Source organism: Staphylococcus roterodami, assembly GCA_022493055.1.
GTDB classification, from domain to species: domain Bacteria; phylum Bacillota; class Bacilli; order Staphylococcales; family Staphylococcaceae; genus Staphylococcus; species Staphylococcus singaporensis.
The window spans coordinates 1,844,386-2,767,131 of record CP092781.1 but is presented as its reverse complement, the minus strand read 5'-3'; the positions used below and the strand labels follow the sequence as shown (position 1 = coordinate 2,767,131).

The following is a 922,746-nucleotide window of genomic DNA, read 5'->3' as shown; positions in this document are numbered from 1 at the left end:
TCCATAAATGAAAAGGGGATGCGCATGACGATATATAATATAAACTTCGGTATAGGATGGGCAAGTAGTGGCGTTGAATATGCACAAGCTTATCGTGCAAAATTATTGAGGCATACGAATGAGCAAACGAAATTCATATTTTTAGATTTTATACAATCTGAAAATATACAAACATTAACACATAACATCGGTTTTAAAGATCATGAAGTGATATGGTTGTATCAGTTTTTTAGTGATATTCCAATTGCGCCTACGACATATACAATAGACGATATTGAAAACGATTTTGGACACGAGACTAGTCGCAGAGAACGCAAAGGTAAAACAGTACGTTTGTATTTTAATGGAAATGCATCCTTTGTTACATGTTATTTGCAGAATGAACAAAAAGATATTGTTGATCGTGCAGAATTTGTTATTAATAGTATGCTTGTACGTAAAGATTTTTATAATTATACCCGAGTATTTTCTGAGTATTATGCGCCTGCTGAAAATAAAGCGAAACTATATATGCGTCAATTTTATAATGAAGATGGATCTATAGCTTATAACGAATATATTGATGGCGATAACCGCGTATATGTTTTTGAAGATGCTATTTTATATAACAAAGATGAATTTATCGCATACTTCTTACAGCATTTGAATTTAACACGCAATGATATCGTTATACTTGATAGAGCATCAAACATTGGTCAAGCAGTCATGCAACATAAAGGAGAGAGTAAAGTTGGTGTTGTAATTCATGCGGATCATTATAGCAATAACATGATAAGTGAGCAGCATATACTATGGAATAATTATTATGAGTACCAATTTTCAAAAGCCAAGTATATCGACTTTTTTATTACAGCTACAGATATTCAAAATCACTTGTTGTGTCGTCAATTTGATCAATATGAAGGCTATCATCCTCGTGTGTATACGATTCCTGTGGGAAGTATCGATAATTTAACTTATCCTAGTGCAGCAAGAAAACCATATGCGATGATTAGTGCGTCTCGTTTAGCAAGTGAGAAACATATTGATTGGCTTGTTAAAGCGGTTATTGTAGCAAAGCGAGAAGTGCCTGAATTGACATTTGATATTTATGGGGAAGGTAGTGAGAAAACACGTCTTCGTCAAATTATTGATACGCATCATGCAGAAAGTTACATTCGAATACTAGGTCATGTGAACTTAGAAAAAATTTATGCAAATTATGAACTGTTCCTTTCAGCTTCAACAAGTGAAGGATTTGGACTTACTTTAATGGAGGCGGTAGGATCTGGTCTAGGAATGATTGGATTGAATGTTAATTATGGTAATCCCACATTTATTAGAGATGGGGAAAATGGTTACTTAGTACCGTATAATTCCAATAATGACAGTGTGGATAATGTGGTAGCAAAACTGGCGGATGCTATTGTAAAGTATTTTAAAAATGGTCCTAATAAGCCGCATGAAATATCTTATGAGGTGGCACAGCAATTTATGACTCAAGATATTATTTTAAAATGGGAAAGATTAATTCGAGAGGTGCTAAATGATTAAATTATTCGATCATTTTAATGACAATTCACGTAAACTTTATCAATCTTTTATAGCAAGCACATTGGAAGATGATTTAACAATTGTATTGAATGACAATGGCTTTTTACCAGATGAGATTATTACACCATATCGATTTTTTGCGGGGACTCAAAATTTTGAAAATACGACACCACGATTTTTTAATCAGATAAATGTACCTACGTTTTGGGAAATTAAAGGTAATAATAATTCAGCTGTGATTACAGATATGGGGCGTGTTCGAGGTAAAATATTTTATCAAAGTGCTGAAAAACCTAGAATTGTTCATCGTGTAGAATGGTACGATGAACAACAGCGCGTACGATTTGTTGACCATTACTCTAAGCATGGCGTTAAATTTGCCCAAACAATTTTTGATATAAACCATAAGGCTATTTTGAAAAAATATATGACAGCTGATGGTAAAGAAGTGATTTATGAAAACTTTGTTACGTCTGATGTCATATTAGACTGGCAAGGAAAGTCTTACTTTTTCCCATCAAAACTCTCATTTGCATTGTTTTTTATAAAACAGTTAAATGTTGCGGGTCATCATTTTGTCATTAATTCATTAGCATTACCATTTTCAGTGATATATAATTTGCCGAATTATGGTCGTGATGTTTTAGTATGGCAAGAAGAGTGTCGAGGTAATGTCCCAGGAAATATGCAATTGATGTGTAGAGGCGATATGAAGCGGGATTGTAACATTATTATTCCAGATAAAGAAGAATATGAAACAATTATGAGTGTAGCAGATAATAAAGTTAAATCGCGTGTTTTTAAAGGTGGCTATTTATATAATTACCAAAGTCGTACTCGTTATGCTAAAGAAATATTAATATTAACAAATTCAGATCAACTTCGTAACATCAGGTCATTAGTTGAAACATTGCCAGAGTTTAAGTTTCATATTGCTGCTATTACTGAGATGTCTCCAAAGTTAATGCATTATGATCAATATGCAAATGTTTATCTATATCCTTCAATTAATATGGCTATGGTTAATGAACTTTATCAATTATGTGATATATATCTTGATATTAATGAAAGTAATGAAATATTGAATGCAGTTCAACGAGCATTTGACCATGAGTTGTTAATTCTAGGGTATCAGCAAACAGCACACAATACTAAGGTAACACCATCAGAGCATTTATTTGAACATATAGGCGATGGTGAAATTGCCAATGATAAGTTAATTAAAATGTTAGAAAAGTTGAAACACCATCAAGATTTTCACAATGCATTGATGACTCAAAAAGCGCAAGCACATGAAGTTACACTTGAGCAATTTGAAAGCATTTTTAAACAAGCACTAGATAAATAGAGTATAAAGTTGTTACCTAGAATATGACGAAGGAATGGGCGCATAAATAACCCAATGTAGCCCATTTTATATTGTATTTGATGCACAGGCATTTTAAATAATAGAACTAACATCGCTTACATATTAATTGATGAATAGATATGTGTAAATTTCTTATAAATTGGTATATAATGATATGTAATTCTTTTAAGGGAATAAGTGAGAGAGGAGTAAGTTGATGGCTATATATCGAGGAAAACCATTTCGATTTTATGTGAAATTGTCTTGCTCAGCAATAATGGTGAGTAGCATTATGCTGACGAATACCATACCCTATTTTGCAGAAGCTGCAACGGAAAATGATACAGTTTCTACAAATGACAGATTAGCTAAACAAGATTTATTAGATAAACTTGAACAAGCAAAACATCAGATTCAACAGTTAACTCAGTTGTCGGCTGAGACGAAAGAAAATTATAAAGAACAATTAAATCAGGCAAAATCGGCATCACAAATAGATGATATTTTAAAGCGTGCCAAAGATGTAGAGGGTAAGTCGCAAAAAGGTGTAAGCATTGAAACAGATAAACAACGTGATTTAGATAAGAACTTGGATCAATTGTTAACAGATTTGAATGAATTGTCTTCAAAGGTTGATAAGGGTCAACTAAATGCTGCATCAAAACACGATGTATTAAAGAATGATGCGTCAACATTCATTTCAAATAACGGTAAAGAATCTAACCATACTAATGATGAAGCTATGGTAGATCAAGCATTGGCAGATTTGAATCATTTTAATCAAAAAACTCATAAAGTGAATAACCATGAATCAGACAAATCAAAAGACGCATCAATGACTGCAACAATTAATCATCCTGATTTAAATAAAGGTAACACTAGTCAGGGAATTTTAAATGAAGTCATTTCTAGTGAAGAAAATCAAAGTCATGATAATCGGCTCACGGACAAATTGCAAGGAAGTGACAAAATAAATCATGCCATGATTGAACGTTTGGCTAAGGGTGACACACAAACAAAGCACTATACATTTAATAAATTGAAAGCTTTAAAATCATTAGATCAACGTATTGCAGATACGTCACTTTCTAAAAGTCAAAAAGCTGATTTACTGAACGAAGTAGATAAGACAAAAGAGCGTATTAAAAATCAGCGTAGTATAATTTTAGATCAACTTGCACAGACTAAGGATAAAAAGGCTGCGACGAAAACGATTTTAGAAAATGTATTTAATAAAGACGAAGCTGACAAAATATTGAAAACGATACAATTGAAAGGTCAGACAGACCAACAAATTGCTGATCAAATTACTCGTAACATTGATCGATTATCATTGACAACAAGTGATGACATATTAACAACCATGGTTGAACAATCTAAAGATAAAAAGGCTTTGTTATCTCAAATATTGCAAACTAAATTAGGTAAGACAGAAGCCGATAAATTGGCTAAGGAATGGATAAATAAAGGATTATCAAATCAACAAATTATTGAACAATTGAAAAAGTATTTTGCATCAACTGGAGATACGTCTTCAGATGATATTCTAAAAGCGATATTGAATAATGCAAAAGATAAAAAACGAGCTATTGAAACAATTTTAGCAACACGTATCGAACAACAAAAGGCAAAATTATTGGCCGATTTAATTACTAAAATGGAAACAGATCAAAATAAAATATTAAAATTGGTTAAATCAGCATTAGCGGGTAAAGCTGATGACTTATTGAATTTACAAAAACGACTTAATCAAGCTAAAAAAGATTTAGATTATATTTTTTCACCAATTTTAAACCGTCCGAGTCTATTAGATCGATTGAACAAAAGTGGTAAATCATCGGACTTGGATAAATTATCAAGACTTTTGAATCAAGGGTCAAATTTATTAGATAGTATTCCAGACATACCAACACCTAAACCTGAAAAAACTTTAACACTAGGTAAAGGGAATGGTTTATTGAGTGGTTTATTAAACGATGATGGTAATGTATCGTTACCTAAAGCAGGGGAAACATTAAAACAACATTGGGTACAGATAGCTGTAGTTGTTGGAGCATTCGGTTTGTTAATGATTTGGATGTCACGACGCAAGAAAGTAAAATGTAAAGCATAATCATATTGGGGGGAGCAGCATGCACATAACTATTTGAGTTGTGGGTGTCTTGATTCCCTCTTAATTTATTATTAAAAGTATGCAAGTTGCAAAGATTAGATTGTCCGTCATTTTAAAGTTATAATGAAATTATCGCCTTGGAATTACATAAGTAAAGGAGAATGAAGATGTCTCGAAAAACCGCGTTATTAGTTTTGGATATGCAAGAAGGTATAGCAAGTAGTGTACCTAGAATTAATAATATTATTAAAGCGAATCAACGAGCGATTGAAGCAGCACGACAACACCGAATACCTGTTATTTTCATACGTTTAGTATTAGATAAAAATTTTAATGACGTCTCATCGAGTAATAAAGTATTTTCAACGATTAAAGCACAAGGTTATGCAATTACTGAAACAGATGCGTCAACACGAATTCTTGAAGCATTGGAACCATTGGAAGATGAACCTATTATTTCAAAACGACGTTTCAGTGCCTTTACAGGTAGTTATCTAGAAGTCTTTTTGCGCGCAAACGACATTAATCATCTAGTACTAACAGGTGTGTCTACGAGTGGCGCAGTTTTAAGTACGGCATTGGAAAGTGTAGATAAAGATTACTACATTACCATTTTAGAAGATGCTGTTGGTGATAGATCAGATGATAAACATGATTTCATAATAGAGCAAATTTTAACGCGCTCATGCGATATTGAATCTGTAGAATCATGGAAAAGTAGTTTGTCATAATTACACAATATTTATTTAAAATATAATAGTAGTATGTTAGAAGTATTTAATATTTCTATGATGCTTAGGATGGATACGCTATTAAGTGTATGTTTCCAGATACATTTGAATTAAAAATGTTATAAAAATAACCCGAGAACATTGAAATTGAACTGCACCTAGTCAAGTAGACTTTGAAGGGAGCATATCAAGATAGAATGTCTCGGGTTAAATTTTTTGTGTTCAGTTAGAATAGTAGAACATTTATTATCATAAGATAATTATTTACCAGTAATATATGACAACTCTTCGGCTGCTTCTGCGTTAATTGTTCGATAAGATATGATTCCTAAGCCTTTAACATTTGATTCTGAAATAACGATAGAACCATCACTGTTAACTTTCTCAACGAACGCAACATGACCGTATTGTTGATCTGCACCAAATTGTCCTGCTTCGAATACTACAGCAGAATGACGTTTAGGCGTATGGCTTACTTGATAATCACGATATTCAGCACGGTTATTCCAATTATGTGCATCTCCTAAATCTCCTGAGATAGATGAACCGAATTGTTTCATACGGTTATATACATACCATGTACATTGACCATGTGGATATGGCATGCTGTCAGACACTTCGCGGAATGGTTTGAATTCATCTGATGAACTATCATCATCATTAATAGAACGTTCATACTTATCTAAATCAGGCATACGTTCGTCGTCAAACTTAGCCAATTGATAGTGTTTAATAATGCTGTTTAATTTTTTAGCATAATTTGGATCTGTTGCATATGTTTTTGATAGGTGTGCTGTGGCATCTTTATATGAATCAGCTTCTGATTTCCAAGTTGGTTTATAGATATCTGCATTTCCATCAATACCTTTTTTAATAAGGTTAGAGTAATCTTTTAGCGATTCTTTAGTACTTGGATATTTTCTAAATCCAGCATTAATACTATATAATTGGTTTCCATCAGCTTCTAATGTATTAAATGAAACTGAGTTACCTTCAAAAGCACCTTTAATACCAAATAAGTTATGATTTGGTGATTTAGCTAAAGCACTGCGACCTGAATCAGATTCTAAGATTGCTTGGGCAATCATCACAGACGCATAGATATCATTATCTTGACCTATACGGTGTGCGTCTTCGGCGATTGATTTTACAAATTTACGTGTGTCTTTAGAGTCAACAACATTAAATTGACCTGTGTCACTGTTATTAGATGCATTTGGATCCGTTTCAAATAAAGACGTTGCACGTGTATCATTTTTATTAACGTCTTTGTTAAATGATTGTGCTGGTTTAGATTTATGCTTCAAATCATCTTTCGATGGTAACTGTGGATTAGACGTTTTAGGTTTTGCATCTTTTTCTTTTTTTGATTGTGATGCATAATCCTTTTGAGTTTTTTTAGCATCTTCACTGTACTGATCTAAAATAGAGTCTAATGCCGAATCTGACATAGATTGATCATTTGTTGATGAAGATTTCTGATTCGCATTATTGTCGTTAGTCGGCTTGTCATTCGATTGATTTGACTTTTGTGAATCTGCTTGCTTATTTGATGTACCTTGCTTTCCATCATTCGTTGTAGTGGCTTTTTTACTGTCCACTTTATCTTGTTTTGAAGATTTAGAGGCAGGTTCATTTTTAGCTGAGCTATCACTGTTTTTATTTGAATCATCAGATGTACTTTCATTATTACGAGGTTGTTCATAGTCAGAAACATCCGACTTCAAATTGAATAAATTTTGGATTAAAGTCGTTAATGAAAAATTGTCATCATATTTGTTTTTATTAAATAATTGATTAAAGTTCGATTGAGGCAAATTTTTATAAATAAAATCTATGATGTTATCTGAATTTGAATTACTATCCTCTAATTTCTTATCTTTTGAATCACTAGTGTCGTGTTTGCTTGTGTTATTATTGTCAGATTGTTTTGCTTCGGCTTTATCAGCATCAGTATTTTTACTTGTAGAATCCTTTGAAGTTTCAACATCATTAGATTTTTTCGAATCATGAGTTGTCGTTGTCTTAGCTGTAGTATCATTTTTTGGTGTGTCAGCATAAGCGGTAGGGGAAACTAAAGTAGGTAATACGAGCGTAGTTGATAGCAAATATATTAAAACTTTATTTTTAGGCATATTACGCATTCTCCCTTGAAAAATATGATAATTAAGTGTGATAATAAATTATGATTTGTTATAATTTATCGTATGCTGAAAGTAGTTGATAGGTATCAATCAACAATATATCTCCCAATAAACTGATTATACTAATTCACAACGCAAAAATAAATTAATTTACAAAAAATATATAAAAAATATGAATAATTCCTATTTAGGAGTGTGACAATGAAGAACGCATTTAAATTATTTAGAATGGATCTGAAAAAAGTAGCTAAAACACCAGCAGTGTGGATTATCTTAGCAGGACTAGCTATTTTACCATCATTTTACGCGTGGTTTAACTTATGGGCAATGTGGGATCCATATGGTAATACCGGACACATAAAAGTCGCAGTTGTTAATGAAGATAAAGGCGACACAATCAGGGGGAAGAAAGTCAACGTTGGTAATACAATGGTTAATTCCCTCAAGAAAAACAAAAGTTTTGATTGGCAGTTTGTTAGTAGAGAAAAAGCTGACCATGAGATAAAAATGGGGAAATATTTTGCAGGTATTTATATCCCATCTAAATTCACACATGAAATTACGGGAACCTTACGAAAACAACCTCAAAAAGCAGACGTTGAATTTAAAGTGAATCAAAAGATTAATGCGGTTGCATCAAAATTAACTGACACTGGATCGTCAGTTGTTGTTGAAAAAGCAAATGAGCAATTTAATAAAACGGTAACACGTGCATTATTAGAAGAAGCGAATAAAGCTGGATTAACAATTGAAGAAAATGTACCGACGATTAATAAAATAAAAAATGCTGTATATTCTGCAGATAAAGCATTACCTAAAATAAATGATTTTGCGAGTAAAATCGTGTATTTAAATAATCATCAAACTGACTTAGATAAATATGCTAATGACTTTAGAGATATAGGTAAGTATAAAGGTGACATTTTAGATGCTCAGAAAAAATTAAACGAAGTCAATTCGGCTATTCCGCAACTTAATGAAAAAGCCAAATTAATTTTAGCGTTAAATAGCTATATGCCGAAAATTGAAAAAGCATTAAACTTTGCTGCTAACGATGTACCAGCTCAGTTCCCTAAAATTAATCAAGGGTTGGATATTGCAAGTCAAGGTATTGATCAAGCCAATGGACAGTTAAATGATGCGAAAGGCTTTGTCACACAAGTAAGAGGTAGAGTTGGTGATTATCAAGAAGCTATTCGACGCGCACAAGATTTAAATCGCAGAAATCAACAGCAGTTACCTCAAAACAATGCAGCTAATAATGCGACATTAAATGGTGCGCCTGCAATTAGTAATCAAACAGAAACAACACCTAATAACAATAATGCATCGAGTAACAATGCTACAGCAAATACGACGCCAAATGGCAATAATACGCCTGTTGCGACTGCGCCACAAAGTACTAACGTGAAAAAGGATGGGCAAAGTGTAGCAGATATAAAAACAACACAAGTGAGTACAGCTAGCGAGAACTCACCAAGTATTACTGATAAAGACATTAAATCGATGGATGCGGCATTAACAGAATCGCTATTATCGTTATCAAATAACTTAGATACACAAGCTAAAGCGGCTCAAAAAGATACGCAATCATTGCGAAATATTGCATATGGTATTTTAGCTTCTAACAATCCATCCGAGTTTAAAGAGTCGCTTGATAATGTAAAGTCTCGTTTAGAGTACACTACGCAATATAATCAGCAATTTATCGATATATTAAAAGAATTAGAGAAGAATGAAAATGTTGATCTTTCAAAAGAAATTGAAAAGGTTAATAAAACTAATAATCAAGTTAATGCAGAGTTAAGATTGGTTAATCAGTTGAGTAATGCTCTAAAAAATGGTAGTTCAGGTACAGCAGAAGCGACAAAAGTATTAGATAATTTATCAAAACTAGACTCATCGTTGTCGTCATTAAGAGACTATATTAAAAAGGATCTTAATAATACTTTGGTTTCATTATCTAAACGTATCATGGATGAATTAAATAAAGGACAAACTGCTTTATCAAATGTACAAGCTAAATTAAATACAATTGACCAAGTTATTACTAGTGGACAGTCTATTTTAAAAAGCGGTAAAAAGCGTGTTGATCAGTTACAATCTGTATTGCCGAGTATTGAACAACAATACACCAATGCGATTAAAGCAGCACAAGCGAATTTCCCAACTGTGAAAAGTGATGTAGCAAAAGCGGCTAATTTTGTACGTAATGATTTACCACAGTTGGAACAACGATTAACAAATGCAACTGCAAGTGTAAATAAGAATTTGCCAACCTTATTGAATGGCTATGACCAAGCCGTGGGATTATTAAATAAAAATCAACCTCAAGCTAAAAAGGCGTTATCAGATTTAGCTGATTTTGCACAAAATAAATTGCCTGATGTTGAAAAAGATTTGAAAAAAGCGAATAAAATTTTCAAAAAGTTAGACAAAGAAGATGCGGTTGATAAGTTAATCGACACGCTTAAAAATGATTTGAAAAAGCAAGCGGGCATTATTGCAAACCCAATTAATAAGAAGACTGTTGATGTTTTCCCAGTTAAGGATTATGGTTCTGGTATGACGCCATTTTATACTGCCTTGTCAGTATGGGTTGGTGCACTCTTAATGGTAAGTTTATTAACAGTTGATAATAAACATAAGAGTTTAGAGCCAGTCTTAACTACACGCCAAATATTTTTAGGTAAAGCAGGATTCTTCATCATGCTTGGTATGATTCAAGCACTAATTGTTTCAGTTGGAGACTTGTTTATTCTAAAAGCGGGGGTTGAATCACCTGTATTATTTGTACTAATAACGATTTTCTGTTCAATTATTTTCAACTCAATCGTATATACGTGCGTATCATTACTTGGTAACCCAGGTAAGGCTATTGCAATCGTATTACTCGTATTACAAATTGCAGGTGGCGGTGGAACATTCCCAATTCAAACAACACCACAATTTTTCCAAAATATTTCACCATATCTACCATTTACGTATGCGATTGATTCTTTACGTGAGACGGTAGGAGGCATTGTTCCAGAAATATTAATTACAAAATTAATTATTTTAACGTTATTTGGTATAGGTTTCTTCGTTGTAGGGTTAATTTTAAAACCTGTAACAGATCCAATGATGAAACGCGTATCAGAAAAAGTCGATCAAAGTAACGTAACAGAATAAAATATAAAATCCACACGTTAGGGTTATTTCACCTTAATGTGTGGATTAATTTATATTAAAAGGAATAGACAATGTTTGATTATTTATAAACATAGTAAATCCAATATAATAATGACGTTAGCTTGGATGGCTAATAATGGCACTCATTTCACCGTTCAAATGAATATTTGTATCTTCAGTTGTTAAAATAAAGCTGGTACCTTTTTGAATATCAAAATGAGTTTGGTCTATAGTTAATGTTCCATTACCTTCAATAATTGTAACTAAACAATACGGATATGGTTTAGTGAAGTTTAATTGACCGTGAATGTCCCATTTATAAACCGCAAAAAAGTTGTTATCTACAAAACGTGTTACGGTATGTGTCTCGATTTTAGTCGTTATTGGTGTAGTATTTGGATTATGATTGTCTAATTGAATGACATCTTTACTTTGTTCCAAATGTAAGTCACGCAACTGCCCATTTTGATCACGTCGGTCATAGTCGTAAATGCGATATGTTGTATCAGATGATTGTTGTGTTTCTAATATTAAAATACCTGAACCGATAGCATGAACGGTACCTGCAGGGACATAATAAAAGTCACCGGGTTTGACAGGAATTCGTTTAAAAAGACGATCGAATTCATGGTTGTCAATCATCTCAATTAGCTCACCTTTAGTTTGTGCCTGAATACCGTATATAATCTCAGCGTCAGGAACTGCATCTAAAATATACCAGCATTCTGTTTTACCGAGTTCACCTTCATGTTTTAAAGCATAATCATCGTCAGGATGAACTTGTACCGATAATTTATCATTAGCATCTAACACTTTAGTTAACAATGGAAAGCTGTCTCGTGAATCGTTGTTGAACAATTCACGATGTTGCATCCAAAGTTGATCAAGGGACATGCCTTGATAAGGACCATTCATTATTGTGTTAGGCCCATTTGGATGAGCAGAGATTGCCCAGCATTCACCAGTAGTGTTATTAGGAATATCATAGTTAAAAGATTTTAACGCATGACCACCCCAAATTCTGTCTTTAAACACGGGTTGTAAAAATAAAGCCATAGTTATAACTCCTCTATATTTTCATTAATAAATTATAAATTTCAGTAGTGCTGTTTGCTTCAATGAGTGACTGGCGTGTCGTATCATTCATCAGCGCTCTAGATAATCGTTGAAGAATTTTCAAATGTGTATCTTGACTATTATTTGGCACTGCTATTAAAAATATTAATTCTGGTAGACTGCCATCTAGACTTTCCCATTGGACACCATGACTATTTTTCATTACAGCTACTATAGGTTGTTTGACTACATCCGATTTGGCATGAGGGATTGCTACATTCATACCAATAGCTGTCGTGGATTCCATTTCACGCTCTAAAACCGCATTTTTTAAATGTGAAGTATGCTCAACATAACGACATACTTTAAGTTGATGGATTAACATATCGATTGCGTCGTCCCTAGACATTTCTTGGTCAGTCATAACAATAGTATGCTCATCAAATAGATGTGATGTAGCATCATGATGTAAATGAGATGTTGTATTTTCAGAAGGATCTTGATGATTCTCACTTGAGAGTACATCAGTATCATGCAGTTGTGTATGCTGTGACGGTTCATCAACTGCTACAACAGGGGTATTACGCTTTAATAATAACACAGTAAACATTGTGACAAGACTACCTATGATAACTGCTAAGGCAAACCATAATATATGGTCAATACCACCTAATACTGCAACGATTGGACCCCCATGTGCAACTCTATCTCCTACGCCACCAAGTGCAGCAATAACTGATGCAATCATAGCGCCTATCATATTGGCAGGAATGATACGTAAAGGGTCTTGAGCCGCAAAAGGAATGGCACCTTCAGTTATACCGAAAAGCCCCATTGTGAAAGATGCTTTACCCATTTCTCTTTCAGAATGATTAAATTTATATTTTTGAACAAATGTTGCTAATCCAAGACCGATAGGAGGTGTACAAACAGAAACCGCAACCATACCCATAACGGCATAATTACCTTCTGCAATGAGTGCCGAGCCAAATAAGAATGCCACTTTATTCACCGGGCCACCCATATCAAAAGCAATCATCGCACCTATTATTAAGGCAAGTATAATAATATTAGCGCCCTGCATACCTTTTAACCAAGTTGTTAGTGCTTCGAAAATATTCGAAATTGGAGCACCAATAAGAAAAATGAAAATTAATCCGACGATGACTGAAGAAATAATTGGAATTATGATAATAGGCATAATTGGTGCCATCGCTTTTGGGACCTTAATATTTTTGATCCATTTTGCAATATATCCAGCTAAGAAACCAGCGACAATTCCACCTAAAAAACCAGCACCTGCATCGCTACCGTAAAAGCTACCATCTGCAGCAATAGCGCCACCAATCATACCAGGTACGAGACCAGGTTTATCAGCAATACTTACAGCGATATATCCAGCTAGTATTGGTACCATAAATTTAAATGCTAAACTACCGATATTTTCAATAGATTTCCAAAATGAATCATCAGGAATGACCAATCCTTTAGAAGTTGTTTGACCGCCAAGTGTAAGTGCAATGGCTATTAAGAGACCGCCAACAACGATAAATGGAACCATAAATGATACGCCGTTCATTAAATGCTGGTAGAACATTTGCATACCGCTTTTAGACTTACCACTGTAGGTTGCTCTATCATTATCATCATTGGTTTTTGATTGATAAATAGTGGCATCTTGATTAATGATACGTTGAATCAATTTTTGAGGATTATGAATTCCTTCGCGAACATTTTCATTAATTAAACGTTTACCAACAAATCTAGATAAGTCAACTTGTTTATCAGCTGCAATAATGACACCGTCTGCTTCTTCGATGTCTTTACTGGTTAAAATATTTTCAGCACCAACACCACCTTGTGTTTCTACTTTAATATTCACGCCCAATTCTTTAGCAGCTTGCTCAAGTTTTTCTTGAGCCATATATGTATGTGCAATGCCATTTGGACATGAGGTAATAGCTACAATTTTCATAAAATCATCTCCTTATTTTTTATTGTAAGCGCATTCTTTGAATTTTAAAAAAGAATAATTGCCGTTACTAGTGGCAATTATTCTCGCATGTATTGTAATATTTGCTGTTTTAACTCGAAATCATCCAAACTACATAAATGGTTAACAATATCTTCATCAAAACTAGCAATTAATTGCATCATTTGTTTGGTAAAGTTATTGTCTTTTGGCGAAATCGCTAAGAAAAAGATAAGCTTAACGTCATGTTGTCGCCAAGGGAAGACATCTTTTGTGCGAAAAATAAGGACATGCGATTGTAATACTTTTTCGGGGTCTCCATGAGGTATGGCCATATAATTCCCAATATATGTTGATGAGGATTTTTCACGTTCTAAAGCGGTCTCGATATAACCATCTGTGATAGCATGATGTGCTTGTAATATTTTGTGCGCTTCCTCGAAAATTTGTATTGTATCTTGCAGTGATTGAGTCGTATTCACTACAAGGAAATTGACAGTAGCCATATAATCTTGTGACTGAATTGGATTTTGCTTTTGTTTAACAAAATGCATGATTTTATGATGATCATCTTCAGAAAATAATGGAGAAACTTTAATGGTTGTAATATGTTTAGGTAATGTGTTTAATGTATGGCTTGGAATAGCGTGAGTTGTAATTAATAAGTCAACATTTTCGAAATGATTGTTTGATATGTTTTCTAATTTAATCGTATTAATTACAGTTAATTCGTCTGTTAAGTTATTAATTTTAGTTTCTAAAAAATTTGAAACACCTAAACCATAGTAACAAATAATTACAGCATTCAATTTAGCTTTAGTGCGACGTTCGATTGCTGCTTGAAAATGAATTGTTAAAAAGGCAATTTCGTCTTCGTTCATTTCAATATCGGTATTAATGTTTAATTTATTAATTGCTTCAAAAAGCATATTAAATACATAAGGATAAAGTTTCTTAATTTCAGTAACTAAAGGATTATTTAAATAAATGTTTTGTGTAATGCGTAAATATGCTTTGCTAAAGTGATTGTATAAATTTTGTTGTAATATCGTATCCTCGCTAAAGGGTACATGGATCCTTTTTTGCATAAGTTCAATTAAACGATCGATATAACTTTGTATAAAAATACGTTCGATACCTAAATCAAGTTTATTAAAATGGTAACCAATGAAGAATGAAAACATATTTGTTATTTGCGAACTTAAGTTATAACCTAATCGAACATTGATTTGTTTAATACAAGATTGCGCGATTAATGTTGATTCATGATTTAGAGTGTCTATTTCATTTAATTGTTGGTTACGCTTAATAATTAAAATAAGGTGGATTAACAGCTGTCTGATCTGAATTTCTGAGGTTTCAATGTCAAATTGTTCAAGTGTTTCTTGAATGATATGTGCAATCATACGTTGATGCGCTTCAGGTAATTCACCTAAAATTAAATCTTCAACGTGTCCATGTCCAGTTGATAATTGATTTAAATGGATAATGGCATTTGTTATATCGTTGTTGCTCCCATTGACAAGAATACCTTGCTTTTTCTTAATGACTAAATCTATATTAAATTTTTGACACCATTGCTGTATTCTTACGAAATAGTCATTAAGTACAGTTTTAGACAGAAGGTAGTCTTGTTCAAGTTGCTGAATCGTATGTGTTCTATCGTGCATAAGTAATTGATACGCCATAGACAGCATAATTTTTTCTTTATAAGACTGAATGTGGTTATAGCGTGCATTAATGACATCTAAAGTATAATGGGTTGTATTTAGTAAATAACCTTTAGATTTAATACTTATGATGATATTATCCATAAAATTACTGTTGATTACATGGATATCATTTCGAACGGTTCTATTTGAAACATTAATATACTCAGAAATTTCATCAGAGCTCAAAGTTTTCGCCGGGTTTTTAATGAAAAGTTGAATTATTTGCATATGTCTATCTAACATTTTTCTCGTAGCACCTCTTTTCTAGTAGTGATTATGTAAGCGCTTATAAATAGGCATTAATTTCATTAAACATGAGACAACACATATCCGTCAATGACATTAATTCGAACTTTTACATAAGATTAAAGAAAAGAATGAAAGATTGCGGATTTAGATTTTTTATTTTATGTGGGTGATAAGCGTCATATAAAAAATTCTAATAAATTTGAACTCATAAATATAAATCATGTCATTTTGCAAAAATTTAATCGTGAAGGCATTAGAATACGAAGGATAGAACGAAGTCCATTGATAAACAAAATAATCCTAAGACATAAATCAATATCCTAGGATTAACAATATTATAAAGATAGAAGTTGACAGAGCGAAAATACACAACATGTAACAATTTTTTTAAATATGGTCAGGGGCCCCAACATAGAGAATTTCAAAAAAGAAATTCTTCAGCATTTAATTTTTAGAAGACTGTATTTCAGGTGACTGCTTAGAAGACTGATTGGTATTGTTTGATTTATTAGGTGTACTTTGTTGTTTATTATTTTGCCCATTCGTTGTTGATTGATTACTGCCACCGTGTGAGTCATTGTTATTTGATGATGACTTGTTAGGGTGGGCAGGTACAGTATTTGAAGGTACGGTTTGATTATTTTGTCCATTTGGCTGTGTAGGCTGTTGATTATCAGCATTATTATTATTTTGATTTGTGTTTGATTTTCCTGTATTTTCATTATTTTGATTTGTTGATTCAGAGTCTTTTTTTTGATGTGTTGTTTTATTATCTTGGTCGTCATTTTTATGAGATGAGGTCGAATGATTTATTGCTGTATAAATGGCGAATCCTAATGCTGCAATTAATATGATAATTACGATTGATATAAGAAACTTTTTCAAATATAACGCCTCCGTTTTAATGTGAACTGTTAATTCAAGAAATTTAAAAAACATGTTAATGATAATTTGTTATCGTTGTACATTTTAAAGTGACAAAGTAAACGACATTAATATTTTTAGCAATTTTGATATGCTTCAAATAAGTATAACAAAACTGTTATGTATTTTTAAATATAATTAATAGTATTTTATTTAACAAGCAAGTTATAATTAAAGTAAAGCGAATGCAAAATTTTTATGGAAAAGAGAGATAATATGAATAAAGCAACTAAAATTTGTCTTGCAACAACATTAGCTTTTGGTACATTGATTGGAGCAACTGTCGTAGGAAATGAAACAGTAGTGAATCATGAGGCACAGGCAGCAACTACACCATACTATACGTATAACGGTTATATTGGACATAATGCGAATTTTATTATGGATAAACATTTTATAAATGCAATTAAACATGATAACGTGAAGTTTAATGGTATTAAATTAGCTAAGACTAATGCAACAAAGAAAGTAGAGAAATATGATCAAACTTTTAAAGAGGTCTCAGCAAATGGTAATGAAGCAGGGCAGTTACAATTCATCGTCAAAAATGATATATCTTTAAAAGATATTCAAAAAGCTTATGGTAAGTCATTGAAAAAAGATAATAATAACCAAGATCCTAATAGTGGAATTTTTTACTACCAACCAAATAAAAAATCATTAGGTATATGGTTTGTAGTTGACCACAACAGAGTGGTGGAAGTAACTGTTGGACATACACCTTATAAAACAAGCAAATAATATATAAATTTATCATAAAGACTAGGATGCTACATTAACAGTACATTCTAGTCTTTTTAATTTGATTAGTAAGAAATATTGCATCGTGTTTAATCGCTTAATATAAGAAAAAATGTTTATCCCATACAATATATTTAAAGTGGTTATATAAGTTATTGTAATCGCTTACTATGTATGTTTAGCAGTATTTTGTAATCGTTAATAATTTACTAGAAATAAAGCCTTATTAAATTTTAAAATATAATTAAGTACAATGATTAAAAATTAATTTAATTAGAGAAAACAGTTTTAAAAAAAGAAAAGAGCCAATAAATAAAATCACTAAACAAAAAGTGTGGAAATAAATTGAAATAATCATTTACTTTTCTGAAAAATTAAATTAATATTTTATTTATAAGCTGTTTTTAAAAAATCAGGAGGAATGAAATGTGAGGAAATTTTCAAGATATGCATTTACAAGTATGGCGTGACAACGTTATTGAGCACTATTGTACCTACAGCAGTTGCAGCAGACACGGGTAACAAACCGGCTAATTCTGATATTAATTTTGAAGTAACACAAAAAAGTGACGCGGTTAAAGCTTTAAAAGAATTACCTAAATCTGAAAATGTAAAAAATAATTATCAAGATTACTCTGTTACTGATGTAAAAAAGGATAGTAAAGGGTTCACTCATTATACATTACAACCTAGTGTTGACGGGGTTCATGCACCTGACAAAGAAGTTAAAGTACATGCAGATAAATCAGGAAAAGTTGTTTTAATCAATGGTGACACAGATGCGAAGAAAGTAAAACCAACGAATAAAGTAACATTAAGTAAAGATGAAGCTGTTGATAAAGCATTTAAAGCAGTCAAAATTGATAAAAATAAGGCCAAAAACCTTAAAGATGATGTTATCAAAGAAAATAAAGTTGAAATTGATGGCGACAGTAATAAATACATTTACAATCTTGAATTGATTACAGTTAGTCCGGAAATTTCACACTGGAAAGTTAAGATTGATGCCCAAACAGGTGAAGTTGTTGAAAAAACAAATTTAGTTAAAGAAGCAGCAGCTACTGGTAAAGGTAAAGGTGTACTTGGAGACACTAAAGATATCAATATTAATAGCATTGATGGTGGATTTAGCTTAGAAGATTTAACGCATCAAGGTAAATTATCTGCATATAATTTTAATGATCAAACTGGTCAAGCGACATTAATTACAAATGAAGATGAAAACTTTGTAAAAGATGATCAACGTGCCGGTGTAGATGCAAATTACTATGCTAAACAAACATATGATTATTATAAAAATACATTTGGGCGTGAATCATACGATAACCATGGTAGTCCAATTATTTCATTAACACATGTTAATAATTATGGTGGTCAAGATAACAGAAACAACGCAGCATGGATTGGCGATAAAATGATTTATGGTGATGGCGATGGCCGTACTTTTACAAATTTATCAGGCGCAAATGATGTAGTTGCACATGAGTTAACGCATGGTGTTACACAAGAGACTGCGAATTTAGAATACAAAGATCAATCAGGAGCGTTAAACGAAAGTTTTTCAGATGTCTTTGGATACTTTGTAGATGATGAAGATTTCTTAATGGGTGAAGATGTTTATACACCAGGAAAAGATGGAGATGCATTACGTAGCATGTCAGATCCTGAACAATTTGGACAACCATCTCATATGAAAGATTATGTATACACTGAAAAAGATAATGGCGGCGTACACACTAATTCGGGAATTCCAAATAAAGCAGCTTATAACGTAATTCAATCAATAGGGAAATCAAAATCAGAACAAATTTATTATCGCGCTTTAACTGAATACTTAACAAGTAATTCAAACTTTAAAGACTGTAAAGATGCTTTATATCAAGCAGCTAAAGATTTATATGACGAGCAAACAGCTGACAAAGTATATGAAGCATGGAGTGAAGTAGGAGTAGAGTAAAAGTATAAAAACAAGAAGAAGTAATGTTAAACACTTATAAATAATTAAATTTTAAAATACAGCTTATATAAGAGGATGATATTAACAAAAGCAATTTCTTTGTTGGTACACATCCTCTTTTGTATTTGTTGGGTGAGTGTGAGGTTTGTCTACTGTAAGACATCCGGACAGTCTAATAATATCAATGTACTAGGCTCTACAATGTTATTTAGATAGTAGTTGATTGGATGGAAATGCCCTTGTAGCAAACTTTTATTATTTCTGTCCCACTCCTAATCACAAAAAACATATTATTTAAAATACAAATGTCGTTTTAAAAGTTGTCACAAAAATTTACATACATTTTTATTATCTTTTGCAAAATAAAGTGTTAAATTATAAATGAAACATACATAAATTTATTTAATAATACAAGAAACTTAACTACAAAAGGAGTTTACAAAATGAAGAAAAGTAAACGATTAGAATTAGTTTCTACAATAGTTAAAAAGCATAACATTTATAAAAAAGAACAAATTATATCATATATTGAATCGTATTTTGGCGTGAGATACAGTGCTACAACAATTGCTAAAGACTTAAAGGAACTAAATATATATCGCATACCGATTGATTGTGAAACATGGGTTTATAAAGCAATTAATAATCAAACCGAACGTGAGATGAAAGAAAAGTTTAAACACTATTGTGAACATGAGGTTCTTAGCGCAATCATCAATGGATCATACATTATCGTCAAAACATCCCCAGGTTTTGCACAAGGCATTAACTATTTTATCGATCAATTAAATATTGAAGAGATACTAGGGACAGTTAGTGGAAATGATACAACTTTGATATTAACGTCATCAAATGAGATGGCCAAGTATGTATATGCAAAGTTATTTGGATAAACATTTTCAATTGAAACAAAATATATTCACAACATATTGTGCGTATACAAGTTGATTACTAAATTTTAACTTGTGTACGCATGTTTTTTGTAAAGAGAAAAAATTCATAGACATTCATTTGACTGTATAAAAAACTTTATATCACATACTTTCTAGGCTTATTTTGAATAAAAAATGTATATTAAAGGCTAAAATCACTTTATTTATGCATAAAAATCCATTATTATGTATTGTATAACAAAAAGACATGAAATTTTCGACTTTCCTTATGTGAATATAATCACATGAAAGCGCTTGAAAATTGTCTATACTCTAGTTGAATTCAAAGTCAAAAGGAGGAAATAGACATGACAAATGGACCAATTAAAGTAAATAGCGAAATTGGAACTTTAAAGACTGTGTTGCTTAAACGTCCTGGCAAAGAATTAGAAAATCTTGTACCTGATTATTTAGATGGATTATTATTCGATGATATTCCTTATTTAGAAGTTGCTCAAAAAGAGCATGATCATTTTGCAGAGGTACTTAGAGATGAAGGTGTAGAAGTACTTTATCTTGAAAAGTTAGCGGCTGAAAGTATTGAAGACGCTCAAGTTAGAAGTCAGTTTATTGACGATGTATTAGCAGAGTCTAAAAAAACAATTTTAGGCCACGAAGAAGAAATTAAAGCTTTGTTTGCGACACTCTCAAATCAAGAACTCGTAGATAAAATTATGGCTGGTGTTCGTAAAGAAGAAATTGATCCTAAGTGTACACATCTTGTTGAATATATGGATGATAAATATCCATTTTATTTAGATCCAATGCCGAATCTATATTTCACACGAGATCCACAAGCGTCAATAGGACATGGTATTACAATCAACCGGATGTTTTGGAGAGCACGACGACGAGAATCTATATTTATTCAATATATTGTAAAGCATCATCCTAGATTTAAGGATGCAAATATTCCGGTTTGGTTAGATAGAGATTGCCCATTCAATATTGAAGGTGGCGATGAACTTGTCTTATCTAAAGATGTTTTAGCGATTGGTGTCTCAGAACGTACATCTGCGCAAGCAATTGAAAAGTTAGCGCGTCGTATTTTCGAAAATCCAGAAGCGACCTTTAAAAAAGTAGTCGCAATTGAAATTCCTACAAGTCGAACATTTATGCATTTAGACACAGTATTTACGATGATAGATTATGACAAATTTACAATGCACTCAGCCATTTTAAAGGCAGAAGGCAACATGAATATATTTATTATTGAATATGATGAAGGCAATCAAGACATTATTATCAAACAATCTAGTCACTTAAAAGAAACATTAGAAGAAGTTCTTGGCATAGATAATATTCAATTCATTCCAACCGGAAATGGAGATGTTATTGATGGCGCAAGAGAACAGTGGAATGACGGATCAAACACTTTATGTATTAGACCAGGTGTTGTAGTGACTTACGATAGAAATTATGTATCAAATGATTTATTAAGACAAAAAGGTATAAAAGTCATTGAAATATCTGGTAGTGAATTGGTACGTGGACGAGGCGGCCCAAGATGTATGAGTCAACCATTATACAGAGAAGATATTTAACTTAAATAATAGAAGCGAGGGTGAAAATAATGACAGAAATTCAAAAACCATATGATTTAAAAGGCAGATCATTATTAAAAGAAAGTGATTATACGAAAGCTGAATTTGAAGGCTTGATTGATTTCGCGATTACATTAAAAGACTATAAGAAAAAAGGTATTAAGCACCATTATCTTGCTGGCAAAAATATTGCATTATTATTTGAAAAAAATTCTACTCGTACACGTGCCGCATTTACAGTAGCATCTATTGATTTAGGTGCGCATCCAGAATTTTTAGGAAAAAATGATATTCAGTTAGGTAAAAAAGAATCTGTAGAAGATACTGCGAAAGTATTAGGAAGAATGTTCGATGGTATTGAGTTCCGTGGTTTTTCACAACAAGCCGTGGAAGATTTAGCAAAATTTTCAGGCGTACCAGTTTGGAATGGCTTAACAGATGATTGGCATCCAACACAAATGTTAGCTGATTTTATGACAGTTAAAGAAAACTTCGGCTACTTAGAAGGTATTAACTTAACATATGTTGGTGACGGCCGTAATAATATTGCGCATTCTTTAATGGTAGCAGGTGCAATGTTAGGCGTTAATGTAAGAATTTGTACACCTCAATCGTTAAATCCTAAAGAAGCATATGTTGAAATTGCAGAAGAAAAAGCGAAGCAATATGGTGGGTCTATTATGATTACAGATAAAATTGCAGAAGCAGTTAAAGATACAGATGTTATTTATACTGATGTATGGGTATCAATGGGTGAAGAAAATGAATTTGAACAACGTATTAACTTATTAAAAGATTATCAAGTGAATCAAGAAATGTTTGATTTAACAGGCAAAGATTCAACAATATTCTTACACTGTTTACCAGCATTTCATGATACAAATACATTATATGGACAAGAAATTTATGAAAAATATGGCTTGACTGAAATGGAAGTTACAGACCAAATCTTTAGAAGTAAACATTCAAAAGTTTTCGATCAAGCTGAAAATAGAATGCATACAATTAAAGCAGTTATGGCAGCAACATTAGGTAGTTAGTTACTTAATGGAAGTATATTGATATGATGTGTCTGTTGATTTAGATATTGTTGATATGAACAGGCGCTTCATATTGATATTAAAGGAGAAATGAATATGAACGAATCAGGAGATAACAAACTTAGTAAGTCTTCTTTGATTGGACTAGTTATAGGATCCATGATTGGTGGCGGTGCTTTTAATATCATGTCTGATATGGGCGGTAAAGCCGGTGGATTAGCTATTATTATTGGTTGGCTCATTACAGCTATCGGTATGATTTCATTAGCGTTCGTATTTCAGAATTTAACAAATGAACGGCCGGAACTGGATGGTGGTATATACAGTTATGCTCAGGCAGGATTTGGAGATTTTGTTGGATTTATAAGTGCTTGGGGATATTGGTTTTCAGCATTTTTAGGAAACGTAGCTTATGCCACACTATTGATGTCATCAGTAGGAAATTTTTTCCCGATATTTAAAGGTGGTAATACGCTACCCAGTATTATCGTGGCATCACTATTACTTTGGGGAGTACATTTCTTAATTTTAAAAGGTGTTGAAACGGCTGCATTTATCAATAGTATTGTTACCGTTGCAAAATTAATTCCTATCTTACTTGTAATCATATGTATGATAATTGCATTTAATTTTGACACTTTTAAGACAGGCTTTTTCGGTATGACAGCAGATGGTGTATTACCGTTTAGTTGGACAAGCACGATGGCCCAAGTCAAAAGTACCATGCTAGTAACAGTTTGGGTCTTTATCGGTATCGAAGGTGCAGTGATTTTTTCTAGTAGAGCTAAAAATAAAAAAGATGTTGGTAGTGCGACAGTTATAGGACTGATATCAGTATTAATCATCTATTTCTTATTAACAGTATTAGCTCAAGGCGTAATCATACAAAATCATATTTCACAGTTAGATTCACCAAGTATGGCACAAGTACTTGCACACATTGTTGGTGACTGGGGATCTACACTTGTAAATATAGGATTAATTATTTCTGTACTCGGTGCATGGTTAGGATGGACATTGCTTGCAGGAGAATTACCTTTTATTGTTGCGAAGGATGGTCTATTCCCAAAATGGTTTGCGAAGGAAAATAAAAACGGTGCTCCAGTAAATGCATTACTTATCACTAATATATTAGTTCAATTGTTTTTAATAAGTATGTTATTTACACAGAGCGCATATCAATTTGCATTTTCACTAGCAACAAGCGCCATTTTATATCCGTATATGTTCAGCGCATTTTATCAAGTTAAATACACATTAGAACATCGACAACAAGCAACTACAAAACAGTGGACGATTGGAATTATAGCTTCTCTTTATGCTATATGGCTTATCTATGCAGCAGGTATTAATTATTTATTATTAACAATGTTGCTTTATATTCCAGCACTTTTAGTCTATTCAATTGTTCAAAAGAATAATCAGACACGTTTGATTAAATCAGATTATATCTTTTTTGTGGTTATTATCGTACTGGCAGTTGTCGGATTGATTAAATTAATGATGGGAATGATCAATGTTTTCTAAAAGGAGAGACATAGTATGAAAGAAAAAATTGTCATTGCATTAGGTGGTAATGCGATTCAAACTAAAGAAGCAACTGCGGAGGCTCAACAAACAGCTATTAGATGTGCGATGCAAAACCTTAAACCTTTATTTGATTCACCAGCGCGTATTGTCATTTCACATGGTAATGGACCACAAATTGGAAGTTTATTGATTCAACAAGCTAATTCCAATAGTGATACGACACCAGCAATGCCATTGGATACTTGTGGTGCAATGTCACAGGGTATGATAGGCTATTGGTTGGAAACTGAAATCAATCGCATTTTAACTGAAATGAATAGTGATAGAGCGGTTGGGACGATTGTCACTCGTGTAGAAGTAGATAAAGATGATCCACGATTTGATAATCCAACAAAGCCGATTGGCCCATTCTATACTAAGAATGAAGTTGAAGTATTACAAAAAGAACAACCTGAGTCAGTCTATAAAGAAGATGCAGGTCGTGGTTATAGAAAAGTGGTGGCGTCACCATTACCTCAATCTATACTAGAACACCAGTTAATTCGAACTTTAGCAGACGGTAAAGATATCGTCATTGCATGCGGTGGTGGCGGTATTCCAGTTATAAAAAAAGAAAATACCTATGAAGGTGTTGAAGCGGTAATAGATAAAGATTTTGCTAGTGAGAAATTAGCAACGCTGATTGAAGCAGATACTTTAATGATACTTACAAATGTAGAAAATGTGTTTATTAACTTTAATGAACCAAACCAACAACAAATCGATGATATTGATATAGCAACTTTGAAAAATTACGCGGCACAGGGCAAATTTGCAGAAGGCTCAATGTTACCTAAAATTGAAGCGGCAATACGATTTGTTGAAAGTGGAACTAATAAAAAAGTTATTATTACAAATTTAGAACAAGCATATAATGCTTTAATAGGTAATAAAGGTACACACATTCACATGTAGCCCTTTAATAATCACACGATAAAACAATAAATATGTTTCTCCAGTGATTCAAATGAAAAAGTTGTCTGCTGGCACTTTGCAAGGTTTGAAGGAGTTTAACTTATGACAGAAAACTTTATTTTGGATAGGAATAATAAATTAGAACATGAACTAAAGTCATTAGCAGATTATATTAATATCCCATATAGTATATTACAACCATATCAAAGTGAATGTTTTGTCAGACATTATTCAAAAGGCCAAGTTATTTATTTTTCGCCACAAGAAAGTAGCAATATTTATTTTTTAATTGAAGGTAACATAATTAGAGAACATTATAATCAAAATGGCGATGTATATCGCTACTTTAATAAGGAACAAGTATTATTTCCTATTAGCAATTTATTTCATTCAAAAGATGTTAATGAACTGTGTACAGCGCTAACAGATTGCACGGTTCTCGGTTTGCCGCGAGATTTAATGGCCTTTTTATGTAAATCTAATGATGATATATTTTTGACTCTTTTTGCATTAATGACAGATAATGAGCAACAACATATGAATTATAATATGGCTGTAACAAGTAAGTTTGCAAAAGATAGAATTATTAAATTGTTATGCCATATATGTCAAACAGTCGGTTATGATCAAGATGAATTTTATGAAATCAAACAATTTTTAACAATTCAATTAATGAGTGATATGGCTGGTATTTCTCGAGAAACAGCTGGTCATATTATTCACGAGTTGAAAGATGAAAAGCTTGTGGTAAAAGATCATAAAAATTGGCTAATTAGCAAACATTTATTTAATGACGTATGTGCTTAATATACATTGTGAAATGAATAAGTTGAACAGGAGGAGGTCTAACGTGAAATGACACGTTAGGCCTTTTTTACTAGCCTGATGAATAATTTAATATGTTAGTAAAATTTTATTGTTAAAATTACAGTAACATTTTAGGTTATGAAAAATTTATAACTTCTAAGATTTTAAAAAGTAAAACATTTGTAATAGTGTAAAAATAGCATATTTATTTTTGGTAATTAACAGAAAATTTTAAGTTATATAAATAGGAAGAAAACAAATTTTGCGTAATTTTTTTCGAAAAGCAATTGATATAATTCTTATTTCATTATACAATTTAGTCTAATCTAGAAAATGAAATGGAGTAATGTTTTTGAAAAAGAGAATTAATTATTTGTCGAATAAGCAGAATAAGTATTTCGATTAGACGTTTTACAGTAGGTACAACATCAGTAATAGTAGGTGCAACCATACTATTTGGGATAGGCAATCATCAAGCGCAAGCATCAGAAAAATCGAATGATACAACACAATCATCGACAAATAATGCAAGTGCAGATTCCGAAAAAAACAAAATGTTAGAAACACCTCAATCCATAACAACGACTAATAATACAGCTGATATTAATACAAATACAGACAGTGCCTTGGTAGATAGCATAACACGATCGACATCTACACAAACAAGTAATACAACTACAACAGAGCAATCTTCAACGAATAACACAATGCCATCAAGTGATAATCAAACTTCATCAGTAAAAAGTGATTCACCTCAAACAACGGCTATTCAAGATCAAGCGACAGATGTAAAACCGCAAGATCAAACTGTTCCTCAAGAAGTAAATTCTAAAGTAGACAACAAATCAACGAGCGATGCAAATAGCGCATTAACAAACAGCGAACTTAAAAGTCCTCAAATACTTGATTTACCACAATCATCACCACAAACTAGTGTTAATAGTAATCAATCGATTTCCAATACACAAGAATCTAGCAAACCAAGCGTTAGACCAAGAGCATTGCGTAGCTTAGCTGTTGCTGAACCGGTAGTAAATGCTGCAGATAACAAAGGTACAAATGTGAATGATAAAGTTACGGCAAGTGATTTTAAATTAGAAAAGACTACATTTGATCCTAACCAAAGTGGTAACACATTTATGGCAGCAAACTTTAAAGTGACAGGGCAAGTGAAATCTGGGGATTACTTTACAGCGAAGTTACCAGATAGTTTAACTGGTAATGGTGATGTGGATTATTCTAATTCAAATAATACAATGCCAATTGCAGATATTAAAAGTACGAATGGTGATGTTGTAGCGAAAGCGACTTATGATATTTTGACTAAAACATATACATTTGTCTTTACAGACTATGTAAATGACAAAGAAAATATTAACGGACAATTTTCATTACCTTTATTTACAGATAGAGCAAAGGCACCTAAATCAGGAACATATGATGCAAATATTAATATTGCAGATGAAATGTTTAACAATAAAATTACTTATAATTATAGTTCACCAATTGCTGGTATTGATAAGCCAAATGGCGCAAATATATCTTCTCAAATTATTGGTGTAGATACAGCTTCAGGTCAAAACACATACAAGCAAACTGTATTTGTTAACCCTAAGCAACGAGTTTTAGGTAATACGTGGGTGTATATTAAAGGTTATCAAGATAAAATTGAAGAAAGTAGCGGTAAAGTAAGTGCTACAGATACGAAACTGAGAATATTTGAAGTAAAAGATACATCAAAATTATCAGATAGCTACTATGCAGACCCAAATGATTCGAATCTTAAAGAAGTAACTGATCAATTTAAAAATAGAATCTATTATGAGCATCCAAATGTAGCTAGTATTAAATTTGGTGATATTACTAAAACATATGTAGTATTAGTAGAAGGGCATTACGACAATACAGGTAAAAACTTAAAAACTCAGGTTATTCAAGAAAATGTTGATCCTGTAACAGGTAGAGACTACAGTATTTTCGGTTGGAATAATGAGAATGTTGTGCGTTATGGTGGCGGAAGTGCAGATGGTGATTCAGCAGTAAATCCAGTTGATCCAACACCGGGACCGCCTGTTGATCCAGAACCAAGCCCAGATCCAGAACCAACACCGGATCCAGAACCGAGTCCAGACCCAGAGCCGGAACCAACACCGGATCCAGAACCAAGTCCAGACCCAGAACCGGAACCAACGCCGGACCCAGAACCAAGTCCAGATCCAGGAAGCGATAGTGATTCAGACTCAGATAGCGAGTCAGATTCAGATAGCAACTCAGACTCAGATAGTGATTCGGACTCAGACAGCGACTCAGAATCAGATAGTGATTCAGATTCAGACAGTGATTCAGGATCAGATAGTGACTCAGATTCAGACAGCGACTCAGAATCAGATAGTGATTCAGAATCAGACAGTGATTCAGAATCAGACAGTGATTCAGAATCAGACAGCGACTCAGATTCAGATAGCGATTCAGAATCAGATAGTGATTCAGAATCAGATAGCGACTCCGATTCAGATAGTGATTCAGACTCAGACAGCGATTCCGATTCAGATAGTGACTCAGAATCAGATAGTGATTCAGAATCAGATAGTGATTCAGATTCAGACAGTGACTCAGAATCGGATAGTGATTCAGACTCAGATAGTGACTCCGATTCAGATAGCGATTCAGAATCAGATAGTGATTCTGAATCAGATAGCGACTCCGACTCAGATAGTGATTCTGACTCAGATAGCGACTCAGATTCAGACAGCGACTCCGAATCAGATAGTGACTCAGACTCAGACAGCGATTCAGAATCAGACAGTGACTCAGATTCAGATAGTGACTCAGACTCAGACAGCGATTCAGAATCAGACAGTGACTCAGACTCAGATAGTGATTCAGACTCAGATAGTGATTCAGATTCAGGCAGTAACTCAGACTCGGACAGCGACTCAGACTCGGATAGCGACTCAGACAGTGATTCAAACTCGGATAGCGACTCAGACTCAGACAGTGATTCAAACTCGGATAGCGACTCAGAATCAGACAGTGACTCAGACTCAGATAGCGACTCAGATTCAGACAGTGATTCGGACTCAGACAGTGATTCAGATTCAGATAGTGACTCAGATTCAAAAGTCACACCACCAAATTCTAAAGACACGACAAATGATTCTAAAAAGGTACCAAAGCAACATAAAGCTAATGCTTTACCAGATACTGGAAGAGATGAAACCGAAAGCCAAACCTTATTTGGTGCAATAATTGCAATATTAGGTTCAGTATTATTATTTAGAAGACGTAAACAAGATAATAAAGATAAAGCATAATTAATATTTCAAGCCGGGCACAATGTGTGCCTGGTTTTTTGCATGGAAATATTTTAAAGTGAATAATTTAGGCGTAAAATGTTGGTAAAGTAGAATTAGAAAGGGGTCATCATATATGGCTTATATTTCATTAAACTATCATTCACCGACAATAGGTATGCATCAAAATTTAACGGTCATTTTACCGGAAGATCAAAGTTTCTTCAAAAACGATGTAACAGCACAACCATTAAAAACGTTAATGTTATTACATGGATTATCAAGTGACGAAACTACATATATGAGATATACAAGTATAGAGAGATATGCGAATGAACATAAATTAGCAGTGATTATGCCCAATGTGGATCATAGTGCTTATGCTAATATGGCATACGGCCATAGTTATTATGATTATATTTTGGAAGTATATGATTATGTTCATCAGATATTTCCACTTTCCAAAAAACGTGAAGATAATTTCATAGCAGGACATTCAATGGGAGGATATGGCACGATTAAATTTGCATTAACACAAGGGGATAAATTTTCCAAAGCTGTTCCATTATCTGCTGTATTTGAAGCACAACATTTAATGGATTTAGAATGGAATGATTTTTCAAAAGAGGCTATTATTGGCAATCTTTCAAGTGTTAAAGGGACTGAACATGATCCGTATTACTTGTTAGATAAAGCTGTAGCTGAAGATAAACCAATTCCTGAATTGCTCATTATGTGTGGTAAAGAAGACTTTCTCTATAAAGATAATTTGGACTTTATCAATTATTTATTAGCTAAAAATGTTCCATATCAATTTGAAGATGGACCGGGAGATCATGATTATGCATATTGGGACCAAGCAATTAAGCGCGCTATAACATGGATGATGAATAATTAATTATTTCCTAGAAAATAATGTGGATGCATTAAATAAACGGGGTAAGTGATAGAAATAATTTAAGTTCACCTAACACTACTGAATGTTTAAATTAATTATGCTGACATGATAGATGCAAATTGCTTGTACTCAAAAATGTTTCTCGTGAAACTTAGATTTAGCTTATAGTTTTATCGTCATTTGTATGACTTACATTATAAATTTTATTATAATGAGGTTAACGCTTTGAAAGGAGTAATCATCATGTCGACCAATAAAAACGATTATGAGCATATGTTGTTTTATTTTGCGTATAAGACTTTTATCACTACCGCTGATGAAATCATAGAGAAATATGGTATGAGCCGTCAGCATCATCGTTTTTTGTTTTTTATAAATAAATTACCTGGTATTACTATTAAATCATTACTAGAAATATTAGAGATTTCTAAACAAGGATCACATGCAACACTTCAAAAATTAAAAGAGCAAGGTCTCATTGTTGAAAAAGTTTTAGAGACAGATAGACGTGTCAAAAAATTATATTCGACAAGTAAAGGCGATCAACTTATTGCTGAATTAAACAAGGCGCAAGATGAATTATTGCAAAATATATATCAACAAGTCGGTTCGGATTGGTATGATGTGATGGAAGCATTGGCTAAAGGAAGACCAGGCTTTGATTTTATTAAGCATTTAAAAGATGAAAAAGACAGCTAGCATCAGAAAATGTTGAAAATCTTCGCATTCTTAAATTTAAAAAATATGTCAAAAAGTGTATAATAAAAGCATATAATTTAATTGAACTCAGTTTTAACACATCTCAGAAAGGAGTTTGAATGATGAAAAAATTAGCAGTTATCTTAACATTAGTTGGCGGTTTATACTATGCATTTAAAAAATACCAAGAACGTGTTAACCAAGCACCTAACATTGAGTACTAAAATTAACCATAAAAAATACCCGATCAGAACTTTATAGTGATCGGGTATTTTTTTACGTTTTATTTGAATATATCAAAAATTATTTTTGCACTTTCTGTATTTTCGATATTACCACTAAAAGCATCTGACTTAGGTCCGTATGCATAAGTGTTTACATCTTCACCAGTGTGCCCATCAGAAGTCCATCCTGTATAAGATTTATCATTTATAGATTTCTGAATGGCGTGTTGTAGGATTTTTGTCTGCTTTTCAATTTCTGCAGACTGTTCATCTTTTCCTCTTTTAAGTAATTTTTGTAGTTTTTTATTATCTTTTTTTATTTGCTTCATGTCATCATTTGAAAGAGCAAATCCATAGCCATCGCTTATTACTTTCTCAGGGTCTTCACCTTTAACCATTTGTTCTGTCATATATGAACCTGAGTGTTTCATTGACTTAATTGCTTGAGGATTCCACTCGTAACCTTTGTCTTTACCTATTGTTAAGCCGCCAGTTGAATGATCTGCTGTAGCAACGACAAGTGTATCTTTATGTTTTTTAGCATATTGGATGGCGTCATCAAATGTTTTTTCAAAACCTTCCATTTCAGACATTACGCCTGTAATATCGTTAACATGTGCTGATTTATCTATAGAAGCACCTTCAACCATTAAAAAGAATCCTTTTTTATTTTGTTCTAACTTACTTAGTGCACTTTGTTGCATATCAGCTAGTGTCGGCTCTTTTTTAGATGCATCAATTGCAAGTGGCATATTTTTATCGGCAAATAATCCAAGCACTTTTTCGCTTTTAGACTTCGATAATTCCTTGCTGTTTCTGACAAGATCGTAGCCATCTTTTTTAAATTTTTTATCTAAGTTGCCATTAGATTTACCAAAGTATTTAGCACCGCCACCTAACAACACATCAACTTTATGCTTTCCGTTGATTTTATCTTTATAAAATTGTTGTGCAATTTCATTTTTATCATCTCTAGAAGTAACGTGTGCAGCATACGCAGCTGGTGTTGCATCTGTAATTTCAGCAGTTGAGACAAGGCCAGTTGACTTTCCTTTTTCTTTTGCGCGTTCAAGTACTGTTTTCACTTTTTGTTTGTTACTGTCAACACCAATAGCGCCATTATATGTTTTATGTCCGGAACTAAAAGCGGTTGCACCGGCTGCAGAATCCGTAATATTTTGTTTAGGGTCATTTGAATATGTACGATTTGTACCTTTTAAATATGCATCAAAGGCAGTAGTATTCATCTCTTTTGCATGTGGATCGTTTTTATAATATCGATAAGCAGTGTTAAATGACGGTCCCATACCATCACCAACTAAAAAGATAACATTTTTAGGATTTTTTGTATTACCAACTGCAAAACTATCATCTTTTGCTTCTTTTTCAGATTGTGCAATTGCAGGTGTGACAGTACTGAAAACGGTTGATACAATCATAAGGTTAGCAATTGCAAATTTTGCGACTTTATTAATAGATAGCATAAAACATCCTCCTGAGTATAAGTCTATATCATCAGTTTAAAAGAGGAATTTTGATTATTTGTGTTTTTTAAGTAAAAAATATGTAAATAGAGAGTTATAGAACACTTTAAAATGAATATATATGACATTGTTGATTATAAAGCGTTAAAATAGAAGCATATGTAATATTGAATTAATTGAAAATTGAGGTGGAAAGATGATACTAGTAATGTTATCTCCGTTATTAATCATATTCTTTATTGTGATGTCCATTTTAGAAGAACGTCGCCGTTCAAAGAAAAAACAACTTGAAAAAGAACAAGCGAATGCACAAAGTCACGACATAAATGATACGGAACATATAGATAAACATGAGTCATTACAGCACTCACAAGATAAAAATGAATAACAACGGATAATTCAATTAAAGGAAGAAGATTACAGATGAAAATACTAATTGTTGAAGATGATTTTGTTATAGCAGAAAGTTTAGCATCTGAATTAAAAAAATGGAATTATGATGTGGTTGTGGCAGAACAATTTGATAATATAACAGCCATTTTTAACAATCACCAACCACAACTTGTGCTGTTAGATATCAATTTACCTACTTTAAATGGTTTTCATTGGTGCCAAGAAATACGCAAAACATCAAATGTACCTATCATGTTTATTAGTTCGCGTATTGATAACATGGATCAAATTATGGCTATACAAATGGGTGGCGATGACTTTATTGAAAAACCATTCAATTTGTCATTAACTATTGCTAAAATTCAAGCACTTTTAAGACGTACTTATGACCTAACAGTAGTCAATGATACGCTGATAGTCAAAGGGTGTACGCTAATATTAGATGAAGCTAAGGTTGCTTATCAAGGGGAGAGTATACAGCTGTCTTTGACGGAATTACAGATTTTAAAATTGTTGTTCCAAAACGAAGACAAGTATGTGAGCCGAACAGCTTTAATTGAAAAATGCTGGGAGTCTGAGAACTTCATAGATGCTAATACATTAGCAGTAAATATGACACGTCTACGTAAAAAATTAAGCACTGTAGGCCTCAATGATTTTATCACTACCAAGAAAAATGTTGGATATAAAGTATAGGGTGAATATGATGACATTTATTAAAAAAATTGCTCAGGAAATAGGTATAGTTATTGTTATTATCGCTTTGTTTGGCTTGATGTTTTATCTATATCGATTGCCACTAGAAGCCTTTTTACTGGCGCTTGCAATCGTTTCATTGTTGTTACTTATTTACATAGGGATTAAGTACTTAAGCTTTGTTAAGACTATAAGTCAACAGCAACAAATTGAAAACTTAGAAACAGCATTGTATCAACTTAAAAATGATCAACTTGAATATAAAAATGATATAGAAAGTTATTTTTTGACATGGGTACACCAAATGAAAACGCCAATAACTGCGGCACAACTATTACTTGAAAGAGATGAACCAAATGTTGTGAATCGTGTTCGGCAAGAAATTATTCAAATTGACAACTATACAAGCCTAGCATTAAGTTATTTAAAATTATTAAATGAAACATCTGATATATCAGTCACTCAAATATCAATTAACGATTTAATTAGACCAATTATTATGAAATATTCGATTCAGTTTATTGATCAAAAAACAAAAATACATTATGAACCTTGTCATTGCATGGTATTAACTGATGTACGATGGACTTCTTTAATGATAGAACAGCTAATTAATAATGCGTTAAAATATGCTAGAGGTAAAGATATATGGATTGAATATGATGAGCAATCAAAACAATTACATATTAAAGACAATGGTATTGGCATTAGTGAAGCGGACTTGCCAAAAATATTTGATAAAGGTTATTCAGGGTATAATGGGCAACGCCAGAGTAATTCAAGCGGCATCGGTTTATTTATTGTGAAACAAATTTCCAATCATACGAGTCATCCTGTTTCAGTCACATCTAAACAGAATCAAGGTACAACATTTACGATTCAATTTCCAAATGAATAAAACTTTCAATATTGTAAGTATACTAGTAACATTTTTTAGCTATTTTAAATGTTATTAGTATTTTTTTGTTTTAATATAGAACTAACAAAGAAATGAGGTGCATACCATGTTGCTAGAAGTTAAACATGTTAAAAAGGTATATGGTAAAGGTTTAAACGCTACAACAGCACTTAATCAAATGAATTTATCGGTGGAATCGGGCGAATTTGTTGCTATTATGGGCGAATCCGGTTCAGGGAAGTCTACATTACTAAATTTAATAGCTTCTTTTGATGGAGTGACTGAAGGTGACATTATTGTGGATGGCACACATTTGAATAACATGAAAAATAAAAATAGAGCGTTGTATCGACAACAAATGGTTGGTTTTGTATTTCAAGATTTTAATCTATTACCGACGATGACTAATAAGGAAAATATAATGATGCCTTTAATTTTAGCAGGTGCAAAGCGAAAAGAGGTCTCGCAACGTATACAGCAATTGACGGAGCAGTTACATATAAATGACATAATAAATAAGTATCCTTCAGAGAGTTCCGGTGGTCAAAAGCAACGCATTGCTATAGCACGTGCACTAGTAACAAATCCAACAATATTATTAGCGGATGAACCGACGGGGGCTTTAGATTCAAGAACTTCCAAAGAACTGATGAAATTATTTCAAGATATCAACAAACAGAAACAAACGATATTAATGGTGACACATTCTAATATAGATGCGTCTTATGCAGCACGTGTTATTTTTATAAAAGATGGACGTTTATATCATGAAATTTATCGCGGTGAAGAAAATCAATTAACATTTCAACAACGCATAGCAGATAGCCTATCACTTGTGAATGGAAGAAGTGGAAATATATGAAAATAAGATTGCTATGGCATATTGTTCGTCGTCAGTTTGTCACACAGAGACTCGTTATAATCCCCTTCATCTTAGCTGTCAGTGTACTATTTATGATTGAGTATACACTTGTTTCAATTGGATTGAATCGTTACGTTCAGCAGAAAAATGATTTGTTTGTGCCGTTTATTATTATAGCGAATATATTTATGGCGCTTCTAACATTAATTTTTATTTTATATGCAAATCATTTTATGATGTCGCAGAGAAGAAAAGAATTTAGCATATTTATGACATTGGGCATGACTAAAAATGGTATGCGCTTAATGATAGTTATGGAAACAATGGTCCAATTCATTATCATCTCAGTAATTAGCATTGTCGGTGGTTACTTGCTTGGGGCCGTTTTTTTCTTGTTTATACAGAAAATAATGGGCAGTCCAAGCGCAACATTAAAAGATTATCCATTTGATGCATCAGCCATGTTAATTACCTTGATTATTATTGCAGTAGTGATGTGTATGTTATTAATATTTAACCTTTTTAGTGTTAATTTTCAAAAGCCGATTACATATCAACATCGCTCCGATTCGAGTAGTGGCATATCGCGATGGTTGCGCTATTTTTTAATCATCATCGGTATTGCAGCGTTGTACCTAGGTTATTTTATTGCACTACAGGAAGATACGACATTTGGTGCATTTTTTAAAATATGGATTGTGATTGGATTAGTGATTGTCGGGACTTACGCATTTTTTATTGGTATGAGTGAGATAATTATTAGTTTATTGCAACATTTGCCAAACATATATTATCATCCTCGTTACTTTTTTGTTGTCACTGGTATGCGAGTCCGTTTGAAAATGAACGCAATAAGTCTTGCTACCATAACATTACTATGTACATTTTTAATAGTAACGTTAACGATGAGTGTAACTACTTATCGTGATATGGATCATGCAATTACCAAATTATTTACGAATGATTATGATATTACGTATACGGGGCAATCAAAAGAATCATCCGAACAGCAACAAACCATTGAAAATATCCAACGAGATTTGCGACAAGTTGCCGATGCTCGAGATTTTAAAGTTTATCAAATGGTATTATTTAGAGCCACTCTGGAAAAGAAGAATGCCCATTATAACTTAAAACAAGCTAATGATGATATGCCAATAGATTTTATTGGAAATGAAGGAGCGATATTTTCAAGACAATCAGTTATGATTACTGTACTGACAGAAGAAGACTATAATCGTTATCAAAAAAGTAAAGTAAATTTAGATAAAGAAAGCGTAGGAATGATTACCGATGTCCCGATTTTTAAAAGGCAGTCTAAGGTAGGTCTAAATAATCAATGGTATAAAGTAAAGCAGTTGAACGCACATAAGTTTAACTTAATAATGATTCAAGATAGTATGATACTTATTGTAAAAGACAAAAAACAACTTTCAAAAGTAAAAGAGTATTACGCACCAGAACAGAAGAAATTAACAACATCCATTAACTTTAATACACCTAGCGATAAAAGATTGACGACAGATCAAGCTAAAATGATTTCCAAAAAGTATAGCGTTTCAATAAATTCAAAATCTGAAATGTTAGGTGTTTGGCATCGTTTAACAGGTGGTTTGATTTTTGTAGGTGGGGTAGTATCATTTGTACTGACTATAGGAATATTTTTAATGATGTATTATAAGCAAATTTCAGAAGGTTATGCTAATCAACATAATTATGGCATTATGGAGCAAGTTGGATTAGACAATGACAAAATAGAAAAGATAACTCGAACACAAATGTTTTGGCTATTTTCAATACCTATAGTTGTTGCATTGATTCATACATTGGTAGCAAGAAAAATTATATACACTATATTAAATATGATTGGAATAAACAACTATCAAGTGTTTGTTACGAGTTATATCATCATCGTACTAATTACTTTAATAATATATATAATTATGTACAAAATAACATCGAATGTTTATTCGAAGGTCATACATCAACAACGTAAATAATAAGCAATAATGTACTAAGTAGTAAATGTAAATAGAAAACATGTGCAGTATATATGATAAAACGTATATATCAATTTTAAACCGGTAGGCCGAAATGGCTTATCGGTTTTCTGGATTTAGAACATATTTTTGAAATATCAAAAAAATATAGCTTGTTTATATAAAATGATTTAAAATGTTTTATGGCAACATATTTTATACAACACATAAAATGTGTGAATCACAACATGAATCATTAAATATGTTGTTATAAACACAGACGCGATAGCACTACAGAATGTCGTTATAAAACGATTGAAAAATACATACTGATACTTGTGAAAATAGAAACAAAAAGCTAATAAGGGCGTATTACAAATTAAGATTATATGTAATATAGCTTATTTTATGCAATTAGTTTAATTTTAAAAACATTTATACTTTGAAATGTTTGAAAATTAACATAATTCAGTTTATTTTTAGGAGAATAAACCTGTAATACTTTCAATGCATACGCATCACTATCTTATACGTAAAAAATTCGTATATATAGGATGAAAAATAAGTCCAATTTATTAATGAAACATTTCAATAGTGAATGACTGAATCTTATAACACAATCAGATTCATATTAATAAAAATGATGGAATGAAAAATAATATGATTAAAAAATCATTAATTCACAATTATAAAACGAGTAATTGTTGGCATTCAATATTACTTATAACTACTTACTTTATGTGAACGAGATGTTGCTGAAAAAACAATTAGTAGCATATCCATTTAGAATGTTCGCTTTTAATTTTTATAATTGAATAATTATTATTGATGATTTAATATGTATTCGGTCGCACACGATACAAAGTGACTTGTTTTAATAATATGCAATAATATGGAATTTGTTGTCGCGTGTTACAACGTATAAGCGTGTCATTTTAATTTTAAGAGGGTTTTAAGGATATTTAATGAAATAAAGGAGGGTTTTGCAATCAATCACTTGTGAAGTTTATAAGGATTACTTGAGTTGGGCAGCTCTTTAATCCATAGTTATAACTTGATTTAAAGTATTAGCTTTAACACGCATGGTGTCAGTATGTATAGGTTCTAACTAAAGTATAAATCTATAGTTTAAAGAGCAGTCTAATTGTCTTTTTAAAAATAGAAAATAAGGATGATTATAATGAGGGGTTATAACGAAAGATATTGTATATGTAGAAATTCAACTATACAATGTGATTATTTTAAGGTAGAAAGACAGGGTGAAAATGACGCTATATCGCATAGGTTGGCTAACAACATAAACTCGAACATTGTTTATTTTATAGTCGGAAAATATATCGCACTATATAATTCGTGTTCGCGGTACAAAAACATGCTTATTTTATCAGAACATTCTAAAAAAACACTATTCAATAGAATAAAGACTGTGTAGGGGTGTCTTATGAATAATAGAAATGTGTATGATATCGAAGTAAGTGATTACAAAGGTTTCACTTATAAATTAGAAGCGTTTAAAGGTAAAGTTATTTTAGTTGTTAATACTGCAACAGAATGTATATATAGCGAACAATTGAAACAATTAGAAACACTGTTTCAAAAATATAAAGACCGTGGATTGGTAGTGTTGAGTTTTCCAAATAATAATTTTGATAATCGACAACCAGGTTCTAATGAAGAAATTTTAAAAATTAGTCGTGAAAAATTTGGCGTCACTTTTCCAGTCTTAGCTAAAATTTCAGTGAACGGGGACGATGAACACCCGTTATTTACACATTTAAAACATGAACAACCAGGTATCTTTGGGTCCCCAATTAAATGGAACTTCACAAAATTTATTATCGATCGACAAGGTAACGTTGTAAATCGATATTTACCAATGGATGATCCACTGAATATGTCGGCAAAAATTGAAGTATTATTGCAAGAAGCTTCATCTTAAATATTAAATAGAGCGCTTTACGTAAGGTTGAATAAACATGCCTCTTAATGATGTATTAGTAATATGTCATTAAGAGGTATTTTTTGTTTGTAAAATCAGTAATTTGACCTATTTTACTGAATAGCTGAAATGGTACATAATAAGTAGTAAATAAATAGAAAATTGCATCGATGAACAATCTAATAAATGAAGAGAGTACGACACGATGAACATGTATAGAGTACTAAGTAAGTCTGTACATTATTTTACTACAGTGGAAACTGAATAAATGAAAGTAAAGATAAACTTACTTATTATGAATAAAATGCTTGAATATCAATACTAATGAGCATAAAAAGTACACATCGATGATAGTGATGAAACAATGATACATTTCAAATCTAATGAGGTGAAAACATTTGAAATTAAATACGTCTAATAGTCCATTTAATGAAAAACAAGTTACAGAATTGAATCAGTTGTTACAAACATTGACGCAAAGTCAAAAACAGTGGCTTAGCGGATATTTATTAGCGGTTAACAATCATGAAACAACTACTAATAGTGAGATAGAGCAAACAGTGGAAGAGATAGAAGGCAACAATAATCATCTATCAGAACAACAATCAACATCTGCGAGCTATATGCTACAAAATAAAGAGCCAAACATTGAAGCTAGTCAGAGACATGTAACGGTGCTTTATGGTTCTGAATCAGGTAATGCGATGGGGCTAGCTGAAATATTTTCAGAACGTTTAAACGAAATTGGTCATCAAGTTTCGCTAATGTCAATGGATGATTATGATACGACAAGTATCGCGCAGTTAGAGGATTTATTTATTATCACATCCACACATGGTGAAGGTGAGCCACCTGATAATGCATGGGATTTCTTTGACTTTTTAGAAAAAAATGACGCACCAAATTTAAACCATGTGAGATATTCAGTGCTTGCTTTAGGAGACCAAACGTATGAATTTTTCTGTCAAGCAGGTAAAGACGCCGACACTTTATTGGAGAAACTAGGTGCCGAACGTATATGTCAACGAGTAGATTGTGATATCGATTATGAAGAAGATGCTGAAAAGTGGATGTCAGATGTTATTAATACGATTGATACGAAAGCAGAAGGTGTTCAAAGTGAAACCATCATAAGTGAGTCAATCAAGTCTGCTAAAGAAAAGAAATATTCTAAATCGAATCCGTATGAAGCGGAAGTGTTAGCAAATTACAATTTGAATAGTAAAGGTTCAAATAAAGAAACACGCCATATTGAATTTTTACTTGATGATTTTAGCGAATCTTATGAACCAGGAGATTGCATTGTAGCATTACCTCAAAACGATCCGGAATTAGTTGATACATTGATTTGCATGCTAGGATGGGATCCACAATCGACAGTACCGATTAATGATCAAGGCGACACATTGCCGATAGTAGATGCACTAACGTCACATTTTGAAATTACTAAATTAACAGTGCCATTGCTCAAAAATGCTGATATATACTTTGACAATGAAGCGCTGTCTGAACGCATTGAAGATGAGGCGTGGGCACGCGAATATGTCATGAATAGAGACTTTGTAGATTTGTTAACTGATTTTCCGACAATAGAACTACAGCCTGAAAATATGTATCAAATACTTAGAAAATTACCGTCTAGAGAATACTCTATATCTAGTAGTTATATGGCAACGCCAGATGAGGTTCATATTACAGTTGGAACGGTTTGTTATCAAGCACATGGTCGTGAGAGAAAAGGTGTATGCTCTGTGCATTTTGCTGAGCGTATTAAACCTGGTGATACAGTGCCAATTTATTTGAAGAAGAATCCAAATTTCAAATTTCCAGTGCAACAGGATATTCCAGTCATTATGATTGGTCCAGGAACAGGAATTGCACCTTTTAGAGCATATTTGCAAGAGCGTGAAGAACTTGGTATGACAAGTAATACTTGGTTGTTCTTTGGTGATCAACATCGCGATACAGACTTTTTATATGAAGATGAGTTAGAAGAATGGCTTGAAAATGGAAATTTAACACGTTTGGATGTAGCATTTTCAAGAGATCAAGAGCATAAGGAATATGTGCAACATCGCATTATAGAAGAAAGTGCAAGATTTAATGAGTGGCTTGAGCAAGGTGCTGCCATTTACATTTGTGGTGATGAAAAATGTATGGCTAAAGATGTTCACCAAGCAATTAAAGATGTTTTAGTGAAAGAGCGTCATATTACTCAAGATGAAGCGGAGCAACTATTACGACAATTAAAGCAGCAACAACGATATCAACGTGACGTCTATTAATTAGACGAAATCAATAAATGAAAATGTTCAAACAAAATATTATAGAGGGTGTCGTTCAACATGAATATGCCATTAATGATAGATTTAACAAATAAAAAGGTTGTTATAATAGGCGGTGGATCCGTTGCAAGTCGTCGTGCACAAGTACTAAGTCAATATATTGAAAATATGACTGTTGTTAGTCCTAACATTACGAAAGAACTTCAAAGGTTAGTGGAAGAAGGTATCGTAATATGGATAGAAAAATCTTTTGAACCGAATGATATTGCGGATGCGCATTTTGTCATAGCAGCTACGAACGATCCAAAAGTTAATGAAGTAGTAAAACAATCTGTACCTATGCATGCTTTATTTAATCATGCTGGTAATGCAATAGATGGTAATGTTGTATTTCCAAGTACATTTCGTCGAGATAGACTGACGATTAGTGTATCATCTGACGGCGCAAGTCCTAAACTGACTAAACAGATTATGTTAGAACTTGAGAAATTATATCCGCCCACATATAGTTCATATGTTCATTTTCTATATATTTGTCGAAAAAAAATAAAAGCTCTAGACATATCGAAAAGTGCAAAGCAAAGACTGCTGTCACAGATTGTGTCACAAGAATATCTTGACCATACTAAACAAATGCAATTTCTGACAGAAATTAACGAGAATTAAAGCGGTTGTACTGTCTGACGGCAGTCTTAAAATATTAGCAAATTTATTGTTGGTCGAAAATGGTAAATGTGAGTAATTAACATAACCCCATAACTGTCATGGCAATTTAAAAAAGAGGTCGGGACAAAAGCGTTTAGGATTTGAGCAGAACCGAACGATGAGCGAAATTGTTTTCCAAATTTTGTCGAATCGTGAGAGTTTCTGCCGAAAATCCTGCTTTTGGGACGCCGTTAATCGGTTTCCCAGAGCACAAAATCTTTATGTCTCACCCTCATGTTTATTGTGAAAATAATTTAATAAAATAGATTCTCAAATTGAAATCTGGTTGAAGTAGCTAAGAAAGATAGCATACTTTAGCCAGATTTTTTTATGTAACAAAACATCAAGCATAAGTAGAAATAGAAAATAGTTTGCTCAGTTTGAAAATAAATAGATTTATTTTTAAAGTCGAAAACTTCAACTTACAGAATGTTAATAAGAATCTTACACAAAAAAGATTTTTTTGATAAAATAAGATAACTTAAATATAAAAAATTATATTATTTTGATTATTTAAGTTAAAGAGGGGGACTATGTAAATTGTATAAAAAGTGGAGGGAGAAATTGAGATGAATAGTGATAATATGTGGTTAACAGTAATGGGGCTCATTATTATTATTTCAATTGTAGGTTTACTCATTGCTAAAAAAATAAATCCAGTGGTAGGTATGACACTGATACCATGTCTAGGGGCAATGATTTTAGGATATAGTGTAACTGATTTAGTTGGCTTCTTTGCTAAAGGATTAGATCAAGTTAAGAATGTCGTAATTATGTTCATTTTTGCTATCATTTTCTTTGGTATTATGAATGATAGCGGATTGTTCAAACCACTTGTAAAGCGTTTAATTTTAATGACGAGAGGTAACGTTGTCATTGTATGTATGATGACAGCTTTAATTGGTACATTAGCGCAATTAGATGGTGCGGGTGCAGTAACATTTTTACTTTCAATCCCTGCGTTATTACCATTATATAAAGCGCTAAACATGAATAAATATTTATTGATTTTACTGTTAGCATTAAGTGCAGCCATTATGAACATGGTACCTTGGGGAGGTCCTATGGCTCGTGTAGCTGCAGTTTTAAAAGCTAAAAGTGTAAATGAGCTATGGTACGGGTTAATCCCAATACAAATTGTAGGATTCGTTCTTGTCATGTTATTTGCAGTATATTTAGGATTTAAAGAGCAAAAGCGTATTAAAAAAGCAATAGAGAGCAATGAATTACCGCAAACACAAGATATAGATGTACATAAATTAGTAGAAGTATATGAGCGAGATCAAGATATAAAATTCCCTGTAAAAGGACGTGCGAAGTCAAATCCAATGATTAAATGGATAAATACAGCGTTAACTTTGGCTGTAATCATTGCGATGTTAATGAATGTTGCACCACCTGAATTCGCCTTTATGATAGGTGTTTCACTTGCACTTGTCATTAATTTTAAATCAGTTGATGAACAAATGGAGCGTTTAAGAGCGCATGCACCAAATGCATTGATGATGGCGGCTGTAATCATTGCGGCAGGTATGTTTTTAGGGGTACTAAATGAAACGGGTATGCTTAAAGCAATTGCGACAGATTTAATTAAAGTGATTCCTGCAGAAGTAGGCCCATATTTACATGTTATAGTAGGCTTTTTCGGGGTGCCGTTAGACTTACTTACTAGTACAGATGCCTATTATTTTGCAGTGTTACCTATTGTTGAACAGACGGCTGGTCAATTTGGCGTACCATCTGTATCAACTGCATATTCAATGGTAATTGGAAACATCATTGGTACATTTGTAAGTCCATTTTCACCAGCATTATGGTTGGCGATAGGTCTGGCAGAAGCAAATATGGGCACATATATTAAGTATGCATTCTTCTGGATTTGGGGATTTGCTATCGTAATGTTAGTGATTGCGATGTTAATGGGTATCGTTACAATATGATAAATTAGCTAACAACACCAAATTTACTAGTAGTCACACCATACGAGACAAAGGCGGTTTTATCCCAAAACAATTTTAAAAATTAATGAAATAATTGTGTGAAAATATGAATTTCACTAAATGTTAATAACTTTGTGACGGTTTAGTTAACACCAGCAATAAAATTTGAAAATACTATATATAGTGGTTTAACGTAATAGATAGACACAATATATAGGAAGAAGGGGTAAAATTGAATCAAATCGAAGAAGCGTTAACAGGTTTGATTTCTAAAGATCCTGCTATTGTTAATGAAAATGCCAACAAAGATAGTGACACATTTTCAACTATGAGAGATTTAACAGCAGGTATCGTTTCTAAATCATACGCATTAAATCATTTATTACCGAAACACGTTGCAGAAGCGCATCAAAGAGGGGACATACATTTTCACGACTTAGATTATCATCCATTCCAACCGTTAACAAACTGTTGTTTAATAGATGCTAAAAATATGCTACATAATGGATTTGAAATAGGCAACGCGAATGTGACATCACCAAAATCTATACAAACTGCGTCAGCGCAGCTTGTACAAATTATAGCTAATGTTTCTAGCAGTCAATATGGTGGCTGTACGGTTGACCGCGTTGATGAATTACTCAGTACATATGCACGACATAATGAAGAACAACATAGAAGCATCGCACAGCAATTTGTCAAAGAATCTGAAATTGAACGCTATGTTGACCAACAAGTCACAAAAGATATAAATGATGCAATTGAAAGTTTAGAATATGAAATTAATACCTTATATACGTCAAATGGACAGACACCTTTTGTAACATTAGGATTTGGCTTAGGTACAGATCACTTAAGTCGTAAAATACAACAAGCTATTTTAAATACACGTATTAAAGGATTAGGTAAGGATCGTACTACAGCCATTTTCCCGAAACTTGTATTTTCAATTAAAAAAGGTACAAATTTTAGTCCACAAGATCCAAATTATGACATTAAGCAATTAGCATTAAAATGTTCAACAAAACGCATGTATCCAGACATATTGAATTATGACAAACTTGTCGATATTCTAGGTGATTTCAAAGCACCTATGGGTTGTCGTTCGTTTTTACCAAGTTGGAAAGATGCGGAAGGTAATTTTGAAAACAATGGTCGTTGCAACCTTGGCGTTGTGACACTAAATTTACCTAGAATGGCACTTGAATCTGCCGGTAATATGACCAGATTCTGGGAAATCTTTTATGAACGTATGGACGTATTGCACGATGCATTACTTTACCGTATTCATCGATTAAAAGATGCTGTGCCAAATAATGCACCTATTTTATATAAAAGTGGCGCATTTAACTATAAATTAAAAGAAACGGATGATGTTGCAGAATTATTTAAAAATAAACGTGCAACGATTTCGATGGGCTATATTGGATTATATGAAACAGCTACTGTTTTCTATGGCCCAGACTGGGAAACTTCTCAAGAAGCAAAAGCCTTTACGATTGAAATTCTTAAAGAGATGAAACGTTATCAAACGAAATGGACTGAGTTATATGATATTTGGTTCAGTATTTATAGTACGCCAAGTGAATCTTTAACAGATCGATTTTGTCGTTTAGATCAAGAAAGATTTGGAGACATTAAAGACATCACGGATAAAGGATATTATCAAAATTCTTTCCACTATGATGTGCGAAAAGATGTCACACCTTTTGAAAAATTAGACTTTGAAAAAGATTATCCTTATTATGCAAGTGGTGGTTTTATTCATTATTGTGAATATCCGAAACTTCAGCACAACATAAAAGCGCTTGAAGCGGTATGGGACTATTCTTATGACAAAGTTGGTTATTTAGGTACAAATATTCCTATTGATCATTGTTACGAATGTGATTATGATGGTGACTTTGAAGCAACTGAAAAAGGATTCAAATGCCCAAACTGTGGAAATGATAATCCTAAAACAGTTGATGTTGTTAAACGAACTTGTGGATACTTAGGCAATCCCGTACAACGTCCAGTAATTAAAGGTCGTCACAAAGAAATTTGTGCCCGTGTAAAACATATGAAAGCGCCAAAAGAATGACACTTTTAGATATTAAGACAGGGCAAGGCTATATTGCTAAAATAGAATCACATAGCTTTGTAGATGGCGAAGGGGTACGATGCAGTGTTTATGTATCAGGATGTCCGTTTAATTGTGTTGGATGTTACAACAAAGCTTCGCAAAAGTTTAGATATGGTGAGCAATATACAGAAGATATATTAGACGAAATTTTAGATGATTGTGATCATGATTATATATCGGGACTAAGTCTATTAGGCGGCGAACCATTTTGCAACTTGGATATCACATTAAATCTTGTTAAAGCATTTCGAGCACGTTTCGGAAACACGAAGACAATATGGGTATGGACCGGGTTTTTATATGAATATTTGGCAAATGATTGTGCAGAGCGTCGGGAATTATTATCATATATTGATGTTTTAGTAGACGGTCTATTTATTCAACATTTATTTAAGCCCGATTTACCTTATAAAGGCTCTTTGAATCAGCGTATTATAGATGTACAACAATCACTTGCGAATGCACGCATGATTGAATACATTGTTAGTTAAAAAAATTAAGCAGTCAAGCTACAGTAATAGAAGTAGATCTTGGCTGCTTTTTGTTTGTTTAAAAAACTATAAAAGATTGAGTGCCTATAAATTGTAAATAATCTGAGGATACCTTTGTTGAAACGATGAATAGGTAATTTGAAATAAAGAGAATTAAGTATTTGCTGAAAAAATAAATAATAAAAATACACATACAGTGTTGAACATTTATACAAAAATTTAATTTTAGTGGGAAGGAAGTCTAACTTTATGGTAGCGTTTCACAATAAATAAATATTCATTTATTGTGTATTAAAATACGATATTGACCCAATGATAAAATTTGTTAAATTCGTTAAATCTTAACTTAACACAGTTGTTTTAGCGCTATTGATATTTTGTTTATTGTGAGAAAAATTATATAAATATTCAATAATTGCCAACTTTCAAATTGTATGAAATTTGCATTATTATTAAATATTAGTTATTGTCAATTTTGTGAATCAATATAATTATTACATTTTGAGATAAATCGAAACAGGATTCATAAAATTAATAATTAGGGGGAGCACAATTGAAAAAAGAGAAAGTTATGGACTGGACGACCTTTATTGGTACAGTAGTTGTACTTCTTTTTGCAGTTATACCTATGATGGCTTTTCCAAAAGCAAGTGAAGATATCATCACTGGTATTAATAGTGCCATTTCTAATTCAATTGGTTCGATATATTTATTTATGGGGCTGGCGATTTTTTGCTTTGTAATGTATATCGCATTTGGCAAATATGGTAATGTCACGCTAGGTAAAGCAAGTGATAAACCAGAATTCAATACATTCACATGGGCAGCTATGCTGTTTTGTGCAGGCATCGGCTCTGATATTTTATACTGGGGTGTCATTGAATGGGCTTTTTATTATCAAGTTCCGCCAAATGGTGCGAAAAGTATGAGTGATGAAGCGCTCCAATATGCGACGCAATATGGTATGTTCCACTGGGGACCAATTGCATGGGCTATTTATGTCTTGCCAGCATTACCAATTGGCTATTTAGTGTTCGTTAAAAAACAACCTGTTTATAAAATTAGTCAAGCTTGTCGTCCGATTTTAAAAGGGCAAACAGATAAATTTGTAGGTAAAGTTGTAGATATCTTATTTATCTTTGGATTGCTAGGTGGTGCGGCAACATCACTAGCGTTAGGTGTGCCATTAATTTCTGCAGGCATAGAAAGATTAACTGGTTTAGATGGTAAAAATATGATTTTACGTTCGGCCATTTTATTAACGATTACGGTCATATTTGCCATTAGTTCATATACAGGTTTGAAAAAAGGTATTCAAAAGTTAAGTGATATCAACGTTTGGCTATCATTTGTTTTATTAGCCTTTATATTTATTATTGGACCGACTGTTTTTATTATGGAAACGACAGTAACAGGGTTCGGAAATATGTTGAGAGATTTTTTCCATATGGCAACATGGTTAGAACCATTCGGTGGTATTAAAGGTCGAAAAGAAACGAATTTCCCACAAGACTGGACAATATTCTACTGGTCATGGTGGTTAGTATATGCGCCATTTATCGGTTTATTTATCGCTAGAATTTCAAAAGGTCGACGCCTTAAAGAAGTCGTGCTAGGAACAATTATTTATGGAACGCTTGGATGCGTATTATTCTTTGGTATTTTCGGTAACTATGCTGTGTATTTACAAATCTCTGGTCAATTTAATGTAACGCAATATTTAAATACACACGGTACTGAAGCAACTATTATTGAAGTAGTTCATCATTTACCATTCCCGTCACTGATGATTGTACTATTCTTAGTATCAGCCTTTTTATTCTTAGCGACGACATTCGATTCAGGATCATATATTTTAGCGGCTGCTTCTCAGAAAAAAGTAGTAGGCGAACCGCTACGAGCTAACAGATTATTCTGGGCATTTGCTCTATGCTTATTACCATTTTCATTAATGTTAGTTGGTGGTGAACGTGCATTAGAAGTATTGAAAACAGCTTCTATACTGGCAAGTGTGCCATTAATTGTTATTTTTATTTTCATGATGATATCATTCTTGATTATTTTAGGACGCGATAGAATTAAACTTGAAACGCGTGCTGAAAAATTAAAAGAAGTTGAACGTCGTTCATTGCGAATCGTTCAAGTATCAGAAGAAGAACAAGATGATAATTTATAATAAAAACGTTAGAGTAATGGTAGTAAACCGTTACTCTAACGTTTTTAAATTGTATTATGATAGGAATCCCCAATTCTCAAGCAAAGTTGTGCTAAAATCTTTTGGCTTTTTTAAGTAACCAAAATGCCCATCTGGCATATGAATAACATCTATATCGATGTAATTAGAAATATACTGATTGACATTATATACGAAGTTTCCTTTTGAATCTAACCCGCTTAATAGGGTGATTTTTGATTTGTTTTTATTCAAATCGTCAAGTGTAATATTTGAATGTGTATATTGTCTGATTTCATATTTAGCCCAATACAAAGTTTGGTTATATTTATGTTTTTCAACTTCTGATTTATTTGTACTGTATTGAGATAATGTGTTCAAATCATCTGAAGAAGCATTGTTTTTTTCAGAAAAAGTTTTCATGCCTTCTTCGAGTCCTTTATTTAGAATATCACTTACTATATTTTCGTTTTTCTTTTTCCAATTTGTTGAATCAGGTAAAAATGTATTGATAGGTGGTTCATGTAAAGCGACTTTTTTAACAGTATCTGGATATTCTTTTAACAAATGCATTCCAACTATGGCTCCAGAACTTGTGCCGAATACATAAACTGGGTCGGGACTTAATTGAGTAGCTAGCTCTGCAATATCTAATGCATCTCTTTTAATTCGATAATCATCATACGCATTTGAAGCACGAGTTGGTAAGGGATGAGTGAGTGTACTTTCCCCATAACCTCTTCGGTCATATGTGACAACTGTAAAATGTTCTTTTAATGCTTCAGCGAATAATGTGAATATGTCACCTGTTCCATTTGCACCTGGTATCAGTATTAAGATGGGTCCTGCTCCCAATGTTGTGTATTTTAAAGTAGCGTCTTTTAATTTTAAAGTGTTCAAAATATTATTCCCCCTATGATAGAACAGTTTTTTGATACATTAAAACCATTTACGTAGTTCAAGCTCAAAGTTAGAATTGCTTAACTTTTCTTCACTCATCCATGCAATATGTCCATCAGGTCTTACAAAGATAGAGGAAAGGTCTTGTAAATCATCTCTATTTATAATATTTCCAGATATACACTTGATATAGTTTTTAAAAGGATGAGGGACGGTAGGTAATTCGGTATTTGTTAGATCTATTAATAAAAATTGTTGGTCTCTCAATAATTCAAATATTGTATGTGTCTCGCCATCATTATTCTTTATTTGAAAATTTCTAATGGGTGTTCCCACGAGTGAATCATCATCTCCATAAGAATAGCTAAGACCGGAAAGATCATTAACAATCAAACGATTAACATCTTCTAATGGTAATAAATTATTTTCAAAGTATCGCTTAAATGAAACCATGTCCTTCGAAAAATTCAATTGTATTGCTGTTTGGTTAAGCACACCCTCTAAATGCTTTTTGACTAATGGTCTACGTTCTAATTCGTAACTTTCTAACAAACCATTCGAATAACCACGTTTGATTGTATAAGCTAATTTCCAACCTAAATTAAATGCATCTTGCAAGCAAAAATTCATTCCTACGCCTGCTGCAGGATAATGAATTCTAACAGATTCTCCTACTAAAAAAACGCGATTTGTTTGCATTTTATTGGCCATGTACATAGCATCATTAAATCTCAAGGCTGATTTGATGTTATTAAAGTTAAAGTCTTTATTCCATATTTTTTTAATAATAGTCTTGACACGTTCAAGGTCAATAGGTTCATTTTGATGAAGTCTTTTCGTATCTTCAGCGTCAATGACAGTAAAACGAGTAAGATTTTTATCCATTGGTATGACTAAGCACCAACCGAATTCATTGTCGGCGACTTTAGCTTCACGTTCTGACCATGGAAAAGGAATTTCAACTTCTAAATTAACGATGGAGTGTGTAGGTTCATATCCATTCCATTTGATACCTAATGACTTTCTAACAGTACTGTTACCTCCATCAGCACCCACAACGTACTTACATGTTAATGTTTTATTGTTGTTCATATCATCTACGATATCTACTTCAACATATTCATCTTTCTCTCTTACATTAGTGACTTTTATATTACGATGAAAATGAGCACCTAGATATGTTGCTCTTTCTGCAAGTATTTTTTCGGTTTCAACTTGTGTTAAAAGTAGTTTATAAGGGTGTGAGCTATCAAGTACTGAATAATCAAGTCCAGATAATCCAGCCCAAACTCCTCCGCTTGATTGGGGATGTGGATGTAATTCTTTGGCGCGATCAATAAATTTATCAACAAAACCTCTAGAATCAAAAATTTCTAACACCCTTGGTTGTATTACACCAGATCGAGAAAGGGTTGGTTCAGATCTTTTTTCAAGAATCATAGTATCAATACCAAACTGTGCTAACTCATTTGCCACCATTAAACCAGATGGCCCACCGCCTACGATAATTATGTCTGCATAAAGTTTCATCAAAATCCCACCTTTAAGTATGTTTATAAGAAGTAATTTTACACTTAAAAACTGTAACTATCCTAAAGGTAATATATGGCAAAGCTATAAACAATAATCATTATATTGGCTTTTGTTCATTAATTAACAATTATTCTTTATACGTTGTTTAATTCAACTGGTATTAAAAAAATAAGTATTGAAAAATTAGAGAAGTGCTTGAAGATTCTTAGCTATTCAATATATGAATTTTCTATTTGTTGAAAATGAAATAACACCTATCTACTATTTATAAGAAATATAAAGCCTAAAAAATACTTAAGATGTAATCTTGAGCATTAATATGGAATAATTGATTATTTTGCTATTTATTAATCAGTATTCTTTGATTATGAAATTAAATAGCGGGTAACCTTTAAGTAGATTTCAAATTAGTTTAGGGGAGAATGTAATGACTAATCAGTATAAAAATAATCAGTCTCAACCATATACAAATTTAAATTGCATCACTCAAAATTTGTATGCGACACCTATTTCGGAACTGCCTTTTGATAAACGTTTTTTATTTAAATCTTTCATTTTAAAACGTGAAGCGGGTAACGTTATGATTTATCATTCAGGTCGATTAGATGAGGTTGAACAAGACGTTGCATCATTAGGTGGTGTTTCAAAAGTATTAATGAATCATGATCATGAGTCATTAGGAGGGTCTAATCAATTTGATGCACCGTACTACATACATCAAAATGATGCGGATGGGCTGAAAAATAAGTTTTCTGCCCAATACCAATTGAGTAATCGTGAAATGTTGGATAAGGATTTAGAAATTATTCCTGCACCTGGACATACACCAGGAACGACACTGTTTTTATGGGATGATGGGCATCATCGGTACTTATTTACTGGGGATTTTATATTTTTTGAAGGTAATATATGGCGAACAGTTATATTAGGTTCAAGTGACAGAGAAAAGTCTATTCAAAGTTTAGAAATGATTAAAGAATTAGACTTTGACGTGCTTGTACCTTGGGTTTCTGTCAAGGATGAACCGCTAGTTTACTTTGTAGAAGATGAAAATGAAAAGCAGAAGCAAATACAAAATATTATTGATAGAGTTCGCAAAGGCGAGAATAGATAAGTAAAATACATTGGCTAAGTAATATAATGAGTGTACGAAAATACTAGAAAATAACTTCATAATTGATTGTCATATAAAAATAAAGACGGCAATTTCTATTTGTTGAGATAGAAATTACCGTCTTTTCATGTATCTATAGCATTATTTTAAATATCTGTTGTTGTTATTGTCGCTGTTCGAGGCTGATTTTAATCTTCAGAACTAGAAGGTTGTTCTGGAATTGGGAAATATTTGAAAATTTCACCACTTTCAATTGCTTCAGTCAACTGCTCTAACCATTCATAGTACACGTGTGTATGGTCAAGTTGAGCTTTGATTTTTTGTGCTTCTAGTGATTCGGCTTCTGTTAAATCGCTACTTTCAAGTAACGGATTTATAATTGCTTGTGCGTCTTTCACTGCTTCAACATTAATATCAATTTCACGTTGGAATTTTTTAGCGAAAAAATTTCTGAAGAAGATAAAAAAATCTTTTTCTGCAATAAAATGCTGCTTTCGGCTACCTCTTGTAAACTGCTGTTTAACAATATCAAATTCCTGTAGTTTTTTAACGCCAGCACTCATGCTAGGTTTACTCATTTGCAATTGATGACGCATTTCATCAAGCGTCATACTGCCTTCAAACACCATAGTGCCATATAAGTTACCTACACTTCGGTTAGTGCCATACAAATCCATTGTCTGCCCAATTGAATTAATTACAATATCTTTTGCTTGTTCTAATTGTTGCTGATTGTTCTGAGAACGAGTCATCATTGCACCTCCATGCATCGTTTTGGTCATTCTAAAATAAATACTAATACATTATAAAACCTTTTATAAAAAAAGACATTAAAAATATTTAAAGTGTTAAAGTTAAACATTTCGTTAATTAAAAATCTAACAAACTTACAAAACTAAATTCATTAGTTGTTTTACAAATTGACACAATTTTCATTTCTATGCTAACATAAGTTTGTAAAATTCGTTAAATAAAAATTTAACAAACTTAACGGAGGTTGTTGAATGGAACTTTTAAAACAATTATCTCAGCGTCAATACATAGATGGTGAGTGGGTTGAAAGCGCGAATAATAACACAAGAAATATTATCAATCCTTATAATCAAGAAGTGATATTTACAGTTTCTGAAGGGACTAAAGACGATGCGGAACGTGCAATTTTAGCTGCTAGACGTGCATTTGAGTCTGGAGAATGGTCACAAGAAACTGCTGAAACTAGAGGTAAGAAAGTACGTGCTATCGCGGATAAAATTAAAGAACATCGCGAAGAATTAGCTCGTTTAGAAACATTAGATACTGGAAAAACATTAGAAGAATCATATGCAGATATGGATGACATCCATAATGTATTCATGTATTTTGCAGGATTAGCAGATAAAGATGGTGGCGAAATCATAGATTCACCAATACCGAATACAGAAAGTAAAGTTGTTAAGGAACCAGTTGGTGTGGTAACACAAATTACACCATGGAACTATCCATTATTACAAGCATCATGGAAAATTGCACCAGCACTTGCTACGGGTTGTTCACTAGTTATGAAGCCAAGTGAAATTACCCCCTTAACAACGATACGTGTTTTTGAATTGATGGAAGAAGTTGGCTTTCCTAAAGGAACAATTAATCTTATTTTAGGTGCTGGTTCTGAAGTCGGTGACGTGATGTCAGGTCATAAAGAGGTTGATCTTGTGTCATTCACAGGTGGCATTGAAACTGGTAAGCATATTATGAAAAATGCTGCCAACAATGTAACGAATGTTGCTTTGGAGCTTGGTGGTAAAAATCCAAACATAATCTTTGACGATGCTGATTTTGACTTGGCGGTAGACCAAGCATTAAATGGTGGATATTTCCATGCCGGACAAGTTTGTTCAGCAGGATCAAGAATATTAGTACAGAACAACATCAAAGATAAATTTGAGCAAGCACTTATTGAGAGAGTAAAGAAAATCAAATTAGGCAATGGTTTTGATGCTGATACTGAAATGGGTCCAGTCATTTCAACAGAACACCGCAATAAGATTGAATCTTATATGGAAGTAGCTAAATCAGAAGGTGCGACAATTGCAGTTGGTGGCAAACGTCCAGAGAAAGATGATTTGAAAGATGGTTTATTTTTTGAACCTACTGTCATTACGAACTGTGATACATCAATGCGCATTGTACAAGAAGAAGTTTTTGGTCCAGTAGTAACTGTTGAAGGGTTTGACACTGAAGAAGAAGCAATTCAATTAGCAAATGATTCTATATATGGATTAGCAGGTGCTGTATTTTCTAAAGATATTGGAAAAGCACAACGTGTAGCTAATAAATTAAAACTTGGAACAGTTTGGATTAATGATTTCCATCCATACTTTGCACAAGCACCATGGGGCGGATATAAACAATCAGGTATCGGTAGAGAATTAGGTAAAGAAGGCTTAGAAGAGTACTTAGTTTCAAAACACATTTTAACAAATACAAATCCTCAATTAGTAAATTGGTTTAGTAAATAAAACTAGATAAAGTGAGTGCCATTGTAAGAACACAAGACACTCACTTTGTTATGTATAAGTGATAGATGTTTATCAATAATTTGGATTAGAACTGAAAAAGAATTAAAGGTCATTTCAAGAGTTTAAATGACTGTCATTAAATAAAAGATTACTATGGTGAATTAGTTAAATATGGCTACTTAATGCCATTTAATCAGTCACTAATGTATATATATCATAAAAACTCACTTTGAAATACAACAAACTTTGGAGGTCATAACGATGAGCGATAAAAACAAATCATATGATTATGTCATCATTGGAGGCGGTAGTGCAGGCTCTGTACTTGGTAACCGTCTAAGTGAAGATAAAGATAAAGAAGTCTTAGTATTAGAAGCGGGTCGCAGTGATTATTTTTGGGATTTATTTATTCAAATGCCAGCTGCGTTAATGTTCCCATCCGGTAATAAATTTTACGATTGGATTTATTCAACAGACGAAGAACCACATATGGGCGGTCGTAAGGTTGCACATGCTCGAGGTAAAGTGTTAGGTGGATCAAGTTCAATTAATGGCATGATTTACCAACGTGGTAATCCAATGGACTATGAAGGTTGGGCGGAGCCAGAAGGTATGGAAACTTGGGACTTTGCGCACTGTTTACCTTATTTTAAAAAATTAGAAAAAACATACGGTGCAGCACCTTATGATAAATTTAGAGGACACGATGGACCAATCAAGCTAAAACGTGGACCAGCAACCAATCCATTATTCCAATCATTCTTTGATGCAGGTGTAGAAGCAGGTTATCATAAGACACCTGATGTGAATGGATTTAGACAAGAAGGATTCGGACCTTTTGATAGTCAAGTTCACCGTGGTCGTCGTATGTCAGCTTCAAGAGCATATTTGCATCCAGTAATGAAACGTAAAAACTTAACAGTTGAGACACGTGCCTTTGTTACGGAAATTCATTATGAAGGTAGAAGAGCAACAGGTGTGACATATAAGAAAAATGGTAAATTGCATACTGTTAATGCTAATGAAGTTATTTTATCAGGTGGTGCATTTAACACACCACAATTATTACAATTATCAGGTATCGGTGATTCAGAATTTTTAAAATCAAAAGGTATTGAGCCCCGTGTTCATTTACCAGGTGTAGGTGAAAATTTTGAAGATCACTTAGAAGTATATATCCAACATAAATGTAAGGAGCCTGTATCGTTACAACCAAGCTTAGATATTAAACGTATGCCATTTATTGGTTTGCAATGGATTTTTACACGTACAGGTGCAGCGGCATCTAACCATTTTGAAGGCGGTGGATTCGTTCGTTCAAATAACGAAGTTGACTATCCTAACTTAATGTTCCATTTCTTACCTATAGCAGTAAGATATGATGGTCAAAAGGCAGCAGTTGCACATGGTTATCAAGTCCACGTAGGTCCAATGTATTCAAATTCTCGTGGTAGTTTGAAAATTAAATCTAAAGATCCTTTTGAAAAGCCGAGTATTCGTTTTAATTATTTATCAACTGAAGAAGATAAAAAAGAATGGGTAGAAGCTATTCGTGTAGCAAGAAACATTTTATCTCAAAAAGCTATGGATCCATTTAATGGGGGAGAAATTTCGCCAGGACCAGAAGTTCAAACAGATGAAGAGATTCTTGATTGGGTACGTCGAGACGGTGAAACTGCATTACATCCATCTTGTAGTGCAAAAATGGGACCTGCTTCAGATCCAATGGCAGTTGTGGACCCATTAACAATGAAAGTTCACGGTATGGAAAATTTACGTGTAGTAGATGCATCAGCTATGCCGCGTACAACTAACGGTAATATCCATGCACCAGTGTTGATGTTAGCCGAAAAAGCTGCAGACATTATACGTGGAAGAAAACCTTTAGAACCTCAATATGTGGATTATTATAAACATGGTGTTCATGATGAAAATGAAGGGGCAATCGAAGTAAAGCCGTATGCTAAATAATTAAATATCTGTAGCCTGGCACATGTTGAAATGCTCTCTTAAAAGTAGACGTTGAAAAAATGAGAACTTTGAAGAGTGTAGTTCAAGTTGTAATAGTGCCAGGCTTTTTTACATAGAGAAATTGAGTGTTGAAAATTAAAGTATTGCGTTACGCTACAGACGGAAATATAAGAAAAAAAGCGATAATTAGATTAGGTTGCAAAGTGTTTAAAGTATGAATAACTATAAAAAGTTCACTAAATAGACATTTAAATGTGTTTTCTTGAAGGCTTTCGTGGTAGGATTTATATAAGTAAATGGAGAGAAGGAATACTATGAGCTTTTACGAATATATACAAACCTTTAAAGATGATAAAACACCATTAGGCGAATTAGCGATTTGGATAAAAGAAGATGAATCATTTCCAAAACAAGAAAAGCTAACAGAAAATATTTTGTCTTATTTTCATCAAACGTCCAATTTAGATCATGAATTTTTAGAAATTGTTAAAAGATCTCTTTCTCTGTATGATCAATTAAAATCATAAATCGATAATATAACGTTAGCTATATATAAATACGAAAGCCGATAATTCTCAATAAAGGAGTTAGCGGCTATTTTTACGCGGAATAATAGTTGCTTCCATGTAATTAAGTCGAAAATTTAATCGATTAATACAGGAGAATTGTCGAAAATAACGTGAATAAATTTAAAATTTCTAAGGTTCATTCTAAAATAGCATCACATGTTTACTTAAAGATTTATCGCTTAAAGTGAATGCGTAGTATGATTGCTTTTTAAAAATAAGGGAATGAATGACTAGTAGTATAAATAAAAAATATGAATAAAAAATATAAAGAAATGAAGGCGTAAAAGATGAAAATATATGATACATATAAAGCCTATTTAATAGAAGAAATGAAGGACGGTATTTCAATACAAAAGAATAATGACATTGCCTATTACGATGTCTTGGAAGAAATAAATGATTTATCAAATGATACGTTATGTGTATTAAATCATTTATACATTAATAAAGGTCAAGAAGACGCATTTGAACAAAAATTCTTACAGCGTACTAAACATTTGCAACATGTTGATGGATTTAAAGCGTTAAGGTTTTTAAGACCGAGAATGACTGGTCGACATTATATTATTATTACACTTTGGAAAGATAGACAATCATTTTATAATTGGCAAAATTCAACTGAGTACCAACAGACGCACAAGCATCGTGGAACGTCAAAAGGTGCTGATGTTAAGATAGTTAATCGTGAATTATCATACAATATTCGCATTGAATTAGCTGAAAATATTTAGAAGAAAATGTATATCAGAAAGATTTCAAATGTCCTTGAAGGTTGCCGAAAGTCACGTCGCACTTTTAAGGGCATTAATATCTAACTCTATTTAATTGAAAATTCTGTAAAGATAGGCGTATGATATACATAATTCATTTATAAAATAACAGCGTTCATTACAGGAAAAGTGGATGTATAATATGAAAGGAAGTTAGTTATGCAGAAGTCAGATTTATTTGCACCGGAGAAATATAATATTATTTCAGAAATCGAAAAATACAGTCATATGCCTGATAAAAAAGCCATTCTTTATCATAATACTGAAGGCGAAGATATAACGGTAACTTACCAACAATTAATTGAACAAGCCAATAAAGTGGGAAATGTACTTGCATCTCATGGTTTATCTAAGGGAGATAAAGTATTAATCATGATGCCACGTTCTATTGCAACGTATGAATTATATATTGCTGCTTTAAAATTAGGCGTTGCGATTATTCCATGTTCTGAAATGTTAAGAACGAAAGATTTACAATATCGTATTACACATGGTGAAATTAATGCAGTCATTGCATTAGAACCATTCACTGTAGAGTTCGAAAATATTAAAGAATACGAGTCGTTAACTAAATTTGTTATCGCTGGTCAAAAAGATGGATGGATTTCACTGGAAGCTGAAAAAGAAAACGCAAGCAATCAATTAGAGATGGCTGATACGACGCGTGACGATACAGCCATTTTATCTTATACATCTGGTACAACTGGCAATCCTAAAGCCGTGACACATTGTCATGGATGGGGATTTGCCCACTTACAAATGGCACCAAAACATTGGCTATGTATTAATGAAGATGATTTAGTATGGGCAACGGCAGCACCAGGATGGCAAAAATGGGTTTGGAGTCCATTTTTATCTGTGTTAGGTTCTGGGGCAACAGCTTTTGTTTTCAATGGAAGATTTAGTCCTGAAACATATTTAGAATTGCTTCAAAAATATCAAATTAACGTATTATGTTGCACGCCGACGGAGTATCGTATGATGGCTAAATTGCAGAATTTAAATGACTATGATTTAACACATTTACATAGTGCAGTTTCTGCGGGTGAACCGTTAAATAGAGAAGTAGTAGAACAATTTAAGAAACATTTTGATTTAACCGTAAGAGATGGTTATGGTCAAACAGAAAGTACATTATTAATCGGCTTTTTAAAAGATACACCACAAAGAAGCGGATCGATGGGGAAAGGTATTCCAGGAAGTTCTGTTACAGTAGTAGACGATGAGGGTAATGATGTTCCCACTAATACGAAGGGGAATATTGCAGTCCCACTTGATTTGCCTGCACTTTTCAAAGGCTATTACAAAGAGCCTGAGCGCACAGCGAAAGCACAAGCAGGGAAATATTATATAACAGGTGATTTAGCGCATGTAGATGATGATGGCTATTTCTGGTTTGAAGGTCGTCGAGATGACATTATCATCAGTTCTGGCTACACGATTGGGCCTTTTGAAGTTGAAGATGCTTTAACCAACCACCCAGCTGTAAAAGAATGTGCAGTAGTAGCTAAACCACATGATATTCGTGGTAATATCGTTAAAGCATTTGTTATTTTACAAGATCATGTTACAGGTGATAATGCACTCATTAAAGAGTTACAACAATTCGTGAAAAATGAAGTAGCTCCATACAAATATCCAAGAGAGATTGAATTCGTTGACGATTTACCGAAAACAAACTCAGGTAAAATCCGTCGTGTTGAACTACGAGATGCTGAAATAGAAAAATGGCAACAACAAAAAGAGAACAATTAATAAGCATAGCAAAGCAGCCCAATGCGTATGGTATGATGATACGCACTGGACTGCTTGTTTATTTATGATGTTCTTTTTTCTAGTTATAAATACTAAAATAATTTTAGAAATGAGCGCAATTAGTATTAAGAATGAGAAAATATAAGATGTTAAACCTTGAATCTCCCAGTTTAATAAAAATGCATTACTATCACCGGCAGTAAAACGAAACTCAGTGTGTGTTAGAACGATAACTACAATACCTACAAGCGCAAGATTCAAAATAAATTTCAATATTAAAGGTAATTGAAGTGGTTTTCTTAGATGCATATATTGAATCTCCTTTTTATGATTGATTTTACACTTATATTGTATCAAAATAGGTATATGTTTAAAATGCTGTGTGTCGGTTGTAAAATGGAAATGGTAGTTAGCGATTTATTGCCAAATAATTATGATTGATTTGATATTTATCTTTTATGAATAAAAGATTTAATATATTGCAAAGTTAATGAATAATTATAATTTACATTTACCACTGCTTGCTTTAACATATATATGTAAGCATTAACTATAGCATTTTGTTACAGCGTATCAATTGAAACAGGAAGTTATTTATGGCGTTGATATTTTATAGAGATATGTCAGTTTTATGTAACTTTCATATTGATGATACACATTTACAATTTTTGGAGAGGTGAAACCAATGGCTAAGTCTAATAGTAAAGACATCGTTTTAATTGGAGCCGGTGTACTTAGCACAACATTTGGTTCAATGTTAAAAGAAATTGAGCCAGACTGGAATATCCACGTTTACGAACGCTTGGATCGTCCTGCAATCGAAAGTTCAAACGAAAGAAATAATGCTGGTACGGGTCATGCAGCATTATGTGAATTGAACTACACTGTTTTACAACCTGATGGTTCTATCGACATCGAAAAAGCTAAAGTGATTAACGAAGAGTTTGAGATTTCAAAACAATTCTGGGGTCACTTAGTAAAAAGCGGTAGTATCGAGAACCCAAGAGAATTTATCAATCCATTACCACACATCAGTTATGTTAGAGGTAAAAACAATGTTAAATTCTTAAAAGATCGTTACGAAGCGATGAAAGCATTCCCTATGTTCGATAACATCGAATATACAGAAGACATCGAAGTAATGAAAAAATGGATTCCATTGATGATGAAAGGCCGTGAAGATAATCCTGGTATTATGGCGGCAAGTAAAATTGACGAAGGTACAGATGTAAACTTCGGTGAATTAACACGTAAAATGGCTAAAAGCATTGAAAAGCATCCAAATGCAACAGTGCAATTTAACCATGAAGTTGTTGATTTTGAACAATTATCAAATGGTCAATGGGAAGTTACTGTTAAAAATCGCCTAACTGGTGACAAATTTAAACAAGTAACTGACTACGTATTCATCGGTGCTGGCGGTGGAGCGATTCCATTATTACAAAAAACAGGTATCCCTGAAAGTAAACATTTAGGTGGATTCCCTATTAGTGGACAATTCTTAGCTTGTACAAATCCACAAGTTATTGAACAACACGATGCCAAAGTTTATGGTAAAGAGCCACCTGGTACACCACCAATGACAGTACCTCACTTAGATACGCGTTACATTGATGGTCAAAGAACATTATTATTTGGACCATTTGCTAATGTTGGACCTAAATTCTTGAAAAACGGTTCTAACTTAGATTTATTCAAATCTGTTAAAACATACAACATTACAACTTTATTAGCAGCAGCAGTTAAAAACTTACCTTTAATTAAATATTCATTTGACCAAGTGATTATGACAAAAGAAGGTTGTATGAACCACTTACGTACATTCTACCCAGAAGCACGTAATGAAGATTGGCAATTATACACTGCTGGTAAACGTGTTCAAGTTATCAAAGATACTCCTGAACATGGTAAAGGATTCATTCAATTCGGTACAGAAGTGGTTAACTCACAAGACCATACTGTAATCGCATTATTAGGTGAATCACCAGGGGCTTCAACTTCAGTTTCAGTTGCGTTAGAAGTATTAGAACGTAACTTCCCTGAATACAAAACTGAATGGGCACCTAAGATTAAGAAAATGATTCCATCATACGGTGAATCATTAATTGAAGACGAAAAATTAATGAGAAAAATCCGTAAACAAACTTCAAAAGACTTAGAATTAGGTTACTATGAAAACTAAATTCTAATGGCTATATCAAAAATCGGGCAACTGATAAATCTCTATGATTTTTCAGCTGTCCGATTTTTTTCACATCATCTAAAGTGAGATTACTAAAAAAAAGACTCATACACATTGCCGTTTAAAGCACATGTATGAGTCTTATTTATTAGTTTAAATTAAAAGCATTTTTGATGTGAAAGTTAGTTTTTGTTTACAGAAGCATCGTAAATTGATTCTACAGCATCACCTAAAGCTTTATCGAATTCTTCTTTAGATTGATCAGCTCTTAAATCACTAGCTAATGCACGTGAGAAACTTGCGATAAGTTCATCGTTATCTTTAAGTAATTCATTTGCTTTTTCTCTGCTGTAACCACCTGATAATACAACGACACGAACAACATTAGGATGTTCAGCTAACTCTTTGTATAAGTTTGGTTCAGTAGGAATTGTTAATTTCAACATTACTAATTGATCAGCATTTAAGCTATCTAAACCTTTTTTAAGTTCAGCTTTTAATACTTTTTCAATTTCAGCTTTGTCTTTTGCATTAATATTAACTTCTGGTTCGATAATTGGAACTAAACCTTTAGCAATAATTTGTTTAGCAACTTCAAATTGTTGTTCAACAACGTCTTTGATACCTTGCTCATTTAATTCTAAAATGTTAGAACGCATTTTTGTACCAAAAATGTGACGTTCGTTTGCACGGTCTAATAAACTGTCTAAGTTGTCGATTGGTTTCATTAATTGAACACCATTTTGCTCTTCAGCAAGACCTTTGTCTACTTTTAAGAACGGAACAACACCTTTATCAGCTAAGTAATCAGCAGTATATTTGCCTTCTACTTCGCGATCCATTGTTTGTTCGAAAAGAATAGCACCTAAAATTTTATCAGGTGAGAATGAAGGTGAAGTTACCACACGTGTACGCATATCGTGAACAAGTTGGAACATTTCGTCTTCATTGCTATATTGATCTTCGTTTACACCGTATTCTTTAAGTGCTTTTGGTGTACTACCACCACTTTGGTCTAATGCGGCAATAAAGCCTTTTCCAGTTTTCATTTTTTCTAATTGCTCTTTATTCATACTTTCCACTCCTTAACTTTTCAATACACCTCCAGTATGATAAAAATGAGAACATTTCTCAAGTCATAAACCTTGAAAAGTGTATAAAATGTGAAAAATAATTGTCAGTTTAATTAAAAATATTATTTTATTCTGGATATACTAAACATCATTAGTAACATAAAACAGATATGTGAGATTATCCATCCAATAAATTCAACACCATTAAATTGGAACATTGGACGCTGTGCAATGAAAATTAAGAAAGGATATAAAGTGATAAAGATGAAAAATAACAGTACATAGCTCCAATAATAAAGTCTTTTAAAGAAATGAAATAGCAGCACAAAAATGATATAGATAACAATGCCGATTATTAAGTGACATATCAATTCCAAGATAAATGGTGTGTTTTCAGGTGCAATCAAAAAATCTAAATTTAGTAATAAATCTTCTAAATGCGTTTGAGCATTTAATTTATCAAATAACATAGTCATCCATAACAAAACGACTGAAATGACTATCGCAGCTGTAAAATGAAGCAATACTTTTAAACGCATGCACATCACCTCGATAAGTAAAATTGAAATATATTCATTGTATTCCCTAATTAAATAGTTGATATCCAAATCTGCAATTATGATTATAAAATTCACAATTATCAGAATATATTTACAAATCTGAAATTTATTAGTATATTGGATAGTATTCAAAATGGCATGACAGTATTTAAATGTAATTCTTAGTCGAATTTTATAATCAAGTTTAGATAGTTGGTTCTACGAGTAAGTACTGTCATTGGGAGGGAATGTAAGATGAGTAAAATACATCAATTAATTCAAGAGGACGAGCATTATTTTGCGAAATCTGGACGTATTAAGTATTACCCATTAGTTATTGATCATGGGTATGGTGCAACTTTGGTTGATGTTGAGGGGAAAACGTATATTGATTTGTTGTCTAGCGCGAGTTCTCAAAATGTAGGTCATGCACCTAAAGAAGTGACAGATGCGATAAAAGCACAGGTAGATAAATTTATACACTATACACCAGCATATATGTATCATGAACCATTAGTACGTTTAGCTAAAAAACTTTGTGAGATTGCACCAGGAGATTTTGAAAAAAGAGTAACATTTGGTTTAACTGGATCAGATGCAAATGATGGTGTCATTAAATTCGCTAGAGCATATACTGGACGTCCATATATTATTAGCTTTACGAATGCATATCATGGTTCAACCTTTGGTGCATTGTCTATGTCAGCGATTAGTTTAAATATGCGTAAACATTATGGGCCACTCTTGAATGGTTTTTATCATATCCCATTTCCTGATAGTTATCGTGGTATGTATGAACAGCCAAAAGCCAATACTGTAGAAGAATATTTAGCACCGTTAAAAGAAATGTTTGCGAAATATGTACCTGTTGAAGAAGTTGCATGTATTGTTATTGAAACGATACAAGGTGATGGCGGACTTTTAGAGCCAGTTCCAGGTTATTTCGAAGCGTTAGAACAGATTTGTCGTGAGAATGGTATTTTAATCGCAGTAGATGATATTCAACAAGGTTTTGGACGAACAGGCACATGGAGTTCTGTATCACACTTTAACTTTACGCCAGATTTAATTACATTTGGAAAGTCTTTAGCTGGTGGTATGCCTATGTCAGCAATTGTTGGACGCAAAGAGATTATGAACTGTTTAGAAGCGCCTGCACATTTATTTACAACAGGTGCCAATCCAGTAAGCTGTGAAGCTGCTTTAGCAACTATTAAGATGATTGAAGATCAATCATTACTTCAAGCTAGTACTGATAAAGGAACATATGTAAGAAAACGAATGGATCGATGGATAACTCAATTCAATAGTGTTGGGGATGTTAGAGGCAAAGGTCTTACAATAGGAATTGATATCGTTTCTGACAAAATACTCAAAACACGCGATGCCAGTGCAGCACTTAAAATTTGTAATTATTGCTTTGAACACGGTGTAGTCATTATTGCTGTAGCTGGAAATGTATTGCGATTTCAACCACCACTTGTTATAACTTATGAGCAATTAGATACAGCATTGGATACTTTAGAAGCTGCACTGACTGCTTTAGACAAAGGGGATTTAGAGCAATATGATATCTCAGGACAAGGTTGGTAATAGTGATTATCTCAATTTAAAATAAAAAAATCATTTCCACATCTCAATGTGTTGTTTAGATGGGAAATGATTTTTTATTTTGTTTTATTTTGGCGGGTGATATTCTGCTACATCATTTTTCTTAGAGTGTCTATATCCATAACTTAAATATAGAATGATACCAACAATAAACCAGATTAATGTATATAATTTTGCTTCAAAACCTAAGCCCCAGAATACAAGCAATACTAAGACAAATGTTACGGCTGGTAATACAGGGTATAAAGGTAATTTAAATGCAGGAATTGGTAAATCTTTACCTTCACGTTTTCTTAAACGGTACATTGCTAATGATACAAACATAAATGCGACTAATGTACCTGCTGAAATTAATTGTGCTAAGAAAGCGAATGGGAACATTGACCCAATTAAAACGCCAATAATTGTTAATACAACAAGTGCACGGTTTGGTAAATGTTTGTCATTTAAATGGCTTAACCATGAAGGTAATAAGCCATCACGACCAAATGAATATAATAAGCGTGAGCCAGCTAACATCATACCAATTAACGCTGTAAACATACCGATTACAGAGATTGCTTGAACAATAGCAGCTATAATACCATGTCCACTTTGACGTAATGCCCAACCAACAGGCTCAGCATTGTTTGCGTATTGTGAGTAATGGAACATACCTACTAACACAAGTGCAACCGCAATAAATAATACAATAGCAATACCTAATGAGCCAAGAATACCTCTAGGCATAGTCTTTTGTGGATTAAGTGCCTCTGCTGAGTTCGCAGCGATAGAATCGAAACCAATATACGCTAAGAAAATCATTGAAACACCAGCATAAATACCTTGCCAACCACCAAAGTCACCTGTAGCAGTAACCTTATGTTCTGGAATAAATGGAACATAGTTGCTTGCATTAATAGCTGTTAGACCTACGATAACAAATAAAATAATAGCTAATACTTTTAAAATAACTAAAATATTTTCCATACGTGCTGCTTCCGACATACCGCGTGATAGTAACAGTGCAGTCAATAAAATAACGATAGCTGCAATAACATCGATAAAGCCACCATTTGTACCGAATGGATTTGATAAAGCTGCTGGTAACTCAATACCTATTGGTTTCACCAGTCCTCTTAAATTCGCTGAAAATCCAGAAGCTACAAAGGCAACGGCTATAAAGTATTCAGCTAATAAAGCCCAACCGGCAACCCAACCGAAAAACTCCCCAAATAACACGTTAACCCAAGAATACGCTGAACCCGCAAATGGCATAGCGGCTGCCATTTCAGCATAAGTAAATGCAACTAAACCAGCTACTATAGCCGCAAGTAAAAATGATAATGCAACGGCTGGACCTGCGTGCTCTGCAGCGACAATACCAGGTAGTGTAAAGATAGATGTTGATACAATCGTGCCCACACCTAAGGCTAAGAAATCACGTACGCGTAAAGTACGCTTTAAATGACCGTCTTTATTTTGATAGATGGTCGGATCCTCTTTTCGTGCTATTTTATTGAAAAAACTTCCCATAAACTTACCTCCCAAACATTCATAAACAATTCTATACGGTGTTTTTTAATATGTTATATCATAGCACAAATAATTAATATTTTGTCTAAAAATTCTGAAAAATCACAACTTTATGTTACAGATTAATGACTTGCTTTGATAACGCCCATAGATTTTTTAAATGATAAAATTGATTATAGCAGAAATTATATGAATAAGTACTACTTTTTGCTAATTTTCTAACAATTTTGTACATTATATGAGAAATTTTAAAATTGCAGTAGTAATAGCGTTAAATTAAGAGGTAGATAAAGTATATAAATGAAAGAAAAAGGAATTCTTTGACCGTGAAAATATTTTTGACATATGATGAGGATAAAAAGTTGTATGGATATAACTTGATATGCAATTTAAGTCGATAAACCATACTTTTTGGATTAAAAAAATTAGTAAGTAGAATAGTTTGAAAATGCTTATATATAGCGACATAACGCAACTTTCGGATGCTAAAAATTGTCACAAATTTCAAATCACGTGCAAAACCTTGAAATATCAATATTTATTGGCGTTAGAGTGTAAATTGACTCCGCTTACATCTCAGTTTTATGTTTGTAATTTAGTAGCATAATATTATAATAAAATAAAATTGTTAATCTTTAATTTCAGTATAGATATTTTTACGTGTAGTCACGTGTAAAATAAATTCAATTAGGTTAGGAGACATAATTATGAAAACATTTGGTAAAAAGGTTGTATTAATCGGAGATGGATCTGTAGGATCAAGCTATGCCTTTGCAATGGTTACGCAAGGTGTTGCTGATGAATTTGTAATTATTGACATTGCAAAAGACAAAGTAAAAGCAGATGTTCAAGATTTAAACCATGGTACAGTCCACAGTCCTTCGCCAGTTGATGTGAAAGCAGGTGAATACGAAGACTGTAAAGACGCAGATCTAGTAGTTATTACTGCTGGAGCACCTCAAAAACCAGGTGAAACACGTTTGCAATTAGTTGAAAAGAATACAAAGATTATGAAAAGTATTGTTAAAAGTGTAATGGATAGTGGTTTCGATGGTTACTTCTTAATCGCGGCAAATCCTGTTGACATTTTAACAAGATTTGTAAAAGAATATACTGGATTACCAGCAGAGCGTGTTATCGGTTCAGGTACTGTATTGGATAGTGCGCGTTTACAATATTTAATTAGCCAAGAACTTGGTGTTGCACCTTCAAGTGTTGACGCAAGTATTATTGGTGAACATGGCGATACAGAACTTGCTGTTTGGTCACAAGCAAATGTTGCAGGTATTTCAGTATATGACACGTTAAAAGAACAAACAGGTAGTGAAGCTAAAGCGGAAGAAATTTATGTAAATACACGTGACGCAGCTTACGAAATTATCCAAGCTAAAGGTTCAACATACTATGGTATTGCATTAGCATTGATGCGCATTTCAAAAGCTATTTTAAATAATGAAAATAATGTCTTAAATGTTTCTATACAATTAGATGGTCAATATGGTGGTCACAAAGGCGTTTACCTAGGCGTACCAACATTAGTTAACCAACATGGCGCAGTTAAAATTTATGAAATGCCATTAAGTGCTGAAGAACAAGCATTATTCGACAAATCAGTTAAAACATTAGAAGATACTTTCGATTCAATTAAATATTTATTAGAAGACTAATACATTTTTATTCTTTAAAATAGATATGTTAGGGATAAGTGAATCTATCAAAGTTGCAGTAATCTGTTACATTGATAGGTTCATTTTTTGTACAGTCATTGATAGAGAGAATACTTTTGGCGTAAAATAATAAATGAATAAAGTATCATGACTCATAAAAAATTAATGACTCGAAGCAAAATATCGAGATGTAATTGACTTTATAGGATAGGGATAATACATGAGGTACATTTTAGAGCATGACGACTAGTAATACTATATGGGAGATGGTTTTCGAATGACAAATGTCTTGTATCAACATGGCACATTAGGCACATTAATGGCTGGTCTACTAGAGGGAACTGCGACAATTAATGAACTATTGGAACATGGGAATTTAGGAATTGCAACGTTAACTGGTTCTGATGGAGAAGTAATCTTTTTAGATGGAAAGGCATATCATGCTAATGAACACAAACAATTTATAGAGTTAACTGGTGATGAGAAAGTACCGTATGCATCAATTACTAATTTTAAAGCAAGTAAAACTTTTTCATTGCAACAACTGTCCCAAGAAGATGTGTTTACACAAATTAAAAATGAAATGTTAAGTGAAAATTTATTTTCAGCAGTAAAAATTTATGGCACCTTTAAACATATGCATGTACGAATGATGCCTGCACAGCAACCACCATACACACGTTTGATTGATTCAGCGCGTAGACAGCCGGAAGAAACAAGGCAAAATATTCGTGGTACTGTTGTTGGATTTTTTACACCAGAATTATTTCATGGTGTAGGATCTTCTGGTTTCCATATTCATTTTGCGGATGATGAAAGAAGTTATGGTGGACACGTGCTTGACTTTGAAGTGGAGGATGTCATCATTGAAATTCAAAACTTTGAAACATTTCAACAACATTTCCCAGTAAATAATGAGACATTTGTTAAAACGAAAATTGATTACAAAGATGTGGCAGAAGAAATTAGAGAAGCCGAATAATTCTATATCATAAGAAGACCTTAACGATATTTAGAACGATATGTTTTAAATATGGCGTTAAGGTCTTTAGTATGTGCGTATATTTAAAATTGTTGTTGATATGCTTTTAAAAAGCTGTAAATGGTGTCTAAGTACGGGGTGTCGAGTTGATGTGCTCGTGCACGGCGATAAATAAATCCTTGAATTGCTTCAATTTCAAGAGGCTGGTGATGCATAATATCATAATACATGCTCGTACCCATTTCGTCTGGATAACCTTGATATATTGACATAATGGTATCAACGGTTTGCTCTGAAAAGTCTAGACCTTCAGCCTGTGCAACCCGACAACCATCTTCAAGTAATTGTCTACATAACATACGTATTTCAGGGTTATGCATAATTGCGACAGTCTGCCTGCCTAGTGCTGTGATAGAATTAATGCCCAAGTTAACTAACAATTTATACCAAATGGCTTGTTGAATATTTGCTTCTAATACAATGTCGATTTGACTGTCTTGGATCAAATCTCTAAATTGTCGTGTTAATGCATTATCTTGTATACGTAATTGATAATCTCTGAAGTGCGTAACAACATTGCCTTTCTTTTGACCACTTATATAGACAACTGCTTGGCATACGTTTTTAAATGGAATATGTTCGAGTTGACCATAACCATTTTGAGCTAAAATGATAAGTGTATCCTCATGTGCAAGATGAGTTAAATGAGGAATAACTTCAGTTAGTTGATGTGTTTTTACAGCTATAATAATCACATCGAATACATTTGTTATATCATCATACCCCATCACAGTAATGTCTTGTGCCGGTGCATGTGGTACAGTATAATATGTTATTGTTTTGGCGTGTCTCCCGATAAGCGTTGTATGAGGCAATGATTGTTGTAATTCGTAAGCAATAGTTGTACCGACTGCGCCAGGGCCGATAATCGCAACTGATAGCATCTTCTTCTTTCCTTTCTATAAAAGATTCATTATACTATTTCTAATAATACTGCAAAAAGAGGTTGAATAACATTGAAAACAGTAAGTCAATTAATAGATATGAAACAAAAGCAAACTAAAATTTCTATGGTAACAGCTTATGATTTTCCAAGTGCTAAACAAGTGGAAGCAGCGGGTATTGATATGATTCTTGTTGGTGATTCGCTTGGTATGACTGTATTAGGTTATGAAAGTACCGTACAAGTGACGTTAGCAGATATGATTCATCACGGTCGTGCAGTAAGAAGAGGCGCACCAAATACATTTGTAGTTGTTGATATGCCCATTGGTGCAGTAGGCATCTCTATGACTCAAGATTTAAATAATGCATTAAGACTTTATCAAGAGACAAATGCAAATGCGATTAAAGCAGAAGGAGCGCATATTACACCATTTATTGAAAAAGCAACGGCAATTGGTATTCCTGTAGTTGCACATTTAGGATTAACACCTCAAAGTGTTGGCGTTATGGGGTATAAATTACAAGGTGCAACGAAAGAAGCAGCGGAGCAACTTATTTTAGATGCGAAAAATGTAGAACAAGCTGGTGCAGTTGCGTTAGTACTTGAAGCAATTCCAAATGATTTAGCAGAAGAAATTAGCAAGCATTTAACAATTCCGGTCATTGGTATTGGTGCAGGAAAAGGAACAGATGGTCAAGTATTGGTTTATCACGATATGTTAAATTATGGTGTTGAACATAAAGCGAAATTTGTGAAGCAATTTGCTGATTTTAGTGTTGGTGTGGATGGTTTAAAACAATACGATCAAGAAGTTAAATCTGGTGCATTTCCATCAGAAGAATATACGTATAAAAAGAAAATTATGAATGAGGTTAATAACAATGACTAAGCTGATTACTACGGTAAAAGAGATGCAACACATTGTTAAAGTAGCCAAACGCTCAGGCACAACGATTGGTTTTATCCCAACAATGGGGGCTTTACATGATGGACATTTAACGATGGTACGTGAATCAGTTAGTACAAATGATATTACAGTGGTGAGTGTATTTGTTAACCCATTACAATTTGGTCCAAACGAAGATTTCGATGCTTATCCGAGGCAAATTGATAAAGATTTGGAATTAGTATCAGAAGTAGGTGCGGATATTGTCTTTCATCCTACAGTAGAAGATATGTATCCAGGTGATTTAGGTATTGATGTCAAAGTAGGTCCATTAGCTGATGTGTTAGAAGGTGCAAAGCGTCCAGGGCATTTTGATGGTGTGGTAACAGTAGTTAATAAGCTATTTAATATTGTTATGCCGGATTATGCTTATTTTGGTAAAAAAGACGCCCAGCAATTGGCTATTGTCGAGCAAATGGTAAAAGACTTCAATCATGCCGTTGAAATTATTGGTATTGATATCGTTCGAGAAGCAGATGGTTTGGCGAAAAGTTCGAGAAATGTTTATTTAACGGAGAAAGAACGACAAGAAGCGGTACATTTAAGTAAAAGTTTGCTATTAGCACAAGCATTGTATCAAGACGGTGAACGTCAAAGTAAAGTAATTATAGACAGGGTTACTCAATATCTTGAATCACATATAAGTGGACGCATTGAAGAAGTTGCTGTTTATAGTTATCCTCAATTAGTAGAACAACACGAAATAACTGGACGCATTTTTATCTCGTTAGCTGTTAAATTTTCAAAAGCGCGTTTAATAGATAATATAATAATTGGAGCTGAATAAAGTGATAAGAACAATGATGAACGCTAAAATTCATAGAGCAAGAGTGACTGAGTCAAATTTAAATTATGTAGGTAGCATTACGATTGATTCAGATATATTGGAAGCGGTAGACATCTTGCCAAATGAAAAAGTAGCCATCGTGAATAATAATAATGGTGCACGTTTTGAAACATACGTAATAGCTGGTGAAAGAGGTAGTGGTAAAATTTGTTTGAACGGTGCAGCATCAAGACTTGTTGAAGTAGGCGATGTAGTCATAATCATGACTTATGCACAGTTGAATGAAGAAGAAATTAAAAACCATGCACCTAAAGTAGCAGTAATGAATGAAGACAATGTCATTATTGAAATGATTCATGAAAAAGAAAATACGATAGTGTTATAAAATAGTATAGGTTAGAAACCTCTAGTAGATAACAATGTAGTTATCCATTAGGGGTTTTTATTTTTATGCCTATTGGGTTAGCGTAATAGAAGTAAAGGTATTATCGTTGCAATTTTATCAGTGTTAAATGATGGACATGTTTAAAAAGAAATAGTTTTGCAAATTGAATTTCAAAAAAGTATTCAGAATTTCTTTGGTAGAAAATAGAATTCTTAACTTAACGAGATAAGTTAATGACATGTTGTTTAGTTTTGTGAAGTGAAAAATATTGAATTGATAACAATTATATAATAAAATTATACGAAATAGAATGATGGTCTGAAGAAGGTGGATATGATGAAAAAAGTTATAAGTTTATTTGTTGCAATTTTATCAGTGTTGATTTTTACGGATAATGCGAACGCTGAAAATAACAAGCCTGAAGGTGTGAATGAAAACAGCAATTTAATACCAGTTAGACAACCGGATGCAAATTATCCTGGGCCAGTTAGTGACATAGCACGTGTGAAAAAACTTGATAATTTAATAGATGGCACGAAAGATCCAGATGTTATCAAGCAGTTGAAAGATGATAATGAGGTGCAGAATAATGCGGTAAAGGCAAATGGTTCTAAAATAGTATCGGACTGCAGACATTTACTAAAACATCCAGATAATTTAATAGATGGCACGAAAGATCCAAATGTTATTAATCAGTTGAAAAACGCCAAAGTAACATCGAATAATGGTGCTGTAAATCCAAGTGTTAAAGCAAATGATACTCACACAAAAAGTAATAAACAAATAGCTAAACAACAAAGTAATCATTGGGATAGCAAGGGCAAGTCTATACATAAGCAACAATTGAAAGAATTGCCAAAAACAGGCGTAAGCAATGAAAGTAATATAGCAACTATGGCTTTACTTACTGGTCTAACATTGCTTGTAGTAAGCTTTGTGACAAGATTTATAAAATTAAATAGCCATCAATAATAAAAAAGGCCACACCTTGGTTTGAGATTCCAAGCGTGTGGTCTTCTCTTGTTATACAATACTTTCACTATGTCACTTTTAATCAAAAGCGACCGTAATCGCTGCATATCAATTAATGACAGGAATGATTAATTGTGAATCATATTTACCACCAGTATAAATCATGTGCATGCCTTTATTTACAGTTTCTTCGTGCTCATAACGTGTTTTCATTCCAGGGGTACTATTACCCATTACAATTTCACTACCTTTTACAACAACTTCTAATGTTTCACCTTGTTTAAATAACGTTCCTGAAGGTAACAATTCGATTTCAACAGGTACAATCTCATCTTGTGACAACTTTAATTCTGTTTCATGTGTATGCCAAGGTTGCACAATTGTGGATTTTTCTTGATCTAATTCACGATGAGATACACGCAACCAACCAGTGGCAACTTGACCATTTTCAATATGATTAAAATCAGGGAAGTTAACTTCATTACCACGACGATCTAACTTTTTAATACCTGCAAATACATCCATATCGTCTGAGTCTGTAGTACGTACCCATAGTTTTAAGTTCATGTTTCCAACTAACTCAGTATCTTTGTCAAACGTATATTTAAAACGAACATCTTGTTGTTTATCCAAAGAGTCATATTGTGCGACATGCACGCTACTAATCTTTGCATGATTCAATGTGTGATTTTCAGCATTAAAATACAGTGGTGTATATTCTGTGTTAGGTAAAGGGAACGCTGATGCTGATTTGAATTCGCCTTTATAAAATTGATCTCTAACTTCGTAAATGACATGAGGTGTATCTTTCCAATCATTATTTTCCTCTTTAAGGTAAAAATCAAAGAATGCTTTTTGGCGTTCGAGATTTTCTCTAGCGTAGTAGCTTTCCCACTCTTTACGTCCGTGAACATATAGCCATTTTTCTTCTAATGCAGCTTGTTTAAATCCTTCAAAAGAGCCACGGTTGTGCAAACCTTGTGTAGACCAACTCGCACATGTTAGTAGAGGTGTTTTAATTTGTGATAATGGCACTTGACGCTGTTTCCAAAAATCATCGAACAATGGGTGCTCTTGTTGTGCTTGAATCATGTCTTCGATATTTGGATTATCTGTCCATCTCGCAAAAATACCTTGTATCCAGAAACGATAAAAGCCAGTATCCGGAATACCCCCGTGAAAGGCTACTTCTCTATACATATCATTTAATCCTTCCCAAGGAATCATTGCTTTTAAATGTGGTGGATTTAATGATGCGACCCACCATTGAGTCACCGCAAGATAAGAAACACCATTTGTTCCGATATTTCCATTACTCCATGGCTGTTTTGCTGCCCATTCAATCACTTCGTAATAATCTTCCGCTTCTCTTTTTGACCAAGGAGATAAGACTCCCTTAGATTTATCACTACCGCGTAATGCAACTTTAACTACGACATAATCATTTGGCACCCAAAATCCTGAATCTGGTGACTCTTCAGGTGTAAAACTAGATGTTGGAATTGCACCTAATGTTGGCCAAAGTGGACCCATATTTGTAATTTTAGGCTTATTATCTTTACCGTAAGTATCTGCAGACATGACTACAGGGAATTGTCCATCTTTGTTTGGTCTGAAAATATTAATATATAATTTTTCGCCATCGCGCATTTTTACAGTGACATCTTTTTCCATAATCATTTCTTGATTTCCATATTGAACACTGTCGACAACGATGTGATTAATACCGGCTTTCACTTCATTGACATTGGTTACAGTTAATTTTGGATTTCCTAATAAATGTTGGTTCATTGTTATCACCTTTTTCTGTTTGTATCACCTATATTAAACAGGTAAACATTGTGTGCCAATCATCAATGTTGGAGATTTGTAGGATAATGAACATAACGTTTATAATTGTTAAAAATCATTGGGGAGGACTTGAGACAAATGACTATAGATCGACGTATTAGAAAATCACAAGTTGCAATGAGAAATGCATTTCTGGAACTTTTATATCAGCACCAATTAGAAGAGATTACTGTGCAACAAATTGCAGATTTAGCTGATGTTAACCGTAGTACATTTTATACGCATTATTATGATAAATATGATTTTCTTGAAAAATTAGAAGATCAGCATTTAGAGGAAATAAGAGACTTTATTCATGGTGAAAACTTAAGTGAAGCAGTTAAGTTGTCCACAGATAACATCTATCAAATTATGACTGTTTTAATAGATATGATAGAGAAAGATATCGCATTTTATCAATTGATGTTTCGTATGGGTAAAGATTCAAATATACACGAAAAACTATATGACTTAATTATGTGTCATTTACAACGCTATAAAAATGAAAATGACCAAATTAATGGTATACCGTTTTCCTATTTCATGAGTTATGTTTCAGGTGCTGGGCTGTCTTTGATAAGACATTGGGTAGAAGATCCAAACCGTATAGACAAGAGTGAATTAATTAGGCATTTTAATACGATTGTCAATCAAGGGCCTGCAACGATAATTAAAAATATACAATAAAAATAAGGCAAGCGATGAATCGAGAGTGGCTTGCCTTTCTAAATAACGTTAGAACACATTATTAAATTATATCTTCAGCAATAATATTATTGCTGAATTGCAGTATAGTCTTGGCCATGTAACATCCAACGTACACCATATTTATCTGCAAATACGCCCATTTTACCACCCCAGAACTGATCAGCAAATGGCATTTCTATTTCAATTGAAGAATGTTCTTTAAGTTGCTCGTAAAATGCTTCAACTTTATCTGCATCTTCCTTATTGTTAACATCATAATCGATTAATAATGAAATACCATTATTAATTTTGTCTGCACGGCCAAAAGAATCAGAACATAAAACTTTAACGCCTAATACTTCAAATTCGGCATGCATTGTTGCTTCTTGAGCTTGCTCTTTAGTCATACCAAAATGTGGCGCTTGTTCTTCGCCAACTTCTAAACGTTTAACATCTGTTGCACCAAATACTTCTTCGTAATATGCAAGGGCTTCTTTTGAATTTTCAAAAGCGATATAAGGGAATAATGCTGTCATGAAAAACACCTCAATGTATTATTTTTATTGCTGACATCATGTTACATTAAAAATAGACAAAAGTATAACTTTAACGATTAATTGAAATCAATTTTTTGTAAAAAACATGATAAATTGGAGGATGAAATTACAAATCCAATTGTTTTATCTAAACTAGTGCTTTTACTTTTTGAACCATACATGAGGTCGCTAAATATCTTTTCGTAATCATATGTATTTAATCAATTCTCCTATAAATTTTAATTTTGTAATCCAGGCAAAACGCCTGAAAACCAATTTTCAAAATACAAACTTTCTATATGCACTTTTAGTGTGCATAACTTATTTACGTGGCATTTTATTTTTGATTGAGATTTTGAATATCTCAATATATGAATTATTTGATTGTTTAGACATAGAAAGAGCGCGTATAAACACCGTGGTAATTATGTAAGGTGATTAATTTTAATGAACACATATTTAAAAGTGTTCATTTTCTAATTTGTAGTAATTGAACACTTTAGCTAATCGATATATGCTTAATCAATAATAAAAAAGTAAATTGTATAGGAGATAGATAAATATGAACAATGGAGTATTAATAGTTGGCGCTGGCCCTAGTGGACTAGCTATGGCAATTTCACTAAGTAATCAAGGTGTTCCATTTAAAATTATTGATAAAAATGAAGGCCCGGGTACTGCTTCTCGTGCCATGGCTATTCAATCTAGAGTATTAGAATTCTACCAGCAATTTGGATTTGTAGATAGAATTGTTGAAAGCGGTATTGAAGCAGCTACATTAAACTTGTATAAAGATAAAAAAGCAATCGCACAAATTCCATTAGGTAAATTAGGCAAAGGTATTAGCCCTTATCCATATGTTTTAACATTACCCCAAGACATACATGAAAAAATTCTTGTTGATGAACTGAAAAACTTAGGTGGTCATATTGATTGGAAGCATGAATTAGTATCGTTTACAGATGAAGGTAATGCTGTAACAGCTAAAATTCAATCACCTGACGGTAGCGTTTCAACACAAACTTTTTCTTATATTTGTGGTTGCGATGGCGCAAGTAGTGTTGTTAGAAAATCACTTGATATTGGTTTCGCTGGTGGTACTTACCGACAAACCTTTTTTGTTGCTGACGTAGAAAATGGAACAGAATTAAAAGGTGCATCCATGGGCTTCCACGATAATTATTTTTGTATGGGATTTCCTGTTAGATTTAAAGGGCAATTGAGATTGATTGGATTAGTCCCTGACAATTTAAAAGTGGATGGTGATGCTCCTAAAGATTTTGTGACACTTATTCCTCATGTAGAACGTATCTTACCAATTAAGGTAAACAAGGTGAATTGGTATTCATCTTATCGTGCTCATCATCGTGTAGCCGAAAGATTTCGAGTGGGTCGCGTTTTCATTTGTGGTGATGCTGGTCATATTCATAGTCCGGCAGGTGGGCAAGGTATGAATACAGGTATCAGCGATGCACTTAATTTAGCCTGGAAAATCTCAGCGGTATTAAAAGGTGAAGCATCGACAAATTTGTTAGATACTTATGAACCAGAACGTATTGAGTTTGCCAAAAAATTAGTTAATACGACTGATACAGCTTTTCAAATCATGGTTAATAGTCGTATGGTTAAAAACTTTGTTATTCCTTTCTTAGCACCCAAATTATTACGTTTTAATACTCTGAAAAAATTATTATTTAAAACTATTTCTCAAACCAATTTAAACTATCATCAAAGTGAATTAAGTACTGGAGAATATGGCGAAATTAAAGGTGGGGATCGTCTACCATGGGTTTATAACGAAAACATTGATAACTTTGTACCCTTAAAATCATATAATTGGCAAATACACCTATATGGGACAATGACACAAGATGTTAAACAATTAGCCTATGAAACAGGGGTTCCAATGTATAACGTTCCTTGGAACAAATCAATGTATGCTAAAGGTATTAAAGAAAACTCAGTATTTCTGGTACGCCCAGATAGTTACGTATCTGTGGCTACAGACTCCAAGAATTTAGAACAAATAAAAAATATGATTCATAAATATAGTATTCGTCACTTAAACTAAATAATCTATGATAGAGAAGAGTATTGCAATTTGAACATCACTTTGTCAAATAGACATTAAATTAAATGCCCTCAGATTCATAAGGGATTTTCGAAATATAAATGTATTAAAATAAATTTCTAACTTTTTTGACTGACATTTAATACGAATCATATATAATAGAAGTTAATGATTAAATGTGGGAGGTTAAATCATGATTAATGCTGAACCAATTATTGGTAAAATGAAAAATCAAAAAATTAATTATGACAAGGTGCTTAAAAAGTTAATCGGGCAGTGGGAAAGAGAAGCAATCAGACCTAAAATCTTATTGCATAGTTGTTGTGCACCTTGTAGTACATATACATTAGAGTTTTTAACACAATATGCAGACATTGCAATTTATTTCGCGAATTCGAATATTCATCCGAAAAATGAATATTTACGACGTGCTAAAGTGCAAGAACAATTTGTGGAAGATTTTAATCGCAAAACTGGTGCAAATGTTAAATATATTGAAGCACCTTATGAACCGCACAAGTTTATGAAAATGGTGAAGGATAAAGAATTAGCTGATGAAAAAGAAGGCGGCTTACGTTGTACTGCTTGTTTTGAAATGCGCTTAGATATTGTAGCGAAAGCAGCTGTAGAACATGGGTATGATTATTTTGGTAGTGCAATCACGTTATCCCCTAAAAAGAACGCACAATTAATCAATGAACTTGGTATGGATGTCCAAAAAATATACGATGTGAACTATTTGCCAAGTGATTTTAAGAAAAGTAAAGGTTATGAGCGTTCCATAGAAATGTGTAATGACTATAATATCTTTAGGCAGTGTTATTGTGGCTGTGTCTTTGCAGCGATGCAACAAGGTATTGATTTTAAAACAGTTAATAAAGAAGCGAAAGCATTTTTAGAACAATATCCAGATTAATCATTGGAAATGAGATAAAAGTCAGGCGCATATGCAAGCCATGCCCCATTAAAAATCATCAAATAGAAACCCGAGACTTTAGTGAAATAAATCATACTAAAATCTCGGGTTATTTATATAATCGTATATATTGTTGCTATGATGAATAACCGGATTCTGGGACATCAATCATTGTCGCAGTTTCTATAATGGCATAGGTTACATCATTTTATGAACAAATCGTATAATTGCTAAAATGACAATGACAAGTGTTGAAATAAGAGAAAAAACTTTAAACTTTTTGTAGTCGTTTTTCGTTTCATTTTCACCTGTTTTCATCATTTCACGTAGCTCTTGCTCAATTTCTAAATCAAGATCTGTTTTACGATAACCATTTAAACCTTGACGTTCATCTTCTTCAGTTTGATTTTGTTGCTGTTTGTCTTTGTTGTCAGAAGTCGCTACTGTTTTTTTATTATCTGTTTCTTTAGCCATAACAAACGCCTCCGTTATAAAACGCTATATTTAATGATATATGATATTTAAGCCATTATTTTAAAAAATGGTGATAAATATATCTTCTTGAGTTATATCATAATTTTAATAAGACGATTCAGCAAGTTTTAAAGCATCATTTGACTACGTTGGGTTAAGCATCTAGCCCAATAATGTCACTAACATTGTCAAAATGATGATCTTTTAAGTAACGTGCGATGCCTTTGTTCATTTTCTTAGTTAAACCTGGTCCTTCAATAACAAGTGATGAATAAATTTGAATAAGTGACGCACCGTGACGCATCATTTTGATTGCATCTTCAGTACTGAATACGCCGCCTGTACCTATAATTAAAAATTCACCATTTGTTTGCTGATAAGCATACTTAATCAATTTTAAATTACGTTCAAATAATGGACGACCACTCAAACCGCCTTCTTCGACTTTATTAGCAGAAGATAAACCATCTCGTTGTCGCGTTGTGTTTGCTAAGATGACACCGTCAAATGTTTCAGTAATCGCCGGTAATAGTGCTTTTAAGCCATCGAAGTCCATATCAGACGTCAGCTTTAAATAAATTGGCACTGTTACATCATGTTGTTTTTTAAATGTTGTTAAAGCTTGGCATAACATTGAAAATTCATCTTTATCATGGAAGTTTTGAAGATTTTCAGTATTTGGAGAACTGATATTGACTGTGAAAAATGAAACGTCGTGTTTAAACGTATCAATAACCTTTATATAATCTTGATAACGCGCTTCATAAGGTGTCATTTTATTCACACCAACATTGATACCAACAGGTACTTGATAAGCATTTTTACGCAAATGACTTAGTGCTTTGTTCATACCAATATTATTGAAGCCCATTCGATTTATCAAGGCATCATCTTCTAATAATCTAAACATGCGTGGTTGAGGGTTACCCGGTTGAGGTTTAGGTGTGATACCACCTAATTCTAAAGCACCGAATCCAAGGTGTTCCAACGCTTTTGGTACTTCGCAAGATTTGTCGAAACCAGCTGCTAAGCCAATTGGATTGTCGTACGTATTACCTTGTATCGTTTGTGATAACGTTGGATTCTTATAAGTAAATAGTTTATCGACGACTGGGAATAAAACCGGAAACTTTTGTAACATTTTTAATGCATCGATAGTTAGTCCGTGTGCTTTTTCGGGTTCGATTTTGAATAAGAAAGGTTTAATTAATTTATACATGAGTATGCTCCTATTTCATTATATTTGAGGCTTACTATCCTCAACTTAATATATGTGAAATATATTCTTTTAATAGACTAGCATTTCCCTACATAATTTCCTAGTTAAAACTAAAAAGTTTTGAAAATTGACGCAAGTTTGAATAACGTTTTTGAGATTAAATCATCCTAATTAGGCAATATTATAGTATAAAGTAAGTAGATTGGAAGGTGTTTGTATGAATGAACAATGGTTAGAGCATTTACCTTTAAAAGATATTAAAGAGATTTCACCAGTGAGTGGTGGTGATGTAAACGAAGCATATCGAGTCGAAACAGACACGGATACATTTTTCTTACTTGTTCAACGTGGGCGTAAAGAATCATTTTATGCTGCAGAAATTGCAGGTTTAAATGAATTTGAGCGTGCAGGTATCACGGCACCTAGAGTGATTGCAAGTGGCGAAGTTAACGGTGATGCGTATTTAGTGATGACGTATTTAGAAGAAGGGACTTCAGGGAGTCAACGTCAATTAGGGCAACTAGTAGCTCAATTACACAGTCAGCAACAAGAAGAAGGAAAATTTGGATTCTCATTACCTTATGAAGGTGGCGATATTTCTTTTGATAATCATTGGCAAGATGATTGGCGTACCATTTTTGTCGATAAACGCTTGGATCATTTGAAAGAAGAGTTGCTAAATAGAGGGCTATGGGATACCAACGATATCAAAGTATATGACAAAGTGCGAAGTCAAATTGTGGCGGAATTAGAAAATCATCAAAGTAAACCGTCTTTATTACATGGTGATTTATGGGGCGGTAATTATATGTTTTTACAAGATGGACGTCCCGCATTATTTGATCCAGCACCATTATATGGTGACAGAGAATTTGATATTGGTATTACAACGGTATTTGGTGGTTTTACGAGCGAATTTTATGATGCTTATAATAAACATTATCCACTCGCAAAAGGTGCATCCTATAGACTTGAATTTTATCGTTTATATTTATTGATGGTGCATTTATTGAAATTTGGTGAGATGTACCGTGATAGTGTTGCGCATTCTATGGATAAGATTTTACAAGGTACAACAAGTTAGTTAAGACGTTAGATTGAGATAATAATATGCACAGATATTTTTACAATGAGAAGCGATACAGCTGCCTCAATAAAAATATTTGTGCTTTTTTATTGCTGGAAAATAAAATTTTAATCTCTAGCGCTAATTTCTGTAATGCAAAACAAGGTTGAGTTGCAATAAAAGTGATTTTCTAACTTTTCGTCCAATAAAATTCTGGGAATGATACATATTTATTGATACAATAAATTTGAATATAATCATAAAACAATATTTAAGTATAATTGAAAGTTTGAACATCATATATTGATACAATTTCTAATAATTTTTAAATAATTTAAATGGGAAGAGGTGTAAATGATGAGTACAGTTCAAAGTGATATTTTCAAGACCAATAGTGCATCATCGTCTATTAAAAGTGCTGTTGAAACATGTAATAATGTGTCGAAACCGGATAAAGATGAAAGTACAACAGTAAGTGGAAATAATAATGCTCACAGTGTGATAGACGATTTGATTAGTAAGAATCAATCTGTTGCTGAAGCAATAAGAAATGCGAGCGATAGTATACAAAAAGTTGGCGAAGAATTTAATCAAACAGACGTAATGATTGGTAATGAAATTAGCAAAAATTAAAACGTGGTGAAATGATGTCTAATAAACTTGCTGAAATCAATAAAATAATCACAGCGAAACATAAGCAAATGGATGACTTATATGACGAAAAGCAAGAGGTTAAAGCTTTGATAAATGAAAGTGATGAGCTTAATCATTCGATAGAACAATTATATCAACATTTAGGTGACCGTTATCATAGCAGTAATATGTCTAGTCGTATGGAACAGTTCCATGATGAATTTCATTTTGCGAAACGACGTTCAACGGAAGCGTTATACGAGCAACAACAGCAAATTCAAAATGGCATTCGTAAAGCGGAAGAAGAGATGATTGACTTGGAAATGCGAAGGAATGTTGAAATTGAGACGGTGACAATGGAGGAAAATAAATGGAAACAATAGGAAGCATTATTTATTTAAAAGAAGGTTCGCAAAAGTTAATGATTATTAATAGAGGACCAATTGTAGAAATTGAAAATCAAAAGTATATGTTTGACTATTCTGCATGTAAATATCCCATTGGTGTTGTGGAAGATGAAATTTATTATTTTAACGAAGAAAATATAGATTCAGTTATTTTTAAAGGTTATTCTGATCAAGATGAGGATAGATTTCAAGAGTTGTTTGATAATATGAAACAAAATTTGGATAGTGATATACAACGTGGAGAAGTTACACAACAATAAAGAAATACTTTATCTATGGAAATTAGTATTTCTTATGCATGAGCTTTACACATGTATGTCTACTTTATAAGTACACATGAGCTGTGTCTAATGTGTAAGAATCTGGGACATAAATAAATGTTCTAGGCTCTAATAAATGTCATTCGCAATCAATTGAACGTATCGTAGCATCCTTAAATTTAATAAAATCCCGCAAGCCAACTTCCGAAATGTAGATGAATTCTCTACAATAACGGAAGTTTTTCTTTTAATATTGAAATTTCTCGAGGATAGGTCTATACTTTATAAATCGAAATTATTACGATTTATAAACAAAAAACAATAACTTGAAATAGACCATTGAGGGAGTGTTAATATGCAACATCATAAAGTGGTTGTTATCGGTGCCGGTGCTGCAGGTATAGGTATGGCCATTACCTTAAAAGATTTCGGTATAGAAGATGTCATTATTTTAGAAAAAGGAACGATAGGCCATTCATTTAAACATTGGCCTAAATCGACACGTACGATTACGCCATCATTTACGTCAAATGGATTTGGCATGCCTGATATGAATGCAGTATCTATGGATACTTCACCAGCATTTACATTTAATGAAGAACATATTTCCGGAGAAACATATGCTGAATATTTACAAGTGGTTGCCAACCATTACGAACTGAATATCTTTGAAAATACAGTTGTCACAAATGTCTCTGTAGATGATGCATACTATACGATTGCAACGACAAGAGAGACATATCACGCGGATTATATCTTTGTCGCAACAGGTGATTATAATTTCCCTAAAAAGCCTTTTAAATATGGTATTCATTATAGCGAGATTGAAGACTTTGATAACTTTAATAAGGGGCAATATGTGGTTATCGGAGGTAATGAAAGTGGCTTTGATGCTGCATATCAACTTGCAAAAAATGGCTCTGACATCGCACTTTATACTAGCACAACCGGTTTAAATGATCCGGATGCTGATCCTAGTGTTAGATTGTCACCTTATACACGTCAGCGACTAGGTAATGTCATTAAACGAGGTGCTCGCATTGAAATGAATGTACATTATACAGTTAAAGATATTGATTATAGCAACGGACAGTATCAAATCAGTTTTGATAGCGGACAAAGTGTGCTTACGCCTCATGAACCAATATTAGCAACTGGCTTTGATGCAACCAAAAATCCAATCGTTCAACAACTGTTTACGACAACCAATCAAGATATTAAATTAACAAACCATGATGAATCGACACGCTATCCGAATATTTTTATGATTGGTGCAACAGTTGAAAATGATAATGCCAAATTATGCTATATCTATAAGTTCAGAGCGCGATTTGCAGTACTTGCACATCTTTTGACACAGCGGGAAGGCTTACCAACTAAACAAGAGGTCATTGAAAATTACCAAAAGAATCAAATGTATTTAGATGATTATTCATGTTGCGAAGTGTCTTGCACATGTTAGAAGTGAAATATGATATGAGAACAGGGCATTATACGCCCATACCTAATGAACCTCATTATTTGGTTATTAGTCATGCGGATAAACTTACCGCAACAGAAAAAGCGAAATTAAGATTACTAATCATTAAACAGAAATTAGATATTTCATTGGCAGAAAGTGTCGTTTCTTCGCCTATAGCGAGCGAACATGTGATTGAACAATTGACACTATTTCAACATGAACGACGATATTTAAGACCTAAAATAAGTGCGACATTTTTAGCGTGGCTGTTGATATTTTTAATGTTTGCATTGCCAATCGGTATCGCTTATCAATTTTCAGATTGGTTTCAAAATCAGTATGTATCACCATGGATAGAATATTTAACTCAAACAACATTGCTCAATCACGATATATTACAGCATATATTATTTGGTGATTATGGTGTTCTATCACTTGGAACATATTCGCTCGTGTGGGCATTGCCGGTTGTAATACTGATTAGCTTATCAACTGCTGTAATTGATCAAACAGGACTCAAATCATGGATGATATGGGCAATTGAACCGTCAATGTTACGGATAGGATTACAAGGTAATGAAATCGTGCCACTACTAGAAGGATTTGGATGTAATGCAGCAGCTATTTCACAAGCAGCACACCAATGCCATACCTGTACGAAGACACAGTGCATGAGCTTAATAAGTTTTGGTAGTTCTTGCAGTTATCAAATAGGCGCGACATTATCTATTTTTAGTGTGGCTGGAAAGTCATGGCTATTTATGCCGTACTTAATATTAGTACTATTAGGTGGTATTTTACATAATAGGATATGGTTGAAGAAGAATGATCAACAACTTAGCGTTCCGCTACCTTATGATAGGCAACTACATATGCCGAATATACGTCAAATGTTGCTACAAATGTGGCAAAATATACAAATGTTTATCGTTCAAGCGTTACCTATTTTTATAACAATCTGTCTTATTGTTAGCATTTTATCACTAACGCCAATTTTGAATGTTTTATCACAAATATTCACACCTATATTATCGTTATTAGGCATTTCTTCAGAATTGTCACCAGGGATTTTATTTTCAATGATCCGAAAAGACGGTATGCTATTGTTTAATTTGCATCAAGGCGCCTTATTACAAGGAATGACAGCAATACAGTTACTACTGCTTGTGTTTTTTAGTTCAACATTTACAGCATGTTCAGTCACGATGACGATGTTATTGAAACATTTAGGTGGTAAATCGGCGCTTAAATTGATTGGAAAACAAATGGTGACATCATTGTCTTTAGTTATTGGTGTAGGCCTCATTGTTAAAATGATAATGATGATTATTTAAAAAAGAAATGAACTATAACTGATTATAGAGTCTTGTCAGTCAATAGAAAATCTATCTTGGAATATTCTATTCATATGAAGTATAAGAGGAGAGTCGCAGATGAAAATAGTTGTTATAGGTGGGTTTTTAGGTGGCGGTAAAACGACTGTCTTAAATCACTTGCTCGCTGAATCATTAAAGGAATCGCTGAAACCAGCAGTCATCATGAATGAATTTGGGAAAATGAGTGTTGATGGTGCCTTAGTATCTGAAGACATACCTTTAAGTGAACTGACAGAGGGGTGTATCTGTTGTGCTATGAAAGCAGATGTATCAGAACAGTTACATCAATTATATTTAAAAGAGCAACCAGACATTGTATTTATTGAATGTAGTGGGATTGCAGAACCGGTCTCTGTTTTAGATGCTTGTTTAACGCCTATTTTAGCTCCGTTTACAACAATTACACATATGATTGGTGTTGTAGACGCAAGCATGTATAAACACATAAAATCATTTCCAAAAGACATTCAAGGCTTATTTTATGAACAATTAGCATATTGTTCTGTCTTATTTGTTAATAAAATAGATTCAGCAGATGTTGATACGACGAGCAAACTTTTAAAAGATTTAGAAGTAATTAATCCAGATGCTGATATACAAGTTGGTATGCATGGCAGAGTCACTTTGCCAATATCAGTTGGCCAAATGACAGTAACTTCTGACAATAAACATAAGTCGTTACATCAAATGATTAATCATCAATTTGTACAATCACCAGTCAAATGTACAAAAGCTGAATTTATAGAACGTTTAGCATGCCTTCCGTCTCATATTTATAGGTTGAAAGGATTTATGACATTCCAAGACACCACACATACGTATCTCATTCAATTTACACAAGGGCAATATGAATTAACACCTATGGCATTTTCGAAAAAAGTACCCGAGTATATAGTACTTATAGGAAAAGGCATTTCAAAAGAAGACTATCAATGTTTAGAACAGTAATGTTGATGGTGGATAATAATAAGTATGCCATCATTTATAATAACAAGTTAATTTGAACGTTTAAGCGTAAACAAAAAATAAGCTTGGGCAGTCATCAAAAAAATTTTGAAAACTGTCCAAGCTGTTTTATCAGAGAACCTATTGATTATCCCCACATATTTAACAATACTTCAGCAAAGCCTTCAGGTTTTTGAATATAACCTAAGTGACCGCCTGGAATATCTACAATAGGTATGCCAGTTTCTTTGTTTATATAAAAGTTAACATCTTGTGGGAAGGACCCTCTAGAATCTGTCCCATTTAGTAGGGTGATTTTATCGCTGTATTTTGTGAAATCATCCAAAGTAATATCTGAATGCGTATATTGTCTAATTTCAAATTTTGACCAGAACATTGTACGTTTATATTGTTCTTTTCGTCCTTCTTCTGTGTCGGCAGGTTGAGACATCATTTTTGCGTCAATCGGTGCAATGTTTAAAGTTTCACCAAAAGTTTTCATGCCTTTTTCTAATCCTGCTGTCAAAATTTGATGCACAATTTCATCATTTTTGTCTTTCCAATAAGTACTATCCGGTAAAAAGGTATTGATAGGTGGTTCGTGGAAAGCAATTTTTTTAACGACTTCAGGGTAATCTTTTAATACATGCATAGCAACAATAGAACCTGAGCTTGAGCCTAATACATACACAGGTTCATCACTTAGTGACTTCGCAAGTTCAGCAATGTCTTTTGCATCACGTTTAACGCGATAATCACTATCAGGACTTGCTGCTGAATCAGGAAGTGGTTCAGTTAACTCGCTTTCACCATAATCACGACGATCAACGGCTACAACAGTAAAATGATTTTTTAACTGTTCTGCAAGAGGTAGAAAAATGTCTCCGGTACCGTTTGCACCCGGTATAAGGATGAGCACGGGACCTTGTCCAACTTGGTGGTATCGTAATTTAGCACCTTGTAATTCTAATGTTTCCATATCAATGACCTCCATTTGTTAATTGTTAGATGATAAACCTAATAATTTAGCACCATTTGTATAACTTATTTTCTCTTTTTCTTCATCTGTTAAACAAAGTTCATCTAAAAATAAACCTAATTTCTCAGGTTCGATATATGGATAATCAGCAGCATAAAGAATTCTATCAATACCTACTTCTTTTTTTACTAGATCAAACTGCGGTTTTGTTAACATACCACTCGGTGTGATATAAAAGTTGTTTTTAAAATAATAGCTGATAGGGTGATTTAAGTGATCAGCAAGTAAAGCTTCATCCATACGTTCTATGAAGAATGGGATAAATTCACCCCAATGCCCAATGATGATATTTAATTTAGGGTAACGGTCAAAAATACCAGATAACACTAAATGTATTGCATGGATACCAACATCAATATGCCAACCATAGCCAAAGCAAGCAAATGTTGCCGCAGTTACTGCAGGGTAATTACCTTTATAATAAGATTGATAAATATCACTATTAACTGGGGCAGGATGTAAATAAATTGGTACCTCTAAAGCTTCAGCTGTTTTAAAGATAACGTCATATTTGTCTTGATCAAGAAAACCGTCTTGTGTACGCCCCATAATGAGCGCACCTTTAAATCCCAACTCATTTACACAGCGTTCGAATTCTTGAGCTGCAGCTTCAGGCTCATTGATAGGTAGTGTCGCAAAGCCTACGAAACGATCTGGATATTGTGCAATGTAGTTTGCTAATTGATTATTGGCTTTTTGACATAATTCAATTGCTTTCTGGCCAACTAAATTTGAAGGAGATCCATTTCCATAAGATACGACTTGAATTTGAACATTTTGATTATCCATGAATTGGATGCGTTTATCATGATTGGATAATTCATCGGCATTTGTAAAGCCAGTTTTTTTCTCAAGTCCTTCTAACATCACTTTCATAGGTACTCCATTAGGGTCTGCTGTGATTGCATTCATTGTCTCTTTTTGGATTTCATCAATAACATAATGTTCTTCGAATGTGATACTTTTCATTTATTTCCCCTCCACAGCGCTTTGTATGATAATTGCATATAAATATCTAAAGCATTTTTCAATACCCTTTGATAGATTTTTATAACAATCGTTCAATCTACCAAGGCATTTCACCGTTACCATTAATAAATGTGCCAGTTGGACCATTTTCATCAATAGTTGCTAATTGGATAATAGGTTTAATACCTTCAGAAACATGTTTAGCATTGTTACTGAAATCGCCAACTAAATCAGTGTTTGTAGCACCAGGATCTGCAGCATTGATCTGCATATTTGGTAACCCTTTGGCATATTGTAAAGTCAACATTGTGACTGCTGATTTTGATGAGCAATAAGCTAATGAATTAACTTTATATTCAGCTGTTTCTGGGTTAGTAACCATTCCGAATGAACCTAGACCACTTGATACATTGACAACAACAGGTTGTTCTGATTTTTCTAATAAAGGAACGAATGTATTCATCATTCGAACGATACCAAACACATTAGTTTGATATACTTCTTCAACGTCACGAGGTGTTAATTCTGAAGGTGCTGAAAATTGGCCTGAAATACCAGCGTTATTAATCAATATATCAAGACGTCCTTCTTTTCCAGCAATCATGTTATAAGCGTTTTTAACTGAATAATCGCTTGTAACATCTAATTGTACGTAATGTACACCAAGTTTTTGGGAAGCTTGTTGACCACGTTCATCGTTACGTGAACCAATGTATACTTTATAACCCAACGCTTTGAGTGCTTTTGCACTTTCATATCCTAATCCTTTATTTCCACCTGTAATTAATACAATTTTAGTCATTACGTTCCACCTCATCTAAGTATATGTTTAATAAATAATTTCGATACATTTCAATTGAAATATGACGATATTCTATTTGGAATCCAAATTCGCGTGTTGATAAGGATTGTAATAGCATATCTGTTTTGAATCTTGAAAATTTGGCATCATCACTCTTTAGTAATTCATGATAAAAATTGAATAATTGTTGATAGAATGCACTTTGGTAAAAACGTAATTTATTGTTTCCAGCTTCTATACAATGCAACAATGCTTTATTGTCCAATTTGAATTGCAAAAGCATATCAAGCGATGCTTTCATAACTTCATATTTAGAATGGTAGGTATCTTTAATTTGTTTAAATTGTTTCATAAAAACATCGAGATCTCTTTGAATAACATAAAAGCATAAATCACTTTTATCTTTGAAGTGTCGATAGAGTGTTCCCATACCTATACCTAATTCTTTGGCTATTCGATTCATACTAATATTTTCGACACCCTCTTCGCTAAAAAGCTTATGTGCTAATTCTTCGATTCGCTGTCTGTTTTCTTGAGCGTCTTTGCGCATTATTTCACCTTCTTGAATAGTTAAAATTGACAAACGGATAACACTCCGTTTATTATAAGTCGTGATTAAAAGGATAGCAATTTATATGCAATGTAAGAATACATTCTGAAGAAAAGAGTGAGGAATTTGTCATTAAATAAAGAGCAACGTCGCATAACGCAAGAAGAATTAGAAGCACATTTTAAAGCTTCGACATTAACTGTCCAAGATATAGCAACAAAGTTAGATATTAAAACAGACAAAGTGGAAAAAGTATTGCAAATGAAGGCGCCATTGGGTGTTTTTGGTAACCAATTACAAAGTTTTATTCATTTAGTATGGGATGTTAGAGATGTGATTAATAACAACATTAAGGAAAACGGACAAACACCAGAACCCTATACGTATTTAAAAGGTGAAAAAGAAGATTATTGGTTCTTAAGATAAACAGGGGAGTATAGATAAACGTGAAAGAAATATTAGTTATAGGTGCTACAGGTAAACAAGGCAATGCCGTTGTGAAACAGTTGTTAGAAGACGGGTGGCATGTAAGTGCATTAACAAGAAATAAGAATAATCGTAAACTTTCAAATATAGAACATCCTCACTTAACAATCGTTGAAGGCGATTTAAGTAATCGTCTTAGTTTAAAGGCTGCGATGAAGGGAAAATACGGTCTATACAGTATTCAACCAATCATTAAAGACGATATTGATGAAGAACTAAGACAAGGTACAATGTTAATTGAGGTGGCAGAAGAAGAAAAGCTTCAACACATTGTTTACAGTACTGCAGGGGGAGTTAATCGTAATCGAACAGGACCGCATTTTGAAACGTTAGCAGAAATAGAAAATAGATTAATGGCTTCGAATGTAAATGCTACAATTATTAAACCCTCATTTTTCATGGATAATTTTTTACGAATTGCAAATGTTGAAGAGGACCGTATAACATTACCTGAATTCATTCAACCAAATATTAATTTTACTATGATTTCTGCTAAAGATATCGCTAAAATTGCTGCATATTTATTTGAACACCCGAATCAATTTAACCATAAATCATTAGAAATCGGTTCGGATGAACTGACATTAACTGAAGTAGGAACGATTTTTAGTAAGATAACGGGCAAACCAACTGTAATTGAAGGGGAATTTGTTAGTGGTACTGCAGAAAGACAATGGTTAGAAGAAAAAGGGTATGAGGTAGATTTTGAATTAATGTCTGAAATCAATCCTACTAAATTATCTTTAAATATGTGGCTTAAAGAACAAAGTTTCTAAATATGAGATAGATGGAGTGAGATGATGATTCAATCAATGTGGTTTAATTTGCATGTTGCAGATTTACAGAAGAGTGAACAATTTTATAGGTCATTAGGTTTTGAAATTAATAAAAATCCACAAATGTTAGATAAAATGATTGGTATTCAAATAGGTCAAACAACAGTGATTTTAATTGAAAATAATCATTTTGAAAAGGTAAGTCACCAAAGTGTTGATGTGAAACCAAATGAAGTTATGATTTCGCTAGGTGTGAAAACGAATGATGAAGTAGATCGTTTGGTAAATAAAGTGAAAGAAGCAGGTGGTACAGTTGTTCAAGAACCAACTGTAAGCCAAGGCTTTTATGGAGCGATGTTCAAAGATATTGATGGTCATCATTTCAACTTTTTAGTTTGTTAATTTAAGCGTTAATAGGTGTCATAAAATAAGCCCATACATAAATGGAATTTTAAGCTATATGCATTTGTCATAAATATTGATGACATGCATTAGTGGAATCCATCATGTATGGGCTTTGTTGTAATGTTAACTAGTTATTTTTGATATTAAAATTAGTTTTGAATATGACCATATTGTTGACGTAAATCGTAGACTTTATCAGGCGTAACGTCTTGACCAAGTGGATCAACGACTTTCATTGTAGAGAATGTTGTTAACACTTGACCTCTAATCATGCTCAAATAGTCCTGTCTCAAAGCATGTTGCTCTTGTTTTTCAGCTACAGTAAGTGGCTGTATTTTTTCTTTATTTGCAAGTTCATTAATTCTATCTAAAATTTTCATATAGTTATTTCCTCCTAAGAATGTTGGTTGATAAGTTTAAAAAGTTTTTTTAAAGTATCTCTTATTAATCAATACGTTTATCCATGTTATATTTTTTGTGCTAATATGCGCACATTTGCAAGCTTTAATTAAGGGATTTGAAATTACTTTTTAATAAATAGATACAACATATAGCGATGATCAATTCGATAATTGAAGAAAAGTTGAAGTTATATCCGGGAGCTGATACTTATGAAAGGATGACGATGCTGAGCATAGAAACTAATTTTGTCAGACGGCATCTTATTAAATTGCGCAAATGTAAATAACATATTATTAGACAGTTTAGAGTCATCTACAAGACTTCTAATTAAACCGTCGTTAAATTGAGTTATATCATTTTTGTACTTCAATTGATAGACAATTTGTTGTACCCTATGCGCAATAGTTTTCATTATTTGCTTCATTTTCAACTTCAATTTTGTATCGCCAATTGTTAGTGCCAATTTACTATCACTTTGATACATTAATGGAATGTGTACATGTGTGTATTCAAACCCCATAGGCTCGTCTGTCTCGCTCACGTCAATCCCTCCTTTTCGATTTGGTAAACAACATTCATCAACTATGCAACATCTGTTGTTTAAATATACTATACTACCATATCAAATATTTGCCAATAAACATGCTCGCTTTATCTGTTGCTTAGACAACGTTTAGATGAAAGTGTTGTTTAAATACACAAAAACGCTTGTCATGAGCGTATATAGATTAATATAGAGGTTGTTTAAAATCTATATGCGCGTAGACAAGCGTCGTACATTTATGATGTTGTATGTAAGGTATATCTTTGTGCTGCTTATTTGTTGAGAGAAGATATATTTATTTTGAGTAGGGGGTGAATTTGGCTTAAATGCTTAATGACAATTTTGAAGTAAAATTATGCTGCGACGCGATATATCTTTATCTTTTAAAAATGAGCAATATGATGAATTAAAAACGGAAGGTTTTTATCGATAAAAACGTCTGCTGAATCTTGACTTGTATTTAACCAGTGTAGAGCTAAACCCGATACACCAGCTGCTAAGAAACTTGCGCTATTAACAATGATATCTCTTTGGTGTTTTGGATAGCTGTTTTCTAACATGATGGCAAAAATATCTTCTAACTCATTATTGATACGTTGGTGTGCTTTATGGCAAAATGCTTCGCTATTTAACTCACATGACTTTTCAACATCTTTCATATAACTGGCAATCGAAATAAAAATATTGCGTAGTACCTTTTCATTAATAACGTTTGAAATGTTCAAATTATCATTGAGGTCTTTTAAAATAGTTACCGATAATGTGTAATCTAAAATATCTTCTTTATCGGTAAAGTGAGCATAAAAAGTTGCTCGATTAACTGTTGCGATATCAGTAATATCCTTAACGGTAATTTGTGATAATTTCTTTTCGCGAGAAACTTTTTGAAAAGCATCTACAAGCAATTGTTTTGTTCTTATAATTCTTGGATCTATCGATTTATTTTCCATCATTTGTCACCTATCTAACAGTTGTTGTTTTAACTTTATTATCAGTATATCTTAAATTAATGTCAATGTTATTGATTTTATGAAGAGTGAGGGGAGCTATAAATACAAATAGAGCTAATTTCATAAAGATTAATACTACTTTCTTCTATAGTAATAGCCATTTTTGAAGTATTAATGGAAATAAAAATGTATTTAACAATATGTTTGAAAAATTTTCAAAATTCTTATCTAAAAATTCAGAATTTTGTGATATACTATTTTTCATAGTCTTGAGTTATAGATGATATCGCTAGCCTAAATATAACAACATCGGCATGCACATCTTAGAATTTAAGCTAGTGGTAGCTTATAACTTAAGGCTCTTTATTATTTTTGCATAAAGATGCGTATACATAAGTGGAAGGATGATATTATGACATCAATTAAAACAATTACACCAAAAGATTTTATATTTAGAGTTTTATCGGGTGTCGCTATAGGTATTGTTGCGGGTTTAGTTCCCAATGCTATACTTGGAGAAATTTTTAAGTACTTTATGGATTATCATCCAATTTTTAAAACATTACTGGGTGTTGTAGTAGCAATTCAATTTACAGTACCAGCTTTGATTGGTGCATTGGTTGCCATGAAATTTGATTTGTCGCCATTAGCAATTGCAGTAGTATCTAGTGCTGCATATGTAGGAAGCGGGGCAGCGCAATTTAAAAATGGTGCTTGGGTTATTGCTGGTATAGGTGATCTGATAAATACAATGATTACAGCAGCTATAGCAGTACTATTTATTTTGTTAATTCAACATCGTGTCGGTAGTATGGCGTTGATTGTTTTTCCGACAGTAGTTGGAGGTATTTCAGGAGCTATAGGTGTTCTAATATTGCCATATACTAGAATGATTACAACAGGCATTGGTAATATGGTAAATGGATTCACAGAATTACAACCAATTATAATGAGTATTTTAATTTCAATGGTATTTAGTCTTATTATTATATCGCCGTTATCGACGGTAGCAATTGCTTTTGCAATAGGTATTACTGGACTGGCTGCTGGATCTGCTTCAATTGGAATTTCAGCAACTGAAGCCGTTCTTATTATTGGAACTAGTAAAGTGAATAGATTAGGTGTACCACTATCTGTATTCTTTGGTGGAGTTAAAATGATGATACCGAATATTGTCAAATATCCAATTTTAATGTTGCCAATATTAACGACTGCAATTGTTTCAGGGTTGGTATCAGCAATTGTTGGTATTTATGGAACGAAAGAATCTGCTGGTTTTGGTTTTATAGGTATGGTTGGGCCAATCAATGCGTTTAAATTCATGCATGTTGATTCAGCGTGGTTAAGTGTATTGCTCATTGTAGTTGCATTCTTTGTAGTACCATTCCTTACAGCGTGGGTTGCGGATATCGTTTATAGAAAAGTATTTCGTCTGTATACAAATGATATTTTCAAATTTATGGGATAATTTCAGTTCCATCTATGTGAAATGGAGCGATTTTTAAATCATAAGTTTGGAAATTGAAATAGAATCTTTTTATTATAGAAGAAATTTACTCACGTGATTAAAATCAAATATGTCTTTTGAAAAAGAAAGGCTTTAATTTAATAAAAGATGTGTATTATAAAATTTTGAATACGTAATATTAATAGCATTCAATACATGTGTGAAATCATGCTTATTGAATGCTTTTTAATTGGATGTGATTCATCAAAAATGACTGTTTTTGATGTCAATAATATTACAGCAATGTAATAAAAATACAATCTGTAATATTACGAAAGCTGTAATAGTTGAGCTAAATATAGTAAAAAACTTATGTTTTTCTTGCTATTTCAAGAATAAATAAGATTCAAAAAGAGTTATATTTCTCATTACAGTATAAAACAACCATATTTCAACATTACAAATCACACTCGATATTGTAATGTTTTGTAATGGAAGTGTAATTTACTAGCTGCTTTTTTATGATATAGTGATTACCGTTGAAAGAAATAAAAGACATTTTAAACTTGCGCTACGACATTCAAATTCAAAATATAATTACTAAAAACATAAACTTACAATTATTACTGGAGGATTTTTTACTATGAAAAAGACAATTATGGCATCATCATTAGCAGTGGCATTAGGTGTAACAGGTTACGCAGCAAGCACAGGACATGAAGCACACGCTGCTGAAGTAAACGTTGATCAAGCACACTTAGTTGACTTAGCACACAATCACCAAGATCAATTAAATGCAGCTCCAATCAAAGATGGTGCATATGACATCCACTTTGTAAAAGATGGTTTCCAATATAACTTTACTTCAAATGGTACTACATGGTCATGGAGCTATGAAGCAGCTAATGGTCAAACTGCTGGTTTCTCAAACGTTGCAGGTGCAGACTACACTACTTCATACAACCAAGGTTCAGATGTACAATCAGTAAGCTACAATGCACAATCAAGTAACTCAAACGTTGCAGCTGTTTCAGCTCCAACTTACCATAACTACAGCACTTCAACTACTTCAAGTTCAGTGAGATTAAGCAATGGTAATACTGCAGGTGCTACTGGTTCATCAGCAGCTCAAATCATGGCTCAACGTACTGGTGTTTCAGCTTCTACATGGGCTGCAATCATCGCTCGTGAATCAAATGGTCAAGTAAATGCTTACAACCCATCAGGTGCTTCAGGTTTATTCCAAACTATGCCAGGTTGGGGTCCAACAGGTACTGTTGACCAACAAATCAACGCAGCTGTTAAAGCTTACAACGCTCAAGGTTTAAGCGCTTGGGGATTCTAATTCCTTCATAATTAATAAAAGTAATGTTTAGACATTAAATATATAGCTCTTCCCATAGAAATTGGGGAGAGTTTTTTTATTAATCAAAAATACATTTCTTAAAAAGTGGATATTGAAGTTAGTGAAATTTATTATATTACTGCTAAAATACTTGTCTCTATTAAGTGACAAGTGGAATGAAGCTTCATTTGAGGCTGTATTGAGTACACTAGATACAAACTAAACGCGCATTTTATGATTAAATTAAATGAAAAAGGAGATAAAAATGGCTATAAACATAATTGAATATAATAGTTCTTATAAGGAAGAGTTAATCGAATTTATTTTATCGATTCAAAAAAATGAATTTAATATAAATATTGATAGGAATGATCAACCTGATTTGGAAAACATCGAACATAATTATTTGAATAGCGGAGGTCAATTTTGGCTTGCAATAAACAATCATCAAAATATTGTTGGTACTATAGGTTTGATTAGACTAGATAATAATATGTCTGCACTTAAAAAAATGTTTGTTGATGAAAGTTACAGGAATTTAAAAATAGGTAAAAAACTTTTAGATAGAGTTATAATGACATGTAAAGAACAAAATATCGATAGCATTTATTTAGGAACAATTGATAAATTTATTAGTGCACAGTATTTTTATTCTAATAATGGCTTCCGTGAAATTAATAAGGAAGATTTACCAAGTAGTTTTCCTAAATTAGATGTAGATAATAGGTTTTATTACAGAAATTTAAAAGATTAATTCGAATCAATGAATAATTGATATGACAATCTTAGTAATATTCATTTTAAAAGTGGCACATAGCGTTTAAATATAAAGGCTGACGTGATATATCGTTTGATTTAAATTAGAGGATAAGCTGCATTTCACTTTGTTTTCAATACATGTTAATTTATTCTTTATAGAAGTTTTGAAAAAGTAAAATTTGAATAGCATATTTAAATAATTGTGTAAAAGTAGGATGAATAAAATATAAAAGGAACCTTTTTTTGTAAAAATATAATGAAAATGACGGTTATTTCGTTAAAAATTTAAGAATCTATGATAATCTATGTTATGTAGTAAAAATGACTAATCTTTAAGTGATTTGCAGTTGTAAAATTAATTCTAAGGATTGCTTGCTATTTAATAAAAAATTAAAAATCATGTTAATTAAGGGTTAAATCAATTAATAAAAATCAGTACTATATGTTATTTTTAAAAATATTGTGATATGCTACAAAATAGAGAAAAATAAATGGGGCGTTTATTAACATGGATACAAAAGACTTTAAACGTTTAGAAAAAATGTATTCCCCGCGATACTTACCAGGGTTAGATGGGTTAAGAGCATTCGCAGTTATAGGGATTCTAATTTATCATCTGAATACACAGTGGTTAAGTGGAGGATTCTTAGGGGTAGATACATTCTTCGTTATTTCAGGGTATTTAATAACGAGTTTGTTAATTAGTGAATATTATCGAACACAGAAAATTGATTTATTAGAGTTTTGGAAACGAAGATTAAAACGATTAATTCCGGCAGTATTGTTTTTAATATGTGTAGTACTTACGTTTACACTAATATTCAAACCAGATTTAATTATACAGATGAAGCGAGATGCGATTGCTGCTATATTCTATGTATCAAACTGGTGGTACATCTCACAGAATGTAGACTATTTTAACCAGTTTGCTATTGAGCCACTAAAACATTTATGGTCATTAGCCATCGAAGAACAATTTTACTTGTTTTTCCCATTGGTTATCACTTTCTTATTACATAGATTTAAACCAAGAAATATCATTCAAACACTATTTGTTGTATCTCTTATTTCATTAGGACTTATGATGGTAATTCATTTAGTCACTGGAGATAATTCACGTGTATATTTCGGTACAGATACTCGATTGCAGACGTTATTACTTGGATGTATTTTAGCTTTTATATGGCCACCTTTTGCTTTGAAAAAAGATATTTCTAAAAAGGTTGTTGCCTCATTAGACATCATCGGTATATCAGGTTTTGCGGTACTGATGACGTTATTCTTTATCGTTGGAGACCAAGATCAATGGATATATAATGGTGGATTTTATATTATTTCTTTCGTAACATTATTCATTATTGCGATTGCGGTTCATCCTTCAAGTTTATTTGCCAGATTTTTAAGCATGAAACCATTTTTAATTATAGGTAAACGTTCATACAGTTTATATTTATGGCATTATCCTATCATAGTATTTATGAATAGTTATTATGTACAAGGGCAAATACCGGCTTATGTTTATGTTATAGAGATTTTATTAACAGCTTTAATGGCTGAAATATCTTATCGCTTTATTGAAACACCAATACGTAAAAATGGATTTAAAGCATTTACATTTTTACCTAAAAAGAAAGGTCAATTTATAAGAACAGTATTAGTTATCTTATTATTGATTCCATCTATCACGGTGTTAGCTGGACAGTTCGATGCGTTAGGTAAGCAACATGAAACGCAGAAAAAAGAGAAGAAAACAGAATTTAAAACAACTAAGAAAAAAATAGATAAAAAAGATAAAGCTAAGCAAGATGATAAGCAAAAAGCTAATAGTAAAGAGGATATCACGAAGTCATCTCCGTTATTAATTGGGGATTCAGTAATGGTAGATATTGGTAATGTCTTTACTAAGAAGATACCAAATGCACAAATTGATGGTAAGGTTGGTAGACAACTTGTTGATGCAACACCGATTGTGAAATCACAATATAAGGACTATGCTAAAAAAGGTCAAAAAGTGGTTGTTGAACTTGGTACAAATGGTGACTTTACTAAAGATCAATTAAATGAACTATTAGATAGTTTTGGAAAAGCAGATATTTATCTAGTTTCTATTAGAGTACCTAGAAATTATGAAGGTAGAATAAATAAATTAATTTACGAAGTAGCTGAAAAGCGTTCCAATGTACATCTAGTGGATTGGTATAAAGCTTCAGCAGGTCATCCTGAGTATTTTGCATATGATGGTATTCACTTGGAATATCCAGGTAGTAAAGCGTTGACAGATTTGATTGTAAAAACAATGGAAACGCACTCGACAAATAAAAAATAACTTAAAGCACTAAACTTTGAAATTATTACATTGCTAATGACATTTAGTTGTAAAAAGCAAGTATTTTTCAATGAGTTTAGTGCTTTTTTGCTACTCAAATCCTATATTGGCAGTCTTTAAAAATATTGTAGGCATTTTACTTTGGATATTACAGTCAAAGTGCCATTATTATGAACAGGTTACAATACGATAACAAAGCACACAGGACGTATAATCTATGTTAAAGTTTGTCATGTCGCAAAACTATAAAAGTTATAATTATTTGCAGATTAAAAAATAAAAAAATTAAAATAATTGAGTCGCTAATGACTATATGTATAGAGTGTTTTGATTATTGGGAGGATATTTAATTATGAAAAAAATCGTTACAGCTACTATTGCTACAGCAGGACTTGCAACTATTGCATTCGCAGGACATGACGCACAAGCCGCAGAACAAAATAACAATGGGTATAATCCTAATGATGCACAATCATACAGCTATACGTACACAATTGATGCTCAAGGTAATTATCATTATACTTGGACGGGAAATTGGAATCCGAGTCAATTAGAACAAAACAATACGTATTACTACAATAACTATAATACTTACAATAATTCATATAATAATTATAGCTATAATAACTACAATAACTATAATCGTTCATATCAAAGCAGTAACTATTCATATAACAACTACACATATAATAACCAAGCATCTTCAAATTACTATCATACTGGTGGATCAGGTGCAAGCTATAGCACTACAAGTAACAACGTTCACGTTACTTCAACAGTAGCACCATCTTCAAATGGTCGTTCAATATCAAATGGATATGCATCAGGAAGGAATTTATACACATCAGGTCAATGTACTTATTATGTATTTGATCGTGTTGGTGGAAAAATTGGTTCAACATGGGGCAATGCCAATAATTGGGCTAGTGCAGCTGCAGCATCGGGTTATACAGTAAATAATACTCCTAAAGCTGGTGCAATCATGCAAACAACACAAGGTTACTATGGACATGTAGCTTATGTTGAGGCCGTGAATAGCAATGGTTCAGTACGTGTTTCTGAAATGAACTATGGTCACGGTGCAGGTGTCGTAACATCACGTACTATTTCTGCAAGCCAAGCAGGTTCATATAACTTCATCCATTAGTCAAAGTTTATTTAAGTGACGTCAATATTCTCTAAAAAGAGGAGGTTGGCGTTTTTTTTGTTCAATTTTAAATGATAGCGGTTTATTAGCTAATCTTTAGGGAAGTTAGTAATAAATGGTAATTAATACAATTTCAGTATGATTGAGAGTGATTCATTTTAAATGAAAATCATGAAAAAATATATCAAAATAGCGTTTTTATGTAGTCTGTATTGGTTGATTTTCCAAATGAGTATAGCTAATTTAGGTACAAAAATACCTGACAAGTACTTTCGTCAGAGGCATATAATATTTAAATCATTTAACTTTGAAAATGAAGGACAGATTTGGCAACACTGGTTCAATGTAAAAAGCTGGAAGCATAAGATTTTAGATGGTCATCAGTTTAATCAAAATATATATGATCAGCGCCATTTGATGAAAATAAATATTTATTCAGTAGAAAAAATGATTATCGAGACCAAACGGGCAGAATTGATTCATTGGATATCGATATTACCAGTCATAATATTCAATAAAGCCTCTCGTTTAGTAAGGTATATAAATATTTTCTATGCAATCATAGCTAATTTTCCAATCATTATTGTGCAACGATATAATCGACCGAGGTTAACGCAACTACTACGCGTATTAAAACAAAGAGGTGAGCGTCATGACTAAGCATATTATCGTTATTGGTGGCGGTTTAGGTGGAATTTCTGCAGCAATTCGAATGGCACAAAGTGGTTATTCAGTATCATTATATGAACAAAATAATCATATTGGAGGTAAGGTAAATCGTCATGAAAGTCATGGCTTTGGTTTTGACTTAGGACCGTCGATTCTAACGATGCCTTATATTTTTGAAAATTTATTCAAATATAGTCAAAAGCAAATGTCAGATTATGTTACTATCAAAAGATTGCCACATCAATGGCGAAGCTTTTTCCCAGATGGAACGACCATTGATTTATATGAAGGTATTAAAGAGACAAGTCAGCATAATGCGATATTGTCTAAAAAGGATATAGAGGAACTGCAAAATTATTTGAATTACACAAAGCAAATAGATCGTATCACTGAAGAAGGATATTTTAAGCGTGGTTTAGATACACTTTCTCAAATTATTAAATATCATGGACCCGTCACTGCACTTATTAATTATGATTATGCCCATACTATGCAACAGGCCATAGACAAGCGTATCTCAAACCCGTACTTACGACAGATGTTAGGTTATTTTATTAAATATGTAGGTTCTTCATCATACGATGCACCTGCCGTATTATCTATGTTGTTCCATATGCAACAAGAGCAAGGGCTTTGGTATGTAGAAGGTGGTATCCATCATTTAGCTAATGCTTTAGAAAGGCTAGCCCGTGAAGAAGGCGTCACAATTCATACAGGTACACGTGTGGACAATATTAAAACGTATCATGGACGCGCTACTGGAGTCAGGTTACATACAGGTGAGTTTGTGAGGGCAGATTATATTATTTCGAATATGGAAGTCATACCTACGTATAAATATTTACTTCACCTTGATGCACAACGATTAAATAAATTAGAGTATGAATTTGAACCAGCAAGTTCAGGTTATGTGATGCATTTAGGTGTTGATCGTCAATATCCTCAATTATCACATCATAATTTCTTTTTCTCGGAAAATGCTCAGCACAATTATCAGCAAGTATTTCATGATAAGGTATTGCCAGATGATCCAACTATTTATCTAGTGAATACGAATAAAACTGATGACACACAAGCGCCAGTAGGATATGAAAATATAAAAGTATTACCGCATATTCCATATATTCAAGATCAACCTTTTACAACTAAAGATTATGCGAAGTTTAGGACTAAAATTTTGGATAAATTAGAAAAAATGGGGCTCACTGACTTAAGAAAGCATATTATTTATGAAGATGTCTGGACGCCAGAAGATATCGAAAAAAATTATCGTTCAAATCGTGGTGCAATATATGGTGTTGTTGCAGATAAAAATAAAAATAAAGGCTTTAAATTTCCTAAAGAAAGCCAGTATTTTGAAAACTTATACTTTGTAGGTGGTTCAGTAAATCCCGGCGGTGGTATGCCAATGGTTACCTTAAGTGGACAGCAAGTAGCAGACAAAATAAACGCTCGAGAAGCGAAGAATAGGAAGTGATATCTATGAAATGGTTATCACGAATATTAACAGTAATAGTGACCATGTCTATGGCGTGTGGTGCATTGATGTTTAATCGTCGACATCAGCTAAAGGCAAAAACGCTGAACTTCAATCATAAAGCATTAACAATTATTATTCCGGCTAGAAATGAAGCAAATAGAATAGGTCATTTACTAGATTCTATACAACAACAGCACGTTCCTGTAGATATTATTGTTATGAATGATGGTTCTACAGATCAAACTGCAAATATAGCAAGTTCTTATGGTGCTAGAGTATATGATGTTATTGATGATACTGGCGGAAAGTGGTATGGAAAATCCCATGCCTGTTATCAAGGTGTGACTTATTCTTGTACGGAACTTATTGCTTTTGTAGATGCTGATGTGACGTTTTTAAGGGAAGATGCTGTTGAAACGTTGATTTATCAGTATCAATTACAAAATGAAAAAGGGTTGTTAAGTGTACAGCCTTATCATATAACAAAGCGCTGCTATGAAGGATTTTCAGCGATATTTAATTTAATGACTGTTGTTGGTATGAATGTATTTTCTACTTTAGACGACGGTCAGACTAACCAGCATGCGTTTGGTCCTGTGACATTAACAAATAAAACGGATTATTACACAACTGACGGTCATAAAAATGCCAACCAGCATATTATTGAAGGATTTGCTTTAGGAAATGCATATGCTTCTCAATCATTGCCCGTAACAGTTTATGAAGGGTTTCCATTTGTCGCATTCCGTATGTACCAAGAAGGATTCAAGTCATTACAAGAAGGTTGGACGAAGCATTTATCAACTGGTGCTAGTGGAACTAAACCTATGATTATGACAACAATTGTTTTGTGGTTGCTTGGTTCTATTGCGAGCATTATAGGACTATGCCTTAGTTTAAAGTATCGCCAAATGTCTGTAGGGAAAATGTTGACACTTTACTTGAGCTATACTACACAATTTATTTATCTGCATCGAAGAGTCGGGCGATTTTCTAATTTATTAATGCTATGTCATCCGTTATTGTTTCTATTTTTCATTAAAACTTTCATTAAGTCTTGGAAACAAACACATTTTAACGGTGTAGTTGAGTGGAAAGGTCGTCAATATCAATTAACAAAAGAAAAATAAGTTTAAATGATGGCATAACTATTTAGGAGGATTAATATGACAATGATGGATATGAATTTTAAGTATTGTCATAAAATCATGAAGAAACATTCAAAAAGCTTTTCATATGCATTTGATTTATTACCAAAGAATCAAAGAAAAGCGGTTTGGGCAATTTATGCTGTATGTCGAAAGATTGATGACAGTATTGACGTTTATGGTGATATTCAATTTTTAAATCAAATAAAAGAAGACATACAAATTATCGAGAAACACCCTTTGGAGCATCATCACTTTCAAAGTGATCGTCGTATCATGTTAGCACTTCAGTATGTTGCACAGCACAATCAAATTGCTTTTCAATCCTTTTACAATTTAATCGACACGGTGTATAAGGACCAACATTTTACAATGTTTGAAACGGACACTGAATTATTCGAATATTGTTATGGTGTTGCTGGTACAGTCGGTGAAGTATTAACACCTATTTTAAGTGATTGTACAACACAACAGACATATGATGTCGCTAGAAGACTTGGGGAGTCGCTGCAGCTAATTAATATATTAAGAGATGTTGGTGAAGATTTAGAAAATGAACGTATCTATTTTAGTAAACAGCGATTGAATCAATATGAAGTTGATATTGCAGAAGTATATCATAAGGGTATTGATGAACGTTATATTGCCTTATGGGAATATTATGCAGCTATAGCAGAAAAAGACTTCCAAGATGTGATGGATCAAATTAAAGTATTTAGTATAGAGGCACAACCAATCATAGAATTAGCAGCGCGTATATATATTGAAATATTAGATGAAGTACGACAAGCAAACTATACATTACATGATCGTGTTTTTGTCGATAAAAAGAAAAAGGCAGATTTATTTCATGAAATAAATAGTAAATATCATAAAGTATAGGTGGTTGAATAATGAAAATTGCAGTTATCGGTGCAGGTGTCACAGGATTAGCAGCGGCAGCACGTATTGCTTCTCAAGGGAATGAAGTGACTATCTTCGAAAAAAATAGCCATGTAGGCGGACGGATGAATCAGTTGAAGAAAGATGGGTTTAGATTTGATATGGGGCCTACAATTGTCATGATGCCAGATGTATATAAAGATGTTTTTACAGCGTGTGGTAAAAATTATGAAGATTATATTGAATTGAAGCAATTACGCTATATTTACGATGTGTATTTTGATCGTGATGATCGTATTACAGTGCCAACAGATTTAGCGGAACTTCAACAGATGCTAGAAAGTATAGAACCTGGTTCTACACACGGGTTTATGTCCTTTTTAACTGACGTGTATAAAAAGTATGAAATTGCACGTCGCTATTTCTTAGAAAGAACGTATCGCAAACCTAGTGATTTTTATAATATGACGTCTCTAATACAAGGAGCTAAATTAAAAACTCTAAATCATGCAGATCAATTAATTGAGCAGTACATTGATAATGAAAAAATACAAAAACTGTTAGCCTTTCAAACACTGTACATTGGAATTGACCCCAAACGTGGTCCATCACTATATTCGATTATACCTATGATTGAAATGATGTTTGGTGTGCATTTTATTAAAGGCGGTATGTACGGCATGGCTCAAGGGCTAGCCCAATTGAATAAAGATTTAGGTGTTCATATAGAACTTGATGCAGAAATTGAACAAATTATCATTGATCCTAAATTTAAACGTGCAGATGCTATAAAAGTGAATGGTGACATACAAAGATTCGACAAAATTTTATGCACGGCTGATTTTCCTTATGCTGCGGAATCATTAATGCCAGATTTTGCACCTGTAAAAAAATATCCACCTCATAAAATTGCAAAGTTAGATTACTCTTGTTCAGCATTTTTAATGTATATCGGTATAGATATTGATGTTACAGACCGAGTTAGACTACATAATGTCATTTTTTCAGATGATTTTAGAGGAAACATTGAAGAAATATTTGAAGGACGATTATCGCATGATCCTTCTATTTATGTCTATGTTCCTGCGGTTGCTGACAAATCTCTTGCACCAGAAGGGAAAACTGGTATTTATGTGTTAATGCCAACACCAGAACTTAAAACAGGTAGCGGAATCGATTGGTCAGATGAAGCATTAACAGACGAAATAAAGGATGTTATTTATCGTAAATTAGCAACAATTGAAGTATTTGAAGATATACGTTCTCATATTATATCGGAAACCATCTTTACGCCGAATGATTTTGAGCAAACATATCATGCAAAATATGGTTCGGCATTTGGTTTAATGCCAACTTTAGCGCAAAGTAATTATTATCGTCCGCAAAATGTATCTCAGAACTATAAAGATTTATATTTTGCAGGTGCAAGCACGCATCCAGGGGCAGGCGTTCCAATAGTTTTAACGAGTGCGAAGATTACTGTAGATGAGATAATTAAAGATATTGATAAGGGTATATAAGAGAATAGTCTAAGAGAATGTTGAGAAAAGTATACGGGAACATAAAAGGCATAATGCAATATGTATGCGATTGATAAGTTTAATGTAACATTGAATAACGCCTGTTGGGGTTCGCGATTGAATACGTACCTTAATAGGCGTTATACTTTAAGTGAGTGGCATTCGCGAGACTTGAGTGATAAAGATTAATACATTATTAATCAGAAAATTCATAATATTGACAATAATAATGTAGATACCTAAAATGATAATAAATTCATTTGATATGGTAAGAACAGAAACAATCAGTCGCTATGATTACGTAATTTACAATTTTATAGTAACTACCTGCCTTTAAAAATGAAAAGTTCAAAATAGGCGTAAAATCAAAGTGTGATTTGAAAGTTTATTTATTGTTGGAGGAGTGGATATGATGATTTCAAATAAATTAGCGGGTATACCTGACAGCTATTTTGGTAAAACAATGGGGCGTAAAATTGAACATGGTCCATTACCATTAATTAATATGGCAGTTGGTATTCCAGATGGGCCCACACCTCAAGGTATTATTAATCATTTTGCTGAGGCGTTACATATTCCGGAAAATCAAAAGTATGGCGCTTTTCATGGCAAAGAGTCATTCAAACAAGCTATTGTAGATTTTTATCAAAGACAATATGATGTAACGTTGGATAAGGAAGAAGAAGTATGTATTTTATATGGTACAAAGAATGGTCTGGTTGCAGTACCAACTTGTGTCATTAATCCAGGAGATTACGTGTTACTACCGGATCCGGGTTATACAGATTACTTGGCAGGAGTACTTTTAGCTGATGGAAAGCCAGTGCCACTTAATTTAGAACCACCACATTATTTGCCAGATTGGTCGCAAGTTGATTCCCAAGTGTTAGAAAAAACAAAACTAATATATTTAACGTATCCTAATAATCCAACTGGTTCCACAGCTACGAAGGAAGTATTTGATGAAGCAATTGCAAGGTTTAAAGGTACAGACATTAAAATTGTGCATGATTTTGCTTATGGTGCTTTCGGATTCGATGCTAAAAATCCAAGTATACTCTCCTCGGAAAATGGAAAAGACGTTGCAATAGAAATATATTCATTGTCTAAAGGTTATAACATGTCAGGGTTTAGAGTCGGTTTTGCAGTTGGTAATAAAGATATGATTCAAGCTTTGAAAAAATATCAAACACATACAAATGCTGGGATGTTTGGCGCATTACAAGATGCCGCAGTATACGCTTTAAATAATTATGATGATTTTTTAGAAGAACAAAGCAATGTGTTTAAAGCACGTCGTGATCGGTTTGAAGCAATGCTTAGAAAGGCGCATTTGCCATTTGTACACGCCAAAGGAGGCATATATGCATGGCTGAAAACACCTCCTGGGTATGACAGCGAGCAATTTGAACAATTTTTAGTGAAAGAGAAATCTATACTTGTCGCACCGGGAAAACCATTTGGAGAAAACGGTAATCATTACGTTAGAATATCTCTGGCGTTAGATAATCAACAATTAGATGAAGCGGCAACAAGGTTAACAGATTTAGCATATTTATATCATTAATTAAGTTAAGGGTGATGTTAAAATGACAAAAATTAAAATAATGAGTGTACGTGATGAAGATATGCCTTACATTAATGCATGGGCAGAAAAGCATCAGGTCGAGGTAGACATTACGAAAGATGCATTAACAGATGCTAATGTTGAAACTGTGGCAGGCTATGATGGGTTATCATTGTCACAACAAATACCATTATCAGAACAAGTTTATAAACGATTAAATGAGTTAGGAATTAAACAAATCGCACAACGAAGTGCTGGATTTGATACATATGATTTAGACTTAGCGAATAAATATAATTTGATTGTGTCAAATGTGCCTTCATACTCCCCGAATTCTATTGCAGAGTTTGCTGTGAACCAAGCTATTAATCTTGTGCGTCATTTTAATCAAATTCAAACGAAAGTGCGAGAGCATGATTTTAGATGGGAACCGTCTATTTTATCGAAATCTATTAAAGATTTAAAAGTTGCCGTTATTGGAACTGGACGTATTGGGCGTGTAGTGGCTGATATCTTTGCTAATGGATATCAAAGTGAAGTGGTTGCATATGATCCGTTTCCAAATGCTAAAGTCGCAACATATGTAGAATACAAAGACACGATTGAGGAAGCGATTGAAGATGCAGATATCGTGACGTTACATGTACCTGCAACGAAATATAATCATTACTTATTTGATGCTAAATTGTTTGAACATTTTAAAAAGGGGGCAGTATTTGTCAATTGTGCAAGAGGCTCTTTAGTAGATACTAAAGCATTACTTGATGCATTGGATAACGGCTTGATTAAGGGTGCCGCACTTGATACGTATGAATATGAACGCAAACTTTTCCCAAGTGACCAAAGGGGCAAACCTTTGAATGATCCATTGCTAGAGTCGTTGATTGGCAGGGAAGATGTTATATTGACGCCACATATTGCATTTTATACTGAAGCTGCCGTCGAAAATCTAATCGTAGATGCATTAGATGCGACATTAGATGTATTGCAGACTGGGGATACTAAGTTAAGAGTAAATTAAAAATCGAACTGATGAGATAATTTGGAGTGTTGGGTTTCTCATCAGTTCGATTTTTTGATTTGGCGTTTGATGTGTTGAAAATTGCCTAATTAAACGACATCGTAACCTTGGTCTTCAATCGCGTCTTTCATTTGAGATACAGCAACTTTACTGTCATCATATTGAACACTTACTTGGCCATTTTCAAGGTTAACTTCAGCTGAAGTGACACCGTCAATATTGTTTAATGCAGATTCAACTGCACTTTTGCAGTGACCACAGCTCATACCTTCAACATTTAAAATTTCTTGTGACATAGCATTCACCTCCTTTTAGAGCCACTTATTATTTATAATAATTAGTGGCTCTTATGCAGTTGGAGCGAAGCGCCAACTGTAAACCACAGTGTGCTTATTATTTGGAAAATAATGATGGAACCTAATAGGCGAAGCTATTAGGTAAGATACACTAATTCGCCAGGCGAAAAGTGTAACTATATATGCAGTTGGAGCGAAGGCCCAACTGTAAACCACAACATTACGTTCACACAATATAGCCAATCGCTAGCCCACCTACGAAGTACCAACAAATACTTCATTATTAAAGAATTTAGGCATCTTTGCGACGTGGTTCTATGCGCATTTTTTTCAATCTAAGTGCATTTGTCACAACACTTACAGAACTTAGTGCCATCGCAGCACCAGCAACCCATGGCGCAAGTAAGCCCAATGCAGCTATTGGGATACCGGCAATATTATAACCAAATGCCCAAAATAGATTTTGGCGAATATTGCGAATGGTTGCTTTACTTGCGTAAATTGCTTTAGGAATCAGCATTAAATCGCCACCGAGAATAGTGATATCAGCTGCTTCAATTGCGACTTCTGTACCTGTACCAATGGCGATACCGATATCTGCTTTAACTAATGCAGGTGCATCATTCACACCGTCACCTACCATAGCCACTTTCTTACCTTGTTGCTGCAATTTGGCAATCTGTGCAGCTTTTTCCTCGGGTAAAATGTCAGCAATAACTGTATCAATACCAACTTGTTTGGCAATCGCTTGAGCAGTATTTTTATTATCCCCAGTTAACATGGCAACTTCAATACCCATATCGTGTAACTGTTTAATGGCATCTTTAGCATGATCTTTCACAGTATCTGCAACAGCAATGATACCTGTCAGTGAGTGGTTAACAGCAATGAGCATAGCAGTTTTACCATCTTGTTCATAACGTGTTAAGTCATCAGAAATATGCATAGGTACGCTAATATCATTTTCAGCCATTAATTTACGATTGCCAACTAATATATGATGAGCTTCAATCGTTGCTTCAATACCATGACCTGGCACTGCTTTAAAAGTTGTTGTTTCAGATAATTGTAAGTGTTTGTCCTTAGCATAATTTACAATAGCTTCTGCTAACGGATGTTCAGAATCTTTTTCAGCAGTAGCAAGTAGTTGTAAAGTTTGATCGTCACCATGATAATCGGTCACGACTGGACGGCCATTTGTTATCGTGCCAGTTTTATCTAAAACGATAGTATCGATTTGGTGCGCACGTTCAACAAATTCGCCACCTTTAAATAAAATACCATTTTCAGCGGCACGACCAGTACCCACCATAATAGATGTTGGTGTAGCAAGTCCTAATGCACACGGACAAGCAATCACTAGAACCGAAATACTTGCAACAAGTGCAGGCTCAAATGCACCTGGTGTAACTAAAGTAATCCACACGATAAATGTTAATAATGCAATACCTACTACAATTGGAACAAAATAGCCAGAAATAATATCAGCCAATCGCTGAATTGGTGCTTTAGAACTTTGGGCTTCTTCGACAACTTTAATGATGTTTGCTAGCACAGTGTCGCCACCGACTTTTGTTGCTGTCATTGTAATTGTGCCATTTTTATTCATCGTTGAACCAATTACAGTATCTTCAACATTTTTCTCAACAGGAATAGATTCACCTGTTAACATAGATTCGTCAATTGAAGTTACACCTTTAATAATTGTGCCATCGACAGGAACTTTTTCACCAGGCTTAACAATAAGTGTATCTCCAACGCGTACATCGTTTAAAGGAATCATGATTTCATTTCCATCTTTTAAAATACGTGCTTCTTTAGCTTGCAAACTTAATAATTCGCCTAGTGCATTTGTAGTTTGAGATTTCGCTCTAGCCTCTAAATATTTACCGAATAAAATTAAGGTAATAAGTACGGCGCTTGTTTCAAAATATAAATGCGGTTGTGTTGTTACGCCACTAAGCCAACGTACCATTTCATAAATACTATAAAAATATGCTGCACTTGTACCAACAGCAACAAGTACATCCATATTGGCGCCACCGTTTCTTAAGTTTTTATATGCGCCTACATAAAATTGCCATCCAATAATAAATTGAACTGGTGTAGCCAAGATAAACTGGAACCATGGATTCATGAATATTGATGGTATATGCATATTAAAGAGATGTACAAACATTAGCATTAATAGTGGTAGTGAAAGTACCGCTGATATGATTAATTTTATTAATTTATGTTGAAGCTCTTTCGTCTTTCGCGACGCTTGATCTTTGTTATTATCTTTAACTACTGCATCATAACCTAATTTTTGAATGCGAGTGATAAGCTGATTAGCATCTGTTTCTTCAGGATAATAGTCAACTTTAGCTTGCTCTGTTGTTAAATTGACCGTTGCATTTTGAACGCCGTCCATTTTATTTAAAACTTTTTCAATACGGCTTGAGCATGCAGCACAAGTCATGCCTGTAATGTCTAATTCGACAGTTTCTACAGCGACACCGTAACCTAAATGTTGAATAGCATTAATAAATTCTTGGACATCATGTTGATCAGGGTTATACTCAACAGTTGCTTTCTCTGTAGTTAAATTCACTTGGGCATTAACGTCATCAAGTCTATTCAGTTTCTTTTCGATACGATTTGAACATGCGGCACAAGTCATACCAGTGATATCTAACGTTGTTTTTTTCGTATTAGCCACATTATTGCCTCCCTGTGATTCATTGTTACACGTCTAATGTACCCCCTATAGGTATGTAAGTCAATCGTTGTGTTTTAATTTTTTGCTTTAAAAATAAAAAAGAGAGACTGCTGTACATGTATTGCACAACAATCTCTCCCGCTATCATCTATATTAAAAGAAGTCGAAAATAATATTAAAGGATGTATGAATGAAAGGTAAAACTTAAATGACTTCTGGATTTGCATATCGTTGGTGACTTAAAAGAAATCAGATGGGTTAAATTCTTTCGCATGTAAATTTTTAAAATTGTTAAGATGGATGACTTTATCTTCATCTTTGTTATCCGACAAGTGACGACTTGAGTCATTTGCCATTTCTTGGTCTTGTATCGTTTTGACTAAACCTAAAATGATTAAGATAGCAACTGTGCCTGTAATTAATATTCTCATCGCTATCATACTCCTTTTTTATTTCTCTTAATGATATTGTACGTTATTGAATTCAAAAATAAATGCGTCTAGAGTATTGATTTTCCCTACTACTTTAGAAGTATGTAGATAAAAAATTACTAAATAAGTTATGGAATCGTTAATATACTATATATTAGTTGCATGTAAGAGCCTCATTTTGATTAAATTTAAACAAGTAAATAAATTTATCAGGAGTTGGAAGGCGTAATGACTGAAAAAGAAAAGATGTTGGCGCAAGAGTGGTATGACGCAAACTTTGATCAAGATTTAATTGATGAACGTGCTCGAGCAAAAGACGTTTGCTTTGAATTAAATCATACAAGACCCAGTGATACAGAGAAAAGAAAACGATTGATTGACCAATTATTCCAAACTACGACTGATCATGTCGAAATTGCAATTCCTTTTGATACCGATTATGGATGGAACGTTAAACTGGGCAAAAATGTCTATGTCAATACGAATTGTTATTTTATGGATGGTGGCCAAATTACAATCGGCAATAATGTTTTTATTGGCCCTAATTGTGGATTTTATACAGCGACACATCCACTTAATTTTCATCTTAGAAATGAAGGTTTTGAAAAAGCAGGACCTATTAATATCGGAAGTAATACTTGGTTTGGGGGTCATGTGGCAGTCTTACCTGGGGTTACTATTGGAGAAGGTAGTGTAATTGGTGCAGGTAGTGTTGTTACCAAAGATATACCGCCAAATAGTTTAGCGGTTGGTAATCCTTGTAAAGTTATTCGTGAGATTGATAATGAATATCCGGATGGAAAATTTTGTGGTAAAGACTGATAACAAATAAATGTGTCATTGTAGCTCTAAAGCATCAAGTAAAAATATGCGAAATCCTATAAGTTAAGGTGTATAGCCTATATAAATGAAAGCGATTGCAAAATCAACCTTAATCATAGTAAAATGAGTTTAAATGATGTTATATCATTAAATCAAAGGGTTAAACCACTTTCAAAATTTATAGGGGGTAAGTGTACATGGTAGTAGAATTTAAAAATGAACCTGGTTACGATTTTTCAGTCAAAGAAAATGTGGATATGTTTAAGCAAGCATTAAAAGACGTGGAAAAAGAATTAGGTCAAGATATACCATTAGTGATTAATGGAGAGAAGATTTTTAAAGATGACAAAATTAAATCAATCAATCCTGCAGACACATCACAAGTGATTGCAAATGCATCAAAAGCAACAAAAGAAGATGTTGAAGATGCATTTAAAGCAGCTAATGAAGCTTATAAATCTTGGAAAACATGGTCTGCTAACGATCGTGCAGAACTTATGTTACGTGTTTCAGCAATTATTCGTCGTCGTAAAGCAGAAATTGCAGCGATTATGGTGTATGAAGCAGGTAAACCATGGGATGAAGCGGTTGGAGATGCAGCTGAAGGTATTGATTTTATTGAATATTATGCGCGTTCAATGATGGACTTAGCGCAAGGTAAGCCAGTACTTGACCGTGAAGGTGAACACAATAAATATTTCTACAAATCAATTGGTACAGGCGTTACAATTCCACCATGGAATTTCCCATTTGCAATTATGGCTGGTACAACATTGGCACCAGTAGTTGCAGGGAATACAGTGCTGTTAAAGCCAGCTGAAGATACGCCTTATATCGCTTATAAATTAATGGAAATTTTAGAAGAAGCAGGATTACCAAAAGGTGTCGTTAACTTTGTTCCTGGTGATCCAAAAGAAATTGGTGATTATTTAGTAGATCATAAAGATACACACTTCGTTACATTTACAGGATCACGTGCGACAGGTACTAGAATTTATGAACGTAGTGCTGTTGTTCATGAAGGTCAAAACTTCCTGAAACGTGTGATTGCTGAAATGGGTGGTAAAGATGCGATTGTAGTCGATGAAAATATTGATACAGATATGGCAGCAGAAGCTATTGTTACATCAGCATTCGGTTTCTCAGGTCAAAAATGTTCAGCATGTTCACGTGCAATTGTGCATAAAGATGTTTATGACGAAGTATTAGAAAAGTCAATTAAACTAACAAAAGAATTAACGTTGGGCAATACTGTAGACAATACGTATATGGGTCCAGTGATTAATAAAAAACAATTCGATAAGATTAAAAATTATATTGAAATTGGTAAAGAAGAAGGTAAATTAGAACAAGGTGGCGGTACTGATGATTCAAAAGGTTACTTTGTAGAACCGACAATCATTTCAGGACTTAAATCTAAAGATAGAATTATGCAAGAAGAAATTTTTGGCCCAGTAGTTGGCTTTGTGAAAGTTAATAACTTTGATGAAGCAATTGAGGTTGCAAATGATACAGATTACGGTTTAACTGGTGCAGTGATTACAAATAATCGCGAGCATTGGATTAAAGCAGTTAATGAATTTGATGTAGGTAATTTATATCTTAATAGGGGTTGTACATCAGCAGTTGTTGGCTATCATCCATTCGGTGGATTCAAGATGTCAGGTACAGACGCTAAAACAGGTAGTCCAGACTACTTATTACATTTCTTAGAGCAAAAAGTTGTTTCAGAAATGTTCTAAAGCTTCATAATGAACAAGGGCCATCCATTGCGGTTGGCTCTTTTTGTTTATAACTTTAAATATTAAGTAATAGCAACCATATTTTTAGAAAAGGATAATAGGTATAAGAATGTGAGATACGTTATTTCAATAATAATGGGAATTGTATTAGCAATTTGGTCATTTAAGCAACTGAGTCAAAGTCATTTAGATAGTGGATTTATTTTTTTCTTCATCATTTATGTGATGTATATCAGTTATTTTAATAGAGATAAACATACTAAAAACAAAAAAAGATAGCATGACACGTATTATAACGTGCATGTTATCTTTTTGGTTATTTAAGGTGAATGAACATATGTTACTGACCTACTATTTGATTTTAATATTGATTAATCTATGGAAAATGTTATCAATATCTTCGCCAGGCCAGTCTATTTTTTCATCTTTAATCCAATGCATAAATCCTTCAATCAACGAATCATAAATATAAAATATGAGATTGTCTGGAACGTCACTATCAATATCAATCCGATCTCTATTGTTTTTGATATCATCGTGCATAATTTTAATGCAAACATTTTTCAGAACTTTATTAAATTCGATATCTTCTTCTTGGAATTCTGCGATTTCTCTCAAATCCTCTTTATTATTAATCGTATCACTAATCGTTTGGAATGGATGATTAAGACGGTCACTGATATCTCTAGCAAAGTAGTCTTTAGTCAATTGGTTGAACAAATATTCTAGAAGATCGTATTTATCATAAAAGTGTTTATAAAAAGTTGTACGGTGCACAAGTGCATTGTCACAAATTTGATTGACAGTAATCGTTTGGAATAATTGCTGCTCTAACAATTGAAGTAAACTACTAGATAATGCTTTTTTGGTCTTAATAACTCTTAAATCTGTCTCTTTCATCTACATTTCTCCTTAATGTGTAGTTTAATATACAAATTTTAAAATTTAATTCTTTAAGAGGTAGGGTATAGATAATATAATCTAACAATAATCTACACTGTATAGTTAAACTATAACGTTGATTTTAAAAGGAGGCAATACTTTGGCAAAATTTTTATACAAGATGGGGACATTCATTGCAAAGCACAAATGGTCTGCACTCATCGCATGGATAGTGATTGTAGCAGCGATATTTATACCAATTGCTACGAATGCACCAAAATTTGACAATGATATTAAAATGACTGGATTAAAGTCATTAGATACAAATGAAAAAATAGAAAAGCATTTTAATCAAGATAGTGAAAAGGCACAAATTCGTGTGGTCTTTAAGACGACTAAAGATGATGGGATTGTACAACCGAGTATTACAAAAGATATTAAGAAAACGTTAGATGATATTAAAAAAGATGATAAGCACATTGATAAAATATCAGATCCTTATGAAAATAAGCAAATTAGTAAAGATAAATCAACAGCATTTGCAGATATCACATATGACGTTAGTCAAACATCTTTAAAAGATGACTCTAGAGATAATGTTAAAAGTCATTTGAAAGACTTACGTGACAATCATAATGTACAAACAGAGTTAACTGGTACAGGAATGACATCTACAGATATAGGCGGTAATTCAGAATTAGTTGGTATTATTGTTGCCTTTGTTGTGTTATTAATTACATTTGGTTCAGTTATTGCTGCAGGATTACCAATTATAAGTGCATTAATTGGTTTAGCTTCTGGTGTAGGTATTATCAGTTTGTTAACTTATGCATTCGATATACCAAATGTCACACTGACATTAGCCGTAATGATTGGACTAGCAGTTGGTATCGATTACGCTTTATTTATTTTATTCAGATACCGACAAGTTATGAAAACTGAAACAGATTACATTAAAGGCATTGGTCTTGCAGTAGGAACAGCAGGTAGTGCAGTTATTTTTGCTGGCGTAACAGTTGTAATTGCAGTATGTGGTTTATCATTAGTAGGCATTGACTTCTTAGCGGTAATGGGATTTGCTTCGGCAATTAGTGTTGTTTTTGCAGTACTTAGCGCTTTAACTTTATTACCTGCATTAATAAGCATTTTCCATAAACACATTAAAGTGAATAAATTACAGTCTAAATTCAAAAAAGATATTGATACGCCATGGTCTAAATTTATTACAGGAAATGCACTTGCGGCAGTATTACTAGGTTTAATCATATTAGTAGCAGCTGCAATACCAGTTAGTCATATGCGACTTGGTATTCCAGATGACGGTGTTAAACCAGCAGATTCTACACAGAAAAAAGCTTACGATATTATCTCGGATAAATTTGGTGAAGGATTTAATGGCCAAATTCCGATGTTGATAAATGTGAAAGATAAAAAGGATGATCCACAAGGATTACAACAAGATTTACAGTCTGTATATAAAGATATTAAAGATAAGAAAAATGTGGATATAGTTACTCCGCCACAAATGAGTAAAGATAATGAATATGCATTGATGGTGGTGATACCTAAACATGGACCTAATGCAGAAAGTACAAATGACTTAGTACATGATTTACGAGATTATAATAAAGATGCGCAAGATAAGTATGGATTTAAAACGGAAATTTCAGGACAAAGTGTAATTAATATTGATATGTCCAAGAAGTTAAATGAAGCGATACCTTTATTTGCATCAGTCATTGTTGTATTAGCATTTTTCTTATTAATGATAGTTTTCCGTTCAATCCTAATACCTTTAAAAGCAGTACTAGGGTTTGTCTTATCATTAATGGCAACGCTAGGATTTACAACATTAGTAATGCAAGATGGTTTTATGAAAGGTCTGTTTGGTATTGAAACGACAGGACCAATGCTAGCATTTTTACCGGTTATTACTATAGGTATCTTATTTGGATTAGCGATGGATTATGAAGTCTTCCTTATGTCTCGAATTCATGAAGAATATAGTAAAACAGGTAATAATGATTATTCTATAAAAGTAGGATTGAAAGAAAGTGGTCCGGTTATTGTTGCGGCAGCATTAATCATGTTTAGTGTCTTCTTTGCCTTTGTGTTCCAGGAAGATGTCATGATTAAATCAATGGGTATGGCACTAGCCTTTGGTGTTCTCTTTGATGCATTCATTGTTAGAATGATGTTGATTCCTGCATTAACGAAATTATTTGGAAAAGGTTCATGGTATTTACCAGCATGGTTAAATCGCATTATTCCAAGAGTCGATATTGAAGGACATGCACTTGAAAAGTACAAAACGGTTGAATCGCAAACATCTGAAGTTGAAAATAATAATGAAAAGTACGATACAACGTTTAAAGTACACGAACAAGATACACATGTATCAAAAGGCTCACAATTGCGTGACGAGACTCAGACAATTGTACTGGATAATAGAACGATGGCATTATATCAACAAGTGAGACAGCAATCTACAAATCCAATGTTCTTGCATGATGCCTTAGTAGATTACCAAAATAAACATCACTTAAATACGCAACAACAAACGACAAATATAGAACAGTTGAATAAAAATATTGAAAAATTAAATCAATTACTAGAAAAAAATTTACGCGACAAATCATAACTTGGTATCTGTTTAAATTGTATTAAGATATGAATGAAAATATACACCTCTGCTTTTAATGTGCACATCACATTTAAAGCAGAGGTACTTTTTTGTTATAGGTTAATGCATATACAATATTTTTTAAATGTCACAATTTTTACATAAAAAACGAATTTTATTTAACGAAAGTATTGCGCACTATAATTTTAAGGGTTATCATTTCTAAGTGATAATGATTATTATTTCTAATAGGAGTGAGAAATAGTATGTTAAACGTTAGAAATGGTGAAAAGAATAAACTTTATAGAATTAAACAAATTGATATTAATAATATGAACATGCTTTATCGCTTAAGTGCATTCGGTTTGACAGATGGATCTACAATAAAGATTAAGCAAAAATGTTTGTTTAAAGGGCCATGTATCATTGAAATTAATGGTCAACAATTAAGCATTAGACATTGCGACGCATGTTGTATTGCACTTGAAGAATAGGAGCCTGACAGATGGAAAATTATTGTATATTAGGTAATCCCAATGTCGGAAAGACATCATTGTTTAATGCGTTGACTGGCTCTTACGAGTATGTAGGAAACTGGAGTGGCGTAACAGTAGAGAAAAAAGTAGGAAAGTTAAAACATCATTTAGGGCAATTAATTGATTTGCCAGGTACATATGATCTATCACCAATTTCAGTAGATGAAACGATTGTTACGGATTATTTATTAAACAATCAATTTACAGGAATGATAAATATTATTGATGCGAGTCAGTTAAAAAGAAATATGCAATTGACTATCCAATTACTAGAATTAAATAAACCAATGTATATTGGACTGAACATGATTGACGTAGCAACAAAGCGTGGTATATATATCGATTATCATAAATTGATGAAAAAATTGAAAACACCTATTTTCCCAGTTGTTGCTCGGACAGGTAAAGGAACGGATTACTTGCTTGGTGAAATTAAATATTTAGGCGAAGGACCGCAACAACATTTTAAACTCAATTATGGCGAAACGATTGAAAGTGCCATTAGTGATATTTGTCGGGCTATTATGGCGGAAACAACGCATTCAAACTATGAATCAAGATTTATTGCAATTCAATACCTTTTAGACAATGTTCAAATTAAAGAGGAATTAAATGTAAAAGTATTAGATCAATTGTTAACGATTCGTCAACGTTTAGTACAAACATTAGATGGTACATCGATTCGTGGCGAAATGGAACGTATTCGAAATCAATATATAGATATGTTATTGCAAGATATTGTGACATATCCAGATGAAGATAAACAATTTTTCAGTACAAAAATAGATAAGATATTAACACATAGGATTTTGGGCATACCCATCTTTTTAGGTATTATGTGGTTAATCTTTCAAACGACATTTACATGGATAGGAACGCCATTGTCCGATCAACTTGACGGATTTATTGGAGGTACATTTACTGACAGCGTTAAGAGTGTCATGAGCCATCTTGGACTGATTCCGTTTTTACAAGATTTAATTACTGATGGCATTATTGCAGGAGTAGGTTCCGTATTAGTGTTCGTACCGCAAATTGTTGTGCTCTTTTTCTTTATATCATTACTAGAAGATTCAGGCTATATGGCACGTATTGCTGTTTTAATGGATCGCATCATGGAATCATTTGGATTAAGTGGGAAGTCATTTATACCTATGATTATAGGATTTGGCTGTAATGTACCAAGCGTGATGGCTGCACGTAGTATTGAAAATGAAAAAGAACGCCTGACAACAATTTTAATTGCACCGTTTATGTCATGTTCAGCAAGATTACCTGTATATGCATTATTCGTTGGCATCTTTTTTAAAGAAAACCAATCGTTAGTGGTACTAAGTCTTTATGTGTTAGGTATTGTCATGGCATTTATAGTAAGCACAGTACTTACTAAGACAGTGTTAAAAAATGAAAATGCAATCTTTATTGTGGAATTACCGACTTATCGTGTCCCATCAATTAAAACATTGTGGCGTAGTACTTGGGAAAAGGCTAAGGGCTTCGTGCGTAAAGCTGGTACATTTATTTTTGGAGGATCAGTAGTGATATGGCTTTTAAGTTATGCTGGTCCACATGGTATTAATGTAAATATTAATGACAGTTTTTTACACATGGTAGGTAGTTTCTTTGGAATGTTAGTTCAACCACTTGGGTTTGGAACTTGGCAAGCTGGTGCAACGCTAGTTCCAGGATTTTTGGCAAAAGAAGTTATTGTGAGTTCAATGGCAATTATTTACTCATCAGGTGATGCAGGGCTTGTGCATGTTATTCAAAATCAATTCACACCATTATCTGCGTATGCCTTTATGATTTTTATATTGCTCTATATCCCATGTGTCTCTACTGTAGCAGCAATTCGTAAGGAAACATATTCTTGGAAATGGACAGTACTCGCAGTGGTATATCCATTATTGACTGCTTATGTTTTAACATTTATCTTTTATCAAGTTGGACATTTATTTGTTTAAGGAGTGGTTGAAATGACAGTAATGATTAATATTTTGATATTTTTAGCGATTTTCGGATATGCTTTTTATACATTGGTTAAATTTTTCAAACGTTCTAAGCAAGGGAAATGTGGCACTTGTGAAATAGACAACGATTGTTGTAGTACAGAACAACAGGTAGTAAAACATTTTCCTGGGAAATAATTAAAAAAATGAGCACAGGTACGGGCGACCTGATGCTCATTTTTGATATGTTATATGTTAAAGTGTCGTTATTTACCTTTTACGACTAATTCGTTATCCTCAACATCTATATCCACATGTTTAACGTCTGTATGATCTAAATAGTAATCTGTAATTTTGTCACGTACTTGCTGTTCAACAATACGTCTTAATGGACGCGCACCTAATTCTTCATCATAGCCTTCTTCAATTAACCAATCTTTCGCATCTTGAGAAACGTCCATCGTAATACCTTTTTTATCTAATGTAACTTGTACATCGTCTAATAATAAGTTGACGATATCTTGTAATGCATCTTTATCTAAATGTAAGAATTCAACGATGCCGTTGAAGCGGTTAAGGAATTCAGGGCGGAAGAATTTTTTCATTTCATGCATAATATCTTTTTCTTCAGTGTCATTGCCATTGCCAAAGCCAGCATTTGATGTACAAATAATAATTGTATTTTTAAAGTTGATGACATTACCTTGACCATCAGTCAAATTACCATCATCCATTACTTGTAATAACAATGTTAAAATTTGTGGATTTGCTTTTTCGATTTCATCAAATAGAATGACTGAGTATGGATTACGGCGTACTTTTTCAGTTAACGTATTTGAATTGTCATCATAACCGACATAACCAGCAGTTGTACCAATCATTTTTGAAACAGCGGTTGTGTCACTATATTCACTCATATCAAGTCGAATAAGTGCATCTTTATTACCAAATAGATCTATTGCTAATTGTTTAGCAAGTTCTGTTTTACCAACACCAGTAGGGCCGACAAATAGGAAGCTACCAATTGGACGGTTGCCGTCATCGAATCCAGCACGATTACGGCGAATTGCACGTGAAACCATTTCTACAGCTTGATCTTGACCTATGATTTTACTTCTTAAACGATTAGAAATATTTTTTAAACGTTCAATATCGTTATCATCCATTTGTGAAACTGGAATACCAGTTAATCGTTGAATAGTATCTGAAATATCATGAACTGTAGCAACAGCAGTATGTTCACCATTACTATTTTCTAATTTATCTTGTAATGATTTGATTTCATTTTGAATGTCGTCAGCTTTTTTATATTCTTCAGCACTTACCGCTTTACGTTTATCATTTTCTAATTCAGAAATTCGTTTTTCAGTTTCAACTTTATCGACAGCTGGACTTTGCGCAGATAAATGTGCTGCTGTAATATCTAACACATCGATTGCTTTATCTGGTAATAATCGTTGTGGAATATATTGAATTGATAAGTCAACACATGCTTTTAATACGTCATCTGGCAATTTTACTTGATGGTGTTCTTCGAATTTTTCGCGAATACCTTTTAAAATTTCAACAGTATCTTTAGCACTTGGTTCATTAACAAGCACTTCATTAAATCTGCGCGTTAATGCAGCATCTTTAAGGATATTGTTTCGATATTCATCTTGTGTTGTTGCACCTATAATTGAAATCTCTCCACGACTTAATGCAGGTTTCAAAATATCAGATAAACCTTTGCTACCTGAATCACTTCCTGTGGCACCTGAACCGATAATTTGATGGATTTCATCAAAGAATAGTACGGCATTTTGTGAAGATTTAACACCTTCGATTAATTTTTGAATATTTTCTTCAAAAGCACCACGATATTGCGTTCCGGCTTCTAATGATGAAATATCTACAGAAATAATTTCTTTATCTTTGATTGCTGCTGGTACATTTCCTTCAACGATTGCCTGTGCTAAACCTTCAACAATCGCAGTTTTACCAACACCAGCTTCTCCAACTAATATAGGATTGTTTTTAGTTCGTCTACTTAAGACTTCAGCAGTTTCTTGAATTTCTTTATCGCGCCCAATGACTGGATCTAATAAACCATCGCGTGCTTCTTGCGTAAGGTTGCGACCAATTTGTTCTAAATAATTGCCGTTACCGCCTTGTTGCCCTTGTTGTCTTTGTGCTGCTTGTTGAAAAGCTTGCGCACTTTGTTCAGCAGAGTGATTGCCACCTTGTTGTGTGAGTTGCGCTAGTTCTTCAGGTGAAACTTCTTTACCATTAATATAGTATTTTTTGTTGCCACCTTGATTTGAACCTTGCATATCTTGCATCATTCTTCGAAAAATTGAATCAAAGTCGCTATTGAAAAAACCGTTATTCATTTAACATCACCTCTAAATTTTTTTGAACTAAACAAAAAAGAAATTACTTTTGAAGCGTTATGCAAACTATAAACAATTGCAATTGTACTTTTCCACTAATAATAGGTGATAAAACAGAATATTTTTAAAACTTTATGAATATTGTGTGTTATTTTTAATAAGTAAATATAGGTTTAATAAAATATTAAGGATCCATTGCATTTTCAATATTTTAATTTAAGATATGGTTTACAAAATAAGAGGTTAGATTGTATCGTGCGTTATTTTTCTGAAATAATCAAAGTGACTACTGACATAGTGTGAGCTATAAATGTGATTGGCAACTATTTTTAAAATTAAATCATTGAGGTATAAATATTTTCTACCGTAACAATTAAAGCGTATGATTAGAAAAAAGGGGGCATTTTTATGGATTATAAGTGCTATTATGATTCACCGGTTGGACGATTGGAACTTGTGAGTGATGGGGGAAGTCTGACCGCTGTTTTGTTTGAAAATCAACAATATGATGGTACTAGGGAAGAAAATGCGTCTTTAGCGATATTTAAAGAGGCGGTACAGTGGTTAGACGCGTATTTTAAAGGTGACAATCCTGAAATCACAATACCTTTAAATCCTACAGGTAGTGATTTTCAACAGTGTGTTTGGCATGAATTAAGACAAATACCATACGGTTCATTAACAACGTATGGAGAGATTGCTAAAAAAGTAGGAAAGCTACTTGATAAGCCGAAAATGTCAGCACAAGCAGTTGGAGGTGCCGTAGGTAGTAATCCTCTGTCAATTATCGTGCCATGCCATCGTGTAGTTGGTAAAACAGGTAGTTTAACAGGATTCGGTGGAACAATAAACAATAAAATTAAATTGTTAGAATTGGAAAATATCGATATGTCCGAACTTTATGTACCTAAACACAGTACAAAGCCGTAACGTATAAGGGGTATATTAAAAATTTCAATAATGTGTCAAACAGGCTTAGCTAATCAATTCAATACAAAGTGTTATAAATAGAGAAAAGCAGTAAGACGATTTCAATTGGAAGTGGTCTTACTGCTGTTTTTAGGTTATATTATATGTGTTTCAAATACACCGACTACTCTGGTCTGTGATATTCACGAACGTTATTTTCAATATTTGATAAGTAGAAAATATGACGATCCTCATGTACAGCGTCTTGTTGTTCGTCAAAGTCAACATCATCAAATCGTTTGAAGAATGTTTCATATGCATCAACAGATACTTCAGTACGATTATTTAATAATGCTTTATGTGCAGCTTGATCTAAATGATCTTTGTAGCCTTCAACAAGTGTCGCACTATAAAATTCACCAACTGAACCTGAACCATAACTGAATAAACCAATTGTTTCTCCAGCTTGTAAATCACGGTTTTCTAGTAATGAAATTAAACTTAAATACAATGATCCAGTGTAAATATTACCGACATAACGGTTATAATCTACAGCGTCTTCGTAACCTGATCGTAAACGCTCTTGAGTTGTTTCATCAGCGTTATCAATGATTGACTCTAATGCTTTTTTACCCATTTTTGTAAATGGTACGTGGAAGCATAGTGATGCAAAGTCAGCTAGCGACTTACCTTGGCGTTTCGCATATTCGTTCCAACTTTGTTGGAATGAACGGATATAAGCATCTTTAGATAAAGCGCCATCAACTAATGGATATTTATGGCCAGTTGGACGCCAGAAATCATAAACGTCTTCAGTATAAGCAACGGCATCTTCATTTAAAGCTAAAATGCTTGGATTGTGTGTAATTACCATCGCAACTGCACCAGCACCTTGTGTTGGTTCACCACCTGAATTTAATCCATAGCGTGCTGTATCTGTAGCAATAACTAATACTTTTTCATTAGGTCTTGTCGCTAAATAATCTTTAGCTAATTGAATTGCTGGTGTAGCAGCATAACAGGCTTCTTTCATTTCAAAGCAGCGTGCAAAAGGTTGGATACCTAATAAGTTATGAATTTGCACAGCAGCTGCTTTGGCAGCATCAATTGCTGATTCAGTTGCCACGATTACCATACCAATTTTCTTTTTGTCTTCGTCTGTTATAATGTCCTTAGCAGCGTTAGCGCCCATTGAAACGATGTCTTGGTTTACAGGACTAACAGCCATTTCAGTTTGACCAATACCAATTAAAAATTTGTTTGGATCTACTTGGCGTGCTTCTGCTAATTTAGCCATGTCTACATAGTACTTTGGAACGTAAAAGTTTATTTTATCGATACCTATTGTCATAAGGTTTTACATCCTTTCAAATTTATAAAAGCAACACTTGTATCATATCAGAATATGCTAATTTTATACAAAGAAATATACTAAATTTAAAAATGATTTGTCGTTTCTTGTAAGCGTTTTAATTTACCTTGTTTTATTTTAAAGTCAAAACGACAATTATTCAATTGAATTTTAAGACGAATGACGTTATTTTGTGGTAAAAATAGTAGTGATTGAAATGTTAAAAATTATGTGAAGTAAAAGGAGTATGTCCATGCAAAATTTAGATAAGAATTTTCGACATTTATCTCGTAAAGAAAAGTTACAACAATTGGTTGATAAGCAATGGTTATCAGAAGAACAATTCGACATTTTACTGAATCACCCATTAATCGATGAAGAAGTAGCCAATAGTTTAATTGAAAATGTTATTGCACAAGGTACGTTGCCAGTTGGGTTACTGCCAAATATTATTGTAGACGAAAAGTCTTATGTTGTGCCCATGATGGTGGAAGAGCCTTCAGTTGTTGCCGCTGCAAGTTATGGCGCTAAATTAGTTAATCAGACTGGCGGATTTAAAACTGTATCTTCAGAGCGTATTATGATAGGTCAAATCGTCTTTGATGGTGTCGAGGATACTGAAAAATTATCAGCAGACATTAAAACTTTAGAAAAGCAAATTCATAAAATTGCAGATGAGGCATATCCTTCTATTAAAGCGCGTGGTGGTGGTTACCAACGTATAGCTATTGATACATTCCCTGAACAACAATTACTATCGTTGAAAGTATTTGTTGATACAAAAGATGCGATGGGTGCTAATATGTTAAACACTATTTTAGAGTCTATTACAGCTTATTTAAAAAATGAATTTCCACAAAGTGATATTTTAATGAGTATTTTATCAAATCATGCGACAGCGTCCGTAGTTAAAGTTCAAGGTGAAATTGACGTTAATGACTTAACGAGAGGTAACAGATCTGGTGAAGAAGTAGCCAAAAGAATGGAGCGTGCTTCTGTACTTGCACAAGTAGATATTCATCGTGCAGCAACACATAATAAAGGAGTTATGAATGGAATTCATGCAGTCGTTTTAGCGACGGGAAATGATACACGTGGCGCAGAAGCAAGTGCGCATGCATATGCGAGTCGTGACGGACAGTATCGTGGTATTGCTACATGGCGTTACGATCAAGAACGTCAACGTTTAATTGGTACAATTGAAGTGCCGATGACATTAGCAATTGTTGGCGGTGGAACGAAAGTATTGCCAATAGCTAAAGCATCATTAGAGCTACTAAATGTAGAGTCAGCGCAAGAATTAGGGCATGTAGTTGCGGCGGTAGGATTAGCTCAAAACTTTGCGGCATGTCGTGCGCTTGTGTCAGAAGGCATTCAACAAGGTCACATGAGTTTACAATATAAATCATTAGCTATCGTTGTAGGGGCAAAAGGTGATGAAATTGCTAAAGTAGCTGAAGCTTTGAAAAAAGAACCCCGTGCAAATACACAAGCAGCGGAACGTATTTTACAAGAAATTAGACAACAATAGTAAATTGCGAATAGCGATTTTAAATGAACGTTTATGACAGCTTCACTTCGCTTAAATAAAACAATAAAATAAAAACTTCTATCACACGCATACAGGAAACTGAAGCGTTCGTGATAGAAGTTTTTTGGTTAGTAGATGTAGTTATAGTTACGTGCTGCTTTTTTGCTTAGCACACGTGTATTATATTTTAATGGGCGATAAAAGTTGTATTCTGAAACTTTAATACTACCGTTTTTATATACTTGTTCGACAACTGCGACATGTCCATAATATCCTGCAGTTGATTGCATTACAGCAAATTTTCTTGGCGTACGTCCAGTCGCATATTTTGATTTACGGGCATTATTATACCAATTTTTAGCATTGCCCCATTTATTGGAAACAGGTTTGCCAACTTGTGCACGACGTTGAAAAGCCCACCAAGTACATTGGTTTTTACTATAATAATTCACTGCGGCATGAGACTGATGCGTTTGTTCGACGGATTGATATGTGAAATCTGCTGTGAAAAGTACTGCAAAAGTAATTAATAAACGAATAAGTATCTTTTTATGTTTCATTTTTATCTCCCAAATTAATTTTTTTCTTTATTCAACGTTAATTATCATAAACTGATTTATTTTAGAATACAATGCGAGCAATCAACAATAAAAGTAACTGTAATATCGCTGTCATATAAAGTGTTAAATTGTAATAAAAAAGGAAATTTTCATGAAAAATGCAAATATGTTGTAGGGGATTAAGTTGGTCATATTTGAAAATGATAGAAAGAATTATAAGTATGATTAAAACGCAAGATTCGTGGGAGAACGAGTATGATATTTAGATGTAAAAGTCATTATTAAATTTATTATATGTGTATTGTATAGACGTCAAAATTATACATTGGCAAAATAAATCAATACTTTTCGACAATAAAAATAGCGCCCTACGAGCAGAGCGCTAACATGAGATGATGTGACTCCATGTATTCATGTATCATTGTACATTTGTGAATTGGTTGAAAACTGATAGTGCCCGTTTAATTACAGGTACTGAGATGCTTTCAGGACATGGATTTGTTCGAAAATATGACAATATTTCACTATGGCTCTTCACTTCTCTAGGGAAATTGCTATCTTGATTAATCCAATCAACCAATTCACCTAATGGTGTGTCATCACCAAGAAAATTTTGCATAAATTCGTAAAAGCTCAATACCTCACCTCGATTAATATACTTGAGCCATTAATATAATACCATAAAAAAATGTGTATTTTACATAAAAGTTTTTATAAAGCAATTTCATAAATCTATATTTATTGAAAGTTTAAGAAGTTGTGTATAATGAAATAAACGCGTTGAAATAGTTAGGATGATGTTAGTGGATATCAAACATATGAAATATTTTATTGAAGTGGTTAAGCAAGGTGGTATGACTAATGCATCAAAATCATTATATATTGCTCAACCAACGATTAGTAAGGCTATAAAAGACATTGAAAATGAAATGGGCACACCTTTATTTGATAGAAGTAAAAGACATTTGATACTTACGGATGCAGGTCAGATTTTTTATGAGAAAAGTAAAGAAATTGTTGCGCTATATGATTATTTACCATCTGAAATGGAACGATTGAATGGGCTTGAAACGGGACATATTAATATGGGAATGTCCGCGGTCATGAATATGAAAATTCTTATTAATATTCTTGGTGCGTTCCATCAGCAGTACCCAAATGTTACTTATAATTTGATAGAAAATGGTGGCAAAACAATTGAGCAGCAAATTATTAATGATGAAGTAGATATAGGCGTGACCACTTTGCCAGTCGATCATCATATTTTCGATTATACTACCTTAGATAAGGAAGATTTGCGACTTATCGTGAGCAGAGGGCATCGACTTGCAAAATATGACACAGTAAAATTGGAAGATTTAGCAGGCGAAGATTTCATTTTATTCAATAAAGATTTTTATTTAAACGATAAAATTATAGAGAATGCTAAAAACGTTGGCTTTGTACCTAATACTGTAGCGCAAATTTCGCAATGGCATGTTATTGAAGATTTAGTCACAAATGAATTAGGAATTAGTATATTACCAACATCGATATCAGAACAGTTGAACGGAGACGTGAAACTGTTACGTATTGAAGATGCACATGTACATTGGGAATTAGGTGTTGTTTGGAAGAAGGATAAACAATTAAGTCATGCCACAACGAAATGGATTGAATTTTTGAAAGATCGTTTAGGCTAAAATATAAATAAAGCACTCATTATTTAAGGCGCATCATTACGCGGGTCATTGAAATGATGAGTGTTTTTTATTGTGAAAATGAAGTGAAATTTAGATAGCGTTTCCATAGAAAATAGTAATATAAATCATAAAAAAAGAGTATTTTTATAAAGCGTTCGCCAAACTTATAATAGATATTGTAACAATTTAGACATATTTAGAAAGGGATGGCGCCATGCAAAAAGTCCAATTAATAATCAAACTGCTATTACAACTAGGAATCATCATAGTGATTACTTATATTGGCACAGAAATTCAAAAGATTTTCCATCTTCCTTTAGCCGGCAGCATTGTTGGTCTATTTTTATTTTATTTACTATTACAATTTAAGATTGTGCCTCTATCTTGGATAGAAGATGGTGCAAACTTTTTATTAAAAACAATGGTATTTTTCTTTATACCATCAGTTGTAGGTATTATGGATGTTGCTTCTGAAATCACGCTTAATTATATACTCTTCTTCGCAGTCATTATCATTGGCACATGTATCGTTGCATTATCTTCAGGATTTATTGCTGAAAAAATGTTTGCGAAACATAAACATCGTAAAGGTATAGATGCTTATGAATGATTATCTACAAGCATGTTTAATGATTTTGTTGACTGTCGTTTTATATTATTTCGCTAAAAGATTACAAGAAAAATATCCAAATCCATTTTTGAATCCGGCATTAATTGCATCTTTAGGTATTATTTTTGTATTACTTATCTTTGGAATTAGTTATAACGGGTATATGAAAGGTGGCAGTTGGATCAATCATATTTTAAACGCAACAGTTGTATGTTTAGCATATCCTCTTTATAAAAATAGAGGGAAAATTAAAGAAAATGTCTCTATTATTTTTGCAAGTGTATTAACTGGCGTTATGCTTAACTTCATATTGGTGTTCTTAACACTTAAAGCGTTTGGTTATTCTAAAGATGTCATAGTAACATTATTGCCCCGCTCAATCACAGCCGCTGTTGGTATTGAAGTGTCACATGAATTAGGTGGCACAGATACGATGACCGTACTTTTTATAATCACAACTGGTTTAATTGGAAGTATTTTAGGATCGATGTTATTAAGATTTGGAAGATTTGAATCTTCTATTGCTAAAGGTTTAACGTATGGGAATGCGTCACATGCCTTTGGTACAGCTAAAGCGCTGGAAATGGATATAGAATCTGGTGCATTTAGTTCAATTGGGATGATTTTAACTGCAGTTATTAGTTCAGTGTTAATACCTGTTCTAATTTTATTATTCTATTAATTTAGAAATTTAAAATGATAAACAGAAAGGGAGGCTATTAGTAATAATGGCAAAAATTAAAGCAAATGAAGCATTAGTAAAAGCATTACAAGCATGGGATATAGATCACTTATATGGTATTCCGGGAGACTCAATCGATGCAGTTGTGGATAGTTTACGTACTGTAAGAGACCAATTTAAGTTTTATCATGTACGACATGAAGAAGTAGCAAGTTTAGCAGCTGCAGGTTATACAAAACTTACGGGTAAAATCGGCGTTGCATTAAGTATTGGTGGACCTGGTTTAATCCATTTATTAAATGGTATGTATGATGCCAAAATGGATAACGTACCACAATTAATTTTATCTGGGCAAACGAATAGTACAGCGCTTGGAACGAAAGCGTTCCAAGAAACGAATTTACAAAAATTATGTGAAGATGTAGCTGTTTATAATCACCAAATTGAAAAAGGTGATAATGTATTTGAAATCGTTAACGAAGCTATTCGTACGGCATATGAACAAAAAGGTGTCGCTGTCGTAATTTGTCCAAACGACTTATTAACTGAAAAAATTAAAGACACAACAAATAAACCAGTAGATACATCAAGACCAACTGTTGTATCACCAAAATATAAAGACATTAAAAAAGCGGTTAAATTAATCAATAAGAGTAAAAAGCCGGTTATGTTGATTGGTGTTGGTGCGAAACATGCGAAAGATGAGCTACGTGCGTTTGTTGAAGCGGCAAAAATTCCAGTCGTTCATTCATTACCTGCTAAGACAATCTTACCGGATGACCATCCATACAGTATTGGTAACTTAGGTAAAATAGGTACAAAAACATCATATCAGACAATGCAGGATGCAGATTTACTAATTATGGTAGGTACAAACTATCCATATGTAGATTACTTACCTAAGAAAAATATTAAAGCAATCCAAATCGACACAAATCCTAAAAATATCGGACATCGTTTTAATATTAATGTAGGAATTGTTGGAGACAGTAAAATTGCATTGCATCAGTTAACTGAAAATATTAAACATGTTGCGGAAAGACCATTTTTAAACAAAACGTTAGAACGTAAAGCGGTTTGGGATAAATGGATGGAACAAGATAAAAATAATAATAGCAAACCATTACGTCCAGAACGTTTAATGGCATCAATTAACAAATTTATTAAAGATGATGCAGTAATTTCAGCAGATGTTGGTACTGCAACAGTTTGGTCTACACGTTATTTAAATCTTGGTGTGAACAACAAGTTCATCATTTCAAGTTGGTTAGGTACAATGGGTTGCGGTCTTCCAGGAGCTATGGCATCAAAAATTGCATATCCAAATAGACAAGCGATTGCCATTGCTGGTGACGGTGCATTCCAAATGGTAATGCAAGACTTCGCTACAGCAGTACAATATGATTTACCTTTAACTGTATTTGTACTTAATAACAAACAGTTAGCATTTATTAAATATGAACAACAAGCAGCTGGTGAATTAGAATATGCAGTTGATTTCTCTGATATGGATCATGCAAAATTTGCTGAGGCAGCTGGTGGTAAAGGTTATACAATTAAAAGTGCTAGCGAAGTAGATGCTATTGTCGAAGAGGCATTAGCACAAGATGTACCAACGATTGTAGATGTATATGTTGATCCTAATGCTGCGCCATTACCAGGTAAAATTGTAAATGAAGAGGCACTTGGTTATGGTAAATGGGCATTCAGATCTATTACTGAAGATAAACATTTAGATTTAGATCAAATTCCACCAATTTCAGTGGCAGCAAAACGTTTCTTATAATCTGTTGATTGGTTTTCAGAATTCAATTTAGCTATAAACGGTAATTTCTGTTTGAATTAAATAGAAGTTACCGTTTTATTTGTTTTCATAAAGCGTCGTATTATAGTGATTATAATATTTTAAAAAAGTTATTGAAAACGCTTTTATAAATATGTATAATAGCTATGAATTACATATCACTTGCGTGTTACTGGTAATGCAGGCATGAGCAAACAACCGTACTATGATGATAGTCTTGTTTGTTCATGCCTGCTTTTTTGTACATGGAAGCGGAATTTGAGATAGGGGATGTTTATATGTTTAAGAAATTGTTTGGACAATTGCAACGTATCGGTAAAGCATTAATGTTACCTGTTGCGATTTTACCAGCAGCTGGTATTTTACTAGCATTTGGTAACGCAATGCATAACGAACAATTAGTAGAAATAGCACCATGGTTAAAAAACGATATCATTGTAATGATTTCGTCGGTCATGGAAGCAGCAGGACAAGTTGTATTTGATAACTTGCCATTATTATTTGCAGTTGGTACAGCACTTGGATTGGCAGGAGGAGACGGTGTTGCAGCATTAGCAGCATTAGTAGGTTATTTAATTATGAATGCAACCATGGGAAAAGTGTTGCATATTACAATTGATGATATTTTCTCATATGCCAAAGGTGCAAAAGAATTAAGTCAAGCAGCGAAAGATCCAGCACATGCTTTAGTATTAGGGATTCCAACATTACAAACGGGTGTATTTGGTGGTATTATCATGGGTGCTTTAGCAGCATGGTGTTACAACAAGTTTTATAACATAACGTTACCACCATTTTTAGGATTCTTTGCAGGTAAACGATTTGTTCCGATTGTGACTTCGGTTGTAGCTATTGTAACAGGTGTAGTTTTAAGCTTTGCATGGCCTCCAATTCAAGACGGATTAAATGGTTTATCGAATTTCTTATTAAATAAAAACTTAACATTAACAACGTTTATATTCGGTATTATTGAGCGTTCATTAATTCCATTTGGTTTACATCATATTTTCTATTCACCGTTCTGGTTTGAATTCGGAAGTTATACAGATCATGCAGGTGAATTAGTTCGTGGTGACCAACGTATTTGGATGGCACAATTGAAAGATGGCGTACCATTTACTGCTGGTGCATTTACTACTGGTAAATACCCATTCATGATGTTTGGTTTACCAGCGGCAGCATTTGCTATTTATAAAAATGCACGCCCAGAACGTAAAAAAGTTGTTGGTGGTTTAATGTTATCAGCAGGATTAACTGCATTTTTAACTGGTATCACTGAGCCATTAGAATTTTCATTCTTATTTGTAGCACCAGTACTTTACGGTATTCATGTAATATTAGCTGGTACTTCATTCTTAGTGATGCATTTATTAGGCGTTAAAATTGGTATGACATTCTCAGGTGGATTCATAGATTATATTTTATATGGTTTATTAAACTGGGATCGTACCCATGCATTATTAGTTATTCCTGTCGGTATCGTATACGCAATTGTGTATTACTTCTTATTCGATTTTGCGATTCGCAAGTTTAAATTAAAAACACCAGGTCGTGAAGATGAAGAAACTGAAATTCGTAACTCTAGCGTCGCTAAATTACCATTTGATGTCTTAGATGCAATGGGTGGAAAAGAAAATATTAAACATTTAGATGCTTGTATTACACGTTTACGCGTAGAAGTGGTTGATAAATCAAAAGTGGATGTAGCAGGCATTAAAGCTTTAGGTGCTTCAGGTGTATTAGAAGTTGGTAACAATATGCAAGCTATCTTCGGTCCAAAATCAGATCAAATTAAACATGATATGGCGAAGATTATGAGTGGTGAAATTACGAAACCAAGTGAAACGACAGTGACTGAAGAAATGTCAGATGAACCAGTTCACGTAGAAGCACTTGGAACAACAGATATCTATGCACCAGGTGTTGGTCAAATCATTCCATTATCAGAAGTACCTGATCAAGTATTCGCTGGTAAAATGATGGGCGACGGTGTAGGATTTATTCCTGAAAAAGGTGAAATTGTGGCGCCATTTGATGGTACGGTGAAATCAATCTTCCCTACAAAACATGCGATAGGTTTAGAATCTGAAAGTGGTGTAGAAGTATTAATTCATATTGGTATTGATACAGTAAAACTTAATGGCGAAGGATTCGAAAGTCTAATTAATGTGGATGAAAAAGTGACACAAGGTCAACCGTTAATGAAAGTGAATTTAGCATACTTGAAAGAGCATGCGCCAAGCATTGTAACACCAATTATTATTACAAATCTTGAAGATAAAGAACTTATCATTGAAGATGTACAAGATGTTGATCCTGGTAAATTAATTATGACAGTTAAATAATGATTGAAAATGAAAAAGCATTTTAAATGAATGATTTTTTAGTCATCGTAGTTCATACGTGAATTAGAGATTTGGAAGAGAATACTTTTATAAAAGGCAGTAGCTTAAAATGAAGCTGCTGTCTTTTTAGTGCGCAATGATGTATAGCAATGGCATAGATGTTAGTTTGTGGTATATAAAGTAGAGATTGTGCTTTTTGTACATTTTATAAAAAAGCATCTTCGCGACTAGACAAATTAATATCTTCAATTAGAAATATGATTTTCTTTAATAAAGTTCAATTGCTTGTATTTTTTTCATGAAAGTAATAAAAATAAATTAACATGATTTTAAATCAATTTGTAATGTTAGGAGATTTGTCATTATGACAACAGAAGGATTGTTAGTTGCAGAGAAAGAAATCGAAGTAAATGGTTACGACATTGATGCAATGGGTGTCGTCAGTAATATCGTTTATATTAGATGGTTCGAAGATTTGAGAACAGTTTTTATAAATCAGCATATGAATTACTCAACAATGATCAATCAAGGCATTTCACCTATACTTATGAAAACTGAAGCGGAATACAAAGTACCAGTAACGATTCATGATAAACCAGTAGGTCGCATATATTTAGTTAAAGCAAGTAAAATGAAATGGGTATTTAAGTTTGAAATTGTGTCTCAAAGTGGTGTGCATTGCATTGGTACACAGACAGGAGGTTTTTATAGATTGAGCGATAAGAAAATTACACGTGTTCCACAAGTATTTCAAGACATTTTAATTACCAAATAATGACCGTATTAAAAATAAAAAACGTAAGAAGGTGTTCGAAATGGTTAAGCAATTAAATAGTGTCGAAGCATTCCAAGCATTTATTCATCAATATCCGTTAGCAGTCGTACATGTCATGAGAGATCAATGTAGTGTTTGTCATGCTGTCTTACCACAAATTGAAGACTTGATGCAGGCATATCCGAATGTACCATTAGCTGTGATAAATCAAAGCCATGTGGAAGCTATTGCTGGAGAGTTGAATATTTTCACAGTACCTGTTGATTTAATTTTTATGGATGGAAAAGAAATGCATCGTCAAGGCCGATTTATCGATATGCAACGTTTTGAACACCATCTTAACCAAATGAATAATAGTTTAAATAACGATGAAGATGAGCGTTAATATCGAAAATGATTAACCATAAATGATTTGCATTTCCTAATCAAAGTAAACTTCCCCCTTTATTTCCCAGTAAATATTGGCAGCAATGAGAATGAGCATGGTACATTAATACTATAGTAGAAAACATCAAAGAGGAGTGACGACAAATGCGTAAAAAATGGACTACATTTGCGTTGGGATTTTTAGTAGCGGCATACGCACATATTAGAATTAAAGAAAAACGCAGTGTGAAAAGTTATATGTTAGAACAAGGCATACGCTTATCAAGAGCTAAGCGTCGTTTTATGTATAAAGAAGAAGCGAAGAAAGCACTAGAAAAAATGGCGCCACAGACAGCAGGTGAATATGAGGGCACCAATTATCAGTTTAAGATGCCAGTAACAGTGGATGAGCAATACGGTTCAACCGTTTATACTATTAACAATAAAGAAGACAAGCATCAACGAGTGGTATTATATGCACATGGTGGCGCATGGTTCCAAGATCCGCTTAAAATTCATTTCGAATTTATTGATGAACTTGCTGAAATTTTAGATGCTAAAGTAATCATGCCGGTGTATCCGAAGATTCCGCATCAAGATTATCAAGCGACGTATGTGCTTTTTGAAAAGTTATATCATGATTTATTGAATCAAGTAGCAGATTCTAAACAAATCGTTGTGATGGGTGACTCTGCCGGTGGTCAAATCGCTTTATCATTTGCACAATTATTAAAAGAAAAGCATATAGCTCAACCAGGACATATTGTTTTGATTTCACCAGTATTAGATGCAACGATGCGCCATCCAGAAGTTCCTGACTACTTAAAGAAAGATCCAATGGTAGGTGTTGAAGGTAGTGTTTATTTAGCTGAGCAATGGGCAGGTGACACACCATTAGATGATTACAAAGTATCACCAATTAACGGTGACTTAGATGGTTTAGGACGAATTACCTTAACTGTTGGTACAAAAGAAGTGCTGTATCCTGATGCATTGAACTTATCACAATTGTTGAGTGCAAAAGGTATAGAACATGACTTTATACCTGGATATTACCAATTTCATATTTATCCAGTATTCCCAATACCAGAGCGCCGACGCTTTTTATACCAAATTAAAAATATTATTAACTAAAATAAAAAACTCTGATATCACCTACAATGTAGCTACATTGTTAAATAGTAGATACTTGCTAAAGGATAATCAGAGTTTTCTTATTCATCTATTTCTTTAGGTTGTCTTTTAAGTGATAGTAATAATATCAAAATCATGATTAAAACAATGCCGACAATCTGAAATGATTTGAACGCCACGTGTAACCATAGACTGCTTGCGATGACTGCTACGACAGGTTCAACAGTTCCGAATAATGTTGTTTCTTTCGCTGATATGTATTGTAAACTGTCGATAAAGAAATAAAATGCGAGTGCAGTTCCGCCGATAATTCCAAATAGTAAAAATAAAATTGTAGATAATTCCCAATCTGAAATATTGACGTGCCAAATTGGATGACGCAAATTCATTGCAATGCCAGATATAAGCATCGCCCACCCGACAATTAGAATCGAACCGAAGCGGTTAAGTAAGTCTGATGGATAAATTGTGTAAAAAGCGAGTGCAACACCAGCCAAAATTCCCCAGAATAAACTTGCAGGATTAACGACTAAGTTAGAAAATGAACCGTTAGTTAATAATAAAAATGTGCCTACTAATGTCATGACAATAGCAAGTACATCAAATAATGTAAGTTTAGCAACGCCTCTTAAAACAAACCAAACAATGATATACACAGGTGCAATATATTGTAAAAGTGTCGCGATAGCAGCGTTACCTGTATTAATAGATGCCATATAAGCGTACTGTACGACTAACATACCGAGTATACTGAAGATCAATAACTTACCTAGCATTCGTCGATCTTGGAACACGCTAAATATGGAACGTTTGGGTTGCATCATTTTGTACATAATAAGTAAGAAAATACCACTAATTACAAGTCGAGCAGTGACGTACCAATCGATATCGATATTATGATGTTTAAAAAGAAAATCGGATACTGTACCACCCAATCCCCATAAACACGCGCCTATTATTGCTAATAAAATACCTTTTAAGCGCATTGTTGAATGATTTTTCGTCAAATATCTCACCCCTTAAAACTTTAACACCGACGAAATAGAAAATGTCAGTGTTCGATAATGATTTAGTTTATTATATCGACTTTTAAAGGAGAGGGAAATGGGAAAATAAAAAAAACATCTAAGATGAATGTATCTAGATGAGGATTTAAACAACAATGGTTATGGAATTTTATAGATAGTAAGATGAGGATTATTTAAATGAAATTTCAGGCAAACTCAAATGCTTTTGTGAAAGTGCTCCGTGATGTGTATGCTGACTATCTAACACGAAATGTGATACATCATGCCCAGTCATACTTGTATATAAAATAATGACTAAATAAGAAGTGAACGTTATAAAGATAAGTGCTAAATAGATAGAAATTGCAACTTTAACGGAATGACTTAATTGCATCTATACCGCCTCCATTTAGTTATGGTAATTATTTTCATCTTCAGTATAACGATTTATTGTTAATTCAATGTAAATTTGAGATTAAAAAAAGTAAAGGACCAACCTGAAAGGTATCATCATTCCTATCAGAAAACTAAAAAATAATATCCTACTTTAATTATCGTATTGCAAATATATGTGTAATAAGTTATTTTTGAATATAGTGTGCGGTTTTATAAACACAGCACAAAAACAAAAATAAATAGCTCGAAAGATAAAATGCATAAATATTAAAAGCTTTTAGAAATATTACTTACTTTCAGATGTAAAAAAGTTATCAAAAAACTGTCACACAACTGTTTGAAATATAGAGTAAAAAGTTAATTAGTAAATATTAATGACAACATAAGTAGTTTTTGAAACAATCCATTTTAAAAATCTTTCACAAATATGAAATATTTCACTTAAATATTTGATTTGATAACAGATAAAAGTTGAAAACGTTTTCTTAAGGGTGTACGATGTTTATGGTCTGAAAATAAAATAAACATAGAGAGAGGTTTTTGGGAAATGGATATTCTGTTAGGTGTAGGCACATTAGTCTTGGTTTTAGTGATCATGACGCTATTTTTAAAGTATGCACCGTACGGTAAACAAGGACTACAAGCATTATCCGGTGCAGCTTGTGCGACATTTCTACCACAAGCATTCTTAAGTTATGCTATTGGTGGCGTATTTGATATTAAATTTCTGCAAGATATTGGGGATTTAGCAGGAAGTTTAAGCGGTATCGCAGTAGGTATTCTAACATGCTTAAACTTAGGTGTTGCACCAGTATTTGCGGTCATTGTTGGTTTAGTATTACATGACTTTAAATTATTACCAGCATTCATCGCAGCTTATGGTGTAGCTTTTTTAATTAAATGGATTGAAAAGAAAGTTCCAGAAGGCTTGGACTTAATTGTGGTGATCTTATTTGCACCAGCAATTGCCTTCGGACTTGCATCAATTATCACACCTGGTGTGTTGGCAACATTAAAACAAATAGGTAGTGCTGTCACAGCAGTAGGTGACAATAATCCATATGCATTAGCGGTCATTTTAGGACTAGTAATTCCAGTTACAGGTATGACGCCGCTAAGTTCAATGGTATTAACAAGTTTATTAGGACTTACAGGTGTTCCTATGGCTATTGGAGCACTAACATGTACAGGTAGCTCATTTGTTAACCTTATTTTATTCCGAAAATTAAATATTGGTGGACCTTCAAAAGCATTTGCAGTTTGTATTGAACCATTGACACAAATCGATTTAATAGCACAATACCCAGTACAACTATATGGTACAAATGCACTTATTGGAGTTGTCAACGCATGTATCGTGACATTTAGCGGATTAGTAATAGGTGTTAAAGGTATGGCAACACCAATCGCCGGAGCTATCGTATTGTTTGGCTTTAATAATGCAGTGACATCAATTGTAACAATCGTAACAGTGATTATTGTCAGCATTGTCTTAGCCTATATCATTGGAACGCTAATTAATAAGTTTAATTTAATGAATATCAACTTTAAAATGCCGAGCAAAAAGAATCGTATTAAGGAGAGTGTTTAATTATGGCAAAGAGCTATGATTATCAAAGTGCTTTCGATATTATTGGACCAGTTATGATGGGACCATCAAGTTCTCATACAGCTGGTGCAGTAAAGATTGGAAATTCAGCACGTGCAATTTTGGGAGATGTTCCTAAAAATATTGAAATACATTATTATGAATCATTTGCTCAAACACACCAAGGACATGGTACAGATGTCGCTATTGTTGGTGGAGCAATGGGATATTCAACATTTGATAACCGAATTAAATCTTCATTAGAAATTGCAGCTGATGATGGTATTAAAATAGATATCATTGAAGAAGATGGGGACAGTATCGGTCAACATCCAAACTGTGCTTACATTAAATCGTTTAGTAACGATGGACGTTACATTGAAATTATAGGTATTTCAATAGGTGGTGGTACTATTAAAATTAAAGGTATTCATATAAATGGATTAGAAGTAGAGTTAAACCATGGATTACCAATTTTAGTTGTCGACGGAAATATGACTAAAGCACAAGTAAATCATTTCATTAATGATATCAATGATATGAAATTAGACTGTAAAGATGAACTGATTAAGATAGATGAAGATAAATGTTTGGTAGTATTACCATTAAATAAAGCCATCTCAGAATCAACATTAAATACAATTAAAGATAAATACAGTGACTTAAACGTTTCCTATATAAATTAGAGGGGGAATAAACATGTTTGATTCAATTAGAGAGACTATAGATTATGCCGTAGAAAATAAAATGTCATTTGCGGAAATCATGGTTAAAGAAGAAATGGAATTAAGCGGTAAATCACGTGATGAAGTGCGCGCGCAAATGAAACAAAATTTAGACGTCATGAGAGACGCAGTAATCAAAGGTACTACAGGTGACGGTGTTGAAAGTGTAACGGGCTACACTGGTCATGACGCAGCAAAATTACGTGATTATAATGAAACGCATCATGCTTTGTCTGGATATGAAATGATTGACGCAGTAAAAGGTGCCATCGCAACAAATGAAGTCAATGCCGCTATGGGTATTATTTGTGCAACGCCAACAGCCGGTTCCTCGGGTACCATTCCCGGTGCACTTTTTAAATTAGAAAAAACACACGACTTAACAGAAGATCAAATGATTGATTTCTTATTTACATCAGCGTTGTTTGGACGTGTCGTAGCGAACAATGCAAGTGTAGCTGGTGCGACAGGTGGGTGCCAAGCAGAAGTTGGTTCAGCCTCTGCAATGGCGGCAGCTGCAGCAGTAGCTATTTTCGGTGGATCGCCAGAAGCATCCGGGCATGCAATGGCACTAGCGATAAGTAATTTATTAGGTTTAGTTTGTGATCCAGTAGCAGGACTTGTTGAAATACCTTGTGTTATGAGAAATGCAATTGGTTCGGGTAACGCTTTAATTTCAGCAGATTTAGCATTAGCAGGTATTGAAAGTAGAATTCCTGTTGATGAAGTTATTGAAGCAATGGATAAGGTTGGTCGTAACCTTCCTGCATCATTACGTGAAACTGGATTGGGTGGATTAGCAGGTACACCAACTGGAGAAGCAATTAAACGTAAAATTTTTGGCACAGCTGAAGATATGGTTAAAAATAATTAATGAAATAACAATGAAATATTGGTTCTATAATAAATCGGACTGATGGAAAAGTTTTTTACTTTTCATCTGTCCGATTTTTTGATTTTGAATATAAAAAAAGCGCAATTATCTCTATAATTAAAAGTGCCTAAACAAATAACTAAAGGAGATAATGCGCCTATGAATAATGTTATACTAAATACCTTTGATTTTAAAGATAAAAATATTGTTTTTGACGGTAAACTTGAGAAAATTGAGTATAAAGGGAGAAAGTGTTTCTTTTATTACGCAAAACTAATCTATACACCTGAGGTGTGCCCAAACTGCAATTGTAAAAACATTAATGGTAATTTAATCAAAAATGGATCTAAGACTTCTAGAATCACTATGCCTAAAATCTCCGAATATCCAACTTATATCATGTTGCGTAAGCAACGTTTTAAATGTAAAACGTGCGAACGATACTTTACAGCCGAAACACCTGAAGTTGATAAATACTGTTTTATATCAAAAAAAACACGATCAGCTGTACTTAATAAAGCGAAGAGAAATTCGTTCTGAAAAATCTATAGCGAAATCCTGCTCTGTGTCAGCTACTACAGTTTCTCGTATCATTGATGAGGTCGCTCAATCGCTTCATCAATCGCCGTATTCTGCACTTCCTGAACATATCATGATGGATGAATTTAAAAGTGTTAAAAATGTTTCTGGGAAAATGAGTTTTATATACGCTGATGCACAAACGCATCATATTATTGATATTGTTGAAGATCGTAGATTAAGTGAGTTGAAAAAGTATTTTTATCGTTTTTCACTTAAAGCTAGAAAACGTGTAAAGACTGTTTCCATTGATATGCATGAAGGCTATATGACATTGATTAAAGAGATGTTTCCGAACGCTAAAATAGTTATCGATCGATTCCATATTGTTCAATTATTAAATCGTGCTTTAAATGGTATTCGAGTCGCTGTTATGAATGAATTAAGAACGACGAATCAACCGTTATATAATAAGTTTAAAAGATATGCGAAATTACTATTAAAACCTGGAGAAGATTTAGAGGCATTTGAATATCGTAAAGTAGCTTTATTTAAGGAATGGAAGACACAAAAGGGTATCGTCAAGTATTTATTAGATCAAGATGATTCGTTAAATGACGCCTACCAATATATCAATCAGCTACGATTCAAACTTAAACATAATGATTATGAAGGCTTTATTCACGAATTAAAACATATGCCATTATCCCAAACGCATTCAGTTGTCCAACGAGCAATTAAGACACTTAACAAACATGTAGACTTTATAAAAAATACATTTGATTATTACAATTTATCAAATGGTCCTTTAGAAGGTATAAATAACAAAATAAAATTAATTAAACGTACATCTTTTGGTTATGGAAGTTACAATCATTTGCGCAATCGAATATTATTATGTTCAAAACTTTACGCTCCAAAAAGTAAAAAGGAAGTTAAGCAATGTTTAGTTGCCTAACTTCCGATATTGAACTCATCAGTCCAATTTGACATAGAGCCGAAATATTGATATGAAGAAGCATCTGTCTGGATTATTAGTACCAGATAGATGCTTCTTAATTATCTATGATGAAGTTGAAAAATTTATGGTAAATTCATTCTAATCAAAATAGTGATTGCAAAAGCGCCCCCGTATATCTAAAATAACTTAAAAGGAGTGATGATATGCTAAGACTATCAATCATCTTTATAGCATTCATCATTAACACAACGATTACATATGGATATACGACTGAGGGAACGTGGGTCAATCTATTATTTAAATCTTTATCACTCAGCATGATTATCGTTTTCATGTTTTACTATATTCGTTTTGTTATTGAGAAAAAGCGTTAAGTCAAAGCTATGGGATAGTATTTGAAATGAAAAAATAAAAGGGACGATGTAAATTGTCCCTGAGAAGTTTATAGTTTTATATGTTGGCATGTTATGTTAAGTGAATTAACATGGTTGTCTTGTTTATATTATGTGATTTAAACACTACTAGTCTTTTAAATCTAATTCATAAAAAGCTAAATCTAACCAGTAATCAAATTTATAGCCTACATTGGTTAGTGTGCCGGCATGCTTGAAATTGAATTTTTGATGTAATTTAATACTCGCTTCATTAGAAGCATCAATACCAGCAACAAGTGTACGATAACCTTTAGCTTTTGCCTCTACAATTAAACGCTGTAATAATTGACTAGCGATACCTTTTCCTCTAGCTGAAGCATCGACATAAATAGAATGCTCGATAGTATATTGATATGCTGGCCAAGGTCTAAACGAACCGAACGTCGCAAACCCTAATACACTTCCATTTTCCTCAAATACAAAGATAGGCTCATGATTACGTTGTTTCGTTTCAAACCATGCGATACGTTCGTCTATGGTTTGCGGTTTATAAGTATAAACAGCTGTTGTATTAATAATGGCATCGTTGTATATCGCTAATATAGTGTTTAAATCTTCTTTTTTAGCACATCGAATCATAATAATTCCCCCTTAATATGTATTAAAAACGTTTCGTTATTTGAATGCAAATATGTGTAATGAAATCTAACGTGACAATATATGTGCAAATTTAATATTATAAAATGAATTGCTATGAGTCATTTTATAATTAATGGTATACTATATGAAATGTTAATAGGCATTGTGAAATGTATAAAAGGAGCCTTAACGTATGAAAAAATGGACAAATCGATTAATGACAATCGCTGGTGTAGTACTTATCCTAGTGGCAGCATATTTGTTTGCTAAACCACATATCGATAATTATCTTCACGATAAAGATAAAGATGAAAAGATTGAACAATATGATAAAAATGTAAAAGAACAGGCGAGTAAAGACAATAAGCAGCAAGCTAAACCTCAGATTCCGAAAGATAAATCAAAAGTGGCAGGCTATATTGAAATTCCAGATGCTGATATTAAAGAACCAGTATATCCAGGACCAGCAACACCTGAACAATTAAATAGAGGTGTAAGCTTTGCAGAAGAAAATGAATCACTAGATGATCAAAATATTTCAATTGCAGGACACACTTTCATTGACCGTCCGAACTATCAATTTACAAATCTTAAAGCAGCCAAAAAAGGTAGTATGGTGTACTTTAAAGTTGGTAATGAAACACGTAAGTATAAAATGACAAGTATAAGAGATGTTAAGCCTACAGATGTGGAAGTTCTAGATGAACAAAAAGGTAAAGATAAACAATTAACATTAATTACTTGTGATGATTACAATGAAAAGACAGGCGTTTGGGAAAAACGTAAAATCTTTGTAGCTACAGAAGTCAAATAATCCATTACGCTAATGGATGAATATATTGAGTGGAAAACAGTCTTGATTGCGAGACTGTTTTTTTGTTTGGTGTGAGGTAACATTGACGACGTGTCATTGGTGGAGATTGTAAAAATATATAATAAAAAGGAGCGACAATGGATGCCGCTCCTTTTTATGTACTACATACCGATTTTCAACCATCTCTTTCTACTTAGTAATAAGACAATAGTATTAACTATAAGTAGAAGAACGAAGAATGATACTGTATTTATAATTTCAGTAGGACATATAAATGTTGACTCGTTATTCAATATTTTTTCTATGGCACGATACATCGTGTTGCTCGCCTCAAATGGAGCAACGATACCAAATATATTTTTATTAATGGCAACTAAGATGACTGAACCAATCCAATATACAATGCTGATTCCTAAGCTGATTAAAATGTTAGGTGAAACCATACTAATCGTTCCAACAACTAAGATATATTGTAAGATAACGAGTGAAAATAAGATTATTAATAGTAAGTAATGTGAGAAATCCGAATATATTATTGAAATAATTGTGATACTTAGAATTATGAACACTAAACATTCAAAAAATAACACTGCTACCTTTTTATAGAAGAAGGTAAAGATATTATCGCCAATCAATTTATAAAACAGGATATTTTTATTCGAATACTCTTTATTAATAAAATATGCAATAACAAATGAAAATAGTAAGAACCCTAATTGCGTTGCAACAGTATATGAACTGAAGAAAAACTGGCTATAGCTTAAATTTTTAACTTTGTCTATACCTATTGGTAAAAAATACCCAAGTAAGAAAAGGAATATGAATAGCACACCAAGCGTGTAAATAATTTTATTGGAAATACTTTTTTTAAATTCTAATTTCAAAGTGGACACCTCAATTATAAATTAATGTAATCATTTATGACTTCTTCTTTTGATTGGTACTCTTCTATTTGAAGGTCTTTAAAAATAAAGTATTTACCCGGCAAAGCACTTAAATCGGATAAATTATGTGTAATATTGATAATAGTTTTAGTTTGATGGCTTTGAATAAAATCATTTAAAAATTCATAAATTTCATTAACTGTTTTCTTGTCTAAAGCGTTTGTAATTTCATCTAATATAATTAAATCATGATCTTCCAATAAGAAACTTAATAATTTAAGCTTTTGTTTTTGACCATCACTCAAGTTTTTTAATAGTACGTTAGACGGTATTGCTTCGATGTTTAGTATGTTATAAATCTTATCGAAGGTTTGTCGATTGTTATTAAATTTTGATTTTAACAATGATAATAAAAAATCTTTTGTTATATCATTAGGAATATTTGATGAACTTGATATTAAGGTTACATTTTGAGAAATGGACTTAGGAATATTTCCACTATTATTTAGTAAGAAATCTTTAGCTAATAAAGATTTTCCCACACCATTTTTACCAACAATGTGATTAATCTGACCAAGATAGAAATTTAAATCACAATTGTCAACTAGTTGTTTGTTTTTAACTTTTAAAGAATAGTTATTTAGTTTCATGTATACAACTCCTATGTATAAAGGGATTTATTACACTGACATTTAATTATATTTTTAAAAATTCTTTCGCATTATGTATAAATGTTATAAATTAGTATATCACACTATATTTTGTCCAAATGATAAATATAACGTTATATTTTTACAATATTCTGAAATTTGTGTGCGCCTCTGAATGCTATATCCAGTGTAATATGTTTTGCATATATGAAAGCAATTTCAAAATGTGAATATAGGTTCATTGTGGTATGACAAACTTCATTGCTTGTCATGAGATGGATATAATGAAGACGACTAAAAGAGCAATGAGGAGGATAATCATGGTTAAGGCTATTGCGGTAGATATGGACGGGACGTTTTTAGATTCGAAAAAGACATACGATAAACCTAGATTTGAAGCGATTTTTACTGAACTTAGAAATAGAGATATTACATTTATTGCTGCGAGTGGTAATCAATATGCGAAGTTGAAGTCTATTTTCGGGGACAGAGATATGTATTTTATTTCTGAAAATGGTGCAGTTATTTATAAAGGCAATGAGTTATATAATTATAAAAGCTTTAATCGTCAGGTGTTTCAACAAGTTGTCGATTACTTAAATATGAACCAAGGTATTGATCAACTCGTCATCTGTGGTTTGAAAAGCGCGTATATTTTGAAACGTACTTCTGAAGCATTTAAAGAAGATACGAGATTTTATTATCATCAGTTAAAAGAAATTGACAGTCTACAACAATTACCTGAGGATGATTATGTCAAAATAGCATTTAATATTAATCGTGAGACGCATCCGAAAGTTGACGAAGAAGTAGCGACGCAATTCAGCAATGATATTAAACTTGTCTCAAGTGGGCACGATAGTATTGATATTATTATGCCAAACATGACTAAAGGACAGGCTTTAAAACGATTGTTAGATAAATGGGGAATGTCTCCTTCAGAGCTCATGGCCTTCGGAGATGCGAATAATGATAAAGATATGCTTGCGTTCTCTAAGCATAGTTATGTGATGGAAAATAGTCATGATGAAGAATTGTTCAATATTGCCTCGGCTGTCGCTCCAAGTAACGATAAGCAAGGTGTTTTAACAATTATCGAACAAGAAGTATTGAACAAGTAGGTAGCACATCATCAATGAAGCGGCTATCATGATACTAAATACATGTTAAATGAAAACTTTGAATACGAATCATCAAATATTAATATATCTCAAACAGGTTATGCAATAATGCCATAGTAAAATAAGTGCACTACAATCATTTAAATAGATGATAAAATAATGCGGATTTTAATCAAACCGATTTTGATACAGATAAACAAAATAAAAAGCAAAGGCACATGGCGCGCCTTTGCTTTTAAATATATATTAATTTAAACGTGTTTCACATGTACCAGTGTTAATGACAGATAATGCTGCGTTTAAACCACCTTCAACAAGGTTTTGTACTGCTTCATCAGAGAAGAAAGCAATATGTGGTGTTACTAAAATTCTTTCATGTTCGATTAACTCTAATAATGTTTTATCGTCAATGTCTTTATTAGTCCAGTCATTTGTGAAGTATGCTGCTTCATTTTCATAAGTATCAATCGCAGCACCTAACAAAGTACCATCGTTCACTGCAGCGATTAAATCAGGTGTATTGATGACTGCACCACGTGCTGCGTTAACTAAGATTGCACCTTTTTTCACATGATCAAACATAGCTTTATCGAATAAATGATAGCTTTCTTTGTTCGCTGGAACATGTAAAGAAATAATATCAGCATCTTTAATAGCTTCTTTAACACTATCTTTGTATGTTAAAAAGTCTAAATCTTTATTAGGATAAGCGTCATAAGCTGTAATTGTAGCACCAAATCCTGCATATATTTTAGCTGTAGCAGCACCGATACGACCAGTACCGATAATTGCAACAGTCATATTTTTAACTGGTTTAGACATGATTTCTGCTTGCCAAGTAAAATCATGTGCTTGTACACGGCGTTCAATATCTGGGAAGCGACGCACTAATTGTAGGGCGATAGAAACAGAATACTCTGCAATTGTTTCAGGTGAATAACTTGGAACGTTAGATATCACAATATTGTGTTTTTTAGCTAAATCTAAATCATACATATCAAATCCAGCAGTACGTTGTGCAATTTGTTTAATACCGTAAGATTCTAATTTAGGATAAACGTCATTTTCTAACTTACCAAATTGCATTGTAGTTACGCCATCGTAATCTTTTAATTGATCGACAGTAGCACTTGATAATAGCTCTTTAGAAGTAGTTACTTCGACGTTATTCTTTTTCCCCCAATTTAATGCCATCTCTTTCTCATAATCACGCGTACCAAAGAACATAATTTTTATCATTATTAAAAACCTCGCTTTTAAAAGATTGAAAAGTAAATGAGTGAAATTAAAGGTCATGCACATTAAAATCACGCTACAATTTAATTGTGAAAAATATCACAAATATATTATAACACTAAATTTTCCAAAATTCAAAAACGTGTTTAATTGTAGAAAACCTATAACGTGTACACAAGTTATAATAGATTCTAAACGGATTACTTTAGACTTTTTAAAACATGAAGTATAATTTGTATAGCAATAAATATAAAAATCGGAGGCTATGTTCAATGAGCAATATGAATCAAACAATTATGGATGCATTTCATTTCAGACATGCGACTAAGCAATTCGATCCACAAAAGAAAGTTTCGAAAGAAGATTTTGAAACAATATTAGAGTCAGGTAGATTGTCTCCAAGTTCTCTTGGGTTAGAACCTTGGAAGTTTGTCGTGATTCAAGATCAAGCGTTACGTGATGAATTAAAAGCGCACAGTTGGGGCGCAGCGAAACAATTAGATACAGCGAGCCATTTTGTGTTAATTTTTGCGCGAAAAAATGTAACGTCAAGATCACCGTATGTGCAACATATGTTACGAGATATTAAAAAATATGAAGCAGAAACGATTCCAGCTGTTGAACAAAAATTTGATGCTTTCCAAGCGGACTTCCATATTAGTGATAATGAACAAGCGTTGTATGACTGGTCAAGTAAACAAACGTATATCGCATTAGGCAATATGATGACGACAGCCGCATTGTTAGGTATAGATTCATGTCCTATGGAAGGTTTTAGTCTGGATACAGTAACAGATATTTTAGCGAATAAAGGCATCTTAGATACTAATCAATTTGGTTTATCAGTGATGGTCGCATTTGGTTACAGACAACAAAATCCACCGAAAAATAAAACACGTCAAGCATATGAAGATGTCATTGAATGGGTTGGACCTAGAGACTAATTAGTATACAGTATGTCTAAATATATAAATTTTAAAACATAGCAATAATAAAAGCCTGCGTTCATATAAATGAATCGCAGGCTTTTGCGTGAAAAAATTGTATTAATAAAGTATGGATGATTATTTTTCTGGAACAAGGTCAGTATTTGAATGAACTGTGATGTCAAACCCTTCTGGTGCCGTAAATGTATGTGTTGAGGCGTCGGGTTGATAAATATCAACATGTGTTAATCCATAACTTTGTGCATTGTTTTGTCTTGCTTGATTAGATTGCCAAGTATTAGCAGCAATATGATGGTGATAATGATTCGTCGACATAAATAGCGCTCGTGGAAAATCAGACACATGTTGGAATCCTAATTGTTCAATGTAACATTGATATGCTGCGTCCAAATCATGTGTTTTTAAATGTAAGTGCCCAATCATGCCTTTTGCTGGCATTCCTTGCCAACCTTCATCAGTACGATGTGTTAATAAAGTTTGGCTATCAACTTCTAAAGTATCCATTTTTACTTTGCCATTTTGCCATTCCCATGAAGATGAAGGTCTATCGCGATAGACTTCAATACCATTACCTTCGGGGTCGTTGAAATATAAAGCTTCACTGACTAAATGATCACCAGCGCCAATGCCCATATGTTTTTGTGCCACAAAATATAAGAAGTTAGCTAAATCCTCAGTAGTTGGTAATAAAAATGCTATATGAAATAGCCCTGCTTCACGTGGGGAAGTCTGACGGCCGTCTTCTAATAAATGCAACGTTAGTGTGTGGCCACCATTACCAACTGATAATACGGTTGTGTTATCGTCAGAACTTTTAACTGATAGTCCTAAAATGTTTTTGTAAAATGTTGTCATCAATTCTAAGTCTCTTACGTTCAGTTCAATGTTTGTCACTTGTGTTGCTGTTTTATCGTGAAATGCCATTATGCATCGCCTCGTTTTCTATTTTTCTATAAGTTGGTATAAAAAGTATACCAGAAAAGAAAATGAATTGATAGCATAAAGTTTGAAATGCAAAATAACTAGTCGTTTTGCAATTTTATATTGATGCGAACAAATAAAAAGCGATGGCACAGTTGCACCATCGCAAAATTAATTTAACCAAAATATAAATCTTGATATGAATCTTCTTTTTCTAACATATGTTTGGCAAATGAACATGAGGCAATAATTTTCAAATTATTTTCTCGAGCGTGTTCAACAACTGCTTTAACTAGTTTTTTGCCAACACCTTGACCACCAAGTTCATCAGATACGCCTGTATGATCAATGTTAATTTCATTATTATCCACAAAATGGTATGTGATTTCAGCTAAAGCATTATTTTCATCATCACCAATATAGAATTTGTTCTCGCCTTGTTTGATTTCAAGGTTACTCATACATATCAACTCCTATCATGATTGATTATAATGTTTCCCTATTCTATTTTAACTTAAACGAAGTCAAAGGTGCATGACAGTCATGTGACGACATTGACTCTGGTACAAGCAGTTATTTTAATTAAGCGCAGTTTGAAATAAAGATGAAAACACGTATCTTGACATTAAATCAATTCACCTATATAATTTATCTCGAAATCGAAATAAAATAAAAAAGTTGGTGATCATATGGATCGAACGAAACAATCGCTCAATGTCTTTGTCGGAATGAATAGGGCGTTAGACACATTAGAGCAAATTACAAAAGAAGACGTAAAGCGATATGGCTTAAATATTACTGAATTTGCAGTGCTTGAGTTGCTTTATAACAAAGGTCCACAACCAATTCAACGTATTAGAGACCGCGTATTAATTGCAAGTAGCAGTATTTCATATGTTGTAAGTCAATTAGAGGACAAAGGTTGGATTACACGGGAAAAGGACAAAGATGATAAACGTGTATACATGGCTAGTTTAACTGAAATAGGCCAAAGTCAAATGGCAGATATTTTCCCTAAGCATGCTGAGACATTAACAAAGGCATTTGATGTGTTAACAGAAGATGAACTGGCAACGTTACAACTAGCGTTTAAGAAACTAAGTGCACAATCTACAGAAGTGTAAGGCGTGCACTAAAAATTTACATTAAAATATCTCGGTTTCGAGACAAATATACTAAAAAGACAAAGAGGGTATATAAAATGACAAATAATCATGAACTATTAGGTATTCACCATGTAACAGCAATGACAGATGATGCAGAACGTAATTATAAATTTTTTACAGAAGTATTAGGCATGCGTTTAGTTAAAAAGACAGTCAATCAAGATGATATTTATACGTATCATACATTTTTTGCAGATGATGTAGGTTCAGCAGGTACAGATATGACATTCTTCGATTTCCCAGATATTCCTAAAGGGCAGGCTGGTACAAATTCTATTACAAGACCGTCTTTTAGAGTGCCTAACGATGACGCATTAACATATTATGAACAGCGCTTTGATGAGTTTGGTGTCAAACACGAAGGTATTCAAGAACTATTTGGTAAAAAAGTATTGCCATTTGAAGAAGTAGATGGCCAAGTGTATCAATTAATTTCAGATGAGTTAAATGAAGGTGTAGCACCTGGTGTGCCATGGAAGAATGGACCGGTGCCAGAAGATAAAGCGATTTACGGATTAGGTCCAATTGAAATTAAAGTAAGTTATTTTGATGACTTTAAAAATATTTTAGAAACTGTTTACGGTATGACAACTATTGAGCATGATGATAATGTCGCATTACTTGAAGTTGGTGAAGGCGGCAATGGTGGCCAAGTAATCTTAATCAAGGATGACAAAGGGCCAGCAGCTCGTCAAGGTTATGGTGAGGTACATCATGTGTCATTTCGTGTGAAAAATCATGATGCATTAAATACGTGGGCAACGAAATACAAAGAGGTAGGTATTAATAATTCAGGTATCGTTAATCGTTTCTATTTTGAAGCATTATATGCACGTGTTGGTCATATTTTAATAGAAATTTCAACAGATGGACCAGGATTTATGGAAGATGAACCTTATGAAACATTAGGTGAAGGTTTATCGTTGCCACCGTTTTTAGAAAATAAAAGAGAGTATATAGAATCAGAAATAAGACCATTTAATACGAAGCGTTAACATGATTAATTGGAATGAGGAGGATTTGTGATGGAACATATTTTTCGTGAAGGACAAAAAGGTGCGCCAACGCTAATATTGTTGCATGGTACAGGTGGCGATGAGTTCGATTTATTGCCATTAGGCGAAGCATTGAATGAAAATTATCACTTGTTAAGTATTAGAGGACAAGTTTCAGAAAATGGGATGAACCGGTATTTCAAACGTCTTGGTGAAGGTGTTTATGATGAAGAAGATTTGGAATTTCGTGGACAAGAATTGTTAGCGTTCATTAAAGAAGCTGCTGAACGTTATGATTTTGATATTGAAAAAGCTGTGCTTGTTGGATTTTCAAATGGATCAAATATAGCGATTAACTTAATGTTGCGTTCGGAAGCACCATTTAAAAAAGCATTGTTATATGCACCATTATACCCAGTTGAAGTAATGTCAACAAAGGATTTATCAGATGTAAGTGTGTTGCTTTCTATGGGGAAACATGATCCAATTGTGCCATTAGCTGCAAGTGAACAAGTCATTAACTTGTTTAAGACACGTGGGGCAGTAGTCGAAGAAGTTTGGGTGAATGGTCATGAAATTACAGAAACTGGATTAATGGCTGGTCAACAAATACTAGAGAAATAACGATACTATAATAAAGCGGACAGATGGAAAAGATTTTTTACTTTTCATCTGTCCGTATTTTTTTGTGAAAAGAAAACCATACGCTATGCGTATGGTTCAGAAAAGGTTCTACCATTGTCACAAAAAATGCATCTCTACGTGCTAGAATAAATATTGGTCAGCCAACCAAAATAATCAACACGAGGAGATGCTATTTAATGTCATCTGACACAAACAGTTTAGCACATACAAAATGGAATTGTAAGTATCATATTGTCTTTGCACCTAAATACAGAAGACAAGTGATATATGGAAAAATAAAAAAAGATATAGGGATTATATTGCGTCAATTATGTGAAAGAAAAGGTGTAGAGATAATTGAAGCAGAGGCATGTAAAGATCATATCCATATGTTAGTTAGTATACCACCCAAACTTGGAGTATCATCATTTGTTGGCTATTTAAAAGGAAAAAGTAGTTTAATGATATTTGATAGACATGCTAACTTAAAGTATAGATATGGAAATAGAAAATTTTGGTGTAAAGGATTTTATGTGGATACAGTAGGTAGAAATAAAAAAGGAATTGAAAATTATATTCGTAATCAATTACAAGAGGATATCGTTGCAGACCAAATCTCAATGGAAGAATATTTAGATCCTTTCACTGGAGAGAAAAATAGAAAAAGAAAGAAAAAAGAGTAACCCTTTAGGGTTGCTGGAATAGTAGTGCAGTTGGCTGACTTTTCAGTGCCCTTTTAGGGCTGGCCAGTAAGGAAGGCTTATAGCCGTAGAACAAACCACCCGTTCACACGGGTGGTTTTGATTGATTTTGATGGGCTGTACTGAATTTTACAATGGTATAGATATTTTAATCGATATGAGATTTGCTGGTAATACGCTTAATTAACCCTTTATAGATTACAGGTATGAGTAAGATGAAACCGAATAATCCCATGATAGGGAATACTTTTCCAATTAATGAAATGAAACCGATAAATGTACTAATATAAGTGATAACAGCCATTGTAATAATAATGATGAAGTAACGTCTGCTAAATGGAACGCTGAAACGTGACGCAAATGCATACATTAATCCAACAACAGTATTGTAGATAACAAGTATCATAATGACAGACATAATAATACCAATTGACGGAGACATTTGTGTCGCTAATTTTAATGTAGGTAAATCGACGTGTTTAATTTTATCGAATTGAGAAATTAAACCTAGGTTAATCATCATGAGTAAAAATGTAATGATTAAACCACCAATCAAGCCCCCGTATAAGGTTGAGTCACGATATTTAACTTTGCTACCCATGACTGATAAGAAGCTGAAGGCAGCAGCAATTTGCAAGCTTGCATAGTTAATTGCATCAAACCACCATCCAGGTGATAATGATTTCTGCTTATGAATCTGAGCATCATTATTAGTGGCAGTAAAATCAAGATGACTCGTTGTGAAATAGTACACTGCAATCATAATGACAATCGCAATTAAAAATGGGGTAACTCCACCAAGCACAGCAATTAAACGATCGAATTTTAGAAACAGTGTTGCTAAAATAAAGGCGACTAAGATGAGTGCGCTCAGCCAATACGGTAAGTTGAAACTTTGATGAATGGTTGACGCGCCACCTGCAGTCATAATAATAGCTAGAGATAACATAAACATTGTCAAAATAATATCAAAACCTCTTGCAATAGAGGGGTATAAGAAATAGTTAATTGAATCAGAATGATTTCTAGACTTTAGATGATGACCTGTATGCATGACAATCATTCCACCTAAAGTAATCAATAGTCCTGTCACAATAATGCCTGAAATGCTATACGCGCCATGACTTGTGAAAAACTGGAAAATTTCTTGACCAGTAGCAAAGCCGGCACCAACGACAACACCGACAAAGGCAAATGCCACAATAATGGACTCTTTTAAGATACGCATGATTTAAAAATGTCCCTTCGTAATTTTAAGTAATATAGAAAATGTAACATACATGTTAATGAAAAATATAGTACTAATATAGTATTTTGTTAAATTGGAGTAGAAGCGAGGGCGTCGGTTATTTTATTAGTTTATTAGTTGATTTTGCATTTTTTTGCTGTAAAGATATTATAATACAGTTAACAAGGTACTAGCATAGATACACCAATCCCCTCACTATTGCGAGCAGTGAGGGGGTTTTTTTCGGTGTAGCTAGGTCACCTATTTATTATCATCGCGTTTGCATAGCCAATGCGTAAACACTGCAACAATACAACAGTGCACTATACATGCAATAAATTATCGTCTTTAGTCTAAGTAACGATCATGCATTAACATTTTCAAAATATCTATTTGAGCTTGAAGATCTTTACCAATATTGGTATCACGAATCTTCTTACGTTGTAATTCTTTATCTACGACGCGCTTTATAGAAAGTTCATCGATACCTTCGGAAAGTATTTTTTCTTTAGCGTTAAATTGTTGGTGAGCAACGAGTTGCATACCGAATGAATTATACAATAGTGTATATCCTGCAATGCCAGTTGTTGACTGATAAGCTTTTGAAAAGCCACCATCAATGACAAGCATCTTTCCATCAGCTTTGATAGGATCTTCGCCATTGATTTCTTTCACTGGTGTGTGACCATTAATAATACGACCTTCATCTGCATTTAATCCAAAATCACTGAGCATTTTACGTACCATATTCACATCTTCACGTAGATGATAGTATGGATTTTTTTCTTCTTTATGAGAAGCTTTATCTGCAATGAAGTATCGCTCAAACGTTGTCATGGCACGTTTACCAAATAATGACGAATATTTCCCAGTCCATAAATACCAAACTAAATCCGTCGATAAGTCATCAGTATTTTCTTTTTCATCAAATGATTTACGGACATGACACTCAAACACATCTAATAATTCTTGGCCGCTGTAAGTATGACCATCAATTTCAAATGATTCCATCTCACCATTTTCATCAACTGGAATACAACCATGAATGAGTAAATTGCCATTATATGGTAAGTAAAGAGAACCTTTACGCATCAAGAAAGACATATGACGACGTAATTTTTCAGATTGTTGGAATGACAATAATAGTTTATTCATGACTTCTTCTTCTTCAGGTAGTAATTCTGCTGGATTATCACGATTGATAGTTTGGAAACATGTGTCTTTCAACGGGTATGTATTACCATAAACTGTAATTTCATTTGTATCATAATTAACCTTTTCAAGCACAAGACGTTCTTCCATTTCGAAATTTGGACGACGTTTAATAATTGGTATTTCTAATTTGAATTGAATCATCGCAATAGCTTGATGAATTTTAGTAATTTGACTTTCTTCACGTTGAGTTAAACGTTCATGTTTGTCAGGTCTTTTTTTAGGTTTAAAAGCAGGATTATCTGCGTCATAGTATTTTTCAGCTAAAGTAAGCAGTGGTCTTAAATTAATGCCATAAGCGTCTTCGATAATATCTAAATTATCATAACGTGCACAAATTCGAAGTAAGTTTGCTAAGCATACTTTTGACCCAGCATAGGCTCCAACCCAAAGCACATCATGATTACCCCATTGAATATCTAGGGAATGATAATTAATCAGTGTATCCATAATTTTATCTGGTTGTGGTCCACGATCATAAATATCACCGACAACGTGTAAATGATCGACGACTAAGCGTTGTACAGAATAAGCAAGCCCTATAATTAAATCATCTGCCTGTTTAAGTTCAATTACTTGATTAACAAGTGTTTCGTAATATGATTTTTTATTTTGATATTCATTACTTTTATACAGTAGTTCCTCAATAATATAAACGTATTGCTTTGGCAATGCTTTACGCAGTTTTGAACGCGTATATTTTGAAGAACAATATTTAATCAACTCAATTAAATGTTCTATTGTTGTGATATACCAGACATTAAGTTGACCGCAACTTTGGAAATCACTTTTAATCAATTTTAATTTGTCTTCTGGATAGTAGACAAGAGCAGTTAAGTCATTAAGCTCCTTAGTTGAAAGTCTCTCTTTGAAAATATCATTGATTTTCGCTCGCACGTTCCCAGAACCATTACGTAATACGTGTTGGAAAGCTTCATATTCACCATGTAAATCGCTGACGAAATGTTCCGTACCTTTAGGTAATTCTAAAATTGATTCTAAATTGATAATTTCAGTTGCAAGTTTTTCTGGAGTATCAAAATTTTGAGATAGTAAATCTAAATACTTCTTTTTTAATTCTTTTTCAGTAATTTGAGTCATTACGTGTCACTCCTGTAGTATATTTCAAACGATAGTTTATAAAATAAATGCGCTTACAATGATTATCAAGAAAACGTTAACATTTTTCAATAAGTATGCTTAAATTGATAAAAATAGAGGGCAGGATTTTGAGAATTTTAGTATTAGGAGCCGTTGCAGTTTAGTTAAGTAAAAGTGGGGAAGTGATATATTTATTTTAAAAATGAGAGGAGGGATTTGTTATAATCACAAGTTTCCTAAAAAATTACGATATGTAAAATGTGAAATTGCCAAAATTTGGATGAAAAAAATCCCCGCACCATTATTTTGGTGAAGGGATTTGAAAATGATTTTGGAATACGCTGGAATATGTGTCTGTTTAGACATCTAATACTTTAAGTTACTATACATTTTTCTTCTTGAAAATAAATACTACAAGGATTAAGAAAATAGAAATATAAGCAATATTACCAATAAACAATTCATGAAGTTCTAATTTCGTCGACTTACTAAAACCTTTTTCAACTGTTTGAATCATAATATTCATCATATTAATAGGGTTCCACTTTAGCCATTCAATTTTTTCTAAAAGTGTCGTTTGAACTACTGCTAATATAGTACTTGCAAAATAAAAAACAATACCTACTGCAATGGCTACGCCCGTTGAATTTGTTGCGCATGATAATAGTAACGTTAAGCTTAAAACTAACCAAACGCCAACAAATGTGCCTAAACTAACTAATAATAATTGATTAAATAAAGATAATTGATTCCCGCTACTTTCAAATATATTTAAATCATTAAAGAATAAAGGCCCAATACCAATTGAAGCGATAATTGTAATAGCAAAATAAATTAAAGAAATAATAAATAATGTGATGATTTTGCTAATAATCATAGTTGTTCTTGAATATTCACGATAAAGTAAATTTTTAATCGTTCCGTAATGAAATTCCATTGAAATAATTGTACTTGCTTGAATAATTAATAAAAATGAAAACCATGCAAGTCCATTAAAACCAGATGTGAAATTTTCCTTTGGCGTGATATTGTATTTCGTAGCAATATAACCTTGAGCAACCATTAGTAGAATAAAGACAATAGGTGCGATAAAAGTTGATTTCTTCTTATATAATTTGAAACATTCTTGTTTAATTAAAGTTCCCATTTTATGCTTGGTCCTCCCTTTCTATGATGTCTAGTAATACATTTTCTAAATCATTATCTTTAAATTGTTTAAGTTCTTCTTCCGATGTTTCTGTTACAATTTTACCTTTGTTGATAATAAGGATAGAGTTTGTAATTTTAACCAATTCACTTAAAATATGACTCGAAATTAAGAAAGTAACACCTTCTTGCGCTTTTTGGACAATCAATTCACGTACATCTCGCACAGCTTTTGGATCTAAGCCGTTCATTGGTTCATCTAAGATAACAAATTGAGGATCATTTAAAAATGCTATAGCAATTCCTAATTTTTGTTTCATACCAAGAGAATACGTTTTAGCTTTTTTATGAATGTATTCATCCATATTAAGTTGTGAGACAATTTTATCGATATCTTGAGTGTTTTTTGATTCGTTAAATAACTTCAAGTTTTCATATCCAGACATAAAAGGATATATTCCTGGATTTTCAATCAATGCACCGATATTGCTTTTGCTGTCCTGGTTTTTAATAACATTGAAATTCCCGCTTTGGAAACTAGAGTAACCTAATATAACTTTCATTAAAGTTGTTTTTCCTGCACCATTCGCTCCAACAAGACCTACAATGTGTCCACGTTTTAACGTTAAGGATATATCTTCAAGAATCGTTTTATTTCCTATCTTCTTTGTTAAATGTTCGACTGTTACAACATCCATATCACTATCTCCTTTACAATTAAATAATCTGAATCTTCTAATTTTGTATATAAAATTAATTTTATCACAAGGCAAGAGTTATTAAAATATAGATTTAAAAAACTTTAATAATATAAAAAGTTAATACAAATATGAGCATTTTTAAAGTATGCAAATGGCATTGCTAAATTTAATAAAATGCGCAATTTGTTATGAGTGACTTTTTTGGATAGTAGGCATATTAAAGTGATGAAAACAATTTGTGTGGAAGACAGGATATATTCTGCTTATTTAAAATGATAGTTTGTATGATAGGTGGGGATTTGTGAAATGGGTTTGCGGAATTAAATAAGTAATAAGTAAGATAGGTTGTGTGACTGAATATTTTCTTGAGTTTTAGATTGCCAAATTAAGTGCAACAATTCGTCACATAAAAATTTAAAAAGGGAATTTCCAAGCAAAACATTTTTTGGAAATTCCTTTTTAATAGTACTCATTATTATCTTTTAATAAAACTTCTATATTCATACAATGAAATAATATTTGATGATATAGACCATATTGTCAATATTTGTAAATGTGTATAATATCCCAATATCTTATAACAAAATGCATTTTAGGTTTTTAATGAAATGTAATGCGTATTGTGCTTAATATTATAACACGCAAGTATAAAATGAATTAAATAACGAATTATAAATGTTAACTAAGTTCGTATTCTATTTATAATTTCACTTAATTTTTTTAAGCTTTGGTCAATTTCTTCCTTGTTGATATATGAGTATGAAAAGCGAATATAGCTTTTAGAGTTAATGTCATATATTTCTCCTGGGTGTATTAGTATATTTTCTTTTATTGCTTCGTTAAATAAGAGCTTTATATTTACTGGAACAGATAGCTTAAACCAGATATAAAATGAGCCTTGGGGTTCATTCCAATATCCAAACTTAGATAGATGTTTCTTTAATGACTTTATAAAAATAGATTTTCGTAATTTTAGTTCGATCTTTAATTTATATAAATGATCTTCATGATAATTACTTAACCACGTTGTGGCAATATGCTGTGATATAGAACTTGCACCGTAATCATTTTGCATTTTTAAATCGGCTAAATGATGAATTACTTTTTCGTCTGCTATAATCCAACCAATACGTAGACCGGGACTTACAGTTTTAGATAAACTACCTAAATATAAAACATTATCACTATTTTTTAAAGCTTTCATAGAAATTTGTTGGTTAGGACTGAACCATAAATCAGAGTATATACTATCTTCCACAATCGGAATACCTTCTTTATGACATTGATCTATAATTTTTTGTTTCTCTTCTTTACTATAAGTATTTTGAGTAGGGTTATGCAGTGTTGGTATACAGTAAAAAATACTGTGCCTATAATCACTATTTAATTTAAAGATATTGTTAATATTATGTTTGATGTAATTGATGGACAAAGGAATAATTTTTGCTCTGATATTATGCCAAGTACGTATGGAATTAATGTATGAAGGTGTTTCAATTATAATTTTAGATTGTGGAATTAACAGTCCGTCTGCAATTAATTTTAAACCTTGCACAGCACCGGATGTAATACATATATTATTGATATTACAATCAACTCCTCTTCGCTTCATATATTTTACTATTTCTATCCTTAACTTTAGATTTCCTTTTGGTTCTTCATAGTTAGTTTGTAAAGCTTCTTCAATATCATTAGTTAATATTTTTTTAAATATATGGTTTGGAATTAGTTTTGGAGATAGTTCTCCAGTACCTAATCGGATGATATCAGGATTAAATTCTATTTCATTAATTTTTTGAATATAATATTGGTTATTTTTAGAAAAGCTATTGCCTATATAATCTTGCCAATGAATATTATTGGTAATATAAGAATTCCATTTATACTGGGATACATAAACACCTTTTTTTTCAATTGTATCTAAGATGCCATAGCTTTTTAGAATATCTAAAGCTTGTATAACTGTTGATTTATTTACATTATAGTACTTAGCTAATTTTCTTTGCGAGTATAATTTATCCCCCGGAGATAAACTACCGTTGTTAATTTTACTAATAATATCATCAATTATTTTTTTATATTGAAATTTAGTCATAAATGTCATCCTCAATCTGGTTGGAATTTTTATTAGAATCTGGTAGGTTTTTTAATTTTCAGATTATTATAACATATTAAATAAGGGAGGCGGTTAAATTGACACTAAAATTAGAAAAAGCTGTATTTTCAATGGAGATAAAAAAAGATTTGAAGGTATTAATGAAAAAGGATAATTACCACAATATTTTCGCTTTGATTTTTGACTGGTTGGTAATTCTAGGGAGTGCATGTATAAGTATCTATATGAACAATCTCATTATTTATATTCTAAGTATTATTTTAATTGGAAGCCGAATGAGGGCGTTTGATAACTTAATGCACGAAGCATGTCATCGTTCATTATTTACAAATAAGTTTTATAATAAATGGATTGCTTGTCTTTTAATAGCGTTCCCTATATTTACAAGCTTTACTACATATTGTAATTCTCATTTTAAACATCATAGAAATTTATGGGATGAGGAAAAAGACCCAGATACTAAACGATATCGCATTGTAGGTTTAGACAAGCCGCAAAAAGATGTGAAAAAATTTATAATTAATCACATTGTAAAGGTACTATTTTTATTCCATGTGCCTAAATATGTTTTAGGTACAGTTTCAGCTAATTTATACAGTAGGGATACTCCTAAATCAGAAATATGGACTAGAAATATTTTCTGGGGAACAATTATAACGTTATCAATTATGTTTAATTTTTGGTTATATGTTATTCTTTATTGGTTTATACCACTTTTAACAACTTTTCAGATTATTCGTTATTGGGCAGAAATGGCTGAACACTCTGGATTGAATAATGATAATGAGTTAACAGCAAGTCGGAATACTTTTGGTATGCCTTGGACAATATTTTTATTTCATCCTCACCATGATAATTTTCACTTAGTCCACCATTTATTCCCAGCAATACCACATTATAATTTGAAAAAAGCACATATTATATTAATGAGAGATCAAAAATATAGAGAAGCACATCATTGTACTGGATTCTTCAAGACGACACTACCGGGTTTTTATAGTGTAGTAAAAGATATTTGTACACCGAACATTGTTGGAAAGGGGGAGGATGCGAATTGATACAACCAGTTTTACACGGTATTTTATTAGCATTGGGACTTATTTTGCCCCTAGGAGCGCAAAACGTGTTTGTATTTAATCAAGGTGCTAATCAAAAAAAATTGATAAACGCATTGCCGGTTGTTATAACGGCTGGACTATGTGACACTTTTTTAATAATAATTGCTGTCCTGGGTGTTTCACTAATATTAATGTCATTACCAGTTCTACAATTATTTATTTATATAGTTGGTTTGTTTTTTCTATTGTACATGGCTTGGTCTTTATGGAAAGAAAAGCCTAACACTCTAGACAACTATGATCCGATGAGTACAAAAAAGCAAATAGGTTTTGCTATATCTGTTTCGTTGTTAAATCCACATGCAATTATGGATACAGTTGGTGTAATTGGATCAAGCGCATCTGTCTATTCTGGTTTAGAAAAAGTACTTTTTTGTATTGCCACTATTATGGTTTCTTGGCTATGGTTTTTTCTGTTAGCGATATTAGGTAAGGTTTTAGGTTCTATAGATAGAACAGGTAAATATATATTATTTTTAAATAAAATCTCTAGTATAATAATAGTTGCTGTCAGTATAGTCATTATAAAAAATATATTAAAGTTAATTTTGTAATAAAAAAATTCATATTAGTTGTAATTGGAAAATCAGTGAGTGATATTAAAAAATGAAAATATTTTAATATTATAATTAATCTTGAGGTGTTGAGTTCCTTAGAATTAGTTGACAAAAAAGATTGGAAATCTTAATTTAAAAATATAACACTATTATAAAATTATATAAAGACATAATGAAGAACCTCGAAGAAATAAAATCGAGGTTCTTCATTATGCTAACAACAATATTATTTTACTCTCTTACGTTTGCCAATGTAACGTATAGCAAAGTAAATGACTGCGATAATGATGACAACATACATAATACGTGAATATGTATGAAGACCAGTCATCAACATACCGAAGCTATCGCTCAACGTGCGTCCTAGTAAAATTAAACCGAAATTCCAAATTGTTGTACCTATTAATGAAATAACGGTAAATGTCACAACATTCATGCGGTTCACACCGGCTGGAATGGTAATCAATACACGTAATACAGGTATGAAACGACAGATAAATACAGCCCATACGCCATACTTTTTAAACCAATCATTTGCTCGCTTTAAATCTTTACTTTTCAATTTAATCCACTTACCATGTCGATCAATAAAACGATATAGACGTTCTTCTGAAATCAAACGGCAGATATAATATAAAATTAACAGCCCTATAAACGATGCGATAGTTGCAATAATAAATAAAGTTAAAATTGATAAATGTGATTTAACAGACATTAGACCAGCAAATGTCAAAATAATTTCCGATGGTACGATAGGTAGTACATTTTCTAATAAGATTAATATAAAAATCGCTGCATACCCAAAACGGCTAATAAATTCAGTGATAATTTGTTCCATTATTAAAAATAAGCTCCTTTAATTTTCAGCAATTGCAGACAAATAGAAACTGGATAAATTCAAATGAATAATTAATGATGTCGCATGCGATGTTGAAACAAACATTTGTCTTAAAATGTATTATAAGCAATAAATCAAAAAATTGCTTGCTATAAGAGCAAAAAGTCAATAAATGATCATCTAAATAACGGCGCTGCACAATGAATGGTTAATGTATTTATATGCAATATATAATGAATCTCTAAAATGTAAGAAAGCTTACAATATACGTTTTAAAACACTATGGTTGCAGTATTTTTAATTAACAAATGATAGGCTACTATGTAACTAAAAGTTTCTTTATATAGTTTTAATAGCAAAAGTTAAGCGGAATTTAATAAAATTTTTATAGATTCTATTGTAAACGCTTTCCATGTCTGATAATATTATAAAAAATAACTTTGGTACAATTTTGTGACAAAGTAGGGGTGGACATGCCAGATGTCCGAAAATTTTAACGTTTCAGGGTAAGTTTTTAAAATTAATTAGGGAAGTAGGAATAGTTATGAAGGAAAAACGAACTAACGTAAGGTGGATGTTCGCGCTTGCGTTCTTCTTTATTGGGGTTATTGCGTATATGGATAGAGCAAACATTTCATATATCGCTAAACAAATGATGGATGATTTAGGGATGACCAAACCACAATTTGGTTTATTGGCATCATTCTTCTCTCTAGGTTATGCATTAATGCAAGTACCATCGGGGATGTTGGCTGAAAAATTCGGTCCACGTAAGATGATTACAATTGCATTAGTTTGGTGGAGTGCATTTACAATCTTAACGGGTATGATTAAGAACCACGGTTTAATTTATTTAGTGAGATTCTTATTTGGTGTGGGTGAGGCGCCAATGTACCCTTCTAATGCTGTGTTTAACTCATTTTGGTTCTCTAAAAATGAAAAAGGTAGAGCATCAAGTGCATTATTAGCAGGGTCATATTTCGGACCGGTATTAGCACCAATAGTTACAATTGCTATTGTTAACGCATTTAACTGGCAAGCAGTATTCTACATTTTTGGTGCAATAGGGATTTTAATGGCTGTATTATGGGCGATTATTGCTAAAGACTTACCTGAGCAACATAGAATGGTTAACGAAGCGGAGAAATGTTTCATTATGGAAAATCGTGATATCGTAGCTACTGAAAAGTCATCACCACCATGGAATGATTTCTTTAAACGTTTTAGCTTCTATGCAATTGCAATTCAATACTTTGTTGTACAATTTATCATTACATTATTCTTAATTTGGTTACCGACGTATTTAACAGAAGTATTCCACGTTAACTTTAAAGAAATGAGTATTAGTTCATTACCTTGGTTATTAATGTTCTTCTTAATCTTATCAGCAGGTGCAATTTCTGACCGTGTATTAGGATTAGGACGTTCAAAATTCGTAGCTAGAGGTGTAATTGCTATCGCAGGATTTATTGTATTTGCAGTTTCAATTATCTTTGCTGTACGTACAGGAAATTTATATGTAAGTATTTTCTGGTTATCACTAGGTCTTGGTGGTATCGGTATTTCAATGGGTATGAGTTGGGCTGCAGCAACTGACTTAGGACGTAACTTCTCTGGTACAGTATCAGGATGGATGAACTTATGGGGTAATATAGGTGCATTAATCAGTCCGTTATTAGCAGGTTTATTCGTAGAACATTTAGGTTGGACAATGACATTCCAATTGTTAATCATTCCAGCAGTAATCGCTGTGATTATGTGGTTCTATGTGAAACCAGATCAACCTTTAATTGTTAGTGATGATAAAGCAATAGAAAAATAATTTAAACAAGCAATAAGTCTTCATTTAATGGGGATTTATTGCTTTTTTAATACGTAAAAAGTGAAGTTACGCTATTTTGCATAGATATATGAATCCATTACAAATTGTATGGGCCATTGTTACAGTGATAATGATATATTGAACTAGAGTAAATTCCAAAGTGTAAGTATATAATTCGACATCTAAATTTAAATATATAAACATTTGGAGGACACATGAATGAACAAAAATTTAGAGAAATATATTAAAAGTTTACCTATTTTAGGAATAATTATAAGTGTATTTTTAATTATCCTATACTTTTTCATATGGCATGCGGATGGTAATTTTTATGTGATTATTTTATATTGCTTAATACCAGTTTTTGTTAATACATCTTTGTATCTACTTTACACGTTCATGAACCATTTTTTTAAGAAATAAAGTACTGTAATTCTAAGTAATTAATGTGAAAATTAACGTTAACAGCGACCTCAAGCATTCTCTATTTAATGTTCTAGACCAATATGATAGCCGCAACACGCATCAAATTATGAATGAAATGCACCTTTTCAAAATTTTTAGAATTTAATTTAAAATGCGTTAAAAAGATTTTTAAAGTTATATAATTACGTATAAGGTGTTATAATAGCAAATGTTGCTTAATTATAATTTATAGTAGCGAATTAAATTTATGTATACTAATAAAAAATTATGGAAATATTTTCGCAATGGAAGGAGACGTCGTAATGACATCTTTTTGACATCACTTATTAAAATCAATCGACAAAACTTAGACTTTTATAAAGGGATAAGACAAGGTTTATTAATGATAATCCCTGCTTTAATTGGATACTTATGTGGTAATTTTCAATTTGGATTACTTGTTGCAACAGGAACATTGGCGCATATTTATGTGTTTAATGGGTCTGCTAAATCAAAGATTAGAACTGTAATTATATGTAATTTAGCCTTCGCCATTTGTATGATTTTAGGTACACTAACGGCTACAACGCCATTAGTTTTTGGTTTGACCTTGCTCATTGTCACGGTTATTCCCTTTTACATTTTTACAGCTTTGAAAATTGCAGGACCATCATCTACTTTTTTCATCGTAACATTTAGTCTTCCTATTAATTTGCCGATAGCACCAGAAGATGCATTGTATAGAGGCTTTGCCATTATTTTAGGTGGAATCTTAGCCACTTTGATGGTGTTACTAACAATCTTCCTATCTAAAACGAAAGCAGAAGAACAAGCGATTCGAAATGATTTCACGCTAATCTCGAAGTTATTACATCATTATAATGATAAAGATAAATTTTTAAAAGTTGCTACTTCAGCGGTAAATGTATTTAAAGCATCAGATAAATTATTGATTACTTCAAATTCAAGTAGTGGAAAATTGAGCTCACGCTTTCAAAAGTTACTATTGTTGCATACATCTGCACAAGGTATTTACTCTGAATTGTTGGAATTAAATGCTAAAAATATAAGACCATTACCGGTTGAATTGATAGAAATGACTGATTACATTACTCAACAACTAAATAATCCTAACCAACAAATGGATTATTGGCGTAAAGAAGTTACCGTAACGAATGATTTTGAAAATTTATTTAATCACATTTTGAAAATTGACGAAATAACACATGCAAATTCTGAACGTATTGAATATGAAGCAGATATTCATAAGCCGCTTTATAGTAAACGAATTTATCAAAATTTAACATTAGACTCTATTGTCTTTCGTAATACATTGCGATATGCCGTCATTATGATGGTGGCAATATTTATTGCACTGATGTTCGATTTCGACAAGGCGTATTGGATACCGTTATCTACACATACGGTATTGTTAGGTACTTCGACAGTTCATGCGATTGAAAGAGGTATGGCACGAGGTCTAGGAACAATGTTTGGTGTATTAGTGCTTTCAATCATATTATTCATTTCAATACCAACACCAGTTGCAGTTGTACTTATGGGTGTTGCCGCTTTATTTACTGAAGCATTAGTTGCTGCGAACTACGCAATAGCTGTAGTCTTTATTACTATCCAAGTTATATTAATGAATGGTTTGGCATCGAGAAATTTATCTATTGATATAGCCTTTCCGCGAATGACGGATGTAACGATAGGAATCATCATAGCTATTATAGGCTTATTTGTTCTTGGTCAACGTACTGCATCAGTATTGCTTCCAAATGTAATGGCTGAAGTAATCCGTAAAGAAGCAACAATTTTTCATTATTTGTTCTCTGAAAATAAATATAAAGATGAGGCTTATTTGAAAAATGAGGCAATAAACTTATCGGTGAAATTAAATAATATGACGCAAGTTTATCATGCTGCATGTGGTGAATTATTCAGTAATAAAACTATAGTTCGAAATTATTATCCGAGTATATTCGCAATTGAAGAAATAAGTTTTATGTTAAATAGAGCAATGACAAACGAGTCGCGTTATACGATAGATGAACAATTAATGGGTACGTATTTAGTTGTGTTCGAAAATATTGCGAAGCATTTTGAATTACAAGAGAACTTATCGATTAAAACTTTATCAGATTTACCACAATACAATTATATTCAAACAGCATTAATGCATATTCAAGAAAGTAGTATAGAAGTGAATGAAAAGTAGTTTGTACTGTGAATTTAGTATGTCAGTCTTACGTTTGTCTGAGGTTATTGTGAAGGAAGTCTAAAAAAATTGTGTTTAATATGTTTCATTTTATAATTATGGTGGTATATAACATGAATTGTAACATATTGGAGGTTTAAGAAATGCCCTGTACATTGAAAGGTTACCCCGAAAAATGGAAGGAATTTGAAACGTTAAAACGACAAAAAGCGATAGAAATTGCGAATGCAATGTTAAGAGAAGGATATCTTGAAAAAGATGTTATTCCTATCGCAACGAAAAAAGCAAAAGATTGGTATCGAACATTATCGAAAGAAGAAATTAAAGCATTAGAAGAAGAAAACATCGTACAATTCCATACAGCAACAATGGAAAAAACAGAGGTGGATAGTGAAGATGCAACAACTGATAATGAAAAACATATTCAAGAAGTATCAAATCAAAATAAGTCAAAATTTGATAGTGGATCAAATGAAAGCGAAAGTGGTGGCGTTCGCCAAAGAGAGTCAATTATTGATGGTCCACATGCAAAAGCTGTGGGATCATTTAAAGACTTATAATATTTCAATCAATTAAACACTTGTGCCTATATGAAGGTAACAGGTGTTTTTTATTTTGTTCCAAAGTGTTAGAGGGCAAACAATCAATGGTTATTTTCTAAATTGATTGCTTCAAAGTTTTAACAATTTGAGTTATACATAAATCGTAGGTGTATTTTTTACAAAGAAATATTAAAGGATTTTTTGAGTCGGCTAAAAGTACGATAGGGTATTAGTATTATCTTAATAAAATGTCAGGTACAATAAAGATGATTAAATTTCGGAGGTAAATATAAATGTATGTAGATCGAAAACCATCATTATATTTAGAAGATTTGCGACATGATTTTAAAAATAGTTTAAGTAAATTTGAAAATGGTGATGAAGCGTTTGATACATTATTAGGTTTTGTAGAATTAGATCATATTTATTCATCAGCCCTAAAAGAAATTAGTACAAAGTTAAGTATTTTAGATGATAATTTTAACCATATTTATAAACATAATCCTATCCATCATATGGAACGACGTGTTAAAGAAATGCGTAGTTTAATTGAAAAGCTAAATCGGAAAGGATTACAGATAAGTGCGCATGCGGCTAAAGAACATATTATGGATATCGCAGGTATTCGTGTTGTCTGTAACTACTTAGAAGATGTGTATTTGATTGAAGAAATGCTTTTGAAACAAGAAGATGTTCAATTAATAAAACGTAAAGATTATATTGAGCATCCTAAAGAAAATGGCTATCGCAGTTTACACATTGTTGTGTCGATTCCAGTATTTTTAGCAGAACGTGTTGAAATATTGCCAGTAGAAATACAAATTAGAACGATTGGAATGGATATGTGGGCTAGCTTAGAACACAAGATGCGTTATAAAAATAATGCTGAAACTGAAAAATATAGAGATTTATTAAAAGAATGTGCTACTGAAATTACTGACGTTGAAAACAAGTTACAACAAATTCATTCTGAAATCACGGATTAAAGTAAGTGCGCGCTGTTTAAATAATAGTCACAACGTTGCTAAATTTAAAGTTACTAAGTCAAAATGACAATAAATGAAATGCTTTGAATAATAAAATTCTAAAAAATAATAAAATATAGAAAAAGTACTTGCTTGTGACGTAAGGTCATCACATATGTTGAGGTTAGGAGGTGGAAATCTATGTCTAACTATTCAACTGGAGAACTCGCAAAGTTATGTAATGTAACAATACTAACAGTTCAATATTATGATCGTAAAGGTATTTTGAAACCAGCAAGATTTACAGAAGGAAATCGTCGTCTTTATACAGAAGAGCAACGACAAACATTAGAGTTAATCTTATTACTTAAAGAGTTAGGTTGTGCATTAAGTGATATAGATATGTTGTTAAAAGGTGAAAAAAGTACACTGAAGACACTTAATGCTTTGCTCGTACTTAAACAACAAGAAATTGAACGACAAATTAGGCAACAACAAACGGTGTTAAACAAAATAAGTAATATTCAACATTACGTAAGTGATGAGTCGAAAGCTCCAATATCACATCTTAAAGACATAGAAAATGTCATGAGTAAATCTGTTGAAATGAAAAGTATTCGTCGTAACATTTGGATTAGTGCTGGTATTATGGGAGTTATTCAATATTCAAGCATTATTAGTGCGCTCTTAATGAAAAATAAATGGCCGTTTCTAATTGCGTTGCCGTTTATGATTGGATACGGCATTGGCATTACTTTATACTACCAGCGTAAGGTCGCCTATTTATGTCCTAACTGCCAACATGTATTCTCACCATCTTTATGGCAAGTTATCAAAGCTAAGCATACAGCGACAACACGTCGATTCGAATGTCCTAACTGTCATGAAACACACTATTGTATTGAAGTGCCAAAAACACATTCGAACAAAGAAACTTGCCACACATCACAAGTATAAACCACAATTAAATCATTTATGTAACAGTGATCATCACCTTTGAGACGCTAATAATAAAGGGATGGTCACTTTTTATGCATTTTTAAGAAAGCGCTTGCAAACTCATAATAACTATATTAACATACTTGTATACAAGTATGGAGCGTTGTAAAGGAGGGAACTTGATGACGTATGGATATCCGCAGAAATGGTTGGAAGGGATGACAACTGGAGAAGGTGTCGCGGCAGAATTACGCCTAGGTATTGTGAACGGTCAAATTGCTGAAGGTACGTTACTCACTGAAAATCAAATGGCAAAGCAATTTAATGTGAGCCGTTCACCAATTCGAGATGCATTTAAATTATTGCAACAAAATCAACTTATCCAATTAGAAAGAATGGGTGCACACGTGTTGCCCTTTGGAGAGCAAGAAAAGAAAGAAATGTATGATTTGCGACTGATGCTAGAGTCATTTGCATTTTCACGAATTAAAAATAAAGACCAACAACCTATCGTCAAAGAAATGAAGAAACAACTTGAAATGATGAAAGTGGCAGTAAAGTTTGAAGATGCAGAATCGTTTACTAAACATGACTTTGAATTTCATGAAACATTAATTAAAGCAGCGAATCATCAATATTTAAATTCATTTTGGAATCATCTAAAGCCTGTGATGATGTCACTTGTTTTAACATCAATGCGTCAACGAATGCAACAGAATCCACAAGATTTCGAACGTATTCACCATAATCATCAAGTTTTTATTGATGCGGTAGAACAATACGACAGTCAAATTTTGAAAGAAGCATTTCATTTTAATTTTGATGATGTTGGTAAAGATGTAGAAGGATTTTGGTTGAATTAAAATGAAAAGAAAGAAGGATTTGCAATGAAATACATGATTGGAGTCGATATAGGAACGACGAGTACCAAATCGGTCTTATACGATGAAAATGGAACATTTATCATGAAACATCAAATCGGGTATGATTTGTACACCCCGAATGTTGATATCTCTGAAGAAAATCCAGATGAATTATTTGATGCAGTACTAATGACTATTAAATATGTCATGAGAGAATCCAAAGTTAATAAAGATGATATTAAGTTTGTGTCATTTAGTGCTCAAATGCATAGTTTAATTGCAATGGATGAACAACATCAAAGGTTAACAAATAATATAACTTGGGCAGATAATCGAGCTGCAAAATATGCGACACTAATTAATGATGTACATGATGGCAATGCGATTTATCAACGAACAGGCACACCGATTCATCCAATGTCGCCTTTAGCGAAAATTTTTTGGATGAAACATGAATGGCAAGATGTGTTTCAACGTACAGCAATGTTTGCAGATATTAAAACATACATTTTCTATCATTTGTTTGATACATATATTATAGATTATTCAATGGCATCTGCCACAGGGATGTTTAATTTAGAAACATTAGATTGGGATGTTGAGGCATTAGAACTGCTGGGTATTTCCAAGGAAATGTTACCAGAAATAGTACCAACAACTTATGTGATGAAAGGCATGAAAAAACGTTATGCAACATTAATGGGGCTTAATGAAGATACGCCTTTTGTCATTGGTGCTAGCGATGGTGTGCTTTCTAATTTGGGTGTCAATAGTGTTGGCAAAGGAGAAGTCGCTGTCACTATCGGTACATCTGGTGCGATTCGAACTGTGATAGATAAACCACGTACAGATTATAAAGGAAGAATATTTTGTTATGTCTTAACAGAAGACCACTATGTCATTGGTGGGCCAGTAAATAATGGTGGTGTTGTATTGAGATGGTTGCGCGATGAGTTGCTAGCGAGTGAAGTTGAAACTGCGAAACGCTTAGGAGTAGATCCATATGACGTTTTAACTCAAATTGCTAAACGCGTCAAACCAGGTGCTGATGGTTTAATTTTCCATCCATATTTAGCTGGTGAACGTGCACCACTCTGGAATGCAGATGCGAGAGGCTCGTTTTTCGGTTTAACTTTATCGCATAAAAAAGAGCATATGATTCGCGCGGCATTAGAAGGTGTACTCTACAATTTATATACTGTTTACCTTGCGCTAGTTGAAGTGATGAATGAAACGCCTAAGATGATTAAAGCAACAGGTGGTTTTGCGAAAAGCGGAGTATGGCGCCAAATGATGGCAGATATCTTTGATACACAATTAGTAGTCCCAGAAAGTTATGAAAGTTCATGTTTAGGAGCGTGCGTACTCGGACTTAAAGCTATAGGTGAAATTGAAGATTTTTCAATAGTTTCATCTATGGTTGGTGCTACACACAATCATACGCCGATTGAAGAAAATGCAGCAATTTACCAAGAACTCGTAGCTATTTTCATCAATTTAAGTCGTTCTTTAACAGAGAACTATGAACAAATTGCAGATTTTCAACGTCAACATATAGCTGAAAATAAAACGCAATAACTATGTAACTCGAGCATCTTAGATTCGTTGTTGTGCCATGACTACTACATATTATGTAGAATACGTGCGCGACGACGGTATTACATTCTATTGAAAAGAGAAAGAGGGGAATGTCATGTATAACGAAATATGGCCTTTGATCAGTGTTGTATTAGGAATCATCATTTTATTAGTATTAATTATCGGATTTAAACTAAACACATTTATATCATTAATCATTACATCAATGATTACAGCGTTAATGCTTGGGATACCTTTAACTAAAATTATGGAAACAATTGAGAAAGGGATGGGCAGTACGCTTGGTCATATCGCACTGATATTCGGGTTAGGTGCTATACTTGGGAAATTACTTGCTGACGGTGGCGGTGCAACACGAATTGCAGACACTTTGATTCAAAAATTTGGTCAAAAACATGTGCAATGGGCGATGCTGGTCGCAGCGTTTGTCGTTGGTATTGCTTTGTTCTTCGAAGTCGGTTTAGTTTTACTAATACCATTAGTATTTACAGTAGCGAAACGTGCAAATGTTTCAGTATTAAAGCTTGGACTACCTATGGTAACAGCTTTGTCAGTAACACATGGCTTTTTACCACCGCATCCAGGTCCAGTTGTTATCGCTAAAGAATTAAAGGCAAATGTTGGTGAAGTATTATTATATGGTATGATTATTGCCATTCCAGTTACACTCATTGCAGGTCCGATTTTCAATAAAGTCGCACAAAAAATGATTCCATCTGCATATACAAGAGAAGGAGATATTTCAGCGTTAGGTGCACAAAAAGAATTTACAGACCAAGAGATGCCAGGATTTGGCATGAGCTTATTAACGGCAACACTACCAGTAATATTGATGTTGATATCTACAATTACGCAACTTTTGACAGGAAACGCCAAACCTACTAATCTATTTGAATCTATTATTTATATGGTAGGGACAGCAGGAACAGCTATGCTTATTGCAGTATTGTTTGCAATCGTAACTATGGGCTTGATGAGAAAACGTAAGATGAATCATATTATGGAATCAGTGACGAATGCGATTTATCCAATCGGAATGATGTTATTGATTATTGGCGGTGGCGGTACTTTTAAACAAGTATTAATCGACGGTGGTGTCGGTAATACCATTGCTAAAATGTTTGAAGGCACAGAAATGTCGCCGATTTTGCTAGCGTGGATTGTTGCAGCCGTACTACGTATTGCGTTAGGTTCAGCCACAGTAGCTGCGATTTCGACGACAGGTATTGTCCTACCATTATTACAATCTTCAGATGTAAATGTAGCATTAGTCGTACTTGCAATTGGTGCAGGTAGTGTGATTTTGTCTCATGTGAACGATGCAGGATTTTGGATGTTTAAAGAATATTTCGGTTTAACTGTAAAAGAAACATTCCTGACATGGTCATTATTAGAAACGATTATTTCCGTTTCAGGTATCATCTTCATTTTATTCATTAGCTTATTTGTTTAACTAAATATTAAGTAGACGTGTTTTTAGACAATTATAGTAGATTGTCTTAAAACACGTTTATTTTTATGGAGAGAATCAGCTAAAATAGTTAAAAACCGAACGATATAAAAAGTATATTGGCTATTTTGGTGAAATGAAAGGCGTTTCATTATGTGGTTTATCGAGCATCGTACAGACGATACTTGAGAAGTGTTTAGTATATTGTTTTAAATTAGATAATAATGAATTTAATTTAAAAAGTTAGTATAAAAAATAAAAGCCTTGTATATCAAGGGTTTAATATGATTTGCGTGCAATTTATAGTAGTTTTTCAAATGATAAAATTCCTAATTAACATAAAATTAATGACAATCTTAACTTTTTATTAACTTGAGTTTTTGCATTGCTTTTAAAAACCGAACAATATAGAATTGCATTTATTGAATTGAAAAAATTAATGAATTTTACATTTAAAGGGAGATTATTATAGTGAAAAACAGTCTTAGGTACGGCATTAGGAAACATAAATTGGGCGCAGCATCAGTATTTTTAGGAACAATGATCGTTGTTGGAATGGGGCAAGATAAAGAAGCAGCGGCATCAGAACAAAATACAACAGTAGAAGAAAATGGGAATTCAGCTACTGAAAATAAATCAAAACAAACAACTACAAACAATGTTAATAATATAGATGAAACACAAACGTATAGTGCGACATCAACAGAACAACCATCAAATGCAACACAAGTAACAGCAGAAGCAGCACCACAAGCGGTAGAGGCACCACAAACATCACAAGCACCACAAAATGTACAATCAACAAATGTGGAAACAGTTAAGGAAGAGGTAGTTAAGGAAGAAGCAAAACCTCAAGTTAAGGAAACAGCACAATCTCAAGAAAATAGCGGAGATCAAAGACAAGTAGATTTAACACCTAAAAAGGTTACACAAAATCAAGGGACAGAAACACAAGTTGAAGTGGCACAGCAAAGAACGGTATCAGAAAGCAAACCACGTGTGACAAGATCAACAGATGTTGTGGATGCTAAAGTGGAAACGGGTACAGATGTGACGAGTAAAGTTACAGTAGAAGATGAAAGTAAAATTGAAGCGCCAAAAGGAAATAATGTTCAGCCTCATGAAGGGCAACGTGTAGTATTGAAGTATACACTGAAATTTCAAGATGGGTTGAAAACAGGAGATTATTTTGATTTTACATTATCAAATAATGTAAACACGCATGGTGTATCAACTACAAGAAAAGTTCCAGATATAAAAAATGGTTCATTAGTAATGGCTAAAGGACAGGTATTAGATAACGGCCGAATTAGATATACGTTTATTGATTACATCAAAGATAAAGTGAATGTTACGGCTAATTTAGAAATAAACTTATTCATAGATCCTAAAACAGTTCAAAGCAATGGACAACAAACAATTACTTCAAAATTAAATGGCAAAGAAACATCAGGAACTATGCAAATAACATATAAAGATGGTGTTAAAAATCAATATACAAATGTAAATGGTTCGATTGAAACGTTTGACAAAGAAAAAAATAAATTTACACACGTAGCATATATTAAGCCTATAAATGGAAACAGTTCAGACAGTGTTACTGTAACGGGTATGTTGACACAAGGAAGTAATGAGAATGGAACACAACCAAATGTTAAAATATATGAGTATGTTGGAACTGAAAATGGGCTATCACAAAGTGTTTATGCAAATACAGCGGACAGCACACAATTAAAAGATGTAACGAATCAAATGAGTGATAAATTAAAAGTACAAAACAATGGTAGCTACTCATTAAATTTTGACAAATTAGATAAAACATATGTAATTCATTACACAGGAGATTACTTAAATGGTACGAGTGAAGTGAACTTTAGAACTCAATTAACGGGATACCCTGAAAATCACTATAAAACATACTATTATTATAATCACGGCTATACATTAACATGGGATAATGGATTAGTTTTATATAGTAATAAAGCTAATGGTGATGGAAAATATGGTCCAATCATAGACTCTAATAACTTCGAATTCTCTGAAGATAGTGGTAATGGTTCTATCAGTGGACAATACGATGCGAAGCAAATTATTGAAACAGAAGAAAATCAAGACAATACACCACTTGACATTGATTACCATACTGCTATAGATGGTGAAGGTGGATATGTTGATGGATACATTGAAACAATAGAAGAAACTGATTCATCAGCTATTGATATCGATTACCATACTGCTGTGGATACTGAAGCGGGTCATGTTGGAGGATACACTGAATCATCTGAAGAATCCAATCCGATTGATTTTGAAGAATCTACTCATGAAAATTCTAAACATCATGCTGATGTTGTTGAATATGAAGAGGATACAAATCCAGGTGGAGGTCAAGTAACAACTGAATCTAACTTAGTAGAATTTGATGAAGAGTCTACAAAAGGTATTGTAACTGGAGCTATTAGCGATCATACAACAGTTGAAGATACGAAAGAATATACAACTGAAAGTAATCTTATCGAATTAGTGGATGAATTACCTGAAGAACATGGTCAAGCTCAAGGTCCAATCGAAGAGATTATTGAAAATAATCATCATATATCTCATTCTGGATTAGGTACTGAAAACGGTCATGGTAACTATGGCATCGTTGAAGAAATTGAAGAAAACAGTCATGTAGATATTAAGAGTGAATTAGGTTACGAAGGTGGCCAAAATATTGGCAATCAATCATTCGAGGAAGATACAGAAGAAGATAAACCTAAGTATGAACAAGGTGGCAATATCGTAGATATCGATTTCGATAGTGTACCTCAAATTCAAGGTCAAAATAAAGGTGATCAGTCATTCGAGGAAGATACAGAAGAGGACAAGCCTAAGTATGAACAAGGTGGCAATATCGTAGATATCGACTTCGATAGCGTACCTCAAATTCAAGGTCAAAATAAAGGTGATCAGTCATTTGAGGAAGATACAGAAAAAGACAAACCTAAGTATGAACATGGCGGTAACATTATTGATATCGACTTCGACAGTGTGCCACATATACACGGATTCAATAAGCACACTGAAATTATTGAAGAAGATACAAATAAAGATAAACCAAGTTATCAATTTGGTGGACACAATAGCATTGACTTTGTAGAGGATACACTTCCACAAGTGAGTGGTCATAATGAAGGTCAACAAACGATTGAAGAAGATACAACACCTCCAATCGTACCACCAACACCGCCAACACCAGAGGTACCAAGCGAGCCAGAAACACCAACGCCACCAGCACCTGAAGTGCCAAGCGAGCCGGAAACACCAACACCACCAACTCCGGAAGTACCGAGTGAGCCAGAAACACCAACACCGCCGACACCAGAAGTACCAAGTGAGCCGGAAACACCAACACCACCAATGCCAGAAATACCAGCTGAACCTGGTAAACCAGTACCACCTGCAAATGAAGAACCTAAAAAGCCTTCTAAACCAGTGGAACAAGGTAAGGTAGTAACACCTGTCATTGAAATCAATGAAAAGGTTAAAGCAGTGAAGCCAGCTAAAACGTCACAATCTAAGAAAACGGAATTACCTGAAACAGGTGGAGAAGAATCAACAAACAAAGGTATATTGTTCGGCGGACTATTAAGCATTATAGGATTAGTATTATTACGCAGAAATAAAAAGAATCACAAAGCATAATCAATCAAAAATTGACGGGTTTATTTCATAAGTTTTATGAAGTAAGCCTATTTTTATTTATATTTAGTTTTCTAATAAAAATCAAAGAGTAAATCATTCTTATTAATTACTTTATGCTTTGTGGCTATAATTTTAAAAAAACAAATTTAAAAGCGAAATGAGTGCTTACAAGTATACTTTATGATGAAAAAACGAGATAAATGAGTTAGATCTAATTATTAACTGAATGCAATTTTCGGCAATTACAAAACATTGTCTCGAAATACGGCTGTTATTAATAAGAAATTCCATAAAAGTACCTAAAAAACGAACGATATAAAAAGTATATTGGTTATTTTTATGTAATGAAAGGCATTTCATTAATACCTAAACGTTAGAATGTACAGGCGACTATTATGTGGGTTTTAGTATATTGTTTTAAATTAGATGAAATTGAATTTAATTTAAAAAGTAAGTATAAAAAATACAAGGCAATAATATCAAGGGCTTTAAGCTGTTTGTATACAATTTAATTGCTTGTTCTAAATAATAAAAATACCATTTTTGATAAAGTTAATGATAATCTTAACTTTTTATTAACTCGCATTTTTGCATTGCTTTTAAAAACCGAACAATATAGAATTGCATTTATTGAGTTTAAAAAATAAATGAATTTTACATTTAAGGGAGAATATTATAGTGAAAAACAATCTTAGATACGGCATAAGGAAACATAAATTGGGAGCAGCATCAGTATTCTTAGGAACAATGATCGTTGTTGGAATGGGACAAGATAAAGAAGCTGCAGCATCAGAACAAAATAATAAAACAGTAGAGGAAAGTGGGAATTCAGCTACTGAAAGTAAAGCAAGCGAAACACAAACAACTACAAATAACGTTAATACAATAGATGAAACACAATCATACAGCGCGACATCAACTGAGCAACCATCAAAATCAACTCAAGTAACAACAGAAGAAGCGCCAAAAACTGTGCAAGCACCAAAAGTAGAATCTTCACGAGTTGATTTGCCATCGGAAAAAGCTACTGATAAGGAAATAGCGGGAACTCAAGTTGACACAACTCAACAAAGTAACGCTTCAGAAATTAAACCAAGAATGAAAAGATCGGCTGACGTTGCAGAAGTGGCAGAGAAAGAAGTAGTGGAGAAAGAAGTTAAAGCGACAGGTACAGATGTAACAGGTAAAGTGGAAGTTACTGAGAGTTCTTTAGAAGGACATAATAAAGATTCGAATATTGTTAATCCGCATAACGCTGAAAGAGTAACTTTAAAATATAAATGGAAATTTGGAGAAAGAATTAAGGCAGGAGATTATTTTGATTTCACATTAAGTGATAATGTTGAAACACATGGTATTTCAACACTGCGTAAAGTTCCGGAGATAAAAAGTTCAACAGAAGATAAAGTTATGGCAAACGGTCAAGTTATAGACGAACGTAAAATTCGTTATACATTTATTGATTATATAGATAACAAAAAAGACTTAACTGCTGAATTAACTTTAAACCTATTTATTGACCCAACAACAGTAACAAAGCAAGGAAAGCAAAATGTTAAAGTAACACTAGGTAATAAAGAGATTGAAAAAGAGTTCGATATTAAATACTTAGACGGTGTTAAAGATAGAATGGGTGTTACTGTTAATGGTCGAATTGATACTTTAAATAAAGAAGGTGGGAAATTTAGCCATTTTGCGTACGTGAAACCTAACAACCAGTCGTTAAGCTCTGTGACAGTAACTGGTCAAGTAACATCTGGATATAAACAAAATGCTAAGAATCCTACAGTCAAAGTTTATAAACACATTGGTTCAGATGAATTAGCTGAAAGTGTTTATGCAAAGCTTGATGATGCCAACAAATTTGAAGATGTGACAGAGAAAGTAAATCTATCTTATACAGGTAATGGTGGATACACATTGAACTTTAGCGATTTAGATAATTCAAAAGACTATGTAATCAAATATGAAGGTGAATATGATCAAAATGCTAAAGATCTTAATTTCCAAACACATCTTTCAGGTTATCATAAAAGTTATCCATACTATCCTTACTACTCATATTACCCAGTTCAATTAACTTGGAACAACGGTGTTGCATTTTACTCTAATAACGCTCAAGGCGACGGTAAAGATAAACCAAAGAAACCTATTATAGAACATAGTACTCCTATCGAACTTGAATTTAAATCAGAGCCGCCAGTGGAGAAGCATGAATTGACTGGTACAATCGAAGAAAGTAACGATTCTAAGCCGATTGATTTTGAATATCATACAGCTGTTGAAGGTGCAGAAGGTCATGCAGAAGGTACTATTGAAACTGAAGAAGATTCTATTCATGTCGATTTTGAAGAATCTACACATGAAAATTCAAAACATCACGCTGATGTTGTTGAGTATGAAGAAGATACAAACCCAGGTGGTGGTCAGGTTACTACTGAGTCTAACTTAGTTGAATTTGACGAAGATTCTACAAAAGGTATTGTAACTGGTGCTGTTAGCGATCATACAACAGTTGAAGATACAAAAGAATATACAACTGAAAGTAATCTTATCGAATTAGTGGATGAACTACCTGAAGAACATGGTCAAGCACAAGGACCAATCGAGGAAATCACTGAAAACAATCATCATATTTCTCATTCTGGATTAGGTACTGAAAATGGTCACGGTAACTATGGCGTGATTGAAGAAATCGAAGAAAATAGTCATGTTGATATTAAGAGTGAATTAGGTTACGAAGGTGGCCAAAATATTGGCAATCAATCATTTGAAGAAGACACAGATGAAGATAAACCTAAATATGAACAAAGTGGCAATATCGTAGATATCGATTTTGATAGTTTACCTCAAATTCATGGTCAAAATAAAGGTGATCAGTCATTCGAGGAAGATACAGAAAAAGACAAACCTAAGTATGAACATGGCGGTAACATCATTGATATAGACTTCGACAGTGTGCCACATATTCACGGATTCAATAAGCACACTGAAATTATTGAAGAAGATACAAATAAAGATAAACCAAATTATCAATTTGGTGGGCACAACAGTGTTGACTTTGTAGAGGATACAATTCCACAAGTGAGTGGTCATAATGAAGGTCAACAAACGATTGAAGAAGACACAACGCCTCCAATCATACCACCAACGCCACCGACACCAGAAGTACCGAGTGAGCCAGAAACACCAACACCACCGACACCAGAAGTACCGAGTGAGCCAGAAACACCAACGCCACCGACACCAGAAGTGCCGAGTGAGCCAGAAACACCAACACCACCAACGCCAGAGGTACCAACTGAACCTGGTAAACCAGTACCACCTGCAAAAGAAGAACCTAAAAAGCCTTCTAAACCAATGGAACAAGGTAAGGTAGTAACACCTGTCATTGAAATCAATGAAAAGGTTAAAGCAGTTACGCCAGCTAAATCATCACAACCTAAGAAAACGGAACTACCTGAAACAGGTGGAGAAGAATCAACAAACAAAGGTATGTTGTTCGGCGGATTGTTCAGCATTCTAGGTTTAGCATTATTACGTAGAAATAAAAAGAATAACAAAGCATAATCAATCCAAAATTGACGGGTTTATTTCATAGATTATATGAAGTAAGCCTGTTTTTTTAGATTAAATCAAATTTCCCAAGAAATAATTACATACTCAATGACACTATGAAGGCGTTCTAATTAGTGTTAAAATGACGTTGATACATAGATTTAATACTTAGGAAAAGGAGCACATTAACTTTGAAAAAAATAAAAAAGGCAATCATTCCCGCTGCTGGTTTAGGGACTAGATTTTTACCAGCAACTAAAGCGATGCCAAAGGAAATGCTTCCTATCTTAGATAAACCCACAATACAATATATCGTTGAAGAGGCTGCAAGAGCAGGAATTGAAGATATTATTATAGTGACAGGTCGTCATAAACGTGCGATTGAAGATCATTTTGATAGTCAAAAAGAGTTAGAAATGGTTTTAAAAGAAAAAGGTAAATCTGAGTTACTAGAAAAAGTTCAATACTCGACAGAACTTGCGAATATATTTTATGTAAGGCAGAAAGAACAAAAAGGTTTGGGGCATGCGATTAGTTCGGCGCGTCAATTTATTGGCAACGAACCATTTGCGGTATTATTAGGTGACGATATTGTTGAATCTGAAGTGCCAGCAGTGAAGCAGTTAATTGACGTTTATGAAGAGACTGGGCACTCAGTTATAGGCGTTCAAGAAGTTCCGGAAGCAGATACACATCGTTATGGAATTATTGATCCATTAACTAAAAACGGACGTCAATATGAAGTGAAAAAGTTTGTGGAAAAGCCAGCACAAGGCACGGCACCATCAAACCTAGCTATTATGGGACGTTATGTATTAACGCCTGAAATTTTCGATTATTTAAAAACGCAAAAAGAAGGCGCAGGTAACGAAATTCAGTTAACAGATGCGATTGAGCGTATGAACAATGATAATCAAGTGTATGCATATGACTTCGAAGGCGAACGTTACGACGTTGGAGAAAAATTAGGCTTCGTCAAAACAACGATAGAATATGCATTGAAAGATGACAGTATGCGAGAAGAATTAACACGATTTATTAAAGAATTAGGTTTATAACATTAAAAAGCATGATACTCAATAAAATTGGAACACGAAATTGTGAACTAAATTGAATGAGCATCATGCTTAATTTATATTTTGTGATAATAAGTTATGGAGATTTGTCTTCTAAAAAGGCTGGTGGATGCATTCAATTATTTTTATGAGAGGTGATAAATATGTTGTACTTAGAAGTTTTGAAAAATAGAAACTTTACATATTTATTGATTGGTAATTTCTTACGTCGGAGTTGCTTTGTGCTGTTTTCGTTGCAAATAATTTGGTTTACTGTTGAATTGACAAACCAATCATCTTTAAAATTATCAATGATGGTTATGAGTCAAACACTTCCATTTATTATATTTGGTATTTTCGGTGGGGCATATTCTGATAAACATAATAAAAAGAAAATACTTTATCTATCTGATCTTATACTAAGTTTCATTATTATAATTATTCCTTTACTTGCAATAACATCAAATTTAAATTATCTGACGCTTCTAACTATATCTACAGCTATCACCATTATTAACTGCTATACAGATCCTGCGTTTAGGGCAATTCTTCCTGAAATTATTGATGAGGAGCATTTAGCAACAAGTAATGCGTTAATCGATAGTTTGCAAAGAGGCTCAAATATTATTTTACCTGCTTTAATTGGTGTCATTGTAATACTAGTTGGTAATGTTGGCATCTTTTTTATTTGCAGTATATTGCTATTTTTAGGATTTATTTTTAATGCACTTTTAAAATATACAAATATCAGCATGATTGATAGACACTCGAAAGAAGATTTTTCTGAAACTTGGGAATTCTTGAAAAAATCTAAAGAAATTCCATTTATCATCATCATCCAATTTGCTTGCATATTGATTAATACTGGTCTTTGGCGTGTTGCATTACCATTGTTTATTTCCAATATATTAAAAGAGGGCGTTGGTGTATATGGACTAGCTACATCATGTTTAGGTATAGCGTCTTTATTAATGTCGTTGATTATGGGTTTACTGTCAGAAAAACGATTAATCTTTAAATTTAGTATTGGTGTTTTAGTTTGGGGGATTGGCTTATCGATAATTAATGTGTTTCCAAGTGTGGCGATACTATATATAGGTGCAACTTTAGTGGGACTTGGGCAATCTATAGAGGGACTAACAAGATCAGTTGCCATTCAAATAAAAACGCCAAATCATTTGATGGGGAAAGTATTTAGTATCTCATCTACATCGAATTATGCAGCGGATACATTGTCTTTAGGACTGATAAGTATAATTATACCTTTACTAAGCTTAAGTAATATATTTATATCAGGAGGTGCAATTATTTCAATACTTAGCTTAGCTGGGTTAAAGTTTGTTAAGAAGTCTATGTAAATATTATAGAATTTTAATAAATGCTATTAAAGTGGGAATTGAAATGAAGTATAAAATTATTTTGGCTTATAATTTAGCAATTATAATAGGGTCGCTAATTATATTATGTATACTAATATCTAGAGGACATGATATTTATGTAATCTTGATACCAATTTTGACTATTTTAGCTAGTTTAAGCAATTTATTTTGTGACATTAAAAAGCATAAATGTTTCTATATTAATGCAACTTTGTATTCGTACAAGGTTGTATTTTTTTCGCGATTAATTGACTACTGACAGCGCACCGAAAAATTACTCTCAATTTAACGCAAACATTTATGGATATTTTGTGATTTTATAAAAGCAAATATAGAATAATGAGATAAGTAATAATGCTATCGTTAAAAATACGAATGCCAATACAATATAATCATATTCAAAGCTCAGCAATGTAAGCATTAAAAATACTGCACTCAAACTTATGCATAGCCCAAATATATATGCAATTTTTGCTTTGTGTTTATCTGCAAACGTCGTTTGGTTTACGCCAGAAACTAAGGTGAAATCTTTAGTTATTGCGACATAAATGCTAAATATAACCATACTTATGCAGAATACGATACTAAATACGATGTTGACTGTCATTGTTGCACCTTCCTGATAGAGTATAATGTACTGTCTTTTAGTAATGGTTGCGCGTCTCTTATATGTATGATTCTAAAAAACAGTACGTTTTTATAAATAATTAGTTAAAGGAATGGGTTTTAAAAAAGAAAGTTTTGATTATTTGTCATGAAATAGACGGGATGAATATCATGACTAGAAGTAATATTTTGAATTGGAGTACTTATATTTTGTGACATAAATTTCGACATAGTATGGTGTTTTACAATGGTTGATGAGTTGAAAGTATGCGCATCGGAACTATCGGATTTATGTTCATAATGTTTGGCTAGTTGCGCCATAATAAATAAAGTGAAAATAAATAAAACAATTAAAGAGATAATGCCCATAATCAAAAGTATTTGTTTAGAGCCTTTCATTATTTCACATCCTTTCTAAAATATATTTGTAACTAAATTTAAAATAGTTATTTTTGTAATTCTAAACCTTTTTCATCGTGAAAACAATTAAATAGGTCGCGGTATTAATTATTATATTATTACCGCTTAAAATGAAAAATACATGAAAATTAATTTTCTGATATACTTTTGAAATTTTATTACAAATTAGCCCCTTCAAAAAGCGGAATCATAAGGATTCGAGTTTCGAAAGGGCAGATTACTATAAGGCGAAATGTAATATTTCGATTCATAATTTTTTTTTATTGGTTAAATATCATAGCATTTATTTTTTGAGCAACATCATTAAAATTCGGACATTTTAACGACACATATAATTTAATTTTAGGTTCAGTACCAGAAGGACGTAAAGCAATAAAACCTTCGTCAAATAAGACACGAATAACATTTGATTTAGGAGAATCAATACCTGAAGTTGTATCTTTATCCAAATGATAAACCTTGCTAGTTAAATAATCTTCAATTGCTTTCACTTTCAGTCCTTGAATTTCTTGAGGTGGATTTGAACGGAAATGTGTCATAATTGATTCAATTTTTTTCTTGCCTTCTAATCCTTCTAGCGTATGTGAAAACAAGGTATCTTCGTGTCTTCCAACTGTTTGATAAATCATTTCTAATTCATCTTTCAATGTTTTGCCATATAATTTTAACTCAGAAGCATATTTTATAATGAGTGGCACAATTTGTACGGCGTCTTTATCGCGTACAAAAGGCTCCGATAGAAAACCGTAACTTTCTTCAAATGCGAAAATCATATTTTGATGATTATCCAGTTGTCTTATTTCCTGAGCAATAAATTTAAATCCAGTCAGTACCTCTTTGTATTCAACATTATTATAGCGTGCTAATGACTTTGTTAACTCACTACTTACAATGGATTGAATCATTAAGCGATGACGTAATTGAGACGTTTGTTGAATGCGATAATTAAGTAACAGCGCGCCAATTTGGTTACCATTAAAATATGTGATTTGACCATGGACATCACGCACAGCAATACCAAGTCGATCTGCATCAGGATCAGTACATATTAATAAATCAGCATCATTTTTATGAGCCAGCTCGACTGCTTGATCAAAAGCACGATGGTCTTCAGGATTAGCACTTTGAACTGAACTAAAATTTGGGTCAGGTTTACATTGTGATTCAACAAGATTAAATTGGTTGAAATTCAATGACTTTAATAACTCAGGTACAATTGGAACACTCGTACCATGTAAACTAGTGAACACAACTTGTAAATCAGATTTAGGAATATAACCAATCATATTTTGAACATGTTTGATATAATTTTCTGTTACAGATTTAGGTAACGGTTTGATATATGATGAATTGTGTTTTGAAAAAGATGTATCAATCTGTAATGGATCGCCAACGTCTTCAATATAGCGACTTACAAGTTCTGATGCATCTGTTGATAGTTGCGCACCATCAGAACCATATACTTTAATGCCGTTATAGTCTTTCGGATTATGACTTGCTGTAATCATAATGCCGGCAGTAGTATTAAGATTGCGCACCGCGAACGATAATTCCGGTGTCGTTTTATATGTATCAGGTAAATAAACTGTTATTTGATGGTTTGCTAATACATTAGCAATGATTTGGGCGAATTCAGTTGAAAGATGTCTAATATCATAATGAATGACTATTGTTGGATTGTTTGTTTGGGCATTTAAATAACGCGCTAAACCTAATGCCAATTTTTCAATAGTAAACTTATTAAGTCGACCTTCACCAAGACCGAATTTTCCGCGTATACCCGCAGTACCAAACGTTAATTTACTTTCAAAACCTTCTCGCTGTTCAATGTCAGATTGCTGCTCATAAAAATGTTTAACTAAACTATCATTAGCTCTTTCTATCCATAACTCTTTATCCATTGTTGCTAAACATCCTTTCAAAATCTCAGTTAGACTTAATAAAACATGAAAACTAAAGCCCTTACATTTATGTAATGAATTATAAAGAAATACGCCCCAAAAGTAAAAAAACACAGCCCCAAGACAATACTTTTCACAAGTATTATATAATAGATGTGTATGAAAATGCATGGAGTAGAGCGTTCAATAAATTTTTATAATGTATAATTGATAATAAGTGAAGAATTTAATGATTTAAACAAGGGTGGTTGTTATAGCATGTGGTCAAACTTGAAGGATGAAGATAAAAAAACATATAGAAAATTAATTACTAACTTTGCAAGTTTGAGTGAGGCTTTTTCGCAAAAAAATGAGTCGAAAGAAGGCGAGGAAGATATAGTTGCGCCAATAGTGAACTCGAAATTTCAAGAAACCGTTTTTCAAAGAGCTTTTGGTGCAATTGGTGAAGATATTGCGAATACATCATATGATGCCTCACTGTTATTAGATGATAAACATAAATACTTAGTTGGTATAAAATCGTTTGGAATAACGTCTGGTGATCAAAAAATAGCACAATTTAAGAAAAATAGTCAGTTCGATAATTGGGGACGTATTTTAAATAAGATTCAAAAAAATGCACAAATGGTTAACTCAAAGGAAGAAGCCAATGAAATTAATGAATATTTATATAAAGAGTTAGCAATTAAAATAGCTAGACTTAGAAATGCTAGAATAGAGTCATCAAAAGAACAAATAAAAGGTTTCAAAGGGACGGATAATACTGTTGAAGCGGTATACCATGTTTTAATGCCTTCAAAGAAAGGTCAAAAGCCTCAAATACATGTTGGAGAAACTGATTATAAACCAATTGATATTGATAACTTAGAAATTATAGGAGCCACTACCAAAAATAATCCAACAAATTTTAAATTTACTGATAATAATCATGAATATAAATATACGTCAGCTGATAGTCAATTGTATATGGCATTTAATAATAGAGATATAGTTGTGGAGTCATGGGATGTAAATTATATTAATGATCCATTTGATTTATTTGAAAAACTAAATGAGCAAGTGAACCAAGGGGTTTTAGAGAAAAAATATAAAGATGAAGAGATATTAAAAACTATTAGTTGGGTTATTTATGATGAAAATGGAAATATACCAACTAACTCAGGATTCAACGCATTTAATGGAGGATCCAAATTAGGCTTAAGTACTAGAGCAAAAAGAATTAATAAAATTTATGATGAATATAAATCTAAGGTTAATGAAGAAAAAATAAAAAAAGTGAAGAAATTATTGGAAGAAGTTTTACTTAAGAAGTGGTCTACTGATGAGGAAAAAGAAATAATGATGAAAATTAGAGATGAATTAAGTGAACTATTAGTAGAAATGAAAAATATCGATCTAATTGAAGAAGTTGAAAAATTAATTTATAGACCTATTAGAGAAATGTATATTCCGATTCCTAATTCGAAAAAATTTCATGAAAGTAACCCTGATTTTTTTGGCCATGATATAGGAAGGTTTAAAGTGAATTCTTCCAAATTGCTTTTGCCTAAAGAAGATAGAACATTTAAACTAAAGTTTTTATCATCAGGAGATGTTATAGAAGCTTATATTAATCAAGATGCAGGAAAGAGTATTCAATCGTATAAAAACCAGCAAATTTTAGGTGAATGGATACTACAAGGTGTTTTCCAACTAGCACCAAGAGAAATATTAACAGGAGATAAACTTAATGATATAGGTATTAATGGAATACGGTTAATAAAATTTAAAGATGGAACTATAGGATTAGAATTTATATGGATAGATATTGAAAATCCACCAGATGATGTAATTGGTTGGGTCGGAAAATAGAACATATGTACGTATATAAGATAGTGTGGTATAATCTTGAAATAACTTAATGAAAGTAGGTAGATGTACATGACTGATTCTGTAAGTTCTAATGATGCCTCTAAGTATTCTCTTGCAGCATTTTTTAGCGGTGTCGGAGGAATTGAGTTAGGTTTTCATCAAACTAACAAGTTCAGAGTGGTGTACGCCAATGAATTTGATAAAAATGCACAAATAACATATGAAAATAATTTCAATAATGTAAGTTTAGATTGCAGAGATATCCATGATGTTAAAACGAGTGAAATTCCTATGTCTGATGTTATAGTAGGTGGGTTTCCATGCCAGGCATTTAGCATTGCTGGATATCAAAAGGGATTTGAAGATGAAAGAGGAGATTTATTTTTTGAGTTGTTAAGGTTTATTAATGAGAAGTCACCACAAGCAATATTTATTGAGAATGTAAAAAATATGGTCACACATGATCATGGAAACACATTTAAAGTAATAAAAGAAGCCCTAACTTTGAATGGATATTTTATAAAATGGAAAGTACTTAATGCTAAAGATTACGGGGACATACCTCAAAATAGAGAACGCATATATATTGTTGGGTTTAAGTGTCGAAAGGCTTTTGATTTATTCGAATTCCCTGAAAAGATAGATTTAAAGACGGGCATAAAAGATATTATAAACTTCGAAAGTGAAATAGATGAACGTTATTATTATAGGATGAATAAGCAACCTTTTTATGACGAACTAGAAAAAGAAATGAAGGACAGTAATCTAATTTATCAATGGAGAAGAAGGTATGTTAGAGCTAATAAATCTGGAGTAGTCCCAACTTTGACGGCAAACATGGGGACTGGTGGGCATAATGTACCATTAATCAAATCTAAATTTGGAATAAGAAAGTTAACGCCACGAGAGACATTTTCAGTCCAAGGATTCCCTGAAAGCTTCAAGTTACCTGATAGCATGTCTAATGGTCAATTATATAAACAAGCAGGTAATAGTGTAGTGGTACCTGTTGTTAAAAGGATTGCAGAAAATATAGCTGAATCATTAGATAATAGTGAGTTGCCTGTGTTTAAACTGGATATTAAATCTAAATATGTTCTTTTATATACTAAAATGATTGGTAGATTTGAAGGAGAAAGCTATATTTTAAATGGCTTTGATAGTGAAAACGATCTTAATAAATTTATAAGAAAACATAAAATCAACTTTATAACTGAAGAAGAATATAAAAAAGTAATGAAAAGTAATGTAGGTAAAGAGTATTATACTCTGAAATAAATTCCCCCCCTCTGTCAAATCGGACTAATACATTCAATAAAGGAAGTTAGGCAAACAAAAATTGCTTAACTTTCTTTTTGCTTTTGGAAGCATAAATTTTTGATGTTTCTGAACCATATATTATCTAGTCGTTATTTACAATTGGAAAATATGACTCCAAACTGTATGAAAGCGATGGCGATTTAAAAGGCTCATCCGTAGGTTCTAAAGAATTTGAATTTAACTTTATAAGAAATAAAGAAGAAAACGTGTATTTTTCTGATAGTATTAATTTCAAACATACAGAATAGGGTTAATAGAAGTTTGGAATTAAATTTTCATAAAGCTCTAATTAGGTAAAAGATAATTCCTGGAATTTATGGTAAATCATACCAACTTTATCTTTTGATTTAATTGTTTTATAATTCTTATAAGAAGTTTTGGAATACAAAATATTTATAATTAAATTCATTTGTTCAAAATATTTTTTTGTTGCATAAATTAAAGATTGAGTCAGTATTAAAAATGTAAGGTGGAGAAATGATGATTCATTCAAAAAAGTTAAAATTGTGTCTATGCTTGATAATACTATCTGTTTTTATAGGGGGTTGCGGAATGAAAAAAGAAGAAAGTAGTAAAGATAAACAAATTAAAGAAAATTTCAACAAAACATTGAGTTTATATCCAACCAAAAATCTTGAAGACTTTTATGATAAAGAAGGCTTTCGAGATCAAGAGTTTGAAAAGGATGATAAAGGTACTTGGATAATTCACTCTAAAATGACAATAGAAACAAATGGAAAGAATATGGAATCCAGAGGCTTGGTCCTGTATGTAGACCGCAATACCAGAACGACAAAAGGTGAATTTATTGTGAGAGAATTATGGGAAGATAAAAAAGGATACTCACGTAGTAAAGAAAAAGAATATCCAGTCAAAATGGAGCATAATAAAATTATCCCAACCAAACCGATAACAGATGATAAATTAAGAAAAGAAATCGAAAACTTTAAATTCTTTGTACAATACGGTGACTTTAAAGATATTAATGATTATAAAGATGGTGATATTTCATATAATCCAAATGTACCTAGTTATTCGGCAGAATATCAATTGAGTAACAATGACTATAATGTTAAGCAACTTAGGAAGAGGTATGATATACCTACTAAGAAAGCTCCAAAATTAATAATTAAAGGCGATGGCGATTTAAAAGGATCATCTATAGGACATAAAAATTTAGAGTTTTCTTTTGTGACAAGTAAAGAAGAGAATATTTACTTTACGGATAGTATTAATTTTAAACCGACAGAGCGTGATAAATAATGGTGAAAAAGGATTATGAAATTCAACATGGTAATATAACAAGTAATTCCGAAGAAACTAGTGCAATATCTAAAATCAGCTATGAAATTGAGAACGCGAACAATAATGGATTGACTGATGGAAGAATTAATGATCAATTTCAAGACTTAAAAAAACATGATAGTTTTCCTAAAAACTTGACATACTTAAAAAGTTTTACTGACCCAAACACTGGTACGACTACGACGGCTTTTAAAAATGAAGACACTGGCAAAGTGACTTTAGGTATGACAGGTACTAATGTACACAAAGACGCCATATTTAAAAAAACATTGGGTATTGCCTCTTCTCAAGACAATAGAGATGCGAGTGAAACGCGAAAGGACATTGGGGCCGATTTCAATATTGGCCTTCATTCCGTCACAGATAAAGATCCACATTATAAAAATACCCAAGACTTTATCAAAAATATCAAAAAAGACTATGATATTGATATTATTACGGGACATTCGCTGGGCGGTAGAGATGCGATGATTTTAGGTATGAGTAATAATATTAAACATATCGTTGTGTATAATCCAGCGCCATTAGCGATCAAAGATGTGAGTGGCCTTTATGCCGATCAAGAAGAACTTAAAAAATTGATTGAAAAGTACGATGGTCACATTGTAAGATTCGTGTCTGATGAAGACGAATTAGATGCAGATGTCCGCAATCATTTATATGAAACTGCTGGAGAAAAAATAGTAATTAAAAATGGAGAAGGCCATTCAATGAGTGGTTTTTTAATAAGCGGAACACAGGCTATAATCTTAGCGGAATTAAACAAAGTTAAAGGCTATCAAGACGAAAATAATAAATCATTAAAATCCGTTCGTAAACAAACGAGGCATAGATTACATAAAGTAGAGACGTTAAGAGCGAATTGGATTCAAACAACGGGTGGATCACTCTCTTCCTCCCAACAACAATTATTAGAAGCTTTAACAGCACTAACCATTGCCGAAGGCTTAAATCAATTAGTGAATGAAGAAAGTCAACATTTAAAAAAAATGTATCATGTGATGGCACATAAATTTGGAGACAACTGGAAAAAAGCGCAAAAAGTTGGAAATGAAATTGGTGAAAAATTGACCTCTGCAGAGGTTATAGATGAATTAAGAAAAGGTGGTGCGTATGAAAGTAAACTTGAAACAGATCCTAAAAGAAAAATTGATGATAAGATAAAGAAATTAAATGATGTTTATAAAAATTGTAATGGCTATATCGCAAAAATTAAACAGAGTATCGAAGCGATTGTTTCTAATGACCAAATGTTAGCGAGCCAGATTGATGGGATGATGTAATGTTTACTACGTATAAAAATATTAATGAACTTGAAAATGCCTATGATGAAGAAAGAATACAATTGAATGATGCATTCAATCAACTTGATGAATTAAGACATCAAACACGCAGGAAATGTGAACAAATGTATGATCATTTCTTATATCTCAAACATAAAATGAATTATAGTGGAGATGCTATGATCAAGATGACGCGTATTATAGAATCTTTCGATAGAGAAACGAATCAACGTATCCGACATCACGAAATGAAATTAGAAGATTATAAAGATAAATTAAGAAGAGAATATCTAAAACAATCTGACAGAATTGAAGGAGATGAATAAGCGTGGGACTTGATTTTAGTGGTTTACCAGATTTAGCAGCATTGGAACAAATGAAGGAAAAAGAACAGATTAGCGAGGTTATTGCGCCTGAACATGTGCGCATGCATCATGATCATCAAAATAAGCTGAAAAGTGATGAGAAAATATTACTTGACCAAATGGTAAGTCATTTTAAAAAATTTGAAGCTGATTTTAAAAATGCGGCACAAGGGGCTTGGGTGAAAAATGCCACAGACGAATTAAAAGATATTAGTAATGATTTAGAAAAAATTCAAGATATTAAAGTATAAAAAGGTATTAAGACACACAATGAGTGTATAATCTATTTAATAATAAATGAATTATATCGTTCATAATTTAAACTATAAGTGGCTATTAGCCATTATTTTTCGGAATCTATGTCAAATCGGACTAATGAATTCAATAATGGAAGTTAAGCAACCAATCTTTGTTTAACTTCTTTTTTATTTTTTGGAAAATAAAGTTTTGAACATAATAAAATTTGATTATGTTTTAACGAATTTTGATGTTTCTTGAACTATATATCATCTAGTCGTCATTTACAATTGGTAAATATGACTTCAAACTGTATGAAAGTGACGGCGGTTTAAAAGGTTCATCCATAAGCTCTAAAGGCTTAGAATGTACCTTTGTAGAAAATAAAGAAGAAAACATCTATTTTACAGATTCTGTACAATATACTCCAAGTGAGGATACAAGTTATGAGTCAAACTGAATAGGATTAATAGAAATTTGGAATGAAAATTCCATAAAGTGTTCAAAATAATTTTTCGCTTTAGTTGTAAATATTAAAAACTGAGTCAATATTAAAAATATAAGGTGGAGAAATGATGATTCATTCAAAGAAATTAACGCTCGGTATATGTTTGGTATTACTCATTATATTGATTGTAGGTTATGTCATTATGACAAAAACAAATGGTCGAAACGCTCAAATTAAAGAAGCATTTAATAAAACATTAAATGTGTATCCAACCAAGAATCTTGAAGACTTTTACGATAAGGAAGGCTTTCGAGATCAAGAATTTGATAAAAGAGATAAAGGGACTTGGATTATTAATTCTGGAATGAACATCCAATTAAAAGGAGGAGCCTTAAAATCCAGAGAGATGGTACTTTACATCAATCGTAACACTAGAACAGCTAAGGGATATTTTTTAATAAGTGAGATAACAGAAGACAAAAAAGGATACGTCCATAATAAAGAAAAAAAATACCCTGTCAAGATGGAACATAATCGAATTATTCCAACGAAGCCCATAACGGATGATAAGTTAAAAAAAGAGATTGAAAACTTTAAGTTCTTTGTACAATATGGCAACTTTAAAGATTTTAAAGATTATAAAGATGGGGATATTTCATACAATCCTAACGTACCAAGTTATTCCGCAAACTATCAATTGAATAATGATGATTATAATGTCCAACAATTAAGAAAACGATATGATATATCAACCAAAAGGGCACCTAAATTAAAATTGAGAGGATCTGGCGATTTAAAAGGCTCATCCGTAGGTTCTAAAGAACTAGAATTTAACTTTATAAGAAATAAAGAAGAAAATGTGTATTTTTCTGATAGTATTAATTTCAAACCTACTGAATAGAGTTAAGAGAAGTTTGAAATGAAAATTTCATAAAGTGTAAAAAAATTTTCTCTTTAGATGTATAAATTAAAGATCGAGTCAGTATTTAAAATATAAGGTGGAGGAATGATGATTCATTCAAAGAAATTAACGCTCGGTATATGCTTGGTATTACTCATTATATTGATTGTAGGTTATGTCATTATGACAAAAACAAATGGTCGAAACGCCCAAATTAAAGACACATTTAATCAAACATTAAAATTATATCCAACCAAAAATCTCGATGATTTTTACGATAAAGAAGGCTTTCGAGATCAAGAATTTAAAAAGGGTGATAAAGGTACTTGGATAGTTAATTCTGAAATGGTAATCGAGCCAAAAGGTAAGGATATGGAAACGAGAGGAATGGTGCTCTATATCAATCGAAATACTAGAACCACAAAAGGGTATTATTTTATAAGTGAAATGACAGATGACAGTAACGGCAGACCAAAGGATGATGAAAAAAGGTATCCGGTAAAAATGGAACATAATAAAATCATACCAACCAAACCGATAGCTGATGATAAATTAAAAAAAGAAATCGAAAACTTTAAGTTTTTTGTACAATACGGTGACTTTAAAGATATTAATGATTATAAAGATGGTGACATTTCATATAATCCTAATGTTCCAAGTTATTCCGCAAAATATCAATTGAAAAACAATGACTACAATGTGAAGCAACTTAGAAAGAGGTATGATATACCAACTAAGAAAGCTCCGAAACTATTGTTAAAAGGTGATGGTGATTTAAAAGGATCATCAGTAGGATCAAAAAATCTAGAATTTACCTTTGTAGAAAATAAAGAAGAAAACATCTATTTTACAGATTCTGTCCAATATACTCCAAGTGAGGATACAAGTTATGAGTCAAACTGAAAATCAAATAAAACCTGATAATATAACAAGTAACTCTGAAGAAACAAGTTCGATATCTAAAGTGAGCTGTGAAATATAGGTAGTCATTTCAAAAAATTTTAAGGTGAATTTGATAATGTAGCTCAAGGGGATTGGGTTAAAAAGGCGAAGAATGAACTGGATGATATTAATAAGAAATTAAAAAATATTCAAAAAACGGAAATTTAATATTCTAGCTGATTCCAGAAACTAAGACAGCATGCGTTCATTCATGCCATTATTTATATAAGCAACACAACAAAAAAGCTTCTAATGTGATATTGGAACCTCAAATTCCGTATCATGTTAGAAGCTTTTAATGTCTAAAGAACACCTACATTTTATCATATTTTCTTACTTATTAAACTTTTATATAATTAAATATTTCTTAATTTTCCAAAATAGTGATAAATTTGTGAAAAACATCACAAATCACTTTATTTATTTGGAAATTCATGTAATATTAGACTTGTAAGAAGTTAATAAATAGAGAGAGACGAGAGAGTTTATATAAATACTATATAAACATTGGAGTGATGATTATGAGAAAAGAGATTGAAGCGCTTATTTTCTCAGACGTAAGTAGCTATGATATTTACGTGAACACTGGTGTAAATCAAGGATTAATTGGTGATATTAAAGATGGTTACCTAACTATTGATTCTATGCCTTACATTGATGCTGAGCGTTTGTATCACTTTGCTATGGAACGTAAATCGTTAGTCACTAACTAGTTCTTATTGCCAATGATTACTACCCCTAGTCGGCGGCAATTGAAGTGTGATTGATGTAACTTGCCCTCGTTGGTGAGCAATTGAGGGCAGACCCCTTTAATTAAGTAAACCCTAACTCCCCACAAATCTGGAACGATACTAAAAGCCACGTCCTATATTGGATGTGGCTTTAGTCTTGCTTATATTATTTTTAGAACGATTACCTACAAGATTTACATATAAAATTCTATCATGATTGCTATATATAAACGTAATGATATTAGAATCCTTCATTTTCAACTTGTTTAAAATTACGTTTAATGCCGTTATAAGAATATACAACATTATATAATTTTACTTGGGCGTCATGGACACTTGAGAAGGGCATTCTTACATCGTCCATATTTTTAACTTCGTGTCGAAATGCTTTTTCAGCTTTTTGTCTTTCTGCAAGCGACATATTTAACCATTCTTCTTTGCTAAATAAATCTTCGAATCGAAAATCAAATGCGGTTCTTTTACTTTCTGCTCTTAATGCTAAAACACGCTCATGATATGTCACGTTTTATTCCTCCCTCTAATCATTCAATCGAATGATAAATCACAGTATTAACTTTAGTACTAATATAATGTTTTTACAATAAAGAAGTGACGATTTTTCAACATTTTTAAAAATAAAAAATATGAACAACGATTAATTGTATATTTCGAATGGCTTGAAATGTAATTTATCCATGAAAATGAAGCGAGTTATTATGACCGTTATATGAATTGTGATACGCTTTTTAAAAGTAATATGTATTTATGATTTACCCTGAAAAAATAAAAAGAATCAAAGGAGTCGATCATTATGACAGTATTAACAGATAAAATAGCAGTAGTTACAGGTGCAGGTAGTGGTATTGGAGAAGCAATCGCTACATTATTACATGAAGAAGGGGCGAAAGTTGTCTTAGCAGGTAGAAATAAAGAAAAATTGCAAAACGTAGCGAATCAATTGTCACAAGATAACGTTAAAGTAGTTCCGACAGATGTAACGAATAAAGAAGAAGTCGATGAATTGATTAAAATTGCACAACAAACATTTGGCAGATTAGATATTATCATCAATAGTGCGGGACAAATGTTATCGTCTAAGATTACTGATTATCAAGTAGATGAGTGGGATAGTATGATTGATGTGAATATCAAAGGCACTTTATATACGGCACAGGCTGCATTACCGACTATGTTAGAACAATCAAGTGGTCATCTTATTAACATCGCATCTATTTCTGGCTTCGAAGTAACTAAAATAAGTACGATTTATAGTGCGACGAAAGCAGCAGTTCATACCATTACTCAAGGATTAGAAAAAGAGTTGGCAAAGACAGGCGTTAAAGTAACAAGCATTTCACCAGGAATGGTAGATACAGCAATAACTGCCGCATATAATCCAAGTGATCGTAAAAAGCTTGATCCACAAGATATTGCAGAAGCGGTATTGTATGCATTAACACAACCGAGTCATGTTAATGTGAATGAAATTACAGTGCGTCCTGTATAATAAGGTGTTTGAGACGTGGGAGACAGGCGTTTAATGTAACAGATATCGATTTTGTTAATGTTAGTAAGGCAATAATGATATAAGGGCATGATAGGCAATTATTCCTTTCACAATTCTCAGTAACTGGTGATTTTATCAATCAAGTTAGTGAAGGCGACGATATTAGTGTTATGGTTTATAATCTGTAATGTTCATAATTATAGATTACAAAAACTTTTTTATTTTCCACCACATTTTAGGAGTTACTTTAATGAACAAAAAACATGTTTTTATAATTATTGGTGTCATTTTATGTATATGTATAGTTGCATCAGTCATTTATTTAAAAGTGAAATATGACGAAAAAGAAAAACAAAAAGCTATTTACTATAAAGAACAACAGGAGCGTATTACACTCTATCTTAAGCATAATACTAAAGAACCAAACACGATTAAATCTGTACATTTCACAAGTTTAAAAAGAGGACCTATGGGCGATGCCGTAATTGAAGGTTACATCAATGAAAATAAAGAAGATGATTTTGTTGCTTATGGGTCTCCAGAACATCATTATCAATTTGGTGGAAGTTTAATCAAAAGTAAAAATTTAAGCACATTATTAAAACCAGCACATCAAACCAAAACGCCTGATGAAATAAAAAAAGAACTAGAGTCTAAAAAGAACGACCGCTAAAACTATGCGGTCGTTTTAATTTTGTTTTCAAGCTAATCACACTTACACAAAAAAATAAAACACTTGAATTTTTAGTACAACATTCCACTGTATTTATCTGTTAACCACTTTATATCCGCAATATTTCGTTGGTCGTAGATGAACTTTATATCAACACTTTTGATTGCTTTTCCTTGACCTAGATTAAAATTATAGTTTTTCTTTGTAAGAGTGTGTTTTGTAGTATCATAAACATGTAAACTGTATAAAATTCCACCACATTTTAGGAGCTGGTGATATATGTCGAAAAAGAAAATTTTAATATTAACTAGTATTATATTAATCGTATTAATTAGTGTTGCTGGTATCCATTTTAAAATGAAATATGACGAAAAAGAAAAACAAAAATCAATTTACTATAAAGAACAACAAGAGCGCATTACACTTTATCTCAAGCATAACACTAAAGAACCGAACACGATCAAAACTGTACACTTCACAAAATTGGAAACAAGTCCTATGGGAAGTGCTGTGATTGAAGGTTACATAAATGAAAACCAAAAAGATAATTTTACTGCTTATGCTACACCTGAACATAATTATCAGTTTGGTGGTGCTATGATAGAAAGTGAAAGATTAAGTGAGTTACTAAAACCAGCGCATCAATTAAAATCACCAGATGATATAAAAAAAGAACTAAATAAAAAGAAGAGTCACTAAAGTTAGGAGTTGCTTTAATGTCCAAAAAACATGGTTTTATAATTATTGGTGTTGTTTTATGCGTATGTATGGTTATTGGAGGTATCCATTTTAAAATGAAATATGATGAAAAAGAAAAACAAAAAGCAATATACTATAAAGAACAACAAGAGCGTATTACACTCTATCTCAAGCATAATACCAAAGAACCCAATACCATCAAAACTGTACATTTCACAAGTTTAAAAAGAGGACCTATGGGCGATGCAGTAATTGAAGGATACATCAATGAAAACAAAAAAGCTGATTTTGTTGCATATGGGTCTCCAGAACATAATTATCAATTTGGTGGAGATATGATAGAAAGTGAAAGATTAAGTGAATTACTAAAACCAGCACAGGAATTAAAATCGCCTGATGATATAAAAAAAGAGCTAAACAAAAAGAAGAGTCACTAAAGTTAGGAGTTGCTTTAATGTCCAAAAAACATGTTTTTATAATTATTGGTGTTGTTTTATGCGTATGTATGGTTATTGGAGGTATCTATTTTAAAATTAAATATGATGAAAAAGAAAAACAAAAAGTGGTTTACTATAAAGAACAACAAGAGCGCATTACACTTTATCTCAAGCATAACACTAAAGAACCGAACACGATCAAAACTGTACACTTCACAAAATTGGAAACAAGTCCTATGGGAAGTGCTGTGATTGAAGGTTACATAAATGAAAACCAAAAAGATAATTTTACTGCTTATGCTACACCAGAACATAATTATCAGTTTGGTGGTGCTATGATAAAAAGTGAAGGAGTAGATAGATTATTAAAAATTGCACATGAAAGAAAATCACCAGATGATTTAAAAAAGAACTAAATAAAAAGTAGAGTCACTAAAATTAGGAGTTACTTTAATGAACAAAAAATATGTTTTTATAATTATTGGTGTCATTTTATGTATATGTATAGTTGCATCAGTCATTTATTTAAAAATGAAATATGATGAAAAAGAAAAACAAAAATCAATTTACTATAAAGAACAACAGGAGCGTATTACACTCTATCTTAAGCATAATACTAAAGAACCAAACACAATCAAATCTGTACATTTCACAAACTTGGAAACAAGTCCTATGGGAAGTGCTGTGATTGAAGGTTACATAAATGAAAATAAAGAAGATGATTTTGTTGCCTATGCATCACCTGAAAATAACTTTCAATTTGTAGGTGATTTAATTAAAAGTGAAAGATTAAGTGAGTTACTAAAACCAGCACAGGAATTAAAATCACCAGAAAAAATCAAAGAAGAATTAGATAAAAAAGAAGGCCACTAGAGTCTTCTTCATTTTGATGTAACTTTCCAATAATCCATTTCATCGCTATCGAAGGTACTTCGCAATTAATATAAATCACTTCATATTCACAAGTATTTCCCTATTTTTGCAGGACATTAACACACCTGAACCACGTTAATTTAAATGAAATAATAGTGTGGTCAGTATAAGAAAATCATATACCGAATAACAATGCCGAAGTGATTGTTTCAACGGCATTTATTTTTTGGCACAAAAGTGTGTGAGGATTTATAAAAAAGGGTATAGTAAGCTCCAACATTTTTTATCTTTTTACATCTTAAATTCATTTTTTATATTCAATAAAATAAAATGTTTTGGAGATAATAAAAGTCATATGTTGGTAAATTTGGATCCTTGCAACAATTCAAAAATTTAAAAGGAGAGATTGCAAATGCCCTATAACTTTACGACGCAGAACAAAGGATTAATGTCTGTGATGAATCAAGGTGAGACATTTATTCATCAATCACCAGTGAATGATGAACTTAGTGCATTGATTAAGTTACTTATTTCGAAAATTAATGGCTGTAACTATTGTGTTGATCTTCATAAGAAAGAACTGAAAGATTTAGGTGTAACGCAAATGAAAATCGATGAAGTGATGAGTTATAATCATCTAGATTTATTTTCAGAGGAAGAAAGAGTGACCTTAGAATTTGCTGAAAAATTAAATGCGATTAAAGATTTTAAAAAATTCGATATTATCGAAAGGCTAAAAACATTTTATGATGAAGAGCAAATTACAGATTTAGTATTTGTGGTAAATCAAATCAATAGTTGGAATCGATTGAACATTATTAGTGAAAATTTATAGTTTTATGTCTTAAATATTTATATTATGAAAGCCACTGAACGATTAGAATCCTCGTTTAGTGGCTTAAAAAAACTGCTATTTAACGAATATCGGTCCTCCTGGTCCAACAGGGATGCCTAATAAGAACCAAATGATGACAAATGCTGTCCACACAATACTTAGCGCGATTGAATACGGCATTAAACTAGAAAGTAAAGCACCTAACTTCATGCGTTTATCGTATTTTTGCGCATAAGTTAATAATAAAGGTAAGTACGGCATCATCGGTGTAATTGGATTGGTAATTGAGTCGCCTACACGGTAAATCACTTGTGTGAAGGCTGGATGAAATCCTACAATAATGAGCATTGGAACGAAAATGGGTGCTAAAATTCCCCATTTAGCAGATGCACTACCAATTAATAAATTTACTAAAGCACTTAGAATAATAATTCCTAAAATTAGTACAATACCATTTTGATGTTCTAATAATTTAGCGCCTTTAACAGCAGCGATAATTCCTAAATTACTCCATTTTAAAAACGCGAGTAACTGTGCTGCAAAGAAAACGATAACGATAAAGGTACCCATTGATCCTACAGCTTCTCCAAACATTTTCCCTAAGTCTTTCGTGCTTTGAATTTCTTTACTTAAAATACCATAAACTAATCCAGGGATTAAAAATACGACAAGAATAATTAAACCGACACCATTTATTAATGGCGCATCGTCTAGTAAACTCCCTGTTTTAGCATTTCTTAAAAAACTATGTTCAGGAATTACAGTGATAATCAATAAAATGATTGTGACAACAAAACTAAAATTTGCCCATTTTAAAGCATGTGCTTCTTTGTCAGTAATATGTGAAGATGTTTCTTCATGGTCATCATGCATTAAACTGTCATCATATTTTCCTAGTCTAGGAATAATCAGTTTAGTTGTAACTAACAATATCGTAGGAAGCAATACAACGACGCTCGCTGCGATAAAGTACCAGTTCATAGCAACGTTTGTTTTAATAGACTCTGAAACGATACGTGTTGCTGGATCTGTAAATGAATAGACTAAAGCATCTTGCATACCTACAACTATATTCGCTGCAAATCCTCCAACAGCGGAAGCATATGCCATCGTTAAACCAGCAATAGGGTGATAGCCAATTTTAATAAAAAGCATTGCTGCAAGCGGCGGCAAGATAATTGTCGCAGCATCGCCGGCTGTACTTCCTAAAATGCCAATTAAAATAATAGTCGGTAAAATTAAGAATCGTGGTGCGCGATTCACAACAGAAATCATTAGCTTGTCGAAGTATCCTGTTTTCTCTGCAACACCAATGCCAATCATAACAGCAAGTACTAAACCTAATGCAGGAAATTCCGAGAAATTTTTTATGGCATCATTCATAATCATCGTAAAACCATCATGGCTTAAAATATTTTTAACATGGATAGTTTGATGTGTACCTGGATGCTTAACGGATACATTAAATAGTGAGACAAGCCATGTCAAAGTTGCTAGACCTACACACATTAAAAAGAATAATACACTTGGATCTGGTAATTTATTTCCAATTTTTTCAACACTATTTAAGAAACTATTGACGATAGAACCTTTTTGTCCCTCTTTAGATGTCATCAATTATTCCTCCCCCTTTGTTAAATATTTAAAGTGTAACAAAAAATACTTTTAAAAGTAACAATTTTCAGAAAATAAAAAAGCTAATATTGTTAAATATTTTGAGTTATTCAATAGAAATTGTATAGCAGAGAGTAGTTAAGACTGCCTGAAGACTTATCTATTAGGTTTATGAAGCATTGAACAGTGGAAAATAAGGACTGTAAGTTTAAGATATGTTGTATAGGAGTGACTGGATGAAACGTTTGGAAAATAAAGTTGCAGTCGTAACAGGAGCAAGTACAGGTATAGGACAAGCTTCAGCAATCGCTTTAGCTCAAGAAGGCGCGTATGTATTGGCGGTAGACATAGCTGAAGCGGTATCAGAGACTGTCGATAAGATTAAAAGTAATGGTGACAATGCGAAGGCGTATATTGTGGATATTTCAGATGAACAACAAGTGGTAGACTTTGTATCTGACATAAAGGAACAGTTTGGAAGAATCGATGTGTTGTTTAATAATGCAGGCGTAGACAATGCTGCAGGTAGAATTCATGAATACCCGTTAGATGTGTATGACAAGATTATGAATGTAGACATGCGTGGGACATTTTTAATGACGAAAATGATGTTACCTTTAATGATGGCTGAAGGTGGCTCTATTGTTAATACGTCTTCATTTTCCGGGCAGGCAGCAGATTTGTATCGCTCAGGATATAATGCTGCGAAAGGTGCAGTGATTAATTTTACAAAATCAATCGCAATTGAGTATGGCCGTGATGACATTCGAGCCAATGCAATTGCACCAGGTACGATTGAAACCCCGTTAGTAGATAAACTGACAGGTACGAGTGAAGGTGATGCAGGTAAAACATTTAGAGAAAATCAAAAATGGATGACTCCGCTGGGACGTTTAGGTAAACCAGAAGAAGTTGCTAAATTAGTAGTCTTCTTAGCATCTGACGACAGTTCATTTATTACTGGTGAAACAATTCGCATTGATGGTGGTGTGATGGCTTACACATGGCCTGGCGAGATGTTAAGTGATGATTCATGGAAGCAGACATTGGAATAATTATTTAAAATCGATATCCAGTGGAAAAGAATTTGGCATGAAGTAGGCAATGTATGCATATTGTTGCAATGAAAGACATATGAAATAGGGGGATATAACATGAATATTAGACATATAAGAAATGCCACGGCTGTTATTGAATATGGGGGGAAACATATTTTACTTGATCCAATGTTAAGTGATAAAGGTTCATTTGACCCATTTCCAAATTCACCGAGACAAAATCAAAAAAATCCACTTGTAGAACTACCTATGGCAATTGAAGACATTATAAACGACATCGATTTAGTGATTTTAACGCATTTGCATATTGATCATTTTGATCCGAAAGCAATTGAAGTATTGCCGAAAGATATTAAAATTTACGCACAAAATGAAGAAGATGCTAGTGAAGTAGAGAGTTATGGATTTACAAACGTTTCTGTATTTAATGATGTGACACACATTGGAGAAATTGAGTTGATTAAAACAGATGCTCAACATGGTCATGGTGAAATTTTGAAAATGACAGGACATGTTCACGGCATGATTTTAAAACATTCTGAAGAGCCGACATTATACTTAGCAGCAGATACAGTTTGGTTTGAAGGGGTTGAAAAAGCATTAAAAACATATCAACCAGATGTTGTTGTTCTTAATGGTGGTGCAAATCAATTCTTTGAAGGTGGTCCATTAGTTATGGATGAACATGATGTGTTAAAAGTTGCTAATACATTGCCGCTTGCGCAAATTGTTGTTGTGCATATGGAAGCGGTCAATCATTGGCATTTATCTCGCAAAGACTTGCATGCATTTTTAGAATCACATGAATTAACTAACAGAGTAGTTGCGCCAAATGATGGTGAATTATTAACTTTTGAAAAATAAATTATTGATATTTTAAATCTTATGGATTAAGGCTAGTTTTAACGTATTGTACGTTGGAGCTAGTCTTTTTTATTGGTAAAAATTTTCAAAATGTCTCTAAAGACTTGAATATGCCATGTTTAAGGAAGAAACGCGTTTAAATATATAAAATTCATTTACAACCTTTATTGACAATGATTCTCAACTAATATAGTATATAATCAAATCGTAATAATTACGATTTGTTTTCTGCAACTTTTTTGAAGTTTTAGTTGAGGTGAAAACAGTATACGCATTTGAGTAGGTGTAGTTATACGGACAATTGCATTTACTTAATAGAGCCACATGAAGCACTTTTAAATAAGTTTGGAGTTGCATGTTGATGCAACAACCGAGTACTAAGTCATACTTTTCGTTCTGCGAATGAGTATGACTTACCTAATAGATGGGAAACTATTAGGTTCTTTTTCTAAAAATTACAGGTTTAGAGGAATACAGTTGCTTGCTTCGCAACAACTGCATATAAAGCCATGCTTTTCGCTTTTGCGGAATTAGCATGACTTACCTAATAGATAGCTATTAGGTTCATCTTCTAAAAAATTACAAAGTTTTAGAGGAACACAGTTGTTTGCTTCGCAACAACTGCATAAGAGCCTCTAGTAATTAAAAATTACAGAGGCTCTAAAATACATCTAAAGGAGTGTCGTATGAATCGGCAGGTTATAGAATTTTCTAAGTATAATCCTTCGGGGAATATGACGATACTTGTTCATTCAAAACATGATGCTAGTGAATATGCATCAATCGCCAATCAGTTAATGGCCGCAACACATGTATGTTGTGAACAGGTAGGCTTTATAGAATCAACACAAAATGATGATGGCAATGATTTCCATCTAGTTATGAGCGGTAATGAATTTTGCGGTAATGCGACGATGTCATATATACATCATTTGCAGGAAAGTCATTTGCTTAAAGACCAACAGTTTAAGGTGAAGGTATCTGGCTGTTCGGATTTAGTGCAATGCGCAATTCATGATTGCCAATACTATGAAGTTCAAATGCCACAAGCCCATCGTGTTGTGCCAACAACAATTAACATGGGTAATCATTCATGGAAAGCAATAGAAATTATTTATGAAACATATGTACATTATGTGATTCCAGTTAATCAAGTAACAACAGAAATTCAACATTTAGTTGAAACGTTTGTACGTGAACAACAATGGACTGACAAATATAAAACAGTAGGTATAATGCTTTTTGATGAACAACGTCAATTTTTACAGCCATTAATCTATATACCAGAAATTCAAAGTTTAATTTGGGAAAATAGCTGTGGTTCTGGTACAGCATCAATTGGGGTTTTTAATAATTATAAACGTAATGACGCATGCAAAGATTTTACAGTACATCAGCCAGGGGGCAGCATTTTAGTGACATCAAAGCAATGTCATCAATTGGGATATCAAACTTCAATTAAAGGACAGGTTACAACTGTAGCTACAGGAAAAGCATATATAGAATAAGGAGCCTACAATGAATAACTTTAATAATGAAATCAAATTGATATTACAACAATATTTGGAAAAGTTTGAAGCGCATTACGAGCGTGTATTACAAGACGATCAATACATCGAAGCATTAGAAACATTGATGGATGACTATAGTGAATTTATTTTAAATCCTATTTATGAACAACAATTTAATGCTTGGCTTGACGTTGAAGAAAAAGCGCAATTAATAAAATCACTTCAACACATTACAGCTCAATGTGTAAAACAAGTCGAGATAATTAGAGCAAGACGTCTATTAGACGGACAGGCGTCTACCACAGGTTACTTTGACAATATAGAACATTGTATTGATGAAGAGTTTGGACAATGTAGTATAGCTAGCAATGACAAATTATTGTTAGTTGGTTCAGGTGCATATCCAATGACGTTAATTCAAGTAGCAAAAGAAACAGGTGCTTCAGTTATCGGCATTGATATTGATCCACAAGCCGTTGACTTAGGACGCAGAATCGTTAATGTCTTAGCACCAAATGAAGATATAACAATTACGGATCAAAAGGTATCTGAGCTTAAAGATATCAAAGATGTGACGCATATTATTTTTAGCTCTACAATTCCGATAAAGTATAGCATTTTAGAGGAATTATATGATTTAACTAATGAAAATGTTGTAGTAGCAATGCGCTTTGGTGATGGCATCAAAGCACTATTTAATTATCCGTCACAAGAAACATCGGAAGATAAGTGGCAATGTGTGAATAAACACATGAGGCCACAGCAAATTTTTGATATAGCACTTTATAAAAAAGCAGCTATAAAGGTAGGTATTACGGATGTCTAAATTATTAATGATAGGCACTGGTCCGGTCGCAATCCAATTAGCGAATATTTGCTATTTAAAATCAGATTATGAGATTGATATGGTTGGACGTGCCTCAACATCAGAAAAATCAAAACGCTTATATAGAGCGTATAAAAAAGAAAAGCGATTTGAAGTTAAAGTACAAAACGAGGCGCATAGACACTTAGAAGGTAACTTTGATATTAATCGCTTATATAAAGATGTAATAAATGTAAAAGGTGAATACGACACGATTGTAATGGCATGCACAGCAGATGCATACTATGACACTTTACAACAATTGTCATTAGAAACATTGCAGAGTGTGAAACATGTCATTTTAATATCACCGACATTTGGTTCGCAAATGATTGTCGAACAATTTATGTCTAAATTTAATAAAGATATCGAGGTTATTTCATTTTCAACGTATCTTGGGGATACACGTATTCTCGATAAAGAAGTGCCAAACCACGTTTTGACAACTGGTGTGAAAAAGAAACTTTATATGGGAACGACACATCCAAACTCAACGATGTGTCAACATATCAATGCACTATCTGAGCAATTGAATATTCAATTAGAAGTAGTTGAATCGCCACTGCATGCAGAAACACGAAACAGTTCTCTATATGTACATCCGCCATTATTTATGAATGATTTTTCATTGAAAGCCATTTTCGAAGGAACGGATGTACCGGTTTATGTGTATAAGTTATTTCCTGAAGGACCGATAACGATGACACTAATCCGTGAAATGCGTTTAATGTGGAAGGAAATGATGGCTATTTTACAAGCCTTTAGAGTGCCGTCAGTCAACCTGCTTCAATTTATGGTGAAAGAGAATTATCCAGTACGTTCTGAAACTTTGGATGAAGGTGATATTGAGCATTTCGAAATCTTGCCAGATATTTTACAAGAGTATCTGCTTTATGTAAGATATACCGCAATCCTCATTGATCCATTTTCACAGCCGGATGAACAAGGACATTACTTTGATTTTTCAGCGGTACCATTTAAGCAAGTCTATAAAAATGAACAGGATGTTGTTCAAATTCCAAGAATGCCAAGTGAAGACTACTACAGAACAGCGATGATTCAGCATATTGGGAAAATGCTAGGTATCAAAACGCCAATGATTGATCAGTTCCTAACACGTTATGAAGCAAGTTGTCAGGCGTACAAAGATATGCATCAAGATCAACAGTTATCTTCGCAATTTAATACAAACTTATTTGAAGAGGATAAGGCGCTCGTCACAAAATTTTTGGAAATCAATAGAACGCTTTCATACTAAGGGTTTGAAGTTTTATAAAAGAAAAAAATTATTGAATTATGTTTGACATTTACATAAAAATAAGCAAATAATTGAGAAAAATAATCATTACGATTTGATTAAGTAATGCAACTTATCAATTTAGAAAGAGGAAAAACGAATGAGAAAACTAACTAAAATGAGTGCGATGTTACTTGCATCAGGGATAATTTTAACTGGCTGTGGTGGTAATAAAGGCTTAGAAGAAAAGAAAGAGAATAAGCAATTAACGTATACAACGGTTAAAGATATCGGGGATATGAATCCGCATGTTTACGGTGGATCTATGTCTGCTGAAAGTATGATTTATGAGCCACTTGTACGTAACACAAAAGATGGTATCAAACCGTTACTAGCTAAAAAATGGGATATTTCTGAAGATGGGAAGACATATACATTCCATTTAAGAGATGATGTGAAATTCCATGATGGAACACCATTTGATGCTGATGCAGTTAAGAAAAATATTGATGCGGTTCAACAAAATAAAAAACTGCATTCTTGGTTAAAGATTTCAACATTGATTGATAATGTAAAAGTTAAAGATAAGTACACGGTTGAATTGAGTTTGAAAGAAGCATATCAACCAGCATTAGCTGAACTAGCGATGCCTCGTCCTTATGTATTTGTGTCTCCAAAAGACTTTAAAAACGGTACAACGAAAGATGGCGTTAAAAAGTTCGATGGTACAGGTCCATTTAAATTAGGTGAACATAAAAAAGACGAGTCTGCAGACTTTAACAAAAACGATCAATATTGGGGCGAAAAATCTAAGCTTAATAAAGTACAAGCTAAAGTGATGCCTGCTGGTGAAACAGCATTCCTATCTATGAAAAAAGGTGAAACAAACTTTGCCTTTACTGACGATAGAGGTACAGATAGCTTAGACAAAGACTCTTTAAAACAATTGAAAGATACAGGTGACTATCAAGTTAAGCGTAGTCAACCTATGAATACAAAAATGTTAGTTGTCAATTCTGGTAAAAAAGATAACGCTGTTAGTGACAAAACAGTCAGACAAGCGATTGGTCATATGGTAAACAGAGATAAAATTGCCAAAGAAATTTTAGATGGCCAAGAAAAACCAGCAACTCAATTATTTGCGAAAAATGTAACAGACATTAATTTCGATATGCCAACACGTAAGTATGACCTTAAAAAAGCAGAATCATTATTAGATGAAGCTGGTTGGAAGAAAGGTAAAGACAGCGATGTTCGTCAAAAAGATGGTAAAAACCTTGAAATGGCAATGTACTATGACAAAGGTTCTTCAAGTCAAAAAGAACAAGCTGAATACTTACAAGCAGAATTTAAAAAAATGGGTATTAAACTAAACATCAATGGCGAAACATCAGATAAAATTGCTGAACGTCGTACTTCTGGTGATTATGACTTAATGTTCAACCAAACTTGGGGATTATTGTACGATCCACAAAGTACGATTGCAGCATTTAAAGCGAAAAACGGTTATGAAAGTGCAACATCAGGAATTGAGAACAAAGATAAAATATACAACAGCATTGATGACGCATTTAAAATCCAAAATGGTAAAGAACGTTCAGACGCTTATAAAAACATCTTGAAACAAATTGATGATGAAGGTATCTTTATCCCTATTTCTCACGGTAGCATGACAGTTGTTGCACCGAAAGATTTAGAAAAAGTATCATTCACACAATCACAGTATGAATTACCATTCAATGAAATGCAGTATAAATAAAGGAGCAATTAGATGTTCAAATTTATCTTAAAACGTATTGCGCTCATGTTTCCATTAGTGATTGTAGTAAGTTTTATGACATTTCTATTGACGTATATTACAAATGAAAATCCAGCTGTGACAATTTTACATGCACAAGGGACACCAAATGTAACACCAGAGTTGATTGCCGAAACGAACGAAAAGTATGGTTTCAATGATCCATTATTAATTCAATATAAAAACTGGTTAATTGAAGCGATGCAGTTTAACTTTGGCACTAGCTACATTACAGGTGACCCTGTTGCTGAACGCATTGGCCCAGCATTTATGAATACATTGAAATTAACAATAATTTCAAGTGTTATGGTAATGATTACATCGATTATATTAGGTGTAGTTAGTGCATTAAAAAGAGGAAAGTTCACTGATCGTGCGATACGTTCAGTGGCTTTCTTTCTAACTGCATTACCATCATATTGGATAGCTTCAATACTTATTATTTACGTATCAGTGAAGTTAAACATATTGCCGACTTCTGGATTAACAGGTCCAGAAAGTTACATATTGCCAGTGATTGTTATTACGATTGCTTATGCTGGTATTTACTTTAGAAATGTTAGACGTTCAATGGTGGAACAATTAAATGAAGACTATGTACTTTATTTAAGAGCTAGTGGTGTGAAATCAATCACATTAATGCTACATGTGTTGCGTAATGCTTTACAAGTTGCGGTATCAATCTTTTGTATGTCTATACCAATGATTATGGGTGGACTTGTAGTTATCGAGTATATATTTGCTTGGCCTGGTCTAGGTCAATTAAGTTTAAAAGCGATACTAGAACACGACTTCCCAGTTATTCAAGCATATGTATTAATTGTAGCGGTATTATTTATCGTATTTAATACATTGGCAGATATCATTAATGCGCTATTAAATCCAAGATTAAGGGAGGGCGCACGATGATTATATTAAAACGTTTATTACAAGATAAGGGTGCAGTAATCGCATTAGGCATTATTGTATTATATATATTTTTAGGATTAGCAGCACCACTTGTGACATTTTATGATCCTAACCATATCGATACGGCAAACAAATTTGCAGGTATCAGTTTTCAACATTTATTAGGCACAGACCATTTAGGTAGAGATATTTTAACAAGACTTATTTATGCTATTAGACCAAGTTTGTTATATGTTTTTGTAGCATTATTTGTTTCTGTGTTTATCGGATCTATTTTAGGATTCTTATCAGGATATTTCCAAGGGTTTGTTGATGCAATCATTATGCGTGCGTGTGATGTTATGTTAGCATTCCCAAGTTATGTTGTAACGTTAGCATTAATTGCACTGTTTGGTATGGGTGCTGAAAATATTATTATGGCATTTATATTGACGCGTTGGGCATGGTTCTGCCGTGTTATTCGTACAAGTGTTATGCAATATACGGCTTCAGACCACGTGAAATTTGCTAAAACAATTGGCATGAATGATATGAAAATTATACATAAACATATTATGCCGTTAACGTTAGCGGATATTGCTATTATCTCTAGTAGCTCGATGTGTTCAATGATCTTGCAAATATCTGGCTTTTCATTTTTAGGATTAGGTGTCAAAGCGCCTACTGCAGAGTGGGGCATGATGCTTAATGAAGCCAGAAAAGTAATGTTTACGCATCCTGAAATGATGTTTGCACCTGGTATTGCCATAGTCATTATCGTAATGACATTTAATTTCTTATCGGATTCATTACAAGTTGCCATTGATCCCCGCATCTCTTCTAAAGAGAAACTTCGTTCTGTGAAAAAAGGAGTGGTGCAATAATGACTTTGTTAACAGTTAAACATTTGACGATTACAGACACATGGACAGATCAACCGCTAGTTAGAGATGTTAATTTTACAGTAACTAAAGGTGAAACACTTGGTGTTATAGGTGAAAGTGGTAGCGGTAAATCAATCACTTGTAAGTCGATTATTGGTTTGAATCCCGAACGACTCGGGGTGACAGGTGAAATTATCTTTGATGGTACACCAATGTTGTCACTATCCGAATCGCAACTGAAAAAGTACCGTGGTAAAGATATTGCGATGGTGATGCAGCAAGGTAGTCGTGCATTTGATCCATCGACAACAGTAGGTAAACAAATGTTTGAGACTATGAAAGTACATACGTCATTGTCTACTCAAGAGATTGAAAAGACATTAATTGAATATATGGATTATTTAAGTTTGAAAGATCCTAAACGTATTTTAAAATCATATCCTTATATGTTGTCTGGTGGTATGTTACAGCGATTAATGATTGCTTTAGCGTTAGCTTTGAAACCAAAGTTAATCATTGCTGATGAACCAACAACTGCATTAGATACAATTACACAATATGACGTTTTAGAAGCATTTATAGATATAAAGAAACATTTTGACTGTGCAATGATTTTCATTTCGCATGATTTAACGGTCATTAACAAAATAGCAGACCGTGTCGTTGTGATGAAAAATGGTCAGCTGATTGAACAGGGTACACGTGAATCAGTTTTGCATCATCCAGAACATGTTTATACGAAGTATTTATTATCAACGAAGAAGAAAATTAATGACCATTTTAAACATGTGATGAGGGGTGATGTATGTGATTAAAGTTACAGATGTTGAAAAATCATATCAAAGTGCACATGTATTTAAGCGCCGCCGAACACCAATCGTCAAAGGTGTATCATTCGAATGTCCAATAGGGGCAACGATAGCAATCATCGGAGAAAGTAGTAGTGGTAAATCGACTTTAAGCCGTATGATATTAGGTATTGAGAAACCAGACAAAGGTCGCGTGACATTAAATGATCAACCTATGTATAAGAAGAAAGTGAGACGTCATCAAATTGGTGCAGTGTTTCAAGATTATACATCATCATTACATCCATTTCAGACAGTTAGAGAAATCTTATTTGAAGTGATGTGTCAATGTGATGGTCAGCCTAAAGATGTAATGGAAGTTCAAGCTATCACATTGTTAGAAGAAGTCGGGCTATCGAAAGCATATATGGATAAATATCCTAATATGTTATCAGGTGGTGAGGCGCAACGTGTTGCGATTGCACGTGCCATTTGTATTAATCCTAAATATATTTTGTTTGATGAAGCTATTAGTTCGCTCGACATGTCTATTCAAACACAAATACTAGATTTATTGATTCATTTACGAGAAACGCGCCAGCTGAGTTATATTTTTATTACACATGATATTCAAGCTGCGACGTATTTATGTAATCAGTTAATTATTTTTAAAAATGGAAAAATCGAAGAGCGAATTTCAACAAGTGCATTGCATAAAAGTGACAATGCTTATACAAGAGAATTAATAGAAAAACAACTATCATTCTAAGGAGTGAGATAATGAAAGGTGCAATGGCTTGGCCTTTTTTGAGATTATATATATTAACATTGATGTTCTTTAGTGCCAATGCAATCTTAAACGTATTTATACCGTTACGAGGGCATGATTTAGGTGCAACGAATACTGTTATTGGTATCGTTATGGGTGCATATATGTTAACAGCAATGGTGTTTCGACCATGGGCAGGACAAATTATTGCTCGCGTCGGTCCCATTAAAGTATTACGAATTATATTAATAATTAATGCTATTGCTTTAATTATTTATGGCTTTACAGGGTTGGAAGGTTACTTCGTAGCTCGTGTGATGCAAGGTGTATGTACGGCATTCTTCTCAATGTCGTTGCAGTTAGGTATTATTGATGCGTTACCAGAAGAACATCGTTCAGAAGGTGTATCATTGTACTCACTATTTTCAACGATTCCAAACTTGATTGGTCCATTAGTTGCCGTAGGTATTTGGAATGCGAATAATATTTCATTATTCGCGATTGTGATTATCTTTATTGCGTTAACAACAACATTTTTTGGATATCGTGTTACCTTTGCTGAACAAGAACCGGATACTTCCGATAAAATTGAAAAAATGCCGTTCAATGCTGTTACAGTATTCGCGCAATTTTTCAAAAACAAAGAGTTGTTGAACAGCGGTATTATTATGATTGTTGCATCGATTGTATTTGGTGCAGTTAGTACATTTGTACCGTTATATACAGTGAGTTTAGGATTTGCGAATGCAGGTATCTTTTTAACAATACAAGCAATCGCAGTTGTTGCAACAAGATTTTACTTGAGAAAATATATTCCATCTGATGGCATATGGCATCCTAAATATATGGTATCAGTATTATCACTACTAGTTATCGCGTCATTTGTAGTGGCATTTGGTCCGCAAGTAGGGGCAATCATTTTTTATAGTAGTGCGATACTAATAGGAATGACACAAGCAATGGTATATCCAACATTAACATCTTATTTGAGTTTCGTCTTACCAAAAGTAGGTCGCAATATGTTGTTAGGTTTATTTATTGCTTGCGCAGATTTAGGTATTTCACTAGGTGGCGCATTGATGGGACCTATTTCCGACTTAGTAGGATTTAAATGGATGTATTTAATCTGTGGTATATTAGTCATTGTGATTATGATTATGAGTTTCTTGAAAAAGCCAACACCACGTCCAGCGAGTAGTCTTTAATGAAAAAGTTTAAAGCATATTAAGTTAATGAATATTTTATTTTAAAAAGATATATTGGGTATGATGCTTCGTGTGCTTCATGCTAGGACACGAAACATTTTATATGGCTCGTTTATAGAACGACAATATATCTAAAGAAAGCACACTTAGAAGTTAGTTATGACACTGACTTTTAAGTGTGCTTTTTGATGTGTATGGATAATGGATAATACTCTGGGAAATTTTACATGAAAATATGCAAAACGAGAATGACTGCTAATTGATAAAAGTAGCTCACCATAAAGTTACGGTTGGATTTTAAATACAATAAAGTCGTACTACTTGCTAGTATCAATGCTGGAATGAATTCCCACCATGTATTAATGTATGGATAATAGTACAGTGTTTCAAGGATAACGGATAATACTATTGTAATCTTTAAAGGTATTAATCTGCTTAATTCTTGAATTAAAATATGACGGAAAATAAGTTGGCAAATCAAAATATTTAATATAATGATTAAAGAAAATATAGCTATTAAACTGATGGAACCATACCCTTTAATTAGCGAATAAATGTCAAAGGCAGTAAAGGAATCTACATTTAGTGCGAAAATATCGAAATGATTTAAGAGTAAAAAGATTACGATACATATTGTAAAAGATATAAGAATATGCCATTTATATTTAGCACTGGCAATGATTTGCGAACGTATCATCGGAACAAATTTGTCTACATGCATGAAACGAAAAATAGCTAATGAAATAATCACTGCGAGCAAAAAACTAAAGTTTAATGAAAGAGGAAAAAGGAAATCCAATGGTGCTTGTTGTGTGAAAATGGCTATTAAACCAAGCGTAGAGTAGACAATAATGATTGGCAAGATGTTAACCAAAAATATATAAAGGAAAATAAATACAATATCACGTTTGAAAAAACGCGATTGAGCGGTAGCGTATTCTTCTATGTAATGTTTATTTGTATTTGACATAGTGTACCTCATAAAGAATTTTATTATATTGATACTTTAGCACATATTACTTTGTATTGTATGTTCTATACATTAAAATTTAAAGGAAATATATGATAATTTCATTCAAAATAACGAAGCGCTTCCATTGTAATTTGTTTTGTAAGGTGTATCATTATGATGAATTGAAATTTTGGGGGAGGTATTGTAATGACGTTTCTTACAATCATGCAATTTATAGTTAATATTATTGTTGTAGGATTTTTACTTACAGTCATTGTAATCGGGCTTATTTGGTTGATAAAAGATAAAAGGCAATCGCAACATAGTGTTTTAAGAAATTATCCGTTATTAGCACGTATAAGATATATATCAGAAAAAATAGGACCAGAATTACGACAGTATTTATTTTCTGGTGATAATGAAGGGAAGCCTTTTTCACGTAACGATTATAAAAATATCGTTTTAGCAGGAAAATATAATTCACGTATGACAAGTTTTGGTACTACAAGAGATTATCAGGATGGCTTTTACATACAAAACACGATGTTTCCAATACAACGTAACGAAATATCTGTGGATAACACAACATTGATATCTACATTTATTTATAAAATTGCGAATGAACGTCTGTTTAGTCGCGAAGAATATCGAGCACCGACTAAGATTGATCCCTATTATTTAAGTGATGAACATGCGATAAAACTAGGTGAGAATTTGGCACATCCTTTTATTTTAAAACGTATTGTAGGCCAATCTGGTATGAGTTATGGTGCTTTAGGTAAAAATGCAATTACGGCTTTATCAAAAGGTTTGGCTAAAGCGGGTACATGGATGAATACAGGTGAAGGTGGTTTATCGGAATATCATTTAAAAGGTAATGGTGATATCATTTTCCAAATTGGACCTGGCTTGTTTGGTGTTCGTGATAAAGAAGGTAATTTTAGTGAAGATTTATTTAGTAAAGTAGCACAGTCCTCTAATGTTCGAGCATTTGAATTAAAATTGGCACAAGGCGCAAAAACTCGTGGCGGTCATATGGAAGCAGAAAAAGTGAATGAAGAAATTGCTGCAATACGTAATGTCGAACCATATAAAACAATTAATTCACCGAACCGTTATGAGTTCATTCACAATGCTGAAGATTTAATTCGCTTTGTTGATAAAATACAAGAATTAGGTCAAAAACCTGTAGGATTCAAAATTGTTGTTAGTAAAGTATCAGAAATAGAAACGCTTGTACGCACAATGGTTGAATTAGATAAGTATCCAAGCTTTATTACAATTGATGGCGGTGAAGGTGGTACAGGGGCAACGTTCCAAGAACTACAAGATGGTGTTGGGTTACCATTATTTACAGCGTTACCGATTGTATCAGGCATGTTAGAGAAATATGGTATTCGAGATAAAGTGAAATTGGCCGCATCAGGTAAGCTAGTGACGCCAGATAAAATTGCGATTGCACTAGGTTTAGGTGCAGATTTTGTAAATATCGCACGTGGGATGATGATTAGTGTCGGTTGTATAATGAGTCAACAATGTCACATGAATACATGTCCAGTTGGTGTTGCAACAACAGATGCTAAAAAAGAAAAAGCATTAATTGTAGGTGAAAAACAATATCGTGTAACGAATTATGTGACAAGTTTGCATGAAGGCTTATTTAATATTGCAGCGGCAGTTGGTGTATCAAGTCCGACAGAAATTACAGCAGACCATATTATTTATCGGAAAGTTGACGGTCAGTTGCAAACAATACATGATTATAAATTGAAATTGATTAGTTAAACTGTATATCCAGAATCACGGAAGAAACGGATGCTAGATTTATTGAAAACCTAACTCCGAGTACGTTGAGTTTTTTTAATATTAATACCCTCAGAATGAGATTAAGGTTTGTAGCCTTAGTCTTTTCTGAGGGTATTTTTATGTTATAAACTATTTGTCATCCATTTTGTCTTTTTCTTTTAAACCGCTATGCTTTAACTGTTTTTCAACTTTTTCAAAGCTAAGATATTTATTGTCTTTACTATCTTTAGATGATACACCAAAACGTTTGTTTAATTCTTTCATATCAACTTCTTTATAATTAATGTCTAAATGTTCAATAGCTTTTTTGTCTTTATAGTCGACTTTATATTTAGCACCTTTAAGGTCTTTGAAGATATTTTCAGTTTTTGCGAATAACTTTTTAGCTTCATCTTTGCTTATGCCAAGATCATCGTACTTAATTGTGTTTATTGTAGACTGTTTTAAAACTTTATCGTCTTTATAAGTGATTGACGTGAGTACGTGTTTACCATTTACGTCACCTTCATAGGTCTTTGTTTGTTCCTTACTACAAGCTGATAATGCAATGATACATATTAATACTACTACAATTAATGAACTTAATTTTTTCAAAGTCAGTCGCCTTCTTTCAGTATTTGATTATAAATGAATTATAACATTTAGAAAAAAATGATGTTATTCAAAAATTTAAATTTTGCAAATTTTTTTGGAAATAAGAGAGTTTTCAAGCGGATTTCTCACAAAATTTTTAAAATATAGCGCATGAAATCGTTAAAGCGGTAGGCAGTATTTTTCAGAAAGTTAGTGATACAATGTTTATAAGATGAATACAGGAGGATGAATAACATGAATCAGTCAGTCAAATTACTTAAGCATTTAACAGATGTTAACGGCATTGCTGGATATGAAATGCAAGTTAAAGAAGCAATGCGTAATTATATAGAACCGATTAGTGATCAAATTATTGAAGATAATTTAGGAGGTATTTTTGGAAAGAAAATTGCTGAGAATGGCCAATATTCAATTATGATTTCTGGTCATATGGATGAAGTTGGTTTTATAGTAACTAAAATTGATAAACATGGTTTCATTTCATTTACGCCAGTTGGTGGATGGTGGAACCAAGTTATGTTATCGCAAAAAGTAACCATTACAACAGATACAGGTAAAGAAATTAGAGGTATTATCGGTTCTAAACCACCACATGTTTTATCACCAGAAGAGCGTAAAAAGCCAATGGAAATTAAAAAAATGTTTATTGATATTGGTGTGAGTAGTAAAGAAGAAGCAGCAGAAGCTGGTGTTGAAGTAGGAAATATGGTGACGCCGTACAGTGAATTTGAAGTGCTAGCAAATGATAAATATTTGACTGCAAAAGCATTTGATAATCGTTATGGTTGTGCTTTAGCAGTTGATGTATTAAAACGTTTAAAAGATGAAGCGATTGGAATTAATTTATACAGTGGTGCAACAGTGCAAGAAGAGGTTGGTCTACGTGGTGCGAAAGTTGCAGCGAATACTATCAAACCTGATTTGGCGATAGCTGTAGATGTAGGTATAGCATACGATACGCCAGGTATGTCTGGGCAAACAAGTGAAAGTAAACTAGGCGGTGGCCCAGTCGTTATTATGATGGATGCTATGAGCATTGCACATCAAGGTTTTCGTAAACATATTAAAGATGTAGCTAAAAAGCATAATATCGAAGTACAATGGGATACTACACCGGGTGGAGGTACAGATGCGGGAAGTATTCATGTCGCAAATGAAGGTATTCCAACAATAACAATAGGTGTTGCGTTGCGATACATGCATTCTAATGTATCAGTACTCAATCTAGATGATTATGAAAATTCTGTTCGTCTTGTAACTGAAATTGTTCGTTCTTTAAACGATGAAGCATATAAAAAATTAATGTGGTAATCTAATCCACAAATTATAAAGAATCCTTTTAATATGGTAGATTGTTAAACAATTGTCTAACTTTAATTCTTAGTCATTAGACAGTATCCATGTTAATAGGATTTTTTGTTTTTAATTTAAATGCTGAAAATCGATTATGCCTAAATTTTGATATAACAAGAAAATGATTTTTTCTTAAATTTAATTGCACTAAAAACCAAAAAAACGGGAATACTATACCTGATATGTTACATGAGGAGCGGTGCAAATGTTGTTAGAAATTAAAGATTTAGTGTATAAAGCGAGCGATAGAATCATACTAGATCATATCAGTCTAAAAGTAGATAAAGGTGAGAGTATTGCCATTATCGGTCCATCAGGTAGTGGTAAAAGTACATTTCAAAAGCAAATATGTAATTTGATTAGTCCAACTAGTGGAGAACTATATTTTAAAGGTAAACCCTATAATGATTATGACCCGGAAGAATTGCGTCAACAAATCAGTTATCTGATGCAGCAAAGTGACTTGTTTGGTGAAACGATTGAAGATAACATGATATTCCCATCACTTGCACGTAATGATAAATTTGATAGAAAACGTGCAAAGCAATTAATTAAAGATGTCGGTTTGGGACATTATCAACTAAGTTCGGAAGTGGAAAATATGTCGGGTGGTGAGCGACAAAGAATTGCTATAGCGCGTCAATTGATGTATACGCCGGATATTCTTTTATTAGATGAATCGACCAGTGCATTAGACGTTCATAATAAAGAAAAGATAGAAAATATCATTTTTAAGTTAGTGGAACAAGGTGTTGCTATTATGTGGATTACCCATAGTGATGATCAAAGTATGAGACATTTTCAAAAACGCATAACGATTGTTGATGGCAAAATTTCTAAGATTGAGGAGTTGAATCAACATGAGTAATACGGCACTTGGCTTGACGGCATTGCTTTTAGTCATTCCGATTATCATTTCATATAAAGAAGGTTTACATATTATTAAAGATTTAATTGTTGCAACACTACGCGCAGTTGTGCAATTAATCATTTTGGGATTTTTGCTGCATTATATTTTTAAAATAAACGATAAATGGCTGCTTATTTTATGTGTAATGGTCATTATTATTAATGCATCATGGAATACTATTAGTCGAGCATCACCAGTGATGCATCATGTGTTTTGGATATCATTTCTAGCTATCTTCATTGGAACAGCATTACCACTTGCAGGTACTGTAGCTACAGGGGCAATTCATTTTACCGCAAATGAGGTTATACCGATTGGAGGTATGCTAGCAAATAATGGTCTAATTGCGATTAATCTGGCGTATCAAAATTTAGACCGCGCATTCGTGCAAGATGGAACTAACATTGAATCTAAATTATCTCTTGCAGCAGCGCCGAAATTAGCATCTAAAGGTGCTATTCGAGAAAGTATACGTTTAGCGATCGTACCAACCATTGATTCAGTCAAAACATATGGGCTTGTGTCGATTCCGGGTATGATGACTGGTTTAATTATTGGTGGCGTACCGCCATTACAAGCTATAAAATTTCAATTATTAGTTGTGTTTATTCATACAACAGCGACAATTATGTCAGCTTTAATTGCGACATATTTAAGTTATGGTCAATTTTTCAATGCTAGACATCAATTAATTGCGCGAACTACCGATGTTAAAAGCGAATAATTTAAGATAGTCACTATGGTTACTTAGTTTATAGTTACGCATATAAAAAAGTGGAATTACGCATACATCTTAAGTTGGCATGTTAACGTGCTAACTTAAGATACATGCGTTTTTTATTGTTCTATTTGTTAGGAAATTAAAAACTGTGTCTTAACACTTTGAGATGTTTGTTTTAATTTTGCAAATACTGAAAAATAATTTCATTCTTTTTTCAATATATCACAGAAAATAGTTGCCAAATATTATATAATAGAACGGTTATAAGTAAATTTGTGTTGTGCACATTTATTAATAAATCGTTATTCTATGGGAAATGAATATCGTGAAATTTGTTCGAAAGGAGTTTTATAAATGTCTGTTATGCGATTATTCACATTCATTTTAAGTATTTTTATAGTAGGAATGGTTGAAATGATGGTTGCAGGAATCATGAACTTAATGAGTCATGACTTACATGTATCAGAAGCGGTCATTGGTCAATTAGTGACGATGTATGCTTTGACATTTGCGATATGTGGACCAATCTTAGTTAAATTAACAAATCGCTTTTCTACAAGACCGGTATTGTTATGGACGTTACTTATATTTATTATCGGAAACGGTATTATCGCTGTTGCACCTAATTTCTCAATATTAGTTATCGGAAGAATCATTTCATCTGCAGCGGCTGCATTGATTATTGTTAAGGTACTAGCTATTACTGCGATGCTAACCGCGCCTAAAAATCGTGGCAAAATGATTGGACTTGTTTATACAGGTTTTAGTGGTGCAAATGTCTTTGGTGTACCTATTGGAACTGTAATTGGTGATTTAGTAGGTTGGAGATATACATTTTTATTCTTAATTATTGTCAGTATCATCGTAGGTTTATTGATGATGATTTATTTACCGAAAGATCAAGAATTAAATCGCGGTCCTGTGAATCATGAAGCACCATCTCATGAAAATCATATTACTTCAAAAATATTAAGACCTGCAGAAGTAGCAAAATATTTAATCATTACGTTCTTAGTCTTGATTGCTAATTCAGTCACATTTGTCTTTATTAATCCCCTTATTTTATCTAATGGTCATGATATGTCATTTGTGTCTTTAGCACTTCTAGTAAACGGAATTGCTGGTGTCATTGGAACATCGTTAGGTGGAATATTCTCTGATAAAATTACAAGTAAGCGTTGGTTAATGATATCAGTATCAATTTTTATTGTCATGATGTTAGTGATGAATATTATTCTTCCAGGAACGGGCTTATTGTTAGTAGGACTGTTTATTTGGAATATTATGCAATGGAGTACAAATCCAGCTGTTCAAAGTGGTGTAATTCAACATGTTGAAGGTGATACAAGCCAAGTCATGAGTTGGAACATGTCGAGTTTAAATGCCGGTATAGGTGTTGGCGGTATTATTGGTGGCTTAGTTATGGCGCACGTTTCAGTTCAAGCTATCACGTATACGAGCGCGATTATTGGCGCAATAGGTTTAATTGTTGTTTTCACATTAAAAAATAATCATTATGCTAAAACATATAAGTCATCATAATAAAACATAATTAAAAGCACGCCTGCTATCAAATTCAGGTGTGCTTTTTTAAATGCGATAAAGTTATTGATATGTGCGATAGTAGCGACGTTCATTATGATATTTTGGCCAAGGCATTTTACCTGTTTTAGCAAAATTAGCTAAATCGTTTTGCATTTGTCGACTTAAAAATTTAAGATGATCAGTGATTGGATACTGATGCGCTGATAAAATTTGTAAGTTTCCGAACCAAAATATCATATCAAGAATATGGTACGCACTGCGATAGTGTTCGCTTGAAGTATCATGCCATGCAAATTCTGCAAACCATGATTGTACGTTTGAATCTTGAATATTGAGTTGTTGCAAAAATTGTTCCATCGGCTGTTTGAAATAGCAATGTGTAATCGCTAAAGATTGTTGCTTAGCCGTCTGTACATCTTCGTATTTTAAAGGAATATCATTTAATTCCATAATATCGATAAAGCGTTGTGGTGATAATTTTTTTTGTTCACTAGTAATATAAATATCGCCTTCATCCTTTGTATAGCATGCCAATATAGGTTTGGATGTTGGAAAATGATGTTTCATATGATCCGTTTTGATAGGTGCATATATTAAATCTAGTCCTTTAGAAGGTCCGCGAGATTGCTTGAGTTTAGACATTAACATCAAAATATCATCTGTAGTTAGCGTTGTTACGTCATCTGTATCTAAATAATCGACCATCATTTTTTGAAAATGCTTAGCTTTGTTGCGTGCATTTTCTAAGGTGTCTAAACGTAATGCACCACTTAGTAGAATAACTTTATGGAAATAAGGTTCAATGTCAGGTAGTTTCATTAAAGTTAAGATGCTCATACTACCCGCAGACTGACCCATCAAAGTAACATTATTAGGGTTTCCACCAAATGATTCGATAAATAGATGAACCCACTTTATAACATTTATTTGATCTGAAATGCCATTGTTCGAATTGAATTCACTATTAAAATAGGACCAATCTAAAAATCCTAACGCACCTAAACGATAGTTGCATGTGATAACAATGACATCATTATTTTTTACTAAATGCGCTGGTTGATAGAGTTCAGCAGAACCATGCCCATTTTCAAAACTTCCTCCATAAAAATAAATGATGACTGGCTTATTAGTTTTATCATTATGTTGCTTCCAAATATTAAGATATAGACAATCTTCATTTTCAGTAAAGTTTGTTTGTTGCGAGGAGAAAAAAACTTCTAATTTATTATCAGGTTGAGGTGGGATAGGCTTAATAGTTGTAGCATCGATTGGCTCATGCCACTGTGTTTTTAACGTAGAATGTTTAAAGCGATGGTTATTAATTGGTGGCTCAGCATATGGAATGCCTAAGAAGATATCTAGGCCATCTTGTGTGATACCATGAATCTGACCACCTGCAGTACTTATCTTCATATTTATTAACCTCCTTATCATCCCCAAATTAATCATACCACGGTAAAGAAGTGATGGGTGACACCTCTAACAAGACAATTTTGTGACTGAATCAGATAAGCATGCTATCCGTATTAAATCAAACTATCTTGAGCATTATATGATGCTCTTCGACAGTGCCATTTCATGACAATACCAGTCTCACTATCTTGTTATGTTATTTATATCCCATTTTCAAAATAAAAAACCAACCAAGATTATTGAAATCAATGGTTGGTGAATGTTTGTGCGTGCTTTGAGATCATATTTGAAAATTTAATTAGATGAATTGGCTTCTTTATCTAGTGCTTCGGTCATCTTCGTGTTGATACGTTTTGCGCGACGGAAATAAACACTTTCAAATGAACTCGTTGTACCAATGTAATAGAAAATAAGTGCCACGATTATGATAACGATAAAGTCATAAGGATAATGAATAAAGTTCAATCCTTTAAATTCTTTACTACCTATAAATGACAGTAATGAGAGAACGATTAAATATACAATAATCCATAAACTACCGCCAATTTGCTTCTTCGTATTACGCCAATTCATTCTATATTCATAGAAAAAGTAGATTGGTAAGCCGAGTATAATGATTAAAATAACTTCTGCTGTCGTTGGCCACATTGCCCAATATATAGCTAAAGATGCTAATACAAAAGATAATGGTGCCATTACTTTTAATATTTTGGCTCTGAATGGACGTGTCATAGTTGGACCCATTTTACGTAAAGCAATTACTGTCGTTGGTCCAGTTAAATAGGCAACTAAGGTCGCAGTAGAGATGACAGCTGCTAGTGTACCCCAATCTCTAAATAATGTAACCATAATCATACTAATGATGGCATTAAAGATGATTGCTACACGAGGAATATGATATTTTTCGTTCATTTTTCCAAGAAATTTAGGGATATGTCCATTTTTCTCCATAGCGCGTAAAACACGTCCTGTAACTGCAACAAATGATACGCCAGTTCCAAAAGGTGAAACAACTGCTTCAATATATAATAAAATTGCTAACCAATTAATGCCTAATAATATAGCTAAGTCAGCAAACGGTGAGTTGAAATTGATACCACTCCATCCGCTATGTTGTAACATTGATTGAGGCATAGAGGTAATAAATGTACTTTGCAAAATAATGTATAGTACTGCGCTTAGTGATAATGAAATAGCAATGCCTCGTGCGATATTCTTTTCAGGATTTTTAATTTCTGACCCCATATTGATAATCGTTTGGAATGAATTAAATGAGAAAATAATCCCTGATGCTGTTGTTGCAGCAAAAATAGGTGCGCTACCATAAGGCATAAATGTACTTGCTGAATGCCCGTAGTTGGAGGTGTCAAAACCAGACAACATCAACATAATAATTGTTAATGTTGGAACACCTAACTTAAATATGGATATTAGACTTGTAAATGATGTTAACAGTTTAACTGACCAATAGTTTAATAATGAAAAAATAATAATGATGAGATACACAGCTAGTAAACCGTATGTGCTTATAGAGCCGTTTTCCATTAAGTGTGCCATTGGCTTTGCCCAATGCCAAGGCCATGAACTCATATATTGTACTGCTGAAACAGCCTCAATTGGTATAATTGTAACAAGTGATACCCAATTGGCCCACGCAGCAATAAAGCCTAATAAAGAGCCATGTGTATATTGTGCATAGTTACTCATACCCCCAGATTGTGGAAACATTGTACCTATTTCAATATAGTTATAAGCTATTGTTCCGATAACTAGAAATCCAATAACCCATGAAATAATTGCAGCTGGACCGGCTATTGAAGATGCTTCCCAGGCACCGAATAACCAGCCGGATCCAATTAATGAACCTAGCCCTAATAATATTAATTGGGATAGATTAATTTTGTCGTCGTGCGATTGTTTGTCTTTATTCATAAATACTCCTTCGTTATTGCCGAAAATACAAAAAATAATATGCGACAATTATACGCTTATTACAATAATAGTCAAATTTATTTTTTGTAAAAGTGCAAAATCATTGGCTAAATTAGTTTTTTTGAAATTTTGGATATATAATACAATATATATTGAATAATAGACTGGAAGTGATCGTTATGACCGATAAACAACCGAATGAACAAGTTGAAGCATTTTTAAATAAAGAGAGTCAATGGCAAGAAGAATATCAATATTTGAGAGACTTAATTTTCAATGAAACTGAACTTGAGGAAGCATATAAATGGATGCATCCTTGTTACACTTTAAAGAATAAAAATGTTGTGCTGATTCATGGTTTCAAAAACTATGTTGCACTATTATTCCATAAAGGTGCTATTTTAGAAGATAAGTATCATACTCTCATTCAACAGACTGAAAAAGTACAAGCAGCACGTCAGTTAAGGTTTGAAAATCTAGAAGAGATTCAAGCGCGTACAGAAGAAATTAAATATTATTTAGCAGAAGCTATTAAAGTTGAAAAAGCTGGCAAAAAAGTTGAAATGAAGAAAATTGAAGAATATGTTATTCCAAAAGAGCTTGAAGATAAGTTTGAAGAAATGCCACAATTAGAGTCGTCATTTTATAAATTAACGCCAGGCAGACAACATCAATACATTTATCATATTGAACAAGCTAAACGTAGTGAAACAAGACAAAAGCGCGTTGAAAAGTATATTAATCAAATACTTGAAGGTAAAGGGATGCATGATAAGTAATTCATGAGTATAGGGATACACACTATACAACAATATACAGGATGACATGAAACAATCAGTGGTTAATGCCATTGGTTGTTTTTTCGTATGTGGTATTAATTTGAGTGCCCCCATGATTGATATCGAGTATATTTGATGGAATCACGCAAATATTTAATGAGATGGGCAATGTCCATGATTTTTACAAAATAACGACATTTATAATATTTTTTCACATTTTTGACATTTTTTTGTCGCAAACCAACCAATTGTGCGGTAATAAATTCGCTTTTGAAAAATGTGAGTTATCAATTTAGTTGCTAATTATAAAATAATGCTGTTTAATAACAACATATAGAGTATGTTAGTTTTAAATGTCGAATATACGAATGTGCAAACAAAGAGTAATCGGTAGAAATTCAACATACATAGCGCCGTTTATTTTTTGATGATTCACATTACAGATGATAAATATACAATTCTACATAATCAAGACCATGATGTGTACTTGTTTAACTTATGACTCTATTTGTTTAACAATTACCATGATGGTCTTTTAATTTTATGCGTATCATTCGTCATATGTTGTTATGAGGAAGGAGAAATGATTATGTTAAGTATTAAACATTTAACGAAAATTTATTCTGGCAGTAAAAAGGCTGTAGATGACATCTCTTTAGATATTCAATCAGGGGAATTTATTGCATTTATAGGAACGAGTGGGAGCGGTAAGACAACCGCTTTAAGAATGATAAATCGCATGATTGAAGCGACAGAAGGACAAATTGAAATTGATGGTAAAGATGTTCGAAGTATGAACCCTGTCGAATTGCGTCGAAGCATTGGTTATGTTATTCAACAAATCGGGTTAATGCCTCATATGACTATAAGAGAAAATATAGTACTTGTACCAAAGTTACTTAAATGGTCAAAAGAGAAAAAAGATGAACGTGCAAAAGCACTAATTAAGCTTGTAGATTTACCAGAATCATATTTAGATCGATATCCTGCAGAATTATCTGGTGGACAACAACAACGTATCGGTGTCGTAAGAGCACTTGCGGCCGAACAAGATATTATTTTAATGGATGAACCTTTTGGGGCATTAGATCCTATTACGAGAGATACACTGCAAGATTTAGTGAAAACATTACAACGAAAATTAGGCAAGACGTTTATCTTTGTAACGCATGATATGGATGAAGCGATTAAATTAGCAGATAAAATTTGTATTATGTCAGAAGGTAAGGTGGTGCAATTTGATACACCAGATAATATTTTAAGGCATCCTGCAAATGATTTTGTGCGTGATTTTATCGGTCAAAATAGACTGATTCAAGACCGTCCGAATGACAAGACTGTTGAAGGCGTTATGATTAAGCCAATCACGATACAAGCAGATGCAACGCTTAATGATGCTGTTCATATTATGAGACAAAAACGTGTAGATACGATTTTTGTCGTTGATAGTGACAACCATTTACTTGGATTCTTAGACATTGAGGATATTAACCAAGGTATACGAGGACACAAAACTTTGCGTGATATGATGCAACAAAATATTTATACCGTTCAAATTGATTCGAAATTGCAAGATTCTGTTCGCACGATTTTAAAAAGAAATATCAGAAATGTTCCTGTTGTAGACCAATATAATCGCTTAGTTGGACTAATTACACGTACCAATGTTGTGGATATAGTTTATGACACGATTTGGGGTGACAGCGAGGCTACATCTCATACGGAACATAATGGAAAAGACACCATTCCCTCTGTATCAGGTGAACCACATAATGAGAATGTTGAAACACATGGTATTGGAGTGGATAAATCATGATAGCATTTCTTCAAGAGAATGGTGGACAACTCATATCGAAAACGTTGGAGCACTTCTACATTTCTATGGTGGCATTATTACTTGCTATCGTCGTTGCTGTTCCTTTAGGTATATTACTATCTAAAACGAAGCGAACTGCCAATATTATTTTAACTGTGGCGGGAGTCTTACAAACGATTCCTACATTAGCCGTACTTGCTATTATGATACCGATTTTTGGTGTTGGAAAAACACCAGCAATTGTAGCGCTATTTATTTATGTATTATTACCTATTTTAAATAACACAGTGCTAGGTGTTCAAAATATTGATAGTAATATTAAAGAAGCTGGAAAAAGTATGGGTATGACGCAACTCCAACTAATGAAAGACATTGAATTACCGTTAGCCTTACCACTTATAATTGGTGGCATTCGCTTATCATCTGTATATGTTATTAGCTGGGCAACGCTAGCAAGCTATGTTGGTGCGGGAGGTTTAGGAGATTTTATATTCAATGGTTTAAATTTATATGACCCAATGATGATAATAACTGCGACTGTACTTGTAACTGCTTTAGCATTACTTGTTGATGCATTATTATCACTAGTTGAAAAATGGGTAGTTCCAAAAGGATTAAAGATATCTGGATAATTAGGAGGAAAAGATAATGAAGAAACTAAAACGTATTGTAGTCGTGCTTGTATTATCTCTTACTGTATTATCTGGATGTAGTCTACCCGGACTAGGTAGTAAAAGCACGAAAAATGATGTCAAAATTACTGCATTGTCGACAAGTGAATCGCAAATAATTTCGCATATGTTGCGACTATTAATCGAACATGATACGAATGGCAAGATTAAGCCAACATTAGTTAATAATTTAGGGTCAAGTACGATTCAGCATAACGCATTGATTAATGGAGATGCCAATATTTCAGGAGTAAGATATAATGGCACAGATTTAACAGGTGTTTTAAAAGAAGAGCCAATCAAAGATCCTAAGAAAGCTATGATGGCGACACAACAAGGATTCCAAAAGAAATTTGATCAAACATTTTTCAATTCATATGGTTTTGCGAATACGTATGCATTTATGGTAACGAAAGAAACAGCTAAAAAATATCATTTGGAGAAAGTTTCAGATTTAGAAAAATATAGCAAAGATTTACGTTTAGGCATGGATAGTTCATGGATGAATCGTAAGGGTGATGGCTACCAAGGATTTAAAAAAGAATATGGTTTTGATTTTGGTACAGTAAGACCGATGCAAATCGGATTAGTATATGATGCATTAAGTTCAGGAAATTTAGACGTTGCATTAGGATATTCTACAGATGGGCGAATAGCTGCATATGATTTGAAAGTACTTAAAGATGACAAACATTTCTTTCCTCCTTATGCTGCCAGCGCTGTCGCTACAAACGAATTGTTGCGTCAACATCCAGAGCTTAAAACGATAATTAATAAATTAGATGGCAAAATTTCAACTTCAGAGATGCAACGATTGAATTATGAAGCGGATGGAAAAGGCAAAGAACCAGCAGTAGTTGCTGAGGAATTTCTGAAAAAACATCACTACTTTGAAAATCAGAAAGGTGGTCATAAATGATGGAAGGAAATTTATTACAGCAATTGTTTCACTATTATGCCATGAACTATGGCTATCTCTGGGATTTATTTTTCAAACATTTATTAATGTCAGTATATGGTGTGCTGTTTGCATCGTTAATCGGCATCCCATTAGGTATCTTACTTGCAAGGTATACTAAATTATCTGGATTTGTAATTACAATCACGAATATCATTCAAACGGTGCCAGTTATCGCAATGCTTGCTATTTTAATGTTAGTTATGGGATTAGGTGCAGAAACAGTAGTATTAACAGTATTTTTATATGCTTTATTACCAATTATTAAAAATACTTATACAGGAATAGCTAGTGTTGATGTGAATATTAAAGATGCTGGTAAAGGCATGGGCATGACACGAAACCAAGTATTACGAATGATTGAATTACCATTATCGGTTTCAGTCATTATTGGTGGTATTAGAATTGCATTAGTTGTGGCTATAGGTGTTGTTGCTGTAGGTTCATTTATCGGGGCGCCAACTCTTGGTGATATTGTGATACGTGGTACAAATGCGACTGACGGCACAACATTTATACTAGCAGGAGCAATTCCCATTGCAGTCATTGCTATTTTAATAGATGTATTATTGAGAATGTTAGAAAGACGTTTAGATCCGACGACCCGTCACCAAAAACATAAATCAAAGCACCGACCCCAAGGAATAAACTTATAGAGGACCTTGGTATATTGTAATTTATTATTATGTAAATATTTGAAATGCATTAATAGGCTGTCCAATATCTTGAATGGTATTTGGATGGCCTATTTGCTTCGGATTAATGTATGCGTTTACACTAAAATAGCAATAATTATCCTGAAATAATTTGTATAAATAATCTCTAATAATGTAAAAATACTAAAAATTGAAATGTTTTATTTATAATTATCTGCAAATTTATGATATTGTTTCTTAATATATCATATTAAAAATTTGTTTTTTATAACTTAGGAGGCTTTTCTATTTCATGGACACTTCGAAACAATTTAGAGGTGACAATCGTTTGTTATTAGGTATTGTCTTAGGTGTCATTACCTTTTGGCTATTCGCACAGTCACTTGTTAATCTTGTTGTCCCGTTGCAAGCAACATACAGTAGTGACGTCGGTACGATAAATATTGCTGTTAGTTTATCAGCGCTGTTTGCTGGATTATTTATCGTGGGTGCTGGAGATGTAGCTGATAAGCTTGGCCGCGTTAAAATTACATATGTGGGTCTTATTTTAAATGTCATCGGTTCATTACTCATCATTATTACACCGTTACCAGCATTTTTAATTATAGGTAGAATAATTCAAGGTTTGTCTGCAGCCTGCATTATGCCTGCGACACTTGCCATTATAAATGAGTATTATATTGGAACGCGCAGACAACGTGCCTTAAGTTACTGGTCAATTGGTTCTTGGGGCGGTAGTGGTATTTGTACGTTGTTTGGTGGCTTAATGGCTACTTATATAGGCTGGCGTTCAATATTTATAGTTTCAATTTTATTAACATTATTATCGATGTATTTAATTAAACATACACCTGAAACTAAAGCTGAACCGGTAAAAAGCTTAAAAGGTGAAACGAAAAAGTTTGATGTTATTGGATTAATCATTTTAGTGGTGACAATGTTAAGTCTTAACGTGATTATTACGCAGACATCTCATTTCGGTTTAGTTTCACCAATGATACTAAGTTTAATTGTTATTTTTATCTTGTCATTAATAGGTTTTGTCTACTATGAAAATAAAATTAAATATCCGCTTGTAGATTTTTCTATTTTTAAAAATAGAGGATACAGTGGGGCGACGATATCTAACTTTCTATTAAATGGTGTTGCTGGTGGTGCATTAATCGTCATTAACACTTATTATCAACAACAATTAGGTTTTAATTCATCTCAAACAGGATATATCTCATTAACGTATTTAATTGCAGTATTGTTAATGATCCGTGTAGGTGAAAAGATTTTAACTCAGTTTGGTCCGAAGCGTCCACTATTATTAGGTAGTGGATTTACAGTAATTGGACTTATCTTATTGTCATTAACATTTTTGCCTGAAATGTGGTATATCGTGTCTAGCATTGTCGGCTACTTACTGTTTGGTACAGGTTTAGGACTGTATGCTACACCTTCTACAGATACAGCAGTTGCGAGTGCGCCAGATGACAAATCAGGTGTAGCTTCAGGTGTTTATAAAATGGCTTCGTCATTAGGAAATGCATTTGGTGTGGCAGTATCTGGTACGATTTATACAGTTTTAGCAGCAAATTTAAATTTACATTTAGGTGGCTTCTCTGGCATGATGTTTAATGTCATTTTAGCAGTGATTGCATTTTTAGTTATTCTATTTTTAGTTCCGAAAAATCAAACGAATTTGTAAAACTGAAATGAAAGCAAGTTATTATGTAGGAAATTTAAAGTGAATTTTGTGAAAGTAAGTGAAGTGTTTATAGAGTCACACCTAATATTGAGCGACAATGTTCAGTATTAGGTGTATTTTTATAAGTTATAAATAATTATTAACGTTGGCGTAAGTGAGTAATTTTCGAATTGACGCTTATATACGAAAGTAGTATTTTAAAATTGAACAACAACGATGAAGAGGGGTTTACAGTATGAAAATTGCAATTGCGGGGTCTGGTGCACTAGGTAGTGGTTTTGGTGCTAAATTATTTCAAGCAGGTTATGATGTAACGCTTATTGATGGATATAGTTCTCATGTTGAAGCGGTCAAAGAGCATGGGTTAAATATAACGATTAATGGCGAAAAATTCGTATTAGATATCCCAATGTGTCATTTAAATGAACAACCACATGACAGTATTTATGATATTGTTTTTCTATTTCCAAAATCTATGCAATTAAAATCTGTGATGAATGCTATGAAACCACATATTAATGACGATACAATCGTCGTATGTACAATGAATGGATTAAAACATGAAGAAATCATCTCGCAATATGTTGCTGAATCACAAATTGTTAGAGGTGTCACAACTTGGACTGCAGGTCTGGAAAGTCCAGGGCATAGTCACTTGCTTGGTAGCGGTCCGGTTGAAATTGGTGCGTTAGTTGACGAAGGTAAAGAAAACGTTAAGAAAGTGGCTGAAATTCTTAACAAAGCAGGGTTAAATGGCGTTATTAGTCAAGATTTACATCAATCAATTTGGAAGAAGATTTGTGTTAATGGTACAGCCAATGCTTTAAGTACAGTATTAGAATGCAATATGGCAGCACTTAATGAAAGCAGTTATGCAAAGTGTTTAATTTATAAATTGACACAAGAAATAGTGCATGTCGCAACTATAGATGACGTTCATTTAAATGTTGATGAAGTATTTGAATATTTAATCGGCTTAAATGACAAAGTAGGTGCACACTATCCGTCTATGTATCAAGACCTAATCGTCAACAATAGAAAGACTGAAATTGATTATATTAATGGTGCAGTTGCAACTCTAGGAAAGAAACGTCATATAGAAGCACCTGTGAATCGATTTATTACGGATTTAATACATGCTAAAGAAAGTCAGCGACAAGCCCAAGATTAATTGATGCTTTTAGGTATGGCAGCGAGTTAATGACGACAATGTGAAAATCAAGGTCATTATTAAAAGTGAATTGAAGTAAATAGAGAACAGCAGTAAGGTACGTTCCAATTGAAATGATCTTAGTGCTGTTCTTTTTGATTTATCTTCGGCTTAATTTAGGTTTGATGTAGGTCTATGACACACTAATAGCATTGGCAAGACAGTTTTTATGATGATACTGTTAACAAATTTTGAGGCAAATTATTTGGAAGTCTGGCATGAATTTTGTACACTCATCAAGCAAGTAACTATAAGACAAAATAGAGAAAAGGTGTTTATAATGAGTAAAATTTTTGTGACTGGTGCAACAGGCTTAATCGGAATTAAATTAGTTCAAAGACTAAAAGAAGAAGGGCATGAGGTTGCTGGTTTTACTACTTCTGAGAATGGTCAACATAAGTTAGAATATGTTGGCATTAAAGCATATATTGGTGATATTTTAAAAGCCGATACAATTGAGCAAGCTTTAGCTGACTTTAAACCAGAAATTATTATCAATCAAATTACTGATTTGAAAAATGTCGATATGGCAGCGAATACTAAAGTACGTATTGAAGGCTCTAAAAACTTAATTGACGCAGCTAAAAAGCATGACGTGAAAAAAGTTATTGCACAAAGTATTGCCTTTATGTATGAACCTGGCGAAGGTTTAGCAACTGAAGAAACACCACTTGATTTTAATTCAACTGGAGATAGAAAAGTAACAGTTGATGGTGTCGTGGGTCTTGAAAAAGAAACAGCACGTATGGATGAATATGTTGTCTTACGCTTTGGTTGGTTATACGGCCCAGGTACTTGGTACGGTAAAGATGGTATGATTTATAATCAATTTATAGATGGACAAGTGACATTATCAGACGGTGTAACATCATTTATCCATCTTGATGATGCAGTAGAAACATCTATTCAAGCTATCAATTTTGAAAATGGTATTTACAATGTTGCTGATGATGAACCTGTAAAAGGCTCTGAATTTGCAGAGTGGTATAAAGCACAACTAGGTGTTGAACCAAATATTGATATTCAACCTGCACAACCATTTGAACGTGGTGTGAGTAATGAGAAGTTCAAAGCACAAGGTGGCTCTTTAATTTATAAAACATGGAAAGACGGCATGAATCCAATTAAATAATAATTTATCCGTTTAATATGAAGAAAATAAAGACTTGATCGAATCGTGGATGATATGTTATCAAACGCACGGCTCGAACAAGTCTTTTTATTATGTCTTCGTTATCTTTGTATGAAGGAATAACAGAATTAAAATTAATGTACTGAATAATGCAATTAATGTTGTAATTAGTGCTAATTTAATTTCTATTGGTAACCAAGTCAGTACAAAAGACCAATTATTGCTACCGAGAATTAAATACGGTAATGCATAGAGCGCAAGCGCTAAAGCAATACATATACATAATGATAACCAACTCAATACAGCAATCCTTTTTGACCTACGCAAAAGAATTTGACCATGGCGCATTTGCCAACCGCGATAAGTCGTAAATAAAAATGCTAACAATATAAATGTTGTCATGACAGCCGTCACAATATTGAATTGTCCTTTATAATGATTCAGCGTTGAAGCAACAGTAGTATAGTGTGTGTTGTTAACTATCTGTGTATTAAGATGTTCAACTAACTTAGGCACATAGTCAGAATTTAAATTTGCTAGTACGACAATACCATAGGATTTTTTTGGATTGAGTAAAATAAATGATGAAAAGTTATCTAACGTACCGGAATGGAAGACTAAATGTTCATCAGTATTTGTAAACCAACCAGATGCATAAGCATTAGCATTTGGTTCACCAATAGTTGATGATAAATTTTTGTGTGATTGCTGAACTAACTGCTTATATTTATTAGATGGATTAAGTTGAAATTTGATCCAATGTTCTAAATCTTCTGTTGAAGTCATCATATATGCAGAAGGTGTATCCCAATGATTAAACTCAGGCTTTGAGACAACAGGGCTTGAACCTTGTAATTCATATCCTATTGCATCATGCTTAGATTTATCATTTGTTTGTTTAAATGTCGTATGTGTCATATGAAGTGGTTTAAGCCAATGGTCTGTCATATATTGCGTATATGATTGCTTTGTGACATTTTGGATGATTAAACCTAATAGATCATAATTCATATTTGAGTATTCAAATTCCTCGCCTGGCTTATGGTGAAGCTCATCTCCCATAATAGCACTTGCCACATCTGTTAATTGATTCCGCTTGCTTGTCACAGAATCTTCGCTTGTTATATTACTAGGAATACCACTTGTTTGAGCTAAAAGTTGTTTGATAGTGATATCTTCATTTTGACCATCATATTTCATTTTAAAATGAGGGACATATTTTGAAACGGGATCATCTAGGTTTAATCTGTGTTGTTGGGCTAATTTTAACATTGCTATACCTGTAAATGCTTTTGTATTAGAAGCAATTTCATACTTTGTTGATGGTGTTGCATTTATTTTTTTATCAATGTTTTGATAACCGTATCCCTTATTTAAAAAGACTTTACCATTTTTTATAATCAACACAGACGCACCTGGTATATGACCTTGCTGCAAATCATGACGAATAATAGTATCAATTTGTTTCTGTGAATCATTTGTCAGCTGCGTCTTTGTATTACTGTGTATTGCTAAGAAAATGATAACGGATATCGCGACTAGAATAATGAATGAGATAGATAGAAAATAGAGTTTTTTTATAGTCATAAATGTATCCTCATTTGATAATGATTTTCCTAATATGTAATGAATTATATTTTATTATAACAGTTCAGAGCAAATTGTTGACTTAGGATGTATATTTACAATATATTTTGATACAATACAGCCTAATAAGTGTATAATTACATACGAAATATCAATAAACGTACTATACTTTTTGACAAGATAAGCGTATAGTGATATCCATCAAAAAGTATAAAAAGGATTAGGAGATTATGTTCAATCAATTTAAAAGACTTATAATAGGGCAACCTAAAAAAAACAGAGAATTAAAAGACGAAAAAATCTCAAAGTTTAAAGGGTTAGCGATTCTTTCGTCAGATGCATTATCTTCAGTTGCATATGGACCTGAACAAATACTGATTACATTGTCTGTAGTAGGTGCAGTAGCGACTTGGTATACATTACCGATTGCCGGTGCAGTTCTTATATTATTGGCTGCATTAATTATGTCATATCGACAGGTAATTTATGCTTATCCTAAAGGTGGCGGCGCTTATATGGTGTCGAAGACCAATTTAGGAGAAAAATGGGGCTTACTTGCAGGTGGATCATTATTAGTAGATTATATATTGACTGTTGCAGTTAGTATATCCTCTGGAGCAGATGCATTTGTAGCTGCATTTCCAAGTTTATATGATCATAAAGTTTTAATTGCATGTTTACTTGTACTGTTTATTTTAGTATTAAATTTACGTGGTTTAACTGAATCTGCAACGGTACTTTCTTATCCGGTTTATTTATTTATCATTGGTTTAGTGGTACTTATATTAATCGGAACAATTCGCGTAGCAACAGGTAATATCCAACCGCATATGCATGCGTCTGTTGGAACAGCTGTACCTGGGGTTACATTATTTCTATTATTAAAAGCATTTTCTTCAGGGGCTTCATCGTTAACGGGTGTTGAAGCTATTTCAAATGCGGTAACGAATTTTAGAGAGCCAAGTGCTAAAAATGCTGTGAAAACGTTAATTGCTATGGGTTCAATTTTAGCGTTTTTATTAGTAGGTATTGTAGGATTAGCGTATGTATACGGAATTATGCCACAAACTGAAACAACAGTTTTATCACAATTAGCAATGCAAATATTTGGTGATAATGCGGCTTTCTATTTTGTACAAGCTACAACTGTAATGATTTTAGTGTTAGCTGCAAATACTGGATTCACTGCATTTCCAATGTTAGCTGCGTCAATGTCTAAAGATAAATATATGCCTAGAATGTTTACTGTTCGAGGAGATCGCTTAGGTTACTCTAACTCAATTATTATTTTAGGTGTATTAGCTATTATTTTAATTATTGTGTTTGATGGTATGACTGAAGATTTAATTCCATTGTACGCTGTAGGTGTATTTATTCCATTTACATTAGCGCAATTCGGAATGGTTATTAAGTGGATACATGAACGTCCGAAGAATTGGATGAGTAAGTTGTCAGTGAATTTACTCGGTGGTATTGTAACATTTATTGTTTTTATGATTTTGCTCATAACTAAATTTAGTCAAGTTTGGCCGATACTTATATTCTTGCCATTTGTTGTGATTTTCTTCTTGAAAATTAACAAACATTATCGTGACATTGCAGAGCAACTTCGTTCAGATATAGATGTTCATAATGTTGAAGTAGTAGATCGTAACTTAGCGATTGTGCCAATTACGAGTATTACTACAGCAGTAGACAAATCGATTTATTATGCACAAATGCTCGCTAATAATGATGTGATTGCTGTACATGTATCATTTGGCGATGAGGATGAAAAGGCATTCCAAGAAAAGTGGAAGCGACATTTCCCAGATGTAAGATTAGTTATTTTACATTCAGAATATCGTAGTATTATACGTCCGATTTCTCGCTTTATAGATAAGATTAACCGTAAAGCTAACGATCAAAACTATATGATCACAGTAGTGATTCCGGAATTTATTACGAAGAAGCGTTGGCACAATTTATTACACAATCAAACAAGTTTACGTATGAAATTGTATTTGATTTACCAAAAGAATGTTAATGTTTGTACGATTCCATTTAAACTTAAAAAATAACATAAACATAATAAAACCCGCTCATATGAGATGATAATAGCATTTTCTCATATGAGCGGGTGTTTTTATATCTTGCTTAGTTTTTGGACTGTAGTGCTAAGACGATTTCGTTATAGTTGATATTCTCGCGGATTTGGGCGGCAACGACATTATTGATTTTGTTGCGACGAATGAGCTCATCTAAAAGATTACGCTGTAAATATAATGCTTCTAATTTATGATTATGGAAAATAGCTTGCGAAATCATTTGATTACTATTTTCTTTACGTTCTTTGCGACGTTGTGCACGCCATTTTAATGAACGACTCATATCGTAATAATGGTTGATAACTAAACTTACTTCAAGTACATTTGTACTATTTTGTTCTTCTTTTAAGCGTAAAATAATATTATGGTTAACGATACGCATTATTTTTTGAACGTCTTTAAAAGCATTTTCATATTCTTGTGCTTTTGTTTCTCTATCAATAGCTTTGTTGTGTTTAAATGTTTTAAGACGTAACCAAAACATTTTAAAGAAGTTAGAAAATTTTTCAATGATTGATGAAGTTCGATGAGTTTCAGTAAGTTCAACGATATCATGATAATTTTTAATGTCCTGAGAAGTTGCTTTGCCTTTTTCAATTAATCGTTCTAACGTTGATGTTTCGATATTTTTTGCTATATCTTCTAAACGTCTCAGTTCTTTCGTGTTTTTATTTTCAGGTTCTGAATTTAATAAAAATAACAATTCACCAAAGTATTGATTTAATACTGGACGATAATTCGTATTGTTTTTATCTTTTTTGCTTTCCTTATTAAAGTGTTCAATTACTTTTTGAACGATAAAAATTTTGGCGGATTGGTATGTCATACCTTTAAATAAATCTTCTTGAATAGCGGGTGTAATTAATGGTAAAACAATTTGCGCTAAGACTAAGCTGATTAATACCATGAGTGAAGCGATAAATAATAAATCATTACGATATTCAAATGCTTGTCCGTTTGTAATGATAAAAGGCAATGTTAGTGCCATAGACAATGAAATTGTTCCGTGAATACCACACATTGTCATGATAAAAGCATACTTTACACGAGAAGGTGGTGTTTCATGTGAATCATCATCATCTAGATATGATTGAATATTTTTCGGGAAATAAAAATCTTTGAACCAGAAATAAACCCAAGCAAATCGACAAACATAAATGGCCAATGCGATTAACACAGTAATTAAAATTAAAAATGAAAAGTTTTCAGGTTCTGTTTTGATAATATCAATAACTACAGTAGGAATCATAAAACCTAATACAACGAATACAAAACCGTTTAGTGCATAACTAAATGTATTCCAAATTTGATGGTAATTCATTTGAAGTTCTGTTTGCGCCTTAATTAAACGATCGCGTTCTAAGCCATGAATAAGTCCAGTCACAACGACTGCAATAATCCCCGAAGCATGAACTTGTTCTGCTAAAAAGTAAACGACAAAAGGCGTTAATAACTGAATGAATGTTAAAGTGTTATTATCTTTTAAACCTTTATTTGCTGTTAAGTCTACACGAACTCTTACGATGACAAAACCAATGATTGCCCCAATTAATACACCTAATACAGTTGAAATAACAAATTGCTCAACAGCTTGGAATAATGAGAAAGTTCCTGTTACTAATGCTGTAACAGCGATTTTGAAAGAAATGATACCTGCAGCATCATTTAAAAGTGATTCTCCTTCAAGAATCGTCATTGAACCTTTCGGTAATAACTTTCCACGTGTAATTGCTGATACTGCAACGGCATCAGTTGGACATAATATTGCGGCTATTGCAAAGGCAGCTGGCATAGGTAATGCCGGCCAAATCCAATGTATAAAGTAGCCAACACCAACAACAGTTGCAAATACGAGTGCCATGGACATTAGTAATATAGGCTTACGATATTCTAATAATTTTGTTCGTGACACATGGGTTCCTTCAACAAATAGAAGTGGCGCGATAACAGCGAACATAAATACTTCCGAATTAAATTGGAAATCAACGTCTATCGGAATTAAAAAGACGATAGCGCCTAATACGATTTGAATAAACGCAGTAGGGATTTGTGGAAAACGATTATTAATGATTGAACTGATAATGACAGCAAAGATAAATATTAAAAATGCTTCTAATAACGCCATAGTATACTCCTCAAAATTTTAATAGTTAATATTTTATCATTTTTAAGGCATATTGACATAGACTTATTTATAAAAACGATGTGAATTCCACTAAAATTTTCATAAAACAAAAAACTCTAGCATTTATTGAATAAATACTAGAGTTTTATAACTATGTTATTTATTATCATATCTAAAATGACCGCTATCTATTTGACGCTGTTCTTCAGCTAATCTTTCGGCATTCGTTTTATATTTTCTGTAGAAAAAGATTAAGAATATAAACCAGAACGGCGAAATATAAATGGCTGCTCTTGTTTCATCACTAAAGAATAATAAGATGAATACAAAGAAGAAGAATGCCAAAATAATATAGGCAATCGGTTTACCACCAATTAACTTGAATTTACTATTTTTATGTGCCTCAGGATGCTTTTTCAAATACATAATGTAAGCAACAATAATCATAGCCCACACTACTAAGAACAGTACAGTTGATAAAGTGGTAACGTAAATAAATAGTTGAATCGCATTAGGAAAAATATAGTTTAACAGTGCTGCAATAAGTAATGCGAAAGATGACACAAACATAGATAAGTATGGTACACCATGGCTGTTTGTTTTATTTAAAACTTTCGGGCCGAGTCCTTGTTGGGATAAACCAAATAGAATTCGACTATTAGAATAAATACCACTATTTGTTGCTGACGCAGCTGCAGTTAATACGACAAAGTTGACGATACCAGCAGCAAAAGGTACACCAATTAAAGTGAACAGTTTAACAAATGGGCTGCTATCTGGATCGATATCATTCCATGGAATAACTGACATAATTACTAAAAGACCACCAATATAGAATAATAATATACGAATAGGTACATTGTTTATGGCTTTTGGTAATGTTTTTTCTGGATCTTTCGTTTCACCTGCTGTTACACCAATTAATTCAATACCTATGAATGAATATACAGCAATTTGGAATGACATTAAGAAACCAAATGTCCCACCTGGGAACATACCACCATGACTGACTAAGTTAGTGAATGATGCATGTCCGTAATGCGTTTTAAATGAGAAAAAGATTAGTACAAGTCCGACGATAACCATCGCAATAATGGTAACAACTTTAATAATAGAGAACCAAAACTCTAATTCACCAAATAATCTGGCACCTAATAAGTTGAAACTTATTAAAATTAAAACAATAAAGAGCACAGTAATCCAGTTAGGTACTTGTGGATACCAAAAGGCAAAATATTGTCCCATGGCAGTTAAGTCGGACATACTCGAAACAATCCAACATAACCAATATGTCCAGCCAATGACAAAGCCACCAAATGGTCCCAAATATTCATTTGCAATATCAACAAATGAATTAAATCTTGTATTGCTCAACAACAATTCGCCTAATGCACGCATAAAAGCGAATAGTACAACCCCAATAATCATGTATGTGAATAACAGTGATGGACCAGTTAAAGATATTGTTTGACCTGATCCTAGAAATAGCCCGGTTCCAATTGCGCCCCCAATTGCTATCAATTGGATATGTCTGTTATTCAACTCTCTATGCAATTTTCTTGCCATATTTTTCCTCCTCAGGATAAAGCAAATAAAAAAAGTTGTGTGTAAGCGTTTTCTTATTTATAAATACTAAAGAAATCCATTAAATAAAGCAATTATTTTTTTAAATATAAGAAAAAACATTTGATAGGTATGCTTATGATAACTAAAACTTATCGAATTTATGAAAAGATATAAGTTCTAATGTAAAAATATAAATAATCATCGAGAATTAAGCTATTTTGTATCATTCCTTGATGTCTTGTGACATAATGAATGTCATTTCAATTTATGTAAAGAAGGTATGGGTATGAAGATAGGTGTTATTGCTGATTTACATATTGATCGCCATAATCGATTGAAGCCATTGGATTACTTAAACACTTTAATAGAAGTTGTTAAAAGTAAAAATATAGATATCTTGTTGATTGCAGGAGATATTTCGAATGATTTTAAATTGACTAGTCATTTTATTGAGCAATTAACGCAAAATTTAGATACATTAGTACGTTTCGTTCCTGGGAATCACGATTTATGGAATACTGAGGATACATCGACACAAGAAATATGGGATAGTTATAAATGTATGTCACAATGCTTGGTTGAACATCCATATATTATTAATGATGAGTGGGCGATTGTTGGACACACTGCTTGGTATGATTATAGCTATGCTGCGAAACGGTTTTCATTAGAACAGTTACAAAAAGGTAAGTATTACGGTGGGACATGGCAAGATAAAGAACGCATTTCGTGGGGGGAAGCTGATCAAAATTTATCTAAAATGGCGGCTGAACAAGTTAAGAAAGATATATTAGAAGTAGGAAATAGGCGTGTCATTTTAGTCACGCATATTGTGACACATCCTGAATTTGTTGTCCCAACGCCACATCGTATATTTGATTTTTATAATGCATTTATAGGGACAAGTGATTTCAATGCTTTGTATGCGATGTTTGATATTCCATATAGTATTATGGGACATGTTCATTTTAGGAAAAGTGTGATGGATGATGGTATACATTATATTTGTCCGTGTCTTGGCTATCCTAGACAATGGCGTACTGAAAATATTTACCAGGAAATAGTTGAGACAATGCAAATAATAGAAATTTAAAATGCGCAAGACCGTAATATTCTTGCGCATTTATCGTAATATTTATTATGTTTTGCATACACGAGTAATGTGGGTACTTACGTGTGTTTATTTTGTTGTTGTGTTTCAATTGTATATGAATGAGGCTGTACATAAATGCACTTTCTACCGGGCGAATTAAAACTATATTCCATTTTTTCTTTACGAATTTTAATAATTTGTTTGCGATTAGGAAAAATAGCAGGTAGTACAAGACCACGTCTAATATGACTCCAAAGTGGATCAATATAGTAATAGTAATAATCGTCATAACCAATTAATAGCGTTACATGTATATTGGATACTTGTTTTGCTGGTTTATTATCAAATCGGAATACGCGTAGCAAAGGCTTTGATCCAAGGTTTGTATGATAAATTAACACTGGTTGCCCTTGATCGATAATCTTTTTAAGGTCATCTAGTGACTTACCAGTACCGTCTACGATATTCGGATTATATTGTTGTAAAAATGGCACATATGCTTCAGGGAAAATAGTTTGATGATAGTTGCCAAGCTTAATAAATAAGTGATGGCCAACATACCCTTTGTGAGGATTATTCGGGTGTGTAGGCCAATTTTTCATTATTTCTGTTGCAGGAACATGTTGATTATTATATTGCAACATCATAGCGGCTGATACACCTTCGCAACCCATAACCATTGGAATTGGGAATAGTTGACTGATAGGTTTAACTGGTAAAATTTTTCGGTTCATAATGTAATCCTCGCCTTTGTTCTGTAAATATTAATTATAATTATATATCTTAAGTTTGAAATGTCATATCAATTTGTTTGGCATTATAAAAATAAAAAGGAGATGGGCTTTTATGGAGTATAGGGAAATGAAACTTCCTGAACTGACTTTGTTTGGAATTAAGAAAATATATAAAAGTGGTCGTGAAGCACAACAACATATTGCAGAGTTTTGGAGAACGTGTTTTGCAGAAGGGACAATTTCTAAGTTACAAGCATTTAATAATGGTGTTTTAGATGGTTTGCTAGGTATTTGTATACCTAAAGCGAATGGGAAAATGTCTTATATGATAGCAGTTACTGTGACTAAAGACAATTGCTCAGTCTTTGATGATTTTGAATTAACAACTTTGCCAAGTTCAACATATTTTATTTTTGAAGCACAAGGTGTAGTTCCTGATGCAGTGCAACATAAAATGGAAGAAGTACATAATTATATGCATAAATATCATGGTGATCAGATTAAAGAAACGCCATTTTTTGAATATTATCAAGAAGGAGATACATCGAGCGAACAATATATTACGGAATTATGGATGCCAGTATATGAATGATAAATATATAGTTTCAACACTTATATATTGTTTGAATTTTAGTAGTACTAAATAAAATATTAGAAGAGGGTGAGACATAAAGATTTTGTGCTCTGGGAAACCGATTAACGGCGTCCCAAAAGCAGGATTTTCGGCAGAAACTCTCACGATTCGACAAAATTTGGAAAACAATTTCGCTCATCGTTCGGTTCTGCTCAAATCCTAAACGCTTTTGTCCCGACCTCTTCTATTTATGCAAACACTTTAAGCGGTATGTTGTTTTTTAATCATTTTAAAGTAAATAATTTGTAGGCTCACTAATAAAACTGCCGTAATAAAGATAATAATCATATATGGTGATGTATTGAATTCGCCTTTTAAACCAACTAAAGGTGCAATAATGCCTCCTAAAATAAATTGGAATAAGCCAAGTAGACTAGATGCGTTACCACTGCCACCTGTACGTTCTTCCATAGCCATCGTAAATCCTAAAGGTCCAATTGAAGTTACTGGACATACATTTAAGAAGAAAGCGACTAACAATACCCAAAGTGGTAATTGGAACGCAAGCGTCAAGATAATTAAAGCAACACCAGCGACTTGTATAATAGTTAAAATAATCAATAAAATATGACGATGTAACTTTTCAACTAATAATGCCACTATTTGACTGACAACAATTAGTCCTACGCCGTTAACAGCAAACATAATACTAAATTGTTGTGGTGTCATATGATACATTTTTTGGGTAATAAATGGAGATGCTGATGAATAACTGAAAAGCATCACATATGTTAAGCCTTGTAAAAGCATTGGAATTATAAATTCTGGCTTTTTCAAAAGGCTTCCGAAATCTTTAATTACACTACTAAAGTTAACTTGCTTTAATTCTTCTTTAGGTGTCTTAGGTAACTGAGATGCAACGCCAATTAAGATAATTAATGCTACAATCGTTAAAATTGTGAAAATTGAGCGCCAAGATGCAACGGATAGGGCTAAACCACCTGCTAAAGGTGCAAGTATAGTGATAATACCATTGACTACCATTAATGACGCTAAAAATTTTGCAAGGGCATTACCATTAAATTTATCTCCCGCAGATGCTTTGGCAATGACGATAACACCTCCGCCAGTTAAGCCTTGAATTAAGCGTAAAGTTAAAAATAGAGGTAATTGTGTAACGAACATAGACAAACCTGAAACCAATATGAAGATAATTAAAATAGACACAGCAATTCGTTTGCGTCCAAAGGCATCGGATAATGGACCAAAGATAAATTGTCCAAGTGCTAGGCCAATCATTGTGAATGATAGGGTTAATTGAATTTCTGATGTAGTAGAACCAAAATCACTTTGTACTCTAGGTAAAGATGGTACATACATATCTATAGTTAGAGGGCCAAACGCTGTCATGACACCTAACGTGATTAACAATAAAAATGAAAACTGTTTTGTTTTATTACTCGAAGATTGCATAATCCGTCTCCTTATTTTTTATAATTACGTTAAAGTATAAACGTTTTAAGTAGATTTGTATGTAGTTAGAATACAAGTTTATATAAAAAACCCTATACTTTACAACGGACCATCACAGTGTCGTGTTGGATACATAGAAAGTGTAGGGCTTTATTGTCTTAATTCATCAAATGACTAAAGTTAGATTAAACATTAATTACTGCTATTACTATCACCATTAAATAAGCTATCTAATTTTGATTTAATGCTGTCGAATTTTGTATTAATGTCATTTAACATACTTTCGATTTTACCTTGATTTTCATTGTTTTTGAGGGCATTGTTTGCTTCTTTTAATTTGTTGATTTGCTCTTGATAATATTGTGTCAGTTTAGAGTCTGCCTTGTTTTGCTCTTGTTGCTTTAGACTATCGATTTGGTTTTGTAAACTTTTGATAATACCGTCAGTATTTTGGTTGTTTTTAATGTTGTCTTTAGCATTATCTACATCTTTGTTGATCTGACCGTCTTGACTTTCGACTTGTTTTTTATAATTTTGAGAGACTTTAGGATCATTGCTTACTTTATCGTTATCGTTGTTAAGTAAAGCACGAGTGACAAAGATAGCAACTACAATTAAAAGAATGGCGATAATAACATATAACCATTTTTTTGACCGACGAGATTTTTCATTTTCTTCTTCAAGCATTTGTTCTCTACGATAATCTCTACCGTTATAATAACGTTCAGGATGTTCCTCGGGATTATTTTTAGCATTTTGTTGTCTATATGATGCATCTTCAGATTGATGTCGATGTTGTTGATTTCGGTTGTCATATTGATAAGAATCGCGATATTTATCAGTTCTTTTCATGGGTTTCACCTCATCCAGATTTTAACTGCCTAAGTATATTTAGTATGATACTTTGACATTATTGTAATTTTAAAATGCGAGCAATGTCAGTTGCAGTATTTAACAAATTTTGTTCACTATTTTGCAAGATGTTTTCTAATGAGCTAGGCGAAGAAATAATAGAAAATACACTATCAATACCGTAATCATAAACACTTTGATAATTTTCACCTAGACTGCCACAAATTGCGATGACAGGAATAAGATGTTGTTTAGCAGCTAACGCAACGCCTACGGGAGTCTTACCAAAAATAGTTTGATAATCCATTCGACCTTCTCCAGTAATAATAAGGTCTGCATCTTTAATTCTTTGATGAAAATTTGTAATGTCAAAGACGATATCAATACCTTTTGTTAATGTTGTGTCGAAGAAAGCTAATAAAGCAGCACCCATACCACCAGCTGCACCAGAACCTGGTACTTGATTAACAGATTTTCCTGTACATATTTTTATCTTATCATGATAATGCGACATTGCGAAATCCAACTTTGGTATCATCTTCGCATCCGCGCCTTTTTGAGGACCATAAATATAGGTAGCGCCGTGTTCACCTAGTAACGGATTAGTAACATCACATGCAACTTTAAATGTGACTTCTTTTAGCCTTGTATCAAGATTTGTTGTATCGATTTGTGCAATATGAGCAAGATTATCACCATGCATATGTAATAATTCCCCGTTTGCATCAGTAAACTGAACGCCCAGTGCACTTAGCATGCCTGTACCACCGTCATTGGTCGCACTGCCACCAATACCTAAAATAATCGTCTTAGCACCGTGATCTAAAGCATCTTTAATTAGTTCACCAGTACCATATGATGATGTATATAAAGGATTACGTTCTTCTTTTTTAATAAATCCAAACCTGACGCTGCAGCCATTTCAATAATTGCAATTTGTTGTTCGTCAGCGCGTGCATAACTCGCTTCAATAGGTCGCATTAAAGGATCATTAACGATGACTGTATATTTCGTTGCACCGGTTGCGTGCATTAAAGCATCAGTTGTTCCTTCACCACCATCTGCCATTGGAATGATGTCATAATTAATAGTGTTACCATAAATATTAGTAAATGCCTTCTTAATTGTATTGCCAACTTGCTGTGCGGTCATACTTTCCTTAAATGAGTCAGGAGCGATGACAATTTTTTGTAATTGCATAATAGACATCCTCTCATTACTGTTGTCGCTCTTATTGTATATAAAATCACTTGCGAACTAAAGTAATGTCTATAGCACTAATGAGTCGCACGATAAATCAGTTAAATTATAATGGCGTATAAGGATTAGGGGAAGGGACTAAATTTGCTGTGAAAGGGTATAAAGATTGAAATAAGCATATTTGAAGAGAAGCGGATTGGCACGCAATTTTGAGAACGTAGATATACATATATTTTGATGTTGAGGAGTTACACATATGAAACTAACACAAACGCATGCTGAAATTTTAAAATTTGTCATTGTTGGCGGCATTAATACGTTGAATTATTATGTTGTCTATTTATTGCTGTTAAAATTATTTCGCATTGAATATATGATTAGTCATATTACCGGATTTATAGTCGCTTTTGTGATTTCTTATTATTTGAATTGTTATTTTGTCTACAGAGTAAAACCTACTTGGAGAAAATTCATTAGTTTTCCAATTACGCAGCTTGTCAACGTAAGCTTACAAACAGTTTTATTATATGTTTTTGTATCCTGGCTAAATTTGCCAGCGGAAATTGCGCCATTTGCAGGTTTAGTGATTACGATACCCATCACATTTGTATTATCTAAATGGATTTTAAAAGATAGTAATTAAAGTAGCGTAAATCATTAAAAAGCGCTTTACTCGAGCATTAATATTGCGCGAAATATAATAAATAAATGATATAATATAATGGTCGCCTAACATCTCGGGCGTTACTTTAACGCAGAGAGGAGGTGTATGACGGATGTTCAATTTATTAATTGACATCATGACTTCAGCTATAAGCGGCTGTCTTGTTGCGTTTTTTGCACATTGGTTACGAACGCGCAACTATAAAAAAGGTGACAAATAACCAACACCTAAATAAATCCCCTCACTATGGCAGTAGTGAGGGGATTTGGTGTATTTAGATGTTCAATTTATTATGTAACTTATTATAGCATTGATGAACAAGGTATGCAATGTATTTTTAAAATATTACAATAAATGAATTTAATTATATTAGAATTAAGTATTTTGAAAAATGATTTAATAGTTGAGTCATAGGATCATTAGATAAAGAGAATAAATAATTATAGGGACATTGGGATACAAATCAATGTACTAGACTCTACAAGGTTATACTGAGGGGCCCCAACATAGAGAAATTGGACCCACAGTTTCTACAGACAATGCAAGTTGGCGGGGCCCCAACACAGAAGCTGGCAGAAAGTCAGCTTACAATAATGTGCAAGTTGGGGTGGGGCCCCAACATAGAGTTTTACTCATGTATTCCTATTTTTAATTACACATTAGCTGTGGCTAAGGATAAAGAATCACTACATAATAAATCGTTAGTGGTTCTTTATCATTTATGTCCAACTCCTTGTATAGTTTTAAAACAAATGTGTCATAAGCTTAAATGACATTGATAATTGTTATCAACTAATATATGATGTACTTGTAATAAGTATTAAAATTTAACAAATAACAAATTTATATTTTATCATCATTCAATGAAATAAATAATATAAGTGGCTTAATTTAGCTTATTAATTGAAAGGAGTTACATATACGATGAACAATCAGACAAATTGGATAAAGATACTCAGTGGATTTGCTTCTGATAGTAAATGGAAAATTATGTTATCAATTTTGTTGTCTATCATCAGTGTCTTTTCTGGATTAGTTCCTTATTGGGCAGTATTTAAAATTATTTTAATGATGATTAACAATACATATACGATTAATTCGATTATGGTTTATATCTTTATTGCTTTAATCGCTTATATTTCACAAGTGTGTTGTTTTGGAGCGTCAACGATGCTATCACATATTACGGCATATGAAATTTTATCTGAAATTCGTAAAAGATTAGCTCAAAAATTAATGCGTCTCCCTTTAGGTGTAGTGGAATCTAAGAAAATAGGTGAATTAAAAAATATATTTGTCGATAAGGTTGAAACAATAGAATTACCTTTAGCACATATGATTCCTGAAGTTATAGGAAACTTACTTTTGTCAGCTGCTATCTTTTTATACATAATGCTCATTGATTGGCGTATGGCTAGTGCCTTATTAGTAACGATACCAATTTCAATTTTCGCTTTTAAAAAAGTTATGTCTGGATTTAATGAGACATATGCTGAACAAATGAAATCGAATCATTATATGAATAGTGCGATTGTAGAGTTTATCGAAGGCATTGAAGTGATTAAAACATTTAATCAATCTCAAAGTTCATATAAAAAATATAAAGATGCAGTAGATAATTATAAAATTCACACTTTGAATTGGTTTAAAAATACATGGGGGTATATGAATTTAGGAGCTAGTGTATTACCTTCAACATTTTTAGGTATTTTACCGGTCGGCATGTATTTGATATCTATCAACCAATTAAACTATGCAGAATTTTTCCTATGTATCGTATTATCTTTAGGTGTAGTAGCACCGATTAAGAATTTTACTAATTATGTAAATCATTTAAAGTCCATACAATACGCATTGACTGAAGTGAATCAAATATTAAGTCTAGAAGAGTTAGTATTGTCAACAAAATTTAAGAAGCCTCAACATTATGAAATTGCTTTTAATAATGTTGGATTTTCATATAACAAGAATAAGGACGATCTGGTCTTTAAGCATTTATCATTTACAGTACCAGAAAATAATTTCACAGCAATCGTCGGGGCATCTGGTAGCGGTAAGTCAACCATTGCCAAGCTTATATCACGATACTGGGATGTGACTTCAGGTGAAATTACGATTGGCGGTATAAATATAAAAGATATTGAATCGAAACAACTTAACGATTTAGTTGGTTTTGTTGGACAAGATAATTTTTTATTAAATCTTACTTTTAAAGAAAATATTAAACTTGGCAATCCAGAAGCTAGTGATGAGGCGGTTGAAAAAGCTGCCAAGTTAGCACAATGTCATGAATTTATTGAAAAGTTGCCGGATGGATATGATACGAATGTTGGTACAGTGGGAGATAAATTGTCTGGTGGTGAAAGACAACGTGTCACTATTGCAAGAATGATATTAAAAGATGCGCCAATCATTGTATTAGATGAAGCGACTGCTTACGTTGATCCAGACAACGAACAAAAAATTCAAGAAGCATTAAATGTGTTGACGCAGGATAAAACATTGATTGTTATTGCACATCGGTTATCTACGATTCAACATGCAGATCAAATTATTGTTTTAGGTAAACAACAAATTTTAGAAAAAGGGTCACATCACTTATTGCTAAAATTAAACGGTAATTATAAGAAAATGTGGGATACGCACATGCATACAAAAGATTGGGGAATCAATACTGGACATAATTAAACTAATGAGAAAAGGAGGTCAAATATGTTTCAAATATGTTTCAAATTACATTTAAAATTTTAAACTGGATAAGACCATATAAAGCAAGAATGATTTTAGGATTTAGCATGTCATTTTTAAATGCTATTTTTATTGCGTTACCGATCTTTTTAGCTGCAAAAATATTTAATAATGTGCTATCTCATAAACCTATTTATATGAAAGATATATTGAGTGTTGTAATTATCATGGTTTTATTAGTGATTGGACGATTTATTACAGCATATTTCAAAAGCAGAAGCCATGAGAGTATTGCTTATGAAATGAGTGCGAAAGAACGCTTAGATATAGGGGATAAATTGAAAAATGTAAGGCTAGGTTACTTTAATTCGCATCATTCAAATGAGTTAACAACAATAGTAACAACTGATTTAACCTTTTTAGAAAACTTTGCTATGAAAATGGTGGACGTTGTTGTTAATGGATACATATTAATTACAGTACTCATATTGTCTCTACTTGTAGTTTCGTGGCAAGTATCATTATTAGCATGCATTGGCGTATTACTATCATTTTTTGCGATTCAATTATTAGAAAGAAAGAGCCGACAAAATGCGCCAGCGTATCATAATGTACAAAACCAATTAGTGGAAAAGGTATTGGAGGTTATTCGTGGTATTCAAGTAATAAAATCATTCGCGAAAGAAAATACGAGTCTTAAAAGTTTTAACCAAGCAGTCAATGAAAGTAAACGTATAAATACAAAAATAGAAATGCAATATATCCCATTCAATTTATTGCATTTACTTAGTTTAAAAGTTGTTTCAATAATGATTGTATTAGTTGCATGCTTATTGTATATGAATCATAGTATTGATTTACCTACCCTTATTATGATTTCAATTTTTTCATTTGTGATATTTGATAGTGTTGAAAACATTAATAGTGCAGCACACGTACTTGAAATGATAGATATGACGATAGATGATATTGAAAAGATAAAAAATGCTCCAGAATTGGATGAGAATGGAAAAAAATTAACGATTAAAAATGAAAATATCGCTTTTCAAAACGTGAATTTTTCATATGATGATAAACAAGTGATAAAGAATGTGAATTTTGAGATACCTACACAAACATCAACAGCGATAATTGGACCTTCAGGAAGTGGGAAATCTACATTGTGTTACTTACTCTTACGCTTTTATGATATCGATGATGGAAATATTCGCATCGATGGTGTTGATATTAAAGATATGACATTAAGTACGTTAATGTCGAAAATTAGTGCAGTATTTCAAAAGGTGTATTTATTTAATGATACGATTGAAAATAACATATTATTTGGCAATCCAGATGCAACGAAAGAAGAAATTATTCGTGCAGCGAAGCAAGCATGTTGTCACGACTTCATCATGTCATTACCTGAGGGATATCAAACAATGCTAAATGAAAAAGGCAGTAATTTATCTGGAGGAGAAAAGCAGAGGATATCTATTGCTAGGGCGATATTAAAAGATGCACCAATAATTATTTTAGATGAAGCAACTGCAAGTATTGACCCTGAAAATGAACAGCTGATTCAAACGGCAATTAATGAATTAAGTAAAGGCAAAACAGTAATTACAATTGCACATAAACTTGAAACAATTAAAAATGCAGATCAGATTATAGTGCTCAATGAAGGTGAAATAATTCAAAAAGGTAGTCATGACGAATTAATTCGAAAACCAGGAATGTATCAAGACTTTATAAGAATAAAAAGTAAGTCAGCAGGATGGAAATTATAAATAATAGTTTAATATGGAATCAGAATGTAGAAATAACAAAGGTGACAAATAACCAACACCTAAATAAATCCCCTCACTACTGCCATAGTGAGGGGATTTGGTGTATTTAGATGTTCAATTTATTATGTAAGTAATTATAGCATTGATGAACAAGGTGTTAAATGTAATATTACAATTAAAGGGATTTTTTAACAACATAGTAAAGCTAGGATGCCTTTCTATAATGAAATAATGCAATTATTAATTTTAACTGACATATTTTATCGAATCGCTGTTTATATCTGCCCTAATTCCGTAAGAAATCTTAGACATTTCAATAGCAAGGTCAAGATTTTGCCAAAATTTATAGTTATACGGAGAAGTTTAAATTCATGTTTTCTTGAAAAATATGCGCCTTAAATGTAAACTTATTAATTGTAAAAGTTTACATTTGGATTGAGGTGCTTATTTTTTATGAGGATTTTTATTACAAGTACGAATACTGATGTAGGCAAAACCTATGTTACAAAGCATTTATACCATGCTATGAAAACACGTGGTCATCGTGTTTGTATTTTCAAACCTTTTCAAACTGAAGAGTTGCCGGATGGGACGTTTCCAGATTTAGAAGTGTTTAAAAATGAATGTGATTTAAGCTATGACATAACGTCACTCTATACTTTTAAGCAACCTGTATCACCACACCTTGCATTTAAAATGGCAGATCAAATTTTTCTAAATAAGCAGCGTGTATTAGATAAGGTGAAAGTTTTAGATAAGGAATTTGATATTGTCTTAATCGAAGGTGCAGGAGGTATAGGCGTTCCACTATACGAAGGCAAAGAAAACATCTATATGACCAAAGATTTAATTAATGATTGTGCAGATTGTGTCATCAGTGTGTTGCCATCAAAATTAGGTGCTATTAGCGATGCCATTGTTCACCAAGATTATGTTAATCATTATGTATCGGCGAGTAACTTTTTAATTATGAATCACTATACAAACAGCTATATTGAAAAAGACAATCAAATTACGATTGGAAAATTAACAAATAAAACAGTCTATACATTTGAAGAACATGCCACGTATGAAAATTTCTCAGAAGCATTTTTACAACAATTAATAGGAGTTAAAAATGAATTACACACAACAACTTAAACAAAAAGACTCAGAATATGTTTGGCATCCATTTACACAAATGGGTGTATATAGCAAAGAAGAAGCAATCATCATTGAAAAAGGAAAGGGTAGTTACCTTTACGATACGAATGGCAATAAATATTTAGATGGTTATGCATCGTTGTGGGTCAATGTGCATGGTCATAATAACAAATACTTGAATAAGGTAATTAAAAAGCAACTCAATAAAATTGCCCATTCTACGCTGCTAGGATCATCAAATATTCCGTCAATAGAACTTGCGGAAAAATTAGTCGAAATCACACCAAGCAAACTAAGAAAAGTTTTTTATTCCGATACAGGTAGTGCGTCTGTTGAAATCGCAATAAAGATGGCATATCAGTATTGGAAAAATATTGATCGAGAAAAACATGCCAAGAAAAACAAGTTTATAACGCTAAATCACGGTTATCATGGCGATACGATTGGTGCGGTAAGTGTTGGTGGTATCAAGACTTTTCATAAAATATTTAAAGACTTAATATTTGAAAATATTCAAGTAGAGAGTCCGTCATTATATCGAAGTAATTATGAAACAGAAGATGAAATGATGGCAGCTATTTTACAGAATATCGAGCAAATATTAATTGAAAGAAATGATGAAATCGCAGGGTTTATTTTAGAACCATTAATTCAAGGTGCGACAGGCTTATTTGTCCATCCTAAAGGCTTTTTGAAAGAAGTCGAGAAATTGTGCAACAAATATAATATCTTATTAATTTGTGACGAAGTAGCTGTTGGCTTTGGCAGAACCGGGGAGATGTTTGCTTGTAATCACGAAGATGTACAGCCGGATATTATGTGCTTAGGCAAAGCGATTACAGGTGGATACTTACCACTTGCGGCAACACTAACATCTCAAAAAATATATGATGAATTTTTAAGTGATTCGCACGGTGTGAATACCTTTTTCCATGGTCATACATATACGGGAAATCAAATTGTATGTACGGTAGCTTTAGAAAATATAAATCTGTATGAAAAACTTAATTTATTGTCTCAAATTAAAAAAACGTCATCAACGTTGGAGAAGCAGTTATATGCGCTGAAGAGTCATCCAAATATCGGTGATGTCAGAGGACGGGGATTAATGTTTGGCGTTGAGCTCGTTGCAGATAAAGATAGTAAGGCGCCATTAGAAATTGAAAAAGTTGAACGTATTGTCCGTAATTGTAAAGAAAATGGGCTAATGATTAGAAATTTAGAAAATGTCATTACGTTTGTGCCAGTGTTAAGTATGTCAAATAAAGAAGTGAAAACGATGGTACGTATTTTTAAAAAGGCAGTACATAACATATTAGATAGGAAGTGTTAATATGAATTTGGCTAAACGCATATTACAAGGGGAACAATTAACAAAAGACGCAGTATTAAAACTTTATGAAGATAAGAACATTGACACATTAGATTTATTAAATGAAGCGTATATTTTAAGAAAACATTATTTTGGTAAAAAAGTGAAATTGAATATGATATTAAATGCCAAAAGTGGGATATGTCCTGAGAATTGTGGGTACTGTGGACAATCAAGAGATATTAAACAAAAACAGCGATATGCTTTAATTCCAGAAGAACAAATTATCGATGGTGCAAAGGTGGCGCATGATAATCATATTGGAACATATTGTATTGTTATGAGTGGTAGAGGACCAAGCGATAAAGAAGTTGATCATATTAGTAACACTGTAAGAACGATTAAATCTCAACACCCGCAACTGAAAATATGTGCATGTTTAGGATTAACGAATGACGAACAAGCTAAGAAACTTAAGTCAGCTGGTGTAGACAGATATAACCACAATATTAATACAAGTGAAAATTACCATGATAACGTCGTGACAACGCATAGTTATAAAGATAGAACAGATACGATAGAACTGATGAAAGCAAATAATATCTCACCATGTTCTGGCGTGATTTGTGGTATGGGAGAATCTAATCAAGATATTGTTGATATGGCGTATGCTTTAAAAGAAATGGATGCAGATAGTATTCCGATTAACTTTTTACATCCAATTAAAGGTACAAAGTTTGGAAGTATGGATGATTTAACACCAATGAAATGTTTAAGAATCGTAGCATTATTCCGATTAATTAATCCTACGAAAGAGATTCGTATTGCTGGAGGTAGAGAGGTGAATTTACGTTCGTTACAACCTTTAGCATTAAAAGCAGCGAATTCAATATTTGTCGGCGATTATCTAATTACTGGTGGGCAACCGAATCAATTAGACTACGATATGATAAATGATTTAGGCTTTGAAATTGATTATGGCACTTGTGAAAATAAGGAAAACAAGAATGATGTTTCAAGAGCAAATTGATTTATTACAACAGAAAGGGTTATATCGGTCGCTTAAATCGGTAGGGTATATAGATAGACAGTATATTGAAGTAGAAAATAAGCGATGTACGAACTATACATCTAATGATTATTTAGGATTAGGTCAAATAGCCTTTGATCAAGTCGATTTCGAAAGTTTTTTGCGGAAATATAGTTATCACTTATCAAGTTCAAGATTGATTAGTGGAAGTTCGGTAGCTTATGAAGAGATTGAATCTATGTTAGCAGGTTGGCTCGGATATAGTGCGTGCACGATTTTTAATAATGGTTATGATGCGAATTTGGCGTTGTTTAATATTTTCAAAAATAAAAATTGTGTCGTGTTTTCAGATCAAGAAAATCATGCGAGTATTATTGACGGTATTAAGTTAAGTAGTTTAGAAAAAGTGATATATAAGCATTTAGATATTGCTGATTTAGAAAAAAGGTTAGCTCAATTTGCAAATCAAAATATACAAAAAATAATCATATCTGATAGTGTATTTTCAACGAATGGTGATGTTGCTGATATTGAGCAATTAGTATGGTTAAAGCGCAAATATAAGGCAATATTGATACTTGATGTTTCGCATAGTTTGGGATTAGAAGATATCTCAAATTATAGGGAAGTTGATATATTGACTTCAAGTTTGTCGAAAGCATGTGGTGCGTATGGTGGTGTGATTCTTAGTCCAAATGATGTGAAGGATATGTTAGTAAATCACGGTAGACCACTCATCTACTCAAGTAGTTTGCCAATTTATAATCTGTATTTTATAAAAAGAAATGTTGAGAAGTTAATAAATGCTGATGATAGACGCGCTAAATTAAATAATTTGAGTGAATATTTTAACCAAAAGTTAAAAGCACGTAACGTTAATTATAATAGTTCAAACTCGCCGATTAAGTTTATTGAGTTTGATGACTTAGAAGCGGCACAGAACATTCATCAAACATTATTAAAGCATCATCTATTTACTAGTTATTTAAGGTATCCAACTGTTACGAAGCCAATGTTAAGAATATCATTATCGTATTTTCATACTAAACAAGATGTAGATAGGTTGTTTGAAATTTTGCATCAAGAAGTTTGAGGTGATTGTCATTTATAGTATAAAAATGCGTGCTAGCAACCAAGATGTGCACATTAGTGGTGCTGAAACGATATGCGAACTTGAAAACATAGAACGGACTATTCAAAAATTTTATAATAAAGGATTTTTTCACGAAAATGGCCAGCCAGATTTTCTAAATATAAAGATTCAAAAAATAACGACACCTATTAAGCAAATAAAAGCTTTGTCTATTATTGAAAATGATAAAGCGAATCTCCAAAATTTAATACTGGCATGTGGTATTACTGAACAAGCGCTAAATCGAGGGATGAGATATATTAAAAATGAAACGGTTTATACAGGCGCTATTATTCTATCTGCTACTTCTGGTAAACGTTTAGATTCATTTGGACAAAGGGGGATTAGGGCAACGCACTTTTCGTTTAAAGATATAAATTGCAAAGCGAACTTAACTGAAAGAGTGAAGGATGCCTTAGCAATTGCAAGTTGTATCAATGCGCATTCGTATGTCAAAGGAGAACTTTGTGTGTCTGATGACTTAACGTATACAACAGGATATTTTGCGTCTGCTAAAATGGGCTACCATCGATTATTTGATATTAAACCTATTAACACAAGATATGGAGGCAGAATAATATTTGTAGACTATAGTATTGATTTAGATCATTACATATCATTTTTAGAAAGCACACCGAAGCAAGTTATTTATGAAACGGTATAGGAGTTTTAGTATGACATCAAAAGATATGACGCAAATAAGTGCGATTGCAGCGATATTAACGATTTTAGCAGTTTTGAAAATACCTTCTATTTTACCGGGACTAGATTTTCAATTATCTGCACCAGTAGCATTATTGATACTAGCTTTCTTTGGAATTAAAAAATATTTTTTAGGTGGATTGTTATCTAGTATCATTTTGCTTATACTCGGCGTATTTAATCCAATCAATGTGATGATATCTTTAACTTTTAGATTAATTGCAATATTTGTAGTTTATTTATTGAAAATAAATGTACTTTCGTTAGTTTTAGCAAGTGTTTTGGGAAGTTTATTATCTAGATTATTGTTATCGATCATTTTAAATTTACCTGTATGGGCGGTATTGCTAAACGCGATTCCAGGAATTATATTTACAATTATATTGGCAATTCCATTGTATTTAGCTTTAAGAAAAAGAATGGCAGTCTTATTAAGATAATAAATTAAAAAACGGTCGTCTCAATTAACAGTGACGACCGTTTTTCCTACCTATTTATTGATTTCAGTTTCTTTTGTATCTAACAATTTCACTTTGTGATTTTCCCAATCAATTTCATATGTTGATTTAAATGTTCTTGTTTTAAAGTTTTTATAATTCGCGCCTGCCCAGTAGAAGCCATTCCAACGAATTTGGTATAAGTCCATTTCACGCTGATATGTTACGGTGATTTTAGATTTTTTAGCGCCATTTTGTTTATGTGACAATACACTTAAAAATTCCGGATTAAAGTTACTTCTTGATAATAATGGCATTTGATGTTGCGCAATGAAGTTTTGGCCTGCGTATGAACTGCTTTGTCTACCAGCCAAGAAGAGTTCATTGCCATATGTTGGATGGAAACTATCTCGTCCATAAGGTCCCCAACCATTATTCATAATTTTATGTGCTTCAACACCCCAGCCAACATTTTTATAATTTGTGTTGTGGCTTAATGTTGTTCTATAGCTTTCTTGTTTATAATTAATTGTTTCTGAAAACGCAGTGTTTCCGTTAAGTCCACCAGATAAGCCATTAGAGATACTAATGTCTCCACCGAATGTGTAACCTAAAGTATTTTGGACTTGAAACTCTTCATTTTGATTTTTAGGTGCATAATCAACGACGTTTACTGAATCGTTAGATTGTGAACTAATTGATACATTATATTTTGCACCCCAATATAATTTTGAAAAATCATAGTCTTTAGGGTTAGGTTTTTCATAACCTGAGTTAATATTACCTGCAGCTTTAAGCACTAAAGTATCTTTATCATAACTTTTATCTTTGATGAAATTGAATGTTAAAATCTGTGAAATTTTAAATTTATCAGAATCTGCTGTGGCTGTTGTTTTGTATAGAGTAACTTTGTCATCGACTTTTTTGACGCTTACTGGTGTGATTTTGCCTTCAGCATTAGCAGTATTAGAAAGCAATAATAATGCCATAGACGTAGCAACGGATGATTTGACTAATTTATTCATTTTCATATCAATTCTGTCCTTTCACCTTGATTTCATGAGTCTTCCAATTGACCTCGTATTTCACAGTATAGTTTCTATTTACAAATGCATTATGGACTCTATGTCCATCTAAATAACTGTTGCCATAATGTGTTGATCTTTTAATGGCGTGAGTGACGTCCATATTTCTACCGTAAGTAATTTCAAACTCGCTTGTATCACCTGATCCTTTTTCATGAGATACTGTTGCGATAAATGAAGGGTTAAAACCACTTTGTACTAAAGGTGGCAATTCGCTGTCTGGAACAAAATAATCTCTAGGGTCTTTACTGTGAGGTTTATAACCTACACATAGATCGCTATCAAATGCTGACTTTTGACCTGATTCAGTTGCAAATGAATTTGCTTTAACGCCCCATAAAACACCTTTAGAGTTTTGTTGTTCTACTTCACTGACATAATTTTGTTGTGTATAGCTAATCGATTTAGAGTAGTTAAATGATCCATTACCACCGAGTGATGGGGCTGACTGGAAATTACCACCGATGTTGTATCCTAATGTCTGACTCACATTTGTAGATTCAATTTTATTTTTAGGTAAATAATTAATTAATGAGACATTAGGGTCGTTTGTTTTTAAACCAATATTGTATTGGAAGGGCCAACGCATAGCTTTAACATGATTACTTTTTTTATAGTTGTAGTATGCTGTTCTAGAGCTAATAAAGCCTTGCATTTTTAAAATTAAAGCATCTTTGTTATATTTTTTATCCTTTACAAAGTCGAATTGGATGTTTTGAGTTACACCCCATTTATTACTTGTTTTATCTTCTGTCCTTTTGATAATTTCTACATCGCTTCCTTTACCGATGTCTTCTGTATCGTTAGCAGCTTTAGCATTTTCGAATAACGGAGTGGCAAGGGGAGCAATTAAACTAACATATAATGTTGTAGCTAACATTTTATTTTTAAGCATAAGTTTCACTTTCTTTCTATAATTTTATTTAACTTAATTAAATAATAATATATTTTGAACGTTATTATAATTAACTGTTCATTAACAATTGACTATTATCAACTTTCTTTGAAATTAAGTTAAAAATGCCATAATTCCGTTCAATAATATCTTTTTGTTTGGAATGACAAAAACTAGTTTTGTGAGAAATACACTTAATAATTCCTTACTATTGTTGACAGCTATAAACATTTTTTAGGAAATTACTTACACGAATATCTTAAATTTATTTTTAATTAATGTTTGTAAAAATAAAATTTTGAATTTTGAGATTTTATTTATCTACTGCTAAAAGTTAATTGTTTATTAACTGTAGAATAATTATTTAAGTTTTAATTTTAAATTGATTCGTTTGTATTATAAGTGTAACTATTATGGTGCGACACTTTATTTTTATAAATATCGTTTGCTATTTTAAATTTAATGCACGATGAAATTCTTTAGTGTTACGATGCTGGTTCAATAAGAAAAAATCCTAAGACAAATATGATGTGTCCCAGGATTTTGTAAAATGATTGAACTGTTTACTTAGGTGTGATGCTTTTAATTTTTACTTCATGTGTTTTCCAGTTCACTTCATATTTAACTGTAACGTTTCTGTTTTTAAAAGCATCATGTTTTCTATCAACGGCTAAACGGTGTCTTGTCACGTATGCATATGTAGCATCCATGTTTCTGCCGTAAGTGATTTCAAACTCGCTTTTATCTCCTTTACCTCTTTCGTGTGACAATGTTGTAATAAATGATGGATTAAAGCCACTTTGGATTAAAGGAGGTAGTTGATTATCTGGGACGAAATAGTCTCTTGCTGCTGGACCAGTTGGGTCTTGCGCGAATAAGTATTGATCATAGGCAGAAACTTGACCATTCGGTGTAACGAATGAATTTGCTTTAACACCCCATTTAACACCTTTAGAGTTCTGGCTTTCTACTTCAGTAACATAGTTTTTTTGATTATAGCTAATTGTTTTAGAGTAGTTGAATGAGCCACTGCCTCCAATTGATGGGGCTGTTTGGAAGTTGCCGCCAATATTATAGCCTAATTTCTGGCTTACATCTGCTGAGTCTATTTTATTTTTAGGAAGGTAATTAATTAAATCAACATTAGGGTCTTTTGTTTTTAAACTAATATTATATTGGAAAGGCCATATCATTCTTTTAATATATGGATATTTTTTTAAGTCTGAATAAGTAGTTCTAGAGCTAATAAAGCCTTGCATTTTAACAACTAGGGCATCTTTGTTATATTTTTTATCTTTTACAAAATCAAATTGAATGTTTTGAGTTATTGCCAATCGTTTGCTAGTAATGTCTTGTGTTCTTTTGATTATTTCTGCACCTTGGCCGATATCTTCTATCTTATTTTCTGCTTTAGAAATTTCTATAAATGGATTGGCTAAAGGTGCGATTAAACCAATTGCTAAAGTAGCTGTTAATATTTTATTTTTAATCATAGAAATCACTTTCTTTCTATTTAATATTTCTTTCATATTTAGAATAATTTATTTGAAAGCGTTTTCACATTAACTATTCGTTAAAAGTTAATTACTATCAACATGCATTGAAGAGACATTTTTGTTTAATGAAAAATGATGTTTTAATGTTTAGTTGTATTTGGGGAAATTTTTTAGGTGTAAACCTTTATATATCGATACAACAATATTTTGTAAAGTTTTTTTGGTTTTATTTCTGTTTGATTTTAATAAATTAAGTTAAAGTGAGGAAGGTTATGACATAATTTGTATTGATACATCGTTAATAAGTTTGAGCGTATTCAACTAAAAGATGAACTATTCGTTAACGAAGAAATCTTTATTTAATAAGTAGGGAATTGAATATGGAATGTTTGACTATAAATAATACAAAGAACCGTTGCTTCATTTTAGGAACAACGGCTCTTATTCACGGATATTTTAATACGAAAATTATTTAAAAATAATGTAAAACTAGAGAAGATATTTTTGATTGATTATTTCCAGAATGATAATAAATTAGTTAATGTATTTTTAATTGATGACGCTGTTTCTTGAGCTTTAATAGCTGTTTTTACTAGAGTTGGGTTTTGGTAGAAAGTATATAACACTTTACCAGTATTGATTGATTCAGTTACATAGTTTCTTACTTGTGCGTAAGATTTAGCTAATTGGCCGTTTTTGTCATCAACTTTTAATGGTTGAATATAAGAATCATAACCACTACCTAGAACAGTTAATACAGCTTTGTCAATCGTACCTTTGTATTTGTAGTACGTATTATAGTAGTACTTTGCATTTTCATATTTGTCTTTATAGCTTTTATAAGTATCTGTTAAATATTTATAACCATAGTTAAATGAATCTTTTAATGATTGATAGTAGCCTAGTAATTTTGATTGAGGAACTTCAACTTTAGGTGATTGAATTTTAGGAACCTCAACTTTAGGTGATTCAGCTTTAGGTTTTTCAATTTGTGGTGATTGAATTTGAGGGACCTCAACTTTTGGTGATGATTTCTTTTCAGCATCTTTTTGAGCTACTAATGTATCTAATTGTTTTTGTAAGTGTTCTTTAACATCCATTGGTGCTTTGTTAACTTCACGTTGTGCTAAACGTCTGTTTTCAATTGAATCTTTGTTGTTTAATTTTGTGATTGCATCGTTTGCTGCTTTAACACGTTCATCATGACGAACGATTGCTTTTTCAATAGAAACTTTTTCTACAAAACGATTGTTTTTATCGCGTAAATCTTTAGGTAATTTTGAATTTGCTTCATATGCTGCTGATTTATCATGTGGCGCTTTGTTATCTTGGAAATCTTGGATTGCTTTATTAGCATTTTCAATATTTTGACGTTCTTTTGCTTTGGAAGCTTGAACTGATTCTACCCAAACTTGTTGGCTTCTATCTGGATTTTCTTTAATTTGTGCAATGTAGTTATTTTTTTCTGCTTCAGTTAAATTATTGTTTTTAAGAACATTATAAAAAGCGTTTTGTTGTCCAACGCGACGATCAGGGTTTTTGCTGTCTTTAAGTGACTCACTGAAAACCTCTTGAGCGCGTTCAGGGTGTTCGCGTAATGTTTTTATGTATTGGTCACGTTGTTCTTCTGTGATGCCTTTCAAATGTAATACTTGGTAAAATGCTTTTTGTTGATCGGTTACATAGTTGTTTTGAGTTGTTTGTTGTTTAGTTGAAGTTTGTTGAGTGTTTTCACTCGCTTTTGCTTCCCCATTTGAAATCATTGTAGCTAAAGTAATTGTTGCTGCCCCAACTAGCAACTTAGAGATGTGTTTGTTTTTCATGTTAATTCCCTTTCTTTTTACATATTAAATTTATTGTATGCTTTTAGAATTTATCACAGGCGCATACAAATGGACATTAACTAATTATTAACTAATGTTAACTAATCGATTAACTTGTGTTAACTAACCAAACAAGCCTTTAATTCAGAATATTCAGCGTGTTTTTAGAGGGGGAAATGAATGTAGTTTCGACATATATTCTGACAAATAGGAAGAATTGAGAACCTTTCTAGCTCATAAATATCGCAGAAAACAGAGGAACACATTAGTTAGCTTCGCTACTCATGCGTAGGGACCCAACATAGAAACTTTCGAGATGAAAGTTAACAAGCATGGGAAGTTGGGCGCCTTTCTAGCTCATAAATATCGCAGAAAACAGAGGAACACATTAGTTAGCTTCGCTACTCATGCGTAGGGACCCAACATAGAAACTTTCGAGACGAAAGTTAACAAACAGGAAGAGTTGGGCGCCTTTCTAGCACATAAATATCGCAGAAAGCAGAGGAACACATTAGTTAGCTTCGCTACTAATGCGTAAGCCTTTCTAGCTCATAAATATCGCAGAAAGGCTAAAAAAATATTAGGGAATGCTAATGAAATAATTAGTTTAATTTTATAAAAATTTATAAAAAATAAAAACGTTGTAAATTTAAAATGAATCATTCATAATATTGTTACTATACTAATTCAAGGTGGTTCAACGCATGTCTCATAATGAAAATCTTAAATTGGCACAACGTGGCGCTTATTTAAGTTTAACCGTATATATTATCTTATCCATAGTTAAATATGTGACAGGTTTTGTCTTTAATTCTGCAGCAGTTAGAGCAGATGCATTAAATAATATGACAGATATTATTGTATCTTTAGCCGTTATCATTGGATTGAAAATTTCTATTAAACCAGCTGATAGAAATCATCCATATGGTCATTTGAAATCTGAAAACATCTCTTCTTTATTAGTGTCATTCGTTATTATGTTTGTCGGTATCCAAGTAGTTATTCAAAATGGACCTCGTCTATTTAAAGAAGATGATGTTGTGCCAAATGCAATAACAATTATTATCAGTTTAATTAGTGGTCTTGTTATGTTGGCTGTGTTTATTATTAATCAACGCTTAGCGAAAAAGACGAAAAGTAGTTCTTTAAATTCAGCTGCAAAAGATAATCTATCTGATAGTTTAGTCAGTATCGGAACAGCAATTGGATTAATATTTACACAAATAGGTTTTCCAATCGTCGATATTATTTTGGCTACACTTTTAGGTCTATTAATTGTTTATACAGGTTTCGGTATTTTTAAGGAAGCTATATTTATGTTAAGTGATGGATTTAATGAGACAGAATTAGAAGAGTATCGTAACGATATCTTAGATGTTGATGAAGTACAAGATGTTAAAAGTATTAAAGGACGATATCATGGAAGTAGTGTATTTATCGATGTAACAATTGTTGTGGATGCGAGTCTATCTCTAGTAGAAGCACATCGAATTTGTGATAAAGTTGAACATCATTTACATAAACAAGGTATTTCTTCAGTGTATGTACATCCTGAACCAGACCATCTATAAGTATTTTACACTTTGATAGATAAATTTTTATCTATTGAAGTGTTTTTCTTTGTTATAGAATTAGGGTAACCTAAAAATATTTTTAGAACCTTAGAAAAATAAAAGGGAAAGGTGTATAATATGATTTGTTAATAGGAAGTTATTTATTTGTTTATGAATTAAATAAATGAAAATGGGGAATAGGATTTATGTATTCTATATCTATAAACTATCGATTTAATTTTTTGAATTTAAAGCAAACCATAAGTTTCATTACAAAAGTTAAATCATTTCAGTTTTCCTGAAATAACATCCTAAGATAAAAGGAAAGAGGTTATGAATTATGCCAAAATTAATTTTATGTCGACATGGACAAAGCGAGTGGAATGCTAAAAATTTATTTACTGGATGGGAAGATGTTAATTTATCTGAACTAGGTATTAATGAAGCTACTAGAGCAGGAGAAAAAATAAGAGAAAATAATATTGCAATTGATGTAGCATTTACATCATTACTGACACGTGCTTTAGATACAACGCATTATATTTTAACTGAATCTAAACAACAATGGATTCCAGTTTATAAAAGCTGGCGCTTAAATGAGCGTCACTATGGTGGATTACAAGGTTTAAATAAAGATGATGCTAGAAAAGAATTCGGTGAAGAACAAGTTCATATTTGGCGTCGTTCTTACGATGTGAAACCACCAGCAGAAACTGAAGAACAACGTGAAGCATACTTAGCTGATCGTCGTTACAATCATTTAGACAAACGCATGATGCCATATTCAGAAAGCTTAAAAGATACTCTAGTGCGTGTGATTCCATTTTGGACTGATCACATTTCACAATATTTATTAGATGGCCAAACAGTATTAGTTTCTGCGCACGGAAATTCTATTCGTGCATTAATTAAATATTTGGAAGATGTTTCTGATGAGGATATTATTAACTACGAAATTAAAACAGGTGCCCCGCTTGTTTATGAATTAACAGATGATTTAGAAGTTAAAGATAAATATTACTTATAAAAAAAGAGCTGCATGTACACAAGGAGTGAGTGTATATGCAGCTCTTAAATATGTGAAGTAATGTAAGGAAATAGTAAGTATAGAGTTATTATATATTGACGAGCTAGGGATACTCGAAAATATAGTTAGATATACAATATAGTCAAATTAAAACAATTATTTCGCTCTTTTATGTTGTTTAATAATTTTCAAAGCACGCTTTCTTGTTTTAATGTTAGGGCTATTTAAATTACGACGAGCAGTCTGTAAATCTAATTTCATCTATATCCCTCCTTATATATATATTATGCCTTATTATTATCTAAATGTAAATAGTAATCATTACGGTTTGTGAATTTTTTTCAATAAACCCGTACTTATTTATTGGAAAATAGGTATAATTGCCGAATGTCTAAAAATTGCGGGATATATTTTAGATGATGAGGGGAGATATATTTAAATGTCGAAGAAACAAAAGCTTACGATGATTATTACAATGTTAATGGGTGGCTTCTTTGGGTTACTTAATGAAACATTATTGGTAACGGCTTTACCAAGTATTATGAAAGATTTTGATATTTCGTATACTCAAGTACAATGGCTGACTACAGCATTTTTATTAACTAATGGTATTGTTATTCCATTATCAGCACTAGTGATACAACGTTATACAACAAGGCAAGTATTTTTAGTTGGTATATTAATCTTTTTTTGTGGGTACATTGCTAGGCGGATTTAGCCCACATTTTTCAATTTTACTAATTGCACGAATTATTCAGGCATTAGGTTCAGGGATTATGATGCCACTTATGATGACAACAGTTTTAGATATTTTCGCACCACATGAACGTGGTAAATATATGGGGATTTTTGGTCTAGTGATTGGTTTAGCTCCAGCTATTGGTCCGACGTTATCTGGATATTTAGTTGAATATTTAAATTGGCGTTCATTATTTCACGTTGTTGCGCCAATTGCAGCGATTACATTTTTAGTAGGTTTTAAAACGGTTAAAAATGTAGGGACAAATGTCAAAGTGCCTATCGATATGATTTCTATTATATTATCTGTGCTAGGTTTCGGTGGGTTATTATACGGGACAAGTTCAATTTCTGAAAAAGGATTTGATAATCCAATTGTATTGATATCAATGATTGGTGGCATTGTACTCGTTGCATTATTTGTATTACGTCAATATCGTTTAACGATACCATTGTTGAATTTTGGCGTATTTAAAAATAAACAATTTACTGTTGGTATTATTATTATGGGTGTCACTATGGTCTCTATGATTGGATCAGAAACAATTTTTGTGCAAAACTTACTGAATCGTTCAGCTTTAGATTCTGGTTTGACATTATTACCTGGTGCTATTGTAATGGCATTTATGTCGATGACTTCAGGAGCGCTATATGAAAACTCGGTCCGAGAAAATTGGCATTAGTAGGTATGTCTATTGTAGTTATTACGACTACTTATTTTGTAGTTATGGATGAGCATACATCTACGATTATGTTAGCAACTGTTTATGCAATAAGAATGGTAGGAATAGCTTTAGGACTAATTCCGGTTATGGCACATACAATGAATCAACTGACACCTGAAATGAATGCACATGGTTCATCTATGACTAACACAGTACAGCAAATTTCTGGTTCAATTGGTACAGCAATTTTAATTACTATTTTATCTCATGCTAGTAAAAACTTTTCTCCTAATATATCGGACTATCACGGATTAAATAAAGTTGAAATGATGAATCAAATTAAAATTGATTCAATGTTACATGGCTATCATGCTGGATTCTTATTTGCTGTGTTGATTACAGTTATTAGTTTCTTTTGTTCATTCATGTTACAAGGTAAGAAAAAAGAAGTTGATCTACATCAATAAAGATAAGTTGTTAGCTATATAACGCTTTTTAACAAAAGTTCAACATATTGACTTATCTCGCGTTTCAGATTAAAATATTTTTATTCCGATTAGAATAATAAGAATAAGGAGATATATTCTATGAAAAGACTTTTATTTGTGATAGTAGCTTTTGTTTTCGTACTAGCTGCATGTGGTAATGATTCGTCAAAAGACAAGGATGCTAGTAAAGATAGTAAGACAATTAATGTTGGTACTGAAGGGACATATGCACCATTTAGTTTTCATGATAAAGATGGTAAATTAACTGGGTATGATATCGATGTTATTAAGGCAGTGGCGAAAGAAGAAGGTTTAAAACTTAAATTTAACGAAACATCTTGGGATTCAATGTTTGCAGGATTAGACGCAGGGCGTTTTGATGTAATTGCGAACCAGGTTGGTATTAATCCAGACAGAGAAAAGAAATATAAATTTTCAACTCCGTACACATTCTCTAGTGCTGTATTAGTTATTCGTGAAAATGAGAAAAATATCAAAAATTTTGATGATGTTAAAGGTAAGAAATTAGCACAAACATTTACATCTAATTACGGTAAATTAGCTAAAGATAAAGGTGCTGATATTACAAAAGTTGATGGCTTTAACCAATCAATGGATTTATTATTGTCTAAGCGTGTTGATGGTACATTTAATGATAGTCTGTCATACTTAGATTATAAAAAACAAAAACCTAATGCTAAGATCAAAGCTATTAAAGGTGATGCTGAACAAAGTAAGTCTGCATTTGCATTTTCTAAAAAAGTAGATGACAAAACAGTTCAAAAATTCAACGATGGCTTGAAAAAAATCGAGGAAAACGGTGAATTAGCTAAAATAGGTAAGAAATGGTTTGGTCAAGATGTTTCTAAATCTAAATAGTGAACAACTACATGCACTTGATGCTGCAAAACAAGCTTTCGGGCCAATGCTCGAAGGTTTGGTGAAATATTCTATTCCAATTACATTAGTTACATTTGTATTAGGATTGATTATTGCATTATTTACAGCATTGATGCGCATTTCAACGAGTAAAGTTTTGAGAAGTATTGCACGTGTCTACGTATCAATTATTCGAGGCACACCAATGATAGTACAATTATTTATCATATTTTATGGTATTCCTGAATTAGGTAGATTGCTTACAAACGATGCAGACAATCAATGGACATTGGCACCTGTGGTTGCTGCTATTATCGGATTATCACTAAATGTAGGTGCTTATGCTTCAGAAATTATTCGTGGCGGTATTATTTCTATACCTAAAGGTCAAACGGAAGCGGCATATTCCATTGGTATGACATATCGTCAAACGGTTCAACGTATTATCTTACCGCAGGCAATTCGCGTATCTATACCTGCTTTAGGAAATACATTTTTAAGTTTAATCAAAGATACATCATTATTAGGATTTATTTTAGTAGCAGAAATGTTTAGAAAAGCTCAAGAAGTTGCGTCTACAACATATGAATATTTAACAATTTATGTATTAGTAGCGTTAATGTACTGGGTGGTATGCTTTATTATTTCAATAATCCAAGGTATCTATGAATCTTATATTGAAAGAGGGTATCGCTCATGATTCAATTGAACAATATCCATAAATCATTTAATGATGTTGAAGTTATCAAAGGAATTGATTTATCTGTTGATAAAGGTGAGGTTGTAACTTTAATTGGTCGCTCTGGTTCTGGTAAAACAACATTGTTACGCATGATTAATGCATTAGAAATCCCAACAGAAGGTACTGTTTATGTTAACGGCAAAACATATACATCTAAAGATAAAAAATCACAAATAGAAGTTCGTAAACAATCTGGTATGGTATTTCAAAGTTATAATCTTTTTCCACATAAGACAGCATTAGAAAATGTGATGGAAGGTCTTATTACAGTTAAAAAGATGAAAAAGGTTGAAGCAAGAGGAAAGTCACTGGAGTTGCTTGAGAAAGTTGGTTTGACACATGTTAAAGATCAACGTCCACATGCATTGTCAGGTGGGCAGCAACAACGTGTTGCGATTGCGAGAGCACTAGCGATGAATCCTAAAGTGATGTTATTTGATGAACCAACATCTGCACTTGATCCTGAGCTTGTGAATGATGTTTTAAAGGTTATTAAAGATTTAGCAAATGAAGGTATGACAATGGTCATTGTGACACATGAAATGCGTTTTGCTAAAGAAGTATCAAATAATATTGTATTTATTCATGAAGGTATGATTGGAGAACAAGGGGCACCTGAAGATATATTCAATCGTCCGAAAACAGAAGAATTAAGACGTTTCTTAAATGTTATAAATGAAGATTAATAAAATAGAACCACATATCATGTTAATATGGCAATTTTGCCTTGAACATGATGTGTGGTTCTTTGTTATATCGCCAAGATCTTGGAGTGATCTGTTAACGACGTTTGTGATTTAAATACTGTTGAACTTTGTAAAACATTGGCTTAATTGGTTTAATAAAATCACCAATATACTCTTCAACATGCGCGTTAAACCCTTTTTTGAATTGTTGTACACCGTAGTCTTCAGCAGACTCTGAAAAGTCTCCGGTAATACCATAGAAGTTATAACGATCAATATGATGCGCTTTGGCGAATTTAATCATTTCCCATTGTAAATGGTAAGCGCCCATGTAAGCATTATATTTAGGATTTGATCCACTCGATAAATAATAAACTTCATGGTCATTATAGATGAACAATGCAGAGGCTAAATTTAACACGGCACCATCTTGTTCAATTTGTTCGGTTGTATTGTCGATTTTGCGCTTATTACTGCTTAGCTGTTGTTCTAGCTGTGTACGTTTTGTTTTATTTTTCTTTGAATTAGGACTCTCTTTTAACGCTTCTTCAACACCCGAGAGCTCAGCGGTTAATTGTTGCTGCTTTAATTGTAAAGTTTTTAAATAATCGTTCAAATCGATATAAGCTAACTTTAACATAGCATGGTCACCGTATAATTTTTGCATTTCTTCAAAGTATGGTAACTCTCGGAATTTGAAACCATGTTTTTCTTCAGCCATATGGAATAAGTCGAAAAATGTTTGTGTTTCATCAATCGTTAATGTTTTTGTTTTGACGCCAATATCATATGTTTTTTTAATATTACGTCGTGTCTGGTAATCCATTTCTTTTAATAATTGCTCTTCTGTTTTATCTTTTAAATCTAATACTGACAACCAGCGAATTTGACTCATCGAATCATACCCCACTGGAAATCCTTGATGTTTATAACCTAATGATGACATTGTTTTGACGAATGCACGATTATCAAAAGATTTAATAATCTCACCATCTGCATTACGTAAGTTTTCACTTAAATATGGGTCTACAAGTACATATAAACAATTTTGTTTCTTCAAATATGAAGTTAGTGATTTAAAGAAAAATGAGACTAATGATTGATTTGTATAATCCATCACTGGTCCACGATGTGTATAGAAATATTTAAAAAACTTAAGTGTACGTGCCTCTGTTAATAAGCAGGCGGCTACTACTTCTTCGTTGTCATCTTTAACTCCCACAAGATGCACATCACGTTTTAAATCAACCCTATTGTCAAAATGAATAGCTGATTGTGTGTAATGTGAGAAATACTTTGTTGTAAATTCATTGAATTCTTCTGAAGTCAAAGTTACAAAGTTCATTATTATCCCGTCCCTCTCTGAATAGAACTGTAAAATTTTAATTTATTAACAATACTATTGTTTTATTTTATCAAAAAATGACTGTAAATACACATGAGAAATCAAATATGTTTTTCTATTAGTATACACAACAATTATATCTTTGTTGTTTTATATTAAATGTATAACAGTTGTTGTAGCGCGTTGATGTTAGACGGTGTATAGTAATAAATATATTGAAAGTTAGTTGGATATGAAATTAGGAGTGGATGTATTGAAGCGATTGGTAATAGCGATATTTTTATTACTTATCTTTATGGCGGGATGTGGTAATGATAAATATGTGAAAGAAATAGATGAAGCAGTTAAACTTCAAAATCAGAAGCAAGAGCAATTAGCTAAAAATGGCAATGGCGATCGTGTTGATCATTTTGAACGTAAAGATGCTAATATTTATATTTACGATAAGGATAAAATTATTATTTTAGCCTATAAGCCATTGAGTAATGATGATGAAGTACATTACTTTGGATATGATTTTAGTGGTAAACATGTGACATATAAAAAAGATTTTGATTCTAGACGATACTATCAACAACATGAAGCGGATTATCAAGAAGAAAATATGACAAACTAGTCTATGAATAGGAGTAACTATGACTAAAAAATTACTAACTATACTTATTGTAAGCATGTTAGTTTTAACAGCTTGCGCTAAAAAAGAATCAGCAACGACATCTACGAAAAGTGGTAAGCCATTAATTGTCATCTATGGCGATTATAAATGTCCTTATTGTAAAGAATTAGACGAAAAGGTTATGCCTAAATTACGAAAACATTATATTGATAACCACAAAGCGGAATACCAATTCGTAAATTTAGCTTTCTTAGGTAAAGATTCAATAGTAGGTTCGCGTGCGAGTCATGCAGTTTTGATGTACGCACCTAAATCATTTTTAGATTTTCAAAAGCAACTATTTGCGGCACAACAAGATGAAAATAAAGAATGGTTAACAGAATCAGTGTTAGATAAGCAAATTAAAAATCTTCATTTAGATAAAGATACGGAAAATAAAATTATAAAAGATTATAAAACAAAAGATAGCAAATCTTGGAAAGCTGCTGAAAAAGATAAAAAAATAGCTAAAGATAATCATATTAAAACGACACCAACGGCATTTATTAATGGTGAAAAAGTTGAAGATCCATATGATTATGAAAGTTACGAGAAGTTATTAAAAGATAAAATCAAATAATTTTAATTGTCGAGGTAAGTTTGTGACATAATTTTACTGGACAATACGATAAGGCAATTTCTATTAGCAATATAATAGAGATTGTCTTTTTAATGTATGCAACTTAAATAGGTAGAAATTACTATGCCAACTTTTTTGACCAGAACGAGAGAAGATAGGATAGCTATTTCTTTATTATTATGACAAGCGTATATTGTGACATCTCACTTGTTTGGTTGTACAAATATTTGTACAATGAAAGTGTAGTAAAAGGAGGCGACAAATATGATTGTAAAAAACTATTCATACGCTAGACAGAATTTAAAGTCTCTTATGACAAAAGTAAATGATGATAGTGATGTGGTAACAGTAACATCCACTGATGATAAAAACGTAGTAATCATGTCAGAATCAGATTATAACTCTATGATTGAAACACTTTACCTTCAACAGAATCCGAATAATGCTGAGCACTTAGCACAATCAATTGCAGATTTAGAACGAGGCAAAACTGTAACGAAAGATATAGATGTGTAATGGCTAGGTTGAATATTACGTTCTCGCCCCAAGCATTTGAAGATTATGAGTACTTTCAGCAGAACGATAAAAAAATGGTGAAGAAGATTAATGAGTTACTTAAAAGTATTGACAAAAATAGCCCATTGAAAGGTATAGGTAAGCCTGAAAAGTTAAAATCGAATTTGAATGGGTATTATAGTAGACGTATTAATCATGAACATAGACTGGTTTATACAGTAGATGACAATCATATAAAAATAGCATCATGTAAATACCATTATTAAATCTAAAAAACTAACATGTTAAAATATGAGAATTGTTTTTAGGACAATACGATGAGGCAATTTCTATTGTGAATATAATAGGAATTGTCTTTTTTTTATATTATGACGTTCGTAAATACTATAAAACTTTCTTTATCATGTGTGTGCAATGATCATGTATTAGATAAATCGAAAAATGGTAAACCCCTATAGTATGATTCGACTTTATATTATTTGTAAAAACAGTGCTTGTATTTTAAGTAGCATGAGTATATAATTTTAAAACGTAACTATTACTATTTAGGAGGGTGACTATGAAAAAGAAATTAGGTATGTTACTTCTAGTACCAGTCGTAACTTTATCATTAGCCGCATGTGGGAATGATGATGGAAAAGATAAAGATGGCAAGGTAACAATTAAAACAACTGTGTATCCATTGCAATCATTTGCAGAGCAAATTGGTGGGAAACATGTAAAAGTATCGTCAATCTATCCAGCAGGGACAGATTTACATAGTTATGAACCAACGCAAAAAGACATTTTAAGTGCAAGTAAGTCAGACTTGTTTATGTATACAGGGGACAATTTAGATCCAGTTGCTAAAAAAGTAGCATCAACAATCAAAGATAAAGATAAGAAGTTATCTTTAGAGGATAAATTAGATAAATCGAAACTTTTAACTGATCAGCATGAACATGGTGAAGAGCATGAAGATCATGATCATGAAAAAGAGGAACATCATCATCATCATGGAGGATATGATCCACATATATGGTTAGATCCTAAAATCAACCAAACTTTCGCTAAAGAAATTAAAGATGAGTTAGTGAAAAAAGATCCAAAACATAAAGATGATTACGAGAAAAACTATAAAAAATTAAATGACGATCTTAAAAAACTTGATAATGATATGAAGCAAGTTACAAAAGATAAGCAAGGTAATGCGGTATTCATTTCGCATGAATCAATCGGATACTTAGCTGATCGTTATGGTTTTGTACAAAAAGGTATTCAAAACATGAATGCTGAAGATCCATCACAAAAAGAATTAACTAAAATTGTTAAAGAAATTAGAGATAGTAATGCGAAATACATTCTTTATGAAGATAACGTAGCGAATAAAGTGACTGAAACAATTCGTAAAGAAACAGATGCAAAACCGTTAAAATTCTACAACATGGAATCTTTAAATAAAGAACAACAGAAAAAAGATAACATCACTTATCAATCATTAATGAAAACAAACATTGAAAATATTGGCAAAGCTTTAGATAGTGATATTAAAGTGAAAGACGACAAAGCTGAAAGCAAACATGACAAAGCAATTTCTGATGGTTATTTTAAAGATGAACAAGTTAAAGACCGTGAACTTAGCGATTATGCTGGTGAATGGCAATCTGTTTATCCGTATTTAAAAGATGGTACGCTTGATGAAGTAATGGAACATAAAGCTGAAAATGATCCTAAAAAATCTGCAAAAGATTTAAAAGCGTATTATGAAAAAGGATATAAAACTGATATTACTAATATTGATATTAAAGGTAATGAAATTACATTTACTAAAGATGGTAAGAAACATACTGGTAAATATGAATACAATGGTAAGAAAATATTGAAATATCCTAAAGGAAATCGTGGTGTAAGATTTATGTTTAAATTGGTAGATGGTAATGATAAAGATTTGCCGAAATATATCCAATTTAGTGACCACAATATTGCACCTAAAAAAGCTGAGCACTTCCATATCTTTATGGGTAATGATAATGACGCTTTATTAAAAGAAATGGATAACTGGCCAACATATTATCCTTCAAAATTAAATAAAGACCAAATTAAAGAAGAAATGTTAGCACATTAATTCAACAGGTTTACACACTTTATTCAACTGTAAAAAGCTGGATAGAGTGTGTTTTTTTGAGGAAATAAAACTAGTAATAGAAATGAGTTATCAAAAATAATAAAAGGATGCTTATTAAAATATTTAGAAGTAATATCATCGGAAGCGTGGTAGTATGAAGGAAGATAAAAATAGGGAGTGAGTAGATGACGATTAAAGTTGAAGATAATAAAATTATTTTTTCAAGAACGATACAAGCACCAATAGAAAAGGTATTTGATGCTTATACTAAAAAAGAATTATTTGAAAAATGGTTTCATCCAAAAGGGGCTAGCACAAAAGTATTTCGCTTTAATGCAATTACTGGTGGCGATGCATTTTATGCAATTAAAACACCAGCAATGATGAGCTATACGTTAGCAGAATACGAAACAGTTAAACGCCCACATTTAATTGAATACATTGACTCATTTGCAACGTCTGAGGGAAACAAAGATACTAAAATGCCAAGTATGAAGATATCTTTATCATTTTCAGAAACTAGTAAAACCGAGACAACTGTGACATCTATCTCAACATTTCCAACGAAAGAAGCAGCTCAACAAGTAATTGAAATGGGTGTTGAAGCAGGTATGAATCAAACTTTAGATCAACTTGATGCATTATTGAAATAAAGTTGTTGAAAATATGTAAAAACTTTTTTGTTTCATTCGGTTTATAATAATCTTGTAATATTATAAAAATGAGGGATGATTCGATGGTAGAACGTTATATCAAAGTTTTAATATTATATATTTTCACAACACTACTATCTTCTATTTCAGTGACGTCAAAATGTGTACCTAATAAATTTATAAGGTTTATTTTACGTACTGCAATTGGTTACAGTGTATTTGCCTACGGTTTACATTTCTTTTCAAACTTAAAAAAATATAAAAAATAGCTTGATAATAAAGCGAGATAAAATGAGTGTCGTAATATCTTTAATCATAAAGGTATTAGCCAATCACGTGATTTATCTCGCTGTTTTTATGAAAGAAAACTACATTTTTGAGAGAATAAAAAGATTTTTCTGAAATTTAATCTATCAATTACATTGATTTACTAATATAATTAGAAAGTAAATTTTATTTGATCAAAGTAAATGGGGGAAGTACTGTGATAGAAAATAAGAAAACAGTTGAAGATACATATTCAACAGGCGCAATAGTTGATTCAATATCATCTTCAGTACAAATGAAGCAAGTAATGGTACAGCAAACACCTGGCCGATATATGCTTAAAGCAATGATGGCCGGATTTTTACTCTCAATCGTTACTGTATTTATGTTCGGAATAAAGACGCAGTTTGCGAGTACTCACGTAGATGGACTTATCAATTTAATGGGAGCCATTGCGTTTAGTTTAGGTTTGATTTTAGTTGTATTAACTAACTCTGAATTATTAACAAGTAACTTCATGTACTTTACAGTAGGCTGGTATTATAAAGTCGTTTCTGTTAAGAAGATGACTTGGATTTTATTATATTGTTTCTTAGGAAATATTTTAGGTGGGTTTGTGCTATTTTTCTTAATGAAATTTGCGCATGTCATGACACCAGAAATGACACAAGCTTTAACAGCTTTAGTTCAGAAAAAGACTGTTGATTCAACATGGTTGAATATTTTTACAAAAGGTATTTTCTGTAACTTCTTTATCAATATTGGTATTTTCATCTCTATGCAATTCAAAGGCGGCTTAACAAAGGCATTCTTCATAGCTTGTGGTGTCGTGGTCTTTGTATACATGGGATATGAACACGTTGTGTTCAATGCAGGTCTATACGCAGGCATGGTATTCTTTAACCTTGATGCAGTTTCATGGTTACACGTTTTAAAAAATATCGTTTTTGCTTTCTTAGGTAACTTTGTTGGTGGCGGTATTTTTGTAGGTCTCGTTTATGCTTTCTTAAATGGTAAGCGTAATCGTTTAGAGCAACAATAATTAAGATGTAGTGATTAAATAGTGTAACAATGAATCATTCTTCCAAACCATTCATGAATTTGAATGGTTTTTTTACGTTGAGAGAGTAATTTTTAATAAGTTTCATGAGAGTATTGGTGTATTCAGATGAAGCATACTTTCTGACATGTGATAAATTTATTGATACACTTTGATGGATATTTATTTTAAAAATAAAATATGGTTAAATCATTATAAAAAAGAGTGGGGAATAATATGACAAAAACGATGATTCGACTTGCAAGTGAACAAGACGCAGAAAAGTTGCAACAACTCATGCATGAAGCATTTACACCGCTAAGAGAACTTGGTATTGATTGGCCTTCAGTTAATGCAGATTTAGATGCTGTTAAAGAAAATATAGATAAAAATACGACATTTGTCATGACCATTGATGATGAAATTATCTCTACGATAACGGTTAGATATCCATGGGGCAGTTTAAAAAGTATTTCTGGTTATCCTTTTGTCTGGTGGTTCGCGACTAATCCAGCATATGAGGGCCAAGGCTTTGGCAGTCAATTACTTACTTATGTTGAAGAAACATTTTTACGAGATACGTTAAAGGCAGCAGCAGTAACTTTAGGTACATCTGCTAGATTGCATCCATGGTTACTTAAAATATACGAAAAAAGAGGTTACGAAATTTATAGTGAACATGAAAATGATGATGGTGATTTAGGTGTTATTATGCGTAAAATTCTTATTCCTGAACGGTTTGAAGAATCAATCTTAGGACAACCACCATTTTAAAAAAATTACACACACAATAAGCGATTAATATGTTGATGCTTGCTCAAATGAATGTTGAGTAAGTGTTAATATATTGGTCGTTTTTTATTTTAAGAAATATAAAAAAGGTATAAGGAATATGCATGACTACAGGCATCAGGGAATTCCCTGATTTTGCATAATAATGTGATTCTTTTCACAAAAGCGAAATGATTTGGTATACAATACGTGTGAAAGGGTTGGTAAATGTGAATGGGAATATCATTGTTGCACATGGCATGAGGCGCGGACGACAGAATCAAGCGTTAGAAGCATTTATTTCTGAATTAGTAAAAGATGATATACATCACTATGATATTGCGTTTTTAGAAAGTGAGCATCAGGATTTAGAGACAGTAATGACGACGTTGATTCAAAGTGGGGTTGACCATTTTAAAATTGTACCATTGCTTATCTTTAGTGCAATGCATTATCTCAAAGATATACCGAATATCGTTCATGAAATGAAACGACGGTATCCAGACATAAAGATAGAAGTAAGCGAGCCACTTGGTACACATCCTTTAATGACAGAAATCATCATGCAACGTATTGATGACGCACTAGTAGATGAAGAACAACAAGTAGGAATTGTCGTTGTTGCACATGGCAATATTAGTGGCAAGTATACAAAGGCACATGACGAGTTACAAACATGTGTTCAAACACTACGCACTAATAAACCAACTTATGCGAGAACGCTTTATGGTTCAATCAGCTTTACGCATGATTTAAAGGATATTGCGAAACAGTACCAAAAATTGATTGTCGTACCATTATTTTTATATGACGGAAGACTTGTTAACAAAGTGAAGCAGCAAATGAATGACATGGTTATTAATACAGATATACACATCACACCTTCTATTAATTTCGACCCGATTTTAAAACGAATTATTAATGATAGATTAGAAAATTTAATGACTCCGATGAAAATATAAAAGTACAAACGAAACATTATAACCTTTTTGAAATAAATATTATGAAGTAAAGGGGCATATTTTATGGCAAAGCAAAAACTAGTAATGATTGGTAACGGTATGGCGGGCATTCGAACAATCGAAGAAATATTAGAGCGCGCCAACGATTTATATGATATTACGGTAATTGGTAAAGAACCTTATCCAAACTATAATCGCATCATGCTTTCAAATATTTTACAAAATAAAATGACAGTTGAAGAAACAATTATGAATCCCTATGAGTGGTATGAGGAACACGATATTAAGTTAATTACAAATGATCCTGTGATTGAAGTAGATAGAGCAAATCAATCAGTTACTACTGCAAATGGTATTGAAGTAGCATACGATAAATTGATTTTTGCGACAGGATCCAAGGCATTCGTCATTCCAGTTCCAGGTTCGACATTACCGAGTGTTATTGGTTGGAGAACGATTGATGATACTGAACAAATGATGAATATTGCTAAGACTAAAAAGAAAGCAATTGTAATTGGTGGAGGCTTACTAGGTTTAGAGTGTGCACGTGGTTTATTAGATCAAGGTATGGAAGTAACGGTGTTACATTTAGCTGAATGGTTGATGGAAATGCAGCTAGACCGTAAAGCTGGAAATATGCTTAAAGCAGATCTAGAAAAGCAAGGTATGAAGTTTGAAATGCAAGCCAACACAACTGAAATCTTAGGCGAAGATGATGTTGAAGGAGTTAAATTAGCAGATGGACGTGAAATTCCAGCAGACTTAGTTGTTATGGCAGTAGGTATTCGACCATACACAGAAGTAGCCAAAGAATCAGGTCTAGACGTTAATCGTGGTATTGTTGTCAATGATGTGATGCAAACAAGTGATAGCAATATATATGCAGTTGGTGAATGTGCAGAACATAACGGCAAAGTTTATGGACTCGTTGCACCACTATATGAACAAGGTAAAGTTTTAGCTGATTATTTAACAGATAAAGAAACGAACGGATACAAGGGGTCAACAACATTTACGTCATTAAAAGTTTCTGGGTGTGACTTGTATAGCGCTGGTCAAATTGTAGAAAATGCTGAAATCAAAGGTATTGAAATATTTAATAGCGTTGATAATAACTATAAAAAAGTATTTTTAAAAGATGGGAATGTGGTCGGTGCAGTCTTATACGGTGATATCGATGATGGTTCACGCTTTTATAACATGATGAAAAAAGGTGAATCCACTGAAGATTACACACTTGTATCATTGCTTACTAAAGGTGGAGAAGAGGCATCGCTATCAATTGCTGATATGGCTGATGATGAAACAATTTGTGGTTGTAATGGTGTTGATAAAGGCACTATAGTAAATGCGATTACGGAAAATGGTTTTACCACAGTGGAAGAAGTAACGGCTAAAACAAAAGCGGGTAATTCATGTGGTAAATGTAAACCGCAAATTGCTCAAATTTTACAGCATACTTTGGGCGATGACTTTGTTGCTGCCAAACCTGCTGGTATATGTGGTTGTACTGATTTGACACGCGACCAAATTGTTACGCAAATACGAGCAAAAGGTTTAAAAACATCTAAAGAAGTCCGACATGTTTTAAACTTTAAAAACAAAGGTGGATGTCCAAAATGTCGTCCTGCGATTAACTATTATTTGAATATGGTTTATCCACATGATCATGAAGATGAAAGAGAATCAAGATTTGCAAATGAACGCTATCATGCAAATATTCAAAATGATGGAACTTTCTCTGTTATACCTCAAATGCGAGGTGGTGTTACAGATGCAGATCAACTTATTCGTCTAGGAGAAGTAGCTAAAAAATATAATGTACCACTAGTCAAAGTGACAGGTTCGCAACGTGTTGGTTTATATGGATTGAAAAAAGAAGAATTACCACTTGTTTGGGAAGACTTAGGTATGCGTTCAGCATCAGCTTACGGTAAGAAAACGCGTTCGGTAAAAAGCTGTGTCGGCAAAGAATTTTGTCGATTTGGTACACAATATACGACACGACTTGGTATTCGTTTAGAAAAAACATTTGAATATATTGATACACCACATAAATTCAAAATGGGCGTGTCAGGTTGTCCGAGAAGTTGTGTAGAATCAGGTGTAAAAGATTTTGGTATTATCTCTGTTGAGAATGGATTCCAAATTTATATTGGTGGTAATGGTGGTACAGAAGTTGAAAAGGCTGAATTTTTAACGACTGTAGAAACTGAAGATGAAGTGATTAAATTATGTGGTGCCTTAATGCAATATTATCGCGAGACTGGAATTTACGCTGAAAGAACTGCACCTTGGCTAAGAAGACTAGGATTTGAAAATGTGAAAGAAGTGTTACTTGATTCAGAAAGACAAAATGAATTATTCGAACGTATTATGGATGCTAAAAAAGCAGTCGAAGCTGAGCCTTGGGAAGCAATCACTAGTAATGCGCAAGCTCGAAAAATCTTTGAAGTAGAGAAGGTGTAATACATGGAAACGAAAGAGAAAATCAAAGTGACAACTTTTGATGAATTGACACCCTTAATTGGTAAAAAGGTTATTGTAAAAGGCAAAGAAATAGGATTATTCTTAACTGAAAGTGGTACAATTCACGCGATTCACAATATTTGTCCGCATAAACAAGGGCCATTGTCAGAGGGAACAGTGAGTGGTGAATATGTATTTTGTCCACTCCATGATCAAAAAATTGATTTAAATACAGGGATTGTACAAGAACCTGATGAAGGTTGTGTAGATGTATATGAGGTAGAAGTTACAGACGGGAACGTATATATATGTCTGTAGATGAATATGGCAAGGTTTACTTGATAGGTGCGGGCCCTGGTAATCCTAACTATTTGACTAAAAAGGCTGAGCGTTTAATACGCGAAGCGGATGTTATACTATATGATCGATTAGTGAATCCGTTAATTTTACAATATTCGAAGTCGACAACTGAGATTATAGATGTTGGTAAAAAGCCGTATGCAAAACATATTCAGCAAGAAAAAATAAATGAATGTATCGTGGAAGCGGCACGTCGATATAACAAGGTTGTGAGGCTGAAAGGTGGCGACCCAGCAATATTTGGACGAGTTCAAGAAGAAGTTGACACACTAAACAAGTTTAATATTGCGTTTGAAATTGTACCTGGTGTGACATCTGCAAGTGCTGCAGTTGCTACGATGCAAACAGGATTAACGATGCGTGCTGTTGCTAAAAGTGTTACATTTTCGACGGGTCACTTTAAAGATTCAGAAGAAAATGAAGTAGATGTCAACGCTTTAGTAAATGGTGGTACGTTGGCGATATATATGGGAGTTAAACGTTTAGGGAAAATTATCGCCCAGATACAACAGTACACAGATATTGATTATCCGATAGCGATTGTTTTTCAAGCATCTTGTTTTAATGAATTCGTCGTTAAAGGGCGCTTAAGTAATATTGTCGAGAAATTGGAGCGTTACGCAACTGAGGCAAAACCAGGTATATGTATTATAGGCGAAGTAGTGGGTTATACAGAAAATGTCTCAACAACTTCTAATCCGACTCAGCAATTTTATGTAGTAAGTGGTACTAAACATGATGCCCTTATACTCTGTGAACATTTATATGACGCTGGGTATGGTTGTATACTTAATCCAAATGATACATCGAATAGTACATATCATCCGTCGCAATATAGTTATTATGATACGTTTATTAATCAACAAGAAAATGTGACATATATTTCAACCGAATGTGCAGATACGAATACAGTACTATGTCATTAATTTATTAAAAATGAATAAGTAAGGTTTCAACCGAGTGAATATATTCGTGTTGAAGCCTTATTTGTCGTTGTACCAAATTTGAAGTATTTAGGTTGGCAATAAGTATGACTATATCTGATTGTGTAGTATTTCAATAAAATTCCGTTATTGATAGGGAAATTCCTATAGTTATTAGGTAATTCCCTAATATTCTGTGATTGTGAAAAAATGTACAATCTAATTAAAGCAATAGTCTTGGGCATTTTAAAGTATTTAAAAACACGACATCTACACATCGTATTTTTATACGTAGGAGGATATAAATATGGGAAAATTTGGATTGAATTTCTTTAAGCCAACAGAAAAATTTAATGGGAATTGGTCAATCCTAGAAAGTAAAAGTAGAGAATGGGAAAAAATGTACAGAGAACGTTGGAGCCACGATAAAGAAGTAAGAACAACACATGGTGTTAACTGTACAGGCTCATGTTCTTGGAAAGTATTTGTGAAAAATGGTGTTATTACTTGGGAAAATCAACAAACTGACTATCCGAGTTGTGGTCCGGATATGCCTGAATATGAACCGAGAGGATGTCCACGAGGTGCGTCATTCTCTTGGTATGAATACAGTCCACTTCGAATCAAATATCCATATATTCGTGGGAAATTATGGGACTTATGGACTGAAGCATTAGAAGAACATAATGGTAATCGAGTTGCCGCATGGGCGTCTATTGTTGAAAATGAAGATAAAGCAAAGCAATATAAACAAGCACGTGGTATGGGTGGACATGTTCGCTCAAATTGGAAAGACGTTACAGATATAATCGCAGCACAATTACTGTATACCATAAAAAAATATGGTCCAGATCGAATCGCAGGATTTACACCTATTCCAGCGATGTCAATGATTAGTTATGCTGCAGGTGCGCGATTTATCAATTTACTAGGTGGAGAAATGTTAAGCTTCTATGACTGGTATGCTGATTTACCACCTGCCTCACCGCAAATTTGGGGTGAGCAAACAGACGTACCGGAATCAAGTGACTGGTACAATGCATCATACATTATTATGTGGGGGTCTAATGTACCACTAACGCGTACGCCAGACGCACATTTTATGACAGAAGTTCGCTATAAAGGAACAAAAGTTATTTCAGTAGCACCTGATTATGCAGAAAATGTGAAATTTGCAGATAACTGGCTAGCACCGAATCCTGGTTCAGATGCTGCAATTGCTCAAGCAATGACGCACGTTATTTTACAAGAGCATTATGTAAATCAGCCGAATGAACGTTTTATAAATTATGCTAAACAATATACAGACATGCCATTTATCATCATGTTAGATGAAGATGAAAATGGATATAAAGCTGGTCGATTTTTAAGGGCTAGTGACTTAGGACAAATGACAGAACAAGGTGAATGGAAACCAGTTGTATATGATGCAATTAGTAATCAATTAGTCGTACCTAATGGCACAATGGGACAACGCTGGGAAGAAGGTAAAAAGTGGAACTTGAAACTAGAAACAGAAGATGGTTCTAAAATTAATCCTACGTTATCTATGGCAGATGGTGTATACGAATTAGAAACAATTCAATTCCCATACTTTGATAGTGATGGAGATGGGATATTCAATCGTCCAATTCCAACTCGACAAGTCACTTTAGCAAATGGTGACAAAGTCCGTATTGCTACAATTTTTGACTTAATGGCGAGTCAATATGGCGTTCGACGTTTTAATCATGAATTAGAATCAAAAGGTTATGACGATACAGAATCAAAATATACACCTGCTTGGCAAGAAGCAATTTCAGGTGTAAAACAAAGTGTCGTCATTCAAGTAGCTAAAGAATTTGCGCAAAACGCTATCGATACTGAAGGACGTTCAATGATTATCATGGGTGCAGGTATTAACCATTGGTTTAACTCAGATACGATTTATCGTTCAATCTTAAATTTAGTTTTATTATGTGGCTGTCAAGGTGTGAATGGTGGCGGTTGGGCTCATTATGTTGGGCAAGAGAAATGTCGTCCAATAGAAGGGTGGAGCACAGTTGCTTTTGCGAAAGACTGGCAAGGGCCACCACGATTGCAAAATGGTACAAGTTGGTTCTATTTTGCGACAGATCAATGGAAGTATGAAGAATCGAATGTAGAACGTTTGAAATCACCTTTAGCTAAATCAGAAGATTTAAAACATCAACATCCAGCTGATTATAATGTATTAGCAGCTCGACTTGGTTGGTTACCATCATATCCACAATTTAATAAAAATAGCTTGTTGTTCGCAGAAGAAGCAAAAGATGAAGGCGTAAATTCAAATGAAGAGATTTTAAAACGCGCGATAGATGAAGTTAAGTCAAAACAAACGCAATTTGCAATCGAAGATCCGGATTTGAAAAAGAACCATCCGAAATCACTGTTTATATGGCGCTCAAATCTAATCTCAAGTTCTGCAAAAGGACAAGAATACTTTATGAAGCATTTGCTTGGAACAAAATCAGGTTTATTAGCCACACCGAATGAAGATGATAAACCAGAAGAAATTAAATGGCGTGAGGAAACAACAGGCAAATTAGATTTAGTCGTTTCTTTAGATTTCAGAATGACAGCAACACCTTTATATTCTGACATTGTATTACCTGCAGCAACATGGTACGAAAAACATGATTTATCATCTACAGATATGCATCCATATGTACATCCCTTCAATCCAGCTATAGATCCATTATGGGAATCGCGTTCAGACTGGGATATTTATAAAACGTTGGCAAAAGCATTTTCAGAAATGGCAAAAGACTATTTACCTGGAACGTTTAAAGATGTAGTGACAACACCACTTAGTCATGATACGAAACAAGAAATTTCAACACCATATGGCGTAGTGAAAGATTGGTCGAAGGGTGAAATTGATGCGGTACCTGGACGTACAATGCCTAACTTTGCAATTGTAGAACGCGACTACACTAAAATTTACGACAAATATGTGACGCTTGGTCCTGTACTTGAAAAAGGGAAAGTTGGAGCACATGGTGTAAGTTTCGGTGTCAGTGAACAATATGAAGAATTAAAAAGTATGTTAGGTACGTGGAGTGATACAAATGATGAATCTGTGAGAGCGAATCGTCCACGTATTGATACAGCGCGTAATGTAGCTGATGCAATCTTAAGTATTTCATCTGCTACGAATGGTAAATTATCACAAAAATCATATGAAGATCTCGAAGAACAAACTGGAATGCCGTTAAAAGATATCTCTAGCGAACGCGCTGCTGAGAAAATTTCGTTTTTAAATATAACTTCACAACCACGAGAAGTCATACCGACAGCAGTATTTCCAGGTTCAAATAAACAAGGTCGACGATATTCACCATTTACAACGAATATAGAACGTCTAGTACCTTTTAGAACATTAACAGGACGTCAAAGTTATTATGTGGATCACGAAGTTTTCCAACAATTTGGAGAAAGCTTACCAGTATATAAACCGACATTGCCACCAATGGTATTTGGTAATAGAGATAAGAAAATTAAAGGTGGTACAGATGCTTTGGTACTGCGTTATTTAACGCCTCATGGAAAATGGAATATACACTCAATGTATCAAGATAATAAGCATATGTTGACATTATTTAGAGGTGGTCCAACGGTTTGGATATCAAATGAAGATGCTGAAAAACACGATATCCAAGATAATGATTGGCTAGAAGTGTATAACCGTAATGGTGTTGTAACGGCAAGAGCAGTTATTTCGCATCGTATGCCTAAAGGCACAATGTTTATGTATCATGCACAAGATAAACATATTCAAACGCCTGGGTCAGAAATTACAGATACACGTGGTGGTTCACACAACGCGCCGACTAGAATTCATTTGAAACCAACACAACTAGTCGGAGGATACGCACAAATTAGTTATCACTTTAATTATTATGGACCAATTGGGAACCAAAGGGATTTATATGTAGCAGTTAGAAAGATGAAGGAGGTTAATTGGCTTGAAGATTAAAGCGCAAGTTGCGATGGTATTAAATTTAGATAAATGCATAGGATGCCATACGTGTAGTGTGACATGTAAAAACACTTGGACAAATCGCCCAGGTGCTGAGTACATGTGGTTCAACAACGTAGAAACAAAGCCAGGTGTAGGGTATCCGAAACGTTGGGAAGACCAAGAACACTACAAAGGTGGTTGGGTACTAAATCGTAAAGGGAAACTCGAATTAAAATCTGGAAGTAGAATTTCAAAAATTGCATTAGGTAAAATTTTTTATAACCCAGATATGCCATTAATTAAAGATTATTATGAGCCATGGAACTATAATTATGAACATTTAACAACTGCGAAATCAGGGAAGCATTCGCCAGTTGCTAGAGCGTATTCAGAAATTACAGGGGATAACATTGAAATTGAATGGGGACCTAACTGGGAAGATGACTTAGCAGGTGGTCATGTTACAGGTCCAAAAGATCCTAACATCCAAAAAATAGAAGAAGATATTAAATTCCAATTTGACGAAACTTTTATGATGTATTTACCACGTTTATGTGAACATTGCTTGAATCCAAGTTGTGTTGCATCATGTCCTTCAGGTGCTATGTATAAACGTGACGAAGACGGCATTGTGTTAGTCGACCAAGACGCATGTCGAGGTTGGCGATACTGTATGACAGGTTGTCCATATAAAAAAGTTTACTTCAATTGGAAAACGAACAAAGCTGAAAAGTGTACATTCTGTTTCCCAAGAATTGAAGCAGGAATGCCTACAGTATGTTCTGAAACTTGTACAGGACGTATGCGTTATTTAGGCGTTTTATTGTATGACGCGGATCGAGTCCATGAAGCTGCATCAGCAGTTGATGAAAATGATCTATATGAAAAACAACTGGATTTATTTTTAGATCCATTTGATGAAGAAGTCATTGCTCAAGCTGAAAAAGATGGCATTGGTTATGACTGGATTCAAGCAGCGCAAAACTCACCGATTTATAAGTTAGCAATTGAATATAAGTTAGCATTTCCATTACATCCTGAATTTAGAACGATGCCGATGGTTTGGTATTGTCCGCCGCTTAGCCCAATTATGAGCTATTTCGAAGGAAAAAATACAAATCAAAATCCTGATAGCATTTTTCCAGCTATTGAAGAAATGCGTTTGCCGATTGAATATTTAGCAAATATTTTCACTGCAGGAGATACAAAACCAGTAAAAGAAGCTTTACAACGTATGGCAATGATGAGAAGTTACATGAGATCTCAAGTTACACAACAAGCATTTGATACATCACGTTTAGAACGCTTAGGTTTAACTGAACGACAAACTGAAGATATGTATCGCTTACTAGGTCTAGCAAAATATGAAGACCGATTTGTCATTCCTACTTCTCATAAAGAAACATACTTGGATACGTATCATGCACAAGGTAGTACGGGATATAACTATGGTGGCGAACATTTTGGAGATAACTGTGAAGGTTGTGGAGTCGCAGTAGGTTCAGGGAAAACTGGTCAAGAAATTTATAATGAGAATTTCTATGGAGGGATTTTCCGTGATTAATTTCGATAATTTTAAAAAATATCAAGAAAGTTTTGGATATATGGCACAACAGTTATGTTTTCCAGATAAGTTAACGTTTCATCCGATGACTTTTGAAGAAACTATTTCGGAACATCACCCAGGGTTTGACGATTTAATTGCATTCAGAAATGTAATGATGACATTTTCATTATCAGAAATTAAAGCGATTTATACAGATACATTTGATTTTACAAAAAAAGCACCATTATATATGACGTATAACAAGTTTGATACACAAAAAGAACGTGGACAAATGTTAGCAAAACTAAAGGTGTTGTACGAGATGTTTGGACTGGAAATGGTAGATAATGAACTCTCTGATTATCTACCGTTGATGCTGCAATTTTTACAAGTAGCAGAATGGCGAAATGATCCAAGAGCTGAAGAGAATATCCAATTAGTTATTATGATTATTGAAGACGGAACTTATGTGATGGCGAATGCACTTGGTAAAGAGAATAATCCATACGCTTATGTGATTCAGGCATTAAGAAAGACATTGAAATTATGTTTGACAGCATCTAAAGGAGTGGGACATCATGCTTAATCAATTTTTGTGGGTTATATTCCCTTATTTATGCCTAGTCATTTTCATAGCAGGGCATATTGGACGTTATCGTTATGATAAGTTTTCGTGGACGGCAAAATCGACAGAATTAATTGAAAGAAAGCAATTGATGTGGGGAAGCTTATTATTTCATTTAGGGGTTATACCGGTATTTTTCGGGCATATTGTTGGGTTATTGATTCCTAAATCTTGGATGGATGCCTTCGGTATTTCAGAACATTTATATCATATTGGCGCTGTGTATATTGGTAGTATATTTGGTATAATAACGCTGATTGGTATGTTTTTATTAACGGCTAGACGTATTACTACAAAGAGTATACGTAAATTAAGTTCTGCGTCGGATATTTTTGTAAATGTCTTATTATTAATTATCGTATTTATGGGATGTTATGCGACACTTGTAACAAATGGGCAACATCCTGACTTTAATTACCGTACATCATTATCAATTTGGTTTAGACAATTATTTATGTTGAAACCAGATGCAGAGTTAATGAGTGGTGTGCCAATCGCATTTAAAATTCATATAATATTAGGATTTACAATTATGGCATGTTGGCCATTCACACGTTTAGTACATGTGTGGAGTGTACCTTTGACATATATAAATCGTAGATATATTATTTACCGTAAAAATAAAGCGTGAACATAAGAGGTGAGAGAATTGACACCAGAAGCAATGATTGAAGATCAAAGTTTTCAAGAGACATTAGATAAAATACGCAAAGAAGAAGGGTATGATTTTGCGGCAATCGCTTTCTATGAATCTAATAAACCTTCATCTCCAATTAAATGGCATTATGTTTCAGGTAATAAAAATAATCGCTTTAAATTGATTATTTTAAGAAAAGGTAAAGGCTTAGCTGGAACTGTTATGAAAACAGGAAAACGTATGATAATTGCAAATGTAGGTTTGGCGTTAGGACCTGAAGAAAAGATTGATTATCCAATATTATTGAGTGAATCATTAACGGCAGTATTTGCTGTTCCATTATGGTATAAAAATCAAGTTTATGGCGTGTTGCTATTTGGCCAAAGAGATGGACGCCCATTGCCGAAAATTTTCGATTATGAAGATATTCAGTATAAATTTGGCATTTTCAATGATGATAAATAACGAAAGTAATTAGGGTGAAAGCAATGACATGTGATGATGAAATTCAATTAGACGTATTACTAAAAAAGTATTATGAACATTCGATTGAAAAAATAGTATTTGTTGATGATAGTGGGAAAATCATTGCAATGAATGATGCAGCAAAGGATATTTTATCTGAAAAAGATAACTATAGTGCAGTAACCAATGCAATTTGCCATAGATGTGAAGGGTATTCTAATGCGTATGATGTACAGTCATGTCAAGATTGCTTCTTGCAATCTATGCAAGTTCAAGCATCTAATTTTCAAGTGTTTATGAAGACGAAAGACCACAAAGTAATGCCTTTTACAGCGACGTATCAAACTATTGATCCTGACAAAGGCATTCACGCGTTTACTTTACAAAATGTATCGTCTCAAATCGAACAACAAGAAAAGCTACATCAACAACGTATGATGCGTAAAACAATTTCTGCTCAGGAAAATGAACGTAAGCGAATATCGAGGGAATTACATGATAGTGTCATTCAAGAAATGTTAAATGTAGATGTACAATTACGCCTATTAAAATATCAACAGGATAAAGAAAAACTACTTAAAGATGCTGAGAATATTGAATATATCGTTGCAAAATTAATCGATGACATACGAAATATGTCAGTAGAATTACGTCCAGCTTCACTTGATGATTTAGGACTTGAGGCAGCGTTCAAATCGTATTTTAAGCAGTTTGAGGAAAATTATGGAATCAACATAAGGTATCATTCTAATATTAAGAATGTACGCTTTGATAGTGAAATTGAAACAGTTGTTTATCGAGTTGTACAAGAAGCTACATTAAATGCGTTGAAATATGCTGATATTAATGACATACATGTTACGATTTGTCAGCAAGGTCAACATTTAGTCGCAGAAGTTATAGATTATGGGAATGGATTTGATCCTAGTTCGAAACCTAAAGGGTCAGGTCTTGGCTTGTATGGGATGAATGAGCGTGCAGAACTTGTGAATGGTATTGTGGATATTGAAACAAAGATTGGTGAAGGTACCAAAGTTAGATTAAGTATTCCAATTTGAAACATGCAGTGGGGGAATAAAATTGAAAATAGTAATTGCTGATGATCACGCTGTAGTGCGTACAGGATTTTCGATGATTTTAAATTATCAGGATGATATGGAAGTAGTTGCAACAGCTGCAGACGGTGTTGAGGCTTATCAGAAAGTTATGGAATTTAGACCGGATGTTTTGCTTTTAGATTTGAGCATGCCACCTGGAGAATCAGGACTTATCGCTACGAGTAAAATTGCTGATAGTTTTCCAGAAACCAAAATTTTAATATTAACGATGTTTGATGATGAGGAATATTTATTCCATGTGTTACGTAATGGCGCCAAAGGTTACATATTAAAAAATGCACCAGATGAACAGTTATTGTTAGCTATAAGAACTGTATACAAAGGCGAAACTTATGTAGATATGAAACTCACAACATCTTTAGTGAATGAGTTTGTATCTAATTCGATTCATGATCAAGTTAATACATCGGATCCTTTTAAAATTTTATCAAAAAGAGAATTGGAGATATTGCCTCTCATTGCAAAAGGTTATGGTAATAAGGAAATCGCCGAGAAATTATTTGTATCAGTGAAGACAGTAGAAGCGCATAAGACACACATAATGACGAAGCTTGGATTGAAAAGTAAACCAGAACTCGTTGAATATGCTTTGAAAAAGAAACTGTTAGATTTTTAGTTGTTATAAAGAGCGTCAGAAGATGAAAACATCAACATCTCCTGGCGCTCTTATAATGTGGTCTATCAACTGCATATAGCTTGTTCGGCATCATAAATAGATTTGTGTTTTGTCTAATATTGTTGGACGCGAGAAATATAATATGATTATTTGTGTTCGAATTTATATCGTTTTAAATTGATTATAAGTACCTTATTTACATAAAAAGTAATGGACAGCTTTTGAAATGTACGACGTTAAATTTTCATTATGATAAGTACTAAAATAATCTTTAAAGCGAGTATCATTTTCATATGTTTTAGCAATACAACATAAAGTTCTATCATCAAAATCTGCAATGGAAATCATCAATGCTTTCCATTTTAATACGATATCTCGGCAAGCTTGAATTGGATGATTATTTAAAGACATTTGATTAAATTGATTGAATAATGATGTCATTTCATGTTGTATATCACCAATTTGAAGGCTGTCTTGACGTTTAATAAATGATTGATATGCTTTTGTATTACCATACTTTATTGAAGCTTCAGTATCATATTGTGATTGTAACGGGTTATTTAGAATACCAGAATTCAAAAGTGAATCACCATTTACAAAATTATTTATTGATTGTTGTATAGCTTGCAAGTCAGAAATTTTTTTATCCAAATTTGTAAGTTCTTCAGATAATATTTTGCGAAGTTCATCATTTTCATATGAAATATATTGCTTTATTTTAGAAATATCTAAGTCTAAAGATTTAAACACTAAAATTTTTTGTAACTTTTCTAAATCTTGTTGTTCATAAATACGATAATTTTTATTGTTTTTCTTTGGAGATAATAAGCCAATTTCATCATAATAATGTAAGGTTCTTTTTGTGACACCTGTAATCTTCGTGATGTCTTTTATAGTGTATGTGTATGCCAAAATTCGGTCACCTCATTCATGATTTTTTTAGCCGGCATAATTGTAGCCTTTTCAATTGGAATCCCAGTCTTCTTTAAAAAAATATTTTATTAAGTAATAGCCACAAGCATATCCTGCAGCGTGCGGTAAGCCAACGGGTTGTCTACCTTGAAGTGTACTTATTTCGTCGCCATAGAGGTAAGGTAGCGCATCAAACATATGATTCAAATGTAAATGATTATAAATGATTTCTTTGATTTTAATATTATCACTATCCCAGTCTATATTTGTTACCCAAGGACCAATATAATTTTGACCATATAATGTCTCTACATAATTTTCAGCTAAACCTTCCGAAATAATTAATTCAAGAAGACTGCCACCATCCCATTTAACATATTGGTATCTCATATTATGATTTGTCTCATGTGCAATAATGCTTTTTAGCGAATTTAAAGTACTTGGACTCGGTACTAAGTAAATCATAATATAACCTGGGATACCACCGTCGCCACAGCGATTTTCGTTTAGATACATCAATGGCTTTTTACTATCTCCAAGTAAAGCAGTGAAGTTATAATTGGATATTTTAGATTTAATACCGTACTTTTCAAAATGATTTATAGCATTTTTTAAATATTGTTCACAGTTGTGCCAAAATAAGTCATCAAAGCATTGAATTGAAGATTTATCGGAATCATTCATGTGCTCTGGTGATTTCTGGAATGCATCTAATAATTGAATTGCACTAAATGATGGCGTCTTGTCATTTTGAATTGGAATATTTTGCGCATCGAACTTTCCTTTAAACGGTACTAAAATTTCATTTGTGAAAAATGATATACGCTCATTTAATGGTATTTCTAACAATTGATTATATATATAATCGCTTCTAATAATGTTGATTTTGTACATTGTATCCCTCCTTATATAGTTATCATAAAGGGTGACGTAACGTGATACTCAAGAAGAAAATATAACCTATTTTATGTTTGGTAATGGGGGGACTTTACTTAATAGGGAATTTTAGTTTTTAAATCATGATAAAAGATTGTCTTTTTGAATAAGGAGGTACATTGTTTAGGGGAAATTGCCATCTAAATAAGGGAATGTCCTTATGTTCAGTTTTTCACAATCATTATAAAATAAATATATAATCAATACTTTGTCTATGAATAATGTTTTCAAACATTTGAAGGCATTTTTAAATAACATTGACCTCTAACTTATAGACAGAGTATTGGTATCTATTAAAAATATATTATTATGATGAAGGTGAAACGTATGTATAAAACAAAAGGTGGCTTTCAACTAACATTACAAACTTTAAGTTTAGTTGTTGGGTTCATGGCGTGGAGTATTATAGCGCCGTTAATGCCATTCATTAAACAAGATGTAAATGTTTCAGAAGGACAAATCTCAATGATTTTAGCCATACCAGTAATTTTGGGATCGGTGCTCCGTGTGCCATTTGGTTATCTAACAAACATTGTTGGCGCTAAATGGGTATTCTTTACTAGTTTTATCGTATTGTTATTCCCGATATTTTTCTTAAGCCAAGCACAAACACCGGGTATGTTAATGGCGTCAGGATTTTTCCTTGGTGTAGGTGGCGCGATTTTCTCAGTTGGGGTAACATCTGTACCGAAGTATTTTCCTAAAGAAAAAGTAGGATTAGCAAATGGTATTTATGGTATGGGAAATATTGGGACAGCGGTTTCTTCTTTTTTAGCACCACCGATAGCTGGCATCATTGGTTGGCAAACAACAGTTAGAAGCTATTTGATTATTATTGCGTTGTTCGCATTAATCATGTTTATCTTTGGAGATGCACAAGAACGTAAAGTTAAAGTGCCGCTTATGTCCCAAATGAGAACACTCTCAAAAAACTATAAGTTATATTATTTAAGCTTATGGTATTTTATTACATTTGGTGCTTTTGTAGCATTTGGTATATTCTTACCAAACTATTTAGTGAACCATTTTGGTATTGATAAGGTAGATGCAGGAATTCGTTCAGGTGTGTTTATTGCCCTTGCAACATTTTTAAGACCTGTTGGTGGTATATTAGGAGATAAATTTAATGCAGTTAAAGTACTGATGATAGATTTTATAGTGATGATTATAGGGGCAGTTATATTAGGCATCTCTGATCATATCGCGTTATTTACTGCAGGTTGTTTAACGATTAGTGTCTGTGCCGGAATCGGTAATGGTTTAATCTTTAAATTAGTACCATCATACTTTTCAAATGAAGCTGGTTCGGCGAATGGTATCGTATCCATGATGGGTGGTTTAGGAGGATTCTTCCCGCCATTAGTTATAACATATGTTGCTAATTTAACTGGCTCAAGTCACCTCGCATTTATTTTTCTGGCTTTGTTTGGCGTCATCGCATTATTAACGATGCGACATTTGTATCAGAAAGAATATGGCACTTTGGAAAAAATGAGTTAATAAGCATTATTAAAATTAAGATATTTAAAAAGCCTTAATCTTCATGTGCCTAAGTAGGAGCATGATATTAAGGCTTGATTGTATTTGATTAAGAAATCGGAATTGTTGTTGATGATGACGTATCTTGATTTGGTTGAATTTTAGGTAATGTCATTGTTAAAAGACCATTTTCAAAATTTGCAGTAATTTTATTTTTATCAATATTTTCAAAATCGAATTGACGATATAATTGATTAGCTTTTCGTTCATCTAAAGTTAAATTTTCATCTGGATGTTTTAAATGTTTAACAGCTTGTATTGTTAAAACATCATTATTGAAATCTATTTGGATATCTTCTTTATTAACACCAGCTAATTCAGATTCTAAATAAAAAACATTATCTATGTCATATATATTTGTGGGGAACGTGGGTGAAGAGAAATAATTAAATACTTGTTTACCTAAATCTTTAAATGTATCACTTGGATTATTATTAAAAATGTTTTGACTATCGAATTGATTGAAATTCATTATAATCACTTCCATCATTATATTTGTTGTATAAAGTCATTATATGAGTAGGAAATAAAAAGATAAAGTAAAAGGGGATAAATAATCAATATGTATAGGTAGGATGATGCAATAAGAATCAGGGCAAACGAAATAAGCATCGAAATTCACGTAACAATGTAAAAGATAATGAATAAAGATATTTATTCCTAATTCTGCCCTTATTCTTATGCAAAAAGGGGTATTACTTTTTGTCGTAATTGTCGAAATTTTTAGAAACAAAATTACGCAAATTTTGGATTAATTCAGATGCTTCAGGACCTGAAATATTAAATTCTTTAAATACTTTAATCGAAATTTCTGTCAGTGGCTCTTTGATTTCTTTACCATGTTCTGTTAGTGAAATTTGAAGGTTTCTTTCGTCTTTCTCTTCACGTGTGCGAACGACATAATCTTTCTTTTCTAATTTCTTTAGTAATGGTGTCAATGTTCCAGAATCAAGGAAGACACGTTCACCTAATTTTTTGATGTTAAGTTTCTCATCATTTTCAATCGCCATTAAAACAATGTAACCTGTATAGGTTAAATCATACTCTTTCAGATATGTTGTATATTTTTTGATTATTTCTTTTGAAGAAACGTAAAATAAAAAACATAGCTGTTTACTAAGATAACTGTTTTCTACATACATCCAATCACTCCTTGTTAAAATAAACAATATTATGAAGTGTAATAGTTGTCAAGTACTGATTTCATCGCAATCATCGAATTGTCTTAAATTGAATTTTAATGTTAAAAAATACAATTCTAAATTATAACCTAGTATTTTTATCGGTAATAGGCGGATTGAAAGTTTTTTACAATTGCCACGAATGCAATTATATCAATCTTAATCGTTCAAAGTAGTCAATTATTTTAATTAATAGTAAAATGTGATTTGTTATTAAATTTAATAAAAGATGTGCATTTGAAATTCAAATTTCATCATTAAAATTGTGAATAAAAAAATTGTTACAATCTGGTAAAATCTCTTTATTAAATAAATTTATTCGTTCATACTGAACAGATAATCAAAAAGGAGTCGTATAATGAAGAAGAAAAGCAATGTCTTTAAAGTTGTCATCATATTATTTATTTCATTAATTGTTGCAGTTGCATTTTTCTTTGGTCTAAAGACTTATCAGGGCCACAAGAATATTCAACTAATTGACAGTTATTTAGAAGAGAAAAATTTGAAAAATAAAATTAAGTCTGAAGAGACACTTTATAGTGCAAAAAAAGGTCTCTACTATAAAGAAGTTACTTTTAAAGATGAACCGGGTGTAACTTATATAGTTCAACCAATTAGTACATATAAAGGTTTATTTGTTGAGGGCTTTGATACTGAAACTAAGAAAAGCTTAAAAACTGCTAAGCATAAATATTTTAATCAAAATTACAAGCCTTCAAAGTAAAATAGAACATTTATATAGCACTAGCGATAAATTTGTTGAGTTTTAATTGTTTGTATTATACAGTTTTGATATGAAAAATTGTCAATTTTGACATCTATAAAGTTTAAATAGTTTAAATTTTTATAGATAATTATCAATTATCTGATATAATTGAGTGATGTCAGATGAAGGGGAGTTTGTACTATGGCTCTATTCAAGAGAAAAATTAGCCTACCTATGCAAGTAGTTATTGCATTAGTGTTAGGTGTTGTCGTAGGACTTTTATTATATGGACAAGAGAATGTAGCAAATTATATTAAACCATTTGGCGATGTATTTTTAAATTTAATTAAAATGATCGTTATACCGGTTGTATTTTGCTCACTAGCGCTTTCTATTTCGAACGTTGGGGAATCGAAAACTGTAGGGCGTTATGGCTGGAAAACAATACTTTACTTTGAAATTATTACAACAATCGCAATAGGTTTAGGGATTATCTTCGGTAACCTGTTTAAACCAGGTGCTGGATTAGACCCAAATAAGTTACCTAAAGGTGATATTTCTAAATATCAATCAACTGCTCATGCAGCAGAACAATCTACATATGGTAATCATTTTATTGATACCATTGTACATATTATTCCAACAAACTTTTTTGAAGCTTTGAATAAAGGTGAATTGTTACCGATTATCTTCTTCGCAGTTTTCTTTGGATTAGGATTAGCTGCAGTAGGTAAAAAAGCAGAACCAGTTAAAGATTTCTTAAGTGGATCATTAGAAGCTGTGTTCTGGATGATTAATAAAATTTTGAAATTAGCACCACTTGGTGTGTTTGCATTCATTTGTACTACAATTATTACATTTGGTGCATCAGCATTATTACCACTATTAAAATTAGTATTAGTAGTTGTCTTTGCAATGGTATTCTTCGTATTCGTTGTACTTGGAATAGTTGCATGGATGTGTCGTATTAATATTATGAGCATTATTAAGATTTTAAAAAGTGAACTGCTGTTAGCTTTTTCAACATCAAGCTCAGAAGCTGTATTACCTGTAATGATGAAGAAAATGGAAAACTTCGGTTCACCTAAAGACATTACATCTTTCGTTATACCAATTGGTTATACATTTAACTTAGATGGTTCTGCGTTGTATCAATCAATCGCAGCATTATTCGTTGCACAAATGTATGGTATGCATTTAACATTGTCAGAACAAATTGTTTTGATGCTAACGTTAATGATTACATCTAAAGGTATGGCAGCAGTACCAGGTACATCAATTGTTGTGTTACTTACAACATTAGGTGCAATGGGCTTGCCAGCACAAGGTTTAGCATTAATTATTGGTGTTGACCGTATATTAGATATGGTTCGTACATGCGTAAACGTAATTGGAAACGCATTATCAACAGTAGTTATTGCTAAATGGGAAAATGTATACGATAGAGAAAAAGGTCAAGAATATTTAAAATCAATTTAAAAAAATTACTATCTGACATTTAGAGCCCCTTACAACCTCTGGTTGTTAGGGGCTTTTATGCATGCGCAAGGCGCAGGCGAACCACAAGAGGAACAACCTCTGGTTGTTAGGGGCTTTTATGCATGCGCAAGGCGCAGGCGAACCACAAGAGGAACAACCTCTGGTTGTTAGGGGCTTTTATGCATGCGCAAGGCGCAGGCGAACCACAAGAGGAACAACCAATGGTTGTTAGGGGCTTTTATGCATGCGCAAGGCGCAGGCGAACCACAAGAGGAACAACCAATGGTTGTTAGGGATTTTTATGCATGCGCAAAGCGCAGGCGAACCACAAGAGGAACAACCAATGGTTGTTAGGGGCTTTTATGCATGCGCAAAGCGCAGGCGAACCACAAGTGGACCCATTCAATATGAAAGTATTTCAAATATAAAAAGCAGCAGTAAAATGATTCCAAATTGGAAATCAACTTACCGCTGCTTTTACTCTTATATACCTTGATGGCAACAAAAATTTGTAATTTAAATTACAATTAGTGTTTCATGTGCATTTTGCCCATGTCATGAATTTTCATCATTAAACCGTGAGGGACGTCATCATGGTCAACTTTTTTTACTTTAACAATTTTATCTGAATCTGCTAATTTATAAACAATTACAAAATCACCTTTTTTAACTTTAACATCTGAATCTGAAGGTAATTTAACATTTTTTTCAATACTTTCATCTTTTTCACTAATCATTTTTTCAATAGTAGTATTATCTTTCATAATTCCATAATATGTATCTTTCTTTCCGCCAGTCATCATCATGATTACTAATACAATACATACAATTAACATGATGGCGATTAAACTAATACCAAGACCAAAACCTTTTTTCTTTTTCATGGTTCATCAATCTCCTTAAATGTAGTTAATTCTGTTATACCTAAAAGTGCAACAGTTTGCAAATGCAGTATTTATATTACATAAAATTAATTTAAAAAGACACACCCTAATCACGTTAAATGTGAATAAAGTGTGTCTAAAAAACAATACATTGCAAATTGAATTGTAAAGATATTAAAAACTTTAATTATAACGAGTTATTTCAAGTGTTTAACATTGTTATAGCTAGAATACATAAAAGTTATTTCCTATATACACTTTGTGTTATAAATCGATTTTGATAGGTGTGTCTAATGATTTGTCATTCATCAATTTAACAGATTGTGGTGTCACCTTTAAAACACAAAGTTCTGGATCTTCTTTTGAACTGAAAAAGCTTTTATCTTGAGTCTCCCATAACCAATCGATTACTTTTCGATCAGTAACTACTTCTATCGTGGCTTCCATTTCAACGAAACTGCGATTTGTCGTATCATTGTAACCTAACAATACATAGGCTGCTGGGTTTTCTTTAATTTCTTTTACCTTTGCAGAATGAATATTGGTCTTAGTGTACAATGTAAGACCATCATTATAGAAAACCATATATCTACTATTAGGTTTATTATTAAATGCAGTTGATAAAACACCGACTTTTGACGTTGATAAAACATCTTCTATTGCTTGAATTGCATGTTGGTTACTCATATTAAACCATCTCCTTACAATATAAATAGCCTTTAATATAAGGTGCTAAACACGAGAGTTTATTTTAGCTTGGTTTGAAGCAAATATATTTCACTTCATCATGGTTTAACTTAAGCTCAAAAGTTTTACCTGATTCCTCCTGGACAGCAAGTTCTGTTTTAGGATAATTAGTTTTGTCTAATTCATCTAAAATTTCTTTTTCAATGTAGACAAGTTTGTCACTCATTGGCAGCAAATGTTGAATTGAACCATGTTCATGATTCAAAGTCTTAATGATCATTAATGAATCTTGTGGTAGTTCATTATGAAAAATGAAATCTTGTTTTACATCTGACATATAGCGATCGTTAATTTTATTGAATAATAAGAAGTGGTAATTATTATCTTTACGACTCAATACATAATTATTAGTTATTTCTATGTCCTCATTTACAAAAGCTCTGAACATCTTATATAGATGCATTAATGGAAGGGGGCTACCATACTTGTTATACAAAGATATATAATTCGAATGATCATCTAATAATTGATAACTTATTCCGCCACCATAACGGAGTAATGCGATTAAATGATATACGATGTCGGACAATTGAATTGGATTTTTACCATCATTAGTATATTTAAAACCACTTACTGACAGATTGTTATATACAAACTGAGTTGATGAAATACCTGAATCTAATATAAATTTTTTGTACTGTTCAAAATGAGTATCAGTCTGATGATAGTGCTGATTTTTAGTAATGAGCTGTTCTGCTGTTTTTGAATTTTCAATATCAATAAAGTAATAATGGAATTTAAGACGTTGCATGACATCATAAACTTGTTCAACGGTTGAATATGTTTCTAAAAAACCATCAACAGTTACACTATACTTGATTTCTTTGTTTTTATTTTTAATTTTAAGATGACATAGATGAATTTCTTCAGCTGTCATAGAATTTGAGCAAAATACCAACATGAATTTGACTAGTTTTTTGCTTGTTTTATAATCTTGGTTACCTTGTAAAAAGGTTAAAATCAGTTGTTTCATCGTTTCAAATTGTTGTGTAGATTTGATAGCGATGGCTAAGCCTATATTTTTTTCGAAAAGCTTTTCAAAACATCTATTTAAAAGATTATAATTGGTTTGACTCACTTCAATATCGTGAATATCATCAATGAAGACGACGGGTTTTGGTAAATGTTCAAAGTTTATATCGTAATACTCATTGAAAATAAATTGAAAGAGTTCATTAAAATTACTAAAACGAACAAATACTTTTGCGCGTTGACTTCGATCTTTCGGGTCAAAATCATCTATATTAATATCTGTTGTATTTGTGGCTAGCTGAGCAGTTAAATCGATTTTTGAAATTAACTCAGTAAACTGTGATACGTTATCGTGTTGGAAATGTATTTGCGGTGGTTCTGTAATTTTGGAAACGAGTGAACGGAACTGCTTCGGACTGGAGTTTAAGTAATTTTTAAATTGATTTGCAAAATTTGTATGACTGTTGAAACCAGCCAATTCTGAAACAGTTGTAATAGAATGTTTTGTAGAAAGTAATAAATTGATGGCATTAACGAGTTTGATACTTGTAAAATAATCTTTAAAGTTCATACTCAAATATCGAACAAATAAGTTTGAACAATATGATTCTGAGATGTTACAATGCATCGCAATATCTTTTAAAGATAAATGCGCATCAATATTACTATGAATATAATTTACGCAATCAATAAATACAGGATTACTTAAGGCTATATTCGGTAAATATTCATGATCTATTTTTATAAAAGCTTCTTTAAGTAAAGTATCAATGATACTTTGTCCGATATTTTTCCCCATTAATGATGAGCTTGTCGGGGTACTTATTAAATCAGCGATTAAAGATTTTATATAATTACTGGATTGTAGCAAGTGGCGATCTAAGTAACCGTTAAAGAAATCCTCGTCTTGCTGATAAAAATATAAAACTGGTATCTTTAATTCGATAATATTTTCACCGTGGTTAATATTATAAATATCACCGTGGTTGATTAAAATTATATAATTACTTACGTCTTTGGTTTCACCATTAATCGTAATGTTAAGTTTGCTTGTTAGTGAGAATAACACCATAATCTGGTTAATATTACGACTTGGTACTGTCGATAATGTATGATGTATTTTAAGTTGGCATGTCATATTTCTCTCTCCTGCCTAATATATATTGAAATCTATCATTTAAATTTTTAACATGGTATTTTTTCAAATCATGGATAGTATAACTATTATAGTTGAATATTTTTGAAAAGGTAATAGTGAAAAATAAAAGAAAATAATGAAAATCACTATGAAAACGCTTATTATTATGCATTGTGTACAATATAAAAGTAAAATTAGAAAGATAGTAAGCAAATTTTGGAAATTTTCGATAGAGTCTAATTAAATTATTTGGTGCATAATTAATATAGATTTCAAACCTATGTATTTCACAAAACAATACATAGCCATTTTGAACTAATATGCTAATATTTTTTTGATATTCAACTATGTTATAAAAAAAGCATGTTGACCAAAATGGAAGTTTGAATCAAAAAATATTAAATGTACCCATTACTTAAATTTTATCGCCATTATTTAAGTTTTGACATACACTTAAGTCATCGAACGCTAGAATTTAGTACGATTGAAATCACTTCTTGTTTATAAAAATTCTTAGTAGCCCTGTTACAAAATATTCGCTACAAAATTATTCAAACCAAACAACAATAACCATCAACTAAGAAATTTTTAACAATCTACAAAATAAAAGCGTTTAAAAAGTTCTGTTTAGAAAAACATCAAGATAAGTATAAACATCTAGAAAAGTGAACATCTAAGAACATCCATCTTGTTATTGCCGTAACAATTAGAATAATCATTAGAAAAGTGCATTAGACAACGAGAATTCACCATCGAGATAATGAAACAACAAGAATCAGCACGCAACAATGAATTAACACCTTAGATTCATCATGAGAAAATGCATGACACAACTAGATTTACCATCAAGATAATTCTTAAGCAGCGAAGAATTAACATCTAGAAATGCATAAACACCTTAGATTTATCATCAAGAGATGCGATTAATAATAATCAACTAGAAACGTCACCAAGAAAGTGCACAACATAGAATCAGCATCTAGACATCGCACTAACATCTAAGAATCAACATCAAGTATTTTATTAACATCAGAGATAACTTCATCAAGACAGGCATCCACATCTAAGAAACTCATCTAGAATAGCTAACACCTAACATCAAAGAATATTCATCAAGAACAGTAACTAACAGAACTTTTTGACTATATATGAATTAATTATGTTACTAGCTAAATCATCTATTATTAACTTGCACACTCAATTTCTACATCAAAATATCAATTTATTAACAATAGAATTAGCAAACAACAAAATATTACTTAAAATTACTCCCCCGAATTTAAAATATAAACAATGTAATAATTAAGAATATAATTGATTTATGCAGTAACTAATTAAAGGTGTATGATATCTTCCTAACATCATGAAACGCACTTTAATATAGATATGTACATTTAAAACCATGAGAGATAGATTAAAGTAAACTTTAGTATAAAAGTATGAATTGCTGAACTCCAATGACTACTATTTGTCCGTTACAACTAAAGTTTCAAATGTCTATCTCTTTCTTTTTGTTTTTAAAACACGACTTTCAATTAAATAACGTACGTTGTATTTAGCAGCTAAATCTGCTAAAAAGTCTAACACTACGTCACTTTCTATCTTTCCACTCATAAAATTTGATTTGAGCAATTTAGCATGCTTCTTTTCATCTTCATTAGCACATTTTTTAAAGTAACCCCACATATGATCAAACGCATTACAAATACTTCCGATAGTTGGCTCAATTAATAATGCTTCATCAATCATTTGTTGTAATTGATTAAGTGAAATATCATTTTTTAAAGCATTTCTAATTAATTGATAGCTTTGTTGACTGTGTAATAATACGTGATACTTTTCTTCGCGCCAAAGCTGTTCGACATAACCACGATTTTTCATAACACGACCTCCAAATACAAATGTAATATACATATATATGCAATAGCAAGATTAATGAATGCGTTAACATTAATGATATAAGTGAATGTGAAAAATTACAAATACAGTATTGCAAATATTTTTGGAACCGGTTACAATTAAATGGAGTAATGGAACCGGTTCTAATTAGGAGGCTAAATATATGAACTATAAACAATCCGCAGAAGATATTTTAAATGCGATAGGCGGAGAAGAAAATTTAGACGCAATGGCACACTGTGCGACAAGATTACGTTTAGTGTTAAATGACGAAAGTTTAGTAAATGAAGAAGCGCTAAACAATATGGACGTAGTTAAAGGGACTTTTTCTACAGGTGGACAATATCAGATTATAATTGGATCTGGTACAGTCAATAAAGTATTTGGTGAACTTGAAAAATTAACGGGTAAAGAAGCGTCAACAACTTCTGAAGTAAAAGCCCAATCAGCAAAAAATATGAATCCGTTACAACGATTTGTAAAAATGTTGTCAGACATATTTGTTCCGATAATTCCCGCCATAGTTGCTGGTGGTTTATTAATGGGACTAAATAATATTTTAACTGCGAAAGATTTATTCTTTGCAGGGAAATCATTAATTGATGTATATAGTCAATTTGCAGGGTTAGCAGAAATGATTAATATTTTTGCCAATGCACCATTTACATTATTACCTATTTTAATTGGATTTAGTGCAGCCAAAAGGTTTGGCGGAAATCCATTTTTAGGTGCTGCATTAGGTATGATACTAGTTCATCCAGCGCTAATGAGTGCGTATGATTTTCCAAAAGCAATTGAAGCAGGAAAAGTTATACCATATTGGGACGTTTTTGGTTTCCACATCAATCAAGTAGGTTACCAAGGACAGGTGTTACCTATGCTTGTAGCGGCTTACATATTGGCTTCAATTGAAAAAGGATTACGTAAGGTAATTCCAACAGTGTTAGATAATTTATTAACACCATTGTTATCTATTTTTATAACAGCATTTTTAACATTTTCATTCGTCGGTCCTATCACGAGACAATTAGGTTACTGGTTATCAGATGGCTTAACTTGGCTTTACGAATTTGGTGGGGCAATTGGTGGATTGATTTTCGGATTATTATATGCACCAATTGTGATTACAGGTATGCATCATAGCTTTATTGCTGTGGAAACAACACTCATTGCGGATGTAGCTAAAACAGGCGGGTCATTTATATTCCCAATTGCCACAATGTCTAACGTTGCGCAAGGTGGGGCAGCTATTGCAGCATTCTTTATTATAAAACAAAACAAAAAATTAAAAGGTGTCGCATCAGCTTCAGGGATTTCAGCATTACTTGGTATTACTGAACCTGCAATGTTTGGTGTTAACTTGAAACTAAGATATCCATTTATTGGTGCTATAGTTGGATCAGGAATTGGTTCAGCATATATTGCTTTCTTCAAAGTAAAAGCAATCGCATTAGGTACGGCTGGATTGCCAGGATTTATTTCAATTAATCCTGTACATGCAGGATGGTTACACTATTTTATAGGGATGGCGATATCATTTATAGTTGCTGTTGTAGTAACGTTTGTACTTTCGAAAAGAAAATCAAATAAAGAAATTGTAGAATAACAAAAAGGTATGACAGTTAAGGAAATATAAGCTATTGCACTTAGAATTAATGCAATAGACATTATACTTCGGACTGTCATACCTTTTATTTTTAGCTATAACTTTTGCTTACGCCATAAGAAAATACTAACAATTACGACAAGAATTAATGAAATACCTACCACGATAATCCAAGAAATATAACTATGATCGTCAATTGGCAACGGTACGTTCATACCGAAAAAGCTAAATACGAGTGTTGGTAACGTTAATAATACTGTGAATAACGTTAATGTTTTCATAATCGTATTCATATCATTAGATAATAAAGAAGCATATGATGTTGTGATACTCTCTAGGATACGCTGGTGTAACTCAGTTGTTTCGATGGCTTGGTTATTTTCAATGATTAAATCTTCTAGTAATTCTTCATCTTCTTCAAAACGTTTAATTGCAGGTAATCGGAATAATTTTTTAATAATTGTATCATTACCTTTTAATGCGGCTAAAAAGTATACTAAACTCTTTTCGACTTCCATTAATTTGAAAAGTTGCTTGTTAGTAATATTGTTTTTTAATTCTTTTTCAATACGAATTCTACTTTTGTTTAATAATCGTAAGTTGCGATTATAATGATCGGAAATCGTAATTAAAATTTCTAATGCGAAACGGCTATGGAATTTTAAATTAATATCACGTTTTGGTAAATTTTCTAAAAATTCATTTTCAGCGTCACAAACAGTGACAATAATACCATTCCCGATAATAATACCTAGTGGAATCGTAACGAAAGATAACACACTTCTATTTGTTGAATTGACGATTGGTAAGTCAATAATAATCAATGAATAACCAGTATCTTCGTCGTATTCAATACGTGCACTTTCTTCGGAATCCAATGGGTCACGAATAAAATCTTCAGGTATATTATATTGCTCCATAAGACTTTCAATTTCTTCACGATCTGGTTCTACAACATTAATCCATGAAGCTGTATGATCTAATGGTGTTTCTATAATATGTTTATCTATATGTTCTGAGTGTCTGAATGAAGTAATCATGATTCATATTTCCTTTCTGAAGGATTTAGAGGAAAGCAAACAATGGTTACGATTGTATATTTGTCTTTGATTTATGCAAACGATTTTCTGCCATTATTCTTAAAGGTCCGTTAAAAATAATATTATGCACATGTTTAGCTAAGTCATCAACCGAAATGGGTTGCTTGTCCAATACCCAATATTTAATAACTGAAATCGTTGCTCCGGAAACATAGCTATAAAAGTACATTTCGGGTATACCTCCAATAGTATGGTCGATACTAATATATCGTTGCATATTATTCTTAATGTGTTCATTGATTTTCAACTCAAGTTGACTTGTACGTTCAAGTTGTAAGATAGTGTGATAAAACTCTAAATTATCGTGAATATGCTGAAAAATATTTTTTAGTATATTATTCACAAATGTATTTGCAATATCTTCAATTGAAGAGCCATGTAACAAATCAAACTGAGTGTATGTTGACAGTTCAGAAATATACTCATCTTCCATATCAGCGAGTAACATATATTTATCTTCGTAATGTAAGTAAAATGTACCCCTATTGATATCAGCGCGAGTTGTTATGTCGCGAATAGTAATTTTTTCTAAATCTTTTTCTTGTAGTAGTTTAGTGAACGCATTCTTAATGGAGGATTTAGTCTTTCTAATTCGCCTATCTTCTTTCAAAAATGAATCAACCTCCTTTTTAATGAACAAAATAGGATTATGTGTTCATTATTAAACAACTTGATGAACATTGTGTATTGTTTAATCCCATTAACATATTATAATAGACAACATGCGAAATATTCAACACATTGTCTAATAAGGAGGTAAAAAAATAAAATGAATATGTTTAAAAATAAAATGTTATGGATTGCACCGATAGCAATTATGGTTATCCTTGTTATATTTTCTTTAGCTTTTTATCCAGCATATAATCCAAAGCCTAAAGATTTACCAATTGGTATTTTAAATGAGGATAAAGGTACAACAATCCAGGATAAAAATATTAATATTGGGAAAAAATTAGAAGATAAACTATTAGATAGTAACTCTGATAAAATAAAATGGGTTAAAGTTAAAAATGAAAAAGATTTAGAAAAAGATTTGAAAGATCAAAAAATCTATGGTGTAGCGATTATTGATAAAGATTTTTCAAAAGATGCTATGAGCAAAACACAAAAAGTGGTTATGGATAGTAAAAAAGAAGAAATGAAGCAAAAAGTTGCTTCTGGCGAAATTCCACCACAAGTTGTTCAACAAATGCAACAAAAAATGGGTAATCAGCAAATCGATGTTAAACAGGCTAAATTTAAGACAATTGTAAGCGAGGGATCAAGCTTGCAAGGTTCTCAAATTGCTTCAGCTGTATTAACTGGAATGGGTGATAATATTAATGCCCAAATTACGAAACAAAGCTTAGAAACATTAACAAGTCAAAATGTTAAAGTCAATGCATCAGACATTAATGATTTAACAAATCCTGTTAAAGTAGATAACGAAAAACTTAATAAAGTTAAAGATCACCAAGCAGGTGGTAATGCACCATTCTTAATGTTTATGCCAATTTGGATAGGTTCAATTGTTACCTCTATCTTATTGTTCTTTGCATTTAGAACAAGTAATAATATTAAAATTCAACATCGTATTATTGCATCAGTTGGTCAAATGATATTCGCTGTTATTGCAGCATTTGCGGGTAGCTTTGCTTATATTTACTTCATGCAAGGTGTACAAGGATTTGATTTTGGACACCCTAATCGTATTGCAATCTTTGTAGCATTTGCAATTTTAGGGTTCGTCGGACTTATTTTAGGTGTCATGGTATGGTTAGGTATGAAGTCAATTCCAATTTTCTTCATTTTAATGTTCTTTAGCATGCAGCTTGTAACATTACCAAAACAAATGTTGCCTGATAGTTATCAAAAATACGTATACGATTGGAATCCATTCACGCATTATGCAACAAGTATAAGAGAATTATTGTACTTAAATCATCATATTGAATTAAATAGTACAATGTGGATGTTCATAGGATTTATGATTTTTGGTGCTGTATCAAGTTTAGTATCAGCTATTGTTAGAAAACATAGCACAAAACGTACTGAAGTTCCGTCATAATATAATAAATGTAAAAATAGCTATACAAGACGTTTGTAGCGAGCGTCATTGTATAGCTATTATTGTAATTTAGTTTAAAACGATGTTGTGCTGGATGAAATAGATAATGTTAAGCGAAAAGGTTGTACGATTTCTTCGCGATTTTGTCACTGTTATAATCATTATAATCAGATATAATGAAAAGGTGAGGGAGGATTCAAAATGCGTAGGTTATTATATTCATTTCTTTTTTATATGATCATAGGGCTATTCAGTGGCTTCTTTTATAGAGAGCTAACAAAAGCATATGATTTTACGGGTACAACTCAATTATCACTTGTACACACACATACACTTATTTTAGGTATGTTTATGTTTTTAATATTATTACCATTGGAGAAGTTATTTAAATTATCAAGTTATTACTTATTTAATTGGTTCTTTTATGTATACAACATAGGTGTTATCGTCACAATAGGTATGATGGTAACTAAAGGATTCTTCCAAGTTACAGGTAAATCATATTCTCCAGAAGCATTTGCGGGATTTGCAGGTATAGGGCATACGGGTATGCTTGCAGGTTTATTATTGCTGTTTTTCTTATTAAGACAAGCAATCCTTAAAGAACCACGTGATGAGTCTTTTAAAAAATAAAATAATTAGAATTGAAAATATACACATCTTTCAAAGAAAACAATTTGGTTTGGAGCTTTGGAAGGTGTGTTTTTTTATAGTGATGAAATCATTTTGATATTTCAAAGCTAACTATGCGATTTATTTTAACAATGCAAGCATTAATAGTATAATGGTTTTAAATGATAATTATTATCAATTTGAGTGCGTTAATGAAAGAAATGAATATAGAGAATCACAGGAGGCACATAATGAAAGACGTAACAATCATTGGTGGCGGTCCGTCTGGTTTGTACGCAAGCTTTTATGCTGGATTGCGAGGTATGTCTGTAAGATTGATTGATGTTCAATCTGAATTAGGGGGTAAAATGAGAATTTATCCTGAAAAAATTATTTGGGATATTGGTGGTATTGCACCAAAACCTTGTCATGAAATTTTAAAAGATACAATTAAGCAAGGTTTATATTTTAAGCCAGATGTGCATTTAAATGAGCGTGTGATAGATATTAGGAAAAAGGATGATCGTCATTTTGAGGTCGAAACAGAAGCGGGCCAAATCTATACTTCGAAAGCTGTTATCGTTGCGATTGGTGCGGGCATTATTAATCCGAAACAACTAGATATTAAAGGTGTAGAAAGGTATCAATTAACTAATTTACATTATGTTGTACAAAGTTACAGACGTTTTAAAGATAAAGATGTTTTAATTTCAGGCGGAGGTAATACAGCACTAGATTGGGCGCATGACATTGCTAAGATTGCTAAAAGCGTGACGGTTGTTTATCGTAAAGAGGACATAAGTGGTCATGAAGCAATGAAAACACTGGTGACAGATTTAAATGTGAAACTATGCCCAAAAACACGTATTAAATATTTAGTCGGCAATGATGATGAAACGCATATTAGTGAAGTCGTTTTGGAACATGTCGAGAGTGGTGATACGCAATCTGTTAAATTTGACGATGTTATTATTAGTCATGGATTTGATCGCTGTAATACATTGTTGAGCGAAACTTCTTCAAAGTTAGATATGCATGATGATTGTCGTGTTAAAGGTTTTGGTAATACGACAACAAGTATACCTGGTATCTATGCGTGTGGAGATATTGTTTATCATGATGCTAAATCACATTTAATTGCAAGTGCATTTAGTGATGGTGCAAATGCAGCGAACCTTGCTAAAACATATATTGAACCGGATGCAAATGCAGAGGGCTATGTTTCAAGTCATCATGAAGTTTTTAAAGAAGCGAATAAGACTATTGTAAATAAACATTTATACTAAGTTGATATAATATTTGATGAAAAGTGGGGATGATGGTGGTTAAATTGACATATAATATTCCGACGTGTGAGGATTATTGCGCACTAAGGGTAAACGCAGGAATGAGCCCTAAGACGCACGAAGCAGCCTCAAAAGGACTACCGAATGCCTTGTTTACTATAACCTTGTATGATAAAGACAAGTTGATTGGAATGGGCAGAGTGATTGGCGATGGAGGAACTGCTTTTCAAATTGTTGATATTGCTGTTTCGAAAAGTTATCAAGGTCAAGGTTACGGTAGTCTAATTATGGAGCATATTATGCAATATATTAAACAAGTTGCTGTTGAAAGTACATACGTTAGCCTGATCGCAGACTACCCGGCGGATAAATTATATGCAAAATTTGGTTTTATACCTACCGAACCAGATTCAGGTGGCATGTATATTAAATACTAAAATAAAAAGACATCTCGCAAAACGGGATGTCTTTTTTTTATGAATACTATTTATCTACACCGAAATCGATAACGATGCGACCTTTATTTTCATGATTAATTACTTTATTAAGTTGTTCTGGAAGTTCATCAAATGTTATCACTTGCTTAATTTCATGTAAATTTTCAGGCTTTAAATCTTTTGCGAGACGACGCCAAACACGTTGTCTTAATTTCATGGCTGTAAATACAGAATCGATGCCTAAAATATTTACACCTCTTAAAATGTGAGGGAATACAGAGTTAGTATAAGTATTACCAGCAGTCATACCAATAACTGCAATTGAGCCACTATGATTTAAACGCTTAGTAACATAATTTATACCTTCACCACCGACCGGATCAACACAGGCTTGCCAAGTAGATGATGCAAGAGGTTTAGTATTATCTTCTTCTACGGAAAGACGATCGATAACTTCTTTGGCACCAAGTTCAAGTAATTGATTGCTAACATCTTTCTTGCCTGTACTTGCGATAACCTTATAACCAAGCTCATTTAGCATCAAAACAGCTAATGTTCCCACACCACCTGAAGCGCCTCTTACGAGTACAGGGCCATCTTCGATATTCATACCAACTTTTTCAAGACGTTCAATGGCTAATCCAGCAGTATAACCGGCTGTTCCATAAATCATTGCTTCTTCTAATGTTATTGTATCAGGGAGTTTAACAATCCACTCTGATTTAACACGAGCATATTCACTAAAACCACCAAAATGGCTGACGCCTAAGTCATAACTTGTTACAATCACTTGATCGCCTTGTTGATAACCTGGGGCATCTGACTCAACAATTGTTCCTGCTAAATCAATTCCTGGAACCATAGGGTATGATTTTACTACTGCATTGTGATCTTGAGTCGCTAAAGCATCTTTATAGTTTATACCAGAATAATGGACTTTAATCAGCACATCTCCTTTAGGTAAGTCGGCAGGTGATAACTGTTTAAAAGTAGATGTGACTTTACCACTTTCATCCTTGTCAATGACAAACGCTTTAAATGTTTCTACCACAACGATACATCCTCTCTTTTTCTCTTTTCAAATACGATCATTTTACTGGAATAAATGTATCATTTATTGATGTTACACACAATAAATACAATTTGTTATTGCTTTGTGTTAATGTATTTTTACATAGTTGCTTAGAAAATGAACTCATAAACAAACATTTTTAAAGTAACCTACAGCTCGTTGGAGGGGAGAATATGACAGGGGAAATAAAAGTAATTACAGATAAAGATGCGGTGGAATTAGTCACATTAGCTAAACAAACATTTTACGATACATTTGGAGCGTACTATGATGATAAAGATTTCGAACTGTTTTTTGATGAAAATTATACTGTAGAAAAATTTACACAAGAAATAAATGATGCATCATCTTTTCATTATTTTTATCAGGAAAATGGTGAAAATGTAGGATATATTAAGATGAATATCAACGATGCACAAACTGAAAAAATGGGTGCATCGTATTTAGAAATTCAAAGAATATATTTTAAGGAAGACTTTCAAGGTGGCGGAAGGGGTTCTCAATTGATCGCATTAGCTGAGCAAACTGCTCGAGAACATCAAAAACATAAAATTTGGTTGGGGGTTTGGGAACATAATCCGCGTGCACAAGCATTTTATCAACGCCATGGATTTTCTGTAGTTGGGGAGCATCATTTTCAAACAGGTGAAGTCACAGATACAGATTTAATAATGGAAAAAGAGCTATAATTCCAGTTGTTTATTGAAAAATTCAAAAAGAAGGCAATGTGGTTTTAATTAGTGCATTAATTTTTAAAATTTGTGATGAAGTATTTAATGAAAATGATTAAATACATAGAAAACAAAAAATTCACAAAAATTAAATAATAAAGGTTAGAAATTAGGGTATAATAAAAAGAAACTTGGATTGTAGTTGTTACAGTTGTGGAAATATTTTCTGCATTTGTATGAGTGTCTTTAGTATCATTCCATGAAATCATGGCTATATAAGATATGTATTTCAAGCTTTATTCAATGAATTAGAATTATAGGAGGAGATATGTATGAAAAAGTTAGTTACAGGTTTATTAGCATTGTCATTATTTTTAGCGGCATGTGGTCAAGATAGTGACCAACAAAAGGATAATAGCAAAGATAAAAATGATAAGGCTAAAACGGAACAACAAGATAAAAAAACTAATGATACATCTAAAGATAAAACAGAAAAGAAAGATGATAATAAAGATGTAAACAAAGACAACAATACAAATGATAATCAACAACAATCTAATTCAAATGCAACAAACAATAATCAAAACCAAACAAATAATAATCAAACTAGCAATAATCAAAAGTCAAATTACGTTGCACCTTATTATGGTCAAAACGCAACACCGGTTGCACGAAATATTTATCCATTTAATGGTAATAAATCACAAGCATTACAACAGTTACCAAATTTCCAAACAGCTTTAAATGCAGCTAACAGTGAAGCAAATAAATTTGGTAGCAATAATAAAATTTATAATGATTATTCTATTGAAGAGAACAACGGAAATTATAAATATGTCTTTAGTTTTAAAGATCCGAATGCTAATGGTAAATATTCAATTGTGACAGTTGATCACACTGGTCAAGCTATGGTTGCAGATCCAAACTATCAACAATAAAGTCTATGTAAATATGATATAAGTTAAAAATTTAAAACGGTAAACTCTATAATATGAATTAGGGTTTACCGTTTTTGTGTTCATACAAGTATAAATATTGTCGTTCTAAAGTACATTTAATACTCATTTACAGTCACTAAGGAATTTTAACGCTGTTGATTAGATTTCATCTTAGACAATATGAGTTGAGATATCGATTCAAATGGTTGTTCTTTATGTTGTATTTGAGGATATTTTACAACTGTTATTGCCTGGGAAATTAAGTTGCTAATTAATAGTTGACGATCTGTATACCATATTTTTGAAAAATGTCTCCAAATTTCTTCATTAACACCTTGTTCATCAACAAATTGACTGTGGTTTGGGGTGTATAGAGCTACCGTTTTATCAATAGATAACGCATCAAATACTATATTTGAATAATCTGTAACAATAATATCAGACATAAGAATCAAGTCTTGAACACTAAGATAATTTGGTGCAACGATTACCTCTTCCGGTAATATTGATTCATCAACACCTTGTACAACGACATGGTAGGCTTTGAATAAAGCATCTGATAGTGGTAATTGTTGCGCACTCACTAATCCAATAGGTGCATATAATAGTACTGGTTTACTATCATCTATTTTAAATGATTTCTTATATTGTTGTTGAATTGTCGTTTCATTACGCTTTTGTGATAAGTATTGTTGTTTAGCGTTACCGTACGCTAAAACATTTGATTGATGACTAGGAAAAGCTGTTTCATAAAAATGACTGATATCATCAGCAGAATGGATAACATAGTCAAATTGTAACCAACGATTATACCTATTAGCGCGATAATAAGGTGTTTCCAAATTCTTTGTAGTTTCTTTACTATCTAAAAATAATCGTATCAATGGCATACCTTGATGTAATTGGATTAAAGTACCATTTGGCTGTAGTGAGTCAGGGATATCATTTTCCACCAAAACAACACGAGCATTGTTTATTAATTCAACAGCTTCTTCTGACTTCGGCGATACAAAATGTGGGCCACGGCGATCGTCAGTAATGAAATAACACGCTGTCATGGGGTTATGCTTAACAAAATAATTGAATAAATATTTTGAATTACCCGCATATTGATAATCATTACCTATAAAAACGATATGGTTTTTTAACAGTTCAGGTTGCTTCGTGTAAATACCTAAATGATGTAATTGCTTGTTATCGAAACGTTGCTTTGATATTTTGTATAGCCACTTAGGAAGTAAAAATTTTGTAGAATATAACCAATTATCTGGTGCGTTAAGTTGTTCTGTGTCTTCAACATAAACGTTTCGAAAAGGGATGGCATGTCGATTTATATACGCGATTTTATTTAAATAGAACTGTGACATCATATCGATATCTTCAAATGTTTGCATAATATCCCATATTGAACTGCTTGTCGCTATAGGTGCTTTAAAATCAAAGACGACATGACCATCTACTGATAATTCACCGCTTATTAATGTTAATAAAGCTAGGTCAAATAGCGTTTCAATATGATATTGCTGTACTAATTCAAGAGTTTGATTAATAGCGTAAATCATATTTGGATAATAATTGGAATTGTTTGCCCAATCGGTAAAGTTGATTGATTTTTGTCCGAAATAGCGGCAATCGTTTTTGTATTGACCATCCACAGTATAATCGACCACGATTGATGTGGGATGCAATTGAACAGCTTCTAACATTGATTGATAAATCATGATTTCATTAGCATATGGAACAATATGTGTATAACCTTCAGCTTGAGCTTTTATTAATTGAGATTCAAATTTTTGCATATTAGAAACATTTATCTGTTTAATCATAGCTATAACTTCCATTTCTCATCGTAGTATCTTTCTCATTTTATCACGGTCTTATGTAAAATTCATGAATTGTATGAGTCGCTTTATTACATTAAGTACAATTCATTTTGATTAACAGATTTAAAATGAAAAATAAAACAATTAAATAGGAAAGTGATATTGTTAATAGTCTGAAAAGATGGTATATTTTAATTGTGAAAAAAATCACATTGATCTCACTGTTCTGAAAATGTTATCGATAACAAAAAGCTATAGCCAGAGCATGATTTTAATGAAGCAATAACACTACTACTTTATGGAAAGAAGAGTCAGCCTATGTTAGTAAATACGTTTAATCCATTTGATAATTTATTATTATCGTCTTTAATTGCAGCAATACCGATTGTATTATTTTTACTTTGTTTAACAGTCTTTAAAATGAAAGGTATTTATGCGGCAATTACTACACTTGTTGTAACATTACTTATTGCAATACCATTTTTCAAATTGCCAGTTGGCATAGCCTCTGGTGCAGTAGTTGAAGGTTTCTTCCAAGGTATTATTCCGATTGGTTATATCGTTATGATGGCAGTACTTTTATACAAAATTACTGTTGAATCTGGGCAATTTTTAACAATACAAGATAGTATTACAAATATTTCACAAGACCAACGTATACAAGTTTTACTTATTGGATTTGCATTTAACGCATTTTTAGAAGGTGCAGCAGGCTTTGGTGTGCCGATTGCAATTTGTGCGCTATTATTAACTCAATTAGGATTTAACCCATTAAAAGCTGCGATGTTATGTTTAGTTGCAAACGCAGCATCAGGTGCTTTTGGTGCAATTGGTATTCCAGTTGGTGTGGTTGAAACATTGAAATTACCTGGCGATGTTTCAGTTTTAGGTGTTTCTCAATCAGCAACTTTGACATTAGCTATCATTAATTTCGTTATTCCATTCTTACTTATCTTTATCATTGATGGCATAAGAGGAGTTAAAGAAACATTACCAGCAATTTTAGTAGTTTCCATTACTTATACTGTTACTCAAGGTTTATTAACAGTTTTCAACGGACCAGAATTAGCAGATATTATTCCACCGTTATTAACAATGTTAGCGTTAGCAGTATTTTCTAAAAAATTCCAACCAAAACATATTTATCGTGTTAACAAAGATGAAGAAATCGAACCTGCTAAAGCACACTCTGGTAAAGCTGTATTACATGCGTGGAGCCCGTTCATTGTTTTAACAGTTATCGTAATGATTTGGAGTGCACCATTCTTTAAAAACTTATTCTTACCAAATGGGGCATTATCATCATTAGTATTTAAATTTAATTTACCTGGTACAGTAAGTGACATTACGCATAAACCATTAGTGTTAACATTAAACATTATAGGACAAACTGGTACAGCTATTTTACTAACTATTATTATTACAATTTTAATGTCTAAAAAGGTTAATTTTAAAGATGCAGGAAGATTATTTGGTGTAACATTTAAAGAATTATGGTTGCCAGTTCTTACAATTTGCTTCATTTTAGCAATTTCAAAAATTACAACTTATGGTGGTTTAAGTGCAGCAATGGGACAAGGTATTGCGAAAGCAGGTAATGTGTTCCCAGTATTATCACCAATTTTAGGTTGGATTGGCGTATTTATGACTGGATCTGTTGTAAATAACAATTCATTATTCGCACCGATACAAGCGTCTGTTGCTCAACAAATTGGTACAAGTGGTTCGTTACTCGTATCTGCGAATACAGTAGGTGGTGTAGCTGCAAAATTAATTTCTCCACAATCGATTGCGATTGCCACTGCAGCTGTTAAACAAGTTGGTAAGGAATCAGAATTATTGAAAATGACATTGAAATACAGTGTTTGTTTATTAATCTTTATCTGTATTTGGACATTCATTTTGTCATTACTTTAAAATGTATTTCAAAATATAATACAACCAGGATGAGATGTTTTCTAACGTCTCATCTTTTTTTATTGGATTATTAAAGTAAGAAGTTTGATATTACAATAATGATAGCGCTTTATGTTAAAATGAAAAATGAGTAATTGGATATCAAAGCAATATTGTTGATAGCTGTTAAGGTTCATGGTTTTGTCTTTTTCCTGAGGCTTATAAAGTATATAATTAAAGTAGTTTAGTTCTTATAAATTAATTTATATACATAATCAGAAAATATGAAAGCCTAACCATAGGAACCTGTTTAGACACATATTTATTCAAAGTGGTATCAATGCGTAGAATTTAGTTGAAAGTTCCATTATTCATTTTAAAAAGGGGGACTGTATTTGTTATGACAACACAACATAGCAAAACAGATGTCATCTTAATAGGTGGCGGTATTATGAGTGCAACTTTAGGAACATTATTGAAAGAATTATCACCAGAGAAGAACATTAAAGTGTTTGAAAAATTATCACAACCTGGCGAAGAGAGCTCAAATGTATGGAATAATGCTGGTACAGGTCACTCTGCACTATGTGAGTTAAACTATACAAAAGAGGGCAAAAATGGCACGGTTGATTGTAATAAGGCAATTAAGATAAACGAGCAATACCAAATTTCTAAGCAATTTTGGGCATATTTAGTTAAAACTGGACAACTGGATAACCCAGGTCATTTTATTCAAGCGGTGCCACACATGAGCTTTGTTATTGGTGAAGAAAATGTAGCATTTATTAAAAATCGTGTAGCAACATTGCAGAAAAATGTTTTATTCGAAAAAATGAAGTTATCTCAAGATGAAGAAGAAATGAAATCTTGGGTACCATTAATGATTGAAGGTCGTAAATCAAATGAACCGATTGCGTTAACGTATGATGAAACAGGTACGGATGTGAACTTTGGTGCTTTAACTGCAAAGTTATTTAATAATTTAGAACAACGTGGTGTTGATATTCGATACAAACAAAATGTATTAGATATTAAACAACAAACAACAGGGACATGGTTAGTAAAAGTAAAAGATTTAGGAAGTAATGAAACAAAAACATATGAAGCTAATTTTGTATTTATTGGCGCTGGTGGTGCGAGTTTACCACTATTACAAAAAACAGGTATTAAGCAATCAAAACATATTGGTGGATTCCCTGTTAGTGGTTTATTCCTTCGCTGTACGAATCAAGAGGTCATTGATCGTCATCATGCTAAAGTTTATGGGAAGGCAGCGGTTGGTGCACCACCAATGTCAGTACCACATCTAGATACACGCTTTGTAGATGGTAAACGTTCATTATTATTTGGGCCATTTGCAGGATTTTCACCTAAATTTTTAAAAACAGGTTCACATATGGATTTAATTAAATCAGTTAAGCCGAATAATATTGTAACGATGTTATCTGCTGGGATAAAAGAAATGAGCCTTACTAAATATTTAGTTTCGCAGTTAATGTTGTCTAATGATGAGCGTATGGATGATTTGAGAATCTTTTTCCCAAATGCGAAAAATGAAGATTGGGAAGTTATTAAAGCCGGTCAACGTGTACAAGTAATTAAAGATACTGAAGATGCAAAGGGTAATTTACAATTTGGTACAGAAGTTATTACTTCAGACGATGGAACGTTAGCTGCCTTATTAGGAGCATCGCCTGGAGCATCAACAGCTGTTGATATTATGTTTGATGTATTACAACGTTGCTATCGAGATGAATTCAAAGATTGGGAACCGAAGATTAAAGAGATGGTACCATCATTTGGTTATCGCTTAACTGAGCATGAAGATTTATATCATGAAATTAATAAAGAAGTAACAAAATATTTGAATGTAAAATAACAATAAAAACGAGGTCGGGACAAAAGCGTTTAGGATTTGAGCAGAACCGAACGATGAGCAAAATTGTTTTCCAAATTTTGTCGAATCGTGAGAGTTTCTGACGAAAATCCTGCTTTTGGGACGCCGTTAATCGGTTTCCCAGAGCACAAAATCTTTATGTCTCAATCTCGTTTTTTATGCTGATATTTATAGATTTTATAATTGTAAAGTAAAATTATAAATTAGGTTGATTTATAAAATTTATACATGTCTATAGCGTTTTAGACCAACGATGTTTAAGATGATAAAGACGGTGGTGAAAATGACAAGTACTAATAAATCAAACCAAATATGATTCCAGCCTTGTCCTTTAATCATGACATTTGTTAATGCATCACCAGCATATCTTAGCGGAAATAGGTAGCCGATATTACTTAGCCAATTAGGCATATTTTCAAGTGGGAAAATACCTGAAAAGAACACTTGAGGTACAGCGACTAATGGAATAAACTGGATCATTTGGAATTCAGAATTAGCAAATGTAGAAATGAAAATCCCCATTGATAGCGCAGTGATTGCTAAACAAATATTGATTAAAATAACATACCATAAGCTACCAGCTAAACTAATATTCAATAAATAGATTGAAAAAAGAACTATGATTAATGTTTGAACTACCGCGAAAATACCATATCCAATGAGATAACCTATCACAATCTCGCTACGTCGAATTGAAGTTGATAAAACACGCTCTAATGTACCAGTTGTACGTTCTCGTAATAATGCAATACCAGAAATTAGAAATACAAATAGAAATACAAAGAAACCTATTAGAATTGGAAACATTTTATCGAAATAACTGCTGTCTGAATTACCATATAAATAAGAATTTGAGATGCTTATATTTTGATTGTTCGTTGGTTTCATTGATGCAGGCAATTTTTCTACAAGGTGTTTTATACCGCTTAATTTATCTTGCTGAATTGCTTTGCCAACTAATTGTTTAATCATGTTAGACTTGCTAGGATCTTCATTTGTATATACGACATGTAACGTCTGATTTTCTTGATAAATAAAGCCGTCAAGGTGATTGTTTTCTATTTTAGATTTAATATCTTGGTGTGAATGAAATGTTTGTAGTGTTACATCTTTATTTGGGAATTGATTAGTTATATTTGAAGATACTGACGAATCTAACCCGATTTTCAAATCATTTTCGTCCCCATTAAAAATAAAATACATTAAAGTTAATATCAAAATAGGTGCTAAAAACATCAAGGCAAGTGTACGTTTATCGCGTAACATTTCTTTTAACACGCGTCCTATAATGGCTAAAATTTTCATGAGTTATGAACCTCCTCAGCTTTAATAAATACCGCTTCAATGGTATCTACATTAAATTGCTCTTTTAAATTAGCTGGTGTATCTAAAGCAAATAGTTTTCCGTCTACAATAAGTCCCACTTTATCACAACGTTCTGCCTCGTCCATGACATGTGTAGTGACAACAACACTTTTACCTTTTTGTGTCATTTCTTTAAATTGCTTCCAAATATGTTGACGCAATTTAGGGTCTATCCCAACAGTTGGCTCATCTAAAATAATCAAATCCGGTTCTGATAATAATGTCATTGCTATAGATAGTCGGCGTTTCATGCCCCCGGAAAACTGACTAACTTTTTTAGTTAAAGCATGTTCTAAATCTACTAACGTTATATGCTTGTTTATATGATTTTCTAATACTTTTCCTTTAAGGCCTGATAAATGACCAAAAAACTTCAAGTTTTCATATGCAGTTAAATTTTCATATAATGCATCTGTCTGTCCCATATAACCTAATCGTTTTAAAATATTTCGATTAGGCATTTTTTGGTCAAAAATCTCTGCTGAACCCTTATCTATCTTTTCCATTCCTAAAAGGCACTTTATTGTAGTTGTTTTACCAGATCCGCTAGGTCCTATTAAGCCAAGTAATTCACCTTCGTTAATAGTCATACTAATTTGATCTAACACGCGTTGTTTATTATACGTTTTAACTACATTATTTAATGTTGCTATACTTTGAGTCATTGTAGTCCCTCCTGTATTAATACACATTTTGCTTTATTTATATATCATCTTAAGCGTATATTATGATTGCGGATAATAAATTAATAAATAGTGAACATATTTACTTTAAATGTTCGGAAAAGGTGGTGAACCTATGGATCAAACAGCTTTTACAGATAGTCGTATAACAAGAACACTCAATCGTATTCATGATGGATTGTATAGTCTCTTAACGAGAAAGTCATATACCGATATCACTATTAAAGATATTTGTAACGAAAGCCAAATAAGTAGAACAACTTTTTATGCGCATTTTAAAAGTAAAGACGATTTTGTTTATATATACCTTAATATGTTATTGAAAAATGCCAAAAAGAAGTTTCTAAAAGAAGGTATTCCTACGCAAGCCATCTTTTTAAATAAGATGATTCGTTTTTGGTTAAGTGAAGGGCAACTGATATTAAAATTATTAGGCGATGATAGTGCATATAAAATACATCAAGTTATTAAAAAAACTATACAACAAAGAATTGAAATTAATATCGTACCTGTGTTAAATACTAAAATGTTAACGACAAAAGAGAAGTATTTTTTATTAATTTTTATGAGTAATGCTGTAATTGGTGTATTACAAGATTGGGTGATAAGAGGATATAAAGAAAGTCCTAAAGAAGTGGCGGAGATAATGAATAAAATATTTGTAAATGCATTTCGTTAGGTTTTTACCGTGATACGATGATGTCGTAAAGGACAGTTGTAGTTACAATTCAATTTGAGATTAGTAAAGACATATCATTCAGTTCATGCGTATTTAAAATAAATATGACATAAAGCTATACATTGTAGAAGAGACTACTTTAGTGCAATGTATAGCTTTTATAATTTTAATAAAATCATTTTAATTGTTTCAGTTGCTTGTTAATAGTATCTACGTATTTCTTGTTTTTAAAGAATTGAATAATCCAAATCAATACGTAAACCACGATAAACATAATTGTAAACATGATTAGGTAATTCATTGTTAGTGGAAACCAACCGGCAAGCATTGCTAAAGGTAAGAATCCGACATACGTTGTTATGAAATGCATTATAGTTGCTTTAGTAATGCCCCAATCTGTGTATTTAAAGATAAAATCTCCAAGGAAAAAGACGACGCCTATGAGTAACCATAAAATGATAGAAATCAACATTACGGTAGTTTCTGTGAAATGAGTATAATACCATATGCCAATAGTTGATTGTGGATTGAGTGGATAATATTTACCATCTGCAAATAACATACTAAAGAATAGTGAAAGACTTAGACCGACGATTAAGCTGATAAATAATGAGTTGATTAAATGCTTCATAATGATAATCTCTCCTTTATTGTTTTTAAATAGCGTCTTGAAGAATAGGTGTAATGCGCCCCTTTAAGATACATACGTATAAGTCCATTTGGCTCTAATAATAATTTTTCAATGTAATACTTATTGACTATTTCTGATTTGGAAATGCGAATGAAATGCTGTGGTAATTGGTTTTCTAGTTCGTAAAGTCGTAATTTTAGTTTGAATTTTTGATTGCTTGTAACGGCTGTTACATTTTTATTGATAACTTGTAATGTTATAACATCTGATACATGAATGATATGAATTTCTTTGTCTATGTATCCGACTAATGTATTTGATTTGTCTAAATCATTGACTGCATTAATAATACTTTGAACATGATCATTCATTTTAGGTGCATGTATATCAATATAAGATTCCGTCTCATTTTCATTGATAAATAAATTGAGTTTCATCATAGGTTAATGCCTCCTTCAAATTTATTAAACCATAAACGATTATCGATATATTTAAATTATGTTGAATGGTAGAAACTGAATGTTAAGTGGTTAGAAATCGCTAGTCTATATAAAAGATACCCCCTGAAATAAAAACAGAAATGTTTTTCAGGAGGTAGAGATTAATGTGAATTATTTGGCAATGTAATAGTAAATGTCGTTACATTATCAGTACTTTGTGAAAATTGAATTGTACCTTTATGTAATTCCACAATGGATTTTGTAATTGCGAGACCTAAACCATTGCTATTATCATGTTTGCTCACTTTATAAAAACGTTCAAATAAACGTGTTTCAGCTTGTGGGCTAATTGGTGAACCGTCATTGCTTATTTTGAAAATGAGGTTGTTGTGATTATGTTGCAATGAAATATCAATCGCTCCACCAATATCTGTATACTTAATAGCATTTATTAACAAATTACTCAGCGCTTGATGTAACAATCGTTGATTTCCTAGGAAATGTATAGGTTCCAAGTCGGCTAAGATGATTAAAGACTTTTCATCGGCAGCAAATTGCTCGTGACGAATAATCTCTTTAATGAGTTGATCGACTTGTATTTTATCATCGAATAATAAATGTTGGTGATTGTCTAATTCAGATAAAAGTAACAATTCAGTTGTTAATCCACTCAGCTGTGTTGTAATGGTATAAATATCATTTATATATTGTTGGCGTAATATTTTATCAGAAGTTTGTTGTAACTCGCTTAATAAATGATGAATATGCGTTAATGGTGTTTTGATTTCATGAGATACATTTTGTACGAAATGTTGTCTCATTTGATCGACTTGACCCAATGATTCTCTCATCTTATTAAAGTGATACTGTAATGTTCCAATTTCATCTTTTCGTGTTTGTTTGATAGGCGTTTCAAAATCACCTTCAATTAGTCTTTCAGTTGCTTGCTTTAACTTTTGAACTGGACGAATAATTGAATAAGTTGAAGCGATTACTAAGGAAATTGAAATGAATAATAATAATATCAATAATACAGCTAAGAAAGTTCTGAATTCACTAAACGTCTCGCCAATATCAGGACGCATGAATACAGCTAATGAGCCTTCTTTTGTTTTAAAATGAACACCAACTGTATTATCTGTCTCGTTATCAAAGAAACCAGTCACAAATAATTCAAAAGGTTTATTTTTAATACCATGATAGTCTTTGTAGTTTAATACATTGTTAATCGCTTCTTTAGATAACGTATCTTTTCTAAAGGGCTCACCATAAAACGTTTTATGACCTTTTTGATCAATCGTCACGATTTGATAGTTCATTTGTCCTAAATGTTTAAAGTATTGTTGGATATCTGCTGGTTTGGATTCTTGTTCATATTGTCTTGCTTCTTTAAGTGTCCTCATGATTTTAGCATCATTCGCAGCTTTCAAATTAAAATGGTAGTACACATTGGTTAATACAAAGCTTATTAGTGCGCTAAATAAAATGACTGTAATGGAATAAATTGCAATTCTAGCATAGAGCGTTTTAAACATGATTCTCCACCTTATAGCCTTGTCCTCTTACTGTTTCAATGGTAAGTGTGGCATTTAATTTTTTTAATCTTTGACGTAGCCGCTTAATATGAACGTCAACAGTTCGTTCATCTCCTTCATAATCATATCCCCATATTTTTTCGATAATATGTTCACGCGAGAAAATTTGTTTAGGATGGGAAACAAGCATAAATAATAATTGAAACTCTTTATTTGGTAATGTCATTGTTTTATTTTCGACTTGGAGTTCCATATATGACTGATTTAAAGTTAAATTACCGATGGTCATTTTCGTATTTGTGTTGATATCATAACGACGTAATACAGCGCGGATTCTGAAAATGAGTTCTTTAACTTCGAATGGTTTCGTTACATAATCATCTGTACCACTTAAAAATGCACGTTCTTTATCACTAAGCGCATCACGAGCAGTCAGCATAATAACAGGAATATCATAATCATTTTTTAATGTATTACATAATTGAAAACCATCCATACCATCCATCATGATGTCCACAACTGCAATGTCAATTGTTTGATGTTCTAATAATTGTAAAGCTGCTTCACCGTTTGATTGTGTGTATGCATTGATATGTTCAGATTGTAAATGATGAGCGACGTAATTTAGGATTTGAGTGTCGTCATCGACAACAAGACATTGCACCATAGTTATATGCTCCTTATCTTTTTCATTTATTATACATGTAAAATAATTTTGCGTAAAAAAACAATTGTTCATATTGAGTTCACATTTCAATCCTATACTAACTTTAAATTAGAAATAGGGAGAAGTGAATTAAAGTGAAATTAGCGATTAAAGAGATTATGTTTTATAAGTTTCGTTATATTTTAATCACTGTAATCATTATGTTATTAAGTATTATGGTGTTATTTATTAGCGGTCTAGCACAAGGACTAGGTAGGGAAAATATTTCTTTGTTTGAGCATTTTAATAATGATCAATATATTGTTCAAAAAATGAAAGAACCACAAATTGAAAAATCTCAACTTAATGCTGAACAACAACAGCAAATAAAAAATGTAATTCATCAAGAGCCACTTAAAATGAATGTTCAAACATTGAAAATGTCAGATAAAGATCAAGACGTTATCACGATGAATGATGTTAAACAACAGCGTTTAAAATTAATAAAAGGGGAGTACCCGAAAAATGAACATGAAGTAGCTATCAATGATAAGTTAGCTGCTGATAACATTAGAGTCGGAGACAGAGTTCATTTTAAAAATAATTCAACAACTTATAGAGTGTCAGGCGTCTTAAGTGACACAATGTATGCACACAGTTCTATCGTGTTACTGAATGATCAAGGATTCAATGAAATGAACAAAGTAAGTACATCGTTTTATCCAGTGAAGAATATGACGAAACAACAGCGTGATGATATTAATAAAATTGATGGAGTTCAAATTGTTAATGAAAATGATTTAACGAGCAATATTGCGAGTTATCAAGCAGAACAAGCACCGTTAAATATGATGATTGTTAGTTTGTTTGTCATTACAGCCATTGTTTTAAGTGCCTTTTTCTATGTCATGACGATTCAAAAGATTTCGCAAATTGGTATTTTAAAAGCAATTGGTATTAAAACAAGACATTTATTAAGTGCCTTAGTTATACAAATTTTAACGTTAACAATCATTGGTGTAGGTATCGCTGTAGGGATTATAGTTGGACTATCATTTATTATGCCTGTGACTATGCCATTTTACTTAACAGCTGAAAACATTGTATTAATGGTAGGGTTATTTATCGTAGTCGCAATTATAGGTGCGACATTATCATTCATCAAATTATTTAAAGTTGACCCTATAGAAGCAATCGGAGGTGCGGAATAATGACTTTGTTAGTGAAAGATATTATTAAAAATTTTGGAGAAGGTTTGTCAGAAACAAAAGTGTTGAAAGGTATTAATTTCGAAGTGAAACAAGGAGAGTTTGTAATCTTAAATGGTGCTTCTGGTTCTGGTAAAACAACTTTACTTACAATTTTAGGGGGACTATTGAGTCAAACGAGTGGAGAAGTATTTTATAATGATGGACCTTTATTTGATAAACAGCATCGACCTAGTGATTTAAGATTGAATGAAATTGGATTTATCTTCCAATCATCACATTTAGTACCTTATTTAAAAGTAATTGAACAATTAACATTAGTAGGTCAAGAAGCGGGAATGTCTAAACAAGAAAGTTTAGCAAGAGCTACAGAGTTATTACAAAATATTGGTTTAGGACATCGTCTGAATGTATTTCCTCATCAATTATCTGGTGGCGAAAAACAACGCGTTGCGATTATGAGAGCTTTTATGAATCATCCTAAAATTATTTTAGCTGATGAACCAACGGCAAGTCTTGACGCGGATAGAGCTACAGAGGTAGTAGAAATGATAAGACACCAAATTAAAGAACATCATATGGTTGGAATTATGATTACTCATGATAGAAGATTGTTTGAATATGCTGATCGAGTTATCGAGTTAGAAGACGGGAAAATAACTGGTTAGTTATACGAATCAAACTATAATTGATAATAATTCAAAGGATTTTCACTAAAAAATCATTAATAAAATTGACGTGGAGATTCGACAAAGATATTTTGTAATTGCAAGAAACTATAACAAAGAAAAAAGGGCAATTCTTACCAGGATTATAGGTAGAAATTGCCTTTTTCATTTTATATTTTCTGACACATATAATTATAATGGCTGTTCAGTAAGATTGACGCAATATTGGAAACAACATATAATGATAGTTTGCTTGTCGACTTATCGACTATAAATAAATGCACAATAAAAGCTTATAAACCAACTACTTGCGCAATAAAGTGTGAGTAATAATTTATATTGATACATGACACCTAAATAATCTTTGATAAGCGCATGTAAGAAAAAATGATACGGCGTATGGCTACCAACACCATCGACAGATAGACTGAGTTTTTGAGCTAATCGTAGTGCTCGTAATATATGGAATTGACTTGTTACACAGACGATTTTAACTTCCTTTGGGAAAAATTTTGCGATGATTTGTTTAGAATATAAAAAGTTTGTGTATGTATTTATTGAGTGGGATTCCATTAAAATATCGGCTTCATCTACGCCTTGAGCAATCAAATAGGGTTGCATAGCTAAAGCTTCAGAAATTGGTTCATCAGGTCCCTGACCGCCGGAAACTAATATTTTAGTTGGTGATGTTTGATGTTGATAGATAGCAAGTGCACGATCTAAGCGTGCGGCGAGCATCGGTGTTACAGATTCAGTGAAAATACCAGCGCCTAACACAATAATGACATCAACTTCATTATCATATGATCGATGACCATAAGAGGTTGTCCAAACAAGATAACAGATAAATGTTAGTAATAAAGATATGCATAATATTGCAAGCCACATAGCAAAACCTTTTACAATAGGTTGTTGATTCGTGCTTATAAATAGAAGTGCTGATGTGTAGAGTACGAATTTATATGAAAAAGATAATAATTTTTTAATAAATAAGTGGCTAGAAGTATGAGAAAATAAGTATCTATGTTTGAATAGCATGATAATACTGACTATTAAAAATGTTACAAACATAGACCAGGGGAAAGTGTATGTCATGATGCTATAGATGAGTGACAAAAATATCGATATGACAACAGAAATGTAGCATGTTAAATTCAACGTTAACGTATTGTTAAAAAGTAACGGACAAATAACGCTGAGTATAAATATTGATAATAATAAATTCAATAACATACTGACACCTCGTTCTTAAGAAATATAACTATAAATTTAGATGATTTATTTCATTAAAGCAAGAAGAACGACGCTACATGTGAGTCTTACTTTGTTGTACTATATATAAGCCGATATTTTTGTATATATTAGATGTGCGATACAATGATTGCTGAGGATACTTTATAAAAATAGTAATTAGGGAGAAATCATTATGGTAAAACATTTACAAGACCATATTCAATTTTTAGAGCAGTTTATAAATAACGTTAATGCATTAACTGCAAAAATGTTAAAAGATTTACAAAATGAATATGAAATTTCATTAGAGCAATCCAACGTACTAGGTATGTTGAATAAAGAACCTTTGACAATTAGTGAAATCACGCAAAGACAGGGTGTAAATAAAGCAGCAGTAAGTAGACGCATTAAAAAGCTGATAGATGCAAAATTAGTTAAATTAGATAAACCAAACTTAAACATAGATCAGCGATTAAAGTTCATAACGCTAACAGATAAGGGTAGAGCTTATTTGAAAGAACGTAATGCGATTATGACTGATATTGCGCAAGATATCACAAATGACTTAAAATCAGAGGACATTGAGAATGTCAGACAAGTATTAGAAGTCATCAATCATCGTATAAAAACATATAGCAATCATAAATAGAGTTTTGAAGGTGTTCAAATATAAGACTAAATATGTATGTATTGAACGCCTTCTTTTTAGTTATAATTGAGAGAGTACTTTCATTAATAATGTAATAAGGTACAATTCTAAAGTAAAGTTAATCATTTCTTGAATTGTATTCTTGTGATAATATTTGTAAAATAATAATGGTAAAATAAGAAAATAATTTTTGGAATATACATATAACATATGAAGCGGAATGGAATTGAGGTGAAAATATGAAATCTTGCCCGAAATGTGGACGTCAAGTGAAAGAGGATGCAGAAATGTGTTCTCATTGTGGACATCAATTTGATCGTGGTCAAGCATTATATAGAAAGTCAACTGATGAAGACATGCAAACGAATAACATCAAGATTAGAAAAATGGTGCCGTGGGCAATTGGATTCTTCATAATAATCTTAATCATAATATTGTTCTTTTTATTACGGAATTTTAATTCACCTGAAGCTCAAACTAAAATTTTAGTAAATGCGATTGAAAATAATGATAAACAAAAAGTAGCAACCTTATTAAGCACTAAAGACAATAAAGTCGATTCTGAAGAGGCAAAAGTATATATACGGTATATCAAAGATGAAGTTGGTCTTAAACAATTTGTAACCGATCTTGAAAACACAGTCCATAAATTAAATAGTAGTAAGACAAGTGTTGCTTCTTATATTCAAACAAGGTCAGGACAAAATGTTTTACGTGTTAGTAAAAATGGCAGACGTTATATCTTTTTCGATAATATGAGCTTCACAGCACCTACTAAACAACCAATTATAAAACCTAAAGAAAGAACTAAATATGAATTTAAAGCGGGTGGTAAGAAAAAGGTTGTTGTAGCTGAAGCAAATAAAGTTACACCGTTAGGTAACTTCATACCAGGTAAATATAGAATTGCTGCAATGAAAGCTACAGAAAATGGTGAATTTCCAGGGCATTTAAAATTTGATTTCCGACAAAGTAATTCTGAAACCGTGGATGTTACAGAAGATTTTGAAGAAGCGAATATTTCAGTAACTTTAAAAGGTGATACAAAATTAAAAGATAGCTCTAAAAAAATAACAATTAATGATAAAGAAATGGCATTTTCAAGTTCAAAAACATATGGACCATATCCTCAAAATAAAGATATTACCATTTCGGCTTCAGGTAAAGCGAAAGATAAGACATTCACAACTCAAACTAAAACCATTAAAGCAAGTGATTTAAAATATAATACAGAAGTAACATTGAACTTCGACAGCGAAGATATTGATGATTATGTAGAAAAGAAAGAAAAAGAAGAAAATAGTTTAAAAAATAAATTGATTGAATTCTTTGCAGGATATTCTTTAGCGAATAATGCAGCGTTTAATCAATCTAACTTTGATTTTATATCATCGTATATTAAAAAAGGGTCTTCATATTATGATGATATAAAAAAGAGTTTATCTAAAGGAAGATTAATGATGATTAGTTCACCTCAAATTTTGGATGCTGAACAGCATGGTAATAAAATAATGGCAACTGTCCGCTTGGTAAATGAAAAAGGTGAAGAAATTGATAAGAAATATGAACTAGAAGAAGGTTCACAAGATCAATTACAACTAATTAAGACAACAGACAAATAAAGAACAGAACTTAAATAAGATGCATGTGTATATGAATACAAACAACATCCTTTCAAAGTATTTACAATAAGTGTAAATTACTTCGAAGGGATTGTTTTTTGTGAAAAAATTTTGGGGAAGCTAAAATTTATATCTTTAATAAGTTGTAATGATGTTCATGAATCTTGTGAGTAATGCTAATATATAAAAGAGCATATTTAAATATATTTTGGGATTGTTATATTTATGAAAAGAGCAATATAAAGGAGATAGTAATATGAATGACTTAACAAATTTTAATAAGCGCTCGCCTATATTTATTATTATATTAGGTGCTTTAACCGCCATTGGTGCGTTATCAATTGATATGTTTTTACCAGGTTTGCCAGATATAAGACATGACTTTCAAACTACAACATCAAATGCACAGTTAACATTATCTATGTTTATGATTGGTTTGGCGTTTGGTAATTTATTTGCTGGTCCGATTTCGGATTCGACTGGACGCAGAAAGCCGCTCATTATAGCGATGATTATATTTACATTGGCGAGTTTAGGAATTGTTTTCGTTCATAATATTTGGATTATGATTATCTTGAGATTTATTCAAGGTGTGACAGGCGGTGCAGCTGCCGTTATTTCTAGAGCTATTGCTAGTGATATGTATAGTGGTAACGAATTGACAAAATTTATGGCATTATTAATGCTTGTAAATGGAATAGCACCTGTCATTGCACCAACTTTAGGTGGTATTATTTTAAACTATTCTATTTGGAGAATGGTGTTCGTAATTTTAACTATTTTTGGTTTCGTCATGGTCATCGGTTCGTTATTAAAAGTGCCCGAATCTTTAGCTATGACAAATCGTGAATCCCATGGTGGATTAAAATCAATGTTTAAAAATTTCAAAGTACTATTGAAAACGCCACGCTTCGTATTGCCAATGCTCATCCAAGGTATGACCTTTGTAATATTATTTACTTACATATCTGCGTCACCGTTTATTATTCAAAAAATTTATGGCATGTCAGCACTACAATTTAGCTGGATGTTTGCAGGTATAGGTATAACATTAATTATTTCTAGTCAGCTTACAGGTTATTTGGTTGATTATGTGAATCCTCAAAAATTGATGAGAGTAATGACGATGATTCAAATTATTGGGGTATTATTAGTAACTTTAACATTGCTCAATCACTGGAATTTTTGGATACTAGCAATCAGTTTTGTGATCTTAATCGCACCAGTTACTGGTGTTGCGACGCTTGGATTTACAATCGCTATGGATGAAAGTAGCAGCGGCCGAGGAAGCTCATCAAGCTTATTGGGATTGGTTCAATTTTTATTTGGTGGTATTGCCTCACCATTGGTAGGAATAAAAGGCGAAGAGAATCCAATGCCATATATTTTTATTATTGTAACTGCAGCGTTGTTACTTATTATTTTACAAATATATAATATGAAAGTGTTTAAAACAGATAAATCAACAATGTAGCATTTCTATAATATTAAAAGACAAAATCAAAATAGAGCACCATGTATTTGTGTTCAAAATACAACTTAAATAATAAAAAATGTCGAGATCAACTTGTAGGAATCTCGGCATTTTTGTAGTTAAAGACAGTATTAAGTAGTTTTATATTTCATATCATATAGCTTATATTAACTTGACTTGCTTATTAGTGATTCTATTTATGGGTTTTGAAGTTTAATCGTATTAGCTAATAGAATAGTAGCTACTTCCTCAGGTGATTCGTGACAACCGCTTGAAAGCCAATTGATGAATACACCAGCTTGTCCACCAATGACATATGTGACGTAAAGCTGTTTATTCGTAACAGTTGTACTATAATCGCTAACAATTTGTTGATAATAATCTCTCGCTAAATCAACATAGTCTATGAATAATGTTTTCATAGGATAAGTGACTAAAATATCTTTGAAAAATTGTTCGTTACGCTTGATATATTTTGCAATAATAATGAAGAATTTATAAAGTTTAAGTTTATCTTGTTTAATATTATCAAAATTATGATGTAGTGCACGAAGAAGAAAATGGAATTTTTCTTTATGTTTTGAATTGATGGTTTCCAATAAATCATATTTATCTTTATAGTAATCATAAAATGTAGAACGATTAATATTGCTGTATGCACAAATCATTTTAGTGGATATTTCTTGGAAAGGGTATTCAGCCATCAAATCAACAAGTGCATTTTGAATTTCTATTTTGGCTTGTCGTTTCATATTGTTACACCTTTGTGAATTTTAACCAACACTCTTATAAAAATTGTTGGTGTTTTTTTAATTGTCATGTCTCTATAATAAATAAAGTGAATTTTAAAAGCAAATAGGAGGAAATGTTTCATGAAGAAGATGATATTAATCAATGTCATTACAGTTGTTGTGTTATTAGCAATTGGGATTGCTGGCTTTTATTTCTGGAATAAAACAACAAGCTATGTAACAACTGATAATGCAAAAGTAAATGGCGATCAAATTAAAATAGCAAGTCCTGCATCTGGACAAATTAAATCACTTAATGTTAAACAAGGTGACAAACTTGATAAAGGTGACAAAGTAGCAACTGTTACTGTACAAGGTCAAGATGGCGAAACGAAAGATATGGATCTTAAAATGCCTCAAAAAGGTACAATTGCTAAATTAGATGGTATGGAAGGTTCAATGGTGCAAGCTGGTAACCCAATCGCTTATGCATACAATTTAGATGATTTATATGTAACAGCAAATATTGACGAAAAAGATATTAAAGATGTTGAAGTAGGTAAAGATGTTGATGTGACTATTGACGGTCAAAAAGCTTCTATTAAAGGTAAAGTTGATAGTATTGGAAAAGCAACTGCTGCAAGCTTTTCATTAATGCCATCATCAAATAGTGATGGTAACTACACTAAAGTTTCTCAAGTAATACCTGTTAAAATTACTCTAGAATCAGAACCGTCTAAACAAGTTGTTCCTGGAATGAACGCTGAAGTAAAAATCCATAAAAATTAAGGGGGTCATTAAATGACTACGACCTTCATTATTAGCTACATTATTTTAGCGCTCATTATTGTTGGGGTTATCAATTTATTTTTAATTAGATCAAGAAAAAAGGGCAAACGCCAACAAAAGGAACAACAATTTACGACACGTCAATCAAATCAATCTAAATTTAAAGCTAGTGATTTAGACAAAACAACTGATCAATCGACACAACGTATGACGCATGAAGAGTTGCGTGTTGACAATCAAGATGATCATAGCCAAGTTAGTCTAAATGGTTACACAAAGGGGTCTGAGAAAGATCGAGAAGCATTCACTAATAATAATGATGGGGAAGCAGTTGCTGCTAAAAATCCTAACTCAGAAGAATATAAAGTGAATGAAAAAATTAAAAAAGAACATAAAAACTTTATTTTTGGTGAAGGTGTTTCACGCGGTAAAATTTTAGCGGCATTATTGTTCGGTATGTTTATTGCGATTTTAAACCAAACATTATTAAATGTTGCTTTGCCAAAGATTAATACAGAGTTTAATATTTCCGCTTCAACAGGACAATGGTTGATGACTGGATTTATGTTAGTAAACGGTATTTTAATACCAATAACGGCGTATCTATTTAATAAATATTCATATCGAAAATTATTTTTAGTTGCGTTAGTACTCTTTACAATCGGTTCATTAATCTGTGCGATTTCAATGAATTTTCCAATTATGATGGTTGGACGTGTATTACAGGCAGTTGGTGCAGGTGTATTAATGCCTTTAGGATCAATTGTTATTATTACAATTTATCCACCTGAAAAACGTGGTGCTGCAATGGGTACAATGGGTATCGCAATGATTTTAGCACCAGCTATTGGTCCAACGTTATCAGGTTATATCGTACAAAATTATCATTGGAATGTGATGTTTTACGGTATGTTTATTATCGGTATAATCGCCATTTTAGTTGGTTTTGTGTGGTTTAAATTATATCAATATACTACAAATCCTAAAGCTGATATTCCAGGTATTATCTTTAGTACGATTGGTTTCGGTGCTTTGTTATATGGTTTCTCAGAAGCTGGAAACAAAGGTTGGGGTTCAGTAGAGATAGAAACAATGTTTGCTATCGGTATTATCTTTATTATTCTATTCGTTATTAGAGAATTAAGAATGAAATCACCAATGTTGAATTTAGAAGTATTAAAATTCCCAACATTTACATTAACAACAATTATTAATATGGTTGTAATGTTAAGTTTATATGGTGGTATGATTTTATTACCAATTTATTTACAAAATTTACGCGGATTCTCAGCATTAGATTCTGGTTTGTTACTATTACCAGGTTCACTTGTTATGGGACTACTTGGACCATTTGCAGGTAAATTGTTAGATACTATTGGTTTGAAACCATTAGCCATCTTCGGTATTGCTGTAATGACTTATGCAACGTGGGAATTAACTAAATTAAATATGGATACACCATATATGACAATCATGGGTATCTATGTACTTCGTTCATTTGGTATGGCATTTATAATGATGCCAATGGTAACTGCAGCTATTAATGCGTTACCGGGACGACTTGCCTCTCATGGTAATGCTTTCTTAAATACGATGCGTCAATTAGCAGGCTCTATAGGTACAGCAATCTTAGTTACTGTTATGACAACACAAACAACACAACATTTATCAGCTTTTGGGGAAGAGTTAGATAAAACGAATCCGATTGTTCAAGATCATATGCGTGAGTTAGCATCACAATATGGCGGACAAGAAGGCGCAATGAAAGTGTTACTACAATTTGTAAATAAACTAGCAACGGTTGAAGGTATTAATGATGCATTTATAGTTGCAACGATATTTAGCATCATCGCCTTAATTTTATGTTTATTTTTACAAAGTAATAAAAAAGCAAAAGCTACGGCTCAAAAGTTAGAAGCAAGCTCAAATAACAATCATGAATAAATTGAATTAAATTAATTGAAGTGTGACTAATCAAAAATTATGTTGTGGGGACATGATTTTTAAAGTATCGGTGCCAAATATGGTTATCGATACTTTTTTTATTTGTTGATTTATAAAATAAAAGGGGAGTTATTAGATGAAAAAATTGGACAGTAACGAAGTAGGTCCTTAATAAAGAAAAAGCAGGGAGTGGGTCAACGAAATGAATTTTGTGAAAATAACATTTCTGTCCCAATCCCTACTATATAACATTATTTTAAACGAGGCATGCGATTACGGAAGAATAAGCTTATAACAAGTAAACCGATACTACAGCCCAATAAAATGATACCATTATGAATAGCATCAGCTTCTGTAATCACTTGATCTGGTGGTACATTTAAATAATATCGTTTTAAAGCATCTGCAATTTCTTGAGCAAGTGCTTTAATAATATAACTGAAATACAATGTAATGACTAACATAATTGCTAACACTAAAATATTTACTACTTTTAGAACTGTGCGATTAAAAACAATTGTCAGTATTGTAATGACTAAACTAACGATACATAAAATAAAGAAACCGTTAAAAACTAAAATTAAGCGATCGATTCCTTGTTGTAAATCATTGATATTACCCAAGTTAATATTCAATTGATGCATTTTTCCAATTGTCTCGTTAAAATTTTTAATGCCATCAAAATCTACTGATTCTTTTGTGAAGACAATATTAAAAATAGGTTGTTTCCACATGCTATATCCAGCGATTGCGGTTAATATAACAACAATGATTTGAATAATCATGCTTACCAATGAACGCTTTTTCTTACCATATCGCTTACCACGATGAATATTCGGTTGTTGAAACGTCTCATCAAATGGTTCTAATCGTTGATTTGGATTTGTCATGCAAGGCACCTCCGTATAAAGTTCTTTTCTTTACTTATCAATATGTCTAGTTGTCTGTTATAATGATGAAAAATCACTGTTCATTTGTAGTCTTAAATTTGAAAGTGAAAAAGAAAATATCTTCTACATTATATACTTTTTTTGACAAAGAATGTAGGGGATAGACAATCATTGGATACATAAAATATATAAAGGTAGGTTAAGACATTGATTAGAAACCGTGTTATGAATAGTGTTGTGAATAAATATTTGCTTCACAATCGTTCTATTATGTTTAAAAATGATCAAGATGTTGAAAGATTTTTTTATAAACGAGAAATTGAAAATCGAAAAAAACATAAGCAACCATCAACATTAAATGTTAAAGCAAATTTAGAAAAATTATCTTTAGATGATATGCAGGTCTTTCGCTTTAATTTTAGACATCAAGTTGATAAGAAAATTTTATACATTCATGGTGGATTCAATGCATTACAACCATCACCGTTCCATTGGAGATTGTTGGATAAAATTACTTTGAGTACATTATATGAAGTGGTACTACCTATCTATCCAAAGACACCAGAATATCACATTGAGGACACTTTCCAAGCAATACAACGTGTTTATGATCAATTGGTATCGGAAGTAGGTCACCAAAACATTGTAGTCATGGGCGATGGCTCAGGTGGCGCATTAGCACTATCGTTTGTACAATCATTATTAGATGCGCATAAGCCTTTACCAAATAAAGTATATTTAATTTCACCAATTTTAGATGCAACGTTATCCAATAAAGATATATCGGAAACATTAATTGAGCAAGATGCGGTTTTAAGTCAATTTGGTGTTAATGAGATTATGAAAAAGTGGGCAAATGGTATTCCATTAACAGATAAGCGAGTGTCACCTATAAATGGCACAATCGTAGGGTTACCACCAGTGTATATGTTTGGTGGCGGTCGTGAAATTGCATATCCTGATATGAAGTTATTCGAACAAATGATGTTACAGCATCATCAGTATATAGAGTTTTACGATTATCCTAAAATGGTTCATGATTTTCCTGTATATCCAATCCGTCAATCACACAAAGCTATTAAACAAATTGCTAAATCGATAGACGAGGATGTTATTCAAAATAATCAATAATAAAATTGAAACCCAGTTATGATAGATTCAAGTTAGAAGATATTTGACTTGAATTTATAACTGGGTTTTATTGTTTGTTAAATTGACAGAAATTTTAATACGTTGTAACGATGATCCTAATTTGAATGAAAATCACCAATAAGCGTGTTTATATGCGTAATTATAAAGTATTGTCCTTTAAGTTGATAAAATTGATCTAAAAAACTATCAAATTGACGTGGAATATCATTCAATTCTGCAAAATTAAATGTTTCCTCATGATTGCGATGCGTTATTTTGTTTTGGAATTTATCATAAAGTTCTAGGAACTGTTGATCTTCAAACTGTTGCTCTACAATTGTCATTATATTATCAATTGCTTGTTTTTGACCTTGGACATAAGCCATGTGTATGCCACGCTTAAGTAGTTGATTAGCTGGTCCATTTATAAATAGACCTTTTTGTGCATTTAGTTCTGTGAGCTCATACTTTACATCATCTAATAAATCTAATAATTCAATATGAATTTTTTGTTGTAATGCATCTGTCATCATAATGCTCCTTTGTGTGGTATTGCTATTTTATGACCCAATTGTTCAGGCCAAGTGATAGTAGGTTGATTTTTATAGTACTTTTCGATTTGTGAAATGAATGATTCTGGAAATGCGTCAGAACGACGTGTTAGTTGGTTAATTCCCATCATCATGACTTCATTTGTTGATGCTAGTTTACCATCTTCTTTAGTTAATGTTAAAAATAAATGCAAACGTTTATAATCATAGTCGTATATGTACAGCGTAACAGTAAATATATCGTCAAGAGATAATTCTGAAAGGTAAGTTGTATGTTCTTCTAGGGTGAATAAGGTGAATTTTAAATGTTCACGTTCTTCTAAGGACATGCCATGACTGTAGTTAAATAGATTAACAACATGACTGAAAATGATATTGTAATTCGCATCATGCATGTGATTGTTATGATCAATTAAATCAGTTGTTACAGTTTGGGTATGTGTGAAAAGTTGTTTGATAATAACCAGCTCCTTAGTGACTATCATACTAAAATAAATTGTGACATACACGTTATTTAATTCGTGATAAAATAATAATGAATTCGTTGTTTAGGGGGAGTATGGATGGCTTTAACGATACGGTATCAAACAGCACACCAACCATTTAGCGTGGTTAATCATGTTGAAGATATACCAAAAGATGCTACAATCATTTGGTATGATTTTGATGTACCGAATGAAAAAGAAAATGAATGGTTTAAAGCACATTTTAAGTTTAATGATTTAGAAGTGGATGATGCAATCAATGGCATGCCACGTGCTAAATATAAATCTTACAAAGATTATCAGTATGTTGTTTTTCATAGTATTATTGGTGCAGACTATTCACCAATCGCGTTAAATATTTTTATACAAGACAATGTATTAGTCACATATCATCATCAAACGTTAGAATCATTAAATAAAGTTGTCTATAAATATATGAATACTTTAGATCCGGAATTGGATTGCGCTGATGTAGTTATATTAACCTTGGATATGATGGTGGATAAATATTTCAACTTTGTATATTCACTCGAAGATAGTGTCTACAATTTTGAAGATCGCCATGTCGATGATCGATTCAATAAAATGGTAATGGACAGTGTGTTTAAATTACGCTCTGACTTGATTAAAGTAAAACGTGTCTTGTTTCCGATGCAAGAACTTATTGATACAATGAAACAAAATGGTGACTTGATTATAGATGATAAACACTCGTTATATATACAGCATATCGATGACCACTTGATTAAACAACGAAATATCATTAGAACAGCACAAGAAATGACTAATGAGATTCGAGAGAATTTTGAGTCATACACTTCATTTAGAATGAATAATATTATGCAAGTACTAACATTAGTATCAGTTATTTTTTCACCATTAACATTCATTGCAGGGATTTATGGTATGAACTTTGTAAATATGCCAGCCTTACGATTACATTATGGTTATTATATTTGCTTAGCTGTAATGTTTGTCATAGCTGTTGTTTTAGTAATCTTTTTCAAACGTAAAAAATGGTTTTAATTTAGAAATGATGAAAAGGTAGGTATGATCATGAGTGATTTTCAAAGAGAACAGAGAAAAAATGAACATGTTGAAATAGCAATGGCACAATCTGATGCACTACGGTCAGATTTTGATAAAATGCGCTTTGTACACCATTCAATTCCGTCCATCAATGTGGAAGATATCGATTTGACGTCACAAACACCTGATTTAACGATGGCATATCCGATATACATCAATGCTATGACGGGTGGTAGTGAGTGGACGAAAAATATCAATGAGAAATTAGCAGTTGTAGCGAGAGAAACTGGTTTGGCTATGGCAGTAGGATCTACTCATGCGGCATTAAGAAATCCACGCATGGCTGAAACATTTACAATAGCAAGAGAAACAAACCCTAATGGCACAATATTTAGTAATGTTGGTGCAGATGTGCCTGTAGATAAAGCGTTAGAAGCGGTAGAATTGCTAGAAGCACAAGCGTTACAGATTCATGTCAATTCGCCTCAGGAGCTCGTCATGCCAGAAGGAAACCGTACATTCGAAACTTGGTTAGATAATATAGCTGCGATTGTAGCACGTGTATCTGTTCCAGTAATTGTAAAAGAAGTTGGATTTGGTATGAGTAAAGAGTTAATGCATGATTTACAACAAATTGGTGTTAAGTATGTTGATGTTAGTGGTAAAGGTGGTACTAATTTCGTAGATATTGAAAATGAGCGTCGTACTAATAAAGATATGGATTACTTATCTTCGTGGGGACAATCTACAGTCGAATCATTACTTGAAACAACTGCTTATCAAGGTGAAATATCAGTATTTGCTAGTGGTGGTTTACGTACACCACTTGATGCAATTAAAAGTTTAGCTCTTGGTGCAAAAGCAGCAGGGATGTCACGTCCGTTTTTAAATCAAGTTGAAAAGAATGGCATTACACATACAGTAGAGTATGTAGAATCATTTATAGACCATATGAAAGCAATTATGACGATGTTAAATGCTAAAAATATAGATGATCTAACACAAAAACAGCTCGTGTTTAGTCCGGAATTAATGTCGTGGATTGAGCAACGTGGTTTAAATATACATCGAGGATAGTATAAAAAGAGGAGGCGTTCGCCTCCTCTTTTTATAGTGTTTAACTAAACCATTGAATGAATCCCATAATGACGATAACGCCAATTAAATCGATTAGGAATGCTCCTACTATAGGTACTACTAAATATGCTTTAGGTGAGTTTCCATATTTTTTAGTAATAACATCTAAATTTGCCATGGCATTTGGTGTAGCTCCTAGTCCATGTCCAATAAAACCACCAACCATTACTGCAGCATCATAATCTTTTCCTAAACCTCTAAATAAAATTAAGACAGCAAATAAAATCATAACGATTACTTGAACTAAAACGATAATGATAAGAGGTATAGCAAGTTTGTATATTTCAGTAAGTTGAATGCTCATTAATGCAAGAGATAAGAATATACCTAATGCGACATCACCAATTTGATTAGTGATTTTTAAATCGACAATATTGAAGTTGAAGCTTTCGGAAATATTTCTAACAATAACAGCGACGAATAATGAGCCAACATAAATTGGAACATTAATACCCGTTTGATCTGTAAATAAATGACTAAAATAGCTTCCTACAGCCATGCAGAAAACTACAATTGTAAATTGGATAAAGAATACTTCAGTTCCATTATATTTACTATGTAAATGTTCGTTATAAGTTACTTGACTATAATCTTTAAACGTATCATCACTATGTTGTGGCTTTAAGTTATAACGTTTAATTAAAAACTTAACTACTGGACCACCTATAAGACCACCGAATACCAGACCTAAAGTTGCAGCTGCAAGTGCCGCAGTTAATGCTGAATCAATACCCAGTTCTTGAATGGTTTTACCATAAGCAGCCGCATTGCCATGTCCACCTTCCATTGACATAGAACCGGCAGTTAATCCCAGTAATGGCTTAATATTCAATACTTTAGCTAGTGATACACCAACTAAATTTTGGATGACAGAAATGATGGCACAAAACATAAAGTATAATAGTAAGACTTTGCCACCAAGTTTGAACAATTTTAAAGATGCACCAAGTCCGATTGTAGTAAAGAATGCTAACATAAAGAAATCTTGAATGAATGAAGCATCTAATTTAATCTTAACCATACCGAATGAATCTAAAGTAGCAACCAAAATAGCGAAGATTAACCCACCAATTACTGGGGCAGGTATACAAATGCGTTTTAAGAAGTTTACATGATTTACGATAGCCTGACCAAGTAAGTAGAGTACGCAGGCTAAACATAATGTTGTAATTGCATTTAGTTCTATCATTTTATAATCCCCCTTGCTAAATATCCCGCACCCTAAAGTAAAGCGCTTGAAATTGTAAGCGCTATAAAAGGGCACTTTTATCATTATACATGCAACAAATCAATATTTCTAGTTTTTGAAAATAATAGAATTAATATTAATGCATATAAGTTTAATAATTATAAATGATTAAATTGATATGTTTTACAATTAAGAGCAAGTTTCTAGTAAAGGGAAATTTTAGAGAAAGGGGGAATAAAATAGAAAGTCAACCAACCTTCATATTGAATGAAATAATTGCTTGACTTGTTGATAGATAGTTTTCATTTGCTATTAAAATTATATTTACTTCCACGTATCTTCGGGAAACATACAATCTGATTTACGCATGCGAGACACAAATGGGTTTCCTTTTACTGTGTAACGTAATGCTTTATGAGTCCAGTCTCCCTTATTTGGAATACCAATTCTTGGACTAGCAACAATATCTTTAGGATATTTACGATTCTTTGTATCAATAGATAATCTACAATCATTTAGCGTTGCACCGTCAATAGAACGTGGGATGTTAAATGCCTTAGTCCATTTTCCTGGGCCATTCGTTACTTCGTAGCCTTTCTTCCCTCTGTTACGGAACATAGCAGACAAACCGTCTTCTGGTTCAATTGCGCGGATAAGTACGCCTTCAGGTATGCCTTCAGATTTAGTTACAAAATTAATGAGTAAATGCGTATGCATGACATGTGCATAAATTGTACCACCACGCTTATATAGAGATGTCACTTTTGGTGTTACTTTACCACTAAAACCATGAGCTGCAAGATCATCAAATCCTAAGTAAGCTTCTGTTTCCACAATATAGCCAGTATAAGTTTGTGCCTCATCTTGATAAATTACTTTAACACCTAAAAGGTTTTTGGCAATTTTTCTCGTATCATTATTAACAAAATCCATATTATTCTCCTTGGCAATTATATGATTAATTTAAATAAAAATGAAAAACATATTTTTATTGTGGTAATTGTTTGTTAAACTAGTATTGTTAAGAATTATAAAAATATTAAGTATTTACTTTGATGCTGATATTAAAATAACAAATATAATGTCAAATTTTGATGTAATTAGTTAATCAGAGTTTGTTATTAGTATAATTAACCTTGTGTGTACTTTCAAATGGGGGAAACAGTAATTGACACATTTAATGCATTTGTATTTCTAAAATAGTGACAGGAAAGATTCAGCTGCAACTATTTTTTGTGTATGGTAGAGATTACTGTAGAAATATGTCTAGTTAATGAATCAAATACTTCATAACAGTAACAATGATTAAAAATATAAATATGATTAATGAAAGGGAGAAATTGCAATGGAACAATTACCTCAAGTAGGTTTTAAAAAATCATTCGTATTATTTTGGAAAAATTATGTTAACTTTACAGGAAGATCAAGACGTAGTGAATATTGGTATATGATGCTATGGCATTTAATATTTTTACTTCCTGCTTTCTTCGTGTTCCTTATGGGAATAATATTTCTAGGTATAGGTGAAGAAGTACATATTGAAGTATTATCTATGTTTGGTGTGATGATATTCATACTTACAGTTATATATATGTTTGCCTATTTTTTAGCAACGATTATTCCAAATTTGGCATTAAGCGTTCGAAGATTCCATGATATATCAAGAACAATGGTATTACCAATTATAATGTTTGCATATGGTATTGTATTCTCTATAGTAGCGCAGTGTATCGAATCATATTATGATAATGATTTAATGTATATGCCAATTGGAATTTTAATTTTGTTAATACTTCTTTATCTTATTTATTTTGGACTTTCAGTTACAATGATAGTATTCCTATGCTTTGACAGTAAGCCGGCAAATAAATATGGCGAAAGCCCAAAATACCCATCTACAATTAAAAAACAACCAGAAGCAGCTGGAACATCTGAAACATTAGAAACACCGAAAACACCGGAAGAAACAGATAATCAATTGTAATGATATAAATATCTCAGCAGATTGTTGCTGGGATATTTTTTTGCAAATGAAGCATTAGAACAATGAAAAGAGTTTTCCAAACATTAATGACTCTAAATATGAGTCATTTTCAACCTTGAAAATTTAAAAAATATTGTATGTAAAGTGTATAGAAATGTTATATTAAGATAAATAGATATTATTTTAGGAGGTAAAAGATGGGACTTGTAATTGAACATGTTACAAAACGTTTTGGTAAGATGACGGCAGTAAATGATATTTCATTAGAGTTAGAATCAGGCAAAATGTTAGGCTTTCTAGGAAGAAATGGTGCAGGTAAAACAACGACATTTCGTATGATTTTAGGCTTAAGTGAACCAACAGAAGGACACATTACGTATAACGGTAAAAAACTAGATAAAACAATGTACAATCGTATTGGTTATTTACCGGAAGAACGCGGTTTACATGGGAAATTGACAGTTGAAGAAGAATTGAAATATTTGGCAACTTTAAAGGGAATGTCAAAAGCAGAAATACAACAACAAATATCTTATTGGCTTGAGCGTTTTGATATTACTGAAAATCGCAAAAAGCGAATTGATAGTCTATCAAAAGGGAATCAACAAAAAATTCAGCTGTTAGCAAGTATGTTACATAAACCAGAATTACTAATATTAGATGAGCCTTTCAGTGGTCTAGATCCGGTCAATGTTGAACTGTTGAAAGAAGCAGTTAAAGATTTAAATGATGAGGGCAGTACGATTGTTTATAGCTCACACCGTATGGAGCATGTTGAAGAATTATGTGATGATGTTTGTATTTTAGATAAAGGTCAATTAGTTGTTTCTGGTGATATCAAACATGTACGCGCTTCTAATGGTAACAAGAAAGTTGTCATTGAATCAGAAACAACACTACCAGATTTATCGCAAATAGATGGCATCATTCAAAGTGAAAACATGAAGAAAGGTCTTCAGTTGACGATTGAGAATGAAGACGTAGCCAAAAATATTTATCAAGTTGTTACTCAACAAGGATATGTTAAACGATTCCAAGTTGTAGAGCCATCATTACAAGATATATTCATTGCGAAAGTAGGTGGCAAGGATGAATAAGTTTTGGGCGACATTCAGTTTGACTTATATTAATAAAATTAAAGCAAAATCATTTATTATTTTTATGGTTATCATTGCAATCTTAATGATTGGTCTTTCAAATATCGATAAGATTATAAATATGTTTGATGATGGACCAGATAAAATTGGTGTGGCAGCACCGAATGAACAAATTTATAATGCATTTAAGCAGCAGGGAAAAGCGTTTCAAAGTGATACTAAATATACAAAAGTCTCTAAAGAAAACGCTGAAAAGCAAGTGAAAAACCATAAACTCGATAAAGCTTATGTTATCAATTTGAATAAAGATAATACATTACAAGCGACCATTATAAGTGAGAAACGTGTAAGTAAAGAGGATTCGCAAAAAGTGACTGCTTTATTAACAACAATTCAAACGAACTTTATTGCTACCGAATTAAATATTAATAAGCAAGACTTACAAAAATTACAAGCACAAAGTAAAGTTAACAATAAAATTGTTTCTAAAGATGAAGTTGATAAAGTATCTGAAGGACAAAAGATTTTTAACTATGCATTGGCATATGGCATTATCTTTTTAATGTTCTTTGTCATTTTAAATTATGCATCTCAAATAGCAATGGAAATCGCTAGTGAGAAGACATCACGCGTAATTGAAATGATTATTACTAGTATTTCTCCTGTTCAGCATATCTTTGCTAAAATTTTAGGTGTGATTGCAGTTGCCTTGACTCAGATTATTTTAATTGTATTGATGGCAGTTGTATGTATTTATGCATTTGATTTAAAAGACTTACTTAAAGGCTTTAATGTTGAAATGAATCAATTATCTTGGCAAATTATTATTGTCGGAATTATAAGTAGTATTGTTGGAATCATGGCGTATGTATTACTTGCAGCCATTCTTGGATCATTAACATCTAGAATTGAAGATTTAAATCAGTCTATGATGCCAATGACATTACTTGGTTTGATTGCATTTTATATCGCGATGTTTACGATTAATAATCCTGATGGGAAATTTGCGATGATCACAAGTTATATTCCATTTTTAGCGCCGTTTCAGTTAGTTGTACGTGCCCAAACTTCAGCGCTTCAAATCCATGAAGTAATTATAAGTTCTTTAATTTCAATTGCAATGGTAGCAGTCTTATTGTGGGTAGCAATTAAAACATATAAAGATTCAGTACTGACATTTGAACGTGGCTTATTTAATTCAATGAAACGTGTATTCAAACAATAAAACATAGTAAGAGTGACACACATTTATCATAATAAAATGATGATGTAAGCGTGTTACTCTTATTTTTTTGAATTTATCTATAGAATAATGCCTAAAAAAGTGTACAATATGTATGTGAAAACGAACTTTTTAAATGGGAATGTGAAGTAATAAGTTTTATTAATAAATACAATGCAATTGATTGAATGTCTTTTGGAACTACATAATGGAGTGATGTAATGTTATATCCAATTTTTATATTTATATTAGCAGGAATATGTGAAATAGGTGGGGGATACCTTATTTGGCTGTGGCTTAGGGAAGGACAGTCATCACTATTTGGTCTGATAGGTGGCGTGGTTTTAATGTTATATGGTGTTATTGCAACATTTCAATCATATCCGACATTCGGTAGAGTCTATGCTGCATATGGTGGCGTGTTTATTATTATGAGTTTAATTTTCGCAATGATTGTTGATAAACAAATGCCGGATAAGTATGACGTTATAGGTGCAATCATTTGTATTGTAGGTGTTTTAGTAATGTTGCTACCCAGCAGAGCTTAAACACGTGTGGTTAGAAGGGAGAAGTAAAAATGATAGTTGAAGTTGAACATCAAAGACATGGTGTAGATTTAATCAAAATTGATAATGATGAAACTAAAATTATTTTTACGAATTATGGAGCGAGAGTAGTATCTTGGAAATATCATGATAATAATATTGTTTTGGGGAATGTTGTTGAAGCAGATGAATTCTATCACAATAATCCATTTAAATTTGGTGCTTCAATTGGTAGGTATAGTGGGAGAATTGACAATGCTAATTTCCAGTTGAATAGTAAGCAGTATCAGTTAGAGCAAAATAATGGAGAACATCATTTACATGGTGGGTGTAACGGTTTAGATAGTAAGTTATTTGATTATGAAATTAGAAATGAAATTGCTCAAATAAAGGTGATTTTTAAAACTGTGTTGAGATCAACAGACGATCATTTCCCAGGTGATATAAATGTAACGATTACACATATTTATGATGCCGATCATCAATGGTCTATTGAATATGAAGCAGTTGCAACAGAAGATACGTTATTTAATCCTACAAATCATGTGTATTTTAATTTGAATAGAGATAATAATGTAGTTGATAATCATCGTATTTCTAGTAAGCAGTTGGATATGTATTTATTAGATGATAGAAACATTGTTACTGGTGAAGTTCTCGATTTACATGAGATATTTGAACATAATAAAATCAAGTTAAGTGATATTTTTACGTCACAACATCCTCAACTAAGAGAACAGATGACAAGTTTTGGTGGGTTAGACCATCCATTTACTGTTGGTGAACATAAGATGTTTGTTGAAAATCATGAATTTTCATTAGAGGTAGATACAGATATGCCACATGTTGTATTTTTTACTTTTAATCATCCTGATGAATGGGAAAGTTCATTTAATATTTATAAACCACACTCTGGCTTTACGTTGGAAACACAATTTTTACCAAATGATATTAATTTATATGGTGATACGGCGCCATCCATTTTAAAAGCTGGCGTAGTATTTAAATCGACAACTAGTTTCCGCATTCAAGAAAAAGTTGATAATGAATAAAGTCCTTGTTGGCTGTCTGATAGCTTCAATTGAAGTTTGAACTATGCGATTGCAACATAGTTATTTGAAGTCATACGGGCAATACAATTTATAAGTACGTTAATAATATAAGTGGAATACTTTATATAAATATAGGAATCAACCGAACGACATGGTGGTATTTAAAATGGTAGCATTGCTAATGAACTAACATTTAATGTCGAGGTTGATTCCTTTTTATCATAGTTATTTAACTTTGAAACAAATTTATAACTAATTATTTTAATGTTCTATCATACATTTTTTGAAGCTTTTCGCGTCGTGCAGGAGATAAGTATGGATTATTGAGTGCTTGTAAGAGCATTGTTTGGTTTTGTCTGTCGTTATAATATAAGTGATTTAGTTGCTGAATGGACATACGATGTTCAATGGGTGCCTCTTTAATCAAATATAGTTGATCATTGGGTGTAACATAACCTTGCTTTAATACACGGAAATAGAATCCTGTTTTTCCAGAAGTAGACATGCGCTTCACTAAATCAGGGATATTATACTTTGCTTGTATTTTCCAACAAGGTTCTCGAATTTCAGAAACTTCGATGACCGCTTCTCCTAAATGATATTGATTGCCGAAAAAAACATCAGCTTCGTCTAAATTTTCAAAGGTTAAATTTTCTCCAAACATGGCATGGGTAGGTAATTCAATAAGGTCATTAAGATACATATTATAGTTATGTTTACTAAATCCACAAACAGCTTTATGAGGACCTCCATGGTCTTTATATGCTTGTTCATCACCTGAAAAACCTATTGTTGATAACCATGTTCTTTCTTTAATTGCGGTTTTATCTAATGCTGAGCGCATGGGTCTTTTGGTGCTATAAGGTAAATCTTGTATTTTCCCAGTCGATATTGCATGAATTGCTATCATGTCATTCTCCTTAGAGTGAAGTTTAAAATATATTGTACTATAAAAACTTTATTTTTATACGAATGTTGATTGAATTGTTTTAAAAAATGTTAGAAATAAGGGTATGTTAATTTATACTGGTCATGTAAAATATTAATTGAATAGATTACAGAAATATGGGAGGCTACCCGCATGAAAGATGTCAAAGCACTTAAGTTGATGACGTTGGATGATGTTTTAAGCCAAATCAATGGTGATATGGTACTTGGAATTGGTACAGGAAGTACGATGGAATTGCTGTTGCCGAAAATGGCGGAACTAATTAAAAATCGAGGTTACAATATTACTGGTGTTTGTACTTCAAATAAAATTGCATTTCTAGCTAAAGAATTAGGCATTAAAATTTGTGAAATTAATGATGTGGATCATATTGATTTAGCAATTGATGGTGCAGATGAAGTGGATCCGTCTTTAAATATTATTAAAGGTGGGGGTGGTGCTTTGTTTAGAGAAAAAGTTATCGATGAAATGGCGTCACGTTTTGTTGTTGTTGTTGATGAAACTAAAATTGTACGATATTTAGGAGAAACTTTTAAGTTACCAGTAGAAGTTGACAAATTTAATTGGTATCACATTTTACGTAAAATTGAATCATATGCTGATATTAAAGTAGAACGTCGTGTAAATGAAGATGTTGCCTTTATAACAGATAATGGTAACTATATTTTAGACTGTCAACTTCCAGAAGGTATTGACCCATATCAATTCCATGAATATTTAATTCATCTGACTGGAGTATTTGAGACAGGATATTTCTTAGATATGGCAGATCAAGTTATTGTAGGTACTCAAGATGGTGTGAAAATTTTAGAAAAATAATATATAAAAAGCGCTTGCTAGCATCTATTAAAGTGATGATTTAGCAAGCGCTTTGTTATTATTTGTTTGTGTCTGTTGATTGTTCTTCAGTCTTTTCGATATGTTTTTCTGCATCGATTACCACCGATGAACGTCGATCATCTTTATAAGTTGAAGGTTCTTTCAATGACGAATTTTTATCATCATTTGCATTGTTTGTATCAACTTCAGTTTGGATGTTTTTGTTTTGATCTGCAGATTCAGTTGCTTCTGGAGCGATTACTCTTTCCTCGTCTTCTATTGCTGCAGATTGATTTTCTGAATGACCTACTTCTGATGTTGGATTATCCTCTAGATTCACATTTGCTTCTTCATCTGATGTAGTTACATTATCGTGTTTAGCAATGCCAGCTGTTGTTGCAGTTACTGCACCCGCAGTTGCTGCTTTTTCTGCTTTGTGATCTTGAGTATTAGTTTTGTCGTCTTTTACGTCTTCTGCTTCTGCGTCATCATTGATATGGTCTAAATAATTATTAGGTTCAACTTCATCAAGACTTCGTTTAGTTGTTAAGTATGCAATGCCTCGGATAATTAAACTTAATCCAATGTATGCTACCGCAACGATTGATGTTGAAATTGCAATGACTTTGATTGAAAATAAATCGCCGATTTCTTCACTAAACAAGAAAACAAGTCCAAATGTCATAGAAGCATGGAATATAGTTGCAATGTAAATTGTACGTCCTTTTGTAGCCCTTATTAATTCACCAAGTATCATTGAGAATGAAAATGTATAAAGGAAATTATAAGCTGCAAATTCTGTACCATATGTTGTATTTGCTGAGAAAACAGAATAAATTAAACCAACAACGATACTTGCAAAGAATGTGTTCATTTTCGTTTCAACAATATTTTGTAAGTATGAACGGAAACCAAATTCTACTACAAAGGCCATTAAAATATGACCGATTAATATGTGTGTGATAGGTACCGATAAATCTGTTGATTGTAATAAGATAAAGCTATCAGCAAAGGTATTAAAGCTAAACATTCCGATAATCAAAATAATTAAAGGTAGAATTAATGCTAATAAAATACGCTCAATAACTTTTAAACTTATTGTGAACTTTAAACCTGCAAGTTGAACTTTTTTATATTTGAAAACGAGTATACAGACGATTGCAGCAATCAAAGGTGCTAAATCAGTGACTTCAAATATAAAGTGTTTTACACCAATTCTAGACTGGAAATCTCTAAGCATAATGGATAGAGCCATTGTAATGACAAAGAATACGAAAATCGTCATTGCCCATTGAAAACCAGAAATTTTATTGTTTTTCATTATATGTAACCTCCATTAGGTAACAAGCAAAATATCTTTTAGTAACAATTATACATATTACAAGCCAAGAGATAAATTGTCTATGTCAATATTAATGAAAATGTAATAGTCTTGACGTATTTTATTAATATAAATTGGGAAAGTATCCGTTAATGTGTGGAAAATAGGGGTAAAGGTTATTTAGATAAGTATTTTTAAGATACGGACTAAACTATTAATTGAATTCAAAATTTGCTATACGTTATACTTTAATTGTTAATAAACCACTTGAATAAGAGGGGGAAACGCTGTGTACAAGCTAGGTGAACCAAATTTATGGACTGGAAGATTAGATAGTGAATCAGACCCGAAAAAATTTAGACATTTTCAAACAGTAACGTTTCAAGATTTGTCAGTAGTGGAAAAAAAGACATCGCCATCTGGTGTAGGAATATTAGGTTATGCCGTTGATGAAGGTGTTGCTTTGAATAAGGGGCGTATTGGTGCAAAAGAAGGACCGGATGCGATTAAACATGCATTTGCTGGATTACCAGATTTGAATCAATGTGAAACTTTAGTCGATTATGGAAATGTTTATCATGATCACGATGCGCTCATTGATACACAAAAAGAATTTGCGACACTTGCAGCAAAATCAATCGTTAATCATAGGCAAACATTTTTATTAGGCGGTGGACATGATATTGCGTATGCACAATATTTAGCTACGCGTAAAGTTTATCCAACACAGTCAATCGGTGTGATTAACATTGATGCGCATTTTGATACTCGTGCTGAACAAGAACCAACATCTGGTACGAGTTTTAGACAAATTTTAGAAGAGGATGACAATACTGATTATTTAGTTCTTGGTATAGCTCAAGGTGGTAATACGCAAAGTTTATTTGATTATGCTAAAGAGAAGAAGATTGATTATGTCTTTGCAGATGAATTATTAAACCATGTGTCGCCACCTATTAAAGATATGATTGAGCGTTTTGTGCATGAACATGACATCATTATGTTTACGATTTGTATGGATGTCATTGATAGCGCATTTGCACCAGGGGTAAGTGCGCCTGCAGTGTTAGGTTTGTACCCGCATACGGTCTTTGAATTGGCAAAACGAATTATACCTAGTGAAAAGGTGAGTTCTATTAGTATTGCAGAAATGAATCCGACGTATGATGCAGACAATAGAACAGCAAAGCTCGTTGCTAATTTAGTGCATCACTTTTTAAAATAATCTTATAAATATTATGTGTAACGAGATTTGCGTTAATGATAGGTTGTGTCAATTTCATACTAGTAAGTATAAAGGTATTGTTATTTTTGTAAGATATTAGCAGTAAGAAGATTTCTGATTTGAAGTCATCTTACTGCTAGTTTTTGGTGTTTGGAGATTGTATGCTCATATAAATAAGATATGAATTTAAAAATTATATTGTCACGATGTTCACAAAACTGCATAAGAGGCTCTAATAACTTAAGTTAAGAAGACAGAATACAGTTGGCTACGCAACTGCATAAGAGGCTCTAATAACTAAAGTTAAGAACAAATGGTTTACAGTTGGCTACGCAACTGCATAAGAGGCTCTAATAACTAAAGTTAAGAACAAATGGTTTACAGTTGGCTACGCAACTGCATAAGAGGCTCTAATAACTTAAGTTAAGAACAAATGGTTTACAGTTGGCTACGCAACTGCATAAGAGGCTCTAATAACTTAAGTTAAGAACAAATGGTTTACAGTTGGCTACGCAACTGCATAAGAGGCTCTAATAACTTAAGTTAAGAATAAATGGTTTACAGTTGCTCACATTAGTGACCAACTGCATAAGAGGCTCTAATAACTTAAGTTAAAGAGCCTCTAAAAGGCCTTCTAAATACTTTTGGCATTGTTGTACGAAAGTGTGTACTTGTTCGGAGTGTTTGCGCTTTTTATGGTAATTAATGTATATTTTCCGTCCTAAATTGGGGCGGATTTTTTTATATTCTAAATTAGAGGTGTTAAATGATTGGTAATAAAATCTTGGTATTATTGCGTACCCTAAACCGAGATGAACAAATCCTACTGCTGACTCGAATCGGTCTGTCTCTACAACCACATTAGGACGAATATTTCTTCTATTAAAATAATCATCTAAGTGTTTTCGTACTTGTGAATTCTTATTTGGCAAAATGAGTGGTAGGTCTTCAACGTCGACCCAACTTTGATTATTAAATGTCTCTTTAGGTGCTAAAACAATATAAGACTCTTCATATAATGGAATTGATTTTATATCTTCATGGGTAATTTTTTCATTTGTTAAAGCCAAATGTATATCGAAGTTTAATAAAGATTCAATAGATTGATATTTATCATGTATTTCATATAAGCGATACTGTTGTTCTGGATAATCTGAGTGGTGTTTGCGGATTAAATTAGCAATCCACTGATTGGTAGATTCTAGAGTTCCAATTTTAATTCTTGGTTCTGATGTAACGTTTAAATCGTACATTTTTTCCATTGTAGAACGATATTGTTGAACCAATTCGCTTGCATAGCGGTAAAATTGAATGCCTTTTTCAGTGATTTTGATATCTTTAGTTGACCGTGTAAATAAGTCATAACCTAAATCTGCTTCCATCTTTTTAATAGTTGCAGTTAAAGATGGTTGGCTAATATGTAAAAATTGAGCAGCTTTTGTAAAACTATTGTATTTTACGATAGCTAAGAAGTATTCTAATTGAATAATTTTCATTGGATTATGCCCCTTTATTTATAGATTTAAGCTATGGATAATTAGTTTATTTATATTTGTTGGTTATATTTTAACATAATATAATGAATATTGAGGATAAAAGTGTAAGCGTTTTAATTTAATAACCAAACTTCTTAAATGAACAGGAGCGAATTTCATGAGAAAAATTCAAGCAAAAAAAGGTTTAAGTATTGAATGTAAAGGTTGGGAACAAGAAGCAGTTCTTAGAATGTTATATAACAATTTAGATCCAGAAGTTGCTGAAAGACCTGAAGATTTAGTGGTTTATGGCGGAATTGGTAAAGCTGCACGTAATTGGGAATCATTTGAAGCGATTGAAAAAACATTACGTGAATTGGAAGCTGATGAAACAATGTTAGTACAATCTGGGAAACCAGTTGCTGTGTTTAAAACACATGAAGAAGCACCTCGTGTGTTAATTTCAAACTCAGTATTAGTACCAGAATGGGCAAACTGGGATCACTTTAATGAATTAGATAAAAAAGGCTTAATTATGTATGGACAAATGACAGCTGGTAGTTGGATTTACATTGGTTCCCAAGGGATCGTACAAGGTACTTATGAAACATTTGCAGAGTTAGGTAACCAACACTTTAATGGTGATCTAGCAGGTACAGTAACCTTGACAGCTGGTTTAGGTGGTATGGGTGGTGCACAACCACTTGCAATTACAATGAATCATGGTGTTGCAATTTGTGTTGATGTTGATGAAACACGTGTTGATAAACGAATTGATACGAAATATTGTGATGTTAAAACAGCAGATTTAGATGAAGCTTTAAGATTAGCACAAGAAGCGAAAGAACGTGGCGAAGGACTATCCATTGGATTAGTTGGCAATGCAGTAGATATTCATCAAGCGATTTTAGATAAAGGATTCAAAATTGATATTATTACAGACCAAACAAGTGCTCACGATCCATTAAATGGATATGTGCCACAAGGATATTCTGTAGCAGAAGCGAGAGAATTGCGTGAAAAAGACCCTAAAAAATACGTGGAACTTTCTCAAGCATCAATGGCAAAACATGTTGAATTAATGCTAGAATTCCAAAAACGAGGAGCTGTAGCATTTGATTATGGAAATAATATTCGTCAAGTGGCATACAATAATGGTATAGAAAATGCTTTTGATTTCCCAGGATTTGTACCGGCTTACATTAGACCATTATTCTGTGAAGGTAAAGGGCCATTCCGATTTGCTGCGTTAAGTGGTGATCCAAAAGATATTGAACGTGCCGATGAAGAAATGCGTAAACTTTTCCCGGAAAATGAAAAACTATTAAGATGGTTAGATTTGGCTGAAGAGAAAATTGCATATCAAGGACTACCATCTCGTATAGCATGGTTAGGCTATGGCGAAAGAGCGAAAATGGGCTTAGCTTTAAATAGACTTGTACGTGATGGTGAAATTTCAGCACCAATTGTAATTGGACGAGATCATTTGGATGCAGGGTCAGTTGCGAGTCCAAACCGTGAAACTGAAAGCATGAAAGATGGCAGTGATGCAGTTGGTGATTGGGCTGTATTGAATGCTTTAATCAACACAGCAGCAGGTGGTTCATGGATTTCATTCCATCATGGTGGTGGAGTTGGTATGGGTTATTCATTACATGCCGGTATGGTTGTTGTCGCTGATGGTTCAGAACGTGCTGAAAGAAGGTTAGGACGTGTACTTACTACTGATCCGGGTATGGGTGTAGCTAGACATGTTGATGCAGGCTATGATATTGCGATTCAAACAGCTAAGGAAAAAGGTATTCATATTCCAATGATTGATGAAGCAGGTGATAAATAATGAATGATTTAATAATAAATCATATAGGAGAATTGATTTTACCAAAATCAACAGATAAACCATTGAAGGGTAAAGAATTAAATGATTTAAACGTTGTAAAAAATGGCACGGTTGTTATTAAAAATGGAAGGATTGTTTATGCAGGACCACATACAAATGACTATGATGCGACTGAGACAATTGATGCTAGTGGGAAGGTAGTGTCACCAGCATTAGTGGATGCACATACACATTTAACATTTGGTGGTTCTAGAGAACATGAGATGTCATTAAAACGTCAAGGTAAGTCTTACTTGGAAATATTGGAAATGGGTGGCGGTATTTTATCAACAGTTAAAGCTACTAGAGAGACTTCTGAAGATGATTTATTTAAAAAAGCAGAGCATGACTTGCTAACGATGATTAAACACGGTGTGCTTGCAGTTGAAAGTAAGAGTGGTTATGGCTTAGATAAAGAAAATGAACTTAAACAATTGAAAGTTTCTAAACGTTTAGCTGAAAAATATAACTTAGATATGAAGCATACTTTCTTAGGTCCACATGCTGTACCTAAGGAAGCAGATTCAAATGAAGCATTTTTAGAAGAGATGATTGACTTACTTCCAGAAGTAAAACAATATGCGGACTTTGCAGATATTTTTTGTGAAACAGGTGTGTTTACAATAGAGCAGTCAAAACACTATATGGAAAAAGCGAAAGAAGCAGGCTTTAAAGTGAAAATACATGCTGATGAAATTGATCCGTTAGGTGGATTAGAATTAGCTATTGATGAGCAAGCGATATCAGCTGATCACTTAGTAGCTTCGAGTGACAAAGGTAAAGAAAAATTGAGAAATAGTGATACAGTTGCAGTTCTATTACCTGCGACAACATTTTACTTAGGTAAAGAAGATTATGCAGATGCAAGAGGTATGCTTGATAATAATGGTGCCATCGCGTTAGCTACTGATTATAATCCAGGCAGCAGTGTAACGAATAACTTGCAACTTGTTATGGCCATTGCAGCATTAAAATTAAAGCTTTCGCCTAGTGAAGTGTGGAATGCTGTTACGGTCAACGCTGCTAAAGCAATAGATATAGAAGCGGGTACTATCAACCAAGGCGACAAAGCAAATTTAGTTATTTGGGATGCTCCAAATCATGAATATATTCCGTATCATTTTGGTATTAATCACGCTGAAAAAGTAATCAAAGACGGTAAAGTTATTGTAGATAACACGTTAACTTTTAAATCATAAATTATAAGAAAGCTCTAAGCATTGATAAGATTTGATGTTTAGAGCTTTTTTGGTGCTGGTTTTATAGTAATGCAAATTCAGTAATTGTAAGAATAATTTGACAATAGTGATACGATGATAATATAGAAGGGGATGATTTGATGACTGATATAAAAATTAGAAAGTACATTGAATCATGGCAAGGTCATTATAGTCAAAATATATTGGTAGGGGTCTTATTAGCATTGGCGTTATTGCCTGTCGCAATTGCATTTTCTTTTATAGTTCATATAAATCCATCGATAGGATTAATGACCTGTGGGATGATGATGTTCTTAATGAGTATTTTCGGAAAAAGATTGGCAATGGTTTCAGGTCCGAGTAGTGGGATTTCGATTGTTGCCGCTCCATTAGTAATAAAGTATGGTACAGAATACTTATATGCTGCAACTGTAGTTATGGGAATACTACTAATAATATTAGGATTAGCGCATATAAATAGATTATTAAAATTAATACCCGATACTGTAGTTATAGGATTTATGAATGCACTAGGAATACTACTTTTGGTTACACAAGTGAAATATATATTTGGAATATCAATCGCTACTTATGTTACTGCAATTTTGACAGTCGTTGTTATGATTGTATCTACAAAATTTATTAAAGTAATACCTTCACCATTGGTTGCAATTATAGTTATATCTTTAGGAGCATACTTATTAAAACCTAAATTATTATATGTTTACGATTTAGCACAAATTCAAATAGTATTACCTACTATTCATGTTCCAAATGAATTTTGGCACTGGTCTTCACTTAAAATTGTGTTGGTATATGGTACGACTATGGCAGTAATCTCCGTTATTCAGACACACTTAACAAATCAAATGATAGATGATTTAACAAATTCAAAAACAAATAAAAATAACGAAATTATTGGCCAAGGGATAAGTAATTTACTTATTGGATTTTTAGGGGGCTATGGATCAAGTGGATTAGTTGGACAATCTAAATATTTTTATCGTATGGGTGCTACAAGTCGTCTTGCTACTTTATCTACTGGAATATTTTTATTATTATGTGTGGAGCTTTTAAGTCCAGTAATTGAACATATTCCTATGGTTGTACTTGCTGTTGTATTAGTCAGTGTGTCCTTAAATACGTTTGATAGAAGAACGTGGGTACACATGAAATCTTCTCCTATTAAAAACGGGACGTTAATGTTATTTACTATGTTACTAATTTTATTTACAAATAATTTAGCAATTGGAGTCATTGTTGGCGCAGTTGTTTATTATCTATGGCAATTTATTTCGAAAAAGGGGCGTGTTAACGATGACAACATTGAATGAAGTAATTGAATGGCGAAGATATTTTCATCAACATCCAGAATTGTCGGAACAGGAGTTTAATACAACTCAAAAAATTAAGGATATATTAACTGAACATCATATTACGGTGTTAGATTTACCACTTAAGACTGGCCTTGTTGCTGAAATAGGTCAAGGTTCAAGTTGTGTAGCTGTGAGAGCTGACATTGATGCACTGCCTATTCAAGAGCTAGTAGAACAAGATTTTAAATCTCAAAGTGATGGTGTTATGCATGCGTGTGGTCATGACATTCATATGGCTAGTGTACTAGCGACTGCTATTAAATTGAAAGAAATTGAGGGAACACTTACTGGACGTGTTAAATTTATTTTTCAACCAGCCGAAGAGTTAGGTTATGGTGCATTTAAGATTATTGAGACACATGCATTAGATGATGTGCAAGCAGTTTTAGGATTTCATAATGATCCTTCGCATCCAACAGATACATTTGCAATCAAAACTGGTGCGATTACATCAGCAGTTGATCGGTTTGAGTTTCATATTAAAGGAATTGGAGGCCATGCTGCTAAGCCAGAACAATGTAATGATCCCGTTATTGCATTGGCTCAACTGATTAATAGTATTCAATCAATTGTTAGTAGAAATCTATCTGCATTTGATGAAGCAGTGGTAACAATTGGACAAGTATCATGTGGTAATACTTGGAATGTTATTGCAGATCAGGCATATGTACAAGGCACGGTACGTAGTTTTAATCCTGATGTGCGTTCGCTTATAGAACAACGATTACGTGATATTGCGGATGGTCTAGGTAAAACGTATAATATGACGATTAATTTAAATTATACAAAACTACCAGGTGCTGTAATTAATGATGAAACTTTAACATATAAAGCTATGGAAGTAGCGCAGCAAGTTGGTTATAAAGTGGAAATGATGAATCAACCTCTGACAATAGGTGAAGATTTTTCTGGATATAGTAAATATTATCCGAGTGTCTTTGCTTTAATAGGTTCAAATAGTGAATTCGATTTGCATCATCCTAAATATGAACCTGATGAAAAGATTTTAGAAAAAGTACCAGAATACTTCGTTGAATTTGTAAAAAGACTATTGTAACAGTATCTGTGATTCATTTTTAATGGAGAAAGTGAATTTTAGAGAAAATAATGATTAACTTCTAGGTAAGGTTGGGTAATTAATAACTATTAACCAAATGAGGAGATGTTAAAAGATGGCAGCTCAAGATCCTAGAACAAAATTTAAAACAACTGATTACGAAAAGCAGGAACAAGAAGTACCGGGTTTACAATCTGAAATGACGCCTGCACCTGATTGTGGGGAAACATCATATCAAGGTCATCAACGTTTACAAGGTTATAAAATGTTAGTAACAGGTGGCGACTCAGCAATTGGACGGGCAGCAGCAATTGCTTATGCCAAAGAAGGTGCTGATGTAGCTATTAGTTATCTTCCAAGTGAAGAACAAGATGCACAAGAAGTACGTCAAGTGATTGAAGAAAGTGGACAAAAAGCTGTGTTAATTCCTGGAGATTTAAGGGATGAACAATTTAATTATGATCTTGTAGAACAAGCATATAGAGAATTAGATGGTTTAGATAATGTCACACTAGTCGCTGGACATCAGCAATACCATGATGATATTCAAGGGTTTACAACAGATGCATTTTCAGAGACATTTGAAACGAATGTCTATCCAGTATTTTGGACAATCCAAAAAGCGCTGGAGTATTTAAAACCTGGTGCATCAATTACTACAACATCATCTGTACAAGGTTATAACCCTAGTCCTATACTTCATGATTATGCCGCATCAAAAGCAGCTATTATTTCATTAACGAAAAGCTTTTCAGAAGAACTTGGACCTAAAGGTATTAGAGTCAATTGTGTGGCGCCTGGGCCATTCTGGTCACCGTTACAAATTTCTGGGGGTCAGCCTCAAAGTAAAATACCTACATTTGGACAAAAAACACCTCTAGGTCGTGCAGGTCAACCAGTCGAACTATCTGGTACGTATGTATTGTTAGCTTCAGAAGAATCAAGTTACACTACTGGTCAAGTGTTTGGTGTGACTGGTGGCGTGCAAATAGATTAGGATTGTATGAAATTTTGAATTACAAAAGTAAATAGTAAATGACAAAACGAAGTTAATTAATATTATAGATATAAGTCGGTAAAGATATGGGTCTTTATCGGCTTTTTTGATGTGCTATATATAGACGATAATTTGAAAGTTAATGCCCGCTATAAGCAGTGCAGTAAAAAATGGAGTTCGAAGGTGTTGATTGCAAAGTATAAAACATTATGGGAAAAATGAAATACTTAAACGAGCAAAAAAGAAAACGCTATATTTTATATTAAATGTCAAAGTATTAATATGTTACGATAATATAAACGACATAGAAATACTACATTTAGATACGATACGCACTTTAAATTCACTGAATCGAAAGTAAAGGGGTTGTTATTATGGTTTTAGTAATATCTAGAGTCATATTATTTGTGATTATAGCATTAGCCTTAGGAATAACGACTGCTTTTCCTGAACAAAAATTACCATTATATATATTATTTACATTGTTTGTAGCGGTCGCGATTGTTATGAATGTATGGTTTACCCATCAAAATATTAAAAAGAATATAATAAAGTTTAACAAATACGTCGCATACTTTTTAGCCTTTGTGTCAGGATTACTGTACATTGGATTTGTAATTTATCCATTAGCTATAGGGAGCTATGATGTTTTACCAATTATTATATTTGCAATAAGTATCGTATTGATTCAAATATTAGAAAATATACTGGGAATCAGTATAAGAAATATGCATTTATCAAACAAGCAGTTGAAAGTCATCTCCAAGCAACGTGTTCAGCAATTTAAAATTATATCGATAACATTAGTAAGTTTATCTATCATACTTATTTTAATTGCATTAATGCTCAAATGGTGGCCCTTACTTGTGATTAGCATTATTATTTTAATTATTATTACAATCGCAATGATTGTATATGAAAAATTTTATACGACTTCTGAATAATTTATGATTGACGTACTAAGGATTATCTTGTAACGTAAACATAAATAAGAATCACTTATCTAGAGAGGTGGAGGGACTGGCCCTATGAATCCTCGGCAACATTTCGAATGTGCCAATTCCAGTAACCGTTATGGTTTGAAGATAAGCAGGTAAAGTACATGAAAACCTCTTTCTTCATTTTTATGAGAAAGAGGTATTTTTAATTGGAAAGCAGGTAAAAAGGATGGAAGAACATAAAAAGAGCAATGCTTGGGCATTATTCCCCTTGTTATTATTTGTGGCGTTGTTTTTAGGCGTAGGTATTATCACCGGTGATTTTACTTCTATGCCATTAAATGTTGCGATTACAATTACGGTTATCGTGGCATTATTAATGAATAGAAAAGAATCATTTGCTAAAAAAGTTGAAGTATTTACCAAAGGTGCGGGTCATTCAAATATTATTTTGATGATGTTAATTTTTATTTTAGCAGGTGCGTTTTCAAATACAGCTGAAAAAATGGGCGGTGTAAAGTCGACTGTTAATTTAGGACTATCACTCATCCCTGAAAATTTAATTATTGTAGGGTTATTTGTTATATGTATGTTTGTTTCGATATCTATGGGAACGTCAGTAGGTACAGTTGCTGCAATAGCACCTGTTGGGTATGGCTTTGCACAAGCGACAGATGTACCAACTGCTTTGGCAATGGCAACTGTTGTTGGCGGTGCGATGTTTGGTGATAACCTCTCAATGATTTCAGATACGACAATTGCTGCTGTTAGAACACAACATACAAAAATGAAAGATAAATTTAGAGTTAATTTTAAAATTGTATTGCCTGGCGCTATTTTAACAATTGTCATCCTGTATTTTTTAACAAATGGTATTTCATTAAATCATGCCAAAAACTATGATTATGATTTAATTAAAGTTGTCCCTTACGTATTAGTATTAGTGCTTGCATTATTAGGTGTCAATGTGATTATCGTTCTAATTGGAGGTACATTATTAGCTGGTATTATAGGCTTAATGGATGGCTCATTTGGCTGGATGGGTCTTTTAGATGCTATTTCAAAAGGGATCATAAGTATGGAAGATATTGCAATGATTGCGCTATTGATTGGTGGATTAGTTGGAATCATTCAACATAATGGTGGTATTCAATGGTTATTGCAATTTGTTCGCTCAAAAGTAAAATCAAAACGTGGCGCTGAACTTGGTATTGCTAGTTTAGTAAGTGTAGCTGATATCGCTACCGCAAATAATACCATTTCAATTATCATGTCAGGACCATTAGCTAAAAACATTGCTGATGAATATGATGTGGATCCAAGAAAATCGGCAAGTATTTTAGATATATTTGGTGGCTGTTTCCAAGGGCTATTACCATATAGTCCGCAAGTTATTTCTGCAGCAGGCGTTGCTGGCATTTCGCCATTGATGTTATTCCCTTATAGTATTTATCCAATTTTATTAGGTGTATGTGGTCTTGTAGCGATTATATTTAATTTTCCAAAACTAAAAAAGAATTCGAATCATGAAGTGAAATAATAATGCCAGACAATATATCGATGTAGCCAAGTAAGGTGGCTTGTTATATTAACTGATAACGTTGTACTCACTGTGTAATGCCAATCTTTTTAAAATTTGAAATCATCTATGTTTGGAACTGAGCTAAAATACGTTAAAATAAAAGTAAGAGCGAAAGTGGGTGGACAACAGTGGCAAAATTTAATGTAGAAAATGAACATGTCGAAGTCGAAATTGAAAAACTTTATAAATTTTCACCAGAATTAGTATACGAAGCTTGGACAAAGGCAGATTTGTTAAAACAATGGTTTATGACATCAGCAAGAACTAATAAAGAAATAGAAGCGGATGTTAAAGAAGGTGGAAAATATCGTATTGTTGATCAGCAACGAAACGGTAAAGTGAATGTGATTGAAGGTATATATGAATCGTTAGTAATGGATGAATATATAAAAATGACTATAGGTATGCCTGGACTAAGTGAAGAGCAAGATATCATTGAAGTAGAGTTTTTCGAACGTGAAACTGGTGGAACACAAATGTTGTTTTATTACCGTTCATTAGTTGAAAAAGAAAGACGATTTACTAATTTAGAATATAAACAAAAGAAAAAAGAATATCATGATGCCATGGTGCATGGCTTCGAATTAATGTTCGATAAAATGTATCATGTAATTGAAGCATCAACACAGCAATAATATGACAAAAGGAAGTTATGATAGGCTCACAGCCATTAAATCATAACTTCCTTTTTTCTAATTGGAAATCTCACCATGTTGCAAATATTCATTATATTTTCTAACAAGTGTTTCAAAGAATATATGGTAACTAATGAAGCTAGAATAATCAGTACCATCAGTTAAGTAGAATGTGTTGCTAGAAACATAAACATTGTAATTTGCTTTTTGAGCAAGTGTATTATCTTTCATGGTTGTAACTGAAATAAAATATTTTTGTCTGAGTTGTAGTAAGTTTGTTACTTCTAACAATTCATGTGTTTCGCCGGATAATGAAATAATAAAGAATAAATCATTAGCGTCACTCTTATTCAAAATCATTTTAAGTTCGTGTTGATCATGAAGTACGATGACATGATTATGTAATGTTAATAAAATTCGTTGTGCTTCTGAAGCTACATTTAATTGCGCACGACCAGTACCATACAAATATATCGTTGATGCGGAATGCATTTTTTGAGCGATACATTGGTAATCGACACGTTCTAAATAGTTGAATGTACTATCAATTTCTTGTTTAAAACTATCAATAGAATTTGATGGAAGTTGATGTGTTTTGTTACTTTCGAATTTTAAGTAAGATTTAAAATCGCTATAACCATCAAATCCTAATTTACGAGTGAACCTGTGAATTGTCGCATTAGAAGCATGTGTGTATTGAGCTAAATCATGAATTTTCATATTTTTACATTCATCAATATGTGTATTAATATAATGCGCAATTTGCAAGTCGTTATCATTAAGTTTGTCAAAGTTTCTATTAATGTGTTCATCTAAAAACATATGCAACCTCCTTAAAATTAAATGTAGGGTATAGCAGACTTACTGCGAATTTAAGTTGATAATATTAAAAATGGAAAAAACAACTAAGTGGTTTGATGCATATTGAAAGCACGAGTTAGAAACGATACTCAATTTATAACTTTAATGCGACGACATGTATAAGATTTTTTATAAAATCATGAACAACTAGTATGTTTGTACGAACAACAATCCTGATAACTAAACAACTATGCATATGAGGTAACTACAAATGCTGTTCAACTATGTATAATGATTAATCGTGAAAATATTTTCACTATCTGAAAAGATAATCTGATTATACAAAATACTTTCAAAATACGTCAATGTCGTTGTGAGTTTGTAAGCGTTTACTATATATTATATTTAAATAGTAAGTCATCTATTTATAAAAATATCTAAATGGATGTCATGTAAGGAAAGACGATTTGGAGGGAAAAGAAGATGAATGCGATAAAGCGTTTCGGTAGTGCAATGATTGTACCGGTTTTAATGTTCGCTTTTTTTGGGATAGTACTTGGCTTTGCGACATTATTTAAAAATCCGACAATCATGGGGAGTTTAGCAGATCAGCATACATTTTGGTTTAAATTTTGGTCAGTAATAGAATCTGGTGGATGGGTTATTTTCACGCATATGGAAGTTGTATTTGTAGTAGGCTTACCTCTTTCATTAGCTAAAAAGGCACCTGGTCATGCAGCACTTGCAGCATTGATGGGTTACTTAATGTTTAATACATTTATTAACGCTATTTTGACGCAATGGCCACATACGTTTGGCGCAAATTTGGAAAAAGGTGTTGAGAATGTACCTGGATTAAAATCAATAGCAGGTATTGCTACTTTAGATACAAATATACTTGGCGGCATTATTATTTCGGCAATTGTTACTTGGATTCATAATAGATATTATAGCAAACGTCTTCCGGAAATGGTCGGCGTATTCCAAGGCTTAACATTTGTTGTGACGATTTCATTCTTTGTTATGTTACCGTTAGCAGCTATTACATGTGTTATTTGGCCAACAGTTCAACATGGCATTGGGTCAATGCAACACTTTATTATTGCATCTGGATATATTGGTGTTTGGTTATACCATTTCTTGGAACGTGTATTAATACCAACAGGCTTACATCATTTTATTTATGCACCAATTGAAGTTGGTCCAGTAGTAGTTAATCATGGTTTGAAAGCAGAGTGGTTACAACATTTAAATGAGTTTGCTAAGAGTAGTAAACCATTGAAAGAACAATTCCCTTATGGCTTTATGTTACAAGGTAATGGGAAAGTATTTGGTTGTTTAGGTATTGCTTTAGCAATGTATGCAACAACACCGAAGGAAAATCGTAAAAAAGTAGCGGCTTTACTTATTCCGGCTACATTAACAGCAGTCGTTGTAGGGATAACAGAACCTTTAGAATTTACATTTTTATTCATCGCACCATACTTATTTGTGTTACACGCAGTTTTAGCTGCATCTATGGATACATTAATGTATGCTTTTGGAGTTGTAGGTAATATGGGCGGTGGCTTATTAGACTTTATTTCAACAAACTGGTTACCATTAGGTAAAGAACATTGGGGGACTTATGTTGCTCAAGTTATTATCGGCTTAATCTTTGTAGCAATTTATTTCTTCTTATTCAGATACCTAATTTTGAAATTTGATATTCCTTTACCTGGGCGTAAGAAAACGGAAGAAGAAGTTAAGTTATTCTCTAAACAAGATTATAAAAATAAAAAAGGTGAAGATACAGCATCAAAACCTCAGTCTACAGGTAATGAATATGAAGATAAGGCAGTATATTATTTAGAAGGATTAGGTGGCAAAGAAAACATTAAAGACGTCACGAATTGTACGACAAGATTACGTCTAACGGTCTATGATGAAAATAAAGTAGCGGATACAGATTACTTTACACATCAGCAAATGGCACACGGATTAGTGAAAAGTGGTAAGAGTATCCAAGTTGTTGTAGGTATGACTGTACCACAAGTACGTGAGGCATTTGAGCAATTGGTTGAAGAAGAATCATCAGACGAAAAATAATTCAAAAAAGACACATCGATATACGATAGCATTATAAATGATTATCGTATTGATGTGTCTTTTATTATGAAATGCGAACTTTACTTAAAGATGAAGATTTGTAGTTTGCAGATAGAATATCAATATTTCTAGTTGCAATCGTATGCAATATTTTCGCAAATATTTCTGGGGTACAGATGATATGCGCATGTGATTTGTTTAATGTATATGTAATATCTGTATGGTTCTGGAACATATTCATAATATCTATCACTTTATCTTTGATAAATGCATCTTGTAATCCATCGATACTAATATCGAAGCGTTTTGCAGATTGATATAAGTTGTCTGAATCAAGCAATTCATTAATTTTTTTCGGTAATAACACTTGGTAAATACTGTACTGATGAAAACTTAAAAATGAAATGAAATATGGCAATTGTTGTTTAGGTAAACTGATTTCTAGTACATATTGGTTAAATTGTTTGTTTATAGAAAATTGCAAGGCATCACAAAATTGTATGCTCTTGCATAACTTATTTAATTTTTTTCTAGTGGCGCGGTCATTCAAACCAGCGATGTTGATGATGTATGTTTCGAATTTATCAATTAACATATGAGGACCTCCCGAGGAATACATGACATTTAAATACACTTTAACTGTGTATAAAGGTGACTTAATTTTGTTCAAGTTGATTTTACCACGCTTTTTTTCTTTATTCACTAAGACTTTTGAATGAAGTTTAAATTATTTTAAAAATAAAATCATAAAGTAAGAGTTGATTAGTTTAACTACTTATTTATCTTAATTTTCTGAAAAGTCATTGTAACGTTAATCGACTTATGGTAATATTTTTCAATATTATCAACTAGGGAGTGTTACTATTGTTTCAAAGATTAAGTGCATTTGCGACGAAAAGTTTCTTGGTATGGATGTTGCTTGCAGCAATTGTAGGATTTATTTTTCCACAACATGTAGCAACATTAGGAAAATGGGTACCTTATTTACTTGGTATTGTTATGTTAGGAATGGGTTTGACGATTACGCCTAATGATTTCAAAATGGTATTTAAAACACCTAAGGCAGTCATTATAGGTGTCTTGTTACAATTTAGTATTATGCCAACATTAGCTTTTATTATAGCTAAGTCATTCCATTTACCGCCGGATATAGCTATAGGTGTGATATTAGTTGGATGCTGTCCTGGCGGAACTTCAAGTAATGTAATGAGTTATTTAGCAAAAGCCAATGTTGCGCTTTCTGTGTCGATTACAACTGTTTCTACATTGCTAGCGCCCATAGTTACGCCAGCATTAATATATTTATTTGCGAATGAGTGGTTAGAAGTATCTTTCTTGAGTATGTTATGGTCAGTTATTCAAGTAGTTTTAATTCCTATAGCAATTGGTATTATATTGCAACTTATCAATCGTCGAATTGCTGAAACAGCTTCTACGGCATTGCCAATTATATCGGTAATAGCGATATCTTTGATTTTAGCTATTGTAGTAGGAGGAAGTAAGCGTCAAATTTTGACAACGGGTTTATTAATTTTCATAGTAGTTATTTTACATAACGTGTTAGGTTACACAATCGGTTATTGGTTAGCGCGACTTTTAAAATTAGATAGACAAGATCAAAAAGCAGTTAGTATTGAAGTAGGTATGCAAAATTCTGGTTTGGCAGTATCATTAGCTACACTACATTTTAACCCGATAGCTGCTGTTCCTGGTGCTGTATTTAGCTTTGTTCATAATATTACTGGTCCTATTCTAGCTAAATATTGGTCGAAAAAAAGATGAAATGAGTTATAAAATGAAGTGCTTATCAGACTATGTTAAGCTTTTATAAAGAGAAAGAATAGAGGAGAAGACATATGTATAGAGCAGTTATATTTGATTTCGATGGAACTATAATAGATACCGAACAACATTTGTTTAATGTCATTAATAAACATTTAGACAATTATAACGTCGATCCGGTTAGTATAGATTTTTATCGTGCATCTATTGGTGGATCAGCAACTGATTTACATGATTATTTAATTAAAGCTATAGGTTCAGAAAATAAAGAGAAAATATATGAAGAGCATCATCGCACAAGTAAGTTGTTACCTATGATTGACACGATTAAATCTTTAATGGCATTTTTAAAACAACGTCATATACCTATGGCAATTGCAACAAGTAGTGTAAAAGCAGAAATTATGCCGACTTTTAAGGCGCTTGGATTAGATGATTATATAGATGTTGTCGTTGGTAGAGAAGATGTTGAGCTCGTTAAACCTGACCCTGAGCTATATTTAACAGCGGTACAACAATTAAATTATATGCCTACTCAATGTTTGGCTATCGAAGATTCTGTAAATGGTGCAACAGCAGCAATAACAGCAGGGTTAGACGTTATCGTTAATACAAATGAAATGACAAGTGCACAGGATTTTACAACTGTTGAATATGTAGCGAAAGATTTAAACTACGATCAAATCGTTGCACGTTTCTTTTCGAAATAGGAGGTCTAACATGGGATATATCATATTATTTTTTTTAGCAGGGCCCATTATTTTAGCGATTGGAAATTTGGTAATAGGACCAATTTTTAATAAGCAGACACCGTTTCGGATACAAGTGAGATCTTTCGTTGTTGGTTCAATGATATATATTATACTTGCAACAATAGGTTATTTTTTACTGTTACAAGGTAAATTATAATAAAAAACCACCATACTTAGCATATATGGATTTAAATGACGGCAAGCTTTTCAACAAATAAGCTTATCGTGGGCCATATAGTGAATAAGGTAAGGTGGTTTTATTATTACATATATTTTAGTAGTAACGTCACGATGATAAGTACTATTAAGATTATATCTATACCTACCATAATCGTTGCTCTTGTTGCATTACTGCCTTGTTCTTTCGCTGCTTTCATAGCACGGTAATTTGGTACGAAACTTATGATTAGTAAAATTAATACAATAACACCAATTAATGCTGTTGTCATGATGAGCGACCTCCTTTATTTTTTTCGATAAATTCCCATAGAAAAGTAGCTATAACACTAATTATTAAACTGGAAATAACACCGATTTGAACTGTTAAAAACATATTGCCAACAATGATACCGATAATTAAAGCAATTGGTAAAATTGTTCCTAATTTGAATTTACGTTCGGGAGAATTAATGATTGTAAACAGTGTGAGATATATGAGCATGAATGCAATGGTTGCAACGATGCTTCTTCCGATTAAATAAGTAATATCTGGTTTCTGCATGCCGAAATAATTTATGATGAAAAATACTACTGCAAAGATTAATGATATTATAATAGCACGAGGTAATATTTGTTTTAACATTTCAATGCTCCTTTTTAATATTATTCAAATTATATCATAATCACTTAGAATACTTGAAATTGTATGGTGGATAAAGGTTTGTGAGCGATTTGTTTAATTTTTTAGAAAAATCACAAAATAATTGTTTGCAAATACAAAAAAGCCTGCTATAGTAGTTCTGTAAACGATTACATGGTATGCAAATATTAATGTACCAAAATCGGTAATTTATAGTATAATTACGTCAATAAGTTTTTTTATGGATTTATTTAGTATCAATCAGAGATGGGGTAAGACGTTATGGAGAACAATGAACTACAAAGGGGATTGAGTGCCCGTCAAATTCAAATGATTGCACTTGGCGGTACGATTGGCGTGGGGCTTTTCATGGGTGCAACAAGTACAATTAAATGGACTGGACCATCTGTTATCCTTGCATATTTAATTGCGGGTATCTTTTTATTTTTAATCATGAGAGCAATGGGTGAAATGATTTATTTGAACCCAACAACAGGATCATTTGCTACGTTTGCAAGTGATTATATACATCCTGCAGCAGGCTATATGACAGCTTGGAGTAATATCTTCCAATGGATTGTAGTTGGTATGAGTGAAGTTATTGCAGTAGGAGAATATATGAAATTCTGGTTTCCTGACTTACCAACATGGATACCGGGCGTTATTGCTATCTTATTATTAATGGCAGCGAATTTATTCTCAGTAAAAGCATTTGGAGAATTTGAATTTTGGTTTGCTTTAATTAAAGTTGTAACAATTATTTTAATGATCATTGCTGGTTTTGGTCTTATTTTCTTTGGTTTTGGAAATGGCGGTCATCCAGTAGGTATCTCTAATTTATGGACAAACGGTGGATTTATGCCGAATGGTATCGTTGGATTCTTCTTCGCGTTATCAATCGTTATAGGTTCATACCAAGGTGTAGAATTAATTGGTATTTCAGCAGGGGAAACAAAAGATCCTCAACGAAATATTGTGAAAGCAGTAAATGGCGTAATTTGGAGAATTTTAATTTTCTATCTTGGTGCTATTTTTGTAATTGTTTCTGTATATCCATGGAACCAATTAGGTGATATCGGAAGTCCATTTGTTGCCACGTTTGCGAAAATCGGTATTACATTTGCTGCAGCATTAATTAACTTTGTTGTGTTGACGGCAGCAATGTCTGGCTGTAACTCAGGTATTTTCAGTGCAAGTCGTATGATTTATACACTTGCGCATAAAGGTGAAATGCCTAAAATATTCACAAAAGTTATGAAAAATGGTGTACCTGTGTATACTGTTGTTGCAGTATCTCTTGGTATTTTAATCGGTGCTTTATTAAATGTAATTTTACCTTTATTTATCGATGGTGCTAGCAGCATTTTCGTATATGTATATAGTGCATCAATTTTACCAGGTATGATTCCTTGGTTTATGATTTTATTCAGTCACTTACGCTTTAGAAAATTACATCCTGAAGAAGTGGAAGGCCATCCATTCAAGATGCCTGGTGGCGCAGTGAGTAACTACTTAACTATATTATTTTTAATATTAGTATTAGTAGGAATGGTATTTAATGCAGAAACGAGAGTATCAGTGATTATTGGTGCAATCTTCTTAACCGTTGTAACAATTTATTATTTCATTAGATATAATAAAAACAATGTGAAAGTTAAATAATATAATAAATACGCCCATACGATAACGTGATTGATATTTGCTGATTAAAGCAAAGAGTCGTTGTTATGTTTGGGCGTATATTTTTGTGCTTCGTAATACATTATTAGCTTAGTATTGGACGAAGTTAACATTTATATTAATGAAAATGATATTTATAAATGAGAGTGTAAACACTACTGTTTAATTCTGATTAATTAAAATGGCTATAGGTAGTGAGCTTTATCGTCGATTTACTAGGTAGCACAATGAATAATTGAATAATTTTCATAACAGTAATTGATAATTTGGATTTTTAAAATACAAAAAAACATTAAAAAAGCAATTGACATATGGTATGAAACCTTCAGTCAATTGCAATATTAATTCAATTAAAATATAACCCTAGCATGATGTCATCGGTATAGTCTAAGTATATTAAAGTGTATATAAACTTTGATGAAACGAACTTTGTTGCATGATACATTTAATAAAGTTATATAAGACTGTTAATGTTTAAAGTTTATATTCGATAAATGTTTGCGATAATTATCTAAGGCCATTTTAGATTGAGTAATAAAATCTAATGAGGCATGATAATTAAGAGCTACATAGCGATAATATAAGATATCAATCGTGAACATTTGAGCAAAAAGTGATGTTGTTGCTCCCATATGCATCTCATTTTCATCTGTTTTACCATATGTTAAAACAATATTTGATGCCTGTGCTACAGGGTTATCCATTGTGCTAGTTATTGTGATAATTGGTATATGGTAGTCGTCAATGACTTTGACCATAGACTGCATTTCACTTTGTGTACCATTATTAGTAATAAGAATGACACTGTCGTTTGAATTATGAGTTGCTAATAACGTTGCAAAAATATGAGTTTCTTGAACGAGTTGAATGTTTAAACCTATTCTTGATAATTTTTGGTAAAGGTCTGTAGCGACTACAAAAGAAGCGCCAAATCCATAAATGAAAATCGTGTCAGAACGTTTTAAACAATGACAAATTTGATCGATTGTTTTATCGTTTAATTCGTTATTGGCATGATTAAGTGTACGAGTTGTGCGTGTATGGAGCTTGGTTCTTAACGACTCTGTACTTTCGTTATTTGAGAGTTCGACATTATAAATTGACGACGCTTTTGGTACATATTTTGAGATATTAATTTTTAAATCATGAAAACCACCATCAGTGATTTTTTTGCTAAATCGAATGACTGATGAGGTACTAATATCTAATAAGCTTGCTAAGTCTTGAGATCTCATTTTTATCACTTTTTGTGGTGAATTAAGGATAAAGCTAGCAATCTTTTTTTCGTTTTTAGTCATGTATGGATACTGACTATCTATTTCTGTTAGTACGTTTGACATATTAATCACTCCACTTTAACGCAATATGTTCTATTAGCGTTGGCTTTTGTTGTTTAACGCGATGGTATTACAACTTGTAACGTAAGAGAATGAAAAATAAGTTGAATATGTTGTTTGTTTAATGATATTGAAAATTAAAACTGTAAAACTTTTTAAGATGTATAGATTAAAAAATAGCATACTCCCATGTGCAAATGATACAAATATATCATTATAAGACATAATGTATATTCCCAATTTATACATCATGTACTCATTTATTTAAGCCTAAGTAAAAATAGACATACAAGACCCAATCTATCACCTTAATCACTATGATTATATCGCGATTACCACATCTTTACAATTTGAAGAATTTTTTAAATTGTATAATTTATGTAATAAAGTGAATTTTAATAAATAACTTGCCTAAATGGCATTGTAGAAAAATTAGGTTAATGTGTAAATTGAATTGAGGTTAATTCATTTCGGAGAGTGCATCATGGAGTTCTTTGTGATAAAAATTAAAATATTGGATTTTATTGCCATACTTAATTCTGTTCATTGGCTGTTTAGTAAGAAGCTGTAATAGTTCATAATAAATGATTTGGTTATAATTTTGAATAGAAGTATGGGCAAGGTTTTGGTGCTTTTTGAATTCATCACTTACGATTTGATTGAATTCATCGACAAGAGACTCTACATTTATCGATGTCATGATGGTATGATATTTAATCATTTCAACTCGCTGAATCAATTCAATAATTTGTTGTCTAATATACTTATTTTCGTTTATCATATAATAGTACCTCCAAAATTAAAAAATACGATAGTACAAGGGAAGGATACAACAGTGGATAATTTAAAAAAGAAATATACATTTAAAGATATAGCTTGGAGAGACTTACTCTTAATTCCAATTATAGGTGTATTATTATTTGCACTAAACATGGCAATTATGGCAGGAACAATTCCGTTACATTATATTATAAGCGATAGCGATAATGATTTCGTAATTTCATTGATTTTTGTACAAGCTAGCGCATATAGTATTGGTATCATAGTGTTTTGTTTATTTCACTTAAAGGTGATGCGCTCAAGACTTCATGCAGGCTTTGCGTATATAAAAAGTCATTGGCTTAGATTGTTAATAACATATATTATTGCCGTCGCCTTAATATATATATATGAATTTATGACACAGTTTTTACCTAAACATTTACAATATAGCGAAACAGCAAATGAACTTGAACTAAATAAAATGTTTGAAGTGCCTGCATTTTTACCAGTCGTATTCCTATTAGTTGTGATTTTAGGTCCAATAGTTGAAGAAATCGTATTTAGACATATTTTAATTGGAGAATTAGGTAAGAAGTTTAATTTTATAGCTATGAGTATTGTTTCGGTGTTCTTATTTGCATTTATTCATGTGACTGATGCAAAGTCGCCGTTTGAGTTTGGCCCATATCTAATTTTATCTATTATTTTAGTGTTTACTTATTTGAAATCAGGTAGAAACTTAGGTTCGACTATCGCATTACATATTGCCAATAATTTTGTGTCATTTATTATGACTGTCGTACAAATTTATGGTTAAGAAAACCCCATTGATTCTGTTGCTTAAGAATCGATGGGGTTTAAAAATTGATGGTAGTTATCAATAGATATATCTCTTGTTTGAATTGTCTTGCCAAAAGAATATGAGATATCCACAATATTTGCAATCTCAAGCTCTGCAGTCATATCTGTTGCGATATCGTAAATTACGGCGTGCCAGTGTCCACTTTTACATAAAAGGCCGATGAATATAACATTTTCTGCTTTGATTTTATCATCTACTTTATAATCTACTAACATCACATTACGCTCTGTACAATATATTAAAATATCGGAAAACAACACCGGTAACGTCATATGTTGTGTATCTTCAAACTTAATATAAAAGTCCATGCGCTTAAGCAATTTTCTTAATCGTGTTTGAGGCAAGTTTAAACATTGTTTTATGATTGCATTGATTTCAGTTTTATATGGTAACGTCGAGTACGACTGACTTTCATTTAGTACTAAAAATAAGGCTGATAATTGTGCTTCAGATAAATTTAATGAAATTTTTGATTGTGCTTGTTGTATTTGGTAACCACCATTTTTCCCATAATGCGCATAAATTTTAACACCTTGATTTTCTAAATCATCAATATCACGTAAAATTGTACGCTTGGAAACATTGCAATATTTAGCTAATTCTAATGCAGTCATTTTATTGTTTTGTTGAATTGCAGTAATAATTAAATTTTGCCTTTCAGCTTTATTCATGACAGCCACCTCCTTAAAGATGATATATTACACAAAGTATAACATAAGAGTGACAATGAGGACATTTTCATTAGCTTTTTTAAAAAAAGTTGTAAAAAATTGTAGAAAACGCTTACATTAAATGAAAGATTGTGCTATTATATTATTTGTAACAGGGGGAGCGATTAAACAAAGGGGTAGAGCTATATAACAGATAGCTTTTAATCGTTCAAGTTACATCACAACATCTTCAATATTTATTACTTACTTTCCTTTCTATTTGTCGGCTAGCACGTGACTAGCCGATTTTTTTTATGGAAATTATTATTTAAGAATTCATTTGTATATTTGATTCTTTTGATATAGGGTAATACTAAAATGATTATGATATAAGAAGTGGTGAACTAAATGACAGAAAAAACATTACAACAGATTGATAAATTAATTTGTAATTGGTTGAAACAATTAGATACTATCATTCCACAATTGATAAATGAAATGACTACAGAAACGAAACGCCATAGATTTGACTTAGTAACAAATGTCGATAAGCAAATTCAGCAACAATTTCAAACTTTTTTATGTACACATTTTCCAGAACATGAGTTATTAGCAGAAGAAAAAAGTAATGATAAGATTACGAAAGATATAAAAGATTTGTGGATTATGGATCCTATTGATGGAACTGCAAATTTAGTGAAACAACAAGAAGACTATTGTATTATATTGGCTTACTTTGTTGAGGGAAAACCAATGTTATCTTACATATATGATTATCCTCATAAGCAACTGTATAAAGCGATTAGAGGAGTTGGTGCTTTTAGTAATGATTTGAAGTTAGAAGCACCTGAACCTATACCATTAAAAGACGCAATTGTTTCATTTAATGCACAAGTTATGAATATGGAAACAGTACAAGACTTATTTAATGCGTCATTTAGTTATCGTCTAGTTGGAGCATGTGGGTTAGATTCAATTCGTGTTGCAAAAGGACAGTTTGGTGCGCATATTAATACAAACCCTAAGCCTTGGGATATTGCAGCACAATTTTTATTTGCGGAACTACTCAATTTGAAAATGACATCTTTAAATGGTGATAAAGTCGATTATCTTAAAGGTGGTCCGTTTATAATTAGTAACTCGGCATGCCATCAAAAGATTCTAGAAATTTTAAATGATAATGGTGGATATAAAAAACAAAGTAGTCATGTTTGAAAATAGAAATAATAGCGAAAAATAGTAATACGTCCTTAGAAGTATAGTAAAAAAATAATTTTACTATATAATAAATAGGGAAAACAGATAAAGTATGTATGGAATAGTAAAGGAGTGGTGGGATTGAAGCGTTCAGATAAAAGTAAAATGAGCCTACCTAAGAAAATATTTTTATGGGTATTTGGTATTTTAGTCATTTTAGCGATTGTAGCAGTAGTTTATGTAGCTGCTAAAATTTTTATTACTGGTAATAAAATTCATAATCCGTTAGATCGTAACAAGTCAGAATTAAGGGATAAAAAAGTTAGTTTAAAAGATGGGGATCCATTTACAATTGCTTTATTCGGTGTCGATTCGGATGCTGATCGTAAGAAAAAGGGTGGCGGAGAGCGTAGTGATAGTATAATGATTTTATCTATTAACCCTAAAACAAAGAAAACTGAAATTGTTAGTATACCTCGTGATACAAAAGCTGATATTGTAGGGCGTGGTACAACGGAAAAAATCGCGCATGCTTATGCATATGGTGGGCCTAATATGGCTGTGAAATCACTTGAAAAATTAATGAATGTACCAATTGACCATTATGCGACAATTGATATGGATGGTTTGCATAATATGATTGATAGCATCGGTGGCGTTGATGTAGTAAGTAATGATACATTCACAGTTGATGGCATTCATTTTACAAAAGGTCAGCAAACACATGTGAATGGTGATCAAGCTTTGAAATTTATTAGAAGTCGTAAAGAAGAAGGTGCTGGTGGAGATTTTGGTCGTCAACAGCGTCAACAAATTGTTTTAGAAGCGATGGCTAATAAAATTGCTAGTCCGTCATCAATCACACATTTCAATAGTCTGATGAATGAAATTCAAAATAACGTGAAAACAGATTTAACGTTAGGTGATCTGAACACGATTAGAAGCAATTATAAAGATGCTAATGATACGATTAATAAACATCAATTAAGTGGACAAGGCGGCATTCAAAGTGATGGATTGTATTACTTCATTCCGAGTGAACAGTCTAAATCTGAAAGCACGAAGTTATTAAAAGATAATTTAGAGTAGTCATTTAGTGACAACATTTAATTTCATGTAATTTCATGTCACTAATTGAATGACAGCATAGGTTTAATTGTCTATAAATTTAATATAAAACATTGCAGTAGCCTGTAGGTGAAAAGAGCTATACTTTTCATTTGCAGGCTTTGTTATATTTTAAATGATTAGAGTAAAATGCAATCAGTCAAAATATAGTTACAGTAAGTGATAATAGTTTGTCTTGATTATTAGTCAAGTCATTACTTGCTACTATAAATTTATATAGGTTTAATTAATAATTTTATGGAAAAGGGGTATTAATAAGTAGTATGACTAATTTTATAAATGAAGTATCAAAGTAGCAAAGATGATAACGATTTTCAATTAAATGAATAATGATTAAATTTCGCGCTAATTATTTGTAATGCAAAAGTTTGCAAAAAAGCAAAATACAAAATTCTACTTAACAACTAGTACATAAAGTAATACAATTAAATTAATTCTATCTGAAAGATGTGGGGGCATTTTTTAATATAGATGGGATTGTAGTAATACTTAATAAGTCATTTACGGAAAAAATATATAGACGGGGTGAGTAATATGCAAGAACATTTGGTGGTTACACTTGATGGAAAAGATTATCTTGTAGAACCTGGTACGAATTTACTTGAGTTTATTAAATCACAAGATACTTTTGTACCTTCAATTTGTTATAACGAATCGATGGGACCAATTCAAACGTGTGATACATGTACTGTTGAAATTGACGGCAAAATTGAACGTTCATGTAGTACGGTGATTGATCGTCCAATGACTGTAAATACTGTGAACAATGATGTGAAAGATGCTCAAAAAGAAGCGCTTGACCGCATTTTAGAAAAGCATATGCTGTATTGTACAGTGTGTGATTACAATAATGGTGATTGTGAAATCCATAACACTATGGATGCATGGGGATTACAACATCAAACTTATGAATATAAAGAAAAACCTTATGAAAAAGATTATGGTCCATTTTACCGCTATGATCCAAATCAATGTATTTTATGTGGACGTTGTGTAGAAGCATGTCAAGATATTGAAGTGAATGAAACTATTAGAATTGATTGGGATCGTGAACATCCACGTGTTATTTGGGATAATGATGTACCGATTAATGAATCTTCATGTGTATCTTGTGGTCAATGTGCAACGGTATGTCCATGTAATGCCATGATGGAAGTGAATATGGAAGGTAATGCAGGTTATATGACGGATACTGAACCTGGTTCTTTAGCAGCAATGATCGATTTAACTAAAAAAGCAGAACCTGGTTATGGTCCATTATTTGCAATTTCAGATTCTGAAGCAGAAATGCGTAAAGAGCGCATTAAGAAAACAAAAACAGTATGTACATATTGTGGTGTAGGATGTTCATTTGAAGTTTGGACGAAAGATAGAGAAATTTTGAAAGTACAACCATCTCATGACTCTCCGGCAAATAAAATTGCGTCATGCGTTAAAGGTAAATTTTCATGGGGACATATTAATTCAGATCAACGTTTAACAAAACCATTAGTTAGAAAAAATGGTGAATTCCATGAAGTTGAGTGGGATGAGGCATTAAACGTGATTGCTGATAATTTCACATCAATTAAAGAAAAATATGGTCCAGATGCGTTGTCATTTATTTCTTCATCTAAAGCAACAAATGAAGAGTCTTATTTAATGCAAAAATTAGCGCGACAAGTAATTGGTACAAATAACGTTGATAACTGTTCAAGATATTGCCAAGCGCCTGCAACAAAAGGTTTATTTAGAACTGTTGGACACGGCGGTGACTCTGGTAGTATTCAAGACCTAGAAAGAGCAGCGATGTCAGTGTTAATTGGTACAAATACTGCAGAAGCTCATCCAGTTATCGCATCACGCATGAAACGTGCACAAAAATTATTTGGTCAAAAAATACATGTATTTGATATTAGAAAACATGAAATGGCAGAACGTGCGGATCGTTTTTATCAACCTAAACCAGGTACGGATTTAGCGTGGTTAAGTGCAGTGACTAAGTATATTATTGATCATGATTTACACGATAAAGCATTTATCGATGAGTGGGTAGATGATTTTGATGAATATTACAAATCATTAGAAACATTTACAATGGCTTTCGCTGAAGAAGCAACAGGTATTCCTGAATCAGAATTGATTAAATTTGCTGAAGAATGTGCTAAAGCTGAATCTGTTGTTATTTGTTGGGCAATGGGTATTACACAACAAGATATTGGTAGTGACTCAAGTACAGCGATTTCCAATTTATTACTAGTAACAGGTAATTATCGTCGTCCTGGTACAGGTGCATATCCATTACGTGGACATAATAATGTTCAAGGATGTAGTGATATGGGAAGTATGCCTGATAAGATTACGGGTTATCAAAGTATTGAAGCGGATGATATTCGCGCTAAATTTGAAAAAGAATATGGCGTTAAATTGAATCCAAAAGCTGGTAAAGATAATCATGAAATGGTAGAAGGTATACATGACGGAGAAGTACACTCATTGTACCTATATGGTGAAGATACGGGTATAGTGGATTCAAATATTAATTTTGTACAAGCTGCATTTGAAAAATTAGATTTCATGGTTGTACAAGATGAATTTTTAACATTCACAGCAACATATGCAGATGTTGTATTGCCAGCAAGTCCTTCACTTGAAAAAGACGGTACTTTTACAAATACTGAACGTCGTATTCAACGTTTATACCAAGCATTAGAACCTCTTGGCGATTCAAAACCTGACTGGAAAATTTTCCAAGCAATTGCTAATAGATTAGGATTTGATTGGAATTACAAGCATCCTAGTGAAATTATGGATGAAGTTGCACGCTTAACACCTCTTTATGCTGGGGTAAGTTATGATCGTTTAGAAGGATTCAATAGTTTACAATGGCCAGTACAACCTGATGGTACTGATGAGCCTATACTATACTTAGAAGGATTCAATTTTGATAATGGTAAAGCGAAATTATTCCCATTAACATTCGATAACTTCTTTAAACAAGATGAAGTTTATGATATTCATGTAAATAATGGAAGATTGTTAGAACACTTCCATGAAGGTAACATGACATATCAAACACCAATGATTAAATATAAAGTGCCACGTGCTTTTGTTGAAATTTCTCCTGAACTGGCAGAGGATAGAGGTATTCATGAAGGTGCAGAAGTTAAATTAATTTCTGATACTGGAGAAGCTGTATTACAAGTACATGTGACAGATCGTGTTAAAGGCAAAGAAATTTATATTCCATTAAACAATGATGCGATGGAAAATGGAGATTTAGGTGCAATTAACTTGTTAACAAATAGTGATGTTGATAAATACACGGATACTCCGTCTTACAAACGAACTAGTTGTCGTTTAGAAGTCATTACGAAACGTGGAAAATCACCATTAAATCCAAATAACTTCCGTGTAAACAAAAAACGTCACCCGCAGTATAGCGTACAAGTACAGAAAAAATGGGAACGTCCAGATTATGTTTTCCCAGGAAATCAGGTGGATAAATAATGGCTGAGAGAATATCATCTAAAATTAGACGCTTAGAAAAATCGGAAGAACAAATAAAATTAGAAAGCTTGAACGAAGTTACTGAAGCAATTGCTGCAAACAAAGATAGCATTTTAAAAGCAATCAAGCTCATTAAAACATTAGATGATGCAAAACTATTAGATGCATTAAATGGAGCAATTCGAGGACGTCAAGTCATCATAAATAAATTTGCAGTTGAACTTAATAAAGATATTTATACAGGGCTATTATCTAATATGGCTTCAATGGTATTTTTATTAGGCGAACTGAATGTATCAGATTTAAGCGACTTCCTAAATAAAGTTAATAAAGGATTACACGTTGCCAATCAAGCGAGTCCAAATGCTAAGACAACTATAAGAAGTCTATTGGGCGTATTGAAAGATGACGACATGAACCGTAGTTTAACTTACATGCTTAATATGTTGAAAGGTATGTCTAGAGAAGAATAAAATTATTACAATGAAAAGTGTTTCTACACGCAAGCAGTGTAGGAGCACTTTCTTTAAATTCTATAAAAATTGAAAAAGGTGCTTTTTGTTGGAATAAATGAATAATATTGAAAAACAAAAAAATCACGTGCTATTGTGAATCAATCATCGACAGGCCTATGAAAAATCATGTATTATTATGATTATGTAAGTTATTTAAATAAAAAGGGTGAGTGCATATTAATTCGAGAATGTTAAAAACGTCAGCTGTAATATCTAATACCTTATTAGTCATAGGTTTAGTTTGTTTATTTATGATGAAGTTAGTATTAGCTATTACTTTTTTTGCTGTTTCATTATCAATTAGTCTAGTTGTCTTTAATATGATGTTCAGAGATAGAACGACGATGAAAGTAATCGTTAACGCTTCTTTTTTAATCGTAATATTAGCGATTGTTGTGGCATATTTTTTATTGTCTAAGTAAGAAAATGAGGTTTTGTCTATATGAAGAAGAAATTCAAGTTACGCATATCAACACTACTATTAATGATCATTTTAGTTGTATTTGCTGTGTTACTTATTGTTAATGAAACAAGTTTATTTAAAAATGATGTAAATTATTCATTTGATCAAGCTGTATCGATGCAACAAGGGAAAGGCATCATTCAGACTAAAGAAGATCATGGTAAATTTGTTAAAGCAGATAATAATGAAATTGCTAAAGCTATGACCATTTCACATAAAGATAGTGATATGAAATACATGGATATCACAGAAAAAGTGCCAATGTCAGAATCTGAAGTTAACCAGCTTTTAAAAGGTAAAGGTATTTTAGAGAATCGAGGGAAAACTTTTCTAGAAGCCCAAGATAAGTATGAGGTTAATGTCATATACCTTGTAAGCCATGCATTAGTTGAAACTGGTAATGGTAAATCAGAATTAGCTAAAGGCATTAAAGATGGTAAAAAACGCTATTACAACTTTTTTGGTATAGGAGCATTCGATAGTAGTGCTGTACGCAGTGGGAAAAGCTATGCGGAAAAGGAACAATGGACATCTCCAGATAAGGCGATTATCGGTGGAGCTAAGTTCATTCGGAATGAATACTTTGAAAATAATCAATTGAATTTATATCAAATGCGTTGGAATCCAGAAAATCCAGCACAACATCAATATGCAAGTGATATTTATTGGGCAGATAAAATTGCCAAGTTAATGGACAAGTCATATAAAGAGTTTGGTATAAAGAAAGATGAAATTAGACAAACATATTATAAATAAGACATCGACGTTCAAAGGAGCTGGAACAATTTATTGTTTTAAGCTCCTTTAGCGTATTTTAACGGGAATATTCGTGGGTGTAATTTATAATTTAAGACGATAGATTGAACATGTTTAGGGATATTGAATGTACATTAATCTCGTTTTGGATAAAATTGTTTTTGACATTTGTACCATCATTTTTATTGTTAAAATTAGGCAAAATAAATCTTACAACTATATATAGTTGATAAGTAGAGTCATTTTTAAACAATAGCGCATGTGATAAAATAGGAAAGAATGAAAAATATAGAGGTGACAATATGAAGATAGCAATTATAGGTGCAGGCATCGGTGGATTAACAGCAGCTGCATTATTACAAGAACAAGGTCATACTATTAAAGTGTTTGAAAAAAATGACTCTATTGATGAAATAGGTGCTGGGATAGGTATTGGAGATAATGTGCTTAAAAAACTAGGCAATCATGATTTAGCCAAAGGTATTAAAAATGCAGGACAAATCTTATCAACGATGACAATATTAGATGACAAAGATCGTCCATTATCTACAGTTAAATTAAAAAGTAATACATTAAATGTGACTTTACCTCGTCAAACACTTATTGAAATTATAAAATCATATGTTAAAGATGATACAATTTTCACAAAACATGAGGTTACTCACATCGATAATGATACAGATAAAGTAACAATTCATTTTGCCAATCAAGAAAGTGAAGCATTTGATTTATGTATTGGAGCTGATGGAATCCATTCCAAAGTAAGACAATCTGTAAATACTGACAGTAAGGTATTATACCAAGGTTATACATGCTTTAGAGGATTAGTTGATGATATCGATTTGAAGCATCCCGACTGTGCAAAAGAATATTGGGGAAGAAAAGGTAGAGTAGGTATTGTTCCATTATTAAATAATCAAGCATATTGGTTTATTACTATTAATACTAAGGAAAATAACCATAAATATAGTGCATTTGGAAAACCACACTTACAAGCTTACTTTAATCATTATCCAAACGAAGTTAGAGAAGTATTAGATAAGCAAAGTGAGACTGGTATTTTGTTGCATAACATTTATGATTTAAAACCATTAAAATCTTTTGTTTATGGACGTACCATTTTATTGGGAGACGCGGCCCATGCAACGACACCTAATATGGGGCAAGGTGCTGGACAGGCAATGGAAGATGCTATTGTATTAGTAAATTGCTTTAATTCATATGATTTTGAAAAAGCATTACAACGTTATGATAAATTACGAGTTAAGCATACTGCTAAAGTAATTAAGCGCTCTAGAAAAATTGGTAAAATTTCCCAATATCGTAGTCGTTTAGTTGTTGCAGTTAGAAATCGTATTATGAAAATGATGCCAAATGCATTAGCAGCTGGACAAACTAAATTCTTATATAAATCGAAAGATAAATAAAATAACTATACGAAAAACCCCGTATGTTGTAGTATGTTTACAACATGCGGGGTGAAATTTTGTTTGATTTAATGAGTAATAATTAAGCGTTTAGTTTACAACGAATTGTGGCTTTTCACCTTGAGCTGCGCTAATAGCTGCATTAGCAACTATTTTTGACATCATATCGCGAGCTTCAAATGTAGCATTACCAATATGTGGAGTTAGTACTACATTTTTAAGCGATTTTAAGTCATCCGTAATTTCTGGTTCGAATTCATATACATCGAGTGCAGCACCTTCAATTTCGTTATGTTTCAAAGCTTGAACAAGTGCTTGTTCGTGCACGATTGGACCACGAGAGGCATTGATTAAATACGCCGTAGATTTCATCATTTTAAATTGTTCTGTATCAATTAAATGATGCATTTTAGGATTGTAAGCAGCATTGATAGTGATAAAATCTGCATTTTTTAATAATGTATCTAAATCTACGTATTTAGCACCAATCTCACGTTCTTTTTCTTCTTTGCGATGTGGGCCAGTATATAAGACGTCCATGTCAAATGCTCTGGCACGACGTGCAACTGCACTACCAATTTCTCCTAAACCGATAATACCGATTGTTTTACCTGATACTTCGCGCCCTCTGAAAAATAAAGGTGCCCATCCGTCAAAACCAGTTGTACGTGATAATTCATCACCTTCAACAATGCGTCGAGCAACAGCAAGAACTAAGCCGATTGTTAAATCAGCAGTTGCATTTGTTGAAGCCTTTGGTGTATTTGTAACATCTATATTTTTTTCTCGTGCATATTCAATATCAATATTATTAAAACCAGCACCATAGTTTGCAATGATCTTTAAGTCTTTACCTGCATCGATAACATCCTTATCGACGTTAGTTGATAATAAACTGATTAAAGCAGTCGCACCTTGTACACCTTTAATTAAAGTGTCTTTATCGACTAATCCTTTACCTTCATACATTTCAACTTCAAAATGTTCTTGTAAAAGTTTTAAACCTACTTCTGGTATGGCACCAGCAACATAAACTTTTTCCATAAAGCTCACTCCTTTTAATCTAGTATAGTAGAAGATTAGAGTGTATACAACTATGTCGTGATTTGTTGCATATCAACGGTGTAAGCGCGTACTTTTAAGAGTGAGATAGAGTGATTAATATATTTAACAAGGCTAAAAAATATGATGTATTAATTATGAATATAAAAAAGAGCTTATCCTAAACAGGAAAGCTCACTAGTTATTGATAACATATTTACCGGACAAGATGTCCAAGTGATATGTATCTATATACTTATTAAATATGAATGTAATTGTAGTTACCAGCTTCACTAGCTGAAATAGTTCTTGAACTTACTGAGAATGGACCACCACTATAGTTCATTTCTGAAATTGTTACTGAACCATCACTGTTAACACTTTCAACATATGCAACATGACCAAATGGTCCTTCAGATGATTGTAGAATAGCACCTTTAGAAGGTGTATGGTTTACTGTGAATCCAGCACTTTGAGCAGCTGAAGCCCAGTTGTTAGCATTTCCCCAAGTAGAACCGATTTCTCCGCCTACTTTATCATATACATACCAAGTACATTGACCAGCTGTATATAAGTTACCTGCATGGGAAATTGATGAAGTTGAAGTAGTTGTAGTAGTTGTTGTAGTAGTTGTTTGAGTCGTGTTGTAATTGTAGTTGTAGTTATTATAATTTGTATAATTTTCAGCAGCATCTGCATGATGCGCGTGACCTACTAATGCTGTACCGATACCTGCTGTTAATGTAGTTGCTGTTACTAATTTTTTCATGAATAAAGTCCTCCAAAGTTCTATATCTTTTTTTATAAATAAAACGTAGCGACTGTTTTATTCTCACATCTCAATTGATGACAATAGTTACTTTAACAAAATTAATCTCATTTGTGGGGAATGTTATTGTTTTGTAAAAGAATAAAAAAACTTTGACTAATTTTGTAATAAAAAATAGCCAAAGTTACAATGAGATTAACAGGTAATTAATAGAAAATATTTATTTGTAATATGTTTAAATAAATCGGATTGTTAAAGGTATTACATATTCTTGGCCATTATAATATTTGACACACGCAATAATTGTGAAAACAAAAGATAATATTGAGAAAGCAAATATGGATAAAATACCAATAAATGTAATGATGAAACCTATAATGATAATGAAATCAATATCGGTAGCAATTAGGAAAACACCTATCAAAGTTATAATGACTAAAATGATAGACCAAATAATATAAGAAATCGTATAGTTAAAATAATTTTTTCCAGCACGATCAACTAGTTTCGATTCATCTTTTTTTAATAACCATATAATCAGTGGACCAATAATAGATGTGAATAAACTTAATAAATAGATAAGCATCGCCATAATGTTTTCATCATTGGATTTGCGATTCGGTTGTTGATTTGTTACGTCATTCATTTCAGTTGTCATATTAGACACTCCTTTGAAAATTGTAATATTATCTTTAACTATAACAAAATATAATCAAAATAAACATGTTTATTAAACAATTATTAAATTTAAAAATAAGTGGTAGACGTTGGCGTTTAAATAGGTTAATTTAAGGATATATATACTTAACATTTATAATGATGCGTGATGAATTCGCATCATTTTTATATTGTCTTACGTATAATGTATTTTTAAACAAAGAAAGATAGAAAGAGGGTTGTTTATGAAAATAGCAATTGTAGGATCAGGAAATGGTGCGGTTACGGCAGCAGTGGACATGGTAGACAAAGGTCATGAAGTTAAATTATATTGTCGTAATCAATCAATAAATAAATTTCAAAACGCAATCGACAAAGGTGGATTCGATTTTAATAATGAAGGCGAAGAACGTTTTGTAGAATTCACTGATATTAGCGATGATATGGAGTACGTGCTAAAAGATGCTGAGATTGTGCAAGTTATCATCCCATCTTCATACATAGAATATTATGCTGATGTAATGGCAGAGCATGTGACGAATGATCAGTTGATATTCTTCAACATGGCTGCAGCAATGGGAGCAATTCGTTTTATGAACGTTTTGGAAGACAGACACATTGATACTAAACCTCAATTGGCTGAAGCTAATACATTAACGTATGGCACACGTGTTGACTTTGAGAATGCAAAAGTTGATTTATCTTTAAACGTACGTCGTATCTTCTTTTCAACGTATGACAGAAGTTGCCTAAATGATTGTTATGATAAAGTTTCAAATATTTATGACCATTTAGTTAAAGAAGAAAGTTTAATTAAGACAAATCTTGAAAATGGTAATCCTGAAGTACATCCAGGACCAACTTTATTAAATGTGGGGCGTATTGATTATGCGGGTGAGTTTGCATTATATAAAGAAGGTATTACAAAACATACGGTAAGATTATTACATGCAATTGAGTTAGAAAGATTGAATTTAGGGCGTAGATTAGGATTTGAATTATCAACTGCGAAAGAATCACGTATTGAGCGTGGTTATTTAGAACGTGATAAAGAAGACGAACCATTGAACCGATTATTCAATACAAGCCCAGTATTTTCTCAAATTCCAGGACCAAATCATGTAGAAAGTAGATATTTAACTGAGGATATTGCATATGGTTTAGTATTATGGTCAAGCTTAGGTAAAGTCATTGATGTGCCGACACCAAATATTGATGCTGTCATTGTTATTGCATCAACAATTTTAGAACGTGATTTCTTTGAAGAAGGATTGACTGTTGAAACTATTGGTTTGGATAAACTAGATTTAGATAAATATTTAAAATAAAAGTTAGTTTAAATATAAAAAGCAAATAGAAATGTACTAATGGAAAGTAAATTGAAGAAAAGTGGTTTTGCATCAATAAACAAAGGGGACGATATATGATGGCAAGACAACCAAGCTTTTTAGAATCAATTTCAACAATAGTAGTTATGGTTATTGTAGTAGTAACTGGATTTGTATTTTTTGACATTCCAATTCAAGTGTTATTAATCATTTCTTCAGCTTATGTCGCATGGATTGCTAAACGTGTAGGATTGACATGGCAAGATTTGGAAAAAGGCATTGCAGAACGACTGAATACTGCAATGCCTGCCATTTTCATTATTTTAGCAGTCGGTATAATCGTAGGAAGTTGGATGTTTTCTGGAACAGTTCCTGCTTTAATTTATTATGGCTTAGATTTATTGAATCCAAGCTATTTTTTAATATCTGCATTTTTTATAAGTGCAATTACATCTGTAGCAACTGGTACAGCTTGGGGATCAGCATCTACTGCAGGCATAGCATTAATGTCTATAGGAAATCAATTAGGTATTACACCTGGAATGGCAGCAGGAGCAATTATTGCTGGTGCGGTATTTGGTGATAAAATGTCACCATTATCTGACACGACTAATTTAGCAGCCCTTGTTACAAAAGTAAATATCTTTAAACATATACACTCGATGATGTGGACGACAATTCCAGCATCTTTAATAGGGATAATTGTATGGTTTATTGTTGGTTTTCAATTTCATGGTCACTCAAACGATAAGCAAATTAAATCTTTGCTAACAGAACTCGCGCAAATATATCAAATAAATATTTGGGTATGGTTACCATTAATTGTTATAATCATTTGTTTATTATTTCAAATTTCAACAGTGCCTGCTATGTTGATTTCAAGTTTGTCTGCAATAGCAGTGGGTACTTTTAATCATCATTTTAATATGGTAGATGGATTCAAAGCGACATTTAGCGGATTTAATGAATCAATGATACATCAATCACACGTTTCATCAAGCGTGAAAAGCTTGTTAGAACAGGGTGGCATGATGAGTATGACACAAATATTAGTAACGATATTTTGTGGATATGCGTTTGCAGGTATTGTTGAAAAAGCAGGATGTCTTGAAGTTTTATTAGACACAGTTTCTAAAGGTATTCATTCTGTGGGTAGTCTAATTTGTATGACAGTTATCTGTTGTGTAGGACTTGTATTTGCTGCAGGTGTCGCATCAATTGTAATTATTATGGTTGGTGTTTTAATGAAAAATTTATTTGAGAAATATCATGTGTCTCGAACGGTTTTATCAAGAACACTTGAAGACTCAAGTACGATGGTATTACCACTTATACCTGGGGAACTTCCGGTATATATTATGCAAGTCAACTACATGTCTCAGTTGGACAATTTTTCATTTGGACAGTTCCATGTTATTTATGTGCTATCATCGCAATCATATATGGTTTTACTGGTATTGGAATTAAAAAATCATCGAATACACGTTTAACTTAATGTGATTGTGGAATATATATAATATGTTGAAACATTAATCTTATTTATAATTGTAGCGGTTATATTTTGAGAAGGTTTTAACTTGAAGAAATATCCTCTTTACATATTATTAATGTGTTTTGTAGCGGAACATGTTGATAAATGTATTGTAAGTTTATGGTCATTTTAAAATGGCAAAGGTAATTGAGAATTTGAAAGAAAGTATTATTGTTAGTACTTTAACTGAAAATGTATCAATGTATAGCCAAGTTGGCATATCTGTTAGGTGAGGTATGTCAATGGCTGTATGTTGTTTTATAGCTTTAATCTAATAAAAAGGAATGACGTTAAGTTTTATATAACTTTTCATCATTCTTTTTTTGTTCCGTCACTTATTATAGAGGCAATTGCGCTTTTTGTGTATTAAAAAAAGCAGGAAGTTTTACCTTCCCACCATAAAAGATGAAGAACACAAAAAATCGGTCAGAAGAAAAGTAAAAGAAACATTTTCAGCATTTCCATCAGTCCGAAGTATTATAGAACCAAAAAAATCCAACAAGATGATTGAAATCTTGTTGGATTATAATACGTTCATCACAAATTAGTGAATGAAGTTGTATGATGAAGCTTGGCTAGCTGAGATTGTACGTGAAGTTACAACACCTGGACCATAACCATAGTTCATTTCTGAAACTCTTACTGAACCATTGCTGTTTACACTTTCAACATATGCAACGTGACCGTATGCACCTTGAGTTGTTTGCATGATTGCACCAGCTTTTGGCGTGTTGTTTACTGTGTAACCAGCTCTTGCAGCTGCATTAGCCCAGTTACTTGCATTGCCCCATGTTGAACCAATTTTACCGCCTACACGATCAAATACGTAGTATGTACATTGACCAGTAGTGTATAAATTACGTCCTGAAGTATAACCACTTGAGATTGAACGGCCATTTGATGATGGAGCCATTGTAGTAGTTACTTGAACGTTGTTGCTTGAAGTGCTGTAGCTAGCACCTAAACCACCAGTACGGTAGCTGTTTGTATTGTAACTATTGTAGTTGTTATAGTTATATGATTGATAGCTATTTGAATAGTTATTGTAACGATTGTAGTTATTGTAGCTATAACTATTGTAATTGTTGTAATTATTGTAGCTATAGTTATTGTAACCATTGTTGTAGTAATAGCTGTAGTAGCCATTATTTTGATTTAATTGACTTGGATGCCAGTTACCTTTCCATGTGTAATGGTAGTTACCTTGTGCATCAATAGTATAAGTATAGCTGTATGATGTTGGATCATTTGGATTATAACCATAGTTATCTTGCTCAGAAGCATGAGCTTGATTTCCTGATGCAATTGCGATTGTAGCGAATCCTGCAGTTGCGATAGTAGCTGTAGCGATTTTCTTCATTGTAAAAATATCCTCCTAAAAATTTTAAAACTAAAATATTTTCGTACTGTCCGTGTGACAAATTAATTTAAAAAGTTATCTCTCGTTATTAAACGACAAGAAAGACTATAACAGAAAATAGCGTCCTTGTGTGCTTTGTTAACGTTTTGTAATTTTTTGCTAATATCTTGACACAATAGAATTGTAAAAGTATAAGAAATTGCATTTTGCAAAACTTATAACTACGGCATTCTTTATAATAACAGAATGTTGCGAAAATAATTGTGTTACATAAATGTAATATTACTGAAAATTCAAAACGTATATTTTTTGCATAATGATGGACTTTTAATCAGAAAATGCATAAAAATATGACACGAATGATCAAGTTTTTAGTTATATCAAAAGCTTTGTGATTTGGATGAAAATGTATATATTATGGATAAAATATCCTATTTTAGCATAAAAAAATGTTTTAATAAAAGTGTTATTTGATATAATTGATGTATGTTTTGTTACTGCTAATAACCTTGTGGAGATATAATTGTTAGTGAATATTAGATGTTGACAATTGATTTGATAAAGATAAAAGGGGTAAATCAATATATTTGTATATGTGAGGATGTAAGATGACAGATAATTTTTCACTACATATTTTTAAGAATATGAAAGTGGGTAATGCAAAAGAAGCAAATTTAAAAATTGTATATTGGTTACAGGGCTCAGGTTTGATTACTATAAATTTACAACGTTATGAAGTTAGAGCAAACGATGTTACCATTATAATGCTGAATGATTTATATCAGATTGAAAGTCATGAAGAAAGTGTTTGTTGTGTTGTTGAAATTAGTGCAAAGACATATTTAAGATTTATGAATTCGAATTGCATGGTTAGCGGTCAAGTATTATCAAATGATATTGGAAGCACTTTTAGAATTTTGCTAAAGTATTTAATTCATAACCAAGTTGAACAGCAAGCAAACATAACGAATGATAAACTTATTAGTTATATGTGTGTTGAATTAATGTCACTCAATACAAATGATGACAGGCATCATTTAGTAGCTGAGGAAGTCCATGAGTATTTAACGCATAATCATCATAAAAAGATTAATAGAAAAGATGTTATAAATCATGTAAATATTACAAGTAAAGCTTTAAGTGAAATGTTTAAAGTGACACCTTACAGTAATTTTGTTCAATATTTAAATCATATTAGACTTGAGCATTGTCTAATAGATATATTAACTTCAATGAAGCCAATAGAAGAAATAGCCAGTAATCATGGTTTTAATCACTACTCTCGTTTTATACACCTCTTTAAAGAAACATATGGTGACACTCCAAAATTAATTAGGAAAACATATAGACCAACATCTCATTCAATTAACCAATCCCAAATAGTTGATATTGATGAAAGCATAATTAAATTAATTGATGAATCTATAAATGGTATGACTAAAGTAAAAGAGATACAGGTACCATGGGAAACGATTGATAATCCTAAAAATTATGAGCCTAAAAACATCTATATTAAAGGAAATAGTTTTTATTGGATTGATTATTATATGATTGAACAAATGATTCTAAGATTAAGAGTTAATCCTGAAAATTTGTATATTATCTTAACTGTTGATGTTTCAAAAGATGAATTATCAACTGAACAAATCAAATTATTATTACAAAAATTTATAAATTATAGTGTCAATGTCGTTTTTAAAATTAAACACGAATATAATGAGTTGTTAACGAGTTCAGAAAGAGCCAGATTAGAAATACTTGTAGCAACTATTTTTAATATGACATTTGAAAGAAATAAATCAAAAATTGCATTTCTAATTTATGATTTGAAAGTGAGAGCTATACAAAAAGTTAAAAGGTTAATTAGCAATTATATTCAAGAATTTGAGTTGATATATATTCTTGATCAAAATGAAGTTGATACACAATATGATGTCGCAATTGATTTCTTAATAGATCGATTTGTCGTAACTCTAGCCCAATTGGAGCAAATATCGGTATCTAGTTCAAAGTTGATTTGTGATTTGGATGTTATTAATAGAAACACATATTCAAAAGAAATTATAACTTTATCGGATATAAGATTGATGTCTCAACTTATGGCGAATTATTCAAATTACAATGGTCTTTGTATACAAATGTCTATGGTTTATGAAGTAATCAACGAGATTAGTTTGACAAAGTTATCTATTCTAATATTTATCATTAATATACTAAATCAATTACGAGGGGTGGTTATTTATCAAAATGACACGATGATTGTAACGAAATTTAAACATGAAATTCAGTGTGTCATTTGTTTCCCTGTCGCATTGTTAAATGAGAAATCAGGCTCTGCACGTATAACTTGTAGGGGGCTTAAACAATTTAGCCATGCTGAAACTAAGCAGATTGTTTTGAGTATAGATAAAGATAAGCATACTTCCGAGAATGGTGTATTTGTGAATGATATTATGCAACAGCACAAGTTTTGGAAAGCTAATTTTATAGAAAAAAATATTTATGACCATTCATTAATGGTCTCAAGCAATAGTATTGTTCATTTGAAATATCATCTTGAGATATAGGCATGGTTTAAGAGAGGTTTTAAAAATGTCTAAATTTAAAGTTAAACGTTTAACTGCACATATACTAATGTTAAAAGTCATTAATGACATGCTGAAGTATTCATTTCATCTTACATTAACTCAAGTGAAATTGCTTAATCTGTTAGTCAAATCTGATGGACTTAAATCAAAAATACCTTCAATTGATTACTTGTTGAAATTGAATGAAATTCAATCTAAAATAGCTTTATTTCAAATGTTAAGTTATTTAAATAACCATCAATGGCTATCTAAACAAAGAGATCAACGAGATCAGCGTAAATTAAAGATTTCTTTAAATAAAAATCATATGAACAAAATAGAATATATGAATAATGAAGTTAATGATTATATTGAACGCTATTTTGCTCAATATACACTTCAAACAACTAGTGATTATGTCAATTATTTATTAAGATGCAAGGATTTGTTAGAGAGGTTAAAGTGTTATCTGAACATATGCCAATTAACATTAGAAGAGTTGTATGTCTTAGGGATATTATACTTGCATCAGGGTCAATTAACAGTTAAAGAATTACAAGGAGAATTTCATCATCCAATTTTTAGCATTAGCCCAATTTTAAAAAATTTAATCATAAAACAATTGGTTCAAAAAGAACGTTGCGAATTAGATGAAAGGCAAGTCATTATATTAATTAAACGAGAACAGTTTTCTAAAGTCACTAAGCTTATTCATGCATGTTATAATTATCTCGAAAAGGGAATACAAGACAAGGAAAAATAGTGTTAGACCTTTTTGTATCTATTGGTAAACGAGGCAAAGTTCGTAGATTTATATGGGAGGGATAATATGATTTTAGATAATGTGAATCCAAATGATTTATTTCCGACAGAGAAAAAGGGACCTTCAGTGCTAGGAATAATTGAATATCAAGTTCATGGAAATAATGAATTTGAAGGTGCGTTTATTGCTACCAATGAACGTTTAATTATGAATGTAGATATGAACGGGCAATTTTATTATAGAAGTATTAGCTATAATGAAGTAGAAGCAATAGATTATAATGGAGAGACAATAACTTTTAAATTTAATATTGGTAAAGTACCTATGTATGATATTAAAAGTGATAATGTTGAATCATTTGTTGAATATGTAAAACAACATATGATAGTATAGTATCAATGTATGTAGGTTGATATGAAGAGTTCGAATCGTAACCCATCGCATTAAATGGCATGCGTTATGATTTAAAGCTCTTCTTTTTTTATATTTTAAATACTTAGTGGACAAGTCATCAATTTAATATGAAAAATATCAAATCAAACTCGTTGCTATTTAAGTGAATTTTAAAACTTTAAATATCAAATAAGATACAAAATATTCAGACTAATAATTTTCAATTTGGCAAAATATCTTAAACGTCAAATTATTATAAGAAATAAATGTATAAATCCATATTCTAGTAATAAAAATATTGAATTTTTATACTTATTTGTTTAGAATAAACTTTATAACATAGTTGGATAGAGTTTCGATTTAATAAATACATGTGAACCTTGCTACAACAAGATGTGCATCAGAGGAGTGGTTTAATAATGAGTAAAATTAATGACATTAATGATTTAGTCAACGCAACATTTCAAGTTAAGAAGTTTTTCAGAGATACAAAGAAAAAATACAATTTGAACTATGAAGAGATTTATATTTTAAATCATATTTTAAAAAGTGAGTCTAACGAAATCTCTTCTAAAGAGATTGCTAAATGTTCAGAGTTCAAGCCTTACTATTTAACTAAAGCTTTACAAAAGCTTAAAGATTTAAAATTATTATCTAAGAAAAGAAGTTTACACGACGAAAGAACAGTAATCGTTTTTGTTACAGATACACAAAAAGCAAATATTCAAAAATTGATTTCAGAATTAGAAGAATACATTAAAAATTAATTCAAGGTTAATTGCGTTTAATAGCATTGAACGATAATGATTTATTAAAACGAAAGTCATTTATTCAGCATTGGGACATAACATTAACTTAAAATTTAAATATTGAAGATGCTTTAATTAAAGTTAAAGACTAGCAATACCTTTTTTCATAATGGTAAGAGTGAAAATAGGTACACTAGTCTTTTTTTATTTTAATATTTTCTTAGAAAATCAAGTTTGCGATCGTAAATGTTTTCTGCAATATAACCTTGAATAGCACCTAGTAATTTCTCAATAACTTGGGTACGGTGTGCTAGAATTCTAACTGCGAAACCGTGTGTAGGTAATTGAGATATTGCGATGCGACAATCGAATGTAGAAGCTAAAGGTTGAATAGTTTCATATACTTTGTCAATTAACTTTTGGTTCACTTCGCTATGAATAAAATAAGCTGAGCCATAGTGAGAATAGTGTTCCATATAACCCAAATCATTAATTGATTGTTTATTTGGGTCTAGTAAAAGATTGTCATACGTAACGAGTTCATGATCAACATATATTTCATTAATCAAGTGCATATAGCGATATTTAAAAGGCTCACCATTTTTTGAATAACCTGGCGTTAAAATATCGGTATAAAATAATGAACTTGAACTATTAAGGTTGAAAGTATTGTGTTGATAAAATTTAGCATTTTCATATGCGATAATTGGATCAGCTACATATTCTATATATGCGTCATCTTTTAATGTGAATGTTTGATACTGTTCAACATGGTCGGTAGGCGTTTTATATATTTTTGTAGCACCTTGCGACGTTAAAGTCACTTTTGCGTTATCTTCGACATTAATATTCATACGGTAGCGATCCCCATCTAAATAACCACCGCCTACGTTAACGATATAAAATGTAGGAATAGGTGAGTGATTTAGATAGACTGGACGTATCACTTTAAGTGCTTTTTCGAAGAAGATATCTCGTGATACGGATCTATTACCGTCAAAAAACACTGTTATATCAAGTTGTCCAGTCCACTGTTGTTCATCCATTATGATAGTCCTTTAAGCAGTGTGTCGCGTTCTATCCAATCAATAACATCATCTAAGCCTTCATCAGTTTTTAAGTTAGTGAAGGCAAATGGTCGATTACCACGGAACACTTTAGTATCTTTAGCCATTTGTTCAAGTGATGCACCAACATAAGGTGCTAAATCAGTTTTATTAATGACGAAGAAATCAGATTTAATCATACCTTGTCCACCTTTACGTGGAATCTTTTCACCTTGAGCTACGTCGATGATATAAATTGAAAAATCAACAAGCTCAGGGCTGAATGTTGCTGCTAAGTTATCACCGCCAGATTCTATGAAGATTAATTCAATGTCATCATGACGTTCCAATAGTTCATCAATTGCTGCGAAGTTCATAGAAGCATCTTCACGAATAGCTGTATGAGGACAACCACCTGTTTCAACACCAATAATACGATCCTCTGGTAAAACACCAGTGTTAACTAATATTTTTTCGTCTTCTTTAGTATAAATATCATTTGTAATAACGCCGATACTCATTTCTTTTGAAAGACGTCTTACTACTTTTTCAATTAATTGTGTTTTACCTGCGCCAACAGGTCCACCAATACCAATTTTAATCGGATTTGCCACAATTATAACCTCCTATGATATGAAAATTCTAACATTGACGTTTTCATGCGCCATTTGATTTAGTTCTAAACCAGGCGCTGTCATGCCGAAATCAGACTCTTTTAATTCGAAAATATGTTTTCTCGTTGCTTCGATATAAGGAATCATATGAGTAACCACTTGCTGACCAGCAGTTTGTCCAAGTGGTATGGCACGTACAGCATTTTGAGTTAAACTTGAAACATTTTGATATAAGTAATAATCAATAATTGTTTCAATATCTACACCTAAGTGGTGTCCTAACATTGTAAAACATATTGCTGGGTTTAACTTTGCATGTTTCTCTTTCATTTGTTGGTGATACCAAGTTATCCACTCGCTATCATATAGTTCTAATGCAAGTTTAACCATACGCGTACCCATTTGTTTTGAACCAACACGCGTTTCTTTAGGTAAATTCTGAACAAATAATAATTTGTCTATTTTTAATACTTTTTGCGCGTCATTATTTTCTAATGCATCATAAACTAATCGCATTGCTAAACCATCAGAATAGGTGAGTTGTTCTGTTAAAAACATTTTTAGCCATGCAATAAAAGTTTGATCATCATGAATCACATTTCTTTGAATATATGTTTCAAGACCAAACGAATGACTGAATGCGCCTGTTGGAAACTGTGAATCACAGAACTGAAATAATCTTAAATGCTTATGATCAATCATGAGAATGTCCTATATGTCTGAAGGCTTTATTAACTTTACGATCTTCATGAACATATGGAATACCTAGATTTTTTAATAAATCTTCTACTAAATAATCGTATTGTACTAACATTTCAGTTTCTGTAAATTGTGCAGGTAAATGGCGATTTCCTAGTTGATGTGCAATGTCACCCATTTCTTGTAGTGTTCGTGGTTGAATGACTAAGACATCTTCTGAATTTACATCAACAATAATCATATTATGATCATCCGCATATAAAATATCTCCGTATTGCAAGTCGATTGGTTGTTTTAAACGGATACCAATTTCATTACCATGATCTGTAACGACTCTTTGAATACGTTTAACAAGATCTGAGTTTTCAAGATAGACTTTTTCAACATGCTTTTGCTTTTCTGAATCTGATAAATTGGCAATATTGCCTTGAATTTCTTCTATAATCATTTTATGTTCCTCCTAGAATAAGAAGTATCTTTGAGTTAATGGTAACTCTGTTGCTGCTTGACTTGTAATTTTTTCACCGTCTACATATACTTCATATGTTTGCGGATCTACATCCAAATTAGGGGTAGCACTATTATTTTTCATGTCTGCTTTAGATAATTGTCTAATATTTTTAACAGGGCGAACCATGCGTTTTAAGTTTAATGCACGGTTAATACCATTTTCATATGCAGTTTTAGATACGAATGTCATTGATGTGCTAGTAATGTTACCACCATATTGACCGTACATTTTACGATATTTCTGTGGTTCAGATGTAGGAATAGAACCATTGGCATCTCCGTTAACGGCTGAATTAATTAAACCACCTTTTACAATCAATTCGGGTTTAACACCGAAGAAAATTGGATCCCATAAAACGATGTCAGCAAGTTTGCCTGGCTCGATAGAACCTACATATTCAGAAATACCATGTGTAATGGCTGGGTTAATTGTATATTTAGCAATATAACGTTTAATACGATTATTATCATTATGTTCAAAGTCGCCATCTAATGGACCACGTTGTTCTTTCATACGGTGTGCCACTTGCCATGTTCTTGTAATCACTTCACCTACACGTCCCATGGCTTGTGAATCAGAACTAATCATACTAAATACACCCATATCTTGAAGTACATCTTCTGCTGCGATTGTTTCTTTTCGAATACGTGAGTCAGCAAATGCAATATCTTCAGGAATAGCAGCATTTAAATGGTGAGTAATCATAACCATATCTAAATGTTCATCTACTGTATTTTGCGTATATGGTAATGTTGGATTCGTAGATGAAGGTAATATATTTGAAAATGCTGCTGATTTAATTAAATCAGGGGCATGTCCGCCACCAGCACCTTCAGTATGATACATGTGAAGTACGCGGTCTTTTACTGCTGCCATCGTATCTTCCATAAAACCTGCTTCATTTAAAGTATCGGCATGTAAAGCAATTTGAACATCGAATTCATCAGCAACATCTAAAGCATTGCTTAAAGCTGATGGTGTTGCACCCCAGTCTTCATGTACTTTTAAACCAATTGCACCTGCATTAATTTGTTCGATAAGTGCAGTGGGGTTAGTTGCTTGTCCTTTACCAGTAAAGCCAACATTGATTGGTAAACCTTCTGCAGCTTCTAACATTCTATGAATATGCCAAGGACCAGGTGTTACAGTAGTAGCTTTCGATCCCTCAGAAGCACCAGTACCGCCGCCAATATGCGTTGTAATACCACTTTCAAGTGCAACTTCTGCTTGTTCAGGGTTGATAAAATGAACGTGAGTATCTATACCACCAGCAGTTACGATTTTACCTTCTGCTGCAATAACATCTGTAGTAGAACCAATAATAATGTCGACATTATCCATTATATCTGGGTTGCCGGCATTACCAATGGCAAAGATATAACCGTTTTTAATACCTATATCTGCTTTTACAACTTTATCGTAATCGATAATAACGGCATTAGAAATAACTAAGTCTGCTACATTAACATCATCACGTGTTACACGAGGATTTTGAGCCATACCGTCACGGATAGATTTACCACCACCGAAAGTAGCTTCTTCACCATATACTGCGTAATCCTTTTCAATTTGTGCAAACAAGTTTGTATCACCTAATCGAATGGAATCTCCTACAGTTGGACCATATAAACTCGTATATTGATTTTGAGTCATTTTAAAGCTCATGATCTTTTTCCTCCTTTTTTATTCACATTTTCTTCACCTTCATCACCGAATACACCCGCATACTTATCGTTTTCATCTGTTGGACGATAGACACGTGATTCATCGATAGGGCCGTTGACCATACCACGGAAACCATAAATTTTACGTTTGCCAGCATACTCAACTAGTTGGACTTCTTTTTTATCTCCAGGCTCAAAACGAACAGCTGCACCAGCAGGAATGTCTAAATGTTTGCCGTATGCCATTTCACGTTCGAAATCTAATGCTGCATTTGCTTCGTAGAAATGAAAATGTGAACCAACTTGAATTGGACGATCTCCCGTATTTTTTACTTCGATAATAGTTTCTGGATGATGTTTGTTGATCTCTATTTCTGTACTTTTAGTAATAATTTCTCCAGGTATCATTTGACTTCCTCCTTTAAACAATAGGGTGATGCACTGTAATTAACTTTGTACCATCGGGGAATGTAGCCTCGATTTCTATATCTGTAATCATGTGTTCTACACCATCCATGACGTCTTCCTTGTTTAAAATTTGTCTACCGTAACTCATTAATTCAGCAACAGTTTTGCCGTCTCGTGCGCCTTCTAATAATTCATCACTGATTAATGCTAATGCTTCAGGATGATTAAGTTTTAAACCTCTTGCTTTACGACGACGTGCAACTTCCGCTGCAACAACTATCATTAATTTGTCTTGCTCTCGTTGTGTAAAATGCAAATTAAAACCCCCACTTTCATATAATATAGAAATTACAAAATTTATCTTAATCCTAATTGTTGTGATAAACAAGTAATATACAACAATAAGTGTGTAAAATGAAAATTATATTTTTAGCATTTCCTTGTCAAAACTAAATAATCTATTGTCATTCAAATGGTAAGATATATTTATTTTAAAAAGAAAAGAGTTTTTAATATAACTTTTTGAAGAATGGTAGTATATTTAAAAGTAAACATTCAAGGAAAAGGTGGATATTTTGAAGATGATAGATGTTCTTTTAAAAAACATATCTCAGGTGGTGTTATTAAATAATAAGTGGACTGGATTATTTATTTTAATAGGTTTATTTGTTGCTGATTGGACAGTTGGTTTAGCGGCAATAATTGGTAGTCTCATAGCTTATGTGTTTGCACGTTATATAAATTATAGTAAAGAAGAAATTAATGACGGTTTAGCAGGGTTTAATCCTGTATTAACTGCTGTTGCATTAACGATATTTTTGGAAAAATCAATATTAGATATTGTTATTACGATTATAGCAACTTTATTAACTTTGCCTGTAGCCGCAGCGGTGAGAGAAGTTTTAAGACCATATAAAGTACCTATGTTGACAATGCCGTTTGTCATTGTAACGTGGTTTACGATTTTGTTGTCAGGCCAGGTTAAATATGTCGAGACACCATTAAAATTAATTCCGGAAAATATTGAAGACATTAAATTTAACCATAATAGTGATCAAATTCATTTTGTTCAGTCATTGTTTGAAGGCTTTAGTCAAGTGTTCGTTGAAGCGAGTGTGCTTGGCGGTATATTCATTTTAGTAGGGATTTTGATTGCATCTAGAAAAGCGGCGTTATTAGCAATTGTTGCAAGTTTATTAAGTTTTATCATTGTCGCACTTTTAGGTGGAAACTATGATGATATAAACCAAGGTTTGTTTGGTTATAATTTTGTATTAATGGCTATCGCGTTGGGCTATACATTCAAAACAGCGATTAATCCATATATTGCGACATTTTTAGGGGTATTATTAACAGTTGTAGTGCAATTAGGAACAGCTACGTTACTTGAACCATTTGGCTTACCTGCATTAACTTTACCGTTTATTATTGCCACTTGGATATTGTTGTTTGCAGGAATTCGACAAGAAAGAGAAGACATCGCGAAGTAAAATTAATAACAACTTATATGAATAGGCATCTTAAATCATGTACCTCGAAAATGGTTTAAGATGCATTTTATTTTTGAATCTAAAATGATGTTTTAAGTCGCTTACTTAATTTTGAATTATAAAGTTCACAGCACGTTCCTTTTTATTTTGAAAGTCGAGTGTTAAACTAGGATTAAATTATTAATATTATGTAACGTGTGGGGTGACGAAGATGAATGGTATGAAAAATTCCTTTTTAATTACGAGTGAAATTCAAAAGAAATGGATTGAAAAATTTAAATCGATTGAAAATACATTCAAAGCAAGGGCTAACCACAATGATAAACATAGTGAGTTTCCTTATAGCAACATCGAATGGTTAATTAAAGAAGGATATGGGCAATTGACTTTACCAAAAAAATACGGTGGTGAAGGAGCCACTGTGGAAGATATGGTCATACTACAATCATTTTTAGGTGAACTGGATGGCGCCACAGCATTATCAATAGGTTGGCATGTCAGTGTAATTGGACAAATTTATGAGCAACAATTATGGTCTCAAGAAATGTTGAATCAATTTGCTGATGAAATTAAAAAAGGTGCATTAGTAAATAGAGCGGTCAGTGAAGCGGAGATGGGTAGCCCGACTAGAGGTGGCAGACCAAGTACAAATGCTGTGAAAGTTGCTGATGGTTATTTACTAAATGGTGTGAAAACTTATACTTCGATGAGTAAAGTGTTAACGCACATTATTGTTGGTGCGTATATAGAAGAATTAGGAACGGTTGGTTTTTTCTTGGTAGATAGAGATACACCAGGAGTTGAAATTGCTGACAATTGGGATGTTATGGGTATGCGAGCGACAGAGAGTCATGACCTAATTTTAAATGATGTAAAAGTTCCATTGAATCACTTAGTTGAAACAGAACGAAGTAAATCCCCTAATGGTTGGATTTTGCATATACCAAGTTGTTATTTAGGCATAGCTCAAGCAGCCAGAAATTATGCAGTAGATTTTGCCATGCAACATAGTCCAAACAGTATTGAAGGTACAATTGCAACATTGCCAACTGTACAACAAAATTTAGGTAAGATGGAAACTTTGTTGTTGTCTGCTAGACAATTTTTATGGAGTACTGCAAAAGGCTATCAATTATTTAAAGATGATAGTCAAATTAGAAATGCAACAAGTGCGAGTAAAGTTATGGTGATGAATCAAGGTCTTGAGGTGGTTGATATAGCAATGCGAATTGTCGGGGCTAAAAGTTTAGAAATGAGCCGTCCTTTGCAACGTTACTATCGTGATATGCGCGCCGGATTACACAATCCGCCTATGGAAGATGCGGCGTATACTAATATTGCTAAAAGTATTACAAACACATTTTAATAATAAAAAGATGAATCACTTGTTGAATGAAGTTAGAGTAAAGTTCAATATAATGGTTCATCTTTTTTATGCGATTGAATCATTTAAATAGGAAATTTTGCAAAATTCTTTGTAAAAATTAAAAATTAAACATTGATAGCTATTGTAAATGAATATGTAATCTTGTATAATTTTGTAGTAATTGATAATCATTTTCAATATTATTCAATAGGAGGAAATTATGAAAAAACTATTATTACCATTAATAATTTTGGTTTTAGTATTAGCAGCGTGTGGGAACCAAGGTGGAAAAGATGACAAAGCTGAAACTAAATCATACAAAATGGACGATGGCAAAACGGTAGATATACCAAAAGATCCTAAACGTATAGCAGTTGTTGCACCAACATATGCTGGTGGTCTTAAAAAATTAGGTGCAAATATTGTAGCAGTGAATCAACAAGTTGATCAAAGCAAGGTATTAAAAGATAAATTTAAAGATGTTACAAAAATTGGCGATGGCGATGTAGAAAAAGTTGCTAAAGAAAAGCCTGATTTAATTATCGTGTATTCAACTGATAAAGATATTAAAAAATATCAAAAAGTAGCACCTACAGTTGTAGTTGACTATAACAAGCATAAATATCTTGAACAACAAGAAATGTTAGGGAAAATTGTTGGTAAAGAAGACAAAGTAAAAGCTTGGAAGAAAGAATGGGAAGAAACTACAGCTAAAGACGGTAAGGAAATTAAAAAAGCAATCGGACAAAATGCAACAGTTTCATTATTTGATGAATTCGATAAAAAACTTTACACATACGGCGATAACTGGGGTCGTGGTGGAGAAGTTTTATATCAAGCATTTGGTTTGAAAATGCAACCTGAACAACAAAAGTTAACTGAAAAAGCAGGTTGGGCTGAAGTGAAACAAGAAGAAATCGAAAAATATGCTGGCGATTATATTGTAAGCACAAGTGAAGGAAAACCAACACCTGGATACGAGTCTACAAACATGTGGAAGAACTTGAAAGCAACAAAAGAAGGACACATTGTTAAAGTAGATGCAGGTACTTATTGGTATAACGATCCTTATACTTTAGATTTCATGAGAAAAGACTTAAAAGAAAAATTAATTAAAGCTTCTAAATAATGAAGATATACAAATAAGTAGAATGAGGGTTTAGCACAAATCAATTTTTGATATCGTGTTAAGCTCTTATTTTTTGTGTATTTAAATTGTAAATTCATTTTAAGAATAATATATTATAATCTTTTATAGAAAAATGGTGAAATGAAGAACTAATCTATCGAAATGGTATAATTTGGTAAATAAGATAAGATGATGCTGTTAGTAATAATAACAAGGCATTATTAAAATTTTAACTCGAAGGGGATTTCAAATGACTAAGAATGTTTATTTTAATCATGATGGTGGCGTAGATGATTTAATATCATTATTTTTATTATTATAAATGGAGAATATAAAATTAATAGGTGTAAGTACAATTGGCGCAGATTGTTATTTAGAACCATCTGTTAGCGCATCTATAAAAATTATTAATCGATTTTCTAATGAAAACATTAAAGTTGCCCCATCATATGAAAGAGGGAAAAATCCATTTCCAAAAGAATGGCGAATGCACGCTTTTTTTATGGATGCATTGCCGATTCTAAATGAGCCTGTTGCAGAGACAACTTCGAAAATAAGTGACAAAGAAGCATATGAAGATATCATTCACGTTTTAAATGAGCAAACAGAAAACGTTATACTATTATTTACAGGGCCACTTACAGATTTAGCTAAAGCACTACAAGAAGATCCTTCTATTACAAAGCGTATTGAACGCTTAGTTTGGATGGGTGGAACATTTTTGCCGAAAGGAAATGTTGAAGAACCTGAACATGATGGTACTGCAGAATGGAATGCTTTTTGGGATCCTGAAGCTGTTAAAATTGTCTTTGATAGTGATATTCAGATTGACATGGTTGCGTTAGAAAGTACAAATCAAGTACCGTTAACATTAGATGTTAGACAAAGATGGGCAAATGAGCGTCAATATCCAGGTGTAGACTTTTTAGGTGTAAGTTATGCAGCTGTGCCGCCATTGACACACTTTATTACGAATTCTACATACTTTTTATGGGATGTTTTAACAACTGCATATATAGGAATGCCTGATTTAGTTTATTCAGTTGAGAAAACAGTAGATGTAATGAGCCATGGTCCAAGTCAAGGGAAGACATATGAATGTGCGAATGGTCGTAAAGTAAATGTTATTGATAGTGTTGATAACAAAGCATTTTTCGATTATATTACAGCACTAGCTAAAAAAGTAGATTAACTTGTGTACGTAATAATTATTATTTTAATGAGTATAGAACTATCCATTGTAAACTTTTTATTTTATAAAGTTTACAATGATGCTATAATTATTTCCATGAAATATGAAAGGAAGTAAATTATGACAACGAAACAATTAGTATATACAGCTTTAATGACGGCAATAATAGCCATTTTAGGGTTGGTTCCAGTAATACCTTTACCGTTTTCAGCAGTACCAATTGTCTTGCAAAATATTGGGATTTTCTTGGCAGGTATAATTTTAGGACGCAAATATGGCACATTAAGTGTTATCGTCTTCTTATTATTAGTCGTTGCAGGTTTACCATTATTATCAGGTGGTCGCGGTGGTATTGGCGTATTCGCAGGTCCATCTGCCGGATTTTTACTATTATATCCAGTTGTAGCATTTATGATTGGTGCGGTACGCGATAGATTCATCAATGAAATCAACTTTTGGGTATTATTTGCTGGCGTTTTTGCCTTTGGTGTCATCGGTCTAGATATTATTGGGACTTTGATTATGGGAATGATTATAAATATACCTTTTACAAAGGCAATATCAATTTCAATTGCATACTTGCCGGGAGATATTTTAAAAGCAATTATCGCAAGTTTGATTGGTGTGGCTTTACTGAATCACTCAAAATTCCGTCAAATTATGGGGTTGAAATAATTACAATTAAGGTACACAAGTAGGTTGATTTTATTATAGTATGGAGTAAAAGGAGTGCGTAATAATGAATACGATGAATATGTCGAATATATACTGTGATGGTAGTATTTTGGAAAATAATGATATGCAAACAATTTATTTAACGCCTTCAACTCCATATCAATATACTAATAATACTTGGATATACAAAAAGACGCCTACACAAGAGCAATGGTTACTAGATTTAAAAAGACAACGTCAATTACATACTGAGCAAGGTTCAAATCATTACTCTTTTCATTTTCCAGAAAATGAATTATTAGATCCATCTTGGATGTCTATGTTTAAAAAGATGAACTTTCAATTAGGTATTATGGAATTATATGCGATAGAAAGTGATCAACTTGCTAAATTACCACGCAATGGTGAAATTAAAATTGCAATTGTCGATGAAATAAATATCAATGATTATTTAAAAGTGTCGTATCAATTTAGTTTACCTTTTGGAACAGAATTTGCCGATGCACATGAAGAAATGGTGAAAGCAAATTATCAAGATGATGCAATTAAGCGCTTAGTTGCTTATTTAAATAATGAACCTGTTGGTGTAGTAGATGTAATTGAAAGTGAACATTATATCGAAATAGATGCGTTTGGTGTTTTAGAATCATTCAGAAATCAAGGAATTGGTTCAACAATGCAATCGTTGATAGGTGAATATGCAATGTCTAGAAATCATAAACCAATTATTTTAATTGCTGATGGTGAAGATACAGCTAAAGATATGTATGTGAAACAAGGGTATATTTATCAATCGTTTTGCTATCAACTATTAAAGGAAGATATGTAGGCAAGTAAAGTTAGCTTGTAAGTATATTACTTAATAATTGAACATATAGTAATGCGAAATAAACATTAATAATTAAAAAAGCAGGAAATCAATTTCAATTTATGAGATTGACTTTCTGTTTTTTTATATTTATAGGCAGGTGTAGTTAGAATTAATGCTTAAATAGTAAAGTACGATAATGAATTGTAAAGACTTTTAAATGGACATTTCAATATTTGTTTTCAATTGTATGCTCGTAAAAGCTAAAAGATTTATGTAGTTAAATTGCTTTTATACAAAAGATTGTATGTTAATATTATTGATTTTGATAAGTTTACGTAAAATATTAGTGTGATTTAAATAATTGTCTTTCGAAAGTGATATTATTTTTATGCAAGTTGCTTTTATTACTTAATTCAGGAGGTAATTTCATTGAAAAAGACTTTTGTAACATCATTATCAGTTTTAATCTTAGCTTCTGGGGTGATAGCTCCTATTTCCAATGCAAGTGAAAAAGTAAATCCGACAAGTGCAAACGAATTACAGAAGAATATTGACTATGATGAAATTGCAAGACAGGCTGCAAAAGAAAATGGTGCAAATGTAGAAGTTGAAAAAGAAGGAAAAGCGACACTTACGTTAAAAGCTGCTAAAGCACTTTTGCAGAAAAATAAAGATAAAATTAATGGAGCAATCAAGTCTGCCATTAATAAATTACCTCTTAGTAGTGAACAAAAGAAAAAATGGGCTGCAGCAATTACAATTGATGGTTTTTTGAAATATTTAAATAGTGTTACCAATTTCACAGGCAGTATTGAAGATGCTGCCCAAGACTGGCTAAAGAGTATCGGTGTTCCTGGATGGTTGGCACAAGTAATTGTTAAAACAATATCATTCTTCCTTGTTTAAAAAAGTAATAAAATTTTAGCAATACAAAAGATAAAAAGCGGAGCCTAGGACAAAAATCAATGTCCCTAGGTTCCGCTTTTTATAGTTGTACATAATCAGTCAAAATATAGAAATTGATAAATGTATTGAACTTTAAAATAAAGATAAGCTTTATTTGCTTATTTTTCAGATTCAACTATGCGCTCTGGATGGCTATAAATATTAAAACCACCATTTCGTATAAATCCAACAGCAGTAATATTAAGATCGTTTGCTAAAGTTACCGCAAGTGTTGTTGGTGCCGACTTGGATAAGATAACACCTACACCAATTTTCGCAGCTTTAATTAAAATCTCAGATGAAATTCGACCACTAAAAATCAATACTTTATCTCGAACAGTAATATGTCGTTGAATACAAAATCCATAAAGTTTATCAAGAGCATTATGTCTACCAATGTCTTGTCGATGTTCGAAAAATGAAAGGCCATCACTAATAGCAGCATTATGAAGACCGCCTGTTTCTTGGAAAATATAGCTAGCACTTTGAAGGCGAGTCATCATATTAATAATTTGTTGAGGGGTTAAAGTGATTTTAGACATCGAAGTTTTGGCAATTGCAGCATCATTTTGAAAATAAAATTCACGACTTTTCCCACAACAAGATGCAATCATGCGTTTTGTTGAATATTGAAAACGATCTCCTAAATCTTTTGTAAGTTCAACATGTGCAAAACCTTTACTGTCATCTATCATTATCGATTTCAACTCAGCTCTTTTTAAAATCGCTCCCTCGGAAGCCAAAAAACCAATAACAAGTTCTTCAAGATTTGTTGGACTACATATGACTGTGGCAAATTCTTCACCATTAACCATAATTGTAAGTGGAAATTCAGTCACATATTGATCCGTTGTCTCAAATAACTTTCCGTCTTCGTATCTAACAACTGGTTGATCTAAAGATACATCTTTATTCATCATCTAACCCCTTTATATAGCTTGGTCTTCATTTTAAATCAATTTGCTTAATATTTTAACATATTTGCTTATGTCACAATTTTTTCGAAATTAAAATAATAGAAAGCAATTATTGTGTTATGCAAAGAAATGACTTTATTTACTTGTTGTTCATAGAGTAACAAAGAACTATGGAGACTTTTAGTAAGTATGTGTATGTTCATTTGAAAATAAATACATCTTTTCAAAATAATGAGTAGGTGTATAATGGGAGTGTAATTATCATTAAAAATGGGGGTATCACACGATGAAAATGAAACATATTGTAGCTATTATTATGGCATTATGTCTAGTATTAGCCGGATGTTCAAATTCAAATGATAGTAAAGATAGTAAGAAAGATGCTGCAGACAATGGTAAAAAGCAAGAAATTCAAATTGCAGCAGCTGCAAGTTTAACAGATGTAACAAAAAAATTGGGATCGGAATTTAAGAAAGAGCATAAAAATGCTGATATTAAATTTAACTATGGTGGATCAGGGGCATTAAGAAAGCAAATCGAATCAGGGGCACCAGTTGACGTCTTCATGTCTGCAAATACTAAAGATGTAGATGCATTAAAAGATAAAAATAAAGCACATGATACATATAAATATGCGAAAAATACTTTAGTGTTAATCGGCGATAAAAATTCTAACTATAAATCAGTTAAAGATTTAAAAGATAATGACAAATTAGCTTTAGGTGAAGTGAAAACTGTACCAGCTGGTAAATACGCTAAACAATATTTAGATAATAATAATTTATTTAAAGATGTTGAAAACAAAATTGTGTATGCGAAAGATGTAAAGCAAGTATTAAACTACGTTGAAAAAGGTAATGCAAAACAAGGTTTTGTATATAAAACAGATTTATATAAACAAAACAAAAAAATTGATACTGTAAAAGAAATTCAAGATATTCAATTGAAGAAACCAATTACGTATGAAGCAGGCGCGACATCAGATAATAAATTAGCAAAAGAATGGATGGAATTCTTAAAATCTGATAAAGCTAAAGAAATTCTTAAAGAATATCACTTTGCAGCGTAAGGAGTTGTAATCCATGCCTGACTTAACACCTTTCTGGATATCAATACGGGTTGCTGTTATTAGTACGATAATTGTAACTATTTTAGGTATATTCATATCAAAATGGCTGTATCGTCGTAAAGGTTCATGGGTTAAAGTATTGGAAAGTTTTTTGATATTACCTATTGTTTTACCGCCAACGGTATTAGGTTTTATTCTATTAATCATTTTTTCGCCAAGAGGACCAATTGGTCAATTCTTTGCTAATGTACTACATTTACCCGTAGTGTTTACTTTGACAGGTGCTGTAATTGCATCTGTCATTGTTAGTTTTCCGTTAATGTATCAACATACAGTGCAGGGTTTTAGAGGTATAGATGCCAAAATGATTAATACAGCTAGAACTATGGGAGCTAGTGAAACGAAAATTTTTCTTAAATTAATTTTACCTTTAGCTAAACGTTCTATTTTAGCAGGCGTTATGATGAGTTTTGCACGTGCATTAGGTGAATTTGGGGCTACCTTAATGGTTGCTGGATATATTCCAAATAAAACGAACACGCTACCTTTAGAAATTTATTTCTTAGTTGAACAAGGCCGTGAAAATGAAGCTTGGTTATGGGTATTAGTACTAGTTGCATTCTCTATTGTAGTCATTTCAACTATCAATTTATTGAATAGAGATAAATACAAGGAGGTCGACTAGATGCTTAAAATTAATTTGAAATATCAATTAAAAGATACTTTAATCCATATAAATATAGATGACGTTGAACCTAAAATATATGCAGTGCGTGGCCCGTCTGGTATCGGCAAAACAACTATTTTAAATATGATTGCAGGATTACGAAATGCAGATAAAGCAATTATTGAAGTGAATGGGCGAATGCTTACAGATACTGAAAATAATATTAACGTTAAAATACAACAACGCCGTATTGGTTATCTTTTTCAGGATTATCAACTATTTCCGAACATGACTGTTTATAAAAATATTACGTTTATGGCTGAACCATCAGAGCACATTAATCAGTTAATGAAAACATTAAACATCAATCATTTAATTGATCAATATCCTATGACATTATCTGGTGGGGAAGCACAACGTGTTGCACTTGCACGAGCGCTCAGTACCAAGCCAGATTTAATTTTATTAGATGAACCTTTTTCTAGTTTGGATGATGTTACAAAAGATGAAAGTATAACATTAGTTAAACGTATTTTTAAAGAATGGCATATACCAATTATCTTTGTGACACACTCTAATTATGAAGCGGAACAGATGGCGCATGAAATTATCACAATTGGGTAATCATTATAGTGTGTATTAAGAAAGAGTTTAAAACGTTTTAAACATGATAGAAGTGTATGATTCTATCGTCATTTTAAATATGTTTTAGGCTCTTTTTTGGGCGCGAATTTTGAGAGGAATTGACGCGCGTCATATAATGAAAGTAATGATAAAAAGAAAGGATAACTAAATGTGAGCCGAGAACGTTATTCAAGACAAATTTTATTTAAACAAATAGGCGAAAAGGGTCAAGACAAAATTAATCATAAACATGCACTAATAGTAGGCATGGGGGCTTTAGGCACTCATGTAGCAGAAGGACTTACGAGAGCCGGTATTGCTAAATTAACAATCGTTGATAGAGATTATATTGAATTTAGTAATTTACAAAGACAAACGCTATTTACAGAAGATGATGCATTGAAAATGATGCCTAAAGTTGTTGCTGCCAAAAAGCATCTGTTAGATATTCGAAGTGATATAGAAGTTGAAGATTTTATTGCACATGTTGATTATTACTTTTTAGAGTCACATGGACAGCGTGTTGACGTTATCATTGACGCAACAGATAATTTTGAAACGCGCCAATTAATTAATGATTTTGCATATAAACATCGTATTCCTTGGATTTATGGTGGTGTAGTACAAAGTACATATACAGAAGCTACATTTATTCCTGGAGAAACGCCATGTTTCAATTGTTTAGTACCTCAATTACCGGCATTAAATTTAACATGTGATACAGTTGGCGTTATTCAACCTGCTGTGACTATGACGACGAGCTTACAGTTGAGAGATGCGATGAAAATACTTACGGAGCAACCGATTGAAACGAAAATAACTTACGGCGATATTTGGGAAGGGAGTCATTATTCATTTGGTTTCAGTAAAATGCAACGTTCAAACTGTACAACTTGTGGTGATACACCAAGTTATCCGTATTTGAATAAAAATGAGCAATATTATGCAACGTTATGTGGTAGAGATACAGTTCAATACGAAAATACAGCAATTACACAAGACATGCTCATTCAATTTTTAAATGATCAGCAATTAAATTATCGAAGTAATACGTATATGGTAATGTTTGAATTTAATGGACATCGTATTGTCGCATTTGATGGTGGAAGGTTTTTAATTCATGGTATGACACGAACATCAGATGCAGTGCATTTAATGAATTTATTATTTGGTTAATTACACAAAAGGAGTGATTAGTAATGGGTGAACATAAAAACGTAGAATTAAATCGTACTGTAAAAGCAGCAGTTTTGACAGTATCTGACACGAGAGATTTCACTACAGATAAAGGTGGTCAATGTGTACGTGAACTTTTGCAAGAAGCACAGGTTGAAGTGACAGATGCACACTATAAAATAGTCAAAGATGACACAACAGCAATTACAACACAAATTACAAGATGGTTAGAAGAAGATATAGATGTCATCATTACAACTGGCGGAACAGGTATTGCCCAAAGGGATGTAACAATTGAAGCGGTAAAACCAATGCTTACTAAAGAAATAGAAGGATTTGGAGAATTATTTAGATATTTAAGCTATGCAGAAGATGTAGGTACGCGTGCCTTATTATCGCGAGCTATTGCCGGTACAGTTAATGACAAGTTGATTTTCTCAATACCAGGGTCAACGGGTGCAGTTAAATTGGCATTAGAAAAGCTCATTAAACCAGAATTAAATCATCTGATTCATGAGCTGACAAAATAATTGGTTACTTATTTGATCATCGGTGATAGTCTCCAGATTTACCGCCAGATTTACTTTCAAGATATGTTTCGCCAATGATCATACCTTTATCGACTGCTTTTGTCATGTCATAAATGGTTAATGCGGTTGCAGAAGCTGCAGTTAAAGCTTCCATTTCAACACCAGTTTTGCCAGTAGTTGAGACTGTTGTTTGTATATTTAATGTATAGCTTGGTGCCTGTGTTTCATCCCATTGAAAATTAATATCTATGCCAGTCAATGGTAAAGGATGACACATAGGTATAATTGTTGAAGTATTTTTAGCCGCCATAATACCAGCAATTTGTGCAGTATTTAATACGTTACCTTTGGCATTGGTATTTGTGGTTATTTGATTATAAATGGTTTCGTTTACAGTAATACTTGAATGAGCGACAGCAGTTCTTTTTGTAATGTTTTTGTCAGAAACGTCGACCATTTTAGCATGACCTTGTTGATTAATATGAGTAAATTCAGTCATTTTACCCCTCCTAATGCATCCAGTATATCATGAAAAAATAAAAGTTTTGGAGATGATTTTTAATGGTAGTAGAAAAAAGAAACCCGATTCCGGTTAAAGAAGCAATACAACGCATCGTTAAGCAACAAAGTACAATGCCATCACAAAAGGTTTCACTTGAAAATAGTTTAGGTCATATTTTAGCGGAAGATATTGTTGCTACATACGATATTCCTAGATTTGATAAATCACCATACGATGGTTTTGCTATACGTAGCATTGATTCACAAGGTGCAAGTGGTCAACATCGCATCGAATTTAAAGTAATTGATCATATTGGTGCTGGATCAGTTTCTAATAAAGTTGTAGGTGAGCACAAGGCAGTAAGAATTATGACTGGGGCACAAATTCCGGAAGGTGCAGATGCAGTCGTTATGTTTGAACAAACTATCGAACTTGAAGATACATTTACAATCCGAAAACCTTTTACTAAAAATGAAAATATTTCTTTGAAAGGCGAGGAGACAACAACTGGAGATATTGTGCTGAAAAAAGGGCAAGTGATTAACCCAGGTGCCATAGCGGTATTAGCAACGTATGGTTATACTGAGGTTCAAGTTATTAAACAACCAAGCGTTGCTGTCATTGCAACAGGAAGTGAATTGTTAGATGTCAGTGACCCATTAGAAGATGGGAAAATTCGTAATTCTAATGGGCCTATGATTCATGCTTTAGCTGAAAAATTAGGTCTTGAAGTAGGTATTTATAAAACGCAAAAAGATGATTTAGAAAGTGGTATTCAAATTGTTAAAGAGGCCATGAGTAATCATGATATCGTGATTACAACTGGTGGTGTTTCTGTAGGAGACTTTGATTATCTACCGGAAATTTATAAAGCGGTAAATGCTGAGGTACTATTTAATAAAGTTGCAATGCGTCCTGGTAGTGTCACAACAGTAGCATTTGCAAATGGTAAATACTTATTTGGCTTATCTGGGAATCCATCAGCATGTTTCACTGGATTTGAACTATTTGTCAAACCAGCTGTGAAACATATGTGTGGTGCGCTAGAAGTCTTTCCACAAGTAGTTAAAGCAACTTTAATGGAAGACTTTTCAAAAGCAAATCCATTCACTCGTTTTATTCGTGCAAAGGCGACATTAACTAGTGCCGGTGCGACTGTAGTGCCTTCTGGATTTAATAAATCAGGTGCAGTTGTTGCGATTGCACATGCAAACTGTATGATAATGCTACCTGGAGGTACACGTGGTTTCAAAGCAGGTCATACTGTTGATGTGATTTTGACAGAATCAGAAGCTGCTGAAGAGGAACTACATTTATGATTTTACAAATCGTAGGTTATAAAAATTCTGGAAAGACAACACTAATGTCACATGCAGTGTCATTGCTAAAATCACAAGGTTATAAAGTTGCTACGATTAAACATCATGGCCATTATGATGAAGATATTCAATTACAGCATAATGATGTAGATCATATGAAACATTTTGAAGCAGGAGCAGATCAAAGTATTGTACAAGGTCTAGAATTTCAACAAACTGTTACACGAGTTGAAAATCAAAATCTTACTCAAATTATTGAAAAATCTGTTACAATTGACACCAATATCATTTTAGTTGAAGGTTTCAAAAGTGCCGTTTTTGACAAAGTGATTGTCTATCAAAATGAGCAAGATTTAGAGAAATTGCAACTATTATCAAATATATGCTATAGCATTAACGTCAGGGAGACAAATGATTTTACCTTATTTGATAATTGGCTATTAAATAAAGTGAAAAATGATTGTGACGCACAATTTAAATAGAGGATTGAAATGAATGAAACAATTTGAAATCGTGACTGATCCGATAGAAACAGCCCCATACCGAGATTTCACTATTAATGAATATCAAGGAGCTATAGTTGTTTTTACAGGTCATGTACGAGAATGGACTAAGGGAGTTAAAACGGAATATCTTGAATATGAAGCATATATTCCGATGGCTGAAAAGAAATTAGCACAAATCGGGGATGAAATAAATGAAAGATGGCCAGGTACGATTACGAGCATAGTGCATAGAATAGGGCCATTACAAATTTCGGATATTGCTGTATTAATAGCAGTATCATCGCCACATCGTAAAGATGCATACCGAGCAAATGAATACGCTATCGAACGAATTAAAGAAATCGTTCCAATATGGAAAAAAGAAATTTGGGAAGATGGTTCTGAATGGCAAGGTCATCAAAAAGGTAATTATGAGGAAGCGAAGAGGGAGGAATAATAGAAATGAAGGTACTTTACTTCGCAGAAATTAAAGAAATTTTACAAAAATCACAAGAAGATATTGTGCTTGAAAAAGCGGTAACTGTTCAGCAATTTGAAAGCTTTTTATTTGAACGTTATCCACAAATAAATCATAAAAAATTTCAAGTAGCTGTAAATGAGGAATTTGTACAGAAATCTGATTTCATAAATCCGAATGATACCGTTGCACTGATTCCACCAGTTAGTGGGGGGTAAAATTATATGAAAGCAATTATTCTTGCAGGTGGTCATTCAGAACGTTTTGGTAAACCGAAAGCTTTTGCAGAATTGAACGGCGAACCTTTTTATAGAAAAATAATTAATACGTTGAATTCGACAAATATGTTTAATGAAATTATTATAAGTACAAATGCGCAATTGTCAACGCAATTTGATTATCCAAATGTTGTTATAGATGATGATGAACATCAAGATAAAGGTCCATTATCAGGTATTTATACAATTATGAAACAATGCCCTGAAGAGGAGTTGTTTTTTGTCGTTTCTGTCGATACACCTATGATTACTGGTAAAGCTGTTAGCAGTTTGTATCAATTTTTAGTATCGCACCTTATCGAAGCGCATTTGGATGTTGCGGCTTTTAAAGAAGAAGGACGATTTATACCAACCATTGCCTTCTATAGTCCGAATGCACTGGATACTATAACTAGAGCTTTAAACTCAGACAATTATAGTTTTAAAAATGTATACCGTGAGTTATCTACAGACAGTTTAGACGTGAATGATGTAGATGCACCACCGTATTGGTATAAGAATATAAATTATCAACAAGATTTGGACACATTAATAAAAATGTTGTAAGTAATTAGGGGGTCCGGAAATGGTAGAACAAATTAAAGATAAACTAGGACGTCCAATCCGTGACTTACGGTTATCTGTGACAGATCGTTGTAATTTTAGATGTGATTATTGCATGCCTAAAGAAGTTTTTGGGGATGACTTTGTATTTTTACCTAAAAATGAATTGTTAACTTTTGATGAGATGACGAGAATTGCTAAAATTTATTCGGAATTAGGCGTGAAAAAACTTCGTATTACTGGTGGTGAACCGTTAATGCGAAGAGATTTAGATCAACTCATTGCAAAATTAACTCAAATCGAAGGTATTGAAGATATTGGGTTAACAACAAATGGTTTATTATTAAAAAAACATGGTCAAAAATTATATGATGCTGGACTTCGAAGAATTAATGTCAGCCTAGATGCTATAGATGATACGCTGTTTCAATCAATTAATAACCGAAATATTAAAGCTTCAACGATATTGGAACAAATCGATTATGCAAAATCTATAGGTTTCAATGTTAAAGTTAATGTTGTTATACAAAAAGGAATTAATGATGGTCAAATTATACCAATGCTTAACTATTTTAAACAAAAGCACATTGAAATTCGATTTATAGAATTTATGGATGTCGGTAATGATAATGGTTGGAATTTTAATAAGGTGGTAACAAAAGATGAAATGCTTACAATGATTGAACAGAATTTTGAAATAGAAGCTGTTGAACCTAAATACTTTGGTGAAGTTGCAAAATATTATCGTCACAAGGACAATGGTGTTAAATTTGGATTGATTACAAGCGTGTCACAATCATTTTGTTCGTCATGTACACGTGCAAGATTATCATCAGATGGAAAATTTTACGGGTGTTTATTCTCGACTGTCGATGGTTTTAATGTTAAGTCGTTTATTCGCTCTGGTGTAACTGATGAAGAATTAAAAGAGCAGTTCAAAGCGTTATGGCATGTGCGAGATGATCGTTATTCAGATGAAAGAACGGCACAAACTGTTGCCAATCGTCGACGTAAAAAAATTAATATGAATTATATTGGTGGTTAGATGATTTAACGTCGCATTGATTAAAATAAATTTTTGTTTATCAACCTTTTATTTATGGAAAGTAAACATCACGTAGATATTATAAGTATGATAGTTTCTATGAGATGAAGTGAGGCCTTTTTATTATTTTAGCCACCATTTGGATCATTATGCTATGATGTGTTTTTAAATTAAATTTAAGTTAGCATACGATTTTCTGTGAAGTGAAAAAATTATTAATGTATTATCTATGCGTTCTAATTGTATAGATAACTAAATTCCCCACTAAAATAGCGGTCATGTCTATACTAAATTATATAGAGATGATCGTTTTTATATTTATATAAGTCAGCTAACGCTGTCGAAATTTAAAAATGTGTATGAACAACATGTATGTTATTGTCAAAAATAGTGCTGAGTCATTAAGTTGTAAAATATCGTATTTAAGTATAAAATTTGTCAATTAAATAACGAGTTGTCCAAAAGATATAAATCTAAACAAGATATAGACATCAATTTAATATTTGTAATAGATAAAATGCTAAGTTTGATATATAATTAATTTAAGTAATTGTATTATAATATGAATTACAAACATCTAAGAAGAAACATAGGAGGCATCATATTATGAGTAATAAGGTTCAACGTTTTATAGAAGCAGAAAGAGAGTTAAGTCAGTTAAAGCACTGGTTGAAATCAACACACAAGATTTCTATTGAAGAGTTTGTAGTACTTTTTAAAGTGTATGAAGCTGAAAAGATTAGTGGTAAGGAATTAAGAGATACATTACATTTCGAAATGTTATGGGATACAAGTAAAATTGATGTGATTATCCGTAAAATCTACAAAAAAGAACTTATTTCTAAACTGCGTTCTGAAACGGATGAAAGACAAGTATTCTATTTCTATAGTGCGTCACAAAAGAAAGTACTAGACAAAATTAAAAAAGAAATAGAAGTATTAAGCGTTACAAATTAATTTTATAAAAGCATGCTAATCAATACATCGTATCAATGTCTTGGGGACAGACAAATGATGTAATTTGATTAGCATGCTTTTTTATAAGTGACAGCTAGTGTGAAGCATTATGTGTAACATGACGTCCATGAACAAAGAAATAAACAACCATGGTAATAATAGCTAAAGCTGCCATAAAACCAAATATTTCACTATGTGAAAACATATGGCTAAATAATCCTAGAAACGATGGACCAAAGCCGACACCAGCATCAAGCCCTACATAAAACGTAGATGTAGCAATGCCATATTTAATTGGTGGTGAGACTTTAATAGCAATTGACTGCATAGCAGATGATAAATTTCCGTAACCTAAACCAAGACATGCACCAGCAATTAAAATTAGCCAACTTTGATGACTTATAATTAAACATACGAATGACAAGAAGAGCATAAGAAATGCTGGGTATACAATCACATTTTCATTTTTATCATCCATCAATCTGCCGGCAATCGGTCTAGTAACTAATGATGCAATCGCGTAACAAATGAAGAAATAACTTGCTGCTGTAACTAGTTGACGCTCGATAGCAAATGCTTGTAAATAAGTTAAGATTGATGCGTAAGTTATACCGATTAAGAGCATGACAGTGGCCACTGGAATGGCTTCTTTAGCAATAAATTGATGAATACTAAATGTAGGCTTTTCTATTACTTTATGATTTGTCTTACTTTCGGACATATCGAAATCAACTTTTATAAATAATGAGATGATCAATCCTAGTACACCTAATACTGCACAAATAATGAAAAGTAAATTAATACTATATTTTGTGATAAGTAACATACCAAGAAATGGTCCAATTGCTGTACCTAAAACCAAACTAAGTGAAAATAAACTGATGCCTTCACTTTTTCTATTAACAGGTGTGACGTAAGCAGCAATAGTACCTGTAGCCGTAGTTACAATGGCAGTGGCAATACCGTTAATAAGACGAACAAATATTAAAAATGTTAAAGAACCGTCAACAAAATAAAGTAATTGAGTCAGGATTAAAGCAACCAAACCAATAGATAATATGCGTTTTGGGCCAATTTGATTGACGAATTTTCCAGTACCAAAACGACCTATTAAAGAACCAACAATGAATAACCCAACTACTAGACCAGCTAGAGAATCAGAGGCGTGGAATGTTTGTTTGCTGTAACCTGCTATGACTACTAGTAATAAATACATACATAAATAAACGATAAAATTAACTATAAAGTTAATGGTAAAACTTTTGGTGAAAATTGGTGCTTTATTTGTTGTTTGATTCATCTTTACTTGTCTCCTTCAATAGTGTTTCATGAATTTGATGCATTATTTTAACTGTTTCTGTCATTTCAGTATTTGAAATCTCAGTTTTTTTGATGATAGATTGTTGAAGTATTTGTATATCGTCACAAACTGTTCCATACAATTCGTTTCCTTTTTCGGTTAAACTTAAAAACTTTTGGCGTTTATCTTCTAAACTGTTTTCCACCATAATTAACTCATTTTCAATTAGTACTTTTAATGTTTTTCTTGCTGTTGGTTTTTCAATCGCGCGTCGATGTGAAATATCTATGAGTGTGGTTGGTTGATGTTTTGCGATATCACGTAAGATTAACCATTGACCATAATATATGTTGTGTTTATCTAAAATCGGTTCAGCTAATTTTAAATAAGGTCTATAAACCGAAATAAAACTATTAAAAAATTCATGTTCTAGCATAGTGACATCTCCCGTTTTTAATTAGTTAGCTTGGCTAACTATTTTAGAACATTAGTAATTATAAAACGAAGATAAGCGGAAAGCAATATATAATTATTAAGAGCATAAAATTTTATACTTTGTTAAAATAAGCGTAATTACATGTAAATGGGGGATACCATGGTATTAAAATTTGATCATATTATTCATTATATTGACCAGTTGAATCATTTTAATTTTCCAGGAGACGTTATAAAGTTGCATTCAGGTGGTCATCATAATAAATTTGGAACATTTAATAAGCTAGGTTACATTAATGAAAATTATATTGAACTATTAGATGTAGAAAATAATGAAAAATTAAAGAAAATGGCAAAAACGATAGAAGGTGATGTTGCCTTTGCTACTCAAATTGTTCAAGAAAAATATGAACAAGGTTTTAAAAATATTTGCATTCGTACAGATGATATAAAAGCAGTGAAGAATAGATTACAAAGCGAACAAATTGAAGTTGTTGGGCCAATTCAAATGGAAAGAGATACACATAAAGATGGTAAAGTGAAGTGGCAATTACTTTATATCATGAAGCAAGATGACGATATAAAGCCTCCATTTTTTATTCAATGGGAAGAAAGTGATTCAGTTCGAACTGAAAAATTGAAAAAATATTATCAAACACAGTTTTCTGTTGAGACAATTATTATGAAAAGTACAAATCGGTCACAAACAGTAGAAAATTGGGTGAAGTGGTACGATATGGACATTGTGGAAGAAAGTGACAATTATACAGATTTGATTTTAAAAAATGATGATATTTATTTTAGAATTGAAGATGGTAAAGTTTCAAAATATCATACTATGATTATTAAAGATGCACAGGCAACTTCACCATATTCAATTTTTATAAGAGGTGCTATATATCGATTTGAACCATTAGTATAGATATACGTATGTACTATGTGCAAGTATGGCCATATGAATTACAGCTAGTATGATAGATAAAATAGTCAACGTATTGTTTAAACGTGATGACTTAATTAATATGAAAAAGACTGATAATATAAATGTGAAAAAGATTAGTATGACACGTAAACTAAAGTAATTTACTGTTAGTGGCTGGCTAAGTGTCATGATAATTGCGACGATGTTCATTATTATAAATAAACTTAAAATAATTGTTCTCATTTAAAATACCTCATAATTAGATTATTGATATTATAACAAGGGTATTCGTATATGAACATTAAAGTGTTTATGCTATATCGAGATTTAAAATTGATGATAGTATGAGCTATTGATGAAAATAGTATTAAACTAGAATGATTTTGCCGAATGTGAAGGACAGTAATTTTTAAATACAGAAATGATGAGGCTGTGAAAAACACTTCATTAAAAGTCATAACTTTATATATTACAAAGTGGTTTTAGGTGCATATTTTTATCGGAGAATAATGTAAGTATTAAAAAAGAAATATCGATATGATATGTATGCTCTGAATCGACACTGTAAGATTCAAACTGTATAATTATATGTATTGTTAAATAGAAGGAGATATCATAAATCATGGAAAAGATGCATATCACTAATCAAGAACATGACGCATTTGTTAAATCTCATCCTAATGGAGATTTACTACAATTAACGAAATGGGCAGAAACAAAAAAATTAACTGGATGGTACGCAAGAAGAATCGCTGTAGGTCGTGACGGTGAGGTTCAAGGAGTTGCTCAGTTATTATTTAAAAAGGTTCCTAGATTACCTTATACGTTATGTTATATTTCACGTGGTTTTGTTGTTGATTATAGTAATAAAGAAGCTCTGAATGCGTTATTAGAAAGTGCGAAAGAAATTGCTAAAGCTGAGAAAGCATATGCAATTAAAATTGATCCTGATGTTGAAGTCGATAAAGGTACTGATGCATTACAAAATCTGAAAGCACTAGGATTTAAACATAAAGGGTTTAAAGAAGGTTTGTCAAAAGACTATATTCAACCACGTATGACTATGATTACGCCGATTGATAAAACGGATGATGAATTATTAAATAGTTTTGAACGTCGTAATCGCTCAAAAGTGAGACTAGCTTTGAAACGTGGTACTACGGTAGAACGTTCTGATAGAGAAGGATTAAAGACATTTGCTGAATTAATGAGAATTACTGGGGAACGTGATGGTTTTTTAACACGCGATATCAGTTATTTTGAAAATATTTATGATGCATTACATGAAGATGGGGATGCTGAACTATTTTTAGTAAAATTAGATCCAAAAGAAAATATAGCTAAGGTAAATCAAGAATTAAACGAACTTAATGCGGAAATTGCTAAATGGCAACAGAAGAAAGAAACATCTGAGAAACAAGCTAAAAAAGCACAAAACATGATTAATGATGCTCAAAATAAAATTGCTAAAAATGAAGATTTGAAGCGTGATTTGGAAGCATTAGAACGTGAACATCCGGAAGGTATTTATCTTTCTGGTGCGTTACTAATGTTTGCTGGGTCGAAATCATATTACTTATATGGTGCATCTTCTAATGAATTTAGAGATTTCTTACCAAATCATCATATGCAATATACGATGATGAAATATGCGCGTGATCATGGTGCGACAACTTATGATTTCGGTGGTACAGATAATGATCCAGATAAAGATTCTGAACATTATGGCTTGTGGGCATTTAAAAAAGTGTGGGGCACATACTTAAGTGAAAAAGTTGGTGAGTTCGATTATGTACTAAATCAACCGCTGTATCAATTAATTGAACAAGTTAAACCGCGCTTGACGAAAGCTAAAATCAAAATATCACGTAAATTAAAACGTAAATAAATACAAGACATAAATCTGAACGCTTATACGATTGCCACTTGCGTTCAGATTTTTTTACAGTATAGATTGGTTGAGCAAAATTTTTTTAATAAAGTAAAAAGGAGCAGGGACAGTGATAAAAAAATTACTACAATTTTCTTTAGGAAATAAGTTCGCTATCTTTTTAATGGTTGTTTTAGTTGTGTTAGGTGGCGTCTATGCAAGTGCGAAATTAAAATTAGAGTTATTGCCAGATGTTCAAAATCCAGTTATATCAGTTACAACGACAATGCCTGGTGCAACACCGCAAAGTACGCAAGATGAAATAAGCAGTAAAATCGATAATCAAGTTAGATCTTTGGCATATGTAAAAGATGTTAAAACACAATCAATACAAAATGCATCGATTGTGACAGTTGAATATGAAAATAATACAGATATGGATAAAGCAGAAGAACAACTAAAAAAAGAAATTGACAAAATTAAATTTAAAGATGAAGTTAGTCAACCTGAATTAAGACGTAATTCAATGGATGCTTTCCCAGTTTTAGCGTATTCGTTTTCAAATAAAGATAATGACTTGAAAAAAGTGACGAAAGTATTGAATGAACAGTTAATACCAAAACTACAAACAGTGGATGGCGTTCAAAATGCACAATTGAATGGTCAGACGAACCGTGAGATTACGCTTAAATTTAAGCAGGAAGAACTTGAAAAATATGGATTAACTGCGGATGACGTTGAAAATTATTTGAAGACAGCAACTAGAACAACACCACTTGGATTATTTCAATTTGGTGATAAAGATAAATCGATTGTCGTAGACGGACAATACCAATCAGTTGATGCGTTTAAAAATATTAATATTCCACTAACGCTGGCAGGTGGACAAGGTCAAGCACAGTCTCAAAGTGGCAATAATCAAAATTCAGCTATGTCAGATGTTAATCAAGCATCTTCACAGCAAACGTCGAAATCGGCTGCGTCAAATAGTATAAGTGGAATGCCGACAGCGAAATTAAAAGACTTAGCAGACATCACAGTTGGCGATGTACGTTCATCTATTTCTAAAACAAATGGTAAGGATGCAGTTAATTTGCAAATTACCAAAGCTCAAGATGCAAATACCGTTCAAGTGGCCAAGGATGTTCAACAAAAAATTGATACATTTATTGAGGAAAATAAAGATTTGAATGTAACTAAAACAATGGATACTGCTAAACCTGTAGAAAAATCACTATACACGATGGTTGAAAAAGCAGCATTAGGAACAATTGTAGCAATTATAGTTATTCTATTATTCTTAAGAAATATTCGAACGACATTAATTTCTATTATATCCATTCCATTATCTTTACTAATGGCCCTTATTGCATTGAAATTGAGCAATGTTTCTTTGAATATATTAACGTTAGGGGCGTTAACGGTAGCTATTGGTCGTGTTATAGATGACTCGATTGTTGTAGTGGAAAATATTTATCGACGTTTAACAGATCCAGAGGAAAAATTAAAAGGTGAAAATCTTATTATCAGTGCTACAACAGAAGTGTTTAAACCGATTATGTCATCAACACTTGTGACAATTATCGTCTTTTTACCACTAGTGTTTGTTTCAGGTTCGGTAGGTGAAATGTTTAGACCATTTGCATTAGCAATTGCATTTAGTTTATTAGCGTCTTTATTAGTTTCAATTACCTTAGTTCCTGCATTGGCATCAACACTATTTAAAAAAGGTGTTAAACGTCGTAATAAACAACATCAAGAAGGTTTAGGTGTTGTGAGTACAACGTATAAAAAAGTTTTGAAATGGTCTTTAAATCACAAATGGATTGTCATTATTTTAAGTACTTTAATTTTGATTTTAACAATTGTATTTGGTGGGCCTAGACTTGGAACCAGCTTTATTTCAGCTGGAGATGATAAATTTTTAGCAATTACGTATACACCAAAGCCAGGTGAAACTGAACAATCTGTATTAAATCATGCGAAAGATGTCGAGAAATATTTAAAACAGAAAAAACATGTGAAAACAATTCAATATTCAGTGGGTGGAAGCAGTCCAGTTGATCCAACTGGTAGTACAAATAGTATGGCAATTATGGTCGAATACGATAATGACACACCAAACTTTGATGTAGAAGCGGATAAAGTTATTAAACATGTAGATGGTTTTAAACATCCTGGAGAATGGAAAAACCAAGATTTGGGGACAGGTGCAGGCAATAAATCTGTAGAAGTTACGGTGAAAGGGCCATCTACGGATGCAATTAAATCGACTGTACAACGCATTGAACAAGAAATGAAACAAGTTAAAGGATTAGCAAATGTTAAATCGGATTTATCACAAACATATGATCAATTTGAAATTAAAGTGGATCAGAATAAAGCAGCAGAGAATGGCATTTCTGCAAGTCAACTTGCAGTGCATTTAAATGAAAACTTACCAGAGAAAACAGTGACGTCTGTTAAGGAAAATGGTAAATCCATTGATGTTAAAGTGAAGCAAAATAAGAAAACTGACTGGTCAGAAGATAAGTTGAATAATATTACTTTGAAAAAGCCGACTGGAGGCACAATTAAACTAGGAGATATTGCTACTTTAGTAAAAACAACAACACCAAGTAAATTGACACAAGAACAAGGTGATTATGCAACGACAGTATCAGCTAAAGTAACAAATAAAGATGTAGGCGGTACAACACGACAAGTGATGTCTAAGATAAATAATTTGGATAAGCCGAACAATGTAAAAGTAAATATTGGTGGTGCGTCAGATGATATTAATAATGCAATGACACAATTGGCATTTGCAATGTTAGCAGCTATTATCATAGTGTACTTAATTTTAGTTATTACATTTAAAGGTGGCTTAGCGCCATTCACGATTCTATTCTCATTACCATTTACAGTTATTGGTGTAATCATTGCACTTTTAATCACTGGAGAAACGATATCAGTACCAAGTTTGATAGGTATGTTAATGTTAATAGGTATTGTAGTAACGAATGCAATTGTACTAATAGATCGCGTTATCAATAATGAGCAACAAGGTATGGAGATGAAAGAAGCTTTAATTGAAGCGGGTGGCACTAGAATAAGACCGATTTTAATGACTGCAATAGCAACAATAGGTGCATTGGTTCCATTATTATTTGGTCAAGATAGCTCAATCCTTATATCAAAAGGTTTAGCAGCTACAGTTATTGGCGGTTTAATTTCATCAACGTTGTTAACGTTAGTAGTTGTACCAGTGATTTACGAAATTTTATTTACTTTGAAAAATCGAATTACTAAACGATAAATAATAAGAAAGCCATCAAAGTGGTCATAAAGTTGACTCTTTGATGGCTTTTTAAAATTTGGGAATTGCGAACTAATCATATAGTGTGCAATGATATTCAATCTAGTTGTTTAACAAAGACCTATAAATGATTAGATGTATAATCAGACACTGAACTAAAGGTTGAAATCATGTTGTTGCATGTTTGATTTTTAATTAGAATAATGCGATGGTTAAGATAAAGTATATAACAAAGATAAATAGAGACATTAAATTTAAAATATTAACACCTTTTAAGTCTTTTTTTAGCATTTTAAATCCTGTTACTTCAACATTACCAACTAGTAATAGTAAGACAATAAAGACCCACCAATTTTCTTTCGGGAAGCTCATCGTCGTTAATGCTAAGACGAATAATAGCAAGACACCCATAATGATTCTCAAAATACGTGTAAATACAACTTCCATTTTAAAAATACTAATAAAACTAACAATTAAATAAAGTATTGCTAGTAAAATCAGATAAAATTGCATATGATAACTTCCTCTCCGTTTCAAAGGTTACATGTAATTATAGCATTCACCATAGAAAACTTATGTGTATAGCTTGATGACAACCGCTATATAGTACCTGCTATGATTACGAATAGAAATCCCAAGATTATATTATATTTCAATTCGTAAAACAGTATTAACTAATAGTAAGTTATTAACTGTCCATCTTAGCTCGAACGTTTCTAATTTCATTTTCAATTTCTTTAAGTTGGCGAACAAGCGCAGACGTATCTAAATTTAGTGATTCTTGCTTTTCTAAATCGCCTTGAAGTCGAATATAATCATGTTTAAGTTCGGCTAATTGACTTTCTAAAGACATACTACAACACTCCTTTGAAATATAATTAAGTGCATTTATTGTAGATTATAGCATGAAATAGTAGACTACTAAAATATCTATGAAATATGTTAAAGTAATAAATTATGAAGATTAACGAAAGAAGGGGTAACATTGACCGAACAATTTACAATGATTATTTTATTAATTGCGCTAGGATACTTTTTGAAGCGGATTAATTATATTAAGGCAACAGATAGCCAAGTCATTGCCACATTAGTGCTTAATGTTACACTTCCCTCTTTAGTTATTGTTAATTTAAATAATGCAGAATTAAAATTGTCATTCTCGATTTTGCCGATTTTGATGATAGTTTACGGTATTGTAGCGAAAATCATTGCTATTTGGTTTTTTAGAAAATATGACAATCACATGCGTGGATCAGTAGGAATGATGACAGGGGCTATGAATATAGGATTGTTTGCTTATCCTTTAATTGAAGCGATATGGCCTAAAACAGGGCTTGTATATTTTGGTATGGCTGATATTGGTGGAGCTTTCGTGATGTTTGGAATTACTTACTTTGTAGGTAGTTACTTTAGTGAAGGTAGTGATCAATTCGATTTTAAATTTTTAGCGAAAAAATTATTACAATCTGTACCATTAGTTACATACATTATAATGTTTATTTTGAATTTAAGTCATATTCATTTGCCGCACGTGGCGATAGATTTTTTTAGTATACTTTCACATGCAAATATGCCGCTGTCTATGATTTTGCTAGGTGTTATGTTGAATTTTACAGTTGAGCGTAAATATATACCTGCAACGATTAAATACTTATGTTTACATTATGGATTAGCATTGTCTGCAGGAATGCTTGTACACATTTTATTACCTGTATCTGACGATATGATTAAGACAACACTACTTATTACATGGATGTTCCCAGTTGGCGTTGCAATTATTTCATATGGTATCCAGTTTAAATATCGAACACTGCCGTTCATCGGAATGACGACAAATTTAACAATCATTATTAGTATTATTATTTTATATGTATATCAAGCTGTGTTTGTTTAGGGTATATTTTTGAAAATGAAACTACAAGTATATAAAGTGCCCCCTTTAACTCAACATATAAATGGTTGTTGTGAAAAGGGGGCTTTCATGATATATGATTTATTTGTAGAATCAACTAAATTGATGATAATCAATATATAGTGATGTGTGTCATACAACAATACTATCTACATGTCATGTTGAATCAAACGCGTTTTTAAATTAGATAAAGTTCTCATTCTCATTGAATGTTGTCAACATCATTAATGTGCTAAAGCAACTTTGAACTGGCACAAAGCAATTTTGTAAATCGCATATTTCCTGGGCTATATATACAAGAAATAAAAGTGTTTTAACATGTCATTGACTTAAGATAGCTTTTAATGAAAACGAGGGCACTTTTCCAACTCAGTAAGTAGTTATACAAATCATATATCTAGATGCTACTATTTTAAATTACCAAGTATAATCGCAGCTATGACAATAACTATGATACCTGCCCATATACCTTTCATCTGACGACGATCTTTTCTTTCTCCTAAAATGAAAATACCACCTAGTGTAGAAACGATGACAAGTAATTGTGACAATGAGAAACTTGTCGCTACACCAACTTTAGGTTGTGAATAGAACATAAACAAGTTACCAATACCCCAAATGATACCTGGCAAAAGATTTAGTGCTGTTGATCTAAGGGAAGTTTTATGATTCATTGATAAGATAAAACCACCAATTGCCATACCGACAGATTGGAAGAACAATGCATCTGTACCACCGACTCCAAAAATATCACCAAGTACAACGAATCCAACATAACCAACTGTAGATATAATCAAAATACCCATTGCTTTTTTAAATTCAGGATTATCAGATTGGCGTTCATTTTTAGCTTTAAGTGAAGTAAGGGCAACACCAGTGACTAATAAAATCATGGCGATTAAACCAAAAATAATTTGTGTCATAGTGCTCCATTCACCTAAAAAGATAACGCTGAATAATGTTGTACCAACTAACTGCATACCTGTTGATACAGGCATAGTATTTGATACACCAATTAAACTGATTGATTTAAGCTGATTCGCTTGTCCGAATGCCCATAATGCACCAGAAATAAGACCGACAATAATGACAGTAGGGTTATCGAATTTTGCGTAACCAGTTATAAGTAAAGCCAATCCAACAATAAGGGCACCTAGCGTAGTGCCACGAATTTGGTTGTATGGTCCGCCACCGACGAACACATTAATAAGAACAACGCTTCCCCAGAATAAAGCTGGTAAAAGTGCTATTAAGAAATCGAAAAATTGCAAGACTACTCACTCTCCTATGCTATTTATGCAAGTGTTCCCCTTAATTGACACTTGCATGTTATTGTAAAACATTCTGTGCTATTAGTAAAAAACAACTACTTAAAGTTTTCAATGTTTACAAAAAGTAGAAAAACCCACAATACACTCTAATAGCATATTATGGGAAACATGTTAAAAAAATTATTCAGGAATTGACTGATTTTTAACGTTGCGTGATTCAAATTTGAATTTAATATATTCATAGTTAATATGAAAACCTAAACCATTGAAACGTTCAATTAGCTTGTTGTTTTTATTACGTATTTTAAAATAAACTTTTCTAATATCATAATTATCGAAAGCGTATTGTAAAGCATATGCTAGTAATTCGAATGCAATACCTTTTAGGCGATAGTCAACATGAGAACTAAAATATTTAATTTCGGCGATTGATTGTTGTGTATCAATTTCTAGATATAAGTAACCTTTAAGAAGACCTTCACTAACGAATAAAAATAAATGATGAGTTTCATCTAAACTATCAACAATTTCTTGTGGGTGTTGTGCTTGGTATTTAAACGTACTTGTATGTAATTTACTGAATGCTCGGTAAAAGCCTTTATGATATGGAATAATATTCGGTTGATGCATATCGTCTTCTAATTTTTTACGAGCTTCAATGTAATAATCAGTGAAATTGTAGCTTGCCTGAATGGCTTTCATTAAAGGTTTATAGTGCTGTATACCTTCTTCAAATGAAAAGTTAAAGACTGCATCATCTGGCTGACTAGACGTCATTGCTGTAAACAATGATTCAAATGTATCGATTGAAAAGACGTAATTATCAGCAATGAAAGGGCCGATTACTTTAAATTTATTTTTATCATATGCGAAAGATAGAATAATTGCTTTAATTGAATCATTTTCTTGAATTGCGAATACGCCTGGAAATTCAATTGCGTTTGTTATTAACGCATCTATTTCTTTGTACTGTTGAGGAAGTTTGTATAAGTATGATGCTGATTCATAATTTGAATGTTCAATGAACGATTTTATTTGTGTAATATCATATAACTGAACAATGCCCATGTCATGACCTCCGTACTTTTTATTACTTTAATTATATAATATTTCAACTGAAATGAAAGTTAATAGTGATATTAACATGTTACAATACATTTAACACATCATTTGCAATCAGTAATTTTAAAATATTGATTGCCGTGAATGGATGAAATGGGTTCGATTGATTTAGAACGCATGAGAAAGGATAAATTATGAAATCTTTAATATTAGCTGAAAAGCCATCAGTGGCAAGAGATATCGCTGATGCACTACAAATAAATCAAAAACGAAATGGCTATTTTGAAAATAATCAATATATTGTTACTTGGGCATTAGGTCATCTTGTTACCAATGCAACACCTGAACAATACGATAAGCATTTAAAAGAATGGCGTTTAGAAGACTTGCCGATTATACCTAAATATATGAAAACAGTTGTTATTGGTAAAACGAGTAAGCAGTTTAAAACAGTTAAAGCATTAATACTAGATAATAAAGTAAAAGACATTATAATTGCTACTGATGCTGGCCGAGAAGGTGAATTAGTTGCTCGACTTATTTTAGATAAAGTTGGCAATAAAAAGCCACTACGACGTTTATGGATTAGCTCAGTTACTAAAAAAGCAATCCAACAAGGTTTTAAAAGCTTAAAGGATGGACGTCAATATGATGATTTATATCATGCAGCTTTAGCAAGAAGTGAAGCTGACTGGATTGTGGGGATTAATGCGACACGTGCGCTGACAACAAAATATGATGCACAGCTTTCATTGGGGCGTGTTCAAACGCCAACAATACAATTAGTGTATACAAGACAACAAGAGATTAATACTTTCAAACCACAGAAGTATTACTCGTTGTCTATAAGTGTTAATGGCTTTGATTTTCAACTAGAATCAAAAGAGCGGTTTACAGATAAGGGCACTTTAGAAAAGATAGTCGATAAACTGAAGAATGAAACGGGGAAGATAACGTCAGTTGTTACCAAGCATAAGAAATCATATCCGCAACAATTATATAATCTAACGGATTTGCAACAAGATATGTATAGACGTTATAAAATTGGCCCTAAAGAAACTTTAAATACGCTACAAAATTTATATGAAAGACATAAAGTAGTTACTTATCCTAGAACAGACTCTAATTATTTAACAACAGACATGGTGGATACGATGAAAGAACGCATCCAAGCAACAATGTCCACAAACTACAAAAATCATGCACGCCAATTGTTGTCGAAATCATTTTCATCTAAAATGTCGATATTTAATAATCAAAAAGTATCTGATCATCATGCAATAATTCCGACAGAAGTTAGACCAATGATATCAGATTTGAGTAATAGGGAAACTAAGCTATATGAAATGATTGTAGAACGTTTTTTAGAAGCTTTAATGCCTCCGCATGAATACGATACTATTACTGTGACATTGAAAGTTGCAGGATATAATTTTGTATTAAAAGAAAATGTAACGACAGCATTAGGATTTAAAGCATTGCGACAGGATGATTCAGTAACTGAGAAGCAACAACCATTTGTTGAAGGTGCTAATGTGTCTATTAAGAAAACTCAAATCAAAGAGCATGAAACAACCCCGCCTGAATATTTCAATGAAGGTTCGTTATTAAAAGCAATGGAAAATCCGCAGAACTTTATTCAATTGAAAGATAAAAAATATGCACAAACATTAAAGCAAACAGGTGGAATTGGAACTGTTGCAACAAGGGCAGATATTATCGATAAGTTATTTAATATGAATGCCATCGAATCAAGAGACGGAAAAATTAAAGTAACGTCGAAAGGTAAACAAATTTTAGAATTGGCACCAGAGGAATTAACATCGCCACTTTTGACGGCGCAGTGGGAAGAAAAACTATTGTTAATTGAGCGTGGTAAATATCAATCGAAAAAATTCATTAATGAAATGAAAGAGTTTACGAAAGATGTTGTAAACGGAATAAAAAATAGTGAACAAAAATATAAGCATGATAATTTAACTACGACTGAATGTCCAAAATGCGGAAAATTTATGATTAAAGTTAAAACTAAAAATGGACAAATGCTAGTGTGTCAAGATCCATCGTGTAAGACGAAGAAGAATGTCCAACGTAAAACGAATGCAAGATGTCCAAACTGTAAGAAAAAGCTAACCCTTTTTGGGAGAGGAAAAGAAGGCGTCTATCGTTGTGTTTGTGGTCATTCTGAAACGCAGGCGCATATGGATCAACGTATGAAGAATAAGACTTCTGGTAAAGTATCACGTAAAGAAATGAAGAAATACATGAGCCAAGATGAAGGGTTGGATAATAATCCGTTTAAAGATGCATTGAAAAACTTAAAATTGTAGGTAAAATCGAACGAAGTTGATTCATAAAAATGAAAAGTTCGCTTTTGGTATTGTTTTTTATTAAGAATGATATTAAACTATTAAAGTATTTTAAAAAAAGGAGCATCCATTCGTGAAAAACTATTTCCAGTTCGATAAATATGGAACAAACTTTAAAAGAGAAATTCTAGGCGGTATTACGACTTTCTTATCAATGGCTTATATTTTAGCAGTTAACCCACAAGTCTTAAGCTTAGCTGGTGTTAAAGGCGTATCAGAAAGCATGAAAATGGATCAAGGTGCCATTTTCGTAGCGACAGCATTAGCGGCATTTGTCGGTTCGCTGTTTATGGGATTAATAGCTAAATATCCAATAGCGTTAGCACCAGGTATGGGATTAAATGCATTCTTTGCATTTACTGTAGTGTTAACAATGGGTATTCCTTGGCAGGTTGGTTTGACAGGCGTATTATTCTCGGGGATATTCTTTGCAATATTAACCGTCACAGGATTTAGAGAAGTTATTATTAATGCGATACCATATCAAATGAAAATGGCTGTTTCGGCCGGCATTGGATTATTCATTACATTTGTTGGTCTACAAAGTTCAGGTATTATAGTTAAAAATGAATCTACTTTAGTAACATTAGGACATTTGACAGATGCACCAGTACTATTAGCTATTTTCGGTATTGTTATTACTGTAATTTTATATGCAATTAAATTACCAGGTTCTATCTTTATCGGTATGATTATCACAGCAATCGTAGGTATGTTTACAGGATTGATTCAAATGCCAAATGGTATTGTTGGTAAAATCCCTAGTATTGAGCCAACTTTTGGAGCTGCATTTGAAGCGTTCAAAGATCCGAGTCAATTATTTACGATACAATTTTTAATTGTTATATTAACGTTCTTATTTATTGATTTCTTTGACACTGCAGGTACATTAGTAGCCGTAGCTACACAAGCAGGTATTATGAAAGACAATAAGTTACCAAGAGCTGGACGTGCTTTGTTCTCAGATTCTTTGGCTACAATCGTAGGATCAATTTTCGGAACAACTACGACAACTTCTTATATCGAGTCAACATCAGGTGTAGCAGTAGGTGCTAGAACTGGCTTTGCTAGTATAGTAACGGGTTGTTGTTTCCTATTAGCACTATTCTTCAGTCCATTAATTGCAGTTGTAACGAGCGCGGTAACAACACCAGCATTGGTAGTTGTAGGTGTACTGATGGCTGCAAACTTTGCTGAAATAAACTGGAAAAGTTTTGAAGTGGCAGTTCCAGCATTTATTACAATTATTATGATGCCATTATCATATTCAATTGCTACTGGTATTGCATGTGGATTTATTTTCTATCCAATTACAATGCTTATTTCTAAAAAACATAAAGAAGTACATCCAATAATGTACGTTTTAATGGTGTTATTCATTCTTTATTTCATATTCGTTCATGGCTAAATCATGGCAAAATAAAACGACTACCCAATTTGCTGGGGAGTCGTTTTTATTTTGCTTTAACAGACATACTTACTAAGCGCTAGTATAAAAATTTAAATATAGTGTTTAATAGGTATCAATACACAGTTATATTGCAAATAAAGAAGTGATTATTCAACATAGTTGAACGCGTTTCTTCTATATAATATACAACAATTTAAACTTTAAATGAAATTGTTACTCTTTATGACCATCCTTGTATTGTGTATAAATAACACGTGCATTTTTATTAGGTATATATGTTGGTGCTGATAAAACTACTGCCACAAATAAAAGCATTAAGAAAAATAAAACCCAATGGATTAATATACCTAAGAAAGGGATAATTGCTAAAAAGCTACCTGCAAGACCTATTAAAGGAATGACAACAATAGGTCTAATAGCATTTTGTCTATTTACTAATAATATAATAGTAAGAATTAAATAAAGTAATGCATTAAATGTTAATGGTTGCCATCCAAAGCTTAAAATAAAGGTTGCACCTAAAAATGGTATGCCATAGAAAAACTCACATAATATTAAAAAGATACCTATAATTGCTAAAGTTAATTTTGGTCCATTCTTCATTTTCTTTTTCCACCGTCCTTATCTCTAATTATATAGAATAATTTTCAATGATAATAATAAAATGATTCAAGATAGCATTTTACAACAAAAGAAGAAATAAAAAATATCCCGAAAATAGTTGAACTGGCTTTGTATATAAAGTAAAATATAAAAGTATGTGTTAGACAGATAGAAAAATTATGTGAAAAGCCTTGATTTATCGATGTTTTTCGTGTAACATAACTAACGTTGGACTTTAAGAAAAGCGATGAAGCGAAAGGTTACTGACACACCCGGCCGCTTTGCCATGGCGCTGTGTAAGATAGTTTTCGTGGAGAAGTCTATCACTAAATGTAGACGAATAAGGAGGGAAAATTATGGCAAAACAAAAAATCAGAATCAGATTAAAAGCTTATGATCACCGCGTGATTGATCAATCAGCAGAGAAGATTGTAGAAACAGCGAAACGTTCTGGTGCAGATGTTTCTGGACCAATTCCGTTACCAACTGAGAAATCAGTTTACACAATCATCCGTGCCGTGCATAAGTATAAAGATTCACGTGAACAATTCGAACAACGTACACACAAACGTTTAATCGATATTGTAAACCCAACACCAAAAACAGTTGACGCTTTAATGGGCTTAAACTTACCATCTGGTGTAGACATCGAAATCAAATTATAATAGACAATTTTAGGAGGTGGACTTTCGATGACCAAAGGAATCTTAGGAAGAAAAATTGGGATGACACAAGTATTCGGAGAAAACGGTGAATTAATCCCTGTAACAGTAGTAGAAGCTAAAGAAAATGTTGTATTACAAAAGAAAACTGTTGAAGTTGATGGATACAACGCAATCCAAGTTGGATTTGAAGACAAAAAAGCATACAAAAAAGATGCAAAATCTAATAAATATGCTAATAAACCAGCTGAAGGTCACGCTAAAAAAGCTGACGCAGCACCTAAGCGCTTCATTCGTGAATTCCGCAATGTAGACGTGGATGCTTACGAAGTAGGTCAAGAAGTCTCAGTAGATACTTTTGTAGCTGGCGACGTAATTGACGTAACAGGCGTATCAAAAGGTAAAGGTTTCCAAGGTGCAATTAAACGCCACGGACAATCTCGTGGACCTATGTCACACGGTTCTCATTTCCACAGAGCACCAGGTTCTGTAGGTATGGCTTCAGATGCTTCAAGAGTATTTAAAGGCCAAAAAATGCCAGGACGTATGGGTGGAAACACAGTAACTGTTCAAAACTTAGAAGTAGTTCAAGTTGACACAGAAAACAAAGTTATCTTAGTAAAAGGTAACGTACCTGGACCTAAAAAAGGTTTAGTAGAAATCAGAACTTCAATTAAAAAAGGTAATAAATAATAAGAAGTGAAAGGAGGAAATGCATAATGGCTAATTATGATGTTTTAAAATTAGACGGAACTAAATCAGGTTCAATCGAATTAAGCGATGCAGTATTCGGTATTGAGCCAAATAATAGCGTTCTTTTCGAAGCTATTCATTTACAACGTGCTTCATTACGTCAAGGTACACATGCTGTTAAGAATCGTTCAGCAGTAAGTGGTGGCGGACGTAAACCATGGAAGCAAAAAGGAACAGGTCGTGCTCGTCAAGGTACAATCCGTGCTCCACAATGGCGTGGCGGTGGTATCGTATTCGGACCAACTCCAAGAAGTTATGCATACAAAATGCCCAAGAAAATGCGTCGTTTAGCTTTACGCTCAGCATTATCTTTCAAAGTTCAAGAGAACGGCTTAACTGTAGTTGACGCATTCAACTTCGAAGCTCCAAAAACTAAAGAATTCAAAAATGTATTAACTACATTAGAACAACCTAAAAAAGTATTAGTAGTTACTGAAAACGAAGATGTAAACGTTGAATTATCAGCACGTAACATCCCTGGTGTTCAAGTAACAACTGCTCAAGGTTTAAATGTATTAGATATCACTAATGCTGACAGCTTAGTAATTACTGAAGCTGCTGCTAAAAAAGTTGAGGAGGTGCTCGGATAATGGAAGCAAGAGATATTCTTAAGCGCCCCGTAATCACTGAGAAATCTTCTGAAGCAATGGCTGAAGACAAGTACACTTTCGACGTTGACACTCGTGTTAACAAAACACAAGTGAAAATGGCAGTTGAAGAAATCTTCAACGTAAAAGTTGCAAGTGTTAATATCATGAATTACAAACCTAAGAAAAAACGTATGGGCCGTTACCAAGGCTATACAAACAAAAGAAGAAAAGCGATTGTAAAACTTAAAGAAGGTTCAATCGACTTATTTAACTAATAAACTAATTACCATTAAGGAGGTAAGCGACAATGGCTATTAAAAAGTATAAGCCAATAACAAATGGTCGTCGTAATATGACTTCGTTAGATTTCGCTGAAATCACGAAAACTACACCTGAAAAGTCATTATTAAAACCGCTACCGAAAAAAGCGGGACGTAACAACCAAGGTAAATTGACTGTAAGACACCATGGTGGTGGACACAAACGTCAATACCGTGTTATCGATTTCAAACGTAACAAAGATGGTATCAATGCTAAAGTTGATTCTATTCAATATGATCCAAACCGTTCAGCAAACATTGCATTAGTTGTATATGCAGACGGTGAAAAACGATATATCATTGCTCCTAAAGGATTAGAAGTAGGTCAAATCGTTGAAAGTGGTGCAGAAGCTGACATCAAAGTTGGTAACGCATTACCATTACAAAACATTCCAGTTGGTACAGTTGTACACAACATCGAGCTTAAACCTGGAAAAGGTGGACAAATTGCTCGTTCAGCTGGTGCAAGTGCTCAAGTACTTGGTAAAGAAGGTAAATACGTTTTAATCAGATTAAGATCTGGTGAAGTTCGTATGATCTTATCTACTTGCCGTGCTACAATCGGTCAAGTTGGTAACCTACAACACGAATTAGTAAACGTTGGTAAAGCCGGACGTTCAAGATGGAAAGGTATCCGTCCTACAGTTCGTGGTTCTGTAATGAACCCTAACGATCACCCACACGGTGGTGGTGAAGGTCGTGCTCCTATCGGTAGACCATCTCCAATGTCACCATGGGGTAAACCTACGCTTGGTAAGAAAACTCGTCGTGGTAAAAAATCATCAGACAAACTTATCGTTCGTGGACGTAAGAAAAAATAATATAATCAACTTATTTGGGTGTGCGGCTTAAAGCTGCACGCACATAATAAGAAGGGAGGCGCCCAAATGGCTCGTAGTATTAAAAAAGGACCTTTCGTCGATGAGCATTTAATGAAAAAAGTTGAAGCTCAAGAAGGAAGCGAAAAGAAACAAGTAATCAAAACATGGTCACGTCGTTCTACAATTTTCCCTAATTTCATCGGACATACTTTTGCAGTATACGACGGACGTAAACACGTACCTGTATATGTAACTGAAGATATGGTAGGTCATAAATTAGGTGAGTTTGCTCCTACTCGTACATTCAAAGGACACGTTGCAGACGACAAGAAAACAAGAAGATAATATTTATTAAGTAGAGGAGGACATCCTAATGGAAGCAAAAGCGGTTGCTAGAACAATAAGAATCGCACCTCGTAAAGTAAGATTAGTTCTTGACTTAATCAGAGGTAAAAATGCTGCTGAAGCTATTGCAATTTTGAAATTAACAAACAAAGCTTCATCACCAGTAATTGAAAAAGTATTAATGTCCGCTTTAGCTAATGCTGAACATAACTATGACATGAACACAGATGAATTAGTTGTTAAAGAAGCATACGCTAACGAAGGACCAACATTAAAACGTTTCCGTCCACGTGCGCAAGGTCGTGCAAGTGCGATTAACAAACGTACAAGCCACATTACAATCGTCGTAAGTGACGGTAAAGAAGAAGCTAAAGAAGCTTAATTAACTTTTAAGGAGGGAATACTGTGGGTCAAAAAATTAATCCAATCGGACTTCGTGTTGGTATTATTCGTGATTGGGAAGCTAAATGGTACGCTGAAAAAGACTTCGCTTCACTTTTACACGAAGATTTAAAAATCCGTAAATTTATTGATAATGAATTAAAAGAAGCATCAGTTTCTCACGTAGAGATTGAACGTGCTGCAAACCGTATCAACATTGCAATTCATACTGGTAAACCTGGTATGGTAATTGGTAAAGGCGGTTCAGAAATCGAAAAATTACGCAACAAATTAAATGCGTTAACTGATAAAAAAGTACACATCAACGTAATTGAAATTAAAAAAGTTGATCTTGATGCTCGTTTAGTAGCAGAAAACATCGCACGTCAATTAGAAAACCGTGCTTCATTCCGTCGTGTACAAAAACAAGCAATTACTAGAGCTATGAAACTTGGTGCTAAAGGTATCAAAACTCAAGTATCTGGTCGTTTAGGCGGAGCTGACATCGCTCGTGCTGAACAATATTCAGAAGGAACTGTTCCACTTCATACATTACGTGCTGACATCGATTATGCACATGCTGAAGCTGACACTACTTACGGTAAATTAGGCGTTAAAGTATGGATCTATCGTGGAGAAGTTCTTCCTACTAAGAACACTAGTGGAGGAGGAAAATAATAATGTTACTACCAAAACGTGTAAAATATCGTCGTCAACATCGTCCTAAAACAACTGGTCGTTCTAAAGGCGGTAACTACGTAACATTTGGTGAGTTTGGTTTACAAGCAACTACAACGTCTTGGATCACATCTCGTCAAATCGAATCTGCTCGTATAGCAATGACACGTTACATGAAACGTGGCGGGAAAGTTTGGATTAAAATCTTCCCACATACACCATATACTAAAAAACCTTTAGAAGTACGTATGGGTGCTGGTAAAGGTGCGGTTGAAGGCTGGATCGCAGTTGTTAAACCAGGTAGAATTTTATTCGAAGTTGCTGGCGTATCTGAAGAAGTTGCGCGTGAAGCACTACGTTTAGCAAGTCACAAACTTCCAGTAAAAACTAAGTTTGTAAAACGTGAGGAATTGGGTGGTGAAACAAATGAAAGCTAAGGAAATTAGAGACTTAACCACTTCAGAAATCGAAGAACAAATCAAATCTTCAAAAGAAGAGCTTTTTAACCTACGCTTTCAGTTAGCTACAGGTCAATTAGAAGAAACTGCACGTATTCGTACAGTAAGAAAAACGATTGCACGTCTAAAAACTGTTGCTCGTGAAAGAGAAATTGAACAAAGTAAGGCTAATCAATAATTAAGTAAGAGGAGGTTACAAAAGTGAGCGAAAGAAACGATCGTAAAGTTTATGTAGGTAAAGTTGTTTCAGACAAAATGGACAAGACTATTACAGTACTTGTTGAAACTTACAAAACACACAAATTATACGGTAAACGAGTAAAATACTCTAAAAAATACAAAACTCATGATGAAAACAATTCAGCTAAATTAGGAGACATTGTTAAAATTCAAGAAACTCGTCCTTTATCAGCAACAAAACGTTTTCGTTTAGTAGAGATTGTTGAAGAGTCAGTAATTATTTAATACAAGTTTATAGATAAGGGAGGTTTAACTAATGATCCAACAAGAAACACGCTTGAAAGTAGCAGACAACTCTGGTGCTCGTGAAGTTCTTACAATCAAAGTATTAGGTGGATCTGGTCGTAAAACAGCAAACATCGGCGATGTTATCGTATGTACTGTTAAAAATGCAACACCAGGTGGCGTTGTTAAAAAAGGTGACGTTGTCAAAGCTGTAATCGTACGTACTAAGTCAGGTGTTCGTCGTAATGACGGTTCATATATTAAATTTGATGAAAATGCATGTGTTATCATTCGTGATGACAAAGGCCCACGTGGTACTCGTATCTTCGGACCTGTTGCTCGTGAATTACGTGAAGGTAACTTCATGAAAATCGTATCATTAGCACCAGAAGTACTTTAATAAATAACAACCAATACAAATAAGGAGGTGCCCACATGCATATCAAAAAAGGTGACAACGTTAAAGTTATCGCAGGTAAAGACAAAGGTAAAGAAGGTAAAGTAATCGCTACTCTACCTAAAAAAGACCGTGTCGTTGTGGAAGGTGTTAACATTATGAAAAAACACCAAAAACCAACTCAATTAAATCCTGAAGGTGGAATCTTAGAAACAGAGGCAGCAATCCATGTTTCTAATGTACAATTATTAGACCCTAAAACAAACGAACCAACTCGTGTAGGTTACAAATTTGTTGATGGTAAAAAAGTTCGTATCGCTAAAAAATCTGGCGAAGAAATCAAAACTAATAATTAATAACAAGTTGAAAGGAGGATCCCACTTTGAACCGTTTAAAAGAAAAGTTTAATACTGAAGTTACTGAAAGCTTAATGAAAAAATTCAATTATAGTTCAGTGATGGAAGTACCAAAAATAGATAAAATCGTTGTGAACATGGGTGTAGGTGACGCAGTACAAAATTCTAAAGTATTAGACAATGCTGTTGAAGAATTAGAATTAATCACTGGTCAAAAACCATTAGTAACTAAAGCTAAAAAATCAATCGCGACTTTCCGTTTACGTGAAGGTATGCCAATCGGTGCGAAAGTAACACTTCGCGGTGAAAGAATGTATGAATTCTTAGACAAATTAATTTCAGTATCATTACCACGTGTACGTGACTTCCAAGGTGTTTCTAAAAAAGCATTTGACGGACGCGGTAACTACACTTTAGGTGTTAAAGAACAATTAATTTTCCCAGAAATCGACTATGATAAAGTAAGTAAAGTTAGAGGAATGGATATTGTTATCGTAACTACTGCTAACACTGATGAAGAAGCTCGTGAATTGTTAGCTAACTTCGGTATGCCATTCCGTAAATAATTATTTAAAGGAGGCTAATTAAGTGGCTAAAACTTCAATGGTTGCTAAGCAACAAAAAAAACAAAAATATGCAGTTCGTGAATACACTCGTTGTGAACGTTGTGGCCGTCCACATTCTGTATATCGTAAATTTAAATTATGCCGTATTTGTTTCCGTGAATTAGCTTACAAAGGCCAAATCCCTGGCGTTCGTAAAGCTAGCTGGTAATAAAAAAGAGTCTGAAAGGAGGCAACAATCAATGACAATGACAGATCCAATCGCAGATATGCTTACTCGTGTAAGAAACGCAAACATGGTGCGTCACGAGAAATTAGAATTACCTGCATCAAATATCAAAAAAGAAATTGCTGAAATCTTAAAGAGTGAAGGTTTCATTAAAAATGTTGAATACGTAGAAGATGATAAACAAGGTGTACTTCGTTTATTCTTAAAATATGGTCAAAACGATGAGCGTGTTATCACAGGATTAAAACGTATTTCAAAACCAGGTTTACGTGTATATGCAAAAGCTAGCGAAATGCCTAAAGTATTAAATGGTTTAGGTATCGCATTAGTATCAACTTCTGAAGGTGTAATCACTGATAAAGAAGCAAGAAAACGTAATGTTGGTGGAGAAATTATCGCATACGTTTGGTAATAAAAAATAAGGAGGTGCCATAACATGAGTCGTGTTGGTAAGAAAATTATTGACATTCCTAGTGACGTAACAGTAACTTTTGATGGAAATCATGTAACTGTTAAAGGTCCTAAAGGTGAATTATCAAGAACTTTAAATGAAAGAATGACATTCAAACAAGAAGAAAACACTATTGAAGTTGTAAGACCATCTGATTCTAAAGAAGATAGAACAAACCATGGTACAACTCGTGCTTTATTAAACAATATGGTACAAGGTGTTTCTCAAGGATACGAAAAAGTACTTGAACTTGTTGGTGTAGGTTACCGTGCTCAAATGCAAGGTAAAGACTTAATCCTTAACGTTGGTTATTCTCACCCAGTTGAAATTAAAGCTGAAGAGAACATTACTTTCTCAGTAGAGAAAAACACAGTCGTTAAAGTTGAAGGTATTTCAAAAGAACAAGTTGGAGCATTAGCTTCTAACATCCGTTCAGTAAGACCTCCAGAACCTTATAAAGGTAAAGGTATTCGTTACCAAGGTGAATATGTTCGCCGTAAAGAAGGTAAAACTGGTAAATAATAGATAAAACTCTACAGAAAGGAGTATTGAAATGATCAGTAAAATTGATAAAAACAAAGTGCGTTTAAAAAGACATGCTCGTGTTCGTACTAACTTATCAGGTACAGCTGAAAAGCCACGTTTAAACGTATATCGTTCAAACAAGCATATCTACGCTCAAATTATTGATGACAATAAAGGCGTAACATTAGCTCAAGCTTCTTCAAAAGATAGCGACATTGCTACTTCAGCAACTAAAGTTGAATTAGCAACTAAAGTCGGTGAAGCAATAGCTAAAAAAGCTGCTGACAAAGGCATTAAAGAAATCGTATTTGACCGTGGAGGATATTTATATCACGGACGTGTTAAAGCATTAGCTGAAGCTGCAAGAGAAAGCGGATTAGAATTTTAATTTAAAGGAGGGACAAATACATGGCTCGTAGAGAAGAAGAGACGAAAGAATTTGAAGAACGCGTTGTTACAATCAACCGTGTAGCAAAAGTTGTAAAAGGTGGTCGTCGTTTCCGTTTCACTGCATTAGTTGTAGTTGGAGACAAAAATGGTCGTGTAGGTTTCGGTACTGGTAAAGCACAAGAAGTACCTGAAGCAATCAAAAAAGCTGTAGAAGCAGCTAAAAAAGATTTAGTAGTTGTTCCACGTGTTGAAGGTACAACTCCACACACAATTACTGGCCGTTACGGTTCAGGAAGCGTATTTATGAAACCGGCTGCACCTGGTACAGGGGTTATCGCTGGTGGTCCTGTTCGTGCCGTGCTTGAATTAGCAGGTATTACAGATATCTTAAGTAAATCATTAGGATCAAACACTCCAATTAACATGGTTCGTGCGACAATCAATGGTTTACAAAACCTTAAAAATGCTGAAGATGTTGCGAAATTACGTGGCAAAACAGTAGAAGAATTATACAATTAAGGAGGGAAAACTAGTTATGGCTAAATTACAAATTACCCTCACTCGTAGTGTTATTGGTCGTCCTGAAACACAACGTAAAACTGTTGAAGCTTTAGGTCTTAAAAAGACTAACAGTTCAGTAGTTGTTGAAGATAACCCTGCTATTCGTGGGCAAATCAACAAAGTTAAGCACTTATTAACAGTAGAAGAAAAATAATCAAGGAGGTGCCGAAATGAAATTACATGAGTTAAAACCGGCAGAAGGTTCACGTAAAGAACGCAATCGTGTTGGACGTGGTGTTGCGACAGGTAACGGTAAAACAAGTGGTCGCGGTCACAAAGGTCAAAAAGCTCGTTCAGGCGGTGGTGTAAGACCAGGATTTGAAGGTGGTCAATTACCATTATTCCGTCGTTTACCAAAACGTGGTTTTACTAACATAAATCGTAAAGAATATGCTATTGTTAACTTAGACCAACTTAATAAATTTGAAGATGGTACTGAAGTAACTCCAGCTTTATTAGTAGAATCTGGTGTTGTTAAGAATGAAAAATCTGGTATTAAAATACTAGGTAATGGTTCACTTGATAAGAAATTGACAGTGAAAGCTCATAAATTCTCAGCTTCAGCAGCAGAAGCTATTGATGCTAAAGGTGGAGCACACGAGGTGATCTAATGATTCAAACCCTTGTGAATTTCTTTAGAACAAAAGAAGTTCGTAACAAGATTTTCTTCACACTAGCAATGTTAGTAATTTTTAAAATAGGGACTTATATACCAGCTCCAGGAGTTAATCCTGCAGCTTTTGATAATCCCCAAGGTTCTCAAGGTGCCACTGAGTTATTAAATACTTTTGGTGGCGGAGCCTTGAAACGATTTTCTATTTTTGCAATGGGTATTGTGCCCTACATCACTGCATCCATCGTAATGCAATTATTACAAATGGATATTGTTCCTAAATTCTCAGAATGGGCAAAACAAGGTGAAGTAGGAAGAAGAAAATTAAATAACGTTACACGTTATTTAGCAATTTCTTTAGCATTTATCCAATCTATAGGTATGGCATTCCAATTTAATAATTATCTCAAAGGTGCACTGATTATTAATCAGTCAATTATGAGCTATTTATTAATTGCACTAGTTTTGACAGCAGGAACTGCTTTCTTAATATGGCTTGGTGATCAAATCACTCAGTTCGGTGTTGGTAATGGTATTTCTATTATCATATTCGCAGGTATTTTATCAACGTTACCAGCTAGTCTAATTCAATTTGGACAATCTGCGTTCGTTGGGCAAGAAGATACATCTTTAGCTTGGTTGAAAGTACTAGGACTATTAGTGTCATTAATACTATTAACTGTCGGAGCTATTTATGTACTTGAAGCCGTTCGTAAAATTCCGATTCAATATGCTAAGAAACAAACTGCTCAAAGATTAGGTTCACAAGCAACTTATCTACCTTTAAAAGTTAACTCAGCCGGTGTTATTCCTGTAATCTTTGCAATGGCGTTCTTCTTATTGCCTAGAACATTAACATTGTTCTATCCAGATAAAGAATGGGCACAAAACATTGCGAATGCTGCAAATCCTTCAAGTAATGTAGGTATGGTAGTATATATCGTGCTAATCATACTATTCACTTACTTCTATGCATTTGTACAAGTTAATCCGGAAAAAATGGCTGACAACCTTAAAAAACAAGGTAGTTATGTTCCAGGTATTAGACCTGGTGAACAAACCAAAAAATATATTACTAAAGTTTTATATCGTTTAACTTTTGTAGGTTCTATCTTCTTAGCCGTTATTTCAATCTTACCGATTTTAGCAACTAAGTTTATGGGATTACCACAATCAATTCAGATTGGTGGTACAAGTTTACTTATCGTTATCGGTGTAGCAATTGAAACAATGAAGTCTCTAGAAGCTCAAGTAACTCAAAAAGAATATAAAGGCTTTGGTGGTAGATAATTTTAGGAGGGCACTTATGAATATCATTTTGATGGGTTTACCTGGTGCAGGTAAAGGAACTCAAGCAAGTGAAATTGTCAAGAAATTCCCAATACCCCACATTTCAACTGGTGACATGTTCAGAAAAGCTATTAAAGAAGAAACTGAATTAGGTAAAGAAGCTAAGTCCTTTATGGATCGTGGCGAATTAGTTCCTGATGAAGTTACTGTAGGTATCGTTAAAGAAAGAATTTCTGAAGACGATGCAAAAAAAGGCTTTTTATTAGATGGCTTCCCAAGAACAATCGAGCAAGCTGAGGCATTAAATAACATTATGTCTGAGCTTGGCAGAAACATTGATGCTGTTATCAATATCGAAGTTCCGGAAGAAGAATTAATGAACCGTCTTACAGGTCGTCGAATCTGTGAGTCATGTGGTACAACGTATCATCTTGTATTTAATCCTCCGAAGGTCGAAGGTATTTGTGATATCGATGGTGGTAAATTGTATCAACGAGAAGATGATAATCCTGAAACGGTAGCTAATCGTTTGAGTGTCAATATTAAACAATCTAAACCAATTTTAGAATTCTATGATAAAAAAGGTGTATTGAAAAATATTGATGGTTCAAAAGACATTAGCGACGTTACCAAAGATGTCATTGATATTTTAGATCATTTGTAATAGATCAACTTTAAGCGGTCTATTTTAAGTGAGGCATGATTTAATCATATTAGATAGATGAGAGTGGCAATTAACGATAATTAATTCCCGTAATTTTTGTTTAACTTATAAAATTAATCACTGATAGATTCGTAACAATAAAGTTGTCTATTGACGATTACCTTACTATTGCAAAAAGGGGGAAGTTAATCAATGGCTAAACAAGATGTAATTGAATTAGAAGGTACTGTATTAGATACTTTACCGAACGCAATGTTTAAAGTAGAATTAGAAAATGGTCATGAGATTTTAGCTCACGTAAGTGGAAAAATCAGAATGAATTACATTCGTATTCTACCTGGCGACAAAGTAACTGTTGAGATGTCTCCGTACGATTTAACACGCGGAAGAATTACTTATCGTTATAAATAATCGTCACTCCATAATATAGGGAGGTATAAAAATGAAAGTAAGACCATCAGTAAAACCTATTTGCGAAAAATGTAAAGTCATTAAACGTAAAGGTAAAGTAATGGTAATTTGTGAAAATCCAAAACACAAACAAAGACAAGGTTAATAAAAGAGAGGTGTAAATTAATATGGCACGTATTGCAGGAGTAGATATTCCACGTGAAAAACGCGTAGTTATCTCATTAACTTATATATACGGTATCGGTACGGCAACTGCTCAAAAAATTCTTGAAGAAGCTAACGTATCAGCTGATACTCGTGTGAAAGATTTAACTGATGACGAATTAGGTCGCATCCGTGAAGTTGTAGACGGTTATAAAGTTGAAGGTGACTTACGTCGTGAAACTAACTTAAATATTAAACGTTTAATGGAAATTTCATCATACCGTGGTATCCGTCACCGTCGTGGCTTACCAGTTCGTGGTCAAAAAACGAAAAACAACGCTCGTACTCGTAAAGGACCAGTTAAAACGGTAGCTAACAAGAAAAAATAATAGGTAAAGGAGGCAAATTTTAAATGGCACGTAAACAAGTATCTCGTAAACGTAGAGTGAAAAAGAATATTGAAAATGGTGTAGCACACATCCGTTCAACATTCAACAACACTATTGTAACTATCACTGATGAATTCGGTAATGCTTTATCATGGTCATCAGCTGGTGCATTAGGATTTAAAGGATCTAAAAAATCAACACCATTTGCAGCACAAATGGCTTCTGAAACTGCATCTAAATCAGCTATGGAGCATGGTTTAAAAACAGTTGAAGTAACAGTTAAAGGACCTGGTCCAGGTCGTGAATCAGCTATTCGTGCATTACAATCTGCAGGTTTAGAAGTAACTGCAATCAGAGACGTTACTCCAGTACCTCATAACGGTTGTCGTCCACCAAAACGTCGTCGTGTATAATTTTGATGGTATTGTTACAGGTCACTGAGCAAACATTCTAAATTAAGTCGACGTATATAAGGAGGATATTTAAATGATAGAAATCGAAAAACCTAGAATTGAGACAATTGAAATTAGTGAAGATGCTAAATTCGGTAAGTTCGTTGTTGAACCACTAGAACGTGGCTACGGTACTACACTAGGAAACTCCTTACGTCGTATCCTACTATCTTCATTACCAGGTGCAGCCGTTAAGTATATTGAAATTGAGGGAGTTTTACATGAATTCTCAGCAGTAGATAATGTAGTTGAAGATGTTTCTACAATCATTATGAACATTAAACAATTAGCATTAAAAATCTATTCTGAAGAAGATAAAACTTTAGAAATTGATGTACGTGATGAAGGCGAAGTAACTGCAAGCGACATTACACATGATAGTGATGTTGAAATTTTAAACCCAGAGCTTAAAATTGCAACAGTATCTAAAGGTGGTCACTTAAAAATTCGTCTAGTTGCTAACAAGGGTAGAGGTTACGCATTAGCAGAACAAAATAATACTAGTGATTTACCAATTGGTGTAATCCCTGTTGATTCATTGTATTCACCTGTTGAACGTGTGAACTATACTGTTGAAAATACACGTGTAGGTCAAAGCAGTGATTTTGATAAATTAACATTGGATGTTTGGACTAATGGTTCAATCACACCACAAGAATCAGTTTCATTAGCAGCAAAAATAATGACTGAACACTTGAATATCTTCGTTGGTCTTACTGATGAAGCACAAAATGCTGAAATCATGATTGAAAAAGAAGAAGATCAAAAAGAAAAAGTCTTAGAAATGTCTATCGAAGAATTAGACTTATCTGTACGTTCATATAACTGCTTAAAACGCGCAGGAATTAATTCTGTTCAAGAGTTAGCTGATAAATCTGAAGCTGACATGATGAAAGTACGTAATTTAGGTCGTAAATCTTTAGAAGAAGTTAAATACAAATTAGAAGATTTAGGATTAGGATTAAGAAAAGAAGATTGATAAAGGAGGTTAACTCATGGGTTACAGAAAATTAGGTCGTACTTCTGATCAACGTAAAGCTATGTTACGTGACTTAGCTACTTCACTTATTATTAGTGAGCGTATTGAAACTACAGAAGCTCGTGCAAAAGAAGTTCGCAGTGTTGTTGAGAAATTAATCACTTTAGGTAAAAAGGGAGATTTAGCTTCTCGTCGTAATGCAGCTAAAACTTTACGTAATGTTGAAATCTTAAACGAAGATGAAACTACACAAACTGCACTTCAAAAATTATTTGGTGAAATCGCAGAACGTTATACAGAACGTCAAGGTGGTTACACTCGTATCCTTAAACAAGGCCCTCGTCGCGGTGACGGTGCTGAATCAGTAATTATCGAATTAGTATAACAATTTATATAAATACACTAACTACTTTTATATAAAGCAAATGAGTGCAACGATAATGTTTGCCACATACAAATATTGTCTAGCTCAGAGTACCCCATCAACTAAATAAAGATTTAAAGCGTGAACTCAACAAACTTATGATGGGGTGCGCGCTTTTTTATTGTATAAGCTATCGGACTTATGAACAGAAATGTTTACAAGTCCGATATTTTTTTATTTCAGAGATTCGCATTTTGAATAATTCATTACATTAAACTAATTAAGTTGTACGGTATAGTTATTAAATATTATTTTTGTGGCATTTATGTATAATCAATAAAGATGGATTAAGTTTTTCAGAAATTGTAAAATTAATGAATGTGAATTTGGAAATGACCTAAGAAGTAGTTTAATTACTTTCAATATATCGTAAACACAATCAATGTCATATACAGCGATTTATAAATATTGTAAAATATGATAGATACACGAATCGTAAAGGAGAGAGACAAGTGGAGGATAAGAATTCAGTTATTGTATTTAAAAACGCTTCATTTCAATATCAAAGTGATGCATCCTTCACATTGAAAGATGTTTCTTTTAATATTCCAAAAGGACAGTGGACATCTATTGTTGGTCATAACGGTTCTGGAAAGTCCACTATTGCTAAATTAATGATTGGCATTGAAAAAGTTAAATCTGGAGAAATTTTTTATAATAGTCAGGTAGTTACTGACGATAATATTGAAAAGTTAAGAAAAGAAATTGGGATTGTTTTTCAGAATCCGGAAAATCAATTTGTAGGTTCAATCGTAAAATATGATGTAGCATTTGGCCTTGAAAATCATGCAGTTCCACACGATGAAATGCATAGAAGAGTTAATGAAGCACTTGAACAAGTTGATATGTTAGAACGAGCTGATTATGAACCTAATGCATTATCAGGAGGACAAAAGCAACGTGTGGCTATTGCAAGTGTGTTGGCACTAAATCCTTCGGTAATTATATTAGATGAAGCGACATCCATGTTAGATCCGAACGCTCGTCATAATCTACTTAATATAGTAAGAAAAGTTAAAGAAGAACACGACATTACAATCATATCTATTACACATGATTTATCAGAGGCGATGGAAGCAGACCATGTTATCGTCATGAATAAAGGCAATGTCTATAAAGAGGGAACGGCAATGGATATATTTGATCAAGCAGAAGCATTAACAAAGATTGGTCTTGATTTGCCATTTCCAATAAAAATGAGTCAATTACTAGGATACCATACATCATTTTTGACTTATGAAGGGTTGGTGAATCGACTATGAGTATTCGATTTGACAATGTAAGTTACACGTATCAGCAAGGAACACCTTATCAACATCAAGCTATTCATGATATTAATACAGAGTTTGAACAAGGTAAGTACTATGCAATCGTAGGACAAACAGGTAGTGGTAAATCAACGTTGATTCAAAATATTAATGCATTGATTAAACCAACTAGTGGTACCGTTACAATCGATGATGTTGTGGTTACACATAAGACTAAAGATAAGTTTATTAGACCGCTAAGAAAAAGAATTGGCATGGTCTTTCAATTTCCAGAATCACAATTATTTGAAGATACAGTTGAACGTGAAATGATATTTGGACCTAAGAACTTTAAAATGGATTTAGATGAAGCTAAAAGTTATGCCCATCGTTTATTGATGGATCTCGGCTTTTCAAGAGACGTAATGTCACAATCACCATTTCAAATGTCAGGTGGACAAATGCGAAAAATTGCAATTGTTTCTATTTTAGCGATGAACCCGGATATTATCGTTGTTGATGAACCAACAGCAGGACTTGATCCTCAAAGCAAACGACAAGTTATGAGCTTATTAAAATCTTTACAAACAAATGAAAATAAGACAATTATTCTAATTTCACATGATATGAATGAAGTCGCGCGTTATGCCGATGAAGTCATTGTTATGAATGAAGGTAGTATCGTGTCACAAACATCACCAAAAGAGCTCTTCAAAGATAAAGAAAAGTTGTCGGATTGGCACATCGGTCTGCCAGATATCGTTCAGTTACAATATGACTTTGAACAAAAATATCAAACAAAATTAAAAGATATTGCCTTAACTGAAGAAGCATTTGTAAGCTTGTATAAGGAGTGGCAACATGAAAAATAAATTGATTATAGGGCGATATTTACCGATTAATTCCTTTGTTCATCATCTTGATCCAAGAGCAAAGCTAATGTTTGTCTTTTTATTTATTATATTAATATTTTTCTGTCACTCACCTCTAACATATTTATGGGTGTTTACACTAATCTTATTATTTATGAAGTTAGCAAAAATTCAATTTTGGTTCTTAATTAAAGGCTTAACACCAATATTTTTCTTTTTAATTTTTACATTAATGATGCATATATTTTTAACTAAAGGTGGGCATGTATTATTTGAATGGCACGGTATTACAATTGAGACTAATGGTATTTTAGAAGGTCTATATATATCATTACGATTAATTGGTATTGTGATGATTGCAACGATTATGACGCTGTCGACAAGTCCAATTGATTTAACAGATGCGTTTGAAAAATTACTTGCACCACTAAAGATGTTTAAATTACCAGTTCATCAATTAAGTATGATAATGTCCATTGCGTTAAGATTCATCCCGACGTTAATGGATGAGTTAGATAAAATCATTTTGGCGCAAAAGTCGCGTGGTTCTGAAATCAGTTCTGGAAATATTGCAACACGTATTAAATCATTTATTCCATTACTAGTGCCACTATTCATCTCAGCTTTCCAACGCGCCGAAGAATTAGCGGTCGCAATGGAAGTTAGGGGTTATGATGCCAATGTTAAGAGAACGAGCTACAGACAGCTTAAATGGCAATTGAGAGATACGTTATCTTTAATCATGATTATCCCAATTGCAATTATTTTATTCGTATTAAAATATTCAGGAGTGTAAATTCATGCGTATATTAGTAGAAATTGCGTATCAAGGAAATAATTTTCTAGGTTTTCAAATTCAACAAAATGGTCGAACGGTACAGCAACAATTTGAAAAGCTATTACAACGCATGCATAAAAGACATGTGAGAATCCATCCTTCAAGTAGGACTGATAGAGGTGTACATGCGATACAGCAATACTTTCATTTCGACACAGAGCTGAAAATTCCAGTGGAACAATGGCAATATGCAATGAATCGTACGTTACCTGATGATATTTATGTGAAAAATGTTGTTACTGTCGATGACGATTTTCATTGTCGTTATGATTGTGTAGGTAAACGTTATCGTTACAAAGTATATCAAGCACAACACCGCGATCCATTTCAAAGTGGTTTGAAAACATTTATTCCTGAAACGTTGGATTTAGGTAAAATGAACCGAGCGGCACAACAATTCATAGGTACACATGATTTTACGGGGTTTTGTTCGCAAAAAACTGAAGTAGAAAGCAAAGTTAGAACATTATACCAAAGTGAAATTGTAAAGACAGATGAGGGCTTTGATTATATTGTCACTGGGTCTGGATTTTTATATAACATGGTGCGTGTCTTAGTTGCATTTTTAATAGAAGTTGGAAAAGGGCGACATGAAATTTCTGATGTGCCGAAGCTACTTGAATCAAAGAATCGTAAGAATGTTCCTTTCACTGCACCTGCTGAAGGATTATATTTAGAGAAAATTTATTTAGATGAAAATGAGTTATTAAAAGACTTTGGCAACGATATAAAAATACATCGTAAAAAATCATTACAAAATGACTGATTGCCATTGACAAAAAGCTTGTGAAATTATAAGATTATTAACGGTATTGTTTTATATCCACCCCACGATAAGCCCCGGAAACTTATTGTGTTACAAGATATATAAGCAGAAACGAACAACAGTTAACAAAATAAATGAAATTAAACGTTTTAAAAATGAAACAAATGAAATCATCTATTAGGTTATGAAACTGTTTATAGCTTGAATAGAAGCATTTATTTTTTAGGAGGACAATTATTATGCGTCAAACATTTATGGCAAATGAATCAAACATTGAGCGCAAATGGTATGTTATCGATGCTGAAGGCCAAACATTAGGTCGTTTATCATCAGAAGTAGCATCTATCTTACGCGGTAAAAATAAAGTAACTTACACACCACACGTTGATACTGGTGATTATGTAATCGTTATTAATGCATCAAAAATCGAATTTACTGGTAACAAAGAAACTGACAAAGTTTACTACCGTCACTCAAATCACCCAGGTGGTATCAAATCAATCACTGCTGGTGAATTAAGAAGAACTAACCCAGAACGTTTAATTGAAAACTCAATTAAAGGTATGTTACCAAGCACTCGTTTAGGCGAAAAACAAGGTAAAAAATTATTTGTATATGGTGGCGCTGAACATCCACACGCTGCACAACAACCAGAAAACTACGAATTACGTGGTTAATTAGAAGGAGGAAATGACTTTGGCACAAGTTGAATATAGAGGCACAGGCCGTCGTAAAAACTCAGTAGCACGTGTACGTTTAGTACCAGGTGAAGGTAACATCACAGTTAATAACCGTGACGTACGCGAATACTTACCATTCGAATCATTAATTTTAGACTTAAACCAACCATTTGATGTAACTGAAACTAAAGGTAACTATGATGTTTTAGTTAACGTTCATGGTGGTGGTTTCACTGGACAAGCTCAAGCTATCCGTCACGGAATCGCTCGTGCATTATTAGAAGCAGATCCTGAATACAGAGGTTCTTTAAAACGCGCTGGATTACTTACTCGTGACCCACGTATGAAAGAACGTAAAAAACCAGGTCTTAAAGCAGCTCGTCGTTCACCTCAATTCTCAAAACGTTAAGCTGCTGCTGTTGCGAACTTGTTCGCTTACAGATGGAGTTCGCAAATTGCGTCAGCAATTTGTGTTCAACTGAAGAAACGTTTACAGCACTCTTTGGATTATTCCAAAGAGTGTTTTTTTATATTTTTATAGAGGGATTTAGATACCATTTAGTTACCCCTAGAGGAACTAATTTGTTTCAATTCTGCTTAAAATTCAATGATATGAAACTTTAGGAAACCATATGAAATGACCTTGTTTTTCTTTGGGATTCGTACGATAAGCAGATAGAGGTTGTAATGATATTCGATAGATATCGTATTGAATGTTATAATAAAGCCAATAAGATGCGTGATTGCGAGGTTTATATATGACTAGTAGTAAGTATATTGAATATTTGCAAACTGAGGTTGAAGGACAGCTTTCGAGTAAAGAGGAAAATTTTCGAGTAACTCAAAAGAAAAATATTAAAAAATCATGGGAAATCAATGATATCAAGGGTTTTGTGAGCTTTCGAGTAAAGAGGGGGATTTTCGAGTAGTATTATTTAATAAGAATTATAAGTTAAATAAAATACCAACTAATCAAAAGTTGTCAGAGATTGTAGAATTTTTATCAGATGGTAAGTTAGCAAGTAGGCTAGAAATTCAAGAAACAATGGGACTTCAAAAAAGTTATACATCTGAGTTAATTGCTGAACTGAAGAAGTTAGAGATTATCGGATCTGAAGGTAGAGGTCCGGGAACTAGATATTATTTAATTAGAGACTAATAAATTCATCAAGTGATAACCGAACGATAACCTATTGATATACATAAAAACATTGATAAATCAATATATTTACGACCGGACGATAACCGGACGATACAAGAGTATATACCACCGGACAGCAGTTTATTTAGATACCATTTAGTTACTCCTGAGTGATATTTGGTGCAATACTATGCAATCGGAAAAATTAGAAATCCTTTAGTATCAAGGCTTACGACAGTCTATACAATTGTACGAAACCCTAAAGTTTTTTGAAGGTAAAAAACCAAATCTTAAAGCAGCTCGTCGTTCACCTCAATTCTCAAAACGTTAATTGTCGGACGATATATACAAAACACCTTGATGTTATGTCGAGGTGTTTTTTTACGTTTGTGTATTAAATTATTCAGGTTCTATAATAAATCCGACTGATGAGTTCAATATCGGAAGTTAGGGAAATAGACATTGCTTAACTTCCTTTTTACTCTTTGGAGCGTTAAGTTTTGAAGATAATAATATTAGAATGCGCAAATGATTGTAACTTCCATAACCAAAAGATGTACGTTTAATTAAATTTATTTTGGTATCTATACCTTCTAAAGGACCATTTGATAAATTGTAATAATTAAATGTGTTTTTTATAAAGTATGCATATTTGTTAATTGTCTTAATTACTCCTAAGATAACTGGATGTATATAATAAAGAAACGGAATATATTTCAACTTGTTAATAAATCATTCATAATTATTGGGGGTAAGTTCGAATTGTAATTTGTTGATATATTGATAGGTGTCATACAGTAATGTAGATTAATTTTATAAGAACTTGAGGTTTTTATAATGTTTATTAACAGTACAATTAATATATGGGATAATAGAAGAAATACACGAGATAAAACGAGGTGATTCTCATGGGGAAAATAACAAAAAAAGATAATCAAGAATTCAAAAGATCTCTTAAAAATTTTAAAAATGAATCAGATATAGAAAATGCATACAAACGAATATTCCAAAAAAGATATATAGATGGAAATCCAAATGCTACATTACATAATGCATATGGTAGTGATGGATTTTTGAGATCAGGGGATTTAGTTTTAGCGTTGAGAATGTTAATGGAGTTTAAACAAAATTTAGACTTATTAAAAGTTTCATCTAGAGCAAGGATTATTGCTCAAGTAATTTATTATTTAAAACAGTTCGAGTTAAATGGCGAAGAGCTACCAAACGTAATTTTTAGTGGTGATGAAGATGAAATGTTTGTAGTATATGCGCCTGTACTTTATGACTATTTAAAAAAAGATTTAGATTGGAGTATTGCACCAAGTGACGCATGGATTAAAAATATAGATTTAATGAATCAATTAAACAATGACCCTAACCTTTCAACTTTCGTATTTGATATCAATACAAAGGGGTTTGATATAAATGATGTATTAAATGCTATTGATAGTTTGGTAAACAATGATGGAGTAATGTACAAAATTAAAGTTACAGAAAAAAACATAAGAATTGTATTTGATGAATTTGTAAGATTCATTTTTTCACGTGATAGAAAAGTTAAAGTAGGAATTAATCCAGAAAAACAACCACATTTGCTCGTTTCAATCTTTATTAATTCTATAATAGGTAATCCAAATATTTATCCTGTACCAACAAAAAGAAACGTACTACAACTTCCTGATAAAAGTGAAATTTCTATCGATACCAACGCTTATGGTGCATTTTTTTCAAGATATGAAAGAAAATATACATTATCTGAGCAAGATCATATTAAATCAATAGCAGATCAGTTAATAGAAGAGACATCAAGACGCTTTGCTGGAGATTTCTGGACACCAACTGTTTGGGCAAATAGAGCTAATGATATTATTTCTGAAGTAATAGGAGATAGTTGGAGAAATGACTATGTTGTTTGGGATCCAGCATGTGGAACGAAAAACTTAACTAGGGATTATTTGTTTGACAATCTTTATTGCTCAACACTTTATCAAGAAGAATTAGATATTTCGAATGATTATAATCAAAATTCAAAAAGTTTTCAGTATGATTTTCTTAACGATGATATAAATATCAATCCTGAAAGTAATCCTTATGAAATCAAAATGCCTATAGAATTATTTGAGTCATTAAAACAAAATAAACCGTTTATCTTCTTGGCGAATCCACCATATGCGACAGCAAACAATGCAGGATCTAAAGGAACGTCGAAGAAAAGTGTTGCAATTACTGAAATCAACAAATTAATGAAATCAAATGGTTTGGGTAAGGCATCACAACAACTTTATGCACAATTTTATTATAGAGTAATAAAATTAGTTGAGGATTTTAATCTTACAAATGTTCATATAGCGTTCTTTAGTAAATCTCAATTTATGAACGGTGGAGATTATTGGACTCATTTCAATAACAAATTATTCAGTAACTTTAAATTTCAAAAAGGTATTTTGTTTAATGCTGGTGAGTTCTCAGATGTAAGTAATGATTGGGCAATTGCATTTAGTGTATATAAGAATAGAGATATTATAAAGAATGATTATTCTAAACTATTTCCAATGTCAGTAGAACATTTAGAAATAGATGGTATAGTCCAAGATAGAATAAAAGTTATTGAAGAAATAGAGCAATTGAACTTTTTATCGAAGTGGGTTAGAGAACCGAATGTAAAAAGAAAGGACTTTATGGATGAGCCATATCCTCATTTTTCTTCTGCTTTTAATATAAATGAAGGTGTAAAAACTAGTGGTAGACTATTAAATAATTCAATAGGATACATGGTTAATGTAGCAAACAATGTTTTTAAATCTCAAAGAGATGTATTTATTTTAAGTGGTAGTGCATATATGGGGCATGGATTATCAATTACACCTGAAAATTTCGAACGTATCGCTATAACATTTGCGGCAAGGAAATCAATTAGTCATACATGGATAAATGATATGGATAATTTTAAAGCCCCAGATTTTAGAAAAATAACAGATATAGAAAAGGATGAATTTATATCTGATTGCATTATATATTGCCTGTTTAATATAAATGCAAGTTATCAAACTTCTCAAAGGGATATAATTTATAATAATCAATCATTTGATTTGAATAACGAAATGTTTTTCATGGGCATAGAAGACATAAAGAAATTAGCTGAAGATAACTATAATTATGATATAGAAAATCAACTTAGATTTGAAAAAGAAGAAAGATATGTTTATTCATTAATTAAGACAAAGAATTTAAGTAAGGAAGCTACTTTAGTATATGATCAAGCAGTGGAACTTTTAAAAGTTTCATTTAAGTATCGCAATTTAGCAAATGAAGATCATCCAGAATGGCATGTTAATAATTGGGATGCTGGTTTCTATCAAGTATTTAAATTAATTAATGAGTATAAAATTGAAGGATTTGATGAGTTCAAAAATTCATATAATGATTTAGAAAGAAAAATTGAGAATAGAGTATATGAATTAAAAATGCTACAAGAGTAGTAAAAGTAAAGTATTATGAATAAAATATTAAAGGTATTGAGGTAATTATGAATCATAACGCATCATCATCTATATTTGGATGGCATTTTCAAATTAATAGCGCTATTGTATATTTTATTAAATATATAAAAGATATTAAAAGTATAAGAATCGAAGGAAAAGATGAAGATATTGAATTGTTACTATTTAATGAAAAGAAAATATTAATTCAAGCTAAATCGTATTCTAAGTTAGGGAAGGATAGTAAAGCATTAGAAAAATTAGAAACAGGTTTAAATACACTATTTTTGGGAGCTCAAAAAAATGAAATAGACAAGTTAATTTATACAACTAATTTTCCAAATCCAATTGGTGGTACAACTTCTCAGCATCATATTTTTATGGGTGATGGAATTATTGAAAGAACATTCAATGAAATCCCTGCTAATTATAAGAAAAAAGTAGTAGAGATTATAGAAAAGCTTTCAGAAAAATATAATAAAGAATATAATACCGATATTTTAAATATATCAGTAATAAATTTTGATGGAGAAGATTATGAAACTAGATACAGAACTATCTTACGCATAATTAGAGAATTTCTAAGTAATATTTCTGTAAATCCAGTTTACTCAAAAACATTGTTAGAAATTTGGCAAAGTGAATTTTTGTTTAATGCTACCACAAGTAACGTTTCTATTGATCTTACCAAGAATCAAGTTATCTGGCCAATAATAGTCATAAACTCTCAACTATTAGAAGATGATAAAAACTTTGAAAAGCTTATTGATGAGTTTCAAATGGATGAAGAAGAAATAGAGATAGTACTATATAAATATACTACTTTTATTGATAAACAAACAGAAAAATTTTCTTTTGTGATGAGAGTAAATAATGATTATGAAATTTATAGAAAAAATAAAATAGGTAAAGAAAGAGGGATAAAATCATTTATTAATGATAAATGGACTGACTATATTTATTTAGTAAATACAGATAAAATAGAAGAAGAAGTAAAACAAATAATAGTTAAAATCATTTTATTTAAAATTCTGAATTTAAAAACAATGGTTAATAAACTTAAAGAGGAGGTAAAACTTGAAATTTAATACTCTTTATCTAGATTATGAGGGAATGAAAAAGCAATTCGATTTTTCATCAAATAATAATCTAGTTTATAGTAAGAAAAATAGTGTAGGAAAGTCTACTTTACTAAGAATACTTTTATTTAGCCTAGGTTATGCAATTCCAGGAACAAAAGGAATAAAATTTGAAAAATTAAAAACAATTTTATTTTTGGAGATAGGTAATAGAAAAATAACGTTGATAAGAAATAATAATAATCTCGAATTGATAGAAAATGATATTTCTCACCATTTTTTGTTACCCGATGAAGATATATATCTATTACAGGTTATTTTTAATTCAGAAAATAAAAATGTTTTAGAGAACATATTGGGTAGTATATATATGGATCAAGAAAAAGGTTGGACGCTTTTAAATAAAGGATTCGTCATCGGAAGGATATACTTTAATTTATATGAATTAGTTGGAGGATTAGCTGAAAGAAATATTGAAGAATTACAAAAAGAACTAAACGTTCTAAAACAAGAAAAGTCGAAATATATTGCAATGAGAAGTATATATTTCTATCAAACATCAGTGATTGAAGAAAAAAGTAATTTAGAAATGGACTATATTGACAAAATAGAAAATGATATTTTGTTATTAGAATTAGAAAAAAAACAATTAATGAAAGATCTAAATGAAATCGAAAGAGCGATTGAAGATAACGAGAGTTTTTTAAAATTTATAGAAAAAATGAAAATAGCTGTAGAAATTGAGGGGAAAAGTGAACTAGTTACAAAAGATAATATTGTGGGATTTGAAGAATCTCAATTGTATATTTATACCAGAAAAAAATTAATAGAAATAAAAATAAAAAAAATAAAATCAAAGATTTCTAAAATGAGAAACAATCTTTCAAAAGAGTATAGCTTATTAAATCTAGAAACCGAACTTCAAAAATTTGATAGTAGAATAATGAATATTAATCTAGATTTTAATTTGATTGAAAAATTAATAAAAGAAATTGAGACAAAAGAAAAATACAAAAGAGAAGTACTAAGGAAAAAAATAATTGTAAATAATAATATTATAAGTGAACTTTATGAATCAATTGCTGATTATGCGAAAAAGCTAGGTATTGAGCAATATTTGGATTTAAGATCTGATTTTATTTTTACAAATAATTTAAAGAGATATTCGGGTGCTATTTTACATAAACTAGTATTTGCATTTAAATTATCTTATATAAAATCTATTCAAAAATATTTGGGGATTAGTTTACCAATATTACTGGACTCTCCATCTGGAAGAGAGGTAGACAAACAAAATATTGAAGAAATATTTAAGATTTTAAAAGAAGACTTTAATGAAAATCAAATCATATTAGCATCGATCTTTGATAATTATAAGTTAGATGAAATCAATGTTATTGAAATAAAAAGCGGAATCTTTAAAGATAATGAATATATTTTATGAATGTAGGTGTATATATGTTCGATAAACTAAATGAAGTTCAATTCCATATAGAAAATATGTTGGATGTAAAGAAAGGAATAGTTGAAAATCCTTTCTTTGAATTAGCACAAGATGGATCTAATGTACTTAGAGTTTTAAATAACATGAGTAAAATAGCCGCTCAAAAAAAGTTTATGTATTTTTTGCAAGGATTTAACCCGGAAGAAATACCATCAGAAGAAAAATTAAAAAAGTTAAAGAAATATGTAAATAATGAAAAGAAAGCTATGTTTATCTCGGATACTTTATCAAAAATTTTACTGTCTAAATCTACATATGCAAACATGTTATTAGGTTATTTGTTGAATTATATCATCGAAAACAATGAAGATTTAGATATGGATTATTTGATTGTAGTTGATGCACTTAATAACTTATATGATAAAGATATTATTAATTTCAAAAAATATACAGTATCAATTCAAAAATTGTTACTACTACAAGACTTAGAAAAGAAATTGGAAATAACAATGATTATTTTAGTGCGATACAAACTATTGAAAAACTTAATTTTTTGAGGCTAATTATTAAAGCAGTAGAGATTGAGACTAACCTAAATTATGATAATGATGATCCTGAATTCAGTGATATAGATGTTGATCAAAACGAATTTTATAGAAAAAATAATGCGGGGAAATTACTTTACAGTACTATTGAGAAAGTAAAAATACTTAATTAAATTTTTGAAAATAACATTGTAATTAAGTACCACTGGCCAGCAGTTTATTTAGTTACTCCTAGGTGATATTTGATGCAATTCTATGCAATCGAAAAAATTAGAAAAACTTTAATGTCAATGTGTACGACAGTCTATACAACTGTACGAAATCCTAAAATTTTTTGAACGTAAAAAACCAGGTCTTAAAGCAGCTCGTCGTTCACCTCAATTCTCAAAACGTTAATTGTCGGACGATATATACAAAACACTTCGATGTTATGTCGAGGTGTTTTTTTGCGTTTGTGTGGGGAATATGAAATGTATGTAGTATAAATGAACTTTCCTTTATTTAATGTCTCAGGAATAGAATAAATTCAACTATGAATTATTGATTTACACGTATAATTTGTACATGCTTACACAATCAAAAGTTTACATTATTAAATTGTCATTTAGCTTGCGGAGGGTAGACGATAACTCAAGAGCCTTAATTAAAGAGTATTATCAAAATAAGGAGTGACCTAATTGAAAGATTCTATATTTTGGAAGAAAGCTTTTATTCCTGTTTATTTTATTGTTGCGATGCTGGTGTTTCTACTTTTTAGGTTTTATATTAAAACAGATAACTTTTCTATATACTTAATGATTATCTTCTTAATTTGTTTAGGAACTGCATCTATCATTTATAACTATAAAAATAATCGCTAATATAAGTATGAAATGTATAAGTCACAGTTAGATCTAAGTCTTGCTGTGGCTTTTTAATCGAAACACCATTTTGAAACCGTCATAAAACAGCATTTTCAGCCCGCCATAAAACGACAATTTCAAATCGTCATTGACTAAATACCAAACTCAAAGACATTGTAACAATCCTCCTCATCAATCAATCCAACATCCCTCATAATCACAACGCACAAAATCTACTTATGCATTTTTGGAATACTTAGTATTACAAATAACGATTTTTATTCATCTAACAAAGGTTATATAATGTAATGAAGGCAATTTTTATGTATTACAAATCTAATCGTACATGTAAAATTTTGATAAACATCATTAATTTTGCGTAACTATCATTAGATTACAAATCACAATGTAATTACATGTAATACACATCTACACATCACATTTGAAGGGAAATGAATATAAATGACTGATAAAAAGTACACTGCAGCCGATATGGTTATTGATACTTTGAAAAATAATGGGGTAGAATATGTTTTTGGTATTCCGGGTGCAAAGATAGACTATCTATTTAATGCTTTAATTGATGATGGTCCTGAACTTATTGTCACTCGTCATGAACAAAATGCCGCAATGATGGCGCAAGGTATTGGAAGATTAACAGGCAAACCGGGTGTAGTACTTGTTACAAGTGGCCCTGGTGTAAGTAATTTAACGACTGGACTATTAACAGCTACATCTGAAGGGGATCCTGTATTAGCGTTAGGTGGCCAAGTGAAACGTAATGATTTATTACGATTAACGCATCAAAGTATTGATAATGCTGCGCTATTAAAATACTCATCAAAATACAGTGAAGAAGTACAAGATCCTGAATCATTATCAGAAGTTATGACAAATGCAATTCGTATTGCTACTTCAGGAAAAAATGGCGCAAGTTTTATTAGTATTCCACAAGACGTGATTTCTTCACCAGTTGAATCTAAAGCGATATCACTTTGCCAAAAACCAAATTTAGGAGTACCGAGTGAACAAGATATTAATGATGTCATTGAAGCGATTAAAAATGCATCATTTCCTGTTTTATTAGCTGGTATGAGAAGTTCTAGTGCTGACGAGACGAATGCCATTCGCAAGCTAGTAGAGCGTACGAATTTACCAGTTGTAGAAACATTCCAAGGTGCAGGTGTAATTAGTCGTGAATTAGAAAATCATTTCTTCGGTCGTGTGGGCTTATTCCGCAATCAAGTTGGTGATGAATTATTACGTAAAAGTGATTTAGTTGTTACAATCGGTTATGATCCAATTGAATACGAAGCTAGTAACTGGAATAAAGAATTAGAAACACAAATTATCAATATTGACGAAGTTCAAGCTGAAATTACTAATTATATGCAACCGAAAAAAGAGTTGATTGGTAATATTGCTAAAACGATTGAAATGATTTCTGAAAAAGTGGATGAGCCATTTATAAATCAACAACATTTAGACGAATTAGAACAATTAAGAACACATATTGATGAAGAAACAGGTATCAAAGCGACGCATGAAGAAGGAATTCTACATCCAGTGGAAATTATTGAATCTATGCAAAAGGTATTAACTGATGATACTACTGTGACAGTTGATGTTGGAAGTCACTATATTTGGATGGCACGTAATTTCAGAAGTTATAATCCAAGACATTTATTATTTAGTAACGGTATGCAAACGCTTGGTGTAGCATTACCGTGGGCAATTTCAGCTGCACTTGTGCGCCCTAATACGCAAGTTGTGTCAGTTGCTGGCGATGGTGGCTTTTTATTTTCATCACAAGATTTAGAAACGGCCGTACGTAAAAATCTAAACATTATCCAACTTATTTGGAATGATGGAAAATATAATATGGTTGAATTCCAAGAAGAAATGAAATATAAACGTTCATCAGGTGTAGACTTCGGTCCTGTAGATTTTGTAAAATATGCTGAATCATTTGGCGCAAAAGGTTTACGAGTTACTAATCAAGAAGAATTAGAAGCGGCAATTAAAGAGGGCTATGAAACAAATGGTCCAGTATTAATTGATATACCTGTAAATTACAAAGATAATATCAAACTTTCAACAAATATGTTACCTGACGTATTTAACTAAAATAAAGATAAATGTTAAAGAGGAGTGGGAGATTTTATGACTAATGTTTTATACCAACATGGTACATTAGGCACATTAATGGCAGGATTATTAAAAGGAACTGCATCAATAAATGAATTATTACAACATGGTGACCTAGGTATCGCTACACTAACAGGTTCAAACGGTGAGGTAATCTTTTTAGATGGAAAAGCTTACCATGCAAATGAACATAAAGAATTTGTAGAATTAAAAGGTGACGAGTTAACACCATATGCAACTGTAACTAAATTCGTAGCAGATACGAGCTATGAAACGAAAGATAAATCTTCTGAAGCAGTTTTTGCAGAAATTAAGGAGAAAATGCTGAGTGAAAATTTATTTTCAGCAGTAAAAATTTCAGGCTTATTTAAAAAAATGCATGTACGTATGATGCCGGCTCAAGAACCACCTTATACACGTTTAATCGATTCAGCTAGAAGACAACCTGAACAAACTGAAACGTATGTCAAAGGTTCAGTCGTTGGTTTCTTTACACCAGAATTATTCCATGGTATCGGATCAGCAGGATTCCATGTACACTTTGCGAATGATGATCGTAACTTTGGTGGACATGTCTTAGATTTTGAAGTAGAAGATGTTAAAGTAGAAATCCAAAATATTGAAACATTTGAACAGCATTTTCCAATTCATGATGAAGATTTCACTAATGCAAATATTGACTATAAAGATGTTTCAGATGAAATTAGAGAAGCTGAATAATGAATGCAGAAATATAATGACGATTTATGAAAATTGACTTCATAATGCGCGATTTAGAAATGATAGTTTGTTAATATGATTAATCATGACTACAATAGAACAAATATATTTATGATCACGTTTAAATAATAAAATAAATCCCTTCACTATTAGCAGTAGTGAGGGGATTTATTTAGGTTCCAGATATTTGAGATTTGCTGTTATTTTAGATTATAAATTGTGGTAGACACTCATATAGAATTTACTTTAGTATAGGCCAATCTATTGTCTGGAGAAGCAAACAACAATAATTTACAAGTTCAATAACTAAAAAGACAAACGCCAATTTTTCAGCGCTTGCCCTATATAACAATTTTCATGTTCGAATTATTATTTAACTACAATTTGTATCTGTTTGATTGTACTTGGATCAATTGAATTTTTAGCGTCGTCATTTTTCTTTAGATTCACTACTTTTTTATTACCATCGTTTAAAGTAAGCGTATAAGTTGCTGTTTGTGCATTATTAATTTTTTCTGTTGTAACACCACGTTGAGAAGCTAATTCATTTTTTACTTTACTGTCAATTTCTTGATAAAGTACTTTTTTATTTTCTGGAAAGATAAAGTAAGTTCGATGTAATGCAGTAATACCATCTACTGAAATTGTGTAAGGAACAGTGTGATAACCATCCATTGTCATTTCTTTATAGCCGTTATTACTATCTGCAGATGCTTCGTGACTAGGTAATGCAGCTCCGACCGTTGATAATAATCCCAATGCTAAAGTGGCAGTAACAAATGATTTTAGTTTCATATCTCAATCTCCTTTTTAAGTTGTATGATATTACACTATTTGTATAACACGTTTCATAAAGTTTAAAACATACTTTTTGCATTTTTTATATTTTAAAATCTTAGTAATAGTTTTTAGGAGTGTTATTATGAGGGGATTTTGAGATAAAAGTTTATAGTAAAGCATATTGTTGCTAGGTTCTTAAATTACAAGTACTATTCTTTATTTAATGTTTGTAGTAATTCAAAATAATACTTTGAATTACCAGTGCTAAAATAGTTAAACCATGCATCTAAAGTAGAATTTTTAAATACGTCTAGTTTTTGCAATATATCTTTTGTCCACATTAATGTCCCTGTTGAACTTGCAGTGATTAAATTTTTATGAGATACAGATGGTTGATCGATATATAATTTTTGTCCATGGTAATTTGGAGAAAAACTTTCTAAATATAATAAATCATTACTTGTATGATAATACTCGTTTAATACACCAATATCAGCTAGTGGAATTGTTGCTCCACATATAGCACCAACATGGCCACCATTTGATAAAATTTCTTTAGCAATTTTTATTACAGGTAAATGCTTTGAATCATTCCATGTGTCTGATCCAGGTAATATTAGAAAAGTATCTTTAGAAATACTAATTTCTTCAATTAAAGATTCGGGATTAATATTGATACCTCCCATTGTAGTAATAGGTGATTTTGAGTTACTTACCATTTCTATGTTGATAGTGTGAGCATCCTTTTTAAAAAATCTTTTTGAGTTTAACTCGGCTAAAATATTACTTATTTCCCAGTCTGCCAAACCATCTATAATATAAAAATAAACATTCTTCATAAATTATCCTCCTGTAGTTGAATTTGATATCATTATAAGAGATAAAAGTGACCAACTGTATGGCAACAATTAAAAGGCAGGTGGAATTTAGATGAAAATTAGTCGGCTAATTAGTATTATATTGTTATTAAATGAGAGAAAGCGTGTAAGTGCTAATGAATTGTCTGAATTAATGGAAGTATCGAAACGTACAATTTATAGAGATGTAGAAGCAATTAATTTAGCAGGAATACCTGTTTATTCTATTCCTGGTGTTGGTGGCGGTTTTGAAATTATGGAAAATTTTAAAATAGACAAAAATACATTTACAGAAAATGAATTGGCAAGTCTTTTAATTAGTAACTATAATTTTCCGGAGAAATTAAAAAATATGGATTTTTATAATACTAACCTGAAAATTAAAAGTTTAATACCGAAAGAAAAGTTAAATACAATAAATACACAAGTAGCACAATTTTACATGGATTCTAATCATTGGAACGAATTTAGAAATATAGATGACCAAGTGATTAAATTTAAAAAAGCTATTCAAAACAATCAGGTATTAAAAGTTAAATATATTAATCATTTAGGAAATATAACAGAAAGAGAAGTAGAGCCATATCAACTTATTTTAAAAGCAGGAGAGTGGTATGGTTATGTTTATTGTAATTTAAGAGATGATTTTAGATTACTTAAATTAACTCGAGTTATGAATATCCAAGATTCTGATAGGAAATTTATTGAAAAAGTATACAAAGATCCTTTATTATCGACAGATAGGATTTTTGAAAAATTAAAAATGACAATTAAACTTCGTGTACACGAATCAATTGTTGAACGTTTACTAGACTTCTGTAATTACGAAAGCTTTAGGCAAGAAAATAATCGACATTATGTAGTTGATTTTCCATTCATCGACAACTCATATTACTATGGACTAATTTTAAGTTTTGGAGATAAGTGTGAAATTATAGAACCAACTGAAATTAGAAATAAAATGAAACAAATAATTAAAAAAATAGCGAATAATTATAAGTAGACATAAAGCAATAATTAAATGAGGAGAAATTTGCTGAATGGCCTTAGAAAATTCGATTTTTAAATAAGCGAGAACTTATTAAAGATGATGTGGTCTGTGGATTACAAGGTGAATGATAGATATATTTATAAAAACTCGACACTATAAAAATGGTATAGTGCCGAGTTTTTCTTACTTATTTAGTTAATTCAAAGCGTACGCCGGATTCATTAGTAGTCGATGTATTTTTGTTTGTAATAGAGTATCCAGTCATTGAAATTTTAGATTCAATATCTGAAGTGGAATTTGTAGATTCGGGATTATAGAAGCTACATTCATAAGTGTTATCATCTTTCTTTTTAAGAATAAACATTCCTTTGGCTTTAACTTCGACTTTAGTGTTGTTAATGTCAAAAGTTTGAGTGCTATTACTATAATTGACACCAGCCCAAACCGATTCATTATCTTTAACAACGTGGAAGTCATCATCTTGTTTAACGATAGTTACTTGGCTTGCTTTGGATTTAAAATTATCTTTTGTTATACCTGGATACAACACATATCCATATTTATCGTCTTTATCAGAATGCTTTTGAGTTACTTCATAATACTCATCAGTTTTTTGTGTATCCTTTTGGCTTTTATTTATTTCACTCCACTTACCAGTATGACTTTCTTTTGTTACAGTTATTTTAGATTCGTTTAAAAAATGATAGCCTATATTGTTTTTAGGTTTATTGGTTGACTCTAAAAAGACGGAATTGGTTTCCTGATTATCGGAAGCGGTTGTTTTTTTATCGTCTGTATATAACGTATACCCATTCGCTTTGCGATTTTCAATCGTTGTAACTGGATTCTTTGATGAATCAGTACTTTTAATGCCAGTTCCTAAGAAGACAATTTTATCGTTTAATATGAAATATGATTTTTTGGCAGTTAAAGTTTTGTCCTGATTTTCAAAATCCATTCCGATACTAGCATGTTGGTCATCGAATTTTGTTCCGCCTACAAAAGTTTTACTCGACTTTTTAACATCCGTACCTTTAGGTTCTTCATTTTCTATAGTTGTAGTTCCTGCTAATTGTTTCATATTGGCTGTTGCCCAGAAGTTATCACGGTAGTGTTTCACATCGCTGTTATATAAATAAGACATGCCTGCACCGGTGTGCCAACCTTTTAAGTTCTCTCCGTTGATACTTTCGTAAGGTGCGACGTTTTTCGACGTCATACTTAAACCAAATGCAAAGTCTAAGTCTTTGTTATGATAGGTGACACGATCCATGTCATTATATATTTTAAGTTGTTGTGTTAAACCGTTAGTAGAAATAGTGCTGTCTTCCATTAAAGACTTCATTTTGCTTATATCTGAATAAGAGCTTAATGTATCATTTTGGCCGTAACTTGAATCAGATTTAACTGAAGTTTTGACAATTTGTTTATATTTAGCTTTTGTAGACTCATCCATGGCATCACTCAATCTCAACAATGATTTCATTACAGTCGCTGACGCTGCGTGACTCGTTTCATTTTCGCGACTGATAGCTCTACCTCGTGATAAATCCATCATTTCACCTTTATAAATGAGTGGCATAAATCCGTCGTCAATCCATGACTTTAAGGTTGTATTATTTTGGGTTTTATCATTAAAAGGTGTTTCTTTTATCATTGGCATCATTTGAGAAATCCCCTCTAAGAGTACAACGCCATAAGCACCAGTGTATGGAACGTCTTGATGATCGATATATGAGCCATCTTTATAAAATCCATTACGTTCTTTACCAGTTGCATTACTTTGAACGTAAGTGAAGACTTTATTAAATGCATCTATTGAATCTTTCATCATATCTTTATCTTCTTCGATAATACTTTCTAAAAGTTTTACCTTAGAAATGTCTACTAAATTTCCGCCTTTTGCAGGTTCAGGTTTTTCTACTGAAGATAATATTTTGTCACTATCTGGGGCGAAAGTTTTGATAGGGGCAGTGTATTTTTTCTTTTCTTCATTTGAAAATTGATCATTTAGTAATATTAGGGTATTTGTTAATGATCTAGGTGTTCCAATTTCATAGTCCCACCAATTTAAGTTGGTATTCTTTTGAGGGGCTGATTTTGAAAAATTAGTTTTTAAATCAGCAACTTTTTTATCTGGCTCTTTTCCATAGGCATTTTTATGCAGCCACTCAAGGGCACCTTTCACTTTCTTTTTATTTTCGTCATTTTTTAAAGTGGTTTTAGGATGCTTCATCGCTTCTGCGATTTTCTCAATATTACGATATGTACGAGTCATATCCGCAGACTTCGTATCTAAATCTTTTGAGTTTTCCCACAAGTATTTCCTATCACTTTCAGTTTTCATGCTACTTAGTAATTTCTCTGCCTCTTTCTCTGTAGCATCAAACTTCTTCTTCATTGCGTCATTCTTCTCATCATACTTATCATAACCGTAGTTAACATCTAACCATGTGTTCCTCAACTTTTCATAATTTGGTGTTTGAACATTCGTATCAGCCACAGCAATCCGATGTTTATCAACACTTCTGAATTCACCATCATTCAAAGTAATCACACCGGCCATTAATAATGTAATGGTGGATAATTTTTGCCATTTCTTCATTCTATATGTCATTGACATGTCTCCTTTTTGTGTTGCGCGTGCGCAATGAATATTATGATTAAATAATGATTCAATTTTTCAAAATTCGTTAATGCATACAAATAACTGTTTACTCTCAAACAATCCGCAAAGCATGTTGATGTATATAAACAATCAATCATCCAAATTTTCCTCATCACCCAAAAATTGCAACGGAAATAATTTTGGAAAAATTAAATAATATCAATCTTAGTGATTATATCATTTTAAATATTTAATTTATACAATTATAAAAGTAATTAAAAAGATAAAATGTAAAATGTTAGAAAAGAGACAAATTTCAATTTGAGTAATAAAATAAGAAGTATTCAAACGAAGATAGTAATATATAGCAACATTACTTAAGATGAAGCCAACATAACTGAAAGGATAGTCTCAATGAAAACTAAAGAAGTCGTAGCGCTCATGAATATATCTCAAGACACTTTAAGATATTATGAAAAGGTTGGTGTGATTCCACCTGTTAATCGAGATGAAAATGGATATAGAATATACAATGATAGTGATTTAAATTGGATTTATTTAGTGAAAAATTTGCGAAATGCAGGCGTCAGTATTGAATCGCTTATCGAATTTTGTAGGTTAGCGCAGCTTCCTAAAAATGAAAATATTCAAGCACAGCAAAAGCATATTTTAAGTAAGCAACTCGAAGAATTAAATGAAAACTTAAAGACAATTCATGATGCGAGAGATTTACTACAATATAAAATTGATAATTATGATAATCATATTGCTAAAATCAATGCTAGTGATAATCATGATGTAAATGTTGAACGTCTTTGGGAGAGAAAGTAAACTTATTGTTTGCTATAGAGTTCGCTCCATGGTTTATAGTGGATTTACAAGATAAAGGAGGTTCATTTTATGAATCATATTGAAATAAGTGAAGATGTAAAGATACCAGTATTAGGTTTCGGAGTATTTCAAATTCCTCAAGAACAAACAGCAGAAGCGGTTATAGAAGCAATTAAAGCGGGCTATAGACATATTGATACAGCACAAAGTTATTTAAATGAAACTGAAGTAGGTCAAGGTATTGAAGCTTCAGGAATTGATAGAAGTGAGCTATTTATTACGACTAAAGTATGGATTGAAAATGTTAACTATGAAGATACGATCAAATCAATCGAACGATCATTACAACGATTAAATTTGGACTATATTGATCTAGTGCTTATTCACCAACCTTACAATGATGTATATGGCTCATGGCGTGCATTAGAAGAGTTAAAAGAAAATGGTAAAATTAAAGCAATCGGTGTATCTAACTTCGGCGTTGATCGAATTGTAGATTTAGGTATTCACAATCAAATTCAACCACAAGTGAACCAAATAGAAATTAATCCATTCCATCAACAAGAAGAACAAGTTGCAGCACTTCAACAAGAAAATGTTGTGGTAGAAGCTTGGGCACCATTTGCAGAAGGCAAAAATCAATTATTCCAAAATCAATTGTTGCAAGCCATTGCAGATAAATATAACAAATCAATTGCACAAGTTATTTTACGCTGGTTAGTAGAACGTGACATCGTTGTACTCGCAAAATCAGTAAATCCAGAACGTATGGATCAAAACTTAGATATATTTGATTTTGAACTGACAGAAGAAGATAAACAACAAATTGCGACATTAGAAGAAAGTAATAGCCAATTTTTCTCACATGCTGATCCAGAGATGATTAAAGCACTTACAAGCAGAGAATTAGATGTTTAATCATAACATAATCAAGTAAATAATTTACATTACGCTAACCTGAAACTTGGATGTTAAAGTCTATGTTTCAGGTTATTTTTATGGCTTTTAAAAAAAGGGGAGAACAACTAAATAAAATATTGTGAATTTTTGCATTGCGCAATAACTTAACTAAAATAATAATTAAAATATTGATAATTCCGTGAAAATAAGTATATAATAAATAAACAATAAATTGTATAGGGGATAACAACATGAAATATAAACATTTTGCTATTATTACTTTAATTACAGGTATCATCATGCTTACGACAATGTATTTTATACCATTTGAATATCGTAAGATGCCTATATTTGTAGGAATGGCGATTATTTTTACAATCTACTTTAGTAATAAAAAATCAATTGATGAAACGAATATCTTTAGTAAGAAAAATCGCAATAAAAGTAAACAATAAAATAAGTTGTATGCATAAGATTTACAGTTAAGTTTTAATGAATGAGCTTTCATTGAGTGAGAATGAGAACGTCTAAAAGTAACATCCTATTCAAATAAAACACAATTCATCAAATGAAAAATCGCTACAAAATCAAGGCATTTTTCACGCAATAATTAAAAATCTCCACTCATTTTAATTTGGAACTTCAAACGTTAAAATCCGAAAAGAGATTCCAAACTCCGAATTCCGAACTCAAAAAATGAATACATAACTTCAAAATAAAAAGCATTTCCCTACTACTCGGGAAATGCTTTTTACATACTGATTACTCTGTCATTAAAGCTTTTACAACGGAAACCATGTCGTCATGAATGACCAAAGTAGCGTCGCTATCATAAGGTGTGCGGTCTTTATTGATAATAATTAAATTGTCGCCTTTAAAGTTTGATATTAATCCTGCGGCAGGTTGCACAACGAGTGATGAACCTAATACGACAAGGGTGTCAGCATGTTCAATTTTATTTAATGCACGTATGATGGTAGGTTGATCTAACATCTCACCGTACAATACGATGTCTGGTCGGATGGCACCACCACAATTATCACAATGTTTCAAAGTTCTATCAATGACATCAGATTTCGTATAGGATTTATGACATTCATTACAATAAAATCGATTCAATGTACCATGTAATTCATCAACATGTTGACTTCCAGCGTCAGAGTGCAAACCATCGATATTTTGCGTGATGACACCTAATGATTGTTTATTATGTTCTAATTTTGCAATCCAATCATGTACGATATTGGGCTTCGTATCGACAAACAGTAAGCGCTTATGACAGAAATTGATAAAACCTTCAGGATCATCTTCTAAATAATCGCGACTTAATAAGTATTCTGGAGAAAATCCATCTTTTGAAATTTCATCAAATAAGCCACCCATTGAACGAAAGTCAGGGACACCGCTTTCAACAGATACACCAGCACCTGTGAAAAATGCAATACGATGCGATTGGTCTAAAATATGTTTTAATGTCACTAAATCATTTTCCAAATTAAACACCCCATCAAAATAATGAATGATTTATAACGTCTTTTGCTTTTATTATAGTACATCAATTTTCCAATTATCAAAGTCGCTGTTTAAACAGTTCTTTTTAAAAATGAATTATACATATAATCAAACAGTTAAAATATATTAGTTTTTACGCAATTTTTATTATAGAATAAGCATGTATATTAAAAAATAATGTCTAAACATTAAAGGTAATGCACGAACGCCTAAATAAAGGAGGCAACTTTACAGTGAATAAACATGAACGTTTGGACGAAATTGCTAAATTAGTGAATAAAAAGGGTACGATAAGAACGAATGAAATCGTTGAAGGTTTAAATGTGTCTGACATGACAGTTCGCAGAGATTTAATTGAATTGGAGAATAAAGGCATTTTAACGAAGATTCATGGTGGTGCGCGCAGTAATTCAACATTTCAGTATAAAGAAATTTCACATAAAGAAAAACATACACGTCAAATTGCAGAAAAACGATATATAGCTAGAAAAGCTGCATCATTAATTGAAGATGGGGATACTTTGTTTTTCGGACCGGGAACAACAGTTGAACTATTAGCTGAAGAAGTCAATCATCATACGCTGACGATTATTACGAACTGCCTACCAGTGTATAAAATTTTGTTGGAAAAACAAACAGCACATTTTCGTGTCTATTTAATTGGTGGTGAAATGCGACATATTACTGAAGCATTTGTTGGTGAAATGGCGAATGCCATGTTAGAAAAATTAAGATTCAGCAAAATGTTCTTTAGTAGTAATGCAGTAAATAAAGGTGCTGTGATGACATCTACATTAGATGAAGCCTATACGCAACAATTGGCACTTAGTAATTCAATTGAAAAATACTTGCTAATTGATCATACGAAAGTTGGCAAAGAAGATTTTACATCATTTTGTCAATTAAACGAATTGACTGCAGTGGTCATGGATTATGAAGATGAAGAAAAAGTAGAAACGATTAAATCATATATTGAAGTAGTCGACTAAATTGAAAATATAACAGCATTGTTAAATATGTGACTATATGCTCATAAGTGAATGTGAATTTGCATTCATTTATGGGCTATTTTTTGTGTGAATTTACGTAAATGAATGCCCTTTATTACTCATACTTCAATTACAGACTAACACCTAATTAAAATAACGCCACAATATTAATGTTCACTTATTGTTTGAAAATATGCCAAATTCAAACAAATTACAAACATATTATGTTGATTTATTGTTTGTTTATGTTTATAATTTAAACGTAATCAAATTGAAAGCCTTTTCTCAAGATTTTCATAATCTACAAATAAACATGTCATATTTTAAGAAAAGCATTTCAAAATTAAAGTAAAAAGGAGTCTTATTATGGCGATTATTATTGGTTCAGATGAAGCTGGCAAACGTTTAAAAGAAGTCATCAAATCATACTTATTAGACAATAAATATGACGTTGTTGATGTAACAGAAGGACAGGAAGTTGATTTTGTAGATGCAACTTTAGCTGTAGCAAAAGATGTTCAAAGTCAAGAAGGTAACTTAGGTATTGTTATCGATGCATTTGGTGCAGGTAGCTTTATGGTTGCTACAAAAATCAAAGGCATGATTGCTGCTGAAGTATCAGATGAACGCTCTGGATATATGACTAGAGGCCATAACAATTCAAGAATGATCACTTTGGGATCTGAAATTGTTGGAGACACGTTAGCTAAAAATGTCGTTAAAGGTTTTGTTGAAGGTAAATACGATGGTGGTAGACACCAAATCCGCGTAGATATGCTTAATAAAATGTGCTAAGGAGGAAGACAGACTATGAAGATTGCATTAGGTTGCGACCATATTGTTACAGATACAAAAATGCGTGTATCTGAATTTTTAAAATCAAAAGGACATGAAGTGATTGATGTAGGGACTTACGATTTCACAAGAACACATTATCCAATTTTCGGTAAAAAAGTTGGAGAACAAGTTGTTAGCGGTAACGCAGACTTAGGTGTTTGTATTTGTGGAACAGGTGTTGGTATTAACAACGCAGTAAACAAAGTTCCTGGTATTCGTTCGGCACTTGTACGTGATATGACATCAGCGCTTTATGCTAAAGAAGAATTAAATGCGAATGTTATCGGGTTTGGTGGACGTATTATTGGTGAGTTATTAATGTGCGATATTATCGATGCATTTATTAATGCTGAATACAAACCAACGGAAGAGAACAAAAAATTAATCGCTAAAATTAAACATTTAGAAACAAGCAATGCAGATCAAGCTGATCCACATTTCTTTAATGAATTCTTAGAAAAATGGGACAGAGGCGAATACCACGATTAAGGGACGACGACTATGATTTTAACTTTAACATTAAATCCATCCGTTGATATTTCATACCCATTAACAGCATTGAAATTAGATGACGTTAATCGTGTTCAAGAAGTGAGTAAAACAGCCGGTGGAAAAGGTTTAAATGTAACAAGAGTACTTGCGCAAGTAGGTGAGCCAGTCATAGCAAGTGGCTTTATCGGCGGTGAATTAGGACAATTTATTGCTAAAAAATTAGATCAAGCTGACATCAAGCATGCATTTTACAACATTAAGGGTGAAACACGAAACTGCATTGCTATTTTACATGAAGGTCAACAAACAGAAATTTTAGAGCAAGGTCCTGAAATTGATAACGAAGAGGCGGCAGGATTTATCAATCATTTTGAACAACTGTTAGAAAAAGTTAAAGCAGTCGCTATATCTGGAAGTTTACCAAAAGGGCTAAAGCAAGATTATTACACTCAAATCATTGAGCATTGTCAAAGCAAAGATATCCCTGTGATATTAGATTGTTCTGGAGCCACATTACAAACTGTTTTAGAAAATCCATATAAACCAACAGTCATTAAACCAAACATTTCTGAATTATATCAGTTGCTTAACCAGCCAATTGATGAAAGTATAGAAGGTTTAAAAAATGCTGTATCACAACCATTATTCGATGGTATTGAATGGATTATTGTGTCTTTAGGTTCACAAGGTGCATTTGCAAAGCACAATAGCACATTTTATAGAGTGAATATTCCGACAATAAGTGTTCTGAATCCTGTTGGATCAGGTGATTCGACGGTAGCAGGAATAACATCAGCAATTATCAATCATGAAAATGATCATGATTTACTTAAAAAAGCTAATACATTAGGCATGCTGAATGCGCAAGAAGCACAAACAGGATATGTCAATTTAAATAATTATGATGATTTATTCAATCAAATTGAAGTTTTAGAGGTGTAAATAATGTCAAAATCTAATCAAAAAATCGCATCAATTGAACAATTAAGTAATAACGAAGGTATCATTTCTGCATTAGCATTTGACCAACGTGGTGCTTTAAAACGAATGATGGCTAAACATCAAACGGAAGAGCCAACTGTCGCTCAAATTGAACAATTAAAAGTATTGGTTGCTGAAGAGTTAACACAGTATGCGTCTTCAATTTTATTAGATCCAGAATACGGTTTACCAGCATCTGATGCACGTAACAAAGATTGTGGATTATTGCTAGCTTATGAAAAAACTGGTTATGACGTAAATGCTAAAGGTCGTTTACCTGACTGTTTAGTTGAATGGTCTGCAAAACGATTAAAAGAACAAGGCGCAAATGCTGTTAAATTCTTACTTTACTATGATGTAGATGATGCAGAAGAAATCAATATTCAAAAGAAAGCATATATCGAAAGAATCGGTTCAGAATGTGTAGCTGAAGACATTCCATTCTTCTTAGAAGTATTAACTTATGACGATAACATTCCTGATAATGGTAGCGTTGAATTCGCAAAAGTTAAACCTAGAAAAGTAAACGAAGCAATGAAATTATTCTCAGAACCACGCTTTAATGTTGATGTCTTAAAAGTTGAAGTACCTGTAAACATGAAATATGTAGAAGGATTTGCTGAAGGTGAAGTTGTTTATACGAAAGAAGAAGCAGCACAACACTTTAAAGATCAAGATGCTGCAACAAATTTACCATATATTTACTTAAGTGCTGGTGTTTCTGCGGAATTATTCCAAGAAACTTTAAAATTTGCACATGAAGCAGGTGCTAAATTTAATGGTGTACTTTGTGGACGTGCTACTTGGTCTGGCGCTGTTCAAGTGTACATCGAACAAGGCGAAGCGGCTGCACGTGAATGGTTACGTACAACTGGTTTCAAAAATATTGATGACTTAAATAAAGTATTAAAAGATACTGCGACATCTTGGAAACAAAGAAAATAAGTTTAAAAGGGGATTAATGCTATGAATAGAGAAGAAGTCCAATTATTAGGTTTTGAAATTGTTGCATTTGCAGGGGATGCACGTTCTAAGTTTTTAGAAGCATTAACAGCAGCACAAGCTGGTGATTTTGCTAAAGCAGAAGAATTGATTGAAGAAGGAAACAACTGTATTGCTGAAGCACACAGAGCACAAACTAGTCTATTGGCTAAAGAAGCACAAGGTGATGATATTGCATATAGTGTAACAATGATGCATGGTCAAGACCATTTAATGACAACAATCTTATTGAAAGATTTAATGAAGCACTTATTAGAATTTTATAAAAGAGGGTGATGTCTATGATGCAAAAATTGATCGCACAAATTGAAAAAGGGAAGCCGTTTTTCGAGAAATTATCACGTAATATTTACTTAAGAGCGATTCGTGATGGATTTATTTCTGCAATGCCGGTCATCTTATTCTCTAGTATCTTTCTATTAATTGCATACGTACCAAATATTTTTGGTTTCAAATGGGATAAAGGTATGGAAGCTATTTTAATGAAACCATATAACTATACGATGGGGCTTGTAGCATTTTTAGTAGCAGGAACAACAGCGAAATCGTTAACGGATTCATATAACCGTAAGCTAGAAAGTACGAATCAAATTAACTTTATTTCTACAATGCTAGCAGCGATGTGTGGATTCTTGTTCTTAGCTTCTGATCCAGCAAAAGATGGTGGATTCTTAAGCGCATTTATGGGAACTAAAGGTTTATTAACAGCATTCTTATCAGCATTTGTTACTGTTATTGTTTACAACTTCTGTGTGAAACGTAACATTACAATCAAAATGCCAAAAGAAGTACCGCCGAATATTTCACAAGTATTTAAAGACTTAATTCCATTTTCAGCGGTAATTGTCATTCTTTATGCATTAGATTTAATTATTCGCAATAGCTTTAAAGCAAACGTTGCGGAAGGTATTTTAAAATTATTCGAACCATTATTTACAGCAGCAGATGGATGGATTGGTGTCACAATTATCTTTGGTGCCTTTGCATTATTCTGGTTTGTAGGTATTCATGGTCCGTCAATTGTAGAGCCAGCAATTGCAGCCATTACCTATGCGAATATCGAAGCGAACTTCAAGTTGCTTCAAGCTGGAGAACACGCTGATAAAATTATTACATCAGGTACACAAATGTTTATCGTTACATTTGGAGGTACGGGTGCAACTTTGGTCGTCCCGTTTATGTTTATGTGGATGACGAAATCTAAACGAAACAAAGCGATTGGACGTGCATCTGTTGTACCAACATTCTTTGGTGTAAACGAGCCGATTTTATTCGGTGCACCATTAGTGCTAAACCCTGTGTTCTTTATTCCATTTGTATTAGCACCAATTGTGAACGTATGGATATTTAAACTTTTCGTTGAAGTGTTAGGAATGAACAGTTTTAGTGTGAACTTACCATGGACAACACCAGGTCCGCTCGGCATCATCATGGGTACTGGATTTGGTTTATGGTCATTCGTACTAGCGATTACTTTAATTGTTGTAGATATCATCATTTACTATCCGTTCCTAAAAGTTTATGATAGTGAAATTCTTGATGAAGAAGAAGGGCGTAAAGAAAGTAATTCAGAGTTAAAAGATAAAGTTGCAGCAAACTTTGATACGAAAAAAGCCGATTCAATTTTAGCAGCAAGTGGTGTATCAGATGATGCATCTAAAGCTTCAAATATTACTGAACAAACAAATGTCTTAGTACTTTGTGCCGGTGGTGGTACAAGTGGATTATTAGCCAACGCACTTAATAAAGCAGCTGAAGAATATCATGTGCCAGTGAAAGCAGCAGCTGGCGGATACGGCGCACATATGGACATTATGAAAGAGTACCAATTAATCATTTTAGCGCCACAAGTTGCGTCTAACTATGAAGATATTAAGCAAGATACAGATAGATTAGGTATTAAATTAGCGAAGACTCAAGGTGCTGAATATATCAAATTGACACGAGATGGCCAAGCAGCCCTTGATTTCGTACAAAAACAATTTGAAAATTAAGAATAGGAGTTTTTCATATGACTAAAACATTACCTGAAGATTTTATTTTTGGTGGAGCAACAGCAGCATATCAAGCAGAAGGTGCGACAAATACAGATGGTAAAGGTCGTGTTGCATGGGATACGTATTTAGAAGAAAACTATTGGTATACTGCAGAACCTGCAAGTGATTTTTATAATAGATATCCAGTGGATTTAGAATTAAGTGAGAAATTTGGTGTTAACGGTATCCGTATTTCTATTGCATGGTCTCGTATATTCCCGAATGGCTATGGTGAGGTTAATCCTAAAGGCGTTGAATATTATCATAAGTTATTTGCAGAGTGTCATAAACGTCATGTTGAACCATTTGTAACATTACATCATTTTGATACACCTGAAGTGTTACACAAAGATGGTGATTTTCTAAATCGTAAAACGATTGATTACTTCGTAGATTATGCTGAATTTTGTTTTAAAGAATTCCCAGAAGTAAAATATTGGACTACATTCAATGAAATTGGACCAATTGGTGATGGCCAATATTTAGTAGGTAAATTCCCTCCAGGTATTAAATATGATTTTGAAAAAGTATTCCAATCACATCACAATATGATGGTGGCTCACGCTAGAGCAGTAAAATTATTTAAAGATGGCGGATACAAAGGAGAAATTGGTGTTGTACACGCATTGCCAACAAAATATCCGTTTGATCCATCAAATCCAGAAGATGTTCGTGCAGCAGAATTAGAAGATATCATCCATAATAAATTCATTTTAGATGCAACATACTTAGGTAAGTATTCTCGTGAAACGATGGAAGGTGTACAACATATCTTATCTGTTAATGGTGGTAAATTAAATATTACAGATGAAGATTATGCGATTTTAGATGCAGCCAAAGATTTAAATGACTTCTTAGGTATCAATTACTATATGAGTGATTGGATGAGAGGATATGACGGTGAATCTGAAATTACACATAATGCGACAGGTGATAAAGGTGGATCTAAATACCAACTTAAAGGTGTTGGACAACGTGAATTTGATGTAGATGTACCACGTACAGACTGGGATTGGATGATTTATCCTCAAGGTTTATACGATCAAATTATGCGAGTAGTTAAAGATTATCCAAACTATCACAAGATTTATATCACTGAAAATGGCCTAGGATATAAAGATGAGTTTATTGAATCTGAAAAAACAGTTCATGATGATGCACGTATCGATTATGTTAGACAGCATTTAAATGTGATTGCTGACGCTATTAAAGATGGTGCAAATGTTAAAGGTTACTTTATTTGGTCATTAATGGATGTATTCTCATGGTCAAACGGTTATGAAAAACGATATGGTTTATTCTATGTCGACTTTGAAACTCAAGAACGTTATCCTAAGAAAAGTGCTTATTGGTATAAAGAATTAGCTGAGACGAAAGAAATTAAATAATGTCATTTTTTCAAAGGCCTATCAGTCGCGTGCTGGTAGGTCTTTTTTTAAAAGATATCAACTAAACATGCATATACATATTGTCATATTAATCAAAGGGCGACATACAATAGAAAGCTGCATAGCAATCAATTAACAAACTTTAACAGACAATTTTCCAAAGTCATCGTAAAAGTTAATGATGCATTCAAAATCAACTAAAGGACATTTTTTAGCACATCCTTTATACTTATATAAAAGATATGAATGGGAGTTAAAAGTGTGAAGAAAATTTTTGTAATCAGTACAACATTATTAGCAGTAGCTATTATTATAGGTAGTATCATTACAGTAGTATTCAGTCAAAGACAAGAACAAACATATAAGTTACAACAACAGCAATTCGTTAACAAGTCTATTCCTACTTTATTCTTACATGGTTATGGAGGTAGCGCCAACTCAGAAAAATTCATGGTGAAGCAAGCAGAAAAAAGAGGTGTCACTAAAGACGTCATTACTGCTTATGTATCAAAAGATGGCGAAGTTACTTTTAAAGGGAAGATAAGTAAAAATGCTGTGAATCCAATAGTTAAAATTGAACTTAAAAATAACAGACAAGGATACTTAGATAAGAATGCCACTTGGTTTAAAAATGTACTTACGAAGCTTCAATCAGAATACAAATTCGATAAATTTAACTTTGTTGGTCATTCAATGGGGAATTTAACATTCGCCCAATATATGATGACATATGGTAACGACAAATCATTACCACAGTTAAACAAGCAAGTGAATATTGCGGGTACATTTAACGGCGTCTTAAACATGAATGAAGATGTCAATGAAATTTCAGTGGATAAAGATGGTAAACCAAGTCGAATGAATCAACCTTATCAACAATTACGTGTACTAAAAGATATTTATAAAGGTAAAGGCATAGAAGTACTTAATATTTATGGCGATTTGAAAGATGGTACGCATTCAGACGGCAGGGTGTCTAATAGTTCTTCGAAATCTTTGAAATATTTACTGGGAAATAGTCCGAAAAGTTATCGAGAATCTAAATATGAAGGTGAGTCAGCACAACATAGCCAGCTACATGAAAACGAAAACGTTGCGAATGAGCTAATTGACTTTTTATGGAAAAAATAATACCAGTTACCATTCAGTTAGAATATGAGTAAAGAATATATGCTTATAAGCCGAAATATTTTAAATTCATAAATGTAGGAAATATAATGTGGATGAAGTTATATGAATCAATGTTTAAGTCAAAAGCTGACAACTAAGAATACTCTAGCATCACGATTACGCTTTTTAAACTTAAATTTAAATAAATAATAAAGATAAGTTTCTAAATATGGAAAGGTGATTAATGATGCAAAACAAGCAAATTCTATTTAATAAAATTCCTGAAGGTATGCCACAAGACAATACATTTAAAATTGAGGAAGTCGCAACGCCTGAAGTTAAGGAAAACGGTATCTTGGTACAAACGCTATACATTTCAGTTGATCCATATATGAGAGGTCGTATGGCTAAGGCAGATTCATATGTGCAGCCATTTGAGATTGGTAAACCGATTGTCAGTCATATTGTTGCAAAGGTAATTGAATCAAAACATGAAGATTACCAAGCAGGAGATGTTGTTGTAGGTATGTTACCTTGGCGTATCATCAATGAAGTTCAAGCTAATCAAATTACTAAAGTACCAACAACAGATGTACCACTTGACTTATATTTAAGTGTCTTAGGTATGCCTGGGCAAACAGCATATCATGGGTTGCTCGATATTGGTCAACCTAAACCAGGTGAAACTGTAGTTGTTTCAGCTGCGTCTGGTGCTGTTGGTTCAGTTGTTGGTCAAATTGCCAAAATTAAAGGTTGCCGTGTTGTAGGTATAGCTGGTGGCGATAAAAAAGTAAACTATTTAACGGAGACATTAGGATTTGATTCTGGTATCGATTATAAGAAAGCAGATTTTGCAAAAGAATTAGCGCAAGCAGTACCAGATGGTGTTGATGTTTATTTTGAAAATGTTGGCGGTACAGTCGGTGATGAAGTATTTAAACATTTGAATCGTTTTGCACGAGTACCAGTTTGTGGCGCAATTTCTTCATATAATCATCCTGAAGAAGATATTGGTCCACGAATTCAAGGCACACTGATTAAAAAGCAAGTTATGATGAGAGGTTTCTTAGTATCAGAATTTGCTAATGATTTTAAAGCTGCAAGTGAACAACTTGCAACATGGGTTCAAGAAGGTAAAATTCAGTCACAAGTAACTGTTGAAGATGGGTTTGAACAAGCACCACGGGCGTTTAAAAATTTATTCACTGGCGAAAACTTTGGCAAGCAAGTTATTAAAGTTACAGAATAATAAAGATAAATGAGGATGACAAATCAACACCGGTAATAGTCTAACTGTAGATGAGCACTCTAGTCTAATTTAAATTTATTGAAAGTCATGCATGAGTAAGTAATCATTTAAATCGAAACTTTTGAAAAGTATGTCATTATAATTGCAAACCTATTATCATAATCGAATGTTGCACTCATTTTTACCAAACAAAAGGAAGTCATTGTGCTGTGAGTTGAGCACACATGGCTTCTATTTTGTATAATAAAATAAAGTTCAAAAACGAGGTGAAGCGATATGAAAATGATAGGATTTGAGAAACCTTTTAAATTAAAAGAAGGAAATTTATTTAAAGTATATGAACAAGAAATACCGACGCCGGAACACGATGAAATCTTAGTTAAAGTGATTAGTATTAGTGTTAATCCAGTAGATACGAAGCAACGCCAAATGGAAGTTGATCAAGCACCACGAGTACTTGGCTTCGATGCTATAGGTACAGTTGAAGCAGTCGGACCAGATGTAACGTTATTTGAGCAAGGTGATGTGGTATTTTATGCTGGTTCACCTGATAGACAAGGGTCCAATGCAACGTATCAGTTAGTACCAGAAACAATTGTTGCAAAGACACCTCGAAATATTTCTGCTGAAGAAGCGGTTAGTCTACCACTGACTGGAATTACGGCTTATGAAACTTTTTTTGATACATTTAAAATTTCTCGTGATCCTGCTGAAAATGAAGGGAAATCAGTTTTAATCATTAATGGGGCTGGTGGTGTAGGAAGTATTGCTACACAAATTGCTAAGCGATATGGTTTAACAGTCATTACAACAGCGTCACGACAAGAAACAACAGATTGGTGCGAAAAGATGGGCGCAGATATCGTATTAAATCATAAAGAAAATTTAGTACGTCAGTTTGATGAAAATGACATTTCATTGGTAGACTACATATTTTGTACTTTCGATAGTGATATGTACTATAATACAATGATTCAATTAGTTAAACCGTTAGGACACATTACAACTATTGTCGCTTTTAATGAAAATCAAGACTTGAATGCTTTAAAATCAAAAAGTATTACGTTTACTCATGAGTTTATGTTTGCACGACCAATTCATCGTACGCCAGACATGATTAAACAACATGAGTATTTAGCGGATATTACGAAAAATATAGAATCTGGTGTTTACCAACCAACAACAACTCAAGTTATTGATGGTTTAACTCCTGAAAATTTATATCGTGCACATCAACTATTAGAACAACAATCGATGATAGGGAAACTAGTTATTAATATTTAATATAGTATATAGAGTCGCTTTATACAGTTAAAACTGTGTAAGGTGGCTCATTTTTTGTTTTAGGGAGAACAGATCAATTGAAAGATAGTTATCATAATTAAATTAACACTAGTTTTAAAGTAAAACAAAGGTCCTCTGTAAGTTTAAAAATTCAATTTTTATTGCAACCTAAAAATATTCAATGGAAAGCTTATTTATATATGGTTTTTAAAAGATAAAGTATTATTAATTGCCTCTTCATAAAATTATAAATGATTAAATTGTTGCAGTTATGGGTATGTGCTAACCATTACATAGAAAGGGTTTGTATTTATGAGAAATAAATCAGTAAGTCTGGTGTTTTGGGTATCATTAGCCATATGTACAATATTCGTCGCTTTTGGTGCGATATTTCCAAAACAGTTAGAAACGCTCACACAAAATATTACTACATTCATAGCGTTACATTTTTCGTGGTATTATTTGTTGCTTGTTTTAGTCATTTTAATCGTCTGTGTGTATATTTTATTTTCAAGATATGCATCTATCACATTAGGTGAAGAAGGCGAAGACCCAGAGTTTTCATTACCATCATGGTTTGCAATGTTATTTAGTGCTGGTATGGGAATAGGACTTGTATTTTGGACAACAGCAGAACCAATCAGTCATGCTTTTAAATTAACGCCAATACATAAAGCTGGAACGCAATCTGCAATTAACGATGCAATGCAGTTTTCATTTTTCCATTGGGGGATTCATGCATGGGCAGTCTATGGCATTGTCGCGCTTGTGTTTGCATATTTTAGCTTTCATAAAGGATATCCTGGATTAGTCAGTGCTACTTTAACACCATTGTTAGGTGAAAAAGCGATGCGCGGTCCTTTAGGTGGTGCGATTGATGTTTTAGCGGTAATTGCTACTGTAACAGGTGTTGCCGCAACATTAGGTTTTGGCGCGTTGCAAATTAATGAAGGCTTACATTTTTTATTCAATGTACCAAGTAATTTTACGATGCAGGTTATTCTAATTGTCGTTGCGACTATTTTATTTACATGGTCAGCGTGGTCAGGTATTGATAAAGGCATTAAATCGTTGAGTAATATCAACATGTTGTTAGCCTTTGTTGTGTTAGTTGGCTTATTCATTGTTGGGCCGACACTATACATTTTAAATACATTTACTAATGGATTAGGTAATTATATTGCGAATTTCTTAAGTATGAGTTTGCGTATTCCATCAGGTGGTCAAAAATTCCAATGGCTACAAAATTGGACTATTTTTTATTGGGCATGGTGGGTATCTTGGGCACCATTTGTAGGTATATTTATTGCGCGTGTTTCAAAGGGACGTACGATTAAAGAATTTATTTTAGGCGTACTCTTCGTACCAGCACTCGTGTGCTTTATTTTCTTTGCCGTATTTGGCGCATCAGCAATTTACTTGCAAGATAATCACATTGCTAACATTGCAAAAGCTGCAACAGAGACAGCAACTTTTGCCACTTTACAACATTATCCATTAGGCTTTGTATTAAGCTTAATTACTTTAATTGTTATCATGATTTTCTTCGTTACATCTGCTGATTCTGCAACATATGTTTTAGGCATGTTAAGTTCTAGCGGTGATATTAATCCGAAATCATTTGTAAAAGTGAGTTGGGGTATTATTATGGCACTATTTGCCATTATTATGATTTACACAGGTGGAACACAAGCAATTCAAAATTTATTAATCATTGCAGCATTACCATTTTCAGTAGTTATTATCGCGATGATATGGTCACTTTTAAAATCACTTAGTGAAGAAAAACCTAGAAATAGCAACAAAGTTCTAATTAAACATCGAGATCCTGATATTTTAGAATATCGCTCGTCAAAACATATTGACGAAAATTAATTGAAATTTAGGTTTTATTAACAAAAACTAGGGAATAGATAACTAAAATAGCACTTCATCTTATATATTAAAAATAAATTTAAAGTTATTAATTTATTAGGTTTAACAAATTATTAGATGGGTACATATTTAATATGATTTTTAATTTAACTTTAACTAAGGAGGTGTCGTTAGGGGTGAAACGACTTAAAAACTTTATCCTTGGCTTATTAATAGTAGTTATTGTTGGATTCCTTTTATTCATGTATATACAAGATGGACGTATTGTTGAATATCAAGATTACTTCCTACAATTTGAATGGTTCCAACCATTACTAATTTCGCTTGCTGCACTATTAATATTAATAGGTCTTATTCTAGTATTTAGTATCTTCAAACCTACACATCGAAAACCTGGATTATACAAAGATTTTGATGACGGACATATTTATGTGTCTAGAAAAGCGGTTGAAAAAACAGCATTTGATACAGTTGCAAAATACGATCAGGTAAGACAACCAAATGTAGTTGCAAAACTATACAACAAAAAAAATAAATCTTATATCGACATTAAAACTGATTTCTTCGTACCGAATAATGTTCAAGTGCAATCATTGACAGAAGCCATTCGTGCAGATGTTAAGAAAAATGTTGAACATTTCACTGAAATGCCAGTACGTAAGTTAGAAGTTAATGTGAGAGATCAGAAAACTTCTGGTCCACGAGTGTTGTAAGGGAGGTATATCATGGCTAACAATCATAACCAAAACGGACAAGACTCTACACAACAAGTTATTAATTTATTAAAAACTTTCAAATGGAGAATCATTGGTTTCTTAGCGTTTCTATTGATTGCTATTTTATTCTTAACGCTAGGATTTTGGAAAACAATACTAATCATCGTGTTATGTTTAATTGGATTAGGTATTGGGTATATGAAAGACCGTAAGCAAGATTTTATGAATTTTTTAAATAGATGGAGTTAATTCATCAATTTAGAATTTAATTGAAAAAATATAAAAAATCAACAAGTAAAAGGAGAATTTATTATGACTGTAGATAACAATAAAGCAAAACAAGCATACGATAATCAAACTGGTGTTAACGAAAAAGAAAGAGAAGAACGTCAAAAACAACAAGAACAAAATCAAGAGCCTCAATTCAAAAACAAATTAACATTTTCTGATGAAGTTGTTGAAAAAATTGCTGGTATCGCTGCACGCGAAGTTAAAGGTATCTTAGACATGAAAGGTGGCTTAACTGATACATTCACTAATGCATTCTCAAGTGGTAACAACGTAACACAAGGTGTATCAGTAGAAGTTGGAGAAAAACAAGCTGCTGTAGATCTAAAAGTAATCTTAGAATATGGTGAATCAGCACCAAAAATCTTCCGCAAAGTAACTGAATTAGTTAAAGAACAAGTTAAATATATTACAGGTTTAGATGTTGTTGAAGTTAACATGCAAGTTGACGATGTAATGACTCAAAAAGAATGGAAACAAAAACACGAAAAAAATAATGACAATAATAACCAAGAAAGACAAGGTTTACAATAAGTCATTTAATAAAAAACAGCTTGAGACATTAAGTTCTTAGGCAATGTAAAAAAGCTGATTTCTATTAATTATTTGATAGAAATCAGCTTTTTTGATATGTATTTTATAATGTACAGCTCGTTGAGCTACTATTTTCCTTAAATTAAGTGCCATTAATACAAAACCTAGCTCTCGTTTAACTTTATCTATTTCTCGAACTGACATTCGAGTGAAACCCAAAATAGCCTTCATAAATCCAAAAACAGGCTCTACATCAATTTTTCTTTGAATATATATTTTTTTCGTTTCTGGTTCAAAAAGCTTTAGATTAATTTGGGCTTTAAAGTATTCCCAATTATAATTCTTCATGATTTTCTTATTGGATTTCGAATTTGGCTTCATGCATTGTCGCCTCAAAGAACATGCTGAACAGTCATCACATTCATATAGTTTGAAGTCACGTTTAAAACCATATCTACAATTACAGTATGTATACCTTTTAAAACTTATTCTTTTGTTATTAGGACATATAAATTTATTATTAAGTTCGTCATATTTCCAATTTTGAGTGTTAAAGATGTCACCTTTAAACTTTCTTGTTTTATCTTTAATAAACATGCCATACGTAATAAGTGGCGTTTTATTAAAGTCATCTATAATAGCCATATAGTTTTGCTCACTACCATAACCTGCATCAGCTACAATATACTTCAGTAAATAACCGAAGGTGTTTGATTTTGAGGTAACCACATCATTCGAATACTGTCATGAAGTAATTTTTCTATTCTACGACCAGAAAATACAGATTGAGTGTATGCATATAAGATAATTTTTAACATCATTTTTGGATGATAGGAAGTTGCGCCACGATGGTGTCTGAATTCATCAACTTCACTATCAGGTATCGTTTCAACAATTTCATTAACATATCTTGAAATATCATTTTGAGGAATTCTAACAGAGGTTTCTATTGGTAGTGTAAGTTAGTCAAAGTGTCTTATTTCTTTAAAGTATTTAAAAGTAAATTTACATGTTAATACGTAGTATTAATGGCGAGACTCCTGAGGGAGCAGTGCCAGTCGAAGACAGGGGCCCCAACACAGAAGCTGACATATAGTCAGCTTACAACAATGTGCCGGTTGGGGTGGCTGAGACGGCACCCTAGGAAAGCGAAGCCATTCAATACGAAGTATTGTATAAATATAGAACAGCAGTAAGATATTTTCTAATTGAAAATTATCTTACTGCTGTTTTTTAGGGATTTATGTCCCAGCCTGTTTTTTGCGTTACTTTATATTTATATATTTATTTAAACGGTAAGATCGCATGAATAGTGTAAATGTTATGCTTTAATTGGCTGAAGTAAATTTATGTCAAAGTTGAAATACTCATCGCATATCTATAGAGGTCTTTCTATTCTTCGCGATATAAAGGATTATTAACTTTTATATAAGTATAATGATGGGCCTCATCTTCAAGGCGCATCGTTGTCACACATTTATAATCAATCATTGATGCAAACATCGTAGCTTTAATTTCTTTTATGCGGTCTTCGCTTACTTTATTGGATTGATGTGTAGAATGCTCAATTTGATAAAAGATATTATCTAATACATCACGAACAATAATCCATAATTGTTTTTCTAAATTTGAGTCAGCCGACAATTTAGATATTGTCAGTATTAATTCACCTAAATGATTTTGTACAGTTGAATAAAATGCTTTATTAAAGACAGAAGTTTTAGAATCAGTAAGAATTCTAGACTTTTCATGGAAATGAGATGTATCATACCCCATTTCATTCAATTGCGCTTTATCAATTCTCAAACCTTCAAAGTCTCTTATATACATTGTTTCTAAAAGACCATCTTCTTGGAATGTTGCAATTGCATTTTGTAGATGTGCCTCTAAAGCAATACCATATTTTGTCACTAACGGAATGACAAGGCCAAGTAGTGCCTTACTGTAAGTTTCAATCCACCATCTTGCTGATGTTTCAAATGAAGATAGTCCTGCTGTTGACTGATATCGTTTTATCAGTGTTACAACAGGTACTTCATCGTTAAATGGATAGGTTGCAACTAAACTTGAAGGTATCATTGGTGTAACTGTTTGCGGAATCATTTGATATATATTTTCCCTAAATAAAGTTCCTAATTGTTCACTTCGTTCAGTTTGATAGTCTGCTTTATCTTGCTCATTATAAAAATGAATCCCAGCAACTTCATCTATAATATTCGATGCATAGCGTTCGAATATTGCATCGCGGTGTAGAATATCATTTAAAATGCGTGTCATTAAAGGACCATTATGTGTCGTTTGTTCGGATAATGTACGAATTTCACCTGTTATATGGACATTCGTCGACAATTTTATATGTGGCAACATTTCAGGACATTTCGGTACTAAAGTTCTAAATGATAAACCTGCATAATAAGTCAAAGTGTGCTTTGATATAATAATTGCATTTTGTGTTACTTCTTCTTGATAATCAGAAAGTAATACATCATCTAATTGCCAAGGATGAACAATCATGATGTGATATTCGCTTAAATTGATATTCTTCGAGAATTCATTTTCTAATTGGTCAATTAAATTAGGGAAGAGACGTCGTACTGTTGAATCATAATCTTCATTAAGTGACATCGTTCTACTTAATTTATCGTGAAGCAGTAATACTTTTAATTCAATTGGTTGTCCGAATTCTGATGAATATTGGTATGTTTGTAAAGCATTTAAACCTTTACGTAACTTTGCACCGGGATGTAACGGATGCCCTTCGATAACAGCTTGTTCTGAACGTAAATAACGATCATTATCACTTTCGATGATATTAAATAATGGTGCATTATCGTGTTGCATTGTTAATGCTTGATAGCTTAGCGCAAATGTCATATTATTGGCACTATTTATTAAATCTTGTTGAAATTGTTCGCTGGCTTCATTTTTTAAATGAGGCGCTTCAACTAAAATATAATCAAGAATTTCATTTGGATGTTGTACACGTGCAATCGTATGATTGCGATTATGTTTAATGTAAAAAGGACCTTTAACATCAATTCGATCAAAGGCATGTTCACCTGTAATAGGTGCATATAAAGTTCGATCAGATTGTGGAAATTGAATTTCTAGCACGTTAGGTGTGCTTATATCTAATGTATTTAAGACATCACTAGATAAAATTTCACTACGAGATTTAGCTTCAACTAGATTTTCTCGATGCATAGAAGTGACTAAACGCTGAGTGATTTTGTCTCGACCTTGTAAAATCATCTCTTTGAAAATACTCGCCCAATCATGATCGTGTTGTTGTAAGAATAGATATGTTTCTTGTTCTTCTTTATTTAATTTTAAAATTTGTTCTTTAAAAGTTAATTTCAAATTCATAATTCACCTCTATGAAATATTTTACAAAAGCAAGATTGATTTGTATAATCCATATTAATGATAATGATTCTTATTATCAACAAAATACGGGTGGAAGTTTTATGACAAAATATTTTTTTACCAGTTCTTTTCTACTATTTTTAGGTAATTGGATTGGACAAATAGGGTTAAATTGGTTTGTGCTTACCACTTATCATAACGCAGTTTATCTAGGGATTGTCAATTTTTGCAGACTTGTACCAATTTTGGTATTAAGTGTCTGGGCAGGGGCGATTGCTGATAAATATGATAAAGGTCGGTTATTAAGAATTACGATAACATCCTCATTTACGGTAACTGCGATTTTATGTGCACTTACTTACAGTTTTACTGCAGTTCCGATTACTGTCATCATCATATATGCGACATTAAGAGGCATTTTAAGTGCTGTGGAGACACCGCTAAGGCAAGCTATTTTACCAGATTTATCTGAAAAAATATCTACAACACAAGCAGTATCATTTCATTCGTTCATTATAAATATTTGTCGCTCTATAGGGCCTGCTATTGCAGGTGTGATATTAGCAGTTTACCATGCACCCACGACATTTTTAGCACAATCAATTTGTTATTTGATTGCGGTTGTATTATGTTTGCCATTACATTTTAAAGTGACAAAAATGCCGGAGGAAGCGTCACGTTGTACGTCATTAAAAGTCATATTAGACTATTTCAAAATACATATGGAAGGTCGTCAAATATTTATTACATCGCTATTAATTATGGCGACTGGTTTTTCATATACAACACTATTGCCAGTTTTAACCAATAAAATATTTCCAGGGAAATCCGAAATATTTGGTATTGCGATGACAATGTGTGCAATTGGTGGTATTGTAGCGACGCTTGTTTTACCAAAAATGTTGAAATATATTGAAATGGTGAACATGTATTATTTGAGTTCACTCTTATTTGGATTCGCTTTGTTAGGCGTTGTATTTCATAATATCGTCATTATGTTCGTATGTATTACACTGATAGGGCTATTTAGTCAATGGGCACGTACGACAAATCGTGTTTATTTTCAAAATAATGTCAAGGACTATGAACGTGGTAAAGTACTAAGTATTATTATGATGGATAGAGGTATGATTCCATTGGGAAGTCTTTTAATGAGTATTTGTACAGACATATTTGGCATTGTTAGAACTTTTACATTAATGGGAATAAGTACTATATGCATTACACTGATATTTTATATAATAAATAGAAAGTTGAAGATAAAGTTGGAGGAAAGTAAGCATGGTATATCTTGAATGGACAGAAGCCGATAGAAATATTCAATATCGCGTAATTAATGCAATCATTAAAGAACGTGTTTATCCCGAACAAACATTTGTTACGTATAAAGATAAAGAATCAATGATTGAAATACAATATCATATGCATGTATTAACTATTGAAGTTGAAAGAAAAAGTGCTTTAGAACGCTATGAATTTAAAGGGGATATCACATATTTAAATAAAGGTGAAAAATCTTTAATTATTACGTTAGAAGGATTGTTAGATGTATTAAATAATGATTTTGAAATCCCTATTACAGCGCAATTACGAAATGAGTTAATTCACAGTCGAGATAGTTTAGTTGAAACATATAAACAAATGTCTCATAGGCAGACATTGATTAGCCAAAGTTTCAAATTTTCAAGATTACCAGAAAATATAAATTTCTTTGCATGGTTACAACATATTAAAGATAGCGGCATGACAGATGATTTAACCTATTCTGAAAGTTTGGTTCCAGAGGGGCACCCGACACATCCTTTGACGAAAACGAAATTACCATTAACGATGGAAGAAGTACGAGCATACGCACCTGAATTTGAAAAAGAAATTCCATTAAAAGTCATGATGATTGAAAAATCTCACATAGTTTGTACATCAATGAACGGTGATGATCAATTTATCGTTGATGAAGTCATTCCAGAATATCATAATCAAATTCGTGTATTTTTAAAAAGTTTAGGTTTAAAAATTGAAGATTATCATGCAATATTTGTACATCCATGGCAATATGACCACACAATAGGTCAGTATTTTGAACAGTGGATTGCTAATAAAATACTAATTCCAACACCGTTTACTGTTGCTTCAAAGGCAACCTTGTCATTCAGAACTATGTCACTCATCGATAAACCATACCATGTTAAATTACCGGTAAACGTTCAGGCGACAAGTGCTGTAAGAACGGTTTCAACCGTAACTACTGTAGATGGACCTAAATTGAGTTATGCCTTACAAGGTTTGTTAAATCAGTATCCACAATTAAAAGTAGCAATGGAACCATTCGGCGAATACGCAAATGTTGACAAAGATATTGCCCGTCAACTTGCATGTATTATTAGACAAAAGCCTGAAATTGACGGACATGGTGCGACGATTGTTAGTGCATGCCTAGTGAATAGAAATCCAATCGATCAAAAGGTAATTGTAGATAGTTATTTAGAGTGGTTGAACCAAGGTATTAATAAAGATAGCATTACAACGTTTATTGATCGATACGCGGAAGCATTAATTACGCCATTAATTGCCTTTATTCAAGAATATGGAATTGCACTAGAAGCACATATGCAAAATACAGTCGTAAATTTAGGACCACATTTCGATATTCGATTTTTAGTTAGAGATTTAGGCGGCTCGAGAATAGATATAACTACATTACAACATCAGGTGCCAGATATCGATATTACTAATCATAGTTTAATTGCAGAGTCTATTGAAGCGGTTATTGCGAAATTTCAACATGCAGTTATTCAAAATCAAATGGCAGAATTAATTCATCATTTTAATCAATATGAATGTGTTGATGAAGCTGCATTGTTTAAAATAGTGCAAGAGAAAGTTGATCAAGCGATTAATCCTACAAGACCACATGCTAAAGTATTAAGAGAAATATTATTTGGACCTAAAATAACAGTTAAAGCTTTGCTAAATATGAGAATGGAAAATAAAGTTAAGCAGTATTTAAATATAGAATTAGATAATCCGATAAAAAAAGAGGTGTAGTACTGTATGGCACATGTGAGCATAAATATATCAAAAATTAAATACAACGCCAAAGTACTCCAGACAATTTTTCAAAATAATAATATGCAGTTTACGCCAGTGATTAAATGTATAGCTGGAGATCGTATGATTTTAAATAGTTTAAAAGATTTAGGTATTACGCATGTTGCAGAATCAAGATTAGATAATATCGTTCAAATTGATGATGAAGATTTGTCGTATACATTAATACGTACGCCTGCACAACGAGATATACCAATGATGATTGAAAAAGTGGATATGAGTATTCAGACGGAATTATCCACAATATATAAAATAAACGAAGTAGCGGAATCTTTAGGTAAAAAACATAAAATTTTACTAATGGTTGATTGGAAAGATAGTAGAGAAGGTGTGCTTACTTACGACGTTTTAGAATATATAAAAAAAATCATTCATTTAAAAAATATTCATTTCGTCGGCTTAGCATTTAACTTTATGTGTTTTAAATCAGATGCACCAACAGATGACGATATCTTTATGATTAATAGATTTGTTACAGCTGTTGAAAGAGAAATAGGATACCGTTTGAAAATTATTTCAGGTGGCAATTCGAGTATGTTGCCACAACTTTTATATAATGATTTAGGTAAGATAAATGAATTGAGAATTGGCGAAACACTGTTTAGAGGTGTTGATACAACGACAAATCAAACGATTGCGATGTTATATCAAGATGCCATTACAATTGAAGCGGAAATTCTAGAAATTAAGCCACGAATTAATGCCACAACGCATGAATCTTTTTTACAAGCAATTGTGGATATTGGATATTTAGATACCAAAGTCGATAATATTAATCCATTGGATCAATATATTAATATATTAGGTGCTTCGAGTGACCATTTAATGCTTGATTTGAATGGGCAAGGACATTATCAAGTAGGCGATCATATAAACTTTTCTTTAAATTATGAGGCGTTATCACATTCGATGTATATGAAAAATTTACATAAAATTTATGTTGAAGATTCAAAGATTGACACGCTACTTCAAAACTTCGATGTCCAATCACCAGCAATGGTAAATCAATATTAACACTTTAAAATAAGTCTAAGTTGTAAAGATGATAGGTACAATGAGTCGTGCCAATATCTACATTTTCAACTTGGGCTTTTTTGTGTATGTGAGAGGTTGAGACATAAAGCTTTTGTGCTCTGGGAAACCGATTAACGGCGTCCCAAAAGCAGGGTATTCTGCAGAAACTCTCACGATTCGACAAAATTTGGAAAACAATTTTGCTCATCGTTCTGTTCTGATCAAATCCTAAATGCTTTTGTCCCAGCCTCGTGTATGTAGTGAGAATATCTATTGTGGACATGTATTAGTTATATTTTTAGAGATGAAAATTGGCTCATGTGCAAAATTAATGAATGATTACCTGAATGAAAGGTGCGTTAAGTATTTCGTTTATTCAAAAATGATTGAGTAAAAAAGAATTCATAGATTGTTTGTAGAAGATATGATTGATCTACGTAATGTATCAAAATGATGGTCTGCGTAATGTATCAAAATATTTATGACTGTGTAACTGTAAAACTTACAATGAGAAAGTTTTATCGGTATATAAATAGATTTGACATAACACTTTAGATAAATAAAAATATAGAAGGCTACTTGACAATGATAATTGTTATCAATAAAATAATAAATGAAGTTTATACATATTAAGGAGTGAAACGATGAGAGGTCTAAAAACTTTTAGTATATTGGGATTAATAGTTGCTTTATTTTTAGTTGCAGCTTGTGGAAATACTGATAACTCTAGTAAAAAAGAAGCATCAACTAAAGATACAATTTCAGTTAAAGATGAAAATGGTACAGTAAAAGTGCCTAAAGATGCAAAACGTATCGTTGTATTAGAATACTCATTTGCAGATGCATTAGCAGCATTAGATGTAAAACCAGTTGGTATTGCTGATGATGGTAAGAAAAATCGTATTATCAAACCAGTTAGAGAAAAAATTGGAGATTACACATCTGTAGGTACACGTAAACAGCCAAACCTAGAGGAAATTAGTAAATTAAAACCAGATCTAATCATCGCTGATAGCAGTAGACATAAAGGTATTAATAAAGAATTAAATAAAATAGCACCTACATTATCATTAAAGAGCTTTGATGGTGACTACAAACAAAATATCGATGCATTCAAGACAATCGCTAAAGCTTTAGATAAAGAAAAAGAAGGCGAAAAACGTCTTGCTGAACATGATAAATTAATCAATAAGTATAAAGAAGAAATTAAATTTGATAGAAATCAAAAAGTGCTTCCAGCAGTAGTTGCTAAAGCTGGATTATTAGCACATCCAAATTATTCATATGTTGGTCAATTTTTAACAGAATTAGGATTTAAAAATGCGTTAAGTGACGATGTAACAAAAGGTTTAAGTAAATACTTGAAAGGACCTTACTTACAATTAGACACTGAGCATTTAGCTGACGTCAATCCAGAACGTATGATTATCATGATAGATCATGCTAAAAAAGATTCACCTGAATTCAAAAAATTACAAGAAGATGCAACTTGGAAAAAATTAAATGCAGTTAAAAATAATCGTGTTGATATTGTCGACCGTGATGTTTGGGCAAGATCTCGTGGTTTAATTTCTTCAGAAGAAATGGCTAAAGAGCTTGTTGAATTATCAAAAAAAGAACAAAAGTAAGGTGGAAGTAAATGGCTATTAAACAAATTAGTAGCCAATCCGCTATAGATTATAAAAGAAAAAGGCGCACAACACTCACGTATATTGTGAGTGTGTGCTTTCTTTTTATTTGTGTTTATTTAAATATGGCGATTGGTTCATCAAAAATTAACTTTAGCGATATCGTACACTATCTTTCTGGTCATACCGATACAAAAGCGTCATTTTTATTACATAATGTACGCATGCCACGTATGATAGCAGGGCTATTTATTGGTGGTGCTTTAGCAGTATCAGGATTACTAATGCAAGCGATGACACGTAATCCACTTGCATCTCCAAAAATATTTGGTGTTAGTTCAGGTGCATCATTCGTCATTGTTTTAGTAACTATTATTATCCCTTCATTAGAATATTATGCACTATATTTAGGGGTAATTGGTGCTTTTGTAGGTGGTTTAACTGTTTACACGCTTTCAGGTGCAACAAAAGGAATGACGCCAATTAAATTAGCTTTAGCTGGTATGGCAATCCATTTGTTTTTTAGCAGTATGACTGAGGGAATCATTATTTTGAATGAAAACTCAAATGAACAGGTTATGTTCTGGCTTGTCGGTTCACTATCAAGTATGAAATGGGATGAAATTTTAACAATGTTACCATGGATTATTGGAGCTTTAATTGTAACTATCTTTATTGGAAGACAATTAACTATTATGGAACTTGGCGATGATATTGCTAAAGGATTAGGGCAAAATATCAATAAAGTTCGAATTATAATAGGACTATTAGTAATCATACTTACGGGTATGTCTGTATCAGTAGCTGGACCAATAGGATTTGTTGGTTTAATCGTGCCACATATTGTAAAACGATACGTAAGTAAGAATTATTTAGTGATGATTCCATTAACATTTATTATTGGTGCGGATTTATTACTTCTATCTGACGTTTTAAGTCGTTTAATTACGTATCCATATGAATCACCAGTAGGTATTGTTACATCATTTGTAGGTGCACTTTACTTCTTATTTATAACGATTAAAGGGGTGAAAAGAATATGATGACTGCAAAAATGATACGTCGTTATAGTTTAATTGTAATCCTTTTAATTATTAGTATTTTCATCAGTTTATGCGTAGGATCAGTAATGATTCATCCGATTGATGCAATAAAAGGAATATTTACGCAAGATGATTTTATTTTAAATGAGTATCGTATTCCACGAACATTACTTGGAATCATTATAGGTAGTAGTCTTGCAATATCAGGTGCGATTATCCAATCTGTAATTAGAAACCCGTTAGCCTCTCCAGATGTCATTGGGATTTCTAAAGGTGCAAGTTTGGCAGCTGTTATCATTATTATGATTTTTCCAACAGCTCCATTATTCGTGTTACCTATTGGCTCATTTTTAGGTGCATTTGCTGTAAGTTTATTTTTATCATTTTTAATTTCTAAGTATGATGTTAAAGGTTCGAAGCTGGCTTTAATTGGTTTGGCTATTGGTGCTATATGTACGGCGATTGTTCAATTTTTATTAATTAGAAATCCGTTAGAAGCGAATAAAGCGCTAGTTTGGCTAACAGGTAGTTTATATGGACATGATATGTCTAATATTTATACGATATTACCTTGGTTTTTAATTACAATTCCAATTATCATTTTATTAAGTTATCAATTAGATGTATTAAACTTAGGGGATGCTGTTGCTACGGCGCTTGGTTTAAAAGTTAAGACAATTAAAATGCTGTTATTAATTTTAGCAGTCGTATTAGCGGGATCTGCAATATCTGTAGTAGGCGGTATTAGCTTTTTAGGTTTAGTTGCACCACACATAGCAAGGCAACTAATAGGTAATAAAACATTACATGTCATCATCATGTCAGGGTTAATAGGATCAATATTATTAACATTTGGTGATGGTTTGGCACGTGGAATTCATCCACCACTTGATATACCCGTAGGTGTCATCATTGCGATTATAGGTGCACCATACTTCTTAATATTATTACGTAGAATGAAATAATAAATATCGTTTTTTTAATTTAAAGGTTAAGTACGAATGTTGAAATTGTACTTAACCTTTTTTAGAATTCACCTTGAAAAAACAGCAAGAATAGCGTATATTTAATTACTGTAATTATTCATTATTTTGCATACATAAACATTTTAGATGTTGGAATGATATGAAATATGATTGTTAAATGAATAGAATGTTGTATATACTTAACACGAATACATAGAGAAACGGATTGATTTTATGGATAGCTTTTCAAGGAAAGAGATAGTCATTGGGAGACTTAAATTTATCACGATGTCTTTAATAGGTATCTTGTTATTTCTAATACCTATACCAGTTGAACAAGATGGTCAAAAGCAAACAACGTTACCAGTTGCATTTTTAGCAGGTGTACTTAAAGATGCGTTAGGTGGTGTTATGCCAATATTAATTGTGACAATAATTACTTTGTCAGGTATTTTAACGTTGATTTGTTCTACAATTTTAAAAGATAAATTGAAACCTGATGGATTAATGAATAATGCTTTTAACGTAAGAATTGGATGGTTAATTTTACGTATACTAGCAGTAATATTTGCATGGATGACATTTTTACGTATTGGATCAAAAGTAATATATTCAGATGAAACAGGTGGATTACTATTTTCTAGTTTATTGCCAACATTAGTAGCGGTATTCTTATTTGCAGCATTATTTTTACCTTTATTAATGGAATATGGATTGCTAGAGATGTTAGGACCCATTTTTAGACCTGTTATGAGACCTTTGTTTACATTACCTGGACGTTCAACAGTGGATAATTTAGCATCATTTATTGGAGATGGAACAGTTGGTGTGTTAATTACAAGTAGACAATATGGTGAGGGTTACTATTCTCGCCGTGAAGCAACGGTTATTTCAACGACATTCAGTGTTGTTTCTATAACATTTGCTATCGTTGTTGCTGAAACAGTACACATGCAAAATCAATTTTTTGCTTTCTATTTATCTGTTATCGTATCTTGTCTTGTTGCAGCTGTCATTATGCCAAGAATTTGGCCATTGAACAAAATTCCTGATGAATATGCTAAAGAAGTTCCGGAAAGTGCGCGTACAGAAGCATTGCCAGAAGGTAAAAGTGCTTTAAGACATGGGTTTGATACGGCAACAGAAGTAGGTATTAAAGCTCCAGGATTTATTGATTTCTTTAAATCTGGATTGAAAACGGTAGTAGATATGTGGTTTGTTATTTTACCAGTTGTAATGAGTATTGGTACAATCGCTACAATTATTGCGAATTACACACCGTTTTTCGTTATTTTAGGTAAACCATTTGTGCCATTTTTAGAGTTAATGCAAATACCAGAAGCGGCACAAGCTTCTCAAACGATAATTATAGGATTTGCTGATATGTTTTTACCTTCTATATTAATTGAAGGTGTACAAAATGATATCACTCGCTTTGTTATTGGTGCACTGAGTATTTCACAATTAATCTACTTGTCTGAAGTAGGCGGCGTCATACTAGGTTCCAAGATTCCTGTAAGCATTGGCAAATTGTTTATGATTTTCTTAATTAGAACAATTATCACATTGCCGATTATTTCTTTGATGGCACATCTTTTGTTATAAATATATGTGAAAAAGGACAACTGTTAAAATTGGGGGAAACAGTTGTCCTTTTGTTTATGTATATGATGTTGTGTATGTCTCTGCTTGTTTAAAATGAATCAAAAAAATCATTCATGAAGCCCTCAATCATGAATGATTTTTTTATACAATTTATTTAGTTAATTCATTGTAAACTTTTTGATCGTTTTGAGTATAAATAATGTATTCGTGGTCTTCAGTATCGATAATAACGCGATTTGTTTTACCAAACGTTGAGCCAATTCTAGATACATCTTTGCTATCTAGTTTAGGAACTGCGTGAATATCTTGGTCTTGTGTAATATTTTTAATTTCACTTGTAGGAATTTTGATATCAGCAACTCTCCATTGAATACGCACTTCATTATTATCTTTCTTTACTGTCATTGCCATTATTCAAACACATCCTTTAAATATTTTGTAAATATATCATAAACGATTTTGTAATCGTTTTCAAGACTTTATGTGATACTTTTTTAAATTGTGTCATACTAATGAAATTCGATACGAAAATATGTTCGTGTTTTTGGTGAGAATGTGGTAAAATACGTATACTTAAGGAGAACGATTATGACAGGTAAAACACATGCATCATGCGGTATGCTCGTTGGGGCAATTACAACACAATACTTTCAAACAGATATTTTTTCTTCAGTAACAATTATAATTTTAGCTACTATAGCCAGTTTGTTACCGGATATATGTCATACACAAAGTAAAATTGGACGACGATTTAAATTAGTTAGTTTTTTTACAAGATTAATTTTTGGTCATCGAACCTTTACACATTCAATATTATTTATAGCAATCATTACGTTTTTATTACATATCATACAAACGCCTAGTTATTATATGGTAGCTATAATAATTGGTTTATTGTCTCATATTATACTTGATATGATGACACCCAAGGGCGTTAAATTATTTTATCCTTTACCATTTAGTGTTAGGTCTCCAATACAATTTAAAACAGGTGGACTTGTAGACTTATCTTTAGCGACTGCATTAATGGTAGGGACAGTTTATGTTTTATTTCAACCTTTCATCAATGATATAATAAGCAATTGGAATAATAAGTTTTTTAAATGAAAATGATACAAACTCAGCAGGAGGCATAAAATGCTAGATAAAAATCAATTAGCTAAATATAAGCAAGATCATTTATGTGAGTATGAAAAATTAATGAGCAATAATGAAAAAGAAGCATTAGAAGAGAAGGTGGCTTCTTTGGATTTAGATTTTATTGCTAAATTATATAATGATTTATATATCAATAAGAAAACAATTGATGATGTATCTTCAGTTTCTGAAGTGAAATATGACGTGAAATCAAAATTTAAAGATGAAGACATAAAGCGTTTGGAAGAAAAGGGATTACAAGCTATTAAAGAAGGACAGTTTGCAGTTCTTTTAATGGCTGGCGGACAAGGTACACGACTAGGTTATAAAGGGCCAAAAGGGTCATTTGAAATTGAAGGTGTAAGTTTATTTGAACTGCAAGCAAAGCAATTAAAGCAGTTGCAACAACAAACTGGTCATGCGATTCAATGGTATATTATGACAAGTGATATTAACCATGAAGAAACATTAGAATATTTTGAAGCACATGAGTACTTTGGCTATGATAAAGAATCGATTCATTTCTTTAAACAAGACAATATTGTAGCACTTAGTGAAGATGGTAAGTTAATTTTAAATCAACAAGGTCGTATTATGGAAACACCAAATGGTAATGGTGGTGTATTTAAATCACTAGATAAAGCAGGATTCTTGGAAAAAATGTCAAACGATGGCGTTAAATATATTTTCTTAAATAACATAGACAATGTATTAGTGAAAGTATTAGACCCTTTATTTGCAGGATTTACTGTTGAACATGATTATGATATTACGTCAAAAACAATTCAACCAAATCCAGGTGAAAGTGTTGGACGTTTAGTTAATGTAGATTGTAAAGATACTGTTTTGGAGTATTCCGAATTAGATCCAGAAGTTGCAAATCAATTCAATAATGCTAACATTGGCATTCACGCTTTCAAACTTGGTTTTATATTAAACGCAGTAAATCGTGAATTACCTTATCATTTGGCTGTAAAAAATCTAAAACAATTAGATGAAAACTTTGGGATTATTGAACAGCCAACTTTAAAATTTGAATTGTTCTATTTTGATATATTCACATATGGAACAAGTTTTGTAACACTACAAGTACCTAGAGAAGAAGAGTTTTCACCTCTTAAAAATAAAGAAGGTAAAGATAGTGTTGCAACTGCAACAGAAGATTTACGTAGAATGGGATTAATTTAATGGTAGGCGGTGACTATGATGTCCAAATCAAGAAAAAAAGGTAATGATACAATTGTAGAGACATTTAAGGATATCATTCCATTATCGTTTGGAGAAGAAATTGGTAATGCTGCATCTCATGGTGTAGCAGCATTATTAACATTACTAGTTTTACCGTATGCGGCAGTTCATAGTTACATTATGAACGGTACTTTAGGTTCGGTAAGTATGTCCATTTATGTTATTTCGATTTTTATGATGTTTATGTCATCTACAATTTATCATTCTATGCAGAATGAAACACCACATAAATATATATTAAGAATTATTGACCACAGCATGATTTATGTTGCAATATCAGGAACCTATACACCGATTTTATTAACAGTAGTAGGTGGATGGATTGGTTGGACAGTCTTTATTTTGTTATGGGGAACAACGCTGTGGGGTATTTTATATAAATCTGTTGCAGTTAATGTCAATCATAAACTAAGCTTAATTGTATATTTAGTAATGGGATGGGTTGGTATTATACTATTACCTATCATATTTATTCGTACGTCATGGATATTTATTTTATTCATATTCTTAGGTGGAGTATCTTATACAATTGGAGCATGGTTTTATGCCCAAAAAAACAGACCTTATTTCCATATGATTTGGCATATTTTTATTGTCATAGCATCAATATTGCATTTGATTGCAATTTTATATTTTATGTAAATTCGTTTTTTAGTGAAAGGTGGAGGGAACTCCGCTTTTTTTATTCCTCAAATCATTCTAATAGAGGATTGTTTTGTATTAAGAATATCGTTATCATTGAAAAGTTGAAAATATATACATAATTAGATCATATAAAAATTGAATTTTTAAATTTTACAAAAAGAAGGGGGTAAATTATGCGTTTGAAATCAATTGTAACAGTAGTAGCGTTAATATTAATCATGTTTATGTCAGCTATAGAATCATCTATCATTTCACTTGCTTTACCTACAATAAATAAAGATTTAAATGCAGGAAACCTAATATCATTAATATTTACAGCATATTTTATCGCATTAGTTATTGCGAACCCGATAGTAGGAGAACTACTTTCAAGGTTTAAAATTATTTATGTCGCAATTGCTGGATTACTTTTATTTAGTATAGGTAGTTTAATGTCAGGTTTAAGTACTAATTTTACTATGCTAATAATCTCTAGAGTAATACAGGGTTTTGGTTCTGGTGTGTTGATGTCATTGTCGCAAATTGTGCCGAAGTTAGCATTTGCAATACCGTTGCGATATAAAATAATGGGCATTGTTGGAAGCGTATGGGGAATTTCAAGTATTATTGGACCATTATTAGGCGGAGGAATTTTAGAATTTGCTTCGTGGCATTGGTTATTCTACATTAATATTCCAATAGCAATTATCGCAATTATATTAGTCATTTGGACATTTCATTTTCCTGAAGAAGAAACGGTTGCTGAAACAAAATTCGATACAAAAGGACTTTCGTTATTTTATGTATTTATTGGATTGATAATGTTCGCTTTATTAAATCAACAGCTACTTTTCTTTAATCTTTTAAGTTTTGTTATAGCAATTATTGTGGCAATTCGATTATTTAAGGTTGAAAAAAATGTATCTTCACCGTTTTTACCAGTAAAGGAATTTAATAAATCAATAACTTTAGTATTTATAACAGATCTTTTAACGGCGATTTGTTTAATGGGATTCAATTTATACATTCCAGTATATCTCCAAGAGCAATTAGCATTATCACCTTTGCAAAGTGGATTAGTTATTTTTCCTTTATCGTTAGCATGGATAACATTAAATTTTAATTTACATCATGTAGAAGCTAAATTATCAAGAAAAACAATTTATTTACTTTCATTTACGTTGTTATTATTAAGTAGTATTATCATTGCATTCGGCATTGAATTGCCACTGCTAATCGCAGCAGTATTGATATTAGCAGGATTAAGTTTTGGATATATATATACTAAAGACAGTGTAATCGTACAAGAAGAAACAAGCCCGGTACAAATGAAAAAAATGATGTCATTTTACGGATTGACTAAAAATCTAGGTGCATCAATAGGATCAACAATTATGGGATACCTTTACGCGTTACAATCCGGATTATTTGGCTCCAATCTTCATAATGTTTTAGGTGTTGTTTCTATAATATGTATTGGTCTTATTTTTATTTGGATTAAATTCTTTAAAGAATATCCGCCTCAAACAAAAGAATAGAATTATATTTAAAATTGATGTAGTGTAATTAAAGTAAGAAATAATAAATATTCTTGACTATAGTTAAATAGATTGCAATATATATAATTAACTTTTCAATACTCGATATTAAGGAGGGCAATGATTGTGAATTCTTTTAAGCATAAATTTTATAATTTATTAACTACAATGATTGTCCTCTTTGTGTTTGTATTATCTGGTGCAATATTTTTAACATTTCTAGGTTTTGGACTTTATGGTCTAAGCAGATTACTTATTTACTTCAGATTAGGGGACTTCACATACAATAGAAATATGTATGATAATTTATTGTATTACGGTAGTTATATCATATTTGGTTACTTTATCATTTTTGCAGTCGAACATTTAATGGATTATTTTAGAAAGATGCTTCCTGAAAATGCGTATTTTAGGGGAGCAACATTCCATTTAATTTCTTATATGGTTGCTACAACATTATTTTATTTCATTATTCATTTACATTATGTGTATATTAATATTGATTTCTGGGTCATCATGGTAATCATAGGTTTTCTTTATGTATGTAAACTTCAATTTTATCCTGAAAGTAAAAATCTCAATAATAGAAAATAAACAATTGGAGTTTGGGGCATGTTTAGATGTTCCAAATTCTTTTTTATTAAATTGAATTATGTGACACGACGAGTTTGAATAACTAATTAGTGGTATTTAAAATACTATATCAATATCGATGGGTTAAAATTTGTGTATTATTTTGATGTTTAAAAGTTAAATATTAATGGTGAAGAATTAAATATAAATTTGTTGAAAGGAGGAAATACAATGTCCAATGTTCAATTATCAACTCGTAGAAGAAATTTTATAGTAGCTGTCATGCTAATAAGTGCATTTGTAGCAATATTGAATCAAACCTTATTAAATACAGCGCTACCAAGTATAATGAGAGAATTAAATATTAATGAAAGTACATCTCAATGGTTAGTTACAGGTTTTATGCTTGTAAATGGTGTCATGATTCCTTTAACTGCATATTTAATGGATAGAATCAAAACTAAACCATTATATCTAGCGGCAATGGGAACATTTTTAATAGGTTCTATTGTAGCAGCTATAGCACCGAACTTTGGCGTTTTGATGTTAGCTCGAGTTATACAAGCAATGGGTGCTGGTGTGCTGATGCCATTAATGCAATTTACGTTATTTACTTTGTTTAGCAAAGAACATAGAGGCTTTGCCATGGGATTAGCAGGTTTAGTAATTCAATTTGCACCAGCAATCGGTCCAACAGTTACCGGCTTAATTATTGATCAAGCAAGCTGGCGTGTGCCGTTCATTATCATAGTAGGTATTGCTTTAGTAGCATTTATATTCGGTTTAATTTCAATTTCAAGTTATAATGAAGTAAAATATACAAAACTAGATAAACGTTCAGTGATGTATTCAACTATTGGATTCGGATTAATGTTATATGCGTTCAGTAGTGCAGGTGATTTAGGGTTTAATAGTCCAATAGTTATTACTACGATGATAATTAGTTCATTTATCATTTATCTATTTATACGAAGACAATTTAATATCAGTAATGCGCTTTTAAATTTAAAGGTTTTTAAAAATCGAATATTTGCATTATGTACAATAAGTTCAATGATTATTATGATGTCAATGGTAGGTCCAGCATTATTAATCCCACTTTATGTTCAAAATAGTTTAGCTTTATCTGCTTTGCTATCAGGTCTCGTAATTATGCCCGGTGCAATAATAAATGGCATTATGTCGGTATTTACTGGTAAATTTTATGATAAATATGGACCTAGACCATTAATTTATACTGGATTTACAATACTGACAATTACAACGATAATGTTATGTTTTTTACACACAAACACCTCATATACGTATTTAATTATAGTTTATGCTACTAGAATGTTTTCGGTCTCGTTATTGATGATGCCAATTAACACGACTGGTATAAATTCTTTGAAAAATGAGGAAATCTCTCACGGTACGGCAATTATGAATTTTGGTCGTGTGATGGCAGGATCATTAGGAACAGCATTAATGGTTACATTGATGAGTTTTGGTGCAAAAATATTTTCATCTACATCTTCTTCGCATTTATCTGCGACTGAAATAAAACAACAATCAATTGCAATTGGTGTAGATATTTCATTTGCGTTTGTGTCAGTTTTAGTTATCATCGCATTTGCGGTTTCGTTATTTATTAAAGAATCAGAAACACTAGAATCTAATAGAAGAAAGTTTTAAAAAAATTGCAACAGTTGGTCTATTGAAAATGATAGGCTAACTTCTTTTTTTATTTAATAAAAAGTTTTATACTTTTATTGATAGACTACGTAAAAGTTGATATTTGTAATTATGTAGATATTTTAAAAAGGTTAAGGGGGATTTACTTTGTTAACGGTAGATCAAGTAAAAGAATTAGTAGGAGAAATTAAAGATCCTATTATAGATGTACCTTTAAAAGAAACAGAAGGTATTGTAGAAGTTTCTATTAAAGAAGAAAAAGAACATGTAAGTGTTAAGCTAGCAATGGCACAATTAGGTGGTGCACCTCAATTAGATTTACAAATGGCAGTTGTTAATGTTTTAAAAGAAAATGGTGCGAAAACTGTGGGCATTCGTTTTGAAACGTTACCAGAAGATAAAGTAAATCAATTTAAACCTAAAGAAGAAAATAAGCCGAAAACTATTGAAGGACTTTTATCACAAAATAATCCAGTTGAGTTTATCGCAATAGCATCTGGTAAAGGTGGCGTTGGTAAATCAACTGTTGCAGTCAATTTAGCAGTTGCACTAGCTCGTGAAGGAAAAAAAGTAGGATTAGTTGATGCTGATATATATGGATTCAGTGTTCCAGATATGATGGGAATCGATGAAAAACCTGGTATTAAAGGCAAAGAAGTAATTCCAGTTGAACGTCACGGCGTTAAAGTTATTTCAATGGCATTTTTTGTTGAAGAAAATGCACCAGTAATATGGAGAGGGCCAATGTTAGGCAAAATGTTAACGAATTTCTTTACAGAAGTTAAATGGGGAGACATAGAATATCTAATACTTGATCTTCCACCTGGAACTGGAGATGTAGCACTTGATGTTCATACGATGTTACCTTCAAGCAAAGAAATTATTGTTACAACACCTCATCCTACAGCAGCATTTGTCGCTGCCCGAGCTGGTGCAATGGCAAAACATACAGAGCACTCTATTTTAGGTGTTATAGAAAACATGAGTTATTTTGAAAGTAAAGAAACAGGTAATAAAGAATATGTATTCGGAAAAGGTGGCGGAACTAAGTTAGCTGATGAGCTAAATACACAGTTACTTGGTGAATTACCATTAGAACAACCGTCTTGGAATCCAAAAGATTTCTCACCTTCTATTTATCAACCTGATGATCGATTAGGTAAAATATATAGCTCTATTGCACAAAAAGTTATAGCATCAACAAATAAATAGGTATAAAATAAGCTAAACGTACAAAATTACTTTTATTTTGTACGTTTTTATATTGAATTGTTATAGAATGCTGGTAAAATAAATTCTTGTGTTAAGCAATCACGTTTTGAAATGAAACATGAATTACAAACACCAAAAGTTTTGAAAAAAGTTATTGACTTTAAAATCTAAAGTTGGTAATATTAAAAAGTCGTCAAAAACGGCAAGTTGTTTTTAAAGAAGTATTTCAAAAGTGTAAAACTTACTATTGAAACTACTATAAAAACAATATAAAATAAATAAAGTGATCGTTCAAAAAGTTATTGACTTCTAAAAATAAATGAAGTACAATAAAAGAGATTGAACATTAATGAACATTGAAAACTGAATGACAATATGTCAACGTTAATTCCAAAAACGTAACTATAAGTTACAAACATTATTTAGTATTTATGAGCTAATCAAACATCATAATTTTTATGGAGAGTTTGATCCTGGCTCAGGATGAACGCTGGCGGCGTGCCTAATACATGCAAGTCGAGCGAACGGATGAGAAGCTTGCTTCTCTGATGTTAGCGGCGGACGGGTGAGTAACACGTGGATAACCTACCTATAAGACTGGGATAACTTCGGGAAACCGGAGCTAATACCGGATAATATTTTGAACCGCATGGTTCAAAAGTGAAAGACGGTCTTGCTGTCACTTATAGATGGATCCGCGCTGCATTAGCTAGTTGGTAAGGTAACGGCTTACCAAGGCAACGATGCATAGCCGACTTGAGAGGGTGATCGGCCACACTGGAACTGAGACACGGTCCAGACTCCTACGGGAGGCAGCAGTAGGGAATCTTCCGCAATGGGCGAAAGCCTGACGGAGCAACGCCGCGTGAGTGATGAAGGTCTTCGGATCGTAAAACTCTGTTATTAGGGAAGAACATATGTGTAAGTAACTGTGCACATCTTGACGGTACCTAATCAGAAAGCCACGGCTAACTACGTGCCAGCAGCCGCGGTAATACGTAGGTGGCAAGCGTTATCCGGAATTATTGGGCGTAAAGCGCGCGTAGGCGGTTTTTTAAGTCTGATGTGAAAGCCCACGGCTCAACCGTGGAGGGTCATTGGAAACTGGAAAACTTGAGTGCAGAAGAGGAAAGTGGAATTCCATGTGTAGCGGTGAAATGCGCAGAGATATGGAGGAACACCAGTGGCGAAGGCGACTTTCTGGTCTGTAACTGACGCTGATGTGCGAAAGCGTGGGGATCAAACAGGATTAGATACCCTGGTAGTCCACGCCGTAAACGATGAGTGCTAAGTGTTAGGGGGTTTCCGCCCCTTAGTGTCATAGACTAACGCATTAAGCACTCCGCCTGGGGAGTACGACCGCAAGGTTGAAACTCAAAGGAATTGACGGGGACCCGCACAAGCGGTGGAGCATGTGGTTTAATTCGAAGCAACGCGAAGAACCTTACCAAATCTTGACATCCTTTGACAACTCTAGAGATAGAGCCTTCCCCTTCGGGGGACAAAGTGACAGGTGGTGCATGGTTGTCGTCAGCTCGTGTCGTGAGATGTTGGGTTAAGTCCCGCAACGAGCGCAACCCTTAAGCTTAGTTGCCATCATTAAGTTGGGCACTCTAAGTTGACTGCCGGTGACAAACCGGAGGAAGGTGGGGATGACGTCAAATCATCATGCCCCTTATGATTTGGGCTACACACGTGCTACAATGGGCAATACAAAGGGCAGCGAAACCGCGAGGTCAAGCAAATCCCATAAAGTTGTTCTCAGTTCGGATTGTAGTCTGCAACTCGACTACATGAAGCTGGAATCGCTAGTAATCGTAGATCAGCATGCTACGGTGAATACGTTCCCGGGTCTTGTACACACCGCCCGTCACACCACGAGAGTTTGTAACACCCGAAGCCGGTGGAGTAACCTTTTAGGAGCTAGCCGTCGAAGGTGGGACAAATGATTGGGGTGAAGTCGTAACAAGGTAGCCGTATCGGAAGGTGCGGCTGGATCACCTCCTTTCTAAGGATATATTCGGAACATCTTCTTCAGAAGATGCGGAATAACGTGACATATTGTATTCAGTTTTGAATGTTTATTCAACATTCATTTTTATTTTGTACATTGAAAACTAGATAAGTAAGTAAAATATAGATTTTACCAAGCAAAACCGAGTGAATAAAGAGTTTTAAATAAGCTTGAATTCATAAGAAATAATCGCTAGTGTTCGAAAGAACACTCACAAGATTAATAACGCGTTTAAATCTTTTTATAAAAGAACTTAGCTTTATGCTAGTGTTTGACTTATAAAAATGGTGGAAACATAGATTAAGTTATTAAGGGCGCACGGTGGATGCCTTGGCACTAGAAGCCGATGAAGGACGTTACTAACGACGATATGCTTTGGGGAGCTGTAAGTAAGCTTTGATCCAGAGATTTCCGAATGGGGAAACCCAGCATGAGTTATGTCATGTTATCGATATGTGAATACATAGCATATCAGAAGGCACACCCGGAGAACTGAAACATCTTAGTACCCGGAGGAAGAGAAAGAAAATTCGATTCCCTTAGTAGCGGCGAGCGAAACGGGAAGAGCCCAAACCAACAAGCTTGCTTGTTGGGGTTGTAGGACACTCTATACGGAGTTACAAAGGACGATATTAGACGAATCATCTGGAAAGATGAATCAAAGAAGGTAATAATCCTGTAGTCGAAAATATTGTCTCTCTTGAGTGGATCCTGAGTACGACGGAGCACGTGAAATTCCGTCGGAATCTGGGAGGACCATCTCCTAAGGCTAAATACTCTCTAGTGACCGATAGTGAACCAGTACCGTGAGGGAAAGGTGAAAAGCACCCCGGAAGGGGAGTGAAATAGAACCTGAAACCGTGTGCTTACAAGTAGTCAGAGCCCGTTAATGGGTGATGGCGTGCCTTTTGTAGAATGAACCGGCGAGTTACGATTTGATGCAAGGTTAAGCAGTAAATGTGGAGCCGTAGCGAAAGCGAGTCTGAATAGGGCGTTTAGTATTTGGTCGTAGACCCGAAACCAGGTGATCTACCCTTGGTCAGGTTGAAGTTCAGGTAACACTGAATGGAGGACCGAACCGACTTACGTTGAAAAGTGAGCGGATGAACTGAGGGTAGTGGAGAAATTCCAATCGAACCTGGAGATAGCTGGTTCTCTCCGAAATAGCTTTAGGGCTAGCCTCAAGTGATGATTATTGGAGGTAGAGCACTGTTTGGACGAGGGGCCCTTCTCGGGTTACCGAATTCAGACAAACTCCGAATGCCAATTAATTTAACTTGGGAGTCAGAACATGGGTGATAAGGTCCGTGTTCGAAAGGGAAACAGCCCAGACCACCAGCTAAGGTCCCAAAATATATGTTAAGTGGAAAAGGATGTGGCGTTGCCCAGACAACTAGGATGTTGGCTTAGAAGCGACCATCATTTAAAGAGTGCGTAATAGCTCACTAGTCGAGTGACACTGCGCCGAAAATGTACCGGGGCTAAACATATTACCGAAGCTGTGGATTGTCCTTTGGACAATGGTAGGAGAGCGTTCTAAGGGCGTTGAAGCATGATCGCAAGGACATGTGGAGCGCTTAGAAGTGAGAATGCCGGTGTGAGTAGCGAAAGACGGGTGAGAATCCCGTCCACCGATTGACTAAGGTTTCCAGAGGAAGGCTCGTCCGCTCTGGGTTAGTCGGGTCCTAAGCTGAGGCCGACAGGCGTAGGCGATGGATAACAGGTTGATATTCCTGTACCACCTATAATCGTTTTAATCGATGGGGGGACGCAGTAGGATAGGCGAAGCGTGCGATTGGATTGCACGTCTAAGCAGTAAGGCTGAGTATTAGGCAAATCCGGTACTCATTAAGGCTAAGCTGTGATGGGGAGAAGACATTGTGTCTTCGAGTCGTTGATTTCACACTGCCGAGAAAAGCCTCTAGATAGAAAATAGGTGCCCGTACCGCAAACCGACACAGGTAGTCAAGATGAGAATTCTAAGGTGAGCGAGCGAACTCTCGTTAAGGAACTCGGCAAAATGACCCCGTAACTTCGGGAGAAGGGGTGCTCTTTAGGGTTAACGCCCAGAAGAGCCGCAGTGAATAGGCCCAAGCGACTGTTTATCAAAAACACAGGTCTCTGCTAAACCGTAAGGTGATGTATAGGGGCTGACGCCTGCCCGGTGCTGGAAGGTTAAGAGGAGTGGTTAGCTTCTGCGAAGCTACGAATCGAAGCCCCAGTAAACGGCGGCCGTAACTATAACGGTCCTAAGGTAGCGAAATTCCTTGTCGGGTAAGTTCCGACCCGCACGAAAGGCGTAACGATTTGGGCACTGTCTCAACGAGAGACTCGGTGAAATCATAGTACCTGTGAAGATGCAGGTTACCCGCGACAGGACGGAAAGACCCCGTGGAGCTTTACTGTAGCCTGATATTGAAATTCGGCACAGCTTGTACAGGATAGGTAGGAGCCTTTGAAACGTGAGCGCTAGCTTACGTGGAGGCGCTGGTGGGATACTACCCTAGCTGTGTTGGCTTTCTAACCCGCACCACTTATCGTGGTGGGAGACAGTGTCAGGCGGGCAGTTTGACTGGGGCGGTCGCCTCCTAAAAGGTAACGGAGGCGCTCAAAGGTTCCCTCAGAATGGTTGGAAATCATTCATAGAGTGTAAAGGCATAAGGGAGCTTGACTGCGAGACCTACAAGTCGAGCAGGGTCGAAAGACGGACTTAGTGATCCGGTGGTTCCGCATGGAAGGGCCATCGCTCAACGGATAAAAGCTACCCCGGGGATAACAGGCTTATCTCCCCCAAGAGTTCACATCGACGGGGAGGTTTGGCACCTCGATGTCGGCTCATCGCATCCTGGGGCTGTAGTCGGTCCCAAGGGTTGGGCTGTTCGCCCATTAAAGCGGTACGCGAGCTGGGTTCAGAACGTCGTGAGACAGTTCGGTCCCTATCCGTCGTGGGCGTAGGAAATTTGAGAGGAGCTGTCCTTAGTACGAGAGGACCGGGATGGACATACCTCTGGTGTACCAGTTGTCGTGCCAACGGCATAGCTGGGTAGCTATGTGTGGACGGGATAAGTGCTGAAAGCATCTAAGCATGAAGCCCCCCTCAAGATGAGATTTCCCAACTTCGGTTATAAGATCCCTCAAAGATGATGAGGTTAATAGGTTCGAGGTGGAAGCATGGTGACATGTGGAGCTGACGAATACTAATCGATCGAAGACTTAATCAAATTAAATGTTTTGCGAAGCAAAATCACTTTTACTTACTATCTAGTTTTGAATGTATAATCTACATTCATATGTCTGGTGACTATAGCAAGGAGGTCACACCTGTTCCCATGCCGAACACAGAAGTTAAGCTCCTTAGCGTCGATGGTAGTTGGACTTACGTTCCGCTAGAGTAGAACGTTGCCAGGCTTATAATATTAATCCACAGTAGCTCAGTGGTAGAGCTATCGGCTGTTAACCGATCGGTCGTAGGTTCGAGTCCTACCTGTGGAGCCATGGCTCCTTGGTCAAGCGGTTAAGACACCGCCCTTTCACGGCGGTAACACGGGTTCGAGTCCCGTAGGAGTCATTATTTTGGAGAATTAGCTCAGCTGGGAGAGCATCTGCCTTACAAGCAGAGGGTCGGCGGTTCGAACCCGTCATTCTCCACCATTTTGATTATTTTAATAACTGAATAAGCTGGAGGGGTAGCGAAGTGGCTAAACGCGGCGGACTGTAAATCCGCTCCTTCGGGTTCGGCAGTTCGAATCTGCCCCCCTCCACCATCTATATATTGGGCTATAGCCAAGCGGTAAGGCAACGGACTTTGACTCCGTCACTCGTTGGTTCGAATCCAGCTAGCCCAGCCATTAGAGCCATTAGCTCAGTTGGTAGAGCATCTGACTTTTAATCAGAGGGTCAGAGGTTCGAATCCTCTATGGCTCACTACATGCACTTTCCATTTTGGAAAGTGCTTTTTTTATATTCAAAATCAAAAAATCGGACTGATGGAAAGAAAAATACTTTTTCCATCAGTCCGATTTATTATAGAACCAAAAAAGCATAATAAATCATTAGTGGTTCTTTATCATTTCTGTCCAACTCCCAAGGTATTACTTGATTATAGAAAGCGCATACATTATTCTGGATTTATGTAGAGCAAAGGGGGACGCTTATGAGTAATAGAAAAGCAATAGATATTATTGGTGTACCATCAACATTTGGACAAAGAAAGCTAGGTGTTGATTTAGGACCAACAGCAATTAGATATGCTGGTTTAATTCCACGTTTAAAACAATTAAATCTTGAGATTTATGATCAAGGGGATATTGAAGTACCAACAGTAGATATAGAAAAATTTCAAAGTGAGCAAAATGGTTTGAGAAACTATGATGAGATATTAGAAGTTACTGGAAAACTTAATAATCAAGTATCAAAATCAATAAATAATAATAGATTTCCTCTTGTACTCGGAGGTGATCATTCTATCGCAGTAGGTTCTATTTCAGCTATAAGTAATCATTATAATAATTTAGGAGTAATTTGGTATGATGCTCATGGAGATTTAAACGTTCCAGAAGAATCTCCAAGTGGAAATATTCATGGCATGCCTTTACGAATTTTAACTGGTGAAGGTCCTAAAGAATTATTAGAATTTAATAAAAATGTAGTAAAACCAGAAAATATCGTTTTAATTGGTATGAGAGATTTAGATAAAGGAGAAAGACAATTTATTAAAGATAATGACATTAAAACTTTTACAATGGCTGATATAGACAAGGTAGGTATAAAAGAAGTTATTGAAAGTACATTAACATATTTAAAGTCGCGAAATGTTGATGGTTTACATTTATCATTAGATGTTGATGCATTAGATCCTTTAGAAACGCCTGGAACAGGAACTAGGGTTTTAGGAGGTCTTAGTTATCGAGAAAGTCATTTTGCATTAGAATTATTACATCAATCACAATTAGTAACTTCTATGGATTTAGTAGAAGTTAATCCGTTAATCGATCACAATAACCATACTGCAGAGCAGGCTGTTTCTTTAATTGGAACATTTTTTGGTGAAACATTATTATAAATGAACGATTTGTAGTGTAAAAGTATCTTCCACTTTTTGCACTACTTTTTTAATTTACTAAAAAGAAAATGAGCGCTTAAAAACTTTAAAATAAATTTTTTCAATTTAAAAATGTGTTCGTATGACAGTGCTGTAAATGATTGGTATAATGGGTATTATGGAAAAATATTACCCGGAGGAGATGTTATGGATTTTTCCAACTTTTTTCAAAACCTCAGTACGTTAAAAATAGTAACGAGTATCCTTGATTTACTAATTGTTTGGTATGTACTATATCTTCTTATTACAGTCTTTAAGGGAACTAAAGCGATACAATTACTTAAAGGGATATTAGTAATTGTTATAGGCCAACAGATAAGTATGATATTAAACTTAACTGCGACATCTAAATTATTTGATATCGTTATTCAATGGGGGGTATTAGCTTTAATAGTTATATTCCAACCAGAAATTAGACGTGCGTTAGAACAACTTGGTAGAGGTAGCTTTTTAAAACGTTATACGTCAAATACGTATAGTAAAGATGAAGAGAAATTGATTCAATCTGTTTCAAAAGCCGTACAATATATGGCTAAGAGACGTATAGGAGCATTAATAGTCTTTGAAAAAGAAACGGGTCTACAAGATTATATTGAAACAGGTATTGCAATGGATTCAAATATTTCACAAGAACTACTGATAAATGTTTTTATACCTAATACACCTTTACATGATGGTGCGATGATTATTCAAGGTACTAAGATAGCTGCTGCAGCAAGTTATTTACCATTGTCTGATAGTGCTAAAATCTCTAAGAGCTTAGGGACAAGACATAGAGCTGCTGTAGGTATTTCAGAAGTATCTGATGCATTTACAGTCATCGTATCTGAAGAAACAGGTGATATTTCAGTGACATTTGATGGAAAATTGCGCCGAGACATTTCAAATGAGATTTTTGAAGAATTGCTTGCTGAACATTGGTTTGGCACACGTTTTCAAAAGAAAGGTGTGAAATAATATGCTGGAAAGTAAATGGGGCTTACGATTTATTGCCTTTCTTTTGGCATTGTTTTTCTTTTTATCTGTTAACAATGTTTTTGGAAATATCTTTAATACTGGCAATCTTGGTCAAAAATCAAATAAGACGATTCAAGATGTACCAGTTGAAATTCTTTATAATTCAAAAGATTTACATTTAACAAAAGCGCCTGAAACTGTTAATGTTACTATTTCAGGTCCACAATCTAAAATATTAAAAATTGAAAACCCAGAAGATTTAAGAGTCGTTATTGATTTAACGAATGCAAAAGCAGGAAAATATCAAGAAAAATATCAAGTTAAAGGTTTAGCTGATGACATTCATTATTCCGTTAAACCTAAAGTGGCTAATATTACACTTGAAAACAAAGTCACTAAGAAAATGACAGTTCAACCAGATGTAAGTCAAAGTGATATTGACTCACTATACAAAATTACAAAACAAGAAGTGTCTCCTCAAACTGTTAAAGTAACTGGTGGAGAAGATCAATTGAAAGAGATTGCATACTTAAAAGCAACATTCAACAGTAATAAAAAAATTACAGGTGACACAAAAGATGTTGCAGAAGTAACCGCATTTGATAAAAAATTGAATAAATTAAATGTCTCAATTCAACCTAATGAAGTAAATTTACAGGTTAAAGTAGCACCATTCAGTAAAAAAGTAAAAGTAAATGTTAAACAAAAAGGTAGTTTAGCAGATGATAAAGAATTAAGCTCGATTGACTTAGAAGATAAAGAGATAGAAATCTATGGAAGTCGTGATGACTTACAAAATATAAGTGAAGTGGATGCAGAAGTAGATTTAGATGGAATTTCTGAATCAACTGAAAAAACTGTTAAAATTGATCTGCCAGATGGTGTATCTAAAGCAGAACCAAGTGAAACAAAAGCTTATATCAATGTAAAATAAATAGCTAAAATAAAGGAGAGTAAACAATGGGAAAATATTTTGGTACAGACGGAGTAAGAGGTGTCGCAAACCAAGAATTAACACCAGAATTGGCATTTAAATTAGGAAGATATGGTGGTTATGTTTTAGCGCATAATAAAGGAGAAAAACATCCTCGTGTACTTGTTGGTCGTGATACAAGAGTTTCAGGTGAAATGTTAGAATCAGCGTTAATTGCTGGATTGATTTCAATCGGTGCAGAAGTTATGCGTTTAGGAATTATTTCAACACCAGGTGTTGCATATTTAACACGTGAAATGGGTGCAGAATTAGGTGTAATGATTTCAGCATCACATAATCCAGTGGAAGATAATGGTATTAAGTTCTTTGGCTCGGATGGTTTTAAATTATCTGATGAACAAGAAAATGAAATTGAGGCATTATTGGATCAAGAGAATCCAGAATTACCTAGACCGATTGGTAATGATATCGTGCATTATTCAGATTACTTTGAAGGTGCACAAAAATATTTAAGTTATTTAAAATCAACTGTTGATGTTAACTTTGAAGGCTTAAAAATTGTATTAGACGGAGCAAATGGCTCAACATCATCACTAGCACCATTTTTATTCGGTGACTTAGAAGCTGATACTGAAACAATTGGTTGTAGTCCAGATGGTTACAATATTAATGAAAAATGCGGGTCGACACATCCTGAAAAATTAGCTGAAAAAGTATTAGAGACTGAAAGTGATTTCGGACTTGCTTTTGACGGCGACGGAGATAGAATAATCGCAGTAGATGAAAATGGACAAATCGTTGATGGCGATCAAATTATGTTTATAATTGGTCAAGCAATGCATAAAAACCAAGAATTAAATAATAATATGATTGTTTCTACAGTGATGAGTAATTTAGGTTTCTATAAAGCCCTTGAACAAGAAGGTATCAAATCAAATAAGACAAAAGTTGGAGACAGATACGTTGTTGAAGAAATGCGTCGTGGAAATTATAATCTTGGAGGAGAACAATCGGGACATATTGTCATGATGGATTATAATACTACAGGTGATGGATTATTAACAGGTATTCATTTAGCTTCAGTTATTAAAATGACTGGGAAATCTTTAAGTGAGTTAGCTTCACAAATGAAGAAATACCCACAATCTTTAATTAACGTACGTGTAACTGATAAATATCGTGTAGAAGAAAATGTTGATGTAAAAGAAGTTATGACAAAAGTTGAGGTAGAGATGAATGGAGAAGGTAGAATTTTAGTGAGACCTTCTGGTACTGAACCATTAGTTCGTGTCATGGTTGAAGCGGCAACTGATGAAGATGCTGAACGATTTGCACAACAAATAGCTGATGTAGTTCAAGAGAAAATGGGATTAGATAAATAATTTTATGAGGAAAATAAGCCGATGCAAATGCATCGGTTTTTTTGTGCATGTAGAAATAATTTATACTACAAATGAAAAATGATACAAACTAATTAAAAATAAAGTAATCAATATGTAATATAAAATACACTGGTACTCAATATATATTGATGATAAAATTAATTTTAATTAGATAGAATTGTTCTGTCTTTTATAAGATGGAAGAAAGCTGTTTATATTAAAAGTTGATTAAGTGACATCATTTAACAGCAAGAATAATCAACCAGGAGGATGACTTAATGAATTTATTCAGACAACAAAAATTTAGTATCAGAAAATTTAATGTCGGTATTTTTTCAGCCTTAATTGCTACTGTTACATTTATATCTACTAACCCGACAGCGTCTGCAGCAGAGCAAAATCAGCCAGCACAAAATCAACCAGTTGATGCAAATGCTCAGCCTAACGCAAATGCTGGTACACCAGGGGGACAAGCTCAACCAACTGCACAACCAGCGGGAACTCCAGCTAATCAAGCTCAACCAGCAGCAAATCAAGCTGGACAAGCAGATCCAAATGCACAACCAGCAGGACAAGGAAACCAAGCTGATCCAAATAATACAGCACAGGCTCAACCAGCAGGACAAGGCAACCAAGCAGCTCCCAATAATGCTGCCCAAGCACAACCAGGAAACCAAGCAGCTCCAGCAAATCAGGCAGGTCAAGGAAATAATCAAGCAACACCAGCTAATAATGCAACACCTGCCAATCAAACACAACCAGCTAATGCAGCACCTGCAGGTCAACCAACAGCGGCGCAACCAGCAGCACCTGTAGCAAACACACAAACACAAGACCCAAATGCAAGTAATACAGGTGAAGGTAGTATCAATACAACATTAACATTTGATGATCCTGCAATTAAAACAGATGAAAATAGACAAGATCCAACTGTAACTGTTACAGATCATGTAGATGGATACTCTTTAATTAATAACGGTAAAATTGGTTTCGTTAATTCTGAATTAAGACGAAGCGATATGTTTGATAAGAACAATCCTCAAAACTATCAAGCAAAAGGAAATGTTGCGGCGTTAGGTCGTGTCAATGCGAATGATTCAACGGATCATGGTAACTTTAATGGTATTTCAAAAACTGTATCTGTTAAACCAGATTCAGAATTAATTATCAATTTTACAACAATGCAAACAAATAGTAAGCAAGGTGCAACAAATTTAGTTATTAAAGATGCTAAGAAGAATACTGAATTAGCAACTGTAAATGTAGCTAAGACTGGAACTGCGCACTTATTTAAAGTGCCAACGGATGCTGATCGTTTAGAATTACAATTCATTCCAGATAATACAGCAGTTGCAGATGCTTCAAGAATTACAACAAATAAAGACGGTTACAAATACTACTCATTCATTGATAATGTTGGATTATTCTCAGGATCTCATTTATATGTCAAAAATAGAGATTTAGCACCGAAAGCAACAAACAATAAAGAATATACTATTAACACTGAAATTGGTAACAATGGTAATTTTGGTGCATCTTTAAAAGCGGATCAATTTAAATATGAAGTAACTTTACCACAAGGTGTAACGTACGTTAATGATTCATTAACTACAACATTCCCTAATGGTAATGAAGACAGTACAGTATTGAAAAATATGACTGTTAATTATGATCAAAATGCCAATAAATTAACATTTACAAGCCAAGGTGTGACAACAGCACGTGGTACTCATACGAAAGAAGTTTTATTCCCGGATAAATCTTTAAAATTATCATATAAGGTTAATGTTGCGAATATTGATACACCTAAAAATATTGATTTTAATGAAAAATTAACATATCGTACTGCTTCAGATGTTATTGTTGGTAATGCGCAACCAGAAGTTACATTAACAGCTGATCCATTTTCAGTAGCAGTTGAAATGAATAAAGATGCATTGCAACAGCAAGTTAATTCACAAGTTGATGAAAATCATTACACAACAGCGTCTATTGCAGAATACAATAAACTAAAACAACAAGCAGACACAATTTTAAATGAAGATGCTAATCATGTTGAAACTGCAAATCGTGCATCTCAAGCAGATATAGATGGTTTAGTAACTAAACTACAAGCTGCATTAATTGATGACCAAGCAGCAATTGCAGAGTTAGATGCTAAAGCACAAGAAAAGATTGAAGCAGCTCAACAAAGTAAAAAAGTTACGCAAGATGAGATTACAGCACTAGTAACTAAAATTAACAATGATAAAAATAATGCAATCGCAGAAATTAATAAACAAACAACAGATCAAGGTGTTACAACTGAAAAAGATAATGGAATTGCAGTATTAGAACAAGATGTTATTACTCCGACTGTTAAACCACAGGCGAAACAAGATATTATACAAGCAGTTACAACTCGTAAACAACAAATTAAAAAGTCTACAGCATCTTTACAAGATGAAAAAGATGCAGCTAACAATAAAATTGGCCAAATTGAAACGAAAGCAATTAAAGATATTGATGCAGCAACAACGAATGCACAAGTAGAAGCAATTAAAACGAAAGCAATAAATGATATTAATCAAACTGCACCTTCTACATCAGCAAAAACAGCTGCACTTGATGAATATGAAGAAGTTGTACAAGCTCAAATTGACCAGGCACCTTTAAATCCTGATACAACGAATGAGGAAGTAGCAGAAGCAATTGAACGTATTAATGCAGCAAAAGCTACAGGAGTTAAAGCTATTGAAGCGACTACGACTGCACAAGATTTAGAGAGAGTTAAAAACGAAGAAATTTTCAAAATCGAAAATATTACTGACTCAACACAAACTAAAATGGATGCATATAAAGAAGTTAAACAAGCTGCAACAGCTCGAAAAGCTCAAAATGCAACGGTTTCAAATGCAACAAATGAAGAAGTAGCAGAAGCTGATGCAGCAGTAGATGCAGCTCAAAAAGAAGGCTTACATGACATTCAAGTTGTTAAATCAAAACAAGAAGTTGCTGAGACTAAAGCAAAGGTTTTAGATAAAATCAATGCAATTCAAACACAAGCTAGAGTTAAACCAGCAGCTGATGCAGCAGTAGAAAACGCATATAATACACGTAAACAAGAAATCCAAAATAGTAATGATTCAACAACAGAAGAAAAAGAAGCTGCATATACACAATTGGATGCTAAAAAACAAGAGGCGAGAACGAATCTTGATGCAGCAAATTCAAATAGTGATGTAGCAACAGCTAAAGATAATGCTATTGCTGCAATTAATCAAATTCAAGCGGCAACAACTAAGAAATCTGATGCTAAAGCGGAAATAGCTCAAAAAGCTAGCGAACGTAAAACAGCAATTGAAGCAATGAATACTTCAACAACTGAAGAACAACAAGCTGCAAAAGATAAAGTTGATCAAGCAGTAGTTACTGCTAATACAGATATTGATAACGCAGCAGCTAATAGTGATGTAGATAATGCAAAAACTACTAATGAAGCTACAATAGCTGCAATTACGCCAGATGCTAATGTTAAACCAGCAGCAAAACAAGCGATAGCCGACAAAGTACAAGCTCAAGAAACAGCAATTGATGGAAATAACGGTTCTACAACAGAAGAAAAAACAGCAGCAAAACAACAAGTTCAAACAGAAAAAACAACAGCTGATGCAGCAATAGATGCAGCTCATTCAAATGCGGAAGTTGAAGCGGCTAAAAATGAAGAAATTGCTAAAATTGAAGCAATTCAATCAGCTACAACAACGAAAGATGATGCGAAACAAGCAATTGCTACAAAAGTGAATGAGCGTAAAGCAGCAATCGCTCAAACTCAAGACATCACTGCAGAAGAAATTGCAGCAGCTAATGCGGATGTAGATAATGCAGCGACACAAGCAAATAGCAACATTGAAGCTGCAAATAGTCAAAATGATGTTGATCAAGCTAAAACAAATGGTGAGACTAGTATTGACCAAGTAACACCAACTGTTAATAAAAAAGCAACTGCACGTAATGAAATCACAACAATTTTAAACAACAAATTACAAGAGATTCAAGCTACGCCAGATGCAACAGATGAAGAAAAACAAGCAGCTGATGCAGAAGCAAATACTGAAAATGGTAAAGCAAATCAAGCCATTTCAGCAGCAACTACTAACGCACAAGTTGATGAAGCTAAAGCAAATGCAGAAGCAGCAATTAATGCGGTAACACCTAAAGTTGTTAAGAAACAAGCGGCTAAAGATGAGATTGATCAATTACAAGTAGCTCAAACAGCAGTTATTAATAATGATCAAAATGCTACAAATGAAGAAAAAGAAGCAGCAATTCAACAATTAGCAACAGCAGTTACAGACGCGAAGAATAATATTACAGCTGCAACTGACAATAATGGTGTAGATACAGCGAAAGATGCTGGGAAAAATTCAATTCAAAGCACACATCCAGCAACAGCAGTTAAATCGAATGCGAAAAATGAAGTAGACCAATCTGTTACAACTCAAAATCAAGCTATTGATAATACAGCAGGTGCTACAACTGAAGAGAAAAATGCAGCAAAAGATTTAGTAACTAAAGCTAAGGAAAAAGCTTATCAAGATATTTTAAATGCACAAACAACAAATGATGTAACACAAATTAAAGATCAAGCAGTTGCTGATATACAAGGTATTACTGCAGATACAACAATTAAAGATGTTGCTAAAGATGAATTAGCAACAAAAGCAAATGATCAAAAAGCACAAATAGCACAAACTGCAGATGCGACTACTGAAGAAAAAGAACAAGCAAATCAACAAGTAGACGCACAATTAACACAAGGTAATCAAAATATTGAAAATGCACAGTCAATAGATGATGTAAACACTGCAAAAGATAATGCAATTCAAGCAATTGATCCAATTCAAGCATCAACAGATGTTAAAACGAATGCAAGAGCTGAATTGCTGAATGAAATGCAAAATAAAATAACTGAAATTCTTAGTGATAATACGACTACTAATGAAGAAAAAGGAAAAGATATAGAACCAGTTAGAGCAGCATATGAAGATGGCTTAAATAATATTAATGCTGCAAATACAACAGGTGATGTTTCTACTGCTAAAGACACAGCAGTTCAAAAAGTTCAACAACTTCATGCAAATCCTATTAAGAAACCAGCAGGTAAAACAGAATTAGATCAAGTTGCAGCTGATAAGAAAACACAAATTGAACAAACACCTAATGCGTCACAACAAGAAATTAATGATGCAAAACAAGAGGTTGATGCAGCGTTAAATCAAGCGAAAACAAATGTCGATCAATCATCAACAAATGAATATGTTGATAATGCGGTTAAAGAAGGAAAAGCTAAAATTAATGCAGTTAAAACATTTAGCGAATACAAAAAAGATGCTTTAGCTAAGATTGAAGCTGCATACAATGCTAAAGTGAACGAAGCGGATAACTCTAATGCTTCTACTTCAAATGAAATCGCTGAAGCAAAACAAAAACTTGCTGAATTAAAACAAACTGCGGATCAAAATGTTAATCAAGCTACATCTAAAGATGATATTGAAGTACAAATTCATAATGATTTAGATAATATTAACGATTATACGATTCCAACTGGCAAGAAAGAAACAGCAACTACAGATTTATATGCTTATGCAGATCAAAAGAGAAATAATATCTCAGCAGATAATAATGCAACGCAAGATGAAAAACAACAAGCTATCAACCAAGTTAACCAAAATGTTCAAACTGCACTAGAAAGCATCAATAATGGTGTAGATAATGGTGACGTAGATGATGCCTTAACACAAGGTAAAGCGGCAATTGACGCTGTTCAAGTAGATGCTACTGTTAAACCTAAAGCGAACCAAGCAATTGATGCTAAAGCAGAAGACACAAAAGACTCTATTGAGCATAGTGACCAATTAACATCTGAAGAAAAAGCAGAAGCATTAGCAACTATTAAACAAATTACAGATCAAGCTAAAAAAGGTATTACTGATGCAACAACAACTGCTGAAGTGGAAAAAGCGAAAGCTCAAGGACTTGAAGCATTTGATAATATTCAAATTGACTCAACACATAAACAACAAGCGATTGAAGAATTAGAAACAGCATTAGACAAAATTGAAGCAAATGTTAATGCTAACACAGATGCAACAACTGAAGAAAAAGAAGCATTTACAAATACTTTGGAAGATATTTTATCTAAAGCAACAGAAGATATTTCTGACCAAACAACGAATGCAGAAATTGAAACTGTGAAAAATAATGCTCTTGAAAAACTAAAAGGACAACAAATTAATCCAGAAGCTAAGAAAAATGCTTTGAAAGAAATCGAAAATGCTGTTAACAAACAAAAAGAAACAATTAATAATGCAGATGCAAATAAAGCCGCGAAAGAAACAGCTCTTAATGATTTAAGTAGAAGTCATGATAGATTTGTTGAAGATTTAGCTAAAACTCAATCAAATGCTGAAGTTGCTGAATTACAAAATGTAACGATACCAGCAATTGAAGCGATTGTACCTCAAAATGATCCAGATGAAAATGAAACAAATAGTGGATCAGATGATGCTAATGCAACAGCTAATTCAAATGCAAATGCAACATCAGAAAATGCTGCACAACCTAATGTAACTGAGTCAACAACTAATGGTAATACAGATGTAGCAACAAATAATGGATCAACTGAACAACCAACTGTAGAAACAAATAATAATGGTACATCAGCACCAACAAATGCAACTGAGTCAACAACTAATAACAATAGTGAGACATCAGAAGCAAATACTAACGCTCCTGGTACAACTGAGAACACAGCAGCAACATCAGCTACTGAAGGAAATGTTGAATCAGCAACAAATGAATCAAATCAAAGTCCAAAAACAGATAAAAATGCTGAAAACGAAAAAGACAACGATAAAGTTGTACAACCAAAATCTGAAGTTACACCTAAGTCAGAAAAAGATAGTAAAGATTCTACTAATCAAAATATGGTAGAATCTGCAAATGAAACATTACCATCAGCAAATATAACTGAATCACAAAATCCTTCTGAGTCTTTAAAAGATAAAGGTGAAAGCAAGTTAGATCAATCAGATAATGGTCAACCAAAGTCTGAAACTAATGTTGCAGCAAATGAAACAGAAAAACCAACAGGTGAAGTTGATGCCGATTCAGCAAATGAAACAGCAACACCAACAGATGCCAATGCAAAAGGTAGTATGAATTCAAAAGATAATTTGGATAAGGGAGCTGCAAATAACAAAGCTAAGGATGATCAAGCATCAGTAGGTACAACTGCAACTACAAATGGTGAAGCTAAGGATAACCAACCATCAGCAGGTTCAACTTCATCTTCAACTGCAAATAATAAAGTTGAAGATACACAAAACGATGACATGAAAGCGACACTAGGTACAGTTTCTAATGGTAGCAATAATTCTAATCAAGGAATGCATAAAGTAACTAAGACTGACAATAAACAAAATAATGTAAAAGCAGTTCAACAAAACAAAGATAATAAAACTAAACAAAAAGCTAAAGCATTACCAGATACTGGTATGTCACATAATGATGATTTACCGTATGCTGAATTAGCACTTGGTGCAGGTATGGCATTCTTAATTAGAAGATTCACTAAGAAAGATCGTCAAACAGAAGAATAAAACTTATTCAAAAATTTGAATGTAAAATTATTTCAAGGTGAAATAATTCTTATGAAAATAACCAAATACTAAAGTTAACGTCAATATGTTTTAGTATTCGTCAATATACTTAATTGATAACGTATAAGTAAAACATTTAATTAACAGAAAAATACTCCTTTCATACATAGCACAATATCCGTGCCTATGTTGAAGGGAGTATTTTAATATTTAGAGATTTAACGTAAATAAATTATATTTGCAAGCTACAACAAATCTCTTACTATTATCATTTAAAATATACAATTTAAACAACAACCTCAATAAATTATGCAAGTGAATTGTATGCGTTGATTATCTCATCAGCAAGACCGTCTTCAACTTTTGCATATTCTTTTAAGAAAGCTTTTAAGCCATTCTCGTTAATATAATTATTTTTCTCAACAGTTTCTTGATCTGCTGAATCATCATATTTTAATAATAATGCTGCTGTATTTAATAAGCCAGTGCGCTCTAAATCTTTATTGTAAAGGTAAGTTAATGGTTTAATGATTCTATCTTTAGGACCAATTTTACGTAGTGTTCCACGACCTACGCGTGTTACTTCATCAGATAAATAAGGATTGTTGAAACGATCAATAATTTTCTCAACATAACCAGCTTGTTCTTCTTCAGTAAAGTCAAATTCATTGGTAATATATTTACTTGTTTCTGATAAAACACGACGTAAACCAGCTTCAATTGAGCTATCTTCAACTGCATCTAAAACTGTAGCTTTACCAGCAAATTTTCCAGCATAAGCTAGATAAGCATGACCTGTATTAACAGTCAGTAATTTTCGTTCGATATATGGTGTTAAATCATCAACATATTTAATATGTTCTAATTCTGGACCATACCATGCATCTTTTTCAATAACCCATTCATAAAATGGTTCTACCATAACATCTAATATATTTTCATTCTTTTGTAATGGTACAATTCTATCAACAGCAGAATTAGCGAAATGAATATTATCGCTAAGAGGGCCAGTGATATCAAGAACCGCTTGTTTCAAAGTATCAGTTGCCATAATGGCATTTTCACAAGCGACTATATTAACATGATTTGTTTTTTCTTTTAAATATGGTGCAAAAGATTTAGCAATAATCGGTAAAATATTAACACCAACGGCTGTTGTAATAATATCTGCTTCTAAAATTGCTTGTTTCAATTCTTCAGAAGGTTGCATTGAGTTAATCGCATCAACATTATTTACACGTGTTGTTGTTTTAGACTCATCAGCTAAAATAACATCATATTGATGTTCAGTAGCTAATGCATTAATGATTTCTTCATTTACATCTGCAAATGTTACTTTTACATTGTTATCTGCTAGAATATATCCAATAAACCCACGACCTATATTACCAGCACCAAAATGAACTGCTTTCATTATGCATCTGCCTCCTCGAAAACTTGTTTAATTTCTTCTGCAGATTTTGCTTGAACGATACGGTCAACATTTTCTTCTTCACTAAAAGTAATAGCAATCTTAGATAATAAGTCTAAATGCTCACCATCTTTGCCAGCGATGCCAACAACAACTTTAACTACTTCGCCATCCCAATCAACACCTTCAGGAATTTGTAATAACGTTAAACCTGAATGAATCACATTTGTTTTTGCTTCATCTGTACCATGCGGAATAGCTAAACCATTTCCCATAAATGTTGAAACCACTTGCTCGCGATCTTTCATTGCTTGAATGTAAGCATCTGTTACAGCACCACTATCAACTAAGGCTTTGCCTGCTTTTTCAATAGCTTCGTTTTGACTGCTAACATTTACATTTAAAAAGATATTGTCATTACTAAATAATTCACTCATTTTTTACACTCCTAAATAAATTGGTTTTGAATTCGTTTTAAAAATTTGTTTCTTAATAATGTTTTTAATTCCTGTGGTTTTTCCATAAAAGTATCAATAGATTCTAAGTGCAAACTTAAAATTTCAGATAAGTCACTTACTAGTGTTGACATAAAATCATCTTCAGGAATAAACATTGAAATCATATATTTAATTGTAAAATGGTCATTTTGAATACTAGGCAATTCTAACGGTTGATCTAAAAGTGTAATTAAAATCAGTGGTCGTTTAATTAACTTGCCTTTTAGATGTGGTATTGCAACTGGATAGGGATCTAATATCCATCCAGGATTATCTTTCAACCGTTGCTCTAGAAGTTCAGCGAATGACTGTACATCGTAAATCGCATCATGTTGATGTAAGTAATCTGCAATATATTTGTTCCATTGATTAACATGTGTATAATCTATTTTCACTGAATCAACTAATGTTAAACCCGAACCCATATTTTGTATCAATTGTTCAGACTGATGATCACTTAACTGATTATCATCATCAAAGGAAGAATCTGTATTAGATTTACGATTATTTTTAAAAGAAGTTAGATTTTCTAAATTGGTTAGTTTATTATCATTCATGGCATAAACAGTTTCATCATGCTCAATAGATTTTGTGTTTAAAAACTGAGCGACATAACTTACATCACTATCAGGTAACAATGGATTTACTGTTAGATAGGGGAATGTAATGTCTAAATTCACTGTTGAAATGATGCCATCAAATTGTGTTAAATCAAGATTATTTAAATCGCTAACAGATGCTTGTGTAATCCGCTCAATTTCACTAAAAACTTGTTCTAGACGTGTAGATAATAGGCGACTAGTACCCATGCCACTACTACATACAACTAATATATTTAAAAAGCGATTACCTTGATTTTTAATTGAGCCACCAAAATGTAATACAATAAATGCAATTTCGCTTTCTGGAAAAATCAACTCAGGCCAGCAATCATTTAATGCTAATCTGACATTTTCAAATAATCTTGGATATTTGAATTTAATCATGTCTGTTAAGGGATTATACGTTTCAATATTAGCTTGTAGCCGATTTATGGCTGGATTAAGATGAAGCGTCAATCCATCAACTAATGTATCTAAGTCTGCGAAGTTCATGCCTGAAATTGATTCTACTTTTTTGACGAATGACTTAATTTTATTCTCTTCACATTGATTATTTGATGACGTATCATTGAGATTTTTACGTTTAGCGCCACGTAGATGGATTGTAATAAATGCAATTTCTGCTTGGTTAAATGTCACATCATAAATTTGACCAAGTTTATCTGCAAGTTCACTTGCTACTTTATGTTCTAGTGTATGTTGCACAGAATCATAAATTTCTTCATTTAAAGCAACATACTCACCATTTTTTATACGTGTAATGGATAGAACAATATGAACTGTTAAAGTTAAATAACTTGATTCAGTAAGTTGATAAGGTAGGGCGCTTAAGTAATCCATTAATAATCGTTCAACATTGAAAATGCGTTCTAAATCTACAAAGTCTTGTTGAATTTGATTCAAAGAGTGAAAAACGAAATGATTTTCAATAACGGAATAGACACTAGTACTATTTAAGTTATTCACCATAAGTTGACTCAAAAATTCACGTTTTTTCGATTCAGTACCTACTAGATAAATACCTTCGCCACGCTTACGTGATAAAGATAATTGGTAACCATTTAAATCAGTTTCTAAATCATCTAACATCTTCGATAAAGTTTGGACTGAAACACCAATTTCTTGAGCTAAACTGTATTGTTTAACTGGATCTTTAGCTTGTATCAGAGCATATAAAATAATTACTTTTTGTTCTTCAACAGATAAATCAATTGTTTGATGTTGTGCGATGGATTGTTTCAAATCATTTAAATCAGATTCTGCACCAGCAATGCGAATCCCTTTTTTGTTTGCACGCTCTAAAGTTAATGAAAAGGAAGTTAAATATGCTTCAACGCCCTTTAATTCACGATGTATAGTACGAGAGGACACCGCAAGTTGCTGAGCTATGTCGTGTATAGTGACAAATTGACCGTTATATTTAATCAATAGGGCTATCATTTCTTTTTCACGTGTACTCAATAACATGGCGGTATCCTCCATTTATAATTTATTTAATTATTATGCTTGATCATCTTTTTTAAGATTGTTTAAAAGCTCTTCATATCTTGGTGAATTAAGGAAGTTATCCACTGAAATATGAATGGCATTTGGTGTTTGTTTAATAGCACGGTCAGTTAATTTTTTCTGAGTAATAACTAATTGTGCATCTTTTGGCAATTGGTTAATTGCAGTATTTGTTACAGTAATATCATTAATGCCTGCTTTTTTGAATTTGTTACGTAACATACTTGCACCCATTGCACTAGAACCCATACCCGCATCGCAGGCAAATATAACATGGTCTATATTATTGTAATTGTGTGCATCAACATCTTCAGTATTGTAATTATCCAATAATGCTTCAGGATCATCCTCTAAGGTAGGTGTTTCATCCGCATTCGTTTTTGCTTCAGTACTTACATTCGCTTCAACTTCCGCATCTTTATCAGAAGATACTAACTTAGATGCAACACTAGATTTTTTACCTTTAGTAGTTTCCATTTGAGCAGTTGCAGCTTCTAAATCTTGTTTAGGTTCTTTAGTGAACTTCATAATTAAAGCTGCTACGACAAATGATACAAGTGCAGCAAGGAAGACACCGAGTAACATGTGCAAGAATTCACCTCTAGGTGCATTTAAACAGTAAACAATAAATGAACCTGGTGACGCGGGACTTTTAAATCCAAATCCTGTTGCTTGATAAGTTGCAACACCAGTCATTCCACCTAAAATAACAGCGATAAATAATAAAGGACGCATTAATACATATGGGAAATAAATTTCATGAATACCACCGAAGAAGTGGATAATTCCAGCACCATATGAAGTTGCTTTTGCAGTACCTTTCCCAAAAATCATATATGCAAGTAAGATACCTAAACCTGGTCCAGGATTAGATTCAATTGTGTATAAAATAGATTGACCAGCTTTTGCAGCTTGATCTGCACCAAGCGGTGTGAATACACCATGGTTAATTGCATTGTTTAAAAATACGATTTTTGCAGGCTCTACTAAAATACTTACAAGTGGAAGTAGATGTGCATGCACTAATGATTCTACTGCAACTGATAAAATATGCATGATAAATTTCATAAGTGGTGCTAAAATTTTAAATCCTGCAATTGTCATGATAAATCCTAAAATACCAGCTGAAAAATTATTAAATAGCATTTCAAAACCTTGTGGTGTTCTAGGTTGAATCAATTGGTCTGTCTTTTTCATTAACCAACCAACTAAAGGACCCATAATCATAGCTCCAAGTAACATTGGTGTATCAGGTAATGCAACGATGACCCCCATAGTTGCCGTTGCAGCGATAATACCACCACGTAAATCATAAATTAAACGACCGCCACTAAATGCAATCAATAGTGGGATTAAATAAGTAATCATTGGACCAGCCAACGTAGCTAAATCTTTATTCGGGAACCAACCATTATCTATAAAAATGGCCGCGATGAAACCCCAAGCGATGAATGCACCAATGTTTGGCATAATCATACTACTCAAAAATGATCCGAATGCTTGAACGCGACGACCAATTCCTTTTTTCTCTTCAGTTTGCGACATATTTACACCTCTTTTTTAATGTATGTGACTATCTTTAGTGTAAAGAGCCATAACGCAATCCTCAATATAAACAAAAATCAACTTTGTCAAAATTAATGTGACAAAATTAAATAAAGTGTCATAAATGTGACCGCGTAGATATTTTGAAAATGTAAAACAAAAATATTGTTTTAGGATTTTTAAAATTTTATTGTGAAAATATTTGCAAAATAAAACAGCACCGTTGTACAATAATGATTAATGGAAAGGGGGAAAGTTCGGTAATACAGTTAAAGCGCCTGTGCAAATAAATGATTATGTTTGAAGATTAAAGATTAATATAAGAGTGGTCTTTATAGAACGTGATTTATATATTTGTAGACGAGGAGGATAGTGATCGAATAGATCGGCGGATGCTATCCCGGATGTGGCTCATTCGTTAGCTTATTAAGTAAAACATTAAGGTGACTTAATGGACAAAGTTAATAAGATCGCCAGAAACTAAATATAAAAATATTAAAAAGGAAAGTACAGAGTAAGCATTTTGTGTAGTTAATAGATATAACTATGCTTGATTTGTTGTGGGATGAATGCAAAATAGTACATTCCACATTTATATTATGAAAGTAGATTGTCAATCTAAATTATCGACAATAAATCATAATTTACGCGTACTATTCCTATATGGAGGAAAATGAAGTTATGTGTGGAATTGTAGGTTATATTGGCTATGATAATGCCAAAGAATTATTATTAAAAGGTTTAGAAAAATTAGAATACAGAGGTTATGATTCAGCAGGTATCGCTGTAGTAAATGAAGATAATACAACTGTATTTAAAGAAAAAGGACGTATTGCAGAATTACGTAAAGTTGCTGATAGTAGTGATTTTGATGGTCCTGTTGGAATCGGTCACACACGTTGGGCAACTCACGGTGTACCTAACCATGAAAACTCTCATCCTCATCAATCTTCAAATGGCCGTTTTACTTTAGTACACAACGGTGTTATTGAAAACTATGAAGAGTTAAAAAATGAATATTTACAAGGTGTATCATTCATTTCAGAAACAGATACAGAAGTTATTGTTCAATTAATTGAATACTTTTCAAATCAAGGTCTATCAACTGAAGAAGCATTTACAAAAGTTGTGTCATTGTTACATGGTTCATATGCTTTAGGTTTATTAGATGCTGAAGATAAAGACACAATCTATGTTGCTAAAAATAAATCACCTTTATTATTAGGTGTAGGTGAAGGATTCAACGTTATCGCTTCAGATGCACTTGCAATGTTACAAGTGACAAGCAAATATAAAGAAATCCATGATCACGAAATCGTTATTGTTAAAAAAGACGAAGTAATTATTAAAGATGCAGATGGAAATGTTCAAGATCGTGATTCATATACTGCTGAAATTGATGCATCAGATGCTGAAAAAGGTGTTTATGCACACTATATGTTAAAAGAGATTCACGAACAGCCTGCAGTTATGCGTCGTATTATTCAAGAGTACCAAGATGCAGAAGGTAACTTGAAAATTGATCAAGATATCATTAATGATGTTAAAGAAGCAGACCGTATTTATGTAATTGCAGCTGGTACAAGTTACCACGCAGGATTAGTAGGTAAAGAATTTTTAGAAAAATGGGCTGGTGTACCAACTGAAGTACACGTTGCTTCTGAATTTGTTTACAACATGCCATTGTTATCTGAAAAACCATTATTTGTTTATATTTCGCAATCAGGTGAAACAGCAGATAGCCGTGCAGTATTAGTTGAAACTAAAAAATTAGGACATAAATCACTAACAATTACAAATGTTGCTGGTTCTACGTTATCTCGTGAAGCAGACCATACATTGTTATTACATGCTGGTCCTGAAATCGCAGTTGCATCTACAAAAGCATATACTGCGCAAATTGCAGTATTATCAATTTTATCTCAAATCGTTGCGAAAGAGCATGGTCGTGAAGCGGATATTGATCTATTAAGAGAATTGGCAAAAGTAACAACAGCTATTGAAGCGATTGTTGACGATGCGCCGATTATGGAGCAAATTGCAACAGATTTCTTAGAAACAACGCGTAATGCATTCTTTATCGGACGTACAATTGACTATAATGTAAGTTTAGAAGGTGCATTAAAACTTAAAGAAATTTCTTACATTCAAGCAGAAGGTTTTGCTGGTGGAGAACTTAAACATGGTACGATTGCATTAATCGAAGATGGCACGCCAGTTGTAGCTTTAGCAACTCAAGAAAACGTTAATTTATCAATTCGTGGTAACGTTAAAGAAGTAGTAGCACGTGGTGCGCATCCATGTATCATTTCTATGGAAGGTCTTGAAAAAGAAGGCGACACTTATGTCATTCCACATGTACATGAATTATTGACACCATTAGTTTCAGTAGTTGCATTACAATTGATTTCATATTATGCAGCATTACACAGAGATTTAGATGTGGATAAACCACGTAACCTTGCTAAATCAGTTACTGTAGAATAATTACGCATATTTTATCAGTGCATGTTTTAAAAATTAAAGTATAAAAGACGCCCTTTTAGATGATAAGTCTAAAGGGGTGTTTTTATTTAACCATAATATTGTAATCTTGATTTAAAAAAAGAGATGCTACATACTTTAATTTGTTATAATAGTCTGACAATTAGTTGTAGTATGCTACGATAATTTTAAAGTATCGAATGTTACATTAAAATGGAGGGGTGCATATGTTAATCAAATTGAATCATGTTGGGCGTCTTAAACAAGGTAAGCCTATATTACAAGATGTTTCTTGGCAAATTAATGAAGGTGATAAGTGGGTATTATATGGTTTGAACGGAGCAGGGAAGACAACACTTCTAAATATTTTAAATGCGTATGAGCCTGCGACATCTGGAACTGTTAATCTATTCGGTAAAATGCCAGGTAAATTAGGTTATTCTGCAGAAAATGTACGTCAACAAATAGGATTTGTATCACATAGCTTATTGGAGAAATTTCAAGAGGGTGAAACGGTAATAGATGTTGTAATGAGTGGTGCTTTTAAATCTATAGGTCTATATAAAAATGTAGATGATGACATAATAAGTGAAGCACATCAATTATTAAAATTAGTGGAAATGTCGGATAAAGCTCAACAATTTATAGGATATTTATCCACCGGTGAAAAACAACGTGTAATGATTGCTAGAGCATTGATGGGGCAACCGCGTATTTTAATTTTAGATGAACCAGCAGCCGGATTAGACTTTATTGCTCGTGAGTCACTATTGAATATATTAGACTCCCTGTCAGATACGTATCCAACACTTGCGATGATTTATGTTACGCACTTTATTGAAGAAATCACTGCCAACTTTTCCAAAATTTTACTATTAAAAGATGGCCAGAGTATTCAACAAGGTGCTGTAGAAGACATATTAACTTCTGAAAACATGTCTCATTTCTTCCGGAAAAAAGTAGCAGTTCAACGATGGAATCAACGTTTTTCAATGATGATGTTAGAGTAAATACTTTGCAAATAATAAGTAATAATGACACAATTTAATTAAATAGCATTGATAGTGGAGGATAATATGGACAACGTAAAAGCAATATTTTTAGACATGGATGGTACGATTTTACATGAAAATAATAAGGCATCAACTTATACCAAAGATGTTATTAACCAGTTGCGAGAAAAAGGATTCAAAGTATTTTTAGCAACAGGCCGTTCACATTCTGAAATACATCAACTAGTACCACAAGATTTTGTTGTTGATGGTATTATTAGCTCAAATGGTACTATTGGTGAAGTAGATGGGCATACAATTTTTAAACATGGATTATCTTTAACACAGGTAAAGCAAATAGTTGATTTGGCTAAACAACAACATATTTATTATGAAGTATTCCCATTTGAAGGAAATAGAGTAGCTTTAAAAGAGGATGAAACATGGATGAGAGACATGATTCATAGCCAAGATCCAATTAATGATGTGAGTCATAGTGAATGGTCTTCTAGACAAGATGCGCTTGCAGGCAAGATTGAATGGGTAAGTGAATTTCCGGAGGGTGAATATTCAAAAATTTATCTTTTCAGTTCGAATTTAGAAAAAATCACGACATTTAGAGATGAATTAAAGCAAAATCATGTGAAATTACATATCAGTGTTTCTAATTCATCGAGATTTAATGCAGAGACAATGGCTTATCAAACTGATAAAGGCACTGGTATTAAAGAAATGATTGAACACTTCGGCATTCGTCAAGATGAAACGTTGGTTATTGGAGACAGTGATAATGATAGGGCAATGTTTGAATTTGGTCATTATACAGTTGCTATGAAAAATGCACGTCCTGAAATACAAGCATTAACTTCAGATGTAACGACTTATACGAATGAAGAAGATGGCGCAGCTAAATATTTAGCAGAGCATTTTTTAGCTGAATAATAAAATAGGTAGTTATTTATTATTTAATTTACAATAGTTGATGAGTAATGTACAAAGAGCAGTAAAGTTATTTTCTATTAGAAAATGTCTTACTGCTCTTTTGTATGCTAGTAATCCAGGTACTAGTGTTATTTCTTCTTTTTGCCTTTCTTCTCCATATATGGAATGAAGAAAATCACAAATAGGGCACAGAGTATAGCTACAATTGAACCGTATGTCATAGTTATATCTCCTTTTATATGGTTTATGCATTTAAGTATACTATAACAACTACCGTTGTTTTAAGTAGAGTGTTTGCGCTAAGGGACACTAACAAATCCAAAATCGCATTTGTGATTTTGGAATCATCAAACATTTCATTCCATAAGTAAGATATGTTTTACTTTATATTTGATTTTTACATTTACATTCTGTAGTGTTTGTAAGAAAATTTTTTCTTTCTCTTAGGCAATAATAGGCATTTTACCTGTACTAGTATGAACTTAGTAGTTAAATCGTTCATTAAGATTAAAAAAACTTAGGAATCTCTTCCAAATACAATTCGTCTTGGTGAGCATGAATTTCATCTAAATATAGGGAGTAAATTCATCATGTTTAAGGATATAAGCTCTAAATGTATGATATGCACAGGTTAATCCATGTTTATCCTTCGAATATTGCCAAAGTATACGCTTATAGTAAAAATTTTGTTCAGTAGTGTCTGAAAGTAATTTTTCGATGATAGGATAATACTTATCAATAATAGACTGACGATTTCTCTTTCAAAGTTTTCATTTTTCAATGTCTATTTTGAAGGGAGCTTATAAGCCGAAAAAGTTGGTGCTCTTCTTTACCAGAGCATAAAAAGTGAGAAATTAAATTTTTATATGATGAACAAAAGATAACAGGGGAAGAAATAGCTAGTCAGACAGGGGTATGTCGCTCAACTGTTTATCGAGTTGTTAACGAAATGAATAAACTTATACTATGAATTACTGTTTAAAAATGTGCATGTTATAATATTTATTGGAGCAAGTTGGATAGATGGTGGCTAATCTCTTAATAAAGGGGTGATGCCTATGGTTATAGTTGTTACTCCTAGAAAGGAATAGCATGTCTGATTTTGAAATGCTGATGGTTGTATTAACAATCATTGGTTTAGTATTGATTAGTAATCAAGGCCATAAAAAATAACCTTCTATTCGCTTTGACCGGCATTTTTGAAGGCTATTTTTAAATAAAATATAAGGTCACCGTCTTTTTAACGGGCTCATTAGGGTAACATGTTTCCGAGTGTTGTCCTTTTTGTGTTTCAAGAGTTAAAGATTTTCATCTTTTACTTCTACTTATTACAAATACATTTTAACACATTTTTCTTATGAAATGTAGTTCTGAACATAATCAGAAATAATAAAGCCAACTATCAAAACAGCAAAAAATACAATCAAAAGTATAGAATGTAATCACGGACTATATAAAAAGCACTGCAGACTTCTTCATATATATTTTTTCGGCATGCCATGAAATGAGCATCATGTTATTTCGGTATCAGTTACTAAAGTTGAAGTAGAGAGGAACACAGTTGGATGCTATGCATCAACTGTATAAGAGCCCCTAACAACTTAAGTTGTTAGGGGCTCTAAAATTTATTTTGGTTGATTGTCTTCTGGTTTATCTGAAGTCATCGTTTTTGTAGTTTCATCTTTTAATGAATCTTGTGCTTTTTCTGTTTTTGTTTCAACAGATGTTGTCACTTTTTCATTTTCTACTTTTGTACTTTTTGGTTCAGTAACGACATTTTTGTTTTTGTCAGCTGATTTTACTTTATCTTTAGTAATTTTTTGACCACGTTTTAAGTAATATTGCACGATACCCATTAAAATGATTGCATTAATAACAACAAATAAAATGATTGTTAGTACTGTATAAACTTTTATGATATTTTCTGCAACATTTTGAGAGAGTGATTGCGTATTTAATGTAATCAAGTAACCAACAGGTACTTTAAATAAAATAGTAATTAAGTTTAATAAGAGAATTCCAATGAAAAATTTGATAAATGTTTTTTGACCATTTTTCATTGCTTTAAATCCATTAGCTAAGTGTGTTTTTACTTTATCGTTAGTTGATTCAACGAAACTAGTCATAAAGTTGAAAACAGGTATTAACAATAACCAAGTAATGATTGCTTTAATCAATGAAACAACAATGATTATGATACTTTGAGTTGTAATAGCGATACCAATCATGTGTGTACTATCTGCAGCTGATGATTGTACTGAATTCATAATCATTTCTGAAACTGGAGATAATAATTTGTACAGTAATGATGTCAAAAGTGAAAGAACGATAAGCATTGCTATAGATACAAGCCCAATAATAACGCTCTTTAAATAATTACCTTTTTTAAATGCAATAAATAGATTGGTAAATTGTACTTTCTCATTTTTCATTGCTCGTTTCATAACATTTATAATGCCGATGAAAATTTGAGCAAAAACAAACAGTGAAAGTGCAGCTGCTATAACTAATATAGCGATAACAAACAAGTATTCATCTCCTGGCGGTTGTTGCCCAAATTGTGAATAAATTGCAATGGTTTGTACACTCTTAGCAAGCTGAAAATTAGCAAGTAAATATACAACTGCAATTACAGCAAATGCTATAAATGAATATATCAATGTTAGTATTAATTGTGGTTTAGCATTTTTTAATGCTGATTTAAAGTAAGTAAACAAAGTGGTGCCTCCTTTTCTTCATATAAATACAATAACAAAAAACACGTTATTTTCATATTAATATCTAATAAAAATTAATTATAGTCACTCAAGTTAGGTAATTATAGTAGTAAATTGTTGAAAATATGACTAATACTGGAAATAATATTAAAAATTAGATTATAAACATAGTATTATCTCAAAAAGAATCGAATCACTATAAATACACAAAAGCCCTACTATCATTGTTTGGGGATAATCATACAATGATAGTAGGGCGCAAATTATTAATGTGCGTGTACGTGATGATGACTATGGTCGTTGTGTGAATGACTATGTGTGCCAGAACATATAGTTGATTCATCATGTTTATGATCTGGTGTTTCTAATTGAATTGTCATATGATGTATATTTAAATGTAACAAATCATGTTCAATGGTTTCTAATAATAATTCACATTCTTTCATTGTCAATGTGTGATCTACAACAACGTGACAACTTAATGCATTCATATCATTTGAAATTGTCCAAACATGACAATCATGTACACTTTGTATTCGCGAATCTTTTTTTATTGTTGTTATAACTTCGTCTATATCTACATCACTTGGTGTGCCTTCCATTAAAATGTTAATTGAAGACTTTGTGATACCCCATGCACTTTTTAAAATAATAACCGAAACTAAAATACTTGCGATAGGATCGGCGATTGTCCATCCAAATGCCCAAATTAAAATAGCTGCAGTAATGGCGCCAACTGAACCTAATAAGTCTCCGATAACATGTAGAAAAGCACCGCGCATATTTAAATTGTGTGAAGTGTCGCCACCTTTAAACATAAAGAATGCAACAACGATATTGACAATTAAACCAATAATACTAATGATTAACATTTCTTTTGATTGGACTTCTGAAGGGACAAAGAAACGTTTAATTGCTTCGAAAACTATCAAAATACTTATAACAAAAAGTGTTACACCGTTAAATAATGCTGCAAGTACTTCGAAACGTTTATAACCAAATGTTTTCGTAGTTGTGGCATTTTTTTCAGCATAAATAAATGCCACAAGTGCTACACCTAATGAAAATGTATCGCTAAACATATGGATACCATCAGATAATAATGCCAAACTATTAGCAAGAAGACCACCGATGATTTCGATAAACATGTATAAGCCGATAATTAAAAACGAAATAAACAATACTTTTTTATTATTTGTTGTCACATGACTGTGCATGTGGTCATGATGATGATGTGAATGAGACATATTATAACCCACTTTCTTTAGGATGATTCGCGTGATTAATAGCTTGCTTTAACATAGTTGCTACGTGGATGTCATCTAATGAATAAATCATTGACTGACCTTGTCGTTTTGCTTTTACAAGATGAACGCTTTTAAGTAATTTCAATTGGTGTGAGACATTCGATTGAGATAAGTTTAATTGGTGTGAAATGTGACCAACACTTGCTTCGCTCACAGATAGCAAATCCATGATCCGTATTCGATTGTAATCGCCTAATGCCTTGAAAATATCAGTAACTCGTTCTAAAGTATCTGTATGTATTTCTGAATACTGTTCTGACATTATATGACAATCCTTTCATATGAATATTTGTTCATATATTAATTTATAATGTTCTTAATCAGATGTCAAACCTTTTATTAAATTGTTTGAAGTTTTACAAAGTGCAGAACGTGGTATGGCATAGTGGCTATTAAAAAGGAGGAAAATGTGAATGAATATTTTAGTTATAGGCGCTAATGGTGGTGTAGGTTCATTATTAGTACAACAATTAGCAAAAGAAAATGTGGCATTTACAGCAGGTGTTAGACAACCGGATCAATTAAATGCGTTAAAGTCACAAGGTATGAAAGCGACGCTGGTTGATGTAGAAAATGATTCAATTGAGACATTAACTGAGACATTTAAACCTTTTGATAAAGTTATTTTTTCTGTAGGATCTGGAGGTAGTACTGGGGCAGATAAAACCATTATCGTAGACTTAGATGGTGCGGTTAAATCAATGATTGCGAGTAAAGAAGCGGGTGTTAAGCATTATGTCATGGTATCAACATATGATTCGAGACGACAAGCTTTCGATGCCAGTGGTGATTTAAAACCATACACGATTGCCAAACATTATGCAGATGATTACTTAAGACGTTCGGGCTTAAACTATACAATATTACATCCTGGTGCATTAACAAATGCTGCTGGATCTGGAAAAATTGAAGCTGCACAGTATTTTGAAGGTAAAGGTGAAATCCCTAGAGAAGATGTTGCGACTGTTTTAAAAGAAATTGTTACATCAAATCAATATAATAACCAAGAATTTCAAATTATTAGTGGTGACCAAGACATTAAAGATGCATTAACATCATTTAAACATGACGTAGATTAATTTTGAATATATCTTGCATATTCAGCGAGTTACACTTTCGTAACTCGTTTTATTTATTTCAATGAACGATTTATTTGAAGAAAGATAATAAAAATGAATTTTCATCTGATAAACATGTATTTTACAAAGAATTTGAACAATGTATGACACAACTATTAAAGTTGTTTATTAATTGGTATAATGGGCGAGTAAATTTGATAAGAAGTATACAACTATTAATTGCGTTATATCATATTTTGTTTATGCAAGGATTGTAAATGTAAAGCCGTTGTAAATTTCATTAAAGCGCTTTAATTGACGGTACTGCAATAATGTTAAATATGATACAATCACTATTAGTTAATTTTATATTGTATGAATATATGATTCGATTTAAATGAGACAATGAAAAACATAATGGAACAACATCATCAGAGTTCTATTGCTTACTTAAATACAATGGAGGTGCAACAATGCCATTATTTTTACAACCAATTTTAAAAACAAAATTATGGGGCGGTCAACGTTTAAGTACGTTCGGATATCATCTAGACAATGATAAAACTGGAGAATGTTGGTGTGTGTCCGCACATCCAAATGATAAAAGCGAAATCATAAATGGGCCATATAAAGGGCAAACATTAGACCGAGTTTGGTCAGAACATCGCGAATTGTTTGGTGATTTTCCGAGTAAAGATTTTCCGCTATTAACTAAAATTGTGGATGCGAGAGAATCGCTATCAATTCATGTGCACCCTGATAATTCATATGCTTATGAGCATGAAAATGGGCAATATGGTAAGTCTGAATGTTGGTATATCATTGATGCAGAAGAGGATGCAGAAATTGTAATAGGCACTTTAGCAGAATCTCGAGAAGAAATTGCACATCATGTACAACAAGGTACAGTTGAGTCAATTTTGCGATATATTAAAGTAAAGCCAGGCGAATTTTATTTTATCCCTGCAGGTACGGTACATACAATTACATCGGGCATTCTGGCCTATGAAACGATGCAATCCTCAGATATTACATATAGGCTATACGACTATAATCGTGAAGATGATTTAAACAATGCAAGACCTTTAAATATTGAAAAAGCTTTAGACGTTATTCAATATAATGCACCTCTACCAAATATTTTGCCAGAAAGTGAAATTATTGAGAATCATAAATGTACACATATTGTATCTAATGATTTCTTTACGTTGGTAAAATGGGAGATTTCAGGTACGCTGAATTATATGAAACCAAGAGAGTTTTGTTTAGTGACAGTGTTACAAGGAGAAGGTCAAATCATTGTAGATGGTGAAATATTCAAACTAACAACAGGCACTAACTTTATTTTAACTTCGGAAGATTTAGACAGTGTCTTTGAAGGTGAATTCACATTGATGATAAGTTACGTGTAGCAATTCAATAATCATTTAGGAGTTAATGAAATGAAGCAATTTCTTTATATTGCGTTAGTATGTGGTATCATAGCGGGTCTCGGCGCTTTTTTACATATACCACAATATCCAAGTATGACGGTACCGCGTATTGTAGCTATTTTAGGTATTATCAGTGCTGTAATTACATTTAAAGATAAACAAATTAGTACATCTTTAAAATTTAGTGCAGTACTCATTAATGTGTTACCGTTATTCGGAACATTTGTAGCTACTAACTAATACTAATTAAAATGTTTTTAGCTAATGTAAATTGATGAATTAACATATAGAATAGATAGCCGTTATTTATAGATATAATAATGCATATGTATTTACTTATAAACGAATCCCCTCACTGATGCTATAGAGAGGGGATTTTTATATGGTGGAAGGGGCTGATATCATATAATTATTAAATTTAATGGTAAATACTACTCTCTAACAATGGCATTTGTATAAGTTTTTTTAGAAGTATAGCGGCTTTTAGTATCTAAGTTTAATGAATACTTAACTCTGCTAATTCAAAGTATGATTTATATGCAAAATAGGTTACTAAATATGTTAAACTATTTGTAACAATTTTTATTATTAAACAGATATAAAGTCGCATTTTTGCAATGCAAATTAGGACGACTTGCCTCTAATAGACTAAGCTATTAGGAAAATAACAATGCGAATAACATCGCAGTGAATTAAGGAGTATTAAGATGACAGCAGAAGCAAATTATTTTTGGTTGAATTGTGGATATAACCGTTGGAATCATAATGAACCGTTAGTTGGTCAAACAGCTTTATTTGAATCGGGTGCACATTTTAATCCGTCACAAGGGTTTAGAGCATTCAAAAAAGCTAAAGTAGGAGATCAAGTCATCTTTTATCAAGTTCAAACAGATACTGGCTTGCTTGGATGCGGTGAGATTATTAGTGTTGAAACAGGTGCACAAAATAAAATACGTGTACAGTTTCGTTTTAATGAACAACTGAAACCTTTAACGGCTGATTATTTAAAACGTAGTGAAGCATTAGAATTTCGTATAAGTAATATGAAAGAGACATTGTTCAATCAAATTACAGCTGAAGAGTTTGATTTAATTAGCGGACTTGGAAAAGGGGAAATTAAAATCCCACGTTATTTCTTTTTAGCTGAAACAGAAGAATTTGAACCTGGTCACCAATATACGATTTATACACATACATATAATGGTATTAAACGAAATGGTTATCATTTTTATACTCAGTTAGAAGAAGGCGACAATATTATTTTTTATAATAGAACGAAAAATCAATCTGTCGTTGGTATTGGAGAGGTGTCAAAACATATTCATGAGAAGCCACCAATTCCAGGTAGAACTAATAGTACGGTAATTGAAGTGTCGTATGAAAAAGATATAACGCCAATTACTTTAAGTACTTTAAATAAACATCCTAAATTGAAAAATTTATATTTCCTTCAAGAAAATGCCAAGCAAGCAATTGCAAGTATGTCACAGGCACAGTATGATGCAATTCTTGAAGTAAGCGAAAATAATGGATTGAAATCTCCATTTGAAATGGTTCAGAAGCCAAACTTACTTGAAGATGAAAAAGAAGAAACATTAAAACCATTTATTATGTTAGTCGTTGACCAAAAAGAAGAAGGTTTAAAGGCTGCGAATGATTTATTACAAAAGGCTAATGCCAATCCTGTCATTACAACGGGACATCCTGATTTTTCAGAAGATATGTTATACGGCAAATATTTACCTAATGAAACGGGAGCATTATATTATCGTGAAGGTTTTATTACACAGCTCATGCCGAAAAAAGACAAAAGTTATTTAGTTATTGATAATTTTAATCGAATTGATCCAGATATTTTCCAAACATATATTAATGTTTTAGAAGGATACGAAGTTACCTTGCCACGATATAATAAAGATGGCAATATGATTAAATGGTCTCGCCAAAAAGATTCTTTCTATTATTTCAATCCAAATTGGCATATTGTAGGTATTACATATGATAGTTTGGAAGATATTAAGGCTAAATACTCAGAACAATTTTTGAAATATACACGTATCGTCAAAGTTAAACACGACTAATTATATATAGTAGTTATTGAAAATAATTAAGGATACAATTAAAAATTGAATAATCGCTATTTGAATAACCGAATATAGACAAAATGACGGGTAATTAAACATAAGAGCTAACTAAGCGCTTATGATAGATTACTCGTTTTTATTTTGATAAATAATCAAGATACAATATAAATTTATGTTACTGAATTAAATTTATAAATGAGTTTCCATTGGTAAGTTGAATTAAATGAACGACTGAACGGTAAAAGGATAATAAGAAAAATATGACACTGTAGTACATGAAATTTAAAGTGAATAAAAAAGCATCGCACAATAAATATAAAATATTAAATAAAAATTTATGTCAATTTCGTGTCACCAAGACTTATAAAGTGACAACCTGGTTTAAATGTTTTTAAATAAGGAAAACTAACTATAAGTATCAATAAAGGAGTTAATAAACTATGCCAGTCGTATATTATGATGGAAACTGTATATATTGTTATAACTATGTCATTTGGTTAATTCAACATGGCTTACCAAAAACTTATCAATTTGCTACATTAAAGGGTGAAATCGGACAACAATTTTTTGAACAACATCCAGAAGCCGCAAATAAAAATAGTGTTATTTTGCAGAAAGGTGACAAAATATATTTTGAATCACAAGCAATTATTAAATTAATCACAGCTTTACCTAATACAACTAAATTACTTGGCGTAGGTTTATGGTTAGTACCAAAACCAATTCGTAACTTTGGATATCGAATGTTTGCTAATAATCGAGATAGAATGTGGAAAACTACATGGCACCAACCAAATGAATATGAAAAATCATTCTTTTTAGATGATAATGCTAAAGTAAAGTTAACTAATTGATAAAATTTATCGACTAATTGATAATAGAGATATATAGTATAATTATTTGTAGTAAATTAGTGGATGATTGTTGGAGAAAACAGGAATCATCAATTTAGAATAATTATAAAAAAGAGAGCAAAAATACTTTACAGATTAGAATGATTATAATATAATAATTAATGTAAACAAGGAAAGATAATTAACAATTTTAAGGAGTGTATTAAATATGAGTAACCAACAAGATGTTGTTAAAGAATTGAACCAACAAGTAGCAAACTGGACAGTAGCTTATACTAAACTACATAACTTCCACTGGTATGTGAAAGGGCCTAACTTCTTCTCATTACACGTAAAATTTGAAGAATTATATAATGAAGCAAGCCAATATGTAGATGAATTAGCTGAAAGAATTTTAGCAGTAGGTGGTAACCCTGTAGGTACTTTAACTGAATGCTTAGAGAAATCAATCGTGAAAGAAGCTGCGAAAGGCTATTCTGCAGAGCAAATGGTAGAAGAATTATCACAAGACTTTACAAACATTTCTAAACAACTAGAACAAGCAATTGAAATTGCTGGAAATGCCGGTGATGATGTATCAGAAGATATGTTTATTGGAATGCAAACGTCAGTTGATAAACACAACTGGATGTTTAAATCATACTTAAGCTAATTATAGATACTAATGATATAGATAAAAGCCAACATTCAATGGTAAAGTGACCATTGTCAATGTTGGCTTTTTGTTTGGAAAAAATAGACATCAAAAATTACGATGCACTATCGTTATATTTTATTTATTCTGCGATTTCTAAAGCGATTTCCATCATTTGCGTGAAAGAATTTTGACGTTCTTCTGGTGTTGTTGCTTCGTCACGTAAAATATGGTCGCTTACTGTAAAGATACCAAGTGCTTTTTTACCAGCATGGATTGCATTTAAATATAGACCAGCTGATTCCATTTCTATACCTAAGATACCCATCTTTTTCCAAGCATCATTGAATGTTGGATCAGCATTATAAAATGTATCAGAAGATAATACATTACCTACGTGTGTCGTAGCTCCGATTTGGTCAGCAACATTTTTAGCTTTAGTAACTAACTCAAAGTCAGCGATAGGCGCAAAATGTCCAGGAATATTATATTGATCTACGTAATTTGAATTTGTTGATGCAGCTTGTGCAATAATTACGTCGTATAAGTTAACATTTTCTTGTAATGCGCCACAAGAACCGATACGAATGATTGTATCAACATCAAAGAAATTGTATAACTCATAAGAGTAAATTCCGATACTTGGAATACCCATACCAGAACCCATTACTGATACTTCTTTTCCTTTATATGTACCTGTGTAACCAAACATGTTACGCACATCATTAAATTGTTCAACATTTTCTAAAAAGTTATCAGCAATATATTTTGCGCGTAAAGGATCGCCTGGCATTAATACAGTTTTAGCTATTTTTACTCCGTTTGGTTGAATATGTGGTGTACCTTTTGTCATTTGTTATCTTCTCCTTAATATTCATTAATAGTTTTAAGATAACATTTGTTTCACTTTTTTGCGAATTTTTGTACTATAGAATTAAAGAATTATAAAAATATAATTCTGATTAGCTTGTTGACAAGTCATCAAATGTAAATATGGTATTATGTTCAATTGTATTTAAATGTTTTGGGAAATGAAAATGTATAACTGTTCATGTATGCGTTTACATAAATAAATGACAAGATAATTATATGTTTAAAAATATGATTCATCGACAGCTAATGTTTAATTTCTATTTTTATAATCAATCATAAAGGAGGAGATTAAAATGAACGATGCAAAATTGATTGATCACACTTTATTGAAGCCTGAGTCAACACGTGCGCAAATCGATAAAATTATCGATGAAGCGAAAGCATACAATTTCAAATCTGTATGTGTGAATCCAACGCATGTTAAATATGCAGCAGAACGTCTAGCTGATTCAGACGTATTAGTTTGTACGGTAATTGGCTTCCCATTGGGGGCATCGACAACTGCAACGAAAGCATTTGAAACAGAAGATGCGATTCACAAAGGTGCAGATGAAATTGATATGGTCATCAATATTGGCGCATTAAAAGATGAGCGATATGACGATGTACAACAAGACATTGAAGCGGTAGTTAAAGCGGCAAAAGGTCACACAGTGAAAGTAATTATTGAGACGGTATTGTTGAACCGTGATGAGATTGTGAAAGCGAGTGAGTTAACCAAAGCAGCTGGTGCGGACTTCGTTAAAACATCAACAGGTTTTGCAGGCGGTGGTGCGACAGCTGAAGACGTTAAATTAATGAAAGACACAGTAGGTGCGGATGTAGAAGTAAAAGCGTCAGGTGGCGTACGCAATTTAGAAGATTTCAATAAAATGGTTGAAGCAGGTGCAACACGTATTGGTGCGAGCGCTGGCGTTCAAATTATGCAAGGCTTACAAGCAGATTCAGATTACTAAATTAAAAAAATAATAATGAGCATGGGACATAGTGTTCATAATTTAAGCGAGTCGAAATGAACTTTAAATCATCAAACATTTCTGTGATTCGAATATACATTTATGGGAAATTGAAATCGTAACGAATCGATCTATTTTAGAAAGTTTATTTTACATTTGAAACAAGATATAGAATTTGACATCGATAGCTTACATAAAATAATTTTCAAGTGTATGTATTAAAATGAGTATTAGAAGTATAAATACTCTGTCCTAAGCTCTAACAAAAAGGATGATAAAAATGAGAATGATAGATATTATTGAGAAAAAACGTGACGGTCATGCATTAACTACTGAAGAAATTAATTTCTTTATTGATGGATATGTAAAAGGCGACATTCCCGATTATCAAGCATCAAGTTTAGCTATGGCGATTTATTTCCAAGATATGAATGATGATGAAAGAGCTGCATTAACGATGGCGATGGTTAATTCTGGCGATATGATTGATTTAAGTGACATTAAAGGTGTGAAAGTAGATAAACATTCAACAGGTGGTGTTGGAGATACAACGACATTAGTATTAGCACCATTAGTTGCAGCAGTTGACGTTCCGGTTGCTAAAATGAGTGGACGAGGATTAGGGCATACAGGCGGAACCATTGATAAATTAGAAGCAATTGATGGTTTCCATGTTGAAATTGATGAGGCAACATTCGTTAAATTAGTGAATGATAATAAAGTAGCTGTTGTCGGTCAATCTGGCAACTTAACTCCGGCAGATAAAAAATTGTATGCTTTAAGAGATGTTACAGGTACGGTTAACTCAATCCCATTAATTGCCTCTTCCATAATGAGTAAAAAAATTGCTGCGGGTGCTGATGCAATCGTATTAGATGTAAAAACAGGTAGCGGTGCTTTTATGAAAACTTTAGAAGATGCTGAAGCATTAGCACATGCTATGGTAAGAATTGGTAATAATGTTGGAAGAAACACAATGGCAATTATTTCCGACATGAATCAACCACTAGGTCGTGCAATAGGTAATGCGCTTGAACTAAAAGAGGCAATAGATACATTAAAAGGGCATGGACCTGAAGACTTAACTGAACTTGTATTAACATTAGGTTCTCAAATGGTTGTGCTAGCTAACAAAGCTGATACATTAGAAGAAGCAAGAGCGTTATTAATCGAAGCAATAGAATCAGGTGCTGCATTAGATAAATTCAAAACTTTTGTTGAAAATCAAGGTGGCGATCCAACAGTAATTGATTATCCAGAACGTTTACCTCAAGCTACATATCAAATTGATTACAAAGCGAAAAAATCAGCATATGTTACAGAGTTAGTATCAAATGACATTGGTGTAGCTTCAATGATGCTAGGCGCAGGGCGTCTAACTAAAGAAGATGATATTGATTTAGCAGTAGGTATTGTTTTAAATAAAAAAATTGGGGATAAAGTAGAAGCAGGCGAATCATTATTAACGATTCATAGTAACCGTCAAGATGTAGATGATGTCATCAAAAAATTAGACGCAAGTATTACAATTGAAGATCAAGTGGTATCGCCTACGTTAATTCATAAAATCATAACGGAGTAGGAGAGGAAAGCGATTGAACATATTGAGATATTTATTAGGTATAGGTTTTAGTGCAATTGGCGTTTTACATTTTACAAGAGAACAACAATTTAGAAATATCATACCAAAATGTTTACCGCTTCGAAAAACAGCAGTCATAATTACAGGTATTTTTGAAATATTATTTGGGTTAGCGCTATTAATAAAAAGACCTTCACAATGTTTAAAAAATGTGATGAATCTATTTTTATTAGCAGTATTCCCAGCAAATATTTATATGGCAGTTAAAAAGTTACCACTAGGTAATAAGCAATTACCGACATGGCAGTTATATTTAAGATTACCTATGCAATTTTTGTTAATGGGAATCATTATAAAATTATAACTCGCGTTTTAGATTAAAAAGATTTGTAATAGAAAAAATAAAGCAGTTAGACAATGATGAAAGTATCATCATTGTTTAACTGCTTTTTAATTGGGACGAGTAAATATGAGAAAATGTTATTTACTTTCCAGTACCGAATACATCATGCCATTCATCACGTTTATCTAAAAATGCTTGGGCAATCGTTTTTGCACCTTCTAATGAATGACTTGCAGCCCAACCACATTGTACTTCGTTGCATGCAGGTACTTCTGTTGCATTTAACACATCATTTAACGTTGCTTCAACAATATTTAAAACATCATCGTAATTGTCATGGTTGATAAACGATACATAGAAACCAGTTTGACAACCCATAGGACTTAAATCTACAACTTTATCACTATGGTTTCTAATGTTCTCTGCCATTAAATGTTCTAATGAATGTAACCTAGGCATGTCCATATGTTCTTTATTAGGTTGTTTGAAGCGAATATCATATTTATGAATCACATCTCCGTTCAAGCCTTCCATTGTTCCTGCTAATCTAATAAAAGGTGCAACCACTTTAGTATGATCTAAATTGAAACTTTCTACATTCATTTTTGTCATCTTATATCCTCCTATTAACATCTCAACGCTATAAATCGCTTGTGATTTGTTACATTATAAAACATAAACTTGTTATAAGTTTTGTTATCTAACAATACTTTGATTGTAACAATAGCGCTAATCTTTTACAATTTGAAACTTTCAGTAAGATGTAAGCTATCATTTTAGTTATTAGAAAATTTAGTAAATAAAGAAAAATTAGATGACATCATGAGATAAAACCGATAGAATAAGTAATAATTCATTTTGAAAGAACAAAATATTGTGGATGATTAAAATGGTTGTAGGGTAAAAGGGAGATAATAAAAATGAGTGAAAAACAACAAATTCTTGATTATATTGAAACAAATAAATATAGCTATATCGAAATAAGTCATAGAATTCATGAGCGTCCTGAACTTGGAAATGAGGAAATATTTGCATCTCGAACGTTAATAGATAAATTGAAAGAAAATGACTTTAGTATAGAGACTGAAATTGCAGGTCATGCGACAGGATTTATTGCTACATATGATTCAGGTGTTGATGGTCCAGCCATTGGATTTTTAGCAGAATATGATGCTTTACCAGGATTAGGGCATGCTTGTGGACATAACATTATTGGAACAGCGAGTATACTTAGTGCCATAGGTCTAAAGCAAGTGATAAATCAGATAGGAGGTAAAGTTGTTGTGCTTGGGTGCCCAGCTGAAGAAGGTGGCGAAAATGGAAGTGCCAAAGCTTCTTATGTTAAAGCAGGAGTGATTGATCAGATAGACATTGCTTTGATGATTCATCCTGGGAATGAAACGTATAAAACAATCGATACTTTAGCAGTTGATGTTTTGGATGTTAAGTTTTATGGGAAAAGTGCACATGCATCTGAAAATGCAGATGAAGCATTAAACGCATTAGATGCAATGATTAGCTATTTTAACGGTGTAGCACAACTCCGACAACATATTAAAAAAGGGCAACGAGTACATGGTGTTATTTTAGATGGAGGGAAAGCAGCAAATATTATTCCAGATTATACACATGCACGTTTTTACACTCGAGCGATGACACGAAAGGAATTGGACGTGTTGACTGAAAAAGTAAATCAAATTGCGCGTGGGGCGGCAATTCAAACGGGATGTGATTATGAATTTGGTCCAATTCAAAATGGTGTAAATGAATTTGTTAAGGCACCAAAGCTAGATGATTTATTTGCCAAATATGCCGAGGAGGTTGGCGAAGCGGTTATTGATGATGATTTTGGTTATGGCTCAACAGATACTGGTAATGTAAGTCATGTCGTACCAACAATACATCCACACATTAAAATTGGTTCGCGTAATTTAGTAGGACATACACACAGATTTAGAGAAGCTGCGGCAAGTGTTCATGGGGATGAAGCATTAATTAAGGGCGCAAAAATTATGGCATTGATGGGATTAGAGTTAATAACAAATCGAGAATTATATCAAGACATAGTTGAAGAACATGCGCATTTGAAAGGGAATGGGAAGTAATGACAGAACGCGATAATAACGTAAATTTAACGTTAAGTGATTTATATGAAAGTGATATCGTATATACATCAAGACCTTCATATATCTCAAATCCGTGGTTAAAACCAGACGAACATCAGTCTAATTTTTTAACAGGTAGGGAGTTATTAATTGCAAATGAATTGCCAGTCATTGTTCATGAAGCAAGCGTAACAAATAAGTTACATCAGTTATTTAAAATGATTGGAAAAGAAGTGCCAAGTACGATTTATACGTTTAATAATCAGCAAACATATGAAGATTTAATTGGACAATTGGCGCATGAAGCGAATAAAAAAATTTATTTTCAATATATTCATGATGAATCGATTTTAAGTCAGCAATATTATGCAATGGACAAAATGTTATTTGTTGCTTTAAATAATAAGGCGCGAATACCTGAATGGACAGGTAGCAAATTTTTACCTAAAAGAGAAATTGTAAGTGTTGAAGATTTTGAAGAAGTAATAAAAAAATGGGATTTTCCATTTGTCATCAAGCCTGGAGATGATCTTCCGACAGCAGGTGGTTATGGTGTGATGATATGTTATCATGAAGCAGATTTACAAAAAGCAACAGCGCGTATTAAAGATGCGACTGCTGAAACGAAGTCTCTTATAATCGAACAAAAAATTGAAGAAAAAGCGAATTATTGTGTTCAGTTTACCTATTCAAAAGAGATGGGAATTCATTATATTGGTGCAGCTACACAATTGACTGATCGATATGGCTTCTATAATGGAAATGAAAATGCTACAAAAGTGCCGAAACATGTTATTGAAGCTGGTAGACAGATTATGGAAATTGGTGTAGACCAAGGATTCTTTGGTGTGGCTGGCTTTGATTTACTTGTAGATCAAAATGATGATGTATATGCGATTGATTTGAACTTTAGGCAAAATGGGTCTACAAGTATGTTATTGCTTGCTAAAGAATTAAATCCAGGATATCAAAAATTTTATAGCTACCATTCAAGAGGGGATAATGCGCATTTCTTCAATACTATTTTGAAATATGTAGACGAAGGAAGTTTATACCCACTGTCATATTATGATGGAGATTGGTACGGTGAAAATAAAGTTAAGTCAAGGTTTGGTTGTATTTGGCATGGAAATTCTAAAGAAGCAGTATTAGAGAAAGAACGTGCATTTTTAGAGGAACTTGATAATAAATAGTAGCTCTTGTAGTGAACATAGACAATTAAGTGTTTGTTAAAACGAGGTCGGGACAAAAGCGTTTAGGATTTGAGCAGAACAGAACGATGAGCGAAATTGTTTTCCAAAATTTGTCGAATCGTGAGAGTTTCTGCCGAAAATACTGCTTTTGGGACGCCGTTAATCGGTTTCCCAGAGCACAAAATCTTTATGTCTCACCCTCATGTCTACGATGTTAAATGTTCTATTGTATATATAAATGTTGAGATAGGAGCTTAAGACATTAAGTTCTTAGGCAATGTAAAAAAGCTGATTTCTATTGATTATTTGATAGAAATCAGCTTTTTCCAAATGTATTTGATAATATACAGCTCGTTGAGCTGCTATTTTCCTTATATTAAGTGCCATTAATACAAAACCTAGCTCTATTTCTTCCTCTTTAAACTTTCTAGTTTTATCTTTAATAAACATGCCATACGTTATAAGTGGCGTTTTATTAAAGTCATCTATAATAGCCATATAGTTTTGCTCACTACCATAACCTGCATCAGCTACAATATACTCTGGTAAATAACCGAAGGTATTTTGAATCATTGTTAAAAATGGAATTAAAGTTCTAGTATCTGTTGGGTTTTGAAATAGGTTATAGGATAAAACAAATTGAGAATTTGTCGATATTTGTAAATTGTATCCTGGCTTAAGTTGACCATTTTTCATAAGATCTTCCTTCATTCTCATAAAAGTTGCATCTTAAGAATTGATTTTTGCTCTTCATATTTATGATTTCTCTCAGAATAATCATCAGATTTCTTTTTGAACTTCTTAATTTCGGTTCTTTTTTTACGGGTCTATTTTCTAATTTGAGTACAATATTCGTTCTCAATAGAATGATTTAAATCTTCGATTTCTTTATCTAAATGACTACCAACTAAATCAATTTCTTCTGTTGTTAAATCGCTATCAGGTATCGTTTCAACAATTTCATTAACATATCGCGAAATATCATTTTGAGGAATTCTAACTGAAGTTTCTATTGGTAGTGTAAGTTGGGGCATGTTATAACTTTTATACATAAGGTGGCACCTCGTTAATTTAGTTTAGTGGTATTTATTTAAATTATACGAAGGGACCCAACACAGAAAATTCAAATTATTGAATTATACATTTATGTGCAAGTTGGGTAAAGTGTCTTATTTTTTAAAAAGTATTTAAAAGTAAAATTACATGTTAATACGTAGTATTAATGGCGAGACTCCTGAGGGAGCAGTGCCAGTCGAAGACCGAGGCTGAGACGGTACCCTAGGAAAGCGAAGCCATTCAATACGAAGTATTGTATAAATATAGAACAGCAGTAAGATATTTTCTAATTGAAAATTATCTTACTGCTGTTTTTTAGGGATTTATGTCCCAGCCTGTTCTTTTTAGTGAAAATTGAAAGGTAGTGGATGTAGTAAGTATACTCTAATATAAATATAAGATGTCTTGTAGATTATGCTTTAATTTATAAGGCTTCATTCTTAATTGGGAAACATGACATTAAATTGAACTCATCATTTGTCACATTGACTATCATGTTGGAGTCATTTACTATTTTAAGTATTACATATTTTGAAAAGTGAGGGTCAAGGATGTCTTATAAAACATATTCGTTCTTTAGAGATATATTAATAAATGAATATATTTATTTTGCCTCTAAAAATAAAAAATTAGTACGTCTTAATTATAAAAGTAAAGACTACATAGGCGTATGGACAGATGAAAATATGGCCGAATCATTTTTAACAAGTCGAGATATTCCGTTCGATAAAGTAGTTAAAATGGATGTTGATAGATTTGCGACTTATGAATTAGATGATTTATTCGATGAACAAGATCATATAGTTATGAATCAAACAATTGAAGAAGAGGGTCATTTATTAAATGTGGTAAGTGTGACACAAGAAATTATGACAGAATTAGACAAAATCAGGTTAAAAGAATTTGTGCAAGATGTTGCAAAGTATGATGAAGTCTATGGTTTAACCAAAAAAGGAAGCAAACAATTCATTCTGATTAGTGAAAATGATAATGACGAAAAAAGACCTCATATTATGCCGGTATGGAGTATAAAAAGCAGGGCATTAAAGGTACGAGATGAAGATTTTGAAGAATGTGATCTTATTACAATAGAGGGTTCAGTCTTTAGTGAATGGCTTGATGAACTTAGAGATGATCAAAAGGCTGTCGCTATAGATTTGAAAACAGGTGTAGTTGGCACGATTGTATCAGCACAAAAATTATCAAATGAATTAACGTTTTAATAGAATGGTAGGAAGCGCATTTGATTTTTTGATTTGATAGAATTTGTAAATAAACTTATCATTTAGAATGATACTGTCTACATTTATAGAAGTTAGGTAATTCAATATTGCTTAGCTTCTTTTTGTATTTAGTTATATATTTCAAATAAATAAAAGATCATTGATATCGTGTAGTTTGAAACTGACACTAATATGAATGATCTTTTTATGATTATTATTCTAAATTTAATGCGCCTATTGCACCTGAAAATGCGCCGTTTTCAACATAGTATGGTTTACAACCACGTAAAACAGTGTAGTCTTCAACAACTTGTCGCAATAATGCATTGTTATTAAATGAAGAGCCAATGTAAACAATATTTTCTGTCTTAAATTCACGTGCAACTGTGATTGCCATTGTTGTAACAACTTCCCCTACAACACCTATAACGGCTGCTAACTTATTACTTGCTGTGAAGTCAGCAGCTAAATGGTGCAGTACATGCCCGAAATTAGCTGCAGTTAAGTCACCTGGAATTGGAGGCTCGGTATCTTTATAAATATGTCTAACTTTTAAATCGATGGTGTTACGATCACCATGTTGCGCCAAGTCAGTAAGCTGTTTATAGTCAGTGATTTGACTTAGTAGATAGCCAAGCCCTTGAATCATGCCGCCTCCCGTTCCGATACCACCAACTCGACGTTGCGAATGCCCGTCGAAGTAGTGTAGTGATGTACCAGTACCGACATTTGCAAAAATATAGTCAGTGATATCATGACCTTGCTCTTTTAACAAAATACCTAAACCTTTAGAAGCAGCGTCAAACTCAACAAATATTTGCGCAGGTATATTGATGTTTTCAGCAATGACGCCTGCATTACCTCCAGTTAAAGCTAACTTTTCAATTTGTTGTTGATTTAGCCATTCAATAACTTTATCAATATTTTTAGTTAATTCAGTTTTATAAATGCGTTGGTTATCTTGCTCTTGAACGATTTTTATAAGTGTACCGCCAGCATCAATGCCAACTTTCATAGGATTCCCACCTCGTCATTAATATATATCCTTAAATAATAGTATAGTAAAATTACTAAAAAACAAGTGGAAATGGCTATTATTTACAAAATTGATACCTTAATATTTAAATGTTGTAAGCGTATAGCAATGAAATGACAAAGATATATGTAACGTGTCATAATTTTATGTTTTTATTGTGGTTAGAAAATAAATTGAAAAAATTTGTTATATACAGTGGGCAGTTGTATCTCTTTATATGAACAAGCTTAAGAAGCGTATTTGAAAATAAATGATAATCAAAGAAGTATGTCTAGAGGCTGAAACATAAAGATTTTGTGCTCTGGGAAACCGATTAACGGCGTCCCAAAAGCAGGATTTTCGGCAGAAACTCTCACGATTCGACAAAATTTGGAAAACAATTTCGCTCATCGTTCGGTTCTGCTCAAATCCTAAACGCTTTTGTCCCGACCTCAGATTACTAATATGATAGATGTAGGGTAAATAATGGTATCGAATTGAAATAATCGGTAAAATAATATGGGGATTCACGTTTCATATATAAAGAGATAGGGGTTAAATATATGACTAAAGAACTTTATTTTGAAGGTATTACATTAAAAGTATTTGAAGAACAATATCGTACAGACATTAATGAATTTGCGTTAAATGAAAGACAACAAATATACTCATCTTTACCTAAAGATGTTGTTGATGATGCAATCGAGGATACTGATAGAATTGCTAATGTTGCAATCAATGACCAAAATGACGTCGTTGGTTTTTTCGTATTACATCGATATTATCAACATGAAGGTTATGACACACCTGAAAATGTCGTATATATTCGTTCGTTATCTATAAATGAAAAATATCAGGGCTATGGATACGGTACCAAGATAATGATGTCATTGCCACAATACGTTCAAGGAGTATTTCCTGATTTTAATCACTTATATTTAGTTGTAGATGCCGAAAATGATAACGCTTGGAATTTGTATGAACGTGCAGGGTTTATGCACACAGCGACTAAAGAAGAAGGGCCTATTGGTAAAGAACGACTATACTATTTAGATTTAGATTCGAAGCACGTTTCTTCTTTGAAACTTGAAGAGGAAAGTCGTTCTGAAGTGACTAATGTGCATATCATCAATTTAATGATTGATGGTCAAAAGGTTGGTTTCATTGCATTAGAACAAATTGGGCAACGTATGAATATTGCAGCAATTGAAGTAGATAAATCTTATCGATTTAATGGTATTGGTTCCAGTGCACTTAGACAATTGCCTACTTACTTAAGAAAAAACTATGATAATCTTAATGTTATATCGATGATTTTGTTTGGACAAAATAACGATTTTAAACCACTTTGTATTAATAGTAATTTTGTTGAAATAGAACAAACTGAAGATTATGTGGTTTTTGAAAAATATTTAAATTACTAACAGTGATTGCGAAATATGATATTGTCATTTATAATTTAGTTTTGTTACTATATATAAATGAATTCAGACGTATAAATTTAGATTATATCCTTCGAAAGGAAGTATTGGGCAATGAAAATTCAAGATTATACTAAACAAATGGTTGATGAAAAATCATTTATCGATATGGCTTATACATTATTGAATGATAAAGGCGAAACTATGAACTTATATGATATCATCGATGAGTTCAGAGCGTTAGGTGATTATGAGTACGAAGAAATTGAAAATCGTGTTGTACAATTTTACACGGATTTAAACACAGATGGTCGTTTTTTAAATGTTGGAGAAAATTTATGGGGATTACGTGATTGGTATTCAGTAGATGATATTGAAGAGAAAATCGCACCAACTATTCAAAAATTCGATATTCTGGATGCAGATGATGAAGAAGATCAAAACTTAAAATTATTGGGCGAAGATGAAATGGATGATGACGATGATATTCCAGCTCAAACAGATGATCAAGAAGAACTAAATGATCCTGAAGATGAACAGGTTGAAGAAGAAATCAATCATTCGGATATAGTCATTGAAGAAGATGAAGATGAACTAGACGAAGACGAAGAAGTGTTCGAAGACGAAGAAGACTTCAACGATTAATTTTTTGTTTGACTTTTAGTTGAAAGATGATAAAATTTTATTCGGGCTCCTTTAAATAGGACACGTGTATAAAATTTATACGCTCCCCTTACAGAATTTGTGAGAGGGAGCGTTTTTTTATTTAATTGAGTAAATCAAGAAATGATAACGCAAAAATCAAAGTTGTAAATGATATACATAGCGACATAACATGAAAAGTTAGTTAGCGAGTAACTATGGTTATTAATAAAAACGGTAGACATTCATCGTCATATTGCTAACGGCAAAGTTATGTTTGCGTAATTTTTACAATTGATGAGGAAGCATTCCCTTTAATAATTAGGAGGTCAGGACATGACAAAATTTATTTTTGTAACAGGTGGCGTAGTTTCATCATTAGGGAAGGGTATTACAGCATCTTCTCTAGGTAGATTATTAAAAGATAGAGGTCTAAATGTAACAATTCAAAAATTCGATCCATACTTAAATGTTGACCCAGGTACAATGAGTCCTTATCAACATGGTGAAGTATTTGTAACAGATGATGGTGCAGAAACAGATTTAGATTTAGGTCATTATGAAAGATTTATTGATATTAACTTAAATAAATTTTCAAATGTAACAGCAGGTAAAGTATATTCGCACGTATTGAAAAAAGAGCGTCGTGGTGATTACTTAGGTGGAACTGTGCAAGTTATTCCACACATTACAAATGAAATTAAAGAACGTTTATTACTTGCAGGTGAAAGTACAAATGCGGATGTTGTTATTACAGAAATTGGTGGTACAACAGGTGATATCGAATCACTTCCGTTTATCGAAGCAATTCGTCAAATTCGTAGTGATTTAGGTAGAGAAAATGTAATGTATGTACATTGTACATTATTGCCATATATTAAAGCGGCTGGTGAAATGAAAACAAAGCCTACTCAGCATAGTGTTAAAGAATTAAGAGGTTTAGGTATTCAACCAGATTTAATCGTAGTAAGAACTGAATATGAAATGACACAAGATTTAAAAGATAAAATTGCATTATTCTGTGATATCAATAAAGAAAGTGTTATTGAATGTCGTGATGCAGATTCATTATATGAAATTCCATTACAATTAAGCCAACAAAACATGGATGATATCGTTATTAAACGATTACAGTTAAATGCAAAATATGAAACTCAACTTGATGAGTGGAAACAATTATTAGATATCGTTAACAATTTAGATGGTAAAATTACTATTGGTTTAGTAGGTAAATATGTTAGCTTACAAGATGCATATTTATCAGTTGTTGAATCATTGAAACATGCTGGATATCCTTTTGCCAAAGATATTGACATTAGATGGATTGATTCAAGTGAAGTAACAGATGAAAATGCAGCCGATTACCTTGCGGATGTTGATGGTATTTTAGTACCTGGTGGTTTTGGTTTCCGTGCAAGCGAAGGGAAAATCAGTGCAATCAAGTATGCTAGAGAAAATAACGTACCATTCTTTGGTATTTGTTTAGGTATGCAACTTGCAACTGTTGAATTCTCAAGAAATGTATTAGGTCTTGAAGGTGCACATTCTGCAGAGTTAGATCCAGCAACGCCATATCCAATTATTGACCTATTGCCTGAACAAAAAGATATTGAAGATTTAGGCGGAACATTGCGTTTAGGTTTATATCCATGTGCAATTAAAGATGATACTTTAGCACAATCAATTTACGGTAAAGCTGAAATTGAAGAAAGACATCGTCACCGTTATGAATTCAATAATGACTATAGAGAGCAATTAGAAGCGAACGGTATGGTTATTTCTGGTACAAGTCCAGATGGACGTTTAGTAGAAATGGTAGAAATTCCGACAAATGATTTCTTTATTGCTTGTCAGTTCCATCCAGAGTTCTTATCTAGACCAAATCGTCCACATCCAATTTTTAAATCGTTTATTGAAGCTTCATTAAAATACCAACAAAATAAATAAAAATAATCGTAAACATAAGTAAACACATAAAATTGCGATATAAAGAGCCGTTACTTCCACATTATAACTTGTGAAGGTAACGGCTTTAATTTTTAATATTGAACAATTCTTTAACATGATAAATGACAAATATAAATAGTACATATTATGAAAAGGAGTTATAAAGGGTGAGTATTTATAAATCTAAATCTCTCGTCATTTCAATCATTTGAGTATAAATATCATAATATACGTAATTAAATGCCATTGCATGTGGCTGTACAATTTTATCGTAATCTTCAGTGTAGACAATTGGTCTTGGTGTAGATAAATCAATAAAATGAACGAGATAGTCAGGAAAGTCATCTGTTTTAGGTTTGTTGCTAATTAAGACAATATCAATATCTAAATCGATAAGTTTTTGAATATCATTTGCAACTTGTTCCGTATAAAATGGTGCAAATAAAAATACACGGTCTGTTGAATCAATTTCATTGAAGTCATTAAGAGACTCAAGTTTACGGCTTGACTTTAATCGTTCATCACTATGTAGAACAAAATTTTCGAAAAATTGTAAGTCATCATACCCTTTTACATAGACATAACCTTCACCGCCAATCGCTTGTACTAAGCATTGTGCTGCCATTTGAATTTCTAACGATTGTTTTTCTAATCTATTAAATATTCCTATTAATTGTGTGTTTAAGATTTTTGACATCTTTATCCTCCAATCTACTTATAAAATATTGTAATTAATGGGCACATATTATGCAATGACTTAAATTGCATAATAATGTATACGTTTGCATTTATTATAACTATCGCATTTTTCAAAAAATACACATTTAATATGCAGTATTTCAATGCATTGGCGCTATTTTTTTGATATAATTACTTTGAAAAATATGTGCACAAGCACTCAAGGAGGAACTTTCATGCCTTTAGTTTCAATGAAAGAAATGTTAATTGATGCAAAAGAAAATGGTTATGCGGTAGGTCAATACAATATTAATAACCTAGAATTTACTCAAGCAATTTTAGAAGCTTCACAAGAAGAAAATGCACCTGTAATTTTAGGTGTTTCTGAAGGTGCTGCTCGTTATATGAGCGGTTTCTACACAATTGTTAAAATGGTTGAAGGTTTAATGCATGACTTAAACATCACTATTCCTGTAGCTATTCATTTAGACCACGGTTCAAGCTTTGAAAAATGTAAAGAAGCTATCGATGCTGGTTTCACATCAGTAATGATCGATGCTTCACATAGCCCATTTGAAGAAAACGTAGCAACTACTAAAAAAGTTGTTGAATACGCGCACGAAAAAGGTGTTTCTGTAGAAGCTGAATTAGGTACTGTAGGCGGACAAGAAGACGATGTTGTTGCAGATGGCATCATTTATGCTGACCCTAAAGAATGTCAAGAACTAGTTGAAAAAACTGGTATCGATGCATTAGCACCAGCACTTGGTTCTGTACATGGACCATACAAAGGTGAACCTAAATTAGGATTCAAAGAAATGGAAGAAATTGGTTTATCAACTGGTTTACCATTGGTATTACATGGTGGTACTGGCATCCCAACAAAAGATATTCAAAAAGCAATTCCATTTGGTACAGCTAAAATTAACGTAAATACTGAAAACCAAATCGCTTCAGCTAAAGCAGTTCGTGACGTTTTAAATAACGACAAAGAAGTTTACGATCCTCGTAAATACTTAGGACCAGCTCGTGAAGCTATCAAAGAAACAGTTAAAGGTAAAATTAAAGAGTTCGGTACTTCTAACCGTGCTAAATAATTAATATTTAGGTTTTAATTTATTAATAACGTAGGGATATTAATTTAAAAAGAAGCAGACAGATTATTGTTTGCTTCTTTTTTATGCTATGAAAGTCATAAAGAAGTCTTTTTTACTTTGAAACGATTTTACAAAAAGAGTAGGGTATGACAAAAATGATTTGTGCTATAATTAAAAAGAAAATTATACATTCGTTGAAAAAGTAGTGTGTAGGTTAGTTGCAAAATTAAAATTGAATGGATTGTCATAATAATGTCAATATTCAACCAAATAATCAGACTTTAGACCATGGTCAAGCGGGTACGAACATCATATATTAGTAAAGGTAAATTATTAGTTATTAATCAATGGAAAACAAAGAGAGACAAATTTAATGGTTAAAATAAACTATTTTACAAATAAAGTAAAATTAATTTATAATGCTAATAATGCAAAATTTTAAAAAGTAATGAACAAAGGAGATAAATGATATGGCTCAAGAGGTAATAAAAATAAGAGGTGGACGCACGCTGAATGGGGAAGTTAATATCAGTGGTGCGAAAAACAGTGCTGTAGCTATCATTCCTGCAACATTATTAGCTCAAGGACATGTGAAACTAGAAGGATTACCACAAATCTCTGATGTTAAAACGTTAGTAAGTTTATTAGAAGATTTAAATATTAAAGCTACATTAGATGGTACTGAGTTACAAGTAGATACAACTGAAATAAAAAATGCTGTGCTACCTAATAATAAAGTTGAATCATTACGTGCTTCATATTATATGATGGGTGCTATGTTAGGGCGCTTTAAAAAATGTGTAATTGGTTTGCCTGGAGGGTGTCCACTTGGGCCACGTCCAATCGATCAACATATTAAAGGATTTAAAGCTTTGGGAGCTGAAATTGACGAATCAAGCGCAACATCTATGAAAATTGAAGCTAAGGAATTGAAAGGTGCACACATCTTTTTAGATATGGTGAGTGTAGGGGCAACAATCAATATCATGTTAGCAGCAGTCTATGCAACTGGACAAACCGTAATTGAAAATGCTGCAAAAGAGCCAGAAGTTGTCGATGTTGCTAATTTCTTAACAAGTATGGGAGCCAATATTAAAGGTGCAGGTACATCAACGATTAAGATAACTGGCGTTGAGAAATTACATGGGTCTGAGTATCAAGTAATACCTGATCGAATCGAAGCGGGTACATATATGTGTATTGCTGCGGCATGCGGTGAGAATATAATTTTAAATAATATTGTACCGAAACATGTTGAAACATTAACTGCTAAGTTTAGTGAATTAGGTGTCAATGTAGACGTACAAGATGAAAGACTTCGTATTAATAATAATGCACCATATCAATTTGTTGATATTAAGACTTTAGTTTATCCGGGATTTGCGACAGATTTACAACAACCGATTACACCATTACTATTTATGGCTAATGGTCCGTCATTTGTAACGGATACAATCTATCCAGAACGATTTAAACATGTAGAAGAATTAAAACGTATGGGAGCTAATATTGAAGTTGATGAAGGTACAGCGACTATCAAACCTTCAACTTTACATGGTGCTGAAGTTTATGCGAGTGACTTAAGAGCTGGCGCATGTTTAATTATTGCTGGTTTAATTGCAGACGGAGTTACAACAATTTACAATGTAAAACATATTTATAGAGGTTATACGGATATTGTAGAACATCTAAAAGCTTTAGGCGCAGACATTTGGACAGAAACTGTATAGATTATTGTTGTTTTGTGATATAATAATTATACTGAGTTAAAGAAGGGTGTTAATTTACATTCTAATTTTTTGATGAGAGGTGAAGATGATGGAAATATGTCCGTATCTCGAAGAAACTTTTAAAATACTTGGTAGAAGTTGGAATGGATTAATCATTAATTATCTCTCAAGATGTAATGACTGTTCAGCACACTTTTCCGATATGAAAAGAGATTTGAAAACTATAACGCCACGTGCATTAAGTCTCAAATTATCAGAGCTTGCACAGTGGGAGCTAGTAGAAAAACAAATCATTTCTACGAGTCCAGTACAAATTATTTATGTTTTAACTGAAAAAGGTCAAGCGTTAGCAGATGCCTTGCATCCAATTGAAGCATGGGCGCAAACATATGTAGAATTAACAGATCAACGTACTGCTAAATAAGATAGCAATTTATAAATATAATTTTTCTTACTAAACTATTTTCTAGTTATCGTTTTAAATACGATGATTGGAGAATAGTTTTTTATTTTCAAAAGAAGTTTATCTGATTTAAAAATCTAAGTCATTTTATTTTGAAGAATTAAAAGGGAAGCGTATCATTATGAAATGTAATGTTTATATCGTGTACATTACGGATAAATAACATATAAATCATTCTTGAGGAGTGAAAGAATAATGAGAGACTATACAAAGCAATATATTAATGGCGAATGGGTTGAAAGTAATAGTAATGAAACGATAGAAGTTATAAATCCAGCAACTGAAGAAGTAATTGGCAAAGTTGCAAAAGGGAATAAAGAAGATGTTGATAAAGCGGTTGAGGTGGCTGACAGTGTTTATTTAGAATTCCGTCATATGCCTGTAAAAGAAAGACAAGAACTTCTAGATAAAATTGTAAAAGAATATGAAAATAGAAAAGATGATATAGTACAAGCAATTACAGATGAACTAGGTGCACCACTATCATTATCTGAGCGTGTACATTATCAAATGGGGTTAAATCATTTCGTTGCAGCAAGAGACGCTCTAAATACTTTTGAATTTGAAGAACGTCGTGGAGATGATTTAGTTGTTAAAGAAGGTATTGGTGTATCAGGTTTAATTACACCATGGAATTTCCCGACGAATCAAACGTCATTAAAGTTAGCAGCGGCATTTGCAGCGGGTAGTCCAGTGGTACTTAAACCTTCTGAAGAAACACCATTTGCAGCAGTTATTTTAGCAGAAATATTTGATAAAGTTGGTGTTCCTAAAGGCGTATTTAACCTTGTAAATGGTGATGGTGCTGGCGTAGGTAATCCATTATCTGAACACCCTAAAGTTCGTATGATGTCATTTACTGGTTCTGGTCCAACTGGATCTAAAATTATGGAAAAGGCAGCTACTGACTTTAAAAAAGTATCGCTTGAACTTGGTGGCAAGTCACCATATATTGTTTTAGAAGATGTAGATATTAAAGAAGCTGCTAAAGCGACAACAGGAAAAGTAGTTAACAATACTGGACAAGTTTGTACTGCTGGTACGCGTGTGTTAGTTCCAAATCGAATTAAAGATGCATTTTTATCTGAGTTAAAAGCACAGTTTAGTCAAGTACGTGTTGGTAATCCAAGAGAAGAAGGAACGCAAGTTGGTCCTATTATTAGTAAAAAGCAATTTGATCAAGTGCAAAATTATATTAATAAAGGTATTGAAGAAGGTGCTGAATTATTTTATGGTGGTCCTGGTAAACCAGAAGGACTTGAAAAAGGATACTTTGCACGTCCGACAATTTTTATTAATGTCGATAATCATATGACGATTGCACAAGAAGAAATTTTCGGGCCAGTAATGTCAGTTATCACATATAATGATTTAGATGAAGCAATTGAAATTGCTAATGATACTAAATATGGTTTAGCAGGTTATGTCATTGGTAATGATAAAGAAACATTGCGTAAAGTAGCACGTTCTATTGAAGCGGGTACTGTAGAAATCAATGAAGCAGGTAGAAAACCAGACTTACCATTTGGTGGTTATAAGCAGTCTGGATTAGGTCGTGAATGGGGCGACTACGGTATTGATGAATTTTTAGAAGTGAAATCTATTGCAGGTTACTTTAAATAAATTTGATTTTTGAATTAAAAATCACAATAAAACAGTGCACATGACTAATTAAGTTTTGTGTACTGTTTTAATTTTGCAATTTTTATAAATAGATTTTGTAATTAAAATAAAAATTTGCTATAGTTATTCATGTATTTAAAAGGTTGGGGATTAGCATAATGGGATTGTGTTAGCACAGTTGTTTATGCATTGTCATGCCTATCTATTACTTACTAACTAAAAAATAATGAAATGGGTGTAAACTATATGCCTGAAAGAGAACGTACATCTCCTCAGTATGAATCATTCCACGAATTGTACAAGAACTATACTACCAAGGAACTCACTCAGAAAGCCAAAACTCTTAAGTTAACAAACTACAGTAAACTAAATAAAAAAGAACTTGTCCTTGCTATTATGGAAGCACAAATGGAAAAAGATGGTAACTACTATATGGAGGGTATTTTAGATGATATCCAACCAGACGGTTACGGTTTTTTAAGAACAGTTAACTATTCTAAAGGGGAAAAAGATATTTATATCTCTGCGAGTCAAATTCGTCGTTTTGAAATTAAACGTGGCGATAAGGTGACAGGGAAAGTTAGAAAGCCTAAAGACAACGAAAAATATTATGGCTTATTACAAGTTGATTTTGTCAATGATCACAATGCGGAAGAAGTGAAGAAACGTCCACATTTCCAAGCATTAACACCATTGTATCCAGATGAACGAATTTTATTAGAGACTGAAACGAAAAATTATTCAACACGTATAATGGATTTAGTAACACCGATTGGTCTAGGTCAACGTGGTTTAATCGTAGCACCTCCTAAAGCGGGTAAAACGTCGTTGTTAAAAGAAATCGCAAATGCAATTAGTACAAATAAACCAGATGCAAAGCTATTTATTTTGTTAGTTGGCGAGCGTCCTGAAGAGGTAACAGATTTAGAACGCTCAGTAGAAGCTGCTGAAGTCGTTCATTCAACGTTTGATGAACCACCAGAACACCATGTTAAAGTAGCTGAATTATTACTTGAACGTGCCAAGCGTTTAGTAGAAATTGGGGAAGATGTCATTATTTTAATGGATTCTATAACGAGATTAGCACGCGCTTATAACTTAGTTATTCCACCAAGTGGTCGTACATTATCAGGTGGTTTAGATCCTGCATCTTTACACAAACCAAAAGCATTCTTCGGTGCAGCGAGGAATATTGAAGCAGGTGGAAGTTTAACAATACTTGCAACTGCATTAGTTGATACGGGTTCACGTATGGACGATATGATTTACGAAGAATTTAAAGGAACAGGTAACATGGAGTTACATTTAGATCGTAAATTATCTGAACGTCGTATATTCCCAGCTATCGATATCGGCCGAAGCTCAACACGTAAAGAAGAATTGTTGATTAGTAAATCTGAATTAGACACTTTATGGCAACTAAGAAATCTGTTCACTGATTCAACTGACTTCACTGAACGTTTTATTAGAAAGCTTAAAAAGTCGAAGAACAATGAAGACTTCTTCAAACAATTACAAAAATCTGCAGAAGAAAGTACTAAAACAGGTCGTCCGATAATTTAATAAACATCACAACAGGGACTTGCGTTTTATATTAATTACCTTTATAATTACACAGTATTGGGTAAAAACTCACAAATAACTCTGTTCCAGATGGTTCAGGGCAAAGGAGCTGAAAATAATGAAACAAGGAATTCATCCTGAGTATCATCAAGTAATCTTTTTAGATACTACAACAAACTTCAAATTCTTAAGCGGTTCTACAAAAACAACTTCAGAAATGATGGAGTGGGAAGATGGAAAAGAATACCCAGTTATTCGTTTAGATATTTCATCTGATTCACACCCATTCTACACAGGACGTCAAAAATTCGCTGCTGCGGATGGACGTGTGGAACGTTTCAACAAAAAGTTTGGTCTTAAATCAAACGACTAATATAACGATAGTTAAACTGTCTACATCCAATTATGGATATGTAGGCGGTTTTTTTTATGTTTATAGTGTTTATCAATTTAATGAGTTAGTTAAGTGTTTTTACTTTGCGTTGAAAATATAAATATAATTGTGTTTCGTTGAAGATATGACAATCACGAATGAAATGATATATATATATATTTTATTGTTTATTAAAAGTGGTTTATTTGAACATAGACTCAAACGATAATACTAACTTGAAATAAATTCATTCCTCAACGATAGGAATATCTTATTTAACAATATTTTAATGATACACATTATCGATATAATTATGAAAAAGACATTTATGAATAATTGAAATATGATATAATAAAGCGATTATGTTTTGAAAAAGGTGGAACTCTCAATGTATGAAACTTACCATTCCGGTTGGATAGAATGTATTACAGGTAGTATGTTTAGCGGTAAATCCGAAGAACTGATAAGACGATTAAGAAGGGGAATATACGCTAAACAAAAAGTCGTTGTATTTAAACCGGCGATTGATGATCGATATCATAAAGAAAAAGTCGTATCTCATAATGGTAATGCCATTGAAGCGATTAATATTTCTACAGCACGAGAAATTATGATGCATGACTTATCAAATGTTGATGTTATAGGAATAGACGAAGTGCAATTTTTCGATGATGAAATTGTTAGTATTGCAGAAAAATTATCATCTGATGGACACCGTGTTATTGTTGCTGGATTGGATATGGATTTTAGGGGCGAACCGTTCGAACCAATGCCTAAATTGATGGCTGTCAGTGAACAAGTAACGAAACTTCAAGCAGTATGTGCTGTTTGTGGTTCTTCATCTAGTAGAACACAACGATTAATAGATGGTAAACCAGCAAAAATTGACGACCCGATTATTTTAGTGGGTGCCAATGAAAGTTATGAACCACGTTGTCGTGCGCACCATATCGTAGCACCAAGTGACAATAATAAGGAGGAATTATAAGTGTTTGATCAATTAGATATTGTAGAAGAAAGATACGAACAACTTAATGAATTGTTAAGCGATCCAGATGTAGTAAATGATTCAGATAAATTACGTAAATATTCTAAAGAACAAGCGGATTTGCAAAAAACTGTAGATGTTTATAGAAATTATAAATCTAAAAAAGAAGAATTGACTGATATAGAAGAATTATTAAATGAAACAGAAGATAAAGAAGAAATCGAAATGTTAAAAGAGGAAAGCAGTGGTATTAAAGCGGAACTGCCTAATCTTGAAGAAGAGCTTAAAATATTGTTGATTCCAAAAGATCCTAATGACGAAAAAGATGTTATCGTCGAAATTAGAGCTGCAGCAGGTGGAGATGAAGCGGCTATTTTCGCAGGTGATTTAATGCGTATGTATTCAAAGTATGCTGAATCACAAGGATTTAAAACTGAAATAGTGGAAGCATCTGAAAGTGACCATGGTGGTTATAAGGAAATTAGTTTCTCAGTATCCGGTAATGGTGCATACAGTAAATTGAAATTTGAAAATGGTGCACACCGTGTTCAACGTGTTCCAGAAACTGAATCAGGCGGGCGTATTCATACTTCAACAGCAACAGTTGCAGTTTTACCTGAAGTTGAAGATGTAGAAATCGAAATTCGCAATGAAGATTTAAAAATAGATACGTATCGTTCAAGTGGTGCGGGTGGTCAGCACGTCAATACAACTGACTCTGCAGTACGTATTACCCATTTGCCAACAGGCGTAATCGCGACATCTTCTGAGAAATCTCAAATTCAAAACCGTGAAAAAGCGATGAAAGTGTTGAAAGCACGTCTATATGATATGAAAGTTCAAGAAGAACAACAAAAATATGCTTCTCAACGTAAATCGGCAGTTGGTACTGGAGATCGTTCAGAGCGTATTAGAACATACAACTATCCGCAAAGCCGTGTAACAGACCATCGTATCGGACTTACGCTTCAAAAACTTGGCCAAATAATGGAAGGTCATTTAGAAGAAATTATTGATGCACTGACTTTATCAGAGCAAACAGATAAATTGAAAGAACTTAACAATGGTGAATTATAAAGAGAAGTTAGATGAAGCAATTCAATTAGCGCAGAAAAAAGGATTTGAACAAACACGAGCAGAATGGCTAATGTTAGATGTATTTCGATGGACACGTACTGACTTTGTTGTACACATGCATGAAGAAATGCCTAAAGCAATGATTATGAAATTTGATTTAGCTCTTCAACGAATGCTTTTAGGAGAGCCAGTTCAGTATATTGTAGGCTTTGCTTCGTTTTTTGGAAGAACTTTTGAAGTAAATACAAATTGTCTAATACCAAGACCTGAAACTGAAGAAGTTATGTTGCATTTTTTACAACAATTGAAAGATGGTGCAACAATTGCTGATATCGGAACAGGAAGTGGAGTGCTCGCGGTTACATTGAAATGTGAAAAGCCAGACTTAAATGTTATCGCCACTGATATTTCTCTTGATGCGCTTAATATTGCGCGTGTTAATGCAGAGAAAAATCAAACACACATTCAATTTTTAATGGGAAATGCATTGAAGCCGTTGATAAAGAAAGGTATTAAGTTAAATGGTTTAATTTCAAATCCTCCATATATTGACGAAAAGGATATGGATTCGATGTCACGAACAGTGACAAAGTTTGAACCGCATCAAGCTTTATTTGCTGATAATCATGGATATGCGATTTATGAATCAATCATTGAAGATTTACCATACGTCATTGAACCTAGAAGCCCAATAGTGTTTGAAATTGGGTACAATCAAGGAGAGACACTCAAAGAACTTATTTCGAAAAAATATCCGGATAAAAATATTGATATTATTAAAGATATAAACGGTCAAGACAGAATCGTTTCATTTATATGGTGATTAAAAGTTATGCGCTTACGATGTATAGTTAAGTGCATAGCTTTTTGCTTTGTATTATGATAAATAAGAAAGGTGTGATTAAGGTGGATACTAAAATTTGGGATGTTAGAGAATATAATGAAGATTTACAGCAATATCCTAAAATTAATGAAATAAAAGACATAGTATTAAATGGTGGATTAATTGGATTGCCAACCGAAACAGTTTATGGGCTTGCAGCAAATGCGAAAGATGAACAAGCTGTAACTAAAATATATGAAGCTAAAGGACGCCCGTCTGATAACCCACTTATTATTCATATACACAGTAAAGATCAATTAGAAGATTTTACATATGCTATAGATGAACGTATAGAGAAATTAATGAATGCATTTTGGCCTGGGCCGATTTCATTTATATTACCATTAAAGAAAGGTTATTTATGTTCAAAAGTTTCGGGTGGATTATCATCAGTAGCAGTTAGGATGCCGAGTCATTCTGTTGGAAGACAATTATTACAAATTATAAATGAACCGTTAGCTGCGCCAAGTGCAAATTTAAGTGGTAGACCTTCACCAACAACATTTAAACATGTTTTTCATGATTTGAATGGACGTATTGATGGCATTGTGCAAGCAGAACAAAGTGAAGAAGGATTAGAAAGTACAGTATTAGATTGCACATCTTTTCCTTATAAAATTGCCAGACCTGGTTCTATTACAGCATCAATGATTACAGAAATAATTCCAAATAGTGTCAGTCATGCTGATTACAATGATACTGAAAAGCCAATTGCACCGGGCATGAAATATAAACATTATGCACCTAATACACCGTTAACGATTATTACTGAACTTAACAGCAATATTGGTAATGATGAAGAAGATTGGTCGTCTATAACTTTTATAGTCCCTAAATCTAAAGGTCACTTTATACCTAACAAAGCACATGTTATTTATTTATGCCAAGATGAAAAAGATATTAAACAAGCTAATCATAATCTATATGAAGTGTTACATTCATTAGATGAAAATGATTCAATCAAACAAGCTTATATTTATGGATTTGATTTAAATGATCAGAGTGAGGCAATAATGAATCGTATGATAAAAGCAGCAGGAAATCGTTTTATTAAAGGATGCGAACTATGAATATTATATTTGTCTGCACAGGAAATACATGTCGTAGTCCTCTAGCTGAAAGTATTGCAAAAGAAATTATGCCAAATGAGCACTTTGAATCTCGAGGATTATTCGCTTTGGATAATCAAGAAGTCGCCCGTCATGTTATAGATATCATACATGAGTACAATTTAGTAGAACCAACTTTATCACAACAATTTAGTGAACAAGATTTAAAAGCAGATATTATTTTGACTATGTCACGTTCGCATAAAGAAGTGATTTTCACGCAATATGGATTTCAAGACAATGTATATACTTTGCATGAATATGTTGAAGAAGTTGGTGAAGTTGTGGATCCATATGGTGGTTCAAGAGAAATTTATCAATACACATATGATGAACTTACAAAGTTAATTTTAAAATTAAAAGAAAATATTTGCTAAAAGGAATTCTGTATAATTAGTATATGTTAACAGTTAAATAAGTTATAATAGAGGAGTGTAGCACTTTGCTATATTCCTTTTTTATTTTTACGGAAGGGTGGGTTTTTATGAAAGATTTGACAATGTTACTAGACGAATTAAAAGAAATGTCTTTTTTCAAAAAGGGAGACATTTGTTTAATTGGATGTTCAACTTCTGAAGTTATTGGTGAAAGAATAGGAACAGTTGGTTCAATGGACGTAGCAGAATCTATTTTTAACGCATTGGATGTTGTGAGTAAAGAGACAGGCGTTTCTTTCGCGTTTCAAGGATGTGAACATATAAATAGAGCTATAACAATAGAAAGATCTCATTTTAATCCATTAACAATGGAAGAAGTTTCCGTTGTTCCAGATGTACATGCTGGTGGTAGTTTAGCGACATACGCATATCAGCATATGAAGGATCCAATCGTGGTCGAGTATATTACTGTGCCATGTGGTATTGATATTGGTCAAACATTGATAGGCATGCATATCAAACATGTTTGCGTACCAGTTAGAACATCAGTGAAACAAGTGGGGCAAGCATTAGTGACTATTGCAACATCAAGGCCGAAAAAGATTGGTGGCGAACGTGCTAAATACCAATAAGTTTTTTTGAAAGAAGGGGAGATTATATGTCTTATATCACCAAACAGGATAAAGTTATCGCAGAAGCAATCGAGAGAGAATTTCAGAGACAAAATAGCAACATTGAGTTAATAGCATCAGAAAATTTTGTATCGGAAGCAGTTATGGAAGCACAAGGTTCAGTCTTAACTAATAAATATGCTGAAGGCTATCCAGGACGCCGATATTATGGTGGTTGTGAGTTTGTAGATGTTACTGAAACTATTGCTATCGATCGTGCCAAAGCACTATTTGGAGCTGAACATGTAAATGTTCAACCACATTCAGGATCACAAGCGAATATGGCAGTGTACCTTGTTGCTCTAGAAATGGGAGACACAGTTTTAGGTATGAATTTAAGCCATGGTGGTCATTTAACACACGGTGCTCCAGTAAACTTTAGTGGAAAATTCTACAATTTTGTTGAATACGGTGTGGATAAAGATACTGAACTTATCAATTATGATGAAGTTCGTAAATTAGCACTGAAACATAAGCCTAAACTTATCGTAGCTGGTGCATCAGCTTATTCAAGAACAATTGATTTTAAAAAGTTCAAAGAAATTGCAGATGAAGTAAACGCTAAGTTAATGGTAGACATGGCACATATCGCAGGTTTAGTAGCGGCAGGGTTGCATCCGAATCCAGTAGAATATGCCGATTTTGTAACAACTACAACACATAAAACATTACGTGGACCACGTGGTGGTATGATTTTATGTAAGGAAGAATATAAAAAAGACATAGATAAAACAATCTTCCCTGGTATTCAAGGTGGACCTCTTGAACATGTTATTGCAGCAAAAGCAGTTGCATTTGGTGAAGCACTAGATAATAATTTTAAAACATATCAAGAGCAAGTGATTAAAAATGCAAAAGTCCTTGCTGAAACTTTGATTAAAGAAGGATTTAGAATTGTTTCTGGTGGTACAGATAATCATTTAGTAGCTGTTGATGTAAAAGGATCTATAGGACTTACTGGTAAAGAAGCTGAAGAAACATTAGATTCAGTTGGTATCACATGTAACAAAAATACCATTCCGTTTGATCAAGAAAAACCTTTTGTAACGAGTGGTATACGTTTAGGTACACCTGCTGCAACAACGCGTGGTTTCGATGAAAAAGCGTTTGAGGAAGTTGCGAAAATCATCAGTTTAGCTTTGAAAAATAGTAAAGATGAAGAAAAATTGCAACAAGCTAAAGAACGCGTTGCGAAATTAACAGCTGAATATCCTCTATATCAATAAACATACACAAAGATAGGAGTAATTTTTATGAGTAAAGTACACGTTTTCGATCATCCATTAATTCAACACAAATTAAGCTATATTAGAGACGTAAATACAGGTACTAAAGAATTTAGAGAACTTGTAGACGAAGTTGGTATGTTGATGGCATATGAAGTTACTAGAGACTTAGAGCTTCAAGATGTTGATATTGAAACGCCTGTGACGAAAATGACAGCTAAACGTTTAGCTGGTAAAAAGTTAGCTATCGTTCCAATTTTAAGAGCTGGATTAGGTATGACAGATGGTATTTTAAGTTTAGTACCTGCGGCAAGAGTTGGACATATCGGTTTATATCGTGATCCAGAGACTTTAAAAGCCGTAGAGTATTTCGCTAAATTACCTCAAGATATAACCGAAAGACAAATTATAGTGGTTGATCCTATGTTAGCAACAGGCGCATCAGCAATTGAAGCAATTACTTCATTAAAGAAACGTGGCGCTAAAAATATTCGCTTCATGTGTCTAATTGCGGCACCAGAAGGCGTAGAAAAAATGCAGGAAGCACATCCAGATGTAGACATTTATATTGCTGCACTTGATGAAAAACTAAATGATAAAGCATATATCACACCAGGTCTAGGCGACGCTGGAGATAGATTGTTTGGTACTAAATAGAAGAATCGGAGATAAGTAGTTTGATGAAAAAGATTATGACCGTATTTGGAACAAGACCCGAAGCCATAAAGATGGCTCCTTTAGTTAAAGCTTTGGAAAAAGATGACATGCTAGAGCCAATAGTTGTAGTTACAGCACAGCATAGAGAAATGCTTGATTCAGTATTAAAAACTTTTGAAATCAAACCAAAATACGATTTGAATATTATGAAATCAGGACAGACACTTTCTGAAATTACTTCAAAATCGATTACTCAATTAGAACAAGTCATCCACTTAGAAAAGCCAGATATGGTACTTGTTCATGGTGATACGATGACTACATTTGCAGGTGGATTGGCAGCATTTTATAATCAAGTGCCAGTTGGACATGTAGAAGCAGGTTTAAGAAGCTATGACAAATATTCACCTTTTCCAGAGGAAATAAATAGACAACTAGTCGGAGTTATAGCTGATTTGCATTTTGCACCAACTAAAAATGCAGCAAGACACTTATTAAATGAAGGCAAAAAGTCAGAAAGTGTTGTTGTCACTGGTAATACAGCAATTGACGCTATGAAATACACAGTTGATGAAGATTATAAATCAAATATTATCGATCAATACCGCGATAAAAAATTTATTCTTATGACAGCACATCGTCGTGAAAATATTGGGATACCAATGGAAAACATTTTTAAAGCGGTTAAACGTTTAGTAGATGAAAATACAGATTTAGCATTAGTGTATCCAATGCATAAAAATCCGCAAGTTCGTAAAGTGGCGCAAAAGATTTTAGGAAACCATGAAAGAATTGAATTAATTGAGCCATTAGATGTATTAGACTTTCACAATTTTGCTAAACAAGCATATTTTATTTTAACAGACTCGGGTGGTATACAAGAAGAGGCGCCATCATTCAACAAGCCTGTCCTAGTATTACGTAACGTTACAGAGCGTCCTGAAGGTGTTGAAGCTGGTACATTAAAAGTAGTTGGTACGAATGAAGAAGATGTATATCAAGCTACAAAACAATTGATTAATGATAATAGAATGTATCATCAAATGTCAGAAGCACATAATCCATATGGTGATGGATTTGCTTCAGAAAGAATAGTAAATCATATTAAGTATTATTTGAATTTAATCACTGAAAAACCAAGCGATTTCAATTAAAAGAGACTTTATGACAAAATGTGTCTAAATTGTGCCCGGCTATGCTTATTTTTTTACAACAATTTGAATAGAATTGACACCACAAATCGCCTATATTATCATTTAATTTGTATGAGTGGAACGGTTTTCATGATTGATATCAGTCACACGGAGGCATATAAAATGAGTCGTTTCTACAACACTTTTAAACAGTTCATTCAATATTATTTTTATATAATCATAATATTGGCAGGATTGTACTTGTTTATACACCATGCATTTATCTTAGGATTAATCATTGGTGTTACTGGTTCTGCAATCAATACATTTGTATTTGAAAGCTATTTAGCCAAGTCTAAAAGGCCAGACACTATACATATTTCGACCGGAAATATGTGGCGATACTTAGTTGCAATTATCGCCTGTATGATTTGGTACTTTAATAAATCGCATGTAAGTATAATCGGTATCATTATTGGTTTAATGATTTCATATGTTGTAGTTATCATACGTCCTTTACTAAAGGTGAGCAAATAAATTAAGAAAGAGGTGAGATTATGGATCACAAATCCCCGCTCGTGAGTTGGAATTTATTCGGTTTCGATATCGTTTTCAATTTATCAAGTATATTGATGATACTTGTTACGGCGTTTCTTGTTTTTCTACTTGCTATCATTTGTACGCGTAATTTGAAAAAAAGACCAACTGGCAAACAAAATTTCGTTGAATGGATTTTTGATTTCGTGAGGGGAATCATTGAAGGTAACATGGCTTGGAAAAAAGGTGGTCAATTCCACTTCTTAGCGGTAACGCTGATTCTGTACATTTTTATAGCTAATATGTTAGGTCTTCCGTTTTCAATAGCGACAAAAGACCACACATTATGGTGGAAATCACCAACAGCTGATGCAACAGTTACATTAACATTGTCTACAACGATAATACTGTTAACTCACTTTTATGGAATTAAAATGCGTGGCACGAAACAATATCTTAAAGGTTACGTACAGCCATTTTGGCCATTGGCAATCATTAATGTGTTTGAAGAATTCACTTCAACATTAACACTTGGTCTACGTTTGTACGGTAACATTTTTGCAGGTGAGATACTATTAACGTTACTTGCTGGCTTATTCTTTAACGAACCAGCATGGGGTTGGATTATTAGTATCCCAGGTTTAATTGTTTGGCAAGCATTTTCAATATTTGTAGGAACAATCCAAGCATATATCTTTATTATGCTTTCGATGGTTTATATGTCACATAAAGTGGCAGATGAACACTAAAATTTTCAATAATTATATACAATCACAGGAGGAAATTAAATTATGAATTTAATCGCAGCAGCAATCGCAATTGGTTTATCAGCATTAGGAGCAGGTATCGGTAACGGTCTTATCGTTTCAAGAACAGTTGAAGGTGTAGCACGTCAACCAGAAGCACGTGGTCAATTAATGGGTATCATGTTCATTGGTGTAGGTTTAGTTGAGGCATTACCTATCATCGGTGTAGTAATTGCATTCATGACATTTGCTGGATAATTAACAGATAAAGAGGTCGGGACAAAGCGGATAGGATACAAATACAAATGTATTTAAAGTAGTGTCTATGTGCAGTAATCGAATTGCAAAGATATGAAATACTACATACCTATCGCATGAATTCAGAAGGTCCTAACCTCATTCGTTTTTCTAAATAACACTAGCGATTATTTTAATGAAAGGAGTGTCATGAACCCGTGACTGAAACAGCTAACTTATTCGTTCTTGGTGCAGCTGGAGGCGTTGAGTGGGGTACTGTGATTGTACAGGTCCTAACTTTCATCGTATTACTTGCGTTACTTAAAAAGTTCGCATGGGGTCCATTAAAAGATGTAATGGATAAACGTGAAAGAGATATTAACAGAGATATCGATGACGCAGAACAAGCAAAGTTAAATGCACAAAAACTTGAAGAAGAAAATAAACAAAAACTTAAAGAAACACAAGAAGAAGTTCAAAAGATTTTAGAAGATGCTAAGGTTCAAGCACGACAACAGCAAGAACAAATTATTCATGAAGCTAACGTACGCGCAAACGGTATGATTGAAACAGCTCAAAGTGAAATCAATAGCCAAAAAGAACGTGCCATTGCTGATATTAATAATCAAGTATCTGAACTATCAGTGTTAATTGCTTCTAAAGTACTTAGAAAAGAAATTTCTGAACAAGACCAAAAAGCATTGGTTGACAAGTATCTAAAAGAGGCAGGCGATAAATAATGGTAAAAGTAGCTAATAAGTATGCTAAAGCATTATTTGACGTGTCATTAGATACAAATAATTTGGAGACTATTAATGAAGAATTAACAGTCATTAACGAAGCAGTAAAAGATAAAATTGAGCAATTAAAAATGGTTGATAGTAATCCTACTCAAACTGCGGAACAACGTCGTGAGTTAATAAGTGGTGTGTTTACAGAAACTAACCCATATATTAAGAACATGATGTATGTGTTAGCTGATAATAGACATATCTCATTAATTGGTGATGTTTTTAAAGCTTTCCAAAGTTTATATAATAGATACTATAATCAAGATTTTGCGACAATTGAGTCAACATATGAATTGAGTCAAGAAGAGTTAGATAAGATTGTCAAACTGGTAACTCAACAAACAAAGTTATCTAAAGTAATTGTAGATACTAAAATTAATCCAGATTTAATTGGTGGATTTAGAGTTAAAGTCGGCACAACTGTACTAGATGGTAGTGTTAGAAATGATCTTGTCCAATTACAAAGAAAATTTAGAAGAGCTAATTAATAATAAAGAGGAGTGACATAGATGGCCATAAAAGCTGAAGAAATCAGTGCATTACTTCGCTCACAAATTGAAAATTATGAGTCAGAAATGTCCGTAACTGATGTAGGTACTGTATTACAAATTGGTGATGGTATTGCATTAATTCACGGATTAAATGACGTTATGGCTGGTGAGCTAGTAGAATTCCATAACGGCGTACTTGGTTTAGCACAAAACCTTGAAGAGTCAAATGTGGGTGTGGTTATTTTAGGACCATACACAGATATTACTGAAGGTGATGAAGTTAAACGTACTGGTCGTATCATGGAAGTACCAGTAGGTGAAGAACTAATCGGAAGAGTTGTAAACCCATTAGGACAACCTATTGATGGACAAGGACCGATTAACACAACTAAAACGCGTCCAGTAGAGAAAAAAGCTACTGGTGTAATGGATCGTAAATCAGTTGATGAACCATTACAAACAGGTATCAAAGCAATCGATGCTTTAGTACCAATTGGTAGAGGTCAACGTGAGTTAATTATAGGTGACCGTCAAACAGGTAAAACAACAATTGCCATTGATACAATTTTAAACCAAAAAGATCAAGGTACAATTTGTATTTATGTCGCTATTGGTCAAAAAGACTCAACAGTAAGAGCAAACGTTGAAAAATTAAGACAAGCAGGTGCTTTAGACTACACAATCGTAGTAGCAGCATCAGCTTCTGAACCTTCACCGCTACTTTATATTGCGCCATATTCAGGTGTAACAATGGGTGAAGAATTTATGTTCAACGGTAAACATGTTTTAATCGTTTATGATGATTTAACAAAACAAGCAGCAGCATACCGTGAGTTATCATTATTATTACGTAGACCTCCAGGTCGTGAAGCATACCCAGGTGACGTATTCTACTTACATAGTAGATTATTAGAAAGAGCAGCAAAATTAAACGATGAATTAGGTGGCGGTTCTATTACTGCATTACCAATTATCGAAACGCAAGCTGGTGATATTTCAGCTTATGTACCAACAAACGTTATTTCTATTACAGATGGACAAATCTTCTTACAATCTGATTTATTCTTCTCAGGTGTAAGACCAGCGATTAATGCCGGACAATCTGTATCTCGTGTTGGTGGTTCTGCACAAATTAAAGCAATGAAAAAAGTTGCTGGTACATTACGACTTGACTTAGCGTCTTACAGAGAACTTGAGTCATTCGCGCAATTTGGTTCAGACCTTGATGAATTTACAGCAAGTAAATTAGAACGTGGTAAACGTACGGTTGAAGTTTTAAAACAAGACCAAAACAAACCATTACCAGTTGAATATCAAGTGTTAATCATTTATGCATTAACAAAAGGATATTTAGATGATATTCCTGTTGTAGATATCACACGTTTTGAAGACGAGTTAAACCACTGGGCAGAAACAAATGCTACTGAACTGTTAAATGAAATCAGAGAAACTGGTGGCTTACCAGCTGCTGAGAAGTTCGACACAGCTATTAACGAATTCAAAAAAAGCTTTAGCAAATCTGAATAATAAACAAGTTTAGTATAAGGTGGTGAGATAGTGGCTTCTCTTAAAGAAATAGATACTCGAATAAAATCAACCAAAAAAATGAAGCAGATTACGAAGGCGATGAACATGGTATCAAGTTCAAAACTTCGTAGAGCTGAAAAAAATACAAAACAATTCACACCATATATGGATAAAATGCAAGATGCAATTACTGCAGTTGCAGGTGCAAGTAGCAATACAAACCATCCAATGCTAAGACCTCGTAAAATAACTAGAAGTGGTTATTTAGTTATCACAAGTGATAAAGGTTTAGCTGGTGCATATAGTGCAAATGTACTTAAGAAATTGATTACTGATATTGAAGCGAAACATCAAGATAGTAGCGAATACAGTATTGTAGTTTTAGGACAACAAGGTGTTGATTTCCTAAAAAATAGAGGTTATGACATTGAGTATTCTCAAGTGGACGTACCTGATCAACCTTCTTTCAAATCTGTTCAAGCACTAGCTAACCATGCTATAGACTTATACAGTGAAGAAGAAATTGATGAATTAAATATATACTATAGTCATTATGTCAGTGTTCTTGAAAACAAACCAACATCTAGACAAGTATTACCATTATCTCAAGAAGATTCTAGTAAGGGACATGGTCATTTATCATCTTATGAATTTGAACCTGATAAAGAATCTATCTTAAGTGTAATCTTGCCTCAATATGTTGAGAGTTTGATTTATGGAACGATTTTAGATGCAAAAGCAAGTGAGCATGCAACGCGTATGACTGCGATGAAAAATGCAACTGACAATGCAACTGAACTTATTGATGACTTATCATTAGAATATAACAGAGCGAGACAAGCTGAAATTACACAACAAATTACTGAAATTGTTGGTGGTTCTGCAGCGCTTGAATAATATTTAAAGGAGGAAAATAGCATGGGAATTGGCCGTGTAACTCAAGTTATGGGTCCTGTAATTGATGTTCGTTTTGAACATAACGAAGTTCCTAAAATTAACAATGCCTTGGTTATTGATGTACCTAAAGAAGAAGGTACTGTACAACTAACATTAGAAGTTGCGCTGCAATTAGGTGACGACGTTGTTCGTACTATTGCGATGGATTCAACTGATGGTGTCCAAAGAGGTATGGATGTAAAAGATACAGGCAAAGAAATTAGTGTGCCTGTTGGTGACGAAACATTAGGTCGAGTATTTAATGTGTTAGGTGAAACAATTGACCTTAAAGAAGAAATTAGTGATTCTGTTCGTCGTGATCCAATCCATCGTCAAGCACCAGCATTTGATGAACTTTCAACAGAAGTTCAAATTTTAGAAACTGGTATTAAAGTAGTAGACTTATTAGCCCCTTACATCAAAGGTGGTAAAATTGGATTATTCGGTGGTGCCGGTGTAGGTAAAACTGTATTAATTCAAGAATTAATCAATAACATCGCTCAAGAGCATGGTGGTATTTCAGTATTCGCTGGCGTAGGTGAACGTACACGTGAAGGTAATGATTTATACTTCGAAATGAGCGATAGTGGTGTAATCAAGAAAACTGCCATGGTATTCGGTCAAATGAATGAACCACCTGGTGCGCGTATGCGTGTTGCTTTATCTGGTTTAACAATGGCTGAATATTTCCGTGATGAACAAGGTCAAGACGTATTATTATTCATAGATAACATTTTCAGATTTACACAAGCTGGTTCAGAGGTATCTGCATTATTAGGTCGTATGCCTTCTGCCGTAGGTTACCAACCAACACTTGCAACTGAAATGGGACAATTACAAGAACGTATTACGTCTACAACAAAAGGATCAGTTACATCTATTCAAGCGGTATTCGTACCTGCCGATGACTATACTGACCCAGCACCAGCGACTGCGTTTGCGCATTTAGATGCAACAACAAACTTAGAACGTAAATTAACTGAGATGGGTATTTATCCTGCCGTGGATCCATTAGCGTCTACATCAAGAGCATTGGAACCATCTATTGTAGGTCAAGAGCATTATGAAGTAGCACGTGATGTACAATCAACACTTCAAAAATATCGTGAGTTACAAGATATTATTGCTATCTTAGGTATGGATGAATTATCTGATGAAGATAAGCAAACAGTTGAACGTGCACGTAGAATTCAATTCTTCTTATCTCAAAACTTCCACGTTGCGGAACAATTTACTGGTCAAAAGGGATCTTATGTACCTGTTAAAACAACAGTTGCCAACTTTAAAGATATCTTAGATGGTAAGTATGATCATATTCCAGAAGATGCATTCCGTTTAGTTGGTAGCATGGATGATGTTATTGCAAAAGCTAAAGATATGGGTGTTGAAGTATAACAATTAGGAGGAATGGATAATGAATACATTAAACCTAGATATTGTCACTCCTAATGGTTCTGTTTACGATCGTGATAATGTTGAACTCGTAGTTATGCAAACAACAGCGGGTGAGATAGGTGTCATGAGTGGACATATTCCAACTGTAGCTGCTTTAAAAACAGGCTTTGTAAAAGTGAAATTTCACGATGGAACTGAATACATTGCTGTAAGCGATGGCTTTGTTGAAGTTAGAAAGCATAAAGTTTCAATCATTGTTCAAACTGCAGAAACTGCAAGAGAAATTGATGTTGAAAGAGCCAAATTAGCCAAAGCAAGAGCAGAGTCTCACTTGGAAAATGATGACGACAATACTGATATTCATAGAGCCGAAAGAGCTTTAGAGAGAGCAAATAACCGTTTGCGTGTGGCTGAATTAAAATAGAAAACAAAGGGTCGAAGGTGTGATTGCATATCTTCGACCCTTTTTTTAAACACAATCAAATACATTTTATTTAATTTGTTTGAAAACATCGTAACTATGATTTTTATGTAAAAAGAATTATATCGTAAATAAGCATAATCTTTATTAAAAACGGGTAATAAACTTTGTATCATTATTTAATCATTTCATGTACAATGTAATACAGTAATCTTATGAGGTGATAAAATGGATTATATCGGACAATATGCAATTATCCATTTAGTGTTACATGTAGTATGTATTTGCATTGCCTATTGGGCATTGCAATCAATTAGATTAGATCAATTTTTCAAAAAAGGCTATTCAGCACAACTTCAAGTTTGCTTGATATTTGTTGCTATTTTATTAGGTACTGCAGTAAGCAATTTTATTGTAGATTTGTTACAATACTCGACGCAGGTAAAATATTTAATAAAATAAGACTAGCTCTGTTATTTGTAATCAAAACTAGATATAATTAAATAATGATTAAAAATAATTTTAAAATAGGGAAATGTAAAAGTAATAGGAGTTCTTAGTGGAGGATTTACGATGGATAAAATAGTAATCAAGGGTGGAAATAGATTAACAGGTGAGGTTAAAGTCGAAGGTGCAAAAAATGCAGTATTACCAATATTGACTGCATCATTGTTAGCTTCTGACAAACCAAGTAAACTTGTTAATGTTCCAGCCTTAAGTGATGTAGAAACAATTAATAATGTATTAACAACGTTAAATGCAGACGTAACATACAAAAAAGACGAGAATGCTGTTATCGTTGATGCAACAAAAACCTTAAATGAAGAGGCACCATATGAATATGTTAGTAAAATGCGTGCAAGTATTTTAGTAATGGGACCTTTATTAGCTAGATTAGGTCACGCAATCGTTGCATTACCAGGTGGGTGTGCGATTGGGAGTAGACCAATTGAACAACACATTAAAGGTTTTGAAGCATTAGGTGCAGAAATCCATCTTGAAAATGGTAATATTTATGCGAATGCTAAAGATGGATTAAAAGGTACATCAATTCATTTAGATTTTCCAAGTGTAGGAGCAACACAAAACATTATTATGGCGGCATCATTAGCTAAAGGTAAAACTTTAATTGAAAATGCAGCTAAAGAACCTGAAATAGTAGATTTAGCAAATTATATCAACGAAATGGGCGGTAGAATTACTGGTGCTGGAACAGATACTATAACAATTAACGGTGTTGAATCATTACACGGTGTTGAACATGCTATCATTCCAGATAGAATAGAAGCTGGAACACTTCTTATTGCTGGTGCAATTACTCGCGGTGATATCTTTGTGCGTGGTGCAATTAAAGAACATATGGCTAGCTTAGTTTATAAATTAGAAGAAATGGGCGTTGAACTTGATTATCAAGAAGATGGTATTCGAGTGCGTGCAGAAGGCGATTTAGAACCAGTTGACATTAAGACATTACCACACCCAGGATTCCCAACTGATATGCAGTCACAGATGATGGCGTTATTATTAACAGCAAATGGCCATAAAGTGGTTACTGAAACTGTATTTGAAAATAGATTTATGCATGTTGCAGAATTCAAACGAATGAATGCTAATATCAACGTTGAAGGACGTAGCGCTAAACTTGAAGGTAAGAGTCAATTACAAGGTGCACAAGTTAAAGCTACTGATTTAAGAGCGGCAGCAGCATTAATTTTAGCTGGATTAGTGGCTGACGGTAAAACAAGTGTTACAGAATTAAAACACTTAGATAGAGGCTATGTTAACTTACATGGTAAATTGAAGCAATTAGGTGCAGACATTGAACGTATTAACGATTAATACAGAGAATTAATATAATGGAGGAGTACAACCATGGAAACAATTTTTGATTATAACCAAATTAAACAAATTATACCTCACAGACAACCATTTTTATTAATTGATAAAGTTGTTGAATATGAAGAAGGTCGCCGTTGTGTGGCAATTAAGCAAGTGTCTGGCAATGAACCATTTTTCCAAGGGCATTTTCCAGAGTATGCAGTAATGCCTGGTGTATTGATAACTGAAGCATTAGCACAAACTGGTGCAGTAGCAATTTTAAACAGTGAAGAAAATAAAGGGAAAATAGCATTGTTTGCGGGTATAGATAAATGTCGATTTAAACGTCAAGTTGTACCTGGTGATACATTGACACTTGAAGTGGAAATTACAAAAATCAAGGGTCCAATTGGCAAAGGTAGTGCAAAGGCTACTGTTGATGGACAACTAGCTTGTAGTTGTGAATTAACGTTTGCAATTCAAGACGTGAAATAAAATATCAACTAAAAAACATTCAAAGATCTAATGAAACCTCATTGTCTTTGAATGTTTTTTCTTTATTCTTCTAATTTTTCATCTTTTAACTTCGGTTTAGATTGCATCATTCTATTAAATGAATTTTTTAATTCTTCACCAGATAAGCCATCATCGATAAGTTGTTCTAATAAACTTTCAGCATACTGTTGTCTCAAAGTATAAATATGACATTCAAATACAATAGACATCGTTGTTTTGAAATTTTTAATACTCTTAATAGTGGACTCAAATAATGCTGGGTCATTGGCTGGACGAGTTATAACAACGCGTATATCGAGTAACTGTTCATTGTCTTGGTATTCTTTAAAAGTTTCATAATGTTCATTTGAAATTACAATTTCAAGTAACCAACCTGTACCACTTTCTTCTTTATTAATTATTACGCCATCTTCTAACTCATATTCAATAATTCTGCCGTGTTCATTTACAATTTGGAACCTTACTGCTTTAAAAGTTTTCATATTTCCACATCCCATTTGATTTATATATATGATATTTGAAGTTTTCAGGTGTTTTAAGCATTATTTATTACTAATTTCTTTAAATATAACAAATAATAAGATGTGATAGCTATAAATAATATAAAATTTGTAACTTTGACCATCTTTAAGTGAATTATTAAGATATAAACATAGGAGGTGAATCACACACTTTATGCTTAACAAAATTGTAATTGTTGGAAGACTAACGAAAGATGTACAAATCTTTGAAAAGGAGGAAAGAAAGGTTGCTACGTTTTGTGTTGCAACACAACGAAATTATAAAGATGAAAATGGAGAAATCGTCTGTGATTATATTTTTTGTAAAGCATTTGGCAAGTTAGCGTCAAACATTGATAAGTACACCAATCAAGGTACGCTAGTAGGTATTACAGGTCAAATGAGATCAAGAAAATATGATAAAGACGGTCAAACACACTTTGTTACAGAATTATATGTTGAAACTATAAAGTTTATGTCCCCTAAATCCCTGAATAATGAAATTCTCTCAGATAATATTTTAAATATTGACTCTCATAATTTAGATAATCCTGACTTATTAGAAATTTAAATCCAATAATCCTAAACATCCTTAATATACATTTAATCCATCCTATTTTTTATAGATCATATTAACTTGAAATATACTCACTTATAGATGACCTACATGGCAATTGCAACTGTTGTGTAGGTCGTCTTTTTGTGTAGTTTTTCTGTGTCTAAGTATAGTTAGATTGCAAAACGATTACACATAAAAATGCAAATGAAAAATATTCATTATTGTCATGACGATTTTCATAGGGGATAAATTTAAATATTATAGACTAAAACTATGTAAAGTCTATGTAATAAACACGAGGAATTTTTTATTTTGTTGTAACCTGCAATGTTTTCACAGATGTTACAGTAGTTGCTGTAAAACTTTTAAAGAACAAATTACTTGTAGGAGGATTTTAAGATTATGAAGAAAACATTACTCGCATCATCTTTAGCAGTAGGTTTAGGAATCGTAGCAGGAAATGCAGGTCATGAAGCCCATGCAAGTGAAGCGGATTTAAATAAAGCATCATTAGCGCAAATGGCGCAATCAAACGATCAAACATTAAATCAAAAACCAATTGAAGCAGGCGCTTATAATTATACATTTGACTATGAAGGATTTACGTATCATTTTGAATCAGATGGTACACACTTCGCATGGAATTATCATGCAACAGGTGCTAATGAAGCAACAGTAAGTGCACAAGCACCAACAAATAGTGTAGCACCTTCAACTGCGCAAGCTAATCAAACGCAATCACAAGAAGTTGCAGCACCACAAAATGCTCAAACACAACAGCCACAAGCAACAACATCAAATAATTCACAAGTGACTGCAACACCAACAGAATCAAAAGCATCTGAAGGATCTTCAGTTAATGTGAATGATCATCTAAAACAAATTGCACAACGTGAATCTGGTGGTAATATTCATGCTGTTAACCCAACATCAGGTGCAGCAGGTAAATATCAATTCTTACAATCAACTTGGGATTCAGTAGCACCAGCTAAATATAAAGGTGTATCACCAGCAAATGCACCAGAAAGTGTCCAAGATGCTGCAGCAGTAAAATTATATAACACTGGTGGCGCTGGTCATTGGGTAACTGCTTAAGTTACAAGTATATAGCGTAGATAGATTAATACAATAGAATTAAAGCCGGAAATATTTGTATTGACTTACGAATATTTCCGGTCATTTTTATATGTAATGGAGAAATTAATTTTTAAAAAGTAATATTAAAGCTATACAACAATAATTGAAAATGTTGAAAACGTTTGCTAAGATAAATTTGAAATTGAATATTAACGAACTACTAGGGGAGCCTAATAAATTGGCTGAGATGAAGATTCAGACCCTTATGACCTGATTTGGTTAGTACCAACGTAGGAAAGTAGTCATTGATTATGTGTAGCTGGTCTAGTTGCATTGTTATCAAACTACTTTCATTGTGTTGGAAGTAGTTTTTTTATTTAGGGAGGATTTTTTACAATGGAGTTTTCACAAGAATTGTACCAAGATGCAAAGCCAATCATTAATGATATTTATGAAGATGATTTTATTCAGAAGATGTTATCTGGAGATATAGAAGCTGACGCATTACGTCATTACTTAAAAGCTGATGCTGCGTATTTAAAAGAATTTACAAACTTATATGCATTGTTAATTCCAAAAATGAACAATATGGATGATGTGAAATTTTTAGTAGAACAAATTGATTTTATGGTAGAAGGTGAAGTGTTAGCGCATGATATATTAGCACAAATTGTTGGTGAACCTTATGAAGAAATTATTAAAACTAAAGTTTGGCCACCAAGTGGCGACCATTACATTAAGCACATGTATTACCAAGCATTTAGTCGTGAAAATGCTATTTATACAATTGCCGCAATGGCACCTTGCCCATATATATATGCAGAATTAGCGAAGCGTGCTCAAAATGATAGTTGTTTAAATAAAGAGAAAGATACAGCAAAATGGTTTGATTTTTATAGTACTGAAATGGACGATGTTATCAATGTTTTTGAAGCATTGATGAATAAGTTAGCGGAATCATTGTCTACTGAAGAACTTAATCAAGTGAAACATGTATTTTTAGAAAGTTGTATTCATGAACGTCGATTTTTCAATATGGCTATGACTTTAGAAAAATGGGAATTTGGAGGAGATAGTCAATGAATAAACCTAAAATTGCATTAACTATTGCTGGAACGGATCCAACAGGTGGTGCTGGTGTTATGGCTGATTTAAAATCATTTCATTCGTGTGGTGTATATGGTATGGGAGTCGTTACTAGCATTGTTGCTCAAAATACGATGGGAGTTCAACATATTCATAACTTAGAAAGTCAGTGGGTAGATGAGCAACTAGATAGTGTATTTAGTGATACATTACCTCACGCAATTAAAACGGGAATGATTGCTACAGCTGATACGATGGATACAATTCGTCATTATTTATTACAACAGCCCTCTATTCCTTATGTAATTGATCCTGTGATGCTAGCTAAAAGTGGCGATTCTTTAATGGATGATGCAACTAAACAAAATTTACAACATACGTTATTGCCATTAGCTGATGTCGTGACTCCAAACTTACCTGAAGCAGAGGAAATAACAGGACTTATAATTGATAGCGAAGAAAAAATTTTACAAGCTGGACGCATTTTTATTAATGACATAGGTAGTAAGGGGGTTGTTATTAAAGGTGGTCATTCAGATGATCTTAATATTTCAAAGGACTATTTATTTACTAAAGATGGCGTTAAAACATTTGAAAGTGAAAGATTTGAAACAAAGCATACGCATGGAACTGGATGTACTTTTTCAGCAGTTATAACAGCAGAACTTGCTAAAGGTAGAACACTAACAGAAGCAGTGCATAAAGCTAAAAAGTTTATTTCAATGAGTATTCAATATACACCTGAAATAGGTAGGGGAAGAGGTCCAGTTAATCATTTTGCATATTTAAAGAAAGAAGGATTAGATGATGAAATATCTAGATAAAATACGTAATGAACAACCATTAACAATTTGCTATACGAATGATGTTGTGAAAAATTTTACAGCTAATGGATTATTAAGTATTGGTGCAAGCCCTGCAATGAGTGAGGCACCAGAAGAAGCAAGAGAATTTTATAAAGTAGCTCAAGCATTGTTAATCAACATTGGAACATTAACAGCACAAAATGAACAAGATATCATTGCAATTGCTCAAACAGCTAATGAATTAGGGTTACCGATTGTCTTTGACCCTGTTGCAGTTGGAGCATCTACATATAGAAAACAGTTTTGTAAATTACTTTTACAGTCAGCAGACGTGTCAGTAATTAAAGGAAATGCATCTGAAATATTAGCACTAATTGATGACACAGCAACAATGAAAGGCACAGATAGTGATAATAATTTAAATGTAGTTGCTATTGCTAAAAAAGCCTACGAAGCATATAAAACTGCAATTGTTGTTACAGGAGAACAGGATGTTATCGTTCAAGATGGTAAGGTCATAATGTTATCAAATGGCTCACCATTATTGACAAAAGTTACAGGTGCTGGTTGTTTATTAGGGGGAGTTATTGCTGGATTCTTATTTAGAAATACAAAACCAAATATAGATGCATTGATTGAAGCGGTCAGTGTATTTAATATCGCTGCTGAATCAGCTGCTAAAAATGAAGATTGTAATGGACCTGGAACGTTTTCATCAATATTACTTGATACGTTATACCATTTAGATAATATGACTTACCAGCAATGGCTTCGCATTGAAGAGGTGGAATAGCATGTTTAATAACTCACAATTGAATGTATATTTTATTTGTGGTTCATCTGATGTTCCGAGTCATCGTACTATTCATGATGTATTAGAAGAAGCGCTAAAAGCAGGAGTAACACTTTTTCAATTTAGAGAAAAAGGTACTAATGCATTAAAAGGAACTGAAAAATTGGAATTAGCCAAAGAATTGCTAAATTTGTGTCATCAATACCAAGTACCTTTTATAATTAATGATGATGTTGAATTAGCGAAGGAAATTAATGCAGACGGTATTCATGTCGGTCAAGATGATGCTAATGTTAATGAAATTGCACAATATTTTACAGATAAAATAATCGGCTTAAGTGTTAGTGATGTAGATGAATATGCACAATCGGATTTAACAAATGTAGATTATATTGGTGTTGGTCCAATTTATCCTACACCTTCAAAAAATGACGCACATACACCAGTAGGTCCAGAAATGATTGCTACATTTAAAGTAATGAATCCACAACTGCCAATTGTAGCAATTGGGGGTATCAATACTAATAATGTTGAACCTATTGTTGATGCTGGAGCAGATGGAATTTCAGTTATTTCTGCTATTTCTAAAAGTGAAAATATAGAAGGTACTGTAAAAAAATTCAAAGATTTTTTTAATAATTAGTTAAATTTTTCCACTTATTGTTTCATACGTACTCATTAATGTGATAGAATAAATCCTATGTGAATATAATGATAGAGGTGGAAAAATGAAGAAAAAAGCGTTACTACCATTATTTTTAGGTATTATGGTCTTTTTGGCTGGTTGTGACTATTCTAAACCTGAAAAACGTAGTGGGTTTTTCTACAATACATTCGTAGATCCAATGAAAAATGTATTGGATTGGTTGGGAAATAACTTATTAAACGACAATTATGGTTTAGCTATTATTATTCTTGTATTGGTAATTCGTATTATTTTATTACCATTCATGTTGTCAAACTATAAAAATAGTCATATGATGCGTCAAAAAATGAAAGTTGCGAAGCCAGAAGTTGAAAAAATCCAAGAAAAAGTGAAGCGTGCACGCACACAAGAAGAAAAAATGGCTGCAAACCAAGAATTAATGCAAGTTTATAAAAAGTATGATATGAACCCGATGAAGAGTATGTTAGGTTGTTTACCAATGTTAATTCAAATGCCAATCATCATGGGATTATACTTTGTACTTAAAGATCAGCTTGTAGATGGTTTGTTTAAGTATCCACACTTCTTATGGTTCGATTTAGGACGTCCTGATATTTGGATTACAATTATTGCCGGTGTTTTATACTTTATCCAAGCATATGTATCAAGTAAAACGATGCCAGACGAACAACGTCAAATGGGTTATATGATGATGATCATTTCACCAATTATGATTATCTGGATTTCATTAAGCTCAGCATCAGCACTTGGCTTATATTGGTCAGTTAGTGCGGCATTCCTTGTAGTTCAAACACACTTTGCGAACATACATTATGAAAAAGTTGCTAAAAAAGAAGTTCAGCCTTTCATTGAAGCATATGAAAGAGAACACAATGGCGGCAACAAAAAAGGTAAAAACACACAAGTAGTGTCTAAAAAGAAAAAGAAATAACCTCAGCAATACCAAATCATGAGCCCCTAAAAGTTGAAGCTAATTTTAACTTTTTAGGGCGCACATGATTTTTTATTTACATAGCAAAAGTACAGTATCACGTAACATAGTGTATGATAAATAGAAACAGCAGTAAGATGATTTCGAATGTGAAATTCATCCTACTGCTGTTTTTAGTGTCATAATATTTAACGAGATTACAGATTTTAAAATGTGGATAATAACATAATAGCCACGCCTTATTGCGATGTCATACTAACACAATGTCTTTTCAGTGCAGCAGTTAATTCCACAACATTTCCACAGCAATTCACTAATACATGTAACGGTGTGAAACATAACGCCAAACGCCATGGCATGGTCACAACATCACACCGCATCAACATCACACCGCATCATAACGCCACAACGGGGCATCTATAAAAGCACAACCTATAAACGCTGTATTAGAATACTGTTGTCTTACCGCACCACTTTATCAAAAAGGCATGATGCCAAAATAACTTCACTTTTACGCATCATCGCTATACCTAGTCGTGATAATTCCACTCTGTAAAGAATTGCTTCAAATACATAACCATAAAATCATGTCTTTCTTTAGCAATCTTTTTAGCTGTTTCTGTATGCATTAATGATTGTAATTTTAATAATTTTTCAAAGAAGTGTTTTATGGCAGATGATGGTAACCCTTCAATTAAATCATCATTAATGTTGTTAAATGCTATTTGTTCTGTCCACATAGGTTCGCCAAAATGTCCGGCAAATTGAAATGTTCGTGCAATTCCAATAGCCCCTATAGCGTCAAGTCGATCTGCATCTCTAACAATTTGACCTTCTAAAGATAAAGAAACATGATTATTTTTACCATTGCGATAGCTCATATTGTTAATTATAAATAATATATGTTCTTGAATTTCATCTGAAAGCGATAAAGATGACAAAAATGATGTTAATGAATCTAATTGTTTATCAGCATCTACAACTTTCTCATCAACTGTGTCATGTAGTAAAGATGCCAGTTCTATGATCAAGGTATCTTTAACACCTTCACTTTTAGCAATTGATTTAGCTAGAGCGGTGACACGATATACGTGTGCTATATCGTGACCTGTATAATCATTTTGATGTATAGATTCCATGTATTGTTGAGCGGCACTAATGATACTTGATTGCTGCATTACTTACACTCCTCATATGGCTCTTTTATAATATTGGTGACAATAATTGTGATATACCTTCTTTAAACTTAATCCAAAGGCTTCGCTTAGCATAGCGCGCTTTTGTTAATTCAGAAGATACTTTTAAATCATTAATAAATGCTTGTTTTAGTTTTTTGGCAATTTGTTCATCATAAATAAAAGCGTTAACTTCGAAATTCAATGTGAAACTACGGTGGTCCATATTTGCTGTACCAACACTTGCAATCTCATCATCTATAATCAATGTTTTAGAATGTAAGAAGCCATTATCATAATGAAATACTTTAACGCCAGCATCTAATAATGATGCTGCATTTTTTAAGGTTGCCCAAAAGACGAATGGATGATCAGGCTTATTAGGAATCATGATGTTGACTTCAACACCACCTAATGCTGCTATTTTAATAGAATCTAGAAATGCTTGGTCTGGAATAAAATATGGTGATTGAATATAAATGGATTTTTTTGCAGATGAAATCATTTTCAAATAACCATATTTAATTTGTTCCCATTCTTCGTCAGGTCCACTAGAAGCTATTTGTACACCAATTGTGCCACCAGAATTCACGTCAGGGAAGTAGCGGTCATCATATGAGATATGATCACGTGTTGCTTGTGAATTCCAATCTAAAATAAAACGTAATTGCAAGGCATTGACTGCATCTCCGACAATACGTAAATGAGTATCACGCCAATAGCCAAATTTTTTCGATTTACCTAAATATTCATCGCCTACATTAAAGCCACCGACATATCCGATTTTTCCATCTATAACAACGATTTTGCGATGATTTCGATTGTTCATACGCAAGTTGATTAGAGGTAATTTTGAAGGGAAGAAAGCTTCAGCGTGACCGCCTTTACTGCGGAATGCACGTAGTCCTTTTTTACGTAAGCCACGTGACCCCATGTCATCGTATAAAATCTTAACTTCCACGCCTTGTTCTGCCTTCTTAGCAAGTTCATTCAAAATGGTACGGCCTAATTCATCACAATGAATAATATAATACTGGAAGTGAATATAATCTGTAGCATTACGAATGTCTTGAATTAAGTCATCAAATTTTTCTTGCCCATCGGTATATATTTTCAAATCGTTATCAGTTGTTAAAAATGCTGCATTATTATAGAGCAACATTTGAATCATTTCTTTATATTTCATAATTTGATAATTGGAATTTGAAAATTTTTCATTTTTTAAAGCAGCTAATTGCTCATCGACAATTAACTCTAAACCTTTTTTGTCTTCCTTATCTATTTTGAAAATTTGGTCACGTTGAATTTGTCGTCCTAGTAGTAAATATAGAATGAAGCCGAATAGAGGCAAGAACACTAAAACAAGTAACCAAGCCCAGATAGAATTTGCAGAACGTCTTTCCATGAAAATAATGGTAAAGGCGAATAATAAGTTTAAAATAAATGCACCAATAAATATTGAATTTAAAATAATATTTGAATGTTTAAATGCAATTGTTAGTAACTCTATCATTTGAAACCTCCCACCGTAAATCTAAAACAAGTAATATAATCTTATTAATTGTATCATGAAGCAATTTAAATATCATGACAATTTAGTTTGAAAAATAGGTCTTAGTATTGACGTTATGTTTTGTGGGATATAGTATAGTAAAGAATGTAAATAGAGGAGTGAATGCTATGACTGAACAAGATAATGCACATCATTCTGAACAAATTAAAACAAATCTTAAATCACGTTTAAATCGAATAGAAGGTCAAGTGAGAGCGATTAATCGCATGATTGAAGAAGACGTCTATTGTGATGATGTTCTTACACAAATAAGAGCGACTCGTTCTGCATTAAACAGTGTCGCAACAAAGTTATTAGAGCAACATATGAAAAGTTGTATTATGAATAAAGTTAATCAAGGCGCGCAAGAAGAAGCGATGGAAGAGTTACTAGTTACTTTTCAAAAGTTGATTAAAGATTAAAGGAGTTTAAGATGGTATATCAAAACACAATTTACACAGCAGGTATTGAAACTGAAGAACAAGTAAACCAGTTGACAGAGCGTATTTCAAACATGATAGGTGTGCATAATGTGAACATTAATATCATTGATGGAGAAGTAGTTGTAGCTTATGAAACACCTGCAAATTTAAATAGCATTGAAAAAGAAATTTACGATACAGGCTATAAAATTGTACATTAATATATAAATGTAAAGCACGCTATAGATTTTTATTTTAAAAATAATCAAAAAAGTTTGTAATTGATGTAGTAAAGGTATGTCGAATAGGGTAAGATAATATTGAAAGCAATCCAAACGAGGTGATAATAATGAAGCGTCCTGAAAAGATTCAAAATGTAGTCAAACTATTGTCATCATTAGGTGTTAATATTAAAAAGACTAAATCTCGTTTAGACATTATTAATACGTTACCAGCATCTAATAAAGTAAGTCACGAATTAAAATAATTGACTGTGATCATGAATCACACACCACGATAACTGCCAGCGATACGTCACTGGTAGTTTTTTTATGGGGTTATTTAAGAAAATATGAAGTTGATCAAAATGATGATTCTCTATTCATAATATTGGCAGTCAATCCTTATATCTTAAAAGATATATGTAAATTGTCTATGTGCATTCACAAACAGCATACATATTTCCAATGATTAAGCATAAGGATAAAGTGTGAGTTGATAAACACTTACATTAATTATATAAACAGCATATACAAAAATCCCCCTAAAAAGTACGCATTTCTCAATGTTTACATCAAAGGGGGAATTTATTTTAACAGTTATTGTCATTTATATATGGGAGTGGGACAGAAATGATATTTTTAGAAAATTTTTTTATGTCCCAAACTCAAGATACATGGCATTTAAAATTTAAATGTCATGAGTTAATTGCTCTTCGGATGGTATAAATCTACATATCGTTTTGGTTCATGGTAATAGATTGATAAAACAATTCCGATACCTGTCATCATACTCCATAATGCACTACCACCATAACTAATAAATGGTAACGGGATACCAGTGATAGGTAACAACTGAATTGTCATACCGATATTTTGTAAAATATGGAACACAAGTAATGTTACAAAACCTACGATAAAGATTTTGTTAAATTGATCTTCGATTTTCGCAGCAAGTCTTATTAAATGGAAGATTAAGAATAAAAATACAAGAATTAAAATAACAGAACCAATAAAGCCCAATTCTTCACCAATAACCGAAAAGATAAAATCAGTATGGTTTTCAGGAATATATACTTCACCGTGATTGTATCCTTTACCTAGTAATTGACCAGAACCTATCGCTTTAAGGGATTCAGTTAAATGATAGCCATCACCACTACTGTATGTATATGGATCAAGCCAAGAGTTGATACGTCCCATTTGGTATAATTGGACACCTAATAAATTTTCTATCAAGGATGGTGCATATAGGATACCCAAAATGATAGTCATAGCTCCAACAATACCAGTTATAAAAATAGGAGCTAAGATACGCCATGTAATGCCACTTACTAACATCACGCCAGCAATAATAGCAGCTAATACTAAAGTAGTTCCTAAATCATTTTGCAATAATATTAAAATACTTGGTAACAACGAGACACCAATAATTTTGAAAAATAAAAGCAAATCACTTTGAAAAGATTTATTAAATGTAAATTGATTATGTTTAGAAACGACACGCGCTAATGCTAGTATTAAAATAATTTTCATAAATTCTGATGGTTGAATACTGATTGGCCCAAAAGTATACCAACTTTTAGCACCGTTAATAATCGGCGTGATTGGTGATTCAGGAATAACTAGTAATCCGATTAATAATAGGCAGATTAAGAAATACAATATATATGCATAATGTTTAATCTTTTTAGGTGAAATAAACATGATGACACCTGCAAAAATGGCGCCTAAAATATAGTAAAAGATTTGTCTTATACCGAAATTAGCACTATATTGCCCGCCGCCCATAGCCGAGTTAATAAGCAGAACACTGAAAATTGCTAAAACAGCTATAGTGGCCACTAATACCCAGTCTACTTTGCGAAGCCAATGCTTATCCGGCTGTTGACGAGATGAATAATTCATTGCAAACTCCTTTTATACTCACTAATGTTTATATCAATTTTACATGACTTTTTAAAAATTAGCTAGAATATGACAGAGATATCAGCTATAGATTTCAATTTAATTTAGGAATAAAATAGAAATAAACATTGTCCTGTATAACAATGAAACAACTAAGACAAAGGCAAGCGTCGTATCGTTTTTAAAATGCAAAATAGCCATTAAATGTGATACTATTAAGATTCAAAGATGCGAATAAATATATTAATAACAGGATTAAAATGAATATTAACTTATATTAAGGTAGGAAGCCCTGATATATCATTGGAGGAAAACGAAATGACAAAAGAAAATATTTGTATCGTTTTTGGAGGGAAAAGTGCTGAACATGAAGTGTCGATTCTAACAGCACAAAACGTATTAAATGCAATAGATAAAGACAAATACCACGTTGATATCATTTACATTACTAATGATGGTGATTGGAGAAAGCAAAATAATATAACATCTGAAATTAAATCTACTGATGAACTTCATTTAGAAAATGGAGAAGCTCTAGAAATTTCTTCATTATTAAAAGAAAGTAGTTCAGGACAACCTTATGACGCAGTGTTCCCATTGCTTCATGGACCTAATGGTGAAGATGGTACCATTCAAGGATTATTTGAAGTACTAGATGTACCATATGTAGGTAACGGTGTACTTTCAGCAGCAAGCTCAATGGATAAACTTGTGATGAAACAATTATTCGAACATAGAGGTTTACCACAATTACCTTATATTAGTTTCTTGCGTTCTGAGTATGAAAAGTATGAGCATAATATTTTAAAGTTAGTTAATGACAAATTAAATTATCCAGTATTTGTTAAACCGGCCAATTTAGGTTCTAGTGTTGGTATAAGTAAATGTAATAATGAAGCGGAATTAAAAGAAGGTATTAAAGAAGCGTTCCAATTTGACCGTAAACTTGTGATTGAGCAAGGTGTTAATGCACGTGAAATTGAAGTAGCAGTACTTGGAAATGATTATCCAGAAGCAACTTGGCCAGGTGAAGTTGTAAAAGATGTTGCATTTTACGATTACAAATCTAAATATAAAGATGGTAAAGTTCAATTACAAATTCCTGCTGATTTAGATGAAGATGTAAAATTAACGCTTAGAAATATGGCGTTAGAAGCATTTAAAGCAACAGATTGCTCAGGTTTAGTACGTGCAGATTTCTTTGTAACAGACGATAACCAAATTTATATTAACGAAACAAATGCAATGCCTGGATTTACTGCTTACAGTATGTATCCAAAATTATGGGAAAATATGGGACTATCATATTCTGAATTAATTACGAAATTAATTGAACTTGCTAAAGAACGTCATCAAGATAAACAGAAAAATAAATACAAAATTGACTAACTGAGGTTGTTATTATGATTAATGTAACATTAAAGCAAATTAAATCTTGGATTCCTTGTGATATTGATGATCAATTTTTGGACTGTAAAATTAATGGTGTCACTATTGATTCTAGAGCGATTAAAGAAGGAATGTTGTTTATTCCTTTTAAAGGTGAAAATGTTGATGGTCATAGGTTTGTATCTAAAGCATTGCAAGATGGTGCAGGTGCAGCATTTTATCAAAAAGGAACGCCAATAGATGATGATATAACAGGACCTATTATTTGGGTCGAAGATACTTTAGTGGCTTTACAACAATTAGCCCAAGCATATTTAAGAGATGTTAATCCTAAAGTGATTGCAGTAACTGGCTCAAATGGTAAAACAACTACAAAAGATATGATTGAGAGTGTCTTGCATACTGAGTTTAAAGTTAAAAAAACGCAAGGCAATTATAATAATGAAATTGGTTTGCCACTAACTATTTTAGATTTAGATAATGATACAGAAATCTCTATATTAGAAATGGGAATGTCAGGTTTCCATGAGATTGAATTATTATCAAATCTTGCGCAACCGGATATCGCAATTATTACTAATATTGGTGAATCACATATGCAAGATTTAGGTTCGCGTGAGGGTATTGCTAAAGCGAAATCTGAGATAACAATTGGTCTTAAAGATAATGGCACATTTATATATGATGGTGATGAGCCATTGCTAGAGTCGCATGTTAAGGAAGTTCAAAATGCGAAATGTTTGAGTATAGGTGTGGATCATGACAATGATTTAGTTTGCTCCGTTGATGATAGAGACACTACTGGTATAGCATTTACAATAAATGGTAAAGAGCAATTTGATTTACCGATTTTAGGTGTGCATAATATGAAAAATGCAACGATTGTTATTGCAGTTGGTTATGAATTAGGTTTATCATATGACACGATATATCGTAATTTAAATCATGTTACACTTACAGGTATGCGCATGGAACAACATGAATTAGATAATGATATCACTGTTATTAATGATGCTTATAATGCTAGTCCGACAAGTATGCGTGCAGCGATTGATACTTTAAGTAGTCTTAATGGACGTCATGTTTTAATTTTAGGTGATGTTTTAGAATTAGGTGAAAACAGTAAATCTATGCATTCGCAAGTGGGTGCTTACTTGCAAGATAAACAAATAGATGTGCTGTATACATTCGGTAATGAAGCGAGTTATATTAATGAAACTGGGAAACAATTTGTTGACAAAGCGCAACATTTTGATTCAAAAGAAGCCTTAATTGAGGTATTAAAACAAGACTTACAATCACATGATCGTGTATTAGTTAAAGGATCAAGAGGCATGAAATTAGAAGAAGTTGTGAATGCCTTAATATCATCAAATTAAAAACGACGACATAGCATGTTTGTATAAAAGGTAAACGCAAGGACAAGCGTTTGAAGAGAAGAGATGGTTTTGTGTTATTACGAAACCATCTCTTCTTTTTTGATTAAAATGTCATGGTTAGAATTTGATTGAATGCAAACCATTATGTATGCATTTAAGTGATGCTCTTTTATATAGGAAGTAATATGTTGCTATTGATTTTTTGCATATTCAAAACATGATATGAGTATTTTACATATTGCGATTTTAAGTTGATTACGGTGAAAGTTGTTGCGTAATGTTAACGAAATGCGTATGTTATAAAAAAATTTTTATAATGAATATTCGAATTATGAGTAACGCTTACATCACACCTAATGCTAGCTTTTTGACAAAAATATGACAATCAATTAATGTGTTTCTGCTAAATATTCGCAAATTGCTTTATTGCGATTAAATTTTTTTGGTGGTACTATATAGAAGTTGATGAAATATTAATGAACTTATATGCAAAAGTATATTGAGAAATAAACAGGTAAAAAGGAGAATTATTTTGCAAAATTTTAAAGAACTAGGGATTTCGGATAATACGGTTCAGTCACTTGAATCAATGGGATTTAAAGAGCCGACACCTATCCAAAAAGACAGTATCCCTTATGCGTTACAAGGAATTGATATCCTTGGACAAGCTCAAACCGGTACAGGTAAAACAGGAGCATTCGGTATTCCTTTAATTGAAAAAGTAGTAGGGAAACAAGGGGTTCAATCGTTAATTTTAGCACCTACAAGAGAATTGGCAATGCAGGTAGCTGAACAATTAAGAGAATTTAGCCGTGGACAAGGTGTCCAAGTTGTTACTGTATTCGGTGGTATGCCTATCGAACGCCAAATTAAAGCCTTGAAAAAAGGGCCACAAATCGTAGTTGGAACACCAGGACGTGTTATCGATCACTTAAACCGTCGTACATTGAAAACTGATGGTATCCATACATTAATTTTAGACGAAGCAGATGAAATGATGAACATGGGATTCATCGATGATATGAGATTTATTATGGATAAAATTCCTGCTGCGCAACGTCAAACGATGTTATTCTCAGCAACTATGCCTAAAGCAATTCAAGCTTTAGTACAACAATTCATGAAGTCACCTAAAATTATTAAGACAATGAATAATGAAATGTCAGATCCACAAATCGAAGAATTCTATACAATTGTTAAAGAATTAGAGAAATTTGATACATTTACAAATTTCCTAGATGTTCATCAACCAGAATTAGCAATCGTATTTGGACGTACAAAACGTCGTGTTGATGAGTTAACAAGTGCTTTGATTTCTAAAGGCTATAAAGCTGAAGGATTGCATGGTGATATCACACAAGCGAAACGTTTAGAAGTATTAAAGAAATTTAAAAATGACCAAATCAATATTTTAGTCGCTACAGATGTAGCAGCAAGAGGACTAGATATTTCTGGTGTAAGTCATGTTTATAACTTTGATATTCCTCAAGACACTGAAAGCTACACACACCGTATTGGTCGTACTGGCCGTGCTGGTAAAGAAGGTATCGCGGTTACTTTTGTAAATCCAATCGAGATGGATTACATTAGACAAATTGAAGATGCTAACGGTAGAAAGATGAGTGCATTACGTCCACCACATCGCAAAGAAGTACTTCAAGCACGTGAAGATGATATTAAAGAAAAAGTTGAAAACTGGATGTCAAAAGACACAGAATCACGTTTGAAACGTATTTCAACTGAATTATTAAATGAATATAACGACGTTGATTTAGTTGCTGCACTTTTACAAGAGTTAGTAGAAGCAAACGACGAAGTTGAAGTTCAATTAACATTTGAAAAACCATTAGCACGTAAAGGCCGTAATGGTAAACCAAGTGGTTCTCGTAACAGAAATAGCAAACGTGGTAACCACAAATTTGACGGTAAGAGTAAACGTTCAAAAGGATACTCTAGCAAGAAAAAAGGCAACAAGAAATTCGACCGTAAAGACAAAAATAATGGTGGAAGTAGACCGATGAAAGGTCGCACATTTGCTGACCATCAAAAATAATAAATTGATTAAGAGCTTTAAGATATCATGTCTTGAGCTCTTTTTTTTATTTTCACAATTAAAAATTGGAAGTACTATGTCAAATTAGGCTGATGAACGGAGAAAAATTTTCCATCATTCCGATTTATAGTTCGACTTATTTATTGCACAAATTATTTGATAAAATTGACCGAGAATTCTAATTAAGTAAAATTCTAATATTTTTGATTCAACTAATAACGAGCATGTTTTCAATAAAAATGAGTCATAAATTTTATGATAATATCACATCAAATTTAATGGTTGTAAAAAGGACACTGCATATCATAAATAATGGCAGTGTCCTTTTCTAATTAAATTATTTATCTTTCCACTGCAACATTTGATAACCGATGCGTGGATGTGTTTTGATGATGTCTTTAGCATCTGTATGACATTGAGCAAGTTTTTGTCTTAAAGAAGTCATATGAACGCGTAAGCTAGGCATTTCAGTTTTATTTACATAGCCATAAATACGTTTAAGTATCATTTCATATGTTAGCACTTTACCTTTATGTTTGGATAACAATTCTAGCAAACTAAATTCATTTGGTGTCAAATGAACTTCTTGGTTATTGATAATAACTGATTTTGAACCAAAGTCGATGCTTAGTAAACCGTTTGTAAAAATAATATTTGTTTCTTGGTTAGATTTAGCAATTCTTTCAATAACTCTAATTCTTGCACGAAGTTCATCAACATTAAATGGTTTTGTCATATAGTCATTTGCACCATTATCTAATGCTTGAATAATAGTTTGTTCCTCTTGTCTAGCACTTATCACAATAATAGGAATATCAGTGTGCTGTCTAATCTCGGTAATTAAGCATAAACCATCTTTATCTGGTAAGCCTAAGTCTAATAATATGATATCTGGTTTATCAATTTGAATTTTAAAATGTGCACTTGTGGCATTTTCAGCTGTAGTTACAGTGTAATAATCTAAAGTTAGAGCGACATCTAGTAAATGTGTAATTGCATGATCATCTTCAATAATTAATATTTTAGAATGCATTATACGTCTCCTTCACTTAAATCTATATCAATATTGAAATAAAATATACTACCATGTGGTTGATTCATTTTATATTGTAAAGTTGAATGATGTTTATGCAGTATCGTCTGCACTAAATAAAGACCAAGTCCCATACTTTCTTTTTGGTTATCTTTAAAATGTTTATTAACACCAGTGTAAAAAGGTTCAAAAATCTTTTGTTGTTCTTGCGCACTTATACCTGGACCTTCATCAATAACAGAAAATCGAACTTGTTTATCATTAGGTCTATGAATACATAATTTAATAGTCGTGTTGGAAGGCGAATGTTTTATTGCATTTTCAATTAAATTAAATATTGCTTGAAGTATTAATTTACTGTCAATCCTCACAAAATGTATATCTTCAGTTAATGAGATTGTTACATTATCTTTTAAATGACGACGTTTTAAAATAGTATCAATTTCCTCTACTAATTCACTAACTAAATATGGTTGTAATTTGATATAAACATTAGAAGATTGTAATCGAGTTAGTGACAATATATTGGTTACTAAATGATATAAATACTGACTTTCTTGGTAACTATTTAACAATAATTGCTGTTGTTCATTGAACGGCATTAGTTTATTATGTGTCATCAAAATATCTAAATTTCCCATAATAGCTGTTAAAGGTGTACGTATATCATGAGAAATTGAGCGCAAAAAATTAGAATGCGTGAGTTGGCGCTCAGCTTGTAACATAGACTCTCTCGTTTGTTTTAATAATGACACATTCTCAACTGCTAGGGATAGTTCATTTAACATAGATTCAAGTATAGATGCATCATACGGATTAATTGTTTGTGATTGTTGACAATTAATTGCTACTACACCTTTGATAGGGGAAGTACCTATCGGGATGAACCATTGATTAATGCCTGGAAAGGTATCTGTTGTTGCACCTGCTTGGCTTTCGTTTTTGATAACCCAACCTAACACTTGTTCATAATGTTGGTTTTTAAGGTCAATGTCATGTTGCAATGGAATTGTTTTACTGACTTTAGAGTCGTCTATCACGTAAATTGTAATTGATTGTTGCAATAATTGATAAATTTGGTGTCCTGCATTTACCAATAAATCTTTTACTGTATATGTTTGTTTAATCGAAGCATTAAATTGTAATAATAAATCTGTTCGATAGAGTTGCTTTTTAGTAATTGAATACTGAAGTTTAATTTGTTTTAATAAAGCGCTCGTTAAAATACTAGTTAAAATACTTACAATAAATGTAATTGGATAATCAAAGCGATATACTTCAAACGTAAATCTTGGTTCTGTAAAAAAGTAATTAAAAACAAAGACATTCAGTATTGCTGCTAAAAATCCAATCATATACGATTGTGTCCAAATTGATACTAATATGATGCCAATGAGAAAGAGCATTAAGATAATAGTACTGGATTCATATTTATCAAGCTCATATACCCATAAACCCATTAATATAAAAATCATTTGAATCAAAAGCATTTTCAACATATCTATAGCGAATCGTTTACTTTTAGGGCGATAAGGTATTTTATTCGTATTTAATGCGACAGAAATTTGTTTAATAGGAACAATTTCAATTTTATAGTGATGATCAAATGACATTAAGCGATCAATCAATGGTGTATTAAAAAAGTCTACCCATTTATTTCTAATATGTTGTCCGATAATTAATTTGGTTACATCTTGATTTTTACACCATTCGTCTAAAGCTGATGCTACGCTTTTACCGTAGACAACTTTTACTTTAGCGCCTAATGATTTAGCTAGCATAAGATGACGATGAACATGCTTTTGGCTATCATGGTGATGCCTGTTTTTTTCAAAAATATCTATATAAATAGCTGTAAATTTTGCATGTTCTTTTTGGGCAATGCGAAAAGCCTCTTTTATAACCGCTTCATTGTAAATACTGCCACTAATAGCTACAGCAATATGTGGTGTCATAACTGTTTTATGATTATGGCGTAATTTTTCTTTATCACTCATTAAATCAGCGACAGTGCGTAGCGTTAGCGTTCTAAGCTCACTTAAGTGTTCATAAGTAAAAAAATTGCTAAATGCAACTTCAAGACGATCTTTTTTGTATACTTTTCCAGCTTTTAGCCTTTTTATTAATTGGGTAGGTGAAATATCTACAACTTCTAAGACATCTGCGCCAATTATAAAATAATCAGGTACACGTTCTTTTACTTGGACACCAGTCATCGATTCTATTTGGCTACTTAAGCTTTCGATATGCTGAATATTTAATGTTGTATGCACATCTATACCGTGGTTTAAAATTTCTTCAATATCCATGTGTCGTTTTTCATGGCGCTCTCTTGATATATTTGTATGCGCTAACTCATCGATCAGAACAATCGCCGGCGCTTCTTCAATAATACGGTCTATATTCAAATACTGAAAACTATGGCTACCATGTTTTGTGACATTAGTTGCGATTTTGGGTAATTTTTTTGCCAATGCTTCGGTTTCACGACGTTGATGTGGTTCGATATATCCAATTTTTATATCAACACCATTTTGATATAAATCAATCGCATTCGATAGCATCTCAAACGTTTTACCAACACCAGGACTATAACATATATAGATGGTTAGAGATCCACGCTTCTTTCCTATTTTTAGCGATTCAGTGTTCGTCATAACCTTCACCTCGATAGCAATATCATAATATTCTTCACAATTAAATGCTATAAAATTTATTTCTGTATGAGTATCTTAATGAATTCTTAATAACTAATTTTGATAATTAATATTTTTAATCAAATCAACTTGTTACGAAGTGAATGGTTTGAATGAGGTCAGATCAATGCTATCTGTTTTATTTAATCGTCAAGTTATCTTCAATATCGTCATATGCTATAATTAGCAACATATAAAAATAAAAATGAATAGAAATTAAATTTATAGATTCTTGATTTTGAGGAGTGTGACATATGTCTAATCAACTTATAAAGTCTAAAAGCCCTAAGCAGGCTTTGGTATATTACTATATTACAAATGGCTTAGAATTTTTGTTGAGTGTTATTATATATGCCATTTTCTATATAGTATGGTTAAAGTTTGAATGGTCACAATACTTACTTTATATCTTGTTTGTTTTTTGCACCTTTACCGTTTTAAAATTAATTATTAAACCATTATGGCAATACCACTGTCGTTACTATAAAGTAGATCAATCAAGTATTCAGTATCGTACATCTTTTCTAATATATAAAGAAGAAACGAGTCGAATCGAACGATTGCAATATTTGTCGATTAAATCTAATCCATTAAGTCAAATGCTTAAATTGTATAAAGTTGAATTTGTGACAGCTGGTCATTCGATTAGATTACCAATGATGTCAGATAGTGATATTAAAATTATCGAAGAACAAACTCTGTCAAATTTGAAAGGGGTTGAAAGTGATGTCTAAACCTCAAAAGTTACACCCAATTTCATATTTTAACGGTTTAATTAATGCGATTAAACAAAACATTATTGTTTTTATTATCTTTATCTTCTTTCAATTAAAAGATTTTGATTTTTCTGATCCAGTATCGTATTCATGGTCAGGTTTAGTACTAGTATTCTTTTTAATATCATACATTCCTCAAATTATCCAAATTATGAATACGCGCTATTGGATTGAGAATAATACTTTTATTTTGACAACAGGCCTTTTTAATAAGAAACGTAAAGAATTAAATATTAAACGTATCCAGTCTATCGATATGTCACAAGGTGTGGTCAATCAAATTATAGGTGGCGTAAATTTACAAATTAAAACGCCAAGCGATGGAATTGTATTGAGTGTAATATCAAAGAAACAAGGCGAATATCTTGAAAACTACATTGACCAATTACAATCAGAGTTAAAACAAGAAGGACTTCAAATTCAAAATGAATCAAAAACAACGAATCAGGCGGCCATTGACCAACGAGTTGATGAAAATGAAACGGATATGGCGACTAGCGATATAGTTGGCGCTTCGTATTCGAGCCAAACTGTTATTGGCAAAAATAAACGTATTCCAGTATATCAAATGAAATTTAAAGAATTATTATTAATGGCAATGACCAGTGGAGCTATCGGTGTTACGTTAGCAGCTTTAGTTCCAGTTTATGGCGCTGCAAGAGAGTTAATTCCATGGTCAAAACTTAGTTATCAAATTAGTCAATTGGTTCAATTTATAAGTATTACTATTTTGATTGTCGTTTTACTAGTGTTATTAGCGGCATATATTATCGGCACTATTATTACCATGATAAGATTTTATGGGTTCACAGTTATGCAGGAAAATGAACAGCTTAAAATTGAATATGGTTTCTTTAATAAGAAAAGAATGACCGTGCCAACGAAAAGATTGCAAGCTGTTGTTGAGCGTCAGTCATATATACGAAAATTATTTGGTTATACAGCAATACATTTTATAATTACGAGTGACTTTGAAAACAAAAAAATAGACGATGATGAAAATGATGCTGGTAGTGTGATGATTTTGCCGTTTATCAAACGAGACAAAGCATATCAAATTATCCAGCACTTAGTACCAAATTTATCTTATCGACAAGTAAATGAAGGTATGCCTTTGTCAGGCTTCCACAGACATATTTTAATTCCAAGTATTATTGTAATTTCTATAGCAGCAATTGGCTGGTATTTTTGGAATCAATTGCTATGGTTATTTATGATAATAAGTTTATTGATTATTGGTCTATTTGTTCTTAAAGGATATCTTTATGTTAAACATGCAGGTTTTAAAATGACTGAAGATCAAATGACCATACAAAATTTCGAGTTATTTAAACGAAATATTTATTATTTTAAAGAAAATCATATTTTAGGATTTGTTACATGGCAACATCCATTGCTTAAAAGCAACGGCTTAAGTAATTTTAATTTCATCATTGCAAAAGGTATGACAAATGAGTCGATCAAGCTTAAATATGCTCGTAGTGAAGACGTGCAAATGTTGAAGTCATGGTATTTGAGAGGTGAAAATAATGCGTCATTATAATTTTATGTCACCATATGCTAAAAAAGTGATGAGGTTAAGTGCTATACTGGTTTGGGTACCGATTACACTTGTACTTTTAATAGCATTTAATATTTTGAACTGGCTATTTTGGCAGATAATTGATACCTATTTATCCATTGCTAGTAGTATAATTATCATTTTACTAGTAGCTATTTTTACGATTGTCATCGTGCCATTCTATCGATATAAGCATTGTCGATACGCATTTGAAGAGCGCCATTTACGCGTTCGAAACGGCATCTTATTTTTGGATGAAAAGGTGATACCTTATTTTCGTATTCAAAATATAGATATAGATATTGGGCCAATAATGAAGCATTACCGTTTAGCTACTTTAACGCTTTATACAGCAGGTGGTACAGCAAAAATTTCATTAATTGATAGAAGTGAAGCACGTAAATTAAAAAAATGGTTAAATAATGAGATGCATTTAGAAAAAACAAATGAGTATAATAAAAATGAGGAATAATCAATGATACATGGTATTGGTATAGATTTAATCGAAATCGAACGAATCAAAGTGTTATACGATAAGCAACCAAAACTTGTTGACCGTATTTTAACTGAAAATGAACAGCGTAAATTCAATGGTTTTACACATGAACAACGAAAAATTGAATTTTTAGCAGGAAGGTTTGCAACTAAAGAAGCATTTAGCAAAGCCTTAGGCACTGGATTAGGAAAACATATAGCCTTTAATGATATAGATTGTTATAACGATGAACTTGGAAAGCCAAACATTGACTATGAAGGTTTCATCGTTCACGTGAGTATTTCGCATACAGAATATTATGCTGTGAGTCAGGTTATTTTAGAAAAAGATGAATCTTAAGATTTAAAAAATAAGACTTTTAATTTAGCATTGGAATGGAAACAAGAGGATTATATTGGAGGAAGTAATATGTCAGATAAATACTATAGATCTGCGTATATGAATGTAGATTTAAATGCTGTAGCAGCGAATTTTAAAGTATTCAGTACATTACATCAAAATAAAACGATTATGGCTGTCGTAAAAGCAAATGCCTACGGACTAGGTAGTGTTAAAGTTGCACGCCATTTAATGGAACATGGTGCGACATTTTTTGCAGTGGCTACATTAGACGAAGCGATAGAATTAAGAATGCATGGAATAACTGCTAAAATTTTAGTTTTAGGTGTACTACCTACTAAAGATATCGATAAAGCTATACAACATCGTGTTGCCTTAACGGTTCCATCTAAGCAATGGTTAAAAGAAGCGATTAAAAACATTTCTGGAGAACAACAAAAAAAATTATGGTTGCATATTAAATTAGATACGGGCATGGGAAGATTAGGTATTAAAGATATAAAATCATATCAAGAAGTAATCGAAATTATTCAACAATATGATCAACTTGTTTTTGAAGGTGTCTTTACTCATTTTGCGTGTGCAGATGAACCTGGTGATATGACAAATGAACAGTATCAACGCTTTAAAGATATGGTTAACGAGGCAACTAAACCGGAGTATATACATTGTCAAAATTCAGCCGGTGCATTATTAATGGATTGTCAATTTTGTAATGCTGTAAGACCAGGCATTTCATTATATGGTTACTATCCTTCAGAATATGTAAGACAAAAAGTTAAAGTACATTTAAAGCCGAGCGTTCAATTAATTGCAAATGTAGTTCAAACAAAAACATTACAAGCGGGAGAATCTGTAAGTTATGGTGCAACATATACTGCTACAGAACCTACAACGATAGCTTTATTGCCAATCGGGTATGCTGATGGTTATCTACGTATAATGCAAGGTAGTTTTGTAAATGTAAATGGACACCAATGTGAAGTCGTTGGTAGAGTATGTATGGATCAAACAATTGTAAAAGTGCCGGAACAAGTGAAATCAGGTGATTCAGTTATTTTAATAGACAATCATAGAGATAGTCAGCAAGCCGTTGAAGTTGCAGCTGAAAAGCAACATACGATTAATTATGAGGTGCTTTGCAACTTATCTAGACGATTACCACGTATATATCATGACAATGATCAAGTTTTTGTAACAAATGAATTGTTAAAATAATATGGTCAGTGCATATAAAATTTGTTATTATTAGAGTAATTAAAGGTCATTTAATAACTTTTGGAATCAATTGGAGGTTCTCATATGTTATCTTTTAGTCAAAATAGAAGTCATAGCTTAGAACAATCTTTAAAAGAAGGATATTCACAAATGGCTGATTTAAATCTCTCCCTAGCGAACGAAGCTTTTCCAATAGAGTGTGAAGCATGCGATTGCAACGAAACATATTTATCTTCTAACTCAACGAATGAATGATTAGACGAGGAGATGTTTATTTAGCAGATTTATCACCAGTACAGGGATCTGAACAAGGGGGAGTCAGACCTGTTGTCATAATTCAAAATGACACTGGTAATAAATATAGTCCTACAGTTATTGTTGCGGCAATAACTGGTAGGATTAATAAAGCCAAAATACCAACCCATGTAGAGATTGAAAAGAAAAAATATAAACTGGATAAAGATTCAGTAATATTATTAGAACAAATTCGTACACTTGATAAAAAACGTTTAAAAGAAAAGCTGACGTACTTATCAGACAACAAAATGAAAGAAGTAGATAATGCACTAATGATTAGTTTAGGGCTAAACACAATGGCTCATCAGAAAAATTAGGCGTCTATTATATGTATTTTTCAGAGATAAATAAAATATTGATATAAAAGACAATAACTTTATAATAATTATAACTATTGCTATGTTCCTTGAACAAAGTGTTTTTAGAAATAAAGGTATTAGTAATTTTGAGTTATGATAATCATATTTTTTATTATAAAAGGATGTCTTAAGTTTTTTAGGCTTTAGGTATTCCATCCTAAAGTTTTTTTTAGCTTAAAAGTGTCATTTACAGCAAAATTGTAGACGACAATTGTAAATGTGCAATTAATTAAAGTTAGTACGTGAATCATAATTATCCTTGCTCAAGCATTTGCTTTGTAAGGGAAGTGAGGAGGCAACTAATCGTGGAAGAGTTTAAACAACATTATAAAGGTTTAATAGATGAAAGTTTGACTTGCCAAGATAAGGCTGAATTGATAAAGAAGTGTGAAAAATATACTGATGAAGTTATTCGTAAAGATGTATTGCCTGAAGACATTGTTGATATACACAAAAACTATATACTGACATTAAATTTAACACGTGAAGATGTTTTCAAGACATTAGATGTTTTACAAGAAATCGTTAAAGGCTTTGGATATAGTTACCGAGATTATCAAAGATTAGTAGATAAACTCCAAGTTCACGATAAGGAAATAGACTTAGCTTCTAGCTTACAACAAACGATGCTTAAAACAGATATCCCACAATTTGATAGTATTCAAATTGGTGTTATTTCAGTAGCAGCGCAAAAAGTTAGTGGTGATTATTTCAACTTAATCGATCATAACGATGGTACGATGAGCTTTGCTGTTGCGGATGTTATTGGAAAAGGGATACCAGCTGCTTTAGCGATGAGTATGATTAAATTCGGTATGGATTCATATGGACATTCACAATTACCTAGTGATGGCTTAAAGCGTTTAAATAGGGTAGTTGAAAAAAATATTAATCAAAATATGTTTGTAACGATGTTTTACGGATTGTATGAAGAAATGAATCATCTACTGTATTGTAGTTCTGCAGGCCATGAGCCGGGGTATATTTATCGTGCTGAAAAAGAAGAATTTGAAGAAATTTCAGTTAGAGGTAGAGTTTTAGGAATTAGTTCTCAAACACGATATCAACAACAAGAAATTCCAATATATCTTGACGATTTGATTATCATTTTAACGGATGGTGTAACAGAAGCGAGAAATAGTGAAGGTACCTTTATAGATAAACAAAGACTTTTAGAATATATAAAAAAGCATAAACATATGCATCCACAAGATATTGTTCAAATTATCTATGAAGCAATTTTAAAACTTCAGAATCCACATAAAAAAGATGACATGACCATTTTGATTATAAAAAGAGTAAATTAATTTTAAAAAGAAGATTAGAAATTATTTCAATGGGTATATAATAATTTGAAATATATATATGGTGAATACAACACTTAAAATGAAGTTAAATATATTTAATAAGTAGGAGTGTAACGAAATGAATCTTAATATAGAAACAACCACTCAAGATAAATTTTACGAAGTTAAAGTCGGTGGAGAGTTAGATGTTTATACTGTGCCTGAATTAGAAGAGGTTCTAACACCTATGCGCCAGAACGGGACTCGTGACATTTACGTTAACTTAGAAAATGTAAGTTATATGGATTCAACAGGATTAGGTTTATTCGTAGGTACCTTAAAAGCATTAAACCAAAATGATCAAGAGCTATACATTTTAGGTGTGTCAGATCGTATCGGTAGACTATTTGAAATTACTGGTCTAAAGGATTTAATGCATGTTAATGAAGGAACGGAGGTCGAATAACATGCAATCGAAAGAAGATTTTATCGAAATGCGCGTACCAGCATCAGCAGAATATGTAAGTTTAATTCGATTAACACTTTCTGGCGTGTTTTCGAGAGCTGGTGCTACATATGATGATATTGAAGATGCCAAGATTGCAGTGAGTGAAGCTGTAACAAATGCAGTTAAGCATGCATATAAAGAAAAAAATAGTATTGGTATCATAAAAGTATACTTTGAAATTTTAGAGGATAGAATTAAAATTGTGATTTCTGATAAAGGAGATAGTTTTGATTACGAAACTACTAAATCTAAAATAGGCCCATATGATAAAGATGAAAATATAGACTTTTTACGTGAGGGTGGATTAGGTTTATTTTTAATTGAATCATTAATGGATGAAGTGACTGTATATAAAGAATCTGGTGTGACAATCAGTATGACTAAGTATATTAAAAAAGAGCAGGTGCGAAATAATGGCGAAAGAGTCGAAATCAGCTAATGAAGTTTCACCTGAGCAAATTAACCAGTGGATTAAAGAACACCAAGAACATAAGAATACAGATGCACAAGATAAATTAGTTAGACATTATCAAAAACTAATTGAATCATTAGCATATAAATATTCTAAAGGACAATCACATCATGAAGATTTAGTTCAAGTTGGTATGGTTGGTTTAATAGGTGCCATAAATAGATTCGATATGTCCTTTGAACGGAAGTTTGAAGCCTTTTTAGTACCTACTGTAATCGGTGAAATTAAAAGATATTTACGAGACAAAACATGGAGTGTACATGTTCCAAGACGTATCAAAGAAATAGGACCTAGAATAAAGAAGGTAAGCGATGAACTAACGACAGAATTAGAACGTTCGCCTTCTATTAGTGAAATAGCTGATCGCTTAGAAGTTTCGGAAGAAGAAGTACTCGAAGCGATGGAAATGGGCCAAAGTTACAATGCACTAAGTGTCGACCATTCCATAGAAGCGGACAAAGATGGATCAACAGTTACTTTGTTAGATATTATGGGCCAACAAGACGACCATTATGATTTAACGGAAAAACGTATGATACTTGAAAAAATCTTACCGATATTATCTGATCGTGAGCGGGAAATTATCCAATGCACGTTTATTGAAGGCTTAAGTCAAAAAGAAACAGGTGAACGTATCGGTCTAAGTCAAATGCATGTATCAAGACTACAAAGAACAGCAATTAAGAAATTACAAGAAGCAGCACATCAATAATTTTTAGTACTATTGATGTGTTTTATCATGAAAAATTCATACAATTACCTCTTGATTAGAATATAAGAATCAAGAGGTATTTTTTAATTGGACAGCCTTTAAAAGTGTATATAAGAAAGAGATGTTTTAAAGGTGTGTCGATTCTAAATGTTATAACATACTGTTAATGTTTAAGGTGACATTATCATTTTGCAAAGTGTTAATTAAGTGAAATTGTCTGATGTTGTTTCAAGTAGTTGTAAACAAATTGATGTGAAACTTTTTTAATAACCGAAGAATGAATTTAAATATGTTTTGATTCAAAACTTAGATTCTAGAGATTTTAGGTTTTAGAGATTTGAATTTGAAAGTTGTAATTAACACCTTAATTTAATTGGGCTTTTAAATAATATGTTAAAATAAATGAGTAAATTTTAGAAAAGTGTGGGTTTAGTAAATGGACAATCAATTGATTAATTCAATCATAGAGAAATATCAATTTAGTAAAAAACAAATTGAAGCGGTACTAACATTAGTTGAAGAAAAAAATACAGTACCATTTATTGCGAGATATAGAAAAGAACAAACAGGTGGCCTAGATGAAGTTCAAATAAAGCAAATTGATGATGAATATCAATACATGGTCAATTTACAAAAACGTAAAGAGGAAGTAATCAAAAATATAGAACAACAAGGATTACTTACTGAAGAATTAAAAAAAGATATTTTAAAACAGAATAAATTACAACGTGTTGAAGACTTATATCGACCTTTTAAACAAAAGAAAAAGACAAGAGCGACTGAGGCGAAGCGTAAAGGCTTAGAACCATTTGCTACTTGGATGAAAGGGCGCAAACATGACATATCAATTAAAGAAAAAGCACAACAATTTCTAACTGAAGAAGTTAAAGCTGTTGAAGATGCTATAAAAGGCGCACAAGATATAATTGCAGAATTGATTTCAGATAATCCCAAATATAGAACTAAAATATTAAAAGATATGTATCACCAAGGTGTGTTAACTACATCTAAAAAGAAAAATGCTGAAGATGAAAAAGGTATTTTTGAAATGTACTATGAATACAGTGAGCCGATAAAACGTATTGCAAATCATAGAGTGTTAGCTGTAAACCGTGGTGAAAAAGAGAAGGTCTTAACTGTTAAGTTTGAGTTTGATACCACGTCAGTAGAAGATTTCATTGCACGTCAAGAAATCACTCAAGACAATGCAAATCGTAGTTACATTTTGGATGCGATTAAAGATAGCTTGAAACGTTTAATTGTACCTTCAATCGAGAGAGAAATTCATGCTGATTTAACAGAAAAAGCTGAAAATCATGCAATTGATGTATTTAGTGAGAATTTAAGAAATTTATTATTGCAACCACCAATGAAAGGTAAACAAATATTAGGCGTCGATCCTGCATTTAGAACAGGTTGCAAATTAGCAGTCATTAATCCATTCGGAACATTTATAGCGAAGGGTGTGATTTATCCTCATCCACCTGTATCAAAAAAAGAAGCAGCAGAGAAAGATTTTGTACAAATGGTTAAAGCGTATGATGTACAATTAATCGCTATTGGTAATGGTACAGCAAGTCGAGAAACAGAACAATTTGTTGCGGATACTATTAAAAAGTATGAACTGCCAGTACAATTCATTATTGTTAATGAAGCAGGTGCTTCAGTATATTCAGCATCAGAAATTGCTAGAGATGAATTTCCGGATTTTCAAGTTGAAGAGAGAAGTGCAGTATCAATTGGAAGACGTGTTCAAGATCCGTTAAGTGAATTAGTTAAGATTGACCCAAAATCAATAGGTGTCGGTCAGTATCAACACGATGTAAATCAGAAATCATTAGAAAATGCATTAACTTTCGTTGTTGAAACAGCAGTTAACCAAGTAGGCGTGGATGTTAATACAGCATCATCCTCATTGTTACAATATGTATCGGGTTTAAGTTCGCAAATAGCTAAAAATATCATTGCATATAGAGAAGAAAATGGAGCAATTAAACATAATAAAGAATTAAGTAAGATTAAACGTTTAGGTGCAAAAACATTCGAGCAAAGTATCGGATTTTTAAGAATTATAGATGGTACTGAGCCATTAGATAATACATCAATTCATCCAGAAAGCTATAAAGTGACATATCAACTACTAGAAAAACTTGGATTTAGTGGTAATGATTTAGGAAGCAATGAATTAAAATCCAAGTTAAACTCATTAAATATGGATGCACTCGCGGATGAACTACAAATTGGTAAGCCTACACTAGAAGATATTATTAAATCATTGAAAGCACCTAATAGAGATCCAAGGGACAAATTTGAAACGCCAATTCTTAAATCAGATGTATTATCAATTGAAGATTTAAAAGAAGGTATGAAATTAAGTGGGACAGTCCGAAATGTAGTAGATTTTGGAGCGTTTGTTGATATAGGTGTTAAGCAAGATGGTCTTGTGCATGTTTCGAAGCTGTCTAAGAAATTTGTGAAAAATCCAATGGATATAGTGAGTGTTGGTGATATCGTTGACGTTTGGATTTATAGTATCGATAAAAATAAAGACAAAGTATCATTAACGATGATTGATCCACATGAATAATGAAATATTGCAACAAATGATTGAGAAGCTTTCTGAAGAAAAATTTGGACGAAAGTTTCAGCATCAAGCATACTTTAATAATAGGTTACGTACCACAGGTGGTCGTTATCTTTTAAAGTCACATGATATAGAAATTAATCCTAAACAATATGAACATTATGGTAAAGAAGCTATTGTAAAAATTATATTGCATGAACTGTGTCATTATCATCTGCATATTGCAGGTAAAGGTTACCAACATAAAGATCAAGATTTTAAACGTTTGAGTCAACAAGTAGGTGCACCAAGATTTTGTAATAGCATAGAAAGCTATCAACAACGTGCAAATTATGAATATTATTGCACTAAATGTCATGCAAAATATTTAAGAATCCGTAAAGTTGATACAAAACGAATGCGTTGTGGACATTGCAATGGCCATTTAAGATTAAAAAAACATTTGAAGGAATAATAAGATGAATAGAACTGTTGATTCTATACAATGTATTGCGTCAATTCTAGTGAAATTTACGTAAAGGGTATAGCAATAAAATAATGTGCTGTTTAATTCTTAAATATTTACACTGTACTATGTGATACTGTGTAACTGACATTTGTAGTCAAGATTATCGTAATTAGATACTACGTTAATCTTGGCTTATTTTGTTTTAGTAAAGATAAATATAGAAATAATAATTAGACATTACATAGTACCTTAAATGAATTGAATGTATTATGCAGGAAAGTTATGAAGTAATCGTAAGGATAAGTATTCAAGGGAAGTTTTGAAATAATTGATGATAATGATTTGAAAATTGGTGACTTGTAAGTAAAAGTTTTAGAAGTCTATGTTTAATTTGTTGAGAAAATTCATTTGGAGGGTTTTAGCAAAGGAGACTAGAAATTATAGCGCATTTTAGTGATGAATTATATGTAAACTTTACTAAATTAAAGCTTTAAAGTGTTATAAAAGATAATTATACAATTTTAATGGTGATTTTGTTGAACTTTTCTATTGACTGAATGACTTATAGTTAGTATGATTAAACACGTTCCTTAAAAAAGAACGAATTAAATAACATCTCATTTAAACAGATGATTATTATAAAAATAAGTTATAAAATGTATTGACAATAAGTACTAAATGTTTTAAAATAAATAACGTTGTGTTAACAACTGATAACATAATTTAATTTAATGTAAAAAAACGATTAAAAGTTATTGACAAATATTTCGAAAGATAATATAATAAATATCGTTCTAAAAAAACGAAAGATGTTTTAAATGCCTTTATCCGCGGTCGTGGCGGAATGGCAGACGCGCTAGGTTGAGGGCCTAGTGGGAGAAATCCCGTGGAGGTTCAAGTCCTCTCGGCCGCATCACAATTACTTAATTAAATAAGCGGGTGTAGTTTAATGGCAAAACCTCAGCCTTCCAAGCTGATGTTGTGGGTTCGATTCCCATCACCCGCTCCATAGATGAATTTAATGAACATTGAAAACTGAATGACAATATGTCAACGTTAATTCCAAAAACGTAACTATAAGTTACAAACATTATTTAGTATTTATGAGCTAATCAAACATCATAATTTTTATGGAGAGTTTGATCCTGGCTCAGGATGAACGCTGGCGGCGTGCCTAATACATGCAAGTCGAGCGAACGGACGAGAAGCTTGCTTCTCTGATGTTAGCGGCGGACGGGTGAGTAACACGTGGATAACCTACCTATAAGACTGGGATAACTTCGGGAAACCGGAGCTAATACCGGATAATATTTTGAACCGCATGGTTCAAAAGTGAAAGACGGTCTTGCTGTCACTTATAGATGGATCCGCGCTGCATTAGCTAGTTGGTAAGGTAACGGCTTACCAAGGCAACGATGCATAGCCGACCTGAGAGGGTGATCGGCCACACTGGAACTGAGACACGGTCCAGACTCCTACGGGAGGCAGCAGTAGGGAATCTTCCGCAATGGGCGAAAGCCTGACGGAGCAACGCCGCGTGAGTGATGAAGGTCTTCGGATCGTAAAACTCTGTTATTAGGGAAGAACATATGTGTAAGTAACTGTGCACATCTTGACGGTACCTAATCAGAAAGCCACGGCTAACTACGTGCCAGCAAACTGGTAATACGTAGGTGGCAAGCGTTATCCGGAATTATTGGGCGTAAAGCGCGCGTAGGCGGTTTTTTAAGTCTGATGTGAAAGCCCACGGCTCAACCGTGGAGGGTCATTGGAAACTGGAAAACTTGAGTGCAGAAGAGGAAAGTGGAATTCCATGTGTAGCGGTGAAATGCGCAGAGATATGGAGGAACACCAGTGGCGAAGGCGACTTTCTGGTCTGTAACTGACGCTGATGTGCGAAAGCGTGGGGATCAAACAGGATTAGATACCCTGGTAGTCCACGCCGTAAACGATGAGTGCTAAGTGTTAGGGGGTTTCCGCCCCTTAGTGCTGCAGCTAACGCATTAAGCACTCCGCCTGGGGAGTACGACCGCAAGGTTGAAACTCAAAGGAATTGACGGGGACCCGCACAAGCGGTGGAGCATGTGGTTTAATTCGAAGCAACGCGAAGAACCTTACCAAATCTTGACATCCTTTGACAACTCTAGAGATAGAGCCTTCCCCTTCGGGGGACAAAGTGACAGGTGGTGCATGGTTGTCGTCAGCTCGTGTCGTGAGATGTTGGGTTAAGTCCCGCAACGAGCGCAACCCTTAAGCTTAGTTGCCATCATTAAGTTGGGCACTCTAAGTTGACTGCCGGTGACAAACCGGAGGAAGGTGGGGATGACGTCAAATCATCATGCCCCTTATGATTTGGGCTACACACGTGCTACAATGGACAATACAAAGGGCAGCGAAACCGCGAGGTCAAGCAAATCCCATAAAGTTGTTCTCAGTTCGGATTGTAGTCTGCAACTCGACTACATGAAGCTGGAATCGCTAGTAATCGTAGATCAGCATGCTACGGTGAATACGTTCCCGGGTCTTGTACACACCGCCCGTCACACCACGAGAGTTTGTAACACCCGAAGCCGGTGGAGTAACCTTTTAGGAGCTAGCCGTCGAAGGTGGGACAAATGATTGGGGTGAAGTCGTAACAAGGTAGCCGTATCGGAAGGTGCGGCTGGATCACCTCCTTTCTAAGGATATATTCGGAACATCTTCTTCAGAAGATGCGGAATAACGTGACATATTGTATTCAGTTTTGAATGTTTATTCAACATTCAAATACTTTTTGGCAAAGTGATATTGCTAAAGCAAGTTCTAGACAATAGTTTCTTTTAAAGAAAGCGATTGTCAGACAATGCGTTGAGATAAATTAAAGCGGAGTTTACTTTGTGTAAATGAGCATTTAATTTAATGAAAACAAAGCAGTATGCGAACGCTTTACTAAAAAGAAATTGTACATTGAAAACTAGATAAGTAAGTAAAATATAGATTTTACCAAGCAAAACCGAGTGAATAAAGAGTTTTAAATAAGCTTGAATTCATAAGAAATAATCGCTAGTGTTCGAAAGAACACTCACAAGATTAATAACGCGTTTAAATCTTTTTATATAAGAACTTAGCTTTATGCTAGCGTTTGACTTATAAAAATGGTGGAAACATAGATTAAGTTATTAAGGGCGCACGGTGGATGCCTTGGCACTAGAAGCCGATGAAGGACGTTACTAACGACGATATGCTTTGGGAAGCTGTAAGTAAGCTTTGATCCAGAGATTTCCGAATGGGGAAACCCAGCATGAGTTATGTCATGTTATCGATATGTGAATACATAGCATATCAGAAGGCACACCCGGAGAACTGAAACATCTTAGTACCCGGAGGAAGAGAAAGAAAATTCGATTCCCTTAGTAGCGGCGAGCGAAACGGGAAGAGCCCAAACCAACAAGCTTGCTTGTTGGGGTTGTAGGACACTCTATACGGAGTTACAAAGGACGATATTAGACGAATCATCTGGAAAGATGAATCAAAGAAGGTAATAATCCTGTAGTCGAAAATATTGTCTCTCTTGAGTGGATCCTGAGTACGACGGAGCACGTGAAATTCCGTCGGAATCTGGGAGGACCATCTCCTAAGGCTAAATACTCTCTAGTGACCGATAGTGAACCAGTACCGTGAGGGAAAGGTGAAAAGCACCCCGGAAGGGGAGTGAAATAGAACCTGAAACCGTGTGCTTACAAGTAGTCAGAGCCCGTTAATGGGTGATGGCGTGCCTTTTGTAGAATGAACCGGCGAGTTACGATTTGATGCAAGGTTAAGCAGTAAATGTGGAGCCGTAGCGAAAGCGAGTCTGAATAGGGCGTTTAGTATTTGGTCGTAGACCCGAAACCAGGTGATCTACCCTTGGTCAGGTTGAAGTTCAGGTAACACTGAATGGAGGACCGAACCGACTTACGTTGAAAAGTGAGCGGATGAACTGAGGGTAGCGGAGAAATTCCAATCGAACCTGGAGATAGCTGGTTCTCTCCGAAATAGCTTTAGGGCTAGCCTCAAGTGATGATTATTGGAGGTAGAGCACTGTTTGGACGAGGGGCCCTTCTCGGGTTACCGAATTCAGACAAACTCCGAATGCCAATTAATTTAACTTGGGAGTCAGAACATGGGTGATAAGGTCCGTGTTCGAAAGGGAAACAGCCCAGACCACCAGCTAAGGTCCCAAAATATATGTTAAGTGGAAAAGGATGTGGCGTTGCCCAGACAACTAGGATGTTGGCTTAGAAGCAGCCATCATTTAAAGAGTGCGTAATAGCTCACTAGTCGAGTGACACTGCGCCGAAAATGTACCGGGGCTAAACATATTACCGAAGCTGTGGATTGTCCTTTGGACAATGGTAGGAGAGCGTTCTAAGGGCGTTGAAGCATGATCGCAAGGACATGTGGAGCGCTTAGAAGTGAGAATGCCGGTGTGAGTAGCGAAAGACGGGTGAGAATCCCGTCCACCGATTGACTAAGGTTTCCAGAGGAAGGCTCGTCCGCTCTGGGTTAGTCGGGTCCTAAGCTGAGGCCGACAGGCGTAGGCGATGGATAACAGGTTGATATTCCTGTACCACCTATAATCGTTTTAATCGATGGGGGGACGCAGTAGGATAGGCGAAGCGTGCGATTGGATTGCACGTCTAAGCAGTAAGGCTGAGTATTAGGCAAATCCGGTACTCATTAAGGCTAAGCTGTGATGGGGAGAAGACATTGTGTCTTCGAGTCGTTGATTTCACACTGCCGAGAAAAGCCTCTAGATAGAAAATAGGTGCCCGTACCGCAAACCGACACAGGTAGTCAAGATGAGAATTCTAAGGTGAGCGAGCGAACTCTCGTTAAGGAACTCGGCAAAATGACCCCGTAACTTCGGGAGAAGGGGTGCTCTTTAGGGTTAACGCCCAGAAGAGCCGCAGTGAATAGGCCCAAGCGACTGTTTATCAAAAACACAGGTCTCTGCTAAACCGTAAGGTGATGTATAGGGGCTGACGCCTGCCCGGTGCTGGAAGGTTAAGAGGAGTGGTTAGCTTCTGCGAAGCTACGAATCGAAGCCCCAGTAAACGGCGGCCGTAACTATAACGGTCCTAAGGTAGCGAAATTCCTTGTCGGGTAAGTTCCGACCCGCACGAAAGGCGTAACGATTTGGGCACTGTCTCAACGAGAGACTCGGTGAAATCATAGTACCTGTGAAGATGCAGGTTACCCGCGACAGGACGGAAAGACCCCGTGGAGCTTTACTGTAGCCTGATATTGAAATTCGGCACAGCTTGTACAGGATAGGTAGGAGCCTTTGAAACGTGAGCGCTAGCTTACGTGGAGGCGCTGGTGGGATACTACCCTAGCTGTGTTGGCTTTCTAACCCGCACCACTTATCGTGGTGGGAGACAGTGTCAGGCGGGCAGTTTGACTGGGGCGGTCGCCTCCTAAAAGGTAACGGAGGCGCTCAAAGGTTCCCTCAGAATGGTTGGAAATCATTCATAGAGTGTAAAGGCATAAGGGAGCTTGACTGCGAGACCTACAAGTCGAGCAGGGTCGAAAGACGGACTTAGTGATCCGGTGGTTCCGCATGGAAGGGCCATCGCTCAACGGATAAAAGCTACCCCGGGGATAACAGGCTTATCTCCCCCAAGAGTTCACATCGACGGGGAGGTTTGGCACCTCGATGTCGGCTCATCGCATCCTGGGGCTGTAGTCGGTCCCAAGGGTTGGGCTGTTCGCCCATTAAAGCGGTACGCGAGCTGGGTTCAGAACGTCGTGAGACAGTTCGGTCCCTATCCGTCGTGGGCGTAGGAAATTTGAGAGGAGCTGTCCTTAGTACGAGAGGACCGGGATGGACATACCTCTGGTGTACCAGTTGTCGTGCCAACGGCATAGCTGGGTAGCTATGTGTGGACGGGATAAGTGCTGAAAGCATCTAAGCATGAAGCCCCCCTCAAGATGAGATTTCCCAACTTCGGTTATAAGATCCCTCAAAGATGATGAGGTTAATAGGTTCGAGGTGGAAGCATGGTGACATGTGGAGCTGACGAATACTAATCGATCGAAGACTTAATCAAATTAAATGTTTTGCGAAGCAAAATCACTTTTACTTACTATCTAGTTTTGAATGTATAATCTACATTCATATGTCTGGTGACTATAGCAAGGAGGTCACACCTGTTCCCATGCCGAACACAGAAGTTAAGCTCCTTAGCGTCGATGGTAGTTGGACTTACGTTCCGCTAGAGTAGAACGTTGCCAGGCAAGAAATGGATGCGATGAGCCGCATTGAGACCGTAAGGTCTCTTTTTTTATGTCTTGAATCGTAAAAAGCAAACACATGGTATACAAAGCGTGCAACCTCAATAATGTAAAGCATAATAAAAAGCAGTCATAAGATGATTTCAATTAGGAACCAATTTATGACTGCTTTTCTTACTATATTGTTAAATTAACAATGAGTATAACATTTTATTTTCATTGATATAAATATTGGAAGGATCGAAATGATTAACTCGTTGTTTAAGTTGTAATAAATCATCGTGATCTTTTAGCTGAATTCCTATAATGACAGTACCTGTATTTTGAGAAGATTTTTTTAAGTATTCAAATTTTGTAATATCGTCTTGTGGGCCTAAAACATCATTTACAAATTCTCTCAATGCACCAGGGCGTTGAGGGAAGTTTAAAATAAAATAATGTTTCATTTCTTCATATAATAAAGAACGTTCTTCAATTTCCTTCATACGATTAATATCATTATTACCACCACTAATGACACAAACAACGGTTTTACCCTTAATGTGGTCTTTGTAGTTTTCAAGAGCACTCACACTTAATGCGCCAGCAGGTTCTGCTACAATTGCTTGTTTTGAATACATATCTAAAATCGTAGAACAAACTGCACCTTCATCTACTTGAACGTAATCATCTACATTTTCTTTTGCAATTTCAAATGTAATATCACCAACTCTAGCTACAGATGCACCGTCCACAAATTTATCGATATTAGGCAATGTGACTACCTGATTATTTACGACAACAGATTCATACATACTACTTGCACCTGAAGGTTCAACACCTATAATTTTCGTAGTAGGTGAATAGGTTTTAAAGTAAGTACTAATACCTGAAATTAATCCACCACCACCAATCGCGGCGAATAAATAATCAAAAGTGACATTGTCTGACTTTGCTTGTTCTAGCATTTCTTTAGCAAGCGTACCTTGTCCAGAAATTGTATATACATTATTAAAAGGGTCTATAAAGTTCATATTATGTTCGCTAGTATATGTTAACGCTTCAGCTAAACAATGATCAAAAGTATCACCTGTTAGAACAACTTCAACATTACTGTTTCCAAAGAACTTTACTTGATTTACTTTTTGTAATGGTGTAGTGACTGGCATAAAGATAACTGCTTTTAAATTAAGTTTTTTAGCGGTATAGGCAATACCTTGTGCATGATTACCTGCACTCGCACATGTAATTCCTTTACTTTTGGCTTCTTCCGATAAAACAGAAATTGCATTGTAAGCACCCCTTAATTTAAAAGAACGTACCCACTGTAAATCTTCTCGTTTTAAATAAACTTTACAATCATACTTTTGAGATAAGTAATGGTCTAATTGTAAAGGCGTTTCTTTGACGATATCTTTTAGCCTTAAAAATGCTTCATCGATATCTTTCGTGGAAACTGTAGTTTTGACTGTCATAATATTCAACTCCCTTAAAGTGATTGTTCATATTTTTCTATTAATGCTTCATATTGTAGGGTTATTGCAATGTCATCTAATCCATTTACTAATTTATTTTTCCATGTTTCATCGATATCGAAATGGAAACTTTTATCTGACGATGACACAGTTTGATTTGGTAAATCTATTTCAATTTCCTCATATTGTGCAAGATGTTCACGGGCACTTTTTTCTAAAACGATAGGCAACATCGCATTTTTAGTGCAATTCATATAAAATATGTCACTGAAACTTCCTGCAATAATAATATGAAAACCATAGTCCTTAAGAGCCCAAGCAGCATGTTCACGACTTGAACCGCATCCAAAATTATCTCCTGTAATTAAAATAGATGCCCCTTTATATTGTGGTTTGTTAGGATTGAAATCTGGATTATCTGAACCATCTGGTAAATAACGCCATTCATCAAAAGCGAATGGACCGAAACCACTTTTTGAAATTCGTTTTAAGTGAACTTTAGGAATAATTTGATCTGTATCAATATTGTCATTGAATAGTGGAACAATTTTTCCTTTATATGTCGTAATAGGTTTGATTGCTGACATGTTAAACAACCACCTTTCTTACATCTACAAACTTACCATGAATGGCTGCTGCCGCTGCCATAGCAGGGGATACAAGATGAGTTCTGGCCCCTTTACCTTGTCGTCCTTCAAAGTTTCTGTTACTTGTAGAAGCGCAATGTACACCATCAGGTACTTGGTCTGGGTTCATACCTAAACACATTGAACATCCTGGCTCGCGCCATTCAAATCCGGCATTTTTAAATATAGTATCTAGACCTAGTTTTTCAGCTTCTTTTTTAACAGTACGAGATCCTGGAACGACAATAGCTGTAATATTTGGATGTACTTTATTACCTTTAACAATATGACTAGCTTCAATTAAATCTGAAAGTCTAGCATTTGTACATGAACCAAGGAAGACATATCCTAAGTTGATGTCTTCAGCTTTTTGACCAGGTTGTAATCCCATATAATCATATGCACGTTGGTCGTTGATATCATTGATTTCTGGAAATGGCTCGCTGAAATTAACACCCATTTCAGGATTTGTACCCCAAGTTACTTGTGGTTCTAATGTGGTAACATCAAGTTCGATAACACGATCAAATATTGCATCGTCATCAGAATAAAGTTCTCTCCAACTATCGACTGATTTAGTAAAATTTTCTGCAAAAGGGCGGCCTTTAACATATTCAAATGTTGTTTCATCAGGTTGAATAATGCCGTATTTTGCGCCACCTTCAATTGCCATATTACATATGGTCATTCTGCCATCCATTGAAAGATTTTTAATTGTTTCTCCAGTAAATTCCAAAGCATAGCCTGTACCAAAATCAACACCGTATGTTTTGATTAAATGTAGAATAATGTCTTTAGCATAGACACCAGTAGGCAAGGTGCCATTTATATCAATTTTTAAATTTTTGGGCTTTGTTTGCCAAAGTGTCTGTGTTGCAAAGACATGTTCAACTTCACTTGTCCCAATTCCGAAAGCAATTGCCCCAAATGCACCATGTGTTGCTGTATGTGAATCACCACAAACAATCGTTTTACCTGGTTGTGTTAATCCTGTTTCAGGACCAACCATATGCACGATTCCTTGTTCATCAGAGCCCATATCAAAAATATGCACACCAAAGTCTGTAGCATTTCTTTGTAGTGTTGTGATTTGCTTGTTAGCAATTTCATCTTTAATATTAAAAATATCAATGGTAGGAACATTGTGATCAAGTGTTGCAAATGTTAAATCTGGGCGTCTTAATTTTCTATTTTGAAGTCTAAGTCCTTCAAATGCTTGAGGAGAAGTAACTTCATGTATAAGGTGTAAATCAATGTATAATAGTTGAGGTTCGCCCAATTTACCGTATAACACATGTTTATTCCACACCTTGTCAAATAATGTTTGACCCATTTACATCTCCCCCTTAATGATTCAATTTTGATGATAACTTGGTAAAAATTTCTGAAGTATGAAGTTGCCCGCCTAAATCTACTGTTGTTTGGCCATTTTCAATCATGCTATAAATAAGTTGTTCTAATTCATCTGCAGCATCAGGTTGATTTAAACTTTCACGTAAACACATTGCTAAAGAGAGAATCATCCCAAATGGATTAGCAATATCTTGACCAGCAATATCAGGAGCAGATCCATGAATAGGCTCATATAATCTTGGGCCATCATTACTAAAACTAGCAGAAGGTGATAAGCCAAGAGAGCCGGGAATGACTGATGCTTCATCACTTAAAATATCTCCAAATAAGTTTTCACAAACAATGACGTCAAATTGTTTAGGGTTTGTGATTAAGTGCATACTACAAGCATCAACAAGTAAGTGATTTACCGATACTTCAGGGTATAATAAACTCACTTCATTTACGACTTTTCGCCATAATTTACTTGAAGCTAATACGTTTTCTTTATCAACAGAGGTTAATTTTCCACGTCTTGAAGCGGCTAATTTAAATGCTACATGAACGATACGTTCAATTTCTTCTCTTGTATATGTGAGTGAATCAAGTGCATCTTGATCATTAAAATATCTTGGTTCCCCAAAATAAATACCACTTGTTAATTCACGCACAATGACTAGGTCAGTACCTTCAACACGTTCTTCTTTTAAAGGTGAAAAGGCACTAGCGCCTTTTACTACTGTAGTAGGGCGAATATTAGCAAATAAATTTAAGGATTTACGTAATTTTAATAAACCTTGTTCTGGTCGATTATTAGGATCTGTCCATTTTGGTCCACCAATAGCACCTAGTAAGATAGCATCTGCCTTTTTACAAGCATTTAATGTAACTTCAGTAAGTGGTTCACCAAAAGTATCAATAGAGGCACCACCAAAATCATGGCGCTCTAATTGATAGTTAAAGTTATATTTAGTACTAATAATTTCGAGTAACGCTAAAGTACCATTTAAAATTTCTGGTCCGATACCGTCACCAGGTAGTGCAACAATTTTATAAGTCATTATTAGTTACCTACCTTTTCAACATTTTCGGCTGCAAATTTGGCATGTGCTTCAACATAAGCTTTACAAGAGGCTTGTAAAATATCGTGATCAATACCGAAACCATTGACTGATTTACCTTCAATCAATAGATTCACATGCACTTCTGCTTGGGCATCAGTACCTTCAGTAACAGAATTAATACGATAATCAATTAATTCTGTTTCTTTTTTGAAAATACGATCAACAGCATTGTATATGGCAACGATTGATCCAGTTCCGATACTTGAGTCTTGATACGTATGTCCTTCTTTATCTTTAATTACCACAACTGCACTTTGAAGCCCACTAGATACATATTGCAATTGCAACGTTTCTAATTTATATAGCGCTTGATGTTCGTGTTCAGAACCTTGAATAATTGCATGGATATCTCTATCAGATACCGATTTCTTTTTATCTGCAACAGCTTTAAATTGTTTAAATAACTCTACTTGTGCATCTTTATCGATGTCGTAACCTAGTGCTTTTAATTTTTCAGAGAAAGCATGTTTACCTGACAACTTACCTAATGGCAATTCAGTAGTACTTACGCCAACCAATTGTGGCGTCATAATTTCATAAGTTTCACGATGCTTTAATACACCATCTTGATGAATACCTGATTCATGACTAAATGCATTTTGACCAACAACAGCTTTATTTCTAGGAACTCGAATTCCTGAATACCTTGAAATTAAATCCGATGTCTTTTTAGTTTCTTCGAGATTAAGAGCAGTTTGAACACCATAGTGATCATTTCTGACGTATAGTGCAAGCGCTACTTCTTCTAAAGCGGCATTACCTGCGCGTTCTCCAATACCATTAACTGTACCTTCAATACGTCTTGCACCGCCTTCGATTGCTGCTAAACTATTAGCAACAGCCATACCTAAATCATCATGACAATGTGCACTATAGATAATTTCATTTGTTGATGTAACAGATTCTGTTAAGGTTTTGAAAATATGTGCATATTCATCGTGGTAACTGTAGCCGACAGTATCAGGGATATTAATAATAGTAGCGCCTGCATCGACAGCAGTTTGAACACATTCTACTAAGAACGGTAATTCAGTACGCGTTGCATCTTCTGGTGAAAATTGAACTACTTCAAATAACTGTTTCGCATAAGTAACATGTTCTTTTATTGATGCTAAAACTTCTGCTTGAGACATTTTAAGTTTATGTTCCAGATGAATAGGTGAAGTAGCTATAAATACATGTACAACTGGTTTTGCTGCATCTTTTGTTGCTTCATATACAGCATCGATGTCAGATTTTTTACATCTTGCCAAACCACACACAGCTGTTGTTGTTAATGTCTGTGCTATAGCTTGAACAGATTTAAAGCTACCAGTACTTGAAGCGGGGAATCCGGCTTCAATAACATCGACACCCCATTTTTCTAATTGCAATGCAATACGTAAACGTTCATCAAAAGTAAAATTTACTCCAGGTGTTTGTTCACCATCTCTTAGTGTCGTATCAAAAATTTGAATATGACTACTCATATTTAACAACTCCTCATTGTAGGTCTATCTTATTTTTCGATGCTTTTAGATTTAATAAATGGCATCATTTCACGTAGTTCACGCCCAACTTTTTCAATTTGATGACCGTGTTGTTCTTCACGTAATTTGTAGAACTCTTTAAATCCATTTTTATTGTCTTCGATAAAACGATTGCTGAAGTTACCATTTTGGATATCAGTTAATACAGCTTTCATATTTTCTTTAACATCTGGTGTGATAACACGAGGACCAGATACATAGTCACCAAATTCAGCAGTATTTGAAATTGAATAACGTACATTTTCCATACCGCCTTCATACATTAAATCAACGATTAATTTCATTTCATGTAATACTTCAAAGTAAGCCAATTCTGGTTGATAACCAGCTTCTACCAATGTTTCGAATCCACTTTGAATTAATTTAGACACACCACCGCAAAGTACTGCTTGCTCACCGAATAAGTCTGTTTCAGTTTCTTCTTTGAATGTTGTTTCGATTACACCAGCACGAGTTGCACCAATACCTTTTGCATAACTTAAAGCAATATTACGTGCTTGGCCCGAAGCATCTTGTTGAACACCGAATAATGATGGTACAGCTGACCCTTCTACAAATGTACGTCTAACTAAATGACCAGGTCCTTTAGGTGCTACTAAAAATACATCAACGTCTGCAGGAGGTTGGATAACGCCAAAGTGAATGTTGAAACCATGTGCAAATGCTAAAGCATTATGTTTTTCTAAGTTTGGTTTAATTTCATTTTTATAAACATCGCCTTGAATTTCATCAGGTAATAAAACCATAATTACATCAGCTTGTTTAACTGCTTCTGCAACAGGGAACACATCGAAACCATCTTCTTTAGCTTTATCAAAAGAACGTCCAGGGCGAATACCGATGACAACATCATACCCGTTGTCTTTTAAGTTTTGTGCATGTGCGTGGCCTTGTGAACCATAACCAACTACTGCAATTTTTTTACCTTGTAAAGCATCTGTTTTTACATCTTGATCATAATAAACTGTTGTCATAATAAATTCCTCCAAATAAATAAAAAGTTTTGTTTTTCGAAAATTCTGAAATATAAAGTGATAATGTTGGCAGATGTTAATTAGTAATTTATGTTATATCTCTAACTAATTAGCGCATCATTGCCATTTAGATTTAAAATTAAGCTTCATTATCTACCAAGTCATAACATTCAACGGTTAAAACATTGATTTGTTGTTTTAACTTTTTCAATAAAATATGAAGTGATATATCATCCTGAATATCCACTTGAATTTCCATATTAGAAATACCTGGTTGTTCTGAATGGGTGACATGTAATGTATCGATATTATATTGTAAGCGAACAAATGCACTTGTAATACGATTTAGAGTACTCACTTGGTCTGCAACTTGTAATTTAATAATTCTTGTCATTATAAGCCCTCCATCTCATGATTTGATTTACCACTTGGAACCATAGGGTTAACAGCTTCAGTAGGGGAAATACGTACCTCAATTAAAGCTGGTCCTTGATAATTAAATGCGGCATCTAATTGTTCTTCAAGTTTGTTTGGTTTATCAATTAAGAAGCCTTTGACACCATATGCTTCAGCCATTTTCATAAAATCAGGTTGCCCATTAAATACAGAATGAGAGAAGCGCTTGTTAAAGAACTTGTCTTGCCATTGTTTAACCATACCTAATGTACCGTTATTAATTAATACAATTTTGACATCTAAACCATATTCTGGTAAAAGTGCCATTTCTTGGTTTGTCATTTGGAATCCGCCATCGCCTACAAAACATACGACTGTTTTATCTGGATTTGCTAATTTTGCACCAATTGATGATGGGATACCAAAGCCCATGGTACCTAAGCCACCGCTAGTTACCCATTGACCATGATCTTTAAAAGGATAAAATTGAGCTGCCCACATTTGATGTTGACCTACATCAGTTGTAACTATGGCATCACCATTTGTCAGCTTACCGATATATTCAATTGTTTGTTGCGGTTTGCAAAATACTTGATCATCTTCACCAAGTTTAAATGGATGTTTCTGCTTATTATTTTGACAATGTTTAACCCAAGCGCTATGTTCAGTGGTTTGAACATTATAGTCATTTAAACACTCTAAAAATCTTTTACAGTCTGCAATAATACCTAAATCAACTTGGATAACTTTATTAATTTCTGATGGATCAATATCAACATGAACAATTTTGGCATTTGGTGCGAATTCATCAGGTTTACTTGCTAATCTGTCATCGAAACGGCTTCCTAAGTTAATAAGTAAGTCACACTCTGTTAATGCCATGTTACTTGCATATGAACCATGCATTCCTCCCATACCTAAAAATAGTGAATCTTCATAAGGTACAGCACCTAAACCGAGTAAAGTTGTGACAGTCGGAATTTGATGATTGTTAACGAACTTTGTTAACAAATGATTAGATTTTGATTGATTAATTCCAGCTCCTGCTAAAATAACAGGTTTTTTTGCTTCTTTTAAAAGTGAGATGAAAGTGTCTATGTCTTTATTTTCAGGTTCAGTAACAACGTCATAACCCGGAATATTAATGTCGTCACATAAATCAACATTTGTAGCTAATACACCCATATCTTTTGGGAAGTCGATAACAACAGGGCCTTTACGTCCTGAATTAGCAACGTGAAATGCTTCATGAACAATTCTAGGAATATCGTCAACATGTTTAACTTGATAGTTTTGTTTTGTAATAGGTGAAGTCATCGATAATATATCTGCTTCTTGGAACGCATCTTTACCAATACCTGGTGTAGCAACTTGGCCTGTAAATACAACAAGGGGTAAAGAGTCGCAATGTGCATCTGTAATACCAGTCATAACATTCGTAGCACCCGGACCACTAGTTACAACGACGACACCAGTTTTGCCAGATACACGCGCATATCCTTCTGCAGCATGAACGGCACCTTGTTCATGTCTAGCTAAAATATGTTTGATTTTTCCATCATAAAATATGTCGTATAACGGTAATACTGCACCACCCGGATAACCAAATAAATAATCTACGTTTTCTTTAAGCAATGCTTCTACTAATAATTCTGATCCTGAGCGCATTTCTTTTAACGTTTTTTCATTCAGTTGTTCAGGTTCAACTGATTCTGCCATTTTAAAAGTGTCAATATTTTGGTTTACTTCGTGTTGAGTTTTAGACATTTCAATCATCTCCATAGTTAAATTAAATTCTCAGGCACTTGCATGACGCCACCTGTATTTGCACTAGTCACGAGTGCAGTATAGCGAGCTAAATAACCTGTTTTTACTTTTGCTTTAAATGGTTCTAAAGATGCTCTTCGCTGTTCTAAGACATCATTAGATTGATTTACATTCAATGTTCGATTTGTTAAATCAATAGTAATCTCATCACCGTCTTTAATTAGACCAATAGGCCCTCCAGCTGCAGCTTCAGGGGAAATATGTCCAACTGCAATACCTCTAGTTGCACCTGAAAATCGACCATCAGTAATTAGAGCAACATCTTTACCTAATCCACGACCAACGATTGACGAAGTAGGTGCTAACATTTCAGGCATACCTGGACCACCTTTAGGTCCTTCATATCTTATAACAACGACATGTCCAGCACGTACAGTACGATTATCAATTGCTTCTACCGCTTCATCATGTGAATTGAAGCAAATCGCTTTACCTGTAAATGTTTTAATTGAAGGATCAACACCACCAACTTTAATGACTGCGCCTTTTGGTGCAATATTTCCGAATAAAATAGATAGACCACCTTGAGCATCATAAGGTGCATCAAGTGAGTGAATGACTTCGAAGTTCTTAATTTCTTTACCTTCATTGTTTTCACGTAATGTTTTACCAGTGACAGTGATTCTATCTGGATGTAACGTGCCATCTTTTTTCATCAGCTCATTAATAATTGCCGGGACACCACCAGCTTCATGTACATCATGCATCGAGTATGATGAGCTAGGCGCTATCTTTGATAAGTATGGTGTGCGTTTAGCAATCGCGTTGATTCGATCTAAGTCGTAATCAATACCAGCTTCGTTTGCAATTGCTAATGTGTGCAATACTGTATTAGTTGAACCACCCATAGCCATATCAAGAGCAAATGCATCATCTATAGCTTCACGTGTTACAATATCACGAGGTTTCAAATCATTTTTAATATTTTCAACTAATTTAAAAGCAGCTTCACGTATCATTTCACGTCGTTGATCACTTACTGCAAGTGCTGTACCATTGTAAGGTAAGGCTAATCCTAAAACTTCCATCAAACAGTTCATTGAATTAGCTGTAAACATTCCTGCACAAGAACCACAAGTAGGGCAGGCGTTTTGTTCCATGTCTAGAAATTCTTCTTTAGAAATTGACCCTTCTTTGAATGCACCAACCGCTTCAAACATCGATGAAAGTGTGAGTGCTTTACCATGTGCTGATAAACCAGCTTTCATTGGACCACCAGAGCAAAAGATAGCAGGTACGTTTGTCCTCATGGCTGCTAAAATCATACCTGGTGTAATCTTGTCGCAATTAGGAATATAAAAAACACCATCAAACCAATGTGCATTGATTACAGTTTCAGCAGCATCAGCAATAATTTCGCGTGATGGTAGAGAATATCGCATTCCGATATGTCCCATAGCTATTCCATCATCAACACCAATCGTATTAAATTCAAATGGAATGGCACCGGCTTCTCTAATTGCTTCTTTAGCTATGTCTGCGAGTTCTCTTAAATGAACATGTCCTGGAACAATATCAATATAAGAGTTACAAATAGCTACAAATGGTTTGTTCATATCAGTTGGACTTTTTAGTGCGCCCGTAGCATGTAAAAGACTTCTTGCTGGTGCTTGGTGATCTCCTTTTTTGATCATGTCGCTTCGCATAGTAAATTCCCCCGTAATTTTGATGATTTAACAAATTTAAATAAGTTAGTAGTGATAAAAGTTAAAATTCAACAGTTAAAACGTAAAAAAACGTCCCAATATTATTGGGACGTTTACAAGTCCCATTCAAACAGAAATAGGACTTAAAGCGTTTAGTAGATGTATACTAACGTTCGAGTCCTAAAGAGTATAATAAAATAATAATATTTGAAGTTGTCGGTTGATGTTCAGTATATTGATAAGGCATTTTATTATACTCCTTCCGTGAATGGTTTATATCATTCTAATAGTTAGAATTGTCTAAAAATTTGATAAATTTAATTTACTATATCTATTTCGTTATGTCAATAAGTATTTTAAATTTTCTTACAATTAACTTCGGATATATAATCTGTTTCAAAAATAAGAAATTTAAGTTGAAATTTGTTACAATATAAAGGTTAATTATAAAGTTAAATACGAATGATAAAGTGAGGTCGGGACAAAAGCGTTTAGGATTTGAGCAGAACCGAACGATGAGTAAAATTGTTTTCCATATTTTGATGAACCGTGAGAGTTTTTGCCGAAAATCATGCTTTTGGGACGCCGTTCATTGGTTTCCCAGAGCACAAAAAATTTATGTCTCAACCTCATATTATAGGAGAATCAACATTGATAAAGATAAACAATTTAGAGGAAATGAATCAATTTGCTACGTTTTTAGTTGAACAATTGAAGAGTGGCGATTTGATTTTACTTAATGGAGATTTAGGCGCAGGCAAAACAACGTTAACACAATTTATAGGAAAAGCATTAGGTGTCAAACGTACAATTAATTCACCAACATTTAATATTATTAAATCATACAAAGGTACAAATTTAAAATTACATCATATGGATTGTTATCGCTTAGAAGATTCTGAAGAAGATTTAGGGTTTGATGAATTTTTTGAAGATAGGGCGATTACAGTTATTGAATGGAGTCAATTTATTAAAGACTTACTTCCTGCAAATCATTTAACAATAAATATTACAACTCTATCTGAAACAAGCAGAGTAATAGAACTTATAGCATTAGGTGAACATTATGAAATTATTAAGGAGGTAATCGAAAATGAATTTGCTGCTTATTGATACATCCAATCAACCATTATCAGTAGCAATTATGGAAGATGATAAAGTTAGAGCTGAAATAACAACTGATTCAAAACAAAATCATTCAGTACAATTAATGCCAGCAATTAGCGAATTATTTAAGCAGTGTCAAATAACAAAACATCAATTAGATGCAATTGTTGTTGCTGAAGGTCCAGGATCATATACAGGATTACGAATAGGTGTTACAGTAGCAAAAACATTAGCTTATGCCTTAAATATAAAGTTATACGGTGTTTCCTCATTAAAAGCATTAGCAGCAACAATTAATAATACTGATAAATTGTTAGTTCCAATTTTTGATGCAAGAAGAAAAGCTGTATATACAGGCGTTTATCAGTGGCAACAAAATGAATTGGAAACTATATTAGAAGATCAATATATGACAATTGAAGATTTACTAACATTTTTAAAAGGCTTAAATCAGCCTTATGTATTTATAGGTAAAGATACAGTGCAATTGCAAGATGATTTACAAGGAGATACTGTAGCGCAATTACCGAATGCATCAGTAATGTATCACTTAATAGATGAGCCTTCGGATATTCATACATTCACACCTAAATACCATAAATTAGCTGAGGCGGAACGAAATTGGATCAACAGTCAAAAGAGCAATTAAATATTAGAGCAATGACAAAGGAAGATGTACCACAAGTTTTTGATATAGAGCGTCATAGTTTTAATGATAGTTCATGGACAATTGATGCATTTTATCATGAAATTGAGCAAAATAACTTTGCGAAGTATTTTGTTTTAGAATTTGAACAACAAATTATAGGTTATTTAGGTTTATGGATAGTGATAGATCAAGCGCAAATTACAACAGTTGCTATAGATAATCAATATAGAGGCTATGGCTTAGGTCAAATGTTATTAAAATATGGTAAAAATTATGCGAGTCATACATGTGATGTAATGAGTCTAGAAGTAAGAGTAAATAATAAAGTAGCACAACATGTATATGAAAATTTAGGTTTTCAATATGGTGGGAAACGTAAAAATTATTATGGTGAAGGTGAAGATGCAATGGTAATGTGGGTGAATTTAAATGACTAAAGATATATTAATACTTGCCGTGGAAACAAGTTGCGATGAAACGAGTGTTAGCATAATAAAAAATGGTAGAGATGTGTTATCGAATATCGTTTTAAGTCAAATTGAAAGTCATAAACGATTTGGCGGTGTTGTTCCCGAAGTAGCAAGTAGGCATCATGTTGAAGGTATTACCACAACAATTGATGAGGCTCTTGAAGAAGCAAAAGTATCAATGGAAGATATAGATGCAGTAGCGGTAACAGAAGGCCCAGGTTTAATTGGTGCGTTGCTAATTGGAGTCAACGCAGCTAAAGCATTAGCGTTTGCGTATGATAAACCATTAATACCGGTTCATCATATTGCAGGACATATTTATGCTAATCATATTGAAACGCCATTGACATTCCCACTTATCGCACTCATAGTTTCAGGTGGTCATACAGAATTAGTTTATATGAAAGATCATTTGACATTTGAGGTGATAGGTGAGACTCGTGATGACGCAGTAGGCGAAGCTTATGATAAGGTGGCACGAACAATTGGATTAAGTTATCCAGGTGGTCCACAAGTCGATCGTTTAGCTGCAACTGGTGAGGATACGTATGCTTTTCCTCGTGTATGGTTAGATAAAGATAGTTATGATTTTAGTTTTAGTGGCTTAAAAAGTGCTGTAATTAATCAGTTACATAATCAACGACAAAAAAATATTCCAATCATTGCAGCCAATGTAGCGACTAGTTTTCAAAATAGCGTCGTAGATGTATTAACTTATAAAGCAATTCAAGCTTGTAAAGACTACGGAGTACAACGACTAATAGTTGCTGGTGGTGTTGCAAGTAACAAAGGATTACGTCAATCATTAACAAATCAATGTAAAGAGAATGACATTGATCTAACAATTCCAAGTCCCAAATTATGCACAGACAATGCAGCCATGATAGGTGTTGCTGGTTATTATTTATATCAGAACGGTAAATTTTCAGATTTAGCATTGAATGGACATAGTAACATCGATTTAGAAGATTATTCTATAGAATAAATAAACGTCAGTTATTAACATGTTAACGGTGAACCAGTTTTTAATGGTGACATCGTCATTGTCATGTGATAACTGACGTTTTTATGTTTAATTTTAAATGCTAAATTTTCGGCACATTATCTTTTGCACGTTCATATATTTGTTCTGGGAATGAAGTGATTCTTAGTAGTTCGATAGCATTTCGTGTATTGGCTTTTCCAGGTTTAATCTTATAGTCAAAATGAATTTTATTATTTTCTATAACTTCATTAAAATGATAATTCGAATATTGATGTTTTAATAATTCAGCTAACTCTATGTCATGTGTAGCAGCTATGACCTTAAAGTTAGATTTTTGATTTAAAAATGATAAAACTGATTCAGAAGCGGCAATTCGTTCAGTTGTATTGGTACCTTTGAAAATTTCATCTATAAAGCAGTATATATTTTGATTTCCAGAGATATTGACAATTCTTTTAATTGACTTTAATTCCGCCATAAAATAGCTATCGCCAGATAATACGCTATCGGCATTTGCCATAGATGTGAAAACATTACCCGGTTGATATACAAATTTACTTGCAGTAACTGTATGAATCGTTTTTGCAAGTATAATATTTATCGCAATAGCTTTCATAAATGTAGATTTCCCAGATGCATTAGAACCGGTTAATAATATATTTTGTGATAATGAAAAATCATTGGCAATAGCATCTGAAATGAGTGGATGCGTTAATTCAGTGAACTCAATACTATTTTTAGTTTCATCAATATGCGGTTCTGTATAAACATCTAAAGTTCTACGATACATAGCTAACGAATAATGGTTATCTAACTCTGCGATATAGTCAAAACAATTTTTCAACTCTTTCATATGTGTAGTATAGCTTTTTTGAATTGTATGGAATAAAAGATAATCGAGCATGAAAATGAGTTTAACTAGTTTAATTACCATAGCACCAATATCTTCTTCGTTAACTTCAGCTAAAACACTTGTAAGGTGGCGAGCCGTTCTAAAATGTTTAAAATTGACCTCTGGTTGAGGTGCATGTTTAATTTTTGAAATAGCATAGCCATGTTTTAAAACATTTGATGCATAAAAAATTGATTTTAAGTCATCCTCATATGTACGTTTTAAAATAGCAGATAAAATAATATTAAATAAACAGCTTAATAGAAATAACAAAATGCCGACTTGTGCATTTATAAAAATAATTGCGAATGTAATGATAGGTAATAACGGACAAAGCATTAAGAGTGTTTGACGTTTTACAGGTGTAATTTGATCTGGAAAAGTCGGATAAACTGACTTGCCTAACAAAGCTAAATGAAAAGTTACATGCTGTCTAAATTCTGAGTTGTTATTAAATAAATTGAGTAATGATTTATTTTTAATTGATAGCATACCACGTAAACAACTATAAAGCTTCATTTCGCCAATAGCTGTTAAATTATAGTTCATCTGGTGAAATACCGCAGACATGTTTAAATCTGACCAAGTTTTATCATCAACTAAAGTATGAGGCTTGTAGTTGTCTTTATAAAGTTGATATTCATAGTCATAATGTGAATTCGGTCTTATAAAAGTCTCTAAGGGAGAAATCGTTCGCCATAATGTTTCCATAGAATTAAATAGTTTTTGACGATTCATATATCGTCCAACAATTCTTACAATTGAAGCAATAAATATTACCGCAACGACAAATATTAAAAACGTTTGATTTGTGCTCATATGTAACTCCTTATATTTTTTGAATTATTATAAATAACCAGTTTAATAATAATATTATTTCATAGTTGAGATTAATGAACAAATAATTTTTAAAAAATGAATGTCAATAGGGAACATGCGTACTTATCAACAAAGCGTGCATAACTTGTGGACAACTGATGTAAATAATGGGTTTTATTGTGGATATTAAGTGGGAAAAGCAAAAATTAATTGTGTGTTAGTGTTAATTTACTTGTGGATAACTAGGATAACTTTGTGGATAGTTATTATATCAACATTCTTAATGTGAATAAAAAAACTTGAAATTTGTTAAAAAATAACTCTAACTAATGACTTTTCACAGTTAGAGTTATGGATATATTTATAATTTTTGTTGTAATTCTTCCCAATTTGTCATGGCTTGTTCTAATTTTTGTTCGCTTTCTTGTTTTTCGAGAGCTAATTCATTTGCTTTTTGTGGGTTACTGTATATATCTGGTTGAGTTAATTGTTCATCAATCAAAGCTATAGCTGCTTCTAAAGATTCTATTTCGTTCTCACAATCATTAATTTGTCTTTCTAGTTTTCGCTGTTCGCGTCTTTGTTCTTTTTGATTATGATACGAGGAATACTCATGCGATTTTTCATGTGATTCGTTATTGACAGAAATTTCATCTTGTTGTGCTTTTATTGCAGCAGCTTCTTCAACTTTTTCAATATAATATTGATAATCTCCAAGATACATTTTCCCGCCATCTTTTGTTAAATCAAATACTTTATTTGCTAATTGATTAATAAAATAACGATCGTGAGAAACAAATAAAATTGTTCCTTCAAAATGTTGAAGTGCTTGTTCTAACATTTCTTTTGAATCGATATCAAGATGATTGGTAGGCTCATCTAAAATGAGGACATTATCGCGTTGTAACATTAGAAGTGCTAACTGAAGTCTTGCCTTTTCGCCACCCGATAAATCGTTGATAATTTTTTTAACATCATCTTGTACGAATAAGAAACGTCCAAGTACGGCGCGTATATCTTTTTCGTTCATTAATGGATATTGATCCCATACGTAATCTAAAATGGAATTATTAGATTTAAATTCAGCTTGCTTTTGATCATAATATCCAATTTGCAAATTTGCACCAAAGGTAATATTGCCACCAAGTGCTTGTTGTTGTTTAGCGATAGTTTTAATCAATGTTGATTTTCCAATACCGTTAGGCCCTATAATAGCGATATGGTCACCTTTTGAAACTTCAACGTTAATAGGTTGGGTAATAGGTGTTTGATAACCAATTTCTAAATTTTTAATGTGCATGACATCGTTCCCTGTGTTACGGTCAAAGCCGAATTGTATATTCGCACTTTTAGCATCTAACATTGGTTTGTCAATACGTTCCATTTTTTCTAAAATTTTACGTCTGCTTTTTGCCATACCACTTGTGGAGGCACGTGTAATATTCTTCTCAACAAATGTTTCTAAACGTTTAATTTCTTCTTGTTGATTTTCATATTCTTGCATTCGCTTTTCATAATATAAATCGCGTTGCTTAATAAATTGATCATAGTTACCAACATAACGTTTGACGTCACCCAAGGCTACATCATAAATTTGAGTTACAATTTTATCTAAAAAGTAACGATCATGACTAATAATTACGATTGCACCTTTAAAATAACGTAAATAATCCTCAAGCCACTTAGTTGTTTCTAAGTCCAAATGGTTGGTAGGCTCATCTAAAAGTAATAAATCAGGTTCATTTAATAACATTTGAGCTAACGAAAGGCGTGTTTTTTGACCACCACTAAAGTCGTTAATAGGCTTGTTAAAATCATCTTCAGTGAAATTTAAACCATGCAATACAGTTTTAATTTTACTCTCGTATTGATAGCCATCTAACTGTTCATATTGATTTGATAAAGATTCATAACGTGACATATGAGTTTTATATGAATCGGAATCATAATCATCTGCATGTTTAGCTAACCAATCGGTTTCTTCTTTAATTAATTTTTCCATGTTTTTAATATGTTCAAATGGTTTAGACATTTCTTCAAAAACCGTTGCATTAGAGTTTAGTGTCATTTGTTGAGTTAAATAGCCAAGCTTTAAGTTTTTGATTTTGGACAAATTTCCTGAATCATAGTTTTCTACACCGGCTATAATTTTCATTAATGTTGATTTACCGGCACCATTTCTTCCTACAATCCCTATTCTTTCACCTGTTTTTACTTCAAAATCAACATCAGTAAATATATCTTCACCATCGAACGATTTTGATATATGATTAAGTTGTAAAAGTATCATTCGATCTTCACCTTTCGTATTTCGTCAATTAGTTTTAATTTACGATTTCAATCGTAATCATTACATTAATAACCATTTTACAGTATAAAACGCCGTCATGAAACTAAGATATTTATTTTTAAAATTCAATAATGTATAATATTTAAGTATTCATTGTAATCAATTATTTGTTTTTTAATAATCTAACAACTACGCTCTAACTCGTTTGAATACATAGATATAATTCATTCAAACACGAAGGAGGAAATAGCGAATGAGTGACCAAGTTAAAATTCCTCGAGCAACTTTAAAACGTTTACCGTTATATTATAGATTTGTGAGTTCATTAAAATCTAAAGGTATAGATCGTGTAAATTCAAAAGCGATTAGCGATGCGTTACAAATTGACTCGGCAACAATTCGTCGTGATTTTTCATATTTTGGCGAATTAGGTAAAAAAGGATACGGATATAATATAGATAGTTTATTAGATTTCTTTAAATCTGAACTTAGCGAAAGTGATATGATAAAAATCGCAATTGTCGGAGTCGGGAACCTAGGGAAAGCATTACTCACATATAACTTTTCAATTCATGACGATATGACTATTACTGAAGCATTTGATATTAAAGAAGATGTTATTGGCCAAAAAATAGGGAATGTTATTGTAAAAGATAATAATGATTTAATAGCGACATTGAAGAAAGAAGAAATTGATGTTGTGATTTTAACGACACCAGAGAGAGTAGCTCAAAAAGTGGCAGATGAACTCGTTCAAGCTGGTGTGAAAGGGATTTTAAACTTTACACCTGGCAGAATAAATACACCATCAGATGTGCAAGTTCATCAAATAGACTTAGGTATAGAATTACAGTCGTTACTATTCTTTATGAAAAATTACAGTGAATAAATGTGATGTAGCTTTAAAGATTAACCTTGTTATATCTTAAATTATTTTTGAAGGGTCTGAGACAAAGTCTCAGGCTTTTTTAATTGAGTCTGAAATTTTAGCGGTAAACTGCTATATTGTTAAGTCTTAATTCAACTTAGTAATTATGTATATTTATGTTAAACAATCCACACAATAACTATTGGCTTCACTTAGAAAATATTAAATTGTATAGCGAAAATATTGTGTATAAGGTTGAAAAGAGAGAAATCATCGCCTATAATACATACTAAACTTATCGGAAATAGGTGATATTATAATGACTTGGATGATTATTAGTGGTTTATTAGTCGGGGGACTTTTAGGATTTGTTATGCAACGTACGAGATTTTGCTTAACTGGTGGTTTTCGTGATATGTACGTGCAAAAGAATAATAAAATGTTTTACGCATTATTAATAGCTATTACAATTCAAAGTATCGGACTATTAATTTTGACGGCAACGGGCGTTTTACAAATTCCTACGCACAGTTTTCCTATTTTAGGAACGATTATCGGCTCATTTATATTTGGAATTGGAATTGTATTAGCAGGTGGTTGTGCAACTGGTACTTGGTATCGTGCCGGCGAAGGTTTGATAGGAAGTTGGATTGCCTTAATTTTGTATGCTATTACTGCTGCGATAACTAAGACAGGGATTTTAAAACCAGTAATGCATCAAATTAATCAATCAACGAATGTGAATAGTGATATATCTCAAACGACCGGTATACCTTTTGGGGTGTTAGTAGCAGTATTATCTATCATTACTATTGTACTTGTAGTTAGAACACTTAATAATAAAAAATCAAAAGTAGCAATTCCTAAATTGAAGCAACGATATACGGGTATCAGACATTATCTTTTCGAAAAACGCTATCATCCATTTATAGCTGCAATTGCAATTGGGCTTATTGCTTTATTAGCATGGCCAGTGAGTACATCGACTGGTAGAAATGCAGGACTTGGAATTACAACACCATCGGCCAATTTAATTCATTTTTTAATTACTGGTGAATCGAAATTTATTGACTGGGGTGTCTTGTTAGTTTTAGGGATATTTATAGGTTCTTATATTGCAGCTAGAGGTTCAAAAGAATTTAAATGGCGTTTGCCAGATAGGATTACGATTCGTAACAGTGCTATAGGTGGTATATGTATGGGCTTTGGCGCTTCAGTAGCAGGTGGATGTTCTATAGGTAATGGTCTTGTTGAAACAGCTATGATGACTTGGCAAGGTTGGATTGCACTAGCAGCGATGATTGCTGGCGTATGGACAATCAGTCATTTTATGTTTGTTCGTCCGATGAGGAAGGTTCAACAACAAGTTGATAAGGTACAACAACAAACACAAGCAGTATAAATTTGAGTGATTTCAAGAACTGAAAATCAGAAAAACAACATTTAATAATATAATTAAAAAGAGGAGTAATAGTTATGATATATGAATTAGGTACAGTAGGTATGGTGTGCCCATTCCCATTGATTGAAGCACAAAAGAAAATGGCAACATTATCATCTGGAGATGAATTGAAAATTGATTTTGACTGCACACAAGCGACTGAAGCTATTCCAAATTGGGCAGCAGAAAATGGATATCCGGTAACTAATTTCGAACAAGTTGATAATGCTTCTTGGACGATTACAGTTCAAAAAGTATAACGATATCTATTATTGCTAATAAACACACATTAAAAAGGCTATTTTCTCTGTATTAAAATCGAGGAAATAGCCTTTTTATTATGGAAATACTAAGGAAAATGCAAGTGCTAACAAAAGTTGTGTCATATTTTATTTCAACGCATGTAATATAATCTTACGCATTTTTGCATTTTATAAATTATCAGATTATTATGAAATTAAGGGAGTGGTAAGTATGAATCTTAACGACACAATATTTATGTTTTTATGTACATTATTAGTTTGGCTAATGACGCCAGGATTAAGTTTGTTTTATGGTGGATTAGTTCAATCTAAAAATGCACTTAATACTGTTATGCAAAGTATGGCAGCAATTGTTATAGTAACATTTGTTTGGATAACAGTTGGTTTTACTATTAGTTTTGGAGATGGTAGCCTATGGTTTGGGAATTGGCAATATACTCTTCTTAATCATGTAGGTTTTGCTACACAAGAAGATATAAGTCCGCATATACCATTAGCATTATTTATGTTATTTCAAATGATGTTTTGTACGATTGCAATCTCAATTTTATCAGGTTCAATCGCTGAAAAAATGAAATTTATACCGTATCTATTATTTGTAGTTGTTTGGACAGCACTTGTTTATAGCCCGGTAGCGCACTGGGTATGGGGTGGCGGTTGGATCAATAAACTTGGCGTATTAGATTTCGCTGGTGGTACAGTCGTTCATATTACATCAGGTGTTTCAGGTTTGGTACTGGCGATTATGATTGGAAAAGGAAACAAACAATCTGAATCAACGCCTCATAATTTAATTATTACCTTAATTGGTGGTATTTTTGTGTGGATTGGATGGTACGGATTTAATGTTGGTAGTGCATTTACATTTGATCAAATTGCAATGTTAGCATTTACCAATACAGTTATTGCTGCAAGTGCAGGTGCTATAGGTTGGTTGATTTTAGAATATATTTTCAAAAAGACTACAAGTTTACTTGGCCTATTATTAGGTGCTCTGGCTGGTCTCGTTGTAATTACACCTGCAGCTGGATATGTAACATATCTTAGTGCGACAATTATGGCATTAATTGGTGGAATTTGTTGTTATATCGTCATTAATTATATAAAAGTGAAACTAAAATATCATGATGCGTTAGATGCATTTGGTATTCATGGTGTAGGTGGTATTATTGGTGCCGTCTTAACAGCAGTTTTCCAAAGTAAAAAAGCAAATCCGGATATAAATAATGGATTCATTTATACAGGTGATGTTCATATTGTTTTAATACAATTACTTTGTGTTACTGCAGTAGTAATTTTTAGCGTAGTTATGACATTTATTATTGCGAAAGTAATTAAGTTGATTACGCCATTGTCTGTGACAGAGCAAGAAACAAATATAGGATTAGACAAAATTGTACATGGTGAGCATGCTTATTTTGAAGGCGAGCTAAATAGATTTAATAAACATATTCGATATTAAACTAAAAATACATAGAAAATAAATTGTCCTGACATCTGGTTAAAAAAGGTGTTAGGACATTTTCTGTTTTGTTAAATATTTTTTAGAAAGGAGATGAAATATTATTTGAAGCGGTTACATATATGCTAAAATAAAAATAAGCGTCATAAATAATGATAGGTGAGTAATTATGAAAAATATATCCGATATTGCTAAATTAGCAGGTGTTTCAAAAAGTACAGTATCTAGGTTTTTAAATAATGGATCTGTCAGCAAAAAAACAAGTGAAAAATTAACAAAAATTATTGATGAGCATGACTATCAACCGAATCAATTTGCTCAAAGTTTAAGAGCCCGACAAACACATCTTATTGGCGCAATAATACCTAGAATGAATTCATATGCTGTAGATGAGACAATTAAAGGGTTAGCAAAGCAATGTGAAAAATATGGTTCTCAGTTAATCTTAAATTATACTGGACTAAACATTGAAGCAGAAATTCAAGCACTTGAAACGTTAGCGCGTAGCAAAGTGGATGGCATTGTTTTAATGGCTACGGATATCACTAAAAAGCATATTGAAGTTATAAATAAAATGAAAGTTCCAACAGTCATTGTTGGGCAACAGCATGAACAACTTCATAGTATTGTGCATGATGACTACAAAGCAGGGCAAATCATTGGTGAATGGATTGGGCAACAAGATTATCGACATGTTGAAGTATTTAGTGTAAGTGAAAAAGATATTGCAGTCGGTATACATAGAAAACGTGGTTTACTTGATCAACTAGCTAAATATCAAATTACACCAAATGTACATGAATCAAATTTCACGTATAACGATGCACAACAAGATGTTGCTCAAGTATTAAAAAATGTAAAGCAAGTTGATGCGATTGTTGGCGCGACAGATACGATTGCATTAGCAGCTTATAAATATTATTCTGGGAAAGAAGATGCCATGAAACCTAAACAAATTTATGGTTTTGGTGGAAACCCCATGACTCAGTTAGTATCTCCGACGATTAAAACAATTCATTATAATTATTATGAAGCGGGTCAATGTGCAATGGAAGAAATTCAACAAATGCTAAAAAAGAAAGATTTACCATATAGCGTCACTGTAGAAGTTAGCATTTAGACGCTATATTTTTTAAAAACAAAGGTGGAACCGATACCATAATGGATGAAAATATTATAGCGCAATAATTAAAGAACGTAAGTAAAATTTGCTATAATAGAATATAAATTGTTAGTAGCGTAAATGTTAAAGGAGGACTGGACAAATATTATGACCGAATGGACTAGAGAAGAACGTTATCAGCGTATTGAAGACGTTGATACGGAGTATTTTAAATATTTAAAACAACAAGTTGATCAATCTAAATTTCGTCAACAATTTCATATTCAACCTGAAACTGGATTATTGAATGATCCGAATGGGCTTATTTTTTATAATGGAAAATATTATGTGTCTCATCAGTGGTTTCCATTAGGTGCAGTTCATGGGTTAAAATATTGGTTTAATTATACAAGTGATGATTTAGTAACTTTTAAAGCAGAAGGGCCCATATTAAATCCAGACTCAAAATATGATAGTCATGGTGTGTATAGTGGTAGTGCTTTCGAATATAATGGACATTTATATTATATGTATACTGGGAATCATCGAGACAACCATTGGCAAAGACATTCGAGTCAAATGATGGCTCGTATGAAAGATGATGGAACAGTAGAAAAGTTTCCAAAGCCTGTAATTAATCAGCAACCTGAAGGATATACAAGTCATTTTAGAGATCCGAAAGTATTTAAAAAAGATGATAAGTATTATGCAGTCATTGGTGCCCAAAATAATGAACATCAAGGGCGATTATTATTGTATAGCACTGAAGATATCATTAACTGGCATTATTTAGGTGAAATTAAAACTGAATTAGATGATTTTGGATATATGTGGGAGTGCCCAGATTATTTTAATATCGATGGTCAAGATGTGATACTTATTTGTCCTCAAGGTATTGATTCGCAAGGTGATCAGTTTAAAAATATTTATCAAAGTGGTTATATGCTAGGTCAATTAGATATTGAAAACTTAACTTTTGAGCATGAAGATTTTGTCGAACTTGATAATGGTTTTGACTTTTATGCACCTCAAACATTTTTAGATGAAAAGGGGCAACGTGTGTTAATCGGATGGATGGGATTGCCAGAAATCGAGTATCCTACAGATAACGAAGGTTGGGCACATTGTTTAACTATTCCTCGCGTATTAACTGTGGAAAATGGGCGACTCATGCAACGTCCGTATCCAGCGTTAGAAAAGTTACGACATAATAAAGAGACGGCATTAGGCTACGCAAATAAATTTACACGAAAGCTACATCCATATGAAGGTAAGCAATATGAACTGATTATTGATATTTTAGATAATGATTCAACTGAAGTATATTTCGAACTTCGTACATCAAAAACGTCTTCAACTTTAATCTCTTATAATAAACGTGAAAATAAAATTACATTGGATCGAAGTGATAGTGGCCTATTACCAACAAATGTAGAAGGTATGACGCGTAGCACGACATTAGATACACCATTGAAAAAATTACAAATTTATGTTGATACATCCAGTATTGAAATTTTCTGTAATGATGGTGAGCGCGTATTAACATCACGAATTTTCCCGACTGACGATGCGATTGGTATTAAAACATCAACAGAATCAGGCCAAGTTTATTTACAGTTTACTAAATATGATTTAAAGGATGATCAAGAATGAGACGTTTATTTGCAATAGGAGAAGCGTTAATTGATTTTATTCCAAATGTGACAAATACCAATTTGAAAGATGTTGAAACATTTACGAAGCAAATTGGTGGCGCGCCATGTAATGTAGCCTGTGCTGTTCAAAAGTTAGGGCAGCAAGCATTTATGATTACACAATTGGGTAACGATGCTTTTGGAGATAGCATTGTTGAAACAATTTCTAATATAGGTGTGGATGTGAATCATGTCTATCGCACGAACAAAGCTAATACGGCTTTAGCTTTTGTAAGTTTAACTGAGGCGGGTGAACGAGACTTTTCATTCTATCGAAAACCATCCGCGGATATGCTATTTGAGCCGAGTTATGTAGATGATATTGAAGTGAATGAAAATGATATAGTACATTTTTGTTCTGTGGATTTAGTTGAAAGTCCGATGAAAAATGCTCATCATAAATTAATTACTAAAGTGTTAGATGCAAACGGTACGGTTGTTTTTGATCCTAATGTAAGGCTACCTTTATGGGATAATCCAGAGGATTTGAAGCATGCGATTCATTCATTTTTACCACTAGCACATATAGTAAAAGTTTCTGATGAAGAATTAGAATTTATAACAGGTATTCATGATGAAAACGAAGCTATTCAATCTTTATTTTTAGGCAACGTCAAAGTGGTTATTTATACAAAAGGTTCGGAAGGTGCTGCAGTCTATTTGAAAGGCGGCATTACACTTAATCACGCAGGTTACAAAGTAAATGCTGTAGATACAACAGGAGCTGGTGATGCATTTATTGGTGCGGTGATTAGTCGAATTTTAGAGTCTTCAACATTAGATTTAATCCATCTTTTTGAAAATGAAGGTGAGGATATTTTAGCATTTAGTAATCGTGTTGCTGCAATAGTGACAACGAAATATGGTGCTATTAACAGCTTACCTAGCATTCAAGAAGTTGAAGATTCATTATAATTTTAATATTTTAAGCAGTGTTAGGACATAAATCCCTAAAAAACAGCAGTAAGATAATTTTCAATTAGAAAATATCTTACTGCTGTTCTCTATTTATACAATACTTCGTATTGAATGGCTTCGCTATGCCCGTCTGGCACATAATTGTAAAATTCTATAAATAGAATTTTTGATGACGGGTCCCTTCCTAGAGTGCCGTCTCAGCCACTCCAACCGGCACATTGTTGTAAGCTGACTATATGTCAGCTTCTGTGTTGGGGCCCCTGTCTTCGACTGGCACTGCTCCCTCAGGAGTCTCGCCATTAATACTACGTATTAACATGTAATTTTACTTTTAAATACTTTAAAAAAATAAGACACTTTGCCCAACTTGCACATAAATGTATAATTCAATAATTTGAATTTTCTGTGTTGGATCCCTTCGTATAATTTAATAAATACCACTAAACTAAATTAACGAGGTGTCTTATGTATAAAAATTACAACATGACCCAACTTACACTACCAATAGAAACTTCTGTTAGAATCCCTCAAAATGATATTTCACGATATGTTAATGATATTGTTGAAACGATACCTGATAGCGAATTCGATGAATTCAGACATCATCGTGGCGCAACATCCTATCATCCAAAAATGATGTTAAAAATCATCTTATATGCATATACTCAATCTGTATTTTCTGGTCGTAGAATAGAGAAATTACTTCATGACAGTATTCGAATGATGTGGTTAGCTCAAGATCAAACACCTTCTTATAAAACTATTAATCGTTTTAGAGTGAATCCTAATACTGATGCGTTAATTGAATCTTTATTTATTCAGTTCCATAGATAATGTTTAAAGCAAAATCTTATTGATGATAATTCGATTTTTATTGATGCTACAAAAGTAGAAGCTAATGCCAATAGGTATACATTTGTGTGGAAGAAAAGTATTCAAAATCATAAATTGAAATTGAACGAAATTTCAAAAGCATTATATCGTGACTTAGTTGAAGAAAAAATAATACCAGAGATTAAAGAAGATGGAGATTGCGACTTAACAACAGAATAAATTGATTTCATGTTTAGACTGTTTTGTTAAAACGTAAGGTGAGGTATTGTGCAGTTATTAAGAAATTGATGAATTATGTGTAATAAGAATATGTTTGTAACTTGCAGTGGCGGAACGATTGGTGGAAATGATAATTAAAATTAGATATAAAAAAGCCAGCTATACAAAGCGTTGAAAAGTTACACTGTTAATATTAAACAGGGTACATAAAAGGGTTACGCCGTTAACTGACTTAGTTATCATATTATATTTTTTTAACGTTTCTTACCGATGCATAACAATGTTCTTGATTTTTAAAATAAACAATACGTTCTTTAGAATCAATGGATTCGATATTATGTCGATTGACGACAAAACTATTATGACATCTGAAAAAACGCTCATCTAATTGACTCAATTCTTTTAAATTACCATAAAATTCAATTTGACGATTATCTAAATGGGCAATGAGTCTATGAGATTTGGTTGATGATTCGAAAAACATAATATCATCATATTGAACATACACTGAATTACTGCCACGTTTTAACTCTATCGTTTCAACGCTATTATCTTTTGATAGTAACTGTAAGCGTGTATGTGCAGTTTCTAGACAATCTATAATTCGTGTTCTTAATTCAGCAGGATCATCTTTAAAAATGAAATCCATTGCTGCAACTTTGTAGACAAATGTTAAATAAGTAAGTTCACTATGACTAGTAACAAATATAATATTGCCAACTGGGTCATGCTTACGTATTTCACTACCTAATTTAATACCATTAATGTCTGTTGAAAGTTGAATATCTAAAAAGTAACAACCTATGTCATTCATATTTTTAGATTGCTCAAGCACCTCATAAGGATCATCAGTTGCGAGGGCAATTTCCATAGGTTTTTCTTCTATCATTATATAATTTTTAATAATGGTAACCATGTTTTCTCTTTGTTTTGGATCGTCTTCGCAAATGAAAATTTTCATTCTTTCACATCCTTATGGCTAGTTGTTAATAATTTCAACTTTTTGAATAAAGAAACCATTTTCGATAATCGTATCTAACAAGACATTATCCGCATTATCAGCAATTTCTTTTAAAGTTGATAGACCTAAACCACGACCTTCACCTTTAGTAGAAAAACTTTCTTGGAACAATTCATGAATGCGTGGTATATCATCAGCACATTTATTCATAACAATAAACGTTACCGAATTTTCGCTTTCAATAAATGCAACTCTAATGATAGGATCATCAATTTCAGTTGATGCTTCAATTGCGTTATCAAGAATTATGCCAATACTACGACTTAAATCGATCATATTCAAATTAATGCGCGTTACTTCATCAGGAATTTCTATACTAATAGGAATATTCATTTCTTGAGCACGTAAAATTTTGGCTGTAATTAAACCTTTAATCTCACGTACTTTAAGGTTCTCAATACCATTTAATTTAATAGCATTCATTTGCAAATTATCTTTCATCGGTACAATATTTTTATTGAAATAATCACGCAAACCAGTCATGTCATCCTCGCGAATATATTCAGAAAGTGTTGTTAATATATTGACATAATCATGACGGAACTTGCGCATTTCATTATTGATTGCCTCGATTTTTAAAGTATATTCGTAATATGTTTCAATTTCTTCTTGGTTACGTTTGTATTTCATTTCTTTAAGGAGAAATTGAGAAATAACAAATGTTAATATACTTAAAAATATAGTTATTCCGATAAAAATAAAAGAATATTGCCTTATTACTTTAGCTTCATCCGAGTTTATTTGTGAATAAAAAAAGAATAAAGAAAAAGTAAGCAATAGAATGGTCGAAATAACTATTAGAAAACCTTTATTTAGTATTAAATATGATGTGCTTATTTTTTTAAGAACTCTATTTATAATATATGAGAATAGTAAGCTGATTGTCACATAAACTACAAAAAAACTTGGAAATATTACAAATACACTTTCAGAAATTTTGCCAATATAGGCGTACATGACTATAAACATATAGTTAGCACAGTACAAAATTATTTGTGAAGTCATAATCAGCAAAATAGCATACCATTTGATTTTGATGAAATACAATATAATTACGAATACAGTTATTATTATAAGGGATGCACTATCAAACATTTTAAATAAAAATAATGATAATGTCGAAATTGCTACAATACATATATAATCAAGTTTACTATATTTGATTTCACTAATAATAGCTGGTATTGTAAACATTAATATCATTTGAGTTAATACGAATAAAACAAAACTATAATTATTTATTAATTCCACTACCATCACACTCTCTATTTAAGTTATTCGTGTAATTGTGTTAATTCTTTTGGTACTTCAACTTCGTCCATTATGAAGTCGCATGTACTATAAGTGCGATGTTACCAATGTTTTTTAAAATCCCAGTAATAAAATCAAAAAATAAGTTAAATAATGTATTCATTTTAAGTCCTCCTAATAAAGAAAATAGGTAATAATGTAATAGCTTCAATTATGATGCCCAATTGAATAAATTGAGCAATCGTTTCATTTAAAAAAAGTGTGATAATGAAAAAGATTAAACTAATAATAATTGAGTAATATTTTTTTCGTTTAATAAGACGAACGGGAATGGGTTTCTTTTTAGTTGCTGCAGGAGCATAAATAATTATCAAACCTATAGCAATAAATGTCATAATAGTCATAATTAATGAATTGATTTGAAAATTTGCTAGTACTAAAGGTAAAAGTACAAACAATATAATACTCTCTATATAACACCAAAAAGAAGTGGGCGCATGTGCACCATGTGCATGCCGTCTTATTAAATAAAATGTTAAATTCGTGATTAACGTGTAAATAAAAATGTCTAAAATATAAGCAAGAGTATACATTACTATCAATTTACCTATATTTTTAGCTAAGACCTGCATCCCTAATCTTACTTGCAAAAATTGAATATGATCTAAGTTATTTCTCTTTTGAAGATACGTGGCGAACTGGTCAATTTTATTATCAAAATAATTCAATTTTACACCACTCTCCTCACTCATATTATACGATTTAGTACAATCTTTTATCATTATATTGCCTAACTGTCGAAAATAAATACTTAACTGTTGAATGTAATTTGTATTTAATATTTTAACATAAAAAAATTTACAGTTAAGAATAAAAAATGACTAGTTAAGAAAAAATAGAAAACAAATGCTTTTTGCATGTTTTAATATAAATAGATCACAGAGATGTGATGGAAAATAGTTGATGAGTTGTTTAATTTTAAGAATTTTTATCTTAATTAAGGAAGGAGTGATTTCAATGGCACAAGATATCATTTCAACAATCAGTGACTTAGTAAAATGGATTATCGACACTGTGAACAAATTCACTAAAAAATAAGACGAATAATTAATTACTTTCATTGTAAATTTGTTATCTTCGTATAGTACTAAAAGTATGAGTTATTAAGCCATCCCAACTTAATAACCATGTGAATTTAGCAAGTGAGTAACATTTGCTAATAGAGTTAGTTTCCTTGGACTCAGTGCTATGTATTTTTCTTAATTATCATTACAGATAATTATTTCTAGCATGTAAGCTATCGTAAACAACATCGATTTATCATTATTTGATAAATATAATTTTTTTCATAATTAATAACATCCCCAAAAATAGATTGAAAAAATAACTGTAAAACATTCCCTTAATAATAAGTATATGGTCGTGAGCCCCTCCCAAGCTCGTGGCCTTTTTTGATGCAATAAAAGAGGGGATTAAAACGTTTTAACTAGTATCAAGAACTTAAAGATGAATTATTTGATATGGCGGAGGTCTATACATAAAAATAGACTTATGAAGAAGCGAATCATAATTCTAAGTATTATTGTAAGTATCTTTAAAGTTTAATTTTAAATTAATGCATCTTACTTGTATAAATCTAATTTTATACTTTTAAACACTGGAATGTTTTCTCGTTGTTGATCTACTTCGTTTAAATTTAAATCTACAGTTAAAACATCTGATTCAGTTTTTAATTCTGAAATTACATCTCCGTTTGGATTAATCACCATTGAATGACCTGCATATTCGGTATTGCCATCAAATCCTGTGCTATTAGTTCCGATGACAAACATATTATTTTCAATGGCACGTGCCTTTAATAAGGATTGCCAATGTTTAAGTCTTGAAAATGGCCATTGTGCAACATAAAATGCAATTTTTGCACCACAACGAGCTGGATATCTTAATAATTCTGGAAAGCGTAAGTCATAACATATAAGCTGAGTCACTAAAGTACCATTAGATAAATGGAATGGTTCTGCTACATTTTCACCAGCTGTTAAAAATTCATGCTCTCTTAACATAGGTACCAAATGAACTTTGTCATATTCATTAGTTAGCTGGCCATGGAGATTTACACTAAAAGCGGTGTTATATATTTTATTATTTTTAATATTAGAAACAGAACCAGCTATGATATCAACAGCATATTTTTCAGCTAATTTTTTAATAAACGAAAAGCTTCTATCTAAATTTTTATCTGCTTTGTCATTTAAGTGTTCTAAATCATAACCATTGTTCCACATTTCAGGTAAGACAACTACATCTATGTCTTTATTTACATGTTCCTCAAACCATTGCATTAATTGTATCTCATTTTTGTGACTATCACCTAAAATGATTGGTACTTGATAAATTTGAACTTTCATAACATCACATCCTTGATAAATCTTATTTATAACTTACTAAAAGATATATAGAAACGCAAAAAAAGCTGACAAAAAATTAATTTGTCAGCAAAAATACATATTACTTCTTAATTACAAAACGATCTTCGATAGGATTAAATGATTTCTCACCGGCAGCTTCACGAACATCACCGAATGGCATTTGAGCATAGAGTTTCCAGTTGTTAGGAATATCAAACTCGTTTGCTGCCATTTCATCAACTAATGGATTATAGTGTTGTAAAGAAGCACCAATACCTTTAGTTGCTAACGCTGTCCAAATAGCGTATTGATGCATTGCATTTGTTTGTGTAGACCAAATAGCAAAGTTATCATAGTAATTTGGCATTTGCTCTTGTAATCCACTCACAACATCTTGATCTTCATAAAACAAAATAGTGCCATATGAGTGTTTAAAATTATTTATTTTTTGTTCAGTAGGGGTAAAATCACGATCTTCGCCCATTACTTCTTTTAAAATAGCTTTTGTGTTATCCCAAAATTTATTATTGTTGTCGTTTAAAAGTAATAAGATTCTTGTCGATTGAGAATTAAATGATGAGGGAACATGCTTAATTGCATGTGCAATGATTGATTCTAATTCGTCATCACTAATTGAAATAGTTTCTTTTAAATTATATATTGAACGTCTTTCTTCCATTGCATCATTAAAAGTCATTGCTGTTTTATCTTTTTTAAATAAACCCATAATAATTGCTCCTTCTGTGTAAATAATATTTAATAAACTAAGTATAAAATTTATACCTAAACTTGTAAAGCAATATTTACGAAAGTTTCAAGAATATTAATATTCATTTTCAAATTTCAAATATAAATGCATTTTCAACGCATATTTATTATACTTAGATTAATACTTACATGAAAAAGGGAGGTGTCTCGTGAAATGTCATATCATTGGGTCAAGAAAATATTACTTTCAACAAGTATCTTTGTTTTGAGTAGTTCAGGAGTCGGTATTGTAACGCACACAGTTGAAGCCAAAACTAATATAAATGAAGAAACATCTGCTACAAATATAAATGGTGATTCAACTTCAACATCTCCATCCAATGAACTAAATGAAAGTAATAATGGGACTGGAGCACCTCATCAACCAAATACAGCTGATAATGGAGGAACAGGTTCTAATAATCGAGATGCAAATTCTGATTCAAACCAAGTGAATCCAGATAACCCGAAACCAAATCCTGAACCAAAACCAGATACAGATAAACCAAAGCCGAATCCGGATCCAAAACCAGATACAGATAAACCAAAGCCAAATCCAGATCCAAATCCAGATCCAAAACCAGATCCAGATAACCCGAAACCAAATCCGGATCCCAAACCAGATCCAGATAACCCGAAACCAAATCCGGATCCCAAACCAGATCCAGATAACCCGAAACCAAATCCGGATCCCAAACCAGACCCAGATAAACCAAAGCCAAATCCTAACCCGTCACCTAATCCCAATCAGCCTGGGGATTCCAATCATTCTGGTGGCTCGAAAAATGGGGGAACAAGGAACCCAAATGCTTCAGATGGATCTAATCAAGGTCAATGGCAACCAAATGGAAATCAAGGGAACTCACCAAATCCTACTAGTAATGATTTTGTATCCCAACGATTTTTAGCCTTGGCGAATGGGGCTTACAAGTATAATCCGTATATTTTAAATCAAATTAATAAGTTGGGTAAAGATTATGGAGAAGTTACTGATGAAGACATTTATAATATTATTCGCAAACAAAATTTCAGCGGAAATGCATATTTAAATGGATTACAACAGCAATCTAATTACTTTAGATTCCAATATTTCAACCCATTGAAATCAGAAAGATACTATCGTAATTTGGATGAACAAGTATTGGCTTTAATTACTGGTGAAATTGGATCAATGCCAGATTTGAAGAAACCAGAAGATAAGACAGACACGAAACATCGTGCATTTGAGCCACATGAAAAAGATGATTTTACAGTTGTAAAAAAACAAGAAGAAAATAAGAAAAGCGCAACTACAGTGTATAGTAAAAGTTGGATAGCAATTGTATGTTCTATGATTGTGGTATTTTCAATCATGCTATTCTTATTCGTAAAGCGAAATAAAAAGCAAAATAAAAACGAATCACAACGACTTTAATCTGTCAGTGATTCGTTTTGTTATGTTATGGCATAAAAATATGATAAATAAAACTTGCATGTTCGGCTGCCTTTTTCATTGTATCTGGTATTAGTAATTGGGATATGACTACAAATCCGTTTTGTAACATATGGATAATAATTGGAACAGCAAGCCGTTTTGTCCATACATATGCTAATGAAAAAATGACACCCATACCAAAATAAACTGGAATAAATTTGAAATCATTATGTGCTAATGCAAATATTAATGAACTTACTGTTGTAGCAATAATAAATGCCACGATACGATTACCTTTAATCGCATTAAATAATTCTCCAAAGATTACTTTTCTGAATACGTATTCTTCTAATAAAGGACCGATAATAGATACAAAGAAGATAAATATAGGTATTTTTCGAGCAATAAGTATTAGCTTTTCTGTATTTGGACTTACTTGTTGTCCACCGTATATTTGTGTTAATACAATGCTCACTATAAATTGATAAACCATGACAAGTGCAAATCCAAGTAATGCCCATGGAATAATGTATTTATTAGGTTCCTTTACTTCAGATTCTAATCTTGTAGGGTCTTTGATTTTAAAATTAATAAAAATAATCGTAGTAGCCGCAATTAAAAATAGAACGAGTTGAATATAGACGCCGGCTTTGAGTTGTTCCAAATCACTATATTGTGCAAATTGTGTTGTGTTTACAATGACTGCCGGTAAAAATTGCGACAATAAATATATAATAACAGTTAGCAATGATGCCCATAGTCTTGTCATAATTTTCCTCCAATTATTTGTTTATAATTTATTTTATCTTAAATAACTTGAAGTTACAAAACTTAATTAAAAGGTTATGACTTGAAATTTTGACCAAATTTGATTATTATAAATGTATGTTAGCACTCTTTAATGTTAAGTGCTAAACTTTAGGTTTTTTTAAGGAGGAACAATCATGCTAAAACCAATTGGAAATCGTGTGATTATTGAGAAAAAAGAACAAGAACAAACAACTAAAAGTGGTATTGTTTTAACTGATAGTGCTAAAGAAAAATCAAACGAAGGCGTTATCGTTGCAGTAGGAACTGGACGTCTATTAAATAATGGTACAAGAGTGACTCCTGAAGTGAAAGAAGGGGACCGTGTCGTGTTCCAACAATATGCTGGTACAGAAGTTAAACGAGATAATGAAACATATCTGGTATTAAATGAAGAAGATATTTTAGCAGTTATTGAATAATACAGAACTTAATTCATAAATAAATTAAAAAGAACGAAAATGAAACACAACTAAACAAATGGAGGTTTATCATTTATGGTTAAACAATTGAAATTCTCTGAAGATGCGCGTCAAGCAATGTTACGTGGTGTTGACCAACTTGCAAATGCTGTTAAAGTAACAATTGGTCCTAAAGGACGTAATGTTGTATTAGATAAAGAATTTACAGCACCTTTAATTACGAACGATGGTGTGACGATTGCTAAAGAAATCGAATTAGAAGATCCATATGAAAATATGGGCGCGAAATTAGTTCAAGAAGTAGCAAATAAAACAAACGAAATTGCAGGTGACGGTACTACAACTGCGACAGTATTAGCTCAAGCAATGATTCAAGAAGGATTGAAAAATGTCACAAGTGGTGCTAATCCAGTAGGTTTACGTCAAGGTATTGATAAAGCAGTGAAAGTTGCTGTAAAAGCATTACATGAAAATTCTCAAAAAGTTGAAAATAAAAATGAAATAGCGCAAGTAGGTGCAATTTCTGCAGCAGATGAAGAAATTGGACGTTATATTTCAGAAGCAATGGAAAAAGTAGGTAATGATGGAGTCATTACAATTGAAGAGTCAAATGGCTTGAATACTGAACTTGAAGTTGTTGAAGGTATGCAGTTTGACCGTGGTTATCAATCACCGTATATGGTTACTGATTCAGATAAAATGGTTGCTGAATTAGAACGCCCGTACATTTTAGTGACAGATAAAAAAATCTCATCATTCCAAGATATCTTACCTTTATTAGAACAAGTAGTTCAATCAAATCGCCCTATCTTAATTGTTGCAGATGAAGTTGAAGGAGATGCGTTAACAAATATCGTGCTAAACCGCATGCGTGGTACATTTACAGCTGTTGCTGTTAAAGCACCAGGATTTGGTGATCGCCGTAAAGCAATGTTAGAAGATTTGGCTATTTTAACTGGTGCACAGGTAATTACTGATGACTTAGGATTAGACCTTAAAGATGCAACGATTGATATGTTAGGTACTGCAAGTAAAGTTGAGGTTACTAAAGATAACACGACTGTTGTTGATGGTGATGGTGATGAAAACAGTATTGATGCACGCGTAAGCCAATTGAAATCTCAAATTGAAGAAACTGAATCTGACTTTGATCGTGAAAAATTACAAGAGCGCTTAGCTAAATTAGCAGGTGGTGTTGCAGTTATTAAAGTAGGTGCAGCAAGTGAAACTGAGCTTAAAGAACGTAAATTACGTATTGAAGATGCATTAAACTCTACACGTGCAGCAGTAGAAGAAGGTATTGTTGCAGGTGGTGGTACTGCATTAGTAAATGTTTACCAAAAAGTAAGCGAAATAGAAGCAGAAGGTGACATTGAAACAGGTGTGAATATTGTACTTAAAGCTTTAACTGCACCAGTTCGCCAAATTGCTGAAAATGCAGGATTAGAAGGTTCTGTTATTGTAGAACGTTTGAAAAACGCAGAGCCGGGTGTTGGTTTTAACGCTGCTACAAACGAGTGGGTTAATATGTTAGAAGCAGGTATCGTTGATCCAACTAAAGTAACACGCTCAGCATTACAACATGCAGCAAGTGTTGCAGCAATGTTCTTAACAACTGAAGCGGTTGTGGCATCAATTCCAGAAAAAAATAATGACCAACCTAACATGGGCGGCATGCCAGGAATGATGTAAAACTGTTTATAGTTTTGACTAATTAGAAAATTACATTATGCACGAGTATGATTCATTCTAAGTATAAATTAGAATGCACGCAAATATATTTTAATTACGAGACGTCTTCCATTAGGTGACTAAACTTATGGGAGGCGTCTTTATTATAAGAGTTAGTAATTTTAGCGTAGATATTTATAAGGGGATTTGTCTTTTGCAATGTTAAAATCATATAGGTTATAAAGAGAAGTTTAGTATACCTTTTGAGTAAATAAGGAGTTTCTTTTAGTACGTTGTAATGTAATTAGATTTCTGGTAATCAATCCGGCTATGCAGAGGACTCACTTTCGTATTGCAGTAAGAAGCTGTCTGCATGTTGAAAACACCCACACTAGTTACAGTATGGGTGTTTTTATGCTAAGAAACAAATTGGTTTAAGTGTAAAATCATGTACACTAAAGAAATTTATTGAATCTATTGTCGAAAAGATGCTTTCATGATACATTGTAAACAAGAATACAACGTAGACAATGTATACTTGGTTGTCAAATGAAGTAAAATAAGGAAGTGAGTAGTATGGCTACAATAAGTATTACTACAGATTATAAATTCACAAAAAAATCAGCGCAAAAACTAATAGATGCGATGGAGATTAACGAAAATAATAGTAATGTGAACAAAACAAACATAAAAGCGACTAAAATAAAATCAACTTGTGAGATTGAAAATCTATTGAAGGACTATCGAAGTAATTGACTGTAAAAGTAATATCACTTTCAGAATTGTTAACAGGTGATAAGCAAGAGGTTAAGCGAAAGATACCTTCAGTTTTAAATATACTAAATTCATTTGAGACAATATCAATTTCAGGAAGTGAATCAGCGCACGATGTTGATTTATTTTTGAAAAATAAGTCTATAGCATTTGATAGACAAAACCTGTCTAGAACTCATTTAGTTTTTTCACAATTCAAAAGCAAACAAATACTAGTTGGTTATTTTACAATTAGTAATAAACCTTTAGTTTTTACAAAACGTATGTTAGATAAAATATCAAACACGTTAAAGAAGAAGTTATACCAAAAGGGTGAAACTCACAGTGGAAACGACAATTTAATCATACAAGGATACTTAATTGCTCAAATAGGAAAAAATTATTCTGAAGAAGCATTGGCTACAAAATCTATAAATGGAAACGATTTGTTAACTTTAGCATATGAGAAAGTTTTAGAAGGTGCGAATATATTTGGCGGTTCATATATTTGGATAGAGTATGAAGATGTAGATAGATTAAGAGAATTTTATAGAAAATTTGGATTTACAGAAATCAAAGATTATACAAGTGAAAATAATTTGAAGATGGCTATTCTTAAAATATAAGTCACAAAACCACACCCACCTATTGATTTAGAAGTGTGGTTATTTTTATGGCGGAATTTATAAAATAAAGGTCAAAGACATTTGAATATTTATCAACAGCTCTTCTATCAATACCCATGTGTCTTGCTATTTCACTTTTGCTTATTTTCATGTTTAAGTTCATCATAACAATTATTAATTTTTGTAAATATGAAAGAGCAGTAACTTCAAAATCCGTATTTATGTCTGAAGATAATATCATTGTTATTCACAGCAATAAAATTATCTCTAGAATTTTAGAAAATGTACATGTTTAAACAATCAAAAGTGTATATTATTAAATTATCATTTCCATTCATCTTTTCAACAATTGAGGTTAACTTAGTAAAAAATAAGTTTTAAATATTTAAATCATTGTATAGTTTAGTTTTGAGTAGATCTTTTTAAAGGTGTACTTGTGCATTTTACTTAATTAAAGACATAAGACATTTAATCGGCCTAAAATAAATAAAAAAACTACCTGTTTAGGTAGTTTTTTAAATTTAATAGATTAAAACACTAGTTCATTTCTTGTTAAAGATGGATAGTTATTTTATAGATAAATTTGTCCTTTAGTGTAGCGGTAATTTTTAGGACTTTTTGGTGGTATAAATGTTCTTAATAAAGTTAATAGTCCTACTTTACCGCAAAGCATAACGAATATAATAATTATTTTAGTAATACCATGATATTCTGTGGTAAGGTTCATACTTAACCCTACTGTTCCAAATGCAGAAACCACTTCGAATAATAACTTGATTAATGATATGTTTGGATTAATTATCGATAATATAAAAGTAATGATACTGATAAATAGAAATGAAATATTAATGGTAACAATAGATAGTTTTATATGTTTGTCAGATATTTCTTTATTGAATACTGAAACATTATTTTCTTTACGTATATAATTTAGAACAAATATAAACGCCACTGCAAAAGTAGTTATTTTAATTCCTCCAGCTGCACTAAGAGGGGCACCACCAATAAACATAAGTAGCATTAACATTAAGGCGGTAGATTTGTTTATGCTTGCTATATCAATACTGTTAAAACCCGCTGTTCGTGTTGTTACTGATTGGAAAAAAGAATTTCCGATTTTTCAATTAGTCCCATATGTTGCATAGTATTAAACTGTTCTAATAAAAAGAATGTAATAGCTCCTATAATTATTAGAATACTAGTTGTAGTTAAGACTAATTTAGAATGTAAAGATAATTTACTCAATTTTTTACAATTAATAAAGTCTATTACGACAAAATGTCCAATACCTCCAAATATTATGAGTATTGAGATTGTAATAATGACAATTGGATCACTAGAATAATCTATTAAGTTATTCTTAAAAAGGGCAAATCCGGCATTATTAAAAGCTGATACTGATGTGAATAAACTTAAAAATAATCCTTTGCCTATACCAAATTTTGGTATAAAAGATAAACACAAACAAATCATACCAATTAATTCAGTGACTAAACTATAAATAGCCAAGTGTTTAATTAGCTTAATAACACCACCAGGTTCGTCAATATTCCATGTAACCATAATCAAAAATCTATTTTTCATTGATATCTTTCTATTTAAAAATACTAGTGTCAATAGGGTTACGGTTACGATACCCAGACCACCTATTTGAATTAATAATAGTATTACTATTTCACCAAGTATATTAAACTGTGACCCTATATCAACTGGAGATAGGCCAGTAACTGTAAAAGCACTTGAAGCTATAAATAGGGCATCTAAAAAAGATATTGGCTTTTTACCAGTGAAAGGTAAATACAATAAAAGTGCACCTATGATAGTTGTAGAGAAGAATAGCATTAAATAAAAATATAAAGGTTTGTGGACTTTGTTCATTTTAATTGCATACTCCTTTATATTATAAATTAATAATTAGATAATATCATAAATGAAAATAGAAATGTTACTAATGTGTATTACTTTTCAATTCTAGTCAGGGGCCCCAACACAGAGAATTTCGAAAAGAAATTCTACAAACAATTTAAGTTGGGGTGGGGCCCCAACACAGAGAATTTCGAAAAGAAATTCTACAAACAATGCAAGTTGGGGTGGGCCTCAACAAAGAAAAATTGGATTCCCAATTTCAACAGACAATGCAATATATGTATAACAAATCAGCACTATAATTTCAGTTTTATATTTTTCACTTTAATAAATAATACTTAATAATGTTACATTACACATTATTTATACTAACAAAATATTCATAAGATATTTGAGAAAACTTTTCAAATTTATACTCATATGACATAATAAAATTCTCGAATAAGACAAATTATATAATATTTTATTAATTTATTATTAAAATATCAGAAAATACATTTTATTAAAATCTGAAAATTGTTAATTTTCAATTGATTGAAGATTTAATTTGTTTTATAATGAAATAAATAATAAAAAAGGGATGAATCTGTTTATCATTGGTAATATTTTTAACATAAAATTTGGTAAAAAAAGGAGATAAAAATGTATAAAACTTTATTTTTTGACAAAATTGCTGAATTAAAAGAAAAAGGAAGTTATAGAATATTTACTGAGATTAACAGGATTGCAAACAAATATCCATTAGCCAAAGGGGAAGACGGTAAAGAAGTTGTTGTGTTTTGTAGTAACGATTATTTAGGTATGTCTCAAAATCAAGAAGTAATAAATGTAATGAGTGATGCTTTAAAAGAATATGGTGCAGGGGCAGGTGGTTCAAGGAATATTGGTGGAAGCCATAAATATTTTAAACTATTAGAAAATGAGATAGCAAAATGGCATAAAAAGGACTCAGCTTTAGTTTTTCCAACAGGATACTCTTCAAATGATGCGTCTTTGCAAGGTTTATTAAGAATATTCCCAGAAATGATTGTATTTTCTGATTCTAAAAATCATGCGTCTATAATAAATGCTTTGAGAAGTGTTAAAAATAAGATTGAAATTTTTGAACATAATAATGTTAAACATTTAAATGAATTACTGAATCAATATGATATTAATATACCAAAGTTAATAGTATTTGAGTCTGTATATTCAATGGATGGAGACATTGCGCCGATAGTAGAGATAGTCGAATTAGCAAAAGAATATAATTCTTTAACTTTTTTAGATGAAGTACATGCAATTGGCATGTATGGTGAAGAAGGAAGAGGATACTCTGATGTTGTTGGTGTTCAGGAAGATATAGACATCATACAATCTACAATGGCAAAAGGAATCGGAATAATAGGAGGATATATAACCGGAGATCAACTACTCATAGATGTAATCAGATCATATTCTTCAGGTTTTATATTTACTACTGCATTACCTCCGGTTATTGCTGCGGGTTGTTTAACTAGTATAAAAATAGTCAGAAGTAATGATAAATTAAGAGAAGAATTGCAAGATAAAACGAAATACTTAAGAGAAAAATTTAAAGAAAATGGTATTGAAGTTTTGAAACAAAGTAAGACACATATACTCCCAGTTATAATTGGAGATTCAAAAAAATGTGAGGAAGCAGCTAAGTTACTTCTAGATAAATTTAATATTTATGTTCAAGCAATTAATTCACCTACTGTAGAAATTGGTACTGAAAGATTTAGAATTAATGTAACGCCAAATCACACAAAAGAACAAATGGATTTATTGGTTTCTTCAATTGTTTATGTTTTTGATTTTTTGAACATTAGGAGAAGTGTGTAATTATGAATTATTTAATGTACCTGTTTTGCATGTTTATATGGGGATTAAACTTTATAGCGGTAAAGATACAAGGAGATAGTTTGCCTTTAGAAGTTGCTTTATTGTATAGATCTTTAATTGCTTTTTCGCTATTCGGTGTAATGTTCATATTTATTTTTAAAAAACTGAAATTAAATAATACAAATTGGTTTACGATAATTGGTTTTGGACTATGTAACTTTACTATAAGTTATTTGCTTCTTTATTACGGTACTTTCTATAGTTCAGCTGCTATAGTTACATTGATTTTTTCAATGAAAGCCATATTAACACCTATATTTATTAGTATGGTATTCAAGAGGAAAATTTCTAACAGAATATATATAGGGGGAGGACTAGGAGTTGTAAGTGTAGTTGTAATCTTATATCCTGATTTAAACAGCTTAACAAATGAATTTATAATTGGTGTAGCATTTGCTCTTTTAGGTACTATCATAACGTCAATTGGTGATGTTTTATCTTTATATAACAGTGAAAGTAAAGTTCATCCTGTTTTGTCAAATACAATTGGTATGTTATCAGCAGTGATATTTTTACTTATTTATACTAGTTTCAAAGGATATAGGTATTCATTTCCATTAGAATTAAATTTTTGGTTTGGTTTATTATATTTATCTATTCTAGCTTCATTTTTAGCCTGGTTTTTCTATCTGAAATTAATTAATAATATTGGAGCAAACTGAAAGTGGTTACATGGTTGCTATGTTTCCTGCAATTGGTGGTATAGCAAGTGTTATTATGGGAGAAACTCATTTAAGTATAAATTTAGTAGTCGGGATTATATTAGCATGTATGGGTGCATATTTAGCATTATATAAACCAAAACCTAGTTAATAACATAACTATATTTGTGGATTTATAGGCTATGTGAATCAAATAGTTCAATTATTAGGTGAAAATTTACTTTATAAGAAGTTGTGTATATTTAAATTTAATAGAAAATTAAACCTTTAAATGACTAACAGAATATGATGGCATGGTAGGAATAATATAATCTCATTTTCTAGTTTTTATTAACTAAAAAGTTAGGTTTTGGACGATTATGATTCATTACAAGAAAATATTAGAATACACGAAAATATATTTTATTATGACACGTTTTCCATTAGTCGACTAAACTATTGGAAGGCGTCTTTCTTTATGACCATTAGTCAATATATGTATAACAAATCAGCACCATAATTTCAGTTTTACATCACTTAATCAATGAAAATGTTCTTAATCCTTGTAGTTCATTTACATTCAAACAATATTCATCGCTATTTCTATTAACTTAAAACTCGCATTAAAAAACTGTCAACAAGACAAAAACATTGCTGACAGTATCTTTCTTATTTCTCTTTTAAATATTTAATGGAAGCCTCTTTAAAAATATCAATATATTTCAGGTACATATCTTTTTCAATATATTCATCGATTTGATGTGCCATTAATGGATTACCTGGTCCAAAAATGGCTAAATCAACATTGTCCTTATTATCTCCTAAGAAGCTGGAAGCATCCGTTGCACCTACAAGCGCTGAAACAAATATTTCGTCTTGTTCTACATAACTAGAAGCTACATCTTTAATCGTAGTAATTAATTTGCTATTTTTATCGCTTGTTACAGGTCGGTGATTGCTTGGAATATTGAGTGAAAGCTTATTGCTATCCACATCATTAATGATATTTTGAAAAAACGATTCTATAAAGTCGTTATCATACTCAGGAACTGGTCTTACGTTAAATTCAAGTGAAGCTTCATCTGGTACAGAGTTAAATTGTTTGCCGCCATTTATAATCGAACATACAGCTGTAAGACCAGATGCATAATTTGCATCCTCTTCAGAAATTTCTTTTCCAATCAATGATTTGAACATAGGCGCAACATCTAATTCATGTTTAGTATCTTGTTTTTTAAGCTCTGAATATTTTTCTTTAAATAGATTATAAAATTCAAGCAGTGTATCAATTGCATTGTCACCAATAAATGGAACTGAGCTATGGACAGCTTTACCAGTTGCAGTTACTTTACATGACATAGACCCCTTATGTGCATAATAAATTCCAGATCCAGTTGGTTCAGCAATAATTAAGCCATCGACATCGTCTAAATAGCCTTTATCAGCTAATAATTTGGCACCTTCTTGTTCTTTCTCTTCGCCAGCAGTAGCCAGTAATCTAATCGTTCCATGAGGCAATTCATTTTGTTCTTTTAATTCGATTAGAGATACGACCAAAGCCATTAGACCACCTTTCATATCTGTAGTGCCTCGGCCATATAATTTGCCATCTTTTTCTGTCAGTTGAAAAGGGGGATATGACCAATTATCGTGATTTCCTGCATCAACAACATCCATATGACCACTCAATGCAAGTATAGGTGAGCCGGAACCGATTTCTGCAACGATATTGGCGCGGTGTTCATTAACTTTCAAAATTTCAGATTTAATATCGTACTTGTCGAATAAATTTTTAAAATAATTACAAACGTCAATTTCATTATTATTTTCAGTTTGTAGTTCAACAATATCTGCTAATAATTGAACTTTTTCTTTTTCACTAAAAATTGTCATTCAGCTCACACCTTTAAAAAATAGTATATATTACTATATAAACATATTCTTTGAACTTAAACATTATTTTCATTAAAGAGTATAGTGCGTTATTTAATTTTGATTTACAGAATTAAACCTCTATATACAGAAGGACGTTGTTTTTTTATTAGCTCTTTTTTGGAATAAAAAGGTTGCAATAAAATTTATTTAAACAAAACAACTACATTTTACGTACCTACATACAATTACTTCTAATAAGAATACTTACTGAATAAAACACCTTGTACACATATTAATTTTATAGCAAAAAAAGTATTTAATAATATAAACAAAATGATTTAATAAATAGTTAAATATATATTCCTTGATTTTGTGATACTATTCACATGTCGATACATATCAACAATTATTAAATATATGAAATTTATATGAAAGAAGGTTATAGCAATGAAAAATAAAAAGCGTGTATTATTAGCGTCTTCATTATCATGTGCGATTTTATTGTTAACAGCAGCAGATACTTCAGCGAATACGTCGAAAGAAGATCAAAACCAATCTAAGAAAGAAAATGTTGATAAATCTCAACATAAAGATAAACGTTCTGTAAATGATAAAGATAAAAATACACCAAAACCTGATGATATCGGTAAAAATGGTAAAGTTACAAAGCGTACTGAAACAGTATATGATGAGAAAACAAATATACTTCAAAATTTACAATTCGACTTTATTGATGATCCAACTTATGACAAAAATGTATTACTTGTTAAAAAGCAAGGTTCAATACATTCAAACCTAAAATTTGAATCTCATAAAGAAGAAAAAAATTCAAATTGGCTAAGGTACCCAAGTGAATACCATGTAGATTTTCAAGTAAAAGGAAATCGTAAAACTGAAATATTAGACCAATTGCCGAAAAATAAAATTTCAACTGCGAAAGTAGACAGTACATTTTCATATAACTCAGGTGGTAAATTCGACTCTTTAAAAGGGATTGGACGAACATCATCAAATAGCTATTCAAAAACGATTAGTTATAATCAGCAAAATTATGACACAATTGCCAGCGGTAAAAATAATAACTGGCATGTACATTGGTCAGTTATCGCGAATGACTTGAAGTATGGTGGAGAAGTGAAAAATAGAAATGATGAATTATTATTCTATAGAAACACGAGAATTGCTACTGTAGAAAATCCTGAACTAAGCTTTGCTTCAAAATATAGATACCCGGCATTAGTAAGAAGTGGATTTAATCCAGAATTTTTAACTTATTTATCTAATGAAAAGTCAAATGAAAAAACACGATTTGAAGTAACATACACTCGTAATCAAGATATTTTAAAAAATAGACCTGGAATACATTATGCCCCTCCAATTTTAGAAAAAAATAAAGATGGTCAAAGATTAATAGTGACTTATGAAGTTGATTGGAAAAATAAAACCGTTAAAGTCGTTGATAAATATTCTGATGACAATAAACCTTATAAAGAAGGATAAAATCGAAGGGAAGGATTACAAATGATTAAACCATTATTCAAAAACATTACAATTTGTAGTTTGGCAATATCTACTGCATTAACTGTATTTCCGGTAACTTCTCATGCAAAAATTAATTCTGAAATTAAACAAGTTTCTGAGAAGAACCTGGATGGCGATACTAAAATGTATACACGTACAGCTACAACAAGTGATAGTCAGAAAAATATTACTCAAAGTTTACAGTTTAATTTTTTAACTGAACCTAATTACGATAAAGAAACAGTATTTATTAAAGCAAAAGGTACGATTGGCAGTGGTTTGAGAATTTTAGAGCCAAATGGTTATTGGAATAGCACATTAAGGTGGCCAGGATCTTATTCAGTTTCAATTCAAAACGTTGATGACAACAACAATACAAATGTGACTGACTTTGCACCAAAAAATCAAGATGAATCAAGAGAAGTAAAATATACGTATGGTTATAAAACGGGTGGAGATTTTTCAATTAATCGTGGTGGCTTAACTGGAAATATTACAAAAGAGAGTAATTATTCTGAAACGATTAGTTATCAACAACCTTCATATCGTACATTACTTGATCAATCTACGTCGAATAAAGGTGTAGGTTGGAAAGTAGAAGCTCATTTGATAAATAATATGGGACATGATCATACAAGACAATTAACTAACGACAGTGACAATAGAACTAAAAGTGAAATCTTTTCATTAACACGAAATGGAAATTTATGGGCAAAAGATAATTTTACACCTAAAGATAAAATGCCTGTAACTGTATCTGAAGGATTCAATCCAGAATTTTTAGCTGTTATGTCACATGATAAAAAAGACAAAGGTAAATCAAAATTTGTTGTTCATTATAAAAGATCAATGGATTATTATAAATTAGATTGGAATCGCCATGGTTTTTGGGGTTATTGGTCTGGTGAAAACCATGTAAATAAAAAAGAAGAAAAATTATCAGCATTATATGAAGTTGATTGGGATACACATAATGTTAAATTTGTAAAAGTACTTAATGATAAAGAGAAAAAATAAGCTTTGAAAAGTTGCCTGCTGCGAACAAAAACGTAGCAGGTTTCTTTTATCTAATTTTAAAAGGAATATAGATTATATTGGAACAAGCATATGATTTGAAAATGAAGAATCTATTATATTAATGAAGAAACTAGTAAAAATAGAATGTAATAGATTAAGTTTTTATATATTTATAATTATTTTACATAAATTTGGACTAACGAGTTTAATTTAACTTAAAGACATAAAAAATCGCTTCGAACTTATTGAACGAAGCGATAGATTTAGTTGAGCACTATTTACTATAGGCTTTGATTGGGTAATGATCTGAAAAATCATTGTATACATAATAGTAAGGGAACGCATATACATCCCATGGTTTTGGTTTTTCAGTAACAACTTCATTGACTAATTGTTTTGGTTGTTTATGATCTTTATCTGTAAATATATAGTCTAAATGTTCTGGTTTACCATTTGGATAATTGTATTTCGCTATAGAATTTGATTGCGGGTCCCATGTACTGTTGTGACCTGCATATAAAACGTCATTAACATTTAAGTTTTTTAGCATTTCTTTGAACTCAGGTGTACCTTTATTGACATTCAAGTCGCCACCGATATATACAGTTTCGTCTTTAGGAATATTTTTCTTTTTAACAAAGTCGCTGATTTCTTTCATTTGTTCAGCTCTAATTTTTCTATCGTGACCAGCACCACAACGTGTATCTTCTGATTGTGTATGTGTTCCAATGACATGAACATTTTTACCATTTTTTTCAATTTTAGTATAAACAAATCCTTTGTTACTATCATTATCAAATCCACAACCACTCTTGAAAACATGTTGGATTTTTTCTTTAATAGGATATTTACTTACAATTGCTACGCCACCATCTTCAGCAACTGTTGATGAATAGCTACCTTCAGTTTTATCCCAACCTGACTTTGAACGTCCTAATACAGGTGTTTGATATGGATATTCTTTTTTTACATTACTTAACAATTTGTCTGATGCTCCATTATCAAATGCTTCATTAAATATTACGACATCATTATTTTTGATGTAAGAAGATTGTCCAATCAAATCAGCACGTTTATATTGTCCCCAATTCGGATAAAGGACGGTCGATAACATATAAACATTATGACTGACTAATTTTAAATCAGTATCATCTTTCTTAGTCTCGGCTTTTGCATTGTTTTCGCTAAGCGCACCAACTAAAATCAAATTCGCTAATGCAAGTGTTGCAGCTTTTTTTAAAGTATTAGATTTTATTTTTTTTATCATCAGTATCACTCCTTATTAATAGCTTACAACAAAATAGCTACAAAATTGATTAACTGATTTTAAATTAATTATTAAATCGAATTTATATTTTTAATCAAATGATTTATACATATAAAGATAAGTGAATATAATTGATTGATGCAGTTGTAATTGAGAGAACAGTGTGTTTTTGATTTGTAAGTTTAAGTAATCGTCTACATATAAACAAACAACTTTTTATACGTACTAAATTAATCAGTTAAGCAAGTTTAATTGAATTTTTAACTGAATTAAAGAATTGTTGCAAAAGATAATTTATTATTAATATTCAGTTAATTCAAAAAATAAAGAGAATCTGGCTATAATAAAGTTGCAATCACGAATTACATAAAAAAGGAGAGATAATTTATGAAATTTAAGTCATTGATTACAACAACATTAGCATTAGGTGTTATAGCATCAACAGGAGCAAACTTTAATACTAACGAAGCATCTGCCGCAGCTAAGCAATTGGATAAATCATCAAGTTCGTTACATCACGGATATTCTAAAATTAATGTACCGTATACAATTACTGTGAACGGTACATCTACAAACATATTATCAAGTTTAACTTTAAATAAGAACCAAAATATAAGTTACAAAGATTTGGAGAATAAAGTGAAATCAGTCTTAAAATCCAATCGAGGTATTAGTGATATTGATTTAAGACTATCAAAACAAGCAAAATATACAGTTCATTTTAAAAATGGGACAAAGAAAGTAATTGATTTAAAATCAGGTGTTTACACAGCGAACTTAATCAATACAAGTGATATTAAAGCAATTAGTGTAAACGTAGATACTAAAAAGCATGTGAAAGATAACAATAAAGTTAAAACAAATTATCAAGTACCATATACAATTACTGTGAATGGTACATCTACAAACATATTATCAAGTTTAACATTTAATAAGAACCAAAATATTAGCTATAAAGATTTGGAGAATAAAGTAAAATCAGTTTTAAAATCAAATCGAGGAATTAGTGATATTGATTTGAGACTTTCGAAGCAAGCAAAATATACAGTTCATTTTAAAAATGGGACAAAGAGAGTAATTGATTTAAAATCAGGTGTTTACACAGCGAATTTAATCAATACAAGTAATATTAAAAGTATCAATATTAATGTAGATATTAAAAAACATGTGAAAGATAAAGCTAAAGTAAATTATCAAGTTCCATATTCAATTAATTTAAATGGTACATCTACAAACATTTTATCGAATCTTTCATTTTCAAATAAACCTTGGACAAATTACAAAAATTTAACAGCAAAAGTTAAATCAGTATTGAAATATGATAGAGGCGTTAGTGATCGTGATTTGAAACATGCAAAAAAAGCATACTACACTGTTTACTTTAAAAATGGTGGTAAGAGAGTTGTATATTTAAATTCAAAGGACTATTCAGCAAATCTAGTTCATGCGAAAGATGTTAAAAAAATTGAAATTACTGTTAAAACAGGATCTAAAGCAAAAGCTGAAAGTTATGTACCCTATACAATTGCAGTAAATGGCGCATCTACACCAACATTATCTGAATTAAAACTTTCAAACAAAAAAAATATTAGTTATAAAGATTTAAATGCGAAAGTGTGGTGTAAACTCTAATTAACAACAAATTCTTAAGAAAGGAATTGATCGTTATGACAGAGTTTACACCTTATTTTTATGATTTTAAGCGTTTAGATTATAGAAATTTTGTTATTTTAAGATTTCATGGTATTTCAAAACGTCATATTTGTAAGATGTATAAAATTGCATATTTTTGTATATTAGATGTGTGTAATAAAGCGAAAAATAATGACTATCAATTCACTTATAAGGATTATGTATATTTAAAAAAGTATGGTGTGTCTAACGCATTTATATGCAAGATGTATCATATTGATAAATTAGACCTAGAATTCTTTGAGGTGATGAACCGATAGGTTTCAAAAAAATTGAATAGGTCAGGAGAAGCATAGACACTCCATTATCAAAAATGCAGTGGTACGGATTTGCGGGAGTTATTCCTATTCGTGCGACCCTAAAAAACTCTGATTTGTATGAGTCTGCCGAGGTGACTTTTATGATAGAACCAGTCATTGATATTGAAGCAACTATGGGGAAAGAGTTTCGTTATTTGTCCCATGTTGAAAAAATATCGCGGTTTGATGAAGCTTATTATCTGTATACGATTATATGTGTTGATATTGGTGAACAAGTTAAAGTTAGACTGTCAAATGAAAAATACTTTGATTCTTTAGAACGTGTTGATTTTGATAATTTAACAATCAAACCTAGAGTATATCAAGATATGAATACAGGTTATTGTAATTTATATACAAGCTTTTCAGCTGATGATATTTATAGTTTAGAAACAAAAGCATAAAGCGTATAAATAAAAATTATAAAAAGAAATGAGGAATTTATTATGGCATGGAGTCCGAAATTTGATTTAAAAGAAACGTTTGGAGATTTATATTTCATGGGTGTTGATGAGAAATACAAATATGAAGATGGAGAAAAAACCGATCAAAAATTATATGCATACAAATTAGCGTCAACTGGACAAGGTGAACAAGTAACAGTAAAAGTACCTAAAGAAGTAAAACTTGATATTATGTCAGTTTGTGAACTTGTAGGTGTAGAAGCAAAACAATATGTACAATCTTCAGGTGATTTCCATTCAATTCAACCGAGTATTAAGGCAGAAGATATTAGACAAATTGCGACAATTCAACATAAAAAAGGTGCACAACAAGGTTAGTGTATGGAATTTTATACAGCTGACAACTTAGCGCCTTATGCACGTACTTTAAAATTATCTGAAGGCATGTTGTCATATATTGCATCTAGAATTAATACAGGTGAAGCATTATCATTAATGCTTATCGCAAAGGAAATACAAGAAAAATTTAATGGTGACTATGTTAAAAGTCGTTTACCATCAGGCAGACCGAGGATATACACTGACGTCTGCTTATTGTGTTTTAGTTTGAAAGAAGCAGGACACGGGCGATTACTACAAATTGATTTGAAGGATTGTATCTATATTGGTGATGTAGATAGTTAAATATATCATTTGTATTGTTTAACTTAAGGCGAGCTGGACTTTTAGCGCCTGCAGGCGCAGAAATGCAAGCCGGGACGGCGTTAAGCATTTGGGCGGAGCCTGCGACAAAGGCGCGTTAAGAAAGGGAAGCGACAGCCTTAAGTTATCAAATCGCTTGCGATTTGATAGGAGGTTTTTTCATGGAAAATCAAGCTTCTACCCCCCTTACTAATAGGGGGGTAGCGAAGCCAGAAAAATGTGGCTTGGAGGCAGTTGTTGACTGGGTTCAAGTGACTTTTCAGGTGCCCTCTATTTTCACCATTATGGAGGATGTTTTGAAACTGCCTCGGGCAGTGTTTAAACATCGTAATAGTGGCTTGTACTTTTACAATCGTGGTTATACGTTTGGTAATATTCAAATCTTTTATTCGGATAAAGATGAGGGTATGGGCTTTCATCTACAGTTAACTGGTTCTGGTTGTCGAGAATTTGAACATTATTTAATCAACCGCAATGAAACGTGGCAAGACTTTTTTAAGCGCTGTGCGGCTAAAAAGGCGCGTTTTACAAGAATTGATATTGCGATTGATGATACAAAAACATATTTAAAAATACCACGATTAATTAAAAAGGCTGAGCATGGTGAATGTATTTCAAAATTTAGAACAGCGAGTTCAATTGCTGGTTTTAAATTGTCCAACGGACAGTCTAAAGGTTCAACTTTTTATATCGGCTCTAAAAAAAGTGATATGTACTGTCGCTTTTATGAAAAGAACTATGAAATGGCGTATAAATTAAAAACACCTGTTGAAGATTTTGGATTATGGAATCGTTATGAAATACAAATGCGACGAAGTAATGCGGAAAATTGCGCAAATATTTTAACAGAAACATCAAGCATATCAGATATTGTTAAAGGTGTTTTAAATAATAGTATGCGTTTTGTAACTGAGCCGAAAGATGTATCAGATAGTCGAAAATCAAGGTGGCCAGTATATCAAGAATGGTCACGTTTTATTAAAGGTGCTGATAAAATTAGTTTAAGTATAAAACCGAGTTTAAAGTCAATTGAGGATAATATTGATTGGTTATGTAAACAAGTAGCTACCACGTTAGATACGGTTTTAACAGCTGAAGCAATGGCACAATCCGAAGGATTACTTGGGGATACAGATTTTCTGAATAAAATATTGGCGCATTCATCATTTAATGATGAACACACCGATAGAATTAATCATTATTTAGAAAATCTAAAGCGTAAAAAGAAAGGAGATGATTCCTATCAAAGCTTTTCTAAGTAATATACGTAAAGCTTTTTTGAGTATCATCAACAAGTTGATATTATCAAGATTTTCAAAAAAAGGCAAGCGTTTTGATGTTCCTGAAGAAGAACGTAAATCATTACCGAAGTATCGCAATCACAGAAAAAAGATTGTGATTGTTTTTTATATGATTTTAGTGTTGTTAACCATTTTGTTGATTGCCTCTTTCATTAGAGCTTCTAAAGCGAACAACGAAAGTAAAGAAGCAGTTAATAAAACGCAAGAAATTCAAAAGAAATATGAAGATAACGCTGAAACAGTTCAGTATAATCCTAATTTAAAGTTATATGCTGATAAGTATATTGATGCATATATGACTATTCCTAAAGATGGTAAGGCAAAAGAAGAGCGACAAAAAGCGTTAGCGGATTTTTATCCCTCTGATTATAAGACACCTACAGAAAATACTGAAAATGTTGAGCGTAAGCTGAATGAAAAAGAATTTTTTAATATTAAACGTAAAGATAAACAAACAATCATTCAGTATATTGTAAGTTACGATTTAAAAATTACAGAGAAAAAGGAGGTTAAAGTTAAAAAGGAAAAGGATAAAAAGGACAAAGATAAAAAGGATGAATATGAAACAAAGACAGAAGAAAAAGAACGAACAGAAACTAAGAAGGCATTATTAAACATTCCAGTTAAAAGTGAAAATAATAAGTACGTGGTGATTGAATACCCTCATTTTTCTACGATTCCAAGTAATCAATTGAAAAAAGCAACACTTGTTAAAGATAGTTTGGAGAATGAAAAGCGTGAAGATAATCCGAAACTAAAAGCATTTGTTGAAGAGTTTTTTGATAAATATTGTAAAAGTAAATCGGATGATATGGCTTATTTAATGGATAACCCCGAAGGGTTAGAAGATACACGTGAAGTGTCTAAAATCAGTGATTTACGTATTTATCCTAATGGTGACGATTATGTTGTTAAAGCAGAGGTTTTAATGAAAGATAAAGGGTCACCACTTGAAAACTTAGAACATTACACCTTAGATATTACGAAAAAAGACGGTAAGTATTATGTTAAAAAATTAACAACAACAATTGGAGGTTAAAGTGATGGAACATTTATTTAATTTAATGTTTGTACTAGGTGATGCACCTTCCATTAATCCACTTGGTCAATGGGTTAATAAAGAGGTTGGTACTGCGATTGGTATTATTGTATTGGTTGTTGGTATTGTAAAATGGGCAACGGGTAAATATGGTCATATGCTTGCATTGTTTGTGATTGGTGGTTTGATGTTCTTGATTTCCAAAGGTCCTGAAACAGTGTTTAATTCAGTATCAGGGCTTTGGAAGTTGATTTTTGGGAGCTGATCGATATGGATAAAAAAGCTTACAATTTGAAACGAACATTTGAACAGCCGATTGTGATGTATGAATTTACAGGAAGTTACCGGTGGTCAAAAGGTATTCGTTTAGACTGGGTCGGTACGTTGTTTGTGATTGAATTGATTTTAATATTATTATATCTTAAGGCTGGATTTAATACATTAACGTCTTTAGTACCAGGTTTAACGATTATTTATTTTACAGTACTCCCCTATTATATGACGAAGCAATTAGTAAAATTAAAACAAGATGGTAAGAAACTGATATTCTTTCTTTGGGATTTTATGATGTATGTGTTTAACATTCAAATGCGCAATGTACATTATGCATATGATGAAGAAGTGAAATATCATGACAAGAAAATAATTAAATTGAAATAGTCCCTAACGGGGCTATTTTTAATGGAGGGATGACATGGAGTTAAAAGCCCCCTATGCAGGGATGAAAAATAATTTGTTATTAACGAAAAGCGGTGAAGTTTGGGCGTATTATCGTATTCGTTCTGAATCTATTTCAACAGCCAATTACGATAAAAAAGAAGCTTCAAAAAAACGTATGAAATATTTTCTTGAATCGATTAAAGGTTATCAGGATTTTCATTTTGAAATGTATGAGCATGATTTAGATTTACGTAATAAATTTAAAGAAATTAGTCAAGACTTTGATGATTCAGCGTTTGATGTGGCTAATTATTATGCCCAAGAAACGATTGATGTGTTAGAACAAGAATTACAAATGATTACACGTAACTCGTTTGTCATGGGTGTGAAACTTCGAGAATTAAGTGATGATGCGATTTCGATTAAAGAAATGCTTAAGAGTACATTATCAGATACAGCGGAACGAATGATTTCGAATTTTGGTTTTAATGTTTCATTAGATGAAAAAGTATTAAGTCGTTATGAAGTGTTTGAACGAGAACTTGCGGATAGTTTTTTAAGTATTGAGGGTGAACGCTTAACTGAAAATGAGCTTGCTTATATCGTGCGTAAGCCATTTATTTCAAATGCGACGCATGATGTACAAGAGGAATCATCAAGACGTGCCGTAACAGATGTATGTAATGTGGTGATTGACCCTACAAATATGCGTGTATTGAAAGTGACAAATGAAAATGAAACATTCTATACAACAACAATTGTTGTTGACGACTTTCCACTTGATATGGAATTTACACATATTTATGAAAAAGCACAAAATATGCCGTTCCCTGTGGAATGTCATGTAAAAGCAAAAATTGTTGAGAATGATAAAGTAAAAAAGAAATTTGATCGTGCAAAAATTAATCATAAAGCACAAGCAAGAGAAAAACAATCAGCTGGTGATAATGCATCTGAAGATATTCAAGATAATTTATTCGTATTAGAACAAATGGAAAAAGAAGTGACAGGTTCAGGTGTATTTATAGAGTGGTCTTGTTCATTTGTGATTAAGAGCGATAATTTAAAGGATTGTAAGCGTAAAGCGAAACGTTTAATTAAACGTTTAAAAGAAACAAATATTTATGCGGTTAATCCATTAGCTGACCAATTACAACTTTATTATCAAATTTTACATGGCAATCCATTGTTTATTAATAAATATTGGGTGCAACGTACGACAGCAACTGGGATTGCAGAAAATTTATTTGGCGTGTCGCAAAGTTTAGGTACAAAAACTGGTTTTTATATCGGACGTATTGATAAGTTTATACGTTCTGTTTCACGTGAGGAAGCCGTTGCAAGTTCAAGAGATATTATTTTATTTAGTTTATTATTAGCAGCCAAAGGTATATCAGGAGCAGTCAGTGATAGCCCACACGTATTAATCACAGGTCAAACAGGTAAAGGTAAATCATTTTTAGCTAAGTTACTTTGGATATATACATCATTCTTTAAAGGTCAAATGATTTATTGGGACCCGAAAAGTGAATTTGCAGATTGGTTTAATAAAATTACAGAAAGTGAAGACATGCAACGTAAATATCCCCTATTTGTTAATCATTTAAAAACATTTAAGTATGTGACATTGGATTATAAAAAGCCTAGTAATTATGGTTGTTTAGACCCGATTGTTTTTCTTGATGGTATTGAAGCTAATGAAATGTTGAAATCAGTATTTGATGAAATTAAATCCTTTGAAAATGAACATCGTGTTGAAACAGCAATTTATAGGGCTATTACTGAAACAGTTGAGGAACGTGAAAAAGGTCAACAAGTTGGGTCATTAGATGTAATTAAAAAGCTTCAAAATGATGAAGATGAACATGTAAGTCAAGCTGGTGATTTACTTTTTGAAAAAACACAAAATAATATATTAAAACTTGTGTTTAGTGATGGTAGTAATCCGGCTTTGAATATTCAAGAAAAAGCAACGATATTACAAGTTCAAGGTTTAGATATGCCGAAGGCTGGTGATGACCCATCGGGTTATTCAACTGGTGAGAAAAATGGGATTACTTTAATGCTTTTAATCGGTAAATTTTTACAGAAATTTGGTTCACGTAGACAGATACAAACAACACTCTTTATTGATGAAGGTTGGGCATTTAGTGCCTCACGACAAGGTAAAAAAGTAGCTAAAGGTATTAAACGTATGGGTCGATCTGAAAATAATTCGCTAGTTTTTATTACCCAATCTGTTAAAGATAAAGCCGATGAAGACGGCGGTAACTTTGGTTGTCATTTCGCATTTGATGAAAAAGATGAACGAGAGGATATTTTAAAATCGCTTGGTTTAGAATATTCAAAAGAAAGTCCTGAGAATATGGAAATGTTGAAAGACTTGAAGAAAGGTCAATGCATTTTCAGTGATTTCTACGGACGTGTGGGCAAAATGGTCGTACATTGTCCTTTTGAAGAAATGACGGAAGCATTTAGAACACAAGAAGATTCAGCAAGTTCAAAAGCAGAAGAAAAATTTGCGATATAAGGAATGATTTTATGCTAATATTTTTAAAATTGTTAATTATAATTATTTTTACTATTTTGTTTGTTTTTGCGATATATTATTTTTCTTTAATTAGAATCATAAATCGGTATGTTGATTTTGAAAGTTCTACATTTAAGATGCTTTGTAAAGAATTAAATGTAGATGTCTCAATTGTTAAGTATTTAAGTAATTCAATTGAATTACGGTCTTATGATTCAGCTTTAGATGATTGTTTTAAGGATGTGAAAAGAAATTGATAAGTTACTTGATTCCTTTGATGATTGTTGTTACTGCAATAATTTCTTTAATTGTTTTAAAACCACGTTATGAAAAATATAAAAAAGCTGCTTATGAAGGACATCAAAGAAAGACTAAGGAGTTATTTGGTTGGTATGAAGGTTATAAATTAGCACGTAGAGAAGAACAAGTTAATATCGTTATTGAAGCAATGAAGCGTTATGAACATGGCAAGGAGTGATTTAATGGCAATGAATGAAATTGCTTTATTTAAAGGTGTACGTATTCAACCTTATTTTAAATATATTGATTTTATTTTTGCGGGTGTGTTCGCATTTATCTTTTTAGCCTATCGAATATTAATGTTATGGCAAGGTTATATTGGTCAACAAAAAGCTTTAGATGTGGTTGAAGTCTATCAGTACTTTAAGCCACATTTTTTATATCTTGTGATTGGTACCTTGGTTATTTTTATTATCGCAAAATTATTTGCGCAACTTGTTTTAAGATTTCGTGAAAAAGATTTGGCTGAAATGATTGAAACACAAGGCTTTCATAATCGCACAGTGATTAAGAAAACAATAGAGTATTTAGATATTGATTATAAGAAAACAGAATATGATTATTATCCAACATTGTTTTATAAACGTAGACGTAAAACATTTGTGATACATGTCAAAAAAGATGGTTCACGTTTTCAAGACGACTATTTAGAATTAGAATCAATCATTGAACCGATGTTTAATTGTGAGCTTGTTGAGAAGCGTCATATTGGACGTTATTTGAGATATGAGTTTATGCCTCTTAAATATAAAAAACGTATCGTTATGGAAGGTACAGAAGCACCAGAGACAACTTATTATGATACGAAGATTTATATTACACATCAAATCCTTTGGGATTTTGTGAAAGCACCACATGCTTTAATTACTGGTGTGACCGGTGGCGGTAAAACGTACTTTTTATTCTATATGATTAGAGAATTATTTAAGCGTGATGCAGAAGTACGGTTATTAGACCCGAAAGTATCTGATTTATCATTTATGAAAAATGTGATCGGTGCTGAAAAAGTGGCAGATACGAAAGGTCAAATTTTTAAACAATTGAGAGAAGCCAATGAAGAAATGGAACATCGCTTTAGAATGATGAGTGAAAGCGAACATTATCAATTAGGCAGTAATTTTAGAAACTTTGATTTACCACCCTATTTTGTGATTTTTGATGAAGTGACAGCGTTCACGTCTACTTTAGATAAAAAAGAACTTCAAGAAATGAATGATTATTTAATTAACATCATTATGAAAGGTCGTCAAGCTGGTGTATTTATGTTTTTAACAGCACAGCGACCTGATGCAGATGTGATTAAAGGTAACGTGCGTGACCAATTGGGCTTACGTGTGTCGATGGGTAATTTGTCAGTTGACGGTTATCGTATGACCTTTGGTCAAACAGATAAAGACTTTCAACCGATTCATGAATCAGATATTGGACGTGGTTATATTTCAATACTTGGACAATATAATGAACCGATTTTATTTGATGCGCCTCTCATGGAACAATATGACTTTGTGGCGGATGTCAAACAAATATTAAATAAGGAGTGAGCATGTAATGAAAATTGATTTTAATGAAAATGGAGATTTTTATTTTTTACGAAAAGACGATGTGAGACGAGATTTTGATTGTTATGCCTATCGATTAGCTTCGGCTGATTTAGGTTCAGAAATTATTGTTTTATCAAAACAAAATTTAACATTTAAACCTTTAGAGAAAGTAACTTTATTTGACTTAGAAGCTGAGATGGGTAGTTGTGCGTTTGTTTTTAGAGGTTCTGTTCAAGTTTTAACAAATTAAATAAGGAGTGATTAAATGAAGCGTAAAAGTTTATATCTTTTATGCTTTTTAATTTTGCCCTTGTTTTTAATAACAGGGGCAACGGCTGATGCCGTCGCTAATCCAGTAGGAAAACCAACGAATGCGGTAGATGCGAAGATTGAAAAGTATAAAGTAGATGATAAAGCTGATGGTGATATAGATTTAGAACGTTATCGTGTATGGTTTCAAAAAGATGAAGATTGGAATCCATTTGGTAAAGATGAGGTCGCAGAAACAGTTAATAATGTAACCAATTTCTTTTTTGAAATTGACAAGTTGATTGTAAGTATTACTGATTATGCGATAGAGAATTTATATCAGCTTGATGTATTAAACGATTTTGCGGATAAAGTCGGTCAATTTGTCGGTGATATTTATCAAAAATTGTTAAGTAATATTGTGATGACGTTGTTTATTGTGATTTGTTTAAATGCGTTTATTGTTTTTTCAGTTAAAGGTAATATGCATGAAGCATTAAAACGTGGTTTTTTAATCTTTTGTTTAATTGGTTTTGGTGTGGGAGTCCTTGCGAATGCCAGCTTTGTGATTAAAGGTACAAATAATGTTGGTAAAGGTTTAAATAATGTCATTATGAATAGTACAAGTTCTATTAATGGTGATATTGATTATGTAAATGAAAATTCAGGCATTAACAAGATACGTAATCAATATTTTGATATGGCGTTATATAAGCCTTATCTGATTATGAATTATGGTACTGTAAATGAAGATGAAATCAAGAAAAAAGGTAAAAACAGAATTGATAATATTTTAGATATAAAAGTTAATTCAAAAGATGAACAAGAAAAAATAGAAAGTAAAGTTAAAGATGAAGTAGATAAATATAATAATACAGCTATGAAACAAACACATGTATTTGGGCAATTAGGTATTGCGATGTTTACATTAATTATTACGATTGCTTTATCTATTATATTTCTTTCGATTAGTTTTGCGAAAGTCATCTTTTCAGCTTTTGCGCTCATTTTATTCTTATTTTTAGCGTTTAGTTGGCTTATTAGCTTTATCCCTGGTTTTGAAATATCAGTATTTAAAGCATTAGCACGTACATTAGGGTATATTATTTTAAGTGCCTGTATGACATTTTTATTTGTGGTGATTGGTTTTTCAATTGATATTGCGAATGCATTTGTGAAACCAGAAAGCCAACAAGCTTATTTTTTAAATGTGATATTCTTAATGATTATTTTGTTTGTACTGTATAAAAAACGTAGTGAAATCATTGATTTTGTGACACGTGGCAATTTAAGTTTATCGCCTCAAAAATTAGGTGCTGATGTAATGCGCAAAGGACAAGATGAATTTAATAAACGTCGTCAAAAACGAGCAGAAGATAAAAAGAATAAACGTGATGGTCAACGTGATAATCCAGAACCACCGATGATAAATAACAATGATAATAATCTAAAGCGAAATCAACAACCAGATACGCCTATTTCAATCAATAATTCGAAAGAAATTAAACGACGTAATCAACAAGAAGAGATGCATGGCGCTCCTAATGTAGGTTTAGTTAGTTATTCGAAACCATCTTATTCAAAACCGTCAGGTTATACGAAATCAAAACGAATCGCACAAGATGATGGTATGCATCGTGATGTAAAACATAAAAAAGAAATTAAACGTAACCCGCAAACAGAATCATTTAGCCCTACTTATTCGTCTCAACCGCCAAAAGAAGTATCAAGACGTAGTCAATCGTTTAATAAAGACGTTCAATCTTCTTATGATAAAGATATTGAAAAACGCCGTATACAAACTGGAGAAGATAAACCATATCAACCACGTTCACATACAAATGAGGCGACATTTAAACGAAATTCACAAACAAAACATGTTTATGATCGATTGAAAAATCAAAAGGATATTAATAAACATGGTAAATAAAAAGACTGTTGTAAAAGAAGTGATGAAACAAACGCCGATTGGCATTAAATTTAGATTATTAAAAATTGGTCTGATATTGTTTTGTGTTTTGTTTTTCTTGTTTCCTGTGATATTGATGTTTGTATTTAGTCCAGAGGAAGACAAACAAACAGATGGTGACATGTCGTGTGTGGGTGGTGATGTTAAAGATAAAGGTATTGCGGTATTTGAACAAAATGCGAAAGGTGGCGCATTAGAAGGTAAAGGAAAAGTGATTGTAAAAATTGCGAAAAAGCATAAAATACCAGAGAATTTATTTATGGCAATTATTGCGAGTGAATCCGGTTGGGGTAAAGGAGAAAATGCGACGCGTCAAAAGAATCCATTGTCTGTGATGGGTACAAAGTCGATTCATGATTCTACGTATCCAACAATTGAAGCTGGACTTGAGGCAGGCGCAAAGAATTTATATGATGTTTATATTAAAGAAGGATTAACGACACCAGAGAAAATTGGGCCAAAATATGCGCCTGTAGGTGCTTCAAATGACCCGAATAATATGAATAAGCAATGGATACCAACGGTAAAATCAATGATGAAAAAATTAAGTGATGGTGATGGCGCTGTATGTAAGTCTACTGGTGGTAAAGATATTAAGTTTAGTGGTAAATTGCCAAAATGGAGTAATTCAGATGCAGGTAAAGGTAATTTATATACAGCGGGTCAATGTACATGGTATGCCTATGGTATTCGTCAAAAAATGGGAAAACCGATATCGACGTATTGGTTCCATGCGCAATTTTGGAATGATAGAGCGAAAGAGGAAGGTTATAAAGTGAATAGTAAACCCGCTGTAGGTGCGTTAATGATTGCCGAGCCTGGTGCTGGTGGTGCACCGCCAGTAACAGGACATGTAGCTGTTGTGATTGATGTGAAAGATGATAAAACATTTACTGTGACAGAAATGAATATTAAAGGACCTTATATCGTATCGCAAAGAGAAATGAAAGTAGAATCTGGCATTAGTTTTATTCATGATAAGGAGTAGATAACGATGAAATTAAAGATTATTGGCTTTGTGATTGTGACAGTTTTAACAGTGAGTGCTTATTTTTTAGGTACACAAACAACGAAGCAACAAGTTCAAAAAGAAAAGAATCATGTGAGTGAATTAAAACAATCATTACAACAAAAAAAAGATACGAATAAGGCATTACATCAACGTGTAAAACGCCAATCTAAAACAGTGATTGCGGAGGAAGAAAAACAAATACGTGAGACAGCACAAGCATTTACAACAGAGCTATTTACGTTAAAAAAAGGGTCATCATTTAAACAAAAAGCTAAACCACTTAAGACATTAGTAACAGAAAAATATTATGATGTATTGTTTAGTGATAATAGAGAGAAGTTTAGTATTTTCGACGATGTAACAGTGAGTGATATTCATGTATATTTTGATCAGTATGACCCTAAGCATGATAACTATAAAGTATTTGTGCAGTTTAATGAGCGTATTGATACTGAGGGGCAAAAGGAAGTTGAGAACCGTAAAACATCTGTACAACTTGATATGGTACGTACAAATGATAAATGGTTAATTAATGATGTACAGCGTTTTAATTTACAAAAAAATGGGCGTGGATAATTTATAAAATAATGATATAATTCAATAAAAAGGAGATGATTATATCATGACAAAGCGATTTTTATTGATAACATTGATTTTAGTAATATCTACAGCTTTAATTGCATGCGGTAAAAAGTATGATAAAGAAATTGAGGAAGTTTCTAAATTAGAAGAAAAAAGAACTAGTGATACTAGTGGTGATTTTAATAAATTTGAACGTAAAAAAAGTAATATAAATGTTTATAATGATGGGAAATTTATTACTTTATCTTATAAATGGGATAATGATAGTACTAAATTATGGACTAGTTTATATGGAAAAAACGAGACAACAGAGAAATATGAAAAAGTTTATAATGCAAAACCTGAAAAGTTCATGAAAGAAAATAAACCAGATTATAAAGAAGAGAATTTAAAAGAATAGATAAAAGCAACTCCCTAAAGCGATTGATAAGTTTGGGAGTTGCTTTCTTTTAACATCTTCTTCTATTATATTTTATAAACGATGTTTAAAAATGTAAAGGAGAAGATGAAAATGACTGAAAAGAATACACAACGAAAGAGAAGGGTTGCAGTTGATTTGGATACACGTTTAGCAATAGCGAAATATCTTGATGACGGGTTATCCATATTACAAATTGCGAATATATTAGGTAGACATCATAATGTGATTTATTATGAGTTAAATCATCGTTCTCAAGAAGATGGAACATATGACCCTGTAAAAGCGCATCAAATGGCTAAAGAAACTAAGAAAATGCCAGAAAAAAAGAAGGAAGAGATGCGTGCATTAAATCCTACTATAAAGAAGTATATTGAACAGAAATTGTCTTTAAAGTGGTCACCTAGACAGATTTCTTCAGAAATGGAAAAAGATATTGGCTATTATGTTAGCTTTTCTACTATATATAGATATATTAATACTGGACAAATTAGAGTAAATAAAGTGAAAGATATGCGCCGAGGTGGAAAAAAGTATACAAAAACAACTGAAGAACGTGGCAAAATTAAAATAGGTCAGCATCGTTCAATAAGTAGTCGGTCCAATAGAAGTCGTAAAACGTGAAGAATTTGGACATTATGAAATAGATACTATTTGGAGTAAACGTCCCTCTCGATATTGTTTATTAACGATTTTAGAACGTAAAACGAGATTTTTATATGCGAAAATTTTACCTACAAGACGTTCTGATGTTGTATGTTCAACGATTGTAGAAATATTGAAACAAGAAAATATTAAAACGATTACGATTGATAGAGGTAAGGAATTTGCGAAATTTGAGTTAATTGAACGTGAGTTGAATTGTTCTGTTTATTTTAGCGATCCGGGTTGTCCATATCAACGTGGTTCTATAGAACAAGTAAATGGATTATTACGTCAATATTTTCCTAAAGATACAGATTTTGTAAATGTTTCTGATATAGATGTAGAAATAGCCGTGCTACAAATTAATCAGCGTCCAAGAATGAAGCAAAATTATAAGACAAGTGAGTATATGAGAATGTTAGAATATAATTAGAGACGCACATAACCCTAATGACCTTACTTTTTAGTGATTGTGTTCTGTAAGAACCTATCACTAAAAATAAGGTGGTCTAAGCGAGCGTTTAAGCGCGAGTGCGGAAGTGAAAAGGCGTTGGCATAATGCATAAGAAATGTATATAAACATTATAATTGTAATTCTTTTCTTGTATAGCGGTTTTGTGATATAATGTTAGTAATAACAATCAACTTATATATCTTCTATTTATACTCTTTCTTTATAACCATAAAAATTTATTTAAAAAATTTTTCGAAACCTCTTGACACACTGCATCTTAAAATAAAGTTACGTTTAATTTTTTTAACAGATTTTAAATACAAGCTCGATAATTAAAAAGAATATTACCATAATGATTCAATCTATAAACAGATAATTGGAGAACGATAAAAAATCATGTTATAGTCAATTCAATATTTTTAAGGAGGAATTAAGTAATGAAAAGTAAATATGAACCATTGTTTGATAAAGTAGAATTACCAAATGGCGTAGTGTTAAGAAATCGTTTTGTGTTAGCCCCTTTAACACATATTTCTTCAAATGATGACGGTACAATTTCAGAAGTAGAACTTCCTTATATTGAAAAACGTTCACAAGACGTTGGCCTATCTATTAACGCAGCAAGTAATGTTAGTGATGTTGGAAAAGCATTTCCAGGGCAGCCATCAATTGCACATGATAGTGATATTGAAGGATTAAAACGATTAGCAAAAGTTATGAAGAAAAATGGAGCTAAAGCATTAGTTCAAATTCATCATGGTGGCGCACAAGCATTACCTGAATTAACACCTGATGGAGATGTGATTGCTCCAAGTCCGATTTCTTTAAAAAGTTTTGGGCAAAAACAAGAGCATAGTGCAAGAGAAATGACGGCTCAAGAAATTGAACAAGCGATAAAAGATTTTGGAGAGGCAACACGACGAGCAATTGAAGCAGGGTTTGATGGAGTTGAAATTCATGGTGCAAATCATTACTTAATTCATCAATTTGTATCCCCATATTACAATAGAAGAAACGATATCTGGGCAAATCAATATAAATTCCCAGTGGCTGTTATTGAAGAAGTACTTAAAGCGAAAGAACAATTTGGTAAAAAAGACTTTATTGTTGGATATAGATTGTCTCCAGAAGAAGCGGAATCTCCAGGTATTACAATGGAAATTACTGAAGAATTAGTTACAACAATTAGCCAAATGTCTATTGACTATATTCATGTATCGATGATCGATACTCATGCAACGACACGTGAAGGGAAATATGCGGGTCAAGAAAGGTTACCACTAATTCATAAATGGATAAACGGACGTATGCCACTTATTGGCATTGGGTCTATTTTTACTGCTGATGAAGCATTAGATGCTGTTGAAAATGTTGGTGTGGAATTAGTAGCAATTGGTCGTGAATTACTTTTAGATTATCAATTTATTGAGAAAATTAAAGATGGACGAGAAGATGAAATTATAAATTATTTTGATCCAGAAAGAGAAGATAAACATCATTTGACGCCTAACTTATGGAACCAATTTAATCAAGGGTTTTACCCATTACCTAATAAAGATAAATAAGCATTTCGAACTTACCACTAATGATATTGTGTATGCAATTTGTTAGTGGTTTTCAATATTTATAAATAAAAATATCTTAGTAAAATATACTTTTGATTAAGTGTAAAATTATCAATTCTTTTGCTTGTAATCATTAAAGCAATTATGTCATTATAAATGTAAGGGTTTTCAAAATAGACAAATTTAATGAAGCTTAGTTATTAATTCATCTTTATTGGTGAAAAAGTATCTGCTTTGAAAACTAATGTAATTATTTGGATAATGTTTCATGTATAATAGTTATAAATGATGAAAAGGGGAGATATGATGACTAAATCTGAAAAAATTATTGAGTTAACAAATCATTACGGAGCACATAATTATTTACCATTGCCAATTGTCATTTCAGAAGCTGAAGGGGTATGGGTTAAAGATCCTGAAGGCAATAAATATATGGATATGTTATCTGCATATTCCGCTGTTAACCAAGGTCATAGACATCCGAAAATTATTCAAGCATTAAAAGATCAAGCTGATAAAGTGACTCTAGTTTCACGTGCTTTTCACAGTGATAATTTAGGTGAATGGTACGAAAAAATTTGTAAACTAGCAGGTAAAGATAAAGCTTTACCAATGAATACAGGCGCTGAAGCAGTAGAAACAGCTTTAAAAGCAGCACGTCGCTGGGCATACGATGTTAAGGGTATTGAACCAAATAAAGCAGAAATTATTGCGTTCAATGGTAATTTCCATGGTCGTACGATGGCACCAGTGTCGTTATCATCCGAAGCAGAATATCAACGTGGATATGGTCCGTTATTAGATGGATTTAGAAAAGTAGACTTTGGTGATGTAGACGCATTGAAGGCAGCAATAAATGAAAATACTGCAGCGATTTTAGTTGAGCCAATTCAAGGTGAAGCAGGTATTAATATTCCACCAGAAGGATATTTAAAAGCAATAAGAGAATTATGTGATGAACACAATGTATTATTTATTGCTGATGAAATTCAAGCAGGATTGGGACGTTCAGGAAAATTGTTTGCTACGGATTGGGATAATGTGAAACCGGATGTATATATTTTAGGTAAAGCACTTGGTGGTGGCGTATTCCCAATATCAGTTGTATTAGCGGATAAAGAAGTATTAGATGTCTTTACTCCAGGTTCACATGGGTCTACATTTGGTGGTAACCCACTCGCTTGTGCTGCATCTATTGCTGCATTGGATGTAATTGTTGATGAAGATTTACCAGGACGCTCTTTAGAATTAGGAGAGTATTTTAAAGAACAATTAAAGCAAATTGATCATCCATCAATTAAAGAAGTTCGTGGACGTGGATTATTCATTGGTGTTGAACTGAATGAAAGTGCTAGACCATACTGTGAAGCTTTGAAAGAAGAAGGTTTATTATGTAAAGAAACGCATGATACGGTCATTCGTTTTGCACCACCATTAGTTATTACGAAAGAAGAATTAGATCTTGCACTTGAAAAAATTAGACATGTATTTCAATAATGTCAAAAAGTTGTAACAATCAGTTTGTAAGGGCTTTAAAAAGAAATACGTTATGTTACAATATGTTTGAAAGCGAAATCATTAGGTAAAGAAGAGGCGAAAAGGATCATGACTGAGAACAATAATTTAGTAACTTCTACTCAAGGAATTATTAAAGAAGCATTGCATAAATTGGGATTTGACGAAGGTATGTATGATTTGATTAAAGAACCATTAAGAATGTTGCAAGTACGTATTCCAGTTCGTATGGATGATGGTACTGTTAAAACATTCACTGGTTACCGTGCACAACATAATGATGCTGTTGGACCAACAAAAGGTGGTGTGCGTTTCCACCCAGACGTAGATGAAGAAGAAGTAAAAGCATTATCAATGTGGATGACATTGAAGTGCGGCATTGTAAACTTACCATATGGTGGTGGTAAAGGTGGAATCGTTTGTGATCCACGACAAATGAGCATTCATGAAGTTGAACGTTTATCACGCGGTTATGTAAGAGCGATTTCACAATTCGTTGGTCCAAACAAAGACATTCCAGCACCAGATGTATTTACAAACTCACAAATTATGGCTTGGATGATGGACGAATATAGTGCATTAGATAAATTTAATTCTCCAGGTTTCATTACAGGTAAACCAATTGTTTTAGGTGGTTCACACGGACGTGATAGATCAACAGCACTTGGTGTAGTTATTGCGATTGAACAGGCTGCAAAGCGTCGTAATATGCAAATTGAAGGTGCCAAAGTTGTCATACAAGGTTTCGGTAATGCCGGAAGTTTCTTAGCTAAATTCTTATATGATTTAGGTGCAAAAATTGTAGGTATTTCTGATGCATATGGTGCATTACACGATCCAAACGGCTTAGACATAGATTATTTATTAGATCGTCGTGATAGTTTCGGTACAGTAACAAATCTATTCGAAGAAACAATTTCAAATAAAGAATTGTTTGAACTAGATTGTGATATTTTAGTGCCAGCAGCTATTTCAAACCAAATTACAGAAGACAATGCACATGATATTAAAGCTAGCATTGTTGTTGAAGCAGCTAATGGTCCAACAACACCAGAAGCAACGCGTATTTTAACTGAACGTGGTATTTTACTAGTACCAGACGTGTTAGCAAGTGCTGGTGGTGTAACCGTTTCTTACTTCGAATGGGTACAGAATAACCAAGGTTATTACTGGTCAGAAGAAGAAGTTAACGAAAAATTACGTGAAAAACTAGAAGCGGCATTCGACACAATTTACGAATTGTCTCAAAATAGAAAAATTGATATGAGACTGGCAGCATATATTATTGGTATTAAGCGTACAGCAGAAGCGGCAAGATATCGTGGCTGGGCATAATTAAATATATTGAATTATGAATTCGAAAAAAGCAGTAAGATATTTTCTACGGAAAAATAAACTTACTGCTTTTTTATGTTGTAATAACTAAAATATTATCTAGAATTATCATTTAAACAACTATTTGAATATTAATAATCCTACTTAATGACTTCTTTATATTTATCAGCAAAATTTGTAAATACACCATCAACACCATAACCATTCAAACGTTGCATATCAGCTTTTTCATTTACAGTATATGGATGTACTAAAAAACCTAAATCTTTTAAATGATGCGTATTTTGTTCGTTTAAATCAGTATAGTCAGGGCCTATACCAATAGCATAAGAACGTATCTCTTTCAAACGCTGTTCGTTAAATTGTTGTAGTTCACCTTTATCAACTAATTTTACAAGTGGAACGTGCTTATTTTGTTTATGAATTTTCTTCAAACTTGCATCAGAAAATGATTGAATCATGACATGTCCTTTTTTTAATTTACTGTTATTTAAAAGGTGATGTTTTTTCAATGATTCCAATAATTGTTCTTCCATACCTGGATATACTTCAGGTGATTTTGTTTCAATATAGTAATTTGCATTCGGACCATAACGTTCTAAAATTTCATCTAAAGTCGGCACTTTGGCATTTTTATAACTTGCCTTTGCATATTTTGGATATTTTTTATTGAACCAACTACCAGCATCTAATTGTTTTAATTCATCAAGAGTATAATCCTCAACTCTACCATGACCGTTAGTCGTTCGATTAACAGTTTCATCATGCATGGCAACTAAGTGCCCATCCTTTGTACGTTGTAAGTCAATTTCAATGTAAGAAGCTTTTAATTCATTATGACTCTTATCATATGATTGGAAGGTATGTTCAGGCGCATAACCACTAGCTCCACGATGTGCAATTGTTGTGAAACGTTCATTCGTTAGGTTTGTATGCCATTTTATTGCTTGTGATTTGTTTGTGATATGATTCATTTGTTCTGCACCAGCAGTAGGTACTGATAAAAATCCCATTGTAAAAACAGCAGAAGCAGCCATAAATTTAGTGAAGCTTTTCGAAGAATTTGTCATAGTCATTGTCCTTTCATCTCTATTTTTTTAGTATGACAATTTAAAAATACTATAAAACTTTCTTTATGAAAACGCTTTACACATTTATTTTACAATTTATAACATGACTGTAATATAAATTTAAAAGAATTATCAAATATTTTAGGTATTAAAAAAAATAATCCACAATTCATAAATCAATACAGAAAAATACCCACTTGCCTTTTAAAATGACAAAGTGGGTAAATATATTAAAACCGTAATTAATCTATTAATAATTGTTTCGCAACCTCAATTTGCTGTTTTACAGCATCTTGTCCCGTTGAGCCATAACTTTGACGTCGTTTCAAACAATTTTCAGGTTGTAAATAATCATAAATATCTGCTTCAATACTTGAATGATGTTGTTGGTATGTTTCTAAAGGCACATCTAATAAATAATGACCTTGTTGAATACATTCTAAAACGATTTTTCCAACAATTTCATGTGCAGTTCTAAATGGAATGTTTTTAGTCACTAAATAGTCTGCAAGTTCCGTTGCGTTTGAAAAATCTTCTTTAACAGTTTGATTTAGTCGATCTTTATTAATTGTCATCGTTTTAATCATACCTTCAAAGATACGTAAAGAACCTTTAATTGTATGAACTGCATCGAATAATCCTTCTTTATCTTCCTGCATGTCTTTATTATATGCTAAAGGTAGGCCTTTTAAAGTCATAAGCATGCTCATTAAATGACCAGTTGTACGTCCAACTTTACCTCTAATTAATTCGGCCATATCAGGATTTTTCTTCTGAGGCATGATAGATGAACCAGTTGAAAAAGCATCTGATAATGTAATAAATTTAGCCTCATCTGTAGACCAAAAAATGATTTCTTCTGCAAAACGAGATAGGTGAACCATTGTTAAAGAAATATTGTGTAATGTTTCAATAATATAGTCTCTATCACTGACCGCATCTAAACTGTTTTCGTATAGACTGCCAAAGTTCAACAATGCTGTTGTCTCATGTCTATCGATAGGGTATGTGGTACCACTTAATGCTGCTGCACCTAAAGGATTAATATCAATTCGTTTTAAACTATCTTCAAATCGTTGTTGATCTCGTTGTAACATCCAAAAATAAGTCATAATATGGTGCGCAAAAGAAATGGGCTGTGCACGTTGTAAATGAGTATATCCCGGCATAATTGTATCGATATTATTAGAAGCGATGTCGACAATAACACCTTGTAATGACTTAATTAATGCGATGATATCTTGAACTTGTTTCTTAGTGTATAAGTGCATGTCTGTTGCGACTTGATCATTTCTACTACGTCCAGTATGCAATTTACCACCGGCATCACCGATACGTTTAATTAATTCATGTTCAATATTTAAATGGATATCTTCCAATGATGCACTAAATTGAATTTGGTCTTGATGATAATCATTTTGAATAGATTTTAATCCTTTTATTATTTGTTCGCTGTCTTGTTGGCTTATAATGCCTTGATTAGCAAGCATCGTTGCATGTGCGATACTGCCTTCGATATCTTGATCTATGAGCGTTTGGTCAAAGGTAATGGAAGCGTTGAAGTCATCTACCCATTCTTCAGGTTGTACTTCAAATCTACCTCCCCAAGCTTTATTGCTCATTACTATAGCCTCCATGTAACATTGCATTTACTTGAGTAGGTAAACCATAGATATCGATAAAGCCAACAGCAGCGTCTTGATTAAATGCATCTTCTTTTGTATAAGTAGCTAATTTTTCATCATATAAAGTGTAAGGTGACTTTCTACCATTTACGATGGCATTCCCTTTGAATAATTTAATTCTGACATCACCAGTCACGTATTGCTGAGTACTATCAATAAATAATTTTAAGCTATCAGTTAAAGGTGAGAACCATAAACCGTTGTATAGTTGTTCAGCAAATTGTTTCTCAATGACCGGTTTAAAGTGTGCAACATCTTTTGTCAATGTAATAGTTTCTAATGCTTTATGCGCTTTTAAAATGACTTCAGCAGCAGGTGCTTCATAAATCTCTCTTGATTTAATACCTACAAGTCTATTTTCAACATGATCAATTCTACCGATTCCATGCTTACCAGCTAATGCATTTAACGTTAAAATCAAATCATCTAACTGATAAGATTTACCATCAATTTGAACTGGAATACCTTTTTCAAACGTTATAATGATTTCATCAGCCGTATCTGGAGTATCTTCTAATGCATTTGTTAAATCGAAAGCATCTTCTGGTGGTGCAGCATAAGGATCTTCTAAAATACCACATTCATTGGCTCTACCCCATAAATTTTGGTCAATAGAATAAGGTGAATCATGGTTGATTGATACTGGAATATTGTGCTTAATTGCATAATCAATTTCTTCTTCACGACTCCAAGCCCACTCACGTACTGGTGCAAATGCTTTTAATGAAGGATTTAAAGCTTTGATTGCAACTTCAAAACGTACTTGGTCATTCCCTTTACCAGTACATCCATGTGCAATACCTACTGAATTTGTTTTTTCAGCAATTTCTACTAATTTTTTGGCAATTAGTGGTCTAGATAATGCAGAAACTAATGGATATGCATTTTCATACATTAAATTTCCTTTGATTGCATAACTTACATAATCATCACTAAATTCTTTAGTCGCATCAATGATGTGACATTCGATAGCACCCATATCTAAAGCTTTTTGATAAACGATATCTAAATCTTTACCTTCACCAACATCAAGGCAACATGCTACAACGTCGTATCCTTTGTCGATGAGCCATTGTACGGCAACACTTGTATCTAGTCCTCCTGAATATGCTAAAACAATTTTCTCTTTCATAAAATTCACCTCATTGTAGTTATCTGAATATTTCGTATGAACACATGATAGCAAACTTTTTATGAAAATAAAACCATTATTTTACATATTTATTCATAAAATTAGATTAGCTTCTTTGTGATTATCCTTTGATGTATTGATATAACAATGTTTGAAAAGTTTTATTAATACATGCAATTTGTATAAAAAGTGTTTAAGAGGAAGTGGGGGATTTAAGAATAACTCGAAAATATGTGTGGAAAGTCACATAAATATCAATTTTATTTCTTTAATTCAAACTTGTGAATTGAATCGCAAACGTAAACTTAGTAAAATTAAGGTATTAAATGAAACAGGAGGCTTTTATAGATGACTCATATTCAATTAGATTTTAGTAAAACGTTAGAATTTTTCGGAGAACACGAATTAAAACAGCAACAAGAAATTGTAAAATCAATTCACAAAACAATTCATGAAGGTACAGGTGCTGGAAGCGACTTCTTAGGCTGGGTTGATTTACCAGTTGATTACGATAAAGAAGAATTTTCAAGAATTGTAGAAGCATCAAAACGCATTAAAGAAAATTCTGATGTTTTAGTAGTCATCGGTATTGGTGGTTCTTATTTAGGTGCACGTGCAGCAATTGAAATGTTAACGTCATCATTTAGAAACAGCAATGAATACCCTGAAATTGTTTTTGTTGGTAATCACTTATCATCAACATACACTAAAGAGTTAGTTGATTATTTAGCAGACAAAGATTTCTCTGTTAACGTTATTTCTAAATCAGGTACAACAACAGAACCTGCAGTTGCATTTAGATTGTTCAAACAATTAGTTGAAGAAAGATACGGTAAAGAAGAAGCGAAGAAACGTATTTTTGCAACAACTGATAAAGAAAAAGGTGCATTAAAACAGTTAGCTACAAATGAAGGCTATGAAACGTTTATCGTACCTGATGATGTAGGTGGAAGATATTCTGTTTTAACAGCAGTAGGTTTATTACCAATTGCAACAGCTGGTATTAATATCGAAGCTATGATGATTGGTGCAGCAAAAGCACGTGAAGAACTATCTTCAGATAAATTAGAAGAAAACATTGCATATCAATATGCGACAATTCGAAATATTTTATATGCAAAAGGTTATACAACAGAAATGTTGATTAACTATGAACCATCAATGCAATACTTCAATGAATGGTGGAAACAATTGTTTGGTGAATCAGAAGGTAAAGACTTCAAAGGTATCTACCCTTCAAGTGCCAACTACACAACTGACTTACATTCATTAGGTCAATATGTACAAGAAGGCCGTCGCTTCTTATTCGAAACAGTTGTTAAAGTAAATCATCCTAAATATGATATTACAATTGAAAATGATAGCGATGATTTAGATGGATTAAACTATTTAGCTGGTAAGACAATAGATGAAGTAAATACTAAAGCATTTGAAGGTACATTATTAGCACATACTGATGGTGGCGTTCCTAATATGGTAGTAAATATTCCACAATTGGATGAAGAAACTTTTGGCTATGTTGTATACTTCTTCGAATTAGCATGTGCAATGAGTGGATACCAACTAGGTGTGAATCCATTTAACCAACCAGGTGTAGAAGCATATAAACAAAATATGTTCGCATTATTAGGTAAACCTGGATTTGAAGACTTGAAAAAAGAATTAGAAGAACGTTTATAAAAAACATTACTTCAAAGATTAGTGAAGTTTGAAAAGATAGGATTAGACGTTAACTATTTAAAGAATATTTCCGAGGTTGTCATTACAAATGTAAAAATGTAATGACAACCTCGTTTTTATTTTTAAGCAACAACTAGGTTACTAGCTAATGTGACAAGATGTTAAGAGAAAATTAAAGAAAAAATAACATCTGTCATACAACAATATTGTTATACTACTAGAGACTGATTTATTAGCATGATTACATGTTAATGTTTCTTTACTTTGCAAATATCTTTATAATGAAAGAATAATTATCTTTAGCCAAAGAAAGGGATTGATGATTTGTCATTTCATCAAATAGAAGAATGGTTTGAGATATTTCGACAGTTTGGCTATATACCAGGATTTATTTTGCTATATATTAGAGCAATTGTCCCAGTATTTCCACTAGCACTTTATATTTTAATTAATATTCATGCTTATGGACCTATTTTAGGCATATTGATTAGTTGGCTAGGCTTAATTGCTGGTACATTCACTGTCTATTTAATATGTAAACGATTAGTAAATACTGAAAAGATGCAGCGTATTAAACAAAAGACTGCTGTTCAACGATTAATTAGTTTTATTGATCGACAAGGATTAATACCATTATTTATTTTACTTTGTTTTCCTTTTACACCAAATACATTAATTAATTTTGTAGCGAGTCTTTCTCATATAAGACCTAAATATTATTTTTTTGTTTTAGCATCATCTAAATTAATTTCAACTATTATTTTAGGGTATTTAGGAAAAGAAATTACTACAATATTTACCCATCCTTTACGAGGATTACTGATGTTAGCCATATTAGTTGTATTTTGGATTGTCGGAAAAAAGCTAGAACAGCATTTTATGGGTTCGAAAAAGGAGTGACAAGGTGAAAAAAGTTGTTAAATGTTTGATTTCAGTTATACTTGCTATTATCATTGTACTGTTCATACAAACTTTTGTAATAGTTGGTCATGTCATTCCAAATAATGAAATGTCACCAACGCTTGACAAAGGGGATCGTGTTATCGTAAATAAAATTAAAGTCACATTTAATCAATTAAATAATGGTGATATCATTACATATAGACGTGGTAACACGATATATACAAGTAGAATTATTGCCAAACCTGGTCAATCAATGGCATTTCGTAACGGACAATTATACCGTGATGATCGACCAGTAGATGCATCTTATGCCAAAAACAGAAAAATAAAAGACTTTAATTTGCGCAATTTTAAAGAATTAGATGGTGATATTATTCCACCAAACAATTTTGTTGTGCTAAATGATCAAGATAATAACAAGCACGATTCAAGACAATTTGGTTTAATCGATAAAAAGGATATTATTGGTAATGTTAGTTTACGATACTATCCTTTTTCAAAATGGACTGTTCAGTTCAAATCTTAAAAAGAGGTGTCAAAATTGAAAAAAGAAATATTGGAATGGATTATTTCTATTGCAGTAGCCTTGGTTATTTTATGTATAGTTGGTAAATTTATCGTTACTCCATATACGATTAAAGGTGAATCAATGGATCCGACTTTGAAAGATGGCGAGCGTGTTGCTGTAAACATCATCGGCTATAAAACGGGTGGTTTGGAAAAGGGTAACGTAGTTGTCTTCCATGCAAATCAAAAAGATGATTATGTAAAACGTGTCATCGGTGTTCCTGGTGATAAAGTTGAATATAAAAATGATACTTTATATGTCAATGGTAAAAAGCAAGATGAACCTTACTTAAACTACAATTTAAAACGTAAACAAGGTGATTATATAACTGGAACTTTCCAAGTGAAAAATTTACCGAATGCAAATCCTAAATCAAATGTTATTCCAAAAGGAAAGTATTTAGTTTTAGGAGACAATAGAGAAGTAAGTAAAGATAGTCGTGCATTTGGTCTTATTGACGAAGATCAAATCGTTGGTAAAGTTTCATTTAGATTCTGGCCATTCAGCGAATTTAAATATAATTTTAATCCTGAAAACACTAAAAATTAATACCTAGTAAATAAAACATCGTTTATCGGTTTCAAATCTGATAAACGATGTTTTATTTTTAAGGAGAATTGTAAAAAGAAAGCCTCCATGTAACGAAAACAATTAATAAATCAAACACAATCACTTTATGTTAAAATATGTGTCAAAGGAAGTGAGGGTTTGTCATGACATTACATGCTTATTTAGGAAGAGCAGGAACAGGTAAGTCTACGAAAATGTTAACTGAAATAAAACAAAAAATGAAACAGGATCCACTCGGCGATCCAATCATTTTAATTGCTCCAACACAAAGTACATTTCAATTAGAACAAGCCTTTGTTAACGATTCAGAATTAAATGGTAGCTTAAGAACAGAAGTACTGCATTTTGAGCGCTTAAGTCACCGTATTTTCCAAGAAGTTGGTAGTTATAGTGAACAAAAACTATCTAAAGCTGCTATGGAAATGATGATTTATAATATCGTTCAAGAACAGCAACAACATTTAAAGTTGTACAAATCACAAGCAAAATATTATGGGTTTAGTGAAAAATTAGCCGAACAAATTCAAGACTTTAAAAAATATGCTGTAACGCCTGATCATTTAGATCAGTTTATAACTGACAATCATGTACAGACTCGAACGAAACATAAATTAGAAGATATTGCATTAATATATCGAGATTTCGAACAACGCATTCAAAATGAATTTATTACTGGCGAAGATGCTTTGCAAAAATTTATTGATTGTATGTCAAAGTCGGAATGGCTTAAAAAAGCAGACATTTATATTGATGGCTTTCATAACTTTTCAACGATTGAATATTTAATTATTAAAGGATTAATAGAGCATGCGAAAAGTGTAACTATTATATTGACAACAGACGGTAACCAAGACCAATTTAGTATGTTTAGAAAGCCTTCAGAAGTATTACGACATATTGAGGAAATTTCAAATGAATTAAATATACCATTAGAACGTCAACATTTTAATCAACAATACCGATTTACTAATCAAGATTTAAAACATCTTGAACTGCAATTTGATGCACTACAAATTAATCAAGAGGCATGCCAAGGTCATATTGATATCTTAGAATCTGCCACAATGAGAGAAGAAATTAATGAAATTGCGAGACGTATTATTATAGATATTAGAGATAAGCACTTAAGGTTTCAAGATATTGCAATTTTATATCGCGATGAATCATATGCATATTTATTTGAGTCAATATTACCGCTCTATGATATTCCATTTAACATTGATACGAAGCGTTCGATGACACACCATCCAGTCATGGAAATGATTCGTTCTCTTATTGAAGTTATTCAATCAAATTGGCATGTTAATCCAATGTTACGCTTGCTTAAAACGGATATATTAACTTCTCAAATTAAAAATAGCGCTTATTTAGTAGATTTGCTTGAAAACTTTGTATTGGAAAGAGGTATATATGGTAAGCGTTGGTTAGATGATGATTTATTTAATGTTGAACATTTTAGTAAAATGGGACGAAAAGCCCATAAATTGACAGAGGATGAACGTAACACATTTGAACAAGTTGTTAAATTAAAACAAGATGTAATTGATAAAATTTTGCATTTTGAAAAGCAGATGTCGCAAGCAGATACAGTAAGAAGCTTTGCAACTGCATTTTATGAAAGTATGGAATATTTTGAGTTACCTAATCACCTGATGACAGAGCGAGATGAACTTGACTTAAATGGTAACCATGAAAAAGCAGAAGAAATTGATCAAATTTGGAATGGATTGATTCAAATTCTTGACGACTTAGTTCTAGTATTTGGCGATGAACCAATGTCGATGGATCGTTTCTTAGAAGTATTTGATATTGGTCTAGAACAATTAGAATTTGTCATGATTCCACAAACATTAGATCAAGTAAGTATTGGTACGATGGATTTGGCTAAAGTCGACAATAAGCAACATGTTTACTTAGTAGGTATGAACGACGGCACCATGCCACAACCAGTAACTGCATCAAGTTTAATTACTGATGAAGAAAAGAAATATTTTGAACAACAAGCAAATGTAGAGTTGAGTCCTACATCAGATATTTTACAGATGGATGAAGCATTTGTTTGCTATATTGCTATGACAAGAGCGCGACAAGATGTAACATTTTCATATAGTTTAATGGGATCAAGTGGCGATGATAAAGAGATTAGTCCGTTTTTAACTCAAATTCAAGCGTTATTCAATCAACTTGAAATTACTAACATTCCTCGTTATCACGAAGTAGCACCGCTATCGTTAATGCAACATGTTAAGCAAACGAAAATTGCATTATTTGAAGCGTTACGATCATGGTTAGATGATGAGATTGTCGCTGATAGTTGGCTAGATGCATACCAAGTGATTCGCGATAATGATGATTTAAATCAAGGACTAAATTATTTAATGTCAGCGTTAACTTTTGATAATGAAACTGTACAATTAGGCGAAACACTTTCAAAAGATTTATATGGTAAAGAAATCAATGCCAGTGTCTCCCGTTTTGAAGGTTATCAACAATGTCCATTTAAACATTATGCTTCACATGGTTTGAAATTAAATGAACGAACAAAATATGAACTTCAAAACTTTGATTTAGGTGACATTTTCCACTCTGTTTTAAAATATATTTCTGAACGTATTAATGGTGATTTTAAACAGCTAGACCTTAAAAAAATTAGACAATTAACGAATGAAGCTTTGGAAGAAATTTTACCTAAAGTTCAGTTTAATTTGTTAAATTCTTCGGCATATTATCGTTATTTATCAAGACGTATTGGCGCAATAGTAGAAACGACGCTCAGTGCTTTAAAATATCAAGGTACCTATTCTAAATTTATGCCCAAATATTTTGAAACGAGTTTTAGAAGGAAACCAAGAGCAAACGATGAGTTAATAGCACAAACATTAACGACATCACAAGGAATTCCAATCAATATTAGAGGACAAATTGACCGCATCGATACGTATACAAAAGATGATACAAGTTTTGTTAATATTATTGACTATAAATCATCTGAAGGAAGTGCGACACTCGACTTAACGAAAGTATATTATGGAATGCAAATGCAAATGATGACATATATGGATATCGTTTTACAAAATAAACAGCGTCTTGGATTAACAGATATCGTGAAACCAGGGGGATTATTATATTTCCATGTTCATGAACCTAGAATTAAATTTAAATCATGGGCAGATATTGATGAAGATAAATTAGAACAAGACTTAATTAAAAAATTTAAGCTCAGTGGTTTAGTGAATGCGGACCAAGCAGTTATTGATGCATTGGACATCCGTTTAGAACCTAAATTTACTTCAGATATAGTTCCTGTTGGCTTGAATAAAGATGGTTCGTTAAGTAAACGAGGTAGTCAAGTTGCAGATGAAGAAACAATCTATAAATTTATCCAACATAATAAAGAGAATTTTATTGAAACTGCTTCAAATATTATGGATGGGCATACAGAAGTTGCACCATTAAAATATAAACAAAAATTACCGTGTGCATTTTGTAGTTATCAATCGGTATGTCATGTTGATGGCATGATAGATAGTAAACGATACCGTTCAGTTGATGAAACAATTAATCCAATAGAGGCGATTCAAAATATAAACATTGATAAATTTGGGGGTGAGCAATAAATGACAATTCCAGAGAAACCACAAGGCGTGATTTGGACAGATGCGCAGTGGCAAAGTATCTATGCTTCAGGACAAGATGTACTAGTTGCTGCAGCAGCTGGGTCGGGTAAAACCGCTGTACTAGTCGAGCGGATCATTCAAAAGATTTTACGTGATAGTGTAGATGTTGATCGACTCTTAGTTGTAACTTTTACAAACTTGAGTGCACGTGAGATGAAACATCGTGTTGATCAACGTATTCAAGAGGCTTCTATTGCTGATCCTATGAACGCTCATTTGAAAAATCAACGCATTAAAATTCATCAAGCGCAAATATCTACGCTACATAGTTTTTGTTTAAAATTAATTCAGCAACATTATGATGTGTTAAATATTGATCCGAATTTTAGAACTAGTAGCGAAGCGGAAAATATTTTACTATTGGAGCAAACAATTGATGAAGTGATTGAACAACACTATGATATCCTGGACCCTGCATTTATAGAATTAACAGAACAATTATCATCAGATAGAAGTGATGATCAATTTCGGGCAATTATCAAGCAACTGTATTTCTTTAGTGTAGCAAATCCAAATCCTTCACAATGGTTAGATCAATTAGTACAGCCTTATCAAAATGAAGAGCAACAAGCACAACTCATTCAATTATTAACAGATTTATCGAAAGTATTCTTAACAGCGGCAAATGATGCTCTAGATAAATCATATGACTTATTTAGTATGATGGATGGAGTTGAAAAGCACTTAGCAATTATAGAAGATGAAAGACGTTTAATGGCGCGTGTTCTTGAAGGTGGATTTATTGATATATCTTATTTAACAGGGCATGACTTCGGTGCGCGTTTACCTAATATAACAGCGAAAATTAAAGAAGCGAATGACATGATGGTAGATGCATTAGAGGATGCTAAACTTCATTATAAAAAATACAAATCATTAATTGATAAAGTTAAAAATGATTACTTTTCAAGAGAAGCTGATGATTTAAAAGAAGACATGCAACAATTGGCACCACGTGTAAAATATCTTGCACGTATTGTTAAAGATGTGATGTCAGAATTCAACCGTAAAAAACGGAGTAAAAATATTTTAGACTTTTCCGATTATGAACATTTTGCACTACAAATTTTAACAAATGAAGATGGTACGCCATCAGAAATTGCAGAATCATATCGTCAGCATTTTGATGAAATCTTAGTTGATGAATACCAAGATACAAACAGAGTGCAGGAGAAAATATTATCTTGTATCAAAACTGGAGATGAACATGACGGTAATTTATTTATGGTGGGTGATGTTAAGCAATCCATTTATAAATTTAGACAAGCAGATCCAAGTCTATTTATTGAAAAATATCAACGATTTACCATAGACGGCGAAAATAGTGGACGTCGAATTGATTTATCGCAAAATTTCCGCTCTCGAAAAGAAGTATTAGCGACAACGAACTATTTGTTTAAGCACATGATGGATGAACAAGTAGGTGAAGTGAATTATGATGCAGCGACGCAATTATATTATGGTGCACCATTTGATGAAACGAACCATCCGGTTAACTTAAAAGTATTAGTTGAAGCGAATCAAGAACATAGTGACTTAACTGGCAGTGAACAAGAAGCGCACTTTATTGTAGAACAAGTTAAAGATATTTTAGAGCATCAAAAGGTTTATGATATGAAATCTCAAAGTTATCGAAGTGCGACTTATAAAGATATCGTCATTTTAGAACGTAGTTTTGGACAAGCTCGTAATTTACAGCAAGCCTTTAAAAATGAAGATATTCCGTTTCATGTAAATAGTCGTGAAGGGTACTTTGAACAAACAGAAGTACGCTTAGTATTGTCATTTTTAAGAGCGATAGATAATCCACTGCAAGATATTTATTTAGTGGGTTTAATGCGTTCCGTTATTTATCAATTTAAAGAAGATGAATTAGCACAAATTAGAATATTAAGTCCGAATGATGATTATTTTTATCAATCGATAGTGAATTATATTAAAGATGAAGAAGCTGATAAATCTTTAGTTGAAAAATTAAAATTATTTTTAAAAGACATTCAGCGCTATCAGCAATATAGTCAAGACCATCCTGTATATCAGTTAATTGATCTATTTTATAACGATCATTATGTTATTCAATATTTTAGTGGGTTAATTGGTGGTCGTGGACGTCGTGCGAATCTATATGGACTATTTAATAAAGCGATTGAATTTGAAAATTCTAGTTTTAGAGGTTTATATCAATTTATTCGATTTATTGATGAACTTATCGATAGAGGTAAAGATTTTGGTGAAGAAAATGTTGTAGGACCAAATGATAATGTTGTGCGAATGATGACGATTCATAGTAGTAAAGGTCTAGAATTTCCATTTGTTATTTATTCTGGACTTTCCAAAGATTTCAATAAACGTGATTTGAAACAACCTGTTATTTTAAATCAACAATATGGTCTTGGCATGGATTATTTTGATGTTGAAAAAGAAATGGCATTTCCATCTTTAGCATCAGTTGCATATAAAGCTGTTGCCGAAAAAGAACTTGTATCAGAAGAAATGCGTTTAATTTATGTAGCATTAACACGTGCTAAAGAGCAGCTTTACTTAATAGGAAGAGTGAAAAATGATAAAACTTTACAAGAATTAGAGCAATTATCGATTTCTGGTGAATACATTTCTGTAAATGAGCGACTAACATCTCCAAATCCGTTTCAACTGATATATGGTATTCTAGCGAAACATCAATCTACTTCACTTCCTGATGATTTAAAATTTGAAAAAGATATCATTCAGGTAGAAGATAGTAGTCGCCCAAATGTAAAAATAACTATCGAATATTTTGAAGACATATCTACTGAAGCGGTTTTAGAAAACGATGAATATCATTCTGTAGCTCAATTAAATGAAATGACAAAAGGAAATGAAGACACCCAAGCTAAAATTAAATATCAGCTGTCATATCAATATCCCTATGAACAAGATACTTTAAAGCCTTCAAAGCAATCTGTATCTGAATTAAAACGACAATTGGAAACAGAAGAAAGTGGAACTAGTTATGAACGTGTAAGACAATATCGCATAGGCTTTTCTACATATGAACGTCCTAAATTTTTAAGTGAACAAGGTAAAAGAAAAGCAAATGAAATAGGAACTTTAATGCACACTGTTATGCAACATTTACCGTTTAATAAGGGACGTTTATCAGAAGATGAGTTAAATGATTATATTGATAATTTAATCGATAAGCATATTATTGAACAAGATGCGAAAAAGGATATACGAGTCAATGAAATTATGTCATTTATTAATAGTGACTTGTATTTATCTATTGCTCAGGCTGATCAAGTATACAGAGAGTTGCCATTTGTTGTTAATCAAGCATTAGTAGATCAATTGCCACAGTCAGATGAAGATGCATCTATTATTCAAGGTATGATTGACTTAATATTTGTTAAAAATGGATTGTATTTCTTTGTAGACTATAAAACAGACGCATTTAATCGTCGCCGTGGTATGACAGATGAAGAAATTGGTACACAATTAAAAAATAAATATAAAATCCAAATGAAATATTACCAAAACACATTGCAAACGATTTTAAAAACAGAAGTTAAAGGATATTTATATTTCTTCAAATTTGGAACATTACAGCTATAGTTTTTAATTTTAAAAATAATAAAAAAGTTTTTGTATAATGTATAAAATCCTATAGCTAAAACCATATCAGTTCATTTTCAAAATTGTCTTACTTATTTATTTGTTATTTGATAACGAAAAAAGTTATAATGTGAATTAAGATAAAGATGAGGAGTTGAGAATGAATGAAATTCTTATCATTCAAGTATAATGACAGAACTTCATATGGCGTTAAAGTAAAACGTGAAGATGCTGTTTGGGATTTAACATTAGTATTTGCTGACTTTGCAGAAGGAGATTTTCATCCTAAAACATTGTTAGCTGGTTTACAACAAAATCATACTTTAGATTTTCAAGAACAAGTAAGAAAAGCAGTTGTAGCAGCAGAAGATAGCGGCAGAGCTGAAGATTATAAAATTTCATTTAATGACATAGAATTTTTACCACCAGTTACACCGCCAAACAACGTGATTGCTTTTGGTAGAAATTATAAAGATCATGCAAATGAATTAAACCATGAAGTGGAACGATTATATGTATTTACAAAAGCGGCATCATCTTTAACTGGTGATAATGCGACAATTCCAAATCATAAAGATATTACAGATCAATTAGATTATGAAGGCGAATTAGGTATCGTAATTGGTAAGTCTGGTGAAAAGATTCCAAAAGCGCTTGCTTTAGACTATGTATATGGTTATACAATTATCAATGATATTACTGACCGTAAGGCGCAAAATGAACAGGATCAAGCATTTTTATCAAAAAGCTTAACTGGCGGTTGCCCAATGGGTCCATATATTGTGACAAAAGATGAGTTACCACTACCTGAAAATGTAAATATCGTTACAAAAGTGAACAATGAAATTCGTCAAGATGGTAATACAAGTGAAATGATTCTTAAAATTGATGAATTAATTGAAGAAATTTCAAAATATGTTGCATTACACCCAGGTGATATAATTGCGACTGGTACACCAGCTGGCGTTGGTGCTGGTATGCAACCACCTAAATTTTTACAACCTGGTGATGAAGTTAAAGTAACTATTGATAATATTGGAACTTTAACAACATATATTGCTAAATAAATATATTTGACTAAAGCTAATCAGTCCTAATTTGGATTGGTTAGTTTTTTTCGTGCACTTTGATTATTAAGAAAGATTATGAAAAATGAGGTACAAGTATTAAAATACTATGTTCATACATCCAGAGATATAAATGTGGTAGAATATATATCTGTGTATAATTAAATCATGATTAAATTACAAGCAAGTGGGTATTAATCCCAAGAAGCTTTAATTTAATAATATAAATTATTAAAGTGGGGGGAATCAGTATGTTACATTTACATATATTAAGTTGGGTATTAGCGATTATTTTATTTATCGCTACATACTTAAACATTTCAAAAAATCAAGGCGGGTCACCATTTTTCAAACCGCTACACATGGTATTACGCTTATTTATGCTTTTAACATTAGTCTCAGGTTTTTGGATATTAATTCAGTCATTTATGAGTGGTGGTGCAAATCACATGCTTTTAACATTAAAAATGCTATGTGGTGTTGCAGTTGTTGGATTGATGGAAGTATCGATTGCTAAAAGAAAAAGACATGAACAAAGTCACAAAATGTTTTGGATAACAATTGCATTAATTATTGTCACAATGGTACTGGGTATTATCTTACCATTAGGACCTCTTTCAAAAATGTTTGGCATAAGCTAATTGATAAAGACATAGGGTTAGGGTGTATTTGATGTACTCTCTAAAACCTTATGTCTTTTATAATTATCGGAAAAATATAATTTAAAAAAATGAGCTTGGGACAATAAGTTCTAGGCAATGTAAAAAAGCTGATTTCTATTAATTATTTGATAGAAATCAGCTTTTTTCAAATGTATTTGATAATATACAGCTCGTTGAGCTACTATTTTCCTTATATTAAGTGCCATTAATACAAAACCTAGCTCTCGTTTAACTTTATTTATTCATCGAACTGACATTCGAGTGAAACCCAAAATAGTCTTCATAAATCCAAAAACAGGCTCTACATCAATTTTTCATTGACTATAGATTTTTTCGCTTCTGGTTCAAAAAGCTTTTGATTAATTTGGGCTTTATAGTATTCCCAATTATAATTCTTCATGATTTTCTTATTGGATTTCGAATTTGGCTTCATGCATTGTTGCCTCATTGAATTTTACATTTATGTGCAAGTTGGGCAAAGTGTCTTATTTTTTAAAGTATTTAAAAGTAAAATTACTTGTTAATACGTAGTATTAATGGCGAGACTCCTGAGGGAGCAGTGCCAGTCGAAGACAGGGGCCCCAACACAGAAGCTGACATATAGTCAGCTTACAACAATGTGCCGGTTGGGGTGGCTGAGACGGCACCCTAGGAAGGGACCCGTCATCAAAAATTCTATTTATAGAATTTTACAATTATGTGCCAGACGGGCATAGCGAAGCCATTCAATACGAAGTATTGTATAAATATAGAACAGCAGTAAGATATTTTCTAATTGGAAATTATCTTACTGCTGTTTTTTAGGGATTTATGTCCCAAGCTCTTATTATTTTAATTCGTTAAATCGAATTAAATGATTCATTTATTTAGCTTTATAACCAATCATGTTGATTAAATCTTTAGGATGACTATACGGCGGTGCGTAAGCCACTTCAAATTCAGTTAATTCATCGACAGTTAATTGGTTCATCATTGCCATTGATAATACATCTATACGCTTATCGGCACCTTCTTTTCCAACTGCAGCAGCTCTTAAAATCTGACGACTCGCAGTGTCATAATATACTCTTAAGTGTAAAGGGGAATTTCCTGGGTAATAATTCGCATGCGCCCCTTGAGTCACTTCGACCATTTTATAGTCAAATTGTTGTAATTCATTAGGTTTAACACCTACACTAGCAAATGTATAATCAAAGAATTTTACAATATTATTACCTAAAAATCCTTTAAACTCTACTGTAGTATCTCCAGCAATTTGTTCAGCAACAATACTTGCAGCACGATGAGCACCCCATGCAAGTGGCACATTAGCTGATAAATCAACATGACGATAACGTGATGTTGCTATATCACCAATTGCATATATATTAGGAATATTTGTTTCAAACTTATCTGTAACTGGTATGAATCCTTTTCGATCAAGTTCTATATTTGAACTTTCGATAAATTTTGAATTAGGATGTGTACCAACACCTTCAATAATCATATCGTAGTGTTCGACTTTACCGGATTTAAATGTAATTTCATTACCATTGATAGTTTCAATTTCTTCATTTAAGCGATAAGGAATCTCACGTTTATCTAATTCATCAAGAATAGGTTGATTCATATCTGAATCCATTAGTTTGTTTATTTTATCAGAGCGATGAATTAATGTAGGGTGTAAACCACGTTCATAAAGATTTTCAAGAACTTCTAATGAAACATAGCCAGCTCCAACAACTAATACTTTATCCACTTGATTTGATTTGATGAACTGATCAATTGCATCAGTATCTTCTAAATTTCTAAGTGTAAAAGTTATGTCACTCTTGAATCCTAAGTGATTTGCACTAGTGCCAGGACTAAGAATTAATTTATCATATGATTCTTCAAACTGTTCATTTGTTTTTCTATTTAAAACAGTCACAGATTGCTTTTCGTCATTGATTGCAACGACTTCATGATATGTTTTAACTGTAATTTGCTTACGATCATAAAATTTTTCAGGAGTATAAGCTAATGCTAAACGTCTATCTTCAACAACTTCACCTATCACATATGGTAAAGCACAATTTGCAAAACTCATATCTCTATCTTTTTCAAAAATAATAATGTCACTCTCTTTATCTAAACGTCGAATTTGACTGGCACATGTTGCACCACCAGCGACTGCTCCGACAACAACGATTTTGGGCATTTTAATGACCTCCTGTTTTTTAAAAATATTATAAAATGTTTAGACATAAATTAACAGTAATATCTAATATTTAAGTTAAAGAAATCATTTAAATATCTACCAATTCCATCTTCATTATTATTGAATGTAATGTTGTTTGCCACATCTTTAAGTTCTTGTAAACCATTTTCCATTGCAACCCCATGTCGAGCATATTCAATCATTTCAATGTCATTATCTTCATCGCCAAACGCGATAATATTATTGCGATCTATATTTAAAAATTGTCTGACTTGTTCAATACCTCTAGCTTTATTAATACCAAGTTTAACAATTTCAATGACTGGGAATGGGGCGCCCCAACGACGATGTTCAATATGGTCTGCATAAAAATGTGTGAGCATATTTTTGATTTCAGGAATTTTACATTCTTCAGCTTCAATTAAAATTGAGGTAGGGGATTCTTTCAAATGGACAAGAAGATTACCTGTTTGGATTTTAGGATTGCCCATTGAAAATCCTTCAAATAATCTTGGATCATGATTATTAATAAAAACATAATCTTTTACTTCCGCAATGATATTAGACACTTGATATTGCTGTAACCCTTGAATGATATTTTGTGCTACTCCTAAATCTAATATTTCATGGACAGTTTTAAAGTTTTTATCTTTTGGATGATGTACGTAAGCACCATTAAAGTTAACGATAGGCGTTGTTAAATTTAATTCATGATAATACATTTGACTAGCACGATATGGTCTTCCAGTCGCAATCATAATTTGGTGTCCACGTTGTTGTAATTCATTTAATACTTGTTTAGTATATGATGAAATTTCTTTATTATCGTTTAATAATGTTCCGTCTAAATCTAGACATATTAAATGTGGTTGCATATCTCTCTCCTCATAAGTTGCTTAGTTCATATAGATACATCATAGCATTTTATTGGCGTTTTGTCGGATATTTGATATATTAGGGATAATATGACAATAAAGAGGTGATATGGATGGAAGAGGCATTAAAAGATAGCATTTTAGGTGCATTAGAAATGGTAATAGACCCTGAATTAGGTATTGATATCGTTAATTTAGGTTTAGTATACAAAGTAAATGTTGATGATGAAGGTGTATGTACAGTTGACATGACGTTGACGTCGATGGGATGCCCAATGGGACCTCAAATTATTGACCAAGTTAAAACTGTATTAGCAGAGCTTCCAGAAATTCAAGATACAGAAGTAAACATCGTCTGGAGTCCACCTTGGACAAAAGATATGATGTCACGCTATGCAAAGATTGCACTAGGTGTAAGTTAATATTTAAAAATATGAGAGCAGTTAGATGTTGAAAATACATTTAACTGTTTTTTAATTTAAATATTTAGGCTAGTCGAATAAAGTGAAGATATCTTTTAATGTAACTTAAAAATTATTTTAAGATACTTAACGTAGTATTATTGAACGGATTCATTTTTAATCAAATGTACTTAACTTATAGATTTATGGTCGAGAAGTGTTGAACATAAATAATTAACAACAAAATAGATGTCGAACTACTTTTTTGCGAAACTAATTTTTAATAAAAAAAACTGATAATAAATTGAATTTATATTACAGTTATATTACAATACATAATACTTCATAGTTTTTAAGTGACGAGTTGCATTACTAAATCGAAATTAAATGTGTAAAGTAAGTGTTCAAGCATTTTAAGTCTGCTCAATTTACTACTAAACAATTTTTTATACGTGATTCGATAAATGATATATGCATTTCATTATTCTTTTAAACGACACATAATATTTTTATCAAGCATCTAAGAATAACAGTTTTAAAAGGGAAGAATGCAAAATGAATAAAACAAAGGATTATACACAGCATAAGAAGATAAGGTATATGCCTGGATTAGATGGCTTAAGAGCTGTCGCAGTTTTAGGCATTATTATTTATCATTTAAACAAACAATGGTTGACGGGTGGATTTTTAGGAGTCGACACATTTTTTGTAATATCAGGTTATTTAATAACAAGTTTATTACTCAAAGAATTTGAAGATACTGGAATTATTAAACTGAAGAGCTTTTGGATTCGACGTTTAAAACGATTATTACCTGCAGTTGTTGTACTATTAATGGTTGTAGGAACAGCTACATTATTATTAAAATCAGACAATATTATTAGAGTCAAACATGATATAATTGCTGCCATTTTTTACGTCTCAAATTGGTGGTATATTGCAAAAGATGTCAATTATTTTGAACAATTTTCATTTATGCCATTAAAGCATTTATGGTCACTTGCAATCGAAGAACAGTTTTACTTATTTTTTCCTGTAATATTAATCATATTATTATTATTGATTAAAAAACGTTATAAGGTAGGATTGATATTCTGGTTTGTCTCTTTGTTATCTCTGGGATTAATGATTTATATTTCAAGTTTTAATGTTAATCATTCGAGAGTTTATTTTGGAACAGACACAAGATTACAAACATTATTATTGGGTGTTATATTAGCATTTCTATGGCCGCCATTTAAGTTGAAAAATAATCCACCTAAAGTTGTAAAGTATACAATAGACGCTATTGGTATTTTGGCATTTATAACTTTAATGTGCTTATTTATCATTGTAAATGATGAGAGCGATTGGATTTACGATGGTGGTTTCTATTTAATTTCGATAGTTACGTTATTATTTATTGCTAGTGTGGTACATCCGACAACGTGGGTGGCAAAGGCATTTTCAAATCCGGTTTTGGTATACATTGGTAAAAGATCTTATAGCTTATACTTATGGCATTTTCCCGTAATTAGTTTTATACATAGTTATTACGTTGATGGTCAAATACCAAAATATGTTTATGGTATAGATATATTATTAACTGTATTATTAGCAGAACTTTCTTATCGCTATATTGAAACACCATTTAGAAAAGAAGGTTTACACTCATTGAATTGGCGACCAACTTTTATACCGCAGTTTATTAGAACAGTTCTGATTGTTACTTTATTGATACCTTTTATGCTCATATTGGTTGGTGCTTTTAATCAATACGGAAAAGACATCATTGGTGAAAAAGCAAATAGTTTTGATACATCTATAGAAGATAATTATCAAGCTAGAATAGCACCTGTTGAAAATATTCATATTGATGGTTTAATTGATGAAAAGAAAAAACCTTCTTCAGATGTCTATCATAATATTAAACCGCTTTTAATCGGTGATTCAGTTATGGTTGATATTGGAGAATCATTCAAAGATTCTGTACCAAAATCTAGAATCGATGGCAAAGTTGGGCGTCAATTATATCAAACGTTACCATTAGTTAAAGCTAACTATACGCAATATAACAAGCCATCAGATCAAGTTGTCTTAGAATTAGGGACAAATGGTGATTTTACCGTAAAACAATTAGATGATTTACTTAATCATTTTGGTAAAGCAAAAATTTATTTAGTTAACACACGGGTGCCACGAATATACGAAGCTAATGTAAATAGATTATTAGCTGATGCCGCCAAAAGAAAAGGAAATGTTACTTTAATTGATTGGCATAAACGTTCTCAAGGTCATAGCGAATACTTTGCACCTGATGGTGTACATTTAGAATATAAGGGTGTTTTAGCTTTGAAAGATGAAATTTTAAAGGCACTTAAAAAGAAATAATTTAAATTTAAAAGGTCTAGTTAATGTATAAAACTGTAACATTAACTAGGCTTTTTTCACGAGTGAAAAATTATTTACAAAAATTTGAAAAAAACAATGTGAATATGTTGATAAATTGTTATATAGGTACTATAATAGATTTAAGGTCAAAGAAAGTCAAAGTCAAAAAAGATGTTTTGACCAACTCTACAATTTAGAGGTGAAAAATATGGATATAAATAAAATGACTTATGCTGTACAAAGTACCTTACAACAGGCTGTTGAACTGAGTCAGCAACATAAATTACAAAATATAGAAATTGAAGCAATTTTAAGTGCTGCATTAAATGAAAATGATAGTTTATATAAAAGTATATTAGAACGCGCTAACCTTGATGTTGATCAATTAAATAAAGCATACGAAAATAAACTAAGATCCTATGCATCTGTAGAAGGTGACAATATTCAATATGGCCAGTATATAAGCAATCAGTCAAACCAATTATTGACTAAAGCTGAGTCATACATGAAAGAATACCAAGATGAATTTATTTCTATGGAGCATATTTTACGTGCTGCAATGGATATTGATCAAACAACGAAACATTTTATAAATAATAAAGTAGAAGTTATAAAAGAAATTATCAAAAAAGTTAGAGGGGGAAATCACGTGACTACACAAAATCCTGAAGTTAATTATGAAGCATTAGCTAAATATGGTCGTGACTTAGTTGAAGAAGTACGACAAGGAAAAATGGATCCTGTTATTGGTAGAGATGAAGAGATACGTAATACGATTCGTATTTTAAGTCGTAAAACTAAGAATAATCCAGTGCTCATTGGAGAACCAGGTGTTGGTAAAACTGCAATTGTAGAAGGATTAGCACAACGTATCGTTAAGAAAGACGTTCCAGAATCATTATTAGATAAAACTGTTTTTGAATTAGATTTAAGTGCATTAGTTGCTGGAGCGAAATATCGTGGTGAATTTGAAGAGCGATTAAAAGCTGTACTTAAAGAAGTGAAAGATTCAGATGGAAGAATTATTCTATTTATTGATGAAATTCATATGTTAGTTGGCGCTGGTAAAACTGATGGTGCAATGGATGCTGGCAACATGTTGAAACCAATGCTAGCAAGAGGTGAGTTGCATTGTATTGGAGCAACAACTTTAAATGAATATAGAGAATATATTGAGAAAGATTCTGCTTTAGAACGTCGTTTCCAAAAAGTAGCAGTAAGTGAACCTGATGTAGAGGATACAATCTCTATTTTACGTGGTTTAAAAGAACGTTATGAAGTATATCATGGTGTAAGAATTCAAGACAGAGCCTTAGTTGCTGCAGCTGAATTATCTGATCGTTATATTACTGATCGTTTTTTACCAGATAAAGCGATTGATTTAGTAGACCAAGCATGCGCAACAATTCGTACGGAAATGGGGTCAAACCCAACTGAATTGGATCAAGTTAATAGACGTGTAATGCAACTTGAAATTGAAGAAAGTGCCCTTAAAAACGAATCTGATAATGCTAGTAAACAACGATTACAAGAACTACAAGAAGAGCTTGCAAATGAAAAAGAAAAACAAGCGGCACTTCAATCACGCGTAGAATCTGAAAAAGAGAAAATTGCTAAGTTACAAGAAAAACGTGCGCAATTAGATGAAAGTAGACAGTCGCTAGAAGATGCACAAACAAATAACAATCTAGAAAAAGCTGCGGAATTACAATATGGAACAATTCCTCAATTAGAAAAAGAACTTAGAGAATTAGAAGACAATTTCCAAGATGAACAAGGTGAAGATACAGATCGAATGATTCGTGAAGTTGTTACTGACGAAGAAATTGGAGATATTGTAAGTCAATGGACAGGTATACCTGTATCAAAATTAGTTGAAACTGAACGTGAAAAATTACTTCACTTAAGTGACATCTTGCACAAAAGAGTTGTAGGACAAGATAAAGCAGTAGATCTTGTTTCAGATGCTGTTGTAAGAGCAAGAGCAGGTATAAAAGATCCAAATAGACCTATTGGTAGTTTCTTATTCCTAGGTCCAACTGGGGTAGGTAAAACAGAATTAGCTAAATCATTAGCTGCATCATTATTTGATTCTGAAAAACATATGATTCGTATTGATATGAGTGAATATATGGAAAAACATGCAGTATCACGTTTAATTGGTGCACCTCCTGGATACGTTGGACATGATGAAGGTGGACAATTAACAGAAGCTGTAAGACGTAATCCATATTCAGTTATATTATTAGATGAAGTTGAAAAAGCACATACTGACGTCTTTAATGTATTATTGCAAATTTTAGACGAAGGTCGTTTAACTGATTCCAAAGGACGCAGTGTTGATTTTAAAAATACGATTATTATTATGACTAGTAATATTGGGTCACAAATATTATTAGAAAATGTTAAAGAAACTGGTGAAATTACTGAATCAACTGAAAAAGCTGTTATGACTAGTTTGAATGCATATTTCAAACCTGAAATATTGAATCGTATGGATGATATTGTCTTATTCAGACCATTATCAATTAATGATATGAGTATGATTGTAGATAAAATATTGACACAATTAAATATAAGATTGTTAGAACAACGCATTTCAATTGAAGTCTCTGATCAAGCTAAAGCATGGTTAGGTAAAGAAGCTTATGAGCCACAATTTGGTGCAAGACCATTAAAACGTTTTGTACAACGACAAATTGAAACACCATTAGCACGTATGATGATAAAAGAAGGTTTCCCAGAAGGTACTACAATTAAAGTAGATTTAGAAGGGGAAAATAACTTAACTTTTAATGTCGAAAAAATAAACGATTAATAATAAACCAAGAATGTGATAACATTTCGCATTCTTGGTTTTTTTACGTGTAATTTAATTTATAACGATTGTTCGGTAGCAATGAAATTTTTAAATACTTCACTGAATTGCGAAATTTCTTCGCTATCTTTTTTACTGTATATGTAGGTGAAGGATGCAGGTGGTTGCAAATCTTTCGTGTTAATTATAGATATTTGGTAATCATTGTTCTTTGTTATATAAATTGGCAAGAACGATATACCTTGATTCATTTCAATAAGTTTAATCGTTGTATGAACATCATTAATAGATAAAAATTGTACTTTGTCGTATATGTTTAAAATACTGTGTTTTAATGATGGCCAATATTCAGGATGATTGTCACTAATAACTTTATATTTTGAAAATAAAGCTTTTTCACTTAATAGATGATTATGTTCTTCATTAGGTACAACCATTACAATTTTACCTTCACAAACTTTTTCAGATTTTACACCCCTTAATTTTGGTTGATTTCTGCTTATACCAATATCATATTTATGATTATTAATATCTTTTTCAATACCTTCATTCTTAATATGAATAGAAATATCTACATTTGGATGGTCATTAAAGTATAAATTTAAAAATTTAGGCATAATAAATGTTGCAACGTATGAAGATACAACTACATTTAATTTTGCATGAAACATCGTCTTTTTAAGTTGAATATGTTTGATACCTTTTTCATATTGTTTAATAAAATCCTGGGCAATGAGAAGAAATGTCTGTCCATCTTCAGTAAGAATGATTTGATTTTTATATGTTTCAAATAATTTCACGTTTAGATCTTGCTCTAAATTTTTAATTTGTTTATGTATAGAAGGAATAGTGAGATTAATTTCTTCACTGGCTAATCGATAGTTTAAGGTTTTCGCTAAAATGACAAATGTATAATACCAATCTAAATTCATGAATTTCCCTCTTTCAAAAAAGTTAATGATTCGTTAGAAAATATATAATTTTTATTCTATAAAATTAGTATTAATATTATAGCAAAGGTTATGAAGGGGGTGAAGTCTAATGATTAGTGTACAAGATAATACAATAAGGGATGGTATGCAACAAAGTAATATTCGTAAAAGCATTATTGCAAAAAAAAGTGTTACAAGAAATAAATAAGATAAGCATAAATTCTGTGGAAGTTGGCATGTGCACAACTTTTGAAGATGAATATAATATTCGTCAATACCGAGAAATTTTAAATAATGATAAAGAAATAGTAGTCTTAACTCGGCTAGATGAAAATGAAATTAATAAAATTTTAAATTTAAAAATACATAACCTAGCAGTAAAAATACTTTTACCAATATCTGATTTACACATAAAAGAAAAACTTAACTTCACAAGTGAGTATTACAATGAACGAATTAATAAGTGTTTAAATATTATAAAGGTAAATCAAGTAGCAATTGATATTTGTTTTGAAGATGCTACCAGGTGTTCATTAGAAAAATTAAGTAAATATATGGAAATGATTTCAAAATTTCCAATAAGAACAGTTACTTTTGCTGATACTGTCGGATGTTCAACTCCATTTGAATATGAAAATATTTTCAAGGAATTTGTAAAAAAATATCCAAATATAACTTTTTCTGCTCATTGTCATAATGATCTTGGATTGGCTACTGCCAACACATTTGCTGCTATTTTAAATGGTGCACAGCAAATCGAGACAACTTTTTTAGGAATTGGTGAAAGAGCAGGTAATGCCTCAATTGAAGAGATAATAGCTATTTTAACAAAAAAGCAAATAGTAATGACTTCATTGAATTTACCAGATATTTATAAAACTAGCATGAATATAAGTAAAATACTTAATATTCGATTAGCTGAAAATAAACCTGTTGTCGGAAAAAATATATTTAAACATGAATCAGGCATTCATCAAGATGGTACTAATAAAAATATAAGTATGTACCAGTATATATTACCTAGTGATTTAGGATTAAAAAATTCAAAAGCAGTGCAATTTCCAATAAGTAATATTTCGAGTAAGAAAATTTTGAAAAATAAATTTACATCAATTGTGCATCCTAAAGATATTGAGGAAAACATATCATTTTATAAACTCATAAACAAATTCATACCTGAGGTTGTACCTGAAGATACAGCAGACTTACTTCAGGTGATAAAAGGGAGGAGTAAAGATGGAAATTTTAAATGAATCTGTTGAAAGCTTTGAAAAATTATACTTACAACTACAAAATAGTTACCCCATAATTGTTCCCACGGATACAAATTATAATTTATGCAGCTTGCCTAACAATAAAATTTGCATTGATAGAATATTTAAATATAAAAAGCGTTCAAAAGACAAACCGTTATCTTTATTTATTGATGAACCAGAAGACTGGAAATTATATGGAGAAAATAAAAATGTAGAATTAGTAGATAAACTGGTTAATATATTTTGGCCAGGTCCATTAAATATTATTTTGAAAAATAAAACGAATTATAACTACATGCTTAATAATTCAGATAGTATTGCGATTGGATGTGTTCAAAATAAAACAATGAGAAATCTAATTTCCTAAAGTACGATTATTAAAGTGACGGGGAATAAAATTGAACTCTTAAGAGAAGGGGATATAAAATTCGAAGAAATAAAAGCAAAACTAGGTCCAGGTATTCAATATGAATAAATTAATACTTGGAATTTATTTATATCGAATTTTGTCAAGAGCTTACTTCTATTTGCCATTTTTATTAATTTATTTTTTAGCACAAAACTATTCTATAATGCATATAGAAATACTAATGGCGACATATGGAGTTGCAGCTTTTTTGTTCGGTTTATATAAAGAGAAAATATTTAGAATTTATCAGATAAAAGATGCTTACAAATTAATTGTGAGTGAGGTATTTAAAATAATAGGCTTAATATTATTATTGTATCCAAGCCATTTTTATATTTTATTAGTAGCCCAACTGTTATTAGGCTTGAGTTATTCAATAATGGCTGGAGTAGATACTTCTATTATTAAAATGAATATAAAAAATCATAAAATTATACAAAATAAATCTAATGGTTATATGTTTTTATCATTATTAATTTCAGGAATTATTGGGAGTTACCTTTATGGAATTAATATAAAATGGCCGATTTATATGACAGGTTTATTTTCGATTTTAACAATTTTAGTTATTCTATTCACATTGGTTGAAAACGTTGATTGTAATATAAAATCGGAATCTAAGAGAAAGAGAAAAAAATTATTGGCTGATGAGAAATTTTGGGTATTACATTATTCTTTTTTAAGAGCTTTAATATTAGGATTTTTTGTAGGATTTATTCCAATTAATTTGTATATTGATTTAAAACTGAATAACGTTCAATTTATATCTGTATTAACTAGTTATACAATAATGGGTTACATTTCTTCCCGCTACTTGACTAGATATTTGAATTATAAATTTCTATCTGAAATTTGTTTAGTAATATTTTTAATAATATATACATTCCAAAATATTATTGCAATTACAATCGCTATTTTATTTTTAGGGATTTCTTCAGGCTTAACTCGTCCTCAGACAATTAATGAACTTTCAAATAGTAGTAACTTAGCAACTATACTTAATTACGCGGAAACACTGTACTTTATTTTTAATATAGCATTTTTACTTATTGGTGGTTACCTATATTCAATTGGAACAATTCAATATTTAATGTTATTTATGTCATTATTGACGTTTATATATTTACTAACATTATTTTATTTAAGGAGAGATCAACATGAAAATCAACACAGAATTTAAAGGAAATAATATACCATATGAATATGCGGCAGGCGCAGATATAAGTGATTTAATAAATGGCAATCCCATTAAATCATTCCCGTTTGAAATAACAGAACTTCCAAAAGATACTAAATATCTTGCATGGTCTCTGATAGATTATGATGCAATACCAGTTTGCGGATTTGCATGGATTCATTGGAGCGTTGCTAATGTAAGTGTCACTGGTGATTCAATTTCAATTAAACCTGATTTATCAAGAACAAAAGGTGATTATGTACAAGGTAAAAATAGTTTTACTAGCGGTTTATTAGCTGAAGACTTTTCAGAAATTGAAAATCATTATGTTGGACCAACACCACCAGATAAAGACCATCAATATGAACTAACTGTCTATGCACTAGATCAATCATTAGATTTGAAAAATGGTTTCTATTTGAATGCATTTTTAAAAGAAGTAAATAAACATAAACTCGATCAATCAAGTATCAATTTAATTGGTAGGAAATTATAAAAACAGTGCACTTAAAAATATTAAGATGATTAATCTTTATTATTGCCATGTTATAAATGAATTTATTTTTTCTCTAGCTAAATGATTAACGTGACAAATCGAAATTTCATATAATTGAAGTTTATGTGGATTGATACGAAGAAGTATTTTAGGAAATAGAATATTTCAATCGCCATTATTTTCATATTAATTAAAATGTTTTAAAAAATAATGCAAACAATTTACACATTTATAATTTTTGAAAATATTCTTTTTGTGTTATATTTATTTTGGAAGATACTTTAACACACAAAGGAGAGAGATTATATGAAAATTAAATCATTTATGACAGCAACTTTGGCAATAGGTTTATTAGCATCTGGCGGAGTAGCCGTGGCAAGTAACGAGGTATCTGCAGCACAAAAAGATAATCAACCTGCAACACAAAAAGTTGAAGATTTTGATAATGTACCATATACAATTACTGTTGATGGCACGATTGCTTTCATTCAGTCACATTTTAAGTTCAAAAAAAATAGTCAATTATCATACTTAGATCTTGGTAATAAAGTTAAAGCAGCATTAAATGATGAACGTGGTGTTTCACCTAAAAATATTAGAAATGCTAAATCTGCTGTTTATACAATTACTTGGAAAGATGGAAGTAAGAAAGAAGTAGATTTAAAGAAAGATAGTTATCCAGCAAATCTATTCGATGCAAGTTCGATTAAGCAAATTGACATTAATGTTAAAACTAAGTAACTCATTTTGATAGTAATAAACCTTTAAGTTGCTTGATTTATAACATTAAAAATATTATTAAAGCCTTGATACTTAGTTCAAAAGGAATGTTGACTATGTGTTAAGGCTTTTTTAATTATATTTAATCAATGATTCACATAGACCTATGATTTTCAAAAAATAAAACCACCTTCATAAAGGTGGTTAAAATGATAAGAAAGACAAAACGCTCTTATACTATTTAGTTATTGTGATGAATCTTTTGGCGGTTTAATAACAGCTGCAAAAACAGCTGTAAATATTGTGAATAATACAGCCATAATGATTGGGTTTACTACATTAAGGCTATTTCCACCTATTAGGCTATTAAGTACAAAGTTAACCATTTGCATTAATAATAATGCCCAAAAGAATGTTACGAGGTGTTTCATGTCATTCTACCTCCACTTTATTAATCTATAGTATTATTTTAAGTGAAACATATAAATTTGTATAGTAACATCTCACACATTTTAAAATTTTAAAAATAAAGAGCAGGAATAAAAAGTGATATTACGAGATGTTGCTGTAATTGAAGACTAGTAGTTTTTCAAATGATTAAAACTTTATTAAATGCGCAATATTTCAGCCTCTGACTTGAGTTTAAAAAGCTATCTATGTTAAATTAATACCTGGTATTAAAAATTTTATTAAGAAGGTGTTCAACTATGAACGTGGGTATTAAAGGTTTTGGTGCATATGCACCAGAAAAGATAATTGACAATGCCTATTTTGAGCAATTTTTAGAAACATCTGATGAATGGATTTCTAAAATGACTGGAATTAAAGAAAGACATTGGGCAGATGACAATCAAGATACTTCAGACTTAGCATATGAAGCAAGTGTAAAAGCAATTGAAGACGCAGGTATACAACCCGAAGATATAGATATGATAATTGTTGCAACTGCAACAGGAGATATGCCATTTCCAACCGTAGCAAATATGTTACAAGAACGTCTAGGCATTGGCAAAGTACCATCAATGGACCAACTTGCCGCATGTTCTGGATTTATGTATTCAATGATTACAGCTAAACAATATGTACAATCAGGAGATTATCATAATATTTTAGTTGTCGGTGCGGATAAACTATCTAAGATAACAGATTTAACTGACCGTTCGACAGCTGTATTATTTGGAGACGGTGCAGGTGCTGTCATCATTGGTGAAGTTTCTGAAGGACGCGGTATTATTAGTTATGAAATGGGTTCTGATGGAACAGGTGGAAAACATTTATATTTAGACAAAGAAACTGGAAAATTAAAAATGAATGGTCGTGAAGTATTTAAATTTGCAGTCAGAATTATGGGTGATGCATCAACACGTGTAGTTGAAAAAGCGAACTTAACTTCAGACGATATAGATTTATTTATTCCTCATCAAGCAAATATTAGAATTATGGAATCTGCTCGAGAACGTCTAGGTATTTCTAAAGATAAAATGAGTGTTTCAGTAGATAAATATGGAAATACGTCAGCAGCATCAATACCTTTAAGTATCGATCAAGAATTAAAAAATGGTAAACTTAAAGATGATGATACAATCGTTCTAGTCGGATTCGGTGGTGGCCTAACTTGGGGCGCAATGACAATCAAATGGGGAAAATAGGAGGATAACGAATGAGTGAAAATAGAAGAGTAGTTATTACAGGTATGGGAGCCCTTTCTCCAATCGGTAATGATGTTAAAACAACATGGGAGAATGCATTGAAAGGTGTTAATGGTATTGATAAAATAACACGAATCGATACAGAACCATATAGTGTACATTTAGCAGGAGAATTAAAAGATTTTAATATTGAAGATCACATCGACAAAAAAGAAGCGCGTCGTATGGATAGATTTACTCAATACGCAATTGTAGCAGCTAGAGAAGCTGTGAAAGATGCGCAATTAGACATAAATGAAAAGACTGCAGATAGAATCGGCGTTTGGATTGGTTCGGGTATCGGTGGTATGGAAACATTTGAAATTGCACATAAGCAGTTAATGGAAAAAGGACCAAGACGTGTTAGTCCATTCTTCGTTCCTATGTTAATACCTGATATGGCAACTGGACAGGTATCTATCGATTTAGGTGCTAAAGGTCCTAATGGTGCAACAGTTACAGCATGTGCTACAGGTACAAATTCAATCGGTGAAGCTTTTAAAATTATTCAACGTGGCGATGCGGATGCAATGATAACTGGTGGTACAGAAGCACCTATTACGCATATGGCTATAGCTGGATTTAGTGCAAGTAGAGCACTATCTACAAATGATGATAAAGAAACAGCATGTCGTCCTTTCCAAGAAGGTAGAGATGGTTTTGTCATGGGTGAGGGTGCAGGTATTTTAGTTATCGAATCATTAGAATCTGCACAAGCACGTGGTGCGAACATTTATGCTGAAATCGTTGGTTATGGAACAACAGGCGATGCATACCATATTACAGCGCCAGCTCCAGAAGGTGAAGGCGGTTCTAGAGCGATGCAAGCAGCAATGGATGATGCTGGTATCGAACCTAAAGATGTTCAATACTTAAATGCACATGGTACTAGTACACCAGTTGGTGATTTAAACGAAGTTAAAGCCATCAAAAATACATTTGGTGAAGCAGCTAAACAATTAAAAGTGAGCTCAACTAAATCAATGACTGGTCATTTACTTGGTGCAACAGGTGGAATTGAAGCCATCTTCTCAGCATTATCAATTAAAGATTCCAAAGTAGCACCTACTATCCATGCAGTAACTCCAGACCCAGAATGTGATTTGGATATTGTTCCTAATGAAGCTGAAGACCTTGATATTACGTATGCAATGAGTAATAGTTTAGGCTTTGGCGGACATAACGCAGTATTAGTATTTAAAAAGTTCGAAGCATAATTATAGAAAAATCTTCAGTAACGGTGATTTGTTACTGAAGATTTTTTGTATTTATTTTAAACTCATTAAAAATACAATTGTCAAAATAGTCTTGAAGAACATCAAATAAACACCTAGAAATATTAGTTGGAATATGAGACTTTTTTATTTTCAAATTATCAGCAATGGAGTATGATTGAAATTGCTTTATTTATTAAGTGTTTTCAAATTATAAATTGATTATTAAAGGGGAAATTATATGATTATTATTACAGGTGCAACGGGTACATTAGGTAGACTTGTTGTTGATGAAGCATTAAAAGTATTCCCAGCAAGTGAAATTGGAGTTAGTGTTAGAAATGCTACAAAAGCACAAGACTTATCTGATAAAGGTATAAGAGTTCGAGAAGCTGACTTTAAAAATCCGAAAAGTTTACTACATGCTTTTGAAGGTGCTGATCAAATTTTAGTGATTTCATCTAACAGTCAAGGTGATAATGGTAATGAAATGATTGAAGATCATAGAAATGTTATAGAAGCTGCTAGAAAAGTAGGCGTTAAAAGATTATTATATACAAGTCAAATAGGTAGTTCACCTAATTCTAAATTTTATCCGATGATTGCAAATTATGGTACAGAGGAACTACTTGAACAAAGTGGACTGAATTTTATTTCATTACGTAATGGTTTTTATTCTGTAACAGGACAACATTTTCTTTTATCAGGATTAAAAGACGGTGAGTTAAGATTACCAAAAGATGGGCCTGTTAATTGGACTACACATGAAGACATGGCTGAAGGTACTGTTAAAATCTTACAAGATTTAGATTTTAAAGAAAAATATCCTTTATTAACTAGTTCTAGGGCATTGACAATGGAAGAAATTGCTAAAGAATTTACTAATGAAGATATTAAACGAGTTATAATTACTGATGAAGAATTTAGTGAAAGTATGGATCCTAACTTGCCCGAACCAGTTAAGCAATTATTTATAGATATATTTAAAGCTAGTTGTGATGGAGATTTCAATAAGACATCTCCATTATTAGAAGAATTGTTAGGAAGAGAAACTAACGATATTGTCTCAATTTTAAAAAATCAAGCTAATAAATAATGTGAAGTTAACGCTGACTACAATTATTAGAAAATACATTGTCCATTTATAAAAGTAAGGAACACTCAATTTTAAAATATGAAGTGTTCCTTATTATTTTGGCTATGATTTTGTATTGGAATTGATATTTATCGAATGTGCAGAAAATGAAAAGTAAAATATCACTTAAAATAAAGAGTTTTTATTTTAAACTCAATGAAAACACAATGGTCAAAATAAAATAAAAAATATTAAGGATTAAAATTGGTATTATCCATGTGGAAACAAAATATTGTTCTTTTTTTACCTCTTTTGGGTTGAAAAATGGATCATCTGATATAGACTTTTTCTTTTTAGCGGATGACATTTGATACTTTAATCTTCTAAATCCATAACTTGTAGCATCAAAAATACCTTCTTGAGCAAGCAAAATCACAAAGCTACAGATAAAAATAATTAATGATACATAAAATAAAATATTTAAATATGTGATGACAGTATGATTATTAAAAAGCCAAATTAATATTGATAGTAGCGGGGTAAAGATTGCCATTATAAACCATTTCTTCATCATTTCAGCACTCCAACCTTTATAAATTACTTATACATAGTTTACATTAAAATACTGCGATGCGGAATAATTAATTAATGTATTCAACTTTATTGAAATACTAAAATCAATCATTCTTCATTAGTTTAAAGCAAAAAAATATTGATATATAGTAAATATTGTATATATAATATTAATTAAGATTTCAGAAAATTTTGAAGGGAATGGAAATTTAGAAATCGGAAAATTTGTTAGAGGAGGGGACTAGATGGGGAAATATATTTTTAAGCGATTTATTTATATGCTTATTTCTTTATTTATCATTATCACAATTACGTTTTTCTTAATGAAATTAATGCCAGGTTCTCCGTTTAATGATGCAAAGTTAAATGCTGAACAAAAAGAAATTTTAAATGAAAAATATGGGTTAAATGATCCTGTTGCTACACAGTATTTACATTATTTAAAAAATGTTGTTACTGGAGACTTTGGAAATTCATTCCAATATCATAATCAACCTGTTTGGGATTTAATTAAACCAAGATTATTACCTTCATTCGAAATGGGATTAACAGCAATGGTGATTGGTGTGTTACTAGGTCTTATTTTAGGAGTTGCAGCAGCTACCAAGCAAAACACGTGGGTAGACTATACAACTACAGTAATTTCAGTAATCGCAGTATCAGTACCATCTTTTGTACTTGCAGTTCTTTTACAATATGTATTTGCTGTTAAATTGAGATGGTTCCCAGTAGCTGGATGGGAAGGATTTTCAACTGCTATTCTACCTTCACTAGCATTATCTGCAACCGTTTTAGCAACAGTCGCCAGATACATAAGAGCAGAGATGATAGAGGTATTAAGTTCAGACTATATTTTACTAGCAAGAGCGAAAGGCAACTCAACTTTACGCGTGCTTTTTGGACACGCACTTAGAAATGCTCTAATACCAATTATTACAATCATTGTTCCAATGTTAGCAAGTATATTAACGGGAACATTAACAATTGAAAATATTTTCGGTGTTCCTGGTTTAGGGGATCAATTTGTACGTTCGATTACAACTAACGATTTCTCGGTGATCATGGCAATAACATTATTGTTCAGTACATTGTTTATCGTATCGATATTTGTTGTTGATATTTTATATGGAATAATTGATCCGAGAATTCGTGTTCAAGGAGGTAAAAAATAATGGCTGAAAATAAAAACAATTTGTCGATTAACGACGATCATTCTAATGCAGCTATGACGCATACCTCTGACGCTATCGCATCATCTGATTTTATTATTAGAGATTTAGATTTAAATAGTGAACCAGAAATGCAACGCGAAAGTAAAAACTTTTGGCAAGATGCATGGGCACAGTTAAAACGTAACAAATTAGCTGTAGTAGGTATGATAGGTTTAATTATCATCGTCATATTTGCATTTCTAGGTCCCGTTATAAATAAACATGATTATGCCGAACAAAATGTGCAACATAGAAACTTACCTGCGAAAATTCCAGTGTTAGATAAAGTTCCATTTTTACCATTTGATGGCAAAGATACAGATGGTAAAGACGCTTATAAAGCTCACAATGTAAAAGAAAATTATTGGTTTGGTACTGATCAATTAGGTCGAGATTTATGGACGAGAACATGGAAAGGTACTCAAATTTCATTATTTATCGGTGTTATTGCAGCATTATTAGATATCTTTATTGGTGTCGTATATGGAGCGATTTCAGGATTCTTTGGTGGACGTGTAGACACTATCATGCAACGTATACTTGAAGTAGTAGCTTCGATTCCGAATTTAATCGTAGTTATTTTATTCGTATTAATTTTTGAACCATCCATTTGGACAATCATATTAGCTATGTCAATTACAGGTTGGCTAGGTATGAGTAGGGTAGTACGTGGTGAATTTTTAAAATTAAAAAGCCAAGAATTTGTCATGGCTTCAAAAACATTAGGTGCTTCTAAATTCAAATTAATTTTCAAACATATTTTACCAAATACGTTAGGGGCTATTGTCGTTACTTCGATGTTTACTGTACCAAGTGCTATTTTCTTCGAAGCTTTTTTAAGTTTCATTGGTATAGGTGTTCCAGCACCTCAAACATCACTTGGTTCATTAGTCAATGACGGACGTGCAATGTTATTAATTTATCCACATGAATTATTCATACCAGCAATGGTTTTAAGCTTATTAATTTTATTCTTTTACTTATTTAGTGATGGACTACGAGATGCATTTGATCCGAAAATGCGTAAATAAAAGGAGGCATAGCATATGGTTGAAAGAATATTAGAAGTAAATGATTTGCATGTTTCCTTTGATATTACAGCAGGGGAAGTACAGGCAGTAAGAGGCGTAGATTTTTATTTAAACAAAGGGGAAACATTAGCTATTGTTGGTGAATCCGGTTCCGGAAAATCAGTGACAACAAAAGCAATTACTAAACTATTCCAAGGGGATACTGGAAGAATTAAAAAGGGAGAAATTTTATTTTTAGGGGAAGACTTAGCGAAAAAACCTGAAAATGACTTAATTAAATTACGTGGAAAAGATATTTCTATGATTTTTCAAGATCCAATGACATCTTTAAACCCAACAATGCAAATTGGTAAGCAAGTCATGGAACCACTCATGAAGCATAAAAATTATAGTAAATCAGAAGCAAAAAAGCGCGCATTAGAAATTTTAAATCTTGTAGGTTTACCAAATGCTGAAAAACGATTTAAAGCATATCCTCATCAGTTTTCAGGTGGGCAAAGACAAAGAATTGTTATTGCTACAGCTTTAGCATGTGAACCGAAAGTACTTATTGCTGATGAACCTACTACAGCACTTGATGTTACGATGCAGGCACAAATTTTAGATTTAATGAAAGAGCTGCAACAAAAAATTGATACAGCGATTATCTTTATTACGCATGATTTAGGGGTTGTTGCGAATATCGCTGATAGAGTTGCAGTTATGTATGGCGGTCAAATGGTTGAAACAGGAGATGTTAATGAGATATTTTATGACCCCAAACATCCATATACTTGGGGACTCTTATCATCAATGCCTGATTTATCAACAACAAATGACACACCATTATTAGCAATTCCGGGTTCGCCACCTGATTTATTACATCCACCTCAAGGTGATGCATTTGCTAGACGTAGTCAATATGCATTAGATATTGATTTTAAAGTAGAACCACCTTGGTTTAAAGTTTCACCTACACATTTTGTGAAATCTTGGTTATTAGATGCACGTGCACCAAAAGTAGAATTACCTGAATTGGTAAAACAACGCTTGAAACCGATGCCTAATAATTATGAAAAACCACTCATGGTAGAAAGGGTGTCGTTCAATGAAAACTGATGAAATATTACTATCGATTAAAAATTTAAAGCAATATTTTAATGCAGGAAAGAAAAATGAAGTAAGAGCGATTGATAACATTTCGTTTGATATATACAAAGGGGAAACATTAGGTTTAGTTGGTGAATCTGGCTGTGGTAAATCTACGACAGGTAAATCAATTATTAAGCTTAATGATATTACAAGTGGAGAAATTTTGTATGAGGGTATTGATATACAAAAGATTAAGAAACGTAAAGACTTACTTAAATTTAATAAAAAAATCCAAATGATTTTCCAAGATCCATATGCATCACTAAATCCTAGATTAAAAGTGATGGATATTGTTGCTGAAGGTATTGATATACATCATCTGGCAAGTGATAAACGTGACCGAAAAAAACGCGTCTATGATTTACTAGAAACGGTTGGGCTAAGTAAAGAGCATGCTAATCGTTATCCACATGAATTTTCAGGTGGACAAAGACAACGTATTGGAATTGCCCGTGCCTTAGCGGTGGAACCAGAATTTATTATCGCGGACGAACCAATATCAGCATTGGATGTTTCAATTCAAGCTCAAGTAGTTAATTTGTTATTAAAATTACAACGTGAAAGAGGTATCACGTTCCTATTTATAGCTCATGATCTATCAATGGTGAAGTATATTTCAGATCGTATTGCAGTAATGCATTTTGGGAAAATAGTTGAAATTGGACCGGCTGAAGAAATTTATCAAAATCCATTACACGATTATACCAAGTCATTATTATCAGCCATTCCTCAACCTGATCCTGAATCAGAACGCAGTCGTAAACGATTTAGTTACATTGATGATGAGGAAAACAATCATTTAAGACGATTACATGAAATAAGACCGAATCACTTAGTCTTTAGTACTGAAGAAGAAGCGGCACAACTCCGAGAAAATAAATTGGTGACACAAAATTAAGGGAAAGGGGGAAATGCAATGACGAGAAAATTTAGAACACTTATTTTAATTTTGATTGCTACATTTGCATTAAGTGGTTGTGCTAATGATGGTGGAATTTATTCGGATAAAGGTCAAGTATTCAGAAAAATTTTACCACAAGATTTAACATCACTTGATACATCGTTAATAACGGAAGAAATGTCTTTTGAAGTGACAGCACAAACTTTTGAGGGATTATACACGTTAGGTAAAGATGACAAACCTGTGTTAGGTGTAGCGAAAGCTTTTCCGGAAAAAAGTAAAGACGGTAAAACGTTAAAAGTTAAATTAAGAGGCGATGCTAAATGGAGTAATGGTGACAAAGTTACTGCGCAAGACTTTGTTTATGCTTGGAGAAAAACAGTTAACCCTAAAACAGGTTCTGAATTTGCATACATTATGGGTGACATTAAAAATGCTAGTGATATAAATGCTGGTAAGAAACCTGTAGAACAATTAGGTATCAAAGCATTAGATGATGAAACATTACAAATTGAATTAGAAAAGCCGGTTCCGTATATTAATCAATTATTAGCACTCAATACATTTGCACCTCAAAATGAAAAAGTTGCCAAAAAATATGGTGAAAATTATGGTACTGCAGCAGATAGAGCGGTATACAATGGTCCGTTTAAAGTTGACGATTGGAAACAAGAAGATAAAATATTATTATCTAAAAATCAGTATTATTGGGATAAAAAGAATGTAAAGTTAGATAAAGTGAATTATAAGGTTATCAAAGATTTACAGGCAGGTGCTTCATTGTATGATACTGAATCAGTAGATGATGCGCTCATTACCGCAGATCAAGTGAATAAGTATAAAGACAACAAAGGATTAAACTTTGTGTTAACAACTGGGACATTTTTTGTGAAAATGAATGAGAAAGAATATCCTGAGTTTAAAAATAAAGAATTAAGACTTGCAATCGCACAAGCAATTGATAAAAAAGGTTATGTTGATTCAGTAAAAAACAATGGATCAATACCATCAGATACATTAACAGCAAAAGGCATTGCTAAAGCACCGAATGGTAAAGATTATGCGAGTACAATGAATTCACCGTTAAAATACAATCCTAAAGAAGCAAGAGCACATTGGGAAAAAGCTAAAAAAGAATTAGGTAAAAATGAAGTGACATTTTCTATGAACACAGAAGATACACCAGATGCAAAAATATCTGCAGAATATATTAAATCGCAAGTTGAGAAAAATTTACCAGGTGTTACTTTGAAGATTAAGCAATTGCCATTTAAGCAAAGAGTTTCATTAGAGTTAAGTGGTAATTATCAAGCATCACTAAGTGGATGGTCAGCAGATTATCCAGATCCTATAGCTTATTTAGAAACAATGACTACAGGCAATGCACAAAATAATACGGACTGGAGTAATAAAGAGTATGATCAACTACTAAAAGATGCAAGAAACGAATTGGCGCTTCAACCGACAGAACGATATGAAAGCTTAAAAAAAGCAGAGGAGATATTCCTAAATGATGCACCAGTTGCACCGATTTATCAAAAAGGTACCGCACATTTAACCAATCCCCAAGTTAAAGGACTAATTTATCATAAATTTGGACCGAATAGTTCACTTAAAAATGTGTATATAGATAAATCAATTGATAAAGAAACCGGTAAAAAGAAAAATTAATACGCTTTGTAAATAAGGCTGGAGAACTTTCTCCAGCTTTTTTGTGTTGGATAAAAACTTTGGGATTAAAAATAAAAATAAGTCGTTTTTTAAATTACTGGAATTGACTAAATGCATAAATGACTGAATATTCTAAAAATAAACTTGTAATTATTTTTTCTATGAGTAAACTAAAAAGAAAATATTAAATTGAAAGTAGGAGGCATATAAATGGGGAAGCTAATTAAATATATTTCAATACTTCTTATTGTCGTTTTAGTGTTGAGTGCTTGCGGAAAAAGCAATAATAAAGACGAAGGAGTAAAAGATGCTACTAAAACAGAAACATCAAAACATAAAGGTGGAACGCTTAATGTTGCTTTAACTGCACCACCAAGCGGTGTTTATTCTTCATTATTAAATAGTACGCATGCGGATGCTGTTGTTGAAGGATATTTTAACGAAAATTTATTAGCAATTGATAAAAAAATACGTCCTAAAGCTTATATTGCGTCATGGAAAGACATCGATCCAGCTAAGAAAATAGAATTTAAAATTAAAAAAGGTATTAAATGGCATGATGGTAATGAATTAAAAATTGATGATTGGATTTATTCAATTGAAGTTTTAGCTAACAAGGATTATGAAGGAGCGTATTATCCAAGTGTAGAAAATATTCAAGGTGCCAAAGATTATCATGAAGGAAAAACTGATCATATTAGTGGATTGAAGAAGATAGATGACTACACTATGCAAGTTACATTTGATAAAAAACAAGAAAATTACTTAACTGGATTTGTTACTGGTCCTTTATTAAGCAAGAAATATTTATCAGATGTGCCGATTAAAGATTTAGCAAAATCAGATAAAATCCGAAAATATCCTATTGGTATTGGACCTTATAAAGTTAAGAAAATCGTTCCAGGTGAGGCTATTCAACTCGTTAAATTTGATGACTATTGGCAAGGTAAACCGGCTTTAGACAAAATCAATTTAAAAGTTATTGATCAAGCTCAAATTATTAAGGCAATGGAAAAAGGAGATATTGATGTTGCGAATGATGCTACCGGTGCAATGGCAAAAGATGCTAAGTCATCTAATGCTGGTCTTAAAGTATTATCTGCGCCAAGCTTAGACTATGGTTTAATAGGATTCGTGTCTCATGATTACGATAAAAAATCTAATAAAACTGGTAAAGTGAGACCTAAATATGAAGACAAAGAATTACGCAAAGCAATGCTTTATGCAATTGATAGAGAAAAATGGATTAAAGCGTTTTTCAATGGTTACGCTAGTGAAATAAATAGTTTTGTACCATCTATGCATTGGATAGCAGCCGATCCTAAGGAACTAAATGATTACAAATATGATCCTGAAAAAGCTAAAAAAATCTTAGATAAGTTAGGTTATAAAGATAGAGATGGTGACGGATTTAGAGAAGATCCTAAAGGTAATAAATTTGAGATTAACTTTAAACATTATTCAGGTTCAAATCCTACTTTTGAACCAAGAACTGCTGCGATTAAAGATTTCTGGGAAAAAGTTGGCTTGAAAACAAATGTGAAGTTAGTAGAATTCGGTAAATATAATGAAGACTTAGCAAATGCATCTAAAGATATGGAAGTGTACTTCAGATCATGGGCAGGTGGTACAGATCCAGATCCATCAGATTTATATCACACTGATAGACCTCAAAATGAAATGAGAACAGTTTTACCAAAATCAGATCAATATTTAGATGATGCATTAGACTTTGATAAAGTTGGAATTGATGAAAAGAAACGTAAAGATATTTATGTTAAATGGCAAAAATATATGAATGATGAGTTACCTGGATTACCAATGTTCCAAGGTAAATCGATAACTATTGTTAACGATAAAGTACGAAACTTAGACATTGAAATTGGAACTGATCAAAATTTATATAATTTAACTAAAGAAGCTTAGTAATGTAACCTCGACGATTTTGTCGAGGTTTACTTATATGGGGGATGTTATGAATAATGTATTGTTAGAAGTAAAAAATTTAGAAACATCATTAAAAATAAATAATGAATGGTTAGCAACTGTTGAAAATATTTCTTTTAAATTATCTAAAGGAGAAGTTTTAGGTATAGTTGGGGAATCCGGTTGCGGTAAGTCCATATTAAGTAAGTCAATTATTAAATTATTACCAGAAAAGATATCTAAATTAAGTAATGGGGAAGTTATATTTGATGGTCAACGAATAGATACGCTTAATGAGAAACAATTGCTAGGTATTCGAGGAAATGATATTGCTATGATTTTTCAAGAACCTATGACTGCTTTAAATCCGGTATTTACCATAAAAAATCAACTTGTGGAATCTATAAAATCACATAAAAAAATTTCTAAAAAAGAAGCAAATAACTTAGCAAAAGATTTACTAATGAAAGTTGGAATTTCAAGACAAGATGAAATATTAAATAGTTATCCTCATCAATTATCTGGTGGTATGAGACAAAGGGTAATGATTGCAATGGCCATTTCATGTTCTCCAAAATTATTAATTGCTGATGAACCTACAACTGCTTTGGATGTAACGATTCAAGCACAAATATTAGACTTATTAAAAGAATTGCAAAAGGAAACGCAAATGGCAATTATGATGATTACACATGATTTGAGTGTAGTTGCTGAGTTTTGTGATAAGGTTATGGTTATGTATGCAGGTCAAATTGTAGAATTTGGAGGCATAAAAGAAATACTACACAATCCGAAACATCCTTATACCCAAAAATTATTATCTACAATTCCAAAACTTAAAGAAGAACAGAAACGACTAGAAACTATAGAAGGAATTGTGCCATCAATCCAAGCATTTCACGTTAATAAGTGCAGATTTGCAAATAGATGTAATAAAAAAATAGATATTTGTAATAATCAATCTCCTAAAATGCATGTTTGTGAAGACATCATTGTACGGTGTCATTTATACCAAAATGAATATAAGGAGATATAAGAATGGAAAATATTTTAGAAGTAAATCAAGTAAAAAAATACTACAAAATTAAAACTGGATTATTACAAAAAACTCAGTACGTTAAAGCTGTGGATGACGTATCATTTTCAATAAAAAAAGGACAGACTTTTGGATTAGTAGGCGAATCAGGTTGTGGTAAGTCAACGTTAGGTAAAGTGATTATCAGGCTTGAAGATGCAACTTCAGGCGAAATTATTGTTAATGGTGAAGATATAACAAAATTACAAGGTAAAAAACTGAGAAAATCACGACAACAATTTCAGATGATATTTCAAGATCCATATGCATCATTGAATCCGATGCAAATGGTTGGAGATATCGTTGCAGAACCAATTTTAAATTATAACAATTTGTCAAAAGATGAAATAAAAAAAGAAGTACTATATTTATTAAAATGTGTTGGTCTAAATGAAGAGGCATATTATAAATATGCACATGAATTTTCAGGTGGACAGAGACAAAGAGTGGGAATAGCTAGAGCGTTGGCTTTACGTCCTAGTCTCATTGTTGCAGATGAGCCTGTGAGTGCATTAGATGTATCTGTTCAATCTCAAGTACTGAATTTATTGAAGGATTTACAAGAACAATTTAACTTAAGTTATTTATTCATAGCACATGATTTAAGCGTAGTAAAACATATAAGTGATGTGATTGGAGTTATGTATTTAGGTCATATAGTTGAAATTGCATCTGATAAAGAAATTTATGAAAATCCAAAACATCCATATACAAAAGCGTTAATTTCATCAATACCACAAATTGATAAACATAATAAAAATAGAATTATTTTAAAAGGAGAATTACCTTCGCCAAGTAATCCGCCGCAAGGTTGTCCTTTTCATACAAGATGTCCGATTGCAAAAGATAAATGTAAAGAAAATATACCAAAATTAAAAGACATAGGTGATGAACATCAAGTCGCTTGTTTTTATGTAGATAAAGTAGGTGATTTAAATGGTTAAATTAATATTAAAGAGATTAGGCTTAATGATTCCGTTGCTAATTTTAATCTCTATAGTTGTATTTTCATTAGCTATCATTCAACCAGGAGATCCATTTTCAGATTTACAAAACGGTAAAATAAAACAAGAAGCGATAAATGCACAAAGAGAAAAGTTAGGTCTCAACGACTCAATACCACATCAATACATTAGATGGGTCAATCATGTTATACACGGTGATTTAGGCGAGTCAATCAAATATAAAAGGCCGGTTATTGATGTTATTGAGGAAAGAATTCCAAACACAATATTGCTCGGTGCAATGTCATTAATTATTACTTATATTATCTCATTTGCTTTAGGGATAACGTCAGGTAGATATTCATACAGTTTAACTGATTATACTGTGCAAGTATTTAATTATTTGATGTTAGCCATTCCATCTTTTATTGCAGGTGTATTTGCAATTTTTATTTTTTCTTTTGAATTACAATGGTTCCCGTTTCAAGGTTCTGTTGATATTAACCTTAAAGAAGGTACTTTTGAATATTATATGAGTAAAATTTATCATACATTTTTACCTGCATTAACTTTAGGTTTATTATCGACTGCTGGTTATATTCAATATTTACGTAATGATATTATTGAAAATTCTAAAAAAGATTATGTATTGACAGCAAGATCAAAAGGGTTATCTATGAATAAAATTTATAATAAACATATATTGAGAAATTCTCTTATTCCTATTATTACATTTTTAGGTGCAGATATTGTAAGTATTTTAGGTGGAGCTGTGATTACGGAGACGATTTTTTCATATAACGGTATCGGTAAATTATTTTTAGAATCAGTTATTGGTCAAGACTATCCATTAATGATGGCGTTAACGTTATTTTTCTCATTTTTAGGTTTACTGGGAAATTTGATTTCTGATATTACATATGGATTTATAGATCCAAGAATTAGAAGTAACTAGGGGGGATTAGAATGCAAAATAAGTCAAAATCACCTTTTAAAATTGCATTGTCTAAATTTATTTATAATAAAATTGCAATGTTGTCGATTATTTTTTTATTAATCATAACTATTGTATCAATTATAGCGCCTTTAATAGCTCCTTTTCCAGTGAACCAACAAGATTTATTAAATATAAAAGGTGAAATGACAGCACAAAACATTCTTGGCACAGATTCTGGTGGTAGGGATAACTTTAGTCGTTTGTTATATGCAGGCCGTATTTCATTATCCATTGGAATTACATCTACGGTAGGAATGCTTTTGATTGGAATTACAGTTGGCGTGATTTCTGGTTATTTTGGAGGCATTGTTGATACATTGTTAATGAGAATGACTGAATTTGTTATGTTATTTCCATTTTTAATATTTGCAATTGTATTAAATGCCGCACTTGGAGATAAAATTAAAAACCCTTATGGATCTGCAATAATTCTTGTTCTAGTTATTATCGTATTAAGTTGGGGAGGTATAGCGCGACTTGTGCGTGGTAAAGTACTTCAAGAAAAAGAAAATGAATACTTTTTGGCAGCAAAATCAATTGGTACACCTACATATAAAATTATTTTGAAACATCTTTTGCCAAATATACTAAGTGTAGTTATCGTACAAGCAACATTATTATTTGCCGGTATGATAGTAGTGGAATCAGGATTGAGTTTTTTAGGTTTCGGAATTAGTAAGGCAATCCCGTCTTGGGGAAATATGTTGAGTGATGCTCAAGAAGGGGATGTAATAAGTGGTAAACCGTGGATATGGATGCCACCTGCTATAATGATTACATTAACGATATTAAGTATAAACTTTGTTGGAGAAGGTCTAAAGGATGCTTTTAATCCAAGAGGTAGACGTTAAATAATTAAAGAGGCACTAGTTAAGTCTAGTACCTCTTTTTATTTTATCTCTTACGTCCTAAGCCCATCGCTTTTTCCATTTTCTTCATTGTTTTAAATGAAACTTTGTGCGCTTTGTCTCTACCTTGATCTAAAATATCATCAAGTGTATCTGAGTTATAGAAACTTTCGTATTTTTCTTGGAATTCAACTAAAAATGCTTTTACAATCTCAGCAAGGTCACCTTTGAATTTACCGTAACCTTCGCCTTCATATTTTGCCTCAATGTCTTTAATAGGCATGTCCGTTAATCCAGCATATATTGAAATTAAATTAGTAATGCCTGGTTTATTGTCGCGGTCGAATTTAATAATTCCATCTGAATCAGTTACGGCACTTTTAATTTTTTTAGCGGCAACGTTAGGTTCGTCTAATAATGAAATAAAGTTTTTAGTGTTGTCATCGCTCTTACTCATTTTTCTTGTTGGGTCTTGTAAACTCATAACTCGTCCACCAACTTTAGGCATTCGAATTTCAGGTTTAACAAGGATATCGTTATAACGACTGTTAAATCGATCTACAAGATTACGTGTTAATTCCATATGTTGCTTTTGGTCATCACCAACAGGAACAATATTAGTGTTATATAAAACTATGTCTGCTGCCATTAATGGGGGATATGTTAATAATCCAGCTGGAATACCTTCCACTGACTTTTGAGATTTATCTTTATATTGTGTCATACGCTCTAATTCTCCAACAGAAGCTATAGTTGTTAACATCCATCCAGCTTGAACGTGCGCAGGAACTTCAGATTGAATAAATAGTGTTGCTTTGTTTGGATCTATACCTGAAGCTAGATATATTGCTGCTAATTGTCTTGTTTGTTTACGTAATTTCAAACGATCTTGTGGCATTGTAATTGCATGTTGATCAACGATACAGAAATAACAATCATAGTCATTTTGCACATCAACAAATTGTTTTAATGCACCAATATAATTTCCAATAGTAGGAATTCCACTAGGTTGAATGCCTGAAAATAATGTCTCCATTTAAATGCCTACTTTCTCAATAATAATTTAATAATTATCATTATAACAGTATTTCTTAAAAATGTAAGATGTGTTAGAATATATGTATAACTTGCTACTAACAGAGGGATTCTTAACTTTTTATTAAGTGTAGAAACTTATCTGAAAAATTAGGTTTTTCTCATTTAATTTTAATGTTAGATAGTTATAATAAATAGTAACGATTAAGAATTTTAGAAAAAAATGTTTTTTCTTGATCTATAACTAAATTTTAAGCAATGAATTTTATTCATTCAAATAGGAGAGTGAGATGTATGGTAACATTATTTACTTCACCAAGTTGCACATCTTGCCGTAAAGCGAAAGCATGGTTACAAGAACATGACATTCCGTATACGGAGCGTAATATTTTTTCTGAACATTTAACAATTGATGAAATTAAGCAAATATTAAAAATGACTGAAGACGGTACTGATGAAATCATTTCTACACGTTCTAAAACATACCAAAAATTAAATGTTGATATTGATTCACTACCATTACAAGATTTATATTCAATCATTCAAGATAATCCTGGCTTATTACGTCGTCCAATTATTTTAGATAATAAACGACTACAAGTTGGTTATAATGAGGACGAGATTCGACGTTTCTTACCTAGAAAAGTTCGTACGTTCCAATTACAAGAAGCACAACGTATGGTTGACTAATAACCATTTAACTATGTGTCATTACTTTACTAAAAGATATGTCAAGCAACGCTATTTATATAGTGTTGCTTTTTTGGATTTTGTACCTGTGTGAAATGTATTGTAATTAGCATTCTGTGCTATTTATTAATATATTTATATGTGAGTGTATTTTGGATGAAACATTTCTTGTGATAAGGTAAAATTAAATTAAGAAAGTGCTTTAATGCTTTAACTGTATAAATCATTTATATAGTTTTACTACAATGAATGTGTTATTATAAATTACCAAAATATTTTAGTGAAAGAAACCAGACAAATAAATTGTAATTTGTTTGAGGCTCTAATACAATATGGATACTATTCATCGACTGTAAGGAGTGAGATGATATGAGAATAGAACGAGTAGATGATACAACTGTAAAATTGTTTATAACATATAGCGATATCGAGGCCCGTGGATTTAGTCGAGAAGATTTATGGACAAATCGTAAACGTGGTGAAGAATTCTTTTGGTCAATGATGGATGAAATAAATGAAGAAGAAGATTTTGTAGTAGAAGGTCCACTATGGATTCAAGTACATGCTTTCGAAAAAGGCGTCGAAGTTACAATTTCTAAATCTAAAAATGAAGATATGATGAATATGTCTGATGATGATACAACTGATCAATTTGATGAACAAGTTCAAGAATTATTAGCTCAAACATTAGAAGGCGAAGATCAATTAGAAGAATTATTTGAACAACGAACAAAAGAAAAAGAAGCGCAAGGGTCTAAACGTCAACGTAAGGCTGCACGAAAAAACACAAGAACAATTATTGTGAAATTTAATGATTTAGAAGATGTTATTAATTATGCTTATCATAATAATACGATAACTTCTGATTTTGAAGACCTATTGTATATGGTTGATAGTACTTATTATTATGCTGTTCATTTTGATAGTCATGTTGATCAAGAGATTATTAATGACAGCTATAGCCAATTATTGGAATTTGCATATCCAACAGATAGAACTGAAGTTTATTTAAATGATTACGCCAAAATAATTATGAGTCATAACGTAACAGCTCAAGTTCGACGTTATTTCCCTGATACAACAGAATAACAACCATCATTTTAAAGATTATATATGAGAGGCTCTTCGGAGTCTCTTTTTTTATATGCAGATTACACTTTTAAGAAATTTGAAAAGTAAACTTCCCAGTTGATACGTGTAATATTTTGAGGTGAAGTTATGTTAGTAGCTTTAAATAAAAGAAGACAACGTGTCTTAGCAACTTTTGCGACCAAAGAATTTCAATATTTTTGTCCAGCATGTGGATGTCCAGTAATTTTAAAAAGAGGACATAAAGTTGTAAGTCATTTTGCGCATAAGCATTCACTAGAACGAAAATGTTTTAATAATGAAACTATTAAACATTACACAGGGAAATTGGTATTGGCACAAATATTAATGCAGCAAGGATATCATGTTGAAATAGAGCCATTTTTGAAAGAAATTAAGCAGATTCCTGATTTAATAATTAACGACAAATACATAATTGAACTTCAATTTTCAACTATACCGTATAGCCAAATTATAAAACGTACAGAAGGGCTAAATAAATTAGGTTATAAAGTTGCTTGGTTACTCGATGATATACAAATATTTCAAAGTAAAGTGAAATTAAGTCATTTTCAAAGTATGTTTATCAATCCTAATACACGAAGACTATTCACATTTGATATAGAAGGGAAACAAATTTTTAAATTTCAACAAATACGAAGTTTAGGTGGTAACCATTTTGCATTAAAGAAAATGAAAGCAGACATTAACGAATTATTTACAGACATAGCATATGATGATAAATCAATTAATAAACTATCTAAGTACGTTATTTGTCAATATATCAAATATTGTCGTTGGCAAAATTCAGTATTACAACCAACATTAAGTGCAATGTATCAATTACGGTTGACAGATGACGACATTGTAAAAAATTATGGATATATTTTTCCTGAACAAATATACATTGAAAATCATCCTATAGAATGGCAATTAAATGTGGATTTAATGTTAAATGTTAAAGCTGCGCCAACTATAAATGATTTTCTTGATTTCTTCAAAATGAGGCGATTTTTAATACCAACAGAATCAAAGTCGGCTATCGTGACAAAACTTATTAACAATTATTTAAATCTTAGTTCTATGAGGGGTAATGACGTGCAAATTTTGTTGTAAAATGAGAAAATTATATCAATTATATTTTATTAGGAGGTTTACTACATATGAGTCAACAATTAACGAGAGAAGAACAGGAACGTAAATATCCTGAATATACATGGGACCTAACTACAATCTTTAAAGATGACGAAGCATTTGAAGCTGCATTTAAAGAAGTTGAAAGTGAGTTAGGTAAAGAAGAAGAATTTAAAGGGCATATTGGTGATAGCGCTGAAACACTTTATAATGCATTGGAATTAGAAGATACATTAGGTACTAAATTAGAAAAAGTTTATGTGTACGCACATTTAAAACAAGACCAAGATACTACTAATGATAAATATACAGGTATGGAATCGAGAGCACACCAACTTATTATAAAATTTAGTTCTGCATGGAGTTTCTTAGTACCAGAAATTTTACAAATTGATGAAGATAAAATTGAATCATTTGTAAGTTCATATGATAAATTACAAAAATTTGCATTTGATTTGAAATTAATAAACGAAAAACGTCCGCATATTTTAGATGCTGAAACTGAAAAATTACTAACAGAAGCACAAGACGCATTATCTACACCTTCAAATGTATATGGCATGTTTAGTAATGCTGACTTAGTGTTTGAGGATGCTATTGATAAAGATGGTAATTCACATCCGTTAACTCAAGGTACATTTATTAAGTATTTAGAATCTGATGATCGTAAGTTAAGAGAAAGTGCATTTAGAAATGTTTATAAGGCTTATGGGGCACATAATAATACACTTGGAGCTACGCTAGCTGGTGAAGTGAAAAAGAATGTATTTAATGCGCGCACTCACAATTATAAAACTGCGAGAGAAAAAGCATTAAGTAATAATCATATTCCAGAAAATGTCTATGACAATCTAGTAAAAACCGTACATAAATATTTACCATTACTTCATCGTTATACGGAACTTCGTAAAGAGTTATTAAAATTAGACGATTTAAAAATGTATGATTTGTATACGCCATTAATTAAGGATATTAAATTTGAAATGCCTTATGAAGAAGCTGTAGATTGGATGTTAAAAGCTTTAGAACCAATGGGAGAAGAATATCTAGCTGTTGTAAAAGAAGGATTAGATAATCGTTGGGTCGATGTTTATGAAAATAAAGGTAAACGCTCAGGTGGCTATTCTTCAGGTGCGCATTTAACAAATCCATTCATCTTGCTTAACTGGTCTAATACAATTTCAGACCTATATACATTAGTTCATGAATTTGGTCATTCAGCACATAGTTATTTCAGTAGAAAGTTCCAACCTTCAAATTCAAGTGACTACACTATCTTTGTAGCAGAAGTAGCATCAACTTGTAATGAGGCGCTGTTAAGTGATTATATGGATAAACATTTAGACGATGAAAAACGCCTATTGTTATTAAATCAAGAGTTAGAACGTTTCAGAGCAACTTTATTCCGTCAAACTATGTTTGCAGAATTTGAGCATAAGATTCATGCAATTGAAGAAGCTGGAGAACCTTTAACGCCAACTAGAATGAATGAAGAATATGCTAAATTGAATAAATTATACTTCGGTGATTCAGTAGAAACTGACGAAGATATCAGTAAAGAATGGTCACGTATTCCGCACTTCTATATGAATTATTATGTATATCAATACGCAACAGGTTATAGTGCAGCACAAAGTTTAAGTCATCAAATTTTAACAGAAGGTAAGCCAGCGGTTGATAGATATATTAATGAATTCTTGAAAAAAGGTAGCTCAAATTATCCAATTGAAATATTGAAAAATGCTGGTGTCGATATGACAACACCGGAACCTATTGAACAAGCTTGTGAAGTTTTTGAACAAAAATTGAACGCTTTTGAAAAATTAATGAAAGCTTAACACTATTGAATTCGCTTACATTATGAACATATTGTGACAGTTTAAAATAAGTACTATTTAAAGGTTGAAATGGGAGAGATAGCGTGTTATATTATGAACATGAAATTAATCACATAACAAACATACCCCTTTGTTTGAAGTGAAAAATTTCTCCCATCCCCTTTGTTTAGCGTCGTGTATTCAGACACGACGTTTTTTTATGCGCTTTTTTAATTGGATTATAATGAATTGTATAAAAATGTGTAAAAATATGCATATTATATACATTTTTTAATCGGACGATGATTTCTACACTTTAATTTAAAATAAGAATACATACATATTTCTATACTAGTTAAATTTTAGAAAAAATAACTAGACATTCTAAAGTAATTCCATCAATTCACCTAGGGTCTAAGACATAACGAAATGCTCCCTTCAAAGTTTTCATTTTTTCAATGTTTACTTTGAAGGGAGCATTTAAGTATCATGTGTCTTGGTCTTCTTTTAATTTATTTTGATTTGATTTTAGGCATTTTTGATTTCCAAAAGTCACCATCTGGATATTTAAGTTTTTCGATTTTTTGTTGTATAGCTAGTTTCTTTAGTTCTTTGTTTAAAAGCTTTTCAGGCCATTCATAAATCGTTAATAATTCTTCCATCGTTACAAGTTGTTGTTGTTGGATATATGTTTCTAATTTAGGTGGAAGATTCTTTTCGATAGGTTTACCCATCAATTCATTGATAATATAAGTATAAATATGATAAGGATATAAACCTTCGACTTTTAAGCCTTCTTCATGAACATCTTCACTAAAGAATACTAGGGAAGGGGCTTGTTCGATTTCCATTTCTCGTGCTATATGCAAATCTATTTTCAAGCTTTCTGTTAATTTGCTCTTTTGTAAGTCATCTTTAAAAACTTCTAAATCAATACCAGCATTTTGAATACAATCACATATCATTGATTCAGTAATGATATCCCGTTTTGGTATGATTTCATTTTGCATTAAATGTATAAAACGTTCGGCACGCACGCGACCTTGTAACTCAGCAGCTTTATATGCTAAAGCGATATTGTCAAAGTTTGATGTACTTTGAGCCTGACATTTTGTTAGTACCTTTAAAGAAGGATTTAATATATGTCTAATACGTATATATTGATTATATTCAATTCTTAATTTTGATAAGATTGCTGATAATTTAAAGCAATCGGAGCTAAATGGATCGAAAAATGAATAAATCTCGATTTTACTTACAGGTGATAGATTAAAATCTTCACGACTCTTATTTTCCATTATTCGTAATTCTCCAGCCATGTTTATTCACCTACAATTAATTTTAGGAATTCACCATATGATTGGCAGTTAATCTTAAGCGCTCATATAAGTAATCGCCTACACCGTGTGGGAAGGCCGCTCGATTAATTGCGATATGCATATTTTCTAACCATGCATCCTTCTCGAATTCAGTGATAGTAAATTCCATATGTCTTTTTCTTAGCATTGGATGTCCATGCTCTGCTGTGTACAAATCAGGACCACCCAAAAATTGTGTTAAAAATTGTTTTTGTTTACGACTTGTTTCTTCAAAATCTCCTGGAAATAGGTGATTAAGTCTATCGTCTTTTTCTACAAGGGTGTAAAAATAATCAATCATATCATATAATGCGTCTTTCCCAATGATGTCATATGGTGTTGTGGTCATTTCATCACCCATTTTCAAAAATTTAGTAACATTAATATTTATCGTTACGAACTTAACTTAATATATATCTAATATAACATGATTTGAAACATTTGAAAGAAATATGCATATTTGCCAATTTAATTTATATTGTTTGAAAGAGTTTCTTTTTTCTTAAAAAACCTTTGAACCTTATTTAATGGTTGTTTATGTTGAAGGTTCAATTCCTTTAATAAGCTTTGAAACTTTTTTAATCCTTGATCGTAATCTTTAACTTCGAATTCTAATTCATAATCAGTTATACCTAAATATTCACTTTTATCTAAAACCAATAAATCATCTTTATATTGTGTTTCTTGACGATAAGTTGTTAGTGCCCCAAGTACTGTTAATGACTGATCTTTAATATCAAATTGCTTAACCAAAATTTGACGAATGTCATCAGGAAGACTGTCATTTGAAAGAATCAAGTTCATCTCTGGTTTTATAGAGACGTTATGATTGTATTCCATTAATCCAACTTCTGCAGGTGTCTTTAATGTCATTTCAAATTGTTTGTCTTTAACTCGTATTCTTAGTGCAGAACGATGTTGTTTTAATTTGAAATCAGGTGTATCAATATAATAATTGACTTGTTTAAACAAGTCGCTATCTTTAAAATATTTTTCTTGTAATGTCTCATAAATTGAGGCAGTTATAATTTGTTTGAATTCTATTTCATGATTAGTTGCCACGTTAAGTATACACCTCGCATCAAATTCAATTTATCTTAACTATATTATGAATGACAAAGTTGAATTTTAAAAGTAATTTCATTTATCCGATATCAAAGTTAATTTACCTATTAAAAATAGAGTTCGTAAGTGTTTTGTGTTATTGAATTATGTTAAAATGTTATGGAATAAGGAGGAGCAAGCATGCGTTTATATATTAATGAAATTAAAATCAAAGATGATACACTTTATTGTTATACAGATGATTCTATTGAAGGACTAACTGAAGTAGGACAAATGCTTGTTGATAGTGATAATTATGCTTTTGCATATACATTGGATGATGGTAAAGCGTATGCTTATCTGATTTTCGTTCAAGAAACATGGACTATGTTACACGAAAATATGACTAAAAAAATCATTATCAATGATAAATTAGAATTAACGGAATTTCACCAAGAGCTGTCATATATTTTAGAAAATATTAAAGGAAATAATAACTACGGTAAAGAATTTGTAGCAACCGTTGAAGATACTTTCGACATAGAATAAAGCGGGGTGAAGCACTATGAATCAATGGGATCAGTTCTTAACGCCTTATAAGCAAGCAGTGGATGAATTAAAAGTAAAGCTGAAAGGTATGCGTAAACAATATGAAATAGGGGAACAAGCATCACCAATTGAGTTTGTAACTGGACGTGTTAAGCCAATCTCTAGCATTATAGATAAGGCTAATAAACGGCATATACCATTTGATAGGTTGAGAGAAGAAATGTATGATATCGCAGGCCTAAGAATGATGTGCCAATTTGTTGAAGACATAGATGTAGTTGTTAATATATTAAGACAAAGAAAAGATTTTAAAGTGGTTGAAGAACGAGACTATATACGCAACACAAAAGAAAGTGGCTATCGCTCGTATCATGTCATTATCGAATACCCAATCGAGACATTACACGGGCAAAAGTTTATATTAGCTGAGATTCAGATTCGTACATTAGCAATGAATTTTTGGGCAACAATTGAACATACATTGAGATATAAGTATGATGGTGCATACCCTGATGAAATTCAACATCGTTTAGAAAGAGCGGCGGAAGCAGCATATTTACTTGATGAAGAAATGTCTGAAATCAAAGATGAGATTCAAGAAGCACAGAAATATTATACTCAGAAGCGTTCGAAAAAACATGAAAATGATTAACGAGGTGTAGTAAATCATGCGTTATACAATTTTAACTAAAGGTGATTCTAAGTCCAATGCTTTAAAGCATAAAATGATGAATTATATGAAAGATTTTCGCATGATTGAAGATAGTGAAAATCCTGAAATTGTAATTTCAGTTGGCGGAGATGGTACGTTATTACAAGCTTTTCATCAATACAGCCATATGTTATCTAAAGTGGCATTTGTTGGGGTGCATACAGGACATTTAGGATTTTATGCTGATTGGTTACCTCATGAAGTGGAAAAATTAATTATCGAAATTAATAATTCAGAGTTTCAAGTGATTGAATATCCTCTACTTGAAATCATCGTGAGGTATAATGACAATGGTTATGAGACTAGATACTTGGCTTTAAATGAAGCAACGATGAAAACTGAAAATGGCTCAACTCTTGTTGTAGATGTAAATTTGAGAGGTAAACATTTTGAACGTTTTAGAGGTGACGGTTTATGTGTATCAACACCATCAGGTTCAACAGCCTACAATAAAGCTTTAGGTGGTGCATTGATTCATCCATCACTAGAAGCAATGCAAATTACAGAAATTGCTTCTATTAATAATAGAGTGTTTAGAACGGTAGGTTCACCTTTAGTTTTACCTAAGCATCATACATGTTTAATATCACCAGTTAATCATGATACGATTCGAATGACGATTGACCATGTTAGTATCAAACATAAAAATGTTAATTCAATTCAGTATCGTGTTGCGAATGAAAAAGTAAGATTTGCACGCTTCAGACCGTTCCCATTTTGGAAACGTGTTCATGATTCATTTATTTCAAGTGATGAAGCACGATGAAATTTACGTATCAGATAACGCAACAGGAAACTGTTAAAACATTTTTAGCACGACATGACTTTTCTAAGAAGACTGTGAGCGCCATTAAAAATAATGGCGCTTTAATTGTTAATGGTCAGCATGTAACTGTTAGAAAACTATTAATGCCAGAAGATACACTAGTCATTCATTTACCAAGAGAAATTCATAGTAGCAATTTAATTCCATTTCAACGACCATTAGAAATAATATATGAAGATACGTATATTATGATCGTTACTAAACCTAAAAATCAAAATTGTACACCATCTAGAGAACATCCACATGAAAGTTTAATCGAACAAGTATTACATTATTGTCAAGATAAAGGGGAGGACATAAATCCCCATATTGTTACCCGTTTAGACCGAGATACAACGGGTATCGTGATTTTTGCAAAATATGGACATATTCATCATTTATTTTCTAAAGTAAAATTAGAAAAAGTGTATACTTGCCTTGCATATGGTAAAACAAAATTAAATGATATTATTGAAGCGAATATTAGACGCTCAAGTGATAGCATTATAACGCGACAAGTTGCAGAGGATGGTAAATACGCTAAAACTTCATATGAAGTGTTAACTCAAAATGATAAATATAGTTTATGTAAAGTGTACTTGCATACTGGACGAACACATCAAATTCGCGTACATTTTCAATATATTGGTCATTCTATAGTTGGTGATTCTTTGTATGGAGGAGACCATGAACGGGTTCAAGGTCAATCATTACAATGTACCCAAGTGAATTTTGTCCATCCAATTACTAAAAATGACATTGCAATTACAATTGATTATAAACAACTGCTAAATTTATTTAATGAACTTTGAATGACACAGGGGGTGTAAATATGTCTATGAACACAGATGAAAAAGAGCGTGTTCAAGAGGAGATTTACAATAAAGCATTATTAGATCAATACTTAGAAAATAACGATATTGATCAATTTAGAGAAGAATTTCTGTCGTTGCATACTTATGAACAAAGTGAGTATTTTGAAGATACAACGGATGAAAATAGACAAAAGATTTTCCAATATTTGTCTCCAGAAGAAGTTGCAAGTTTCTTTGATCAATTAGATATTGATGATGATGAATATGAAACACTATTTGATAAAATGAATGCAACTTATGCCAGTCATATTTTAGAAGATATGTCCTATGATAATGCGGTAGACATTTTAAATGAATTGACTAAACCTAAAGTTGCGAGTCTTTTAACATTGATGAATAAAGATGATGCTAATGAAATCAAGGCATTACTTCACTATGATGAGGATACTGCCGGCGGTATTATGACGACGGAGTATTTATCGCTCAAAGCACATACTCCAGTTAAAGAAGCATTGTTATTAGTTAAAGAGCAAGCGCCCGAAGCAGAGACTATTTATGTAATTTTTGTAGTCGATGACGCAGGTAAATTAGTTGGAGTTTTATCATTAAGAGACTTAATTGTTGCTGAAAATGATGCTTATATTGAGGATATTATGAATGAGCGTGTCATTAGTGTGAACGTAGCAGATGACCAAGAAGATGTCGCGCAAATTATGAGAGACTATGATTTCATGGCAGTGCCTGTTATAGATTATCAAGATCACTTATTAGGTATTATTACGATTGATGATATTTTAGATGTAATGGATGAAGAAGCGAGCGAAGACTATTCAAGGTTAGCAGGGGTTTCTGATATTGACTCTACAAATGATTCAATTGTAAAAACTGCTATGAAACGTTTGCCGTGGCTTATTATTTTAACCTTTTTAGGTATGATTACTGCGACGATTTTAGGTCGATTCGAAAAAACATTAGAAAATGTAGCACTACTAGCAGCGTTTATTCCAATTATTAGTGGGATGTCAGGGAATTCAGGTACTCAATCGTTAGCCGTTTCAGTTCGTAATATATCTACCGGAGAAATTAATGAACAAAGTAAGTTTAAAATTGCTATACGAGAAGCAGGTAGTGGTGTATTATCAGGTGTTGTTTGTGCGACGATTTTATTTACAATAATTGTTGCAATTTATCATCAGCCATTATTAGCATTAATTGTTGCAGGTAGTTTAACTTGTGCAATGACTGTGGGGACTTTCGTGGGTTCGATGATTCCATTGTTAATGAACAAATTAAATATCGATCCAGCTGTAGCAAGTGGACCATTTATTACTACAATCAATGATATTATAAGTATGTTAATTTATTTTGGTTTAGCTACATCATTTATGGCTTACTTAATTTAAGGAGGAGTTATGGAGTTTTTATCTTTAGTTATTGTCGTGTTAGCAGCGTTTTTAACTCCAATAATTGTCAATCGATTAAATATTAATTTCTTGCCAGTTGTTGTTGCAGAAATATTAATGGGGATTGTCATAGGAAATTCCTTTTTAAATATAGTTGAAAGGGATTCTATTTTAAATATTTTATCTACGTTAGGCTTTATCTTTTTAATGTTTTTAAGTGGGTTAGAAATAGATTTTAAAGCGTTTAAAAAAGATAAGCGCGGTCGTCAAGGGCATAATGATGAAGAAACATCAATTCCAGGTCATTTGAACTTAGCCCTTACAGTATTTGCTTTAATCATGATTATTTCAATTTTCTTGGCATATGTCTTTAAATGGTTAGGCTTAGTTGATGATGTATTATTGATGGTCATTATTATTTCAACCATTTCATTAGGCGTTGTTGTGCCGACATTGAAAGAAATGAATATTATGCGAACTACAATTGGCCAATTTATACTTTTAGTAGCTGTATTAGCAGATTTAGTAACAATGATCTTATTAACAGTGTACGGTGCAATTAATGGTCAAGGTGGAAGTACAATTTGGTTAATTGGCATACTCGTCGTTTTCACAGCTATCTCATATATTTTAGGCGTTCAATTTAAGCGTATGTCATTTTTACAAAAACTGATGGACGGTACGACACAAATTGGTATTCGTGCAGTATTTGCTTTAATTATTTTATTAGTAGCATTAGCAGAAGGTGTTGGAGCTGAAAATATATTAGGTGCATTTTTAGCCGGCGTAGTTGTATCGCTATTAAACCCAGATGAAGAAATGGTCGAAAAGCTAGATTCATTCGGTTATGGATTCTTTATACCTATATTCTTCATAATGGTTGGTGTAGATTTAAACATACCTTCGTTAATTAAAGAGCCTAAATTACTAATTATTATACCGATATTAATTATTGCATTTATTGTTTCTAAATTAATACCAGTCATGTTCATAAGACGCTGGTTTGATATGAGAACAACGATTGCATCAGCATTTTTATTAACGTCGACGTTGTCACTCGTGATTGCTGCTGCTAAGATCTCTGAAAGATTAAATGTTATTTCATCTGAAACATCAGGTATTTTAATACTAAGTGCTGTTATTACATGTGTATTCGTTCCAATTATTTTCAAAAAGCTATTTCCAATTCCAGATGAATTTAATCGTAAAATTGAAGTTAGTTTAATAGGTAAGAACCAGCTAACAATTCCGATTGCTCAAAATTTAACATCTCAACTATACGATGTGACTTTATATTATCGAAAAGATTTAAGTGATCGTCGTCAATTGTCTGATGATATTACAATGATTGAAATTGCAGATTATGAGCAAGACGTTTTAGAAAGATTAGGTTTATTTGATCGCGACATAGTGGTTTGCGCAACAAATGATGATGATATTAACCGAAAAGTTGCTATGTTAGCTAAAAAACATCAAGTTCAACGAGTCATTTGTAGGTTAGAAAGTACATCTGATGATACGGAATTAGTAGAAGCGGGTATAGAAATTTTCAGTAGTTATTTAAGTAACAAAATTTTATTAAAAGGCTTAATAGAAACACCTAACATGTTGAACTTATTAAGCAATGTTGAAACATCACTTTATGAAATTCAAATGTTAAATTATAAATATGAAAATATTCAATTACGTAATTTCCCATTCGGTGGCGATATTATCTTTGTGCGTATCATTAGAAATAATGAATCGATTGTGCCACATGGTGATACCCAATTACGTTATGGTGACCGACTAATTGTTACTGGTGCTAAAGAATACGTTGATGAGTTGAAACAAGAATTAGAATTTTATTATTAAAATATTATGAATGCAAGATACCCAATTACATTAATTTAATGATGTAAAATGATTGCAATAATTGAAAATGTACGCTTTGTATTGTTTCATATGTAATATTTGTATTGCTAAAGCGTTTAAATAACTTTATTAAAAAGTCATAATAGTGTTAAAATGTAATGACTAATAAAAAGTTATTAAATAGGGATATGTCATTCTACCCGTTAAATTCATTATATTAAGGAGTTATCTTACATGTTAAATCTTGAAAACAAAACATATGTCATTATGGGAATTGCTAATAAGCGTAGTATTGCTTTTGGCGTTGCAAAAGTCTTAGACGAATTAGGTGCTAAATTAGTATTTACTTATCGTAAAGAACGTAGCCGTAAAGAGCTTGAAAAATTGTTAGAACAATTAAATCAACCTGAAGCACACTTATATCAAATTGATGTTCAAAGTGATGAAGAAGTGATTAATGGTTTTGCACAAATTGGAAAAGATATAGGTAATATTGATGGTGTTTATCATTCAATTGCATTTGCCAATATGGAAGACTTACGCGGGCGTTTTTCTGAAACATCACGTGAAGGTTTCTTATTAGCTCAAGACATTAGTTCTTATTCATTAACAATTGTTGCTCATGAAGCTAAAAAATTAATGCCTGAAGGTGGTAGTATTGTTGCCACAACTTATTTAGGTGGAGAATTTGCAGTTCAAAATTATAATGTTATGGGCGTTGCTAAAGCAAGCTTAGAAGCAAATGTTAAATATTTAGCATTAGACTTAGGTCCAGATAATATTCGCGTTAATGCCATTTCAGCTGGTCCAATCCGTACATTAAGTGCAAAAGGTGTGGGTGGTTTCAATACAATTCTTAAAGAAATCGAAGAGCGTGCACCTTTAAAACGTAACATTGATCAAGTAGAAGTAGGTAAAACAGCGGCTTACTTATTAAGTGACTTATCAAGTGGCGTTACTGGTGAAAATATTCATGTAGATAGCGGATTCCACGCAATTAAATAATATGTAAACTAAAAAGCTTTGTTCACTCCATTTTTTGGGTGACCAAAGCTTTTTGTTTTTATATTAATCGGACTGATGAAAAATTATTTGCCATTCCACCTTTTCTGATTGTTTATTATGAAAATAATAATCGCCTCAAAAGCAGTGTTTTCAACTTTTGAGGCGATAATATTTTGTGCTATGAAATAATGTAAACAGAATTAGTCTTTAACATCGCTATTTGCTTTATCCATAATACGTTGTCTATATTTGAAAATATTACTAACAACCGTTTTTAAGACAGCGTATAGTGGTACTGCAATAAGGATTAATGTGAATCCACCTAAATCACCAGCTGCTAAAATGACAACAATTATAGTTAATGGATGAATACTTAAAGATTTACCCATAACATTAGGTGTAATGACATTTCCTTCAAGTTGATGTGCGATTAAAGTTATAATACATACCCATATAAATGTAGTTGGACTATCAATAATACCAAGAATAGCTGCAGGTGCAAATGATAACCATGAACCTAAGAAAGGAATTAAGTTTGCGACACCAGCAAATAGTACTAATAAAGGAATATATGGTAAATCAATAATAGAATAACCGATATATAAGAATATACCTAAAATAACACTGACTGTTACTTGACCTTGAATGTAAGATTTTAAAGTAAAGTTTAAATCAGTTAATAAATCTACGAAAAATACTTTACGTTCACCTTTGAAAAATTTAGCAACAGCTGGAATAAACTTTTCATGGTCTTTTAACATGTAAATTAAGAAGAATGGCACCATAATCAATAAGAAGATGGTTGAAATTAATGATGTAATGTACTGTAATGAATTAGATAAAATATTAGTAACGCCATCACCCATTGATTTAACCATATTTGTAATTCTACTTGTTACATCTTCAGGTAATTTATCCATTTGAGCTAAGGCGAATTTAATAATTTGCTCTGCTTCTTTTTGTAGGGCAGGCGTTTGATTAATTAAATTGTTGATATTTGAAATGATGATTGGTGCAACAAACGCAACAATTAAGCCGATAATAGCAAACAGAGCTACCATGATTGTTGTTATACTAGCCCATCTTGGAAAACCGACTTTTTCAAGTAAGTTTTGAAAAGGTAGACAGATATAAAATAAAAAACCACTAATTAAAAATGGAAGAAATACAGAACCGATGATTGTAGCAATTGGAGTAAATACTTCGTGCACTTCCATAAATAGTTTGATGAGAATGAACAGCATAATCAGAGCGATGCCAGTTCGGAACCAAACCTTGTTTAACATAAACGATGTTCCTCCTATTTTTCTAAACTTAGTTATTATTTAGTATATCCTAAATAGCAGTGCTTAAAAAGGTTAATATTTTTTAAATATACTTAAATTAACCATTCACTTTCTATTTTAAGATATTTACTTTCAATAGTTTGTGCGACTTTTCAACGACTCGTAAGTCTTCAAATGGATCAAACAGTAACAATTTTCATACGAATATCTAATTTTAATATTAAACGTATTTAAATAATGAAATAATTACATCGTTATTTATAAGAATATTCTGAAAATATATTGAAGTGTCTCGTGCTTAATCGTATAATATTTTTATGTTTAAACAATAGGGGGAATCTTATGATTGAAAAATTAGTAACCTTTTTAAATGAGGTTGTTTGGAGTAAGCCATTAGTTTATGGTTTGCTAATTACTGGTGTATTATTTACATTGCGTATGCGATTTTTTCAAGTTAGACATTTTAAAGAAATGATTCGTTTAATGTTTCAAGGAGAGAAGTCTCCTAATGGCATTTCAAGTTTTCAAGCGATAGCCATGTCTTTAGCAGGCAGGGTCGGTACAGGTAATATTGTCGGTGTATCTACTGCAATATTTATAGGAGGACCTGGTGCAGTATTTTGGATGTGGATTACTGCGTTTTTAGGTGCAAGTAGTGCTTTTATTGAATCTACACTTGGTCAAATATTCAAGCGAGTTGAAAACAATGAATACCGTGGTGGACCAGCGTATTATATTGAATATGGTATTGGTGGTAAATTTGGGAAAGTTTACGGAATTATCTTTGCTATTGTTACCATTATCTCAGTAGGTCTATTGCTACCTGGTGTGCAATCTAACGCTATAGCAAGTTCAATGCACAATGCGATTCATGTTCCACAATGGTTAATGGGTGCTATTGTTGTAGTTATTTTGGGATTAATTATTTTTGGTGGAGTACGTAGTATTGCTAATGTTGCAACGGCCGTTGTACCATTTATGGCAATTATTTACATACTAATGGCTGTCATTATCATTTGTATCAATATACAAGAAGTGCCAGCGTTATTTGCATTAATTTTCAAATCAGCATTTGGATTACAATCTGCTTTTGGTGGTATCGTTGGCGCAATGATAGAGATTGGTGTTAAACGTGGATTATACTCAAATGAGGCTGGTCAAGGTACAGGTCCACACGCAGCAGCGGCAGCAGAAGTATCACATCCAAGTAAACAAGGTCTAGTACAAGCATTTTCAGTATATATTGATACATTATTTGTATGTACCGCAACGGCATTGATTATACTGATTTCTGGTACATATAATGTGACTGATGGTACGGTTAATGCGAATGGCACACCACATTTAATTAAAGACGGTGGTATTTATGTTGAAAATGCAACAGGTAAAGATTATTCAGGGACTGCGATGTATGCACAAGCCGGCATTGATAAAGCGTTCCATGGCAGCGGTTATCAATTTGATCCTTCATTCTCTGGCGTAGGGTCATACTTTATTGCATTTGCCTTATTCTTCTTTGCATTTACTACAATTTTGTCGTACTACTATATTACGGAAACAAATGTTGCATATTTAACGCGTAATAAAAATAACCAAGTTTCATCAGTGTTTATTAATATTGCACGTGTAATTATTTTGTTCGCTACATTTTACGGTGCGGTTGTGGTGTAAACTCTAATTAACAACAAATTCTTAAAAAAGGAATTGGTAGTTATGACTGAGTTTACACCTTATTTTTATGATTTTAATCGTTTAGATTATAGAAATTTTGTTGTTTTACGATTTCATGGTTATTCTAAACGTCATATTTGCAAGATGTATAAAATTGCATATTTTTGTATATTAGATGTGTGTAATAAAGCGAAAAATAATGACTATCAATTCACTTATAAGGATTATGTATATTTAAAAAAGTATGGTGTGTCTAACGCATTTATATGCAAGATGTATCATATTGATAAATTAGACCTAGAATTCTTTGAGGTGATGAACCGATAGGTTTCAAAAAAATTGAATAGGTCAGGAGAAGCATAGACACTCCATTATCAAAAATGCAGTGGTACGGATTTGCGGGAGTTATTCCTATTCGTGCGACCCTAAAAAACTCTGATTTGTATGAGTCTGCCGAGGTGACTTTTATGATAGAACCAGTCATTGATATTGAAGCAACTATGGGGAAAGAGTTTCGTTATTTGTCCCATGTTGAAAAAATATCGCGGTTTGATGAAGCTTATTATCTGTATACGATTATATGTGTTGATATTGGTGAACAAGTTAAAGTTAGACTGTCAAATGAAAAATACTTTGATTCTTTAGAACGTGTTGATTTTGATAATTTAACAATCAAACCTAGAGTATATCAAGATATGAATACAGGTTATTGTAATTTATATACAAGCTTTTCAGCTGATGATATTTATAGTTTAGAAACAAAAGCATAAAGCGTATAAATAAAAATTATAAAAAGAAATGAGGAATTTATTATGGCATGGAGTCCGAAATTTGATTTAAAAGAAACGTTTGGAGATTTATATTTCATGGGTGTTGATGAGAAATACAAATATGAAGATGGAGAAAAAACCGATCAAAAATTATATGCATACAAATTAGCGTCAACTGGACAAGGTGAACAAGTAACAGTAAAAGTACCTAAAGAAGTAAAACTTGATATTATGTCAGTTTGTGAACTTGTAGGTGTAGAAGCAAAACAATATGTACAATCTTCAGGTGATTTCCATTCAATTCAACCGAGTATTAAGGCAGAAGATATTAGACAAATTGCGACAATTCAACATAAAAAAGGTGCACAACAAGGTTAGTGTATGGAATTTTATACAGCTGACAACTTAGCGCCTTATGCACGTACTTTAAAATTATCTGAAGGCATGTTGTCATATATTGCATCTAGAATTAATACAGGTGAAGCATTATCATTAATGCTTATCGCAAAGGAAATACAAGAAAAATTTAATGGTGACTATGTTAAAAGTCGTTTACCATCAGGCAGACCGAGGATATACACTGACGTCTGCTTATTGTGTTTTAGTTTGAAAGAAGCAGGACACGGGCGATTACTACAAATTGATTTGAAGGATTGTATCTATATTGGTGATGTAGATAGTTAAATATATCATTTGTATTGTTTAACTTAAGGCGAGCTGGACTTTTAGCGCCTGCAGGCGCAGAAATGCAAGCCGGGACGGCGTTAAGCATTTGGGCGGAGCCTGCGACAAAGGCGCGTTAAGAAAGGGAAGCGACAGCCTTAAGTTATCAAATCGCTTGCGATTTGATAGGAGGTTTTTTCATGGAAAATCAAGCTTCTACCCCCCTTACTAATAGGGGGGTAGCGAAGCCAGAAAAATGTGGCTTGGAGGCAGTTGTTGACTGGGTTCAAGTGACTTTTCAGGTGCCCTCTATTTTCACCATTATGGAGGATGTTTTGAAACTGCCTCGGGCAGTGTTTAAACATCGTAATAGTGGCTTGTACTTTTACAATCGTGGTTATACGTTTGGTAATATTCAAATCTTTTATTCGGATAAAGATGAGGGTATGGGCTTTCATCTACAGTTAACTGGTTCTGGTTGTCGAGAATTTGAACATTATTTAATCAACCGCAATGAAACGTGGCAAGACTTTTTTAAGCGCTGTGCGGCTAAAAAGGCGCGTTTTACAAGAATTGATATTGCGATTGATGATACAAAAACATATTTAAAAATACCACGATTAATTAAAAAGGCTGAGCATGGTGAATGTATTTCAAAATTTAGAACAGCGAGTTCAATTGCTGGTTTTAAATTGTCCAACGGACAGTCTAAAGGTTCAACTTTTTATATCGGCTCTAAAAAAAGTGATATGTACTGTCGCTTTTATGAAAAGAACTATGAAATGGCGTATAAATTAAAAACACCTGTTGAAGATTTTGGATTATGGAATCGTTATGAAATACAAATGCGACGAAGTAATGCGGAAAATTGCGCAAATATTTTAACAGAAACATCAAGCATATCAGATATTGTTAAAGGTGTTTTAAATAATAGTATGCGTTTTGTAACTGAGCCGAAAGATGTATCAGATAGTCGAAAATCAAGGTGGCCAGTATATCAAGAATGGTCACGTTTTATTAAAGGTGCTGATAAAATTAGTTTAAGTATAAAACCGAGTTTAAAGTCAATTGAGGATAATATTGATTGGTTATGTAAACAAGTAGCTACCACGTTAGATACGGTTTTAACAGCTGAAGCAATGGCACAATCCGAAGGATTACTTGGGGATACAGATTTTCTGAATAAAATATTGGCGCATTCATCATTTAATGATGAACACACCGATAGAATTAATCATTATTTAGAAAATCTAAAGCGTAAAAAGAAAGGAGATGATTCCTATCAAAGCTTTTCTAAGTAATATACGTAAAGCTTTTTTGAGTATCATCAACAAGTTGATATTATCAAGATTTTCAAAAAAAGGCAAGCGTTTTGATGTTCCTGAAGAAGAACGTAAATCATTACCGAAGTATCGCAATCACAGAAAAAAGATTGTGATTGTTTTTTATATGATTTTAGTGTTGTTAACCATTTTGTTGATTGCCTCTTTCATTAGAGCTTCTAAAGCGAACAACGAAAGTAAAGAAGCAGTTAATAAAACGCAAGAAATTCAAAAGAAATATGAAGATAACGCTGAAACAGTTCAGTATAATCCTAATTTAAAGTTATATGCTGATAAGTATATTGATGCATATATGACTATTCCTAAAGATGGTAAGGCAAAAGAAGAGCGACAAAAAGCGTTAGCGGATTTTTATCCCTCTGATTATAAGACACCTACAGAAAATACTGAAAATGTTGAGCGTAAGCTGAATGAAAAAGAATTTTTTAATATTAAACGTAAAGATAAACAAACAATCATTCAGTATATTGTAAGTTACGATTTAAAAATTACAGAGAAAAAGGAGGTTAAAGTTAAAAAGGAAAAGGATAAAAAGGACAAAGATAAAAAGGATGAATATGAAACAAAGACAGAAGAAAAAGAACGAACAGAAACTAAGAAAGCATTATTAAACATTCCGATTAAAAGTGAAAATAATAAGTACGTGGTGATTGAATATCCTCATTTTTCTACGATTCCAAGTAATCAACTGAAAAAAGCAACACTTGTTAAAGATAGTTTGGAGAATGAAAAGCGTGAAGATAATCCGAAACTAAAAGCATTTGTTGAAGAGTTTTTTGATAAATATTGTAAAAGTAAATCGGATGATATGGCTTATTTAATGGATAACCCCGAAGGGTTAGAAGATACACGTGAAGTGTCTAAAATCAGTGATTTACGTATTTATCCTAAGGGTGACGATTATGTTGTTAAAGCAGAGGTTTTAATGAAAGATAAAGGGTCACCACTTGAAAACTTAGAACATTACACCTTAGATATTACAAAAAAAGATGGTAAGTATTATGTTAAAAAATTAACAACAACAATTGGAGGTTAAAGTGATGGAACATTTATTTAATTTAATGCTGGTACTAGGTGATGCACCTTCTATTAATCCACTTGGTCAATGGGTTAATAAAGAAGTTGGTACCGCAATTGGTATTATTGTATTGGTGATTGGTTGTGTTAAGTGGGCAACGGGTAAATATGGGCATATGCTTGCATTGTTTGTGATTGGTGGTTTGATGTTCTTGATTTCCAAAGGTCCTGAAACAGTGTTTAATTCAGTATCAGGGCTTTGGAAGTTGATTTTTGGGAGCTGATCGATATGGATAAAAAAGCTTACAATTTGAAACGAACATTTGAACAGCCGATTGTGATGTATGAATTTACAGGAAGTTACCGGTGGTCAAAAGGTATTCGTTTAGACTGGGTCGGTACGTTGTTTGTGATTGAATTGATTTTAATATTATTATATCTTAAGGCTGGATTTAATACATTAACAGGTTTAATACCAGGTTTGACGATTATTTATTTTACAGTACTCCCCTATTATATGACGAAGCAATTAGTAAAATTAAAACAAGATGGTAAGAAACTGATATTCTTTCTTTGGGATTTTATGATGTATGTGTTTAACATTCAAATGCGCAATGTACATTATGCATATGATGAAGAAGTGAAATATCATGACAAGAAAATAATAAAATTGAAATAGTCCCTAACGGGGCTATTTTTAATGGAGGGATGACATGGAATTAAAAGCCCCCTATGCAGGGATTAAGAATAATTTGTTATTAACGAAAAGCGGTGAAGTTTGGGCGTATTATCGTATTCGTTCTGAATCTATTTCAACAGCGAATTACGATAAAAAAGAAGCTTCAAAAAAACGTATGAAATATTTTCTTGAATCGATTAAAGGTTATCAGGATTTTCATTTTGAAATGTATGAGCATGATTTAGATTTACGTAATAAATTTAAAGAAATTAGTCAAGACTTTGATGATTCAGCGTTTGATGTGGCTAATTATTATGCCCAAGAAACGATTGATGTGTTAGAACAAGAATTACAAATGATTACACGTAACTCGTTTGTCATGGGTGTGAAACTTCGAGAATTAAGTGATGATGCGATTTCGATTAAAGAAATCCTTAAGAGTACATTATCAGATACAGCGGAACGAATGATTTCGAATTTTGGTTTTAATGTTTCATTAGATGAAAAAATTTTAAGCCGTTATGAAGTGTTTGAACGAGAACTTGCGGACAGTTTTTTGAGTATTGAGGGTGAACGTTTAACTGAAAATGAACTTGCTTATATCGTGCGTAAGCCATTTATTTCAAATGCGACGCATGATGTACAAGAAGAGTCATCAAGACGTGCCGTTACTGATGTATGTAATGTGGTCATTGACCCTACAAATATGCGTGTATTGAAAGTGACAAATGAAAATGAAACATTTTATACAACAACAATTGTTGTTGATGATTTTCCACTTGATATGGAATTTACGCATATATATGAAAAAGCACAAAATATGCCCTTTCCTGTGGAATGTCACGTGAAAGCAAAAATCATTGAAAATGATAAAGTGAAAAAGAAATTTGATCGTGCAAAAATTAATCATAAAGCACAAGCAAGAGAAAAACAATCAGCTGGTGATAATGCATCTGAAGATATACAAGATAATTTATTTGTATTAGAACAAATGGAAAAAGAAGTGACAGGTTCAGGTGTATTTATGGAATGGTCTTGTTCATTTGTGATTAAGAGTGATGATTTAAAAGATTGTAAGCGTAAAGCGAAACGTTTAATTAAACGTTTGAAAGAAACAAATATTTATGCGGTTAATCCATTAGCTGACCAATTACAACTTTATTATCAAATTTTACATGGAAATCCATTGTTTATTAATAAATATTGGGTGCAACGCACGACAGCAACTGGGATTGCAGAAAATTTATTTGGCGTGTCGCAAAGTTTAGGTACAAAAACTGGTTTTTATATCGGACGTATTGATAAGTTTATACGTTCTGTTTCACGTGAGGAAGCTGTTGCAAGTTCAAGAGATATTATTTTATTTAGTTTATTATTAGCAGCCAAAGGTATATCAGGAGCAGTCAGTGATAGCCCACACGTATTAATCACAGGTCAAACAGGTAAAGGTAAATCATTTTTAGCTAAGTTACTTTGGATATATACATCATTCTTTAAAGGTCAAATGATTTATTGGGACCCGAAAAGTGAATTTGCAGACTGGTTTAATAAAATTACAGAAAGTGAAGATATGCAACGTAAATATCCCCTATTCGTTAATCATTTAAAAACATTTAAGTATGTGACATTGGATTATAAAAAACCTAGTAATTACGGTTGTTTAGACCCTATTGTTTTCCTTGATGGTATTGAAGCAAACGAAATGTTGAAGTCAGTGTTTGATGAAATTAAATCCTTTGAAAATGAACATCGTGTTGAAACAGCAATTTATAGGGCTATTACTGAAACAGTTGAGGAACGTGAAAAAGGTCAACAAGTTGGGTCATTAGATGTAATTAAAAAGCTTCAAAATGATGAAGATGAACATGTAAGTCAAGCTGGTGATTTACTTTTTGAAAAAACACAAAATAATATATTAAAACTTGTGTTTAGTGATGGTAGTAATCCAGCTTTGAATATTCAAGAAAAAGCAACGATATTACAAGTTCAAGGTTTAGATATGCCGAAAGCTGGTGATGACCCATCAGGTTATTCAACAGGTGAAAAAAATGGGATTACTTTAATGCTTTTAATTGGTAAATTCTTACAGAAATTTGGTTCACGTAGACAGATACAAACCACACTCTTTATTGATGAAGGTTGGGCATTTAGTGCGTCACGTCAAGGTAAAAAAGTAGCTAAAGGTATTAAACGTATGGGTCGATCAGAAAATAATTCGCTTGTCTTTATTACCCAATCTGTTAAAGATAAAGCCGACGAAGACGGCGGTAACTTTGGTTGTCATTTTGCGTTTGATGAAAAGGATGAACGAGAGGATATTTTAAAATCGCTTGGTTTAGAATATTCAAAAGAAAGTCCTGAGAATATGGAAATGTTGAAAGACTTGAAGAAAGGTCAATGCATTTTCAGTGATTTCTACGGACGTGTGGGCAAAATGGTCGTACATTGTCCTTTCGAAGAAATGACGGAAGCATTTAGAACACAAGAAGATTCAGCAAGTTCAAAAGCAGAAGAAAAATTTGCGATGTAAAAAATTAAAGAGATACACTTTATTGAAGTGTATCTTTTAAACGAGGTGTTATAAATGATTGAAATATTTAAATCATTATTATTTATATTAGTTGCATTGGTAATTTTTTATTGGGTTATTCCCTATGGTATGTATTTAACGTTAAAATGTAAAAACATGGAAAAGGAATCAATTATGCGTCATGATATTTATTTGAATAATCGTGACTGTTTAAATGAAGATAAGTAAAGAATAAGAATCCTGAAATACAAATAACGCAAGTGTCAGTGGCCATTTTATCATTAGTCATTTTTGCGATTAAAAAAATATTAAATTGTTGTGTTAGTAAACTGATTAACCATCCAAGTATTTCACCTATTCGAGATGGAATTATTATCTTGAAGACACAAAGCAGTATAGATAAATAAAGTAAACAAGCACAAACACCAATTAGATAAAAATAGAACAGATATAAATTATAAATCATATCAGAATTAATATTACTAAAAATTTTAGAGATATAGTTATTTGTAATTGCATTTAACATATCTTTGATGCCAACTAGTATTTTAGGTTGAAATATATAAGTGATAAATATAGCTATATTAATGTACGTTAATATAAATAAAGGTGTACCAATATTTAACCAACTTAATTTAAATTTGTTCATAAGGAGGTCATCCTTTCAAATGTTTGTTTTGAATTGTATTGTTTCGTTAATTATCTTGTTTTTATCGATTAAACGGATTAAGTATTTACTAAATAAAGAAGAAAATCGCCATAAAGTTGAAATTAATAAAATAAAAACAAATATATTTAAAACCATAAAATAATTTAAAACGATTATACAATAAGATATAATACTTGTTAAGTACTTGACACATATTGTAAAAGGAGTGATTTAAATATTGGAAACTTTAAGTAATTTAACAATGAATCTTATTTTTGTAGGTTTTATTGTTCTTAGTTTATGTATAGTATGTGTTTTTGTTTTAAATTATTTTTATAAAAATGATTATATTGAGTATTATCAATGGAAATCTTGGAGGAAAAAACTTCTTATTATGATGTTTTTATTTATTGTATCAATAATTTTTTTATTTATTGCACATCGATTTTTTGAGAAAAGTGTTACTGATTACAATAAAAACATGGAAGAACAATTGGAAAATTAATACTTTGTTTTAAGCATGCACATTATTTGTGTATGCTTTTTATTTTTAAAGGAGTGAATATAATGGCAATGAATGAAATTGCTTTATTTAAAGGTGTGCGTATTCAACCGTATTTTAAACATATTGATTTTATTTTTGCGGGTGTGTTCGCATTTATCTTTTTAGCCTATCGAACATTAACGTTATGGCAAGGTTATATTGGTCAACAAAAAGCTTTAAATGTGGTTGAAGTGTATCAATACTTTAAACCACATTTTTTATATCTTGTGATTGGTACCTTGGTTATTTTTATTATCGCAAAATTATTTGCGCAACTTGTTTTAAGATTTCGTGAAAAAGATTTGGCTGAAATGATTGAAACACAAGGCTTTCATAATCGCACAGTGATTAAGAAAACAATAGAGTATTTAGATATTGATTATAAGAAAACAGAATATGATTATTATCCAACATTGTTTTATAAACGTAGACGTAAAACATTTGTGATACATGTCAAAAAAGATGGTTCACGTTTTCAAGACGACTATTTAGAATTAGAATCAATCATTGAACCGATGTTTAATTGTGAGCTTGTTGAGAAGCGTCATATTGGACGTTATTTGAGATATGAGTTTATGCCTCTTAAATATAAAAAACGTATCGTTATGGAAGGTACAGAAGCACCAGAGACAACTTATTATGATACGAAGATTTATATTACACATCAAATCCTTTGGGATTTTGTGAAAGCACCACATGCTTTAATTACTGGTGTGACCGGTGGCGGTAAAACGTACTTTTTATTCTATATGATTAGAGAATTATTTAAGCGTGATGCAGAAGTACGGTTATTAGACCCGAAAGTATCTGATTTATCATTTATGAAAAATGTGATCGGTGCTGAAAAAGTGGCAGATACGAAAGGTCAAATTTTTAAACAATTGAGAGAAGCCAATGAAGAAATGGAACATCGCTTTAGAATGATGAGTGAAAGCGAACATTATCAATTAGGCAGTAATTTTAGAAACTTTGATTTACCACCCTATTTTGTGATTTTTGATGAAGTGACAGCGTTCACGTCTACTTTAGATAAAAAAGAACTTCAAGAAATGAATGATTATTTAATTAACATCATTATGAAAGGTCGTCAAGCTGGTGTATTTATGTTTTTAACAGCACAGCGACCTGATGCAGATGTGATTAAAGGTAACGTGCGTGACCAATTGGGCTTACGTGTGTCGATGGGTAATTTGTCAGTTGACGGTTATCGTATGACCTTTGGTCAAACAGATAAAGACTTTCAACCGATTCATGAATCAGATATTGGACGTGGTTATATTTCAATACTTGGACAATATAATGAACCGATTTTATTTGATGCGCCTCTCATGGAACAATATGACTTTGTGGCGGATGTCAAACAAATATTAAATAAGGAGTGAGCATGTAATGAAAATTGATTTTAATGAAAATGGAGATTTTTATTTTTTACGAAAAGACGATGTGAGACGAGATTTTGATTGTTATGCCTATCGATTAGCTTCGGCTGATTTAGGTTCAGAAATTATTGTTTTATCAAAACAAAATTTAACATTTAAACCTTTAGAGAAAGTAACTTTATTTGACTTAGAAGCTGAGATGGGTAGTTGTGCGTTTGTTTTTAGAGGTTCTGTTCAAGTTTTAACAAATTAAATAAGGAGTGATTAAATGAAGCGTAAAAGTTTATATCTTTTATGCTTTTTAATTTTGCCCTTGTTTTTAATAACAGGGGCAACGGCTGATGCCGTCGCTAATCCAGTAGGAAAACCAACGAATGCGGTAGATGCGAAGATTGAAAAGTATAAAGTAGATGATAAAGCTGATGGTGATATAGATTTAGAACGTTATCGTGTATGGTTTCAAAAAGATGAAGATTGGAATCCATTTGGTAAAGATGAGGTCGCAGAAACAGTTAATAATGTAACCAATTTCTTTTTTGAAATTGACAAGTTGATTGTAAGTATTACTGATTATGCGATAGAGAATTTATATCAGCTTGATGTATTAAACGATTTTGCGGATAAAGTCGGTCAATTTGTCGGTGATATTTATCAAAAATTGTTAAGTAATATTGTGATGACGTTGTTTATTGTGATTTGTTTAAATGCGTTTATTGTTTTTTCAGTTAAAGGTAATATGCATGAAGCATTAAAACGTGGTTTTTTAATCTTTTGTTTAATTGGTTTTGGTGTGGGAGTCCTTGCGAATGCCAGCTTTGTGATTAAAGGTACAAATAATGTTGGTAAAGGTTTAAATAATGTCATTATGAATAGTACAAGTTCTATTAATGGTGATATTGATTATGTAAATGAAAATTCAGGCATTAACAAGATACGTAATCAATATTTTGATATGGCGTTATATAAGCCTTATCTGATTATGAATTATGGTACTGTAAATGAAGATGAAATCAAGAAAAAAGGTAAAAACAGAATTGATAATATTTTAGATATAAAAGTTAATTCAAAAGATGAACAAGAAAAAATAGAAAGTAAAGTTAAAGATGAAGTAGATAAATATAATAATACAGCTATGAAACAAACACATGTATTTGGGCAATTAGGTATTGCGATGTTTACATTAATTATTACGATTGCTTTATCTATTATATTTCTTTCGATTAGTTTTGCGAAAGTCATCTTTTCAGCTTTTGCGCTCATTTTATTCTTATTTTTAGCGTTTAGTTGGCTTATTAGCTTTATCCCTGGTTTTGAAATATCAGTATTTAAAGCATTAGCACGTACATTAGGGTATATTATTTTAAGTGCCTGTATGACATTTTTATTTGTGGTGATTGGTTTTTCAATTGATATTGCGAATGCATTTGTGAAACCAGAAAGCCAACAAGCTTATTTTTTAAATGTGATATTCTTAATGATTATTTTGTTTGTACTGTATAAAAAACGTAGTGAAATCATTGATTTTGTGACACGTGGCAATTTAAGTTTATCGCCTCAAAAATTAGGTGCTGATGTAATGCGCAAAGGACAAGATGAATTTAATAAACGTCGTCAAAAACGAGCAGAAGATAAAAAGAATAAACGTGATGGTCAACGTGATAATCCAGAACCACCGATGATAAATAACAATGATAATAATCTAAAGCGAAATCAACAACCAGATACGCCTATTTCAATCAATAATTCGAAAGAAATTAAACGACGTAATCAACAAGAAGAGATGCATGGCGCTCCTAATGTAGGTTTAGTTAGTTATTCGAAACCATCTTATTCAAAACCGTCAGGTTATACGAAATCAAAACGAATCGCACAAGATGATGGTATGCATCGTGATGTAAAACATAAAAAAGAAATTAAACGTAACCCGCAAACAGAATCATTTAGCCCTACTTATTCGTCTCAACCGCCAAAAGAAGTATCAAGACGTAGTCAATCGTTTAATAAAGACGTTCAATCTTCTTATGATAAAGATATTGAAAAACGCCGTATACAAACTGGAGAAGATAAACCATATCAACCACGTTCACATACAAATGAGGCGACATTTAAACGAAATTCACAAACAAAACATGTTTATGATCGATTGAAAAATCAAAAGGATATTAATAAACATGGTAAATAAAAAGACTGTTGTAAAAGAAGTGATGAAACAAACGCCGATTGGCATTAAATTTAGATTATTAAAAATTGGTCTGATATTGTTTTGTGTTTTGTTTTTCTTGTTTCCTGTGATATTGATGTTTGTATTTAGTCCAGAGGAAGACAAACAAACAGATGGTGACATGTCGTGTGTGGGTGGTGATGTTAAAGATAAAGGTATTGCGGTATTTGAACAAAATGCGAAAGGTGGCGCATTAGAAGGTAAAGGAAAAGTGATTGTAAAAATTGCGAAAAAGCATAAAATACCAGAGAATTTATTTATGGCAATTATTGCGAGTGAATCCGGTTGGGGTAAAGGAGAAAATGCGACGCGTCAAAAGAATCCATTGTCTGTGATGGGTACAAAGTCGATTCATGATTCTACGTATCCAACAATTGAAGCTGGACTTGAGGCAGGCGCAAAGAATTTATATGATGTTTATATTAAAGAAGGATTAACGACACCAGAGAAAATTGGGCCAAAATATGCGCCTGTAGGTGCTTCAAATGACCCGAATAATATGAATAAGCAATGGATACCAACGGTAAAATCAATGATGAAAAAATTAAGTGATGGTGATGGCGCTGTATGTAAGTCTACTGGTGGTAAAGATATTAAGTTTAGTGGTAAATTGCCAAAATGGAGTAATTCAGATGCAGGTAAAGGTAATTTATATACAGCGGGTCAATGTACATGGTATGCCTATGGTATTCGTCAAAAAATGGGAAAACCGATATCGACGTATTGGTTCCATGCGCAATTTTGGAATGATAGAGCGAAAGAGGAAGGTTATAAAGTGAATAGTAAACCCGCTGTAGGTGCGTTAATGATTGCCGAGCCTGGTGCTGGTGGTGCACCGCCAGTAACAGGACATGTAGCTGTTGTGATTGATGTGAAAGATGATAAAACATTTACTGTGACAGAAATGAATATTAAAGGACCTTATATCGTATCGCAAAGAGAAATGAAAGTAGAATCTGGCATTAGTTTTATTCATGATAAGGAGTAGATAACGATGAAATTAAAGATTATTGGCTTTGTGATTGTGACAGTTTTAACAGTGAGTGCTTATTTTTTAGGTACACAAACAACGAAGCAACAAGTTCAAAAAGAAAAGAATCATGTGAGTGAATTAAAACAATCATTACAACAAAAAAAAGATACGAATAAGGCATTACATCAACGTGTAAAACGCCAATCTAAAACAGTGATTGCGGAGGAAGAAAAACAAATACGTGAGACAGCACAAGCATTTACAACAGAGCTATTTACGTTAAAAAAAGGGTCATCATTTAAACAAAAAGCTAAACCACTTAAGACATTAGTAACAGAAAAATATTATGATGTATTGTTTAGTGATAATAGAGAGAAGTTTAGTATTTTCGACGATGTAACAGTGAGTGATATTCATGTATATTTTGATCAGTATGACCCTAAGCATGATAATTATAAAGTATTTGTGCAGTTTAATGAGCGTATTGATACTGAGGGACAAAAGGAAGTTGAGAACCGTAAAACATCTGTACAGCTCGATATGGTGCGTACAAATGATAAATGGTTAATTAATGATGTACAGCGTTTTAATTTACAAAAAAATGGGCGTGGATAATTTATAAAATAATGATATAATTCAATAAAAAGGAGATGATTATATCATGACAAAGCGATTTTTATTAATGACTTTGATTTTAGTTATATCTACATCTTTAATTGCATGTGGTAAAAAGTATGATAAAGAAATTGAGGAAGTTACTAATTTAGAATCAAAAGATAGAAACGATTCATCTGATTCAACATTTAATAAATATGAAAGAAAGAAAAGTAATATTTATGTGTATCAAGATGGTAAGGTTATTACGTTAAGTTATGCACCTTTAAAAGGAAACTCAGAGTTAAGTACACGTATGTATATAAAAAATGAAACTACAGGAAAATATGAAGAAGATATTAATGGTAAACCAAAGAAATTCATGAAAGAAAATAAACCAGATTATAAAGAAGAGAATTTAAAAGAATAGATAAAAGCAACTCCCTAAATCGATTTGTCAGTTTGGGAGTTGCTTTCTTTTAACATCTTCTTCTATTATATTTTATAAACGATGTTTAAAAATGTAAAGGAGAAGATGAAAAATGGCTAAAAAGCGAAGAAAACGACGTCCTGTAGATTTAACTACACGTTTAGCTATTGCGAAATATCTTTATGATGGTGTTCCTATTGCTGATATAGCTAGGCTTTTGGATAGAGATTATTCAGTGATTTTAAATGAATTAAAGCGATATACATTTGATGATGTTTATGACCCTGTTTTAGCACAAGAATATGCTTCGATAACTTATAATCATTCTGAAGAACATAAAGAGAAATCTCGAAAATTAGATGAAAAATCTAAAGTATATATTGAAGAGAAGTTAGCATGTCAATGGTCACCAAGACAGATAGCCGAAAGAATTGAGAAGGATATTGGTGTATATATAAGCTATCCGACTATATATCGTTATATACGTGAAGGTTTGGTCAAATATGTTAAAAAAGATTTAAGGCAAGGTGGTAAAAAATATAATAAATCTACAGAGAAGCGCGGTAAAATTAAAGTAGGCGATCGTGCAATCATGTATCGGCCCACATTTCGTAAATGAGCGTAAAGAATATGGGCATTATGAAATTGATACGATTTTAAGTAAGCGTCCTTCTCTTGCTTGTTTGGTTACAATTATAGAACGTAAAACAAGGTATTTGTATGCTTGTCGGTTAGATTCAAGATGTTCAAAAAGTGTATGTGATGCGATTGTTGAATTAATGCGTGATTTAAGCCCAAAAACAATTACTGTAGATAGAGGTAAAGAATTTTCTAATTACTTATTGTTAGAAAGCGAACTTAATTGTCGTGTGTATTTTAGTGACCCTGGTTGCCCTGGTCAAAGAGGTTCGATTGAAAATGTGAATGGCTTGTTACGTCAATATTTTCCGAAAGGTACAGATTTTAAAGATATTTCTGATGATGCATTATATAAAGCTGTGGAAAGAATAAATACAAGACCGCGTGCAGTATTGAATTATTTAACGAGTGAGGAAGTCATTCAAGCGTATCGCTAATCTTTTTGTGAATGCATATTTATTGATTATGTTCTGAAAGAACTCATCAGTAAATATGCATTGGTCTAAGCGAACGATTTATCGTGAGTGCGGAAGCGTTCAATGTATAAAAATTGTATATTGTCTGTATAATTAGACATGAAGTTATTTAAGTTTTTTTGTGTTTTCAGATAAATATAATTGTAACTTTTATAATTTATTAAGTATTTTGATTTAATTACGCGATTTTAAATTTTTTTAAAGAAATTTTTGTTTTACTATTGACACACTGCAAATCAAATAAAGAAATAAGTAAATCTAATAAAGTGAATTTCGCAGTTACGATAAATGGATTTTCAAATGTAGTATCAAATGAATTTGGGTTTTATAATGCAAATAAAATTACAATTAATGATGTAAATAAGAAACTTAAATCAACTTTAACAAATGATCAAGGTATTTCTATACACGATATAGGGCTTGCATCTCATGCTAAATATAAAGTGTATTTTAAAGATGGTTCATCAAAATATGTTGATTTAAAAACTGAATATAAAGATTCAAAAGTATTTAAAACAACTGACATTAAAAGAGTAGATATTGAACTTAAATTCTAATCTTTAATTTTATAATAAGGCATCTCGCAATCGTGGGGTGCCTTTTTCTTCTTTAGAAATATAATTTTTAAAGTTTGAAGTAGAATGACATGATAAAAGTTAGATTACTTTATAATCAGACAAATTAAAATTTATTAGTAGTGATGAAAATTAGTAAGCACTTATTCAGTTCGGCATGTTGATCAGTAATTTACTAATAAATGGTGCGTTCATAGAAAGATTAAATTTAAAAATAAAAAACCAATAATCCGATTTATATTCATCAGATTATTGGTTGAGATAGTTTATCTTAAATCATCAATTGCTTTAGCTATTGAATCAAAAACATGAGGAATATCATCTTTTTCGACACAACTAAATGCAACACGAATATCCGTAGCATTAAGTGCGATGACACCAATTGAATATTTTTCAATTAAATGCTTACGAAGTTCTTCAGGATCAACATCATGTACTTTAATTGCCATAAAGTATCCGGAATTAAAGTCATATGCTTGCCAATGAGAACGGTACTGATCAGCATATACAACTTCTTTTGTTACTTCATAACGCTCTTTTAAAGTTTGGATATTTTGCTCGATTTCTTTATCAAATTGCTCATTATTTTTTAGAACATGTTTCACGGCACTTTGCGTTGGAAGTGGTCCACTAGAAATATTACTTCTAATAAGTCCTTTCACTTTCGCTTCTAACACATCTTTTGTCGTTTGATCAGTTGTACCAAATGTCATAAAACCAACTCTGAATCCCCATGCGAAAAATTCTTTTGTAGCGCCATCTAAACGAACTGGTAGTACTGCATTTGAATTTAAGTTTGTTAGAGCTGTAAATAATGATTGTGTATATACATCTTCATAAAAAAGACCATAATATGCATCATCAACAACAGCTACAATTTTTGTGCCTTTGTCGGCTAACGTTTTAATCGCATTGACAATTGTAGTTACTTCATCATGAGTAGGTGTATAGCCAGTTGGATTATTTGGATAATTTAAAAGCATAATAACTTTATCTTTATTGTATGATTGTAAAGTTTCTACAAGTGATTCAGTTGTATAGTGACCTTCATTATCGAAGATAGGATATGTTTGAATATTTGCGCCATTTCTTGTATTAAATACAAGTTTATAGTTACCCCAATTATGCTCTGGTAATAAAATTGTATCGCCTTCATTTACAAATAAATCACCAACTAGTGATAATCCATGTGTTAAAGCATTTGTAACAATAGGGCGTGACATTTTTTCAATTGAAAGTTCAGGATTGTCACGTAACATTTTTTGTTGCCATAAATCACGTAATTCCTCTACACCTTGAGGAGGTGCATATGGAAAAATTTCATCAGGTGTTAAATTATTAAACATATCATCTAATGCTGGTGCAAACATTTTCCCGTGTTTATGTGTTGCCATTCCAATTGTAGCGTTATACGTTGTGCTTTTTGCTTCTGCAGATTGTGATAAAATACCTTTTGGATAAAACATATTTTGACCTAAATTAGATAACATTGAAAGTGCAGTTGCATTTGACTGTTGAAGTTGTTCATTTAAGCTTTGGGCTAAAGGATTCATTATTGCTTAACCTCTCTTTAAAAAAATTGTATGCCTATATATTATCTTCAATTATACCAAAGATAAAGAGTTGTTGTTTAATTAAAAAATAATATGAAAAATCTACCAACAAAATGAGAACATATGTTCGCGTTTTGTGTTAGAATATGAATAGGTCATCCTTCAGTATGATACTTTAGTCGAATGGAGGTGTAGTGTAATGATGTGGTGGCAAGAAGGGATGATGACACTTATTACAGGTGGCTTACTTATTATTTTTCGACTTTGGTTAGAACTGAAATGGAAAAATAAAAAATGATCTAACACACATAAAAAACCCCAAGTCTGCTGGTACCAGGCTTGGGGTTGTGTAGTATAATTCTGTGGATACAGTTAAATAATATCATTGAACACAATATACCGCAATCAAAAATATTTTTGAAAGTATCATTTTATTAGAGTGATTTATTGAGAAAAGTATTACTTATAAAATAAAGGTGAAGATTTCATTATTAATCATTGATATATTTGTTATAATGTCGGTGTTGAGGTGAATTAAGATGAAGCATCTAACAAAAATATTTGTAATACTTGCAATTATTTTATTTATCATAGGTTTTTATTTACAAGCGACGAATCATGAAAGTCAAGGTATTAAGTTGTTATTGGCTGCAATCATGTTTATGGTTTGTGCCTTTATTAGTAGAAGTAATGATCGACGTAAAAATAACAAATAGTTTTAGGCTGTTTGAAACGCATGCTTATATGTACATGAGATATATCATGTATTATTAGCTTCGTTTTGACAGTCTTTTTTTAGTTAGTATAAATGATAGGGCTAATTCCAAATAAGCAATCGTTAGCAACAAAATATATCATTTTAGAACAGAAAGATTTTACATTATAGAGAATGTATATTTACAAAACTGTGCATATTGTATATATTGTGTATATACACATGGTGGAAGGGGGACATTGATGAAAATAATTTTGAAAAATAGTGGTGATTTCCCGATTTATGAACAGATTAAGCAGCAAGTTAAACAAAATATTTTAAAAGGTCATGTTGCTCCTGGTGAGCATTTACCGTCAATGAGAGAACTCGCAAAAGATTTGCAAGTCAGTTTAATCACTACTAAGCGTGCTTATGAGGATTTAGAGAAAGATGGATTTGTTACTACTATTAGAGGAAAAGGCACATTTGTTAAAGAACAAGATAGTGCCATTCTCAAAGAAAAGCAATTTTTTACTATCGAAAATTTAGTTAAAGAATTAGTTAATGAAGCACAAGCTATTGAAATGCCACTTGAGGAACTTCAAGACATTTTAACATTCATTTATGAGGAGGAATCGTCATGAATGCAATAGAAGTTAAAAACGTCACGTATATGCACGATCAATTTCAACTGAAGAATATTTCGTTTAATGTCCCTCAAGGATTTGTTACAGGTTTTATTGGTAGAAATGGTGCTGGTAAAACCACATTAATTAGGTTAATCATGGATTTATATCAGCCATTATCGGGTGAAGTTAAGGTTTTAGAAGGTGAAATGTCTCGTAATCCTATTGAGATTAAGAATAGAATTGGATTTGTTTACGCTGAAAACTATTTTAATGAGCGATTGACCGCAAAACAATTAGAAAAAATGATTGCCCCTTTTTATAGTAAATGGGATTATCAAAATTTTGAGTTTTATCTTAAAAAATTTACTTTACCAACTAATAAACCGATAAAAGCATTTTCTACTGGTATGAAGATGAAATTATCATTAGCTGTAGCTTTTTCGCATCATGCTGATTTATACATTTTCGATGAACCGACTTCTGGCCTAGACCCATTAGCGAGAAGTGAATTACTGGATATTATTCGACAAGAATTAATAAATGAAAAGAAAACAGTTTTTATGTCGACGCACATTATTTCCGACTTGGAAAAAATAGCAGATTATATCATTCACTTAAGTGATGGAGAAATTATTTTACACGGTTCAAAAGATCAATTGCTACAAAGATATAAAATTGTGAGTGGTGACATCGAAGACTTAGACGAAGAATTGGCATCTTTGCTTATTTTCGAAGAACATAAGCGTACTGGATTTATAGGATTAACTGAATATGCTCAAGTTTTTAAAGAAATATTGGGGAATAAAGTGAGTATTACAACACCTTCAATTGAGAACTTAATGGTTTATCTTGAAAAGAGAAAACCTAATTATGTTGAAAACATCAAATTGATGGAAGAGGGCTTTTAAATGAAGTCATTGTTAATTAGGAACTTTAAATTACGTCGATATACACTTTTAATTTATGCTCTATTATTGATTTTTTATCCTATTTATACTGCGTTTGAACCAATGAAATTCTATAATCTCTTACATTCTTTTATAAGTGCAACAATATTCGTTATTTGGATTTTGGATGCTGGTCATTTATTTAGATTGAATCGTCGACTAGGTGGTAATGATTCTTACTATTTTTATATGAGTTTACCAGTGTCAAAAAAACAATTGCTAAATGCCAACTATATTACATGTATTGTTTTAACGTTAATTGGTACGTTAGTCATTAGTTTATATGCGTATCGTTCTGAAGTGATTGAACCAAATTCAATTTATTTTTCAACAGCATACGCTTATGTCATATCTAACTTTTTATCTATACCGATTGCATTTAGTCAATTTACTGAGTTACGTAGAGCAAAAGTGTCTTATGGCATATACGTTTTTACTGTAATCATTTTAGTACCATTTTTATTTTCAATAGCAATAGTATTAGTAAATTATTTTGTTTTAAAACAATCAGCATTTCCAGAATTATACTCATATATTTTAAATATTGGTTTTCTGGTTATAAGCATTGTTATACTCATTGTTAATTATTTTAAACAGCTCAAGAAAATTAGCACTTAAACTTTAAAGGAGGCAGTCGATGAAATTAGAACATATTACAAAAAAATACGGTTCTAACGTCGTTTTAAATGATATTGATTTTGACTTTGGCGATAGTAGAATTGTCGGATTAATAGGGAAAAACGGTGTTGGTAAAACGACAATTATGAAAGTAATGAATGGAAATATTATTAACTTTGATGGAAAAATGGATATTGATAATGCTGATAATATCGGTTTTTTAATTGAGCATCCTAAGTTGTATGATAATAAATCTGGATTATACAATTTGAAATTGTTTGCACAAGTACTAGGCAAAGGTTTTGATAAGTCATACACAGACAAAATTATTGATGCTTTTGGTATGCGTCCATATATTAAAAAGAAAGTTAAAAAATATTCAATGGGTATGAAACAAAAATTAGCCATTGCAGTATCGTTAATGAATAAACCTAAATTTTTAATCTTGGATGAGCCTACAAATGGTATGGATCCAGATGGCTCAATCGATGTGCTAAATACAATTAAGTCTTTAGTGAACGAACTTGATATGAGAATTTTAATATCAAGTCATAAGTTAGAAGATATTGAATTGATTTGCGATAGAGCAGTATTTTTGAGAGATGGACATTTTGTTCAAGATGTAAACATGGAAGAAGGTGTTGCATCTGACACAACGATAGTAACTGTTGATCATAAAGATTTCGATAGAACTGAAAAATATCTTGCAGAGCATTACCAATTACAAAATGTTAACAAAGCAGAAGGTCATTTAATGATTAATTCTCAAAAAAATTATCAAGCTTTACTTAAAGCATTATCTGAATTAGACATTTATCCTAAATATATTGAAACACGTAAAAGTTCATTGCGTGATACGTACTTCAATATCAATCAAAGAGGTGATAAATAATGAGAATTTTAAATATAGTGAAGTATGATCTTTATAGCATTTTAAGAAGCTCTTTAACATATTTAGCATTACTAGTCGTATCTGGTTTGATTGCAACTCAATGTATATTTATGGCAAATGATGAAAAGAACACAAAACATATTATTGCCTATGGATCTGTTTTTGCTGCAGCAAGATGGCTATTGTTAATTATAGGATTAATGTTTGTTATTAAGACAATTACACGTGATTTTTCACAAGGTACAATTCAACTTTATATGAGTAAAGTTAAAACACGTGTTGGTTACATTATTTCAAAAACAATCTCAATCATTTTAATTTCAATTCTATTTGCAATAATTCATTATGTGATTTTGATTACAGTGCAAGCTTTTAGTAAAGGGAAAAACCTGCCGTTCTCTATGTATCTTGATAACTTATGGTTCTTTATAATCTTTTTACTATTCTATGGTTTGTTATTATTTTTATGCACACTTGCATCACAAAAAACAGCAATGATATTTTCATTAGGTGTATTTTTAGTATTAATTGTGCCGTTTATTAAACCATTTATAATTCTAATTCCTAAGTTTGGCGAAAAAATACTAGATGCTTTTAATTATATTCCATTTGCTTACTTAACTAATATAATGGTTGATTCTAGTTTTGATTTTACCAATTGGCAATGGGTCATTTCATTAGGTTCTATAGTTATATTCTTCATTTTGACTATCTTATTTGCGACTAAAAAAGACATTTAATTTAAATATTTTGAGGTTGGAAATTTAATAAATTCCCAACCTCAAAATTTGTCTTTATATATTTTTTTATTTATTTTCTAATTTGTTTAAGATGGAATTATAAACGGCTTTCCAAAATGATGAATCTGTTTTGTAACGATTTGAAATGACTAAATGTGTTTCCTTTTCTAAATCTGCATAGTCAGGATGATCTTTGCTCGGTAATTTATCGGCACGAACATCAGTTACAAATTTTTGGACTTCATTTGCTCTTGGTCCCCAAACTGTTTCTTGTTCGAATTGATCATTTAAGAAAACAAAAATAGGGATTGCACGTGATTTTCCGTTTGTTAAATATTGATCGATTAATTTCGTATCATCATCTCTATGGAATACACGTACTTCTAGATTTAATGCTTCACTGATGTGTTTAAGAATGGGAAGATTCATCATTGCATCTCCACACCAGTCTTCAGTAATTACTAATACTTTAGAATAATTCATCTCTTTTATTTTTTTGATGCGTGAATCATTTTCTGGTAATTCAAAAGATTGATAAATGTTAAGAACATTATCCTTGTTTGTTTTCATTCCTTCAATGTATTCATTTAAGGGCTGGCTATTTTTGAAATAAGTTTCTAAATTTGTCATTGTAAAAACCTCCTTTAGCATTTATAACATTATACCAAGTTATGCTAATAAAAGGTAATGAAATAAATTAATTGCAAATTCTATGTTAATTTTTGTTAAGGATGAAACAAAAAGCACCTTGTGCTATATTTAAATTAGTATTAAGAAAGGGTGACATCAGTGCGTATTCAAAATCGATGGGTTGTATTTGCGTTGTTTTTAATTTGTTCTATTGGTGTACTAATTGGTTTATATCAATATCGCCATACAAAAACTGTAGATTTATCTGCTGTTGAAATAAATGATATTAAATTAAATGAAAAGTTTAATAGTAAAGGTTATGAAGTGAATAAAAAGATTAAGTTTGATCGTTTTAAATTTTATAACAGTAAAGCACACCCTGATTTCACTGTTAAAGTTAGAGAAAAAGACAACGTAGTAAAAGGAATTATATTAGTGAAAGATGAAAAGGTATCTACAAACTTTGATGGATCGATAGACTCCCCAATCAATGATGCAATTGATAACCTTGGATTCGGTTATAAAAAATCAAATGTTGGTAACGGTTTTCAATCAGTAAAATATATTGATAGAGATCATCATTTGAAATTAAACTTACTATATCGAGATCAAGAAATTAAGCGTATTGAATTTTTTAGTAAATAATTTTTAGGCTTAAGGTTGTATAGAATGATAATGAATAATTTAATCAGGATGAGTGACCTATATGAACAAGATTACTTATTTAAATGAATTAGAGACGGCACTTGATGCGTTACCTAGACATTTACGAGATCAAAAAATGTATGAGTATGAGCGATACTTTTATGAACAAGAGCTTAATGGTGTTGATGAAGAAGAAATATTAAGGAAATTAAAAGATCCTCAAGATGTTGCGACTGAGACGAAGGCAAGAAGTGTTATAGATTACGCTGAGTCAAAGCCAACATTCGAAAATATTTCAAGAGCAGTTGCTGCTTCACTAAGTTTGGGCATTTTATCTATTTTTGTAATTCTTATTCCAGTTTCAATTGTTGGTTTATTCGTATTAGCTTTATTTTTAATTTCATTGTTGTTACTATTTTGCCCTATTATTTTATTAGCCTCAGCGATATCTAGAGGTATTGTTGACTCAATTAGTAATGTGTTTTTTGCAATATCATATTCAGGATTAGGGTTAGTTTGTATCATAGTTATATTTAAAATTTTGGAATACATCTACCGTTTAATCTTAAAATATTTACTTTGGTACATTAAAACCGTTAAAGGAAGCGTTAGAAAATGAAGAAACTCTTTTTTATTGGTCTTATTGTGTTTGTGGTCTTTTTCACTGCAGCAACCATTATTTGGTTTACGTATGATAAGAATAAATACGGTACCAAACAATACGATAAAACATTTAAGGATAACGCTTTTAATCGCGTATCTATTAATTTAGATAGTACTGAACTTCGTATTAAACATGGAAAGCAATTTAGGGTTAAATATGAGGGTGACAATGATGTATTAATTAATGTAGAAGATAAGACATTGAAAATTAGCGATAAAAGATCAAAGACAAGAGGTTACGCTATTGACATGAATCCATTTCATGAAAATAAGAAAACATTAACCCTTGAAATGCCGGATAAAATGATTAAACGTTTGAACGTTATGTCTGGAGCTGGTGGTGTTAATATTAAAGGCGTTAATTTAGACAATACTAATATACAAAGTATTAATGGCAAAGTATCTATCACTGATTCGAATATTGACTCGCTCGATTCAAAAACCAATAATAGTCCTACATATATAAGTGATAGCAATATTAATAATAGTAATATTAAAGTGAGTATTGGGAGGCTAAAGGTTGAAAATAGTCATATTAGCAATTCTATATTTTTAAATGATAATGGTGATATTGATTTTGAAAAGATGCCAGCAAAAGTTGATGCAAAAGCTTCGACTAAAGAAGGAGATATTCATTTTAAGTATGGTAATCAACCTCAAGATACGATATTAAAGTTAAATCCTGGAACTGGAAATAGTGTCGTAAAGAACAAAGTGTTTACGAATGGAAAAGTAGGAAAGAGCGATAATGTTTTAGAGTTTTATACGATTGATGGAAATATTAGAATTGAATAAAAGTTTGAATATGCACCGGTAGTGGAACAGAAATGAGTTTTGTGAAAATATCATTTCTGTCATTAACCCGGTGTCTTTTTATTTGTTAGCAAATGTTAATTCGGTATCAATCTTACCAGTGAAATGTGTGATATTAAGTTCTTGACCAGCTAACCATGATTTGAAATCTATCATTTCTGGTGCTGCATTTTCACCTAGTGTAAAGTAGGCAGTTAATGTTTGAGGATGATACATAGATGTATGAATAGTACCAGACCAACTTTTGAATAATTTACTATAGATTTCATATTTGGGATGATTGAATAACTTAAATGCCGTATCCATATCTAAGTTTTCATTAGTTTGTGAAATGGTACGTGCTAATCTCTCTTTGGATTCTTTTGTATAGTTTCGATTTTCATGTGTGAGTATTTTAAAATGGTTGGTACATGTATTATCGTAACGTATATCTATTGATCGTGGAGTTACTTCAACAATGGCATGATTTAATGATTTGTCCATGAGTATATAACTAAATGAACTTCTATGTGGAATGTCTTTCAATAACTGTATTGCTTCCGTGACATCTCGGCAGTTTTCAAGAATTAAACGACCTATCATATAACATACAAAACCATTTGCAGGATGCTTTCGATGCATGAAGTTATAGCCCATAGTTAATCCTGCCTCATTCATACCATCCATCCTTCCTGTCACTCTTGATACAGGACCAATTTGAGCTAATCCTCGATCGGTAGGTTGATATAATAAATAGCGACCATCGTATGTAGCAGGATGGTAATCGTAGTTTCTAACCATGAAGTCCTTACCTTGAAAGACAGTGCATCCACTTTCTTTTAAATCGGTAAAACGGTAATGGCCAAAGTTTAATATAATTTGCCGTGTCGGTATTTTAAGTATACTTTGAAGCCCCATTAATTCTTCCCATATTTGTGGGGCATAAGTTTGGAAAATTTGATATGTTTCATTTACATCTATGTCAAAACGTGGGACACGTTTTTTCCATTCTTTTTCTCGATTTTTTAGTAGGGGTGTTTGAAGAAGCCATTTGGCAGTTTCAATACCTAAATCGAAATGAGAACCTCTAAAAGCCATAATGTCTGATGTTACTTGCTGCATATCATCATTCCTCTTTCTTTTTTATTGTAATATATTGTAAATAAATAGTAATCGTATGTATATTGAATGTCATGTTAAATAAAGTTATATTTTACTAAATGAAATATAACATTCTTTGAGGTGATTTCTCAGTGTATAAAACTTATCAATCAGTTAAAACATATTTTTATAGATGGTGGGGATATTAAGTTAAAAGCTTAAAATCATCTTATCATAAATTTTAATCTTAAGTTAGCACTCACGAAAAGGTCATTGTTAACATTAGCATTTAAGATTGTGTCGCGATGATTTAGAGAATCCTCGACATTTTTCAAATAATCATTAACTTGCTCACTATATAATTTGATGAGTATCTTTCGAAAAAGTGGGTATATATTTAATGATTATTCTATATATGATAGTATAATGAACTGTAGACAGGTATTTAATTTAACAGAGGTGAAATTGAGATGTGGAATTTTATTAAATGTGTATTTAAATTCGTATTTAGCTTGGTTGCTATTACAACGTTAGTTGCTGGTGTTGGTATAGTAGCTTTTGCATATATCTTCAAGAAAGATTTTGAAGATATCGAAAGAAAGACTAAAGAAATTATTTCTGATATCGAAAGTAAAAATAATTAATAATACTGAGGCAAGAACAATTTTGATTGTTCTTGTCTTTTTTTGATGAAAATTAAGATAACAAGACAATATCTAAAATATCAAATACAGAAAGTTTTTGGCGTTGTTGTGATTTATAAATATGACCTTCAATTTCATAATTTATAGCATCAATGCGATAAATGATTAAACGAAGAGAATCAATAAAGCCGTTATTATAAAATTTAATTTCTACTGGTTGCGCATATTGTAATGCTTCATGTAATCGGATATTTAACTCAGTCAATTGATCATCTGATAATATGGGACGCGTGATTTTATTCTGGTCGATAATATATTGTTGAATCGTTTCGAATTGTTCAGGTAATGTTGCAAATGGTTATATATATGTTGAAGAATATAGACTATTTTGTTTAAAATGAATCATATTTTAAGAAAAAATGAACAAAGTAAAAATATTAAATAGTCTTTTTTTATTACGTGTAATAAGTTTAATATGTATGATGTAAAAAGAATTTGAATAGTGTATACTTATACTATTAAAATTAGAAATGAGATTATTATGAAAATAGTAGAAGTAAAATCTAAGAATGGTACCAATTTTATGATTTTAGATGGTAATAATGAACCTATAGTAGATGCAGTAAGATATTTGAAGTATCTGGATAGTGTTAAGAAAAGTTTAAATACCAAGAAAACCTATGCCTATGCACTAAAAAATTTTTTTGTTTACTTAGAAAGTAAAAAGATATGCTATAAAGAAGTTAGTTTTGATAACTTTGTTGATTTTATAAGATGGATGAAAACACCTTTTGAATATGAGAATGTCCTCTCTTATCACCGAAAAGAAAAAAGCATTAGTCCTAAGACAATTAATCTGACTATGACTGTAGTATCTAATTTTTATGATTATCTCTATAGGAGTAAAAAATTAGATGTTAATTTCTATGATTTTATGCATATGGAAAGTAAATACTCTAAAAAATATAAAAGTTTCATGCATCACATAAATAAGGACTATAGAACGTTGAAAAATATTTTGAAAGTTAAAGAACCAAAGAAAAAAATAGAAGTGTTAACTAATGCGGAGGTTAAGAAATTATTAGAGGAAGCTAATAATATTAGAGATAAATTCTTAATACAATTACTATATGAAACCGGATTACGTATAGGTGAGGTATTATCATTACGTATTGATGATATTAAATTTGACTTTAGAAAAGGCCATCAAATAGTTTTGAAAAATAGATTTAATGATAATGGTACTTATTTGAAAACTGGGGAAAGAAAAATATTTATTTCCCAATCGTTAATTGATTTATACGATGATTATGTCTACGAAATAATTGACGAACTTTCAATATGTTCTGATTATCTTTTTGTAAAAATAAAGGGGAGAAATGTAGGAGAAGCTATGAATTATAGTGATATATATTCATTATTTAAAAGGCTAAAACATAAAACATCTATAAATGTTCATCCTCATTTATTTCGCCATACACATGCAACTGTTTTTTATAATGAAACTAAGGATATAAAACAAGTTCAAGAAAGACTTGGTCATAGTAATATACAAACGACTATTAATTTATATGTTCATCCCACTGAAGAAGATATACGTGAAGATTGGAATAAAGTAAAGCATCAATTTCAAGTTTTTAATAAAGGGGAATGACTATGTCAATACCAATTAATTTACCTACAAACAGTACTATGATTAATGAATTATGTACATTACAAAGTAGAACCATCAATATAAAAGGAGAGGTTTTAATAACTGAAATATATGATGATTACTTTTTTAAAAATGATGAGTGGCACATTACAGCTTTTAACAAATTCAAGCAATTTCAAGATAGTATCAAGAACTATAGAGACAAAAGAAAAAATGTTTTCTTTAGGATTAAAAGTAAAAATTTGAATTTAGAATTTAAATACCTTTTTTTGAAACTGATCGTTAAAGAGGATTGGTCCTTATCTAATTTATTTAATACTGGAGCAGTAAAGCTTAATAAGATTGCTAAGTTCTTTAATGAAGTTTATCCAAATTTAAATTCTTTACTTGATTGTGATATAAATACATTAGAAAAGCACTGGTTTAATTGGCTGACTGAAAATAATATACCAATAAAAAGAAGATCATCAACAATAGTTTTTGGTGATTATGAATACAAAAGCGGACTGGCTTCTTTTTTAAAGAATATGTACATTAATCTAATTAAGTTCATTGATAAGCGAGAAGAATGGGAAAAAGATAAATGGGATATTAGAAATTTAGAAAAATATGGATTGAGTTATAATAAAACACTAACTGGCAATTATTTAAACTTTGAAAAAATTGAGTCAATTAAAATGCGAGAATTAGCAAAAAAATATTTAAAAAATCGTTTGATAACTGGTGATATAGCATTTGCTACAGCAAGGTTTTATATAAGAGTTTTAACTAGGTTTTTTCAAAATATATCTAAAAATAAAGAAACAAGGAATAGTTTAAATGAACTAGATAGATGTCATATCGAAGCATATATAGAATTTTTGTTTGAATATGCAACTAATAAAAATTTGCAAAGTACTAAGAATTTTGTGAGAGAAGAATTAAAAACAATTAGAAGGTTCTTAAACGATATTATAACTCAAAACTATGCTATAGCACCGTACCAAGATATACGATTTTTAATTTATCCTCAAGACTTACCTAAACACGAAAAGAAAAATAGTAGCCAAATTGATTATATCCCAGATTTTGTATTGGAACAGCTTTTTGAGCATATAAATGATTTGCATAAAGATTTAATACCTGTAGTTTGGATAGCTTTTAAAACAGGATTAAGAATTTCTGATGTATTGACATTACAAAATAATTGCCTTGCAAAAGTTAATGGAAAGTATTCAATAATCACAGATATTGCTAAAACTTTTGTTAAAGGACATAGAATACCAATTGATAATAAATTAGCTGATATAATAGCAGTTTTAATAGCCGATTCTAAAAGTAAATGTACAAAAGATAATAATCCCAATAATTATATTTTTGCTATTTATAAAGGAAAAAGAAAGGGAATGCCCTTTACACAACATATGGTCAGAGCACACTTAAATCATTTATCAAAGACTAAAAATATTATTGATGAACAAGGAGAAATCTTCCATTTCAAAACTCATCAATTTAGACATACCTATGCAGTAAAATTGTTAAATGGTGGAGCAGATATATTAACGATACAAGAATTATTAGCACACTCCTCACCAGAAATGACTCTAAGATATGCTAAGTTACTTGATGATACAAAGAGAAAGGCTTTTGAATCAGTTATTGATCAAGGAGCTTTTAGTTTTGATGTTGACGGTAAAATTAAAAATATACAGCATAGTAGTGAACTATCTGAAAAAGCATTGAATTCTTTATGGCAAGAACATAAATTAAACGCAATGGACAATCCTTATGGCACTTGTCATGCTAGATTGAGTGGTGATTGTCCATACATGGAAGCTCCGCCATGCCTGACTTGTAATTCTGGGAAACCATGTAAGGATTTAGCTATTGGATTTTCTGATTTAGATGTTGAAAAATATGAATTACATATCAAATCAACGGTCAAATCTATAGAATTAGCTAAAAATAATAATAGACAAGATATGGTTGAAAAGCATATAAATATATTAAATAAATATGAAGAAATACTAGGTAATATAAAAGATGGAAACATTATATTCGGGAGAAGTAATAGAATAAAAGTATAGAGGTTAAGATGGAAAAATTTAATAGACAAGAACAATTAAAACAGTTGCATGCAGAACGAAAAGTTAAAACCGAGAAAAAAGTTGATAAAGCAATAAATGATTTAGTTCAAAAAAATAAAGAAATTAACTTTAACATCGTTTCTAAACATTCAAAAGTTTCGAAAGCTACATTATATAAAAATAATAAAATTCGAAAGAAAATAGAGAAGTTACGTGAACAAAACAGAGAAATATTTGTTCATAAAAATAAAAATGACGGTAAAGATGCGTTAATCTCCTCTTTAAAAAGAAAAGTAAATTCTTTAGAAAAAGAGAAAAAAATGTTGAAAGAAGAAATTAGCGTTTTATATTCTAGGCTGTATGAGGATATTTAAAATAATGGACAATAAAATTGAAAAGATTCTAGAAGATATTAATAAATTACAAGGCTATAAAGTAACATATCAATATGCTACTGCTATAAATATAAAAGATAATAACATGAACCCTTGGTTTGAAAAAATTGAGGAAATTCTATTGAATGTAAAAGGAGTTATACGCATTTTATCTCCTGACAACCCCCCGGTAAATTATGATTATTGGATTTTACCTGGAAGATATAAAAGACATACAAAAGAATATCACGAAAAACTAGAAAAATTTTTAGAAAAATTTGCTACTAATGCAAATATTAATGATGGATTGTTTGATCAAAATAATATACATGGATACAAATATAAAAAATATATATTCACTCCACATATTGAAATTACTCATGAGAACACTTTGAATTTATTTTTTTTAACCTTAACTATATTTAACAATGGTACATTTGTTATAGAAATCATTGAAGACTTAGAGAGTATAAACTTTGGAAGCGACTTGTATAGTACTTTCTCATGTGTAAAAGATAAGATATATCCTCTAATTAATCAAGAAAAAAATAATAGACAAAGACAGTATCAATTGTATGGTAATAGACATTGTAAAAATATTAGAGATGTTTCTAGACAAATTAATAGAATTATAAAAATTAATAGTAAGGATATTTTTGAATATAAAGTATCTAAAAATATGGGTTTTGAAGTTTATTATTTAGCTAATGAAAATGAATTTACTGATGATCCTTTCTATGAGGACGTGAAGATTCAAGAGTGGTTAGTAAATGCGCCTATTTTTTCATTTGAAGGAAAAAGTAAACATTTTAGGCAAGATGGTTATAGCGATAATTATATAAACTTCTTGAATAAAGCATCTGTTTTTGTAGTTTGGATGGATGAGCAAGAAGGAGATGTTTTAGAAAAATGTTCTCAAATGGCACTTTATTTCAATAGTTCTGCTAATTTCTTTTTCTTAGAAACTATGTTAAATGAATTACAATTGTATGGGTATCAACAATATAATTTAAATGGAAAAAAAGAAGCCCTATATTTTAGACAATGGATACTAAATTTCAAGAGATCTATTGCAATTATTTATAGAACAGAGCTTTTACCTAGTTTATATTTATATTTGTATCTAAAGAATAATAATGATTTTAAATCTCCACAATATATTGAAGAATTAAACAAAGAAGAATTATTACTAATTGAATTGGAGCAGTCATATAAGGAAGAAGAAAGAAGCGAAAAATTAAATAAACTTTTGTTAATAATAAGTCTTTTATCAATTTTCCAAGTAGTAGAAATTTTTTTCAGTGATAAAAATAATATATTTAATATCAGTATGATACTTATAATGATTTTGCTAGAAGTATTTCGAAAAAGGTAATTATAAGAACACTATTTAAACTTTTTAAAAGTTTAAATAGTGTTAAGTGATACTACAAACGTTAGCATTATTTAAATTATATATATTATTGTTAGTATCAGAAAAGGAAAATGTATTACTAATTTCATCCTTTTTTAAAATTTTTCCTGTATATTTTGAAATGTTACCGTCTTCCCAATATGAGATTGTACATAACTCATCATTTTGAATTTTTATTTGAAAAATCTGATCTAAATTATCTAATGAATCATGTGTTAGCAATGGTTTTTCTATTTTATTTTGATCCTTTATAATTTGTTCTAAAATTTCAAACTGTTGCGGGAGAGTCGCAAAAGCTTGCCATTTGATTTTTCCACGCCCTTGAGGGATTTTAGGGTTTAAATATTTTCTTGGTATTTTTCTATAATCAGTTTCATATTTATATTCATCTGGCGCATTAGGATTTGGAATCATGTTTACCACCTCATCATCATTGTAGAACGTATGTTCTTTTTTGGCAAGGATTATATAATTTTTTAATGTGATTAATTAATTAATTTAAAATAAGTTATTTTCTATATGGAAAAGTTGAGTAAGATTATCGAGCATTTATAATTATAGTAACTGGAATATGATGTTTGGTATGTTAATAGTATTTTCTCTTTTAAAAAATGTGAACATAAAAAAATAGAACATATATAATTATAAATAATATATATGTTCTTCGATATTATGAAGTTTTATGAAAGATAGAATTATATCAGTTTTTGTAGTACATTTAGACTATTAAAATTTGTTTATTACATTCTTGGCGGTTTCACTTATCAATTTATCATTAGGTTTATCACTTTTATTGTCTTTATTCGTAAAAATGACTAAAATAATAGGTTCAGATTGGTTCTTAGGATAAATAAAAGCTACATCATTTCTAGAAGCATATGTTATTGCTTGACCACTTTTATCAGCAACCTTATAGTCTTTTGGAACACCATCTTTAATTAAAGTGTCTCCGTTTTTATTATTTAACATTAAATCAAGTAAGAAATTTTTATTTTTTTTGCTTAATTTTCCATTTGCGATAAGTTTATTTAAAGTCTTGCCGAAAGCAACGAGGCGTTGAAGTATCTTTTTTGTTCTTTGGTGAATAGTAATTTAATTCTATTTCATATCTAACTGGATTTGTTACTTTATCTCCCAATTTTTTTAAACGTTTTTTAATTTTTTTGATTCCACCGATTTCGTTTATAATTTTATTGTTTGCTGTATTATCACTATACTTCATTGAAGCCTCAATAAGTTCTTTTAAAGTGATATCTTTTCCTACATATTTTTCTAAAATAGGAGAATAAGCAACTATATCATCTTTGTTAATATGTACTTTTTTATTTAACTTATTATAAGGTACTTGTTCTAACAAAATAGCACTATTTATCGCTTTTGAAGTTGAAGCATAGGCAAATCTCTTATCGGCATTAAATTTTACTTCCTTACCACTTTTAGTATCTAATGCATAGACACCAATATTAGCATTATATTTCTTTTCTAAATTATTTAACTCTTTAGCATGTGAACTGGTTGAATTACATGCACTTAAAACTAAAGCAATTGCAATTAAAAGTATTAACTTTTTCAAAATATACCCTCCAATATTACAGTTGTAATTTCTATGAATCAATAATATTACAATTGTAATATTCTCGTCAATAGTTTATTATAAATATTTGAAAGAAGGTGTTGAAATGGCTAAGTTATTAATAATGAGCATAGTAAGCTTTTGTTTTATATTTTTATTGTTATTATTTTTTAGGTACATATTAAAACGCTATTTTAATTATATGTTAAATTATAAAGTTTGGTATCTAACTCTTCTTGCAGGATTAATTCCTTTCATCCCTATTAAATTCTCTTTTTTTAAATTTAATAATTTGAATAATCAAGAGCCCACAGTTGAAAGTAATTCACACAATTTGAATCCTAACATAAATACCACTAAACCTGTTCATGAGTTTACAACAGACATCTATAAGTTTAATTGGGATTCAATAGATAATATCTGCACAGTTATTTGGATAGTTTTAGTTATTATTTTAAGTTTTAAATTTTTAAATTCTTTATTATATCTTAAGTATTTAAAGAAACAGTCACTTTATCTAAATGAAAAAGAAAAAGATAAAATAAACAAGATACTTTTCAATCATCAATATAAAAGAAATATTGTGATTCGAAAAGCAGAATCTATTCATTCTCCAATAACTTTTTGGTATGGAAAATATATTATTTTGATTCCCAGTTTATATTTTAAAAGTATAAATGACAAAAAACTAAAATATATAATATTGCACGAGTATGCTCATGCTAAAAACAGAGATACTTTGCATTTAATTATCTTTCATATTTTTTCTATTGCTATGAGTTATAATCCACTAATACAAATTGTAAAAAGAAAGATGATTCATGACAATGAAGTAGAAGCCGATAGATTTGTCCTTAATAATATTAACAAAAATGAATTTAAGTCTTATGCGGAAGCTATTATGGATTCCGTATTAAAAACCTCATTTTTCAACAAAAATATATTAAGCCATTCATTTAATGGTAAAAAATCATTACTCAAAAGAAGATTAATTAATATAAAAGAAGGCAATCTGAAGAAGCAGTCAAAATTAATTCTAATTTTTATTTGTATTTTTACTTTTTTTATCATGATAATTCAAAGCCAGTTTTTAATGGGGCAATCCTTAACTGATTATAATTATAAAAAGCCCTTACAAAGCGATTACCAAATTTTAGATGAAAGTAAAAATTTTGGTTCAAATAGTGGATCTTTCGTTATGTACAGCATGAAGAAAGACAAATACTATATTTATAATGAAAAAGAAAGTAGAAAAAGATATTCTCCTGATTCAACTTACAAAATTTATTTAGCACTGTTTGGACTTGACCGTCATATTATAAGTGATAAAAATTCACGTATGTCATGGAATCATAATCATTATCCTTTCGATTCTTGGAATAAGGGTCAAGATTTAAATACGGCAATACAAAACTCAGTTAATTGGTACTTCGAACGTATTAGTAATCAATTATCAAAGAATTATACTTCTGATCAACTCAAGCAATTAAATTATGGTAATAAAAATTTGGGAAGTTATAAAGCCTATTGGTTGGAAGATAGTTTGAAAATATCTAATCTTGAACAAGTAATAGTTTTAAAAAATATGATGGAACAAAATAACCATTTTAGTAAAAATGAAAAGAAACAATTATCTTCTTCGTTATTGATTAGAAAAAATGAAAATTATGAATTGTATGGGAAAACAGGTACAGGTATAGTAAACGGGAAATATAATAATGGGTGGTTTGTAGGTTACGTAATTACAAATCATGATAAGTATTATTTTTCTACACATTTATCAGATGAAAAAGCCTCTGGTGAAAATGCTAAATTCATAAATGAAAAAATATTAAAAGAAATGGGTGTTTTAAATGGCCAATAAGCAAGTTGAAATATCTATGGCTGAATGGGATGTTATGAATATAATATGGAATAAAAAATCAGTATCAGCTAATGAAATTGTAGTTGAGATTCAAAAAAATAAAGAAGTTAGCGATAAGACGATTAGAACATTAATTACAAGACTATATAAAAAAGAGATTATAAAACGATATAAATATAATAATATTTATTTTTACTCATCAATTATTAAAGAAGATGATATTAAAATGAAAACTGCTAAAACCTTTCTTAATAAATTGTATGGAGGGGATATGAAAAGTTTAGTGCTTAATTTTGCGAAAAATGAAGAATTAAATAACAAAGAAATTGAAGAATTGCGAGACATTTTAAATGATATTAGTAAAAAATAAATAGATATAGGGTTCAAACATAATACATATATAAATTATGTTTGAACCCTATTAAATTAGATTTTTTATGAGATTAGTACATATAATAAATGGTGCCCATTTTATCATTCCTCTTCCCATAGGTATATTACTATCTAATAATTCATATGGAATATTACGATAATCCGTTTCTTCTTCATAACTTGTCATCATTTACTCACCTCAATCTAATAATTACATTACACGAACATGTGTTCTATTTTGCAATAAAAATTTACGGAAGATAATAAAATTCACTTTGAAATTAGCGAAGGCCGCTTTATAAAATAGGATATCTGACCGCGAATTTATTGCGCCAATAAAAAGGTTTTTAATAATATTTATTAATTTGACTTTAAGCTAACATCCCAAATCTTAAATTAGCGTTCTCAATATAGGATATCATTCGCTGATATTTTAATAAGTATGTACATGATAAATGATTGTTAATTCGTACTAAAATTTAATAAAATAGATGTAAGATTAACATGGAGGGGTTAAAGCTATGACACAAGGATATATCGGTTCATATACTAAAAAGAACGGCAAAGGAATTTATCATTTTAATTTAAATGAAGACCAGTCACGTATAGATTTATTAGAAACAGGATTTGAATTAGAAGCATCTACATATTTAGTACGTAATAATCATTTTTTATACGGAATCACTAAAGAAGGTGAGCAATGTGGTATTGCAAGCTTAAAAATTGATGGAAATGGCAAATTAAGTTTGTTAAACAAATGTTTACCTTCAACAGCTGGGACAGGTTGTTATGTATCACTTTCAGAAGATAAGCAATACTTATTTGAAGCAGTATACGGCGCTGGAATTATACGCATGTATGAATTAGACCAAAATACAGGTGAAGTCGTACGCTTGGTTCAAGAACTTACACATGATTTTCAAACCGGTTCACATGAAAGACAAGACAAGCCACACGCACATTATATTAATCAAACGCCAGATGGTAAGTATGTTGCTGTAACGGATTTAGGTGCAGATAGAATTGTTACTTATACATTTGATGAAAATGGCTTTGAATTTTACAGCCAATCTCAATTTAAAGACAGTGATGGTACAAGACATATTGAATTTCATAATAATGGAAAATATGCATATGTTGTGCATGAATTATCAAATACTGTAAGTGTGACTAAGTATCATGAAGGCAAATTTGAAGAGGTGGAACGTCATTTAACAATTCCTGAAAACTTTGCTGGAGATACTAAACTGGCAGCAGTAAGACTGTCCCATGATCAACGATTTTTATATGTATCAAATAGAGGACATGATAGTATTGCGATTTTTAAAGTACTTGAAAATGGTCAACACTTAGAACTAGTAACGATTACTGAAAGTGGAGGAGAATTCCCAAGAGACTTTAATATTACATCATCAGATAAGTTTCTAGTTTGTGCACATGAACAAGGAGATTCAGTCGTTACTGTGTTTGAAAGAAGTAAAGAGACTGGCGAAATTTCGCTATGTGATAGTAGTCAGAAAGCTCCTGAAGGTGTATGTGTTATATTTTAACTATTAATAGATAATAAGAAAAAACCATGTTTCCAAACTAATTGAAAGTATCTTGTAAAATAATTTTTTCAAGACATCATAGTAGGGAAGCATGGTTTGTTTTAATTTTATTATCTAATTTTTAAAGAAAGCTTTAATGTATTTGAATTTACCTTTGTACGGTGGTAAATGTAGCCCAGATTCTAATCGAGTAGATTTGAAAATGTAACTTTTTTCATGAGTAAAGGTATCAAATGAATATTTACCATGATAACGTCCCATACCTGATGTACCAACACCACCAAATGGTAAATTAGGATTTGCTAATTGCATCAATGTGTCATTAATAGCACCACCACCAAACGACAACTCATTTAATACACGTTGTGTTGCATTTTCATCTTCACTAAATAAATAAAGACTTAAAGGTTTAGGTCTTTGATGTATAAAATTAATAGCTTCATCAAATGATTGATAAGTTAAAATCGGTAAGATTGGACCGAATATTTCTTCTTGCATAATTGCTGCATCACTAGTGACATTATCTAACAATGTTGGCTCAATGTAGCGTGCATCTTCATCGCTATGACCACCAAATACAATATTCATTTGCGCATCATTAAGTAAGGTAGTAAGACGATGATAGTGTTTTAGATTTACAATGCGTCCATAATCTGAACTTTGTTGAATATTTTGACCATAAAATTCACGCAATGTTTTGGATAGGGCTGTTATTAAGTCATCTTTCACAGATTCGTGGACTAAAATATAATCTGGTGCGACACATGTTTGTCCTGCATTTGTGAATTTACCAAAACAAATTCGCTCACTTGCAACTTTAATATTGGCTGTTTCATCTACAATAACAGGAGATTTTCCACCCATTTCTAATGTTACTGGCACTAAATTTTGACTTGCAGCTTGATAAACCACTTTCCCTACATTTTCACTTCCTGTAAAGAAGATATAGTCAAAGGGTAAATGAATTAAAGTTTGTGTTTCTTCAATCCCACCTTCAATAACTTCGATGTAATTTGCATCAAATGTATCATTGATTAAACGTTTTATAACGTTGGCAACATTTGGTGTTAATTCAGACGGTTTAATGATGGCTGTGTTTCCAGCAGCAATTGCTCCTATAAGTGGTTCAAATACTAATTGGAAAGGATAATTGAAAGGCGCAATAATTAGTACTGTTCCATAAGGTTCTTTTTTGATATAACTTTTGGTTGGAAATAAATATAAGGGTGTGTCTACATTTTTAGTTTTAGTCCAATTTTTAAGTTCTTTACGTGCATTTTTGATACTTTTTAAAGTAATACCGATTTCTGTGGCATATGCTTCAACTTTATTTTTACCCAAATCTTGAAATAATGCCTCTAAAATATCATGTTCATATGATTTGATGGCTTTACTTAATTTTTTTAACTGTTGTTTACGAAAATTAACATCTTTTGTCTGTTGTGTATTGAAAAAGGCTTTATTATTGTAAAATGTTTGCTCGATACTATTCATAGTGATAAGAACCTCCTTATTATTAATTTTTTGAAAAGATAACAAATAGCCTTTTTACAGCGTATTTTAAAAATTTAAGTGTCATCTTAATAATATATTGTTAATGAAAAAAGTGTGATGAGTCAGTTGTAAATATATTTATAACTTTAATCATAACGAAAAAGGTATAGAGAAAACAAAAATTTATACTCGACGTTGTAAATAAAGGTTTAAAAGGTATAAGAATATCGAAATAAAGTTACACAAATTACTATATATTATATTCATTAAGATCAAGTAGCAGTGCTAAAGTTAACATCAGGAGATAGCTAAAATTACAATTAGTTCGTAATCTTAAATTGGTAATGTATATACATATATCTCATTTTACAAATGTGTCTATTACTATCCGATACACAAAAAACAGCTCATTAAAAGTAAAGTTATATCTACTTTAATGAACTGTTGTTGAATTATATACTGTCAAAAATTGAGCAGTTACGTATGGAACTTATTTTGTTAATGCTTCAGTGATTTGAGGTACGATTTGTTTTTTACGAGAAACTACACCAGATAAGAAGGCCATGTCATCTTCTAATTGAACATTGAATGCCTCACCGACTTTATCTTTTTCAGCACCTACAACTAAAATTTTAGAATCACTATTAATAATATCAGTTACAACAAGTACGAATAAGTCGTATTTTTCTTGAGCACTGACAGCAAGCATTTCTCGTTCTAAATCTTCTTTGCGATTTAACACTTCGTCAAGGTCAACTGCATTTACTTGTGCAATACGTGTCACGTAATCACCCATAGTGAATGATTTAGCATCCATATTTAATAAGAATTCAACTGATTTGTCAGTTGTTGAAGCACCTGCTTTTAACATATCTAAGCCGTATTTTTGAATATCAACTTTAGCGATATCTTTTAATTCTTCAGCTGCCTTAACATCTTGTTGTGTACATGTTGGTGATTTGAAAAGTAGACTATCTGAGATAATTGCTGATAACATTAAACCAGCAATTTCTGGTTTAATTTCAAAGCCACGTTCTCTGAACATTTTGTAAAGGATTGTAGCTGTACAACCAACAGGTTCAGCACGATAACATAAAGGACCAGCAGTTTCGAAATTTGCAATTCTGTGATGATCAATTACATGTTTAATTGTAGCAGATGCAATCGTATCTGAACTTTGTTGGAATTCATTATGGTCAACTAAAATAACATCTTGACCATCTAAATCATCCGTTAGTAATTCTGGAGCAGGAACATTAAATTTATCTAAAGCAAATTGAGTTTCTGCACTCACATCACCTAAGCGGTATGCTTTAGCACCTGAATTGCCTCTAAGTTGTTCAAATTCTGCCATAATAATCGCAGATGAAATTGCATCAGTGTCTGGATTTTTATGTCCGAAAATATATGTTTTAGCCATTGTCAAATATCTCCCTTGTATATTGTATTCTTTAAAATTATTTTAGCACGATTTAAACGTGTTGTTCTACCTCTGCACCTAATGAGTTTTTAAAATGTGCAAGTGCCCATTCATGCCCTTTTTGATTAAATGAAGCTACACCCTCAGCAGGTACCGAAATTTTATAGCCTAGATTGTATGCAGAAATTGCTGTGTGTAATACACAAATATCAGTACATACGCCAACGATTTCTACTTGATTAATACTTCTTTCTCTCAATAAACTATCAAGTGGGGTACCAAAGAACGAATCATAGCGGGTTTTATCAATGAAATGTACATTAGATTGCGCTTTGATTGTTTCATATAATTTACCAACTTTACCGTATAATTCTCTGCCACGAGTTTCTACTATATTGTGTGGTGGGAATAATTTACTTTCAGGATGATGAATGTCATGTAAATAATGTAAATCCATTAAAAAGAATATATGGTCTTGATAATAATTAAAATCATTGATACGAGAAACAATAAAATCTTCTATATTTTGTCCAGGTTTACCACAAGTAAGTAAGCCATCGTCTGCGATAAAATCATATGAATAGTCAACAACTAATAGTGCGCGATGTGTCATTCAACATCTCTCCTATATAATAATAATATAAACTCCCATCTATTCATAAATGCTAGAGTAATTTTTAACCCAAATGGTTAATATATAAATATAGATTAAGTATATAGATTAATCAACTTTTTTGGAAGAGTAAATAACGCAATCACTCAATATTATGGGATATTTTTGAACTATATTTAAAAAAATGAATTCATAAATACTAGATATGGCAAGTAAGTAACTAAGATAGCAATGCGAGGATTTATGAATATATGAATGCTGTAGATGTTAAATGAGTAACTTAAAGTAATTTTGGTATGTGAATCTAATCAAATATAGAAGGATTACAATTTGAATAATGGGATATTATAAGAAGTAATTAGAAAATGAACAAAGGATGTCAAATTATGCATATTAATGCGAAAGATTTTGGATTAACTGGTCATAATAAAAAGAAAGATACACGAGCAATACAACGTGCACTAAACTACGGTTATCGCCAGCAGACAACAGTGTATATACCAAAAGGTACATATAACATTTGTAAACCATTGACAATATACGGTAATACAACATTAGTGCTGGATAATGAAACGATATTACGACGTTGTAATTCTGGAACACTATTAAAGAATGGACATCGTTATGGATTTTACAGAGGTTATAACGGCAACAGCCATATTCATATTAAAGGAGGAACATTTGATATGAATGGTGTGGATTATCCTTACAATAACACGGCCATGTGTATGGGTCATGCAGAAGACATTCAATTAATTGGCGTGACAATTAAGAATGTGGTTAGTGGTCATGCTCTTGATGCTTGTGGTATCGATGGACTTTATATCAAAGATTGTTCGTTTGAAGGATTCGTAGATTACAGTGGCGAACGTTTTTACTCTGAAGCGATACAGCTAGATATTCAAGTACCTGGTGCTTTTCCGAAATTCGGAACTACAGATGGCACGATTACTAAAAATGTCATAATTGATCACTGTTATTTTGGACCTTCGGAATTGAATGAAATGGGGAGCTGGAATCGGGCTATTGGCTCACATGCAAGTAGACATAATTGTTACTACGATAATGTTCACATTATTAATAATACATTTGAAGGCATACAAGGCTATGCATTGACACCTTTAAAATACAAAGATACGTACATTATTAATAATAGATTTATCGATTGCCAAGGAGGAATAAGATATCTAGGAGTAAGAGATGGTAAAAATGCAGCGGATGTATTAACTGGAAAAGATTTAGGATCACAGGCTGGTATAAATATGAATATCATTGGAAATGAATTTTCAGGACCAATGGAAAAAGATGCTATACATGTACGCAATTACAATAACGTAAAACATAAAGATGTTCTAATAGTAGGTAATAAATTTAATAACCCCTTGCAGACGATACATTTAGAAGATATTGATAGAGTTTTTTTAAGTCCAGTTGAAGCGGATATTAAAGTGACAACAATCAATGTCAGTGATATAAAAAAAGAAAGTGGATATAAATAGGATTGAGCATAAGATTTTTTTGTGAAAGCGCATTCATAAAATGGTATAAATATGCTATAATAAACCCAATTATCTGAAAAAAGGGGCATTTTGACGGTAAAGATAATACAAGTTATACAACTTTCTGTATGTTTTTAAAGTTAGTTAGCTATGCTTGTCAGAATCAAAATGAGGGGGATTTTATGGCTTATTTTAATCGATATCAATTAACGACTTCAAAAAGGTATTTAACTTTCTTTTCAACATCAAAGAAAAAGAAACCATTTAGTATGGGACAACTTATTGGGCTAATATTAGGACCATTGCTTTTTCTTTTAACTTTAGTGTTCTTTCATCCACAAGACTTACCTTGGAAAGGTGTTTATGTATTAGCAATCACATTATGGATCGCAACATGGTGGATTACGGAAGCGATACCAATTGCAGCGACAAGTTTATTGCCAATTGTGTTGTTGCCATTGGGACACATACTTACACCAGAACAGGTATCATCTGAATATGGTAATGATATTATCTTTTTATTTTTAGGTGGATTTATATTAGCAATCGCTATGGAAAGATGGAACTTACATACGAGAGTAGCTTTAACAATTATTAATTTAATTGGCGCGAGCACTTCGAAAATATTACTTGGATTTATGGTTGCAACGGGATTTTTATCAATGTTTGTATCGAATACCGCAGCTGTAATGATTATGATTCCTATTGGTTTAGCAATAATTAAAGAGGCGCATGATTTGCAAGAGGCAAATACGAATCAAGAAAGTATTAAAAAATTTGAAACATCATTAGTTTTAGCAATTGGCTATGCTGGTACAATTGGCGGATTAGGTACACTTATCGGAACGCCGCCGCTAATTATTTTAAAAGGGCAATATATGCAACATTTTGGACATGAAATTAGTTTTGCGAAATGGATGATTGTAGGAATTCCGACAGTCATTATTTTATTAGGTATTACATGGCTTTACTTAAGGTATGTTGCATTTAGACATGACTTAAAATATTTACCTGGTGGTCAGAAGTTAATTAAACAAAAGTTAGATGAGCTTGGAAAGATGAAGTATGAAGAAAAAGTAGTACAAACCATTTTTGTCCTTGCCAGTTTATTATGGATTACAAGGGAATTTCTATTGAAAAAATGGGATGTTACATCGGCTGTAGCAGATGGTACGATAGCTATCTTTATTTCAATATTATTATTTATTATTCCAGCTAAAAATAGTGAAAAGCATCGACGTATTATTGACTGGGAAGTAGCAAAAGAGCTTCCTTGGGGAGTATTAATTTTATTTGGTGGCGGTCTAGCATTAGCAAAAGGGATTTCACAAAGTGGTTTGGCAAAATGGTTAGGTGAACAGTTGAAATCATTAAATGGTGTCAGCCCGATTATTATCGTAATAGTCATTACTATTTTTGTTTTATTTTTAACTGAAGTAACATCTAATACTGCTACGGCAACGATGATTTTACCAATTTTAGCAACATTATCTGTAGCTGTGGGTGTTCATCCATTGTTATTAATGGCGCCAGCAGCAATGGCGGCCAATTGTGCATACATGTTACCAGTTGGAACACCGCCTAACGCGATCGTATTTGGTTCGGGGAAAATTTCTATTAAACAAATGGCATCTGTAGGATTTTGGGTAAACTTAATTAGTGCGATTATCATTATATTAGTTGTTTATTATGTTATGCCGATAGTTTTAGGTATTGATATAAATCAACCATTGCCTTTGAAATAGGAAATGCAGTTTAGAATAAAAAAAGTATCATTAGCATGTAAAGAACTAGTTGAGAATATATATAAACAAAGCAAATAAAAGAAAGTCAACCAAGGATATATCCCAATTTTAATCCTTGGTTGACTTATTATTTTATTAACAATGTAGAATCTGGAAAATAATGTTTAATTAAAAGCACCAATTAGCTCTACCTTGAAATCTAATGTTTCTAAAATAGTAATAACTTTTTTTATATCTGTTGTAATTGCTGAGTCAGCTTGAACAAAAAAGCGATACATACCTAATTGTGTTTTTAATGGACGAGACTCTATCCAAGATAAATTAATATTAAACAAAGCAAATGTATTCAATACACTGGCCAATAACCCAGGTTTATCATGCATTGGTGTGATTAAAAACATCAGTGATGTTGCATTTTGATCAAATTGTTGCTTATTTTTAATGACTAAAAAACGAGTCACATTATGTGGATAGTCTTCAATATGCGTATCGATAGGTGTATAACCGTATGCTTCGCCGCTACCTAAAGGTGCAATTGCTGCAACACCATTTTCAATTTTATCTAAACTTTGAATAGTACTATCAACATAATCATACTCAAATTGATGTTGATGTAAATAATTCGTTGTTTGACTAATCGCTGGTGCAATAGAATACACTTTTTTAATATCAGAAAGTGTATCAACACCATTTCCGTATAGTGCAAAGTTAATGTCTAAACGAATTTCACCATGTGCAAAGACATCTTGTTGGGCAAGTGCGTCAGCCACAATATTAATCGTCCCTTCAATAGAATTTTCTATAGGGACAACGCCAACAGAGTTATTATCATCTGCAACTGATTTGATGACTTCGAATAAGTTTGACTTCGGTTGGAAAGTTGCTTCATTTTCAGAAAAACATTGGCGACAAGCCAAATATGAAAATGTTCCTTTAGGACCTAAATAATATAATTGCATATGCTACACCTCAAACTACTTAATGATGGAAAGGGCACTGGTTAGCATGTGATTCTTGCTTTTTATAGAAAAAGTTAGGATCTCTAACTGTATTGTCATAGCCATGATGATAATTTGACGTAAGTGTCGGTGATAATGGTGGCGCTAGCCAAGACCATTTTCCGGTTACTTTGCGTCCTTGTTGTGCTTCATTACGTTCGAATAGTTCGAATTGTTTCGCAGCAGTTAAATGATCAACAATGGATACGCCTTCTTTTTTAAAAGAATGATACACAGCATAGTTCAGTTCAACAAGTGCTCGATCTTTATTAAATGAATTATTTTTAAGTGTATCAAATTCAAAAGCATCTGCAACTTTTTCTAGTAAATTGTAACGATAGTCATCTATAAAATTACGTACACCAATTTCTGTTACCATATACCAACCATTAAAAGGAGCAGTAGGGTATACGATACCACCAATTTTTAAATCCATATTGGAAATAATAGGCACTGCATACCATTTTAAGTTAAGATTTTTTAATTTAGGATAGCCATCATGTTCAATCGGAACTTCTTTAATTAATGTACTAGGATACTCATAGAATTTAACCGATTCATTAGGCAATTGATAAATCAGTGGTAACACATCAAAGTTAGTGCCTTTTCCTTTCCAACCTAAATGATTCGCTAATCGAGTGACTTCTTTTTCAGCAGGATCACCACAAGAGTCATAGCCTGCATATCGAATAAGTTGATTGTTGAAGATTTTCGGCCCATTATTTGGTGCATATATAGTAATATAAGGTTTTAATTTACCATTATTGGTGGCTTGAGTAATATGATTAATAATTGATGATAAAAATGATTCTTCATCCTGTATATCTCTCGCGTCAACAACATTGAGTGAATCCCAAAATAAGCGACCAATACAACGATTTGAATTACGCCAAGCCATCTTAGCGCCATAAATCAGTTCTTCTTCTGTATGTGTATATGTCCCAGTTTCATTTATTTCTAGTTCTATGTCATGTAAACGTTTATGTATTATTTGTGATTCGTAATGACATTCTTTATACATGTTTTCTATAAAAGCTTGAGCCTCTTTAAATAACATTAACAACACCTCACTTTATATTATAATCTACATTTTTAAAATACTCTTATAAATTATGCATCTGTCATTAAATTGTTGCTTGATTAAGATTGAAAGTCTGTAAAATAAGGGATTCTAATACATATTAAAAATTGAATTATGATAAAATGTAAGAAAATATTGAGGTCGATTGGAGAGATACGAGTGTACCAATTAAAAGACGACAGTTTAATGCTACATAATGATTTATATCAAATAAATATGGCTGAAAGTTATTGGAATGATAATATACATGAAAAAATGGCTGTATTTGATTTATATTTTAGAAAAATGCCATTTAACAGTGGATATGCAGTTTTTAATGGTTTAAAACGTGTGATTGATTTTATAGAGCATTTTGGTTTTTCAGAATCAGATTTAGAATATTTAAAATCTATCGGATATAAAGACGATTTCTTGTCATATTTAAAAGATTTAAAATTTACAGGAAGTATCCGTTCAATGCAAGAAGGAGAGCTATGTTTTGGAAATGAGCCATTACTTCGTGTGGAGGCACCATTAATTCAAGCGCAGTTAATTGAAACAATTTTGTTAAACATTGTAAATTTCCATACTTTAATTACAACAAAAGCAAGTCGAATTCGTCAAATTGCATCAAATGATAATTTAATGGAATTTGGTACACGTCGTGCGCAAGAAATTGATGCAGCATTATGGGGTGCTAGAGCTGCATACATTGGTGGATTTGACTCTACTAGTAATGTCAGAGCAGGGAAACTATTTGGTATACCAGTTTCAGGAACACATGCACATGCATTTGTACAAACTTATGGAGATGAATATACTGCTTTTAAAAAATATGCTGAAAGACATAAAAATTGCGTATTCTTAGTAGATACATTCCACACTTTAAAATCAGGAGTGCCGACTGCAATTAAAGTGGCTAAAGAATTAGGTGATAAAATTAACTTTGTAGGTATACGACTTGACTCAGGAGATATTGCTTATTTATCTAAAGAAGCAAGACGTATGCTTGATGAAGCAGGATTTACTGAAACTAAAATTATCGCGTCTAATGATTTGGATGAAGAAACGATTACGAGTTTGAAAGCACAGGGTGCTAAAGTAGATTCATGGGGTGTTGGTACTAAATTGATTACAGGGTATGACCAACCAGCATTAGGTGCAGTATATAAACTTGTTGCGATTGAAAATGATGATGGCACATATAGCGATCGCATTAAATTATCAAACAATGCAGAAAAAGTTACGACACCCGGTAAGAAAAAAGTATATCGCATCATAAATAAGAAAACCGGTAAAGCAGAAGGGGACTATATTACTCTTGAAAATGAAAACCCATATGATGAAAAGCCTTTAAAACTATTTCATCCTGTTCATACCTATAAAATGAAATTTATAAAATCTTTCGAAGCAATCGATTTACATCATAATATTTATGAAAATGGTAAATTAGTATATCAAATGCCGACGGAAAATGAATCACGAGATTATTTAACGCAAGGTTTACAATCGATTTGGGATGAAAATAAACGATTCTTAAATCCACAAGAGTACCCAGTAGATTTAAGTAAGGCTTGTTGGGATAATAAACATAAACGTATTTTCGAAGTAGCGGAACATGTTAAGGAGATGGAAGAAGATAATGACTAAATTACAAGATGTTATTGTAGAAGAAATGAAAGTCAAAAAAACTATTAATAGTGCTGAAGAAATCGCAGAATTAAAACAATTTGTAAAAAGTTATGTTCAATCACATTCATTTATTAAATCACTCGTATTAGGTATTTCGGGTGGGCAAGATTCAACATTAGTTGGAAAGTTAGTACAAATGGCAGTAAATGAATTACGTGAAGAGGGTATTGAATGTACATTTATAGCAGTTAAGTTACCTTATGGTGTTCAAAAAGACGCACATGAAGTTGAACAAGCATTGAAATTTATTAATCCGGACGAGGTTGTTACAGTAAATATTAAACCTGCAGTTGATCAAAGTGTCCAATCATTAAAAGAAGCAGGCATTGTACTTACAGATTTTCAAAAAGGAAATGAAAAAGCCCGTGAGCGTATGAAAGTACAATTTTCAATTGCATCAAATCGTCAAGGTATAGTAGTAGGAACCGATCATTCAGCAGAAAATATTACAGGTTTTTACACGAAATATGGTGATGGAGCTGCAGATATTGCACCTATATTTGGTTTGAATAAACGACAAGGACGTCAATTATTAGAATACTTAGGCGCGCCAAAACAACTATATGAAAAAACACCAACGGCAGATTTAGAAGACGATAAGCCGCAACTTCCTGATGAAGAAGCATTAGGAGTGACTTATGAAGCAATTGATGATTACTTGGAAGGAAAACCAGTTGCACCAGAGGATCAAAAAGTGATTGAAAATCACTATGTTAGAAACGCACATAAACGTGAATTAGCATATACAAGATACACATGGCCAAAAGCATAAATGTAAGACTTTGATTATGTAGAGGTAATTGTATATTTAGCTAAATGATTGAATCAAATGATAAATGAGACAAAAATGAAATTCTTAAATAAAAAATTTTTAATTCAGATCTGTGAAATGTGCATATAAAGCTAACTGAAATAATTTTAAGTATAAATCTAAAATAAGCTTAATTCACTATTTATTTCTTAGAGATTTCGTACTATATTATATTAATATGCATTCATTATGGTTAGATTGAAGCGGATTGAAAATTAAAGTGTTGAAAGAGAGTGTGGCGTCTTATGTCATTCGTAACAGAAAATCCATGGTTAATGGTATTAACTATATTTATCATTAACGTTTGTTATGTAACGTTTTTAACGATGCGAACAATTTTAACGTTGAAAGGATATCGTTATATTGCAGCGTCAGTAAGTTTTTTAGAAGTATTGATTTATATCGTTGGTCTAGGATTAGTAATGTCTAATTTAGATCACATCCAAAATATTATTGCATATGCATTTGGCTTTTCAATTGGTATCATTGTTGGTATGAAAATTGAAGAAAAACTTGCACTAGGTTATACAGTAGTAAATGTAACTTCGGCAGAATACGAGCTTGATTTACCAAATGAATTGCGAAATTTAGGGTATGGCGTTACACACTATGCTGCATTTGGACGAGATGGTAGTCGAATGGTGATGCAAATTCTGACACCAAGAAAATATGAACGTAAATTAATGGATACGATTAAAAATTTAGATCCAAAAGCATTTATCATTGCGTATGAACCAAGAAATATACATGGTGGTTTCTGGACAAAAGGCATTCGTCGTAGAAAACTTAAAAATTATCAACCAGAAGAACTTGAGAGTGTTGTAGAACATGAAATTCAAAGTAGCTGATAATGAAACTATTGCTGATTGTTTAACACGAATGAAGAAGCAAGGATATATGCCTGTAAAACGTCTTGAAAAACCTGTGTTTCAAGAACAAAAAGATGGAACAATTGAAGTTTCACATCAAGAAATCATTTTTATCGGAAAGAAAATTCAATAACATAATCCAATTTAAATAATGATTATTTGAAGAGGAAAGGCTATTCGAAGTTTGAGTAATTCTACTTTGAATAGCCTATTTTTATTTTCGCTTGTAGCTATGTCATTCAATTAGAATAAAAAGTGATTCTTTATCTTTTATGATGAGATGGTAAAAATTCCTGCCCTTTTTAATATGCAAAAGCGCAATTATCTCTATAATTAAAAGTGATAAAACTTAAAACTAAATGAGACAAGTGCGCCTATGTGTAATGATAAATTAGAACTACTAAGAATAATGGATGAAAATATAGTTTAGGTTAAAGTGTTGCGAACATTTACAATTAGAAATCAGTATCAATCTGTCATAGATAATTGTATTAATCTAAAAAATAAAATAAAATGAGAATATACGGAAATTTTTTATACATTTATAACCAATTCTGTTAAACTGTGAAGAGTAGAGTGTAAAACGAACATTATGAATTTTATGATAATTAATGTTCTGTTTTTATAAAAATATGAGTTTACATACGATAGGAGTTAAAAAAATGATTGAACGTTATTCAAGAGAAGAAATGTCTAATATTTGGACTGATCAAAATCGCTATGAAGCATGGTTAGAAGTGGAAATTTTAGCATGTGAAGCATGGAGTGAATTAGGTCATATTCCTAAAGAAGATGTACAAAAAATTCGCCAAAATGCAAAAGTAAATGTCGAACGTGCTCAAGAAATTGAGCAAGAAACTCGCCATGATGTTGTAGCTTTTACTAGACAAGTCTCTGAAACACTAGGTGAAGAACGTAAGTGGGTACATTATGGTTTAACTTCTACTGATGTTGTAGATACAGCTTTGAGTTTTGTTATTAAACAAGCGAATGACATTATTGAAAAAGATTTAGAAAGATTTATCGACGTTCTAGCTGAAAAAGCGAAAAATTATAAATATACATTAATGATGGGACGTACGCATGGTGTTCATGCAGAACCAACAACATTTGGTGTTAAAATGGCACTATGGTATACGGAAATGGAACGTAACTTAAAACGTTTTAAACAAGTTAGAGAAGAAATCGAAGTTGGTAAAATGAGTGGTGCAGTAGGTACATTTGCTAACATTCCGCCTGAAATTGAAAGTTACGTTTGTAAGCACTTAGGAATCGGAACTGCGCCTGTTTCAACACAGACATTACAACGAGACCGACATGCTTATTATATTGCGACATTGGCTTTAATTGCGACGTCATTAGAAAAATTTGCAGTTGAAATTCGTAATTTACAAAAGACTGAAACAAGAGAAGTGGAAGAAGCTTTTGCAAAAGGACAAAAAGGATCATCTGCAATGCCTCATAAACGAAATCCGATTGGTTCTGAAAATATAACTGGTATTTCAAGAGTGATTCGTGGATATATTACAACAGCATATGAAAATGTACCTTTATGGCATGAAAGAGATATATCTCATTCTTCAGCTGAGCGAATTATGTTGCCAGATGTTACAATAGCATTAGATTATGCATTGAATCGTTTCACTAACATTGTGGACCGTTTAACAGTATTTGAAGATAATATGCGTAATAATATTGATAAAACATTCGGCTTGATTTTCTCACAACGAGTTTTACTTGCATTAATTAATAAAGGAATGGTTCGTGAAGAAGCTTATGATAAAGTGCAACCAAAAGCTATGATATCATGGGAAACAAAAACACCTTTCCGTGAATTAATTGAACAAGATGAAACAATTACAAACGTTTTATCGAAAGAAGAATTAGATGAATGCTTTGATCCTAAACATCACTTAAATCAAGTTGATACTATTTTTGAACGTGCAGGATTATCAGAATAATTGACGAAGTGACGATATAGACCCGAACATAAGTATAAATTGCTACACTTTAGTAGATTAATGCGTTAAAATGACATAAAGAATAAAATTATAGGGGTTGTTTCGATATGCAAATTGAAAAATTACGTGGTGAAGCGTTAGATGAATTATTTGATGCAATACTAACGTTGGAGAATAGAGAAGAGTGTTACCAATTTTTCGATGATTTGTGTACTGTAAATGAAATTCAATCACTGTCTCAAAGATTACAAGTTGCAAAAATGATTAAGCAAGGTTATACCTATGCAACAATCGAACAAGAATCTGGGGCGTCAACGGCAACGATTTCTAGAGTGAAGCGTTCATTGCAATGGGGTAATGATGCTTACACAATGATTTTGGATCGTATGAATATTGAAACAAATGAATAATAAATAAACAACTAACAATGATTATCTATCCTTTGAATTCTGATAGATAATCATTGTTTTTTCACGAAAATTTTTATAGAGAAAAAGACGATAAAATTCATGTTAAGTCTTTAGAACTAGACACTTAAAAATGCTATAATCATATGTATGTTAAAAAAGGAGTTTCGGAAAATGTATGACATTAAAAAATGGCGCCATATTTTTAAATTAGACCCAGCAAAACACATTTCGGATGATGATTTAGATGCAATTTGTATGTCTCAAACAGATGCAATCATGATCGGTGGAACTGATGACGTTACAGAAGATAATGTTATTCATTTAATGAGTAGAGTTAGACGGTACCCATTACCATTAGCGCTCGAAATTTCAAACCTTGAAAGTGTTATGCCTGGATTTGATTTTTATTTTGTACCAACAGTATTAAATAGTACCGATGTTTCGTTCCACAACGGTATATTACTACAAGCACTTAAAACATTTGGGCATAGTATAGATTTTGAAGAAGTAATATTTGAAGGATATGTTGTTTGTAATCCTGAAAGTAAAGTAGCAAAGCATACAAAAGCAAATACAAGTTTATCGATAGAGGATATTGAAGCATATGCTCAAATGGCAAATTACATGTATCGCTTGCCAGTAATGTATATAGAATATAGTGGTGAATATGGAGATAGTTCTATAGTAAAAGCCGCATCAGAACATTTAACGGAAACACAATTATTTTATGGTGGCGGTATTTCATCAGAACAACAAGCTTTTGAAATGGCATCCATTGCAGATACAATTATCGTCGGTGATATTATTTATAAAGATATAAAAAAAGCATTAAAAACAGTGAAAATAAAGGAGTCTAGTAAATGAATGCGTTATTAAATCATATGAATACAGAACAAAGTGAAGCTGTAAAAACAACAGAAGGACCATTGTTAATTATGGCAGGTGCTGGTTCAGGAAAGACACGTGTTTTAACACATCGAATTGCTTATTTATTAGACGAGAAAGATGTCTCACCATACAACGTATTAGCAATTACTTTTACTAATAAAGCTGCAAAAGAGATGAAAGAACGTGTTCAAAAACTAGTAGGCGATCAAGCAGAAGTGATTTGGATGTCTACATTTCACTCTATGTGTGTTCGTATTTTACGTCGTGATGCGGATCGTATCGGTATTGAACGTAATTTTACGATAATTGATCCTACTGATCAAAAGTCTGTTATTAAAGATGTTTTGAAAAATGAAAATATTGATAGTAAAAAGTTTGAGCCACGTATGTTTATTGGAGCAATAAGTAATTTGAAAAATGAACTTAAAACACCTGAAGATGCTCAAAAAGAAGCAACAGACTATCATTCACAAATGGTTGCTACTGTTTATAGCGGGTACCAAAGACAATTATCACGTAATGAAGCATTAGATTTTGATGATTTAATCATGACAACCATTAATTTATTTGAACGTGTACCAGATGTACTAGAATATTATCAAAATAAATTCCAGTATATACATGTAGATGAATACCAAGATACGAATAAGGCACAATACACATTAGTTAAGTTATTAGCTAGTAAATTTAAAAATTTATGTGTTGTAGGTGATTCAGACCAATCAATCTATGGTTGGCGTGGTGCTGATATTCAAAATATTTTATCTTTCGAAGAAGATTATCCAGAAGCGAAAACAATCTTTTTAGAGCAAAATTACCGTTCAACAAAGACAATTTTAAACGCGGCAAACGAAGTAATTAAAAATAATTCTGAACGTAAGCCAAAAGGATTATGGACTGCGAATACAAGTGGTGAGAAAATCCACTACTATGAAGCAATGACTGAACGTGATGAAGCGGAATATGTTGTACGTGAAATTATGAAGCATCAGCGTAATGGCAAGAAATATCAAGATATGGCAATCTTATATAGAACAAATGCACAATCACGTGTGCTTGAAGAAACATTTATGAAATCAAATATTCCATATACTATGGTTGGTGGTCAAAAGTTCTACGATCGTAAAGAAATCAAAGATTTACTTAGTTACTTGCGTATGATAGCCAACAGTAATGATGATATAAGTTTGCAACGTATTATAAATGTTCCAAAACGTGGCGTAGGGCCATCATCAGTTGAAAAGATTCAAAATTACGCCGTTCAAAACAATATCAGTATGTTCGATGCACTTGGTGAAGCTGATTTTATTGGATTATCTAAAAAGGTGACACAAGAGTGTCTTAATTTTTACGAATTAATTCAGAATTTGATAAAAGAACAAGAATTTTTAGAAATTCATGAAATAGTTGATGAAGTATTAACAAAATCAGGATATCGAGACATGCTTGAACGTGAAAATACACTAGAATCTCGAAGCAGATTAGAAAACATTGATGAATTTATGTCTGTTCCACAAGATTATGAAGAAAATACTCCATTAGAAGAACAGTCACTTATTAACTTTTTAACTGATTTATCTTTAGTTGCAGATATTGATGAAGCGGATACTGAAAATGGCGTAACTTTAATGACTATGCACTCTGCAAAAGGTCTTGAATTTCCAATAGTCTTTATAATGGGTATGGAAGAATCATTATTTCCACACATTAGAGCGATTAAGAGTGAAGATGATCATGAAATGCAAGAAGAGCGACGTATTTGTTATGTAGCAATAACTAGAGCAGAAGAAATATTATATATCACACATGCGACATCTAGAATGTTATTTGGTCGTCCGCAGTCAAATATGCCATCGAGATTTTTAAAAGAGATTCCAGAATCATTATTAGAAAATCATTCAACTTCAAAACGACAAACAATTCAACCAAAATCTAAACCATTTGCAAAACGTGGTTTTAGTCAACGAACAACATCAACGAAAAAACAAGTGTCGTCATCTGATTGGAACGTAGGTGACAAAGTGATGCATAAAGCCTGGGGAGAAGGCATGGTCAGTAATGTAAATGAGAAAAATGGTTCGGTAGAATTGGATATTATTTTTAAATCACAAGGACCAAAACGTTTACTAGCGCAATTTGCCCCAATTGAAAAAAAGGAGGATTAAGGGATGGCTGATTTAACGTCTCGTGTTAACGAGCTACATGATTTATTAAATCAATACAGTTACGAGTATTATGTACAGGATAGTCCATCTGTGCCAGATAGTGAATATGACAAATTATTACATGAACTCATTCAAATTGAAGAGGAACATCCTGAATATAAAACTGTAGATTCGCCAACAGTTAGAGTTGGTGGCGAAGCCCAAGCCTCTTTTAATAAGGTTAATCATGATACGCCTATGCTTAGTTTAGGTAATGCTTTCAATGAAGAAGATTTAAGAAAATTTGATCAACGTATACGTGAACAAATTGGTAATGTAGAATATATGTGCGAATTGAAAATCGATGGCTTAGCTGTATCATTAAAATATGTCGATGGATATTTTGTACAAGGATTAACTCGTGGTGATGGTACAACAGGTGAAGATATCACAGAAAATTTGAAGACGATACATGCTATACCTTTAAAAATGAAAGAGCCTTTAAATGTAGAAGTACGTGGGGAGGCATATATGCCAAGGCGTTCATTTTTACATTTAAATGAGGAAAAAGAGAAAAATGGGGAGCAATTGTTTGCAAATCCTAGAAATGCTGCGGCTGGTTCATTAAGACAGTTAGATTCCAAACTTACTGCAAAGCGAAAATTAAGTGTATTTATTTATAGTGTGAATGACTTCACTGATTTTGATGCACGTTCACAAAGTGATGCTTTAGACGAATTAGATAAGCTAGGTTTTAAAACAAATAAAAATCGTGCGCGCGTTAGTGATATTGATGGTGTTTTAGAATATATTGAAAAATGGACGAGTCAAAGAGAATCATTACCATATGATATCGATGGTATCGTTATTAAAGTAAATGATTTAGATCAACAAGACGAAATGGGATTCACACAAAAATCACCAAGATGGGCGATTGCTTATAAGTTTCCAGCAGAAGAAGTTGTTACTAAATTATTGGATATTGAATTAAGTATTGGACGAACAGGCGTGGTGACACCAACTGCCATCTTAGAGCCTGTAAAAGTTGCTGGAACAACTGTTTCAAGAGCATCATTACACAATGAAGATTTAATACATGAAAGAGATATTCGTATTGGTGATAGTGTCGTTGTTAAAAAAGCAGGAGACATTATACCTGAAGTTGTCAGAAGTATACCAGATCGTCGACCTGATGACGCTGTCACTTATCATATGCCAACACATTGTCCGAGTTGTGATCATGAATTAGTTCGTATTGAAGGTGAAGTCGCACTTCGCTGTATTAATCCAAAATGCCAAGCACAACTTGTCGAAGGCTTAATTCATTTTGTATCAAGACAGGCTATGAATATTGATGGTTTAGGTACTAAAATCATTCAACAATTGTATCAACATGAGTTAATTAAAGATGTGGCTGACATTTTTTATTTAACGGAAGAAGACCTACTTCCATTAGAAAGAATGGGACAGAAAAAAGTTGATAATTTATTGACAGCAATTCAACGTGCCAAATCAAATTCACTAGAACATTTATTATTTGGTTTAGGTATCAGGCATTTAGGTGTTAAAGCAAGTCAAGTTTTGGCAGAAAAATACGAAACGATGGAACGTTTATTAACTGTCACTGAGGAAGAATTAATTGAAATTCATGATATTGGCGATAAATTGGCACAATCCGTAGTCACATATTTAGAAAATGAAGATATTCGTGCTTTAATTCAAAAATTAAAAGATAAACATGTTAATATGGATTACAAAGGTATTAAAACTTCAGATATAGAAGGACATCCTGAGTTTAGTGGTAAAACAATGGTACTGACTGGTAAACTACACCAAATGACACGAACAGAAGCTTCTAAATGGCTTACAGCACAGGGTGCTAAAGTAACGAGCAGTGTAACTAAAAATACAGATGTTGTCATTGCTGGTGAAGATGCAGGATCAAAATTAACTAAAGCACAAAGCTTAGGTATTGAAATTTGGACAGAACAACAATTTGTAGATAAGCAAAATGAATTAAATAGTTAGAGGGGTATGTCGATGAAGCGTACATTAGTATTATTGATTACAGCAATCTTTATACTCGCTGCTTGTGGAAATAATAAAGATGACCAAGCTGGAAAAGATAACAAAAAGCATAACAGTAGTTCAAATCAAGTAAAAGAAATTGCCACTGATAAAAATGTGCAAGGTGATAACTATCGTACATTATTACCGTTTAAAGAAAGTCAGGCAAGAGGACTTTTACAAGATAATATGGCGAATAGTTATAATGGTGGCGACTTTGAAGATGGTTTGTTGAATTTAAGTAAAGAAGTTTTTCCAACAGATAAGTATTTGTATCAAGATGGTCAATTTTTAGATAAGAAAACAATCAATGCCTATTTAGACCCTAAGTATACAAAACAAGAAATCGATAAAATGTCTGAAAAGGACAAAAAAGATAAGAAAGCAAATGAGAACTTAGGTCTCAACCCGTCACATGAAGGTGAAACGAATCCTGAAAAGATTGCGGAAAAATCGCCTGCCTATTTATCCAACATTTTAGAACAAGATTTTTATGGTGGTGGAGATACGAAAGGTAAAAATATTAAAGGTATGACGATTGGTTTGGCTATGAATAGCGTTTACTATTATAAAAAAGAAAAAGATGGTCCAACATTTAGTAAGAAATTAGATGATAGTGAAATTAAAAAGCAAGGAAAACAAATGGCTAGCGAGATATTATCTCGATTACGTGAAAACGATGATTTAAAGGATATCCCGATTCATTTTGCAATTTATAAACAATCAAGCGAAGATTCAATAACACCAGGTGAATTTATTACACAAGCAACTGCTGAGAAGAGTCAAACAAAGCTTAATGAATGGCATAATATCAATGAAAAATCAGCATTATTGCCTTCATCAACAGCAGCAGACTATGATGAAAATTTAAATAATAATTTCAAACAATTTAATGATAACTTGCAATCATATTTTTCTAATTTCACACAAGCAGTAGGGAAAGTTAAATTTGTTGATAAGAAACCACAGCGTTTAGTAGTAGACTTGCCAATAGATTATTATGGACAAGCTGAAACGATTGGTATTACACAGTACGTGACTGAACAGGCGAATAAATACTTTGATAAAATTGATGACTATGAAATTCGAATTAAAGATGGTAATCAACCACGTGCTTTAATTAGTAAAACAAAAGATGACAAAGAACCACAAGTTCATATTTATAGCAATTAATAAAAAAGGTACTATTGTTAATCAAAATTTTGATTAACAGCAGTACCTTTTTAATATGTTAAAACTAATGATTTATTTTTCTCGAACAATATCTCTAACTTTATTTAAATCTGTTTCTACAAATGCGCCTGGTTTTTTAGTAAGTTTACTTACAACATACGTAACGATAACACTTACAATAAAGCCTGGAATGATTTCGTATAAACCAAAGATTTCATTGATATGTGCTAATGGTTTGATCCATGCAATCCAAATAATAACAACAAGGGCACCTGATACCATACCACTTACTGCACCTGCACGTGTTAAACCTTTCCAATAAAGTGAGAATAATACAAGTGGACTGAATGATGCACCGAAGCCTGCCCATGCATTACCAACTAGGTTTAAAATAGTATCATTTGGATTCCATGCGATTGAAATTGCAACAATAGCTACAACTAATACGGATAATCGTCCAACCATAACGAATTCTTTTTGATGCGTTTTTGCTTTTTCTTCACCACGAATTAATTTATAAAAATCTTCTGTTAATGAGCTTGATGTTACAAGTAATTGTGAAGAAATTGTACTCATAATTGCCGCTAAAATGGCAGCTAGTAAGAAACCACCAACAAGCGGATGGAAGAGCACTTGGCTCATTACTATAAATAATGTTTCTGGATCTTCTAATTTAATATGATAAGCAGGTACAAATGCGATACCAGTTAAGCCAACAGCAACTGCACCTAATAAACCAACTGCCATCCAGCTAATTCCTAAACGTCTGGCTTTTGGTAACATTTTATGTGATTTAATAGACATAAATCTTACTATAATATGAGGTTGACCGAAATAACCTAATCCCCATGAAAATAGTGAAATAATACCTATGAATGACAAGCCTTTAAATAAATTTAAATTAGTAGGTTTCATTGCAGCAACATCATGAAACGTACCCCAACCATTTAAGTTCATCATAGCAACAATAGGGACCATAACCATCGCAATTAACATAATGACACCTTGGAAGAAGTCTGTAATTGATACAGCTAGATAACCACCAAAGAACGTATAGAAAATAACAATGAAAGCAACCAAAATTAAACCGAAATGGTAGTTTAACCCGAAGGCACTTTCAAATAATTTGCCGCCTGATACGAATCCAGAATGTGTATATAAAGTAAAGAATACAACAATGATTAATCCTGAAATAATTTTAAGAATATTATTTTTATCGTTTAAGCGGTTTTTAAAGAAATCAGGTAAAGTAATGGCATCTCCAGCTAATTCAGTATAAACACGAAGCCTAGGTGCAACAACGAAATAGTTAATGTAAGCACCTAACGTTAAACCGATTGTAATCCACATTGCTGAAAGTCCGGTACTATACACAGAACCTGGAAGCCCCATAATCATCCAACCACTCATATCCGATGCGCCAGCTGATAAAGCAGTGATGTATGGACCAATACTACGTCCGCCCAACATATACTCGCTTAGGTTTCCAGTTGCTTGTTTATAACCATAAAAACCTATAACAATAAGTATTAAGAAATAAACACCAATCATTATATAGGTTTGCCAATTGGCGTCAACTTGTTGACTTAATGCTGTCCCCATTGTAAGCATGATAAACACTCCCTTTATTTAATTTATAATTTAGTTACATGAAAACATTATACATAAAGATAAAAGTTTAGAAAAGTAGGAAAATTAAATTTATTCAGTTGAAAATACTTTTATAGCAACAAAGAAAACGCTTACGTAATTTTTGGGTGTGTGCAAATTTTTATAATTAAAATTGCATAATCATAATATTGTATTGGGTTGTCTAATATTAAAAGAGTGTTGTTTTCATAAAAAATGATTTGGAAAACGAATGATAATGTTTATACAGTTTATATGAAATTAAAGTTGTACCTCATAAATACTTAGATTTTTAATTGGAAATTTGATACAATTTAGTGATGAATGAATAAAAGGAGGCTTTTATTAATGACAAAAGTTACACGTGAAGAAGTTGAGCATATTGCAAATCTTGCAAGACTTCAAATTTCTCCTGAAGAAACGGAAGAAATGGCCAACACATTAGAAAGCATTTTAGATTTTGCAAAACAAAATGATAGCGCAGATACAGAAGGCGTAGAACCTACATATCACGTTTTAGATTTACAAAACGTTTTACGTGAAGATAAAGCAATCAAAGGTATTCCGCAAGAGTTAGCTTTGAAAAATGCCAAAGAAACAGAAGATGGACAATTTAAAGTGCCTACAATCATGAATGAGGAGGACGCGTAAGATGAGTATTCGTTACGAATCGGTTGAGAATTTATTAACTTTAATTAAAAATAAAAAAATTAAACCATCTGATGTTGTTAAAAATATATATGATGCAATTGAAGAGACAGATCCCACAATCAAGTCATTTTTAGCACTTGATAAAGAAAATGCAATTAAAAAAGCACAAGAGTTAGATGAATTACAAGCTAAGGACCAAATGGATGGCAAATTATTTGGTATTCCTATGGGGATAAAAGATAACATTATCACTAATGGTTTAGAAACAACTTGTGCAAGTAAAATGTTAGAAGGCTTTGTACCAATTTATGAATCAACTGTAATGGAAAAACTACATGGTGAAAATGCTGTTTTAATCGGTAAATTAAACATGGATGAGTTTGCAATGGGTGGTTCAACTGAAACTTCATATTTCAAAAAGACAGTTAACCCATTTGATCATAAAGCTGTACCTGGTGGTTCATCAGGTGGATCTGCAGCGGCAGTTGCAGCAGGCTTAGTACCATTTAGTTTAGGCTCAGATACTGGTGGTTCTATCAGACAACCAGCAGCATATTGCGGTATTGTAGGTATGAAACCAACTTATGGTCGCGTATCTCGATTTGGATTAGTTGCTTTTGCATCTTCATTAGATCAAATTGGCCCATTAACTCGTAATGTAAAAGATAATGCATTAGTATTAGAAGCAATTTCAGGCTTAGACGCAAATGATTCTACAAGTGCACCTGTTGAAGATGTAGATTTTACATCTGATATCGGTAAAGATATTAAAGGATTAAAAGTTGCATTACCTAAAGAATATTTAGGTGAAGGTGTAGCAGCGGATGTCAAAGAAGCAGTTAATAAAGCTGTAGAAACATTAAAATCTTTAGGCGCTATTGTTGAAGAAGTGTCATTACCAAATACAAAATTTGGTATCCCATCTTACTATGTTATCGCGTCATCTGAGGCTTCATCAAACCTTTCACGTTTTGATGGTATTCGTTATGGTTATCACTCTAAAGATGCACATTCTTTAGAAGAATTATATAAAATGTCAAGATCTGAAGGTTTTGGTAAAGAAGTTAAACGTCGTATTTTCTTAGGGACATTTGCATTAAGTTCAGGATATTACGATGCATACTATAAAAAATCTCAAAAGGTTAGAACATTAATCAAGAATGATTTTGATAAAGTATTCGAAAATTATGATGTAGTAGTTGGTCCAACAACACCTACAACTGCATTTAACTTAGGCGAAGAAATTGATGATCCATTGACAATGTATGCCAATGATTTATTAACAACACCAGTAAACTTAGCTGGCTTACCTGGTATTTCTGTTCCTTGTGGACAATCAAATGGCCGACCAATCGGTTTACAATTCATTGGTAAACCATTCGATGAAAAAACGTTATATCGTGTCGCTTATCAATATGAAACACAATACAATTTACATGACGTTTATGAAAAATTATAAGGAGTGGAAATCATGCATTTTGAAACAGTTATAGGACTTGAAGTTCACGTTGAGTTAAAAACGGACTCAAAAATGTTTTCTCCATCACCAGCACATTTTGGAGCAGAACCTAACTCAAATACAAATGTTATCGACTTAGCATATCCAGGTGTCTTACCAGTTGTTAATAAACGTGCAGTAGACTGGGCAATGCGTGCAGCAATGGCACTAAATATGGAAATTGCGACAGAATCAAAATTTGACCGTAAAAACTATTTCTATCCAGATAATCCAAAAGCATATCAAATTTCACAATTTGATCAACCAATTGGTGAAAATGGTTACATTGATATTGAAGTAGATGGTGAAACAAAACGTATCGGTATTACACGTCTTCATATGGAAGAAGATGCTGGTAAATCAACTCATAAAGGTGAGTATTCATTGGTTGATTTGAACCGACAAGGTACACCATTAATTGAAATCGTATCTGAACCAGATATTCGTTCACCTAAAGAAGCTTATGCTTATTTAGAAAAGTTACGTTCAATAATTCAATATACTGGCGTATCTGACGTTAAAATGGAAGAAGGATCTTTACGTTGCGATGCTAATATTTCATTACGCCCATATGGTCAAGAGAAATTTGGTACTAAAGCCGAATTGAAAAACTTGAACTCATTTAACTTTGTGAGAAAAGGGTTAGAATATGAAGAAAAACGTCAAGAAGAAGAATTGTTAAATGGTGGAGAAATCGGACAAGAAACACGTCGATTTGATGAGTCTACTGGTAAAACAATTTTAATGCGTGTAAAAGAAGGTTCTGATGATTATCGTTACTTCCCAGAACCAGATATCGTTCCATTATATATTGATGAAGCTTGGAAAGAACGAGTTCGTCAAACAATCCCTGAATTGCCAGACGAGCGTAAAGCTAAATATGTAAATGAATTAGGCTTACCTGCATATGATGCCCATGTATTAACATTGACTAAAGAAATGTCAGATTTCTTTGAGTCAACAATTGAACACGGTGCGGATGTTAAATTAACATCGAACTGGTTAATGGGTGGTGTAAATGAGTATTTAAATAAAAACCAAGTAGAGTTATTAGATACTAAACTTACACCTGAAAATTTAGCTGGTATGATTAAACTTATCGAAGATGGAACAATGAGTAGTAAAATTGCTAAGAAAGTCTTCCCTGAGTTAGCAGCTAAAGGTGGAGATGCTAAACAAATTATGGAAGACAATGGCTTAGTTCAAATTTCTGACGAAGCAACACTTCTAAAATTTGTAAATGAAGCATTAGATAATAATGAACAATCAGTTGAAGATTATAAAAATGGTAAAGGCAAAGCTATGGGCTTCTTAGTTGGTCAAATTATGAAAGCTTCAAAAGGTCAAGCTAATCCTCAATTAGTAAATCAACTATTAAAACAAGAATTAGATAAAAGATAAATAACAACCCTTGATTGCAGATGTTGCTGCAATCAAGGGTTTCTTCATACCTATCAAAAATTATAGAGTTTATTCGATTATTCATAGTTCATGTGATTAGTAAAAATATTAATTTTATTAATGCGTTAGCTTTAATTATATAAAGGCAAACTGTATAATATAAAGGTATAAAACATTTTTGTATAAAGACAACTTTATATATACAACTTCATTTTAAAAAGAGAATATCAAAAATAACAATCAAAGTATAGTCGACATCACATTATTTGGACAATGTTCATAGTAGCCCAAGTAAATAAAGATATGTCGTGAACGAAGCATAAAGGTAAAAGAGCGTGTTGAAATTACACTAAGTATACAAGCATATGTTATATACTTGTATCGTATAAAAGATCGTTTAATATAAAATATATGAATTTTAAGTAGAGGGATAAGATATGAGGAAACGTGCGAGAATCATTTATAACCCGACATCAGGTAAAGAACAATTTAAAAAAGATTTACCTGATGCCTTAATAAAATTAGAAAAAGCGGGATATGAAACGAGTGCATATGCAACTGAAAAAATAGGTGATGCCACTCTTGAAGCGGAAAGAGCTATGCATGAAAACTACGATATAATCATCGCAGCCGGTGGAGATGGCACCTTAAACGAGGTAGTTAATGGAATTGCAGAAAAACCCAATCGTCCTAAATTAGGTGTTATTCCTATGGGAACAGTAAATGACTTTGGACGTGCTTTACATATACCTAACGACATTATGGGGGCATTAGACGTCATCATTGAAGGTCATTCTACTAAAGTAGATATAGGTAAAATGAATAATCGTTACTTTATCAATTTAGCTGCTGGTGGACAATTGACTCAAGTCTCATACGAAACCCCAAGTAAGTTGAAATCAATCGTTGGTCCTTTTGCCTATTACATTAAAGGTTTCGAAATGTTACCTCAAATGAAAGCTGTTGATTTAAGAATTGAATATGATGGTAATGTTTTCCAAGGAGAAGCTTTATTATTCTTTTTAGGTCTGACAAATTCAATGGCAGGGTTTGAAAAATTAGTGCCAGATGCGAAATTAGATGATGGCTACTTTACTTTAATTATTGTTGAAAAATCAAATCTTGCAGAACTAGGGCATATTATGACCTTGGCTTCACGAGGTGAACATACAAAACATCCAAAAGTTATATACGAAAAGGCCAAAGCAATTAATATTTCTTCATTTACAGATTTACAGTTAAATGTAGATGGTGAGTATGGTGGAAAATTACCAGCTAATTTCTTGAATTTAGAACGTCATATTGATGTTTTTGCACCAAATGATATTGTTAATGAAGAATTGATGAATAACGATCACGTTGATGAAAAGTTAACTTAAGTATAAATCGAAGTATTTAATTAAATGATAACAGGTTAGGAAGCACATAATTATATTCCTAACCTGTTCATTTTGGAGGTAAAATTTTGCAAGCGATAGCTAAAAATGACATTAAAACAGGGACTGTAGTTGATTTAACGCATGAAGGACATGGTGTCGTAAAAATAGATCGGTTTCCTATTTTTATCCCACAAGCGCTAATCAATGAACAAATCGAGTATAAAGTAATAAAAGTTAAAAAGAACTTCGCGATTGGTAAATTGCTGACGGTTAATACAGAAAGTGAGCAGCGAGTGGAGCCGCCATGTATATATTATGAACGTTGTGGTGGATGTCAACTTCAACATTTATCATATGAAGCGCAGCTCGCAATGAAAAAAGAACAAGTAATAAATTTATTTCAGCGTAAAGCGCATTTTGAAAATGTGACAATCAACGATACGATTGGTATGAATAATCCATGGAGATATAGAAATAAATCACAAATTCCTGTTGGTAAAAACCAGCAAGAACAAGTTATTATGGGCTTTTATCGTCAAAGAAGCCATGACATTATTGATATGGAAAGTTGCCTGATTCAAGATACACAATACCAAGAAGTTATGAATGTAGTTAAATCAATTTTAAATGAATTAAATATTAGCATTTATCAGGAACAATTAAGAAAAGGTCTAATAAGACATCTAGTTGTTAGAACCGGATATCATACTGATGATATGATGATTATTTTCGTTACTAATGGTAAAAAGTGGCCACAAAAGGACGCTGTTATACAGAGACTGTTACAAGCATTTCCTAACGTCACGAGCATTAAACAAAATATAAATGATAGCCATTCTAATGTTATTATGGGGCGTCAATCTATAACATTATATGGTAAAGATACAATCGTTGATCAATTATCTGAAAGTACATTTGAAATTAGTGATCAATCTTTTTATCAAATCAATTCAGAACAGACTGAGAAATTATATAACAAAGCAATTGATTATGCACAATTAACAGGTAATGAAGTCGTATTAGATACTTATTGTGGTATAGGGACAATTGGCTTATACATGGCACCACATGCTAAACATGTTTACGGTGTTGAAGTTGTTCCTTCTGCGATTGAAGATGCACAACACAATGCGACTATAAACCAATGCAATAATACAACTTTTGTCTGTGGGAAAGCTGAAGAAGTTATTTTAAAATGGAAGGCAGATGGAATTAAACCAGATGTTGTTATGGTTGATCCGCCAAGAAAGGGCTGTGATGAAACGTTTATTCAGACATTGCTCACATTAGAACCAAAACGAATTGTATATATTTCATGTAACCCATCGACACAACAACGTGATGCTTTGTTATTAGCTGAAAAGTATCAATTAGAAGAGGTAACACCAGTAGATATGTTTCCACAAACAACACATGTTGAAACAGTTGCGTTGTTCAAATTGAAATAGCACAGATTTGAGAAACATTGTAGCATGATTTGTAATGACAAAATGTCTTTTATTAAGATTTTATTACAGCCAATTTACTTTCTTGATATGAACTATTTAAATTAAATATGACAATGTATACTTACATTAAGAAGAGATACGAACGTCATTATTGGGAGGGTTGGCAATGCATAAAATCGATTTATCAACTAATAATTTTCGAATGCGAAGATTTGTCGTTTTACAACTTGTCATTGCATTATTTGTAATTTTATTTACGTATAAATGGGCTTTAGGTGTGACAGCGGTTGTCGATCAAAATATAATTATCAATATCATTTATGGATTTGCTGGTTTTATAGTATTACTAATTTTACATGAACTCATCCATAGAGTATTATTTATTGTATTTAAAAAAGATAGTAAGCCAATGTTTAATATCAAAAAAGATAGAATGTTATTTCAAACCGCAGATGCATGTTTTAACAAATGGCAATTTTCAATTATAATGTTATCTCCATTGCTTATCCTAAGCAGCGTGTTGCTCATTTTAATTAAATCATTTGGTTATTCTTCACTTATCTTTATGTTTAGTATTCATACAGCTTATTGTCTTATAGATATTTTGCTTGTCGCACTTACGATAACTAGTAATTTTAAATATGTGCAACAAGATAAAGATAGCATTTACTTATATCATCAAAAACCAGTACAGTAATAGAATTAAGTGTAATGACATTTATAATATAAAGTAGTTAAATTCCCAATAATTGCTATAAAACTATAAATATCATATCACTGAAATTTCGTTAGATTTCAAAAAATCTAGTCATCTCAATGTAGTTATCGCTGTGTGCACGATACATGTAAAAATGTTGCATACAGCGTATAATTATATTGAGATCTTTTTAGTTTTGCTGGTATGTTTGAAGCGGAGGTGAGCACTTGACTGAAAGACGAATTATTCATATAGATATGGATTATTTTTTTGCACAAGTTGAAATGAGAGATAATCCTAAATTAAAAGGTAAACCTGTCATTGTTGGTGGAAAAGCAAGTAATCGAGGTGTTGTTTCAACAGCATCATATGAAGCACGTAAATATGGTGTCCATTCAGCAATGCCAATGTCGCAAGCACATAAATTGTGTCCGAATGGATATTTTGTCACAAGTAATTTTGGTGCTTACCGAGAAACATCTGCACAAATTATGTCTATATTTCGAAGTTATACAGATAAAGTTGAACCGATGTCTCTTGATGAAGCATATCTCGATATTACGGAACTTGTACGGCCAGATTTACCTGCATCTAAAATTGCTCAGTATATTAGAAAAGATATTTTAGAACAAACACAATTAACTGCTTCTGCAGGAGTGTCTTATAATAAATTTTTAGCAAAATTAGCAAGTGGGATGAATAAACCTGATGGCATGACTGTAATCGATTATCGAAATGTACATGACATATTAATGGCATTAGATATTGGAGACTTTCCGGGAGTTGGTAAGGCTTCTAAAAAAGTAATGCATGATCATGGTATTTTTACTGGAAAAGATTTATATAATAAAAGTGAGTTTGAATTAATTCATTTGTTTGGAAAACGAGGTCGAGGTTTATATAATAAAGCGCGTGGAATTGATCATAGTGAAGTAAAATCAACAAGAGTGAGAAAGTCAGTAGGTACTGAACGAACATTTGCCACTGATGTTAATGATGATGGAGAAATCTTGAGGAAAGTATGGGAATTATCAGGTAAAACTGCTGAACGTCTTAATAAATTACAGAAATCGGCTAAGACAGTGACAGTAAAAATTAAAACCTATCAATTTGAAACTTTGTCTAAGCAAATGAGTTTGAGAGATTCGGTAAGTTCTGAAAATGATATCTATAACATTGCATATTTACTTTACAATGATTTAAAAGATCCAGATGTACCAATACGTCTTATTGGTGTTACAGTAGGTAACCTTGAACAATCAACATTTAAAAATATGACAATATATGATTTTATTTAAACAAACGCCCTGTAAAATTGTCGTTAAAAAAGTGTCAATTTTACAGGGCATTTTATATACATCTAGCCTTTATCTTTTAAATTTTTACCATATATATTTGTTACATGTGTTAAATTCTCATAGTTTTTCAATAATCTAAAGGTAATCATTGCACACGCTTTTGCATCATTTAAGGCATCGTGATGACCATGAAAATCTAATTGGTAAAATTCCATCATATGTTTCAAACCGTATCGATAAGAATCGACTGTTCTTTTAGCGAGTTGATAGCTACAAAAATAAGTTAAATTTGGTGTCGGCAAACCAATATTTTGTATGCTTTGATGTAAAACGTTCATATCAAAAGCAGCATTATGTGCGACAACCGGTAAATCTGCAATGAATTTCATCATATATGGAAATACAAAGTCGAATGTAGGTGCGCTTTCAACATCTTCAGGTTGAATGCCATGGACTTTGATATTTTGTTGTGAAAAATAATCTTGTGGGTTCACAAGTGTATGAAACGTTTCTGTTATTTGACTATCAATGACTTTTACCATACCGACAGAACAAATACTAGTACGTTTCCCATTTGCTGTTTCAAAGTCAAGTGCGACAAATGCATTGTTCATTTTGTATATTACAGCTCCTTAAAGATAAGTTTCATGCTTATAACTTTACATTAAAATTGAGATATATCATAATGATTTTGCTTTAAAAATATATAGTTTTTTTGAAAGAGATGATTTATTCTTGCTTAAAATTGAAAGCGGATTGATTCAAGGTTATTATCAAAAGAATACATATCATTTTTTAGGAATTCCATATGCTGAACCACCTGTAAGTAATTTAAGATGGAAGGCGCCGAGACCTCCACAAAAATGGGAAGGCATTTATCTGGCAAATGAATTTGGTCCTGCGTGTCCACAAGTAGGTGGTGCTAGCTTCAATTTACGTACTGAAAAGCAAAGTGAAGATTGCTTATACTTAAATGTGTGGTCTACAACAATTGATGAAACTGCTGAACAACCCGTTATGGTATGGATACATGGCGGTGGTAATCTTGGTGGTGCAGGGTCTGAAGATGCCTTTGATGGAGAGAAATTAGCACAAAATGGAGTGACAGTTGTTACATTTAATTATAGGTTAGGTGCATTCGGCTATATTGCTGATCCAAATATCGGCTGTAATTTTGCTGTTTTGGACCAAATTGCAGCATTAAAATGGGTTGCTAACAATATACGAAAATTTGGTGGTAATCCTGACAATGTAACAATATTTGGAGAATCAGCTGGAGCACAGGCAGTAAGATATTTATTATCAGCGGAAAATGCAAAAGGTTTATTTCATAAAGCAATCATTCAAAGTGCCGGATTTGAAAAGTATGTGTTCTCAGAAGAACCTACTTACGAAAAAGTAGCTAAGCAAACAAGTAAAATGTTTGAAGAGCTAGGTAGTCATAAGCTAGAAGAACTTCAAAGTGTGTCTACTGAACGCATATTAGATATTTCGACTAAGTATTCTGGAGTAACACCACCTAGTGGACAAGTTCATACGCCTGCAAATTTAGTATGGAATCAAGTTCAAGATGGAGAGATTATTTCGAAATCACATTTCCCTGCATTATCGAAAGATATACCGGTATTAATTGGATGTGTTGAAAACGAAGCTAGATATTTTATAAAACCAAATAAAACATATCCTGAAGAAGTATTATTGAATATGGTAGATACTTTGGCTAATAGCAAGAAAGAACTCATTTTGTCATACTTTAAACAGCATAATTATTCAAATTATAAAGCATTAGATAAAGTTTTTACCACTGTTATTTGGTTTGAACCTTGTTTAGCAACTATAAAACGTTTAGAGAAGTTGTGTGAACATATATATTATTATCACTTCGCAAGAGTTTCACCTAAGGCTAAAATGAACAATGAGTTGGCTAAACATACTTCTGAGATAAAATATATATTTGGAAATTTAACACCTGAAGAAGATTATGACGAAATTGACAAAGAGATTTCTTATAAAATGCAATATGCATGGTCAACTTTTGCAAAATATGGTGTGCCGAAAAATATAGATCATTCCAATTGGTGTTATTACGACAAAAATAATCCATACTACACATTGATTAACAATCGCATTCAAACAAAGCCAGTAGAGATAAATCAGTTAACAAGGTATATACAAGAAATAAGAAACTAAATTACCCGAGAAGATTTAATATTGAAGGCTCTAAATAATAATATAGTAAAGAATTAAAAAAGTTCTTATGATCAAGTCGGATGGATATAAAAGTTTAATCGCTTTTTATCTGTGCGACTTTTTTGATTTTGACAAATAAAAAAACGCAGATCAATGATTTAGAAAATAAATCTAAAGATCTCCGCAATACAAAATAATATAGACATTGGGTGTTTAATAGAAACCCAAATGTCTATCATGTCATATGATATTTATCTGTCTGTTAATATAGTTTGTTAATTATTCTTCGTCAAAAGTACGTGCGCCTAATTCTTTTTCATAAAGATATAATGCATTGCTATCATCACCAATACGAGTTAAGTAGTTGATATGTGTTTCAAACATTGCTTCTTCTTCTACTTGCTCATCTAAGAACCAGTTTAAGAATGAAATAGTTGCATAGTCTTTATCTTGACGAGCAATTTCTGATAAGTTGTAAAAACGTCTAGTTACTTCTTGCTCTTGAGATAAACTATCTTTGAAAGTTTCTAAAATGCTTGAAAAATCAATTTTTGGTGCAGGAATATCTCTGAATTCTGCATGTGCGCCTCTGTCATTAATATAATTATAAATTTTATGACCATGGAAACGTTCTTCTTTAGCTTGTTGAATGAAAAAGTTTGCAAAGCCTTCGTATGATTCTTTATCACAGTATGCTGCCATTGCCATATATGCGTGTGCTGCAAAATATTCATGGTTCATTTGATCGTTTAAAGCTTCTAATAAATCTTTACTTAACATTGTTAGACACCTCTTATTTGTAAATTAAAATTATTATGAATTAAACTTAGTATAACAAACTCATTCTCAATTGTAAATAATAATAATTATAATTTAATACCTAAAATTTGCGATCTAATTGAGAAAATATATCATTTAGTGATGTTTGATTGAGAATAAATATCATTTTTAATTATCTGAATGAGAATGATTATAAATTAGAATCGATATGCTGATTTATGATTGAGAAACTTTTTTGAAGTTGCCTTATCATGTTATAATGATGCGAGTGGAAATTAGAGGAGGAAACACATGAGACAGTGGACGGCAATCCATCTAGCGAAGTTGGCGCGTAAAGCAAGTAGAGCGGTAGGCAAAAAAGGCACTGATTTACCAGGACAAATCGCTAGAAGAGTGGATACAAATATATTAAGAAAATTAGCTGAACAAGTTGATGATATTGTATTTATTAGTGGAACAAACGGTAAAACAACAACTTCAAACTTAATTGGACATACTTTAAAAGCAAATAATATTGAAATCATACACAATAATGAAGGTGCTAATATGGCAGCTGGTATTACGTCAGCATTTATCATGCAGTCAACGCCGAAGACTAAAATCGCGGTAATCGAAATTGATGAAGGTTCGATTCCACGTGTTTTAAAAGAAGTGACACCTTCTATGATGGTATTTACAAATTTCTTTAGAGATCAAATGGATCGATTCGGTGAAATTGATATTATGGTTAATAACATTGCAACGACAATTAGTAATAAAGGTATAAAATTATTACTAAATGCTGATGATCCTTTCGTAAGCCGATTGAAAATTGCAAGTGATGCAATTGTGTATTATGGTATGAAAGCACATGCACATGAATTTGAACAAAGTACGATGAATGAAAGTCGCTATTGTCCAAACTGTGGTCGTTTATTGCAATATGATTATATCCATTACAATCAAATCGGACATTATCACTGTCAGTGTGGTTTCAAAAGAGAACAAGCTAAATATGAGATTTCAAATTTTGAAGTTGCGCCGTTTTTACATTTAAATATTAATGGTGAAAAATATGATATGAAAATCGCAGGCGACTTTAATGCGTATAATGCATTAGCAGCATATACTGTATTAAGAGAGTTAGGACTTAATGAACGAGCAATTAAGAATGGATTTGAAACATATACATCAGACAACGGTCGCATGCAGTATTTTAAAAAAGGAAATAAAGAAGCGATGATAAACTTAGCTAAAAACCCTGCAGGAATGAATGCAAGTTTATCTGTAGGTGAGCAATTAGAAGGCGAAAAAGTATATGTTATATCTTTAAACGACAATGCTGCCGATGGACGTGATACTTCATGGATATATGATGCAGATTTTGAAAAATTATCAAAACAACATATCGAAGCTATCATCGTGACAGGAACTCGAGCAGAAGAACTACAATTGCGATTGAAGTTAGCTGAAGTTGAAGTACCAATTATTGTTGAACGTGATATTTATAAAGCGACGGCAAAGACAATGGATTATAAAGGATTTACAGTTGCTATTCCCAACTATACGTCATTAGCACCTATGCTTGAACAATTAAATCGTTCATTTGAAGGAGGTCAATCATAATATGCATGAATTGACTATTTATCATTTTATGTCAGATAAATTGAATTTATATAGTGATATTGGAAATATTATTGCTTTAAGACAACGCGCCAAAAAACGTAATATTAAAGTTAACGTCGTTGAAATTAATGAAACAGAAGGTATTACATTTGATGATTGTGACATTTTCTTCATTGGTGGTGGAAGTGATAGAGAACAAGCGCTTGCTACAAAAGAATTAAGTAAAATTAAGGCACCACTTAAAGAAGCGATTGAAGATGGTATGCCAGGACTAACAGTTTGTGGTGGCTACCAATTTTTAGGAACAAAATATATTACACCTGATGGTACAGAATTAGAAGGGTTAGGTATTTTAGATTTCTATACTGAGTCAAAGACAAGCCGCCTTACAGGTGACATTGTCATTGAAAGTGATACATTTGGAACTATTGTAGGTTTTGAAAATCACGGTGGTAGAACATATCATAACTTTGGGACACTTGGTCAAGTAACTTTTGGTTATGGTAATAATGATGAAGATAAAAAAGAAGGCATTCATTATAAAAATTTATTAGGAACATATTTACATGGACCAATTTTACCTAAAAACTATGAAATCACTGACTACTTATTAGAAAAAGCATGTGAACGTAAAGGTATTCCGTTTGAGCCAAAAGAAATTGATAATGAAGCAGAAATACAAGCGAAACAAGTACTTATCGATAGAGCAAACAAACAGAAGTAATTTCTTAACTCGAAGCATCATCATCGTATTAATGGATTTAAAATTAATAAACGACGAAGTTTGATAATTAATCTTCTTCGTATAAACATACACATATCATTTTGGAATCATACATCCAAAATGATATGTGTTTTTTTTATTCTAGTAAATTATAATTATATAATGAGCAGTTATCTTAGATTTATCCAAAGTAAGGGTGATTAAGCAACATGAACAAAAAATGAAAGGAATTCGACGATGAATACTACTAAAGTAATTTTAGCAGATGCATCATATTTATATAGCAAAGCATCAATAACCTTTATTTTAAAAGATGTAATTATCGAAGAAGATAATAAAATTTTTTATTTTGACACTAGTGCAACTTTCGAAGATCAAGATATTAAATTTGAATTAGCACTTTTTGATAGTGACATGGACAATTTGAAAAATTTAGAATACGACAATCCTGTTACTGAAATAAATTTTATAGAACCTGACTTACATTTTACGATTATTGATTTTAGTCAAGAACTGCTTTGTATTTATATTGATTTTGATTCTGGTTTAAGGCATTCAAATATGGGAACAGAATCTGGTGTTTCGTTAAGGATAAATGTTACCAAGACAGATTTCACTAAATTTCTTAATGAATTAGCCTCGTTAAATTAAAAGTTTTGAACTTGCACATGGCTATTATCAAAGTAGAATCCACACCCATTAACAATCTAGGTATGGCTATGTAGATTCTTATAATTTTGAGAAGTAACTTTCAGTATTCGCTGAAAAAATTTATAAACCTAGAATATATTTAATAGAGTAAATAAGCTTAAGACTTTTAAACTATGCATATCTACTATCAAGTAAATGATAAATCATTAATACTTCATACAAGATATGACTTTTAATTTGATCTTCACCACTAATATCTAGGGCCTTAACTGTTGCACGTAAAGTATTGACAGATTCATGTTCTCTCTTAAAAGAACCATCATAAAAAATATCTTTTATACTGCTGCTGATTTTTAACAATGCCATTTTTTCGTCGGCTGTAAAATAAAGACGAGTGTTTTTAGGTAAATAAATGATATTTGAAAGATGCGTAATAAATAAACGATTAGTATATGCACGTTTGGTTAATTGATTGAGTAATTTCCAATCACATTCCTTTTTCTTATGGTAACTTAATTCATCACGTTGGTATCCGATTAATGTTTCAACTTGATTATTTAAATTGAAAATATTTTTATATGTTTTTTCGCTTTTATCTGATTGTAGATTTGATAAAATAAGTTCTTGGCAACGATTGTAAAATAATTTATACATTGATGCTTCAGTACGACTTATCTTTTCTTCAACTTGACCATAATACTTTGGTGGAAAAACTAGGAAGTTGATTAAACCTGAGGTAACGAGACCAATGATAGCTGTTAAAGTTCGAGATAAAAAGTTAAACATATAAGCATCATGTATACCTGGAATCATTGCTAAACATGTTAGTACGGCAACATTTGTACCAACTTGTAACTTAAGTTTTGTACAAAATAAAATCGTAAATGTTGCACTTAATGCATATGTAAAAGGTGATTGATCACCAAATAGAAATGTGAATAACACTGCAAATCCAGAGCCAATAACAGTTGCAGGTAGACGACGATACCCTTTGATCAGTGATGCCTTGGCGGTTGGTTCAATTGTGACAACAGCAGTTAAAATAGCATAGATAGGTGTTAAATCTAAAGCCATACAAAAAACAGCTGTTAAAAAAATGGCGATACCAGTTTTAATAGTTCTGGCACCAATTAAATGTTTGTACCATTGTTCATTCATTTTTTAACCTCTAATCATCGTAAAATCTAAACGAGCACTTTATAATATAAAGTATCGTACATTGGAAAAGACAATATATTTAAAATATTAGACATGGTCATAATTTATTTAGATAGAGAAATTGGAATCCCAATTTCAACAGATAATGCAAGTTGGCGGGGCCCAACACAGAGAATTTCGAAAAGAAATTCTACAGGCAATGCAAGTTGGCGGGGCCCCAACACAGAGAATTTCGAAAAGAAATTCTACAGGCAATGCAAGTTGGGGCGGGGCCCCAACACAGAAGCTGACCGAAAGTTAGCTTACATTAATGTGCAAGTTGGGGTAAACGACGAAATAAATTTTGTGAAAATATCATTTCTGTCCTACTCCCAAGAACCTCTACATAATAAATCATTAGTGGTTCTTTATAATTTCTGTCTCACTGCTTTTCCAAAATACAATAAGTAACATCTTTAGTATATCAAAGAATTTTTGCTATAATAAGTTATAATAATATAAAAAAGGAACGGGATAAAATGATTGTAAAAACAGAAGAAGAATTACAAGCGTTAAAAGAAATTGGATACATATGCGCTAAAGTGCGCAACACAATGCAAGCTGCTACAAAGCCGGACATTACAACAAAAGAGCTTGATAATATTGCAAAAGAATTATTTGAAGAATATGGTGCAATTTCAGCTCCAATTCATGATGAAAACTTTCCAGGTCAAACTTGTATAAGTGTTAATGAAGAAGTAGCACATGGTATACCTAGTAAACGTGTTATTCGTGAAGGTGACTTAGTCAATATCGATGTGTCTGCATTGAAAAACGGTTATTACGCAGATACAGGTATATCATTTGTAGTTGGTGAATCAGATAATCCAATGAAGCAAAAAGTATGTGATGTAGCGACAATGGCATTTGAAAATGCAATTTCAAAGGTCAAGCCAGGTACAAAATTAAGCAACATTGGTAAAGCAGTACATAATACGGCTAGACAAAATGACTTAAAAGTTATTAAAAATTTAACTGGCCATGGAGTTGGTTTATCTTTACATGAAGCACCAGCACATGTACTTAATTATTTTGATCCCAAGGATAAAACTTTGTTAACTGAAGGTATGGTATTAGCTATCGAACCGTTTATTTCATCGAATGCGTCGTTTGTAACAGAGGGTAAAAATGAATGGGCATTTGAGACAAGTGACAAGAGTTTTGTTGCCCAAATTGAACACACTGTTATTGTGACAAAAGATGGTCCAATTTTAACAACTAAGATTGAAGAAGCATAGAAAAATCACATACTAAGACTAAAGTATGAACACCATTTAGTTCCGGAGCCTATTCATATTGGTTTCGGAACTGTTTTATAATAATGAAGAACACAATTAATGCGTCATTAATAAAAGATATTTTGCAATAAACTAGTTTAATTAGCATAAATATTAGCAAGATCGAAGAAAAAACATAGCGCATTAGATATTTAAATACTTATTATAAAAGGTGATAATGATGAACTATGTTGACCGTTATATCGAACAATTTTTAAAAGAAGTCGTAAGAAATAATATTAAGCATTATCTTTTAATGCTTGACGAGAAAATAAAAAATTTAGATGATTATATGCATTATTTAAAAGCTAAAAAAGAACAGCTCAGCAAGATGATTGACAGTCTAATGCTAACATTAGAAAATAAATATGTTGATATCACAGAAACATTTCACATTCAATGTGCTAGAGAAATTAATAATCAAGAAATTGAAAATATTAAATCTGAGTTAAATAAAGTCGAAGCATATTATGCACAAATTGAAATGCAAATTCAACAAGCTTCAACTGAAAAATTAACAACTGAAAAAACATCGTATCTAATCAATTATATGAACGCTGTGGCATAGAAAGGCGGCGAAACATGACACACAAATATATATCAACTCAAATGTTGATCATTTTTACTGCATTAATGATTATTGCCAATTTTTATTACATATTTTTTGAAAAAATCGGATTCTTACTCGTTCTTTTATTGGGATCTGTATTAGTGTATGTAGGTTATCTTTATTTTCATAAAATAAGAGGACTTTTGGCTTTTTGGATAGGGGCATTATTAATTGCCTTCACGCTACTATCTAATAAATATACGATTATTATCTTATTCGTATTTTTACTATTACTTATCGTACGTTACTTGATACACAAATTTAAACCTAAAAAAGTGATTGCAACTGATGAGGACGTAACATCACCTTCATTTATCAAACAAAAATGGTTTGGGGAACAACATACACCGGTATATGTTTATAAATGGGAAGATGTACAAATACAACATGGTATTGGTGATTTGCATATCGATTTAACTAAAGCAGCCAATATTAAAGAAAATAATACTATTGTTGTTAGACATATTTTGGGTAAAGTACAAGTTATTTTACCAATTAATTATAATATTAACTTACATGTCGCGGCTTTTTATGGCAGTACTTATGTAAATGAAAAGTCATATAAAGTTGAAAATAATAATATTCATATTGAAGAAATGGTTAAACCAGATAATTATACAGTTAATATCTACGTATCAACGTTTATTGGAGACGTAGAGGTGATTTATCGATGAACCATTATATTCGAACAATTGGTTCTATGCTCATCTTAGTATACAGCATGCTGGCAGCATTTCTTTTTATAGATAAAGTTTTTGTCAATATCATTTATTTTCAAGGTATGTTTTATACACAAATATTTGGGATACCAGTCTTTTTATTTTTAAATCTCATTATAATTTTACTGTGCATCATTGTTGGATCAGTGATTGCCTACAAAATCAATCAACAAAATGATTGGATTAAGACGCAAATTGAGCGTTCAATGGAAGGTGAGACAGTAGGTATCAATGATCAAAATATAGAAATATATAGTGAAACATTAGATTTATATCATACGTTAGTACCTTTAAATCAAGAATTGCATAAATTAAGACTCAAAACGCAAAATTTAACAAATGAAAATTACAACATTAATGATGTTAAAGTTAAAAAGATTATCGAAGATGAGAGACAACGTTTAGCAAGAGAATTACATGACTCTGTTAGTCAACAGCTTTTTGCGGCAAGTATGATGTTATCTGCAATTAAAGAAACGAAATTAGAACCACCCTTAGATCAACAAATACCTATTTTAGAGAAAATGGTTCAAGATTCGCAGTTAGAAATGCGTGCGTTACTGCTACACTTAAGACCACTCGGCTTGAAAGATAAGTCATTAGGTGAAGGTATTAAAGATTTAGTTATTGATTTACAAAAGAAAGTACCAATGAAAGTTGTGCATGAAATACAAGATTTTAAAGTTCCAAAAGGTATTGAGGATCATTTATTTAGAATTACGCAAGAAGCAATATCTAACACTTTGAGACATTCAAATGGTACGAAAGTAACTGTAGAATTATTTAATAAAGATGATTATTTATTGTTAAGGATACAAGATAATGGTAAAGGTTTTAATGTAGATGAAAAATTAGAACAAAGCTATGGACTTAAAAATATGCGTGAAAGAGCTTTGGAAATTGGTGCAACGTTCCATATTGTATCACTACCAGATTCAGGTACACGTATTGAGGTGAAAGCACCTCTAAATAAGGAGGATTCGTATGACGATTAAAGTATTGTTTGTGGATGATCATGAAATGGTACGTATAGGAATTTCAAGTTATCTATCAACGCAAAGTGATATTGAAGTAGTAGGAGAAGGTGCTTCAGGTAAAGAAGCAATCGCTAAAGCCCATGAGTTAAAACCGGATTTGATTTTAATGGATTTGCTTATGGATGATATGGATGGTGTAGAAGCGACTACTCAAATTAAAAAAGATTTACCACAAATTAAAGTATTAATGTTAACAAGTTTTATTGAAGATAAAGAGGTATATCGCGCCCTAGATGCAGGTGTTGATAGCTATATTTTAAAAACAACGAGTGCAAAAGATATTGCTGATGCAGTTCGTAAAACATCTAAAGGTGAATCTGTATTTGAACCAGAAGTATTAGTAAAAATGCGTAATCGTATGAAAAAACGTGCTGAACTATATGAAATGTTAACAGAACGTGAAATGGAAATATTATTATTAATTGCCAAAGGTTATTCTAATCAAGAAATAGCTAGTGCATCACACATTACAATTAAAACAGTAAAGACACATGTAAGTAACATTTTAAGTAAGTTAGAAGTACAAGATAGAACACAAGCCGTTATTTATGCATTCCAACATAATTTAATTCAATAGTTTATATTAAATTAATTTATGTGTAATTATTGCTAAATGCTTCGAACGGTACATAAAATTAAAAAACAGAGGTTTTCGTTATTTATCGCGAAAACCTCTGTTTTTATTGTAGTTGCTTAGTCTTTTTTTAATTTGTCTACAATTTTATCTTTTAAATTTTTATTATCTTCTGGATAGGTATCTTCAGGATGTTCATCAACATGATATGTTTTTTGATTTGGAGTGTTAGTCTCTTCATCATATTCATATCTTGTATTTTCATTATAGTGGTTTTTATTATTATCATCATGCTCCAAAGCTGCTTCTTCAGGTGTCTTACCTTTAATAACATTACGCTGATGAATTATCGCATTGATTTCAGCACCTACGATAATAATAAAGCTAGTTATATATAACCAAACTAATAAAATGATGATACCGGCAATACTACCATATGTTTTAGAATAGTTAGCGAAGTTTGAAATGTACCATCCAAATCCAAATGATCCGACTAACCATATAATTGAAGTGAATATAGCACCTGGTAAAACAGATCTGATTTTAGTCTTAACATTCGGCGCAACAGAATAAAGAACAATAAATACGATGAAAATAATAATAATAGGTAATACAATTCGAATTAAATTGAATACCCATTTAACTTGTTCATCGAAACCTAATGGGCCGAATAAAAAGTGGCTAATGACTGAACCAAGTGTTGGTAAGGCAAGGGCGACAACAAATACAATCCCCATAACAATAGTGAAAACGACACTCAAAAGTTTTAGAATAATACCATTACGGCTGTCTTCAACGTCATAAGCGACATTAAATGAATTCATAATTGCAGTCATACCATTTGAAGCTGACCAGATTGCTAAAATCAAACCAATTGACAATAGGCTACCACTGGAGTTTTGGGTTATATCTCCAATAACACTTTTAATTAAAGTTGACGTGTCAGCAGGTGCGTTACTTAACATATTTGTAATTTGACTTTGGCTAATATTAAAGAATGGTAATAATGTTAAAAGAAAAATTAACATCGGAAACATAGCGAGAACGAAATGATAAGTCATTTGTGCTGCCAGTCCAGATGCATCATCTTTTCCAATGCGATAGATGAGATATGACAAGAAATTAGAGTCTTTCTTATATTTGGCTGGTTTATTTAGCCTTGATAAGAAAAAGACTTGGTCATCTTTCTTTGGTTTTTTAGATTGAAATTGTTGAGGTTCAATATATGTACGATCAACATCAATTTTTGAATTTTTTTTCTTACTCTTGTTTGTATTAGTTTCTTCTTCTTGTTTTTTGATTGAATTCAAATACTTTGAAGAAGAGTGATCCTTTTTCGACATACGCACTCCTTAACCTTTCTCTATGTATTGTTGTAAAAGTAGCTATTAGTATTTATCCAATTATAAAAAAAATAAACAATAATATGGTTCGAAAATGATAATATTATAAAAATTAATTGCTTTAAATTTTCCAAAGACTTTTTGACTGTAAAATAAAACAAAGGCAATACCCATGCAATGTAATAAAGCCAATCAAATATATCACTTTATTAAGTGATATATTTGAAAGGGATATAATACATTGTATAGTATTACCTTTAATTAATTATTAAACTGACATTAACGTTGATTTTTTCTATTAACAAATGTTTCTTTTGCATCTTTTAAAGAACGTTCTAATTCAGGGTTATTACGACGAATTTCTTCCACAACATCTTTCCAGTATAAAACTTCGTCTTTAATCTTGCTGACTTTAGAAGGCTTGCGAGTACGGTTACCATTTTTAGCGTCTTTAACTGATTGAATTAAAGCTTGACGTGTAGATTTATCAGCTAAAGTGATTGCGCCACCAATAACGGCACCAATTAAAATACCAGGAACAAATTTATTTTCCATTAAAAACTACCCCTCTTTCAAATTTGCATCTTTTACGATGTAATCTATTAAATTATCACAAGATGATAATACCATGTCGTATACACCTTCAAAATTATTAGTGTAGTATGGATCTGGCACATCACTCTCTTCCATATTACTAAATTCTAACAGTTTGAACAATTGGCCCTTAAGATTAGGATTGATAGATTTAATGTTATCAACATTGCTTTGATCCATTGCAATAATGTAATCAAAATCATCTGTTGCCTCAAATAATTCACTAATCATGCCATCGAAAGGAATATTGTGTTTGTTAAGAATCTTTTGTGTACCTTTGTGAGGTGGTTCACCTAAGTTCCAATCTCCCGTACCTCTAGAGTATACTTTAATTTCATTAATATTTCTGTCTTTAAGTCTTTGTCGCATGATTGCTTCTGCCATTGGAGAACGACATATGTTGCCAAGACAGACAAATGCTACATCTACCATTATAATTCCTCCAAACTATGTAGTTATATCCCCATTTTAAAGCGACTTTAAACAATAAGGAAGCAGATTATATAAATTTCTATTAAAGTTTATTAAATTGTGATACTTTGATAACATAACTATAATTAGAGGTGAACTATAAGGCTATGACAAATGAAGAGAAAGTATTAGCTATTAGAGAGAAATTAAATATTGTTAATCAAGGGTTGTTAGATCCTGATAAATATAAAAATGCCAACGAAGAAGAACTAACTGAAATATATGATTTTGTTCAATCAAGAGATAGACTATCGCCGAGTGAAGTGACAGCTATCGCTGATGCTTTAGGGCAATTGCGACATGACTAGGAGTGAGTGAATTGAAAGATTATAAACAAAAGTTACAACAATATGCTGAATTATTAGTGAAAGTAGGTATGAATGTTCAACCGAAACAACCTGTTTTCATAAGAGCTTCAGTTGAAACATTAGAATTAACACATTTAATTGTTGAAGAAGCTTATAAATGTGGTGCATCAGATGTACGCGTTGCATATAGTGATCCAACGTTAAATCGTTTGAAATTTGAATATGAACCAATAGAATTTTTTGCAGATAATGCTATTAAATCGTACGACGTTGAAGAAAGAATGGATTATGTAAAACGTGGTGCTGCGAATTTAGCATTAATTAGTGAAGACCCTGATTTAATGAATGGAATTGACAGTAAAAAATTGCAATCATTCCAACAGCAAAATTCACGTGCATTTAAAGGATATATGGAACGCGTTCAAAAGAATCAATTCGCATGGGTAGTTGCAGCATTCCCTTCTAAAGCTTGGGCTAAGCGTGTGTACCCTGAGTTACCTATTGAAGAAGCATATGCTAAGTTCATAGATGAAGTATTTGAAATTGTACGAATAGATGGTAATGATCCAGTAGAAAATTGGCGCCAACATATTGCGAACTTAAGTGTGTATTCTAAAAAATTACAACAAAAAAAATATCAAGCGCTACGTTATGTGTCTGAAGGTACAGATTTAACAGTAGGTCTAGTTAAAAATCATATTTGGGAAGATGCAACAAGTTATGTAAATGGCAATGAACAAGCATTTATTGCTAATATTCCTACAGAAGAAGTCTTTACAGCACCAGATAGAAATAAAGTAGATGGATACGTTACAAATAAATTACCACTAAGTTATAACGGTACCATTATAGATGGTTTTAAATTGTACTTTAAAGATGGAGTAATTACTGACTTCTCAGCTGAACAAGGTGAGGCGGTACTTAAAGATTTAATTAATACCGACGAAGGTTCAAGAAGATTAGGTGAGGTAGCATTAGTACCTGATGATTCACCAATTTCAAACCGCAATACAATTTTCTATAATACATTGTTTGATGAAAATGCATCATGCCACTTAGCAATTGGTTCAGCGTATGCCTTTAATGTTGAAGGTGGTACAGAAATGTCAGTAGAAGAAAAGGTAGCATGTGGATTGAATGATTCAAATGTACATGTTGACTTCATGATTGGCAGCAGTGATTTAACTATTTATGGTATTTTGGAAGATGGTACGGAAGAACTTGTATTTGAAAATGGAAATTGGGCGCCAACGTTCTAAATAAATGATAATTTAAAGTTTTGTATTGGTGAAACTAGCGATGATTTAAAAATGTAATACGTAATCACAGTAAAGATTGGGAGATTAAATTATGACAAATCAGGACAGACCGATGAAATCTATGTCTGAATCAAAATGTTATAAAAATAGACAAGTTTTTCCTCAAGATACAAACCATCATCATACTATGTTTGGTGGAACTTTAATGGCTAATATTGATGAAATTGCTGCGATTACAGCTATGAAACATGCAGGTGCTCAAGTGGTAACTGCTTCAACAGATTCTGTAGATTTCTTAAAACCGATTAAAACAGGGGATATATTACAGTATGTAGCAATGGTTTCATATGCTGGAACAAGCTCAATGGAAGTTGTTGTACAAATTAGAATAGATGATGTATTTAACAACAAACATGACTTAGCAGCATTAAGTTTCTTAACTTTCGTTGCGTTGGATGACGATGGCAAACCACAACATGTGCCTGGTGTTTATCCAGAAGATGATGTTGAAAAATGGTTTTACGATACAGCACCACAACGTGTTTAAAGAAGAAAAGCACGTCGCATTGAAAGTAAACAAACGATTGAATATTTAGCTAAAGTACAACATATTAAAGATTAATAAATAAAGACAGATTGTGAAGGATAATAATGCGTACCTAAAAGTTGGACTAAAAAATCTAACTTTTTAGGATACAGTACATAGAATCCTACAATCTGTCTTTTTAATTTTGGTCAACAATCATTTTTGAAAGAGGACCGGACCATTTAAAGCAGTATTTGTATCGAAAGGATAAAGTCATATCAATGTAGATGAACTCTCAATATTAAACTTAATGGTATTTAAAATTGTAAAATTTGAGGTTGTTTATGCATATGGCGCTCATTTTCTTTAAAATCCATATTCGGATAGTACATGTTTTTAACGAGAACGTTCGGACCTAAGCAACTAAATTCAGCACAATGACAATTTAATGATTTAGCAAGGTCTGTTGATAACCATTTATCAAATACATCTGTCAATTTGTCTTTTTGAATATTTGAAATTGTTCCTGTTTCATCGCCAAAGTCAGTAACTATAACGTTACCAGTAAATACATTAACATTTAAACGACTGCGACCATCTGGATCGTTTCTAGTTGTTACATTTTTAGCGTTTCTTAAACGTGTTAAAAGCATTTGATCATTATCATCTTTTAAACAAGGAAAAACAGGTAAAGTTCCAAATAACATCCATACATTTTCATCCCTAAAATCTAAAATGTCATGAATTGTCTTTTTCATTTCAGATAGAGATAATACATTTAGTTGACTAGCAAAATCGGCTGGATACATAGGATGAATTTCATGTCTACTACATTTCATATCGTGTACGACTTCCTGATGTATTTTTTGTAAATGTGGTAATGTACTTTGATTAAGCATTGTTTCAGCTGATACAAACATACCTTGCTCTGATAATGTACGAGCATTGTCAATCATTTGCTCATATAATTTCAATTTCGCTTTTAAAGGGGGTTGTTTTTCCATAGCACCAAAACCGACATTTGCAAATTCGTCCGTTGTACCCCAGTTGTGAGAAATGTGCATAACATCAATATACTCAGCGATATCTAGATAACGATCTTGTGGGAGTGTTAAGTTTGAGTTCATTTGAGTATATATGCCACGATCATAAGCGTATTTTAATAGTGGTTTAACAACGTTTCTAATAGATTTTTTAGAAAACATTGGTTCGCCACCTGTAATTGACATTGTACGTAAATTTGGAATTTCATCAAGTCTTCGATAAATTAAATCCATACTTAATGGTTCTGGATCAACTGTTTGAAGTGTATAGCCTACTGCGCAGTGACTGCAACGCATATTACATAAGTTTGTAGTGGTAAATTCGATGTTACTCAAAGTCAATTCGCCGTAATCTTTAACATCGTTGTATGCTTCCCATGGATCATTTAGAATGCTTACAGGTTGCTTTAATTTGATGCTATTCATCGTCTTAAACTTCCTTCTTTCTATTTGATTGATACCATTGTGATATCTCTTCGTATTATTATTCGTTACAAATTATCTCGTACTTTTACTTAATTGAAAAGGTATTTTTTAAAAGTCAAAATAATTAGAATCCCATAAATGTCGTTAAGATTATACCGCTTTTATGTGATTTCTGTTAGGATAATAATGAAAAAGAAAATCAAAATTAAAGGAGTTAACTTTTTTATGAATGAACAACAAACAATCGAACAAATAAAAGCACGTTTAAATAAATTTATTGAGGAAATTGATCATGTGAATCCTGATGAAGTACGTGTAGAAGACATAGATGAATGGATTGGGTTGTTAGATCAGTTAGAAGAAAAGGTTAAATTAGTTTCTAAATAATTACTATTTCTAAGGTAGCAAAGGGATCATTTAGCGATGTATGAATAATATTTTAAGTCATAGTATGTTTAATCAGTGATTAAGTTGTCTATAGTATTGATATCAATGTTATAGAGAAAGGTGATTTTCAATGACTAAAAAAGTAGCAATTATTCTAGCAAATGAATTTGAAGATATAGAATATTCAAGTCCTAAAGAGGCATTAGAAAATGCAGGCTTTGAAACCAAAGTGATTGGAGATACAGCGCATAGTGAAGTCGTTGGCAAACACGGCGAAAAAGTAAATGTTGATGTGAGTATTGCTGATGCGAAACCAGAAGATTATGATGCATTATTAATTCCTGGTGGATTTTCACCGGATCATTTACGTGGTGATGCTGAAGGACGTTATGGTACATTCGCTAAATATTTCACTAAAAATGATGTACCAACATTTGCCATCTGTCATGGACCACAAATTTTAATAGATACAGATGATTTAAAAGGTCGTACATTAACAGCAGTATTAAATATACGTAAAGATTTATCTAATGCTGGTGCTCAAGTAGTTGATGAATCTGTTGTAGTTGACAATAATATTGTAACAAGCAGGGTACCAGATGATTTAGATGATTTTAATAGAGAAATCGTTAAGCAGTTACAAAATTAAATATTTACTGTTAGTTAGTATTGTGAGCTTTAATAGTAATAGGATATAGCATGAGACTTTTTAATAAAATTGATTTTGTTTATTAAATTATAAGTCCTTGGCTAAAATTGAATATATAAAAGGTCATTTCTATTGTATGGATAGGAGTGGCCTTTTTTTGGGGAATATAAAATGACGTTTTTATAAATAAATGTTTATTTTGGTTCTATAATAAATCGGACTGATGGAAAAGTTTTTTACTTTTCATCTGTCCGATTTTTTGATTTTGAATATAAAAAAAGCGCAATTATCTCTATAATTAAAAGTGCCTAAACAAATAACTAAAGGAGATAATGCGCCTATGAATAATGTTATACTAAATACCTTTGATTTTAAAGATAAAAATATTGTTTTTGACGGTAAACTTGAGAAAATTGAGTATAAAGGGAGAAAGTGTTTCTTTTATTACGCAAAACTAATCTATACACCTGAGGTGTGCCCAAACTGCAATTGTAAAAACATTAATGGTAATTTAATCAAAAATGGATCTAAGACTTCTAGAATCACTATGCCTAAAATCTCCGAATATCCAACTTATATCATGTTGCGTAAGCAACGTTTTAAATGTAAAACGTGCGAACGATACTTTACAGCCGAAACACCTGAAGTTGATAAATACTGTTTTATATCAAAAAAAACACGATCAGCTGTACTTAATAAAGCCAACAGAAATTCGTTCTGAAAAATCTATAGCGAAATCCTGCTCTGTGTCAGCTACTACAGTTTCTCGTATCATTGATGAGGTAACTCAATCGCTTCATCAATCGCCGTATTCTGCACTTCCTGAACATATCATGATGGATGAATTTAAAAGTGTTAAAAATGTTTCTGGGAAAATGAGTTTTATATACGCTGATGCACAAACGCATCATATTATTGATATTGTTGAAGATCGTAGATTAAGTGAGTTGAAAAAGTATTTTTATCGTTTTTCACTTAAAGCTAGAAAACGTGTAAAGACTGTTTCCATTGATATGCATGAAGGCTATATGACATTGATTAAAGAGATGTTTCCGAACGCTAAAATAGTTATCGATCGATTCCATATTGTTCAATTATTAAATCGTGCTTTAAATGGTATTCGAGTCGCTGTTATGAATGAATTAAGAACGACGAATCAACCGTTATATAATAAGTTTAAAAGATATGCGAAATTACTATTAAAACCTGGAGAAGATTTAGAGGCATTTGAATATCGTAAAGTAGCTTTATTTAAGGAATGGAAGACACAAAAGGGTATCGTCAAGTATTTATTAGATCAAGATGATTCGTTAAATGACGCCTACCAATATATCAATCAGCTACGATTCAAACTTAAACATAATGATTATGAAGGCTTTATTCACGAATTAAAACATATGCCATTATCCCAAACGCATTCAGTTGTCCAACGAGCAATTAAGACACTTAACAAACATGTAGACTTTATAAAAAATACATTTGATTATTACAATTTATCAAATGGTCCTTTAGAAGGTATAAATAACAAAATAAAATTAATTAAACGTACATCTTTTGGTTATGGAAGTTACAATCATTTGCGCAATCGAATATTATTATGTTCAAAACTTTACGCTCCAAAAAGTAAAAAGGAAGTTAAGCAATGTTTAGTTGCCTAACTTCCGATATTGAACTCATCAGTCCAATTTGACATAGAGCCTTTATTTTTTGATTTTCCTAAAAAATATTTATTCGTTACATAATGAGTAAGTATGATGATGTATGTTAGTGTAAGCCCTTGGACTGATTTTTCTAAAAAGTGTAGCCTATTAGTGATAGTACTGGTAAACTCAAGGTATACCAAGTGAGTTTTAAAAGAAGGAGCAAACGCATGAAAAGAAGCGATAGGTACCCAAGCTCAACTGAACATATTGAGCAAAAGAGTCATGAACCTCACTATAATACGTATTATCAACCAGTAGGTAAACCACCAAAAAAGAAAAAGAGTAAACGAATACTATTAAAAATATTATTAATAATCATAGTTATTATCGCATTGTTTATTGGAATTATGTATTTTTTATCTACTCGCGATAATGTAGATGATTTAAGAAAAATTGAAAATAAAAGTAGTTTTGTATCAGCCGATAATATGCCAGATTATGTTAAAGGCGCTTTTATTTCAATGGAGGATGAACGTTTCTATAAACACCACGGATTTGATTTAAAAGGGACAACGAGAGCGTTATTCTCAACAATTAGTGATAGAGATGTACAAGGTGGAAGTACAATCACACAACAAGTAGTTAAAAATTATTTTTATGATAACGATCGTTCATTTACTAGAAAAGTAAAAGAATTATTTGTGGCTCATCGAGTTGAGAAACAATATGATAAGAACGAAATTTTAAGCTTTTATTTAAATAATATTTACTTTGGGGATAATCAGTATACGATTGAGGGAGCAGCAAACCATTACTTTGGAACAACCGTTAATAAAAATAGTACATCAATGTCTCATATAACAGTTCTACAAAGTGCTATTTTAGCAAGTAAAGTAAATGCACCGAGCGTATACAATATAAATAATATGTCAGAGAACTTTACGCAACGAGTAAGTACAAATTTAGAAAAAATGAAGCAACAAAATTATATAACTGAAACACAATATCAACAGGCAATGTCTCAATTGAATCATTAAAGTAAGTTAATAATTAGTCTGATTTTAAGTGCATTTTATAAATGGACTTAACCGGAAAATTTGGATGATTATACTAGCTTACGAATATTTTTGATCGATGAATCACACTTACATTTTTTATGTTTGTGTGGTTTTTTTATTGTCATTAATTGGTAAATTAAGTTTGAAACTTCTTTTTTAATTGTTCAATAATAATGAGTGGAGTCTATAAGAGTTATATTTTGAGTAATATTTAAATTACAAATGAGCTATCAATCAGTAATTAAAGTTAAACATTTGCTATAGTAAGTTGCTTGATGAATAATATAATAGTAAATAACTGGAATTAAGAATGCAGTGGGGGTGAAAAAATGCCTAAGGTTACTAAAATAGAAGTTCAAAAGAAAAATAAAGAACGTTTCAATCTATTTTTAGATGGTCAATTTGAAATGGGAATCGATATTGATACATTAGTCAAATTTAATTTGAAAAAGGGTCAGCAATTAGAAGCAGCAGAAATGGCACAAATCCAGAAATATGATCATTATCGTTTAGGGCTAAATAAAACGATTCAATATTTATCTTTTAAAAAAAGAACGGAAAAAGAAGTTGTTCAATATCTTCAAAAAGAAGAGATTTCAGAGCAAGCTATTTCTGAAGTTATTGAATACTGTTATCGTGAAAAATTAATAGATCATCGTGATTATGCAGAAAGTTTAAAAAATACAATGATACGCACAACAGACAAAGGTCCTAAAATTTATCAACAAAAGCTATACCAATTAGGTGTTGAAGCAAACATTATTGAAATGTATACAGCGCTTTATCGAGAACAGCAAGCTATTGAGGATATTGTACAAATCGCAGAAAAAATCTGTAAAACTAAAAAAGGTCCACCAAGTAAAGTGAAAGAAAAAGTAATGCAATCATTGGTACAAAAAGGTTTTGATATGGATGTCATTCATGAAGTGATGAATGAAATGGATTTTTCACAAGATGAATCGGTATTAGATGGATTGTTAGAACGGGATTTAGAGAAGATATATAATAAAAATCGTAAAAAGTATACGCATCAAAAATTAATTTTAAAAACTATTGAAGGCCTTATGAGAAAAGGATATAAATATGATAAAATTAAAGCTAAATTAGAAGAAAGTGGTATTGCCGATGGAACAGAAGAAATTGAGTGAGATGTCTGAACCAGAACTAAGACACGAAATACAACTTTACAAAGAAAAAATGAGAAAAGCTGAGATGAATGGTATTTTAAATGAATACGATGTATATCAAAGTAAAGTCATTGTTGCCGAAAGTTACTTAGTAGATCGAGAAAAGATTGAAATAGGTAGAATTTATAAATTGACAGATGGTAGTAACCAATATTTTAAAGTTGAAAGATTAAAAGGTATTTTTGCATGGGGATTTAGATTTAATAGTAATAAACCCGAGGAAGGCTTACCTATAGCGTTATTACAATTATAGAAGGATGAAAATAGATGGGAAGTTCAATTGTTTTAAAGTTACTTAAAGTAACTCACTACTATAGGAATAAACAAAATAAAAAATGGTATTTACCTTTTGGATATGATGCTGAAGATATTGATTTAAACAATATCAGTTTGCATATTTATCAAGGGGAAGCATTAGGTATTATTGGAGAAGCGGAATCTTCTAAATCGCTTGTTGGTCAATTGCTAGCAGGTGCAATTAAACCAGATAAAGGTAAAGTGGTATGCACTGAAGATTTGTTTTATGGTTACATAGAAGACCAATCGTTAATACATCAAACTGTAGAAACATATACAGCACAGCTAATACAACTTTTTCCATACGAAATTAACGACCATAAAGCAGAGCAAATTATTCAATATGCACATTTAGGCGAATATAAAACGAAACCCGTCAATCAAATTTCTAAAGCAGCCTATGCACAATTATTATTAAGTATCGCGCGATCTTCAAAATCAAATATTATTATTTTGAACCATGTCATCGATTATTTACCGCCGCAATTTATGGGGCGTGCGATTGAGCTGACAAATGATTATATAGAAAATAATTTAACAATTGTAACAATCGGTGATGATGTTGATAAAATCGCTCAAGTTAGTAACTATATTGCTTGGTTTTCACATGGTCAACTAAGAATGGAAGGTTCATTGAAACAAGTGATTCCATCGTTTAAAGAACATGAACGTGATCGATTAAGTATAGAATCAGAAGAAGAAATACAAAACTTTGATTTAGATTGGAAAAAGAATCGTACAAGAATCCCAGAAATGACATATAATTTCAAGCGTATTGAACGTTATAATCACGCTAAACCTCCTAAATTTCTTGTACGTTTTTGGACGATGGCATCAGGTATTATATGTGGAATTATATTAACGGTGTTATTGATTTTCAATAATATGGGGATTATTTCGATTACAGATTTTACAAATCGTGCAACGATGCAAAATGAAAATAAAGACCCGTATATCGAAAAATTAGCTTACGGTATTGCATTTAATGGCAGTGTCGATATGCAAGGAGATAAGCAAATCACGATTCCGAAATATAGTGTTGTGACGATTACTGGAGAAAATAGTAAAAATTACCGTGTGAATGCAGATAATAAAACGTACTATGTTAATAAAGATAAACTAGAATACTTTAATCCAGCAGGGTTGTATCAAACACATAGTTTTAAAAAGTTAGCGCCATATATGAAATCGAATTATAGTAATTATTATGCTTACTTTAACAGTCAATTACATAAAAAACATAATTCTGTTATTAAAACTTTAGTACCTGATGATGATAATCGTTTTGTCGCATCTGTTACACAACAACCAATAAAATTGCTTTTTAATGACAATGATCAGTTATATGGTTTCGTTTATCCAATCGTCGATAAAAAAGAATTAAAAGATAAGTTTAATATTAATAAAAACATTTGGATTACTAAAGTTGGTAATGGTTATTGTATTGCCAATTTAAAAGAAGACAAATGGATTTATATTGAATTGTAGGTGTAAAGATGCTAGATAATATTATTTTATATTTTAAAAACTTGCCACATACTAAGAGATTCGTAATAGAACGATTAAAGCAAAGTTGGAAAAGTTTTCTAATCGTATTAGCTGCATGTTTATTACTAGTTGTTGCAAGTGAAACGATATTTCATTTTAGTCATTTGACTGATGTAAAAGAAGTACGATGGTTATTTAGAGTAATTGCGCTAATAGTATACGGTATATTAATGTACACTATTTATAGTGCCTATCATCATTACATGAATGATTTTTTAGTTACGAAACTGTTTAATATATCTGCAGCTACGCCTGTAGTCATTATGTCTATCATTTGTTTCGTACTGTTGAGTATTACCACAATGGTAGGTGCATTGGTAAAACCTGTAAACTTTGAAACATCATTTATAGCATTGTTTTACTTTATTGTGATGGCTACTTTATTTGTAGGACTTATATCCGTAACATTTGGATTAATTCGACTCTTAACTGATAAAATAAACTTAATCTTTTATGGATATTGTGTATTATGTTTATTCATTTTACCAATTATGTTTATTCCAAATCCAAATCATGTATTCTTGAACCATGTATTAATGCTTAACCCATTATATTACGTTGTAAATGGCATAACACAATCTATTATTTTTGGTATATCTAGTATGGAAAATATACCGTATCATTTATATTTTATTTTAGTGTTATTTTTGGTAGCGGTAGTGAATTTTGTATTAACAAGATATGCAACACATGCAATTTATATGAAAAAGACTAAAGAAATAAAACAAATTGAAAAGCAACATGATGCAGATAATAGCAATCCTCATGTTGACAATGATGAAACATCAAACTAACTATAAATTGTATATTTTAAATACTCTTATATATTTATAATCCGGCGCTTCGAATATCAAAATATTGAATTTCCTAATTAAAATTTGGATTTCACGCTTTGATTTTTAATTGCGTCGGATTTTTATTTTGAATGAATATATTGAGTTACATTGATATTTAGGATATAAAAAATAACCGATGAGATTATAATCATTAAACGATTAATAACTCGCCGGTTATTTTTATGCAAATTTGCTATAGGATATAAAATTTTGTGATTATTTAGCATACAATTTACGTTGTAATTTATCTTCTGTAAAAACCCAACCAATATAGGAATGGTCAATGACATTGTCTTTAGTTAGATGAGCTATTGCGACAAATGAATAATGATCATTTTTTAAATAGCGTAAATCTATCAAACGAATTTCTGTAGAACCGTCGTCAAGTTCTGTTGTTTGCCAACGATAAATGGATGAAAAGTTTAAAAATGTTCGTATATCTTTATTTCCTTTCACTTTCCATAGAATAGAATCAGTAGATAATTTTTGACGTTCAACTTTATCACTAAATACAATATTTCTACCGTATGCTTTTCCGACATAATCATGTGCATCTGTTTGTATTGCAACACGCCATTCCATAAATTTTAACGTTGGTGCGACAAATACTTTAACAGGATGGTGTTCTTTTTGAATTGTTTTCAAAGCTTGTTGCTTTATCATTGCTCTCATTTTAAATCGAATGATGTAATAAATTATAAGTAATACAATAATTGGAAAGAAAACTGCAAAAGGGTGTATGCCTAAAAGCCATAAAACAATTCCAATACATAGCACTGTGAAAATAATTGGATCAAAAGTGTTAATTACACTTAATTGTATCCATTTGTTAGTAATTGGTCTCAGTGCCTGCGTACCATAAGAATTAAATATATCTACAAAAACATGTAAAAAAACTGCGAGCTGAGCCCACATCCATACATGAAATGGATTTGTACCGTTAAAGAATATGAAAATTAAAAACGTAATTAAAATTGGCCATAATATTGTGAAAGGGATAGAATGTGTGATACCTCGATGATGTGAAATATATGTTGCGTTATCTTTTAATTTAAGAACGGTATCCCCATCAGGAATTAATGAACCAACGATAAGTGTAGTAGCTGTTGCACCAAATGTTGAAGCCATTGCTGGATCTTGAGTAGCAAGTGCCGTAAGCCCCACACCAATTGCGATATGTGTAGCAGTATCCATATCTGTTCACTCATTTCATTTTATTATATATACTATTATAATCCAATTTTGCAAATAACTAAATTAACTTACTTACTAAGCTTGTTTTAATGTACAATAGAAACATTATGAGTTACGAAAATTAATTTTGTTGAGGAAAGGATTTTATAAATGTATCAGGAGTCTAGTTTTAAGGAAAATTTGATACACTGGTTTGATGAAAATCAAAGAGAAATGCCATGGCGTCAAACAACAAATCCTTATTATATTTGGTTAAGCGAAGTTATGTTACAACAGACGCAGGTTAAGACAGTTATTGATTATTATCATCGTTTTGTTGAACGATTTCCTACTGTAGAAGCATTGAGCCAAGCGTCAGAAGATGAGGTATTAAAGTACTGGGAAGGGCTTGGATATTATAGTAGAGCGCGTAATTTTCATACAGCAATTAAAGAAGTACATGAAAAATTTGAAGGATTAGTTCCTGAAAATCCAGAACAGTTTAAAGCATTAAAGGGGGTTGGACCATATACTCAAGCGGCTGTCATGAGTATTGCGTTTAATGTACCACTTGCAACTGTTGATGGTAATGTTTTTCGAGTTTGGTCTAGATTGAATGATGATTATCGTGATATTAAGTTGCAGTCGACAAGAAAAGCATATGAACAAGAGTTACTACCGTATGTAATGACTGAAGCAGGTACATTTAATCAAGCAATGATGGAATTAGGGGCTTTGATTTGCACGCCGAAAAATCCTTTATGTTTGTTTTGTCCAGTGCAAGATAATTGTGAAGCTTTTGATAAAGGTACATTTGAAAAGTTGCCAGTTAAATCGAAAAATGTTAGTAAAAAAGTAATTGAGCAATCCGTATTTTTAATTAGGAATGAACAGGGAAAATATATATTACAAAAACGCGGTGAAAAATTATTGCATGGTATGTGGCAATTTCCGATGTATGAAAGTAAGGATGCAATTCGAGAAATTTCTGATAAATTGAATATGACAATTCAAACAGTTGAAACACCGATTTTTGAGTTAAAGCATCAATTCACACATTTAACATGGAAAATAAAAGTATATGCTATACCAGGAACTATTAATATTGAAACTTTACCAGAAGATATGATTTGGTTTGATTTATCTGAACGTGATCAATATACATTTCCTGTTCCTATGTCGAAAATTTACCAATTTATTAATGGATAATGTTTGATTGTTGATGAGCATTTAAATAGTTGTAAATAGCAATTTGTATAAATAAATGTAAAATTTATGAAGATAAACATGAACATGTATGTATTTTAATTAGCAATGTCTGAAATTAACGTATTTAAATTGAAACTTTGAAAACAACATGGTCACTGACTAATCATTTTTTAGTTAAGTTAACGATAAATAGTAAAAACTTATTTAGTAAAAATTTGTATTTATATAATACTATTTCTGAAATATGCTATAATTTATAATGGTTAAATTAACAGAAGGTGGTGTGGAGTATGGTCAGAGAATCCATACCTAAAGAAGGGGAAAACATTAAAATTCAGAGCTACAAACATGATGGTAAAATTCATCGTGTATGGTCTGAAACAACAATTTTGAAAGGTACAGATCATGTTGTAATCGGTGGAAATGATCATACATTAGTAACTGAAAGTGATGGTAGAACTTGGATCACGCGTGAACCAGCAATAGTTTACTTTCACTCAGAATATTGGTTTAATGTTATCTGCATGTTTAGAGAAGATGGAATTTATTATTATTGCAATTTATCATCGCCGTTTGTTTGTGATGAGGAAGCATTGAAATATATAGACTATGATTTAGATATTAAAGTGTATCCAAATGGAAAATATCATCTGTTAGATGAGGATGAATATGAGCAACATATGAATCAAATGAATTATCCGCATGATATCGATATTATTTTAAGACGGAACGTGGATATTCTTCAACAGTGGATTGAACAAAAGAAAGGTCCGTTTGCTCCGGATTTCATCAAAGTTTGGAAAGAACGATACAAAAAAATTAGACAATATTAAGCAAATAAAGTGTAAATACCAAGTAAATCATTTATATTGACTTAGTGATGTAAAGAATAATGAAATCTTTTGTTGTAGTGTGGGGACACCGTGCTTGTCGATTAAATGAAATAGAATATAAACTTACAAATCAGTCAGCGTATTTAATCACTTGAATATGACAGAGGTTGAGATATCTTAATTTCAAACATGTAAATTTGAATGAAGAATTTACATCTATGAATTATGTATCCAACCTCTATTCATTTTTTATACAAGAGATTAGGGTAATTGAAGAGGGGGAAAACGTATGATCAGACGATATTTGCAATTTGTTAAACCTTACAAATATCGTATTATTGCAACAATTATCGTTGGGATAATTAAGTTTGGAATTCCGATGTTAATTCCATTATTAATTAAATACGCAATTGATGGTGTTATAAATAATCACGCATTATCAGCGAACGAAAAAGTTCATCATTTAACCATTGCGATTGGAATTGCACTATTTATTTTTGTAATAGTGAGACCACCAATTGAATTTATACGTCAATATTTAGCACAGTGGACTAGTAATAAAATTTTATATGACATTCGTAAAAAGTTATATGATCATTTGCAGGCTTTAAGTGCCAGATTTTATGCTAACAATCAAGTTGGCCAGGTGATATCAAGAGTCATCAATGACGTTGAACAAACGAAAGATTTTATTTTAACAGGATTAATGAATATATGGTTAGATTGCATCACAATTATTATTGCGCTATCCATCATGTTCTTTTTAGATGTTAAATTAACTTTAGCGGCATTAATTATATTCCCATTTTATATTTTAACGGTGTATGTATTCTTTGGAAGATTGAGAAAATTAACTCGCAAAAGATCACAAGCATTAGCGGAGGTACAAGGTTTTCTTCATGAGCGTGTACAAGGCATATCTGTTGTTAAAAGTTTTGCTATTGAAGACAATGAAGCGAAAAATTTTGATAAAAAGAATACTAATTTCTTAACGCGTGCATTGCAACATACAAGATGGAATGCTTATTCATTTGCTGCAATTAATACAGTAACGGATATTGGACCAATTATTGTAATTGGTGTAGGCGCATATCTTGCTATTTCTGGATCAATTACAGTTGGTACACTTGCAGCATTTGTTGGCTACTTGGAGTTATTGTTCGGGCCTTTACGTCGTTTAGTCGCATCATTTACAACTTTAACGCAAAGTTTTGCTTCAATGGACCGTGTATTCCAATTAATTGACGAAGATTATGACATTAAAAATGGTGTTGGTGCTCAACCTATTGAAATTAAACAAGGTCGTATTGATATTGATCATGTTAGTTTTCAATATAACGATAACGAAGCTCCAATTTTAAAAGATATTAATTTGAGTATTGAAAAAGGTGAAACTGTTGCATTTGTTGGTATGAGTGGTGGTGGAAAATCAACATTGATTAACTTGATACCAAGATTTTATGATGTGACAGAAGGGCAAATTTTGATAGACGGTCATAATATTAAAGACTTTTTAACTGGAAGTTTAAGAAATCAAATTGGATTAGTACAACAAGATAATATTTTGTTCTCTGATACAGTAAAAGAAAATATTTTACTAGGTCGTCCAACTGCAACAGATGCAGAAGTAGTAGAAGCGGCAAAAATGGCGAATGCACATGATTTTATCATGAACTTGCCTAATGGTTACGACACAGAAGTTGGTGAACGTGGCGTGAAATTATCAGGTGGACAAAAGCAAAGGTTATCGATTGCAAGAATTTTCTTAAACGACCCACCAATTCTTATATTAGATGAAGCAACAAGTGCTTTAGATTTAGAAAGTGAATCTATTATTCAAGATGCATTAGAAGTATTGAGTAAAGATAGAACGACACTTATCGTAGCGCATCGCTTGTCCACTATTACACATGCAGACAAAATTGTCGTAATTGAAAATGGACATATTGTTGAAACAGGTACGCATCGTGAATTGATTGCAAAACAAGGTGCTTACGAGCATTTATATAGCATTCAAAACTTATAAAGTATTAGTTGTTTGACTTCAGTACATTTTTGTAGGGAAGATTTGTAACAGGATGGTGGGGTCATAACATAGAAAAAGCAGTAAGAGATTTTCTTCATTGAAAATAATCTTACTGCTTTTTTAAATTTAATTTCGAGATTCAATATTACTTTATCTCATTGTGGTATTAATTGATAAAATTGTTTTAATGTTATAAATCAAAGTCTTCTTCAACAATTTCGATGTCTGCATCAGATCTATGATATGTGAAAAAGCTAATTCTTATGCGGTCTAAATGCTCTAAATGGTGTCGATACTCTTCGATGGCTGCAACAATTTGCATAACATTAGCAAATGAATATTCCGTTTGATAAGGATGATTTATTAACTCATGCTGAAATGTAGACAATAAATCTTTTTTCTGCGGATTATCTAACTCATAATCCACATGTGTCACATTATAACGTGCTTTTTTAGAAAGGCTAGCTAAAATTTGCTCGTGAAAAGCAGTTAATGAATCTAAATCTAATTTGATTTGTAATAGGAAATTGTTATTAAGTAAATATAAGTCGTTTTGATAACGCGACAATTTGTTTAATACTTCATAAGCTTGTCTAGTCGTCTGAACTACTTCTCTGAAAAGTATTTTCTTTCTATTCTGTTGGTGAATATGTTTTTTTGTAATAGGACGTTCTTCGCTATAGTAATCATAAATTTTCTCTAACTTTTCGACACGTTGTTTTAAATTATGACTATCTTGTTTAATATTATTAAACTCCGTCGTATCATTTAATACTAATTTAAACCACATAAAAATATCTGAGGATATATTTAATGAATTATAGTAAATTTTTGTTTCAAATTTAGGTGGTAGAAATACAAAGTTAACTAGAGATGAACTTATGACACCAATCATTACAAGTACAAACCTGTAAAAGGCGGTAATATAGAAAGAACCAGTATGTTGTCCCATAATGATTAATGCTGTTACACTCGCCAAAGTAGCAACATGTGCTAAATTAAATTTAAATAAAATAGCAATAAGTACTATGACGGTAACACCCATAATGATAAAATTATCACTAAAAATTGTTACCATTGTAACAGAAAGTATGGCACCTATAACGTTACCCAATGCTTGATCAGAAACTGTTTTAAATGAACGGTAAATACTAGGTTGCATTGCAACAACAGCACTGACACCAGCTAAGGCTTTCAGACCAACATCATCCGGTAGTAAAGAAGCGATAGACATAGCTAAAATAATGGCTATACCAGTTTTAAAAATCCGAGCTCCTAGTCTCAAAAATAATGACGCTCCTTTTAATTTTAAATTTTATTGAATATCTAATATTCGTATTCATTACTGTTATACACTTACTGGTTATAAAATTCAAGCTTATTTGTAGTTATTAAAATAAATCCGACATCTTACTTAATAGAATGTCATACTTTAGACTGGGTATGTATGATTACCTCAATATAAAAACTCACACAGTAATTTATGTAAAGTTAATTTCTATATCATTAACTTATACATTGTAATCACTATGTGAGCTATTGCTTAATGTATTTCGGTAATTAGTTTATCTAATTTGACTGTTTACTTCATTTGACTAAATGCATAATCTGCTGCTTTTAACGTTTGATCAATATCTTCTTCTGTATGTTCAGTTGTTAAGAACCAAGCTTCGAATTTAGACGGAGCTAAATTGATTCCTTGATTCAACATTAATTTGAAAAATTTTCCAAATGCATCGCCATCAGAGCGTTCAACTTGTTCGTAATGAGTGACTTTTTCATCTGTAAAGTACAAAGTTAAAGAACCATATATACGATTAATTGTTGCTGTTATTTGATGCTTTTCAATTAACTCAAATAAACCATTCTCTAAACGTTCTCCTAGACGATTTAACTTTTCATAAACACCGTCTTGTTCTAACACTTCTAATAATGCAATACCTGCTTTCATAGATAATGGATTACCAGCCATAGTACCGGCTTGATATGCAGGGCCGAGTGGTGCAACTTGCTCCATGATATCTTGACGACCGCCATATCCACCAATTGGTAAACCGCCACCAACAATTTTACCAAATGCAGTTAAATCAGGAATAACACCTAATAAATCTTGAGCAGCACCGTAATGGAAGCGGAATGCAGTAATAACTTCGTCATAAATTACTAATGTTCCATTATTATGTGAAATTTCATTAACTGCTTCTAAAAATCCTGGTTGTGGCATTACCATGCCAAAATTACCAACAATGGGTTCTACTAATACTGCTGCAATCTCATCACCCCAAAATTCAATTGCTTCTTTATATGCATCAACATCATTGAAAGGAACAGTAATTACTTCGCGAGCAACACTTTCTGGTACACCAGCTGAATCTGGAGAACCAAGTTGAGATGGACCGCTACCAGCTGCAACCAACACTAAGTCAGAGTGACCATGATACGAACCAGCAAATTTTATAATTTTATTTCTTTTAGTATATGCACGAGCAACACGAATTGTCGTCATTACAGCTTCTGTACCTGAATTTACGAATCGAATTTTTTCAAGAGAAGGAATTGCTTTACGTAATTTCTTACTAAATTCTATTTCTAATTCAGTAGGTGTGCCATATAATACACCTTTCGCAGCTTGTTCTTGAATTGCTTTAGTTATGTGAGGATGTGCATGCCCCGTAATAATTGGACCGTATGCTTGAAGGTAATCAATAAATTTATTGCCATCGACATCATATAAATATGCACCGTGTCCTTCTTTCATAACAACAGGTGCACCGCCTCCTACAGCTTTATAAGAACGAGAAGGGGAATTGACACCGCCTAGAATATATTCGTTTGAAAGTTGTTGTAAACGTTCACTTTCACTAAAATTCATTTATATCAACCTCTTTTAATTTAATATTTTCATCTAATATCGTATCATAAAATTATTATAATGAAGAAAAAGGTGATTAGATGTTGCAAAAAGGAGAACAATTTCCAAAATTTTTGTTAGAGAATCAAAATGGAACTGTCATTACAAATGATACATTAAAAGGTAAAAAGGCGATTCTTTATTTTTACCCAAGAGATAATACACCTACTTGTACCACAGAAGCTTGTGACTTTAGAGACAATTTAGAAATGTTCAATGATTTAGATGTTGCAGTATATGGTATAAGCGGTGATTCAAAGAAAAAACACCAAAATTTTATTGAGAAACACGGATTGAATTTCGATTTATTAGTAGATGAAGATTTTAAATTAGCTAAAGAAACTGGCGTATATCAGTTAAAAAAATCATTTGGCAAAGAAAGTATGGGCATTGTACGTACCACTTTTGTGATAGATGAAGAAGGCAAGGTTTTAGATGTTATCGAGAAAGTTAAAGTTAAAACACAAATAGAAGAACTTAAAAACATTTTGGGGTGACATATATGAAAGTTGTTGGGTTGAATCGTATGCGTGAAGTTGAAACTGAATTACAACAACGCTTTTCAGATGTTGAATTTAAATTTTATAAAAAAGCATCAGAAATACCTGAGAGCGACTTGGCTGATTTAGATATATTAGTTGGTTATGATGGCGGTATCAATGAGGCATTTTTACGACGTTGTCCAAATTTAAAATGGATCGCATGGTTTGCAACGGGTGTAAATACATTGCCGTTAGATTATATTGCAGATCACGGCATACTTTTAACTAATGGAAAAGGTGTTCAAGCTAAACAATTATCTGAATACATTTTGGCTTTCATTTTAGATGATTATAAAAAGATGAAACTATCATATGATAACCAACTACAACATATATATGATTCGAAAATAACTGGTAAACGCCTTTCAGGACAAACAGTTTTATTTTTAGGTACAGGTGCAATTGCTACTAGAACAGCAAAATTAGCAAAAGCATTTAATATGCATTTGGTTGGTCTGAGTAAATCAGGTCAAGACAAAGAAGAGTTTGATGAGATATATTCAATTAAGTCTATAGAAAGTATATTGCCAAAAGCTGACATTGTAGTAAATGCTTTACCAGAAACGAAAGAAACGATTCATTTATTAAAGAGACAACATTTTGAAATAATGAAAGATGAAGCATTGTTTATTAACATTGGTAGAGGTAGTGTAGTAGATGAACAACTATTAATAGAAGTATTAAAAAATAAAATTATTCGACATGCATATTTAGATGTGTTTGAAAATGAACCGTTGAAACCCAATCATGAACTATATGAATTAGAAAATGTTACCATCACGGCGCATATAACTGGCAATGATTATGATGCAAAGTACGATTTATTAGATATTTTTAAAAATAATTTAGTTAATTTTCTCAATAAGGTTGATTTAATTGAGAATGAAGTTGATGCTAAAAAAGGCTATTAAATGAATTCCACATGTAAATATTGACACACCAGCAATACTACAGTTATATTTATAGTAAGTAATAATAATTATTATATAAGAAAGATGGTGATTTAGATGAGTGTTGAAATAGAATCAATTGAGCATGAATTAGAAGAATCAATTGCTTCATTGCGACAAGCTGGTGTTAGAATTACACCACAACGACAAGCAATATTACGATATTTAATTTCTTCACATACTCATCCAACAGCTGATGAAATTTATCAAGCACTTTCACCTGATTTTCCAAATATAAGTGTTGCGACAATATATAATAACTTAAGAGTATTTAAAGATATTGGAATTGTTAAAGAACTAACTTATGGTGATTCATCTAGTCGATTCGATTTTAATACACATAATCACTATCATATTATATGTGAGCAATGTGGTAAGATTGTCGACTTCCAATATCCGCAGTTAAATGAAATTGAAAGATTAGCTCAGCATATGACTGACTTTAACGTAACACATCATCGAATGGAAATTTATGGAGTTTGTAAAGAATGCCAAGATAAATAATTTAACTTTGGTAGTATGAGTAATTAAATAAAGTAGATGTAATTCTTTTATTAGAGAACAATAATCTAGGAGTTAAACAATAATCCGTTGTTTAACTCCTTTTTTAATGTGTCATTCGATACAGGTTGTAATGGTATTTGTGTTTCATATTAGTAAGCTTATTAATAGAAATATTTAGATATTATTTTCAGGGTAAAGAATTATATAAGAGAGAATTGATGTTAATGTAATAGCACGTAATTACATAGAGTTTATGAAAAACGATGAAGCAATTTGCAAATATAAATTGAATCATATCTGTAATTTCTCAAATTATAATATGGATGCAATGAAAAAAAGATAGGAGGCACATTATTTACTTATTAACAAAATGGTCTATTTAAAGTGTGATAGCAAAATATTTAATGTATAAGAGGGGAGACTGTGATTGAAATGAATTATTATGCGCTAAAAATCAAATAATCATTAAAAGAAAACTATATATGAAATAATGTAGATATAGAACTTCTGCAAGTGAATCTCTATTATGTAAATTGATTGTTAAGTTACTAATATAGGATAATGAATTACACTTTTGATACATATAATTCTTCCAAATAGAAATTAATCACTACAACGGTAATTTTTAAACCAAAATAAGTGTTGTTTTATGTTGACTCTATTAGAATAACTTGATATTATATAAAAGTCGTCAAACGGCACTAATATTTTAAAAAACAAATGATTAAGTTCTTGGTTTAAAATATTAATAAAGTGTAAATTTGACTATTGAAATTCAAACAAATACATAATAAAATAATATTTGTTGAATTAATTGAGTTAGGAAATTTATTTTTTTAGAAATAAAATAATTAAAAATAATTCTTGACTTACAAAAACTTACAAGTTATAATTAAATCTTGTAAGTGTCAAACGAACATTGAAAACTGAATGACAATATGTCAACGTTAATTCCAAAAACGTAACTATAAGTTACAAACATTATTTAGTATTTATGAGCTAATCAAACATCATAATTTTTATGGAGAGTTTGATCCTGGCTCAGGATGAACGCTGGCGGCGTGCCTAATACATGCAAGTCGAGCGAACGGACGAGAAGCTTGCTTCTCTGATGTTAGCGGCGGACGGGTGAGTAACACGTGGATAACCTACCTATAAGACTGGGATAACTTCGGGAAACCGGAGCTAATACCGGATAATATTTTGAACCGCATGGTTCAAAAGTGAAAGACGGTCTTGCTGTCACTTATAGATGGATCCGCGCTGCATTAGCTAGTTGGTAAGGTAACGGCTTACCAAGGCAACGATGCATAGCCGACCTGAGAGGGTGATCGGCCACACTGGAACTGAGACACGGTCCAGACTCCTACGGGAGGCAGCAGTAGGGAATCTTCCGCAATGGGCGAAAGCCTGACGGAGCAACGCCGCGTGAGTGATGAAGGTCTTCGGATCGTAAAACTCTGTTATTAGGGAAGAACATATGTGTAAGTAACTGTGCACATCTTGACGGTACCTAATCAGAAAGCCACGGCTAACTACGTGCCAGCAGCCGCGGTAATACGTAGGTGGCAAGCGTTATCCGGAATTATTGGGCGTAAAGCGCGCGTAGGCGGTTTTTTAAGTCTGATGTGAAAGCCCACGGCTCAACCGTGGAGGGTCATTGGAAACTGGAAAACTTGAGTGCAGAAGAGGAAAGTGGAATTCCATGTGTAGCGGTGAAATGCGCAGAGATATGGAGGAACACCAGTGGCGAAGGCGACTTTCTGGTCTGTAACTGACGCTGATGTGCGAAAGCGTGGGGATCAAACAGGATTAGATACCCTGGTAGTCCACGCCGTAAACGATGAGTGCTAAGTGTTAGGGGGTTTCCGCCCCTTAGTGCGCAGCTAACGCATTAAGCACTCCGCCTGGGGAGTACGACCGCAAGGTTGAAACTCAAAGGAATTGACGGGGACCCGCACAAGCGGTGGAGCATGTGGTTTAATTCGAAGCAACGCGAAGAACCTTACCAAATCTTGACATCCTTTGACAACTCTAGAGATAGAGCCTTCCCCTTCGGGGGACAAAGTGACAGGTGGTGCATGGTTGTCGTCAGCTCGTGTCGTGAGATGTTGGGTTAAGTCCCGCAACGAGCGCAACCCTTAAGCTTAGTTGCCATCATTAAGTTGGGCACTCTAAGTTGACTGCCGGTGACAAACCGGAGGAAGGTGGGGATGACGTCAAATCATCATGCCCCTTATGATTTGGGCTACACACGTGCTACAATGGACAATACAAAGGGCAGCGAAACCGCGAGGTCAAGCAAATCCCATAAAGTTGTTCTCAGTTCGGATTGTAGTCTGCAACTCGACTACATGAAGCTGGAATCGCTAGTAATCGTAGATCAGCATGCTACGGTGAATACGTTCCCGGGTCTTGTACACACCGCCCGTCACACCACGAGAGTTTGTAACACCCGAAGCCGGTGGAGTAACCTTTTAGGAGCTAGCCGTCGAAGGTGGGACAAATGATTGGGGTGAAGTCGTAACAAGGTAGCCGTATCGGAAGGTGCGGCTGGATCACCTCCTTTCTAAGGATATATTCGGAACATCTTCTTCAGAAGATGCGGAATAACGTAACATATTGTATTCAGTTTTGAATGTTTGTTCATTCAAATTAATGGGCCTATAGCTCAGCTGGTTAGAGCGCACGCCTGATAAGCGTGAGGTCGGTGGTTCGAGTCCACTTAGGCCCACCATTAATTAAATTAAAAACATATTGGGGGCTTAGCTCAGCTGGGAGAGCGCCTGCTTTGCACGCAGGAGGTCAGCGGTTCGATCCCGCTAGTCTCCACCATTATTTTGTACATTGAAAACTAGATAAGTAAGTAAAATATAGATTTTACCAAGCAAAACCGAGTGAATAAAGAGTTTTAAATAAGCTTGAATTCATAAGAAATAATCGCTAGTGTTCGAAAGAACACTCACAAGATTAATAACGCGTTTAAATCTTTTTATAAAAGAACTTAGCTTTATGCTAGCGTTTGACTTATAAAAATGGTGGAAACATAGATTAAGTTATTAAGGGCGCACGGTGGATGCCTTGGCACTAGAAGCCGATGAAGGACGTTACTAACGACGATATGCTTTGGGGAGCTGTAAGTAAGCTTTGATCCAGAGATTTCCGAATGGGGAAACCCAGCATGAGTTATGTCATGTTATCGATATGTGAATACATAGCATATCAGAAGGCACACCCGGAGAACTGAAACATCTTAGTACCCGGAGGAAGAGAAAGAAAATTCGATTCCCTTAGTAGCGGCGAGCGAAACGGGAAGAGCCCAAACCAACAAGCTTGCTTGTTGGGGTTGTAGGACACTCTATACGGAGTTACAAAGGACGATATTAGACGAATCATCTGGAAAGATGAATCAAAGAAGGTAATAATCCTGTAGTCGAAAATATTGTCTCTCTTGAGTGGATCCTGAGTAGGACGGAGCACGTGAAATTCCGTCGGAATCTGGGAGGACCATCTCCTAAGGCTAAATACTCTCTAGTGACCGATAGTGAACCAGTACCGTGAGGGAAAGGTGAAAAGCACCCCGGAAGGGGAGTGAAATAGAACCTGAAACCGTGTGCTTACAAGTAGTCAGAGCCCGTTAATGGGTGATGGCGTGCCTTTTGTAGAATGAACCGGCGAGTTACGATTTGATGCAAGGTTAAGCAGTAAATGTGGAGCCGTAGCGAAAGCGAGTCTGAATAGGGCGTTTAGTATTTGGTCGTAGACCCGAAACCAGGTGATCTACCCTTGGTCAGGTTGAAGTTCAGGTAACACTGAATGGAGGACCGAACCGACTTACGTTGAAAAGTGAGCGGATGAACTGAGGGTAGCGGAGAAATTCCAATCGAACCTGGAGATAGCTGGTTCTCTCCGAAATAGCTTTAGGGCTAGCCTCAAGTGATGATTATTGGAGGTAGAGCACTGTTTGGACGAGGGGCCCCTCTCGGGTTACCGAATTCAGACAAACTCCGAATGCCAATTAATTTAACTTGGGAGTCAGAACATGGGTGATAAGGTCCGTGTTCGAAAGGGAAACAGCCCAGACCACCAGCTAAGGTCCCAAAATATATGTTAAGTGGAAAAGGATGTGGCGTTGCCCAGACAACTAGGATGTTGGCTTAGAAGCAGCCATCATTTAAAGAGTGCGTAATAGCTCACTAGTCGAGTGACACTGCGCCGAAAATGTACCGGGGCTAAACATATTACCGAAGCTGTGGATTGTCCTTTGGACAATGGTAGGAGAGCGTTCTAAGGGCGTTGAAGCATGATCGCAAGGACATGTGGAGCGCTTAGAAGTGAGAATGCCGGTGTGAGTAGCGAAAGACGGGTGAGAATCCCGTCCACCGATTGACTAAGGTTTCCAGAGGAAGGCTCGTCCGCTCTGGGTTAGTCGGGTCCTAAGCTGAGGCCGACAGGCGTAGGCGATGGATAACAGGTTGATATTCCTGTACCACCTATAATCGTTTTAATCGATGGGGGGACGCAGTAGGATAGGCGAAGCGTGCGATTGGATTGCACGTCTAAGCAGTAAGGCTGAGTATTAGGCAAATCCGGTACTCATTAAGGCTGAGCTGTGATGGGGAGAAGACATTGTGTCTTCGAGTCGTTGATTTCACACTGCCGAGAAAAGCCTCTAGATAGAAAATAGGTGCCCGTACCGCAAACCGACACAGGTAGTCAAGATGAGAATTCTAAGGTGAGCGAGCGAACTCTCGTTAAGGAACTCGGCAAAATGACCCCGTAACTTCGGGAGAAGGGGTGCTCTTTAGGGTTAACGCCCAGAAGAGCCGCAGTGAATAGGCCCAAGCGACTGTTTATCAAAAACACAGGTCTCTGCTAAACCGTAAGGTGATGTATAGGGGCTGACGCCTGCCCGGTGCTGGAAGGTTAAGAGGAGTGGTTAGCTTCTGCGAAGCTACGAATCGAAGCCCCAGTAAACGGCGGCCCGTAACTATAACGGTCCTAAGGTAGCGAAATTCCTTGTCGGGTAAGTTCCGACCCGCACGAAAGGCGTAACGATTTGGGCACTGTCTCAACGAGAGACTCGGTGAAATCATAGTACCTGTGAAGATGCAGGTTACCCGCGACAGGACGGAAAGACCCCGTGGAGCTTTACTGTAGCCTGATATTGAAATTCGGCACAGCTTGTACAGGATAGGTAGGAGCCTTTGAAACGTGAGCGCTAGCTTACGTGGAGGCGCTGGTGGGATACTACCCTAGCTGTGTTGGCTTTCTAACCCGCACCACTTATCGTGGTGGGAGACAGTGTCAGGCGGGCAGTTTGACTGGGGCGGTCGCCTCCTAAAAGGTAACGGAGGCGCTCAAAGGTTCCCTCAGAATGGTTGGAAATCATTCATAGAGTGTAAAGGCATAAGGGAGCTTGACTGCGAGACCTACAAGTCGAGCAGGGTCGAAAGACGGACTTAGTGATCCGGTGGTTCCGCATGGAAGGGCCATCGCTCAACGGATAAAAGCTACCCCGGGGATAACAGGCTTATCTCCCCCAAGAGTTCACATCGACGGGGAGGTTTGGCACCTCGATGTCGGCTCATCGCATCCTGGGGCTGTAGTCGGTCCCAAGGGTTGGGCTGTTCGCCCATTAAAGCGGTACGCGAGCTGGGTTCAGAACGTCGTGAGACAGTTCGGTCCCTATCCGTCGTGGGCGTAGGAAATTTGAGAGGAGCTGTCCTTAGTACGAGAGGACCGGGATGGACATACCTCTGGTGTACCAGTTGTCGTGCCAACGGCATAGCTGGGTAGCTATGTGTGGACGGGATAAGTGCTGAAAGCATCTAAGCATGAAGCCCCCCTCAAGATGAGATTTCCCAACTTCGGTTATAAGATCCCTCAAAGATGATGAGGTTAATAGGTTCGAGGTGGAAGCATGGTGACATGTGGAGCTGACGAATACTAATCGATCGAAGACTTAATCAAATTAAATGTTTTGCGAAGCAAAATCACTTTTACTTACTATCTAGTTTTGAATGTACAATCTACATTCATATGTCTGGTGACTATAGCAAGGAGGTCACACCTGTTCCCATGCCGAACACAGAAGTTAAGCTCCTTAGCGTCGATGGTAGTTGGACTTACGTTCCGCTAGAGTAGAACGTTGCCAGGCAAGCTATATATGGAGAATTAGCTCAGCTGGGAGAGCATCTGCCTTACAAGCAGAGGGTCGGCGGTTCGAACCCGTCATTCTCCACCATTTATTTATTCTTACATATTGCCGGCCTAGCTCAATTGGTAGAGCAACTGACTTGTAATCAGTAGGTTGGGGGTTCAAGTCCTCTGGCCGGCACCATGGAAGAGCCATTAGCTCAGTTGGTAGAGCATCTGACTTTTAATCAGAGGGTCAGAGGTTCGAATCCTCTATGGCTCACCATTTGCGGGTGTGGCGGAATTGGCAGACGCACTAGACTTAGGATCTAGCGCCTTACGGCGTGGGGGTTCGACTCCCTTCACCCGCATAAGCAGAAGTAGTTCAGCGGTAGAATACAACCTTGCCAAGGTTGGGGTCGCGGGTTCGAATCCCGTCTTCTGCTCCATATTTTATAGTGCCGGGGTGGCGGAACTGGCAGACGCACAGGACTTAAAATCCTGCGGTGAGTGATCACCGTACCGGTTCGATTCCGGTCCTCGGCACCATTTTCAATAAAAATATATGCGCCCGTAGCTCAATTGGATAGAGCGTTTGACTACGGATCAAGAGGTTATGGGTTCGACTCCTATCGGGCGCGTTAATTATACGGGAAGTAGCTCAGCTTGGTAGAGCACTTGGTTTGGGACCAAGGGGTCGCAGGTTCGAATCCTGTCTTCCCGATATACTGTAATTATAATGGGGGCTTAGCTCAGCTGGGAGAGCGCCTGCTTTGCACGCAGGAGGTCAGCGGTTCGATCCCGCTAGTCTCCACCATTTATTTACAAACTATATAAGGCGGTGTAGCTCAGCTGGCTAGAGCGTACGGTTCATACCCGTGAGGTCGGGGGTTCGATCCCCTCCACCGCCACTATTTATTAGTTGTAAAATTATATTTAGGACCTTTAGCTCAGTTGGTTAGAGCTAACGGCTCATAACCGTTCGGTCGCAGGTTCGAGTCCTGCAAGGTCCATATAATTTTGGAGGAATACCCAAGTCCGGCTGAAGGGATCGGTCTTGAAAACCGACAGGGCCTTAACGGGCCGCGGGGGTTCGAATCCCTCTTCCTCCGCCATTATTTTTTATTATCGCGGGATGGAGCAGTTCGGTAGCTCGTCGGGCTCATAACCCGAAGGTCGGTGGTTCAAATCCGCCTCCCGCAATATTTTTATAGGTCTCGTAGTGTAGCGGTTAACACGCCTGCCTGTCACGCAGGAGATCGCGGGTTCGATTCCCGTCGAGACCGCCATCATTACAATTTATATTATGGTTCAGTAGCTCAGTTGGTAGAGCAATGGATTGAAGCTCCATGTGTCGGCAGTTCGACTCTGTCCTGAACCATTCCTTTGCCGGCCTAGCTCAATTGGTAGAGCAACTGACTTGTAATCAGTAGGTTGGGGGTTCAAGTCCTCTGGCCGGCACCATTTTTATGGAGGGGTAGCGAAGTGGCTAAACGCGGCGGACTGTAAATCCGCTCCTTCGGGTTCGGCAGTTCGAATCTGCCCCCCTCCATTTAATTTTTAATAGGGGCATAGTTCAACGGTAGAATAGAGGTCTCCAAAACCTTTGGTGTGGGTTCGATTCCTACTGCCCCTGCCATGGCGGCTGTGGTGAAGTGGTTAACACATCGGATTGTGGTTCCGACATTCGAGGGTTCGATCCCCTTCAGCCGCCCTTATTATTAATGGGCTATAGCCAAGCGGTAAGGCAACGGACTTTGACTCCGTCACTCGTTGGTTCGAATCCAGCTAGCCCAGTTATTGGCGGCATAGCCAAGTGGTAAGGCAGAGGTCTGCAAAACCTTTATCACCGGTTCAAATCCGGTTGCCGCCTCCAGGTTTATGCGGGAGTAGTTCAACTTTTAGAACACGTTCCTTCCCGGAACGAGGTATAGGTGCAAATCCTATCTTCCGCTCCATAAATTTTATAATAATGCGGGAGTATTTCAACTCTTAGAATACATTCCTTCCTGGAATGAGTTATAGGTGTAAATCCTATCTTCCGCTCCATAATTTAATATACGCGGGAGTAGTTCAACTTTTAGAACACGTTCCTTCCCGGAACGAGGTATAGGTGTAAATCCTATCTTCCGCTCCATGATTACTTCCAAAGGGAAGTTTTTTGTTTACCATTAAGCCGGCGTGGCGGAATTGGCAGACGCGCGGGACTCAAAATCCCGTTCCATTCGTGGAGTGTCGGTTCGACCCCGACCGCCGGTATAATTAACATGTCATAACATACTAGAAACCTTGTTTTACAAGGTTTCTTTTTATTTTCTCATTTTATAATATAAATAAAAGTGGCACTCAAATGGTACGAAAGCAACTAGTCGTGTAGCATGTGTCATTTTTTTAATGTACACTTAGTGTACCAAGGGGTTTGGCTTACAAATTGTTAAATCAATTTTTCTTTTAAAATTATAGCCAACTTTCATTAAATACTGATTTAACAGTTTAACAATACTGTTCTAAAGCATTGTTATTTTTAGATTAAATATATTAACAAGACATTGTTAATGATGATTTTCTGTAATATTATTGAGTTAATGTATAAATTGGAGGTCGTTTATGAGTAACGCTAAAAATACTGAAAACAAACAATTTTTCAGTAAAATTTTAAATTCTATTGGAGCAGGTGTCGTTATAGCGCTCGTTCCTAATGCTTTATTAGGTGAAGTGTTAAAAATATTTAAAAGTGGCAATGAAATTTTAGAATTGATATATCAATTAGTTATTCTAATACAATCATTTATGGCTTTTATAATAGGTGTATTGGCTGCACATCAATTTAAATTTAATGGAGCAGGTGCTGCAATTGTTGGTACTTCTGCGATGATTGGTTCTGGGGCTGTAGTTTTTAATAACAATGGATTTATGTTAAAAGGGATTGGTGACATCATCAATGCAAGTCTTGTTGTTATTATTGCTTGTTTACTATATATGATTTTACAAAATAAACTAGGCTCATTTGAATTAATTATCTTACCAGTGCTAGTGCCAATAGTAAGTGGAGGAATTGGACTTCTCACGCTTCCGTATGTTCGTAAAATTACTCAAGCTATTGGAAATGTAATCCATTCATTTACTGACTTAAATCCTTTATTAATGTCTATTCTAATAAGTGTTGCATTTTCTTTATTAATGGTAACACCTATATCTCTAGTGGCAATTGCAACTGCTATAAGTTTAAACGGGCTCGGAAGTGGTGCTGCTAACTTAGGAATTGTGGCAGCTTGTGTTACTTTCTTATTTGGATCACTACGTGTTAATTCAATAGGTGTAAATGCAGTTTTATTAATTGGTGCTGCTAAAATGATGATACCCGTATATTTAAAAAACCTAATTATTTCCATTCCTCTAACCATAAATGGAGTAATTACAGGTATTATAGCTTACGTCCTTCAGGTAAAAGGAACACCATTGTCTGCTGGGTTTGGCTATACAGGATTAGTTGGACCAATTAATGCATATAATCGTATGACTGGTGATTCAACAATGAATATCATTTTATTGGCATTAGGTTATTTTGTAATTCCATTTGTTTCTGCATTTATCGTACATGAACTATGTAAAAAATTTATACCATCTTATTCAAATGATATATATAAATTTGAAGTTCCAAAACAGTAATCAATTATTATAATACTAATATTTTAAAACTTTAGCGTCGCTATCATTAACAATTGTTGATAGTGACGTTTTTTTACGTTGATGTATCATGTTCGAGTAAGAGATCAATCAGAAAAAGAGGTACCGTTTAAATTTGTCAGTTCTCTATACTGTTAAAATTGCAATTTCTAAATCACTATTGCATTAAAATGTATTAATATGTATAATTATGAATATTAATTAGGGAGGGTTGTACAAATGAAGGGTTTATTTAGGGTTATATTAGTATTAGTTTTTTTATTAAGCAGTGCAATTATATATATCAACCCAGTTGCGCATGCTGAACAAGATCAGACTTGGGAAAAGATTAAAGAACGCGGAGAAATTAGAGTTGGTCTTTCAGCAGATTATGCACCAATGGAATTTGAGCATACAGTTAATGGGAAGACGGAATATGCCGGTGTAGACATTGATTTAGCTAAAAAAATCGCAAAAGATAATCATTTAAAATTAAAAATTGTAAATATGTCGTTTGATAGTTTATTAGGAGCATTAAAAACTGGAAAAATAGATATTATTATTTCTGGTATGACATCAACACCTGAACGTAAAAAGCAAGTTGATTTTTCAGATTCATATATGATGACTAAAAATATTATGCTTGTTAAAAAGGATAAGGTGAACGATTACAAAGACATTAAAGATTTTAATAATAAGAAAATAGGTGCGCAAAAGGGGACAGAACAAGAAAAAATTGCACAAACAGAAATTGAAAATGCTTCAATTACTTCATTGAGCCGCTTGCCAGACGTAATATTAGCATTAAAAAGTGGAAAAGTGGAAGGTGCAGTGGTAGAAAAGCCGGTTGCAGAAGCATATTTAAAACAAAATCCTAAATTAGGAATTTCAAATGTAAAATTTAATGAAGAAGAAAAAGATACAGTGATTGCGGTGCCAAAAGATTCACCAAAACTATTATCACAAATTAATAAATCGATTAAAGATGTTAAAGATAAAGGACTCATTGATAAATATATGACTAATGCAGCAAATGCAATGAATGATGATAGTGGTTTTATCTCAAAATATGGAAGCTTTTTCTGGAAAGGTATAAAAATAACAATATTAATTTCATTTATTGGTGTGGCATTAGGTTCAATTTTAGGAGCATTTGTTGCCCTAATGAAATTAAGTAAGATTAAAATCATATCATGGATTGCCTCAATTTATATCGAAATTTTAAGAGGAACACCAATGTTAGTCCAAGTATTTATCGTATTCTTTGGAATAACTGCTGCATTAGGATTAGATATTTCAGCATTAGTTTGCGGTACGATTGCTTTAGTCATTAATTCTTCAGCATATATTGCCGAAATTATTAGAGCAGGTATTAATGCTGTTGATAAAGGACAAATGGAGGCTGCTCGATGCTTAGGATTAAATTATAGACAAACAATGAAAAGCGTAATTATGCCACAAGCCATTAAAAATATTTTACCAGCACTTGGAAATGAATTTGTTACTTTAATAAAAGAATCATCCATTGTTTCAACAATTGGAGTTGGGGAGATTATGTTTAATGCACAGGTGGTCCAAGGAATATCATTTGATCCATTTACACCATTATTAGTAGCAGCAGCATTATACTTTGTATTAACATTTGTTCTTACACGTATCATGAACATGATTGAAGGGAGATTGAGCGCAAGTGATTAAAATTAATAATCTTAATAAAGTATTTGGGGATAATGAAGTATTAAAAGATATCAATCTTGAAATCAATCAAGGCGAAGTTGTAGCAATTATTGGTCCTTCTGGTAGTGGTAAAAGTACATTATTAAGATGTATGAATTTATTAGAAGAACCTACTAAAGGACAAGTAATATTTGAAGGAAATGATTTAACCAAAAAAGGGACACAAGTCGATAAATTGCGTCAAAAGATGGGCATGGTATTTCAAAACTTCAACCTATTTCCACATAAAAAAGTTGTCGATAATATAATATTAGCACCTAAACTATTGAAAAAAGATAACAATGAAGCATTGCATCAAGAAGCTATTTCACTTTTAGATAAAGTAGGTTTAAAAGAAAAAGCAAATGTATATCCAAATCAATTATCCGGTGGCCAAAAACAAAGGGTAGCAATTGCAAGGGCGCTAGCAATGCAACCAGATGTTATTTTATTCGATGAACCAACTTCAGCATTAGATCCTGAGGTTGTTGGTGATGTATTAAAAGTAATGAAAGACTTAGCCAAAGAAGGTATGACCATGGTAGTTGTCACACATGAAATGGGCTTTGCCAAAGATGTCAGTGACAAAGTCATATTTATGGCGGATGGTGTCGTTGTGGAATCTGGAACACCAAATGAAATATTCGAACATCCACAACACGAAAGAACACAGAATTTCTTATCAAGAGTATTATAACTACACAACGAAGCTTGAATATATGATACGACCCACAAAGTTATATCATATATTCAAGCTTTTTATTTTTAAAAATACATGAAATGAAACCTCAATATGAATAATGGTTGTGTTAAAATAACATAGTATTATTTTATGGGGGGCATACGATTGGATACAAAGCAATTAAAGCAAGATATCATTGATTATGCATATACAATCGGAATTGACAGTATTGGGTTTACTACTGCAGATCCCTTTGATGAATTGAAGCAAAAGTTAGAAGAATATCATGCAAATGGTTATGCCTCAGGATTTGAAGAATCTGATATAGCTTTACGAACAGAACCTAAATTATCCTTACCAACAGCAAGATCGATTATAGCAATAGCAGTTGGTTACCCTAATAAATTAAAGGGTGCACCTAAAAGTGTTAGAGGAGACCGCAGAGGTTTATTTGCAAGGGCATCATGGGGACAAGATTATCACACAATTATGCGTAAACGATTAGATAAGTTATCGGCATATATTGAGTCAAAGGTGCCAAGTGTTGAAATAAAGTCAATGGTAGATACAGGTGTGTTATCAGATAGAGCAGTTGCAGAACGTGCGGGATTAGGATTTGTTGGTAGAAATGGATTTGTCATAAATCCAAATTTAGGAACATGGACGTATCTCGGGGAAATGTTAGTTAGTATTCCATTTGAGCCGGATGATCCAATACTAGATAGTTGTGGGGATTGTACAATTTGTGTTGATCGTTGTCCAACAAGTGCATTAGTTGGAAATGGTCAATTAAACAGTCAAAAATGTATAAGCTTTTTAACGCAAACAAAAGGTTATATGCCAGACCAGTATCGGTATAAAATTGGAAATAGACTTTATGGTTGTGATACATGTCAGCAAGTTTGTCCGAAAAATCGAGGCATTAACACTGAACAAGATGATATTATTTTAGAACCAGAAATTTTAAAACCAAGACTTGTACCATTGTTACGTATGTCTAATAAAGAATTTAAACAAACATATGGTCACCTTGCAGGTGCTTGGCGCGGTAAAAAACCTATACAAAGAAATGCTATTTTGGCATTGGCACATTTTAATGAAGTAGATGCAATTCCAGAATTGAAAAAAGTAGCAACTACTGATGAAAGACCAATGATTCGAGCAACTGCTTATTGGGCAATTGGTCAAATTCTTGGTGATGATGCTAAAGAATTTATCAACGCAAATTATGAAAAAGAGGATGCAGAAGTACAGCAGGAAATGATAAAAGGAATAGAAACAAGGAGAGAAAAGTAACATGACAAATCATATCGTTTTATATCAACCTGAGATTCCAGCTAATACTGGAAATATTGCACGTACGTGTGCAGGAACTAATACACATTTACATTTAATTAAGCCACTTGGTTTTAGAACGGATGATAAAATGTTAAAAAGAGCTGGCTTAGATTACTGGGAGTTTGTAAATATAACTTATCATGAAAGTATTGAAGCATTTTTTGAACAAACAAGTGGTGAATATTATTTATTAACAAAATTTGGTAAAAAGACATATAGTGATTTTGATTTTTCAAGACAAGATAAAGATTATTACTTTATTTTTGGGAAAGAAACAACAGGTTTACCAGATTGGGTTAAAGAAAAGTATCAAGAAACAGCATTAAGAATACCTATGAGCGAACACATTCGTTCACTGAATTTATCAAATACTGCGGCGTTGCTAATTTATGAAGCATTGCGTCAACAAGATTTTCCTGGACTAAACTAAAAATGTATAAAATCATTATAAAAACAAGGCTTTAAATGCTATATTTAAATAAAGTACATGCAAAAGCAAAATGGTTTGATATAGTACAAGTTAGGGTATAATAATTATTAATATCGCCGTTTTTATGTAAAATGCAAACTAAGAGGAGTGTAAAGATCATGGCAATGAACTTTAAAGTATTTGACAACAGTCAACTTGTAGCAGAGTATGCTGCAGATATTATTAGAAAACAATTTAACAATAATCCTACTACAATTGCAGGTTTTCATTTGGATACAGACCAAGCACCAGTATTAGATGAATTAAAGAAAAACATTGAAAAACACGCTGTTGATTTTAGTCAAATAAATATTTTAGATTACGACAATAAAAAATCTTATTTTGAAGCATTAGGCGTGCCAGCAAGTCAAATCTACCCAATTACGTTTGAAAAGGATGCTATTGAATTTATTTCTGACAAAATTAAAACTAAAGAAAATAAAGGTAAATTAACATTGCAAGTTGTTTCTATTGATGAGCAAGGAAAATTAAATGTTAGTATCCGCCAAGGTTTAATGGAAGCGAGAGAAATATTCTTAGTTGTGACAGGTGCTAATAAAAAGGAAGTTGTTGAAAAATTATACCAAGAAAATGGTAAAACAAGTTTCGAACCAGCTGACTTAAAATCACATAGAATGGTAAATGTTATTCTTGATAAAGAAGCGGCTGCCGGTTTACCAGAAGATGTGAAAGCTTACTTTACATCTCGCTTTGCTTAATTTTCTTAATCAAAAATCTGTGAGGGATTATAATGACTAAAGATAAAAATGCAAAATTAAATTATCATGAAGAAGAAAACAGTATGGTAACTGATTTTGAAGATTTAAAAGAATTAGGTAAAGAGATGGAACAAATTTCAGATCAAAATGATCAAGAAAAGAGTACTGACGAAGACAATCAGTAAAGTATTATCATTGTGTATTATACTGCTATTTATCGTGTAAACAATGAATAGCATAGAACCTATATCAAGTTGGACTGATAATCTTGAATATGAAGTTAGGTGGCATTTTGTTACCTAGCTTTTTTAATTTTTAGTCATAAAAACAGAATTACATTAACGAGGTCAGGACAAAAGCGTTTAGGATTTGAGCAGAACAGAACGATGAGCAAAATTGTTTTCCGAATTTTGTCGAATTGTGAGAGTTTCTGCCGAAAATCCTGCTTTTGGGACGCCGTTAATCGGTTTCCCAGAGCACAAAAACTTTATGTCTCAACCTCATTCATATTCCCATTCGAAATCAAAGCAAACTGCAAAAATAATGGACCTTAGAAAACACCTATCAGTAATATTCATAATATTTTCAATGAAATTATTAAAGCACATTTCTTAAAATGGTTCTATTATGATATGCTATTGAAGAATGAAAATAGAGGAGATTTATACGAATATGTTAGGAAAATATTGGATTCAATTATTGATAGCGACTGTACTAATTAGTCTAATATCAATTAAAGCTTTTCCATTGGCAGTCGGCGCGCTTTACTTGCCAGTCATTTTTAAAGTAGTGAAATTACAGCTTAACTTATCAAAAGGATTAATTGATGATGTTAATGCTCAAACATTCATTAAAAGTAATCAATCTGGCATCGTAATAAGTGTAATTTGTTGTTTATTAATTACTGGTATTTTGTATTACACACTTGATGGTTTCTATTCAAGTTTATCAGGGTTTTTAGGAACATTAGTAGCATTAAATCCGTATACAACAATTATTAGTGCAGTACTATATATATTAACTGCATTTGCGACAGTAGATGCCACAAAAACAAAATATCGCCAAGTAGATTAATTAAAATATATACACTAATTGAAAGTGAGTATGGTTGTTGAATATCAATGTACTTTTGGTTAGTGTATTTTTGTTTTAAATAAATGAAAACGTTTTAATCTTAAATTGCTCAAATAAATTATTTAGTGATATACTACAGATAAATAAACATTGATAAGGGGAGAAAATGAATGTCAGTAAGAATTGAACATGATACTTTTGGAGAAATAGAAGTACCTGCAGATAAATATTGGGGTGCTCAAACTGAAAGAAGTAAGAGAAATTTCCCGGTTGGTAAAGAGCGCATGCCAATTGAAGTGGTCTATGGTTTTGCACAATTAAAACGTGCTGCAGCATTAGCTAATTTTGACTTAGGAAAATTAAGTGAAGCCAAAAAAGACGCCATTGTATACGCTTGTGACCAAATCTTAGCTGGCGAGCTAGATGAACACTTCCCACTTGTTGTATGGCAAACTGGAAGCGGGACACAAAGTAACATGAATGTGAATGAAGTGGTAAGCTTTGTTGCAAACATGTATTTGAAAGAACATCAAAGTGATGAAAGTATTCATCCTAATGATGACGTTAATAAATCACAAAGTTCAAATGATACATTCCCAACAGCGATGCACGTAGCATTGTACCATGAAGTTGAAACAAAATTAGAACCAGCTTTAAAACTTTTAAGAAATACATTGAAAGAAAAAGAAGTTAAGTTTGATTCAATTATAAAAATTGGACGAACACATTTACAAGATGCGACGCCAATCAAATTAGGACAAGAAATTAGTGGATGGAGATATATGTTGGATCGATGCGATACAATGTTATCAGAATCTAAAAAACATATTTTAAACCTTGCTATTGGTGGTACAGCTGTAGGTACTGGAATCAATGCACATCCCGAATTTGGTGATAAAGTTGCACAATATATTTCTGAAAATACTGGTTATCCATTTGTATCTTCTGAAAATAAATTCCATGCATTAACCGCGCACGATGAAGTTGTACAGTTACATGGAACATTAAAAGCATTAGCTGGTGATTTAATGAAAATTGCTAATGATGTAAGATGGTTAGCTTCTGGACCAAGAGCTGGATTAGCAGAAATTTCTATCCCTGAAAATGAACCAGGATCATCTATTATGCCTGGTAAAGTTAACCCAACTCAATGTGAAATGTTAACTATGGTTGCAGTTCAAGTCATGGGTAATGATACTGTTGTTGGATTTGCAAGCTCTCAAGGTAACTTCGAATTGAATGTGTATAAGCCAGTAATTATGCATAATACATTACAATCTATCTATCTTTTAGCAGATGGTATGGAAACATTCAATAATAATTGTGCTGTAGGAATTGAACCAATTGAAGAGAATATTGATAATTATTTAAATCAATCGTTAATGTTAGTTACAGCATTAAATCCACATATCGGTTACGAGAAAGCAGCGCAAATTGCTAAAAAAGCTCACAAAGAAGGCTTAACTTTAAAAGAATCTGCAATTCAAACAGGATATGTAACAGAGGAACAATTCGAAGCTTGGATTAAGCCAGAAGATATGGTAGATCCGCACTAATTTAATAGTTATATCAAATAAATGTGGCGCTATAATAAATCGGCTCTATATCAAATTGAATACATCAGACCAATTTTATGAAGAGTTATAAAGTTTGGACATTGCATGTAGATGTAGTGTTCCAAGCTTTATTTTATGGCAAAAAAGCATATGATATCATGCGTCGCTCGTAAATACATTTACTACAGTTGAACAAGAATATATGGAATTCTACAATTAATCCTCAAAATAAAAAGCTTTCCAAAATATCAACATAAAATCGAACACCTGAAATAATTTTCAGATATCCGATTTCAATTAATGCATTATTTAATTACAAAACAATACCACACGACATAATGTCATGCGTATTTATCGATATTAATCATCTAACGAAACAGAAATAACTTCTTTTGTTAATGGGTGTATAAACTCAATTTTATAACTTTCAAGTTCTAATTGTCTCAATGTTGAGTCTCCATATAGTGGATCGCCTATAACTGGATGACCAATTTCAGCTAAGTGAACACGAATTTGGTGTGTACGACCAGTATCTAATTTAATTTCGAGTTGACACACATTTTCTTTTAACATTTTAGAAGTTAAAATATGCGTAATCGCACGTTGACCAGTAGGTGAAACGCGACGTTTGTTTGAATGGAATTTATCTTTACCTATTGGCATATCAATCGTTTGAGGTTTTAATGGTAGTAATGCTTTTACATTGGCTTTATATATACGTGTAATGTTATTTTCCTCTAACATACGATCAAGGATTTTTTTCATTAAAGGATTTTTAGCAACGATTAATAAACCAACTGTTTCTTGATCCAGTCGATGAATTGGTTCAACATAATCACTATCTACAGTATAGATAACATGATTCATTAATGTGTTACTTTCTTTTAAATCATTCGGATGTGTTTTCACACCTTTAGGTTTCATCACAATCGCCATGTCATCATCTTCATATTTAATTTGTGCATAACGATAACTAGGCACGTAGTTACTTTTTTCCTCAGGTGTAGGTATAAATACTTGATCACCTGTATGAACTTTATCCATTAATCGTGCTGATTGATCATTAATTGTAATATCTTTAGACATGTTTAAATTGTGTAAGTCTTTTTTAGGTAGCTTAAGTTGTTGGAAAATGTCTCGTAAACTTAAGTCATTAAAGTTTTCTGGTATTTTAAATTTCATAAAATCCTCCTATAGTCTTTAGTATCATATCACAAAACAGTTCAACGGAATATAACTATTAAATCATCAATATCATTTTATCATGTTCATGTCTAAGATTTTAAAATATAATAACTCAATGTATAATAGTAAATACACGTAAAATGAATTGGAGCGATTTGATGGAACAAAAGACGCGACTGGCTTTATTAAAAGAAATTGCTGAATTTTTAAATGAAGAAACAGAAATGTATAGTATGACGCAGGGCGCTTTAAAATATTTAATCGAAGGCAGTAATTTCACGACAGGATGGATATTTTTTATAAATAGTGTTGGTGAGCATGAACTCGTTTCACATGTAGACTTACCTCACTCATTAATGGCAGAACATTGTCATTATATAAAAGATGGGTCGTGTTGGTGTGTTAAAGCTTTTAATCAAGGCAGGTTGATGAAAGCATCGAATATTGTTAATTGTTCCCGAATCAATCTTGCGTCCAAAGCTTATCCAAGTCAAAATGATGATATTACGCATCATGCAACAGTGCCTCTTAAATCGGGTCAAGAGCAATTTGGAATTCTAAATGTTGCATCGCCTAATACTGAAATTTATAGTGACGAAGATTTAGAATTATTAGAATCAGTTGCATTTCAATTAGGTTCAGCCATCAAACGTATTTATTTAACAGATCGTGAAAAAGAAGCCGCAAAAATAAATGAACGTAACCGATTAGCTAGAGATTTACATGATTCAGTAAATCAAATGCTCTTTTCTGTAAAGTTAACAGCACATGCTGCATATGGTATGACGAATGAAACCATTGCCAAACAAGCATTTAAGACAATTGAAGAGACAAGTCAAAATGCAGTAAATGAAATGCGTGCATTGATATGGCAACTTAAGCCAGTCGGACTCGAACAAGGTTTGCTTCACGCTTTGACGGCTTATAGTAAGTTAATGCAAATTCAATTAAAAGTTAATGTAGAAGGCTTAATAGACCTTTCCAATGAAATTGAAGAAAATATATATCGCGCATTACAAGAATGCATAAATAATGTAAAAAAACACGCAAACACTAATTCGATGAGTTTAATGTTAAAACAAACGAACGAAATGCTATACATAAATGTCTATGATTATGGACAAGGTTTTGATATAGATGATGTTGATATCAGTTCGTCACATGGCATTAACAATATAAAACAACGAGTTAAATTATTAAAAGGCAAAGTGACATTTCAGTCACAGCCATCTGAAGGGACACAAATTAAATTCACAATTCCTATCAAATAATTTAGTATAAGGAGTTAACATATGGACAAAGTAATATTAGTTGATGATCATTATATTGTTCGTCAAGGTTTACGTTTTCTATTATCAACAATTGAAAATTTAGAAGTTATTCAAGATTTTTCAGATGGTCAATCATTTTTAGAATATTTAAAAGATAATGAGCATCCAGATATTGTGTTATTAGATTTAGTTATGCCTGAAATGAATGGTATTGAAATTACTGAATATATTAAGGCGCACTATCCTGAAATTAAAGTATTAGTCTTAACCAGTTATGTTGATGACGAACACGTGATTTCAGCTATCAATAAAGGCGCAGATGGTTATGAAATGAAAGATGTTGAGCCACAGCAATTAATCGACACAATTAGGCGTGTCATGAATGGTGAAAAAATGATACATCCTAAAGCACAAGATGTATTTGAAACGGTAAGCCAAAAACCACATTACACGAATAAATTGTCGAAGAGAGAAATAGAAGTGTTACGAGAAATGGTTAAAGGCAAAACAAATAAAGAAATTGCAGAAACTTTATTTGTGTCAGAAAAAACAATTAAAACGCATGTTAGTCATATTTTTAGTAAGTTACAAGTAAGTGATCGTACACAAGCTGCGATCTATGCAATGGAAAATAAATTAATATAAAGTGAGTTTCCTGTAGATTCGTCAAAAAATAGTCAAATTTTCAACATTTTATTAGGATTTTTTTCATAGCGATAGGATTTATTATACAGTTTTCTTTGTAAATTTGATATCATAATAAAAGTGTAAGTTTTATCAAATGTAGACATTATGCATAAAATTTAACTTCGTTTACTTTTGATTCATTATAAAGTAAACTTAACTTTTGTTGACTTGATCAAAATTTAATACAAATGTGAAATTGACTCTTTTCATTTTATTAAAAATATATTAAGATGAAATCTGTGTTTCAAGAAATGTGTATTATTGCAATTTCTTGTGTCCGGATAAAATTCTCCAAACAGAAAGGTAGATAACAGAATGGATAGACAGAGTTTTACAGATTTAATTCAAACAAAATTTAAAATGGTTCGTATAGAGGCTGGTTATACGCAAGACACTATGGCGCAAACAATTGGACTTTCTAAAAAGACTTTAGTACAAATTGAAAAAGAGAGAGTATTACCAAATTGGACAACTTGTATTTCAATTTGTGCATTATTCAGAGACTCTGAAGTATTAAACAGCACTTTTGGCTGTGATCCATTAGAAATCGTTCAAACAATTTCAAGAAATCATTGTGCATATCCAAACCATGCACCAACAAGTGATATTTACTGGAATAACATTGAGACACGTAATGGCTTCGTATTACAAAGTAATAAAGTAAGTAATATTTATCGTGTATTGAATCCAGATAATCAACCAATTTTCGGTACTTCTAAAATGAGAGAAGCTGAAACATACTTTAACAGAAATGCTAAAGAAGAATTAGTACATATCTAGGCCTATATACTTTTAATAAATAATCAAAGCGATGTGGAACACCCAATTAAGGTGAGGCATCGCTTTTTTGTATGTAAAATAGTTATAAAACTAGTAACAAAGTAAATTGAAAAATGAATTAAAAGTTCAAAACAGTGGTATAATGAATAACTATGTTGTAACAAAGGAGTCAAAATTATGAATGCACTATTTATCATTATATTTATGATAGTTGTAGGGGCGATAATTGGTGGTATTACGAATGTAATCGCAATTAGAATGCTGTTTCACCCCTTTAAACCATATTATATATTTAAATTTAGAGTACCATTTACACCTGGATTAATTCCTAAAAGACGAGAAGAAATCGCAACTAAGATTGGTCAAGTTATAGAAGAACATTTACTTACCGAATCTTTAATAAGTGAAAAATTAAAAAGCAGCAAATCACAAGAAGCAATTAATTCTATGATTTCGAAACAATTGCAAAAGATATCTAAAAATCAGCTAACTATCCAGCAATTAACTTCACAGTTAGATATCGATTTAGAAAGTGTATTACAAACTAACGGAAGTCAATACATTGAATCACAATTGAATCAATATTATCAAACACATCAAGATCAGACGATTGCAGCGCTATTACCACATCAATTTGTAACGTTACTAGATAATCAAGTAGATAAAGCGACAGACTTATTATGTGATCGTGCAAGAAATTATTTATCTTCAGCTAAAGGGACACAAGATATTAATGACATGTTGGATACGTTTTTCAATGAAAAAGGTAAGTTAATTGGTATGTTGCAAATGTTTATGACGAAAGAGAGCATTGCAGATCGTATTCAGCAAGAGCTTATAAGATTAACTTCACACCCTAAGGCGAGAGGTATAGTTACATCAGTCATTTCAAATGAGTATGAAACGTTCAAAAATAAACCATTAAATGAACTAATCAATACTACGCAATTTAATGATATTGCCAAAAATGTATCGGTATATTTGACGACTTATATAAGTAATCAAGCAAATAAACCAATTACTTCAATAATGCCGAACTTGATTGACTATATAGAAAATCAACTTTCTACAAAGCTAACTGATTTAGTCATTTTACAGTTATCTAAACATTTATCAATTATAATGACAAAAGTAGATTTACGTGGACTAATAGAAGAACAAATTAACACTTTTGAATTAGATTATATTGAAAAATTAATCATTGAAATTGCAAATAAGGAATTAAAACTTATCATGTCTTTAGGCTTTATTTTAGGTGGAATTATAGGGTTTTTCCAAGGACTGGTTGCAATCTTTGTCTAAAAAAGCGAGATGTGTTAAAGTAATAGCGAAACATTTTTATATAAAAGTTAACAACAACAAAGGAGTGCTATAACCATGGCAGTAAATTTATACGATTATGCAAATCAATTAGAACAAGCTTTAAGAGAAAGTGATGAATACAAAGCAATCAAAGAAGCATTTGCTAATGTAAAAGAGAACGAAGAATCTAAAAAATTATTCGATGAGTTCCGTGAAACACAAATTAACTTCCAACAAAAACAAATGCAAGGTGAAGAAATTGCTGAAGAAGATTTACAAAAAGCACAAGAACAAGCTCAAGCAATTGAAAAAGATGAAAACATCTCTGCATTAATGAATGCTGAACAAAAAATGAGTCAAGTATTCCAAGAAATCAACCAAATTATCGTTAAACCTTTAGACGAAATTTACGCTGACTAATACTTTATATAATTAATAAGCCCATTGAATAGGGAATGACTGTCGACAGAGTTTGAGACTTTGTTGGCAGTCTTTATTTATATCAAATAAAATCGATAGCAATGTTCGTTTATGTGAGATAAAAAACTTTTTACTAACAACATGAATGTTAAAGTGCGTGACTATCCTTATTGGATGTGTTAACAATACTACCGAGAAAGTTCACGATTTTTTGTTGAGAAGTTCAACTTATAATATTACTGTGAGAGTTCTAACATTTTCGAGTAGAGTAATATCGAAAGCTCACCATATTAGGTACGAAATTATTTCCAGAATTTGAATTTTTGAACATGATATTCGAAAAACTTAACCATATTATATGATTTTAAAAATAAACTGTTACAAAAATCCCTCAAATTCATATGTTCATCGACGATATGAAGCGTATTATGGTAAAATGAAGAAATAATAAACTTGTTAATAATTGAAACATCACGATTTGACTAAAGCACGAGGGTGAGACATAAAGATTTTGTGCTCTGGGAAACCGATTAACGGCGTCCCAAAAGCAGGATTTTCGGCAGAAACTCTCACGATTCGACAAAATTTGGAAAACAATTTCGCGCATCATTCGGTTCTGCTCAAATCCTAAACGCTTTTGTCCCGACCTCTTTTTTGTGAGACAAAAATAAAAATCAACTGATTTTAATGAATCAGCTAATGTATCACTATTCAATAGGATGCATAAATATATCTTTTAGGAATAGTGATGACAAAGCTTTAATAGTTGGATTTTGCGAAATTGATGTTAGAACCTTAAATTAAGGAGATATGGATGTATGGTTAAATTTATTCATTGTTCGGATTTGCATTTAGATAGTCCCTTCAAATCTAAGAGTCATATAAGCCCTAAAATTTTTGAAGATGTTCAAAAAAGTGCTTATGAAAGTTTTAAAAATATTGTTGATATAGCATTACAACAGGATGTTGATTTTGTAATTATCGCTGGTGATTTGTTTGATAGTGAAAATAGAACGTTGCGTGCTGAAATTTTCCTGAAACAACAATTTGAACGTTTACAAAATGAACAAATCTTTGTTTACGTATGTCATGGTAATCACGATCCATTATCATCAAAGATTTCATCAAATTGGCCGGATAATGTTTCTGTTTTCTCTAATAAAGTTGAGACCTATGAAGCAATTACTAAATCTGGTGAAACTATTTATATTCATGGTTTTAGTTATGAAAATAGAGCAAGTTATGAAAATAAAATTGATGAATATCCTTCGAGCCAAGGTCAAAAGGGTATACACATTGGTGTCTTACATGGAACTTATAGCAAATCATCAGTAAATGAAAGATATACTGAATTTATACTAGAGGATTTAAACAGTAAATTATATCATTACTGGGCGTTAGGACATATTCATGAACGTCAACAATTAAGTGACATGCCTGTGATTAACTATTCAGGTAATATTCAAGGCAGACATTTTAATGAGCAAGGTGAAAAAGGTTGCTTATTAATCGAAGGTGACCACTTAAAATTAAAAACTAAATTTTATCCAACACAATATATTAGATTTGAAGAAGCAACAATAGAAACGGATAAGACGTCTAAACAAGGTTTGTATGAAGTTATTCAAAGCTTTAAAGAAAAAGTGAGAGAAGAAGGTAAAGCTTTTTATCGTCTTACACTAATTATCAATAGTGAGACGTTAATTTCTCCACAAGATTTATTGCAAGTTGAAGAAATGATTGCTGACTATGAAGAAAATGAAAACCAATTTGTATATATTGATGATTTAAAAATTCAATATGCACAAAATGATGAATCGCCTTTAGTTAATGAATTTTCAGCGGATTTATTAGTTGATCAAGGTGTGTTTGATAAAGCAATGTCAGATTTATATTTAAATCCACGTGCATCTAAGTTTTTAGATGACTATGGTACTTTCGATCATACAGCATTGGTTAATCGTGCTGAAGAAATTTTAAAAGCTGAAATGAGAGGTGAACAAAATGATAATTAAATCACTTGAAATTTATGGTTATGGTCAATTTGTTCAACGTAAAATTGAATTTAATAAAAACTTCACTGAAATATTTGGTGAAAATGAAGCGGGTAAATCTACGATTCAAGCATTTATTCACTCAATATTATTTGGTTTTCCAACTAAAAAATCAAAAGAACCACGATTAGAACCAAGATTAGGTAATCAATATGGTGGTAAACTCGTTCTTATTCTTGATGATGGTTTAGAAATTGAAGTTGAGCGTATTAAAGGAAGTGCACAAGGTGATGTAAAAGTTTACCTACCTAATGGTTCAGTACGTGATGATGCATGGCTTCAAAAGAAATTAAATTATATTTCTAAAAAGACTTATCAAGGTATCTTTTCATTCGACGTCTTAGGTCTCCAAGATATCCATAGAAATTTAAATGAAAAGCAATTACAAGATTATCTATTACAAGCAGGTGCTTTAGGATCAACTGAATTTACATCTATGCGAGAAGTGATTAATCGTAAAAAAGATGAACTGTATAAAAAGTCTGGCAAAAATCCAATTATTAATCAGCAAATCGAGCAATTAAAGCAACTTGAAAGTCAAATTCGTGAAGAAGAAGCTAAATTGGAAACGTACCACCGATTAGTTGACGATCGTGACAAATCATCACGACGATTAGATCATTTAAAGCAAAATCTTAATCAATTATCTAAGATGCATGAAGAAAAACAAAAAGAGGTCGCTTTACACGATCATTCACAAGAATGGAAGTCGCTTGAACAGCAATTAAACATTGAGCCGATTTCATTCCCTGAAAAAGGTATAGATCGTTATGAAAAGGCAAGAGCTCATAAGCAATCATTAGAAAGAGATATTGGTTTAAGAAACGAACGTTTAGCACAACTTGAAGAAGAAGCAAGTCAATTAGAACCAGTTAAACAATCAGATATAGATGCATTTAATAGTTTAAATCAACAAGAAAATGAAATTAAAAACAAAGAATTCGAACTAGCAGCGATTGAAAAAGATATTGCTAACAAACAGCGTGATAAAGATGAATTGCAAGCTAATATAGGCTGGTCTGAAACCCATCATGGCGTTGATAGCTCAGAGGCAATGAAAAGTTATGTTAGCGAACAAATTAAAAATAAACAAGAACAAGCTGCATATATTAAACAATTAGAACGTAGCCTAGAAGAGAATAAAATCGAAGATAATGCAATTCATAGTGAATTAGATTCTGTTGAAGAAAAAATCGTTCCTGAAGAAACATTTGAAAAGAAAAAAGAATACTCACAACAAGTCATTGAATTAAATGAAAAAGAGAACTTGTATGGCAAGCTAAAAGAACGTTTTGAAATTGAACAACAAGAAAAGCAAAAACGTCAAAAATTATTACGTACAACATTTATCATTTTAACATTGGCAGGAATTGGTTTAGCAGCATTTTCATTTATCTCAAATAATATGTTATTTGGTATTATTTTCGCAGTTTTAACTTTAGTATTCATCATCGGTATCATTATGGCTAAATCAAAAGAAGTAGATTATAGTGAAGCAATCACTGATGAAATCGAAGAAATTAAAGCACAGTTAGCTATTTTAGATGAAAATTACGATTTAGACTTTGATCTTGATGAGCAATATCGTGTTCGTGATCATTGGCAACAAGCTTTGAAAAATAAAGACATTTTAGAAGAAAAACGTCAATATATTGAAGGACGTTTAAACGATGCAAAAGGTCGACATGACGAATTACAAAATACAGTTGAAAATGTTAAAGATGAATTATTCTTATCATCTAAAATTTCAAATGATTTAATTGTTGATAGCATTTCTACAATGGCTAATATTAAAGCATTAGATCAACATATTAGTGATTTAAATCAACAACGTCAAAGATTAGTGCAAGATTTAGATACATTTTATAATCATGCAGAAGCTGTAACTAAATCACAATTTGTATACTTTAATAAATTGTCATTATTCCATGATGTACAGCAATGGTTAAAAAATGCTGAAGATACAAATGAAAAATGGCGTGTTAATAATGACAATACAAAACTTACAACTAATGAATTAAATCATTTAAAAGCACAATTAGAAGAAAACAATAATGAAATTAAATCATTATTTGATTATATCAATGTTGCTTCAGAAGAAGATTTTTATCAACATCATGAAGACTATCAAACATACACGAGTAATTTGAATCGTTTCAATGATTTGACTAAATATCTTGAAAATCAAAACTATTCTTATGAATTAAGTTCAAGTTTGAGTGAAAAAACGACAGCACAGCTTGAAGAAGAAGATCATTTGTTAGCTACTCAAGTTGATGAATATAATGAACAGTATTTAGAAATGCAAACACAGGTTAGTGATTTAAGTGCGCAAATCAATCATATGGAGACAGATACAACACTGGCAAACTTAAGACATGAATATCATAGTCTTAAAAATCAACTTAATGATATTGCTAAAGATTGGGCAAGTTTAAGTTATTTACAAAGTTTAGTTGATGAACACATTAAACAAATTAAAGATAAACGATTGCCACAAGTAATTAATGAAGCAGTAGAAATATTGAAACATCTAACTGATGGAAGATATACGATGATTAATTATAATGAGGATTCAATTACAGTAAAACATGTAAATGGACAACTATTTGATCCTGTTGAATTAAGTCAATCTACAAAAGAATTGCTTTATGTAGCATTACGTATTAGCTTAATTAAAGTGTTACGTCCATATTATCCTTTCCCATTAATTGTTGATGATGCATTTGTTCATTTTGATAAAAAACGTACTGAAAAAATGTTGAATTATTTACGATCATTATCAGAACACTATCAAGTACTTTACTTCACATGTGTTAAAGATAATATTGTACCATCAAAAGAAGTGATTACATTAAACAAAATAGAGGAAGGCGGGAAACGATGAGAAATATAGAGAATCTAAATCCCGGAGATTCAGTTGATCACTTTTTCTTAGTGCATAAAGCTACACAAGGTGTAACTGCACAAGGTAAAGATTACATGACATTACATTTGCAAGATAAAAGTGGTGAAATTGAAGCGAAATTTTGGACGGCTACAAAAAATGATATGGCAACAATTAAGCCCGAAGAAATTGTACATGTTAAAGGTGACATCATAAACTATCGCGGAAATAAACAGATGAAAGTCAATCAAATCAGACTAGCGACAGCTGAAGATCAATTAAAAACAGAACAATTTGTAGATGGTGCCCCTTTATCACCGGCAGAAATACAAGAAGAGATTTCTCATTATTTGCTAGATATTGAAAACGCTAATTTACAACGTATCACACGTCATTTATTGAAAAAATATCAAGAACGATTTTACACATATCCAGCCGCAAGTTCACATCATCATAACTTTGCAAGCGGTTTAAGCTTTCACGTATTAACAATGTTGCGTATTGCGAAATCAATTTGTGATATTTATCCATTGCTAAATAAGAGCTTGCTATATAGTGGTATTATTTTGCATGATATCGGTAAAGTTAGAGAATTGAGTGGACCTGTTGCCACTTCATATACAGTAGAAGGCAACTTATTAGGACATATCTCAATTGCGAGCGATGAAGTAGTTGAAGCTGCACGTGAACTCAACATTGATGGTGAAGAAATTATGTTATTACGCCATATGATTTTATCTCATCATGGTAAGTTAGAATATGGTTCACCAAAACTACCATATTTAAAAGAAGCAGAAATTTTATGCTATATCGATAACATTGATGCAAGAATGAATATGTTTGAAAAGGCCTATAAAAAAACTGACAAAGGTCAGTTTACAGATAAAATATTTGGTCTTGAAAATCGTCGATTCTATAATCCGGAATCACTTGATTAAAAATAATATAATATTTCAGATAGGTGAGAAAAGTAATGATGATTGTCTAATCAATTGAACATTGATTTAATGTGAAATAAAAGGGCAGTGGCCATTAGACACCACACCTGTTTGGAGTTTAATAAAAATGAGCGACCATAGGTTATTTAACCACGGTCGCTCTTTTTAATTTATTGGCTCATGCCGGATTGTCCGCCTTGTGAACCATTTTGTTTAAGTTTTTCTGGATTTAAAATTTTATCTTCTACAACTGACTTGATGTCACGGTCTTTAAAGTCAACATCATATTCTTTCAATAATTCTTTATATGCGTCTGTAAGTAATTTTGGATCCTTTTGAATCTTTTGTTGGATTAGTTTTTCTTTAAGACTTTGTTTTTCACTATTAAAGTCAGTTGGTTTATCTGCTTTAATAATATGATATCCGTAACTTGTTTTAATTACGTCTGATACTTCGCCTTCTTTAAGTTTAAATAATGCTTTTTCAAACGACTCATCTGTTTGACCTTTTAGGACATATCCTAATGAACCATCTTTTTCGGCTGAAGCTTTATCCATTGATTCTTTTTTAGCGATTTCGCCAAATTTACTTGGATCTTTAGAAACTTCTTTTTGAATTTCTTCCGCTTTTTGTTTAGCTTCTTTATCATCTAAACCTTCTTTATCGCTTTTCTTAGATTTAACTTTGATTAAAATATGTGAAGCTTTAATACTATTTTCTTTTATATCAGAATCAGATAGTTTTATTTTGTCATTTAATAGCTCTTTTTGATAAGCAGCAGTACGTAAGTTATCTTTATATTTATCTACTGTTAAACCTTGCTGTTGTAAGGCCTTTTCAAACTTATCTTTGCCACCATATTGTTTTTGAGTTTTTTCGATTTGTTCATCTATCTTCTTATCGCTAACTTTATTTTTATATTTGTCAGCTAAAATTTTATTTAACATTTCAGTAAATGATGCATTTGCGATTTGATCATTACCGATTTTTTTCATAGTATCTGCAACTGTTACATTTCCAGCTTTTGAAGAAATTAATGTATTTTCTTTTGAATCCGTTGCACTAGAACCACAAGCACCAAGTAATAAAGCACTTGCTGTAACTGGAACGATTAATTTGTTTATCATCTTCATAGTTGAAACTCCTTTGTAAGTTAATCATCGTGAATATAACATAATTCTATAGTAGCACCAACCAATAACATATGGCATCAGACTATAGCATTAGGTTTAGGGGTAAAAATTGGTTAAATAAAAAACAAGGTCTATATACATTTGATTGTAAGCTATTACATAGCTAAAAAACAAATAATATCACCTTGCTATAATTATTTTGTTATAAATGATATGGATTTTTAATTTTTTTCAAAATATTAATACCTGTACTATGTTCTTCTATATATTGTCCATAATTAGAAAATATAATTATTTTTAAATATAATAAATCAGTAACAGAAATACCGAAATTTAAAGCCAATAAAAACATAAAATAATGTCCATATTGTGGAAAAGCAACTGTTAGCATGATGAATATACCAGATAAAATAATCAAAGGTAAAATTAAGTTAATGCAAAAATAAAATTTGTGTACAGGCTGATTGACATATGTATTGTAAAAAATAAGCCATTTTCTTTTAGTCAATTTGTGCACTTTAAATGATTTACGATAAGGTAAGAAAAATAATAAATGAATACTTTTATGTAATGGATAGGTCAAAAATACTAAAAATAAAAAGATGAGAAAATGTCTATCTGATAATGGCGTATTCGATAAGAAGTACATTATTTCATAGCTTATTAAAAACATTATAATGGTTGCTACGGCACTCATAAAGGCGATTCTAGGCAACCCAAATCTTGCATTAATATCAATTTGTCTCTTACATAAAAACATGTCTGACGCCTCATCTCTTTTCAATATAAGTTAGATTATAACTAACTCAGGTTAAGTAATTCAATAGTAACATATTATGTTTGTTTTATATCATGCGTGACATTTTTAAATTAACCATTTTGAGAACAATAAATTAAGTATTTGAAGTTGAACATATGAAAACAACAAAATAATCAATGGACTTAAATTAAATTACTCATTTTTATTATTTTGAAAAGGGGAGCGACATAAATGTGACGGTTAATAAAATCAGTAATTCAAAATCATTTTATTCGAGGATTTTACTTCATAAAAAATGAGACGACCAGAAATGTAATTATTTCTAATGTCGTCTCGTTTAAAATTAATGCAGTTTATATTCTCTCAATAACTGAATCATTGTTAATAAATGTTTGTAATGACTTAAGACATGCTAGTTTTATTTAGATAATTCATTTCCGATATCTTCACCACGGTTTTGTAAGTTTTCAATATGTGATTGTAAACGTTCAATATTAGGATTGATATCAGATTTAAAGTTTCCAAGTAATGACTTAATTTCGCCACCGATAGAACTACCAAATTCTTCGCCTTCATTTTTAATTTGAACACCGTAATTTAAAATGTCATTGAAACTTTGTTTAATTGTTTCGAATTCACGTTGAAGTTCAGATTTTGAACCAGTAGGGGCAGTGCGATCAATTGTATTATTTTTCACACTTTTGTCATCTCTACCTTGCAGTGCAACTACAAAACCAGCTGCTACGCCAACGCCGATACCGAATAGAATGCGTGATGCTTTCATTTATATTCTCCTCACTTTTATCATCTGTGATATTAATAAACTTAATATGTGCCAACATTTTTGACATTTAGTCAAACACAAACGTTTTAATATTAATTGTAATATACCCGTTCAATCATTGGTTAAGCATATATTTAAAATTGTGCTTGAATTTTTTCAGCAATTTGTTGCTTCGCTTCATTATCTAAAATGTCTTCGTGTGTTTCCCATTTGTAACCAAAACCATCGATATCATTTTCATATCTAGGAATTAAGTGAAAATGAATGTGAAATACAGATTGATCAGCAAATTCACCATTGTTTTGAATGATATTTAAGCCATCAGGATTAAAAGCACGCTTAATAGCGTTTGCTACTTTGGGTAAAGCTGCTCCAATATGTTTCATTGTTTCTTCATCAGTTTCGAAAATGTTTGCAGAAGCTTTTTTAGGAATTAATAACGTATGTCCTTTAGTGACTTGTGAAATATCTAAAAAGGCATAGACATAATCGTCTTCATATACTTTAAAGCTTGGAATTTCTCCAGTTAAAATTTTGCCGAAAATTGTTTCTGACATGATGACTACACTCCTTTTGAACTCGTATTATCATTTATTATAACATTGTCGCTAAAAATTCGATATTAGTACATGTCTATTTAATATGAGCATTTTATAATTTTTGGTACAATATAAGTCATGGAGGTGCCTTATGACAGTTAAAGTAGAACATCTTACAGGTGGATATGGAAAACGCCCTGTAATTAAAGATATAAATTTTGAATTAAACAAAGGCGAAATTGTTGGTCTTATTGGACTTAACGGTGCAGGTAAAAGTACAACAATTAAACATATGCTAGGATTATTGACACCTATGGAAGGATCTCTATCAATTTCAGATATAAATATTAATGATGACATTGAAACGTATCGTAGAAAGTTATCTTATATTCCAGAGTCTCCGGTGATTTATGAAGAGCTTACGTTAGAAGAACATATAGAGATGACTGCAATGGCATATGATATTGATCGCGATGAAGCAATGAAGCGTGCAATGCCATTATTAAAGACATTCCGTTTAGAAAATGAATTAAAAGTATTTCCAAGTCATTTTTCTAAAGGTATGAAGCAAAAAGTTATGATCATTTGTGCGTTTATTGTTAATCCTGAACTATATATTATAGATGAACCATTTTTAGGATTAGATCCTTTAGGAATTCAATCGATGTTAGATTTAATGGTTGAAAAGAAAAACGAAGGCAGAACCGTTTTAATGAGTACGCATATTTTAGCAACTGCAGAACGTTATTGCGATCGCTTTATTATTTTAGATGAAGGTAAAGTAGTGGCGTTTGGCGATTTAGAAGCATTGAGACAACAAACGGGCTTACATAATCAAACGCTTGATGATATTTATATTCATGTGACGCAAGGTGGAGATATACATGCGTAATCAAGCGACCACATTATTTAATAAAAGGTTACATGCCCTTCGCAAAGAGAAAAACTATTATAATAAGTTCATATTTAATGGTCATTTCATGGTCTTTTTACTTATTTTGCTAGGTGCATTTATATTTGGATACGGAGAATGGTTGAAACACATTCCAACAAATATTGATTTTGCATTGATTGCCTCAGTCATTGTTGCATTAGTATCAATTTTCCCGATGCGACCACTCTTAAAAGAAGCGGACAAAATATTTTTATTGCCATTTGAAAAGCATATGTCCCAGTTTATGAACCATGCGATTTTATATAGTTATTTTGCGAGAATTTTAATCCAAATCATTATCATCGTCGTATTGTTCCCACTATTTTATAATATTAATCAACATAGTGTGGCATTTTATATATGTTTTGCAATCAGTGCATTGATATTTCCATATGTTGGATTACGTTTAAGATGGCAGTGGTATCAATCAGGTTTAAAAACATGGCAAGTGAACCTCATATCATTTTTTATTTTCGGAGTCACTTATTATTTGATACTAGGAATGAAGTGGTATGTGGCAAGTTTATTAATTGTTTTACCGCTCTTAATTGAATTATTAGTCAAAAGGAATAAACCTGGCTTTTTATATCCGTGGGAGAAAATGATTGCAATCGAACATCGTCATCATATGAACTACTACAAATTTGTAAATATGTTTACGGATGTGAAACACTTAAAAGAATCAGCAGTTAGACGGAGCTATTTGGATATACTATTACCAGTTCCAAAAGGTCACAAATTCAACTCGAATTCAATGTATTTATTTTTATTTATACGCAGTTTTATTAGAGGAAGAGATGCATTTAATATTATCTTTAGATTAATAATTATCGCTGTTCTATTAATGGTTTGGTTATCATATCCATTAGTGACAGCGGTTATAGGAAGTCTTTTTGTGTATATTATATTGCTACAAATGGCACAGTTTTATTCACAACAAGCATATGGTTTATGGCCACAAGTATGGCCGGTGCCTGAAGAAAAGGTAATCAAAGGGTATGAGCAGTTTTTATATAGATTGATGTTTGTTGTTTGTACTGTGTTTGCTGTGACATCTATCATTAAACATATGATGTTATTTTATGTTGTTGTTATTTTCTATATAGTTGGTTTACTAACAATCCGAAGTATTATTAAAAAGTTAAAATATCAAGAGACATTATTAAGAGATTAAAAAACTTCCATTGGAATGTATGTTGTATAGATGCTTGTAATGATGAGTGCCAATTATACGGCGTTCGTATTACGTTAGCATCTGTACGCGAACAGCATAACCAATGGAAGTTTTCTTTAAAAAATTATTCTTTAATCGGGTATAAATATCTTTCGAAATAACTTGAATGTTGACCACTTGAACCAAAGTAATGACTCAACGCTTCTTTTGAAAAATGGTCGTTAAAGGCATCAGATTGCTTGAAGTCTTCATATGCATGTCGATCAGCGAATCCAAAATAAATTTTGTATGTAGTACCTTTAGCGGGTCTTAACAAACGATAGCTTTTAAAGCCACCAAAGTTTCTGAAATTATCGTCTACACTAATCAATTTCTTTTCAAGTTGATATGCATGATCTTCTGTTGATGGAATGAAGATTGCACAATAGAAATGATGTTCACTAAATTCACCAATTTCTTTGATAACATCATATTTTGTAGGTGATTTTAAAACAGTCTCACCATCAGTTTCTTCAAAAATAACTGAAGTATCTGATGCTGAAAATTGGAATAGTTGATGGGTCGGGTTATTGATTTTTATTTGATTTAAAAATCCATAAGTGCCATAAGATGTATATAGTTTCTTCATATGAAAGGTCCCCCTTATGTTTTTATTTATTATACGATGATAAACTAGTCATTACCACTATTAATAATTGATTAAAATTACTATAATGAATCATGCGAGATATTTAGAAGTAATGATACAAAATAATGGACTTTAGAATTTAAATTTACAATAAATAGTTCTATGATTAAATGTCAGTTTTATGACATTTAATTATTGAAAATACGAACGAATGAGCGATATGATAATATAGATAAGAATGATTTTAATTTAGGAGGCCTTTATGGTGCATAATAAAAACAATACAATTTTAAAAATGATCAAAGGTGAAGAAACAACACATACACCTGTTTGGTTTATGCGACAAGCTGGCCGATCGCAACCAGAATATCGTAAATTGAAAGAAAAATATTCACTATTTGAAATTACGCATCAGCCGGAGTTGTGCGCTTATGTAACACATTTACCAGTTGATAATTATCATACAGATGCAGCAATTTTATACAAAGATATTATGACGCCATTAAAGCCAATTGGTGTAGATGTTGACATTAAATCTGGTATTGGACCTGTAATACACAATCCAATTAAAACAATTCAAGATGTTGAGAAACTTTCTCAAATAGACCCCGAACGAGATGTACCTTATGTACTTGATACAATTAAACTTTTAACAGAAGAAAAGTTAAATGTACCTTTAATTGGTTTTACTGGTGCACCATTCACATTAGCATCATATATGATAGAAGGTGGACCTTCGAAAAATTATAATTTCACAAAGGCAATGATGTATAGAGATGAAGCAACTTGGTTTGCATTAATGAATCACTTAGTCGATGTATCAGTTAAGTATGTGACTGCTCAAGTTGAAGCGGGTGCCGAATTAATTCAAATTTTCGATTCATGGGTAGGGGCTTTAAATGTCGAAGATTATAGACATTATATTAAACCACACATGATGCGATTAATAAATGAAGTTAAAGAAAAGCATGATGTGCCAGTCATTTTATTTGGTGTAGGAGCAAGTCATTTAATTAATGAATGGAATGATTTACCAATTGATGTATTAGGATTAGATTGGAGAACTTCAATAAACCAAGCGCAACAATTAGGTGTAACTAAAACATTACAAGGAAATCTTGATCCATCCATTTTATTAGCTCCTTGGGATGTCATAGAAGAAAGGTTGAAGCCAATTTTAGATCAAGGTATGGAACATGGAAAACATATTTTCAACTTAGGTCATGGCGTATTTCCAGAAGTACAACCTGAAACATTACGTAAAGTAAGCGAATTTGTTCATAATTATACACAAAGATAATTTTGTTAAATAGCGATAGCACGGGAAAGATAATTCATTTAAAGGAAGGTATTATCAATGACTAAAAAAATGGGCCTATTAGTTATGGCATATGGTACACCTTATACAGAGAGTGATATTGAACCATATTATACGGATATAAGACATGGTAAACGTCCAACTGAAGAAGAACTACAAGATTTGAAGGATAGATATGAATTTATTGGAGGATTATCACCATTAGCGGGTACAACGGACGAACAAGCAGAAGCATTAGTTTCTGCTTTGAATAAAGCATATGCTGACGTTGAGTTTAAACTTTATTTAGGTTTAAAACATATTTCGCCATTTATTGAAGAGGCAGTAGAACAAATGCATAATGATGGTATTACAGAAGCTATTACAGTCGTATTAGCGCCGCACTATTCTTCATTTTCAGTAGGGTCATATGACAAACGTGCAGATGAAGAAGCTACAAAATATGGTATTCAACTGACGCATGTTAAACATTATTATGAACAACCTAAATTCATTGAGTACTGGACGAATAAAGTTAATGAAACTTTGGTTCAAATTCCAGAGGATGAACATAAAGATACTGTATTGGTCGTTTCAGCACATAGTTTGCCAAAAGGTTTAATCGAAAAAAATAATGATCCATATCCAGAGGAATTAAAACATACTGCACTTTTAATCAAAGAACAATCTAATATTGAAAATATCGCGATTGGTTGGCAATCTGAAGGTAATACAGGTACACCATGGTTAGGACCAGATGTACAAGATTTAACACGTGATTTATATGAAAAACATCATTACAAAAACTTTATATACACACCAGTTGGCTTTGTATGTGAACATTTAGAAGTTCTATATGACAATGATTATGAATGTAAAGTGGTTTGTGATGACATTGGTGCGAATTATTATCGACCGGAAATGCCGAATACACATCCATTATTTATCGGTGCAATTGTTGATGAAATAAAGTCCATATTTTAATTACGAAAGAAGCGTGAAACGTTGTGACTAAATCAGTGGCTATAATAGGAGCGGGAATCACAGGCTTATCAAGTGCATATTTTTTAAAACAGCAAGATCCTAATATTGACGTAACAATCTTTGAAGCATCGAATCGACCGGGGGGAAAGATTCAATCTTATCGTAAAGATGGTTATATGATTGAACTTGGTCCTGAATCTTATTTAGGTAGAAAAACTATAATGACAGAATTAGCTAAAGATATAGGATTAGAACAGGACATTGTTACAAATACGACTGGACAATCATATATTTTTGCGAAAAATAAATTATATCCGATTCCAGGTGGTTCAATTATGGGTATTCCAACAGATATTAAACCATTTGTTATTACAAAATTAATATCGCCACTTGGTAAATTAAGAGCAGGATTAGATTTAATCAAAAAGCCTATACAAATGCAAGATGGTGATATTTCAGTAGGTGAATTTTTCAGAGCAAGATTAGGTAATGAAGTACTCGAAAATTTAATTGAACCATTAATGGGTGGTATTTATGGTACTGATATCGATAAATTAAGTTTGATGAGTACATTTCCTAATTTTAAAGAGAAAGAAGAATCGTTTGGAAGCTTAATCAAAGGTATGAAAGATGAGAAAAATAAACGTCTTAAACTGCGACAATTATATCCGGGTGCACCAAAAGGTCAATTTAAGCAGTTTAAACATGGCTTAAGTTCATTTATAGAAGCATTAGAACAAGATGTAATTAAAAAGGGTGTATCAATTCAATATAATACGACAGTAGATGATATTATTACGTCTCAAAAACAATATAAAATTGTTTACAATGATCAACTAGAAGAAGTGTATGATGGCGTATTAGTAACGACGCCACATCAAGTGTTTTTAAATTGGTTTGGTCAAGATCCAGCTTTTGATTATTTTAAAACAATGGATAGCACAACGGTTGCCACTGTAGTATTAGCATTTGATGAAAAGGATATTGAAAATACTTATGATGGTACTGGATTCGTTATAGCAAGAACGAGTGATACAGACATTACAGCTTGTACTTGGACGTCAAAGAAATGGCCATTTACTACGCCAGAAGGTAAGGTGTTGATTCGTGCCTATATAGGTAAACCAGGTGACACCGCTGTCGATGATCATACAGATGATGAGTTAGTTTCAATTGTGCGTAAAGATTTAAGTAAGATGATGACATTTAAAGGTGACCCCGAATTTACAATTGTGAATCGATTGACGAAAAGTATGCCTCAATATCATGTTGGTCACATTCAACAAATCAGACAGATTCAAGCACATATTAAACAATCATATCCACGACTTAGAGTAACTGGTGCATCTTTTGAAGCGGTTGGACTGCCAGATTGTATTGTGCAAGGTAAGGTAGCTGCTGAAGAAATAGTCGCAGAGTTGTAGGCTAATTATGGACTGGGACGCCAGTGAAGTATCTTTTATATTTTATTATTGATGGAAATTCGGTAATGTTGGAATTGTTATAAAGAATATATACGCATAGTAATATTTGTTTCTAAATTTAATAGAAAAGATGACAAAGCACTTTAATTTGAAATGTCAATTTGAGATATAAACATTTCTATTTAAGGTGCTTTTATTTTACAATTATAGGTGAGTATTCAATTTTTAAAATCAGAAAGAAATAGTAAGTTGAAAGGAGAGAATGTGATGACAGATGTAATCATTGTTCATTCTATGCATGGAAACAGTAGAAATCATTGGTATCAGTGGCTAAAACATAATTTGACTTTAGAAGGGTACCATGTAACATTATTTAATTTTGAATCACCTGAAACGAAGACAGTGGATCAATGGATTGAGGCTATGACGAAACAAATTAACGTTCGAAAGAAAGATACATATTTTGTAACGCATGGTTTAGGTTCAATTACAGCTTTAAAATATATTGAAATGATTGATCAGCCGATAGAAGGCTTTTTTAGTATTGCAGGTTTTAAAGAAGATGCTGAAAAGATTGATTTAGATATCGACTTAAGTAATGTGACAATTGACTACGATAACATTAAAAAGAAAGTCGATCATTTTTATGGATTGAGTTCTAAAAATGACAAATACGTTTCATATAAAGAGACTCAACGATTAATGAATGCATTAGAGGGGAACTTGCGAATCGTGGAAGATGGAGGGCACTTCTTAGAAGAAGATGGCTTTGAAACATTTACAGCGTTGCAAGATCGAATGCAAGATTATATGACACGATAGGTAATGTTTGGTTGCTATGTATTGTGTTATGTGTGTCAGTACGAAACATAGCACTTTAGTGAAAAAGATTATAATTATATTTTAATAGGTTAGAGATGTAGGCATTATAAAATTTATGATTCCTGCATCTTTTTTAATAGTTCATGAGTAATTATGACAACTATTAGACACTTATATTATAAAAGGGAAGAAGAAGCGTTTTTTTACACAAAAAACTTTCAAAATGTCGTTGACGTACACTACAAAAATGAATATACTAATATTTGTGTTCAACAGAGAACATGTTGCTACGATATTTAAGTAATTATTTAAGAAATAATATTTAAATTAAATTCAAAAAGTTCTTGACTTTAGGTTTTTAAATATGGTATATTAATTAGGTAATTCAAAATAATATTAGCGCGGGATGGAGCAGTTCGGTAGCTCGTCGGGCTCATAACCCGAAGGTCGGTGGTTCAAATCCGCCTCCCGCAATACATAGTTTTTAATTTAATAGGTCTCGTAGTGTAGCGGTTAACACGCCTGCCTGTCACGCAGGAGATCGCGGGTTCGATTCCCGTCGAGACCGCCATTATTATTACCATTACGGTTCAGTAGCTCAGTTGGTAGAGCAATGGATTGAAGCTCCATGTGTCGGCAGTTCGACTCTGTCCTGAACCATTCTTAATTCATGGCGGTTGTGGTGAAGTGGTTAACACATCGGATTGTGGTTCCGACATTCGAGGGTTCGATCCCCTTCAGCCGCCCCATAATCGTTTACATTAGCGGGTGTAGTTTAATGGCAAAACCTCAGCCTTCCAAGCTGATGTTGTGGGTTCGATTCCCATCACCCGCTCCATTATTTTCTATTATTATTCCACAGTAGCTCAGTGGTAGAGCTATCGGCTGTTAACCGATCGGTCGTAGGTTCGAGTCCTACCTGTGGAGCCATGGCTCCTTGGTCAAGCGGTTAAGACACCGCCCTTTCACGGCGGTAACACGGGTTCGAGTCCCGTAGGAGTCATACAAACAGAAGTGAAATATCGCTTCTGTATTTTTATTACATATTTATTATTGAGGAAGGTTGTCCGAGCTGGCCGAAGGAGCACGCCTGGAAAGTGTGTAGGCGCCACAAGCGTCTCAAGGGTTCGAATCCCTTACCTTCCGTTATAGCGCTTAAAATGGTTTAAAATCATTTTAAGCGCTCTTTTTATTTTAGACTCAACCCCTTGATATATCTGCATTTGAGCTATTATCCTCATTTTTACACTTCTTATTTATTTATATCCATTTAAAATTTTTTAGCCACAATGTGACTAATTTTTGATGGTTAATCTTAATTTCAGTCACAAGATTTTGAAGTTTAGTCACAAAACAAATCAGTCAGATTTTTTTCTATAAATTTAGTTTCATTATCTTCAAATTCTTTAATCAAATGCGAATATGTTTTAAGCGTTGTATGTACATCTGCATGACCTAATCGTTTTGATATGTATTGTATAGGTATTCCTTAAAGACATTAAAAGATTAAGTTTATGTTTTTAAAAATAAAATAAAAATGTTATAATATAATTAATCGGCATCTACGTGCGGATTTTAAAGAAAAGCGTAGCATAACCAGGAGTTAGTCAATTTTTAATAAATTCGACTAAATTATTAATAAAGGCTAAAGTAATGAGTTTACTTTAGCCTTTATTGCATTTAAAAATTGAAAAAATAAGAATAGGGGACTACTGTTAATTTATGAGGTTAAAGTTTCGATGATTTTTGATTTATTAGACCATTTTAAAATCTCAAGGTTCTCATGTTCTGCTACAGTTTGCGCTCTTTCATTTATCGGATGATCTACATCATTTACTATTATTAACATGATAGGTTCTAACTTATTTCTAGATGGTCTGTTTGGTTTGATATCTCGATAAATATAAGCTTCATTGGTAATTTTGTTAAAATCTAAGTTATTTGTAAAGTTAACTAGTTTTTCTGGTTGTGACTTTGTTTCTGAAACAATATAATCAATAGAATATTTTAAACCTGATTCTCCAGAAACAGAAACTTGTGCTAATCCTCTTATTTCTTCATCATATAAGAATTCAAATACTTCTTCATAGAACATGTTTGTAACATTAGATTTAGTAGTTAAGGTAAGATCATAAATTTTCAATATACCTTGAATTAAATTATGTTTAGACTGAGCAAAACTTTCATTTTTAATATCCGCTATAATTTCTTTATCAATTAATTTTAAATTAAATTGATTTAAAATATTCTGTATCAATTTTGTTCTTGTTTTTGTGTTTATATCAATACCCAACATTTCTAATTCATTAATCGTCAATCCGTCATCTGATAGACGAATTTCATTATTAGGTAGTGTATCAGCATATATTCTAATAAAATCATTCAAATGATTCTTAAAGGGAGTAGTAATTTCTGTAGAACTATCTAATTCTTTGAAGATATAGTTTTGTTTTAACCAGTTGAAATATTCGTTCATTCTTTCTTCGATAGTCTTCACTAAGTATCCCTCCGTTTCTTTTACAATAATCTTGATTCTATTATAACATTATCGTGCTTTATATTAGTATACTTCATAAAGAACTCTAATGATTCTATAATTTCATCTGTTAATTCTAAATCTTCAATGTCTTTTAAAGGGATTGCAATTCCACCATTATTATATTCTTCAGTATAAATGTGTATATGTGGTGTAGGTATTCTTTCGTTATTAGGTGGATTTGCATGATCGCTACCATTAACGTCGAACCTAATCATGTTAGAGTTATAATCATTACTTCTTAGCAAAATAGTTAGGTTTAGTGGGTTTCTACGACCACCTTTGTTAATTATTAGAGTGAATTTTTCTTTATCATTTATCATATGAAATAACTTATGTTTTGTTTGTTCTCCAATGATAGGTATATTTATTACATTATTTTCGAAAATCTTTATTTTATGTAATAGGCTTTTATATAATTCTGTTTCCATTTTGCATCCTCCAATAATAGAATTATTTTTAAATAACGGATATAAATTTAATAAACGAATGAGATATATCCGTATATTTCTAACTTTTTATAGTAATTTACTGCTTTTAACTCCTTGGATAGAATTGTTAAATCATTTTTTCTCTTTCAAAAAAGTTATTACAACTCTCTCTAAATATATTTTACTCATTGTTGGTATTTTTACTCTCAATAATAATTCTATTATACGATTAAGATCCTAATAAAAAAATACTTTTTTAATCTAGTGTTTTTAGTTACATTATTTTTCAATCCTAATGATATTAGTATTAGAATGATTAACAAAAATGTAAATGTTTATCCAAATGGACATTAATAGATATTTTTATCCTAATACAAATCAGTAAAAAGTAATCATTTCCACTTAACGACAAAAGTTAATAATCAGTTAATTTTCAATTAAACTTCATATTATTTGTTCAAATACAAACTTTATTTTTAAAAATATAATTTAAGTTCGTAATGAATTTGTAAGCAAAAGAGTTGATACGTGTTAACTTTATTGTGTTTTTCGAATACGTAACTTAAAAGATAAAAATTCATAGAATTTCATATCAATGGACGGATTTGAAAGATTTCAATTGATAAATTCTATTTTTTTAACATTTTACATCTATGTAGTTTTTAATAATCAGTTAATTTTATAAATTAGTGAAATAATCTAAAATAAATTTGTATTAAAAATTTATATAGAAAGAAAGTGAAACTTATGTTTAAGAAAAAAATGTTAGCAGCAACTTTGTCAGTTGGATTGATTGCACCTTTAGCATCTCCGATTCAAGAATCTAGAGCGAATACTAATATTGAAAATATTGGTGATGGTGCTGAAGTAATCAAACGTACGGAGGATGTAAGTAGTAAGAAATGGGGCGTTACTCAAAATGTCCAATTCGACTTTGTAAAAGATAAAAAATATAACAAAGACGCTTTAATTGTTAAAATGCAAGGTTTTATCAATTCCAGAACTTCATTTTCAGATGTGAAGGGTAGTGGATATGAGTTAACAAAACGAATGATTTGGCCTTTCCAATATAATATAGGACTGACGACTAAAGATCCAAATGCAAATGTAATTAATTATTTACCTAAAAATAAAATAGAAACTACTGATGTTGGACAGACATTAGGATATAACATTGGTGGTAATTTCCAATCAGCACCATCTTTAGGTGGTAATGGCTCATTTAATTATTCTAAAACAATTAGTTATACACAAAAGAGTTATGTCAGTGAAGTAGAAAAACAAAACTCAAAATCTGTTAAATGGGGTGTAAAAGCAAACGAGTTTGTTATGCCTGATGGTAAAAAATCTGCGCATGATAGATATTTATTCGTACAAACTCCTAATGGTCCATCAGGTTCAGCAAGGGATTATTTTGTCCCAGATAATCAATTACCTCCATTAATTCAAAGTGGATTTAACCCATCTTTTATAACAACAATCTCACATGAAAAAGGTTCAAGCGATACGAGTGAATTTGAAATTTCATACGGTAGAAACTTAGATATTTCATATGCGACTTTATTCCCTAGAACTGGTATTTACGCAGAAAGAAAGCATAATGCATTTGTAAATAGAAACTTTGTAGTTAGATATGAAGTTAACTGGAAAACACATGAAATTAAAGTGAAAGGACACAATTAAAATGAAAATGAGTAAATTAGTCAAATCATCAATTGCAACATCAATTGCATTGCTTATACTATCGAATACAGTTGATGCAGCACAACACATAACACCAGTAAGCGAGAAAAAAGTAGATGACAAAATCACTTTATACAAAACGACTGCAACATCAGATAATGATAAATTGAATATATCTCAAATATTAACTTTTAATTTCATTAAAGATAAAAGTTATGATAAAGATACTTTAGTACTTAAAGCTGCAGGGAATATTAATTCAGGTTATAAAAAGCCGAATCCAAATGATTACAAATACTCACAATTTTATTGGGGGGCAAAATATAATGTTTCTGTTAGTTCAGAGTCCAATGATTCTGTAAATGTTGTTGACTATGCTCCTAAAAATCAAAACGAAGAATTCCAAGTTCAACAAACATTAGGTTATTCATATGGTGGAGATATTAATATATCAAATGGTTTATCTGGTGGAGGAAATGGATCAAAATCATTTTCTGAAACTATCAATTATAAACAAGAAAGCTATAGAACAACAATTGATAGAAAAACAAATCATAAATCAATTGGCTGGGGTGTTGAGGCACACAAAATTATGAATAACGGTTGGGGGCCATATGGTAGAGATAGTTACGACCAAACATACGGCAATGAACTATTTTTAGGTGGCAGACAAAGTAGCTCAAATGCAGGTCAAAACTTCTTGCCAACACACCAAATGCCGATACTTTCACGTGGAAACTTTAACCCAGAATTTATCGGTGTACTTTCTCACAAACAGAATGATGCCAGAAAATCGAAAATCAAAGTAACTTACCAAAGAGAAATGGATAGATATACTAATCAATGGAACCAATTACACTGGATTGGCAATAATTATAAAAGTCAAAATATAGCTACGTTTACATCTACTTATGAAGTTGATTGGCAAAACCATACTGTTAAATTAATTGGTACAGATTCTAAAGAAACTAATCCAGGAGTATAACTGTTAGGTATAGATATTGTTAATAACAGAATTTAAAGAACTAACATAAAAATTTAATTACAACTTTATATGATAAAGTAGTCACATACTTTTTTCTAAAGGCTAAATTTGCGTATATAAAAACACTTAAAAACTTCCAAACAAAAACTTATTAAAAGATTGAAAGAAGAACCATGTCATAGTCGGCATGGTTCTCTTATTTTATAGGAAAAATAGAGAAGTGATGTTTAATAGAAGTGATAAAAAGGTCGTATTTGTGATTTTGAATTGGATATTGCATCATTCAAACGTAGTTAAAATCACGGACAATTCGTATAGCTTAATAGGTTATTCATCTAAGAAGAAAAATACTTTGCAGATAATTTTGTCAATTGCAATACAATCAACTAAGTACATTTTTAAATTGACATTTACAAAATGCTTTTTAAAAAGACAATCAAGTTATTGAAATATTTATATCCTCACCATTAAAGTAACTTCATATATTCATTTTTTAAATATGTTTAAATAAATCAAAAACACATTAATATCTACAAAGTAATCTCACTCAATCCCTCAATACTATCAATTAAATTAGTGACGTAATTATCATAAGTATTTATATAAACAAATTGATTCATCTGTTAAAAAATTCATCAGTAAATTTAAATTTATATACTTAGATGTAAAATTATTAGTGAAAATAAATAGTAATAAAAAAACACAAAAATCTAATAATCAAAATAGTATTACTAAATAAATAAGTGTTTACAAAAAATTCACAAAATAAAATTATATAATTTATTGATTTGTTGTGTAAAAAGGGATAATATGACAATTGAAGTGGGCCTTAACTTCAACTTTAAATAGGAGGTTTTATCTATGGAAAAAGTTCTTGATTTAGACGTGCAAGTTAAAGCGAATAACAACTCAAATGATTCAGCAGGTGGCGAACGTATTACAAGTCATAGTTTATGTACTCCTGGTTGTGCTAAGACGGGTAGTTTTAATAGCTTCTGCTGTTAAGATTACAGCAAATAGAGCCTGAAAGGGCTCTATTTGTCTATCCAAATATGTGAGGTGCTTACAAATGAACACTATTTACGAACCATCAAGTATTTGTATGATTAGAACACCTTTATTATCAGTTGAGTTTTTCAATTTATTTTTAAATACTGAACACATTAAATATAGCGACTTACAATTAAATGCTCAGACGAAAGAATCTATACTAACAACAACATTTAATTTATATCGTACTTTAAAAGAAATAAATTTTGATGGCGATAACAAGAAGGTTAGAGATGCTAAAGAAAGTTTATTAAAATATTTAATTAGAATGTCAACACGTCCAACGCCATTTGGATTATTAAGTGGTATTAATTTGGGTCATTTTTTAAATGAACCAACACGTCTTAAAGTTGGAAATAGTATTCAAAAATATGTGAAAGTCGATGGCGAATGGTTGTATAAACTGATTAGTTATATTGAGAGTAATGATGAATATTATCAAAATTTGAAAGTTATTTGGAATAGTAAAGCACATATTATCAATGATCGAATATATTTAAATGAACTAAGTGCTATTTATTTGAATAACAATAAAGACGCATCTTTTTCCATTAAAAATAGTGATTTACTCATGTTCATTAAAACAATTGTGACACATAATAATATTACTTTTTCAAATTTAGCTGAAAAGATAAATCAAGAATTTGAAATTAATGATATTTCTAAAGTAAAAGCATATATTCATAATCTTGTCTCGAAAGAAATTATATATTCAACAATCAGACCACCGTTATCAAATAGTGATAATTTAAATTATATTTTAAATAAACTTTCTTTACATAAAGATGATTTTGTAGAAAAAATTAGAGAAATCCAGATATTGGTATCAGCTTATGAAAAAACAGAAATTGGATTTGGTGAGGAATTATATAAGGACATTATTCAACATATGAAGGCGCTATTCAAATGTAAAAATTATCTTCAAATTGATACCAAAATTGACATGATTAACAATCAATTACATCAAGATATAGCAAAAAATATATCCGAAGCAGCGTACTTATTGTGGCTTTTATCTAGAAATAATGTCGGATTAACAGATTTAAAAAATCTTCACAACCGTTTTATTGAAAAATATGGATTTGAACAACTTGTGAATGTTAAAGATTTAATTTCAGATATAACAGGTTTTGGGACAACAATTTTTCAAGAAGAACAAACTGACGAAAATAATATTGTAATGCTAAAGCAAAAATTTTTGCATGCTTTGAGAAACAACGAAGAAATTGTCATCAATGAAAATGACGTAGAATCATTGATTAACGATAACACGATAAATAATTATCATGCACCAATTAGCGCCGATGTATACGCTGAACTTTACATTGGAGATTATTATAATCAATATAATGAGCTCATTGTAATTAGTCCTTTAACGGCGTCTTTTAATGCTGGTGCTACATTTGGACGATTTCATCATTTAGTTGATTCTGAAACTTTATATAAATTAGAACATGAAAAAGCGCATTATTATCAGAACATGATGCGTGATGACAATGTAGAAATGATTTCTATAAATAATGTACCGAAATACCCACGAAATCATAATGTATTAACTAATCATGACTCATACGAATATTCATTGAATTTAGGAAGTAGTTATAGTGATTCAAAGCATGAACTGAACTTAGATGATATTTATGTTGGTGCTACTTTTAACAAGTTATATTTATATTCTTGCCAACTTAATAAAAGAGTACTATTTGAATCAAATAATATGTATAACTTTTTAAAAGAAAGTAATTTATATCGATTGTTAAGAGAAATTTCAATGGAATCTGTGAAATACATTGAACCTATGAATGATGTGAGTATTGATTCATTTAGTTATTCACCAAGAATCAGATATAAAAATGTCATTCTTAAACCAGCATATTGGAAAATCAATGAGATGGTATTACCTTTACCTAAAAATGAAGAATGGGATCAACAATTTTTGAAATATCAGGAACAATTCAATATACCCAACATAGTAAATTTAGTTTATGGAGATAACAAAATTCTCCTGAATTTATCATTAACCAATCATAGATATTTATTGATGAAAGAATATAAGAAGCATAAACGTGTACGTTTAGTAGAATCATTTTTACCACAATCAAACAATGACCATGTGTATGAAATTGTTACACCTATTTATAAAAAAACTGCATATTGTGGACCTGAAATTGAAATTCCAAAATATAAAAATACAGATATTGAATATGACAAAGAATGGTTTGCAATACACATTTATATCGAAAAATCTTCACAAAATACATTTATCATCGATAATTTGTATCCATTTGTAAAACATCTTAAAGATAGGGGCGATATTGATCAATATTTTTTAATGCGCTATATCAAACAAGGTGACATTTTAAAGTTGCGATTATACAGGAATGACGAAAATTACGCAGAAATATACAGCATCTTGAAGAAGTGGTTATCACATGTTCGACAAACGACAGAAGTTTCAGATTATGAATTTGTATCATACGAGCCAGAATTTTTTAGATATGGTGGAAAGAACACGATTAATGAAATAGAATCTTTCTTTGAATATGACACGAATTTAGCTGTCAATGTTATTGAAAATGATTTTAAGTTTGAGCGACCATTTATTGTTGCAATTTCAATAATGTATTTATTTAAGATGTTGTCAATTTCGAATGAAGAGCGTATGGAAATTGTTAATAACTATGTACCTACATCATTTAAAAGTAAAGAGATTAGACCTTTTAAAAATGAACTTGTAACTATATGTAATCCTGCTAATAATTTTGAATATATGACTAAACACTATAGTAATATATATCGATTTTTAAAAAATGACAATCAAATTTTAAGTTACTTAAATGAAGGGCTTAAAAAGCCTTTAACTACTAAAAGGTCAAGGATTATTGGTAGCTTAATTCATATGCGCTGCAATCGAATATTTGGCATTGATAAGGATCAAGAAACATTTGTTTTATCTATTGTAAAAGAAATTGTTAAAACTCAAAAGCATTGGTGTGGTGACAAAAATGACTGATATGAATCTAATATTGAAGAAGAAGTTTCAAGAGATTTCAGAAGTAGATGATTTCATTTCAAAAGCATCTACTGAAACCGATTATTTTGAACCTTCAACTTTATCACATGGTATACCAGGTATCATTTTGTTTTTAGATGCTTATCAAAAAGTTTTCGATATTAATACTGAGCAAATTGTGCATAAGTACATCATGAAATTAGCACCATATTTACAGAGTGGTCAATATAACAATTCTTTGTTTGGTGGACTTTCAGGTATTGCATTTTCAATGGATTTAGCATCGCAAAATGGCAAAAATTATCAAAATATTTTAAATAATATTGATGGTCTCATTGTAAATGAAATAGAAAATAAAATTGATCAAATATTACAAGAACCATTAAATCCATTAAATTATGATACTGTCAGTGGATTAGCTGGGATAGGGAGATATTTGCTAAATAGAGTAGATGAGAATGAATCTAATGTTAAAGCATTAAAAAGCATATTAGTATACTTTAAAGATATTCAATATTCTAAAAATAGCTGGGTAGTTCCGCAAGAAAGTCAATTTTTAGAGACGGATAAGAAGTATTTTATAAAAGGTAACATCAATCTTGGTCTTGCTCACGGAGTGTTAGGACCGATGTCATTATTTGCATTATGTGTGATTAAAGGAGTTACTATTGAAAATCATCAGCAGATATTAAAAGACATGTACAAATTTATCATGGACGAAAAATTTTGTAACCACGAAAGATGGTTGCAGCGTTACGATTTAATTTCTGAACGTAATCATTTCAATTATATTCGGAATGGTTGGTGTTATGGCAATACGGGTGTAATGACGACGTTGTTTTTAATCGGCCAAGCATTACAAGATGATGAAATTATTAAAATGTCTAAAAAAGTGATGCTACAAGTAGTAAATGATAAAGATGAAAATTTAATAAGTCCAACTATTTGTCATGGATTGTCATCACAAATATTAATGTTAACAATTATGAATTTGCATTTTGAATTAAATGAAGTGTCTGATTATATCACTGTACTAATAGATAAACTGATTTCTCATTATAAGGAAGATCATCTGGTGAATTTTATAGACATTAATGAAAATAAGCAAGGTGTATTTAAAAGTAGGAAAGTGGGTCTTTTAGAAGGTGAATTAGGGGTCTATCTAACATTGATGACACTGAAAAATACAAAAATTTTCAATGAAAAAAATTGGACCAATGTGTTTTTAATTAGCTGAATGGAGGCGTATATCATGGGAGAAAATGTATTGATTTGTTTGTGTGGCTCAGTTAATAGTATCAATATTAGCCACTATATTATTGAATTAAAATCAAAATTTGATGAAGTAAATGTAATCGCATCAACGAATGGTAGAAAGTTTATTAATGGTGAAATACTAAAGCAATTTTGTGATAACTATTATGACGAATTTGAAGAACCTTTTTTAAATCATTTAGATATAGCAAATAAACATGACAAGATTATTATTTTACCTGCGACTTCTAATACGATTAATAAAATTGCAAATGGTATATGTGACAATTTATTATTAACTATTTGTCATACAGCTTTTGAAAAACTTTCTATATTTCCCAATATGAATTTACGAATGTGGGAAAATCCAGTTACTCAAAATAATATTCGATTATTAAAAGATTATGGTGTATCAATATATCCAGCAAATATTTCAGAAAGTTATGAATTAGCGTCAAAAACATTTAAAAAGAATGTTGTCGCACCTGAACCGTATAAAGTTCTGGAATTCATTTGAGATTAGAAGATGAAAATCATAAAGCGCGCTATTATTAGTTTAATAATATTGAGTCTTTTAATATCTATTACAATGAGTACTTCATCAGCGTCAGAAGAACAATATTACAGTGTTGAATACAAAAATACAGCAACATTTAACAAGTTAGTTAAAAAGAAGTCCTTAAACGTTGTCTATAATATACCGGAATTACAAGTGGCACAGATTAAAATGACAAATACAAATGCTAATTCTTTGGCAAACTATAAAAATGACATTCAATATATAAATGCCACATGTTCAACTTGCATGACTAGTGAGAAAACAATAGACAGAACATCAAATGAGTCATTATTTTCAAGACAATGGGATATGAATAAAATAACAAATAATGGTGCATCGTATGATGATTTGCCAAAAAAGGCTAACACAAAAATAGCAATCATAGATACAGGTGTGATGCAAACCCATGACGATTTGAAAAATAATTTCTCGACTGATTCTAAAAATTTAGTACCTTTAAATGGCTTTAGAGGTACTGAACCAGAAGAGACAGGTGATGTACACGATGTCAATGATAGAAAAGGACATGGCACGATGGTGTCGGGTCAAACGAGTGCTAATGGCAGATTAATAGGTGTTGCACCGAATAATAAATTTACAATGTATCGTGTTTTTGGTAGTAAAAAGACAGAATTGCTTTGGATATCTAAAGCGATAGTTCAAGCTGCAAATGATGGTAATCAAGTTATTAATGTGAGTGTTGGTAGTTATACTATTTTGGACAAAAATGAACATCAAACTTTTAGAAAAGATGAAAAAGTAGAATACGATGCGTTACAGAAAGCAATCAATTACGCCAAGAAGAAAAAAACTATCGTAGTTGCTGCAGCCGGTAATGATGGTATTAATGTCAATGACAAACAGAAACTAAATTTACAGCGTGAATATCAAGGTAATGGCGAAGTGAAAGATGTTCCTGCATCTATGGACAATGTCGTTACAGTAGGATCAACAGATCAAAATAGTAATCTCTCTGAGTTTTCCAATTTTGGTATGAATTATACTGATATTGTAGCGCCTGGAGGTTCATTTGCATATTTTAATAAATTTGGTGTGGATAAATGGATGAATGAGGGGTATATGCATAAGGAGAACATTTTAACTACTGCCAATAACGGAAGATATATTTATCAGGCTGGAACTTCATTAGCCACACCTAAAGTTTCGGGAGCGCTAGCTTTAATCATTGATAAATATCATCTTGAAAAACATCCAGATAAAGCGATTGAATTGTTATATCAGCATGGCACATCTAAGAATAATAAACCATTTAGTAGATATGGACATGGTGAGCTTGATGTGTATAAAGCATTAAATGTAGCAAATCAAAAAGCAAGTTAAAAAGTTAAAGGAGTTTTGATTATGGCAAAATTAGTTACTGAAAACATTTCGAAGCGGTTTAAAAATCAAGATGTTTTAAAAAATATTAATATTACTTTAGAAAATAATGAAGTATATGGGTTACTTGGCATAAATGGTGCTGGTAAAACCACACTCATGAAAATTATTTGTGGCATACTTCAACAAGATTCAGGGGAAATTAAATTAGATAATAGACCAATGACACGAAATGATTTGCACAAAGTTGGTTCGCTTATTGAAACACCTGCGACATATAATCATTTAAGTGCACAAGATAATTTGAAAATTGTGTGTTTAAATGAAAGCGTTGATTTCAGTGAAATTAATAGTGTTTTAAGCTTAGTCAATTTAAATGTCGATAAAAAGAAAAAGGTTAAGGACTTTTCTTTAGGTATGAAACAAAGACTTGGAATTGCAATGGCATTAATTAAAAAGCCAGAAATTTTAGTATTAGACGAACCATCTAATGGTTTAGACCCATACGGAATACAAGAACTTAGAGAACTTCTAAAATTATTAACAGAACAAGGTACTAGTATTATTATTTCAAGTCACATTTTATCTGAAATCCAAGTTTTAGCAGATCATATCGGTATTATTCATGAAGGTGAGCTAAAATATCAGCAAAGAAATAACAAAGATGAAAACTTAGAAGAGATATTCTTCAAAATAACGAAAGGAGATTACAAATGATACATTTAAAGATAGAAGGTATCAAATTTAAAAACTCTTTCAGTATGTATGTTTTATTAATAAGTCCGCTGGTATTTCTTTGTTTTGCTATTTTCACAGTCTTATTCGCCAAAAGTAATACGGGAACAGCGAATAGTGTGTCACCATATATAACTTTACTATTTAATATTTGGCCAATTGCTTTCATCCCGATTGTATTATGTATGGCTTGTAATTCGTTATTTAAAATTGAAATGAGAAATAAATCATTTAATTATTACTTAAGTAATAATTGGTCGATTACAAAAGAAATAAGAGCAAAGATTTTCATTTTATCAATAGCATTTTTGGTACATTGCTTTTTAGTATTTATTATTGCTTATATAGGTGACCTAATTATTAATCCACATCCGGTTAATGCTATGTTGTTATTGGTGACAATATTGTTGATGTATGTAGTATCTCTACCATTGATACCGCTCAACTTTTTATTGACTCGATACTTTGGAGTGTTCGTATCAATATTAATAAACTTAGTATTATCAGTCATTTGTGTTTTATTTTTAACATTGAAAAGTTCATTTTGGGTGTTGCCATGGGCGATAATGCAGAGAATCCCGCTTATTACGCTTGGCATACTACCTAATGGTTTAGTTGTAAATCATAATTCAAAGTACTTTAATGATCTCAATGCATTATATATTTCGATTATTGTTAGCATCATTATTTTCGCGATAGTAACATTTTTAAATAATAAGAAAAGTTGGCGATTAAAATGATAATTAACGAATTAAAGTCATGTAAGTTGAAATTTTCTAAGCAAGCGCTCACCTTTGTACCCATTATTGTAACCATACTGTTTATATTATTTATAAATTGGTATTTAAACGTAAATGTATGGAATGGTCGACAAATTAGTTTGTTTACAGCGAGTTTTAATGCAATTACATCACTATTAATTTCTATAAACGTTTATCAAGTCATCAATTTTGAAGAAAATATTGGTCACTTTAATCATATATTAGGAAAAGCTAATAGGTTAAATTGGTTAATTGCATCAATGATTTTTACTTATACTATTACAGCTATATGTATTCTATTAGTATCAATTAATTTATTGTGGCATTCACATGATATGAAAATAACACTTATGTTTTTAGGCGTATCATTGTTTTTCAATGTAATTATATTACTGCTACTTTTTATTTTTAGTATTTTCATTAAAGATGTATTGGCTATTGTTGTCGGCGTTTTAATGTTTATATTTAACGTTTATTTTGGATTAGAAGTGCTTGGAGATCATTCGTGGTTCTATTTACCAATCACATATGCTACGCGTTATGTATATATGTATATTGAAGGAAATATACCAGTGATGATGACAATGGTAATCTATATTATTATCACGTTGTTATTGGCAGTTTTACTCTTTAAAGGATTCAATAAATGGAGTGGCAGAACGATTAAAGATTAATCTTAGTTCTGAAAATGATAAATAAAAATTGTATGAGTTACTTTTTAATTAAGTAGCTGAATAAGAGAAAAGAGAAGAGGAACATAAATTATTTTCCTATACGTTTAAATACAATTGTGTTTTATCGATTAGACATTTTATCGAATTGCATGTTATTATATGAATATAAATAAGACGACATGCGCTAACATGTCGTCCTAGTAAGCCGTCTAATGGCTTCTAAATTAATTTTTTAACCATTCCAACTTGCCAAAGTTATTACGGAATGGTTTTTTTATTTTATCCGCTATTTGAAATAAAAAATGACGTTTTAATTTATTATGGGCTAGGTGGTTTGTAAGAAAGGGTTAGTTATTAAGGTTTTATGAATTAAGGAAATTTGTGTTTAAGCTTTATTCAATTGTGATTTTGTTGATGTCTCTTTTATTTAAGTAAAAGCCTTTATGATCATTGAAGTCTTCACCAATTTTAGCAGTAATTACTGTACTTGTATCTTTGCTATAAATACTAACTGTTTGACCTTTCTCTGCTAATCCATTAGATACTAGGCTTGAAGTTAGGTTTTTCCATGTATTATTTGCATCTACAGTCGTATTAAAATCATCACCAGGAATGTTTTCTTTTTTTATATCAATTTGAGTAAGTTTAGAAAAATTATTTGAAGTATTAGTAAAACTGTCATGATTTGCAGTAGATTCTATACTTGTAGATTGTCCATTATTTAGTAAAAAAGATATTTTTACGGTTTCTCCTTGATTGCCACTAATTATATTTGAATCTATTAGAGACTTTTTAACTCCTTGCCAAATCACTGTATTTGTTTTTTCTTCTGCTTTTGCTGTTTTAACAACTTTGTTTGTATCTAATCCTAAATATGAAGAATGTAATCCCGTTCCTAATGTTGTTAAAACTAATGCGCTGGCTACTAATGTTTTACCTAAAAATTTTGTATTCATTTTAATTGCTCCTTTTTTTATATTGTAAACGTTTACAATGCAAATATAATAATATTTTTTAAAAAGAACAATTAACTAAATATCAAAAATGCATTAACTATCTATTAACTAAAAAATAGAATGATTTTTTAACATCGTTTTGGTGTTTTGAATTATAAAAATTAGAGAAAAAGTGTTTTAATCGAAAGATTGTTGGTGAGTATTTTAATCAGTAAGTAAGTATTAAACAAGTTTATAGCTGGAAATTTATAATAAATTAGAAAAGAGTGTCTCAAATAAAGCCAATCAATGATTGATTTACACCATTTCAATTGTTGATTAGTTTTATTTATGTATGAATGAACAACTTTTTGACATCATTGAAAATATAGATGATTTTGAAAGTTACAATATTACCATAAAGTTTTTCAATAACAATCGCGCCACTAAAACTCAAAAATTCCACCACCAACATCAAAATTCTCCACATCGCGACATATCCAAATGTTATAATAAATCTATTACACAAAGAGATAAATTACTTATTCAAAGGCGGAGGAATCACATGTCTATTACTGAAAAACAACGTCAGCAACAAGCTGAATTACATAAAAAATTATGGTCGATTGCGAATGATTTAAGAGGAAACATGGATGCGAGTGAATTCCGTAATTACATTCTGGGCTTGATTTTCTATCGCTTCTTATCTGAAAAAGCCGAACAAGAATACGCTGATGCCTTGGCAGGTGAAGATATTACATATCAAGAAGCGTGGGCAGATGAAGAATACCGTGAAGACTTAAAAGCAGAATTAATTGATCAAGTCGGTTACTTCATTGAGCCACAAGATTTATTCAGTGCGATGATTCGTGAAATTGAAACGCAAGATTTCGATATCGAACATCTGGCGACGGCAATTCGTAAAGTTGAAACATCTACATTAGGTGAAGAAAGTGAAAATGACTTTATCGGACTGTTCAGCGATATGGACTTAAGTTCAACGCGATTAGGTAACAATGTCAAAGAACGTACGGCTTTAATTTCCAAAGTCATGATTAACCTTGACGATCTGCCATTCGTTCATAGCGACATGGAAATTGATATGTTAGGTGATGCATATGAATTCCTTATCGGGCGCTTTGCGGCGACAGCAGGTAAAAAAGCAGGTGAGTTCTATACACCACAACAAGTATCTAAGATACTAGCGAAGATTGTCACAGACGGTAAAGATAAATTGCGTCACGTGTATGACCCAACATGTGGTTCAGGTTCATTATTGTTGCGTGTTGGAAAAGAGACGAAAGTGTATCGTTATTTTGGACAAGAACGTAACAATACCACATACAACTTAGCACGCATGAACATGTTGTTACATGATGTGCGCTATGAAAATTTTGATATCCGTAATGATGATACGTTGGAAAATCCAGCTTTTTTAGGTACTACATTTGATGCGGTTATTGCGAACCCACCATACAGTGCGAAATGGACAGCAGATTCAAAATTTGAAAATGACGAACGCTTCAGCGGTTATGGCAAACTTGCGCCAAAGTCTAAAGCCGACTTTGCCTTTATTCAACACATGGTACATTATCTAGACGATGAAGGTACGATGGCTGTTGTATTACCACATGGTGTATTATTCCGAGGTGCCGCAGAAGGTGTCATTCGTCGTTATTTAATAGAAGAAAAGAACTACTTAGAAGCCGTGATTGGGTTACCAGCGAATATTTTCTATGGGACAAGTATTCCAACGTGTATCTTAGTATTTAAAAAATGTCGCCAACAAGACGACAACGTATTATTTATCGATGCATCCAATGATTTTGAAAAAGGAAAGAATCAAAACCATTTAAGCGATGCCCAAGTCAAACGCATTATAGACACATATAAGCGTAAAGAAACAATTGATAAATATAGCTACAGCGCGACATTACAAGAGATTGCCGATAACGATTACAACTTAAATATACCGAGATATGTCGACACATTCGAAGAAGAAGCACCAATTGATTTAGAGCAGGTCCAACAAGATTTGAAAAATATCGACAAAGAAATCGCACAAGTTGAACAAGAAATCAATGCATACCTGAAAGAACTTGGGGTGTTGAAAGATGAGTAATACACAAAAGAAAAATGTGCCAGAGTTGAGATTCCCAGAATTTGAAGGCGAATATTCTTCAGACATTTTTGGAAATCTAGCAACGAATAAGAGTGATAAATTTAACCCTCAAAATGAGAATGCAAGTATTGATATAGAATTGGATTGTATTGAACAAAATACGGGTCGATTAATTAAAATTTATAATTCAAAAGAATTTTCAAGTCAAAAAAATAAATTCAATCCACAAAATGTTTTGTATGGAAAACTCAGACCATATTTGAATAAGTATTATTTTACAAAAAAAAGTGGAGTGTGTTCCTCAGAAATATGGGTTTTGAAATCAACGAAAGAAGATAAATTATTGAATTTATTTCTATATTGTTTTATACAAACAAAACGATATTCTGATGTTGCTAGTAAATCGGCTGGTTCTAAGATGCCAAGGGCTGATTGGGGTTTAATTGAAAGTATAAGAGTATATTTTCCAAAATTATGTGAACAGCAAAAAATAGGTGAATTCTTCAGTAAACTTGACCGACAAATTGAATTAGAAGAACAAAAGCTTGAATTACTTCAACAACAGAAAAAAGGCTATATGCAGAAAATCTTCTCACAAGAATTGCGATTCAAAGATGAGAATGGTAATGATTATCCAGATTGGGAAGAGAAGCAATTAGGGGAAGTAGCCGAAATAATAGGGGGAGGAACTCCAAGTACAAAAAACAAATTATATTGGAATGGTGAAATAAATTGGTTTTCACCGATTGAAATAGGTAACAAAACATATGTCTATAGTAGTCAAAAGAAAATAACAGAGGAAGGGCTACGAAAAAGTTCTGCTAAAATTTTGCCTGTGGGCACTATTCTATTTACCTCAAGAGCTGGAATAGGAAAAACAGCTATTTTAGCTAAAGAATCTACAACGAATCAGGGATTTCAATCAATATTACCTCGAAAAGGTGTGTTAGATTCGTATTATGTATATACTATTTCAAATATATTGAAGATATTAGCAGAAAAAGTTGGTGCAGGGTCAACATTTTCAGAAGTATCAAAAAAGCAAATGGAGCAATTGAATTTAAATATACCGATGATAAAGGAGCAAAAAAATATAAGTAAATTCTTTAGCAAATTTGATAACTTAATTGAAATACATGAACGAAAACTTGAATTTTTAAAACAGAGGAAACAATCGCTTCTACAAAAAATGTTTGTTTAATAAGTCTATACAAAACCCCTCAATAATTGAGTTAGTGAGGGGCTTTTCCGATAATTGTTAACAATATAATATTAGCATTTAGCATTGTGATTTGTGTGCTTAAAATTTGAGAAAGCTGACGCGGTGTTTAAAATAACCTTTAGAAGCTTCAGTGTAGCTATTTTTTGAGTTTCGAAAAGAAATCCGATACATGCTAAATTTACATATATATTAATAACAACAAAAGCAGGAGGATTTAAATCTATAATTTCAGTATCAGATAAAAATCAATATAGACAATATGGCTTATAAAGACAAATGACATTTAAAGGAAGGTCACCAAAATTTATTGTCTGCTGATGAAATGAATGAAAAATAACACTTGCATAGAATTGAATACAAAGGAGAACCGCCACTATTCTTCTTTCCAGGGTCAGTTGAATAATTAATATAAATAGAATTTACATCAATGACAATATAATGATTGAGATTTTGAAGTAAACCAATTCTTGAATTAAGGTTATACAAAACTAAAAATGAGTATAAATTTAGGGGGAATTCAAGGGATTAAATAAAGTAATTCTAAGTCTTTCTATAATACTTTTAAATGTCATAAGGGAGAAATAAGGGACTAAAAATTTTGCTGAAATTATTTGAAGATAAAGTCATCATTAAAAAATATCTTTGAACTAGTGTATATTAAGAATTAAATAATATGATAGATGAAAATCAATGAGTTTTTTTCCTAATCAGTCAGGAGCAATGAGGTAGCTTCTTATAAGTGTCAAAATTAAGGACAAAGTTAGAAAGTACCATGAGTAACTCTGTCCTTAATTTGCTTTTTAAGATTTAGAAAACTTTTATACTAATCAACCTTAAAACCAGCCGTCATATGTTTTACAGCTTTTTTTACAATCATCGTAAGACTCTGTGAGATCCATTAATTTAGACTGCTCTG

827 protein-coding genes, 42 tRNA genes, 9 rRNA genes, 48 pseudogenes and 2 riboswitches (2 of these 928 cut by a window edge) are annotated in these 922,746 nt (G+C 32.4%); of the genes and pseudogenes, 697 read left to right on the top strand and 229 right to left on the bottom strand.

Annotated features, from left to right (window positions below):
• From secA2 to ML436_13485, 5 genes are all read left to right on the top strand, one after another.
• Nucleotides 1-7, top strand: partial view of an accessory Sec system translocase SecA2 gene (secA2, locus tag ML436_13505; protein ID UMT78117.1) — the 3' end only. 2,384 nt of this gene lie to the left of the window's left edge; 7 of the gene's 2,391 nt are visible here — the last part of the coding sequence; its start codon lies off the left edge, out of view; its stop codon occupies nucleotides 5-7.
• A gap of 17 nt (nucleotides 8-24) precedes the next feature.
• Nucleotides 25-1,533, top strand: a complete 1,509-nt coding sequence (gene gtfA, locus ML436_13500; GenBank protein UMT78116.1) for an accessory Sec system glycosyltransferase GtfA — start codon at nucleotides 25-27, stop codon at nucleotides 1,531-1,533.
• A complete protein-coding gene (gtfB, locus tag ML436_13495) occupies nucleotides 1,526-2,881 on the top strand; it encodes an accessory Sec system glycosylation chaperone GtfB (GenBank protein UMT78115.1) in 1,356 nt (451 codons plus the stop codon). Before gtfA ends, gtfB begins: the two co-directional genes overlap by 8 nt.
• Nucleotides 2,882-3,098: 217 nt before the next feature.
• On the top strand, nucleotides 3,099-4,994 hold the full coding sequence (locus tag ML436_13490; protein UMT78114.1) for an adhesin: 1,896 nt from the start codon (nucleotides 3,099-3,101) through the stop codon (nucleotides 4,992-4,994).
• Nucleotides 4,995-5,161: 167 nt separating this feature from the next.
• Complete coding sequence (locus tag ML436_13485) at nucleotides 5,162-5,725, top strand: cysteine hydrolase (GenBank protein ID UMT78113.1); 564 nt, start codon at nucleotides 5,162-5,164, stop codon at nucleotides 5,723-5,725.
• Nucleotides 5,726-5,985: 260 nt separating this feature from the next.
• Here the strand turns inward: ML436_13485 and ML436_13480 are convergent, their stop codons facing one another.
• Complete coding sequence (locus ML436_13480; GenBank protein ID UMT78112.1) at nucleotides 5,986-7,860, bottom strand: amidase domain-containing protein; 1,875 nt, start codon at nucleotides 7,858-7,860, stop codon at nucleotides 5,986-5,988.
• A 210-nt stretch (nucleotides 7,861-8,070) separates the two neighbouring features.
• On the opposite strand from ML436_13480, the gene ML436_13475 reads away from it, so the two are divergent.
• Nucleotides 8,071-11,040 carry a YhgE/Pip domain-containing protein gene (locus ML436_13475; GenBank protein UMT78111.1) on the top strand — a complete coding sequence of 990 codons (2,970 nt, stop codon included), beginning with the start codon at nucleotides 8,071-8,073 and terminating at the stop codon, nucleotides 11,038-11,040.
• A 117-nt stretch (nucleotides 11,041-11,157) separates the two neighbouring features.
• Here the strand turns inward: ML436_13475 and manA are convergent, their stop codons facing one another.
• The 4 genes from manA to ML436_13455 form a co-directional block, all read right to left on the bottom strand.
• Complete coding sequence (gene manA, locus ML436_13470; protein UMT78110.1) at nucleotides 11,158-12,096, bottom strand: mannose-6-phosphate isomerase, class I; 939 nt, start codon at nucleotides 12,094-12,096, stop codon at nucleotides 11,158-11,160.
• Between the two features lie 13 nt (nucleotides 12,097-12,109).
• Nucleotides 12,110-14,071: a PTS fructose transporter subunit IIABC gene (locus ML436_13465; GenBank protein ID UMT78109.1), complete on the bottom strand. Its 1,962-nt coding sequence runs from the start codon at nucleotides 14,069-14,071 to the stop codon at nucleotides 12,110-12,112.
• 77 nt (nucleotides 14,072-14,148) lie between these two features.
• Nucleotides 14,149-16,023: a BglG family transcription antiterminator gene (locus tag ML436_13460; GenBank protein ID UMT78108.1), complete on the bottom strand. Its 1,875-nt coding sequence runs from the start codon at nucleotides 16,021-16,023 to the stop codon at nucleotides 14,149-14,151.
• A gap of 450 nt (nucleotides 16,024-16,473) precedes the next feature.
• Nucleotides 16,474-16,914, bottom strand: a complete 441-nt coding sequence (locus ML436_13455; protein UMT78107.1) for a hypothetical protein — start codon at nucleotides 16,912-16,914, stop codon at nucleotides 16,474-16,476.
• A gap of 255 nt (nucleotides 16,915-17,169) precedes the next feature.
• Here ML436_13455 and ML436_13450 point away from each other — a divergent pair, with 255 nt between their 5' ends.
• The 11 genes and pseudogenes from ML436_13450 (at nucleotide 17,170) to ML436_13400 (ending at nucleotide 31,348) form a co-directional block, all read left to right on the top strand.
• Complete coding sequence (locus ML436_13450) at nucleotides 17,170-17,694, top strand: hypothetical protein (GenBank protein ID UMT78106.1); 525 nt, start codon at nucleotides 17,170-17,172, stop codon at nucleotides 17,692-17,694.
• Nucleotides 17,695-18,122: 428 nt separating this feature from the next.
• Nucleotides 18,123-19,651: pseudogene (gene aur, locus ML436_13445) on the top strand (zinc metalloproteinase aureolysin).
• Between the two features lie 443 nt (nucleotides 19,652-20,094).
• Complete coding sequence (locus ML436_13440) at nucleotides 20,095-20,544, top strand: arginine repressor (GenBank protein ID UMT78105.1); 450 nt, start codon at nucleotides 20,095-20,097, stop codon at nucleotides 20,542-20,544.
• A 347-nt stretch (nucleotides 20,545-20,891) separates the two neighbouring features.
• Nucleotides 20,892-22,127, top strand: a complete 1,236-nt coding sequence (gene arcA, locus ML436_13435; GenBank protein UMT78104.1) for an arginine deiminase — start codon at nucleotides 20,892-20,894, stop codon at nucleotides 22,125-22,127.
• 29 nt (nucleotides 22,128-22,156) lie between these two features.
• Entirely contained in the window at nucleotides 22,157-23,167 is a 1,011-nt protein-coding gene (gene argF / locus ML436_13430) for an ornithine carbamoyltransferase (GenBank protein ID UMT78103.1), read from the top strand.
• 96 nt (nucleotides 23,168-23,263) lie between these two features.
• Complete coding sequence (gene arcD / locus ML436_13425; GenBank protein UMT78102.1) at nucleotides 23,264-24,694, top strand: arginine-ornithine antiporter; 1,431 nt, start codon at nucleotides 23,264-23,266, stop codon at nucleotides 24,692-24,694.
• Nucleotides 24,695-24,709: 15 nt separating this feature from the next.
• Complete coding sequence (gene arcC / locus ML436_13420; GenBank protein UMT78101.1) at nucleotides 24,710-25,651, top strand: carbamate kinase; 942 nt, start codon at nucleotides 24,710-24,712, stop codon at nucleotides 25,649-25,651.
• A 102-nt stretch (nucleotides 25,652-25,753) separates the two neighbouring features.
• On the top strand, nucleotides 25,754-26,458 hold the full coding sequence (locus ML436_13415) for a Crp/Fnr family transcriptional regulator (protein ID UMT78100.1): 705 nt from the start codon (nucleotides 25,754-25,756) through the stop codon (nucleotides 26,456-26,458).
• Nucleotides 26,459-26,810: 352 nt separating this feature from the next.
• Nucleotides 26,811-29,772: pseudogene (gene clfB / locus ML436_13410) on the top strand (MSCRAMM family adhesin clumping factor ClfB).
• A gap of 115 nt (nucleotides 29,773-29,887) precedes the next feature.
• Nucleotides 29,888-30,649, top strand: a complete 762-nt coding sequence (locus tag ML436_13405) for an esterase family protein (protein ID UMT78099.1) — start codon at nucleotides 29,888-29,890, stop codon at nucleotides 30,647-30,649.
• A gap of 243 nt (nucleotides 30,650-30,892) precedes the next feature.
• Nucleotides 30,893-31,348 carry a MarR family winged helix-turn-helix transcriptional regulator gene (locus tag ML436_13400; protein UMT78098.1) on the top strand — a complete coding sequence of 152 codons (456 nt, stop codon included), beginning with the start codon at nucleotides 30,893-30,895 and terminating at the stop codon, nucleotides 31,346-31,348.
• 103 nt (nucleotides 31,349-31,451) lie between these two features.
• On the opposite strand, the pseudogene ML436_13395 reads toward ML436_13400, so the two are convergent.
• Together ML436_13395 and ML436_13390 are read right to left on the bottom strand one after the other, a co-directional pair.
• A pseudogene (locus ML436_13395) lies at nucleotides 31,452-31,562 on the bottom strand (hypothetical protein).
• 69 nt (nucleotides 31,563-31,631) lie between these two features.
• Entirely contained in the window at nucleotides 31,632-33,056 is a 1,425-nt protein-coding gene (locus ML436_13390; protein ID UMT78097.1) for an alkaline phosphatase, read from the bottom strand.
• A gap of 196 nt (nucleotides 33,057-33,252) precedes the next feature.
• On the opposite strand from ML436_13390, the gene ML436_13385 reads away from it, so the two are divergent.
• From ML436_13385 to nrdG, 11 genes are all read left to right on the top strand, one after another.
• A complete protein-coding gene (locus ML436_13385) occupies nucleotides 33,253-33,444 on the top strand; it encodes a hypothetical protein (protein UMT78096.1) in 192 nt (63 codons plus the stop codon).
• A gap of 35 nt (nucleotides 33,445-33,479) precedes the next feature.
• Nucleotides 33,480-34,145: a response regulator transcription factor gene (locus tag ML436_13380; protein UMT78095.1), complete on the top strand. Its 666-nt coding sequence runs from the start codon at nucleotides 33,480-33,482 to the stop codon at nucleotides 34,143-34,145.
• 10 nt (nucleotides 34,146-34,155) lie between these two features.
• On the top strand, nucleotides 34,156-35,043 hold the full coding sequence (locus ML436_13375) for a sensor histidine kinase (GenBank protein ID UMT78094.1): 888 nt from the start codon (nucleotides 34,156-34,158) through the stop codon (nucleotides 35,041-35,043).
• A 106-nt stretch (nucleotides 35,044-35,149) separates the two neighbouring features.
• Nucleotides 35,150-35,905 (top strand): ABC transporter ATP-binding protein, encoded by a 756-nt coding sequence (locus ML436_13370; protein ID UMT78093.1) that lies wholly within the window; start codon nucleotides 35,150-35,152, stop codon nucleotides 35,903-35,905.
• Nucleotides 35,902-37,905, top strand: a complete 2,004-nt coding sequence (locus ML436_13365; protein UMT78092.1) for an ABC transporter permease — start codon at nucleotides 35,902-35,904, stop codon at nucleotides 37,903-37,905. The genes ML436_13370 and ML436_13365 overlap by 4 nt, the downstream gene beginning before the upstream one ends.
• 1,420 nt (nucleotides 37,906-39,325) lie before the next feature.
• Nucleotides 39,326-39,823: a glutathione peroxidase gene (locus ML436_13360; protein ID UMT78091.1), complete on the top strand. Its 498-nt coding sequence runs from the start codon at nucleotides 39,326-39,328 to the stop codon at nucleotides 39,821-39,823.
• 398 nt (nucleotides 39,824-40,221) lie between these two features.
• Nucleotides 40,222-42,108 carry an assimilatory sulfite reductase (NADPH) flavoprotein subunit gene (locus ML436_13355; protein UMT78090.1) on the top strand — a complete coding sequence of 629 codons (1,887 nt, stop codon included), beginning with the start codon at nucleotides 40,222-40,224 and terminating at the stop codon, nucleotides 42,106-42,108.
• Between the two features lie 60 nt (nucleotides 42,109-42,168).
• Nucleotides 42,169-42,774 (top strand): NAD(P)-binding protein, encoded by a 606-nt coding sequence (locus tag ML436_13350; GenBank protein UMT78089.1) that lies wholly within the window; start codon nucleotides 42,169-42,171, stop codon nucleotides 42,772-42,774.
• A gap of 608 nt (nucleotides 42,775-43,382) precedes the next feature.
• Nucleotides 43,383-44,753 carry a citrate:proton symporter gene (locus tag ML436_13345; protein UMT78088.1) on the top strand — a complete coding sequence of 457 codons (1,371 nt, stop codon included), beginning with the start codon at nucleotides 43,383-43,385 and terminating at the stop codon, nucleotides 44,751-44,753.
• A 232-nt stretch (nucleotides 44,754-44,985) separates the two neighbouring features.
• The gene (gene nrdD / locus ML436_13340) at nucleotides 44,986-46,836 is read left to right on the top strand and encodes an anaerobic ribonucleoside-triphosphate reductase (GenBank protein ID UMT78087.1); all 1,851 of its coding nucleotides are present in this window, start codon (nucleotides 44,986-44,988) and stop codon (nucleotides 46,834-46,836) included.
• Nucleotides 46,833-47,369 (top strand): anaerobic ribonucleoside-triphosphate reductase activating protein, encoded by a 537-nt coding sequence (gene nrdG, locus ML436_13335; GenBank protein ID UMT78086.1) that lies wholly within the window; start codon nucleotides 46,833-46,835, stop codon nucleotides 47,367-47,369. Before nrdD ends, nrdG begins: the two co-directional genes overlap by 4 nt.
• Before the next feature lie 344 nt (nucleotides 47,370-47,713).
• Here nrdG and ML436_13330 read toward each other — a convergent pair.
• Nucleotides 47,714-47,791, bottom strand: a pseudogene (locus ML436_13330) (hypothetical protein).
• A 131-nt stretch (nucleotides 47,792-47,922) separates the two neighbouring features.
• On the opposite strand from ML436_13330, the gene ML436_13325 reads away from it, so the two are divergent.
• Nucleotides 47,923-49,545, top strand: coding sequence for a BCCT family transporter (locus tag ML436_13325; protein ID UMT78085.1), 1,623 nt, complete (start codon nucleotides 47,923-47,925; stop codon nucleotides 49,543-49,545).
• Between the two features lie 54 nt (nucleotides 49,546-49,599).
• On the opposite strand, the gene ML436_13320 is transcribed toward ML436_13325, so the two are convergent.
• Together ML436_13320 and ML436_13315 are read right to left on the bottom strand one after the other, a co-directional pair.
• Complete coding sequence (locus ML436_13320; protein ID UMT78084.1) at nucleotides 49,600-50,442, bottom strand: alpha/beta hydrolase; 843 nt, start codon at nucleotides 50,440-50,442, stop codon at nucleotides 49,600-49,602.
• Nucleotides 50,443-50,481: 39 nt separating this feature from the next.
• The gene (locus ML436_13315) at nucleotides 50,482-51,972 is read right to left on the bottom strand and encodes an FAD-dependent monooxygenase (protein UMT78083.1); all 1,491 of its coding nucleotides are present in this window, start codon (nucleotides 51,970-51,972) and stop codon (nucleotides 50,482-50,484) included.
• Nucleotides 51,973-52,402: 430 nt separating this feature from the next.
• Between ML436_13315 and ML436_13310 the strand changes: the two genes are divergently transcribed.
• On the top strand, nucleotides 52,403-53,089 hold the full coding sequence (locus ML436_13310) for an MBL fold metallo-hydrolase (GenBank protein ID UMT78082.1): 687 nt from the start codon (nucleotides 52,403-52,405) through the stop codon (nucleotides 53,087-53,089).
• 188 nt (nucleotides 53,090-53,277) lie between these two features.
• Here the strand turns inward: ML436_13310 and ML436_13305 are convergent, their stop codons facing one another.
• On the bottom strand, nucleotides 53,278-53,841 hold the full coding sequence (locus ML436_13305; GenBank protein ID UMT78081.1) for a GbsR/MarR family transcriptional regulator: 564 nt from the start codon (nucleotides 53,839-53,841) through the stop codon (nucleotides 53,278-53,280).
• A gap of 252 nt (nucleotides 53,842-54,093) precedes the next feature.
• Between ML436_13305 and betB the strand changes: the two genes are divergently transcribed.
• The 5 genes from betB to ML436_13280 all read left to right on the top strand — a co-directional run bounded on the left by betB (nucleotide 54,094) and on the right by ML436_13280 (nucleotide 60,649).
• Nucleotides 54,094-55,584 carry a betaine-aldehyde dehydrogenase gene (gene betB, locus ML436_13300; GenBank protein ID UMT78080.1) on the top strand — a complete coding sequence of 497 codons (1,491 nt, stop codon included), beginning with the start codon at nucleotides 54,094-54,096 and terminating at the stop codon, nucleotides 55,582-55,584.
• Between the two features lie 261 nt (nucleotides 55,585-55,845).
• Entirely contained in the window at nucleotides 55,846-57,555 is a 1,710-nt protein-coding gene (betA, locus tag ML436_13295; GenBank protein ID UMT78079.1) for a choline dehydrogenase, read from the top strand.
• A 314-nt stretch (nucleotides 57,556-57,869) separates the two neighbouring features.
• Nucleotides 57,870-58,082, top strand: a complete 213-nt coding sequence (locus ML436_13290) for a sterile alpha motif-like domain-containing protein (GenBank protein ID UMT78078.1) — start codon at nucleotides 57,870-57,872, stop codon at nucleotides 58,080-58,082.
• 329 nt (nucleotides 58,083-58,411) lie between these two features.
• Nucleotides 58,412-58,855, top strand: a complete 444-nt coding sequence (locus ML436_13285) for an antibiotic biosynthesis monooxygenase (GenBank protein UMT78077.1) — start codon at nucleotides 58,412-58,414, stop codon at nucleotides 58,853-58,855.
• Between the two features lie 198 nt (nucleotides 58,856-59,053).
• Nucleotides 59,054-60,649, top strand: a complete 1,596-nt coding sequence (locus ML436_13280) for an AMP-binding protein (protein ID UMT78076.1) — start codon at nucleotides 59,054-59,056, stop codon at nucleotides 60,647-60,649.
• A 72-nt stretch (nucleotides 60,650-60,721) separates the two neighbouring features.
• Here ML436_13280 and ML436_13275 read toward each other — a convergent pair.
• Nucleotides 60,722-61,047 (bottom strand): annotated as a pseudogene (locus tag ML436_13275) (hypothetical protein).
• A gap of 287 nt (nucleotides 61,048-61,334) precedes the next feature.
• Here ML436_13275 and mqo (ML436_13270) point away from each other — a divergent pair.
• A complete protein-coding gene (mqo, locus tag ML436_13270; protein ID UMT78075.1) occupies nucleotides 61,335-62,831 on the top strand; it encodes a malate dehydrogenase (quinone) in 1,497 nt (498 codons plus the stop codon).
• Nucleotides 62,832-63,013: 182 nt separating this feature from the next.
• Here mqo (ML436_13270) and ML436_13265 read toward each other — a convergent pair whose 3' ends face one another.
• Nucleotides 63,014-63,904: a fructose bisphosphate aldolase gene (locus ML436_13265; protein UMT78074.1), complete on the bottom strand. Its 891-nt coding sequence runs from the start codon at nucleotides 63,902-63,904 to the stop codon at nucleotides 63,014-63,016.
• Between the two features lie 122 nt (nucleotides 63,905-64,026).
• Complete coding sequence (locus ML436_13260) at nucleotides 64,027-64,443, bottom strand: hypothetical protein (GenBank protein ID UMT78073.1); 417 nt, start codon at nucleotides 64,441-64,443, stop codon at nucleotides 64,027-64,029.
• A gap of 255 nt (nucleotides 64,444-64,698) precedes the next feature.
• On the opposite strand from ML436_13260, the gene ML436_13255 reads away from it, so the two are divergent.
• Entirely contained in the window at nucleotides 64,699-66,036 is a 1,338-nt protein-coding gene (locus tag ML436_13255; GenBank protein ID UMT78072.1) for an aspartate aminotransferase family protein, read from the top strand.
• Between the two features lie 84 nt (nucleotides 66,037-66,120).
• Here the strand turns inward: ML436_13255 and ML436_13250 are convergent, their stop codons facing one another.
• Complete coding sequence (locus tag ML436_13250) at nucleotides 66,121-67,569, bottom strand: amino acid permease (protein ID UMT78071.1); 1,449 nt, start codon at nucleotides 67,567-67,569, stop codon at nucleotides 66,121-66,123.
• Between the two features lie 707 nt (nucleotides 67,570-68,276).
• Here ML436_13250 and ML436_13245 point away from each other — a divergent pair.
• Complete coding sequence (locus ML436_13245; protein UMT78070.1) at nucleotides 68,277-69,236, top strand: L-lactate dehydrogenase; 960 nt, start codon at nucleotides 68,277-68,279, stop codon at nucleotides 69,234-69,236.
• Between the two features lie 277 nt (nucleotides 69,237-69,513).
• Nucleotides 69,514-70,218: an acetolactate decarboxylase gene (gene budA, locus ML436_13240; GenBank protein ID UMT78069.1), complete on the top strand. Its 705-nt coding sequence runs from the start codon at nucleotides 69,514-69,516 to the stop codon at nucleotides 70,216-70,218.
• Between the two features lie 83 nt (nucleotides 70,219-70,301).
• On the opposite strand, the gene ML436_13235 is transcribed toward budA (ML436_13240), so the two are convergent.
• The gene (locus tag ML436_13235) at nucleotides 70,302-71,162 is read right to left on the bottom strand and encodes an oxidoreductase (protein ID UMT78068.1); all 861 of its coding nucleotides are present in this window, start codon (nucleotides 71,160-71,162) and stop codon (nucleotides 70,302-70,304) included.
• Between the two features lie 72 nt (nucleotides 71,163-71,234).
• On the opposite strand from ML436_13235, the gene panB reads away from it, so the two are divergent.
• The 4 genes from panB (at nucleotide 71,235) to sasK (ending at nucleotide 74,254) form a co-directional block, all read left to right on the top strand.
• Entirely contained in the window at nucleotides 71,235-72,053 is an 819-nt protein-coding gene (gene panB / locus ML436_13230; GenBank protein UMT78067.1) for a 3-methyl-2-oxobutanoate hydroxymethyltransferase, read from the top strand.
• Nucleotides 72,046-72,897 carry a pantoate--beta-alanine ligase gene (gene panC, locus ML436_13225; GenBank protein UMT78066.1) on the top strand — a complete coding sequence of 284 codons (852 nt, stop codon included), beginning with the start codon at nucleotides 72,046-72,048 and terminating at the stop codon, nucleotides 72,895-72,897. The genes panB and panC overlap by 8 nt, the downstream gene beginning before the upstream one ends.
• A gap of 1 nt (nucleotide 72,898) precedes the next feature.
• The gene (locus ML436_13220) at nucleotides 72,899-73,282 is read left to right on the top strand and encodes an aspartate 1-decarboxylase (protein ID UMT78065.1); all 384 of its coding nucleotides are present in this window, start codon (nucleotides 72,899-72,901) and stop codon (nucleotides 73,280-73,282) included.
• Nucleotides 73,283-73,618: 336 nt separating this feature from the next.
• Nucleotides 73,619-74,254: an LPXTG-anchored surface protein SasK gene (gene sasK / locus ML436_13215; GenBank protein ID UMT78064.1), complete on the top strand. Its 636-nt coding sequence runs from the start codon at nucleotides 73,619-73,621 to the stop codon at nucleotides 74,252-74,254.
• Between the two features lie 108 nt (nucleotides 74,255-74,362).
• Here sasK and ML436_13210 read toward each other — a convergent pair whose 3' ends face one another.
• Nucleotides 74,363-76,045 carry a CocE/NonD family hydrolase gene (locus ML436_13210; protein ID UMT78063.1) on the bottom strand — a complete coding sequence of 561 codons (1,683 nt, stop codon included), beginning with the start codon at nucleotides 76,043-76,045 and terminating at the stop codon, nucleotides 74,363-74,365.
• A 138-nt stretch (nucleotides 76,046-76,183) separates the two neighbouring features.
• On the opposite strand from ML436_13210, the gene ML436_13205 reads away from it, so the two are divergent.
• Nucleotides 76,184-76,771, top strand: coding sequence for a TetR/AcrR family transcriptional regulator (locus ML436_13205; protein ID UMT78062.1), 588 nt, complete (start codon nucleotides 76,184-76,186; stop codon nucleotides 76,769-76,771).
• 86 nt (nucleotides 76,772-76,857) lie between these two features.
• Here ML436_13205 and ML436_13200 read toward each other — a convergent pair whose 3' ends face one another.
• Nucleotides 76,858-77,307: a glyoxalase/bleomycin resistance/extradiol dioxygenase family protein gene (locus ML436_13200; protein UMT78061.1), complete on the bottom strand. Its 450-nt coding sequence runs from the start codon at nucleotides 77,305-77,307 to the stop codon at nucleotides 76,858-76,860.
• A gap of 562 nt (nucleotides 77,308-77,869) precedes the next feature.
• Here ML436_13200 and ML436_13195 point away from each other — a divergent pair.
• A complete protein-coding gene (locus ML436_13195; protein ID UMT78060.1) occupies nucleotides 77,870-79,378 on the top strand; it encodes an FAD-dependent monooxygenase in 1,509 nt (502 codons plus the stop codon).
• A 193-nt stretch (nucleotides 79,379-79,571) separates the two neighbouring features.
• On the top strand, nucleotides 79,572-80,294 hold the full coding sequence (locus ML436_13190; protein UMT78059.1) for an epoxyqueuosine reductase QueH: 723 nt from the start codon (nucleotides 79,572-79,574) through the stop codon (nucleotides 80,292-80,294).
• A gap of 198 nt (nucleotides 80,295-80,492) precedes the next feature.
• On the opposite strand, the gene ML436_13185 is transcribed toward ML436_13190, so the two are convergent.
• The gene (locus ML436_13185; protein ID UMT78058.1) at nucleotides 80,493-80,768 is read right to left on the bottom strand and encodes a hypothetical protein; all 276 of its coding nucleotides are present in this window, start codon (nucleotides 80,766-80,768) and stop codon (nucleotides 80,493-80,495) included.
• Nucleotides 80,769-80,922: 154 nt separating this feature from the next.
• Nucleotides 80,923-81,987, bottom strand: coding sequence for a quinone-dependent dihydroorotate dehydrogenase (locus tag ML436_13180; protein UMT78057.1), 1,065 nt, complete (start codon nucleotides 81,985-81,987; stop codon nucleotides 80,923-80,925).
• 217 nt (nucleotides 81,988-82,204) lie between these two features.
• On the opposite strand from ML436_13180, the gene ML436_13175 reads away from it, so the two are divergent.
• From ML436_13175 to ML436_13145, 7 genes are all read left to right on the top strand, one after another.
• Complete coding sequence (locus ML436_13175) at nucleotides 82,205-83,071, top strand: fructosamine kinase family protein (GenBank protein UMT78056.1); 867 nt, start codon at nucleotides 82,205-82,207, stop codon at nucleotides 83,069-83,071.
• Between the two features lie 336 nt (nucleotides 83,072-83,407).
• On the top strand, nucleotides 83,408-83,686 hold the full coding sequence (locus ML436_13170; protein UMT78055.1) for a TIGR04197 family type VII secretion effector: 279 nt from the start codon (nucleotides 83,408-83,410) through the stop codon (nucleotides 83,684-83,686).
• Between the two features lie 14 nt (nucleotides 83,687-83,700).
• Entirely contained in the window at nucleotides 83,701-84,069 is a 369-nt protein-coding gene (locus ML436_13165) for a hypothetical protein (protein ID UMT78054.1), read from the top strand.
• A complete protein-coding gene (locus ML436_13160) occupies nucleotides 84,057-84,353 on the top strand; it encodes a DUF4176 domain-containing protein (GenBank protein ID UMT78053.1) in 297 nt (98 codons plus the stop codon). Before ML436_13165 ends, ML436_13160 begins: the two co-directional genes overlap by 13 nt.
• Nucleotides 84,354-84,708: 355 nt before the next feature.
• Entirely contained in the window at nucleotides 84,709-85,815 is a 1,107-nt protein-coding gene (locus ML436_13155) for an NAD(P)-binding domain-containing protein (GenBank protein ID UMT78052.1), read from the top strand.
• Complete coding sequence (locus ML436_13150; protein ID UMT78051.1) at nucleotides 85,809-87,149, top strand: ferrous iron transporter B; 1,341 nt, start codon at nucleotides 85,809-85,811, stop codon at nucleotides 87,147-87,149. The genes ML436_13155 and ML436_13150 overlap by 7 nt, the downstream gene beginning before the upstream one ends.
• Nucleotides 87,150-87,248: 99 nt before the next feature.
• A complete protein-coding gene (locus tag ML436_13145; GenBank protein UMT78050.1) occupies nucleotides 87,249-88,139 on the top strand; it encodes a GTP-binding protein in 891 nt (296 codons plus the stop codon).
• Nucleotides 88,140-88,284: 145 nt separating this feature from the next.
• Here the strand turns inward: ML436_13145 and ML436_13140 are convergent, their stop codons facing one another.
• The 4 genes from ML436_13140 to ML436_13125 all read right to left on the bottom strand — a co-directional run bounded on the left by ML436_13140 (nucleotide 88,285) and on the right by ML436_13125 (nucleotide 91,496).
• Nucleotides 88,285-89,115 carry an alpha/beta hydrolase gene (locus tag ML436_13140; GenBank protein UMT78049.1) on the bottom strand — a complete coding sequence of 277 codons (831 nt, stop codon included), beginning with the start codon at nucleotides 89,113-89,115 and terminating at the stop codon, nucleotides 88,285-88,287.
• Nucleotides 89,116-89,133: 18 nt separating this feature from the next.
• Nucleotides 89,134-90,144, bottom strand: a complete 1,011-nt coding sequence (locus ML436_13135; GenBank protein UMT78048.1) for an amidohydrolase family protein — start codon at nucleotides 90,142-90,144, stop codon at nucleotides 89,134-89,136.
• A 97-nt stretch (nucleotides 90,145-90,241) separates the two neighbouring features.
• Nucleotides 90,242-90,946, bottom strand: a complete 705-nt coding sequence (locus ML436_13130; protein UMT78047.1) for an SDR family NAD(P)-dependent oxidoreductase — start codon at nucleotides 90,944-90,946, stop codon at nucleotides 90,242-90,244.
• Nucleotides 90,939-91,496 carry a TetR/AcrR family transcriptional regulator gene (locus ML436_13125; GenBank protein ID UMT79525.1) on the bottom strand — a complete coding sequence of 186 codons (558 nt, stop codon included), beginning with the start codon at nucleotides 91,494-91,496 and terminating at the stop codon, nucleotides 90,939-90,941. Before ML436_13125 ends, ML436_13130 begins: the two co-directional genes overlap by 8 nt.
• 126 nt (nucleotides 91,497-91,622) lie before the next feature.
• On the opposite strand from ML436_13125, the gene ML436_13120 reads away from it, so the two are divergent.
• The 3 genes from ML436_13120 to ML436_13110 are packed head-to-tail and all read left to right on the top strand — an operon-like array spanning nucleotide 91,623 to nucleotide 93,160.
• Nucleotides 91,623-91,922, top strand: coding sequence for a DUF2316 family protein (locus ML436_13120; protein UMT78046.1), 300 nt, complete (start codon nucleotides 91,623-91,625; stop codon nucleotides 91,920-91,922).
• 20 nt (nucleotides 91,923-91,942) lie between these two features.
• Complete coding sequence (locus tag ML436_13115) at nucleotides 91,943-92,758, top strand: NmrA/HSCARG family protein (GenBank protein UMT78045.1); 816 nt, start codon at nucleotides 91,943-91,945, stop codon at nucleotides 92,756-92,758.
• Nucleotides 92,759-92,782: 24 nt separating this feature from the next.
• Nucleotides 92,783-93,160, top strand: coding sequence for a VOC family protein (locus ML436_13110; GenBank protein UMT78044.1), 378 nt, complete (start codon nucleotides 92,783-92,785; stop codon nucleotides 93,158-93,160).
• A gap of 152 nt (nucleotides 93,161-93,312) precedes the next feature.
• On the opposite strand, the gene ML436_13105 is transcribed toward ML436_13110, so the two are convergent.
• From ML436_13105 to ML436_13095, 3 genes are all read right to left on the bottom strand, one after another.
• Nucleotides 93,313-93,543: a DUF896 domain-containing protein gene (locus tag ML436_13105; protein UMT78043.1), complete on the bottom strand. Its 231-nt coding sequence runs from the start codon at nucleotides 93,541-93,543 to the stop codon at nucleotides 93,313-93,315.
• Nucleotides 93,544-93,752: 209 nt separating this feature from the next.
• Nucleotides 93,753-94,106 carry a hypothetical protein gene (locus tag ML436_13100; protein ID UMT78042.1) on the bottom strand — a complete coding sequence of 118 codons (354 nt, stop codon included), beginning with the start codon at nucleotides 94,104-94,106 and terminating at the stop codon, nucleotides 93,753-93,755.
• A 386-nt stretch (nucleotides 94,107-94,492) separates the two neighbouring features.
• The gene (locus ML436_13095) at nucleotides 94,493-95,062 is read right to left on the bottom strand and encodes a TetR/AcrR family transcriptional regulator (GenBank protein UMT78041.1); all 570 of its coding nucleotides are present in this window, start codon (nucleotides 95,060-95,062) and stop codon (nucleotides 94,493-94,495) included.
• A gap of 191 nt (nucleotides 95,063-95,253) precedes the next feature.
• On the opposite strand from ML436_13095, the pseudogene ML436_13090 reads away from it, so the two are divergent.
• The 13 genes and pseudogenes from ML436_13090 (at nucleotide 95,254) to ML436_13030 (ending at nucleotide 110,370) form a co-directional block, all read left to right on the top strand.
• A pseudogene (locus ML436_13090) lies at nucleotides 95,254-95,343 on the top strand (hypothetical protein).
• A gap of 128 nt (nucleotides 95,344-95,471) precedes the next feature.
• Nucleotides 95,472-96,527 (top strand): PTS transporter subunit IIC, encoded by a 1,056-nt coding sequence (locus ML436_13085; GenBank protein UMT78040.1) that lies wholly within the window; start codon nucleotides 95,472-95,474, stop codon nucleotides 96,525-96,527.
• Between the two features lie 622 nt (nucleotides 96,528-97,149).
• Entirely contained in the window at nucleotides 97,150-97,851 is a 702-nt protein-coding gene (gene isaA, locus ML436_13080; protein ID UMT78039.1) for a lytic transglycosylase IsaA, read from the top strand.
• A gap of 265 nt (nucleotides 97,852-98,116) precedes the next feature.
• Entirely contained in the window at nucleotides 98,117-98,605 is a 489-nt protein-coding gene (locus tag ML436_13075; GenBank protein UMT78038.1) for a GNAT family N-acetyltransferase, read from the top strand.
• Nucleotides 98,606-99,118: 513 nt separating this feature from the next.
• The gene (locus ML436_13070; GenBank protein ID UMT78037.1) at nucleotides 99,119-100,936 is read left to right on the top strand and encodes an acetyltransferase; all 1,818 of its coding nucleotides are present in this window, start codon (nucleotides 99,119-99,121) and stop codon (nucleotides 100,934-100,936) included.
• A gap of 352 nt (nucleotides 100,937-101,288) precedes the next feature.
• Complete coding sequence (locus tag ML436_13065) at nucleotides 101,289-102,083, top strand: CHAP domain-containing protein (GenBank protein ID UMT78036.1); 795 nt, start codon at nucleotides 101,289-101,291, stop codon at nucleotides 102,081-102,083.
• Nucleotides 102,084-102,254: 171 nt separating this feature from the next.
• Nucleotides 102,255-102,743: a glycosyl-4,4'-diaponeurosporenoate acyltransferase gene (locus tag ML436_13060; protein UMT79524.1), complete on the top strand. Its 489-nt coding sequence runs from the start codon at nucleotides 102,255-102,257 to the stop codon at nucleotides 102,741-102,743.
• Nucleotides 102,736-104,229 (top strand): NAD(P)/FAD-dependent oxidoreductase, encoded by a 1,494-nt coding sequence (locus ML436_13055; GenBank protein ID UMT78035.1) that lies wholly within the window; start codon nucleotides 102,736-102,738, stop codon nucleotides 104,227-104,229. Before ML436_13060 ends, ML436_13055 begins: the two co-directional genes overlap by 8 nt.
• A gap of 5 nt (nucleotides 104,230-104,234) precedes the next feature.
• Nucleotides 104,235-105,362 carry a 4,4'-diaponeurosporenoate glycosyltransferase gene (crtQ, locus tag ML436_13050; protein UMT78034.1) on the top strand — a complete coding sequence of 376 codons (1,128 nt, stop codon included), beginning with the start codon at nucleotides 104,235-104,237 and terminating at the stop codon, nucleotides 105,360-105,362.
• Nucleotides 105,363-105,398: 36 nt separating this feature from the next.
• A complete protein-coding gene (locus tag ML436_13045; protein ID UMT78033.1) occupies nucleotides 105,399-106,262 on the top strand; it encodes a phytoene/squalene synthase family protein in 864 nt (287 codons plus the stop codon).
• Nucleotides 106,263-106,273: 11 nt separating this feature from the next.
• A complete protein-coding gene (locus tag ML436_13040; protein ID UMT78032.1) occupies nucleotides 106,274-107,782 on the top strand; it encodes an NAD(P)/FAD-dependent oxidoreductase in 1,509 nt (502 codons plus the stop codon).
• A gap of 412 nt (nucleotides 107,783-108,194) precedes the next feature.
• Entirely contained in the window at nucleotides 108,195-109,349 is a 1,155-nt protein-coding gene (locus ML436_13035; protein UMT79523.1) for an aminotransferase class I/II-fold pyridoxal phosphate-dependent enzyme, read from the top strand.
• A gap of 22 nt (nucleotides 109,350-109,371) precedes the next feature.
• Entirely contained in the window at nucleotides 109,372-110,370 is a 999-nt protein-coding gene (locus ML436_13030) for a D-lactate dehydrogenase (protein ID UMT78031.1), read from the top strand.
• An 89-nt stretch (nucleotides 110,371-110,459) separates the two neighbouring features.
• Here ML436_13030 and copZ read toward each other — a convergent pair whose 3' ends face one another.
• The 3 genes from copZ to ML436_13015 form a co-directional block, all read right to left on the bottom strand.
• Nucleotides 110,460-110,666, bottom strand: coding sequence for a copper chaperone CopZ (gene copZ / locus ML436_13025; protein ID UMT78030.1), 207 nt, complete (start codon nucleotides 110,664-110,666; stop codon nucleotides 110,460-110,462).
• Nucleotides 110,667-110,958: 292 nt separating this feature from the next.
• Nucleotides 110,959-113,367: a heavy metal translocating P-type ATPase gene (locus ML436_13020; protein ID UMT78029.1), complete on the bottom strand. Its 2,409-nt coding sequence runs from the start codon at nucleotides 113,365-113,367 to the stop codon at nucleotides 110,959-110,961.
• A gap of 239 nt (nucleotides 113,368-113,606) precedes the next feature.
• Nucleotides 113,607-113,798, bottom strand: coding sequence for a hypothetical protein (locus ML436_13015; protein UMT78028.1), 192 nt, complete (start codon nucleotides 113,796-113,798; stop codon nucleotides 113,607-113,609).
• A gap of 228 nt (nucleotides 113,799-114,026) precedes the next feature.
• Here ML436_13015 and ML436_13010 point away from each other — a divergent pair, with 228 nt between their 5' ends.
• The 3 genes from ML436_13010 (at nucleotide 114,027) to ML436_13000 (ending at nucleotide 116,641) form a co-directional block, all read left to right on the top strand.
• Nucleotides 114,027-114,620: a sugar O-acetyltransferase gene (locus ML436_13010; GenBank protein UMT78027.1), complete on the top strand. Its 594-nt coding sequence runs from the start codon at nucleotides 114,027-114,029 to the stop codon at nucleotides 114,618-114,620.
• Nucleotides 114,621-114,817: 197 nt separating this feature from the next.
• Complete coding sequence (gene pruA / locus ML436_13005) at nucleotides 114,818-116,362, top strand: L-glutamate gamma-semialdehyde dehydrogenase (protein ID UMT78026.1); 1,545 nt, start codon at nucleotides 114,818-114,820, stop codon at nucleotides 116,360-116,362.
• Nucleotides 116,363-116,473: 111 nt separating this feature from the next.
• Complete coding sequence (locus ML436_13000; GenBank protein ID UMT78025.1) at nucleotides 116,474-116,641, top strand: hypothetical protein; 168 nt, start codon at nucleotides 116,474-116,476, stop codon at nucleotides 116,639-116,641.
• Between the two features lie 72 nt (nucleotides 116,642-116,713).
• Here ML436_13000 and farR read toward each other — a convergent pair whose 3' ends face one another.
• On the bottom strand, nucleotides 116,714-117,262 hold the full coding sequence (gene farR, locus ML436_12995; protein ID UMT78024.1) for a fatty acid efflux pump transcriptional regulator FarR: 549 nt from the start codon (nucleotides 117,260-117,262) through the stop codon (nucleotides 116,714-116,716).
• A gap of 142 nt (nucleotides 117,263-117,404) precedes the next feature.
• On the opposite strand from farR, the gene farE reads away from it, so the two are divergent.
• The 4 genes from farE to ML436_12975 all read left to right on the top strand — a co-directional run bounded on the left by farE (nucleotide 117,405) and on the right by ML436_12975 (nucleotide 122,550).
• Nucleotides 117,405-119,885, top strand: a complete 2,481-nt coding sequence (gene farE / locus ML436_12990; protein ID UMT78023.1) for a fatty acid efflux MMPL transporter FarE — start codon at nucleotides 117,405-117,407, stop codon at nucleotides 119,883-119,885.
• Nucleotides 119,886-120,133: 248 nt separating this feature from the next.
• Nucleotides 120,134-120,361 carry a ferrous iron transport protein A gene (locus ML436_12985; protein ID UMT78022.1) on the top strand — a complete coding sequence of 76 codons (228 nt, stop codon included), beginning with the start codon at nucleotides 120,134-120,136 and terminating at the stop codon, nucleotides 120,359-120,361.
• Between the two features lie 11 nt (nucleotides 120,362-120,372).
• Nucleotides 120,373-122,367 (top strand): ferrous iron transport protein B, encoded by a 1,995-nt coding sequence (feoB, locus tag ML436_12980; GenBank protein UMT78021.1) that lies wholly within the window; start codon nucleotides 120,373-120,375, stop codon nucleotides 122,365-122,367.
• 12 nt (nucleotides 122,368-122,379) lie between these two features.
• A complete protein-coding gene (locus ML436_12975; protein UMT78020.1) occupies nucleotides 122,380-122,550 on the top strand; it encodes a FeoB-associated Cys-rich membrane protein in 171 nt (56 codons plus the stop codon).
• Nucleotides 122,551-122,618: 68 nt separating this feature from the next.
• Here ML436_12975 and clpL read toward each other — a convergent pair whose 3' ends face one another.
• The gene (clpL, locus tag ML436_12970) at nucleotides 122,619-124,724 is read right to left on the bottom strand and encodes an ATP-dependent Clp protease ATP-binding subunit ClpL (protein ID UMT78019.1); all 2,106 of its coding nucleotides are present in this window, start codon (nucleotides 124,722-124,724) and stop codon (nucleotides 122,619-122,621) included.
• Between the two features lie 408 nt (nucleotides 124,725-125,132).
• Here clpL and ML436_12965 point away from each other — a divergent pair, with 408 nt between their 5' ends.
• Nucleotides 125,133-125,654 carry a methylated-DNA--[protein]-cysteine S-methyltransferase gene (locus ML436_12965; protein UMT78018.1) on the top strand — a complete coding sequence of 174 codons (522 nt, stop codon included), beginning with the start codon at nucleotides 125,133-125,135 and terminating at the stop codon, nucleotides 125,652-125,654.
• Between the two features lie 163 nt (nucleotides 125,655-125,817).
• On the opposite strand, the gene ML436_12960 is transcribed toward ML436_12965, so the two are convergent.
• The gene (locus tag ML436_12960; GenBank protein ID UMT78017.1) at nucleotides 125,818-126,984 is read right to left on the bottom strand and encodes a hydroxymethylglutaryl-CoA synthase; all 1,167 of its coding nucleotides are present in this window, start codon (nucleotides 126,982-126,984) and stop codon (nucleotides 125,818-125,820) included.
• Nucleotides 126,985-127,237: 253 nt separating this feature from the next.
• Between ML436_12960 and ML436_12955 the strand changes: the two genes are divergently transcribed.
• On the top strand, nucleotides 127,238-128,515 hold the full coding sequence (locus tag ML436_12955; protein ID UMT78016.1) for a hydroxymethylglutaryl-CoA reductase, degradative: 1,278 nt from the start codon (nucleotides 127,238-127,240) through the stop codon (nucleotides 128,513-128,515).
• A 128-nt stretch (nucleotides 128,516-128,643) separates the two neighbouring features.
• Here the strand turns inward: ML436_12955 and ML436_12950 are convergent, their stop codons facing one another.
• Together ML436_12950 and ML436_12945 are read right to left on the bottom strand one after the other, a co-directional pair.
• Complete coding sequence (locus ML436_12950; GenBank protein UMT78015.1) at nucleotides 128,644-129,075, bottom strand: CHAP domain-containing protein; 432 nt, start codon at nucleotides 129,073-129,075, stop codon at nucleotides 128,644-128,646.
• 418 nt (nucleotides 129,076-129,493) lie between these two features.
• Nucleotides 129,494-129,712 carry a sterile alpha motif-like domain-containing protein gene (locus ML436_12945; protein ID UMT78014.1) on the bottom strand — a complete coding sequence of 73 codons (219 nt, stop codon included), beginning with the start codon at nucleotides 129,710-129,712 and terminating at the stop codon, nucleotides 129,494-129,496.
• Between the two features lie 166 nt (nucleotides 129,713-129,878).
• On the opposite strand from ML436_12945, the gene ML436_12940 reads away from it, so the two are divergent.
• From ML436_12940 to ML436_12905, 8 genes are all read left to right on the top strand, one after another.
• The gene (locus ML436_12940) at nucleotides 129,879-130,757 is read left to right on the top strand and encodes a LysR family transcriptional regulator (GenBank protein UMT78013.1); all 879 of its coding nucleotides are present in this window, start codon (nucleotides 129,879-129,881) and stop codon (nucleotides 130,755-130,757) included.
• Nucleotides 130,758-130,971: 214 nt separating this feature from the next.
• Nucleotides 130,972-131,367, top strand: a complete 396-nt coding sequence (gene cidA / locus ML436_12935; protein ID UMT78012.1) for a holin-like murein hydrolase modulator CidA — start codon at nucleotides 130,972-130,974, stop codon at nucleotides 131,365-131,367.
• The gene (locus tag ML436_12930; GenBank protein ID UMT78011.1) at nucleotides 131,360-132,049 is read left to right on the top strand and encodes an LrgB family protein; all 690 of its coding nucleotides are present in this window, start codon (nucleotides 131,360-131,362) and stop codon (nucleotides 132,047-132,049) included. The genes cidA and ML436_12930 overlap by 8 nt, the downstream gene beginning before the upstream one ends.
• A gap of 46 nt (nucleotides 132,050-132,095) precedes the next feature.
• Nucleotides 132,096-133,835 carry a pyruvate oxidase gene (locus ML436_12925; protein ID UMT78010.1) on the top strand — a complete coding sequence of 580 codons (1,740 nt, stop codon included), beginning with the start codon at nucleotides 132,096-132,098 and terminating at the stop codon, nucleotides 133,833-133,835.
• Between the two features lie 296 nt (nucleotides 133,836-134,131).
• Nucleotides 134,132-136,198: a glucose-specific PTS transporter subunit IIBC gene (ptsG, locus tag ML436_12920; GenBank protein UMT78009.1), complete on the top strand. Its 2,067-nt coding sequence runs from the start codon at nucleotides 134,132-134,134 to the stop codon at nucleotides 136,196-136,198.
• A 364-nt stretch (nucleotides 136,199-136,562) separates the two neighbouring features.
• Entirely contained in the window at nucleotides 136,563-136,973 is a 411-nt protein-coding gene (locus ML436_12915) for an acyl-CoA thioesterase (protein UMT78008.1), read from the top strand.
• A gap of 40 nt (nucleotides 136,974-137,013) precedes the next feature.
• Nucleotides 137,014-137,358, top strand: a complete 345-nt coding sequence (locus tag ML436_12910; GenBank protein ID UMT78007.1) for a thioredoxin family protein — start codon at nucleotides 137,014-137,016, stop codon at nucleotides 137,356-137,358.
• Nucleotides 137,359-137,504: 146 nt separating this feature from the next.
• Nucleotides 137,505-138,473, top strand: coding sequence for an alpha/beta hydrolase (locus tag ML436_12905; protein ID UMT78006.1), 969 nt, complete (start codon nucleotides 137,505-137,507; stop codon nucleotides 138,471-138,473).
• A gap of 80 nt (nucleotides 138,474-138,553) precedes the next feature.
• On the opposite strand, the gene ML436_12900 is transcribed toward ML436_12905, so the two are convergent.
• Together ML436_12900 and ML436_12895 are read right to left on the bottom strand one after the other, a co-directional pair.
• The gene (locus ML436_12900) at nucleotides 138,554-139,489 is read right to left on the bottom strand and encodes a DMT family transporter (GenBank protein ID UMT78005.1); all 936 of its coding nucleotides are present in this window, start codon (nucleotides 139,487-139,489) and stop codon (nucleotides 138,554-138,556) included.
• Between the two features lie 181 nt (nucleotides 139,490-139,670).
• The gene (locus ML436_12895; protein ID UMT78004.1) at nucleotides 139,671-139,874 is read right to left on the bottom strand and encodes a hypothetical protein; all 204 of its coding nucleotides are present in this window, start codon (nucleotides 139,872-139,874) and stop codon (nucleotides 139,671-139,673) included.
• A gap of 549 nt (nucleotides 139,875-140,423) precedes the next feature.
• Here ML436_12895 and ML436_12890 point away from each other — a divergent pair.
• The 4 genes and pseudogenes from ML436_12890 to ML436_12875 all read left to right on the top strand — a co-directional run bounded on the left by ML436_12890 (nucleotide 140,424) and on the right by ML436_12875 (nucleotide 144,540).
• The gene (locus tag ML436_12890) at nucleotides 140,424-141,467 is read left to right on the top strand and encodes a PTS fructose transporter subunit IIC (protein ID UMT78003.1); all 1,044 of its coding nucleotides are present in this window, start codon (nucleotides 140,424-140,426) and stop codon (nucleotides 141,465-141,467) included.
• 2 nt (nucleotides 141,468-141,469) lie between these two features.
• The gene (sdaAB, locus tag ML436_12885) at nucleotides 141,470-142,150 is read left to right on the top strand and encodes an L-serine ammonia-lyase, iron-sulfur-dependent subunit beta (GenBank protein ID UMT78002.1); all 681 of its coding nucleotides are present in this window, start codon (nucleotides 141,470-141,472) and stop codon (nucleotides 142,148-142,150) included.
• 13 nt (nucleotides 142,151-142,163) lie between these two features.
• Nucleotides 142,164-143,063 (top strand): L-serine ammonia-lyase, iron-sulfur-dependent, subunit alpha, encoded by a 900-nt coding sequence (gene sdaAA, locus ML436_12880; GenBank protein UMT78001.1) that lies wholly within the window; start codon nucleotides 142,164-142,166, stop codon nucleotides 143,061-143,063.
• 159 nt (nucleotides 143,064-143,222) lie between these two features.
• Nucleotides 143,223-144,540, top strand: a pseudogene (locus tag ML436_12875) (ISL3 family transposase).
• Here ML436_12875 and ML436_12870 read toward each other — a convergent pair.
• Nucleotides 144,518-144,580, bottom strand: a pseudogene (locus tag ML436_12870) (hypothetical protein). The pseudogenes ML436_12875 and ML436_12870 overlap by 23 nt on opposite strands.
• A 166-nt stretch (nucleotides 144,581-144,746) precedes the next feature.
• Between ML436_12870 and ML436_12865 the strand changes: the two are divergent.
• Entirely contained in the window at nucleotides 144,747-144,917 is a 171-nt protein-coding gene (locus tag ML436_12865; protein ID UMT78000.1) for a hypothetical protein, read from the top strand.
• A gap of 147 nt (nucleotides 144,918-145,064) precedes the next feature.
• Here ML436_12865 and ML436_12860 read toward each other — a convergent pair whose 3' ends face one another.
• Nucleotides 145,065-145,556 (bottom strand): GNAT family N-acetyltransferase, encoded by a 492-nt coding sequence (locus ML436_12860; GenBank protein UMT77999.1) that lies wholly within the window; start codon nucleotides 145,554-145,556, stop codon nucleotides 145,065-145,067.
• Between the two features lie 193 nt (nucleotides 145,557-145,749).
• Here ML436_12860 and srtA point away from each other — a divergent pair, with 193 nt between their 5' ends.
• Nucleotides 145,750-146,370 carry a class A sortase SrtA gene (srtA, locus tag ML436_12855; protein ID UMT77998.1) on the top strand — a complete coding sequence of 207 codons (621 nt, stop codon included), beginning with the start codon at nucleotides 145,750-145,752 and terminating at the stop codon, nucleotides 146,368-146,370.
• Nucleotides 146,371-146,531: 161 nt separating this feature from the next.
• On the opposite strand, the gene ML436_12850 is transcribed toward srtA, so the two are convergent.
• Together ML436_12850 and ML436_12845 are read right to left on the bottom strand one after the other, a co-directional pair.
• The gene (locus ML436_12850) at nucleotides 146,532-147,263 is read right to left on the bottom strand and encodes a peptide ABC transporter permease (protein UMT77997.1); all 732 of its coding nucleotides are present in this window, start codon (nucleotides 147,261-147,263) and stop codon (nucleotides 146,532-146,534) included.
• A 5-nt stretch (nucleotides 147,264-147,268) separates the two neighbouring features.
• Nucleotides 147,269-147,904, bottom strand: a complete 636-nt coding sequence (locus ML436_12845; GenBank protein UMT77996.1) for an ATP-binding cassette domain-containing protein — start codon at nucleotides 147,902-147,904, stop codon at nucleotides 147,269-147,271.
• 320 nt (nucleotides 147,905-148,224) lie between these two features.
• Between ML436_12845 and ML436_12840 the strand changes: the two genes are divergently transcribed.
• The gene (locus tag ML436_12840) at nucleotides 148,225-149,025 is read left to right on the top strand and encodes a Cof-type HAD-IIB family hydrolase (protein UMT77995.1); all 801 of its coding nucleotides are present in this window, start codon (nucleotides 148,225-148,227) and stop codon (nucleotides 149,023-149,025) included.
• Between the two features lie 246 nt (nucleotides 149,026-149,271).
• Here ML436_12840 and ML436_12835 read toward each other — a convergent pair whose 3' ends face one another.
• Entirely contained in the window at nucleotides 149,272-150,264 is a 993-nt protein-coding gene (locus ML436_12835) for a D-lactate dehydrogenase (GenBank protein ID UMT77994.1), read from the bottom strand.
• Nucleotides 150,265-150,533: 269 nt separating this feature from the next.
• Here ML436_12835 and ML436_12830 point away from each other — a divergent pair, with 269 nt between their 5' ends.
• Complete coding sequence (locus ML436_12830) at nucleotides 150,534-151,205, top strand: NAD(P)H-dependent oxidoreductase (protein ID UMT77993.1); 672 nt, start codon at nucleotides 150,534-150,536, stop codon at nucleotides 151,203-151,205.
• 120 nt (nucleotides 151,206-151,325) lie between these two features.
• On the opposite strand, the gene ML436_12825 is transcribed toward ML436_12830, so the two are convergent.
• On the bottom strand, nucleotides 151,326-152,132 hold the full coding sequence (locus ML436_12825; protein ID UMT77992.1) for a VOC family protein: 807 nt from the start codon (nucleotides 152,130-152,132) through the stop codon (nucleotides 151,326-151,328).
• A gap of 173 nt (nucleotides 152,133-152,305) precedes the next feature.
• Nucleotides 152,306-152,590, bottom strand: a complete 285-nt coding sequence (locus tag ML436_12820) for a GNAT family N-acetyltransferase (GenBank protein ID UMT77991.1) — start codon at nucleotides 152,588-152,590, stop codon at nucleotides 152,306-152,308.
• 228 nt (nucleotides 152,591-152,818) lie between these two features.
• On the opposite strand from ML436_12820, the gene ML436_12815 reads away from it, so the two are divergent.
• The 4 genes from ML436_12815 to tnpA all read left to right on the top strand — a co-directional run bounded on the left by ML436_12815 (nucleotide 152,819) and on the right by tnpA (nucleotide 155,597).
• Nucleotides 152,819-153,253, top strand: coding sequence for a MarR family transcriptional regulator (locus ML436_12815; GenBank protein UMT77990.1), 435 nt, complete (start codon nucleotides 152,819-152,821; stop codon nucleotides 153,251-153,253).
• A 77-nt stretch (nucleotides 153,254-153,330) separates the two neighbouring features.
• Nucleotides 153,331-154,290, top strand: a complete 960-nt coding sequence (locus tag ML436_12810; GenBank protein UMT77989.1) for a ring-cleaving dioxygenase — start codon at nucleotides 153,331-153,333, stop codon at nucleotides 154,288-154,290.
• Nucleotides 154,291-154,320: 30 nt separating this feature from the next.
• On the top strand, nucleotides 154,321-154,914 hold the full coding sequence (locus ML436_12805) for an alpha/beta hydrolase (protein UMT77988.1): 594 nt from the start codon (nucleotides 154,321-154,323) through the stop codon (nucleotides 154,912-154,914).
• Between the two features lie 197 nt (nucleotides 154,915-155,111).
• Entirely contained in the window at nucleotides 155,112-155,597 is a 486-nt protein-coding gene (tnpA, locus tag ML436_12800; protein UMT77987.1) for an IS200/IS605 family transposase, read from the top strand.
• Nucleotides 155,598-155,763: 166 nt separating this feature from the next.
• Here the strand turns inward: tnpA and ML436_12795 are convergent, their stop codons facing one another.
• The 5 genes from ML436_12795 to ML436_12775 form a co-directional block, all read right to left on the bottom strand.
• On the bottom strand, nucleotides 155,764-156,843 hold the full coding sequence (locus ML436_12795; GenBank protein ID UMT77986.1) for a hypothetical protein: 1,080 nt from the start codon (nucleotides 156,841-156,843) through the stop codon (nucleotides 155,764-155,766).
• A 348-nt stretch (nucleotides 156,844-157,191) separates the two neighbouring features.
• Entirely contained in the window at nucleotides 157,192-159,156 is a 1,965-nt protein-coding gene (locus ML436_12790) for a fructose-1,6-bisphosphatase (protein UMT77985.1), read from the bottom strand.
• 382 nt (nucleotides 159,157-159,538) lie between these two features.
• Nucleotides 159,539-160,303 (bottom strand): ABC transporter permease, encoded by a 765-nt coding sequence (locus tag ML436_12785; GenBank protein UMT77984.1) that lies wholly within the window; start codon nucleotides 160,301-160,303, stop codon nucleotides 159,539-159,541.
• Nucleotide 160,304: 1 nt separating this feature from the next.
• Nucleotides 160,305-161,000, bottom strand: a complete 696-nt coding sequence (locus ML436_12780) for an ATP-binding cassette domain-containing protein (protein ID UMT77983.1) — start codon at nucleotides 160,998-161,000, stop codon at nucleotides 160,305-160,307.
• Between the two features lie 685 nt (nucleotides 161,001-161,685).
• A complete protein-coding gene (locus tag ML436_12775; protein UMT77982.1) occupies nucleotides 161,686-163,098 on the bottom strand; it encodes a PLP-dependent aminotransferase family protein in 1,413 nt (470 codons plus the stop codon).
• Between the two features lie 98 nt (nucleotides 163,099-163,196).
• Between ML436_12775 and ML436_12770 the strand changes: the two genes are divergently transcribed.
• Both ML436_12770 and ML436_12765 read left to right on the top strand, forming a co-directional pair.
• A complete protein-coding gene (locus ML436_12770; protein UMT77981.1) occupies nucleotides 163,197-164,177 on the top strand; it encodes a fatty acid desaturase family protein in 981 nt (326 codons plus the stop codon).
• A complete protein-coding gene (locus ML436_12765; protein ID UMT77980.1) occupies nucleotides 164,174-164,791 on the top strand; it encodes a LysE family transporter in 618 nt (205 codons plus the stop codon). The genes ML436_12770 and ML436_12765 overlap by 4 nt, the downstream gene beginning before the upstream one ends.
• A 229-nt stretch (nucleotides 164,792-165,020) precedes the next feature.
• Here the strand turns inward: ML436_12765 and ML436_12760 are convergent, their stop codons facing one another.
• Nucleotides 165,021-165,632, bottom strand: coding sequence for a DedA family protein (locus tag ML436_12760; GenBank protein ID UMT77979.1), 612 nt, complete (start codon nucleotides 165,630-165,632; stop codon nucleotides 165,021-165,023).
• A 544-nt stretch (nucleotides 165,633-166,176) separates the two neighbouring features.
• Between ML436_12760 and ML436_12755 the strand changes: the two genes are divergently transcribed.
• The 15 genes and pseudogenes from ML436_12755 (at nucleotide 166,177) to ML436_12685 (ending at nucleotide 186,304) form a co-directional block, all read left to right on the top strand.
• On the top strand, nucleotides 166,177-167,454 hold the full coding sequence (locus ML436_12755; protein UMT77978.1) for an MFS transporter: 1,278 nt from the start codon (nucleotides 166,177-166,179) through the stop codon (nucleotides 167,452-167,454).
• 219 nt (nucleotides 167,455-167,673) lie between these two features.
• On the top strand, nucleotides 167,674-167,877 hold the full coding sequence (locus tag ML436_12750; protein UMT77977.1) for a hypothetical protein: 204 nt from the start codon (nucleotides 167,674-167,676) through the stop codon (nucleotides 167,875-167,877).
• Nucleotides 167,878-168,262: 385 nt separating this feature from the next.
• A complete protein-coding gene (locus tag ML436_12745; GenBank protein ID UMT79522.1) occupies nucleotides 168,263-170,080 on the top strand; it encodes an FUSC family protein in 1,818 nt (605 codons plus the stop codon).
• Between the two features lie 143 nt (nucleotides 170,081-170,223).
• Nucleotides 170,224-170,640 carry a DUF2188 domain-containing protein gene (locus tag ML436_12740; protein ID UMT77976.1) on the top strand — a complete coding sequence of 139 codons (417 nt, stop codon included), beginning with the start codon at nucleotides 170,224-170,226 and terminating at the stop codon, nucleotides 170,638-170,640.
• Nucleotides 170,641-170,915: 275 nt separating this feature from the next.
• Nucleotides 170,916-171,608, top strand: a complete 693-nt coding sequence (locus ML436_12735; protein ID UMT77975.1) for a GTP pyrophosphokinase family protein — start codon at nucleotides 170,916-170,918, stop codon at nucleotides 171,606-171,608.
• Nucleotides 171,609-171,788: 180 nt separating this feature from the next.
• Nucleotides 171,789-172,544: a MerR family transcriptional regulator gene (locus tag ML436_12730; protein ID UMT77974.1), complete on the top strand. Its 756-nt coding sequence runs from the start codon at nucleotides 171,789-171,791 to the stop codon at nucleotides 172,542-172,544.
• Between the two features lie 164 nt (nucleotides 172,545-172,708).
• Entirely contained in the window at nucleotides 172,709-173,389 is a 681-nt protein-coding gene (locus ML436_12725) for a GntR family transcriptional regulator (GenBank protein UMT77973.1), read from the top strand.
• A 24-nt stretch (nucleotides 173,390-173,413) separates the two neighbouring features.
• Nucleotides 173,414-174,967: a gluconokinase gene (gene gntK, locus ML436_12720; protein UMT77972.1), complete on the top strand. Its 1,554-nt coding sequence runs from the start codon at nucleotides 173,414-173,416 to the stop codon at nucleotides 174,965-174,967.
• A 115-nt stretch (nucleotides 174,968-175,082) separates the two neighbouring features.
• Nucleotides 175,083-176,441, top strand: a complete 1,359-nt coding sequence (locus tag ML436_12715) for a gluconate:H+ symporter (protein ID UMT77971.1) — start codon at nucleotides 175,083-175,085, stop codon at nucleotides 176,439-176,441.
• 382 nt (nucleotides 176,442-176,823) lie between these two features.
• Nucleotides 176,824-176,926, top strand: a pseudogene (locus tag ML436_12710) (hypothetical protein).
• Nucleotides 176,910-180,122: a fibrinogen-binding adhesin SdrG C-terminal domain-containing protein gene (locus ML436_12705; GenBank protein UMT77970.1), complete on the top strand. Its 3,213-nt coding sequence runs from the start codon at nucleotides 176,910-176,912 to the stop codon at nucleotides 180,120-180,122. The pseudogene ML436_12710 and the gene ML436_12705 overlap by 17 nt, the downstream one beginning before the upstream one ends.
• A gap of 678 nt (nucleotides 180,123-180,800) precedes the next feature.
• A complete protein-coding gene (gene fnbB, locus ML436_12700) occupies nucleotides 180,801-183,692 on the top strand; it encodes a fibronectin-binding protein FnbB (GenBank protein UMT77969.1) in 2,892 nt (963 codons plus the stop codon).
• Nucleotides 183,693-183,871: 179 nt separating this feature from the next.
• Nucleotides 183,872-184,738: a UTP--glucose-1-phosphate uridylyltransferase GalU gene (gene galU, locus ML436_12695; protein UMT77968.1), complete on the top strand. Its 867-nt coding sequence runs from the start codon at nucleotides 183,872-183,874 to the stop codon at nucleotides 184,736-184,738.
• 161 nt (nucleotides 184,739-184,899) lie between these two features.
• Nucleotides 184,900-186,093, top strand: coding sequence for an MFS transporter (locus ML436_12690; GenBank protein ID UMT77967.1), 1,194 nt, complete (start codon nucleotides 184,900-184,902; stop codon nucleotides 186,091-186,093).
• Nucleotides 186,074-186,304 (top strand): annotated as a pseudogene (locus ML436_12685) (hypothetical protein). Before ML436_12690 ends, ML436_12685 begins: the two are co-directional and overlap by 20 nt.
• Nucleotides 186,305-186,412: 108 nt before the next feature.
• On the opposite strand, the gene ML436_12680 reads toward ML436_12685, so the two are convergent.
• The 3 genes from ML436_12680 to ML436_12670 form a co-directional block, all read right to left on the bottom strand.
• Entirely contained in the window at nucleotides 186,413-186,721 is a 309-nt protein-coding gene (locus ML436_12680) for a hypothetical protein (protein ID UMT77966.1), read from the bottom strand.
• A gap of 119 nt (nucleotides 186,722-186,840) precedes the next feature.
• Nucleotides 186,841-187,119, bottom strand: a complete 279-nt coding sequence (locus ML436_12675; protein UMT77965.1) for a hypothetical protein — start codon at nucleotides 187,117-187,119, stop codon at nucleotides 186,841-186,843.
• A gap of 281 nt (nucleotides 187,120-187,400) precedes the next feature.
• Nucleotides 187,401-189,212 (bottom strand): phospho-sugar mutase, encoded by a 1,812-nt coding sequence (locus ML436_12670; protein UMT77964.1) that lies wholly within the window; start codon nucleotides 189,210-189,212, stop codon nucleotides 187,401-187,403.
• A 99-nt stretch (nucleotides 189,213-189,311) separates the two neighbouring features.
• Here ML436_12670 and ML436_12665 point away from each other — a divergent pair, with 99 nt between their 5' ends.
• The 10 genes and pseudogenes from ML436_12665 (at nucleotide 189,312) to ML436_12620 (ending at nucleotide 197,654) form a co-directional block, all read left to right on the top strand.
• Nucleotides 189,312-190,892: a hypothetical protein gene (locus ML436_12665; GenBank protein UMT77963.1), complete on the top strand. Its 1,581-nt coding sequence runs from the start codon at nucleotides 189,312-189,314 to the stop codon at nucleotides 190,890-190,892.
• A gap of 69 nt (nucleotides 190,893-190,961) precedes the next feature.
• Complete coding sequence (locus ML436_12660; protein UMT77962.1) at nucleotides 190,962-192,170, top strand: DNA cytosine methyltransferase; 1,209 nt, start codon at nucleotides 190,962-190,964, stop codon at nucleotides 192,168-192,170.
• A gap of 176 nt (nucleotides 192,171-192,346) precedes the next feature.
• Nucleotides 192,347-192,460 (top strand): annotated as a pseudogene (locus ML436_12655) (tandem-type lipoprotein).
• A 232-nt stretch (nucleotides 192,461-192,692) separates the two neighbouring features.
• On the top strand, nucleotides 192,693-193,475 hold the full coding sequence (locus tag ML436_12650) for a tandem-type lipoprotein (GenBank protein UMT77961.1): 783 nt from the start codon (nucleotides 192,693-192,695) through the stop codon (nucleotides 193,473-193,475).
• The gene (locus ML436_12645) at nucleotides 193,475-194,800 is read left to right on the top strand and encodes a hypothetical protein (protein UMT77960.1); all 1,326 of its coding nucleotides are present in this window, start codon (nucleotides 193,475-193,477) and stop codon (nucleotides 194,798-194,800) included. The genes ML436_12650 and ML436_12645 overlap by 1 nt, the downstream gene beginning before the upstream one ends.
• Complete coding sequence (locus ML436_12640; protein ID UMT77959.1) at nucleotides 194,800-195,126, top strand: hypothetical protein; 327 nt, start codon at nucleotides 194,800-194,802, stop codon at nucleotides 195,124-195,126. Before ML436_12645 ends, ML436_12640 begins: the two co-directional genes overlap by 1 nt.
• A 2-nt stretch (nucleotides 195,127-195,128) precedes the next feature.
• Nucleotides 195,129-195,416: a hypothetical protein gene (locus ML436_12635; protein ID UMT77958.1), complete on the top strand. Its 288-nt coding sequence runs from the start codon at nucleotides 195,129-195,131 to the stop codon at nucleotides 195,414-195,416.
• A 296-nt stretch (nucleotides 195,417-195,712) separates the two neighbouring features.
• Nucleotides 195,713-195,862, top strand: a pseudogene (locus ML436_12630) (tandem-type lipoprotein).
• A gap of 115 nt (nucleotides 195,863-195,977) precedes the next feature.
• Nucleotides 195,978-196,751, top strand: coding sequence for a tandem-type lipoprotein (locus ML436_12625; protein ID UMT77957.1), 774 nt, complete (start codon nucleotides 195,978-195,980; stop codon nucleotides 196,749-196,751).
• Nucleotides 196,752-196,859: 108 nt separating this feature from the next.
• Complete coding sequence (locus ML436_12620; protein UMT77956.1) at nucleotides 196,860-197,654, top strand: tandem-type lipoprotein; 795 nt, start codon at nucleotides 196,860-196,862, stop codon at nucleotides 197,652-197,654.
• A 3-nt stretch (nucleotides 197,655-197,657) separates the two neighbouring features.
• Here ML436_12620 and ML436_12615 read toward each other — a convergent pair whose 3' ends face one another.
• Nucleotides 197,658-197,780: a hypothetical protein gene (locus ML436_12615; protein ID UMT77955.1), complete on the bottom strand. Its 123-nt coding sequence runs from the start codon at nucleotides 197,778-197,780 to the stop codon at nucleotides 197,658-197,660.
• Between the two features lie 434 nt (nucleotides 197,781-198,214).
• On the opposite strand from ML436_12615, the gene ML436_12610 reads away from it, so the two are divergent.
• Nucleotides 198,215-198,406 (top strand): hypothetical protein, encoded by a 192-nt coding sequence (locus ML436_12610; GenBank protein ID UMT77954.1) that lies wholly within the window; start codon nucleotides 198,215-198,217, stop codon nucleotides 198,404-198,406.
• Between the two features lie 138 nt (nucleotides 198,407-198,544).
• Here ML436_12610 and ML436_12605 read toward each other — a convergent pair whose 3' ends face one another.
• Together ML436_12605 and ML436_12600 are read right to left on the bottom strand one after the other, a co-directional pair.
• Nucleotides 198,545-198,730, bottom strand: a complete 186-nt coding sequence (locus ML436_12605) for a hypothetical protein (protein UMT77953.1) — start codon at nucleotides 198,728-198,730, stop codon at nucleotides 198,545-198,547.
• On the bottom strand, nucleotides 198,666-198,947 hold the full coding sequence (locus ML436_12600) for a single-stranded DNA-binding protein (GenBank protein UMT77952.1): 282 nt from the start codon (nucleotides 198,945-198,947) through the stop codon (nucleotides 198,666-198,668). Before ML436_12600 ends, ML436_12605 begins: the two co-directional genes overlap by 65 nt.
• Before the next feature lie 288 nt (nucleotides 198,948-199,235).
• Here ML436_12600 and ML436_12595 point away from each other — a divergent pair, with 288 nt between their 5' ends.
• From ML436_12595 to ML436_12565, 7 genes are all read left to right on the top strand, one after another.
• On the top strand, nucleotides 199,236-199,931 hold the full coding sequence (locus ML436_12595; protein ID UMT77951.1) for an SDR family oxidoreductase: 696 nt from the start codon (nucleotides 199,236-199,238) through the stop codon (nucleotides 199,929-199,931).
• A 250-nt stretch (nucleotides 199,932-200,181) separates the two neighbouring features.
• Nucleotides 200,182-200,604, top strand: a complete 423-nt coding sequence (locus tag ML436_12590; protein ID UMT77950.1) for a DUF1433 domain-containing protein — start codon at nucleotides 200,182-200,184, stop codon at nucleotides 200,602-200,604.
• A 279-nt stretch (nucleotides 200,605-200,883) separates the two neighbouring features.
• Nucleotides 200,884-201,303 carry a DUF1433 domain-containing protein gene (locus tag ML436_12585; GenBank protein UMT77949.1) on the top strand — a complete coding sequence of 140 codons (420 nt, stop codon included), beginning with the start codon at nucleotides 200,884-200,886 and terminating at the stop codon, nucleotides 201,301-201,303.
• Between the two features lie 17 nt (nucleotides 201,304-201,320).
• Nucleotides 201,321-201,740: a DUF1433 domain-containing protein gene (locus tag ML436_12580; GenBank protein ID UMT77948.1), complete on the top strand. Its 420-nt coding sequence runs from the start codon at nucleotides 201,321-201,323 to the stop codon at nucleotides 201,738-201,740.
• A 17-nt stretch (nucleotides 201,741-201,757) separates the two neighbouring features.
• Entirely contained in the window at nucleotides 201,758-202,156 is a 399-nt protein-coding gene (locus ML436_12575; protein UMT77947.1) for a DUF1433 domain-containing protein, read from the top strand.
• 37 nt (nucleotides 202,157-202,193) lie between these two features.
• Nucleotides 202,194-202,613 carry a DUF1433 domain-containing protein gene (locus ML436_12570; protein ID UMT77946.1) on the top strand — a complete coding sequence of 140 codons (420 nt, stop codon included), beginning with the start codon at nucleotides 202,194-202,196 and terminating at the stop codon, nucleotides 202,611-202,613.
• Between the two features lie 412 nt (nucleotides 202,614-203,025).
• Entirely contained in the window at nucleotides 203,026-203,448 is a 423-nt protein-coding gene (locus ML436_12565) for a carboxymuconolactone decarboxylase family protein (GenBank protein UMT77945.1), read from the top strand.
• Nucleotides 203,449-203,523: 75 nt separating this feature from the next.
• Here ML436_12565 and ML436_12560 read toward each other — a convergent pair whose 3' ends face one another.
• Nucleotides 203,524-205,062, bottom strand: coding sequence for an AbgT family transporter (locus ML436_12560; protein UMT77944.1), 1,539 nt, complete (start codon nucleotides 205,060-205,062; stop codon nucleotides 203,524-203,526).
• Nucleotides 205,063-205,298: 236 nt separating this feature from the next.
• On the opposite strand from ML436_12560, the gene ML436_12555 reads away from it, so the two are divergent.
• The 11 genes from ML436_12555 (at nucleotide 205,299) to ML436_12505 (ending at nucleotide 216,929) form a co-directional block, all read left to right on the top strand.
• Nucleotides 205,299-206,117 carry an SDR family oxidoreductase gene (locus ML436_12555; protein ID UMT77943.1) on the top strand — a complete coding sequence of 273 codons (819 nt, stop codon included), beginning with the start codon at nucleotides 205,299-205,301 and terminating at the stop codon, nucleotides 206,115-206,117.
• A 99-nt stretch (nucleotides 206,118-206,216) separates the two neighbouring features.
• Nucleotides 206,217-206,984 (top strand): MBL fold metallo-hydrolase, encoded by a 768-nt coding sequence (locus ML436_12550; GenBank protein UMT77942.1) that lies wholly within the window; start codon nucleotides 206,217-206,219, stop codon nucleotides 206,982-206,984.
• 686 nt (nucleotides 206,985-207,670) lie between these two features.
• Nucleotides 207,671-208,492 (top strand): histidine racemase CntK, encoded by an 822-nt coding sequence (gene cntK, locus ML436_12545; GenBank protein UMT77941.1) that lies wholly within the window; start codon nucleotides 207,671-207,673, stop codon nucleotides 208,490-208,492.
• 10 nt (nucleotides 208,493-208,502) lie between these two features.
• On the top strand, nucleotides 208,503-209,321 hold the full coding sequence (gene cntL / locus ML436_12540) for a D-histidine (S)-2-aminobutanoyltransferase CntL (protein UMT77940.1): 819 nt from the start codon (nucleotides 208,503-208,505) through the stop codon (nucleotides 209,319-209,321).
• Entirely contained in the window at nucleotides 209,314-210,618 is a 1,305-nt protein-coding gene (gene cntM, locus ML436_12535) for a staphylopine dehydrogenase CntM (protein ID UMT77939.1), read from the top strand. The genes cntL and cntM overlap by 8 nt, the downstream gene beginning before the upstream one ends.
• Nucleotides 210,619-210,757: 139 nt before the next feature.
• Nucleotides 210,758-212,356 carry a staphylopine-dependent metal ABC transporter substrate-binding protein CntA gene (gene cntA, locus ML436_12530; protein ID UMT77938.1) on the top strand — a complete coding sequence of 533 codons (1,599 nt, stop codon included), beginning with the start codon at nucleotides 210,758-210,760 and terminating at the stop codon, nucleotides 212,354-212,356.
• A 12-nt stretch (nucleotides 212,357-212,368) separates the two neighbouring features.
• Nucleotides 212,369-213,304 carry an ABC transporter permease gene (locus tag ML436_12525; protein UMT77937.1) on the top strand — a complete coding sequence of 312 codons (936 nt, stop codon included), beginning with the start codon at nucleotides 212,369-212,371 and terminating at the stop codon, nucleotides 213,302-213,304.
• Nucleotides 213,301-214,167 (top strand): ABC transporter permease, encoded by an 867-nt coding sequence (locus ML436_12520; protein ID UMT77936.1) that lies wholly within the window; start codon nucleotides 213,301-213,303, stop codon nucleotides 214,165-214,167. The genes ML436_12525 and ML436_12520 overlap by 4 nt, the downstream gene beginning before the upstream one ends.
• Entirely contained in the window at nucleotides 214,167-214,982 is an 816-nt protein-coding gene (locus tag ML436_12515) for an ABC transporter ATP-binding protein (GenBank protein UMT77935.1), read from the top strand. Before ML436_12520 ends, ML436_12515 begins: the two co-directional genes overlap by 1 nt.
• Nucleotides 214,975-215,724 (top strand): ABC transporter ATP-binding protein, encoded by a 750-nt coding sequence (locus ML436_12510; GenBank protein UMT77934.1) that lies wholly within the window; start codon nucleotides 214,975-214,977, stop codon nucleotides 215,722-215,724. The genes ML436_12515 and ML436_12510 overlap by 8 nt, the downstream gene beginning before the upstream one ends.
• 11 nt (nucleotides 215,725-215,735) lie before the next feature.
• Nucleotides 215,736-216,929 (top strand): MFS transporter, encoded by a 1,194-nt coding sequence (locus ML436_12505; GenBank protein UMT77933.1) that lies wholly within the window; start codon nucleotides 215,736-215,738, stop codon nucleotides 216,927-216,929.
• A 223-nt stretch (nucleotides 216,930-217,152) separates the two neighbouring features.
• Here ML436_12505 and ML436_12500 read toward each other — a convergent pair whose 3' ends face one another.
• Nucleotides 217,153-217,899 (bottom strand): hypothetical protein, encoded by a 747-nt coding sequence (locus ML436_12500; protein UMT77932.1) that lies wholly within the window; start codon nucleotides 217,897-217,899, stop codon nucleotides 217,153-217,155.
• A gap of 189 nt (nucleotides 217,900-218,088) precedes the next feature.
• Between ML436_12500 and ML436_12495 the strand changes: the two genes are divergently transcribed.
• The gene (locus tag ML436_12495) at nucleotides 218,089-219,666 is read left to right on the top strand and encodes an FMN-binding glutamate synthase family protein (GenBank protein ID UMT77931.1); all 1,578 of its coding nucleotides are present in this window, start codon (nucleotides 218,089-218,091) and stop codon (nucleotides 219,664-219,666) included.
• 150 nt (nucleotides 219,667-219,816) lie between these two features.
• Here the strand turns inward: ML436_12495 and ML436_12490 are convergent, their stop codons facing one another.
• A complete protein-coding gene (locus tag ML436_12490; GenBank protein ID UMT77930.1) occupies nucleotides 219,817-220,281 on the bottom strand; it encodes a DUF1307 domain-containing protein in 465 nt (154 codons plus the stop codon).
• 234 nt (nucleotides 220,282-220,515) lie between these two features.
• Here ML436_12490 and ML436_12485 point away from each other — a divergent pair, with 234 nt between their 5' ends.
• The 4 genes from ML436_12485 (at nucleotide 220,516) to ML436_12470 (ending at nucleotide 224,807) form a co-directional block, all read left to right on the top strand.
• A complete protein-coding gene (locus ML436_12485) occupies nucleotides 220,516-221,592 on the top strand; it encodes a M42 family metallopeptidase (protein ID UMT77929.1) in 1,077 nt (358 codons plus the stop codon).
• Nucleotides 221,593-221,839: 247 nt separating this feature from the next.
• Entirely contained in the window at nucleotides 221,840-222,502 is a 663-nt protein-coding gene (locus tag ML436_12480) for an ATP-binding cassette domain-containing protein (GenBank protein ID UMT77928.1), read from the top strand.
• On the top strand, nucleotides 222,495-223,268 hold the full coding sequence (fetB, locus tag ML436_12475) for an iron export ABC transporter permease subunit FetB (GenBank protein ID UMT77927.1): 774 nt from the start codon (nucleotides 222,495-222,497) through the stop codon (nucleotides 223,266-223,268). The genes ML436_12480 and fetB overlap by 8 nt, the downstream gene beginning before the upstream one ends.
• Before the next feature lie 351 nt (nucleotides 223,269-223,619).
• On the top strand, nucleotides 223,620-224,807 hold the full coding sequence (locus ML436_12470; GenBank protein UMT77926.1) for an MFS transporter: 1,188 nt from the start codon (nucleotides 223,620-223,622) through the stop codon (nucleotides 224,805-224,807).
• 63 nt (nucleotides 224,808-224,870) lie between these two features.
• Here the strand turns inward: ML436_12470 and ML436_12465 are convergent, their stop codons facing one another.
• Together ML436_12465 and ML436_12460 are read right to left on the bottom strand one after the other, a co-directional pair.
• The gene (locus tag ML436_12465; protein UMT77925.1) at nucleotides 224,871-226,223 is read right to left on the bottom strand and encodes a carboxylesterase/lipase family protein; all 1,353 of its coding nucleotides are present in this window, start codon (nucleotides 226,221-226,223) and stop codon (nucleotides 224,871-224,873) included.
• A gap of 294 nt (nucleotides 226,224-226,517) precedes the next feature.
• A complete protein-coding gene (locus tag ML436_12460; protein ID UMT77924.1) occupies nucleotides 226,518-228,155 on the bottom strand; it encodes an APC family permease in 1,638 nt (545 codons plus the stop codon).
• A gap of 179 nt (nucleotides 228,156-228,334) precedes the next feature.
• On the opposite strand from ML436_12460, the gene ML436_12455 reads away from it, so the two are divergent.
• The 8 genes from ML436_12455 (at nucleotide 228,335) to ML436_12420 (ending at nucleotide 237,070) form a co-directional block, all read left to right on the top strand.
• Nucleotides 228,335-228,934, top strand: a complete 600-nt coding sequence (locus tag ML436_12455) for a YdeI family protein (GenBank protein ID UMT77923.1) — start codon at nucleotides 228,335-228,337, stop codon at nucleotides 228,932-228,934.
• 589 nt (nucleotides 228,935-229,523) lie between these two features.
• Nucleotides 229,524-230,750 (top strand): ABC transporter ATP-binding protein, encoded by a 1,227-nt coding sequence (locus tag ML436_12450; GenBank protein ID UMT77922.1) that lies wholly within the window; start codon nucleotides 229,524-229,526, stop codon nucleotides 230,748-230,750.
• Entirely contained in the window at nucleotides 230,747-231,382 is a 636-nt protein-coding gene (locus ML436_12445) for an ABC transporter permease (protein UMT77921.1), read from the top strand. The genes ML436_12450 and ML436_12445 overlap by 4 nt, the downstream gene beginning before the upstream one ends.
• Nucleotides 231,383-231,398: 16 nt before the next feature.
• Nucleotides 231,399-232,340 carry an osmoprotectant ABC transporter substrate-binding protein gene (locus ML436_12440; GenBank protein UMT77920.1) on the top strand — a complete coding sequence of 314 codons (942 nt, stop codon included), beginning with the start codon at nucleotides 231,399-231,401 and terminating at the stop codon, nucleotides 232,338-232,340.
• Nucleotides 232,340-233,035, top strand: coding sequence for an ABC transporter permease (locus ML436_12435; protein ID UMT79521.1), 696 nt, complete (start codon nucleotides 232,340-232,342; stop codon nucleotides 233,033-233,035). The genes ML436_12440 and ML436_12435 overlap by 1 nt, the downstream gene beginning before the upstream one ends.
• Before the next feature lie 292 nt (nucleotides 233,036-233,327).
• Nucleotides 233,328-234,728, top strand: coding sequence for an MFS transporter (locus ML436_12430; protein ID UMT77919.1), 1,401 nt, complete (start codon nucleotides 233,328-233,330; stop codon nucleotides 234,726-234,728).
• Between the two features lie 235 nt (nucleotides 234,729-234,963).
• Nucleotides 234,964-235,899 (top strand): 2-dehydropantoate 2-reductase, encoded by a 936-nt coding sequence (locus ML436_12425; protein ID UMT77918.1) that lies wholly within the window; start codon nucleotides 234,964-234,966, stop codon nucleotides 235,897-235,899.
• A gap of 319 nt (nucleotides 235,900-236,218) precedes the next feature.
• Nucleotides 236,219-237,070, top strand: coding sequence for an NAD(P)-dependent oxidoreductase (locus tag ML436_12420; GenBank protein UMT77917.1), 852 nt, complete (start codon nucleotides 236,219-236,221; stop codon nucleotides 237,068-237,070).
• Between the two features lie 90 nt (nucleotides 237,071-237,160).
• On the opposite strand, the gene ML436_12415 is transcribed toward ML436_12420, so the two are convergent.
• Complete coding sequence (locus ML436_12415) at nucleotides 237,161-238,657, bottom strand: beta-lactamase family protein (protein UMT77916.1); 1,497 nt, start codon at nucleotides 238,655-238,657, stop codon at nucleotides 237,161-237,163.
• 230 nt (nucleotides 238,658-238,887) lie between these two features.
• On the opposite strand from ML436_12415, the gene ML436_12410 reads away from it, so the two are divergent.
• Nucleotides 238,888-240,717: an APC family permease gene (locus tag ML436_12410; GenBank protein ID UMT77915.1), complete on the top strand. Its 1,830-nt coding sequence runs from the start codon at nucleotides 238,888-238,890 to the stop codon at nucleotides 240,715-240,717.
• A 76-nt stretch (nucleotides 240,718-240,793) separates the two neighbouring features.
• On the opposite strand, the gene ML436_12405 is transcribed toward ML436_12410, so the two are convergent.
• Both ML436_12405 and ML436_12400 read right to left on the bottom strand, forming a co-directional pair.
• A complete protein-coding gene (locus tag ML436_12405) occupies nucleotides 240,794-242,869 on the bottom strand; it encodes a sodium:proton antiporter (protein UMT77914.1) in 2,076 nt (691 codons plus the stop codon).
• Between the two features lie 156 nt (nucleotides 242,870-243,025).
• Nucleotides 243,026-244,435: an amino acid permease gene (locus ML436_12400; protein UMT77913.1), complete on the bottom strand. Its 1,410-nt coding sequence runs from the start codon at nucleotides 244,433-244,435 to the stop codon at nucleotides 243,026-243,028.
• Nucleotides 244,436-244,721: 286 nt separating this feature from the next.
• Between ML436_12400 and ML436_12395 the strand changes: the two genes are divergently transcribed.
• Complete coding sequence (locus tag ML436_12395; GenBank protein ID UMT77912.1) at nucleotides 244,722-245,528, top strand: metallophosphoesterase; 807 nt, start codon at nucleotides 244,722-244,724, stop codon at nucleotides 245,526-245,528.
• Between the two features lie 77 nt (nucleotides 245,529-245,605).
• Here ML436_12395 and ML436_12390 read toward each other — a convergent pair whose 3' ends face one another.
• A complete protein-coding gene (locus tag ML436_12390; GenBank protein UMT77911.1) occupies nucleotides 245,606-246,262 on the bottom strand; it encodes a C39 family peptidase in 657 nt (218 codons plus the stop codon).
• Between the two features lie 112 nt (nucleotides 246,263-246,374).
• Here ML436_12390 and ML436_12385 point away from each other — a divergent pair, with 112 nt between their 5' ends.
• Entirely contained in the window at nucleotides 246,375-246,854 is a 480-nt protein-coding gene (locus ML436_12385; protein ID UMT77910.1) for a GyrI-like domain-containing protein, read from the top strand.
• Between the two features lie 243 nt (nucleotides 246,855-247,097).
• Here the strand turns inward: ML436_12385 and ML436_12380 are convergent, their stop codons facing one another.
• The 3 genes and pseudogenes from ML436_12380 to ML436_12370 all read right to left on the bottom strand — a co-directional run bounded on the left by ML436_12380 (nucleotide 247,098) and on the right by ML436_12370 (nucleotide 250,361).
• Complete coding sequence (locus ML436_12380) at nucleotides 247,098-248,309, bottom strand: multidrug effflux MFS transporter (GenBank protein ID UMT77909.1); 1,212 nt, start codon at nucleotides 248,307-248,309, stop codon at nucleotides 247,098-247,100.
• Nucleotides 248,310-248,501: 192 nt separating this feature from the next.
• On the bottom strand, nucleotides 248,502-249,161 hold the full coding sequence (locus tag ML436_12375) for a hypothetical protein (protein ID UMT77908.1): 660 nt from the start codon (nucleotides 249,159-249,161) through the stop codon (nucleotides 248,502-248,504).
• 58 nt (nucleotides 249,162-249,219) lie between these two features.
• A pseudogene (locus ML436_12370) lies at nucleotides 249,220-250,361 on the bottom strand (glycerate kinase).
• A gap of 256 nt (nucleotides 250,362-250,617) precedes the next feature.
• Here ML436_12370 and gtxA point away from each other — a divergent pair.
• The 11 genes from gtxA to ML436_12315 all read left to right on the top strand — a co-directional run bounded on the left by gtxA (nucleotide 250,618) and on the right by ML436_12315 (nucleotide 261,241).
• Nucleotides 250,618-251,004 carry a flippase GtxA gene (gtxA, locus tag ML436_12365; GenBank protein ID UMT77907.1) on the top strand — a complete coding sequence of 129 codons (387 nt, stop codon included), beginning with the start codon at nucleotides 250,618-250,620 and terminating at the stop codon, nucleotides 251,002-251,004.
• A gap of 133 nt (nucleotides 251,005-251,137) precedes the next feature.
• Entirely contained in the window at nucleotides 251,138-251,245 is a 108-nt protein-coding gene (locus ML436_12360) for a type I toxin-antitoxin system Fst family toxin (GenBank protein UMT77906.1), read from the top strand.
• 704 nt (nucleotides 251,246-251,949) lie between these two features.
• Complete coding sequence (locus tag ML436_12355) at nucleotides 251,950-253,713, top strand: ABC transporter ATP-binding protein/permease (protein UMT77905.1); 1,764 nt, start codon at nucleotides 251,950-251,952, stop codon at nucleotides 253,711-253,713.
• 35 nt (nucleotides 253,714-253,748) lie between these two features.
• Nucleotides 253,749-255,482, top strand: a complete 1,734-nt coding sequence (locus ML436_12350; GenBank protein UMT77904.1) for an ABC transporter ATP-binding protein/permease — start codon at nucleotides 253,749-253,751, stop codon at nucleotides 255,480-255,482.
• A 231-nt stretch (nucleotides 255,483-255,713) separates the two neighbouring features.
• Nucleotides 255,714-255,881 carry a hypothetical protein gene (locus tag ML436_12345; protein ID UMT77903.1) on the top strand — a complete coding sequence of 56 codons (168 nt, stop codon included), beginning with the start codon at nucleotides 255,714-255,716 and terminating at the stop codon, nucleotides 255,879-255,881.
• A gap of 54 nt (nucleotides 255,882-255,935) precedes the next feature.
• Nucleotides 255,936-256,622 (top strand): dethiobiotin synthase, encoded by a 687-nt coding sequence (bioD, locus tag ML436_12340; protein UMT77902.1) that lies wholly within the window; start codon nucleotides 255,936-255,938, stop codon nucleotides 256,620-256,622.
• Nucleotides 256,600-257,958 (top strand): adenosylmethionine--8-amino-7-oxononanoate transaminase, encoded by a 1,359-nt coding sequence (gene bioA, locus ML436_12335; GenBank protein UMT77901.1) that lies wholly within the window; start codon nucleotides 256,600-256,602, stop codon nucleotides 257,956-257,958. Before bioD ends, bioA begins: the two co-directional genes overlap by 23 nt.
• 1 nt (nucleotide 257,959) lies before the next feature.
• Complete coding sequence (gene bioB, locus ML436_12330) at nucleotides 257,960-258,967, top strand: biotin synthase BioB (GenBank protein ID UMT77900.1); 1,008 nt, start codon at nucleotides 257,960-257,962, stop codon at nucleotides 258,965-258,967.
• Entirely contained in the window at nucleotides 258,945-260,060 is a 1,116-nt protein-coding gene (locus ML436_12325) for a pyridoxal phosphate-dependent aminotransferase family protein (GenBank protein ID UMT77899.1), read from the top strand. Before bioB ends, ML436_12325 begins: the two co-directional genes overlap by 23 nt.
• Before the next feature lie 10 nt (nucleotides 260,061-260,070).
• Nucleotides 260,071-260,763, top strand: a complete 693-nt coding sequence (locus ML436_12320; GenBank protein UMT79520.1) for a 6-carboxyhexanoate--CoA ligase — start codon at nucleotides 260,071-260,073, stop codon at nucleotides 260,761-260,763.
• 10 nt (nucleotides 260,764-260,773) lie between these two features.
• Nucleotides 260,774-261,241 (top strand): QueT transporter family protein, encoded by a 468-nt coding sequence (locus tag ML436_12315; GenBank protein ID UMT77898.1) that lies wholly within the window; start codon nucleotides 260,774-260,776, stop codon nucleotides 261,239-261,241.
• A 50-nt stretch (nucleotides 261,242-261,291) separates the two neighbouring features.
• Here the strand turns inward: ML436_12315 and hlgB are convergent, their stop codons facing one another.
• The 4 genes from hlgB to sbi all read right to left on the bottom strand — a co-directional run bounded on the left by hlgB (nucleotide 261,292) and on the right by sbi (nucleotide 266,537).
• Nucleotides 261,292-262,269, bottom strand: coding sequence for a bi-component gamma-hemolysin HlgAB/HlgCB subunit B (gene hlgB / locus ML436_12310; GenBank protein ID UMT77897.1), 978 nt, complete (start codon nucleotides 262,267-262,269; stop codon nucleotides 261,292-261,294).
• Nucleotide 262,270: 1 nt separating this feature from the next.
• On the bottom strand, nucleotides 262,271-263,218 hold the full coding sequence (locus ML436_12305; protein ID UMT77896.1) for a leukocidin/hemolysin toxin family protein: 948 nt from the start codon (nucleotides 263,216-263,218) through the stop codon (nucleotides 262,271-262,273).
• A gap of 563 nt (nucleotides 263,219-263,781) precedes the next feature.
• On the bottom strand, nucleotides 263,782-264,711 hold the full coding sequence (hlgA, locus tag ML436_12300) for a bi-component gamma-hemolysin HlgAB subunit A (protein UMT77895.1): 930 nt from the start codon (nucleotides 264,709-264,711) through the stop codon (nucleotides 263,782-263,784).
• A gap of 515 nt (nucleotides 264,712-265,226) precedes the next feature.
• Nucleotides 265,227-266,537, bottom strand: coding sequence for an immunoglobulin-binding protein Sbi (sbi, locus tag ML436_12295; protein ID UMT77894.1), 1,311 nt, complete (start codon nucleotides 266,535-266,537; stop codon nucleotides 265,227-265,229).
• 704 nt (nucleotides 266,538-267,241) lie between these two features.
• Between sbi and ML436_12290 the strand changes: the two genes are divergently transcribed.
• Nucleotides 267,242-268,108, top strand: a complete 867-nt coding sequence (locus ML436_12290; protein UMT77893.1) for a cation diffusion facilitator family transporter — start codon at nucleotides 267,242-267,244, stop codon at nucleotides 268,106-268,108.
• A gap of 322 nt (nucleotides 268,109-268,430) precedes the next feature.
• Nucleotides 268,431-269,117: a 2,3-diphosphoglycerate-dependent phosphoglycerate mutase gene (locus ML436_12285; protein UMT77892.1), complete on the top strand. Its 687-nt coding sequence runs from the start codon at nucleotides 268,431-268,433 to the stop codon at nucleotides 269,115-269,117.
• A 156-nt stretch (nucleotides 269,118-269,273) separates the two neighbouring features.
• Here the strand turns inward: ML436_12285 and ML436_12280 are convergent, their stop codons facing one another.
• Nucleotides 269,274-269,378: a putative metal homeostasis protein gene (locus ML436_12280; protein ID UMT77891.1), complete on the bottom strand. Its 105-nt coding sequence runs from the start codon at nucleotides 269,376-269,378 to the stop codon at nucleotides 269,274-269,276.
• A gap of 178 nt (nucleotides 269,379-269,556) precedes the next feature.
• Between ML436_12280 and ML436_12275 the strand changes: the two are divergent.
• The 4 genes and pseudogenes from ML436_12275 to ML436_12260 all read left to right on the top strand — a co-directional run bounded on the left by ML436_12275 (nucleotide 269,557) and on the right by ML436_12260 (nucleotide 273,315).
• Nucleotides 269,557-270,987 (top strand): annotated as a pseudogene (locus ML436_12275) (DHA2 family efflux MFS transporter permease subunit).
• A gap of 120 nt (nucleotides 270,988-271,107) precedes the next feature.
• The gene (locus tag ML436_12270; protein UMT77890.1) at nucleotides 271,108-271,887 is read left to right on the top strand and encodes a transporter substrate-binding domain-containing protein; all 780 of its coding nucleotides are present in this window, start codon (nucleotides 271,108-271,110) and stop codon (nucleotides 271,885-271,887) included.
• Nucleotides 271,868-272,587, top strand: a complete 720-nt coding sequence (locus tag ML436_12265; protein ID UMT77889.1) for an amino acid ABC transporter permease — start codon at nucleotides 271,868-271,870, stop codon at nucleotides 272,585-272,587. Before ML436_12270 ends, ML436_12265 begins: the two co-directional genes overlap by 20 nt.
• Nucleotides 272,584-273,315, top strand: coding sequence for an amino acid ABC transporter ATP-binding protein (locus tag ML436_12260; GenBank protein ID UMT77888.1), 732 nt, complete (start codon nucleotides 272,584-272,586; stop codon nucleotides 273,313-273,315). Before ML436_12265 ends, ML436_12260 begins: the two co-directional genes overlap by 4 nt.
• A gap of 94 nt (nucleotides 273,316-273,409) precedes the next feature.
• Here the strand turns inward: ML436_12260 and ML436_12255 are convergent, their stop codons facing one another.
• The gene (locus ML436_12255; protein ID UMT77887.1) at nucleotides 273,410-274,660 is read right to left on the bottom strand and encodes an aminoacyltransferase; all 1,251 of its coding nucleotides are present in this window, start codon (nucleotides 274,658-274,660) and stop codon (nucleotides 273,410-273,412) included.
• A gap of 253 nt (nucleotides 274,661-274,913) precedes the next feature.
• On the opposite strand from ML436_12255, the gene ML436_12250 reads away from it, so the two are divergent.
• The 21 genes and pseudogenes from ML436_12250 to nreC all read left to right on the top strand — a co-directional run bounded on the left by ML436_12250 (nucleotide 274,914) and on the right by nreC (nucleotide 294,948).
• The gene (locus ML436_12250; protein ID UMT77886.1) at nucleotides 274,914-275,276 is read left to right on the top strand and encodes a DUF4467 domain-containing protein; all 363 of its coding nucleotides are present in this window, start codon (nucleotides 274,914-274,916) and stop codon (nucleotides 275,274-275,276) included.
• Nucleotides 275,277-275,295: 19 nt separating this feature from the next.
• Nucleotides 275,296-275,895, top strand: coding sequence for a DsbA family protein (locus ML436_12245; GenBank protein ID UMT77885.1), 600 nt, complete (start codon nucleotides 275,296-275,298; stop codon nucleotides 275,893-275,895).
• Nucleotides 275,896-275,933: 38 nt separating this feature from the next.
• Nucleotides 275,934-276,002 (top strand): annotated as a pseudogene (locus ML436_12240) (hypothetical protein).
• A 157-nt stretch (nucleotides 276,003-276,159) separates the two neighbouring features.
• Nucleotides 276,160-276,411 (top strand): type II toxin-antitoxin system Phd/YefM family antitoxin, encoded by a 252-nt coding sequence (locus ML436_12235; protein UMT77884.1) that lies wholly within the window; start codon nucleotides 276,160-276,162, stop codon nucleotides 276,409-276,411.
• A complete protein-coding gene (locus ML436_12230; GenBank protein ID UMT77883.1) occupies nucleotides 276,411-276,677 on the top strand; it encodes a Txe/YoeB family addiction module toxin in 267 nt (88 codons plus the stop codon). Before ML436_12235 ends, ML436_12230 begins: the two co-directional genes overlap by 1 nt.
• 293 nt (nucleotides 276,678-276,970) lie before the next feature.
• Complete coding sequence (gene adcA, locus ML436_12225; protein ID UMT77882.1) at nucleotides 276,971-278,515, top strand: zinc ABC transporter substrate-binding lipoprotein AdcA; 1,545 nt, start codon at nucleotides 276,971-276,973, stop codon at nucleotides 278,513-278,515.
• A 185-nt stretch (nucleotides 278,516-278,700) separates the two neighbouring features.
• Nucleotides 278,701-279,168: an SRPBCC domain-containing protein gene (locus tag ML436_12220; protein UMT77881.1), complete on the top strand. Its 468-nt coding sequence runs from the start codon at nucleotides 278,701-278,703 to the stop codon at nucleotides 279,166-279,168.
• Between the two features lie 83 nt (nucleotides 279,169-279,251).
• Nucleotides 279,252-279,437 carry a hypothetical protein gene (locus tag ML436_12215; protein UMT77880.1) on the top strand — a complete coding sequence of 62 codons (186 nt, stop codon included), beginning with the start codon at nucleotides 279,252-279,254 and terminating at the stop codon, nucleotides 279,435-279,437.
• Nucleotides 279,438-279,652: 215 nt separating this feature from the next.
• Nucleotides 279,653-280,477 (top strand): formate/nitrite transporter family protein, encoded by an 825-nt coding sequence (locus ML436_12210; protein ID UMT77879.1) that lies wholly within the window; start codon nucleotides 279,653-279,655, stop codon nucleotides 280,475-280,477.
• A gap of 234 nt (nucleotides 280,478-280,711) precedes the next feature.
• Nucleotides 280,712-281,248: a GNAT family N-acetyltransferase gene (locus ML436_12205; GenBank protein ID UMT77878.1), complete on the top strand. Its 537-nt coding sequence runs from the start codon at nucleotides 280,712-280,714 to the stop codon at nucleotides 281,246-281,248.
• Between the two features lie 227 nt (nucleotides 281,249-281,475).
• A complete protein-coding gene (locus tag ML436_12200) occupies nucleotides 281,476-282,207 on the top strand; it encodes a sirohydrochlorin chelatase (protein ID UMT77877.1) in 732 nt (243 codons plus the stop codon).
• A gap of 63 nt (nucleotides 282,208-282,270) precedes the next feature.
• A complete protein-coding gene (gene nirB, locus ML436_12195) occupies nucleotides 282,271-284,676 on the top strand; it encodes a nitrite reductase large subunit NirB (protein ID UMT77876.1) in 2,406 nt (801 codons plus the stop codon).
• A gap of 3 nt (nucleotides 284,677-284,679) precedes the next feature.
• A complete protein-coding gene (gene nirD, locus ML436_12190; GenBank protein UMT77875.1) occupies nucleotides 284,680-284,994 on the top strand; it encodes a nitrite reductase small subunit NirD in 315 nt (104 codons plus the stop codon).
• Complete coding sequence (gene cobA / locus ML436_12185; GenBank protein UMT77874.1) at nucleotides 284,985-285,962, top strand: uroporphyrinogen-III C-methyltransferase; 978 nt, start codon at nucleotides 284,985-284,987, stop codon at nucleotides 285,960-285,962. Before nirD ends, cobA begins: the two co-directional genes overlap by 10 nt.
• Before the next feature lie 304 nt (nucleotides 285,963-286,266).
• Nucleotides 286,267-289,956 carry a nitrate reductase subunit alpha gene (locus ML436_12180; protein ID UMT77873.1) on the top strand — a complete coding sequence of 1,230 codons (3,690 nt, stop codon included), beginning with the start codon at nucleotides 286,267-286,269 and terminating at the stop codon, nucleotides 289,954-289,956.
• Nucleotides 289,946-291,505, top strand: coding sequence for a nitrate reductase subunit beta (gene narH / locus ML436_12175; protein ID UMT77872.1), 1,560 nt, complete (start codon nucleotides 289,946-289,948; stop codon nucleotides 291,503-291,505). The genes ML436_12180 and narH overlap by 11 nt, the downstream gene beginning before the upstream one ends.
• Nucleotides 291,498-292,073, top strand: coding sequence for a nitrate reductase molybdenum cofactor assembly chaperone (narJ, locus tag ML436_12170; protein ID UMT77871.1), 576 nt, complete (start codon nucleotides 291,498-291,500; stop codon nucleotides 292,071-292,073). The genes narH and narJ overlap by 8 nt, the downstream gene beginning before the upstream one ends.
• Nucleotides 292,066-292,743 (top strand): respiratory nitrate reductase subunit gamma, encoded by a 678-nt coding sequence (gene narI, locus ML436_12165; GenBank protein UMT77870.1) that lies wholly within the window; start codon nucleotides 292,066-292,068, stop codon nucleotides 292,741-292,743. Before narJ ends, narI begins: the two co-directional genes overlap by 8 nt.
• Nucleotides 292,744-292,761: 18 nt before the next feature.
• Complete coding sequence (gene nreA, locus ML436_12160; GenBank protein UMT77869.1) at nucleotides 292,762-293,214, top strand: nitrate respiration regulation accessory nitrate sensor NreA; 453 nt, start codon at nucleotides 292,762-292,764, stop codon at nucleotides 293,212-293,214.
• 23 nt (nucleotides 293,215-293,237) lie between these two features.
• Complete coding sequence (nreB, locus tag ML436_12155) at nucleotides 293,238-294,272, top strand: nitrate respiration regulation sensor histidine kinase NreB (protein ID UMT77868.1); 1,035 nt, start codon at nucleotides 293,238-293,240, stop codon at nucleotides 294,270-294,272.
• 22 nt (nucleotides 294,273-294,294) lie between these two features.
• Nucleotides 294,295-294,948 (top strand): nitrate respiration regulation response regulator NreC, encoded by a 654-nt coding sequence (gene nreC, locus ML436_12150; GenBank protein ID UMT77867.1) that lies wholly within the window; start codon nucleotides 294,295-294,297, stop codon nucleotides 294,946-294,948.
• Between the two features lie 192 nt (nucleotides 294,949-295,140).
• Here the strand turns inward: nreC and ML436_12145 are convergent, their stop codons facing one another.
• Nucleotides 295,141-295,860 (bottom strand): MerR family transcriptional regulator, encoded by a 720-nt coding sequence (locus ML436_12145; GenBank protein ID UMT77866.1) that lies wholly within the window; start codon nucleotides 295,858-295,860, stop codon nucleotides 295,141-295,143.
• Nucleotides 295,839-296,754 (bottom strand): annotated as a pseudogene (locus tag ML436_12140) (DUF2268 domain-containing protein). The gene ML436_12145 and the pseudogene ML436_12140 overlap by 22 nt, the downstream one beginning before the upstream one ends.
• Before the next feature lie 369 nt (nucleotides 296,755-297,123).
• Between ML436_12140 and ML436_12135 the strand changes: the two are divergent.
• On the top strand, nucleotides 297,124-298,296 hold the full coding sequence (locus ML436_12135) for a NarK/NasA family nitrate transporter (GenBank protein UMT77865.1): 1,173 nt from the start codon (nucleotides 297,124-297,126) through the stop codon (nucleotides 298,294-298,296).
• Between the two features lie 88 nt (nucleotides 298,297-298,384).
• Here the strand turns inward: ML436_12135 and ML436_12130 are convergent, their stop codons facing one another.
• Nucleotides 298,385-298,822, bottom strand: coding sequence for an Hsp20 family protein (locus tag ML436_12130; GenBank protein ID UMT77864.1), 438 nt, complete (start codon nucleotides 298,820-298,822; stop codon nucleotides 298,385-298,387).
• A gap of 208 nt (nucleotides 298,823-299,030) precedes the next feature.
• Complete coding sequence (locus ML436_12125; GenBank protein UMT77863.1) at nucleotides 299,031-299,477, bottom strand: MarR family transcriptional regulator; 447 nt, start codon at nucleotides 299,475-299,477, stop codon at nucleotides 299,031-299,033.
• A 397-nt stretch (nucleotides 299,478-299,874) separates the two neighbouring features.
• Between ML436_12125 and ML436_12120 the strand changes: the two genes are divergently transcribed.
• Entirely contained in the window at nucleotides 299,875-300,240 is a 366-nt protein-coding gene (locus ML436_12120; protein ID UMT77862.1) for a DUF3139 domain-containing protein, read from the top strand.
• Nucleotides 300,241-300,423: 183 nt separating this feature from the next.
• Nucleotides 300,424-301,701, top strand: coding sequence for a cation:dicarboxylase symporter family transporter (locus ML436_12115; GenBank protein ID UMT77861.1), 1,278 nt, complete (start codon nucleotides 300,424-300,426; stop codon nucleotides 301,699-301,701).
• Nucleotides 301,702-302,228: 527 nt separating this feature from the next.
• Here the strand turns inward: ML436_12115 and ML436_12110 are convergent.
• The 4 genes from ML436_12110 to ML436_12095 form a co-directional block, all read right to left on the bottom strand.
• Complete coding sequence (locus ML436_12110; protein ID UMT77860.1) at nucleotides 302,229-302,585, bottom strand: DUF4889 domain-containing protein; 357 nt, start codon at nucleotides 302,583-302,585, stop codon at nucleotides 302,229-302,231.
• 264 nt (nucleotides 302,586-302,849) lie between these two features.
• A complete protein-coding gene (locus ML436_12105; protein ID UMT77859.1) occupies nucleotides 302,850-303,272 on the bottom strand; it encodes a pyridoxamine 5'-phosphate oxidase family protein in 423 nt (140 codons plus the stop codon).
• Nucleotides 303,273-303,336: 64 nt separating this feature from the next.
• Complete coding sequence (rsp, locus tag ML436_12100; protein UMT77858.1) at nucleotides 303,337-305,442, bottom strand: AraC family transcriptional regulator Rsp; 2,106 nt, start codon at nucleotides 305,440-305,442, stop codon at nucleotides 303,337-303,339.
• Between the two features lie 1,497 nt (nucleotides 305,443-306,939).
• A complete protein-coding gene (locus tag ML436_12095) occupies nucleotides 306,940-307,323 on the bottom strand; it encodes a YbgA family protein (protein UMT77857.1) in 384 nt (127 codons plus the stop codon).
• Between the two features lie 181 nt (nucleotides 307,324-307,504).
• Between ML436_12095 and ML436_12090 the strand changes: the two genes are divergently transcribed.
• Nucleotides 307,505-308,947 (top strand): sucrose-specific PTS transporter subunit IIBC, encoded by a 1,443-nt coding sequence (locus tag ML436_12090; protein ID UMT77856.1) that lies wholly within the window; start codon nucleotides 307,505-307,507, stop codon nucleotides 308,945-308,947.
• Between the two features lie 95 nt (nucleotides 308,948-309,042).
• Here the strand turns inward: ML436_12090 and ML436_12085 are convergent, their stop codons facing one another.
• Entirely contained in the window at nucleotides 309,043-309,987 is a 945-nt protein-coding gene (locus tag ML436_12085) for a magnesium transporter CorA family protein (protein UMT77855.1), read from the bottom strand.
• A gap of 46 nt (nucleotides 309,988-310,033) precedes the next feature.
• Nucleotides 310,034-310,657: a TetR/AcrR family transcriptional regulator gene (locus ML436_12080; protein ID UMT77854.1), complete on the bottom strand. Its 624-nt coding sequence runs from the start codon at nucleotides 310,655-310,657 to the stop codon at nucleotides 310,034-310,036.
• Nucleotides 310,658-310,816: 159 nt separating this feature from the next.
• On the opposite strand from ML436_12080, the gene ML436_12075 reads away from it, so the two are divergent.
• From ML436_12075 to ML436_12055, 5 genes and pseudogenes are all read left to right on the top strand, one after another.
• Nucleotides 310,817-312,094, top strand: coding sequence for a YhgE/Pip domain-containing protein (locus tag ML436_12075; GenBank protein ID UMT77853.1), 1,278 nt, complete (start codon nucleotides 310,817-310,819; stop codon nucleotides 312,092-312,094).
• Nucleotides 312,095-312,295: 201 nt separating this feature from the next.
• Entirely contained in the window at nucleotides 312,296-312,727 is a 432-nt protein-coding gene (locus tag ML436_12070) for a DUF2871 domain-containing protein (GenBank protein UMT77852.1), read from the top strand.
• Nucleotides 312,728-312,845: 118 nt separating this feature from the next.
• Nucleotides 312,846-312,944: pseudogene (locus ML436_12065) on the top strand (hypothetical protein).
• Between the two features lie 13 nt (nucleotides 312,945-312,957).
• Nucleotides 312,958-313,992 carry an NAD(P)/FAD-dependent oxidoreductase gene (locus ML436_12060; protein UMT77851.1) on the top strand — a complete coding sequence of 345 codons (1,035 nt, stop codon included), beginning with the start codon at nucleotides 312,958-312,960 and terminating at the stop codon, nucleotides 313,990-313,992.
• A 35-nt stretch (nucleotides 313,993-314,027) separates the two neighbouring features.
• Nucleotides 314,028-314,429 (top strand): GNAT family N-acetyltransferase, encoded by a 402-nt coding sequence (locus tag ML436_12055; protein ID UMT77850.1) that lies wholly within the window; start codon nucleotides 314,028-314,030, stop codon nucleotides 314,427-314,429.
• A 46-nt stretch (nucleotides 314,430-314,475) separates the two neighbouring features.
• On the opposite strand, the gene ML436_12050 is transcribed toward ML436_12055, so the two are convergent.
• On the bottom strand, nucleotides 314,476-315,480 hold the full coding sequence (locus tag ML436_12050; protein ID UMT77849.1) for an oxidoreductase: 1,005 nt from the start codon (nucleotides 315,478-315,480) through the stop codon (nucleotides 314,476-314,478).
• Between the two features lie 194 nt (nucleotides 315,481-315,674).
• Between ML436_12050 and ML436_12045 the strand changes: the two genes are divergently transcribed.
• Nucleotides 315,675-316,190: a GNAT family N-acetyltransferase gene (locus ML436_12045; GenBank protein UMT77848.1), complete on the top strand. Its 516-nt coding sequence runs from the start codon at nucleotides 315,675-315,677 to the stop codon at nucleotides 316,188-316,190.
• A 314-nt stretch (nucleotides 316,191-316,504) separates the two neighbouring features.
• A complete protein-coding gene (locus ML436_12040; protein ID UMT77847.1) occupies nucleotides 316,505-317,110 on the top strand; it encodes a hypothetical protein in 606 nt (201 codons plus the stop codon).
• A gap of 146 nt (nucleotides 317,111-317,256) precedes the next feature.
• On the opposite strand, the gene ML436_12035 is transcribed toward ML436_12040, so the two are convergent.
• On the bottom strand, nucleotides 317,257-318,936 hold the full coding sequence (locus ML436_12035; protein UMT77846.1) for a CDP-glycerol glycerophosphotransferase family protein: 1,680 nt from the start codon (nucleotides 318,934-318,936) through the stop codon (nucleotides 317,257-317,259).
• A 315-nt stretch (nucleotides 318,937-319,251) separates the two neighbouring features.
• Between ML436_12035 and ML436_12030 the strand changes: the two genes are divergently transcribed.
• The gene (locus ML436_12030) at nucleotides 319,252-320,850 is read left to right on the top strand and encodes an L-lactate permease (protein UMT77845.1); all 1,599 of its coding nucleotides are present in this window, start codon (nucleotides 319,252-319,254) and stop codon (nucleotides 320,848-320,850) included.
• Nucleotides 320,851-321,229: 379 nt separating this feature from the next.
• Complete coding sequence (gene mqo / locus ML436_12025; GenBank protein UMT77844.1) at nucleotides 321,230-322,708, top strand: malate dehydrogenase (quinone); 1,479 nt, start codon at nucleotides 321,230-321,232, stop codon at nucleotides 322,706-322,708.
• A gap of 240 nt (nucleotides 322,709-322,948) precedes the next feature.
• Here the strand turns inward: mqo (ML436_12025) and ML436_12020 are convergent, their stop codons facing one another.
• The gene (locus ML436_12020) at nucleotides 322,949-324,031 is read right to left on the bottom strand and encodes an ABC transporter permease (protein UMT77843.1); all 1,083 of its coding nucleotides are present in this window, start codon (nucleotides 324,029-324,031) and stop codon (nucleotides 322,949-322,951) included.
• On the bottom strand, nucleotides 324,028-324,756 hold the full coding sequence (locus ML436_12015; protein UMT77842.1) for an ABC transporter ATP-binding protein: 729 nt from the start codon (nucleotides 324,754-324,756) through the stop codon (nucleotides 324,028-324,030). Before ML436_12015 ends, ML436_12020 begins: the two co-directional genes overlap by 4 nt.
• A gap of 133 nt (nucleotides 324,757-324,889) precedes the next feature.
• Between ML436_12015 and ML436_12010 the strand changes: the two genes are divergently transcribed.
• The gene (locus ML436_12010) at nucleotides 324,890-325,453 is read left to right on the top strand and encodes a TetR/AcrR family transcriptional regulator (GenBank protein ID UMT77841.1); all 564 of its coding nucleotides are present in this window, start codon (nucleotides 324,890-324,892) and stop codon (nucleotides 325,451-325,453) included.
• 175 nt (nucleotides 325,454-325,628) lie between these two features.
• Here the strand turns inward: ML436_12010 and ML436_12005 are convergent, their stop codons facing one another.
• The 4 genes from ML436_12005 to ML436_11990 all read right to left on the bottom strand — a co-directional run bounded on the left by ML436_12005 (nucleotide 325,629) and on the right by ML436_11990 (nucleotide 328,726).
• Nucleotides 325,629-326,084 (bottom strand): DUF3021 domain-containing protein, encoded by a 456-nt coding sequence (locus ML436_12005; GenBank protein ID UMT77840.1) that lies wholly within the window; start codon nucleotides 326,082-326,084, stop codon nucleotides 325,629-325,631.
• Nucleotides 326,081-326,524, bottom strand: coding sequence for a LytTR family DNA-binding domain-containing protein (locus tag ML436_12000; protein ID UMT77839.1), 444 nt, complete (start codon nucleotides 326,522-326,524; stop codon nucleotides 326,081-326,083). The genes ML436_12005 and ML436_12000 overlap by 4 nt, the downstream gene beginning before the upstream one ends.
• Nucleotides 326,525-326,685: 161 nt before the next feature.
• Nucleotides 326,686-328,059: a HAMP domain-containing histidine kinase gene (locus tag ML436_11995; GenBank protein ID UMT77838.1), complete on the bottom strand. Its 1,374-nt coding sequence runs from the start codon at nucleotides 328,057-328,059 to the stop codon at nucleotides 326,686-326,688.
• On the bottom strand, nucleotides 328,052-328,726 hold the full coding sequence (locus ML436_11990) for a response regulator transcription factor (protein UMT77837.1): 675 nt from the start codon (nucleotides 328,724-328,726) through the stop codon (nucleotides 328,052-328,054). The genes ML436_11995 and ML436_11990 overlap by 8 nt, the downstream gene beginning before the upstream one ends.
• A gap of 134 nt (nucleotides 328,727-328,860) precedes the next feature.
• Between ML436_11990 and ML436_11985 the strand changes: the two genes are divergently transcribed.
• Together ML436_11985 and ML436_11980 are read left to right on the top strand one after the other, a co-directional pair.
• Nucleotides 328,861-329,916 carry an ABC transporter permease gene (locus ML436_11985; GenBank protein ID UMT77836.1) on the top strand — a complete coding sequence of 352 codons (1,056 nt, stop codon included), beginning with the start codon at nucleotides 328,861-328,863 and terminating at the stop codon, nucleotides 329,914-329,916.
• On the top strand, nucleotides 329,916-330,581 hold the full coding sequence (locus ML436_11980; protein ID UMT77835.1) for an ABC transporter ATP-binding protein: 666 nt from the start codon (nucleotides 329,916-329,918) through the stop codon (nucleotides 330,579-330,581). Before ML436_11985 ends, ML436_11980 begins: the two co-directional genes overlap by 1 nt.
• Nucleotides 330,582-330,842: 261 nt before the next feature.
• Here the strand turns inward: ML436_11980 and ML436_11975 are convergent, their stop codons facing one another.
• The gene (locus tag ML436_11975; protein ID UMT77834.1) at nucleotides 330,843-331,814 is read right to left on the bottom strand and encodes a YdcF family protein; all 972 of its coding nucleotides are present in this window, start codon (nucleotides 331,812-331,814) and stop codon (nucleotides 330,843-330,845) included.
• A gap of 193 nt (nucleotides 331,815-332,007) precedes the next feature.
• Between ML436_11975 and ML436_11970 the strand changes: the two genes are divergently transcribed.
• From ML436_11970 to ML436_11955, 4 genes and pseudogenes are all read left to right on the top strand, one after another.
• Entirely contained in the window at nucleotides 332,008-332,463 is a 456-nt protein-coding gene (locus ML436_11970; protein UMT77833.1) for a MarR family transcriptional regulator, read from the top strand.
• A gap of 239 nt (nucleotides 332,464-332,702) precedes the next feature.
• Complete coding sequence (locus tag ML436_11965) at nucleotides 332,703-334,085, top strand: hypothetical protein (GenBank protein ID UMT77832.1); 1,383 nt, start codon at nucleotides 332,703-332,705, stop codon at nucleotides 334,083-334,085.
• Nucleotides 334,086-334,118: 33 nt separating this feature from the next.
• Nucleotides 334,119-334,259, top strand: a pseudogene (locus ML436_11960) (hypothetical protein).
• An 82-nt stretch (nucleotides 334,260-334,341) separates the two neighbouring features.
• The gene (locus ML436_11955; protein UMT77831.1) at nucleotides 334,342-335,559 is read left to right on the top strand and encodes a multidrug effflux MFS transporter; all 1,218 of its coding nucleotides are present in this window, start codon (nucleotides 334,342-334,344) and stop codon (nucleotides 335,557-335,559) included.
• Nucleotides 335,560-335,756: 197 nt separating this feature from the next.
• Here ML436_11955 and ML436_11950 read toward each other — a convergent pair whose 3' ends face one another.
• Nucleotides 335,757-336,311 (bottom strand): TetR/AcrR family transcriptional regulator, encoded by a 555-nt coding sequence (locus ML436_11950; protein ID UMT77830.1) that lies wholly within the window; start codon nucleotides 336,309-336,311, stop codon nucleotides 335,757-335,759.
• Between the two features lie 120 nt (nucleotides 336,312-336,431).
• Between ML436_11950 and ML436_11945 the strand changes: the two genes are divergently transcribed.
• Entirely contained in the window at nucleotides 336,432-337,079 is a 648-nt protein-coding gene (locus tag ML436_11945; GenBank protein UMT77829.1) for an HlyD family efflux transporter periplasmic adaptor subunit, read from the top strand.
• 12 nt (nucleotides 337,080-337,091) lie between these two features.
• Complete coding sequence (locus tag ML436_11940; GenBank protein UMT77828.1) at nucleotides 337,092-339,023, top strand: DHA2 family efflux MFS transporter permease subunit; 1,932 nt, start codon at nucleotides 337,092-337,094, stop codon at nucleotides 339,021-339,023.
• A gap of 251 nt (nucleotides 339,024-339,274) precedes the next feature.
• Here ML436_11940 and ML436_11935 read toward each other — a convergent pair whose 3' ends face one another.
• Nucleotides 339,275-339,913, bottom strand: coding sequence for a hypothetical protein (locus ML436_11935; GenBank protein ID UMT77827.1), 639 nt, complete (start codon nucleotides 339,911-339,913; stop codon nucleotides 339,275-339,277).
• Between the two features lie 207 nt (nucleotides 339,914-340,120).
• Between ML436_11935 and ML436_11930 the strand changes: the two genes are divergently transcribed.
• On the top strand, nucleotides 340,121-341,044 hold the full coding sequence (locus ML436_11930) for an alpha/beta hydrolase (GenBank protein UMT77826.1): 924 nt from the start codon (nucleotides 340,121-340,123) through the stop codon (nucleotides 341,042-341,044).
• A gap of 116 nt (nucleotides 341,045-341,160) precedes the next feature.
• Here the strand turns inward: ML436_11930 and ML436_11925 are convergent, their stop codons facing one another.
• Together ML436_11925 and ML436_11920 are read right to left on the bottom strand one after the other, a co-directional pair.
• Complete coding sequence (locus ML436_11925) at nucleotides 341,161-341,574, bottom strand: hypothetical protein (protein UMT77825.1); 414 nt, start codon at nucleotides 341,572-341,574, stop codon at nucleotides 341,161-341,163.
• A complete protein-coding gene (locus ML436_11920) occupies nucleotides 341,574-342,062 on the bottom strand; it encodes a thioesterase family protein (GenBank protein UMT79519.1) in 489 nt (162 codons plus the stop codon). The genes ML436_11925 and ML436_11920 overlap by 1 nt, the downstream gene beginning before the upstream one ends.
• A 96-nt stretch (nucleotides 342,063-342,158) precedes the next feature.
• Between ML436_11920 and corA the strand changes: the two genes are divergently transcribed.
• Together corA and fni are read left to right on the top strand one after the other, a co-directional pair.
• Entirely contained in the window at nucleotides 342,159-343,106 is a 948-nt protein-coding gene (corA, locus tag ML436_11915) for a magnesium/cobalt transporter CorA (GenBank protein ID UMT77824.1), read from the top strand.
• A gap of 30 nt (nucleotides 343,107-343,136) precedes the next feature.
• Entirely contained in the window at nucleotides 343,137-344,186 is a 1,050-nt protein-coding gene (fni, locus tag ML436_11910; GenBank protein UMT77823.1) for a type 2 isopentenyl-diphosphate Delta-isomerase, read from the top strand.
• A gap of 40 nt (nucleotides 344,187-344,226) precedes the next feature.
• Here the strand turns inward: fni and gltS are convergent, their stop codons facing one another.
• Entirely contained in the window at nucleotides 344,227-345,435 is a 1,209-nt protein-coding gene (gltS, locus tag ML436_11905; protein ID UMT77822.1) for a sodium/glutamate symporter, read from the bottom strand.
• A gap of 324 nt (nucleotides 345,436-345,759) precedes the next feature.
• Nucleotides 345,760-346,368, bottom strand: a complete 609-nt coding sequence (locus ML436_11900; protein UMT77821.1) for a DNA-3-methyladenine glycosylase — start codon at nucleotides 346,366-346,368, stop codon at nucleotides 345,760-345,762.
• 412 nt (nucleotides 346,369-346,780) lie between these two features.
• Between ML436_11900 and ML436_11895 the strand changes: the two genes are divergently transcribed.
• The 6 genes and pseudogenes from ML436_11895 to ML436_11870 all read left to right on the top strand — a co-directional run bounded on the left by ML436_11895 (nucleotide 346,781) and on the right by ML436_11870 (nucleotide 351,335).
• Nucleotides 346,781-347,419: a DUF805 domain-containing protein gene (locus ML436_11895; protein UMT77820.1), complete on the top strand. Its 639-nt coding sequence runs from the start codon at nucleotides 346,781-346,783 to the stop codon at nucleotides 347,417-347,419.
• Nucleotides 347,420-347,616: 197 nt separating this feature from the next.
• The gene (locus ML436_11890; protein ID UMT77819.1) at nucleotides 347,617-348,516 is read left to right on the top strand and encodes an ABC transporter ATP-binding protein; all 900 of its coding nucleotides are present in this window, start codon (nucleotides 347,617-347,619) and stop codon (nucleotides 348,514-348,516) included.
• On the top strand, nucleotides 348,509-349,741 hold the full coding sequence (locus tag ML436_11885) for an ABC transporter permease (GenBank protein ID UMT77818.1): 1,233 nt from the start codon (nucleotides 348,509-348,511) through the stop codon (nucleotides 349,739-349,741). The genes ML436_11890 and ML436_11885 overlap by 8 nt, the downstream gene beginning before the upstream one ends.
• Nucleotides 349,729-349,926, top strand: a pseudogene (locus ML436_11880) (hypothetical protein). Before ML436_11885 ends, ML436_11880 begins: the two are co-directional and overlap by 13 nt.
• Before the next feature lie 33 nt (nucleotides 349,927-349,959).
• Nucleotides 349,960-350,286: a YnfA family protein gene (locus tag ML436_11875; GenBank protein ID UMT77817.1), complete on the top strand. Its 327-nt coding sequence runs from the start codon at nucleotides 349,960-349,962 to the stop codon at nucleotides 350,284-350,286.
• Between the two features lie 29 nt (nucleotides 350,287-350,315).
• The gene (locus ML436_11870; protein ID UMT77816.1) at nucleotides 350,316-351,335 is read left to right on the top strand and encodes a galactose mutarotase; all 1,020 of its coding nucleotides are present in this window, start codon (nucleotides 350,316-350,318) and stop codon (nucleotides 351,333-351,335) included.
• 256 nt (nucleotides 351,336-351,591) lie between these two features.
• Here ML436_11870 and ML436_11865 read toward each other — a convergent pair whose 3' ends face one another.
• Nucleotides 351,592-352,245 (bottom strand): MOSC domain-containing protein, encoded by a 654-nt coding sequence (locus ML436_11865; protein UMT77815.1) that lies wholly within the window; start codon nucleotides 352,243-352,245, stop codon nucleotides 351,592-351,594.
• 171 nt (nucleotides 352,246-352,416) lie between these two features.
• On the opposite strand from ML436_11865, the gene ML436_11860 reads away from it, so the two are divergent.
• Entirely contained in the window at nucleotides 352,417-353,103 is a 687-nt protein-coding gene (locus tag ML436_11860; protein UMT77814.1) for a ribose 5-phosphate isomerase A, read from the top strand.
• Between the two features lie 58 nt (nucleotides 353,104-353,161).
• On the opposite strand, the gene ML436_11855 is transcribed toward ML436_11860, so the two are convergent.
• Complete coding sequence (locus ML436_11855) at nucleotides 353,162-354,424, bottom strand: CPBP family intramembrane metalloprotease (GenBank protein UMT77813.1); 1,263 nt, start codon at nucleotides 354,422-354,424, stop codon at nucleotides 353,162-353,164.
• Between the two features lie 289 nt (nucleotides 354,425-354,713).
• Between ML436_11855 and hutG the strand changes: the two genes are divergently transcribed.
• Complete coding sequence (gene hutG / locus ML436_11850; protein ID UMT77812.1) at nucleotides 354,714-355,649, top strand: formimidoylglutamase; 936 nt, start codon at nucleotides 354,714-354,716, stop codon at nucleotides 355,647-355,649.
• A 611-nt stretch (nucleotides 355,650-356,260) separates the two neighbouring features.
• Here hutG and ML436_11845 read toward each other — a convergent pair.
• On the bottom strand, nucleotides 356,261-357,145 hold the full coding sequence (locus ML436_11845; protein UMT77811.1) for a LysR family transcriptional regulator: 885 nt from the start codon (nucleotides 357,143-357,145) through the stop codon (nucleotides 356,261-356,263).
• A 157-nt stretch (nucleotides 357,146-357,302) separates the two neighbouring features.
• Here ML436_11845 and hutU point away from each other — a divergent pair, with 157 nt between their 5' ends.
• The 8 genes from hutU to ML436_11805 all read left to right on the top strand — a co-directional run bounded on the left by hutU (nucleotide 357,303) and on the right by ML436_11805 (nucleotide 366,787).
• Nucleotides 357,303-358,964, top strand: coding sequence for a urocanate hydratase (hutU, locus tag ML436_11840; protein ID UMT77810.1), 1,662 nt, complete (start codon nucleotides 357,303-357,305; stop codon nucleotides 358,962-358,964).
• Nucleotides 358,964-360,202, top strand: coding sequence for an imidazolonepropionase (gene hutI / locus ML436_11835; protein UMT77809.1), 1,239 nt, complete (start codon nucleotides 358,964-358,966; stop codon nucleotides 360,200-360,202). Before hutU ends, hutI begins: the two co-directional genes overlap by 1 nt.
• Nucleotides 360,203-360,342: 140 nt before the next feature.
• Complete coding sequence (locus tag ML436_11830) at nucleotides 360,343-361,536, top strand: SulP family inorganic anion transporter (GenBank protein UMT77808.1); 1,194 nt, start codon at nucleotides 360,343-360,345, stop codon at nucleotides 361,534-361,536.
• A complete protein-coding gene (locus tag ML436_11825) occupies nucleotides 361,520-362,635 on the top strand; it encodes an amidohydrolase (protein ID UMT77807.1) in 1,116 nt (371 codons plus the stop codon). The genes ML436_11830 and ML436_11825 overlap by 17 nt, the downstream gene beginning before the upstream one ends.
• Nucleotides 362,636-362,750: 115 nt before the next feature.
• The gene (locus ML436_11820) at nucleotides 362,751-363,632 is read left to right on the top strand and encodes an SDR family oxidoreductase (GenBank protein ID UMT77806.1); all 882 of its coding nucleotides are present in this window, start codon (nucleotides 362,751-362,753) and stop codon (nucleotides 363,630-363,632) included.
• Between the two features lie 374 nt (nucleotides 363,633-364,006).
• Nucleotides 364,007-364,576 carry a hypothetical protein gene (locus ML436_11815; protein ID UMT77805.1) on the top strand — a complete coding sequence of 190 codons (570 nt, stop codon included), beginning with the start codon at nucleotides 364,007-364,009 and terminating at the stop codon, nucleotides 364,574-364,576.
• A 52-nt stretch (nucleotides 364,577-364,628) separates the two neighbouring features.
• Nucleotides 364,629-364,724: riboswitch (SAM riboswitch) on the top strand.
• Between the two features lie 75 nt (nucleotides 364,725-364,799).
• The gene (locus ML436_11810) at nucleotides 364,800-366,110 is read left to right on the top strand and encodes a Na+/H+ antiporter NhaC family protein (protein ID UMT77804.1); all 1,311 of its coding nucleotides are present in this window, start codon (nucleotides 364,800-364,802) and stop codon (nucleotides 366,108-366,110) included.
• Between the two features lie 170 nt (nucleotides 366,111-366,280).
• Nucleotides 366,281-366,787: an SRPBCC domain-containing protein gene (locus ML436_11805; protein ID UMT77803.1), complete on the top strand. Its 507-nt coding sequence runs from the start codon at nucleotides 366,281-366,283 to the stop codon at nucleotides 366,785-366,787.
• Nucleotides 366,788-366,844: 57 nt separating this feature from the next.
• Here the strand turns inward: ML436_11805 and ML436_11800 are convergent, their stop codons facing one another.
• A complete protein-coding gene (locus tag ML436_11800) occupies nucleotides 366,845-367,609 on the bottom strand; it encodes a MurR/RpiR family transcriptional regulator (protein ID UMT77802.1) in 765 nt (254 codons plus the stop codon).
• A gap of 462 nt (nucleotides 367,610-368,071) precedes the next feature.
• On the opposite strand from ML436_11800, the gene ML436_11795 reads away from it, so the two are divergent.
• Nucleotides 368,072-369,676: an alpha-glucoside-specific PTS transporter subunit IIBC gene (locus tag ML436_11795; protein ID UMT77801.1), complete on the top strand. Its 1,605-nt coding sequence runs from the start codon at nucleotides 368,072-368,074 to the stop codon at nucleotides 369,674-369,676.
• Between the two features lie 64 nt (nucleotides 369,677-369,740).
• On the opposite strand, the gene ML436_11790 is transcribed toward ML436_11795, so the two are convergent.
• The gene (locus tag ML436_11790; GenBank protein UMT77800.1) at nucleotides 369,741-370,271 is read right to left on the bottom strand and encodes a hypothetical protein; all 531 of its coding nucleotides are present in this window, start codon (nucleotides 370,269-370,271) and stop codon (nucleotides 369,741-369,743) included.
• A gap of 269 nt (nucleotides 370,272-370,540) precedes the next feature.
• Between ML436_11790 and ML436_11785 the strand changes: the two genes are divergently transcribed.
• The 3 genes from ML436_11785 (at nucleotide 370,541) to ML436_11775 (ending at nucleotide 372,367) form a co-directional block, all read left to right on the top strand.
• Complete coding sequence (locus tag ML436_11785) at nucleotides 370,541-371,458, top strand: bile acid:sodium symporter family protein (GenBank protein ID UMT77799.1); 918 nt, start codon at nucleotides 370,541-370,543, stop codon at nucleotides 371,456-371,458.
• 74 nt (nucleotides 371,459-371,532) lie between these two features.
• Nucleotides 371,533-372,168 (top strand): HAD family hydrolase, encoded by a 636-nt coding sequence (locus ML436_11780; protein UMT77798.1) that lies wholly within the window; start codon nucleotides 371,533-371,535, stop codon nucleotides 372,166-372,168.
• A 10-nt stretch (nucleotides 372,169-372,178) separates the two neighbouring features.
• On the top strand, nucleotides 372,179-372,367 hold the full coding sequence (locus tag ML436_11775; protein ID UMT77797.1) for a hypothetical protein: 189 nt from the start codon (nucleotides 372,179-372,181) through the stop codon (nucleotides 372,365-372,367).
• Between the two features lie 106 nt (nucleotides 372,368-372,473).
• Here the strand turns inward: ML436_11775 and ML436_11770 are convergent, their stop codons facing one another.
• Together ML436_11770 and ML436_11765 are read right to left on the bottom strand one after the other, a co-directional pair.
• Nucleotides 372,474-372,659 (bottom strand): hypothetical protein, encoded by a 186-nt coding sequence (locus ML436_11770; protein UMT77796.1) that lies wholly within the window; start codon nucleotides 372,657-372,659, stop codon nucleotides 372,474-372,476.
• Nucleotides 372,656-373,012: a hypothetical protein gene (locus tag ML436_11765; GenBank protein ID UMT77795.1), complete on the bottom strand. Its 357-nt coding sequence runs from the start codon at nucleotides 373,010-373,012 to the stop codon at nucleotides 372,656-372,658. Before ML436_11765 ends, ML436_11770 begins: the two co-directional genes overlap by 4 nt.
• A 279-nt stretch (nucleotides 373,013-373,291) precedes the next feature.
• Here ML436_11765 and ML436_11760 point away from each other — a divergent pair, with 279 nt between their 5' ends.
• Nucleotides 373,292-374,671, top strand: coding sequence for an amino acid permease (locus ML436_11760; GenBank protein ID UMT77794.1), 1,380 nt, complete (start codon nucleotides 373,292-373,294; stop codon nucleotides 374,669-374,671).
• Between the two features lie 485 nt (nucleotides 374,672-375,156).
• Here ML436_11760 and ML436_11755 read toward each other — a convergent pair whose 3' ends face one another.
• Entirely contained in the window at nucleotides 375,157-376,029 is an 873-nt protein-coding gene (locus ML436_11755) for a MurR/RpiR family transcriptional regulator (GenBank protein UMT77793.1), read from the bottom strand.
• A 457-nt stretch (nucleotides 376,030-376,486) separates the two neighbouring features.
• Nucleotides 376,487-376,807, bottom strand: coding sequence for a hypothetical protein (locus tag ML436_11750; GenBank protein UMT77792.1), 321 nt, complete (start codon nucleotides 376,805-376,807; stop codon nucleotides 376,487-376,489).
• Nucleotides 376,808-376,861: 54 nt separating this feature from the next.
• Here ML436_11750 and ML436_11745 point away from each other — a divergent pair, with 54 nt between their 5' ends.
• Nucleotides 376,862-377,605 (top strand): CPBP family intramembrane metalloprotease, encoded by a 744-nt coding sequence (locus tag ML436_11745; protein UMT77791.1) that lies wholly within the window; start codon nucleotides 376,862-376,864, stop codon nucleotides 377,603-377,605.
• A 23-nt stretch (nucleotides 377,606-377,628) separates the two neighbouring features.
• Here the strand turns inward: ML436_11745 and ML436_11740 are convergent, their stop codons facing one another.
• Nucleotides 377,629-378,321: a YafY family transcriptional regulator gene (locus ML436_11740; protein UMT77790.1), complete on the bottom strand. Its 693-nt coding sequence runs from the start codon at nucleotides 378,319-378,321 to the stop codon at nucleotides 377,629-377,631.
• 387 nt (nucleotides 378,322-378,708) lie between these two features.
• Here ML436_11740 and ML436_11735 point away from each other — a divergent pair, with 387 nt between their 5' ends.
• The 7 genes from ML436_11735 to ML436_11705 all read left to right on the top strand — a co-directional run bounded on the left by ML436_11735 (nucleotide 378,709) and on the right by ML436_11705 (nucleotide 387,275).
• Nucleotides 378,709-379,515 carry an inositol monophosphatase family protein gene (locus ML436_11735; protein UMT77789.1) on the top strand — a complete coding sequence of 269 codons (807 nt, stop codon included), beginning with the start codon at nucleotides 378,709-378,711 and terminating at the stop codon, nucleotides 379,513-379,515.
• A 123-nt stretch (nucleotides 379,516-379,638) separates the two neighbouring features.
• Complete coding sequence (locus ML436_11730) at nucleotides 379,639-380,586, top strand: LCP family protein (protein ID UMT77788.1); 948 nt, start codon at nucleotides 379,639-379,641, stop codon at nucleotides 380,584-380,586.
• A gap of 573 nt (nucleotides 380,587-381,159) precedes the next feature.
• Nucleotides 381,160-384,114: a formate dehydrogenase subunit alpha gene (fdhF, locus tag ML436_11725; protein ID UMT77787.1), complete on the top strand. Its 2,955-nt coding sequence runs from the start codon at nucleotides 381,160-381,162 to the stop codon at nucleotides 384,112-384,114.
• Nucleotides 384,114-384,587 (top strand): DUF1641 domain-containing protein, encoded by a 474-nt coding sequence (locus ML436_11720; GenBank protein UMT77786.1) that lies wholly within the window; start codon nucleotides 384,114-384,116, stop codon nucleotides 384,585-384,587. The genes fdhF and ML436_11720 overlap by 1 nt, the downstream gene beginning before the upstream one ends.
• A gap of 230 nt (nucleotides 384,588-384,817) precedes the next feature.
• Nucleotides 384,818-385,051, top strand: a complete 234-nt coding sequence (locus ML436_11715; GenBank protein ID UMT77785.1) for a hypothetical protein — start codon at nucleotides 384,818-384,820, stop codon at nucleotides 385,049-385,051.
• Nucleotides 385,052-385,071: 20 nt separating this feature from the next.
• Complete coding sequence (locus ML436_11710; GenBank protein ID UMT77784.1) at nucleotides 385,072-385,848, top strand: N-acetylglucosaminidase; 777 nt, start codon at nucleotides 385,072-385,074, stop codon at nucleotides 385,846-385,848.
• Between the two features lie 302 nt (nucleotides 385,849-386,150).
• Complete coding sequence (locus ML436_11705) at nucleotides 386,151-387,275, top strand: FAD-dependent monooxygenase (protein ID UMT77783.1); 1,125 nt, start codon at nucleotides 386,151-386,153, stop codon at nucleotides 387,273-387,275.
• A 90-nt stretch (nucleotides 387,276-387,365) separates the two neighbouring features.
• On the opposite strand, the gene ML436_11700 is transcribed toward ML436_11705, so the two are convergent.
• From ML436_11700 to ML436_11690, 3 genes are all read right to left on the bottom strand, one after another.
• Complete coding sequence (locus tag ML436_11700; GenBank protein ID UMT77782.1) at nucleotides 387,366-388,319, bottom strand: 2-hydroxyacid dehydrogenase family protein; 954 nt, start codon at nucleotides 388,317-388,319, stop codon at nucleotides 387,366-387,368.
• Between the two features lie 256 nt (nucleotides 388,320-388,575).
• Nucleotides 388,576-389,085 carry a CHAP domain-containing protein gene (locus ML436_11695; protein UMT77781.1) on the bottom strand — a complete coding sequence of 170 codons (510 nt, stop codon included), beginning with the start codon at nucleotides 389,083-389,085 and terminating at the stop codon, nucleotides 388,576-388,578.
• 235 nt (nucleotides 389,086-389,320) lie between these two features.
• The gene (locus tag ML436_11690; GenBank protein ID UMT77780.1) at nucleotides 389,321-389,743 is read right to left on the bottom strand and encodes a DUF4870 domain-containing protein; all 423 of its coding nucleotides are present in this window, start codon (nucleotides 389,741-389,743) and stop codon (nucleotides 389,321-389,323) included.
• Between the two features lie 244 nt (nucleotides 389,744-389,987).
• On the opposite strand from ML436_11690, the gene ML436_11685 reads away from it, so the two are divergent.
• Both ML436_11685 and nhaC read left to right on the top strand, forming a co-directional pair.
• Entirely contained in the window at nucleotides 389,988-391,070 is a 1,083-nt protein-coding gene (locus tag ML436_11685; protein ID UMT77779.1) for an NAD/NADP octopine/nopaline dehydrogenase family protein, read from the top strand.
• Nucleotides 391,071-391,165: 95 nt separating this feature from the next.
• A pseudogene (nhaC, locus tag ML436_11680) lies at nucleotides 391,166-392,565 on the top strand (Na+/H+ antiporter NhaC).
• A gap of 580 nt (nucleotides 392,566-393,145) precedes the next feature.
• Here the strand turns inward: nhaC and ML436_11675 are convergent.
• The gene (locus ML436_11675) at nucleotides 393,146-393,961 is read right to left on the bottom strand and encodes a CHAP domain-containing protein (GenBank protein ID UMT77778.1); all 816 of its coding nucleotides are present in this window, start codon (nucleotides 393,959-393,961) and stop codon (nucleotides 393,146-393,148) included.
• Between the two features lie 608 nt (nucleotides 393,962-394,569).
• Between ML436_11675 and ML436_11670 the strand changes: the two genes are divergently transcribed.
• The 4 genes from ML436_11670 (at nucleotide 394,570) to sarR (ending at nucleotide 398,451) form a co-directional block, all read left to right on the top strand.
• Nucleotides 394,570-396,528: an AraC family transcriptional regulator gene (locus tag ML436_11670; GenBank protein ID UMT77777.1), complete on the top strand. Its 1,959-nt coding sequence runs from the start codon at nucleotides 394,570-394,572 to the stop codon at nucleotides 396,526-396,528.
• Nucleotides 396,529-396,553: 25 nt separating this feature from the next.
• On the top strand, nucleotides 396,554-397,291 hold the full coding sequence (locus tag ML436_11665) for a transcriptional regulator (GenBank protein UMT77776.1): 738 nt from the start codon (nucleotides 396,554-396,556) through the stop codon (nucleotides 397,289-397,291).
• 66 nt (nucleotides 397,292-397,357) lie between these two features.
• Nucleotides 397,358-397,684 (top strand): PH domain-containing protein, encoded by a 327-nt coding sequence (locus tag ML436_11660; protein UMT77775.1) that lies wholly within the window; start codon nucleotides 397,358-397,360, stop codon nucleotides 397,682-397,684.
• A gap of 419 nt (nucleotides 397,685-398,103) precedes the next feature.
• Entirely contained in the window at nucleotides 398,104-398,451 is a 348-nt protein-coding gene (gene sarR / locus ML436_11655; GenBank protein ID UMT77774.1) for an HTH-type transcriptional regulator SarR, read from the top strand.
• Between the two features lie 191 nt (nucleotides 398,452-398,642).
• Here the strand turns inward: sarR and ML436_11650 are convergent, their stop codons facing one another.
• Genes ML436_11650 through ML436_11620 form a run of 7 tightly spaced genes read right to left on the bottom strand, consistent with a single transcriptional unit; the run spans nucleotide 398,643 to nucleotide 403,691 of the window.
• A complete protein-coding gene (locus tag ML436_11650; protein ID UMT77773.1) occupies nucleotides 398,643-399,479 on the bottom strand; it encodes an urease accessory protein UreD in 837 nt (278 codons plus the stop codon).
• On the bottom strand, nucleotides 399,479-400,093 hold the full coding sequence (gene ureG, locus ML436_11645) for an urease accessory protein UreG (protein UMT77772.1): 615 nt from the start codon (nucleotides 400,091-400,093) through the stop codon (nucleotides 399,479-399,481). The genes ML436_11650 and ureG overlap by 1 nt, the downstream gene beginning before the upstream one ends.
• A gap of 12 nt (nucleotides 400,094-400,105) precedes the next feature.
• Nucleotides 400,106-400,795, bottom strand: coding sequence for an urease accessory protein UreF (locus ML436_11640; GenBank protein UMT77771.1), 690 nt, complete (start codon nucleotides 400,793-400,795; stop codon nucleotides 400,106-400,108).
• Nucleotides 400,788-401,240 (bottom strand): urease accessory protein UreE, encoded by a 453-nt coding sequence (gene ureE / locus ML436_11635; GenBank protein UMT77770.1) that lies wholly within the window; start codon nucleotides 401,238-401,240, stop codon nucleotides 400,788-400,790. Before ureE ends, ML436_11640 begins: the two co-directional genes overlap by 8 nt.
• Before the next feature lie 12 nt (nucleotides 401,241-401,252).
• Entirely contained in the window at nucleotides 401,253-402,968 is a 1,716-nt protein-coding gene (ureC, locus tag ML436_11630) for an urease subunit alpha (protein UMT77769.1), read from the bottom strand.
• Nucleotides 402,965-403,375 carry an urease subunit beta gene (locus tag ML436_11625; GenBank protein ID UMT77768.1) on the bottom strand — a complete coding sequence of 137 codons (411 nt, stop codon included), beginning with the start codon at nucleotides 403,373-403,375 and terminating at the stop codon, nucleotides 402,965-402,967. The genes ureC and ML436_11625 overlap by 4 nt, the downstream gene beginning before the upstream one ends.
• A 13-nt stretch (nucleotides 403,376-403,388) precedes the next feature.
• Nucleotides 403,389-403,691 (bottom strand): urease subunit gamma, encoded by a 303-nt coding sequence (locus ML436_11620; GenBank protein UMT77767.1) that lies wholly within the window; start codon nucleotides 403,689-403,691, stop codon nucleotides 403,389-403,391.
• A gap of 259 nt (nucleotides 403,692-403,950) precedes the next feature.
• Here ML436_11620 and yut point away from each other — a divergent pair, with 259 nt between their 5' ends.
• From yut to ML436_11585, 7 genes and pseudogenes are all read left to right on the top strand, one after another.
• Nucleotides 403,951-404,865: an urea transporter gene (yut, locus tag ML436_11615; protein ID UMT77766.1), complete on the top strand. Its 915-nt coding sequence runs from the start codon at nucleotides 403,951-403,953 to the stop codon at nucleotides 404,863-404,865.
• A gap of 211 nt (nucleotides 404,866-405,076) precedes the next feature.
• Entirely contained in the window at nucleotides 405,077-406,231 is a 1,155-nt protein-coding gene (locus tag ML436_11610; protein UMT77765.1) for an acyl-CoA/acyl-ACP dehydrogenase, read from the top strand.
• 220 nt (nucleotides 406,232-406,451) lie between these two features.
• Nucleotides 406,452-407,360, top strand: a complete 909-nt coding sequence (locus ML436_11605; GenBank protein UMT77764.1) for an ABC transporter substrate-binding protein — start codon at nucleotides 406,452-406,454, stop codon at nucleotides 407,358-407,360.
• Between the two features lie 250 nt (nucleotides 407,361-407,610).
• A pseudogene (locus tag ML436_11600) lies at nucleotides 407,611-408,552 on the top strand (nucleoside hydrolase).
• Nucleotides 408,553-408,672: 120 nt separating this feature from the next.
• A complete protein-coding gene (locus ML436_11595) occupies nucleotides 408,673-409,227 on the top strand; it encodes a biotin transporter BioY (GenBank protein UMT77763.1) in 555 nt (184 codons plus the stop codon).
• Between the two features lie 64 nt (nucleotides 409,228-409,291).
• Entirely contained in the window at nucleotides 409,292-410,056 is a 765-nt protein-coding gene (locus tag ML436_11590; protein ID UMT77762.1) for a GNAT family N-acetyltransferase, read from the top strand.
• 411 nt (nucleotides 410,057-410,467) lie between these two features.
• On the top strand, nucleotides 410,468-410,944 hold the full coding sequence (locus ML436_11585; GenBank protein UMT77761.1) for a hypothetical protein: 477 nt from the start codon (nucleotides 410,468-410,470) through the stop codon (nucleotides 410,942-410,944).
• 158 nt (nucleotides 410,945-411,102) lie between these two features.
• Here the strand turns inward: ML436_11585 and fdhD are convergent, their stop codons facing one another.
• The gene (gene fdhD / locus ML436_11580; GenBank protein UMT77760.1) at nucleotides 411,103-411,900 is read right to left on the bottom strand and encodes a formate dehydrogenase accessory sulfurtransferase FdhD; all 798 of its coding nucleotides are present in this window, start codon (nucleotides 411,898-411,900) and stop codon (nucleotides 411,103-411,105) included.
• A gap of 286 nt (nucleotides 411,901-412,186) precedes the next feature.
• On the opposite strand from fdhD, the gene modA reads away from it, so the two are divergent.
• The 5 genes from modA to ML436_11555 all read left to right on the top strand — a co-directional run bounded on the left by modA (nucleotide 412,187) and on the right by ML436_11555 (nucleotide 415,966).
• Nucleotides 412,187-412,969, top strand: coding sequence for a molybdate ABC transporter substrate-binding protein (gene modA, locus ML436_11575; GenBank protein UMT77759.1), 783 nt, complete (start codon nucleotides 412,187-412,189; stop codon nucleotides 412,967-412,969).
• A gap of 13 nt (nucleotides 412,970-412,982) precedes the next feature.
• Complete coding sequence (gene modB / locus ML436_11570; GenBank protein UMT77758.1) at nucleotides 412,983-413,654, top strand: molybdate ABC transporter permease subunit; 672 nt, start codon at nucleotides 412,983-412,985, stop codon at nucleotides 413,652-413,654.
• Entirely contained in the window at nucleotides 413,655-414,260 is a 606-nt protein-coding gene (locus tag ML436_11565) for an ATP-binding cassette domain-containing protein (protein ID UMT77757.1), read from the top strand.
• Between the two features lie 171 nt (nucleotides 414,261-414,431).
• A complete protein-coding gene (locus ML436_11560; protein ID UMT77756.1) occupies nucleotides 414,432-415,436 on the top strand; it encodes a ThiF family adenylyltransferase in 1,005 nt (334 codons plus the stop codon).
• Between the two features lie 23 nt (nucleotides 415,437-415,459).
• Nucleotides 415,460-415,966 carry a molybdenum cofactor biosynthesis protein MoaB gene (locus tag ML436_11555; protein ID UMT77755.1) on the top strand — a complete coding sequence of 169 codons (507 nt, stop codon included), beginning with the start codon at nucleotides 415,460-415,462 and terminating at the stop codon, nucleotides 415,964-415,966.
• A 16-nt stretch (nucleotides 415,967-415,982) separates the two neighbouring features.
• Here ML436_11555 and moaC read toward each other — a convergent pair whose 3' ends face one another.
• Entirely contained in the window at nucleotides 415,983-416,465 is a 483-nt protein-coding gene (gene moaC / locus ML436_11550) for a cyclic pyranopterin monophosphate synthase MoaC (GenBank protein ID UMT77754.1), read from the bottom strand.
• 62 nt (nucleotides 416,466-416,527) lie between these two features.
• Here moaC and ML436_11545 point away from each other — a divergent pair, with 62 nt between their 5' ends.
• From ML436_11545 to sarV, 7 genes are all read left to right on the top strand, one after another.
• Complete coding sequence (locus tag ML436_11545; protein UMT77753.1) at nucleotides 416,528-417,787, top strand: molybdopterin molybdotransferase MoeA; 1,260 nt, start codon at nucleotides 416,528-416,530, stop codon at nucleotides 417,785-417,787.
• The gene (mobB, locus tag ML436_11540; GenBank protein ID UMT77752.1) at nucleotides 417,784-418,269 is read left to right on the top strand and encodes a molybdopterin-guanine dinucleotide biosynthesis protein B; all 486 of its coding nucleotides are present in this window, start codon (nucleotides 417,784-417,786) and stop codon (nucleotides 418,267-418,269) included. The genes ML436_11545 and mobB overlap by 4 nt, the downstream gene beginning before the upstream one ends.
• Before the next feature lie 13 nt (nucleotides 418,270-418,282).
• Nucleotides 418,283-418,729, top strand: a complete 447-nt coding sequence (locus tag ML436_11535) for a molybdenum cofactor biosynthesis protein MoaE (protein ID UMT77751.1) — start codon at nucleotides 418,283-418,285, stop codon at nucleotides 418,727-418,729.
• A 5-nt stretch (nucleotides 418,730-418,734) separates the two neighbouring features.
• On the top strand, nucleotides 418,735-418,968 hold the full coding sequence (gene moaD, locus ML436_11530; GenBank protein UMT77750.1) for a molybdopterin converting factor subunit 1: 234 nt from the start codon (nucleotides 418,735-418,737) through the stop codon (nucleotides 418,966-418,968).
• A 6-nt stretch (nucleotides 418,969-418,974) separates the two neighbouring features.
• Nucleotides 418,975-419,574, top strand: coding sequence for a molybdenum cofactor guanylyltransferase MobA (gene mobA / locus ML436_11525; GenBank protein ID UMT77749.1), 600 nt, complete (start codon nucleotides 418,975-418,977; stop codon nucleotides 419,572-419,574).
• 19 nt (nucleotides 419,575-419,593) lie between these two features.
• Nucleotides 419,594-420,616, top strand: coding sequence for a GTP 3',8-cyclase MoaA (gene moaA / locus ML436_11520; protein ID UMT77748.1), 1,023 nt, complete (start codon nucleotides 419,594-419,596; stop codon nucleotides 420,614-420,616).
• A gap of 606 nt (nucleotides 420,617-421,222) precedes the next feature.
• On the top strand, nucleotides 421,223-421,573 hold the full coding sequence (gene sarV, locus ML436_11515; GenBank protein UMT77747.1) for an HTH-type transcriptional regulator SarV: 351 nt from the start codon (nucleotides 421,223-421,225) through the stop codon (nucleotides 421,571-421,573).
• A gap of 94 nt (nucleotides 421,574-421,667) precedes the next feature.
• Here the strand turns inward: sarV and ML436_11510 are convergent, their stop codons facing one another.
• Together ML436_11510 and ML436_11505 are read right to left on the bottom strand one after the other, a co-directional pair.
• On the bottom strand, nucleotides 421,668-422,873 hold the full coding sequence (locus ML436_11510) for an MFS transporter (protein UMT77746.1): 1,206 nt from the start codon (nucleotides 422,871-422,873) through the stop codon (nucleotides 421,668-421,670).
• A complete protein-coding gene (locus tag ML436_11505) occupies nucleotides 422,854-423,309 on the bottom strand; it encodes a winged helix DNA-binding protein (GenBank protein UMT77745.1) in 456 nt (151 codons plus the stop codon). Before ML436_11505 ends, ML436_11510 begins: the two co-directional genes overlap by 20 nt.
• Before the next feature lie 159 nt (nucleotides 423,310-423,468).
• Between ML436_11505 and ML436_11500 the strand changes: the two genes are divergently transcribed.
• Nucleotides 423,469-424,230, top strand: coding sequence for a VOC family protein (locus tag ML436_11500; GenBank protein ID UMT77744.1), 762 nt, complete (start codon nucleotides 423,469-423,471; stop codon nucleotides 424,228-424,230).
• Here ML436_11500 and ML436_11495 read toward each other — a convergent pair.
• The gene (locus ML436_11495; protein UMT77743.1) at nucleotides 424,222-424,473 is read right to left on the bottom strand and encodes a hypothetical protein; all 252 of its coding nucleotides are present in this window, start codon (nucleotides 424,471-424,473) and stop codon (nucleotides 424,222-424,224) included. The two genes, ML436_11500 and ML436_11495, sit on opposite strands and share 9 nt — an antisense overlap.
• A 379-nt stretch (nucleotides 424,474-424,852) precedes the next feature.
• Here ML436_11495 and femX point away from each other — a divergent pair, with 379 nt between their 5' ends.
• Both femX and ML436_11485 read left to right on the top strand, forming a co-directional pair.
• On the top strand, nucleotides 424,853-426,118 hold the full coding sequence (femX, locus tag ML436_11490; protein UMT77742.1) for a lipid II:glycine glycyltransferase: 1,266 nt from the start codon (nucleotides 424,853-424,855) through the stop codon (nucleotides 426,116-426,118).
• Nucleotides 426,119-426,230: 112 nt separating this feature from the next.
• Nucleotides 426,231-429,398, top strand: coding sequence for an efflux RND transporter permease subunit (locus tag ML436_11485; GenBank protein UMT77741.1), 3,168 nt, complete (start codon nucleotides 426,231-426,233; stop codon nucleotides 429,396-429,398).
• Nucleotides 429,399-429,593: 195 nt separating this feature from the next.
• Here the strand turns inward: ML436_11485 and mspA are convergent, their stop codons facing one another.
• Both mspA and ML436_11475 read right to left on the bottom strand, forming a co-directional pair.
• Nucleotides 429,594-429,911, bottom strand: a complete 318-nt coding sequence (gene mspA, locus ML436_11480) for a membrane stabilizing protein MspA (GenBank protein UMT77740.1) — start codon at nucleotides 429,909-429,911, stop codon at nucleotides 429,594-429,596.
• A gap of 175 nt (nucleotides 429,912-430,086) precedes the next feature.
• Nucleotides 430,087-430,251: a hypothetical protein gene (locus ML436_11475; GenBank protein UMT77739.1), complete on the bottom strand. Its 165-nt coding sequence runs from the start codon at nucleotides 430,249-430,251 to the stop codon at nucleotides 430,087-430,089.
• Between the two features lie 132 nt (nucleotides 430,252-430,383).
• Here ML436_11475 and ML436_11470 point away from each other — a divergent pair, with 132 nt between their 5' ends.
• Nucleotides 430,384-431,292: an AEC family transporter gene (locus ML436_11470; GenBank protein UMT77738.1), complete on the top strand. Its 909-nt coding sequence runs from the start codon at nucleotides 430,384-430,386 to the stop codon at nucleotides 431,290-431,292.
• A 425-nt stretch (nucleotides 431,293-431,717) separates the two neighbouring features.
• Here ML436_11470 and ML436_11465 read toward each other — a convergent pair whose 3' ends face one another.
• Together ML436_11465 and ML436_11460 are read right to left on the bottom strand one after the other, a co-directional pair.
• Complete coding sequence (locus ML436_11465) at nucleotides 431,718-432,581, bottom strand: GRP family sugar transporter (protein UMT77737.1); 864 nt, start codon at nucleotides 432,579-432,581, stop codon at nucleotides 431,718-431,720.
• Nucleotides 432,582-432,761: 180 nt separating this feature from the next.
• The gene (locus tag ML436_11460; GenBank protein UMT77736.1) at nucleotides 432,762-433,649 is read right to left on the bottom strand and encodes a GNAT family N-acetyltransferase; all 888 of its coding nucleotides are present in this window, start codon (nucleotides 433,647-433,649) and stop codon (nucleotides 432,762-432,764) included.
• 188 nt (nucleotides 433,650-433,837) lie between these two features.
• Between ML436_11460 and ML436_11455 the strand changes: the two genes are divergently transcribed.
• Both ML436_11455 and ML436_11450 read left to right on the top strand, forming a co-directional pair.
• Complete coding sequence (locus ML436_11455) at nucleotides 433,838-435,973, top strand: DNA topoisomerase III (GenBank protein ID UMT77735.1); 2,136 nt, start codon at nucleotides 433,838-433,840, stop codon at nucleotides 435,971-435,973.
• Between the two features lie 112 nt (nucleotides 435,974-436,085).
• The gene (locus tag ML436_11450) at nucleotides 436,086-437,420 is read left to right on the top strand and encodes an NCS2 family permease (protein ID UMT77734.1); all 1,335 of its coding nucleotides are present in this window, start codon (nucleotides 436,086-436,088) and stop codon (nucleotides 437,418-437,420) included.
• A 216-nt stretch (nucleotides 437,421-437,636) separates the two neighbouring features.
• On the opposite strand, the gene ML436_11445 is transcribed toward ML436_11450, so the two are convergent.
• The gene (locus ML436_11445) at nucleotides 437,637-438,026 is read right to left on the bottom strand and encodes a hypothetical protein (protein UMT77733.1); all 390 of its coding nucleotides are present in this window, start codon (nucleotides 438,024-438,026) and stop codon (nucleotides 437,637-437,639) included.
• A gap of 356 nt (nucleotides 438,027-438,382) precedes the next feature.
• Here ML436_11445 and rpsJ point away from each other — a divergent pair, with 356 nt between their 5' ends.
• From rpsJ to ML436_11260, 37 genes are all read left to right on the top strand, one after another.
• Nucleotides 438,383-438,691, top strand: a complete 309-nt coding sequence (rpsJ, locus tag ML436_11440) for a 30S ribosomal protein S10 (GenBank protein ID UMT77732.1) — start codon at nucleotides 438,383-438,385, stop codon at nucleotides 438,689-438,691.
• Nucleotides 438,692-438,718: 27 nt separating this feature from the next.
• Entirely contained in the window at nucleotides 438,719-439,381 is a 663-nt protein-coding gene (gene rplC, locus ML436_11435; GenBank protein ID UMT77731.1) for a 50S ribosomal protein L3, read from the top strand.
• Between the two features lie 26 nt (nucleotides 439,382-439,407).
• On the top strand, nucleotides 439,408-440,031 hold the full coding sequence (rplD, locus tag ML436_11430; GenBank protein ID UMT77730.1) for a 50S ribosomal protein L4: 624 nt from the start codon (nucleotides 439,408-439,410) through the stop codon (nucleotides 440,029-440,031).
• Entirely contained in the window at nucleotides 440,031-440,306 is a 276-nt protein-coding gene (gene rplW, locus ML436_11425; protein UMT77729.1) for a 50S ribosomal protein L23, read from the top strand. Before rplD ends, rplW begins: the two co-directional genes overlap by 1 nt.
• Before the next feature lie 32 nt (nucleotides 440,307-440,338).
• Entirely contained in the window at nucleotides 440,339-441,172 is an 834-nt protein-coding gene (rplB, locus tag ML436_11420) for a 50S ribosomal protein L2 (GenBank protein UMT77728.1), read from the top strand.
• 66 nt (nucleotides 441,173-441,238) lie between these two features.
• Nucleotides 441,239-441,517: a 30S ribosomal protein S19 gene (gene rpsS / locus ML436_11415; GenBank protein UMT77727.1), complete on the top strand. Its 279-nt coding sequence runs from the start codon at nucleotides 441,239-441,241 to the stop codon at nucleotides 441,515-441,517.
• Between the two features lie 28 nt (nucleotides 441,518-441,545).
• Entirely contained in the window at nucleotides 441,546-441,899 is a 354-nt protein-coding gene (gene rplV, locus ML436_11410) for a 50S ribosomal protein L22 (protein ID UMT77726.1), read from the top strand.
• Nucleotides 441,900-441,922: 23 nt separating this feature from the next.
• Nucleotides 441,923-442,576, top strand: coding sequence for a 30S ribosomal protein S3 (gene rpsC / locus ML436_11405; protein UMT77725.1), 654 nt, complete (start codon nucleotides 441,923-441,925; stop codon nucleotides 442,574-442,576).
• 2 nt (nucleotides 442,577-442,578) lie between these two features.
• Complete coding sequence (rplP, locus tag ML436_11400) at nucleotides 442,579-443,013, top strand: 50S ribosomal protein L16 (GenBank protein ID UMT77724.1); 435 nt, start codon at nucleotides 442,579-442,581, stop codon at nucleotides 443,011-443,013.
• Nucleotides 443,003-443,212, top strand: a complete 210-nt coding sequence (gene rpmC, locus ML436_11395; protein ID UMT77723.1) for a 50S ribosomal protein L29 — start codon at nucleotides 443,003-443,005, stop codon at nucleotides 443,210-443,212. Before rplP ends, rpmC begins: the two co-directional genes overlap by 11 nt.
• 23 nt (nucleotides 443,213-443,235) lie before the next feature.
• Nucleotides 443,236-443,499, top strand: coding sequence for a 30S ribosomal protein S17 (gene rpsQ, locus ML436_11390; protein ID UMT77722.1), 264 nt, complete (start codon nucleotides 443,236-443,238; stop codon nucleotides 443,497-443,499).
• A gap of 31 nt (nucleotides 443,500-443,530) precedes the next feature.
• Complete coding sequence (gene rplN / locus ML436_11385) at nucleotides 443,531-443,899, top strand: 50S ribosomal protein L14 (GenBank protein ID UMT77721.1); 369 nt, start codon at nucleotides 443,531-443,533, stop codon at nucleotides 443,897-443,899.
• Between the two features lie 35 nt (nucleotides 443,900-443,934).
• Nucleotides 443,935-444,252, top strand: a complete 318-nt coding sequence (gene rplX / locus ML436_11380; GenBank protein UMT77720.1) for a 50S ribosomal protein L24 — start codon at nucleotides 443,935-443,937, stop codon at nucleotides 444,250-444,252.
• Nucleotides 444,253-444,278: 26 nt separating this feature from the next.
• The gene (gene rplE / locus ML436_11375) at nucleotides 444,279-444,818 is read left to right on the top strand and encodes a 50S ribosomal protein L5 (GenBank protein ID UMT77719.1); all 540 of its coding nucleotides are present in this window, start codon (nucleotides 444,279-444,281) and stop codon (nucleotides 444,816-444,818) included.
• A 22-nt stretch (nucleotides 444,819-444,840) separates the two neighbouring features.
• The gene (locus tag ML436_11370; protein ID UMT77718.1) at nucleotides 444,841-445,026 is read left to right on the top strand and encodes a type Z 30S ribosomal protein S14; all 186 of its coding nucleotides are present in this window, start codon (nucleotides 444,841-444,843) and stop codon (nucleotides 445,024-445,026) included.
• Between the two features lie 31 nt (nucleotides 445,027-445,057).
• Entirely contained in the window at nucleotides 445,058-445,456 is a 399-nt protein-coding gene (gene rpsH / locus ML436_11365) for a 30S ribosomal protein S8 (GenBank protein UMT77717.1), read from the top strand.
• Nucleotides 445,457-445,480: 24 nt separating this feature from the next.
• Nucleotides 445,481-446,017: a 50S ribosomal protein L6 gene (gene rplF, locus ML436_11360; GenBank protein UMT77716.1), complete on the top strand. Its 537-nt coding sequence runs from the start codon at nucleotides 445,481-445,483 to the stop codon at nucleotides 446,015-446,017.
• Nucleotides 446,018-446,048: 31 nt separating this feature from the next.
• Nucleotides 446,049-446,408, top strand: coding sequence for a 50S ribosomal protein L18 (gene rplR / locus ML436_11355; protein UMT77715.1), 360 nt, complete (start codon nucleotides 446,049-446,051; stop codon nucleotides 446,406-446,408).
• Between the two features lie 20 nt (nucleotides 446,409-446,428).
• Nucleotides 446,429-446,929: a 30S ribosomal protein S5 gene (gene rpsE, locus ML436_11350; protein UMT77714.1), complete on the top strand. Its 501-nt coding sequence runs from the start codon at nucleotides 446,429-446,431 to the stop codon at nucleotides 446,927-446,929.
• Between the two features lie 16 nt (nucleotides 446,930-446,945).
• Nucleotides 446,946-447,125: a 50S ribosomal protein L30 gene (gene rpmD / locus ML436_11345; GenBank protein ID UMT77713.1), complete on the top strand. Its 180-nt coding sequence runs from the start codon at nucleotides 446,946-446,948 to the stop codon at nucleotides 447,123-447,125.
• 16 nt (nucleotides 447,126-447,141) lie between these two features.
• Nucleotides 447,142-447,582, top strand: a complete 441-nt coding sequence (rplO, locus tag ML436_11340) for a 50S ribosomal protein L15 (GenBank protein ID UMT77712.1) — start codon at nucleotides 447,142-447,144, stop codon at nucleotides 447,580-447,582.
• Nucleotides 447,582-448,874 carry a preprotein translocase subunit SecY gene (secY, locus tag ML436_11335; GenBank protein UMT77711.1) on the top strand — a complete coding sequence of 431 codons (1,293 nt, stop codon included), beginning with the start codon at nucleotides 447,582-447,584 and terminating at the stop codon, nucleotides 448,872-448,874. Before rplO ends, secY begins: the two co-directional genes overlap by 1 nt.
• A 16-nt stretch (nucleotides 448,875-448,890) precedes the next feature.
• On the top strand, nucleotides 448,891-449,538 hold the full coding sequence (locus ML436_11330) for an adenylate kinase (GenBank protein UMT77710.1): 648 nt from the start codon (nucleotides 448,891-448,893) through the stop codon (nucleotides 449,536-449,538).
• A 192-nt stretch (nucleotides 449,539-449,730) separates the two neighbouring features.
• A complete protein-coding gene (infA, locus tag ML436_11325) occupies nucleotides 449,731-449,949 on the top strand; it encodes a translation initiation factor IF-1 (GenBank protein ID UMT77709.1) in 219 nt (72 codons plus the stop codon).
• A gap of 31 nt (nucleotides 449,950-449,980) precedes the next feature.
• Nucleotides 449,981-450,094, top strand: coding sequence for a 50S ribosomal protein L36 (rpmJ, locus tag ML436_11320; protein ID UMT77708.1), 114 nt, complete (start codon nucleotides 449,981-449,983; stop codon nucleotides 450,092-450,094).
• A gap of 22 nt (nucleotides 450,095-450,116) precedes the next feature.
• Entirely contained in the window at nucleotides 450,117-450,482 is a 366-nt protein-coding gene (gene rpsM / locus ML436_11315; GenBank protein ID UMT77707.1) for a 30S ribosomal protein S13, read from the top strand.
• A gap of 23 nt (nucleotides 450,483-450,505) precedes the next feature.
• The gene (rpsK, locus tag ML436_11310) at nucleotides 450,506-450,895 is read left to right on the top strand and encodes a 30S ribosomal protein S11 (GenBank protein UMT77706.1); all 390 of its coding nucleotides are present in this window, start codon (nucleotides 450,506-450,508) and stop codon (nucleotides 450,893-450,895) included.
• 73 nt (nucleotides 450,896-450,968) lie between these two features.
• On the top strand, nucleotides 450,969-451,913 hold the full coding sequence (locus ML436_11305; protein UMT77705.1) for a DNA-directed RNA polymerase subunit alpha: 945 nt from the start codon (nucleotides 450,969-450,971) through the stop codon (nucleotides 451,911-451,913).
• Nucleotides 451,914-451,929: 16 nt separating this feature from the next.
• Nucleotides 451,930-452,298 (top strand): 50S ribosomal protein L17, encoded by a 369-nt coding sequence (gene rplQ, locus ML436_11300; protein ID UMT77704.1) that lies wholly within the window; start codon nucleotides 451,930-451,932, stop codon nucleotides 452,296-452,298.
• 491 nt (nucleotides 452,299-452,789) lie between these two features.
• Entirely contained in the window at nucleotides 452,790-453,599 is an 810-nt protein-coding gene (locus ML436_11295; protein UMT77703.1) for an energy-coupling factor transporter ATPase, read from the top strand.
• On the top strand, nucleotides 453,596-454,456 hold the full coding sequence (locus tag ML436_11290) for an energy-coupling factor transporter ATPase (protein ID UMT77702.1): 861 nt from the start codon (nucleotides 453,596-453,598) through the stop codon (nucleotides 454,454-454,456). The genes ML436_11295 and ML436_11290 overlap by 4 nt, the downstream gene beginning before the upstream one ends.
• On the top strand, nucleotides 454,446-455,252 hold the full coding sequence (locus ML436_11285) for an energy-coupling factor transporter transmembrane protein EcfT (GenBank protein UMT77701.1): 807 nt from the start codon (nucleotides 454,446-454,448) through the stop codon (nucleotides 455,250-455,252). The genes ML436_11290 and ML436_11285 overlap by 11 nt, the downstream gene beginning before the upstream one ends.
• 4 nt (nucleotides 455,253-455,256) lie before the next feature.
• Nucleotides 455,257-456,060, top strand: coding sequence for a tRNA pseudouridine(38-40) synthase TruA (gene truA / locus ML436_11280; protein ID UMT77700.1), 804 nt, complete (start codon nucleotides 455,257-455,259; stop codon nucleotides 456,058-456,060).
• Nucleotides 456,061-456,299: 239 nt separating this feature from the next.
• Nucleotides 456,300-456,737 carry a 50S ribosomal protein L13 gene (gene rplM / locus ML436_11275; GenBank protein ID UMT77699.1) on the top strand — a complete coding sequence of 146 codons (438 nt, stop codon included), beginning with the start codon at nucleotides 456,300-456,302 and terminating at the stop codon, nucleotides 456,735-456,737.
• A 19-nt stretch (nucleotides 456,738-456,756) separates the two neighbouring features.
• Nucleotides 456,757-457,149 (top strand): 30S ribosomal protein S9, encoded by a 393-nt coding sequence (gene rpsI / locus ML436_11270; protein UMT77698.1) that lies wholly within the window; start codon nucleotides 456,757-456,759, stop codon nucleotides 457,147-457,149.
• 349 nt (nucleotides 457,150-457,498) lie between these two features.
• Nucleotides 457,499-457,669 carry a hypothetical protein gene (locus ML436_11265; GenBank protein ID UMT77697.1) on the top strand — a complete coding sequence of 57 codons (171 nt, stop codon included), beginning with the start codon at nucleotides 457,499-457,501 and terminating at the stop codon, nucleotides 457,667-457,669.
• A 50-nt stretch (nucleotides 457,670-457,719) separates the two neighbouring features.
• Nucleotides 457,720-457,899, top strand: coding sequence for a hypothetical protein (locus ML436_11260; GenBank protein UMT77696.1), 180 nt, complete (start codon nucleotides 457,720-457,722; stop codon nucleotides 457,897-457,899).
• A gap of 429 nt (nucleotides 457,900-458,328) precedes the next feature.
• Here ML436_11260 and ML436_11255 read toward each other — a convergent pair.
• Nucleotides 458,329-458,709, bottom strand: a pseudogene (locus ML436_11255) (transposase).
• An 80-nt stretch (nucleotides 458,710-458,789) separates the two neighbouring features.
• On the opposite strand from ML436_11255, the gene ML436_11250 reads away from it, so the two are divergent.
• The 5 genes from ML436_11250 (at nucleotide 458,790) to ML436_11230 (ending at nucleotide 465,288) form a co-directional block, all read left to right on the top strand.
• A complete protein-coding gene (locus ML436_11250; GenBank protein ID UMT77695.1) occupies nucleotides 458,790-461,360 on the top strand; it encodes a hypothetical protein in 2,571 nt (856 codons plus the stop codon).
• A gap of 47 nt (nucleotides 461,361-461,407) precedes the next feature.
• Nucleotides 461,408-462,448: a DUF1933 domain-containing protein gene (locus ML436_11245; GenBank protein ID UMT77694.1), complete on the top strand. Its 1,041-nt coding sequence runs from the start codon at nucleotides 461,408-461,410 to the stop codon at nucleotides 462,446-462,448.
• On the top strand, nucleotides 462,438-463,883 hold the full coding sequence (locus ML436_11240; GenBank protein ID UMT77693.1) for a hypothetical protein: 1,446 nt from the start codon (nucleotides 462,438-462,440) through the stop codon (nucleotides 463,881-463,883). Before ML436_11245 ends, ML436_11240 begins: the two co-directional genes overlap by 11 nt.
• Before the next feature lie 14 nt (nucleotides 463,884-463,897).
• Nucleotides 463,898-464,440 (top strand): hypothetical protein, encoded by a 543-nt coding sequence (locus ML436_11235; GenBank protein UMT77692.1) that lies wholly within the window; start codon nucleotides 463,898-463,900, stop codon nucleotides 464,438-464,440.
• A 665-nt stretch (nucleotides 464,441-465,105) separates the two neighbouring features.
• Nucleotides 465,106-465,288 (top strand): hypothetical protein, encoded by a 183-nt coding sequence (locus ML436_11230; GenBank protein ID UMT77691.1) that lies wholly within the window; start codon nucleotides 465,106-465,108, stop codon nucleotides 465,286-465,288.
• On the opposite strand, the pseudogene ML436_11225 reads toward ML436_11230, so the two are convergent.
• Nucleotides 465,260-465,500, bottom strand: a pseudogene (locus ML436_11225) (hypothetical protein). The gene ML436_11230 and the pseudogene ML436_11225 sit on opposite strands and share 29 nt — an antisense overlap.
• Nucleotides 465,501-465,732: 232 nt before the next feature.
• On the opposite strand from ML436_11225, the gene alsS reads away from it, so the two are divergent.
• Together alsS and budA (ML436_11215) are read left to right on the top strand one after the other, a co-directional pair.
• Nucleotides 465,733-467,397: an acetolactate synthase AlsS gene (gene alsS / locus ML436_11220; protein UMT77690.1), complete on the top strand. Its 1,665-nt coding sequence runs from the start codon at nucleotides 465,733-465,735 to the stop codon at nucleotides 467,395-467,397.
• Nucleotides 467,398-467,433: 36 nt separating this feature from the next.
• Nucleotides 467,434-468,138 carry an acetolactate decarboxylase gene (budA, locus tag ML436_11215; protein UMT77689.1) on the top strand — a complete coding sequence of 235 codons (705 nt, stop codon included), beginning with the start codon at nucleotides 467,434-467,436 and terminating at the stop codon, nucleotides 468,136-468,138.
• Between the two features lie 369 nt (nucleotides 468,139-468,507).
• On the opposite strand, the gene ML436_11210 is transcribed toward budA (ML436_11215), so the two are convergent.
• Together ML436_11210 and ML436_11205 are read right to left on the bottom strand one after the other, a co-directional pair.
• Nucleotides 468,508-468,933: an MAP domain-containing protein gene (locus ML436_11210; protein ID UMT77688.1), complete on the bottom strand. Its 426-nt coding sequence runs from the start codon at nucleotides 468,931-468,933 to the stop codon at nucleotides 468,508-468,510.
• A 194-nt stretch (nucleotides 468,934-469,127) separates the two neighbouring features.
• Nucleotides 469,128-469,757, bottom strand: coding sequence for a DJ-1/PfpI family protein (locus ML436_11205; protein ID UMT77687.1), 630 nt, complete (start codon nucleotides 469,755-469,757; stop codon nucleotides 469,128-469,130).
• Nucleotides 469,758-469,848: 91 nt separating this feature from the next.
• Between ML436_11205 and ML436_11200 the strand changes: the two genes are divergently transcribed.
• Nucleotides 469,849-470,778, top strand: a complete 930-nt coding sequence (locus tag ML436_11200) for a YafY family transcriptional regulator (GenBank protein ID UMT77686.1) — start codon at nucleotides 469,849-469,851, stop codon at nucleotides 470,776-470,778.
• A gap of 175 nt (nucleotides 470,779-470,953) precedes the next feature.
• On the opposite strand, the gene ML436_11195 is transcribed toward ML436_11200, so the two are convergent.
• Together ML436_11195 and ML436_11190 are read right to left on the bottom strand one after the other, a co-directional pair.
• Nucleotides 470,954-473,383, bottom strand: coding sequence for a polysaccharide lyase 8 family protein (locus ML436_11195; protein UMT77685.1), 2,430 nt, complete (start codon nucleotides 473,381-473,383; stop codon nucleotides 470,954-470,956).
• Nucleotides 473,380-473,547 carry a hypothetical protein gene (locus tag ML436_11190; GenBank protein ID UMT77684.1) on the bottom strand — a complete coding sequence of 56 codons (168 nt, stop codon included), beginning with the start codon at nucleotides 473,545-473,547 and terminating at the stop codon, nucleotides 473,380-473,382. Before ML436_11190 ends, ML436_11195 begins: the two co-directional genes overlap by 4 nt.
• A gap of 241 nt (nucleotides 473,548-473,788) precedes the next feature.
• Between ML436_11190 and ML436_11185 the strand changes: the two genes are divergently transcribed.
• The 3 genes and pseudogenes from ML436_11185 (at nucleotide 473,789) to ML436_11175 (ending at nucleotide 475,485) form a co-directional block, all read left to right on the top strand.
• The gene (locus tag ML436_11185; protein UMT77683.1) at nucleotides 473,789-474,205 is read left to right on the top strand and encodes a MerR family transcriptional regulator; all 417 of its coding nucleotides are present in this window, start codon (nucleotides 473,789-473,791) and stop codon (nucleotides 474,203-474,205) included.
• A 69-nt stretch (nucleotides 474,206-474,274) separates the two neighbouring features.
• On the top strand, nucleotides 474,275-475,123 hold the full coding sequence (locus ML436_11180; protein UMT77682.1) for an aldo/keto reductase: 849 nt from the start codon (nucleotides 474,275-474,277) through the stop codon (nucleotides 475,121-475,123).
• Between the two features lie 233 nt (nucleotides 475,124-475,356).
• Nucleotides 475,357-475,485: pseudogene (locus ML436_11175) on the top strand (hypothetical protein).
• Between the two features lie 382 nt (nucleotides 475,486-475,867).
• Here the strand turns inward: ML436_11175 and ML436_11170 are convergent.
• Nucleotides 475,868-476,608: an NAD-dependent protein deacylase gene (locus tag ML436_11170; GenBank protein ID UMT77681.1), complete on the bottom strand. Its 741-nt coding sequence runs from the start codon at nucleotides 476,606-476,608 to the stop codon at nucleotides 475,868-475,870.
• Between the two features lie 206 nt (nucleotides 476,609-476,814).
• Between ML436_11170 and ML436_11165 the strand changes: the two genes are divergently transcribed.
• The 15 genes from ML436_11165 (at nucleotide 476,815) to ML436_11095 (ending at nucleotide 491,398) form a co-directional block, all read left to right on the top strand.
• Nucleotides 476,815-477,606 (top strand): DeoR/GlpR family DNA-binding transcription regulator, encoded by a 792-nt coding sequence (locus ML436_11165; protein UMT77680.1) that lies wholly within the window; start codon nucleotides 476,815-476,817, stop codon nucleotides 477,604-477,606.
• Between the two features lie 366 nt (nucleotides 477,607-477,972).
• Nucleotides 477,973-478,401: a galactose-6-phosphate isomerase subunit LacA gene (gene lacA, locus ML436_11160; GenBank protein UMT77679.1), complete on the top strand. Its 429-nt coding sequence runs from the start codon at nucleotides 477,973-477,975 to the stop codon at nucleotides 478,399-478,401.
• Nucleotides 478,402-478,416: 15 nt separating this feature from the next.
• Nucleotides 478,417-478,932, top strand: a complete 516-nt coding sequence (gene lacB, locus ML436_11155; protein UMT77678.1) for a galactose-6-phosphate isomerase subunit LacB — start codon at nucleotides 478,417-478,419, stop codon at nucleotides 478,930-478,932.
• Nucleotides 478,933-478,944: 12 nt separating this feature from the next.
• Complete coding sequence (gene lacC / locus ML436_11150) at nucleotides 478,945-479,877, top strand: tagatose-6-phosphate kinase (protein ID UMT77677.1); 933 nt, start codon at nucleotides 478,945-478,947, stop codon at nucleotides 479,875-479,877.
• 3 nt (nucleotides 479,878-479,880) lie between these two features.
• Nucleotides 479,881-480,861 (top strand): tagatose-bisphosphate aldolase, encoded by a 981-nt coding sequence (gene lacD / locus ML436_11145; GenBank protein ID UMT77676.1) that lies wholly within the window; start codon nucleotides 479,881-479,883, stop codon nucleotides 480,859-480,861.
• Nucleotides 480,862-480,882: 21 nt separating this feature from the next.
• Nucleotides 480,883-481,194 (top strand): PTS lactose/cellobiose transporter subunit IIA, encoded by a 312-nt coding sequence (locus ML436_11140; protein UMT77675.1) that lies wholly within the window; start codon nucleotides 480,883-480,885, stop codon nucleotides 481,192-481,194.
• 5 nt (nucleotides 481,195-481,199) lie between these two features.
• Nucleotides 481,200-482,912: a lactose-specific PTS transporter subunit EIIC gene (locus tag ML436_11135; protein ID UMT77674.1), complete on the top strand. Its 1,713-nt coding sequence runs from the start codon at nucleotides 481,200-481,202 to the stop codon at nucleotides 482,910-482,912.
• A gap of 17 nt (nucleotides 482,913-482,929) precedes the next feature.
• Nucleotides 482,930-484,342: a 6-phospho-beta-galactosidase gene (gene lacG, locus ML436_11130; protein UMT77673.1), complete on the top strand. Its 1,413-nt coding sequence runs from the start codon at nucleotides 482,930-482,932 to the stop codon at nucleotides 484,340-484,342.
• 261 nt (nucleotides 484,343-484,603) lie between these two features.
• Nucleotides 484,604-485,473: an alpha/beta hydrolase gene (locus ML436_11125; GenBank protein ID UMT77672.1), complete on the top strand. Its 870-nt coding sequence runs from the start codon at nucleotides 484,604-484,606 to the stop codon at nucleotides 485,471-485,473.
• Nucleotides 485,474-485,699: 226 nt separating this feature from the next.
• The gene (locus ML436_11120) at nucleotides 485,700-486,701 is read left to right on the top strand and encodes an NADP-dependent oxidoreductase (protein ID UMT77671.1); all 1,002 of its coding nucleotides are present in this window, start codon (nucleotides 485,700-485,702) and stop codon (nucleotides 486,699-486,701) included.
• 276 nt (nucleotides 486,702-486,977) lie between these two features.
• Complete coding sequence (locus ML436_11115) at nucleotides 486,978-487,985, top strand: zinc-binding alcohol dehydrogenase family protein (protein ID UMT77670.1); 1,008 nt, start codon at nucleotides 486,978-486,980, stop codon at nucleotides 487,983-487,985.
• 312 nt (nucleotides 487,986-488,297) lie between these two features.
• Entirely contained in the window at nucleotides 488,298-489,860 is a 1,563-nt protein-coding gene (locus ML436_11110; GenBank protein ID UMT77669.1) for a BCCT family transporter, read from the top strand.
• Between the two features lie 176 nt (nucleotides 489,861-490,036).
• Nucleotides 490,037-490,573, top strand: coding sequence for an alkaline shock response membrane anchor protein AmaP (gene amaP / locus ML436_11105; protein UMT77668.1), 537 nt, complete (start codon nucleotides 490,037-490,039; stop codon nucleotides 490,571-490,573).
• A gap of 12 nt (nucleotides 490,574-490,585) precedes the next feature.
• Nucleotides 490,586-490,825, top strand: coding sequence for a DUF2273 domain-containing protein (locus ML436_11100; GenBank protein UMT77667.1), 240 nt, complete (start codon nucleotides 490,586-490,588; stop codon nucleotides 490,823-490,825).
• A gap of 63 nt (nucleotides 490,826-490,888) precedes the next feature.
• Nucleotides 490,889-491,398: an Asp23/Gls24 family envelope stress response protein gene (locus tag ML436_11095; GenBank protein ID UMT77666.1), complete on the top strand. Its 510-nt coding sequence runs from the start codon at nucleotides 490,889-490,891 to the stop codon at nucleotides 491,396-491,398.
• A gap of 36 nt (nucleotides 491,399-491,434) precedes the next feature.
• Here ML436_11095 and ML436_11090 read toward each other — a convergent pair.
• Both ML436_11090 and ML436_11085 read right to left on the bottom strand, forming a co-directional pair.
• Nucleotides 491,435-492,348 (bottom strand): annotated as a pseudogene (locus ML436_11090) (transposase).
• 442 nt (nucleotides 492,349-492,790) lie between these two features.
• Nucleotides 492,791-494,764 (bottom strand): sialic acid synthase, encoded by a 1,974-nt coding sequence (locus ML436_11085; GenBank protein ID UMT77665.1) that lies wholly within the window; start codon nucleotides 494,762-494,764, stop codon nucleotides 492,791-492,793.
• 101 nt (nucleotides 494,765-494,865) lie between these two features.
• On the opposite strand from ML436_11085, the gene ML436_11080 reads away from it, so the two are divergent.
• The 7 genes from ML436_11080 to ML436_11050 all read left to right on the top strand — a co-directional run bounded on the left by ML436_11080 (nucleotide 494,866) and on the right by ML436_11050 (nucleotide 504,127).
• The gene (locus ML436_11080; protein ID UMT77664.1) at nucleotides 494,866-496,059 is read left to right on the top strand and encodes an MFS transporter; all 1,194 of its coding nucleotides are present in this window, start codon (nucleotides 494,866-494,868) and stop codon (nucleotides 496,057-496,059) included.
• Entirely contained in the window at nucleotides 496,046-497,809 is a 1,764-nt protein-coding gene (locus tag ML436_11075; protein ID UMT77663.1) for a siderophore synthetase, read from the top strand. The genes ML436_11080 and ML436_11075 overlap by 14 nt, the downstream gene beginning before the upstream one ends.
• 6 nt (nucleotides 497,810-497,815) lie before the next feature.
• Entirely contained in the window at nucleotides 497,816-498,886 is a 1,071-nt protein-coding gene (gene sfnaC, locus ML436_11070; protein UMT77662.1) for an ornithine racemase SfnaC, read from the top strand.
• Between the two features lie 644 nt (nucleotides 498,887-499,530).
• Nucleotides 499,531-500,514, top strand: coding sequence for a Fe(3+) dicitrate ABC transporter substrate-binding protein (locus ML436_11065; protein ID UMT77661.1), 984 nt, complete (start codon nucleotides 499,531-499,533; stop codon nucleotides 500,512-500,514).
• Nucleotides 500,515-500,525: 11 nt separating this feature from the next.
• On the top strand, nucleotides 500,526-501,557 hold the full coding sequence (locus ML436_11060) for an iron ABC transporter permease (GenBank protein ID UMT77660.1): 1,032 nt from the start codon (nucleotides 500,526-500,528) through the stop codon (nucleotides 501,555-501,557).
• Nucleotides 501,554-502,522 (top strand): iron chelate uptake ABC transporter family permease subunit, encoded by a 969-nt coding sequence (locus tag ML436_11055; protein ID UMT77659.1) that lies wholly within the window; start codon nucleotides 501,554-501,556, stop codon nucleotides 502,520-502,522. Before ML436_11060 ends, ML436_11055 begins: the two co-directional genes overlap by 4 nt.
• 234 nt (nucleotides 502,523-502,756) lie before the next feature.
• On the top strand, nucleotides 502,757-504,127 hold the full coding sequence (locus tag ML436_11050; protein UMT77658.1) for a YjiH family protein: 1,371 nt from the start codon (nucleotides 502,757-502,759) through the stop codon (nucleotides 504,125-504,127).
• 150 nt (nucleotides 504,128-504,277) lie between these two features.
• Here the strand turns inward: ML436_11050 and ML436_11045 are convergent, their stop codons facing one another.
• Complete coding sequence (locus ML436_11045; protein UMT77657.1) at nucleotides 504,278-504,538, bottom strand: hypothetical protein; 261 nt, start codon at nucleotides 504,536-504,538, stop codon at nucleotides 504,278-504,280.
• Nucleotides 504,539-504,715: 177 nt separating this feature from the next.
• Between ML436_11045 and ML436_11040 the strand changes: the two genes are divergently transcribed.
• From ML436_11040 to fmtB, 22 genes and pseudogenes are all read left to right on the top strand, one after another.
• Entirely contained in the window at nucleotides 504,716-505,234 is a 519-nt protein-coding gene (locus tag ML436_11040; protein UMT77656.1) for a metal-dependent hydrolase, read from the top strand.
• A gap of 30 nt (nucleotides 505,235-505,264) precedes the next feature.
• Nucleotides 505,265-506,452 (top strand): UDPGP type 1 family protein, encoded by a 1,188-nt coding sequence (locus ML436_11035; protein UMT77655.1) that lies wholly within the window; start codon nucleotides 505,265-505,267, stop codon nucleotides 506,450-506,452.
• A gap of 18 nt (nucleotides 506,453-506,470) precedes the next feature.
• Nucleotides 506,471-507,154, top strand: coding sequence for a hemolysin III family protein (locus tag ML436_11030; GenBank protein ID UMT77654.1), 684 nt, complete (start codon nucleotides 506,471-506,473; stop codon nucleotides 507,152-507,154).
• A 176-nt stretch (nucleotides 507,155-507,330) separates the two neighbouring features.
• On the top strand, nucleotides 507,331-508,674 hold the full coding sequence (locus ML436_11025) for an MFS transporter (protein ID UMT77653.1): 1,344 nt from the start codon (nucleotides 507,331-507,333) through the stop codon (nucleotides 508,672-508,674).
• A 120-nt stretch (nucleotides 508,675-508,794) separates the two neighbouring features.
• The gene (gene sepA, locus ML436_11020; GenBank protein ID UMT77652.1) at nucleotides 508,795-509,268 is read left to right on the top strand and encodes a multidrug efflux transporter SepA; all 474 of its coding nucleotides are present in this window, start codon (nucleotides 508,795-508,797) and stop codon (nucleotides 509,266-509,268) included.
• Nucleotides 509,269-509,478: 210 nt separating this feature from the next.
• Nucleotides 509,479-510,921: a multidrug efflux MFS transporter gene (locus tag ML436_11015; protein ID UMT77651.1), complete on the top strand. Its 1,443-nt coding sequence runs from the start codon at nucleotides 509,479-509,481 to the stop codon at nucleotides 510,919-510,921.
• Nucleotides 510,922-511,068: 147 nt separating this feature from the next.
• Nucleotides 511,069-512,133, top strand: a complete 1,065-nt coding sequence (locus ML436_11010; protein ID UMT77650.1) for a P-loop NTPase — start codon at nucleotides 511,069-511,071, stop codon at nucleotides 512,131-512,133.
• A 118-nt stretch (nucleotides 512,134-512,251) separates the two neighbouring features.
• Nucleotides 512,252-512,406, top strand: a pseudogene (locus ML436_11005) (hypothetical protein).
• Nucleotides 512,407-512,588: 182 nt separating this feature from the next.
• Nucleotides 512,589-514,141, top strand: a 16S ribosomal RNA gene (locus ML436_11000).
• A 304-nt stretch (nucleotides 514,142-514,445) separates the two neighbouring features.
• Nucleotides 514,446-517,368 (top strand): 23S ribosomal RNA (locus tag ML436_10995).
• A 72-nt stretch (nucleotides 517,369-517,440) separates the two neighbouring features.
• A 5S ribosomal RNA gene (rrf, locus tag ML436_10990) occupies nucleotides 517,441-517,555 on the top strand.
• Together the 16S, 23S and 5S rRNA genes with 6 tRNA genes alongside form the textbook arrangement of a ribosomal RNA operon.
• 12 nt (nucleotides 517,556-517,567) lie before the next feature.
• Nucleotides 517,568-517,642 (top strand) — tRNA-Asn (locus ML436_10985).
• A gap of 1 nt (nucleotide 517,643) precedes the next feature.
• Nucleotides 517,644-517,715, top strand: a tRNA-Glu gene (locus ML436_10980).
• A gap of 7 nt (nucleotides 517,716-517,722) precedes the next feature.
• Nucleotides 517,723-517,798: transfer RNA gene (locus ML436_10975), tRNA-Val, on the top strand.
• Nucleotides 517,799-517,827: 29 nt separating this feature from the next.
• Nucleotides 517,828-517,911 (top strand) — tRNA-Tyr (locus ML436_10970).
• 9 nt (nucleotides 517,912-517,920) lie between these two features.
• A tRNA-Gln gene (locus ML436_10965) sits at nucleotides 517,921-517,995 on the top strand.
• A gap of 3 nt (nucleotides 517,996-517,998) precedes the next feature.
• Nucleotides 517,999-518,071: transfer RNA gene (locus ML436_10960), tRNA-Lys, on the top strand.
• Nucleotides 518,072-518,300: 229 nt separating this feature from the next.
• Nucleotides 518,301-519,209: an arginase gene (gene rocF, locus ML436_10955; GenBank protein ID UMT77649.1), complete on the top strand. Its 909-nt coding sequence runs from the start codon at nucleotides 518,301-518,303 to the stop codon at nucleotides 519,207-519,209.
• Between the two features lie 186 nt (nucleotides 519,210-519,395).
• The gene (cdaA, locus tag ML436_10950) at nucleotides 519,396-520,205 is read left to right on the top strand and encodes a diadenylate cyclase CdaA (GenBank protein ID UMT77648.1); all 810 of its coding nucleotides are present in this window, start codon (nucleotides 519,396-519,398) and stop codon (nucleotides 520,203-520,205) included.
• A 1-nt stretch (nucleotide 520,206) separates the two neighbouring features.
• On the top strand, nucleotides 520,207-521,139 hold the full coding sequence (locus ML436_10945) for a CdaR family protein (protein ID UMT77647.1): 933 nt from the start codon (nucleotides 520,207-520,209) through the stop codon (nucleotides 521,137-521,139).
• A 26-nt stretch (nucleotides 521,140-521,165) separates the two neighbouring features.
• Complete coding sequence (gene glmM / locus ML436_10940; GenBank protein UMT77646.1) at nucleotides 521,166-522,521, top strand: phosphoglucosamine mutase; 1,356 nt, start codon at nucleotides 521,166-521,168, stop codon at nucleotides 522,519-522,521.
• A 278-nt stretch (nucleotides 522,522-522,799) separates the two neighbouring features.
• Nucleotides 522,800-530,164: an LPXTG-anchored DUF1542 repeat protein FmtB gene (gene fmtB, locus ML436_10935; GenBank protein ID UMT77645.1), complete on the top strand. Its 7,365-nt coding sequence runs from the start codon at nucleotides 522,800-522,802 to the stop codon at nucleotides 530,162-530,164.
• Between the two features lie 307 nt (nucleotides 530,165-530,471).
• On the opposite strand, the gene ML436_10930 is transcribed toward fmtB, so the two are convergent.
• The 4 genes from ML436_10930 to ML436_10915 are packed head-to-tail and all read right to left on the bottom strand — an operon-like array spanning nucleotide 530,472 to nucleotide 535,725.
• Complete coding sequence (locus ML436_10930; GenBank protein UMT77644.1) at nucleotides 530,472-531,578, bottom strand: mannitol-1-phosphate 5-dehydrogenase; 1,107 nt, start codon at nucleotides 531,576-531,578, stop codon at nucleotides 530,472-530,474.
• Nucleotides 531,578-532,012 carry a PTS sugar transporter subunit IIA gene (locus tag ML436_10925; GenBank protein ID UMT77643.1) on the bottom strand — a complete coding sequence of 145 codons (435 nt, stop codon included), beginning with the start codon at nucleotides 532,010-532,012 and terminating at the stop codon, nucleotides 531,578-531,580. Before ML436_10925 ends, ML436_10930 begins: the two co-directional genes overlap by 1 nt.
• 11 nt (nucleotides 532,013-532,023) lie before the next feature.
• A complete protein-coding gene (locus tag ML436_10920) occupies nucleotides 532,024-534,141 on the bottom strand; it encodes a BglG family transcription antiterminator (protein UMT77642.1) in 2,118 nt (705 codons plus the stop codon).
• 33 nt (nucleotides 534,142-534,174) lie between these two features.
• Complete coding sequence (locus tag ML436_10915; GenBank protein ID UMT77641.1) at nucleotides 534,175-535,725, bottom strand: PTS mannitol transporter subunit IICB; 1,551 nt, start codon at nucleotides 535,723-535,725, stop codon at nucleotides 534,175-534,177.
• 681 nt (nucleotides 535,726-536,406) lie between these two features.
• Between ML436_10915 and glmS the strand changes: the two genes are divergently transcribed.
• From glmS to ML436_10890, 5 genes and pseudogenes are all read left to right on the top strand, one after another.
• A complete protein-coding gene (glmS, locus tag ML436_10910) occupies nucleotides 536,407-538,212 on the top strand; it encodes a glutamine--fructose-6-phosphate transaminase (isomerizing) (protein UMT77640.1) in 1,806 nt (601 codons plus the stop codon).
• A 224-nt stretch (nucleotides 538,213-538,436) separates the two neighbouring features.
• Nucleotides 538,437-539,219: an ABC transporter ATP-binding protein gene (locus tag ML436_10905; protein ID UMT77639.1), complete on the top strand. Its 783-nt coding sequence runs from the start codon at nucleotides 538,437-538,439 to the stop codon at nucleotides 539,217-539,219.
• A 66-nt stretch (nucleotides 539,220-539,285) separates the two neighbouring features.
• Nucleotides 539,286-540,143, top strand: a complete 858-nt coding sequence (locus tag ML436_10900) for a Cof-type HAD-IIB family hydrolase (GenBank protein UMT77638.1) — start codon at nucleotides 539,286-539,288, stop codon at nucleotides 540,141-540,143.
• An 826-nt stretch (nucleotides 540,144-540,969) separates the two neighbouring features.
• Nucleotides 540,970-541,113: pseudogene (locus ML436_10895) on the top strand (helix-turn-helix domain-containing protein).
• Nucleotides 541,114-541,211: 98 nt separating this feature from the next.
• Nucleotides 541,212-541,316, top strand: a complete 105-nt coding sequence (locus ML436_10890; GenBank protein UMT77637.1) for a hypothetical protein — start codon at nucleotides 541,212-541,214, stop codon at nucleotides 541,314-541,316.
• A gap of 39 nt (nucleotides 541,317-541,355) precedes the next feature.
• On the opposite strand, the pseudogene ML436_10885 reads toward ML436_10890, so the two are convergent.
• Nucleotides 541,356-541,430 (bottom strand): annotated as a pseudogene (locus ML436_10885) (hypothetical protein).
• Nucleotides 541,431-541,541: 111 nt separating this feature from the next.
• Between ML436_10885 and ML436_10880 the strand changes: the two are divergent.
• A pseudogene (locus ML436_10880) lies at nucleotides 541,542-541,646 on the top strand (IS6 family transposase).
• Nucleotides 541,647-541,768: 122 nt separating this feature from the next.
• Here the strand turns inward: ML436_10880 and ML436_10875 are convergent.
• The 3 genes from ML436_10875 to czrA form a co-directional block, all read right to left on the bottom strand.
• Nucleotides 541,769-542,860, bottom strand: a complete 1,092-nt coding sequence (locus ML436_10875) for a transcriptional regulator (GenBank protein UMT77636.1) — start codon at nucleotides 542,858-542,860, stop codon at nucleotides 541,769-541,771.
• Between the two features lie 266 nt (nucleotides 542,861-543,126).
• Nucleotides 543,127-544,107 carry a CDF family zinc efflux transporter CzrB gene (gene czrB, locus ML436_10870; protein ID UMT77635.1) on the bottom strand — a complete coding sequence of 327 codons (981 nt, stop codon included), beginning with the start codon at nucleotides 544,105-544,107 and terminating at the stop codon, nucleotides 543,127-543,129.
• A gap of 1 nt (nucleotide 544,108) precedes the next feature.
• Nucleotides 544,109-544,429, bottom strand: a complete 321-nt coding sequence (gene czrA, locus ML436_10865; GenBank protein ID UMT77634.1) for a Zn(II)-responsive metalloregulatory transcriptional repressor CzrA — start codon at nucleotides 544,427-544,429, stop codon at nucleotides 544,109-544,111.
• Between the two features lie 151 nt (nucleotides 544,430-544,580).
• On the opposite strand from czrA, the gene ML436_10860 reads away from it, so the two are divergent.
• The 6 genes from ML436_10860 (at nucleotide 544,581) to ML436_10835 (ending at nucleotide 550,248) form a co-directional block, all read left to right on the top strand.
• A complete protein-coding gene (locus ML436_10860) occupies nucleotides 544,581-545,246 on the top strand; it encodes an SDR family oxidoreductase (protein ID UMT77633.1) in 666 nt (221 codons plus the stop codon).
• Nucleotides 545,247-545,698: 452 nt separating this feature from the next.
• Nucleotides 545,699-546,637 carry a class I mannose-6-phosphate isomerase gene (locus tag ML436_10855; protein ID UMT77632.1) on the top strand — a complete coding sequence of 313 codons (939 nt, stop codon included), beginning with the start codon at nucleotides 545,699-545,701 and terminating at the stop codon, nucleotides 546,635-546,637.
• 30 nt (nucleotides 546,638-546,667) lie between these two features.
• A complete protein-coding gene (locus tag ML436_10850) occupies nucleotides 546,668-546,898 on the top strand; it encodes a hypothetical protein (protein UMT77631.1) in 231 nt (76 codons plus the stop codon).
• Between the two features lie 467 nt (nucleotides 546,899-547,365).
• Nucleotides 547,366-548,739: an EVE domain-containing protein gene (locus ML436_10845; GenBank protein ID UMT77630.1), complete on the top strand. Its 1,374-nt coding sequence runs from the start codon at nucleotides 547,366-547,368 to the stop codon at nucleotides 548,737-548,739.
• A gap of 443 nt (nucleotides 548,740-549,182) precedes the next feature.
• Complete coding sequence (locus ML436_10840; GenBank protein UMT77629.1) at nucleotides 549,183-549,596, top strand: thiol-disulfide oxidoreductase DCC family protein; 414 nt, start codon at nucleotides 549,183-549,185, stop codon at nucleotides 549,594-549,596.
• A gap of 208 nt (nucleotides 549,597-549,804) precedes the next feature.
• Nucleotides 549,805-550,248, top strand: coding sequence for a DNA starvation/stationary phase protection protein (locus ML436_10835; protein UMT77628.1), 444 nt, complete (start codon nucleotides 549,805-549,807; stop codon nucleotides 550,246-550,248).
• 124 nt (nucleotides 550,249-550,372) lie between these two features.
• Here ML436_10835 and deoD read toward each other — a convergent pair whose 3' ends face one another.
• On the bottom strand, nucleotides 550,373-551,083 hold the full coding sequence (gene deoD / locus ML436_10830) for a purine-nucleoside phosphorylase (GenBank protein UMT77627.1): 711 nt from the start codon (nucleotides 551,081-551,083) through the stop codon (nucleotides 550,373-550,375).
• A gap of 313 nt (nucleotides 551,084-551,396) precedes the next feature.
• Between deoD and deoC the strand changes: the two genes are divergently transcribed.
• From deoC to ML436_10815, 3 genes are all read left to right on the top strand, one after another.
• The gene (gene deoC / locus ML436_10825; protein UMT77626.1) at nucleotides 551,397-552,059 is read left to right on the top strand and encodes a deoxyribose-phosphate aldolase; all 663 of its coding nucleotides are present in this window, start codon (nucleotides 551,397-551,399) and stop codon (nucleotides 552,057-552,059) included.
• Between the two features lie 280 nt (nucleotides 552,060-552,339).
• On the top strand, nucleotides 552,340-553,641 hold the full coding sequence (locus ML436_10820; protein UMT77625.1) for a pyrimidine-nucleoside phosphorylase: 1,302 nt from the start codon (nucleotides 552,340-552,342) through the stop codon (nucleotides 553,639-553,641).
• A 13-nt stretch (nucleotides 553,642-553,654) separates the two neighbouring features.
• Complete coding sequence (locus ML436_10815) at nucleotides 553,655-554,005, top strand: hypothetical protein (GenBank protein ID UMT77624.1); 351 nt, start codon at nucleotides 553,655-553,657, stop codon at nucleotides 554,003-554,005.
• A gap of 120 nt (nucleotides 554,006-554,125) precedes the next feature.
• Here ML436_10815 and ML436_10810 read toward each other — a convergent pair whose 3' ends face one another.
• Nucleotides 554,126-554,596: an S-ribosylhomocysteine lyase gene (locus ML436_10810; protein UMT77623.1), complete on the bottom strand. Its 471-nt coding sequence runs from the start codon at nucleotides 554,594-554,596 to the stop codon at nucleotides 554,126-554,128.
• Between the two features lie 308 nt (nucleotides 554,597-554,904).
• Here ML436_10810 and ML436_10805 point away from each other — a divergent pair, with 308 nt between their 5' ends.
• A complete protein-coding gene (locus tag ML436_10805; protein ID UMT77622.1) occupies nucleotides 554,905-556,089 on the top strand; it encodes a M20 family metallopeptidase in 1,185 nt (394 codons plus the stop codon).
• Nucleotides 556,089-557,282 (top strand): ATP-grasp domain-containing protein, encoded by a 1,194-nt coding sequence (locus ML436_10800; GenBank protein UMT77621.1) that lies wholly within the window; start codon nucleotides 556,089-556,091, stop codon nucleotides 557,280-557,282. The genes ML436_10805 and ML436_10800 overlap by 1 nt, the downstream gene beginning before the upstream one ends.
• Nucleotides 557,283-557,699: 417 nt before the next feature.
• Here the strand turns inward: ML436_10800 and ML436_10795 are convergent.
• Nucleotides 557,700-558,334, bottom strand: a pseudogene (locus ML436_10795) (transposase).
• Between the two features lie 555 nt (nucleotides 558,335-558,889).
• Between ML436_10795 and ML436_10790 the strand changes: the two are divergent.
• Nucleotides 558,890-559,561, top strand: coding sequence for a DUF2750 domain-containing protein (locus tag ML436_10790; GenBank protein UMT77620.1), 672 nt, complete (start codon nucleotides 558,890-558,892; stop codon nucleotides 559,559-559,561).
• 214 nt (nucleotides 559,562-559,775) lie between these two features.
• On the opposite strand, the gene coaW is transcribed toward ML436_10790, so the two are convergent.
• Nucleotides 559,776-560,576 carry a type II pantothenate kinase gene (coaW, locus tag ML436_10785; protein ID UMT77619.1) on the bottom strand — a complete coding sequence of 267 codons (801 nt, stop codon included), beginning with the start codon at nucleotides 560,574-560,576 and terminating at the stop codon, nucleotides 559,776-559,778.
• Between the two features lie 563 nt (nucleotides 560,577-561,139).
• On the opposite strand from coaW, the gene ML436_10780 reads away from it, so the two are divergent.
• From ML436_10780 to ML436_10770, 3 genes are all read left to right on the top strand, one after another.
• Nucleotides 561,140-562,000 carry a GNAT family N-acetyltransferase gene (locus tag ML436_10780; protein ID UMT77618.1) on the top strand — a complete coding sequence of 287 codons (861 nt, stop codon included), beginning with the start codon at nucleotides 561,140-561,142 and terminating at the stop codon, nucleotides 561,998-562,000.
• Nucleotides 562,001-562,111: 111 nt separating this feature from the next.
• Nucleotides 562,112-562,642 carry a DNA-directed RNA polymerase subunit delta gene (gene rpoE, locus ML436_10775; protein UMT77617.1) on the top strand — a complete coding sequence of 177 codons (531 nt, stop codon included), beginning with the start codon at nucleotides 562,112-562,114 and terminating at the stop codon, nucleotides 562,640-562,642.
• Nucleotides 562,643-562,975: 333 nt separating this feature from the next.
• Nucleotides 562,976-564,586 (top strand): CTP synthase, encoded by a 1,611-nt coding sequence (locus tag ML436_10770; protein ID UMT77616.1) that lies wholly within the window; start codon nucleotides 562,976-562,978, stop codon nucleotides 564,584-564,586.
• A 175-nt stretch (nucleotides 564,587-564,761) separates the two neighbouring features.
• On the opposite strand, the gene ML436_10765 is transcribed toward ML436_10770, so the two are convergent.
• A complete protein-coding gene (locus ML436_10765) occupies nucleotides 564,762-565,283 on the bottom strand; it encodes a DUF2529 domain-containing protein (protein ID UMT77615.1) in 522 nt (173 codons plus the stop codon).
• Nucleotides 565,284-565,500: 217 nt separating this feature from the next.
• Here ML436_10765 and ML436_10760 point away from each other — a divergent pair, with 217 nt between their 5' ends.
• The 27 genes from ML436_10760 to fabZ all read left to right on the top strand — a co-directional run bounded on the left by ML436_10760 (nucleotide 565,501) and on the right by fabZ (nucleotide 589,628).
• The gene (locus ML436_10760; GenBank protein UMT77614.1) at nucleotides 565,501-566,361 is read left to right on the top strand and encodes a fructose-bisphosphate aldolase; all 861 of its coding nucleotides are present in this window, start codon (nucleotides 565,501-565,503) and stop codon (nucleotides 566,359-566,361) included.
• Nucleotides 566,362-566,831: 470 nt separating this feature from the next.
• Nucleotides 566,832-568,091, top strand: a complete 1,260-nt coding sequence (locus ML436_10755) for a UDP-N-acetylglucosamine 1-carboxyvinyltransferase (protein ID UMT77613.1) — start codon at nucleotides 566,832-566,834, stop codon at nucleotides 568,089-568,091.
• An 88-nt stretch (nucleotides 568,092-568,179) separates the two neighbouring features.
• Complete coding sequence (locus tag ML436_10750; GenBank protein UMT77612.1) at nucleotides 568,180-568,515, top strand: helix-turn-helix transcriptional regulator; 336 nt, start codon at nucleotides 568,180-568,182, stop codon at nucleotides 568,513-568,515.
• A 234-nt stretch (nucleotides 568,516-568,749) separates the two neighbouring features.
• A complete protein-coding gene (locus ML436_10745) occupies nucleotides 568,750-570,177 on the top strand; it encodes an aldehyde dehydrogenase family protein (protein UMT77611.1) in 1,428 nt (475 codons plus the stop codon).
• A gap of 246 nt (nucleotides 570,178-570,423) precedes the next feature.
• A complete protein-coding gene (gene rho, locus ML436_10740) occupies nucleotides 570,424-571,740 on the top strand; it encodes a transcription termination factor Rho (protein ID UMT77610.1) in 1,317 nt (438 codons plus the stop codon).
• 118 nt (nucleotides 571,741-571,858) lie between these two features.
• Nucleotides 571,859-572,113 (top strand): type B 50S ribosomal protein L31, encoded by a 255-nt coding sequence (locus ML436_10735; GenBank protein ID UMT77609.1) that lies wholly within the window; start codon nucleotides 571,859-571,861, stop codon nucleotides 572,111-572,113.
• 388 nt (nucleotides 572,114-572,501) lie between these two features.
• Nucleotides 572,502-573,101 (top strand): thymidine kinase, encoded by a 600-nt coding sequence (locus ML436_10730; protein UMT77608.1) that lies wholly within the window; start codon nucleotides 572,502-572,504, stop codon nucleotides 573,099-573,101.
• Nucleotides 573,102-574,178 (top strand): peptide chain release factor 1, encoded by a 1,077-nt coding sequence (gene prfA, locus ML436_10725; GenBank protein UMT77607.1) that lies wholly within the window; start codon nucleotides 573,102-573,104, stop codon nucleotides 574,176-574,178. It abuts the gene before it with no gap.
• Nucleotides 574,165-575,001 carry a peptide chain release factor N(5)-glutamine methyltransferase gene (gene prmC, locus ML436_10720; protein UMT77606.1) on the top strand — a complete coding sequence of 279 codons (837 nt, stop codon included), beginning with the start codon at nucleotides 574,165-574,167 and terminating at the stop codon, nucleotides 574,999-575,001. Before prfA ends, prmC begins: the two co-directional genes overlap by 14 nt.
• 83 nt (nucleotides 575,002-575,084) lie before the next feature.
• The gene (locus ML436_10715) at nucleotides 575,085-576,131 is read left to right on the top strand and encodes a threonylcarbamoyl-AMP synthase (protein UMT77605.1); all 1,047 of its coding nucleotides are present in this window, start codon (nucleotides 575,085-575,087) and stop codon (nucleotides 576,129-576,131) included.
• The gene (locus tag ML436_10710; protein ID UMT77604.1) at nucleotides 576,128-576,547 is read left to right on the top strand and encodes a low molecular weight protein arginine phosphatase; all 420 of its coding nucleotides are present in this window, start codon (nucleotides 576,128-576,130) and stop codon (nucleotides 576,545-576,547) included. The genes ML436_10715 and ML436_10710 overlap by 4 nt, the downstream gene beginning before the upstream one ends.
• A gap of 107 nt (nucleotides 576,548-576,654) precedes the next feature.
• Nucleotides 576,655-577,179 (top strand): TIGR01440 family protein, encoded by a 525-nt coding sequence (locus ML436_10705; protein ID UMT77603.1) that lies wholly within the window; start codon nucleotides 576,655-576,657, stop codon nucleotides 577,177-577,179.
• Between the two features lie 26 nt (nucleotides 577,180-577,205).
• The gene (locus tag ML436_10700; GenBank protein UMT77602.1) at nucleotides 577,206-578,444 is read left to right on the top strand and encodes a serine hydroxymethyltransferase; all 1,239 of its coding nucleotides are present in this window, start codon (nucleotides 577,206-577,208) and stop codon (nucleotides 578,442-578,444) included.
• 27 nt (nucleotides 578,445-578,471) lie between these two features.
• A complete protein-coding gene (gene upp / locus ML436_10695; protein UMT77601.1) occupies nucleotides 578,472-579,101 on the top strand; it encodes a uracil phosphoribosyltransferase in 630 nt (209 codons plus the stop codon).
• A gap of 23 nt (nucleotides 579,102-579,124) precedes the next feature.
• Nucleotides 579,125-580,255 carry a UDP-N-acetylglucosamine 2-epimerase (non-hydrolyzing) gene (gene wecB / locus ML436_10690; GenBank protein UMT79518.1) on the top strand — a complete coding sequence of 377 codons (1,131 nt, stop codon included), beginning with the start codon at nucleotides 579,125-579,127 and terminating at the stop codon, nucleotides 580,253-580,255.
• Between the two features lie 63 nt (nucleotides 580,256-580,318).
• The gene (locus tag ML436_10685; GenBank protein UMT77600.1) at nucleotides 580,319-580,771 is read left to right on the top strand and encodes an ATP synthase subunit I; all 453 of its coding nucleotides are present in this window, start codon (nucleotides 580,319-580,321) and stop codon (nucleotides 580,769-580,771) included.
• Between the two features lie 20 nt (nucleotides 580,772-580,791).
• Nucleotides 580,792-581,520, top strand: coding sequence for a F0F1 ATP synthase subunit A (gene atpB, locus ML436_10680; protein UMT77599.1), 729 nt, complete (start codon nucleotides 580,792-580,794; stop codon nucleotides 581,518-581,520).
• 42 nt (nucleotides 581,521-581,562) lie between these two features.
• The gene (gene atpE / locus ML436_10675) at nucleotides 581,563-581,775 is read left to right on the top strand and encodes a F0F1 ATP synthase subunit C (GenBank protein UMT77598.1); all 213 of its coding nucleotides are present in this window, start codon (nucleotides 581,563-581,565) and stop codon (nucleotides 581,773-581,775) included.
• Between the two features lie 197 nt (nucleotides 581,776-581,972).
• A complete protein-coding gene (locus ML436_10670; protein UMT77597.1) occupies nucleotides 581,973-582,494 on the top strand; it encodes a F0F1 ATP synthase subunit B in 522 nt (173 codons plus the stop codon).
• Nucleotides 582,494-583,033, top strand: a complete 540-nt coding sequence (locus tag ML436_10665) for a F0F1 ATP synthase subunit delta (GenBank protein ID UMT77596.1) — start codon at nucleotides 582,494-582,496, stop codon at nucleotides 583,031-583,033. Before ML436_10670 ends, ML436_10665 begins: the two co-directional genes overlap by 1 nt.
• 21 nt (nucleotides 583,034-583,054) lie before the next feature.
• Entirely contained in the window at nucleotides 583,055-584,563 is a 1,509-nt protein-coding gene (gene atpA, locus ML436_10660; protein UMT77595.1) for a F0F1 ATP synthase subunit alpha, read from the top strand.
• Between the two features lie 30 nt (nucleotides 584,564-584,593).
• Complete coding sequence (locus tag ML436_10655; protein UMT77594.1) at nucleotides 584,594-585,460, top strand: F0F1 ATP synthase subunit gamma; 867 nt, start codon at nucleotides 584,594-584,596, stop codon at nucleotides 585,458-585,460.
• 21 nt (nucleotides 585,461-585,481) lie between these two features.
• Nucleotides 585,482-586,894, top strand: coding sequence for a F0F1 ATP synthase subunit beta (gene atpD, locus ML436_10650; GenBank protein UMT77593.1), 1,413 nt, complete (start codon nucleotides 585,482-585,484; stop codon nucleotides 586,892-586,894).
• A 19-nt stretch (nucleotides 586,895-586,913) separates the two neighbouring features.
• A complete protein-coding gene (locus ML436_10645) occupies nucleotides 586,914-587,318 on the top strand; it encodes a F0F1 ATP synthase subunit epsilon (protein UMT77592.1) in 405 nt (134 codons plus the stop codon).
• A 225-nt stretch (nucleotides 587,319-587,543) separates the two neighbouring features.
• Nucleotides 587,544-587,777 (top strand): DUF1146 family protein, encoded by a 234-nt coding sequence (locus ML436_10640; protein UMT77591.1) that lies wholly within the window; start codon nucleotides 587,544-587,546, stop codon nucleotides 587,775-587,777.
• Between the two features lie 111 nt (nucleotides 587,778-587,888).
• Entirely contained in the window at nucleotides 587,889-589,154 is a 1,266-nt protein-coding gene (gene murA, locus ML436_10635) for a UDP-N-acetylglucosamine 1-carboxyvinyltransferase (protein UMT77590.1), read from the top strand.
• Nucleotides 589,155-589,187: 33 nt separating this feature from the next.
• Complete coding sequence (gene fabZ, locus ML436_10630; protein ID UMT77589.1) at nucleotides 589,188-589,628, top strand: 3-hydroxyacyl-ACP dehydratase FabZ; 441 nt, start codon at nucleotides 589,188-589,190, stop codon at nucleotides 589,626-589,628.
• A 62-nt stretch (nucleotides 589,629-589,690) separates the two neighbouring features.
• Here the strand turns inward: fabZ and ML436_10625 are convergent, their stop codons facing one another.
• Nucleotides 589,691-590,131 (bottom strand): YwpF-like family protein, encoded by a 441-nt coding sequence (locus tag ML436_10625; protein UMT77588.1) that lies wholly within the window; start codon nucleotides 590,129-590,131, stop codon nucleotides 589,691-589,693.
• A 193-nt stretch (nucleotides 590,132-590,324) separates the two neighbouring features.
• Here ML436_10625 and ML436_10620 point away from each other — a divergent pair, with 193 nt between their 5' ends.
• From ML436_10620 to yidC, 7 genes are all read left to right on the top strand, one after another.
• A complete protein-coding gene (locus tag ML436_10620; protein ID UMT77587.1) occupies nucleotides 590,325-590,720 on the top strand; it encodes a single-stranded DNA-binding protein in 396 nt (131 codons plus the stop codon).
• Nucleotides 590,721-591,110: 390 nt separating this feature from the next.
• Complete coding sequence (gene sceD / locus ML436_10615) at nucleotides 591,111-591,803, top strand: lytic transglycosylase SceD (GenBank protein ID UMT77586.1); 693 nt, start codon at nucleotides 591,111-591,113, stop codon at nucleotides 591,801-591,803.
• A 194-nt stretch (nucleotides 591,804-591,997) separates the two neighbouring features.
• Nucleotides 591,998-592,099, top strand: a riboswitch (TPP riboswitch).
• 82 nt (nucleotides 592,100-592,181) lie between these two features.
• Nucleotides 592,182-592,868: a thiaminase II gene (gene tenA / locus ML436_10610; GenBank protein UMT77585.1), complete on the top strand. Its 687-nt coding sequence runs from the start codon at nucleotides 592,182-592,184 to the stop codon at nucleotides 592,866-592,868.
• Nucleotides 592,865-593,695, top strand: a complete 831-nt coding sequence (gene thiD, locus ML436_10605) for a bifunctional hydroxymethylpyrimidine kinase/phosphomethylpyrimidine kinase (GenBank protein UMT77584.1) — start codon at nucleotides 592,865-592,867, stop codon at nucleotides 593,693-593,695. The genes tenA and thiD overlap by 4 nt, the downstream gene beginning before the upstream one ends.
• Nucleotides 593,679-594,470 (top strand): hydroxyethylthiazole kinase, encoded by a 792-nt coding sequence (thiM, locus tag ML436_10600; GenBank protein UMT77583.1) that lies wholly within the window; start codon nucleotides 593,679-593,681, stop codon nucleotides 594,468-594,470. Before thiD ends, thiM begins: the two co-directional genes overlap by 17 nt.
• 1 nt (nucleotide 594,471) lies before the next feature.
• On the top strand, nucleotides 594,472-595,113 hold the full coding sequence (thiE, locus tag ML436_10595) for a thiamine phosphate synthase (GenBank protein ID UMT77582.1): 642 nt from the start codon (nucleotides 594,472-594,474) through the stop codon (nucleotides 595,111-595,113).
• Nucleotides 595,114-595,198: 85 nt separating this feature from the next.
• The gene (gene yidC, locus ML436_10590; GenBank protein UMT77581.1) at nucleotides 595,199-596,068 is read left to right on the top strand and encodes a membrane protein insertase YidC; all 870 of its coding nucleotides are present in this window, start codon (nucleotides 595,199-595,201) and stop codon (nucleotides 596,066-596,068) included.
• A 530-nt stretch (nucleotides 596,069-596,598) separates the two neighbouring features.
• Here the strand turns inward: yidC and ML436_10585 are convergent.
• Both ML436_10585 and cls read right to left on the bottom strand, forming a co-directional pair.
• Nucleotides 596,599-597,246: an HD domain-containing protein gene (locus tag ML436_10585; protein ID UMT77580.1), complete on the bottom strand. Its 648-nt coding sequence runs from the start codon at nucleotides 597,244-597,246 to the stop codon at nucleotides 596,599-596,601.
• Between the two features lie 25 nt (nucleotides 597,247-597,271).
• On the bottom strand, nucleotides 597,272-598,756 hold the full coding sequence (gene cls, locus ML436_10580; protein UMT77579.1) for a cardiolipin synthase: 1,485 nt from the start codon (nucleotides 598,754-598,756) through the stop codon (nucleotides 597,272-597,274).
• 167 nt (nucleotides 598,757-598,923) lie between these two features.
• On the opposite strand from cls, the gene csoR reads away from it, so the two are divergent.
• The 3 genes from csoR (at nucleotide 598,924) to ML436_10565 (ending at nucleotide 599,704) form a co-directional block, all read left to right on the top strand.
• Nucleotides 598,924-599,217 (top strand): copper-sensing transcriptional repressor CsoR, encoded by a 294-nt coding sequence (gene csoR / locus ML436_10575; protein ID UMT77578.1) that lies wholly within the window; start codon nucleotides 598,924-598,926, stop codon nucleotides 599,215-599,217.
• Nucleotides 599,218-599,228: 11 nt separating this feature from the next.
• Nucleotides 599,229-599,438: a heavy-metal-associated domain-containing protein gene (locus tag ML436_10570; protein UMT77577.1), complete on the top strand. Its 210-nt coding sequence runs from the start codon at nucleotides 599,229-599,231 to the stop codon at nucleotides 599,436-599,438.
• A gap of 128 nt (nucleotides 599,439-599,566) precedes the next feature.
• Complete coding sequence (locus tag ML436_10565; protein UMT77576.1) at nucleotides 599,567-599,704, top strand: hypothetical protein; 138 nt, start codon at nucleotides 599,567-599,569, stop codon at nucleotides 599,702-599,704.
• A 436-nt stretch (nucleotides 599,705-600,140) separates the two neighbouring features.
• Here the strand turns inward: ML436_10565 and ML436_10560 are convergent, their stop codons facing one another.
• The gene (locus ML436_10560) at nucleotides 600,141-601,343 is read right to left on the bottom strand and encodes a rod shape-determining protein RodA (protein UMT77575.1); all 1,203 of its coding nucleotides are present in this window, start codon (nucleotides 601,341-601,343) and stop codon (nucleotides 600,141-600,143) included.
• A gap of 318 nt (nucleotides 601,344-601,661) precedes the next feature.
• Between ML436_10560 and ML436_10555 the strand changes: the two genes are divergently transcribed.
• The 3 genes from ML436_10555 (at nucleotide 601,662) to ML436_10545 (ending at nucleotide 606,164) form a co-directional block, all read left to right on the top strand.
• The gene (locus tag ML436_10555; GenBank protein UMT77574.1) at nucleotides 601,662-602,732 is read left to right on the top strand and encodes a D-alanine--D-alanine ligase; all 1,071 of its coding nucleotides are present in this window, start codon (nucleotides 601,662-601,664) and stop codon (nucleotides 602,730-602,732) included.
• Between the two features lie 14 nt (nucleotides 602,733-602,746).
• Nucleotides 602,747-604,111, top strand: a complete 1,365-nt coding sequence (locus tag ML436_10550) for a UDP-N-acetylmuramoyl-tripeptide--D-alanyl-D-alanine ligase (GenBank protein UMT77573.1) — start codon at nucleotides 602,747-602,749, stop codon at nucleotides 604,109-604,111.
• A 532-nt stretch (nucleotides 604,112-604,643) separates the two neighbouring features.
• Nucleotides 604,644-606,164 (top strand): DEAD/DEAH box helicase, encoded by a 1,521-nt coding sequence (locus ML436_10545; protein ID UMT77572.1) that lies wholly within the window; start codon nucleotides 604,644-604,646, stop codon nucleotides 606,162-606,164.
• A gap of 337 nt (nucleotides 606,165-606,501) precedes the next feature.
• Here the strand turns inward: ML436_10545 and ML436_10540 are convergent, their stop codons facing one another.
• Both ML436_10540 and ML436_10535 read right to left on the bottom strand, forming a co-directional pair.
• On the bottom strand, nucleotides 606,502-607,197 hold the full coding sequence (locus ML436_10540; protein ID UMT77571.1) for a response regulator transcription factor: 696 nt from the start codon (nucleotides 607,195-607,197) through the stop codon (nucleotides 606,502-606,504).
• Entirely contained in the window at nucleotides 607,197-609,854 is a 2,658-nt protein-coding gene (locus ML436_10535) for a sensor histidine kinase KdpD (GenBank protein ID UMT77570.1), read from the bottom strand. Before ML436_10535 ends, ML436_10540 begins: the two co-directional genes overlap by 1 nt.
• A gap of 293 nt (nucleotides 609,855-610,147) precedes the next feature.
• On the opposite strand from ML436_10535, the gene ML436_10530 reads away from it, so the two are divergent.
• From ML436_10530 to rrf (ML436_10445), 18 genes are all read left to right on the top strand, one after another.
• Nucleotides 610,148-610,627, top strand: a complete 480-nt coding sequence (locus tag ML436_10530) for a PH domain-containing protein (protein ID UMT77569.1) — start codon at nucleotides 610,148-610,150, stop codon at nucleotides 610,625-610,627.
• A complete protein-coding gene (locus ML436_10525; protein UMT77568.1) occupies nucleotides 610,620-612,212 on the top strand; it encodes a PH domain-containing protein in 1,593 nt (530 codons plus the stop codon). The genes ML436_10530 and ML436_10525 overlap by 8 nt, the downstream gene beginning before the upstream one ends.
• Nucleotides 612,199-612,702 carry a PH domain-containing protein gene (locus ML436_10520; GenBank protein ID UMT77567.1) on the top strand — a complete coding sequence of 168 codons (504 nt, stop codon included), beginning with the start codon at nucleotides 612,199-612,201 and terminating at the stop codon, nucleotides 612,700-612,702. The genes ML436_10525 and ML436_10520 overlap by 14 nt, the downstream gene beginning before the upstream one ends.
• Nucleotides 612,703-612,705: 3 nt before the next feature.
• On the top strand, nucleotides 612,706-613,065 hold the full coding sequence (gene acpS / locus ML436_10515) for a holo-ACP synthase (GenBank protein UMT77566.1): 360 nt from the start codon (nucleotides 612,706-612,708) through the stop codon (nucleotides 613,063-613,065).
• A 69-nt stretch (nucleotides 613,066-613,134) separates the two neighbouring features.
• On the top strand, nucleotides 613,135-614,283 hold the full coding sequence (gene alr / locus ML436_10510; protein UMT77565.1) for an alanine racemase: 1,149 nt from the start codon (nucleotides 613,135-613,137) through the stop codon (nucleotides 614,281-614,283).
• Nucleotides 614,284-614,367: 84 nt separating this feature from the next.
• The gene (gene mazE, locus ML436_10505) at nucleotides 614,368-614,538 is read left to right on the top strand and encodes a type II toxin-antitoxin system antitoxin MazE (protein UMT77564.1); all 171 of its coding nucleotides are present in this window, start codon (nucleotides 614,368-614,370) and stop codon (nucleotides 614,536-614,538) included.
• On the top strand, nucleotides 614,535-614,897 hold the full coding sequence (locus tag ML436_10500) for a type II toxin-antitoxin system PemK/MazF family toxin (GenBank protein UMT77563.1): 363 nt from the start codon (nucleotides 614,535-614,537) through the stop codon (nucleotides 614,895-614,897). Before mazE ends, ML436_10500 begins: the two co-directional genes overlap by 4 nt.
• Nucleotides 614,898-615,244: 347 nt before the next feature.
• Nucleotides 615,245-616,246 (top strand): PP2C family protein-serine/threonine phosphatase, encoded by a 1,002-nt coding sequence (locus tag ML436_10495; GenBank protein UMT77562.1) that lies wholly within the window; start codon nucleotides 615,245-615,247, stop codon nucleotides 616,244-616,246.
• Nucleotides 616,247-616,364: 118 nt separating this feature from the next.
• On the top strand, nucleotides 616,365-616,691 hold the full coding sequence (locus ML436_10490; protein UMT77561.1) for an anti-sigma factor antagonist: 327 nt from the start codon (nucleotides 616,365-616,367) through the stop codon (nucleotides 616,689-616,691).
• Nucleotide 616,692: 1 nt separating this feature from the next.
• Nucleotides 616,693-617,172 carry an anti-sigma B factor RsbW gene (rsbW, locus tag ML436_10485; GenBank protein ID UMT77560.1) on the top strand — a complete coding sequence of 160 codons (480 nt, stop codon included), beginning with the start codon at nucleotides 616,693-616,695 and terminating at the stop codon, nucleotides 617,170-617,172.
• On the top strand, nucleotides 617,147-617,917 hold the full coding sequence (sigB, locus tag ML436_10480) for an RNA polymerase sigma factor SigB (protein UMT77559.1): 771 nt from the start codon (nucleotides 617,147-617,149) through the stop codon (nucleotides 617,915-617,917). Before rsbW ends, sigB begins: the two co-directional genes overlap by 26 nt.
• 436 nt (nucleotides 617,918-618,353) lie before the next feature.
• Entirely contained in the window at nucleotides 618,354-620,504 is a 2,151-nt protein-coding gene (locus ML436_10475) for an RNA-binding transcriptional accessory protein (protein UMT77558.1), read from the top strand.
• On the top strand, nucleotides 620,497-620,955 hold the full coding sequence (locus ML436_10470) for a SprT family protein (protein UMT77557.1): 459 nt from the start codon (nucleotides 620,497-620,499) through the stop codon (nucleotides 620,953-620,955). The genes ML436_10475 and ML436_10470 overlap by 8 nt, the downstream gene beginning before the upstream one ends.
• An 824-nt stretch (nucleotides 620,956-621,779) precedes the next feature.
• Nucleotides 621,780-621,862, top strand: a tRNA-Leu gene (locus ML436_10465).
• Nucleotides 621,863-621,884: 22 nt separating this feature from the next.
• Nucleotides 621,885-621,958: transfer RNA gene (locus ML436_10460), tRNA-Gly, on the top strand.
• Between the two features lie 118 nt (nucleotides 621,959-622,076).
• Nucleotides 622,077-623,627 (top strand): 16S ribosomal RNA (locus tag ML436_10455).
• A gap of 470 nt (nucleotides 623,628-624,097) precedes the next feature.
• Nucleotides 624,098-627,020 (top strand): 23S ribosomal RNA (locus ML436_10450).
• Nucleotides 627,021-627,092: 72 nt separating this feature from the next.
• Nucleotides 627,093-627,207 (top strand): 5S ribosomal RNA (gene rrf / locus ML436_10445).
• Between the two features lie 182 nt (nucleotides 627,208-627,389).
• On the opposite strand, the gene ilvA is transcribed toward rrf (ML436_10445), so the two are convergent.
• The 10 genes from ilvA to ML436_10395 all read right to left on the bottom strand — a co-directional run bounded on the left by ilvA (nucleotide 627,390) and on the right by ML436_10395 (nucleotide 638,560).
• A complete protein-coding gene (ilvA, locus tag ML436_10440; protein UMT77556.1) occupies nucleotides 627,390-628,658 on the bottom strand; it encodes a threonine ammonia-lyase IlvA in 1,269 nt (422 codons plus the stop codon).
• Nucleotides 628,659-628,672: 14 nt separating this feature from the next.
• Nucleotides 628,673-629,245 carry a 3-isopropylmalate dehydratase small subunit gene (gene leuD / locus ML436_10435; GenBank protein ID UMT77555.1) on the bottom strand — a complete coding sequence of 191 codons (573 nt, stop codon included), beginning with the start codon at nucleotides 629,243-629,245 and terminating at the stop codon, nucleotides 628,673-628,675.
• 1 nt (nucleotide 629,246) lies between these two features.
• The gene (gene leuC, locus ML436_10430; GenBank protein UMT77554.1) at nucleotides 629,247-630,617 is read right to left on the bottom strand and encodes a 3-isopropylmalate dehydratase large subunit; all 1,371 of its coding nucleotides are present in this window, start codon (nucleotides 630,615-630,617) and stop codon (nucleotides 629,247-629,249) included.
• 13 nt (nucleotides 630,618-630,630) lie between these two features.
• A complete protein-coding gene (gene leuB / locus ML436_10425) occupies nucleotides 630,631-631,677 on the bottom strand; it encodes a 3-isopropylmalate dehydrogenase (protein UMT77553.1) in 1,047 nt (348 codons plus the stop codon).
• A gap of 2 nt (nucleotides 631,678-631,679) precedes the next feature.
• A complete protein-coding gene (locus ML436_10420) occupies nucleotides 631,680-633,209 on the bottom strand; it encodes a 2-isopropylmalate synthase (protein UMT77552.1) in 1,530 nt (509 codons plus the stop codon).
• 29 nt (nucleotides 633,210-633,238) lie between these two features.
• Complete coding sequence (gene ilvC, locus ML436_10415) at nucleotides 633,239-634,243, bottom strand: ketol-acid reductoisomerase (GenBank protein UMT77551.1); 1,005 nt, start codon at nucleotides 634,241-634,243, stop codon at nucleotides 633,239-633,241.
• A gap of 139 nt (nucleotides 634,244-634,382) precedes the next feature.
• Nucleotides 634,383-634,637 (bottom strand): ACT domain-containing protein, encoded by a 255-nt coding sequence (locus ML436_10410; protein ID UMT77550.1) that lies wholly within the window; start codon nucleotides 634,635-634,637, stop codon nucleotides 634,383-634,385.
• Entirely contained in the window at nucleotides 634,637-636,406 is a 1,770-nt protein-coding gene (gene ilvB, locus ML436_10405; protein ID UMT77549.1) for a biosynthetic-type acetolactate synthase large subunit, read from the bottom strand. Before ilvB ends, ML436_10410 begins: the two co-directional genes overlap by 1 nt.
• A 17-nt stretch (nucleotides 636,407-636,423) precedes the next feature.
• Nucleotides 636,424-638,112, bottom strand: coding sequence for a dihydroxy-acid dehydratase (gene ilvD, locus ML436_10400; GenBank protein ID UMT77548.1), 1,689 nt, complete (start codon nucleotides 638,110-638,112; stop codon nucleotides 636,424-636,426).
• Nucleotides 638,113-638,443: 331 nt separating this feature from the next.
• Nucleotides 638,444-638,560 carry a hypothetical protein gene (locus ML436_10395; protein UMT79517.1) on the bottom strand — a complete coding sequence of 39 codons (117 nt, stop codon included), beginning with the start codon at nucleotides 638,558-638,560 and terminating at the stop codon, nucleotides 638,444-638,446.
• Between the two features lie 203 nt (nucleotides 638,561-638,763).
• Here ML436_10395 and tsaE point away from each other — a divergent pair, with 203 nt between their 5' ends.
• Genes tsaE through tsaD form a run of 4 tightly spaced genes read left to right on the top strand, consistent with a single transcriptional unit; the run spans nucleotide 638,764 to nucleotide 641,323 of the window.
• The gene (gene tsaE, locus ML436_10390; protein ID UMT77547.1) at nucleotides 638,764-639,225 is read left to right on the top strand and encodes a tRNA (adenosine(37)-N6)-threonylcarbamoyltransferase complex ATPase subunit type 1 TsaE; all 462 of its coding nucleotides are present in this window, start codon (nucleotides 638,764-638,766) and stop codon (nucleotides 639,223-639,225) included.
• Nucleotides 639,206-639,868 carry a tRNA (adenosine(37)-N6)-threonylcarbamoyltransferase complex dimerization subunit type 1 TsaB gene (tsaB, locus tag ML436_10385; GenBank protein UMT77546.1) on the top strand — a complete coding sequence of 221 codons (663 nt, stop codon included), beginning with the start codon at nucleotides 639,206-639,208 and terminating at the stop codon, nucleotides 639,866-639,868. Before tsaE ends, tsaB begins: the two co-directional genes overlap by 20 nt.
• On the top strand, nucleotides 639,841-640,305 hold the full coding sequence (gene rimI / locus ML436_10380) for a ribosomal protein S18-alanine N-acetyltransferase (GenBank protein ID UMT77545.1): 465 nt from the start codon (nucleotides 639,841-639,843) through the stop codon (nucleotides 640,303-640,305). Before tsaB ends, rimI begins: the two co-directional genes overlap by 28 nt.
• Entirely contained in the window at nucleotides 640,298-641,323 is a 1,026-nt protein-coding gene (tsaD, locus tag ML436_10375) for a tRNA (adenosine(37)-N6)-threonylcarbamoyltransferase complex transferase subunit TsaD (GenBank protein ID UMT77544.1), read from the top strand. Before rimI ends, tsaD begins: the two co-directional genes overlap by 8 nt.
• Before the next feature lie 100 nt (nucleotides 641,324-641,423).
• Here the strand turns inward: tsaD and ML436_10370 are convergent, their stop codons facing one another.
• Complete coding sequence (locus ML436_10370; GenBank protein ID UMT77543.1) at nucleotides 641,424-643,034, bottom strand: MutS family DNA mismatch repair protein; 1,611 nt, start codon at nucleotides 643,032-643,034, stop codon at nucleotides 641,424-641,426.
• Nucleotides 643,035-643,395: 361 nt separating this feature from the next.
• Nucleotides 643,396-645,324 (bottom strand): ABC-F type ribosomal protection protein, encoded by a 1,929-nt coding sequence (gene abc-f, locus ML436_10365; GenBank protein ID UMT77542.1) that lies wholly within the window; start codon nucleotides 645,322-645,324, stop codon nucleotides 643,396-643,398.
• A 253-nt stretch (nucleotides 645,325-645,577) separates the two neighbouring features.
• Here abc-f and ML436_10360 point away from each other — a divergent pair, with 253 nt between their 5' ends.
• From ML436_10360 to ML436_10325, 8 genes and pseudogenes are all read left to right on the top strand, one after another.
• A complete protein-coding gene (locus tag ML436_10360) occupies nucleotides 645,578-646,213 on the top strand; it encodes a redox-sensing transcriptional repressor Rex (GenBank protein UMT77541.1) in 636 nt (211 codons plus the stop codon).
• A gap of 298 nt (nucleotides 646,214-646,511) precedes the next feature.
• Entirely contained in the window at nucleotides 646,512-647,594 is a 1,083-nt protein-coding gene (locus tag ML436_10355; GenBank protein UMT77540.1) for a YeeE/YedE family protein, read from the top strand.
• Between the two features lie 74 nt (nucleotides 647,595-647,668).
• Entirely contained in the window at nucleotides 647,669-647,893 is a 225-nt protein-coding gene (locus tag ML436_10350; GenBank protein UMT77539.1) for a sulfurtransferase TusA family protein, read from the top strand.
• Between the two features lie 214 nt (nucleotides 647,894-648,107).
• The gene (locus ML436_10345) at nucleotides 648,108-649,358 is read left to right on the top strand and encodes an ammonium transporter (protein ID UMT77538.1); all 1,251 of its coding nucleotides are present in this window, start codon (nucleotides 648,108-648,110) and stop codon (nucleotides 649,356-649,358) included.
• A gap of 169 nt (nucleotides 649,359-649,527) precedes the next feature.
• A complete protein-coding gene (locus ML436_10340) occupies nucleotides 649,528-650,478 on the top strand; it encodes a LacI family DNA-binding transcriptional regulator (protein UMT77537.1) in 951 nt (316 codons plus the stop codon).
• Nucleotides 650,479-650,628: 150 nt separating this feature from the next.
• Nucleotides 650,629-652,113: a sucrose-6-phosphate hydrolase gene (locus tag ML436_10335; protein UMT77536.1), complete on the top strand. Its 1,485-nt coding sequence runs from the start codon at nucleotides 650,629-650,631 to the stop codon at nucleotides 652,111-652,113.
• A complete protein-coding gene (locus ML436_10330) occupies nucleotides 652,110-653,069 on the top strand; it encodes a carbohydrate kinase (GenBank protein ID UMT77535.1) in 960 nt (319 codons plus the stop codon). Before ML436_10335 ends, ML436_10330 begins: the two co-directional genes overlap by 4 nt.
• Nucleotides 653,070-653,537: 468 nt before the next feature.
• Nucleotides 653,538-654,122, top strand: a pseudogene (locus ML436_10325) (transposase).
• 247 nt (nucleotides 654,123-654,369) lie between these two features.
• Here ML436_10325 and ML436_10320 read toward each other — a convergent pair.
• The 4 genes and pseudogenes from ML436_10320 to ML436_10305 all read right to left on the bottom strand — a co-directional run bounded on the left by ML436_10320 (nucleotide 654,370) and on the right by ML436_10305 (nucleotide 657,125).
• On the bottom strand, nucleotides 654,370-655,086 hold the full coding sequence (locus ML436_10320) for a LytTR family DNA-binding domain-containing protein (GenBank protein ID UMT77534.1): 717 nt from the start codon (nucleotides 655,084-655,086) through the stop codon (nucleotides 654,370-654,372).
• Between the two features lie 18 nt (nucleotides 655,087-655,104).
• A complete protein-coding gene (locus tag ML436_10315) occupies nucleotides 655,105-656,397 on the bottom strand; it encodes a GHKL domain-containing protein (GenBank protein UMT77533.1) in 1,293 nt (430 codons plus the stop codon).
• A 23-nt stretch (nucleotides 656,398-656,420) separates the two neighbouring features.
• Nucleotides 656,421-656,560: pseudogene (locus tag ML436_10310) on the bottom strand (cyclic lactone autoinducer peptide).
• Nucleotide 656,561: 1 nt separating this feature from the next.
• The gene (locus ML436_10305) at nucleotides 656,562-657,125 is read right to left on the bottom strand and encodes an accessory gene regulator AgrB (protein UMT77532.1); all 564 of its coding nucleotides are present in this window, start codon (nucleotides 657,123-657,125) and stop codon (nucleotides 656,562-656,564) included.
• A gap of 289 nt (nucleotides 657,126-657,414) precedes the next feature.
• On the opposite strand from ML436_10305, the gene hld reads away from it, so the two are divergent.
• Nucleotides 657,415-657,495, top strand: a complete 81-nt coding sequence (gene hld / locus ML436_10300) for a delta-hemolysin (protein ID UMT79516.1) — start codon at nucleotides 657,415-657,417, stop codon at nucleotides 657,493-657,495.
• 524 nt (nucleotides 657,496-658,019) lie between these two features.
• Here the strand turns inward: hld and ML436_10295 are convergent.
• Both ML436_10295 and ML436_10290 read right to left on the bottom strand, forming a co-directional pair.
• Nucleotides 658,020-658,805: a carbon-nitrogen family hydrolase gene (locus tag ML436_10295; GenBank protein ID UMT77531.1), complete on the bottom strand. Its 786-nt coding sequence runs from the start codon at nucleotides 658,803-658,805 to the stop codon at nucleotides 658,020-658,022.
• A gap of 100 nt (nucleotides 658,806-658,905) precedes the next feature.
• Nucleotides 658,906-659,532 carry a nitroreductase family protein gene (locus ML436_10290; GenBank protein UMT77530.1) on the bottom strand — a complete coding sequence of 209 codons (627 nt, stop codon included), beginning with the start codon at nucleotides 659,530-659,532 and terminating at the stop codon, nucleotides 658,906-658,908.
• A gap of 195 nt (nucleotides 659,533-659,727) precedes the next feature.
• On the opposite strand from ML436_10290, the gene ML436_10285 reads away from it, so the two are divergent.
• Entirely contained in the window at nucleotides 659,728-660,966 is a 1,239-nt protein-coding gene (locus ML436_10285; GenBank protein UMT77529.1) for an SdrH family protein, read from the top strand.
• Between the two features lie 25 nt (nucleotides 660,967-660,991).
• Here ML436_10285 and mroQ read toward each other — a convergent pair whose 3' ends face one another.
• On the bottom strand, nucleotides 660,992-661,735 hold the full coding sequence (gene mroQ / locus ML436_10280; protein ID UMT77528.1) for a CPBP family intramembrane metalloprotease MroQ: 744 nt from the start codon (nucleotides 661,733-661,735) through the stop codon (nucleotides 660,992-660,994).
• Nucleotides 661,736-661,910: 175 nt separating this feature from the next.
• Between mroQ and groES the strand changes: the two genes are divergently transcribed.
• The 4 genes from groES to ML436_10260 all read left to right on the top strand — a co-directional run bounded on the left by groES (nucleotide 661,911) and on the right by ML436_10260 (nucleotide 665,245).
• Nucleotides 661,911-662,195 carry a co-chaperone GroES gene (groES, locus tag ML436_10275; GenBank protein UMT77527.1) on the top strand — a complete coding sequence of 95 codons (285 nt, stop codon included), beginning with the start codon at nucleotides 661,911-661,913 and terminating at the stop codon, nucleotides 662,193-662,195.
• 75 nt (nucleotides 662,196-662,270) lie between these two features.
• Complete coding sequence (gene groL, locus ML436_10270; protein UMT77526.1) at nucleotides 662,271-663,887, top strand: chaperonin GroEL; 1,617 nt, start codon at nucleotides 662,271-662,273, stop codon at nucleotides 663,885-663,887.
• Between the two features lie 555 nt (nucleotides 663,888-664,442).
• A complete protein-coding gene (locus tag ML436_10265; GenBank protein ID UMT77525.1) occupies nucleotides 664,443-664,622 on the top strand; it encodes a hypothetical protein in 180 nt (59 codons plus the stop codon).
• On the top strand, nucleotides 664,619-665,245 hold the full coding sequence (locus ML436_10260; GenBank protein UMT77524.1) for a hypothetical protein: 627 nt from the start codon (nucleotides 664,619-664,621) through the stop codon (nucleotides 665,243-665,245). The genes ML436_10265 and ML436_10260 overlap by 4 nt, the downstream gene beginning before the upstream one ends.
• A gap of 571 nt (nucleotides 665,246-665,816) precedes the next feature.
• On the opposite strand, the pseudogene ML436_10255 reads toward ML436_10260, so the two are convergent.
• A pseudogene (locus ML436_10255) lies at nucleotides 665,817-667,123 on the bottom strand (TrkH family potassium uptake protein).
• Nucleotides 667,124-667,753: 630 nt separating this feature from the next.
• On the opposite strand from ML436_10255, the gene hemA reads away from it, so the two are divergent.
• From hemA to ML436_10240, 3 genes are read left to right on the top strand one after another with little or no spacing between them, the layout of a single operon-like run.
• Nucleotides 667,754-668,956 (top strand): 5-aminolevulinate synthase, encoded by a 1,203-nt coding sequence (hemA, locus tag ML436_10250; protein ID UMT77523.1) that lies wholly within the window; start codon nucleotides 667,754-667,756, stop codon nucleotides 668,954-668,956.
• A gap of 2 nt (nucleotides 668,957-668,958) precedes the next feature.
• Nucleotides 668,959-669,678: a DMT family transporter gene (locus tag ML436_10245; GenBank protein ID UMT77522.1), complete on the top strand. Its 720-nt coding sequence runs from the start codon at nucleotides 668,959-668,961 to the stop codon at nucleotides 669,676-669,678.
• Nucleotides 669,679-669,688: 10 nt separating this feature from the next.
• Nucleotides 669,689-669,829: a multidrug transporter gene (locus ML436_10240; protein UMT77521.1), complete on the top strand. Its 141-nt coding sequence runs from the start codon at nucleotides 669,689-669,691 to the stop codon at nucleotides 669,827-669,829.
• 497 nt (nucleotides 669,830-670,326) lie between these two features.
• On the opposite strand, the gene ML436_10235 is transcribed toward ML436_10240, so the two are convergent.
• The gene (locus tag ML436_10235) at nucleotides 670,327-671,550 is read right to left on the bottom strand and encodes an ArgE/DapE family deacylase (protein ID UMT77520.1); all 1,224 of its coding nucleotides are present in this window, start codon (nucleotides 671,548-671,550) and stop codon (nucleotides 670,327-670,329) included.
• Nucleotides 671,551-671,979: 429 nt separating this feature from the next.
• Between ML436_10235 and ML436_10230 the strand changes: the two genes are divergently transcribed.
• Both ML436_10230 and lukG read left to right on the top strand, forming a co-directional pair.
• Nucleotides 671,980-673,032 carry a leukocidin/hemolysin toxin family protein gene (locus ML436_10230; protein ID UMT77519.1) on the top strand — a complete coding sequence of 351 codons (1,053 nt, stop codon included), beginning with the start codon at nucleotides 671,980-671,982 and terminating at the stop codon, nucleotides 673,030-673,032.
• Between the two features lie 21 nt (nucleotides 673,033-673,053).
• Entirely contained in the window at nucleotides 673,054-674,070 is a 1,017-nt protein-coding gene (gene lukG, locus ML436_10225; GenBank protein ID UMT77518.1) for a bi-component leukocidin LukGH subunit G, read from the top strand.
• Between the two features lie 274 nt (nucleotides 674,071-674,344).
• Here lukG and sph read toward each other — a convergent pair whose 3' ends face one another.
• Nucleotides 674,345-675,337: a sphingomyelin phosphodiesterase gene (sph, locus tag ML436_10220; protein ID UMT77517.1), complete on the bottom strand. Its 993-nt coding sequence runs from the start codon at nucleotides 675,335-675,337 to the stop codon at nucleotides 674,345-674,347.
• Nucleotides 675,338-675,724: 387 nt separating this feature from the next.
• Between sph and eap the strand changes: the two are divergent.
• The 22 genes and pseudogenes from eap to ML436_10110 all read left to right on the top strand — a co-directional run bounded on the left by eap (nucleotide 675,725) and on the right by ML436_10110 (nucleotide 695,549).
• Nucleotides 675,725-676,954: pseudogene (gene eap / locus ML436_10215) on the top strand (extracellular adherence protein Eap/Map).
• 50 nt (nucleotides 676,955-677,004) lie between these two features.
• Nucleotides 677,005-677,289: a hypothetical protein gene (locus ML436_10210; protein UMT77516.1), complete on the top strand. Its 285-nt coding sequence runs from the start codon at nucleotides 677,005-677,007 to the stop codon at nucleotides 677,287-677,289.
• 140 nt (nucleotides 677,290-677,429) lie between these two features.
• Nucleotides 677,430-677,732 (top strand): transposase, encoded by a 303-nt coding sequence (locus ML436_10205; protein UMT77515.1) that lies wholly within the window; start codon nucleotides 677,430-677,432, stop codon nucleotides 677,730-677,732.
• Between the two features lie 42 nt (nucleotides 677,733-677,774).
• Nucleotides 677,775-678,110 carry a YdcP family protein gene (locus ML436_10200; protein UMT77514.1) on the top strand — a complete coding sequence of 112 codons (336 nt, stop codon included), beginning with the start codon at nucleotides 677,775-677,777 and terminating at the stop codon, nucleotides 678,108-678,110.
• Between the two features lie 3 nt (nucleotides 678,111-678,113).
• Nucleotides 678,114-678,416, top strand: a complete 303-nt coding sequence (locus ML436_10195) for a hypothetical protein (protein ID UMT77513.1) — start codon at nucleotides 678,114-678,116, stop codon at nucleotides 678,414-678,416.
• A 179-nt stretch (nucleotides 678,417-678,595) separates the two neighbouring features.
• The gene (locus ML436_10190; GenBank protein ID UMT77512.1) at nucleotides 678,596-679,696 is read left to right on the top strand and encodes a replication initiation factor domain-containing protein; all 1,101 of its coding nucleotides are present in this window, start codon (nucleotides 678,596-678,598) and stop codon (nucleotides 679,694-679,696) included.
• A gap of 16 nt (nucleotides 679,697-679,712) precedes the next feature.
• Complete coding sequence (locus ML436_10185; GenBank protein ID UMT79515.1) at nucleotides 679,713-680,774, top strand: conjugal transfer protein; 1,062 nt, start codon at nucleotides 679,713-679,715, stop codon at nucleotides 680,772-680,774.
• A gap of 4 nt (nucleotides 680,775-680,778) precedes the next feature.
• Nucleotides 680,779-681,039: a TcpD family membrane protein gene (locus tag ML436_10180; GenBank protein ID UMT77511.1), complete on the top strand. Its 261-nt coding sequence runs from the start codon at nucleotides 680,779-680,781 to the stop codon at nucleotides 681,037-681,039.
• A gap of 5 nt (nucleotides 681,040-681,044) precedes the next feature.
• Complete coding sequence (locus tag ML436_10175; GenBank protein ID UMT77510.1) at nucleotides 681,045-681,434, top strand: conjugal transfer protein; 390 nt, start codon at nucleotides 681,045-681,047, stop codon at nucleotides 681,432-681,434.
• Nucleotides 681,435-681,468: 34 nt separating this feature from the next.
• On the top strand, nucleotides 681,469-683,964 hold the full coding sequence (locus tag ML436_10170) for an ATP-binding protein (protein ID UMT77509.1): 2,496 nt from the start codon (nucleotides 681,469-681,471) through the stop codon (nucleotides 683,962-683,964).
• 253 nt (nucleotides 683,965-684,217) lie between these two features.
• A complete protein-coding gene (locus tag ML436_10165) occupies nucleotides 684,218-684,442 on the top strand; it encodes a hypothetical protein (GenBank protein UMT77508.1) in 225 nt (74 codons plus the stop codon).
• 4 nt (nucleotides 684,443-684,446) lie between these two features.
• On the top strand, nucleotides 684,447-685,805 hold the full coding sequence (locus ML436_10160; protein UMT77507.1) for a cell division protein FtsK: 1,359 nt from the start codon (nucleotides 684,447-684,449) through the stop codon (nucleotides 685,803-685,805).
• 7 nt (nucleotides 685,806-685,812) lie between these two features.
• The gene (locus ML436_10155; protein ID UMT77506.1) at nucleotides 685,813-686,055 is read left to right on the top strand and encodes a hypothetical protein; all 243 of its coding nucleotides are present in this window, start codon (nucleotides 685,813-685,815) and stop codon (nucleotides 686,053-686,055) included.
• 15 nt (nucleotides 686,056-686,070) lie between these two features.
• Nucleotides 686,071-687,984 carry a hypothetical protein gene (locus ML436_10150; protein ID UMT77505.1) on the top strand — a complete coding sequence of 638 codons (1,914 nt, stop codon included), beginning with the start codon at nucleotides 686,071-686,073 and terminating at the stop codon, nucleotides 687,982-687,984.
• Nucleotides 687,974-689,011 (top strand): CHAP domain-containing protein, encoded by a 1,038-nt coding sequence (locus ML436_10145; protein ID UMT77504.1) that lies wholly within the window; start codon nucleotides 687,974-687,976, stop codon nucleotides 689,009-689,011. Before ML436_10150 ends, ML436_10145 begins: the two co-directional genes overlap by 11 nt.
• A 6-nt stretch (nucleotides 689,012-689,017) precedes the next feature.
• The gene (locus tag ML436_10140) at nucleotides 689,018-689,611 is read left to right on the top strand and encodes a hypothetical protein (protein UMT77503.1); all 594 of its coding nucleotides are present in this window, start codon (nucleotides 689,018-689,020) and stop codon (nucleotides 689,609-689,611) included.
• A 46-nt stretch (nucleotides 689,612-689,657) separates the two neighbouring features.
• On the top strand, nucleotides 689,658-690,017 hold the full coding sequence (locus ML436_10135; protein UMT77502.1) for a DUF4467 domain-containing protein: 360 nt from the start codon (nucleotides 689,658-689,660) through the stop codon (nucleotides 690,015-690,017).
• 111 nt (nucleotides 690,018-690,128) lie between these two features.
• Nucleotides 690,129-690,659, top strand: coding sequence for a helix-turn-helix domain-containing protein (locus tag ML436_10130; GenBank protein ID UMT77501.1), 531 nt, complete (start codon nucleotides 690,129-690,131; stop codon nucleotides 690,657-690,659).
• A gap of 28 nt (nucleotides 690,660-690,687) precedes the next feature.
• Nucleotides 690,688-691,113, top strand: coding sequence for an IS30 family transposase (locus ML436_10125; GenBank protein ID UMT79514.1), 426 nt, complete (start codon nucleotides 690,688-690,690; stop codon nucleotides 691,111-691,113).
• Nucleotides 691,114-691,571: 458 nt separating this feature from the next.
• A complete protein-coding gene (locus ML436_10120; protein UMT77500.1) occupies nucleotides 691,572-692,699 on the top strand; it encodes an NADH-dependent flavin oxidoreductase in 1,128 nt (375 codons plus the stop codon).
• A 306-nt stretch (nucleotides 692,700-693,005) separates the two neighbouring features.
• Nucleotides 693,006-694,196, top strand: a complete 1,191-nt coding sequence (locus ML436_10115; GenBank protein ID UMT77499.1) for an ornithine--oxo-acid transaminase — start codon at nucleotides 693,006-693,008, stop codon at nucleotides 694,194-694,196.
• Between the two features lie 108 nt (nucleotides 694,197-694,304).
• Nucleotides 694,305-695,549, top strand: a complete 1,245-nt coding sequence (locus tag ML436_10110) for a Glu/Leu/Phe/Val dehydrogenase (GenBank protein ID UMT77498.1) — start codon at nucleotides 694,305-694,307, stop codon at nucleotides 695,547-695,549.
• Nucleotides 695,550-695,689: 140 nt separating this feature from the next.
• On the opposite strand, the gene ML436_10105 is transcribed toward ML436_10110, so the two are convergent.
• The 3 genes from ML436_10105 to ML436_10095 all read right to left on the bottom strand — a co-directional run bounded on the left by ML436_10105 (nucleotide 695,690) and on the right by ML436_10095 (nucleotide 699,436).
• Complete coding sequence (locus tag ML436_10105) at nucleotides 695,690-696,619, bottom strand: glycerophosphodiester phosphodiesterase (protein UMT79513.1); 930 nt, start codon at nucleotides 696,617-696,619, stop codon at nucleotides 695,690-695,692.
• A 242-nt stretch (nucleotides 696,620-696,861) separates the two neighbouring features.
• Complete coding sequence (gene argH / locus ML436_10100) at nucleotides 696,862-698,241, bottom strand: argininosuccinate lyase (GenBank protein UMT77497.1); 1,380 nt, start codon at nucleotides 698,239-698,241, stop codon at nucleotides 696,862-696,864.
• On the bottom strand, nucleotides 698,231-699,436 hold the full coding sequence (locus tag ML436_10095; protein UMT77496.1) for an argininosuccinate synthase: 1,206 nt from the start codon (nucleotides 699,434-699,436) through the stop codon (nucleotides 698,231-698,233). Before ML436_10095 ends, argH begins: the two co-directional genes overlap by 11 nt.
• A 348-nt stretch (nucleotides 699,437-699,784) precedes the next feature.
• Between ML436_10095 and ML436_10090 the strand changes: the two genes are divergently transcribed.
• The 8 genes from ML436_10090 to ML436_10055 all read left to right on the top strand — a co-directional run bounded on the left by ML436_10090 (nucleotide 699,785) and on the right by ML436_10055 (nucleotide 712,136).
• The gene (locus ML436_10090; protein UMT77495.1) at nucleotides 699,785-701,116 is read left to right on the top strand and encodes a glucose-6-phosphate isomerase; all 1,332 of its coding nucleotides are present in this window, start codon (nucleotides 699,785-699,787) and stop codon (nucleotides 701,114-701,116) included.
• A 324-nt stretch (nucleotides 701,117-701,440) separates the two neighbouring features.
• On the top strand, nucleotides 701,441-702,016 hold the full coding sequence (locus ML436_10085) for a TVP38/TMEM64 family protein (protein ID UMT77494.1): 576 nt from the start codon (nucleotides 701,441-701,443) through the stop codon (nucleotides 702,014-702,016).
• 4 nt (nucleotides 702,017-702,020) lie between these two features.
• On the top strand, nucleotides 702,021-702,545 hold the full coding sequence (gene lepB, locus ML436_10080) for a signal peptidase I (protein ID UMT77493.1): 525 nt from the start codon (nucleotides 702,021-702,023) through the stop codon (nucleotides 702,543-702,545).
• A gap of 15 nt (nucleotides 702,546-702,560) precedes the next feature.
• Entirely contained in the window at nucleotides 702,561-703,136 is a 576-nt protein-coding gene (lepB, locus tag ML436_10075) for a signal peptidase I (GenBank protein UMT77492.1), read from the top strand.
• Nucleotides 703,137-703,300: 164 nt separating this feature from the next.
• The gene (gene addB / locus ML436_10070) at nucleotides 703,301-706,774 is read left to right on the top strand and encodes a helicase-exonuclease AddAB subunit AddB (GenBank protein UMT77491.1); all 3,474 of its coding nucleotides are present in this window, start codon (nucleotides 703,301-703,303) and stop codon (nucleotides 706,772-706,774) included.
• The gene (addA, locus tag ML436_10065) at nucleotides 706,775-710,428 is read left to right on the top strand and encodes a helicase-exonuclease AddAB subunit AddA (GenBank protein UMT77490.1); all 3,654 of its coding nucleotides are present in this window, start codon (nucleotides 706,775-706,777) and stop codon (nucleotides 710,426-710,428) included. It begins immediately after the preceding gene.
• A 164-nt stretch (nucleotides 710,429-710,592) separates the two neighbouring features.
• Entirely contained in the window at nucleotides 710,593-711,495 is a 903-nt protein-coding gene (locus ML436_10060) for a fumarylacetoacetate hydrolase family protein (GenBank protein ID UMT77489.1), read from the top strand.
• A gap of 251 nt (nucleotides 711,496-711,746) precedes the next feature.
• Nucleotides 711,747-712,136, top strand: coding sequence for a YisL family protein (locus ML436_10055; GenBank protein ID UMT77488.1), 390 nt, complete (start codon nucleotides 711,747-711,749; stop codon nucleotides 712,134-712,136).
• A 110-nt stretch (nucleotides 712,137-712,246) separates the two neighbouring features.
• On the opposite strand, the pseudogene ML436_10050 reads toward ML436_10055, so the two are convergent.
• From ML436_10050 to ML436_10040, 3 genes and pseudogenes are all read right to left on the bottom strand, one after another.
• Nucleotides 712,247-712,608 (bottom strand): annotated as a pseudogene (locus ML436_10050) (transposase).
• Nucleotides 712,609-713,019: 411 nt separating this feature from the next.
• A complete protein-coding gene (locus ML436_10045) occupies nucleotides 713,020-714,336 on the bottom strand; it encodes a CoA-disulfide reductase (protein ID UMT77487.1) in 1,317 nt (438 codons plus the stop codon).
• Between the two features lie 50 nt (nucleotides 714,337-714,386).
• Nucleotides 714,387-715,211 (bottom strand): Cof-type HAD-IIB family hydrolase, encoded by an 825-nt coding sequence (locus tag ML436_10040; protein ID UMT77486.1) that lies wholly within the window; start codon nucleotides 715,209-715,211, stop codon nucleotides 714,387-714,389.
• Between the two features lie 113 nt (nucleotides 715,212-715,324).
• Between ML436_10040 and ML436_10035 the strand changes: the two genes are divergently transcribed.
• The 3 genes from ML436_10035 (at nucleotide 715,325) to clpB (ending at nucleotide 720,800) form a co-directional block, all read left to right on the top strand.
• Nucleotides 715,325-715,633: a metal-sulfur cluster assembly factor gene (locus ML436_10035; GenBank protein UMT77485.1), complete on the top strand. Its 309-nt coding sequence runs from the start codon at nucleotides 715,325-715,327 to the stop codon at nucleotides 715,631-715,633.
• Nucleotides 715,634-716,167: 534 nt separating this feature from the next.
• Nucleotides 716,168-717,982 carry an acetyltransferase gene (locus ML436_10030; protein ID UMT77484.1) on the top strand — a complete coding sequence of 605 codons (1,815 nt, stop codon included), beginning with the start codon at nucleotides 716,168-716,170 and terminating at the stop codon, nucleotides 717,980-717,982.
• Between the two features lie 208 nt (nucleotides 717,983-718,190).
• Complete coding sequence (gene clpB / locus ML436_10025) at nucleotides 718,191-720,800, top strand: ATP-dependent chaperone ClpB (GenBank protein ID UMT77483.1); 2,610 nt, start codon at nucleotides 718,191-718,193, stop codon at nucleotides 720,798-720,800.
• Between the two features lie 59 nt (nucleotides 720,801-720,859).
• Here the strand turns inward: clpB and ML436_10020 are convergent, their stop codons facing one another.
• A complete protein-coding gene (locus ML436_10020) occupies nucleotides 720,860-721,732 on the bottom strand; it encodes a LysR family transcriptional regulator (protein UMT77482.1) in 873 nt (290 codons plus the stop codon).
• Between the two features lie 109 nt (nucleotides 721,733-721,841).
• On the opposite strand from ML436_10020, the pseudogene ML436_10015 reads away from it, so the two are divergent.
• The 5 genes and pseudogenes from ML436_10015 to ML436_09995 all read left to right on the top strand — a co-directional run bounded on the left by ML436_10015 (nucleotide 721,842) and on the right by ML436_09995 (nucleotide 725,811).
• Nucleotides 721,842-722,985 (top strand): annotated as a pseudogene (locus tag ML436_10015) (LeuA family protein).
• A pseudogene (locus tag ML436_10010) lies at nucleotides 722,969-723,463 on the top strand (L-threonylcarbamoyladenylate synthase). Before ML436_10015 ends, ML436_10010 begins: the two co-directional pseudogenes overlap by 17 nt.
• Entirely contained in the window at nucleotides 723,456-724,577 is a 1,122-nt protein-coding gene (locus tag ML436_10005; protein ID UMT77481.1) for a hypothetical protein, read from the top strand. The pseudogene ML436_10010 and the gene ML436_10005 overlap by 8 nt, the downstream one beginning before the upstream one ends.
• Complete coding sequence (locus tag ML436_10000) at nucleotides 724,555-725,070, top strand: YbhB/YbcL family Raf kinase inhibitor-like protein (protein UMT77480.1); 516 nt, start codon at nucleotides 724,555-724,557, stop codon at nucleotides 725,068-725,070. Before ML436_10005 ends, ML436_10000 begins: the two co-directional genes overlap by 23 nt.
• Before the next feature lie 306 nt (nucleotides 725,071-725,376).
• Entirely contained in the window at nucleotides 725,377-725,811 is a 435-nt protein-coding gene (locus ML436_09995) for an MAP domain-containing protein (protein UMT77479.1), read from the top strand.
• 224 nt (nucleotides 725,812-726,035) lie between these two features.
• Here the strand turns inward: ML436_09995 and ML436_09990 are convergent, their stop codons facing one another.
• Nucleotides 726,036-726,221, bottom strand: coding sequence for a YjzD family protein (locus tag ML436_09990; protein ID UMT77478.1), 186 nt, complete (start codon nucleotides 726,219-726,221; stop codon nucleotides 726,036-726,038).
• Nucleotides 726,222-726,497: 276 nt separating this feature from the next.
• Here ML436_09990 and ML436_09985 point away from each other — a divergent pair, with 276 nt between their 5' ends.
• From ML436_09985 to ML436_09975, 3 genes are all read left to right on the top strand, one after another.
• Nucleotides 726,498-727,439 carry a ketoacyl-ACP synthase III gene (locus ML436_09985; GenBank protein ID UMT77477.1) on the top strand — a complete coding sequence of 314 codons (942 nt, stop codon included), beginning with the start codon at nucleotides 726,498-726,500 and terminating at the stop codon, nucleotides 727,437-727,439.
• An 11-nt stretch (nucleotides 727,440-727,450) separates the two neighbouring features.
• Complete coding sequence (fabF, locus tag ML436_09980; protein ID UMT77476.1) at nucleotides 727,451-728,695, top strand: beta-ketoacyl-ACP synthase II; 1,245 nt, start codon at nucleotides 727,451-727,453, stop codon at nucleotides 728,693-728,695.
• 238 nt (nucleotides 728,696-728,933) lie between these two features.
• On the top strand, nucleotides 728,934-729,788 hold the full coding sequence (locus ML436_09975; GenBank protein UMT77475.1) for an NAD(P)H-binding protein: 855 nt from the start codon (nucleotides 728,934-728,936) through the stop codon (nucleotides 729,786-729,788).
• Between the two features lie 181 nt (nucleotides 729,789-729,969).
• On the opposite strand, the gene ML436_09970 is transcribed toward ML436_09975, so the two are convergent.
• Nucleotides 729,970-730,341 (bottom strand): DUF3899 domain-containing protein, encoded by a 372-nt coding sequence (locus ML436_09970; GenBank protein UMT77474.1) that lies wholly within the window; start codon nucleotides 730,339-730,341, stop codon nucleotides 729,970-729,972.
• A 244-nt stretch (nucleotides 730,342-730,585) separates the two neighbouring features.
• On the opposite strand from ML436_09970, the gene ML436_09965 reads away from it, so the two are divergent.
• From ML436_09965 to ML436_09920, 10 genes are all read left to right on the top strand, one after another.
• The gene (locus ML436_09965; GenBank protein ID UMT77473.1) at nucleotides 730,586-731,512 is read left to right on the top strand and encodes an ABC transporter permease; all 927 of its coding nucleotides are present in this window, start codon (nucleotides 730,586-730,588) and stop codon (nucleotides 731,510-731,512) included.
• Nucleotides 731,512-732,582, top strand: a complete 1,071-nt coding sequence (locus ML436_09960) for an ABC transporter permease (protein ID UMT77472.1) — start codon at nucleotides 731,512-731,514, stop codon at nucleotides 732,580-732,582. The genes ML436_09965 and ML436_09960 overlap by 1 nt, the downstream gene beginning before the upstream one ends.
• A 15-nt stretch (nucleotides 732,583-732,597) precedes the next feature.
• A complete protein-coding gene (locus ML436_09955) occupies nucleotides 732,598-733,680 on the top strand; it encodes an ABC transporter ATP-binding protein (GenBank protein UMT77471.1) in 1,083 nt (360 codons plus the stop codon).
• Nucleotides 733,670-734,611 (top strand): ATP-binding cassette domain-containing protein, encoded by a 942-nt coding sequence (locus ML436_09950; protein UMT77470.1) that lies wholly within the window; start codon nucleotides 733,670-733,672, stop codon nucleotides 734,609-734,611. The genes ML436_09955 and ML436_09950 overlap by 11 nt, the downstream gene beginning before the upstream one ends.
• 18 nt (nucleotides 734,612-734,629) lie before the next feature.
• Nucleotides 734,630-736,285, top strand: coding sequence for a peptide ABC transporter substrate-binding protein (locus tag ML436_09945; GenBank protein UMT77469.1), 1,656 nt, complete (start codon nucleotides 734,630-734,632; stop codon nucleotides 736,283-736,285).
• Nucleotides 736,286-736,495: 210 nt separating this feature from the next.
• A complete protein-coding gene (locus tag ML436_09940; GenBank protein UMT77468.1) occupies nucleotides 736,496-738,211 on the top strand; it encodes an ABC transporter substrate-binding protein in 1,716 nt (571 codons plus the stop codon).
• Between the two features lie 49 nt (nucleotides 738,212-738,260).
• Nucleotides 738,261-739,247, top strand: coding sequence for an ABC transporter ATP-binding protein (locus ML436_09935; protein UMT77467.1), 987 nt, complete (start codon nucleotides 738,261-738,263; stop codon nucleotides 739,245-739,247).
• A 2-nt stretch (nucleotides 739,248-739,249) separates the two neighbouring features.
• Entirely contained in the window at nucleotides 739,250-740,230 is a 981-nt protein-coding gene (locus ML436_09930) for a dipeptide ABC transporter ATP-binding protein (protein UMT77466.1), read from the top strand.
• Nucleotides 740,223-741,185 carry an ABC transporter permease gene (locus ML436_09925; GenBank protein ID UMT77465.1) on the top strand — a complete coding sequence of 321 codons (963 nt, stop codon included), beginning with the start codon at nucleotides 740,223-740,225 and terminating at the stop codon, nucleotides 741,183-741,185. Before ML436_09930 ends, ML436_09925 begins: the two co-directional genes overlap by 8 nt.
• An 11-nt stretch (nucleotides 741,186-741,196) precedes the next feature.
• On the top strand, nucleotides 741,197-742,078 hold the full coding sequence (locus tag ML436_09920) for an ABC transporter permease (protein ID UMT77464.1): 882 nt from the start codon (nucleotides 741,197-741,199) through the stop codon (nucleotides 742,076-742,078).
• 43 nt (nucleotides 742,079-742,121) lie between these two features.
• On the opposite strand, the gene trpS is transcribed toward ML436_09920, so the two are convergent.
• The gene (gene trpS / locus ML436_09915; GenBank protein UMT77463.1) at nucleotides 742,122-743,111 is read right to left on the bottom strand and encodes a tryptophan--tRNA ligase; all 990 of its coding nucleotides are present in this window, start codon (nucleotides 743,109-743,111) and stop codon (nucleotides 742,122-742,124) included.
• Between the two features lie 293 nt (nucleotides 743,112-743,404).
• Between trpS and spxA the strand changes: the two genes are divergently transcribed.
• The 4 genes from spxA to pepF all read left to right on the top strand — a co-directional run bounded on the left by spxA (nucleotide 743,405) and on the right by pepF (nucleotide 747,861).
• Nucleotides 743,405-743,800 carry a transcriptional regulator SpxA gene (spxA, locus tag ML436_09910; protein UMT77462.1) on the top strand — a complete coding sequence of 132 codons (396 nt, stop codon included), beginning with the start codon at nucleotides 743,405-743,407 and terminating at the stop codon, nucleotides 743,798-743,800.
• 369 nt (nucleotides 743,801-744,169) lie between these two features.
• Nucleotides 744,170-744,889 (top strand): adaptor protein MecA, encoded by a 720-nt coding sequence (mecA, locus tag ML436_09905; protein UMT77461.1) that lies wholly within the window; start codon nucleotides 744,170-744,172, stop codon nucleotides 744,887-744,889.
• Nucleotides 744,890-745,018: 129 nt separating this feature from the next.
• Entirely contained in the window at nucleotides 745,019-746,005 is a 987-nt protein-coding gene (locus tag ML436_09900; GenBank protein UMT77460.1) for a competence protein CoiA, read from the top strand.
• A 47-nt stretch (nucleotides 746,006-746,052) separates the two neighbouring features.
• On the top strand, nucleotides 746,053-747,861 hold the full coding sequence (pepF, locus tag ML436_09895) for an oligoendopeptidase F (GenBank protein UMT77459.1): 1,809 nt from the start codon (nucleotides 746,053-746,055) through the stop codon (nucleotides 747,859-747,861).
• Nucleotides 747,862-748,352: 491 nt separating this feature from the next.
• Here pepF and yjbH read toward each other — a convergent pair whose 3' ends face one another.
• The 3 genes from yjbH to ML436_09880 form a co-directional block, all read right to left on the bottom strand.
• Nucleotides 748,353-749,159: a protease adaptor protein YjbH gene (gene yjbH / locus ML436_09890; GenBank protein UMT77458.1), complete on the bottom strand. Its 807-nt coding sequence runs from the start codon at nucleotides 749,157-749,159 to the stop codon at nucleotides 748,353-748,355.
• Between the two features lie 22 nt (nucleotides 749,160-749,181).
• Nucleotides 749,182-749,547, bottom strand: coding sequence for a truncated hemoglobin YjbI (locus ML436_09885; protein ID UMT77457.1), 366 nt, complete (start codon nucleotides 749,545-749,547; stop codon nucleotides 749,182-749,184).
• Nucleotides 749,548-749,666: 119 nt separating this feature from the next.
• Entirely contained in the window at nucleotides 749,667-750,260 is a 594-nt protein-coding gene (locus tag ML436_09880; GenBank protein ID UMT77456.1) for a CYTH domain-containing protein, read from the bottom strand.
• A gap of 183 nt (nucleotides 750,261-750,443) precedes the next feature.
• Here ML436_09880 and ML436_09875 point away from each other — a divergent pair, with 183 nt between their 5' ends.
• From ML436_09875 to fabI, 7 genes are all read left to right on the top strand, one after another.
• Nucleotides 750,444-750,791: a hypothetical protein gene (locus ML436_09875; GenBank protein ID UMT77455.1), complete on the top strand. Its 348-nt coding sequence runs from the start codon at nucleotides 750,444-750,446 to the stop codon at nucleotides 750,789-750,791.
• Between the two features lie 16 nt (nucleotides 750,792-750,807).
• Nucleotides 750,808-751,443, top strand: coding sequence for a GTP pyrophosphokinase family protein (locus tag ML436_09870; GenBank protein ID UMT77454.1), 636 nt, complete (start codon nucleotides 750,808-750,810; stop codon nucleotides 751,441-751,443).
• 16 nt (nucleotides 751,444-751,459) lie between these two features.
• Complete coding sequence (locus ML436_09865) at nucleotides 751,460-752,269, top strand: NAD kinase (protein ID UMT77453.1); 810 nt, start codon at nucleotides 751,460-751,462, stop codon at nucleotides 752,267-752,269.
• On the top strand, nucleotides 752,266-753,120 hold the full coding sequence (locus ML436_09860) for an RluA family pseudouridine synthase (protein ID UMT77452.1): 855 nt from the start codon (nucleotides 752,266-752,268) through the stop codon (nucleotides 753,118-753,120). The genes ML436_09865 and ML436_09860 overlap by 4 nt, the downstream gene beginning before the upstream one ends.
• Nucleotides 753,121-753,140: 20 nt before the next feature.
• Complete coding sequence (gene mgtE, locus ML436_09855) at nucleotides 753,141-754,526, top strand: magnesium transporter (GenBank protein UMT77451.1); 1,386 nt, start codon at nucleotides 753,141-753,143, stop codon at nucleotides 754,524-754,526.
• Nucleotides 754,527-754,535: 9 nt separating this feature from the next.
• Entirely contained in the window at nucleotides 754,536-756,380 is a 1,845-nt protein-coding gene (locus tag ML436_09850) for a monovalent cation:proton antiporter family protein (GenBank protein ID UMT77450.1), read from the top strand.
• 234 nt (nucleotides 756,381-756,614) lie between these two features.
• On the top strand, nucleotides 756,615-757,385 hold the full coding sequence (gene fabI, locus ML436_09845) for an enoyl-ACP reductase FabI (protein ID UMT77449.1): 771 nt from the start codon (nucleotides 756,615-756,617) through the stop codon (nucleotides 757,383-757,385).
• Nucleotides 757,386-757,585: 200 nt separating this feature from the next.
• Here the strand turns inward: fabI and cozEa are convergent, their stop codons facing one another.
• On the bottom strand, nucleotides 757,586-758,671 hold the full coding sequence (cozEa, locus tag ML436_09840) for a cell elongation protein CozEa (protein ID UMT77448.1): 1,086 nt from the start codon (nucleotides 758,669-758,671) through the stop codon (nucleotides 757,586-757,588).
• A gap of 342 nt (nucleotides 758,672-759,013) precedes the next feature.
• On the opposite strand from cozEa, the pseudogene ML436_09835 reads away from it, so the two are divergent.
• The 10 genes and pseudogenes from ML436_09835 (at nucleotide 759,014) to ML436_09790 (ending at nucleotide 767,344) form a co-directional block, all read left to right on the top strand.
• Nucleotides 759,014-760,333 (top strand): annotated as a pseudogene (locus ML436_09835) (sodium:alanine symporter family protein).
• Nucleotides 760,334-760,384: 51 nt separating this feature from the next.
• The gene (locus tag ML436_09830) at nucleotides 760,385-760,669 is read left to right on the top strand and encodes a hypothetical protein (GenBank protein UMT77447.1); all 285 of its coding nucleotides are present in this window, start codon (nucleotides 760,385-760,387) and stop codon (nucleotides 760,667-760,669) included.
• Between the two features lie 140 nt (nucleotides 760,670-760,809).
• Nucleotides 760,810-761,112, top strand: a complete 303-nt coding sequence (locus ML436_09825) for a transposase (protein UMT77446.1) — start codon at nucleotides 760,810-760,812, stop codon at nucleotides 761,110-761,112.
• A 42-nt stretch (nucleotides 761,113-761,154) separates the two neighbouring features.
• A complete protein-coding gene (locus ML436_09820; protein ID UMT77445.1) occupies nucleotides 761,155-761,490 on the top strand; it encodes a YdcP family protein in 336 nt (111 codons plus the stop codon).
• A 3-nt stretch (nucleotides 761,491-761,493) separates the two neighbouring features.
• Nucleotides 761,494-761,796 (top strand): hypothetical protein, encoded by a 303-nt coding sequence (locus ML436_09815; protein UMT77444.1) that lies wholly within the window; start codon nucleotides 761,494-761,496, stop codon nucleotides 761,794-761,796.
• Between the two features lie 179 nt (nucleotides 761,797-761,975).
• Nucleotides 761,976-763,076 carry a replication initiation factor domain-containing protein gene (locus ML436_09810; GenBank protein ID UMT77443.1) on the top strand — a complete coding sequence of 367 codons (1,101 nt, stop codon included), beginning with the start codon at nucleotides 761,976-761,978 and terminating at the stop codon, nucleotides 763,074-763,076.
• Nucleotides 763,077-763,092: 16 nt separating this feature from the next.
• Nucleotides 763,093-764,154 (top strand): conjugal transfer protein, encoded by a 1,062-nt coding sequence (locus ML436_09805; GenBank protein UMT79512.1) that lies wholly within the window; start codon nucleotides 763,093-763,095, stop codon nucleotides 764,152-764,154.
• A gap of 4 nt (nucleotides 764,155-764,158) precedes the next feature.
• Nucleotides 764,159-764,419, top strand: coding sequence for a TcpD family membrane protein (locus ML436_09800; GenBank protein ID UMT77442.1), 261 nt, complete (start codon nucleotides 764,159-764,161; stop codon nucleotides 764,417-764,419).
• Nucleotides 764,420-764,424: 5 nt separating this feature from the next.
• Nucleotides 764,425-764,814: a conjugal transfer protein gene (locus ML436_09795; protein UMT77441.1), complete on the top strand. Its 390-nt coding sequence runs from the start codon at nucleotides 764,425-764,427 to the stop codon at nucleotides 764,812-764,814.
• A 34-nt stretch (nucleotides 764,815-764,848) separates the two neighbouring features.
• Nucleotides 764,849-767,344 carry an ATP-binding protein gene (locus ML436_09790; protein ID UMT77440.1) on the top strand — a complete coding sequence of 832 codons (2,496 nt, stop codon included), beginning with the start codon at nucleotides 764,849-764,851 and terminating at the stop codon, nucleotides 767,342-767,344.
• 172 nt (nucleotides 767,345-767,516) lie between these two features.
• Here the strand turns inward: ML436_09790 and ML436_09785 are convergent, their stop codons facing one another.
• Nucleotides 767,517-767,993 (bottom strand): hypothetical protein, encoded by a 477-nt coding sequence (locus ML436_09785; GenBank protein ID UMT77439.1) that lies wholly within the window; start codon nucleotides 767,991-767,993, stop codon nucleotides 767,517-767,519.
• A gap of 238 nt (nucleotides 767,994-768,231) precedes the next feature.
• Here ML436_09785 and ML436_09780 point away from each other — a divergent pair, with 238 nt between their 5' ends.
• The 10 genes and pseudogenes from ML436_09780 (at nucleotide 768,232) to ML436_09735 (ending at nucleotide 775,806) form a co-directional block, all read left to right on the top strand.
• Nucleotides 768,232-768,498, top strand: a complete 267-nt coding sequence (locus ML436_09780; GenBank protein ID UMT77438.1) for a hypothetical protein — start codon at nucleotides 768,232-768,234, stop codon at nucleotides 768,496-768,498.
• A gap of 62 nt (nucleotides 768,499-768,560) precedes the next feature.
• The gene (locus tag ML436_09775) at nucleotides 768,561-769,919 is read left to right on the top strand and encodes a cell division protein FtsK (protein ID UMT77437.1); all 1,359 of its coding nucleotides are present in this window, start codon (nucleotides 768,561-768,563) and stop codon (nucleotides 769,917-769,919) included.
• Nucleotides 769,920-769,926: 7 nt separating this feature from the next.
• On the top strand, nucleotides 769,927-770,169 hold the full coding sequence (locus ML436_09770; protein UMT77436.1) for a hypothetical protein: 243 nt from the start codon (nucleotides 769,927-769,929) through the stop codon (nucleotides 770,167-770,169).
• Nucleotides 770,170-770,184: 15 nt separating this feature from the next.
• Nucleotides 770,185-772,098 carry a hypothetical protein gene (locus ML436_09765; GenBank protein UMT77435.1) on the top strand — a complete coding sequence of 638 codons (1,914 nt, stop codon included), beginning with the start codon at nucleotides 770,185-770,187 and terminating at the stop codon, nucleotides 772,096-772,098.
• Nucleotides 772,088-773,125: a CHAP domain-containing protein gene (locus tag ML436_09760; GenBank protein ID UMT77434.1), complete on the top strand. Its 1,038-nt coding sequence runs from the start codon at nucleotides 772,088-772,090 to the stop codon at nucleotides 773,123-773,125. The genes ML436_09765 and ML436_09760 overlap by 11 nt, the downstream gene beginning before the upstream one ends.
• A gap of 6 nt (nucleotides 773,126-773,131) precedes the next feature.
• Nucleotides 773,132-773,725, top strand: a complete 594-nt coding sequence (locus ML436_09755) for a hypothetical protein (protein ID UMT77433.1) — start codon at nucleotides 773,132-773,134, stop codon at nucleotides 773,723-773,725.
• A gap of 46 nt (nucleotides 773,726-773,771) precedes the next feature.
• Nucleotides 773,772-774,134: a DUF4467 domain-containing protein gene (locus tag ML436_09750; GenBank protein UMT77432.1), complete on the top strand. Its 363-nt coding sequence runs from the start codon at nucleotides 773,772-773,774 to the stop codon at nucleotides 774,132-774,134.
• 112 nt (nucleotides 774,135-774,246) lie between these two features.
• Nucleotides 774,247-774,753, top strand: a complete 507-nt coding sequence (locus tag ML436_09745) for a helix-turn-helix domain-containing protein (protein ID UMT77431.1) — start codon at nucleotides 774,247-774,249, stop codon at nucleotides 774,751-774,753.
• Entirely contained in the window at nucleotides 774,719-775,210 is a 492-nt protein-coding gene (locus ML436_09740; GenBank protein ID UMT77430.1) for an IS30 family transposase, read from the top strand. Before ML436_09745 ends, ML436_09740 begins: the two co-directional genes overlap by 35 nt.
• A 272-nt stretch (nucleotides 775,211-775,482) precedes the next feature.
• A pseudogene (locus ML436_09735) lies at nucleotides 775,483-775,806 on the top strand (MAP domain-containing protein).
• Between the two features lie 284 nt (nucleotides 775,807-776,090).
• On the opposite strand, the gene ML436_09730 reads toward ML436_09735, so the two are convergent.
• Nucleotides 776,091-777,377, bottom strand: coding sequence for an aminotransferase class I/II-fold pyridoxal phosphate-dependent enzyme (locus ML436_09730; GenBank protein ID UMT77429.1), 1,287 nt, complete (start codon nucleotides 777,375-777,377; stop codon nucleotides 776,091-776,093).
• Nucleotides 777,378-777,576: 199 nt separating this feature from the next.
• Between ML436_09730 and ML436_09725 the strand changes: the two genes are divergently transcribed.
• The 7 genes and pseudogenes from ML436_09725 to pmtD all read left to right on the top strand — a co-directional run bounded on the left by ML436_09725 (nucleotide 777,577) and on the right by pmtD (nucleotide 781,897).
• On the top strand, nucleotides 777,577-777,675 hold the full coding sequence (locus tag ML436_09725; GenBank protein UMT77428.1) for a hypothetical protein: 99 nt from the start codon (nucleotides 777,577-777,579) through the stop codon (nucleotides 777,673-777,675).
• 241 nt (nucleotides 777,676-777,916) lie between these two features.
• Nucleotides 777,917-778,093: a hypothetical protein gene (locus ML436_09720; GenBank protein UMT77427.1), complete on the top strand. Its 177-nt coding sequence runs from the start codon at nucleotides 777,917-777,919 to the stop codon at nucleotides 778,091-778,093.
• A gap of 241 nt (nucleotides 778,094-778,334) precedes the next feature.
• Nucleotides 778,335-778,715, top strand: coding sequence for a GntR family transcriptional regulator (locus ML436_09715; GenBank protein UMT77426.1), 381 nt, complete (start codon nucleotides 778,335-778,337; stop codon nucleotides 778,713-778,715).
• Entirely contained in the window at nucleotides 778,712-779,608 is an 897-nt protein-coding gene (pmtA, locus tag ML436_09710) for a phenol-soluble modulin export ABC transporter ATP-binding protein PmtA (GenBank protein ID UMT77425.1), read from the top strand. Before ML436_09715 ends, pmtA begins: the two co-directional genes overlap by 4 nt.
• Nucleotides 779,609-780,288 (top strand): annotated as a pseudogene (pmtB, locus tag ML436_09705) (phenol-soluble modulin export ABC transporter permease subunit PmtB).
• On the top strand, nucleotides 780,285-781,157 hold the full coding sequence (gene pmtC / locus ML436_09700) for a phenol-soluble modulin export ABC transporter ATP-binding protein PmtC (protein UMT77424.1): 873 nt from the start codon (nucleotides 780,285-780,287) through the stop codon (nucleotides 781,155-781,157). Before pmtB ends, pmtC begins: the two are co-directional and overlap by 4 nt.
• Nucleotides 781,157-781,897 carry a phenol-soluble modulin export ABC transporter permease subunit PmtD gene (pmtD, locus tag ML436_09695; protein UMT77423.1) on the top strand — a complete coding sequence of 247 codons (741 nt, stop codon included), beginning with the start codon at nucleotides 781,157-781,159 and terminating at the stop codon, nucleotides 781,895-781,897. Before pmtC ends, pmtD begins: the two co-directional genes overlap by 1 nt.
• A gap of 66 nt (nucleotides 781,898-781,963) precedes the next feature.
• Here pmtD and ML436_09690 read toward each other — a convergent pair whose 3' ends face one another.
• Nucleotides 781,964-782,527, bottom strand: coding sequence for a thioredoxin family protein (locus tag ML436_09690; protein ID UMT77422.1), 564 nt, complete (start codon nucleotides 782,525-782,527; stop codon nucleotides 781,964-781,966).
• Nucleotides 782,528-782,686: 159 nt separating this feature from the next.
• Between ML436_09690 and ML436_09685 the strand changes: the two genes are divergently transcribed.
• From ML436_09685 to ML436_09675, 3 genes are all read left to right on the top strand, one after another.
• Nucleotides 782,687-783,172, top strand: a complete 486-nt coding sequence (locus ML436_09685; GenBank protein ID UMT77421.1) for a hypothetical protein — start codon at nucleotides 782,687-782,689, stop codon at nucleotides 783,170-783,172.
• Between the two features lie 61 nt (nucleotides 783,173-783,233).
• A complete protein-coding gene (locus tag ML436_09680; GenBank protein UMT77420.1) occupies nucleotides 783,234-783,791 on the top strand; it encodes a DUF1700 domain-containing protein in 558 nt (185 codons plus the stop codon).
• Nucleotides 783,788-784,630: a DUF4097 domain-containing protein gene (locus tag ML436_09675; protein ID UMT77419.1), complete on the top strand. Its 843-nt coding sequence runs from the start codon at nucleotides 783,788-783,790 to the stop codon at nucleotides 784,628-784,630. The genes ML436_09680 and ML436_09675 overlap by 4 nt, the downstream gene beginning before the upstream one ends.
• A 78-nt stretch (nucleotides 784,631-784,708) precedes the next feature.
• Here the strand turns inward: ML436_09675 and ML436_09670 are convergent, their stop codons facing one another.
• The gene (locus tag ML436_09670; GenBank protein UMT77418.1) at nucleotides 784,709-785,749 is read right to left on the bottom strand and encodes a C45 family autoproteolytic acyltransferase/hydrolase; all 1,041 of its coding nucleotides are present in this window, start codon (nucleotides 785,747-785,749) and stop codon (nucleotides 784,709-784,711) included.
• Nucleotides 785,750-786,198: 449 nt separating this feature from the next.
• Here ML436_09670 and ML436_09665 point away from each other — a divergent pair, with 449 nt between their 5' ends.
• A complete protein-coding gene (locus ML436_09665) occupies nucleotides 786,199-786,372 on the top strand; it encodes a hypothetical protein (protein ID UMT77417.1) in 174 nt (57 codons plus the stop codon).
• Nucleotides 786,373-786,424: 52 nt separating this feature from the next.
• On the opposite strand, the pseudogene ML436_09660 reads toward ML436_09665, so the two are convergent.
• Nucleotides 786,425-786,730 (bottom strand): annotated as a pseudogene (locus ML436_09660) (YolD-like family protein).
• A 183-nt stretch (nucleotides 786,731-786,913) separates the two neighbouring features.
• Between ML436_09660 and ML436_09655 the strand changes: the two are divergent.
• Genes ML436_09655 through ML436_09640 form a run of 4 tightly spaced genes read left to right on the top strand, consistent with a single transcriptional unit; the run spans nucleotide 786,914 to nucleotide 791,841 of the window.
• Nucleotides 786,914-788,026 carry a tyrosine-type recombinase/integrase gene (locus ML436_09655; GenBank protein ID UMT77416.1) on the top strand — a complete coding sequence of 371 codons (1,113 nt, stop codon included), beginning with the start codon at nucleotides 786,914-786,916 and terminating at the stop codon, nucleotides 788,024-788,026.
• Between the two features lie 2 nt (nucleotides 788,027-788,028).
• A complete protein-coding gene (locus ML436_09650) occupies nucleotides 788,029-790,092 on the top strand; it encodes a tyrosine-type recombinase/integrase (GenBank protein ID UMT77415.1) in 2,064 nt (687 codons plus the stop codon).
• 8 nt (nucleotides 790,093-790,100) lie between these two features.
• Nucleotides 790,101-790,466, top strand: a complete 366-nt coding sequence (locus ML436_09645; protein ID UMT77414.1) for a DUF6262 family protein — start codon at nucleotides 790,101-790,103, stop codon at nucleotides 790,464-790,466.
• Nucleotides 790,467-790,470: 4 nt separating this feature from the next.
• Complete coding sequence (locus ML436_09640) at nucleotides 790,471-791,841, top strand: hypothetical protein (GenBank protein UMT77413.1); 1,371 nt, start codon at nucleotides 790,471-790,473, stop codon at nucleotides 791,839-791,841.
• Between the two features lie 42 nt (nucleotides 791,842-791,883).
• On the opposite strand, the gene ML436_09635 is transcribed toward ML436_09640, so the two are convergent.
• Both ML436_09635 and blaZ read right to left on the bottom strand, forming a co-directional pair.
• Nucleotides 791,884-792,294, bottom strand: a complete 411-nt coding sequence (locus tag ML436_09635) for a YolD-like family protein (GenBank protein UMT77412.1) — start codon at nucleotides 792,292-792,294, stop codon at nucleotides 791,884-791,886.
• A 312-nt stretch (nucleotides 792,295-792,606) separates the two neighbouring features.
• Nucleotides 792,607-793,453, bottom strand: a pseudogene (gene blaZ, locus ML436_09630) (penicillin-hydrolyzing class A beta-lactamase BlaZ).
• A gap of 106 nt (nucleotides 793,454-793,559) precedes the next feature.
• On the opposite strand from blaZ, the gene blaR1 reads away from it, so the two are divergent.
• Both blaR1 and blaI read left to right on the top strand, forming a co-directional pair.
• Nucleotides 793,560-795,317, top strand: coding sequence for a beta-lactam sensor/signal transducer BlaR1 (gene blaR1, locus ML436_09625; GenBank protein UMT77411.1), 1,758 nt, complete (start codon nucleotides 793,560-793,562; stop codon nucleotides 795,315-795,317).
• Entirely contained in the window at nucleotides 795,307-795,687 is a 381-nt protein-coding gene (gene blaI / locus ML436_09620) for a penicillinase repressor BlaI (protein UMT77410.1), read from the top strand. The genes blaR1 and blaI overlap by 11 nt, the downstream gene beginning before the upstream one ends.
• 87 nt (nucleotides 795,688-795,774) lie before the next feature.
• On the opposite strand, the pseudogene ML436_09615 reads toward blaI, so the two are convergent.
• A pseudogene (locus ML436_09615) lies at nucleotides 795,775-795,876 on the bottom strand (YolD-like family protein).
• Between the two features lie 334 nt (nucleotides 795,877-796,210).
• On the opposite strand from ML436_09615, the gene ML436_09610 reads away from it, so the two are divergent.
• On the top strand, nucleotides 796,211-797,239 hold the full coding sequence (locus tag ML436_09610) for a lactonase family protein (protein UMT77409.1): 1,029 nt from the start codon (nucleotides 796,211-796,213) through the stop codon (nucleotides 797,237-797,239).
• Between the two features lie 114 nt (nucleotides 797,240-797,353).
• Here the strand turns inward: ML436_09610 and ML436_09605 are convergent, their stop codons facing one another.
• The 3 genes from ML436_09605 to ML436_09595 all read right to left on the bottom strand — a co-directional run bounded on the left by ML436_09605 (nucleotide 797,354) and on the right by ML436_09595 (nucleotide 800,766).
• Entirely contained in the window at nucleotides 797,354-798,733 is a 1,380-nt protein-coding gene (locus ML436_09605) for an aldehyde dehydrogenase (GenBank protein ID UMT77408.1), read from the bottom strand.
• A 490-nt stretch (nucleotides 798,734-799,223) separates the two neighbouring features.
• Nucleotides 799,224-800,153, bottom strand: a complete 930-nt coding sequence (locus ML436_09600; protein UMT77407.1) for a manganese-dependent inorganic pyrophosphatase — start codon at nucleotides 800,151-800,153, stop codon at nucleotides 799,224-799,226.
• 52 nt (nucleotides 800,154-800,205) lie between these two features.
• Entirely contained in the window at nucleotides 800,206-800,766 is a 561-nt protein-coding gene (locus ML436_09595) for a cysteine hydrolase (protein ID UMT77406.1), read from the bottom strand.
• 386 nt (nucleotides 800,767-801,152) lie between these two features.
• Between ML436_09595 and ML436_09590 the strand changes: the two genes are divergently transcribed.
• Nucleotides 801,153-802,265: a glycoside hydrolase family 55 protein gene (locus tag ML436_09590; GenBank protein ID UMT79511.1), complete on the top strand. Its 1,113-nt coding sequence runs from the start codon at nucleotides 801,153-801,155 to the stop codon at nucleotides 802,263-802,265.
• 182 nt (nucleotides 802,266-802,447) lie between these two features.
• Complete coding sequence (locus tag ML436_09585) at nucleotides 802,448-804,010, top strand: SLC13 family permease (protein UMT77405.1); 1,563 nt, start codon at nucleotides 802,448-802,450, stop codon at nucleotides 804,008-804,010.
• A gap of 164 nt (nucleotides 804,011-804,174) precedes the next feature.
• Here the strand turns inward: ML436_09585 and ML436_09580 are convergent, their stop codons facing one another.
• Both ML436_09580 and ML436_09575 read right to left on the bottom strand, forming a co-directional pair.
• Complete coding sequence (locus ML436_09580; protein ID UMT77404.1) at nucleotides 804,175-804,969, bottom strand: prephenate dehydratase; 795 nt, start codon at nucleotides 804,967-804,969, stop codon at nucleotides 804,175-804,177.
• Between the two features lie 19 nt (nucleotides 804,970-804,988).
• Nucleotides 804,989-806,065 (bottom strand): nitric oxide synthase oxygenase, encoded by a 1,077-nt coding sequence (locus ML436_09575; GenBank protein ID UMT77403.1) that lies wholly within the window; start codon nucleotides 806,063-806,065, stop codon nucleotides 804,989-804,991.
• A gap of 183 nt (nucleotides 806,066-806,248) precedes the next feature.
• On the opposite strand from ML436_09575, the gene ML436_09570 reads away from it, so the two are divergent.
• From ML436_09570 to ML436_09525, 10 genes are all read left to right on the top strand, one after another.
• Nucleotides 806,249-807,718, top strand: coding sequence for a nicotinate phosphoribosyltransferase (locus tag ML436_09570; protein UMT77402.1), 1,470 nt, complete (start codon nucleotides 806,249-806,251; stop codon nucleotides 807,716-807,718).
• Nucleotides 807,711-808,532 (top strand): ammonia-dependent NAD(+) synthetase, encoded by an 822-nt coding sequence (nadE, locus tag ML436_09565; GenBank protein UMT77401.1) that lies wholly within the window; start codon nucleotides 807,711-807,713, stop codon nucleotides 808,530-808,532. Before ML436_09570 ends, nadE begins: the two co-directional genes overlap by 8 nt.
• Before the next feature lie 284 nt (nucleotides 808,533-808,816).
• Nucleotides 808,817-809,419 (top strand): DUF2179 domain-containing protein, encoded by a 603-nt coding sequence (locus ML436_09560; protein UMT77400.1) that lies wholly within the window; start codon nucleotides 808,817-808,819, stop codon nucleotides 809,417-809,419.
• Entirely contained in the window at nucleotides 809,400-809,573 is a 174-nt protein-coding gene (locus ML436_09555; protein ID UMT77399.1) for an NETI motif-containing protein, read from the top strand. The genes ML436_09560 and ML436_09555 overlap by 20 nt, the downstream gene beginning before the upstream one ends.
• A 529-nt stretch (nucleotides 809,574-810,102) precedes the next feature.
• Nucleotides 810,103-811,401 (top strand): adenylosuccinate lyase, encoded by a 1,299-nt coding sequence (gene purB / locus ML436_09550; protein UMT77398.1) that lies wholly within the window; start codon nucleotides 810,103-810,105, stop codon nucleotides 811,399-811,401.
• Nucleotides 811,402-811,508: 107 nt separating this feature from the next.
• Nucleotides 811,509-811,811, top strand: a complete 303-nt coding sequence (locus ML436_09545; protein UMT77397.1) for a YerC/YecD family TrpR-related protein — start codon at nucleotides 811,509-811,511, stop codon at nucleotides 811,809-811,811.
• Nucleotides 811,812-811,982: 171 nt separating this feature from the next.
• Nucleotides 811,983-812,675 carry a heptaprenylglyceryl phosphate synthase gene (locus ML436_09540; GenBank protein ID UMT77396.1) on the top strand — a complete coding sequence of 231 codons (693 nt, stop codon included), beginning with the start codon at nucleotides 811,983-811,985 and terminating at the stop codon, nucleotides 812,673-812,675.
• Nucleotides 812,672-814,864: a DNA helicase PcrA gene (pcrA, locus tag ML436_09535; GenBank protein ID UMT77395.1), complete on the top strand. Its 2,193-nt coding sequence runs from the start codon at nucleotides 812,672-812,674 to the stop codon at nucleotides 814,862-814,864. Before ML436_09540 ends, pcrA begins: the two co-directional genes overlap by 4 nt.
• Nucleotides 814,865-814,867: 3 nt before the next feature.
• On the top strand, nucleotides 814,868-816,871 hold the full coding sequence (gene ligA, locus ML436_09530; protein UMT77394.1) for an NAD-dependent DNA ligase LigA: 2,004 nt from the start codon (nucleotides 814,868-814,870) through the stop codon (nucleotides 816,869-816,871).
• Between the two features lie 12 nt (nucleotides 816,872-816,883).
• Nucleotides 816,884-818,083, top strand: coding sequence for a CamS family sex pheromone protein (locus ML436_09525; GenBank protein ID UMT77393.1), 1,200 nt, complete (start codon nucleotides 816,884-816,886; stop codon nucleotides 818,081-818,083).
• Nucleotides 818,084-818,155: 72 nt separating this feature from the next.
• Here the strand turns inward: ML436_09525 and putP are convergent, their stop codons facing one another.
• Nucleotides 818,156-819,694, bottom strand: coding sequence for a sodium/proline symporter PutP (gene putP, locus ML436_09520; protein UMT77392.1), 1,539 nt, complete (start codon nucleotides 819,692-819,694; stop codon nucleotides 818,156-818,158).
• 366 nt (nucleotides 819,695-820,060) lie between these two features.
• Here putP and gatC point away from each other — a divergent pair, with 366 nt between their 5' ends.
• From gatC to dinB, 7 genes are all read left to right on the top strand, one after another.
• Nucleotides 820,061-820,363, top strand: a complete 303-nt coding sequence (gene gatC / locus ML436_09515) for an Asp-tRNA(Asn)/Glu-tRNA(Gln) amidotransferase subunit GatC (GenBank protein ID UMT77391.1) — start codon at nucleotides 820,061-820,063, stop codon at nucleotides 820,361-820,363.
• A 1-nt stretch (nucleotide 820,364) separates the two neighbouring features.
• On the top strand, nucleotides 820,365-821,822 hold the full coding sequence (gene gatA, locus ML436_09510) for an Asp-tRNA(Asn)/Glu-tRNA(Gln) amidotransferase subunit GatA (protein ID UMT77390.1): 1,458 nt from the start codon (nucleotides 820,365-820,367) through the stop codon (nucleotides 821,820-821,822).
• A 12-nt stretch (nucleotides 821,823-821,834) separates the two neighbouring features.
• A complete protein-coding gene (gene gatB, locus ML436_09505) occupies nucleotides 821,835-823,262 on the top strand; it encodes an Asp-tRNA(Asn)/Glu-tRNA(Gln) amidotransferase subunit GatB (GenBank protein UMT77389.1) in 1,428 nt (475 codons plus the stop codon).
• Between the two features lie 437 nt (nucleotides 823,263-823,699).
• Nucleotides 823,700-824,641 (top strand): diacylglycerol kinase, encoded by a 942-nt coding sequence (locus ML436_09500; protein UMT77388.1) that lies wholly within the window; start codon nucleotides 823,700-823,702, stop codon nucleotides 824,639-824,641.
• Nucleotides 824,642-824,727: 86 nt separating this feature from the next.
• Complete coding sequence (gene rlmD, locus ML436_09495; GenBank protein UMT77387.1) at nucleotides 824,728-826,089, top strand: 23S rRNA (uracil(1939)-C(5))-methyltransferase RlmD; 1,362 nt, start codon at nucleotides 824,728-824,730, stop codon at nucleotides 826,087-826,089.
• A gap of 166 nt (nucleotides 826,090-826,255) precedes the next feature.
• Nucleotides 826,256-826,786 carry a DUF3267 domain-containing protein gene (locus ML436_09490; GenBank protein ID UMT77386.1) on the top strand — a complete coding sequence of 177 codons (531 nt, stop codon included), beginning with the start codon at nucleotides 826,256-826,258 and terminating at the stop codon, nucleotides 826,784-826,786.
• Between the two features lie 227 nt (nucleotides 826,787-827,013).
• A complete protein-coding gene (gene dinB / locus ML436_09485) occupies nucleotides 827,014-828,084 on the top strand; it encodes a DNA polymerase IV (GenBank protein ID UMT77385.1) in 1,071 nt (356 codons plus the stop codon).
• A 62-nt stretch (nucleotides 828,085-828,146) separates the two neighbouring features.
• On the opposite strand, the gene ML436_09480 is transcribed toward dinB, so the two are convergent.
• Nucleotides 828,147-828,698 carry a 3'-5' exonuclease gene (locus tag ML436_09480; GenBank protein ID UMT77384.1) on the bottom strand — a complete coding sequence of 184 codons (552 nt, stop codon included), beginning with the start codon at nucleotides 828,696-828,698 and terminating at the stop codon, nucleotides 828,147-828,149.
• Nucleotides 828,699-828,819: 121 nt separating this feature from the next.
• On the opposite strand from ML436_09480, the gene ML436_09475 reads away from it, so the two are divergent.
• Nucleotides 828,820-830,274: a carboxylesterase family protein gene (locus ML436_09475; GenBank protein ID UMT77383.1), complete on the top strand. Its 1,455-nt coding sequence runs from the start codon at nucleotides 828,820-828,822 to the stop codon at nucleotides 830,272-830,274.
• A 279-nt stretch (nucleotides 830,275-830,553) separates the two neighbouring features.
• Here the strand turns inward: ML436_09475 and ftnA are convergent, their stop codons facing one another.
• On the bottom strand, nucleotides 830,554-831,054 hold the full coding sequence (gene ftnA / locus ML436_09470; protein UMT77382.1) for an H-type ferritin FtnA: 501 nt from the start codon (nucleotides 831,052-831,054) through the stop codon (nucleotides 830,554-830,556).
• Nucleotides 831,055-831,345: 291 nt separating this feature from the next.
• Between ftnA and murT the strand changes: the two genes are divergently transcribed.
• From murT to ML436_09455, 3 genes are all read left to right on the top strand, one after another.
• Complete coding sequence (gene murT / locus ML436_09465; GenBank protein UMT77381.1) at nucleotides 831,346-832,659, top strand: lipid II isoglutaminyl synthase subunit MurT; 1,314 nt, start codon at nucleotides 831,346-831,348, stop codon at nucleotides 832,657-832,659.
• A 1-nt stretch (nucleotide 832,660) separates the two neighbouring features.
• Nucleotides 832,661-833,383: a type 1 glutamine amidotransferase gene (locus ML436_09460; protein UMT77380.1), complete on the top strand. Its 723-nt coding sequence runs from the start codon at nucleotides 832,661-832,663 to the stop codon at nucleotides 833,381-833,383.
• A gap of 237 nt (nucleotides 833,384-833,620) precedes the next feature.
• Entirely contained in the window at nucleotides 833,621-834,034 is a 414-nt protein-coding gene (locus ML436_09455) for a hypothetical protein (protein ID UMT77379.1), read from the top strand.
• Between the two features lie 171 nt (nucleotides 834,035-834,205).
• Here the strand turns inward: ML436_09455 and ML436_09450 are convergent, their stop codons facing one another.
• Nucleotides 834,206-835,192, bottom strand: a complete 987-nt coding sequence (locus ML436_09450) for an aromatic acid exporter family protein (GenBank protein UMT77378.1) — start codon at nucleotides 835,190-835,192, stop codon at nucleotides 834,206-834,208.
• Between the two features lie 518 nt (nucleotides 835,193-835,710).
• Here ML436_09450 and map point away from each other — a divergent pair.
• The 5 genes from map to vraR all read left to right on the top strand — a co-directional run bounded on the left by map (nucleotide 835,711) and on the right by vraR (nucleotide 839,451).
• Nucleotides 835,711-836,469, top strand: coding sequence for a type I methionyl aminopeptidase (gene map / locus ML436_09445; GenBank protein UMT77377.1), 759 nt, complete (start codon nucleotides 835,711-835,713; stop codon nucleotides 836,467-836,469).
• A 220-nt stretch (nucleotides 836,470-836,689) separates the two neighbouring features.
• On the top strand, nucleotides 836,690-837,076 hold the full coding sequence (locus ML436_09440) for a hypothetical protein (protein UMT79510.1): 387 nt from the start codon (nucleotides 836,690-836,692) through the stop codon (nucleotides 837,074-837,076).
• 14 nt (nucleotides 837,077-837,090) lie between these two features.
• A complete protein-coding gene (liaF, locus tag ML436_09435; protein ID UMT77376.1) occupies nucleotides 837,091-837,792 on the top strand; it encodes a cell wall-active antibiotics response protein LiaF in 702 nt (233 codons plus the stop codon).
• Nucleotides 837,789-838,832: a sensor histidine kinase gene (locus ML436_09430; protein ID UMT77375.1), complete on the top strand. Its 1,044-nt coding sequence runs from the start codon at nucleotides 837,789-837,791 to the stop codon at nucleotides 838,830-838,832. The genes liaF and ML436_09430 overlap by 4 nt, the downstream gene beginning before the upstream one ends.
• Nucleotides 838,822-839,451 (top strand): two-component system response regulator VraR, encoded by a 630-nt coding sequence (gene vraR, locus ML436_09425; protein ID UMT77374.1) that lies wholly within the window; start codon nucleotides 838,822-838,824, stop codon nucleotides 839,449-839,451. The genes ML436_09430 and vraR overlap by 11 nt, the downstream gene beginning before the upstream one ends.
• 116 nt (nucleotides 839,452-839,567) lie before the next feature.
• On the opposite strand, the gene ML436_09420 is transcribed toward vraR, so the two are convergent.
• The 3 genes from ML436_09420 to ML436_09410 all read right to left on the bottom strand — a co-directional run bounded on the left by ML436_09420 (nucleotide 839,568) and on the right by ML436_09410 (nucleotide 841,817).
• Nucleotides 839,568-840,791, bottom strand: coding sequence for a YihY/virulence factor BrkB family protein (locus tag ML436_09420; protein ID UMT77373.1), 1,224 nt, complete (start codon nucleotides 840,789-840,791; stop codon nucleotides 839,568-839,570).
• 279 nt (nucleotides 840,792-841,070) lie between these two features.
• A complete protein-coding gene (locus ML436_09415; protein UMT77372.1) occupies nucleotides 841,071-841,346 on the bottom strand; it encodes a YtxH domain-containing protein in 276 nt (91 codons plus the stop codon).
• A 6-nt stretch (nucleotides 841,347-841,352) separates the two neighbouring features.
• Nucleotides 841,353-841,817 carry a low molecular weight phosphotyrosine protein phosphatase gene (locus ML436_09410; protein ID UMT77371.1) on the bottom strand — a complete coding sequence of 155 codons (465 nt, stop codon included), beginning with the start codon at nucleotides 841,815-841,817 and terminating at the stop codon, nucleotides 841,353-841,355.
• A gap of 146 nt (nucleotides 841,818-841,963) precedes the next feature.
• Between ML436_09410 and ML436_09405 the strand changes: the two genes are divergently transcribed.
• The 3 genes and pseudogenes from ML436_09405 (at nucleotide 841,964) to ML436_09395 (ending at nucleotide 844,045) form a co-directional block, all read left to right on the top strand.
• On the top strand, nucleotides 841,964-842,164 hold the full coding sequence (locus ML436_09405; GenBank protein ID UMT77370.1) for a DUF1128 family protein: 201 nt from the start codon (nucleotides 841,964-841,966) through the stop codon (nucleotides 842,162-842,164).
• Between the two features lie 11 nt (nucleotides 842,165-842,175).
• A complete protein-coding gene (locus tag ML436_09400) occupies nucleotides 842,176-843,423 on the top strand; it encodes an aminopeptidase (GenBank protein UMT77369.1) in 1,248 nt (415 codons plus the stop codon).
• A 91-nt stretch (nucleotides 843,424-843,514) separates the two neighbouring features.
• A pseudogene (locus ML436_09395) lies at nucleotides 843,515-844,045 on the top strand (acyl-CoA thioesterase).
• 221 nt (nucleotides 844,046-844,266) lie between these two features.
• Here ML436_09395 and yfkAB read toward each other — a convergent pair.
• Nucleotides 844,267-845,418 (bottom strand): radical SAM/CxCxxxxC motif protein YfkAB, encoded by a 1,152-nt coding sequence (gene yfkAB / locus ML436_09390; protein UMT77368.1) that lies wholly within the window; start codon nucleotides 845,416-845,418, stop codon nucleotides 844,267-844,269.
• 225 nt (nucleotides 845,419-845,643) lie between these two features.
• Here yfkAB and ML436_09385 point away from each other — a divergent pair, with 225 nt between their 5' ends.
• The 8 genes and pseudogenes from ML436_09385 (at nucleotide 845,644) to ML436_09350 (ending at nucleotide 852,981) form a co-directional block, all read left to right on the top strand.
• Complete coding sequence (locus ML436_09385; protein UMT77367.1) at nucleotides 845,644-845,805, top strand: hypothetical protein; 162 nt, start codon at nucleotides 845,644-845,646, stop codon at nucleotides 845,803-845,805.
• A 130-nt stretch (nucleotides 845,806-845,935) separates the two neighbouring features.
• A complete protein-coding gene (locus ML436_09380; GenBank protein ID UMT77366.1) occupies nucleotides 845,936-846,454 on the top strand; it encodes a type 1 glutamine amidotransferase in 519 nt (172 codons plus the stop codon).
• Nucleotides 846,455-846,794: 340 nt separating this feature from the next.
• Nucleotides 846,795-848,112: pseudogene (locus ML436_09375) on the top strand (ISL3 family transposase).
• A 212-nt stretch (nucleotides 848,113-848,324) separates the two neighbouring features.
• On the top strand, nucleotides 848,325-849,134 hold the full coding sequence (gene sgtB / locus ML436_09370; GenBank protein UMT77365.1) for a monofunctional peptidoglycan glycosyltransferase SgtB: 810 nt from the start codon (nucleotides 848,325-848,327) through the stop codon (nucleotides 849,132-849,134).
• Between the two features lie 350 nt (nucleotides 849,135-849,484).
• Nucleotides 849,485-850,303 (top strand): recombination regulator RecX, encoded by an 819-nt coding sequence (gene recX / locus ML436_09365; protein ID UMT77364.1) that lies wholly within the window; start codon nucleotides 849,485-849,487, stop codon nucleotides 850,301-850,303.
• Nucleotides 850,281-850,595, top strand: a complete 315-nt coding sequence (locus ML436_09360) for a YfhH family protein (protein ID UMT77363.1) — start codon at nucleotides 850,281-850,283, stop codon at nucleotides 850,593-850,595. The genes recX and ML436_09360 overlap by 23 nt, the downstream gene beginning before the upstream one ends.
• Before the next feature lie 14 nt (nucleotides 850,596-850,609).
• Nucleotides 850,610-852,127 (top strand): ABC transporter ATP-binding protein, encoded by a 1,518-nt coding sequence (locus ML436_09355; protein ID UMT77362.1) that lies wholly within the window; start codon nucleotides 850,610-850,612, stop codon nucleotides 852,125-852,127.
• Nucleotides 852,128-852,135: 8 nt separating this feature from the next.
• Complete coding sequence (locus ML436_09350; GenBank protein UMT77361.1) at nucleotides 852,136-852,981, top strand: hypothetical protein; 846 nt, start codon at nucleotides 852,136-852,138, stop codon at nucleotides 852,979-852,981.
• A gap of 258 nt (nucleotides 852,982-853,239) precedes the next feature.
• On the opposite strand, the gene ML436_09345 is transcribed toward ML436_09350, so the two are convergent.
• Complete coding sequence (locus ML436_09345) at nucleotides 853,240-854,217, bottom strand: metal-dependent hydrolase (GenBank protein UMT77360.1); 978 nt, start codon at nucleotides 854,215-854,217, stop codon at nucleotides 853,240-853,242.
• 150 nt (nucleotides 854,218-854,367) lie between these two features.
• Here ML436_09345 and mutY point away from each other — a divergent pair, with 150 nt between their 5' ends.
• The 4 genes and pseudogenes from mutY to ML436_09325 all read left to right on the top strand — a co-directional run bounded on the left by mutY (nucleotide 854,368) and on the right by ML436_09325 (nucleotide 858,365).
• A complete protein-coding gene (gene mutY, locus ML436_09340; GenBank protein UMT77359.1) occupies nucleotides 854,368-855,405 on the top strand; it encodes an A/G-specific adenine glycosylase in 1,038 nt (345 codons plus the stop codon).
• 290 nt (nucleotides 855,406-855,695) lie between these two features.
• Complete coding sequence (locus ML436_09335) at nucleotides 855,696-856,238, top strand: DUF402 domain-containing protein (protein UMT77358.1); 543 nt, start codon at nucleotides 855,696-855,698, stop codon at nucleotides 856,236-856,238.
• Between the two features lie 289 nt (nucleotides 856,239-856,527).
• Complete coding sequence (locus ML436_09330; GenBank protein ID UMT77357.1) at nucleotides 856,528-858,264, top strand: SAV1866 family putative multidrug efflux ABC transporter; 1,737 nt, start codon at nucleotides 856,528-856,530, stop codon at nucleotides 858,262-858,264.
• An 8-nt stretch (nucleotides 858,265-858,272) separates the two neighbouring features.
• Nucleotides 858,273-858,365, top strand: a pseudogene (locus tag ML436_09325) (hypothetical protein).
• A gap of 89 nt (nucleotides 858,366-858,454) precedes the next feature.
• Here the strand turns inward: ML436_09325 and ML436_09320 are convergent.
• The gene (locus ML436_09320) at nucleotides 858,455-859,549 is read right to left on the bottom strand and encodes an aromatic acid exporter family protein (protein UMT77356.1); all 1,095 of its coding nucleotides are present in this window, start codon (nucleotides 859,547-859,549) and stop codon (nucleotides 858,455-858,457) included.
• 297 nt (nucleotides 859,550-859,846) lie between these two features.
• Nucleotides 859,847-861,136 carry a glutamate-1-semialdehyde 2,1-aminomutase gene (locus ML436_09315; GenBank protein UMT77355.1) on the bottom strand — a complete coding sequence of 430 codons (1,290 nt, stop codon included), beginning with the start codon at nucleotides 861,134-861,136 and terminating at the stop codon, nucleotides 859,847-859,849.
• 80 nt (nucleotides 861,137-861,216) lie between these two features.
• Between ML436_09315 and bcp the strand changes: the two genes are divergently transcribed.
• The 41 genes from bcp (at nucleotide 861,217) to fumC (ending at nucleotide 880,529) form a co-directional block, all read left to right on the top strand.
• Nucleotides 861,217-861,672, top strand: a complete 456-nt coding sequence (bcp, locus tag ML436_09310) for a thioredoxin-dependent thiol peroxidase (GenBank protein ID UMT77354.1) — start codon at nucleotides 861,217-861,219, stop codon at nucleotides 861,670-861,672.
• 5 nt (nucleotides 861,673-861,677) lie between these two features.
• Nucleotides 861,678-862,628, top strand: coding sequence for a phosphoglycerate dehydrogenase (locus tag ML436_09305; GenBank protein UMT77353.1), 951 nt, complete (start codon nucleotides 861,678-861,680; stop codon nucleotides 862,626-862,628).
• A 96-nt stretch (nucleotides 862,629-862,724) separates the two neighbouring features.
• Nucleotides 862,725-863,171 (top strand): peroxide-responsive transcriptional repressor PerR, encoded by a 447-nt coding sequence (gene perR / locus ML436_09300; protein ID UMT77352.1) that lies wholly within the window; start codon nucleotides 862,725-862,727, stop codon nucleotides 863,169-863,171.
• A gap of 1,018 nt (nucleotides 863,172-864,189) precedes the next feature.
• Nucleotides 864,190-865,740, top strand: a 16S ribosomal RNA gene (locus ML436_09295).
• Nucleotides 865,741-865,831: 91 nt separating this feature from the next.
• Nucleotides 865,832-865,908: transfer RNA gene (locus tag ML436_09290), tRNA-Ile, on the top strand.
• A 22-nt stretch (nucleotides 865,909-865,930) separates the two neighbouring features.
• Nucleotides 865,931-866,006: transfer RNA gene (locus ML436_09285), tRNA-Ala, on the top strand.
• 214 nt (nucleotides 866,007-866,220) lie between these two features.
• A 23S ribosomal RNA gene (locus tag ML436_09280) occupies nucleotides 866,221-869,144 on the top strand.
• Nucleotides 869,145-869,216: 72 nt separating this feature from the next.
• Nucleotides 869,217-869,331: ribosomal RNA gene (gene rrf, locus ML436_09275) — 5S ribosomal RNA — on the top strand.
• Nucleotides 869,332-869,342: 11 nt separating this feature from the next.
• Nucleotides 869,343-869,418 (top strand) — tRNA-Val (locus ML436_09270).
• 20 nt (nucleotides 869,419-869,438) lie between these two features.
• A tRNA-Thr gene (locus ML436_09265) sits at nucleotides 869,439-869,514 on the top strand.
• A 5-nt stretch (nucleotides 869,515-869,519) separates the two neighbouring features.
• Nucleotides 869,520-869,595: transfer RNA gene (locus tag ML436_09260), tRNA-Lys, on the top strand.
• Nucleotides 869,596-869,598: 3 nt separating this feature from the next.
• Nucleotides 869,599-869,680, top strand: a tRNA-Leu gene (locus tag ML436_09255).
• A 3-nt stretch (nucleotides 869,681-869,683) separates the two neighbouring features.
• Nucleotides 869,684-869,758 (top strand) — tRNA-Gly (locus ML436_09250).
• Between the two features lie 11 nt (nucleotides 869,759-869,769).
• Nucleotides 869,770-869,858: transfer RNA gene (locus tag ML436_09245), tRNA-Leu, on the top strand.
• A gap of 18 nt (nucleotides 869,859-869,876) precedes the next feature.
• Nucleotides 869,877-869,950, top strand: a tRNA-Arg gene (locus ML436_09240).
• 9 nt (nucleotides 869,951-869,959) lie between these two features.
• A tRNA-Pro gene (locus tag ML436_09235) sits at nucleotides 869,960-870,033 on the top strand.
• A gap of 17 nt (nucleotides 870,034-870,050) precedes the next feature.
• Nucleotides 870,051-870,126: transfer RNA gene (locus tag ML436_09230), tRNA-Ala, on the top strand.
• Between the two features lie 20 nt (nucleotides 870,127-870,146).
• A tRNA-Met gene (locus ML436_09225) sits at nucleotides 870,147-870,220 on the top strand.
• Nucleotides 870,221-870,248: 28 nt separating this feature from the next.
• A tRNA-Ile gene (locus ML436_09220) sits at nucleotides 870,249-870,322 on the top strand.
• Between the two features lie 9 nt (nucleotides 870,323-870,331).
• Nucleotides 870,332-870,424: transfer RNA gene (locus tag ML436_09215), tRNA-Ser, on the top strand.
• Between the two features lie 14 nt (nucleotides 870,425-870,438).
• Nucleotides 870,439-870,512, top strand: a tRNA-Met gene (locus ML436_09210).
• 10 nt (nucleotides 870,513-870,522) lie between these two features.
• Nucleotides 870,523-870,598, top strand: a tRNA-Asp gene (locus tag ML436_09205).
• 19 nt (nucleotides 870,599-870,617) lie between these two features.
• Nucleotides 870,618-870,690 (top strand) — tRNA-Phe (locus ML436_09200).
• A 7-nt stretch (nucleotides 870,691-870,697) separates the two neighbouring features.
• Nucleotides 870,698-870,773: transfer RNA gene (locus ML436_09195), tRNA-Thr, on the top strand.
• 7 nt (nucleotides 870,774-870,780) lie between these two features.
• Nucleotides 870,781-870,861, top strand: a tRNA-Tyr gene (locus tag ML436_09190).
• A gap of 13 nt (nucleotides 870,862-870,874) precedes the next feature.
• Nucleotides 870,875-870,948, top strand: a tRNA-Trp gene (locus ML436_09185).
• A 2-nt stretch (nucleotides 870,949-870,950) separates the two neighbouring features.
• Nucleotides 870,951-871,023: transfer RNA gene (locus ML436_09180), tRNA-His, on the top strand.
• An 11-nt stretch (nucleotides 871,024-871,034) separates the two neighbouring features.
• A tRNA-Gln gene (locus tag ML436_09175) sits at nucleotides 871,035-871,106 on the top strand.
• 5 nt (nucleotides 871,107-871,111) lie between these two features.
• Nucleotides 871,112-871,185, top strand: a tRNA-Cys gene (locus ML436_09170).
• 7 nt (nucleotides 871,186-871,192) lie between these two features.
• A tRNA-Gly gene (locus ML436_09165) sits at nucleotides 871,193-871,267 on the top strand.
• 104 nt (nucleotides 871,268-871,371) lie between these two features.
• A tRNA-Gly gene (locus tag ML436_09160) sits at nucleotides 871,372-871,446 on the top strand.
• Nucleotides 871,447-871,484: 38 nt separating this feature from the next.
• A tRNA-Leu gene (locus tag ML436_09155) sits at nucleotides 871,485-871,568 on the top strand.
• Between the two features lie 348 nt (nucleotides 871,569-871,916).
• Complete coding sequence (locus tag ML436_09150) at nucleotides 871,917-872,978, top strand: PTS transporter subunit IIC (GenBank protein ID UMT77351.1); 1,062 nt, start codon at nucleotides 871,917-871,919, stop codon at nucleotides 872,976-872,978.
• A gap of 237 nt (nucleotides 872,979-873,215) precedes the next feature.
• Nucleotides 873,216-874,673: an ABC transporter permease subunit gene (locus ML436_09145; protein UMT77350.1), complete on the top strand. Its 1,458-nt coding sequence runs from the start codon at nucleotides 873,216-873,218 to the stop codon at nucleotides 874,671-874,673.
• Nucleotides 874,666-875,388 carry an amino acid ABC transporter ATP-binding protein gene (locus tag ML436_09140; protein UMT77349.1) on the top strand — a complete coding sequence of 241 codons (723 nt, stop codon included), beginning with the start codon at nucleotides 874,666-874,668 and terminating at the stop codon, nucleotides 875,386-875,388. The genes ML436_09145 and ML436_09140 overlap by 8 nt, the downstream gene beginning before the upstream one ends.
• A 150-nt stretch (nucleotides 875,389-875,538) precedes the next feature.
• Complete coding sequence (gene queG, locus ML436_09135) at nucleotides 875,539-876,669, top strand: tRNA epoxyqueuosine(34) reductase QueG (GenBank protein ID UMT77348.1); 1,131 nt, start codon at nucleotides 875,539-875,541, stop codon at nucleotides 876,667-876,669.
• Nucleotide 876,670: 1 nt separating this feature from the next.
• Nucleotides 876,671-877,141 carry a tRNA (uridine(34)/cytosine(34)/5-carboxymethylaminomethyluridine(34)-2'-O)-methyltransferase TrmL gene (trmL, locus tag ML436_09130; GenBank protein ID UMT77347.1) on the top strand — a complete coding sequence of 157 codons (471 nt, stop codon included), beginning with the start codon at nucleotides 876,671-876,673 and terminating at the stop codon, nucleotides 877,139-877,141.
• A gap of 158 nt (nucleotides 877,142-877,299) precedes the next feature.
• Entirely contained in the window at nucleotides 877,300-877,899 is a 600-nt protein-coding gene (locus tag ML436_09125) for a glucosamine-6-phosphate isomerase (protein UMT77346.1), read from the top strand.
• 32 nt (nucleotides 877,900-877,931) lie between these two features.
• Nucleotides 877,932-878,084 carry a hypothetical protein gene (locus tag ML436_09120; protein UMT77345.1) on the top strand — a complete coding sequence of 51 codons (153 nt, stop codon included), beginning with the start codon at nucleotides 877,932-877,934 and terminating at the stop codon, nucleotides 878,082-878,084.
• 487 nt (nucleotides 878,085-878,571) lie between these two features.
• On the top strand, nucleotides 878,572-878,973 hold the full coding sequence (locus ML436_09115; GenBank protein ID UMT77344.1) for a hypothetical protein: 402 nt from the start codon (nucleotides 878,572-878,574) through the stop codon (nucleotides 878,971-878,973).
• A gap of 170 nt (nucleotides 878,974-879,143) precedes the next feature.
• Nucleotides 879,144-880,529, top strand: coding sequence for a class II fumarate hydratase (gene fumC / locus ML436_09110; protein UMT77343.1), 1,386 nt, complete (start codon nucleotides 879,144-879,146; stop codon nucleotides 880,527-880,529).
• 360 nt (nucleotides 880,530-880,889) lie between these two features.
• Here fumC and ML436_09105 read toward each other — a convergent pair whose 3' ends face one another.
• Complete coding sequence (locus tag ML436_09105; protein ID UMT77342.1) at nucleotides 880,890-881,711, bottom strand: RluA family pseudouridine synthase; 822 nt, start codon at nucleotides 881,709-881,711, stop codon at nucleotides 880,890-880,892.
• A 161-nt stretch (nucleotides 881,712-881,872) separates the two neighbouring features.
• Between ML436_09105 and ML436_09100 the strand changes: the two genes are divergently transcribed.
• The 8 genes from ML436_09100 to yhaM all read left to right on the top strand — a co-directional run bounded on the left by ML436_09100 (nucleotide 881,873) and on the right by yhaM (nucleotide 892,053).
• Nucleotides 881,873-882,985 (top strand): GAF domain-containing sensor histidine kinase, encoded by a 1,113-nt coding sequence (locus tag ML436_09100; protein UMT77341.1) that lies wholly within the window; start codon nucleotides 881,873-881,875, stop codon nucleotides 882,983-882,985.
• Between the two features lie 21 nt (nucleotides 882,986-883,006).
• Nucleotides 883,007-883,630, top strand: coding sequence for a response regulator transcription factor (locus ML436_09095; GenBank protein ID UMT77340.1), 624 nt, complete (start codon nucleotides 883,007-883,009; stop codon nucleotides 883,628-883,630).
• Between the two features lie 357 nt (nucleotides 883,631-883,987).
• Entirely contained in the window at nucleotides 883,988-884,452 is a 465-nt protein-coding gene (locus ML436_09090) for a helix-turn-helix transcriptional regulator (GenBank protein ID UMT77339.1), read from the top strand.
• Between the two features lie 177 nt (nucleotides 884,453-884,629).
• Nucleotides 884,630-885,754 carry a DUF445 family protein gene (locus ML436_09085; GenBank protein UMT77338.1) on the top strand — a complete coding sequence of 375 codons (1,125 nt, stop codon included), beginning with the start codon at nucleotides 884,630-884,632 and terminating at the stop codon, nucleotides 885,752-885,754.
• Nucleotides 885,755-885,829: 75 nt separating this feature from the next.
• Entirely contained in the window at nucleotides 885,830-886,174 is a 345-nt protein-coding gene (locus ML436_09080) for a YlbF/YmcA family competence regulator (GenBank protein ID UMT77337.1), read from the top strand.
• Between the two features lie 818 nt (nucleotides 886,175-886,992).
• Nucleotides 886,993-888,189: an exonuclease SbcCD subunit D gene (locus ML436_09075; protein ID UMT77336.1), complete on the top strand. Its 1,197-nt coding sequence runs from the start codon at nucleotides 886,993-886,995 to the stop codon at nucleotides 888,187-888,189.
• A complete protein-coding gene (locus ML436_09070; protein UMT77335.1) occupies nucleotides 888,179-891,115 on the top strand; it encodes an AAA family ATPase in 2,937 nt (978 codons plus the stop codon). Before ML436_09075 ends, ML436_09070 begins: the two co-directional genes overlap by 11 nt.
• A complete protein-coding gene (yhaM, locus tag ML436_09065) occupies nucleotides 891,112-892,053 on the top strand; it encodes a 3'-5' exoribonuclease YhaM (GenBank protein UMT77334.1) in 942 nt (313 codons plus the stop codon). The genes ML436_09070 and yhaM overlap by 4 nt, the downstream gene beginning before the upstream one ends.
• Before the next feature lie 170 nt (nucleotides 892,054-892,223).
• Here yhaM and ML436_09060 read toward each other — a convergent pair whose 3' ends face one another.
• From ML436_09060 to ML436_09045, 4 genes are all read right to left on the bottom strand, one after another.
• On the bottom strand, nucleotides 892,224-893,186 hold the full coding sequence (locus tag ML436_09060; protein ID UMT77333.1) for a peptidylprolyl isomerase: 963 nt from the start codon (nucleotides 893,184-893,186) through the stop codon (nucleotides 892,224-892,226).
• 202 nt (nucleotides 893,187-893,388) lie between these two features.
• Nucleotides 893,389-893,946: a DUF3267 domain-containing protein gene (locus ML436_09055; GenBank protein UMT77332.1), complete on the bottom strand. Its 558-nt coding sequence runs from the start codon at nucleotides 893,944-893,946 to the stop codon at nucleotides 893,389-893,391.
• 418 nt (nucleotides 893,947-894,364) lie between these two features.
• Complete coding sequence (locus ML436_09050; protein ID UMT77331.1) at nucleotides 894,365-894,730, bottom strand: YtxH domain-containing protein; 366 nt, start codon at nucleotides 894,728-894,730, stop codon at nucleotides 894,365-894,367.
• Nucleotides 894,731-894,864: 134 nt separating this feature from the next.
• Nucleotides 894,865-895,287 (bottom strand): HIT family protein, encoded by a 423-nt coding sequence (locus ML436_09045; protein UMT77330.1) that lies wholly within the window; start codon nucleotides 895,285-895,287, stop codon nucleotides 894,865-894,867.
• A 133-nt stretch (nucleotides 895,288-895,420) separates the two neighbouring features.
• Here ML436_09045 and ML436_09040 point away from each other — a divergent pair, with 133 nt between their 5' ends.
• Together ML436_09040 and ML436_09035 are read left to right on the top strand one after the other, a co-directional pair.
• Nucleotides 895,421-896,161 carry an ABC transporter ATP-binding protein gene (locus ML436_09040; protein ID UMT77329.1) on the top strand — a complete coding sequence of 247 codons (741 nt, stop codon included), beginning with the start codon at nucleotides 895,421-895,423 and terminating at the stop codon, nucleotides 896,159-896,161.
• Nucleotides 896,154-897,377: an ABC transporter permease gene (locus ML436_09035; GenBank protein UMT77328.1), complete on the top strand. Its 1,224-nt coding sequence runs from the start codon at nucleotides 896,154-896,156 to the stop codon at nucleotides 897,375-897,377. Before ML436_09040 ends, ML436_09035 begins: the two co-directional genes overlap by 8 nt.
• 124 nt (nucleotides 897,378-897,501) lie before the next feature.
• Here ML436_09035 and traP read toward each other — a convergent pair whose 3' ends face one another.
• Nucleotides 897,502-898,005, bottom strand: coding sequence for a signal transduction protein TRAP (traP, locus tag ML436_09030; protein ID UMT77327.1), 504 nt, complete (start codon nucleotides 898,003-898,005; stop codon nucleotides 897,502-897,504).
• A gap of 162 nt (nucleotides 898,006-898,167) precedes the next feature.
• On the opposite strand from traP, the pseudogene ML436_09025 reads away from it, so the two are divergent.
• The 13 genes and pseudogenes from ML436_09025 to ML436_08965 all read left to right on the top strand — a co-directional run bounded on the left by ML436_09025 (nucleotide 898,168) and on the right by ML436_08965 (nucleotide 903,678).
• A pseudogene (locus ML436_09025) lies at nucleotides 898,168-898,278 on the top strand (hypothetical protein).
• Nucleotides 898,268-899,305, top strand: a complete 1,038-nt coding sequence (gene hemE / locus ML436_09020; GenBank protein UMT77326.1) for a uroporphyrinogen decarboxylase — start codon at nucleotides 898,268-898,270, stop codon at nucleotides 899,303-899,305. The pseudogene ML436_09025 and the gene hemE overlap by 11 nt, the downstream one beginning before the upstream one ends.
• Nucleotides 899,306-899,362: 57 nt before the next feature.
• Nucleotides 899,363-900,286 (top strand): ferrochelatase, encoded by a 924-nt coding sequence (gene hemH, locus ML436_09015; protein ID UMT77325.1) that lies wholly within the window; start codon nucleotides 899,363-899,365, stop codon nucleotides 900,284-900,286.
• A gap of 23 nt (nucleotides 900,287-900,309) precedes the next feature.
• Nucleotides 900,310-901,710 carry a protoporphyrinogen oxidase gene (locus ML436_09010; protein ID UMT77324.1) on the top strand — a complete coding sequence of 467 codons (1,401 nt, stop codon included), beginning with the start codon at nucleotides 900,310-900,312 and terminating at the stop codon, nucleotides 901,708-901,710.
• Nucleotides 901,711-901,977: 267 nt separating this feature from the next.
• Nucleotides 901,978-902,532 carry an alpha/beta hydrolase gene (locus ML436_09005; GenBank protein ID UMT77323.1) on the top strand — a complete coding sequence of 185 codons (555 nt, stop codon included), beginning with the start codon at nucleotides 901,978-901,980 and terminating at the stop codon, nucleotides 902,530-902,532.
• 400 nt (nucleotides 902,533-902,932) lie between these two features.
• Nucleotides 902,933-903,006 (top strand) — tRNA-Met (locus ML436_09000).
• A gap of 21 nt (nucleotides 903,007-903,027) precedes the next feature.
• Nucleotides 903,028-903,103 (top strand) — tRNA-Asp (locus ML436_08995).
• A gap of 16 nt (nucleotides 903,104-903,119) precedes the next feature.
• Nucleotides 903,120-903,192, top strand: a tRNA-Phe gene (locus ML436_08990).
• Nucleotides 903,193-903,205: 13 nt separating this feature from the next.
• Nucleotides 903,206-903,281, top strand: a tRNA-His gene (locus ML436_08985).
• Nucleotides 903,282-903,296: 15 nt separating this feature from the next.
• Nucleotides 903,297-903,370, top strand: a tRNA-Gly gene (locus tag ML436_08980).
• A gap of 17 nt (nucleotides 903,371-903,387) precedes the next feature.
• A tRNA-Asn gene (locus ML436_08975) sits at nucleotides 903,388-903,462 on the top strand.
• 1 nt (nucleotide 903,463) lies between these two features.
• Nucleotides 903,464-903,535: transfer RNA gene (locus tag ML436_08970), tRNA-Glu, on the top strand.
• A gap of 54 nt (nucleotides 903,536-903,589) precedes the next feature.
• Nucleotides 903,590-903,678, top strand: a tRNA-Ser gene (locus tag ML436_08965).
• 574 nt (nucleotides 903,679-904,252) lie between these two features.
• Here ML436_08965 and ML436_08960 read toward each other — a convergent pair.
• Together ML436_08960 and ML436_08955 are read right to left on the bottom strand one after the other, a co-directional pair.
• On the bottom strand, nucleotides 904,253-905,029 hold the full coding sequence (locus ML436_08960; GenBank protein ID UMT77322.1) for a DUF1828 domain-containing protein: 777 nt from the start codon (nucleotides 905,027-905,029) through the stop codon (nucleotides 904,253-904,255).
• A 20-nt stretch (nucleotides 905,030-905,049) separates the two neighbouring features.
• Entirely contained in the window at nucleotides 905,050-905,286 is a 237-nt protein-coding gene (locus ML436_08955; GenBank protein ID UMT79509.1) for a hypothetical protein, read from the bottom strand.
• A 960-nt stretch (nucleotides 905,287-906,246) separates the two neighbouring features.
• Here ML436_08955 and lukE point away from each other — a divergent pair.
• From lukE to ML436_08905, 10 genes are all read left to right on the top strand, one after another.
• A complete protein-coding gene (gene lukE / locus ML436_08950) occupies nucleotides 906,247-907,182 on the top strand; it encodes a bi-component leukocidin LukED subunit E (GenBank protein UMT77321.1) in 936 nt (311 codons plus the stop codon).
• A gap of 1 nt (nucleotide 907,183) precedes the next feature.
• Nucleotides 907,184-908,167 (top strand): leukocidin/hemolysin toxin family protein, encoded by a 984-nt coding sequence (locus ML436_08945; GenBank protein UMT77320.1) that lies wholly within the window; start codon nucleotides 907,184-907,186, stop codon nucleotides 908,165-908,167.
• 861 nt (nucleotides 908,168-909,028) lie between these two features.
• Nucleotides 909,029-909,172, top strand: a complete 144-nt coding sequence (locus ML436_08940; protein UMT77319.1) for a gallidermin/nisin family lantibiotic — start codon at nucleotides 909,029-909,031, stop codon at nucleotides 909,170-909,172.
• A gap of 64 nt (nucleotides 909,173-909,236) precedes the next feature.
• Nucleotides 909,237-912,230, top strand: coding sequence for a lantibiotic dehydratase (locus ML436_08935; protein ID UMT77318.1), 2,994 nt, complete (start codon nucleotides 909,237-909,239; stop codon nucleotides 912,228-912,230).
• Nucleotides 912,223-913,467 (top strand): lanthionine synthetase C family protein, encoded by a 1,245-nt coding sequence (locus ML436_08930; GenBank protein ID UMT77317.1) that lies wholly within the window; start codon nucleotides 912,223-912,225, stop codon nucleotides 913,465-913,467. Before ML436_08935 ends, ML436_08930 begins: the two co-directional genes overlap by 8 nt.
• A gap of 15 nt (nucleotides 913,468-913,482) precedes the next feature.
• Nucleotides 913,483-914,001, top strand: a complete 519-nt coding sequence (locus ML436_08925) for a flavoprotein (protein UMT77316.1) — start codon at nucleotides 913,483-913,485, stop codon at nucleotides 913,999-914,001.
• A 9-nt stretch (nucleotides 914,002-914,010) separates the two neighbouring features.
• Complete coding sequence (locus ML436_08920) at nucleotides 914,011-915,384, top strand: S8 family serine peptidase (protein UMT77315.1); 1,374 nt, start codon at nucleotides 914,011-914,013, stop codon at nucleotides 915,382-915,384.
• 21 nt (nucleotides 915,385-915,405) lie between these two features.
• Complete coding sequence (locus ML436_08915; GenBank protein UMT77314.1) at nucleotides 915,406-916,098, top strand: lantibiotic protection ABC transporter ATP-binding subunit; 693 nt, start codon at nucleotides 915,406-915,408, stop codon at nucleotides 916,096-916,098.
• Nucleotides 916,095-916,856, top strand: a complete 762-nt coding sequence (locus ML436_08910) for a lantibiotic immunity ABC transporter MutE/EpiE family permease subunit (protein ID UMT77313.1) — start codon at nucleotides 916,095-916,097, stop codon at nucleotides 916,854-916,856. The genes ML436_08915 and ML436_08910 overlap by 4 nt, the downstream gene beginning before the upstream one ends.
• A complete protein-coding gene (locus tag ML436_08905) occupies nucleotides 916,853-917,551 on the top strand; it encodes a BsaG protein (protein UMT77312.1) in 699 nt (232 codons plus the stop codon). The genes ML436_08910 and ML436_08905 overlap by 4 nt, the downstream gene beginning before the upstream one ends.
• A gap of 392 nt (nucleotides 917,552-917,943) precedes the next feature.
• Here the strand turns inward: ML436_08905 and ML436_08900 are convergent, their stop codons facing one another.
• On the bottom strand, nucleotides 917,944-918,507 hold the full coding sequence (locus tag ML436_08900) for a DUF4888 domain-containing protein (GenBank protein UMT77311.1): 564 nt from the start codon (nucleotides 918,505-918,507) through the stop codon (nucleotides 917,944-917,946).
• Nucleotides 918,508-918,751: 244 nt separating this feature from the next.
• Between ML436_08900 and ML436_08895 the strand changes: the two are divergent.
• The 3 genes and pseudogenes from ML436_08895 to ML436_08885 all read left to right on the top strand — a co-directional run bounded on the left by ML436_08895 (nucleotide 918,752) and on the right by ML436_08885 (nucleotide 921,809).
• Nucleotides 918,752-918,892: pseudogene (locus tag ML436_08895) on the top strand (hypothetical protein).
• Between the two features lie 159 nt (nucleotides 918,893-919,051).
• Nucleotides 919,052-920,608, top strand: coding sequence for a type I restriction-modification system subunit M (locus tag ML436_08890; GenBank protein ID UMT77310.1), 1,557 nt, complete (start codon nucleotides 919,052-919,054; stop codon nucleotides 920,606-920,608).
• A complete protein-coding gene (locus ML436_08885) occupies nucleotides 920,601-921,809 on the top strand; it encodes a restriction endonuclease subunit S (protein UMT77309.1) in 1,209 nt (402 codons plus the stop codon). Before ML436_08890 ends, ML436_08885 begins: the two co-directional genes overlap by 8 nt.
• A gap of 854 nt (nucleotides 921,810-922,663) precedes the next feature.
• Here ML436_08885 and ML436_08880 read toward each other — a convergent pair.
• A protein-coding gene (locus ML436_08880) for a hypothetical protein (protein ID UMT77308.1) crosses the window boundary here: on the bottom strand, nucleotides 922,664-922,746 show its 3' end. It continues 307 nt past the right edge of the window; 83 of the gene's 390 nt are visible here — the last part of the coding sequence; the start codon falls outside the window, past its right edge; it ends in the stop codon at nucleotides 922,664-922,666.

Bases quoted from the DNA above. Each gene is read 5' to 3' on its own strand.
- gtfA (UMT78116.1), top strand. From the start codon at position 25: ATGACGATATATAATATAAACTTCGGTATAGGATGGGCAAGTAGTGGC.
- gtfB (UMT78115.1), top strand. From the start codon at position 1,526: ATGATTAAATTATTCGATCATTTTAATGACAATTCACGTAAACTTTAT.
- ML436_13490 (UMT78114.1), top strand. From the start codon at position 3,099: ATGGCTATATATCGAGGAAAACCATTTCGATTTTATGTGAAATTGTCT.
- ML436_13485 (UMT78113.1), top strand. From the start codon at position 5,162: ATGTCTCGAAAAACCGCGTTATTAGTTTTGGATATGCAAGAAGGTATA.
- ML436_13480 (UMT78112.1), bottom strand. From the start codon at position 7,860: ATGCCTAAAAATAAAGTTTTAATATATTTGCTATCAACTACGCTCGTA.
- ML436_13475 (UMT78111.1), top strand. From the start codon at position 8,071: ATGAAGAACGCATTTAAATTATTTAGAATGGATCTGAAAAAAGTAGCT.
- manA (UMT78110.1), bottom strand. From the start codon at position 12,096: ATGGCTTTATTTTTACAACCCGTGTTTAAAGACAGAATTTGGGGTGGT.
- ML436_13465 (UMT78109.1), bottom strand. From the start codon at position 14,071: ATGAAAATTGTAGCTATTACCTCATGTCCAAATGGCATTGCACATACA.
- ML436_13460 (UMT78108.1), bottom strand. From the start codon at position 16,023: ATGTTAGATAGACATATGCAAATAATTCAACTTTTCATTAAAAACCCG.
- ML436_13450 (UMT78106.1), top strand. From the start codon at position 17,170: ATGAATAAAGCAACTAAAATTTGTCTTGCAACAACATTAGCTTTTGGT.
- ML436_13440 (UMT78105.1), top strand. From the start codon at position 20,095: ATGAAGAAAAGTAAACGATTAGAATTAGTTTCTACAATAGTTAAAAAG.
- arcA (UMT78104.1), top strand. From the start codon at position 20,892: ATGACAAATGGACCAATTAAAGTAAATAGCGAAATTGGAACTTTAAAG.
- argF (UMT78103.1), top strand. From the start codon at position 22,157: ATGACAGAAATTCAAAAACCATATGATTTAAAAGGCAGATCATTATTA.
- arcD (UMT78102.1), top strand. From the start codon at position 23,264: ATGAACGAATCAGGAGATAACAAACTTAGTAAGTCTTCTTTGATTGGA.
- arcC (UMT78101.1), top strand. From the start codon at position 24,710: ATGAAAGAAAAAATTGTCATTGCATTAGGTGGTAATGCGATTCAAACT.
- ML436_13415 (UMT78100.1), top strand. From the start codon at position 25,754: ATGACAGAAAACTTTATTTTGGATAGGAATAATAAATTAGAACATGAA.
- ML436_13405 (UMT78099.1), top strand. From the start codon at position 29,888: ATGGCTTATATTTCATTAAACTATCATTCACCGACAATAGGTATGCAT.
- ML436_13400 (UMT78098.1), top strand. From the start codon at position 30,893: ATGTCGACCAATAAAAACGATTATGAGCATATGTTGTTTTATTTTGCG.
- ML436_13390 (UMT78097.1), bottom strand. From the start codon at position 33,056: ATGCTATCTATTAATAAAGTCGCAAAATTTGCAATTGCTAACCTTATG.
- ML436_13385 (UMT78096.1), top strand. From the start codon at position 33,253: ATGATACTAGTAATGTTATCTCCGTTATTAATCATATTCTTTATTGTG.
- ML436_13380 (UMT78095.1), top strand. From the start codon at position 33,480: ATGAAAATACTAATTGTTGAAGATGATTTTGTTATAGCAGAAAGTTTA.
- ML436_13375 (UMT78094.1), top strand. From the start codon at position 34,156: ATGACATTTATTAAAAAAATTGCTCAGGAAATAGGTATAGTTATTGTT.
- ML436_13370 (UMT78093.1), top strand. From the start codon at position 35,150: ATGTTGCTAGAAGTTAAACATGTTAAAAAGGTATATGGTAAAGGTTTA.
- ML436_13365 (UMT78092.1), top strand. From the start codon at position 35,902: ATGAAAATAAGATTGCTATGGCATATTGTTCGTCGTCAGTTTGTCACA.
- ML436_13360 (UMT78091.1), top strand. From the start codon at position 39,326: ATGAATAATAGAAATGTGTATGATATCGAAGTAAGTGATTACAAAGGT.
- ML436_13350 (UMT78089.1), top strand. From the start codon at position 42,169: ATGAATATGCCATTAATGATAGATTTAACAAATAAAAAGGTTGTTATA.
- ML436_13345 (UMT78088.1), top strand. From the start codon at position 43,383: ATGAATAGTGATAATATGTGGTTAACAGTAATGGGGCTCATTATTATT.
- nrdG (UMT78086.1), top strand. From the start codon at position 46,833: ATGACACTTTTAGATATTAAGACAGGGCAAGGCTATATTGCTAAAATA.
- ML436_13315 (UMT78083.1), bottom strand. From the start codon at position 51,972: ATGAAACTTTATGCAGACATAATTATCGTAGGCGGTGGGCCATCTGGT.
- ML436_13310 (UMT78082.1), top strand. From the start codon at position 52,403: ATGACTAATCAGTATAAAAATAATCAGTCTCAACCATATACAAATTTA.
- ML436_13305 (UMT78081.1), bottom strand. From the start codon at position 53,841: ATGACTCGTTCTCAGAACAATCAGCAACAATTAGAACAAGCAAAAGAT.
- betB (UMT78080.1), top strand. From the start codon at position 54,094: ATGGAACTTTTAAAACAATTATCTCAGCGTCAATACATAGATGGTGAG.
- betA (UMT78079.1), top strand. From the start codon at position 55,846: ATGAGCGATAAAAACAAATCATATGATTATGTCATCATTGGAGGCGGT.
- ML436_13290 (UMT78078.1), top strand. From the start codon at position 57,870: ATGAGCTTTTACGAATATATACAAACCTTTAAAGATGATAAAACACCA.
- ML436_13285 (UMT78077.1), top strand. From the start codon at position 58,412: ATGAAAATATATGATACATATAAAGCCTATTTAATAGAAGAAATGAAG.
- ML436_13280 (UMT78076.1), top strand. From the start codon at position 59,054: ATGCAGAAGTCAGATTTATTTGCACCGGAGAAATATAATATTATTTCA.
- mqo (UMT78075.1), top strand. From the start codon at position 61,335: ATGGCTAAGTCTAATAGTAAAGACATCGTTTTAATTGGAGCCGGTGTA.
- ML436_13265 (UMT78074.1), bottom strand. From the start codon at position 63,904: ATGAATAAAGAGCAATTAGAAAAAATGAAAACTGGAAAAGGCTTTATT.
- ML436_13260 (UMT78073.1), bottom strand. From the start codon at position 64,443: ATGCGTTTAAAAGTATTGCTTCATTTTACAGCTGCGATAGTCATTTCA.
- ML436_13255 (UMT78072.1), top strand. From the start codon at position 64,699: ATGAGTAAAATACATCAATTAATTCAAGAGGACGAGCATTATTTTGCG.
- ML436_13250 (UMT78071.1), bottom strand. From the start codon at position 67,569: ATGGGAAGTTTTTTCAATAAAATAGCACGAAAAGAGGATCCGACCATC.
- ML436_13245 (UMT78070.1), top strand. From the start codon at position 68,277: ATGAAAACATTTGGTAAAAAGGTTGTATTAATCGGAGATGGATCTGTA.
- budA (UMT78069.1), top strand. From the start codon at position 69,514: ATGACAAATGTCTTGTATCAACATGGCACATTAGGCACATTAATGGCT.
- ML436_13235 (UMT78068.1), bottom strand. From the start codon at position 71,162: ATGCTATCAGTTGCGATTATCGGCCCTGGCGCAGTCGGTACAACTATT.
- panC (UMT78066.1), top strand. From the start codon at position 72,046: ATGACTAAGCTGATTACTACGGTAAAAGAGATGCAACACATTGTTAAA.
- sasK (UMT78064.1), top strand. From the start codon at position 73,619: ATGAAAAAAGTTATAAGTTTATTTGTTGCAATTTTATCAGTGTTGATT.
- ML436_13210 (UMT78063.1), bottom strand. From the start codon at position 76,045: ATGAACCAACATTTATTAGGAAATCCAAAATTAACTGTAACCAATGTC.
- ML436_13205 (UMT78062.1), top strand. From the start codon at position 76,184: ATGACTATAGATCGACGTATTAGAAAATCACAAGTTGCAATGAGAAAT.
- ML436_13200 (UMT78061.1), bottom strand. From the start codon at position 77,307: ATGACAGCATTATTCCCTTATATCGCTTTTGAAAATTCAAAAGAAGCC.
- ML436_13195 (UMT78060.1), top strand. From the start codon at position 77,870: ATGAACAATGGAGTATTAATAGTTGGCGCTGGCCCTAGTGGACTAGCT.
- ML436_13190 (UMT78059.1), top strand. From the start codon at position 79,572: ATGATTAATGCTGAACCAATTATTGGTAAAATGAAAAATCAAAAAATT.
- ML436_13185 (UMT78058.1), bottom strand. From the start codon at position 80,768: ATGGCTAAAGAAACAGATAATAAAAAAACAGTAGCGACTTCTGACAAC.
- ML436_13180 (UMT78057.1), bottom strand. From the start codon at position 81,987: ATGTATAAATTAATTAAACCTTTCTTATTCAAAATCGAACCCGAAAAA.
- ML436_13175 (UMT78056.1), top strand. From the start codon at position 82,205: ATGAATGAACAATGGTTAGAGCATTTACCTTTAAAAGATATTAAAGAG.
- ML436_13170 (UMT78055.1), top strand. From the start codon at position 83,408: ATGATGAGTACAGTTCAAAGTGATATTTTCAAGACCAATAGTGCATCA.
- ML436_13165 (UMT78054.1), top strand. From the start codon at position 83,701: ATGTCTAATAAACTTGCTGAAATCAATAAAATAATCACAGCGAAACAT.
- ML436_13160 (UMT78053.1), top strand. From the start codon at position 84,057: ATGGAAACAATAGGAAGCATTATTTATTTAAAAGAAGGTTCGCAAAAG.
- ML436_13155 (UMT78052.1), top strand. From the start codon at position 84,709: ATGCAACATCATAAAGTGGTTGTTATCGGTGCCGGTGCTGCAGGTATA.
- ML436_13150 (UMT78051.1), top strand. From the start codon at position 85,809: ATGTTAGAAGTGAAATATGATATGAGAACAGGGCATTATACGCCCATA.
- ML436_13145 (UMT78050.1), top strand. From the start codon at position 87,249: ATGAAAATAGTTGTTATAGGTGGGTTTTTAGGTGGCGGTAAAACGACT.
- ML436_13140 (UMT78049.1), bottom strand. From the start codon at position 89,115: ATGGAAACATTAGAATTACAAGGTGCTAAATTACGATACCACCAAGTT.
- ML436_13135 (UMT78048.1), bottom strand. From the start codon at position 90,144: ATGAAAAGTATCACATTCGAAGAACATTATGTTATTGATGAAATCCAA.
- ML436_13130 (UMT78047.1), bottom strand. From the start codon at position 90,946: ATGACTAAAATTGTATTAATTACAGGTGGAAATAAAGGATTAGGATAT.
- ML436_13125 (UMT79525.1), bottom strand. From the start codon at position 91,496: ATGCGCAAAGACGCTCAAGAAAACAGACAGCGAATCGAAGAATTAGCA.
- ML436_13110 (UMT78044.1), top strand. From the start codon at position 92,783: ATGATTCAATCAATGTGGTTTAATTTGCATGTTGCAGATTTACAGAAG.
- ML436_13105 (UMT78043.1), bottom strand. From the start codon at position 93,543: ATGAAAATTTTAGATAGAATTAATGAACTTGCAAATAAAGAAAAAATA.
- ML436_13095 (UMT78041.1), bottom strand. From the start codon at position 95,062: ATGATGGAAAATAAATCGATAGATCCAAGAATTATAAGAACAAAACAA.
- ML436_13085 (UMT78040.1), top strand. From the start codon at position 95,472: ATGACATCAATTAAAACAATTACACCAAAAGATTTTATATTTAGAGTT.
- isaA (UMT78039.1), top strand. From the start codon at position 97,150: ATGAAAAAGACAATTATGGCATCATCATTAGCAGTGGCATTAGGTGTA.
- ML436_13075 (UMT78038.1), top strand. From the start codon at position 98,117: ATGGCTATAAACATAATTGAATATAATAGTTCTTATAAGGAAGAGTTA.
- ML436_13070 (UMT78037.1), top strand. From the start codon at position 99,119: ATGGATACAAAAGACTTTAAACGTTTAGAAAAAATGTATTCCCCGCGA.
- ML436_13065 (UMT78036.1), top strand. From the start codon at position 101,289: ATGAAAAAAATCGTTACAGCTACTATTGCTACAGCAGGACTTGCAACT.
- ML436_13060 (UMT79524.1), top strand. From the start codon at position 102,255: ATGAAAAAATATATCAAAATAGCGTTTTTATGTAGTCTGTATTGGTTG.
- ML436_13055 (UMT78035.1), top strand. From the start codon at position 102,736: ATGACTAAGCATATTATCGTTATTGGTGGCGGTTTAGGTGGAATTTCT.
- crtQ (UMT78034.1), top strand. From the start codon at position 104,235: ATGAAATGGTTATCACGAATATTAACAGTAATAGTGACCATGTCTATG.
- ML436_13045 (UMT78033.1), top strand. From the start codon at position 105,399: ATGACAATGATGGATATGAATTTTAAGTATTGTCATAAAATCATGAAG.
- ML436_13040 (UMT78032.1), top strand. From the start codon at position 106,274: ATGAAAATTGCAGTTATCGGTGCAGGTGTCACAGGATTAGCAGCGGCA.
- ML436_13035 (UMT79523.1), top strand. From the start codon at position 108,195: ATGATTTCAAATAAATTAGCGGGTATACCTGACAGCTATTTTGGTAAA.
- ML436_13030 (UMT78031.1), top strand. From the start codon at position 109,372: ATGACAAAAATTAAAATAATGAGTGTACGTGATGAAGATATGCCTTAC.
- copZ (UMT78030.1), bottom strand. From the start codon at position 110,666: ATGTCACAAGAAATTTTAAATGTTGAAGGTATGAGCTGTGGTCACTGC.
- ML436_13015 (UMT78028.1), bottom strand. From the start codon at position 113,798: ATGAGAATATTAATTACAGGCACAGTTGCTATCTTAATCATTTTAGGT.
- ML436_13010 (UMT78027.1), top strand. From the start codon at position 114,027: ATGACTGAAAAAGAAAAGATGTTGGCGCAAGAGTGGTATGACGCAAAC.
- pruA (UMT78026.1), top strand. From the start codon at position 114,818: ATGGTAGTAGAATTTAAAAATGAACCTGGTTACGATTTTTCAGTCAAA.
- farR (UMT78024.1), bottom strand. From the start codon at position 117,262: ATGAAAGAGACAGATTTAAGAGTTATTAAGACCAAAAAAGCATTATCT.
- ML436_12985 (UMT78022.1), top strand. From the start codon at position 120,134: ATGTTAAACGTTAGAAATGGTGAAAAGAATAAACTTTATAGAATTAAA.
- feoB (UMT78021.1), top strand. From the start codon at position 120,373: ATGGAAAATTATTGTATATTAGGTAATCCCAATGTCGGAAAGACATCA.
- ML436_12975 (UMT78020.1), top strand. From the start codon at position 122,380: ATGACAGTAATGATTAATATTTTGATATTTTTAGCGATTTTCGGATAT.
- clpL (UMT78019.1), bottom strand. From the start codon at position 124,724: ATGAATAACGGTTTTTTCAATAGCGACTTTGATTCAATTTTTCGAAGA.
- ML436_12965 (UMT78018.1), top strand. From the start codon at position 125,133: ATGGATTATAAGTGCTATTATGATTCACCGGTTGGACGATTGGAACTT.
- ML436_12960 (UMT78017.1), bottom strand. From the start codon at position 126,984: ATGACAATAGGTATCGATAAAATAAACTTTTACGTTCCAAAGTACTAT.
- ML436_12955 (UMT78016.1), top strand. From the start codon at position 127,238: ATGCAAAATTTAGATAAGAATTTTCGACATTTATCTCGTAAAGAAAAG.
- ML436_12950 (UMT78015.1), bottom strand. From the start codon at position 129,075: ATGAAACATAAAAAGATACTTATTCGTTTATTAATTACTTTTGCAGTA.
- cidA (UMT78012.1), top strand. From the start codon at position 130,972: ATGCAAAAAGTCCAATTAATAATCAAACTGCTATTACAACTAGGAATC.
- ML436_12930 (UMT78011.1), top strand. From the start codon at position 131,360: ATGAATGATTATCTACAAGCATGTTTAATGATTTTGTTGACTGTCGTT.
- ML436_12925 (UMT78010.1), top strand. From the start codon at position 132,096: ATGGCAAAAATTAAAGCAAATGAAGCATTAGTAAAAGCATTACAAGCA.
- ptsG (UMT78009.1), top strand. From the start codon at position 134,132: ATGTTTAAGAAATTGTTTGGACAATTGCAACGTATCGGTAAAGCATTA.
- ML436_12915 (UMT78008.1), top strand. From the start codon at position 136,563: ATGACAACAGAAGGATTGTTAGTTGCAGAGAAAGAAATCGAAGTAAAT.
- ML436_12910 (UMT78007.1), top strand. From the start codon at position 137,014: ATGGTTAAGCAATTAAATAGTGTCGAAGCATTCCAAGCATTTATTCAT.
- ML436_12905 (UMT78006.1), top strand. From the start codon at position 137,505: ATGCGTAAAAAATGGACTACATTTGCGTTGGGATTTTTAGTAGCGGCA.
- ML436_12895 (UMT78004.1), bottom strand. From the start codon at position 139,874: ATGCAATTAAGTCATTCCGTTAAAGTTGCAATTTCTATCTATTTAGCA.
- ML436_12890 (UMT78003.1), top strand. From the start codon at position 140,424: ATGGATATTCTGTTAGGTGTAGGCACATTAGTCTTGGTTTTAGTGATC.
- sdaAB (UMT78002.1), top strand. From the start codon at position 141,470: ATGGCAAAGAGCTATGATTATCAAAGTGCTTTCGATATTATTGGACCA.
- sdaAA (UMT78001.1), top strand. From the start codon at position 142,164: ATGTTTGATTCAATTAGAGAGACTATAGATTATGCCGTAGAAAATAAA.
- ML436_12865 (UMT78000.1), top strand. From the start codon at position 144,747: ATGCTAAGACTATCAATCATCTTTATAGCATTCATCATTAACACAACG.
- ML436_12860 (UMT77999.1), bottom strand. From the start codon at position 145,556: ATGATTCGATGTGCTAAAAAAGAAGATTTAAACACTATATTAGCGATA.
- srtA (UMT77998.1), top strand. From the start codon at position 145,750: ATGAAAAAATGGACAAATCGATTAATGACAATCGCTGGTGTAGTACTT.
- ML436_12845 (UMT77996.1), bottom strand. From the start codon at position 147,904: ATGAAACTAAATAACTATTCTTTAAAAGTTAAAAACAAACAACTAGTT.
- ML436_12840 (UMT77995.1), top strand. From the start codon at position 148,225: ATGGTTAAGGCTATTGCGGTAGATATGGACGGGACGTTTTTAGATTCG.
- ML436_12835 (UMT77994.1), bottom strand. From the start codon at position 150,264: ATGATAAAAATTATGTTCTTTGGTACGCGTGATTATGAGAAAGAGATG.
- ML436_12830 (UMT77993.1), top strand. From the start codon at position 150,534: ATGAGCAATATGAATCAAACAATTATGGATGCATTTCATTTCAGACAT.
- ML436_12825 (UMT77992.1), bottom strand. From the start codon at position 152,132: ATGGCATTTCACGATAAAACAGCAACACAAGTGACAAACATTGAACTG.
- ML436_12820 (UMT77991.1), bottom strand. From the start codon at position 152,590: ATGAGTAACCTTGAAATCAAACAAGGCGAGAACAAATTCTATATTGGT.
- ML436_12815 (UMT77990.1), top strand. From the start codon at position 152,819: ATGGATCGAACGAAACAATCGCTCAATGTCTTTGTCGGAATGAATAGG.
- ML436_12810 (UMT77989.1), top strand. From the start codon at position 153,331: ATGACAAATAATCATGAACTATTAGGTATTCACCATGTAACAGCAATG.
- ML436_12805 (UMT77988.1), top strand. From the start codon at position 154,321: ATGGAACATATTTTTCGTGAAGGACAAAAAGGTGCGCCAACGCTAATA.
- tnpA (UMT77987.1), top strand. From the start codon at position 155,112: ATGTCATCTGACACAAACAGTTTAGCACATACAAAATGGAATTGTAAG.
- ML436_12795 (UMT77986.1), bottom strand. From the start codon at position 156,843: ATGCGTATCTTAAAAGAGTCCATTATTGTGGCATTTGCCTTTGTCGGT.
- ML436_12790 (UMT77985.1), bottom strand. From the start codon at position 159,156: ATGACTCAAATTACTGAAAAAGAATTAAAAAAGAAGTATTTAGATTTA.
- ML436_12785 (UMT77984.1), bottom strand. From the start codon at position 160,303: ATGGGAACTTTAATTAAACAAGAATGTTTCAAATTATATAAGAAGAAA.
- ML436_12780 (UMT77983.1), bottom strand. From the start codon at position 161,000: ATGGATGTTGTAACAGTCGAACATTTAACAAAGAAGATAGGAAATAAA.
- ML436_12775 (UMT77982.1), bottom strand. From the start codon at position 163,098: ATGACTAAATTTCAATATAAAAAAATAATTGATGATATTATTAGTAAA.
- ML436_12760 (UMT77979.1), bottom strand. From the start codon at position 165,632: ATGGAACAAATTATCACTGAATTTATTAGCCGTTTTGGGTATGCAGCG.
- ML436_12755 (UMT77978.1), top strand. From the start codon at position 166,177: ATGAAGGAAAAACGAACTAACGTAAGGTGGATGTTCGCGCTTGCGTTC.
- ML436_12750 (UMT77977.1), top strand. From the start codon at position 167,674: ATGAACAAAAATTTAGAGAAATATATTAAAAGTTTACCTATTTTAGGA.
- ML436_12745 (UMT79522.1), top strand. From the start codon at position 168,263: ATGATAATCCCTGCTTTAATTGGATACTTATGTGGTAATTTTCAATTT.
- ML436_12740 (UMT77976.1), top strand. From the start codon at position 170,224: ATGCCCTGTACATTGAAAGGTTACCCCGAAAAATGGAAGGAATTTGAA.
- ML436_12735 (UMT77975.1), top strand. From the start codon at position 170,916: ATGTATGTAGATCGAAAACCATCATTATATTTAGAAGATTTGCGACAT.
- ML436_12730 (UMT77974.1), top strand. From the start codon at position 171,789: ATGTCTAACTATTCAACTGGAGAACTCGCAAAGTTATGTAATGTAACA.
- ML436_12725 (UMT77973.1), top strand. From the start codon at position 172,709: ATGACGTATGGATATCCGCAGAAATGGTTGGAAGGGATGACAACTGGA.
- gntK (UMT77972.1), top strand. From the start codon at position 173,414: ATGAAATACATGATTGGAGTCGATATAGGAACGACGAGTACCAAATCG.
- ML436_12715 (UMT77971.1), top strand. From the start codon at position 175,083: ATGTATAACGAAATATGGCCTTTGATCAGTGTTGTATTAGGAATCATC.
- ML436_12690 (UMT77967.1), top strand. From the start codon at position 184,900: ATGTTGTACTTAGAAGTTTTGAAAAATAGAAACTTTACATATTTATTG.
- ML436_12680 (UMT77966.1), bottom strand. From the start codon at position 186,721: ATGACAGTCAACATCGTATTTAGTATCGTATTCTGCATAAGTATGGTT.
- ML436_12675 (UMT77965.1), bottom strand. From the start codon at position 187,119: ATGAAAGGCTCTAAACAAATACTTTTGATTATGGGCATTATCTCTTTA.
- ML436_12670 (UMT77964.1), bottom strand. From the start codon at position 189,212: ATGCATTTTCATACACATCTATTATATAATACTTGTGAAAAGTATTGT.
- ML436_12660 (UMT77962.1), top strand. From the start codon at position 190,962: ATGACTGATTCTGTAAGTTCTAATGATGCCTCTAAGTATTCTCTTGCA.
- ML436_12650 (UMT77961.1), top strand. From the start codon at position 192,693: ATGATTCATTCAAAAAAGTTAAAATTGTGTCTATGCTTGATAATACTA.
- ML436_12645 (UMT77960.1), top strand. From the start codon at position 193,475: ATGGTGAAAAAGGATTATGAAATTCAACATGGTAATATAACAAGTAAT.
- ML436_12640 (UMT77959.1), top strand. From the start codon at position 194,800: ATGTTTACTACGTATAAAAATATTAATGAACTTGAAAATGCCTATGAT.
- ML436_12625 (UMT77957.1), top strand. From the start codon at position 195,978: ATGATTCATTCAAAGAAATTAACGCTCGGTATATGTTTGGTATTACTC.
- ML436_12620 (UMT77956.1), top strand. From the start codon at position 196,860: ATGATTCATTCAAAGAAATTAACGCTCGGTATATGCTTGGTATTACTC.
- ML436_12610 (UMT77954.1), top strand. From the start codon at position 198,215: ATGAGAAAAGAGATTGAAGCGCTTATTTTCTCAGACGTAAGTAGCTAT.
- ML436_12605 (UMT77953.1), bottom strand. From the start codon at position 198,730: ATGTTGTATATTCTTATAACGGCATTAAACGTAATTTTAAACAAGTTG.
- ML436_12595 (UMT77951.1), top strand. From the start codon at position 199,236: ATGACAGTATTAACAGATAAAATAGCAGTAGTTACAGGTGCAGGTAGT.
- ML436_12590 (UMT77950.1), top strand. From the start codon at position 200,182: ATGAACAAAAAACATGTTTTTATAATTATTGGTGTCATTTTATGTATA.
- ML436_12585 (UMT77949.1), top strand. From the start codon at position 200,884: ATGTCGAAAAAGAAAATTTTAATATTAACTAGTATTATATTAATCGTA.
- ML436_12580 (UMT77948.1), top strand. From the start codon at position 201,321: ATGTCCAAAAAACATGGTTTTATAATTATTGGTGTTGTTTTATGCGTA.
- ML436_12575 (UMT77947.1), top strand. From the start codon at position 201,758: ATGTCCAAAAAACATGTTTTTATAATTATTGGTGTTGTTTTATGCGTA.
- ML436_12570 (UMT77946.1), top strand. From the start codon at position 202,194: ATGAACAAAAAATATGTTTTTATAATTATTGGTGTCATTTTATGTATA.
- ML436_12565 (UMT77945.1), top strand. From the start codon at position 203,026: ATGCCCTATAACTTTACGACGCAGAACAAAGGATTAATGTCTGTGATG.
- ML436_12560 (UMT77944.1), bottom strand. From the start codon at position 205,062: ATGACATCTAAAGAGGGACAAAAAGGTTCTATCGTCAATAGTTTCTTA.
- ML436_12555 (UMT77943.1), top strand. From the start codon at position 205,299: ATGAAACGTTTGGAAAATAAAGTTGCAGTCGTAACAGGAGCAAGTACA.
- ML436_12550 (UMT77942.1), top strand. From the start codon at position 206,217: ATGAATATTAGACATATAAGAAATGCCACGGCTGTTATTGAATATGGG.
- cntK (UMT77941.1), top strand. From the start codon at position 207,671: ATGAATCGGCAGGTTATAGAATTTTCTAAGTATAATCCTTCGGGGAAT.
- cntL (UMT77940.1), top strand. From the start codon at position 208,503: ATGAATAACTTTAATAATGAAATCAAATTGATATTACAACAATATTTG.
- cntM (UMT77939.1), top strand. From the start codon at position 209,314: ATGTCTAAATTATTAATGATAGGCACTGGTCCGGTCGCAATCCAATTA.
- cntA (UMT77938.1), top strand. From the start codon at position 210,758: ATGAGAAAACTAACTAAAATGAGTGCGATGTTACTTGCATCAGGGATA.
- ML436_12525 (UMT77937.1), top strand. From the start codon at position 212,369: ATGTTCAAATTTATCTTAAAACGTATTGCGCTCATGTTTCCATTAGTG.
- ML436_12520 (UMT77936.1), top strand. From the start codon at position 213,301: ATGATTATATTAAAACGTTTATTACAAGATAAGGGTGCAGTAATCGCA.
- ML436_12515 (UMT77935.1), top strand. From the start codon at position 214,167: ATGACTTTGTTAACAGTTAAACATTTGACGATTACAGACACATGGACA.
- ML436_12505 (UMT77933.1), top strand. From the start codon at position 215,736: ATGAAAGGTGCAATGGCTTGGCCTTTTTTGAGATTATATATATTAACA.
- ML436_12500 (UMT77932.1), bottom strand. From the start codon at position 217,899: ATGTCAAATACAAATAAACATTACATAGAAGAATACGCTACCGCTCAA.
- ML436_12495 (UMT77931.1), top strand. From the start codon at position 218,089: ATGACGTTTCTTACAATCATGCAATTTATAGTTAATATTATTGTTGTA.
- ML436_12485 (UMT77929.1), top strand. From the start codon at position 220,516: ATGAATCAGTCAGTCAAATTACTTAAGCATTTAACAGATGTTAACGGC.
- ML436_12480 (UMT77928.1), top strand. From the start codon at position 221,840: ATGTTGTTAGAAATTAAAGATTTAGTGTATAAAGCGAGCGATAGAATC.
- fetB (UMT77927.1), top strand. From the start codon at position 222,495: ATGAGTAATACGGCACTTGGCTTGACGGCATTGCTTTTAGTCATTCCG.
- ML436_12470 (UMT77926.1), top strand. From the start codon at position 223,620: ATGTCTGTTATGCGATTATTCACATTCATTTTAAGTATTTTTATAGTA.
- ML436_12465 (UMT77925.1), bottom strand. From the start codon at position 226,223: ATGAAGATAAGTACTGCAGGTGGTCAGATTCATGGTATCACACAAGAT.
- ML436_12460 (UMT77924.1), bottom strand. From the start codon at position 228,155: ATGAATAAAGACAAACAATCGCACGACGACAAAATTAATCTATCCCAA.
- ML436_12455 (UMT77923.1), top strand. From the start codon at position 228,335: ATGACCGATAAACAACCGAATGAACAAGTTGAAGCATTTTTAAATAAA.
- ML436_12450 (UMT77922.1), top strand. From the start codon at position 229,524: ATGTTAAGTATTAAACATTTAACGAAAATTTATTCTGGCAGTAAAAAG.
- ML436_12445 (UMT77921.1), top strand. From the start codon at position 230,747: ATGATAGCATTTCTTCAAGAGAATGGTGGACAACTCATATCGAAAACG.
- ML436_12440 (UMT77920.1), top strand. From the start codon at position 231,399: ATGAAGAAACTAAAACGTATTGTAGTCGTGCTTGTATTATCTCTTACT.
- ML436_12435 (UMT79521.1), top strand. From the start codon at position 232,340: ATGGAAGGAAATTTATTACAGCAATTGTTTCACTATTATGCCATGAAC.
- ML436_12430 (UMT77919.1), top strand. From the start codon at position 233,328: ATGGACACTTCGAAACAATTTAGAGGTGACAATCGTTTGTTATTAGGT.
- ML436_12425 (UMT77918.1), top strand. From the start codon at position 234,964: ATGAAAATTGCAATTGCGGGGTCTGGTGCACTAGGTAGTGGTTTTGGT.
- ML436_12420 (UMT77917.1), top strand. From the start codon at position 236,219: ATGAGTAAAATTTTTGTGACTGGTGCAACAGGCTTAATCGGAATTAAA.
- ML436_12415 (UMT77916.1), bottom strand. From the start codon at position 238,657: ATGACTATAAAAAAACTCTATTTTCTATCTATCTCATTCATTATTCTA.
- ML436_12410 (UMT77915.1), top strand. From the start codon at position 238,888: ATGTTCAATCAATTTAAAAGACTTATAATAGGGCAACCTAAAAAAAAC.
- ML436_12405 (UMT77914.1), bottom strand. From the start codon at position 242,869: ATGGCGTTATTAGAAGCATTTTTAATATTTATCTTTGCTGTCATTATC.
- ML436_12400 (UMT77913.1), bottom strand. From the start codon at position 244,435: ATGGCAAGAAAATTGCATAGAGAGTTGAATAACAGACATATCCAATTG.
- ML436_12395 (UMT77912.1), top strand. From the start codon at position 244,722: ATGAAGATAGGTGTTATTGCTGATTTACATATTGATCGCCATAATCGA.
- ML436_12390 (UMT77911.1), bottom strand. From the start codon at position 246,262: ATGAACCGAAAAATTTTACCAGTTAAACCTATCAGTCAACTATTCCCA.
- ML436_12385 (UMT77910.1), top strand. From the start codon at position 246,375: ATGGAGTATAGGGAAATGAAACTTCCTGAACTGACTTTGTTTGGAATT.
- ML436_12380 (UMT77909.1), bottom strand. From the start codon at position 248,309: ATGCAATCTTCGAGTAATAAAACAAAACAGTTTTCATTTTTATTGTTA.
- ML436_12375 (UMT77908.1), bottom strand. From the start codon at position 249,161: ATGAAAAGAACTGATAAATATCGCGATTCTTATCAATATGACAACCGA.
- gtxA (UMT77907.1), top strand. From the start codon at position 250,618: ATGAAACTAACACAAACGCATGCTGAAATTTTAAAATTTGTCATTGTT.
- ML436_12360 (UMT77906.1), top strand. From the start codon at position 251,138: ATGTTCAATTTATTAATTGACATCATGACTTCAGCTATAAGCGGCTGT.
- ML436_12355 (UMT77905.1), top strand. From the start codon at position 251,950: ATGAACAATCAGACAAATTGGATAAAGATACTCAGTGGATTTGCTTCT.
- ML436_12350 (UMT77904.1), top strand. From the start codon at position 253,749: ATGTTTCAAATTACATTTAAAATTTTAAACTGGATAAGACCATATAAA.
- ML436_12345 (UMT77903.1), top strand. From the start codon at position 255,714: ATGCAATTATTAATTTTAACTGACATATTTTATCGAATCGCTGTTTAT.
- bioD (UMT77902.1), top strand. From the start codon at position 255,936: ATGAGGATTTTTATTACAAGTACGAATACTGATGTAGGCAAAACCTAT.
- bioA (UMT77901.1), top strand. From the start codon at position 256,600: ATGAATTACACACAACAACTTAAACAAAAAGACTCAGAATATGTTTGG.
- bioB (UMT77900.1), top strand. From the start codon at position 257,960: ATGAATTTGGCTAAACGCATATTACAAGGGGAACAATTAACAAAAGAC.
- ML436_12325 (UMT77899.1), top strand. From the start codon at position 258,945: ATGATGTTTCAAGAGCAAATTGATTTATTACAACAGAAAGGGTTATAT.
- ML436_12315 (UMT77898.1), top strand. From the start codon at position 260,774: ATGACATCAAAAGATATGACGCAAATAAGTGCGATTGCAGCGATATTA.
- hlgB (UMT77897.1), bottom strand. From the start codon at position 262,269: ATGAAAATGAATAAATTAGTCAAATCATCCGTTGCTACGTCTATGGCA.
- ML436_12305 (UMT77896.1), bottom strand. From the start codon at position 263,218: ATGCTTAAAAATAAAATGTTAGCTACAACATTATATGTTAGTTTAATT.
- hlgA (UMT77895.1), bottom strand. From the start codon at position 264,711: ATGATTAAAAATAAAATATTAACAGCTACTTTAGCAATTGGTTTAATC.
- sbi (UMT77894.1), bottom strand. From the start codon at position 266,537: ATGAAAAACAAACACATCTCTAAGTTGCTAGTTGGGGCAGCAACAATT.
- ML436_12290 (UMT77893.1), top strand. From the start codon at position 267,242: ATGTCTCATAATGAAAATCTTAAATTGGCACAACGTGGCGCTTATTTA.
- ML436_12285 (UMT77892.1), top strand. From the start codon at position 268,431: ATGCCAAAATTAATTTTATGTCGACATGGACAAAGCGAGTGGAATGCT.
- ML436_12280 (UMT77891.1), bottom strand. From the start codon at position 269,378: ATGAAATTAGATTTACAGACTGCTCGTCGTAATTTAAATAGCCCTAAC.
- ML436_12270 (UMT77890.1), top strand. From the start codon at position 271,108: ATGAAAAGACTTTTATTTGTGATAGTAGCTTTTGTTTTCGTACTAGCT.
- ML436_12265 (UMT77889.1), top strand. From the start codon at position 271,868: ATGTTTCTAAATCTAAATAGTGAACAACTACATGCACTTGATGCTGCA.
- ML436_12260 (UMT77888.1), top strand. From the start codon at position 272,584: ATGATTCAATTGAACAATATCCATAAATCATTTAATGATGTTGAAGTT.
- ML436_12255 (UMT77887.1), bottom strand. From the start codon at position 274,660: ATGAACTTTGTAACTTTGACTTCAGAAGAATTCAATGAATTTACAACA.
- ML436_12245 (UMT77885.1), top strand. From the start codon at position 275,296: ATGACTAAAAAATTACTAACTATACTTATTGTAAGCATGTTAGTTTTA.
- ML436_12235 (UMT77884.1), top strand. From the start codon at position 276,160: ATGATTGTAAAAAACTATTCATACGCTAGACAGAATTTAAAGTCTCTT.
- ML436_12230 (UMT77883.1), top strand. From the start codon at position 276,411: ATGGCTAGGTTGAATATTACGTTCTCGCCCCAAGCATTTGAAGATTAT.
- adcA (UMT77882.1), top strand. From the start codon at position 276,971: ATGAAAAAGAAATTAGGTATGTTACTTCTAGTACCAGTCGTAACTTTA.
- ML436_12220 (UMT77881.1), top strand. From the start codon at position 278,701: ATGACGATTAAAGTTGAAGATAATAAAATTATTTTTTCAAGAACGATA.
- ML436_12215 (UMT77880.1), top strand. From the start codon at position 279,252: ATGGTAGAACGTTATATCAAAGTTTTAATATTATATATTTTCACAACA.
- ML436_12205 (UMT77878.1), top strand. From the start codon at position 280,712: ATGACAAAAACGATGATTCGACTTGCAAGTGAACAAGACGCAGAAAAG.
- nirB (UMT77876.1), top strand. From the start codon at position 282,271: ATGGCAAAGCAAAAACTAGTAATGATTGGTAACGGTATGGCGGGCATT.
- nirD (UMT77875.1), top strand. From the start codon at position 284,680: ATGGAAACGAAAGAGAAAATCAAAGTGACAACTTTTGATGAATTGACA.
- cobA (UMT77874.1), top strand. From the start codon at position 284,985: ATGTCTGTAGATGAATATGGCAAGGTTTACTTGATAGGTGCGGGCCCT.
- ML436_12180 (UMT77873.1), top strand. From the start codon at position 286,267: ATGGGAAAATTTGGATTGAATTTCTTTAAGCCAACAGAAAAATTTAAT.
- narI (UMT77870.1), top strand. From the start codon at position 292,066: ATGCTTAATCAATTTTTGTGGGTTATATTCCCTTATTTATGCCTAGTC.
- nreB (UMT77868.1), top strand. From the start codon at position 293,238: ATGACATGTGATGATGAAATTCAATTAGACGTATTACTAAAAAAGTAT.
- ML436_12135 (UMT77865.1), top strand. From the start codon at position 297,124: ATGTATAAAACAAAAGGTGGCTTTCAACTAACATTACAAACTTTAAGT.
- ML436_12130 (UMT77864.1), bottom strand. From the start codon at position 298,822: ATGGAAGTGATTATAATGAATTTCAATCAATTCGATAGTCAAAACATT.
- ML436_12125 (UMT77863.1), bottom strand. From the start codon at position 299,477: ATGTATGTAGAAAACAGTTATCTTAGTAAACAGCTATGTTTTTTATTT.
- ML436_12120 (UMT77862.1), top strand. From the start codon at position 299,875: ATGAAGAAGAAAAGCAATGTCTTTAAAGTTGTCATCATATTATTTATT.
- ML436_12115 (UMT77861.1), top strand. From the start codon at position 300,424: ATGGCTCTATTCAAGAGAAAAATTAGCCTACCTATGCAAGTAGTTATT.
- ML436_12110 (UMT77860.1), bottom strand. From the start codon at position 302,585: ATGAAAAAGAAAAAAGGTTTTGGTCTTGGTATTAGTTTAATCGCCATC.
- ML436_12105 (UMT77859.1), bottom strand. From the start codon at position 303,272: ATGAGTAACCAACATGCAATTCAAGCAATAGAAGATGTTTTATCAACG.
- rsp (UMT77858.1), bottom strand. From the start codon at position 305,442: ATGACATGCCAACTTAAAATACATCATACATTATCGACAGTACCAAGT.
- ML436_12095 (UMT77857.1), bottom strand. From the start codon at position 307,323: ATGAAAAATCGTGGTTATGTCGAACAGCTTTGGCGCGAAGAAAAGTAT.
- ML436_12090 (UMT77856.1), top strand. From the start codon at position 307,505: ATGAACTATAAACAATCCGCAGAAGATATTTTAAATGCGATAGGCGGA.
- ML436_12085 (UMT77855.1), bottom strand. From the start codon at position 309,987: ATGATTACTTCATTCAGACACTCAGAACATATAGATAAACATATTATA.
- ML436_12075 (UMT77853.1), top strand. From the start codon at position 310,817: ATGAATATGTTTAAAAATAAAATGTTATGGATTGCACCGATAGCAATT.
- ML436_12070 (UMT77852.1), top strand. From the start codon at position 312,296: ATGCGTAGGTTATTATATTCATTTCTTTTTTATATGATCATAGGGCTA.
- ML436_12060 (UMT77851.1), top strand. From the start codon at position 312,958: ATGAAAGACGTAACAATCATTGGTGGCGGTCCGTCTGGTTTGTACGCA.
- ML436_12045 (UMT77848.1), top strand. From the start codon at position 315,675: ATGACAGGGGAAATAAAAGTAATTACAGATAAAGATGCGGTGGAATTA.
- ML436_12040 (UMT77847.1), top strand. From the start codon at position 316,505: ATGAAAAAGTTAGTTACAGGTTTATTAGCATTGTCATTATTTTTAGCG.
- ML436_12035 (UMT77846.1), bottom strand. From the start codon at position 318,936: ATGATTAAACAGATAAATGTTTCTAATATGCAAAAATTTGAATCTCAA.
- ML436_12030 (UMT77845.1), top strand. From the start codon at position 319,252: ATGTTAGTAAATACGTTTAATCCATTTGATAATTTATTATTATCGTCT.
- mqo (UMT77844.1), top strand. From the start codon at position 321,230: ATGACAACACAACATAGCAAAACAGATGTCATCTTAATAGGTGGCGGT.
- ML436_12020 (UMT77843.1), bottom strand. From the start codon at position 324,031: ATGAAAATTTTAGCCATTATAGGACGCGTGTTAAAAGAAATGTTACGC.
- ML436_12015 (UMT77842.1), bottom strand. From the start codon at position 324,756: ATGACTCAAAGTATAGCAACATTAAATAATGTAGTTAAAACGTATAAT.
- ML436_12010 (UMT77841.1), top strand. From the start codon at position 324,890: ATGGATCAAACAGCTTTTACAGATAGTCGTATAACAAGAACACTCAAT.
- ML436_12005 (UMT77840.1), bottom strand. From the start codon at position 326,084: ATGAAGCATTTAATCAACTCATTATTTATCAGCTTAATCGTCGGTCTA.
- ML436_12000 (UMT77839.1), bottom strand. From the start codon at position 326,524: ATGATGAAACTCAATTTATTTATCAATGAAAATGAGACGGAATCTTAT.
- ML436_11995 (UMT77838.1), bottom strand. From the start codon at position 328,059: ATGTTTAAAACGCTCTATGCTAGAATTGCAATTTATTCCATTACAGTC.
- ML436_11990 (UMT77837.1), bottom strand. From the start codon at position 328,726: ATGGTGCAATGTCTTGTTGTCGATGACGACACTCAAATCCTAAATTAC.
- ML436_11980 (UMT77835.1), top strand. From the start codon at position 329,916: ATGACTTTGTTAGTGAAAGATATTATTAAAAATTTTGGAGAAGGTTTG.
- ML436_11975 (UMT77834.1), bottom strand. From the start codon at position 331,814: ATGTTATTGAATTTATTATTATCAATATTTATACTCAGCGTTATTTGT.
- ML436_11970 (UMT77833.1), top strand. From the start codon at position 332,008: ATGGTAAAACATTTACAAGACCATATTCAATTTTTAGAGCAGTTTATA.
- ML436_11965 (UMT77832.1), top strand. From the start codon at position 332,703: ATGAAATCTTGCCCGAAATGTGGACGTCAAGTGAAAGAGGATGCAGAA.
- ML436_11955 (UMT77831.1), top strand. From the start codon at position 334,342: ATGAATGACTTAACAAATTTTAATAAGCGCTCGCCTATATTTATTATT.
- ML436_11950 (UMT77830.1), bottom strand. From the start codon at position 336,311: ATGAAACGACAAGCCAAAATAGAAATTCAAAATGCACTTGTTGATTTG.
- ML436_11945 (UMT77829.1), top strand. From the start codon at position 336,432: ATGAAGAAGATGATATTAATCAATGTCATTACAGTTGTTGTGTTATTA.
- ML436_11940 (UMT77828.1), top strand. From the start codon at position 337,092: ATGACTACGACCTTCATTATTAGCTACATTATTTTAGCGCTCATTATT.
- ML436_11935 (UMT77827.1), bottom strand. From the start codon at position 339,913: ATGACAAATCCAAATCAACGATTAGAACCATTTGATGAGACGTTTCAA.
- ML436_11925 (UMT77825.1), bottom strand. From the start codon at position 341,574: ATGACAGATGCATTACAACAAAAAATTCATATTGAATTATTAGATTTA.
- corA (UMT77824.1), top strand. From the start codon at position 342,159: ATGGCTTTAACGATACGGTATCAAACAGCACACCAACCATTTAGCGTG.
- fni (UMT77823.1), top strand. From the start codon at position 343,137: ATGAGTGATTTTCAAAGAGAACAGAGAAAAAATGAACATGTTGAAATA.
- gltS (UMT77822.1), bottom strand. From the start codon at position 345,435: ATGATAGAACTAAATGCAATTACAACATTATGTTTAGCCTGCGTACTC.
- ML436_11900 (UMT77821.1), bottom strand. From the start codon at position 346,368: ATGGATTTTGTTAATAATGATACGAGAAAAATTGCCAAAAACCTTTTA.
- ML436_11895 (UMT77820.1), top strand. From the start codon at position 346,781: ATGGAACAATTACCTCAAGTAGGTTTTAAAAAATCATTCGTATTATTT.
- ML436_11890 (UMT77819.1), top strand. From the start codon at position 347,617: ATGGGACTTGTAATTGAACATGTTACAAAACGTTTTGGTAAGATGACG.
- ML436_11885 (UMT77818.1), top strand. From the start codon at position 348,509: ATGAATAAGTTTTGGGCGACATTCAGTTTGACTTATATTAATAAAATT.
- ML436_11875 (UMT77817.1), top strand. From the start codon at position 349,960: ATGTTATATCCAATTTTTATATTTATATTAGCAGGAATATGTGAAATA.
- ML436_11870 (UMT77816.1), top strand. From the start codon at position 350,316: ATGATAGTTGAAGTTGAACATCAAAGACATGGTGTAGATTTAATCAAA.
- ML436_11865 (UMT77815.1), bottom strand. From the start codon at position 352,245: ATGATAGCAATTCATGCAATATCGACTGGGAAAATACAAGATTTACCT.
- ML436_11860 (UMT77814.1), top strand. From the start codon at position 352,417: ATGAAAGATGTCAAAGCACTTAAGTTGATGACGTTGGATGATGTTTTA.
- ML436_11855 (UMT77813.1), bottom strand. From the start codon at position 354,424: ATGAAAAACAATAAAATTTCTGGTTTTCAATGGGCAATGACGATTTTC.
- ML436_11845 (UMT77811.1), bottom strand. From the start codon at position 357,145: ATGAAAATTATTCAATTAGAATACTTCTTAGCTATCGTAAAATACAAT.
- hutU (UMT77810.1), top strand. From the start codon at position 357,303: ATGAGAAAAATTCAAGCAAAAAAAGGTTTAAGTATTGAATGTAAAGGT.
- hutI (UMT77809.1), top strand. From the start codon at position 358,964: ATGAATGATTTAATAATAAATCATATAGGAGAATTGATTTTACCAAAA.
- ML436_11830 (UMT77808.1), top strand. From the start codon at position 360,343: ATGACTGATATAAAAATTAGAAAGTACATTGAATCATGGCAAGGTCAT.
- ML436_11825 (UMT77807.1), top strand. From the start codon at position 361,520: ATGACAACATTGAATGAAGTAATTGAATGGCGAAGATATTTTCATCAA.
- ML436_11820 (UMT77806.1), top strand. From the start codon at position 362,751: ATGGCAGCTCAAGATCCTAGAACAAAATTTAAAACAACTGATTACGAA.
- ML436_11815 (UMT77805.1), top strand. From the start codon at position 364,007: ATGGTTTTAGTAATATCTAGAGTCATATTATTTGTGATTATAGCATTA.
- ML436_11810 (UMT77804.1), top strand. From the start codon at position 364,800: ATGGAAGAACATAAAAAGAGCAATGCTTGGGCATTATTCCCCTTGTTA.
- ML436_11800 (UMT77802.1), bottom strand. From the start codon at position 367,609: ATGTTTTTAGATGAACACATTAATAGAAACTTTGACAAACTTAATGAT.
- ML436_11795 (UMT77801.1), top strand. From the start codon at position 368,072: ATGAATGCGATAAAGCGTTTCGGTAGTGCAATGATTGTACCGGTTTTA.
- ML436_11790 (UMT77800.1), bottom strand. From the start codon at position 370,271: ATGTTAATTGATAAATTCGAAACATACATCATCAACATCGCTGGTTTG.
- ML436_11780 (UMT77798.1), top strand. From the start codon at position 371,533: ATGTATAGAGCAGTTATATTTGATTTCGATGGAACTATAATAGATACC.
- ML436_11775 (UMT77797.1), top strand. From the start codon at position 372,179: ATGGGATATATCATATTATTTTTTTTAGCAGGGCCCATTATTTTAGCG.
- ML436_11770 (UMT77796.1), bottom strand. From the start codon at position 372,659: ATGACAACAGCATTAATTGGTGTTATTGTATTAATTTTACTAATCATA.
- ML436_11765 (UMT77795.1), bottom strand. From the start codon at position 373,012: ATGTTAAAACAAATATTACCTCGTGCTATTATAATATCATTAATCTTT.
- ML436_11760 (UMT77794.1), top strand. From the start codon at position 373,292: ATGGAGAACAATGAACTACAAAGGGGATTGAGTGCCCGTCAAATTCAA.
- ML436_11755 (UMT77793.1), bottom strand. From the start codon at position 376,029: ATGTCAAACGTACTAACAGAAATAGATAGTCAGTATCCATACATGACT.
- ML436_11750 (UMT77792.1), bottom strand. From the start codon at position 376,807: ATGATAAACGAAAATAAGTATATTAGACAACAAATTATTGAATTGATT.
- ML436_11740 (UMT77790.1), bottom strand. From the start codon at position 378,321: ATGAATAAAGCTGAAAGGCAAAATTTAATTATTACTGCAATTCAACAA.
- ML436_11735 (UMT77789.1), top strand. From the start codon at position 378,709: ATGACAGAAAAAACATTACAACAGATTGATAAATTAATTTGTAATTGG.
- fdhF (UMT77787.1), top strand. From the start codon at position 381,160: ATGCAAGAACATTTGGTGGTTACACTTGATGGAAAAGATTATCTTGTA.
- ML436_11720 (UMT77786.1), top strand. From the start codon at position 384,114: ATGGCTGAGAGAATATCATCTAAAATTAGACGCTTAGAAAAATCGGAA.
- ML436_11715 (UMT77785.1), top strand. From the start codon at position 384,818: ATGTTAAAAACGTCAGCTGTAATATCTAATACCTTATTAGTCATAGGT.
- ML436_11710 (UMT77784.1), top strand. From the start codon at position 385,072: ATGAAGAAGAAATTCAAGTTACGCATATCAACACTACTATTAATGATC.
- ML436_11705 (UMT77783.1), top strand. From the start codon at position 386,151: ATGAAGATAGCAATTATAGGTGCAGGCATCGGTGGATTAACAGCAGCT.
- ML436_11700 (UMT77782.1), bottom strand. From the start codon at position 388,319: ATGGAAAAAGTTTATGTTGCTGGTGCCATACCAGAAGTAGGTTTAAAA.
- ML436_11695 (UMT77781.1), bottom strand. From the start codon at position 389,085: ATGAAAAAATTAGTAACAGCAACTACATTAACAGCAGGTATCGGTACA.
- ML436_11690 (UMT77780.1), bottom strand. From the start codon at position 389,743: ATGACAACTGAAATGAATGACGTAACAAATCAACAACCGAATCGCAAA.
- ML436_11685 (UMT77779.1), top strand. From the start codon at position 389,988: ATGAAAATAGCAATTGTAGGATCAGGAAATGGTGCGGTTACGGCAGCA.
- ML436_11675 (UMT77778.1), bottom strand. From the start codon at position 393,961: ATGAAGAAAATCGCTACAGCTACTATCGCAACTGCAGGATTCGCTACA.
- ML436_11670 (UMT77777.1), top strand. From the start codon at position 394,570: ATGACAGATAATTTTTCACTACATATTTTTAAGAATATGAAAGTGGGT.
- ML436_11665 (UMT77776.1), top strand. From the start codon at position 396,554: ATGTCTAAATTTAAAGTTAAACGTTTAACTGCACATATACTAATGTTA.
- ML436_11660 (UMT77775.1), top strand. From the start codon at position 397,358: ATGATTTTAGATAATGTGAATCCAAATGATTTATTTCCGACAGAGAAA.
- sarR (UMT77774.1), top strand. From the start codon at position 398,104: ATGAGTAAAATTAATGACATTAATGATTTAGTCAACGCAACATTTCAA.
- ML436_11650 (UMT77773.1), bottom strand. From the start codon at position 399,479: ATGGATGAACAACAGTGGACTGGACAACTTGATATAACAGTGTTTTTT.
- ML436_11640 (UMT77771.1), bottom strand. From the start codon at position 400,795: ATGATTGATCATAAGCATTTAAGATTATTTCAGTTCTGTGATTCACAG.
- ureE (UMT77770.1), bottom strand. From the start codon at position 401,240: ATGATTATAGAAGAAATTCAAGGCAATATTGCCAATTTATCAGATTCA.
- ureC (UMT77769.1), bottom strand. From the start codon at position 402,968: ATGAGCTTTAAAATGACTCAAAATCAATATACGAGTTTATATGGTCCA.
- ML436_11625 (UMT77768.1), bottom strand. From the start codon at position 403,375: ATGATACCTGGAGAAATTATTACTAAAAGTACAGAAATAGAGATCAAC.
- ML436_11610 (UMT77765.1), top strand. From the start codon at position 405,077: ATGAATGGTATGAAAAATTCCTTTTTAATTACGAGTGAAATTCAAAAG.
- ML436_11605 (UMT77764.1), top strand. From the start codon at position 406,452: ATGAAAAAACTATTATTACCATTAATAATTTTGGTTTTAGTATTAGCA.
- ML436_11595 (UMT77763.1), top strand. From the start codon at position 408,673: ATGACAACGAAACAATTAGTATATACAGCTTTAATGACGGCAATAATA.
- ML436_11590 (UMT77762.1), top strand. From the start codon at position 409,292: ATGAATACGATGAATATGTCGAATATATACTGTGATGGTAGTATTTTG.
- fdhD (UMT77760.1), bottom strand. From the start codon at position 411,900: ATGAATAAAGATGTATCTTTAGATCAACCAGTTGTTAGATACGAAGAC.
- modA (UMT77759.1), top strand. From the start codon at position 412,187: ATGAAAATGAAACATATTGTAGCTATTATTATGGCATTATGTCTAGTA.
- modB (UMT77758.1), top strand. From the start codon at position 412,983: ATGCCTGACTTAACACCTTTCTGGATATCAATACGGGTTGCTGTTATT.
- ML436_11565 (UMT77757.1), top strand. From the start codon at position 413,655: ATGCTTAAAATTAATTTGAAATATCAATTAAAAGATACTTTAATCCAT.
- ML436_11555 (UMT77755.1), top strand. From the start codon at position 415,460: ATGGGTGAACATAAAAACGTAGAATTAAATCGTACTGTAAAAGCAGCA.
- moaC (UMT77754.1), bottom strand. From the start codon at position 416,465: ATGACTGAATTTACTCATATTAATCAACAAGGTCATGCTAAAATGGTC.
- ML436_11545 (UMT77753.1), top strand. From the start codon at position 416,528: ATGGTAGTAGAAAAAAGAAACCCGATTCCGGTTAAAGAAGCAATACAA.
- mobB (UMT77752.1), top strand. From the start codon at position 417,784: ATGATTTTACAAATCGTAGGTTATAAAAATTCTGGAAAGACAACACTA.
- ML436_11535 (UMT77751.1), top strand. From the start codon at position 418,283: ATGAAACAATTTGAAATCGTGACTGATCCGATAGAAACAGCCCCATAC.
- moaD (UMT77750.1), top strand. From the start codon at position 418,735: ATGAAGGTACTTTACTTCGCAGAAATTAAAGAAATTTTACAAAAATCA.
- mobA (UMT77749.1), top strand. From the start codon at position 418,975: ATGAAAGCAATTATTCTTGCAGGTGGTCATTCAGAACGTTTTGGTAAA.
- moaA (UMT77748.1), top strand. From the start codon at position 419,594: ATGGTAGAACAAATTAAAGATAAACTAGGACGTCCAATCCGTGACTTA.
- sarV (UMT77747.1), top strand. From the start codon at position 421,223: ATGAGTAATAAGGTTCAACGTTTTATAGAAGCAGAAAGAGAGTTAAGT.
- ML436_11510 (UMT77746.1), bottom strand. From the start codon at position 422,873: ATGAATCAAACAACAAATAAAGCACCAATTTTCACCAAAAGTTTTACC.
- ML436_11505 (UMT77745.1), bottom strand. From the start codon at position 423,309: ATGCTAGAACATGAATTTTTTAATAGTTTTATTTCGGTTTATAGACCT.
- ML436_11500 (UMT77744.1), top strand. From the start codon at position 423,469: ATGGTATTAAAATTTGATCATATTATTCATTATATTGACCAGTTGAAT.
- ML436_11495 (UMT77743.1), bottom strand. From the start codon at position 424,473: ATGAGAACAATTATTTTAAGTTTATTTATAATAATGAACATCGTCGCA.
- femX (UMT77742.1), top strand. From the start codon at position 424,853: ATGGAAAAGATGCATATCACTAATCAAGAACATGACGCATTTGTTAAA.
- mspA (UMT77740.1), bottom strand. From the start codon at position 429,911: ATGCAATTTTATCTGATTTTACTAGCAATACTTTATTTAATTGTTAGT.
- ML436_11475 (UMT77739.1), bottom strand. From the start codon at position 430,251: ATGTCTTTAGAAAGTCAATTAGCCGAACTTAAACATGATTATATTCGA.
- ML436_11460 (UMT77736.1), bottom strand. From the start codon at position 433,649: ATGGGCATTGTTCAGTTATATGATATTACACAAATAAAATCGTTCATT.
- ML436_11455 (UMT77735.1), top strand. From the start codon at position 433,838: ATGAAATCTTTAATATTAGCTGAAAAGCCATCAGTGGCAAGAGATATC.
- ML436_11445 (UMT77733.1), bottom strand. From the start codon at position 438,026: ATGAAGAATGGACCAAAATTAACTTTAGCAATTATAGGTATCTTTTTA.
- rpsJ (UMT77732.1), top strand. From the start codon at position 438,383: ATGGCAAAACAAAAAATCAGAATCAGATTAAAAGCTTATGATCACCGC.
- rplC (UMT77731.1), top strand. From the start codon at position 438,719: ATGACCAAAGGAATCTTAGGAAGAAAAATTGGGATGACACAAGTATTC.
- rplD (UMT77730.1), top strand. From the start codon at position 439,408: ATGGCTAATTATGATGTTTTAAAATTAGACGGAACTAAATCAGGTTCA.
- rplW (UMT77729.1), top strand. From the start codon at position 440,031: ATGGAAGCAAGAGATATTCTTAAGCGCCCCGTAATCACTGAGAAATCT.
- rplB (UMT77728.1), top strand. From the start codon at position 440,339: ATGGCTATTAAAAAGTATAAGCCAATAACAAATGGTCGTCGTAATATG.
- rpsS (UMT77727.1), top strand. From the start codon at position 441,239: ATGGCTCGTAGTATTAAAAAAGGACCTTTCGTCGATGAGCATTTAATG.
- rplV (UMT77726.1), top strand. From the start codon at position 441,546: ATGGAAGCAAAAGCGGTTGCTAGAACAATAAGAATCGCACCTCGTAAA.
- rplP (UMT77724.1), top strand. From the start codon at position 442,579: ATGTTACTACCAAAACGTGTAAAATATCGTCGTCAACATCGTCCTAAA.
- rpmC (UMT77723.1), top strand. From the start codon at position 443,003: ATGAAAGCTAAGGAAATTAGAGACTTAACCACTTCAGAAATCGAAGAA.
- rplN (UMT77721.1), top strand. From the start codon at position 443,531: ATGATCCAACAAGAAACACGCTTGAAAGTAGCAGACAACTCTGGTGCT.
- rplX (UMT77720.1), top strand. From the start codon at position 443,935: ATGCATATCAAAAAAGGTGACAACGTTAAAGTTATCGCAGGTAAAGAC.
- rpsH (UMT77717.1), top strand. From the start codon at position 445,058: ATGACAATGACAGATCCAATCGCAGATATGCTTACTCGTGTAAGAAAC.
- rplF (UMT77716.1), top strand. From the start codon at position 445,481: ATGAGTCGTGTTGGTAAGAAAATTATTGACATTCCTAGTGACGTAACA.
- rplR (UMT77715.1), top strand. From the start codon at position 446,049: ATGATCAGTAAAATTGATAAAAACAAAGTGCGTTTAAAAAGACATGCT.
- rpsE (UMT77714.1), top strand. From the start codon at position 446,429: ATGGCTCGTAGAGAAGAAGAGACGAAAGAATTTGAAGAACGCGTTGTT.
- rpmD (UMT77713.1), top strand. From the start codon at position 446,946: ATGGCTAAATTACAAATTACCCTCACTCGTAGTGTTATTGGTCGTCCT.
- rplO (UMT77712.1), top strand. From the start codon at position 447,142: ATGAAATTACATGAGTTAAAACCGGCAGAAGGTTCACGTAAAGAACGC.
- secY (UMT77711.1), top strand. From the start codon at position 447,582: ATGATTCAAACCCTTGTGAATTTCTTTAGAACAAAAGAAGTTCGTAAC.
- ML436_11330 (UMT77710.1), top strand. From the start codon at position 448,891: ATGAATATCATTTTGATGGGTTTACCTGGTGCAGGTAAAGGAACTCAA.
- infA (UMT77709.1), top strand. From the start codon at position 449,731: ATGGCTAAACAAGATGTAATTGAATTAGAAGGTACTGTATTAGATACT.
- rpmJ (UMT77708.1), top strand. From the start codon at position 449,981: ATGAAAGTAAGACCATCAGTAAAACCTATTTGCGAAAAATGTAAAGTC.
- rpsM (UMT77707.1), top strand. From the start codon at position 450,117: ATGGCACGTATTGCAGGAGTAGATATTCCACGTGAAAAACGCGTAGTT.
- rpsK (UMT77706.1), top strand. From the start codon at position 450,506: ATGGCACGTAAACAAGTATCTCGTAAACGTAGAGTGAAAAAGAATATT.
- ML436_11305 (UMT77705.1), top strand. From the start codon at position 450,969: ATGATAGAAATCGAAAAACCTAGAATTGAGACAATTGAAATTAGTGAA.
- rplQ (UMT77704.1), top strand. From the start codon at position 451,930: ATGGGTTACAGAAAATTAGGTCGTACTTCTGATCAACGTAAAGCTATG.
- ML436_11290 (UMT77702.1), top strand. From the start codon at position 453,596: ATGAGTATTCGATTTGACAATGTAAGTTACACGTATCAGCAAGGAACA.
- ML436_11285 (UMT77701.1), top strand. From the start codon at position 454,446: ATGAAAAATAAATTGATTATAGGGCGATATTTACCGATTAATTCCTTT.
- truA (UMT77700.1), top strand. From the start codon at position 455,257: ATGCGTATATTAGTAGAAATTGCGTATCAAGGAAATAATTTTCTAGGT.
- rplM (UMT77699.1), top strand. From the start codon at position 456,300: ATGCGTCAAACATTTATGGCAAATGAATCAAACATTGAGCGCAAATGG.
- ML436_11265 (UMT77697.1), top strand. From the start codon at position 457,499: ATGACTAGTAGTAAGTATATTGAATATTTGCAAACTGAGGTTGAAGGA.
- ML436_11250 (UMT77695.1), top strand. From the start codon at position 458,790: ATGGGGAAAATAACAAAAAAAGATAATCAAGAATTCAAAAGATCTCTT.
- ML436_11245 (UMT77694.1), top strand. From the start codon at position 461,408: ATGAATCATAACGCATCATCATCTATATTTGGATGGCATTTTCAAATT.
- ML436_11235 (UMT77692.1), top strand. From the start codon at position 463,898: ATGTTCGATAAACTAAATGAAGTTCAATTCCATATAGAAAATATGTTG.
- alsS (UMT77690.1), top strand. From the start codon at position 465,733: ATGACTGATAAAAAGTACACTGCAGCCGATATGGTTATTGATACTTTG.
- budA (UMT77689.1), top strand. From the start codon at position 467,434: ATGACTAATGTTTTATACCAACATGGTACATTAGGCACATTAATGGCA.
- ML436_11210 (UMT77688.1), bottom strand. From the start codon at position 468,933: ATGAAACTAAAATCATTTGTTACTGCCACTTTAGCATTGGGATTATTA.
- ML436_11205 (UMT77687.1), bottom strand. From the start codon at position 469,757: ATGAAGAATGTTTATTTTTATATTATAGATGGTTTGGCAGACTGGGAA.
- ML436_11200 (UMT77686.1), top strand. From the start codon at position 469,849: ATGAAAATTAGTCGGCTAATTAGTATTATATTGTTATTAAATGAGAGA.
- ML436_11195 (UMT77685.1), bottom strand. From the start codon at position 473,383: ATGACATATAGAATGAAGAAATGGCAAAAATTATCCACCATTACATTA.
- ML436_11190 (UMT77684.1), bottom strand. From the start codon at position 473,547: ATGAGGAAAATTTGGATGATTGATTGTTTATATACATCAACATGCTTT.
- ML436_11185 (UMT77683.1), top strand. From the start codon at position 473,789: ATGAAAACTAAAGAAGTCGTAGCGCTCATGAATATATCTCAAGACACT.
- ML436_11180 (UMT77682.1), top strand. From the start codon at position 474,275: ATGAATCATATTGAAATAAGTGAAGATGTAAAGATACCAGTATTAGGT.
- ML436_11165 (UMT77680.1), top strand. From the start codon at position 476,815: ATGCACGAACGCCTAAATAAAGGAGGCAACTTTACAGTGAATAAACAT.
- lacA (UMT77679.1), top strand. From the start codon at position 477,973: ATGGCGATTATTATTGGTTCAGATGAAGCTGGCAAACGTTTAAAAGAA.
- lacB (UMT77678.1), top strand. From the start codon at position 478,417: ATGAAGATTGCATTAGGTTGCGACCATATTGTTACAGATACAAAAATG.
- lacC (UMT77677.1), top strand. From the start codon at position 478,945: ATGATTTTAACTTTAACATTAAATCCATCCGTTGATATTTCATACCCA.
- lacD (UMT77676.1), top strand. From the start codon at position 479,881: ATGTCAAAATCTAATCAAAAAATCGCATCAATTGAACAATTAAGTAAT.
- ML436_11140 (UMT77675.1), top strand. From the start codon at position 480,883: ATGAATAGAGAAGAAGTCCAATTATTAGGTTTTGAAATTGTTGCATTT.
- ML436_11135 (UMT77674.1), top strand. From the start codon at position 481,200: ATGATGCAAAAATTGATCGCACAAATTGAAAAAGGGAAGCCGTTTTTC.
- lacG (UMT77673.1), top strand. From the start codon at position 482,930: ATGACTAAAACATTACCTGAAGATTTTATTTTTGGTGGAGCAACAGCA.
- ML436_11120 (UMT77671.1), top strand. From the start codon at position 485,700: ATGCAAAACAAGCAAATTCTATTTAATAAAATTCCTGAAGGTATGCCA.
- ML436_11115 (UMT77670.1), top strand. From the start codon at position 486,978: ATGAAAATGATAGGATTTGAGAAACCTTTTAAATTAAAAGAAGGAAAT.
- ML436_11110 (UMT77669.1), top strand. From the start codon at position 488,298: ATGAGAAATAAATCAGTAAGTCTGGTGTTTTGGGTATCATTAGCCATA.
- ML436_11100 (UMT77667.1), top strand. From the start codon at position 490,586: ATGGCTAACAATCATAACCAAAACGGACAAGACTCTACACAACAAGTT.
- ML436_11095 (UMT77666.1), top strand. From the start codon at position 490,889: ATGACTGTAGATAACAATAAAGCAAAACAAGCATACGATAATCAAACT.
- ML436_11085 (UMT77665.1), bottom strand. From the start codon at position 494,764: ATGAATTTGAAATTAACTTTTAAAGAACAAATTTTAAAATTAAATAAA.
- ML436_11080 (UMT77664.1), top strand. From the start codon at position 494,866: ATGACAAAATATTTTTTTACCAGTTCTTTTCTACTATTTTTAGGTAAT.
- ML436_11075 (UMT77663.1), top strand. From the start codon at position 496,046: ATGGTATATCTTGAATGGACAGAAGCCGATAGAAATATTCAATATCGC.
- sfnaC (UMT77662.1), top strand. From the start codon at position 497,816: ATGGCACATGTGAGCATAAATATATCAAAAATTAAATACAACGCCAAA.
- ML436_11065 (UMT77661.1), top strand. From the start codon at position 499,531: ATGAGAGGTCTAAAAACTTTTAGTATATTGGGATTAATAGTTGCTTTA.
- ML436_11060 (UMT77660.1), top strand. From the start codon at position 500,526: ATGGCTATTAAACAAATTAGTAGCCAATCCGCTATAGATTATAAAAGA.
- ML436_11055 (UMT77659.1), top strand. From the start codon at position 501,554: ATGATGACTGCAAAAATGATACGTCGTTATAGTTTAATTGTAATCCTT.
- ML436_11050 (UMT77658.1), top strand. From the start codon at position 502,757: ATGGATAGCTTTTCAAGGAAAGAGATAGTCATTGGGAGACTTAAATTT.
- ML436_11045 (UMT77657.1), bottom strand. From the start codon at position 504,538: ATGGCAATGACAGTAAAGAAAGATAATAATGAAGTGCGTATTCAATGG.
- ML436_11040 (UMT77656.1), top strand. From the start codon at position 504,716: ATGACAGGTAAAACACATGCATCATGCGGTATGCTCGTTGGGGCAATT.
- ML436_11035 (UMT77655.1), top strand. From the start codon at position 505,265: ATGCTAGATAAAAATCAATTAGCTAAATATAAGCAAGATCATTTATGT.
- ML436_11030 (UMT77654.1), top strand. From the start codon at position 506,471: ATGTCCAAATCAAGAAAAAAAGGTAATGATACAATTGTAGAGACATTT.
- ML436_11025 (UMT77653.1), top strand. From the start codon at position 507,331: ATGCGTTTGAAATCAATTGTAACAGTAGTAGCGTTAATATTAATCATG.
- sepA (UMT77652.1), top strand. From the start codon at position 508,795: ATGATTGTGAATTCTTTTAAGCATAAATTTTATAATTTATTAACTACA.
- ML436_11015 (UMT77651.1), top strand. From the start codon at position 509,479: ATGTCCAATGTTCAATTATCAACTCGTAGAAGAAATTTTATAGTAGCT.
- rocF (UMT77649.1), top strand. From the start codon at position 518,301: ATGAGTAATAGAAAAGCAATAGATATTATTGGTGTACCATCAACATTT.
- cdaA (UMT77648.1), top strand. From the start codon at position 519,396: ATGGATTTTTCCAACTTTTTTCAAAACCTCAGTACGTTAAAAATAGTA.
- ML436_10945 (UMT77647.1), top strand. From the start codon at position 520,207: ATGCTGGAAAGTAAATGGGGCTTACGATTTATTGCCTTTCTTTTGGCA.
- glmM (UMT77646.1), top strand. From the start codon at position 521,166: ATGGGAAAATATTTTGGTACAGACGGAGTAAGAGGTGTCGCAAACCAA.
- fmtB (UMT77645.1), top strand. From the start codon at position 522,800: ATGAATTTATTCAGACAACAAAAATTTAGTATCAGAAAATTTAATGTC.
- ML436_10930 (UMT77644.1), bottom strand. From the start codon at position 531,578: ATGAAAGCAGTTCATTTTGGTGCTGGTAATATAGGTCGTGGGTTTATT.
- ML436_10925 (UMT77643.1), bottom strand. From the start codon at position 532,012: ATGAGTGAATTATTTAGTAATGACAATATCTTTTTAAATGTAAATGTT.
- ML436_10920 (UMT77642.1), bottom strand. From the start codon at position 534,141: ATGTTATTGAGTACACGTGAAAAAGAAATGATAGCCCTATTGATTAAA.
- ML436_10915 (UMT77641.1), bottom strand. From the start codon at position 535,725: ATGTCGCAAACTGAAGAGAAAAAAGGAATTGGTCGTCGCGTTCAAGCA.
- glmS (UMT77640.1), top strand. From the start codon at position 536,407: ATGTGTGGAATTGTAGGTTATATTGGCTATGATAATGCCAAAGAATTA.
- ML436_10905 (UMT77639.1), top strand. From the start codon at position 538,437: ATGTTAATCAAATTGAATCATGTTGGGCGTCTTAAACAAGGTAAGCCT.
- ML436_10900 (UMT77638.1), top strand. From the start codon at position 539,286: ATGGACAACGTAAAAGCAATATTTTTAGACATGGATGGTACGATTTTA.
- czrB (UMT77635.1), bottom strand. From the start codon at position 544,107: ATGTCTCATTCACATCATCATCATGACCACATGCACAGTCATGTGACA.
- czrA (UMT77634.1), bottom strand. From the start codon at position 544,429: ATGTCAGAACAGTATTCAGAAATACATACAGATACTTTAGAACGAGTT.
- ML436_10860 (UMT77633.1), top strand. From the start codon at position 544,581: ATGAATATTTTAGTTATAGGCGCTAATGGTGGTGTAGGTTCATTATTA.
- ML436_10855 (UMT77632.1), top strand. From the start codon at position 545,699: ATGCCATTATTTTTACAACCAATTTTAAAAACAAAATTATGGGGCGGT.
- ML436_10850 (UMT77631.1), top strand. From the start codon at position 546,668: ATGAAGCAATTTCTTTATATTGCGTTAGTATGTGGTATCATAGCGGGT.
- ML436_10845 (UMT77630.1), top strand. From the start codon at position 547,366: ATGACAGCAGAAGCAAATTATTTTTGGTTGAATTGTGGATATAACCGT.
- ML436_10840 (UMT77629.1), top strand. From the start codon at position 549,183: ATGCCAGTCGTATATTATGATGGAAACTGTATATATTGTTATAACTAT.
- ML436_10835 (UMT77628.1), top strand. From the start codon at position 549,805: ATGAGTAACCAACAAGATGTTGTTAAAGAATTGAACCAACAAGTAGCA.
- deoD (UMT77627.1), bottom strand. From the start codon at position 551,083: ATGACAAAAGGTACACCACATATTCAACCAAACGGAGTAAAAATAGCT.
- deoC (UMT77626.1), top strand. From the start codon at position 551,397: ATGAACGATGCAAAATTGATTGATCACACTTTATTGAAGCCTGAGTCA.
- ML436_10820 (UMT77625.1), top strand. From the start codon at position 552,340: ATGAGAATGATAGATATTATTGAGAAAAAACGTGACGGTCATGCATTA.
- ML436_10810 (UMT77623.1), bottom strand. From the start codon at position 554,596: ATGACAAAAATGAATGTAGAAAGTTTCAATTTAGATCATACTAAAGTG.
- ML436_10805 (UMT77622.1), top strand. From the start codon at position 554,905: ATGAGTGAAAAACAACAAATTCTTGATTATATTGAAACAAATAAATAT.
- ML436_10800 (UMT77621.1), top strand. From the start codon at position 556,089: ATGACAGAACGCGATAATAACGTAAATTTAACGTTAAGTGATTTATAT.
- ML436_10790 (UMT77620.1), top strand. From the start codon at position 558,890: ATGTCTTATAAAACATATTCGTTCTTTAGAGATATATTAATAAATGAA.
- coaW (UMT77619.1), bottom strand. From the start codon at position 560,576: ATGAAAGTTGGCATTGATGCTGGCGGTACACTTATAAAAATCGTTCAA.
- ML436_10780 (UMT77618.1), top strand. From the start codon at position 561,140: ATGACTAAAGAACTTTATTTTGAAGGTATTACATTAAAAGTATTTGAA.
- rpoE (UMT77617.1), top strand. From the start codon at position 562,112: ATGAAAATTCAAGATTATACTAAACAAATGGTTGATGAAAAATCATTT.
- ML436_10770 (UMT77616.1), top strand. From the start codon at position 562,976: ATGACAAAATTTATTTTTGTAACAGGTGGCGTAGTTTCATCATTAGGG.
- ML436_10765 (UMT77615.1), bottom strand. From the start codon at position 565,283: ATGTCAAAAATCTTAAACACACAATTAATAGGAATATTTAATAGATTA.
- ML436_10760 (UMT77614.1), top strand. From the start codon at position 565,501: ATGCCTTTAGTTTCAATGAAAGAAATGTTAATTGATGCAAAAGAAAAT.
- ML436_10755 (UMT77613.1), top strand. From the start codon at position 566,832: ATGGCTCAAGAGGTAATAAAAATAAGAGGTGGACGCACGCTGAATGGG.
- ML436_10750 (UMT77612.1), top strand. From the start codon at position 568,180: ATGGAAATATGTCCGTATCTCGAAGAAACTTTTAAAATACTTGGTAGA.
- ML436_10745 (UMT77611.1), top strand. From the start codon at position 568,750: ATGAGAGACTATACAAAGCAATATATTAATGGCGAATGGGTTGAAAGT.
- rho (UMT77610.1), top strand. From the start codon at position 570,424: ATGCCTGAAAGAGAACGTACATCTCCTCAGTATGAATCATTCCACGAA.
- ML436_10735 (UMT77609.1), top strand. From the start codon at position 571,859: ATGAAACAAGGAATTCATCCTGAGTATCATCAAGTAATCTTTTTAGAT.
- ML436_10730 (UMT77608.1), top strand. From the start codon at position 572,502: ATGTATGAAACTTACCATTCCGGTTGGATAGAATGTATTACAGGTAGT.
- prmC (UMT77606.1), top strand. From the start codon at position 574,165: ATGGTGAATTATAAAGAGAAGTTAGATGAAGCAATTCAATTAGCGCAG.
- ML436_10710 (UMT77604.1), top strand. From the start codon at position 576,128: ATGAATATTATATTTGTCTGCACAGGAAATACATGTCGTAGTCCTCTA.
- ML436_10705 (UMT77603.1), top strand. From the start codon at position 576,655: ATGAAAGATTTGACAATGTTACTAGACGAATTAAAAGAAATGTCTTTT.
- ML436_10700 (UMT77602.1), top strand. From the start codon at position 577,206: ATGTCTTATATCACCAAACAGGATAAAGTTATCGCAGAAGCAATCGAG.
- upp (UMT77601.1), top strand. From the start codon at position 578,472: ATGAGTAAAGTACACGTTTTCGATCATCCATTAATTCAACACAAATTA.
- wecB (UMT79518.1), top strand. From the start codon at position 579,125: ATGAAAAAGATTATGACCGTATTTGGAACAAGACCCGAAGCCATAAAG.
- atpB (UMT77599.1), top strand. From the start codon at position 580,792: ATGGATCACAAATCCCCGCTCGTGAGTTGGAATTTATTCGGTTTCGAT.
- atpE (UMT77598.1), top strand. From the start codon at position 581,563: ATGAATTTAATCGCAGCAGCAATCGCAATTGGTTTATCAGCATTAGGA.
- ML436_10665 (UMT77596.1), top strand. From the start codon at position 582,494: ATGGTAAAAGTAGCTAATAAGTATGCTAAAGCATTATTTGACGTGTCA.
- atpA (UMT77595.1), top strand. From the start codon at position 583,055: ATGGCCATAAAAGCTGAAGAAATCAGTGCATTACTTCGCTCACAAATT.
- atpD (UMT77593.1), top strand. From the start codon at position 585,482: ATGGGAATTGGCCGTGTAACTCAAGTTATGGGTCCTGTAATTGATGTT.
- ML436_10645 (UMT77592.1), top strand. From the start codon at position 586,914: ATGAATACATTAAACCTAGATATTGTCACTCCTAATGGTTCTGTTTAC.
- ML436_10640 (UMT77591.1), top strand. From the start codon at position 587,544: ATGGATTATATCGGACAATATGCAATTATCCATTTAGTGTTACATGTA.
- murA (UMT77590.1), top strand. From the start codon at position 587,889: ATGGATAAAATAGTAATCAAGGGTGGAAATAGATTAACAGGTGAGGTT.
- fabZ (UMT77589.1), top strand. From the start codon at position 589,188: ATGGAAACAATTTTTGATTATAACCAAATTAAACAAATTATACCTCAC.
- ML436_10625 (UMT77588.1), bottom strand. From the start codon at position 590,131: ATGAAAACTTTTAAAGCAGTAAGGTTCCAAATTGTAAATGAACACGGC.
- ML436_10620 (UMT77587.1), top strand. From the start codon at position 590,325: ATGCTTAACAAAATTGTAATTGTTGGAAGACTAACGAAAGATGTACAA.
- sceD (UMT77586.1), top strand. From the start codon at position 591,111: ATGAAGAAAACATTACTCGCATCATCTTTAGCAGTAGGTTTAGGAATC.
- tenA (UMT77585.1), top strand. From the start codon at position 592,182: ATGGAGTTTTCACAAGAATTGTACCAAGATGCAAAGCCAATCATTAAT.
- thiD (UMT77584.1), top strand. From the start codon at position 592,865: ATGAATAAACCTAAAATTGCATTAACTATTGCTGGAACGGATCCAACA.
- thiM (UMT77583.1), top strand. From the start codon at position 593,679: ATGAAATATCTAGATAAAATACGTAATGAACAACCATTAACAATTTGC.
- thiE (UMT77582.1), top strand. From the start codon at position 594,472: ATGTTTAATAACTCACAATTGAATGTATATTTTATTTGTGGTTCATCT.
- yidC (UMT77581.1), top strand. From the start codon at position 595,199: ATGAAGAAAAAAGCGTTACTACCATTATTTTTAGGTATTATGGTCTTT.
- ML436_10585 (UMT77580.1), bottom strand. From the start codon at position 597,246: ATGCAGCAATCAAGTATCATTAGTGCCGCTCAACAATACATGGAATCT.
- cls (UMT77579.1), bottom strand. From the start codon at position 598,756: ATGATAGAGTTACTAACAATTGCATTTAAACATTCAAATATTATTTTA.
- csoR (UMT77578.1), top strand. From the start codon at position 598,924: ATGACTGAACAAGATAATGCACATCATTCTGAACAAATTAAAACAAAT.
- ML436_10570 (UMT77577.1), top strand. From the start codon at position 599,229: ATGGTATATCAAAACACAATTTACACAGCAGGTATTGAAACTGAAGAA.
- ML436_10565 (UMT77576.1), top strand. From the start codon at position 599,567: ATGAAGCGTCCTGAAAAGATTCAAAATGTAGTCAAACTATTGTCATCA.
- ML436_10560 (UMT77575.1), bottom strand. From the start codon at position 601,343: ATGAATTATTCATCTCGTCAACAGCCGGATAAGCATTGGCTTCGCAAA.
- ML436_10555 (UMT77574.1), top strand. From the start codon at position 601,662: ATGACAAAAGAAAATATTTGTATCGTTTTTGGAGGGAAAAGTGCTGAA.
- ML436_10550 (UMT77573.1), top strand. From the start codon at position 602,747: ATGATTAATGTAACATTAAAGCAAATTAAATCTTGGATTCCTTGTGAT.
- ML436_10540 (UMT77571.1), bottom strand. From the start codon at position 607,197: ATGCATTCTAAAATATTAATTATTGAAGATGATCATGCAATTACACAT.
- ML436_10535 (UMT77570.1), bottom strand. From the start codon at position 609,854: ATGACGAACACTGAATCGCTAAAAATAGGAAAGAAGCGTGGATCTCTA.
- ML436_10530 (UMT77569.1), top strand. From the start codon at position 610,148: ATGTCTAATCAACTTATAAAGTCTAAAAGCCCTAAGCAGGCTTTGGTA.
- ML436_10525 (UMT77568.1), top strand. From the start codon at position 610,620: ATGTCTAAACCTCAAAAGTTACACCCAATTTCATATTTTAACGGTTTA.
- ML436_10520 (UMT77567.1), top strand. From the start codon at position 612,199: ATGCGTCATTATAATTTTATGTCACCATATGCTAAAAAAGTGATGAGG.
- acpS (UMT77566.1), top strand. From the start codon at position 612,706: ATGATACATGGTATTGGTATAGATTTAATCGAAATCGAACGAATCAAA.
- alr (UMT77565.1), top strand. From the start codon at position 613,135: ATGTCAGATAAATACTATAGATCTGCGTATATGAATGTAGATTTAAAT.
- mazE (UMT77564.1), top strand. From the start codon at position 614,368: ATGTTATCTTTTAGTCAAAATAGAAGTCATAGCTTAGAACAATCTTTA.
- ML436_10500 (UMT77563.1), top strand. From the start codon at position 614,535: ATGATTAGACGAGGAGATGTTTATTTAGCAGATTTATCACCAGTACAG.
- ML436_10490 (UMT77561.1), top strand. From the start codon at position 616,365: ATGAATCTTAATATAGAAACAACCACTCAAGATAAATTTTACGAAGTT.
- rsbW (UMT77560.1), top strand. From the start codon at position 616,693: ATGCAATCGAAAGAAGATTTTATCGAAATGCGCGTACCAGCATCAGCA.
- sigB (UMT77559.1), top strand. From the start codon at position 617,147: ATGGCGAAAGAGTCGAAATCAGCTAATGAAGTTTCACCTGAGCAAATT.
- ML436_10475 (UMT77558.1), top strand. From the start codon at position 618,354: ATGGACAATCAATTGATTAATTCAATCATAGAGAAATATCAATTTAGT.
- ML436_10470 (UMT77557.1), top strand. From the start codon at position 620,497: ATGAATAATGAAATATTGCAACAAATGATTGAGAAGCTTTCTGAAGAA.
- ilvA (UMT77556.1), bottom strand. From the start codon at position 628,658: ATGACAGTCAAAACTACAGTTTCCACGAAAGATATCGATGAAGCATTT.
- leuD (UMT77555.1), bottom strand. From the start codon at position 629,245: ATGTCAGCAATCAAACCTATTACGACATATAAAGGAAAAATTGTTCCA.
- leuC (UMT77554.1), bottom strand. From the start codon at position 630,617: ATGGGTCAAACATTATTTGACAAGGTGTGGAATAAACATGTGTTATAC.
- leuB (UMT77553.1), bottom strand. From the start codon at position 631,677: ATGACTTATAAAATTGTTGCACTACCTGGTGACGGTATCGGACCAGAA.
- ML436_10420 (UMT77552.1), bottom strand. From the start codon at position 633,209: ATGAGTAGTCATATTCAAATTTTTGATACGACACTAAGAGATGGTGAA.
- ilvC (UMT77551.1), bottom strand. From the start codon at position 634,243: ATGACAACAGTTTATTATGATCAAGATGTAAAAACAGATGCTTTACAA.
- ML436_10410 (UMT77550.1), bottom strand. From the start codon at position 634,637: ATGACAAGAATTATTAAATTACAAGTTGCAGACCAAGTGAGTACTCTA.
- ilvB (UMT77549.1), bottom strand. From the start codon at position 636,406: ATGTCTAAAACTCAACACGAAGTAAACCAAAATATTGACACTTTTAAA.
- ilvD (UMT77548.1), bottom strand. From the start codon at position 638,112: ATGCGAAGCGACATGATCAAAAAAGGAGATCACCAAGCACCAGCAAGA.
- tsaB (UMT77546.1), top strand. From the start codon at position 639,206: ATGAATTTGCTGCTTATTGATACATCCAATCAACCATTATCAGTAGCA.
- tsaD (UMT77544.1), top strand. From the start codon at position 640,298: ATGACTAAAGATATATTAATACTTGCCGTGGAAACAAGTTGCGATGAA.
- ML436_10370 (UMT77543.1), bottom strand. From the start codon at position 643,034: ATGAGCACAAATCAAACGTTTTTAATATTTGTCGTTGCGGTAATATTT.
- abc-f (UMT77542.1), bottom strand. From the start codon at position 645,324: ATGATACTTTTACAACTTAATCATATATCAAAATCGTTCGATGGTGAA.
- ML436_10360 (UMT77541.1), top strand. From the start codon at position 645,578: ATGAGTGACCAAGTTAAAATTCCTCGAGCAACTTTAAAACGTTTACCG.
- ML436_10355 (UMT77540.1), top strand. From the start codon at position 646,512: ATGACTTGGATGATTATTAGTGGTTTATTAGTCGGGGGACTTTTAGGA.
- ML436_10350 (UMT77539.1), top strand. From the start codon at position 647,669: ATGATATATGAATTAGGTACAGTAGGTATGGTGTGCCCATTCCCATTG.
- ML436_10345 (UMT77538.1), top strand. From the start codon at position 648,108: ATGAATCTTAACGACACAATATTTATGTTTTTATGTACATTATTAGTT.
- ML436_10340 (UMT77537.1), top strand. From the start codon at position 649,528: ATGAAAAATATATCCGATATTGCTAAATTAGCAGGTGTTTCAAAAAGT.
- ML436_10335 (UMT77536.1), top strand. From the start codon at position 650,629: ATGACCGAATGGACTAGAGAAGAACGTTATCAGCGTATTGAAGACGTT.
- ML436_10330 (UMT77535.1), top strand. From the start codon at position 652,110: ATGAGACGTTTATTTGCAATAGGAGAAGCGTTAATTGATTTTATTCCA.
- ML436_10320 (UMT77534.1), bottom strand. From the start codon at position 655,086: ATGAAAATTTTCATTTGCGAAGACGATCCAAAACAAAGAGAAAACATG.
- hld (UMT79516.1), top strand. From the start codon at position 657,415: ATGGCACAAGATATCATTTCAACAATCAGTGACTTAGTAAAATGGATT.
- ML436_10295 (UMT77531.1), bottom strand. From the start codon at position 658,805: ATGAAAGTTCAAATTTATCAAGTACCAATCATTTTAGGTGATAGTCAC.
- ML436_10290 (UMT77530.1), bottom strand. From the start codon at position 659,532: ATGGGTTTATTTAAAAAAGATAAAACAGCAATGACTTTTAATGATGCA.
- ML436_10285 (UMT77529.1), top strand. From the start codon at position 659,728: ATGTCATATCATTGGGTCAAGAAAATATTACTTTCAACAAGTATCTTT.
- mroQ (UMT77528.1), bottom strand. From the start codon at position 661,735: ATGACAAGACTATGGGCATCATTGCTAACTGTTATTATATATTTATTG.
- groES (UMT77527.1), top strand. From the start codon at position 661,911: ATGCTAAAACCAATTGGAAATCGTGTGATTATTGAGAAAAAAGAACAA.
- groL (UMT77526.1), top strand. From the start codon at position 662,271: ATGGTTAAACAATTGAAATTCTCTGAAGATGCGCGTCAAGCAATGTTA.
- ML436_10265 (UMT77525.1), top strand. From the start codon at position 664,443: ATGGCTACAATAAGTATTACTACAGATTATAAATTCACAAAAAAATCA.
- hemA (UMT77523.1), top strand. From the start codon at position 667,754: ATGTATAAAACTTTATTTTTTGACAAAATTGCTGAATTAAAAGAAAAA.
- ML436_10245 (UMT77522.1), top strand. From the start codon at position 668,959: ATGAATTATTTAATGTACCTGTTTTGCATGTTTATATGGGGATTAAAC.
- ML436_10240 (UMT77521.1), top strand. From the start codon at position 669,689: ATGGTTGCTATGTTTCCTGCAATTGGTGGTATAGCAAGTGTTATTATG.
- ML436_10235 (UMT77520.1), bottom strand. From the start codon at position 671,550: ATGACAATTTTTAGTGAAAAAGAAAAAGTTCAATTATTAGCAGATATT.
- ML436_10230 (UMT77519.1), top strand. From the start codon at position 671,980: ATGAAAAATAAAAAGCGTGTATTATTAGCGTCTTCATTATCATGTGCG.
- lukG (UMT77518.1), top strand. From the start codon at position 673,054: ATGATTAAACCATTATTCAAAAACATTACAATTTGTAGTTTGGCAATA.
- sph (UMT77517.1), bottom strand. From the start codon at position 675,337: ATGATAAAAAAAATAAAATCTAATACTTTAAAAAAAGCTGCAACACTT.
- ML436_10210 (UMT77516.1), top strand. From the start codon at position 677,005: ATGACAGAGTTTACACCTTATTTTTATGATTTTAAGCGTTTAGATTAT.
- ML436_10205 (UMT77515.1), top strand. From the start codon at position 677,430: ATGATAGAACCAGTCATTGATATTGAAGCAACTATGGGGAAAGAGTTT.
- ML436_10200 (UMT77514.1), top strand. From the start codon at position 677,775: ATGGCATGGAGTCCGAAATTTGATTTAAAAGAAACGTTTGGAGATTTA.
- ML436_10195 (UMT77513.1), top strand. From the start codon at position 678,114: ATGGAATTTTATACAGCTGACAACTTAGCGCCTTATGCACGTACTTTA.
- ML436_10190 (UMT77512.1), top strand. From the start codon at position 678,596: ATGGAAAATCAAGCTTCTACCCCCCTTACTAATAGGGGGGTAGCGAAG.
- ML436_10180 (UMT77511.1), top strand. From the start codon at position 680,779: ATGGAACATTTATTTAATTTAATGTTTGTACTAGGTGATGCACCTTCC.
- ML436_10175 (UMT77510.1), top strand. From the start codon at position 681,045: ATGGATAAAAAAGCTTACAATTTGAAACGAACATTTGAACAGCCGATT.
- ML436_10170 (UMT77509.1), top strand. From the start codon at position 681,469: ATGGAGTTAAAAGCCCCCTATGCAGGGATGAAAAATAATTTGTTATTA.
- ML436_10160 (UMT77507.1), top strand. From the start codon at position 684,447: ATGGCAATGAATGAAATTGCTTTATTTAAAGGTGTACGTATTCAACCT.
- ML436_10155 (UMT77506.1), top strand. From the start codon at position 685,813: ATGAAAATTGATTTTAATGAAAATGGAGATTTTTATTTTTTACGAAAA.
- ML436_10150 (UMT77505.1), top strand. From the start codon at position 686,071: ATGAAGCGTAAAAGTTTATATCTTTTATGCTTTTTAATTTTGCCCTTG.
- ML436_10145 (UMT77504.1), top strand. From the start codon at position 687,974: ATGGTAAATAAAAAGACTGTTGTAAAAGAAGTGATGAAACAAACGCCG.
- ML436_10140 (UMT77503.1), top strand. From the start codon at position 689,018: ATGAAATTAAAGATTATTGGCTTTGTGATTGTGACAGTTTTAACAGTG.
- ML436_10135 (UMT77502.1), top strand. From the start codon at position 689,658: ATGACAAAGCGATTTTTATTGATAACATTGATTTTAGTAATATCTACA.
- ML436_10130 (UMT77501.1), top strand. From the start codon at position 690,129: ATGACTGAAAAGAATACACAACGAAAGAGAAGGGTTGCAGTTGATTTG.
- ML436_10120 (UMT77500.1), top strand. From the start codon at position 691,572: ATGAAAAGTAAATATGAACCATTGTTTGATAAAGTAGAATTACCAAAT.
- ML436_10115 (UMT77499.1), top strand. From the start codon at position 693,006: ATGACTAAATCTGAAAAAATTATTGAGTTAACAAATCATTACGGAGCA.
- ML436_10110 (UMT77498.1), top strand. From the start codon at position 694,305: ATGACTGAGAACAATAATTTAGTAACTTCTACTCAAGGAATTATTAAA.
- ML436_10105 (UMT79513.1), bottom strand. From the start codon at position 696,619: ATGACAAATTCTTCGAAAAGCTTCACTAAATTTATGGCTGCTTCTGCT.
- argH (UMT77497.1), bottom strand. From the start codon at position 698,241: ATGAGCAATAAAGCTTGGGGAGGTAGATTTGAAGTACAACCTGAAGAA.
- ML436_10095 (UMT77496.1), bottom strand. From the start codon at position 699,436: ATGAAAGAGAAAATTGTTTTAGCATATTCAGGAGGACTAGATACAAGT.
- ML436_10090 (UMT77495.1), top strand. From the start codon at position 699,785: ATGACTCATATTCAATTAGATTTTAGTAAAACGTTAGAATTTTTCGGA.
- addB (UMT77491.1), top strand. From the start codon at position 703,301: ATGACATTACATGCTTATTTAGGAAGAGCAGGAACAGGTAAGTCTACG.
- addA (UMT77490.1), top strand. From the start codon at position 706,775: ATGACAATTCCAGAGAAACCACAAGGCGTGATTTGGACAGATGCGCAG.
- ML436_10060 (UMT77489.1), top strand. From the start codon at position 710,593: ATGAAATTCTTATCATTCAAGTATAATGACAGAACTTCATATGGCGTT.
- ML436_10055 (UMT77488.1), top strand. From the start codon at position 711,747: ATGTTACATTTACATATATTAAGTTGGGTATTAGCGATTATTTTATTT.
- ML436_10045 (UMT77487.1), bottom strand. From the start codon at position 714,336: ATGCCCAAAATCGTTGTTGTCGGAGCAGTCGCTGGTGGTGCAACATGT.
- ML436_10040 (UMT77486.1), bottom strand. From the start codon at position 715,211: ATGCAACCACATTTAATATGTCTAGATTTAGACGGAACATTATTAAAC.
- ML436_10035 (UMT77485.1), top strand. From the start codon at position 715,325: ATGGAAGAGGCATTAAAAGATAGCATTTTAGGTGCATTAGAAATGGTA.
- ML436_10030 (UMT77484.1), top strand. From the start codon at position 716,168: ATGAATAAAACAAAGGATTATACACAGCATAAGAAGATAAGGTATATG.
- clpB (UMT77483.1), top strand. From the start codon at position 718,191: ATGGATATAAATAAAATGACTTATGCTGTACAAAGTACCTTACAACAG.
- ML436_10020 (UMT77482.1), bottom strand. From the start codon at position 721,732: ATGAATTTAGATTGGTATTATACATTTGTCATTTTAGCGAAAACCTTA.
- ML436_10005 (UMT77481.1), top strand. From the start codon at position 723,456: ATGAATAAATTAATACTTGGAATTTATTTATATCGAATTTTGTCAAGA.
- ML436_10000 (UMT77480.1), top strand. From the start codon at position 724,555: ATGAAAATCAACACAGAATTTAAAGGAAATAATATACCATATGAATAT.
- ML436_09995 (UMT77479.1), top strand. From the start codon at position 725,377: ATGAAAATTAAATCATTTATGACAGCAACTTTGGCAATAGGTTTATTA.
- ML436_09990 (UMT77478.1), bottom strand. From the start codon at position 726,221: ATGAAACACCTCGTAACATTCTTTTGGGCATTATTATTAATGCAAATG.
- ML436_09985 (UMT77477.1), top strand. From the start codon at position 726,498: ATGAACGTGGGTATTAAAGGTTTTGGTGCATATGCACCAGAAAAGATA.
- fabF (UMT77476.1), top strand. From the start codon at position 727,451: ATGAGTGAAAATAGAAGAGTAGTTATTACAGGTATGGGAGCCCTTTCT.
- ML436_09975 (UMT77475.1), top strand. From the start codon at position 728,934: ATGATTATTATTACAGGTGCAACGGGTACATTAGGTAGACTTGTTGTT.
- ML436_09970 (UMT77474.1), bottom strand. From the start codon at position 730,341: ATGATGAAGAAATGGTTTATAATGGCAATCTTTACCCCGCTACTATCA.
- ML436_09965 (UMT77473.1), top strand. From the start codon at position 730,586: ATGGGGAAATATATTTTTAAGCGATTTATTTATATGCTTATTTCTTTA.
- ML436_09960 (UMT77472.1), top strand. From the start codon at position 731,512: ATGGCTGAAAATAAAAACAATTTGTCGATTAACGACGATCATTCTAAT.
- ML436_09955 (UMT77471.1), top strand. From the start codon at position 732,598: ATGGTTGAAAGAATATTAGAAGTAAATGATTTGCATGTTTCCTTTGAT.
- ML436_09950 (UMT77470.1), top strand. From the start codon at position 733,670: ATGAAAACTGATGAAATATTACTATCGATTAAAAATTTAAAGCAATAT.
- ML436_09945 (UMT77469.1), top strand. From the start codon at position 734,630: ATGACGAGAAAATTTAGAACACTTATTTTAATTTTGATTGCTACATTT.
- ML436_09940 (UMT77468.1), top strand. From the start codon at position 736,496: ATGGGGAAGCTAATTAAATATATTTCAATACTTCTTATTGTCGTTTTA.
- ML436_09935 (UMT77467.1), top strand. From the start codon at position 738,261: ATGAATAATGTATTGTTAGAAGTAAAAAATTTAGAAACATCATTAAAA.
- ML436_09930 (UMT77466.1), top strand. From the start codon at position 739,250: ATGGAAAATATTTTAGAAGTAAATCAAGTAAAAAAATACTACAAAATT.
- ML436_09925 (UMT77465.1), top strand. From the start codon at position 740,223: ATGGTTAAATTAATATTAAAGAGATTAGGCTTAATGATTCCGTTGCTA.
- ML436_09920 (UMT77464.1), top strand. From the start codon at position 741,197: ATGCAAAATAAGTCAAAATCACCTTTTAAAATTGCATTGTCTAAATTT.
- trpS (UMT77463.1), bottom strand. From the start codon at position 743,111: ATGGAGACATTATTTTCAGGCATTCAACCTAGTGGAATTCCTACTATT.
- spxA (UMT77462.1), top strand. From the start codon at position 743,405: ATGGTAACATTATTTACTTCACCAAGTTGCACATCTTGCCGTAAAGCG.
- mecA (UMT77461.1), top strand. From the start codon at position 744,170: ATGAGAATAGAACGAGTAGATGATACAACTGTAAAATTGTTTATAACA.
- ML436_09900 (UMT77460.1), top strand. From the start codon at position 745,019: ATGTTAGTAGCTTTAAATAAAAGAAGACAACGTGTCTTAGCAACTTTT.
- pepF (UMT77459.1), top strand. From the start codon at position 746,053: ATGAGTCAACAATTAACGAGAGAAGAACAGGAACGTAAATATCCTGAA.
- yjbH (UMT77458.1), bottom strand. From the start codon at position 749,159: ATGGCTGGAGAATTACGAATAATGGAAAATAAGAGTCGTGAAGATTTT.
- ML436_09885 (UMT77457.1), bottom strand. From the start codon at position 749,547: ATGACCACAACACCATATGACATCATTGGGAAAGACGCATTATATGAT.
- ML436_09875 (UMT77455.1), top strand. From the start codon at position 750,444: ATGCGTTTATATATTAATGAAATTAAAATCAAAGATGATACACTTTAT.
- ML436_09870 (UMT77454.1), top strand. From the start codon at position 750,808: ATGAATCAATGGGATCAGTTCTTAACGCCTTATAAGCAAGCAGTGGAT.
- ML436_09865 (UMT77453.1), top strand. From the start codon at position 751,460: ATGCGTTATACAATTTTAACTAAAGGTGATTCTAAGTCCAATGCTTTA.
- ML436_09860 (UMT77452.1), top strand. From the start codon at position 752,266: ATGAAATTTACGTATCAGATAACGCAACAGGAAACTGTTAAAACATTT.
- mgtE (UMT77451.1), top strand. From the start codon at position 753,141: ATGTCTATGAACACAGATGAAAAAGAGCGTGTTCAAGAGGAGATTTAC.
- ML436_09850 (UMT77450.1), top strand. From the start codon at position 754,536: ATGGAGTTTTTATCTTTAGTTATTGTCGTGTTAGCAGCGTTTTTAACT.
- fabI (UMT77449.1), top strand. From the start codon at position 756,615: ATGTTAAATCTTGAAAACAAAACATATGTCATTATGGGAATTGCTAAT.
- cozEa (UMT77448.1), bottom strand. From the start codon at position 758,671: ATGTTAAACAAGGTTTGGTTCCGAACTGGCATCGCTCTGATTATGCTG.
- ML436_09830 (UMT77447.1), top strand. From the start codon at position 760,385: ATGACTGAGTTTACACCTTATTTTTATGATTTTAATCGTTTAGATTAT.
- ML436_09825 (UMT77446.1), top strand. From the start codon at position 760,810: ATGATAGAACCAGTCATTGATATTGAAGCAACTATGGGGAAAGAGTTT.
- ML436_09820 (UMT77445.1), top strand. From the start codon at position 761,155: ATGGCATGGAGTCCGAAATTTGATTTAAAAGAAACGTTTGGAGATTTA.
- ML436_09815 (UMT77444.1), top strand. From the start codon at position 761,494: ATGGAATTTTATACAGCTGACAACTTAGCGCCTTATGCACGTACTTTA.
- ML436_09810 (UMT77443.1), top strand. From the start codon at position 761,976: ATGGAAAATCAAGCTTCTACCCCCCTTACTAATAGGGGGGTAGCGAAG.
- ML436_09800 (UMT77442.1), top strand. From the start codon at position 764,159: ATGGAACATTTATTTAATTTAATGCTGGTACTAGGTGATGCACCTTCT.
- ML436_09795 (UMT77441.1), top strand. From the start codon at position 764,425: ATGGATAAAAAAGCTTACAATTTGAAACGAACATTTGAACAGCCGATT.
- ML436_09790 (UMT77440.1), top strand. From the start codon at position 764,849: ATGGAATTAAAAGCCCCCTATGCAGGGATTAAGAATAATTTGTTATTA.
- ML436_09785 (UMT77439.1), bottom strand. From the start codon at position 767,993: ATGAACAAATTTAAATTAAGTTGGTTAAATATTGGTACACCTTTATTT.
- ML436_09775 (UMT77437.1), top strand. From the start codon at position 768,561: ATGGCAATGAATGAAATTGCTTTATTTAAAGGTGTGCGTATTCAACCG.
- ML436_09770 (UMT77436.1), top strand. From the start codon at position 769,927: ATGAAAATTGATTTTAATGAAAATGGAGATTTTTATTTTTTACGAAAA.
- ML436_09765 (UMT77435.1), top strand. From the start codon at position 770,185: ATGAAGCGTAAAAGTTTATATCTTTTATGCTTTTTAATTTTGCCCTTG.
- ML436_09760 (UMT77434.1), top strand. From the start codon at position 772,088: ATGGTAAATAAAAAGACTGTTGTAAAAGAAGTGATGAAACAAACGCCG.
- ML436_09755 (UMT77433.1), top strand. From the start codon at position 773,132: ATGAAATTAAAGATTATTGGCTTTGTGATTGTGACAGTTTTAACAGTG.
- ML436_09750 (UMT77432.1), top strand. From the start codon at position 773,772: ATGACAAAGCGATTTTTATTAATGACTTTGATTTTAGTTATATCTACA.
- ML436_09745 (UMT77431.1), top strand. From the start codon at position 774,247: ATGGCTAAAAAGCGAAGAAAACGACGTCCTGTAGATTTAACTACACGT.
- ML436_09730 (UMT77429.1), bottom strand. From the start codon at position 777,377: ATGAATCCTTTAGCCCAAAGCTTAAATGAACAACTTCAACAGTCAAAT.
- ML436_09725 (UMT77428.1), top strand. From the start codon at position 777,577: ATGATGTGGTGGCAAGAAGGGATGATGACACTTATTACAGGTGGCTTA.
- ML436_09720 (UMT77427.1), top strand. From the start codon at position 777,917: ATGAAGCATCTAACAAAAATATTTGTAATACTTGCAATTATTTTATTT.
- ML436_09715 (UMT77426.1), top strand. From the start codon at position 778,335: ATGAAAATAATTTTGAAAAATAGTGGTGATTTCCCGATTTATGAACAG.
- pmtA (UMT77425.1), top strand. From the start codon at position 778,712: ATGAATGCAATAGAAGTTAAAAACGTCACGTATATGCACGATCAATTT.
- pmtC (UMT77424.1), top strand. From the start codon at position 780,285: ATGAAATTAGAACATATTACAAAAAAATACGGTTCTAACGTCGTTTTA.
- pmtD (UMT77423.1), top strand. From the start codon at position 781,157: ATGAGAATTTTAAATATAGTGAAGTATGATCTTTATAGCATTTTAAGA.
- ML436_09690 (UMT77422.1), bottom strand. From the start codon at position 782,527: ATGACAAATTTAGAAACTTATTTCAAAAATAGCCAGCCCTTAAATGAA.
- ML436_09680 (UMT77420.1), top strand. From the start codon at position 783,234: ATGAACAAGATTACTTATTTAAATGAATTAGAGACGGCACTTGATGCG.
- ML436_09675 (UMT77419.1), top strand. From the start codon at position 783,788: ATGAAGAAACTCTTTTTTATTGGTCTTATTGTGTTTGTGGTCTTTTTC.
- ML436_09670 (UMT77418.1), bottom strand. From the start codon at position 785,749: ATGCAGCAAGTAACATCAGACATTATGGCTTTTAGAGGTTCTCATTTC.
- ML436_09665 (UMT77417.1), top strand. From the start codon at position 786,199: ATGTGGAATTTTATTAAATGTGTATTTAAATTCGTATTTAGCTTGGTT.
- ML436_09655 (UMT77416.1), top strand. From the start codon at position 786,914: ATGAAAATAGTAGAAGTAAAATCTAAGAATGGTACCAATTTTATGATT.
- ML436_09650 (UMT77415.1), top strand. From the start codon at position 788,029: ATGTCAATACCAATTAATTTACCTACAAACAGTACTATGATTAATGAA.
- ML436_09645 (UMT77414.1), top strand. From the start codon at position 790,101: ATGGAAAAATTTAATAGACAAGAACAATTAAAACAGTTGCATGCAGAA.
- ML436_09640 (UMT77413.1), top strand. From the start codon at position 790,471: ATGGACAATAAAATTGAAAAGATTCTAGAAGATATTAATAAATTACAA.
- ML436_09635 (UMT77412.1), bottom strand. From the start codon at position 792,294: ATGATTCCAAATCCTAATGCGCCAGATGAATATAAATATGAAACTGAT.
- blaR1 (UMT77411.1), top strand. From the start codon at position 793,560: ATGGCTAAGTTATTAATAATGAGCATAGTAAGCTTTTGTTTTATATTT.
- blaI (UMT77410.1), top strand. From the start codon at position 795,307: ATGGCCAATAAGCAAGTTGAAATATCTATGGCTGAATGGGATGTTATG.
- ML436_09610 (UMT77409.1), top strand. From the start codon at position 796,211: ATGACACAAGGATATATCGGTTCATATACTAAAAAGAACGGCAAAGGA.
- ML436_09605 (UMT77408.1), bottom strand. From the start codon at position 798,733: ATGAATAGTATCGAGCAAACATTTTACAATAATAAAGCCTTTTTCAAT.
- ML436_09600 (UMT77407.1), bottom strand. From the start codon at position 800,153: ATGGCTAAAACATATATTTTCGGACATAAAAATCCAGACACTGATGCA.
- ML436_09595 (UMT77406.1), bottom strand. From the start codon at position 800,766: ATGACACATCGCGCACTATTAGTTGTTGACTATTCATATGATTTTATC.
- ML436_09590 (UMT79511.1), top strand. From the start codon at position 801,153: ATGCATATTAATGCGAAAGATTTTGGATTAACTGGTCATAATAAAAAG.
- ML436_09585 (UMT77405.1), top strand. From the start codon at position 802,448: ATGGCTTATTTTAATCGATATCAATTAACGACTTCAAAAAGGTATTTA.
- ML436_09580 (UMT77404.1), bottom strand. From the start codon at position 804,969: ATGCAATTATATTATTTAGGTCCTAAAGGAACATTTTCATATTTGGCT.
- ML436_09575 (UMT77403.1), bottom strand. From the start codon at position 806,065: ATGTTATTTAAAGAGGCTCAAGCTTTTATAGAAAACATGTATAAAGAA.
- nadE (UMT77401.1), top strand. From the start codon at position 807,711: ATGACTAAATTACAAGATGTTATTGTAGAAGAAATGAAAGTCAAAAAA.
- ML436_09560 (UMT77400.1), top strand. From the start codon at position 808,817: ATGTCATTCGTAACAGAAAATCCATGGTTAATGGTATTAACTATATTT.
- ML436_09555 (UMT77399.1), top strand. From the start codon at position 809,400: ATGAAATTCAAAGTAGCTGATAATGAAACTATTGCTGATTGTTTAACA.
- purB (UMT77398.1), top strand. From the start codon at position 810,103: ATGATTGAACGTTATTCAAGAGAAGAAATGTCTAATATTTGGACTGAT.
- ML436_09545 (UMT77397.1), top strand. From the start codon at position 811,509: ATGCAAATTGAAAAATTACGTGGTGAAGCGTTAGATGAATTATTTGAT.
- ML436_09540 (UMT77396.1), top strand. From the start codon at position 811,983: ATGTATGACATTAAAAAATGGCGCCATATTTTTAAATTAGACCCAGCA.
- pcrA (UMT77395.1), top strand. From the start codon at position 812,672: ATGAATGCGTTATTAAATCATATGAATACAGAACAAAGTGAAGCTGTA.
- ligA (UMT77394.1), top strand. From the start codon at position 814,868: ATGGCTGATTTAACGTCTCGTGTTAACGAGCTACATGATTTATTAAAT.
- ML436_09525 (UMT77393.1), top strand. From the start codon at position 816,884: ATGAAGCGTACATTAGTATTATTGATTACAGCAATCTTTATACTCGCT.
- putP (UMT77392.1), bottom strand. From the start codon at position 819,694: ATGCTTACAATGGGGACAGCATTAAGTCAACAAGTTGACGCCAATTGG.
- gatC (UMT77391.1), top strand. From the start codon at position 820,061: ATGACAAAAGTTACACGTGAAGAAGTTGAGCATATTGCAAATCTTGCA.
- gatA (UMT77390.1), top strand. From the start codon at position 820,365: ATGAGTATTCGTTACGAATCGGTTGAGAATTTATTAACTTTAATTAAA.
- gatB (UMT77389.1), top strand. From the start codon at position 821,835: ATGCATTTTGAAACAGTTATAGGACTTGAAGTTCACGTTGAGTTAAAA.
- ML436_09500 (UMT77388.1), top strand. From the start codon at position 823,700: ATGAGGAAACGTGCGAGAATCATTTATAACCCGACATCAGGTAAAGAA.
- ML436_09490 (UMT77386.1), top strand. From the start codon at position 826,256: ATGCATAAAATCGATTTATCAACTAATAATTTTCGAATGCGAAGATTT.
- ML436_09480 (UMT77384.1), bottom strand. From the start codon at position 828,698: ATGAACAATGCATTTGTCGCACTTGACTTTGAAACAGCAAATGGGAAA.
- ftnA (UMT77382.1), bottom strand. From the start codon at position 831,054: ATGTTAAGTAAAGATTTATTAGAAGCTTTAAACGATCAAATGAACCAT.
- murT (UMT77381.1), top strand. From the start codon at position 831,346: ATGAGACAGTGGACGGCAATCCATCTAGCGAAGTTGGCGCGTAAAGCA.
- ML436_09460 (UMT77380.1), top strand. From the start codon at position 832,661: ATGCATGAATTGACTATTTATCATTTTATGTCAGATAAATTGAATTTA.
- ML436_09455 (UMT77379.1), top strand. From the start codon at position 833,621: ATGAATACTACTAAAGTAATTTTAGCAGATGCATCATATTTATATAGC.
- ML436_09450 (UMT77378.1), bottom strand. From the start codon at position 835,192: ATGAATGAACAATGGTACAAACATTTAATTGGTGCCAGAACTATTAAA.
- map (UMT77377.1), top strand. From the start codon at position 835,711: ATGATTGTAAAAACAGAAGAAGAATTACAAGCGTTAAAAGAAATTGGA.
- ML436_09440 (UMT79510.1), top strand. From the start codon at position 836,690: ATGAACTATGTTGACCGTTATATCGAACAATTTTTAAAAGAAGTCGTA.
- liaF (UMT77376.1), top strand. From the start codon at position 837,091: ATGACACACAAATATATATCAACTCAAATGTTGATCATTTTTACTGCA.
- ML436_09430 (UMT77375.1), top strand. From the start codon at position 837,789: ATGAACCATTATATTCGAACAATTGGTTCTATGCTCATCTTAGTATAC.
- vraR (UMT77374.1), top strand. From the start codon at position 838,822: ATGACGATTAAAGTATTGTTTGTGGATGATCATGAAATGGTACGTATA.
- ML436_09420 (UMT77373.1), bottom strand. From the start codon at position 840,791: ATGTCGAAAAAGGATCACTCTTCTTCAAAGTATTTGAATTCAATCAAA.
- ML436_09415 (UMT77372.1), bottom strand. From the start codon at position 841,346: ATGGAAAATAAATTTGTTCCTGGTATTTTAATTGGTGCCGTTATTGGT.
- ML436_09410 (UMT77371.1), bottom strand. From the start codon at position 841,817: ATGGTAGATGTAGCATTTGTCTGTCTTGGCAACATATGTCGTTCTCCA.
- ML436_09405 (UMT77370.1), top strand. From the start codon at position 841,964: ATGACAAATGAAGAGAAAGTATTAGCTATTAGAGAGAAATTAAATATT.
- yfkAB (UMT77368.1), bottom strand. From the start codon at position 845,418: ATGAATAGCATCAAATTAAAGCAACCTGTAAGCATTCTAAATGATCCA.
- ML436_09385 (UMT77367.1), top strand. From the start codon at position 845,644: ATGAATGAACAACAAACAATCGAACAAATAAAAGCACGTTTAAATAAA.
- ML436_09380 (UMT77366.1), top strand. From the start codon at position 845,936: ATGACTAAAAAAGTAGCAATTATTCTAGCAAATGAATTTGAAGATATA.
- sgtB (UMT77365.1), top strand. From the start codon at position 848,325: ATGAAAAGAAGCGATAGGTACCCAAGCTCAACTGAACATATTGAGCAA.
- recX (UMT77364.1), top strand. From the start codon at position 849,485: ATGCCTAAGGTTACTAAAATAGAAGTTCAAAAGAAAAATAAAGAACGT.
- ML436_09360 (UMT77363.1), top strand. From the start codon at position 850,281: ATGGAACAGAAGAAATTGAGTGAGATGTCTGAACCAGAACTAAGACAC.
- ML436_09355 (UMT77362.1), top strand. From the start codon at position 850,610: ATGGGAAGTTCAATTGTTTTAAAGTTACTTAAAGTAACTCACTACTAT.
- ML436_09350 (UMT77361.1), top strand. From the start codon at position 852,136: ATGCTAGATAATATTATTTTATATTTTAAAAACTTGCCACATACTAAG.
- ML436_09345 (UMT77360.1), bottom strand. From the start codon at position 854,217: ATGGATACTGCTACACATATCGCAATTGGTGTGGGGCTTACGGCACTT.
- mutY (UMT77359.1), top strand. From the start codon at position 854,368: ATGTATCAGGAGTCTAGTTTTAAGGAAAATTTGATACACTGGTTTGAT.
- ML436_09335 (UMT77358.1), top strand. From the start codon at position 855,696: ATGGTCAGAGAATCCATACCTAAAGAAGGGGAAAACATTAAAATTCAG.
- ML436_09330 (UMT77357.1), top strand. From the start codon at position 856,528: ATGATCAGACGATATTTGCAATTTGTTAAACCTTACAAATATCGTATT.
- ML436_09315 (UMT77355.1), bottom strand. From the start codon at position 861,136: ATGAATTTTAGTGAAAGTGAACGTTTACAACAACTTTCAAACGAATAT.
- bcp (UMT77354.1), top strand. From the start codon at position 861,217: ATGTTGCAAAAAGGAGAACAATTTCCAAAATTTTTGTTAGAGAATCAA.
- ML436_09305 (UMT77353.1), top strand. From the start codon at position 861,678: ATGAAAGTTGTTGGGTTGAATCGTATGCGTGAAGTTGAAACTGAATTA.
- perR (UMT77352.1), top strand. From the start codon at position 862,725: ATGAGTGTTGAAATAGAATCAATTGAGCATGAATTAGAAGAATCAATT.
- ML436_09150 (UMT77351.1), top strand. From the start codon at position 871,917: ATGAGTAACGCTAAAAATACTGAAAACAAACAATTTTTCAGTAAAATT.
- ML436_09145 (UMT77350.1), top strand. From the start codon at position 873,216: ATGAAGGGTTTATTTAGGGTTATATTAGTATTAGTTTTTTTATTAAGC.
- trmL (UMT77347.1), top strand. From the start codon at position 876,671: ATGACAAATCATATCGTTTTATATCAACCTGAGATTCCAGCTAATACT.
- ML436_09125 (UMT77346.1), top strand. From the start codon at position 877,300: ATGGCAATGAACTTTAAAGTATTTGACAACAGTCAACTTGTAGCAGAG.
- ML436_09120 (UMT77345.1), top strand. From the start codon at position 877,932: ATGACTAAAGATAAAAATGCAAAATTAAATTATCATGAAGAAGAAAAC.
- ML436_09115 (UMT77344.1), top strand. From the start codon at position 878,572: ATGTTAGGAAAATATTGGATTCAATTATTGATAGCGACTGTACTAATT.
- fumC (UMT77343.1), top strand. From the start codon at position 879,144: ATGTCAGTAAGAATTGAACATGATACTTTTGGAGAAATAGAAGTACCT.
- ML436_09105 (UMT77342.1), bottom strand. From the start codon at position 881,711: ATGAAATTTAAAATACCAGAAAACTTTAATGACTTAAGTTTACGAGAC.
- ML436_09100 (UMT77341.1), top strand. From the start codon at position 881,873: ATGGAACAAAAGACGCGACTGGCTTTATTAAAAGAAATTGCTGAATTT.
- ML436_09095 (UMT77340.1), top strand. From the start codon at position 883,007: ATGGACAAAGTAATATTAGTTGATGATCATTATATTGTTCGTCAAGGT.
- ML436_09090 (UMT77339.1), top strand. From the start codon at position 883,988: ATGGATAGACAGAGTTTTACAGATTTAATTCAAACAAAATTTAAAATG.
- ML436_09085 (UMT77338.1), top strand. From the start codon at position 884,630: ATGAATGCACTATTTATCATTATATTTATGATAGTTGTAGGGGCGATA.
- ML436_09080 (UMT77337.1), top strand. From the start codon at position 885,830: ATGGCAGTAAATTTATACGATTATGCAAATCAATTAGAACAAGCTTTA.
- ML436_09075 (UMT77336.1), top strand. From the start codon at position 886,993: ATGGTTAAATTTATTCATTGTTCGGATTTGCATTTAGATAGTCCCTTC.
- ML436_09070 (UMT77335.1), top strand. From the start codon at position 888,179: ATGATAATTAAATCACTTGAAATTTATGGTTATGGTCAATTTGTTCAA.
- yhaM (UMT77334.1), top strand. From the start codon at position 891,112: ATGAGAAATATAGAGAATCTAAATCCCGGAGATTCAGTTGATCACTTT.
- ML436_09060 (UMT77333.1), bottom strand. From the start codon at position 893,186: ATGAAGATGATAAACAAATTAATCGTTCCAGTTACAGCAAGTGCTTTA.
- ML436_09055 (UMT77332.1), bottom strand. From the start codon at position 893,946: ATGTTTTTATGTAAGAGACAAATTGATATTAATGCAAGATTTGGGTTG.
- ML436_09050 (UMT77331.1), bottom strand. From the start codon at position 894,730: ATGAAAGCATCACGCATTCTATTCGGTATCGGCGTTGGCGTAGCAGCT.
- ML436_09045 (UMT77330.1), bottom strand. From the start codon at position 895,287: ATGTCAGAAACAATTTTCGGCAAAATTTTAACTGGAGAAATTCCAAGC.
- ML436_09040 (UMT77329.1), top strand. From the start codon at position 895,421: ATGACAGTTAAAGTAGAACATCTTACAGGTGGATATGGAAAACGCCCT.
- ML436_09035 (UMT77328.1), top strand. From the start codon at position 896,154: ATGCGTAATCAAGCGACCACATTATTTAATAAAAGGTTACATGCCCTT.
- traP (UMT77327.1), bottom strand. From the start codon at position 898,005: ATGAAGAAACTATATACATCTTATGGCACTTATGGATTTTTAAATCAA.
- hemE (UMT77326.1), top strand. From the start codon at position 898,268: ATGGTGCATAATAAAAACAATACAATTTTAAAAATGATCAAAGGTGAA.
- hemH (UMT77325.1), top strand. From the start codon at position 899,363: ATGACTAAAAAAATGGGCCTATTAGTTATGGCATATGGTACACCTTAT.
- ML436_09005 (UMT77323.1), top strand. From the start codon at position 901,978: ATGACAGATGTAATCATTGTTCATTCTATGCATGGAAACAGTAGAAAT.
- ML436_08955 (UMT79509.1), bottom strand. From the start codon at position 905,286: ATGATTAGGTTCGACGTTAATGGTAGCGATCATGCAAATCCACCTAAT.
- lukE (UMT77321.1), top strand. From the start codon at position 906,247: ATGTTTAAGAAAAAAATGTTAGCAGCAACTTTGTCAGTTGGATTGATT.
- ML436_08945 (UMT77320.1), top strand. From the start codon at position 907,184: ATGAAAATGAGTAAATTAGTCAAATCATCAATTGCAACATCAATTGCA.
- ML436_08940 (UMT77319.1), top strand. From the start codon at position 909,029: ATGGAAAAAGTTCTTGATTTAGACGTGCAAGTTAAAGCGAATAACAAC.
- ML436_08935 (UMT77318.1), top strand. From the start codon at position 909,237: ATGAACACTATTTACGAACCATCAAGTATTTGTATGATTAGAACACCT.
- ML436_08930 (UMT77317.1), top strand. From the start codon at position 912,223: ATGACTGATATGAATCTAATATTGAAGAAGAAGTTTCAAGAGATTTCA.
- ML436_08925 (UMT77316.1), top strand. From the start codon at position 913,483: ATGGGAGAAAATGTATTGATTTGTTTGTGTGGCTCAGTTAATAGTATC.
- ML436_08920 (UMT77315.1), top strand. From the start codon at position 914,011: ATGAAAATCATAAAGCGCGCTATTATTAGTTTAATAATATTGAGTCTT.
- ML436_08915 (UMT77314.1), top strand. From the start codon at position 915,406: ATGGCAAAATTAGTTACTGAAAACATTTCGAAGCGGTTTAAAAATCAA.
- ML436_08910 (UMT77313.1), top strand. From the start codon at position 916,095: ATGATACATTTAAAGATAGAAGGTATCAAATTTAAAAACTCTTTCAGT.
- ML436_08905 (UMT77312.1), top strand. From the start codon at position 916,853: ATGATAATTAACGAATTAAAGTCATGTAAGTTGAAATTTTCTAAGCAA.
- ML436_08900 (UMT77311.1), bottom strand. From the start codon at position 918,507: ATGAATACAAAATTTTTAGGTAAAACATTAGTAGCCAGCGCATTAGTT.
- ML436_08890 (UMT77310.1), top strand. From the start codon at position 919,052: ATGTCTATTACTGAAAAACAACGTCAGCAACAAGCTGAATTACATAAA.
- ML436_08885 (UMT77309.1), top strand. From the start codon at position 920,601: ATGAGTAATACACAAAAGAAAAATGTGCCAGAGTTGAGATTCCCAGAA.